Below are 922,746 nucleotides of genomic sequence, written 5' to 3'. Positions count from 1 at the left end.
CAGCTCGCGGTTCTCGACGAGGCGAACACCTTCACCGCACCGGCCGCCCTCGACGACGCCGAAGCGGCGGCGCTGAGTATCGGATACCAGACGAGCTGGTTCGCCCTCCATCGTCGGACGCACCTCGCGGCGGGGGAGACTCTGCTCGTGCACGCCGCGGCCGGTGGAGTGGGCAGTGCCGCAGTGCAATTGGGGAAGGCGGCCGGGGCGAAGGTCATCGGTGTGGTCGGAGGGGCCGACAAGGCGGAGTATTGCCGCCGGCTCGGGGCCGACCTGGTGATCGATCGCCGCACCGAGGATTTCGTCCCACTCGTCAAGGAGTTCACCGGTGGACGCGGAGCCGACGTCGTCTACGACCCGGTCGGTGGAGATGCCTACGCCAAGTCCACCAAGTGCATCGCTTTCGAGGGACGCATCCTGATCATCGGCTTCGCGGGCGGCACCATCCCGACTCCGGGACTCAACCACGCGCTGATCAAGAATTACTCGATCATCGGACTGCACTGGGGCCTGTACAAGCAGTACAACCAGCAGGCCATCGCCGACTGCCACGAGGAGCTGACCCGGCTCGCCGCGTCCGGCGCGATCCGGCCCCTCATCAGTGAGCGGCTCTCGCTCGCCGACGTCGCCGACGGACTCGGCCGGCTCGGTGAGGGCAGCACCGTTGGTCGGCTCGTCTTCCAACCGTGAAAGGAATGCTCGTGGAAGCTCATTCGCTGTTCGATGTCGCCGGAAAGACTGTAGTCGTCACCGGAGGTTCGCGCGGCATCGGCCGGATGATCGCCGAAGGATTCGTCCGGGCGGGAGCGCAGGTCCTCGTGTCGTCCCGTAAAGCCGGCGACTGCGCCGAGACGGCGTCCGAGCTGTCCGCGCTCGGGCCGGGGTCCTGCCACGCCCATCCCGCCGATCTGTCCACTCCGGACGGCATCGACAGCCTCGCCGCCCGCGTCGAGGAGGTAGCCCCGCGACTCGACGTGCTGGTCAACAATGCCGGCGCGACGTGGGGCGCACCGGTCGACGAGTTTCCCGAGGCCGCGTTCGACAAGATCTTCGACATCAACGTCAAGAGTGTGTTCTCGCTGACGCAGAAGCTACTGCCCAGACTGCGGACCGCGGCAACCGGGGATCAACCCGCCCGGATCATCAACATCGGTTCGATCGACGGCCTGGTCGTGTCGAGCAGCGACAACTTTTCGTACGGAGCGAGTAAAGCTGCCGTGCACATGCTCACGCGGAAGCTCGCGGCCACCCTGGCCGGCGAGAACATCACCGTCAATGCGATTGCGCCCGGACCATTTCCGACCAAGATGATCGCCCACCTCCTCGGCGATACGGCGCGCCGGGAACTCGTCGAGAGCGCCGTTCCACTCGGCCGGGTCGGCTGTGCCGAGGACATCGCGGGCACCGCGATATTCCTGTCCTCGCGGGCGGGCGCATACCTGACGGGCACCGTCATCCCCGTCGACGGGGGACTGTCGGGCACACGTTGACGCCGGCGGGCATTCAGAATCACGAATTCGGACGAGATCGAGAGGCGGTACGGCGGCGATGAGCTGGTACGACGACAGGCCCTGGATGGACCGATATGAGGAGAGGGTTCGACGCGTGGGAGATATCCCCGCCCGTACCGCGCTCGAGATGTTCGAGTCGGCGGTCGTCACCGCCGGAGACGGCCCGGCGGTGCGCTACCTCGGCGGCACGCTCGGCTACCGGGAAGTCGACCAACTCACCGACGGTATCGCCGCGTACCTGCTCGAGAACGGGTTTCAGCGGGGCGACCGGCTCGCGATCTACCTGCAGAACATTCCGCAGTTCGTTCTCGCGTTGATCGGAACGTGGAAGGCCGGCGGTGTCGTCGTTCCTCTCAACCCGATGTACCGGGACGAGCTCGCACACATTCTCGCCGACGCGGGGGTCACCGCGATCGTGGGCAGCGAGAGCGCGTGGGCAGACCGGGTGGGTTCACGCGCGTCGGAAGCGGGCGTGCGGATCGCGCTCACCTCGAGCGAACTCGACATCCAGACTTCGAACGACGAGCGTTTGTTCCGGACGGTAACCCGTGCCCGTAGTGAGAACGTGCCCGACCTTCTCGAGGTGGCGCGGGTGCGGGCCGGAGCGACCGTGCCTGATCCCGGGCTGACGCCCGAAGACATTGCCCTGGTGTCCTACACGTCCGGAACCAGCGGCGTACCCAAGGGTGCCACCAACACCCACCGCAACCTGACGGTGAACAGCACAATCTTGCGACTGTACGAGGACAAACCGGCCGGCGCTCCGATCTTCGCTCTGGCACCGCTCTTCCACATCACGGGAATGGTGTGCCAGCTCCTCACGGCGATCGACCTGGCGTCGCCGCTGATCCTGGTGTATCGCTTCGAACCGGGGGTCGTCCTCGATGCCCTCGAACGTGAGCGGCCGATCTTCATGGTGGGTCCGTCCACCGCGTACATGGCGTTGATGGCGCACCCCGACTTCTCCGGGGAACGCTTCGCCTCCCTCGAGGCCGTCATGTCCGGCGGCGCCCCACTGCCTCCCGCCATCGTCGAGCGCTTCCGCGAGCTCACCGGCAAATACATTCGCAACGGTTACGGGCTCACCGAAACCAGCGCACCCTGCGTCGTCGTCCCGCCCGACCTGGAAGCACCGGTCGATCCGGCATCGGGAACGCTGGCGATCGGCCTGCCGCTGCCCTCCGCAGTGGTCCGGATCATCGGCGAGGACGGAAAGGACCTGGAGCCACTCGAGGTCGGCGAAATTGCCGTCGACGGACCGATGGTGGTACCCGCCTACTGGAACAAGCCGGACGCCACAGCGCAGTCACTGCCGGGTGGCCGTCTCCTCACCGGCGATGTCGGCTTCATGGACGCCGAGGGCTGGGTGTACGTGGTGGACCGCAAGAAGGACATGATCAACGCGTCCGGGTTCAAGGTGTGGCCGCGAGAGGTCGAGGACGTTCTCTACCAGCATCCGGCGGTGCGCGAAGCCGCAGTTGTGGGTGAACCGGACAGCTATCGCGGTGAAACCGTCGCCGCCTTCGTCAGCCTGCGGCCGGGCACGACGGTGGAGACGGCCGACCTCGTCGAGTACTGCCGGGAGCGGCTGGCCACCTACAAGGCCCCGCGGCGGGTGGAAATCGTCGACGAACTGCCGAAGACGGCGAGCGGAAAGATTCTCCGTCGCGAGATGCGTCGCCGCGCGCCTGCCTGACCTGTGCCGATCCGCCCTGCGCTGTTGCGCACGAACGGGACGCTCGTTGCGTCAGATCGAACGAGCGTCCCGTTCGTACGCGGCGCTCAGGTAAGGACCGCGTGCGGGTAGTCGGCCGCACGGTCCTGGAACGACAGGACCTTGGGGTTCTGCACCACTCCGTCGCGGATCTCGATCGCCCGCCGGATCGTCTCGCTGGTGTCCCACGCCGCGGGTCCGCCGAGAACTGTGCGTAGATGGGGGAGCAGCGCCTCGCTGATCTCCCAGGTGGCGGAGTTCCACAAATGTGACGGACTGTGGTCGACACCGTAGTAGCGGACGTTCTCGCCGATCATGAACGTCGGGTCCGCGAAGGAGGTCGGACGCGCCCAGGCAAAGCCCATGCCTTCGTCGCAGGACACGTCGATGACGAGGCAACCAGGCAGGAGGGTGTCGATGTCTTCGTCGCCGAGGAAGGTCAGCGGCGCCTCGGTGTCCTGCAGAACACAGTTGACGATGATGTCGTGACGGGCCAGGAAACCCGCCAGCGGCAGCCGGCCGTCGTCCGTCGTGACGTGGCTTCGACGTGGGTCGGCGTCGTCGTGGTCGAACTGGACGATCTCCGCCGAGTGGATGGGCGAGCTGACGGCGGTCACGCCACGCTGCGTGACGACATGAACGTCATGGATTCCCAGAGCATTCAGCGCGGTGACGGCCCCGCGGGCGGTGGCCCCGAAACCGAGCACGACCGCGCGGAGTCGACGGCCGTAATCACCCGTCGACCCGGCGATCGACAGGGCGTGCAGTACGGAGGAGTAGCCGGCGAGCTCGTTGTTCTTGTGGAAGACATGCAGCTGGAACGACCCTTCGGCACTCCAGTGATTCATGGCCTCGAAGGCGACGAGGGTCAGACGACGATCGATGGCCACCTGGGTGAGCTCGGAGTCCTGCACGCAGTGCGGCCACCCCCAGAGGATCTGTCCGTCGCGCAGGTCCTCGAGATCCTTCGCGAGCGGCTTCGGGAGCAGTACGACGTCGGATTGCGCGATCAGCTCGCTCCGTGTTCGCATTCCCGCGACCGAGCGGGCCAGTTGCTCGTCGGACACACCGAACGGCTCGCCGTAACCGTGCTCGAGGTGGATTCGGCCCAGCAGGTCGGCGTCGATGCGGTCGAAGTGCAGGGGGTGGATCGGAAGTCGGCGTTCGTCGGCCTTGCTCGAGCGCGCGATCACGCCGAGGGTGAGCGGATGTGGGTGGGGCTGGTGCACGGAGTGTCCCTCGGTCGACGCAAATGGAGAAAAGGATGGCGGAAAGGTGAAGCCGCGAAACCCACAGCGAAGGTGCGAGGGAGCTCAGCGTTCGAATCGATGTATGCGGCCGGGGCCGACGCTGCAGCTCTCGCAGAAAGCCCGGGGAGATCACCCGGGGGAGGACTGGTAGCACCAGGAAGAGATGTGCACCGCGAGATGCGGCGCAGTGTTCTCGTGGTGCCCCCGGCAGGATTCGAACCTGCGACCTTTCGCTCCGGAGGCGAACGCTCTATCCCCTGAGCTACGGGGGCGCACCGGAAAACCGGTGTGCCGATTGGGCGCGCCAATCGTAGCGCATCGATGGGGGGAAGAACCAAATCGGTCCCCGAGTTCGGCCCACAACCCCCGCACGGTCGACCGAATCCGCCTAGTGTCGGAAAGGACGCCCGCGCACATCAGGGGAGGGTCGAGGATGACCGATCGGCAGCATGTCCATTCGGAAAACTCGAACGCGGAGTATCCGGAGCGCGAACTCGAGTTGGATCTCCGCTGGTGGTCGGCGGCCAACTATCTCACCGTCGCGCAGATCTATTTGCAGGACAATGTGCTTCTGCGTGAGCCGCTGCTTCCGGAGCACATCAAGCCCCGGCTCCTCGGACATTGGGGGACCAGTCCCGGTTTGTCGATGATCTACGCCCTTCTCAACAGGTTGATCCGGCGTACAGACGCGGACTGCCTGTACGTGACGGGGCCTGGTCACGGCGGGCCCGCCCTCGTCGCTGCCACGTATCTGGAGGGGACGTACTCGGAGGTGTATCCCGCGGTCTCCGGTGATGCTGCCGGACTCCGGCACTTGTGCCGGCAGTTTTCGACACCGGGAGGTATCCCGAGTCATGTCAGCGTGCAGACGCCGGGCAGCATCCACGAAGGCGGTGAGCTGGGATATGCACTGGCGCACGCGGCGGGTGCGGCATTCGACCACCCGAACCTGTTGGTGGCGTGTGTGATCGGAGACGGTGAGGCGGAGACTGGTCCGCTGTCCGCTTCGTGGAAGCTCCCCGCCTTCCTCAACCCGGAACGGGACGGTGCCGTGTTACCGATCCTGCACGTCAACGGGGCCAAAATTGCCGGACCGACCGTCTACGGGCGCAGTACCGACACGGACATCGAACGCTTCCTGGGTGGCCAGGGATGGGCGCCGACCGTGGTCGAGGGCGACGACCCGGCCGTGGTTTTCCGCACACTCGACCGGGCGCTGGTCGACGCGCATGACCAGATAACCGAGATCCGCCATGAGGCGCGGGCGGGTCGCCGGCATCCTGTGAAATGGCCGGCGATCGTGCTCCGCACTCCGAAGGGCTGGACCGGCCCCCACCGTGTCGATGGCGTCCTCGTCGAGGGAACACACCGTTCCCATCAAGTTCCGCTGTCGGGCGTCCGCACCAACGACGAGCATCGGCGTCAGCTCGATGAATGGATGCGGTCCTACTCCCCGGAGACCCTGTTCGATCCCCGGGGTGCCTTGGTGCCCGAACTCGCTCAGCTGGCGCCGCGGGGCGACAAACGAATGGGTTCTTCTCCCTATGCCAACGGCGGGCGTCTACGCGTCGATCTTCCGATACCACCACTGCACAAGTACGCGTTGACCATCGAAAGGCCGGGGGTCACGGTGCACGAGACCACCCGCGTCCTCGGCGAACTGTTACGGGACGTCTACGCGGCGACCACCGCACCGGACGGCGGCGGGTACTTTCGGCTGTTCTGCCCGGACGAGACGGCCAGCAATCGGTTGGGCGCCGTGTTCGAGAGCACCGATCGATGCTGGCAGCTACCCGTCACCGACTACGACGACCACCTGTCCGCGGGCGGACGGGTGATGGAGGTGCTCAGCGAGCACCTGTGCGAGGGGTGGCTCGAGGGGTACCTGCTGTCCGGGCGGCACGGGCTCTTTGCCAGCTACGAGGCCTTCGCCATGGTCAGTGTGTCGATGCTGGTCCAGCACGCGAAGTGGCTGCAACACGCGGTGGACCTGCCGTGGCGATCGCCGGTGGCCTCGCTCAACGTGCTGTTGACCAGCACCTGCTGGCGCAACGACCACAACGGTTTCAGCCACCAGGGGCCCGGGATGATCGACGCCGTCATTCCCCTCGCCCCGGATGTCGTTCGGGTGTGGCTTCCCCCCGACTCGAACACGCTGCTCTCGATTGCCGACCACTGTCTCCGCAGCACCGACCACGTCAACGTCATCGTGGTGGACAAGCAACCGCACCTCCAATACTTGACGCTCGACGAAGCGAACGCGCACTGCGCGGCAGGGGCGTCGGTCTGGGCTTGGGCGGGTACCGAGGCAGCCGCCGATACCGTGGACATCGTGCTTGCCGCGGCGGGTGACGTTCCTACGCAAGAAATTCTCGCGGCAGCCCAGCTGTTGCGTGAGCACACACCCGACCTCGTCACCCGTGTGGTCAACGTGGTCGATCTGATGGCGTTGCTGACGCCCACGGAGCACCCGCACGGTTTCGACGACCGCACATTCACCGACCTCTTCACCGCCGATACCGACGTGGTGTTCGCGTTCCACGGTTATTCACGCGCGGTCCACGAGTTACTGCACGGTCGGCCGCAACCCGAACGCTTTCATGTTCGCGGCTTCAGCGAGCAGGGCACCACGACCACCCCGTTCGACATGGTGGTGCTGAACAGGATGAGCCGCTACCACCTCGCGCTCGAGGCGCTGCGCCGTGTAGAAACCGAACCCGCCGGGGCCACCGAGCTCGCCGATTTCTGCCTCACCCAGCTCGAGCGGCACGGCGAGTACGTGGTCGAGCACTTCGAGGACCTGCCGGAGGTACGCGACTGGACCTGGTCCTGAGGGGCGAGGCCGTCAGTTCATCGGGAGCGGAGCGGCGCCGCGTTCGGTGAGCATGTCGGTGATCAACCTCGACTCGCCCTGCTGGGTCTCGACCATGGTCTGTGCGAGCCCGCGGACAGCGGGCTCGGAGCCCCGTTGCGCGGCGTATTCCATCATGGGCAGTCCACCCTGGTGATGTCGCAACATCAACTGGAGGTATTCGACATCGACCGTGGTCCCGGTGGCCTGTCGCAGCCTGGCCATGTCCTCGGACGACGCCATTCCCGGCATCGTCGGCATAGACCCCGTATGTGCGTTCTCGCCGGAGGAATGATCGTGTCCGCCGTCGTGCTCCGACGCCATCCAGCCCATGTAGCCGCCGGACGGGAGGGACGGTTGATCCCAGATCGAGAGCCATCCCTGCATCTGGCCGAGCTGGTTCTGCTGGGTGGTCAGGATGTCGTAGGCGAGAGTCCGGACGGTGGGATCACTCGTGTTTCGGAGGGCGATCGCCGACATTTCCACCGCCTGACTGTGGTGCACGCTCATGTCCTGAGAGAATCCCACATCGACGGATCCCGCCTCGGGAACCGCAGAGTTGTTGTCCTGCAGTGGAAGTCGCGCCAGGAAGCCGAGCGCGAAACCGAGTGCGACGGCGCCGATCACTCCGATCACCAAGAGCGCGGCGCGCTGACTCGGCCTGGAGTAAGCCGGCTCGGCCCCGGACCCGACTCCGGATCCGGGTGCTGAGTCGGCCGATTCAGCCATTACCGCCCTCGGCGGGCGCCTGCTGCAGGTCGGAGGGCAGCTGCAGATCGCTCGGCAACTGGGCTCCCGCCCCGCCGGTCTCGGACTGGTCCGGCGCGATGCCGCCACCGTCCATCGGCACTGCGTCGGCGCCGGGTGCGCTCGGATCGAAGGGGGGCGGGTTGTCCGGGTCGAAACCGGAGCCGGGGATGGTCGAGCAGCTGGCACCGACCTCCGGGTAGGTGTTCTTGTTGATGCGCAGGGCCGTGATGAACTGATCGATCCGCTCGTCGTCGGCGCTGTCGAGCTTCAGCTGGTGGCCCCACGACTGTAGAGAGATCGGACTGTCGAGCCCCGGGTACGGCGACATCAGGGTGTAGCTCTGGCCGTCCACCTTGTCCTGCAGTGTGTCGACCTGCTCCGCAGACAGCGTGTCGGGGTTGTAGGCGACCCACACGGCGCCGTGCTCGAGAGAGTGCACTGCGTTCTCGGTGCGGATCGCATTGGCGTACACGGTGCCGGTGCACGTCGCCCAGATGGCGTCGTGCGGGCCGCCGAACGGAGGCGACTGATCGTAGGCGACGCGCTGCGTCGGCTGGATGTGGATGCCGGCCGGGTAGTCGACCTTCAGCACGCCGTCGATGTTGACCGAAGGGTCGGGATTCTCGGCACTGGGCGCGTACCGCTGGGCCTCCTCCTTCGCCTGATACTTGGGCACCAGGTTGACCGCGAGGATTGCGACCAGCGCGAGGACCGCCGCCGACGCACCGATCGTCAGCCACGGAATGTGCCGGGGCGCGGAGACGCCGCCCTTGGCTTTCGCGCCGCCACTCTTCTTCTTGGCGGCCTTGATGGCCTTGGCCGACTTGGCACCGGAGTTCTTACCGGGACCGCGACTATCCGAACCGCTTGGCATCGATTGTGATCTTTCGGTGTGTGGGTTACGGGCGCTCTACCCCGGTTCGCCCGAGGCTGAGACCGGGACTCAGGGCGACCCCACTCTACTTACCCACCCTGAGCGCAAGCTGGGAGAGTGGCATCCGCCACGCCGGTCGGGGCCTATCCGGCCGTCTGTGGGACTCCGGGCCAGGCGGGTCACCGCCCGGGACGTCTTGGCCATAGGATAGATACCTGTGACTCCAGCTGACCTTGCCGAACTGCTCCGCGGAACCGCCGCGAAGGTGCTCGCCGAACGTGGACTCGACGTGTCCGTGCTTCCCGAAACTCTCACGGTCGAGCGCCCGCGCAACCCCGAGCACGGTGATTACGCCACCAACGTCGCGATGCAGGTGGCCAAGAAGGTCGGCACCAACCCCCGCGAACTCGCGACCTGGCTCGCCGAGGCGCTGACCGCTGCCGAGGGTATCGACAGTGCCGATATCGCCGGCCCCGGTTTCCTCAACATCCGCCTGGCCGCCGACGCCCAGGGCGCCATCGTCGCCAAGATCCTCGAAGCGGGCACCGCGTACGGATCCGGGCACACCCTCGACGGCAAGAAGATCAACCTGGAGTTCGTGTCCGCAAACCCGACCGGGCCCATCCACCTCGGCGGTACACGCTGGGCTGCCGTCGGTGACGCGCTCGGCCGCATCCTGTCCACCCAGGGTGCCGCCGTCACACGCGAGTACTACTTCAACGACCACGGCGCCCAGATCGACCGCTTCTCCCGGTCGCTCATCGCCGCCGCCAAGGGGGAACCTGCTCCCGACGACGGTTACGCGGGTGCATACATCGCCGACATCGCGGCTCAGGTGCTCGCGCAGCGTCCGGACGCACTGGAACTTCCGGCGGGTGAGCAGCAGGAAGTGTTCCGATCGCTCGGAGTCGACCTGATGTTCGCGCACATCAAACGCACCCTGCACGAGTTCGGAGTGGACTTCGACGTCTACTTCCACGAAAACTCGCTGTTCGAGTCCGGTGCGGTCGAGAAGGCCGTCGAGACCTTGAAATCCTCCGGCAATCTCTTCCAGGAGGACGGTGCCTGGTGGCTCAAGAGCACCGACTTCGGTGACGACAAGGATCGTGTCGTCATCAAGAGTGACGGCAACGCGGCCTACATTGCAGGGGACATCGCCTACTTCCAAAACAAGCGTGCGCGCGGCTTCGATCTGTGTATCTACATGCTCGGCGCGGATCATCACGGTTACATCGGCCGGCTCAAGGCCGCGGCCGCCGCGTTCGGCGACGACCCGGACGCCGTCGAGGTGTTGATCGGGCAGATGGTCAATCTGGTCCGCGACGGGGTCGCCGTGAAGATGAGCAAGCGGGCCGGGACGGTGATCACGCTCGACGACCTGGTCGAGGCCATCGGTGTCGACGCCTCGCGATACGCGTTGATCCGCTCGTCGGTGGATTCGAGCATCGACATCGACCTCGAGCTGTGGACCAGCACGGGCAACGAGAACCCGGTCTACTACGTGCAGTACGCGCACGCCCGGTTGTCGGCGATTGCGCGCAACGCCGCCGAGCTGGGTGTCACGGTTGCCGATCCGGACTTCGCGTTGCTGGTCTCCGAGCAGGAGGGCGATCTCATCCGCACGCTCGGCGAGTATCCGCGCGTCGTCACCAGTGCGGCGAATCTCCGTGAGCCACACCGCATTGCGCGGTATCTCGAAGAGCTGGCCGGTGCTTATCACCGCTTCTACGGCGCGTGCCGGGTTCTGCCTCAGGGTGACGAGGAGGTCGGGCCACTGCATGTCGCGCGGCTCGCTCTGTGCGACGCCTCGCGTCAGGTGCTGGCAAACGGTCTCGCACTCCTCGGCGTGAGCGCCCCGGAGCAGATGTGAACGCGCATCCCGCCGGTCCCAAGCACGCCGAACAGCTACACGCACCCGGACTACCCGAGCGCCCCACTGACGCAACGGCATTCGCGGCGCTCGCTCCTGAGGTGTGGCCCCGCAACGCGGAACGCGGTCCGGACGGCGTTGTCCGATTGGCCGGGATTCCGGTCACCGAACTTGCGGAGACGTACGGGACGCCACTGTTCGTCGTCGACGAGGACGATTTCCGGTCCCGGTGCCGTGACATGGCGCGCGCATTCGGGCCCTCGGCCAAAGTCCACTACGCGTCCAAGGCGTTTCTCTGCGGCGAGATCGCCCGTTGGGTGGCAGAAGAGGGGCTGTCGCTCGACGTCGCCTCGGGCGGCGAATTGGCGATTGCGTTGCATGCAGGGTTCCCGGCGGAGCGAATCGCCATGCACGGCAACAACAAGTCAGTCGCCGAACTTCAAGCGGCAGTGAAGGCCGGAGTGGGCCACATCGTCCTGGACTCGTCCATGGAGATCGACCGCCTCGACGCTGTCGCCGCCGAAGCCGGTGTCGTACAGGATGTCCTGATCCGTGTGACGGTCGGAGTGGAAGCGCACACCCACGAATTCATCTCGACCGCCCACGAGGACCAGAAGTTCGGTTTCTCACTGGCAGGCGGCAAGGCGATCGACGCGGTCCGGCGAGTATTCGCCGCAGACAATCTGCGTCTCGTCGGGCTGCACAGCCATATCGGTTCGCAGATCTTCGACGTGGACGGATTCGAGGTGGCAGCACATCGGGTGATCGGGCTGCTCCGCGACGTCGTCGCCGAGTTCGGTGTGGACAAGACCGCCCAGATCTCGATCATCGACCTCGGTGGCGGTATGGGCATCTCTTACGTGCCCAGCGACGATCCTCCGCCCGTGGACGAGTTGGCGGCCAAACTCGGCGACATCGTGCGCAACGAGTCCGCTCTCGCCGGCCTGCCCGAGCCGACCCTTGCGGTCGAGCCGGGACGAGCGATCGCCGGGCCGGGGACGGTCACACTCTACGAGGTCGGCACCATCAAAGACGTCACCGTCGGGAGCGCGCTCACTCGCCGCTACGTCAGCGTCGACGGCGGAATGAGCGACAACATCCGCACGGCGCTGTATCAAGCGGAATATGAAGCGAAGCTCGTCTCCCGAGTCAGCGGAGCCGAACCCGTGGTGTCGCGAGTCGTGGGTAAACACTGCGAATCCGGCGATGTCGTCATCCGTGACACCTGGATGCCCGAGGACATCGATGCCGGCGATTTGCTTGCCGTCGCTGCCACCGGTGCATACTGCTACTCGATGTCGAGTAGGTACAACCTGCTCACCCGTCCTGCCGTGGTGGCGGTGCGCGACGGACAGTCGCGCGTGATCCTCCGGAGGGAAACCGTGGAAGACCTGCTCAGCTTGGAGGTACAAGAGTGACCGTCGAATCGGCGCAACGCGCGGTCGGTGTGACCGAATCGGCGCAACGTGCTGTCGGTGTGACCGAATCGGCGCAACGTGCTGTCGGTGTGACCGAATCGGCGCATCGCGCTATCGGTGTGGCCGTCCTCGGCCTCGGCAACGTCGGGAGCGAGGTGGTTCGCATCCTGCAAGAGCACAGCGAAGACCTCGAGGCCCGCGTCGGTGCGCCCCTGGAACTGCGGGGAGTGGCGGTCCGCCGCCCCGGCAAGGACCGGGGCATACCGGAGGAGTTGCAGACCACGGACGCAGACTCGCTCGTGGCGCGCGACGACGTCGACATCGTCGTCGAGGTGATCGGCGGCATGGACCTTCCGCGCAAGCTGATCCTGTCGGCACTGAACTCCGGCAAGTCCGTCGTCACCGCCAACAAGGCCCTTCTCGCCGAGCACACCGGTGAACTCGCCGAGGCCGCGGAGCTGCACCGCGTCGACCTGTACTTCGAGGCGGCCGTCGCCGGTGCGATCCCCGTGATCCGCCCGCTCACCCAGTCCCTTGCCGGTGACCGGGTGAACAAGGTCGCCGGAATCGTGAACGGCACCACCAACTTCATCCTGTCGGCCATGGACGAAACCGGGGCCGACTATGCGGAAACGCTCGCGGAGGCGGGAAGACTCGGCTACGCCGAAGCCGATCCCACCGCCGACGTAGAGGGTTACGACGCCGCGGCGAAGGCCGCTATCCTCGCGTCCATCGCCTTCCATACGCGGGTCACCGCGGGTGATGTGTACCGCGAGGGTATCTCCAACATCACCGCTGCCGACCTGACGTCGGCGAGGGCCCTCGACTGCACTATCAAGCTGCTCTCCATCTGCGAGCGCATCCCCACACCCGACGGCAAGGAGCGCATCTCCGCACGGGTCTACCCGGCGCTGGTGCCGCTGAGTCACCCCCTCGCGTCGGTCAACGGAGCATTCAACGCCGTGGTCGTCGAGGGCGAGAACGCCGGAAGGCTGATGTTCTACGGTCAGGGCGCCGGCGGTGCCCCCACCGCGTCTGCTGTGATGGGTGATCTGGTGATGGCCGCGCGCAACAAGGTGCACGGTGGCCGCGGTCCGCGCGAGTCGAAGTACGCCAAGCTCAAGATCGCTCCCATCGGCGACATCCCGACGCGCTACTACGTCAACATGCAGGTGACGGACAAGGCCGGTGTGCTGTCGGCCGTTGCCGCCGAATTCGCCGAGCACGGCGTGAGCATTTCGACGGTGCGGCAGGAAGGCGCGGGCGACGGCGCCCGGCTGGTGGTCGTTACCCATGTCGCGACCGACTCCGCGTTGTCGGAAACCGTTGAGGCATTGAGTAAACTCGAATTCGTCACCGCTGTGACCAGCGTGCTGCGACTGGAAGGCACCGAACAATGACCGGCACCCGCAACCCCGTGCACACTCCGTGGCCGGGGCTGATCGAGGCCTACCGTGACCGCCTCGCGATCGGACCGAACTGGAAGACGGTGACCCTCCGTGAAGGCGGCACGCCGCTGCTTCCCGCCGGGCACCTGTCCGAGATCACGGGCTGCGACGTCTACCTCAAGGTCGAGGGTCTCAACCCCACCGGCTCCTTCAAGGACCGCGGGATGACGATGGCCGTGACCGACGCCCTGGCGCGCGGTCAGCAGGCTGTGCTGTGCGCGTCGACGGGCAATACGTCCGCCTCGGCGGCCGCCTACGCCGCCAAGGCGAAGATGAGCTGCGCGGTGCTGGTGCCGCAGGGCAAGATTGCCATGGGCAAGCTGGCGCAAGCGGTCATGCACGGCGCCCGGATCATCCAGGTCGAGGGTAACTTCGACGACTGCCTCGAGCTGGCGCGCAAGACTACGGCGGAGTTCCCGACCATCGGCCTGGTCAACTCGGTGAACCCGGTCCGGATCGAAGGCCAGAAGACCGCGGCTTTCGAAATTTGTGATGCGTTGGGCAACGCTCCGGACGTCCACGCGCTTCCCGTCGGCAACGCCGGCAACATCACCGCCTACTGGCGGGGTTATTCCGAGTACTACGCCGACGGGCTCACGAGCGTGAAGCCTCGCATGCTGGGCGTTCAGGCGGCAGGTGCGGCCCCGCTCGTCCACGGTGCACCCGTCAAGGACCCGGAGACCATCGCGACGGCCATCCGCATCGGTTCGCCCGCGTCCTGGAACGGCGCGGTCACCGCGAAGGAGGAGTCGCACGGGGCCTTCCGCGCCGCGACGGACGAGGAAATCCTCGAGGCGTACCGGCTGATCGCCTCCACCGAAGGTGTGTTCGTCGAACCCGCGTCGGCGGCGAGTGTCGCAGGACTGCTAGCCGCCCGGAAGGAAGGCTGGCTCGACTCCGGACTCACCGTGGTCTGCACGGTCACCGGCAACGGATTGAAGGACCCGGATACTGCACTCGCCGGTATGCCTGTCGTGCAACCCATTCCGGTTGATCCTGTCGCTGTCGCGTCGGCCCTCGAGCTGGCGTAGTGGTGGCGCCCACGCCCATCACGCCGCAGGATCAGACCGCAGACATGACACAGACCCTGCCCACCGGGCTCACCGTGACTGCCCGTGTGCCGGCGTCGAGCGCCAATCTCGGGCCCGGATTCGACACCCTCGGCATCGCGCTCGGGCTCTACGACGAGATCACGGTCACCACCACGGGTTCGGGTTTGAAGATTCGTGTCGAGGGTGAGGGCGCAGAGGACGTGCCGTGGGGCCCCTCCCATCTGGTGGTGCGCGCGATCGAACGTGGTCTGGAGTCGGCCGGCGTGTGGGCGGAGGGCCTCGACGTCGTGTGCCGCAATGCAATACCGCACTCGCGGGGCCTGGGGTCGTCCGCGTCTGCTGTGGTCGGCGGGTTGGCCGCGGCCAACGGTCTCGCGATGAAGCTCGATCCCGCACTCGGCCTCTCGCCCGACCAACTGGTCCAGTTGTCGTCCGAGTTCGAAGGGCACCCCGACAACGCTTCGGCGAGCGTGCTGGGCGGCGCCGTGGTGTCGTGGAGTTGTGAAGACCAGGAATCCGCGGGCACCTCCACGTCGGGGAACCGCTACTACGCGGTGCCCCTGACGGTGCATCCCGCGATCCGGGTCATCGCCCTGATCCCGGGTGAGCGTTCGTCAACCGCTCACACGCGGGGATTGTTGCCCGAGGTCGTGGCGCACCGTGACGCCGCGTTCAACGTCAGTCGCGGCGCTCTCGCTGTGGTGGCGCTCACGGAACGGCCGGACCTTCTGATGCCGGCCACTGAGGATCGGCTCCACCAGGTTCAGCGGGCTCCCGCGCTCCCGCTGACCACCCGGTGGATCTCCTTGCTGCGGAAAGCCGGCATTGCCGCGGCGGTCTCCGGTGCGGGACCGACAGTCCTCGCGTTGAGTACAGAGCCGCTACCGGACGATCTCCGAGTACAGGCGGAGGCCGAGGGGCTGCAGGTGCTCGAACTCGACGTCGCCGAAGGCGTCCGGATCAGCTGACACGCCGGAAACGGGTCTTCTTGCCCCTACGGTCGTTCACAGCTATCCTGGGCAATGTCCGTACATCGTGCGCATCAGACGCCGGTGCTTCACCAGGGCGATTACTCCAGGTCAATCGGGGTTGGCAGCTCCTGGCACGATCCTCCGCACTTTCTGTTGTGTAGGGATTGCGAGTGCGCCTGTTCAAGGTGATGTGATGGCGGGCAAGCCGGCAGTTCAGCTAAGCAACGACGTACGGCACATCCGAATCCGGTACTGAACCGGATTACGGGACGAACCCTCGACTCTGCGCAGCGCGAGTGAGGGAAGGAAAGGACCTCCGTGACCGATACGGACCTCATCGCCGCTCCTGCGGACGCCTCCTCGGTGGATACCGTTGGCGCGCAGGCAGGCGACTCTTCACAGGCGTCATCGACCGCACCGGAAAACGGTGCAGTGACGGCCTCCACAAAGCGCGCCGAGGCGCGCCGAGGTGCCGGGCTGTCCGGGATGGTGCTGACCGAGCTCCGTGCCCTTGCGGGCGAGCTCGGTATCAAAGGCATTTCAGGGATGCGTAAGGGCGACCTGATCGCCGCGATCAAGGATCGGCAGGGCGCCGCGTCGGCGTCGGCGGCTGCGACGACCGAGGCCGCGCCCCGCACCCGGACGTCCCGCACCAAGCGTGAGCAGCCCGCGCAGACTGCCCTCGACGTGTCTCCGCAGCAGGAGACCGCCGAGAAGGCGGCCGAAAGCAAGGCGCCCGAACCTGCAGTTGCCGACGGCAGCGCGGCCGACACCGATGTCCCCGAGGGGGGCCGACGCGGACGTCAGCGCCGTGGCTCCTCCCGCCGGGCAGGTGCAGGTGCCCCTGAGCAGGGCGACCAGGCCGACAGCGGCCAGGACGCTCCCTCGCAGAATGCTGCCGCCCAGAATGGCGTCGACACCCAGCAGGCCGAGCGCAAGCAGGTCGACGACCGTCAGGACAGTGCGGAAAAGTCCGGAAGGCAGGACGGCTCCGGCGAGCAGTCCGGCGACCGCACGCGGCGTGAGCGTGGGGACAACCGCGGCAGCGACCGTGGTGACCGCACCGACCGGAACGACCGCGGCGACACCCGCGAGCGGGACCGCGGTGAGACGCGCGAACGTGACCGCGACCGGGGTGATCGCAACCAGGGCAGCAACAACGGCCCGCGCACGAGCGAAAACCGTGACAACCGGGGCGACGACGAAGAAGGCGGCCGCGGACGACGTGGACGGCGCTTCCGCGAGCGTCGTCGTGGGCGCGACCGCGGCGAAGGCGGCGGCGGTGACGTACGCGAGACGGAAATCCGGGAAGACGATGTCCTGCAGCCGGTAGCCGGCATCCTCGACGTCCTCGACAACTACGCTTTCGTGCGGACGTCCGGGTACCTCGCGGGCCCCAACGACGTCTACGTGTCGATGAACCTCATCCGCAAGAACGGACTTCGCCGCGGCGACGCGATCACCGGTGCGGTCCGGGTTGCACGCGAGGGTGACCAGGGCAATCAGCGCCAGAAGTTCAACCCGTTGGTGCGTATCGACACGGTCAACGGCGGCGACATCGAGGCGGCGAAGAAGCGCCCAGAGTTCGGGAAGCTCACCCCGCTGTACCCGAATCAGCGGTTGCGTCTCGAGACCACACCGAACATCCTCACCACCCGCGTCATCGATCTCGTGATGCCGATCGGTAAGGGTCAGCGCGCGCTCATCGTGAGCCCGCCGAAGGCCGGTAAGACCAGCGTTCTGCAGGCCATCGCCAACGCGATCGCGACCAACAACCCGGAGTGCTACCTGATGGTCGTGCTGGTCGACGAGCGTCCAGAAGAGGTCACCGACATGCAGCGATCGGTCAAGGGTGAGGTCATTTCCTCGACCTTCGACCGCCCGCCGGGAGACCACACCTCGGTCGCCGAGCTCGCCATCGAGCGTGCGAAGCGTCTGGTGGAGGCCGGTAAGGACGTCGTCGTCCTTCTCGACTCGATCACTCGTCTCGGCCGCGCGTACAACAACTCGTCGCCGGCGTCGGGCCGCATCCTGTCCGGTGGTGTCGACTCGACCGCGCTGTACCCGCCGAAGCGTTTCCTCGGTGCAGCCCGCAACATCGAGAACGGCGGTTCGCTCACGATCATCGCGACGGCCATGGTCGAGACCGGTTCCACCGGCGACACCGTGATCTTCGAGGAGTTCAAGGGAACCGGTAACGCCGAGCTCAAGCTCGACCGCAAGATCGCGGAACGGCGGGTGTTCCCGGCTGTCGACGTCAATCCTTCGGGAACGCGTAAGGACGAGCTGCTGCTCAGTCCGGATGAGGCCGCGGTGCTGCACAAGCTCCGCCGGGTGCTGTCTGGTCTCGATTCGCACCAGGCCATCGATCTGCTGATCGATCGCCTCAAGAAGAGTAAGAGCAATCTCGAGTTCCTCATGCAGGTGTCGAAGACCGCTCCGGGAGCGATCGACGACTGAGTGCTCGACACGGCAAAGCCCGGCGACCTGTCGCCGGGCTTTGCCGTTTCTCCAGTACAGAGCAGGTGGAATTAAATGCGGGGGAGCGGCGTTGATCTCTCCGCAAGCACACATGCCGATTGGGATCGCACTCGCGCGATCTGGCATACTGAACGGCTGAGTCCGGTTCCGGTTCACGTCTTCGAATGGCGAAGGCGACCCGGCGACCATTGAAAGGGACACCATGAAGTCAGGCATTCACCCCAATTACGTGGCCACCACCGTGGTCTGTGGTTGCGGAAACACTTTCGAGACCCGAAGCACCAAGGAGACCGGACGGATCAACGTCGAGGTCTGCTCGCAGTGCCACCCGTTCTACACCGGTAAGCAGAAGATTCTCGACACCGGTGGACGCGTCGCCCGCTTCGAGGCTCGCTACGGCAAGCGCGCCGGCAAGGGCGCAGCAAAGGAATCTGCCGAGTCCTAGCTGGTCCGCCGACGCCCGTCCTGCGATAATTGCAGGCCGGGCGTCGGCTTTTTTGTGCCGTTTCCCTCGGCACCCCGTAGTGCGCAGCGCGCGCTGAGACGAGAGTGGAGCCCATCATGGCAGGGACGACCCAGCCGTCGGCGATCGACGACATCCTGGCCGAACATGCCGGCCTCGAGCAGCAGTTGTCCGACCCAGCGCTGCACAACGACGCCTCCGCGGCCCGCAAAGCCGGGAAGCGTTTCGCCGAGCTTGCGCCCATCATGTCGACGTACAGCAAGCTCAAGGCTGCGCAGGACGATCTCGCAGCCGCGCGTGAGCTCGCCGTCGACGATTCCAGCTTCGCGGCCGAGGTGCCCGCACTCGAGGCCGAAGTGCTCGAGCTCGACAAGGCACTGACGGATCTCCTCGCGCCGCGCGACCCGCACGATGGTGACGACGTGGTACTCGAAGTGAAGTCGGGCGAGGGCGGTGAGGAGTCGGCGTTGTTCGCGTCCGACCTCGCGCGTATGTACGTCCGGTACGCCGAGCGGCACGGGTGGCGCGTCGAGGTTCTCGATGCGACAGTGTCCGACCTCGGTGGATACAAGGACGCGACACTGTCGATCAAGTCGAAGGGCGAGGTTCGGGACGGGGTGTGGGCCCGTCTGAAGTTCGAGGGCGGCGTCCACCGCGTGCAGCGCGTGCCCGTCACCGAGTCGCAGGGCCGGGTACACACCTCGGCTGCCGGCGTCCTGGTCTATCCGGAACCGGAAGAGGTCGAGGAGGTGCAGATCGACGAGACCGATCTGCGCATCGATGTCTACCGTTCCTCCGGTAAGGGCGGTCAGGGTGTGAACACCACCGACTCGGCGGTGCGGATCACGCATCTGCCCACCGGAATCGTTGTGACATGCCAGAACGAGCGCTCCCAGCTACAGAACAAGGCGCGGGCCATGCAGGTGCTGGCCGCTCGCCTCCAGGCAGCGGCCGAGGAAGCAGCAGACGCCGAGGCATCGGCCGGGCGGCAGAGCCAGGTGCGCACGGTCGACCGCTCCGAGCGCATCCGCACCTACAACTTCCCGGAAAATCGCATCACCGATCACCGAATCGGCTTCAAATCGCACAATCTCGATGCCGTCCTGGATGGTGAATTGGACGCTCTCCTCGACGCGCTGGGCAAGGCGGATCGTGAGGCACGGCTCGCCGCGGAGTAACGCGGTACCCAGGACCGGAGTATCACCGTTCCCAGGGCGTGGCAGTCTGTACCCGTGAGCCGACTTCCCCTTCGCCTGGCCCTGATCGATGCAGCCGCGCAACTCGACGAGGCAGGGGTGCACAGCGCCCGCGCGGACGCCGAGATGCTGGCTGCCCATCTGCTGGGGGTGGAGAGGACCCGATTGGGTCTCGTGCCGCTGGTCGACGAGTCGGTGATCGACGCCTACAAGAAGATGGTCGAACAGCGCGCCAAGCGAATCCCGCTGCAGTACATCCTCGGAACCGCCGCCATGGGTGACATCGACATCGAGGTCGGTCCCGGCGTCTTCGTTCCGCGCCCGGAGACCGAACTTCTCCTCGGGTGGGCGCTCGCGTTCCTGGGAAGCTGCGATCAGCACCCACCGGTCGTCATGGATCTGTGTACCGGGTCGGGTGCGCTCGCGCTCGCCATTGCCCACGCCCGCCCCGACGCCGTCGTGCACGCCGTCGAACTCGAACCGCACGCGCTCGCCTGGGCGCGGCGCAATGCCGATGCCCGCGCTGGAGCGGGCGACACCCCGATCAAGCTGTACCAGGGCGACGTCACCGACCGGACGATCCTGACCGGCCTCGAAGGTGCAGTCGACCTCATCGTTGCCAACCCGCCGTACATTCCCGAGGGCGCGGAACTCGAGCCGGAAGTGGCGGATCACGACCCGCACAGCGCACTCTTTGCCGGACCGGACGGATTATCTGTGATCAAGCCGATGATCTCGAATGTCGCGCGGTGGTTGAGGATCGGGGGAGCAGTGGGAATCGAGCACGACGACACCAATGGTGCGGACGTTGCGGCGCTGTTCGCGGCGCGTCGGGTGTTCGGTGACGTCGCGGAACACCCCGACCTCGCGGGCAAGCCCCGCTTCGTGGTGGCTCGGCGCATCGCGACCGATGTCGAGGCGCAGCGTGCGGAGGCCGCCGGCGAGGATGAAAGAATGAGCCGGTGAGTACCGTTTACGACTGTGGCCGCCCCGATTCCCGCGCCGCCGGAATGAGTGCGGCCAAGAACGCCCTGAAGGCTGGACGACTCGTCGTCCTGCCCACGGACACCCTCTACGGGATCGGCGCCGACGCATTCGACGGCGATGCGGTCGCCGCGTTGCTGCGGGCGAAGGGCCGTGGCCGCGATATGCCTGTGCCGGTTCTCGTCGGATCATGGAACACCATCGACGGCCTCGTGTACAGCGTGCGCCCGCACACCCGCGACCTCATTCGGGCCTTCTGGCCGGGTGGCCTGAGTCTTGTTGTGGAGCAGGCTCCTTCGCTGGCGTGGGACCTCGGTGATACGCGCGGGACGGTGATGCTTCGCATGCCCCTGCATCCGGTCGCCCTCGAACTGTTACGTGAAGTCGGACCGCTCGCGGTGTCGAGCGCCAACGTCTCGGGACAACCACCGGCCACCACCGTCCAGGAAGCTCGGGACCAGCTCGGCGGATCGGCCGGCGTGTACCTCGACGGCGGGCGCGCCGAACAAGGCCGGGCCTCCACCATCGTCGACCTCACCGGCGCGAGCCCCCGCATTCTCCGGGAAGGTGCCGTACCCACCGGTGACGTCGCCGACGTCCTCGGGGTGTCGGCGGAGAGTCTGCTCGAGGGGACCGCGACGGCATGACCGGGCTGCGCGGGGCAACGGTAGCGTCTGCCCAGTGATTGCTGCCGAATCCGCCGGCGTGGTGCTGGCTCAAGCAGGTGGGGGTGCGGGCGTCCCTCTGCGTGAACTTCTGCTCGTCCTCTTCACTGCTGCGGTGGTCACCTACCTCGCCACCGGCGCCGTCCGGCTGTTCGCCCTGCGGTTCGGGGCAGTGGCAGTGCCTCGGGACCGGGACGTGCACGTCACGCCCACGCCCCGACTCGGGGGCGTCGGAATGTACCTGGGCATGCTGGTCGCTCTGTTGTTCGCCCAGCAGCTACCCGCGCTCACCCGGGGATTCGAGTTCACCTCCGACATCCCCGCGGCCCTGGTGTCGGGGTTCGTCATCGTTCTCGTGGGGGTGGTCGACGACCGGTGGGGTCTCGACGCGCTGACCAAGTTCGTGGGCCAGGTGACGGCCGCCGGAATCCTCGTCGTGATGGGCGTCAGCTGGTTCATCATCTACGTTCCGTTCGGCGATGGCACCACGGTGATTCTCGACCAGCTGCAGGCGGGACTGGTCACGGTGGCGGTCGCCGTGGTGATGGTCAATGCCATGAACTTCGTCGACGGCCTCGACGGTCTCGCCGCAGGTCTCGGGCTGATTTCCTCGCTCGCGATCTGCGTGTTCTCGGTCGGCTTGCTCCACGATCAGGGCGGTGATGTGAGCGCCTATCCGCCGGCGTTGATCGCCGCAGCACTGGCAGGCGCCTGTCTCGGTTTCCTGCCGCACAACTTCCAGCCTGCGCGCATCTTCATGGGCGACTCCGGATCGATGCTGATCGGCCTGATGCTCGCGGCCATCTCGACCAGCGCCTCCGGCCGCATTCCGCTGACCGCCTACGGCACCCGCGACCTTCTGGGTCTTCTGTCGCCACTGCTGCTCGTCGGCGCCGTCATGTTCATCCCGATCCTCGACCTGCTGCTTGCCGTGGTCCGGCGTACGCGCGCAGGCGTCAGTCCGTTCAGCCCCGACAAGATGCATCTTCACCACCGCCTCCTGCAGATCGGGCATTCACATCGGCGAGTGGTCCTGCTCATCTACTTATGGGTCGGCGTACTGGCGTTCGGTGCGGTCGGATCTGCCTTGTTCGACCGCCGCGTAGTGGTGCTCCTGGTGGCCGGCGGACTCGTCTTCGCGCTGGTGGTCACGGCGGTACCTTCCATCCGGGGGCAACAGCACGACCGCCAGACGTGAGGTCACGGTTGCGGTGCGCCGAGGACGATCCACTACCCTTGGCGACCGTGACGTTCATCCCCGCGCCTGCTCCCGATCACACCGCCTCGTTGCGGGCCGCCGTCCGCTACGGCGTCCTCGGCCTGATCGTGCTGGCAGTGGTCGGTTCCATCGTTGCAACTCTGCTCGCAGGTATGCCTGGTCTCTACGGCGCGCTGTTGGGCGCGGCGGTCGGCGGAGGGTTCATCCTCTGCACGGCCCTCGGGGTGTTGTTCACGGCCAAGCTTCCCGCCATGACTGCGGGGGCGGTGCTGCTCGGTACCTGGCTGTTGAAAATGATCCTCGCGATCACGGTCCTGGCGATCCTGAAACCGCTCGACTTCTACGACAAAACGGCGTTGGTATTGGTCATCGTGTTGTCCTTGGTGATCGTGCTCGGTGCGGAAACCTATGGGGTACTTGGCGTGAAGGCCCCGTACGTGGAGCCACGCGCAGCGGGCGATGCCGAACCGGGGGAGAAGGACGCTCAGTAGTACTACGGGATGTAGTAAAATTGAATCGAGCCGGACCCCGTCTACACAACGTCGTAGATGACTTGATAAGGTCTGGGTCAAGCGAGAGCAATGAGACGGCGAGTAAGTTACTGGCTGGTATTGCATGCTTGCAGGCGGTCGTACTTTCAAGGCCGCCGAGTCGACGAGAGTCGCCGACACCGACAGACGCTGGACTCCCTGGAGTCCACAGCAGCTGACGAATACGCGAGTCGAGCTTGTCGACTTGTTTGATCGTCAATGTCCGATCGAACCGCAGTCAACGAAGGCTGCGGACCGACTACGGGAGAGAACGCTGAGCGTCATCAACGTGGCTGCTGGAGAATTCCATCCGCCTTCCCTGAACGACTTCTTCCCGCCCGCGGTCCTGTTCGAAGGGACTCCGTTCGAACTCGACCGCCTGATGCTGGTTCGCATCCTGCTGTCCGCCCTCATGATGATCTTCTTCGTCATCGCGATGCGCAGCCCGAAGATCATTCCCCGCGGTGTCCAGAACATCGGCGAGATCGCTCTCGACTTCGTCCGGATCAACATCGCGGAAGAGATTCTCGGCAAGGAACAAGGCAAGCGCTTCCTGCCCGTCATCACGACGATCTTCTTCCTGGTGCTCGCCAGCAACCTCGGCAGCATCATCCCGTTCATCAACATCTCGCCCAACGCGCGTATCGGCATGCCGTTGGTGCTCGCTGCCCTGGCGTACATCGTCTTCAACTACGTGGGCATCAAGAAGTACGGGTTCTTCAAGTACGTCAAGAGCAGCATCGTGGTTCCCGGCGTCCCGCTTCCCCTGCACTTCCTGCTCGTGCCGATCGAGTTCATCTCCACCTTCGTCCTGCGGCCGTTCACGCTCATGGTGCGTCTCATGGCCAACATGCTGGCCGGCCACATCCTGCTGGTGCTGTTCTTCAGTGCCACCCAGTTCTTCTTCTTCACCTCAGGTGGCTTCCAGGCCGTGTTCGGTGTGGCATCGCTCGCCGCCGGCATTGCATTCACCTTCTTCGAACTGCTGGTGATCTTCCTGCAGGCCTACGTCTTCGCGCTGCTCACGTCGGTGTACATCGACCTGGCTCTGCACGCGGATTCGCACTAGCACCAACATCTCCACGACCAGCTACACCAAGAACTGAGCCTCCCGCCGAATCCGGCGGAGGTCAACAGAAAGGGAACGGAACACCATGAGCCTCGCCTACCTCGCTCAGGAAGCTGTCCAGGAAACCAACTCGACGGGATTCGGAGCCATCGGCTACGGTCTCGCCGCGATCGGCCCCGGCATCGGCGTGGGCATCGTTGTCGGTAAGGCGATCGAGGGCATGGTTCGCCAGCCCGAGATGGCCGGACAGGTTCGTACCACCATGTTCCTCGGTATCGCCTTCACCGAAGCTCTCGCGCTGATCGGCCTCGTCGCCGGCTTCATTTTCTAAGACCGTCATGGCAACCAACATCGCATTGCTCGCGGCAGAGGAAGAGGCACACAACCCTCTCCTGCCCGCGACGTATGACATCGTTTGGTCGCTCGTCTGCCTGCTCGTCGTCGGCTTCGTCTTCTGGAAGTACGTCCTTCCGATGTTCCAGAAGGTCCTTGCCGAGCGAACCGAACAGATCGACGGCGGCATCAAGAGGGCCGAAGAAGCCCAGGCCGAGGCGAAGGCGGCGCTCGAGCAGTACCGTGCCCAGCTCGCCGAAGCTCGCACCGAAGCTGCGCAGATCCGTGAGGACGCGCGCACCCAGGGGCAGCAGATCCTCGCCGAGATGAAGGCACAGGCTCAGGAAGAGAGCGACCGCATCGTGGCCTCCGGTCACAGCCAGTTGGTTGCTCAGCGGCAGCAGATCGTCACCGAACTGCGTGGCGAACTCGGACGCACCGCGGTCGACCTCGCTGAGAAGGTCATCGGGGAGTCGCTCTCCGACGACGTCAAGCGGGCCGGCACGGTCGACCGATTCCTGAACGAGCTCGACGCCATCGGCGCAAATTCCGCAGCAGGGAAGTGAGCACCATGTACGCAGCGAGCCGTGAGGCCTTGACGCAGACACGTGCTGCGTTGTCTTCGGCCTTGGGATCCGTCTCTGCCGGAGCAGCCACCGCGGCCGCGGCCCAGACCGGGGCAGAGCTGTTCACGGTCGTCGAGACCCTGGACGTTCAGCGCACTCTTCGTAGCGCGCTGGCGGACAACTCGGCGGCCGGGAGTGCTCGCGAAGGCCTGGCCGAGCAGGTGTTCGGTGGCAAGGTCTCCGCGGAGACCCTCGCCACCGTGAAGGCGGCGGTGGGCCAGAACTGGTCCACCACCTCCGACCTGCTCAACTCGCTGGTGCTTCTCGGCCGGGAGTCGCTGCTGAAGGCAGCGGCCGACCAGGGACAGCTCGACGGGGTCGAGGACGAATTGTTCCGTCTCGGTCGAATCGTCGCAGGTGACCCGACACTCGAACAGGCGCTTTCCGATCGATCCGTCTCGGCGAAAGCCAAGCGTGACCTGCTCTCCAAGCTGCTGTACGGCAAGGTGACTGCAGTCACGGAGGCGCTGGCCGTTCAGGCAGTGGGCAGGTTGAAGTCGACCGCCCCCGCGGATGCGTTCGACGCATTGGCGAATCTGGCGGCAGCTCGGCGAGAAGCCGTCGTCGCGAAGGTTCGGAGCGCTTCTACACTGAGCAGTGAGCAAACCGATCGGCTGGCCGCCGCCCTCACCCGTACCTACGGGAAGCCGGTGACGGTTCACGTGGAGGTCGATCCCGAGCTCCTCAGCGGCTTGGTCGTCCGGGTGGGCGACGAGGTTATCGACGGCAGCGCAGCGGGGCGTCTCGCAGCGTTGCGGAAGTCCCTCAAGTAGTCCGCTTCCGAATCAATACCCAGATACTTCCGAAAACCAGACACCGAGAGCAGGAACAATCATGGCGGAGCTGACGATCTCCTCCGACGAGATCCGTAGCGCGATCGAGAACTACACCGCGAGCTACTCCCCGGAGGCCTCCCGCGAGGAGGTCGGCGTTGTGACCGACACCAGCGACGGCATCGCGCACGTCAGTGGCCTGCCTTCGGCGATGGCCAACGAACTGCTGGAGTTTCCCGGCGGAATCCTGGGCGTTGCCCTCAACCTCGACGCCACCGAAATCGGTGCCGTCATCCTGGGTGACTACGCGGACCTCCAGGAGGGCCAGGAAGTCAAGCGGACCGGCGACGTTCTGTCGGTTCCCGTCGGCGACGGCTTCCTCGGACGCGTCGTGGACCCCCTCGGCCATCCGATCGACGGCCTGGGCGATATCGAGAGCAACGAGACTCGCGCCCTCGAACTGCAGGCAGCATCCGTGCTCGAGCGCCAGCCCGTCGAGGAGCCGCTGCAGACCGGCATCAAGGCCATCGACGCCATGACGCCGATCGGCCGCGGACAGCGTCAGCTCATCATCGGCGACCGCAAGACGGGCAAGACCGCCGTCTGCATCGACGCGATCCTGAACCAGAAGGCCAACTGGGAGTCCGGCGACGAGAAGCAGCAGGTTCGCTGCATCTACGTCGCGATCGGCCAGAAGGGCTCGACCATCGCGGGCGTCAAGGCTGCTCTCGAGGAGCAGGGCGCGATGGAGTACACCACCATCGTCGCCGCCCCCGCATCCGATTCCGCCGGCTTCAAGTGGCTCGCTCCGTACACCGGTTCCGCCATCGGCCAGCACTGGATGTACCAGGGCAAGCACGTTCTGGTCGTATTCGACGACCTGACCAAGCAGGCCGAGGCTTACCGCGCCATCTCGCTGCTGCTGCGTCGCCCGCCGGGACGTGAGGCTTACCCCGGTGACGTCTTCTACCTCCACTCCCGTCTGCTGGAGCGTTCGGCGAAGCTGTCCGACGCGCTCGGCGGCGGATCGCTGACGGCGCTGCCGATCATCGAAACCAAGGCGAACGACGTCTCGGCGTACATCCCGACCAACGTCATCTCCATCACCGACGGTCAGGTGTTCCTCGAGTCGGACCTCTTCAACAAGGGTGTTCGTCCCGCCATCAACGTCGGTATCTCGGTGTCCCGTGTCGGTGGTGCCGCGCAGACCAAGGGCATGAAGAAGGTGTCCGGTTCGCTTCGCCTGGAGCTGGCCCAGTTCCGTGAGCTCGAAGCATTCTCCGCGTTCGCGTCGGACCTCGATGCCGCGTCGAAGGCGCAGCTCGAGCGTGGCGCTCGCCTGGTCGAGCTGCTCAAGCAGGATCAGTACAGCCCCATTCCCGTCGAGGACCAGATCGTCTCGATCTACCTCGCCGGTGAAGGCGTCTTCGACAGCGTTCCCGTCGGTGACGTGCGCCGGTTCGAGACCGAGCTGCTGGAAGACCTGCACCGCAGTGCCTCCGACGTGTACTCGAGCATCAAGGGTGGCAAGGCGCTCGACGCCGACAACGCCGCCGCGCTGATCAAGGCCACCGACAAGTTCAAGGAAGGCTTCCTCGCATCCGACGGAAGCCGGGTCGTGAACGAGGCCGAGGCCGAGGCGCTCGACGCCAACGAGGTCGGGCACGAGCAGATCAACGTCAAGCGCACCACCGTCAGCAAGTGAGCGCCCAGTCCATGACACTGCGTCGCACCACCACGGGGACGCCGCGAAACATGAAGGGAGAGTGATCGATCGATGGCAAGCATTCTCGAACTGCGGTCTCGTATCAAGTCGGTCAACTCGACCAAGAAGATCACCAAGGCCCAGGAGCTGATCGCGACCTCGCGCATCACCAAGGCTCAGGCCCGGGTCGCTGCGTCGAAGCCGTATGCCGAGGAGATCACCAAGGTCCTGACGGAGCTGGCAAGTGCGTCGGCGTCGTTGGATCACCCGTTGCTCAACGAGCGCGCCAACGCCAAGCGTGCTGCCGTCCTGGTTGTCACCAGCGACCGCGGCATGTGCGGTGGGTACAACTCCAACGTCCTCAAAGAGGCCGAGGAACTGTTCCAACTGCTGCGCAGCGAGGGCAAGGACCCGGTCATCTTCGTGCTCGGTGCCAAGGGCCTCGGCTACTACACGTTCCGTGGTCGCGACCTGGGGGCTGCGTGGACGGGGTTCTCTCAGGACCCCGGTTATTCCGATGCTGCCAAGGCGAGCCGCCACCTGGTGGAGCTCTTCATGGCCGGATCCGGCGCCGAGATTCCCGCCTACAACGGCGAGGGAACCATCGAAGGTGTCGACGAACTGCACATCGTCTACACCCGCTTCGTGTCGATGCTCACTCAGTCTCCCGAGGTGCGGCGGATGGCTCCGCTGGACGTCACGGTCTCCGAGGAGAACATCGAACTCGGTGAAGACATGCTGTCGAACGGTCACCGGAACGACGAACCGGTCGCCGGATACAACTTCGAGCCGGAACCCGACAGGTTGCTCGGTGCCCTTCTGCCGAAGTACATCAGCACCCGCATCTACTCCTCGCTGCTGGATGCTGCGGCGTCGGAGTCGGCTGCCCGTCGTACCGCCATGAAGGCGGCGACGGACAACGCAAACGAACTGGTGAACACTCTCAGCCGTCAGGCCAACCAGGCTCGCCAGGCCCAGATCACCCAGGAAATCAGCGAGATCGTCGGCGGCGCGAATGCGCTCGCCTCGAGCGCAGGAAGTGACTAAGCAATGACCGCAGCAGTAACCGAAACAAACGGGGCAGGTTCGGATTCGTCCGTGGCCGGCCGCGTCGTGCGGGTCATCGGTCCCGTCGTGGACGTTGAATTCCCGCGTGGCTCCATTCCTGAACTGTTCAACGCCTTGCATGCCGAGATCACGCTTCCCTCGGTCGCCAAGACGCTGACCCTCGAGGTCGCGCAGCACCTCGGTGACAACCTGGTGCGCACCGTCTCCATGCAGCCGACCGACGGCCTCGTCCGCGGCACCTCGGTGGCCGACACGGGCAAGCCGATCTCGGTTCCCGTCGGCGACGTCGTCAAGGGCCACGTGTTCAACGCACTGGGCGACTGCCTCGACGCTCCCGGCACGGGACGCGACGGCGAGCAGTGGGGCATCCACCGCAAGCCGCCAGCCTTCGACCAGCTCGAGGGAAAGACGGAGATCCTCGAGACCGGTATCAAGGTCATCGACCTCCTCACCCCGTACGTCAAGGGTGGAAAGATCGGTCTGTTCGGTGGTGCCGGTGTCGGCAAGACCGTTCTGATCCAGGAAATGATCACCCGTATCGCCCGCGAGTTCTCCGGAACTTCGGTGTTCGCAGGCGTCGGTGAGCGCACCCGTGAGGGCACCGACCTTCACCTCGAGATGGAAGAGATGGGCGTCCTGCAGGACACCGCCCTCGTCTTCGGCCAGATGGACGAGCCGCCGGGAACGCGTATGCGCGTCGCCCTGTCCGCACTGACCATGGCGGAGTACTTCCGCGATGTCCAGGGCCAGGACGTTCTGCTGTTCATCGACAACATCTTCCGTTTCACCCAGGCCGGTTCCGAGGTGTCGACCCTGCTCGGTCGTATGCCTTCGGCCGTGGGTTACCAGCCGACCCTGGCTGACGAGATGGGTGAGCTGCAGGAACGAATCACCTCGACGCGCGGTCGCTCCATCACCTCGCTTCAGGCGATCTACGTGCCCGCCGACGACTACACCGACCCGGCGCCGGCCACGACGTTCGCGCACCTCGATGCGACCACCGAGCTGTCGCGACCGATCTCGCAGATGGGTATCTACCCCGCTGTGGACCCGCTGAGCTCCACCTCCCGGATCCTCGAGCCCGGCATTGTCGGTGCCGAGCACTTCCGGGTGGCCAACGAGGTCAAGCGAATCCTGCAGAAGTACAAGGAACTGCAGGACATCATCGCCATCCTTGGTATGGACGAACTGCAGGAAGAGGACAAGGTCCTCGTCGGCCGTGCCCGCCGTCTGCAGAAGTTCCTCGGCCAGAACTTCATCGTCGCCGAGAAGTTCACCGGTGAGCCCGGGTCCGTGGTGCCGCTCCGCGACACCATCGAGGCGTTCGACCGCGTCTGCAAGGGCGAGTTCGATCACCTGCCCGAGCAGGCGTTCAACAGCTGCGGTGGACTCGACGACGTCGAGGCTGCAGCCAAGAAGATCGCCGGGAAGTAGTCGACGATGGCTGAGATGACCGTGGAACTCGTCGCTGTCGAGCGACGGTTGTGGTCTGGTTCGGCGACTCTCGTCAGCGCACAGACGACCGAGGGTGAGATCGGTGTCATGCCTGGTCACGAGCCTGTCCTCGGACAGCTCGTGGAGGGTGGCGTCGTCGCGATTACGACAGCCGACGGCGAGCGTATCGTCGCAGCTGTGCACGGCGGCTTCCTTTCCGTGACTGCGAAGTCCGTCACGATCCTCGCCGAGTCCGCCGAACTCGCGGAGGACATCGACGTGGAGGCCGCCCGGGCGGTGCTCCAGGAGAGCGGAGACGATCTCGAGGCGATTGCTGTTGCCAAGGGTCGAGTTCGCGCCGTAGAGCGCGCATAGGTTACACGAGACAGACCGCGACGGAGCCGACGAACAGTGACAATCGGAATGACTGTGTTGATCATTCTGGTTGTGCTGCTCGCCGCCTTCGTCGCGGTCTTTCTCTATCGTCTGGCTGTTCTTCGTCGCGGTGGAACCGCGGCTATTCTCCGCGTGGCGCCTTCCGCGGGGGACACCGGATGGCGTCACGGCGTCATTCGTTACGGCGAGGGCTCCCTCGTCTTCTTCAAGTTGTCGAGTTTGCGTCCCGGCCCTGATTCGCGCATCGAGCGGCAGGGGATCGAAGTCGAAGGCCGTCGTAAACCCGCGGGCTCCGAGTTCGACATCATGTCCGACGAAATCGTCATCCTGTCCGTGAAGGACCGAGGCGCCGCGTACGAGATCGCCTTGGACGGTGGAGCTTTGACCGCGTTCCTGTCGTGGGTCGAATCTCGTCCGTCGGGCCGATCGGTACGCGGACGCCGATTCTGATCAGGCTTTCCCCGCTCCCGGTTTCCAGAGCACGTCTCCTTCGGGATTCGCGACCCGTCCCACGATGAAGAGCAGATCCGAGAGCCGGTTGAGGTACTTCGCCGGCAGCGCGTGAGTGTTCTCGGGATGTGCGTCGACAGCGGCCCACGCCGATCGCTCCGCACGCCGTGTCACGGTTCGCGCAACGTGGAGCAGCGCTCCCAATGGGGTTCCGCCGGGCAGTATGAAGGAATTCAGGGGTTCGAGGCGCTCGTTCAGCTCGTCACACCAGCGTTCGAGCCGGTCGATGTAGTCGGCGGTGATACGCAGCGGTGGATACTTGGGTTCCTCGACCACCGGGGTGGACAGATCGGCACCGGCATCGAACAGGTCATTCTGTATCTGCCGCAGAATCGACAGGATTTCCTCGGGGGGATTCCCCAGCGCCACCGCGACGCCGATTGCGGCGTTCGCTTCATCACAGTCCGCATACGCGACGAGACGGGGATCGTTCTTCGGTACGCGGGAGAAATCGCTGAGTCCGGTGGTCCCGTCGTCCCCGGTCCGGGTGTAGATCTTGGTGAGGTGTACGGCCATAGCGTTACGGTACCGGCCTCCGAGGTCGGTGCCGCTGGCTCTAGGCTGTGCTTCGTGAGCGAACGCTTCCTTGTTACCGGTGGTAACCGTCTCGTAGGTGAAGTGTCTGTCGGGGGCGCCAAGAACAGTGTTCTGAAGCTGATGGCGGCGGCGCTGTTGGCTGAGGGCACCACCGTCGTGACCAATTGCCCCGACATCCTGGACGTTCCTTTGATGGCCGATGTCCTGCGCGGCCTCGGGTGCGAGGTGGTTCTCGAAGATTCGTTGGTTCGGATCACCACGCCGGCGGAGCCGAAATACCACGCGGACTTTGCCGCAGTTCGCCAGTTCCGAGCATCGGTGTGTGTGCTGGGCCCCTTGGTGGCGAGGTGCAAACGCGCGGTGGTCGCTCTACCCGGCGGCGACGCCATCGGATCCAGGCCACTCGATATGCATCAATCCGGGCTTCGATTGCTGGGCGCGCAGAGCACGATCGAACACGGATGTGTCGTTGCCCAGGCAGACGATCTGCACGGAGCCAACATTCGGCTTGCGTTCCCGTCTGTGGGGGCGACGGAGAACATCCTCATGGCCGCTGTTCTCGCCAAAGGCGAGACGGTGATCGACAATGCCGCGCGTGAGCCGGAGATTGTCGACTTGTGCAACATGCTGATCCGTATGGGTGCCAAGATCCTGGGCGCGGGCACGTCGACGCTCACCATTCAGGGCGTCGACCAGCTCGAACCGACCACACACCGCGTCATCGGTGACCGCATCGTGGCCGCGACGTGGGGAATCGCCGCGTCGATGACGAGGGGGGACGTCCGGGTCCGTGGCGTCAACCCGAAACATCTCGGCTTGGTCCTGGACAAGTTGCGGGCAGCGGGGGCAGAGGTCACCGCGGAGGCCGACGGATTTCGGGTGGAGCAGCAGGCTCGTCCCACCGCTGTCAACTTCGCGACGCTCCCGTATCCGGGCTTCCCCACGGACCTGCAGCCCATGGCGATCGGTCTCGCAGCGGTGGCCGAAGGTACCTCGATGATCACGGAGAACGTGTTCGAGGCCAGGTTCCGCTTCGTCGAGGAAATGATCCGGCTGGGGGCCGACGCGCGGACGGACGGACACCACGCGGTTATCCGCGGGATACCGCTGCTGTCGAGCGCGCCCGTGTGGTCGTCCGACATCAGGGCCGGCGCCGGATTGGTGCTTGCCGGTCTTGTGGCAGACGGAGTGACAGAGGTGCACGACGTATTCCACATCGACCGCGGCTATCCATATTTCGTCGAGAACCTGCAAGGCCTCGGAGGCCAGATCGAGCGTGTCGACGCCGGATCCTGACGGGTTCGCAGCCGATTCACCCCAGTGGTCGCAGGGTGAGTCGGGCGTCACAGTCCTCGAGGCGGCGACCGAAGGACCGAAGTTGCTGGACGCCAACCGATTGACCAGCGCAAACGGGGCTGAGCGCCTCGGCGACCTGGGGATTTGGCAACCTGTTTCCCGTCGCGTAACTTATTCGAAGTCAGAGCGACACGGACACCGACCCCGGCCGGAAGGCGGGGGACACGAGGTTGGACGAAGGCGCCTGGTAATCCGAAGTCACAGCGTGTTGTATGGTTGTGCTTCAACCCTGATCTTCTTGCTCAACGCCCTGGTTTGCTCCGGTGTGGCTGGTAAGATAGCCTGGGAAAGTTGCCCCGGATCGGTCGGAGATGTTGTCTTCGGGTGTGATGGTGTGTGCGTGTTCTTTGAGAACTCAACAGTGTGTCGATGAATGTCAGTGCCAAATGTTTTTGGTACTCCGCATCACGGATGATCGGCTGGGCCTTTGGGTTTGGTTGTGAGTGGTGTGGGTATTTGCTGGCTCTTTCTCCTTCTTCCGTCGGAGAGGGGGTCAGTGTGATTGAGCTAGTTTGAGTTTTTGATCGCTAGTGATTTGACTCGATGTCTATGACTGATTGGGGTTCGCCTCTTTCTAGAGTCTTCAACGGAGAGTTTGATCCTGGCTCAGGACGAACGCTGGCGGCGTGCTTAACACATGCAAGTCGAGCGGTAAGGCCCTTCGGGGTACACGAGCGGCGAACGGGTGAGTAACACGTGGGTGATCTGCCCTGCACTTCGGGATAAGCCCGGGAAACTGGGTCTAATACCGGATACGACCTTCGGCTGCATGGCTGGGGGTGGAAAGGTTTACTGGTGCAGGATGGGCCCGCGGCCTATCAGCTTGTTGGTGGGGTAATGGCCTACCAAGGCGACGACGGGTAGCCGACCTGAGAGGGTGACCGGCCACACTGGGACTGAGACACGGCCCAGACTCCTACGGGAGGCAGCAGTGGGGAATATTGCACAATGGGCGAAAGCCTGATGCAGCGACGCCGCGTGAGGGATGAAGGCCTTCGGGTTGTAAACCTCTTTCAGCAGGGACGAAGCGAAAGTGACGGTACCTGCAGAAGAAGCACCGGCTAACTACGTGCCAGCAGCCGCGGTAATACGTAGGGTGCAAGCGTTGTCCGGAATTACTGGGCGTAAAGAGTTCGTAGGCGGTTTGTCGCGTCGTTTGTGAAAACTCACAGCTCAACTGTGAGCTTGCAGGCGATACGGGCAGACTTGAGTACTGCAGGGGAGACTGGAATTCCTGGTGTAGCGGTGAAATGCGCAGATATCAGGAGGAACACCGGTGGCGAAGGCGGGTCTCTGGGCAGTAACTGACGCTGAGGAACGAAAGCGTGGGTAGCGAACAGGATTAGATACCCTGGTAGTCCACGCCGTAAACGGTGGGCGCTAGGTGTGGGTTCCTTCCACGGAATCTGTGCCGTAGCTAACGCATTAAGCGCCCCGCCTGGGGAGTACGGCCGCAAGGCTAAAACTCAAAGGAATTGACGGGGGCCCGCACAAGCGGCGGAGCATGTGGATTAATTCGATGCAACGCGAAGAACCTTACCTGGGTTTGACATATACCGGAAAGCCGTAGAGATACGGCCCCCTTGTGGTCGGTATACAGGTGGTGCATGGCTGTCGTCAGCTCGTGTCGTGAGATGTTGGGTTAAGTCCCGCAACGAGCGCAACCCTTGTCTTATGTTGCCAGCACGTAATGGTGGGGACTCGTAAGAGACTGCCGGGGTCAACTCGGAGGAAGGTGGGGACGACGTCAAGTCATCATGCCCCTTATGTCCAGGGCTTCACACATGCTACAATGGCCAGTACAGAGGGCTGCGAGACCGTGAGGTGGAGCGAATCCCTTAAAGCTGGTCTCAGTTCGGATCGGGGTCTGCAACTCGACCCCGTGAAGTCGGAGTCGCTAGTAATCGCAGATCAGCAACGCTGCGGTGAATACGTTCCCGGGCCTTGTACACACCGCCCGTCACGTCATGAAAGTCGGTAACACCCGAAGCCGGTGGCCTAACCCCTTGTGGGAGGGAGCCGTCGAAGGTGGGATCGGCGATTGGGACGAAGTCGTAACAAGGTAGCCGTACCGGAAGGTGCGGCTGGATCACCTCCTTTCTAAGGAGCATCTCCAGTCATGTACCGCTGAACAGTCAGTGGATGATGGTCTGGCAGAGGCCATTTCGGATGCGTATGTCATCCGGTGGTTGCTCATGGGTGGATCGCTGACAAGTATTGGTTCTCAACTGCCGGCCTGTGTGTTGGTGGGAGAGCGAATTATATCGACATACTGTTGGGTCCTGAGAGAACACGTGAGTGTTTTTTCTTTCAGGAAAGTGACGACAGGCAAGCACTGCAGGTCAAACCGCAGGTGGGTGTGCCCCTTTTTTTGGGGGTGGATTCGTCTGGTCTGGTGTCTGCGTTGGGTGTTTGGTTGTGTGTTGTTTGAGAACTGCACAGTGGACGCGAGCATCTTTGTTGTAAGTAATGAAGAGCGTACGGTGGATGCCTTGGCACCAGGAGCCGATGAAGGACGTAGGAGGCTGCGATAAGCCTCGGGGAGCTGTCAACCGAGCTGAGATCCGAGGATGTCCGAATGGGGAAACCCAGCACGAGTGATGTCGTGTTACCCGCATCTGAATATATAGGGTGTGTGGAGGGAACGTGGGGAAGTGAAACATCTCAGTACCCACAGGAAGAGAAAACAATAGTGATTCCGTGAGTAGTGGCGAGCGAAAGCGGAAGAGGCTAAACCATGGATGTGTGATAGCCGGCAGGCGTTGCATTCGTGGGGTTGTGGGGTTCATCTTGTCAATGCTGCCGTGTTGGCCGACAGTAAGAAATCATGGTGTTAGTGGAAGTGGTCTGGAACGGCCTGTCGTAGAGGGTGAGAATCCCGTACACGAAAACATTGTGACTGTCGTGATGGAAACCCAAGTAGCACCGGGCCCGTGAAATCTGGTGTGAATCTGTCGGGACCACCCGATAAGCCTGAATACTCCCTGGTGACCGATAGCGGACTAGTACCGTGAGGGAAAGGTGAAAAGTACCCCGGGAGGGGAGTGAAATAGTACCTGAAACCGTGCGCTTACAATCCGTCAAAGCCTTCGAACACTTCGGTGTTGGGGGTGATGGCGTGCCTTTTGAAGAATGAGCCTGCGAGTTAGTGGCATGTCGCGAGGTTAACCCGTGTGGGGTAGCCGTAGCGAAAGCGAGTCCGAATAGGGCGTTCATAGTGGCATGTTCTAGACCCGAAGCGGAGTGATCTACCCATGGCCAGGTTGAAGCGACGGTAAGACGTCGTGGAGGACCGAACCCACTTAGGTTGAAAACTGAGGGGATGAGTTGTGGGTAGGGGTGAAAGGCCAATCAAACTCCGTGATAGCTGGTTCTCCCCGAAATGCATTTAGGTGCAGCGTCGCGTGTTTCTCACCGGAGGTAGAGCTACTGGATGGTCTAGGGGGCCCACAAGCTTACCGAAATCAGCCAAACTCCGAATGCCGGTGAGTGAGAGCGCGGCAGTGAGACTGCGGGCGATAAGGTTCGTAGTCGAGAGGGAAACAGCCCAGATCGCCAGCTAAGGTCCCTAAGCGTGTACTAAGTGGAAAAGGATGTGGGGTCGCGAAGACAACCAGGAGGTTGGCTTAGAAGCAGCCACCCTTGAAAGAGTGCGTAATAGCTCACTGGTCAAGTGATCCTGCGCCGACAATGTAGCGGGGCTCAAGTACACCACCGAAGCTGCGGCATTCACACAATGCACCCCCATTTTCCTGCGGGAGGGTGGGCAGTGGTGTGGATGGGTAGGGGAGCGTCGTGTGGCCATGGAAGCGGCGGGGTGACCCAGCCGTGGAGGCCACACGAGTGAGAATGCAGGCATGAGTAGCGAAAGACGAGTGAGAAACTCGTCCGCCGAATGACCAAGGGTTCCTGGGCCAGGTTAATCCGCCCAGGGTGAGTCGGGACCTAAGACGAGGCCGACAGGCGTAGCCGATGGACAACGGGTTGATATTCCCGTACCCGTGTGAACGCGCCCCTGGTGAATCAGTGATACTAACCACCCTGAAACCGCGTGTGAACCTTCGGGTTCGCAGGTGGCGGATGCGTGGGACCTGATCTGGTAGTAGCCAAGCGATGGGGTGACGCAGGAAGGTAGCTGAGCCAGTCAGTGGTAATACTGGTGTAAGCCTGTAGGGAGTGACCTAGGCAAATCCGGGTCACACATATCCTGAGAGGTGACGCATAGCCGAATGAGGCGAATTCAGTGATCCTATGCTGCCGAGAAAAGCCTCTAGCGAGCTTTCACACGGCCCGTACCCCAAACCGACACAGGTGGTCAGGTAGAGAATACTAAGGCGATCGAGATAACTATGGTTAAGGAACTCGGCAAAATGCCCCCGTAACTTCGGGAGAAGGGGGGCCTCGTCTGGTGATCACTCTTGCAGTGTGAGCTGGGTGGGGCCGCAGAGACCAGTGAGAAGCGACTGTTTACTAAAAACACAGGTCCGTGCGAAGTCGTAAGACGATGTATACGGACTGACGCCTGCCCGGTGCTGGAAGGTTAAGAGGACCGGTTAGCCATTTCGGTGGCGAAGCTGAGAATTTAAGCCCCAGTAAACGGCGGTGGTAACTATAACCATCCTAAGGTAGCGAAATTCCTTGTCGGGTAAGTTCCGACCTGCACGAATGGCGTAACGACTTCTCAGCTGTCTCAACCATAGACTCGGCGAAATTGCATTACGAGTAAAGATGCTCGTTACGCGCGGCAGGACGAAAAGACCCCGGGACCTTCACTACAGCTTGGTATTGGTGTTCGGTTCGGTTTGTGTAGGATAGGTGGGAGACTGTGAAGCGCTCACGCCAGTGAGTGTGGAGTCGTTGTTGAAATACCACTCTGATCGTATTGGACCTCTAACCTCGGACCATGATCTGGTTCAGGGACAGTGCCTGGTGGGTAGTTTAACTGGGGCGGTTGCCTCCCAAAATGTAACGGAGGCGCCCAAAGGTTCCCTCAGCCTGGTTGGCAATCAGGTGTCGAGTGCAAGTGCACAAGGGAGCTTGACTGTGAGACTGACAAGTCGAGCAGGGACGAAAGTCGGGACTAGTGATCCGGCACCGGCAAGTGGAAGCGGTGTCGCTCAACGGATAAAAGGTACCCCGGGGATAACAGGCTGATCTTCCCCAAGAGTCCATATCGACGGGATGGTTTGGCACCTCGATGTCGGCTCGTCGCATCCTGGGGCTGGAGTAGGTCCCAAGGGTTGGGCTGTTCGCCCATTAAAGCGGCACGCGAGCTGGGTTTAGAACGTCGTGAGACAGTTCGGTCTCTATCCGCCGCGCGCGTTAGAAACTTGAGGAAGGCTGTCCCTAGTACGAGAGGACCGGGACGGACGAACCTCTGGTGTGCCAGTTGTTCCACCAGGAGCACCGCTGGTTAGCTACGTTCGGAAGGGATAACCGCTGAAAGCATCTAAGCGGGAAGCCTGTTCCAAGATGAGGTTTCTCACCCCTCGAGGGGTAAGGCCCCCGGCAGACCACCGGGTTGATAGGCCAGAACTGGAAGCCCAGTAATGGGTGTAGGTGACTGGTACTAATAGGCCGAGGACTTACCACAAAGAAGCTACGCGTCCACTGTGCAGTATCTGAAACAACACACAGATACCCGATTCCCTTCACGGAACTCCCGACAGTTCCGCACCCCACCGGGTGCGTGGCCCCAGGGGGAAACCGGACAAGGGATGAAGGGTGTGTGACAGTTTCATAGAGTTACGGCGGCCATAGCGGAGGGGAAACGCCCGGCCCCATTCCGAACCCGGAAGCTAAGCCCTCCAGCGCCGATGGTACTGCACTCGACAGGGTGTGGGAGAGTAGGACACCGCCGAACATCCGTTACCGGAAGCCCCTCAACACCTGTTGGGGGGCTTCCGGCATTCCACAACAAAAATGGATGGTCCCGGGACCCTCATGGTCGGGTAGCGCCGGCGAGTACCTGCAACGCCCGCGTGGCGAGATGAAGGTTCAATCGGGTATCGACGCTCCGGAGATCACGATCGGTGAGTTCGTGTATACGGGACATGCGGTATCTCAAGGTACTGCGGTGAATTCGGAGAGCGCGAGCGGTTTCGTCGTACTTGCCACCGCAGTCCAGATACTGGGCCAAGGTGGCTGTCATGGTGCTGTGGTGGTCACGGTCGTAGTCGAGGAGCGGTCCGAGCCATTCCTGAACGAAATTTTCGACGTCGAGTGTCGTGGCGTGCGCGTCGAGGATGCGGTATACGCCCAATTCGTCAAAATGAGTCACGCCCCAGGGCGACAGTGATTGCTTTCGTATTTCCAGGGCTCGTACTGCGTTCCTGTACGACTGAGGTATCTCACTGGGTAACGAACATTCTGATCCGACACCCATCACTCCGCTCGCCGGCCCGAGGGTCTTCTCCACAGTCCGGAACGCTTCAACCGCATCGGTTTTCGACTGTGTAATCGCGGCGACGACCCCAGAACCGTGGTCGCTGCGGTGCATGAGAAGGGCCGCGGAATCGGTCGAGGCGAAGTATCGGTGTAGGGCGTCGGACACGGTATCGGCATTCGTCTCCGAATCCCACTCGACCACCAGAACGCGCTGCGGTTCGTGAAGGTCGTAGCCAAGTGCTTCGGCACGCGAGTAGGCACTGTCGTCGTCGGTTCCAGAGAGGAGATCGTCCCCGAGGTCGCGGCTCAACCGTGCCTCGGTCTCCGCCAACGACCGTTCGTGCGCCATCTCGATGGCGAGGACCGTCGCGGCGTGTTCCAGCGCGAACGTGTCCAAGTCCGTCGCCGCGTGGTCCGGGTCGCAGAGGTACACGATCCCCAGCAGAGTTTGACGGGGCCGCACGATCTGCAGGATCCGGTTGTCCTCCCGCAGGGGTTTGCCCTCCATAGTGGCTCGGCGGATGACGTCGACTCGATTCCGGCCCCCAATTCGACGGTATCGCGGCATCTTTCCGGGACCGGCCCAGACCCGGAGGTTGCCGAATTGGTCCTCGACCCCCACGGGTAGTCCGGTCAGCTGATGGAGGGTATCCGCGATGACCGCTTCGGACGCGCCCGCGAGAGAAAGCCGATCGAGCGTTTCGCGGATCCTCGCTTCGGACTGGAGTCGCTCGAGCTGCTCCGACACTGCGGCCAGCTGCTCCGACACTGCCGCGACTTCGTCGGAGGCTTCTCGCACACTGCCTGCCTGCGCTTCTGCGTGCAAGGCGCGGGAGGCGGAACGCAGGGCAGACACCGTGTGCTGAATCAGCAGTTCGAGAAGAGTGACTTCCCTCTGGGATGGTGGACGAGTCGCCCGGATCATCAGCTCGATGGTGTCGATCGAAGGGTCGTCGAACAGAATGCGCTGACGCCAGAATCCGTCGGTATCTCCTGCCACCGGTTCCACTGTGAACGGTCCCAAGTGACCAAGGGCCTCCCGCATCACGCCGAGGACAGTGTCCCGATCACCGGAGTCATGCATGTCCGCTGTGAGTGCCAGAACGGTACAGAGGTCGGATGCCCGAGGAGTGTCGACCACCCTGGGGTCTGGGGATGCTTCCAGATCCATGCCTTGATCTACCCCGGATATCCAGGGTCGAAACCCCCAAGGGTGTGCGTTCGTGCCGATTTCCGTCAGACTCTTTCGTTCCGCCGTGACCATGTGGTGCGCGCCGGCAGGCGTCAATCTTGGGGATGAGGGGTGGCGACATGATCCAATCCGATACCTGGCACGATCCTGATCTGAACATGATTCGCGACGTCGTCGCGCATACGTCGGACGGGTGCGAGGGCTGTCTCGCACTCGGTACCCGGTGGGCACACCTGATGCTGTGCCTGACGTGTGGGTACGTCGGCTGCAGTGACTCGTCACCAATGCGCCATGCCAGACGCCACGCACAGACCAGCGGGCATCCGATTGCACAGTCTCTGCATCCCGGGGACAACTGGCGCTGGTGCTTCGTGCATGACGTCAAGATCTGTACGCCGTACCCGGCGACCGGGGCGAGGGTTGTGGGCCCGAGCGTCGTGCCGGGACTGACGAACGGCGTCAGACAGGATCTCCGTATCGCGAAATCGCAGTGAGCATCGCCGACCAGATGGCGTCTGCGTGAACTTCGGGCGGCGCATCGTCCAGCCAACCGGGACGCAGCGGGACGGCCCCCTCGGTAGTCGGCATCGTCGGCAAGTGGCCGGGGACGTCAGCGTCGGCGTCGGCGGCCGGCGTTGGCCTCGATGTGGCGGCGAACGAGGAGTCCGAAAGGTTCTCCTGGTGCGATTCGTGCCGCAAGTCGAGCAGTTGCCGACCCTCGCGGCCGCGGAGCAGAAACACCAGCAGCGGGTCGTCGTCGAGTATCCACGCGGCCTGGTACAGGACCGCCGCGGCATGTCGGCAAGGCGCGTCCCACTCCGCACACGTGCATGTCGCGTCCGCATCGAACATCGAAGGCAGGAGCGATATGCCGATTGCCGCGAGATCTTCGTACAGTTCGCGCGGAAGCGTTCCGCTGGACAACTGGGCGACGTGGCCACTCCTCGAGCCGAGCGCGGCAGATACCCGCTCCCACTCTGCACCGTCGAGAACATCGACACGAATGCGCACGTGCAGGAGCTCGTCGCTGGAATGCACGTCGGCGGAAAGAAGTCCGGCGGCGAAGGTCAGCGGGCCGACCATTCCGCCGCGGGCATGAGCGCGTCCCTGCTTCAGCGTGTGAGAGTCGAGTGCAGATTGCTCGAGATCGTCCACCCACTGCTGGGCCCACCAGGTCCTACCGCGAGTACGTTTGCCCCTCTGGACCCCGAAGGGGGGAAGTGTCAACGCGGTCGTTGTCACAGGATGCCTCCGAAATGATAGTCGGGGCTCAACGCCACGAGTTCAGTGAGTTCCCCGTCGGTCAGTTCGGTGAAGGCGCCGGCACCACGAAGTAGGACCGAGTCCGCGAGCGCTCGTTTGCTGTCGAGCATGCCGGCAATGCGCTCCTCGATGGTGCCCGCGGTGACGAAGCGATGGACCACCACCGGCCGGTGCTGGCCGATTCGGTAGGCACGATCGGTTGCTTGGTCTTCGACGGCCGGATTCCACCAGCGATCGAAGTGGACGACGTGATCCGCTCGCGTCAGATTGAGTCCGGTCCCCGCGGCTTTGAGGGACAGAATCAAGACCGGTACCTCGCAACTCTGAAACCGTTCCACCAGTTCCTCCCTGGCAGCTACCGAGATGCCGCCATGGAGGAATTCGCACTCGATACCGCGGGAGCTCAGGTGCTGCAGCAAAAGTCGCCCCATCGCAGTGAAGTGGGTGAAGACCAGCGATCGACCGTCCTCCGACAGAGTCGTGTCGACCAGGTCGTCGAGGAGGTCGATCTTCTGGGAGCGGCCCCTCAGGGACGTGGGCTGTTGCCCGAGGTACTGCGCAGGGTGGTTGCAGATCTGTTTGAGGCCGGTCAGCAGGGACACGATACCGCCGCGACGCTGCATGCCGTCGCTGCTGCGAATCTGTTCGAGAGCTTCCCGGACGAGCGCTTCGTACAACGCGGCCTGCTCTGGAGTGAGCCCGACATCGACGTCGATTTCGGTTTTCGGCGGAAGCTCCGGGGCTATCCCGGGATCCGACTTCTTTCGGCGTAGGACGAACGGTGCGATGAGGCCGGCCAGCTCGCTGGCACGATCCACGCCGTCGCCGCCGCTCGGGTTGTCGTAGCGCCGCCGAAACTGTGCGTATGTGCCGAGGAGACCGGGTGTGACACCGTCGAGTATCGACCACAGATCGCTGAGTCTGTTCTCCACCGGCGTTCCGGTGAGGGCTACGCGAGCCCGTCCCGGGACAGTGCGCAGAGCTCTCGTGACCGAGGCATTGCGATTCTTCAGATGCTGGGCCTCGTCCGCGACGACGAGTCCCCACCAGGTCGCGGCGAGGGCGCCGGCGTCGAGCCGCATCGTCGCATACGTGGTCAACACGATCGCGTCGGCGCTGTCCGTGAGGTACTCACTCGGCGCTGATCGTCTCGGGCCGTGATGGACGAAGACTCCCGTATCCGGGGCGAAGCGTTCGATCTCACGGCGCCAGTTGCCCAACAAGGATGCGGGGCAGACGACGAGGGAGGGTCCCGAGGTCTCGACTTCCTGCAGACGGTGGACGTGAAGCGCTATGAGGGTCAACGTCTTACCGAGTCCCATGTCGTCGGCCAGACAAGCCCCCAGCCCGCGGGAGGTGAGCGCGGCAAGCCATCGGAAGCCGGCAAGTTGGTAGTCCCGCAGCTGTGCGCGCAGCGCGGCCGGCACGGGCACGTCGAAGGTGATCTTGTCGGTGAGTTCTCGGGCCGTGCGGGCGAGTGTTCCGTAGGTATCGACACGACACTCTCCCTCGCCGCGGCCGGTTCGCCCTGTCAACGAGGCGCGTAGTGCCTCGACCATCGGCATCGTGCCGGTTCGCCGCTGCAGGGTCTTCCGCACGAGCGCCGAGTCGGCGACCACGTAGCGATTACGCAGTCGCACCACGGCGCGTTCGGAAGCGACCAGCTTCTCCATGTCCTCCCTGGTGAGCACCTCGTCACCGATCGCCACCCGCCAGTCGAACCGGAAGGCGTGGTCACCACCGAACGCGGTGGGCCCCTCACTCAACGCGGAATCGCCCAGAACCATGCGGGTCGATGTCTGCGTCATCAGCTCCCGCGGCCAGTGGATCTCGATGCCTTCATCGCGTAGACGAGCGCCGGCGTCACCGGCAAGTGTTGCGACGTCGTCGTCGTCGAGCCTGATTCGATCCGGCGCCTCGGAGCGCAGGAGATCCTCGAGCGGTGCCCACCGAAGCGCGGCACGACGGAGAGCTTCGAGCACCGCAATCCGCGGGTCGACCTTGAATGCGGACTCCGCCATGCTCGGATGGCGCCAGAGATCCACGGCGTCGCAGACGATCCCGGGCCTGTCCACCCCGTGCACCTGGAGGGTGGCGTCGAAATCGCTGTCCACCAGATCGACGGTTCCCATGGTCGGAACCGGATCGATGCGCAGGGACAGAGCCACGGTCGTGGGCGCGTGGGAGGCGGTCCAGGCCCCTAGTCGGGGAACACTGACGGTGTCCCATCCCAGATACGGTAAGGCGTCGGACTCGGCGGGGGCGCACAACCTCGGAAGCGCATCGAGGACGGACGTCACAAAGCCGCGCACCACCTCCGACGCAGCCGGAAGCAGGACCGCCCTTGCGTCCTCGGACAGTTCACCCGAGGGGATCGCGCGGGCCTCGGGTGGAAGGGCAGCGGCAAGGCTGCTGAGGTGGCGTTGCTCGTCCGTGTCGAGGACGCCGAGTCGCCACACGTCCTGTCCGCCCGCGGTCACAGACGGAAGAATCGAACCCTTCGCGAGATACGCGACGGCGGTCCGACCGCAGGCGGCGAAGAAGGCGACCGACCGGTGGACCTCGGCCTCGGCCGGCAGGGTCAAGAGTATGGGGAGCGCGTCGCGCAGGGATACTCGCCGCGTCGGAAGGCTGGCTACCGCATGCTCGCCGACGGCGAGGCGCGTGTACGAGTCCGCGTTCGGGGGAGGGGCACCCTGTGGTTCGTCGTTCCAGAAGACAAGGTGTGCGTTCCGCGGAACTTCGGCGGGTACGAACGTGGCCGCGAAGCTCGTGAGAGCCGGCTCTACTGTCACAACTTCACCCTTCCCAGCGGACGTGCAGGCGACATCGCCCCACATGCCAGCGCCTCATACGGTACGTCGTACGTCAACGACGCGGTGATCCCTCGAGTTCCCGAGACGTCATGGGAAGATTCCGGCATGGCTGGAATCGCGACACCACAGGGCGGCGACCCGGCTCGAACCATGGAGTTGCTGTGGGGCGGTGGCACTGCGCCCGTGTCGCGGCCCCGTCGGGGAAAGGCGGGGCTGAACCTCGACCGCATCGTCGACGTCGCGATCGGCCTCGCCGACGCGGAGGGACTCGATGCTGTCTCGATGCGCCGCGTCGCAGCTGAGCTCGGAGCCGGGGCGATGTCGCTGTACACGCACGTTCCCGGCAAGGTGGAACTGGTCGATGTGATGACCGACCGGGTGCTGTCCACTCTCCACGCCGCCCCCGACGACCCGGTTGCAGGGTGGCGGGATCGGCTCGCCGCGGCAGCACGCGGCTATTTCGAGCTTCTCCGCGCCCATCCGTGGATGCTGAACGTCGTCACACTCAGCCGGCCGGTGCTGGGACCCGGGGCTATGGCGAAGTACGAGCGCGAGCTGGCTGCGGTCGAAGGGCTCGGACTGTCAGACCTCGAGATGGACTCCGTGGTGACCCTGCTCGACAGTTTCGCGGTAGGCGCCGCGCGGGCCGCCGCCGAAGCGGCATCACTGGCTGCGCGGGGAGACGCCGACAGCGAATGGTGGCGCAGCATTGCGCCGCATTTCGAGAAGGTGTTCGACCCCGACCGCTTTCCGCTTGCCGCCCGAGTCGGGGCCTCGGCCGGCGAACACCACAACGCCGCCTTCGCCCCCGACCATGCCTTCGAATTCGGTCTCGCCCGCCTACTCGACGGAATCGGCGCCCTGATCCGAAACGGTGGACGCTCCCTCGAGTAGCGCCGTGGGAACAGCCAGCCGGGTGGGTTCCACGCGACCGCGGAGAGTCACGCTGTCCGTGAGTGTCCACTGCCGCCGTTCGTCCTCGCCTGCTGCGTCGGTGGCACGCTGGGAGGCCACAAGCCGTCCGGGGACGTTCTTGGCCAACTCGGACAGACGCGCCGCTTCGTTGACGGGATCGCCGATCACCGTGTACTCGAATCGTTCGTGTGCTCCGATGTTGCCCGCGACCGCGCGCCCGGTCGCAACTCCGATGCCCGCCTCGCACTCGCGGACCTCGGCGGCGAGCCGTTCGCGCAGAGCACGAGCGGCGGACAGTGCTGCACCCGCATGATCGTCGAGCGCGACCGGTGCACCGAAGATGGCCAGCGCGGCATCACCTTCGAACTTGTTGACGAACCCGCATCGGCGGTCCACCTCGTCGACCACGACATTGAAGAATCGGTTGAGTAAGTCCACGACCTCCGCGGGGGAGCGGGTGGCGGTCAAGGTGGTTGATCCGATGATGTCGACGAAGAGCACCGATACATCCCGCTCCTCACCGCCCAGCTCCGGCCGGTGGCGAAGCGCATTGCTCGCAACCTCCTGCCCGACGTGTCGTCCGAAGAGATCGCGGATCTTTTCGCGCTCGCGCAGGCCCTCGGCCATGCGATTGAAGCCGGTCTGCAGCTCGCCCAGTTCGGTACCGTCGTACACGATCACCTCGGCGTCCAGCTTCCCGTCGGCGACCTCGGCCATCCCTAACTGCACCGATCGGATCGGAGCCTCGGTGGCCCGCACGCTGATCACGACGAGCAGCAAGCCGAAACAGAGGATTACACCACCGAGCGCGAGGATCGACACCGCAAGGCTGGTGGGACTGGCGTAGCGAATGAAACTGAACACAGCGATGAGCATCAGTCCGAGCAATGGCACTCCGGTTCCGAGGACCCAGGCGAGCACGGTTCGACCGGTGATACCCAGGGTCCGGCGGGTCCGCGGTTCTCCTGAACTCAGCGCCCGGGCTGCGACGGGGCGCAGGGCGAATTCGGTGAGTAGATAGCAGAACGCACAGATGGTTATTCCGGCAAAGGCAACGGTGAATGCCACTTTGGGGATTGTTTGCGGGTTGATGATGCCGTACAGCGCGGTGAAGAACACCCATCCCAGACCCCACAGGGCCGCCTGAACTCGCGTCAGCCGCCACGGCGCCCGGAACGCAGCCGCACGGTCGCTCTCGGTGGGGTCGCGGTCGACTGTGGACCATCGAAGGTCGGAGACGATCCGCCGAGTGCCCCACGTCACCCCGATCAACACTGCTGTCAGCACGAATACCGGCACCGCGACGAAATTGGCGAGCATGAATTCACCGGACCACACGCTCGGCCCGGGGACGACCACGCTGATGAGCAGACACGCGATCAGTGCCCCGATGAGGTTGGTGACCACCAACGGAGCGGTGAGCAGTAATTGGACTCGGACGCGGCGGCGGCGCGGGCTTTCGTCCGGCGATCCGAGCAACCACGACCCCAGCGGGGCGACAGATCTGCGAGGGCGGCGCATAGTCATTCGAGACTAGTCGGCGCGATCCCTTAGGGTGATCGAGTGCGCCTAGTGATTGCCAGATGCCGAGTCGACTACGTAGGCCGCTTGACGGCACATCTTCCCACTGCGCGTCGTCTGTTGCTGATCAAGGCCGACGGATCGGTGAGCATTCACGCCGACGACCGCGCCTACAAGCCGCTCAACTGGATGAGCCCGCCGTGCTGGCTCGTCGAAGGAGCCGCGGACGACGGCGGAGCACTGTGGGTTGTCACCAACAAGGCCGGTGAGGAACTACGCATCACGATCGAGGACATCGAGCACGACTCCAGCCACGAGCTCGGGGTCGATCCCGGACTCGTCAAGGACGGCGTCGAAGCGCACCTGCAGGAACTGCTTGCCGAACACGTCGAGACGCTGGGCACCGGATACACACTCGTGCGTCGCGAATACATGACGGCCATCGGCCCGGTCGACCTCCTGTGCCGGAACGCCGATGGCGCGTCCGTCGCCGTCGAGATCAAGCGCAGAGGTGACATCGACGGAGTCGAACAGTTGACGCGGTACCTCGAACTTCTCAACCGGGACCCCTTGCTCGCGCCGGTGAGCGGAGTCTTCGCCGCCCAACAGATCAAGCCTCAAGCGAAAACTCTTGCCACGGACCGCGGGATCCGATGCTTGGTGCTCGACTACGAAGCGCTCCGGGGCACCGAGAGCACCGAGTTCCGGCTTTTCTGAGACCTAGGCTGGTTCCGTGCCCCGTCGCAAACCCCAACCCAGGACCACGCGTCGAGGTGCGTCCAATGCGAACCGCGACGAAGCAGGGTTCGGCGATGCACTGACACGCCGGGAATCGGGCCCCGGCGGGTACAGCGACGAGGACTACGTCGTGCGCGCCATCCCGGGGTCACGCGCCACCAAGACCTACCGGTGCCCGGGCTGCGATCACGACATCCGGCCGGGGGTACCCCATCTCGTGACGTGGCCCGCGGAATACGGCGGGGCCGATGACCGGCGGCACTGGCACACCGGGTGCTGGTCGGGACGCAGCACCCGGGGCCTGACGCGCCGGTGGTCCTAGCTGCCCGTCTTGACCGTCCGCTGATCCGCCGAGTCGGCGTTCGATTCCTCGTCGACCGCCGACAGGACTGCGGTGTCGGTATCCGAGTGATCGTCTGCCTTGTCGTCGGACTCGACCCGAGCTGAGGTGGACTCGTTTCGCGCGGGAGCGTTCTTCTGCGCAGACCGGGAGTCGTTGCTCTCGTTGGAGCGTGCGTTCGACTGCAGGGCGGTCTCGGGGTGGGCGTCCAGTAGTTCGCTCTCCCGGTTGACGGACGCCAGCATGGCCGGAACCGAATCGAGCTGACCCCGAATGCCCAACAGCTGAGCGAGGATTCGGCCGCGGAGTACGCGAAGCTCCTCGGCAAGTTCCTTGGCGTGGGCGATCTTGCGCTCCGACTGGTCGGTGGCCGCCTGCAGCCTGCGTTCCGCCTCGTGCGTGGCGTCGGCGAGCCGTCGCTGAGCTTCGGCCTTGCTGGTCGCCTCGAGTTCGTTGACCGCGGCAATCGTCTTCTGCCTGCGCTCGGACATGGAGAGGTCGAAATCTTCCTGCACCTGCGCCCGGCGCAGCTCGGCCTCGGCGGCGAGGCGGTCACGCTCGGCCTGCGCCGCCTCGACGATGCGCGCCGCCTCGGTGCGGGCTTTGGCCATGGTTTGCGTGTGCTCGGTCTCGAGGGCGCTACGACGGTCCTCGAGTTCGGCGACCAGGGACTCGTACTGGCCACGAAGCTGAGCGGCCTCCTGCTCGGCGATCGAGATCATCTCCGCAGCATCGGCCTCGGCCTTGGCACGCACCTCCGAGGCTTCGTCGGACGCCAGGCGGAGCATCCGCGAGATGCGGTCGCTCATACCCTCCGCGGTAGTGGGGGGAACGGACAGGCGATCGACGTCCTTGCGGAGCTCGTCGATCTCGTCCCGCGCATCGTCGAGCTGCTTAGCGAGATCGCGTGCCTGCGCCGCCGCCGCGTCCCGGTCGGCCGCCGTCACGCGCAACTCCGCATCGAAACGCTCGAAGTAGTTGCGTACCTCGTCCCGGTCGAAGCCCTTACGCGCCACGGAGAACGGAAGGGGGATCGAACCGCGGTCCTGCTCGTTTACCATGGCCGCCAATCTACCTGGGCAAAGCCGTGCTTGTCTTTCGGCCTACCTGGTCTTCACCGCTCCGGCGCAGGCCACGGGGCCTACAGCCTCAGTGGCCTGACGACGGCTCCGCCTCAGTGGCCTGACGACGGCTCCACGAGCTCGATGAGGACTCCGCCGGCATCCTTGGGATGGACGAAGTTGATCCGCGAGTCCGCGGTACCGCGGCGGGGAGCGTCGTACAAGAGGCGTACGCCGCGATCGCGGAGCTGCGCGGAGAGGGCGTCGATGTCGGTGACTCGGTACGCCAGCTGCTGGAGACCGGGACCGCTCCGGTCGATGAACTTGGCGATGGTCGAGCTCTCGTTCAGCGGGGCGAGCAGCTGCAGCGCGGTGCTGCCCTCGGGCGCGCCGACGACGCTGAGCATCGCCTCACGCACGCCCTGCTCCTCGTTCACTTCCTCATGGGTCGACACCATGCCGAGATGCTCCGCGTACCACGCGATGGCCGAATCGAGGTCGGGAACGGCGATGCCGACGTGGTCGACGGCGGTCACCAGGTCCGAAGACAGCGGCGACGGGGGCTGAGAGGGGGAGGTCTGTGTCATGCCCTCGACGTTAGCGCTACCGTTTCTGTAGTTCTCGTCGGGATGTGACTTCCGTCGTGCTGTGCACGCAGACGTGTTCGCCCGGACGTGATCGGCCGACAGAAATCGAAGGATCCGCGGAGGAAAACGTGACCAGTTCTGTGATTGTTGCCGGGGCCCGTACGCCGATGGGTCGGTTGATGGGTTCGTTGAAGGATTTCTCGGGTTCGGATCTGGGTGGGATCGCGATCAAGGGTGCGCTGGAGAAGGCGGGGGTGGCGCCGGATCAGGTGGAGTACGTGATCATGGGTCAGGTCCTGACGGCGGGGGCGGGGCAGATGCCGGCGCGGCAGGCGGCGGTCGCGGCGGGGATTCCGATGGATGTGCCGGCGTTGACGGTGAACAAGGTGTGTTTGTCGGGGATCGATGCGATTGCTTTGGCGGATCAGTTGATCCGGGCGGGGGAGTTCGAGGTGGTCGTTGCCGGTGGGCAGGAGTCGATGTCGCGGGCGCCGCATCTGCTGGAGAAGTCGCGGGAGGGGTTCAAGTACGGCGATGTGACGATGCGTGATCACATGGCGTTCGACGGGTTGCACGACATTTTCACCGATCAGGCCATGGGAAATCTGACGGAGGCACGGAACAAGTCCGACAGTGTCCCGGTCAGCCGCGAGGATCAGGACGCGTTCGCGGCGGCGTCGCACCAGAACGCGGCCCGGGCGTGGAAGGACGGGTTGTTCGACGACGAGGTGGTGCCCGTGTCGATCCCGCAGCGCAAGGGCGATCCGGTGGTCTTCGCCGTTGACGAAGGGGTGCGCGCCGACACCACAATCGACACGTTGGCAAAGTTGCGTCCCGCCTTCGCGAAGGACGGGACGGTCACGGCCGGGTCCGCGTCGCAAATCTCCGACGGTGCGGCGGCAGTGGTCGTGATGAGCAAGGCCAAGGCCGAGGAGCTCGGTCTCGAGTGGCTGGCCGAGATCGGGTCACACGGGGTGGTCGCCGGACCCGACTCGACGTTGCAGTCGCAGCCGGCCCGGGCGATCGCGAAGGCGTGCGCGAAGGAGAGCATCGACCCGAAGGATCTCGATCTCGTCGAGATCAACGAGGCCTTCGCGGCTGTCGGGATCGTCTCGACCCGTGAGCTGGGGCTGGATCCGGCGAAGGTCAACGTCAATGGCGGCGCGATCGCTGTGGGGCATCCGCTGGGCATGTCCGGGGCGCGGATCACCCTGCATCTGGCCCTCGAGCTGCAACGCCGCGGCGGCGGTGTGGGTGTGGCCGCACTGTGCGGCGGCGGCGGTCAGGGTGACGCCCTGATCGTCCGCGTCCCCAAGAAGTAGATGGGCGACGAGCCGTGGTGGTGTATCTCACACCACTACGGACCGTCGTAGATAGTCGGGCACAATGGTCGCCATGGCGAACGTCTTCGATCTCAGCACCACGGCCAAGCGCTTCCGATTTGTCGCAATTCTGGAAGCAATCACCTGGCTCGGCCTCCTCATCGGTATGGCTTTCAAGTATCTGCCCGCCGACGGCAACGAGATCGGTGTGAAGATCTTCGGCCCCCTCCACGGGGGTGTATTCGTCCTGTACGTCTTGATCGCGCTGTGGACGGCACGAAAGCTGAGCTGGTCTCTGCTCACCACGTTCTGGGCGCTCGTTGCCAGCATTCCCCCCTTCGGCACGGTCGTGTTCGAGGTCTGGGCCGTCCGCGCCGGTCGCATGGCTGAACTGTCCGACGAGAGCGCAACGAAGAACACGCCTTCGCTCGTCTGAGGCCGAAGGAGGTCGCGCCTCCCTCGGGGTCGTCTGCCCGCTTTCCGGTACGCCCACGAATCGTGACAAACTGGGTGCGTGACTCGACCAGGTTCTCGTCCTCCCGCGCGTTCCTCTGCAGTGGCCGCCGCCATGACCGGCGCAGTCGATCTGTCAGCACTCAAGGAGCGCGCCACCACCCCGCCCCCTGCACCCTCCGGAAACGGAGCCGCGCCCTCTGCCGCCGGTTCCGGGCTCGCCCCGGTCGTCGAGGTCACCGAGGCCAACTTCGAAGCCGAGGTGCTCGTCCGGTCCCAGCAGGTCCCGGTCGTCGTCGACCTCTGGGCCACCTGGTGTGAGCCGTGCAAGCAACTCTCGCCGCTGCTCGAGAAGTTGGCTCACGAGGCGGGTGGCACCTGGGTGCTTGCCAAGGTCGACGTCGACGCCAACCCGCGCATCGCCCAGGCATTCGGGGTCCAGTCGGTCCCGACGGTCGTCGCCATCGCGGCGGGGCAGCCCCTGGCGGACTTCCAGGGTGCGCAGCCCGAACCGCAACTGCGTCAGTGGCTGGCCGCCATTGCGCAGGCAGTCGCCGGAAAACTCAGCGGCCCTCCGTCGGATGGTGCAGACGCCGACCAGCCGGAACCGGAGGACCCCCGCTTCGTTGCTGCCGAGGCAGCCCTCGACGAAGGCGATCTGGCCGGCGCAGAAGCCGCATTCCAGCGCATCCTCGACGAGGAACCCGCCAACGCCGAAGCGCAGGGTGCGCTTCGGCAGGTTCGTTTCCTCGCCCGCGTGCAATCGGTGGATCCCTCTGCCGTCGCGGCGGCGGATGCGGCGCCCGACGATATCGATGCTCAGCTGCAGGCCGCCGACGTGGAGCTCTACTCGCAGGCCCCGGAAGCTGCTTTCGCCCGGTTGATCGGTGTGATTGCTCGGAGCGCCGGCGACGACAAGACGAGGGTCCGTACCCGCCTGGTCGAGCTGTTCGAATTGTTCGACCCTGCCGAACCGGTGGTCATGGCGGCACGCAGGAAACTCGCGGCCGCGCTGTACTGACCGGTGCCCGGGGCGGGTCAGCGGTAGCGTCCCTCGCAGGCCTGCTCGCCGCCCAGCACCCCGGTGCGGAAGGCGTCGACCCGGGAGAACCCACTCGGGACGGTTTCGCCGTTGACATCGCTGGCGGCGAGCCCGTCGGTGAGCAGCCCCGACACTGCCTCGTCGAGGTCGCCGGGGGAAAGCCACACACTGCCCTCCTCGAGGGTGGCCGGATTTTCCGGGCTCAGCGCCGTGGTGATGACGCCGGACAAACAGGCGGCGCGCAGAGCTGTCTGCGGTGAATGCAGGTCGTCTCCACGGTCCTTCTGCAGGGCCAGGGTGTACCGCGACGCCAGCAGAACGTATGCGTTGTAGTCGCCGGTCAGATCGGTCTGGAACAGCTCGCGCCGGCCCAGCCGGCCCGGTGTGCCACGCTCGGCAAGGGCATCGACACTGACGCCGATGGTGTTGCTCGCCGGACAGAACGACACGGGCTCGGTGACCTCCGCGTCTCTGCAACCGAGGTCGGCGCCGTCGAAGTTCAGCTCCGGCGGATCGCTGAGATTGAAGATCTGCTGGAACGACGTGAAGAACGCCTCCAGCGACTCCTCGGTGACGGGTAGTTCACCGTCGTCGGATTCATCGGCGAAGAACTGAGGGAGGTCGGCACGGCGAGAATCGATCTCCTTCTCGTCGATGCGCGTACAGGGTGCGGGGCCGTCGGTGAATCCGATCTGCGTGGCGGTGACCCGCTCGAACGCCGAACCGTGAACATTGCCGGGGTCGCTGGGATCGGTATCGCCGATCGCGACCGCCGACGCCAGCACCTTGTTCAACCCGTCGGAGGTGTTCAACGTGAAGTGGGGTGACTTGTCTTCCGCGATGTGCCGCATGAATGCCCCGCCGAAGCAGTCGGCCTGCTGCTCGCGAACGATGCCCCCGCCTACCTCGACCTCGGCGATTCCCGCCTTGGTCTGAACGGCATGCCCGTACTCGTGGGCGAGGACGAAAACCGCGGCCACTACACCGAACTTCTCCACGACCTCGGGTAGGAGGAGCGCGCGGTCCCAGCCGATGGTGTGGTCGGTGCTGCAATACCCGGCATTGAGCAATTCTTCGGTGCCGTCCCCGCAGAACCGCGGACCGTCCGAATCCCGGGGGTCCCACGAAATCAGTTCTTCGACCGGTTCGAAGTCGCGATGGAACAGAGCGGGGAACTGGGTGCGCCAGTAGGACTCGATGTCGCTGACAGCGTTGGCGACCATCGTGTCGATCTCGCCGCCGTCGGTACCGGTGACGGGAAGGTCGGCGTCCGGCACCCCCTTCCGGGCGCCACTCGGCCCGGACGTGGCGTCCAGACCGGCGACCTTGAACGGATCGTCGTAGATGGAGGCGGCGTCACCGTCGATCGATCGCGCGCAGCCGCACAGTACGACCAGGGCGAGCACACTCATACCCACGACCCACTGCCGACGTCTGGTCAACAACGCCGTGCTCTCATCAACGCTCCAGACTCATCCAGATCGCGCCGTTGGCCGGCAATGCCACCTCGGCAGAGGCGGGCCGCCCGTGCCATGGCTGCGAAGTTGCCGTCACTGCCCCGAGATTTCCCCAACCCGACCCCCCATAGATTTCGGCGTCGGTATTGAGAATCTCACGCCATGTGCCCAATTCGGGCAAGCCCACTCTATAACTGCCGTGTGGCGTACCCGAGAAATTGAACAGACACGCCACTATCGAACCGTCGGTGCCGTAGCGGAGGAAGCTCAGAACGTTGTTCGCGGTGTCATTGGCATCAATCCACGAATAGCCGCCCGGGGACGTATCGAGCGTCCACAGCGCCGGATGCGCCCTGTAGGTGGCATTGAGATCGCCGATCAGTTTCAGGAGACCGCCGTGCAAGCGTCCGGTGTGGGGATCGTCGATTTCGTACCAGTCGAGGCTGCGCTCTTCCGACCACTCCCGCGTCTGGCCGAACTCCTGCCCCATGAACAGCAGTTGCTTGCCGGGGTGCGCCCACATGTACGCCAGCAGAGACCGGACACCCGCAGCCTTCGCATAGTCGTCACCTGGCATCCGAGTCCACAACGTGCCCTTGCCGTGCACCACCTCGTCGTGGCTGATGGGCAACAGATAATTTTCACTCCACGCATAGACGAGCGAGAAGGTGATCTCGTGGTGGTGATAGCTCCGATGGACGGGATCGTGACCGAGATACCCGAGGGTGTCGTGCATCCAGCCCATGTTCCATTTCATGCTGAATCCGAGACCGCCGATGTTCGTCGGGCGGGTGACACCGGGCCACGCCGTCGACTCCTCGGCAATCGTGACGACCCCAGAATGGTGCTTGTGGACCGTCGCGTTCATTTCCTGAAGGAAGTCGACTGCTTCGAGATTCTCCCGGCCACCGTGGATGTTGGGCGTCCAGCCGCCTTCCGGTCGCGAGTAGTCGAGGTAGAGCATCGACGCCACCGCATCGACGCGGAGCCCGTCCACATGGAACTCGTCGAGCCAGAACAGGGCATTGGCAACGAGGAAATTACGGACCTCGCGTCTGCCGAAGTCGAAGACATAGGTTCCCCAGTCGAGCTGCTCACCGCGCCGGGGATCGCCGTGCTCGTACAGCGGGGTGCCGTCGAAACGGGCGAGCGCCCACTCGTCCTTCGGGAAATGGGCAGGTACCCAGTCGACGATTACGCCGATCCCCGACGTGTGGAGGCGGTCGACGAACCACCGAAAATCGTCGGGGGAGCCGAAGCGCGACGTGGGCGCATAGTACGACGTCACCTGGTAACCCCAGGATCCACCGAACGGGTGCTCGGCGACCGGCAGCAACTCCACGTGGGTGAAACCGCACTCGGTGACATAGGTGGCCAATTCCTCGGCCATGTCGCGGTAGCTCAACCCTGGACGCCACGAGGCGAGATGCACTTCGTACACACTCATCGGCGATTGTGTCGGGTCGGTGCTCGCCCGCTGCTCGAGCCACTCGGCGTCATCCCATTCGTGCGTACTGATCGCCACGCGGGACGCTGTCGCCGGCGGCACCTCGGTGGCGAACGCCATGGGGTCCGCCTTGTCCCGCACGCTTCCGTCACGGCCGTGGACGCGGAACTTGTACAGCTCGCCGACCTCGATACCGGGAATGAACAGCTCCCAGACACCGGTAGAGCCGAGCACCCGCATGGGAAAGGTCTCGCCGCCCCAGCCGTCGAAGCTGCCGATCACGCTGACCCCACGGGCAGCGGGTGCCCAGACGGCAAACGACGTGCCGGTCACCGTTCCGTCCGGGGTGTCGTACGAGCGTCGGTGCGCCCCCAGAATTTCCCACAGGCGCTCGTGCCTGCCCTCCCCGAAGAGGTGCAGATCGAGCTCACCGAGGGTCGGCAGGAAGCGGTAGCCATCCGCCGCGAGGTCGGTGTGGCCGCCGGGCCACGTCGTCGACACCCGGTAATCGATCAGGTCACGGTAGGGAACCAGCGCTCCCCACATACCGTGCGCGATGTGCTCGAGTGGGAAGCTCTTTCCGCCGATCACCGCTTCGACGGACTCGGCCCGCGGGCGCAGAACACGGATGACCGTGCCGTCGGGGTGGGGGTGTGCCCCGAGGACAGAGTGCGGGTTGTGGTGAATGCACCGCGCCAGCAGATCCAGATCGGCGTCGTCGGGTGCGATTGCAGTGGGCGGTTGGACGGCCACTATGTACCTCCGCGGTATGCCAGCTTCGTCCTGGCCGGATAGGGAATGGACGGCAGAGCCAGAATATGGGCCACCGAACGCCAGGGCTCGAGACGCACGAAGTTCGCCTGCCCCCAGTGGTACTGCTCCCCGGTGACCTCGTCGAGCACGGGTAGATGGTCGTGCCAGTCACGTCCGAGTGCCGGCATGTCGAGCCACACCGTTCCCTGCTCGGCGCCGAACGGATTGAGGTTGATCACCGTCAGCACGGCGTCACCCGTGGTCGCGTCGAACTTCGAATATGCGATGAGTGCATCGTTGTCGACGTGATGGAAGTGCAGGTTTCGCAGCTGCTGCAACGCTGGGTGCTGACGGCGGATGCGGTTGAGCGCGGTGAGCCATGAATCGAGGGACTCACCGCGGGCGGCGGCACCTTCGAAATCGCGGGGGCGCAGCTGGTACTTCTCGGAGTCGAGGTACTCCTCACTCCCCGGACGCACCGGAAGGTGCTCGTACAGTTCGTAACCCGAGTAGACGCCCCACGTCGGTGACAGAGTCGCGGCCAGTGCGGCGCGCAACGCGAACATGCCGGGACCACCGGTTTGCAGGCTCTCGTGCAGGATGTCCGGGGTGTTGACGAAGAGGTTGGGCCGCGCCTCGTCGGCCTTCGCTGCTATCTCATTGCCGAATTCGGTCAACTCCCATTTGGCCGTCCGCCACGTGAAATAGGTGTACGACTGAGTGAACCCGCGCCGGGCCAGTCCGTACAGTCGCGCCGGCCGGGTGAATGCCTCGGACAAGAACAACACGTCCGGATCGGTCTTCTTGACCTCCGCGATCAGCCACTCCCAGAAGTCCGGTGGCTTGGTGTGCGGATTGTCGACCCGGAAGATTTTCACCCCCGCGGCGATCCAGTGCCGCACCACACGCAGGACCTCCGCGTAGATGCCGTCCTTGTCGTTGTCGAAGTTGACCGGATAGATGTCCTGGTACTTCTTCGGCGGGTTCTCCGCGTAGGCGATGGTGCCGTCCGGAAGGACCGTGAACCATTCCGGATGGTCCCGCGCCCACGGATGGTCGGGCGCGCACTGCAGCGCGAGGTCGATGGCGACTTCGAGGTCGAGTGCGCGCGCCGCAGCGACGAACGCCTCGAAATCCTGCATCGTTCCGAGCTCCGGATGTATCGCGTCGTGACCGCCTTCGGCCGATCCGATCGCCCACGGCGAGCCCACGTCGTCCGGCCCGGGAGTCAGCGTGTTGTTGGGTCCCTTGCGGTTGATCACGCCGATCGGGTGGATGGGCGGCAGGTACACGACGTCGAAGCCCATGGCCGCGATCCGGGGCAGCGCGGCGGCGGAGGTGGCGAAGGTGCCGTGCCGGGGCTTCCCGTTCTCGTCCCAGCCTCCCGTCGACCGGGGGAAGAATTCGTACCACGACCCGAAGAGCGCCCGTGTGCGGTCGACGAGGACACTGTGCGCTTCACTTCTGGTGACCAGATCACGTAAGGGATGCGCCCGCAGAAGTTCGGCGACGTCCGAACCGAATGCCGGGGCCACCCGCTCGCCGAGCGGATGCTCGGATCGCAACGATGCGGCGACACCGATCAGCCGCGAACGGTCGTTCCGCGGGACACCCTTGGCGGCACGCTCGAACAGCCGGGCGCCGTTCTCCAGATCGTTGGCCAGCTCGGACGGCCCCTGCCCGACCGAGAGCTTGGCCTCCACGGCATGCTTCCAGGTGGTGATCGGGTCGCTCCACGCCTCGATCCGGAAGGTCCACATTCCTTCACTGGTGGGCGTGAAGGAACCGTCGACGGTGTCAGGCGCAGGTCCAGGGTTCATGGGAATGCGAAAGGTCGCCGATCCGCCGGAGGATGCGGTACGGGGTCCTCGCACCGCGAGAGTGGCGGCCACGGCATCGTGCCCCTCCCGCCATACCTTCGCCCGCACGGGAAATACCTCACCGACAACAGCCTTGGCAGGGTAACGCCCGCCCGAGATGTCGGGCATCACGTCGTCGATGCCGAGTCGACCTGTCACACTGGGCTCCGTTCCATAGTCGGAAGTTGCCGACGACGCTTCGTTCCGCCGCCGGTTTCAACCGTAATGGAGCAGACCGGTCCCTGTCCCAGTTGGCGACAGCGCCCCGCGGGAGGGGCTTGGAGACTGGACCGCGCGCCGTGGCAGGTCGGCCGAACTCGCTCGCATCCCGCGACACGACACCACCCGGCCGGAAGTGCATTATTGTTCGCGAAGTGAAAGCCTTGCGTCGGTTCACTGTCCGAGCCCACCTTCCCGAGCGTCTCGCCGCGCTCGGCCCGCTGTCGACGAATCTGCGCTGGTCGTGGCATACGGCCACGCAGGAGCTCTTTTCGCTGCTGGACGAGGACCTGTGGCGGCGCGTGCAGTACGACCCCATCCGGATGCTCGGTGAAGTCGAGCCGGCTCGCTTGGACGAGCTGGCCGAGGACGTCCCCTTCCTAGCCCGCCTCGACGCCGCCGCCGCCGATCTCGACCAGTACCTGTCCCGGCCGCGCTGGTACCAGAATCAACAGGCGAAAGGTGTTTCGCTCGGGGGTGGGATCGCCTACTTCTCAATGGAGTTCGGTGTCAGCGAAGTGCTGCCCAATTACTCCGGTGGGCTGGGCATTCTTGCCGGTGATCACCTGAAGGCGGCATCCGATCTGGGTCTTCCGCTGATCGGTGTGGGCCTGCTGTACCGATCGGGGTACTTCCGGCAGTCGCTGACCGCGGACGGCTGGCAGTCCGAGCACTACCCGGCCTACGACCCGCAGGGATTGCCGCTGCGTTTGCTGACGGAGTCGGGTCCGGACGCCGGAACTGCCTCTCCCATCCTCGTTCACGTTGCGGTTCCCGGTGGCCGAGTGTTGCGCGCCCGGGTATGGATCGCTCAGGTGGGCCGGGTACCGCTGCTGCTGCTCGACTCCGACATCGCCGAGAACGACGCCGAGATGCGTGGGGTCACGGACAGGCTGTACGGCGGCGACCAGGATCACCGGATCAAGCAGGAAATCCTGGCCGGTATCGGAGGGGTCCGCGCGGTGCGGGCATACACTCAGGCGCACGATCTGCCCGATCCGGTGGTCTTCCACATGAACGAAGGACACGCCGGATTCCTCGGACTCGAGCGAATCCGCGAGTTGGTGACCGGTGCGGGACTTGTTTTCGACGAAGCACTGGCCACCGTGCGCGCAGGCACCGTCTTCACGACGCATACGCCTGTTCCGGCCGGAATCGACAGATTCCCCGCGGACCTGGTCCGGCACTACTTCGGCGGGGACAACGCCGAGAACGAATCTGCGCTGCTCCCCGGGCTGACGATGGATCGCATCATCGGCCTCGGCAGCGAGCCGGATCCGTCGGTATTCAACATGGCGCACATGGGTCTGCGCCTCGGCCAGCGTGCCAACGGAGTGTCGAAACTGCACGGAATCGTCAGTCGCGCCATGTTCCGGCCACTGTGGCCGAACTTCGACGCCGACGAGGTCCCGATCGGTTCGGTGACCAACGGTGTCCACGCCCCCACCTGGGCGGCACCGGAATGGGTCGACCTCGCCACCCGCATCCTCGGACCCGAGCTGGTGGAGGAGGCCAAGGGGTGGGAGCGATTGCAAGAACTGTCCGCCGACGAGCTGTGGTCCACGCGCAACAGCCTCCGCACCAAACTGGTCGAGGAGGTACGACGACGCGTGCGGGCATCCTGGATCGAGCGCGGCGCCACCTCCGCAGAATTGGGATGGACCGACGAAGTTTTCGATCCGGGTGTCCTCACCGTCGGCTTTGCCCGCCGGGTTCCCACGTACAAGCGGCTCACCCTGATGCTGCGCGATCCCGACCGGCTGCGCGCACTGCTCCTCGACGAGAAGCGGCCGGTCCAGCTGGTGGTCGCGGGGAAGAGTCATCCGGCTGACGACGGGGGCAAGGCTCTCATCCAGCAGATCGTGCGGTTCGCCGACGCAGCGGACGTGCGGCATCGGATCGTGTTCCTGCCCGACTACGACATGTCGATGGCCCGGTATCTGTATTGGGGTTGCGATGTGTGGCTCAACAATCCGCTGCGCCCACTGGAGGCCTGCGGGACGTCGGGGATGAAATCCGCGTTGAACGGTGGACTGAACCTGTCGATCCGGGACGGGTGGTGGGACGAGATGTTCGACGGCGAGAACGGCTGGGCCATCCCGACGGCGGACGGGGTCGTCGACGAGACGCGCCGGGACGACCTGGAAGCCAGCGCACTGTACGAACTGCTCGAGCGGGCAGTGTTGCCGAGGTTCTACGACCGCGGTCCGGACGGTTTGCCTGTGCACTGGGTAGAGATGGTCCGGCACACCCTGCAGAACCTGGGTCCCAAGGTGCTGGCCTCGCGAATGGTGCGTGACTACGCCGTCCAGTACTACGCGCCCGCAGCGGATTCGGCGCGTACGGTGGCGGCCGACGGTTACGCCGGCGCCCGCGAGCTGGCCGAGTTCCGGCATCGCGTCGAGGCCGCCTGGCCGTCGGTTGCGGTGTTGCAGGTGGACGGCGAGGGACTTCCCGACACCCCGGAGATCGGCGCCAACCTGGTGCTGCGCGCCCATATCCGGCTCGGTGCGTTGTCCGTCGAGGACGTCACCGTGCAGGCTGTCATCGGAAAGACGGATCTGGACGAGGAGCTCAGCGACATCGTCACCGTTCCGATGACGCACGACGGGTCCGACGGTGCTACGGAGTTGTTCGTCGCAGACACCGCCCTTCCGCTGTCGGGGTCGGTCGGCTACACGGTGCGAGTGCTCCCGAAGCACCGGCTGCTCGTCGACCCCTCAGAGCTGGGCCTGGTGGCGGTACCGAGTATGTAGCTGGCGGCGGCCGACGTCCCGGTGGCGGAAACCGGCGGCGCCGGCGAGAACCAGGACAGTCGCGGAAACGAGAAGCACGAATGGCGGGAGCAAGGACTCGGCCGGCGGTTTCGGGGTGTGGTGGAACGGTGACAGCACCCCGAACCTCTCCGGAAGCACATGGGTGAACAGTGCGGCGACCAGAACATAACCGAGGTACGACCACAACAGAGGCAACGCCCGCGGGACGAGCCCGTACACGGCTGCGCCCAGGCCGACCATCAGGAACAGTGCGGGTACGACGTTCAGAGCAGCCCCGATCGGAGCGGCTGAGGTGAGGCTCGAGCCGATGCCCGCGGCCAGAGTGATCGTGGCGGCCGCACCGGCGATGATCAGCACATGGCTGGCGAACCACCTCGTGCGCGACCCCGCTGCGGCCACGGCCTCGTCGGTCGTGCCGGTTGATTCCTGCGCGGATACCGATGTGAACGCAGCCACGGCGTACGCCGCGGCCAGTCCCGCCAGAATTACCAGGTGATGAGCCGATACCTCGTCGACGGTCGTGCGTGCGGGCAGCACCTTCCCGTGCTGACCGAGGATTCCGAGGGGGAGCGACAGCGCAAATACTCCCAAACCCCACACGAGGGCCTGAGCTTGCAGACCTCGTGCTGCCAAAGCCGCAATTGCCGCGCGGGACGGGGCTGCTCGAGCGTGACCGCGTCGGGGTGGGAACAGTCCGGAACCGACGTCACGCCGGTCGACGGCGGCGTACGCGCACGCCGCGATGACCATTGAGGCGGCGAGACCGATCAGCAGTGGCCACCATCGTTCGTCGACGTAGGCGCGGGTTGCTTGCGACCATCCGAGCGGCGACACCCAGGTGAGAAGGCTGCCACTGTGCTCGTGCCGGACATCGCCCACGGCGCGGAGAGCGACGGCGACGCCGATCGCGGCGATGCCGGCACCGCTCGCCGTGCGGGCATGCTCGGTCAACTGGGATGCGAGCGCGGAGAACGCCGTGAACACGAGACCCACCACCAGGACCCCGGCCGACATGGTGAGTGATCCCACCGGCGGAAGTCCCACTGCCAGAAGTCCGATCACGAGAAGCAGGCCGACGAAGACGTTGGCGAGCGCAGCGGAGATCAGACCGGCCGTGAGATTCGCATAGCGTCCCACGACACCGGTATGCACCAACTCGAGGCGTCCGCACTCCTCTTCGGCGCGCAGATGTCGGGCCACGAGCAGCACGGACATGACGGCTGCCGCCACCATCGTCATCCCGGCGACCTCGTTGGCCACCATCGCGCCGAGCGTGTAGTGGTCCAGTCCGTATCCGGGACCGGCGAGGGCTGTCGCGGCAGGGGAGGAGAGGAGCCCGGCCCGGGCCTGCCGGGCGACGGCGGTCGGGTAGGTCGTCGAGCAACTCCACGCGACGAGGACAGTGAGCCCGACGATGGCGACCGTCCACACGGGAATTCGAACCCGGTCGGTTCGGACCGCCAGTTCGGTGAGAACCCCGGTGCCGCTCAACCGGCTCACCGGGACTGCCCGCCGGCCAGTACCTTGGCCTCGCCGCGGTTCTCGCGACGGAGCACGTCCTCGAGTGTCGGCGGGTTCGCGACGATCGAGACGATCCCCAACCCGGTCAGGGTGGTGAGAACCGGATCGAGCTGTTCGGGGTCGACGTCGAAGGTGACCGTGTGGCGGTCGTCGCCGCCGCGCAGATTGTGGACTCCCGGCACATTGCCGATGGGGTGCGGTCGAATTCGGGTGGTGGCGGTGACGGTGGTTCGGTGACACCCGCGCAGATCCGACAGCTTCCCCGCCTGCACGGTGCGGCCGGCGCGAATAATGGTGACGGCGCTACACAGAGTGTCGATCTCGGCGAGGCTGTGGCTCGACAACAACACCGTTCCTCCGCCGGCCGCGAACTCGGCGACGCACTCTCGAAAGACCGCTGCGAGCATCGGATCCAGCCCGGACATCGGTTCGTCGAGGACGAGTAGTTCGCTGTCGGCGGCGAGCGCCGCCACCAATGCGATCTTCTGGCGATCACCCTTCGAATAGGTCCGGCCCTTGCGCGTCGGGTCGAGCTCGAAACGTTCGATCATCGATCGACACAGTGCCGGGTCGACGCCGCTGCGAAGCCGGCCGAGGACGTCGATCGCTTGCCCGCCCGTGAGGCCGGGCCAGAGCGCCACCTCGCCCGGCACGTACGCGACGCGCCTGTGTAAGGAGACCGAGTTCCGCCACGGATCCTGACCGAGCACCCTGGCCGTGCCACCGCCGGGGCGGAGCAATCCGAGCAGTACCCGGATCGTGGTGGTCTTGCCGGAACCGCCGGGCCCCAGCAGACCGTGCACCTCGCCGGACTGCACTGTCAGATCGAGGCCGTCGAGGGCGAGGACGTCACCGAATTTTTTGGTCAGTGCTCGGACGGAGATCGCTGAGGCCATCGGACGAGCATAGGTGTGGACGTTCCCGGCGTCCGCGCGAGTCCGGTCTGCCGATCAACTACGCGAGTCCCGAATTCTGCCCAGGGCCTTGCGCACGACCTCGGGGTCGGACGTCTCCCAGAACGGCGGCAGCGACGCGCGGAGATATCCGGAGTAACGGGCGGTCGCCAGACGTGGATCAAGCACGGCGACAACACCTTTGTCGTCGACGCTGCGCAGTAACCGGCCCACTCCCTGGGCGAGGAGGAGTGCGGCGTGATTGGCCGCCACCGAGAGAAATCCGTTTCCTCCGCGAGACTCCACAGCCTTCTGCCGAGCCACCAGTAGGGGGTCGTCGGGGCGCGGGAAGGGAATGCGGTCGAGGATGACGAGACTGAGGGACGGGCCCGGCACGTCGACGCCCTGCCACAGTGACAGCGTGCCGAACAGGGATGTCGGTTCGTCGCCGGCGAAGGCTCGGACCAGGGCTCCGGTGGAGTCGTCACCTTGGCAGAGAACGGGAGTGTCGAGACGCTCACGCATGGCCTCGGCGGCCGCCTTGGCCGCGCGCATCGAGGAGAACAGGCCGAGTGTGCGTCCGCCGGCAGCGGCGACCAGTTCGGCGATCTCGTCGAGGTAGGAAGGAACCAGACCGTCGCGACCCGGCGGCGGAAGGTGCTTGGCGATGTAGAGAATTCCGGCGCGCGCGTGATCGAACGGCGAGCCGACGTCCAGCGCATTCCATTTCAAAGTGCCCGCGTCCGACGGTGCCTCGGTGCCGGTGGCCAATGCCGGATCGATGACGACGGACGATTCGGCCGGAAGTCCCCAGTTGACCGCCAGACCGTCGAAGGAGCCGCCGACCGTGAGCGTGGCGGACGTGAGGACCACCGTCGACTCGGCGAACAGCCGCGACCGTAGGAGGCCGCCCACAGACAACGGAGCCATCCGCACGACCCGCCGGACCGAACTCCGATTGTCGTCCGCGGCCAGCCAGACGACGTCCCGTCGCTGGGCGGGATCCGGCTCGTCGAATGCGCTGAGCACCCGGACGGCGCTGTCGTGCACTTCCTCCACCGCTGCCAGGGCGGTGTTACGTGCGGCGGCGGCCTCGGGATCGCTCAGCGCCATGCCCGGACGTGACGGACCGATGGCTGTGCGCAGTGACCAGGCGGCGTCACGGACAGCAGCGAGCGCAGGTGCCGCACCCGGTGGCAGCGCCTCCCACCGCTCCGGTCGTAGTTCCTCGAGAAGCGCCGCCCATCCCTCGCCTGCTGCTTCGAGGCGATCCGCGTCCTGCTCCTCGACCAGTTTGGTGCACCGGCGGGCTGCGGCGCTGATCGTCGACGCGGCGAGTTCGGCGGTGGCGACATTCGTGACGCGATCCACCAACTCGTGGGCCTCGTCGATGACCACGACGTCGTGCTCGGGGAGGATCGCAATTCCCGTGATGGCGTCGATGGCCAGCAGCGCGTGATTGGTGACGACGACGTCTACCTGGGACGCCTCCGAGCGGGCACGCTCGGCGAAGCAGTCCTCACCGACCGGGCACCGGGACTTGCCGAGGCATTCCCGCGCGGTGACGCTGACCTGCCGCCACGCTTTGTCGCTGACGCCGGGGGCCAGATCGTCGCGGTCACCGGTGTCGGTTTCCGAGGACCACTCGGTGAGCCGCTGCACCTCCCTGCCGAGGCGTGAGACCGCGAAGGGGTCGAACAGCTCGTCCGTCGGCGGTTCGTCGGCGGCTCCCGTGTGGATCTTGTTCATGCACAGATAGTTGTTGCGCCCCTTGAGGATCGCGAAGTGCGGCCGCCTGCCGAGAGAGTCCTCGAGGGCGTCGGCGAGGCGCGGCATGTCGCGATCGATCAGCTGGCGTTGCAGTGCGATGGTGGCCGTCGAGACAACCACCGTCTTCCCACTCTGCACCGCATGCCGCACGCTCGGCACCAGGTAGGCCAGCGACTTGCCGGTGCCGGTTCCGGCTTGCACGGCCAGATGCTCCCCGGTATCGATCGAATGCGCAACGGCCGACGCCATCGTGAGCTGGTTCGATCGTTCGGCACCACCCAGCGACCGCACCGCCGTGCGCAACAGCTCGGGGACGTTGGGAAGGTTTTCGGGCACCCGAGCAGGTTACTCGGGACCTACGTCAGAAATCGCTCCGCCATCGCAAGAGGCGTCTCGGTCACGGCCCTGCAGGTGCACGCCTGCGGCGCGCATCTCGGTCAGCGCCGACTCGACGGTCGTCGGAGAGACACCCGCAGTGAGGGGCAGCAGTACCCGGGTGGTGAACCCGGCCTTCGCTGCGTCCAGTGCCGTGGCTCGCACGCAGTGATCGGTGGCGATACCGACGATGTCGACGTCGGTGACCCCGGCGTCATGCAACCACTTCTCGAGTCCCCAGCCCTCGGGATTCGTACCCTCGAAGCCGGAATACGCCGCGGAGAACTCTCCCTTGGAGAAAACCGTGGCGATACGGCTCGTGTCCAGGTCGGGATGAAATTCCACTCCCGGCGTACCCACTTTGCAGTGCACGGGCCAGGTATCCACGAAGTCCGGTTCGTCGGCGAAGTGGTGACCCGGATCGATGTGGTGATCGATGGTCGCGGCGACAGCGTCGTAGTCGGCAGTGTCGAGGAAGCGGCTGATCGCGGCTGCGACCGCGGAACCGCCCTGGACGGCAAGGGCCCCGCCCTCGCAGAAGTCGTTCTGCACATCGACGACGAGCAGCGCACGGCGCGCTCGGATGCTCTCGGTGTCGCTCACAACGTCCTTCCCTGGATGGCACGGCTGTCGGTGTCGGCGAACCGGGTGGGGACAGCCGGATCGCCGTGGGACAACTTCAACCCCTCCCACGGCAGACTTACCAAGCCTGCCGCAAGAAGCGATCGACTCTCTTCCAGGGTATCGGCGTCCGCGACGGCCTCGCCACCGCGCACCAGCGGAACGAGCAGGTCGCGGGCCTCGAGCCCGTTCTGTTCGGGTCGGGGCGCGCGCGCCGGATAGATCACTTCCTCCACGACGGTCCCGGTATCGCGGGAGAAGCGGACCGCCCGCTTCGCGCCACCCCGGGACGTCTTCAGACTGCTCCGCTTCTCGACGGGAATGCCGTTCACCTCGACGAGCTTGTAGACCATTCCGGCGGTGGGGGCACCAGAGCCCACGACGACAGCGGTGCCCACCCCGTACACGTCGACCGGCTCGGCGCGCAACGCCGCGATGGCGTACTCGTCGAGGTCTCCGGAAACGACGATCTTGGTCTTCGTGGCGCCGAGGTCGTCGAGTTGTCGGCGAACCTGACGGGCCAGGACACCGAGGTCGCCGGAGTCGATCCGGACGCCGCCCAATTCGGTTCCCGCGACCTCGACGGCGGTCTTCACGCCACTCGTGATGTCGTAGGTGTCGACGAGCAGGGTGGTCGCCACACCCAGCGCCGCCACCTGACCCCGGAAGGCGGCGGCCTCGTCGGGTCCGTCCGCGGTGGTGTGCAGCAGGGTGAACGCGTGTGCGCTGGTACCCGCGCCGGGTACACCGTGCCTGCGCACAGCCTCGAGATTGGACGTGGCGGTGAAACCCGCGAGGTACGCGGCGCGTGCCGCCGCGACGGCAGACTCCTCGTGTGTGCGCCGCGAGCCCATCTCGATCATGGGGCGACCGTCCGCAGCGCTGACCATCCGCGCGGCAGCCGAAGCTATCGCGCTGTCGTGGTTGAGGATCGACAGGATCAGCGTTTCGAGCACCACGCACTCGGCGAACGTTCCGCTCACCGACAGGATCGGCGAGCCGGGGAAATAGAGCTCACCCTCGCGGTAGCCGTCGATGTCCCCGGTGAAGCGGTACGTGCGCAGCCACGCCACGGTCGCGTCGTCGAGGAAACGTGAGACCACATCGATCTCGGCGTCCCCGAAACGAAAGGTCGCCAAGGCGGAGAGCAGTCGAGAGGTACCGGCGACCACCCCGTACCGACGACCGTCGGGCAGGCGCCGGGCGAAGACCTCGAAACTGCACCGGCGATGCGCAGAACCGTCGGCGAGGGCCGCCGACAGCATCGTCAACTCGTACTGATCGGTGAACAATGCGCTGCTGTTTCGGGACACCCGGCCACTCTAAGCCGCGGTGTCGCGGGATGTGAGCTCGTCGTACCCTGGTGTCATGGCTTCTCGCTCGACGACAGCACCATTCGTGGATGCCGTGCCGGCATCGCCGCAGGTCACTCCTGCAGAATCGGAAGTCGTCGAGGTCGAGGACGTCAGCGATCGCCCCTGGGTGACCGTGGTGTGGGACGACCCCGTGAATCTCATGCACTACGTCACCTACATATTCCAGAAGCTGTTCGGATACAGCAAGGCCAAGGCGACGGAACTGATGATGCAAGTGCACTCCGAAGGCAAGGCCGTGGTGTCGAGCGGTTCCCGGGACAAGGTCGAGAACGACGTACGCAAGCTACATGCGGCGGGCCTGTGGGCCACCATGCAGCGGGACAGCAGCTAAGTATCCAGTCGACAGTCAACTATTCGTTCGACAGTGAGGAAATCGGTACCCGACGTGCGGATGTGGACCAGGAAGAACTCGCTCGGCGGCGTGAAGTTGCGGTCGGAGATGGATGCCCACGAGGCGACGGTGTTGCGGTCGCTGGTCGCCTCCGTCCTCGGTCTCCTCGACGAACGCGCCCGTTCTGCTCCCGAGGACGAACTCGCCGCCCTCACCGGGATGCGCACCGGCCACACGACACCGCCCGACGAGGAGGTGCTCGCGCGGCTGTTGCCGGACTTCCATCGGCCCGGTGCCGACGCGCCGGACGACGCGGATGGGCGGGCGGAGGCGAAGGCGGACATCAACGGAGCGCTACGTGGACTCCATGAGCCAGAGATCATCGACGCGAAGATGGCCGCCGGCTCCGTCATCCTCCACACTGTTCCGGAGAACGGCGGCAAGGTGCTGCTGACGCCGGAACAGGCCGACGCCTGGTTGAGCGGGCTCAACGACGTCCGGCTGGCACTGGGAACCAACCTCGGCATCGACGCGGATACGCCCGACGAATTGGATCCCGACGATCCGCGGGCGCCCCATCTGGACATCTATCACTGGCTGACGTGGATGCAGGATTCGCTGGTTCAGGTTCTCGCTCCGTGACCTCGACGACGCCGGGACGGACCGATTCGCTCATCGATGTCGCCGGACTGCGCGTGGGCCACCACCACGAAGTGGACCCCGACGCCACGCTCGGTAGCGGTGCGGCGACGGGATGCACGGTGGTGCTGGCACCGCACGGCGTCACCGCGGCCGTCGACGTCCGCGGCGGAGGGCCGGGCACCCGGGAAACGGACCTCCTCGATCCCAGTCACAGCGTGCAGAAGATTCACGCGATCCTCCTGACCGGCGGCAGCGCCTTCGGTCTCGCCGCTGCGGACGGCGTCCTGCGCTGGCTCGAGGAACACGGCCACGGAATCGCCATGGGTCAGCCGGGTCAGGTGGTTCCGATAGTGCCGGGTGCGGTCATCTTCGACCTCCCGGTGGGGGACTGGACTCGACGTCCCACCGCCGAATTCGGTTACCTCGCATCGGACTCCGCTTCGTCGTCGGTACTCTGCGGATCCGTGGGCGCCGGGGTGGGAGCGCGGGCGGGGGCTGTGAAAGGTGGTGTCGGCACCGCCGGGGTGGTCATCACCGACGGCCCGGCCCAGGGCGTCGCGGTGTCTGCCTTGATCGTCGCGAACCCCGTCGGATCCGTTTTCGACCCCAGGACCGGACTTCCGTGGGGAGTCGCCACCGCCGGCGCAGCCGCCTTCGGGCTGCGCGTACCGGCTACCGCCGAACTGTCTGCGGCCAACGATCTCGTGGCCAAGGGGACGGTCCTCAACACCACCATCGGCGTCGTCGCCACCGACGCAGCCCTCGGAAAGGCTGCGTGTCGTCGCATCGCCGTCGCGGGCCACGACGGGCTCGCCCGCGCGATTCGTCCCGCGCATTCCCCCCTCGACGGAGACACGATTTTCGCCGTGTCCACGGGATACCACCGGACCGGACCCCTCGCGGGTGTGCCGGACGCCTTCCCGCCGGACCTGCCCATTCTCGACGCGGTGTGTTCGGCCGCCGCCGACGTCGTGGAGCGAGCCGTCGTCGATGCCGTTCTCAGTGCCACCGCGGTCGCGGGAATTCCCACCTACCGCGAACTGTTTCCCTCAGCACTGCGTTCTTGAGGGCCGGTGGCCGACCGGCCCGTCCGCACTTAGGATGGCGCTCACGGAGGTGGCTGACGTGTTGGTGATTCGAGCGGATCTCGTCGACGCAATGGTGGCGCATGCCCGGGCGGACCATCCGGACGAGGCGTGCGGTGTCATCGCGGGGCCCGAGGGCTCCGATCGCCCCGAACGGCACGTTCCGATGATCAATGCGGAGCGGTCTCCGACGTTCTACCGCTTCGATTCGGGGGAGCAACTTCGGGTGTGGCGGGCGATGGAGGAGGCCGACGAGGTTCCCGTGGTGATCTACCACTCGCATACCGCCACCGAGGCGTATCCGAGCAGAACCGATATCTCCTTCGCGTCCGAACCGGATGCGCACTACGTGCTGATCTCCACGCGGAACCCGGACAGCCACGACCTCCGCAGTTACCGCATCCTCGACGGCGAGGTCACCGAGGAACCCGTCGATGTGGTGCAAAGTTACAAGTTCGCCCACACGTCCGTGGCAGACGTTCCCGACAAGTGACCACGCCGTCCTCCGCGGACGGGTCCGTGCCGGAAAAATCCCACACCTCGAGGAGCCGACCATGGCTGTCACCGTTTCGATCCCTACCATCCTCCGCGCGCACACCGGCGGTGAAAAGCGAGTAGAGGCAACAGGTCCCACTCTCTCTGCCGTCATCGACGATCTCGACGTCAACTACGGCGGCATCAAGGAGCGCCTGATCAACGACGGACGTCTGCACCGATTCGTGAACGTGTACGTCAACGACGAGGACGTCCGGTTCTCGGGTGGACTCGAGACCGAGGTGGCCGACGGAGACTCGGTCACCATCCTCCCTGCCGTCGCGGGAGGTTGATCGCAGCCGATGGCCCGGTTCGAGTCGCTGATCGAGACGCTCGGGAACACACCCCTCGTCGGACTGCCCCGGTTGTCGCCGCGCTGGACCGGGGATGCCCCGGTCCGGTTGTGGGCGAAACTCGAGGACCGTAACCCGACGGGCTCGGTGAAAGACCGGCCTGCCCTGCGCATGATCGAAGAGGCCGAACGGGACGGGGTGCTGGCGCCGGGCGCCACCATCCTCGAACCCACCAGCGGCAACACCGGAATCTCCCTCGCGATGGCTGCGAAATTGAAGGGGTACCGACTGATCTGCGTGATGCCCGAGAACACGTCCGTGGAGCGCCGTCAGCTTCTGACCATGTTCGGGGCACAGATCATCGACTCACCCGCGCGCGGCGGCTCCAACCAGGCCGTCGCGGTGGCCAAAGAACTGGCCGCCGAGCATCCCGAGTGGGTGATGCTCTACCAATACGGCAACCCCGCCAATGCACAGGCGCATTACGACACCACCGGGCCCGAGATCCTGCGCGACCTGCCCGAGATCACTCACTTCGTGGCCGGGCTCGGCACGACGGGAACGCTCATGGGTACCGGGCGCTTCCTACGCGAACACGTCGACGGCATCGAAATCGTCGCGGCGGAACCGCGGTACGGAGAACTGGTGTACGGGCTCCGCAACATCGACGAGGGTTTCGTTCCCGAACTCTACGACGAGGCGGTGCTCACGTCGCGATTCTCGGTAGGCCCCGCCGACGCGGTACGCCGGACCCGTGAGCTGATCGAGATGGAGGGGATTTTCGCCGGTATCTCGACAGGGGCCATCCTGCACGCAGCACTCGGAGTCGCGCGTAAGGCCGTGAAGGCCGAACGAGCCGCGGACATCGCCTTCATCGTGGCCGACGGCGGCTGGAAATATCTGTCCACCGGCGCGTACGGCGGTACGGTCGAAGAAGCCGAGGAAGCACTGGAAGGGCAGCTGTGGGCGTGATGAGAACGGTGCGTGGAGCATGACTTCGTCGATCGATCCGGTGCAGCCGCAGCAGAAGCGGCCGCTGTGGCTGCAGTCGGCCGTCGTGATCGGTGTCTTCACCGTCCTGCTGTACGCGATTGAGGTCGTCGACGTGGTCTCGGGCGAGGTCCTCGAGAGGAACGGGGTACTGCCGCGATCGGTGGACGGTCTGTGGGGCATTCTCTTCGCGCCCGTCCTGCACGACGACTGGAATCATCTGATCGGCAACACCATTCCCCTTATCGTGCTCGGTTTCCTCGTGCTGCTGTCCGGGGTAGCCAGAGGACTCGCGGCGACCGGGATCATCTGGGTGATCGGGGGTCTCGGCACCTGGCTGACAGGTGGCGCATTCGACAACCACATCGGATCCTCCATTCTGATCTTCGGATGGTTGGCGTATCTCCTGGTGCGTGGGCTGTTCACCCGGCATTTCGGCCAGATTCTGCTCGGTGTCGTGGTGTTCGTCTTCTACGGCGGCATGTTGTGGGGCGTACTGCCCAGCCAGCCGCACGTCTCCTGGCAAGGTCACCTCTTCGGCGCGATCGGGGGAGTGCTCGCCGCTTGGGCGCTCTCGGCGGACGCACGCAGAGAGCGCGCCCAGAAGTCGGTCGGGCCGCGTTCCCTCACCTGACTGTTGCCCGCCGGGATCATCACGCCCCGGCAGCGGGCGGTTGCCCACGGCGGCCCCCGCGGTAGTCGAGGGTCGGTCGGAGGAGGATACCGAGGGCGGCTTGCCTGGGCGAACACCGCCCGAATCTCGCGGCTAGGTCACAGTCGGTCATCAGTTGTGAAGTCGACGCGCCAATTCCGCCGGAAGCTTTTTCGGCAACGGGTCGCCATGGCAGCATGGCGGGTATGCGCATTACCGTCCTGGGGTGTTCAGGCAGCGTCTCCGGACCAGACTCACCCGCATCGGGCTATTTGTTGACGGCGCCGGACACTCCGCCGCTGGTAATGGACTTCGGGCCCGGTGTCCTCGGTGCTCTCCAGAAATTCGCCGATCCCGGTGAGGTGTCCGTGTTCCTCACCCACCTGCATGCCGATCACTGCCTGGACCTTCCCGGGCTGCTCGTCTGGCGCCGCTACCATCCGCACCCGCCGGAAGGTCGGGCCCTCGTCTACGGACCGTCCGACACCGCTCGCCGGATCGGAGTGGCGTCAGCGGAATGTGGTGGCGACATCGACGACATTTCCGACACGATCGAACTGCGCCACTGGGCGGACGGCGTTCCCGTCACCTTCGGTGACCTCACCATCACCGCCCGCCGCGTGAACCATCCGCCGGAGGCGTACGGACTCCGCGTGACCGACGGCACCGGCCGCACTCTCGTGTACACCGGTGACACCGGCATGTGCGAAGAAGTGGTCGAACTGGCCCGCGGGGCCGACGTCCTGCTCGCCGAGGCGTCGTGGACGCACAGCCCGGATCGGCCGAAGGGGGTGCATCTCTCCGGCACCGAAGCCGGCCAGGTCGCCCGCCGCGCCGAGGTCGGGGAACTGCTGCTCACCCACATCCCGCCCTGGACCTCGCGGGAAGATGTGATCGCCGAGGCCAAGGCCGAGTTCTCCGGACCCGTTCACGCGGTGACCGCGAGCGGCGTCTACGACGTCTGAAGCCGTGTGCCCGGGCTCTCGGACCGGACGACTAGGCTTTCGGCTGTGACAACACGAGATGACGGTAGGGCGGACGACGAACTCCGCGAGGTCAAGATCACCCGCGGCTTCACCACACACCCCGCAGGATCGGTGTTGGTCGAATTCGGCAACACCAGAGTGATGTGCACGGCAAGCGTCGAGGACGGCGTGCCCCGATGGCGTCAGGGCTCCGGGCTGGGCTGGCTGACCGCTGAATACGCGATGCTGCCCGCTGCCACCCACACCCGCAGCGGACGTGAATCCGTGAAGGGCAAGGTGGGTGGCCGGACTCAGGAGATCAGCCGATTGATCGGCCGTTCCCTCCGCGCGTGCATTGACCTCGCCGCCATCGGCGAGAACACCATCGCGCTCGACTGCGATGTCCTGCAAGCCGACGGGGGAACCCGCACCGCCGCCGTCACCGGAGCCTATGTCGCGCTGGTCGACGCAGTCACGTATCTGCGGGCGGCAGGCCGGCTCGCAGATCCGCAACCGATTTCCTGCGGAATCGCCGCGGTGAGTGTCGGCGTGGTCGATGGTCGTGTTCGACTCGATCTGCCCTACGAAGAGGATTCCAGGGCAGAGGTCGACATGAACGTGGTGGCCACCGACACGGGCACTCTCGTCGAGATCCAGGGCACCGGCGAAGGAGCCACCTTCCCGCGCAGCACCCTCGACAAACTTCTCGATTCGGCTCTGGCGGGTTGCGAGCAATTGTTCGAAATCCAGAAGACCGCACTGGAACTGCCGTATCCCGGCGTCCTGCCCGAACCCAAGGTCGTGGTGCCGAAGAAGAAGTTCGGGAGCTAGTCCGGTGCCGGGAACGCGGGTGCTGGTGGCCAGCCGCAACGCGAAGAAACTCCGGGAGCTCCATCGAGTACTCGACGCCGCGGGGGTAAAGGGTGTCGAATTGGTCGGTCTCGATGACGTACCTTCTTATCCCGAAGCTCCCGAGACAGGGGCGACATTCGAGGAGAACGCGCTGGCGAAGGCGCGCGACGGGGCTCGGGCCACTGGGTTGGCTTGCGTGGCAGATGATTCCGGCCTGGAAGTGGATGCCCTGAACGGCATGCCCGGTGTGTTGTCGGCGCGGTGGTCCGGCACGCACGGCCGCGACGAGGCCAACACGGCGCTGGTCCTCGCGCAGCTCGGTGACGTTCCCGACGACCGTAGGGGAGCGGCGTTCGTCTCCGCGTGCGCGCTGGTTGTGCCCGGTGGGGCGGAGACGGTGGTCCGCGGTGAGTGGCGGGGGACTATTGCCCGCGAGCCGGTCGGTGACGGAGGATTCGGTTACGACCCGGTGTTCGTGCCGGAAGGAAGCAGCCGCTCGGCAGCACAGTTGTCGCCGGAGGAAAAGGACGCGGCCTCACACCGGGGTCGCGCACTGACCCAGCTCATTCCCGCGCTGGCCAAGCTCGCCGAGAGCTGACGCCGTCGGGTACGACAAATGTGGACGGGAGGTTGTCATGTCTCCGATGATGGTGCCGCAAACACCGCTCGGATGGTTGGTCTACGTGATCGCTTTGATTACAGGTCAGCCGGTCATCATGTGACCGGCTGATCACGCCGACTATTCGAACACTGATCAGATCCCGAAGTCGGAACGGACCTGCTTGGTGCGCTGATGCTCCACGTAGAACGACAGGAACGGAATGGTCCCGGCGAGCAGAGTTCCGACGGTACGACCCGCGGGCCAGCGGACCTTGACTGCCAGATCCAGCGTGACCAGCAGGTAGACGAAGTACACCCAACCGTGCACCACGGCAATCCACGTGGGCAGATTCTCGACCTGGAAGATGTACTTGGCGACCATCTCCGCTGTGAGGACGAGCAGCCACACACCGGTGGCATAGGCAAGAATCCGGTAGCGCAGCAGCGCGGGAGCGATCTTCTTACGCTTGTCCGCGTCGACGACCGAACCGGACACAGTCTCGTCCTGACCCGTGCTCACGTGGTGCTCCTATCGTTCTCGCGAGCTGCCAGCTCGGCGAGATACTCGTTGTACTGCTGGACTTGGAGAAGTTCGAGGTCATCAGAACCGTCTTCGGCGGCGACTGCGTCGACCGTGGGACGAGGGGGAAGCACATCGGCCGGAATTTCCCGCACCTCGTCGGCTGCCTTCTCTGCCTCCGCCGGATCCGCGTCCTCGAGCTGCACGAAACGCCGATACGCATAGATGAAGAACGCCGCGAACAAGGGCCACTGGAACGCATACCCGAGGTTCTGACCGTTGCCCCCCACCGCCTCGAAGCGCTCCCACTGCCACCAACCCAGCGCAAGGCACGTCACAGCCCCGGCGACCACCAGCAGCACGAGTGCAGGTCGGCTTCGTCTACGGTTTCCGGACACGGTGACGACGGTACCCGAAACGGTGATTGCCCTGCTAGGAGAGGTGGGCGGTATGGGCGCGGTCACACGCCCACACCGACCCGAACCGTGCGCGAGGGGGGATTCGAACCCCCACGTCCATTGGACACCACATCCTAAGTGTGGCGCGTCTGCCCTTCCGCCACTCGCGCGCGAAGGACAGACTACGCCATCGGGTGAAGACTTCACTGGTTCACAGGTCGGGGTACGCGCTCCCGAAGTTGCGGTTGCGTCCCGCCCACGTTGCAGTCTGTGTGTGACAGTTGGGACAAAGGAAGCGGACCTCCTCCGGACGGGAATCGAGCGAGTCTCCACGGATGTGGTCGACGTGCAGAGTTAAAGGGCTTCCGCACCACTCCGCGTCCAGCCCGCAGATTGCGCACTTGTAGGGGACTCCGGCTTCGATCAGGGCGCGGCGCAGAAGATGTGGCTTAACCCGTGCGCTGCCGGGAGGGCGGCGAATCAGGATCTCCTCCCATGTCATTCGGTTCTTTGCCGGTTTGCCTTTCGTGTGCGCCTGGCCCGTAAAGTGCGTTGTATCGATGCCGAACTTCCGGATTCGGCGACTCAAATGTGCCTGCATTCCGCCGGACGGGCGTAGCCCGAGGAAACGGATGACGCCGGCCACGCTCGTCGATTCTGCGACCGCCTGCTCGAGAACCTCCCGGGTGTACTTCACCGTGCACCCGTAAGCCGTCGCTGAGCTCGCTGGTACCGCCAGATCGCGTGGGAGAGGGTGGCCGCGGTGACATCGAAACGGACGGCGGCGGCCGCGAGGAGTTCCTCGGCCATCGCATTCGTCACCTCCACCTCCGGTGCAACAGCGTCGATGACGAAATCCTGGAGGAGGCAACGGCTTTCGTGAGTGTGTACACCGAGTTGCACCACGAAGCACTCCCACGTGGCGCTGCCGAAACCGGCGATCTGGACGAGTGCAGAGCGGAGCACGTCGTCGTCCCGCAAGTCGGAGGACTGCCTGCATCCGGCGGCTACCAACGAGCGGGCGGCAAGTGCGACGGCCTCCGCCTTGGTGGTGTAGTTGCCCGGGACCCGCTGCCGGTTGCCCAGCACGGCGATCAGCTCCGCTGGGTCGTCGGCGTGCTCGGACAGGGCGCCGAGATCGTCGAGCGGCACGCCTCGGTGCGCGCGCCAGCGGCCTATGACGGCGCGCACCCCGGAAGCCGGCGTGCCGTAGGTGGCGCGGGCGGAGAACGCCGCGTCGAGCAGTCCGGCCTCGATCTCGCGCGGCCAGCCCTCCGTCCAGTGCGGCCATGCGTCCTGAGGTAGTTCCGCGGCGATGTAGTCGATCAGCTCACGAACATGTGCAGTGCTCATTGTTTCCCCCCGGAGAACGATGTGTGTGCGTCGATCGGCTCGAACGTTAGTTCGAGGGTCTGACAGGCTACGGAACCGAGTCGATCGGACACGGTGAGGTCACGGCGGATGGGCACGACCTAGGCGCTTCGTCAAGGTGGTAACAGATTGATAACGATTAATGTGAGGCTTTCCTCAGGTTCTAGGACGTCCTTGCACCGCTGCGTCCAGCGACGACGCGACCTACCCGAGAGTCACTTTTCGAACGCTCTGTGATCGACATCACGCGTAGGTGGCGCCATGTCGGGCTCATGGCGTTGCACTCGCCGCGAACGTGAGGAATTCCTCATGATTCTGTGTCAACCTTGTACAGCCCGGAAGTGCTGATCAGAGCCGATGCAGCAGGCACACGATGCCGAGGGCGGCAGACCAGCAATCCCACCTCCCCGTAGGGGTGACCAGGAGAGGACTTACGCGTGACGATTGACGACACGACACCCGCAGGAAATGGAAGAAACTCGAAGGGTTCGCGGCGCATCGGCGTAGACCGGGACGACACTCGGTCGTCGAGCAAGACCACACTCGCCGACCGTCTGGTCGGCGGCGAATCGTATGCCCTCGCCTTCGGTGGCCAGGGCGCGCCCTGGCTGAGCTCGCTCGAGGAGCTGAGCCGCGACAACGGTCTCGAGCCGGCTTTGACCAAGCTCGTGAACGAGGCCGCCGAGTACCTCGCCCCGGTGGCGCAGGAGCTGCTCGTCGTGCGTCCGGTCGGATTCGACCCCATCGCGTGGATCCTCGAGCAGGAACTCGCCGACGAAGAAGACGGTGCCCCGGCGGCCGGACCTTCTGCCGCTGCTCTCACGTCTGCAGCAGTCTCCCTTCCCGGTGTCTTCCTGACACAGATCGCCGCGCTGCGTGCGCTGGCGGCGCAAGGCCTCGATCCCACCGTGACGGCACCCGTGTCGGTGATCGGCCACTCCCAAGGACTTCTCGCTGCGGAGGCCGTTGCGACCTCCGGCAACAAGGACGGCGAACTTCTCGCCCTCGCTCAGCTGATCGGTGCCGCTGCCGGACTGGTGGGTCGTCGTCGCGGAGTGATCTCTGCGGCCGACTCCACCCCGATGCTTGCCGTGTCCAACGTCGATCCGGCGCGCCTGCGTCAGATCGTCGAGGAGCTCGCCGAGGGCCTCGAGCCCGAGCGCGCCGCTGTACTCGGCATCCGTAACGCCCGGCGCCGCGTCGTGCTGTCCGGCCCGCCGGCCCAGCTGGCACGGGTGCAGCAGCGCTGCGAGCAGATCGAGGCGGACGAAGCCCGTGAGCGCGACGCCAAGAAGCGTGGCGGCTCCATCTTCTCGCCCGTGTTCGAACCGCTCCCGGTCGAAATCGGTTTCCACCACCCGGCGCTCGCGGAGACCGTCGATATCGTCGGCCAGTGGGCCGCTCGTTGCGGTCTCGACGAAGACAAGGCTCGCGCCCTCACGAGTGCCTGCCTCGTCGACCCCGTCGACTGGGTCGAGGCCGTCGACAGCACCATCGACGCCGGCGCCTCCTGGATCCTCGATCTCGGACCCGGTGACCTCCTCACCCGCATGACGTCGGCCAGCGTGCGCGGGCAGGGCGTCGGCATCGTCGCCGCTGCCACCCGCGGCGGCCACCGCAACCTGCTCACTCCGGGTGCGGCACCCGAGGTGCCCGCTGCGTGGACCGAATTCCTTCCGAAGCCGGTCGCGCTGCCCGGCGGACGTATCGGCGTCGAGACCGCATTCACCAAGCTGACCGGTCGTTCGCCGATCCTGCTCGCCGGCATGACCCCCACCACGGTCGACCCGAAGATCGTCGCCGCAGCTGCCAACGCAGGCCACTGGGCCGAGCTCGCCGGTGGTGGCCAGGTGACCGAGCAGATCTTCGCCGACCACGTCGAGGAGCTCACCGGGCTGCTCGAGCCGGGTCGGGCCGTGCAGTTCAACTCGATGTTCCTCGACCCCTACCTGTGGAAGCTCCACGTCGGTGGCAAGCGCCTCGTCCCCAAGGCCCGCGCCGCCGGTGCCCCGTTCGACGGCGTCGTCGTCACCGCCGGCATCCCGGAGCTCGAGGATGCCGTCTCGATCATCGGGGACCTCACCGAGGCCGGGTTCAGCTACATCGCGTTCAAGCCGGGCACGGTCGCGCAGATCCGTTCGGTGATCCGCATCGCCAACGAGGTTCCCTCGTTCCCCGTCATCGCCCACATCGAGGGCGGCCGCGCCGGTGGTCACCACTCGTGGGAAGACCTCGACGACCTGCTCCTCGACACCTATGCCGAGCTGCGTACCCGACCGAACCTGGTCCTGTGCGTCGGTGGCGGCATCGGTACGCCGGAGCAGGCTGCCGACTACCTGACAGGCCGCTGGTCCGTCGCGCACGGCTTCCCCGCGATGCCGCTGGACGGCATCCTGGTCGGTACCGCGGCCATGGCCACCCTCGAGGCGACCACGTCTCCCGAGGTGAAGCAGCTCCTCGTCGACACCCCCGGTACCGCGGACTGGGTCGGTGCGGGCACCGCCGAGGGTGGCATGGCCTCCGGCCGTAGCCAGCTCGGCGCCGACATCCACGAGATCGACAACGCCGCGTCCCGCACGGGCCGCCTGCTGGACGAGGTTGCCGGTGACGCCGACGCCGTTGCCGCGCGTCGCGACGAGATCATCGAGGCACTGAACGTCACGGCGAAGCCGTACTTCGGCGACGTCGAGACGATGACGTACGAGCAGTGGCTGCGCCGCTACCTCGAACTGGCCGTCGGCATCGACGCCGCGAAGGCATTCGACTGCGGTTCCGACCTGCAGGACGCCATCGACGAGGCCACCACCAGCCCCTGGATCGACATCACCTGGCGCAAGCGTTTCGGTGAGATGCTGCAGCGCACCGAGTCGCGTCTGCACCCGGTCGACCGCGGACCGATCCCCACCCTGTTCGCTGACGACGCGATCCTGGAGCGTCCCGAGGCTGCCATCTGCGCACTGCAGGCTCAGTACCCGGACTACGCGACCACGGTTCTGCACCCCGCCGACGTGTCGTTCTTCGTCTCGCTCTGCAAGACGCCCGGCAAGCCGGTCAACTTCGTTCCCGTGGTGGATGGTGACGTCCGCCGCTGGTGGCGCTCCGATTCGCTGTGGCAGGCGCACGACCCCCGCTACACCGCGGACCAGGTCTGCGTCATCCCCGGCACCGTCGCCGTCGCCGGCATCACGCGCGTCGACGAGCCCGTCGGTGAGCTGCTCGACCGCTTCGAGAAGGCCACCTACGACGAGCTGGTCACCGCCGGTGCGTCGCCGCTGTCGCTGCTCGCGCGCCGTCATGCCGACATCGCGCGGGGCCTCCTCGACACCGTCCTGTCGGCTCCCGACATCCAGTGGGCCTCGCGCCTGACTCTGAACCCGGTTCGCCGGCTCGGCGACCTCGACAAGTGGTCGGTCGAATCCGACACCCGCGCGGTGCACGAGACCACCGGTGCCGAGCTCTCCGTGATCGGCGACCAGCAGGTGCTCCTCACTGTTCCGCTGGTGGCAGGCAAGTCCGTCCAGATCACCATCACCGTTCCGGCCTCCGTCGCGGACGGTGGCGCACCCCTGGTCACCGAGGCCGATGCCGAGAAGTCGATGACCGCACTCCTCGCGGTCGCGGCCGGTCAGGAACTGCCTGCCGTCAAGAACGGTGTCGCTCGCCTCAACCTGGCTTGGACCCCGGATCTGATCGCCGACCACGCCGGTGTCACCGGTTCGGGTCTGCCCACGACGCTGAGCGTCAGTGGCAAGGCGGTCCCGGACGTGGTCGTCGGCGCCTGCTGGCCGGCCGTGTTCGCCGTGCTCGGTGCCGCGAAGACCGAAGACTCTCTCTCGGTCATCGAAGGCATGCTCGACCTGGTCCACCTCGATCACAGCGTCGACTTCGTGGGTGAATTGCCTTCGGAGACCAGCATTCTCGTCGTCAAGGCCGAGGTCGCCTCGGTGCTCGACACCGACCTGGGCCGCGTCGTCGAGGTCAAGGTCGAGGTCGGCGCGATGCTTGGTGAGGGCCTCGACGCCCCCGCCGTCGTCACCCTCTCGGAGCGCTTCGCCATCCGCGGCCGCACCGGCAAGGGCGAGCTGTCCGATCCGCCCCGCGCCGGTGGTTCGCTCAGTGACGAGGCCGTGGACACCCCGCGTCGTCGTCGCCGCGACACCACCATCGTCGCGCCCCGCAACATGGGCTCCTTCGCTCAGGTGTCGGGTGACCACAACCCGATCCACACCTCCGACAACGCCGCGCTCCTCGCCGGCCTCGGCAGCCCGATCGTGCACGGCATGTGGCTCTCGGCCGCAGCCCAGCAGGTCGTCACCGCCGTGGACCCGGCCGAGACCAAGACGCCGCCGCGCCGTCTCACCGCCTGGACCGCCCGCTTCCTCGGGATGGTCCGTCCCGGCGCCGAGATCGACGTCCGCGTCGACCGCGTCGCCGTGGACCGTGGCGCCGAGATCGTCGAGGTCGGGTGCCGCATCGACGGTGAACTGGTGATGGTCGCAACGGGTCGCACCGCGGCTCCGAAAACCGTCTACGCGTTCCCCGGACAGGGCATCCAGCGTCCCGGCATGGGCCTCGACGCCCGCGCCCGCTCCAAGGCCGCCCGCGAGATCTGGGACCGCGCCGACAAGCACACCCGCAAGGCTCTCGGATTCTCGATCCTCGCCGTGGTCCGCGACAACCCGACGGTCGTCAAGGCCCGGGGCGTCGAGCACAAGCACCCGGACGGTGTCCTGCACCTGACCCAGTTCACCCAGGTCGCGATGGCGACGCTCGGTGTGGCTCAGGTCGCCGAGCTCCGCGAGTCCGGTGCCTTCGTCGAGGGTGCCTTGCTCGCAGGCCACTCGGTCGGTGAATACAACGCCCTCGCGGCGGTCGCCGGTGTGCTTCCCCTGGAAGCCGTTCTCGAGGTGGTCTTCCAGCGTGGTTCCGCCATGCACGCCCTGGTGCCGCGTGACGAGGCCGGGCGCTCCGACTACCGGATGGCCGCTATCCGGCCGTCGCAGATCGGTCTCGCGGACGAGGACGTCGAGTCGTTCATCGGTGAGATCGCCGCGGCAACAGGCGAATTCCTGCAGGTTGTGAACCTGAACCTGCGTGGCTCGCAGTACGCCATTGCGGGCACGGTGGCCGGGCTCAACGCGCTCGAGAAGGAAATCGATGTCCGCCGTGAGGCTTTCGGCGGCAAGCGCGCCTACATCATGGTCCCGGGCATCGACGTCCCGTTCCACTCGACGGTTCTGCGCGGCGGTGTCGACGACTTCCGTGGTCGCCTCGAAGAACTGCTTCCGCAGGACATCGACCCGGCCATCCTGATCGGGCGTTACATTCCGAACCTCGTGCCGAAGCCGTTCTCGCTGAAGCGTGAGTTCGTGCAGGAGATCGCGGACCTCGTGCCGTCGAAGCCGCTGCAGAAGGTCTTGAAGGACTTCGACTCGTGGGCGGCACAGCCGTCGCAGCTCACGCGCATCGTGCTCACCGAGCTTCTGGCCTGGCAGTTCGCGAGCCCGGTCCGGTGGATCGAGACGCAGGACCTGCTGTTCGCCGACGAGTCCGAAGGTGGACTGGGTGTCGAGCGCTTCGTCGAGATAGGTCTGGGCTCCGTCCCGACCGTCGCGAACCTCGCCTCGCAGACCCTCAAGTTGCCGGGACGCTTCGGCTACCCGGTCGAGGTCCTCAACATCGAGCGTGAAGCCGCCATCGTGTACTCCACCGACGTGGATCCGGCGCCGGTCGAAGACGACGAGCCGGCAGCACCGGCAGCTGAGGCGCCCGCCGCGTCGGCAGCCCCCGCTGCCGCTCCGGCCCCCGCGGCAGCCCCCTCGGGTGGTCCGCGTCCCGACGACATCGCCTTCAAGGCAGCCGACGCCACCAAGGTTCTGATCAGCCTGTGGACCAAGCTGCGTCCCGATCAGGTCGGCCCCGTCGACACGATCGAGGCTCTGTGCGACGGCGTGTCCTCGCGGCGCAACCAGCTGCTCGTCGACCTCGGTTCCGAGCTCTCGCTCGGCGCGATCGACGGTGCCGCCGACGCCGACATGGGCTCGCTGGCTGCCACGGTCGACTCGCTGGCCCGTACGTACAAGCCCTTCGGCCCGGTGCTGTCCGACTCGATCAACGATCACCTCCGCAAGGTCTTCGGCCCGTCGGGTCGACGTCCGGCGGCCATCGCGGACCGAGTCAAGAAGGTCTGGGAGCTGGGTGACGGCTGGGCGTACCACGTCACCGCGGAGGTGGCGCTCGGAACCCGCGACGGTTCCAGCATCCGCGGCGGTGACCTCGGTGGCCTCGCAGGCGGCGGTCTCGCCGACGGCGCCGCAGTAGACGCTGTCATCGACAGCGCAGTCGCCGCAGTGGCCTCGCGCCGTGGGATCAGCGTTTCGCTCCCGGCCACGGGTGGCGGAGCCGGTGGCACCGTCGACGCCGCGGCACTGGGTGAGTTCACCGAGCACATCACGGGCCGCGACGGCGTGCTGGCCTCGGCCGCCCGCCTCGTGCTCGAGCAGCTCGGTTTCGCCGGTGACACGGCGACGGCAGCGGCGCCCACCGACACCGAACTCGTCGACCTCGTGTCCGCGGAACTCGGTTCGGACTGGCCGCGACTGGTGGCTCCCGCATTCGACGGAAAGCGGGCGGTCCTGCTCGACGACCGCTGGGCCTCCGCCCGGGAGGATCTGGCCCGTCTGTGGATCGACGCGGCCGGCTCGGGATCGCTCGAGATCGAAAGCTTCGCCGGTGCAGGCAAGTCCGTTGCGGCGCAGGCCGCATGGTGGCAGGCCCGCGCTACCGACGAGGGTCGCGCGGCTCTGGCCGAGAAGTACGGGCGTATCGCCGCGGCGGCAGCCGCCATCGGTTCGGAGGCGGCAGTCGTCGTCACCGATGAGACCCCGGAATGGGCAGACCAGGTCGCCGTCGTTACCGGTGCCAGCAAGGGGTCCATCGCGGCCGCGGTCGCAGGCAAGCTCCTCGCGGGCGGCGCGACGGTCTTCGTGACCACCTCGCGTCTCGACGACAAGCGTCTCGGCTTCTACCGCGACCTCTACCGCCGCAATGCTCGCGCCGGTGCCGCCCTGTGGGTGGTTCCCGCGAACATGGCGTCGTACACGGACATCGACGCGCTCATCGAGTGGATCGGTGAGGCCCAGTACGAAACGGCCGGTGGATCGAAGAAGCTCGTCAAGGAAGCGGTCACCCCGACCTTGCTGTTCCCGTTCGCCGCTCCCCGCGTGGCCGGCGACCTGGCCGACGCCGGCGCCCGCGCCGAAATGGAGATGCGAGTTCTCCTGTGGTCGGTGGAACGCCTGATCGGCGGACTGTCGAAGATCGGCTACGACCGTGACGTCGACACTCACCTGCACGTAGTTCTGCCCGGCTCCCCGAACCGCGGTCTGTTCGGTGGTGACGGCGCTTACGGCGAGGCGAAGGCCGCGCTCGACGCAGTGGTCGGCCGCTGGAAGGCCGAGCGCAACTGGGCCGAACGCGTCACCCTGGTGCACGCTCTCATCGGATGGGTTCGCGGAACCGGACTGATGGGCGGCAACGACCCGCTCGTCGAGGCCGTCGAAGGTGCCGGAGTCCGTACCTGGTCCACCCAGGAAATGGCCACCGAGCTGCTGCAGTTGTGCGAGCCCGAGGCACGTCGCCTCGCGTCCGCCGAGCCGCTCGCCGCCGATCTGACCGGTGGGCTCGCCCAGGCGAACCTGGACCTGCCCGCGCTGGCGAAGCAGGCTCAGGAAGCTGCTGCTGCCGAGGCCGACGAGGACACGGCCGAGCTCGACACCATCGCGGCTCTGCCCGCCCCGCCGCGGGTCTCGGAGTCGGCGGCACCGGCCTGGTCGGGAGTCACTGCGGCCCCGGAGGACCTCGTGGTCATCGTCGGTGCCGGTGAGCTCGGACCGTTCGGCTCCTCGCGTACCCGCTTCGAGATGGAGGTCGACGAAGAGCTTTCGGCGGCAGGCGTTCTCGAACTCGCGTGGAACACCGGACTGATCGTGTGGGAGACCACACCGTCGCCCGGGTGGTACGACGCCGAGACCGGGGAACTGGTTCCGGAAGCCGAGATCGCGGACCGGTACCACGACACCGTCGTCGAACGGTGCGGCATCCGCCGCTACGTGGACGAAGGCGCGATGGTCGATAACACCGCACCGCTGCTCACGTCGGTCTTCCTCGACAAGGACCTGAGCTTCGTCGTCAGCACCGAGGCGGAGGCACTGGCGTTCGTCGAGGCCGATCCGGACAACACGGTCGCGACTCCGGTCCCGGACAGTGGGGACTGGCAGGTCACCCGCCGGGCCGGTACCGAAATCCGCGTGCCGCGCAAGATGAAGCTCACGCGCAGCGTGGGTGGTCAGATCCCGACCGGATTCGACGTCACGAAGTGGGGCATCCCCGCCGACATGGCCGACTCCGTCGACCGCGTGGGCCTGTGGAACATCGTCGCCACGGTGGACGCGTTCCTCACCGGTGGGTTCACGCCCAGCGAACTGCTGCGGTGGGTGCACCCCTCGCTGGTCGCCAACACCCAGGGCACCGGCATGGGCGGCATGAGCTCGATGAGGTCGCTGTACATCGACACGCTGCTCGGTGAGAACCGGCCGAACGACATCCTGCAGGAAGCTCTGCCGAATGTTATTGCGGCGCACGTCGTCCAGTCCTACGTCGGCGGTTACGGCGCCATGGTCCACCCGGTTGCGGCGTGCGCCACGGCTGCGGTGTCCGTCGAAGAGGGCGTCGACAAGATCAAGCTCGGCAAGGCGCAGTTGGTCGTTGCCGGTGGCTTCGACGACCTGAGCACGGAAGGCATCATCGGATTCGGTGACATGTCCGCCACCGCGAAGACCGACGACATGCACGCCAAGGGAATCGAGGATCGCCGCTTCTCGCGGGCCAACGATCGTCGACGCGGCGGATTCGTGGAGTCGGCCGGCGGCGGCACGATCCTCCTCGCTCGCGGTGACGTGGCACTCGAGATGGGCCTGCCCGTCCTCGGTGTGGTTGCCTACGCCAGCTCCTTCGCGGATGGTGTCCACACATCGATCCCGGCTCCCGGAATCGGTGCGCTCGGTGCAGGTCGTGGGGGAGCGAATTCGCAGCTCGCTCAGTCCCTCGGCAAGCTCGGTCTCGGTGCCGACGACATCTCGGTGATTTCCAAGCACGACACGTCCACCGCGGCCAACGATCCCAACGAGGCGGAGCTGCACGAGCGCCTCGCCGGGGCCCTCGGCCGCAGCGAAGGTGCGCCGCTGTTCGTCGTCTCGCAGAAGAGCCTCACCGGACACGCCAAGGGTGGTGCCGCAGCATTCCAGCTGATCGGTCTCTGCCAGGTGCTGGACAACGGTGTCGTCCCGCCGAACCGCAGCCTCGACTGCGTCGACGAGAAGATGGCCGAGTTCGAACACCTCGTGTGGGCTCGGGAGCCGCTCCGATTCGGTGAGCAGTTCCCCCTGAAGGCCGGTCTGCTCACGAGCCTGGGCTTCGGTCACGTCTCCGGACTGATCGCCGTGGTGCACCCGCAGGCGTTCGTCGAGGCAGTCCCGGCGGACAGGCGGGAGGCGTACCTCGCGCAGGCACGCAAGCGCTCCGTCGAGGGTCAGCGTCGTCTGGTGAAGGCCATGGTCGGTGGCGGCAGCCTGTACGAGCGTCCTGCCGATCGTCGCTTCGGCGGCGACAGTGTGCCGGCCGCAGCGTCCCGTCAGCTGGAGGCGGACGTCCTGCTCACCGAGGCGGCACGCCTGGGAGCGGACGACGTGTACAGCTCGGGTCTGCCCGGCTGCAAGTAGGAACAGGATCGATGGGAGTTCTGGGAATCGGCTTCGACCTCGTCACGGTGTCGGAGTTCGCCGAGCAGCTGGACCGGCCAGGTACGGCAATGCTCGACAACTTCACACCGGGCGAACGTCGAGACGCCGTGACCCGGAGCTCCGATCCGGCTCGGCATTTCGCGGCCCGATGGGCGGCGAAGGAGGCAGTGATCAAAGCATGGTCCACGGCCAACTTCGCCAGCCCGCCGGTGCTGCCCGAAATGATCCACCACCTGATCGAGGTGGTGACGGATGCGTGGGGACGGCCGAGCATTCGCTTACGCGGAGACGTCGCCGAGCATCTGACGGACGTGAAGATTCATATCTCGCTCACGCACGACGGCGACACCGCTGGTGCATTCGCGGTGATCGAAGCGGCGTAGGCGCTCCGCGCCCATGCGCCTTTCTGGTAGCAGGAGCAACCTGAAAGGCGCAGGGGACCGGAGGGCCTAGCCGGTGGTCGTAGTGGTGCGAGATTCCTTTTCGGCGACGAGCAGGTACGCCACCATCAGCCGTTTCAGCTCGGCGACGGCATCAGCGTGGCTCTGGTCGTCCTGCACCGAGAAGTTCAGCATCGAGTAGACGACGTGAACGAGAACCTCGGCCATCATGGTGCGCCGCTCCCACGTGGTTTGCGGGGTGAGCGGTGCGAGCATCCGCGAGACCTGCTCCGCGAACGCCTTCTCATGGATGGCCCCCGTGGCGCGGGTCGACGGGGTCGACTGCATCGCCAGCCACACCTCGCGTCGTGACGGATCCGACATCCACAAACCGGCCATGTGGTCGACGAAGGCGTTGAGGAAGCGTAGCCAGTCGAGAGACGGAACCTCACCGTTGAACTGCGCGAGTTCGTGTTGAACGCCGACGAGGTCCTGCCTGTTGAGCTCGCACACGATCACATACTTGTTCGCGAAGAACTGGTAGAGCGTGCCGATCGGCACATCGGCACGAGCGGCGACCTCCTCGCAGGTGAACGACTCGAATCCCACATCCACCAGCAATTCCCGCGACGCTGCGAGTAGCGCATCGAACTTGCGGCGACTACGTTCCTGGGTCGGACGTCGGCGGGGCAGGAGCTCCTGCGGGTCCGACTGCTGCTCCAGCGCCGGGTCCACACGGCGCGGTGCTTGCTTGCTGGCTGAAGACTCCACCGCCCCAGGCTATCGGTCTTTGCTCCGGATTCCGAAGACCTGTCCCGGTGGCTCGTCGGGTTTTGCCAGGACGTGGCCACCGATCGGGTGGTTTCCCGGACGAACAATGTGATGGCCCACAAATAGCCGACGGCAGGAATTCCCCCACATCACCACCTGGCGACGAGAGCGACTGAGACCGGTTGGTGGGCGGCGTTCAACGTCCCCTGAAAAGTCGCACCCGGCCCGCGGCGAGTTCGGGCGTACCACGCCGAAGGCCGGGTGGGACGGAATGCGCTCAGACGGAAAGGTCCCGTCGCAGCTTGGCCACATGGCCGGTGGCGCGAACGTTGTACTGCGCGACCTCGATCTTGCCCTCCTCGTCGACGAGGAAGGTGGAGCGGATGACGCCCTGAACGGTCTTGCCGTACATCTTCTTCTCCCCGAATGCGCCCCACGCCTCGAGTGTGGACTTGTCCGGGTCCGACAGGAGCGGGAATGTCAGTTCCTCGGTGTCGCGGAACTTGGCCAGCTTGGCCGGTTTGTCGGGGGAGATGCCGATCACGTCGATGCCGGCTCCGTTGAGTTCCGCGAGATTGTCGCGGAAGTCGCACGCCTGCTTGGTGCAACCGGGGGTGCTGGCGGCCGGGTAGAAGTACACGACGACCTTGCGTCCGCGGTAATCGGCGAGGGACACCTCGTTGCCGTCGGCATCGGGGAGGGTGAAGGCGGGTGGAGTGTCTCCGGGAGAGAGTCTGCTGTTGTCGGTCACGACATGTCACGCTACCGGGACGGCCCGACACCGGCGGTACATCCAATGGGGGAGACGGAGTCGCGGGTGGCGTGTTCTCGTCTACGGTTGACGCAAGTGTGGGATCTTCGCGTTAGCGTCGCTCTCGCTGATCGAACCATTCGAACAAGTTGGAGGATACGTTGCCCAGGGACACCGACAGCATCGAGCGTGAAATCGAGAACGCGCGCAATCAGCTCGCAAGCACACTCGACGAATTGACGGTCCGCACCAACCCGAAGCGTCTCGTGGAGAACACGAAGCAGACGCTGATCGCGAAGTTCAACGAGCCGGCAGTCAAGTACGGACTGATCGCCGTAGGTGCGGTGGTGGGGCTCCTGGTGCTCCGCAAGGCGCTGCGCTGACCGATTCGTGGTGACGCCGCCGGGACTGTGACCGCACATCCCGGCGGCTGTTCGCTTTTCGGGCGGAACATCAAGCGCAAGAAGAAAGGCCCTCACCTTCCGAAGAAGGTGAGGGCCTTTCCTGCAAGTGCGCCCACAGGGACTCGAACCCCGGACCCAGTGATTAAGAGTCACTTGCTCTACCAACTGAGCTATAGGCGCTCGCTCTTGCGAGACAGAACAGTAGCGGACCGCTTCTCAGGAATGCAAATCGCCTGGTCGACGCCTCGCTTCCCTCCCCGGCAGGAGATACAACCCGTAACAACGGCACCGCTGGTCACGATTGATATTCGAACGTTACTGGCACGCCCGGCGCTTGGTTGGAACCGGTCTCCGGCGGCTGGCATCATTGGAGACCACACGGTCTCGACGTGCTGATTCGTCTCGCGATGGCGAGGGGCGTGCCGGCTTGAACGTGACATCGGAGCGAGGACGTGAAGTGGGGTTAACCATGGGTGTGGGGCGCGGTAGGCGCATGCGTGCGCGATCGGTCTCGAAGACCGCGACAATTGTGGCGGCATCACTCGTATTCGCATTGTCGATCGCGGGATGCACGGTGTCCGACGCCGGCACCGTCACCTCGGAAGGGGAGGCGCCGATCGACTCCAATCCGGTCACCGAGTTGATCAAACCGAAGGTGACCGCATCGGCCACCGACGGAGCTGTCGGCTTCTCGCCGGGCCAGCCGGTCACCGTGTCGGTCGCAGACGGGACGCTGGCCGAGGTCACGATGTACAACCCCGAGGGTGTGCCGGTAGATGGCGCGATCGCACCCGACGGTCTGTCGTGGGTCAATACGGAACCGCTGGGCTACGACAAGGAATACCGGCTCGAAGCCAAGGCCAACGGACTCGGCGGCGCGACCACGTCGACGTCGGTGTTCACCACCAGCGCACCCGGTAACGTCACCAAGCCTTACGTGATGCCGGGCGATGGCGACGTGGTGGGCGTCGGCCAGCCGCTCGCCGTGCAGTTCGACGAGAACATCCCCGACCGACGGGCTGCCGAGGCTGCCATCACCGTCACGACGAATCCGCCCGTGGAGGGCGCGTTCTTCTGGGTCAACAACCGTGAGGTGCGGTGGCGTCCGCAGAACTTCTGGGCGCCCGGCACGACCGTCGATGTGAAGGTCGCCGTGTACGGCCGAGATCTCGGAGACGGACTGTTCGGACAGGAAGACGTCCACACCACGTTCACGATCGGTGACGCTCTGATCGCGACAGCCGATGACAACACCAAGCAGGTCACGTTCGAACGCAACGGTGAAGTGATCATGACGATGCCCACATCGATGGGTAAGGACGACACACCCACCGACAACGGCGTCTACATCATCGGCGACCGGTTCGCGAACCTCGTGATGGACTCGTCCACCTACGGAGTGCCCGTCAACGCTCCGCAGGGGTACAAGACGCCCGTCGACTGGGCCACGCGAATGTCCTACAGCGGCATCTTCTTCCACTCGGCGCCGTGGTCGGTGGGGCAGCAGGGCTATTCCAACGTCAGTCACGGTTGCCTCAACCTCAGTCCCGCCAACGCGAAGTGGGTGTACGACAACACCAAGCGGGGAGACATCGTCGTCGTGAAGAACACGGTCGGCGGCACACTGTCGGGCACCGACGGCCTCGGTGACTGGAACATTCCCTGGAACGTGTGGAAGGCGGGCAACGCCAGCGACTGAGTCCCTGGGACTGAACGCATACAAGAAAGCCCCCGGCCGAGGCCGGGGGCTTTCTGTTGGGGTGAGTGACGGGACTCGAACCCGCGACAGCCAGGATCACAACCTGGTGCTCTACCAACTGAACTACACTCACCATGCGCTTTCGGCAGCCACCCGGAGGCGGTTACTTCGGCGAGGAAGATACTAGCGCGTCCGATGCCCGAGAAGCCAATCGGTATGTCAGGCGGGCCCGAGTTCTTCGACGATGGCAGCGATGTCGCTGGTAGACGGGCCGGGGTCGGGCACGAAGGCCGTTTTCCGGTAGTACCGAAGTTCGCGGATCGACTCCTTGATGTCGGCAAGGGCCCGGTGGGCGAGACCCTTTTCGGGCTGCCCGAAGTAGATCCGGGGATACCACCGACGGCACAGTTCCTTGATGGAGCTCACATCGATCATCCGGTAGTGCAGGTAGGTGTCGAGGTCGGGCATGTCGCGCGCGATGAATCCGCGATCCGTCGCAATGGAGTTACCGGCGAGCGGTGCGGTGCCCGCCACGGGAACATGCTCGCGGATGTAGGCGAGCACCTGCTGCTCGGCGTCGGCGAGCGTGACCGTCGACTTACGGACTTCCTCGGTCAGTCCCGAAGTCTGATGCATCTTGGTCACGACATCCGGCATGGCGGCGAGCGCTTCGTCGTCGGCGTGGATGACGATGTCGACACCCTCACCGAGAACGTTCAGCTCGCTGTCCGTGACCAGAGCGGCGATCTCGATCAGCTTGTCGGTACCGAGCCGAAGGCCCGTCATTTCACAGTCGATCCACACAAGTTTGTCCTGCACCAGGAACACAGTAGTCACGTGGGTCACGGGCTAAGGTCTGCGGTGGACACTTTCTCCCGACGTTCGTGATCCGAGGAGGGCTTCGATGACCCAGCAATCGCAGAACGGCGGGGCCGCCCCGACTCCCGCGCAGAAGGCGGAGGCGGCCAGAGCTGCCGCGGTCGAAGCGGCGAGGATTGCCGCCGAGGCCGCGGCCGCCGCGGACGTGGCGGAGAAGGAAGCGCAGGAGGTGGCGGAGAACGAAGCCCGGAATGCGGCGGCGCAGGGCGCGACTGCCGCACCGCCTCTGTCGGGGCCTGCCGCAGAAATCGCGTCGGGGTACTCGTCGGCCGGTGTAGCGCTCGAGCTCGGTACCGTCCTCGTCGACGGAGTTGTCGATCCCGCGGCCAGGGTCCGGATACCGCTCGCGACGATCAACCGGCACGGCTTGGTGGCCGGTGCCACCGGGACCGGTAAGACCAAGACCCTGCAGGGAATAGCCGAGCAGCTGTCGGGGGCAGGGGTTCCCGTGGTGATGGCCGATGTGAAGGGCGACCTCTCCGGCTTGTCGAGACCGGGAGAGACGAACGAGAAGATCACCGCTCGAGCCGCCGAAACCGGCGACGGTGACTGGACGCCGGCGGGTTCGCCCGTGGAGTTCCTCTCGTTGGGTACGGAGGGTGTCGGCATCCCCGTGCGGGCCACCATCACTGCGTTCGGCCCGATCCTGCTCAGTAAGGTGCTGGGGCTCAACGCCACTCAGGAATCGACTCTCGGGCTCATCTTTCACTGGGCCGACACGCGCGGTCTGGCGTTGCTCGATCTGAAAGATCTGAGGTCGGTCATCGCCCACCTCACCAGCGACGACGGCAAGGCCGACCTGGCGGGCATCGGCGGAGTGTCACCGGCCACGGCGGGTGTGATCCTCAGGGCGCTGGCCAATCTCGAGGCGGAGGGCGGTGACACCTTCTTCGGTGAACCCGAGTTCGCCACCGAAGATCTGCTCCGATTCGACAGTGACGGGCGAGGCGTCATCACGTTGTTCGAACTGGGCGCGCAGGCCGCCCGTCCCGCCCTCTTCTCCACCTTCCTGATGTGGGTACTGGCCGATCTGTTTCAAACGTTGCCCGAGGAAGGAGATCTGGACAAGCCGAAGCTCGTCTTCATCTTCGACGAGGCGCATCTCCTGTTCACCGACGCGTCGAAGGCGTTCCTGCAGCAGGTGGAGCAGACGGTCAAGCTGATCCGCTCCAAAGGTGTCGGCGTCTTCTTCTGCACCCAATTACCGACGGACGTCCCCAACGCGGTGCTCTCACAACTGGGTGCGCGCATCCAACATGCGTTGCGCGCGTTCACGCCGGACGATCAGAAGGCGCTGAACAAAACGGTACGCACGTACCCGAAGACGCAATTCTATGATCTGGAGAAGGCGCTCACATCCCTCGGTATCGGCGAGGCGATCGTGACGGTGCTCTCCGAGAAGGGTGCGCCGACGCCGGTGGCGTGGACCAGGATGCGGCCACCACGTTCACTCATGGACACCATTGGCAACGACGCCATTCGGGGCGCGGCGGCGTCGAGCCCGCTGGCGCAGAGATACGGTCGGACCGTCGACCGCGAATCGGCGTACGAGAAGCTGAGCGCGAAGGTCGCGGGAGCGCCTGCGACCGATGAGGACATCGATCTGCCATCGCTGCCGGACCTGCCCGCGCCTGCGGAGCCCGACGGGCCGAACATGGCCGAGCAGATTCTGGGAAATCCGGCGGTCAAGAGTTTCTTGAGGTCGGCGGCCTCGGCCGCAGGACGGGAGATTTCGCGCAGTATCTTCGGCACAGGGCGCCGCCGGCGGCGCTGACATCGGCTGCGCTCGGGGCGAATGTACCGTTCAGCGCGGTCGAAGCGTCGAACGGTACATTCGCCGCCGTCTAGTTGCCCAACTTCTTGTAGAAACTTCCCACGATCGGCGCCACGACTGCGCGCGGACTGTACTGTCCCGCGACGGACATCGCCTTACTGATGATGCCCGGCACCACACGCATCTTGTTGTCGGCCAAGCCGTCGAGCGACACCTTGGCGGTGTATTCGCTGGAGATCCACAGGAAGTCGGGGACCAGCTTGTCGACGATGGACGCGTCCGCGGGGTCGGGTTCCTCGGTGCGGACCGGTCCCGGGGCGAGCAGGGTCACGCTGACCCCGGAGCCCTTGAGTTCGCCGCGCAGCGATTCGGAGAAGGTGTTGACGAAGGCTTTCGTGGCCGCGTAGGTGGCGTTGTGGGGGATGGGCATGTTGCCTGCCGCTGATCCGACCATCAGGATCGCGCCGGACTTGCGTTCCAGCATGCCCGGAAGTACGGCGAGGGTGAGATCATGAACGGCAACGGCATTCAATTCGACCTGCGCCCGTTCGTAGGCGGGATCGAGGTCGGCGACCGCGCCGAACGTTGCGATGCCGGCGTTGTTGCACAGCACGCTGATCTTCCGACCGGCGATCTCGTCGACCAGGGCGGAACGTGCGTCACGATCGGACAGGTCGCACGCGCGCACGTCCACCTCGACACCGTGTTCGGCGCGGAGCGTCGCCGCCAACGATTCCATGACTTCGCCGCGCCGGGCGACGAGGATGAGGGAATGACCACGGGAGGCGAGATCCCTGGCCAGCGCCTCGCCGATACCGGACGAGGCGCCGGTGACGACGGCGCGGGCACTGGGGGTGGGGTTCGGCAAACTCACGGTCAGTCAGCGTAGTGCGTCAGATGCGCGCCGCGAGCCGGGTGCCCTGTTCGATGGCGCGTTTGGCATCGAGTTCGGCAGCGACGTCGGCGCCGCCGATGACATGAGTGTTGACCCCGGCGACGGTCAGCTCGTCGACCAGGTCACGCACGGACTCCTGACCTGCGCAGATCACCACGTTGTCGACGGCGAGCGTGCGGGGCTTCTCGCGTTTCTCGCCGAAGGTGATGTGGAGTCCCTCGTCGTCGATGCGCTCGTAGTTGACGCCGGACAACTCGTGCACGCCCTTGTTCTTCAGGGCGGCGCGGTGCACCCAGCCCGTCGTTTTTGCGAGCCCCGCCCCGATCCGCCCGCTCTTACGCTGGAGGAGGTACACCTCACGAGGCGACGGCTCGGGAATGGGCGTGGTGAGGGCGCCGGCCGCGGCCTCGGGTTCGGTGACCCCCCACTCCTGCTTCCATTCCTTCAGGTCGAGAGTCGGTGAGTGCTCGTGGGTGAGAAACTCGCTGACATCCACGCCGATGCCGCCGGCCCCGATCACGGCAACCGACTTTCCGACCGACTTCCCACCGCGCACGACCTCGGGGTACGTGAGCACTGTGGGATGGTCGATGCCGGGAATCGACGGAAGGCGCGGGGTGACACCGGTGGCGATCACCACCTCGTCGTAGCGGCCGACGAGATCGACCGCTGTGACGCGGGTGTCGAGTCGGACATTCACACCGGCGAGTGCGAGTTGCCGGTTGTAGTAGCGAATGGTCTCCGCGAACTCCTCCTTGCCGGGGATTTTGCGGGCGATGCCGAACTGGCCACCGATTTCGGAGTCCGCCTCGAACAGCGTCACCGTGTGGCCCCGCTGCGCTAGGCCGAGCGCCGCGGACAATCCCGCGGGGCCGGCGCCCACGACCGCGACGCGCTTCACGGTCCGGGTGGGGGAGAGCGTCAGTTCCGTCTCCCGGCCCGCACGCGGATTCAGCAGGCAGGACACGTGCTTGCGGACGAAGGCGTGGTCGAGGCACGCCTGGTTGCACGCGATGCAGGTGTTGATCTCGTCCGAGTTTCCGGCTTCGGCTTTGCGGACCCAGTCGGGGTCGGCGAGCATCGGGCGGGCCATCGAGATCAGCTGAGCATCACCGCGGGTGAGTATTTCCTCCGCGACCTCGGGCATGTTGATCCGATTGGACGCGGCCACCGGAATGTTCACGTGCTTCTCTAGCTTGCCGGTGATGTCGGCGAACGCCGCGCGCGGCACCGACGTGACGATGGTGGGGACGCGGGATTCGTGCCAGCCGATGTCGGTGTTGATGATCGTGGCACCGGCAGCTTCCACGTCCTTTGCCAGAGCGACGATGTCGTCCCACGTCTGACCGCCTTCCACGAGATCGGCCATCGATAAGCGGAAGATGATGATGAAGTCGCGGCCCACGGCGGCCCGGGTGCGGCGAACTATCTCGACGGCGATTCGGCGGCGGTTCTCGGGCGTGCCACCCCACTCGTCAGTCCGCTTGTTGGTGCGTTCACACAGGAACTGATTGATGAAGTAGCCCTCACCCGCCATGATTTCGACGCCGTCGTAGTTTGCCCGCTGTGCCAGCCGCGCGCACCGCACGAAGTTGCGGATCTGCCAGCGGACGCCGCGGCCGGTGAGTCTCCGGGGGCGGAACGGGTTGATCGGGGCCTTGATCGAGGAGGCGGAGACGCTGAACGGCTGATAGCTGTAGCGGCCTGCGTGCAGGATCTGCAGGGCGATCATGCCGCCCTCGTCGTGCACGGCCTGGGTAATCGCACGGTGCCGCCGTGCCTCCACGCGGTTGGTGAGCTTGGCCCCGAAAGGCAGCAGCCAGCCGGTGCGGTTGGGGGCGTACCCACCGGTGACGATCAGGGCGACACCGCCGCGGGCGCGCTCGGCGAAGTACGCCGCCAGTCGAGGTACGTCCTTGGCGCGGTCTTCGAGACCGGTGTGGATCGAACCCATGATCACCCGGTTCTTCAGCGTCGTGAAGCCGAGGTCCAGCGGGGCGAGGAGCTGGGGAAACTGTGTCATGCGGCGTGTCCTTACTGCGAGAGGGCGTCGAGTACTTCTTGGCACCAGCCGGCGAATCCCTCTTCGACGCGGATGCCGCCGCGCAGGACGAGGTACTGGTGAAGGGCGGTGCCGGACAGTTGGTCCGGCGCCGGGAAGTCACGTTTTTCGATCATGCGGTAGATCTCGAGCCGGGCAGCGTGGCCGTCGCGGTGCCGGGCGACTTCGGCGGCCAGTGCGGGAATGTCGCCTTGCTGGGCGGCGCGGATCTTGACCGCAAGCTCGTTACGCAGGTGATTCGGTTCGGTGGGCTCGGCGATCCAACGCTGCAACTCGGCGCGACCTGCCGCGCTGACCCGATACACCTTCTTGTCCGGCCTGCTGTCCTGCGCTACGACTTCGGCATCTACCCACCCGGCTTCGTCCATGCGCTTGAGCAGCCGATAGATCTGCTGGTGGGTGGCGCTCTGGAAGAAGCCGATCGATTTGTCGAATCGGCGCGCCAATTCATACCCCGATCCGGAATGTTCGGTGAGGGAGACGAGAAGCGCATGTTCGAGTGCCACGCAGAAAGTATGTATGCAACGAAGTGCCTATGCAACTAAGTGCACACAATCCGCTCGGTGCGAGTGGGACGTTGCGTCGGAGAGTATGAACGACCCGTTCGCTCACATAGGCTCGCGACATGAGCACCGAAGTTCGCCCGCCCGCCGGGATCGGTGAGGCCGCGACGCGCAAACAGGTCGTCGCGTGGGGTCTGTGGGACTGGGGGTCAGCCGCCTTCAATGCGGTGATCCTCACGTTCGTCTTTTCCGTTTACCTCACCGACGCAGTGGGGGAGGACCTCGAAGGATCGATCTCTGCGAGCACCTGGCTGGGGTGGTCGCTGGGGATCGCCGGATTCCTCATCGCGGTGCTGGCGCCGGTCACCGGGCAGCGATTCGACGCCGCAGGCCGGCGCAAGCGCGCGCTCGGTGTCCTCACCTTCGCGACCGTGGCTTGCATGGCCGGCATGTTCTTCGTCCGCGACTCGGTCGAGTACCTCTGGCTCGGTCTGGCGTTGCTCGCTGCCGGTTCGGTGATCTTCGAGCTCGCCGGTGTGCCGTACAACGCCATGTTGCGGCAGGTGTCGACGCCGTCGAATATAGGTCGGGTGTCCGGCTTCGGTTGGGCAATGGGCTATTTCGGCGGCATCGTGCTTCTTCTGGTGTGCTACTTCGGCTTTATCGCCGGTGACGGGGACACCCGCGGAGCACTGGGGTTCACCACGGACGGTGGCCTGAACATCCGGATGGTGGCGCTGCTCGCGGCGATCTGGTTCGCCGTCTTCGCGATACCTGTTCTAATGAAGGTTCCCGAACTGCCGCGGCCCCAGGTCGATCCGGGCGCCGACAAGGCCGGTTTCGTGGAGTCGTATCGGATTCTCTGGCGAGATCTACGCAGCCTCTGGTCTGCCGACCGCCGCACCGTGTACTTCCTCGGCGCCAGTGCGCTCTTCCGCGACGGACTGGCCGGGGTGTTCACGTTCGGTGCGGTCCTCGCCGTCAATGTCTACGGCATCAGTGCCGGCGATGTGCTGCTGTTCGGTGTCGCGGCAAATATCGTCTCCGCCGTCGGCGCACTCACGGCAGGCCGCTTCGACGACCGGGTGGGTCCCAAGACGGTCATCGCGGCGTCGCTGGCCGCGATGATCGTCGTCGGCATCATCTTGACGTTTGTGTCCGGACCGGGGATGTTCTGGATCTTCGGTCTCCTGTTGTGCCTTTTCGTGGGACCCGCGCAGTCCTCGTCGCGCACGTTCCTCGCGAGAATAACGCCGCCCGGCCGCGAAGGGCAGATGTTCGGTCTGTACGCGACGACCGGACGCGCGGTGTCGTTCCTGTCGCCGACGCTGTTCGGACTCTTCGCGTGGTGGTTCGGCGCGGACCGGGCCGGGATCCTCGGTCTGCTGATCGTGCTGGCCCTCGGACTGGCGGCCCTGACCGTGGTGCGTGCTCCGGAGCGGAGCTGACGCCTCCCGCGTCAGCTCCCGAGGCGATTATCAGTCAGTGGCCATTCCGGCCCGCTGAAGTATCGCCTTGGCGAGGTCGTCGGGGCACTGCTCGGGGATCCAATGCGTCGCGTCGTCGAGGACGACGAACTCGTATGGTGCGTCCACGAACTCGCCGCACTTCTCGGCTCCGGCGCGGCCCAACGCTGTGTCGCCGGTACTCCAGACGTAGGTGGTGGGGACGGTGACGGCGGGGGTCTGGTCGAAATCTCTTGTCATTGCCCGGTACCAGTTCAGGGCTCCGGTGAGCGCCCCCGGCTCGGTGAGGAGTGCGACATGCCGGTCGACGAGTTCGGGCGGGACGACATCGCCGAACATCGCCCGCAGCGACTGCGCGTTCTCGCGCAGGAGCACATGTTCGGCCTTGCCCTCCATCCGCAGCAGGCGAATGTAGGACGACCGTTCTTTCTGGTCGGCGTCCTCGCGCAGCGCCCAGCCGAAGGCGCCCGGATGAGGCACCGAAACGGTCGTGAGTGAGGTGATGCGGCCGGGGTGTCGCGCCGCCACGACCCACGCAACGACGGCGCCCCAGTCATGGCCTACGAGATGCGCCGTCTCGAGGCCGAGTGCGTCCAGGAGAGCGATGACGTCCCCGACGAGGTGGTCGATGCGGTAGGCGTCGGTACCCTCTGGCCGCGCACCAGCCGAATATCCACGCTGATTCGGTGCATAGGTTCGCATCCCGGACTGTGCGAGGAGGGCGGAGACCGGCGTCCACGACGCAGCGCTTTCCGGAAACCCGTGCAGGAGAACGGCTGCTTCGCCGTCGGAAGGGCCGTTGACGGTGACGTCGAAGGTCAGGTCGCCAATGGGGATGGACACGTGTTCGGAGGTTGGCAGCATGCCCCCACCGTACGGCGGCAGGGTCAACTCCTCCGAGGATTCCACGCCGTCATGCCGAGCATGATGAGCCGTAGCTGGCGTTCGGCGCGGGCGACCACCTCGGCTTCGGTACGCACGCCGGGACGGTCGGCTTCGAGGAGGTCGACGACGACGGCGAACATCGTGGAGACGATCAGGTCGGCCGCCATCTCGAGGTCGTCGGCGTCCCACGACTCGAGGCCGCCGATTCGCGTGAGATCCACGGTCAGCTCGCTGACGAACAGTCGCATCTCGGTGGCGATGGCGCGGCGGATCTCGGGAACACCGCCGTAGCGCTCCCGACTGAGGAAGCGGAACTGTGCCTCGTGAGTGCGGACTTGGCGGACGAGGATGTCGAGAGACGCGCCCGCGCTCTTGGTACTCGGGTTGCGGCGGGCATCGCGCAGCATCTGTCGCAGCATTCGCATGCTCTCCTCGACGAGAACGACGCCGAGTTCCTCGATGGACGCGAAGTGCCGATAGAACGCAGTGGGCACGATTCCTGCATGGCGGGCAATCTCCCGCAGACTCACACCCGCGAAGCTCCGGTCCGCCATGAGGTCGAGGGTGCCGTCCAAGAGGGCCTTCCGGGTGCGCTCTTTACGTGCTGCCCTGCTCTCGGGTTCCGCACCGGTCGACTGGCTCACGGCACCGAGTCTATTCGTGGCGGCGGGAGCGTCGATCACGAGGACGTCGGCTGCCGCACCGCCCGTAACCACGGGGTGACCGTACTGCTCGTCCGTCATGTTTTTCCGATCTGTGCGAGGTGACGGCACTCGAGTGTGTGCCTGCCGTCACATTCCGATTGACAACTACCTGTCTGCACCTGTCACACTATTGTCAGTGTACAACCGTGCACTCAAATGGAGGAGGCTGCCGTGTCAGTTGCTCACACCAGTCGTCCGGCGGAGGGACGCAGGTTCTCGCTGCTGTCGTTGTTCGAGGCGATGGCCTCTCCGCATCAGCTCGACCGTTACCTCGAACTCGTCACACCGATGGTCACCGTGCGTGATCTGCGAGCCGAGGTGCTCGCGGTCGATCGGTCGACCGCGGACACTGTCACGCTCACGCTGCGCCCGACCCGTCAGTGGCGCGGATTCCGCGCCGGACAGTTTGTGCAGGTAGGAGTAGTGATCGACGGAGTTCGCCACACTCGTTGCTACTCGCCGGCCAACGCTCAGTCGTCCCCGGACGGCACCATCGAGTTGACGATCAAGGCGCACCCCGACGGCCTCGTGTCGCAGCATCTTCACGAGAACGCCCGGCCCGGACTGATCCTCGACCTGTCGCAGGCGGCGGGGGAATTCGTTCTGCCGACCACCCGGCCGCGCCGAGTTCTCCTCGTGAGTGGTGGCAGCGGGATTACCCCGGTCCTCTCGATGCTTCGCACTCTCGTCGAGGAGAAGCATGCGGGAAGCGTGACTTTTCTGCACTACGCGTACACCGAAAGCAACGTCGCCTATCTGGACGAGCTCCGCGAGCTTGCCGATGCCAACCCCAACGTCAACCTCGTGCTGGCGTACACCGATCAGGAGACCGGCGGACATCTGCACGGCTTCTTCGGGCAGAAGCATCTCGATGCGGTGGCGCCCTGGTACGCCGAGGCCGAGACCTTTCTCTGCGGTCCGCCCGGCCTGATGCGTGGTGTTCGGGAGGTGTACCGCGAACTCGGCATCGAGGACCGTCTCCACACCGAGGAGTTCGCTCCCGCCGCGACGCCGGTCGAGGGTGAGGCCGGTGGTGAGCTGTCCTTCACGGCCAGTGGAGTCACCGCCGACAACTCCGGTGGGACCCTGCTGGAACAGGCCGAGGCCGCCGGACTTCATCCCGAGTACGGCTGCCGGATGGGCATCTGCTTCTCCTGCACCGCGGTGAAGAAATCGGGATGCACCAAGAACGTACGTACCGGCGACACCGACACCGATCCGGACAAGGCCATTCAGTTGTGTGTCTCGGTCCCTGTCGGCGACGTCGCCCTCGACATCTGACTCACTCGACATCACACACTTGGAGACCGACATGTTTGGACTCTCACTCTCGTTCCTGCCGTTCGTCGACGGCTCGGACGACACACGTTCGACAGCCCCGGTCGTGCTCACACACGACCAGGTCGAGGAAATCGGCCGGGAACTCGACGCACTTCGTGATCGCACCGTTGCCGATCTCGGCGCCGAGGACCGCGAGTACATCTACAAGATCATCAAGGCCCAGAGGGGCTTCGAGGTCGCCGGCCGCGGGCTGATGTACCTCGGGTTCTTTCCGCCCGCCTGGATCGCGGGCGTCGGTGCCCTCGGGATCTCGAAGATCCTCGACAACATGGAAATCGGCCACAACGTCATGCACGGCCAGTACGACTGGATGCGTGAACCGGGACTGAACTCGCGGGTCTTCGAATGGGACACCGTGTGCCCGGCCGACCAATGGAAGCACTCCCACAACTACATGCATCACACGTACACGAACATCCTGGGGCGCGACCGGGACATCGGTTACGGCATCTTGCGGATCGACGAGGCCCAGAAGTGGAATCCGTACTACCTCGGCAACCCCGTCTACGCCTTCCTGTTGATGATGCTGTTCGAGTGGGGCGTCATGTTGCACGACCTCGAGGCCGAGAACGTCATTCAGGGCAAGCGGAAGTGGCACGACGTCAAGCCGCTACTCACAGGGTGGTGGAACAAGGCCGGGCGCCAGGTGCTCAAGGACTACGCGATCTTCCCTGCACTGACCGGACCGTTGTTCATTCCCACGCTGCTCGGCAACGTCACCGCCAACCTGATCCGCAACGTGTGGGCGTACTCGATCATCTTCTGCGGCCACTTCCCGAGCGGTGTACAGAGTTTCACCGAGGACGAGACCGCGGAGGAGACCCGCGGCGAGTGGTACGTGCGGCAGATGCTCGGCAGCGCCAACATCGAGGGCAGCCCGCTGTTCCACATCATGTCGGGCAACCTCTCGCACCAGATCGAGCATCACCTGTTCCCGGACCTGCCGGCCCACCGCTACCCGGAGCTCGCCCCCCAGGTGAAGGCGCTGTGCGAGAAGCACGGACTTCCCTACAACACCGGTGGCTTCTTCAAGCAGATCGGCTCCGTGTGGGGGAAGATCTTCAAGCTGGCGCTCCCGCCCGGCCTCCTCTCGTCCGACACCCCTCCCGGTGTTATCGTCGAGCGGCAGAAGACTGCAGCCTGAGAGGCGAAACACATGGTGGGGAAGTTCGAACGGCGCAAGGACACCGTGCAGGAACTGACGGAATCCGCGGCCACGCACGTGGGACACATCGCGACCATCATCGCCGGCGCGGTTCGCGACGTCACCCGGGAGATCGGTGACTGGGTGTCGGACGGAATCGAGATGCGGGAGGCCGCGAAGAAGGCCCGCGAGGATGAAGGCTTGGACGACAAGCCGATCGACTGATGACGAGACGAGAGGGCACGGCCGATACGGCCGTGCCCTCCTGTCGTCTCGGGACCGCTCGGTCAGATGACGCCGAGTGAGATCATCGCGTCGGCCACCTTGACGAAGCCGGCGATGTTCGCGCCATGGACGTAATCGCCGGGCATCCCGTACTCGTCGGCGGTGGCGACGGTGCGGTCGTGGATGCCGCGCATGATCCCGGCCAGTCGCTCGTCGGTGTACTCGAAGCTCCACGAGTCGCGGGACGCGTTCTGCTGCATCTCGAGTGCCGACGTTGCGACACCGCCGGCGTTGGCGGCCTTGCCTGGTGCGAAGGCCACGCCGGCGTCGCGAAACACCTGTACTCCCTGAGGGGTGGTCGGCATGTTCGCGCCTTCGGCAACAGCCTGGACGCCATTGGCCACCAAAGTCTTGGCAGCTGCTTCGTCGAGTTCGTTCTGGGTGGCGCAGGGAAGTGCGACATCACACCGGACGTCCCAGATCGATCCGCTCGGAACGAATCTCGCGTGCGGCACGGTATCGGCGTATTCGCCGATGCGCCCGCGCCGCACCTCCTTGATCTCCTTCAGGAGACCGACGTCGAGGCCCTCCTCGTCGACGACATATCCCGACGAATCCGAGCACGCAACCGCGACGCCGCCGAGCTGGTGGATCTTCTCGATGGCATGGATGGCGACGTTTCCGGAGCCGGAGATCACCACCGTCTTCCCGTCCAACGAGGTGCGTGATGCGTGCAACATCTCGGCGACGAAGTAGGCCACTCCGTAACCGGTGGCCTCGCGCCGCACCTGTGAACCGCCCCAGGTGAGGCCTTTGCCGGTGAGGACACCCGACTCGTAGGAATTGGTGAGGCGTTTGTACTGACCGAACAGATAGCCGATCTCGCGTCCACCGACACCGATGTCGCCGGCAGGGACGTCGACGTACTCGCCGATGTGGCGGTGCAGTTCGGTCATGAAGGACTGGCAGAAGCGCATGATCTCGGCGTCCGAACGGCCCTTGGGGTCGAAGTCGGAACCCCCTTTGCCGCCGCCGATCGGGAGTCCGGTGAGTGCGTTCTTGAAGATTTGTTCGAAACCGAGGAACTTCACGATTCCGAGATTCACGCTCGGGTGGAAGCGGAGACCGCCCTTGTAGGGGCCGAGCACACTGTTGTACTGCACCCGAAATCCGCGATTGACGTGCACACTTCCGGCGTCGTCCACCCAGGGCACTCGGAAGATGATTTGTCGTTCGGGCTCGCACAGGCGCTCGATCAGCCCGGAATCCGCGTAGTGCGGGTGATGGTCGAGAACGATCTGAAGCGACTCGAACACTTCTGCCGCCGCCTGATGGAACTCCGGTTCGCCCGCATTGCGTAGGCGGACCTGTTCATAGATTTCGGCTACTCGGTCGCGCGTTGACACCCGCATCCACCCATCTGCCGCTGTGAGGCTTTCTTTACCTTACATTTAGGCGAACTATAGACGTCAGTGAGAAAGTGCAGGTGCCGGCGCCGCGATCAGGTGGTTCCGGTGTGTGAACGAGCCCGCATCGCGACGGTGGCTTGGTCGACCTCGCCGCCGCAATGCCGGCAGCGATGTTCGAGTTCGAGCACATGTCCGCAGTCGTGCAGTAGCTCGGAGGCCGGCTCCTCCACCGCCCACTTGCTACCCCACTCGAACAGCGACAGCAGGAGCGGCCGAAGCTCCTCCCCGGCCCGGGTCAGGTGGTACTCGAACCTGGGGGGCCGCTCGGAATACTGCCGGCGTTCGATGACGCCTACCTCTTCCAGCTTGCGAAGGCGTGCGGTGAGGATGTCACGCGAGACGCCGATGTAGCCGGCGATCTTGTCGAAGCGATGCACTTCATAGCTCAGTTCGCGGATGACGAGCATGGACCAGCGGTCGCCGATGAGTTCCATGGTGGCGGCGATCGCGCAGGGGCGCGGCGCCAGCGGCATGCGGTCCATGGCCATCTTCGGCGTCGTTCGATCGGCTCGACCCTCGTTCATGTCTCCATCATAGAGGGTTGTGTTTTCCAACTCAGGGCGAATACGCTGACCGGGCACAGTCAGTTGGATATCCAGACTTACTCGAAGGGGTCGTCATGACCAAGATTCACGACCGATCTGTCCTCGTCACCGGGGCCAACCGCGGCCTCGGCCGCGCTTTCGTCGCCGAGGCGCTCTCGCGCGGGGCGCGAACTGTCTACGCGACCGCACGCGACGCGTCGACGATCGTCGACACCCCCAGGTGGTGCCGGTGACCCTGGATGTGACCGATCCCGAATCCGTTCATGCTGCAGCGCAATATGTGGGCGACATTGGTGTGCTGATCAACAATGCCGGAATTTTGCTCGGCGAGTCACCGCTCACCGGTGACCTCGGCAAGATGCGCCGCGAACTCGAAACCAACCTCTTCGGCCCCCTGAATGTGACCAGGACGTTGGCCCCCATCATCGCCGCCAACGGTGGTGGTGCGGTGCTCAACGTCCACTCGGTGCTGTCGTGGCTGGCGGTGGGTGGGTCGTACAGCGTCTCCAAGGCGGCGATGTGGAGTGCCACCAACGCGATGCGCCTGGAGCTTGCGGAACAGAACATTCAGGTGGTCGGGCTGCACCTGGGGTACATGGACACCGACATGACCGCGGGCCTCGACGTCCCCAAGATCTCGGCACCCGAGGTTGCCCGGTTGGCGTTCGACGGCATGGAGTCGGGCGCCACGGAGGTGCTGGCCGACGATGTCAGCCGTACTGTGAAAGCAGCACTCGCCGGGGAACTCGAGGCCCTGTATCCGCAGCTCGCGGCTCAGGTCGTTGGGTAGGACGCGAAATCAGGGAAACCCGCCACTCGCGGAGGCAGGTGACGGGTTCCCGAGCATCCGTCCTGTCGGGTGGGACGGTGCAACAACAGACTAGACGGTCTGTTTGCTACGCGCGAGTATCGGGCGCTGGGTTCGGAAGCGGGATGAAATACCTACCAGGCGCCTGCGGCCCTTTCGGGCGAACAGAGACATCGATTCGCGCCTGTTCCCACGGCGTCGCGCGCCTACTGGGAAGCGCGATGCGGACGGAAACGCCGCGGATCGTGGGTTCGATCGTGCTCGGTGCACAAGCCACATCCGGTTTCCCGCGACGGCGGGAAACCGGATGTGTGCCTATGCGGCGGCGCACTTGTGTCATAAGTGCCCCCGGCAGGATTCGAACCTGCGACCAAGAGATTAGAAGGCTCTTGCTCTATCCCCTGAGCTACGGAGGCGCGGTCGAAATATTACCTGTTGCCCGGACGCCGCTCGAGCACGGCTGCACAGCTCGTGTCGTCAGCTGATGGCAGCAGCCCATAACAGTAGCCCGGCCAGAACGAGCTCCACGACGAAGTAGAACCAGACGGGGTAGAAACGCTGGGGTCGATCGACGAGCCCGGCGACGATGCGCCCCACGGCCATGCCGACGAGTGTCACGGCCACCACGACGGCGGCCACCGATCTGATGCCCTCGACGTCGAATGCGGCGAATCCGAGCAACACAGCCACCGCGACGCCGAATCCCCCGTACACCGCACGAACCTCGGCGCGGGCGGTCGGCGAGTCGGCGGTCAACCCGAACGGCGCCACGAGACGGGCAGGCATGACCAGGCCGTAGAGGCCCATCCCTGCGAAGAACAACGCCACCAGAATGATCAGAAGCGCGGCCATACGGTCTCCTCGACTCCGCGGAACGGGCTTCCGCCGACGGTAGCGGAGCATCCGTGGACCCTCGGTCTCCGACACGGCGTCGTAGGTCCTACCCTGGAGGTATGGCTACACCCCAGCTCACGGCCTCCGACTCGACGTCCAACAGTCCGGCTCGGGTCGATTCCACGGCCCTGTTCGTTGTGGCGGGACTCATTGCCGGGCTGGTCGCTGCACTCGTCGTCGGCTTGTCTGCCGCTCAGGCCCTCGTGCTGCTCGGTATCCCGGATCCGGGACCGCTCACCACCTATGGGCTGCCTGCGTTGCGGGCGGTGTCGGAGATCGCGGCCGTCGTCACCATCGGATCACTCCTGCTCGCCGCCTTCTTCGTACCGCCGCAGAAGTCGGGGGTACTGGACGTGGACGGCTACCGTGCGGTTCGCACGGCGTCCTACGGCGCCATCGTGTGGGCGGCGTCCGCGCTGGTCCTCGTTCCACTGACGCTGTCGGACACCTCCGGGCAACCGTTCACGGAAGCGGTGAAGCCGAGCAACATGTTCGCCGCGATCGACCAGGTGGAACTGGCCGGGGCGTGGCGCTGGACGGCGATCATCGCGATCGTCCTCGCGATCGTGTCCCGGTTGGTGCTGCGATGGTGGTGGACACCGATCCTGCTCGTCGCAGGCATTCTGGGGCTGATGCCGCTGGCACTGACCGGGCACTCGTCGTCCGGCGGCTCGCACGACCTGGCTACCAACAGCCTGATCCTGCACTTGGTTGCGGCATCGCTGTGGGCCGGCGGGCTGTTCGCTCTGCTCGCGCACGCCCGTCGGCGAGGCGCCCACACCGATGTCGCGGCGAGGCGTTTCTCCTCGGTGGCAACCGTGTGTTTCGCCGTGATGGCAGCCAGCGGCGTGATCAATGCCCTGGTGCGTGTGCCCATCGGCGACCTCGTCGACACCACCTACGGGCGCCTGGTGGTGGCCAAGATGGTCGCGCTCGTCCTCCTCGGCGGGTTCGGCTGGGCGCAACGCCGCCGGGCTCTGCCCGCACTGCACAAAGACCCCTCGAACCGCGGCAACCTCATCAGGTTCGCGGGCGCGGAAGCCATTGTCTTCGCCGCGACGATCGGTCTCGCTGTCGGATTGGGTCGGACGCCCCCGCCCGCACCGACTAGAGCACCGACTCTCACCGAGGTCGAACTCGGTTACAACCTCTCCGGACCGCCGACGTTCGCCCGACTGATGTTGGACTGGCGGTTCGATCTGCTCTACGGCACCGCTGCACTGGTGCTCGCCCTCGTCTATGTACTCGGTCTGCGCAAGCTCCACCGTCGCGGCGACAGCTGGCCGGTCGGCCGGACGCTCGCCTGGATGTGCGGATGCGCGGTGCTCCTCCTGGCCACGTCGTCCGGGGTGGGGCGCTACGCACCCGCGGTGTTCAGCGTGCACATGGGTGCGCACATGGCGCTGTCCATGCTGGCCCCGGTTCTCCTCGTTCTCGGGGCTCCGATCACTCTCGCGCTGCGAGCACTCGATCCGGCGGGCAAGGACGGTGCGCCGGGGTTACGGGAATGGATCCTGGCCGCGCTGCACAGCCGGTTCTCGCGGTTCATCACTCACCCCCTCGTCGCGGCGGCTCTGTTCGTCGGCGGTTTCTATGCGCTGTACCTCGGCGGAATCTTCGGCGCCACCGTCGACTCGCACTCCGCCCACCTCTTGATGAACCTGCACTTCCTGCTCAGCGGCTACCTCTTCTACTGGGTGGCGATCGGCGTCGACCCCTCCCCGCGCCAGCTGCAGCCCGTGACGAAACTCGCGATGGTGTTCGGGTCGCTGCCGTTCCACGCCTTCTTCGGGGTCGCGCTGATGAGCATGGGCGCCGTCATGGGCGAGTGGTACTACCGTTCGCTGGGCCTCGGCTGGAACTCGGACCTGGTGGGGGACCAGAAACTGGGCGGCAGCATTGCTTGGGCCACGGGCGAAATTCCTCTGGTGCTCGTCATGATGGCGCTCCTCATTCAGTGGTCGCGCAGCGACGACCGCACCGCGCGACGTGTGGACCGGGCGGCCGACCGGGACGACGACGCGGACCTCGCCGCCCACAACGCCATGTTCGCCGAGCTCGCGAAACGCGACCGCGAGGCGGGACTCTGACCGCTAGCACGCATCCCCGACACGACGGGCTGGTCATTTCCGGTTTTCGGTCGGTTGTCCACACCCGACCCGTTTCTCCACAGATTCGTCGCGGGCGACGATTGCGCGGTTCCACGGAGGCAGGCTGTGTCCAACGGCAATCGCAGAACGACACAGGGGGAGCGCGATGTACGAGACACACGGCACGGTGGTCGGCACGGTCATCACTACACCGGTCACACGATCCGGATCCGCCGGCGAGGAGTTTCTCGCCTTCCGGATGGCAAGCACGGTACGCCGCCGCGACTACACGACGGGGGAGTGGCGCGACGGCAGCACGCTGTATCTCACGGTCACCTGCCGGCGCCGGCTGATGTCCGGAGTGGTGCAGTCGCTGGCGAAAGGGGATCCGGTGATCGTCACCGGTGAACTGCGGACCAACGAATACACGACGCGAGACGGCGTCGCACGGACCGACCTCGAGTTGAGCGCCACCGCGGTCGGACCCGATCTTGCGCGGTGCACGGTCGTCCTCGACCGGGAACCCCGGACCGTTGCACCCGTGGAAGCAACGGAAACTTCTTCCACGGAATCTGTCTCCAGCGAATCTGCCTCTACGGAACAGGCCGCCGCGGAGACGCTCGTCGCCTGATGCGGCGCCGGGCACCCGCGCAGCCGGGTGCCCGGGCGAGCCGGAAAGCATCCGTTCCCCTCTTCCCACGATCCGCAAGTGTGGGTTCGACGCCCTACACCATTAGGCTGGCCACATGGCTGAGTTCATTTACACGATGTTGTAGTGGACCATATACACACGTCGTCCGTGTTGTCAACGGTCAGCGCGCATTTTCCTGCGTAATAGCGGTTCTAGGGATTCGATCAAAGGGGTGTTTCCGGCACGAGGGGCAGGGTTGCTCGGGGACGGACGGGGGATTTGCGGGAGTCCCCCGCACCTATAGACTCACGGAATGGGGTCCATCCAGCGCCGCACCTACACAGAGGGCAAAGCCCCTCGGTACGTGGCACGCGTGCGCGTCGGCGGCAAGGAGATGTCGAAGAGCTTCGCCAAACAGGGCGATGCACGGGAGTGGATACGTCAACGTGAAGGTCTCAGCCCGACCGGCACCCGCATGGACAACCGCATGCTGTCCGTGGTGCTGAAGTCGCACATTGAGCAGTCCGCTACGGCATCGACTCGGGGGGTGCGTACTCACTTGGCTGCGAACCTCGGGAACCTCGAATTTAAGAAGCTGGCGGATGTGACCGCTGACGACGTACGGGAGTGGCGGGCCACGCTGGCCGAGGGCAGGCCGTGGGCGGACGGCAAGCCGCTATCCAACAGCAGCATCAGGACTCTGTTAGGCACGCTCTCAGCGCTGTTTAACGATGCTGTGGCGCAGGGCCAGCTGGTGCGCAATCCTGTGTCTCACGTGAGGCGTAGGAGCCCTGCAAATCAGGCGGTTGAGCCGCACCAGGTGCTGAAGGTGGAGCAGGTGCGCTCGCTGATTGACGCAGCTGATGAGCCGTACGCAACGATGATCGAATTCGGGGCTACGAGTGGCCTCCGCGCCGGCGAACTTGCGGGCTTGCGTGTCCGTTCGATCGACTTCGCCCGCCGAGTTGTGGATGTGACCGAGCAAGCCGATGGGCATCACACGGCATTCGGGTGGAGAGCGCTGAAGTCTGAGAAGTCGCGGCGCACGGTCCCGCTACCGGATTCCACGTTGGACGCGGTGAGGGCACATCTGGACCGGCATGATTACGAGCCGCATACGCCTTTGTTCAGGGCGGCGCAGGGCGGGCAGTGGTCTAGCGCCCATGTCGCGAAGGTGTGGCGTGGTGTGGCCGCAGATGCGGGTGTTGAGAATCACTCATGGCATAGCCTTAGGCACTTCTACGCGTCGGCGCTGATCCAGTCGGGGGCATCTGTAACTACAGTTCAGCAGCGGTTGGGGCATGCTTCGCCGATGGTGACGTTGGCGGTGTACTCGCATCTGTGGCCCGGTGAGGATGCGAAGACGAGAGCGGTGTTCGACAACCTTCTGTAGCTAGGTGTGGGGAATTGTCAGTCCCCCTGCTGGACAGTTCAGTGCATCAGAGTTCATGTCGAGAATGTGACGCGCGACACGCCGAAGTGGTCACGCAGCCCGCGATCAGCCGAGACGCTGACCTGCAAGTTTCGTCAAAGTGACTCACGCTATCTCGGGATAAGTGTTTCCGTCGGCCACTAGGTGTAAAACTATGTGTGCATTACCGGCATTGACGGAATAGCGCACGTAACGGAGAACACAAATAAATGGCAACTATAGTGGCAGATTTCTGGACGACGAAAGACCTTGCGAATCGGTGGGTCATCTCTGAGAGGCAAGTTCGGGACATGGCCGCAGCCCGTGAAATACCAGCATTGCGAGTGGGCAAGCTTTGGCGTTTCCCCGTGACCCGCATCGAGGCTTGGGAACGTTCAAACCAGCGCTAAATAGCTCTTTGCTTGCCGTCCCGCCGATTCGTATTCTCGGGCTACGTTAAACCGAAATCCGCTGTCTGGCGGTCGTGTCCGGATTCATCGGCCCGTTGAGGTCTATTTGTTGCGCAATTTTGAGGCTCTCAGTTGAACGCTGAGGGCCTAAACGCGATACCTGAATAGGTAGGAAGGGGTGCTGTGACCCCCGAAGAAATTAAAGCGTGTCAGCGTGCCCGCGAGTTCAGGGTGTTGGACGAAAGGGAGGCTAAGGAATCGCTCGGAGCGTGGGGTGGTCGTCTGGTTGAGTTTCGTGAAGCCGGGCTGGTCCCTGCGCAGCCGGTACGCCGCCCTGGCGGATTCGAGACATTTCTGTACATCCAGCGAAATCTGCGTGAGCACGTTTTCGGTTGGTTGACGGAGGACGAAGCGCAGCGGATCACGGGCCGGAAGTCTCGAACCCTTCGCAGGTGGCGTCAGGATGGGCTCGTTGAGGCGCGCCCGCTTGGTCGATCGTGGGTGTACCGCAAAACGTCGCTCAGGACTGCACATGACGCGATGGTGCAAAACATGCAAGCATCCCGCGAATTGCGCTCCTGACCAGCGTGTGGCCGCGAAACATCCTGCCGTTCTTATGATGTAAAGAGGTGTTGCGCTTCCGAGCCTTGCACCGAGTCTTTCATTCGGGCTGTTATCCGCCCGGTCCTTAGCCCTCAACCTGCAAGCTCCTGGAAGGGAGTTGATCCACCATGTCCGCTGCAAATCCAGCAGTGCTGTCCGCGGCCGGTCGCTATAGGGCGGCCACGCTACATGGCTCACCCGACGAAGTCGTCGCGAGGCGCAGACAAGAACTCTTGCTCGCACGGGCTGTCCATTTGCTCGAATCTTCCGGCATCGCCCCCCTGGCCGAAGACCTGGTTAGCGAGCTGGTCGCCGCCGCACGAGGTGCCCACTGACCGTGGACGCACAACCGAATAGGAAAACCGATATGAATGATCGCCCATATATTGCAAATGATTTCGTGGTCGCTAAGCGCTGGTCCAAGAATCTGGACATGGATCTATTCAGGGTCATATTCACTCAGTCGTCACGGGAGTTCACTGTGAACCTGGATGAGATGCAACGTCTGGCTGAAGTGCTTGACGACGTACTAAGCAAGCACAGCAAATAACCCCGCTTTCCCGTAAATCCCTCGCATACGAAACAGAGTGCCGCACGTGGCGGACGAACCGAACTTATGAGCTGAAGGAACGACCCATTGGGAAAATACACAAACCTTGTCGCGGAGATGAATCTAGCGGCTACACCGGTTGCACCACTTGCACCGGTTCCACCGGTACCACCGGGAGTGGTATTGGATGAGGTGCGCGACTGGCTTGCACGCTTCATCACACCACTGAACGAAACCGACCTTGACCTACTCACACTGTGGGCTGCACATACGCACCTGGTCGAAGAGACCTACACGACGCCCCGCCTGGTCCTCGACTCCCCAACGCACGGATCAGGAAAGACCACGGTCCTCGAGCACCTCCTACGGATATGCCACGACCCGCTCCAAGCCGCTTCGCTGTCGTCACCCTCGCTACTGACTCGAATGCTCGACGTTGGCATGCGAACCGTGCTGATCGATGAAGCCGACCGGTCCCTGAACCCCAAGAACGAAGGGGTGGGGGAGCTAATCGCAATCATCAACTCGGGGTACAAGAAGGGCGGGACGCGGCCCGTTCTCGTGCCGGCGAAAGAGGGCGGATGGGTTGCCCAGGAGATGCCCACGTTCTGCCCCGTTGCGATGGCAGGGAACAACCCCCAGCTACCCGACGACACCAGGTCACGGTGTGTCCGTGTGCTGCTGATGCCCGACGCGCAGGGGCTAGCCGAAGAGTCGGAATGGGAGTACATCGATGACGATGCCCGCCTCATGGGTGGGCGGCTAGCGGCGTGGGCTGACGAAGTCCGCGACGTTGTGCGGCTAGATCGCGCTGAACTCCCCGAGGGAATCAGGGGTCGATCGAAGGAGCGGTGGAAGCCGTTGAAGCGTGTCGCGAATGCGGCAGGTGGGAAGTGGCCCGGCGTCGTGGATGAGCTTGCCGTCACGGATCGGGAGTTGGCGAAGATGGAACTCGAAGAGGGGTACGTGCAGGAGAAGCCCACCGTTGCTGTTGTTCGGCACATCGCGCAAGTCTGCACTGAGGACGAGGTGTTCATTCCGACCAAAGAGCTGATCTCTCGCCTCGTGGCCCACGCCCCCGAAGCTTGGGGTGAGGATGTTATGCGGCAGCGCTCGGAGCTGACCCCTCAACGCCTGTCCCGGATGCTGCGCGAGGGCTACATGATTCAGCCGACGCGCAGCGATGGTGGGCGCGGTGCCCGCGGCTACCTGTTGGCGAAGTTCGCGGTGCCGTTTCGTCGGTTGGGGATTAGCGCCCCCGGTATAGCCGGTGCAACTGGTGGAACCGGTGGAACTGGTGGCGAACGCCCGGTGGGTGTGTGGTTGGGGTCTGGTGAGCCGGTGGTGCGCCAGTGAGTCACGTGTGCATGATCTGCTGGCCGCTTTGTAAGCCCGCGCCTGAACCACGACCACCCGAATACATCGAACTCCAACCAGCCGATCTTGTGATTAAGGGCAAGTTGCGACCCGGACAGATTCCACGCTGCCAGGGGGGGACCACCTCAGACCCACTGACACGGGCACGGCAATGTGTCAGCTTCTCTCTCCACCAGGTGAAACGAATGGACCTATCCAGAAGGACGTACCAATGACGGAAGTTGCTGCCCCAGAAGGGCTGTTGGAGGCCGGTAAACGGCTGTGGGGTGCACTCTCGGACGAGTTCGAGTTGTCCCCGCACGAGTTGGAGTTGCTGCGGGAGGCCGCGTCTACTGCCGATCAGATCGCTGCGTTGCAGGCGTTGGTTGAGTCGGATGGGCTGATGATGGCTTCGCCGCAGGGGCAGAAGGTGCACCCGGCTGCTGTGGAGGCCCGTCAGCAGAGGATTGTGCTTGCTCGACTCCTGGCCGCTCTGCGTATCCCGGCTGAGGAGGACGACGAGTGTGGGCCTGTTCGTGGTGGTGCGCGTGGTGTGTATCGGGTGAAGCCGTGAAGCGCAGGCGGTCCGGTGTGAGTTCGCCGCCCAAGTATCTGCTGGAGTTCGATGAGGCTGAGTGGTCGGGTGACTCTCGTGCTGAGAAGGTGTCGGCGTGGACGTCGGCCCGTAAAGCCTGGTGTGAGGTCAACGGGTGGCCTGGTGGGTTTGTGGTGATGCTGCGCGAGCACGGCCCGGAGCGGCGGAGGTAGCGCTGGCTTTCTCTGTGGCGGGCTTAGTTGAGCATCATGTGTGTGGAAAGGCTGCGCCCTACCCGGGTCAACAACTTCGGTTCTTCAAAATCAGCTTTGAACCGCTTCATTGCAGCTTTCTGAACGTCAGCAATTTTGCGATCGTATGCGGTCACCAACTCCTTCGTGCGCTCACTATCGACCTTTTCCTCGCCCTTGCTGTGTTTTCGGTACTGCGAATTCACCTCGTTGAAGGCCCTGCTGAGTCTGAGGAGTTCTTGCCTGACCGTGTCATCCGTGATGATCAACATGCATCTGACGATGGCCCGACGGATGGAGCCTTTCTCTTCCAAGTACGCGATCTCTGTCTTGGTAGCGTTCTCCCTTGCCTCGTCGCTACTGGGGGGCCTGCGGAGTGCAATCTGTCCGTTGGCGGCACTGACTAGGGTCGTCGTGAAATCAAGGCCTGCGTCTAGGAGTGCTGCGATCGACTCGCGTTGCTCAAGCCGGTGTCTGTCGGTGCGTTCAATGGTCAGGCGCCGGTTTCCGACTCGGGTCGTTATCCAGGCAACGGTGAGGGTCGCTCCAACTGTCATAAGGCTTCCCCACCCGGGCGTCCAATACATTCGACCACTCTCTCACCAGTCGATGGTCGGGGTTATTCCGGCATCTGGTCGCGGGTCACTCAGCGTTCGCACGGGATTGGGTTCGCATCCTGAGCATGGTGGGACATTGATTGTGGTTCTGCAGCGGCGGCAGTGATATGTCCTGTGTCCACCGGTCAGCGCTGTGTCGCAGGCGCGCAAGGTTGCCAACCGACCAGGCATTGGTATGCGGCGAGTGCCCGTTGTCCGCAGGTGTCAGGAAGGTCTCTCGACCTCGCTTGTCAGTCTCTCAGTTTACGCTGGGTCGAACAAATGTTCTATCTAGGGGACGCGCCCGAGGGTTGTGCCGAAAGGAATCAAACGGTGCCGTAGCATGTTGATCAAATCAAGTCCAACTGTGGATAAACTTGTTGAAAACCTGGGGATAGCTGCAAGCGGAGAGGAGCATCTGATGGTTACTGCTCTCGACGTTGCGGGGTTCGTCTACAAGCGCATGGGGTGGGTGGATGCGTGGAAGCTGGAAAAGCTGACCTACTTCGCCCAGGCATGGCACCTCGCGTGGGACGGGCGAGCGCTGTTCAAGGATGACTTCGAGGCATGGCAGGACGGCCCGGTAGTGCCGAAGGTTCATCGGGTCAACAAGTACGACCGTCCTCGCGAATTCGGAATCTATGGAACTGTCCTTCCTGGAGCGAACCCTGAGGCCCTGAGCGCTGAATCGCAGCGGATCGTGGAAGCGGTGTTGGAGTTCTACGGTTCGATGGAAACTCAGGATCTGATCGAGCTGACCCACATGCATTCGCCGTGGATCAAAGCCCGTGGAGAACTGGGCAAGCACGCAATGAGCAGTGAGACGTTGTCGATCGCGGAGATGCGTCGGTGTTATACGGCAAAAGCGATGACTGGGGGCGATGATGTACCACCCCCACCATCGCTAGCGCCGGTACCCGTCGCGGGTGGGGACCTCTATCAGTCTGCGGTTGATTCCGAGATTGAGCGGTGGAGTGACACCTTGGCCCTTCTCGCTGAGCGGTGACCTTCTGTTTACCTGTTGAGGACGTCATTACGACGAACAGGAAATTGACGAAGGAGCGCCATGCCCTTTTGGACAGGGGAAAGCTAGAGGGAGCGCTAGCCCGTCCTATGCATACCTGGGAGGGGCAGCGTCTCCATCCGACGCTGTTCCAGCGGGCAGGTGCGCTCTTGGATGGTCTGGTTTCCGCGCATGCGTTCGAGGACGGCAATAAGCGAACTGCGTGGTTGTCGAGCAACATCTACCTGGGCGCTTTCGGGGCGCCGCTCCGTAAGGTGGACCCGTTAGAGGCTGCGGATTTCGTTGAGGCGGTCGCGTTGCATCAGCATGACGTGTTGGGCATCGCGATTTGGTTCTCGGACAGATTGGCTTAGTCATTCTCGTCGTTCTTGTGTCGGTGGGCGTCGGTAGTTTTGTCGCCAGGTGTGGGGCCACCGAGGAGGGAAGCCTTGATGGTCCCCACCTCATCCCGTCACGGTAGAGACGGAGTTTGTTGTTGAAGAACTGCTGAAGTTCGTCCGTACCGTGTTCGACCGATACAGAGCGGCCCCGGTTCCCTCAGATGAGGATTCCGGGGCCGCCTTTATTGCGTTCAGAGTCAGTCGACCAATCCCGACGACATGAACCACTCCGATGCCTGTTCGCCGAGAGCGCGGGCGAGGCACATCACCTCAGGCATGTAGAAGTCGGTCGTTCCGTCCAGGCGGGCTTGCGCGTCACTGAGGGGGAGTTCGAGCCATTCGGCTGCATCGGCAACGGTCTTGTTGTTGCGTGTCAGTGCGGCGATGGCCCGGGTGACGATGTGGGCGTTGAGTGCCTGGAAGTCGATGCCGGTGTTGATGGTGGCGGTCACGTTGGTTCTCAGTTCTGTGAAGGGGGCAGGGATACGCCCCCGGTCTGTTTTCGGGATGGTTGAACGTTTCGTTACGCGGTGGGTGTGGTCCAGGGAAGGAACGGACTAAAGGCAGAAGGCTTGGAACCTCCCAAGCCCTACCTCCCAATTTCCGCTGACCGTTGTTCCGCTCCACGACCTCTAGCCACTCGCGCCTGAGAGCGTGAGCGGCTGTCGGTTGATCCTCTGGCTGATGATCAGTCAGCTAGGGGACTCCCCGAACCCGGTTCCGGGGATTGTCAGCACGATCAACAGGAGGCCGCTGGTTAGCGTCGGGCTGGCCCTGAGAACGACGTGGAGCGTCTACAAGGTCAGTGGTGCACGTTGCGGCACTTGGTGCAGTGCACGGGCACAGGCGGGGCAGGCGGATTCACACTGACCACGTATGTTCCGCATACGGCGCAGTACAGGTCCGCGAGGCTGTTGAGGCGGTCCGTGATTACCTGGAGGTCGGAGTCGGTAAGCACTGCTATCTGCCGATACTGGGAGGGGTCGTAGCCGTCCAGTTCTGCATGGTGCTCAAGTTCACCCAGGGTGAGGCCGGATGCGTCCATTACCTCATTGGGGGTGACGTTGAGGAGGTCTGCCACCTGGTTGATGCTGCGGGCGTTCATGCTGCCCACCCGAGGTGGATGCAGGCTTTGAGGACTCCAAGACTGCCTGCGTACACGCTGAGGACAAGGGCCGTCGCGGCTAAGAACTCACGCACACGGGCCGGTTTGTCAGGGGATGCAGATACACTGCGGCTACGGTTCAAGGCGGGTCACTTCCGTCGGGTTCCGAGGCCCTAGTTGAGAGGTGCAACTCTCACTGGGGCCGATTTGCTGTGTCCGATAGCATCGAATAAAAGAAGCCCAGATGACACGCGGGGGATATGCGAGAGAATCCCCAGGTCATACGCGATAAACCCCAGCTAGGAGACTTACGGCGTGGCCGAGTTCATTTACACGATGAAGAAGGTGCGCAAGGCGCACGGTGACAAGGTCATCCTCGATGACGTCACGATGAGCTTTTACCCCGGCGCCAAGATCGGTGTGGTCGGCCCGAACGGCGCGGGTAAGTCCAGCATCCTCAAGATCATGGCGGGGCTGGATCAGCCGGGCAACGGTGAGGCATTCCTGGCTCCCGGTGCCTCCGTCGGAATCCTGATGCAGGAGCCCAAGCTCGACGAATCCAAGACTGTTCGCGAGAACGTCGAGGAGGGCATGGGCGAGACCATGGTCCAGCTCAAGCGGTACAACGAGATCGCCGAGCTGATGGCAACCGACTACTCCGACGAGCTGATGGAGGAGATGGGCAACCTTCAGGAAAAGCTCGACCACGCCGATGCCTGGGAGATCGACTCCCAGCTCGAGCAGGCCATGGACGCTCTGCGCTGTCCGCCGCCGGAGGAGATGGTCACGCACCTTTCCGGTGGTGAGAAGCGCCGCGTCGCGCTCTGCAAGCTGCTGCTCAGCAAGCCCGACCTGCTGCTGCTCGACGAGCCCACCAACCACCTCGACGCGGAGAGCGTCCTGTGGCTGGAACAGCACTTGGCGGCCTACCCCGGCGCCATCCTGGCCGTCACCCACGACCGGTACTTCCTCGACCATGTCGCGCAGTGGATCTGTGAGGTCGACCGCGGCCGCCTGTACCCGTACGAGGGCAACTACTCCACCTACCTGGAGCAGAAGGCCGCCCGGCTCGAGGTCCAGGGCAAGAAGGACCAAAAGCTGCAGAAGCGCCTGAAGGAGGAGCTGGCCTGGGTCCGCTCCGGAGCGAAGGCCCGCCAGGCCAAGAACAAGGCTCGCCTCGACCGGTACGAGGAGATGGCGAACGAGGCGGAGAAGACCCGCAAGCTGGACTTCGATGAAATCCAGATTCCGGCGCCGCCGCGCCTCGGTGACGTGGTTGTCGAGGTATCGAACCTCGACAAGGGTTTCGACGGCCGTGTGCTGATCAAAGATCTGTCCTTCACACTTCCGCGGAACGGAATCGTCGGCGTCATCGGTCCCAACGGTGTCGGTAAGACCACACTGTTCAAGACCATCGTCGGTCTCGAGGAACCGGATGCGGGTGAGGTGAAGATCGGTCAGACCGTCAAGCTCAGCTACGTTGACCAGAACCGCACCGGGATCGACCCCGACAAGACGGTGTGGGAGGTCGTGTCGGACGGCCTCGATCACATCGTCGTCGGCCAGACCGAAATGCCGTCCCGCGCGTACATCAGCTCATTCGGCTTCAAGGGACATGACCAGCAGAAGCCTGCCGGTGTGCTCTCCGGTGGTGAGCGGAACCGGTTGAACCTGGCAATGACCCTCAAGCAGGGCGGCAACTTGATCCTTCTCGACGAGCCGACCAACGACCTCGACGTCGAGACGCTCGGCTCGCTGGAGAACGCGCTCGAACAGTTCCCCGGCTGCGCCGTCGTGATCTCCCACGACCGGTGGTTCCTCGACCGGACCTGCACGCACATCCTCGCGTGGGAAGGCGGCTTCGGTGACAACGAGGCCGCCTGGTACTGGTACGAGGGCAACTTCGAGGGCTACGAGGAGAACAAGGTCGAACGCCTCGGACCGGACGCGGCACGTCCGCACCGTGTCACGCACCGCAAGCTCACCCGGGACTGACGTGGGGGAGCCGGCAGTCTTCACCTACGAAGTGCAGGTGCGTTGGGGCGACTCCGACAGACTCGGGCACGTCAACAACACCCGATTCGTCGAGTACATGCAGGAAGCGCGGATCCATTTCCTGACGACGGAATTGGCCGCTGCCGGTGCGCGTCCCGGTGCGATGGTGGTGCGCAAGATGGACGTCGAGTTCCTGCGCATCATCACCGACGACTCCGGTCCGTTGAAGGTCGATGTGACAGTGCAGCACGTGGGCACCTCGTCGTACACGATTCGGCATGTCGTCACCGACCGATCCGGGGCAGTGTGCGGGACGGGTGACGCCCTGCTGGTGGCCTTCGACGTCAAGACCGAACGCTCACGCCCGCTGTCCGACGCCGAACGTGCCGGGCTGGGGCGTTACCTCGCACCGGTCAGTACCGGCTGACCAGCGGGGTACGCGGCGGCCTGAAGTTCACCCTCCGTTCCGACCGCCGCGGGATAGTCTCGAGGAGTACTTCCCGCGGCGATCGGACGAAGAGGATGTGATCACCGATGACGGAATCGGCAGCGCTGAGGGATGCGGAGTGGGCCCGGAACCTGCCCGAGGCGCTGAGATCTCAGGTGCCGGCCCTCGCTGCCACGTACTTTCGCCATGTCGATCGTGGCGACAGTGAAAGCGCGGTCAACGGTGCCTCCGACGCCGTGCTCGCCGCCCACCTGACACTCGCGCTGCAACGCCCGCCGGAGCGAGCCGTGACCCGGGTGTATCGCCCCGGAGACGGCCACCACCTCGGCGCATCCCTGCAGATCGTCAACGACGACATGCCGTTGCTGGTCGAATCGATCACCGGGCTGCTCAACCGACTCGGTATCGGCATCAGCGAATTCGTCCACCCCATCATCTCGGTACACCGCGATCCCATCGGCGCACTGCGCGGAATTCTGCTCGGCGACAAGCACGCTGACACCACCGAGCATCGCCTCACCGAGTCCTGGATTCACGTCCAACTCGACCCCCGCGCAGAAGCCACCGTCCTGGACAGGCTGGAGACGGAAGTCGGGAACGTCCTGTCGGATGTTCGCCAGGTGGTCCGGGACACCGACGCCATGCGGACTCTCCAGCGGAACCTGGCCGACCAACTCGAGGCGTCGGCGCCGAGGCCGGGCGCGACGAAAGAAGACTTGGAAGACTGCGCCGACCTCCTTCGGTGGATGTCGCAGGGCAATTACGCAGCTCTGGGATACCGCCGATTCGAGCTGGGCGAGCCTGACTCGTCAGGACAGCGGAAACTGGAGGTCGTTCCGGGGAGCGGACTCGGACTGCTGCGGTCCGACACCGTCACCGACGGACAGTTCGGCCTGCCCTCGGCGGCGGAGATTCCAGACCGCCCGCTGCTGGTTCTGACCCAGGGGTCGTTTCCGGCCACCGTGCACCGCTCGGTGTACCCGTTCTATGTCGGGGTGAGCATTCTCGACTCGAACGGCACCATCGTGGGCGAGCACCGGTTCCTCGGCGTTTTCACGGTCACCGCACTGCACGAGAACGTCCTCGACATCCCGGTCATCGCACGCCGCGTGCGTGCAGTGATCGATCGGGCAGGCTTTCAGCTGAACTCGTACTCCGGGCAGGCCATGCTCGAGGTCATCCAATCGTTCCCGCGGGCGGAACTGTTCTCCAGCGACGCCGACACGTTGTTCGACACCGTCACGGCCGTGCACAGCATCGGGTTGCGCCGGCAGCTCCGTCTGTTCGTGCGGGAAGACTTTCTGGGCAGGTTCGTCTCCTGCCTGATCTACCTTCCCCGGGACCGATACACGACGCGCGTGCGGATCGCGATGCAGAACATTCTCCTACGGGAATTGGGCGGGGGCACGCTCGAGTACACCGCCCGGGTCACGGAACTCGACCTTGCGCTGTTGCACGTCACCATCCGCAGGACTGCTGAGGAGATGGGCACCAGACTGGCTCCGTCGGACGCCGATCGTGAGCGCATCCAGGCGATGCTGTCCGAGGCGAGCCGCAGCTGGGACGATCATCTCGGTGATCTCGTCGCGGTCACACCTGGCGCGGATTCGGTTCTGGTGCAACGTTATGCGGACGCTCTTCCGGAGGGGTACAAGGAAGACTTCGACCCCGCGCGTGCTCTGGACGACCTGGTTCGACTCGAAGCTCTGGACGAGGGCACGATCGATCTTCATCTCTACCGTGACCCCGACTCCGTGGTCGGGCACTGGCGTCTCACGCTGTACGTCGGGGGTGAGGGAATCTCGCTGAGCAAGGTGCTTCCCGTCCTGCAGAGTCTGGGAGTCGAGGTACTCGATGAACGGCCCTATGCGGTTCCGCGGCCGGACGGCTTCAGTTGCTGGATTTATGACTTCGGGCTATCGGTTCCGGCTGAGTTGCTGCGCGATTCGGTGGAGGACGACCTGGACGCCGAGTTGGCGGACGAGGGTGCGAGCTCGGCGCCGAAACTGCAGGAACGGTTCACCGAAGCTTTCACCGCTGTGTGGTTCGGACGTGCCGAGGCGGACCGGTTCAACGAACTGGTCCTCCGGGCCGGGTTGGCGTGGCGGCAGGCGGCAATTTTGCGCGCGTACGCGAAATACCTTCGGCAGGCCGGGTTTCCTTACAGCCAGTTTCACATCGAGGGCGTGGCACTGGCCAATCCGCGTTCGGCGTGCACCCTGGTCGAACTGTTCGAGGCCATGTTCGATCCCGAAACTCCGTCCGTCGAACGGGTGTCCGAGCTCGAGACGCGACTGAGGCACTTCATCGACAGAGTCGTCAGCCTCGACGCGGACCGCATCCTGCGGGGTCTCTTCGGGCTGATCCAAGCCACCTTGCGTACCAATTACTTCGTCACGGACGAGGCCGGCAATCGACGCGAGTATCTGTCCGTCAAGCTCGATCCGTCGAAGATTCTGGAGCTGCCGAAGCCGCGCCCGAAGTTCGAAATCTTCGTCTACTCACCGGACGTCGAGGGCGTCCACCTACGATTCGGGTCGGTAGCCCGCGGTGGTCTTCGCTGGTCGGACCGACGCGAGGATTTCCGCACCGAGATCCTGGGCCTAGCCAAGGCGCAGGCCGTGAAGAATGCCGTCATCGTGCCCGTCGGTGCAAAAGGCGGATTCGTCGTCAAGAACTCGCCGGTTCCCACGGGCGATGCGGCGCTCGACCGGATGCAGGCGCTCGAGGCCGGTCAGAACAGGTACCGCACCTTCATCTCCGGGCTGTTGGACCTCACCGACAATGTCGACCAGGTGTCGGGCAAGGTGGTGCCGCCCCCCGGGGTCGTGCGCCGGGACGGTGACGACCGGTATCTGGTCGTCGCCGCCGACAAGGGCACCGCCAAGTTCTCGGACCTCGCCAATTCCGTTGCCCAGCAGTACGGATTCTGGTTGGGTGACGCCTTCGCATCCGGTGGGTCGGCGGGATACGACCACAAGGAAATGGGCATCACCGCGCGGGGCGCGTGGGAGAGCGTGAAGCGGCATTTCCGGGAAGTGGGGCTGGACACGGCGCGCGAGGACTTCACCGTCGTCGGTGTCGGGGACATGAGCGGTGACGTCTTCGGAAATGGAATGCTGCTGAGCCGGCACATTCGTCTGGTCGCGGCATTCGACCATCGCCACGTTTTCCTCGACCCCGATCCTGATGCAGCGCGGTCCTTTGCGGAGCGATCCCGCCTGTTCGCTCTGCCTCGTTCGTCGTGGGCCGACTACGACACCAGCCTGATCAGCGACGGCGGGGGCGTGTGGGACCGGACTCGCAAATCGGTTCCGATCAGCGCTCCGGCACGCGCAGCTCTCGGGCTGGACGACACGATCACCGAACTGTCCCCGCCGGAACTTGTCCGTGCCATCCTGCGGGCACCGGTCGACCTGTTGTGGAACGGCGGCATCGGCACATACATCAAGGCCTCGGGCGAAACCAATGCGATGGTCGGCGACAAGAGCAACGACGCCGTCCGGATCGACGGCAACGAGGTGCGTGCCCGAGTCGTGGGGGAGGGTGGCAACCTCGGAGTGACCGCTCTGGGGAGAATTGAATACAGCCAGAACGGTGGACGAATCAACACCGACGCCATCGACAACTCGGCAGGGGTCGACTGCTCCGACCACGAAGTGAACATCAAGATCCTCCTCGATTCCCTCGTGAACAGTGGCGCGTTGCCGTCCGAGGAGCGCAACCCGCTCCTGGCCTCGATGACCGACGAGGTCGCCGACCTCGTCCTCGCCGACAACGTCGCACAGAACAATCTGCTCGGTGTCTCACGGACGAGTGCGGTACCGATGCTCACCGTGCACCGGCGGCAGATCGCCGACCTGGTGAAGCGGCGCGGACTCGATCGGAAAATCGAGGTGCTGCCCACCGACGCCGAGATCACGCGCCGCCGTCAGGCCGGTCAGGGCCTGACGTCGCCGGAACTCGCCACGCTCGTCGCCCATGTGAAGCTGGCGCTGAAGGATGATCTCCTCGCCACCGACCTGCCCGACAGCGACACGTTCGCGCCGCGCCTCCCGCGCTACTTCCCGAAAATACTGCGGGAGCGCTTCCGGACAGCGATCAAGGCGCACCCCCTGCGCCGGCAGATCGTGGCGACCATGCTCGCGAACGAAACCATCGACAACGGCGGCATCACCTTCGCGTACCGGTTGGCGGACGAGGCCGGAGCGAGCAGCACCGACGCCATTCGTGCCTACGCCGCAGTCACCGAAATCTTCGCCCTCCCCGATGTGTGGGCGCGCATCCGGTCCGAGCACCTGCCGGCCGCACTCGAGGACGATCTGATTCTCGAATCGGGGCGGGTCCTCGATCGTGCGTCGCGGTGGTTCCTCACCAACCGACCGCAGCCGCTGGCCGTGGGAGCCGAGATCGCGCGTTACTCCACCGATGTCCGGAAGATGTCCCCAAAAGTCCCACACCTGCTCAAAGGTCATCAGGTCGAGGACCTCGAAACCCGGGTACGGCCGCTGATTCTCCGCGGGGCGCCCGAGGACATCGCCTTCGAGGTATTCCGCCTGCTCGACCTGTACTGCCTCCTCGACATCAGCGATGTGTCGGACATCGCCGAACGGGACATCGACGAGGTGGCCGAGCTGTACTACGAACTCGACGCCCACCTCGGGATCGACTGGCTGCTCAGCGCTGTCTCCACGCTGGCTCGCGGTGACCGGTGGCATTCACTGGCACGGCTGGCGTTGCGGGACGACCTCTACAGTTCGCTGCGGCAGCTCACGATGGAGGTGCTCCTCGGCGGCGAGCCGGACGAGAGTCCGCGCGAGAAGATCGACGACTGGGAATCGACCAATGCCTCCCGACTGGGTCGGGCGAGGTCCGCTCTCACCGAAATTTTCGAGTCTGGGACCCTTGACCTCGCGACGCTCTCGGTGGCGGCGCGTCAGGTACGCAGCATGGTGCGAGGTGTGGGCACCCGATCGGAGGTATGACGTTGAGCGAGGGTTTTCACGCGGAGGTCGAAGTTCGGTGGTCGGACATGGACGTCTTTCAGCACATCAACCACGCTCGCATGGTCACCTTGCTGGAGGAAGCTCGGATTCCCTGGCTGTTCGAGAATGATCGTCCGACTGTCACGCTGCGCGACGGCGCCGTCGTCGCCGACCTCCACGTTCGTTATCGCGGGCAGCTGCGGCACAGCGACTCTCCACTCGACGTCCTGATGTGGGTGCAGAAGGTGCGGGCGGTCGACTTCACGATCGCGTACGAAGTGCGCCCCAAGGGGGTCGACATATCGGTGCCGGCGTCGATCGTGGCGTCGACGCAGATCGCGGCCTTCGACATCGACACGCAGCGGCTGCGCAGGCTCACCGCCGTAGAGCGCGAGTATCTGGAGAGCTGGCAACGTGCATGAGCGGACCCTGTCCATTCCGGATTCCACGGAGCGGGGTGACCTCGCCACGTTCGTCGCACGCGTCGTCCGTTTGGACGAATCCGCGGTGGTCCGCCTGCGCCAACGGGGCGCGAATCGGCTGACCGTCTGGGCGGCAACAGGATTCGATGTCCTCGCAGTGCGCACAGTCGGTGGGTCCGTCTCTCCGGACGATACGTCCGCCGCCGGTGACCAGCTGCTCACGGCACTGAAATCGGTGAACGCGGGTGAGATCGACCCCGGATACTCGATGGACTCGGCGTGGCGGGGCGCACTGCCGCCCGCGGAGGGTTTCGTGCATATCGACGACGTCCCGGCGCGGGTGCTGGTCGACCTCGCCCAACGCGGAGCCGCCCTGGCGCAGGAGCACGGAAGCAGTCAGGGTCCTCCCGCGTCGCTGCTCGATCAAGAGGTGCTGCAGGTGCACGGTGCCGGGCAGACGGTGGGTGTGGCCATGCGGGTGGTGTTCGCCCTCACAGCACTCGGATTCATTCCGCACGCGGGCTCGGATCGCTTGACTGCCGACATCGATCTCGAGCGCATCGACGCCTCGGAGCTGGTCCGGGTCCGCGCCACCGCGTCGTGGCTGCGGGTGGATGCCCGGTTCGGGTCCGTCTACCGTCACCGCGGCGGGATGATCCCGCTGTCGGTCACCCGGTAACACCTCACGGTGTTCGGAGCGTGCTCACCGCGAGGACGGCAAGTGACGCGACCACTGCGGCCATCCCGATGCCCGCGACGACGGTCAGTTCCTCGCCGAGTATCGCGGTACCCAGGAGCGCCGCGACGACGGGCTCGGTGAGCGTGAGGGTGGCAACCGTGGCGGGCGGGAGACGGCGCAGCCCGGCCGCGAACAGTAAGTAGGCCAGCACCGTCGGAACGAGCACCAGATAGCCGGCCGCGGCGGCCCCCGCTGCCGTGTTGAGACCGCCGGGCCAGGTCGCGATCAGAACGGGCAGCAAGAACAAGCCGCCGAGACCGAACATCTGTCCCATGGCGGCCTCGGGACCCGCCCCAGCTTCCATCAGGGACGAGCCCGCCACCGTGTAGGTGGCGTAGCCGAGGCCCGCGATCAGCGCGGGGACTGCGCCGGCGAGCATGTCGGACGAGTCGGTGTTTGCGCCGGTCCCCGTCACGATCAACGCCATTCCGGCCACCGCGATCACCGTGGACACCGCCCATAACGGGCCGGGCCGGTGTCGATGGACCGCCCATTGGAGTGCGCCGGTGAATGCGGGGCCGGAGCCGAGCGCGATCATCGTCCCGGCCGCGACCCCCGCGCTTTGCACACCACTGAAGAACCCGAGTTGGTAGGCGGCCACACCCAGTCCGCCGCAGACAACCGGCAGGTAGCGACGGGCTCCGGGTGCGCATTCGAATCCGAGGCCTCCCCGTAGCGCCGCGAAGGCGGCGAGAAGAGCCCCGGCTGCGGCTACCCGGGCAGAGCCGACTGCCAGCGGGTCGAGGTCGAACCCGAGTGAACGGGAGGCGAGTGCCTGAGCGGTCCCTGTGGTTCCGAACAGGATCGAAGCGGCGACGACGGCCGCGACGGCGGGGGTGCGCGTCAGATGAGCCACGCAGCAGCGTTAGGGGGCAGCTGCCCGTCGACGAGGGGAGCGCTGCTCAGAAGTACTTCGCCCGGCGGCAGTGAGATGGGTGCATCGGTGGCGTTCAGCGCGCAGATGAGACCACCGCCACGACGGAACGCGAAGCAGCCGGGGGGACTCCCGTACCAGTCGACACCCGGACCGGAGAATTCCGGGCGGAGTTCGCGCAGTTCGAGCGCAGCGCGGTAGAGGGAGAGAGTGGAGGTGACATCCTCGAGTTGCGCCTCCGCCGTGAGCGACGACCACTCCTCGGGCATCGGAAGCCACGTGGACGCGCCGGTCGTGAAGCCGAACGGCGGTTCGGTGCCTTCCCAGGGGAGCGGGACTCGGCACCCGTCACGACCCCGTTCGGTGTGTCCGGAACGCTCCCAGACCGGGTCCTGCAGGGCGTCGTCGGGAAGGTCCACGTTGGGCAACCCCAGCTCGGCACCGTTGTAAATGAACGTGGTGCCGGGCAGCGCCAGTTCGACCAGAGCCATGGCGCGGGCGCGGGCGAGGCCGATCACACCACCGCCGTAACGGGTGACCTCCCGGTCGACGTCATGATTGGACAGCGTCCAGGTGGGCGTGGCACCCACCTGTTCGACCGCTGCCAGGGAATTCTCGATGGCCTCGCGCACGGACTCCGCCGAGAATTCGGCCTCGGCAAGGCGGAAATTGAAGCCGAGATTCAGCTCGTCGGGGCGGATGTACTCGCCGAAGCGCACGTTGTCGCGCACCCAGATCTCTCCGACCGCCATGGCGCCGGGGTATTCGTTCAAGATCTTGCGTATCCCGCGGTGGATGTCATGGACGGACGGGTGGTTGAACCGCGGGTCGTCATCGGCGTTCTGTAGAAGTGCGTTGGTGTCCCAGTCGTGGTCCGGTAAGCCCTCGGGTTTGGCCATTCCGTGGGCGACGTCGATGCGGAAACCGTCGACGCCCCGATCCAGCCAGAACCGGAGCGTCTTCTCGAGGTCCTCGAACACCTCGGGGTTGTTCCAGTTCAGGTCGGGTTGTTCCGCGGCGAACAGGTGCAGATACCACTGCCCGGGCCGGCCGTCGGGCTCGGTGATCCTCGTCCATGCGGGACCACCGAAGATGCTCGGCCAGTTGTTCGGCGGTTCGGAGCCATCCGATCCCCGGCCGTCCCGGAAAATGTAGCGGTCCCGTTCGGGGCTGTTCGGCGACGCCTGGAGGGCCGCTCGAAACCACTCGTGCTCGATGCTGGTGTGATTGGGGACCAGGTCCATCGTGACTTTGATCTGGCGAGCGTGCGCGGCTTCGATCAAGTCGTCCATGGCATCGACGTCGCCGAACAGCGGATCGATGTCGCGAGGATCGGACACGTCGTAACCGTGATCGGCCATGGGTGACCGCATCACCGGGCTCAACCAGAGGGCGTCGACGCCCAGCAGTTCCAGGTATCCCAGTTTCTCTTGCACACCTCGGAGGTCGCCGACACCGTCACCGTTCGCGTCGGCGAACGAGCGCGGGTAAATCTGGTAGAAGACCGCTTCGGACCACCAGGGTGCCGGCTGCATGTCGTCGGCGGACGTTTCGGCGGGAGTACTCACAAACGCCCATCGTGCCAAAGGTTCGCGTGCACCACGAGTCGACCGGTGGAATCGACGCGGCGCCCGTTCAGAACGCGGAGTTCACCATCGACGCCGCAGCCATCTCCATGTAGTCGGTCAGGGCCCGCCGATGTGCGTCGTCCAGGGTTTCCGAATCGATGGAGGCAATGGCCGTGTGCATGCATCGCAGCCAGGCGTCGCGCTCGAGGGGGCCGATCTTGAAAGGGTGGTGGCGCATCCGCAGGCGCGGGTGTCCCCGTTCGTCGGAATAGGTGTGCGGTCCACCCCAGTACTGCTCGAGAAACATCCGCATCCGGCGCTCGGCCGGACCGAGATCTTCCTCCGGGTACAGGGGCCGGACGATGTCGTCCTTGGCGACTTCCTCGTAGAACCGCGCGGTGAGCTTGCGGAACGTCTCCGCTCCGCCCACCGCCTCGTAGAAGGTCTGCTGCACGTCAGTCATGGCATCTCCCATTGTGCACGTGCCTTCGGGGAACTCGTTGCGCCGGATACCCCGGCCGTTCCCGGCAGGGCGGATCCACGGCGGCGTCACCGTCCGTTCATCCGCCGTCCCTGCAAGTTTGTCGAAAAATGGGCGTGCACGGGCAGGCATTTCATGATGCACTTGGTGGCAATCTCTCGGAGGTCGCATGAAGAATCGACACAGCGCCCGCGCGCACCGACAACGTGTGCCCACTGATGCCCGGAGTGCCGAGGTGTCAGGGGCGTTTGCACTACAAGTGATTACCGAAGGCTCCGCGCAGCGCGCAGGGCCTTCTTTCCCGGTCGAGAACGCGGTACCCCTCTGGGTCAAGCGCCGGGTGCTGCTGCTCAATGTCACCTACGAGCCCCTCACCGCCCTCCCGGCCCGACGCGCAGTCGTCCTCATGACCTGCGGAAAAGCCGACACGGTCCACGAAGATCCGCAGGCGCCGGTCGTGCACTCCGAGCAGTGGTCGGTGCAGGTACCGTCCGTGATCCGTCTCCGGAACTATGTCCGCGTCCCCTATCGCGCCCGCATCCCGATGACCCGTGCGGCACTCATGCACCGCGACCGGTTCCGCTGCGCGTACTGCGGGGCCAAAGCAGAGACCGTCGATCACGTCGTTCCCCGCAGCCGCGGTGGGGAGCACTCGTGGGAGAACTGCGTGGCCTGCTGCGCGCCGTGCAACCATCGCAAGGCGGACAAACTCCTCAGCGAACTCGGATGGACGCTGCGGGCCGCCCTGGTACCGCCCTCGGGGCCGCACTGGCGTCTGCTGGCATCCACCAAAGATCTCCATCCCTCGTGGATGCCCTACCTGGGCGAAGGCGCAGCCTGACACTCCGGCCGCTCGCTCGCGGAGAACTTCGGCCCTGACGCTTCGTCGCACACGGTTCTCGGCTACCGTTTGCCGTGTGAGCATTCTCGAGACAGTGCTGATATTCGTAGGAATCCCGGCGTTGATCACCGCTTTCTTCGCGGCGATGTCGTTCGTCGGCAAGAAGACGCCCGGTCCCGTGCCGCCTGCATTCCACCTCGGTGAGGAATGGACGCACGCACCCGTGTTGTGGAGTGCCGTCGACGAGGTGACCACACATGGTCACCACGGGGGGCACCATTCCGCTGTGGCCGGCTCGGCAGATCTGATTGGAGGCAGGGCAAGTGGCAAGTGGTGATCTGATTCCCGCGTCCCGGGTATCCGAGGAAGATCTGCCCGTGGGCCACGTGGTGACGGCCAGTGGCCGGATCTCGGGCGTGCACCGCGCGGGTGAGCCTTTCGAGGACGACCTGCCGTTCACGACGGACGAACTCGTCCGCCTCGACGATGCTCTCACCGAAGGCACCCGGAAGACGAAGGTGCGGTTCAACGCCTACATCGGCGATCTCGGCGTCGACACCGCTGTCGGAGCGGATGCACTGTTCCCGAGCACGCCGGAGGCGGAGCGTTCCGTTCTGATCGCAGTCTCGCCGAACCAGCGGACGGTCGAGATCCGCAGCGGCGTCGCAGTGGCAGATCGAGTGACCGACCGTGTCGCCCAGCTCGGCGCCACCGCCGCCGTCGCCTCGTTCGGCGACGGCGATCTGATCGACGGACTCGTCAGCGCGATCCGCGTGATGAGTGCGGCGATCTCTTCCCCGTAACTCCCGCAGTACCGGCCTTTCAGACGGCCCGGCGAGATTCAGTCCACTGAACCCCGCCGGGCCGTCGGCTGTCGAACGGGTGCCGAGGAGGGGGTCGAGCGCCTTCGCGACGAGGACACTCGACTTCTGTCGGTGGTCGATGCGAACATATGTTCGTGTCGTCGTCTTTGCGCCCCCGGATCTCGAGCGGTCCCGACGCGACCATCCTGCATGCCGACCTCGATGCGTTCTACGCCTCGGTGGAGCAGCGAGACGATCCCAGCCTGCGTGGCCTGCCGGTGATCGTGGGCGGCGGTGTCGTGCTGGCAGCCAGTTACGAGGCAAAGGCCTACGGGGTCCGCACGGCCAGCAGCGCGTCTCGGGCGCTTCACCTGTGCCCGCATGCAGTCGTGGTGCCTCCGCGTATGTCGGCGTACGCGGCCGCGAGCAAGGCAGTGTTCGACGTGTTCGCGCACACCACCCCGCTCGTGGAAGGCCTGTCGATCGACGAGGCTTTCCTCGACGTCGCCGGTCTACGCAAGATCGCGGGGACCCCGGTCGAGATCGCCGCCCGACTGCGCCGCGAGGTGCGCGAACAGGTGGGCTTGCCCATCACCGTCGGCGTTGCCCGCACCAAATTTCTCGCGAAGGTGGCGAGTGCGGTGGGAAAGCCCGACGGCCTGTTGCACGTGCCGCCCGATCGGGAACTGGAGTTCCTCCATCCGTTGCCGGTCGAACGGCTGTGGGGCGTCGGTGCGATCACGTCCGGAAAGCTCCGCGACGCGGGGATCGGGACAGTGGGTCAGTTGGCCCACTACCCGGAAGAGGTGTTGGTCACCATCGTCGGCCCCGCTGCGGGGCACCACCTACACGCGCTCGCGTGGGCCCGTGATCCCCGTCCGGTGGAGGTCGGCCGCAGGCGGAGATCGGTGGGCGCCCAGCACGCCCTCGGTAGACGGCCGAAGTCGCGGGAGGACGTCGACGCTGCCCTCGTCACCTTGGTCGATCGGGTGACGCGCAGGCTTCGCCGCGGTCGACGGGTCGGGCGAACGGTGGTACTCCGACTGCGTTTCGACGACTTCACGCGGGTCACCCGTTCGCATACCCTCGTGCAGCCGTCGGCGCAGACGCAGGCCATTCTTCTCTCGGCGCGGGGCTTGCTGGACAAGGCGATGCCGATGATCGAGTCGAAGGGAATCACCCTCGTCGGTGTCGCCGTCGCGAATCTCGAGGACGATTGCCCGCAGCAGCTGGCGCTGCCGTTCGACCCTTATTCCAGCAGTTCCCTCGACACCACACTCGACAGCGTCCGCGACCGCTTCGGGTCTTCGGCCGTCACGCGTGCCGTGCTCCTCGGCCGGGACCCCGGCATTTCGGTGCCGATCCTGCCGGACTGACACGTCCTCTGACAGGCTCGTAAATCCTCAGCGGACGCTGCGGGGCGAAGGAATCTTTCGGCGCACCTGACGCGTCGAAAGATCCCTTCGCCCCGCTACGCCCGTCAGCTCGCGTCGAACTTGCGTGCTGCCAGCGAGCGGACGATGCCCGCGCGGCCTTCCACCACCAGCCGGCGTAGAGCGGGCGGGTGGTCACCGGCCAGGAACTCGTCGGCCGCGGCCACCGACTTCTCGCTGATCGACCAGGACGGGTACAGGCCGACCACGACGGTCTGTGCCACCTCGCTCGATCGCCGCTCCCACACCGCGGGAATGTCCGCGAAATAGCGGGCCACGTACGGCTCGAGCAGTTCCGACTGACCCGGTCCGGAGAACCCGCCGATGATGGCGCGGGCGGTGATGTTCGGCAGCGAGTCGTCGCCGATCACCTTGGTCCAGGCCTGCTCTTTGACGGCCGCCTGCGGCCGTAGCGTGGCCACGGCCGCAGCCTGGCGGGCCCCTGCGGCCGTGGGATCGCGCTTGGCTTCGGCGTCGATGAACGGCGATTCGACGCCGTCCGCATCGATCTCACCGGCTCCGGCCAGTGCCCCCACGATCCGCCAACGGAGATCGGTGTCGACCACGAGGCCGGGCAGCCCGACCGTGTCGGGTTCCGCGTCGAGCAGCTCCCGCAGGACCTCGGTGTGCCACGCCGACAGCTCCGCACCGGTCAGCGCGTTCACGAACGCCAACTGGTGGTCCGATCCTGCCTCGGCCTCCCGGGCCAGTTCGAGGAGCCGGTTCGCGAAGTCTGGCCAACCGTGCTCCTTCGCCCACTCGGGGTCGGCGTAGCTTCCCAGCGCGGTGTGCGCCTGCATCAGGAGCCGCTGTACCACACCGACTTCGGTTTCGGCGCTGATGCCGCGCTGCACCAGAGCGACGAAGTCCCGTGCCTTCAGCTCGGCCTGACGTGTCATCTCCCACGCAGCGGACCAGACGAGGGTGCGGGGGAGGGATTCGGCGATGTCCCCGATACGCTCGATGACCGTGGCGAGGGAGTCCGGATCGAGGCGGACCGAGCAATAGGTGAGGTCGTCGTCGTTGACCAGGATCAGTGGGCCCCGCTCCACACCGACCAGTTCGGCGACGTCGGTGCGTTCCGTGGCCTCGAGGTCGAGTTCGGCCCGATGGGTACGCACCAGCTTGCCGTCTCGATCGCCGTAGACGCCGACGGCGATGCGGTGCACGCGGCGCTCGCCGGCCCCCGGTGCGGCACCTTCTTGAATGACGCTGAAGCGGGTGAACTTACCGTCGGCGTCCACCTCGAAGTCGGGGCGCACGATGTTGAGGCCGGTGGTCTTGAGCCACTGCGCACCCCAGTCCGACAGGTCGCGGCCCGAGGACTTTTCGAGCGCGCCCAGCAGGTCGTCGAACGTCGCGTTGCCGAACGCATGCTCGCGGAAGTAGTCCCGAAGCCCCGCCAGGAACGGCTCCAGCCCGACGTAGGCGACGAGCTGCTTGAGGACGGACGCGCCCTTGGCGTAGGTGATGCCGTCGAAGTTCACCTCTACGGCGGCGAGATCGGGGATGTCGGCGGCGATCGGGTGCGTGGACGGCAGTTGGTCCTGGCGGTAGGCCCACGACTTCTCGACATTGGCGAAGGTCGTCCAGGCGCTGGTGTACTCGGTCGCCTCGCTCTGGCACAGCACCGATGCGAAGGTGGCGAACGACTCGTTGAGCCACAGGTCATCCCACCAGCGCATGGTGACGAGGTCGCCGAACCACATGTGCGCCATCTCGTGCAGTACGGTCTCGGCCCGGCGTTCGTACGACGCCCGGGTCACCTTGGACCGGAACACGTAGTCCTCGAGGAAGGTGACCGCGCCGGCGTTCTCCATTGCCCCGGCATTGAACTCGGGCACGAAGAGCTGATCGTATTTGCCGAAGGCATAGGGCGTGCCGAAGTTGCGGTGATAGAAGTCGAAGCCCTGCTTCGTTTCCGTGAAGAGGCGCTCGGCGTCCATGTGCTCGGCAAGCGAGGCGCGGCAGAAGATTCCGAGGGGAATGGCCCCGTGCTCGTCGGAGTACGTGTCGGTCCACTCGGCGTAGGGTCCGGCGATGAGCGCCACCAGGTAGGTGCTCATCTTCGGGGTGGTGCGGAAGAGGTGGCGGCCGGCCTCGGCCTTGACGGATTCGACGGTGGCAGAGTTCGAGATCACCTTCCAGTCGGCGGGGGCGGTGACGTGCACGTCGAACGTCGCCTTCAGATCCGGCTGATCGAAGCAGGCGAACATTCGCTTGGCGTCGGCAGTTTCGAACTGCGAGTACAGGTAGACGGCCTGATCGGTGGGATCGACGAATCGGTGCAGTCCCTCACCGGTATGGGAGTAGACGCAGTCGGCCTCCACGACCAGTTCGTTCTGCTCGGACAGGTCGGTGAGCGCGATACCGGTCGCCTCGTCGTAGTTCGCCACGTCGACAGGGGAACCGTTCAAGGTGGCCGAATGCACACGGGCCGCAACGATGTCGATGAAGGTGGACGTGCCGGCGACGGCGCCGAAGGTGACGGTGGTGCGTGAGCTGAACGTCTCCACACCGGGCTTCCCGGCCCCGTCGGTGAGGTCGAGTTCGATGAGGTAGTTGTCGACGGTCAGCAACCGGGCGCGTTCGGCTGCCTGTTCGCGGGTCAGGTTCGGTGGGGCCACAGAGGTCTCCTCGGGGATGGGCGGCGGTGCTCGTACTCGATGCTGCCATCCCATCACGAGTGGACCGGGGCCGTTAACCGGAGACGTCGACCAGCGGGACTGCCGGATCGGCCAGACGGTCGGGGTCGACCGGAGCCGACGAGGACACCAGGTGCTTGATCTGATCTGTGACGTCCCAGATGTTGACGTTCATTCCGGCGAGCACCCGGTTACCGGAATCGAGCCAGAAAGCGATGAACTCGCGGGTGGCGTAGTCGCCGCGCACGATGACCCGGTCGTAGGAATCGTGCGGTGCGTATCCCACGTACTCCATGCCGAGGTCGAACTGGTCGGTGAAGAAGTACGGCAGGTTGTCGTAGTGCGCCGTGTGGCCGAGCATCGTCGCTGCGGCGACTGCGGGCTGGTTCAGCGCGTTCGCCCAGTGCTCGACCCGGATTCGCGTTCCGAGCCGTGGATGCAGATGCGCGGCGATGTCGCCCACGGCGACGACGTCGGGATCACTGCTCTGCAGTCCCGCATCGACGAGGACGCCGCCGCCGTCGACGTCGAGTCCCGCCTGCTCGGCGAGTTCGATGTTGGGGGCGGCGCCGACCGCTACCAGGACCGCGTCCGCGGGCAGCACGGTGCCGTCGCCGAGTCGCACGCCGGTTGCCCGGCCGTCCTCGACCAGAATTTCCTCGACCTTGGCGGCCAGATGCAGGTGGACGCCGTGCTCTCGGTGCAGCTCCGCGAAGACCGTCCCGATCTCCGGGCCGATCGAGCCGCTCAGTGGGACCTCCGCAGCCTCCACCAGTGTCACGTCGGCGCCTCGTTCCCGGGCCGACGCGCCGACTTCGAGCCCGATCCAGCCGGCACCGATCACGACCAGACGGCCGTGCTCGCCGACTGCTTCGATGAGGGCGTCGGACTCGTCGACAGTGCGAAGGTAGTGAACCCGTGCAGCGTCCGACCCCGAGATGGGTGGCCGGCGAGACCGGGAGCCGGTGGCGAGTGCCAGCTTGTCGTACGAGAGGGTCGAACCGTCCGGGAGCGTCACGGTGTGGGCGGCGAGATCGAGGGCGGTGGCAGCGGTGCCGAGCCGCAGATCCACGTGGTGGTCGCGGTACCAGTCGCCGCGGTGCACGATGAAATCGGCGAGTGCCTTCTTGCCTGCGAAGTGTTCCTTCGACAGTGGAGGCCGCTCGTAGGGGAGGTGGTCCTCCTCGGACAAGAGGATGATTGAACCGTCGAAGTCTCTGGCGCGCAACGCCTCCGCGGTTTTCGCGCCTGCGAGACCGCCGCCGACGACGATGAACGTACGAGTGGAAGACATGGTGAACTCCCTTCCAGCCGGTGCCACTGGCTGATCATCTCGACCCTACTGCGGCGCAGGGGACCGGCGGGAAGGATTGGCCGCGACTCCGTGTTGACACCCGTAGACCTGGAATGGGCCGACGACACCACCGAGAAGGAGTAACACGTGAGTGCTGGTACGAACGCTGGAACCACGAAGGACACCGCGGATTTCTGGTTCGATCCGCTGTGCCCCTGGTGCTGGATCACGTCCCGATGGATCCTCGAGGTCGCGCAGGTCCGTGACATCGAGGCCAACTTTCACGTGATGAGCCTGGCGGTTCTCAACGAAGGTCGGGACCTGCCCGAGCAGTATCAGGAATTGATGGAGAAGGCGTGGGGGCCGGTGCGGGTGCTGATCGCGGCTGCGCAGCAGCATGGCGACGACATTTTGCTGCCCCTTTACACGGCGATGGGCACGAAGATCCACAACGAAGGCAACAAGGATTTCGCCGACGTCGTGGTCAAGTCTCTCGCCGAGGTGGGACTGCCCGCCGAGCTCGCGGGCGCAGCCGAGTCCGACCGGTACGACACCGCGTTGCGTGAGAGCCACGCTGCGGGGATGGACGCCGTCGGACCCGATGTCGGAACACCGACCATCCACGTCAACGGTGTCGCGTTCTTCGGCCCGGTGCTCTCACGCATTCCGCGCGGTGAGGACGCCGGCAAGGTGTGGGACGGCGCTGTCGCGTTGGCCGGCTACCCGCACTTCTTCGAGCTCAAGCGCACGCGCACCGAAGACCCTCAGTTCGACTGAGGCTCGTTCACATCCGGGCGGGCCCGGCCGGGTCGATCGCGTACTGCAGCTGCTGCGGATCGCGGTAGATCTGGCCGGGCTTGACGAAGAGATGCCCGTGTCGGGTGCGGTTACGCAGCGCCGCCGCACGCCAGGTGAGAACCGGATGTCCGGACAGCAGATTGACGAACCACGGAAAGAATCCGCGTTCGGTGGTGGCCCTATCGGCGAGTTCGTCGAAGCCGACGACGCTGACGAGGTACTTGCCCGCGCCGAGGACGCCCATCGCGCCGCGAGCGCCCTGGGGCCGCACGCAGAAGCCGTGATTGTCCGCGGTGTACTCCATGGACCGGAACAGCGCCGATCCGACGACGGGAATGTAGTTGGCCGCGAACTGTCCCAGCTGCCGCCAGTAGGAGGCGTGACCCGCCGCGATGTGTCCCACCTCGTGGCCGATGATGAAGGCGAGGGCGTCCGGTTCGCGTGCCTCCCCACCGATCTCGAAGAGGTCGCTGTACACCACGACGAAACGTCGGAATCCGTGCCCGGACGCGAACGCGTTGATCCGGCCGTTCCCGAGCACCACATAGGCGTCGGGCGGCTCGGCCATACCGAACCGTGCCGCCGCCTCGGCCACCATGCGGTAACCGTCCGGGAACTGGGTGGGCGTCATCTTGATGCCGTTCACCTGTTGCGAGCCGTACAACTGCCCGCGAGCGATGGCGATGAGGATCGGGGCGACGAGCACGACCACAACCCAGGTGGAGACCACACCGAGTACGAGCGACACGATCGCCGCCGCGTAGGCCACGACCGTGAGGGCGACGGCGCACACCAGAAGCGGAATCTCCCACGAATGCCGCGCCGGGCGGTCGTTCGGCATCAGCCCCGGGGCGGGCAGCGGGGGAGGTGTCCATCCCATTCCGCTGTTCCACTGCGGCTGCCCGGATGCCGGCAGGTGTCCCGGATGCACGTGTCCCCAGTTCTGTCCGTTATCGGGATACATGCTGATCACGATAGGCGCACCGGGGTCGTGGCACGATTCGCTCCCGTCGCCTGACAGAATCTCCAGTCATGCGCGTATACCTGGGTGCCGACCATGCCGGATTCGAACGTAAGAACGAGATCATCGAACACCTTACCGCCACCGGTCACGAGGCCGTCGACTGCGGTGCTCACGTCTACGACGCCGTCGACGACTACCCGGCCTTCTGCATCGAGGCGGCTCGCCGGGTGGTCGAGGACGAGGGCAGTCTCGGCATCGTTCTGGGCGGCAGCGGCAACGGCGAGCAGATCGCAGCGAACAAGGTGCCCGGCGCCCGCTGCGCGCTCGCGTGGAGCGTGGAGACGGCTCAGTTGGCGCGTCAGCACAACAACGCCCAGCTGATCGGGATCGGCGGACGCATGCACTCACTCGAGGAGACCCTGGCGATGGTCGACGCCTTCCTCAGCACGGAGTGGTCGAACGAGGAGCGGCACCAGCGCCGGATCGACATCCTCGCCGAGTACGAGAAGACCGGCGTCGCCCCGGCACTGCCCGAGGCCTGACGAGAGAACTTCCATGCCCGAGGGCCCCACACTTCACCGGCTGGCGCGCTTGCATCAGCGCCGATTCGGCCGTGCTCCGGTGCGGGTATCCAGCCCGCAGGGCAGGTTCGCGGAAGAGGCGGCGATTCTCGACGGGCGCGTCCTCCTGAAGGCGGAGGCGTGGGGCAAGCATCTGTGGCACCACTACGAGGGCGGGTTCGCCGTCCACGTTCACCTCGGTCTCTACGGCACCTTCACGGAGTCGCACGTTCCGATGGACCCGCCGGTGGGCCAGGTCCGGATGCGGATGGTCGGTGCCGATTTCGGCACCGACCTTCGCGGTCCCACCGCGTGTGAATTGCACGACGAACTTCAGGTCGCCGCTGTGGAGGCCAGGCTCGGACCTGATCCACTCCGCAAGGACGCCGATCCAGAGAAGGCGTGGAAGCGGATCTCCTCGTCGAAGACGGCAATCGGGGCCCTGCTCATGGACCAAGCCGTCGTCGCAGGAATCGGCAACGTCTACCGGGCGGAGGTGCTCTTCCGGCATTCGATCCACCCCGAGCGGCCCGGCCGCGAGCTGTCCCACGACGAGTGGGACGCAGCGTGGGCCGATCTCGTCGACCTCATGAAGCTGTCGGTGCGCCGCGGTCAGATTCATGTGGTCCGGCCTGAAGACGACCACGGCGAACCGCCCTACGCGAAGGGGCGTCCCCGAACCTATGTCTATCGTCGGGCAGGGGAGCCGTGCCGGATCTGTGGAACAGCGATTGCCCATTCGGTCATGAAGGGGCGCAACCTCTTCTGGTGTCCCACCTGCCAGCCGTCCTGACCCGGCGGCGTCGCGCACACCAACTGCCGGTCACGAGACGGCGACTCAGATGTCGAAACCGCCGAAACCGCCGTCGCCGCCGAAGCCCATGAACCCATCGCCGCCGCCGCTCATGTCGCCGCCGGCGTCGCCGCTCATGTCGCCGCCGGTGTCGCCGATCGTGTCCCCGCCATCTCCACCGTCTCCGCCCGAGTCTCCGGCGTCGGCAGCGGCGTCGCCCTGACCGCTTTCCCAGTCCTGGGCGCCGTACGCCACCCCCGACATTCCGGAGAACATCGCGGAGAACAGGAACATCGAGCCGACGCCCCAGGCGCCGGCAATGAGCGCCGGTTTCCACCACGGCTCGGAGTACCAGCCGGCGGGGACGGGGCGGCCCGCGACTCGACCGCCGGGGTAATAGTTGGGGGTTCTCGGCGAGGGATTCGGTGACGCGGCTACCTGACGCCCCTCGAAGTCGACCTCCCGGTCCTCGGTGACCTGACCGGCCACCTTCTGACCTTCGAGGGTGGGAATCTCGGGCCCGGGGTCCATCCCCATCGCGATGCGCGCGGCGCGGATGTAATACAGACCTTCGAGAGCGGTCTGCTTGGCGAGACGCGCCTGCATCGGGGTGCCGGCCTGATCGATCTGCGACCCAGCGGCGATGTAGCGCTCGGACGCGTCGGCCAGGGCCTGCTTGGACGCGTCGTCCGAACCGACGAGGTTGTAGACCTGCCCGCCGAGACGCTCGATGGCCTGCCGGGCGTCCGCTTTGGCATCCTCGAGTTGGTGTGCTGTCTGCTCCGCCCGCGTGTTGCGGCCTCGCACGACCAGGAACCCGACCGCGGCGACGATCACGAGGATGAGTAGGAGTTCCACGAGAGCCTCCAAGGGCTGAGCGGCCGTCGCCAGGACGAATCGGACAACTCTCAGCGTACCGACGAAACCGGGGATTAAGCGCTGAGCGAACGTCGAGACGGTCGGGGAGCGGAATCTCCAGGTTTGTGACGCATGTCATAGGACCGTGCGTTGTCCGCCCGGCCACCGGGACACGAAAAAGGAGCGCTTCCGCGAGGGGAAACGCTCCTGTGTGGAGGGGATGACGGGAATCGAACCCGCGTAATCAGTTTGGAAGACTGAGGCTCTACCATTGAGCTACATCCCCGTGCATACGACAACCTGGGATCGCCATGCATGTCGTCTGCGATGTCAGACTGTACCCAATCCCGCTTTGGATTTCATAATCGGGGGGCCGTAGGATTCTTCCTCGGGTCCTCGCGAGGTTGGCGAGAGCCTGCTCGGACCGGGGTGTAGCGCAGCTTGGTAGCGCATCCGCTTTGGGAGCGGAGGGTCGCAGGTTCAAATCCTGTCACCCCGACCAGAACCACAGGGCAGGCAACTGCCGCACAGTAAAGAGCACGACCACACGAAGGAGCCAGTCCGTGAAGAGCACCGTCGAGCAGCTCAGCCCGACGCGAGTCCGTATCAACGTTGAGGTGCCCTTCGAGGAGCTCAAGCCTGATTTCGACAAGGCCTACAAGGCCCTCGCGCAACAGATCCGTCTCCCCGGCTTCCGTCCGGGCAAGGCACCGGCCAAGTTGCTCGAAGCTCGTGTCGGACGTGGAGCCGTCCTGGAGCAGGTCGTCAACGATGCGCTCCCGTCCCGCTACTCCGAGGCCGTCACCACGGCTGCGGTGAAGGCGATCGGTCAGCCCGAGATCGAGATCACGAAGATCGAGGACGGCGAGCTCCTCGAGTTCACCGCCGAGGTCGACGTGCGTCCCGAGATCACGCTGCCCGACTACAGCGAACTCAGCGTCACCGTCGATCCCATCGAGATCACCGACGAGGCCGTCGAGGAGCAGCTGCTGTCGCTGCGTCAGCGCTTCGGCACCCTCACCGGTGTCGATCGTCCGGTTCAGGACGGCGACTTCATCTCCATCGATCTGTCGGCCACCGTCGACGGTGAGGCCGTTCCCGAGGCCACCGCGAGCGGACTGTCGCACGAGGTCGGCTCCGGTCAGCTGATCGAGGGCCTCGACGAGGCCGTCATCGGTCTCTCCGCCGGCGAGTCCAAGGAGTTCACCTCGACACTCGTCGCCGGTGATCATGCGGGCAAGGAAGCCGTCGTCACCGTCACCGTCGGCACCGTCAAGGAGCGCGAGCTCCCGGCCGAGGACGACGAGTTCGCTCAGCTGGCAAGCGAGTTCGACACCCTCGATGAGCTGAAGGCCGACCTGCGCGAGCGCGTCGGACGGGTTCGCAAGGTCGAGCAGGCGGGGCAGATCCGCGACAAGGTCCTCGAGACCCTGCTGGAGACCGTCGAGGTTCCGCTGCCCGAGGCAGTCGTCAAGGCCGAGGTCGACGCGGCACTGCACGACGCCGTGCACAGCCTCGACCACGACGAGGACGCCCTGAACAAGGCGCTCGAGGAGCAGGGCACCAGCCGCGAAGAGTTCGACAAGGACGCCAAGGAGAGCGCCGAGCGCTCGGTGAAGACCCAGCTGCTGCTGGACGCCATCGCCGACGCGTCCGACGTCACCGTGGGCCAGGACGAACTCACCGAGCGCATCCTGTTCCAGGCCCAGCGCTACGGCATGGCTCCGGAGCAGTTCATTCAGCAGATCCAGCAGGCCGGCCAGCTCGGTGCCGTCTTCGCCGACGTGCGCCGCGGCAAGGCTCTCGCCGGTGTCGTCGAGCAGGCCACCGTCACCGACACCACGGGTGCCACCGTGGACACTGCGGAACTGTTCGGCAACGGCGAGACCGAAACCGATGAGCCCGCCGCGGATTCCGCCGAGGGCGAAGACGAGAGCTAACGCTGGTCGCGGGGTGTTTCCCGCATGTTCGGCGGTGAGTTGTTTTCCGCTTTGAGCGAAGTAGGGCGGCACCGGGACTCCGGTGCCGCCCTCCTTCGTTAGTGTCTGTGTCAGCAATCAACGATTTACGTAGAAGGCAGGTACCGTGACTTCCAATCACCTGGAGACTTTGCAGAGTCCCGCCATGACTTCAGCCACCGCTGGGTTGAACCTCAGCGATTCGGTGTACGAGCGCCTGCTGCGCGAGCGCATCATCTTCCTCGGTACCCAGGTCGACGACGACATCGCGAACAAGCTGTGCGCTCAGATCCTGCTGCTGTCGGCAGAGGATCCCAATCGGGACATCTCCCTCTACATCAACTCGCCCGGCGGCTCGGTCAGCGCCGGAATGGCGATCTACGACACGATGCAGTTCGCGGAGTGCGACGTTGCCACGTTCGGAATGGGTCTTGCCGCCTCGATGGGTCAGTTCCTGCTCTCCGCCGGTGCGAAGGGCAAGCGTTACGCTCTCCCGCACGCCCGGATCATGATGCACCAGCCGTCCGCCGGTATCGGGGGCACCGCCAGTGACATCGCGATCATGGCCGAGCAGTTCGCCCACACCAAGCGTGAGATGGCCGAGCTGATCGCCGAGCACACCGGTCAGACCGTCGAGCAGATCACCGCCGACTCCGACCGCGACCGCTGGTTCACCGCCAATGAGGCTCTCGAATACGGCTTCGTCGACCACGTCGTCTCCCGCGCACGCCAGGCGGGTGGAACCGGTAGCTGAATCCGGCCCCTGACCCTCCCCGCGTCCCACACATCCTTGGAGAACTGATGACCAACCTGTTCGATCCCCGCAACCTGGGAGGCCAGGCGCCCGCCGCCCCGCAGTCGCGCTACATTCTGCCGTCGTTCATCGAGCACTCGAGCTATGGCGTCAAAGAGTCCAACCCGTACAACAAGCTGTTCGAGGAGCGCATCATCTTCCTCGGCGTCCAGGTCGACGATGCCTCGGCCAACGACGTGATGGCTCAGTTGCTCGTCCTGGAGTCGCTCGACCCCGATCGCGACATCACGATGTACATCAACTCCCCGGGTGGTTCGTTCACCTCGTTGATGGCGATCTACGACACCATGCAGTACGTGCGCGCCGACATCACCACGGTGTGCCTGGGTCAGGCGGCGTCGGCTGCGGCCGTCCTGCTGGCCGCCGGGTCGCCAGGTAAGCGCCTGGCACTGCCGAACGCTCGCGTCCTCATCCACCAGCCGGCCTCTGGTGGCATCCAGGGCCAGGTGTCGGACCTCGAGATTCAGGCAGCCGAGATCGAGCGCATGCGCCGCCTGATGGAGACGACGCTGTCGAAGCACACCGGCAAGACGCCGGATGTGATTCGCAAGGACACCGATCGCGACAAGATCCTCACCGCCGAAGAGGCGAAGGAATACGGGATCATCGACGACGTGCTCGAGTACCGCAAACTCAGCGCCCAGAAGTGATGTATTGCCGCCCCGGCTCGGGCGACACGCCGTGAGGGTGGAGTTGCGACGGGCCGGGTGCGGCGTCGGTAAGGCTGGCGTTCCCCGAAGATCGGCGAGCGAATCACCGACAACCAGTCGACCTCGCTCGCGATCTGCGGGTACGGTCACATAACGGGCTTTCGTTTTTCGGTGGGTGCGCAGCACGCGTGTCATCGGGATTCGGTGGTTGCACGTAAACGAAGGAAGTAGGGACCTGACGAGATGGCACGCATCGGTGACGGCGGGGATCTGCTCAAGTGCTCTTTCTGCGGTAAGAGCCAGAAGCAGGTCAAAAAGCTCATTGCGGGGCCTGGGGTGTACATCTGCGACGAGTGCATCGACCTCTGCAACGAGATCATCGAAGAGGAGCTGGCCGAGTCCAGCGAGGTGAAGCTCGACGAGCTGCCGAAGCCTGCCGAGATCCGGGACTTTCTCGAGAATTACGTGATCGGCCAGGACGCCGCCAAGCGGACCCTCGCTGTCGCCGTATACAACCATTACAAGCGCATCCAGGCCGGTGACAAGGGTCGCGACGCGCGTGGTGAGACGGTCGAGCTGGCCAAGTCGAACATCCTCATGCTCGGCCCCACCGGCTGTGGCAAGACCTACCTTGCTCAGACGTTGGCGAAGATGCTCAACGTCCCGTTCGCGATCGCCGACGCCACGGCACTCACCGAGGCCGGTTACGTGGGTGAAGACGTCGAGAACATTCTGCTCAAGCTGATCCAGGCCGCCGATTACGACGTCAAGCGCGCCGAGACCGGCATCATCTACATCGACGAGGTCGACAAGATCGCCCGCAAGAGCGAGAACCCGTCGATCACGCGCGATGTGTCCGGTGAAGGCGTGCAGCAGGCACTTTTGAAGATCTTGGAGGGAACGCAGGCGAGCGTGCCTCCGCAGGGCGGGCGCAAGCACCCCCATCAGGAATTCATCCAGATCGACACCACCAACGTGCTCTTCATCGTGGCCGGCGCCTTCGCCGGACTCGAGCGGATCGTCTCCGACCGGGTCGGCAAGCGCGGAATCGGCTTCGGCGCCGAGGTGCGTTCCAAGGCGGAGATCGATACGCAGGACCACTTCGCCGAGGTCATGCCCGAAGACCTGATCAAGTTCGGTCTGATTCCCGAATTCATCGGTCGCTTGCCGGTGGTTGCGTCGGTCACCAACCTCGACAAAGAATCGCTCGTCCAGATCCTGTCCGAGCCGAAGAACTCGCTGGTCAAGCAATACAACCGGCTCTTCGACATGGATGGCGTGGAGTTGGAGTTCACCACGGACGCGCTCGAGGCCATCGCCGACCAAGCGATTCTTCGTGGCACCGGTGCCCGCGGTCTCCGCGCGATCATGGAAGAAGTTCTTCTCCCGGTCATGTACGACATCCCGAGTCGCGACGATGTCGAAAAGGTCGTGGTCAGCGCCGAAACGGTCAACGACAACGTTCTGCCGACCATCGTTCCGCGTAAGCCCGACCGCGGGGAACGCCGGGACAAGTCCGCGTAGGCGGAGGCGCGCTGTATCCTGATTGCGGACTAACTCACTAGTTCGTACATACGGAGGTAACGCGCGCGATGACAGCTCCAGGACCGATCTTCGTTCTGAACGGCCCCAACCTGAACCTGCTCGGGCAGCGCCAGCCCGAGGTGTACGGATCCGAGACGCTCGATGACGTCGTCGAACTCTGTCGCACCTCGGCTGCGCGGGCCGGTCGGGAGATCGTGGCTCGTCAGTCCAATCACGAGGGCCAACTGATCGACTGGGTGCACGAAGCGCGGACCACTGCGTCGGGCGTGGTGATCAACCCCGGTGGATACACCCACACCTCGGTGGCGCTACGCGATGCACTCGTCACGCTCGAGGTGCCGTTGGTGGAGGTCCACATCAGCAATGTTCACGCGCGCGAGGAATTCCGGCGACACTCGTACGTCTCCGGCGTTGCCACCGGCGTGATCGCCGGGCTGGGAATTTTCGGGTACGGGCTGGCCGTCGACTTCATCTGCAACAAGGGCTGAGTACGTCGTGGCAGAGCGGATCCGGACAAGTGTCGCCACCGTCTCCCTCAGTGGGTCGTTGGAGGCGAAGGTCGCCGCGATCGCCGCCGCGGGTTTCGACGGGTTCGAGGTGTTCGAACCCGACTTCGTGAGCTCGCCGTGGTCTCCTCGTGAACTCGCAACCCGCGCAACCGATCTCGGGCTCACGCTGGATCTCTATCAGCCGTTCCGTGACCTCGATTCGACGGACGATGCCACCTTCGCCCGCAACCTGGTCCGGGCAGAACGCAAATTCGACATCATGGAGCAGCTCGGCTGCGACACCATGCTGGTCTGCTCGTCTCCGTTGCCGCAGGCGGTACGCGACGACGGTCTTCTCACCGCTCAACTCCACACTCTTGCCGAACGTGCGCACGCCCGTGGACTGCGGATCGCGTACGAGGCGCTGGCTTGGGGAACGCACGTCAACACCTATCGTCATGCGTGGAAGATCGTGGCGGACGCGGACCATCCCGCCCTCGGAACCTGTCTCGACAGCTTCCACATCCTCTCGCGCGGCGACGACCCGTCGGGCATCCGCGACATCCCGGGCGAGAAGATTTTTTTCTTGCAACTCGCGGACGCACCACGCCTGTCGATGGATGTCCTGCAGTGGAGTCGGCATCACCGAAACTTCCCGGGGCAGGGCAACTTCGAGCTTGCGGCGTTCGGTGCGCACGTGCAGGCGGCGGGCTACAAGGGCCCGTGGTCACTCGAAATATTCAACGACACGTTCCGGCAGTCGTCCACCGGCCGCACGGCGGCCGACGCTCACCGTTCGTTGTTGTATCTGCAGGAGGAAGTCGGCCGGGTTCTGGCGGAACGCGGCGAAGTGGCCGACGGCGGGCCCGTCCTCTTCCGGCCACCGCCCCGCGCGCCGCTCGAGGGAATCGTGTCCTTGCGCCTCGCGGCGGGTCCTGGAAAAGAAGCGGACCTGCGGCAGGCATTGCAGCACATCGGTTTTCAGCTAGCCGGGCGGCATCGCAACCACGACCTCCAGTTGTGGCGGCACGGGCCGTTGACCGTCATCGTCGACGCCACGGCCGGTACCGTGTGGACTGCCCCGGGTCTGCCTGCGCATTTGCCGGTGCTCACCCAGATCGGTATCCGGTCGAGCGATCCGGACGCGTGGGGTGAGCGGGCAGCAGCGCTCGAGGTGCCGGTGCACGAGGTTCAGTTGCCGGGCGTGGACACGGCTCCCGAGTCAGATGTAGTGCGGCTGAAAATCACCGATGCCACCTCGCTGGACCTGCGAGGGCCCGGGAGTGCGGCTGCGTGGCAGTCGGCGTTCGACCTGTATCCCACCGAGTCGCGGTGGCAGGACGACGTTCCCGTCTTCACGGGCGTCGACCATGTGGCCCTGGCTGTGCCGTCCGACAACTGGGACGGCATCATGCTCCTGCTGCGGTCGGTGTTCGCGATGGCGCCGCACGAGGGCCTCGATGTCACCGACGCGGTCGGAATGATGCGCAGTCAGGCACTGACGATGGACCAGACGGGTGCCGACGGCGTCGACCGGCCGCTGCGCATCTCGCTGAACATGGTTCCGGGCGCAGCGCCCGGCAATTCGCACATCGCCGCGACCAGGCGTGGTGGGATCAGCCATGTGGCGTTCTCGTGCAGCGACATTTTCACCGCTGCGGCCGCGATGCAGTCCAACGGGTTCGAGCCGTTGTCGATCTCACCGAACTACTACGACGACCTCGAGGCCCGGTTCGGGCTGTCCCGCGAGTTGCTGGACCGGATGAGCAGTTCGGGCATCATGTACGACGCCGATCCGCACGGGGAGTTCTTCCACGTGTTCACCAGGACGGTGGGCGCCGACCTGTTCTTCGAGGTGGTGCAGCGGATCGGTGAGTACGAGGGCTATGGCGACGCCAACTCGGCGATGCGCTTGGCCGCCCAGCTGCGGGCGGCCGGCTGAGGGGCGGGCACGGCGTCAGTTACCGGTGGTCCGCGGACTCCGGATCGAGGATCGCTGGACCATCTCCACCGTGACGCGCTCACCCGTCTCGAGTGACTCGACTCCCGCCGCGCACACTGCGGCGGCCGCGTATCCGTCCCATGCGTCCGGCCCGTCGATGTAGTTGCCCGTCCTCGATCCCGAGCGGACAGCATCGACCCACCGCTGAAGCTCGATGTCGTAGGCCTGCCCGAACCGCTCCATGAAGGTCCGCGTGATCCGACCGCTTCGAATGCCGGGTGTGCTCGTACGAATCAGTCCTACGTCGAGACCGATCATTGCGCTACCCGATTCCCCGACAACTTCTGTCCGGACCTCGTAGGCGACCCCGGTGGTGACGAACACCTCCACGTCGACGTGCATGCCGGACGTGGTGGTGAACAGAGCGATCTGCGGATCCCGCAGGCCCTCCGGTGCTCGTGGGTTGGGTCGGGGCGTGATGATCTGAACGGAGGAGATCTCCTCGTTCAGCAGGAAGCGGGTCACATCGACCTCGTGCACCAGCGAATCCTTGACGATCATCGCGCTGTCGAAATGAGGTGGCACGCTGAGGTTTCGGTGGATGCAGTGCAGGAGCAGGGGGCGACCCAACTGCCCCGAGTGGAGGAGGGCCGCGAGTTGCCGGTACTCGGGATCGAATCGGCGCATGAAACCCACTTGTATGAGCTTCGTGCCCAGTTCCGCCTCACGCGTGACCACTTCGAGTGATGTGGCGACGTCGGTAGTGAGGGGCTTCTCGCACATCACCGGCTTGCCGTGTTCGAGGCACGCAAGCAGTTGTTTCTCATGGGCCGGGCCGGGACTGGCCAGCAGTACGGCGTCGACGTCCGGATCCGCGATCGCATCGAACGGATCTTCGACGACGCGGCAATTCGGGATGGTCGCGGCGAGTCGCGCAGCCTTCTCGACGACGTAGTCGTTGACCACCGCGACCCGGGCACCGGAGATTGTGGAGGTGATGCGTGTGACGTGATCGGCGCCCATCATGCCGACGCCCAGTACGGCGATGCGGAGGTTCCGGCTTGCGGTCATGGGGGGAACGAACTCCTGACGTTGTCAGTGGAAGCGAACGGAACCTATCCCGCAGCCCTTCAAATACTTTCGAGTGCGTTGCGCGATCGGCAAGGGGACGTGGGGGGCGCAGGGATAGAGGTCTTGCTCGACAATGGCGAAGACGTCTATATCCAGCGTGTCGATCGCCGCGAGGACAGACGGCATGTCCGGGATTCCCAGCGGAGGCTCGATCATGACTGCAAGCTGCACGGCTTCACCGAACGGCAGGTCGCCGGCTTCGACCGTGGCCCGGACCTCGGGATCGACCTGCTTGAGGTGCAAGTAGCCGATACGCTCGGCCGCGCGCTCGATGATCGCGAGATTGTCACCACCGCAGTAGCTGATGTGCCCGGTGTCGAGGCACAGGTTGACGAATTTTTCGTCGGTGGCATCGAGAAAACGATACACCCGCTCCTCCGTGTCGATATGGCTGTCGGCGTGCGGGTGGTACTGGGCTTCGACGCCGTACTGCTCGAACATTCTCTTGCCCAGCTCGTTCATTCCGGCGGTCTTCCTCTTCCATTGCTCCGCGGTGAGGCTGCGATCTTCGAGGACCTTGCCGCTGCCCGGATCGCGCCACATCTCGGGGATCACGACGACGTGCCGGCCACCGACGGCCGCAGTGAGGGCGGCGACGTCCTCGATCCGGGACCAGACGGCTTCCCGGGAATCGGGTCGATGCAAGTGCTCGAACACCGTCCCGGCGGACAGTTTCAGGCCGCGGGCGTCGAGTTCGTCACGCAACTTCTCCGGCTGGGTGGGCAGGTAGCCGTACGGGCCCAGCTCGATCCATTCGTAACCGGCCGCGGACACCTCGTCGAGGAAGCGGTCGTAGGAAATCTGCCGCGGGTCGTCGGCGAACCAGACACCCCAGGAATCAGGGGCTGATCCGACGCGGATCGCGCTCATCTCGGGGCTCCTTTCAGGTTCTTGGGTAAGTCGACCTAGTTTCCGGAGGGACGCAGGAAGGGGCGTTGGATCTTCTTCCACTGTGCGTACGTCTCGTAGGCGGTTCGGGTCGAGTCGAGCGTGGATGTGGAAGACACCGGAACGTCCCACCAGGATTCACTGTCCAGGCCCGGGGAACGCGGATCGGTTTCCACGTGAATGACCGTAGTCGTCTCGCCGGCCTTCGCGACCTTGACGGCGTCGGCGAACTCCGCAGCTGTCTTCACGCGAATGACGTCTACGCCGAGACTGGCTGCGTTGGCTGCCAAGTCGACCGGGAGCACCTCGCCGTCGAGCCGGCCCGATGTGCCGCGGCGACGGTACTCTGTGCCGAATCTCTGGGATCCCACCGACTCGGAGAGCGATCCGATCGACGCGAAACCGTGATTCTGCACCAGGACGACGATGAGCTTGAGATTCTCCTGCACTGCAGTCACCAGCTCGGTGGCCATCATGAGGTACGAACCGTCACCGACCATGACGAAGACGTCGCGGTCGGGACAGGCCATTTTGACGCCGACTCCGCCGGCGATCTCGTATCCCATGCAGGAGAAGCCGTATTCGACGTGGTAGCCCTTCGCATCGCGCGTCCGCCACAACTTGTGAAGGTCGCCGGGCAGGGAACCGGCGGCGCCGACCACGACGTCACGTGGGTCCGACAGGGTGTTCGCCAAGCCGATCACCTGGCTCTGGTTCACCTGCCGAGTGTCGTCGGTGATGCGGTACACCGACTCGACTTTCGCTTCCCAGCGGGATACGAGCTCGCGTGTCCGCGTGCGGTATTCCTGGGACACGCGATAGTCGCGGAGCAAGGGGCCGAGCGCCTCGAGCGCCTCGAGCGCATCCGCGACGACGCTGACTCCGCCCTGTTTCACCGAATCGAGCGATGCCACATTGATATTGACGAACTGCACGTTCGGGTGTGCGAACGCGGTCCGCGACGCCGTCGTGAAATCGCTGTACCTGGTACCGATGCCGATGACCAGATCGGCGTCGGCGGCCAACGTGTTGGCCGCCGTGGTTCCGGTCGAGCCGATGGCTCCCAGCGACTGTGGGTGATCGAAAGCGAGCGATCCCTTGCCTGCCTGCGTCATACCGACAGCGACGCCGGTCTGCTCGACGAACGCTACGAGGGCGTCGGTCGCACCGGAGTAGATGACACCCCCACCGGCGATGATGAGCGGGTTCCGTGCCGAGCGAATGATATCGGCAACGCGGGTGAGCACGGACCGTTCGGGCAGGGGCCGCGCGACGTGCCAGGTGCGCGGGGCGAAGAGCGAGCGCGGCCAGTCGAATGCCTGTGCTTGAACGTCCTGCGGAATGGCGACCGTGGCGGCGCCGGTCTCGGCCGGGTCGGTCAGCACGCGCATCGCTCCGAGCAGCGCCGCCGGCAGCTGCTCAGGGCGCCACACCCGGTCGAAGTATCGCGACAACGGCTTGAAGGCGTCGTTGACGGTGACATCACCACTGGACGGCAATTCGAGTTCCTGGAGAACCGGGGCACTCGCACGGGTCGCGAACGTGTCGGCAGGCAGCAGTAGCACCGGCAACCGGTTGATCGTGGCGAGTGCCGCACCGGTAAGCATGTTGGTCGAGCCCGGCCCGACACTGCTGGAAACCGCCCACGTCTGCAGGCGGTTCTTCTGCCGTGCGTACGCGACGGCCGTGTGCACCATCGCCTGCTCGTTGCGGCCGGGCACGTAGGGTAACTCGGGTATGGTCCCGGCTTCGGCCGCGTCGATCTCCGCCTGCAGCAGCGCCTGTCCCACACCGGCAACGTTGCCGTGGCCGAAGATGCCGAGGCAACCGGCGAAGAACCGGTTCCGTACGCCGTCCCGCTCCACATACTGGTTTTCGAGGAACCTGAGGGCCGCCTGGGCCACCGTGAGGTGCACGGTGCCCTCGGCGTCGGGATCTTCGTTCGCCGATCGGGGCGCGGGGGGTACCACGTCATGCTCCTTTCGGAAAAGTGGATCTGTGCAGGGGCAGTCGTGGATCCACGGTCTGGTGCTCCCAACTGGTGCGGACCCAGGCGTGCGCCGGGTCGTCGCAGATCTTCCAGGACCGCTCGTCGCCGGGACCGGCCATGACGTTCAGGTAGTACATGTGGTGGCCGGGTGCGGCAATCGACGGGCCGTGATACCCGTGCGGAACGAGGACGACGTCACCGGTTCGTACTTCCTCGAGCACCTCGATCGGCCGCGCGGGTGTGCCGTACACGCGGTGGTAGCCGAATCCGGTGCCACTGAAATCTGTTGTCCGCGAATGTGCCTGGGCGATCTCGAAATAGTAGATTTCCTCCAGCCGGGATTCGACAGCGCTGTTTTCGTCGTGCTTGTGGCTCGGATACGACGACCAGTTGCCGCCGGGCGTGATCACCTCGCACGCGATGATCGAATCTGCCTCGAACCGGTCGGCGGTCGCGAAGTTGTGCACCTGCCGACTGCAGCTGCCCGCGCCGCGCAGTTCGACGGACACGTCTGCGGCGGGTACATATCGGGATGGGAACTTCTGCCGGGCCCGGGCGCCGCAGAGCGCGAAGCGTCCACCATTCGAGGCCGTCACCCGGTAGGCGGAGTCGATGCCGACATACGCGAAGTCGGTGGGGCCGTCGAACACCGATTGTCGCCCGGCGAGGACGAACTTCTCGGTCGCGCAGGACACCGTCACCGATCCCGAGAGGGGAACGACGAGAATCTCTTCTGCGCCGGTGTCGAATTCCGCGGAGCCGTCGAGAGGAAGCGTCAGGACGCGCAGGCTCGACTCGGTCCAGCCCGCGGATTCGGGCGTCACCTCGAGGTCGAAGGGACCGGTGGCGGCCGAGCCGACGGGCAGGTAGTACTTGCTGCTCATCGCATCCTCTCCGGCGCGGTCAGTGGCGAGGCGCGATGCGCACGGGGGACGAACGTTTCAGACATCGATGACCTCCGAAGTGTCGACTTCGGCACGTGCGCGTACCTCTTCGGCCGTCGGCATCGCCGTCGAGCATTCGAGGCGGGACGCCACAATCGCTCCTGCGGCATTGGCGTAACGCAGTACTTTCTCGAGCGGCCATCCCGACAGAAGTCCGTGGCACAGGGAGCCGCCGAAGCTGTCACCCGCGCCGAGTCCGTTGACCACCTGCACGTCGATCGCGGGTACGGTGACGCGCTGGCTGCGAGTCTTTCCGAGCACACCATGCGGGCCCTGTTTCACTATCGCGAGTTCGACACCGAAGTCGAGGAGGGCGTCGGCGGCGTTGTCCGCGTCGGTCTCACCGACCGCGATCTCACATTCTTCCCGGTTGCCCACCGCAACGGTGACGTGTCGGAGAGCGCGCTGAATCTGCACGGTGGCGTCGGCCGCGCAGGCCCAGAACATCGGCCGGTAGTCGAGATCGAGAACGGTGTGCTGCTGACGGCCGCGGGATTGCCAGGCTGCGAAATGAGCACTGCGACTCGGTTCCTCGGACAGTCCGGTCGCCGTGGACCAGTACAGCTTCGCCTCTCGCACTGCGGCGGTGTCGATGTGCTCGGGGGAGATCTGCAAGTCGGGGGCCGCGGGCTTGCGATAGAAATACAGCGGAAAGTGGTCCGGGGGAAAGATCTCACAGAACGTGACCGGTGTCGGGTACGCGGAGTCGATGCGCACGTAACGGTTGTCTACTCCGAGGTCGGTGAGCGCCGAGCGCACGAACCGTCCGAACGGATCATCGCCGACGCCGGAGATGAGGGCACTGCGGCAACCCAGGCGCGCGGCGGCGACGGAGACATTGGCTGCGCTACCGCCGAGGAATTTGCCGAACGTCTCTACCTGCTCGAGCCCGACTCCGGTCTGGAGTGGGTAAAGGTCGACCCCACAACGACCGATAGCGAGGACATCCCAGCCGGGGCGGCTGCGGTGCGTACTGTCCGTGGTCAATGCTGACTCCCGGGGAGGTCGTTGCGGCGCTCTGCGCAGGCGGTGAGATCTGATGGAGACTGTTCTCCACATCGCGCGCACTGTCAACGCTTTGTCCTGACATTAAGACGTAACGTTCACCGGGTGTTAGTCTTTTCAGCGCCGCTCTGGGCGGGAACGAGGATCGGGGTGATCCGTGTGAGTGCACAGCTCGCAGTCGAGCTCGACAGATCCAGCCCCATCCCGCTCTACTTTCAGCTGGCACAAAGGATCGAGAAAGCGATCATCGCAGGCGAACTCGCGCCGGGAGATCGATTCGAGAACGAACTCTCACTGGCCAAGCGTCTCAATCTCTCGCGCCCCACAACTCGGCGGGCGATCCAGGAAGTCGTCGACAAGGGGTTGCTCGTCCGAAAGCGCGGTGTAGGGACGCAGGTGGTGCGCAGTACGATGCACCGACCGGTGGAGCTGACGAGTCTGTTCGACGACCTGACCAGGACGGGGCAGAGCCCCACCACCACGCTGCTCGAATTTCGCGTGACGGCGCCCGGAGTGAACGTCGCGGCCGAACTCGGCCTGGAGCACGGCGTGGAAGTGGCGTGCATCCGGCGACTCCGCAGCGCCAACGGGGAGCCTCTCGCGCTGTTGACGAACTTCCTCCCGATCGCCCTCGCGCCGGACCCGGAGGAACTGGAAGAGTCCGGGTTGTATGCCGCACTGCGAGCACGCGGAGTGCACATTCGGTTGGCTCGGCAACGGATCGGCGCATCACTGGCGACCGACGCCGAGGCGCTGCTGCTAGAGGAGAAGGCCGGTGCACCGTTGCTTACCGTGAACCGGACTGCCTTCGACGATTCCGGCCGCGCTGTCGAATGCGGTAGCCACTGCTACCGGGCGTCTCGCTACAGCTTCGACATGACCGTCGTCGACAAATAGGCCTCGAGTCCGATGCCTCGACACGAAGAACGCGCCCGGCAAGGTGCCGGGCGCGCTCGGTCGTCGCGACGAGATCAGACCTTCAGCTTCGCGAGCGCGACGTCTTCCTTGTCGAGTTCGAGGAGCGGGGTGCGCGAGTTCTCCTTCGCGGTGGCGGCGGAGGCTCCGGCGACGAGTGCGCACACTGCTGTGAAGACCGCGACGGGCACCCAGTTCTTGGGGTCGGCACCGCGGAGAGCCTGGGCGATGGTCGGGGCGAATCCGGCGAGCGCGAACCCGAGCTGCGTGCCGATTGCCATGCCGGAGTAGCGAACTCGCGACGAGAACATTTCGGCATAGAAGGCGGGCCAGATGGCGTTGGTCCCGGCGTACACGCCACCCATGAGCAGGATTCCGGCGAGGAAGATCAGTGTGACGTTGCCGGTGCCGATCGCGGCGAAGTACAGGAAGATTCCGGCGGCGGAGCCGATCGCGCCGCCGATGAAGACGGGCTTGCGGCCGATCCGATCGGACAGGATGCCGAGCAGCGGCTGTGAGATGAGTGCGACGCAGTTGGCGGCGATCGCGACCCACAGCATGGTGGTCCGGCTCATCCCGATTTCCGGAGTGGTGGCGTACGCGAGGCCGAACACGGAGAAGACGGTGCTGACGACGGCGATGAATGCGCAGAACACGACCCGCAGTACGTCACGCCAGTGCGTGCGGAACAGGTCGACGACGGGAAGCGGCGCGGGGGTCTCGTCCAATGCCTCCTTGTTGGCAATGAAGATCTCGGGCTCCTCGAGCTTGCGACGCACGATGTAGGCGACGACGAGGACGAGGAGGCTGCACCAGAACGGGACACGCCAGCCCCAGCTGTAGAGGGTCTCGTCCGGCATCGCGGCGACCGGGATGAACGCGAGGCTGGCGACGATGAAGCCGGCCTGGGTGCCCGTCAACGTCCAGCTGCAGAAGAATCCGCGACGGTGGGCGGGGGAGTGCTCGAGGGTGAGGGAACCGGCTCCCGACTGCTCGCCGGCAGCGGAGATGCCCTGACAGATACGCAGGAGAACCAGGAGTGCCGGTCCCACCATGCCCGCGGTTTCCGAAGAAGGCAGACAACCGATCAGGAAGGTCACGACACCCATGAGCACCAGGCAGAACATCATCACCTTCTTGCGCCCGGCCCGGTCGCCGAAGTGTCCGACGAACACCGCACCGACCGGACGGGCGACATAGGAGATGCCGAAGGTGGCCAGCGACAGCAACAGCGGGTTCTTCGAACCTTCGAAGAACACGTGGGGGAACACCAGCGCAGCAGCCGAGGCGAAAATATAGAAGTCGTAGTACTCGAGCAGGCTGCCGAAGAAGGCGGCTTTCGCGGCCTTCTTCGCGTTGGTGGGATCGGCGTTGGGGTCGACGGCGGAACGGCCGTTGCCGTCACCGCCTCGACCGGCGACGCCGGTGCCATAGTCGATGGTCATCGATACTCCTGGGGAGCGAGGAGGGCGAACACGCTGCGCTCTGCGAGCGGCTGTTCGAAGGTCGTGCAAGCAAGGTAACCCCCGTCACACGCTCTCGTCAATAATGGTCGAAATGGTTAGTTCATAATTTCCCGGGCTGCTGGAGGTAGGCGAGGACGACATCACCGAGCATCGTGCGCAGGTGAGGGCGGTTCTCGGCGCCCGTGAGATCCCAGTCGAACAGCGCCTTGAAGGTGTACCGGTTGGCTACGCGAAAGACGCAATACGCGCTGATGAGCATGTGAATGTCGAGGGCGGTGGTATCGGCACGGAAGATTCCGGCATCCTGCCCGCGCTGAAGAATTTTCTCGAGTGTACGGATGGCAGGGGTCTGCGTTTCCTGTAGGCCCTCGGCCTGGCTGAGATTCGCGCCCCGATTCGTGTTCTCGATGGCGACCAGCCGGATGAAGTCGGGGTGCGCCTCGTGGTGATCGAAGGTCAACTCGGCGAGCGCTCTGATCGCCTCCGACGGATCGAGGTGGTCGATGTCGAGTTGCGACTCTTCGTAGCGAATCTCCTCGTACGCGCGTTGGAGCACCGCTCGATACAGGCCGTCCTTGTCGCCGAAGTAGTAGTAGAGCATCCGCTTCGTGGTGGCGGTCTTGGCTGCGATCTCGTCGATGCGGGCACCGGACAAACCTTTGTCGGCGAACTCCTTCATCGCCACGCGCAGGATGTCCTCCTTGGTCTTCTCGGGATTTCGAGTGCGTTTGGCGCCCTCGTGCCGGGGTGTCTTCTCCGTAGCGTCACTTCGTGTCATCCCGAGAACTCCTGTTCATCGCTGTTGCTTTCGCGCGGTATGGAGGTATGCTACCGTGACATAACTCACTAGATAGTTAATTAGCTCCCGCAAGTCCTCTCCCGGAAGTGAGCACCATGATTTCTCCCGACCTCGACACCGTTGCCGTATCCCGCCCGTCGTACCTGTGCGGGCTCATCGGCTCTGGAATCTCGAAGTCCCTGACGCCTCCTCTGCACGAGGCGGAGGGCCGGGCGCAGGGAGTCGGGTACGTCTACCGCATTCTCGATCTCGACACACTCGCGCTGGGTGAGGATGCGTTGCCGCGGCTCCTCGCCTCGGCGAGGCTGCTCGGATTCGATGGTCTCAACATCACGCATCCCTGCAAGCAGGCCGTCATCCCGTTGCTCGACGACCTGTCGGGCGATGCGCGCACGCTCGGCGCGGTCAACACGGTGCACATCGCTAATGGACGGCTAATCGGCCACAACACCGACTGGTCCGGATTCGCGCGGAACATGGACGAGGGCCTCGGCGGTGCGCCGACCGACCGTGTGGTCCAGCTAGGCGCAGGCGGCGCGGGCGCGGCCGTCGCATACGCGGCGCTGACCCGTGGGGTCCTGCACTTCACGATCATCGATGCCGACGCCACCCGCGCACAGCTGCTGCGGGATTCACTCGCCGCCATGTTCCCGGACCGTGTCATCGTCTCCGGTGACCTCTCGGCCGTGCCCGCCGCTGTCGGGCAAGCGCAAGGTCTCATCAATGCAACCCCGCGCGGAATGGCGCAGCATCCCGGTATGGCGCTGGATGCCGAACTGCTCCGGCCCGATCTTTGGGTTGCCGACGTCGTCTACCGGCCAGCGGAAACCGAGCTTCTGCGACGTGCCCGCGACATCGGGGCGCGCACCCTCAGCGGCATCGGAATGGCCGTCGGACAGGCGGTCGATTCGTTCCGCATCTTCACCGGACTCGAGCCCGACGCCCTACGGATGCAGCAGCACATGCGGCGCCTGCTCGCCGAAGAGGACAGCGCCACCCTCGCCGCATCACCGTCGTGAACCGCGGCGGGGCCTTCGCAGGCAGAGGGATTCGGCGGCAACCTCGGCCAGCGAGGTCCTTGTCTTCGGGACGTCCTTGTCTCCGGGTTGCTGATCGCAACGGGCTTGCCGGGTTGGTGAGGGCCAAGGTCGATGCCGTCTGGTTTGGTCACTTGGCACTTGACGCTCGGCACTTGACGCTCGGCACTTGACGCTCGGCACTTGACGCTTGGCACGACGGCATGCCGGCTCTGCAACAGGAGTGGTCCTGTTGCAGAGTCGGCAAATGTGTGTGTCGCGCCCTCGGGGTCAGGCCGCTCGGGGTCGGGCCTGGTGGTGCGCGGGTATGGGTGTGCGTTCCGAGTCGACTTGCCGGGGTGGGATGAAGGCGGGGTGCCGGTCTGCTCCCATTTCGATTTCCCAGTCGCTGTGGTGGAGCAGTCGGTGATGGAACCCGCAGAGCAGTACGAGGTTGTCCATGTCGGAGGGTCCACCTTTGGACCAGTGGACGATGTGGTGGCCTTCGCACCATGAGGGTGGTGCACCGCATCCGGGGAATGCGCATCCTCGGTCTCTCGCGACCAGGGCTTTTCGTTGTCGTTTGGTCACTGTCCGGGTGGTGGTGCCGAGGTCGAGTGGCGCGCCGTTGTCGTCGAGGACGATCGGCGTGTAGATCGAGTCGCAGCTGAGGAGCCGAGCCGCTCGCAGGCTCAGCGGTCCCATCCACTCGGTCCACGCGACCCCGTCGACGGCGAACAGCGACGCGTCGGTCGCGCAGGCGCTGCGCTGATCTTCTGCGCTGGCGCCGGCGTGGTTGGCGTGGTCGGTGAGGTCTTTGACGTTGATGTGGAGGGAGATGTGGGGTCGTTCTCCGCCTTCTTCGCCGGCGATTGCGGAGTTGAGGTACCGGCGCAGCAGTTCGGTGAATCCGTCGGCCCTGCGCTGTCCGGGGGTGCGGTTGTCGGTGGTTCCGTCCTGCGCGGGTCGCGGTGTGGAGAGTCCGGAGAGCGCGGAGAGCAGCATTTCGCCGGTGACGGCGTCGAGGTCGCCTTTGACGGCGATGCGTCCGTTGAGTGTTCTGGAGGCGTGGAATTCGTTGAGTTCGGTGTCTTCGGCGGGCGGCGGGTCGTCGGATTCGAAGGCGCGTTCGAGTCGAGCGATGACGGCACGCACGGCGTCGGTGTTGGCGGTAGGACCGCTCGCCGCGTACAGCAACGCGTTTCGGCAGTCGTCCATCGCTTCGAGTGGCATGCCTTTGGGCGGCCTCTCGCAGAATTTCATGATCAGTGCGGCGTGCTCCGCCGACATCGTGGTGTCGAAGTATGCGTCTGCGATTTCCGGTTGGGAACGTAAACCTCGTCCCAACATTACGATTCGTCCCGCCGCACCGACCTCGAGCAATGTCTTGGAGGCCAGCCACATCTTGGTGTTCGGAAATCCCAGCACATCGACCTTGCAGCGGTGGTCGACGGCACCGACCAGCCTGACCCGCAAAGCCTCGAGTCGCTGAATCTCCTCCGAGACAGCAACCACCGATGCGAGCAACTCGGCCTCGGCCAGACGCCACGCATCACCGACCGCAGTCGCCAGAATCTCGTCCGACGCCAGTGTATCGTCCGGCAACGCCCCCTGGATATCCTCCCCGATCCCCATGTCGAAATCCTACTTCGAACGCGTGTTCGAGTCAATAGCCCGAGTTGGCATATACAGCCGGCGTAGCGGCGTGTCGATCACGTCGATGTGGTGGTCGAGGATAGGCCCGGAGGATGGGACTGACCATGGCTGAACGCAGAGCCGTCACCACGGCGATCGCGACCCGCTACAAGCGCGCCTGCAAGCCGGGGAAAGCGAAAACCTGGGGTGAGCTGTGCACCACGACCGTCTGGGACCGGGATCGTGCCCGGAAGGCATTGCGGGCGGCGTTGATCCCGAAGGTGGTCCGTCCTCGAACCGGGCGCCGTCGACGTACGGGCCGAACGTCGTTGCGCGTTGATTTTCTGCTGGGCGGTGCAGGTAAAGCAAAGGGGTTTGGGCGGTCGTGCGCATTATCGCAGGCTTCCTCCGATGCAGACATCGGGAGAGATGTTGCTACTCAATACAATCTGGGTATTGCAGTCGCAGTTGACGAACGACTCATACCATCAGCCGAAGCTGATGTCCAAGAAGCAGGACGGCGCGAAGGTGATCAACAAATACAGCACAGCGACTACCCCTGTCACCGTGCCTTCGCTCACGACCGAGTCTGCGCGGAGGACCGGGCGTCTTGACGTGAGGCAATAGGTGGCCCGCCAATCCCACCAATCCGCATCGTCGCCAAGCGGACAATGGCCGCATGGCAACTGCCGGGGTGGTCCGTAGCTGGGACATCGGGAGGATGCAGGGCATCATCGATTCCGAGCCACCCCCGGTGGCGCGTGGACGCATTTCAGCACCGTCGCGGGCCCAGGCTTCCACTACCACCACCGCGCACTGGATGTTGGAAGGTGACGGAGACCAGCCTCGAGCCACCCGATCAGGACACAAGCTGTACTGTCCTCGGGCAACTCGACTTCTGAGCCCCTGATAATTCGGGTGCACTGATCACATCGACGTGCGCGCGAGGGGTTGAACGGCTGGGTCTGCGAGGGCGACGAAGTCAGACTCGTTCGAAGACCGCAGCGAGTCCCTGGCCGCCGCCGATACACATCGTTTCGAGTCCGTAGCGGGTTTCGCGGCGGTCCATTTCCCGCAGCAGGGTGGCGAGGATCCGCCCACCGGTGGCACCGACGGGATGCCCTAGCGAGATGCCCGATCCGTTGGGGTTGAGCCGCTCGTCGGTGGGGTCGAGGTCCCAGGTTCTGAGCACCGCGAGGGTCTGCGCGGCGAAGGCCTCGTTCAGCTCGATTACGCCCATGTCGGACAACGACAGTCCGAGTTGTCCGAGAGCTTTCTCCGTCGCCGGCACGGGACCGATGCCCATCGTGCGCGGTGGAACTCCGGCCACTGCCCAGGACGCCATACGGGCGAGCGGCTTCAGCCCGAGCTCCTTGGCCTTCTCGGCGGTCGTCACGATGCACACGGCGGCACCGTCGTTCTGCCCGCTGGCGTTGCCGGCGGTGACGGTGGATTCAGAGTCGATCTTGGAGCGGATGGCGCGGAGCTTCGACAGCGACTCCACCGTGGTGTCGGCCCGCGGGTGCTCGTCGGTGTCCACCACGACGGGGTCGGACTTTCGTTGCGGCACAGTGACACCGACGATTTCCTCGGCGAACCGGCCGGCCCGCTGCGCCGCCACCGCCCGCTGATGCGACTGCACCGCGAGCGCGTCCTGATCTTCGCGACTGATGTGGAACTCCGCCCGCAGATTCTCGGCAGTCTCGATCATGCCGCCCGGAACGGGGAAGTTGTCGCCGCCTGCGGTGACGCGAGCGCGGGCGAGACGGTCGGCGAGCTGCACACCCTCGCCCTTCACTCCCCAGCGAATGTTGGGGTGGGTGTAGAACTCGGCCTGGCTCATCGATTCGGTACCGCCGGCGAGGACCAGGTCGTTGCCGCCGGACGCGACTTGCAGTACCGCGGTGATGACCGCCTGCAGGCCGGATCCGCATCGGCGATCCACCTGCATCCCGGGAACGTCGATACCGAGGCCGGCGTCGAGCGCGGCGATCCGGCCGATCGCCGGAGCCTCACCTCCCGGAGATGCTTGACCGAGGATGACGTCGTCGATCGCGCTGCCGTCGATGCCGGTTCGCTCGACGAGTGCGGTGATGACGGTGGCAGCGAGACTTTGGGGAGTGAGGTCTTTGAACACCCCACCGAAACGCCCTACCGGGGTGCGCAGGGGCTCACAGATCACGACGTCACGCATGGAAAAACCTTTCATAGCTGTTCTGAACGGACCACGTCAGCGATTGACGGTGGCGAGGTCGCGTTCGATGTCGTGCGCGGCATGACGCAGCGCGGGAATCAGATCGGAGTACAGGTCGTCGAGGCTGTACCGGGCAGCATGGGTGGAGATGTTGACAGCCGCCACCGTCTCGCCGGAGGCCGACCGAATGGGCGCAGCCATTGAGCGCAGCCCCGCCTCGAGTTCCTGGTCGAGTAGGCAGTAGTCGTTCTTCCGGACCTCGAGAATTGCTGATCTCAGATCGGCGGGGGCGCTGATGGTGCGTTCGGTGAGCGGCTCTATCTCGATCCGCGAGAGATACGCGTCGAGCTCCTCGTCGGACAGTCCGGCCAACAGGACGCGTCCCATCGAGGTGGCGTAGGCCGGGAACCGCGTGCCGATGGTGATGCCCACCGTCATGATTCTGCTGACCGGGACTCTTGCGACGTACACGATGTCGTCGCCGTCGAGGATCGACACCGACGACGACTCGTGCACCTGGTGGCTGAGCTTCTCGAGGTGCGGCTGCGCGACCTCGGGCAGCGAGAGGCTCGACAGGTAGCTGTAGCCCAGTTCGAGTACGCGCGGCGTGAGCCAGAATGCCGAACCGTCGGTGGCCACGTACCCCAGTTCGACGAGTGTCAGCAGGAAGCGACGCGCGGTGGCCCGGGTGAGATCGGTCGCGCGGGCGACATCGCTGAGTGTGCGTCGCTGGTTCTGCTGGTCGAAGCAGCGGATCACCGCGAGGCCACGGGCCAGCGACTGCACGTAGTCAGGGGAGGGGAGAATCTTCTCCGTCGGTTCGGTGGCGGTCATGTCTGCGAATCATCCTCGCTGTTACCCGGCGACAGGTCGGCGAGGGCCTTCTTTCCGAGCGCAAAACCTCGGTTGCTGTTGGGAACACCGGCATAGACGGCGGTGTGCAGCAGTACTTCGCCGATCGTGTCCGCATCGACGCCGCCGCGCAGCGCCGCGCGAATGTGCATGTCCAGTTCGTGCTCGTTGCCGACGGCGGTGAGGACGGCGATGGTGAGAAGGCGCCGCGTCGTGTGGTCGAGTCCCGGCCGTGCCCAGATGTCACCCCAGGCTGTGCGGGTGATGAAGTCCTGGAATGGTGCGGTGAACTCTGTGGTCCCCTCGATCGACCGATCGACGTGTGCGTCACCGAGAACGGAGCGTCGTACCTTCATGCCCTCGGCGTGCGCTGCCCTGCGTCCTCGTGTGTACCCACCACCGAGAATGTGCTCGCGCAGCAAGGCGGTGACCGCACCGGCCTGTTCCAGGTTGGCCACGTGCGCAGCGGGGGAGAGGATTTCGAGTCGAGCACCCGCGATCCCGTCGGCGAGCACCTGCATGACGGACGGCGGTGTCGACGGATCCTCGGCGCCGGCGAGAACAAGCGTGGGTGCGGCGATGCGGGAGAGATCGGCGGTGAAATCCCAATCGGCCAGAGCGTCGCAGCAGGCGGCGTAACCCTCGGGGGAGGTCGCCGCGATCATCTCGCGGTAATGCCGCACGAATTCGGGGTCACGCTTGGCGAGCCCCTCGCTGAACCACCGTGCCACGACGGCATCCGCAAGTGACTCCGGACCGTCGGTGCGCGAGGCGGCAGCACGCTCCACCCATGCGTGCGGTTCGCCGAACTTCGCGGCCGTGCACAGCAGCGACAGGGACAGCACCCGGCGCGGAGCGTGGGCTCCGAGCCATTGCGCGATGGCGCCGCCCATCGAGAGCCCCACGATGTGGGCGGCGTCGACATCGAGGACATCGAGCACCGCGAGGACGTCTTCGGAGAGTTCGCGCACGGAGTACGGCCCGTCCGGTGCGGGCGACTCGCCGTGGCCGCGCTGATCGACGGCGACCACCCGGCAGTCGTCGGACAGCGCTGCGATCTGCGGATCCCACATCGACCGATTGGAGCCGAGGGAGCCGAGCAGTACCACGACGGGGGCGTCGGGCGATCCGTTCCTGGGGCCGGAGACTTCATGTGCGAGTGCGACTGTCATCGCGTTCCTTCCCGTCCGCGAGTCACTGTGTCCAGTGCGCGGTCGACGATGTCGTAGGCGTGGCCGAGGTAGCCGGCCGGGTCGAGAAGCGCGCGGATCTCGTGCGCCTCGAGGTGTTCGAGAAGCGCGGGATCCTCGTCGAGGGGACGTCCCGTGCGGCAGGCGGCAGTCACGAGGTCGCGCGCGTTGTGAGTGCGCGTGGACAGGGCGCCGGTGACCCGTTCGGCGAGCAGAAGTCCCCCGGTGAGGTCGAGGTTGCGGGCCATCGCGTCGGAATGCACCTCGAGGTCGCCGAGACAGTCGGCGATGCGGGCGACGGCCCCGCCGGTGAGGCGCAGCAGGTCCGTGAGTGTTTCCCATTCGGCGTGCCAAGCTCCCGCCGCCCGTTGCTGCTCATGGTCCATGGAGGCGAGAACAGTGGCGACGAGGCCGGGAACGCGTCGGGCGCCGGCACGCGCGGCGATGGCGGCCACCGGGTTGCGTTTGTGCGGCATGGCGGAGGAACCACCGGGCGTGCCCTCGCTGACCTCTCCGACTTCGGTTGCGGAGAGGAAGACGATGTCGGTGGCGATCTTGGAGACCGCACCGGCCGCGGTTCCGAGGGCCGAGGCGAGGATCGCGATGCGTGTGCGGTCGGTGTGCCACGGGACGTCCTGACGCGGCAGACCGAGTTCGTCGGCGAGGGCGTCCGCCACCTCGAGGCCGTGCGGATAGAGCGCCGCCGACGTTCCTGCCGCGCCGCCGAGCTGCACCGGCAGACCGGTGAGCGCGTCGTCCAGGTTGCGGGAAGCCCTGTGCAGTGCGGTCATCCAGCCCGCGGCGAGAACACCGAAGGTGGTGGGCAGTGCCTGCTGTCCGAGCGTGCGGCCGGCGATCGGCGTGGTGCGTTGCGCCCGCGCCAGCGCCTCGGCGCACACGAGCGCCTCATCCAGCAATGCCAGCACATGAGCGCCCGCTCGGCGGGCGAGAAGCACGAGCGCGGTATCGAGGATGTCCTGACTGGTCGCCCCCTTGTGGACATGACTTCCGGGGACGGCAGGATCGGCGGCCGCGAGTTCGGTACGCAGAAGTTTCACGAGCGGTATCACGGGATTGCCGCCCGCCGCCGCTGCCTCACCGAGGTCACCGACGTCGATGGTGCCCTCGGCAACCAACCGCCCGAACAACGACGAGATGGTGTCGGCGGACGTGGTGGGGATGACCCCGCATTTTCCCTCCGCCCTGGCCAAGGCAGCTTCCACCTCGACCATCGCGGTCACCCATGCCTGATCGGAAAGCAGCGTCGACAACTCCCCGGCGCCGAACGTCGGGTCGAACAATGCGCCTCGGTTGGGCGAATTCACGCGAGATCCTTTCACCGATCGGTTACAGGGCGAAGAACGGCGTTTCCCGTCCTTCCGCATTCTGCACGTGGATCGTCAGGTGGTACCCGCGATCGGTCTTCGCGGCGATCAACTTCGGACGGTCCGCTTCGGGAACGGCGGCGAGGACGGGGTCCGCTTCATGAGCCTCGGTGTCCTCGGGAAAGTAGAGACGGGTGTAGAGACGCTCGAGCATTCCGCGGGCGAAGAGACCGACGTTGATGTGGGGCGCCTCCGCAGTGCCGTTCTCCGCGGGGAGAGCGCCGGGCTTGACCGTGTGCACCACGATCGTGCCGGTGTCGTCGGCGAATACTCGTGCCAGACTCCGGAAACCGGCCGGAGTCGCCTCCGCCGCACCGCGGGGATCGGCGGGAGTGTCGAAGCGGCCTTCGGCATCGGCCTGCCAGGTCTCGATCATCGCGTCCACGATGGGCTGCCCGGCGCCGTCGAGCACCGTGAAGGAGACGTCGACGCGTCCCGGCGCATCCTCGGGAACAGTGGTGCCGCTGTTCTCCCAGCGGGGTAGCAGGCCGATGTGCACATACGGTCCCACCGTTTGGGAGGGGGTGACGCCGAAGGGCACTTCGTCCTGACTGCGCGCGAAGACGGGGTAGCGGGGTGCGTCGGGATTCTGGGTGTCGATCATCAGTGGCCCCCTGTCTCGGTGGACGGCTCGAACGGGGTGGCGTCCCGGCCGCGCAGGACGATGTCGAATCTGAACCCGACCGCCCAGTTCTCGCGGGTGTGGTCGTAGTCGAACGTGGCGATCATCCGCTCGCGAGCGGCTTCGGGAACCGAGTTGTAGATCGGATCCTGGAAGAAGAACGGATCGTCCGGAAAGTACATCTGGGTGACCAGTCGCTGCGTGAACGCCTGACCGAACAGGGAGAAGTGGATGTGCGCCGGCCGCCAGGCGTTGTGGTGATTGCCCCACGGGTAGGCGCCGGGCTTGACGGTGGTGAATTCGTAGTGCCCCTGCTTGTCCGTCAGGCAACGAGCCACACCGTTGAAGTGGGGATCGAGAGGTGCCGGCCAGGAGTCGTTCTTGTGGCGGTAGCGTCCGCCGGCGTTGGCCTGCCACACCTCGATGAGGGTGTCGGGGATCGGTTTGCCGGCGCTGTCGAGGACCTGCCCGTGGACGATGATGCGCTGTCCCTGCGCCTCGCCTCCGTTGGCGTGAGTCATGTCGTTCTCGCCCTTGGCGACATCGCCGTCACCGAAGACCGGGCCCGTGATCTCGCCCAGGCGCTGGGGAATCAGGATCAAGTCATTCTTGGGACTGCGTAACCGGGTCGTCTTGTACTCGGGGAAGAGCAACGGCGCATTGGCTTCGTGCCCAGCCCGGTGCGCTGGTAGGTGCAGCATGAAATCCTCGCGTTCTCGATGTGAACAGTTGCCCGCTATACGTACATAGTAGGCGGGATCTGTGATGGGGCCAACAGCCGGGGCGGAATTTGTTCGCAATGTGGATGGGTGTTCACTCTGTGAACATTTTCGGGTAGCCTGGGTCACATGGTCAACAAAGTCTTCCCAACAGCGACCGAGGCTGTTGCCGATGTCCCCGACGGTGCGTCCCTTGCCGTGGGCGGCTTCGGCCTCGTCGGCATCCCCTCGGTGCTCATCGACGCCCTCCTTGCGCAGGGTGCGACCGACCTCGAGACCGTCAGTAACAACTGCGGCACCGATGGTTTCGGTCTCGGGCTCCTGCTCGAGCAGCACCGTATCCGCCGCACGATCAGTTCATACGTGGGCGCCAACAAGGAATTCGCACGCCAGTACCTGAGCGGCGAACTCGAGGTGGAACTCACTCCGCAGGGCACGCTGGCGGAGCGCATGCGCGCCGGGGGAGCGGGCATTCCCGCCTTCTACACCCCTGCGGGGGTGGGAACGCAGGTTGCGGAGGGCGGACTGCCGATCCGTTACGACGGCCAGGGCGGTATCGCCGTGGCGAGCAAGCCGAAGGAAACGCGCGAATTCGACGGCGAGGCCTACGTCCTCGAACGGGCCATCCGCACCGACTTCGCGCTGGTCCACGCCTGGAAGGGTGACCGACTCGGCAATCTCGTCTACCGCGAGACGGCCCGTAACTTCAACCCCGATGCCGCGGGCGCGGGTCGCATCACCATCGCGCAGGTCGAGTACCTGGTAGAACCCGGTGAGATCGATCCGGCCGAAGTCCACACGCCCGGCATTTTCGTTCAGCGTGTGGTCGAGGTCGGCAAGCAGGAAACGGGAATCGAGAACAGGACGGTGCGGGCATGAGTTGGACGCGGAACGAGATGGCAGCACGAGTCGCCGCAGAACTCGAAGACGGACAGTATGTGAATCTCGGCATCGGGATGCCTACTTTGATCCCCGGCCACATCCCGGCCGGCAAGGACGTCATCTTGCATTCGGAGAACGGAATCCTCGGCGTCGGGCCGTACCCCACCGACGACGAGGTCGACCCCGAACTGATCAATGCGGGCAAGGAAACCATCACGGTGGCACCCGGTGGGGCGTTCTTTTCGTCCTCCGATTCGTTCGCGATGATCCGCGGCGGCAGCGTGGACGTGGCCGTTCTCGGCGCCATGCAGGTCAGCAGCCACGGCGACCTCTCCAACTGGATGGTTCCCGGGGCAATGGTCAAGGGGATGGGCGGAGCCATGGACCTTGTCCACGGTGCAGGCAAGGTCATCGTGATGATGGATCATCTCACCAAGAAGGGTGAGCACAAGATTCTCGAGGAGTGCACGCTGCCGTACACAGGCAAGCGGTGCGTACAGAAGATCGTCACCGACCTTGCCGTCATCGACGTGACGGCGAACGGTCTGCGCCTCGTCGAGACCGCGCCCGGCCACAGCATCGAAGAAGTGCAGGCGGCAACGGGCGCCCCGCTGCTGGTCGACGCCACCGTGTAGTCCGAGACTTCCGTGTAACCCCACACTTCGGAAGGCGCGCGGATCGTGGTCGGCTCCTTCGTCAGCCGATGGGTGTCACAGCGGGAGGCCCGCGACTCGTCCTGCCGGCACGGTCCGGCCGCACATCACGAGGGCGAGGTCTTCACCCGAGCCGAGGAGTTCGGTACCCGACCCGAATGCCCAGTCCATGTCCGTGGCCACCAGCCGCCGGCCCTCGATGTCGATGCCGAAGCGAGCGTGTCCGCCGCCGTGCGTGAGATCGTCCAGCACGGCCCGGATGGTCTCGTCGGGTACCCGGCGCGTGAATCCGAGCGGCACGGTGGCATCGAGGCCGTGGATTACCACGTGGTTGAGGGCGCCGTGATAACCGCCGCCCGGCGGTGTCCAGTGCTGCATCACCTCGGAACGCAGGTTGTCCACGAGCTCGGTTACCGGGAGGCGGGCATCCTCCCGGGCGATCTGGTTGGACAGCCGGGTGAAGTCGAATTGGCAGTCCTGCAACTTGGCCATGAATTCGTCGCCTGAATAGCGCGCCGCCATGGTCAGATGGGCAATCACTTCGCGCACCCTCCACCCTTCACAGAGCGATGGCGTGTCCCACCGTGCGTCGGAGAGTGCCTCGAGTTGATCGGCGAGTGCCGAGAATTCTGCAGCGACCGCTGGTTGGAGATGCGCGTCGTCATCAGTCATCACAGACCTTCCCGCCTCCACGTGTGTTCGGCGACTCCCCGCCGTGGTACACCCACCGTAGACCCGGCTGCACGGCGGCTGGGCGTAATCGGGCCTGCATGGTCAGTGTGTCCCGGCGTTCCCCGTTACCCTCCTCGTGCGGTCATGATGGGGCGGTGACTGCAGACCCTCCTGCTCGAGCCGTGCGCCGGCGGTTCCCGTTTCGCGCGGCCGCGACGCTTCTCCTTGCCGCCTTCCTGATGTGGATCAGTGCCGCCTGGTATTTCGGTTCACTCGACTATCCGCTGGACGATTCCAACCGTGCGTTCGTCGAGTGTGGATCGCCCTTTTCCCCCACTCCTCGGGAAAGCCTCGCAGTCACTCCGGAGGGTCGACAGGCTGTGTCAGAGGAGGAGCTGTACCGGTTGTGTGCGGCTGCACTGGACGGTACGGCGCGCATCTCCCTGGTAACCGCCGTGTTCGCGGTCGGTGTCGCTCTTCTCGGCGCACGGTTGCTCCGGAGTTTCGTGCAGGGCACGAACTGACCGGACGCCCTCCTCCCTCCGGGATATTGTGGACGGCATGGTCCTGCTCGTACCTCACCGTTTTCGCGGGCCCACGGCGTCGGGCAACGGCGGGTACGTCGCTGGACTTCTAGCCGCGACGCTGGATCACGACGACGCCCCGGCGACTCCGGTGACCGTGACCCTGCGCAGACCGCCACCGCTGGAAGTTCCACTGAAGGTGGTGAGAAGCGGAGGGCACTCCAGCGCCCAGGACCGGGACGGCACGACCATCGCCGACGCCGAATCGGCCACGGTCAACGAGCTACCACAGGTCGCGGCAGTGGGCCTCGACGTTGCTCGTGCCGCGTCCGAGAACTATCCCGGCCGAGACCGTCATCCGTTCCCGCAATGTTTCGTGTGCGGCCCCGACCGCGCGTCCGGCGATGGCATGCGCCTGTTCCCCGGCCGGATCGCAGACGGCAGCACCGCGTGCGTGTGGTGTGTCGACCCCGACCTCGCGGGGCAGGCGGCTTTCGTGTGGGCGGCGCTCGATTGCCCCGGCGGCTGGGCCGCACCGATCGAAGATCGACCCATGGTGCTGGGCAGAATCACCGCTCGGATAACGGCGCTGCCCGAGCCTGACGAGAACTGCGTGATCACGGGCCGACTGGTCGGCTCCGAAGGGCGCAAGGTGTGGACTGCGACGACGGCCTACGGAGCCGACGAACGTGAACTCGGTCGGGCCTCCGCTACGTGGATCACCCTGTGAGTTGGCCGCTCCCGCCGCATCCAGGGGGACCTGGAAAAAAGTGGCATTCGAACGACAGCGGCGGCGACCTCAGTCGGCCATCGCTTCTGCCAATTCCTCGACCTCCTGGATGACCGGTTCAGGCACACGGACCGTACCGGGGGTGTAGGTGACCGATCGCAGTCTGCCGGTGAAGCGGAAAGTCCCGCGGCGTTCCCGAAGCTCCCACACCACGGGTCCGCGGGCGTCGACGCCTACCGAGATCCCGGTCCACGGCGCCATGCCGACCAGCTGGAACTGGTCGTCGAGGGTGGCCACGTCCGTTCTGACCCCGGCCGAGTCGGTGAGGGCGACGGTGAAGTTCCACCGTACGGATTCGGTGGCCTGTGCCCGCACCTGTACGCCCACCACAGCCGCGCCGAGGGGCGCGGAGGTATGCGCAACCCGTCCGTAGCTGTTGACGGCGAACATAATTCGACCGTCTTCGACGTAGAGCACGTATCCGCCGTGCGGGTCGCCGTGGGCCACGAGCACGCCTTCGACGTCCTCGGTGATCTCGTGTGTGGCGACGTCAATGCTGAAGTCGCGGTACTGGATCAGCACACTGGACCGATAGCGTTCCAGCGTCGGCGTGCCCGCGAGGATCTTCACCGGCTCTGCCAGCCGACGCTCGTCGGGGCGCCGCTGCACGGCCTTGCGGTCGTTGAGGATCGGGAAGACCGTATTGTGCCAGGCCGCCCGGTCCCAGGCCTCGGCGAGTTCGCGCACCTTCTCGGGAAACAGATGTGCGAGATCGGTGGTCTCGGCCGGGTCGGACTCGACGTCGAACAGCTGCCACTGCGGATCGTCGACCCGGGTCGGATCCGTATGCAGCAAGAGCAATTTCCAGCCGTTCCGGTAGAACCCGCGGTGACCGCCGAACTCGGCGTACTGCTCCGTGTGGGGTGTGGGCTGCGCAGTGTCCCGCAGGATGTCGGCGATGCTGACGCCGTCACGCTCTTGGGCGGGAAGTCCGTTCCGGTGGCTCGGAGTCACGAGTCCGGCGAGATCCAGGAGGGTCGGGGTGATGTCGGTGACGTACGAGTAGTGCTTGCGCAGCCCGCTGTCACCGGCAGCACGCCGGAGCCCGGCCGGCCAGGACAGCAGGAACGGCACCCGCACACCACCGGCGAACGTCTGACCCTTGTAGAACCGGAACGGGGTATTCGACGCCTGGCCCCAGCCGCGCGGATAGTGGACGCCGATCTTCTCCGAGCCGATCAGTTCCTCGTCGTGCGGAACGTCACGCACCCAGTCGTCGGGGACGGGTCCGTGCACGAATTGGCTGAAGTACGAGCGTGTTCCCGCTGCGCCGCCCTCGGCGGTACCCCCGTTGTCGGACGTGAACACGATGATGGTGTTGTCGGTCTCGCCGAGTTCGTCGAGGGTGTCGAGAACCCGGCCCACGCTCTGGTCGATGCTGTCGACCATCGCGGCGTAGACCTCCTGGTACCGGGCGAACCGAAGCTGCTCTTCTTCGGTGAGCTCGTCCCACGGCGGCGCGTCGTAGCCGGGTTCGGTGTTGCGTTCGGCCATCTGGGTGCCGGGCGGGAAGAACCCCGCCTCGACCTGTGCGTCGAAGCGGCGGCGTCGCACAGCGTCCCAGCCCTCGGTGTAGCGGCCACGGTACTTGGCCAGGTCTTCGGGCTTGGCCTGGTGGGGTCCGTGCATCGCGATGTGCGAGAAGTACAGGAAGAACGGCTTGTCGGCATCGTGGGCGCGCAGGCTCTTGATCTGGGCGACTGCCTTGTCCGTGATGTCGTCGGTGACGTAGTAGTCCGGCGGATACTCCTCGACGTCGACCACGGAGTTGTCGGAGATCAGCTCGTTCGGGTAGTAGAACGAATTCAGTCCCTCGAGCGAGCCGTAGTAGCTGTCGAATCCACGCTGCAGTGGCCAGGAGTCGCGGGTGCGGCCCGGCGCGAGGTTGGTGTCGCGCGCGAGATGCCACTTGCCGACCGCGTGCGTGGCATAGCCGTTCGCGCGCAGAATCTCGGCGAGGCTGAGTGCGTTTTCGGCGAGTTCCATCCGCAGTCCGGGGAAGCCGGGATCGAAGTTGGCGACGCTGCCGTAGCCGGCGCGGTGCGGGTTCAGGCCGGTGAGCAGCGCCGCGCGAGCCGGTGAGCAGACCGAGGTGGTGTGATAGTTCGACAGTCGGTAACCGCTGTCGGCGAGCCGGTTCAGATTGGGGGTGTCGATTTCGGAGCCGAACGGTCCGATGTCGGCGTAGCCCATATCGTCGACGAGTATCACGACGATGTTCGGTGCGCCGCGCGGAGCTGTGGTCTCAGGACCCCACCAGGGAGTCGACTCGGCGCTGGTTCGCCCGATCCGCCCGCCGAATCCTTCGTATCCCCGCGCCCCGGGCGGGACGGGCGGATCGGCTGGTCGATGCTCGCTTCTGCCGTCGTCCACATTCGTCACGAACACAATTCCTTCCACCGTGCCGGGCGTACTTCCCGGACAACCCGAGAAGACGGTACGGGTGCCGATCCCGCCCATCAGTACTTGAAATCAAGTGGATTTCATCCCCGCCGGACTGGCCGCCCCCCGTGTCGGCCTCGCCCGGGGGTCGTACCAGCGGTACGTTCGTTCGATCTGACGCAACGAACGTCCCGTTCGTGCGGGGTACAGGGGTCGACGGAGTGCACGTGTCGGCGGGCAGCAGGGGGATCTGTGGAGTCGCATCGGGGAAGACCGCACGCAGGAACGGCGCACGCACGGACCACGGATACGGCGACTCGGCCGGGTATCCGGGAGTTGTGGCCGTACGCACGCGAGCATCGGCGGCTTCTCGGTGCGGCGGTGGTGTTGTCGGTGGCTGCGGCTGGGGTAAGTCTCGCGCAACCCCTGGTGGTGGGCGGAATCATTGCCGCAGTCAGCGACGGACGATCATGGGGCGGGCTGGGGTGGGCGCTGGTCGGCTTGCTGGCCGTCGAAGTCGGCGTGGGGACGATGCAGTATTACCTGCTGCATCGGACCGCCGAAGGTGTGGTCCTCGGCGCCCGCACCGATCTGATCCGTCACGTGCTGCGCCTACCGATCAGCGAGTACCGCCGCCGTGATGTCGGTGATCTCGTCTCCCGGGTGGGATCGGACACGACGCTGCTTCGCGGTGCACTGACCGAGGGGCTCGTCGATGCACTCGGCGGCGTCTTCGTTCTGGTCGGTGCGCTGGCAGCGATGCTGCTCCTCGACCCGGTGCTCGCCGGGGTGACGGTGACGGTGATCGCGATAGTCGTGGCCGTCTCCCTGCTGGTGGGCAACCGACTGCGCAAGTTGATGTTCGACACCCAGAGCCGCCTCGGCGACCTCACCGCCGATCTGACCCAAACACTGTCCGCCGTCACCGTGGTTCGTGCCAACGGTGCTACCGAACGGGCACAGGCTCGGCTCGACGATCGGGCTGCAGCCGCATTCGCTGTCGGTGTGCGCGCGGCACGGTCGAGCGCTGCGATACAACCGCTCGGACGGGCCGCGGGTCAGGCGTCGCTGCTGATCGTCCTCGGCATCGGCGGCTACCGGGTGGCCGCGGGAAATATGACGGTGGCCGAGTTGGTGACCTTCGTTCTCTTCATGTTCTTGTTCATGGGCCCGGTGAATGTCGGGTTCGCTGCGGTGCAGTCCGTCGCGGGGGCGCTCGGTGCCCTGCAACGCATCACCGAAATCCGCCGCGTGCCCACCGAGGACGCCGCCGACACCATCCGCCACCACGCTCTGCCGCACACAGCGGGACCCATGCTGCAATTTCACGACGTTCACTTCGCGTACACGCCGGGGCATGCCGTGTTGAACGGGGTGAGCGTCAGCGTGGAGCGCGGCTCACGTACCGCAGTGGTCGGGCCGTCCGGGGCCGGTAAAACCACACTCTTGACCCTGATCGAACGCTTTTACGACACCGACCGCGGCCGAATCGCCATCGGTGACATCGATATCACCGAGCTGCCCCGCGCAGTCCTGCGCGAGCAGATCGGGTACGTCGAGCAGAACTCACCCGCCGTGGCCGGGAGTATCCGCGACAACCTCACGTTCGGAGCCCCGCACGTGAGCGACGAGCGGTGCCGCGCGGCGCTGAAAGCTGTCGACCTCCTCACCCGGGTCGATGCCGAGCCCAGGGGTCTCGACGCACAGATCGGCGAGAACGGTGTCCGCCTGTCCGGCGGGGAGCGGCAACGGCTTGCGCTCGCCCGTGTTCTTCTCGTCGAGCCGCCGCTGCTTCTGCTGGACGAGCCCACGTCGAGTCTCGACAGCCGCAACGAGGAGATCTTCCAGATCGCTCTCGACGCCACCGCCTCCGATCAGACGGTGCTCATCGTCGCGCATCGTCTCGCGACGGTGAAGAACGCCGACCAGATCGTCGTCCTCGACAGCGGCCGCATCTCCGCTGTGGGTACCCACGACGAACTGTTGACCACCAGCCCGCTGTACCGCGAACTCGCCCGTCACCAGATGATCGGCGCCCCGAATCCGTAGGAATCCTCGCGGGGAAAGCGGACCGACCCCGAATTATTACGACGGCGCGACGCGCAGCGGCCGTACCCTCGACGCATGGGTGTGAGCGTTCGTGCCGTAACCAGGAAAGACATCTCCGAGTCGGCCCGGGTCCTCGCCGACGCCTTCTTCGACGACCCCGTCATGGAGTGGATGTGGCCCGATCCGGCTCGTCGACGACGCGGACTGCCGCTGCTCTTCGCGGCCGATATGAAATATCACCACCTTGCCGGGGGAGGGGCCGAACTCGCGGTCGATGCCGATGGCGTCGTGCGCGGCGCCGCGATGTGGGATCCGCCCGGGCGGTGGAAGCAGTCCGCGTGGTCGTCGGTTCTCGGCCTTCCGCGCCTGGTGCAGGCATTCGGTGGGCGCCTCGGTGTCGGTGCGGCAGTGAGCGGAACCATCGATTCGGCGCACCCGGCGGAGCCGCGGCACTGGTATCTCGCGACGATCGGGACGTCGAGTGTCGGCCGTGGCGGTGGCTACGGCAAGGCACTGATGCAGTCGCGGCTCGACCGCTGTGACGCCGAAGGGCTGCCCTCCTACCTCGAGTCCAGCAAGGAAGGAAACATCCCGTACTACGAGCGCTTCGGCTTCGAGGTCACACGGGAAATCCGGATACCGGACGGTGGTCCCGCAGTGTGGGCGATGTGGAGAGAGCCCAAAACGGATCCCTTAGGATAGGCTCGCCAAGCCTGAACCGGAGCGAACGTATCGCCCGGCGAACGAGAGGGTCGCCTGCATGAACCTGGGTCAACAGAGAGCCGGCCTGAGCCGCCGCGGTTTCCTCGTCGGTACCGGGGGAGCATTGCTCGCTTTCGCCGCGGCCTGCAGCAGTTCCGGTGACTCGGGCGGTGACGAGCCCTCGGGACCGCTGGTGGCGCACAAATACGGCGAAACCCAGGTGCCGGTGAATCCGCAACGCATCGTGAGCGTCGGCTACAACGATCACGATACGATTCTCGCTCTCGGTGGCACTCTCGCCGGCACGTTTGATTGGTACGGCGACTACCCGTACGGAGTCTGGCCCTGGGCGCAGGATCTGCTGGGCGGGGCGCAGCCGGAAATCGTCGGCACCGCCTCCACCAACATCGACTTCGAAAAGGTCGCGACGGTGGGGCCGGACCTTCTCGTCGGCACCTACTCCGGCCTGACGCAGGCGCAGTACGACAAACTCGGGGCCATCGCTCCGACAGTGGCGCAGCCATTGGGTTTCGCCGACTACGGCGTTCCCTGGCAGGACCAGACGCGCGTTCTCGGCACTGCCCTCGGTAAGGAGGACAAGGCAGCCGAATTGGTGTCCGCGGTCGAGAAGCAGTACGCCGACGTCCGAGGCGCCAACCCGTCTTTCGCCGGCAAGACCGTGCTGGTGGGCGCGCTCAAGGGTCCGGGGCAGTTCGGGGTGTACGGGCCGGAAGACCCGAAGGTGCGATTCTTCACCGACCTCGGCTTCGTCAATCCTCCTGTCACCCAGCAGATCACCGGTAACTTCGCGGAGATCAGCACCGAGCAGCTGTCGCTGGCGAACGTGGATCTGCTCGTCTGGTACGCGGGTGGTGGTTACGGTGACAAGTTGCGCGAAGAACTCGCCAAGACGCCGATCTACCAAGAACTCGACGTGGTGAGAGCGGGCCACACCATCATCCTCGAGGACGCCGCCGCCGAGGCGATGGCCTGGAGTACGGTACTGAGCCTGCCGTACGCCCTGACCGAGATTCCGCCGCGGATCACACCGCTCATCGACTGACCACGCACGGTATCGAACGTCTCGGCCCTTCGGCGGCGCGACGCTCGGCGATGTCCGACGACACGCGGCGCGTCCGTGGTACCAACGAACCGTGACCGCGATCCCTGAACTCCATGCCGGAACTCCTTTCGACGATCTCGACGACTATCTGGCTCTCGGCCGCCTGGCCGGCCTGGTGCTGTCCCCGGACGGGCGCCGTGTCGTCGTCGCGCAGTCGACACTCGACGCGAAAGCGACCAAATACGTCACGGCGCTGTGGGAGATCGATCCCACCGGGGAACGGGCGGCACGTCGACTGACACGAGGGCGGACCGGTGAAACCAATCCGGCGTTCACGAGCAACGGTGACCTCCTCTTCACGTCCTCGCGGCCGACGCAGGACGAGGAGGAATTGCCCGAATCCCTGTGGCGGCTACCCGTGGGCGGTGGTGAGGCGGCCGTGATCGCTCACCGGGGTGGTGGGATCACCGGGGTGCGGGCGGCGCGGTGTGCTCCGCGGTTCGTCGTGACCACCGGCGTGCTGGGACGGTCGGGGGAGAAGGACGAGGACGAGCGCCTGCGCTCCGAGCGCAAGGACAAGAAGGTGTCCGCGATCCTGCACTCCGGTTACCCGATCCGGTACTGGGACCACGACCTAGGACCCGACGTTCCCCATCTGCTGTCCGGGACGCTGGGCGACGCGTCGCAGGACGAGGCGGTAACCGACCTCGTCGACCTCACATCCATGCCCGGCCCTGCACTGCGTGAAGCGAACTACGCGCTGAGCGAGGACGGTACCTTCGTCGTCACGTCCTGGACGGTTCCCGGTCCGACCGCCTCCATCCGGACGATCCTCGTGCGCATCGATACCGAGACAGGGAATCGGACGACACTCGTCGACGATCCCGCCGCCGACCTGTCGAATCCGGTGATCTCGCCCAGCGGCGAGTACGTGGTCTTCAGCAGGGAGTCGCACGCGACTCCGGACGGTGCACCTCGATTCACGCTGCACCGCTACAGCTTCGAGACGCGAACCGTGGCGGACGTGGCACCGGGCTGGGACCGCTGGGCCACTTCCGTGCAGTGGCTACCCGACGGCTCGGGGCTGGTGCTGACGGCCGACGACCACGGCCGCGCCCCTCTCTTCGTTGTCCGCGGCGGTGCGGAACCGATGCGGGTGACGACGGATGATTACGCCTACACCGATATCCACGTGGCCCCGGACGGATCCGCGGTGTTCGCCCTGCGGGCGTCCTACGCGGCTCCGCCCCACCCGGTGCGCGTCGACCTCGCCACGGGCGCGGTCACGGTGTTGCAGGCGCCGCAGGATTCCCCCGAGCTTCCCGGAACGCTGACCGAGGTCGAGACCACCGCGGACGACGGGGTGCCGGTGCGAGCCTGGCTGGCCTTGCCGAACGGCGCGTCCGCGCACGCACCCGTCCCGTTGGTGTTGTGGGTGCACGGCGGACCGCTGGGTTCGTGGAACACGTGGTCGTGGCGTTGGAACCCGTGGTTGCTGGTGGCACGCGGCTACGCGGTGCTGCTGCCCGACCCGGCTTTGTCCACCGGATACGGACAGGAGTTCGTGCAGCGGGGTTGGGGGCAGTGGGGCAAGACGCCGTTCACCGACCTCATGGCGATCACCGATGCGGCGGTGGCACTGCCCGAGATCGACGACAAGCGTACGGCAGCGATGGGCGGATCGTTCGGCGGATACATGGCCAACTGGATCGCCGGGCACACCGACCGATTCCAGGCGATCGTCACCCATGCGAGCCTGTGGGCGCTGGACCAGTTCGGACCCACCACGGACGCCGCCTGGTACTGGCAGCGGGAGATGACTCCCGAGATGGCCGTGGAGAATTCACCGCACCTCTACGTCGCCGACATCGTGACGCCCATGCTGGTGATCCACGGCGACAAGGACTTCCGCGTTCCCATCGGCGACGGGTTGCGGTTGTGGTACGAACTGCTCTCGGAGTCGGGGCTGCCCGCCGACGACGAGGGCCGCACGGCGCACCGCTTCCTGTACTTCCCGGACGAGAACCATTGGATCCTCAGCCCGCAGAACGCGAAGATCTGGTACCAGGTGGTGCTGTCGTTCCTGTCCGAACATGTTCTCGGCGAAGAGGCACCCCTGCCGGAAATCCTCGGATGATCGGCCCGGAAATCCTCCGAGGGCCCTCTCGCCGAGGCGTCGAGAGGCAGGTGGACAATTCGGACACGACGTGCGACACGTCGGCTGGATGACGTGAAGTAGCGATTCTCTCGCTACGGTGTTCGATAAGCACCCCGAAATGAAGGAGACATCGTGGCACTTCCCCAGCTCACTGACGAACAGCGGGCCGCAGCTCTCGAGAAGGCCGCAGCCGCTCGACGTGCGCGTGCAGAACTGAAGGGCAAGCTCAAGTCGGGTGACGTCACTCTCAAGCAGGTCCTGTCCAAGGCCGACGTGGATGACATCATCGGCAAGACCAAGGTGAGCGCCATCCTCGAGGCTCTGCCCAAGATCGGCAAGGTCAAGGCTCAGGAAATCATGGCCAACCTCGAGATCGCCCCGACTCGGCGCCTTCGTGGCCTGGGTGATCGCCAGCGTGACGCCCTGCTGGCTCACTTCAGCTGACACTGCTTCGGGAACCGCACCGCACCGCCGTTCGGGGGTGCGGTGCGGTTTTCCGTTGAAGGACCCCGACACCTCGCCCTCTGTGCAACCAGTGGGTTGCGCAACGGCGATCGATGTGCAACCCTGAGGTAGCACATATGCGGCGAGGTGAGGATGATCATGAGCACTTCCGAGGTGTCGACCGACCGGATCGAACGCGAAATCTTCATCGCGGCCCCGGTGGAGCGGGTGTACCGGCTGGTGAGCGAGCCCGGCTGGTTCATCGGTGACGGAGACCCGAGTGCACGCACCATCGTTCGGGAAGGCGACGTCTACGTGGTCGAATACCCGCCGTACGGACGGTTCCCCGTTCTGCCCGTCCGGGCCGACGCTCCGCACTACGTCTCGTTCCGTGGGGGAGACGAGCCTGGTACGCCCCTGAACGACGGCAACTCCACGCTGGTCGAATTATTCCTGTCCGAGCACCGCGACGGCACGATGCTGCGGGTCGTCGAGAGTGGATTCGACGCACTGTTTGCGAGTGCAGAACGACGGGCTGCCGCTCTCGACGACAATTCCCGAGGCTGGGAAATGCAGCTTGCGATCGCAAAGCGGGACGCCGAGCGGTCGTAGCGAACGATTGGTGCGCGTGTTGCAGCGTCAACTGCGCGGTCCGCAGCGAGTTGGGGGCATACTCGACATAGAGGCCGGACCGAATCTCGGAAACCCGGAGATGTGTACACGGCCCCCACCCGCTTCAATCAGCGGAACTGCCGCGGCCCGCTACGGCAGACGAACCGGAGGAAACCTTGACCAACCAGCATGTGCAGCTCTTCTCCGAGCAGCACCCGCCCGCCGGAACCACGCCTCTCCCGCGTGGAGACGAGGGCGACGAGCCGGCGCAGTCCGTGGACGCCCACCATCCCACGGCAACCGAGATTCACCTCACACTGTTCAGCGACCGGTAGAGAGCAGCAGTCGGCAGCCCTACACCGCTGTCGGTCGCTCTCGGCGGCCCGCACGTTCGAGGGCCGCGTCCGCGTTCACTAGACTCGACGGGTGACCAGTGCAGCTCCCGAAAATTCCCAGAACCGCGCCGATGCCCTCCCGAAGAGCTGGGATCCCAGCTCCGTCGAGGCCGACCTGTATCAGGGCTGGGTAGACGCCGGTTACTTCCGTGCGGATCCTTCCAGCAGCAAGCCCGGTTACTCCATCGTGCTGCCGCCGCCCAACGTGACCGGCAGTCTGCACATGGGTCACGCACTCGACCACACGTTGATGGACGCCCTGAGTCGCCGCAAGCGCATGCAGGGCTACGAAGTGTTGTGGCTGCCCGGCATGGACCACGCCGGCATCGCCACCCAGAGCGTGGTGGAAAAGCAGCTCGCCGCCGACGGCAAAACGAAGGAAGATTTCGGCCGCGAACTCTTCATCGAAAAGGTGTGGGACTGGAAACGCGAGTCCGGCGGAACCATCGGTGGGCAGATGCGCCGCATCGGTGACAGCGTCGACTGGAGTCGCGACCGTTTCACCATGGACGAGGGACTGTCCCGGGCCGTCCAGACCATGTTCAAGCGGATGTACGACGACGGACTCATCTACCGGGCCGAGCGTCTCGTCAACTGGTCGCCCGTGCTGCAGACCGCCATCTCCGACATCGAGGTGAAGTTCGAGGACGTCGAGGGCGAGCTGGTGTCGCTTCGTTACGGCTCGTTGAACGACGACGACCCGCACGTCGTGGTCGCCACCACCCGCGTGGAGACGATGCTCGGTGATACCGCCGTGGCCGTCCACCCGGACGACGAGCGGTACAAGCACCTGATCGGAACGACGCTCGAGCACCCCTTCACGGGGCGCGACATCCCGATCATCGCGGACGAGTACGTCGATCCCGAATTCGGTACCGGCGCAGTGAAGATCACCCCGGCGCACGACCCCAACGACTTCGAGATGGGTCTTCGGCACAACCTGCCGATGCCGACCATCATGGACAAGACCGGCAAAATTGCCGACACAGGAACTCAATTCGACGGACTCGATCGTTTCGAGGCGCGGGTCAAGGTGCGGGAGGCGCTGGCCGAGCAGGGCCGCGTTGTCGCCGAGAAGCGCCCCTACCTTCACAGTGTCGGCCATTCGGAGCGCAGCGGTGAGTCCATCGAGCCGCGCCTGTCGCTGCAGTGGTGGGTGAAGGTCGAGTCCCTCGCGAAGGCGGCCGGCGATGCGGTGCGCAACGGCGACACCGTGATCCACCCGACGAGCCAGGAGCCGCGATGGTTCGCCTGGGTCGACGACATGCACGACTGGTGCATTTCGCGCCAGCTGTGGTGGGGCCACCGGATTCCCATCTGGTACGGACCCGACGGTCAGGTGGAATGCTTCGGGCCCGACGAGAACGCACCCGAGGGCTGGGAGCAGGATCCCGATGTTCTCGACACCTGGTTCTCTTCCGGACTGTGGCCGTTCTCGACCATGGGCTGGCCGGAGAAGACCCCCGAGCTCGAAAAGTTCTATCCCACCAGCGTTCTCGTCACCGGGTACGACATCCTGTTCTTCTGGGTGGCGCGGATGATGATGTTCGGCACCTACGTGTCGGAGGACGAAGCCCTTGCGGCCGGAAAGTCCGGCCCGCAGGTTCCGTTCGAGGACGTTTTCCTGCACGGCCTCGTCCGAGACCAGTTCGGCAAGAAGATGTCGAAGTCGCGGGGCAATGGTATCGATCCCCTCGACTGGGTCGACCGCTTCGGCGCCGATGCGCTCCGCTTCACTCTCGCCCGCGGTGCCAACCCCGGCAGTGACCTGTCTGTCGGCGAGGATCACGCGCAATCGTCGCGGAACTTCGCCACCAAACTGTTCAACGCGACCAAGTTCGCGTTGATGAACGGCGCTGCGCCCGCTCCGCTTCCCGATCGTGAGGAGCTGACCGACGCCGACCGGTGGATCCTCGACCGTCTCGAGCAGGTGCGCGGCGAGGTCGATGCAGCTTTCGACCGTTACGAGTTCAGCAAGGCCTGCGAGGCGCTTTTCCACTTCGCGTGGGATGAGGTCTGCGACTGGTATCTCGAGTTGGCCAAGGTGCAGTTCGCCGACAACGACACCGTTGCCGCGACCACCCGAAGCGTTCTGGGCACCGTGCTGGACGCTGTGCTCCGGCTGCTGCATCCGGTGATCCCGTTCGTCACCGAAACGCTGTGGAAGGCGCTGACGGGCGGTGAATCCGTCGTTGTCGCAGAATGGCCGCAGAGCACCGGCGCGGCGGCGGATCCGGTTGCAGCCCAGCGCATCGAGGACATGCAGCGCCTCGTGACCGAGGTGCGCCGTTTCCGCAGTGATCAGGGGCTCAAGCCCTCGCAGCGCGTGCCTGCCCGCGTGAGCGGCATCGTGGAGGCGGACCTGAACACCCAGGTCGCCGCCATCACGTCGCTGGCACGGCTGACGGCGCCGGAGGAGGGTTTCGCGGTATCGGCGTCCGTCGAGGTGCGCCTCAGCAAGGGCACCGTCACCGTCGACCTCGACACCTCCGGAAACGTCGACCTCGGCGCGGAGAAGGCCCGGCTCGAGAAAGACCTCGCTGCGGCAGAGAAGGAACTCGCGGGCACTGCCGCAAAGCTGTCCAACGAGGCCTTCCTGGCGAAGGCTCCCGACGCTGTCGTGGAGAAGATCCGCACCCGTCGGCAAATCGCCACCGAAGAGATCGAACGCATCACCAAGCGACTGAAGGAGCTGGAAGGCGCGTGACCTCGCCCGACTCCACACCGGAGAAAGTCAGCCCGGTCGACCTCGCCGAACTGGCATTGGTCGAGGCGGAACTCGACAAACGCTGGCCCGAGACGAAGATCGAACCCTCTCTCACTCGCATCGCAGCGTTGATGGACGTGCTCGGTTCGCCACACAGGGGATACCCCGCTATCCATGTCACCGGAACCAACGGCAAGACGTCGGTGACGCGGATGATCGACGCCCTGCTGACCGCACTGCACCGCCGGACGGGACGCACCACCAGTCCCCACCTGCAGCTCGCCACGGAGCGGATCAGTATCGACGGGCGTCCGGTGTCACCCCGGCGGTACGTCGACACCTACCGCGAGATCGAACCCTACGTCCAGATGATCGACCAGCAGTCGGAAGCTGCGGGTGGGCCGCGGATGAGCAAGTTCGAAGTACTCACCGCGATGGCCTACTCTGCCTTCGCCGAAGCGCCGGTCGATGTGGCCGTGGTGGAGGTGGGTCTCGGCGGACGCTGGGACGCGACGAATGTGATCGACGGCGAGGTCGCCGTGATCACACCTGTCAGCCTCGACCATGCCGAGTATCTCGGTGACGATCTCGCCGGAATTGCCGCGGAGAAGGCCGGGATCATCAAGAAGGGTCGCGAGGATGCCCTCGTGCCGCGCGACGTGGTCGCCATCATCGCCGAGCAGACGCCCGAGGTCATGGACGTGCTCCTGCGTCGAGCCGTGGAGGTCGACGCTGCCGTGGCTCGGGAAGGGGCCGAATTCACTGTCCTGGCGCGGCAGATCGCCGTCGGGGGTCAGCAGTTGGAACTGCAGGGCCTCGGCGGCGTGTACACGGACATCTTCCTGCCACTACACGGAGAACATCAGGCGCGCAACGCCTCTCTCGCACTGGCTGCCGTCGAGGCGTTCTTCGGTGCCGGCCCCGACCGCCAACTCGATCAGGAGGCGATTCGGGCGGCCTTCGCCTCGGTGGTCAACCCCGGTCGCCTCGAGCGTGTGCGTAGCGCCCCCACCGTCTTCCTCGACGCCGCCCACAACCCCGACGGCGCACGGGCGCTCGCCGCGGCGCTCACCGCCGAGTTCGACTTCCGCAAGCTCGTCGGGGTCGTCAGCGTCATGGGGGACAAGGACGTCGAGGGCATCCTCGCCGCGCTGGAGCCCGTTTTCGACGAACTTGTGGTGACCCACAACGGCTCGCCTCGAGCCATGGACGTCGAGGACCTCGCTAATCGGGCGGTCGCGAAATTCGGTGACGAGCGCGTCGTCGTGTCTCCCACTCTTGCGGATGCGCTGGAGACAGCCATCGGTCTGGCCGAGGAAGTTGCGGAACCGGGTGAGGCAGTATCGGGTGCGGGCGTGGTGGTCACCGGATCCGTGGTGACCGCCGGTTCGGCCCGCACCCTCTTCGGAAAGGACCCAGCGTGAGCGAGCCAGATTCGAGTGCCCCGGACTTCGGCCCGCCGGCCAAGGATCCCTGGAAAGGTTTCCGCGGTGTGGTCGCCGGATCGCTGGTTCTCGAAGCGATCGTCGTGCTGCTCGCCCTGCCCGTCGTCGCCACCGTGGGTGGTGGAATCACCTGGGTGTCGGGTTCCTACTTGGTGGGCCTCGCCGTGCTGATGATCCTCGGAGCCGGCCTGCAAGGCCGGTCCTGGGCGATGACCTACAACCTCTTGCTGCAGGTCGCGCTCCTTTTCGGCTTCTTCGTGCACGTGTCGATCGGCGCGGTCGGCGTGGTCTTCGCCATCCTGTGGGGATACCTTCTCTACTTTCGGAAGAATGTCCGAGAAAGAATGGAGCGGGGCCTGCTTCCTGGGCAACGGGACTGACCATTTAGGCTGTCCGCCGTGACTGAGCGCACCCTTGTACTGATCAAGCCCGATGCTGTTGCCCGCGGATATGTAGGAGAAATCCTCGGTCGGATCGAGCGGAAGGGTTTGACGATCTCTGCGCTCGACATGCGCACCGCACCCACCGACGTCGCGGCAACCCACTACGCCGAACACGAAGGACGTCCGTTCTACCCGAGCCTGCTCGAGTTCATCACCTCGGGACCGCTCGTCGCGGCGGTACTCGAGGGTCCGCGGGCAATCGCAGCGTTCCGTCAGCTGGCCGGCGGCACCGACCCCGTGGAGAAGGCGTTGCCGGGAACGATCCGCGGCGACTTCGGGCTGGAAGCCCAGCACAATCTGGTTCACGGTTCCGACTCGGTCGAGTCGGCCGAGCGGGAGATCGCCCTCTGGTTCCCGCACCTCGCCTCACGCTGACCAATGCTTCCCGCGCCGCGGCGTGGCGTCCGTCAGAACGTGTTGCAGACGGATCGGTGCGCCGCTGGCACGGAGTGCGGCACACGTGTGGGATACTGAGGGCGGTTGAACCGCAAATTGTGCTTCACGCGGCTTCGACCGGATGACACCTCGGCTCGATGCCCTTCATCGCTGCCCCTGCGTCAACAGGAAGTACCTGGGCGTATCGGCAAGCTGGATGATCAGGCGCTCGCGTCGCGGACTCCCGCCATCCGCAAGGCACTACATGGATGTGCAGTGAAAACGGACACTGCATGCGCCGTGTGGAGCGAGACCAGACAATCTCGCGCTCACAGCAGTGGCGCGAGTACACACACTGCGCCCTCGCGTGGCCGCGTGACATTCCCAGACAGGGGAGTGGACGCGCCCGGGGGCTGAGGAGACTACGTGGCCGATCAAGCGCCGCCCACAAATTCAGAACCGAACGCCGACAGCGCAGGACGTACGGTTCCTGTTCTTCCGGAAAAGATGCGCGTCCACGCTCTGGCCAAGATCCTGGGCGTCACCAGCAAGCAGGTTCTCGCCGAGGCTGCGGCCCTCGGAACCGAACTGCGCAGCGCGCAGTCCAGTCTTCAACGTGAGGTAGCCGAGCGCGTGTACGCAGCGTTCGCGCCCACCGACGTCCCTGAGCCGGTGGTCGAGGCAGAACCGGCCGTTCCTGAGCCCGAGCAGGCGGCTGAACCAGAACCGGCAGTCGCCGCTGAGCAGGCCGTTTCCGAACCGGAGCAGGCCGTCGAAGCCGAGCCGGTAGCTGCAGCCGAGCCGACAGCTGAAGCCGATCAGGTCGTCGAGGCCGAGCCGGTAGCTGCAGCCGAGCCGGCGGCGGCAGTCGAGGACGCCGCACCCGAGGCGAGCGCGCCCGACCAGGTACGGGCTGAGAAGGAACTCGGCCGCGACCTGTTCACGACCTCGGCGTACGAGGTCGAAGCCCCCGCCGCGGAGCCCGCCCCCGAGACCACTCCCGCCGTCGCGCAGGTTCCGTTGTTCCTGCAGCCCGACCCCGCTGCGGTCGAGACGCCGCGTCGTCGTCGCAGCCGCCGGGACGCCGGAACGCCGGACGCCGCTTCCGAACAGGCGCAACCCGCCCCCGAGAAGCGGGACGTCCCCGCTGAGCCCGCACGGTCCGCCGACACCGGAACCACAGAAGCCGAATCCGACGATGCCGATGCCGATGGCGACCAGCCGCGGCGGCGCCGCCGGGGACGTCGCGGCCGTGGCCGTGGCCGCGGCGAGCAGCAGAACGAGCAGGGCACCGAGACCGACTCCGACACCGAGTCCTCGGACTCTGTCGACACGGTCGAGCAGACAGGGGAAGAGACGGCGGGGGACGAGACGACCGCCGACAAGCCTGCCCGCGAATCCGCCGACGCAGCCGAGAAGGAGCCGGCCGAGGCCGCGGAGTCGGACGAGACGGACGTGGATCAGACCGGTGACGAAGAGTCCGGCGACGCCGACTCGGACGGTTCGAGCCGTCGCCGTCGCCGCCGTCGTCGGCGCAAGTCGGGTACCGATGCTTCCGGCGAGAGCGTTTCCGAGGACGATCCGCCCAACACCGTCGTCCACGAGCGTGAACCCCGCAACAAGAGCCGGGCGAAGGACGAAGTCCAAGGCATCACCGGGTCGACACGACTCGAGGCGAAGCGTCAGCGTCGCCGCGACGGTCGCGATGCCGGCCGCCGTCGCCCGCCGATCCTCACCGAATCCGAATTCCTGGCTCGCCGCGAGGCGGTGGACCGCGTCATGGTGGTCCGTGACCGGATCGCTACCGGGCAACCCCACGCCACCACGCAGGTCGCGGTTCTCGAGGACGGGGTTCTCGTCGAGCACTTCGTGACCACGTCCGCATCGGCCTCCATGGTCGGGAACGTGTACCTCGGACGCGTCCAGAACGTTCTGCCCAGCATGGAGGCGGCGTTCATCGACATCGGCCGCGGCCGTAACGGCGTCTTGTATGCGGGTGAGGTCAACTGGGAGGCCGCCGGGCTCGGCGGGAACTCCCGCAAGATCGAGCAGGCGCTCAAGCCGGGCGACCAGGTCCTTGTGCAGGTGAGCAAGGATCCGGTCGGGCACAAGGGTGCGCGGCTGACCACGCAGATCAGCCTTGCCGGCCGATTCCTCGTGTATGTGCCGGGCGGCACCTCCACAGGAATCAGCCGCAAGCTGCCCGACACGGAACGCAAGCGACTCAAGGACATCCTCCGCGACATCGTTCCGGCGGACGCCGGTGTGATCATCCGCACCGCCTCCGAAGGTGTGAGCGAGGAAGAGCTGGCGCGTGACGTCACCCGTCTGCAGGAGCAGTGGGCGGGAATCGAAGAGCAGGCCGCCAAGGCGGACGCCGGCAAGTCCGGGAACCCGCAGGCCCTCTACGAGGAGCCGGACCTGCTGGTCAAGGTGATTCGCGACCTGTTCAACGAGGACTTCTCCAAACTCGTCATCGAGGGTGAGAAGGCGTGGTCGACGGTCGAGTCCTACATCAAGTCCGTGGCTCCCGACCTCTTGCCGCGGCTCGAGCAGCACACCGGGCACAACGGTGTCGACGTCTTCGAAGCGCACCGCATCGATGAGCAACTGGCCAAGGCGCTGGACCGCAAGGTGTGGTTGCCGTCGGGTGGCACGCTCGTGATCGATCGCACCGAGGCCATGACCGTGGTCGACGTCAACACCGGCAAGTTCACGGGTGCCGGCGGCAACCTCGAGGAGACCGTCACTCGTAACAACCTCGAAGCCGCCGAGGAGATCGTGCGGCAGATGCGCCTGCGCGACATCGGCGGCATGATCGTCGTCGACTTCATCGATATGGTGCTCGAATCGAACCGGGACCTGGTGCTGCGGCGTCTCACCGAGGCCCTGGGCCGCGACCGCACCCGCCACCAGGTGTCGGAGGTCACGTCCCTCGGCCTGGTGCAGATGACCCGCAAGAAGTTGGGTACCGGCCTCGTCGAGGCGTTCTCCACCACCTGTGAGCACTGCCACGGACGAGGAATCATCGTCCACGCCGAGCCGATCGACGCGAAGGTCTCCGAGGACAACGGGGCACGCGGGTCCTCCCGCGGCGACGCCGGCGGCTCCCGCAAGAAGCGCGGTCGCGACAAGTCCTCCGGTGCCGATGTGTCGCCGACGCCCCCGCAGGAGGCTGTCGTCCCGGCCGTGGATGCCACCGTGAAGCGGGCGCATCCGGTGGCTCTGGCGATGGCGCACCACCATCACGAGGACGCGGCAGCGCCCGAGGGGCCGCGCGAAACGGCAGCGCACCACGCGCGTGACGAGGCTGTGCACGACGCGCGTGCTGTCGAGGCGGCGCAGATGGATGCTCCGGCCGCGGAGGCCGCCGAAGCTACGGAGCAACCGTTCGTCGGTTCCACCGCGGCGGAGCACACGACGGAAGGGGCGCCCACGGCGGACCTGGCCGGAATCGGAGAAGCCGTTGCCGAGGCACCGGCGGCCGCCGCCGGCGAAGCGGTGACGGCACCGGAACCCGTGGTCGAGCCTGTGACGCCGGAACCTGCTGTCGCGCCGGAACCTGCTGTGACATCCGGACCTGTGACTCCGCAGCGGCGTCGTAGTCGCCGAGTGTCGAGGGCAGCGGCGGCACCGGTGTCCGAAACCCCGGCAGCGGGCACCGTCTTCGTGATTCCTGCCTCGTCGGAGTCGGAGTCGGAGTCGGAGTCGGAGAGGGCTCCGGAATCAACTCCGGAACCGGCGATGTCCTCATTGGCACCGAGCGGGTCCGCCGGTTCCTCGCCCACCGGCACGGGTGTGCAGCCCGCGCCTCGAAGGCAGCGTCGTCGCGCAGCGGCGCGTCCCGCCGGTCCGCCGGTCGACGCCGACAACTGATCAGAGGCTGCGGGAAGGCAATCCGCCCAGTTTGTATGGAACGGTTGCCTTCCTGTAACCTTGACCAGTCGCTACTCGGCGATAAGGGTCAGCTGTGCCTTCACTTGTGAAGGCTGCGCGATCTCGACCGAGCTAGCCGTACCAACAGACCAGTCGCGCACTTCGTGGCGCGAGCAAGTTCGAAGAAGCAAGGGGTAGCCCTCCGATGGCAACGTACGCGATCGTCAAGACCGGCGGAAAGCAGTACAAGGTCGCTGTTGGTGACCTCGTCAAGGTCGAGAAGATCGAGGGTGAGCCCGGCACTGCTGTCTCGCTTGCTCCCGTTCTCGTCGTCGACGGATCCGATCTGACCACCGACGCCGACAAGCTGGCCAACATCTCGGTCACCGGCGAGGTCGTCGAGCACACCAAGGGCCCGAAGATCCGCATTCACAAGTTCAAGAACAAGACCGGCTACCACAAGCGTCAGGGCCACAGGCAGAAGCTGACGGTCCTCAAGGTCACCGGTATCAAGTAACTAGAGCTTCAGAGCTGATTTCACCCGAGGAGGGTCAAGAAACATGGCACATAAGAAGGGTGCATCCAGCTCCCGTAACGGGCGCGATTCAAATGCACAGCGACTCGGCGTGAAGCGCTTCGGCGGTCAGTCCGTCAGCGCCGGCGAGATCCTGGTGCGTCAGCGCGGAACCCACTTCCACCCCGGCGTCAACGTCGGACGTGGCGGCGACGACACGCTCTTCGCTCTCTCCGCCGGTGCCGTCGAGTTCGGCACCAAGCGTGGACGCAAGACCGTGAACATCGTTCCGGCGGCGGCAGAGGCCTAGTCCTGCCGCGAGTATGTACCGTCCTGACATAGGACGTACCAAGCTCCCGAATAGGGGCGGACCAGGGTCGAGATACCCGGTCCGCCCCTATTGTTTTTTCAGAGTTCATTTATTGACTGAGGAAGGATCCGGCAGTCATGTCCCGATTCATCGACCGCGTCGTGCTGCACGTCAGCGCCGGCAAAGGCGGCAACGGCTGCGCATCCGTACACCGGGAGAAGTTCAAGCCGCTCGGCGGCCCGGACGGCGGTAACGGCGGGCGTGGCGGTGACGTGGTGCTCGAGGTGGACGGCAATGTCCACACCCTCCTCGACTTCCACTTCCATCCCCATGCGAAGGCCACCAACGGCAAGCAGGGGATGGGAAGTAACCGGGACGGCGCCCAAGGTGAAGACCTCGTTCTGAAGGTCCCCGACGGCACCGTCGTCCTCGACGAGAACGGCAAGGTTCTCGCCGACCTCATCGGTATCGGCACCCGGTTCGAGGCCGCCCAGGGTGGGCGTGGTGGGCTCGGAAACGCCGCGCTGTCTTCCAAGGCACGCAAGGCGCCCGGCTTTGCCCTACTCGGTGAGGACGGCGTCGAACGCGAGCTCGTCCTCGAACTCAAGTCTGTCGCCGACGTCGGGCTCGTAGGCTTTCCCTCGGCCGGCAAGTCCTCCCTCGTGTCCGTGCTCTCGGCGGCAAAGCCGAAGATCGCCGACTACCCGTTCACCACTCTCGTCCCCAACCTCGGTGTCGTGTCCAGCGGTGACACCACCTTCACCGTCGCCGACGTGCCCGGGTTGATCCCCGGGGCGAGCGAGGGCCGTGGCCTGGGGCTGGACTTTCTGCGCCACCTCGAGCGCTGTGCTGTGCTGGCGCATGTCGTCGACTGTGCGACCCTCGACCCCGGTCGTGACCCGATTTCCGACATCGACGCCCTCGAAGCTGAGCTCGCGGCCTACAAACCCGCGCTGTCCAGTGACGCCAGCCTCGGTGACCTCGCCGATCGTCCTCGCATCGTGGTCCTCAACAAGGCGGACATTCCGGAAGCTGCGGAGCTGGCCGAGATGGTCACCCCCGACCTCGAGGCTCGCGGCTGGCCGGTGTTCACGATCTCCGCGGTGAGCCGCGAAGGATTGCGTCCGCTGATCTTCGCGCTGGCGAAACTCGTCGAGGAGTACCGCACGGCGCATCCGCCGGAAGTCCCCAAGCGGCCCGTAATTCGCCCGATTGCCAACAAGGACAACAGCTTCAGCGTTATAGCCGACCCGGAGGTGCCCGGCGGCTTCATCGTGCGGGGAACACGTCCCGAGCGCTGGGTGCGGCAGACCCAGTTCGACAACGACGAGGCTGTGGGTTACCTGGCCGACCGTCTCGCTCGACTCGGAGTGGAGGACGCCCTCGTCAAGCAGGGAGCCGAACCCGGCGCGTCCGTCACGATCGGTGACGTGAGTTTCGACTGGGAACCTCAGACGCCCGCAGGTATCGATCTCACTCGCACCGGCCGCGGTACCGACCCACGCCTCGATCAGGTGGAACGTATCGGCGCGTCGGAGCGCAAGCACGCACACAGGATCCGTCGCGGTCTCGAAGGCCTCGACCCCGAAGAGCAGTGAGCGCCACCCGGCGCACGATTGCGTCGGCCGACAGCATTGTCGTGAAGATCGGATCGTCGGCGCTGACCAGCCTGGTCGGCGGCCTCGACGTGGGTCGCCTCGATGCGCTGGCCGACGCAATCGAGGCACGGATGCGTGCCGGCTCCGACGTGATCGTGGTGTCGTCCGGTGCCGTCGGCGCCGGTCTGGCGCCGCTGGGCCTCACGCGGCGACCCCGCGACCTGGCCACCAAGCAGGCCGCCGCAAGTGTCGGGCAGCTGGCCCTGGCCCACGCCTGGGGAACGTCCTTCTCCCGGTACGGCCGGACCGTGGGACAGGTGCTGCTCACCGCCGACGACATCGCGCGCCGTGCGCAGCATCGCAATGCCCAGCGGACCCTGGACCGTCTGCGGGCTCTGCATGCCGTCGCGATCGTCAATGAGAACGACACCGTCGCCACCGCCGAACTCCGGTTCGGTGACAACGACCGCCTCGCTGCGCTCGTGGCGCACCTGGTCGGTGCCGACGCACTCATCCTGTTGTCGGACGTCGACGGCCTCTACGACGGCGATCCACGCAAGGGGAACGCCACCCTGATCCCGGAAGTGAACAGCCCCGAGGACCTCGACGGAGTGGTCGCAGGTTCGGGTGGTGCCCTCGGGACGGGCGGTATGGCGTCCAAACTGTCCGCGGCCCGTCTCGCCTCGGATGCCGGTGTGCCGGTGTTGCTCGCGGCAGCGTCGGAGGCGGATGCGGCGCTGCAGGACGCCGGCGTGGGAACAGCTTTCGCGGCCCGGCCCACCCGGCTGTCCGCACGCAAGTTCTGGGTGCGGCATGCCGCGGACGAACAGGGAACCCTCCACATCGACGAGGGCGCGGTTCGTGCCGTCGTCACCAAGCGGCGGTCGCTGCTGCCCGCGGGAATTACTGCCGTTTCGGGCCGGTTCTACGGCGGCGACGTGGTTTCCCTGCTCGGCCCCGAGGAGCGTCCCGTAGCGCGGGGCGTGGTGGCTTACGACTCCACCGAGATCAACGACATCCTGGGGAAGTCGACAACCGAGTTACCGCCGGAGATGCAGCGACCCGTGGTGCACGCCGACGACCTCGTACCGCTCTGACGGGGGTGCCTGTCACGCTGACATCGCGGTGGACGCGTCGAGCAGCGCCCGCAGCGCGTCCGAGCAACCCGCATCGAGTGTGAGGGTGGCGAACTCGTCACCTCTCGTCGACCCACGGTTGACGATCACGATCGGTATTGCGCGCTTGGCGGCGTGCCGGACGAACCGTAGTCCTGACATGACGGTGAGCGACGAACCGGCCACCAGCAGTGCTTCCGCTTCGTCGACGACGGCGTAGGCAGCCGCGACCCTCGGCTTGGGGACCGACTCGCCGAAGTACACGATGTCCGGTTTCAGGAGCCCGCCGCAGGCCTCACAGTCGACCATCCGGAAGTGCTCCGTGCTGGTGACGACGGCGTCCGCGTCCGGTGCGATCTCGACTCCCTCCGCGGCGGCCACGGTCTCGGCGAACCCGGGGTTGGCTCGCTCGAGACGCTCGGCCAGTGTTGCCCGCGAGATCAGTGCACCGCACGAGAGACAACGCACCTGTGCGTACGTGCCATGTAGATCGATGACCCGGCGACTGCCCGCCTTGGTGTGGAGCAGATCCACGTTCTGCGTGATCACCGCGTGCACGGTGCCGGCGTGTTCGAGACCGGCCAGGGCCCGATGACCGGCGTTGGGCCGGGCGGCGTCCATGTGCCGCCAGCCGAGATGATTCCGGGCCCAGTAGTGACGACGGAAGTCGGGGTCGCCGATGAATTGCTGGAAGGTCATCGGGTTGCGCGGGGGAGAGTCGGGACCCCGGTAGTCGGGGATTCCGGAATCCGTGGAAATGCCGGCGCCGGTGACCACACACAGACGCCGGCCGCTGAGTACGTCGAGCAGTCGGTCGAACACGCACTCCAGGGTAGCGCCGGGTCAGTAACCGACGACCGGATCGATCAGGGCGGTGAGCCGCTCACCGGCAACGAAACGGGTCACGTTCAACGCCACATGATCGGCGAAAGCGGGCGGACGCACGGACGGCGGGTTGGAATCGTGGGGGGTGATGATCACATTGGGCAGTTCCCAGAGCGGGTGACCGTCGGGAAGCGGCTCCGGATCCGTGACATCGAGTCCGGCGCCGCCGATGCTGCCGTGCCGCAATGCGTGCACGAGGGCATCGGTGTCGATGAGCGACCCGCGGGCCACGTTGATCACCCACGACGTCGACTTCATCTGAGCCAGTTCGGCACCGCTCACCAGGTGATGTGTCGCGGACGTGGCGGGCGCCCCGATGACGAAATGGTCGGCCCGCGGCCACACCTCGTTCAACCTGGTGGTCGGAAGCGTTTCGATGGCACCCGGAACGGGGCTGCCCGAGCGATTCACGGCGATCACGTCGGCTCCGAGCGCGGACAGCATGGGAATGAGTGCCCGGCCGATGCCGCCTGCACCCACCATGGCGACCGTCGCACCGCGGAGGGTGCCGACCTTGGAGTAGAAATCGTGCTGACGCCACGTTCGGGCCGCCATGTGTTCCGGCAGCGCCCTCACTCCGGCCAGGAGGAGCGTCAGGGCATGTTCGGCGACTGTGGCCGCGAACGCACCTGCAGCCGACGTCCACATGATCTGGGTATCGGGTGTGATGAGTTTCGCATCGAACCACTGCTCGACTCCGGCGGAATCGAGCTGCACCCACCGAATATTGTCCGGGAGCGGGTCGGGAAACCCGATCGTGCCCGCGGTCCACACCAACGCATCGGCGGACTCGAAGGGCGATAGACGGGCGCCGCCCCGGCGCACCGCGTCCTCGAGGAGCGGGTCCGGGGCGGGTCCGATGGCAACAGCTGGAACAGCAACGTCGTCGGCCATGGTTCGACGCTACGCGGGAACCTCGATCAACGGGTAGACACCATTTTCGTCGTGTACCTCACGTCCCGTCACGGGCGGGTTGAACACGCAGAGCATGCGCATTTCGGTCTCCGGCTCGACGCGGTGCCGTTCGTGTCCGTTCAGCAGGTACATCGATCCGGGTCCGAGGTCGTAAACCTTGTCGTTGTCGAGATCGACCAATTTGCCCGTGCCCTCGACCAGCCACACGGCCTCGACATGGTTGGCGTAGTGGAACTCGTTGACAGTTCCCGCCTTGATCGTCGTTTCGTGGAAGGAGAAGCCCACCTTGTCACCGCCGAGGACGATGCGCTTGCTGCGCCAATTGCCGTCCTCGCTGGTGATGTCGCGCTCGGTGTCGGTGATTTCTGCGGTGGTGCGAACGATCATGGGTACTCCCATCCTCTCTCTAGCTGCAAACCTTGCCGGTGGCCTCGGCGAGAATGCCGAGTCCGTGGTCGAGTTCCTCGTCGGTGATGGTGAGCGCCGGTAGCAGCTTGACCACCTCGTCGGAAGGTCCGGAGGTTTCGGCGAGCAGTCCCTCGTCGAAGGCGAGTTTGCAGACCTTGCCCGCATTCTCGGGCTCGTCGAAGACGAGTCCCTGAACGAGGCCTCGACCGCGGGTGAACACTTTGCCCTCGAACTGGTTGGACAGTGCGGTGAACGCCTGATGAATCTTCTCGCCCTTGGCCAGCGTCGACTGATGCAGGGCGTCGTCGGACCAGTAGTGGTCCAAGGCCACTTTGGAGGTGACGAAAGCGGGATTGTTGCCGCGGAACGTGCCGTTGTGCTCGCCCGGACCCCATACGTCGAGTTCGCGTTTGAACAGCGTGAGCGCCATGGGGAGCCCGTAACCGCTGATCGACTTCGAGAGGCAGACGATGTCGGGGGTGATCCCGGCGATCTCGAAGGAGAAGAACGGGCCGGTGCGTCCGCAACCCATCTGAACATCGTCGACGATCAGCAGGATGTCGCGCTCCGCGCACAGCTCCGCCAAGGCGCGCAGCCACTCGGCCCGAGCGACGTTGACGCCACCTTCGCCCTGAACGGTTTCGACGATCACGGCGGCCGGACGGTTCAGACCACTGCCCGAGTCGTCGAGGACCCGGGAGAACCAGTGGAAGTCCTCGGTGACCCCGTCGAAGTAGTTGTCGAACGGCATCGGAGTGGCGTGCACCAGTGGGATACCGGCCCCGGCACGTTTCATCGAGTTACCGGTGACCGAGAGCGCGCCGAGCGTCATGCCGTGGAACGCGTTGGTGAAGTTGATGATCGACGAACGGCCCGTGACCTTACGGGCAAGCTTCAGCGCGGCCTCGACGGTGTTGGTGCCGGTGGGGCCGGGGAACTGGACTTTGTAGTCGAGGCCCCGCGGTTTCAGGATCTTGTCCTCGAAGGTCTCGAGCAGTTCGCGTTTCGCGACGGTCGACATGTCGAGACCGTGAGTGATTCCGTCACCGACGATGTAGTCGACGAGTGCCGATTTGAGCACCGGGTTGTTGTGCCCGTAGTTGAGCGAGCCGGCTCCGGCGAAGAAGTCGAGGTAGTCCTTGCCGTTCTCGTCGCGAATCCACGATCCGGACGCCGTTTCGAAAACGGTGGGCCACCCGCGGCTGTAACTGCGAACCTCGGATTCGAGGCTCTCGAAGATATCGGTATGAGCGTTAGTCGTACTGCTGTCAGTCATGTTGCTGCATTCCTCCGGGGCATGCTCTTAGCCGATCGTGTACAGATCTTCGGCTTCGTGTCCATCGGGAAAATCGTTGGGCGAGAATAACGTCTGCTTGGTGATCGCCGTATCTCGGCGACGCGCCAATGCGGTGAACAGCGCGATCGATGCCTCGTTGTCGGGGCTGATCGTCGTCTCGAGATGGGTGATCCCTTCAGGCGCAAGACGATCGAGCAAGGCGCCCAGCATGCGTCCGGCAATTCCCTTGCCACGCTGGTCTGCGTCTACGGCGACCTGCCAGACAAACAGTGTCGCCGGGGATTCGGGGCGGATGTAGCCCGAAACGAATCCCACTACTCGTTCGTCGACCACTGCGACGACCGACGTGCGGCTGAAATCTCTGCACCACAACAGGTAGGCATAACTCGAGTTGAGGTCGAGCACTTCCGTGTTCCTGGCGATCTCCCAGAGCCGGACTCCATCAGAGATCTGTGGACTTCGAAACAACACCGCGTCCGGCGCGGTGGTCGGGATGGCACTCTTCTGAACAGGCGTCATTGGAAAAACCAACCTAACAACCATCTATGCCGATTTCACGTGCGTCGCGAAATTGGCCCGTCCGGGCACGGAGCCTTCGCAGGTGAGACGGGCAATGTGACGCTGATCACGTTATGTAACTTTTCGACGATCCGCAAGCGACACACTTGTCCATTTCGAGATCTGAGGGCACCCGACGGCCCCTGTGGAGTCACTTCACGGCTGCCAGGGCGAAAGGCAGCACCGAGGTGGCGCCCGCCGCCCGCAGCGTGCGGGCAGCCATCGTCAGGGTCCAGCCGGTGTCGGTGAGGGTGTCGACGAGGAGAACAGGCCCCGTGGAACCCGAAAGTTGAGGGGTTTCCCACGCGTCTGCCAGACCGGCCACCCGGTAGGCGGAGTTGGCGGCAGAGACCGGCGGATGGCCGGGTCGTTGCCTCAGGACTCCCAGATGCTCGAGCCGGCCGATCTGGGCGAGCCGCTCCGCCAAGGAGGCAGCGAGAAGGGGATAGGTGGTCGATTCGACGGCCATGACGGCGGTGGGCCGCTGCGTCCAGTCCCACGATGCCAGCACGGCGATGCAGGCCTGCAGGACGTTCTCCGGTGCCGGACCGTCCGGTCCGTCCATCAGAGTGCGCAGTCGTTGTCCCCAGCCGAGGTCGGACAATCGGCCGAGGACACGACCCGGTTCCGGACCGTCCGTAATTTTCCCCGACAGCGCGACACCGAGCTTGTTGAGCCCCGAAGGCCACTGCTTTCGAGGCGCGAGGTCGATGCCCGGCCTCTCCAGCCGCGATCGGGTCTGAGCCACGGCGTCTGCATCCACAGCGGTGTCGTAGTTCTCGCCGGTGCAGTTGTCGCACCGGCCGCAGTCGGACGCCCCCGCCACCAGTCCTGGGTCGTCGAGCTGCTCCCTCAGGAACGCCATCCGGCACGTGGTGATGCGTTGATAGTCGAGCATGGCCTGCTGCTCGGACTCGCGGGCCCGTTCGAGACGTTCGTAGCGTTCGGCGTCGTAGGTCCATGGCTGCCCGGTTCCCACCCAGCCCCCACGGACACGGCGAACCGCACCGTCCACATCGAGAACCTTCAACACCATCTCGAGCCGCGTTCGCCCCAGTTCCACCAGCGGCTCCAGGGCCTGCGTGGACTGCGGCCGGTCGGGGTCGAGAACCTCGATCACCCGCCGCACCATGTGCTCACGGGGAAACGCCACCGATGCGAAATAGCTCCAGATCTGCCGGTCTTCCGAGCCGGGGAGCAAGATTACTTCGGCGCGATCCGTGGAACGCCCCGCACGGCCCACCTGCTGGTAGTACGAGATCGGTGACGACGGCGCACCGAGGTGCACCACGAACCCGAGGTCGGGCTTGTCGAAGCCCATGCCGAGCGCCGACGTAGCCACCAGGGCTTTCACGCGGTTGCCGAGTAGATCCTGCTCGAGGCCTTCCCGTTCGCCGGCATCGGTTTGTCCCGTATAGGCGGCGACGGTGTGCCCCTGCTCGGTGAGCAAGCTCGCCAGATCTCGCGCCGCCGACACCGTCAACGCATAGATGATCCCCGACCCGGGCAGGCTGTCGAGCTTCTGGGCGAGCCACGCGGCGCGGGCCGTGGCCTCAGGAATCTGCACCACCGACAGATGTAGCGATTCGCGTTCGAGCCCGCCGCGCAACACCAGCGTTTCGCCGCCGCCGACCCCGAGCTGGGTCGAGACATCGGTGACCACGCGGTCGTTTGCGGTGGCCGTGGTCGCGAGCACGGGAATACCCTGCCCGAGCTCGCCGATCAGCGTGCGGATGCGCCGATAGTCCGGGCGGAAGTCGTGGCCCCAGTCCGAGACGCAATGGGCTTCGTCGACGACGACCAGGCCGGCGTCGGCGGCGAGAGAAGGAAGAACCTGGTCGCGGAAGTCGGGGTTGTTCAGGCGTTCCGGGCTGACCAACACGACATCCAGCTCGTGTGCCGCGACACGGGCGTGAATTTCGTCCCACTCCGTGACGTTGCCCGAGTTGATCGTGGCGGCCCGGACTCCCGCCCGTTCTGCCGACGCCACCTGATTCCGCATGAGGGCGAGCAGCGGCGACACGATGACGGTCGGCCCGTGCCCGTCGGCCCTCAACAGCTTGGCCGCGATGAAGTAGACAGCTGATTTACCCCACCCGGTCCGCTGGACGACGAGCGCGCGTCGTCGGCCCACGACGAGCGCCTCGATGGCAGTCCACTGGTCGTCCCGCAGCCGCGCTTCGGGTCCTGCCAGCTCTCGGAGCAGGCGTTCGGCCTCGTCGCGGAGTGCGGGCGTGGTGGCGGTGGTCATGACCCCATGGTGCACGACTGCTGTGACACTCCACCTGCGGAGAGGGGAACGGCCTGCTCAGCGGTGCAGAGCGGTCTCGATGGCGGTACGGGTGGGGGAGGATGTCGAGGCTCCTCGCCGGGTGGTCGCGAGTGCGCCCGCTGCGGTGGCGAACGGCAGTGCGGCCTCGGGGCCGCGCATCCACGACACCGCCAGGGCGCCTGCGAACGCGTCACCGGCACCCGTCGTGTCGACTACCTCGACCGAGGGGGCGTCGGCATGTACGGCGGCGCCACCCGGGTTCGTGTACTCGGCGCCGGATCCGCCGAGCGTGGTCACCAGATGGGGGACGGCGGAAATCACGTCGGGCCCGAGTTGCGCGGCTTCTGTCTCGTTGACCACCAGCACATCGACGAGTGTTACGAGTTCTCGCGGAAGCGGCTGAGCAGGTGAGGGATTGAGCATCACCACCGTGTCGTGTTCGGCCGCGTGCGTGGCTGCGACGAGCACGGTCGCGACCGGTATCTCGAGTTGGCAGAGGAGCACGTCGGCGGCAGCGATGGCCTCGAGATCTGCCGGTTCGAGTGCGGTCAGCGTGCTGTTGGCGCCCGGGACCACCACGATGCTGTTCTGTCCGGCGGCGTCGACGGTGATGGTCGCGATTCCACTCGGCCCGTCGACCTCGCGCAGGTGGGTGGTGTCAACTTCGGCCTCCACGAGGGTTTGGCGCAATTCGAGGGCGAACGTATCGGATCCGACGGCGCCGATGAACGTGACCCGTCCCCCTGCCCGCGCCGCGGCGATGGCCTGGTTCGCGCCTTTGCCACCAGGGGTAGCGGCGAAGGCGCGACCCAGGATGGTCTCGCCGGGGGCGGGTAATCGTTCGGTCGCCGTCAGCAGATCCATATTGACGCTGCCGACCACGGCGATCCTGGGAGCGGACATGATGGAAAGACTATCCCGCGTCGACGGCGTCCGCCTCGTGCTCGGACCTCGGTGACTCGCCGGCCTTCGTCCGCCGCAACCGGCCCAGGACACGACGAGCTTCCGCCTCCGTGGCGACGGCAGGCGGCGATCCCTCGAGCGGCTTGCGGGCGGTCTCGGCGATGAGGAGGACCGCGATGGCCCCGATCACTGCGGCCACCATCATGTACATCGGAGCAACGAGATCGCTGCCGGTCGCGTCCTGCAGGGCGGTCAGCACCAGAGGCGTGGTACCACCGAAGATCGAGACGGCGAGGTTGTATCCGATCGCGAGGCCGCCGTAGCGGATTCCCGTCGGGAAGAGCGCAGGAAGGACCGAAGGGAAGACGCCGACGAATAGCAGTAGCAGTCCGCCCAGCATCGCGAGGCCGACGAAGACGGTGAAGTAGTGCCCGACACCGATCAGCAGGTACGCGGGCAGCGACAGCGCGAAAAATCCGACGAAACCGGTCAGCAGCAACGGTTTACGACCCACCCGGTCGGACAGCTTTCCGACGAAGCTGATGCACACCATCATGATGAGCATCACGATGATCATGAGCACGAGGCCGTGCGACTCGTCGTAGCCGAGAGTGTTCGACAGGTACGTCGGCATGTAACTGAGCAGGCCGTAGTGCGCGATGTTGTAGGCGGCGACGAGGATGACACACAGTACGAGGGGCCGCCAATTGTCGACCAGTGTCTCGCGCAGCTTTCGGCCGGTGGATTCTTCTGCGAGAGAACGTTCCTCAGCCTGCTGTTGCTGCTGGAAGGCCGGTGTCTCTTCCAGCCGCAGGCGCAGGTAGAGGCCGATGAGTCCCAGGGGACCGGCGAGCAGGAACGGGATTCGCCATGCCCAGTCGACCAGAGCGTCGGCACTGACAGCGCTGCTGATGACGGTGACGAGCCCCGCCGCCGCGACATACCCGGCCAAAGTGCCGAATTCGAGGAAACTCGCGAAGAAGCCGCGACGCTTGTCTGGCGCGTACTCGGCGACGAACGTACTGGCGCCACCATATTCGCCGCCGGTCGAAAATCCCTGTACGAGGCGAAAGAGTACGAGAAGGATCGGTGCCAGGATGCCGATCGATTCGTAGCTCGGGATCACGCCGATCGCGAAAGTGCTTCCCGCCATGAGGATGATGGTGGTGGCAAGCACCTTCTTGCGGCCGATGCGGTCGCCGAGCGGGCCGAAGAAGAAACCGCCGAGCGGCCGGACGATGAAGGCTGCGGCGAAGATTGCGAACGTCGACAGTAGCTGCGCCGTGCCGCTGGCCTCGGGAAAGAACACCTGGCCGATGGTGGTCGCGAGGTAGGCGTAGACGCCGAAGTCGAACCATTCCATGGCGTTGCCGAGCATGGTCGCTTTGACGGCCCGCGAGACCGAGGCCTCGTCGATGACGGTGACGTCGGGTGACTGCGCCACCTCGTCCGCGGTGATGGAGTGATCTGGTGCATTCATGAGTCGTGCGCTCCCCAGCGCCGGTATCACCCACGCGGGGCACGTACCTGATGCACGCATCTTTTCGTCGCCCGCCGGGTGAAGTGCTGGTCGGGTCTCCTGGCCACGGACCCTTCGGCGCGATGCGGCCCCCGCCGATCGGCTCTGGCTCGTGGCTGGTCCCGCCCCACCGTCCGGGGTGCGGGACTACCAGCTGTAAGAGCGATTACCGTAGCAAAGGACACGGGGGCTTGTCGGCCCGAGCCTCAGTACGCCCGGGCGTACTGCGCCGGAATCTGCGGCGTCACCTGCGCATTCAATGCCCGTGCGGCTTTTCGCGGCCAATACGGGTCGCGGAGCAGTTCGCGCCCGAGGAGCACGGCGACGGCTTCTCCCGACTCCACGATCCGCTCGGCCTGCTCCGGCTCGGTGATGAGCCCGACGGCGGCGGCCGGGACCGTGGTCTCGTTCTGGATGCGACGGGCGAACGGGACCTGGTAGCCGGGCCCGACCGGGATCCGGGCGGACGCGACGCCACCGCTGGAGACGTCGACGAGGTCGACGCCGAGGTCCGCGAGGGCCTGCACGAGGGAAACGGTCTGATCCGGCGTCCAGCTGTCCGCGTCGAGGCCGGGCTCCTCCGAGAGCCAGTCGGTTGCCGAGACCCGGACGAAGACGGGCAACTCGGCGGGCCAGACCCCGCGTACCGTGTCGACGACTTCGAGTAGGAGGCGAATGCGGCCCGCGAAGCTGCCGCCGTACTCGTCGGTGCGGTGATTGCTGACCGGTGAGAGGAACTGGTGCAGCAGATATCCGTGTGCCGCATGGATTTCCACCACCTTGAAACCGGCCCGCGACGCCCGCTCGGCGGCGGCGGCGAAATCGGCGACCACCTTCCGGATGTCGTCGGTCGTCGCCGCGGCCGGCGGGGTGTGGTCGCGGAAACCGATCGCGCTCGGCGCCACCGTCTGCCAGGACAGCCGATCGTCGCCGTCGAGGCTCCCACCCCCGCGCCACGGGACGTGTGCGGAGCCCTTGCGCCCGGAGTGACCGAGCTGGATGCCCGGGACCGCGCCGAAGTACTCGAGCTGTGCGTTGATCTCCGCGAAGGCCTCGGCCTGGGTGTCGTTCCAGATGCCGAGGTCGGCGGGGCTGATGCGGCCCTCCGGGCTGACGGCCGTCGCCTCGGTGAGGATCAGGCCGGCACCGCCGATGGCGCGCGTCACGAGGTGCGTCCGGTGCCAGTCATTGGGAACCCCCACGTCGCGGCCCGTCACGTCGGCCGAGTACTGGCACATCGGCGCCATCCACACCCGATTGGGGACGGTGACTCCGCGGAAGGTGATGGGTTCGAACAACACGCTCACTACAGCACTCCTGCCTCTGATGGTCTCGACCAGTCGCAACCTGCGCGGGGGACCAAATCATTCCCGGTCGTTCCCGCGCCGCGCTGCACAGACCCCGGTATATAGGCTGTCTTCATGACTGCAGTGACCTCCACCGCGTCGACCGGTGCCGTGGACACCCGTGAGGCCGTTCACGCGGCGGCTCGTCGTGCCCGCACCGCGTCGCGGGTCCTTGCTCTGCTCACCACCGCGCAGAAAGACGCGGTCCTGCACGCCGCCGCCGATGCGGTACTGGCAGCTACGGCTGACGTCCTTGCCGCCAACGCGGCCGACATCGAGTCGGCCCGGGCGTCCGGCACCGAGGAATCCCTTCTCGACCGGCTCCGGCTGACCGAGGCTCGGATCGAGGGAATCGCCGCCGGACTCCGTCAAGTAGCGGGTCTGCCCGACCCGATCGGTGAAGTGGTGCGCGGATCCACACTGCCCAATGGGCTCGAACTGCGACAGCTCCGAGTGCCGCTCGGTGTGGTGGGCATGGTGTACGAGGCCCGTCCCAATGTCACCGTGGACGCGTTCGGCCTGGCCCTGAAGTCGGGCAACGCTGCGCTTCTGCGTGGATCCTCGTCCGCGGCGAAGTCGAATGCGGCGCTGGTCGTCGCGTTGCGCGCCGCGCTGGCGGCGCAGGATCTGCCGGAAGACGCGGTGCAATTACTGCCCACCGAGGACCGCTCGAGTGTCACCCATCTCATCCAGGCGCGCGGTTTGGTCGACGTCGTGATCCCTCGGGGCGGCGCCGGACTGATCAGCGCCGTCGTGCGAGACGCCTCCGTCCCCACCATCGAGACGGGCGTGGGTAACTGCCACGTCTACATCCATGCCGCCGCGGACCTGGAGATGGCCGAACGAATCCTGCTCAACTCGAAGACGCGGCGGCCGAGCGTCTGTAATACCGCGGAGACGGTTCTGGTCGACGCGGCCATCGCCGACGTCGCCGTCCCGAAGCTCCTGCAGACGCTGCAGACACACAGTGTCACCGTCCACGGAGATCTTCCCGGCATGGTGCCCGCCACCGAGACGGACTGGTCGGACGAATATCTCACCCTCGATGTGGCGCTGAAGGTCGTCGACGATCTCGATGCCGCGGTAGAGCACATCGATCGATATGGAACCGGTCACACCGAGGCCATCGTGACCGCCGACCTGTCGGCCGCGCGCGAGTTCACCGCCCGCGTCGATGCCGCCGCCGTCATGGTCAACGCGTCGACCGCCTTCACCGATGGCGAGCAGTTCGGTTTCGGTGCCGAGATCGGGATCTCCACCCAGAAGCTCCACGCCCGCGGACCGATGGGGCTGCCGGAACTCACCTCCACGAAGTGGATCGTGTGGGGGGACGGGCACACGCGTCCGGCCTAGCGTCACAGTTCGACCACCAATTTCCGCAAGCCCATCGAAAGGAGCGAGCGTGGATCGCGCACTACCCACCACGACGCCGTTGTTCGCGAGCGTCGACGACGTGATCACCCGGCTCGCCGAAACCGGCTACCTCGCAGACAAGGGCACCGCGACCGCGGTGTTTCTCGCCGACCGGCTCGGTAAGCCCCTGCTCATCGAGGGACCGGCGGGTGTCGGCAAGACCGAGCTGGCCCGAGCCGTCGCGCAGACCACCGACGCCGAACTGGTGCGGTTGCAGTGCTATGAGGGCGTCGACGAGGCTCGCGCGCTCTACGAGTGGAACCACGCGAAGCAGATCCTGCGCATCCAGGCCGGGGCGAGCGCAGCAACGGGGAATCTTCACGGCAGCGACAGCAGCTGGGACTCCACCAAGGCGGATGTCTTCTCGGAGGAGTTCCTGCTGTCGCGTCCGCTGCTGACCGCGATCCGGCGCGAGGATCCGACGGTGCTGCTGATCGACGAGACCGACAAGGCGGACGTCGAAATCGAGGGCCTGCTCCTCGAGGTGCTCAGCGATTTCGCGGTCACGGTTCCCGAGTTGGGAACGATCACGGCCGTCCGCAAGCCGTTCGTGCTCCTCACGTCCAACGCCACCCGTGAGTTGTCCGAGGCGCTCAAGCGTCGCTGTCTCTTCCTCCACCTCGACTTCCCGGATGCCGAACTCGAACGCAAGATTCTGGCGAGTCGCGTCCCGGAGCTTCCGGAAGCGATCGCCGAGCAGTTGGTGGCGACCATCCGGGTGCTGCGCGGAATGCAGTTGAAGAAACTGCCCTCGGTAGCCGAGACGATCGACTGGGGCCGCACGCTCCTCGCGCTCGGGTTGGACACTCTCGACGACGACGCCGTGCGGGCCACCCTGGGCGTGGTCCTCAAGCACCAATCCGACCAGCAGCGCGCCGCTGCCGAACTGCGACTGAACTGAGGGTTCCCATGGCTGCAGGTGGTCCTCCCACGTCCCGGTCGGCAACATCGGGGCCCGCCGCGCCGCACGGGTTACCCGGTCATCTGGTCGACTTCGTCGAGGCGTTGCGGCGGCGCGGCATCATGGTGGGCCCCTCGGAGACCGTCGATGCCGGGCAGGTCATGTCGGTCCTCGACCTCCTCGACCGCGAGGCACTCCGAGAGGGACTGGCGTGCGCCCTGCTACGGCGTCCCACTCACCGCTCCACCTTCGACGCTCTTTTCGATCTGTGGTTCCCCGCGGCCGTCGGGAATCGGTCGAGCGGGGCCGTCGACACCAGGCTTCCGCGAACCGAGAAGGGCGACATCGATTACGACGCCCTGCGTGAGTTGATCGTCGAGCTCCTCGCCGACGGGTCGCCCGAAGCGCTCGAACTCACCGAACTCCTGACCGCGCAGATGGTCGAGGAACTCGGGCAGTACCAGTCGGCGAACGGGCCGTCGTTCTCCGCCTACCAGGCGTTGCGGGACGTGGCGCCCGAGACGCTGCTGAAGAAGATCCTCGACGGACTCCTGGGCAATCAGCAGGACGGCGAAGCCCGAATGACGGAAAGCTACGAATCCGAGGTGGCCAAACGCACCGCGGCGCAGCGGATCGCCGACTTCCGCAAGATGGTCGAGAAGGAGACGCGTCGGCGGTCGGCCGAGAATCTGGGCAAGGAGCGGGTGGCGTCGTACGGCGTGCCGCGGCTGGCCGAGGAAGTGGACTTCCTGCGCGCGTCGGACTCCGAGCTGACCGCTCTCAAACGTAACGTCACCCCGCTCGCCAGACTGCTGGCCAGCCGGCTCGCGGTGCGCCGCAGTCGTCATCGCGCCGGGTCGATCGATCTCCGGCGGACCCTGCGCAAGTCGATGTCCACCGGGGGAGTGCCCATCGATCTCGTCCAGCGCAAGCCGAGACGCGCCCGCCCGGAACTGGTGGTGATGTGCGACGTGTCGGGTTCGGTGGCGGGGTTCAGCCACTTCACATTGCTGCTCGTCCATGCGCTGCGGGAGCAGTTCTCGCGGGTGCGGGTGTTCGCTTTCATCGACACCACCGACGAAGTCACCCGATTCTTCGACACCGGCGCGGACCTCGGAAACGCGATGTCGCGGATGATCCGCGAGGCCGAGCTCGTCAGCTACGACGGGCACTCCGACTACGGCAACGCATTCGGTGTGTTCGCGGAGCGGTTCACCTCGAGCATTACCTCACGCACCTCACTGCTCGTCCTCGGGGACGGCCGCAACAACTATCGCGACCCCAATCTGGAGGCGCTGGCGCGTCTGGTGTCGGTGGCCAAGCATGCGCACTGGCTCAACCCCGAGCCACGCGGACAGTGGGGTTCCGGGGATTCGGCCGCCAAGGTGTACAACGAGGTCATCAGCATGCACGAGTGCCGCTCCGCGCAGCAGCTCGCCTCGGTGGTCGCCGGGTTGCTCCCGGTATGACCACGTAAGCTCGGCACTCGTGGAACAGGGAACAACGGGCGCACGTCGGCGCCGTCTCGGGGTCATGGGCGGCACCTTCGACCCCATTCACCACGGTCACCTGGTGGCCGCCAGTGAAGTGGCCGACCGGTTCGGCCTCGACGAGGTGATCTTCGTACCCACCGGCAGGCCCTGGCAGAAGCAGGGGAAAGTGGTCAGCCCCGCGGAAGACCGGTACTTGATGACGGTCATCGCCACTGCGTCGAACCCACGGTTCTCGGTGAGCCGAGTGGACGTCGACCGCCGGAAGGTCACCTACACCGTCGACACTCTGCGCGATCTCCGCAGCTTCCATCCCGACGCCGAGCTGTACTTCATTACCGGTGCCGATGCCCTGGCGAGTATTCTGTCGTGGCAGGACTGGGAGGAACTGTTCTCACTGGCGAAATTTGTGGGAGTGTCGCGCCCGGGATTCGATCTCAATACCGAACATCTGGCCGCTCATCTCGACGCGCTGCCGGAGGACGCGGTCACGTTGATCGAGATACCGGCGCTGGCGATCTCCTCGACGGAATGTCGGCGGCGCGCCAGCCGGCACCGGCCTGTGTGGTACTTGGTGCCGGACGGCGTGGTCCAGTACATCTCGAAGCGGAACCTGTATCGGCCGCCGGACGCCGAGCGCCTGGACGGTGCGACGACGATGTCCGAACCGGCCCCCGGCAAGACCAAGAGCTAGCACTTTTCAACGAACTGGAGAACATCGAGTGAGCGCAACGACCGAAGCCATCGCGATGGCACGCATCGCGGCAGTGGCGGCCGACGAGAAGCTGGCCTCCGATGTGGTGGTGCTCGATGTTTCCGAGCAGCTGGTCATCACCGACTGCTTCGTCATCGCGTCGGCGCCCAACGAGCGCCAGGTGAACGCGATAGTCGAGAACATCGAGGAACGTCTGCGTGAGGCCGGTCACAAGCCGGTGCGCCGTGAAGGCACCCGGGAGGGTCGGTGGGCGTTGCTGGACTTCGTGGACGTCGTCATCCATGTGCAGCACAACGAGGAACGTAACTTCTATGCACTCGACCGGCTCTGGAAGGACTGCCCCACCGTCCCGGTCGACGGGATCGGCGTGCACGCCCCCGCGACCAACGGTGCCGATCCCGGCTCCGCGAACAGTGAGGAATCCGAGCAGTGACGGACGCTCCGCGCGCCCCGCGACGGCTCATTCTGCTGAGGCACGGCCAAACCGAGTACAACGCCGGAAACCGCATGCAGGGTCAGCTCGACACCGACCTGTCCGAACTCGGCCGGAGGCAGGCCCGCGCCGCTGCCGCCGTCCTCGTCGGTCGCTCACCGATCTCTATCGTGTCCTCGGACCTGCGGCGTGCGTACGACACGGCGGTGGAGATCGGCGACAACGCCGGACTGCCGGTACAGATCGACGAGCGCCTGCGGGAAACCCATCTCGGTGAGTGGCAGGGGCTGACTCACCTCGACGTCGACGCGCGGGCACCGGGTGCGCGCGCGGCCTGGCGTAGCGACGCGACGTGGGCACCGCCCGGCGGAGAGAGCCGTGTCGATGTCGCGCGCCGCAGCACCCCGGTGGTGGCCGAGCTTCTCGAGAAGTACGAGGATTGGGCCGAACAGCCCGTCGTCCTCGTCGCCCACGGCGGATTGATTGCTGCACTTACCGCGGCGCTTCTCGATCTTCCTGTCAGTCATTGGCCGGTGCTCGGTGGTCTCGGTAACACCAGCTGGGTTCAGCTCAGTGCGCACGGAAACTCCGACTCGCCGAGCTGGCGCCTGGACGTCTGGAACGCATCCGCGAGCGTGGCAAGTGACGTCCTCTGACATGGAGGCCGGTTCCGGAGAGCGGCCGGTCCTTCTCGTGCTCGCCGATTCGCTGTCCTACTACGGACCCAAGGGCGGCTTGCCGTCCAATCATCCCGAAATCTGGCCCAACATCGTTGCGCGCGAGCTGAACTGGGACGTGGAGCTTGTTGCGCGGATCGGTTGGACCAGTCGTGACGTCTGGTGGGCACTGACCCAGGACCCCCGCGTGTGGTCGGCCGTCCCCCGGGCGGGCGCTGTGGTGTTCGCCGTCGGGGGAATGGATTCGCTCCCGTCCCCGCTGCCCACCGCACTGCGGGAGCAGCTCCGCTACATTCGCCCGCCCGCGCTGCGCCGGGTTGTGCGTACGGCCTACCAATGGTTGCAGCCGCGGCTGTCTCCGCTCGGATGGCCGGTCGCGTTGCCCCCGAAGTTGAGCGTCGAGTACCTCGAAAGCTCCCGGGCGGCGCTCGAATACATGCGACCGGAACTGCCCGTCGTCGGCACTCTCCCGTCCGTCCACCGCAGTGAGGCCTACGGCAAGGTGCACTCGGGCCGGCCGGGTGCTGTCGCGGCCATCACGGCGTGGGCGGAGGACAAGAACGTTCCGCTCGTCGACCTCGCGGAGGCCGTGCGAGCCGACATCTTCGGTGGCCGAGGCAATCCGGACGGAATCCACTGGGGCTGGGACGGTCACACCCAGGTAGCGGCGGCCATGCTGACCGCCCTTCGTGCCACCGGAGCGGCACCGACGCTGGGCGAAGACATCACTGCCGCGGACGCGGTGTCGAGCGGGGCCGAGTAGTCCCATGCCCGTTGTCGTTGTCACCGATTCGTCGGCCTCGCTCGTCCCCGAGGTCGTCGAGGAGCAAGCAATCCAGGTCGTGCCCCTTCATGTTCTCAGCGGCGACGAGGACTTTCGCGAGGGAATCGACGTCATTCCGGAGGACCTCGCCGGCGTCACCACCGCGGGTGCCTCCCCCGGCGAGCTGTCCGAGGCCTACGCGGCGGCGTGGGAAGCGAGCGAGGGCGCCGGCGTGGTCGCCGTGCACATTTCCCGCCAGTTGTCGGGAACCTGGGAGGCCGGACGACAGGCGGCACAGGAGTTCGACGGTCGCGTGCGCATCGTCGATTCCCAGTCTGCTGGAATGGGTTTGGGATACCCGGTGCTGGAAGCAGCACGGTTGGCGAAGAGCGGTGCCGACCTCGAGACGGTGTACCGGCGGGCTGTCGACGTAGCGGGTCGCAGCCGTTGCCTGATTGTCGTGGACCGGCTCGATCAGTTGCGCCGCGGGGGGCGGATCGGCGCGGCGGCCGCGTTGCTCGGCACCGCGCTGGCGATGAAACCGGTGCTGCATCTCGTGGATGGACGACTCGTCCTGAAGGAGAAAACCCGGACCTCCACCAAGGCGATGGCGAAGATGATCGATTCCGCCGTCGAGCTGGCAGGGGTGGACAGAACCTCGGTGGCTGTGCATCACATGCATGCACCCGACCGGGCCGAGTCGGTGGCGCAGCGGCTGAAAGAACGGATTCCGCAGGTCAGCGACCTCGTCGTCACTGAATTCAGTTCGGTGATCGGGGCCCACGTGGGGGCAGGCGCTATCGGCGTCGTTCTCTGCCCGGAGCCCGCCGAGGGTTATGCAGACGCCGATTCATCCACAACCTCGAGCTGATCCACAGGCCAATTTTTCTCGCCCACAACCTCGCTGATCGGCCGCCGCGACGTTCTACCTTCTCTGCATGGGCAACAGGGAAGAGCGTTCGCGAGGACGGAGCCGTCTGGCGTTCATCACGTCGGGAGAGGACGCGCATCTTCCTCCGGGTGCGGTAGCCCCGTCCGGCCCCTCCACACCGGGATGGTTGGCGCACGCCGAGGACGCCGAACCCGAAGACGCGCCGTCGTGGTCTGCGCAAGGGCGATGGTCCCGCGCCCTTCCCGAACGCTGGTGGGGTGCGCGCGTCGACCCCGGCCGCGCAGGCGCAGCCGTCCTCGTCATAGTGGGGCTGATTCTGGCGACAGTCGCCGTGATCAGTGTTCGCAGCGGTCAGCCGGAGGCGCAGGCCGTGCCCTCCCTTCCCCTTGCGCACGTCCGTTCGGAGGCCACCCCTTCCGCGGAGCCGGCCGAGGCGGCTCGGCCGCAGCTTCCGCCGCCGGTGGACGAAATCGTGGTGAGTGTGGTCGGTCTGGTGAGCACGCCCGGGCTCGTGCGGCTGCTGCCTGGCTCTCGGGTTGCCGACGCACTCACCGCCGCGGGAGGGGTGCGCACCGGAGGCGACACCCTCGCTCTCAATCTGGCGCAACGGCTTTCGGATGGTGACCAAATCGTGGTCGGGGTGGCCGCGCCCGCAGCGGCGCCCAGTGCGGTGGGCGGCGTCTCCACTCCGGGAGCTGCACCGGCGGACGGGAAGGCAACGACGGGCGGGCTCGTCGATCTGAACACGGCCACGGAGACCGAGCTCGATGCCTTGCCCGGGGTCGGCCCGGTGACTGCGGCAGCCATCATCGCGTGGCGCACCACCAATGGGAAGTTCACGGACGTGGCCCAACTCGGCGAGGTGGACGGGATCGGGCCGGTGCGCCTCGAGAAGCTACGGTCCCAGGTCACCGTGTGAGGTCCGAGCGGGAGTCGCACCGGCTCGACGTCCGCCTTGTTCCCTTCGCGGCGGCCTGCTGGGCAACGACCGGAGGCGGGATCCTGTGGGGTGCGCGAACCGCGTGGTGGGTGGTGGGTGGCGCGTTTCTCGTTGCTGTTGCGCTGGTCGCGGCGAGTGTCCGGTCGGGTGACTCCCGGTGGACGGCGCATCGGACGACGGCACTGGCGCTTCTTGTGTTCGGATGCGTGTGCAGCACGGCCGTCGCCGTGCGGGTACAGGCCGCCGAGACGCACCCGATGGTGAACCTGGCGTCGAACGGCGCGTGGGTGACGTTGGTGATCGAAATCGCCGACGACCCACAGAAACTCGCAAGTTTCGGTCGACGGGTCCGCGTTGACGCGCACTTGCGCGAGATACGCAAAGCCACCGAGACTGTTCACGCGAGTGGGTCGATCATCGTTCTCGCCCCGTCCGATGGGTGGTCCGGTCTGCTGCCGGGACAGGAGGTGGTCCTGCGAGGGCAGGTGAGCCCGCCGATGCACCGCGACCTGACTCTGGCCACGGTGCGGGTGTCCGGACCACCCTCGGAAGTGGGGCCGGCACCTCCTCACCAGCGATGGGCGGGCGCCCTGCGCGCCCGGTTCACGGCCGTGGCCGCCGTTCTGCCGCCCGACGAGGCCGGACTGCTGCCTGGGCTGGTGGTGGGGGATACGTCGTCGCTGTCGGCCGAAGTGAAGGACGATTTCACGACAACCGGACTGACACACCTGACCGCGGTGTCCGGCGCGAACGTCAGCATCCTCCTGGGGGCGGTGTTGCTCCTGGTCCGGGCGCTCGGACTCGGCCCGCGGTCCGGCGCCGTTCTGGCGGCCGGCGCGCTGGTCGCTTTCGTCGTGGTGGCGAGGCCGTCGCCCAGCGTGCTGCGTGCCGCGGCGATGGGCTCGGTTGCGTTGCTCGCTCTCGTGAGCGGTCGGCGGAAGCAGGCGGTACCGGCTCTCGCTGCGGGTGTCATCGTGTTGCTGATGTGCTTTCCGGCGCTGGCTGTGGACTTCGGTTTCGTCCTGTCCGTCACGGCCACCGCGGCGTTGATCGTCGTCGCGCCGGTCTGGGTGGACCTTCTTGTCGGGCGGCGATGGCCGCGCGCGGCAGCGGAAATGGTGGCCGTCGCAGTGGCTGCTTTCGCGGTGACCGCGCCCATCGTCGCCGCAATGACGGGGACCGTCAGCGCGGTGTCGGTGGGGGCCAATCTCTTGGTCGCGCCTGTCATCGGAATCGTCACGGTGCTCGGCGCCGTCACCGCCCTCGTGTCAGCGGTCTCGGTGCCGGTCGCGGAAGTGACGGTACGCCTGACGCAGTGGCCACTCTGGTGGCTCGTCACCGTGGCCGACCACGGGTCGCGGATCCCCGGGGCGTCGATACCGGTCCCGTCGGGGCCGGTAGGCGCAGTGTCCGTCCTCGCCTGCACAGTCTTGATCGGGGTGGCGCTGCGCGTCCGACGATTCCGCCTGCTGCTGTTCGGGTCCGCGGTCGGTCTCGCGCTGCTCTGGGCACCGGTGTGGCCGTCCTCTCTCGCCGGCGCTGTGTGAGTACGCCGCCGTGCGGGCAACCTGCTTGGAACTCGACGACACAGGAGGATTCCTCATGCAGGTCGGTTTCAAGCTCATGGCCGAAACGTTCGATCCACGGGAAATCGTGCGCCAAGCGGTGGAGGCCGAGCGTGCGGGTTTCGACTTCGTCGAGGTGAGCGATCATTACCATCCTTGGCTCTACAGCCACGGCCACTCGGGATTCGTGTGGTCGATGCTCGCCGCGGCCGCCGCCCGAACCAGCAACATCGGCTTGGCAACGGGTGTCACCTGCCCGTTCGTCCGCTACCACCCCGCAATCATCGCGCAGGCTGCCGCCACCACCGCAGTGCTGAGCGAAGGGCGTTTCACACTCGGTCTGGGCTCGGGAGAGCGTCTCAACGAACATGTGGTGGGCGGTGGGTGGCCGTCGGTGCGGGTGCGGCACGAGATGCTGCGCGAATCGCTCGACATCATTCGACTGCTGTGGTCGGGTGGCTACCACTCCTACGAGGGCAAGCACCTGACGTTGGACGACGCCCGCGTGTACGACCTGCCCGAGGTGCCGCCCACGATTGCCGTCGCGGCAGGGGGCGCGGAAGCCGCGCGCCTCGCCGCGGAACTGGGGGACGGGTTGTTCGCCACCGAACCCGACGCCGAGCTGGTGCGGGCGTACTCCGACGCCGGCGGATCGGGGCCCAAGTACGGTGAAGTGCCGCTCGCGTGGGCGCCGGACGTGGAGTCGGCAGTGAACTCGGCGCACGACAAGTTCCGTTTCGGTATGACGGGATGGAAGGTGCAGGCGGAGCTGCCGAACCCGATCAACTTCGAGGCGGCCACGGCGACGGTACGGCGGGAGGATGTCCGGGAAGGAATGGCGTGTGGTCCTGACGTGCAGCGTCATCTGGAGGTGGCGGGTAAATTCGTCGACGCCGGGTTCGATCGTCTGGCGCTGATCAACGCGGGTCCCGACGTCGATGGATTCTTCGAATTCTTCTCGAACGAACTGAGCGAACCGTTACGGGCACTTCGGTAGGCCGCACCGATCGCGGATTCGATGCGCGATGTGTGTATGCCGCGCGGCAACTGCGACTACCATCCGGTGACAAATACTGCGGCGAATGGTCCTGAAGTGCATCCGCATTGGAGGTGAGAGGTATGTCGGAAGCTGAGCAGGCAGATCTCGATGTGGACGATGTCCTCGACGCGGGTCAGGTTCGCCGGGCGCAGCGCGTCGTCGCCGCATCATCGCTGGACGCCGACGATTGCCGGTTGCTGCTGTCCATGCTGGGCATTGCCGGGAACCCGGAGGCCGCCGAGCTGGAGTGAAGTCGGGGGCTGAACTGGTGCCGATCAGCTCAGGTTCTTGTGGTGGTGAACGATGATTTCCTCAGCCAGCGCCGAGATCTTGACGTTCATTTCCTGAGATGTCGCCTGCAGGATCGCCAGCGCCTGGTCTTCGGTGATGTTGTGAAACGCCATCATCAAGCCCAATGCCTTCCCTATCTCCCGATTGCTGGTCAACCCCGCCCGTAACGTCTCCGCTTCGAGGTGCTCATGCGCCGCGGTGAGGGCTACAGCGGCGAACGATGCGAGCATGATCCCCTGTTCGACGGATGCTGCCGTCAACGCGCCGGGCGTATCGGCGAAGAGGTTGAGGGCGCCGACCTTGCGACGCCGGACGACGAGGCGGAACCCGGCTGCACCGCGAACCGGGGTCTCGGCGAGCACCCGGCGCACCAACCGCGGCCACTCGTGTGCGGCGGTGAGGTCCGGTACCAATTGCGGTGTCTCCTCGAGGATGGCATCGACGCACGGACCTTCGTTTTCGCTCCGCTCCAATTCGTCCACCCGGGCGGCGACGGTGTCATTGGCCGCGGCGGTGACGAATCGACCCTTCTCGTGAAGCATCAGGCTGGCGTGGGAACAGCCGTCGACGAGAATGGGGGCGACATCGCAGACTGCTTGCTGGACATCCCGAAAGTCCGCGCCAGCGTACACCAGTTCGGCCAATCCGGCCAACGATGCCGACGCTTTGTCGACAGGCTGTGAGCGAGTCGCTTCCTGCTCGTCGTCCCGCATCGGGTCCTCCACATCCGGGCAAGCCCAGTGTTGACGCCCAGTCTGCCAGATAGGGGTCGGGCCGGGCCCCGGCCGGAAGAAATTGCTGGAACCGACTCGCGAATCCTTGTCGGCGGCGAAGATGGCGGCATGGTGTCGTCCACCGATAGTCCACTCGTGACCATCGCTCAGGGAACCGCGCGAGGCGTGCGCCTCGCCGGCGCACTGGTGTGGAAGGGGATACCCTATGCGGCTCCGCCGATCGGCGCCCTGCGCTTGCGCGCCCCACGGGCCGCCGAGTCGTGGGAGGGCGTGCGCGACTGCTCGGCGTTCGGGCCGATAGCACCGCAGAACGAGCACGGGCCGCTGCCCATCGACCCCGGCCTCACGCTCGACGAGGATTGCCTGTCACTGAACGTCTGGGCCCCCGAACGTCCGCAGAATCGACCATGCCCCGTCATGGTGTGGATTCATGGTGGTGCCTACTACCTCGGGTCCTCGGCGCAGCGGATGTTCGATGCCTGCCATCTGGTGGAGCGCGGCGACGTCGTGGTGGTCACGATCAATTATCGACTGGGTGCTCTCGGTTTCCTGGACTTCTCGTCGTTCTCGACGGCAGAGCAGCCTTTCGATACGAACCTCGGTCTCCGCGATCAGATCGAGGCGCTGAAGTGGGTGCGAGCGAACATCGCCGCGTTCGGTGGCGACCCGGCCGATGTCACACTGTTCGGCGAGTCCGCGGGGGGCGGCGCGGTGACCACGCTGATGACGTCGCCCGCCGCCGAGGGACTCTTCCACCGGGCGATCGCCGAAAGTTCGCCCGCAACCTCGGTCTACGGCAGCGAGCGCGCGGCGTCCATTGCGGAGGCGTTCCTCGAACTGGTCGGCCTGGCTCCCGCCGAGGTGGGACGTCTCCGCGATCTTCCCGTCGACGTGTTGACTGCGGCCTGCGTGGAACTCGTGCAGCAGATGCCTGCACGCGTCCCCGGCACGCTGGCGGTTGCGCCGACCGTGGACGGTGACGTGGTACCGCACTACCCGGTGGCCGCGTTCCGTCACGGCCTCGCGCACAAGGTGCCGCTGATGATCGGGACCAACAAGGACGAGGCGTCGATGTTCCGGCTGATGAAGTCTCCGCTCATGCCCATCACCCCGGACGCCGTCCACCAGATGTTCGTGGCGATCGCTGCGGACCACCCCGACCTGCCGGTGGACGAGGAACAGCAGGTGGAGGCGGCATACCTCGATTACCCGAAGAGGCGGTCCGCAATGGAGATCTCGCGGGACGCTGCTTTCCGGATGCCCACTTTGTGGATCGCCGAGGCCCACAGTCGCGTCGCACCCACGTGGTTGTATCGGTTCGACTACGCCACGCCTTTTCTCCGGGCGGCGCGAATCGGTGCGACCCACGGGACGGAAGTGCCCTATGTGTTCGGGAACTTCGGTGTCGTCCCCCGGGACCCCACCTTCAAGCTCGGTGGCCGCCGGACCGCCGCTCACGTATCCGATCGGATTCAGCGGCGGTGGCTGTCCTTCGCGTCGGCGGGCAACCCGGACGGCGGGGAAACCGAAACGCCCTGGCCACGGTACGACGAGACGGACCGCGCCACGCTGTTGATCGGCAAGGCGGATGCGGTGGTGGCGGACCCCGATCGGGATCTTCGCCGTGCGTGGGGTGAAGAGGTGATCGGCTTCACGTGAGCGGGTGCTCCGGTTTCGTATCGACCGATCGGGGGATACCTCTCGGATGGGCGCTGCAGCAAGGGAATCGGTTCGAAACCTCACCGTCGGCGTCGAGGAGGAGTTTTTCCTGGTCGACTCCTCGGGGCATCTCTCCGACGCGGGACCCGATGTGGTGGCGGAAGCCGGTGAGGAAATCCAGGGACTGCAGCGCGAACTGTCCCGGCCCCAGATCGAAACCGCGACCGGTGTGTGCTCCACCGGTGAAGAGGTGCACGAGCAATTGCGCACTCTGCGCAGCAGTCTGGTGAAGGTTGCCGCGGACCGCGATCTCCTGCTCCTGCCCAGTGGCACCCCGCTGATGGTCGAGGAAGGTCCCGCTGCGATCACGCCGACACCGCGCTACCAGAAGATGGCTCGTCGTTTCGGGCCGATCGTCGATTCGGTCACCACGTGCGGCTGCCATGTTCACGTGGGGATACCGAACCGTCAGATCGGTGTACAGGTGAGCAACTACATCCGAGGATGGCTGCCCGTCGTCCTGGCGCTGGCCGCGAACTCGCCCTTCCACAGCGGGCAGGACACCGGCTACCACAGTTGGCGTCACATCCTGTGGTCGCGCTGGCCGTCCGCAGGCCCGCCGCCGCGTTTCGACTCCGCCGAGGAGTACGAGGACACCGTGACCGCGATGATTGCCAGCGGCGCTGCTCTCGACCGCGGCATGATCTATTGGCACGTTCGACTGTCCGACGCGCAGCCGACCATCGAGATTCGGATCGCGGACGTGGCCATGACCGCAGCGCACGCGTCCGTGTATGCCGTTGCGGTGAAGGGGCTGGTCGCGCGGGCGTTGCGGTATATCGACGACGGGGTGTCCGTCGACTCACCGAGGATCGAACTCTTACGTGCGGAGCAGTGGCGGGCAGCCCGAGAAGGGCTCGACGGGGAATGCACGAGTCCGGTTTCGACCCGGCCTCTGGCGATCCGGCGGCAACTCGAGTTGATGCACGACACGGTGAGTGACGTCCTCGGCGCGGAGGATCTGGGCTTCCTCGAAGCCGGACTCGACTCGATGCTCCGTGACGGAACGGGCGCAGAGCAGCAACGCGCCGAGTTCGAACGGCGCGGCTCACTGGCCGACGTGCTGGCATTCCTGACGCGAGAGGTGACCAGTTGAGGGCGCGTCCGTCCGGTAGGCGCCGGGGGTCACCGTTCGTGTCCGCCGCCCGTGGCACGATTGTCGCGTGAGCACCCCAACCCAGCTCGAACAACTTCATCTGGTCCTCGGTGACGAGGAATTCCTCGTCGAACGCGCCGTGTCGACCGTGATCGCCCAGGTCCGGGCCACTGCGGCCGTCGCGCCGGGTGCTGAACTGCCCGTCAACCGGCTGCGGGCCGGTGATGCCGGTGCTGCAGAACTGGCCGAGCTGCTGAGTCCGTCCCTGTTCGCGGAAGACCGGGTGGTGGTGCTCGAGTCCGCCGCGGAGGCGGGTAAGGATGCGGTCGCGCTCATTCTCGACGCCGCAGCAGACCCGCCGCCCGGTGTCGTACTCGTGGTTCTGCACTCCGGCGGTGGGCGTGCGAAGGCGATGACCGGCTCACTCGAGAAACTCGGCGCGGTCACTCACCCGTGCGCCAAGTTGAAATCCGGTGACATCATCGGCTTCATCCGCGGCGAGTTCCGCACGCTCGGCGTCCGGGTGTCACCGGAAGTGGTGCAGACCGTGTTCGAGGGTGTGGGCTCGAATCTGCGGGAACTTGCGGCCGCCTGCTCACAGCTCACCGCCGACACCGGCGGAAAGATCGACGTGGCTGCCGTTCAGCGGTACTACTCGGGCAAGGCCGAGGTGACCGGGTTCGATGTCGCGGACAAGGCTGTGGCCGGGGACACGGCGGGTGCCAGGGAAGCGCTGCGATGGGCCATGCTGCGTGGGGTACCGCACGTGCTGCTCGCGGACGCGCTCGCCGACGCGGTGCACTCGATTGCGCGCGTGGCGCCCGCAGGCAGGGGGGATCCGTTTCGGATGGCGTCCGAGCTGGGCATGCCGCCCTGGAAGATCAAGAAGGTGCAGGCTATCGCCAAAGGGTGGACTCCCGCGTCCGTCGGTGAAGCGTTGCGTATCGTCGCCGCCCTCAACGCAGACGTGAAAGGTGCCGCTGCGGACGCGGACTATGCCGTCGAGAGCGCGGTCGGACGCGTATCGCTGCTACGGCAGCTCTGATCGGCGCACGACAACAGCCGCTCGATCCGAGGACCGAGCGGCTGTTGGAGAGCTACGACGAAGGTGTCGTCAGATCTTGTTGAGAGCCTGCGCGAGAGCAGACTTCTTGTTGGCAGCCTGGTTGGAGTGAATGACGCCCTTGCTGGCCGCCTTGTCGAGCTTGCGGCTGGTGGCGACGAGGAGCTCGTTGGCCTTGTCCTTGTCACCGGCCGCCGCAGCCTCGCGGAACGAGCGGATGGCCGTGCGCAGCGAGGACTTCACCGACTGGTTACGGAGTCGGGCCGCCTCGTTGGTACGGATCCGCTTCACCTGGGACTTGATGTTGGCCACGCGTAAAATCCTGTCGTCTTAAGCTGGATACGGTCTAGAAAGCTGTGGGCGCACACTTATGCACCGACAGGCGAGATTACCAGTGATCGGGGTTCGATCTCAAACCGGACCCCGGACGCGCCGGGGACAGGGCGGCTGTGCTGCTGAACGGGTGTACATGTAGCAGCATGTCTGGGATGACGCCCCCAGCATCGAAGTCGTCAACAGTAACGAAGTCACAGGGAAGCACGAAGGCGCCGGCTCCCGTCTCGGGCGACAGCAGACAGAAGGGCGTGAAAGCGTCGGCAGCTCAGTCGCGAGCCTCTGTGACGACCCGATCACGCAAGCCGGCGCGGCCCGCGCACGTGTTCGACGGCTACGTCGACGTGGGAGGGTACGGGCTGGCGTTCGACGAGATGTTCGACCGTGACGGCAGTGTCCGGCCCCCCTACAAGGGTGTCTTCAAGGCCCTCGAGCCGGCCGACAGCGCCGATCTCGCCGCCCGCTCCGAGGCGCTGGGCAGGGCCTTCATCGACCAGGGCGTGACATTCTCCCTCTCCGGTCAGGAACGGCCGTTTCCGCTCGATCTCGTCCCCCGGGTGATCGCCGCCGCGGAGTGGACGCGCCTCGAGAAGGGGATCAAGCAGCGCGTGAAAGCGCTGGAGATGTTCCTCCACGACGTCTACGGGGAGCAGCGCATCCTGCGCGATCACGTCCTCCCGAAACGATTGGTCACCTCGTGTGAGCACTTCCACCGGGAGGCGTCGGGCATCGTTCCACCCAACGGTGTGCGCATCCACGTGGCCGGTATCGACCTCGTTCGTGACGAGAACGGGGTGTTCCGCGTACTCGAGGACAACCTGCGGTCGCCCTCGGGAGTGTCCTACGTGATGGAGAATCGCCGCACCATGGCGCGCGTCTTCCCCGACCTCTTCATGTCCCACCGCGTGCGTTCGGTCGGCGACTACTCCACGCATCTGCTGCGCGCGCTGCGGGCGTCCGCTGCGCTCAACGAGGCCGATCCCACCGTGGTGGTGCTCACTCCCGGTGTCGGGAACTCTGCCTATTTCGAGCATTCACTGCTCGCGCGTCAGATGGGGGTGGAACTCGTCGAGGGCCGCGACCTCTTCTGCCGCGACAACATGGTCTACATGCGCACCACCGAGGGTGAGCGCCAGGTGGACGTGATCTACCGCCGCATCGACGACGACTACCTCGACCCGATGCATTTCCGGCCGGATTCGGTATTGGGCGTAGCCGGTGTTCTCAATGCCGCGCGGGCCGGAAACGTCGTCATCTCGAGTGCCGTCGGAAACGGTGTCGCCGACGACAAGCTGGTCTACACCTATGTGCCGCAGATCATCGACTACTACCTCGGTGAGAAACCGCTGCTCTCGAACGTCGACACGTTCCGGTGCTGGCTCGACGACGAGTGCGAGCAGGTGCTCGACCGCGTGGACGAACTGGTCATCAAACCGGTGGAAGGTTCGGGTGGATACGGCATCGTCTTCGGTCCCGACGCCTCACCCAAGGAACTGAACACGATCACCCGGAAAATCAGGGCAGACCCGCGCGGATGGATCGCCCAGCCGCTGGTCCAGTTGTCCACGGTGCCGACCAAGATCGGTGACGAGCTCGTGCCCCGGCACGTCGACCTTCGCCCGTTCGCGGTGAACGACGGCGAGGACGTGTGGGTGCTGCCGGGGGGACTGACCCGGGTTGCCCTGCCCGAGGGTTCTCTCGTGGTCAATTCCAGTCAGGGCGGTGGCAGCAAGGACACTTGGGTGCTCGCCAGCCGAACCTCGGATGAGGAACAGGAACTCGCGGGCGAGGAACTCGTCACCGAACCTGCGCAGACCGCAGAAGCCGAGCAGGGCCCCGAACTCAGTACGTCACAACAGCAGCAGCAGCAGCAGCAACAGCAACAGCAACAGCAACAGAAGTGTGGAGGTGAGGGCTGATGCTGGCGAGAAACGCGGAATCGCTGTATTGGATCGGCCGGTACGTCGAGCGTGCCGACGACATGGCGCGGATTCTCGACGTCGCGGTGCATCAACTGCTCGACGATGCGTCGGTGAATCCGGACCGAACGTCCCGGCTGCTCCTGCGGGTTCTCGGGATCCCTGCTCCGAGTACGGAACTCGATGTTCGCTCGGTCACCGAACTCGTCGCCTTCAGTCGTAATCAGGTCGGCTCCATCATCGACTCGCTCGCCAGCGCACGCGAGAACGCCCGAGGCGCCCGCGAGGTCACGTCGAGTGAGATGTGGGAGTGCCTCAACGCCACGTACAACGGTCTCGCGGAACGCGAACGCGCAGCCAAACGGCTTGGGCCGCACGAGTTCTTCCGCTACGTCGAGGAGCGCGCGGCGATGTTCGCCGGTCTCGCCGACTCGACGATGAGTCGTGACGACGGTTACCGATTCCTGCTGCTCGGCCGCTCGATCGAACGTGTCGACATGCTGGCGCGAATGCTGCTGTCCCGCGCGGGCGACCGACCGTCGTCGCCGGCGTGGGTGACGGTTCTGCGTTCGGCGGGCGCTCACGACACGTACCTGCGCACCTACCGCGGCGCGCTCGACGCCAACCGCGTCGTCGAGTTCATCCTCCTCGACCGCTTGTTCCCGCGGTCGGTGTTCCATGCCATCCGGCAGGCGGAACAGTGTCTCGCGGAACTCGACCATCAACCCGACAGCCGGGTGGGACCGCGCGCCGAGGCACAGCGTCTGCTGGGACGGGCGCGGAGCGAACTCGAGTTCCTGCCCCCCGGCGTTCTCCTCGAGGACCTCCAGGACCGGTTGGTGGGTTTGCAGGACACCTGCCGTGAGCTCGGAGAAGCGATCGCACTGCAGTATTTTCACGCCGCGCCGTGGGTGGCGTGGACCGATGCACGGGCCGTCGGCGCAGAAGCCGTCGTGGAGGGAGAGTTGTGAGCTGGCGAATGAGGGTGGTGCACACCACCGGTTATGCCTATGACGCGCCGGTGACGTCTTCATACAACGAGGCGCGGCTCACTCCCCGCGGCGACAGTCGGCAGACGGTGATTCTCAACCGAGTGGAGACCACCCCGGCCACCCGTTCGTATCGCTACACCGACTACTGGGGTACCGCGGTCACCGCCTTCGATCTGCATGCGCCGCATCGGGAACTCGAGGTCACAGGGCTGTCGGTCGTGGAGACGGAACCGTTCTCGCCTCCCGAGGAGTCGGTGGATTGGGACGAACTGGCTGGGCCGGCGGTGACGGACCGGTTCAACGAGCAGCTCAGTAACACCCAGTACGCGCCCCGCAACCGGAAGCTCGACGCGATCGCTCGCGATCTCCGGAAGGGGTGCACGCCCGAGGAAGCCGTTGTAGCCGCAGCGGACTGGGTGCACGCGGAAATGGCGTACGTTCCCGGGACCACGGGCGTGCACACGTCGGCAGTCGAGGCCTGGGCCGAACGGGAAGGCGTATGCCAGGATTACGCCCACCTGACGCTCGTCCTGTTACGAAGCATGGGGATTCCCAGCCGGTACGTGTCGGGATATCTGCACCCGAAAGCGGATGCGGCACTGGACGACACGATCGCGGGGGAGAGCCACGCCTGGGTGGAGGCATGGACCGGCGCGTGGTGGGGATACGACCCCACCAACGCTGTGGCCGTCAACGAGCAGCACGTGTCGGTGGGTGTCGGGCGTGATTACGCCGACGTCCCGCCGCTCAAGGGAATCTTCTCGGGAGGGCAGGCAACAGACCTCGAAGTCGTCGTGGAGATCACACGCCTGGCGTAAAGTCCGGCGCAGAACTGTGGAAAGCAAGGACTAACGATCCATTCCGACGAAGGTGGGTTCAATGTCTCCAACCGCACAGGAATACGTAGAGGTCGAGCCGATCTCGGATATCAAGAAATACTCGGCGGAGGCAATCGGCACTTTCGTGCTGGTTTTCTCGGCAGTGGGCACGGCGGTGTTCGCCGGAGCCAAGGTCGGCAATCTCGGTGTGGCCCTGGCTTTCGGACTGACGCTCCTCTTCCTCGTCTACGCCATCGGTCCCATTTCCGGGTGTCACGTCAATCCGGCCGTCACCATCGGACATCTGGCCCTCGGCCGAGTGTCGGTGGTCCGGGCCGGCCTGTACATCGTGGCCCAGGTAATCGGCGGCCTCCTCGCAGGACTCGTCATCTACGCAATTGCGCAGAGTCTGCCGTCGTACGACCGCAAGGCCGACGGGCTCGGGGCCAACGGCTGGGGTGAGCACAGCCCCTCGGCGATCAAAGGCCCGCTCGGCGGCATTCTGGAGAACGGATACGGCATCGGTGCTGCGATGATCGTCGAGGTCCTTCTCACCGCTTTGCTCGTGTTCGTCGTCCTGGCCTCGACCGACCAGATCTCGGATGTACCGCTGGCCGGTGTGTCCATCGGCTTCACCCTCGCGGTGATCCACCTGGTGTCCATTCCGATCGACAACACGTCGGTGAACCCCGCCCGCAGTCTCGCCGTGGCCCCGTATCAGGTCGGCGCGCTGTCGCAGGTGTGGTTGTTCCTGGTTTTCCCGTTGATCGGCGGTGCGGTGGGCGCCCTGGCCTACCGCTCGCTGTTCGGCAGGTACGACCGCCTCCAGAGCTGACGAAAGCCGGCTCCCTCGGCGAATGCCGGGCACGCACCCCGCGGTGCGTGCCCGGCAGTACTGTTCGATCTCACTGCCAGCTGAAATCGGCTCTCAGCCGCCTTGCCACGAGCTCGAACGTCGTCCGCTCCATGACGGCGCCCTCGCGCCGGATCCCTTCCTCGGGCACGTCGAGCACCCGGTCGAGGCGGACCCAACTCGGGCGACCCTCGAAGTCCCAGGAACCCGAGCCGACCGCCACCCAGTCGCGGTCACCGTCGTGCTTGCTCTGCGAAGACAACATGAGGCCCAGGAGTGTCGCTCCGTCCCGCCCGACGACCAGTACCGGCCGATCCTTGCCCTGTGCCGGATCTTCCTCGTACGCCACCCAGGTCCACACGATCTCGCCCGGGTCCGCGCGCCCGTCCAGATCGGGGGAGTACTGCACCTTGCGGGCACGGTGGGCCGTCGGCGCGGAGTTCGCGGTAACCGGGCGGCCAGGGCTCGGCTTCGGCGTGGTGGTGGCCGAACCGGTCAGCACACCGGCTGCGCGGTCGAGTGCGCCGGACTTCTGCAGCTGCTGCAGCAACTGGGGGCCCTTGTCTCGCGCCAGTTTGGCCAGTGTCTTCCCGATGCTGCTCCACGTGCTCGCCATGGCCGTCGAGCTTAGTGCGTGTATGCCGCAGCAGCCGGAGTCCGGTGGCTTGGATATCCTGACAGGTGACAGTGGCCCGGAACCGGGCCGGTGCCGGTCCAGGTAAGGGGTCCCCCATCAGCAGCTTCGCCGACAAGACGTTCACGGATCCCGCACAGATCCGGAATTTCTGCATCATCGCGCACATCGATCACGGCAAGTCGACGCTGGCCGACCGCATGCTTCAGCTCACCGGCGTGGTCGAAGAACGGCAGATGCGGGCCCAGTACCTCGACCGCATGGACATCGAGCGGGAACGCGGCATCACGATCAAGGCGCAGAACGTCCGGTTGCCGTGGAAGGTAGGTGACGAGGAATTCGTCATGCACCTCATCGACACGCCCGGGCACGTCGACTTCACGTACGAGGTCTCGCGCGCCCTCGAGGCGTGCGAAGGCGCGGTGCTGCTGGTCGACGCCGCTCAGGGCATCGAGGCGCAGACACTGGCCAACCTGTATCTGGCGATGGAGAAGGACCTCACCATCATCCCGGTGCTCAACAAGATCGATCTGCCTGCCGCCGATCCAGACCGCTACGCCGAGGAAATCGCGCACATCACCGGCTGCGAGCCGGGCGACGTGCTGCGCGTGTCCGGCAAGACCGGTGTGGGCGTCAAGGAACTTCTCGACGAGGTCGTGAAGCAGATCCCGGCGCCGGTCGGCGACGCCGACGGACCGGCGCGCGCGATGATCTTCGACTCCGTGTACGACGCCTACCGCGGTGTCGTCACCTACGTCCGCGTGGTCGACGGGCGGATCTCCCCGCGCGAGAAGATCACCATGATGTCGACCGGCACCACCCATGATCTCATCGAGGTCGGCATCATCTCGCCGGAGCCGAAGGCCAGCATCGGACTGGGTGTCGGCGAGGTGGGCTACCTCATCACCGGTGTGAAGGACGTGCGGCAGTCGCGCGTCGGCGACACCGTCACCGCAGCCCGTGGCGGCGCCACGGAACCGCTCGTCGGCTACCGCGACCCCAAGCCGATGGTCTATTCGGGTCTGTATCCCCTCGACGGCTCCGACTACCCGGTGCTGCGCGACGCCCTCGACAAGCTGCGCCTCAACGATGCCGCGCTGGCCTACGAGCCGGAGACGTCGGTGGCGCTCGGATTCGGTTTCCGGTGCGGGTTCCTCGGACTGCTGCACATGGAGATCACCCGCGACCGCCTCGAGCGCGAGTTCGGCCTCGAACTCATCTCCACGTCACCCAACGTGGTGTACCGCGTGGTGATGGAGGACGGCGCCGAGCACGTCGTCACCAACCCGTCCTACTGGCCGGAGGGCAAAATCCGCGAGGTGTACGAGCCGATGGTGAAGTGCACCGTCATCGCGCCCAGCGAATTCATCGGGGCGATCATGGAGCTGTGCCAGAACCGGCGCGGTGAACTCGGCGGCATGGACTATCTGTCGGAGACCCGGGTCGAGTTGCGCTACGAAATGCCCATGGGCGAGATCATGTTCGACTTCTTCGACGCTTTGAAGTCGCGCACCAAGGGGTATGCGAGCCTCGACTACGAAGAGTCCGGTGAACAGCAAGCGGATCTGGTGAAGGTCGACATCCTGCTCCAGGGCGAGGCCGTCGACGCGTTCTCGTCGATCGTGCACCGGTCGGCCGCCGGCGCCTACGGCGGCCGGATGACGTCCAAGCTGCGCGAGCTCATTCCGCGCCAGCAGTTCGAGGTGCCCATCCAGGCGGCCATCGGCGCGAAGATCATCTCCCGTGAGAACATCCGCGCGATCCGCAAGGACGTGCTTGCCAAGTGCTACGGCGGCGACATCAGCCGTAAACGCAAGCTGCTCGAAAAGCAGAAGGAGGGCAAGAAGCGCATGAAGACCATTGGGCGAGTGGAAGTTCCCCAAGAGGCTTTCGTCGCCGCGTTGTCCTCCGAAGCGGTCGGCGACAAGCCGAAGAAGTAACGCAGCCCCGCCCGGAGGCGTTCCCTCCGGGGTGTCCGAACGAAAGTAGGTACGCGGCGTGGCAATCGAAACCTGGCTGACCCGGACTCTCGGAATCGAGGTGCCGATCTTCGGAGCCCCGATGGGCGGGCGGGCCGGCGGCACTCTCGTCGGCGAGGTGTCGAAGGCGGGCGGGCTCGGCCTACTCGGGGCAGCCCGCTATGCCACCCCGGAGTGGATCGCGGACGAGGTGGCGATCGCGCGCGGTATCGGCGGGGACGCCTTCGGGATCGGCCTGATGACCTGGGCGCTCGACGACGATGACGCGCTGCTCGACGCCGCTCTGGCTCAGAACCCGCGGGTGGTCTCGCTCTCGTTCGGTGATCCCGCACCATATGTGGATCGGGTCCACGACATCGGTGCGCTCGTGGTGTCGCAGGTCAACACCGTCGAAGACCTTCGCGTGGTGGAAGCTGCCGGCGTGGACGTCGTCATCGCCCAGGGCGGTGAAGCCGGCGGTCACACCGGCCGAATCGGGACGCTGCCCCTGCTGCAGGAGATCCTCGAGGCCACGTCGTTGCCCGTGCTCGCCGCAGGAGGAATCGCGACCGGCCGTGGCCTTGCCGCGGTTATCGCCGCCGGTGCCGAGGGCGCGATGATCGGGACCGTCCTGCTCGCGAGCCCGGAGACCATCGGCCCGGAGTACGCGCGGAGCAAACTGATCGCCGCGGGCAGCGCCGACACCGTCTACACCTCGGTGTTCGACCAGGCCCGCAGCCAGCCGTGGCCTTCGCGGTGGGGTGGCCGGGCGCTTCGCAACGACTTCACCGGCAAGTGGCACGACGTCGGCGCCGCAGAGAGCGAACTCGCCACGGCGTACGACCCCGCGAATCCCGACCTCGGGGTCGTGTACGCGGGCGAAGCGGCCGGGTTGGTCACTTCCGAGCAGCCGGCGGGAGCGGTGGTCCGCCGGATCGCCGCCGACGCGGAGCGACTGCTGACGCGTTTCGCGAAGTGACGGCAACGAAGGCGTAGCGCCGAGTCCTCCGGTATGCCAAGGTTAGCCTTGGCTTATCGAAGAGGGGTGCGCTGTGCATGGAGGTCTGGTCATCGCGGTCGTGTTGTCGGTGATGTTCGCCGGTGTCGGCTGCAGCGTCGACGCTCGTTCCGACGAGGTAGCCGAGCGGCAGATCACGGTCGAACATCGCTTCGGCACGACGACCGTGGAGGGCACACCGACCCGGATCGTCGCGACGAGCAGCCAATGGCTCGACGCATTGCTGGAATTCGGCGTCCAGCCGGTGGGGTATCTCTCAGCTGGTCCGATGGGGGACGAGCGGGGACTTTATCCCTGGGAATCCGACGTTGCCGAGTCGGCGGTCGAACTGGACCGCGCCTCGGTGACCCAGTCGGGTGCGCCGTTGCCTGCCGAGGAAATCGCCGCCATGAATCCCGACCTGACCCTCGGTTCGTTCGCCATTACGGATCAGGACGACTTCGATCGAATCTCCGGCATCGCACCCACCGTTGCGGCGATCGGCAATGAACAGGTCGACCCGTGGGAATTGCAAGTCGAGACGCTCGGTCGACTGCTCGGTAAGGAGGGGCAGGCAGCCGAGATCGTCGCGAAGACCGACGGATTCGTGAACGGCCTGACCGAGCGCCTGCCCGGCCTCGCGGGCAAGACGGCTGTCCTCTCCCAATTCATGTTCGCCACCGATCAATTGGTTGTGGTGGCCGACCCTGACGACGGCGCGAGTACCGTCTTTCGCCGGCTGGGACTGACATTGCCGCCGGATCTCGTCGAGGAGGCGGGTGCCACGGGCGGTCGGCTGATGCTGAGCCCGGAGAGGGTCGACACCCTGGACGCCGATCTCGTCGTCATGTTGCCCAACGGCGGCACGCGCGAGGACCTGATGACACTGCCAGGGTTCGCCGAGCTCCCGTCGGTGCGCGGCGGTGGGCTCGCGGCCCAGGACTACGCGACCGTGGTGGGATTCAACACGCCGTCGAGCCGCTCGCTGGTGTATTCCCTGAACCGGATCATGCCCCAGCTCGAGGCAGTGGCCACCTGATCAGACGGTCTGATGCGCAGGTTGGAAGCCGCCCGCGGCGGCCTCTTCGGCGCGGATGACGTGAACCACTGCGTTGATCAAAGCCAGGTGGGTGAACGCCTGCGGGAAGTTGCCCAGATGTCGTCCCGACGCCGGGTCGATTTCCTCCGCGTACAACTTCAGTGGACTCGCGAAGCCCAGCAGCCGGTTGCACAAATCCTTGGCGCGGTCGAGCTCACCGATCTCGACGAGCGCCGAGACCAGCCAGAAGGAACAGATCGTGAACGTGCCCTCCTTGCCCTCGAGTCCGTCGTCGGTGGTCTCCACCTGATAGCGCAGGACCAGGCCGCCCTCGGTCAGTTCGTCGGCGATGGCGAGGACCGTGGCGCGGATACGCGGATCGTCCGCTGGAAGGAACCGCAGCAGCGGGGCAAGGAGCAGTGAGGCGTCGAGGTCGTCGCTGCCGTAGCGCTGAGTGAAGACACCGCGACGATCCACCCCGTGCTCGAGGATGTCCTCCTTGATCTCGTCGGCCAGGTCCGACCACTGCTGGGCATAACTCGCCTCACCCTGCTGCTCGGCGAGTTTGGCGCCGCGGTCGAGGGCGACCCAGCACATGATCTTCGACGAGGTGAAATGCTGTGGTTCGCCGCGCACCTCCCAGATGCCGCGGTCCGGGTGCCGCCAATGCTTGACAGCTTCCTCGACCTGACGTTTGAGCATCGGCCACAACGTTTCGGGAACTCGCTCGCGCGACTTCACGTGCAGATACACCGAGTCGAGGATCGTTCCCCAGATGTCGTGCTGGTTCTGGTTGTATGCACCGTTGCCGATGCGCACCGGCTTCGCCCCGCCGTACCCGGACAGGTGATGCAGTTCGGCCTCTTCGAGGGTCTGCTCGCCCCCGACGCCGTACATGACCTGGAGCGGATGATGGTGGCCGTCCTCGGAGGCAGAAACGTCATAGATGAACGAGAAGAAATCGTTGGCTTCACGGTCGAGCCCGAGACTGTACAGACCCCACAACGCGAAGGTCGAATCGCGAACCCACGCGTAGCGATAGTCCCAGTTGCGCTCGCCGCCAGGTGTTTCCGGCAAGGAGGTAGTGGACGCGGCCAGAAGAGCACCTGTGGGCGCATACGTCAAACCCTTCAGTGCGAGCGCACTGCGCTGGAGGTAACCGCGCCACTTGTGGTCGGGGAAACGGCCGATGGTGATCCATTCGCGCCAGCACTTCGCGGTGTGCCACATCTTCTGGGCAGCCTCGTCGAACGTCTGGGGTGCGGGCAGGTGCGACCAGGACAGCGCGACGAAGACATTGTCCCCCTCGACCATGCGGGTTCGGGCCCTTGCCTCGCGGCCCTCGAGGCCGATCTTCAGATTGGTGGTGAGCCGCAGCACCGGGTGATCACCCGGGCCGCTCGCGTTGCAGGTGGCCGTGGCCTCCTCGTACACCTTGCCCGTGTACTCCCAGTGCGCTGTGCCACGGTGATAGTCGAAGGCAGGTTCGCAGCTCATCTCGAATTCGACCGTTCCGTTGACGCACTTGACCGTTCGCAGCAGAACATGCTCGGCGTCCCAGTCGGTGGGTGTGCGCCGATGCGAACGGGAGCGTTGCTCGGTGTTGTGCCACGGGCCGAGCACCAGCGCGTCACGGACGATCAGCCACCCCGTCTCGGTTTGCCAGGTGGTCTCGACGATGAGCCCGCCCGGCAAATAGCGGCGGGCCGCCGGCACGTTCTGCCCGTACGGACCGATGCGGAAGTGGCCGGCGCTGCGGTCGAGGATCGCGCCGAAGACGCTGGGGGAGTCTGGACGTGGGATGCACATCCATTCGACGGCCCCGTTGCGGGCGATCAGGCACGTGGTTTCACAGTCCGAGAGGAACGCGTAGTCGTCGATCGGCGGAAACGTGTCGTGCCGATGGTGCCCGCCGGATGCGGTCTTACCAGGGGTCGTCGGCCCGAACGGAAGCTTCTGGTTCTCGGTGGACACCATCTGGACATCATCGACCGCCTGCGTCGCGCCGTCCACCTGTGCGGCCTCCCGGCATCGGCGGGCGATAGGGTGGTGCGGTGGAATTGATGGCGGGTTGGTGGGACGGCTTCGAGCTATGGATCGCGGGCCTTCCCTTCGTTCCTCAAGTCGCTCTCGTGCTGCTGGTCATGGTGCCGGTGTGCCGCGGCGTCGCGTGGCTGCTCGATCGAGCACTGGCCGCAGTCTTCGTCCTGCTCAGGCGGGACGTTCCCACAGTGGAGGAACCCTGATGCCGCGCTCCCGCGTCACACTCGCCCTGCTCACGCTCATCGTTCTCGTTGTCGTCGCCTGGCTGCTCACCCGATAGCTCGGTTCGATTCGAGAGGCTGGTTCAGCCTCTGCTACAGTCCACGGCGTGTCTGAAGCCGCTGTACACCAGGTCCGCCATGAATTGGCGTTGATCGCTGTCGGCATGCTTGCAGTCGCCGACATCGACTGTTGTTGATTCTCACCTCGCACCCAGCAATCGGCATTTCCCGCATCGAGCAGTTCCGCCGCCGATGGCGCATCGCTCTTTCCGTTGCGTTCCTGCAGGTGCCGATGGGCGCGTCCCACCTCTTCTCGTTTCGCACTACTTCTCTGTAAACAGTTCCCAGGAAGGTTTCTCCATGAAACGCCGTTCTCGTAGTCTTCTCACGGCCCTCGTGACACTCGGAGCTGTGGCACTGACCGCGTGCAGCGGCGGCGCGAGCGACACCGCCGGCAGCGACGCGGTGGGTGCAGACGGCAGTGCCGGCACCATCAACCTCTTCGCGTACGCGGTGCCCAAGCCCGGCTACGACAAGCTCATCCCCGCGTTCAATGCCACCGAAGAAGGCAAGAATGTCGCGTTCCAGCCGTCGTATGGCGCGTCCGGTGACCAGTCCCGCAAGGTCAAGGACGGTGCCGAGGCCGATTTCGTCAATTTCTCGGTCGAGCCCGACGTCACTCGTCTCGTCGACGCGGGACTGGTCGACAAGACGTGGAACCAGGATGCCTACAACGGAATCCCCTTCGGTTCGGTGGTCACGATCGTCGTGCGTGAGGGCAACCCGAAGAACATCCGGGACTGGGACGACCTCCTGAGCCCCGACGTCGAGGTGGTCACCCCCAACCCGTTCAGCTCCGGATCGGCGAAGTGGAATCTGCTCGCACCGTATGCCGCGAAGAGCAACGGCGGCCAGGATCCGAACGCCGGTCTCGCCTACATCACCTCGCTGGTCAACGACCACGTGAAAATTCAGCCGAAGTCGGGCCGTGAGGCGTCGGAGGCGTTCCTGCAGGGCACCGGTGACGTGCTGCTCAGCTACGAGAACGAGGCGCTGTTCATGGAGAGCAACGGTGATCCGGTCGAGCATGTGACCCCGCCGACCACCTTCAAGATCGAAAATCCGGTCGCCGTGCTGTCCAACAGCAAGCACCTCGACAAGGCCAACGCGTTCAAGGACTTCCTCTACACCCCCGAGGGCCAGAAGCTGTGGGCGGAGGCCGGGTTCCGCCCGGTCGACCCGGCCGTGGCGACGGAGTTCGCCGACAAGTTCCCCCAGCCGGCGAAGTTGTGGACCATCGCCGACCTCGGCGGCTGGTCGAAGGTCGACCCCGAGTTGTTCGCCAAGGACACCGGGTCGATCGCTGTGATCTACGACAACGCAACCAGGTAACACCGACATGAGCGACGCACCGACGACGACGACGGCGGTCGGCACCGGCACCACGGTGCCGTCCCCGCCCGATCGCCGCACCCGTAAGAAACTCGTTCAGGTCACCGGCGCGGTCGGACCGTTGGGTATCGGTGTCGCGACCCTGTGGCTGAGCATCATCGTGGTGCTTCCCCTCGCCGCCCTGACCGTGGCGTCGTTCGGTGACGGCATCGGCGGCTTCGTCGACGCCATCACCAGCCCGGTCGCGTTGGCCTCCCTCCGGGTCACCATCATGGTGTCGGTCGTGGTGGCCGTGATCAACGTGGTGATGGGCACGCTGATCGCGTGGGTGCTCGTTCGCGACGAGTTTCCGGGCAAACGGATCGTCAATGCGCTGATCGATCTCCCGTTCGCACTCCCGACGATCGTGGCCAGCATCGTCCTGCTGGCCCTCTACGGGCCGGAAAGTCCCATTCACATCTACCTCAACGCGACGCAACCCGGACTGATCGTGGCACTCGCATTCGTGACGCTGCCCTTCGTGGTGCGTTCGGTGCAGCCGGTACTCATCGAGGTGGACCGGGAAGTGGAAGAAGCTGCGGCGTCGCTCGGTGCAGACAATGTGACGATCTTCCGGCGAGTCGTCGTCCCGACCCTCATGCCTGCGATCATCAGCGGTGCAGGGCTGGCGTTCGCCCGCGCGATCGGCGAATACGGGTCGGTGGTCCTCATCGGCGGCAACATTCCGCGTGAGACCCAGATGGCGTCGCAGTACATTCAACAACAAATCGAAATCGATCGGCCTGCCGCTGCGGCGGCCGTGTCGGTGGCTCTGCTGGCCATCGCGTTCGTGACGTTGTTCGTTCTCCGGCTTCTCGCGAGTCGTGGCCAACGTCGTGAGGAGCAGGCGGAATGAAACTGTCGGGACCCACCCGCATCACTCTGCGCACCGTCGCGCTGCTCTACCTGTTCGGCCTTCTCGTCGTGCCGATCGCGGTCATTCTCTACCGAACGTTCGAGCGTGGCATCGGTGCGTTCATCGACTCCATCTCGACCCCGGCAGCAATCTCGGCGCTCAACCTGTCGTTGCTGATCGTCGCCATCGTCGTGCCGATCAACGTGGTGTTCGGAATCGTGACCGCCCTCGCTCTCGTACGGGGACGATTCCCGGGTCGTGGTCTGGTGCAAGCCGTGGTGGATCTGCCGTTCGCCGTGTCCCCGATCGTCGTGGGTGTGTCGCTGATCCTGCTGTGGGGTACCAACGGCTGGTTCGGGGGAGTGGAGTCGCTCGGGTTCAAGGTCATCTTCGGACTGCCGGGAATGGTGATCGCCACGTTGTTCGTGACGCTTCCGTTCGTGGTGCGGGAGGTGGAGCCCGTGCTGCACGAGATCGGGGAAGAACAGGAGCAGGCGGCCGCGACGCTCGGGGCAAACAAGTGGCAGACCTTCTGGTTGATCACCCTCCCCGCCATCCGGTGGGGTCTGACGTACGGGGTGATTCTCACCATCGCCCGCTCGTTGGGCGAGTTCGGCGCCGTCATCATGGTGTCGTCCGGTTTCCCCGGAGTCTCGCAGACCCTCACACTGCTGGTGCATTCGCGGTACATCGACGACCACAACACCTTCGGGGCATATTCGGCGGCCACCCTGCTGATGGGCATTGCCGTACTCAGCCTGCTTCTGATGACTCTGCTCGACCGTAAGAGGAGCACCACATGATTACCGTGACCGGCGCGCACAAGAACTACGGATCGTTCGCTGCCCTCGACGACGTGACCATCGACATCCCCTCGGGTTCGCTCACTGCGCTCCTCGGTCCGAGTGGTTCCGGCAAGTCGACACTGCTGCGCTCCATCGCCGGCCTGGAGGCACTCGACTCCGGCACGGTGGTGATCGGCGGGAAAGATGTCACGAACGTCTCGCCGCAGAAACGTGACATCGGATTCGTGTTCCAGCACTATGCGGCGTTCAAGCACATGACGGTGCGCGACAACGTCGCGTTCGGACTCAAGATCCGTAAGAGGCCGAAGCCGGAGATCGACAGGAAGGTCAACGAGCTCCTCGGAATCGTCGGGCTCGACGGGTTCCAGCACCGATACCCGGCTCAGCTTTCCGGCGGGCAGCGGCAGCGCATGGCGCTCGCCCGGGCATTGGCTGTCGATCCCCAGGTGCTGCTCCTCGACGAGCCGTTCGGTGCCCTCGACGCCAAGGTGCGGACCGACCTGCGCACCTGGCTGCGCCGGCTCCACGACGAGGTGCACGTGACCACCGTCCTCGTCACCCACGATCAGGAGGAGGCGCTCGATGTCGCCGACCGGATCGCCGTCCTCAACAAGGGCCGCATCGAGCAGATCGGTGAACCGGCAGACCTCTACGATCGTCCGGCCAACGATTTCGTGATGTCGTTCCTCGGTTCGGTGGCCAAACTCAACGGCCAGCTGGTCCGTCCTCACGACATCCGGCTCGGCCGCGACCCCGACATGGCACTTGCCCAGAAGGCGGGAACCGCGGAGTCGCTCGGGGTGACACGGGCCACTGTGGAACGGGTGGTGCATCTCGGGTTCGAGGTGCGGGTGGATTTGCGCAACGAGGCGACCGGCGAGCGTTTCTCGGCCCAGGTGACGCGGGGTGACAGCGCGGCGCTGCATCTGCAGGAGGGTGAAACTGTGTACGCGCGGGCCACGCGGGCACCGGAGCTTCCCGAGGCGGAAATCCCGGTGTCTCTATAGCCCGGTGTCTCTATAGCCCGGTGTCTCTATAGCCCGGTGTCTCTGTAATCCCGTGCCGACGAGGAGGCGATTGTGACAACTCCGGCAGTGCCCGTAACCCGCGACAACGTGCTGATCGTGCACTGGCACGATCTCGGGAGGCATCTGGGTTGTTACGGTGCGTCCGGTGTGCGAAGTCCGAACCTCGACCGGCTCGCCGCGGAGGGAGTGCGGCTGACCGACGCGCACGCGGTGGCACCCCTGTGCTCCCCGTCGCGCGGCGCACTGTTCTCGGGCCGCTACCCGCACAGCAACGGTCTCGTCGGACTCGCCCATCATGGATGGCAGTATCACGACGACGTGCAGACGTTGCCGTCTCTTCTGTCGAACGCCGGGTGGTACACGGCCCTGTTCGGCATGCAGCACGAGACGGCGTACCCGAAGCGGCTCGGCTACCACGAGTACGACGTGACGAACTCGTACTGCGACTACGTCACCGATCGTGCGTCCGGGTGGTTGTCCCGATTCCCGCCACAGCCGTTCCTGTTGACGGCTGGTTTCTTCGAGACGCACCGCCCGTACCCAGCGGACCGCTACCGGCCGGCCGACCCGGAGAGCTTCGCGGTGCCTTCGTACCTGCCGGACCGGCCGCAGGTGCGCGAAGACCTGGCCGGGTTTCACGGTTCGATCGAGGTGGCGGACGCGGCCGTTGGACGGCTGCTGCACACGCTGGAGGCCGAGGGACTCGACGACAGCACGTGGGTCGTGTTCTTCACCGACCACGGCGAAGCGTTCCCCCGGGCCAAGTCGACCCTGTATGCGCCGGGTACCGGGATCGCGACGATCATCCGCCCACCGCGCTGGTTGCGCGCGGCGCCCCGTGTCTACGACGGATTGTTCAGTGGTGTGGATCTGGTGCCCACCCTTCTCGAGATGCTCGGTGTGCCGGTGCCCGCGGAGGTGGAGGGCGTCTCCCACGCCGAACAGTTACTGGGTGCGTCGAACGACCAGGCGCGCGAGGTGGTGTTCACCGAGAAGACCTTCCACGACACGTTCGACCCGATCCGCGCTGTGCGATCGAAGCAGTACAGCTACATCGAGAACTATGCGCCCCGGCCCGTTCTCGACCTTCCGCTCGACATCCAGAACAGCTTGTCCGGTGACGCGATGGGTACCGAGCACCTCGCGCCACGTCCGAGCAGGGAGCTCTACGACCTCGCTGCCGATCCCGACGAACGCGTCAACGTCGCAGACACCGATTCCTTTGCCGGCATCCAGGCCGAGTTGTCGCTCGAGCTTCACGCGTGGCGGCGGGCCACCGGCGACGCCATTCCGAGCGATGAGGAGGGCACCGCCTACGCCCGAACTGCAATGGAGAAGTATCTCGCCAAACTGGACCGCACGCCCGATGTGCGGTCGGCGTACAGCGCGGAGCGCGGCATCCTCGACGAACCGCGGAACAACACCGACACCTGACAATGCCGGATCGAAGATCCGGTTCAGCCCTCGCACGCCCCGCGGCAGTGGTGCACTGAGAGCGTGAGCATCGACTGCCGGTCCCGTCCGCCCACACCTCTGCGCGAGGTGCTGCGCCGCCTCGGCGGGGCGGCAGTGCTCTTCGGGACCGGGGAGGAAGTCGTGACGGGTATCAGTCAGGACTCGCGTCTCGTCCGGCCGGGCGACCTCTATGCGGCGCTGCCCGGCCAGCGCTGGCACGGCGCCGCGTTCGCCGCCGAAGCCGTCTCGCGTGGTGCGGTCGCGATGCTGAGTGACCACCCGTCGGAACTCCTGCCGACCATCGTCGTGGACGATCCGCGGTGTGCTGTGGGTCCGCTCGCTTCCGTACTCTACGGAAATCCCTCCGGCGCACTCGATGTCTACGGCGTGACGGGAACGAACGGAAAGACCAGCACCGCATATCTACTCGAGGCAGGTTTGAACGGCGCCGGAATTACCGCCGGACGGATTACCGGCATCACGGTGCGGGGACGCCGCGGTTCGCGGGACGCTGTCCGGACCACTCCCGAGGCCTCCGAACTCCACCAGACTCTCGCCGCTTTCCGGGACCAGGGTGTCTCCGCGGTGGCGATGGAGGTCTCCAGCCACGGGCTCGCGCTGCATCGCGTCGACGGAACGTCGTTCGGTGTAGCCGTATTCACCAATCTTGCACGGGACCATCTCGATTTCCACAAAGATATGGCTTCCTATTTTGCCGCGAAGGCCAGGTTGTTCAGCGCCGAGCGTTGTGCGACGGCGGCAATCGGCATAGACGACGAATTCGGTCGCCGCCTTGCCGCCACTGTGTCCGTGCCCCGTCTCACCTTTTCCTTGAGGTCTGCGAAGGCAGATATTTACGGCGACGACGTGCACGCCGACGAGGGTGGAACTTCGTTCAGGTTGCACGGCCCGTGGAGGACGACCACGATTCGACTTCGGCTCCTGGGAGCCCATCAGGTGGACAACGCACTTGCCGCCGTCACGGCCCTGACTGTGCGCGGGGTCGACCTCGACGGCGCGATCGCCGGAATCGAGGGCCTCGACACCGTGCCGGGTCGTCTCGAAGCGATCGACGCCGGCCAGCCCTTCCTGGCCTTCGTCGACTACATGCACAACACGGGAGGTCAGCGGCGGTTGTTCCCGTATCTTCGCTCCCTGACCCGGGGCAAGGTCATCGTCGTCATCGGGGCGACCGGCAATCGTGATCCGGGTAAGCGTGCCCGACTGGGGACGACGGCGGCCGAGCTCGCCGACATCGTCGTCGTCACAGACGAAAGCCCGTTCTCGGAAGATGCCGAGGTGCTGCGGGACGACGTCGCACGAGCGGCGCGGAGGGTGAAGACCGCTGAGGTACTCGTCGTCCCCGAACGCGGCGAGGCCATCGCGACCGCGGTCACGCGGGCCGCACCCGGTGACGTCGTCGTCGTAGCGGGTCGCGGCTCCGACGCCGTGCAGGATTTCGGCCGGGTCCGGCGACCTTTCGATGATCGCGTCGCCCTTTACGACGCCGTACTCCGGTCCGCGCGGGCGTGAGTAGATCCGGCCTCGGGCCTCGACGGCGCCGCGCCAGCGCTACCGAACCTCGTGTCGGGCCAGTACGGCAAGGATGCGTTGTACGAGCTCGTCGAGATCGGCACCCGTGGTATCGAACGCGAGGTCCGGATCATCAGGCTCCTCATAAGGCGCGTCCACACCTGTGAGGCCACGCAGCTCGCCGGCCCGCGCACGAGCGTAGAGGCCCTTCGGGTCTCGTCGTTCGCATTCCTCTACCGGCGTGCTCACGTGAATCTCGAGGAACGGCAGTCCCGCCGCCTCGTTGAGGACCCTCGCAATGGTGCGATCCGACCGGAGTGGAGACACCATCGAGGCGATCGCGACCACCCCGGCGTCGGCGAACAATCGGGTGAGGTGTCCGACTCGCCGGATATTCTCGGCGCGGTCCCCTGGGCTGAACCCCAGATCATCGGAGATTCCGTGCCGCACATTGTCGCCGTCGAGCAGATACGCCGTTCGCCCCGCATCGACGAGCGTGCGTTCGAGTGCTACAGCCACCGTCGACTTCCCCGACGCGGGAAGCCCGGTGAGCCAGATGGTGGCGCCGCGCTGACCCGTCGCCGCCCATCGACGGCCACGGTCGAGAGAAGAAGGGTGCCAAGTGATATCGCGTCTCGTCTGCGCTCCCGGTACCACTTCCCGGGAATCGAGGACAGTGCCGGCGCCGATCGTGTCGTTACTGCTCTCGTCGATGAGGATGAATGCGCCACCATCCCGGTTTTCCGCATACGTGTCGGCGAGGACGACGGTACTGGTGCGCAGCGTTATTCGGCCGATGTCGTTGAGAGCGAGTTCGGCGGGGGAGTCGTGTTCGTCGAGAGTTTCCGGGTCCAGTCGAGTGTGCAACGCCTGCACCGTGGCGCGAACCGTGCGGGACGTGTGCTTCACGGCGATGCGATCGCCGGCACGCAAAGGGGTTTCACCGAGCCAGCACACGGTCGCATCGATCTCTCGCGCCGGCACCGGAGCCGAGGCATCGGCGTGGGCACTGACGATGAGATCGCCCCGTGCGACGTCGATGTCGTCGGCAAGTTCCAGCGACACCGACAGGGGCGCGACGGCGACGGAGCGTTCGGGGTCGAGCGTATCGAGGGCGGTCACCGTGCTTCGCGCGCCCGCGGGCAACACCACAACTTCGTCGCCGACTGTGAGAGTGCCGGCCGACAGTCGACCGGTGTAGCGCCGTCGGCGGCCTTCAGTCGGGCGCGCAACCCACTGGACGGGCAAGCGCAGCTGAGCGGTGTTCGCCGATGGGGCAGCGAGTTCCACGGATTCGAGATACTCGAGCAGAGTGGGACCTGCGTACCACGGAGTGGTGGTGGAGCGGTGCACGACGTTGTCGCCCAGTGTCGCCGACACAGGGATCACGGTGAGATCGGCCGCACCCAGATGCCCGGCAAGTATGCGTAGGTCGGACTCGACCTCCCGGAAGCGTGCCTCGTCGAAACCCACCAGGTCGATCTTGTTGACGACTGCCACCACGTGGGGCACTGCGAGCAGTTCGGCGATGCGTGCGTGCCTCCGGGTTTGGCGGAGCACTCCGGTCCGCGCATCGACCAACAACATCGCAACGTGTGCGTTGGACGTCCCGGTGAACATGTTGCGGGTATACCGCTCGTGCCCGGGCGTGTCGGCGAGTACGAAACTACGGGAGGCGGTCGAGAAGAAGCGGTATGCGACGTCGATCGTGATTCCCTGCTCCCGTTCGGCCCGTAGGCCGTCGGACAGGGCGGCCAGGTCCGCGTTTCCATTTTCGTCGGTCACCGCGTCGAGGTGATCGATGGGCAGGCTTCCGGTGTCGTGAAGGAGCCGGCCGATCAGCGTGCTCTTTCCGTCGTCGACACTGCCTGCGGTCGCGAGTCTCAGCAGTTGGCGCGGTGCGGTGATGGTCATCAGAAATAGCCCTCGCGCTTCCGGTCTTCCATTGCTGCAGCCGACGTTCGGTCGTCGGCTCGGGTCTGGCCGCGTTCGGAGACGGTGGCGGCCATGATCTCGTCGATAACCCCCGCGACGTCGTCGGCCTCGGAGAGGACGGCACCCGTGATGGTGAGGTCGCCGACCGTCCGATATCGGACCCGGAGTTCCTGCACCACCTCGCCGGGCGCGGGCTGCGTGTGTTCGGACACGGCCAGAAGGATCCCGTCACGCTCGAACACCGTGCGGTGGTGTGCGAAATAGATCGACGGCAGCTCGAGATTCTCGAGTTCGATGTACCGCCAGATGTCGACTTCCGTCCAATTGCTCAACGGAAACACGCGCACCTGTTCGCCCCGGCGAATTCTCCCGTTGTAGAGCGACCACGGCTCGGGGCGCTGCGCACGCGGATCCCATTGGCCGAACTCGTCGCGGAAACTGAGCACTCGCTCCTTCGCGCGGGCGCGTTCCTCGTCCCGCCGGGCGCCACCGAACGCGGCGTCGAATCGGTGCTGTTCCAACGCGTCGAGCAACGTGCGCGTTTGCAGCCGGTTCCGTGACCCGCTCGGACCGCCCGCCTCGGTGACCCGGCCACGATCGATCGATTCCTGCACGGACGCGACGAGGAGCGAGTGCCCGCCCTCGGCGAGCCGCCGGTCCCGGAACTCGAGTACTTCCGGGAAGTTGTGACCGGTGTCCACGTGGAGCACGGGAAATGGAACAGGCGACGGACGAAATGCTTTCTCCGCGAGGCGAAGCAGAACGATCGAGTCCTTGCCGGCCGAGAAGAGCAGTACCGGCCGTTCCAGTTCGGCCACGACCTCGCGAATGATGTGCACAGCCTCGGCCTCGAGTGCGCGGAGTTCCTCGACCGCGGCGACTGTGGATTCCGCAGATCTGGAATCCGCAACGATAGAACCGTGGGTCATACCGGGTACCCCTTCGCCGTTGCTTCGACGCGATAGCGTTCTGCCCATTCGCGGGAGCGGCCGTCGCTCTGGCGTTTCAGTGGCGGCGGCGGTGCCAAGTCCGGATCCAATCCCAGCGCAAGAAGAACCTTGGCAGTGGTGGCCTGCGGATCGGCCACCAGATCGGTGAAGCTGACCTCGAGAGGAGACAGGTTTTCCGCCGCAAACCAGTCGCGCCAGGCGCGCTCCTGGTCACGCAAGTTCCGCGCAAGGTGGGCGATGCCCTCGGCGTTGTACTCGGCGCCGTCGTTCGGTGCCGGCGGAGTCGCGTCGTCGCGCCAGACCTGGGTCTGGACGGCCCGCCACATCGACACCGCCTGATCGACGACATCGGGCCGGTACACGTGAATGAAAGTGATGTCCGTGCCGAGAACGTCGTCGAGGGCGGACCGGAGATCGGCCCCGGAACGGTGGGGTAACCCCGCCGCGCGATCGAGCAGCAGGGACACCTGGTTCCACATGAGCTTTCCGCCCCACACCCCGTTGGGGGTGCGCCCGAGGCTGAGTAGTTGATCGCGCCACTGCTCGGCCGTGCGGGTGTCCTCGACCCCCGGTTCCAGCGGCGCGAGGAGTGAGAGCACCGCTTCGTCGGTGACACCCCCGAACCACTGCCGCGGTTGCGGTGACCGGCTGGTGGACGGCAAATACTGGAAAAACTCTTCAGGATTGCCAGCCACCGTGGTGGCGCGAAGTGACTCGACGAGCAAAGTGCTGCCACTACGCTGCGACGCGCAGACAAGGTACGACTGGGGCTCCGGCATGCCGGAAACTATAAACGCGAAATGGGGTGTCGCAATCGGTGGCGCATTTGATTTTGCGTGATGAAAACACTTGCCTTTTCTGCACGCTGTGGATGGTGTGTTGTGACACTGCTGTCAACCAAAAAGACGCAGTTCAGGAGCATTTCGGATTGCTGGATGCGACGCCGGATTCCGGCACAAGATTGGTTCTGTACTACGTCGATATTAATCAGCCTGATCGCAATTGCCTGCGTCCGCTCAGCCTTTACGGCAGACCAGCACCGGGCACCGTGCGTGGTGGATCAGGCTCTGACTGGTGGAGCCGATGAACGACGCGGTGAAGGGGCTGCGCCCGTGACTGCCGACGGCAATCAACTGCGCCCCGAACGAGTACTCGAGGAGTACTTTCATCGGCCCGCCCCGCTCGAGGCACCGCGTGACCTCCACGTCGGGGTACTGCTCGCACCATCCGGCAAGGCTCTCGGCGAGCCAGGCCTCCTCGTGCTGAACGAGGTCGGTCCAGTCCATGAATCGCCGCGCCTCCGAGTACCACGCCCCGAACGTGGAGTGCTCCGCCCAGGTGTGCACGGCGACCAGTGGGGCGCCGAAGAAGGACGCGAATTCGAAGGCGTGGGACACCGCCATGTCGCTCAGTTCACTGCCGTCCACACCCACCACGATCGGGCGATTGCCGCTGACCTCGTGGCCCTGGATCCCACGCCACACAACGACCGGGCATTCGGCGTGGTTCGACACCCGCACCACGTCGGAACCGGCATACACCGATTTCATTTCACTGGTGGCCGCAGGCCCGAGGACGATCATCCGCGCGGTACGGGACAGATCGATCAACACGCGTGCCGGGGGTCCGTCGACGATGCTCCGCTCGATCTCCATGTCAGCACGACCATCACGCAACGCGCGTTCCGCTGCCGCGAGGAGCGCCTCTGCCTCGGCGCGGAAGTCGTGCCGGGGCTCCCCCGCGGGCGCCCGGCCGCGTGACTCGGGATGCTTGGGCAGCACGTGGACCAGGCGCAGCGGCTCCTCGAAGCGCTCCGCTGCGGAGGCGGCCCACTGCGCCGCCTCCACTGAGCCGTCCGATCCGTCGATGCCCGCCACGATTCCGTGCCGGATGATCTCAGTAGCCATGGTGGACTCCCTCGCCTCTGTTTCAGTTTGATCCAGAACGACGGCGGTGCGCCAGAGGCGAATGAATGTGTCGCGAGGGGTTGAACCCGCTTTCGTGCCGGCCGGCGGGTGCTCAGGCGGACAAGACAGTGCACGTCCGCGACTCGGTGCGCGTGTCCGCATACCGATCGAGCATGACGTCGAGCAGCCGGGAGTGCGGTCCGATGGTGGCGGAGTAGGTGATGTCGCCTGCGCAGGACTCGGCTGCACGGCTCAGCCGGTCGGTGAGCAGTCCGGGGGCGAGGAACCACGGCGCGATCACGATGCGTGACGCGCCTGACGCGTGAAGATGCGCAATCGCCTGCTGCACCGTCGGTTCGGTTGAAGTGGCGAAACAGGTGACAGCGCCGGACCACCGGGTGCCGGCGAGAAGTGCGTCGGCCAGCCTCCGGGTTCGGTCGTTCGCTGCCGGGTCCGAGGAGCCGACCGCGGCGAGGACCACCCCGAGACCGGACTCGTCGGTGGAGCCGCCGGCCTCGACGATCCGGTCACGGACGGCGTCGAGGAGCCGGGGATCATGCCCGAGTACGTCGGCTTGACGGACCTCGAGCCGGGGGTGCCGTCGCCGGGCGGCATCGAGAAGTGCGGGTAGGTCGACCCGGGCGTGGAAGGCAGCGCCCAGCAACATCGGCACGACCACCGCCGAGTCATGACCCTCCGCGGCCACCGCATCGATCACCTGATCGACCGACGGCGCAGTGAGGTCGAGGAAGCACAGGCGGACATCGAGGTCCGGACGTCTCTCGCGCAGCGCCGACACGGCAGCCGCCACCACCCGCGCGCTGCGGGGGTCGCGACTGCCGTGTGCGACAGCGATCAGCGGCGCCACTGCACTCAGACGCGCTCGCCGAGCTCCACCGAGGCGATGGCGTCTCCGACGAGGCCTGCGGCGAGCGTGTTGCCGCCGGCCGGGTCGATCAGCAGGAAGCTGCCGGTGTGGCGGTTCACAGTGTAGTCGTCCGCGACGATCGGTTCGGCGACACGCACCGAGATCTTCCCGATCTCGTTGAGCTCCAACGACTCCGGGCTTGGCTCGGAGGTGAGTTCCTGCTCGTTGAGACGCTCGACCAGGGTGCCGACGATAGCCTGGGTGGTGCGGGTGCCGTGCTTGAGGAGCAGGCGCGCCCCGGGACGCAGCGGCTTCTCGGCCAACCAGCACACGGTGGCATCGAACTCACCGAGCGGTTCCGGCGCATCTGCAGGCGAGGCGATGACGTCGCCACGCGAGACGTCGACGTCGTCGGCGAGAACCAGGGTGACGCTTCGGCCTGCGTGTGCGCTGTCGAGTTCACCGTCCGCGGTATCGATCCGGGTCACCGTGGTGCGCACACCGGACGGCAGGATCACCACTTCGTCCCCGGGCTCCACCGCACCTGCCGCGACCTGCCCGGCGTATCCGCGGTAATCCGGGAATTCGGGGGTGCGGGGTCGGATCACGTACTGGACCGGGAAGCGGAGGCCGACCCGGTGCGGTTCGGCGTCCACCGGCACGGACTCGAGGTGCTCGATCAGGGTGGGACCGTCGTAGTACGGCGTGTTGTCCGATCGGACCGCGACGTTGTCGCCGTGCAGTGCTGACACGGGGATCTCGAGGACGTCCTCGGACGCCCAGCCGAGTGAACTGGTGAGCGAGTTGAACTCGGCCGAGATCTCGGCGAACACACTGGCCGGATCCTCGACGAGGTCGATCTTGTTGACCGCCAGCACCAGCTTGGGAACCCCGAGCAGAGCCAGAACTGCAGCGTGCTTACGGGTCTGCGAGATCACACCCTTACGGGCGTCGACCAGCAGAATCACCAGCTGCGCGGTGGACGCGCCCGACACGGTGTTGCGGGTGTACTGCACATGCCCGGGGGTGTCGGCCAGCACGAAGGACCGGCGTGGGGTGGCGAAGTACCGGTAGGCGACGTCGATGGTGATGCCCTGCTCGCGTTCGGCGCGCAGACCATCCACCAGCAGCGACAGGTCGGGGGTGGACAGACCCTTGTCGACCGACGCCCGGGTGACGGCATCGATCTGGTCGGCGAGTACCGACTTCGTGTCGTACAACAGTCGGCCCACGAGAGTGGACTTGCCGTCGTCCACACTGCCGGCGGTGGCAAGCCGAAGTAACTGGGTGCTTCGGGGGCTACCCACGTGGAGGTCGCTCATGATCAGAAGTAGCCCTCTCGCTTGCGGTCTTCCATGGCCGCTTCGGAAACTCGGTCGTCGCCGCGTGTCGCGCCGCGCTCGGTCAATCGGGATGCCGCGACCTCGGCGAGGATCGCCTCGTTGTCGGCGGCGTCGGAAAGGACTGCGCCGGTGGTCGATCCATCACCGACAGTGCGGTATCGCACCGACAAGGTCTGCAGTTCCTCGCCTTCGGTCGGACCGCCCCACACGCCCGGGGTCATCCACATGCCGTCGCGCTGGTACACCGCACGCTGGTGGGCGTAGTAGATGCTGGCGAGTTCGACGTTGTCGCGGGCGATGTAACGCCAGATGTCGAGTTCCGTGAAGTTGCTGAGCGGGAACACGCGGACCTGCTCACCGGGGGAGTGTTTGCCGTTGTACAGGTTCCACAGTTCGGGGCGCTGCTTCTTCGGGTCCCACTGGCCGAACGCGTTGCGCAGCGAGAAGATGCGCTCCTTGGCCCGGGCGCGTTCTTCGTCGCGGCGAGCGCCACCGAAGACGGCGTCGAAACGGTTCTCGGCAATCGCGTCGAGCAACGGCACAGTCTGAAGGGGGTTGCGGATCCCGTCGGGACGTTCGGTGAGGCGACCGTCGGCCAGGTAGTCCTCGACCTTCGCGACGTGCAGGCGCAGGTTGTACTTCGAGACCACATGGTCGCGGAAGTCCAGCACCTCCTGCAGGTTGTGGCCGGTGTCGACGTGCAGCAGGGCGAAGGGCAGCGGTGCGGGCCAGAACGCCTTGATGGCCAGATGCAGCAGCACCGTCGAGTCCTTGCCACCCGAGAAGAGGATGACCGGGCGTTCGAACTCGCCGGCGACCTCACGGAAGATGTGGATCGCTTCCGACTCGAGTGCGTCGAGTGTGTCGAACTGAGTGCCGTTCAACTGCGGGCGAACGCCCGTGTCGGCAACGGAGGTGGAGAAATCGATGCTCATGAGGCGTGCAACCCGCATTCTGTCTTGGCCTTACCGGCCCAGCGGCCGCTGCGCGGATCGCTGCCGGGGGCTGGCTTGCTGGTGCACGGAGCGCACCCGATGGACGGATAACCTTCGTCGACAAGCGGATTCACGAGAATCGAGTGCTCGTCGATGTAGGCCTGCATGTCTTCGTCGGACCACGCGGCGATCGGGTTGATCTTCACCAGACCGAACGCCTCGTCGAACGAGATCAGCGGCGCGTTGGCCCGCGTGGGGGCCTCGACCCGCCGGATACCGGTGACCCAGGCCTTGTAACCGGCGAGAGTCTTCTTCAGCGGCGCGACCTTGCGTAGTGCGCAGCACCGGTTGGGCTCACGGGCGAACAGATCCTTGCCCTCCGCCACGTCCTGCTCGGCCACGCTGGCCTCGGCGCGGGCGTTGATGATGTTGACCCCGTACACCTGCTCCACGGCGTCGCGGGTGCCGATGGTCTCCGCGAAGTGATAGCCGGTGTCGAGGAACAACACGTCCACGCCGGGGTGAACCTGGGCGGCGAGGTGGACCAGAACACCGTCCTGCATGTTCGACGCGACGATGTAGCTGTTCCGATAGCCCGTCGCGTCGCTCGCACCGTCCCCGAACGTCTCTTCGGTCCACTGCAGCAGCTCCTGCGCGGTGGCACCTTCGAGGCTTGCTGCTCCGCGCTCGGCAAGGAGCCGGAGATCGTCGTGTGTGGCTGTGGCGAGATTCATCGTAAGTCTCCTTCGTCAGCTCGAACGACCCATTCCGCGAAGCGCTCACCTTCGTTGCGATGCTTCACGAACTGGCGGACGACGCGATCGATGTAGTCACCGAGTTCGGTGCTGGTGACCTTGTGCTGCCGGAGCTTCCGGCCGAAAGCTGCATCGAAACCGAGGCTGCCGCCGAGGTGGACTTGGAAGCCCTCCACCTGGTTGCCTTCGCCGTCGTCGACGAGCATTCCCTTGAATCCGATGTCGGCGACCTGGGAGCGGGCGCACGAGTTGGGGCAGCCGTTGATGTTGATCGTGATCGGCACATCGAGCTGCGCGTTGATGTCGGCCAGCCGCTGCTCGAGTTCGGGAACCAGCACCTGCGAGCGCTTGCGCGTCTCCGCGAACGACAGCTTGCAGAACTCGATGCCCGAGCAGGCCATCAGGTTCTTGCGCCAGTGCGACGGACGAGCGGGCAGACCCACCTCGTCCAGGTCGGCGATCAGCTGGTCGAGCTTGTCGTCGGCGACGTCGAGGATGATCAGCTTCTGGTAGGGCGTGAAGCGGATCTTGTCGCTGCCGGCGCGTTCGGCAGCGTCGGCGACCTTCGCGAGAATAGTGCCCGACACACGGCCGGCGATGGGCGCGACGCCGACGGCATTGAGGCCGTTGCGGGTCTTCTGCACGCCGACGTGATCGATGGGACGCAGCGGCTTCTCCGGCGCCGGGCCGTCGATCAGCTTGCGCTTCAGGTACTCGGTCTCGAGTACCTCACGGAACTTCTCGATACCCCAGTCCTTCACGAGGAACTTGAGGCGGGCCTTGGCGCGCAGCCGGCGGTAGCCGTAGTCACGGAAGATCGAGACGACGGCTTCCCAGACGTCGGCGACCTCGTCGAGCGGCACCCACACGCCGACGCGCTGCGCGAGCATGGGGTTGGTGGACAGTCCGCCGCCGACCCAGAGGTCGAGGCCGGGACCGTGCTCCGGATGGTTGACACCGATGAACGCGACATCGTTGATCTCGTGGACCACGTCCTGCTGACCCGAGATGGCGGTCTTGAACTTGCGCGGCAGGTTGGAGTACTCGGGCTTGCCGATGTAGCGGCGGACGATCTCGTCGATCGCGGGCGTCGGATCGAGGACCTCGGTCAGCGACTCACCGGCGAGGGGCGAACCCAGCACCACGCGCGGGCAGTCGCCGCACGCTTCGGTGGTCTTGAGACCGACACCTTCGAGGCGCTTCCAGATCTCCGGGACGTTCTCGACCTCGATCCAGTGGTACTGGACGTTCTCGCGGTCCGAGAGGTCGGCAGTGTCGCGAGCGAACTCCGTGGAGATACCGGCGATGGTGCGGAGCTGTTCGACGTTGAGTGCGCCGGCGTCGCACCGCACCCGCATCATGAAGTACCGGGCCTCGAGCAGGTCGATGTTCTCGTCACCGGTGAAGGTGCCGTCGTAACCCTGCTCGCGCTGGGTGTAAAGACCCCACCAGCGCATGCGGCCACGCAGGTCGCTCTTGTCGATGCTGTCGAAACCTTGCTTCGAGTAGATGTTCTCGATGCGCGCTCGGACGTTGAGCGGGTTGTCGTCCTTCTTCGCCTGCTCGTTGGCGTTGAGCGGCTCGCGGTAGCCGAGGGCCCACTGTCCCTCGGCCCGTCGGCGGGTCGGCTTCGCCGTGCGGGTGCGAGTGGGCGCGGGAGCTGCGTCGGTGGCAGCGGGGGAGGCGTCGGTGGTCGACGTCATGGAGCACTCCTGTGTCTCACGGTGCACCGGCTGAGGCCGAGGAGGAACGCTGTTCCTCGCTCGGGGCGTACGAATCCGGCCGGAAGTCGAGAAGAATGATGAACGGGCTGACAGGCTGGTTTACTGCGCGCAGCAGGGCAGACAACAACAGCTGCAGACACGCTTGAGATCGACGTGGCGACGTGCCACCAGTCGCACTCCGGGTCCGGTCATGCGGTCCATTGTGCCACGTCAGATCGCTGACTCCGAGCCGGGGACCGATTTCCACCATTTTTGCGGGAAATATCACGCTTGGGTGCATTTCTTCCGGTCGGTCGGGCGGTGGCCACGTCCCGTGGAATCGCCGCAACGCAACACCGTGGACACTGGAGGAGTGAGCGGAACCAGTACGACCCCCGGCAGTCTGCGCGAGGCGGGCCCATTCGTGCTGCCGGAACGGTCTCTCTCCGGCGTGGGGAGTCGTCCGTTCGGCATCTACATCCACGTTCCGTTCTGCGCCACACGCTGCGGTTACTGCGATTTCAACACCTACACGGCCGGTGAACTCGGCACCTCTGCGTCCCCGCAGTCGTGGATGGAGGGATTGCGCCGCGAACTCGACGCGGCAGCGGAGCTGACCGGGGCGCCGGCCGTCGACACGGTGTTCGTCGGCGGCGGTACCCCTTCACTGCTGGGCGGTGACGGTCTGGCCGACGTCCTCGGCGCCGTCCGCGCGAGCTTCGGGCTGGCCGATGGCGCCGAGGTCACGACGGAATCGAACCCCGAGTCGACATCGCCGGCGTTCTTCGACCGGCTCCGCGCAGGCGGATACACCCGTGTCTCGCTGGGCATGCAGTCCGCGGCCCAGCACGTCCTGAAAGTGCTCGATCGGACGCACACTCCCGGTCGGGCGGTCGCCGCCGCCCTCGAAGCGCGGGCCGCCGGGTTCGAGCACGTCAACCTCGACCTCATCTACGGCACACCGGGCGAACGCGACGAGGACCTCGACCTCTCGCTGGATGCGGTGCTCTCGGCGGGGGTCGACCACGTCTCGGCCTATGCGCTGATCGTCGAGGACGGTACCGCGCTGGCCAGGAAAGTCCGTCGCGGTGAACTGCCGGCACCGGACGACGACGTGCTGGCATCGCGCTACGAACGGATCGACGCCCGCCTCGCCGACGCCGGCCTGACCTGGTACGAGGTGTCGAACTGGGCTGTGAGCGGAGCGGAATGCCGGCACAACCTCGGGTACTGGGACGGTGGTGACTGGTGGGGAGCCGGCCCGGGCGCCCACAGTCACGTCGGGGGCGTGCGCTGGTGGAATGTCAAACACCCGGCCCGCTATGCCGAGCAGCTCGCGGCCGGATCGCTACCGGTCGGCGGAAGTGAACACCTCACCGACGACGATCGCCACCTCGAACGGGTGATGCTGACCGCACGGTTGCGGACGGGCCTGCCGGTAGCCGAGCTCGACGCCGGGGAACGCCGCTCCGCCGATGCGGTAGTGAAGGACGGGCTTCTGCTGCGAGACGGCGATCACCTGGTGCTGACCGATCGGGGACGGCTCCTCGCCGATGCCGTTGTCAGGACCGTTCTCCGGTAGCCGGACCACGATCAGGCGGTCACGATGCCGGGCATCTCGTCGTAGTCGAACACCCGCGCGTGCAGCACCACCCGGTTTCGCAGGGCCGACCGCACCGCCCGGTGTAGTCCGTCCTCGAGGTACAGCACCCCATGCCACTGCACGGCGTGCGGAAAGAGGTCGCCGTAGAACGTCGAATCCTCGGACAGCAGCCGGTCGAGTTCCAGAACCTTGGTCGTGGTGACGATTTCGTCGAGTCGAACCTGCCGCGGCGGGATCTTGGACCAGTCGCGCAGCGACAAACCGTGGTCCGGGTAGGGCTTGCCGTCCATGACACCTTTGAAAATCATCGCCTCGTCATCCGCCCGTAGTCGTGCCGTGCGCTCATCGACGCCCGAATATCCAGCTGGTCACCGATGCGCGACTTCCGGTCACCACAGTAAGGCCTCGGCGGGTGCGGGCGTCCGGACGATTAGACTGGATCGAGCCGCGATGCACGTGCCTACGCACGGAGCTCAGGGGACGTGAGGGCCTCACCGAACCCGGTTCGGTGAGGGCCGTATTCGTGATGATCGAGAACTGGAGGTGGATGGCGGTGTCGAGTACTGACGACAGACGTTTCGAGGTTCTACGCGCGATCGTCGCCGACTACGTCTCCACACAGGAGCCCGTGGGGTCCAAAGCGCTGGTCGAGCGGCACAACCTGGGGGTTTCCAGCGCCACCGTGCGCAATGACATGGCCTTCCTCGAGAACGAGGGATACATCGCCCAGCCGCACACGAGTTCCGGTCGCGTGCCCACGGACAAGGGTTACCGGCAGTTTGTGGACCGCATCGCCGAAGTGAAGCCACTGTCGACCGCGGAACGGCGCGCCATCCTGGAATTCCTCGAGTCGGGTGTCGACCTGGACGACGTGCTCCGGCGGGGCGTGCGGCTCCTCGCGCAACTGACGCGGCAGGTCGCGGTTGTGCAATATCCCACACTTTCGGCGTCGAGCGTTCGTCATCTCGAGGTGGTCGCCTTGACACCCGCCCGGCTGCTGCTGGTGTTGATCACCGACTCCGGCCGCGTCGATCAACGCATCGTCGAACTCGGTGACGTCCTCGACGACGAAGACCTCGCACGACTGCGCAGGCTCCTCGGCGGCGCTCTCGAAGGCAAGCGGCTGGCGGCGGCGTCGATCGCCGTGTCGGAACTCGCCGAAGAGGCTCCCGAAGACCTCCGCGACGCGGTGGTCCGTTCGGCCACCGTGCTCGTGGAAACGCTCGTCGAACACCCCGAGGAGCGGCTGGTGCTCGGCGGCACGGCGAACCTCACCCGCAATGCCGCCGATTTCACCGGTATCAGCGGGCTGCCCGGTTCGTTGCGGGCCGTCCTCGAGGCGCTCGAGGAGCAGGTGGTGGTCCTGAAACTGCTGGCCGCCACCCAGGATGCCGGCACCGTCACCGTGCGGATCGGCGAAGAAACACAGGTGGAGCAGATGCGCGGCACCTCGGTCATTTCCACCGGCTACGGCGCCGCCGGCACCGTGCTCGGCGGCATGGGAGTGCTCGGACCCACCCGAATGGACTATCCGGGAACAATCGCGTCGGTGGCAGCCGTTGCCAGATACATCGGCCAGGTACTCGCCGAGCGGTAACCGCCGGACCCATGAGCTCGACGGGAGCCGGGGACGCGAAGACGGATCAATAGCGAGATGACGAAGTAGAGAAGGACGAGAGACTCAACGTGGCACGGGATTACTACGCAACGCTCGGCGTCGACCAGAAGGCGACCGACCAGGAGCTCAAGCGCGCCTACCGCAAGCTTGCGAGGGAACTGCATCCCGACGTGAACCCCGACGAGTCGGCGCAGGCTCGGTTCCGGGAGATCTCGACGGCCTACGAGGTGCTGTCCGACCCGGAGAAGCGGCGCATCGTCGATCTCGGTGGCGACCCGCTGTCCTCCGGTGGTGGTGCGGGTGCCGGCTTCGGTGGCGGTTTCGGTGGCGGCCTCGGCGACGTGTTCGAAGCGTTCTTCGGTGGCGGAGGTGGCGCGGGACGCGGTCCCCGCGGCCGGGTGCAACCCGGAGCGGACTCCCTCCTGCGCACCCGTCTGACGCTGGCCGAATGCGCGACCGGCGTGAGCAAGCAGGTCGCGGTCGAGACGGCGATCCTGTGCGACAGCTGCACCGGCTCCGGCACCAACGGAAACTCCAAGCCCGTGCGCTGTGAGACGTGTGGCGGTGCCGGTGAAGTGCAGTCGGTCCAGCGTTCGTTCCTCGGTCAGGTGATGACCTCCCGTCCGTGTCCGACGTGCCGCGGCGCGGGCGAAACCATTCCGGATCCCTGCCACAAGTGCGGCGGCGACGGCCGCGTGCGCGCCCGCCGCGACATCACCGTCAAGGTCCCTGCCGGCGTCGCCGGAGGTATGCGGATCCGGCTCGCCGCGCAGGGCGAGGTCGGCCCCGGCGGTGGTCCGGCCGGTGACCTGTACGTCGAGGTCGTCGAGCAGGCACACGAAGTATTCGTCCGCGACGGCGAAGATCTGCACTGCACCGTCCGGGTGCCGATGGTCGACGCCGCGCTCGGAACCACGGTCACCATCGACACCATCATCGACGGCCCCAAGGACATCGTCATCGAACCCGGCACCCAGCCCGGGTCGGTGACGGTCCTGCGCGGACACGGCATGCCGAAGCTGCGCTCCGGTGTACGCGGCGACGTGCACGCGCACCTCGAGGTCGTCGTCCCCTCGCGCCTCGACCACAAGGAAGCCAAGCTTCTCCGCGAGCTGCGCGATCTGCGTGACCGGGACGTCGCCGAGGTCGTCTCCACCCAGTCGCAACACAGCGGTGGGCTGTTCTCCCGCCTGCGCGAAGCATTCAGCGGCCGCTGACGGTGGCGGCCACCGTCTTCTTCCTCGACCCCCTGCCCGAGGTCGGGCAGACCGCGGTGCTCGACGGCCCCGAGGGCAGGCACGCGGCCACTGTGCGCCGAATCGGTGTCGGTGAGCGGATCGTCCTCGCCGACGGGCGCGGCGGCCTCGCTGACACCGAAGTCACCGCAGCCGGAAAGGACCGGCTCGAACTCACCGTCCACGAGCGTCGTCAGGTATCTGCAGCGTCGCCCACGGTCACGGTGATCCAGGCACTGCCGAAGGCGGACCGCTCGGAGCTGGCCGTCGAACTCGCCACCGAGGCCGGTGTCGATGCGATCATTCCCTGGCAGTCGTCGCGGTGCGTGGCCAAGTGGGAGGGTCCCAAGGTGGCGAAGGGCGTCGCCCGCTGGCGTAGCGCTGCACTGGCCGCCGCCAAGCAGTCGCGGCGGGCGATCGTGCCCGAGGTGTCGGAGCTGCACCGCACCGCCGGAATGCTCGCCGTCGTGCGTGAGGTGGTCGGCCGCGGCGGAGTCGTCGCGGTCCTGCACGAAGCGGCCACACAGGGTCTCGCCGAACTGCCACTGCGTTCGGCCGCAGAGATTGTGCTCGTCGTCGGACCCGAGGGCGGCCTCGCCGACGACGAGGTCGCCTCGTTGACGGAGGCGGGCGCCGTCCCCGTACTGCTGGGACCGCACGTCTTGCGAACCTCCACGGCGGCCGCGGTCGCCCTCGGGGCCCTCGGCGTGCTCACGGACCGCTGGGGCGCCGCCCCCATCGCCTGACGCTGCATCTTCGTCGGCGATTAATCTGACTGCCCGTGGACCGCATTCGTATCGCCTACGGCACCGAACCGCAGCAATTCGGGCACTTCTACGCCCCCGAGGAGCCGGTCGAGGGTCCCGTCCCCGTGGTGATGGTCGTGCACGGCGGGTTCTGGAGCGGCAAGTACCACCTCAACCTGGGAACGAGCTTCTCGGTCGATCTGGCGCGGCACGGAGTCGCGGTCTGGAACATCGAGTACCGCAGGTTGGGTGCGGGTGGGACGTGGGACGAGATGTCCGTCGACGTCGTCGCCGCGCTGGAGGCAATCGCCGGTCCCGTCGCCGAGCAGTCGCCGGTGGCCTTCGACTTGTCTCGCGTTCGGGTGGTCGGGCACTCGGCCGGGGGACAGCTGGCCGTGTGGCTCGCAGGCCAATCGCACACCGCGGTGCGGCCCGACATGGTGGTGGCACAGGCCGGGGCGCTCGACCTGGCGTCGGCGGGGGAGCGCGGGCGGCGTATCGGGTACATCGAGGACCTTCTCGGCGTTCCCTTCGGCGATGATCCCGAGCGCTACCGCTCGGCGTCTCCTTACCACCGGATTCCGATCGGCATACCGGTCGTCTGCGTGCACGGCACGGAGGACGTGCAAGTGCCTGCGAAGGTGAGTGTGCGGTACAGCGAGGCCGCGCGGGCGGCCGGTGACCCGATCGCGCTGCATGTCGTCGAGGGTGAAGACCACTACGCCTTCCTGAATCCCGAGACCGACTGTTGGAAGATCTCGCGGCATGCGCTGTTGGCCGGTCCGGCCGACCGGTGACGTTTCCCGCCGCTGTCGCCGATCACGCCGGTGTTGTCGCGTAATCGGGTGGGCGCGCTGACCTGCGAGCGATAGACTGCGGAGAGCACGGCGACCGCCGTGAATCGCCGGGAACCGGAAGTAGGCCATATACCTCACGTGAGCGAACAAGACCAGAATGGCGAGACGTTCGGCGCCACGCGCCCGGCGGAACGCACCGTGCGTTCGAGTATCGATCTCCCACCCGAAACGGTCCCGCCTCTCCTCGGTTCTGCCGACGAGAATCTGCGAGCTCTCGAGCGGGTCCTGGATGCAGACATCCACGTACGCGGCAATGCGGTCACACTCACCGGGAAACCCGGGGACGTTGCCCTGGCCGAGCGGGTAATCACCGAGCTCGCCGCCATCGTGGGCCGGGGACAGCCGCTAACACCCGATGCGGTGCGGCGTACCGTCGGGATGCTGACTCAGGGGTTGAGCGAGTCCCCCGCCGAGGTACTCACTCTCGACATCCTGTCGCGGCGCGGCAAGACCATCAGACCCAAGACGCTCAATCAGAAGCGGTACGTGGACGCGATCGACGCCAACACGATCGTCTTCGGCGTCGGCCCCGCCGGCACGGGCAAGACGTACCTGGCGATGGCGAAGGCCGTGCAATCGCTGCAGACCAAACAGGTGTCGCGGATCATCCTCACCCGCCCCGCGGTCGAGGCGGGCGAGCGGCTCGGATTCCTGCCCGGCACGCTGCACGAGAAAATCGACCCCTACCTGCGGCCACTGCACGACGCGCTGCACGACATGATGGACCCCGAGGCAATCCCGAAGCTGATGCAGTCGGGCATCATCGAGGTCGCGCCCCTGGCGTACATGCGCGGTCGCACGCTGAACGACGCCTTCATCATTCTCGACGAGGCACAGAACACCACCGCCGAGCAGATGAAGATGTTCCTCACCCGGCTGGGCTTCGGTTCCAAAGTGGTCGTCACCGGTGACGTCACCCAGGTGGACCTGCCGGGAGGCGCGCGATCGGGCCTGCGGGCCGCCAGCGAGATCCTCGGCGACATCGACGACATCCACTTCGCCGAGCTGAACAGCAGCGACGTGGTCCGGCACCGGCTGGTATCCGACATCGTCGACGCCTACGAGCGTTTCGAGGCGGACCGCGACGGCAAGGTGGAGCTCGGAAACCGCGCACAGCGGAGAGCGGCGCACTCGCGTTCTCCGCGACGGTAGGGTGAGTGTCGCCGGAACCAGGAGGAAGCGACACACATGAGCATCGAAGTCTCGAACGAATCGGGCATGGACGTCTCCGAAGAGGAGCTGATCAGCGTTGCCCGCTTTGTGATCGCACGGATGGATGTCCATCCCGCGGCCGAGTTGTCGATGGTCCTCGTGGACTCGGCCACCATGGCGGACCTGCACATGCGGTGGATGGACCTGCCGGGCCCCACCGACGTGATGTCCTTCCCGATGGACGAGCTCGAGCCGGGTGGTCGGCCGGATGCGCCGGACCCCGGACCGTCGATGCTCGGCGACATCGTGCTGTGCCCGTCCTTCGCAGCGGATCAGGCCGACAAGGCCGGTCACCCGCTGGCCCACGAACTCGCTCTGCTCACCGTCCACGGAGTGCTGCACCTTCTCGGCTACGACCACGCGGAGCCCGAAGAAGAGAAAGAAATGTTCGGGCTGCAGAACCAGCTCCTCGAAGAGTGGTACGAGGACCTTCGCCGCGCCGAACGGGACGCGGCACTCGCTGCCCGCGATCAGAAGTTGCTCGGCAAGGCCGGGTTCTTCGACTCGCCGGATCAGTAACCGCGACGTGAAGGGTTCTTTGTGACTAGCGCCATCGCGCTGATCGTCCTCGCGATCGTTCTCGTCCCCCTCGGCGGTGTGTTCGCCGCCGTCGACTCCGCTCTCAACACCATCTCGTCGGCGCGCGTCGAGGAGATGGCCAAGGAGGATCGGGCCGGCGCCCACCGGGTCCTCCGCATCCTGTCGGATCGCCCGCGCTACGTGAATCTCATGGTGCTGCTTCGCATCCTGTGCGAAATCACCGCCACGGTGGTGCTCGTCGGCGGGTTGATCGACCTCCTCGAACCGGTGTGGGCGCTCACGGTCACCGCCATCGTCATGGTGCTCGTCGACTATGTGGTGATCGGCGTCGGTCCGCGCACACTCGGCCGTCAGCACGCCTACTCGATAGCGCTCATCGCGTCGTTCCCCCTGCAGGTCATCGGTACCCTCCTCGGCCCGATCAGTCGCCTTTTGATCCTCATCGGTAACGCGATCACGCCGGGCCGTGGTTTCCGCAACGGCCCCTTCGCTTCCGAGATCGAGCTTCGGGAACTCGTCGACATGGCGCAGGAGCGTGGCGTGGTGGCCGACGAGGAGCGGCGCATGATTCAGTCGGTGTTCGAACTCGGCGACACCTCGGCCCGCGAGGTGATGGTCCCGCGCACCGAGATGGTGTGGATCGAGAGCGACAAGAGCGCCGGACAGGCGACGTCCCTCGCCGTCCGCAGCGGTCACTCACGGATCCCGGTGATCGGCGACAACGTCGATGACGTCCTCGGGGTGGTCTACCTCAAAGACCTGGTCCAGCAGACGTACCACTCGCGTGACGGTGGGCGCAGTGTCCGCGTCCGCGACGTGATGCGCCCGGCCGTGTTCGTGCCGGATTCCAAACCACTGGACAGCCTGCTCGCCGAAATGCAGCGTGACCGCAACCACATGGCGGTGCTGGTGGACGAATACGGCGGAGTCGCCGGGCTCGTCACCATCGAAGACGTCATCGAGGAAATCGTCGGGGAGATCGCCGACGAGTACGACCAGGACGAGACACCGCCGATCGAGGACCTCGGTGACGGTATGTACCGGGTGTCGGCGCGGTTGCCCATCGAGGATCTCGGCGAACTGTTCGGACTCGAACTCGAAAACGATGAGGTGGAGACCGTCGGCGGGTTGATCGGATACGAACTCGGTAGGGTGCCCCTTCCCGGCTCCGAGGTCGTGTCGGAGGGGCTGATCCTGCGCGGCGAGGGCTCGCCCGACGTGCGGGGCCGGGTGCGGATCAGCACGGTCTTCGTGCAACGCGCCCCCATCTCGGAAGACGATCACGACGACGACCGCGAACGGGAGAGCGACGATGCCTGAACTCGATACCGAGGACGCCAAGCTGATCGTGCTTGCGCGGGGAGCCTTGGGCCGCAGCGGAAGCGGGCAGGGCGCTGCCGTCCGTGACCTCGACGGCCGCACCTACGCCGCAGGCGCCGTCACCTTGGCGGCGTTGTCGCTGACAGCTCTGCAGGCGGCCGTCGCCGCGGCGGTGTCGAGTGGCGCCGAAGGGTTCGAAGCGGCTGTCCTGATCGGCGCAGCCCCGGACGACCCCGGCATCGCCGCGCTACACGAACTCAGTGCGCAGGCGGCGATCGTCTTCGCGCGAACCGATGGATCCGTGATCGAGGAGAAGCATGAGTAAACCCGAATTCCGTTCCGGATTCGTCTGTTTCGTCGGGCGGCCCAACACGGGCAAGTCCACGCTCACCAACGCGTTGGTGGGCAGCAAGATCGCGATCACGTCCTCGCGTCCGCAGACGACCCGGCATACGATTCGCGGCATCGTGCACCGCGAGCACGCGCAGTTGATCCTCGTCGACACCCCCGGGCTGCACCGCCCCCGGACGCTCCTCGGCCAGCGCCTCAACGACCTCGTGCGCGACACCTACTCCGAGGTCGACGTGATCTGCCTGTGCATCCCGGCGGACGAGAAGATCGGCCCCGGCGACCGGTGGATCGTGCAGCAGGTCCGTCAGATCGCGCCGAAGACCACGCTCATCGGCATCGTCACGAAGATCGACAAGGTCAGCAAGGACATGGTCGGGCAGCAGTTGCTGGCCGTGTCCAAGCTCCTCGGTCCCGAGACGGATGTCGTGCCCGTCTCTGCCGCCTCCGGTGAGCAGGTGGAGGTGCTCGTCGACGTCCTCGCGTCGAAGATGGAGGAGGGCCCGGCGTTCTACCCGGACGGCGAGCTCACCGACGAGCCCGAAGAGACGCTGATGGCCGAACTCATCCGCGAGGCCGCACTCGAGGGGCTCGGCGACGAACTGCCGCACTCCCTGGCTGTGGTCATTGAAGAGATCATCCCCCGCGAGGGACGCACCGAGAAGCAGGGCGAACTGCTCGACGTCCACGCCCTGCTCTACGTCGAACGCCCGTCCCAGAAGGGCATCGTGATCGGCAAGGGCGGCGCCCGCCTCCGCGAGGTGGGGACCAAGGCCCGGCTGCAGATCGAGAAGCTGCTCGGCACCAAGATCTTCCTCGAACTGCACGTCAAGGTGGCCAAGGACTGGCAGCGTGACCCGAAACAGCTGGGCCGCCTGGGGTTCTAGGCGGCTGCGCCACCCGTGCGTGGTGAACGAGTCCAGAGGCTCGTCAGCCACTCACGGGGCGGCGGCCCTGAGCAGAAGGAGCACCGACGTCGCGAAGTCGTGATCGCCGTCGCTTCCGGTCGCGAGTCTCCTGAGCTGCAGGCCGGCGATGGTCGCGACGATGGTCGGTGCGACGGACGCCGCGTCCGGGACGCCGAGGGCGGTGAGGATCGTCACCGTCAAATCGTCGTACGCGGCGAAACATTCGGCCGCGGCCTGACGCAGCTCGTGGTCGCGTCCCGCCTGGATGTACAGCTCGAACGGGGCGATCCGATCGGCGGAGAACGCCAGGTCCTTCGCGACCTTCCCGGTGAGCGCGGCGGCGTCCTCGAGGCTCAGCCCCTTGTCCCGGTACCCCTCCGCCAGCTCCCACAGGCGCTGCGTCTCCTCCGTCACGAACCCGGACAACGCGGCGCGCAACAGGTCCGTCTGCGTGGGGAAGTGGTACGTGATGGAGCCGAGCGACACGCCGGCCTGCGCGGCGATCCGCCGATTGGTCACGCCGGGAATGCCTTCCGTGCCGACGATGTGCAGCGCCGCCGCGAGGATGCGGTCTCGAACGTCCGTCGAAGCCACCGGTCACCACCATTCCTCGGGACGTTCCAGGTCCCACCGCAGCACCGACTCGAGCTGGGCCGCGACCGACACCAACAGTGGCTCGGCACCGTCGTGTCCCATCAACTGGGCTCCGGTCGGCAGGTTACCGGACGTGAACCCGGCCGGCACGTTCACGCTGGGCCAGCCCAGCACATTCCACGGCCACGCGTACGGGCAGACCGCGGTGATCACCTTGTCGGTGGCCCACGAGCTGATGCCGTCGATCCCGTCGACCCTCGGTGGGGGAGTCGCGGTGGTCGGGGCGAGGACGAGGTCGTACTTGTCGAAGATCGCTCCGACCCGTCGCTGCATCCTCGGCTCGGCGGCGCGGGCGGCACGTAGCGGTGCCCCGCGCAACAGTCGGCCGGTCCGGGCGTTGCCCTTCGTGCGGGGGTCGACGAGTGACGGGTCCGGGACCTTCCGCATCCAGTCGTCGATACCGACCATCGACCGCGGGAGGAAACCGAGCCCGAACATGATTCCGTAGTCGGGGTCGTCCACCACGACGCGATGCCCGAGCTTGCGCAGCGCCTCGGCGATCCGTGCGACGCCCTGGCGGACCTCGGGATGCAGCGTCGTGGGGGTCGCGGTGAACGGGATGCGCAGAGACAGTGCGATGCGCAGCGGTCCGAGGTCGCGGCCGACGGCGTCGCTGACGGTGACCGGTGCGGGCGTGTGCAGGTCGCCCTCGTGCGGTCCCGACGCGACGTCGAGGAGCAGGGCCGCGTCGGCGACCGTCCGGGCCAGCGGGCCGTTGACGGTGAGGCCGTAGAACGCCTCGGCTGCCGGCCAGGTGGAGATTCGGCCGCGCTGAGGCTTGATCCCGACGAGGTTGGTCCAGGCGGCCGGGATGCGGATGGACCCGGCGCCGTCCGAACCGATCGCCGCGGACACCACACCGGCGGACACGGCCGCCGCGGCGCCGCCGGACGACCCTCCGGGGGTGTGGTCACCGTTCCAGGGATTGCGGGTGTACCCGAAGGCGGGACCGCCGGTCAGCGGCCACTGTCCCAGCTCCGGACTGTTGGTCTTGCCCACGACGACGGCGCCGGCGGCACGCAGGCGTCGCACCAGCTCGGAGTCCCGCGCCGCGGGCGGGAAGTCGCCCGGGCACCCGAAGGCGGTCGGCTCCCCGGCCACGTCGACGTCGTCTTTCACGGCGATCGGGACCCCGAGCAGCGGCATGCGCTCACCGGCGGCGATCCGGCGGTCGGCCTCGGCGGCTTCGGCCAGTGCCTTGTTCCGGCGGATCACCTTGAACGCGTTGAGCGTCGGCTGGCTCGCATCGATGCGGTCGAGGGCGGCGCGGGTAGCCGCGACCGAGGTGGTGGCGCCCGAGGCCAGCGCCTGCGCCTGCTCGACGAGTCCCGGGGACCGATCCCCGTCGTTGTCGCGCTGCCGTCGATCGTCCAATTGTCCCGCGCTCATGTCGCCCCTCCCCGTTACTGTTCGTTCGAACGAACAGTATCAGCCGAGATGTCGCCGGACCACCCTCCCGATCGCCTCGGCCGCCCCGCGAGCCTGCGACTCGGGGAGTCGGGCGTACCCGCAGACCAGCCCCCGCGGGCCCCCCGCTGTGGTGCGGTAATCGGCGAGGCTCGGGACCGTCACACCGTGGTCCTGCAGCTCAGCCGACACGGCGACGTCGTCGACGGAATCGGGCAGCGTCAGGACGACGTGGAGGCCGGCCTCGATGCCGGCCAGCCCGGCACCGTCCGTGTCGACCGCGGACAATTGCTGCTGCAGTGCGGTGACGAAGGCCGCCCGGCGGGCCGAGTAGGTGCGGGAGGCGCGGGCGAGGTGCCGTGACAGCGCACCGGAGTCGATGAAATGCGCCAGCGCGAGGGCAGTGGTCGCGCAGCACGCCTCACCACTCGCGTCGAGGGCCCGGACGAGTCCCTGCCGGAGCGCCGGAGGCGCGATCACCCACGCCACCCGGATCGAGGGAGTGAGGATCTTCGACGCCGTGCCCACGTACGCCACGCATTCCGGCCCGCGGTCGATGCTGCGCAGGGCGGGCAGCGCCGACACGTCGTAGCGGAACTCGCCGTCGTAGTCGTCCTCGATGATCACCGTTCCGGAGGCCGCGGCGTCGGCCACGAGCCGCGCCCTGCGGCCCACCGGCATCCGGGCCCCCATCGGGTACTGATGGGCGGGCGTGCAATAGGCCGCGGCGTCGGTGGCGCGCAGCAGGGCGGGGTCGAGGCCGTCGCCGTCCACGGACACGCTGCGCGTCCGCACCCCCGAATCGTCGAGGACGGTGCGGGCCCGGCTGTAGCCGGGCTCCTCGAACACCACGTCCCGGCCGCCGAGTTCTGCTGCGGCCACGAGGGTGCGGAGCGCAGCGGCGACTCCGGGAACGATCACCAGTTCGTCGGGGCGCGCCGCGATCCCCCGGGTGCGGCGTAGATGTACCGCGAGGGACCGTCGCAACTCCGGGTGCGCGCCGGGGCCCGGGACGTCCGAGGTCACGGCCGCGGCGGCGGCCGTCCGCCACGCCCGGCGCCAGTCGACAGTGGAGATCAGGGCGGGATCGGGGTGGCCCGGAGTGAGATCCCACCGCGCCGCCGGTGTCCCGGGAGCGGCGGCGAAGGCCCGATCCGACGTTCGGGTGACCGTGTGCGAGGCGACGTGCGCGCGGGCCGCGACATCGGCGCCCGGTGCGATCCGGGTGCCGGAACCGGCGCGGGCGTTCGCGTATCCGGACGAGCAGAGTTCGTCGTAGGCGTCGACCACCGACGCCCGCGCGACCGTCAGGTGTGCGGCCAGCGCCCGCGAGGAGGGCAGTGGGTCGCCGGGTCGCAGGCGACCCACGCGGATCTCGTCGAGGATCGACTCCGCGATGCGGTGCCGCAGCGGCGCGTCGGTGTCGGGGAGCCGCAACGTCAGGTGCAGTTCGGGGCTGATCCGGGGCATGGTCCCCACAATACTGGTCTGTCGATAATGATGATTGTGGATCTGGAAGCTGATCCACATAGGGGTGAGGATGGTCTCGTGGACAAGATCATGAGATACCCGGACCGTGCCCGCACCGAACGCGCGCAACTCGACGCCGTCCTCGACGCCGCGCCGATGGGCACCCTCGCCACCGTCGTCGACGGGCTGCCGTGGGCCGTGCCGATGCTGTACGCCCGCGACGGCGACAGGATCCTGCTGCACGGCTCCACCGGAGCCGGCGCGCTGCGGCAGGTGGCGGCAGGTGCACCCGCGGCGCTGTGCGTCGCGATGCTCGACGGAATCGTCGTCGCGGACACCCTGTTCGACTCGTCTGCCAACTACCGTTCGGCGGTGGTGCGGGGCAACCTCGTCACTCTCGGCGAAGACGAATCCGCCGACGCACTGAACGCACTGTCGGACGTGCTGATCCCCGGCCGCAGCACGGAGGTCCGGGGGCACCGGCGCAAGGAACTCGCCGCGACACTGGCCCTCGCCCTCCCGATCACGCCGGGCCAGTGGACCGTCAAGGTGCGGGACGCACCACCGGGCGAACCGGCCGAAACCAGCAGCGCCTGGGCCGGCGTGGTCCCGGTTCGGTCGGTCGCCGGCGCGCCCGTCCCGGCGCCGTGGGTGACGAGCGGGACACCCGTACCCGCGTCCGTGACGCGGCTGACCCGGACCGCGTAAGGAAAGCGTCAAGAGCCGGAGGAGTCCCGTAAGCGCTTCGTCAGCGCCGCCTCTTTCGCCGAGATCCGGCGTGATGCTGGCATGACACCCCACAACCGTGGGGTGTCATGCCTGCGCTGAACCGCAGGATCAGTACGAAGAGGGATCCTCACATGGCCGATGTGGCCTACGTCGCGCTCGTCCTCGGCGGATTCGCCTGTTGCGCGCTCGTTCTCCGTGCCCTGCAGACCGGACGCGTGAAATGACGGGCGCCGGAACACTCGCCGTCGCGCTCGTCGCGATTGCCGCCGCGCTCGTCGTGTACCTCCTGATCGCGCTCATCGACCCGGAGCGGTTCTGATGACGCCTGCCCTGGCGGCCGGACTGCAGGTCGCCTTCGTCCTCGCGGTACTCGCGGTCGCATATGTGCCGGTGGGCGACTACATGGCGCGCGTGTACGAATCACGCCGTCACCTGCGGGTCGAATCCGTCCTGTACCGCCTGTGCCGCATCAACCCCCACACCGAGCAGACCTGGTACGGCTACGCGGGCAGCGTGCTGGGATTCTCCGCGGCGAGTGTGCTGTTCCTCTACGCCCTGCAGCGCATCCAGGGCGTGCTGCCGCTGTCCGGGGATCTCTCCGGGGTCAGTCCCGCGGTGGCGTTCAACACGGCCGTGGCGTTCGTGACGAACACCAACTGGCAGTCGTATGCGCCCGAGACCACGATGAGCAACCTGACCCAGCCGGTCGGGCTCGCCGTGCAGAACTTCGTGTCCGCAGCGGTGGGCATGGCCGTCGCGGTGGCGCTGATCCGCGGGTTCGTCCGGGTGTCGCGCGGCGGTGAGATCGGCAACTTCTGGGTGGACCTCACCCGGGGCAGCCTGCGTATTCTGCTGCCGTTCTCCTTCGTGATCGCGCTGATCCTGCTGAGCCAGGGCGTGATCCAGTCCTTCCACCCGGGCTTCGCGTCCACCGGTCTGGACGGCAACTCCGTCACCAATGCACTCGCACCCGTCGCCTCGCAGGAAGCGATCAAGGAACTCGGCACCAACGGCGGCGGGATTCTCGCCGCCAATTCGGCGCACCCGTTCGAGAACCCGACGCCGATCAGCAACATCGTCGAGATCCTCGCGATCCTGCTGATCCCGGTCTCCCTCACCCGCACGTTCGGCACCATGGTCGGCGATCCTCACGACCGAGCGAGCGAGGTGTCCGGGCACCGCCAGGGGCTGACCCTGCTCGCCGTGATGGGCATCCTGTGGGGATCGCTCCTCGCGGTCACGCTGGCCGCGGAGTCGGGTCGGCGCGGCGTCGCCGCCACCGCCGCGGGCGCGATGATGGAGGGCAAGGAGGTTCGTTTCGGAGTCCCCGGCACGGCACTGTTCGCCGTGAGCACCACCGGAACGTCCACGGGCGCGGTGAATTCGGCGCACGACAGCCTGTCGCCGCTCGGCGGCGGAGCCGTACTGCTCAATATGCTGCTCGGCGAGATCGCGCCCGGCGGTGTCGGCACGGGGCTCTACGGAATTCTCGTCCTCGCCCTGATCGCCGTCTTCGTCGGCGGACTCCTCGTCGGCCGCACACCCGAATATCTGGGCAAGAAGCTGCGGCAGCGGGAGATCACCCTCGCCGCCCTGTCGGTGCTGGTGATGCCGGCGCTCGTCCTGATCGGGACCGGAAGCACCGTGATCCTGTCCTCGACCACCGGCTACCAGGGCAACAGCGGCGACCCCGGAAGCCCCGGATCCATCCACGGGTTCTCGGAAGTGCTGTACGCGTTCGCGTCGGCCTCGAACAACAACGGCAGTGCGTTCGGCGGGCTGACGGTGACGAGCGACTGGTTCCAGACCGCTCTCGGCCTGTGCATGCTGCTCGGCCGGTTCCTGCCGATCATCCTCGTCCTCGCGCTCGCCGGATCCCTGGCGTCGCAGAAGAAGACGGCCGCAGGCGCCGGGACCCTGCCGACGGCGGGCCCGATGTTCACCGGGCTCCTCACCGGCACCGTCGTGCTCGTCGCAGCGTTGACATTCTTCCCGGCCCTCGCGCTGGGACCGATCGCGGAGGCTCTGCAGTGAGTGTGAACGTGACCAGTCGTCCGGAATCCGGGACGGCGACGACGCCCGAGGCCGGCCACGACCCGGCGCCCGTGAAGGCGGGAATCTTCAGCCCCGCCCAGCTGGTGACGGCGCTCCCGGGCGCCCTGCGCAAACTCGACCCCCGGGACCTCGCCCGCAACCCGGTGATGTTCGTGGTGTTCGTCGGCTCCGTCGTCACCACCGTCATGGCCGTCGCCGACCCGTCGGTGTTCTCCTGGGCCGTCGTCGCCTGGCTGTGGTTCACGGTTCTGTTCGCGAATCTGGCCGAGTCGGTCGCGGAAGGGCGGGGCAAGGCGCAGGCGGCGAGCCTGCGGAAGGTGAAGCAGGACACGGTCGCTTACCGGATCACGGCGAGCGGCCGGGTGGAGTCGGTGGCGGGTACCGAACTCACCGTCGGCGACCGGGTGGTCGTCGAGGCGGGAGAGGTGATACCCGGCGACGGTGACGTCGTCGACGGAATTGCGACCGTGGACGAGTCAGCCATCACCGGCGAATCGGCGCCCGTAGTCCGCGAATCCGGTGGCGACCGGTGTGCCGTCACCGGTGGCACGACCGTGCTGTCCGACCGGATCGTCGTGCGCATCACCGCGGCCCCCGGACAGTCGTTCGTGGACCGGATGATCGCCCTCGTGGAGGGGGCGGCGCGGCAGAAGACGCCGAACGAGATCGCGCTGAACATCCTGCTGGCGTCGCTGACGATCATCTTCCTGCTGGCCGTCGTCGCGATCGGCCCGATGGGCCTGTACGCGGGCCAGGAGCAGGATCCGATCAAGCTGATCGCGCTGCTGGTCTGCCTGATCCCCACCACGATCGGGGCCCTGCTGTCGGCCATCGGCATCGCCGGGATGGACCGGCTGGTGCAGCGGAACGTCCTGGCGATGTCGGGGCGGGCGGTGGAGGCCGCCGGCGACATCGACACCCTGCTGATGGACAAGACCGGCACCATCACGTTCGGCAACCGGCAGGCCACGGCCCTGCATCCCGCACCGGGTATTTCCGCGATCGAGTTGGCCACGGCCGCACGGTTGTCCAGCCTCGCGGACGGCACGCCCGAGGGGCGCAGCATCGTGGACCTGTGCGCCCGCGACTTCGGGTTGGACCCGGCACCGTCCGAGGCGGAGAGAGCGGCGGAGTTCGTGCCGTTCACGGCGCAGACCCGGATGAGCGGACTCGACATCGACGGCGCCCGGATCCGCAAGGGCGCGAGCGACGCCGTGCTGACGTGGGTGCAGGCGCTCGGCGGGCAGTCGGCGCCCGCGGTCACCGACAGTGTGAACCAGATCGCGCAGACCGGGGGAACGCCGTTGGTGGTCGCCACCGTTCACGGAGACGCAGCGACCGTCCTCGGCGTGATCGCGCTGTCGGACGTGGTGAAACCGGGCATCGCCGAGCGGTTCGCGGAACTGCGGGCCATGGGGATTCGCACGGTGATGATCACCGGCGACAACCCGTTGACGGCGAAGGCCATCGCGGCCGAGGCCGGTGTCGACGACTTCATGGCCGAGGCGACACCCGAGGACAAGCTCGCGCTGATCCGCAGAGAACAGGAGGGCGGCCGGCTCGTCGCGATGACCGGGGACGGCACCAACGACGCCCCGGCGCTGGCCCAGGCGGATGTCGGGGTGGCGATGAACACCGGCACGTCCGCGGCGAAGGAAGCCGGGAACATGGTGGATCTCGATTCGGATCCCACCAAGCTCATCGAGGTGGTGGAGATCGGCAAGCAACTGCTCATCACCCGCGGGGCGCTCACCACGTTCTCGCTCGCCAACGACCTGGCCAAGTACTTCGCGATTCTCCCCGCCCTGTTCAGCGGAATCTATCCGCAGCTGGACACGCTGAACGTCATGCGGCTGGCCACCCCGGAATCGGCCATCCTGTCGGCGGTGATCTTCAACGCCGTGGTGATCGTCGCGCTGACCCCGTTGTCGCTGAAAGGCGTTCGCTACCGTCCGTCGCCGGCGTCGACGCTGCTGGGCCGCAACCTGCTGATCTACGGTCTCGGCGGTGTGATCACGCCGTTCGCCGGTATCTGGCTCATCGACCTCGTCGTCCGTCTCATTCCCGGAATTGGGTGATCCCGCATGCGATTTCTCATCGGCCTGCTCCGGCAGACCTGGGCCGGACTACTCGTCCTGCTCGCACTCACAGCAGTCCTCGGTGTGCTCTATCCCGCCGCAGTGTGGGGGGTGAGCAGGATCGGCGCAGGAGCGGCCGAGGGGTCTGCGGTGCGCGACAGCACCGGGTGCGTCGTCGGGAGCCGGTGGGTCGGTGTCGACCCGCAGGTGCCTGCGGGGGAGCCGGATCCGTTCTTCCACAACCGGGTCACCGGGTCGGTGGCCGAACAGGATCCGTTCGCGCCGGGCGATCCCGCCGCCGCCCTGCCCACCAACCAGGGGCCGAGCAGTGAGATCCTGGCGACGTTCATCGCCGACCGGCGGGCGGCGATCGCGACCCGGGAGGGGGTGGACCCCTCCAAGGTACCGGCGGACGCGGTCACCGGATCGGGCTCGGGCATCGACCCGCACATCAGCCCCGCGTACGCGGCGTTGCAGGTGCCGAGGGTGGCTGCGGAGAACGGTCTCAGCGAGACCCGGGTCCGGCAACTCGTCGACGAGAACACCGAGGGAAGGCAACTCGGCTTCCTCGGTGAGGAACGGGTGAACGTCCTCGAACTGAACCTGGCCCTCGGCCTGACCGCTCCCGAGTGCACCGCCCCGACCGCTGGTGGATGATGGCGAGGTGAGTGGTACCGGAACCGAGGGCGTGCGCCGGGACGCCGAACGCCGACGCGGTGAACTGCGCATCTATCTCGGAGCCGCACCGGGTGTCGGCAAGACGTTCGCGATGCTCGGTGAGGCGCACCGCCGCCGGGAGCGGGGGTGCGACGTGGTCGCGGCCGTGGTGGAGACCCACGGCCGTGACCGCACGGCGGCGCAGCTCGGCGACCTCGAACTGATTCCGCCCAACCTGATCGCCTACCGGGGCACGCTCGGCCGGGAACTCGACGTCGAGGCGGTGCTGGCCCGCAGGCCGGCGCTGGTCCTCGTAGACGAGCTCGCGCACACGAACACACCGGGCAGCGTCCACGAGAAACGCTGGCAGGACGTGGAGATACTCCTCGCCGCGGGGATCGACGTCCTCTCGACGCTCAACGTCCAGCACCTCGAAAGCCTCAACGACGTGGTGCAGCGGATCACCGGAGTGGTGCAGCAGGAAACGGTTCCCGACGAGGTGGTGCGCGCCGCCACCCAGGTCGAATTGGTCGACATCACTCCGGAGGCTCTGCGCCGCAGGCTGTCCCACGGCAACATCTATGCCGCGGACAAAGTCGATGCGGCACTGAGCAATTACTTCCGGAAAGGGAACCTCACCGCACTCCGCGAACTGGCCCTGCTGTGGGTGGCAGACCAGGTGGATGCCGCACTCGCGAAATACCGTGCGGAGAACAAGATCACCGACACGTGGGAGGCTCGGGAACGGGTGGTGGTCGCGGTGACGGGCGGACCGGAATCGGAGACGCTGGTTCGGCGCGCCGGCCGGATCGCGTCGCGATCCAGCGCCGAACTGATCGTCGTGCACGTGGTGCGCGGCGACGGCCTCGCGGGTGTCTCGGCTCCGGAGATGGGCAAGGTACGGGCCCTCGCCGCAAATATCGGCGCGAGTCTGCACAGCGTCGTCGGCGACGACGTCCCGACCACGTTGCTCGACTTCGCCCGGACCGCGAACGCCACACAACTGGTGCTGGGCACGTCGAGACGCTCACGGTGGGCGCGGATCTTCGACGAGGGCATCGGCGCAAGCGTGGTGCAACAGTCCGGGTCGATCGACGTGCACATGGTGACGCACGGCGAATCCCACCGCCCGCGGCGGTTGTCGCCGGTGGGCTCCCGTTCGCGCACGGCGATCGCCTGGATCGCCGCCGTCCTCGTACCGTCGGTGGCCACGCTGGTGTTGAGTGCCGTCGACCGGTGGCTCGGATTGGTCGGCGAGGGAGCCCTGTTCTTCATCGTGGTGCTGCTCGTCTCGCTGCTCGGGGGTGTCGCCCCCGCCGCGTTCTCCGCGCTGATCTCGGGTCTGTTCCTCAACTACTTCTTCACGCCGCCGGTGCGGAGCTTCACCATCGCCGAGCCGGACAACTTCATCACCACGGTCGTGCTGCTCGTGGTGGCCGTCGCCGTCGCGGTCCTGGTCGACGCGGCCGCCAGACGTTCACGGGAAGCCCGCCGGGCGTCGCAGGAAGCCGAGCTGCTGGCACTGTTCGCCGGATCGGTGCTGCGCGGCGCCGACCTCGACACGCTGCTCGAGAAGGTGCGCGAGACCTACGGCCAGGATTCGGTCAGCGTGCTGCACCGGGACCGCGGTCCGGTGGGGTCCGTCGGGCCGCACCCACCGGTGAGCATCGCCGACGCCGACACCGTCTGCGAGGTGGGGGAAGGGGAATACGCGCTCGCCCTGCGCGGCAGCGAACTGCACGCCCGGGACCGTCGGGTGCTCCTCGCCGTCGCCAACCAGGCGGTGGGCATGATCCGGCAGACCGAGCTCGCGCAGGAGGCGGGGCAGGCGCAGGCGCTGGCCGAGGCCGACCGGTTGCGGCGGTCGCTGCTGTCCGCCGTCAGCCACGACCTCCGGACCCCACTGGCCGCGGTCAAGGCCGCCGCGTCCAGCCTGCGCAGCGACGACGTCGACTTCTCCCCGGAGGACACCGCCGAACTGCTCGCGACCATCGAGGAATCGGCCGACGTGCTGACCTCTCTCGTCGGGAACCTGCTCGACTCCTCCCGTCTCGCGGCGGGAGTGGTGACCCCGACGCTGCGGCCGGTGTACCTCGACGAGGTGGTGCACCGGGCGCTGGTGGGTCTGGGAATCGGCGGCCGGACCGGGACCCGGGCCCGGGAAAGGGTGGAAGTCGACGTCGGAACGGTGACGGCGATGGCGGATCCGGGCCTGCTCGAGCGGGTGCTCGCCAATCTGATCGACAACGCACTCCGCTACGGTGAGGACTCCGTGATCCGGGTCGGTGCCGCGGCGGTGGGCGACCGCGCCGTCATCACCGTCGCCGACACGGGGCCGGGAATTCCGCGTCGGCGGGCAGACGAGATGTTCGCCCCGTTCCAGCGGCTGGGGGACCGCGACACGACCACGGGAGTCGGGCTCGGGCTCTCCGTCGTCCGCGGATTCGTCGACGCGATGGGCGGAACCACCAGCGCCACCGACACCCCCGGCGGTGGTCTGACGATGGTGGTGGAGCTGGCCGGGGCGGGAGGGAAGCATCCATGACGAGGGTCCTCGTCGTCGACGACGAACCGCAGATTCTCCGCGCCCTGCGGATCAATCTGAGCGTGCGCGGGTACGACGTGGTGACGGCCGCGTCCGGTGCGGCCGCCCTGCGTGCCGCGGCCGAGCGACCGCCGGACGTGATCGTGCTGGACCTCGGGCTACCCGACATGGACGGCACCGAGGTGCTGGCCGGGCTCCGCGGATGGTGCCCCGCACCGGTGATCGTGCTGTCGGCGCGGACGGACTCCGCCGACAAGGTCGACGCTCTCGACGCCGGCGCCGACGACTACGTCACCAAGCCGTTCGGGATGGACGAGTTCCTGGCGCGGGTGCGTGCGGCCGCCCGCCGGGCGACGACGGTCGTCGACACGAGTGAACCTGTGGTGGAGACGGATTCGTTCACGGTCGATCTGGCGGCGAAGACGGTGCGGCGGGCAGGGACCGAGGTGCACCTTACGCCGACCGAGTGGGGAATGCTCGAGATGCTCGTGCGCAACAAGGGCAAGCTGGTGGGGCAGAAGGAACTGCTGCGGGAGGTGTGGGGTCCGGCGTATGCCACCGAGACCCACTACCTGCGGGTGTATCTGGCGCAGCTGAGACGCAAACTCGAGGACGACCCGTCCCACCCGCGTCACCTCATCACCGAGGCCGGGATGGGCTACCGGTTCCAGGTGTGAGTCGGCGAATAGTTGGGGCCGGAAGCAGCACCCGACCGGGTGTTGGTTAGGCTTGCCTTATGCGAATGAGGAGTCTCTTCTCGGTGTCACTGCTGGCCCTCGCGTTGGCCGGCTGCGGGAGCGACAGCGAGGGCGAACGCGAGGCAGTGGCAGGCACCGGCGATGCCGTGTTTCCGGCCGTCGTCGCCACGAAATTCGGCGACGTCACAGTCGAGTCGAAGCCCGAGCGCGTGGTCGCCCTCGGGTGGGGTGACGCCGAAACCGCGCTGGCGCTCGGTGTCGAACCCGTCGGGGCCAGCGACTGGGTCGCCTTCGGCGGCGACGGCGTCGGACCGTGGGCGGACAACATGTACACCACCGCGCCGGCCATCATCGGAACCCTCGAACCGTCGTACGAGCAGATTGCGGCGCTCGAACCGGACGTCATCCTCGACACGAAGAGTGCCGGCGACAAGGAACGCTACGACCACCTGTCGCAGATCGCGCCGACGATCGCGCTGCCGGAGGGCGCCGACAACTACAAGACTCCGATCGAGAGCCAGGTGTCGATGGTCGCGAACGCTCTCGGCGCGGCGGAGCAGGGTGATGCGCTGCTCGCCGACATCGACCGGCGATTCGCGGAAGCGGCCGCGGCCCATCCCGAGTTCGCGGGGAAGACGATCACCGTCGGCGCGTTCTCGGGGGCGGGATGGGGCGCCTACACGGCCGACACCGAGCGCCTCCAGTTCATGAAGAAGCTCGGATTCGTCAGTAATCCGGCGGTGGACGCGCAGCCGGCGGTGAAGTTCTCCGTCCCGGTGTCGGAGGAGAATCTCGGCGTGATGGACGCCGACATGGTGGTCGTCTTCCCGGTCGGCAGGCCGGCCGCCGACGTCACGGACCGGCCGCTGTTCCAAGCGATCCCGGCGGTGCGCGACGGACGGTCCCTCGTGTTCGACGATCCGAACGTCGCGAAGGCGTACTCCACGAACTCCGTGCTGTCGTTGCGGTACGCACTCGACACCGTCGTGCCTCTGGTGTCCGAGCGGCTGCGGTGACCTGGCCCGGCACGCCCCTCGGTAGACACATCCCTCAGTAGAGCAGCGTGCGGTAGAACTCCTGTCGGCGAGGCGTATCCGGGCTGTGGTCCAGCCCGTGCTGCTCCGAATGCATTTCCCGCAGCGACGGGATCTGGTCGGGGTCCGGCCACGACTCCGGGTCCCACATGCGTGACCGGAGGATCGCCCGGGCGCAGTGGGTGTAGACCTCGTCGATCCGGACCACGACACCGAGGTTGGCGGGTTTGCCGTTGATCGACATCGACTGCAGCAGTTCGGGATCGACGGTCAGGGTGGCGGTTCCGTTGACGCGGACCACCTCGTCGATTCCCGGTACGACGAACAGAATGCCCACGTGCGGGTTGTCGAGGATGTTGCGGTACGAATCCGCGCGCCGATTGCCCGGCCGGTCTGGGATCACCAGGGTCCGGTCGTCGAGGAACATCGTCTTCGGTGTGATGTCTCCGCGCGGCGAGCAGTCGCAGTGACCGTTCGCGTCGGCGGTGGCGAGGACGAAGAACCGCGCCTCGGAGATGAAGCGGCGGATCAGGGGCATCGTGTGATCGGTGTGCTTGGTGACGATGGAGGGGTGGGGAACGCCTAGTACCTGCTGAAGTTCGTCGAGGGTGGTGATCGTGTGCTCCGGTGAGGGGGCGTGCGCTGCCACGGGAGTGTTCCGTTCGTCGAGGGCCGTTCGAGTTAGGGTACCCTTCGGCGCTTTCGGGTGTCCCGTGGCCTTCGGACTCACGACCGATGATTCCGGCCCGCTCCGGGAGTCCTACCTTCGACCGCAACATCACACTCGACCGGAGGAGCCACGAATGCCCGCACCGAAGACCCCGCAACCACTCGCGCACACCTTCACGGCGCCGATCCAGAAGGACGGGGCGTTCGCGACGTACCTGACCGTGCCGGGCTCCGCCGAACTTCTCGGAACGCGACGGCCGGTGAAGGTCGGCGGGACGATCGACGGCCACCCGTTCAACGCCACCCTGATGCCCTCGGGTGAAGGTCCGCACTGGCTTCCTCTGAAGATCGCACTGTGCACGCTGATCGGTAAGGACGGTGCCGGAGTGGAGGTGACGGTGCACCTCGAGCAGCGTTTCAGCTGACGCGGGCGGCGCCGGGGTGTGCGGGCGCAGGCGCACCGAGCCCTGACCGTCGCATCCGGCTCGGCCTGCGGAATGTGGTCGCCTCGACGTGGGAGACTGAACCGGTGAGGTTGTATCGAGACAATGCGGTGGTCCTGCGCCAGCACAAGCTGGGCGAGGCCGACCGTATCGTCACACTCCTCACCCGGCAGCACGGTCTGGTACGCGCGGTGGCCAAGGGGGTGCGCCGCACGAAGTCCAAGTTCGGCGCCCGGCTCGAGCCGTTCGCGCACATCGACGTGCAGTTGTACCCGGGCCGCAACCTCGACATCGTCACCCAGGTGCAAACTGTCGATGCGTTCGCCACCGACATCGTCGACGACTACTCCCGGTACACCACGGCGTGTGCGATCCTCGAAACCGCCGAGCGACTGGCCGGTGAAGAGCGCGCTCCCGCGCTGCAACTGCACCGCCTGACGGTGGGTGCGCTGCGCGCCGTAGCCGAACACCATCGGCCGTGTGAGCTGATTCTCGATGCCTTCCTGCTGAGGGCTATGGGTTACGCAGGATGGGCACCTGCACTCGACGAGTGTGCGCGGTGCAGCGCGCCCGGACCCCACCGGGCATTCCACGTGTCCGCTGGGGGCGCGGTGTGTACCCACTGCCGCCCACCCGGTGCGGCCACCCCGTCTCCCGGAGTGCTCGCGCTGATGGATGCACTGTTCCGTGGGAACTGGGCGGAAACCGAGAATGTGGCGGCGCCGCTGCGCAGTCAGGCCAGCGGACTCGTCGCCGCGCACCTGCAGTGGCATCTCGAACGCCAGCTGCGCACCCTTCCCTTGATCGAACGGTCCCGTCCGCATCCGGCCGTCGGGCCGGAGAGTTCGGTCAGGCAGGATGGGGACCGTGATTCGACGACGCGAACCTCGAACTCCGCTTGACGGTGCGGCCGAACGCCACATTCGGCCGCCCGACCCGCATCCGTCGGGGGCTCGGCCGCCGGGCCTGCAGACCGAACTGATACCTCGGCACATCGCGCTGGTCATGGACGGGAACGGCCGTTGGGCGCAGGAACGGGGGCTGCCCCGGACTGCCGGCCATGAACGCGGTGAAGCCGTGCTGATGGACGCGGTCTGCGGTTGTATCGAGATGGGTGTCGAATGGCTGTCGGCGTATGCCTTCTCGACGGAGAACTGGAAACGCAGTCCAGAAGAAGTCCGCTTCTTGATGGGCTTCAACCGGGACGTGATCCGCAGGCGCCGTGACGAAATGCACGAGATGGGCGTGCGCGTGCGCTGGGCGGGGCGTCGACCACGGTTGTGGCGCAGCGTGATCAAGGAACTCGAGATCGCCGAGGAGTTGACGAAACACAACACGGTGATGAACCTGACGATGTGCGTCAACTACGGTGGTCGCGCCGAGATCGCCGATGCGACGAAAGAAATCGCACGCAGGGTTGCCGCGGGACAACTCGATCCGGAGAAGATCACCGAGGCGACGGTGGCCCGGTACCTCGACGAGCCGGACATGCCGGATGTCGATCTGTTCCTGCGGCCGTCCGGTGAGCAACGAACGTCCAACTTCTTGATCTGGCAGTCCGCGTACGCGGAAATGGTCTATCAGGAGAAGCTGTTTCCCGACTTCGACCGGCGAGATTTGTGGGCGGCCTGCGTCGAATACGCCTCTCGGGACCGCAGATTCGGTGGCGTCAAGTGACGGCCGACGGAGCGCCGGCACTTCTGGCGCGCGCCGAGAATGCACTCGCTCATTTCGCCACGGTCGACAGGGCGGACGACGGCTCGCTCAGTTTCGAGTACGCCGGAGCGCTGTGCTCGATCAGTGCGATGACCCTGACCGAGGGACTGGACGTGTTGTCGATGACCTGTGTCCTCGCCTGGGATCGCCCCGTCAGTGCGTCACTGCACAAGAAAGTGGCCGAACGAAACAGTGCCCTCCAATTCGGCTCGATCGCCGTGTTCGGACACGGCAGACTCGCCGATGTCATCCTGCGCTACACGTTCCCCGCTGCAGGCCTCGAGGACGAGGCCCTGACCACGATGCTGCTTCTGGCGCTGTCCGGGGCGGACACGGCTCGGCAGGGGCTGATCCCTTGACGCTCACCGCGGCGCGTTGCAGTCCTTGCAGACGCCGAAGATCTCGATGGTGTGGCTGACGTCGGAGAATCCGTGATCGTCGGCGATCGACTGCGACCACTGTTCCACGGTGGGTCCTTCGACCTCGACGGTGTAGCCGCAACTGCGGCACACGAGGTGATGGTGGTGCCCCGACGAGCACCTGCGGTACACCGATTCGCCCGTGTCCGTTCGCAGGACGTCGACTGTCCCGGCATCGGCCAGCGTCTGTAGCGTGCGGTAGACGGTGGTGAGACCGATGCCTTCTCCACGCTTCCGGAGTTCGTCGTGGAGTTCTTGTGCCGAGCGGAATTCCTCGATGTCGTCGAGGAGGGCGGAGATCGCACTGCGCTGCTTGGTGGCGCGCACTCCGACGACCACAGGTTTGCGATGCTCGGCGTTCTGGGTGGGCATTCTCATCCTTCCTCGGCGTGCGCGACGGCGTCCACGACGATGTGTGCGAGGTGGTCGTCGACGAGCCGGTAGAGAACCTCGCGCCCGGTGCGTTCGCCGCGCACCACCCCGGCAGCCTTCAAGACGCGAAGGTGCTGGCTGATCAGCGGCTGGGTGACTCCCAGCGCCCCGACTAGTTCGTGCACGCAGCGCTCCGATTCGCGGAGTTGCAGCACGATGGCGATTCGGACCGGTGCAGCGAGGGCGCGCAGAATGTCACCTGCCGCAGCCAACGTCTCCTTCGACGGCACAGGCGCGGGCGGCGCGGTGTCGAACGGATGAAGATCGCCGGTATCGGTCACGCTCACAGCGGATCTCCTTCGGTATGCCGGACACGAAGCGACAGAATGGTCGGGCGGCACCTTCGGTCAGCTCGTCGCCCATCTTATTGCAAATCGATTCCATTTTGATATGCATGAATTCGCATGTCAACCAGGCGGGTGAACCGGACGGGAACGGGCAGATAGGCTAGGAGCCGAAAACTGCACGTAAACCATGCATCTATTACCCAGATGGAGAGCACTCGAGTGGCACCGAAATCCAAAGTCGAAACCGTCGTCAACCTGGCCAAGCGTCGTGGCCTCGTCTATCCGTGCGGTGAGATCTACGGGGGCACGAAGTCGGCCTGGGATTACGGCCCCTTGGGTGTCGAACTCAAGGACAACATCAAGAAGCAGTGGTGGCGCAACATGGTCACCAGCCGCGAAGACGTCGTCGGTCTCGACTCGTCGGTAATTCTGCCGCGTGAGGTATGGGTGGCGTCCGGCCACGTCGGCGTGTTCAACGATCCGTTGGTCGAGTGTCTCAACTGCCACAAACGTCACCGTCAGGACCACCTGCAGGAGGCGTACGCGGAGAAGAAGGGTCTCGATAACCCCGACGACGTCACCATGGACGTCATTGCCTGCCCCGACTGCGGCACGGTGGGGCGTTGGACCGAGCCCCGCGACTTCAACATGATGCTCAAGACGTATCTCGGCCCGGTCGAGAGCGAAGAGGGAATGCACTACCTGCGCCCCGAGACGGCGCAGGGCATTTTCGTCAACTTCGCGAACGTGCTCACCACGTCGCGTAAGAAGCCGCCCTTCGGCATCGGCCAGATCGGTAAGAGCTTCCGCAACGAGATCACCCCCGGCAACTTCATCTTCCGCACCCGCGAGTTCGAGCAGATGGAGATGGAGTTCTTCGTCAAGCCCGGTGAGGACGAGGAGTGGCACCAGTACTGGATCGACTACCGCATGGACTGGTACACGGGCCTGGGTATCAACAAGGACAACCTGCGCCTGTACGAGCACGCCGCGGACAAGCTGTCGCACTACTCCAAGCGGACCGTGGACATCGAGTACCGGTTCCACTTCCAGGGCAGCGAGTGGGGCGAGCTCGAGGGTGTGGCCAACCGCACCGACTTCGATCTGTCGACGCACTCGACGCACTCGGGCACCGACCTCAGCTACTACGACCAGGCCAGTGGTGACCGGTACACGCCATACGTCATCGAGCCCGCTGCCGGCCTCACCCGGTCGCTGATGGCCTTCCTCGTCGACTCCTACACCGAGGACGAGGCACCCAACGCGAAGGGTGGCGTCGACAAGCGCACGGTGCTGCGGCTGGACCGTCGCCTCGCGCCGGTGAAGGCCGCGGTGCTGCCGCTGTCCCGCAACGCCGATCTGACGCCCAAGGCCAAGGATCTGGCCGCGACGCTTCGTCAGAACTGGAACGTCGAGTTCGACGACGCCGGCGCCATCGGACGCCGTTACCGTCGTCAGGACGAGATCGGTACGCCGTTCTGCATCACCGTCGACTTCGACACCCTCGAGGATCATGCGGTCACCGTCCGTGAGCGTGACTCGATGGCTCAGGAGCGTGTCGCGCTCGACCAGGTGGAGGGCTACCTGGCCCAGCGCCTTCTCGGCTGCTGATCCGGAAGACGAGCAGGGTGAGCAGATCCCCGGTTGCGGTCGATTCCCGACCGCAACCGGGGATCTGTTGTAATTGCCTCAGACGAAACGGGGGCATTGATGAGTGATGTGCTGGTATGCGGTGCGCTGCTGATCGGGAGCGCAGGTTTTCTGGGACTGGCGGTGGCCCTGTTCGGGTCGGCTGGTGCCCGCTCGTACAGCGACGTCGAGTAGGCCCGCGGAACGTCAGAAGCGGCCGCCTCCGCTGATTCGGCCCGAGCTGCGCGGACCACCGAAAGAGCCCGGTCCACCCCCGAAACCGCCACCACCGAATCCGCCACTACCGAAACCGCCACGGGAGCCTCGGCCTCCCCAGCTGCCGCGGCCGCTGAATCCGCCTCGCATGACGCTGTCGATCAGGATTCCGCCCAGTACCGCGCCGGCGAGGTTCCCGCCGGTCCCCGGCCCGGCGCCTTGACGAAGTTCCCAGTCCTGCACGTCGTTTCGGGCAGAACTCAGGGCGTCGACGGCGAGAGTCGACGCGGCCTGCGCATGCTGCAGGGCGCCGGAGACATCGGTCTCGCGGAGCTGACGCGCGGCGGCGAGATGACGCTGTGCCTCGGTGAGCCGGGTCCTGGCCTCCGCACCGATTGCACCGCGCCGGGTGCCGATGAAATCCGAGGCCGCGGTCACCTGTGACTGCGCTGCCACCAGGTTCTGGTCGAGATGCTGCTGCGCGCGTTCGGTCTGTCGGCGGGATTCCTGGGCTGCTGCCAGGACGGCGTCGAGTTCGGCGTCTGCCTTGACGATCGCGGTGAAGGTGCCGAGCGGGTCGGCATCCTTCGAGGTGCGTGCCGATGCGAGCGCTGCCTGGGCCGCGTCCCGCGCCGACTCGAGCGGGGGTGCACCCTGCTCGGTGAACTGGGCGGCAGCGGCCACCCCGTTCTCGAGGTCGGTGATCACCGTGGGCAGGGCGGTGATCGCGTGGCGAATGTTGTCGGCTGCGTGATCGACGGCGTCGAGCAACGTCCGGGCTTGCTCGAGTGCGCCCTCGGCACGGCGGATCGCCGACACGGCCGGCCCCTGCTTTCCCGGGGGCAGGGCGATGGTGTCCCGCGCCTCGCTCACTGCCTGCTCCGCAAACGCCAGCCGTTCCTGCGCCATCGTCACATTGGCCGCGACGGACGCCAGCGTCTCGGCCGGGAACTGGGTATGCAGTGCCTCGAGTGTGCGGGTGGACTCCGGAATGCGGACGCTTGCTGCGACGATATCGCGGGTCAGCGCGTCGAGTCGCTCTGGTGCGTTGATCAAGAGATTTCGTAGACCGTCGAATTCCTGAACCCGTTCGTCGAGTTCCCGGTCTGCCCGGCCGCAGGAGGAGATGATGTCGATCAGCATCTCTCGCTGCTGCTGGGGACTCTCGGGAATCGCGTCGTCGAGTCGTTGACGGACGGTGAACGCGGCGGCCAGGGCCGCCTCCGCCTCCTCGAACGCCGTGGTGAACGACGCGGTCGACTGCTCCCCGAACTCGCCGCGGGCGAGGTCGAGTTCTTCGCGGCTGGTACGCAGCGCGTTGTCCGTGTCGACCAGAATTTCCCTGGCCCGCTCATCCAGCGTGGGCAGCGGCAGGGCGGCAAGTGCGTCGGTGTCCTCGGGGTCGATGTTCCTCGCGGCCGCGACAGCGTCCGCGGCACGGTCGTTCTTCTTCTTACGGGAGTACAGGACGATTCCGCCGACGCCCGCCGCCACCACGCCGCCGCCGATGAGCAGTGTGCGCACCGACATTCCGCCGCTCGCGCTCATCGCATCGCCGAGACCGCCCGCCGCGGCGATGGCGCCACCCGCCCAGTCATCCTCGCGCAGAGCGGGTTCGACGGCGTCGACCCGGATGCTCTCCGCTTCATCGGGCGTGATGTCCTCGAGGCCGTCCGAGGCGATGAGAGCGTATTCGCGGTCGACGGTGGCGACAGCCAACAGCGCGTCCCGGTCGCCGAGCGAGGAGGCCTGCGCGGTGCGATCGGCCCACGGTCCTGCGCCGAGACCGTCGAAGTCGGCGACGTAGACCACCCACAACCGCACCTTGTGGTCGTCGTAGAGCTGATCGATCGCGGCCTCGACCTCGGTTCGCTGATCCTCGTCCAGCGCGCCCACGTTGTCCGTCACCTGGGTGGGCAACCGGAAGGGTGCATCGGCCGACGCGACCGCCGGTCCCCACAGGATCGTCACCACACCGAGGACGGCCGCGACCGCACCCAGGACCGAGAACCGTCGAGCGGGTGGAGCGAGGATTCGTCGGCGGGACGACGGCAACTGCTCGAGTGGCGATGCGACTGGCATGGCAGCAAATCTATCCGGTGTGGCGAGTCGTCAGCGGGACAGTTCGACGGCAGCTGGCAGAATCGGGGAGTGAATACTGCACCGAGCCGTGAACGCCACGACCTGCCGCGCGCCGAGGCGCGTCTGGGTTTCGTCGGCACGTTCGCGCGGTGGACCCGCCGGGTGATCGTCGGAGTGGTCCTGATCGCCGTCGCCCTCGTGTTCGGCACGGCAGTCCGGGTGTGGCAGGTGGCGCGGATCGACGACAGCTCGAGCGCCGACGCCATCGTCGTCCTGGGAGCCGCGCAGTACTCGGGGACCCCGTCGTCGGTGTTCGAAGCCCGACTCGAACAGGCCTACAAGCTGTACGAACAAGGCGTGGCTCCCGAGGTCATCACCGTCGGCGGGAAGCAGGAGGGTGACGAGTACACGGAGGCGGCGTCGGGTAAGAACTACCTGATCTCGCGCGGGGTCCCCGCGGACAGCATCACCGCGGTCGAGGAGGGGTCCGACACCCTGCTGAGCATCGAGGCCGTCAGCGAAACCATGGGGGAGCAGGGCATCAACTCGGCGGTCCTGGTCAGCGACCCCTGGCATTCACTACGCACCCGCACGATGGCGCGCGACGCCGGACTCGATGCCTGGACTGCGCCCACCCGGCAGGGCCCGGCCGTGTTCACACGCGAATCCCAGCTACACGGGATAGCGCGGGAAACCGGGGCCCTGATCTGGTACCAGCTCACCCACTTCTCCGCGGACTTCCCCTACACGGCAGGACAATGATGGCCGGATACTCGACCCATGACGTCGCACGGCGCGTCGCCGAGCCGCCCAAACGGGCCGGTCTGCCGGGGAGCCGGATCGCCGCGGCCCAGCACCGCTCCGATTTCTCCCGGGACCGCGCCCGCGTGCAGCACTCCGCTGCGTTACGCCGGCTCGCGGACAAGACACAGGTGGTGGGACCCAGGGACGGTGACACACCCCGTACCCGGTTGACTCATTCGATCGAGGTCGCGCAGATCGGGCGCGGAATTGCGGACGGACTCGGATGTGACCCCGATCTGGTGGATCTCGCGGGGCTCGCGCACGACATCGGCCACCCGCCCTACGGACACAATGGTGAGAAGGCGCTCGACGAGGTGGCGGCGAGCTGCGGCGGCTTCGAAGGTAACGCCCAGAATCTGCGAATCCTGACCAACCTCGAACCCAAGGTCCTCGACCCCTCGGGCGTCAGCGCCGGACTCAACCTCACGCGCGCGGCGCTGGATGCGGCCATCAAATATCCGTGGACGAGGCCCCGGCCGGGTGCCAAATTCGGGGCCTACGACGACGACGCCGAAGTGCTGATCTGGGTGCGCAGGGGCGCACCGGAGAATCGTCGGTGCCTCGAGGCGCAGGTGATGGACTGGGCCGACGACGTGGCGTATTCGGTTCACGACGTCGAGGACGGGGTGATCGCCGGGCGCATCGATCTGCGCTCCCTCGCCGACCCGGTGGAACAGCGGGCGCTGGCGGAACTGGGTGTCTCCGAGTTCCCCGGGCTGGTCGTCGACGATCTCGTCGAGGCGGCGCATCGGCTCAGCCTTTTGCCCGTGGTGGTGGAGGTGGGCAGCTACGACGGAACGCTGACCAGTGCCGTCGCGTTGAAGAATCTGACCAGCGAGTTGGTCGGCCGTTTCGCCACGGCCGCAATCAGCGGCACGCGGAAGGTCAACGGGGACGAACCGCTGGCCCGGTACGACGCGGACCTGGTGATTCCCCCGGTGGTGGCCTCCGAAGTGGCCCTTTTGAAGACCGTTGCGCTGTATTACGTGATGTCAGACTCCGGTCACAAGGCGCGGCAGGAGCGGCAGCGCGACCGCATTCACCGAGTGGCCGAATGGCTCCTGGCCACCGCTCCGGCGGGACTCGATCCCCTGCTGTTGCCGGCCTGGCACAAGGCCGGCGACGATTCCGCGCGGGTCCGGGTGGTCGTCGACCAGATCGCGTCGTACACCGAGAGCAGGCTCGAACGCGTCGACAAGGCCAGCCTGGGAGCGCAAGCGAGCTGGGGCTGACGAGAAACGGACCAATCCGCCCGCTCCGGTGCTACGAATACGGTGCGAGAGCGCTCACACCACCTGCACAGGGAGCCCGGATGAAGTCTGTACTGCGCAAGATCATCGGTTCGACGTCCGCTGCCCTGGTGGTTGCGGTCGGCGCCGCTGTGCTTGCTGCTCCGAACGGATACGCCGCCCCGGCATATCCGTTCGCCGACCCCGACCCGTTCTACAACGCGCCCGCCGATGTCGGGACACGTGCCGACGGTGACGTACTGGCCAGCAGATCCGTCGCCGCGACCGGTTTCCCGACGGCCGAGGCCTGGCAGATCCAGTACAAATCGACCAACTCGGCCGGCGTCCCGATCGCCGCCGTCACCACCGTGCTCGTGCCCCGCGGCGCTCCCGTGAACCGGCCGCTCGTCTCGTACCAGCCGTTCGTCAATTCGCTCGGATTGCAGTGCGCGCCGTCGCATCAACTGTTCGTCGGCGGACTGCAGGAGACACCGGCCCTCAACGCTCTTCTCGCGCGCGGATGGGCCGTCGCGGTGCCCGATCATCTCGGGCCGTCCAGTGCATACGGTGCGGCGAAGCTGGGCGGGCGTCTGGTCCTCGACGGGATCCGGGCAGCGCAGCGGCTGCCGCAGACCGGTCTCGGCGCCGGCCCGGTCGGGTTGGCGGGCTACTCCGGTGGCGCCATGGCAACGAACTGGGCGGCGGCACTCGCGCCGACCTACTCGCCCGAGCTCAACATCGTGGGCGCAGCCCAGGGCGGTACCCCGGTGAACATCGGCGAGTTGGCCGACCGGTTGGGCGGCACCCCCTCGGACGCCTTCGGTCTGGGTTTCGCGGCCGCCATCGGACTCGAACGCGAGTATCCGACGCGCTCGCCCCTGGGAAACGGCCTCAACGTCGAGGGTCTCCAGCTCCGCGACCGGATGAGCAACCTGTGCACCGATTCGATCCTGGCTGCCGGTGCCGGCATGTCGCTGGCCGAACTCACCGACGGTCCGAGCATCCTCACCGATCCCTCGGGACGGTCGGTCATGGACGAGAACAGTGTGCAGCTGTACCCGGGCGTGCCGAGAACGCCGATGTACGTATGGCACGGCAGTGCGGATCCGCTGGTGAACATCGGGCCGGTACGCGAGACCGTCGACAAGTACTGCGCGCAGGGCGCGAGGGTTCAGTTCGACGTGATCCCGGGCGCCGACCACGGCAGCGCCACCGTGCTCGGTGTGGGGCCTGCGTTCAGCTACCTCGGTGACCGGTTCGCGGGGATTCCGGCGCCGTCGAACTGCTGATTCCGAGTCGGAAATTGCGGCCCCGGCGGAGCGCCTAGACTGTGTGCCGTGGCTGGCAGAATCCCTGATCGAGACGTTGCGGCCATTCGCGAGCGCACCCGCATCGAGGACATCGTGGGGGAGTACGTGTCCCTCAAGCGTGCCGGCGGTGACTCGATGAAGGGCCTGTGCCCGTTCCACGACGAGAAGTCGCCGTCGTTCCATGTTCGGCCCAATCATGGGCACTATCATTGCTTCGGCTGTGGTGAGGGCGGCGACGTCTACTCGTTCCTGCAGAAGATTGACCACATCAGTTTCGTCGAGGCCGTCGAGCAGCTGGCCGATCGCCTGAACTACTCGATCTCGTACGAGGGTGGCGGCACCTCCGTCCAACGCGACCGCGGCACTCGTGCGCGGCTGGTGGCGGCCAATGCCGCCGCCCAGGAATTTTATGCCGCGCGTCTGCAGGAACCGGACGCGCAGGCGGCCCGCGACTACCTGACGGAGCGCAACTTCGACGCGCACGCCGCGCAGCAGTTCGGTTGTGGTTACGCGCCCGACGGCTGGGACATACTCACGAAGCATCTGCTGGGCAAGGGTTTCGACGTCAAGGAGCTCGAGGCGGCGGGGCTGTCGAAGGCCGGCCGCCGCGGTCACATCGATCGCTTCCATCGTCGGCTGCTCTGGCCGATCCGCAACCTGTCGGGTGACGTCATCGGCTTCGGTGCGCGCAAACTCTTCGACGACGACACGATGCCGGGGAAGTATGTGAACACCCCGGAAACCATGCTGTACAAGAAGTCTCAGGTGCTCTTCGGTCTGGATCTCGCCAAGCGCGACATCGCCAAAGGGCATCAGGCGGTCGTGGTCGAGGGCTACACCGATGTGATGGCGATGCACCTCGCCGGGGTGAAGACGGCCGTTGCCGCCTGCGGAACCGCGTTCGGTGAGGACCACCTCGCCATGCTGCGTCGTCTTTTGATGGACGACAGCTATTTTCGCGGCGAGATCATCTACACGTTCGACGGCGACGCAGCCGGGCAGGCCGCGGCGATGAAGGCTTTCGAGGGTGATCAGAAGATGGCCGGGCAAACCTTCGTGGCCGTCGCCCCCGATGGTATGGACCCGTGCGAACTGCGGCAGAAGTCCGGTGACGCGGCTGTCCGCGACCTGGTGGCGCGCCGGACACCGATGTTCGAATTCGTGGTCAAGTCGATCCTCACCGAGCACGACCTCGAGACCGCGGAGGGACGTGTGGAGGCGCTGCGCCGCACGGTGCCGGTGGTGGCTCAGATCAAAGAAGCGACGCTGCGTGACAGTTACGCCGTCCAGCTGTCCGGCTGGGTGGGTTGGGACGATATCGCCGCCGTTCGTCAGCGGGTGCGCGATGAGGCGCGCAAGCGGGCGTCGACGCGGGGTTCGGTGCCTGCTCCGCCGCGCCGCAAAGCGGGCAGGGACGACAGCGATGCGCCGCAGCTTCCGGTGGGCCTGTCCCGTCCCCGGCCCAGCGACCCCACGCTGTGGGCGCAGCGGGAGGCGCTGAAGAGCGCGCTGCAGCACCCGTCGATCGCCGGCACGGTGTTCGACTCACTGCCCGTCGAGACCTTCACCCATCCGGCGTACGTGATGATCCGCGAGTCGATGATCTCAGCAGGTGGAACCAGTGCAGGCCTCGGCGGCGGCGAATGGGTCGACGCCGTCAGCAAGGGAGTGGGAGACATCACCGCGGCATCGCTCGTCTCCGAGCTCGCCGTCGAGCCGCTCCCCGTCGAAGAAGAGCGAGTGCCCCGATACATTTCGGGCGTACTCGCACGCCTGCAAGAGGTGTGGGTCGGTGAACAGGTGGCCGAGCTGAAGTCCAAGCTTCAGCGCATCTCCCCGGCCACCGAATCGGACGAATTCCACTCGCTGCTCGGCGACCTCGTCGCGTTGGAGCAGTACCGCCGCAGCCTCCTCGATCAGGCGATCGGCGACACCACCAGGGACGGGATGGCCGGCTGACCGCCTGCGGCGCTCACCGGTTCTTCAACTGCTCGTGCGGGACGAACACCGTGGTGTCCTCGTCGATCGGCTTCATCGGCTCGAGTTTGGGCTGCGTGTTCAGGGAATCGGACAGCTTCTGACGCGACACCTGCAACACCTTCTTGGTGGCCGGACTGGTGGCCACAGCCCTCGTCGCCCGGCTGATCTGTTCGTAGCGTGCACGTCCCGCCCGCGTACCCAGCACGTACCCCGCCGCGATACCGATCAACAACCGCATCATTCCCGCTTCCTCCCGGTGCACATCGACCGTCCCCATCCTGCCTGATACGTCGACAGGCAGCCGATTTGGTACTGGGGTAGGGCTATGCGCTACAGTTTCTCAGGCGTCGCCGGGAACGGCGAAGCTAAGCAGAATAATCCCCTGTAGCTCAATTGGCAGAGCTTCCGACTGTTAATCGGACGGTTGCTGGTTCGAGTCCAGCCGGGGGAGCAACAGAAACCCCCGCCCGGATCTTCCCGGGCGGGGGTTTCTGCTGTCCCGGGCCAATCCCGATCGGTGTGCGTGCCAGGCGGGTACATTCCCGCTGTATCGGCAGCAAACGACCGCGGGGTGTGCGATGAGCGAGGACGGCGGCCAGGCGGAGCGGACCCGGTCAGCCGGAGGCATCGGTCCGCGCGACGCCCCACGCTGGCTGCGACCGGCCGTCTTCTACGTGCTCCTCGCCGTCGCCGCCTACCAGATGTCGGGCTGGCTGTTCCATAACCTGCGAGGCTTCCTGGGACTGCTGTTCCTCGCGTGGTTGTTCAGCATCACCATCGAGCCGGTCGTCGATTGGATGGCCTCTCGAGGTGTTCGCCGGGGCGCCGCCACCGGACTGGTTCTGTTCGCACTGTTCGTCGCGGCCATCGCCTTCCTGGCGCTGTTCGGAACACTGCTCGCCCAGCAGCTGGCCCAGCTGCTGAAGGCACTGCCCGGCGCGCTCTCCTCGGTCACCGAATGGTCCAATCGCGTTCTCGACACCGACTTCGCGACGGGCGACGACTTGATTCATCTCACCCCCGACACCATCCGCGACCTTGCGCAGCGTTTCACCCCAGGGGTTCTGGGCGTCTTGTCCTCGCTACTCGGCGTCGTGTTCCAGATGCTGACGCTGCTGTTGTTCGTGTTCTACATGTCCGCGCAGGGACCCACCCTCCGCCGGACGATATCGAGCTGGTTCCCGGCACGGCAACAGCGCGTCATCTCCACGGTCTGGGAAATCTCCGTCGAGAAGACCGGCGGATACATGGTGTCGCGACTGATCCTTGCCGCGGTGAGTGCAGTCGCCACCGGAATCTTCCTCGTGATCATCGGCGTCCCCTATTGGCTGCCGCTCGCGCTGTGGACCGGGGTCGTCTCGCAGTTCGTCCCCACCCTGGGCACATATCTCGCCATTGCCCTGCCGGCGATCATCGCGGCGGCGGCCCAGCCGATCGACGGCGTGTGGGTAGTGGTGTTCGGAACGGTCTATCAGCAAGTCGAGAACTACATTCTTCACCCGCGAATCACCTCGCGGACGGTGTCGATCCACCCTGCGGTCGCATTCGGATCGGTCATCGTCGGCGCGTCGCTGTTCGGCGCGGTCGGGGCATTGATCTCCGTGCCCGTGGTAGCGGCGATCCAATCGCTGGTCGAAACCTACGGGCGACGTTACGAACTCGTCGCCGACGAGAGACCGATCGACCCAGGGCAGCCCGATGAAGGGCCGCCCGACGAAGGGCAGCCCGCCCAAGGACAGTCGACAGTCACCTCAGTCGAACAGCGCGAACACGCGCGCGACGAAAAAGGCCGCGATCCCCAGGATGAGTAGGCCGACCAGCACGAAAGTGAGCACCGGCAAACTGCGTCCCGGCATCGGTTGAGGATGAGACAAGCCAGAGGTCTGCCCCGCATCTGGTGGTGTATCCCCAGCGGGAACGCCACCGCCCTCGTCGAGTGCGGGTGCATCATCCGGGTCCGGTCCTGGATTCTGAGTGCTCACCTTGCTCCCTTCACGAACCGCGATCACGTAGCGACGACGGCTGACAGCAGAGGTACCCGCGACCGCGTCATCCCACACACCCAGCGCCACGACCGACAGCCGAAGCGGGGCGTCTCGAAAGCCCAAGGCGACAAGGACGCGACGCCGCGGAAGCCCCGAGATTCGCGCCGCATCCCGCGTGCCACCTCACGGCGGCGGCACGGTAACATCGGCTCGCCGCAGTCCGGACATGCCGCGGCGATGGGGCGGTAGCTCAGTCGGTTAGAGCCGTGGACTCATAATCCATTGGTCGCGGGTTCGAGCCCCGCCCGCCCCACCCCTTTCACTGTGGCGCGGAATTCGCGACCGGCGCCCGGAATTCCCTGCCACAGCGATGAGCCGATCGCCTGCGTCCGAGCCGTGGTCGCGGATAGAATCGGGTTTCTGCGCTGGACCGGGGGGGCTCTCGGATTGGAGCTGATCTCGGATGGCCGATCAGGCGAAACTCCTCGACTATTTGAAGCGGGTCACCGCAGAGCTCTATCAGGCGCGGGCGAAGTTGCGCGAGGCCGAGGGGGTCAGTCGCGAACCGATCGCCGTCATCGGAATGGGCTGCCGGTTCCCTGGCGGGGTGCGGTCACCGCAGGATTTGTGGCGCCTGGTGGAATCGGGTTCCGATACCGTCACCGAGTTCCCCGAGGATCGCGGCTGGGAGCTGGCGGATCTCTACGATCCGAAAGCCGAGCAGGCCGGCAAGACGTACACGGTGCAGGGCAGCTTTCTCGACGATGCCGCGGGCTTCGACCCGGAGGTCTTCGGCATATCACCCCGCGAAGCGCTGGCCATGGACCCGCAGCAGCGGCTTCTTCTCGAAACGAGCTGGGAAACGTTCGAACATGCCGGCATCGATCCGCGGTCCATGCACGGTCGCCAGGTCGGCGTCTTCACCGGGTTGTCGGGAATCGACTATGCGGCGCGGGCGGGCGGCATGCCGCCCGAGGACCTCGAGGGGTACTTCATCACCGGCAACGCCATGAGCGTTGCCTCCGGCCGGGTGGCATACAGTTTCGGCCTCAGCGGACCGGCGATCACGGTCGACACTGCCTGCTCGTCGTCGCTGGTCTCCATGCACCTCGCCATGCAAGCGCTGCGCAGCGGTGAGTGCGAACTGGCTCTGGCCGGCGGCGCGACCGTGATGTCGACCCCCGCGGTGTTCGTCGAGTTCAGTCGCCAGCGCGGACTGGCTCGCGACGGGCGGTGCAAGGCGTTCTCGGCCGCGGCAGACGGCACGGCGTGGGGTGAAGGCGCGGGGATAGTGGCGCTGGAACGTCTTTCCGACGCAGAGCGCAATGGTCGCCGGATCCTGGCCGTCGTCCGCGGCAGTGCGGTGAACCAGGATGGCGCGAGCAACGGCCTGACCGCTCCGAACCGGCAGGCCCAGGAGCGGGTGATAGGGCAGGCACTGTCCAACGCGGGGCTGGGACCGGCCGACGTCGACGCGGTCGAGGCGCACGGAACCGGCACCAAGCTGGGCGATCCGATCGAGGCATCGGCCCTGCTGGCCGGCTACGGCCGGAATCGTCCCGTCGACCAGCCGCTGTGGCTGGGCTCGGTGAAGTCCAATCTCGGACACACCCAGGCCGCCGCCGGCGTTGCCGGCGTGATCAAGATGATCATGGCGATGCAGCACGGGGTTCTCCCGCAGACGCTCCACGTCGACCGGCCGACCCCGCACGTCGACTGGTCGGCCGGTGCGGTGTCTCTGCTCACCGAGCAACGGAAGTGGCCCGAGGTCGATCGGCCCCGCCGGGCAGCGGTGTCGTCGTTCGGCATCAGCGGCACCAACGCCCATGTCATTCTCGAGCAGCCCCCGACGATCGAGCCGGTAGCCACCGGATTGCCTTCTTCGGCAGGCGAAGTCGTGGCGTGGTGCGTGTCCGGGCACACCGAACCCGTGCTGCGCACCCAGGCCGCGAAGTTGCGCGACTACCCCGCAGACCATCCCGAACTGACGCCTGCCGCGGTAGCCGGCGCACTGCTCGGCTCACGTGCCACCTTCGACTACCGGGCCGCGGTGATCGGGGCGGAGCCGCAGGTGCTGCTGGCCGGCCTCGACGCGCTCAGCCGAGGCGTGCCCAGCCCTCACGTGGTCAGTGGCGTGGCCTTGGAAGCCGGGGACCGGCCGGTGTTCGTCTTTCCCGGGCAGGGCTCGCAGTGGGTGGGGATGGCCACGGAGCTACTGGATTCTTCGCCGGTCTTCGCCGACAGTGTGCAGGAGTGTGCCGACGCGCTTGCCCCCTTCACGGACTTCTCGCTGCTCGAGGTACTGCGGGATCGAGATCCGGCCTCACTGGACCGGGTCGATATCGTGCAGCCGGCGCTGTTCGCGATGATGGTCGGGCTCGCGCAGTTGTGGCGTGCACACGGCGTCGACCCGGCGGCGGTGGTCGGTCACTCGCAGGGCGAGATCGCGGCCGCCTACGTCGCCGGCGCACTGAGCCTGTCCGACGCGGCGCTGGTCGTCGCGGCGCGAAGCAAGGTGATCGCCGCATCGGCCCGGCGTGGCGGTGGGATGGCCTCGCTGGCATTGCCGCACGACATCGTGCGGGAGAAAATCCAATCCTGGTCCGGTGCCATCGAGGTTGCGGCAATCAACGGCCCGACTGCGACGGTGGTCTCAGGTCCCGTCGATGCCCTCGACATCCTCGTCGGGCAGGTGCAGGGCGACGGCGTCCAAGCAAGGCGGATCGCGGTGGAATACGCCTCCCATTGCGCCGACGTTTCGGTGCTGCGCCAACCGATTCTCGACGCCCTGGCCTCGATCGAGCCGCACCGGTCACAGATTCCGTTCTACTCGTCGGTGTCAGGTGGTGCGTTGGACGGCAGCGCGCTCGACGCGGACTACTGGTACCGGAATCTGCGCCGCACGGTTCGATTCGAACAAGCGACGAGAGCCCTTGTGGCAGACGGATATCGATTCTTCGTGGAGTCGTGTGGCCACCCTGTCCTGACCGTGCCGTTGCAGGAAACGCTCGAGGCGGCGGGCGTCGCCGGACGAGCCATCGGCACCCTGAGGCGCGACAATGCAGGCCTGCGCCAGTTCACCGTCGCACTCGCCGAAGCCCATGTACACGGAGTGCACGTCGAGTGGGACCGGGTGCGGTGGGCTCACCGCGACGATCGGCAGCAGTGGGTCGACCTGCCCACGTACGCCTTTCACCACCGCCGCTACTGGCTGGAAAGTTCGGTGCCGCACGGCGATGTGGCATCGGCGGGCATGGAGACCGGGGGACACCCGATGCTCGGTGCGTCGGTCGAACTCGGCGACGGGCGTGGCGCTGTGTTCACGGGAGTGCTGTCGCCGCAACGTGTTCCGTGGCTGAGTGATCACGCGGTGAACGGCACGGTCATCCTGCCGGGCACAGCTTTCGTAGAGCTCGCCCTGCACGCAGGAAGCCGTGTCGCGTGCGGACGCCTCGAAGAACTCACCATCGAGGCGCCCTTGATGATCCCCGGCGACGGTGAGGTGGCGGTGCAGGTGAGCGTGCTCGCCGACGGCGAGGCCGGCCATTCGACGGTGTCGGTGCATTCTCGATCGGCGGATGCGTCGGGAGATGCTCCGTGGACCCGGCATGCCACCGGCGTGCTCACCGCAGACGTGGACAGCGCCGACCCCCCCGAGGAGTGGCCGCCGGCCGATGTCACACCGATCGACGTCAGAGGGCTATACGAAGTGCTCGACGACGCCGGCTACGGGTACGGCCCGATGTTCCGGGGGTTGCGCGCAGCGTGGCGCCGCGGCGACGAGCTGTTCGGCGAGGTGCGGCTGGGCGGAGAGGACCCGGCCGCGGCGGTGGCGGGATACGGTATTCATCCGGCCGTGCTCGACGCCGCGCTGCACGTTATCGCGTTCGGAGTCGCAGACACCGGCGCACGCGACGTCCGGCTGCCGTTCGCCTGGGGGACAGTGCAACTGCACGCGGTAGGCGCAACCGCCTTGCGCGTGCACATCACCACCATCGGGCCCGAGCGATATCGGGTATCGGCCTACGACTCCGCCGGCAAGTCGGTGCTGACCGCAGACTCGTTGGCGCTCCGGCCGCTGGGAGAAACCGGGGTGTCACCCGCCGGGGCCGGCGAAAGCCTCTACCGCGTGGAGTGGATGCCCGTCGGTGCATCCGCTGCGGCCCCGGCCGAGCTGCTGCCCCTCGCGGAGGCGCTCTCCGGAGCCGATCCCGACGGCCGCGTGCTGTGGCTGGCCGACGAACCGGGTGATCAGTCGGACGTGCCGACGCGGGCGCACGCCGTCGCCGAGTCGACGCTCCGAGCGGTCCAATCCTGGCTCCGGGACGAGCGTCTCGCCGAGACCCACCTACTGGTCACGACCCGGCTCGCGGTAGCCGTCCGCGACGACGAACCGATCGACAACATCTCTGCCGCGCCCGCGTGGGGACTGATCGGGGCGGTGCAACACGAGCATCCGGACCGCGTCACCCTGGTCGACCTGGACGTGCCGCCCGCCGACCTGTCCGATCCCACGCTGTTGTCCATGGCGCTGGGGTGCAACGAACCCCAGCTGGCCATCCGCGAAGGGGTGCTGCTGGCACCCATGCTCGCCGCGGCAGCGCCCGCCGCGGCGCCGCCCGACGCGGGACCGGCACCCTTCGGTCCGGCCGGCACGGTCGTGATCACAGGTGGGACCGGGACTATCGGCAGACTGATCGCGCGCCACCTCGTGGCGCGGTACGGGGTGCGGCGGCTCGTGCTGACGGGCCGGCACGTGCTCGATGCCGAGAGCGCGGCACGACTGCGGGAGGAGGTTGCCGAGCCGGGTGTAGAGATCCGCGCAGTCGCCTGCGACGTGGCCGACCGCGCAGCTGTGGCGGACCTGCTCGCCGACATTCCCGACCTGTCCGGCGTCATCCACGCTGCCGGTGTGCTCGAGGATGCCACCGCCGCTGCCGTGACCCCGCAGCAATTGCACGCCGTTCTGCGTCCCAAGGTGGACGGTGCCTGGCATCTGCACGAACTCACCCGCGACCGTGAGTTGTCGGCTTTCGTGCTGTTTTCCTCTGCGGCGGGTGTGCTCGGCGGCGCCGGCCAAGCGAATTATGCAGCGGCGAATGTTTTTCTCGACGCACTCGCGCAGCACCGCCGCCTCCGCGGACTGCCGGCGATCTCCATGGCCTGGGGATTGTGGGACCGCCCGAGCGGGATGACGTCCCATCTCAATGCGGCCGACCTCGACCGGTTGCAGCGCACGGGCATCGACACCCTCAGCCCGGAGTCGGGGCTTGCGCTGTTCGACGCGGCGCTTGCCGTCAATCGTCCGTTGATCGTGCCGATACGGCTGTCGGCGCGTTCCTCGAAGTCCGACGGTGAGTCGGTGCCGCCCATCCTGCGTCGCGTGCTGGGTATCCGTCACCGCCGCGCTGCCGCCGCCGACGCGCCGACCGGCCTGGCCGACGAGTTGCGCGCACTCGGTCCCGCAGAGCGGCACAGCCGGGTGCTGGACATCGTCACCACCCACGTTGCGGCCGTACTCGGGCACGAGGGGAAGGAGGCGATCGACCCGGAACGGGCGTTCAAGCAACTCGGTTTCGACTCGCTGACCGCCGTGCAACTGCGAAATCAACTGACCACTGCCACCGGCGTGCGGCTCGCGGCGACAGTCGTTTTCGACCATCCCACTGCTGACGCGCTGACTCAGGAGTTGGTCGCGCGACTTCTCGGCAGTTCTGCTGCTCCGCAACCGACCCAGAAAGCGCGAACCCGCAGAGACGACGACCCGATTGTCATTGTGGGAATGGCGTGTAGATATCCGGGGAAGGTGTACGGCCCGGACGACTTGTGGCGGCTCGTCCGCGACGGTCACGACGCGGTGGGGGCGTATCCCGACAATCGAGGCTGGAATCTCGACGAGGTGTACGACCCGGACCCGGATCGCAGCGGCACAACGTACATGCGTGAAGGAGGGTTCCTCTACGACGGCGACGAATTCGACGCCGCATTCTTCGGAATCAGTCCGCGCGAGGCCGTCGCGATGGACCCCCAGCACCGCCTGCTGCTGGAGTGTGCCTGGGAAGCGTTGGAAGCGGCGGGGATACGGCCCGATTCCCCCGACCTCACCGACACCGGCGTGTACGTGGGGATGATGGGCGGTGACTACGGCTTCCACCTGATGAGCCAACGCAATGTCGATGCCGAGGGCTATCTGATGACCGGGACCAGCAACAGCGTGGCCTCCGGTCGGATTTCGTACTCCCTCGGATTCACCGGTCCCGCAGTCACCGTCGACACGGCCTGCTCGTCGTCGCTGGTGGCCATGCATCTCGCGGCGCGGGCGCTGCGCGACGGCGAATGTACTCTCGCGCTGGCCGGTGGAGCGACGCTGATGGCTACGCCCGGTGTTCTCATCGAGTTCAGCCGCCAGCGCGGGCTCGCCGCGGACGGGCGGTGTAAACCGTTTTCCGATCGGGCCGATGGCACAGGGCTCAGTGAAGGCTCGGGGATGGTGGTGCTCGAGCGGCTCAGCGACGCAGAACGCAACGGTCACCAGGTATTGGCGATCGTCCGCGGATCGGCGGTCAACCAGGACGGTGCCTCCAATGGATTGACCGCACCGAACGGGCCGTCGCAGGAGCGGGTGATCCGCCAAGCGCTGGCCAATGCCGGGGTCGGACCCGCGGACGTCGACGCCGTGGAAGCACACGGCACCGGCACGACGCTCGGTGACCCGATCGAAGCGCAGGCACTGCTGGCTGCGTACGGGCAGGAGCGGGACGGACGGCCGCTGTGGCTCGGTTCGGTCAAGTCGAACATCGGCCATTCTCAGGCGGCGGCGGGCGTGGCCGGTGTGATCAAGATGGTGATGGCCATGCGGCACGGGATGCTGCCCCCGAGTTTGCATGGTGACGCCCCGACGCGGCACGTCGATTGGACGGCGGGTGAGGTCTCTCTCCTGGGCGAATCGGTTGCCTGGCCTGAGACGGGACACCCCCGCCGGGTCGGGGTTTCGTCGTTCGGCATCAGCGGCACCAATGCGCACATGATCCTGGAGCAGCCGGCCGGCTCGGCCACGCCGAAGGTCTCGCCTCCGTCGGCATCGCCGTTGGTCTGGGTGATCTCCGGAAAGACCGGGGAGGCACTACGCGCGCAGGCCGCACGGTTGACCGCCTTCCTCGATCGCGATGACGCGGAACTCCCGGATCCCGCCGACCTCGCCTACTCGCTGGCCACCACTCGATCCGGTTTCTCCCACCGCGCCGCGGTGGTCGGGGAAACGCTGACCGATCTGCGCGACGGTCTGGCTCGCATCGCCCTGGGCCGACCTGGCGGCAACGTCCTCAGCGGGACGAGTTCTCGCGGCAAGACTGCGTTCATGTTCACTGGCCAGGGTGCGCAACGGATCGGGATGGGCCGCGGTCTCTACGGTGCCTACCCTGTGTTCGCCAGGGCCCTCGACGAAGTCTGCTCCGCCCTCGACGAGCATGTGGAAAGCGCTGTCCGGCAGGTGATGTGGGACGAATCCGACGGTGGCGGCGCAAAGCTCGACAGTACCGAATACACCCAACCGGCGCTGTTCGCGGTGGAGGTCGCGCTCTCCCGGTTGCTGCGGGACTGGGGTATCACCCCTGACTACCTGATCGGTCATTCGATCGGCGAGATCACCGCAGCGCACGTCGCGGGAGTGTTCAGCCTGCCCGATGCCGCCGCCCTGGTGGGTGAGCGCGGACGGTTGATGCAGTCCACCCGTCCGGGCCGGATGATCGCGGTACGGGCACGCGCGGACGATGTCGTGGCGCAGCTCGACGGCCGGGTAGATCTCGCGGCCGTGAACGGTTCCGAGTCGGTGGTGCTCGCGGGCAGCGAGCACGACATCGACGCCGCCGCAACCGAGCTGTCCGCCGCGGGAATGAAGACGACGAGCTTGCGGGTGGAGCGAGCCTTCCATTCGACCCTGATGGAACCCATCCTCGACCAGTTCGTCTCCGTAGTGTCGAGGTTGACCGCGCAGCCGCCGAAGATTCCGGTCGTCTCCAACGTGACCGGGCGGATCGCCTCCGCCGAGGAGCTCACGTCCCCGAGATACTGGGCGCAGCACATCCGCCAACCGGTGTTGTTCGCCGACGGCATTGTGGCCCTGGACGATCTGGGCGTCACCCGACTCGTCGAAGTAGGTCCCGGCGCAGCCTTGGCCGCGAACGCCGCGGAGGTCGTCCCGACTGCATTCGCCGCACTGCCCGGACGCGGCGACGAGGCGCACGAAATCATGGAAGTCGTCGCGGCGGCCTATGTGTCGGGTGTCTCGGTCGACTGGGAGCGGGTGATGCCGGGTCGTCGCCGGGTACCTCTGCCCACCTACGCATTTCAGCGCCGTTCCTTCTGGCCGTCCGCGGCGGCGCGTAACGCCGGCGATCCGACGGAGCTGGGGCTGAGTCCGGCGGATCATCCACTGCTCGGCGCGGCGGTGACACTCGACGACGACGCGACGTTGTTCACCGGACAGCTCTCGCTGCACCGGGATTCATGGCTCGTGCCGCCGCCGGCCGAAGACGGTAGCCCATCGACGGCCGACGATTCGCACACGGTAATGCCCGCAGTGCTGGTCGAGCTCACGTTGCACGTAGCCCACCACGTCGGTCTGGACCATATCGACGAACTCACGCTGCACCACCCACTTACCCTCCCGGCGTCCGGGCTGGCCTCACTTCGCGTGCTGGTGTCGCCGAACAACGACACCGGCGGCCGCACCGTCACCATTTCGTCGAACGTGAGTGAGGCCGGCAGCGTAGACACCTGGGTTCGGAACGCGTCGGCGACCATCGACGACGTCGTCAGCTCCGAATCGGATGTACGCCAGCACGTTTCCGCGGACGACGATGCCGAAGTTCGCCTCGGTGAAGGCGTCGACACCAGCGGCTTCGGCATCCATCCGGAGCTTCTGCAGGCAGCGCTCGAGCCCCTCCTCGGAGGCGACGGCTGGCCACTCACATGGTCGGGAATCCGTCTGCACACCGTCGGTGCGGAGGCAGTATCGGTACGTTTCTCGACGACCGAGGACGGGCGATACCGCATCGTCACTGCGGACCCCGAGGGTTCGCCTGTGTTGACCATCGATGCGCTGAAGGTGGTGCCGCGGGCGGTCAGCGGGGAAGGAGCGGGCCGCTCGGCAGGCCTGCCGCTGCACCGGCTCACGTGGATTCCGGTCGAGGGCGGAGCCGCCGAGCCGGACCTCGGCCCGTCGGTCATCCTCGGCGCAGAGGGATTCGGCGACGACGGGATCGGTTCCACCTTGCCGAACTATCCCGATATGGCGGCATTGCGGGCCGCACGGGAGTCGCTGCCCGACGGAGACGACCGACGTCCGTGGACGGTGCTCGTCGGGTGTGGCACCGAGGGCGGAGGCGGGCCGGAAGCGACCCATGCGCTGTGTGCTCGGGTGCTGCGACTGCTGCAGTCGTGGCTCGACGACGACGAGGTTGCCGACAGCGCGCTCGTGATCGTGACCCGTGATGCGATGGTCACCGAGGACGGTCGGGACCGAGGCGATCACCTCGAGGCTGCGGCAGTGTGGGGTCTCGTCGGCTCCGCGCAGAACGAGAACCCGGGCCGGATCGTCCTGATCGACCTCGACGATGCGTCGGACGTCGAACCCGCCGTTGCCGCGGCGGTGGCGAGCGGAGAACCTCAGCTGGCAGTTCGGAACAACACCTTGCTCGCGCCTCGGCTGCGGCGTCTTCGCGCCGTCGACGAATCCGGCTCGGCCCTCGATCCCCGCTCGCCCTTCGATTCCCGCGGGACCGTTCTCCTCACCGGCGGCACCGGCACCGTGGGATCACTGGTCGCTCGCCACCTGGTCACCGAGCATGGGGTCCGGCACCTGCTGTTGACCAGCCGGCGCGGACCCGACGCCGAGGGTTGCGAACAACTGCGGAGAGAACTGAGCGGCCAGGGAGCCGAGGTGAGCATCGTGGCGTGCGATACCTCCGACGAATCGGCAGTCGCCCACTTGCTGTCCCGAATACCGGAGGAGCACCCACTCACGGCTGTGATTCACGCGGCCGGAGTGATCGACGATGCCACCTTGTCCTCGCTGACCCCCGAGCGACTCGACGCCGTGCTGCGGCCCAAGGTCGACGCGGCCTGGAATCTGCATCGGCTGACCGCAGCCTGCGATCTGCGCGCGTTCGTCATGTTCTCTTCGCTCGCCGGAGTCCTCGGGGCGCCCGGGCAGGCGAACTATGCTGCCGCGAACATGTTCCTCGACGCGCTCGCCCGTCACCGCAACGCCCTCGGACGGCCCGCGCTGTCGATCGCCTGGGGCATGTGGGCACCGCCGAGTGCCATGACCGACAACCTCGGTGCGATCGATCTCGCTCGTGCCCGTCGCAGCGGGATGGTCCCGATGACCGCTGCCGAAGGCCTGGCTCTCTTCGACAGTGCGTTGACCGCCGGTGTGCCGACCGTGGCGGCGGCTCGGCTCGACCTGTCCGGTTCGGCCGCTCCGTACGTTCCCGCGCCACTGCGTGGTCTGATACGGGAGGTGCGTCCGCGCGCCGCAGGTTCGGACTCGGTGGCGACCGGATCCAGCGGGTCCGGGACCTCGGATTGGGGTCAGCGCCTTGCTGATCGGTCGACGCCCGAGCAGCGGCACCTGATGCTCGAACTGGTTCGGGGTGGGGCTGCAGCCGTCCTCGGCTACGACTCTCCGGACGCGGTAGACGCCGACCAGGCCTTCAAGGAACTCGGCTTCGACTCGCTGGCCGCCGTTGCGCTCCGCAACTACCTCGGCGCCGCCACCGGCCTGCGGTTGCCGCCGACAATGGTGTTCGATCACCCCAGTCCGCGTGCCGTCGCCGAATTCCTGCGCGGAGAGCTCGTTCCGGATCCGGTGTCCGTCGCCTTGTCCGACGTCGACCGACTTCGCGCCGCCATCGCCGAGCTCGGCACCGACACCGAGGCGCGGTCGGCCGTCGCGAAGCGGCTGGAAAATCTGCTGGCAGAGGTGGCGGCGCCCGAAGAGGCGCACGCCGACACGGTCGACAAGATTCACGCCGCCACCAGTGAGGAGATCCTCGATTTGATCGACCGCGGTTTGTGAACCGCCGGACTACAGACTGCGCGCGAGGGTAGGTTCGGACGAGTGGCCAGCGAGGATCCCGATCGGCTCTCCGCCGATGACGCGCGCATCCTGGCGCTGGAATCGGCGGCAATCACCGGTCATACGCTGAAGTTGGTCGTCCTCGAGCCGGATGCCGGACCGCTCGACCTCGACGCCCTGAGATCCTCGGTAGCGGCGCGACTTCCCGGTCGACCCCGCGCGAGGCAGCGGGTCGACACGTCGGGACCGGAGCCGCGCTGGGTCGACGTCGCCGACTTCGCGATCAGCGACCATGTCCGGCGTCTGGCAGAGCCCGCCTGCGTCTCGCGGGCAGATCTGTGGCGGGCCGTCAGCAGGCTGATGTCCGAGCGACTCGACCATGACCGACCGTTGTGGACAATCGACGTGATCGGCCCGCTCGGTGACGGCCGCGAAGCGATCGCGGTCCGGATTCACCATGCGATGGCCGACGGGATCACGGCGGTCCGCTTCCTCGATGCCGTGCTCTGGGATCCGCACCCGCATCCGGACTCCGGCCAGGGGGCGCGACCGGGCATTCGCCCGGCTCCGGCGAAGCGCTCGTGGTTCGCCGAGGCCCGGCGGATGCCCGGAGCGATCTGGCGGGAACTCGTCTCGCGCGGGTCGCGCTCTCCTTTCGACCGCCCGATCGGTGTCTCCCGGGAGGTGGCCTTCACGGTCGCCCCGCTGGCAGAGCTGAAGTCGATCGGGAAGTCACGTCCCGTCCACGCAACGGTCAACGACGTTCTCCTCGCGATCGTCGCCGGCGGGGTGCGCCGATGGCTCGGCGACGGCGCGGCGGGGCTTCCGCGACTTCGTGCCCAGGTTCCGGTCAGCCTCCATCACCGAACGGAGAGCGCGGGGGAGTTCGGGAATCGGGACTCGTTCCTCAACATCGATCTGCCGCTCGGGGAGACCGACCCGCTCGAGCGGCTCGACCGGATTGCCCGAGAGACCACGGAGCGCAAACTCCTCGGCGATGCCGAAGAACTCTACGACCTGTTCCATGCCCTCGGGCGCACGAAGCACCTCGGCAGCGCTGTGGAGCGGCTCGCCGGGAGCGCGCGAGAATTCAGCCTGTCGATTTCGAACGTTCCAGGCCCGGCCGTACCCGTGGGGGTGGCCGGTCGCCGGGTCGAGCATCTCTTCTCCTCTTCGGAGCCGGCCGCGCACCACGCCCTCCGTATCGCCGCGATCTCGTGCGCCGGGAGCATCGGGATCGGGCTTTGCACCGATCCGGCGACGCTGCCCGATGTCGCCCGGCTTGCGGTCGCGATCGACGACTCGTACGCGGAACTGCGCAGGGCGGCGATCGGGTGAGGGTGATCGCCGAACCCTACGATGACGGACATGGCGATCACTCCCGACACCAAGAACTGGACCTGGGTTCTCGAACGGGCTTGTCCCGACTGCGGGTTCGACTCCGCGGAGGTCCGGTACACGGACATTCCCGATCTCGTGCGCGCGAACGCCGCGGCGTGGGTACCGGTTCTGGAGCGGCCAGACGTGGCTGTGCGCCCGGACGAGGGGACGTGGTCGGCGCTCGAGTACGCCGCCCACGTGCGTGACGTGTTCCGCATCTTCGACAAGCGACTGCAGTCGATGCTGGACGAGACGGATCCGGTGTTCCTCAACTGGGATCAGGACGAGACAGCTGTGGCGGAGCGGTACAACGAAGAGGACCCTGTGGTGGTGGGGAGGGAGCTCGCTGCGGCGGCGGCCCGCGTGGCGGATGCCTTCGACGCCGTCGAAGCCGAGCGACGCCACCGGACCGGGCGGCGTAGTGACGGCGCGTCGTTCACGGTGGAGTCGCTGGCGAAGTACTTCGTCCACGATCCGATCCACCACCTCCACGACGTGACCCGGTAACAGTTTCGGATTCTGGGGCCCGATTCGGTAGAACGTGTTCCAATTCGGGTTGATTGTGTCTATCGTCACATCAGCAGATGCGCAGACATGAATGAAGGGTTGGAAGACACATGAAGACCAAGGGTGCGATCCTGTGGGGCCTGAACGAGCCGTGGTCGGTCGAGGAGATCGAGATCGGCGATCCGGTTGCGGGCGAGGTGCAGATTCGCATGGAAGCCGCCGGCATGTGCCACTCCGACCATCACATCGTCACCGGCTCGATGCCCATGGCATCCTTCCCGGTGATGGGCGGCCACGAAGGGTCCGGCGTCATCACCAAGCTCGGGCCGGAGGTGAAGGACCTCGAAGTCGGCGACCACGTGGTGCTCTCGTTCGTGCCTGCCTGCGGACGCTGTCCGGCGTGCTCGGCGGGACACCAGAATCTCTGTGACCTCGGGATGGGGCTCCTGAGCGGGTTGGCAATCAGTGACGGCACCTTCCGCATCCACGCGCGCGGCGAAAACGTCATTCCGATGTGCCTCCTCGGCACGTTCTCGCCCTACATGGTCGTGCACGAGACCTCGGTCGTGAAGATCGACAAGGACATTCCCTTCGACGTCGCCGCCCTCGTCGGCTGCGGAGTTCCCACCGGGTGGGGGTCGGCCACGCGGATGGCGGAGGTGAAGCCGGGTGAATCCGTCGTCATCATGGGTGTCGGCGGCGTCGGCATGAGCGCCCTGCAGGGTGCGGTGGCGTCCGGAGCGCGCCAGATCTTCGCCATCGATCCCGTTCCGTGGAAGCGGGAGCAGGCACTGAAGTTCGGGGCCACCCACGCGTTCGAGAGCGCCGCGGCCGCCATCGAGCCGATCATCGCCCTCACGAACGGGTTGATGGCGCAGAAGACGATCATCACGGTCGGGGAGATGCGCGGCGAGTATGTCGAGGAAGCCCTGCTGCTCACCAGTAAGTTCGGCACCTGTGTCGTCACGGCCATGGGCGCGATGACCGACATGGACGTCAAGCTGAACCTGTTCCTCTTCTCGATGCTGCAGAAGGACCTGAAGGGCACCATCTTCGGCGGCGGAAACGCCCGGGTCGAGATCCCGAACCTGCTGGCCATGTACAAGTCGGGGCAGTTGAACCTCGACGACATGATCACCCGCACCTACACCCTCGAAGGGGTTAACGACGGGTATCAGGACATGCTCGACGGCAAGAACATTCGCGGCGTCATCCGGTACACCGAAGCCGACTGGTGACGGCTCGCCGCAGCAGACCACGGGGTGCTCTCGTAGGCTGACCGGGTGCAGAGTCTCGATCAGATTGCCCGATGGCCCGTGGACAACGCTGCGGCGGTCGTCCTGTCGCGAGACGAAGGGGTGATCGGCGAGTACGGCGACCAACAGCGCGTCTTCCCGCTCGCCTCGGTCACCAAATTGCTCTGCGCGTACGCAGTCCTGGTGGCCACCGAGGAGGGGGCCGTCGAACTCGACCAGCCCGCAGGCCCTGAGGGTTCGACGGTGCGTCACCTCCTGGCGCACGCGTCGGGCCTCGCCTTCGACGACAATCGGGCGCAGACCACGCCGGGGCGTAAGCGGATCTACTCGAGCGCAGGCTACGAAGTGCTCGCCGAGTTCGTCACCGCCGAGACGTCGATCGACTTCGCCGACTATCTGGCCGAATCCGTCTTCGCGCCGCTGAAGATGGGGGCGTCCGCGCTCTTCGGTCCCGCCGGCCACGGCGCGGAGTCGTCGGCGGGCGACCTCGGACGTTTCGCCGCCGAGTTGCTCCGGCCTGCGCTGTTGTCGCAGGAGACGGTCGATGCGGCCACGTCGGTGCAATTCCCGGGCCTGGACGGCGTTCTGCCCGGCTACGGGTCTCAGCGTCCCAACGACTGGGGTCTGGGATTCGAGCTCCGTTCCCACAAGAGCCCGCACTGGACGGGCCTGAGTAACTCGCCGCGCACCTTCGGGCACTTCGGCCAGTCGGGCACGTTCCTGTGGACCGATCCCGCGGCGGGGCTGGCGTGTGTGGTGCTGACGGATCGCCCATTCGGTGACTGGGCCAAGCCGCTCTGGACCGAGGTGAGCGACGCGGTGCTGGCGGAGGGCAGGCGATCATGACACACCGAATATGCGAATCACTGGCGCAACACGGGCAACACAAGGCACACTGGTCCACCGAGCGTGCTGCACGCATCGACTGAGGCCGTTGGGGAAGACGTCCCTCGTCGAAGCAGGAGGCTGGAGTGCGCGCATTGGATCAGTTCGCGGACGCGACGGCTGGAGTTGTCTACATCCACTCGTCGCCCGCCGCGTTGTGCCCCCATATCGAGTGGGCGTTGACCGCAACCCTCGACTGCCCACCCAATCTCAAGTGGACCTCGCAGCCGGCTTCCAAAGGGGTTCTGCGCGCCACCACCAGTTGGGTCGGCCCCGTCGGCACCGCCTCCCGACTGGTCAATGCGCTTCGAGCCTGGCCGATGCTGCGATTCGAGGTAACTGAGGATGCCAGCGAAGGTGTGGACGGCGAGCGATACAGCCACGTTCCCGGCATGGGTCTGTGGCACGGTTCCACCAGCGCCAACGGCGACGTCGTCGTAGGGGAGATGCGACTCCGGGCCCTGATGGAGGCCGGTGGCGACATCGCCGCCGAACTCGACTACGCGTTGGGCACTGCGTGGGACGAGGAACTCGAGCCCTACCGCAGCGGAGGGGAAGGCGCAGAGGTCACCTGGCTGCGCAGGGAAGTCGGCTGACCGCGGGTCATTTGGCCCGGAAAGATATTGGCGGAACTTCGTGTTGGAGGACGCCGGCATACCTCGTCTGGGGAGACGGGGACGCCGTCGCAGCCGCTGCGCGTACGCCTCGGCGTCGTCCCGAATCGGGTCGACCTCCGCGGCGATGATCAGCGCGGGCCGCAGATCACGCAGCGACTCGGCGCGCAAAGGGGCTGCGAGGTGGTCACCGCCCGGGTGGTCCACACCGCCGTGTAGGTAGACGAGGGCGGGACTGTTGCTCTTCGCACCGACGTAGGCACTCCGATATGACTCACACCGAATCGACCGCGGTGTGGTCTACCGAATCAGAGCGGGATGTTCTTGTGATCGCCGCGATGCGCGGGGGCGGCCGCGAGGGCGGCGGTGATGACGCTGCGTGTCTTGGCCGGGTCGATCTCCTCGTCCACCACGCCGATCGCAACGGCGCGATCGACACCACCGGCGATGCTCTCGTGCTCGATGGCCAGACGCTCGTGCAGCGCCTCACGCTCTTCTTCGGGAGCGGCGGCGAGCGCACGCTTGTGCAGGATGCCGACAGCAGCCTTGGCGCCCATCACGGCGACCTCGGCGTCGGGCCAGGCGTAGACGGCGGTGGCCCCGAGCGCGCGAGAGTTCATGGCGATGTAGGCGCCACCGTAGATCTTGCGCGTGACCACCGTGACCCGCGGAACCTTGGCCTCAGCGAAGGCGTGGAGCAGCTTGGCGCCGCGACGAACCACGCCTTCCCATTCCATGCTGACGCCGGGGAGGTAACCGGGGACGTCGACGATGACGACGAGGGGGATCCCGAACGCGTTGCACAGGCGCACGAAACGCGCCGACTTCTCCGCACTTTCGGAGTTGAGGCAACCGCCGAGGCGAAGCGGGTTGTTGGCGATGACGCCGACCGTGCGGCCGCCGAGGCGGCCCAGCCCGGTGACGATGCTGCGCGCGTAATTGCCCTGCAGCTCTTCGAAGCTCGACTCGCCCTCGACGTTGTCGAGTAGTTCGTGCACGATCGGGCGAACATCGTAGGCGCGCTTGGCCGACTCCGGCATGAGGGCGCGGAGATCGGTGTCACCGTGTTCGGCTGCGGCCTGGTCGAATTCGCCTTGCTCACAGAACATCGACACGAGGCGGCGCGCCCGATGCAGGGCATCGGCCTCGTCGTGGGCGGCGATGTGCGCCACACCCGACTTCTTGGTGTGAGTGTCGGGGCCGCCGAGGGACACCATGTCGACCTGTTCGCCGGTGACACTGCGCACCACGTCGGGGCCGGTCACGAAAACGCGGGCCTCGGGCGCCATGATGACGATGTCGGTGAGGGCGGGGCCGTATGCGGCTCCGCCGGCGGCGAAGCCGAGGACTACGGAAATCTGGGGGATGCGACCGGAGGCACGCACCATGGCCTCGAAGACGAGTCCGACGGCGTGCAGCGCCTCGACGCCTTCGGCGAGGCGCGCACCACCCGAATGCCAGAGCCCGACGATGGGGGCATCTTCCTCGAGGGCGGTGTCGATCGCCGTGACGATGTGCTTACAACCTTCGACCCCCATGGCACCGCCCATGACGGTGGCATCGGAGCAGTAGGCGATGGTGCGGACACCGTCGATGTTGCCGGCCGCAGCCAGCACACCGGACTTGTCACGCGGGTGCAAGGGGACGACGGTCCCGGCATCGAACAGCTTTTCCAGGCGCGCAAGGGGGTCGCGTGGATCGACTGACGCATCGGACTTCGTTGCGGGTGCCAAGATTGTCATCGCGTCTCCTTGTAGCGGCCCTGAGGGGCTGTCGATGGGTGGAGACCCCCTGAGGAAGGAGGTCTCCACCCGCGATCTAGCTGGACCGGCTTGTCAGACCCGGCCGAAGGCGAGCGCGACGTTGTGCCCACCGAAACCAAACGAGTTGTTGATCGCGAACTCGATCTCGCCGTAACGGGCTTCGCCCTTGACGACATCCAGATCGATTTCTGGATCCTGATTCTCGAGATTCAGCGTGGGCGGAATGACTCCCTCACGCAGACTCAGGACCGTGAGCACCGCCTCGAGCGCACCGACGGCGCCGATCGAGTGCCCCAACGCGGACTTCGGTGCGTACACCGCAGCATGGTTGCCGACAGCAGCCTTGATGGCGTTCGCCTCTGCTGTGTCACCGATCGGCGTGGCCGTGGCGTGCGCGTTGATGTGCTGGATGTCCTTCTTCGTCAACCCAGCAGTCTCGATTGCCCTCGTCATGGCCCGCGCAGCGCCCGAACCCGAAGGATCGGGAGCGACGATGTGGAACCCGTCGGAGGTGATTCCCGCGCCCAGCAGACGGGCGTGGATGGTGGCACCGCGAGCCTTGGCGTGCTCCTCGGTCTCGAGAACCATCATTGCGCCGGCTTCACCGAAGACGAAGCCGTCGCGATCCTTGTCGAACGGCCGCGAAGCCGCCTTCGGATCGTCGTTCCGGGTGCTCAGCGCGCGCATCATCGCGAAGCTCGCGATCGGCACGGCGTCGAGGTAACCCTCCACACCACCGGCGACGATGATGTCGGCGTCACCCATCACCAGCATGCGGTACGCATGGGCGATGGCCTCGGAGCCCGAAGAGCAGGCCGAGACGGGTGTGATGACCCCGGCGCGGGCCCCGAGTTCGAGTCCGACGGTGGCCGACGGACCGTTGGGCATCACCATCTGCACCGCGAACGGCGACACCTTGCGATAGCCGCCGGCCTTCATCTTCTCGACTGCGTCGATGAGAGCCTCGCCGCCGCCCAATCCGGTGCCGATGACGACTCCGAGTCGGTCCTTGTCGACCTCCGGGCTGCCGGCGTTCTCCCAGACCTGACGGCCCAGGACGAGCGCCAGCCGCTCGACGAAACTCATCCGGCGAATCTCGACCCGGGACAGCGACTCGTCGGGCGACACCTTGAGCTTGCCACCGATCGTCACCGGAAGGTCGTTCTCGGCGACGAAGGGCTCCTGGATGGTGTCGATGCCGCTCTCGCCGGCCAGCAGGCCCTTCCACGTGGCATCCACATCACCAGCGATCGACGTCGTGGCCGCGAGGCTCGTGACGACGATGTTGGGGAACTGTTTCCCGTTGGTCGAGGCGGAAGTCACGGTTGAGCTCACTCCTCGTCGTTCTTGGCTGCTTCGAGCTTGGCCTTCACGGCGTCAGCCTCGGCGCCGCCTTCGGCTTCGAGCTTCTGGATGTAGGACACGGCGTCACCGACGGTGCGCAGGCCTGCGAGATCCTCGTCGGGGATCTTCACGCCGTACTTGTCTTCGGTCTGAACGGCGATCTCAACCATGGAGAGGGAGTCGATGTCGAGGTCGTCGACGAAGGACTTTTCGATGGTCACCTCGGAGGGTTCAATGCCGGTGACCTCCTCGATGATCTCCGCGAGTCCGGCGATGATGTCTTCCTGGGTGGCGGCCACTGAGTGGCTCCCTTCTGATTCGGTGTAGATGTATCTGGAGTTGTGCGGACGCGTCCCCATCGGCCGCGCCCGCGGGCCCTGCACGCACCTGAGGTGCGCGCAGCAAACTAGCCGACTTGTGTGAGTTCGGCCAGCGCGGAGATATCCCCCGGGGTCTTGAGTGCCAGAGTCGGCGTACCGCGCATTTCACGCTTGGCGATGCCGACCAGGGTTCCAGCTGGTGGAAGTTCCGCGATCGCGGAGACCTGAGCGGTCCGCAGACTCGCGGTGCACAGGTCCCAACGCACAGGTCGGGTCACCTGCGCAGCCAGCTTAGTCAGTGCGTCGGCTCCGGATGCGACCGGTGCGCCGTCGGCGTTGGAGAGCAGTGTGCGAGTGGGTTCGTCGGGCTTGATCTTGGACGCCGCTTCGGTGACGGCTTCCTGGGCGGGTGCCATGAACCGGGTGTGGAAGGCGCCGGCGACGGGGAGTGCGCGCACCCGTGCCTTCTCCGGTGGGTTGGCGGCGAGCTCTTCGAGCGCGGAGAGCAGACCCGCTGCCACGATCTGGCCGGCAGCGTTTCGGTTGGCCGGCTCGAGGCCCAGCTCTTCGAGGCGGGCGAGGACCACGGTTTCGTCGCCGCCGAGGACGGCGGACATTCCGGTCGGTTCGAGGGCGCAGGCCTTGGCCATCTCCGCGCCGCGGATCGCGGCGAGGGCGACAGCATCATCTGTGGAGAGCACACCGGCGATAGCCGCCGCGGCGAGTTCCCCGACCGAGTGCCCGGCCGCGATGGCGTCGGCGGGGATCACACCGCGGGTGTCGAGCTCCTCGAAAGCGAGCAAGGCGGCGGCCACGACGAGAGGCTGAGTCACCGACGTGTCGGTGATCTCCTCTGCCGTCGCTGTGGTGCCGAGCCGGACCAGATCGAGGCCGGAAGCCTTCGACCACAGTGCGACACGGTCATGAGAACCCGGCAGCTCCAACCAAGGGATGAGCATGCCGGGTGTCTGAGAGCCCTGACCCGGGGCGAGCAACGAAATCACTCTTCAAGAGAACACCGTCAGGTACGTACTGCGAGATGTCGTTGCGGATGAACCTTTGTCAGCGGATTTGTTGGGTTCCTACAAAATTGCACGTGGGCCCCTCGCATCGAAATTGGACAACCGTTCGTTACAGCCCTGGTTCTCCGAATGGGAAGCCTGTGACTGGTGTTAAACGTGTGATGGGTTCGTTATGGGAACGTGTCAAACGACCGACTGTGGCGGCCACCCGAAGCACGTACGCATCCCTCGGATTCGTCGGATCTCGGCCCGTGACTTCGGCGATTCGCTTGAGTCGATACCGCACAGTATTTGGATGAACAAACAGCTGCCGTGCACAAGTCTCAACCGCACCTCCACAGTCGAGATAGGCGTCCAACGTGTCCGTCAGGACCCCGCCCGCGGCCGCCAGCGGAGCTACGAGATGTTCGTTGAGGGCAGTGACCGCCGCGTTGTCGCCGAGGAGCGCGCGTTCGGGGAGAAGTTCGGCGGCGTGGACCGGCCGGGGGGCGCCTCGCCAGCCTGCTACCGCCTGCATCGCGGCCAGCGCCTCGACGGCACTGAAGTGGGCTGCGCCGAGCGTCGGGGTGGTCGGACCGATGATCACCGGCTCTTCCGAGAACTTGCCGAGCAGATCCGACATGAAACTCGAGTGCCCCGACCCCTCCTGTAGTTCACCGCTGACCACCATCACCAGGCGGGAGCCCTGCACCACGGCCAGCGCTGCACGGCCGTGTTTCTGCGCGATGGTGTGCACCGTCCCGACCACGGACACGCGCTCGTCCTCCGGCGGTGTGCCCACGATCACGGTGGCGGGCGCGGTGGCGTCCCAGTTGAGGGTGGCCGCCCGCGACAGCATGTCGGACCCGGTGTCGCCCCGGACGACGGCATCGACGACGAGTGCCTCGAGCCGGGTGTCCCAGGCGCCGCGGGATTCCGCGGCACTCGCGTAGACGGAGGCGGCCGCGAAGCCGAGCTCGCGTCCGTACCGGAGCACGGCCTCGGTCAGTGCGATCAACTGCTGGTCGTTGCGGGCGAGGGCGGGAAGCCACTGCTCGAAGAACTCCATGGCCACCCGGACCATGTCGACCGTTTGCCGGAGAGTGAGTCGGCGGGCCAGGTCCTGGGGGATGACCTGGAAAGCGTCGAGGCTGAAGCGGATATCGCTGTCCGGGTCCTTGAGCCACTCCAGAAAGTTGACGACCGCCGTCTGCACGAGCAGTTGCACGTTGGAGCGTTGAGCGGCATCGAGGTCGTCGAAGAAGGGCAGTTGATCCTGCATGGTGGTGACGGCCTCGGTGGAGAGGCGGCCGGAAAACTGCTTGACGCGGCGCAGGAGAGCATCGGGCAACGGATCTCTGGGCTGTCGTCTGCGGGAGACCATCGGACTCTGCTCGACCATGGTCAAGAACCTACGCTCACCGCCGCCCGAGATGTCCGACGGACACCCGGGCGGCAGTGAGTCGAGGAACTATCTGTGGGTTACGCGCTTCCGGTGTCGGTGTAGGACACCTCCGCGGCGCCGACCTCGTCGATGCGGTACCTCGACGCAGCCTCGACGGCCTTCGACCGGTCGACCGCTCCTTCCCCGGCGAGCGCGCTGAGGACGGCGACGACGATCGATTCGGCGTCGACGTTGAAGAATCGACGCGCGGCCGGACGGGTGTCGGAGAAGCCGAACCCGTCGGTGCCCAGGGTGGTGTACGAGCCGGGGACCCACTGACGGATCTGGTCCGGGACGGCGCGCATCCAGTCCGAGGCGGCGACGAACGGGCCGGCCGCATCGGAGAGTGCCTGCGTGACATAGGGCAGTGGTGCATCGTTGCCCGGGTCGCGCAGTGCCTGCTTCTCACACTCGACGCCGTCGCGGCGCAGCTCGCCCCACGACGTCACCGACCACACGTCGGCGGCCACACCCCAGTCGTCGGCGAGGAGGTCCTGCGCGCGCAGAGCCTCGGGCATCCCGACGCCGGAGACCAGGATCTGGGCCTTCGGGCCGGAACCTTCCGACTTCTTGAACAGGTACATGCCCTTGAGCAGGCCCTCGACGTCCAGGTTCTCCGGCTCGGCCGGCTGCGAGTACGGCTCGTTGTACAGGGTGATGTAGTAGAAGATGTTCTCGCCACCGAAACCGTCGACGCCCTCGGTGCCGCCGTACATGCGGCGCAAACCGTCCTTGATGATGTGCGCGATCTCATAGGAGAACGCCGGGTCGTAGGCGACGGCCGCCGGGTTGGTCGACGCCAGCAGCAGCGAGTGCCCGTCCGCGTGCTGTAGTCCCTCACCGGTCAGCGTGGTGCGGCCGGCGGTGGCGCCGAGGACGAATCCGCGCGCCATCTGATCGGCTGCTGCCCAGAGCCCGTCGCCGGTGCGCTGGAAACCGAACATCGAGTAGAAGATGTACAGCGGGATCATCGGCTCGCCGTGCGTGGCGTACGAGGTGCCGACTGCCGTGAACGACGCGGTCGACCCCGCCTCGTTGATGCCCTCGTGCAGGATCTGCCCGATCTCGCTCTCCTTGTAGGCGAGCATCAGTTCGGCGTCCACGGCCGTGTACAGCTGGCCGTTGCGGTTGTAGATCTTCAGGGACGGGAACCACGAGTCCATACCGAACGTGCGCGCCTCGTCGGGAATGATCGGCACGATGCGCTTGCCGATCTCCTTGTCCCGCAACAGTTCCTTCATGATGCGGACCAGTGCCATCGTGGTCGCGACCTGCTGCTTGCCGGAGCCCTTGCGTACCACGTCGTAGGTCTTGTCGGGCGGCATCGGCAACGGGGCGACGTTGGAGCGACGTTCGGGGAGGAACCCGCCCAGCGCGCGGCGACGGTCGAGCATGTACTGGATCTCGGGTGCGTCCTTGCCGGGGTGGTAGTACGGCGGCATCTTGGGATCTCGCTCGAGCTCCTCGTCCGAGATCGGGATGCGCTGCAAGTCGCGGAAGTTCTTCAGGTCGTCGAGCGTGAGCTTCTTCATCTGGTGGGTCGCGTTGCGGCCCTCGAAGTGCTTACCGAGGGTGTAACCCTTGATGGTGTGCGCGAGGATCACCGTCGGCTGGCCCTTGTGTGCCATCGCGGCAGCGTAGGCAGCGTAGATCTTGCGGTAGTCGTGACCACCACGCTTGAGGTTCCAGATGTCCTGATCGGACAGGTTCGCGACGAGTTCCTTGGTCCGCGGATCGCGGCCGAAGAAGTGCTCACGCACGTAGCCGCCGTCGTTGGCCTTGTACGTCTGGTAGTCACCGTCCGGGGTGACGTTCATGAGATTGACCAGGGCGCCGTCGCGGTCCGCATGCAGGAGCGCATCCCACTCGCGTCCCCACACGACCTTGATGACATTCCAGCCGGCACCGCGGAAGAACGATTCGAGTTCCTGGATGATCTTGCCGTTACCGCGGACGGGGCCGTCGAGGCGCTGCAGGTTGCAGTTCACCACGAACGTCAGGTTGTCGAGACCTTCGGTAGCGGCCACGTGGGCGAGGCCACGCGATTCCGGCTCGTCCATCTCGCCGTCGCCGAGGAACGCCCACACGTGCTGATCGGAGGTGTCCTTGATGCCGCGGTCGTGCAGGTAGTGGTTGAACCGTGCCTGGTAGATGGCGTTCATCGGGCCGAGACCCATGGACACGGTCGGGAATTCCCAGAAGTCGGGCAGCAGCCGCGGGTGCGGATACGACGGCAGGCCGCCACCCTCGTCGGCGTGGGATGCCTCCTGACGGAATCCGTCCATCTGCTCGGCCGGAATACGGCCCTCGAGGAACGCGCGGGCATAGATGCCGGGGGAGGCGTGACCCTGGATGAAGATCTGGTCGCCACCACCCGGGTGGTCCTTGCCGCGGAAGAAGTGGTTGAAGCCCACCTCGTACAGGGCCGCCGAGGACGCGTACGTGGAGATGTGTCCGCCGACGCCGACGCCGGGACGCTGCGCACGCGTCACCATGATCGCCGCGTTCCAGCGGATGAAGGCGCGGTAGCGCCGCTCGACTTCCTCGTCACCGGGGAACCAGGGCTCGTTCTCGGTGGGGATGGTGTTGACGTAGTCGGTGGATGTCAGCGCGGGAAGAGCGACGTGCTTCTCGCCGGCGCGTTCGAGCATGCGCAGCATCAGGTAACGCGCGCGGGTCGGTCCGGACCGATCGAGCAGTCCGTCGAACGATTCCAGCCACTCAGTGGTTTCGTCCGGGTCGATGTCGGGCAGATACGACGCGACACCCTCACGGATGACGCGAACGCGGCCGTCGGAGCCCGGGGTCGCACTGGGGGAAGGTTGGGCCGCTCCGGCGCCGGGTGTGGCGGAATCCGGTTGAGACGCGGGTCCCTGGATCAGGTCTGACAACGTTGCTCCTCATTGTGGTGGGACGCGCGGTGTGGCGTCCTCTCCATGTGATCGGGACCTTGTTAGGTCCGACCCATCTCCTTTATGAAATATGGCGCAAGCCCCATCTTTCCCCATCGCGACGCAGTCGGCACACTCCGCTCGGGTTACTCTCCGGTAGCGTTTGCGCAGTTACGGGGCCTGACGGTTCACTTGTGGGGGGTCGTCGTGGAACAGGGGAGCCGAATGCGCGCCGGAACCGAAAGAGCAGCCCTGCTCGGCGCTGCCGCCGCGGTGATCGGACTGGCCCTGGTCGTGGGTTGCTCCGCCCCGGTCGAGGGTCACCCACAAGAGAACCGAGCGCAGGCGGCCGAGTACGCCGCGGAAGTCACGTCGTCGATGGCGGCAGCGTCGTCCTCCCAGAAGGCCGCGGACGAACTCGCCGCGCTGGAGGCGGAATGCGCGCTGTTCCTCACCCGCGCCGGCGACACCATCGACTCGTACAACGCCTTCATCGACGCGGCCAACACCGACGCCGCGGACGCCGGCGCGAAAGCCGCTCAGGCCGTAGGGGCTCTGCGTTCCGCGGCGGACCGGGCCGAGGAGGCGGGCCCGGCACTGCCTCCGGATCTGGCGGGTCTCTTCGTCGACTACGCGGCCACGTATCGCGACCTCGCCTCCGCGGTCGAGAGCGGCGAGCGAGGCGACTATCTGAACACGCTCGCGGGTCGTGGGGACGAACTCCGCGACTCGATTCGGGCAGCCTGCCCCACTTCCTGAGCTCCGCACCGTAGGCTCGGTCGATGACCACGCGGCACTTTCTCCACAATTTTCGCGTGGTCGGCTTGCGCGAAAGCGTCCGAGCATGTTCGCTTTCACCTAATTGATCTTCATTCGGCCGGTGTTCGGGTACCCGAGCACCGTCAACAAAAGGAGGACCCCACCGTGGTCGCCGCGGCGGACGCCCAGAACTACGCTCAGAAACTCGGGATCACTGCTGACATGGCAGTACAAGAACTGGGCTGGGACGAGGACACCGACGACGACCTGCGTGCCGCGGTCGAGGACACCATCGGTGGAGACATGCTCGACGAGGACTCGGACGAGGTGATCGACGTCGTGCTGCTGTGGTGGCGCGACGAAGACGGCGACCTCGTCGACGCCCTCATGGACGCGATCGGCCCGCTGGCCGACGACGGGTTCGTGTGGGTCCTCACTCCGAAGACCGGCCAGCCCGGTCATGTGGAACCCAGCGAGATCGCAGAATCAGCCCCCACGGCCGGGTTGACCCAGACATCCGCGGCCAACCTCGGAGACTGGTCCGGAAGCCGCCTGGTGCAGCCGAAGTCACGCCCCGTGAGCAAACGCTGACCCGCCGGAACGTTCATCACACATCGAAGGATCACCTCATGCCGCTCGAGGTGGGCACCACCGCCCCCGATTTCACCCTCAAGGACCAGAACAACCAGCAGGTGACGCTGTCCGACTACCGCGGGAAGAAGAACGTCCTGCTGGTGTTCTACCCCCTCGCCTTCACCGGCACCTGCCAGGGCGAGCTCTGCAAAGTGCGCGACGAGCTGCCGAAGTTCGAGAACGACGACACCGCCATTCTCGCACTGTCGGTCGGTGCCTCGCCCACGCACAAGATCTGGTCCGCCGAACAGGGGTACACCTTCCCGCTGCTCGCCGACTTCTGGCCACACGGCGAGGTCGCACAGGCATACGGCGTCTTCAACGAGAAGCTGGGCTTCGCCAACCGCGGCACCTTCGTGATCGACAAGGAAGGCATCATTCGGTTCGCCGAAATGAACGGCCCCGGAGAAGCCCGTGACCAGGGAGCTTGGGAGAAAGCGCTCGCCACGCTAGAGTCCTGATGCACATCCGGCGAGCCTCTCGCCGGATGTTCGGGCGTGTAGCTCAGTGGTAGAGCTCTGGTTTTACACACCAGCGGTCGGGGGTTCGAAACCCTCCGCGCCCACCGTTTTCGTCTTGTCCGCATTCGCGCACCGATTCGCGCGACTCGCCGGCCAATTTCTCAGCATCCGACCAATCGGTGCGCGGATGCGTCGCGGGCAACCGCGCGCATCGGCTACCGCGCGCGGGTGCCCGGGCCGACCGTCTCGTAGGCCTCGGTCAGAAGCGCGGCGAGGGTGTCGTCGAGCTGGCCGTCGGCGGTGATCGTGAGCCGATGCGTGATCACCGTTTTGGTGGTGGGGAAAGCGTCGCGCAGCTGCGGGTGGTGCACGCGTCGACGAAGGTCGAGGGCGATCTCGAGTCGGGACGAGTAGATGAACGCGGCGGCGAAGACGCGGGTGCGCGCCCACGCGATCTCGGTCCGGTGAACTCGCTCGTCCACCTCACCGCACGCCAGCACCAGGTCCCGGAACTGCAGAAGACGCTCCGTGGCGTCCGGATCTTTCCCGGCCAGATACTCGTCGATCACGGCACTCATGGACGCTCCTTCACTCCCCTGCAACGTTAGTTGATACAAATAGCGGCGTGTATCCAACCTCCCGCCCCGGCACCGCGCGTGCAGTAGGCCTGCTGCTCGGCTTCGGCGCCGACCGACTGCTGGCCGACCCGGCCCGGTGGCATCCGGTGTCCGGATTCGGCAGGGCGGCAGCAGCATGCGAGAAAGCTATCTACCGCGACTCGCGGCTGTCGGGCGCCCTGCATGCAGCGGCGCTCGTGGGCGTCGTCGGGGCACTGGGGATGGTCACCACGCGGGCTGCGCAGCAGGGAGGCTGGGCAGGCGAGGCAGGCGGGACCGCGATCGCGACGTGGGCCGTGCTCGGCGGAACGTCCCTCGGCCGCACCGGCGCGGCGATGGCCGAACACCTCGCGGGTGAGGACCTCACCGATGCCCGTGCACTGTTGCCGTCGCTGTGCGGCCGGGATCCCAGCGTGCTCGACGCCCGGGGAATCACGCGGGCGACGCTCGAGTCGGTGGCGGAGAACACGTCCGACGCGGCAGTGGGACCACTTTTCTGGGGTGCGCTGGCAGGCATCCCAGGCCTGTTCGTCTACCGGGCGTTCAACACACTGGACGCGATGGTCGGGTATCGCTCGCCGAGATACCGCAATTTCGGGTGGGCCGCGGCGCGCGGCGACGACGTTCTGAACCTTCTGCCCGCCCGGCTGACGGGCGCTATTACCGTGGCGCTCGCCCCGGCAGTGGATGGTTCGCCGAGGCAGGCCTGGACGGCATGGCGCCGGGATGCGGCGGGGCATCCCAGCCCCAACGCGGGCGTCGTGGAAGCCGCGACCGCGGGTGCTCTCGGGATTTCCCTCGGCGGCCGGACCCAGTATGCGCACGGAGTCGAGATGCGCCCGCAGCTGGGGAGTGGCCGTATGCCCGCGCCTAGCGACCTGCGCCGTGCGGTGCGGCTGTCGACCGCGGTCCAGTGCGGTGCGGCGTGTGTCTCAGCGGCTCTTGCCGTAGCGGTCGGCCATCTTCGCTTCTGCCGCCGTCCGCGGGGCTGAGTCGGCGGGCTTGGCCCGCGTGAACGGCGTCTTCTTCGCGGCGGGAACGGGGGCGGAAGCCGGGGACGTGCCGCCCGTGGCAGCCTTCTCCTTGCGACGTTCCCGCAGTTCGGCGCGGACGAAGTACGCCAATCCCAGGGGAGCCATGATCCCGAACGCCAGCCACTGCAGTCCGTAGGACAGGTAGGGGCCGGCGTCGAGTTGAGGGAGCGGAATGGTGCCCAGTCCTCCGGGCTGATCCGGTTCCAGCTGCACGTAGGCGTCGAGAAGGTCGATGTCGATGAAGTCGCCGATCTGACCGGCGTCGATGAAGTAGACCTGCCGCAGACCGTTTTCCGTGATCGGGTCCTTCCCGGCGACAGTGCCCTCCGACTTGCGGATGCGCCCGTCGAGCGTGACCTGTCCTGCGGGGGGCGGTCCGACGGGAGGCGCTTCGGTCCCCTGGACCGGTCTCACATATCCGCGATTGACGAGAATGGCGCGGCCGTCAGTGAGCTGCAGGGGTGTCAGTACCTCATACGCGGGCTCCGACCCGATGGACCGCAACCGGACGAGGATGTCACTGTTCTGCACGTACGAGCCGGTGGCGGTGACGCGGCGCCACTCGTCGTCCGGATTCGGCGCCGACCCGGGGATCAGGCTCTCCAGGGATACCGGCTCGGCCTCCACCGATTCGGCGATCAGCTGGTTGCGGTGTTCCGTCGAGGTGTTCTTGCCGAGCTGCCATGGGGCCAGTACGTAGAAGCACATGAATGCGAATCCGGCGACCACCACGGCCAACACCAACCAGCCGGGTCGCAACAGAAATCTCAGCCTTCGCACCCTTCCACGGTAGCCGCTCGCAGGTGAGACCCCTGATCGCGGGTCAGCGACCGCGTACCCACTCGAGCAGTCCGGGCACCGCGGCCTCGATCTGGCGGCGCACCCGTTCGAAGTCCTCGAGACCGCCGTAGAACGGATCGGGGACGGACGAGGAGTCGGCGTCCGGGTCGAAGCTGCGCAGCAGCCGGCGACGCTCCTTGGGTACGCCGAGGTGAGCGAGTTCACGATCATGATTGGCCGCCAGGGCGACGACGAGGTCGGCGCCGAGGTGGTACGGCCCGACCTCGGCAGCGGTGTGGCCGGTGGGGTAACCGTTCAGCTTCAGGATCTCGTTGGTCCGGAGGTCCGCCTCCCGGCCGACGTGCCACCCGTGCGTGCCGGCGCTGCTCACCCTCACCCGGTGGTCCAGGTCTGCACGTCTGAGGTGTTCGCCGAAAATCTTCTCGGCCATGGGGGAGCGGCAGATGTTGCCGGTGCACACGAAGGTGACGTGCAACCGCGGGTCAGGCTGCGCCATCGAGCATCTTCCCGAGCTCGGTCACCGTGCGCGCCGAACGGTGCGCACCCGACGCCTCGGCCGGCGAACCGTACCCCCACTCGACGAAGACCGCGGGAATACCCCACCGCGCCGCACCGAGCACGTCGTGGTCGCGGTCGCCGATCATCAGCACATCGGACGTCGCACCCTCGGTGGCGGAGACACCCAGGGCCTGCAGAGAATGCGCGATCACGTCTGCCTTCGCGCGGCGCTGCCCGTCGTTGCTGGCGCCGCCGATAAATTCGAAATAGTGGGCCAACTCGAAATGCTCCAGGATGCGGACGGCGAACCGCTCGGATTTCGACGTGGCGACGGCGAGCCTCCTGCCGCTGTCGCGGGCGCCGGCCAGCACGTCCGCGATGCCGTCGAATACAGAGTTCTCCGCCCACCCCACACTGTCGTAGCGGTCGAAGTACGCCGCCAGTGCGCGCTGGACATCGGCCTCGTCGAGGCCCAGTGAACGGAAGGTGTCGATCATCGGCGGCCCGATCACGTTGTCGAGCATCTCGTGGGTCGGTTCCGGCTGCCCGATGGTGGCGAGCGCGTGGCGGAAACCGCCGTGGATACCGGGAGCCGAGTCGGTGAGCGTGCCGTCGAGGTCGAACAGCACGATCGGCGCAGACAGGGCCGAGGGGGCGGACAGGGTCGACTGGGCGGTGGAGAGCGAAGTCACCGGACCATTGTCCCTTAGGCTCGACAGCTGTGGACATTCGTGCCGGTAGCCGGGAGAGCCTGCGTCATCACGGAGATGTGGAAGCGGGGCCAGGTCTGCTCGATTTCGCAGTGAACGTGCAAGGCGACGGCCCACCGGAATGGTTGCGCCGCCGCCTCGCCGACGCGCTAGGGAGTCTGGGCACGTACCCGACGGTGGCCGCCGACCTCGCTGCCCGCACCGCGGCCGCCGAGCGGCACGGACGGTCACCGGACGAGGTGTTGCTCCTCGCGGGTGGGGCCGAGGGATTCTCGTTGCTGCCCCGGCTCGGTGTGCGGCAGGCAGCACTGTTTCATCCGTCGTTCACCGAGCCCGAATGGGCACTGCGGGAGGCCGGGGTCCCTGTCACCCGGGTACTGCTCGAGGATCCGTACCGACTCGAGCACGCGCCGGTGCCCGACTCGGCGGACCTCGTCGTGGTCGGAAATCCGACCAATCCCACGTCGGTGCTGCACCCCGCCGAGGACATTCTCCGGTTGCGCCGTCCCGACCGGATTCTGGTTGTCGACGAGGCGTTCGCCGACGCGGTGCCCGGTGAAGTGGAATCGCTGGCCGGTCTGTCGCTGCCCGACGTCCTGGTGTTGCGCAGCCTCACCAAGACCTGGGCGCTTGCGGGACTGCGCTGCGGGTACGTCCTCGGATCGCCCGAGCTTCTCCAGCGACTGCAGGTAGGCAGGGCTCACTGGCCGCTGGGAAGCCTGCAGGTGGAGGCGATCGCGGCCTGCAGTAGTGCCGCCGCCGTCGCCGCCGCCCGGGACCGTGCCGTGCTCCTGGGCTCCTGGCGGGACGACATGATCCGGCGACTGCACGACCTCGGTGTGGCAGTGCACCAGCCCGCATCTGCTCCTTTCCTGCTGCTGCGATTCCCGGACGGCGAACTGATGCGCAAGCACCTCCGGGAGCGGGGCATTGCCGTCCGGCGGTGTGACACGTTCCCAGGCCTGGATGCGAACTTCCTGCGGGTGGCCGTGCGGCCCAGCGAGCAGACCGACGTACTGATCGACGCGATGAAGGAGATCCTGTGAATCCTGTTCGTCTCGGCGACATCATCGCGGTCCTGAACGACGCCTATCCTCCGGCCCTCGCGGAGTCGTGGGACTCCGTCGGCCTGGTCTGCGGCGACCCCGAGGACTCCGTCACCACGGTGATGATTGCGGTGGACCCGACGGCTGCGGTGGTCGCAGAGGCCGTCGACGCAGGCGCCGACCTCCTCCTCGTCCACCACCCGTTGCTGCTGCGCGGCGTCGACACCGTCGGCGCGCACACGCCCAAAGGCGCGTTGATCCACCGGCTGATCAAAGCGGGCTGCGCCCTTTTCACCGCGCACACCAACGCGGATTCCGCAGACCCCGGCGTGTCCGACGCACTGGCGGAGGCGCTGGGCCTGAACGTCACCGGGCCGATCGAGCCGCAGCCCACCGAGCCACTCGACAAATGGGTGGTGCCGGTGCCGGTCGACGATGCCACGAAGGTCCGCCGTGCGATGTTCGACGCGGGCGCAGGCCACATCGGCAACTACCGAGACTGCAGCTGGTCGGTCACCGGGCAGGGACAGTTCCTTCCGACGGAAGGCGCGCAACCCGCCCTCGGCTCGGTCGGGGAGCTCGAACTCGTCGAGGAGAGCCGGATCGAGGTGATCGCGCCGCGGCGGATCAGAGCCGGAGTGCTCGCGGCTCTGCGGGCCGCGCACCCCTACGAGGAGGTCGCATTCGACGTCTTCGAGACCGCCACGTTTCCCAGCCCCCGCGGACTGGGCCGGGTAGGGGAACTACCCGAACCGGTGTCGCTGAAGACCTTCACCCAGCAGGTCGCCGACGCGCTTCCCGCTACGTCGTGGGGAGTGCGGGCGGCCGGCGACCCGGACGCGACGGTACGCACGGTCGCTGTGTGCGGGGGATCGGGCGACTCCTTCCTGGACGCCGTCTCCCGGTTGGGCGTCGACGCATATGTGACCGCGGACCTGCGTCACCACCCCGCCGACGAGCACCTGCGCGCCGGCGGTCCCGCGCTGATCGACGTCGCCCATTGGGCCAGTGAGCAGCCCTGGTGCGCGCAGGCGAAGGGCGTACTGGACAACGCCTTCGGTGACAGGCCCGGATGGCAGGCGCGGGTGTCGCAGGTACGGACCGATCCATGGTCGGTCGGCGCGACATCGGACTGCTCGCGGTAGCGCCGATCGACGCCCACGGCCGGGGTACGGTTGGCCTACACATCTCCAGAGAAGAACCCTTCACAGAAGACAGCAGGAGTTACCACGCGTGAACGTCGAACCACAGGTCCAGTCCAAGCTCCTCGACCTCGCCGGCGTCGATGCGGAGCTCTCGAGGATCGCCTACCGCCGCACCGCGCTCCCGGAACAGCAGGAAGTCGAGCGACTCGAGGCCGAACGACTCACCCGCAAGGATGCGGCGGTGGCCGTGGAGATCATCCTGGACGACCTCGACCGCGACATTCGCAAACTAGAGGGCGAGGTCGACGCGGTGCGCAAGCGGGAGGATCGCGACCGCGCGCTGCTCCAGAGCGGCTCGGTGGGGTCGAAGCAGCTCACCGAACTCGAACACGAACTCGGCAGCCTGGTCCGACGGCAGGGTCTCCTCGAAGACGAACTGCTCGAAGTGATGGAACGGCGTGAAGCGTCACAGTCCGATCACGACCATGCCGGTGCCCAGCTCTCGCAGATCGAGGACGAACTGATCGACGCACGCCGCCGCCGCGACGATGCGGTGGCCGACCTCGATTCCGCGGAGCAGCGGTGCACAGCGGACCGAGCCACACTGGCGGAGTACCTCCCCGCGGACCTGATCGCGATCTACGAGAAGCAGCGTAAGCAGAACAGTGTCGGCGCGGCACTGCTGCAGGCGCGGAGGTGCGGCGCATGCCGTATCGAACTGGACCGCGGCGAAATCTCGCGCATCACCGCCACCGCACCGGAGGTCGTGGTGCGGTGCCCGGAATGTGGGGCAATCCTGGTGCGTACCAAGGAGTCCGGTCTGTGAGTGTTGGGCGGGTGGTCGTCGAGGCCGACGGCGGGTCGCGGGGCAACCCCGGGCCGGCCGGCTACGGCGCCGTCGTGTTCGATTCGGCACACGGCACCGTTCTGGCGGAGCGGAAGGAAAGCCTCGGTGTCGCCACCAACAACGTCGCCGAATACCGGGGACTGATCGCCGGTCTCGGAGCGGCGGCCGAACTCGGTGCCTCCGCGGTCGAGGTGCGGATGGATTCGAAACTGGTGGTCGAGCAGATGTCCGGGCGCTGGAAGGTCAAGCATCCCGACATGATTCCGTTGCAGCGACGCGCCGCCGACCTTGCCGGACAGTTCCAGCAGGTGACGTACACGTGGATTCCGCGGGCGGAGAACGCGCATGCCGACCGCCTCGCGAACGAGGCGATGGATGCGGCCGAGGGCGTGCCGTCTCCCACGCTTTCCTCGGCGACACCCTCCCCGGCGCCGGCGCAATCCAGCCCTGCCGCGCCGGGCTGGATGGACGCACACGGTGCACCCACCCGAATGTTGCTATTGCGGCATGGGCAGACGGCGTTGTCCGTCGACCGCCGCTACTCCGGGCGCGGCAACCCGTCACTCACCGAACTGGGGCAGGCGCAGGCGGGGGGCGCCGCCAAACGTCTCGCCGGCCGCGGCGGAATCGCGGCGGTCGTCTCTTCCCCGCTGGGGCGCGCGCAGCAGACGGCGGCCGCGGCTGCCGAAGCGCTCGGGCTTCCCGTCACCGTGCACGAGGGTCTCACCGAAACCGACTTCGGGAAGTGGGAGGGGTTGACGTTCGCGGAGGCCGCGGCCCGCGACCCCGAACTTCACCGCAGCTGGCTGTCGGACACCTCTGTGCGTCCGCCGTCCGGGGAGAGTTTCGACGAGGTGCGCGAGCGGATCGAGCGGGTGCGGGAAGACCTGACCTCCTCCTACGCTGGCTCGACCATCCTCGTGGTAACCCACGTCACCCCCATCAAGACGCTTCTCCAGTTGGCGCTCGCCGCCGGACCGTCGCTGCTGTACAAACTGCACCTGGATCTGGCGTCGCTGAGTATCGCCGAGTTCTACCCCGACGGCGGCTCGTCGGTACGCCTGGTCAACGACACTTCGCACCTCTGACCCGGCTCACCGCAGGACCAGCCACAGCGCGGTGACGGAGGACAGCAGTGTCAGCGGCGTGGTGATGAGGCCCAGCGCGGTGAACGTCCGCAACTCGGGTGGCGAACCGGCGCGCGCGGACACCCGCCGCCACAGCATGATGGCCAGCGAGCCGACGTAGGTGAGGTTGGGGCCGAGGTTGACACCCAGCAGCATCGCGAGAACCAGGCCGGGTGGGGCCTGAGTGCCCAGCCCGGCCAGCAGGAGAAGCGTCGCCGGAAGATTGTTGACGAGGTTGGCCGCCACCGCCGCCACTACGGCCATGCCGAGCAAGCCGAGGAAGGTGGCGCCGGTGGGAAGCCGCTCGCTGATCCACTGACCGATCGGACCGTTCGCCACCCCGGTCACCACGACGCCCAGGAGAAGGACGAACAGGCAGAACCACGCGTCCAGCGCGTAGATAATGTGACGGATCCTGGTTCGCCCCTCCCGTAAGGCGAGGACACCCAGAGAGAACGCTCCGAGAGCCGCCACCCATGCCGGGGCGACGTCGACGACGCCGGACACAGCGAAACCCGCCAGCGTTGCCCCCACGATCACCAACGCCGCAGTAGGCGCGGGTACGTCGCGTTCCGCCGCCGGTTCGGCGCCTCGCCGAGCGAGTAGTTCCCGCCGGAAGAATACGCGGAACAGCGCCAATTCGACGCAGACCGACACGATCCAGGGCAACGCCATCACCGCGGTGAAGTGGAGGAAGGTCATGCCCGTCGCGGAAAACGCGATGAGGTTGGTGAGGTTGGACACCGGCAGGAGTGTCGACGCGGTGTTCGACAGATGTGCCGTGGCATACGAATGTGGACGTGGATCCATCTGCAACGCCCGCGCCGTGGCGATGACCGCAGGCGTCAGAAGCACCACCGTGGCGTCGAGGCTCAGAACCGCCGTGGTGAGCGCGGCGGCGCCGAACACCAGCGTCAGCAAACGTGTCGGCTTTCCTCGTGCGCCGCGCCGTAACCGGCTCGCGATCCAGGCAAACACACCCATCGCGTCCGCCAGGTGCGCCAGGACGAGTATTGCGGCGAGGAACCCGACGGTCGGCGCCATCTCCCGTACCTCGTCCCAGGCCTGCGACGGCGTCACCAGACCCACCCCGACGGCGACGGCCGCGGCCGGGGCGGCCACCACCACCTCGGGGAGGCGGTACGGGCGGACGACCGCGAACAGGAGGACTACGGCGACCAAGGCCGCTGCCAGAACTGTCACCGCCGAATTACTTCAACAGCTTCTGCAAGGTGCGGAGATTGCGAGTCGTCGTGGACCCCTTCAGCCGCGGCGTGCCCGTGCTCTTGCCGAACGCGCTCTTCAGCGTCATCCCGCGTTCGACCTCCCAGTACAGGACCCCGTTCCCGGCCTGGACTCGCTCGACTGCCGGATCCAGTTCCTCGCCCTTGGCGATCAGCCCCGCGAGAACGTCGGGATCGGGCGTCACGAGCACGTACGGATGCCAGCCTTCCCGCTCGGGATCGAACGGGTAGTCGTCGACGATCCTTCGGACCGTCTCGAGGTCCAGCACGAAAACCCACGCGTCGTAATGGAACTCGGCCCTCAAGGCCTTCTCGATTTCACTTTTCAACGTGGGGACGTCGGTGCGATCGGAATCGAACAGCACGTTGCCGGACGCGAGCACCGTCTTCACGTTCTCGAAACCCAGATTGCTGAAGGTGCGGCGCAGATCCACCATCTTGATGTTGATGCCACCCACATTGATCCCGCGCAGAAGGGCGACGTATCGAGTCATGAATCCGACCATAGTGCGAAGGCACGACACCGCGAGTTCGGAGGCCGAGCGCGTGACGCGTATCCTGATCGGGCGGACGAGTTGGCCGGGCGGCCGCGGCACGGGGAACCAGCATGCAGATGCACAGGCCCCGGGCCGAGGAAAGTCCGGACTCCACAGAGCAGGGCGGTTGTTAACGGCAACCCGAGGTGACTCGCGGGACAGTGCCACAGAAAACAGACCGCCGACGTCACACCCCTTCGGGATGTGCGTCGGTCAGGGTGAAACGGTGCGGTAAGAGCGCACCAGCACCCCGGGTGACCGGGGTGGCTAGGTAAACCCCGCCCGGAGCAAGGTTGAAGACCGCACCAGGCCTTTCGAGGTCCCGGTGCGGTTGCGCAGGTGTTCGAGGGCTGCTCGCCCGAGCCTGCGGGTGAACCGCTCGAGGTACCCGGCGACGGTGTGCCCAGATGGATGGTCGCCACCCGGCATTTCGGTGCCGGGGACAGGATCCGGCTTATACGCCAACTCGTCCGCGCTCCTCGTTTCTCCGGAGCTGTAAGTGTTACCGGTGGGAGCGCTAACATCTGCCCATGGACTTGCCTCATGACATCGCCGGCTCCGGCCCCACGCTCGTCCTCGTGCACGGCGTGGTGCATCGCCGCCAGGCGTGGAACGCCTTGCTGGATCAGTTGACGCCCTATCGCCGGGTGGTCACGGTGGATCTTCCGGGCCACGGGGAGTGCCCGGCTCTCGAGCACGACGGTGTGGATGCGATGGCCGCACTCCTCGAGGAGCTGAGCGGGTTCGTCCGGTCGGTGACGCCGCCGGGAGAACGCGCACACATCGCCGGGAACTCTCTCGGGGGCTGGCTTTCCCTCGCGCTCGCGGCCAGGGGTGAGGTGGCCTCCGCCACCGCCCTCTCGCCCGCCGGGTTCTTCGTCAACAAGGCCGATCAGGCGCGCACCATCTACACCTTCCGTGCGCTCCGCAGGGTGGCGAGGGCAATGGGGGAGAATGCGCCGAAGGCGCTGAGCTACCGCGCAGTCCGCTATCCGTCGCTGGCCGCCTTCTTCGCCAGGCCGAGCCACGTACCGTACGAGGATGCAGTGATCGACGCCCGATCCCTCACCACCAACGTGTTGGTCGACCAGGGACTGACGGCGTCGTTCGCGCTGCCGCCCGTCGTCGACGCCACAGTCCCCGTCACCGTGGCGTGGGGGCGGCGCGACCTCATCCTGCCGGTGTACCAGGCGCGACGCGTGCGCAAATCCTTCCCGCAGGCCCGGCTACTGGTGCTCCCCGGAATCGGTCACGTTCCCATGAGCGACGACCCTGATCTCATCGGCACCATTCTGCTGGGCGGTAGCTCGGCGACATCCTCTGCGCCGCGCTGACCGGTACGCCCTCAGCGAAGCGAAATCCACACCTGGGACTTGCCCAGCACCGTATGGCCGTCGCACGTCACGGTGAGATCGATCCGGGCGCTCCCGGCGTCGGCGTCCACTCGAGCGGCCTTGGCGACCACATCGACGACCGCACCGTCCTCGGCATGAACGATGACCGGTTTCGTGAAGCGGGCCCGGTAGCCGGTGATTCGCGCCGGGTCGCCGAGCCACTCGACGACACACTGAGTGGCGAGCCCCAGCGTGAGCATCCCCTGAGCCAGGACACCGGGAAGTCCGACCGTCGCGGCGACGTCGTCCCGATAGTGAATCGGATTGAAGTCGCCGGAGGCGCCGGCGTAGCGAACCAGTGATTCGCGAGTCAGGTGGTATCGCGCCTTGACGACAGTGTCGCCCAGCAGGATTCGCTCGGGCGAACTCACTGTTCACCTCGCACGAAAAGACTGGAGGTCATCGTGCTGACCACAGCACCGCTCGCGTCGGTGATGTCGATGCCGGCCACGATGAGGGTGTGCGGACCTCTTGGGGCCACCTCGGTCACGGTCAACACTGCCGACAACTCGTCACCGGCGACTACGGGGCGGAAGGACGACGCGTGTTCGGTGCTGTGCACCAGGTTGACGGGCTCGATTCCCGTGGTCGGATCGGCGACCAACTGTGCGAGGGCCCGCTCCTGCACGATGACGGGAAATGTCGGCGGCGCAACGAGATCAGCGTGTCCGGCGGCTCGGGCGCGCTCCACGTCGTAGGACGTCGGGTTGGTGGCGAAGACGGCCCGTGCGAACTCGCGAATCTTCTCACGGCCGACGAGGTACGGCTCGGTGGGCGGATAGACCCGTCCCTCGATCGCTCGATTGACTGCCATCATGACAGCGTAGAGAGACTACGGGCGCCGGGCGCAGAGAAACGGCCGGAACTCTACGCCTCCGGCAACGGCGAAGCCCCCGTCGAGAAGTTCGGCGGGGGCTTCGTTCGAATCAGCTGACCGGCATCCCGTCAGACGGGATCGACCATCAGAAGCTGGGCCCAGTAGGAGGCGCCTTCGGCGCCGAGGTAGGGAAGTAGCTGATCAAAAATGATCGTTGACATGCTCGCTCCATTCTCTGTTCGGGCACTGCACGCGGGACACGCTGCCACGACACCGCACGTACCGGCGCCGGGGAACGAATCACCGGACAGGCCCCGAGGGTAACAGTCTGAGCATGATCCACAACTCCAGACGCCCCGCCGGTGCGACACTGGGAACATGACTGACGAAGATCAACTCTGGTACTACAACGTCGACGACGGATCTGTCACGCAAGGGAAGGCGGCTTCGTCGATGTCCAGGATGGGCCCGTACCCCGACCGGGCTTCGGCCGAGAAGGCGCTGCAGATCGCCGCCGAGCGGAACAAGGCGGCAGACCGCGCCGAAGAGGAATGGAACAACTGACAGCGCGCACCGTCAGGGTGCCTACGGCGTGAAAGGGGCGACCCCACGGTGCCGATCACTCGTTTTCTCGCGCATGGGATCGATTTCGGTGCCGTGCGCGAGGAGTTCAACCTTCCGCACGGTTATCCGCCCGAGGCGGTGGCCGAGGCCGTGCGGGCTACGGACCGCTGTTCCGCCGAGCGTGAAGACCGCACGGATCTGCCTCTCGTCACCATCGACCCGCCGGAGTCGATGGACCTGGATCAGGCCCTCCACCTCGAGCGCACCGCGGACGGATTCGTCCTGCACTATGCGATCGCGGACGTCGGCGCCGTCGTCGAACCCGGTGGTGCCCTGGAGGTGGAGAGCCGCAAGCGGGGTCAGACGTTCTACCTGCCGGACGGCAAGGTTCCGTTGCACCCGAAGGAGCTGTCGGAGGGGTCGGCGAGCCTCCTGCCGGACCAGATCCGCCCCGCAGCCCTGTGGCGGATCGAGCTCGACGAACAGGCAGCACCGGTGTCGTGGACGGTATCCCGCGCGACCGTCCGCTCGGTGGCGCGGCTCGACTATCCTGGGGTCCAGGCGGATTCGGACGCGGGCCGATTGCACCCGTCCATCACCTCGCTGCCCGAGTTCGGCCGGCTTCGCGCCGCAGCCGCGGTGGCGCGCGGTGCCATCGAGCTGCGACTGCCGGAACAGGACGTGGTACCGGACGGCGAGGGGTGGCGCATCGATCTGGCGCCGCGCACCGAGGCCGACGACTGGAACGCCGAGGTGTCCTTGCTCACCGGAATGTGCGCCGCTGCCATGATGATCGACGCGAGGATCGGGCTGCTGCGGACGTTGCCGCCCGCCGGACCCGACGCCGTCGCCGCGTTGCGACGCACCGCGGCGGCACTGGGCATCGAGTGGCCACGCGACGTCGGTGTGGGCGAAATGCTGGCCGGGCTGGACCCCAATTCGGCGCCGACGCTCGTGCTGATGACCGAGGCCCCGTCCTTGCTGCGCGGCGCCGATTACGCCGCTTTCGACGGCAGCGTTCCGGAGCTCACCGTGCATGCGGCCATCGGCGCCCCGTACGCACACGTGACCGCACCGCTGCGGCGGCTGTCGGACCGCTATTCGACGGAAGTGTGCCTGGCCATAGCGTCCGGCGCCGCGGTCCCGGCGTGGGTGCGCGGCGCCCTGGGGTCGATGCCCGAGATCATGGGCGGCTCCGACACGCTGGCCGGGAAGGTGGAACGCGCCTGCATCGACCTTGCCGAGGCGACAGTCCTCGCCGACCGGGTGGGGGACGTGTTCGATGCCACCGTTCTCCGCTCACGCAACGGCAAGCGCACCGCCGACGTGTTCGTCCCTTCCGTGTCGGTGATGGGCAAGTGCGTCGGGGACCCCGCGGAAGGGGAGCAGGTCAAGATCCGGCTCGTCGCCGCCGACGTCCACAAGCGGACCGTCGAGTTCAGCTACCCGGCGTAGTTCGTCACGGGCGGAACCGGTCGGTCGCCCGGACAAGACGGTCGACGATCCCCGGCTCCAGCGCCGAATGACCGGCATCGCCGACGATGTCGAGCTGGGAGCCCGGCCACGCCCGGTGCAGCGCCCATGCGCTCGTCGCCGGGCATACCACGTCGTAACGACCCTGCACGATCACCCCGGGAATACCCTCGAGCCTCGCCGCGTCACGCAACAGCTGTCCCTCCTCGAGGAACCCGCGGTGGTGAAAATAGTGGTTTTCGATGCGGGCGAACGCGAGCGCGAACCGAGGCTCCGAACTTTCGGCGATACGCTCCGGCTTGGGCAGGAGCGAGCTGGTCGCCCCTTCCCAGGCCGACCACGCGATCGCGGCCCGCGTCGCAATCTCCACATCGTTCGCGTGCAGCAGCCGGTGGTAGGCCTCCACCAGGTCGCCGTCCCGCTCTTGCTCGGGAACCGGGGCCAGGAACTGCTCCCACAGTTCCGGAAAGAGATGTGCGGCACCACCGTTGTAGTACCAGTCGATCTCGCTGCGCCGCAGCAGGAAGATTCCCCGCAGCACCAATTCGGTGACCCGGTGCGGATGCTTCTGCGCGTAGGCGAGGGCCAGGGTGGAACCCCACGAACCGCCGAACACCTGCCACCGCTCCACGTCCAGATGATCACGCAGCATCTCGATGTCCGCCAGCAGGCGGTCCGTCGTGTTCACCGACAGATCGGCCCCATCGGCGACGTGCGGTGTGGAACGACCACACCCGCGCTGGTCGAACAGAACGATCCGGTAGGCGGCCGGGTCGAAGAACTGCCGATACGCAGGGTCGGTGCCGCCGCCCGGGCCGCCGTGCAGGAACACGACGGGTTTTCCGTCGGGATTGCCGCTCAGTTCCCAGTACACCTGCTGTCCGTCACCCACATCGAGATGCCCGAACCGGAAGGGTTGGATCTCGGGGTAGAGAGTGCGCAGGTCCTGCTCGCCGGACACCTCAGAACCCGATCAGGCCGGATGCCAGATCGGGTATCTCCAACGCGGTCACGGCTTCCTGACGGATGTCCGGGCAGGCCGCCGTCGTGATCACGTCGATGCGACCGCGATCCTGCAGGAAGTCGAGGGCATTGAGGTTGTTCTGCGCGATCCAGGTGCCGACCAGCCCGTTGAGTCCGGTCTTCCCGATGGTCGGCGTGTACGTACGCCAGCTCTGCAGCTGCCCCTCGAGATCCCGGCACAACTGGGCGGCCTGGGCCTCGGTCACTCCGCCCGGGACCGCAGCGACTCCCGGCTCGACGGCGCGGGAACTGGTGGGAACAGCGGATTGAGGCGCGGGTGCGGTGCCCTGTCCCGCGCACCCCGTGAGCGCGGCGGCGAGTGCGACCGCCCCGGCCGCGAGTGCGGCCGGGCGGCGACGGTGGCCGGTCTGCGACGCACGTCGTACTCGCATGAACACCTCTCTCGAATTGTGGAGCCGGACCGGATGAGAAGAGATCAGAAGCTGTGCTCGTCCGCGGGGAAGGCGCCCGAACGTACTTCGTCTGCGTAGGCCGCGGCTGCCGCGCGGAGCTCGTCACCTACGTTGCCGAAGCGCTTGACGAATTTCGCCGTCTTCCCGCTGGTGTAACCGGCCATGTCCTGCCACACCAGCACCTGGGCGTCGCATTCGGCGCCGGCACCGATCCCCACAGTGGGGATGGTGAGCTTGCGGGTGACCTGCCCGGCGATCTCCGCGGGCACCATCTCCATGACGACCGAGAAAGCGCCTGCTTCCTGGACGGCGATGGCGTCGGCCACCAACTGCTCGGCCGCGTCACCTCGGCCCTGCACCCGGAAGCCGCCGAGTGAGTTGACGCTCTGCGGGGTGAAGCCGACGTGGGCCATGACGGGAATGCCGGCGGCGGTAATTGCGGCGATCTGGGGTGCGACGCGTTCGCCGCCCTCCAACTTGACGGCGTGGGCCAGGCCTTCCTTCAGGAACCGGGTGGCGGTGGCCAGGGCCTGCTCGGGCGAGCTCTCGTAGCTGCCGAACGGGAGGTCGGCCACGACGAGGGCGTGGGGAGCGCCTCGAACGACACCTCGTACCAGGGGAAGGAGCTCGTCGACGGTGACCGGAACCGTGGTCTCGTACCCGTAGACGACATTGGCGGCGGAATCGCCGACCAGAAGGACCGGGATGCCGGCTTCCTCGAAGATGCGGGCGCTGGAGTAGTCGTAGGCGGTGAGCATCGCCCAGCGTTCGCCCTCGGCCTTCATGGCCTGCAGGTGGTGGGTCCTGGTCTTGCGTCGGGGTGCATCGGGGGAGGGGGCTGATCCGTAGAGCCGATTCTCGGACGTGCTCTCGGAAGTCTTGCTATCGGACATCGTTGTCCCTTTCTGGCCTCGAGGCCCTTGGCGGGTCCCCGGGTGCGGGTGATGACGCCTACAGTCTGCCACCGGGCCATGAGGGTGCGAACCCCCGGCGCAGGTGCGATAGGTCACATCGATCTCCGGGGTCTGACCTGCCCTCGAGGCGCGCACCCCGTGAACCCTGGCACGATCGTCGTATGTCTCGCAGTGCTCGCGTGCCGGCCGCGTTCGCGGGTGCCGTCGCCGTTGTCCTCGTCTTCGCAGGATGCAGTGGGAGTGGAGGGGATTCCGGCGAGGCCGTCGCCGAGCCCTCGTCTTCTGCGGCGTCGCCGGGAGCGTCCGCTCCCGACGGACTGGAGGCCTTCTATACGCAACAGGTGAATTGGGGTTCGTGCGAGGGATACAGCACGGACGGCACACCGCTCGGGGACAACCTCGACTGCGCCAAGGTGACCGTGCCCAACGACTACGCGGACCCGGGCGGCGCCACGGCGCAGATCGCGATCTCCCGTTCCCGGGCGGGTGGACCGAAACTCGGGTCTCTTCTGGTCAACCCCGGCGGTCCCGGGGCATCCGGTCTGGCTCTGGCATCCGTGGCCGACGGCACCGAACTCGCCGAGAAGTTCGACGTCGTCGGATTCGACCCGCGCGGTGTCGGAGCGTCCACCCCGGCAGTGACCTGCTTGACCGACCCAGAGGTGGACGCCAAGCGCAGGGACGACGACGTCGACATGAGCCCTTCCGGGATCGCGCAAACCGAAGCGGAGAACCGTGACTACGCGGCCAAGTGCGCAGAGCGGACAGGTCCGGATGTACTGGCCCACGTGGGCACCTACGACGTCGTCCGCGACATGGACGTCATCCGGGCGGTGCTCGGCGACGCGAAGCTGAACTACCTCGGATATTCCTACGGCACCCGGCTGGGGTCCTCCTATGCGGAGACGTTCCCCGGCAACGTGCGGGCGATGGTGCTCGACGGCGCCCTCGACCCCGAGCAGGATCCGACCGACGAGGTCATCTTGCAGGCCGAAGGCTTCCAGAAGGCATTCGACGCCTTCGTCGCGGACTGCATGAGGCAGCAGGATTGCCCCCTGGGCACCGACCCGGCACAGGCCGACGAGAACTTCCGCGCTCTGGTCGATCCGCTGATCGCGAAGCCGGCGGCCACGACCGATCCACGAGGACTCAGCTACACCGACGCGATCACCGGCGTCCAGCAGGCGCTGTACTCACCCAACCTGTGGGGACCGCTGCGCGGCGGATTGCAGAGTCTGCGGACGGGCACCGGGGATTCGCTGCTGATGCTGGCCGATCTGTACGAGGGCCGGGCGGACGACGGCAGCTACTCGAACCTCAACGACGCTTTCAACGCCATCCGGTGCGTGGACGATCCGCCGGTCACCGATCGCGCGAAGGTCGGCGAGGCCGATATGCGGTACCGGCAGGCGGCTCCGTTCCTCGACGACGGTCGCGGCACGGGCAACGCGCCGCTCGACGTCTGCGCGTTCTGGCCGGTGCCGAGCACGGGTGCACCGCACACGGTGGACGCCCCCGGAATCCCGACGATCGTAGTGGTCTCGACCACAGAGGATCCGGCCACTCCCTATCAAGCGGGAGTGGACTTGGCGAAGCAGATGAACGGCGCGCTGATCACGTACCGGGGCACTCAGCACACCGTCGTTCTCGATGGCGAAGCATGCGTCGACGACGCCGTCATCGACTATTTCGTGACCCTCGAGCCGCCGCCCGCAGACCTCACCTGTTGACACGCGCGTCCGCGGTGAGAGGTCGAGGTGGCCACACGCTGGCACGATGCGGAATCGTAGCCGGGTGAATTCACGAAGTAACACAGATTTAACGAACTTTGCTTACTCTCGCGGACATGGATCGCCAAAAGGAATTCGTGCTTCGCACCCTGGAAGAGCGCGACATTCGGTTCGTCCGATTGTGGTTCACGGATGTTCTCGGATACCTGAAATCGGTGGCGATCGCCCCCGCGGAACTGGAAGGTGCCTTCGAGGAGGGCATCGGCTTCGACGGATCCGCGATCGAAGGGTTCTCGCGGGTGTCCGAAGCCGACACCGTCGCGAAGCCGGACGCCTCCACGTTCCAGGTTCTGCCCTGGAGCTCGAGCAAGGGTCATCAGCACTCCGCCCGCATGTTCTGCGACATCGCCATGCCCGACGGGTCCCCGTCCTGGGCCGATTCGCGGCACGTGCTGCGACGGCAGCTGAACAAGGCCAGCGACCTCGGCTTCAGTTGCTACGTGCACCCCGAGATCGAGTTCTTCCTGCTCGAGAACGGGCCGATCGACGGCACGCCGCCGAAGCCCGCAGACTCCGGTGGGTACTTCGACCAGGCAGTCCACGACTCTGCCCCCAATTTCCGCCGCCACGCCATCGACGCGCTCGAGTCGATGGGAATCTCCGTCGAGTTCAGCCATCACGAGGCGGCACCCGGCCAGCAGGAGATCGACCTGCGGTATGCGGATGCCCTGTCGATGGCCGACAACGTCATGACCTTCCGGTACGTGGTGAAGGAAGTCGCCATCGCCGAGGGGGTGCGGGCCACGTTCATGCCCAAGCCGTTCAGCGATCAGGCCGGCTCGGCGATGCACACGCACATGAGCCTGTTCGAGGGCGACACCAACGCGTTCCACAACCCGGACGATCCGATGCAGCTGTCGGAGACCGGTAAGGCGTTCATCGCCGGCATCCTCGAACACGCCAACGAGATCAGCGCGGTCACCAATCAGTGGGTGAACTCGTACAAGCGGCTCATCCACGGTGGAGAAGCTCCGACCGCGGCCTCCTGGGGTCCGTCGAACCGGTCGGCGCTCGTGCGTGTCCCGATGTACACGCCCAACAAGGCGTCGTCGCGTCGCGTCGAGATCCGCAGCCCAGACTCGGCGTGCAACCCGTATCTCACCTTCGCGGTCCTGCTCGCTGCGGGACTGCGCGGTATCGAGAAGGGTTACGCACTGCCGCCGGAGGCCGAGGACGACGTGTGGGCGTTGACATCGGCCGAGCGGCGCGCCATGGGGTATCGCGAACTCCCCGGGAACCTCGACGGGGCGCTGCGGGAAATGGAGAAGTCCGAACTGGTCGCGGAAGCACTCGGTGAGCACGTGTTCGACTTCTTCCTCCGCAACAAGCGTCGCGAGTGGGAGGAGTACCGCAGCCACGTGACGCCGTTCGAACTCAAGACGTATCTGGGGTTGTGAGCAAGAACATGGTGAAGCCTCCGGCAGCGCGTTCTGCCGTTCCCGGCCCGGGTCGACTGGGCCTCGTCGAACCGACCGCTCCCGCCGAACTTCGAGATCTGGGCTGGGTAGGCGAGGGCAGCGTCGAGCTGCTCTGGTCCCTCTCCCGCGCAGCCAACGCCGACCTCGCGCTCCGCACGTTGGTGCGGATGAAGGACGGTCTGGGCGACGGGTGGGAAGCCCTCGACAAAGCCCTGCGCACCGACAAGGCCCTGCGCGGGCGCTTGTTCGGCTTGCTGGGTGCTTCCAGTGCGTTCGGCGATCATCTCGTGGCGGACCCTGCGCTGTGGACCAATCTCGCCGGTGACGTGACCCTGCCGACGAGGGAAGAGGCGAACGCCCGGATGTTGGCATCCGTCGACGCCCACCCGGAGGAAGGCGTTCATCCCGAGGCGAATCTGTACCGGGCCGCCGTGACGGGCTCGGACGCTGTCGCCGCATTGCGCAAGTCGTACCGTGACCAGCTCATGCTCCTGGCCGCCGTGGACCTCGCGGCCACCGTCGAGAACGAACCGGTACTTCCGTACCAGACCGTCGGGCATCAGTTGTCAGATCTGGCGGACGCCGCACTCAATGCCGCTCTCGCAGTCGCGGTCGCAACAGTGTGTCCGGAAGCGCCCTGCCCGGTGCGGCTCGCCGTGATCGCGATGGGCAAATGTGGTGCACGCGAACTGAATTACGTCAGCGATGTGGACGTGGTCTTCGTCGCCGAGCCCGCCGATACGATCGCCAGCCGGATCGCGGGTGAGCTGATCCGCATCGGATCGACGGCCTTCTTCGACGTCGATGCGGCACTGCGGCCCGAGGGTAAACGCGGCGAACTCGTCCGCACCCTCGAATCTCACGTCACCTACTACAAGCGGTGGGCCAAGACCTGGGAATTCCAGGCGCTCCTCAAGGCTCGGCCGATGATCGGCGACCTCGAGCTGGGACGGCAGTACGTCGAGGCCCTCAGCCCGATGGTGTGGACGGCCTCCGAGCGGGACGACTTCGTTCCCGAGGTTCAGGCCATGCGCCGGCGGGTGGAGGAGATGGTTCCGCCCGAACTGCGCGAGCGGGAGCTCAAATTGGGCCGGGGCAGCCTGCGCGACGTCGAGTTCGCGGTGCAGCTGCTCCAGCTGGTCCACGGACGTGCGGACGAGGCGCTACACGTGCAGAGCACCATCGACGCCTTGACGGCGCTCGCCGCGCGCGGGTACGTCGGGCGCGACGACGCCGCGAACCTGGCTGCGTCGTACGAATTCCTGCGGCTGCTCGAGCACCGGCTGCAACTGCAGAAGTTGCGACGCACCCACACGCTTCCGCCCGCCGAGGACGAGGAAGCATTGCGGTGGCTGGCGCGGGCCGCCCACATGCGGCCGGACGGCAGCAAGGATGCCCTCGGCGTCCTCAACGCCGAAATCAAGCGCAACGCCCACCGGGTGCGGCGCCTGCACGCCAAATTGTTCTACCGCCCACTGCTGGAATCGGTGGCTCGGATCGACAAGGATGCTCTGCGGCTCAGTCCCGACGCGGCAATCCGTCAGTTGGCGGCGCTGGGATACACGGCACCCGAGAACGCCCTCGGACATCTGACGGCGCTCACGAGCGGTGCGTCCCGTAAGGGCCGCATCCAGGCGCTGCTGTTGCCGACGTTGCTCGAATTCCTCGGTGACACACCGGACCCCGACGCGGGGTTGCTTGCTTACCGCAGGCTGTCGGATGCGATGAACGACCAGACGTGGTTCCTGCGTCTGCTCCGTGACGAGGCGTCCGTGGCCGAGCGACTGATGACCGTGCTGGGTTCGTCGGCCTACGTTCCGGACCTGCTGATCAAGGCCCCCGATGTGGTGCGGTTGTTCGCCGATTCCCCGGGCGGCCCGCGCCTGCTGGAATCGAAACCGGAGGACGTCGCGCGGGGAATTCTGACGGCGTCGGCCCGCCACGACGATCCGGCGCGCGCCATCGCGGCCGCGCGGTCCCTGCGCCGGTACGAACTGGCCCGGATCGCCTCCGCCGACATTCTCGGCATGCTCGATGTGCCTGGGGTGTGTCGGGCGTTGTCCTCGGTGTGGGCGGCCGTCCTCAACTCCGCGCTGACCTCGGTGATCAATGCGAGCGAGAAGGAGCTGGGCGAACCGGCGCCCGCAACGTTCACGGTGATCGGGATGGGCCGGCTCGGTGGCGGTGAGCTGGGCTACGGATCCGACGCCGACGTGCTCTTCGTGTGCGAGCCTCGCGAGGGCGTCGACGAGACCGTCGCCGTCAAGTGGGCCAACGGAGTCGCCGACAAGGTGCGTTCGCTCCTGGGTGCGCCCAGCACGGATCCACCACTCGAGGTCGACACCGGGTTGCGGCCGGAGGGGCGTAGCGGTCCCGTCGTGCGCACGCTCGCGTCGTACGAGGCCTACTACGCACAGTGGGCGCAGGCCTGGGAGATTCAGGCGCTGCTGCGAGCACACCACGTCGCCGGCGACGCCGACCTCGGACTGCGCTTCCTCCACATGATCGACAAGACGCGTTACCCCGAAGGTGGGGTGTCCGAACAGGCAGTACGCGAGATCCGGCGCATCAAGGCGCGGGTCGACTCGGAGCGGTTGCCTCGCGGCGCCGACCCCGCCACGCACACCAAACTCGGTCGCGGCGGGCTCGCCGACATCGAGTGGACTGTGCAGCTGATCCAGCTTCGGCACGCCCACGACATCGAGTCGCTCCACAACACGTCGACCCTCGAAACTCTCGACGCCATCGGGGCCGCAGAACTGCTCAGTGAGGCAGACGTCGAACTGCTACGCGACGCGTGGATCACGGCGACGAAAGCTCGCAACTGCCTGGTGCTGGTACGCGGTAAACCCACGGATCAGCTGCCCGGCTCCGGTCGCGTCCTGTCCGCTGTCGCGCAGATTGCCGGATGGGGTAGTGACGACGCGGGCGAGTTCCTCGACCATTACCTGCGCGTCACCCGACGGGCCAAAGCAGTGGTGGAGAGGGTCTTCGGCGGGTGATCGCCGTCTGGGGGGTGCGAGCGCTCACCGCCCTCGGGTGGTGCGCGGTGCTCGTCGGGGTGTTCGGTGTGGTGCTCCGATTCCTCGACGTACACAACCAACGACTCCTCGTGCTGGCGTCGGCCGCCCCCTATTTGATGGCCGCGGCAGCGGTCGGGGTGCTGGTTCTCGGTGTGACGCGGCACTGGGTCGGATTCGGGGTGGCCCTGACAGTCGCGGCGGTAGCCACGCTGTCGCAGGCGCCGCTCTATCTGGCGAACGGCTCGGCGCCGGCATCTGGTCCGGAAGTGACTGTGATGCAGGCCAATATCTGGCTCGGCAACGCCGATCCCGATTCGCTGAGGAGGCAGATCGAGGACAACGACGTCGACGTGGTCACCGTGAACGAACTGACGCCCGAGGCTGTCGGGCGGCTCGAGGCGTCGGGTATCTCGTCCGTGTTGCCTCACTCGTTTCTGCGGCCCGGGACCGGCGGGGTTGGAACCGGGATCTGGAGCCGGTATCCGCTGTCCGAACAGACGCACCACGAGGAGTTCCTGCTGACGGCGCTGTCGGCGCGGACAACCCTTCCGGACGGCGCGAGTGCGGCCGTGTACGCCCTGCATCCCGTTCCGCCCTGGCCGGTGGATTCCGCGGTGTGGGCGGGGGAGATGGACCGCATCAAGGCGTTGCTCGACGGGATCCCCGAGGACTCGGGTCCGGTGATTCTCAGCGGCGATTTCAATTCCACCCGCGATCACGTCAAGTACCGCAATCTGGTGAGCGGCCGCTTTCGGGACGCCGCCGACCAGGTGGGTGCCGGAATCCAGAACACGTATCCGGCAGACCGGCAGCCGTTTCCGCCGATGATCGCGATCGACCACATCGTGACGAGCGGGGCCCGGGCGCAGTCGGTCGAGTCGGTGGCGATCGCCGGTTCGGATCATCGGGGCTTGATCGCAACAATCACCCTCGGACCGTGAGATCAGGGGAGTGTCACAAATCCCTTGTCTGCCAGCCAGTTACGAGCGACGTCCGCCGGTTCCTGTCCTTCGACGTCGACGAGCCGGTTCATCTCGGTGACCTCCTCGTTGGTCAGGGCGTCCGAAATGGGCGCCATGACCTCCGCCACCTGTGGGTGGGCATCGGCGAAGTCCTTACGCATCGTGATAGCAGGGTTGTACTTCGGGAAGAACTGCCGGTCGTCCTCGAGAAGGACCAGATCGAGCGCGATGATGCGCCCGTCGGTGGTGAACACCTCACCGAACTTGCATTGTGTGCCGTCCGCGGTGGCTTGATAGATGATGCCGGTCTGCAGGATCTGCCGGTTCGCTCTCGCGGGATCGAAGCCGTAGGTGGCGGCCAGCCCGGGGAAGCCGTCCTGTCGCACATTGAATTCCGTCTCGACGCACGTGGTGGCGGCCGCAGGGTCGCGGTTGACCAGGTCTGCGTACTGCGACAACGTGGTGATGCCGGTCTGCTCGGCGGTCTGCCTGTTCATCGCCAGGGCATAGGTGTTGTTCATGGGTGCGGGCTCCACCCACACCATGGCATTGCGTTCGAGGTCTTCGTCCCGCACGGCCTCGAATTGCGCGACGGGGTCGGGCACAGGAGTCTCGTTGCCCAGATAGTTGATCCAGCCGGTTCCCGTGTACTCGTAGGTGACGTCGATCTGCCCGTCCAACTGCGCGTCCCGGGTGCTGTTCGATCCCTGGATGTTGGTGAGATCGCGCACGTCGGCGCCGGCGGCGCTGAGCGCGAATTCGATGATGTACCCGAGGATCACCTGCTCGGTGAAATCCTTGGACCCGACGGTGATCTTCACCCCCTCGAGTTCGGGGACAGGTTGAATACTGCCGGGGAGTACGGACAGCGGCAGCGCGCCACCGGATTCGAGACCGCAGCCGGCCAGGAGAGTGACACTGCACGCCAACGCCGTTGCCGCAAGTGTGCGCCGGAGTCCTCGTCGCAAGGCCATCAGCGTAGTCCCTTCGGGCCCAGGAACTCCTCGGCCAGTGCACCGCACCAGTCGACCAGAAGCGCGAGCGCGACCGCGAGCACCGCGCCGACGACCAGTGTGACGTTGTCGCGCAGCTTGTATCCGGTGTCGATGAGAATGCCGAGACCGCCGGCGCTGACGAGGAAACTGAGGGTCGCGGTGCCGACGGCGAGGACGAGCGAGGTACGCAACCCGGCCAGGATGTACGGAACGGCCAGTGGCAACTCGACTTTCTGCAACACCAGGCGTGCCGTCATTCCTTGCCCGCGCCCGGCGTCGATGACGGCGGGATCGACCTGCTGCAAACCGAGCATGGTGTTGCGAAGCACAGGAAGCAGCGAATAGAACGCTATGGGCAGAACGCCGATCCAGAACCCGGTGGTGCTGGTGGCCAGGAACAGCAGCACGAGTAGCCCGATCGCCGGCGCGGCCTGACCGATATTGGCGATACCGATGAAGACTGGTGCCAGCCTGGTGAAACCGGGGCGCGTCAGAAGGATTCCCAGGGGAACGGCGATGGCGACGACGATGGCCACGACCACGACCGTGATCAGAACATGCTGCCACGTCAGGGTGGCGATGTTCGCGGCGTTGAGACTGCCCTTCTGAGTGGCCGTGAGTTCGCGGTTGAATGCCCACCCGAGGACCCCGGCCACGAGTACGAGCACGATCACGGGTTGGACCAGCAACCGGGCACGTTCGGATCGGCGGGCGGCGGGGATGTCCTGTGCGACAACGGCGGTGGTCATGACGGCGGCCCCTCTACGCTCGTTTCCCCGTTCTCGCTGTTCGGCCCGTGCTCCTCCCGCATCGCGGCGAGGTGGTTCACCAGCGTGTCGATACTGATGAGACCTTCGTATTCGCCCCGCCGGCCGGTGACGACGGTCGAGGCGCTACTCTCGGCGAGCAACGCCTCGAGCGCATCCTGCAGCGTGGACTGGGTGGAGACGACCTCCTCGATCGGGTCACCGATGTCGTGCAGTGAGGTGGCGTGTGCCAGGTGGCCGAGGGACACCCAGCGGATGGGGCGATCACGTGCGTCGAGGATCAGACCCCACTTGATCTTGCGTGGTGTGATGGCCGCCCGCAGCTCGTCGACCGAACCGTCGGCATACGCGGTGGGGCAGTCGAGGAGCGGCACGTCCCGGACCCGGGTCAGCGTCAACTGTTTGAGCGACGCGTTCGCGCCGACGAAGCCGGCCACCATGTCGTTCGCGGGATTCGCGAGAATCGCATCCGGGGTGTCGTACTGCATGATGTGCGACTGATCCCCGAGAACGGCGATGCGGTCGCCGAGCTTCACGGCCTCGTTGAAGTCGTGGGTGACGAAGACGATGGTCTTGCCCAGATCCGACTGCAGTCGCATCAGTTCGTCCTGCAGCAGTCCGCGCGTAATCGGATCCACCGCGCCGAACGGCTCGTCCATGAGCAGGACCGGGGGATCGGCGGCCAGGGCCCGGGCCACCCCGACACGCTGCTGCTGCCCACCCGACAGCTGCCGGGGATAGCGGTCCCGGTAGACGTCGGGGTCGAGCCCCACCAGGTCGAGCATGTCGTCGGTGCGCTGGGCGATCTTCTTCTTGTCCCACCCGATCAGCCCCGGCACGGTGGCGACGTTCTTGGCGATGGTCAGATGCGGGAAGAGCCCGGCCTGCTGTATCGAGTAACCGATGCCCCGTCGCAACCTGTCGGGATCGATGGACAGCGCATTGTTTCCGCCGATCGTGATCTTGCCCGACGTTGGTTCGATGAGGCGATTGATCATCCGCATCGTCGTGGTCTTACCGCAGCCGGACGGGCCGACGAATACGACGATCTCGCCCGCCGGGATGCGCATCGAGACGTTGTCGACGGCCGGTCGGCTCTGGCCGGGATAGTTCTTGACGACATCCTCGAGGACGATCTCCACGCCTGAGACGGTGTCAGAACTGGTGCGTGCTGTGTCGAGTTCAGTCACGGATCCCCCTGGAAGTGGTGAGTCGGCCGACGACCACGAAAAGACCGTCGAGCACGAGAGCGAGAAGGACAATCAAAACGGTGCCCGTGAGGGCCTGCGGGACTGCCGTGGGGCTTCCCACCCGCGACAGTCCGGAGAAGATGAGGTTGCCCAGTCCGGGCCCCTTGGCGTACGCCGCTATGGCGAGAATTCCCATCGACATCTGGGTGCTCACCCGCATGCCGGTGAGGATCGACGGCCACGCGAGCGGCAACTCGATCCGGCTCAGCACAGCGATCCGGCTCATACCGACACCTCGTGCCGCGTCTGTCACCGCCGGGTCCACCGACGACAGACCGAGGATCGTGTTCCGGATGATCGGCAACAGGGCGTACAGGACCAGGGCCGTCACGGTGGGAGCCACACCGAGACCCAGGATGGGGATCAGGAGGCCGAGTAGGGCGAACGACGGGACGGTCAGGATAGTGCTCGCGAGCGCTGTGGCGACGGCCGAGCCCGCCGGACTGCGATACACGACGATGCCGACGACCACCGCGACGACCGTGGCGATGACCACCGATTGCACCACCGCGCTGACGTGCAGATAGGAATCCGTGAGCAGTTGCTGCTTCCGCGCGGAGACGAAATCCCACAGCTGCGCGATGTCCACTGTGCGACACCTTTCACCCGTCGAAACCTGTTTCGAGATATTTCACAGTGCTATGCGCCCGCCCTGTACGCAGGCAAATGCGAATCTTCGGTGGGTTGGACACAGTCAGTCGGGGCAGGGATCGTCGATCTCGGCAGGACGCTCGCTCACTCGGTCAGAACATCAGGAGCCGGTCAGCCAGGACAGCAAGCGGCCCCGCGACCAGCAGCGGCCGATGGCCTCGGCGCGCAGAGTCGACGCGTCGAACACTGCCAGCCCGATGATGCTGTGGCCGGAGGCGCGACGATCGCCGAGCGTCGGTATGGACGGCGCGACCCCGACTCCCTCCGCCGACACCCACGCCACCGCCCGGCCGGCAGCTGCGTCACCGAGGCGGTGCAGGAAGCGCAGGCGGCTTTCGAGGGGCAAGCGCGACAGCGCCCACGTCGTGGTCGCGACGGGCAGGGCGTCCGCGGGCACACGGGCGAAGGCGTCGGGCATCACCTCGGCGGCGTCACCTCGGAGCAGCAGCGGAGGCTCCGTCGCCGCCAGCGCGATCTCCGCATCGAGCCTGGCGAACCGCTCAGGCTGATCCGGCCACACGCAGGCGCGTAACCAGCGGGCTTCGTCCGCGTCGGTCACGTCGACCGGATCGAGGTCGATGCCCACCCGGGCGACAACCGTGGGCATCGCGCGCGTCGGGACGGGGCGATCTCCCACGATCGAGGACGACAGCTGTACCGGAGATGACGGGTCGCCCAGGAATTGTCCGTTGCTGTAGGTGATGCCGACGCGATCGACGGTGAGATCGAACCCGGCCGAACAGCCCACGTCGATCAGCGCAATCCTCTCCGCACCCACGCGGCGCGCAGCCTCGGCGATGGCGGGATACAGCACAGTGCAGCGACCGGTGTCGTCGGCCCGCATCGGCCGGCGCACGGCGGTGGCGACCACAGAGTCGGTCATGTGCACCAGCGTGTCGATCGCCGCGCCGGCGGCAGCGTCGCGGTCCGCGGCGGCATAGGCGGCGGCAAGCGCGGGGGCGCGTCCGGCGAGCGCGAGGTCGTGGAGTGCGGCGAGAATGATCGTGGGGTGCCGCTTGCGCGCAGGAGCTACTTCGATCGCGCGCAGCGCTTCGGCGGACTCGCTCAGGGCGACGGCGATGCGATGGTACAGCGGCGATGTCGGGGCGGCATCGACCTCACCGAAGTCTCGGTACAGCTGAGCGAGTGTGCGGGCCCTACTCACGATCCCGACCTTCACCTGGACGAGCTCGGCGCTCACCTACCCGGAACATCAGGTGGTGGGAATGGCGAAAAGCAGGGTGGACACGGCGATCGAGACACCGAACAATGCGATCATCACGGCGTATCCGATATTGCGCCGGCGAGGAGAGATCGCCGGGTCCATCCACCATCCGAAGGCCTTGAACGCGGCCGGAACCGCCCACCACCCCAAGATCTGGGTGGTGACGACATTGCCGATGAACAGCGCGACGGCAACGGGGACACCGCGACCCTCGATGAGCGGTGCACTGACGAAGTGGCCCCAGATCACCACCATCGGATACAAGACGAGGAGTACAAGGAGGTTGCTCCGCGCAACCGGAACCTCCGCGGACTGTTCGCCTTTCGCCCCGCGAAACCAGAAGTCGAAACCGTAACTGGCCCTGCGGACTCGAAGGTCCTGATTGAAGCGCGCCCCCTGTTCGAGAAGTTCGGCGCGCTCCGCCGAGTTCATCCATCGCTCGAGATTCTCTTCGGTGTCGAAGCTGAGAACGATCGTCCAATCGTCGGTGACGCCGCGGACAGGCCGCTCCACCTTGTGCCCGCGAAAGCCCGTGAACCGGGCTTCGGCGGCGGAAATCCGACGCTGCCAATCCATGAAGGTCGACTCGTCCTCCGGATCGATGCGGCAGGAGATGACCACCGACGACGCGGCCTGCGCGGCAGTCTGTTCACCGGTGAGTAGATGGACGTCCTCGTTGCCGATGAATGCGTGCTTGATCTCCGCGACGAGGGCGGTCCGTTCGGCACTGTCCAGCCACGCTCTGGCGTCGTCGATCGTGGTGAACCGCTGGACCGTTACCCAGTCGTCCTGCACGGGCGGTGACGGCGGGATGATGTCCTGATCTATGAATCCTGGACGATCCGACAGGATTTCGACTGAGCGGTGCTCCCAGCGCAGGTACTCGTCGAAACTGGCGTCGTCGATTCTGCGTCGGAAGATTATCGATACCGGCGATTGCGCCGAATCGCGGGTGGAGCGAGGCACCGCGTTCACCCCCATCGGTTCGGCCAAGGCAGTCTGCGGCCGGGTTTCCGGATCATAACGCCGGTCTCGGTGGCGGTGAGGAGATTCCTGTACTTCTGGGAAGTCCTCCCATCCACGGCCGTGGCGGTGACGAATAATGGAGTGTCGGAGATTCACGGAAGGTGCACGATGAGCGGAGTGAGTGGGGACGGACTCGCTGATCACCAGTTCGACGCGCTGAAGGATGCGCTCCACAGCTTGTACTCCGAACTGGACTCGGCGGGGCGAACGGACCAATTCCTCGAAGAAGTCAGCCGGGAGGCCCTCGCCCTGGTGCCGGGCGCCCACCTGGCAGGCGTCACAGTCCTTCTGGACAACGGAGACGCCACGACGAGAGCCGCCACCGACCGCTTGGTCGTCGACGTGGATCGTGTCCAGTACGACGCCGGCGACGGGCCGTGTCTCGAAGCTGCCCGTACGCAGACGATCACGCGGGCCGATTCCGAAGAGGCGACACGGCGATGGCCGTCGTTCGCACACAGCGCCCGGCGCTTAGGTGTCGCGAGCTACCTGTCCGCGCCGATACTGCTCGAGGGAAAGTACCTCGGCGCACTGAACGTATACAGCCGGGAGGCACACGGTTTCACCAGGGCCGATGCCGCCGTGCTCAACGTGCTTCTCGTTGCCGTCCGATACGCCCTCGACGGCGCCTCGCGACTCGAAGAGGCGCGCAGGCGGGGTGAGCAACTGGAGACGGCAATGAAGTCGCGTGCGGTGATCGAGCAGGCGAAGGGTGCCATCATGGCGGCCCGCCGGGTCTCCGCCGACGAGGCGTTCCAGGTTCTGGTCACCGAGTCGAAGAACCGCAACATCAAGCTGCGCGTCATCGCCGAGGAGATGCTTCGGACGCTGCAGGAAGGGTGAGGCGGCGGCGCCGCCTCGACTTCTGAACCGGCGCCGCCTGGACGATCCAATGGTCCGGAACACTGGAACGCCTGGTGTGGCGGTTACCCGAGTCGCCTGGAGTGAAACAGGTGTGCCACAGGAGAGACGAACGAGCCCATCCGCGGGCATCGGCTGCAGGCAGCCGAGACCACGGATGGGCTCGTCGGAGAAACGACCCGCGCGAAGGCGGGGACCTACGACTTACACGTCGTAGTACAGCTGGGACTGCCTTCTCGCGGTTTGCTGCGTTTGTTGGTGATGATCAGAGTCGCTGACCTGCGGAAATTGCGTTGGCTGTGTTGGCTGCAACTGCGGCTATTGATCGCTACTGCGTACTGACTGCGTACCCAGCTTCCTCGCGTCGATACCGCGCAGCGATGAACGCTCGGAGATCAGCCGGAACAATCCGATGCTTGCGCGGCGAGAGGACGACGCGGGGGAGGTCACCGCAACGCGTCATGTTCGCCACGACCTTGGCGGAGACGCCGAGGCGTTCGCCTGCGGCGGCATAGGTGAGGAGCGGCTCGTCGGATACCCCGTCGGTCATCGACTCAGCCTAGGTATCTGGGATCCTCCGGTGGTCCGGAATGCCGACAGCCCCAGCCGTGATGGCTGGGGCTGAGCGATCCTGGGCGGGTCATGCGATCATCTGCGCATGTCTATCAAGAAGGTTCGCGTCACCGCGACATACGAGTTTGAGATTGTGGACGAGCTGGCAGTCCGTGACGCCGGGTTTAAAGCGCGCATGGGTAATCCGGCGTTTGCCGCAACATACGAAGACCAGTCGGACGACGACGTGATGCGGGCGGTGGCGATCCTCTTCGGGCACAAACTTCCGAAGTCAGTAGACGGCATCGCCGTCGTACGAACCGAGGTTAGGCCGGAGGACATCACCAACGTGTCGTGAGTAATTCGGGGCGGGGTCTGTAACGCGTCCGAGTGGACTGGCGATCATGATTCGAGGGCTACGGCGCATCGCCGGCCACATCGAGAAAGCCAGGCAACATGGACACCGCACTGATTAACCTCGCCAACGCGCTCGCCGTCGACCCTGCCGTGTCCGAAGAGACGCGGGCCGCGGCGAAGGCGTTGTTTGTGGCGGTCGAGGCGCAACTCGAGGATGAGCGCCAGGCGGCCGACGCGGTGTTCTCCAGCTTCGCCTGACGTCCTCGACTACTTCGGGGTGAGCGCGGCCGTTGCGAGCGCGGACATGTACGCCATTCCCACCGAGGACGGGTGCACCGAGTCAGCGCGGAAACCATAGGTGTCCGTCGTGACGTTCGGAATCCGCAGGCTCATGTCGTACACCGCACAGTGCGCGTTCTCGGCGGCCAGCTCGTGCAGCTTTCCGATGTAGTTGTCCCACGGTTCGATCAGCGTCTCGGTGTCGATTGGCCGATACGGCGGGATGAACAGCACCGGCAGGCTCGGCACCTTCACGCGAGCCTGCGTGATGATCGACTGCGCGTAGCCCTTGTACAGGGCGGACGAGTACCCGTTCGATGACGCACGGCAGTCATTGGTGAGGCAGCCCATCAGGAGCAGCTTCGGCGTCACGAACTGCAGGTGTTCGACCCAGTTGGTATAGGTCTCGGCGTACAGCTTCATCGTGGCCCCCGAGTGCGAGGCGTCCCAGATGGACACCCCCGCGGTCTCGTCACCGTCGTAGAACACACTCCCACAGAACGACGTACCGGCACCCGTCCCGGTGATGACGATGGTGTGATCGCCCGATGCCAGACCGGAGATCGAGTATGCCTGTTCGCGAATGCTGGTGTTCATTGTGAAGGTGACCGGTGCGCCGCCGTCGACACTCACCGTCACTACGTCGGCTGCTAGTCGGTAGAAGAACAGCTTGAACGACGTGCACTTGCGCGTGATGGTCGCGGTCACCGTGTCGTTGATTCGGGCCGCCTTGTACCCAAGCCCCTGCGGAAGCGCCGGAGGTGTGGACGAGTACGCCCACGACGGGAACTTCGTGGCGTTGGGTCCAGCGGCGTAGACCGCAGGGACGAAACCTGGACCGCCTGCGCCGGTCATCCATCGCAGACGCAGGTCATCCTGGCTCTTGTTGATCCATCGGTCGGGAACGGTCGCCGCACCCTGGCCTTCCATGATGGAGTCGCCAAGCGCGAGGATGTCGCACCGAGCCAGTCGGGCGCGGGCGAGTGACGCGTAGTAGCCGTACAGCGGAGCGAACGCGCCGGTTGCGTAGCGGAAGTCTGCCTGCGCCCGAGAGATTCCGGGTACGTCGAGGATGCCCATGTCAGCTCACCACAATCGCGGGTACGGCAGTCGCGGCCCCAGCGGCATTCCGGGTGACTGCGGGTTGGGTATAGGTCCGGGTCACGGGGGAGCCGTACGTGATCGTGTAGGCGTCGACCGCGCCAGGGAAAGCCGTGCTGAGCGTGGTCGCTGTGTACGTGCCAGGGCTGCCGTCCGGCCACACCACCGGGGCGCTCGTCGCGGCACCGTTCCCGTTCCGTGTAACCGTGCCGACGATAAGCAGATCGGGGTTCCGGGCGAGGTTTGCGTGCGTGGCGTAAGTGGCGTCCAGGGCCGCCCGGGTGTCGGACTCCGCGTCTGACACATTCGAGGCAATGACGGTATCGGTGGCGTCATCGAGAGTCACCGCGTAGACAGTCGCCTTCGGGGGCGGGTTGTAGTTCTGGATCTGCGGCCACAGACGCACCGGTGTCGGGCTGTCCGGAATGACGACGTCGTACTTCTTGCCGTTCCACTCGACCTTCGCTGGGCCGGGCTCGAGCGGCGGCGTGGTGAGCACCCCGTCGACAGGTTTGATGCGCACACGATTCGACGTCGCGATGCCGTTACCAGCAGCGTTCTCGCTCAGCGACTCGCGGTAGAAAACGAACATCGTCGTATCGTCGGCGCCCGCAATGTCGGCAACCGGCTCAGAAAACACCGTCATAGCTTCTCCTTCGGAGTGGTGGTTGTAGGCATGATTCACCGCCTTCCGCTTCGTGGAAAAAACGGTGTGGATAGAAGACCGCCTATGCCGTGAGAGGCGGACGCGGGCCCCTCAGGGGTGCCTCCCCTGGGGCCCGCGTCCGCGCCGCCCGCAGTCCTCCAGCGAGGACTGCGGGCAGTGCAGCGCTGGCGGGATCTACGCCGCGAAAGGGGCACGACTCTTCCGCCATCCATCCCCATTGTCAGGGGTGAGGTTGACGCCACGACTTCATCGCGCATTTCACGTCGCCTTAGCGCGAGAATCCAGCCTTCTGCTTCTCTTCAGCGCGCTGGGCCAGCTCGGCCCGCTGCTGCTCGATGCGACGGCAGCGCTCGGTGACCTCCTGGGGCATGGCGTAGTCGAGCCGGTGCCCGGAGTGCGCGACGGCGGTTGTCCAAGATGCAGGACTGTGCGGCACAAGCGGCAGCGCGTCCAGTTCGTCGAGGTCGACGTCGAGGAAGATCAGGGATCGCCCCCGCTGGTCGTGTGGGATGGGGGCGAGTCGGCACGCCGCCACTACGTAAACCCACACCTGTCCGACGCTATCGAGCCGAATGGCAGCCTCGCGAGCGTGCGCCCATACCGACGCATACTTGGGTGCGATGGCGGTGACCGCGGATGGTGATGTGAGGTCGAGGTCAGTGATTACGGCGTGTGCCGCAGCGAGAGTCTCGTCGGCTGAGGTAACGATGCCGGCCATCTCGTTGAGGACGTCCTCGGCGTGACGGGTGAAGGCCTCGGCGCGCAGTCTGTCGGCGTACTCTCCGAGCCGGAACCCGAGGTTCTGCTGTGCCAGCATTCCGGCCATCAACGCGCCGGTGACCGCCTTGTCTGCCACCAAGTCCCGACCGGCGGCGAGTGCGTTCCACGCCGAGGTGACCAGTGTGTCGCTGCTGATACCTGCGGTCGTGCGCTTGCTGAGGACTGCGTCGACCTCGTCGAGTTCCTTCAACAGTGCGGGCGGGAGGGTGAGGTCGAGTCGACGAAAGTGCTGGCGGGTCTGCTGTAGTGCGGTGGTTACGTCCATCGTGAGTGCGCTCCTTCAGGAGTAGTCGGGAAGGTTGTCTTGATCGGGGGTGTCGAACAGTCGGGCCACAAACTCCCGCTCGGCGAGGCGCGGACGCGGGCTGGCAGGACTACTGCCTTCTCTCAAGACTTGGTTGCCGGTGGTTCCGGAGTCGAAAGGCTTTGGCTCGGGCAGCGGCTGTCGACGTCGGGTGTCCTCAGGCTCAGCGCCGAAGATGCTGCGTGCGAACGCGCGCATCTCGTCTCCTGTGTCGCGTGCCTCTGCGACGAGTTGGGTGAGTTCGGTTTCGCTGAGCGCTGCCAGGTAGTCGGCGATCGCTCGGCGGTCAGGTGGGGTCATGCTGCCTTCCGTCCTTCGAGATGTTCGGTGACGGCCTGGTGGTCGAGCATCCATCGGCCGGCGTGTAGTTGGCCCCCGAGTGCCGGCGCTTTGCGTCGGGCCTGACGGTTACTGCATCCGAGCATCTTCGCCGCCTCCTCGGTCGTTATCCATCGCGTGGCCTGTGGACGAGTGTTGCTGTTCACCAGTACTTTCGCGTCCGTCTGTCCGCCTGCGGCCAGTTCTGCTGCGATTACGGCGAGGTGCGCGGGGACGGGCAGTCCGTTGCGGCGGCGCGCAGCGAGCGCGACGGCGACGGCGAACCGCACCGCCTCGACCGCAGGGCCGGTGAGCAGGACGACGTCGGGCGCGAGCCGCTGTACGAGAGGTCTGCTCATCGTGCGGACCTCTCAGCAGCGTCGTGAAGATCGTCAGCCAGGGCGCGAGCTTCTGTAGCCGTCATGACCACGCAGAGGCCGGCCAGCCGCAGAGTCACCGGGCGATTGGATGCGCGGTCGGTGGTCACCACGGCGGCGAGGTTCCGGGAGAGGAGCCTCATCGCACTGACTCTGCTTCCAGTCTCGAGCACGTCGGCTCATCGATTCCTTGAGTGATCGGAACTCGGTAGCGCGCGAGCAACAGCCCGCGATTGACGACGTCGAGATGCTCGTCACTGACCATTTGGATAATTCGATAGCGCTCCGCGCGCATCGCGCGGACTTGTCCCCAGTGGACTACCGGATTGAACTCGGGGAGCACCTTGCCCACGCCGTAGCCGAGCGTAGCGACGAACGCAATCTCGTTGGGCCTCTTCGGCAACTCTGCGAGCGGCTCCGCGAACAAATTCGCACCCGGGACGAAATGGGCACCGCACGCGCACGTGGCGTCCGGGATCGCGTTGCCGTGCAGGCATGAGGCCTCGTACAGCGCCGACTCCGCGCTGTGCATCCGAAACGCTGGCCCGAAGGGTGAGAGCAGCATTCCGGGGTGCTCGTAAGGGAGAACGAACCAGAGCCGCCATCCCCAGGTTTGAACGGGTTGCCCGACGGCTCGGCCGAGCGCGGTCCCGCGACTCTCAGTGGGGTCCGAGAACCATGATGGTTGGCTTCTTGTTCGGTAGGCAGCTTTTGTCACTTGCATGGCCCAGTAGACGAAGATGGGCGTGAATTCGAGCCGTCTCATCGCGTCGACAGATTCAGTCACGATGCGAGTTCCTTTCTGGGACGGCCGACCTTGCCGGCCTGTGGTGTCGAGTTCTGCAGCTGGCCAGCCCACACGCCCTCGATGTGCTGGGTGTGCTCGGACGCCACGTCGCGGCAGGCTGTGCGGACCGGGCACCGAGCGCAGATGCGAACCGCGGCCGCATGCCTCGCGGCGCGCTCGGTCTCTTGCTCACGCTCGTGGCGATCGTCGAACAGCTCGTGATGCCCGACGCAGGCAGCACCGACGAGCCGCGGGTTGAACAGAGCGGCGAGAACTGGTGGCGCTTTGCGCTTTCGGCGTCCGGCTGGGTTCTGCAGCTGGGCGAGACCGCGATTCCTCGGAGTCAGGCCAGCGCGCTCCCTACGGGCGTTGAGGGCAGCCCGCAATCGATCAGTACCCGTGCCACGGTCAGCGTTGCGTAGCGCCTGCTGAGCCTCCGCACGCGATGCCGTTACCGGAACGCCCAGGCGCTCGAGGTCGGCGATCGTCTCGGCGACTTGCTCGGGGGTCGGAGGTGGCACCGTCCGGGCTGAGCTCAACGCTTCGAGCAATCGTTGACGTCGGCGGTACGCGCCAAGTGCGGACGGCACTGCAGGCATGGCACGGGCCGCCCGTCGAGGTCTTCACCGAGCCAGCCACTGCGGCAACGTGGATCGTGTGGCGCATTGAGCACTCGGCCCGCCTCGGCTTCCTCCCCGTATCGATCGAGGGTCATTGCGGTTCTCCTCTCGCCGCACACGCGCGGTCGTAAGTTGCGTTCACAGGCCGCCGACTGTGGGTTGGTAGGTGGGTGGTGATTACTGGGTTGGTGACTATGGGTTGGTGGGGTATCACCGGTGATCCCCAGACTTCGCCAAATGATCCCCAGACTTGCCTCAAATGATCCCCAGACTCGGTCCATATGATCCCTAGACTTTCTCGGCGACAATGAGTCTGGGGATCATGGGTGATCTGTAGACCGTGGTCTGTGGATAGATCTCTACGTCTCATGGATGATCCCCAGACTCTCGGTCTCATCCGGTGACAACTGGTCGAGCTCGAGCAGCATTGGCGGCACTGAGAGGTGGTACTCGTCGGCTTGTTTCGCCCATCGGTTGCCCTGCTTCGTGCGGTCGATGAATCCGTGATCCCGGAGCCACGCGAGGCTCCGCTTCACGGTTGGGAGCGAGACGCATGTGACCCGCGCGAGGCGTTCGGTACCGGGACGCACGCGGGTACCGTTCTGGTCCGCATAGGTTGCCAGCGTGAGTGCGACGAGCTTCGTGGTCGAAGGCATCTTCACCCGACGCACGATGCGCTCCCACTCGAACCGCTCCACTGGCCCGATTGGGGCCGTGTCGACTGGGGCGGTGAACTCCGCTGGCTCTGCTGTCATGGTTCAGCGGCCCTCACCGGACAGCTCGAGGAACGCGAGCCGGTTCTCGTCGAGTGCCAGGCGTTCGACCTCGGCCGCGCGACGGATCGCGGCGGCCACCGCGGAGTCGTCGATCATCACGGAGACGACTGTGGACCAGTACTCGCCGGTCTCGTGGCGATGGAAGGTCCACGCAGTGTCTTCGCTGGGCTGCTCTCCACGCCACACGTCGGTCGCGGTGCCACGGAGCACGCCGAGCATGCGCTGGTCGGCGCCGACGAATGGAACGATCGAGATCGTGCCTGACGTCCGGACGTAAACGGTGCCAGCCTGCGCCCATACGTGGCCGTTCTCGCTCCAGTACGTCATCTCACCGCGGGGTTCGTAGACATAGATGCCGACCATCTCGACTGCGGCATCAGAGGTCACGAGCTCGGTGCGGTACGTGAACGATCGTGGGACACTCATCGGGACTCCTTCTCATTGGTGTGGGTGGGGTCTGCATTGCCCTCGAGCCGGTGGCCGCCGGTCTCGGGGGCGTTCTCGTAGATGGGCGAGGGTGACATCAGGCGACACCTCCGCGCGTTGTGGCGGCCTCCTGCGCCGCGAGCCAAGCGAGCAACGCTGAGCGCTTGTAAACGATGCGCTTACCGAGGGCGAACGATGCCGGTCCCGTTCCGACGTGCCGCCAGTAGCGAAGCGTCGCGGCGGCGATTCCGGTCTGTTCACTCACCTGTTTCGTGGTGAGGTACGTCTCGACACTGTCTGCCGTCTGATCTGCCATTACAACCTCCTGTCGGTGATGACCTGCAAACAGTTGTATCAGCCGCAAACGATGCGCGCAACAACGCGTGTAGCCCATACCTACAAAACGTTGTAATCTCTGCTCATGTCCTCAACCGAAACCAACGATCGCGCCGAGCGCCCGCAGGGGTCGACGCGCTGGGAAACCAATTTCCGGACGCAGATGACCCGACTGCGCAAGGCTCATGGGCTGAATCAGACCGACCTCGCTCGGAAGATCAGCAAGTGGGAACTCCCTTTTCATCAGCAGACGATTCAGCGAATTGAGGCGGGGGAGAGGCCAATTCGACTGAATGAGGCGCACGTCATTGCTCAGGTTCTCGACACGACCGTGGCAGCGATGACGAGCGAGGTCGGTACCGACGAGCGAGAGCTGGTATACGCCGTCGAGGCCCTCCGGATCGACGCGAGTGGTCACATGGGCGACGTCGCCGCTCTGGCGAGTCAGTGGGCGAATGATCTCCGTCGGCTCGATGACCTGATCTCCGAGATCGCCGAGCCCAAGCTGGAACGTGCCGCTGATGTCGAGGCGGACGAATGGGATGCGCCCGCGGTCGTTCGGTGGGCATACGCGTGGCTACAGGTCGGCCTCGGGGCGCACCGCGAGTTGCTGTCGGCCCAGCTCATGCTGAATCGGATCGTCTCGGGCGCTGGGCCGGTGAGCATCTGGGACGTGGAGCAGGCGGGGCAGAAGTTTAGAGCGGATGGCCTCTGGGCTAGGGAGATGAGTTGGCCAGACGACAGTCCGCCGTTCGATCCGCCGAAGGATGAATCTCGTGACACCGCGTCGTAACCGTCGAGCGGGGGTCGAGGATCTCTGGTGGAAGACCGTTCGCGAGGGTGGGGCAGAGAAGCGCGTCGAGTCGAAGCTGCACGGCACGGGCAAGCGGTGGCGGGCTCGCTACGTCGACGATCAGAGTCGGGAGCACACGAAGCGGTTCGATCGGAAGGTGGACGCGCAGCAGTGGCTCGATAGTGCGACGTCATCGCTGGTGCAGGGTACGCATGTCGCTCCACGAGACGCCCAGCTGACAGTTCACGAATGGTGCGAGCAGTGGCTCCGCGGGTACTCGGTGCATCGCGAGTCAACGGTCCGGCAGGCTCGCACGCACATCGCGCAGATTACGAGCGAGTTCGGAGCGATGCACCTCGCTGGCGTGCGGCCGTCCCAGGTGAAGGCATGGACGTCGAGGTTGAAGGCGGACGGCTTCGCCGAGTCTTACGTCTACGCCCTGCACTCGAGGCTGTCGCAAATTCTCGGGGACGCAGTGCACGACGGGCTCTTGGCCCGAAACCCATGCTCACGGCGGACATCTCCGCCGATGGGCAAGCAGAAGGTCTATGTCATCAGCACGGAGCAGCTCTGGGCGCTGCATGATGCGACGCCGGAGCACTTTCGCGTGGCGATACTCCTCGGCGCGTTCGCCGGCCTCCGCATAGCCGAAGCCGCGGCGTTGCGCGTCGGCGACGTCGACTTCATCAGAGGTGTGGTGCACCCGCAGCGGCAGTGGCCTGACAAGCCGTTGAAGACACGGGGGAGCGATGCCCCGATCCCGATTCCGCGTGAGCTATCGCTGATGTTGTCGGCATCAGTTCAGCGGTGGCCGCATGAGCAGATGGTGACGAATGGTTTCGGCAAGCCCGGCGCGCCATGGTTGATCGAACGGGCCTTGCGTGACGTGAAGGATTCCGGCGACGCCCTGGACTTGCCTGAGGAGTTCAGCTACCACGATCTGCGCCACTACCTTGCGTCGCTGCTCATATCGTCCGGCGCCGACATCAAGACCGTCCAAGCGCGGATGCGGCATGCCAGCGCGAAGACGACGCTCGACGTCTACGGCCACCTCTGGCCGGATGCAGACGAGTCCACCCGCAGCGCGATCGGTGCTGTGATCGCGGCGCGGGTGGACTCGGAGAAGGCTACTGCGTACTGACTGCGTACCGAGGTGCTCCGAAAAGTGCCCCGGTGCAGGTCAGATCGTGGCTACGACCTACACGTCGTAGTACAGCTGGAACTCGTAGGGGTGCGGCCGCAGGTTGACCGGAGCGATCTCCTGTTCACGCTTGAGCGCGATCCAGGTCTCGATCAGGTCGGAGGTGAACACGCCACCCTCGGTGAGGTAGTCGTGGTCCGCCTCGAGGCGGTCGATCACTGCCGACAGGCTGGTGGGGGCCTGCGGGATGTTGCGGGCCTCCTCCGGCGGGAGCTCGTAGAGGTCCTTGTCGACCGGAGCCTGCGGCTCGATCTTGTTCTTGATGCCGTCCAGGCCGGCCATCATCTGCGCCGCGAAGTTCAGGTAGGGGTTACCCGAGGAGTCGGGGGCGCGGAACTCGAGGCGCTTGGCCTTCGGGTTGTTGCCGGTGATCGGGATACGCACGGCCGCTGAGCGGTTGCGCTGGCTGTACACCAGGTTGATGGGGGCTTCGTAGCCCGGCACCAGGCGGTGGTACGAGTTGACGGTCGGGTTGGTGAACGCGAGCAGCGACGGAGCGTGATGCAGGATGCCGCCGATGTAGTGGCGTGCCATGTCGGACAGACCCGCGTAGCCGGCCTCGTCGTGGAACAGCGGCTTGCCGTCCTTCCACAGCGACTGGTGGACGTGCATGCCCGAGCCGTTGTCGCCGAACAGCGGCTTCGGCATGAAGGTGGCGGACTTGCCGTGCTTCCACGCGGTGTTCTTCACGATGTACTTGAACAGCTGCAGGTCATCTGCGGCTGCGAGCAGCGTGTTGAACTTGTAGTTGATCTCGGCCTGACCGGCGGTGCCCACCTCGTGGTGACCGCGCTCGAGCTCGAAGCCCGCGTTCTGCAGGTTGGTCGAGATCTCGTCGCGCAGGTCGACGTAGTGGTCGTACGGTGCGACGGGGAAGTAGCCACCCTTGGGACGGACCTTGTAGCCCAGGTTGGGGCTGCCGTCGGCGTTGAGTTCGGCGCCCGTGTTCCAGGATGCGGAGACGGAGTCGATCTCGTAGAAGGAGCCGTTCATCTGCGAGTCGTAACGGATCGAGTCGAAGATGTAGAACTCGGCCTCGGCGCCGAAGAACGCCGTGTCGGCGATGCCGGTCGACTTCAGGTATTCCTCAGCCTTGCGGGCGACGTTACGGGGGTCGCGACTGTAGGACTCACGCGTGAACGGGTCGTGGACGAAGAAGTTCACGTTCAGTGTCTTGGCGGCACGGAAGGGGTCGATCTGCGCGGTAGCGACGTCGGGCAGGAGCATCATGTCCGACTCGTGGATCGACTGGAAGCCGCGGACGGACGAACCGTCGAACGCGAGGCCGTCCTCGAAGACATCCTGGGTGAACGCAGAGGCCGGGATCGAGAAGTGCTGCTGGACGCCGGGAAGGTCACTGAACCGAATGTCGACGTACTCGACGTTCTCGTCCGCGATGAACTTGATGACCTCTTCGGCCGTGGTGAACGCCACGCTTGTGCTCCTTAAGTCGCTTCAGCCAAGTAGATATTGGCGAATTCGTCGTGCCAGACGGTATGGACCTGGTGTTGCCCGCTGGTCAACCTTTTGTTTCCGGCATGTTACGCGTCGCAACGTCCTGGGCTTTTGCGGCCGGGTGTGACTGCGCACACAGGCCCGAACGCCAGTGTGAGGTGCCCCGAGCGGCGACGCCTATCCTGGACAGCATGGCACGTATCACCGGCTCCTGGCTCTCCGGACCCTCGGCTGCCCTGCCGAACGGGGCAGCCGAGGCGCAACAGTCCCATCGAGGTGAACGTCTCGGGCTGCCGGCGGACGGGCCCGGCGCGCTCGTCGGCACCGGCCGCCGTCTGGCGGCCCTCATGATCGACTGGGTGTCGTCGGCGGGCGTGGCCGCGCTGATCATCGGAGACAATCCGCTCGAAGGCCCGTTGTCGAGCGTCACGTTGCTCGTGTGGTTCGTCGTCGGGATCGCCGCCGTCACCTTGTTCTCCTTCACTCCCGGGCAGTTGTGCCTGGGAATACGGGTGGCGCGGGTGGACGGCCCCGTGCGTGTCGGCTTCGTCCGTGCGCTGGTGCGTCAGGCCCTGCTCGTCTTCGTCGTGCCGGGCACCATCACCGATGTCGACGGCCGCGGCATGCAGGACCGCGCCACAGGCACCGCCCTCGTGCGCACACGCTGACCTCGACGAAAACGCCGATGCCGGGCCGATGCAGTCGAGCTGCATCGGCCCGGCATCGGGCTTGTGTGACAGAGGCGAACTCAGCGACGACGGATGGTGCGCTGCACCCCGCGCATCTTGGCGCCGCCCGGCATGGGGCCCTTGGGTAGTGCGGCACCGCCGCTCCGGCTGCTCAACGCCGCGAGACGCGACTCGATAGCGTCCATGCGCTTGGTGTCGATGTTCTTCGGAAGCTTGTTGAGGTACTTCTGCAGCTGCGAGAGCGGTACCTGCCCCTCGTCGTTGCCGATGACGATGTCGTAGATCGGCGTGTCACCGACGAGTCGAGCGGTCTTCTTCTTCTCCTGCGCGAGTAGCGATTTGACCCGCTGCGGTGATCCCTCGGCGACGAGGATGACGCCGGGGCGTCCGATCACGCGGTGCACGGCATCGAGCTGAGTGGTACCTGCGACAGCGCTGGTCACTCGCCAGGCACCCTGCATGTTGTCGAGCGCCCACGCCGCGGCGCCCGCCTGGCCTTCGGCTTTTCCGTACACCGTCTTCTGCACACGCCGGCCGAAGATGATGAACGCTCCGAGGACGCCGAGCAGGAGACCGATGGGCAGCAGAAGCCACTGGATGCCCCAGATCAGACCGACGAGGAAGAACACCACCGCGAGTCCGACCAGGGTCCCGAGCATGAGCGGCAGCAGCAGCTTGTCTTCCTTGCGCTGCATCTGGAAGGCCTGCCAGAGCTGGGTTCTACGCTCCTTCGATGCCTGCCTGCGAGCTGCCTTGGCGGCTGCTTTCGCTTCCTTGCCGGGTTTGCCCGCTTTACCAGATTTACTGCCGTTCGCCATGCTGTTCAGGATACGTCCCCAGCACTCGGGACCGATGACCCGTCCGGTGTTGATCGACGTCGCCGGTTCGCGTTACTGCGCGAGCCTGGCCATGAGGGAGCTCGCCTCCTGCGACGCACTGCCGCCCTCCGCGAGATGTGCTTGCCCGGCGGGCAGTTCACGGCCGTGGTGGGCCATCGCCTGTGCGTACAGGCGGCCGGCCCGGTAGGAGGAGCGGACCAGTGGTCCGGCCATCACGCCGGCGAAGCCGATCTCTTCGGCGGTGGTGGAGTGCGCCACGAATTCCTCGGGCTTGACCCACCGCTCGACGGGGTGATGCCGCGGCGAGGGACGCAGGTACTGGGTGATGGTGATGATGTCGCAGCCGGCGTCGTGCAGGTCGTGCAGTGCCTGGGTGACCTCGTCGGGGGTTTCGCCCATTCCCAGGATCAGGTTCGACTTGGTGACGAGTCCGTCCTCGCGGGCGGCAGTGATCACGTCGAGGCTGCGCTGGTAGCGGAAGGCCGGGCGGATGCGCTTGAAGATGCGGGGCACGGTCTCGACGTTGTGGGCGAGGACCTCGGGGCGGGTGGAGAACACCTCGGCGAGTTGCTCGGGTTTGGCGTTGAAGTCCGGGATCAGCAGTTCGACGCCGGTGCCGGGGTTGAGCTGGTGGATCAGGCGCACCGTTTCGGCGTAGAGCCAGGCGCCGCCGTCGGGGAGGTCGTCGCGGGCGACGCCGGTGATGGTCGAGTAGCGCAGGCCCATGGCCTGGACGGACTCGGCGACGCGGCGGGGTTCGTCGCGGTCGAGGTCGTCGGGTTTGCCGGTGTCGATCTGGCAGAAGTCGCAGCGGCGGGTGCATTGCTCACCGCCGATGAGGAAGGTGGCCTCGCGGTCTTCCCAGCATTCGTAGATGTTGGGGCAGCCGGCTTCTTCGCAGACGGTGTGCAGGCCTTCGCGTTTGACGAGGCTTTTGAGCTCGGAGTATTCCGGGCCCATCTTCGCTCTCGTCTTGATCCAGTTCGGCTTGCGTTCGATCGGGGTCTCCGCGTTTCGGATCTCGAGGCGGAGCAATTTGCGTCCTTCTGGGGCCACAGTCACGCAGACGATGGTACGCCCGGCCCGAGGCACCCGGCGGGCCGGGGACGCCGGTCAGCCGTACTGAACAGTAGTGAAGGTGGGGGTCGACGAGGTGCGCTGGGCAGCCGCGGCAGCGTCGAACTCGACCCGTTCGATGTCGTGATCGGTGATCGGCAGAGTGCCGTCGAGTGCCGCCAGGACCGCCTCGGTCACGGCGGGAGTGACCTCGTCGACCGTCACGTCGCGGTCGAGTTCGCGCGAAAGCGTGGTGACTCCGGCGTCGCGCAGGCCGCAAGGAATGATGTTGTCGAAACCCGTGAGGACCGAGTTGCAGTTCAGCGAGAAGCCATGCAAAGCGACGCCCCGCTGCACTCGGACGCCGATGGCGGCGACCTTGCGCTCCGGTAGCCACTGCCCGTCGGTCAGGGAGGCAGCCAGCCATACTCCGGAACGACCCTCGACCCGGCCGCAGTCCAGGCCGAGGTCGGTGCAGACGGTGATCAGTGCCTGCTCGAGGCGGCGCACATACTTCACGACGTCGACCGGTTCGGCGAGCTTCAGGATCGGGTAGCCGACGAGCTGGCCGGGGCCGTGCCAGGTGATTTTCCCGCCGCGGTCGACGTCGATCACGGGCGTGCCGTCGCTCGGCAGGTCCTCGGGTTGCGTCCGACGCCCGGCGGTGTACACGGGCGGGTGCTCGAGGAGTAGCAGCGTATCGGCGCCGATGTCCTCCGCGCGTTGGGCAGCGAGCTCACGCTGACGATTCCATGCATCGACGTAATCGATCAGGCCGAGGTTCTCGACGGTGATCGGGTCGCGGCTGAAACGGGCGGAAAGTGGCACGCTGCTCATGTGCTAGAGATTACGCCCGGCTCGAGTTCCCGCGGACGTGACCTCCTTCACCGCACGAGGCAGGCATCGAGTGCCTCACCGATCGTGTTGTGGCGAAAAGAGAAGCCGCACGCCTCGAGAACGGTGGGGATGGCGCGCTGGCCCGCCAGGATGCCTTCTCTCGCGAACTCGCCGACCAGTGCGTTCAAGGCGAAACCCGGGACGATCCAGGGCGCCGGACGGTGCAGGGTCCGCGCTACCGCACTAGTGAACTCGGCATTTGTCACGGGTGCGGGCCCGGTGAGATCGACTGGTCCGTCGACGTCGTCGCGGGCAAGGAGGAACTTGATGGCATCCACCTCGTCCTCCAGCGAAATCCATGACAGGTACTGGCGTCCGTCCCCGAGGCGTCCACCGAGGCCGATCGAATACAGCCGCCGCAGCCTGCCGAGCAGCCCACCCCGCGGTGAAAGGACGATCCCGCTGCGGAGCAAAACCGTCCGGACGTTCGACATGACCGCAGGAGCTGCGGCCGCCTCCCAATCGCGACAGGTGTCGGCGAGGAACCCGGTACCCGATGGCGAGCTTTCGTCGACGACGGTATTGCCCGTGTCGCCGTAGTAGCCGACAGCGCTGGCACTGACGAACGCGGGGACGCGAGCCTCCGCAACCGCCTCGGCCAGGACGTCGGTGGCCGCGATGCGGCTGTCCCGGATCAGTTGTTTGTACGCCCCGGTCCATCGTTTGTCACCGATGCCGACACCACACAGATTCACGACCGCGTCGGCGTCGGCGAGGATCGCCGTGTCGAGCCGGTCCTTCTGCGGATCCCACCGAGATTCGTCGGGTCCGGCCGTCGCCCGCCGCACCAGCCGGACGACGTCGTGGCCGTCGCCGCGTAGAGACGAGACAAGTGCAGTTCCGATCAGCCCCGAGGAGCCGGCGATGACAACGCGCATGTGCAACAGCCTCCTTCACAAGGCAGGGGCACCATTCCGGAATGAATGGTGCCCCTGCGCGAATCCGAACCGTACCGACTCGGTGTGCTCCGCGAACTACAGGCCGAGATCAGCCTCGAACGAAGCCTCCTCCAGGCGGTGCTTGACCGTGGTCAGGAAGCGTCCGGCATCGGCGCCGTCCACCAAGCGGTGGTCGTACGTGAGCGGCAGGTAGCACATCGAGCGGACGCCGATGGATTCGCTGCCGGACTCGTCCGTCACGACGACCGGGCGCTTGACGATCGCGCCGGTACCGAGCATCGCCGCCTGCGGGGGCACGAGGATCGGGGTGTCGAACAGGGCGCCCTGGCTACCGATGTTCGTGATGGTGAACGTGCCACCCGACAGTTCGTCGGGCTTGAGGCCACCGGACCGGGCACGCTTGGCGATGTCGGCGATGGCGCGGGCCAGCCCGGCGAGCGACAGATCACCGGCGTTGTGGATCACCGGGGAGAGCAGGCCCTGCTCGGTGTCGACCGCGATGCCCAGGTGCTCGGCGTCGTAGTAGGTGATCTGCTTGTTCGCCTCGTCGTAGCTGGCGTTGACGTTCGGGTGCGACTTCAACGCCTCGACGACAGCCTTCGCGAAGAACGGGAGGAACGTGAGCTTGACGCCCTCGCGCTCGAGGAAGGTGTTCTTGGCCCGCGCACGCAGTGCGGCGATCCTGGTGACATCCACCTCGAAGGTCTGGGTGAGCTGCGCCGTGGTCTGCAGCGACTCCCGCGTCTTCGTCGCCGTGATCTGGCGAATACGGTTGGCCTTCTGCGTGGTTCCGCGCAGGTGGGCCAGCTCCGGGCGGACTCCGGCTGAGGTGGGCGCCGGTGCCGAGGCGGCCGCCGCGGGGGCCGATGCCGGTGCTGCAGCGGGAGCCTTCTTGGCCTCCGCGGCCGCGAGGACGTCCTGCTTGCGGATGCGTCCACCGACGCCGGTGCCCGTGATCGAGGACAGGTCGACGCCGTTGTCCGCGGCGAGCTTGCGGACGAGGGGAGTGACGTACGGGGTGCTGTCGCCGGACGGTGCAGCGGGTGCCGACGTCGCGGCCGAGGGTGCCGGTGCGCTCTTGGCGGGCTCCGCCTTCGCGGGCTCAGGCTTGGGTTCGGGCTTCGGCTCCGCCTTCGCGGGTTCGGGCTTCGGCTCCGCCTTCGCGGGTTCGGGCTTCGGCTCCGCCTTCGCGGGTTCGGGCTTCGGCTCTGCCTTTGCGGGCTCCGGGGTCGGCTCGGGTGCCGCAGCAGGCTTCGCGGCGGGAGCGCCGGATCCGATGACGGCGAGCTGACCGCCGACCGAGACCGTGTCGTCTTCCTGCGCGCTGATCTCGAGGAGGGTTCCGGCCACGGGCGACGGAATTTCGGTATCGACCTTGTCGGTCGAGACCTCGACGAGCGGCTCGTCGACGGCAACCTCGTCACCGATGGCCTTGAGCCACCGGGTCACGGTGCCTTCGGTGACCGACTCGCCCAGTTCGGGCATCGTCACCGGGGTGCCGTCGGAGCTCCCGTTGCCGGACGAAGCCGGTGCGGATTCAGCGGCCGGTGCCTCCTGAGCGGGTTCCGCGGCCGGCTCTTCGGCCGGCTCTTCCGCGGCAGGCTCGGGTGCGGAGTCGGACGACGGCGCTTCACCGTCGTCACCGATCACGGCAAGCTCGCCACCGATTTCCACGGTGTCGTCTTCCTGAGCGACGATTTTGCTGAGCACGCCGGCCACGGGGGACGGGATCTCCGTGTCCACCTTGTCCGTGGAGACTTCGAGCAAGGGTTCGTCAACTTCGACCGTGTCTCCTTCCTGCTTGAGCCATCGCGTGACAGTTCCCTCGGTGACACTCTCACCAAGCGCTGGCATCTGGACGGAGAAGGCCATGTCTTTTGACTCCTCGACAGTTGTGTTCGGGTTGTTGAATTTTGTCGACTTGTGGTCGTGAACCATTGTGCTCGAGATGCACATATCTTGCGGCTACTCGCAGGTAATTCCGATTCGTCGTCACCCACTCGCTGTGTCGGCGCTCCACATCTTTCCATTGATCGGAGGCGCGCGTCCGTCGAGGGTTCCCCCACGTCGGCTCGGGTGTGTCGCGACGTTCGCCCTACTGGCGAGTAGTTTCCGATCGCGGCACCGAGCGGAAGTTGCCTGGCAAACTGGGGGAACCGTGCCGGCACCGATCGGCGCACGCTCCCGAGGAGGCCCGACGTGGGGTTGTTCGACCGTTTCTCGCGGCCACGACCGGGCCGCCGATCCCAGGCATCACCCGAGGACGCTTCCTATCTGGCGAACTGGGCGCGCACCCACCTCGGCGTCGAGGCCTATGTGGAACCGCAGACCACGGTGACCGAGGTCACCGTGGTCTTGGTCGCCGCCGACGGGGAATGGACCCGGCGCCGCGTCGGCGGCGAACGGGGCGCCCGCAAGCTCGGCGAAGATCTGCAGATCCCCGTCTACGACGTCCGCAAGACCGGTTACCCGCAGCGCATGCGCGACCACGACGCGCGGCGGCGCATCGAACGCCGACGCGAGCGGGAACGCGACCTCTAGGCGGCTTCGCCGCCCGTGAGTGGTTGACGAGTCCTCGGACTCGTCAACCACTCACGAGCGCGGGGCGCCTAGCCGTTGGCTGCGATGTCCTCGATCACCGAAATCATGGTGCGCACCGGGACTCCGGTCCCACCACGCCCGGTGTACCCCCACGGGCCCGACGAGTTGTAGGCCGGTCCGGCCACGTCGATGTGTGCCCACTGGACGCCGTCGGCGACGAACTCTTTGAGGTACAGCCCCGCGGCCAGCATGCCGCCCCAGCGGTGATTGGTGACGTTGGCGAGGTCGGCGACCTTCGAATCCAGGTCCGCACGCAGCTCCGCCGGGAGCGGCATCGCCCAGGCGTTCTCGCCGATCGCCTGCGAGATCGACGCGACCCGGTCCCGGAATTCGTCGGTGCCCATCACGCCGGGTGTGCGAGTGCCGAGCGCAACCACCTGCGCGCCGGTGAGAGTGGCGGTGTCGATGAGGTAATCCGGGTCGTCCTCGCAGGCGCGGACAATGGCGTCGGCGAGAATCAGGCGCCCTTCGGCATCGGTATTGATGACCTCCACCGTGGTCCCGCCGTACTGGGTCAGCACGTCACCGGGACGCTGGGCGGTGGACGAGGGCATGTTTTCAGCCATCGGCACGGTGGCGATGACGTCGACGGGCAGTCCGAGTTTCGCCGCGAGGACAACCGTGGCGACGACCGCTGCCGCGCCGCCCATGTCGGAGGTCATGTTCTCCATGCCCGCAGCAGGCTTGATCGAGATGCCGCCCGTGTCGAACGTGATGCCCTTGCCGACGAGCGCGACCTTGGGGGCGTTCCGCTTCTTCGCCGAGTAGCTCAGCCGGACCAGTCGAGGCAGGCGCGACGACCCCTTGCCCACGCCGAGGATCCCGCCGAAACCGTTCTTCTCCAAGGCCTTCTCGTCGAGGATCTCGACCTTCAACCCGGCCTCTGTGCCGAGTGCCTTTGCGCGCTCGGCGAATTCGGCCGGAAACAGGTGGCTCGGGGGAGTGTTGACGAATTCGCGTGCGGTGGCGACGGCCTCGGCGATCGCGGCCGACCTGGCCAGCGTCTCCTTCGCTTCCTTCGCGCGGGGGGACGACACGAGAAGCTCGACCCGCGAGACCGGCTGTGCCTCCGGTCCGGGCGCGGATTTCGCTGACTTGAACTCCGTGAATCGGTACGCGCCGAGCGCGAAACCCTCGGCCGCGGCGCCGAGATCCAGCGACGACAGGGTGGTGGCGACGGTATCGACACCGCCGAGTGAGCGGGCCGCCGCCCCAGCGGACCGGCGGATCTGCTCCGCGTCCAGCTTGTCGGCCGCACCGAGCCCGACCGCGAGGACGCTGTCGACCGGAAGCGTGTCGGGAGCGGGGATACGCGTGGTCTCCTCCGCCTTGCCCTTGGCTCCGACCGCGACGAAACGGTCGAGGAGTCCGGCGAGGACCGATTCGTCGACGATGCCGTCGCCCAGCGCGATCTCGGGGCCGTTCGACGTCGACGTCAGCCCGATCACCAGCACGTCCACCCGCTTGCCGACAGTGCCTGCAAGGGCGAGTTGTGGTCCGAGGGGTCGAGCTGTGCGAGTGCTCACGGTGTCTCCTGAAGCAGTTCGGGGTTCGGGTCGTGCCGGGCCGGTCCGGCGCTCGTCCCGATGGTAGTGCGCGTGTGCCGTCACCGACGCGGGGTGCTGCGGGGTCCGATAGGTTTGAGGCCATGACCGAGGAGCAACTCTCGCAAGGGCCGATTCACGCCGTTCACGTCGAACTCGGGGCCACGTTCGCGCCCTTCGGTGGATGGGAGATGCCGGTGTCGTATGCGGGGGTGGTCGCCGAACACACCGCGGTGCGGGAATCGGTGGGCGTGTTCGACGTCAGTCATCTGGGCAAGGCTCTCGTGCGCGGCAAGGGAGCTGCAGCTTTCGTGAACTCCGCGTTCACCAACGATCTGGACAAGATCGGCCCCGGTAAGGCGCAGTACACGCTCTGCTGTACCCCCTCCGGCGGGGTGATCGACGACTTGATCGCCTACTACGTGAGCGCCGAAGAGGTGTTTCTCGTTCCCAACGCCGCCAACACCGCTGACGTGGTTGCGGCGCTCGCGGCCAAGGCGCCGGAAGGTGTCACCGTCGACGACTGCCACCGCGATTTCGGTGTCATCGCAGTTCAGGGGCCGAAGTCGCCGGAAGTGCTCGCCGCGCTGGGTCTGCCGACCGACATCGAGTACATGGGCTTCGCGGACGCCACCTGGGAAGGCGTGCCCGTGCGGGTGTGTCGTAGCGGGTACACCGGCGAAATCGGATTCGAAGTCCTGCCCCGCTGGGAGGACAGCGAGAAATTGTTCCGGGCCGCGGTCGAGCAGGTTCGGACCTGCGGTGGTCAGGTCGCGGGTCTCGGTGCCCGCGACACCTTGCGGACCGAAATGGGATACCCGCTGCACGGTCACGAGTTGTCCTTGGAAATTTCTCCGCTCGAGGCGCGGTGCGGCTGGGCGATCGGGTGGAACAAGCCGAAGTTCTGGGGCAAGGAAACCTTGGCCGACGAGAAGGCCGCCGGACCCGCCCGCAAGCTGTGGGGCATCAAGGCGCTCGACCGCGGGGTGCTACGCGCCGGGCAGAACGTCCTTCGTGACGGTGAGCCGATCGGTGAGACGACGTCGGGCACCTTCTCGCCCACACTCAAAGTCGGTATCGCCCTCGCTCTGCTCGATTCGGATGCCGGTGTCGCGGCCGGTGACGCTGTCGACGTGGATGTACGCGGACGCGCGTTGCGGGCGGAGGTCGTGTCTCCGCCCTTCGTGAAGACCAGCACCAAGTAGCCGCCGCGGGTCGACCCTCTCGGGCGCTGGCGAGCAAGAGGCGTTCGATAGGATCACCGGCATGACAGGTGTCACCGAGTTCCTTCGCGTCCCACATCCTTCCCCCGCCTCGGATGAGGCGCGGCGAGAGATATTGGCGGCGCCCGGATTCGGTCGGTACTTCACGGACCACATGGTGTCGATCGCCTACTCCGCCGTCCACGGCTGGCACGACGCCCGGGTGGAACCCTACGGTCCGCTCCAACTCGATCCGGCGGCCATGGTGCTGCACTACGGGCAGGCCATCTTCGAGGGCCTCAAGGCGTACCGGCAGCCGGACGGTGGCATCGCGACGTTCCGCATCGAGGCGAACGCCGAACGACTCGTCACCTCGGCTCGTCGGCTCGCGATGCCCGAACTTCCAGCCGAGTTGTTCGTCAAGTCGATCACCGAACTCCTCGACGTCGATCACGAGTGGGTGCCTGCCGCCGGCGGTGAGGATGCGCTGTATCTGCGTCCTTTCATGTTCGCCACCGAGGCCGGCCTGGGTGTGCGGCCGGCCGACGAGTACCGCTACCTCCTGATTGCCTCGCCTGCGGGGGCATACTTCCCGCGGGGGGTGAAGCCGGTCAGCGTGTGGCTTTCGACGGAGTATGTGCGCGCGGCTCCCGGAGGAACCGGTGCGGCCAAGTTCGCCGGCAACTACGCGGCTTCGCTTCTCGCCCAGGCGCAGGCGGCCGACGAAGGCTGTGATCAGGTGGTGTGGCTCGACGCCCTCGAGCGTGCGTACGTCGAGGAAATGGGCGGGATGAATCTCTTCTTCGTCTACGGGTCCGGTTCCGACGCCCGCCTCGTCACACCCTCGCTGTCCGGCTCGCTACTTCCGGGCATCACCCGGAATTCGCTGCTGACCCTGGCAACCGACGCCGGTTTCGCAGTCGAGGAACGTCGTATCAGCACCGAGGAATGGCGAACCAAGACCCTGTCGGGAGAGATTACCGAGGTATTCGCCTGCGGCACCGCGGCAGTCATCACCCCGGTGGGACGGGTCAAGTCGGCAGAGGGCGAGTTCGTCGTCGCCGACGGGGAGCCGGGAGAGGTCACGATGGCCCTGCGGGACACCCTTACCGGGATTCAGCGTGGCACGTTCGCCGACACCCACGGGTGGATGCACAAGCTGCGCTGAATCAAGGCTTCTCGGCGGTCGCTCAGAGGAGGAAACCGACCGCTGAGGCCGCAACCGTGATCTCGATCGCGGCACCCAGCACGTCACCGTTCACGCCCGCGAACCGGCGGACACAGTGCGCCACCAACAGAGCCGACAGGGCGAGAGTCACCGCGACGACGATGATCCCGTGCCACCAGTCGGGGCCGCACCACCACGCCGCTGCTGCTAGTAGCGGGACCATCCAGGCGAACGCCGTCCACCACGACTGTGTTTCGGCAACGAGTGCGCCGAAACCTTCGTTGGCGGAAGCCGGAACTCCACGGCGGCAAGCAAATACGACGGCGACGCGACCGGTCGCTACTGCGACTGCTACGGCCCCGAACTGTCCTGCAACGGCGAGTGAACCGAAAGCAAGAGCCTGTGTCCCGAGGCAGATCAACAGGGCGCACACGCCGAACGGGCCTGCGCCGCCACTGTGCATCACAGCCTTTGCGCGTTCCGGCGGCCCGTAACACCCGAGACCGTCGACCGTGTCGGACAACCCGTCGATGTGCATGCCACGAGTGGCGAGCGCGAGAGCCCCGACCGTCAACAGCCCTCCCAGGGCCGGGTTCAGTCCTGCCGACACCAGGAGCCACAGCAGGCCGGCTGCCAATACGCCCAGAGCCGCACCGGTCACGGGTGCATATCGGATCGCGCGCCCGCCTGCCGCACGGTCCACGCTGTCGGGGCCGCGGAGCGGGAGCACGGTCAACCAGGAAAACGCCAGCAACAAGCCAGACACGATCAGTCCACGTCGGCGACGTCGGCCTCGGTGACGTCGCCGGTGCTGACTCCCGCCTCGTCGAACGTCGCCATGAATGCGAGTGTGGCCACGGCGCCTTGCAGGATCGGTAGTGCGGCCACCGCGCCCGACCCCTCACCCAAGCGCATGTCGAGTTCGAGGAGAGGGTCCAGCTGCAGGTGTTTCAGGGCGATCGTGTGTGCCGGTTCGGTCGACCGGTGTCCCGCGAGCCACCACGCGCGGGCGCCGTGGGCCAGTTCCTCGGCAACCATGGCAGCGGCCGTGACGACGACGCCGTCGAGGATCACCGGCGTCCGGCGCGTGGACGCCTGCGCGAGAAAACCTGCCATCGCTGCAATGTCCGCGCCCGACACGGTGCGTAACAAGGCCACCGTGTCGCGGACGACGGGCCGAGCGCGGCGCAGGGCGTCGCGGATCACCGCCGTCTTTCGTATCCACCCGGCGTCGTCGATACCGGTTCCCCGACCCACCGCTGCGACGGGCTCGGTGTCCGTCAGCGCCGCGATGAGCACCGTGGCAGGGGTGGTGTTGCCGATTCCCATGTCTCCGGCGATGAGAAGATCAGCGCCGGAATCTATTTCGTAATCCGCGATGGAGCGACCGGCTTCGATGGCCCGCAGGGTCTCTTCGGAAGTGAGTGCGTCCTCGCGGTCGATCACCCCCGACGAGCGCCGCACCTTGTACGCCGACACCGTCGGATCGGTGTCGCCGTCGACCGACATGTCGATGACGCGCACACTGGCACCCGCGCGGTCGGCAAGAGTGTTGACCGCGGCCCCGCCGCCGAGAAAATTGGCGACCATTTGCGCCGTCACCTCGGGGGGATACGCCGACACCCCGGTGCGCGCGACTCCGTGGTCCCCGGCAAAGACGACGACGCGGGCCCGTTCGAAAGGTGCGGGCGGACATATTCCCTGGCATGCCGATGCCCAGCATGCGAGTACCTCGAGCCGTCCCAGTGAGCCGGCCGGTTTGGTGAGCTGCAGTTGACGGGCTTCGGCCGTGCGGCGGATCGTGTCGTCCGGCGGGGGAACTGGATCGAACCGACCGGGGTCGTTGCTCACGGACTCGCTCGTCACGCTTGGCCTCTCGTTCGACTGGGAACTGTTGTCCCGGATGCATTCGCGGCGGGTAGGTCTTTCAGGGTCATGGTCAGCCCGGCCACCACGAGGACTGCCCGATCGCATACCTCGGCCAGCCGGGCGTTGAGGGCGCCGATTTCGTCGCGGAAGAGGCGTCCGGAGCGGGTCTCCGGGATGACCCCGAGGCCGACCTCCGGTGTCACGAGGACGAGGTCACCGGGGTAGTCGCGGACGCTCGTCACCAGTTCCTCCACCTCACCTGCGAGGGCGCCTCGCGGCAGATCCCAGGCGCCGGCGGCGTCGAACTCCACGGTCAGCCAGGTGCCCAGATCGTCCACCAGCGTGACAGGGGCGTCGGTGGACGACCGCAATTGCTCGGCGAGGTCGCGGCCCGGGGCCGTCTCGATCGTGGTCCAGGTGGCGGGACGGCGGACTCGGTGCTGCTCGACGCGGTCCTCCCAATCGACATCGCTGGGATCGCGGCGACTGGTGGCGAGGTAGCGGACCGATTCGGTACCCGCGAGAGTGTGCGCCAGCCGTTCGGCGTATGCCGACTTCCCGGATCGTGCGCCGCCGAGAACCAGGGTTCGCGAGGACCTGTGGGGGAGATCCGGTCGGTTCGGGGGCTCGGCAGGGGACACAGACCCAAACGCTACCAACCCGACAATTTGGCAGTATTTTGACGTACATCGTCATTTGCGCCACTGTTGGCCGGAAGTAGTCGAGCGGAGACTTTCAGCCATGACTGAGTTCCTCGCCCTTGTAGCGCTCTTGGTAGCGCTGAACGCGGCCGTGATGTTCGCCGGGAAGCGCCTGGGCACGCCACGCCCGTGGCTTCGCCGCAGTTTCCGCGACAACTTTTTCCGGCCGGCCGACCCGCCTGCGGATCAGTCCGATGGCCACGACGCCGAACTGGGCCGACTCCTCGCCGAGTCGCACCGCGCGCCGCATCACTGACGCGAAGAGGGTGAGTCCTAGATCGCGTCGCCCGGACGAACCCTGGGCTTCGGAGCGCGAAGCTTACGAATCTGCGACGCCCGAACGAACGCATACCAGCCGAGTTTGAAGCCGCCGTCGATCGTATCCGGGAAGCGCTCGCGCACCCGGGAGTTGATCTTGCGACCCAGCCACACACCTTCTGCGGCCATGAACAGCATCATCACGAGCATCGCCAGCGTCACGATCGCCTGCAGGGCGGGGCTGACGAACATCGCCATGATCAATACCAGCGCCAGTGGCATGAAAAGTCCGACGAGGTTGCGCCGGGCGTCGACGATATCGCGGACATACGCGCGGACCGGCCCCTTGTCGCGCGGCAGGAGGTACTTGTCCTCCCCGGCGAGCATGCGGGCGCGTCGCTCGGACGCCGTGGCCCGCCGTTCCGCGGCAGCGATCTTGCGTTCTTCCTTGCTGCCCCGCGTGGCTTTGCGTCGTGCCCGCGCCTCTTTCGCTGTCAGAGGTGCCGGTGCCACAGGTCCTCGCCGCCTCGCTTCCGCGTCGCGGCGTTTAGGAGTCGGACGGCCCTTGCCGACCTGTTCGGCGGACTCGGGTTCCGGTGCCGTGGACGGCGCGGCCGTCTCGGCATCCCGCTTGTCTGAATTGTCCGAATCACCGCGGCGTAGCAATTTCACTCTTCCAGCCTATGGGAAGACGCGGCCACGAGGAAAACTGCCCTCGCACCGAAATGCGGGGTGGCCTCGGCGGGCGAAGGCTTCGTGGGTGCGAGGACTTACCCGGTTTCGGCAGAACTGTGCGTTATTATCTGCGTATGAATGCAGATAACGGTTCATGCCGTCGGCGCTTGCCGGACGATCAGGTTGATCTGGTGGTCGAGGTATTCCGCATGCTGGCCGATTCCACCCGCGTCCAGGTGCTGTGGGCGTTGGTGGATCGCGAGCTGTCGGTCAACGACCTGGCCGAGCATGTGGGAAAGCCCGCCCCGTCGGTGTCGCAGCATTTGGCGAAGCTGCGGATGGCGCGTTTGGTGCGTACGCGGAAGGAAGGCACCCAGGTGATCTACCGGCTGGAGAATGATCACATACGCCAGTTGGTGACCGACGCGGTGTTCAATGCGGAGCATGCCGGGCCGGGTGTTCCGGGGCATCACCGCACCGGTGACGAGTTGCGGATTCTGCATCCCGAGCGAAAGTCGGGTCCGGCTCCGTCTTCGGCAGGTGCCGATATTCCGGCTCCCGCACGTGCGGAGGGTGGCCAGGCATGAGTCACGCACCGAAACCACCGACTCACACCCACGGTCACGGTCACGGTCACGAGCATGAGGGTGGTGGCCGGTTCCGGGCGGCGGTGCGGGAGGTGTTCGCCCCGCACAGTCACGACGCAGCGGACAGTGTCGACGACGCCCTCGAATCGAGCGAGATCGGCATTCGGGCGGTGAAGATCAGCCTGGTCGCGTTGGGTGTCACCGCGATTGCTCAGTTGGCGATCGTCGCCGTGTCGGGTTCGGTCGCATTGCTGGCGGACACGGTGCACAACTTCTCCGACGCACTGACCGCGATTCCGTTGTGGATTGCGTTCGCGCTCGGGCGTCGGGCGGCCACTCGCCGCTACACCTACGGGTTCGGGCGGGCCGAGGACTTGGCGGGGCTGTTCGTGGTCGCGATGATCACGCTGTCCGCGGTGATCGCCGGAGTCGAAGCCGTGCGGCGACTGATCAACCCGGTATCGATCGAGCACGTCGGGTGGGTTGCCGTGGCAGGCCTCGTCGGATTCGTCGGTAACGAACTCGTCGCCCTCTACCGCATTCGGGTGGGCCGCCAGATCGGCTCCGCCGCCCTGGTCGCCGACGGATTGCACGCACGCACCGACGGTTTCACCTCTCTGGCCGTGTTGTTCGGCGCCGGGGGTGTGGCCCTGGGCTTCCCATTGGCGGACCCGATCGTCGGACTGGTCATCACCGTGGCGATCCTCGCGGTCCTGCGCACCGCGGTGCGGGACGTGTTCCGCCGTTTGATGGACGGGGTCGATCCGGAACTCGTCGACGCCGCCGAGGGATCGTTGTCCGTAGAACCCGGGGTGCGTGAGGTGCGCAGCGTGCGGATGCGGTGGATCGGGCACCGTCTGCATGCCGACGTCGAGCTCGACATCGACCCCGAGATCAGCTTGGCCGAGGCGCACCGGTTAGCGCACGAGGCCGAGCACACCTTGACCCATGCGGTGCCGAAATTGTCCACCGCACTCGTCCATGCCTACCCCGCCCACCAACACGTTGTCGCCGGCGCGCCCTGATGCGCGTCGGCCGGGGTAGCTCACCGAAGGGAAAGTCGTCATGGGACTCGGTCGACGACTGCTCAGCGGATCTCACGGACACGCCGACCACTCGAGCGGAGGACTGATTCGGCGCGCCCGGTTATACGAGTGGTTCTCCGTAGTGGGATTCGGCGGTGTCCGTCGCCGGGTCTTCGACGGCCTGCGCACTATCCGGTGCGGAGCCGGGTGATGAGGTGCTCGACATCGGTTGCGGAACCGGCATTTTCTCCCGCCGTGCTGCCCGCGTGGTGCGTCCGGGTGGGCGCGTGGTGGGCATTGATCCGTCACCGCCGATGATCGAGTACGCCACCCGGCGAGCCCTGGCGAACTGCACCTTCGTCATCGCCGGTGCCGAAGACCTTCCCCAGCCGGACGTGTCCTTCGACCTCGTGATCTCCAGCCTGGCCATTCATCACATTCCACCCGAACTGCGCGCGAACGCGCTTGCAGAGGCGTTCCGGGTACTCAGGCCCGGCGGGCGGCTGTTGATTGCCGACTTCCGGCCACCGCGTAACCGCATCGCCTACCACCTCGTCGGAGCTGTGAGCGGGCATGCAATGCAGCACAACCCGATCCACGAATTGGCCGGTTCGATTCGCGGCGCCGGATTCGCGGTCCCGGACAGTACACCGTCGCCCTCCGGGTCGTCTCCTCCGACGGTCATCCGATCGCCGGCACAAACGCCTTCGACCTCACCCGGGCGGGGGTCGCGGCTACTCCCACCGCCGGTACAGCGCTTTCGGCGACCACGGCTGCGAACCCCTCCCAAGCGCAGCCAGCGGAGGAGTCCGGTGGATTCCCCGTCTGGATCCTGCTGGTGATCGGTGTGGTGGTCGTCGGCGGCGCGGTCACCTTCATGCTCGCCAGAAAGCCGAACACCCGAAAATAACCGCACGTCCGGTCGTGTTTCCTGCCTCCGCTGGACGGCCCGATCTCGGTAAACTTCGGGTACAAGCGAGGTGCTGACGATGTGGACGGTAGCGAAGCTCGAGGTCGAGGATCTGCGGTGGTCCTGGTTTGCGATCGCCCTTGGCGCCGGCATTCTGGGCCTGCTGGTTCTGCCCCCGATTTACCTCTTCTTCCTCGCGGCCATGATTGGCTTCGTCGGGATGACCATGTTTAGCAGTCGCACCCACCGAGCCATCGGTGCCACATTCGCATCTATCGGTCTCGGAATGCTGATTCCTGCCGCGGCAGCACTCGTCCTACAGGGGATCAATTCTCTCTGACGACGGCCGTGGGGGCACGGCGTTGGTTAATGGGAACCCCTTCGGTAGTAACCGGATATCGCGACGTCGGATACCATGGACGGTGATTGCTGTGCGGTCGCCCCGCAGAGGCAATGAAACCCGGGAATAAGTCGGGCGCGGAGTACCGTTGAAGCGTTCACGGGTTTGTTACGAACTACAGGGAGAGCCCATGACTGTGCAGAACGAGACCGCCACCCACGGCGTCAAGATGACCGAGGCTGCGTCCTCCAAGGCAAAGGCGCTGCTCGATCAGGAGGGTCGTGACGACCTCGCACTGCGTATCGCCGTGCAACCCGGCGGCTGCGCAGGACTGCGTTACCAGCTTTTCTTCGACGATCGCAACCTCGACGGCGACCTCATCGTCGACTTCGGCGGCGTAGCCCTCGCTGTCGACCGGATGAGCGCGCCGTACGTCGAAGGTGCGTCGATCGATTTCGTCGACACCATCGAGAAGCAGGGGTTCACCATCGACAACCCCAACGCCACCGGGTCCTGCGCCTGCGGCGACTCCTTCAACTGAGTCCCGGGCCGGCCGACAACTGAATCGAAAAGTCTGATGCGGAGCTCAGGTTCCGTGTCAGACTTTTTGGTGTCCGGACACCACTGTCCACCTCGCCGTGCTCCCACCCGATCATGGGTGGTACTGCGGGTACGGTGAGAAATCCCGCCCCTCACCGAAAGGCATCCGCCCGTGACAATTGCGGTAACCGGTTCCATCGCCACCGACCACCTGATGCGGTTCCCCGGCCGGTTCGCCGAGCAACTGCTCGCCGATCAGCTCAGCCATATCTCGTTGAGTTTCCTGGTCGATGACCTTGTGGTCCGGCGTGGGGGAGTGGGCGGCAACATCGCGTACGCCATGGGTGTCCTGGGCGGCTCGCCGCTCCTCGTCGGCGCCGTGGGGGCCGACTTCGCCGATTACCGTGAGTGGCTCGAGAGCAACGGCGTCGACTGCACCGCCGTTCGGATCTCCACGACGGCGCACACCGCGCGGTTCGTCTGCACCACGGACGAGGACATGGCGCAGATCGCGTCGTTCTACCCCGGCGCAATGAGCGAGGCTCGCGAGATCGAGCTGGAACAGGTCACCGGAACTAGTGGAAGTGTCGACTTGGTGCTGATCGGCGCCAACGACCCCGAGGCGATGATCCGCCACACGGACGAATGCAGGCAGAAGAACATTCCGTTCGCGGCCGACCCCTCGCAGCAGCTGGCCCGGCTCAACGGTGACGAGGCAACGGCGCTGATCCGAGGCGCCAAGTACCTGTTCACCAACGAGTACGAATGGGGATTGCTCCAGCAGAAGACCGGGCTGTCCGAGGAGCAGATTCGTGCGCAGGTCGGCGTCCGGGTCACCACGCTGGGTTCGAAGGGCGTCGACATCGTCGAGTCGGACGGCACCCATACCCGGGTCACCGTCGTACCGGAGAAGGGCAAAGTCGACCCCACCGGTGTCGGCGACGGATTCCGGGCAGGATTCCTCCTCGCGCACAGCGCCGGCCTGAGTTTCGAGCGCTCCGCCCAGCTGGGATCGCTCGTCGCCGTGCTCGTCCTGGAGACAATGGGAACCCAGGAGTGGACCTTCGACCGCGACGAGGCCGTCAAACGACTGGCCGATGCGTACGGCTCCACCGCGGCCGACGAGATTGCGGCGTTTCTCCCGTAAGAGCCGGCTCTGCCGCTCGTGAGTGGTTGACGAGTCCAGGGACTCCTCAACCACTCACGGGCGCGGAGCGCCTAGAGGGACACTGGGTACGCAGGCTCCGCAATCTTCGGCGTGATCCGGTTCTCCACGAAGATGCCGTGCCAGACCATGAAGGTCAGGACGGTCCACAGGCGACGGCTGTGATCTGAGACGCCGTCCCGGTGATCGTCGAGCATCTTCGCGACGGCGGCCTTGTCGAGCAGATGGTCGGTGCCGGACGCAGCGATCTGCTCGTGCGCCCAGTCGAAGAGTTCCGTGCCGCGTAACCAGTGCCGAAGCGGCACGGGAAACCCGAGCTTGGCCCGGTGCAGCACGTGGCCGGGCACGATGCCTTCGAGAGCCTGCCGTAGCGCGTACTTCGTGGTGTTCTTGGTGATTTTCTGTTCCAACGGCACCCGGGAGGCCACCTCGAACACTTCCGGGTCGAGGAACGGCACCCGCAGTTCGAGGGAGTTGGCCATGGTCATCTTGTCTGCCTTGACCAGGATGTCACCGCGCAGCCAGGTGAACAGGTCGAGGTGCTGCATGCGGGCCACGGGGTCCCATCCCTGCGACTGGGCGTAGATCGGGTCCGTGACGTCCCGATGCGTCCATTCGGGACGGAAATCGCGCAGCACCGTACGCAGCTGGGCATCGTTGAAGCTGCGGGCGTTGCCGTAGTACCGCTCCTCGAGGGTGAGGGAGCCGCGATTGAGCAGGCTCTTTCCGCGTGTCCCGTCGGGGATCCGTTCCGACAAGCGTCCCGCGGCCCGCCGCAGACCCTTCGGTAGATACTCGAACGGCTTCAGTGACAGCGGCTCGCGGTAGATGGTGTAGCCGCCGAACAATTCGTCGGCGCCCTCGCCCGACAGCACCACCTTGACGTGCTTGCGGGCTTCCTTCGCCACGAACCACAGCGGAACGAGGGCCGGATCGGCGACGGGATCATCCAGGTACCACACGATCTCCGGGATTGCCGCCGCGAATTCTGCGGGGCTGACCACCTTGACGACGTGCCGTGCCCCGATGGCCTCTGCCGACTCGGCCGCGACGTCGACCTCGGAATAGCCCTCCCGCTCGAAGCCGGTGGTGAAGGTGATCAGGTTCGGATTGTGGCGCATCGCGAGCGCCGCAATGGCCGTCGAATCGATGCCGCCCGAAAGGAAGGAACCAACCGTGACATCGGCCCGCATGTGCTTGGCGACAGAATCCTCCAGAGCCGCCGCGATCTCCGCATACCGGGCCTTCTCAGTTCCCGCGGTGAAGGGCTGCACCGGGAAGGTAGGGGCGAAATACCGGGTGATCACCGGTGCCTCGGCCGGACGCACCCGGGCGAAGCAGCCTGATTCGAGTCGGCGGATGTCCTTGTGCAACGTCTCCGGTTCCGGCACGTACTGCAACACGGTGTAGTGCTCCACGGCCCGCGGATCGAGGTCCGTACCGATACCGATGAGGTCGGCCAGCTCGAGTAGGCTCTTCTTCTCGCTGCCGAACGCGGTGCCGCCCGTCCCCGTCGCCAGAAACAGAGGCTTGATGCCGAAGGGGTCGCGGGCAATGAACAGCTCCCGCGTCTCGGTGTCCCAGATCGCGAACGCGAACATGCCGCGCAGGCGCCGCACAGCGTCCTCGCCCCAGTAATGGAACGCCGCGACGATGGCCTCACTGTCGCCTTCGGTCACGAACTGCGCCCCGAACTGCTCGGCCAGTTCCGCGCGAACCTCGAGGTAGTTGTAGATCTCACCGTTGAAGGTGAGGGCGTACCGCTGCGGGTTCTCGGCAGGACCCCACCGCAACGGCTGGTGGGAGTGTTCGATGTCGATGATCGACAGTCGATTGAAGCCGAACACGAGGTGATCGTCGTGCCACGTCCCGTGCTCGTCCGGCCCGCGATGCCGCAGGCAGTGCATCGCCTCGTCGACCTGTGAGACGGCGTAGTCGCTGGTTTCTCCAGAGGTCAGTAGCCCGAGCAGTCCGCACACAGCGTCCGGTACCTCAATTCAGAATCTGGGATGCTCCACACGGGTGTGGAGAGGTCAGGGAACTCTGCCGGAAAGTATGCCGCAGATTTCCGCGGCGGCCGGTTCCGGCCGTCGAGGACACCGCCCCGGCAGCGGTGGCGACACGACCGCCCGACCCGAGGAGGGACAGCCATCCGCTTTGGTCTACGCTGCGTAGTAATTGGGCCTTCCCATCGGGTGTGCCCTAGTGGAATTTGCGGCGATCAGGAAGGCGTGAACGTGGCGCAAGGTCGGATCCTTCGGCGGGCAGGGTTGGCAGCATCTTTGGGCGTTGCTGCCTTGCTGCTGTCGGGTTGTTCAATCGACAACGAAGTGCTTCGTTTCGGGTGGCCTTCGGGCGTAACCCCGCAGGCAGAACGCATGCGTGAGCTCTGGACCTGGTCGGTCATCGCCGCCCTCGTCATGGGCATCCTGGTGTGGGGCCTCACATTCTGGGCGGTGATCTTCCATCGTAAGAAGAAGGACTCTCCCGAGTTCCCTCGCCAGACTGCGTACAACGTGCCGCTCGAGTTGGCGTACACCGCCGTCCCGTTCGTCATCATCGCCGTTCTGTTCTACTTCACGGTGGTCGTGCAGAACCACGTCCTCGACAAGGAGGACAACCCCAACGTCGTGGTCGACGTCACCGCCTACCAGTGGAACTGGAAGTTCGGTTACCGCTCCATCGATCTCGGTGACGGCCAGGCCAAGTACGACGGCATCGACCAGGAGGCCCAAGCGGCCGTCGAGGCAGGCGCGGCGTCCGGAACCGAGCACGGGGGCGAGGGCGGTCATGCTCAGCCCGGTGCAATCCACGGCAAGTCCCCGCAGGACCTGTCCTACCTGCACTACGACAAGATCGAGACCATCGGATCCAGCCAGGAGATCCCGATCCTCGTCTTGCCGACCGGTAAGCGGATCCAGTTCGAGCTCGCTTCCTCTGACGTCATCCACTCCTTCTGGGTGCCGGAGTTCCTCTTCAAGCGGGACGTGAACCCGAACCCCAAGGAGAACCAGTCCGACAACGTCTTCCAGATCAGTGAGATCGAGAAGGAAGGCGCCTTCGTGGGACGCTGCGCCGAGATGTGCGGAACGTTCCACGCGATGATGAACTTCGAGGTTCGCGCCGTGAGCCCGGACAAGTTCGCGCAGTACATCGATCTGCGTAAGCCTGCCGACGAGGGTGGCCGTGCGCTGACCACGGCGGAGGCTCTCGAGGCTATCGGCGAGTCGCCTGTGGCGACCTCCACCTCACCGTTCACCACCGATCGCGGCTACCAGCAGGCGAGCGGTGTCGAAGGTAACTGACCCCGCTGCTGATACCTCATTGACCAAGGACAAGTGCTGATATGAAGATCGAAGCCAAGCTCTTCGAGATCCTGACGGTATTCTTCATTCTCGTCGCGATCGTCTACGGCGTGTTCACCGCCGTCTCCCGGACCGGCATCGAGTGGGCGGGTCTGACCGGCATCTGCCTGTCGGCGGGCCTGACATTGATCATCGGTACCTACTTCCGGTTCGTCGCCCGCCGTCTCGATACCCGGCCCGAGGACTACGAGGACGCAGAAATCGCCGACGGCGCCGGCGACCTCGGGTTCTTCAGCCCCGGAAGCTACTGGCCCATTCTGCTGGCCGGTGCAGCGGCCCTCGCCGGCCTCGCGCTGGCGTTCTTCCAGCCCTGGATGATCGTTGTTGCAGTTGTTGCCGTGTTGGCGGCAGCGGCAGGCCTGGTCTTCGAGTACCACGTCGGACCCGAAAAGCACTGAGCCAACACCCCACGGCGGGGCGTCGGAATCCTAGGGGATTTCGGCGCCCCGCCGTTGTTGTCGCATCACTAACGCGAGGCCGCGGCGGCCGCGCGCAGCAGTGCCTGTGACCGAGCCGACGCGAGGGTGAGCGCGTCCTCGAACACGTGAAGACCATGTGCCACCAGAGCCCCCTCGTGGAGCAGCATGAAGGTGCAGGCAAGTTCGTCGGCGTCTACCACTCCCGCGTCGGTGCATACCTGCGTGAACAGTGCGAGCATCCACCGCTTCTGCTCCACGATGACGCGGTACCCCGGATGGGCTGGGTCGCTGATCTCGGCGTGTGCGTTCACCATGCTGCAGCCCCTTGTGCTGTGCTGACCGGCCCAGTCGCGGGATGCGTCGAAGATAGCCTTCAGGCGTCCGTCCGGTGAGCTGCCCGCTGCGTCGAGATAGCCGGCAAGGAACAGTCGCCAGCGCTCGTCGCGGTCGGCGAGGTACTCGACCACGAGCTGTTCCTTGGACCCGAACCGGTCGTACAGTGTCTTCTTCGTGACGCCCGCCTCCGCGGCGATGAGATCGACCCCCACAGCGGTGATTCCGCGTTCGTAGAACAAGCGGTCGGCTGCGGCCAGGGCACGTCGGGCCCCCGGGGTCAGCGTGACACGTCTCAGTTCCGGCACTGTGCTCATGACAAAAGTATACAGATCGGTATAGCATGGGTTGCTAGACAGATCTGTATACCCGGGGAGAATCTTCGTGAATGTACTTCTCGCTGCGGCCTTCGTCGTGTGCTGGAGTTCCGGCTTCATCGGAGCGAAACTCGGTGCCGGCACCGCCGATCCCATCACCCTGCTCATGTGGCGGTTCCTGCCCCTCGCCGCGGTGCTTGTCCTCTGGGCAGTGCTTTCCGGACTCCACCTCTGGAGTGGCATCCGAATGCACACGGTGCGGCGCGAGATCGTCATCGGCGCCCTGTCGCAAGCGGGCTACCTCCTCACCGTCTACCAGGCAATCGGCCTGGGGGTCTCCAGTGGGACCACGGCGCTGATCGACGGTACTCAGCCACTCGTCGTCGCTGTACTTGCCGGACCGCTGCTGAGGGAGTATGTCGGGCCGCGTCAATGGTGGGGTCTGGCGCTCGGTGTGGTCGGCGTCGTGACGGTCACCGTCGGCGATGCCGCCTCGTCCGGGGGAGTGGTGTGGTGGGCGTATCTGGTGCCGTTCGCAGGGATGCTCTCACTGGTAGCCGCGACGTTCTTGGAGCGCCGCTCACCTCGGGACACCGATCCCACGGTGTCGCTGACGATCCACTGTGTCACCAGCGCGGTGTTGTTCACCGCGATGGCCGCAGCGGGCGGAGATGTGACTCCACCGGCTGACGCCACATTCTGGCTTGCCGTGACCTGGTTGGTGGTTCTGTCCACCTTCGGCGGCTACGGCCTGTACTGGCTGGTGCTGCGACGCAATGGTGTCACCCGGGTCAATACGCTGATGTTCCTGATGGCACCCGTGACCGCGGTGTGGGGGGCCGTGACCTTCGGTGAACCCTTCGGAATCCTCACCGCCACAGGCCTGCTGTTGAGCCTCGGCGCGGTGACAGTGGTGTTCCGTGGGCAGCCGCGAGAGGAGGGAGGAGATGCAGCTCGTCCCATAGAGGCAGGGCCCCGAACCACAAGTGGTTCGGGGCCCTGATCAGTGCTGGGTCAGCCTCAGTGGGCCTCGCCGTTGCCGGAGCTGCCGTTGCCTGAGCTTCCGTTTCCGTGCACCCGATTCTGCAGCTCGGTCAGCATGGTGAGCTGTTCGCGCTCACCATGATGCAGAGCGGCCTCGAGAGCTTCGCTCTCTTCGATCGGGTCAGCGGTGACAAGGCTGCCGGAGCCGGGCTTGCCTGCGGAGCCGAGCTTGTTCATCTTCTTCGGGATGGCCGCACCCTGGTACTCGAGCGGAATCGGGTGGCCATGGCCGTCGACCGGGCCGAGCGGCTGGTGGATCTCGATGTACTGACCATTGGGCATCCGCTTGATGATGCCGGTCTCGATGCCGTGCTCGAGAACCTCACGGTCGCTGCGCTGCAGACCCAGGCAGAACCGGTACGCCACGAAGAACGCGAGGGGCGGCAACAACACCATGCCGATACGGCCGATCCAGGTCATCGCGTTCAACGAAATGCTCAGGTGGTACGCGATGATGTCGTTGATGCAGGAGATCGTCAGAACGGCATAGAACGTCAGTGCCATCGCGCCGATCGCCGTGCGGACCGGAACGTCCCGCGGACGCTGCAGCAGGTTGTGGTGAGCATCGTCCTTGGTCAGACGCTTCTCGATCCACGGGTAGGCGATGAGGACGGTGAAGACCAGTCCCATGATCAGCGCCACCGCGAACACGGCCGGGATGGTGTACCGGTCGAACAGGTAGATCTCCCACGCGGGCCACAGACGGGCCAGGCCGTCCGTCCACATCATGTAGATGTCGGGCTGCGACCCGGCGGACACCTGTGCCGGGTTGTACGGGCCGATGGTCCACACCGGGTTGATCTGCAGCACGCCGCCCATGACCGCGAGAACACCGAAGGTGATGGCGAAGAACGCACCCGACTTGACGGCGAAGACGGGGAGGATCCGGACGCCGACGACGTTCTGCTCCGTGCGGCCGGGGCCGGGGAACTGCGTGTGCTTCTGGTACCAGACGAGCGCGAGGTGACCGGCGATCAGCGCGAGGATGATGCCGGGGAACAGCAGGACGTGCGCCACGTAGAGCCGGGGGATGATCAAGTCGCCGGGGAAGTCGCCGCCGAAGATCAGCCAGTGCAGCCAGGTACCGGCGATCGGGATGCTCAAGGTGATACCGGAGAACGCGGCACGCAGGCCCGTACCCGACAGGAGGTCGTCGGGAATGGTGTAACCGAAGAAGCCCTCGAACATGGCCAGGATCAAGAGAAGGCAACCGATGACCCAGTTCGCTTCACGCGGACGCCGGAAGGCGCCGGTGAAGAAGATGCGCATCAGGTGCACCACGATGGACGCCGCGAACATCAATGCCGCCCAGTGGTGGATCTGCCGGACGAACAATCCGCCGCGCACCTCGAAGGAGATGTTCAGCGTGGTCTCGTATGCGCGCGACATGGTGACGCCGCGCAGAGGCTCGTACGCGCCGTTGTAGACCACGTGGGCCATCGACGGGTCGAAGAACAAGGTGAGGTAGACACCCGAGATCAGCAGAATGACGAAGCTGTACAGCGCGATCTCACCGAGCAGGAACGACCAGTGGGTGGGGAAGACCTTGTTGATCTGCCGCCGCATGCCGGCTGCGAGGTGGTAACGAGAGTCCATTGCCTCCGCCTGGCCGGCGGCCATGGCGTTCAGTCTGGACGGTTTGTTGTTGGTCACGGTCGACGCTCCCAAAATGCCGGGCCGAGAGCTTCGATGTAGTCACCAGTGGCGACCAGGAAACCCTCTTCGTTCACTGTAATAGGCAACTGCGGAAGTGCACGAGCAGCGGGACCGAAAATCGGCTTTCCGTAGGTCAGCGCGTCGAACTGCGACTGGTGGCACGGGCAGAGAATTCGGTTGGTCTGCTGTTCGTACAGCGACGTGGGGCAGCCGAGGTGGGTGCAGATCTTCGAAAAGGCGAAGTAGTCGCCGTAGTTGAAGCTCTCCTGGCCCTTGCGCTTGGTGACCCTTTCGGTGTCTTCCGTGCGCAGACGGATGAGCATCGTCGCGTTGCGGATGCCGCGCAGGCCCTCGAGAAGGGCGTCGTGGTCTCCGCGGTCGGATTCGCGGAAGGGGAAAACGGTTTCCATGGCACCGGCGTCGAGGTCTTCCGGACGGACGAGGACGACGTCCTCGGGACGACCGGTGTCTCGGCGCAGGTAGATGGTCTCGCCGGCGTAGCGGGGCGTCCAGCCGGACACCCAGAGCGGCGAATCGTCACGCTGTGCCCATGGGTTCTTGACCAGGCCACCGAGCGGCATCACCGACATGATTCCGAGTGCGCCACCACCGAAGAGGAGGCTGCGCTTGATGAGCTTGCGGCGGCCGAGCGTCGAGGTGTCGAAGGAGTCTCCGAGTTCCGCGACGATGGTCCGGCGGTCAGTCTCGGACGATCCGCCGTCGTGGCGGTCCTGGACGGACAGCTCTTCCGGGATGAACTTCTTGGTGAACTGGACGGCGCCGACACCGAGGCCGAGGATGGCCAGACCCATGGTGAGGCCGATCAGGGGGGTGTACAGGCTGTACGCGGAGTAGTTCTCTTCACCGGCGCCGGCGTACTCCCACGGCCAGAACAGGTAGATCGCGATGAACGCCACGGCCGAGACGCCGGCGAGGGCGAACCAGAACGCCACGGAGCGTTCGGCGCGCTTCTCGGCCTTGGTTCCTTCGACCGCCCAGCGGTTGCGGCGGAACGCGACATCGACCCCGTCGAGGTTGGTACCGAGTTCGACCAGCTCGTCGCGGCTCAGGTTCTCGAGTTCCGCGTCCGTGTACTTCTTTGGCGTAGCGCCGCCCGGTTGGCCAGCGTCGCTCATGACCTTGCTCCGATCCACAGTGCTGCACCGACGACAGCGATGATTCCGACGACCCACATGGCCAAGCCCTCGGATGCCGGACCGATGCCGCCGAGTCCGTATCCACCGGGCTGCTTCGTCTCGCCCGACGACTTGATGTAGGCGATGATGTCCTTCTTCTCCTCGAGGGTCAGCTGACGGTCCGAGAACTTGGGCATGTTCTGCGGTCCTGTGACCATCGCGGTGTAGATCTGCTGCTCGTTGGCAGGGTCGAGGACGGGCGCGTACTTACCGGAGGACAGTGCTCCGCCGCGACCGGTGAAGTTGTGGCAGGACGCGCAATTGAGGCGGAAGAGTTCGCTGCCTCGTCCGATGTCGCCGCCGCGCAGCGAGGACTGGGCGATTTCGCCATTCTCGTCGCGCACGACCGTGGGGCCGCCGCCGTTGGCCTGGATGTAGGCGCCGATGGCGTCCGTCTGCTCGGCGTCGAACTTGAGCGGCTTGCGCTCGACCTGCGCCTCGTTACGCGACGCGGGCATGCGTCCCGACGACACCTGGAAGTAGACGGCGGCCTCACCGACACCGATCAGGCTGGGCCCGCGGTCCTGCACACCCTGCAGGTTTGCACCGTGGCAGGTGATGCACGACGTGTCGTACAACTGCTTGCCTTCGCGGATCAGTGCTGCCTGATCGTCGGTCGCGGTGGCCACCTGCGGGGTAGGCGTCAACGCGGACGCGAGGAAACCGGCGCTGACCAGTCCCATCATCAGGACCAGGGCGCCCGTGACGCGACGGCGTAGCTTGCGCTGGCGACGCGTCTTCTCGGCAGACGCCGTGGTATCGGATGCGGGCGGGGGGGATGAACTCATCTGTATCCCTTTGGTATGTCGGGACGGACTGGACGTCAGGGGGCTGCCTGGGCGTTCAGCTGATCAACGGATGAAATAGATCGTGGCAAACAGGGCGATCCACACGATGTCGACGAAGTGCCAGTAGTACGAGACGACGATCGCGGCGGTGGCCTGGGCGGGCGTGAACTTGCTGACCTTGGTGCGGGCGATCAGGAAGACGAACGCGATGAGACCGCCGATGACGTGGAGACCGTGGAATCCCGTGGTCATGTAGAACACCGAGCCGTACACGCTGCTCGAGATGGACGTGCCGTGCTCGACGAGGTGCACGTACTCGTATCCCTGGCCGAGCACGAAGAACGTGCCCATGGCGAGGGTGAGGAGGTACCAGCGACGCAGACCGAAGACGTCACCGCGCTCGGCCGCGAACACGCCCATCTGGCACGTGAACGACGAGGCGATCAGCACGAGCGTCACCGGCACGGCGAGGAAGAGGTTCAGCTCGGTCGGCTCCGGCGGCCAGTTTCCATTCGCCTGTGCTCTGGCCACGAAATACATGGCGAAGAGCCCTGCGAAGAACATGAGCTCACTTGACAACCACACGATGGTGCCAACGCTGACCATGTTTGGTCGGTTCAGCGAGTGCACGCGTTGGGTGATTGCTGATCCTGAAGTCCCTACTGCGCTCGTCACAGACAGAAGTATGACGCTTCGTCGTAAGAGACGACTACCCGGGTCCACCCTCGGCGCGCCGAGGCGTCCCGGTTGTCCGATTCTGCCTGCTGACGCGCTGGTGGCGGGCATGAAAGGGTGGAGGAATGCGAACTCGTGACAACAGTACGGGGTGGTTGCGGAGACTGTTCGGCGGTGGCAGGTCAGCGCCCCCACTGGACCCGGACCGGGAGGATCTCGTCGTGGTCGCCTCCTGCTTCGACGACGTGGAGGCGTGCTCCACCACTCTCGAACGCGCGGCCTCGGAGACTCCGGTGTGGCGGGCCGACGAGGAGGCCGTGCTGCGTCACCATCTGCGACTGCCGGCGACCACCCTCGGCGACGCGGAGTCCATTGCGGCGCAGGACGGATACCGGCCACGGCGCACCGGCGTCGCGGTTGCCGACGCCTCCGGGGCCGCCGAGGGGACCGTGGAGTTGGTGTTGCAACGGGTCCAGGTGCTGGACGCGCTGCACTGTTCCCAGGAGCGGTCGAGAATGGCCGGGCTGGCGCAGCGTCTCGGTGGGGACGTCGCGGGGTGGGACGCAATGCAACCGGTGCGCGAGACGGATACACAAGGCAACTAGGCTGCGGAGAGCGGATCACACGAGTACACATCGCTACGAGTTTCGAGGGGACACGACGATGCAGAGCCCGACCGTGCAGGGCCCGGACGCCCAGGGGACGAACGACACGACCCCGCCGGTCCGCACGTGGCCGTCGGTTCTCGGGGCGCTCACCGAGGGACGCGATCTGTCGGTGGAAGACGCGACGTGGGCGATGGATGAAATCATGTCCGACAATGCCACGTCCGCCCAGATCGCTGCGTTCGGTGTCGGCCTCAAGATGAAGGGTGTCGTTCCGGAAGAACTGCGCGGACTGGCCGACTCGATGCTGGGCCATGCGCGCAAGGTGCCGGTCGATGCCGATGTCGTGGACATCGTGGGTACCGGTGGCGACCGGTCCAACACCGTCAACATCTCCACGATGGCGTCGATCGTGGTGGCCGCCAGCGGCATTCGGGTGGTGAAGCATGGAAACCGGGCCGCCTCCTCGAAAAGTGGCGGCGCCGACGTACTCGAAGCACTCGGTGTCCGGATCAACTTGGGGCCCGACGAGGTAGCACGCTCCTTGCGCGAGGCCGGTATCGGTTTCTGCTTCGCGCCGGTCTTCCATCCCGCCCTCCGGTTCGCGGCGGCCCCGCGTAAGGAAATCGGCATTCCGACGGTGTTCAATGTGCTGGGGCCTCTCACCAATCCGGCGCGGCCGCGCGCGGGACTCATCGGCTGCGCGTTCCGCGATCTGATCCCGGTTGTCGCCGGGGTGCTGGCGCAGCGCGGTAACTCCGCACTCGTGGTGCGGGGGGATGACGGCCTCGACGAGCTGACGACGTCGAGCACGTCGACCGTGCATCTCGTGTCCGAGGGATCGGTGACGGTGCGTCAGCTCGATCCTCGCGATCTCGGTATCGCCCGGGTGTCGCTGGACGAGCTGCGGGGCGGGGACGCCGAAGCGAACGCGCTGGTGGCACGGCGCCTCCTCGACGGCGAGGCCGGGCCGGTGCGTGACGCGGTGCTGCTCAACGCTGCCGGCGCCATCGCGGCCTTCCGTGGTCTCGGCGACCGCCCGCTCGAAGAAATCTTGGCCGAGGGTATTACGACGGCAGCTCAGGCAATCGACAGTGGGGCGGCGGCGGCACTTCTGGCGAAGTGGGCCGCAGTCACCTCGGCGATGACGGCGACCAAGTAGCGCGCCGCCCGGCGCCGGTCATTCGCCGATGGAAAATCCGGCCTCGACATCGGCGCTCGAATAGGACTGGAACGCGATGTGTGTTGCCGTCCTGGACACTCCGTCGACCTTGTTGATCCCCTCGGTGACCACTTCGGCGATCTTCGCGTGGTCCCGGACCCGCACGATTGCGATCAGGTCGATGTCGCCGGCGCAGGAGTAGACCTTGTCGACGCCGTCGATATCGGCGACGGCTTGCGCTGTTTCCGGGATGCGGCGGGCTTCGGCGTGGATCAGGACGATGGCGTTGATCATGAGTGCCACCCTATGTGGTGGTGAACAGCGTCGGGCAGAGGCGCTCGGGACTCCGGTTCGGGTGTCGGTTCACTGCCGGCGCGGGCCCGCTCGCACCACTCCGCCCACGATCCGGCCCCCCGGGCGGGTTCGCAGTATCCCGCGGAGGCGCTGACTATGCGGGTGCCCTCGCAATCGAGCCAGCGGGCCAGCAGACCGGCTTCCTCGGGCGAGGCCCCGCGGAGCGGTGCATCATCCGGAACGACGGTCTCGGCAGCGAGCACCAGAGCCTCGACCACCGGCATCGGGTGTATTCCGCGCCGCGCACGCCCGGAGGATGCGAGCCGGCCGTGCCGGATCACGGCGAACTCCCAGCCTCCGGTGGCGGCCGGGCGGGCCGCCACGATTTCCTCGAGCGCGGTGAGGGCAGCCAGCCGTTGCATCCTGCGCAGTGCGAGGGCCACGTCTGCAGTGCGGTCGCGCAGCCGGGCGGCGTTCTCGAACAGCTCGCCCGCCGCGAGCGCGTCCAGCCGTGTGCGCATCCGCCGCAGCGGCGTGTCGTCGACGCCTCGCAGCAGATGACGGAAGAGTCGGGGGCCTGGGCTGTAGTCGTCCTCGGTTTTCAGACCCTGCACGGCCGCCGGGCACCGGGCGAGTTCGCGCGGCGGACATTGCGGTCCATGCTCGCGCCCTTTCGGTATCCGGGTGGTGCAGGTGCGCAAGACGCAGTACTCGGCGAGCGTCTCTGCGACCTCGACCGCTGTGGAGCGGGACCGGAACGGGCCGAGTGAATCCGGAGCGGGAGTGCGTACGACGGACAGTCGGGGAAAGGCCTCGACTGTGAGTGTGATCCACCATCCGCGCTTCGGATACTTCGATCGCCGGTTGTACGGCGGCGTGTGTGCGGCGAGTAGGCGCAGTTCGCGGACACCGGCCTCGAGCGCGTGCGAGCACTCCACATGATCGATCCGCGTGGTGAGCGCCACCATCTCCTTCATCCGTCCGCGCGTCTCGGACCCGGTGAAGTAATTGCGTACCCGGCGCCGCAGATCTGTCGCCGTTCCGACGTAGAGCACCTCGTCCGAGGGGCCACGGAACAGGTACACCCCCGGGGCATGCGGTAAGTGACTGGCCAGGGTGCGCTTGGCTCGCTGGTGGGAGGAGACGTCGGGAAGGTAATCGACGAGTTCGGTGAGACTGTGCACTCCCTGGTTGCCGACCCGATCGATCAGAGCGTGCAGGACGTCGACGGTGGCGCGGGCGTCGTCGAGTGCGCGGTGAGTGGGCTGTGTGCTGACGTCGAAGAGCCGGGCAAGGGAGGACAGCTTCACCGAGGGCGCTTCGTCGCGGGTGAGGACGCGGCGCGCCAGCTTGACCGTGCACAGCACCGTGAACTTGGGCCAGGGGGTGTCGGTGGCCGCGGCGGCGGCCTTGAGGAAACCGGTGTCGAAGGGAGCGTTGTGCGCAACCAGCACCGAGCCTCGTGCGAATTCCAGAAAGGCGGGCAGTACCCGCTCGATACGCGGGGCGTCCACGACCATCGCCGTGGTGATTCCGGTGATCTCCACGATGTGCGGCGGGATGGAGCGACCCGGATCCACGAGGGTGGCCATCTCGCCGAGTACTTCGCCCCCACGCACCTTCACGGCGCCGATCTCGGTAATCGCGTCCTCCCCGGGCCGTCCACCGGTCGTTTCGAGATCGACGATCACGAAGGTGGTATCTCGCAGCGGGGTGTCGAGCTCGTCGAACCTCAGTTGCTCGAACTTCGGTTGCACGAATTTCGGTAACTCGGGTACGCCGGAAACTCTCACGGCCCGGAGCGTATGGGCGGGTACCGACAAGCCACTTCCGACGAACACTTCGGGGGTGGGGAGACGAGGATCACACTGCCTTTTCCCGGCTCGTCCCGGAGTGCGGTAGCGGGCAGCGATTGTCGCGCAGTGAGTGTGCCTCGGGCGGACGACGACAGGTGTTCGGCCTCGGCGACGCGTTGCGGGTCTCGTATCGATGAAGGGTATGTGAACTGCAAGGATGCGGGGGCGGCGAAGGCTCGTCGCGAAAGGGTCGGGGCGAAATCGCCACAGCCGCTATCGAAAAGAGATCGGAAACCAACCGACTGTTATCTCGCTGTTATCGGAACCCGGTACAGGCGACCGCAGCGGGTATCCCTGCGCCCGATGGGCAATCTTCGCGTGTCCCGGTCGACATCCGGGTACTCCATTTCGTAACCTTCCTGAGACCTAGCGGAGTCTTGCCGCCCCACACCGGGACAGCATCGCTAGTCACCGCCTAATCGGCTTCTCGTGAGAGGGCCGTACCGGGAACCCAAGTTTCTACTGGGGTGAATCCTGCCGGGACGTTCGTCGGACCGGTGGGTAGGGCTGATCTTCCCAGCCCGAACCCGTCAGCTAACTCGGTCGGCGGACGAATGGAAGAAACGGAGTACCCCTTTCGTGGCGTCACAAGTTTCCAAGCGGAATGTGCGGCGGGCAATCGTCGCCAGCGCTCTTGCAGTAGGTGCGCTCACCGCTACCGCAGCCCCGGCCGCTGCGGACCCCATCACCATCCCCGGAATCGGAACCTTCGAGATCCCGGGCGTCGTCATCCCGCAGGTCCCCGGAGCGCCCGCGCTGCCCGCGCCGCCCGCGTCCTCCACCGGCGACAAAGCTGTTCAGGCAGCTCAGAGCAAAATCGGTGCTCCGTACGTCTACGGCGCCGCCGGTCCCAATTCGTTCGACTGCTCCGGTCTCGTGCAGTGGGCGTTCAAGCAGGCCGGACTCAACCTGCCGCGCACCAGCTACGACCAGGCCGCGGCCGGGACTCCCGTCGCGCAGTCCGATCTTCGTCCCGGCGACGTCGTGTCCTTCTACGGTGGGTCGCACTCCGGTATCTACGCCGGCAACGGCAACGTGATCCACGCCTCGACCGAGAGCCAGCCGGTCAAGTTGGCGCCCATCGCGTCGATGCCTTTCGACGGCGCACGCCGCTACTGATCCAGCCGCGTGGCACACACATCTCCGGGACTCGTCCGGGGATGTACGGGGTAGCTTCGCAGGATCGCGCACGACCACCCAGGGTGGGTTCGAATCGCCATTCGAACCCACCCTTTGTGACATCTCGGCGCCCTGTCACCGCCGGAAATGCGCGCCGATGTCGTCTGTGCCACGAGGCTGCGTCGGAGGTGGACACGAACGTATGCCATTCCGTAACCTATCCGAGACCTTGCGAACTCATGTCACCCGAACCGGACGACAACGCGGGTCGCCACCTCTTCAGCATTCCGTGGCCCTGCGCGACCGCGGACCCTCGTGTCGCGCATCGCATCGCGTCTCGGGTGGTGGAGATCGATGAACGGAGAACCGCATTCCGTGGGCTCGAACAAGATGAAGCGCTCGCTGCGCAGCATGCTGACCGTGGGCGTCCTGTCCTTGACACTCACCTCTCTGCCCACCGTGTCGGCGGGCGCGGACCCGGTGGTAACCAACCCGACGGAGGCACTGGCCAAACTCGGTGATCTCTCCCGGCAGTCCGAGCAGACGTCCGAGGCACTCCACAACGCGCAGATCGACCTCGACGCCAAGTTGGCGGCACAACGTGACGCCGAGGCGAAGCTCGCCGGTGATCAGGGGGCTCTCGACGCCGCCAACGCGCGCATCGCGGTGTTCGAGCCGGTGGTCAACAAATTGGCGACGGCCAATTACCAGGGAGCCCGCACCAATCGGCTCTTCGCGGTGATGGTCAGTGATTCGCCGCAGCAACTTCTGGACCAGATGTCGGCTCTCGACGTCATCTCCAACGAGACCCGCAACCAGGTCGCGCAGTTCCAGGCAGCGACGTCGGATGCGGCGAAGGCCGCGGAAGCATCGAAGCAGTCCGCGGACACAGCCCGGTCCGCAACCGAGCAGGCCAAGGCGCTCAGCGACGATTTGCAGCGCAAGCAGAGTGACCTGCAGGCACAGATCGGTGAGGTGATGAAGGCGTTCGGTGACCTCACGGGCGCCGAGCGCGACCAGTTGGCCGGTACCCCGTTCCCGCCGGGATTCGATCCGAACACAATCCTCGCCCACCTCACACCGGGCTCCGGGTCGAGCGCACTCCAGGCCGGGATGACCCGCATCGGCGACCCGTATGTCTGGGGCGCCACCGGTCCGAACGAGTTCGACTGTTCTGGTCTCGTGGTGTGGGCTTACAAGCAGGTCGGGAAGACGTTGCCGCGGTCGAGTCAGGCGCAGGCAGGCGGGGGCACCCCGGTGTCTCGCGATCAGCTCCAGCCCGGCGACGTGGTCCTCTTCTACGACGACGCCTCTCACGTCGGCCTGTATGCGGGCAACGGCAACATCCTGCACGCGTCCACATTCGGTGTCCCGGTGAAAATCGAGTCGATGGCCAAGTTCCCGTTCTACGGAGCACGCCGCTACTGACGGTGACCGTCCCGCACCCGCGGAAGGGCATGCTCATACACTCACCGGCGTGCCCGAATCAGAGCCGGCGACCGCCGGGGAGCCGACAACATCACGCCGCCGGGCGCGCCCCTGGGAACTCGCCGCCCTGGTGGGCCTCGTTCTCGCCGTCCTCGTCGTACTGGCTTTGACTGGATTCTCGCGAACCGGCGAACGCACGGACGGCGCCGTCGGCAACGCCGACACGGCGGAGCAGAGCCGTCGCATCGAGGTGCAGGCCCTCCTTGATCGTTGGGCGAAGGCAGTTCGCTCGAACGATCCGGCAGCCTTGTCGCAGCTGATGGATGCGTCGGCATCACCCGGATTTCTCGCAGCGGAGACGCGGCGAGCCGCGAATCTCGCGGCTGTCGAATTTTCCGACTGGGGATACGAGCTCGCCGACGGTACCGGGACCGAGGTGCCGGAGAGTGAGGTGCCGGAGAGTCTGGTCGACGCGCTCGGCGCCGACGAGGTGTGGTCACCCGCGGTTCGACTCCGCTATGCGATCGCGGACGTGGACGTGCTTTCCACCCGTAAACCTGTGTCACTGGTCGTCGCCCGGCGCGGTGATCGTTGGACCCTGGTGAGCGACAACGCCACAGTGGACGGGGATCATCGGACCTGGCGGGGGCCGTGGGATTTCGGCCCCGTGGTGTCGCGCCGCGTCGACACAGGCGACGGACTGACGTCGGTGGTGCTGGGGCACCCCGACAACGCCGCAATGGTGGACCGGCTGGCCGAAGAACTCCCGTCTGCAGTGGTCAACGTCACGCAATTGTGGGGGCCGGACTGGGCAGGTAGGACGCTCGTGTGGGTGGCGGCGTCGCAAGACGAGTTCACGGCGCTGGTCGGCCCGGATCACGACGGACGTGACATTGCCGCCGTCGCGATCTCGGATGCCGTCGACCCGGAGGCAGCAGCGGTGAGCGGACAGCGGATCGTGTTCAGCCCGGCGTCGGCGGAGCGCCTCACCGAGGTGACCCGCCGGGCGATCCTGCGGCACGAACTGACCCATGTGGCGGCGCGGGCCGACACGGTGGATCGCTCGCCGATGTGGGTGCTCGAAGGGTACGCGGAGTACGCGGCATACCGCGGTTCCGACGAGGAGAAACGCCGGATCGCACCCGCGCTCACGGCGCTGGTGGACGAGGAAGGCGCACCGCAGGAGTTCCCCCGTGACGAGGACTTCTCTGCGGCAGGTGAGCGCGGGTCCATCGCCTACGAGACGGCGTGGTCCCTCAACGCGTTCGTGGCAGAGGAATTCGGTGAATCGAACGTGACGCAGCTGTATCGTGCGTTGGCCGTCGGGGAGAGTGACCCCGTGCAGGTCGACGACACACTGGCCGAGGTCCTCGATGTCGATGCCGATCAATTCCGGGACGAGTGGGCCGACTGGGTGGGCGCCCGACTGGGGTGACCCTGCGTCGCCCAGCGCCTGGTCAACCGCCTACGGTGGTCACATGCGTCGAACCCTGTTGGTGACGAACGATTTTCCGCCCCGCCCGGGTGGTATCCAGTCGTACCTGCACACCTTCGCCAAGCACTTTCCGGCGGACGACTTGGTGGTGTATGCCCCGCGGTGGCGGGGCGACTCGCATGTCACCTTCGATGCGCGACAGCCCTTTCCGGTGGTACGTCATCCCACCACGCTGATGGTGCCGACACCGTTCGTGGCCCGGCGCGCCGCGCGGCTGATCGAGGAGTACGGGTGCGTGAATGTGTGGTTCGGGGCCGCCGCGCCACTCGCCTTGCTCGCTCCGACGCTTCGCCGTGCGGGCGCGCAGCGCGTCATCGCCAGCACGCACGGGCACGAAGTGGGCTGGTCGATGCTGCCCGCCGCGCGGCAGGCGTTGCGGCAGATCGGTGAGCAGACGGATGTCGTCACCTACGTGAGCCGCTACACCCGCGGCCGCTTCGCGTCCGCATTCGGTGCGGGCGCCGCGCTCGAGCACCTGCCGCCGGGGGTCGACACGGAGCGGTTCGCGCCCGACAGCGGCGCTCGCACGGAATTGCGGGCCAGGTACGGGCTGGGGGAGCGGCCGACTGTCCTGTGCCTGTCGCGTCTGGTGCCGCGCAAGGGGCAGGACGTTCTCATCCGGGCCCTCCCGAACATCCGTGAGCACATCGATGGTGCGGTACTCGTAATCGTCGGCGGCGGGCCCTACGAGGACCGCCTCCGGTCCATGGCCCGGGCGGTGGGTATGGAGGACCACGTGGTGTTCACCGGAACGGTCCCGTCGGCGGAACTGGCGGCACACCATACGATCGCCGACGTGTTCGCCATGCCGTGCCGCACGCGGGGCGCGGGACTGGACGTGGAAGGCCTGGGGATCGTGTTCCTCGAAGCATCCGCCAGTGGAGTCCCCGTGGTCGCGGGACAGTCGGGTGGTGCACCGGAAACGGTGCGCCAGAACGAGACCGGGCTCGTCGTCGACGGCACGTCGGTGAACGAGGTGGCCCGTTCGGTGATCGCGGTTCTCGCCGACCGCGATCGCGCTGCCGCCATGGGTGCGGCAGGACGCGAATGGATCAAGGCGGAGTGGCGATGGGACGTACTCGCCGCGCAGCTGCGGGCACTGCTTGCGTGACCACCGTGAGTACTTCTCAACCGCGGGCGGTTGAGAAGTACTCACGAGTCCGGAGGGGACTACTTGGCGTAAATGGCGGCGATCTCCTCGGAGAAGCTCTCGTGCACGACGTTCCGCTTGAGCTTCATCGTGGGCGTGAGTTCGCCTGTCTCCTCGGTGAAGTCGACGGGCAGGACACGGAACTTCTTGATCGCTTCCGCGTGCGAGACGAGTTTGTTGGCTTCGGCGACCGCCTCGTCGATCTCGGCCGTGAGATCGGCGTCGGCGAGCAGATCGCCGACCTTGGTCTCGGCGGGCTTGCCGTTGCGCTCGTTCCACGCGGGGAGGGCGTCGGCGTCGATCGTGATCAGAGCGCCGATGAACGGCTTCTGGTCGCCGACGACGATGGCCTGGCTGATGAGCGGGTGCGCGCGGAGGTGATCCTCGAGCTGCGCGGGGGACACGTTCTTTCCACCGGCCGTGACGATGATCTCTTTCTTGCGGCCGGTGATCGTGATGTAACCGTCCGAATCGACCGACCCGAGGTCGCCGGTGTGGAACCAGCCGTTGTCGAGTGCCTCGGACGTGGCGGCCTCGTTGCGCCAGTATCCGTGGAACACCACCGGTCCCGACAGCAGGATCTCGCCGTCGTCCGCGATGCGAACCGAGTTTCCTGCGAGGGGTTTGCCGACCGAACCGACCTTCTGTTCGCCGATCGTGTTGACTGCGAATGCCGCTGAGGTCTCGGTGAGACCGTAGCCCTCGTAGATCGTGATGCCGATGCCGCGGAAGAAGTGGCCGAGCCGGGCGCCGAGCGGTGCGCCGCCCGAGATCGCCAGCTGGCACTTTCCGCCCAGCGCCGCGCGTAACTTCGAGAACACCAGCTTGTCGAACAGTGCGTGCTTGGCCTTGAGGACCAGTCCCGGCCCGCCCTTGTCCTGAGCTTCGCTCCAGGCGATGGCCGTCTCGGCGGCCGCGTCGAAAATCTTGCCCTTGCCCTCGCCGTGGGCCTTGGCGCGGGCACTGTTGTACACCTTCTCGAAGACACGGGGCACCGACAGGATGAAGTCGGGGCGGAACTCGCCGAAAGTGGGGACCAGGTTCGGGATGTCGCTCGTGTGTCCGAGCGCAGCACCCGCGTCGAACGATGCGATGCTCACTGCCCGCGCGAGTACGTGCGCCATCGGGAGGAACATCAGCGTGCTCACACCGGGGGACTTCAGCAGGGTGCCGAGGCTCGAGTCGAGGATGCCCTTCGACTCGGCGATCAGATTCGAGTGCGTCAGCTGGCAGCCTTTGGGGCGACCGGTGGTACCGGAGGTGTAGATGAGAGTCGCGGGGTCGCTCGACTTCAGAGCCGCGACCCGGGCCTCGATCTCCGCGTCCGGGACGTCGATGCCGAGCGTGGTCAGTTCGTCGACGACGCCGCGCTCACCGCCGGCCGCCTCGATCTGGTAGACCCCACGCAGCCCCGACGCCGCGGCGGCGACCTCCTTCACGATTGCCGCATGCGTGGCGTTCTCGACAATCAACTGGGTGGCTTCGGAATCGCCGAGGATCCAGCGGACCTGCTCCGCCGAGGAGGTTTCGTAGATCGGGACGGTAACGCCGCCGGCGGACCAGATGGCGAAGTCGAGGAGCGGCCACTCGTACCGGGTGGCGGACATCAACGCGACCCGATCACCCTGCTGGACGCCCAGGGCGACAAGGCCCTTCGCGACCGCGGTGACCTGTGCCGCGAAATCGGCGGCCGTGACATCGGTCCAGGTTCCCGCGACCTTCCGCTTGTACACGACCAGCGCCGGACGGGCCGCTGCGTGGGCGAACACCGAGTCGACCGCGGACGCGTCCTCCGCGATCGTGAACGACTGTGGCGCGCTGAACTCGGGCACGAAAAACCTCCGACGCTGAAAGATACTGACGAGTAGGATTGTCTGGCTCAACTTTAGACCTTCGCCTGCACCTCGCTGGCCCAGCCCGACCGACCCCTGCTCAGAGCCTGTTCGCGGCCGCCGGAGGAACCACGCGGCAATCGCGGCGCGGCAGTGTGTGAAGCTAGTCGCTGTGAGCAGTATTCAGGTCGCAGACCAGACGTTCGTTGCGGCGCCACCCGCGCAGGTAGCGGCGGCGATTGCCCCGCCCACCCGCTGGCGCCGGTGGTGGCCCGACCTCACTCTGTCCGTCCGCGAGGACCGTGCCGACAAGGGGATCCGGTGGGTCGTGGCCGGGTCCCTCACCGGAACGATGGAGGTGTGGCTCGAACCGGTGCTCGACGGGGTGATCGTCCACTACTTCCTGCATGCCGAACCGGCCCGGAGCGAGGGCGACGGTTCACCCGACCTGGCTGCACTGAACCGTCGCCGCCGTGTCGAGGGGAAAGTGATGTCCTTCGAGGTCAAGAAGGAACTGGAAGCGGGTCGCGCACCCGGGGAACCACCATCCTGACCTGGTGCCCTTTCCCGGGGGCGCCGTCAGCATTGTGTCCGAGCACGGGAATCGTGTGTGATAGTCGGGCACGACACAGTCACGGAACCAGGTAACAGTGTGGCCCGGCCATCGGCGCGCGGGTTCGCACACGCGAAAGGAAGCGTTCAGTCCATGCCCGAGAGGACCAAGAGGTCGATCAGTATCGAGGCGCCGGCCGCCCGGGTGATGGATGTGATCGCCGACTTCGACGCGTATCCGGCGTGGGTGACGGCAGCGAAATCCGTGGAGGTACTGGACCCCGGGCCGAACGGCCGGGCCGATCGGGTGCGCTTCGTCCTCGATGCGGGAATGGTCAAGGACACCTATGTGCTCCGCTACCGATGGGCGCCGGACGGCAAGGCCGTGAGCTGGGAGCTCGAGTCGGGCGAGATACAGAAGGCGCAATTCGGTTCGTATGTGCTCGAGGAAGAATCGGGCGGCAGTACCACCGTCACCTACGAACTGACCGTGGACCTCACCATCCCGATGATCGGTCTGTTCAAGCGCAAGGCCGAAAAGGCCATCACCGATACAGCGCTCAAGGAACTGAAGAAGCGGGTGGAAGGCTGATCAGCGAGGGCGGTAGCGGTCCCGCACGGGTCCAGTTCTTCGTTGGCAAGGGCGGTGTGGGTAAGACCACACTCGCTGCCGCGACGGCGCGGGCGGCTGCAGACAGTGGTAGTCGGACACTTCTCGTTTCCCTCGATCAAGCGCATTCACTCGCCGACGTCCTCGGCGTCGGGTCGGCACGAGACCTCGTGTCGGCGGCCGACTGTCTCGACGTCATCGAACTGGATACTCTTGCCGTGCTGGAAAGGCGCTTCAGGAGCGTGTCGGCACTGATCGCCGCCGCAGGAAACCACGACCACGGCGCGCAACTGTCGGCACTGGAACCCGAGGAGTTGACGGGGCTGCCGGGTGTGCAGGACGTGCTGGGTTTGCGGGAGGTCGTCGGCTTCGCCACCAGCGGGCGGTACGACACCGTCGTCGTGGACTGCCCACCCACCGCGGATGCGCTGCGGATGCTCGACGCGCCCGCGATGACCCTCGACTACATCGAGCGGGTGTGGCCGCAGCATCGTCGGATGATCGCCCTGGTGGGCACGGATCCGCGGCTGGTCATGCTGGTCTCGTTGCTCGAGCAGGTGGTCTCCGCCGTCGGCGAGGTCCGAGCGTTGCTGACGAACCGCTCGAAAACGACTGTGCGACTGGTGACCGCGCCCGAGCGGGTGGTGCTCACGGAAACTCGCCGTACCCTGACAGCGGCGGCACTCTCGGACCTGCGGGTCGATGCCATCCTCGTGAACAACCTTCTGCCGCAGTTCGATTCGACTGATCAGGGAGATGGTCCCGGAGTCGCCTGGCTGACGCGGCGACGGGCGCTCCAGCAGAGGGTGCTCGCCGAGCTCACCGCGTCGGTCGGAGCGACCGTGATCCGCACGGTGACCCGTTCGGTGACGGAGCCGGTAGGGTTGGCCGATCTCGGCGATATCGCCAGGGAGTTGTATACCGACGGCGTGGACGCGGTTGCGGTGCTGGGGAAGAACCCTCCTGCAGTGCGGGTGGGGCTGGAATCGGGGGCCGGTGTGGATTCTGTGTACACGATGCGGATGTATCTGCCGCTCGTGAATCCGTCGACTCTCACCTTGGGTCGAGTGGAGGACGATTTGGTGGTGGGTGCCGAAGGGGTGCGCCGGCGGATACGGCTCGCCTCCGTCCTGCGCAGATGCGTCGTTGCAGGCGCGGAACTGGACGGCACCGACCTCGTGGTGCGCTTCACCCCGGACCCTCAGGTGTGGCCGGTATGAACGACGATCACGCCCAACTCGTCGCGGAACTGCGGGCGCTGGCCGAAAATGCCCTGGAGCGACTCGAACCGATCCTGCAGCGCGCCGCGGCACCCCACGCGCAGGACGGGCCGAACGATCCGGCGGCGGGCACCGGCGAGTGGTCGGGGTGCACGTGGTGCCCGGTCTGTGCGCTCGCGGCGTTGATTCGCGGAGAACAGCACGACCTCGTGACACTTCTGGCGAATCAGGGGACCGTGCTCATCGCGGTTCTCCGGCAGATACTCGACGAGCATCGTGTGCACGACACCCCGGACGGCCCGCAGGCCCCGGACCCTCCGCCGGGTAACGCCGAGGACGCACCGCACGGTCCCGCCGGCTCGGCGTTCGTCCCCATTTCGGTCACCATCAAGCAGTGACCGCCGACGCCCTGTCCGCAGATCTCGTGCGCGCGGGCGGCCCGGCGTGGGCACAATCATGTCCATGAACAACGGCGCGGGCAGCGACACGGGCGGCAGCTCGCCACTGACCATCGGCATCGACGTCGGCGGGACCAGCATCCGTGCTTCGGTAGTCGATGCGAGTGGCGAGGTTCTGGACTCGCTCCAGTCGCCGACACCGGCGTCCGCAAAGGCTCTCGAGAACGGCCTCGACCGGGCCGTGCGGGAGCTGTCGGGGCGACACAGTATCGCCGCTGTCGGGCTGGCGGTCGCCGGATTCATCACCCCGGACCGCACCACGGTGCGGTTCGCGCCCCACCTGCCCTGGGTGGGTGCACCGGTAGGGCGGGACCTGGGCGAGCGGCTGGGCCTCCCGGTGATCCTCGAGCACGACGCCAATGCCGCCGCATGGGCCGAGCACCGTTTCGGCGCTGCGGCCGGAGGTCGGAATGTCGTGATGCTCGCCGTCGGGACCGGCATCGGGGCCGCGCTCCTCGCGGACGGGCAGCTCTACCGCGGCAGCCATGGTGTCGCACCGGAGCTCGGGCACATTCAAGTCGTTCCGGGCGGCCGTCCGTGCGCTTGTGGGAAGCGCGGGTGCTGGGAGCGGTACTGCAGCGGCACGGCCCTCGTCGACACGGCGATCGAGCTGCTGGCCGCCGACCCGACGACCTCGACCATCCTCGCCCGTGAAGTCGCCGTCGATCCGGGTGCGCTGACGGGACGCCGGATCGCAGGCGCCGCCCAGGACGGGGACCCCCTGGCCCAACAGACGATGCGGGAATTCGCGCGCTGGCTCGGGGTGGGGCTGGCACTGATCGGCGACGTGTACGACCCTGATCTCATCGTGATCGCAGGCGGCGTGGCAAGCTCGTCCCCGTTGTTTCTCGACGCGGCACGCGAGCACTACGCTGCATTGACCACCGGCGCGGGCCACCGGCCGTTGGCACGAATCCGGTCGACTCAACTGGGCGAGGCAGCGGGCATGATCGGGGCCGCGGAACTCGCCCGAGCCGTCCTGCCCGACCGGGTAGGTTGACTCCTCCTCGACACCTGTAAACCTGCAGTGTGATGCTGTGCGGGGTACCAGGGCGTATGTAGCGGCCCTCACCTACCCGAAGTAGAGTCGACCCGAACGAAGCTTGGGTTGCAACGGGAGGGACGCCATGTGGTACTGGCTCTTCAAGTACGTGTTTTTGGGGCCGGTTCTCTGGGTGTTGGGTAGGCCCACGGTGGAGGGAACGGAGAACATTCCGGCCGAGGGTGGTGCCATCTTGGCGAGTAACCATCAGGCAGTGCTGGATTCATTCTTCCTTCCGTTGCGTGTCTCGCGCAGGATCACCTTCCTCGCGAAGAGCGAGTACTTCACCGGGACGGGACTGAAGGGCGCCTTCCAGCGCTGGTTCTTCTCCGTCGCCGGGCAGGTGCCGATCGACCGCACGGGGGCCGACGCCGCGCAGGACGCACTGAATGCGGGTCTGCGCGTGTTGTCGCAGGGGAAGTTGTTGGGCATCTATCCGGAGGGCACCCGTTCTCCGGACGGCCGGCTCTACAAGGGGAAGACCGGACTGGCGCGGTTGGCGCTCGAGTCCGGGGTGAAGGTCATCCCGGTGGCCATGATCGGAACGGCGAAGGTCAACCCGATCGGTTCGCGACTCTGGCGTCCCGCGAAGGTGACCGTCCGGATCGGGGAGCCGATCGATTTCTCCCGGTTCGAGGGAATGGGCGGCAATCGGTTCGTCGAGCGGGCCGTCACCGACGAGGTGATGTACAAGCTGATGAAGCTGTCCGGTCAGGAGTACGTCGACATCTACGCGGCGACCCTCAAGAAGTCGACGCCGACCGGCCCGACTGCGGTGCCGGAGGCAGGACTCGCCCCGGCCACCGATGTCACGCGGATGCCGGACACGCGCGCGAGCTGACTTGCCACGGTCTCAGGCCACGGACACGTCGCCTCAGGCCACGGGGACGGACACGTCGCCGGACGGTGTCCGGCGTTCGTCCCCGTCCGGCCGGGACGCGGCCGTGCCGAAGGTGACGAACGCCACGGCTACCACAGCGAGGCCCCACCACACGTAGGACGACGCCAGGAACTGGTCCCACACACTCCAGTGGACGCCGCTCCAGCGGCCGACTCCCAGTTTCCAATGGGCGGCCACCTTGATGACGGCCAGACCCGCGACTGCGACGAGTCCGAGCGCGATGCTGCGCCGCCGGTAGGCGAGGACCCCGAGCGTGAGGATGATCGGCACCGACCACACCCAGTGGTGTGACCACGACACCGGGGACACCAGAAGTCCCAGCACCGCGTTCACCCCGAGCGCGAGCGCGGCCTCCCCGGCGCGGAGCGTTCGGAGCATCGCGACGATCGCCACGGCGAGAACCCCGAGGCTGAGCAGCAGCCAGATCGGGGTGCGCAACGACTCGCTCACGTCGAAACGTGCCAGCACCCCGGTGATGCTCTGATTTGCCGGATACGCGGGAGTGCCGATCCGGCCCGAGTCGAAAAGAGTGCGGGTCCAGTAGGTGACCGAGTCGCTCCACGTTGCGATCGCGCCCACCGCGCTGAATGCAACGACGGCGGCCGCTGTCGTCACTGCCGCGCGAAAGTCTTTGCGCAGCAGGAAGTACAGCACGAACACGGCGGGGGTCAGCTTCACGGCGGCGGCCAGTCCGATCAACACACCGCGGGGCAGGGGTGTGCGCTTCGCGAGGCAGTCGAACGCCACCAACGCCATCAGCAGGATGTTGATCTGCCCGTAGTCGAGAGTGGACGACACCGGTTCGAGTGCCGTGGCCACGGCCAGCCCGCCGAGCGCCGTCCACACCAGGGTGGTCCGCGGGGCGATTCCGAGGGAGTCGAGAGTGACGAGGAGTGCGCCGAACAGGGCGACCAGGGACAGCACGGTCACCACCACGCCTGCCGCCTCCAGCGACACCAGCGACAGTGGACTGAAGACCACCGCCGCGAGCGGCGGATAGGTGAACGGAAGGAAGTTACCCATCTGCGTGGGCGGCATCGATCCGTAGAGAGTGGGCCCGTGGAGGAACACCGACCCGCCGAGACGGTAGACGTCCAGGTCGAGCCGGTAATAGAAACCGAAGTCGCGTAGACCCGGCAGACCGACGAGGTTGTACGCGAAGCCGGTGACGAGTCCGGCGACGATCAGGACCCGGATCAACACACCTGCCACGCGTTGTCGCGGCGGCGTCCGCGGCGCTTCCGAGCGGTCCGCGGCAGTGCCCGCGGACCGACGACCGTCGGGGGTAGCGCTCACCAAGGTCTCCTTCAGGAGTGAGGGGTGGATCCGGTCGACGCCGACGAATGAGGCATAGTCTGCGGGCGTGCGTTACTTCTACGACTGCGAGTTCATCGAGGATGGTCGCACGATCGACCTGGTGTCGATCGGGGTGGTCGCAGAGGACGGACGTGAATTCTACGCCGTGTCCACCGAGTTCGATCCCGCGCGCGCCGGAAAGTGGGTGCGGCGGAACGTTCTGCCGAAATTGCCTCAACCGTCGTCCCCCTTGTGGAAGAGCCGCGCGCGGATCCGGGACGACCTGTACACGTTCCTGATTCCCCGGCCCGGCGTGGTGCCCGAACTGTGGGCGTGGGTGGCCGCCTACGACCACGTCGCCCTGTGTCAGCTGTGGGGAGACATGACGGCGTTGCCGCAGTCGCTGCCCCGCTACACCCGAGAGCTCCGTCAGTACTGGGAGGACAACGGTAGTCCAGCCCTTCCACCTGCACCGGGAGACGCCCACGACGCACTGGCCGACGCCCGGCACAACATGGCAAAGTTCGAAGCCGTGCGGGTGGCGCGGTCGCTGCGGTGACCTGACTCGCCATCCGTCGTGCCGAGCGAATATCCTGTATGGGTGAACTGGACTGTCGACGTGCCGATCGACCGCTTGCCCGAACTTCCGCCGCTTCCTTCCGTGATGCGTGAGCAGCTCGACGCTGCCCTGGCCAAGCCGGCTGCCCAGCAGCCGCAGTGGCCGGAGGGGCAGGCCGCGGCGATGCGGACCGTCCTCGAGAGCGTTCCGCCGATCACGGTCGCCAGCGAGGTCGTCGCGCTGCAGGAGAAGCTGGCGCAGGTGGCCCGTGGGGAGGCATTTCTCCTCCAGGGAGGTGACTGCGCGGAGACCTTCGCCGACAACACCGAGCCGCACATCAAGGGCAACATTCGCACGCTGCTGCAGATGGCCGTGGTCCTCACCTACGGCGCGAGCCTGCCGGTGGTGAAGGTTGCGCGCATCGCCGGTCAGTACGCGAAGCCGAGGTCGTCGAACGTGGACGCACTGGGACTGCAGTCGTACCGCGGCGACATGATCAACTCCCTCGTCGCGGACGAGGCGGTGCGCGCCCACGACCCGTCGCGGCTGGTGCGCGCCTACGCGAACGCGAGTGCAGCGATGAACCTCGTCCGCGCGCTCACCGGCGCGGGCATGGCCGATCTGCACAAGGTCCACGACTGGAACCGTGAGTTCGTGGCGTCCTCACCCGCAGGTGCCCGCTACGAGGCACTTGCCGCGGAAATCGACCGTGGCCTGCAGTTCATGAACGCGTGCGGCGTCACCGATCCGAGCCTGCACCAGGCGCAGATCTTCGCCAGCCATGAGGCGCTGGTCCTCGATTACGAGCGAGCGATGCTCCGTCTGGACAACGACGACGATCACCCCAAGCTGTACGACCTGTCGGCCCACTTCCTGTGGATCGGTGACCGCACCCGTCAGCTCGACGGAGCGCACATCGCGTTCGCGGAACTGGTGTCCAACCCGATCGGACTGAAGATCGGTCCCAGCACCACCCCCGAGATGGCCGTCGAATACGTCGAGCGTCTCGACCCCACCAACAAACCGGGCCGGTTGACGCTGATCTCCCGGATGGGCAACAACAAGGTGCGCGACCTGCTGCCGCCCATCATCGAGAAGGTGCAGGCCACCGGTCACCAGATCATCTGGCAGTGCGACCCGATGCACGGCAACACACATGAGGCGTCCACCGGCTACAAGACCCGTCACTTCGACCGCATCGTCGACGAGGTTCAGGGTTTCTTCGAGGTCCACCACGGCCTCGGCACCTACCCGGGCGGCATCCATGTCGAGTTGACCGGCGAGAACGTCACCGAGTGCCTCGGCGGCGCCCAGGACATTTCCGACCTCGATCTCTCGGGCCGGTACGAGACCGCCTGCGACCCGAGGCTCAACACGCAGCAGTCACTCGAACTGGCGTTCCTCGTCGCGGAGATGCTGCGCGGCTGATCCGGACAGAGTCAGGGCAGCGACACCAGGGTGACGGTGCTCCCGGGTTTCACCAGGTCGCCGCCGCCCGGGTTCTGGCTGATCACCACCGACCGGTCGGTGTCGGTGACTTGACGCACCTTCACCTCGAGTCCCAGTCGTGTCAGCTCGTCGCGTGCGGATCCGACGGTGCGTCCCAGCATCGACGGCACCCGCACAGCGTTGGACACCGTCAAGGTGACACTGGTGCCTGCGCTGACCTGGGTACCGGCCTTCGGGTCGGTGGCGATGACATCGCCTTCCTCGACCTTCCGGTCGAAGTCGGTGGCGGTGTCCTGCACCACGATGCCGACCGCTTCGAGGGACGCACGTGCCTCAGCCTCCGACATTCCCCGCACGTCGGGGATGTCGACGGGGGGAGCGCCCTTGCTGACGATGAGTTTTACCTGCGAGCCCGTGGGGAGTGAGGTACCGGGCGCCGGATCGAGCGCGGCCACCGCACCGATCGGAACCTTCGCGCTGAATGCCTGACCCCCGTCGACGGGCATGAAGGTCCGGTGCCGAAGCTCCCGCTCGATCTCGGAACGATCGCCGCCGGCGGGCAGGGGCGGGACGGTCGGCCGTCCGAGTGACACGACGAGCGCGACAGTGCCGTCCCGGGAGATTCGCGAGCCGCCCGGGGGATCCGTCCCCAGCACGGTGTCGAGTGCGGCTGTATCCGAATACTCGCCGCGAATCTCCGAAGAGAGCCCTGCCGCCTCGATCGCCGACACCGCGGCACCTCGATTCAGCCCGTCGATCGCCGGGACCGCGGTGTACCGGCCGGAACCCATCCACCAGCCGCCGAACCCCACGGCGAGGGCGAGCATCAGTACCACCAGCAGCCACAGGATCGTCGTCCGCCGCGACCGCTGACGTTCGGCGGCGAAATCCGGATACCGGTACCCCCCGTCGGGTTCGTCGTCGCTCTCCGATCCGTGCCCGTCCATCGGGGGACGCGGGGTACCCGCCGTCACGATGCGGGTGTGCTGGATACCGGGGTGTCCGCTGTGTTGCGGGAGCGGTGCGTGGAGAGGAGCAGCGGGAAGGTGCGCGGTGGGTGGGGCGAGCGGGCTGGGCGGCGAGGTGAGCGGAGGTGCGCTCGCAGCGGCGGCAAGATGCTGGGCCGAGCGGCGGGGTGCGGGCACCCGGTAGGTGGGCAGCTCGAGCGCCGCCGCGATGCTACGGAGCGCCGTTCCCATCTGTTCGGCGTTGGCGAAACGGTGTGAGGGTTCCCGGTGGGTGGCCTCGGCGACGAGTTCGTCGAACTCGTGCGGAACCCCGGCGATGTACGACCCCGGTCGGGGAACGTCCTGGTTGATGCGCTGATATGCAACGGACAGGGAGGTGTCCCCGGTAAAGGGTGTGCGCCCGGTGAGAAGCTCGAACAGCAGGATCCCGGTGGAATAGACGTCGCTGCGGGTATCCGCGACCCCGGACGTGACCTGCTCCGGAGACAGGTACGCGGCGGTACCGAGGATGACGCTGTTGGACGTGGTGTTCGACGCTGCTGCGGCACGCACCAGACCGAAGTCGGCGATCTTCACTTCGCCGCCGTCGGAAATCAGAATGTTCTCCGGTTTGACGTCCCGGTGCACGAGTCCGGCACGGTGAGCGACGGCCAGCGCGTCGAGAACCGGTCCAGCCACCGCGGCCACGGCATGTGGAGGCATCGGCCCGCGCTCGCGCAACAGTTCCCGTAGCGTTCCCCCATCGACGAGTTCCATCACGAGAAAGGCGTGTTCGCGGTCGTGTCCCTGGTCGTAGACGGCGACGAGTGAGGGATGCCCGAGCCGGGCCACCGAACGGGCTTCGAACTCGAAGCGGGAGACGAAGGCAGGGTCGGCAGCGAACTGCGGGTCCATCACTTTGATTGCCACCGGACGGTCGAGGCGCATGTCGAGCCCCCGATACACGGTGGACATACCCCCACGCGCGATCAGGGCATCCACCCGATAGCGCCGGTCGAGCAGTTCGCCGATCAAACGTTGACCTCCATCGTGCACTGTGTCCGTCCCCCGTATGTCCGCGCAGTCCGGCCACGCGCCCTCCAATCGTAGCCAGCCGGACCGACCGGTAGCGCCACGGCGGAACCGACCAGATAACGTTAGGGGAGTGAGTGCCATCCCTTACTGTGACGATGTCCTGGACCCTTCCGTCTCGCTACTACAGCTGGTGGACGTGGCGAAGTCGTTGGGTGTACCCGTCACACGCGTGCAGCAGCTTCTACGGGATGAGCAGCTGATCGCTGTTCGCCGCAACGGTGTGCTCGGCGTTCCGGAACTGTTCTTCGGCGAAGACGGGCAGACGCTGAAGTGGCTGCCCGGCCTCATCGCGGTACTACACGACGGCGGCTTCCGCGACGAGGAGATTCTGCTGTGGCTTTTCCGGGAGGACGACACCCTTCCGGGGACGCCCGTGCAGGCGCTGCACGGGGACCTGGCTCGAGAGGTCATTCGCCGGGCACAGGCGATGGGTTTCTGAGCGCCGTTTCACTGCGTGCTGCGTGTGGGCATCGCGAGCCGGGCGAATTGTGGCACAGCGGTGGACCACCGGTTCCTGCGCGGCACCGTCGCACGCTGGTGCAAGACGGCATAGCCGCTGCGTTCTATTTCGTCGAGAATCCGTGAGTACAGCACGAAGGCCGTTCTGATCCCGGGCTGTACCCGGCGGTCCAGCATGCCGATTCCCGGCTCCGCATCCCGGTACACCGCCCGGGTGACCGCGATGAGGTGAGCGAGCGCACGAACGATGCGCTGATCCGTTGTCCCGGTGCGTCGGCTGGACATCAATAGGTCGGTGTCGACACCGAAAGCTGCCAGCTCGTCAGCGGGAAGGTATACGCGTCCCCGGTCGAGGTCTTCTCCGACGTCCCGGAGGAAGTTGGTCAGCTGGAAGGCTTCGCCGAGCGCAGCGGCGTGGGACTCCGCCTCGTTCGCGGGACAGATCGTGCCGAGCACGGGCAGCATCTGCAGCCCGATGACGGCGGCGGACCCGTACATGTACTCCCGCAGTGCGGGCATCGTGTTGTACCGGGCACGGTGCGACGGGGTGCCCGGAATATCCATCCGCATCGACTCGAGGAACGCGAAGAAGTATTCGGGCGCGATGTGGAAGGTCGCGACCGAGTCCAGGAAAGCGGGAAGGACGGGCGCCAGCTCGGGAACCGCTCGCGGGTCGATTGCAGTCGGGTCGTCGAATCCCCGTCGAAGCATCGATTCGATTCGATTGAGCTCTGCTGCACAGTCTTCGGTCGACCGCACGCCGCCCATCTCGACATCGACGATGTCGTCGACGGTGCGGGCGAATGCGTAGAGCGCGTGAACCGCATTGCGGCGGTGCCGGGGAAGTAACCGGGTGGCGAGGTGGTACGTGCGTCCATGCTCCGCTGTCAGAGCACCGCAGTAGCGATAGCTCTCCACCAGCTCCGTCATGGCCCGGCTATTCCACGCCGGGTGACGCGGCTACGCGTCGGAGTCCGGAGGAGGGGACCTCCGGCGACGGCCGGGATGCGCGCAAGCGCAGAGGGTCGACCGTGCGCAAAGACACCGCCGCGACCACAGCCGCGAACGTGGCGAGAGCAACGTGGGGGAAGGTGTAGAGGCCGATCGAGCCGTCGGGCTGGAATACCAGCATCAGCCAGGTGGACAGCCCGACGAGCACCATCAGCGTGCGTGTGGACAGGGCGAAGCCCGCTGCGATGGCGACGGGCCAGGAGTAGTACCAGGGCAGCGCGGCCGGCGAGAGAATGACGATGGCGACGAGGACGATCAGGATTCCGAGTATTGCGTCCCGTTCGGTGTTTTTGAATTTCCACCAGACGGTCAGGACGATCGCGACGAGTGCGGCTGCGCAGATCGGCCGGGTGATCGCGAGGATTTCGCCGAGCCGCAGATCCGCGAACCACGACGTTCCGACGGTCACGACATGGGCAAGGATCGTCGGCAGTGACAACCAGTTGATGATCTTGTTCGAACCCGACAGGGCCGTCATCCAGCCCAGTCCGACCCCGGCCACCGCCGACGCTGCGGCGAAGATGACGACGAACACGGCGACCCCCGAGCCGGCAGTTTTCGCGAACAGTGCCAGCGGCGATGCCGGAGTACGCCCTTCGGCCTCCGCTCTCTCCTTCTCGTGCAGCATCCAGATCCACACCATGAAGGGGAGTGCGGCACCGGCGGTCGCCTTGATCGCCACCGCGATCGCGACGAACCCGATGCCCGCGAGATGGCGTCGCTCGAGAACGAGCGCAATGCCCGCCGTCATCAGGCCGACCATCAGCATCTCGTTGTGGACTCCACCGATGAGATGGACCAGAACAAGGGGGTTGAGCACTGCCAGCCACAGGGCGATGGCCGGGTTTCCGCCGAGGTGACGTGCGAGGTGGGGGACCGCCCAGATCATGAGAGCGAGCCCCGGCAGCATCGTCAGACGCAGCAGCATGGTGCCGGCGATGACGTTGTCACCGGTCAGGGCGGTGATTCCCTGACCGAGAAGCAGGAAGACCGGACCGTAGGGCGCCGTCGTCGTGGTCCACACGTTGCTGACGTTGTCGAGCAGAATCCCAGGATTGACCACCGGGCCCACGGCGTAGGGATCGAAGCCGTCGCGCAGGAGGGCGCCCTGGGCGAGATACGAGTAGGCATCGCGGCTGAACATCGGCACCGCCAGCAGCAGGGGCGCCGTCCAGATCGGAACGATCAGGCGCAACTGCCGCAGAGCCACATCCCCGGCCAGCGTGCCGCGCCCCAACCGGACCCAGGCGGCGATCATCGAGATGACGCCGATCCAGACGATGGCGGTGGACAGTATCTGGCCGTGCCCGAACCGCAGCCACGACAGATGCATCGCCTCGAGCAGGGGATCCTCACGGCGGACGCTTCCCGCACCGAAACCACCGAACGTGATCATGATCGCGCCGGCGAAACCCAGGATCGCCGCATGTCCCGCCTGGCTGCGGAGGAAATCGGCCGTGGTCTGAGGCCACGAACGGTGCGGCGGTGTCGTCGCAGGGGCGACGGTTGCCTGCGGGGCAGAGGACGTCATGGGTGCAGATTCCTCCCCCGAGGTGAGTTCGGTTGCGATCGGTGCACCGATCATCGCGCGCACCACATGGTCGCGCCTAGTTTAATTGCTCCCGACACCACTTATTGCCACGCCTCGCTCATATATCTGCCTTTGGGGCTCCTGCACACCGGTGATACGGCGAGCGGCGAGCTTCCCCGACAGCAGAACGGTCGGAACACCGACACCGGGGACCGTGCCCGAACCGGCGAGGACGGCGTTGTCCACGCCCGGCACCAGATTCGGGCGCCGGAAGGGGCCTGTCTGGCGGAAGACGTGTGCTGCCGCGAACGGGCTGCCCGCGCTCATGCCCTTGTTCAGCCAGGTCAGGGGCGTATCCACGTGGTCGATCTCGAACTGCGCGGCGATGCCCGTGTATCCGCGGTCCTCGAGCACCCGCAGGAGTTCGCGCGTGTAGGGGCCGGTCAGCGACGACCACTCGAGCGGGGCGCTGTGCAGATTGGGGCAGGGTGCCAGCACCGACAGCGGCCCGGACGGAACACCCGAGCGGTCCACGAGGAGGCTCGGGTCGGACAGCGCGGGCCGGGTGATCAGCAGGGAGGGGTCTGTCATGAGGCGACCGCGGCCGGCTTTCGCGGTGATCTCCGCGAAGGTTCTTTCCCACGCTGCGCCGAAGTCGATGGTGTGGTGACGCTGCGCCGGCCACCGGGCGGTCACCGCGGAGGGGATCGTGCCGTGGAGCACCACCGCGGACGGTGACACCCGTACGCGGCGGGGGATCCTCCGGGCGACCGGCCGAAGGAGTTCGTCGACGATCGCGGTGTCCGGGGTGAGGACCACGGCGTCGCACCCGACGCGTTCACCGGTCGCGGTGTGGAGGGCGCGCACCCGGCCATCGGACGTTTCGAGCCGCGTGACCGTCGTGTCGAGCCGGAGGTCGCCGCCCGCCGTGGTGAATGCGTCGGCGAGTGCGAGAGCAATGGAGCGCATGCCACCCTGCGGGAAGTAGACGCCCAAAGAGGTGTCCATGTGGGCGATGGCGCCGTACACCGCGAGCGCATCGGCGGGCGCCACCCCGGCGTACAGCGCCTGGAAGGTGAAGATCCGGCGTAGCCGCGGATCGGTGATCGTGCGATCGACCCGGGAACCGAGCCGGCCGAACCCGCCCAGAGCAGTGAGCCGGACGAGATCCGCCGCGGCCGCCCTGCTTGACACGAGGTCGAGAGGCGAGTCGAAGTTCGCGTCCATGAAACGGGAGTACTCGGCGTCGAAGATGCGACCGAGCCAGCGTCGTAGCTTCAGGTAGCGATCGGATTCCGCGGGTCCGCACACCCGGGTGATCTCGGCGACCATCGCCGCCGGGTCCGAGTGGACGTCGAGCGAGGAACCGTCGGTGAAGCGCGCGTGATAGGCCGGGGACAGTTTCTCGAGAATCAGGGCGGGCCGGGTCGAGATGAAATCCGCTCCGACCGCAGCGAGGGCTTCACGGACCAGTTCGGGCATGGTGAGCACGGTTGCGCCGTTGTCGATGTCGTAGCCGGGACCGCGGTAGGTGCCCACCCGGCCGCCCGGCAGTGGATCCCGTTCGAGGACGGTGACCCGCCGGCCCGACCCCCTGAGGTGCAGAGCCGCCGACAGGCCCGCGAGACCGGCGCCGACGACGACGACGTGATCGGTGGGGCCCGGAACGGTGCGGAGCGTGCGTGCCATCGGGGTGCCTTCAGGAGTTGCGCCGCGTCGCCGCGACAGCCATGTCGGTGAGGTGTTGTTTCGCCACCGGCGTCGCGGTGCTTGCCGTCAGGGTCGTCAGCGCGGAGTCGACGAGGTCGTCGATTCGTTTCTCGAGGTCGGCGACCGCGCCGAGCGAGGTGATCGTCTCGCGGAGCGTATCCACGTCCGCGTCGGACAGGTCGGTGCCGATGCTCCCGCGTAGCGCTGCGGCCGCTCCGGGATCATCGCGGTCGGCCCGCTGAAGGGCCAGCGCGAACAGCACGGTGCGTTTCCCCGCCCGGAGATCGTCACCCGACGGCTTTCCGGTCACGGCCGGGTCACCGAACACACCGAGGAGATCGTCCCGCAGCTGGAATGCGATCCCGATGTCCGTACCGAATCTTCGGTAGGCCGACACGAGGTCCTCGCCGGCACCGGCGAGTGCGGCACCGAGATGCAGTGGCCGCTCGATGGTGTACGCCGCGGTCTTGTACCGATTGACCCGCATCGCTGCGTCGATCGACTCGTCGGCCCGGGCCTCGTTGCTGATGTCCAGAAACTGGCCACCGAGAACCTCGGTGCGCATCGCGGACCAGACGGGGGAGATGCGTGCGGTGGCGTCCGGGCCGATACCGGATTCGCGGATCATGTCGTCCGCCCAGGCCAATGCCAGGTCGCCGAGCAGGATGGCGACAGCCTCCCCGAAGTGCGGAGACTCGCCGCTCCAGGAACCGGCTCGGTGGCGTTCCTCGAACTGGACGTGGACGGTGGGGAACCCGCGTCGCGTGGTGGAGGCATCGATGATGTCGTCGTGAACCAGGGCGCAGGCTTGGACCAGCTCCAGGGCTGAGCAGGCGCGCAGCACCGGCCCGGCGTCGGGACCCTGCGGGTCGCCGCCCGCGCCGATCCACCCGGTCCAGGCAAAGGCCGGGCGTACTCGCTTTCCGCCGCGGAGGACGAAGTTCTCCAGCGTGGTCACGGCGTCGCGGTAGCCGCCGCCCACGGTGTCGACCAACTCCGTCCGGCCGGCGAAGAACTCTCGAAGCGCATTCTCGACCTCGGCCGTCAGAGCGGAGGGGCGCGTTTCGACGGACAGTGTTGCCTCCCAGATCGACGTTCCGCGTGCGCACCGGTAACGGCAGCAGGCCTCGTCACCACCATAGTGGGCGTCGCCCGGTAGGACCCGATGCCCTGTTTCCCACGAATGCCTCGTTCCCGCGATCGAGGAGGATCGGCGACGCGGTGGGCACACCCGGCGCGGCTGTACCTATGCTTGTCGGGTGACATTCGATTCCGTCAGGGGGCGGGCCAGCGAAGGCTGGGTGACCCGCACTCCCTCCATCGTCGACCGCATCCGGTCGTGCCGTGACGGTCGGGTGCCCTTCTCCGTCGAATTCTCGCCCCCGCGGGACGAGGCCGCCGAGGCCCGCCTGTGGCGCGCGGTCCGGGAGTTCGAACGTCTGGGACCGGCCTTCGTGTCCATGACCTATGGCGCCGGTGGCTCCACCCGTGACCGCACCGTCCGTGTCACCGGTCAGCTTGCCGAGGAGACGACGCTCCTGCCCGTGGCGCATCTCACCGCGGTGTCGCACAGTGTCGACGAACTCCGGTCGATGGTCGGCGCCTACGCAGACCGCGGAATCAGCAACATTCTCGTCCTTCGTGGTGACCCACCGGGCGATCCGCTGGGCGAGTGGAAGAAGCATCCGGAGGGTGTCGAGTACGCCGAGGAACTGGTCCGGCTCGTGCGTGAGCTCGGTGACTTCCATGTCGGCGTCGCGTCGTTCCCGGAAGGTCACTACCGGGCGCCGGACCTCGACCACGACACCCGGTACCTGGTCGCGAAACTCCGGGCCGGCGCGGAGTACTCCATCACGCAGATGTTCTTCGACATCGACGACTACCTGCGCCTTCGGGACCGGGTCGCGGCTTTCGACGCCGAGCAGGGTGCGAAGCCGATCATTCCCGAGATCATGCCCATCACGTCCCTGCGGTCGGTGCAGCGTGTGATGGAGCTGTCGGGGTCCCGGCTTCCGGTCGCCCTGGAACGCCGGTTGAGCCGGGCGGCTGGTGACGGCCCCGAGGAGAATCGGGCCGCTGTCCGTGAGATCGGCATCGATGTGGCCACCGAGATGGCCGAGCGGCTCATCGCGGAGGGTGCGCCCGGCCTGCACTTCATCACGTTGAACTTCGCCCGGGCGACCAGTGAGGTGCTGGCGAGGCTGGGGGACAAGGTCGGATCGCGAACCGACCCTCGGCCGGTCACTCCGGCCCGCGTGAGCTGAGGGCCCTCCCCTTCCAGCTGGTTCGTCCACGGTGGTGGGCAAGGTGTGACGACATGATCAGTGCTGCTGTCGCCGCGACCGAGAGCGGGTGCGTCACCGCCCCGGCCACGTCCGTGGCGGTCGGCGACGCACCACGCTCGAGTGTTCGTGCGCACAGTCTCGACGTCACGGCAGCGAAATACCCCACTGCACCCCACCGGCGCACCAGCCCACGGCCCAGCGCGAGCGCCACCGGCGGTACCAGGTAGGCCATACCGCCCGCGCTGACGGCTGCCACCGCCCCCGGCCTCGAGCCGAAGGCCGTCCACAGCCAGCGGTCGTATCCACTGCGCAGCGCAGCGGCGTTCTCGTACATCCGGCAGGTCGCGGCGCCGCCTGCGAGGACAACGTGGGTGGAAACTCCGCGGCGCCGCAGCAGTCGGGCAATGTCGAGATCCTCGGTGAGACTGTTCACCACCCCGCCGTGCCCACCCGCCCGGCGGTACGCCGCGGAGTCGAAGACCATGAACTGTCCACAGGCGACGGCCATGGATGGGCGCAGCGAACGATTGCCGAGTCGCACGGGTAGTGAGGCCGCCCACGACCAGGCCAGAAGCGGCTGGACGGCGATTTCGGCGATCGACCCGGACTCCTGGAACGGCCACGGGCAGATCAACCCGGCCCCGCTCTCGCGAAGCGCGGAACACGCCGCGGCCAGCGCGCCCGGCTGCAACCGCACGTCGGCATCGAGGAACACCAGCAGTCCGTCGCGGCGGGGATGCAGGGCTTGGGCGCGATCGTAGGCGCGGTGGCAGGCGGCGGGCTTCCCCACCCACCCGGGAAGCGGCTCCTCGGTGCTCCTGACGACGGTGAACCGCGGGTCGCCGGCACACGCAGCTTCGGCTGCCGCGGCCGTGTCATCGGTCGAGGCGTCGTCGAACACGAGCACTCGGAGATCGTGGATGCCGCGCTGACCAACGAGATCTTCGATGAGGGCGGGTAGTCGCTGGACCTCGTTGCGGGCAGGGATGCAGACCGTGACCGGTTCGGTGAAGGTGCGGCGCGGCACCCGCAGACGCGGGGCGCTCCGCAGATTGACGGCGGCGACGGCCATACCGGCCACCGACAGCAGCGAACCAGTGCGGACCAGCTGCACGATCGGCGTGGGCGTCACACCGTCGACGAGTCCTTCCGGCGTCCACTGCCTACGGCAGGCTCCCTGTTGCGGGCCAGCCATGCCAAAGCCCCCACGATCACGGCCACGCCGAGCGTCACCCCGGCCATGATCCCCGCCCAGCCCGCGAAGCTCCGGGTGCTCGGGTCGGAGTAGCGCACCTCGGCGCGGATCGTCGACGTGTCACCCGCAGGCAGCTTCCACGACACGATGGAGTCGCCCTCCCGCGTGCCGTTGGTCGTGGCCACCCGGGCCGGGAAGGCGATAGTGAACTGCACATCGGTGCCCTGGGCGGGAACCGAGCTGAGATCGGCCTTGCCTTCCAGGGTCACGAGGTCGCCGGTCCGGCGCAGCGAAATCTGGAAGCTGCCGGTGGCCTGTTCGGACATCGAGCCGAGTTGCTGTACGTCACCGAACGTGAGATCGCTGAAGAACGCCTGGGTGCCGACGTACCCGTCCTTCTTGTACTCCTGTACGCGAATCTTGCCCGACAGCGCATCGGGCGGGGTGAGCTGCGGACCCTTGTCCTGATCGTCTGCGGGTACGGCCGCAGCCACGATCTGACCGGAGACCCGGTCGTCGGCGGACACTCCCATCGACACCTGGACGCGCAGGCAGCCCGCGAGCAACGGGACGATCAGGAGTACCAGGGCCGTCAGGGAGAGGGCCCGGCTCCGCGCGCGGGTGATGTTCGGGGCAGGGAGTGAGGGCGGCTGCACAGTCGTATCGTGCCAGGGGAGTGAACCGGTGTCAGGCGCGAGGGGGCGTGTCGGGGATGTCGGGTCGCCGGACCCGCGACCGCACGAGGACGATCAGGAGGGGAATCCCGAGAACTCCCATCGTGATCCACCCGTAGATCGCGGAGAATCGGAGTCCCGGTCCGTCGAGAAACACCGAGTGGGCCAGCGCCGAACCCAGCCAGGTCCACAGGAACAAGGCGATCGGGACACCGTCCCTGTGTGGCGGCGTTCCGTGCGGTTTGGCGGCGGTATCGGAAATGCGGTGATCGAACCATTCCATCGCCGCAGCCATGGTGGCAGCCACCGCACACCATCCCACGTAGTTGGTCAGCGGGATGTGCTCGACACCGGGAAGACCCGCATCGGTGACGCACCATGTCCACTGTCCATCCGCGACCATCTGGGGGTCGAGATACAGATCCCATCCCACGACGCCGACCGTGGTGAGGACCATCCGAATCAGGTGCCGATATCTGCCCCCCGCCAGTAGGGAGGCGACGCACCACACCGGATAGAAGCCCGCTGTCCAGGCGAACGGCACCACGAGGGGGACACCGGCCAGTGCAGGACCGAGTCGGTCGACGCTGTAGTCGTAGCAGCCGTAGGGCACGCCGGTTGACGTCCCGACGACCTCCGAGAGCAGGCCGAAACCCGCTGTGACCAGAACCAGAGCCGCGGCCCAGCGCGGACCGCGCGTAAGGGTGGCATGCGTGATGCTCGCCGCCGCGAGCAGGAGCACGACGCAGACCGTCACCGCGTCACGGAGGTCACCGCGCACCAGAGGGTAGACAATCTGCGCCGCGATCGCTGCTGCGGCCGTCAGGGCGGGGATGCGCGCGGTCACGTCCCCGGCCACATGCGGCGCAGTCGCGCGGTTCTGGAGGCGCGGCGTGCGTCGTGGAGCGCGACGTGTGCGGCGCTTCGCCCGCTGGCACCGGACACCCCACCGCCCGGATGCGTCGAGGCGCCGGTGAGGTACAGGCGTTCGGCTCCGGGGACCCGGTGCCCGGAGAGTTCGGGAAGGGGCCGCCACATCATCATCTGGTCGAGCGACATCTCGACGTGCATCACGTTGCCCCCGATCAGCCCCATCTCGTCCTCGAGGTCCTGTGGTGACTGCACATGACGGTCCAGGATCGACGTCCGGACACCGGGGGCGAGTTCCTCGATCTCGTCGACGATGCGCTCGGCCTCGGCCCCTGCCAGGTCGCTCCACCGACGGCCCCCGCTGAGCCGGTAAGGCTGCCACTGGGACCACAGGGTGATCTGATGCCGACCCGCGGGCGCGATCGTGGGATCGAGGCCACTGAAGCTCATCCCCAGCACCGCGGGCCGCGGCGGGAGTTCCCCTGCCAGCGCGGCACCGTGGGCGAGGCGCAGGTTCGCGCGATCGGACACGAGGAGCTGCAATCCGCTGGTCACCGAGGTGTCAGGGGCGCTCGGATAGGACGGCAGGGCGTCGGTCGCCAGCCGTACCACCATCCCGATGCCCGGTCCGACGCGGATCCGCCGGCGCCAGCTATCGAGGATCTGCCTGTCGTAGCCGCCTGCTTCGAGGAGATCGAGCGTAGTGAGCACGTGGCACCCGGCAATCACGGTCCGCGAACGAATTTCCCGCCCCACCGACGTCCGCGTGATCCAGGAAGTCCCGTCCCGGCGCAGCGCGACGACCTTCTCACCCAGGGAAAGCACGCCGGAGTCGGCCCGCAACCGCGACGCCAGGGCCGCCGTCAAGGCGCCGCTCCCACCGACGGCACGGCCGGGCGGAGTGGTGTGCATCAGTGCCGCGAATCCCACCATCGGGGCGGTGCCCGGCTCGGACATCGGCGGCCCGGACTGGGCGCCGAACCATGCGAGTGCGGCCTTGAGTCGTTCGTCGTCGAAGAATTCGTCCAGCAGGGCGTCCCCCGACGCGAGGAACTGCCGCGACAGGTCGCTGCCGCCGCCCCCCGTATCGAGACCCCAGAACGACGACAACAGCGCGGGGGCGGTCGGCGGCCTGGTGAAGGCCCGCATCACGCGGGCGCTGCGCGGCCCCCACACGTCGACGAACCGCCGATACGCGTCGGCCTCGGCCGGTCCGCAGGACTCCTGGATGGACAGGCAGGTCGCATCGAGGCTGCGCCGGAACACGATGCCGGGCCGGCCGGTACCCGCAGGCGCCGGGGCGAACGCCCACGGATCGCAATCCAGGTAGCGCAGACCGTGCGCGTGCAAACCCAGTTCCTCGACGATGCCGGTGTGACGGACCATGATGTGCGCGGAGGATCCGCGGTCGACGCGGTGACCTGGAAACCGTTCCACTGTCGAGACCGCTCCGCCCGGTACGGTGTCGCGTTCGATCACCTCGACCGACCATCCCGTTCGAGCCAGGTAGCACGCCGACACCAGGGCGTTGTGTCCCGACCCGACCACCACCGCATCGATCATCGGGTCAGGTTAACGGTTCTTCTCCGGAGGAAGGCTTCTCGGTGGAAAGGCTTTCCAGTGGAAGGCTACGGCCGAGGACCGCGAAGGGACGGTTGTCGCCTGCGAACCGGAAGTGGCGCAGTACATCCCGGAATCCGAGCCGACGGTAGAGCCGCCACGCTCGATTGTTCTCGTCTGCGACCTCGGGGGTGGACAACAACACGCCGCGTTCGGGTCGGCGGTCGAGCAATCGGAGAAGGAGTGTTTCGCCGAGACCGTGTCCCTGGGCGTCGGGATGGACGTGGAGTTCGGTCAGTTCGAAATAGTCGTCGAGAACTGTCTCGATCCGGTCCCGGGTCCAGCCGGTGTGCCGCAAACCGGTGCGGACCTGCTGGTGCCACCACTGTTCGGGGGCTCCGCGGTAGCCGTAGGCCACGGCCACGAGGCGGTGAGTCGCATCGGATTCGGCGGACGGATCGGCTGGGACCACGGCGCCGACACCACTCCACCCCGATCGCTGCACATGTTCGGTCCACATCGGCGCGCGGTGGTATTCCGTGCCGCGGGGATAGCCCATGGCGGCGACATAGATTGCGAGGGCCTCCTGGAGGCGGTCGCGGAACTCGGCAGCCGAGAGTTCGACCACGAGCGGTATCTGGTCAGCGTTCGTGTCGACCGGTCTCACCTTTCTCTTGACGACGTGTCGGTGGGTCCAGCTATATTGAATAGGTCGAACGGATGTTCGATAGCGGGGATCCGGCGATGCTCGAGGGAAGCGAGCATCGCCGGGACCCCGGCTCACGACAGGACTACGCCCGGCGGGGTGGACACACCGGGGTTGTGGAGGTGTTCGAAGTGATGAACAACTCGGTTTCAGGACCGACCTCTGGGCCCTCGCGGCGACCGGGGGAGGTGCGTGCGCCGGCATCTCGGCGCGCCGCCTCCCTACTCGACCGGGCCGACGCTCTTCTGTCGCAATCGGTCGGCGCCGACTCGCCTGCGGATCGCTTTCACAGCGCGTATCTCGCCGCACTGCGCGGTGCCGGTGCCGTGCTCGCCGCTGCCGATGGGTCGCCGGGAGGTCGACGGACACGAACGCGTAACGCTTGGGTTCTCATGGCAGACGCCGCGAGCGACTTCGGCGCATGGGCCGACTATTTCGCTGGGCACTCCGCCACTCGTGCCGCGATCGAGGCCGGGATGTCGCGCACGCTCACCGATCTCGAGGCGGACGAGTTCTTTGTCGAGGTGGGGCGGTTTTTGCAAGCGGTGGAAGACCACATCGGTCGCGGTGCAGACGTCGATCTTCGGGCGTCGTAGCTGCTCGTCTCGCCCGGAATCCGGGTCGGCTGCCCGCAGTGTCGGCGACGTAGTGAAAGCCCGGAGCAGGGTTCGGTGCGGGAGTCCGTAAGGTTGGTGTCGAACTCGTGCACCGAGTAGGTGGTACCGGGGTCGAACTGCTCGTATTATTAAATCTAGGTAGCCGCCAAAGTCGGTTACCCACCGCCTCGCACCGTGAGGCGGTGGCCAACACTCCAGTGCCGGGGGAGGTACCGTGCCACTCTCCGAGCACGAGCAGCGCATGCTCGACCAGATCGAGAGCGCTCTCTATGCCGAAGATCCCAAGTTCGCCTCCACTGTGCGAGGCGGTCGCATGCGTGCGGCATCGAGTCGTCGTCGTTTTCAGGCCATAGCCCTGTTCGTCCTGGGGCTGGTCCTGCTCATCGCCGGCGTCGCCCTGCCGATCAAGCCGGGTGGATTCCCGGTGATCAGCTTGATCGGCTTCATCGTTATGTTCGGTGCGGGAGTCCTCCTCCTGTGGGGTGGGGGAAAGAACAATTCCCGACAGTCGTCGCGAGGCGGCTCGACCACGCCCGACGAGACCAAGAGGTCCGACCGTGGTAAGCCCCGTGGCGGACGAAAGAGTGGCGGGTTCTCGTCGCGAATGGAAGATCGCTTCAAGAAGAGATTCGAGCAGGAGTAGCAGAACTCGCTGGGGCGTTGGCGGCGTGGCATTTCGATGCCACGCCGCCAACGCTATTTTGTGGCTGTGAACGCGCCCACGCCTCCCGCCGCGACTGGCTGGTGCTCTCAGTGAATGTCTCTGTGTGATCCCCGGCCCCCTACTCGCCCCACTTTCCCCCATCGCGTGCGGACTGATCGACGCGTGACCGCCCGGGACGTCGCCGTCCTCACCTCACCTGGCCTTTTACGGCGTTCACCGCGTGCGTTGGCTGGTTCGCCCCATGAGCGGGCCGTGTTCGTGATCACTGAGGGAATTTTCCCCCACCTTCACGAATCGGCTTGACCAGCAAGTATTGAGCAAACAGGAGGGAAACACCCCGGCTTCCGCCTTGTCAGTGGGGGAAAGTGGGGTACTGTGGTGCGCAGCGGGGAACGAAGGTGAACCGCCCGGGCATGCGGCGTTCGATATGGACGTAGTGGGAGGTGTCGAGTGTTTCTCGGTACCTACACGCCGAAGCTCGACGACAAGGGGCGGCTGACGTTGCCCGCAAAGTTCCGGGACGCACTGGCGGGAGGGTTGATGGTCACCAAGGGTCAGGATCACAGCCTCGCGGTGTATCCCCGGGAGGAGTTCACCGCGCTCGCGCGCAAGGCCGCGGCCGCGTCGAGAAGCGATCCGGAAGCGCGAGCTTTCGTGCGCGGTCTCGCTGCCGGCACCGATGAGCAGCACGCAGATGCCCAGGGGCGCATCACCCTCTCGGCAGATCACCGTCGTTACGCAGGTCTCTCCAAGGATTGCGTAGTGATCGGTTCGGTCGATTTCCTCGAGATCTGGGATGCGCAGGCATGGCAGACCTACGTCGAGGAGAACGAGGAGAACTACTCGCAGGCAACGGGAGTCGCGCTCGGCGAGATCGTCTGAGCATGACCGCACGCACGCGAATGCAGCGAGGCCTCTGTCCGACGGAACCCTGACGCACTTCCCCAGCGCCAGGTTTTCATTTCGGGCAGGGACCTCGAAGCATTCGCACCGGCAACCGGCCGAGAAGAGAAGTTCGACATGTGGACTCCGGCTTCGGACATGTCCACCCGCACCACAGAAGCAGGAGCCGGAGGGATCATGGTGGATCACGAGGGGGAAGAATCCTCGCCCGCCGACGGTTTCGGCCATATCCCGGTCCTGCTGCACCGAGCCGTCGAACTCCTCGGCCCCGCGCTCACTCTGCACGACCCGGAGGGTGGGGGAGCCGTCATGATCGACGCCACCCTCGGCCTCGGGGGGCATTCCGAGCATTTTCTCCGGACGTACCCTCGGTTGAAGCTCGTGGCCCTCGACCGGGATCCGCACGCCCTCGAGATTGCCGGGGCTCGGTTGGCCCCGTTCGGGGACCGCGTGACCTTCGTCCACACTCGGTATGACGGCATCGAAAATGCACTTCTCGAAGCGGGACTTCCTCCTCGAGATTCAGTTCACGGCATCCTGTTCGACCTGGGGGTGTCGTCGATGCAACTCGACGAGTCCGATCGCGGGTTCGCCTACTCCATCGATGCGCCGCTCGACATGCGGATGGATCCCACTACGGGGATCACGGCGGCAGAGGTACTCAATACATACAGCCACGGTGATCTGGCCCGGATCCTCAGCACCTACGGTGAAGAACGGTTCGCGGGAAAGATCGCGTCGGAAATCGTCCGGCAGCGGGCGAAACAGCCTTTCACGACGAGTGCCGAACTGGTCGAACTGCTGTATCGCGCCATTCCGGCGGCGACCCGCCGGACCGGGGGACACCCCGCCAAGCGGACCTTCCAAGCTCTTCGCGTCGAGGTCAACGGCGAACTCGATTCACTGCGAGCGGCGATACCGGCGGCACTCGACGCGTTGACTGTCGGGGGACGCGTCGTGTTCATGTCGTATCAGTCGCTCGAAGACCGGGTCGTCAAGCAGGAGATCACTCCCCGCTCGAAGTCGAGGAGTCCGGAGGGGCTCCCTGTCGAGTTGCCGGGTATGGGGCCGGAGTTCCGCATCCTCACCCGAGGGGCGGAGCGAGCGTCCGAGCAGGAAATAGAAGAGAACCCACGATCAGCCCCGGTGCGCTTGCGTGCTGCAGAAAGAATTGCCAGGAGGTCGGCGGCATGACGGTTCAGGTGAATTCCCCCGAGGTACGGCCTGCACGTGGGGGTAACCGTTCGGGCGCTGCCCAGCGCGCGTACGAGCGGCGAACTCAGCGTGCGGCAGTGCACAGCGGATCGCCGACCGCCGTGGCCGGCATGAACCGCGCCGGTTCCCTTGCTGCCCGGATTCCTTTTGTGGCAACGATTCTCGGACTTCTCAGCTTGGGTCTCGCTGTCACTCTCCTGCTCACCACCCGCTCGGCGGAGGATTCCTATCAGCTCAGTGCTGCGCGGGAACACAATCAGTCGCTCGCGGAGGAGAAGGCGGCGCTGCAACGGGATGTGGAGACGGCCAACTCTGCGCCGAAACTCGCGGAGGAAGCGGCGAAGTTGGGGATGGTTCCGGCGAACGATCCCGCTCGTCTCGTGGTGCATTTGGACGGGAGCGTCGAGGTGGTCGGGAAGCCGGCTCCGGCATCCGGGTCACCTGTGCCCCCGCTCGATGCCGCGGCCCCGTCCACCCAGGCGGGGAACACGGTCGCGACAGCTCCGAATCGGGGCACCACCACCACTACGCAGGCGCCGCGCGCCACGCCGCGACCCGGCAATGGCCCGGAGATCCAGGCCCGAGGTGAACAATTGGTTCCCGTGATGCCTTCGACCACTGCACCGACGACAGCACCACCATCGGGTGGTCGCCGGTGAACCGAAACGCACCGAGAAGTCGTCCCCGGCGCCCCAAGGGCGCCGGCACGGGGTCCTTTCCGTTCAGGCAACGGATCGGACGCGGGATGATGTTCGGAGCGCTCGGCCTCGCCGCGGTGCAACTCTTGTGGATTCAGGTCATCGAAGCGCCGCAACTGTCGGCCGAGGCGGCGAATCAACGCACGACCACCCAGGTGGATCCAGCGCTGCGCGGGTCGATCACCGACCGCAATGCCAACCCCATTGCTTTCACCATGGAAGCGAAGGCACTGACTTTTCAGCCTGCGCGGGTCCGTAAGGAGCTCGAGGAGGCGCGCGCCAAGAGCGGGACCGCCCCCGAGGTCGATTCGAGGCTCGATGCCATTGCCAAGGAAATTCACGACCGCCTCGGTGACGCGGCGCCGGAGAAAGAACTGAAGGAGAAACTGCGCAGCGACGAAACGTTCGTCTATCTCGCCCGCAGTGTCGACCCCGCGATTGCCGCCGAAATCAGTGAAAAGTATCCCGAGGTGGGTCTCGAGCGTCAGGACATCCGCGAATATCCCGGCGGATCCCTCGCCGCAAACCTCGTCGGCGCGACCGGCTGGGACGGGCACGGGCTCCTCGGCCTCGAGGACTCACTGGACTCCACTCTCGCCGGCACGGACGGCTCCGAAACCTACGACCGCGGGTCCGACGGCGCCGTCATTCCCGGCAGTTGGCGTGACAAGCAGCCTGCGGTGGACGGGTCGAGTGTCGAACTCACCATCGACTCGGACCTTCAGTACTACGTGCAGCAGCAAGTGCAGATGGCGAAGGACAAGTCCGGCGCCAAGGATGCGTCTGCGGTGGTGCTCGACTCTCACACCGGTGAAGTCCTGGCGATGTCGAACGACAGCACGTTCAACCCGGCGATCGGGGTGGGCAATAATCCGCGATCTGTGGAGATGGGCAATCTGTCCGTCAGTACCCCGTTCGAGCCGGGATCGGTGAACAAGATCGTGACCGCCGCGGCGGCCATCGAGTACGGACTGACCACCCCCGATGAAGTCCTCGAAGTTCCCGGCACCATTCAGATGGCAGGCGTGTCGGTGAAGGATGCCTGGGATCACGGCGTGGCTCCCTACACGTCCACCGGGGTGTTCGGTAAGTCGTCGAACGTCGGCACGCTGATGCTCGCCCAGCGCGTCGGCGAGGACCGTTACGCCGACATGCTGTCGAAGTTCGGACTCGGTCAGCGCACCGAGGTGGGGTTACCCGGCGAGAGTGCGGGCAGTGTGCCGAGCCGCGACCAGTGGTCGGGCGGCACCTTTGCGAACCTGCCGATCGGCCAGGGTCTGTCGATGACGTTGTTGCAGATGACCGGCATGTATCAGGCCATCGCCAACGACGGTATTCGCATTCCGCCGCGAATCGTCCGGGCCACCATCGACGCGGACGGCGACAGAACCGAGACGGAGCGACCGGAAGAAATCACCGTGGTCAGCCCGCAGACGGCCGCCACCGTGCGCGACATGTTCCGTTCCGTCACGCAGAACGACACCGGCAACCAGCGCGGCACAGGGGTTCAGGCTGCTGTCGACGGCTACCAGATCAGCGGTAAAACGGGAACAGCGCAGCAGGTCGACCCCGCCTGTAAGTGCTACTCGAATTCGAATTACTGGATCACGTTCGCCGGGATCGCGCCCGCGGACAATCCGCGGTACGTGATCGGCATCATGCTGAACGCACCTACGCGGAGCGCGGACGGCACCGGTGGGCAGTCCGCCGCGCCGCTGTTCCACAACATCGCGTCGTGGTTGCTCCAACGTGACAGCGTCCCGATGTCCCCGGATCCCGGACGCAGGCTGGTGCTCCAAGCCGATTGAGCGATGGTCGGCCGAATCCGGGTTTCGGAACGGTCGCGGTAATCTGACACGTCGGCCGTTCAGTGGGCACAGTCGTTCAGTGAACACAGTCGCGTGAAGATGCCCAGGTCGCGCACTGTAGAGCCGTGCACGACGCCCGTAGTCAGTAGAGAGTCGACACCCGAGAGGAGCCCGGTGCCTGTTCCGCCCCGCCCGCAGTCGACGTCCGCGCCACTGAAGTCTGGAGAAGATCTGCAGTCCGGAAAAACTCTGCAGTCCGGAGAAGATCTGAAGTCTGGCGGCGATCTGCGCCCTAGTCTGCCGGTTCGTACCCCGGTGAGCGTTCTCGCGGCAGCTGCCGGAGCCAGAATCGAGGCTTCCGCAGGTGGTGCTGCCGACGTCGTCGTCACGGGAGTGGATCTTCGGGCTCAGGCCATCGCCCAGGGCGATCTCTTTGCTGCCTTGCCCGGTGCCCGGGCGCACGGGGCGGAGTTCGCGGCAGACGCTGTTGCACGCGGAGCAGTGGCGATCCTCACGGACGAGGCCGGGTTCGACATCGTGTCGGGGCTGGAAGCGGACGTGCCGGTCCTGGTCCACCATGATCCCCGCGGAGTTCTCGGCGAGATGTCGGCCACCATCTACGGCCGTCCGTCGGAGCGCATGCAGGTGATCGGTATCACCGGCACTTCCGGTAAGACCACCACCTCTTACCTTGTGGAGGGCGCCCTCACCGCGGCTGGGCGCACCACCGGTCTGGTGGGAACCATCGAAACGCGGATGAAGGGGCGCCGGGTGCCGAGCGCACTGACGACGCCCGAGGCCCCGCAACTGCACGCCCTGTTCGCTGTGATGCTCGAGCAGGGGGTCGACACGGTGGTGATGGAGGTCTCCAGTCACGCGCTCGCGCTCGGCCGGGTCGACGGTGTGCGGTTCGATGTGGGTGCCTTCACCAATCTCTCGCAGGACCACCTCGATTTCCACCGCGACTTCGAGGACTACTTCGCCGCCAAGGCCAGGCTTTTCCGCGCCGAATCCTCGGTCCACGCGCCGCGGGCCGTCATCTGTGTCGACGACGTGTGGGGGCAGCGGATGGCCGAGGTTGCCGCCGACGCCGGCTCCGTCGTGTCCACGGTGGCCACGGGGCCCGGCCGTGTGGAGGCGGAGTGGACTGCAGGTGCGCCGACGGTCTCGCCTTCCGGTTCGCAGACCTTCTCTCTCACCACACCGGACGGCACGTCGCTCGAGGTGTTGCTACAGCTTCCGGGACGGTACAACGTTGCCAATGCCTCGGTTGCCGTTGCGTTGAGCGCCTCACTGGGGGTCGATCCGCTCGTCGCAGTGAAGGGCATCGCGGAGGTCGACGTGCCCGGGCGGGTGCAGCGCATCGATCGCGGCCAGGACTTTCTCGCCGTCGTCGACTACGCGCACAAACCCGCCGCCCTCGAAGCTGTGATCGCGACCCTTCGGAGCCAGGTGTCCGGCCGTGTCGCGGTGGTCGTGGGTGCGGGAGGTGACCGCGACGCCGGGAAGCGCCCCCTGATGGGGTCGGCGTCGGCGCGAGGCGCGGATCTGCTGATCATCACGGACGACAATCCGCGCACCGAGGACCCGGCGACGATCAGAGCCGCGGTCCGGGAGGGTGCCCTCGCGGTGCCCGAATCCGAGCGGGGAGAAGTTCGGGAAGTGGGGGACCGCGCGAGGGCGATCACCGAGGCCGTCAGCTGGGCGCAGGCAGGCGACGTAGTTCTGGTCGCAGGTAAGGGACACGAGTCCGGTCAGGAGATTTCCGGGGTGAAGCACCCATTTGACGATCGCGAGGTTCTGGGCGAAGCGATCGAGCAGGTAATCGGAGGAAGCAAATGATCCCGATGACACTCGCTCGCATCGCCGAAATCGTGGGAGGCGAGCTCCACGACGTCGTCGATCCCTCGACCGAGGTGACCGGCAGCGTTGAATTCGATTCACGGAAGGTAGGCCCAGGCGGCCTCTTCCTCGCGCTGCCCGGTGCCCGCGTCGACGGTCACGACCATGCGGCGGCCGCCGTTGCGGCAGGTGCAGCCGCCGTCGTGGCTGCGCGGCCGGTCGGGGTTCCGGCCGTCGTGGTCCCGCCGATTCCGGTGGACGTCCCGAGCCGGGCGATGGCACTCGAACACGATTCGGACGGGTCCGGCGCCGCGGTGCTCGCCGCTCTGGCGAAGCTTGCCCGTGCCTCTGTCGACGAACTGACCGACAAGGGCTTGACCGTGGTCGGAGTGACGGGGTCAGCGGGCAAGACCTCGACCAAAGACCTCCTCGCGGCTGTTCTGCGCCCCCTGGGCCCGGTGGTGGCGCCGCCTGGATCGTTCAACAACGAGCTCGGGCACCCGTGGACGGCCCTGCGCGCTGATGCCGACACCCGGTTCCTGGTTCTGGAGATGTCTGCGCGCGGGCTGGGGCACATCGCGTCCCTCGCGACCATCGCGCCTCCCCGGATCGGGGTCATTCTCAACGTGGGCACGGCACATCTCGGTGAGTTCGGGTCCCGGGACGCGATCGCCCTGGCGAAGGGGGAGCTCGCCGAAGCGCTGCCGACTGCCGCGGACGGCGGCGTCGCCGTGCTCAATGCAGACGACCCTCTGGTCGCCGCCATGGCCTCACGGACCTCTGCGCGCGTGGTGCTCGTCGGTCAGTCGGAGGCGGCGGATATCCGGGCCACCGACATCGTGCTCGACGAGAAGGCGCGTGCGCGATTCACGCTCACCACGTCTTCGGGCAGTGTTCCGGTCGAGCTGGCGGTGCACGGCGAACATCAAGTCGGGAACGCACTCGCCGCTGCCGCAGTGGCTTTCGAGTGCGGCGCAGATCTCGGCCAGGTTGCCCAGGCACTGTCCGGGGCCGCTGCGGTGTCGGCTCGCCGTATGGATGTGCGAGACCGGCCGGACGGTGTGACGGTGGTCAACGATTCGTACAACGCCAATCCTGATTCGATGCGCGCAGCCATCAAGGCGCTGGTGTCGATGGCGAAGACCGGCCGCGGCGCGGCGCGCCGCAGTTGGGCGGTACTCGGAGAAATGGCGGAGCTGGGGCCAGAATCAGTGGTCGAACACGATGCGATCGGCAGATTCGCGGTCCGGCTGGACGTGAGCAAGTTGATCATCGTCGGAACCGGCAGACCGGCACGGGCCATGCATCAGGGCGCGGTCATGGAGGGCTCGTGGGGCGACGAGGCGATACTCGTTCCCGACGCCGCCTCCGCGATCGCGTTGCTCGAGGAGGAATTGGCGGCAGGTGACCTGGTATTGGTCAAAGCGTCGCAATCCATCGGACTGTGGGAGGTCGCGGACGCGGTGCTGGCGGGACACACGGGACAGAAGGGTTCGGAGGCCATGCGGTGAGACAGATCCTCTTCGCGGCGGGCATCGCGCTTGCCGTCTCGATTCTGCTGACCCCGGTCCTCATCAAGGCCTTTTCCCGTCAGGGTTTCGGCCAGGAGATCCGCGTCGAAGGTCCGGCCAGTCACCAGTCGAAGCGCGGGACCCCGACGATGGGCGGAGTCGCCATCCTCGCCGGTCTGTGGGCGGGGTACTGGGGATCGCACCTGATCGGTATCGGCTACAACGCGGACGGCCCCTCGGCGTCGGGTCTGCTGGTGCTGGGCCTGACCACTGCGCTCGGTGGTGTCGGGTTCCTCGACGACTTCATCAAGATCCGCAAGCAGCGCAACCTGGGACTGAACAAGACCGCAAAACTGGTCGGCCAGCTGATCGCGGCGGTGGCGTTCGGCATCCTTGCGCTGCAGTTCCGCGGGGCCAACGACCTCACCCCCGGCAGTGCCCACCTGTCGTACGTCCGCGACATCGCGACGGTGACACTGGGATCCGTGGTGTTCGTCGCGTTCTGTTATCTGCTGGTCAGCGCGTGGTCGAACGCCGTCAACCTCACCGACGGACTCGACGGCCTGGCGGCCGGCTCCATGAGCCTCGTGCTGGGTGCCTACGTCATCATCACGTTCTGGCAGTACCGCAACGCATGTGAGACCAGCCCGGGAAAGGGTTGCTACGACGTCCGGGATCCGCTCGACCTGGCCCTGATCTGCGCCGCCGGGGCGGGCGCCTGCATCGGCTTCCTCTGGTGGAACGCCGCGCCCGCCAAAATCTTCATGGGCGACACCGGCTCCCTTGCGCTGGGCGGCATGCTCGCCGGGCTGTCCATCACGACGCGGACCGAACTGCTCATGGTGGTGATCGGCGCTCTCTTCGTCGCCGAAGCGGCGTCCGTGGTGATCCAGGTCGCGGTGTTCAGGTCGAGCCGGAGACGAGTGTTCCGCATGGCGCCTTTCCACCATCACTTCGAACTCGCCGGGTGGGCGGAAACCACGGTGATCATCCGCTTCTGGTTGCTGGCGGCCATCGCCTCGGCGATCGGCCTCGCGCTGTTCTACAGCGAGTACCTGGCAGCGATCGGCGGCTGACCCAGTGGCCGAGGATCTGGAACTCGATCGGTTGCGGGGTCGTGCCGTACTCGTCGCGGGGGCAGGGATCTCGGGCCGGGCGACGATCGAACCGCTCCGTGAACTCGGAGCCCTCGTCACCGTCACCGATTCGAATGCCGACGCCCTTGCCGAATGCGCGAGGCTCGGCGCAGCCACCGTGCCCATCGACGACCTCCTCGCCGACCGCGAACGTGTCCGTGACTTCGCGCTGGTGGTGACCAGCCCCGGATTCCGTCCCGACGCACCGCTGCTCTCGGCTGCCGCCGGAGACGGTATCCCCATTTGGGGAGATATCGAACTCTCCTGGCACGTCGACCGATCGGGACTCTACGGCCCGCCCCGCCGATGGTTGGTGGTTACCGGGACCAACGGAAAGACGACCACGACCTCGATGCTGCAGTCGATCCTGTCGGCGGCAAAGGTGCCCAGCACAGCCTGCGGGAACATCGGACTTCCGGTCCTCGCGGCCCTACGCCAGACGTCTCCTCGGCCCGAAGTGCTGGCGGTGGAACTCTCGTCGTTCCAACTGCACTGGGCACCGTCAGTTCGGCCGGCGGCCGGAGCCGTCCTGAACATCGCCGAGGACCACCTCGACTGGCACGGCGGTATGCAGTCGTACATCGAAGCGAAGGCGCGAGCGTTGACCGGCGATGTCGCAGTACTGGGTCTCGACGACGACGTGGCCGCGTCCCTCACATCCTCCTCACCCGCCGAACGCACGGTGGGCTTCCGGGTGGGGATCCCGGGGCCGGGGAGTTGGGGATCGAAAACGGCCACCTGGTCGATCGGGCGTTCGCCGACGGACTGCGGCTGGCCCCGACGGAGGGGATTACCCCGTCCGGTCCTGCTGGGTTGATGGATGCGCTCGCTGCGGCAGCGCTTGCGCGTGCCGCCGGGGTGGGGCCCGAGGCGGTGGCCCGCGGTCTGGCGAGTTACGTCGTCGGCCCGCACCGGGGTGCACGCGTTGCCGAGATCGGCGGGGTCACCTTCGTCGACGACTCGAAGGCCACCAACCCGCACGCGGCCGGGCCGTCGATTCTTGCGCACGAACACGTGGTGTGGATCGCCGGCGGCCTCCTCAAAGGCGCCCAGGTCGACGATCTGATCGTCGAGGTGGCCGACCGCCTGACCGGAGTCGTGCTACTCGGGCGTGACGCCACCCACATCGCCGAGTCGCTTGCGCGACACGCCCCCGAGGTTCCCGTGGTCAGTGTCGAAACGGGAGACGATGCTGGAGTGAGTGCTGTTGCTCGAGCCACGACCCGACGGGTGCCCCTGCCGCCCGGTACCGACAGCGACGCGGTCATGGCAGCTGTCGTGCGTGAGGCGGCTGCCCTGGCGACGGCGGGTGACGCTGTCGTACTGGCTCCTGCCGCGGCTTCGCTCGACATGTTCGACAGCTACGGTCATCGAGGTAGGAGCTTCGCCGACGCGGTCGGCCGGCTGCGTGCATCGGACATTACCGGGCAGCCGCGATGACGTCGGCCGATCCGCGCCCACGCCGGGTTCCCGACGCGCAGCGCAGCCGAGTGTCCGACGCGCAGCGGGGCCGCGGTGGTGAACGGGGTCGCGGTGACGCACCTCGGGGCCGTGCCGGTGATGCGGGAAGACCTCGCTCTCCGGAAGGCCCGCGCTCGCAGGACGGTTTTTCGCGCTCGGCTACGCCCCGCCGCCCGCCGCAGGGTCCGCGAACCCGCACTTCGCCGCCGCGCGCTCCCCGCACCCGGATCGGTGCGTGGCTGGCCAGACCACTGGCGTCGTTCCACCTTGTCGTGACCATCGCGTTTCTGCTCACGGTGCTGGGGCTGGTAATGGTGCTGTCGTCGTCGAGCGTCGAGGCGTATGCCAGCGACGGCTCGGCCTACACGCTGTTCACCCGGCAAACAATCTTCGCCGGCGTCGGCATGATCCTGTTCTTCGTCGCGTTGCGCATCCCGGTACGGGTGATGCGCGCGCTGTCCTTTCCCGCCTTCGCGGCAACGATCGTTCTTCTGGTTCTGGTGCTCATACCCGGTATCGGAACGGTGTCGCAGGGCACCCGGGGATGGTTCGTCGTCGGCGGTGTTTCGCTGCAGCCGGCCGAGTTGACGAAGATTGCGCTCGCCATCTGGGGTGCGCACATCTTGGCGTCACGCCGGAGCGACCTGGTCGGGATCCGCGACATGCTGGTCCCACTCGTTCCCGCGGCGCTGTTGGCGTTCGTGCTCATCATCTTGCAGCCCGACCTCGGAACGACGGTTTCGTTGGCCATCATCTTGATGGCCTTGCTGTGGTTTGCAGGTCTGCCGCTCAAGTTGTTCCTGAGCATCGTGGGAACCGGTCTCGCCGGGGTGGTCGTTCTCGCTCTCACAGCCGGTTACCGTTCGGCGAGGGTCCGGGCCTTCTTCAATCCGGACGAGGATCCGCAGGGTATCGGTTATCAGTCACGCCAGGCGATGTACTCGCTGGCCGACGGCGGAATTCTCGGGCGTGGACTGGGGCAGAGTCGCGCGAAGTGGAGTTATCTCCCCAACGCGCACAACGACTTCATTTTCGCCATCATCGGTGAGGAACTGGGCTTCCTGGGTGGTGCCGCCGTGCTGGGGCTCTTCGGGTTGTTCGTGTACACGGGGCTGCGCATCGCCGCACGATCGGCCGATCCCTTCCTGCGCTTGCTCACGGGTACGGCAACGGTGTGGATCACCGGTCAGGCATTCATCAATGTGGGGTACGTCATCGGGCTGCTCCCCGTCACCGGACTGCAGTTGCCGCTCGTGTCCGCCGGGGGAACGTCGACAGCTACGACGCTGTTCATGTTCGGCGTGGTGGCGAACGCGGCCCGGCACGAGCCGGAGGCGATAGCGGCGCTGCATTCGGGTCAGGACGGCCGCTTCGGGCGAATGCTGCGTCTTCCGAAGCCCGAGGCATATTCACCGGTGCGGGCGGACGCTGCCCGGGCGGAGGCGGTGCGACGGGCCGAGGCACGGCGGCAGGCCGGACGCGAGATGGCAGCCCGCACCCGGAGCATCACATACGACAAGGGCCGCGCGGAACGCGGCAATGCCCGCACACCCGACCGCGGTGTGCGCCAGCAGCGAAGCTCGGGTGGCCGAGCAGGAGAGCGAGGATTTCGTAGGTGAGCGGCGAGAAGCCCACTCTGTCGGTGATCGTGGCCGGTGGTGGAACCGCCGGACACATCGAACCGGCTCTGGCGGTGGCCGATGCGATCAAGGCGATCGACGGGGATGTAGTGGTGACGGCGCTGGGGACGGCGCGCGGTCTCGAAACCACTCTGGTTCCGGAGCGCGGTTATCCGCTGAAACTCATTCCGCCGGTGCCACTTCCCCGCAAACCCACCCTCGACCTGCTGCGGCTCCCGCGCCGGGTGCTGCATTCGGTTCGGCGTACCCGTGCGGTGATGGACGAGACCGGGGCAGACGTGATCGTCGGTTTCGGCGGTTACGTCGCTCTTCCGGCGTACCTGGCCGCGGGTGCCGGTCTACTTCGGCGGCGACGCAGAATCCCGATCGTGGTGCACGAGGCGAACGCGAGCGCGGGCATCGCCAACAAGATCGGCGCTCGCCGTGCTGCACGGGTCCTCGCGGCTGTGGCAGGTTCCGGTGTGAAGGCGCGCGGCCGGGCGGAGGCCGAGATCGTCGGTATACCGGTGCGGGCATCCATCACCGGTCTCGACCGGGCGGGATTGCGCAGTGAGGCTCGGGCCCACTTCGGGCTTCCCGCCGACGGACCGGTGTTGCTCGTGTTCGGTGGGTCGCAGGGTGCGCGTTCCCTCAACGAGGCGGTGTCGGGGGCGGCGGAGTCGCTCGCGGCGGCAGGGATCGCCGTCCTGCACGCACACGGTCCGAAGAACACCCTGGACGTCCCCGACTCCGCAGGCGGTCCGCCCTACGTGGCGGTCCCGTACCTGTCGCGGATGGATCTGGCGTATTCGGCTGCCGACGCGGTGATCTGCCGATCGGGTGCGATGACGGTCGCGGAGGTGTCGGCCGTGGGTCTCCCCGCGCTGTATGTGCCGTTGCCGCACGGTAACGGTGAGCAAGAACTCAATGCGCGGCCAGTCGTCGAAGCGGGAGGTGGGATGATTGTCCGTGACGGCGACCTGACCGCCGCCTTCGTCGCGGACACCGTGATCCCGCTGCTGCGCGACCCCGTGCGGCTCGCGGACATGGGGCGGCGCGCGGCGGGAGCGGGTCACCGTAGCGCAGCCGCCGAGGTTGCGCAGATTGTTCTCGACGTGGCCGCGCTGACGAAGGAAACCCGATGACCGACCTGCCCGCGCACCTCGAACGTGTCCACATGGTGGGGATCGGTGGCGCCGGAATGTCCGGGATCGCCCGGATCCTGCTGGCCCGAGGGGGCCAGGTGTCCGGATCCGACGCCAAGGAGAGCCGCGGCGTGCTGGCCCTCCGCGCTCGCGGCGCGAACGTGCGCATCGGCCACGACGCCAGCGCACTCGATCTCTTGCCCGGTGGACCCACCGTGGTCGTCACCACGCACGCCGCCATCCCGAAGGACAACCCGGAACTGGTCGAGGCCGCGCGGCGCGGCATCCCCGTGATTCTGCGCCCGGCGGTGCTCGCATCGTTGATGCACGGTCACCGGACCCTGCTCGTCTCGGGCACCCACGGTAAGACGTCGACGACGTCGATGCTCGTGGTGGCGCTCCAGCATTGTGGTTTCGACCCCTCCTTCGCGGTGGGCGGTGAGCTGAACGAAGCCGGGACCAACGCTCATCACGGCAGCGGTGACGTGTTCGTCGCCGAGGCCGACGAGAGTGACGGTTCGCTTCTCCAGTACGACCCCGATGTCGTCGTCGTCACCAACGTCGAGGCCGACCATCTCGACTATTTCGGGAGCCCGGAGGCATATACCCAGGTTTTCGACGATTTCGCCGATCGGCTCTCGCCCGGCGGGCTCCTCGTCACCTGTCTCGACGATCCCGGTTCGGCGGCGCTCGCGTCACGGGTGAGCGCGCGGAACCTCCCCGGTGTGCGAGTGGTCGGCTACGGCAGCGCAGAGTCGTCCGCCGCTTCGTTCGACTCCGTCGACGGAATCGAGGTCGGTGCCCGGCTGCTGAGTTTCGAGGCCAGAGATGTGGGGGGAGTGCTGCAGTTCCAGCTGGCCGGTGAGCGGAGTCCGCGGACCATCCGGATGGGTGTCCCGGGACGGCACATGGCACTCAACGCGCTGGCCGCACTTCTCGCTGCCCGCGAGGCCGGTGCCGACGTCGACGAGATACTCGAAGGAATCGCCGGTTTCGGCGGTGTACACCGCCGGTTCCAGTTCACCGGTCGTGAGCGTGGCGTTCGGGTGTTCGACGACTATGCGCACCATCCCACCGAAGTACGTGCGGTGCTCGGCGCCGCCGCGGATCTGGTGCGCCAGCCGCACGAGGCGGATCGGCAAGAATCCGAGGAATCGGTCCGCCGGGGCAAAGTGATCGTCGTGTTCCAGCCACATCTCTATTCGCGGACAGCAACTTTCGCGGAAGAGTTCGGGCATGCTCTCGATCTCGCCGACGAGGTCGTGGTGCTCGACGTGTACGGGGCGAGGGAGGAACCCATGCCCGGTGTCAGTGGCGCCCTGGTCGCACTGTCGGTGACCAAGCCGGTGCACTATCAGCCCGACCTGTCGCAGGCGCCGCGTCAGGTGGCGGGGTTGGCAGAACCCGGTGACGTCGTGATCACGATGGGTGCCGGTGACGTCACGATGCTCGGAAACCAGATTCTCGACGCGCTGCGCGCGGCCCCACACAACGCCTCCCGATGAGCCGGGAGCGCCGAGGTCGCCCGGAACGGCCGGATCGCCCGGTTCGCCGCGACACCCAGCGCAGTCCGCGGCCCGGTGGCGCCTCCGCGCGTAGTTCCGGCACCAGGACTGGGTCGCGCCGGACGCCGCCGGGCGGTGACCCGTCCACTCGCAGACCGCGCGGATCGGCCGCAGCATCTCCGGATGTGGAGCAGGAGCCTGGGCGGCCGTGGCATCGCAGGCCGGCGGTGACCGGTCTGATCGGTGTCGCGGTGGTCGTGGCGCTCGGTCTGGTGGCCTGGTTCACGCCGCTGTTATCGGTGCGGTCCACCGATGTCGCGGGTGCCACGACCATTCCCGAGGAACAGATTCGACAGGTACTCGCCGTGCCGCAGGGGCAGCCACTGCTGCGCGTCGACACCGTGGCGGCCGCGCAACGGGTTGCCGCGATCCCCAAGGTGGCTACCGCCCGCGTGCAGAGAATGTATCCGTCCACCATCCGGGTCACGGTGACCGAACGCGTGCCGGTCGTGTTCGTCGATACTCCCGACGGCACGCATCTTCTGGACGCCGACGCTGTCGACTACGAGATCGCGCCACCGCCTCCCGGCGTTCCTCGCCTGGTGACCGACACTCCCGGGTGGGGCGATCCCAGTACCGCGGCTGCGCTCGAGGTGCTCGAGTCGATGCCGCCGCAATTGCGCGGGCAGGTGGGTGAGGTTGCGGCCGAATCCATTTCGGACATCTCGGTGACGCTGCTCGACGGCCGCGTCGTGGTGTGGGGCGGCACGGAGAAGTCCGAACGCAAAGCGGCGGTCACCTTGCCCCTGCTGACTCAGCCCGGGCAGACGTACGACGTGTCGAGTCCTGATCTCCCGACGGTGCGGTAGGGGAATGGAATTCGGAGGCGGCTGTCCGCGAGCGAGTTCGTCAAATAACTGGGCGAGTCTCGGCGCGCCTAATGGCGTATCCCGATGACGGTGCATAGCGTTTCGCTCTAGTCGAGCACTTGACATAACCGTAACCCTATGGTTCAGGTTGAGAGTTTACCCCGACTGATTTGTACGAAAGCGTGATACACCCTCATGGAAGGCGAGAGCCGATGACGCCCCCGCACAACTACCTCGCCGTAATAAAGGTCGTCGGCATCGGCGGCGGCGGCGTGAACGCAGTCAACCGGATGATCGAGCAGGGACTCAAGGGAGTCGAGTTCATTGCCGTCAACACCGACGCGCAAGCGCTGCTGATGAGTGATGCCGACGTCAAGCTCGACGTCGGCCGCGAACTCACCCGCGGGCTCGGAGCCGGCGCGGATCCCGAAGTCGGCCGCAAGGCCGCAGAAGACCACAAGGACGAGATCGAGGAAGTGCTCAAGGGCGCCGACATGGTGTTCGTCACGGCCGGTGAGGGCGGTGGTACGGGTACCGGTGGCGCCCCCGTCGTCGCGAGTATCGCGCGCAAGCTCGGGGCCCTCACCGTCGGTGTGGTGACCCGGCCCTTCTCGTTCGAGGGCAAGCGTCGCGGCGGTCAGGCGGACACCGGCATCCAGTCGCTGCGCGAATCGTGCGACACCCTCATCGTCATCCCGAACGACCGCCTTCTCCAGCTCGGTGACGCCGCGGTGAGCCTCATGGATGCGTTCCGCAGCGCCGACGAAGTCCTCCTCAACGGTGTTCAGGGGATCACCGACCTCATCACCACCCCGGGTCTGATCAATGTCGACTTCGCCGACGTCAAGGGCGTCATGTCCGGGGCCGGCAGCGCGCTGATGGGCATAGGGTCCTCGCGCGGTGAGGGGCGTGCCATCAAGGCTGCCGAGTCCGCGATCAACTCACCTCTCCTCGAAGCATCGATGGAGGGTGCGCGCGGCGTCCTGCTGTCGATCGCGGGTGGCAGCGACCTCGGACTGTTCGAGATCAACGAGGCCGCCTCGCTCGTCCAGGAAGCGGCGCACATCGATGCCAACATCATCTTCGGCACCGTGATCGACGACTCGCTGGGTGACGAGGTGCGGGTCACCGTCATCGCCGCCGGATTCGACGGCGGCACGCCTGCCCGTCGTCCGGTCGAGTCCACCGCCGCCGGCCGCAGCGCCATCGGGGCCGGACGCGCGGGTGAAGTGAACCAGGGCGCGGAGCCGCAGGGCGGTGAGCCGATGTCCGTGACACGCGAGACGATCAGCTCGCACAGCGCGAGCAGTCTGCCTCCTTTGTCCGGAAACGGCTCTTCCCGGCCCGTGCCGGTGTCCGACGAGGAGGGCGAAGACGACGTCGACGTGCCCTCCTTCATGCGTCGTTGACTTCGCCGTCGGGTCCCGGATTCCGGGTTCGCCGCGTCGTCACCGCACGTGCGGGTGGGCACTCCGTCGGACCGTACGAGTCCTTCAATCTGGGTGACCACGTGGGGGACGACCCCGGCGCGGTAGAGGCCAACCGTCGTCGGCTGGCCGACAAGATCGGTGTTCCGTTCGACCACCTGATCTGGATGGAACAGATCCACAGTCGCACGGTGACGGTGGTCGACAGACCTACCGATACGGCTGTGCCGGCAACAGACGCGTTGGTGACCACGGTCCCGGGTTTGGCGCTGGCCACACTCAGCGCCGACTGTGTGCCCGTCCTGCTCTCCGACGAGGAGGCGGGCGTCATCGCGGCCGTGCACGCCGGGCGGATCGGTGCACGCATCGGTATCGTCCCCCGGGTTCTCGAGGTGATGGTGGAGCAGGGCGCCCGGATCGGACGGATCGGTGCCTTCCTCGGCCCGGCCGCGAGTGGACGCCAGTACGAGGTTCCCGCCGCGATGCAGGCGGATGTCGAAAAGTACCTTCCCGGCAGTGCCACCCGCACGGTGAAGGGGACTCCCGGTCTCGACCTGCGGGCCGGCATCCGCAGGCAACTGCTCGACGCGGGAGTGTCGGGTGTCGCCGAGGATCCGCGCTGCACCATCGAGGACCGGACCCTCTTCAGTCATCGGCGGGAGGCACCGACCGGCCGGCTCGCAGCGGTTATCTGGATGGATACTGGGCAGGGCGGCAGGTAGGCGCGCGAGAGGGTGTGGGAGTTGACGGCGATGGATCGTGTGCCGGAGGTGAGCGGAGCGGGTGACCGTGTTCCGGAGGCGAGCGGAGCGGGCGACCGTGTTCCGGAGGCGAGCGGAGCGGGCGACCGTGTTCCGGAGGCGAGCGGAGCGGGCGACCGTGTTCCGGAGGCGAGCGGAGCGGGCGACCGTGTTCCGGAGGCGAGCGATCGTGTCGCGCAGATCTCGGGTGCGCTCGGGGCTGTCCGCGAGCGGTTGGATGCGGCGTGCCGTGCGGCGGGACGTGAACCCTCGGAAGTGACGCTCCTCCCGGTCACCAAGTTTTTCCCGGAGTCCGATGCCCGCATCCTCTATGAACTCGGTTGCCGCGAGTTCGGTGAGTCGCGGGAGCAGGAAGCGACCGCGAAGATCGGCGAGTTCCGCGCCCGAGTTCCGGACCCGGCGGTGCGGTGGCACATGATCGGCCACCTGCAACGCAACAAGGCCCGGGCGATCGCTCAGTGGGCGTACGCAATTCACTCGGTGGACAGCGAGCGACTGGTCGGCGCGCTCGGTAAGGCAGCGACCGCTGCCGTCGAGGCGGGAGAACGCACGGAGCCGCTCCGGGTTTTGCTCCAGGTCAGCCTCGACGGTGATCCCCAGCGTGGCGGCGCTGTGGTGGGCGATCTCGAAAACCTTGCGGCGCAGGTTCGGTCGGCTCCACACCTCGAATTCCGGGGTTTGATGGCCGTCCCGCCGATCGAGGCCGACCCGGATGCGGCATTCGAGGAGCTGCACAACATTCACGCCCGGTTGTGCCTGGAGCATCCCGATGCGACGGAGCTCTCAGCGGGGATGACGAATGATCTCGAGCACGCTGTCCGACACGGGTCGACGTGCGTGCGTGTCGGAACCGCTCTGTTGGGCGCGAGGCCTATAACCTCGAAATGATCGCCGAGGCGAGCCTCGAAGGAAAGTCGGCTGGGTGATCGCCAACCCGTCCACACCGCTGCGACCGGTCGTAGCGGGATCCTGTCCGCCGCGCCAAGGAAGGTCGATCAATGAGCAGTCTGCACAAGTTCAAGGCTTACTTCGGCATGGTTCCCCTCGACGACTACGAGGACGAGTACCTGGACGAGCCGGAGCCTGCGCGCAGGCCTGCACGCCCGGTACGGGACGGTGGACGTGATCCGTATCTCGACCGCGACGACCGGGACTTCGCCGAGCCTTCGTTCAGCAAGGCGGCGTATGCCCCGGGTAGGCGCGACGATCTCGACGACGAGTTCGACCGCTACGAAGGCCCGCGGCACGCGTCGCGGGTCGAGCCTGTGGCTGTGCGTTCGGCGCGCCCCGGCGTGAGTGGGTCGGTCCGGGGAAGCACCCGCGGTGCGCTCGCTGTCGATACTCGATCCGAGCGGGTGGAAAGCCGCCGCGGACCTCTCTTCGACGAGGGCGGTCCGCTCTCGAAGATCACGACGCTGCGGCCCCGCGACTACAGCGAGGCGCGCACCATCGGTGAGCGGTTCCGCGACGGCACCCCGGTCATCATGGACCTCGTGGAGATGAGCAACGCCGACGCGAAGCGTCTCGTCGACTTCGCGGCGGGCCTGGCGTTCGCCTTGCGGGGCTCCTTCGACAAGGTGGCAACGAAGGTGTTCTTGCTCTCACCTGCCGACATCGACGTCTCGGCCGAGGAGCGCCGCCGGATCGCCGAGACGGGCTTCTACAGTCAGAAGTAGCACGGCGTGCAGCAGACATAGGCACTGCGGGCAGCAGACATAGGCGAAGCGGTCAGAGAGAACCGAAGGGCGATCATCGGGATCAGGGCGGTCGGACATCACGCGGGCTGCGATGGCTGAGGTGCAGAGTGCCCTGGCCAGGCGGCCCGTTTTGATAGACCGAACTGTTTCAGGCAGAGTGAAGGTGTGGCCTTGTTCTCGGTGATCTATTTGATACTGTTCGTTTTCTGGCTGCTTCTCATCGGCAGAATCATCGTCGAGTTCGTACGGACCTTCGCTCGGGACTGGCGGCCGACCGGCGTCGTGGTCGTCATTCTCGAGGCGATATTTACGGTCACAGATCCGCCGGTCAAGCTGCTGCGGCGGTTGATCCCCCCGATAAATCTCGGCGGGGTGCGGTTGGATCTATCCATCATGGTCTTGCTGTTCATCGTCTTCATCCTGATGTCGATCGTTCAGGGGCAAGCGCGTGCTACGGGTCTGGTGTGACAGAATGGACCCCATTGATCCAGTGTTGGTTCACCGTTACGTAGACTGCGCTGTAACTGAATGCTTGCTAGACCGCCAAATGACGCGTGAAGGGATCCTTCCATGCCGCTGACTCCAGCTGATGTGCACAATGTCGCGTTCAGCAAGCCGCCGATCGGTAAGCGGGGCTACAACGAAGATGAGGTCGATGCGTTTCTCGACCTTGTCGAGCAAGAGTTGTCGCGCCTGATCGAGGAGAACGCCGACCTTCGGCAGCGAGTGGGTGAGCTCGACAAGGAACTCGCCGATGCGAAGAAGGCCCCGCGTCCGTCCGGCGCAGCATCAACACCTGCGCCCAAGGCGGAGCCCGCTCGTGTCGTCGAGCAGCCCAAGGCGCCGGCGCCCGCACCGGCCCCGGCCGCTGCGGCTCCGCAGGCGGCACCGCAGGGAGCGGACGCTCACATGCAGGCCGCCAAGGTGCTCGGGCTCGCCCAGGAGATGGCCGATCGTCTCACCAGCGATGCGAAGACCGAATCCGAGCAGCTCCTCGGCAATGCTCGCACCAATTCGGAGCAGCTGGTCAGCGACGCGCGGCAGCGTTCGGAATCGATGATCGCGGATGCTCGGCAGAAGTCCGAGGCGCTGATCACGGACGCGCAGACCCGTTCCGAGACCCAGCTGCGGCAGGCCAAGGAGAAGGCCGACGCACTGCAGGCCGACGCGGAGAAGAAGCACACCGAAATCATGGCGACGATCAACCAGCAGCGGTCGGTGCTGGAGGGTCGTATCGAGCAGCTCAAGACCTTCGAGCGTGAATACCGCGTGCGGCTGAAGTCGTACCTGGAGTCGCAGCTCGAGGAGCTGGAGCAGCGGGGTTCCGCCGTTCCGGTGGACGGTGGTCAGGATTCGTTCGCGCAGGGCGGATCGCAGTCGAATTACAGCCAGTCCTACGCCAAGGGCAATAGCTGACTGAGCGTGCGGTAGTTGCCCAGCCAGCGGCCCGGATAGAGGTTGAGCCGTGCTGGTCGTGACACTCGTTCTTGCAGCCGTGGGGTTCGCCCTCCTGGTGGTCGCTCTGATGACCGGTTCGGTCATCTGGGCCTGGGGATGCATCGTGGTGTGCGTCGCGGGTGCGGTGCTGCTGCTGATCAGTGCCCTCGCGGGCAGGCGGACGGCAGCGGTGTCCGGCCGCGGTACCGATTCAGTTCCGCCCACCGACCCGTCGAGTGACTGACCGCGCCGGTTTCCCCACGGCGAGGACGACTACACTACGTAGAGCGAGCAATTTCAGATAGCGAGACAACCACGGCGTCGATCCGGCCATCACCGGGGAGCCTTCGGAAGAACGGCCGTACGCGGGCTCAGTAGAACCGAACGGGTGGGCCCGTCACAGCCCGCTAGTGAGAGGCACTCCTCGGAGTGCAAGCGGGGTGGTACCGCGGTGGTGACGCAGGAGGCGTCCCCGTCGTCCCCGTGCCGAGTACGTCAGGCACGAGGAGATCGCGGTGAGCACCACCAGTAACGTCACCAGCACCAACGAGTCCTACCCGAAGGTCGATTACGGCGTTCCGCAGGATGCGGGCGTCAAGTTCCCTCAGGTGGAGCAGCGTGTGCTCGCAGGGTGGGACGAGGACGACACATTCCGGGCGTCCGTGACACAGCGTGAAGGTGCCGAGGAATTCGTCTTCTACGACGGCCCGCCGTTCGCCAACGGTCTTCCGCACTACGGTCACCTGTTGACCGGGTATGTCAAAGACCTCATCCCACGTTTTCAGACCATGCGCGGCAAGAAGGTCGAGCGCCGGTTCGGCTGGGACTGCCACGGCCTTCCGGCCGAACTCGAGGCGGAGAAGCAGCTCGGCATCAAGGACAAGTCCGAGATCGACGTCATGGGTCTCGAGAAGTTCAACGAGTACTGCAAGTCCTCGGTTCTGCGATACACCGACGAGTGGCGCAACTATGTCACCCGTCAGGCCAGGTGGGTCGACTTCGACAACGATTACAAGACCCTGGACCTCGACTTCATGGAGTCGGTCATGTGGGCCTTCAAGGAGTTGTTCGACAAGGGGCTGATCTACCAGGGTTTCCGTGTGCTGCCGTACAGCTGGTACGAGCAGACGCCGCTGTCTAATCAGGAGACCCGACTCGACGACGCGTACAAGATGCGTCAGGACCCGGCCGTCACCGTCGACATGCCGCTGCGCGGTGAGGGCCCGCTGGATGGCGCGAACGCGATCATCTGGACCACGACGCCGTGGACTCTGCCGTCCAACCTCGCGATCGCGGTGCACCCCGACATCGACTACGTGCAGGTGTCGGGTCTCGACGGGAAACGCTATGTGCTCGCCCGCGATCGTCTGGGCCACTACGCGCGGGAACTCGGGGACTCGCCGGACGTGCTGTCCGAGCACACGGGGGCCGACCTCATCGGACTGCACTACGACCCGCCGTTCGACTTCTTCGCCGGTCACGAGAACGCGCATCGCGTCATCTCGGCCGACTACGTCACCACCGAGTCCGGTACCGGAATCGTGCACATGGCCCCGGCTTTCGGTGAGGAGGACTACGACTACTGCCTCCGCAACGGCATCGAATTGGTCCAGCCGCTCGACGCGGGTGGCAAGTTCACGTCGATGGTGCCGCCCTACGAGGGGCTTCAGGTGTTCGACGCGAACCCTGCGATCATCAAGGACCTCAAGGCTGCTGGAAAGTTGCTGCGGCACGAGACGATTGAGCACTCGTATCCGCACAGCTGGCGCAGCGGGCAGCCGCTCATCTACATGGCGGTCCCGTCGTGGTTCGTTGCGGTCACCAAGTTCCGCGATCGCATGGTGGAACTGAACCAGGAGATCACCTGGGTGCCGGAGCACATCCGCGACGGACAGTTCGGCAAGTGGCTCGAGGGTGCCCGAGACTGGAACATCAGCCGTAACCGGTACTGGGGCAGCCCCATCCCGGTGTGGGTCTCCGACGACCCGGCCTATCCGCGGACCGACGTGTACGGCTCGCTCGACGAACTCGAGCGCGACTTCGGGGTGCGGCCGACGGATCTGCATCGGCCGATGATCGACGACCTGGTGCGCCCGAACCCGGACGACCCGACCGGGAAGTCGATGATGCGGCGTGTCCCCGAGGTCCTCGACTGCTGGTTCGAGTCCGGCTCGATGCCGTACGCGCAGGTGCACTACCCGTTCGAGAACCGTGAGTGGTTCGACGGCCACTTCCCGGGCGATTTCATCGTCGAGTACAACGGGCAGACCCGCGGCTGGTTCTACACGCTGCACGTGCTGGCGACGGCGCTGTTCGATCGTCCCGCCTTCAAGACCGTTGCGGCTCACGGCATCGTCCTGGGTGAAGACGGACTGAAGATGAGCAAGTCCAAGGGCAACTACCCGGACGTGAAGGAGGTGTTCGAGCGGGACGGCTCGGACGCCATGCGCTGGTTCCTCATGTCCTCGCCGATCCTGCGCGGCGGGAACCTCGTCGTCACCGAACAGGGCATCCGCGAGGGTGTCCGGCAGGCGCTGCTGCCGCTGTGGAACGCGTGGAGTTTCCTGCAGCTGTACGCGCCGACGTCCGGTGAGTGGCGCACGGATTCGACGAACGTCCTGGACCGGTACATCCTCGCGAAGCTGGCCGGAACCCGGGACGCCATCACCGGCGCGCTCGAGACGAACGACATCGCCGGGGCGTGTGACGAACTGCGCACGTTCTGCGACGCGCTGACGAACTGGTATGTGCGGCGGTCGCGTTCGCGCTTCTGGGACGAGGACAAGGACGCCGTCGACACCCTCCACACGGTGCTCGAGGTGGTCACCCGGCTCGCCGCTCCGTTGCTGCCCCTGATCAGCGAGGTCATCTGGCGGGGACTGACCGGCGGACGGTCCGTGCATCTTGCGGACTGGCCGGCCCACGGTCAGCTGCCGGCGGATGCGGAGTTGGTGTCGGCGATGGACGAGGTGCGGTCGGTGTGCTCGACGGTGCTGGGACTGCGGAAGGCCCAGAACCTGCGGGTGCGGCTGCCGCTGCCGGAGGTGACGGTGGCCGCGGACGACGCCGAGCGTCTGCGCCCCTACCTGGGACTGATCGCCGACGAGGTGAATGTGAAGAAGGTCGACCTCACGACGGATGTGGACGTGCACGGCCGTTTCGAGCTCGTCGTCAACGCGCGTGCCGCGGGGCCGCGCCTGGGCAAGGACGTGCAGACCGTGATCAAGGCCGTGAAGGCCGGTGACTGGTCGGAGAACTCGGACGGCGTCGTCACCGCGGCGGGGATCGAGTTGCTGCCGGAGGAGTACACGCAGCGGCTGGTCGCCGCCGAACCGGAGTCGACGGCAGCCCTGCCCGACGGGGCCGGCCTGGTGGTCCTCGACTCCGCCGTCACCGAGGAACTCGAAGCCGAGGGCTGGGCGAAGGACCGCATCCGTGAGTTGCAGGATGCGCGCCGGGCGGCGGGCCTCGACGTGTCGGACCGGATCACCGTGGTGCTCGAGGTCCCGGCCGAACGGCGGGACTGGGCACGTGCTCACCGCGACCTGATCGCGGGCGAGATCCTCGCTGTCGAGCTCGAACTCGCCGAGGCGCCCGCCGACGCGGTCGAGCTCGGTGAGGGTGTGCGGGCGGCCATCTCGAAGGTGTGATCTGTCGGACCGCGCGGGTAGGTTGCACCAGGTGAGTCGTCGATGGGTGCTGCACCTCGACATGGATGCCTTCTTCGCCTCCGTGGAGCAGCTCACCCGGCCGACGCTGCGTGGCCGCCCGGTGCTCGTCGGTGGACTCGGCGGTCGCGGGGTGGTCGCCGGGGCCAGTTACGAGGCGCGGGTGTTCGGTGCCCGTTCCGCGATGCCGATGCACCAGGCCCGGCGGCTCGTCGGGCCCGGTGCCGTCGTATTGCCACCGCGCGGCCGGCTGTACGGGATGTTGAGCAAGTCCGTGTTCGATGCGCTGCGTGGCCCCATGCCCGTGCTCGAGCAGCTGTCGATGGACGAGGCGTTCGGCGAACCGGCGGAGCTGGCGGGGGCGGATCCGGCCACTGTCCGCCGGTACTGCGAGGGACTGCGCGCCCTGGTCTTCGAAGAATCCGGACTGGTCGCGTCGATCGGTGCGGGATCCGGCAAGCAGGTGGCGAAGATCGCGTCCGGTCTTGCCAAGCCGAATGGAATCACCGTCATCGCGCCGGAGGAGCAGCAGGAGTTGCTCGACGGGTTGCCTGTGCGGAAGTTGTGGGGCATAGGTCCCGTCGCCGAGGACAAGCTCAAACGCCTCGGCATCGAGACGATCGGAAGTTTTGCGCGCACTCCCGAAGCCGAGGTGGCCTCCATTCTCGGCACCACGATCGGCCCGGGCCTGCACCGGCTGGCGCGGGGGATCGACAATCGGCCCGTCGCCGAGCGGGCCGAGTCGAAACAGGTCAGTGCCGAGACCACCTATGCCACCGACATCGTCACCCTCGCGGAGCTGCGGGGAGCGGTCGAGTCGAGTGCGGGTTCCGCCTTCGCGCGCCTGCAGAAGGACGGCCGCGCGGCCCGGACGGTGGTGCTCAAGCTGAAGAAGGCGGACATGAGCATCGTCACCCGGTCGGTCACCTTGCCCTACGCCACCCTGGACCGTCCCACCCTTGTTGCCGCGGCTCAGCGGCAGGTGATCGACCCTCTCGAGCTCGGTCCCGTGCGCCTTGTCGGGGTCGGCTTCGCCGGTCTGTCGACGGTGCGGCAAGGTTCGCTGTTCCCCGAACTGGATCTGGACGTGCCCGGCTATCCGGACTCGGCGGCGACGCGAAACGAAGGCGGCGACGCGGTGTCGCCCGGGCAGCCGATCCCGGCACGCGAACCCGATCGACGATGGCATCCGGGTCTGGATGTGAGGCACCCCGACTTCGGGCACGGGTGGGTCCAGGGGGCGGGGCACGGTGTCGTGACCGTCCGATTCGAAACGCGCACAACAGGTCCCGGCGTAGCCCGCACCTTCAAGGAGAACGACGAGCACCTCGAGCACGCGGGAGTGGAAGGCTCCCTCGCCTGAGGCTCCGGCCTGGCTGGGACGGAGTGGAGGGTGGCTCGGCGAGAAGGTAGCCTCGGGGGCTGGTGCTTACCCTTGGGTAATGTTGCCCCAGGATGCAGCACTTCGATGCTGAGTTCGCCCGAGAACGAACACCCGAGAATGAAGAGGTTATTCAGTTGAAGCTTCGTAAGATCACGGTTGCCGCAGTAGCGATCGCCGCAGCCCTCACGATGTCCGCCTGTGGTTCGGACGACAGCGACACGGCGACCAAGACCACGACCACCACGACTTCCGCAGCCGAGACCTCGGAAGCCATCGAGGTGCCCACCGCCGCCGAACTCAACGCTCTGCTCGTCAAGGGTCTCGACCCCAACACGCCCCTCGAGGAGAAGTCGGCCATGGTCGAGGGCTCCGAGCAGGATCCTCAGCTGATCAACCAGGTCGCCGCCGCAGCCAAGGCGAACAACGCCGAGGTCACCGTGCTCGACCCGGTCATCGACAACGGCGACGGCACCGCCAGTGGCCAGCTGCAGCTGATTGTCAACGGCCAGGTTCAGCAGGGTGGTCTGCCCGCGATCTTCATCCCGGGCGAGAACGGCGAATGGAAGCTGTCGAAGGTCACCGCGTGCCAGATCGTGTCGCTCGCGCAGCTGACCTCGCCGGCGTGCCCCGCCTGATCGAAGACATTCCGGTCCCGACGGACCGATAGAGATGAGGTGCCGATGCCGGCGTCCCTTTCACGGGACGCCGGCATCGGTCGTTTCGAGTCGGCCGCTCAGCTGGCAGGCGCGGACGCGAGCTTGCCCACGGCGGCGTGCGTCATGTCCTCGAAGACACCCTCGTCGATCGGCTCCTGCCCCGTGGCTACCAACTGGGTCACGGTGCTTCCGGTCATCGCGACGGCTACATCCGAGACGAGGCTGAAGCCGTCACTGGTGGTGACGAGCCGGAACCCGATCGACGCATCGCCCGCCGGTCGTCCGTCCCGGCCGCCGACCCGGTACTGCACGTCCACCCCGTCGGCGTCCGTGCCGGAGTAGCCGGTGCACTGGGCGAGGGTGGTCTGGATGTCGGTGAACGCCTGTGCCGCGTCGGCGGCCGTCGGGTAGCTCGCTGCATCTTGATCGACGGTCGTGAAGTTCGGGCCCTGAAACCAGGCGGACGCGGACGCGGCGGCGCCGGGATGCTGATCCGCAACGGGGGACAGGACGGCGCTGCACAGGGCCGGGTCGGTGCTCGACTGGTCGGACTGCGCAGCCTCGGAGGCCGGCGGGAGTCCGAGGTCCTCCTCGGGGTCGGCGACGGGGGAGAAGCCGACGGGAAGGTCACCGACGTCGATCAGTGCGGCCCGCAGCACAGCCGAATCGGTGAACGGAGCACCGGCGGCGCCGGGGGGCGCCGTGACCATCGGGCCGAGCGGTGCGAGGAACTCGTCGGGTCCCGGTTCGCCGTCTGCGGCCGACGAGCACGCCGACACTGCGAGGGCTGTCAGTACGGCAGCGACGGCACTAACGCGCATCAGGATCCCCACTGCACCCGGTTCGAGGTGGTCTGCCGCAGAAGGGTGGCGCCTTCCGGGTCACTGTATTGCTGCTCACCGGACACGGTCACCGTCCCGGCGACTGGCAGCGGAAGGCCGAGATCGACGGTCGTGGTGCCCGCCCCCCGCATGACGTACTGGTCGACGTTGAGGGTCCCCGCCTCACCGGGGAGCTGCCAGATCGGTGACTGCGGTGTCTGGTCGACGGTGTAGTCGATGGTCACCCGGTTCCCGTCGCGGGCGGTGAGGGTGGCGACAGTGGTTTGATCCAGGGCGATGCCGCTCATGACTTTCTGATGGATGGTCCACTGCGCTCCTATGCCGACGGGTTCGGCGGGGAAGGCGATCGTGCGGTACACGGCCTGATAGAACGCCTGCTCGATCGCTGAACGCGCTATGTCCTGCGATTCGGCCGCCGGACGGAGGCGAAGGGCGGTGATCGCGCCGGTCGAATCGAACGTGAAGCCGGCTCCGGATCCCTTGCTCGCTTCCAGGGCGCTCGCCAGGCGGGAGTCCGGGCTCGTCACGGCGCCCAGCGTGAGGTCGAGGGCGATGGCCCCGTCGGCGTCCTCGGTCGGGCGTGTGACCACCGCGGTGAGGGGCACCGTGATCTCGGGGGAGGAGAAGTCCTGGACCGGCTGATCGTCGATCCGCTGAAATACCTCGGCGCCCGTGGTGAGCTGCACCTGCTGGGCGACGTTTACCGCAGGCCGGCGCTGAAGCACCTCTCGCGGCTCGTCACCGGGCCGAGTCAGCCGGACGGTCGTCGCGGAGATGGGGACCGTCACCTCGGCGGTGGTCGACGTGGTTCCCGCGGGACCTGCCTGCGAGGAGTCGTCGTCACTTCCACAGCCCGCGGCCAGAGCGACCAGGGAGAGTGTTGCGGCGAGTAGAGAGGAACCGGGTCGCGAAGCTTTCGAGAACAGTGGCACGCCCCCAGGTTAGTGGGCACGGGAGCGCATGAACGGCGGCTTGCCCGCGTAGTGGATGATGGACGGGTGAGTCAAGACCCCGCGGCCGAGAACGACACCGCCGCCGAAGACCCGAACGACACCGACACGACCACCACCTCCGCGCCCGCGGCTGCACGGTATCAGCGCATGCGGTTGCTGTTCGTGATCGCCGGTGTCGTGCTGATCACCGACCTCGTGACCAAGGTGCTCGCCGTTGCCAGAATCGAGCCGGGGGAGTCGGTTCGGGTGATCGGCGACGTGGTCACGCTGCGTCTCGTGCGCAACCCGGGTGCCGCGTTCTCGATGGCCACGGGCATGACGTGGTTGCTCACGCTGGTGGCCGTCGGTGTGGTCATCGGGGTCGTGCGCATCGGACGGACTCTGCGGTCACCGTGGTGGGCGCTCGGTCTGGGACTCGTCCTCGGTGGCGCCCTGGGCAACCTCGTCGACCGCTTCTTCCGGGCACCGGGAGTGATGCAGGGGCACGTCGTCGACTTCGTCTCCGTCGGCTGGTGGCCGGTGTTCAATGTGGCCGACTCCGGCATCGTGTGCGGTGCGGTCTTACTCGTCGTGCTCACCCTGATAGGCCTGGAACCGGACGGAACTCGGAAGGTGGAGAAGAAGTGAGGGAAACTCGGTCGATGCCGGTCCCGGACGGGCTCGACTCGATGCGGGTCGACGCCGGCCTCGCGCGACTGCTCGGGCTCTCGAGGACCGCGGTCGCGCAGCTCACCGAGGACGGGTCGGTTCTCGTCGACGGAGCGCCCGTCGGAAAATCCGATCGACTCTCGGCCGGGACGTGGCTGGAGGTGGAACTCCCGGAGCCGCCGCGCCCGCTGACGATCGAGGCGGAACCCGTCGAGGGTATGGAAATTCTGTACGCCGACGACGACGTCGTCGCAGTCGACAAGCCGGTGGGTGTGGCCGCCCATGCCAGTGTGGGCTGGACCGGCCCCACGGTGATCGGCGGCCTGGCCGCCGCAGGTTTCCGGATTTCGACGTCGGGTGCGCACGAACGGCAGGGCATCGTCCATCGACTCGACGTCGGCACGTCGGGCGTGATGGTCGTGGCCACGTCCGAACGCGCCTACACGCTTCTCAAGCGCGCATTCAAACAGCGGACCATCGACAAGCGGTATCACGCCCTCGTGCAGGGCCACCCCGATCCGAGTAGCGGAACCATCGACGCACCGATCGGGCGGCATCGCAGCAACGACTGGAAGTTCACGGTCACCGCGGACGGCAAGCCCAGCATCACGCACTACGACACCGTGGAGGCGTTTCAGGCGGCGAGCCTGCTGGACATTCACCTCGAGACGGGACGGACCCACCAGATCCGCGTGCACTTCGCGGCTCTGCGGCATCCGTGCTGCGGTGACCTCACCTATGGCGCGGACCCCCGGCTGGCCGAACGGCTCGGTCTCGAGCGCCAGTGGTTGCACGCTCGATCGCTCGGCTTCGCGCATCCGGCGGACGGGCGGTGGGTGGAAATCACGTCCAAGTATCCGAAAGACCTCGAGGATGCTCTCGAGGTTCTCCGGTCCAGCTGAGGTGATCCGCGGCCGCCCGACCGGAGTCGCCGTCCCGGTCGGTGTCACCATCGCGGTGGTGTTGCTCCTGGTGATCGTGCTGGGAATCACCAATCCGGTTCGAGCCCCGCTCGTCACGTCAGATGCTCTCGGTCCGGACAACGGCGAAGTGGTGTCCGATTATGTGGCTCGTGCGGCCGGAACGCTGAAACAGCCACCCGGGAACGAGCACTGGGCCCTCGTGTCGTTCGCCCGGCCGGTGTCCTCCGGAACCGTGCTCGAGGTCGCGGCCACGGTGCGGGTGTCACAGCTGCTGTTCCGGCTTCCGCTCGACCGGGTCCAGACGCCGCTCGTTCCGGTGTCGGTCGCCTCGGGTGCCGCAGCGATCGAACGCGCACACGTCCTGGCGTCCGCCCGGGTCCAGCGCATGACCGGCGAGACGGTCCGGCAGGGGAACATTGCTGCGGTGTCCTCCCAGCAGTTCGCGCGCGACTGCGCCTGTGTGATCGGCATCGTGGTGCGCGGGGACCTCGACCGGTTGGGTGCACTGCGCTCGACCTCGGCGGTTCGCGCTGTCGAGGCGTTGCACGCCGACGCGGTGTTCGGGCGTTTCGCAGTCCGGCCTCTTCTGCCTGAGCAAGCCGAGACGGTCTCGCCCGGCCCTGACGACGGTGCGGTGGTATCCGGTGGTAGCCCGTGACAGCGCGGAAGGCGGAAACCGTCGGCGTGGCCTGCGGAGTCGGTGCCTACGCGCTCTGGGGTGCGTTTCCCGCGTTCTTCGGAATTCTCGGCCCGGCAGGGTCGGTCGAGATTCTCGCCCATCGGGTGGTGTGGACGCTTGCCCTGATGCTCGTGGTGCTGTGGGCTTCCGGGCGCATCCGCTCGCTGCGCGGACTCGGGGTGCGGACATGGCTCCTCGTCGCCGCGGCGTCGGCGTTGATCGCGATCAACTGGGGCACGTACATCTACGGCGTGACGTCGGACCGGGTGGTCGAGACTGCGCTCGGCTACTTCATCAACCCGCTGGTGAGCGTTCTGCTGGGTGTAGTGATCTTCCGGGAGCGTCTGGTGCCGGCGCAGATCGTGGCCCTCGCGCTCGCCGCCGCGGCGGTCGTCGTGATCACCGTCGACTACGGACATCCGCCGTACATCGCGCTCACCCTGGCGCTGTCCTTCGCGCTGTACGGGCTCTGTAAGAAGGTGATGCCTCTGGATCCGAGGACCAGTCTCACCGCCGAAGGCATCGTTGCGGGACCGATCGCGCTCGGCTACCTCGTCTACCTGTCGGTCATCGGCACCGGCACGTTCCTCGGGCACGGGCCAGGTCACAGCCTGCTCCTCATCGCCGCCGGCCCGGTAACCGCGCTTCCGCTGCTGCTGTTCGGCGCTGCCGCGCAGCGGGTGCCGCTGCGCACCCTCGGAATGTTGCAATACTTGACACCGGCCCTGCAGATGATGTGGGGCGTCGCCGTCCTGCACGAGGACATGCCGGCCTCCCGGTGGATCGGATTCGCGTTGATCTGGGTGGCACTTGCAATCTTCACTACCGATGCGCTGGTGCGTGTTCGGCGCGGGAGACGGTCAGCGCGATCGTCACAGGAGCCCGTCCAGTAACTCTCGTCACGAGTTCGCCGACACCCCGCCGCAGCGACGGGTGGTGTCGGTCCGAGGGCCTACACTCGTGAGGCTCCCAGACCTTCAGAGAGGCGCACGTGGCTGACTCGTTCGTACATCTGCACAATCACACCGAGTATTCGATGCTCGACGGTGCGGCCAAGGTCGGCCCCCTGTTCGAAGAGGCCGAGCGGTTGGGAATGACCGCGGTGGGAATGACCGACCACGGCAACATGTACGGTGCCAGCGAGTTCTACAACGTGGCGAAGAAGCAGGGCATCAAGCCGATCATCGGGATCGAGGCCTACGTTGCTCCCGAATCCCGTTTCAACACCAAAAGGGTTCTGTGGGGCGACCGCAGCCAGAAGTCCGACGACGTCTCCGGTAGCGGTGCGTACACCCACATGACGATGGTTGCGGAGAACGCCACCGGTCTGCGAAACCTGTTCAAGCTGTCCTCCCTCGCGTCGATCGAGGGGCAGCTCGGCAAGTGGGCGCGCATGGACGAGGAGCTGATCGCCACCTACCACGAGGGCATCATCGCCACCACCGGGTGCCCGTCCGGTGAAATCCAGACGCGCCTGCGGCTCGGTCACGACCGGGAGGCCCTCGAAGCCGCCGCGAAGTGGCAGGAGATCTGGGGCAAGGACAACTTCTTCCTCGAACTGATGGACCACGGTCTGTCGATCGAGCGGCGGGTCCGGGAGGGACTGCTCGAGATCAGCAAGAAACTCGACATTCCGCCGCTCGCCACCAACGACTGCCACTACGTCACCAAGGACGCCGCGGAGAACCACGAGGCCCTCCTTTGTATCCAGACCGGTAAGACACTGTCCGATCCCACCCGGTTCAAGTTCGACGGCGACGGCTACTACCTGAAGTCCGCCGCGGAGATGCGGGCATTATGGGATGACCAGGTGCCCGGCGCGTGCGACAACACGCTGCTGATCGCCGAGCGTGTCCAGTCGTACGACGACGTGTGGGCGCACCACGACCGGATGCCGATCTTCCCTGTTCCCGAGGGCGAGACGCAGGGCACCTGGCTGCGCAAGGAGGTCATGCGCGGACTGGACCGCCGGTTCCCCGACGGACCGCCCGAGGAGTACCTCGCCCGCGCCGATTACGAGATCGGCGTCATCCTCGAAATGGGTTTCCCGGCATACTTCCTCGTCGTCGGTGACCTGATCAACCACGCGCGTGAGGTGGGGATCCGCGTCGGTCCCGGCCGAGGTTCCGCCGCAGGGTCGCTCGTGGCGTACGCGATGGGTATCACCAATATCGATCCGATCCCGCACGGTCTGCTGTTCGAGCGGTTCCTCAACCCCGAACGCGTGTCTATGCCCGATATCGATATCGACTTCGACGACCGTCGGCGCGGTGAAATGGTGCGCTACGCCACCGACAAGTGGGGAAGCGACCGGGTGGCTCAGGTCATCACGTTCGGCACCATCAAGACGAAGGCGGCCATCAAGGACTCCGCCAGGGTCCAGTTCGGTCAGCCGGGATTCGCGATCGCCGATCAGATCACCAAGGCGCTGCCGCCGCCGATCATGGCCAAGGACATCTCGGTGTCGGGTATCACCGATCCGAATCACGAGCGGTACAAGGAAGCGGTGGAGGTTCGTGCCCTCATCGACTCCAACCCGGACGTCGCGAAGATCTACCAGACTGCCAAGGGTCTCGAAGGCCTGATCCGCAACGCGGGCGTCCACGCCTGCGCGGTGATCATGTCGTCCGAGCCGTTGATGGACGCCATTCCGGTGTGGAAGCGCGCCCAGGACGGCGCCATCATCACCGGTTGGGACTACCCCTCGTGTGAGGCCATCGGCCTCCTCAAGATGGACTTCCTCGGCCTTCGAAACCTCACCGTCATCGGTGATGCCATCGACAACATCAAGGCCAACCGAGGCATCGACCTCGACCTCGACACGCTACCGCTCGACGATCCGGCAACCTACGAATTGCTCTCGCGGGGTGACACTCTCGGTGTCTTCCAGCTCGACGGCAGCGCCATGAGGGATCTGCTGCGCCGCATGCAGCCCACCGGCTTCGAGGACATCGTCGCGGTGCTCGCGCTGTATCGGCCGGGCCCGATGGGCATGAACGCGCACAACGACTATGCCGACCGCAAGAACGGCCGCCAAGAGGTCAAGCCCATCCACCCGGAGCTCGAAGAGCCCCTGAAGGAGATTCTCGCCGACACCTACGGGCTGATCGTCTACCAGGAGCAGATCATGCAGATCGCTCAGAAGGTGGCCGGGTACTCGTTGGGGCAGGCCGACATTCTCCGTCGGGCCATGGGTAAGAAGAAACTCTCCGTGCTGGAGGAGGCGTACGCCGGGTTCCGCGAGGGCATGCTCGCCAACAACTTCTCCGAGCCGGCGATCAAGGCGTTGTGGGACACCATCCTCCCGTTCGCCGGCTACGCCTTCAACAAGTCCCACGCCGCCGGGTACGGACTGGTGTCGTTCTGGACGGGATATCTCAAGGCCAACTACCCCGCGGAGTACATGGCGGGCCTGCTCACCTCGGTGGGTGACGACAAGGACAAGGCCGCCATCTATCTCGCCGACTGCCGCAAGATGGGTATCACGGTGTTGCCGCCCGATGTGAACGAGTCGGAGGTCAATTTCGCCTCGGTCGGCGAAGACATCCGCTTCGGCATGGGAGCGGTGCGCAACGTCGGGGCCAATGTGGTCGCGTCGATCATCAAGGCCAGGAAGGAGAAGTCCAAGTTCGTCGACTTCTCGGACTACCTCAACAAGATCGACGCCGCAGCCTGCTCCAAGAAGGTCACCGAATCGTTGATCAAGGCGGGTGGGTTCGACTCGCTCGGCCATCCCCGCAAGGGACTCATGCTGGTCCATGCCGACGCGATCGACGCAGTGATGGGTACCAAGAAGGCGGAGGCCATCGGCCAGTTCGACCTGTTCGGGGGCGACGACGCCGACGAATCTATCTCGTCGGTGTTCAACGTCAAGATTCCCGACGAGGAATGGGACAGCAAGCATCGACTGGCGTTGGAACGCGAGATGTTGGGGCTCTACGTTTCGGGGCATCCACTCAACGGCGTCGAGCACGTCCTGTCCGCCCAGTCGGACACGGCGATTCCGACCATTCTCGAAGGCGATGTGAAGGACGGCACCCAGGTCACCGTCGGCGGTATTCTCGCCTCGGTCAACCGGCGGATCAACAAGAACGGTCTGACGTGGGCGTCGGCACAGCTCGAGGATCTGTCGGGCGGTATCGAGGTGCTGTTCTTCCCGCAGGCGTACTCGGTCTACGGGATGGACGTCACCGAGGATTCCGTCGTCCTCGTCAAGGGGCGGGTGTCTGTGCGTGACGACCGCATCTCACTTATCGCGAACGACCTTGCAGTGCCGGACCTTTCGGCCGTCGGTGTCGCCAAACCGCTGGCGGTGAGCCTCCCGTTGCGTCAGTGCACCAAAGACAAGCTGGGCGCACTCCGGCAGGTACTCACTCGGCACCCGGGAACCTCGGACGTGCATGTGCGGTTGATCGGTGGAACCGAGATCACGTTGTGGAAGGTCGACGACGTGCTGCGTGTCGAGCCGTCGTCGGCGTTGATGGGCGACCTCAAGGCGCTGCTCGGGCCCAGCTGTCTGTCGGTGTGACCTATTCGGGTGGGGCGTCGGGAAAGAGCCGGCGCACCCACCAGACCACCACTGCGACAGCGGCTGCGGTGAGGACGGCCACCGGCACGGCCTCGGTGATGATCAGAACGGCCAAAAAGACCAGCAATCCGACGGCGAGAGCTTCGAGTTTGTAGAGGGGCCACGCGGTACCTGCGAGATCGACGGTGCGGGGAGCCCGGCTGCTGGTGACGTGAGGGATCGGCGTGTCGGATGTCGTCATCGCGGGTTCACCTCGCTGTTCGTAGATCCGTGTGTGTCGATCAGGGTACGCGCAACTGGGAGTTCGGTCCAACGAACACTAGAGGTCGCGCTGTCGATTCGGAGCGTTCGGTGGCGCAGACCGGATGGTCGCGGTTCACTGGACGCATGCCACTCACAGGTGAATACGAACCCAGTCCGTCCAAGTGGGCCGCAGATCAAGCGGAGTTGATCGAATCGAGCAACGGCACCGAAGGTACGACGCTCAATGGATTGCCCGTCGTCCTGTTGACCACCCGTGGCGCCAAGTCCGGGAAGCTTCGCAAGACCCCGCTGATGCGCGTCGAGCACGACGGAAAGTATGCGATCGTGGCGTCCCTCGGCGGCGCTCCGAAGAACCCCGTGTGGTACTACAACGTGAAGGCCGATCCGCACGTCGAGCTCCGGGACGGTCACATGAAACGGGACATGGTGGCCCGGGAGGTGACCGGCGAGGAGAAGGCGTCCTGGTGGGAGCGCGCAGTCGCCGCGTTCCCCAACTACGCCGATTATCAGAAGAACACCGACCGGGAGATTCCCGTCTTCGTTCTCGAGCCCGCCTGAGAATTGCCCCGGCTGGTACGACGGGCTGTGGTGGTGGGAACATATGCGGGTGTCCACATCGCCCGATACCGCAGCCCGCAACACCACTTCGCCCCTGACCGTGGGCGACATCGACGCGGCGATCGAGCGAATTTCCCACGTGATCGACGCCACGCCGCTGCAATGGAGCGAGCGGCTGTCGGCGCTGACCGGAGCAAATGTCTACCTCAAGCGCGAGGACCTACAGGTTGTCCGCTCCTACAAGCTGCGCGGCGCCTACAACCTGATGGCTCAACTCGCCCCGGACGAACGTGCGGCGGGTGTGGTGACGGCCAGCGCGGGCAATCACGCGCAGGGAGTGGCCTTCGCCTGCCGCGCAATGGGAATCGTCGGACGAATCTATGTTCCGTCCAGTACGCCGAAGCAGAAGCGCGACCGCATCCGCGCGCACGGCGGCGAGTTCGTCGAACTCATTCTGACGGGGGAGACCTACGATGCCGCGGCCGCTGCCGCCACCGCCGATGTGCTGCGCACCGGGGCGACGATGGTCCCACCGTTCGACGACGCACGCACTGCGGCGGGCCAGGGGACGATCGCCGCCGAGATCCTTGCGCAGCTCGACACTGTTCCCGACGCGGTGGTCGTCCCGGTCGGGGGAGGCGGGTGCATCGCCGGTATGGCGACCTATCTTCACGCTCACGCGCCGCGGACTGCGCTCGTCGGCGTGGAGCCGACCGGCGCGGCGTCGATGACCGCCGCCCTGGTGGCCGGGGCGCCGGTCACACTGTCGGAGATCGACCCGTTCGTCGACGGTGCCTCGGTGAAGCGGGTCGGCGACCTGCCCTTCGCCGTCGTGTCCGCGCTCGGCGCCGAGGTCGTTTCGCATACGGCGCTGCTGCAGGCTGACGGGTCGACGATCCGACTCGATCCGGAGAGCTTCGTCATGACGAACCTCGACGAAGGTGCCCTGTGCACCACGATGCTCGAGCTGTACCAGAACGAGGGCATCATCGCCGAGCCCGCCGGCGCACTGTCCGTCGCCGCCCTCGGCAGCATCACGTTCGAACCCGGTTCGACGGTGGTGTGCCTCGTCTCGGGCGGCAACAACGACGTCTCGCGCTATGGCGAAATTCTGGAACGGTCGCTGGTGCATCTCGGTCTCAAGCACTACTTCCTCGTCGATTTTCCGCAGGAACCGGGCGCGCTGCGACGATTCCTGGACGAGGTGCTCGGTCCCGAGGACGACATCACGCTGTTCGAGTACGTCAAACGGAACAACCGTGAGACCGGCGCCGCCCTGGTAGGTATCGAGTTGGGGAATGCGGACGGTCTCGGCGACCTCCTCGAGCGGATGGAGCACTCGCAGATGCAGGTGGAGCGGCTGGAACCGGGTAGCCCGGCGTACCGCTACCTCACCTGAGTTACTTCTGCAGAAGTCGCTCCACGACCTTGCTGTACAGCTCGGGCTCGGGCAGGGGGAGTCCGAGTAGGGCCGCGAGGTAAATTCCGTCGCCGACCAGCCGGACGATCTCGGCCTGCACCGGGTCGTCGATTTCGCTGTGCAGGCCTTCGTCCCAGCCGCGCATGACCTCGATCACCGCTCGCTGGATCTCGTCGTGTTGTCCGTCGACGCTGCGCAATGCGGCGATGGTGGATCGATAGAGGGCCAGCTCTTCGGTCGTGCTGGCATCCGGAACCTGCAGATACCACTCGGACAGCGAGGTGCCGCCGGAGACGGCGTCGGCGAGCTGGGCGTCGGCGCGCTCGCCCAGGCGACGCACCATCGCCGCGAGGAGTGCTTCCTTGCTGGGGAAGTGGTACAGCAGACCACCCTTGGAGACCTCTGCTTCGGCGGCGACTGCTTCGAGTGTCACCTGGGCGATTCCGACGTCGAGTAACAACTTCTCGAGGGCGTCGAGTATTCGATCGCGCGTACCGGCAGCCATGAAGAGGGACTGTACCCGGAAATAACTTTACCGTCCGGACGGTTCAAGCTACAGTAGCCAGCTGTACCGGCTGGACGGTTTACCTATCGTGTCGGCCCTCCAAGGAAAGTCGTAGGAAAGAAATGTCTGTCTCCACGGATCGCGGGATCAACGACGCCTTCGGCGCGCCGGATCAGGCATCCGCGTCACGCCGAGACTGGCTCGGACTCGTCGTTCTGGCGTTTGCCGTACTTCTGATCGCCGTCGACGGCACGGTGCTCGATCTCGCTCTTCCCTTCATCAGTGCCGACCTCGAGCCGAGCAGCACGCAGCTGCTGTGGATCATCGATGTCTACTCCTTCGTGCTCGCCGGACTGCTCATCACGATGGGCACCCTCGGTGACCGCATCGGCCGACGGCGCCTACTGCTCGTGGGCGCTGCCGGTTTCGGTATCGCCTCGTTGATTGCGGCGTGGGCGCCCACCCCGGAGATGCTCATCGTCGCGCGGGTTCTGCAGGGAATCTCCGGTGCAACCCTCATGCCGGCGACTCTCGGGCTGATTCGGACGATCTTCGCCAACCCTCGCGAGCGCACACTGGCGATCGGTGTGTGGGGCGCGATGGCCGGCGGCGGAACCGCGGCCGGCCCTCTGATCGGTGGCTGGCTACTCGAACACTTCTGGTGGGGTTCGGTGTTCCTGATCAACATCCCGGTGATGCTGGTCCTCATCGTCGCCGGACCGCTCGTGATCCCCGAGTCGAAGGATCCGACACCGGGTCGCTTCGACCTGCTCAGCGCTGCGCTGTCGATGTCGACGATGCTGCCGCTCGTGTATGCGGTGAAGGAAACGGTCGTCCACGGGTTCGCGCTGGAACTCCTTGCGATCGGCCTGGTCGGCGCGGCGTCGGGCGTGGCATTCGTGCGCAGGCAGCGCGCGATGAAAGATCCGATGATCGACGTCGCGCTGTTCGCCAAGCCGGCCTTCTCGACGGCCGTGCTCACGAACCTACTGTCTATCTTCGCCCTGGCAGGCGTGCTGTTCTTCGGATCCCAGTATCTGCAGCTGGTGCTGGGTAACACGGCATTGGAATCGGGTGTGCTGATGCTCCCCGGCATGCTGCTCAGCGCTGTCACCGCGCTCGCCGCCGCCTGGATGGTGCGCCGGTGGTCGACATCCCACGTCCTCGGTGGGGGCCTCGCGGTCGCCGGACTCGGTGCCGCGATGATGCTGACACTGAGTGTCGACGGTGCACCGACGATGTTCGTCGTCGGCTTCGCCCTCGCCGGGGCCGGTGTCGGGATTGCCTTGACCCTGACATCCGACCTCGTCGTCAGTGCGGTCGAGCCCGAGCGGGCGGGCGCCGCCTCGGCCGTGTCCGAGACGGCGTACGAACTCGGTGTCGCACTGGGTGTCGCAGTCCTGGGCAGCGTGGTGATGGCCTTCTTCCGCGGCGGCCTCGACACATCGATGCTGGCACCGGAACGGGTGGACGCGGCCCGCGGCACGCTCGGTGCGGCGGTCGCGGAAGCCGAGCATCTACCCGATACGTCGCGATCGGTCTTTCTGGAGTCGGCGCAGTCGGCGTTCGTCGAGGGCATGCACGTGGCCGCAGGCGCCACCGCGCTGATTCTGTTCGCCACCGCGGTGCTCGTGCTCCGGATGCTGCGCGGCCGTCAGCCCGAGGCGACAGTGCGCGAGGCATCGAGCATCACGAACGAGTGACCCGGCACGATCGTCGCCGACGCGGTCTCGTCCTGCTTCGGCGGCTCCCACCACAACACGGGGGAGCCGCCGACCGGCACGGTCACCGGGTCCGCTCCGAGATTGCACGCGAGTCGCAGCGCACCGCGATGCACCACGACCCAGCGTTCGTCCTCGTCGTAGTCGACGGTGAGGTCGTCAAGCCACGGATCGGTCAGCTCCACGCGTTCACGTCGCAGGCGAAGCAACGCGCGGTAGCACTCGAGTAACCGGGCATGGGGTTCGCGCCCTCGTTCGTCCCAATTGAGCTTCGAGCGCTCGAAAGTGAGCGGGTCCTGCGGGTCCGGGACGTCTTCGGTACTCCAGCCGTGCTCGGCGAACTCGGCCTTGCGGCCTTCCGCGGTTGCCCGTGCCAGCTCGGCCTCCGGATGCGAGGTGAAGAACTGGAAGGGTGTGCTCGCGCCCCACTCCTCGCCCATGAACAGCATCGGCGTGAACGGCGAGCACAACACAAGTGCCGCCTTCACGGCCAGCTGCCCCGAGTCGAGGTAGGCGCCAGGGCGGTCACCGATCGCCCGATTACCCACTTGATCATGTGTGCAGGTGTAGGTGACCAGCGAACTGGCCGGAATCTGCCGCGTGTCCAAACGACGCCCGTGGATGCGTCCGCGGAACGTCGAGTACGTGCCGGCGTGAAACCAGCCCTGCCGCATCGTTTCCGCCAGGCACGCGAGTGACCCGAAGTCACCGTAATAACCCTGCCGTTCACCCGACACCGCGGCGTGGACGGCGTGATGCATGTCGTCGTCCCACTGCGCGTCGAGGCCGTACCCACCGGCAGAACGCGGAGTGATCAACTTCGGATCGTTGAGGTCGCTTTCGGCAATGAGGGTCAGTGGCCGACCCAGATGAGCAGAGAGGCGGCGCGTTTCCACAGCCAGTTGTTCGAGGAGGTGGGTCGCGGTGTGGTCGACGAGGGCGTGGACCGCGTCGAGACGCAGCGCGTCGACATGAAACTCCTCGAACCAGCGGAGCGCGTTGTCGATGATGTAGCGCCGCACATGGTCGCTGCCGGGGCCGTCGAGGTTGATGCTGCGACCCCACGTGTTCGCGCCCTGCGCCAGGTAGGGGCCGTAGCGGTCGAGGTAGTTCCCCGACGGTCCCAGGTGGTTGTAGACCACATCGAGTACCACCCCGAGGCCACGGGCGTGGCAGGCGTCGACCAGGGCCTGCAGGCCGTCGGGACCTCCGTAGGCCTCGTGCACGGTGTACCAGAGGACGCCGTCGTATCCCCAGTTGTGGGTTCCGTTGAAACCGTTGACGGGCATCACTTCCACGAAGTCGATACCGAGTTCCACGAGGTGGTCGAGCTTGTCGACGGCAGCGGCGAAGGTTCCTTCGGGCGTGAAGGTTCCGATGTGAAGTTCGTAAATCGAGGCCCCGGCGAGCTGGCGGCCGTGCCACTGCGAGTCCGTCCACGCGTCTCGGTCGACGGTGTGCAGCTGTGACGGTGCGTGCACGCCGTCGGGTTGGCGTGGCGAACGGGGGTCGGGGAGGGCGGTGTCGTCATCGTCGAGAAGGAAGGCGTACCGCGAGTCGGGAGACGCGTCGACCTCCGCTCGCCACCAGCCGTCCGGAGAGGGTGTCATGTCGTGACTTCGGCCGTCGACGTCCACGCGAACGGCGCTCGGAATCGGAGCCCATACCTCGAAAGTGTGCACCCGACAAGCATGCCTTGCCCTCGCGCGGCGTGCAGGGTTGTCGGCCCTGGCTGGTCAGGCAGCGTTACCGCCGACGCGACTGGGTCATGGTTACATGAAATCGAAGGCGGGGGGCACCGCAATCATGGCGAGAGCTGCCCACCCGCCGTATACGGGCAGATATCGGGTTTGCCAGCGCTCGACGGCGCCGAACCCGCACCGGCCGCGGACGAAGCCGAAACCGAGTCGAGCGGACCACACCAGGTTGACCAACAACACCACGTTCAGTCCCAGCGCGGTTACTTTGTTCGGTGTGAAGCCGAATTCCGCGATGCGACTGAGCATGGCGGTCAGCATCAGCACGTCGACGGCGAGTGCGCTGACGACGAGGACGAGTTGCAGCTTGTCGAACAGGTCGGGAGGTGCCAGCGGATCACGTGCGGAGATGGCATACAACAGCAGGCCGAGCACGAGCACGAGAATGAGATCCATGAGGATGAGCAGATCTCGGTCGACGCCGACGACGCTGCGGGCAGCCGCGAACGCCGTCAGCAGTGCCAGCAACATGAGAATGGTGAGTGGCGTGAACACGCGAGTGAGCACGGGGGCGATGTTTTCGATGACGTCCTGCTTCGCCTCCACAAGCCAGGCCGCAACGAGAATCGCGCCGGCAATGCCGAACGGCAGGATCCACTGCTCGATGACCCACTCGACATCGAGGTCCAGGGAGGCGAATGCGCCGACAGTCAGGCCGATCAGCACGCCGCCACCGAGCGCAAGCAGGGCCATGTAGACCACCCACTCGCCGGTGAACCGGACGAAGTCCATGCGGCGCCGTTGGGATCGCCAGTCGCCACCGACATAGGCCAGCCCGGCGACGAACCACAGCGCAATGGGCGCGTGGATCGCCGCGATCACTTCCGTCGACCCGTTGTCGACGAACGGAAAGAGATTCAGGACGAGTGCCGCGACCACGAAGGGGACAGCGAGTGCTGCGGCGCCGCGCACTGTCATCTTCCGTTTCCACGCGAAGTATGCCGTCAGGAAAGGCAAGACGAGGAGGCTGATGTTTCGGGCCAGGGCAAGCTCGGGCAGCCACTCCATTCCAGCCTTGACGGCCAGTCCCGCTCCGACGGCGAGGGTCAGGACGACGCTCAGTTCGCGTTTGGACGAAGTGGTTTCGGGTTCCGCGGTGGCCGGCATCAGCACGAGTTGCTTCCACAGTCGGTCGGAATGCTCGAGCGCGAACTCGCGGGAGATCGCGTCGAGGTTGCCCATACGTCCGACGGCGACGAGGAAGGCCTCGGCCGCCGTCAGCCCGACCGCGGACAGGTCCGAGACCTGATCGCGGAGGTGACCTTCCATTTCGTCGACATCGGCACTCGAGATCACGCGGTGGCCCCGAACGTAACCACGCCACTGGCCGATCTGCGATTCCAGCTCTGCGTCGGTATCCATCACGACCACCCCTCGGCGGCGGCCGGTGGAAGCTGAGCGGACTGCCACACTCGATGCAGGGCTTCCGCAACGACGGTCCATTGCATGCGCCGGTCGGCGAGCATGTCCCTGCCGGGATCGGTAATGGCGTAATGCTTACGACGCCTGCCGTTGTCGGCCGTGCGCCAGGTTGCCGTGACGTACCCTGATCGCTCGAGACGATGCAGGAGCGGGTACAGCATCCCGTCCGTCCACTGCATCCGCCCGCCCGACAACTCGTTGACGCGCTTGATGATGGCGTAACCGTACGACTCGCCGTCGGCGAGAATGCCGAGCACGAGCGGGGTGGCCGAGGCTGCCACCAAGTCCTTGTCGATGAACATCCGACCTCCATACCTAGTTCCTCTAGGGTTCGAAATTGACCCTAGCAGATCTAGGTATGAAGTGAGCTCACCGTTCTCCGGGTGATTCGATGCGATCGAGCAGCCACCGGGGTCCGACTGTGCCGGCCCCGAGCGCCTCGACCCGAGCGCGGAGTCCGCGATCTGCCGTCACCACCCTGACCGGCCGGTCGCTGTTCGTTTCGACCGCTTCAGCCACAATGCCGACGATCGCGTCATCACCGGATCCGTCCGCCAGCACCACCTGCAGGTGGTGCGAATTCACCTCCTGCTCGTCGGCGACCGCGACTCGCGCCGCGCCTTCGAGCACGGCAATCACCTCCCGTGGTTCATCGAGGCGTTCCTGCCACCGGGCCAGCTTCACGAGCAATCGCCGGGCGGCACCGCCGCGATCACGCCACCAACCATCGGGCCTGGAACCGACGACGTTCGCGGCATCCACCACGATGAGAACGGATCTGGCATCGGTCATGAGCGACGGTTCGAGCGCGTCGGCACGGGACGCTCAGTCCTTGCCGGAGTCTTCGACCTTCTCGATGATTTCGGCGCCGAGGACCGACAGTCGGTGTTCCTCGGCATCCTGCACGGTGCCGAAGTCGTGCTCTTCCAAGACGTTGTGGTCCTTGTCGAGGTATCGGTAGGTTGCCATGTCCCCACGATGGCACATCGAGTCTGCACATGCCGGTGAGTCAGCCCTTTCGCCGGCGGTCGCGAAGTAGCAAGCTTGAGGTGACGAGTCCAGTATCGCGAGGAGCAGTCATGCACGTAGCAGTGGGAGACCGGTTGCACGTCCAGGGCAGGGTTGTGGGAGCGCACGCGCACACCGCCGAAGTCGTGGAGGTACATGGGGAGAACGGCGAACCGCCCTACCTGGTCCGGTACGACGACGGTCGCGAAGCGCTGGTGTTTCCAGGGCCCGACGCCTGGGTGGAACATCCGCAGTCGTAGGGCATCGACGCGTGGGTGGACCACGGTGACTCACCGCATTGGTTGCAGGGGCGCTGCTTCCAATGCGGTTAGCATGAGTTCGTGCTGGAACCGGTCAGAAGGACCTACAGTTCGCCGTTGCGGGCGGAGTCGGCGCGCCGCACCCGCGTCCTCGTCCGGGATGCTGCGGCCCGACTGTTCGTGGACCGGGGCTATGTGAGCACCACGGTGCGCACAGTTGCCGAAGCAGCGGGAGTCGCAACGCGGACGGTGTTCACGGCGTTCCCGGGTGGGAAGGCCGATCTGTTCCACGAGGCGCTCGCCGCCGCCATCGAGGGCGGCGACGACAGCATGCCGACCGTGTATGCGTCTGCCTCTCGCGACGGCGATCCGGTCGAACGCATCCTCGACGAAGTGGTGGGGTACGGCGCTGACGTCCTCGAACGGGCCGGGACTCTCATGTTGACGTCGATCAAGAGTTCGGGCGCCGACGAGGACATGAGGCGATTCGCCGAGGAGGGCGCCCGAGCGTCCGCCACGAACGCGATGACCCTTGCCGAAGGGCTTGCCGCGCACGACCTGCTGCGACCGGAGATCTCCGTGCAGCGAGCGGCGGACGTCCTCTTCACCGTCGTCTCACCCCAGGTTCATTCCATGCTTCGGCACGACTGCGGGTGGGACATCGACGAGTACCGCAACTGGGTCAAGGCGATGATCAGGGCAAGCCTGCTCCATTGACCCGGCACGCTCTGTGGTTTCATGGGCGCAGTAATTCCATGGACACAGTAATTCCATGGACACCGCCGTTTCACGACACGTCATTCCGTGGGACACCGCGCTCGGCATTCCCGGCGCGCTTCTGAGGGGGAATCTCGGTGCCGTACTTTGTCTTCGGTCTCGTCACTCTACTGTTGTGGGTCTACTGCCTCGTCGACGTGATCACGCGGAACGAGTCGGATATTCGGCACTTGCCCAAGATGGTGTGGCTGCTGATCGTGCTGCTCCTGCCGACCGTCGGGTCGTTGGTCTGGTTGTTCGTCGGCCGCGGCGCGGGAGTCCGCAGACCGGGCACGACAGGTGGGTTCGGCGAGTACGAGCGCCCCGGCCGTCACGTGGCACAGAACCCGGACGACGACGAAGCGTTTCTCCGCCAGTGCCGCGAACGCGCCGAAGAGCAACGCCGTATCGCGCGACGTCGGAGGGAAGAGTCCGGCGAGCCCTGAGGCGGCGCAGCGGTTACGGAAGCAGGACGAACTTCCCCGCAGGGTGGGGACCGGCAAGTTCGGTGTGGGCGCGTCCGGCCTCGGCCAGCCAGTATGTCCGGGCGACCCGGACCCTGAGGTCGCCGCGGTCCGCGAGATCGACGACCACCGCTCGGAGGCGTCTTCGAACTTCTCGACTGGCAGGATTCTTGCCACCCACGCCGAGGAAGCCGGCGTCGACCGCACGCGGTACTGCCAGGGTGGTGACCATCCGGGACGGGTCGCGTACCGATGCGACGGACACATCGACAGCCTCCTCGCCGCCGACCGTGTCGATGACGGCGTCCACGCCGTCCGGCGCGAGGATGCGGACGCGATCTACCAGACCGTCTCCATAGGACACCGGGGTGGCGCCGAGCGACCGGACGTAGTCGTGATGTCCCGGCCGGGCCGTGCCGATCACCGTCGCGCCCCGGCCGCAGGCCACTTGGACGACGCACGACCCGACAGCGCCGGCCGCTCCGTGGACGAGAACCAGATCTCCCGAACCGACCTGGATGACGTCGAGTGTCTCGACCGCGGTCGTACCGGCCACCAGGAGCCCGGCGGCCTCGTTCCACGGCAGCGACGGCGGTTTGCGGACAACGGAATCGGCGCCGACGACGAGTCGATCCGCGTATGCCCCGTCGACCGGGTATGCGATCACCTCGTCACCGGGCGAAAGGGGCCCGTCCGGACCCGTCGCGTCCTCGCCGACCTCGACGATCACGCCGGCCGCCTCGGCACCGAGGCCCATGGGTAGGGAATCGGGATCGGTACCGAACGCGCCGCTGTACCGCTTGTAGTCGATGGGATTGACGCCGATCGCCCGGACTTCGATCGCGACCTCACCGCGCGCCGGGGGAACCGGATCAACCTCCACGACAGTGAGGACCTCGGGACCGCCGTAACCTCGGGCAATGACGCGTCGCGTCATGACCCTGGCAACTCGGCTACCGAAGTTCGGCTGAGCAGGGCCACCGGGTAGCGATCGAACAGGCTGGACAGCCGAACATGGCCGGACTCTACGTCCTCGGCGGTCAGCAGGTTCGTCCACGAACCCTCCGGCAACGTGAATCCGGTGTCGCCCCAGCCGCGTTCGCTGAGCCGGACGCTGTGCCGGGTCGCGAGAGCGATGACATCTTGGGCCGCACCGGATCGGCCTCGCGCGAAGCCGATCAGGTGGGCGGACGCACTTCCCGAGGCGAACACCGGTGTGTACGTGTCGAAGCTTTCGGGACGTGTTCGGCGCAGCCTGAGTGCGGTACGAACAACGTGGAGCTTGGCCGCGCCGGTGGCGTCGACAGGAGGGAGGGCCAGTCCGTCGAGCGCGCGTCGGCGAACGTCGTAGTCCACCAGGCGCCGGTTGTCGGGGTCGACGAGCGAGTCTTCCCACAACTCCGTTCCCTGATAGACATCCGGTATTCCGGGTCCACAGAGCTGGAGCAGCTTCTGGCCCAGAGCGTCCGACCAACCGTGGGGTGCCAGCTGGGTGCAGATCGAACCGAGAGCCTTGCCGACGGCACCGTCGATCACCGTGTCCAGCCAGCGATGGAGATCGCGTTCGAATTCTTCGTCGACATCGTTCCAGGATGTGCGGGTGCTGGCCTCGCGGACCGCCTTCTCGGCGTAGGCGTGGATGCGATCGCGGAAGTCCGGAACGTCCGCGGCCGCCCGACCGTCCACCGGCCAGACCCCGAACAGGTTCTGCCACAGAAACAATCCGAGGGTCGGGTCGGGACTGGGGGCGATGCGCTCCCATTGATCCACGCACTCCGCCCACAGGCTCGGCACCTGGGACAAGACGCCGATACGTGCGCGGACATCCTCACCGCGCTTCGTGTCGTGGGTGGACAGGGTGGTCATCGCCCTCGGCCACCGCGTCGCCCGCCCGGCGAACGCCAGGTGGAACTCGGCGGGGGACACGCCCACCGTCGCGGGATCGCCACCCACTTCCTGGAGCGAGACGAGGCGAGCGGTGCGATAGAACAGGCAGTCCTCGACGGATTTCGCCATGACCGCACCGCACACCTGGTGGAACCGCGTGGCCGCCTCACCCCCACGAATGAGGGCCGACGCCAATGCCGCCAACGGCTCCGCCATGCGCGGCTCTTCGGCGACAACGCTCCCGATCACCCGGTGCGCCAGGCCGGCGAGGGGACTGTAGTCGGACCGGTACACGGGCATGGCTGCGACCACCGCGATGACCGCGTCTCGGACGTCCTCGACGACGTAGTCGCCGTCGGCTTCCCGAAGGATCGCCCGCACCAGCCGCCGGACCTCCGGAGCGAGCATCGTGCTCGCCACTTCACGTTTGATCTCGGGTTCGCGCTGTCGAAGCCAGGCGCTGTCTCCCCGCTCTTCGGTCCGGGCCGCCGACAGCGCAGTCAGCGCGGGCGCCCCGGCCGAATCGAGGAACACCCCACCCAGTTCAGCCAGCGCGTCGTATCCGGTGGTGCCGTCGATCGGCAGGTGATCGTCGAGTGGTTCCTCATGACCCAGGATCTTCTCGATCACGAGCCACCGATCCGGGCCGATCATGGCGCGGAGCCGATCGAGGTAACCCGCCGGATCGGCCAGCCCGTCGGGATGGTCGATGCGCACACCGTCGACGAGGTCGTCCGCGATCCAGCTCTGCAGCTCGCGGTGTGAGGCGTCGAACACGCGTGGGTCCTCTTGACGGATCCCGGCGAGATCGCTGACCGCGAAGAACCGCCGGTACCCGATGAGTCCGGAGTTCCACGGGACCAGGCGATACGACTGCGCCTCGTGCACGGCCCGCGCGTCTTCCGAGTCGGTGCCCGGGGCGATCGGGAAGCGGTGCTCGTAGAACGCGAGCAACGGTTCTTCGCCGGTGCGGTCGACCGTGAGCGAGTCGAGGTCGGAGTCCGATCCCAGAACGGGGAGCGCCAGCTTCCCGTCCGCACCGTTGTCCGGCCGCCAGTCGACATCGAAGAAGTCGGCGTAGTCAGACAGCTGTCCGTGGGTGAGAACGTCCCACCACCAGGCATTCTCGCGGGGGTTGGCGACGCCCACGTGGTTGGGAACGAGATCGACGACGAGTCCCATTCCCCGCCGCCGTAGCTCCTCGGACAGGGCTGTGAGCGCGTCCCGACCACCGAGTGCCGGGGACACGGTCGTCACATCGGTCACGTCGTACCCGTGTGTCGAACCCTTGCTGGCGGTGAGGATCGGCGACAAGTAGACGTGCGAGACGCCGAGGTCGTCGAGATAGTCGGCGACCGCAGCGGCGTCCGTCAATGTGAAGGCGTCGCCGCGCAACTGGAGCCGATAGGTCGCGGTAATCGTCGGATTCCCCATGCTCGCCCGGCCTCAGGCGGTCCGTCGCAGCACGACCAGCGAGCGCGCCTCGACCTCGAGCGGCTTCCCGGCCTCGATCACCGCGTCGTTCGACCCCGTCGGCACCGCGGTGTCGAGCACCACGGTCCACTCGTTCGCGTAATCGGAGTTCGGCGTCGAGAACTCGATGGCGTCGTCGTGGGCGTTGAAACACATCAGGAACGAATCCCCGACGACCCGCTCGCCGCGATGATTGGGCTCAGGGATCCCCTCGCCGTTGAGGAACACGGCCAGCGACTTGCCGAACCCGCTGTCCCAGTCCGCGGGTGTCATCTCCTCACCGGACGGGGTGAGCCAGGCGATGTCCCGAGTCTGGTCCCCGCTGCGGATGGGGGTGCCATCGAAGAAACGTCGCCTGCGGAACACCGGGTTCTTGGCCCGCAGGTCGATCACTCGTTTGGTGAACTCGACGAGGTCGGCGTTGGTGTCTGCGAGCGACCAGTCCATCCACGACAATTCCGAATCCTGGCAGTACACATTGTTGTTGCCCTGCTGAGTCCGGCCCATCTCGTCGCCGTGCGCGATCATCGGAGTGCCCTGGCTGAGCATCAGGGTGGCCAGGATGTTGCGGCTCTGACGGCCACGGAGGTCGAGCACCTCGGGGTCGTCCGTCGGTCCCTCGACACCACAGTTCCACGAACGGTTGTGACTTTCGCCGTCGTTGTTGTCCTCGCCGTTGGCCTCGTTGTGCTTCTCGTTGTAGGAGACGAGGTCGCGCAAGGTGAATCCGTCGTGAGCGATGACGAAGTTGATGCTCGCACCGGGACGGCGGCCCGTCGCCTCGTAGAGGTCCGAGGAGCCGGTGAGGCGGGAGGCGAACTCGCCGAGGGTGGCGGGCTCACCGCGCCAGTAGTCCCGAACAGTGTCGCGGTACTTGCCGTTCCACTCGGTCCACAGTCCCGGGAAATTGCCCACCTGGTAACCACCCTCGCCGACGTCCCACGGCTCGGCGATGAGTTTCACCTGGCTGACGATCGGATCCTGCTGCACGAGGTCGAAGAAGGCGGACAGTCGATCGACGTCGTGCAGTTCCCGGGCCAGCGTGGAGGCGAGGTCGAAACGGAAGCCGTCGACGTGCATCTCGGTCACCCAGTAGCGCAGCGAATCCATGATCAGTTGCAGTGTGTGGGGGTGTCGGGCGTTGAGGCTGTTGCCCGTTCCCGTGTAGTCCATGTAGTGCTCGAGGTCACCGTCGACGAGCCGGTAGTAGGCGGCGTTGTCGATGCCGCGGAAGCTGATCGTGGGGCCGAGATGGTTTCCCTCGGCCGTGTGGTTGTAGACGACGTCGAGAATCACCTCGATGCCGGCCTCGTGGAAGGCACGCACCATCGCCTTGAACTCGGACACCGCGCCACCGGGCTTCTCGGCGGACGAGTAGCCCGTGTGGGGAGCGAGGAAGCCGAAGGTGTTGTACCCCCAGTAGTTACGCAGACCTCTATCGAGAAGCGTCTGGTCGTGCATGAACTGGTGCACCGGCATCAGTTCGATCGCGGTGACGCCGAGATCGACCAGATGATCGATGATCGCGGGATGGGCGAGACCGGCGTACGTGCCGCGGAGCTCTTCGGGCACATCGGGGTGCGTCGCGGTCATCCCCTTGACGTGGGCTTCGTAGATGACCGTCTCGTGATAGGGGCGTTTCGGCGCCCGGTCGGTGGCCCAGTCGAAGAACGGGTTGATCACCACGGTCGTCATGGTGTGGCCCAGCGAATCGTGCCCGGGCAGGGGAGAACCGGGGTCGTCCTCGTTCTGCGCACCGCTGCTCTGCGCGTCTTCGCCCTGGTCGCTGTCGGCCGCGGCAACGCCCTCGGCGTCGGTGCCGGCAGCGCGATCGGCCTCTTCCGCCGGCTCGGGCAGATCGATGTCGTACGAGAACAACGACCGATCCCCGTCGAACTCCCCGTCGAACGCCTTGCCGTACGGGTCGAGGAGCAACTTGCTGGGGTCGCAGCGATGTCCCGCCGCGGGATCCCACGGGCCGTGGATGCGGTATCCGTACCGCTGTCCGGGTTCGACGGTCGGCAGATAGGCGTGCCAGACGTACCCGTCCACCTCGTCGAGACGCACCCTGGTCTCGGTTCCGTCCCGGGCGATGAGGCAGAGGTCGACCGCCTCCGCGACCTCGGAGAAGACCGCGAAATTCGTCCCTGCGCCGTCATAGGTGGCGCCCAGTGGGTAGGCCGTTCCGGGCCACACGGGGATGTGTGTGGTGCCGATCTCGTCGCTGGCAGTCATGAGAAGAACATTAGCCCGCGGCGCCCGGGCGCTCAGCTCGAGGCGAGAGGGCTTCCGGCGCCGCGCGAGCTACCTGCCGCGGCAAGCATTCCGGCTGTGATGTTCCGCACGTCGTCCCCTGTGGACACGTAGGGAGGCATGGCGTAGATCAGATTGCGGAACGGTCGAAGCCAGACCCCGGCGTCCACCGCCGCGTCGGTCGCCGCCTGCATGTCGACGGGGTCGGTGAGTTCGATGACGCCGATACCGCCGAGCACCCGCACATCCCGCACGCCGGGCAGGTCGCGGGCAGGAGCGAGGCCGGACTCGAGTCCGCGGTGCAGCGCCGCGACCTCGCCCCGCCAGTCGCGTGCGAGCAGCAATTCGACGGCGGCGACGGCGACAGCGCACGCGAGGGGATTGGCCATGAACGTGGGACCGTGCATCAGTCCACCGGCATCCCCGGCGCTGATGGTCTCGGCCACCTCGGTGCTGCAGAGGGTGGCCCCGAGGGTGAGATACCCGCCGGTGAGCGCCTTGCCGATACACATGACGTCCGGGCTGACACCCGCGTGCTCGGCGGCGAACAGCTCACCGGTCCGGCCGAACCCTGTCGCGATCTCGTCGAAGACCAGCAAGAGTCCCTGCTCGTCGCAAATTCTTCGTAGTTCCGTCAGGTAGCGGGAATCGTGGAAGCGCATACCGCCCGCACCCTGGACCACCGGCTCCACGATGACCGCCGCGAGCTCGTCGGCATGCGAGCGTGCGAGGCGCTCGAACTCGTCGACGTACTGCGGATCGAAGTCGCGTGGGGGCGGTCCTGCGAACACCTGCCGGGCGAGCACGTCCGTCCACAGCGAATGCATCCCGCCGTCCGGATCGCAGACGCTCATCGGGGCGAAGGTGTCACCGTGATAGCCGCCGCGCCAGGTCAGGAGCCGGTGCTTCTGCGGCTTGCCCCGGCTGCGCCAGTACTGCAGGCACATCTTCACGGCCACCTCGACCGACACGGAACCGGAGTCGGCGAGGAAGACCTTGTCGAGCCCGCCCGGCGTGATGTCGACGAGCAGTCGTGCCAGCCGCGCCGCAGGCTCGTGGGTGAGACCCCCGAACATGACGTGGCTCATCCGCCCCAGTTGCTCCGCGGCCGCGGCATCGAGAACGGGGTGGCGATAGCCGTGCACTGCCGCCCACCAGGAACTCATTCCGTCCACCAGTTCGCGCCCGTCCGCCAGGACGAGGCGCGTGCCCCTGGCCTCGGTCACGACCAGCGGGGTGGTGGAGGAGGGAAAGGCGCCGTAGGGATGCCACAGCAGCGAGGCGTCGAGGGACGTGATCTCTTCGGCGGTCAGGCTGGGACGGGTCACGTTCGTGACCCTATCCACTGGACGAAAAGGGGGCCCACCCGGGTTGAACACTGTTCAAGTCCCGTATCGTTCCGGAGGTGAGCAACGATCGCACCTTCTCCACGTGGCTCGACGACGTCGAGCATCGACGTCGCGCCGCCGGACTGCGCCGTGAGCTGCGTCCGCGGACGGCCGGAAGCGCACTCATCGACCTTGCCTCGAACGACTACCTGGGTCTCGTCCGTCATCCCGAGGTACTGCACGGAGCGATGACAGCTCTACGCAGATGGGGTGCGGGAGCGACGGGTTCTCGTCTTGTCACTGGATCGACCACCGAACACCAACTGCTGGAATCGGAACTCGCCGAGTTCGTGGGCGCAGAGGCCGGCTTGGTGTTTTCGTCCGGCTACACCGCCAACCTCGGGGCAGTGACCGCGCTGTCGGGGGCGGGGTCGTTGATCGTCAGCGATGCAGGCAGCCACGCTTCCCTCGTCGACGCCTGCCGGCTTTCCCGCGCCCGCGTCGTCGTCGCGCCGCACTTGGACATCGAGTTCGTCCGGGCCGCGCTGGCCACCCGGTCTGAAGAACGCGCCCTCGTCGTCACCGATTCGGTCTTCAGCGCTGACGGCGATCTGGCACCGCTTGTCGCAATGCACCAGGTGTGTCGCGACACCGGCGCCCTCCTCGTGGTCGACGAGGCCCACGGTGTCGGTGTGCGCGGCGAGGGCGGGCGGGGGCTGGTCCACGAGGTCGGACTCGCGGGTGAACCGGACATCGTGATCACTGCAACGCTGTCGAAGTCCCTCGCCAGCCAGGGCGGTGCAGTCCTCGCCTCCGAGAAGGTGCGCGCCCATCTGATCGACGCCGCCCGCACCTTCATCTTCGACACCGGCCTGGCGCCCGCCGCGGTAGGAGCGGCGAGGGCGGCGCTGTCGGTGCTGACACGCGAACCGCACCGCGCGGCCGCCGTGCTCGACCGCGCGCGGGACCTCGCGCGTTTCACCGGCGCCGCGACTCCGGAATCCGCCGTGGTGTCCGTGATCCTCGGTGATCCTCAGCGCGCGGTCGACGCGGCAGCCGCATGCCGGGAGCTGGGTGTGCATGTCGGATGCTTCCGGCCGCCGTCGGTGCCGGAGGGCACGTCGCGACTGCGGCTCACCGCCCGGGCGACATTGGGCGAAGAGGAATTGGCGCTGATCGAGACGGTGCTCACCAGCGTGGTGGCGGGAGCCTCGGCATGAGTGTGCTCATGGTGACGGGAACGTCGACCGATGTGGGCAAGACCGTCGTGACCGCCGCACTCGCTGCGACGGCTCAGGCTGCGGGCCGTTCCGTCGCCGTGTGCAAACCGGCGCAGACGGGCGTCGCCCCGGGAGAGCCGGGTGACCTCGCCGAGGTGACCCGGCTGTCCGGTGTCACCGCGGTGCTGGAACTCGCGCGTTATCCCGAGCCGCTCGCCCCCGACACCGCTGCCAGGCGGAGCGGTATGCCGCTGCTGCACTGCGCCGACGTGGTGGCGGCGGTCCGGGCGCTCGATGCCGGGCACGACCTCGTCCTCGTCGAAGGTGCCGGTGGTCTGCTGGTCCGGATGGGGGAGGCCGGGTTCACGCTCGTCGACGTTGCGCGTGCGCTCGATGCGCCGGTCGTCGTGGTCGCGGCCGCCGGGCTCGGCACCCTCAATCACACCGAACTGACCATCCGGGCCCTCACCGGAGCCGGGCTGTCCTGCGCCGGCACGATCATCGGGTCGTGGCCCGATCAGCCCGGGCTCGCCGAGCGCTGCAACCTCGTCGACCTGCCCGTCGTGACGGGAAGCGGCGTGGTCGGCAGTGTGCCCGCGGGCAGTGGCAGCCTCGACGCGGAGACGTTCTCCGCAGCAGCACCGGAATGGTTCGACAGCGGCTGGCGGACGTCGGTGCTCACCGGAGACTTCCTGACCGGACACTGATCGGGCACCGGGCCAGCGAAGCCGTGGTGCCGGGTCAGGACTCGGACAGCACCGACAGGATGTTCCCGGCGGGGTCGGTGAACCAGGCGATGTCGGGGCCGTTGCCGCGCATGATCCCCTTGTCGTCCTGCTCGAAACCGTCGTACCGCAGGAAGTGCACCCCGCGTTCGGTCAGCGCGTCGACCGTCTTGTCGACGTCGTCGACGGCGAAGTTCACGATGGTGTACGTCGCCGGTGTGTGGTCGGGTTTCGGGTAGATGAGCACCACTGGTCCGTTCGGCAGATGCAGCCCCAGTAGTCCCATCTCCTCTTCGGTCACCTCCAGTCCCAAGGTGTTGGTGTAGAAGGACTCGGCGGCGGCAATGTCGTTCACCGCGAATCCACTGAATCCTCGGGATCGGGCCAACACGTCGGTCCGCCCGCTTTCCTGTCGAGTGGTCATGACATCTCCGCTCGCGCACGCTCGCTGAGCTCGATGATCTGTACGTAGTTACCGTCCGGGTCGATCGCGGTGCCGAACCAGCTGCCGTCGCGATCTTCGAGCGGCGACAACCACGTGACACCCAGGTCGTCGAGACGCCCGGCGGCGGCGCGCGCATCGGCGACCTCCACGTTGAGCAGGATGCGACCGGGTTCGGGGTTCGTGTCGCCGACATCGTCGCGGCGGTCGATCATGATGTAGAAACCGTCGAAGTCGAGTACGTAGTACCCCGGCTCGCCGGGCGTGCGATCGACCTTCGGTGAGAAGGCTGCGGCATACCAGTCCCGCAGTCGCTCAGGATGTGTACTGGCGAGCAAGATGCTGCCGATGGATGCGTCGGCCATGATTTCCTCCAGATGTTCGAGAGTGCTGTTGCCTTTCCGAAGGTATGGACTCGTGCGATCTGGGAAAGTCATCGCGGCGGGACTCGCCGGGCCGAAAAGCCGCCCGTATCCGGCGGGATGTCGGTAGTGTGATACGCGTCACGGGTTCATCCGTCTGGGTTGGGAGGGGTCCAATGTCGACCTCCGAAATGCTCGAATTGAATCGTACGATCAACCACCTCCGGCGGTGTGTCGGGTCGTTGCGTTCGATGTATGGCGACGCTGCACAGGTGCGCCGGCTCAGTAACGATCTCGAGCGCCTCGAGATCGACGCCCAGGAACTCGACACCTCGCCGCCGCATGTCACGCGCCGCGAACCCGTCGAGCGGATCAAGATCCCCGACGTCCCCTATGACGCCTCGATGTGGGCGGGTGTCGACGACGAAGGTCTCGGCGGCTGCCACTACGAGCGCGGATGAGCGCGCCACCGAAAAATTCCGAAAATCTGGGTGTTGCGTCCCCGAGGCGTGCCCGAATCGCGGAGCGGACACTACGGACCGACAGGTGGTGGCAGGCGCCCCTGCTGACCGTGCTCGGACTCGCGGCGTTCGTGATCTACGCGTCGATTCGTTCGTGGGTACGGACCGCCTACTTCGCCGAGGAGTACCACTACCTGACGCCGTTCTACTCACCCTGCCTGAGTGATTCGTGCGTGCCCGGGTCGAGTGACTTCGGAACTCCGATCGGCGAATTGCCGATGATCATTCCGCTCGGGTTCCTCGTGTTGCCGTTCCTCTTGGGGTTCCGGCTCACGTGCTACTACTACCGCAAGGCGTATTACCGCTCGATCTGGCTCTCGCCCCCGGCGTGTGCTGTGGCCGAACCCCACCGAACCTATACCGGTGAGACACGCCTTCCCCTGATCGTCCAGAACGTCCACCGATACTTCTTCTACGTCGCGGTGATCGTCTCGCTGATCAACACCTACGACGCCATCCGAGCGTTCCACGGCGCGGACGGGGGTTTCGGCATCGGGCTGGGCACGCTCATCCTGGTCGGCAACGTCATCCTGCTCTGGGCGTACACCGTGTCCTGCCATTCATGCCGGCACGTCGTCGGCGGGCGGCTCACCCACTTCTCGAAGCACCCCGTCCGCTACTGGTTGTGGACCCAGGTGAGCAAGCTCAACGCACGCCACATGCAGCTGGCCTGGACCACCCTCGCCACGCTGATGATCACGGACTTCTACGTGATGCTCGTGTCCAGTGGGACTCTGTCGGACTTGCGACTGATCAACTGACCGCGCATCGAAGCCGCCGAACACGAGGGGAGTGGAATGACGGAAGTCGAACGGCACCGGTACGACGTCGTGGTGATCGGTGCGGGTGGCGCCGGACTGCGAGCGGTCATCGAGGCACGCGAGCAAGGCCTGTCCGTGGCCGTCGTCTGTAAATCGCTGTTCGGCAAGGCGCACACCGTGATGGCGGAAGGTGGCTGCGCGGCCGCGATGGGCAACGCGAACGACAAGGACACCTGGCAGACCCACTTCCAGGACACGATGCGTGGGGGGAAGTTCCTCAACAACTGGCGGATGGCCGAGTTGCATGCGCGTGAGGCGCCCGACCGAGTCTGGGAACTCGAGACCTACGGGGCGTTGTTCGACCGGACCCCGGACGGGCGGATCAGCCAGCGCAACTTCGGGGGCCACACGTATCCGCGGCTGGCGCACGTCGGTGACCGCACCGGTCTCGAACTGATCCGGACGATGCAACAGAAGATCGTGTCGCTGCAGCAGGAAGATTTCGCCGCCACCGGCGACTACGAAGCGCGGGTCAAGATTTTCGCCGAATGCACCATCTCGGAACTGGTCAAGGATGGCGACCGCATCTCGGGTGCGTTCGGGTATTGGCGGGAAAGCGGCCGATTCATCCTCTTCGAGGCCCCTGCCGTGGTGATGGCGACAGGGGGGATCGGCAAGTCGTTCAAGGTCACCTCCAACTCCTGGGAGTACACCGGCGACGGACACGCTCTCGCACTGCGTGCGGGGGCCAACCTCATCAACATGGAATTCGTCCAATTCCACCCGACCGGCATGGTGTGGCCGCCGAGTGTCAAAGGCATCCTCGTCACCGAGGGCGTGCGCGGCGACGGCGGGGTCCTCAAGAACGCCGAGGGTGAACGGTTCATGTTCAGCTACATTCCCCCGGTCTTCAAGGGCCAGTACGCGGAGACGGAGGAGGAGGCCGACGGCTGGTACAAGGACTCCGACAACAATCGCCGTACCCCCGATCTGCTGCCCCGCGACGAGGTCGCGCGTGCCATCAACTCCGAAGTCAAAGCCGGGCGGCAGACCCCGCACGGCGGCGTGTATCTCGACATCGCCTCCCGGATGCCCGCCGACGAGATCGTGCGCCGGCTGCCGTCGATGTACCACCAGTTCAAGGAACTCGCGGACGTCGACATCACCAAGGAACAGATGGAAGTCGGACCCACCTGCCACTACGTCATGGGAGGCATCGAGGTCGACCCCGACAGCGGCGCGGCCAGTGTTCCGGGTCTCTTCGCGGCGGGGGAGTGCTCGGGCGGAATGCACGGGTCCAATCGGCTCGGCGGAAATTCGCTCTCCGACCTCCTCGTCTTCGGGCGTCGCGCCGGGCTGGGCGCCGCGACGTACGTGTCTTCACTGACGGACCGGCCAACCGTGTCGGACGAGGCCGTCGATGCGGCCGCACGAATGTTGCTGTCGCCCTTCGACTCCGGGCAGGAGGGGGAAGCGGTCGAGAATCCGTATACCCTGCACACCGAGTTGCAACAGAACATGAACGACCTCGTGGGCATCATTCGCAAGGCAGACGAAATCGAGCGCGCACTCGACAAGCTCGCCGATATCAAGAGCCGGATCGGTGCCGTCGTCGTGGAAGGGCACCGTCAGTTCAATCCCGGATGGCACCTTGCCGTCGACCTGCGCAACATGGTCCTCGTCAGCGAGTGCGTGGCGCGGGCGGCATTGACCCGCACCGAAAGTCGCGGTGGGCATACCCGGGACGACCACCCCGCCATGGATGCGCAATGGCGCAACACCCTGCTCGTCTGCAGTGTGAACGGCGACATGGCATCCCATCCCGATGCCGTGATCCCCGACGTGGTGGTCACGCGGGAGCAGCAGGAGCCGATGCGAGCAGACCTGCTGGAGCTCTTCGAGGCCGACGAACTCGCCAAGTACTACACCGACGCGGAACTCGCCGGGCATCCCGGGAGAAAGGCCTGACATGGGGTACGACGCACAGTTCCGGGTCTGGCGCGGTGACGTCGACGGGGGCGCCCTGCAGGACTACTCGATTCCCGTCAACGAGGGCGAGGTGGTCCTCGACATCATCCACCGACTCCAGGCCACGCAGGCACCCGATCTGGCCGTCCGCTGGAACTGCAAGGCAGGTAAGTGCGGGTCGTGTTCGGCCGAGGTGAACGGTCGGCCCCGGCTGCTCTGCATGACGAGGATGTCCACCTTCACTCAGGACGAGGTGGTGACGGTAACGCCGCTGCGGACCTTCCCGGTGATCCGCGACCTCGTCACCGACGTGTCGTACAACTACCTGAAGGCACGAGAAGTCCCGTCGTTCACGCCGCCTCCCGGACTGGCGCCGGGCGACTACCGGATGAAGCAGATCGATGTGGAACGGTCTCAGGAATTTCGTAAGTGCATCGAGTGCTTCCTGTGCCAGAACACCTGCCACGTCGTGCGCGATCACGAGGACAACAAGGCGGCGTTCTCGGGTCCGCGATACTTCATTCGCGTCGCGGAACTCGAAATGCACCCACTCGATACTGCAGACCGCCGCAATGCGTCGCAGGACGAGTTCGGTCTCGGTCTGTGCAACATCACCAAGTGCTGCACCGAGGTGTGTCCCGAGGGTATCAAGATCACGGACAACGCCATCATCCCGATGAAGGAACGGGTGGTCGATCATCGATACGACCCGCTGGTGTGGTTGGGTAACAAGCTCTTTCGCCGGGATTAGCGCCTCCGGCGCCCGTGAGTACTTATTAACATTCCGAGGTTGACAAGTACTCACAGGGGCGTCAGTGCACGGTGTGGAGGCTGCGAGCGGTCGGCGACTTCTCCACCGACTCGGGGTCGGGCGCGGTGCCGAGTAGACGGTCCGCCGTTCCCGTGGTGGTCACCGTAAACCAGTAGTGCTCGTTCTTGTAGTGATGGTGCCGGTGGCTGCGCCAGATCGCCCGATAGAACCGGGATTTCGGCTTGTAATCGCTGTGGATCAGATAGTGCGTCCACTCGTACACAATGCCCAGAGCGCTCAGTGTGACGAGGAACGTCAGCCCCAGGCCGAGGCGCGGGAAAGCCAGCACGGACAGACCGGCGAGAACCGGAATGAGCCACGTCAGGGTCTGCCAGGGGATGAAGACCAAAGGCACGTCCCGGGGATCGACGTGGTGCTCGCGATGCTTACGGGCAAGCAGCGAGTCGACGGTCAGGCCCAGGACTCTGCGGGGCTTCCAGTGCAGGATGCAGACGTGAATGACCCATTCGGCGAACGGGAACAGCGCCAGCATCACCACCGGCAGGACGGCATCGCTCAGGTGCCAGTCGCCCACCGCCAATCGTGCCGCGACGGCGACCGCCAGCATGCCGCCGACCATCCACGGGGACGGGTGGCGCCGGAATTGATCGGCGGCCTCACGCAGGGTGAGTGACCGACGTCGGCGGCGGTCTGCCGAAGAGTGTGTCGTCATGAGTGCTGCTCCTGTTGTTGGAGTTGGTCGATGGCGGTCGTCACCGCAGCAGTCCCGAGGTCGAGAAGGGTGGCGGCGACACCGGTGGCAGTGTCCTCGTCGTGCGTGGCGACGGCATCGGCGAGTGCGTGATAGAGGTCGGATCTCCCGACCTCGGCAACCATGACGCCGGCCATGGCCGCCATGGTCGGCTCATAGGCGTTGCGCAGGCTGTTGAAGATGAGCCGGAAGGCGATCGAATCGGCCGCGTCGACCACCCTCTCCCAGAATGTGAGGGCGTGCACCTGTTGCGAGACCGGATCGCTCGCGGCCGCCAGGGCCTCGGCCGCGTTCTGCACGGCGGCCGCCGCGTCGGGGGTCGCCCTGCCCGCGGCGAGTCGGGCCACCTGCGTGCCGATCATCCGGCGTGCCTCGAGGACGCTCCGCACGACCGGCCAATCGGGTTGTCCGTTCCGGATCAGCAGCTGCGACAGCAATTCGGGCCCACCGTGCTGCCGAAAGTCGCGCACCGACGTCGCATCGCCCTGACGCACTTCGACGAGGCCGGCCTGCGCGAGCTTCTGGATCGCTTCGCGCACGGCCGGCCGGGACACACCGAACGCCTCGGCGAGTCGCCGCTCGCTGGGCAGCGATTCGCCTGCGGCGAGGTCCCCGCCCAACACGCGTGCGGTGATCTGGTCGAAAACCTCGGTGGATGCGGACTTCCGCGCGATCGGTTCGAACATCATGCAGCAACGATAGAGCGGTCATAGGTAAGAGGTCAAGTGGTAAGACCAGTGGCGTGCCGCGTGACGCGCTGAGCCTATGCCGGCGGGGTGTAACTGCAGCTAGGAGAAGGCTTGCCGGACGAACGGTGTGGTGTCGGGAATGGACGCCGGCATGGTCTGCAGATGCCCGGTCGGGTAGGTGCGGTAGACGAAACTCTGTCCGTTGGCGGCCAGGTCGGTGGTCAATTTCCAGCTGAACGCTGCGGGGACGATGTCGTCGAGCAGTCCCTGGCCGATGAAGAGTGGCCGGTCGTATCCACGGATGGGAACTCCGAGGGTGCCCCGAATCGCGTCGAGGATGGCAGGGTCGTCGAGGTTTCGGGACATCAGTTGTCCAATGGTGACGCCCTGGAGCTGCGGCGCTGCGTCTTGGTAACAGAGTTCCTCGAGGCGGTCGAGCGCGGAGATGCCGAGGGGGCTGAGGTAACTGTCGACGTCGAGGTCGGGACGAGATGCCCGCAGTCCGGCCAGGGCATACGCGACGAACACGGTGCTCCCGGTGAGGGGAAGCGGTGGGAAATTCGGACCCACCAAAGGTGCCAGCTGTTCGAGATTCGACGGCGCCCCGGTTGCGACCGTGCCGCGGAAATCGAGTTCCGGCGCATATCTGGTCGCCATCGAAGCGGCGACCAGCGCTGCGTGTCCGCCCTGAGACTGTCCGAGCGCAAGCCAGCGGTTCGACAGTGACGGCGTCACGCTGCGAGCGGCGCGCACCATGTCGATCATGCTGTGCGCCTCGGTCGGACCGTCCAGATAGGGATGGACACCGGGTGTGCCGAGGCCCACATAGTCGGTGGCCACCACGGCATATCCCTCGCGGAGCCAATGCTCGACATATTGCCCGCCGAAGTTCCCGGTGGCGGTGGGAGCGCACGCGTCGGCCAGCCCGACCGTTCCGTGCGCCCACGACACCACGGGCCACCCACCAGGGGGCGGTCCGCCAGGTGGCAGAAATGTCGCGCCGGTACTGAGCGCGGGCCGGTTCAACGGCCCCGTGGTCCAGTAGGTCAAGAATGAGCCCGTGGCGGCACCCGGCGGCCACATCTGCTGCGGGATCGACGAAGACACGACCACATCACCCGGTGCTCCGACGGCTTGCGACGGGCTCGGAGCCGGACCGGCGAAAAGGGAGAAGGCCAGTACCGTCGCGACAACGATTCCGGCACGGCGGCCGACTGTCGACCTCATCGTCACCCCCTGGCCTGACCGGGTAGCCACTCGGTCTCGGATGTGAGTGTGCCCACCCAGCTTTCGATTCGAGTGTGCCCACCCAGCTTTCGATTCGAGTGTGCCCACCCAGTGTGCCCGTTCAGGGGTGCTGCGCGGGGTCTTTCAGCCGTGCACGGATGCCGTCGACGAACAGCGAGAGCCCGAAGTCGAATCGGACCGCGGGATCGCCGTCGAGGAGGTCGTCGTCGTAGGCGCCGATCTCCGATGCCGGGGCGTCAGGGGAGAGTGCAGCGCGGGTGAGGGCGCCGACGGATTCCATCTGTGCGCGCGACTGCTCGTCGACCGTGTGTCCGAGGACGTAGTAGAGGAGCGAGTACGACGCGAGCTCTGCGTGCTCGCGGGAAAGTCCGGATCGCAGCCCGACGGCGGCGAACGTTTCCCGCACGCGGGAGTTGGTCATCCGCGAGGCGTAGGTCGCGGAGACGAGCTCGGCACCGTCGCGGTGCGACAGCAGAGCACCACGCAGGCGGTGGGCCAGCTCGGTGAACTCCTCGTTCCAGCCAGTAACCGTGGTGGGCGCGTCGACATCTTCGAGGATCTTGTCCGCGAGAGCGCCGAGGAGGGTCTGCTTGTTGGGAAAGTGCCAGTACAGGGCGCCGGGTTGGACGCCGAGGGCGGTCGCGAGCCTCCGCATCGTGAGGTCGGCGAGGCCGAATTCGTCGAGGATGGCCAGTGCGCCGTCGAGTACGTCGCCGCGTCGCAATTGCACTGCTGTTCTCCTCAGGTATTCGGTCCTTGCTTTGACAGTATTCCATCACGGATCTAACCTGAACGCCGTTCAACTTGTACGGTGTTCAATTCTTGCTCATGTCGATCCACGACGCGTGATCGGCCCGCTTTTCAGGAGATACGTGTGACGTCGGCCCCGGTACAGACAGACATTCTCGCCCTGGCGCGTGACCAGGTTCTCGAACGTGGGGAAGGGCTCACGCAGAGCCAGGTACTCGAGGTCCTGCAACTGCCGGACGAGCGACTCGAGGAGCTGCTCGCGCTGGCGCACGACGTGCGGATGACATGGTGCGGTCCCGAGGTCGAGGTGGAGGGAATCATCAGCCTCAAGACCGGCGGCTGCCCCGAGGACTGCCACTTCTGCTCGCAGTCCGGCCTGTTCCAGTCGCCGGTGCGAGCCGCCTGGCTCGACATCCCCTCGCTCGTGGAGGCTGCCAAGCAGACCGCCAAGTCCGGCGCCACCGAGTTCTGCATCGTCGCTGCGGTCCGCGGACCCGACGAACGGCTGCTCGCCCAGGTGGCGGCCGGTATCGAGGCCATCCGCAACGAGGTCGACATCCAGATCGCCTGCTCGCTGGGCATGCTCACCCAGGAGCAGGTCGACCAGCTGGCCGCCATGGGTGTGCACCGGTACAACCACAATCTCGAGACGGCGAAGTCGCACTTCCCGAATGTGGTGACCACTCACTCGTGGGAGGAGCGGTGGAACACGCTGCGGATGGTTCGTGAGGCGGGCATGGAGGTGTGCTGCGGCGGCATCCTCGGGATGGGGGAGAGCCTCGAGCAGCGCGCGGAGTTCGCCGCGAATCTGGCCGAACTCGAACCCGACGAGGTTCCGCTGAACTTCCTCAACCCCCGTCCGGGCACACCGTTCGGCGACCTCGAGGTGCTGCCCGCGAGCGAGGCGCTCAAGTCGGTGGCCGCCTTCCGGCTTGCGCTGCCGCGCACCATCCTCCGCTTCGCCGGTGGTCGTGAAATCACCCTCGGCGACCTCGGCGCAAAACAAGGCATCCTCGGCGGAATCAATGCCGTGATCGTCGGCAACTACCTGACGACGCTGGGACGGCCCGCGGAACAGGACCTCGACCTGCTCGTCGACCTGCAGATGCCGATCAAGGCACTGAACGACACCTTGTGATGACCGGCACCGACGGTTCACCGGGCAGTGTCGCTGTCGAGCGCGCTGCAGAGGAGCGGTACAACCCGTACACGGGCCGCCGAGTCGTTCCCGGAGTCGAGGACAGTGTCCCGACCGCGGCGCAGCTCGGGCTCGAACCGCCGCGCTTCTGCGAGTCGTGCGGTCGGCGGATGGTCGTACAGATCAGTCCCGACGGCTGGTGGGCAAAATGTTCACGCCACGGTGTGTTCGACTCGATCGGGCTCGCCCGGCGGTAGCGTCATCGGTGTGACCAACTTCCCGCGCATCAGGCTTCGATCTGCCGCCGGAATCGTCTGCGGAACGGTCGTGGCAAGTGCACTCGTGGGGGCGATATGGGGAGTGCTCGCGCCGGCAGAACACCTGTTGGTCGTTGCGCCCGACCGCGGCGTGACGCTGACGGGTGAGAGTGTGCACCGGTTCGATGCGATCGGCATGTTCGCGTGCGCGGGGCTGGTCGTGGGCATCCTCGCCGCGGTTGCGGCGTGGACGGCGCGGCGGAGTCGTGGTCCGGTAGCTCTCGCGGCTGTCCTCGCCGGCAACATCGTCGGAGCGGGTGTCATGGCCCTCGCAGGGCTCGGCGTCGCTGCACTGCGGTTTCCCGGCGACGACGTGTCGACGCCCGGAACGATCGTCGCGACGGCACCGGGGATCGGGACGCTGCTCGTACTGGTGTTCCAGCCGCTGGCTGCCTGCGTCGTGACGTTGGTACTCGCCGCGCTCAACCCATTCGACGACCTCGGAATCAGCGATTCCCCGGTCGAGCTCGACGTATGGGACGAGCGCGACGCGACACTTACTTCATGACCGAGGTTCGCATCCGGACGTCTCCGAGGAGACGCCCACTGGCGAGAGCGCCGATGCGGCGAGTCGCGAACCGGGTGCTGACGGACGACACCCAGTTCATCAGCCCGGATACGACGCTCGGTGGTGTGCTGCGCCGATCCAGAGCGCGCAGTGCTGTCGTCACCACCTGATCCGCGGTCTGCATGCGGCCGACGGCGGCGTCCTCCGAACCGACGACGTCGAAGAATTCGGTGCGGGTGGGGCCCGGGCAGACGGCGAGCACGGTGAGGCCCGTGCCTCGGGCCTCTGCCCACAATGCCTCCGTGAAACTCAGAACGAACGCCTTGGTCGCCCCGTACACGGCCATGCCGGGAGTCGGCTGGAACGCGGCGGTGCTCGCCACGTTCACGAGTGCTCCGCGTCCTCGCAGCAGGTCGGGCAGGAATGTGTGCGACAGCTCGACGAGGGTGGTGACGTTGAGCTGGATCTCGGCGGTGAGGCGCTCGAGGTCGGCGGACGCGAAGTCTCCGTGCGTCCCGAATCCCGCGTTGTTGATCAGTGAATCGATGCGGATGTCGCGGGCAGTCAGTTCGGTGCGCAGCCGCTCACCGGCGCCGGGAGTGGCGAGGTCGAACGGGATCACGGTGACCGACACGTGATGCGCGGTGCGGAGTTCGGTGGCGAGTTGTTCGAGTCGATCGACGCGACGGGCGACGAGGACGAGATCTGCACCCCGCCCGGCGAACCGGCGGGCAAATTCGGCACCGAGGCCCGCGCTCGCGCCGGTGATGAGGACGGTGGTTCCGGATACGTCGAAGGACATGTCAGCTCCTAGCGGTGGGGTGGCCTCGAATGTAGTCAGTGTCATCTATGTAGTCAATGACAACATTTGGTTAGACTTGCGGCATGTCCGTCGCCGAACAGCCCTATCACCACGGGAGTCTTCGTCAGGTGCTGCTCGCGCGCGCCGAGAGCACGCTCGAGCAGGACGGCGTCGACGGCATCTCCCTCCGCCGGCTCGCCCGTGAGGCCGGCGTCAGCCACGCCGCACCCAGCAAACACTTCCGGGACCGTCAGGCCCTGCTCGACGCACTCGCGGAGTCCGGTTTCGTGCGCCTCACGGCCGCCCTCGCACGCGCCGTCGAGGAGGCCGATCCTCACGCCCGGGCCCGCTTCGGCGCGCTCGCCGGCGCGTACGTGAGCTTTGCCCTTGCCCACCGCGAGTTGCTGGCGCTGATGTACGGCAACAAGCACGCGCCCGGAGCCGCCCCTCGGGTGGTGGAGGCCGGTCACGCCGCGATGGACCTCACGGTCCGGATCGTCACCGAAGCCCAGGCCGCCGGCGACATCGGGGGCGGGGACGCGTCCCGCATCGCCCTCGTCGCGTTCGCGACATTCCACGGAATCGCCACCCTCGCCGCCGGGGGGATGCTCGACGGCGCGCCGGTGGACGAGGTTGTCACCGCCGCATCGGACACGTTCTGGCGGGGGCTCGGACCGAGGACCGAGGCCGACTCACGGTGACGTCGTAGGTCCCTGATTGCACGCGGGTCAGGCCGGTGGTCGAAGCGCCGCGAATTCGTCGGTGACCCGCAGGGTGGAGTCGGTGAACCGGTAGAGCGCGGCGGGGCGTCCGCCGGTGCGGCCCGACGGTGCGGTGTTGCCGGTGGGCTTCAAGACCCCGCGCCGCCCGAGGACGCGTTGCAGATTCGTGGCGTCCACCTGGTAACCGAGTGCTGCACAGTAGATTTCGCGCAGCGTCGACATGGAGAATTCGCCGGGCGCCAGCCCGAACGCGATGTTGGTGTAGGAGAGCTTGGCGGCCAGGCGTGTACGCGCATGCTGCACGACGGTGCCGTGGTCGAACGCCATCTCGGGCAATTCCGAGACCGGGTGCCACGCAGTGTCCGGAGGGAGGGTCGGATCGGCGGGGAGGGGAACGAGCCCGAGGAAGGTCGAGGCGATGGTGCGCGGCCCGGGGACCCGATGTGGATCGCTGAACACGGACAGCTGCTCGAGGTGTGACACCTCCCGCACGTCCACCTTTTCGGCGAGTTGCCGCCGGGCGGAGGTCGTGAGGTCTTCGTCTTCGCCCAGCAGGCCGCCCGGAAGCGACCAGGCGCCGGCCTGAGGGTCGAGGGCGCGTTGCCACAACAACACGGCGAGTTCGCCCGCGCCCGTCGCGTGACGCGCATCACCGGCGTGACCTGTGCATATGCGATCGGCGAAGTGACGAACCTGGAACACCGCGGTGAGCACTTCGTGCCTGGTGTTACTATGGGGCATGTTTTCGATCCTAAGTCGAAAACCTCGATTTAGGAATTCGGGCCAGCCCGCCCGAGGCCACGGTGAAGGAGCAGCCATGACGACCAGCACGTTGTGGGCGGGAACGTACCCGCAGATTCAGGACGGTCCCGGCGGTTACGGGGGTGTCGAGGCGAGCGAGGAGTGGGCTGCCGAAATCAAACGGCTGGCGCGTGAGCGGGGGGCAACCCTGCTTGCGCACAACTACCAGTTGCCCGCCATCCAGGACGTCGCCGACCACGTGGGTGACTCCCTCGCGCTCTCGCGCATCGCGGCGGAGGCGCCCGAGGACACCATCGTGTTCTGCGGTGTGCACTTCATGGCCGAGACCGCGAAGATTCTCAGCCCGGCCAAGACCGTGCTGATCCCCGACGAGCGCGCGGGGTGCTCGCTTGCGGACTCGATCAACGCCGATCAGTTGCGGGAATGGAAGGCCGAATTCCCGGACGCCGTGGTCGTCTCGTACGTCAACACCACCGCCGAGGTGAAGGGACTGACGGACATCTGCTGCACCTCGTCCAACGCCGTCGACGTGGTGGCGTCGATCGACCCGGACCGGGAGGTGCTCTTCCTGCCCGACCAGTTCCTCGGCGCACACGTCAAGCGCGTCACCGGGCGCAAGAACATGCAGATCTGGGCGGGTGAATGCCACGTCCACGCCGGCATCAACGGCGACGAACTCACCGCCCAGGCGAAGGCACACCCCGGCGCCGAGCTGTTCGTCCACCCGGAGTGCGGCTGCGCCACCTCGGCTCTGTACCTGGCGGGAGAAGGGTTCGTCCCCGAGGACAAAGTGAAGATCCTGTCGACGGGTGGCATGCTCGACGCCGCACGAGCGACCGGCGCCAAGCAGGTTCTCGTCGCGACCGAGGTCGGGATGCTGCACCAGCTGCGCAAGGCGGCGCCCGATGTCGACTTCCAGGCTGTCAACGACCGCGCTTCCTGCCCGTACATGAAGATGATCACCCCCGCGGCGCTCCTCCGGTGCCTGCTCGAAGGCAAGGATGAGGTTCACGTCGATCTCGAGACTGCCGAGCGTGCCCGTAAGTCGGTGCAGCGCATGATCGAGATCGGAAACCCTGGCGGCGGCGAGTGAGCAGCCCGGCCCGGGGGATCTCCTGGGAAGAGCATGCCGACCTGGTCGTGGTGGGCGGTGGGGTGGCCGGACTGACGGCCGCTCGGACCGCCTCCCTGCGGGGATTGAGGGTCCTCACCGTCAGCAAGGGCGGTCCCACGGACACGGCGACGCAGTATGCGCAGGGTGGGATCGCGGTGGTGGGAGATGCGCTCACCGACTCGGTGGCCTCACATGTGGCGGACACCTGCGAGGCCGGAGTCGGCCTCTGTGACGAAGACGCCGTGCGGTCGATCGTGGCCGGTGGTCGCGATGCGGTCGCCGCCCTCACCGACCTGGGCGCGGTGTTCGATCGTGGACGCGACGGCGTCGTCTCCCGCACCCGTGAGGGTGGGCACAGCACCCGCAGGATCATCCATGCCGGCGGCGATGCCACGGGGGCCGAGGTGCAACGGGCACTGGGCGCCGCAGGTCTGCCCGTGCTCTTCGGCGCGTCCGCGGTGCGGGTCCTCACCGATGCGCGCGGGGTCACGGGTCTGCTCGTCGATGCACCGAATGGCCTCGGCGTGATCCACACGCCCGCCGTCGTCCTGGCAACGGGCGGACTCGGTCAGCTGTACGCGTGCAGCACCAACCCACCCGGCGCGACGGCGGACGGCATCGCGCTGGCGTTGGATGCGGGCGCAGCGGTGGCTGACCTCGAATTCGTGCAGTTCCACCCGACCGTCCTGTTCACCCCGGGCGGACTCGGGCGGCGTCCGCTCATCAGTGAGGCCGTTCGAGGGGAGGGGGCACGGCTCGTCGACGCGAACGGCGATTCGGTGACCGAGGGCGTCCATGCCCGCGGTGATCTCGCTCCCCGAGACGTCGTCTCCCGGGCGATCGCCTCCCGGCTGCGGGCAATGGGGCACGACCACGTCTATCTCGACGCCCGGCACCTGCCGGGGTTCGCCGAGCGTTTCCCGACGGTGACGGCGTCCTGCCTGCAGGCGGGGATCGATCCCCGCGCGCACCTGATTCCGGTGGCGCCGGCCGCGCACTACTCGTGCGGCGGTGTGGTCACCGACGTCTCCGGACGTACCGAGGTGCCGGGCCTCTACGCCGCCGGTGAAGTGGCGCGCACCGGGCTGCACGGCGCCAACAGGTTGGCGTCGAACAGTCTGCTCGAGGGTCTCGTGGTCGGTGAACGTGTCGGTGTCGCGGCGGCCGAGCGTGCCGGTCTGCGCGTGGAGGTGACGGACACGGTCCGGCCGGGACTGTCGTACGCGTCTCGCGAACTGGTGCAGCAGGTGATGACCGCGCACGCCTCTGTGGTTCGCGACGGAGCGGGCCTCGCGTCGGCGGCGGTTGCGCGCGCCGACGCACCCCGAAGTATTCCGGACGGCCCGGCCGAACTCGAGGACGCCGCGCTGACCACCACGGCGTCTGCCCTGGTGCTCGCTGCCGGTGCGCGAACCGAGAGCCGGGGCTGCCACACCCGCAGCGACTATCCGGAGTCCAGCGAACAGTGGCGGCGGAGCACGCACATTCGCTCCCGAGACGGCGAACTCGAACTGCTCGAACCCCAACTGACAGGAGTGCTGTGATGTCCGGCCATGTCCTTCCAGACGGTCTCGACGCGGACGAAGTGCGGGCACTCGTGCGACTCGCGCTCGACGAGGACCTGCGGTACGGCCCCGACGTGACGTCGACGTCGACGGTCCCGGCGGACGCGGTGGCCAAGGCGTCGGTCGTGTCCCGCGCGCACGGCACCGTGGCTGGTCTCGATGTGGGCCTTCTGGTGCTCGACGAGGTGATCGGTGAGGGCAGCTACCAGGTGCTCGAGCGCGTCGCCGACGGCACCCGTGTGAGCCCCGGGCAACCGGTCCTGAGCGTGTCCGCCCCTACGCGAGCCCTGCTCACTGCCGAGCGGACCATGCTGAACCTGGTGTGCCACCTCTCGGGGATCGCCACCGCGACGGCGGCGTGGGTGGACGCGGTCGAGGGAACCGGGACGCGGATCAGGGACAGCCGCAAGACGCTGCCCGGGTTGCGTTCGCTGCAGAAATACGCGGTCCGCGTCGGTGGTGGCGTCAATCACCGGATGGGGCTCGGGGACGCGGCGCTGATCAAGGACAACCATGTCGCCGCAGCAGGCTCGGTGGTGGCGGCGCTGCGGGCGGTGCGTGCGGCGGCCCCGGACATCGAGTGTGAGGTCGAGGTCGACAGCCTCGAGCAGCTCGACGAGGTACTGGCCGAAAATGTCGAACTCGTCCTCCTCGACAACTTCCCGCTGTGGCAGACGCAGATCGCCGTGCAGCGCCGCGACGCGAAGGCGCCCGGCACCAAGCTGGAGTCCTCCGGAGGTCTCACGCTCGACGTGGCAGCGGACTACGCCGGTACGGGCGTCGACTATCTCGCGGTCGGGGCTCTCACCCACTCCGTCACGGTGCTGGATCTCGGGCTCGACATGTAACCACCCGTGAGTACTTGTTAACCGCCCGCGGTTAACAAGTACTCACGGGTCAGACGGCGCGGCGGACTGTCGCCAGAAACGTTGCCGCGATGAAGAACAAGCCGGAGAACGTCCGGTTGGTTGCGCGCTGTTGGCGTGGTGACCGCATCAGCCGCAGGACCTTTGACGCCAGCCCGGTGTAGCCGGTCATGACGGCGACGTCGACCGCGATCATGGTGGCGGCGATGATCAGGTACTGGGGGAGCAGGGGCGCCGACGGGGTGATGAACTGCGGGAGCACCGCGAGCATGAAGACGACGGCTTTCGGGTTGCTGGCATTGACCAGGAACCCGCGCAAGGTCATCGCGGGCCCACCTGTCTCGGCGACCTCGCCGTCGACGCCGGACACGTCGGTCGCACTCGCCCGCCACTGGCGGATGCCGAGATACACCAGGTAGGCGACGCCGAACCACTTGATCACCGTGAACGCGAGGGTCGAGTTCGCGAGCAGCGCCCCGAGTCCGGCGGCGACCACCGCGATCTGCAGCAGCAACCCCAGCTGCAGGCCCGCGATGTTCCAGTAGCCGCGTCGGAGCCCGAAGCGCATCCCCGTGGCCATCGACGCGATCGCGCCGGCTCCCGGGGACAGACTGATCACGCACGAGGCCCCGAGCACTGCCCACCACATCTGCCACGACACCAGGTGATGGTACGTCGCGCCCCGGGCGGCAATCGTCCTACGGGGGATCGATGCAGCTGGTGGGCAGATCCACCAGTGAGCAGAATCCCGGTTTCCGCGCCGGGACGTAGCTGTCCGGCAGCCCTGCAGCGATGATGTCGCGGTAGGTCGCGACCGCATCCGTGGGGCGCCGGGTGAGCGTCGGATCGGTGAGCGCGTCGACGGTGTAGAGGCCGAACCGGGGCCGGTACGTTCCCCACTCGTAATTGTCGGTGATCGACCAGTAGTTGTAGCCGATGACCGGTGCTCCGTCCTGCCGGGCCCGTTCCATCCAATAGATGTGGTCGCGGAGGTGATCGGAACGGGTGTACCCGTCTGGTCGCGGTTGGCCGTTGTCGGTCGGCATACCGTTCTCCACGACGTACAACGGCAGTCCGGGGAACTTGCGGGTGTAGCGCATCAGCGCGGAGTAGATGCCCTCCGGTTGCGGATCGATGCGGTAGAAGTCGTCGGTGATTGCGTTGACGGCGGTGACGTTGTCGAGAGCGAGGCCGTAGTAGTAGTCGACACCGAGGAAATCGAGCTTCTCGCGAACCCGGTCCACGAACATTGCATCCACGGCGTCGGTGGCGGCCGGGATGTAGGAGAGATTGCCGCTCACCCGGGCTCCCGGGTCGTACTTGTGAATCAGGTCGTAGGCGCGTCGGTGGACCTCGACGAGCCGGTCGAGCATCTGGGGACCCTGAGCGGCGGTGACGCCGCCGAACGTCAGTTCCTTCTGCAGATACACGGTCGGTTCGTTGATCGTGATCCAGAGCGCGCCGAGACCGGAATAGCGTGGAACGACCCTGCGGGCGTACTCGAGCCAGTGGTCGACCGTCGCCTGATTCGTCCACCCACCCTTGTCTGCGATCCAGCCCGGATACACCCAGTGGTCGAGGGTGATCATCGGTGTCATCCCTCGGCCGGTGATCTCCCGGACGACGTCGTCGTAGTACCGGAGTTCGGTGTCGTCCCAGGAGCCGGGCGACGGCTGTACCCGCGCCCATTCGACGCCGAAGCGGAACACGTCGACACCGAGATCTGCCGCGCGGGCGATGTCCTCGCGGTAGCGGTGACGGAAGTCGACCGCGTCGCCGATTGCATCGTCGGTCCTGCCCGACGCCGCGTAGCGCGCCCAGTTGCTGTCGGGCGACGAACCCTCCGATTGGAAGCCGGAAGTGGCGACGCCCCAGAGGAACTCGCCCGGTAGCGGTTCGGCGCCCGATGTGGCCGGGGGCGTCACGAAGCACAGGAGAAGCACGCCGGCGCCCAGGAGAGTCGACGGAGTCCGCATCGGCCGAAGAGTAACCGAAATGCTGTGTCGACTCCGTCGATTTGGGGGATACTCGTCGGTAGGACTACCCGCCAGTAGGAGGCGCGTCATGGTCGACACATCAGCTCCGAAGGTCACCGAGGAAGAAGCACGAGCTGTAGCGGAGGAGGCGAGGGAATCCGGTTGGGACAAACCCTCATTCGCAAAGGAACTGTTTCTGGGACGGTTCCGGCTGGATCTGGTTCACCCGTTTCCCCGGCCCGCGGCCGAGGACGCTGCCAAAGCCGACGAATTCCTGACTCGTCTCCGCGCCTACTGCGAGGAGATGGACGGCAGTGTCATCGAATCCCAGTCGCGAATCCCCGACGAGTACGTTCGTGGCCTCGCCGACCTGGGATGTTTCGGGCTGAAGATCTCCGAGGAGTACGGCGGACTCGGGCTTTCCCAGGTCGCATACAACCGGGCGTTGATGCTGGTCGCGTCGGTGCACCCCAGCCTCGGCGCACTCCTGTCGGCGCACCAGTCGATCGGGGTACCGGAACCGCTCAAGCTCGCCGGCACACCCGAGCAGAAAGCAGAGTTCCTGCCGCGGTGTGCCCGAGGTGCCATCTCCGCGTTTCTCCTCACCGAACCGGACGTCGGTTCCGACCCGGCCAGGCTGGCGTCGTCGGCTACTCCCATCGAAGGCGGGGCGGCCTACGAATTGGACGGCGTGAAGTTGTGGACGACCAACGGCGTCGTCGCGGAACTGCTCGTCGTCATGGCACGAGTTCCGAAGAGTGAGGGTCACCGCGGCGGGATCTCGGCGTTCGTCGTCGAGGCCGACACCCCGGGCATCACCGTGGAACGGCGCAACGCCTTCATGGGGCTACGCGGGATCGAGAACGGCGTGACCCGCATGTACAAGGTTCGCGTTCCCAGAGAAAATCTCATCGGGCGCGAAGGCGACGGACTCAAGATCGCGCTCACCACACTGAACGCCGGCCGGCTCGCGATACCCGCAATGTGCGCGGGCGCCGGCAAATGGTCGTTGAAGATCGCCAGGGAATGGTCCGGTGTCCGGGTGCAGTGGGGCAAGCCGGTCGGTGAGCACGCGGCCGTCGCCAACAAGCTGTCATTCATGGCCGCCACCACCTACGCCCTCGAAGCCGTGGTGGACCTGTCGGCGCAGATGAACGACGAGGGCCGCAACGACATTCGGATCGAGGCGGCGCTCGCCAAGCTGTGGTCGTCCGAGATGGCCTGCGTTCTGTCCGACGAGCTTATCCAGGTGCGCGGCGGTCGGGGATACGAGACTGCGGCGTCGCTGGCGGCGCGAGGAGAACGGGCAGTTCCGGCTGAGCAACTCGACCGGGATCTGCGCATCAACAGGATCTTCGAGGGCTCGAGCGAGATCATGCGTCTGCTCGTCGCCCGCGAGGCCGTCGACGCCCATCTCACGGCGGCAGGCGATCTCGCCGACCCTCACGCAGACACCGGCGCGAAGGCCCGGGCGGCGGCCAAGGCGAGTGGCTTCTACGCGAAGTGGTTGCCGCAGCTCGTCGCCGGCAAGGGACAAATGCCGATGGCATACGGCGACTTCGGCATTCTGGCCAAGCATCTGCGCTTCGTCGAGCGACATTCCCGCAAACTGGCCCGCTCCACGTTCTACGGCATGGCCCGCTGGCAGGCGGCGCTCGAGAAGCAGCAGGGATTTCTCGGTCGGGTGGTGGACATCGGCGCAGAACTGTTCGCGATGTCCGCCAGCTGTGTCAAGGCGGAGATGCAGCGCGAGGAGAACGAGGCCGAGGGAGCCGCGGCCTACGAACTCGCCGACGTGTTCTGCCGGCAGGCCGCACTCCGTGTGGAGAAACTGTTCGACGGGTTGTGGCACAACACCGACGACGTCGATCGGCAGGTCGCGCATTCCCTCCTCGAGGGACGGTATGCATGGCTCGAACGGGGAGTGGTCGACCCCAGCGAGGGCACCGGTCCGTGGATCACCGAATGGACGCCCGGCGCGTCCACCGAAGAGAATCTCGCCAGGAGGTTCGTCGAATCGACTCGTCTCTGACCGGAGCCTGCCACGACGCTGACCCCCGGGCTGCCGCGACTCCGCCGCGGGGGTGCCCCGACCTCGCGTAACGGGTGGAACTGAGGTCGACTCTTTGCGTCTTCACGGTCGGCCTCGTCGCGCGACCCACGGTCGGCAATGTCGTCCGCTCATGGACGAAACCGCCCTCGAACTGGGCCATTGAGGTCCGCCCGGGGGTGGTTTAACGTGGAGGTGCGGGCCGTATCCCGTCGGGTCGAGACTTGGCATTCCGGGATACGACTCGCCGGGGGGGCACCGACGACGAAGTCGCGCGGCAGGCCCGCCGCCGATTCGAAGTTCGGTGCGAGCCGCCCGACACTTCTCCTGCGCGCGATCTCCAACGACCGGACGAGCGGGATCTGCCGCCCGCCAAGGCAGCCACCGACCGGTGAAAATGCGGTACGCCTATCCTGGATAATCGGTGCAGAGCGCTGTTCTCCAGAGGACAGCCAGCTCGTCAGTGACCTGCCGGCTCATCCGTGACCTGCGTGTCAGTGACACCGTGTCCCGCCAGTCGCAGAGAGGACCTCTCATGCTCGCCCGCACCGACCTTCGTGGTCGTACCCCTTCCACGGCCGAACTTCGTGCCGCACTTCCTCGAGGTGGAGTGGATGTGGACGCGGTGCTGCATCAGGTTCGCCCCGTGGTCGACGCCGTGCGCGAGCGTGGCGCCGCTGCCGCCCTCGACTTCAGCGAGCAGTTCGACGGCGTCCGGCCTGCGCAGATACGTGTCCCGCAGGCAGAACTAGACCGTGCGCTCGCCGAACTCGATCCCGCAGTCCGCGCCGCTCTCGAAGTCGCGATCGAACGCACCCGCAAGGTGCACGCCGACCAGCGCCGCAAGGACACCACTACCCAGGTAGTCCCCGGCGGCACCGTCACCGAGCGGTGGGTGCCCGTCGACCGGGTCGGCCTCTACGTGCCCGGCGGCAACGCCGTCTATCCGTCCAGTGTCGTCATGAACGTCGTGCCGGCGCAGGCCGCCGGTGTGCGGTCTCTCGTGGTGGCCTCGCCGCCTCAGGCGGAGTTCGGCGGGCTCCCGCACCCGACCATCCTCGCGGCGGCAGCATTGCTGGGCGTCGACGAGGTCTGGGCCGTCGGCGGGGGGCAGGCTGTCGCCCTGCTCACCTACGGCGGCACCGACACGAACGGCGCCGAACTCGCCCCCGTCGACCTGATCACCGGTCCCGGCAACATCTACGTCACGGCGGCCAAGCGCCTGTGCCGTGGCCTCGTCGGCATCGACGCCGAGGCCGGACCCACCGAGATCGCGATCCTCGCCGACCACACGGCAGACCCGGTGCACGTCGCGGCAGACATGATCAGCCAGGCCGAGCACGACGTGATGGCGGCGAGCGTGCTCGTCACCACCAGCACCGAGCTCGCCGACGCCGTCGACACGGCGCTGGCCGCGCAACTGGAGATCACCAAACACAAGGAGCGCGTCACTGCCGCGCTGTCCGGCACGCAGTCGGGCACCGTCCTGGTGTCCGATGTCGAGGCGGGACTGCGGGTGGTCAACGCCTACGCCGCCGAGCACCTCGAGATCCAGACCGAGAACGCCACCGCCGTCGCCGCGAAGGTGACCAGTGCGGGTGCGGTGTTCGTCGGGCCGTGGGCGCCGGTCAGCCTCGGCGACTACTGCGCCGGATCGAACCACGTCCTGCCCACCGCGGGCTGCGCCCGGCACTCCTCGGGTCTGAGCGTGCAGACGTTCCTGCGGGGCATCCACGTGGTCGACTATTCGGAATCCGCGCTGAAGGAGGTCTCCGGCCACGTCATCACCCTCGCCAACGCCGAGGATCTGCCCGCGCACGGTGAGGCTGTCCGGCTGCGCTTCGAGGCCTTGCGGTGACCGCGGCGAACGTGCCGGGTTCGTCCATCGGCGTGGACGCGCTGCCGATCCGGGAGAGTCTGCGCGGCAAGTCGGCGTACGGCGCGCCGCAGCTCGCCGTGCCGGTGCAGCTGAACACCAACGAGAACCCGCACCCGCCCACGCAGGCGCTCGTCGACGACGTCGCGGAATCCGTGCGGGAGGCGGCGCGGGAACTACACCGCTACCCGGACCGCGACGCGGTGGCGCTGCGCACCGATCTCGCCGCCTACCTGGCCGGCCAGACCGGCGTGCCGGTCACGGTCGACAACGTATGGGCGGCAAACGGCTCGAACGAGATCCTGCAGCAGCTACTGCAGGCGTTCGGAGGCCCCGGGCGTAGCGCGATGGGATTCGTGCCGTCGTACTCGATGCACCCCATCATCGCGGACGGAACGCAGACGGACTGGTTGCCGATCTTCCGCCGCGCCGATTTCGCCCTCGACGTCGACGCTGCGGTGGAGGCGATTCGGGCACGCCGTCCCGATGTCGTGTTCGTCACCAGCCCCAACAACCCGACGGGGCACAGCGTCGGCATCGCGGAACTGCGCCGGGTCCTCGACGCCGCGCCGGGCGTCGTGATCGTCGACGAGGCGTACGCCGAATTCTCCGACGCCCCCAGCGCCCTGACATTGATCGACGAGTACCCGTCTAAGATCGTCGTGTCGCGGACGATGAGCAAGGCGTTCGCGTTCGCCGGCGGCCGGCTCGGATACCTCGCCGCCGCTCCGGCATTCATCGAGGCACTGCTCCTGGTCCGGTTGCCGTACCACCTGTCGGTGGTTACGCAGGCCGCCGCCCGCGCGGCGCTGCGGCACGCGAACGAGACACTCGGCAGCGTGCACGCGCTCGCCACGGAACGGGTGCGGGTGTCGAAGGCATTGGAGGACACGGGCTTCCGTGTCATCCCCAGCGACGCCAACTTCATCTTGTTCGGTGAGTTCACCGACAGCGCCCACGCCTGGCAGGCCTACCTCGACCGCGGAGTCCTCATCCGGGACGTCGGGATCCCCGGATACCTGCGTGCCACCGTCGGATTGGCCTCCGAGAACGACGCCTTCATCGTGGCGAGCGACGCGATCGCCGCCACCGAACTCACGACCTCAGGAGACCGAGGATGACCGACCGCATCGCCAAGGTGGAGCGCACCACCAAGGAATCCAGCATCACCGTCGAACTGAACCTCGACGGCACCGGCATCGTCGACATCTCGACGGGTGTCCCGTTCTTCGATCACATGCTGACCGCGCTCGGCTCCCACGCGAGTTTCGACCTCAGCGTTCAGGCCCAGGGCGACGTCGAGATCGAGGCGCACCACACGGTGGAGGACACGTCGATCGTGCTCGGCCAGGCCCTGGGTCAGGCGCTTGGCGACAAGAAGGGCATCCGGCGGTTCGGTGACGCGTTCATTCCCATGGACGAGACGCTCGCCCACGCGTCGGTCGACGTGTCGGGGCGGCCGTACTGCGTCCACACCGGCGAACCGGAACACTTGCTGCATGCTGTCATCGGCGGTTATCCCGGAGTTCCCTACGCGACCGTGATCAATCGGCACGTGTTCGAGTCGATAGCACTCAACGCCCGGATCGCCCTGCACGTGCGGGTGCTCTACGGCCGCGACCAGCATCACATCACCGAGGCCGAGTTCAAGGCCGTCGCCCGCGCCCTGCGGGAGGCCGTCGAACCCGATCCCCGGGTGTCCGGGGTGCCGTCGACCAAGGGCAGCCTGTGAGCGGATCGCCTTCGTGAGCGTCGTCCTGGTGTACGTGCTGTTCATCGCCGCCGGAATAGCGGCGGGCGGCGCGTACTCGATGTGGAAGTTCAACAAGCTGGCCTCGGGTGTGCTGCTGGCACTGGCTGTGCTGGCGGCAGTGGCGGGCGTCGTCAGGCTGCTGTAGTGCCTGTCGCCTCCGTGACCGGACCCCGGTTGCTACGCACTCCTGGTCTGCTCACCGCGCTGGTGATGGGTGCGGCGGCGTTCGGTGGGTGGGCGGTACTGCTCCCTGTGGTGCCGCTGATCGTGTCTCTGTCGGGAGGGTCGGACACCCTCGCCGGTGGTGTGACTGCCGTTTTCATGGCCGCCACGGTGCTGACCCAATTCGGCGTGCCCCGGCTCCTGCGCAGGTGGGGGTACCGATGGGTGCTCGCGGCCGGATGCCTCCTCCTGGGGCCGCCGTCGTTACTGTTCCTGCTGTCCACCGAGGCGATTCCGGTTCTCGCCGTGTCCGCGGTGCGGGGTGCGGGTTTCGGGATGCTCACGGTGGCGGGCAGCGCTCTCGTCGCCGAACTGGTTCCGCGGGAGATGCTCGGCCGGGCCACAGGCGCGCAGGGGATCGCGGTGGCTGCCGCGCAGATGGTGGGCCTGCCCGCGGGGTTGGCGATCATGCAGCACTGGTCCGCTACGCCGGTCTTCGTACTCGGTGCGCTGATTCCCTTGCTGGCGGTGGGCGCCGTCACTCGGCTGCCGCACCTGCATCCACGCCCGGCCGGTACCGCACGAGGGCGTCTTCCGCTGTCGGTCCTGCTCGTGCCGTGGCTGTCCATTGCCACGGCGGCTGCAGCGTTCGGCGGTGTGTCGAGTCTCCTGCCGATCGCCATTGCCGAGCGGGCGTCCCTCGCCGGCGGGGTCCTCGCGGTGGTCAGCGGCGCCGCAGTGTGCGGACGTTACGCGGCGGGATCGTTCTCCGACCGGGTCGGAGTCGGCCGGGCGTTGATGCCCGCGCTTGCGTTCACCTGCGGCGGTCTGGCGCTGTTCGCGTTCGCGGCAGCACGGGACGGGGACGGGATCCTCCTGGTCTGTGCGGCAGTAATTTTCGGGTTCGGATTCGGCGCCGTTCAGAACGAATCGCTGGTCATGATCTTCACCGCAGCCGGGCCCGCCCGATTCGGTGCCGCGAGCGCCGGATGGAACATCGGATTCGACGCCGGCACGGGATTCGGGTCCCTCACCCTCGGGGCCGTCGCTTCGGTGGCGGGGTATTCGTGGGTCTTTGCGGTGGCGGCGATGACGGTGGCCGTCGTCCCGGCGACGGGAATGCTGGTCGGCCGCGCCCTAGGAGGCCGGACACGGCCGGATAGAATCGATTCATGACCGTCCCCACCATTGCAGTCCTCGATTACGGCTCCGGCAATCTCCATTCGGCCACCCGCGCGCTGGCTCGCACCGGTGCACAGGTCGAGGTGACGGCAGACCACAAGGTGGCTCTCGCGGCGGACGGCCTGGTGGTTCCCGGGGTCGGAGCTTTCGCCGCCTGCATGGACGGGCTACGCGCGGTGCGCGGTGAGCGACTCATCGGCCAGCGCCTCGCCGGTGGCAGGCCGGTTCTCGGCATCTGTGTGGGCATGCAGATCATGTTCGAACGCGGAGTCGAATTCGGTGTGGAGGCGGAGGGCTGCGGTGAATGGCCGGGCACCGTCGAACGGCTTCAGGCCGCCGTCCTGCCGCACATGGGATGGAACACGGTCGACGCGCCCGACGACAGCACCTTGTTCAAGGGAATCGATCCCGACACCCGGTTCTACTTCGTGCACTCCTACGCGGTGCAGAAGTGGGAGATGCCCACGCCGGAACGGCTGGCACCGCCCGCGCTGACGTGGGCGGATCACGGTGGGAAGTTCCTCGCGGCCGTCGAGAACGGTGCATTGTCCGCCACCCAGTTCCACCCGGAGAAATCCGGTGACGCGGGAGCGGAGCTGCTCCGGAACTGGGTGCGCAGCTTGTGACGCCATCGCCCGGTGATGGGAGCGGTGACCTGTCGATCGGCCGGCTCGCCGTGTGCGCGCTGGGTGCGGCCACCGTGGTGCTGGTGATCGCGACCACCGTCATTCTCGTCGTGAAGCCGGGGCCGGTCCTGGGCCTGGTCGTCGGACTTCTGGGAGTCGCGGGGGCGATCGCGTCCATGGGGTACGTGTCGAAGCGCATGACCCGCAACGCCTACGGTGACGATCCGCAGGACCCCGAGCCGGGTTCCGGGCGCTGAGCGACTAGGGTTGTCGCACGTGAGCCTGGTCCTTTTGCCTGCTGTAGATGTCGTCAACGGTGAAGCTGTTCGCCTCGTCCAGGGGGAGGCAGGGAGCGAGACCGGGTACGGCTCGCCTCGTGATGCCGCCCTTGCGTGGCAGAACGACGGTGCCGAGTGGGTGCACATCGTCGACCTCGACGCCGCATTCGGTCGCGGTTCGAATCGGGAACTCCTCGCCGACGTGGTGGGTGAGCTCGACATCCAGGTCGAACTGTCCGGGGGGATCCGCGACGACGAGTCGCTCGAGGCCGCTCTGGCCACCGGGTGCGGCCGCGTGAATCTCGGTACCGCCGCCATCGAGAATCCCGACTGGTGCGCCCGTGCGATCGCGAAGTATGGCGACAAGATCGCCGTCGGCCTCGATGTCCGGCTGATCGACGGTGAGTATCAGCTCCGTGGCCGCGGCTGGGTCACCGAGGGCGGAAACTTGTGGGAGACCCTCGCGCGCCTCGACCGGGACGGTTGCTCGCGCTACGTCGTCACCGATGTGAGCAAGGACGGCACACTGACCGGCCCCAATCTCGAACTCCTCGCGCAGGTGTGCGCGGCCACCGACGCGCCCGTCGTGGCGTCGGGTGGTGTGTCCACCATCGACGATCTGACGGCGATCGCCGGACTCGTCGACCAGGGCGTCGAGGGCGCCATCGTCGGCAAGGCGCTCTACGCGGGGCGTTTCACGCTCCCCGAGGCGCTCGCCGCGGTCTCGGGCTGATCCGGTCATGAGCCCGGACCGCGATCCTCAGGAACTGCTCGCCGTTGCCGGTGAGCTGCTCGACGGCGTCCACGACCGGTTCGTTGCCGGGGTGGGGTCGCCGAGTGCCGTGCACAAGGGACCGGACGACTTCGCGACTGCTCTCGACCTCGAACTCGAGAAACGGCTGACCGGAGAACTTCAGGATCGGACCGGCATCGCGGTTCACGGCGAGGAATTCGGCGGCCCGGATCTCGACGCGGGATTGGTGTGGGTTCTCGATCCCATCGACGGCACCTTCAACTACTCGGCGGGATTGCCGACGGCGGGCACACTTCTCGCCCTGCTCGACGACGGTGTCCCGGTCCTCGGTCTCACGTGGTTGCCGCTCGTCGGGCGACGGTACGCGGCCGTGGCGGACGGGCCGCTCCTCGAGGGCGGTCTGCCGCTGCCGCGTCTCACCGAGACGTCGCTGGCGTCGTCGATCGTGGGAATGGGCGCACTGAACATCGACAGCCGCGGACGTATCCCCGGGCCTTATCGGCTGCAGGTTCTCGCTCAGCTCAGCCGGGTGTCGTCGCGGATCCGGATCCACGGCTCGACCGGCGTCGACCTCGCCTTCACCGCGGCAGGAATACTCGGTGGCACGGTGGTGTTCGGCCACAATGCGTGGGACAACGCCGCCGGTGTGGCTCTGGTGCGGGCGGCGGGTGGCGTGGTCACGGATCTCGCCGGTCAGCCGTGGACGATCGCTTCGGATTCTGTGCTGGCCGGTGCCCCCGGAGTGCACGGTGAGATTCTCGACATTCTCGGATCGCTGGGTGACCCCCGCGCCGATCTCTCGGAAGGGCGTACGTAATGACTCTGGCAGTGCGGGTTATCCCTTGCCTCGACGTCGATGCAGGACGCGTGGTCAAGGGCGTCAACTTCGAGAATCTGCGTGATGCAGGTGATCCGGTGGAGTTGGCGGCCGCCTACGACGCACAGGGTGCGGACGAGCTCACCTTCCTCGATGTCACAGCCTCGACCGCGGCTCGTGGCACCATGCTCGATGTCGTGAGCCGGACGGCGGAACAGGTCTTCATTCCACTCACCGTCGGCGGCGGCGTCCGTACCGTCGAGGACGTCGACCGGTTGCTGCGTGCCGGTGCCGACAAGGTCAGCGTCAACACCGCGGCCATCGCCCGGCCCGAACTGCTTCGTGAACTGAGCGAGCGTTTCGGATCCCAGTGCATCGTGCTGTCGGTGGATGCGCGCACGGTCCCGCAGGGTCAGCCGGACACCGCGTCCGGATGGGAAGTGACCACCCATGGCGGCAAGCGCGGAACCGGGATCGATGCGGTCGAGTGGGCGGTGCGCGGCGCCGAACTGGGTGTCGGCGAAATTCTGCTCAACTCGATGGACGCCGACGGGACGAAAGCGGGCTTCGACCTCCCGATGATCCGCGCCGTGCGGGCGGCCGTGCATGTGCCGGTGATCGCGAGCGGGGGAGCGGGTGCTGTGGAGCATTTCGCACCCGCCGTCGAGGCCGGCGCCGACGCGGTGCTGGCCGCAAGTGTCTTCCATTTCGGCGACATGACGATCGCCGAAGTGAAGAAGTCCATGCGCGAAGAAGGGATCACCGTCCGATGAGTCTCGACCCCGCTATCGCCTCGCGGCTCAAGCGCAACGACGCAGGCCTGTTCAGCGCCGTCGCACAGGAACGGTCGACGGGTGACGTCCTGATGGTGGCGTGGATGGATGACGAAGCACTCGCCCGCACCCTCGACACCCGCAAGGGCACCTACTACTCCCGTTCCCGCCAGCAGTACTGGGTGAAGGGGGAGACGTCCGGGCACACGCAGTACGTCCACGAGGTGCGGCTCGACTGCGACGGCGACACGGTGCTCCTGATCGTGGATCAGGAAGGCGCTGCATGTCATACGGGCACGCACACGTGCTTCGACACCGACGTTCTGCTCGCCGCGCAGTAGAGTTCCGGGCGCTCGGGCAGAATGTCTCGCATGCCCTCGGGCAGAATGCCTTCATGCCATTGATCCAGATCAGTCAGACAACCGGGCTCACCACCGAGCAGAAGCGTGCCACCATCGAAGCGGTCACCAAGGCGTACGCCGAGGCGACGGGTAAGGACCCGGCGAAGGTCTGGGTGACGATCGCGGACGTGCCGGCCGAGAACTGGGGTGTCGGCGGGTCGCCGCTGGGGTGACGTGCGGGCGGGTCGCCGCTGGGGTGAGCAGGCGGGTCGCCGCTGGGGTGAGGTGCACTCGGCGCGTCACGCTCTTCCGGTGCCGGCGGCGATGCCCTTGTCGAGTTGGGTGAGCATGGCGCTGCCGAGTTCGGAGAGCTGACGTACTTGGTCCGTGGAGAGGCCGTCGAAGACGAGTGCGCGGACGGATTCGACGTGGGGTGGTGCGGCGTCCACTACTTTGGCCATCCCTGCGTCGGTGAGGACGGCGTCGGAACCACGGCTTCCCCGGATGCTCTCTCGCCGTACCCAGCCGGCTTTTTCCATCTTGGTGATGACGTGGGACAGCCGCGACAGTGATGCGTTGGCCCGCTGGGCGAGCAAGGACAACTGAAGTCGATGGTTGTCTTCGCCGGACAGGGAGGCGAGGACGAAGTACTCGAAGTGGGTGAGCGCCGAGTCGCGCTGCAGCTGGGCGTCGAGGGCCGCGGGGAGGCGGGTGACGAGTGCGATGAGGGTGAGCCACGCCTGCTGCTGATCGGTGTCGAGCCAGCGTGTCTCCGTCTGTGTCGAGCTGTCCTCGTCGTACCCACCCATGAGTGGTGTCCTCCATTTCGTGCGCCGAACCGCTGTGCGACCTCTTCACCATAGGCAGCACGCCGCCTGCGGAACGGTACCCGGGAATAGTTGTCGCATCCGCGTGTTGACTCCTATACTAACTTGAAGGTTCAACTTAGGGCCTTGTGAGTCGAACCTCGAGGAGTCACGATGACGAACGTCATGCCCGCGCTGTTCCTGAGCCACGGAGCACCGCCGTTGGTCGACAGCGAACTGTGGGTGTCGCAACTGGCGAAGTGGGCCGGCGAACTGCCGCGGCCGAAAGCCATCCTCATGGTCTCGGCGCACTGGGAGTCCGCGCCGCTCACCATCGGCTCGACCACCACCGGGACCCCCCTCGTCTACGACTTCGGCGGTTTCCCCAAACGTTTCTACCGGGCCACGTACGCCTCACCGGGTGCGCCGGAGCTGGCCACGCTGGTCGCGGCACTCATGCCCGACAACGAGACGGTCGCGCATCAACCCGATCGGGGCCTCGATCACGGCGCCTACGTGCCGCTCACGGTGATGTATCCGGACGCCGACATTCCCGTCCTGCAGATCTCCTTGCCGACGCTCGACCCCGAACGGCTGCTGCACCTCGGTGAGCGGCTGCGCCCACTGCGGGAGCAGGGAGTCCTGATCGTCGGCTCCGGGTTCACCACCCACGGGCTGCCGTTCCTGCGCGACCCCTCGCCGGAGGCGAAGGCCCCGGGATGGTCGGCGGAGTTCGACGCGTGGGCGAACGAGTGCCTGGCCGCAGGCGATGTCGACTCGCTCATCGGCTTCCGCTCACTCGCCCCGGGCATGCCCTATGCGCATCCGACGATCGAGCATTTCGCTCCGCTGTTCGTGACGCTCGGCGCCTCCAGCGACCCCGAGCAGATTCCCCGCCAAGTGATCGACGGGTTCTGGATGGGCTTGGCGAAGCGGTCTTTTCAGGTGGCCTGACGGGCACGAAGGAAGGTCAGCGCCTGATCGCCGTGGGCATTCGCGCGAAACTCGCTCGAGATCACCTCGAGCACCGTGCGGTCGGTGTCGATGACGAACGTCGACCGTTTGACGGGTGCTAGTTTGCCGAGCAGTCCTCGCCGGACCCCGAACTTCTCGGCGACCGCGCCGTCGCGGTCCGACAGAAGGGGGTAGTCGAACGACTGCGCCTGCGCGAACGACGCCTGCTTGGCCACCGCATCGGTGCTGATCCCGGCGCGGGAAGCCCCGACGGCTGCGAACTCGTCGGCGAGGTCGCGAAAATGGCATGCCTGGGCGGTGCAGACCGGGGTGGACGCCGCCGGATAGAAGAACAGCACCAGCGGACCGTCCTCCAGAAGGCTCGACAGCGAACGTTCGTTGCCGTCCTGGTCGGGCAGGGTGAATTCCGGGGCGAGCTGACCTGGCTTCATGACAGCCGAGGCTACCCGCGCACGCAGACGCGCCGAACGCGCCTGGGATGATGGTCGGCATGCACGGTGAGCCCACCACGATGTCCGCGCCCAAATCCGCCGCCACCCTGCCGGATGGCGGATCCGACTCGACCACCACGCGCGAGCAGTTCCACGCTCTCGCCGCCGAGCATCGGGTCGTCCCGGTGACTCGTAAGGTGCTGGCGGACGCCGAAACTCCGCTGTCGGCGTACACGAAGCTGGCGGGAAACAGGCCCGGTACGTTCCTGCTGGAATCGGCGGAGAACGGCCGCTCGTGGTCACGATGGTCGTTCATCGGCGCAGGAAGTCCCGCCGCGTTGACCGTCGTCGACGGGGAGGCGGCGTGGTACGGGAACGTTCCGGCGGGAGCGCCGTCGGGTGGGGATCCCATCGCGGCACTCGGTCAGACCCTCGAGCTCCTGCGGAGCGAACGGTTGCCCGACCTGCCGCCGCTGACCGGCGGCATGGTGGGCTTCCTCGGCTACGACGCCGTGCGGCGCATCGAACGCATCGGTGAGCACGCCGTGGACGACCTGCAGATCCCGGAAATGGTCATGCTGCTCGCCACGGATCTGGCGGCCGTCGATCACCATGAGGGGGCCATCACCCTCATTGCCAATGCGGTGAACTGGGACGGCACGGACGAGCGGGTCGACGAGGCGTACGACAATGCCGTCGAGCGCCTCGACCGGATGACGGCCTCGCTGTCGGCGCCCGCGCCGTCCACGGTGTCCACGTTCGCCAAACCCGCACCCGACTACCGCCGGCAGCGCACCACCGAGGGATTCGGTGCGGACGTACAGCGCCTGGTGGGGGAGATCGAGGCGGGCGAGGCGTTTCAGGTCGTGCTGTCGCAGCGTTTCGAAATCGATTGTGCCGCTGCACCTATCGATGTGTACCGCATGCTGCGCGCCTCGAATCCCAGCCCGTACATGTACCTCCTCAACGTTCCCGGTGGTGACGGCGAGACCGCGTTCTCGATCGTCGGTTCCAGCCCGGAAGCGCTGGTGACGGTCAAGGAGGGTGTCGCCACCACCCACCCGATCGCCGGCACCCGGTGGCGCGGTGCCACCGAGGAGGACGACATCCTCCTGGAGAAGGATCTCCTCGCCGACGAGAAGGAGAACGCCGAGCACCTCATGCTCGTCGATCTCGGCCGCAACGACCTCGGCCGCGTGTGCGAACCCGGCACGGTGAAAGTGCACGACTATCGGCACATCGAGCGGTACAGCCACGTGATGCACCTCGTCTCCACGGTGACAGGCCACCTCGCGGCCGGCAAACAGGCACTCGACGCCGTCACCGCCTGCTTCCCGGCCGGCACGCTGTCGGGCGCGCCGAAGGTCAGGGCCATGCAGTTGATCGAGGAACTCGAACCGACGAGGCGCGGGATCTACGGCGGAATCGTCGGATATCTCGACTTCGCCGGCGACGCAGACACGGCGATCTCCATCCGGACGGCGCTGATCAAGGACGGCATCGGGTACGTCCAGGCCGGTGCCGGTGTGGTGGCCGATTCGAATCCCGAATACGAGGACACGGAGGCGCGGAACAAGGCCATGGCCGTGCTCAGCGCCATCGCCGCGGCGCACACGATGAAGACCCTGGGAGGCGGCACGCAGTGACCGAAGGGACCGGAGCGGGAACCGAGACTCCAGGACGCCGCCGGTCGATTCTCGCGGTGCTCCTTCTCGCCGTCGCGGCGGTGTGCTTGTGGGGAGCATCCCGGATGACGTGGGTGGAGGTCACCTCCTCCGACGGACTCGGTGAGCAGCGCACCACGGCGCTCGACGGGGGCACCTGGGCGGCGGCGCTCACGCCGCTGGCCCTGACCCTTGTTGCCGCCATCGCAGCGTCCTTCGCCGTCAAGGGGTGGGCGCTCCGCATTCTCGGCGTACTCGTCGCCGCCGTGGCCGTCGTAGCTGCCGTCCCGGCGGCAACTGTGCTCGTCTCCGGCGCAACGGACGAGCAGGCGGGACGGCTGGCGGAATTGCCGGGCCGTGCGGTGATCGATTCCGTGTCGGTGAATCAGGGGCCCGCGGTGCTGGCTCTCGCCGGTGCTGTCGCCGCCCTCGCCGCCGCCGTCGAACTGGCCCGCCGTCCACGGGTACGCGCCGGGCTCTCCTCGAAGTACGACAGCCCGGCCGCACGGCGCGCGGCGGCCAAGAAGACCAGCGCTGATTCCGCCGACGAGCCCCTCACACAACGCATGCTGTGGGACGCGCTCGACGCGGGCGAAGATCCGACGGTCGACGGCTCCCGCGCAGACAAGAAAGCCGATGATGTCGATCGGCTGGACGGCGACACCAACGAGCCGGGTACCCGATCGTAAACAGAATCAGAGTGCCATCTACGCTTGCTTCACCCCTGATGATGTTCCTCACATCGGGTTCCTGCCCAGAAAGGACTCGGGCCACGATGACCGTTCTCGACTCGATTCTCGACGGAGTGCGCGCCGATGTGGCCGCCCGCGAAGCCGTCCTTGACTTCGCCGCTGTCAAGGCCGCCGCGGCTGCCGCACCGCCTGCGCTCGACGCGGCAGCTGCTCTGCTCGAGCCTGGCATCGGAGTCATCGCCGAAGTCAAGCGTGCAAGCCCGTCGAAGGGCCCGCTCGCCGAGATCACCGACCCCGCCGAACTCGCCAAGGCCTACGAGGCCGGAGGCGCCCGGGTCATCAGCGTGCTCACCGAGGAACGACGTTTTCAGGGATCCCTCGCCGACCTCGACGCCGTCCGGCGTGCGGTCAGCATCCCGGTTCTGCGTAAAGACTTCATCGTCGGGCCGTACCAGATCCATGAAGCCCGCGCGCACGGCGCCGACGTCGTCCTGCTCATCGTCGCCGCGCTCGAGCAGCATGCGCTGGCGTCGTTGATCGACCGCACCGAGTCGTTGGGAATGACCGCGCTTGTCGAGGTTCACACCGAAGAGGAAGCCAACCGGGCACTCGAGGCCGGCGCCAGGGTGATCGGCGTCAACGCCCGAAACCTCAAGACACTCGAGGTCGACAAGAACACCTTCGGGGAGATCGCACCCGGACTGCCCACCGAAACCATCAAGATCGCCGAATCCGGTGTCCGGGGTACCGCTGACCTCCTCGCCTACGCGGGTGCCGGAGCGGACGCCGTACTCGTCGGCGAAGGCCTCGTCACCAGCGGAGATCCACGCAAGGCCGTGGCCGATCTGGTCAATGCCGGGGCGCACCCCTCCTGCCCCAAGCCGTCGCGCTGAAGCGACTGCGGCCGAATTGACCCGGACGGCGGCAGCACCCGGCGTTGGGGCAGACTGGACCTGTGACTTCACGTAATCAGGACACCGTCTTCAAGGGTGGCGATCTGCCGACTGCCAGCGCCGGAATCGCCGAACGCACGTCGCACGACCCCGACTCCGGAGGACACTTCGGCGTCTACGGCGGACGCCACGTGCCCGAGGCGCTGATGGCGGTGATCGAGGAGGTCACGGCCGCGTACGACAAGGCGCGGTCGGATGACACCTTCCTGTCCGAGCTCGATCGGTTGCAGCGCGATTACACGGGCCGCCCGTCACCCATCTTCGAGGCCACTCGGATGAGTGAATTCGCCGGGGGCGCGCGGCTGATCCTCAAGCGCGAAGATCTTAATCACACCGGCTCGCACAAGATCAACAACGTGCTCGGTCAGGTGCTGCTCGCCAAGCAGATGGGCAAGACCCGCATCATCGCGGAGACCGGTGCCGGTCAGCACGGTGTGGCCACGGCGACGGCGTGTGCACTGTTCGGGCTCGAGTGCGTCATCTACATGGGCGCGGTCGACACCGAGCGGCAGGCGCTGAACGTGGCCCGTATGCGGTTGCTCGGTTCGTCGGTGGTTTCGGTGGAGTCCGGCTCCCGGACGCTCAAGGATGCCATCAACGAGGCGCTGCGGGACTGGGTGACCAACGCCCACAACACGTACTACTGCTTCGGCACCGCGGCCGGACCGCATCCCTTCCCGACCATCGTCCGCGACTTCCAGCGTGTCGTCGGGCTCGAGGCGCGGGCGCAGGTGCAGGCGCTGACGGGCAGGCTGCCCGACGCCGTCACCGCGTGTGTCGGCGGTGGGTCCAACGCCATCGGAATCTTCCACGCCTTCCTCGACGACCCCGGGGTGCGGCTGGTCGGGTACGAGGCTGCCGGTGACGGAGTCGAGACGGGGCGCCACGCCGCCACCTTCGCGGCCGGCACCCCGGGCGCCTTCCAGGGTGCCTACTCGTATCTGCTGCAGGACGAGGACGGGCAGACCATCGAATCGCATTCCATCTCGGCTGGTCTCGACTATCCCGGCGTCGGACCGGAGCACGCCCTGCTCAAGGACATCGGCCGCGCCACCTACGAGCCCGTCACCGACACGGAGGCCATGGATGCCCTGCGCCTGCTGTCCGAGCGTGAGGGAATCATCCCGGCCATCGAATCAGCGCACGCCGTCGCAGGATCGTTGCGACTCGGCCGTGAACTGGGGGAGGGCGCGATCATAGTCGTCAGCCTCTCCGGGCGCGGCGACAAAGACATGGACACGGCGGCCAAGTGGTTCGGGCTCTTCGACCCCGACGCTGCCACCGAAACTCCCACGACCACCGACAAGGAAGGTTCCGCCAAGTGAGCGAACGACTCTCGCGCCTCGCCCCGACGTTCGCGCAGTGCCGTGAGGAGAAGCGTGCCGCTCTGGTCGGATACCTACCCGCCGGGTATCCCACCGTCCCCGAATCCATCGACGTCTTCAAGGCCATGGTCGACTCGGGCTGTGACATCGTCGAGGTCGGTATCGCCTATTCGGACCCGGTGATGGATGGACCCACCATTCAGGCGGCCGCCGAGAAGGCGCTGAGCAACGGCGTCAAGGTGCGTGACGTGTTCACGATCATCGAGCAGATCGCGTCGGTGGGCGGCAAGGCCGTGGTGATGACGTACTGGAATCCGGTTCTGCAGTACGGTGTCGATCGGTTCGCCCGTGACCTCGCGAACGCCGGCGGCCTCGGACTCATCACCCCGAACCTGATCCCCGAGGAGGCCGGCGAGTGGATCACGGCGTCGAAGGAACACGACCTCGACCGGATCTTCCTTGTTGCCCCGTCGTCGACCGAAGAACGACTGGCGATGACCCTGAAGGCGAGCAGCGGATTCGTGTACGCGGCGTCGACGATGGGGGTGACCGGCGCGCGTGACGCGGTGTCGTCGATGGCGCCGGAGTTGACCGCGCGCATCCGCGCCCATTCCGACATTCCGGTGGGTGTCGGTCTGGGTGTCCGTTCGGGGGCGCAGGCCGCCGAGATCGCCGCCTACGCGGATGCAGTCATCGTCGGGTCTGCCCTCGTCACCGCGGTCGAATCCGGGCTCGACGCTGTGCGCTCGCTGACGAGGGAACTCGCCGAGGGCGTTCGCTCCGCTACCGTGGCGTCGTGACTTCCACTGTGGACGTGCTGGCGTATATTCCGAGTCCGCCTCAGGGCGTCTGGTACGTCGGCCCACTGGCCCTGCGCGCGTACGCGCTGTTCATCATCGTCGGCATCGTCGTCGCGATCTTCTGGGGCGACCGCCGCTGGGTCGCCCGGGGCGGCGAGAAGGGCACCGTGCTCGACATCGCCATCTGGGCGGTGCCGTTCGGGTTGATCGGTGGCCGGCTGTATCACGTCCTGACCGACTGGCCCACCTACTTCGGGGAGGGCGGGGATCCCGTCGACGCCCTGAAGATCTGGCAGGGCGGTCTCGGTATCTGGGGCGCGGTGGCGCTCGGCGGCGTCGGCGCGTGGATCGGCTGTCGCAGGCGTGGGATACCGCTGCCTGCGCTCGGCGACGCGGTAGCGCCTCCCATCTTGCTGGCCCAGGCGATCGGCCGAATCGGCAACTACTTCAACCAGGAACTGTACGGCCGGGAAACCGACGTGGCGTGGGGGCTCGAGATCTTCGAGCGCCGCAATGACGCCGGGCAGGTGCACCCCGAGTTGATCGACGGTGTCTCCACCGGGCAGGTCGCCTTCGTCGTGCACCCCACCTTCCTGTACGAAGCGCTGTGGAACGTGCTGATCGTGATCCTGCTGGTGTGGGTGGACCGCCGCTTCCGTATCGGGCACGGCCGCCTCTTCGCCCTGTATGTGGCCGGGTACTGCGCCGGTCGGTTCTGGATCGAGCTGATGCGCAGCGATCACGCCAGCCTCATTGCCGGCGTCCGCGTCAACTCGTTCACCTCGGCGATCGTGTTCGTCGCAGCGGTGGTGTATGTCTTCGCCGCGACCAAGGGCCGGGAAGACCCGGCGGAGTTGCAACCGCATCATCCTGCCGCGGCGGAAGACGGGCCACCCGAGCAGGAGGCTCCCGCCCAGGACAACGGGGAGAAAGACAAGCCTGCGGGTGACGACAAGGCTGTGAGTACTGCGATTGCCGGCACCGACGCGGGCACGACGACCACCGACAGCAAGAAGGATGACGCGAATGACTGATCCGGGGAAAGCATCCGACGATTCCGCCAAGGCCGACACCTCCGGCGACGACACCCAGCGGGTGGATCTGGGGAAGAAGGGCGGGAGCGCTGAGTCGAGCCTTCCGCCCGAGTTCGGTTCGCCCTTCGATTACGACGCCACCGCCGAGGCATCGCTGTCGCAGCCACCCGCCACCTCGGACGCAACGCCCTCACCGGCGTCGTCGGGAACCGGGCCCGGATGGGACACCTACTCCGGGGTCGGCAATGGTCCCGGCTGGGGTTCGACTCCCACCTACCCGTCGCCGAGCGGGACCGAACCCACCACCGCACTGCCGAATGTGGGCGACACCCCGCCGCCGACCGCCCCGTACACCGGTTACGACAAGCCGCAGCAGCCTGCGGACGGCCCGACGTACGGCACCCCCGATCCTTACTACAACGCGCAGTACGGGACGTCGCCGCAGTCAGGGCAGGACTATCAGCAACCCGGCTACCCGCAGGCCGGTTACGGTCAGCAGGGTGCCGCACCCCAGAGTTACGGTCAGCCGGACTACGGCCAGCAGAATTACGGCCAGCAGAATCCCGGACAGCAGTATGGCCAGCAGGGGTACGGACAGCAGGGATACCCGCAGCCCGGTTATGCCCCGGCCGGGTACAACGCCTACGTCGATCCGTCTGCGCCGTTCGGCCGGCACCCGGTCAGCGGTGAGCCGTACTCCGACAAGTCGAAGCTCACCGCGGGACTCCTGCAGATTTTCCTGGGTGCCTTCGGTGTCGGACGGTTCTACCTGAACCAGCCCGGCATCGCGGTCGCGCAGATCGCCGTCACCTGGCTGACGTGCGGATTAGGCGGGCTCTGGCCGCTGATCGACGGCATCATGATGCTGACGGGCAGCGTGAAGGACAAGTACGGACGACCTCTCCGGGACCAGTGACGACGTAGCGTCGCCGCTCGATTCCACCGCTGTGGCCCCTGTTGCTCCTGCGACGGGGGCCACAGTGCTGTCCTGTCCGGAAATCGGCATATCCGAGGCTTATCGGTGCTGGTAAGCTGAGCGCGCCGGATGTATGTCCGGTAACAACCTTCACGGGCCGAGGCTGTCCCGGTAGACCCCCGAAATGCAGTTAGCGCCCGTCGTGGCGACCCCGCTAGCGGAGGCCGCCGGCAGGGACGCGCAAGCGCCACCGGTGGTCCCCTCGGCCGATGTGGAGGTATATCGGTGCTGTTCTCTCAGTCGCCCGGTCCGCAAGGTCTCTACGACCCGGATCGCGAAGTCGATTCGTGCGGTGTCGCCATGGTGGTGAACGTGCACGGCCGCCGTTCGCACTCCATCGTCGCGGATGGTCTCGTCGCTCTGGACAACCTCGAGCATCGCGGCGCTGCCGGCGCCGAGACGAACAGCGGCGACGGTGCCGGAATTCTGGTGCAGCTGCCCACCGAGCTCTTCGAGGAGGTCGTCGATTTCGACCTTCCTTCGCCCGCCCCGGACGGAAGTAGTACTTACGCCGCGGGTTTCTGCTTCCTTCCTCGGGACCCGGAGGCGCGATCGACGGCCCGGAAGCGGATCGAGGACCTCGCCGAGGAGGAGGAGCTCGACATCCTGGGGTGGCGGGACGTGCCGATCGATTCGGAGGGCGCCGACCTCGGGGCCACGGCACGCGGATGCGAGCCGCACATGAGTCAGCTCTTCGTCGCGGCGCCGCCGACCGGCGGACGGCGGCCCAGTGGTCTCGACCTCGATCGCCTCGTCTACCCGCTGCGCAAGCGCGCCGAGCAGATCACTCCGGAGGTCGAGTCGAGCGGGTCGGGCGTCTACTTCCCGTCGCTGTCGAGCCGCACCATCGTCTACAAGGGCATGCTGACCGTTCCCCAGCTGCCTCTCTACTACGTGGACCTGCGGGATCCCCGCATGATGAGTGCGCTCGCGGTGGTGCACAGCAGGTTTTCCACAAACACGTTCCCGTCCTGGCCGCTTGCGCACCCGTTCCGCTTCGTGGCGCACAACGGGGAAATCAACACCGTTCGAGGCAACCGGAATCGGATGCGGGCGCGGGAGGCGATGTTGTCGAGTGCCGCCATCCCAGGAGACCTCCGAAGGTTGTACCCCATCTGCACCCCCGAGGCGTCGGACTCTGCCTCGTTCGACGAGGTGCTCGAGCTGCTGCATCTCGCGGGACGCAGCGTGCCCCATGCGGTGATGATGATGGTGCCCGAGGCGTGGGAGAACGACACGAAGATGTGTCCCGATCGGCGCGCATTCTACCAGTTCCACGCATCGCTGATGGAGGCGTGGGACGGGCCGGCGTGTGTGACGTTCACCGACGGAACCGTCGTAGGGGCAGTGCTGGACCGTAACGGTCTGCGGCCCGGCCGCTGGTGGCAGACCGTCGACGGGCGGGTGATCCTGGCGAGCGAGAGCGGTGTCCTCGACGTGCCCCAGGACGAGGTCGTGGCGAAGGGGCGCCTCGAGCCGGGGCGCATGTTCCTGGTCGACACGTCGGAGGGACGTATCGTTCCCGACGACGAGATCAAGTCGCGGCTGGCAGCCGAGAAGCCGTACGCTGAGTGGCTCTATGCAGGGTTGCTCGACCTGAGGACGCTGCCCGAGCGACCGCACGCCCAGAACAACCACGAGTCGGTGGTCCGGCGACAGGTGGCGTTCGGCTACACCGAGGAAGATCTGCGGATCCTGTTGTCGCCGATGGCGGCGTCCGGCGGGGAGCCGCTGGGCTCGATGGGAACCGACACGCCCATCGCTGTGCTCTCCGCCCGGTCGCGGCTGCTGTACGACTATTTCGTCGAACTGTTCGCCCAGGTGACCAATCCGCCGCTCGACGCAATCCGCGAAGAGATCGTGACGTCGCTGTCCCGGGTCATGGGTCCGGAACAGAATCTGCTCGAGCCCACTGCGGCGTCGTGTCGTCAGATAGTGCTGCCGTGGCCGGTGCTCGACAACGACGACCTGAACAAGATCATCAATGTGAACGCGGACGGCAACCACCCCGGTCTGGCGGCGACCGTTCTGCGCGGTCTCTACGAGGTGGAGCGCGGCGGTGCGGGCATGGCCGATGCGCTGGAAGAACTGCGCATCCAGGCGAGCGCTGCGATCGCGCAGGGATACCGCACACTGGTGATCTCGGACCGCGACTCCGACCACACCCGCGCACCCATCCCGTCGTTGCTGGCCGTGGGCGCGGTGCATCACCACCTGATCCGCACCAAGGAACGAACGAAGGTGGCGCTGGTCGTCGAGTCCGGCGACGCCCGCGAAGTCCATCATCTGGCGCTGCTCATCGGCTACGGAGCGGCCGCGGTCAATCCGTACCTCGCGATGGAGTCGATCGAGGACCTGGTGTCGGAGGGCGAGCTGACGGGAGTCGATCACACGATCGCGGTGCGCAACTATCTGACGGCACTCGGCAAGGGTGTGCTGAAGGTGATGTCGAAGATGGGCATCTCGACAGTCGGTTCGTACACCGCCGCCCAGGCTTTCGAGGCACTCGGCCTCGACCGCGGCCTCGTCGACGAGTATTTCCGGGGGACCACCAGCAAACTCGGTGGCGTGGGACTCGACGAGATCGCGCGGGAAGTGCTGCTCCGGCACCGGCAGGCCTACCCCGACAATCCCACCGAGTACGCGCACCGCCGGCTTGCCCACGGCGGCGAGTACCAGTTCCGCCGCGACGGCGAACTGCATTTGTTCACGCCCGAGACCGTGTTTCTCCTCCAGCACGCCACCCGCACCGGCAGGCACGAGGTTTTCGCCCAGTACAGCGACGAGGTGAACAGGCTCGCTGCAGCCGGAGGTGCACTGCGCGGCCTCTTCAGCTTCCGTGAGGGCCTCCGGCCTCCGGTGCCGCTCGAGGAGGTGGAGCCGGCGGAGCGGATCGTCACTCGTTTCAACACCGGCGCGATGAGCTATGGGTCCATCTCCGCCGAGGCGCACGAGACGATGGCTGTGGCAATGAACAATCTCGGTGGGCGATCCAACTCCGGGGAGGGCGGGGAGAACGTCGACCGCCTCTACGACCCGTCCCGTCGCAGCGCCGTGAAGCAGGTGGCGAGCGGAAGATTCGGCGTCACCAGTGATTACCTCGTCAACGCGAGCGACATCCAGATCAAGATGGCCCAGGGAGCCAAGCCTGGCGAGGGCGGGCAGTTGCCCGCCTACAAGGTGTACCCATGGGTGGCGGAGACCCGGCACTCGACTCCGGGCGTGGGGTTGATTTCACCTCCGCCGCACCACGACATCTACTCGATCGAGGACCTCGCACAGCTGATCCACGACCTCAAGAACGCCAACGACCAGGCCCGTGTCCATGTGAAGCTGGTCAGTTCGGTGGGTGTGGGGACAGTGGCGGCCGGTGTCAGCAAGGCGCACGCGGACGTGGTCCTCATCTCGGGCAACGACGGCGGCACCGGCGCGACTCCGCTCACGTCGATGAAGCATGCGGGTACGCCGTGGGAGATCGGACTGGCCGATGCGCAGCAGACACTCGTGCTCAACGGTCTGCGCGATCGGATCACCGTTCAGTGCGACGGCGGCATGCGTACCGCGAAGGATGTCGTCGTCGCTGCGCTGCTCGGGGCGGAGGAGTTCGGCTTCTCGACGGCGCCGTTGATCGTGGCAGGGTGCATCATGATGCGTGTGTGCCACCTCGACACCTGCCCGGTGGGTGTGGCCACTCAGAACCCCGAATTGCGTAAGCGGTACACCGGCAAGCCCGAGTTCGTCGAGGAGTTCTTCCGCTTCATCGCCGAGGACGTGCGGCAGTACCTGGCGCGTCTCGGCTTCCGCAGCATCGATGAGGCGGTGGGGCACGCGGACATGCTCGAGACGGCCGAGGGAATCGCGCACTGGAAGAGCCGCGGACTCGACCTCTCGCCGATCTTCGCGTTACCGAAGGGCCCCGACGGGACCCCACTCACCCAGCGGCGCAAGGTGACCGACCAATACCATGCCCTGGACCGGGCGCTGGACCGCACGCTCATCCAGCTGGCCGAAGGTGCCCTCGAAGACGCGCATCCCGTCGAGATCGAGATGCCCGTGCGCAATGTGAATCGGACGGTCGGGACGCTGCTCGGTGCCGAGGTCACCCGTCGTTACGGTGCGGGTGGTCTCCCCGACGACACCATCCGGCTCACCTTCACCGGGTCGGCGGGTCAATCACTCGGTGCGTTCCTGCCGCCGGGCATCACCATCGACCTCACCGGCGACGCCAACGACTATGTCGGGAAGGGGCTGTCGGGCGGGCGAATCGTGGTGCGACCGGCCGCCGACGTCCTGTTCGTCCCGGAGACTCAGGTGATCGCCGGCAACACACTGCTCTACGGTGCGACCTCGGGTGAACTGTTCCTCCGCGGACGGGCCGGCGAACGGTTCTCGGTGCGCAATTCCGGAGCGACCGCCGTGGTCGAGGGAGTGGGCGATCACGGGTGCGAGTACATGACGGGCGGACGGGTCGTCGTCCTCGGTCCCACCGGACGGAACCTGGCGGCCGGAATGTCGGGCGGGATCGCATATGTGCTCGACCTGGACCCCGCCGACGTCAATCCGGCCATGGTAACCCTGCTGACACCCGACCCCGAGGACCTCGACTGGCTGTGCCGTACCGTCAGCGACCATCTGCACTGGACCGGCTCCACCGTCGCGGCTTCGATGCTCGCCGATTGGCCCCGGCGGTCGGCGCTGTTCACCAAGGTGATGCCGGTGGACTATCAGCGGGTTCTCGAGGCCACTCGGCTGGCCCGCGCCGAGGGGCTCGACGTGGACACCGCAATCATGGAGGCGGCTCGTGGCTGATCCGCATGGTTTCCTGCACATCCCCAAGAAGGAAGCACCCAAGCGACCCATTGCGGAAAGGGTGCACGACTGGCGCGAGGTCACCAGTCCGCTCAGTCCCGAGGAGCGCAACGCCGAGGTAGCCGAGCAGGCCACCCGCTGCATGGACTGCGGTATTCCGTTCTGCCACTCGGGAAGTGCGGGCTGCCCGCTGGGCAATCTGATTCCGGAGTGGAACGATCTCGTGCGCCGCGGCCGCTGGTCGGCGGCGAGCGAGCGTCTGCATGCGACCAACAACTTCCCGGAGTTCACCGGTAGGTTGTGCCCGGCGCCGTGTGAATCGGCGTGTGTGCTCTCGCTCGCCGACACCCACACGACGGGCAGCGTCACCATCAAGCGGATCGAGCAGACGATCGCCGACGTCGCTTGGGAGACCGGAACGGTGGAGCCTAAACCGCCGATGATCGCCACGGGCAAGAAGGTCGCGGTGGTCGGTTCCGGTCCGGCCGGGCTCGCGGCCGCCCAGCAGCTCACCCGCGCCGGACACGATGTCACCGTCTACGAGCGCGACGACCGGCTCGGGGGACTCCTTCGCTACGGCATCCCCGAGTTCAAGATGGAGAAGTCGGTTCTCGATCAGCGACTGGTCCAGATGCGCGCGGAGGGAACACATTTCGTCACCGACTGCGAGGTGGGTGTCGATCTCACCGTGGACCAGTTGCGGGCCAACTTCGATGCGGTGGTCCTTGCCATCGGCGCCCTGCGTGCCCGCGACAACACGACGGTTGAGGGCCGGGAGCTGGGCGGTATCCATCTCGCAATGGAGCACCTGGTGACGTCCAACAAGGAGTGCGAGGGTGACGGCCCTGCGTCGATCACCGCGAAGGGCAAGCACGTCGTCATCATCGGTGGCGGTGACACCGGCGCGGATTGCCTCGGAACTGCGCATCGACAGGGAGCGTTGTCGGTGACCCAATTGGACTACCGCCCGGAGTTGCCGAGCGAGCGGGACGAGTCCGTGACTCCGTGGCCGGCGTCGCCGATGGTGCTGCGCACGTCGCCGGCCCACGCGGAGGGCGGCGTCCGCCGGTATCAGGTTGCGGTGCAACGGTTCCTCGGTGACGAGAACGGAAACGTCAGGGCCATGGTGCTCGCGGAGGTCCGGGTGTCGAGGGAGGACGGCAAGCGCATCATCACCCCGGTGGGGGAGGAAATCGAATTACCCTGCGGATTAGCCCTTTTCGCGATCGGTTTCGAGGGCGTCGACCTCGGCCCGCTGCTCGACGACTACGGTTTGAGCCCCACCCGTCGGGGCGTGCTGTCCTGTGGTCCCGACTGGCAGACCACCGCACCGGGAGTGTTCGTGTGCGGCGATGCGCATCGCGGTGCCTCGCTCATCGTGTGGGCGATCGCCGAGGGCAGGTCCGCCGCGCATGCTGTCGATGCGTACCTCACAGGGGCGTCCGACCTCCCCTCGCCGGTGCATCCGACGGCGCTTCCGCTGGCCGTAGTCTAAATGGAGATGGGCGGGCGGGACGACTAGGCTTCAGGCCGTGAACCGACGGACGAAGATCGTATGCACTCTTGGACCTGCTACCGCCACCGGTGACCGTATTCGCGAACTCGTCGAAAGCGGTATGGATGTGGCCCGGCTGAACTTCAGCCACGGGGAACACTCCGACCACGAGGAAAATTACAACCGCGTCCGAGCCGCATCGGATGCGACGGGAAAGGCGGTCGGAGTCCTCGCCGACCTCCAGGGGCCCAAGATTCGGCTCGGCCGGTTCGCCGAAGAGCGCACCACCTGGGCCAACGGTGAGCTCGTCCGGATCACCGTGGACGAGGTCGTCGGCACGCACGACCGGGTGTCGACCACGTACAAGCAGCTCGCGGAGGACGCAAAGGCGGGTGACCGGCTGCTCGTCGACGACGGCAAGGTCGGCCTCGTCGTTACCGGCGTCGAGGGCAACGACGTGGTGTGTCGTGTCACCGAGGGTGGCCCGGTCAGCAACAACAAGGGTGTATCCCTGCCGGGGATGAACGTGTCGGTGCCCGCGCTGTCGGAGAAGGACATCGCCGACCTCGAGTTCGCGCTGAACCTCGGTGTCGATTTCATCGCCCTCTCGTTCGTGCGTTCACCTGCCGACGTGGAGTTGGTGCACGCGGTCATGGATCGCGTCGGTCGCCGCATCCCGGTCATCGCGAAGCTCGAGAAGCCGGAGGCCATCGACAACCTCGAGGCCGTCGTCCTCGCGTTCGACGCGGTCATGGTCGCGCGTGGTGACCTGGGCGTGGAACTCCCGCTCGAGCAGGTCCCGCTCGTGCAGAAGCGGGCCATCCAGATCGCCCGCGAGAACGCGAAGCCGGTCATCGTTGCCACGCAGATGCTCGAGTCGATGATCGAGAACTCGCGCCCCACGCGCGCCGAGGCGTCCGACGTGGCCAACGCGGTTCTCGACGGTGCCGACGCGGTCATGCTCTCCGGGGAAACCTCGGTGGGTAAATACGTGATGGAGACCGTGCGCACCATGGCCCGCATCGTCGAGGCCGTGGAGGGTGAATCGACCCGGGTGCCTCCGCTGACCCACGTTCCGCGCACCAAACGGGGCGTCATCTCCTACGCCGCCCGCGACATCGGTGAGCGACTCGACGCGAAGGCGCTCGTTGCCTTCACCCAGTCCGGCGACACGGTGCGGCGACTCGCTCGCTTGCACACCCCGCTGCCGTTGCTCGCGTTCACTCCGCTCCCGGAGGTGCGCAGCCAGCTCTCGCTGACCTGGGGCACGGAGACGTTCCTCGTCGACCCCGTCGAGAGCACCGACGCGATGGTCCGTCAGGTCGACCACGCACTTCTGGGTCTCGGCCGTTACCAGAAGGGTGAACTGGTCATCATCGTGGCAGGTTCGCCGCCCGGCACCGTAGGATCGACCAACCTGATCCACGTCCACAGAATCGGTGAAGAGGACCACTAGGTGAGCGAAGTCGCGGCGAAGACCGATCTCGAGACTCTTCTCGAACTCCTCGATCTGGAGAAGATCGGGGAGGACACCTATCGAGGTCGGCATCCCGCGCAGGTGGGCAGCCGGACGTTCGGCGGCCAGTTGATCTCGCAGGCTCTGGTCGCCGCCGGCCGCACCGTCTCCGGTGAACGGGCGGTGCACGCGGTCAACGCCCACTTCATTCGCGGTGGTGACGTGAAGGAACCGATCGAGTATCGCGTCGATCGTCACCGCGACGGCCGAGCCTTCGCCAACCGGCAGGTCACCGCCCTGCAAAACGGTCAGGAACTGTTCGTGATGCTTGCGGCGTTCCAGGACTGGGGCCAGGGACTCGAACACGCGGTCGCGGTTCCCGATGTTCCGTTCCCGGAGACACTTCCGCCCCTGGGTGATCATTTTCTCGGTTACGAGGACCGGCTGAAGATGTTCGTCAATGCCCTGAAGCCGATCGACATGCGGTATGCGAACGACCCGTCCTGGATCATGAAGGGTACGGGGGAGAAGCTCACCCACAACCGGGTGTGGATGAGGGCGGACGGCGATCTTCCGGACGATCCGCTGATCCACGTCGCCGTCATGGGTTACTCGTCGGACACCACGGTGCTCGATTCCATCATCACCACGCACGGGTTGTCGTGGGGCCTCGACCGGATCGTGGCGGCCACGGTCAATCATTCGATGTGGTTTCATCGCCCGTTCCGGTTCGACGACTGGGCACTCTATGCCACCGAGTCGCCTGTGGCCGCCGGTTCACGAGGCCTCGCGACCGGGCGCTTCTTCTCGCTCGAAGGCGAACTGCTCGCCACCGTGGTGCAGGAAGGTCTGATTCGTCATTTCCCGCCCAGGAAGTGACGGTTCGGGGCGTATCGTCGATTCCGGATCTCCGACGGAACGGACGTGCACCATGAGCGCAGACGACACCGAGCAGAAGAACACCGGCGAGCAGACCGAGGGCGAAGTGCCCCGTCCCGACGATGAAGCGATGGAGAAGGCCAAGAAGAAGGCCGAAGAAATCGACGCTCGGTACGATCCGGGCGCCCGGGAGACGGTCGTACTCCCCGGCTCCGGAGGCACGGTCTCCGGCACCGCCTTCGACGATTACGTCGACGACGAGGGCAACCTCAAGGAAGAGTATCGAGACCGAGATCCGGACACCGAAGAAAAGCAGGAACCTGCACAAGACGGGTAGCTTTCCGGGCGACGACGGACGTGTCGTTCACGTTTCTCTCGCCGATCACGCCGAACCAGGGTTAGACTTCGCCATCTTTTCTCCTGAGCTTCATCTCGTGATCGGGGACCTGGGTCGTGGACTGGAACAACGTTGTGTGGGACAGCGCGGTATGGCTGTTGAAGGCCTACGTGATGACTGCCGTCGTCTTTGTCGTCGTCATCGTGCTGCTCGCTCGATTCACCAAGTGGGGCAGGCAGTTCTGGCGTTTCGCGGCGGCGTATTTCAATCCGCGGCGTAGTCCCAAGCCGCTGGTGATCCTCGCGGTCCTACTGCTGTTCACGGTGTTCGCCGTGCGGATGAACGTGTTGTTCTCCTATTGGTCCAACGACTTCTACGACTCGATCCAGAACCTCGACGAGACCGCGTTCTGGCACTTTCTGCGGGTGTTCGCGTTCCTCGCGGCCATCCACGTCGTACGCGCCCTGATCGAGTTCCTCATCGGCCAGACCCTCGATATCGATTGGCGTGTCTGGCTCACTCACCACCTCACGGACGACTGGCTCGACAGTCGCGCCTACTACCGCGACCGTTTTCTCGACGACGCGATCGACAACCCCGATCAGCGGATCCAGGCTGACATCACCAATTTCGTGACCACGGCCCGGGTGCTGTCCATGGGCGCGGTCACGGCGGTGCTGTCGATCGTGTCGTTCACCGGAATCCTGTGGGACCTGTCCGGTCCGATGACTATCTTCGGCACCGAGATTCCGCGGGCGATGATCTTCCTCGTCTTCGTCTACGTTCTCGTCACCACGCTGGTGGCGTTCTGGATCGGCAAGCCGCTCATCAGGTTGAACTTTCTCAACGAGAAGCTCAATGCGAACTTCCGCTACGCACTGATCCGGGTCCGTGAGTACGGCGAGAGCATCGCGTTCTATCGCGGCGAGAACGTCGAGCGGCGAACGCTGGCAGGCAGGTTCGCGCACGTCATCCGCAACATGTGGCACATCGTCTTCCGGACTCTCAAATTCAATGGCTGGAACCTCTCGGTGAACCAGACAGCGGTCATCTTCCCCTTCCTGATTCAGGGGCCGCGGCTGTTCAGCGGTCAGGTCTCACTCGGTGACGTCATGCAGACCTCGACGGCGTTCTCACAGGTGCACGACTCACTGTCCTTCTTCCGCGAGTCGTACGACGACTTCGCGAGTTTCCGCGCCACCCTCATCCGACTCACTGGTCTGGCCAACGACAACATGCACTCCGCCGCACTCCCGATCCTGAAGACGGGCAAATCCGGGAACGAACTCGACGTCGACAAGCTCGACGTGCGCACTCCGTCCGGAGCGACGCTCATCGAGGGTCTCGATCTCACCGTCGGTCCCGGTCAGTCGCTGTTGGTGAAGGGTCCGTCCGGTTCCGGCAAGACGACGCTGCTCCGAACCCTCGCCGATCTGTGGCCCTACGCGGACGGCACGGTGTCGCGACCATCCGGGGATGCCATCTTCCTGTCCCAGCGGCCGTATCTGCCGCTCGGTTCGCTCCGGACAGCGCTGGCGTACCCCAGCGAACCGACAGCGGCGGACGGCACTCTCCGTGAGGCGCTGTCGAAGGTATCGCTCGGCAATCTCGGCGACCGACTCGACGAGACAGCCGACTGGACCCGCATCCTGTCCCCGGGGGAGCAGCAGCGGCTGGCTTTCGCGCGGGTCCTGACCGCGCGGCCGGCCGTCATCTTCCTCGACGAGGCCACCTCGGCGATCGACGAAGGGCTCGAGCACACGCTCTACACACTCCTGCGGTCCGAATTGCCGGACAGCATCGTGGTCAGTGTCGGGCACCGCAGCACGCTCGACCAATTCCACTCGCTCGGAGTGGAACTGGAAGGCGAGGGCCGGTGGACCGAAACTTCGCTCGTGGGTTGACCGGTCTCGCCCGGGTGCCGGGTTGAACGGCTCCGCCCGGGTGTCTCGGCGGCACCCGGGCGGACTGTCAGTTGGCCTTGCGGTAGGCCGATGCGAGTTCGTCGGCCCGATCCCACGGTGACCAGTTCACCTCGCGGCCGTCGAGTTGCGCCTCCACCACTTCGAGGCCGGCGTGCCAGCCCGCGGCGTGTGCATAGGCGGAGTCTTCCTCTTCCACCGTGTGCGTGAGCGTCAACCAGCAACCGCCGCTCCCGTCGGGACTCAGCTCCCAATGCAGGGTCTCCGCATCCCACAGATACTCGAGGATGTGGCCCGGGTGCACCGAAATGACCGTGCCGGTGGTCGTGTGGTCTTCGGGTAATCCGAACCGGCGGACCTGCTCCGGGGTTACGCGAAACACCAGTTCCGCGCCGGGGGTGAGGTCGAAGTCGACGTCGGCAGGGAACCAGACTTTCAAATACTGGGGGTCCGTCAGTACCCGCCACACCTTCTCCGGCGAATGCGACAACGCTTGCTGGAATCGAAGAGCTACGCGCCCGTCGTACGTGAAGTTGACGGTGCCGAGATCCATGGGTGACCTCCGTGCTCGAGGGCGGAACCGTGCCACCATGGTACTGGCAGGCACGCGCCGAACCACAGGGTTCCGGCACAACAAAGCCGCCACTACCTGCGGCTCAGTTCTCTTCGCGCGTACGCAGGTCGACAAGGAGGTACAGCGGATGGCCGTCAGAATGATCGACCACTTGATGCAGGCTCGGCAGGAGCTCCGATACCAGCCGACTCCCAAGCGCGTGCGTGCGCGTCTCGGCGGCGCCACGGTCGTCGACACGCGTGACGCCGTGCTGGTGTGGGAGCCACGACGCGTCGTCCCGTCCTATGCGGTGCCGATCTCCGACGTGACGGGCACCCTCGCGGAGGCGTCGGACGATTCCGCCTCGGAGCTGCCGGTATCGCTGGAAGAGGGCGGCCCGCCGGTCATCGACCCGCGGACGGCCTTCGGGTTTCACACGACCGCAGGGACGCCGATGACGGTCACTGCCGGTGCCGCCACCGGGCAGGTGTTCCGGCCCGCCGAACTCGACTCGATGGTCATCCTCGACTTCGACGGCTTCGACTGGCTCGAGGAGGACGAACCGATCTTCGGGCACCCCCACGACCCGTTCTCCCGAATCGATGTGCGGCAGAGTTCGACGTCCATCCGCATCGAACTGGACGGCCGACTCGTCGCAAAGTCGGCCCGCCCGCTGATCCTCTTCGAATTCGTGCTCCCGGCGCGCTATTACCTGCCCCTCGCCGACGTCGTCGCGGCGCTCGAACCGAGTCCGACCTCGACGGTCTGTGCGTACAAAGGCCACGCGTCACATTGGTCGCTCGTGGGAGGCGGTGACAAGGGCGTCGATATCGCGTGGAGTTACGAACAACCGCCGCTCGAACTCGGCCAGATCGCGGGGATGGTGTGCTTCTATCAGGAACGTGTCGACGTCGTCCTCGACGGCAAGGCGCAGATCAGACCCGTGACACCGTGGTCGTAGCCGTCCGCGGCGATACGCAGCCGGCAGGCAGTGGTGCGGACGGTGCGATAGCAGTACATTGCGCGAAGTGCAGGTCAGGGATGACCCTGGCCTGCACTTGATGCGACTGTCCGGCAGTGCCCTCGGTGAGACTCGAACTCACACTGGACGGGTTTTGAATCCGTTTCCTCTGCCAATTGGGATACGAGGGCGTGTTGCGCTGTACCACTGTAGAAGATCGTCGTCGGGAGTCAACCACCGGTACCCTCTAACCGTTCGCTCCCCGGCTTCGGGGTCGTCCGAGCAGAGGAGAATGGTGACCATGAACGCTCCGCAGCCGCAAGGCGTGCCGACCCCGCCGCGACGGGTCGTGGTGGCCGAAGACGAGGCGCTGATCAGGCTGGACCTCGTCGAGATGCTGCGTGAAGAGGGTTACGACGTGGTCGGTGAGGCCGGTGACGGACAGACTGCGGTCGATCTGGCGGTCGAGCTGAAACCCGACCTCGTCATCATGGATGTGAAGATGCCGAGGCGTGACGGCATCGATGCGGCGTCCGAGATCGCCGCGAAACGTATTGCTCCAGTGGTTATTCTCACAGCGTTCAGTCAGCGAGACTTGGTCGAACGGGCCCGTGACGCCGGCGCGATGGCGTATCTGGTCAAACCGTTCTCCGTCGCCGACTTGGTGCCCGCCGTGGAGTTGGCAGCCAGCCGGTTCAAGGAAGTGACCGCACTGGAGCGGGAGATCTCCGACCTGTCCGAACGGCTCGAGACACGCAAGGTCGTCGAGCGCGCCAAGGGCGTGCTGATGGACAAGCAGTCACTCACGGAACCCGAAGCGTTCCGGTGGATTCAGCGGGCAGCGATGGATCGCCGTTCGACCATGAAAGCGGTGGCCCAGGTGGTCCTCGAGACCCTCGGCGGCGAGAAGCCCGAGTAACCCTTTACGGCCGCGTTAACACTGACCGCATCAAGGTCACAGTAAGGTCACGAGCCGTTCGCCGAGGGTCGCGATCGCCGCCGGACAGCTAGCGTCTGATCCCACAGCGGACGCCAACTCGGGTGGCGTCCGTACACAGGTGATCTAAGGAGACTTTGGATGGCTAAACGGACCCTCGTGCGGGCGGCTGCGGTTCTCGGCGCGGCGAGCCTCGCACTCGCAGGTTGCAGTTCGGACAGTGGCGACGAGTCCGCAAGCGGAGGCGACGGTGCCGCCGCCTCGGCCACCACGGTGACCACCGACTGCACCCCCGAAGAGGCGACGGCCGGAACGACACCGTCCACGGCGCCACTGAAGATCGGCACCCTGCTGCCCGACACCGGTAGCCTCTCCTTCCTCGGACCGCCGATGGTGGCGGGCACCCAGCTCGGTGTCAACGACGTCAACGCGGCAGGCGGAGTGCTCGGTCAGCCCGTGCAGTTGATTCCCGGCGACTCGGGCGACACCACCACGGATACGGCCAACTCCACGGTCGACCGCGAATTGGCCGCGGGCACACAGGTGATCGTCGGTGCGGCGTCGTCCTCGGTGTCGCTCAAGGTCATCGACAAGGTGGCCAGCGCGGGTGTCGTGATGTTCTCGCCGGCGAACACGTCCGACCAGTTCGTCTGCTACGCCGACAAGGGGCAGTACTTCCGTACGGCCCCCACGGACGTGTTGCAGGCTCAGGCTGTGTCGCAGCTCATCTCGGACGACGGCGGCCAGCGGGTGTCCGTCCTCGCACTGAACGACCCCTACGGCACCGGGCTCGCCGACAACATCGTGAAGAACCTCGCCGACGCCGGCATTCCGGAAGATCAGATTCAGAAGATCATCTACGACCCCAACGCGCAGTCGTTCAACTCGGAGATCGATCAGGTCAAGGACTTCGCCCCGGATGCTGTGGCAGTAGTGGGATTCGAGGAGTCGGCCAAGATCATCACACGTATGCACGAGGTGGGAATCGGCCCGTCCGACGGCATGAAGGTCTACGGTGTCGACGGCAACATGGGTAATGCGCTGGGGGAGGCCGTGGCGCCGCCGCTGCTCGACGGGATGCAGGGCACCACTCCGCTCACCGACGTCGGTCCCGCGTTCCAGGATCGCCTCAAGGGCATCAACGGTGCGCTGATCGACTTCAACTACGCCGGTGAGTCTTACGACGCCGTCGTGGTCTCCGCGCTGGCTGCGGAGGCGGCGAAGTCGACGGCGGGCCGCGACATCGCCGCCAACATCAACAACGTCACCGAGGGTGGCACGCCGTGCACGTCGTACCAGGAGTGCCTGCCGCTCGTGCAGGCCGGAACGGACATCGACTACAACGGCGTCACCGGCAAACTCGACTTCAGTGATGCGGGCGAACCCTCCATCGGTTCGTACGGAAAGATGAAGTTCGGTGCCGACAACAAGCTGACGACGGACGGATACATCGTCGTGGGGGAGTGATCCTTCCCAGCTGAAACGTTCTGTGTATCAACGAACTGTGGGCCAGGGAAACCTGGCCCACAGTTCGTGTATGCGGACTATTTCTTCTCTCGACTGCCCGCCAGTGTGCCCAGGTACAGTTCGATCACCTTGGGGTCGTGCATGAGGTTGGGTCCCGAGTCGGTGTAGGCGTTGCGGCCCTGGTCCAGAACGTAGCCACGGTCGCAGATCTGGAGGCATCGACGGGCGTTCTGCTCCACCATGATCACCGAGACGCCCGCGGCGTTGATCTTCTTGCAGCGAATGAACACCTCGTCCTGGAACATCGGGGAGAGTCCGGCGGACGGTTCGTCGAGGAGCAGTACGGACGGGTCCATCATCAGCGCCCGGCCCATTGCCACCATCTGCCGTTCACCGCCGGAGAGGGCGCCGGCCTTCACTTTCCTGCGTTCGATCAGCAGCGGGAAAAGATCGCCCACGAAGGCGAATCGCTCGTCGAATGCCTTCGGGCGCAGATACATTCCCATTTCGAGGTTTTCCTCGATGGTGAGCGAAGGAAAGACGTTCTGCGTCTGCGGAACGTAGCCCACACCCTTCTGGACGAGCACGTGCGCGGGCTTGGCCGTGATGTCCTCGCCACGCAGCGTCACCGAGCCCTGCCGGACCGGAATGAGTCCGAACAAGGACTTCAGCAGTGTCGACTTACCGGCGCCGTTGGGGCCGATGATGCCGACGATTTCGCCTTCGCGAAGGAAGAAGTTACATTCGCGCAGAATGTTGACGCCGGGAATGTATCCCGCGACCACACCGTCGGCCCGGACGAGAGCGCCCTCGGCGAGCCGTGCGTGCTCCTCGGGCGTGGCCGCGAATTCCGCTGGGGTCAATTCGGTCATGGGTTCTCACGCCTCAGCTCGGTGATGTCGGGTTCGGAGAGGTCGCCGCCGGTCTCGAGGGTCTGTGCCTCCGCAGTCTCGAGCGCCTCGGCGAGCGCCGCAGTCTCGCCGACGGGGTTTCCTTCCTCGTCGAACTCCAGGGCCTGATCGTGGTGGCTACCCAGATAGGCGTCGACGACGGCGTTGTTCGACGAAAGGTGAGCGGGTGCGGATTCGGCGATGACGCTGCCCTGTGCCATGACCACCACCCAGTCGCTGATGTCGCGGATCACATCCATGTCGTGTTCGACGAAGACGACGGTCATGCCTTCGTCGCGCAGCGATTTGATGTGTCCGAGCAAGCTCTGAGTGAGGGCCGGATTCACGCCCGCCATGGGTTCGTCGAGCATCACCACGGTCGGCTCGGTCATCAGCGCGCGCGCCATTTCCAGCAACTTGCGCTGGCCACCGGACAGCGAGCCGGCGAGGTCGTCGGCCTTGGTGTCGAGCTTGAATCGTGCGAGCAGTTCATTGGCCCGTTCCGTGACGTCCTTCTCCTGCGCCTTCCACATCCACGGCAACAGGCTGGTGAGCATGCGTTCACCGCGCTGGCCGGTGGCGCCGAGACGGACGTTGTCCAGCACAGTCAGCTTCGACAGCGCCTTCGTGAGCTGGAAGGTGCGTACGACCCCTCTGCGCGCCACCTGATGCGGATACATCCGGCCGAGGGACTGGCCGTCCATCGACCAGGTGCCACTGTCGGGCCGATCGAAACCGGTGAGGAGGTTGAACAGGGTGGTCTTGCCCGCACCGTTGGGGCCGATCAGCCCGGTGATGCACCCACGCTGGATCTCGAGGTGCGCCACGTCGACGGCCTTGAGTCCGCCGAAGGTACGGGACACGTTGTCCACCACCAGTATCGGGTCGGGCTTGGGCGCGCCGGGGACCTGGGGCACGTCGGCGAAGATCGCCTGCCGCTCCTCGGTCGTGAGGGTGGTGACGGTCTGCTGATCGTCGGGCAGTCTGTGGTCAGGCATTGAGCTGCACCTCCCGCTTGTTGCCCAGTATGCCCTGAGGACGGAACACCATCAGGACCGCGATCATGATTCCCAGCAGGACGAACCGCATCGCGCCGACCTGCTGTTCCGTCAGCGGCAACAGGGGGTCGGGGCCGGAGATGGCCTGCCGCAAGAGCGCGTCGGGGATGGCGAGCAGGAACCAGAACAGCATCGCGCCGATCACGGGTCCGAATACGGTGGCCGCGCCGCCGAGAATGAGGGCGCCGAATGCGAAGAAGGTCTGGGCGGTGGAATAGAAGTCGGGGTTGATCGACTTGGTCTGCAACGCGTTGAACACGCCGCCGAGCCCGCCGATCATGCCGCCGAGAACGAGCGCCTGCATCTTGTAGACGAAGACGTTCTTGCCGAGCGAACGTGCGGCGTCCTCGTCCTCGCGAACCGCCTTGAGTACGCGACCCCACGGGCTGTGGGTGAGGAGGTACACGAACCCGCAGAGGACCAGCACGAGGGTCCACCCGACCACCATGGACCACAGGTCGTCGCCGTAGAACTTCACGCCGAGGAAGTTGTACTGCTTACCGGAGTCGAAAGGGCTCAGCGAGGTGAACGGGTCGGCGAAGCCGAACAGCCCGTTGGTCGAGCCGGTGATGGAATCGGATGCGGTGGAACGGAAGATCAGCCGCAGGATCTCGGACGCCGCGATGGTGACGATGGCGAGATAGTCGGCCCGCAACCGCAGTGTCGGAATACCGAGAACGAGAGCGAGGAGGCCGGCGGCGGCGAGACCGACCAGGATGCCGAGCCAGAGCGGTTGCTCGTAGGTGACGGTCATGATGCCCACGCCGTATCCGCCGAGAAGTGCGAAACCGATCTGGCCGAAGTTGAGTAGACCGGCGTAGCCGAAGTGGAGGTTGAGACCGATTGCCAGCAACGCGTAGAAGATTGCCGAGGGGCCTATCAGCTGGGCGAGTGAGACCTGGAGTGCTCCGGGAATGTCCATACGATCACCCGATCCTTTGGCGGCTGCCGAGAATGCCCTGAGGCCGGACGACGAGGATGACGACCAAGATGAGCAGTCCTCCGATGTACTTGAGGTCGGGGTTGATCACCAGGGTCGACAGCTGTACCAGCATGCCGACGATCACGCAGCCGAGCAGTGCGCCGTAGGCGGTGCCGAGTCCGCCGAGGGTGATACCTGCGAACATGAGCAACAGGAGTTTGAAACCCATCTCCCACTGCACGCGGCCACCGAGTTCCGAGATGCCGAACAGGACGCCACCGAGCGCGGCGAGTCCGCCGCCGAGCCCCCAGACGAACCGGATGACTCGTTCGACGTCGATGCCGGACGATGCAGCGAGGTCGCGGTTGTCGGCGACGGCACGCATGGCCTTGCCGATGCGGGTCTTCTGCAGCAGGAGGGCAACGCCGACCAGGACGACGAGGCTGATTCCGATGGACACGAGGTTGGCGTCGGTGATGGCGATCGGACCCCAATGCCTCTCCACCTGGGCTTGGTAGTCGACGAAAGGTTCGGCGCGGTCGGAAAAGAAGATGAGGATCAGGTACCGCAGGGCGATCGCGAGGCCGATCGACACCACGAGCTGGGGGATCAGTCCGGTCTTGCGCTTCCGAAGGGGTCGCCAGATCCCGGCGTCGTTGGCGACGCCGATCAGGATACCGACGATGATCGCCAGGATCGTGGCCGGGATCAGCTGCACCCCGAACGACACGTTGATGACCCAGGCGGCGACGGCGCCGAGCGTGACGAGTTCACCGTGCGCGAAGTTGGTCAGGCCGGTGGTGCCGTAGATCAGGCTCAGCCCGACCCCGGCGATGGCGATCACGAGGCCGAACCTCAGGCCGTCGATGAGCTGGCGGATCAGCTTCTCGTAGAACGGAACCGCCGAACCTGTCCGGGCCTCACCGAAGGAGAAGATGACCGTGTTCGCGCGGCCGGCCACCACCTGACGATCCACGGTTCCCTGCACGCTGACGCCCTCGGGGAGCGACTCGGCGACGATCTCGAAGGTGTACTTGCCCGGCGCGACCCGGAGTTCCCAACGCCCGGTTTCCGCGGACTCCGTCGAGGCGACCTCTGTTCCGTCGGCGTCCAGCGCCCGCACCGTCACACCCGCGAGCCGCTCTCCGGCGTTGTTGAGATTGCCGCTGACCGGAACGGCATTCTCCGGGGGCGCAGGTTGGCCGGTGGCAGGCGGCGGCGCCGGTGTCGGGGTGGGTTGCTGTGCTGCCGCGGAACCGCCGAACGCGATCGCCGCGACGAACCCGAGCAGGAGGAGGACGAACGCACGGCGCAGTTGCCGGGTGACCGGCCCCCGTCTCGTGCGTTCCCTCACGGACATCGGTCGCGCACTCACTGCTGGGAGTCGCTTCCTCACGGTTGGGGCCACGCAGGTCCTCCGAGGACGTGTAGTTCGGTCAGGTCGTGCAGCGTCGGGCCCGTCTTTCAGCCCGGGCTGCGATTTCCGGACTCTAACGGGTCGAGTCGCGCGAAATCGGGTTCTACGATTTCCGGCGCGTTTCGGTTGAGTTTCGAACCGTCCGGCTGATCGGTGTCGGATCCGCTCCCTAGACTGGGCAACCGTGAGCCCCGCAACCACACCCCGGTCCACCACGTCCCTCGCGTCCGTCACGGCCGCGCCGGACGAGACTCGCCCTACCCTGATGCTGCTCGACGGCCATTCGCTGGCCTTCCGTGCGTTCTACGCCCTGCCCGCCGAGAACTTCAAGACTCACAGCGGGCAGGTCACCAACGCCGTCTACGGGTTCACGTCGATGCTGATCAATCTGCTGCGGGACGAACAGCCCACGCATGTCGGCGCCGCCTTCGATGTGTCGCGGCAGACGTTCCGGGCCGAGAAGTTCCCCGACTACAAAGCGAACCGCAGCAAGGCTCCCGACGAGTTCAAGGGGCAGGTCGAGATCACCAAAGACGTCCTGGGTGCTCTCGGTATCCCGGTGATGGCCGAGGAGGGGTTCGAGGCAGACGACATCATCGCCACGCTCACCACCCAGGCCGAGGCGCTCGGTTACCGCGTCCTCGTGGTGACCGGTGACCGTGATTCGCTCCAGTTGGTCAGCGACGGGGTCACGGTGCTGTACCCGAAGAAGGGTGTGTCGGATCTGACCCGGTTCACCCCGGCCGCGGTGGAGGAGAAGTACGGGCTCACTCCGGCGCAGTACCCCGACTTCGCTGCCCTCCGCGGCGACCCGAGTGACAATCTGCCGGGTATCCCCGGAGTAGGCGAGAAGACCGCCACCAAGTGGATCCGCGAGTACGGGGATCTGGTGGGCCTCGTCGACAACGTCGATCAGGTGCGCGGCAAGGTCGGTGACGCGCTGCGCGCCAACCTTCCCAACGTCCTGCTCAACCGGGAACTCACCGAGATGGTGCGGGACGTGCCCCTGCCGTACACCCCGGACCAGCTGATTCTGGCCCAATGGGACCGCGAGAAGATTCACGCGCTGTTCGACGACCTCGAGTTCAAGGTCCTGCGGGATCGGCTGTTCGCCACGCTGGCGCCGGTGGAAGCAGAAGCAGAGGAGGGCTTCGAGGTCCGCGGCGGTGCGCTCGAACCGGGTGCCGTCGCAGACTGGCTGGCGGCCCACGCGTCGAGCGGTGCGCGCTCCGGTGTGTCCGTCGTCGGCACCCGCACCCCGTACGGCGGTGACGTGACAGCCATCGCGATCGCCGCAGCAGACGGGGAAGGTGCCTACATCACCACGGTCGGTGCTACGCCGGAGGACGAAAAGGCACTCGGCTCCTGGCTCGCCGACGCGGAGCAGCCGAAAGCTCTGCACGAAGCGAAATGGGCAATGCATGCTCTGCGCGGACGCGGCTGGGTACTCGGCGGGCTCACCAGCGACACCGCCCTGGCGGCCTACCTGGTCCGCCCGGGTCAACGCACCTTCAACCTGGACGACCTGTCTCTGCGGTACCTGCGCCGGGAACTGCGCGTGGAAGAGACCGGGCAGGAGCAGCTCTCACTGCTCGACGACGCCGACCAGGTAGATGCCGAGGCCGCGGAAGCGGAAATTCTCAGTGCCAGGGCCGTACTCGATCTGGCGGCGGCACTCGACACCGAACTCGCAGACATCGAATCGACCGCCCTGCTGTCCGAGATGGAACTGCCGCTGCTCGAAGTACTGGCAAATATCGAAGCCGCGGGCATCGCCGTCGATTGCGAGCACCTCAACGACCTGCAGAGCCGCTTCGCGGCCGAGGTGTCGCAGGCGGCGGAGGCGGCCTACGGCGTCATCGGCAAGCAGATCAATCTCGGATCGCCGAAGCAGCTGCAGGTTGTGCTGTTCGACGAACTGGAGATGCCGAAAACGAAAAAGACCAAGACGGGATACACCACCGACGCCGAGGCGCTGCAGAGCCTTTTCGAGAAGACGTCGCATCCCTTCCTCGAACATCTGCTGGCTCACCGCGACGCCACCCGGCTGAAGGTCACGGTCGACGGGCTGCTCAAAACGGTGGCCGAGGACGGGCGCATCCACACCACCTTCAACCAGACGGTGGCGGCCACCGGCCGATTGTCGTCCACCGAGCCGAACCTGCAGAACATCCCCGTACGCAACGACGCCGGCCGACAGATCCGGGACGGGTTCGTGGTCGGTGAGGGGTTCGACACGCTGCTCACGGCCGACTACAGCCAGATCGAAATGCGCATCATGGCCCACGTCTCCGGCGACGAGGGACTGATCGAGGCTTTCAACACGGGGGAGGACCTACACAGCTTCGTCGGGGCACGGGCCTTCGGCGTGCCCATCGAGGAGGTCACCCCCGAGCTGCGCAGACGCGTCAAGGCGATGTCGTACGGCTTGGCATACGGGCTGAGCGCTTTCGGCCTCGCCGCTCAGCTCAAGATTTCGACCGAAGAGGCGAAGTCGCAGATGGAGGCATATTTCGCACGATTCGGCGGGGTCCGCGACTACCTGCACGCGGTAGTCGAGCAGGCACGCAAGGACGGGTTCACGTCGACGCTGTACGGCCGTCGCCGCTACCTTCCCGACCTCACCAGCGACAACCGTCAACGGCGTGAGGTGGCGGAGCGGGCGGCGCTCAACGCCCCGATTCAGGGCACCGCAGCCGACATCATCAAGGTCGCGATGATCAATGTGCAGCGTTCACTGCGCGAGGCGGGACTGAAGTCGCGGATGCTGTTGCAAGTCCACGACGAACTGGTACTCGAGGTGGTCGAGACGGAGCGGGAGCAGGTCGAGCAGCTGGTCCGCGACAACATGTCTTCGGCCATCGAGCTCTCGGTGCCGCTCGACGTGTCGGTCGGCACCGGACGCAGCTGGGACGCCGCCGCCCACTGAGCTGAGCCTCACAGAGATTCGGAGCTGAGCCTCACAGAGATTCGGTGCTGAGCCTCACAGAGATTCGGTGCTGAGCCTCAGAGGGATTCGGGGCGACGACGTCCTTCGCGTTATTCGGCCGGCGTCTGCTCGGCGATCTGCTTGCGTACCTCGTCCATGTCGAGGGCCTTGACCTGCGTCACCAGATCTTCGAGCGCCGCCGGGGGGAGAGCTCCCGGCTGGTTGAAGACGAGAACGCCTTCCCGGAACGCCATGATGGTCGGGATCGAGCGGATGTTCGCTGCCGCCGCGATTCCCTGTTCGGCCTCGGTGTCGACCTTCGCGTGCACCACGTCCGGGTGTTGCTCCGAGGACTTCTCGAAGGTGGGCGCGAAGCTGCGGCACGGGCCGCACCAGGACGCCCAGAAGTCGACGAGGACCACATCGTTGCCGGTCACGGTCTCGTCGAAATTCTGTTGAGTCAGGGTCTTGGTGGCCACGAGGGTCCTTTCGTTCGGGAACGGTCGTGCCAGTACAACGCGGGAGTGTCGCCGATTCTTCCCCCGCAACCGCCTCAGCCGACGCGCTCGGTGTTCCGGAAGGTGCGCCGGTACGCCTGTGGGGTGGTGTGCCGTAGGCGGAGGAAGTGCTGACGCAGCACAGCCCCTCCGCCGAAGCCGACCCGTTCGGCGATGACGTCAACCGACAGATCGGAATTCTCGAGGAGCTGTTGTGCGGCCAGCACGCGCTGATCGCTGAGCCACCGCGCCGGGGTGGTGCCGGTCTCGGCCTGGAATCGCCGCGCGAACGTACGCGGCGACATATTGGCCTTCGCCGCGACGGCCGTCACCGAGAGGTCGAGGGCGAGGTGTTCGGTCATCCAGTCCAGCACCGGCCCGAGGGTGTCGATCGACGTCGACGGCAACGGCATCGCGACGTACTGGGCCTGGCCGCCGTCGCGGTGCGGCGGGACCACCATGCGGCGGGCGATACCGTTGGCCACCCTGCTGCCCTGTTCCTTGCGCACGATGTGCAGGCACAGATCGATGCCGGCCGCGGTGCCCGCGCTCGTCAGCACGGGGTCGTCGTCGACGTAGAGGACATTGGGATCGACGGTGGCGCCGGGATGCAGTGCGGCGAGCCGCTGGGCGTGCCGCCAGTGGGTGGTGCAGCGGCGGCCGTCGAGAAGTCCCGCGGCGCCGAGAACGAAAGCGCCGTTACACAGACTCGCGACCTTCGCTCCGCGCTCGACGGCGGCACGAAGTTTGTCCAGCAACGGGTCCATGCACGGGTCGGGATCCTTCGCGCAGACGTACGACCCGTCCGCTTCCGCGTAGGTTCCGCCCGCCGGGACGACGATGAGGTCTGCGTCGTCGAGCCGGTCGAGGTCGTACGGGACGTCGATGCCGTAGCCGAATCGTGTGCGGATCGGTTGGGAGACGCCGGCGACGAGTGAGAAGTCGTAGGTGGGAAGTCCGTCGTCGGATCTGTCGAATCCGAACACCTCGCAGGCGACGCCGAGTTCGAAGGCTTCGGTAAGCGGCATCAGCGGTACTACGACCTTTTTCAACACCGCACCAGTATGGCAGAAATAAGTCGAACTATGACGTTTCTGCCACTATTTCTCGGAAGCTGCCGGCGTAAGGCTTAGGGCATGACAATTCTGGTTGTGGTTCTGCTCGTGTTCCTGGCACTGGCTGCCTTGGCGCTCGCCGACCGCACGCCCGACACGCACAACGACGTCACCCAGCACGGCGATTTCCGGTTTTGAGGGCGAGTCCGGTCACGGCGGGGCCGTCACGGTCCACTCGCGTTTGGCATCTCCGTCCCATCGCCGTACCACCGAGGCGCGGCCGATGATGTCGCCGCCGTCGAGTAGTCGCACGGCGTCGGCGATCTGATCCGCGGGCAGTCGCCGCGCCAGAGTGACGTGGGGAGTCCATTCACCCGGACGGATGTGCGGCGTCACCTCGGTGGCGTGCTCGGCGAGATCGAACACCGACCGGTGTAGCGACAACAGAGCCTTGGACGGCACCACCAGACGCGACAACGTGACGTGCCTGCCGCCGAACATGACCAGTCCACCCAGACGGACATGGAACGACGGGGTGGGGATACGGCGCCCCAGGAGCTCGTCGATCTCGGGCGGGATATGGCGCGCGACGAACAGTGTGACGTGCGGCCGATTCGACAGTGCGCGAACGCGAGTCCTGCTCGGCAGACCGGCGTCCCAGAGGAGTTTCCACTCGGCGCGCACGGCGTCGTCGGTCGCCTCGTCGAACAGCAGTTCCACCGACTGGACCATGGTAGGCAATGATGGCCTCATGGGCGGTCCTACGGCAAACAACTCGGATAAACGCATCGGCGTGATCCTCGGTGACGGCATCGGTCACGAGATCGTTCCGGCAACGCAGCGCGTGGTGGCCGCGGCCGTCACCGCCGCCGGTGGGGCCGACGTCGACTGGGTGACGTTGCCCCTCGGGCTCGATGCGATCGACTCCCACGGCACGCCGCTGCCGGACTCCACCCTGGCGGCACTGGCGGAGCTCGACGCGTGGATCCTCGGTCCGCACGACAGCGCGGCCTATCCGGAACCGTTCCGCGGGCAGCTGACCCCGGGAGGAGTCATCCGCAAGGAATTCGACCTGTTCGCCAACATCCGCCCGGCCCGTTCGCTGGAGGGGGTCGCCTCGATGGTGCCGGACATGGATCTGGTGATCGTTCGCGAGAACACCGAAGGCCTGTATGCGGATCGAAATATGTTCGCCGGCAGTGGCGAGTTCATGCCCACGCCCGATGTGGCCCTCGCGGTCGGCGTCGTCACCAGGCGGGCCTGTGAACGCATTGCACACACGGCGTTCGCGCTCGCCCGGACCCGGCGGCGCCACGTGACGATCGTGCACAAGGCCAACGTCCTGTCGTTGACGACGGGACTGTTCCGCGACGTCTGCCGGGACGTGGGCGAGCGCCACTACCCGGATGTTCAGATCGATGACCAGCACGTCGACGCGATGACCGCCCACCTGGTGCGCCGCGGACGCGACTTCGATGTCGTCGTGGCGGAGAACATGTTCGGCGACATCCTGTCGGATCTCACGGGTGAGCTGTCCGGCTCACTCGGCACCGCGCCGTCGATCAACAGCTCCGACACCCAGGTCATGGCGCAAGCGGCACATGGTGCGGCCCCGGACATCGCGGGACACAACCGGGCCAATCCCACGGCGCTGATGCTGTCGGCCGCGATGATGCTCGACCTGCTCGGCGAGCGCCGAGCCGACCGGCACCTGGTCGGTGCCGCGACCCGGATCCGGGATGCCGTCCGGTCGACGATCGCGTCCGGAGTGGCCACTGCTGACCTGGGTGGACTCGCGTCGACCAGCGAGTTCACCGAGACCGTCCTCGCCCGTACCCTGCGTCGGTGAAAGCGCGGTCACGGCACGGCACGGGCCGTTAATGTTCGGTAACGACGTCTGCAGATGTGGGTGCCGTAACCTACCGTTCGACTATTCGGAGTTCGCGAGTTCTCCGTCGCCGTAGCTCGTACGGTGCAACACGATTTTCGATGCATCACGATTTTTCTGGAGGACATGCCAGTGTCTGGTCGATCCGTCTTCACGCGTCGGCGCGTGGCCCGAACCATCTGTGCACTGGCGGGAAGCAGCGCGCTGCTCCTCGCCGGCTGTGCCAGCAATACCGAAGGTGGCGGTTCCCCTTCGGGTGACGCCGCCGCCACGGTGGAAGTCGAGAAGGTGGATGCCATCGCGGCCGAGTTGCCGGAGAAGATCGCGTCGTCGGGCAAGATCGTGGTCGGCGTGAACATCCCGTACTCGCCCAACGAGTTCAAGGATCCCAGCGGCAAGATCGTCGGCTTCGACGTGGATCTCGTTGACGCCGTCGGCAAGGTACTCGGGGTCACGCCGGAGTACACCGAAGCCGACTTCGACAAGATCATCCCGTCGATCCAGGCAGGCAGTTACGACATGGGCATGTCCTCGTTCACGGACACCAAGGAACGCGAGCAGTCCGTCGATTTCGTCACGTACTTCAGCGCCGGTGTGCAGTGGGCGCAGCCTGCCGGTAAGAATGTCGATCCCAACAACGCGTGCGGTCTGCGGGTCGGGGTGCAAACCACCACCATCGAGGACCTCGAGGAAGTACCTGCCAAGAGTGCCGCGTGTGTGGCGGCCGGTAAGCCGGCGATCGACATCGTGAAGTTCGACAGTCAGGACGACGCCGCCAACGCGGTCGCCCTCGGCAAGGTCGATGCCATGTCCGCGGATTCGCCCGTCACGGCCTACGCGATCAAACAGAGCGACGGAAAGATCGAGGCGGCAGGCGAGGTCTTCGACGCCGCGCCCTACGGCTGGCCCGTCGCCAAGGGATCGCCCCTCGGACCCGTTCTCCAGAAGGCCATGCAACACCTCATCGACGACGGCACCTATCAGAAGATCGCGGAGAACTGGGGCGTCCAGGCCGGCGTCATCACGACTTCGCACATCAACGGCGCCACGAGCTGAGCGGTTGACGAGTGTCTGATCTGGAAAAGGTGCCCGGCGAAGTCTCGACCGCGACGGGTTCGGATCCCGAGCCGATCAAAGCGATCCCGCTGCGACGGCCCGGGCGCTGGATCGCTGCGATCGTCGTCGGGTTACTCCTCGCTCTGTTCGTCAACGGTGCCCGCACCAACGAGGCGTATCGCTGGGACATCTACATCCGCTACCTGTTCGACGCGCGAATTTCCGCAGCGGCCTGGAACACGATTCAGCTGACGATTCTGTCGATGGCGATTGCCATCGTGCTCGGCGTGCTGCTCGCTGTCATGCGGTTGTCGCCGAACCCGGTGCTCAAGGCGTCGTCCTGGGGTTATCTGTGGATCTTCCGCGGCACCCCGGTATACGTCCAGTTGGTGTTCTGGGGCCTGTTCCCGTCCATCTACAAGCAACTCGACCTCGGCATCCCCTTCGTGCACCAGTTCGTGCACATCGACCTGCAGGGCATCAACGCGGCGTTCCTGTTCGCGGTGATCGGCCTAGGTCTCAACGAGGCCGCGTACATGGCCGAAATCGTCCGGGCCGGCGTCAACTCGGTCGCCGAGGGGCAGACCGAGGCGTCGGTGGCGCTGGGCATGACGTGGTCGCAGACGATGCGGCGGACAGTGCTGCCACAGGCGATGCGGGTCATCATCCCGCCCACCGGCAATGAACTGATCAGCATGCTGAAAACCACCTCGCTGGTCACCGCGGTCCCGTACAGCCTCGAACTGTACGGCCGTGCCAGAGACATTTCGGGTGCCAACTTCCAGCCGATTCCGTTGCTGATGGTCGCGGCCACCTGGTACCTCGCCATTACGAGTCTCCTGATGATCGGGCAGTTCTACCTCGAGCGGTACTACTCGAAGGGCGCGACGCGCAAGCTCACCGCCCGGCAGTTGCAGGCGCTCGCCGACGCGCAGGGCAAGCCGCTGGTGATCGAACCCGGCCCCGAGACGCTGCCCGACACACCCGGAGGGGAACGAAAATGACGCCGATGGTCAAGGCGGACCAGGTGTGCAAGAACTTCGGTGCGCTGAAGGTACTCAAGGGCATCTCACTCGAAATCGGCCGCGGGCAGGTGCTGTGCCTGGTCGGCCCCTCGGGGTCCGGCAAGTCGACATTCCTGCGCTGCATCAACCACCTCGAGCAGGTCAATGCCGGGCGGCTCTACGTCGACGGTGAACTCGTGGGGTACTCGGAGCGGAACGGCAAGCTGTACGAACTGCATCCCCGTGCGGCGGCGAAGCAGCGGCGCGACATCGGCATGGTCTTCCAGCACTTCAATCTGTTCCCGCACCGGACCGCGCTCGAGAACATCATCGAGGCGCCCACCCAGGTCAAGCGGATCAGCAAGAAGAAGGCCGTCGAGCGTGGACGTGAACTGCTGGCCCAGGTCGGGCTGAGCGAGAAGGCCGACGCCTACCCTGCCCAACTGTCGGGTGGTCAGCAGCAGCGGGTCGCCATCGCCCGGGCACTCGCGATGGACCCGAAGCTGATGTTGTTCGACGAGCCCACCTCGGCGCTCGACCCGGAACTCGTCGGTGAGGTCCTCACCGTCATGAAAGACCTTGCGGCAGGCGGCATGACCATGGTCGTGGTCACTCACGAGATGGGTTTCGCCCGCGAGGTGGCCGATCAACTGGTGTTCATGGACGCCGGCGTGGTGGTCGAATCGGGAGAGCCACGCGAACTGCTGGCCAATCCGCAGCACGACCGCACCAAGGCGTTCCTGTCGAAGTTGCTGTGAGCGAGCCGGCGCTCTTCGACTTCGTCGGTGTCGACGTCGAGCAGGGCGGGACCCGTGTGCTGCGCGACATCGACGTGACCATTCCGGAAGCGGGAATCACTGTGTTGGTGGGGCGTTCGGGAGCCGGGAAGTCGACGCTGCTGCGATGCTGCAACCGGCTGGAGGTCCCGACCACGGGCGTCGTTCGGTTTCGCGGACGGTCGCTGTCCGACGTGGACGTGCTGGCGCACCGGCGGACGGTGGGCATGGTGTTCCAACAGCCCACCGCATTTCCCGGAACGGTGCTGGACAACCTCCGTGCCGCCGACCCCGGTGTCGACGAGGCGCGCGGAGGTGAGTTACTCCGCCACGTCGGGCTCGAACCGGCAATGCTCGGGCAGGTGGCCGACACCCTGTCGGGAGGCGAGATGCAGCGCATGGTCCTGGCCAGGGCGCTCGCGACCCGTCCGTCGGTTCTGCTCGCGGACGAACCGACCGCGGCCCTCGACACGGAATCTTCGGCACAGCTCGAGTCGCTCGTGCTGCGACTGGCGAAGGAAGGGATGCCCATTCTCTGGGTCACCCATGATCTCGCGCAGATGCGCCGGCTGGCAGATCACCTGGTGGCCCTCGAGTCGGGTCACATCGTTTATTCCGGTGCCCCAGGCGACTATTCGGACCGTCCCATGGCGGGGGAGACCGAAACGTGAGCTCGACGATCATCGGATGGGCCGGTCTTCTCGCATCGCTGATCTTCGTCGCTGTGGCTGTCGGACTCTCAGCGCAGCAACGGCTTTCTCTGACGACGCCGATCGTTGTCTCCGTGGTGCGTTCCCTCGCGCAGATGATGATCGTCGGGGTCGCGCTGGTTCCACTCGTGCGGCCACAGACCCCGCTGTGGTGGTCGTGGCTGTGGGTCATCGGCATCGTGTTCTTCGCCGCGTACACGATCACGCGTCGGGCACCGGCGGTCCCCGAGTTGTATGTCATCGCGCTGGCCGCCATGGCGGCGGTGGCCGTGGTGGGCCTGGCCGTGATCTTCGGCGCTCGGATCTTCGAGCTGAACGGGCGGACGCTCGTGCCCGTCGCCGGCATGATCGTCGGGAACTCGATGAAGTCCGCCGTCATCGCCGCCGCGCGGGTCAGTGAGTCGGTGGCCGATCATCGCGCGGAGATCGAGGCCGGACTCGCTCTCGGGATGACACCTCGCCGCGCCTTCGATCGGCAGTTGCGGTCGGCTCTGCGAACGGCTATTTCGTCCCAGGTCGAGCAGACGGCAGCTCTGGGCATCGTGTTCCTGCCCGGCGCGATGACCGGTCTGATTCTCGCGGGCGTCGACCCCATGGAAGCGGTGTTCGCCCAGCTCGCATTGATGTACGTCATTCTGGCCGGCGTCGTCATCGCTGTGGTGGTGACGGGTCTCGGCACCCTGCGGAGGCTCACCACGGCCGATCAACGACTGGTTTCCGTCGCCCGCGTCCGCTGACCTCTCGGGTGTCCGTGGCCGCCCCCGGCTACGGGCTGCCGACGACAGGTTTGCGGCAACTGAAAATCGCCGTGCCGGGGAAGAGCTGGCCACGCAGTGGGCTCCATTGACCCCACTCCCGATCGAGCCATTCGGGCCATTCGGGTTCGATGATGTCGCGCACCTCGAGTCCGGCGGCGACGATCTCGCGAACCCGGTCACCGATGGTGCGGTGGTGCTCCACGTAGGTCGGCACGCCGGCCGAGTCCACCTCCACGTAGGGCGTGCGATCGAAGTAGGGGAGCGTGGCGGTGAGGCCGCGCGGCCCGGGATCGTCGGGGAAGATCCAGCGGATCGGATGGTTGACGGCAAACACCCACAGACCGCCGGGCCTCAGGACCCGGCCCACCTCACGCATGACCGCCGCCGAATCGGCGACGAACGGAACTGCGCCAAAAGCCGAACATGCGAGGTCGAAGCTTCCGTCCGCGAACGGGAGGTGCTCGGCTCCTGCTTGAATCAGCGGCACCACCGGTCCTCCCGCCCGCATGGCGTCGACGCCGCGGTCGAGCATCGCCCGCGAAATGTCGAGTCCCACCGCCCGCGCCCCCTGGCCGGCAAGCCATCGTGCGCAGGGAGCCGAGCCGCAGCCGACTTCGAGGACGTCCTTGCCGGCGACGTCGCCCAGTAGGTGGTGATCGCCCTCGTGAAGTCCCTCCGGGCACCACACGAACGCGCCGTCCGCCGCGTCCACCCCGAGGAACTCGCCATGGGTGCGGTGGTAGTCGTCGGCGTCGGCGTCCCACCACGCTCGGCTCGCGCGTTCGCTGGCCTCCGAGTCGACCCGGATGCGGCTGGCTCCGGCGGTTCCGAGGACACTGTTGGCGGTGCCGTGGCGGTCGTCTTCGGGGGAGTGGGCGGGATCTGTCGCACGAGAGTCGGGCATGCGCAACAGACTAGAGCGTGGGAACGTACCCGGGTTTGCCCAGCTTGCCCAGGGGCGCGTAGCCTATTGCACGCGAGTGTCTACGTGCGCGACATCCGATTGGGTACGGTTCGAGTTTTCGTTCGGTTCCGGTCAGGTGTCGTTGCCCTGTTCTCGTGCTTTGTCCGACAGAACACCATCAACCGACCACAACCCGTCCGGAGCAACTCAACATATGCCCTCCACAACCGTCACCTCGCCGCAGGTAGCCGTCAACGACATCGGCTCCGCCGAGGACTTCCTCGCCGCCATTGACGCAACGATCAAGTACTTCAACGATGGTGACATCGTCGAAGGCACCATCGTCAAGGTCGATCGCGACGAGGTTCTGCTCGACATCGGTTACAAGACCGAAGGCGTCATCCCTTCCCGTGAGCTCTCCATCAAGCACGACGTCGACCCCAACGAGGTCGTCTCCGTGGGCGATGAGGTCGAAGCTCTCGTCCTCACCAAGGAGGACAAGGAAGGCCGACTGATCCTGTCGAAGAAGCGCGCTCAGTACGAGCGTGCCTGGGGCACCATCGAGGAGCTCAAGGAGAAGGACGAGGCCGTCAAGGGCACCGTCATCGAGGTCGTCAAGGGTGGCTTGATCCTCGACATCGGCCTGCGTGGCTTCCTTCCCGCTTCGCTCGTCGAGATGCGCCGTGTCCGCGACCTCCAGCCGTACGTCGGCAAGGAGATCGAGGCCAAGATCATCGAGCTCGACAAGAACCGCAACAACGTCGTCCTCTCGCGCCGCGCATGGCTCGAGCAGACGCAGTCCGAGGTTCGCAGCGAGTTCCTGCACCAGCTCCAGAAGGGCCAGGTCCGCAAGGGCGTCGTGTCCTCCATCGTCAACTTCGGTGCCTTCGTGGACCTGGGCGGCGTCGACGGCCTGGTGCACGTGTCCGAGCTGTCCTGGAAGCACATCGACCACCCGTCCGAGGTTGTCGAGGTCGGCACCGAGGTCACCGTCGAGGTTCTCGACGTCGATCTCGACCGCGAGCGCGTGTCCCTGTCGCTCAAGGCCACCCAGGAAGATCCGTGGCGTCAGTTCGCCCGCACGCACGCCATCGGCCAGATCGTGCCCGGTAAGGTCACCAAGCTGGTTCCGTTCGGTGCCTTCGTGCGCGTCGAAGAGGGAATCGAAGGCCTCGTTCACATCTCGGAGCTGGCCGAGCGCCACGTCGAGGTCCCGGACCAGGTTGTCGGCGTCGGCGACGATGCGCTGGTCAAGGTCATCGACATCGACCTCGAGCGTCGTCGTATCTCGCTGTCGCTGAAGCAGGCCAACGAGGACTACAACGCCGAGTTCGATCCGTCCAAGTACGGCATGGCGGACAGCTACGACGAGCAGGGCAACTACATCTTCCCCGAGGGCTTCGATCCCGAGACCAACGAATGGCTCGAGGGCTTCGACAAGCAGCGTGAAGAGTGGGAGAACCGCTACGCGGAGGCTGAGCGTCGCCACAAGATGCACACCGCTCAGATGGAGAAGACCGCTGCAGACGAGGCCGCCGAGGCTGCCACCGCTGCTGCCGGCTACTCCTCGGAGTCGGGCGCAGGCGATGCCGATACCGCGTCGTCGTCCGCATCTGCGCCGGCGTCCGAATCTGCTGGTGGATCGCTTGCGAGCGATGCACAGCTCGCCGCTCTGCGCGAGAAGCTGTCGGGCAACGCCTAGTAGGCCCGCCTGACGCAGTCAGGCACAGAAAACGAGACCCCGCTCCTGCCACGGCAGGAGCGGGGTTCTTTTGTCGGTGCTGCCGCCCAAAACGACTGTGGCCCGGCCTTTGGTGAAGGCCGGGCCACAGTCGCGTGGAAGAACGCTGGGGGTTCAGTTCGCGGTGACGGGAATCCAGTAACTCGACGACGACGCCTGGCCCTCCGAGCGTTTACGCATCGACGCGAAGCTGTGCTTGCCCTGGCTGATCATCGCGGTGAGCCACGTCCGACGATGCTCGGCGAGTGCCGACGCGACCGCAGGTATCTCGAGGCAATGCACGCCACCCGCGGTGCCGAGGCGGTGCCGACCGGGCTGAAGGCGTTGCTCGCGCATGGCGTTCCTCTTCTTCGAGAAGGTGCAGGTCGGACCGTTCGCTAGAACATAACCGACCGTGCTGCCCATCGGTGGTATTTGGGATCGGTGAGTCTGCCGGTAACGGTGGGGGAGATGATGTCGATGGGGTCGCGCAGGCGAGGGCAGGATGGATGCCACACTGGGTGACGTGTTGAGAATCGGCCTCACCGGAGGCATTGGAGCCGGCAAGTCCACCGTGTCGAAGATCCTGGCGGAACTGGGAGCCGTGATCGTCGACGCAGACCTGATCGCCCGTGAGGTCGTCGAGCCGGGCACCCCAGGCCTGACCGCTCTCGTCGAGCGATTCGGCAACGACATCCTTACGGAGGCCGGAGCGCTCGACCGGGCTGCCCTGGCGGCACGTGCCTTCGCGGACGAGGAATCGAGGTTGGCGCTGAACTCGATCGTGCATCCACTCGTCGGTGCGCGCACGGCGGAACTCATCGATTCAGCAGCTGCAGACGCGGTGCTGGTACAGGACATTCCGTTGCTGGTCGAGGGCGGTATGGGCGCCGCGTTCCATCTGGTCCTGATCGTGTTGGTCGACGCGGAGGAACGGGTGCGCAGACTCGTCGGGTCCCGAGGGATGCCGGAAGCGGACGCGCGGGCGAGGATCGCCGCGCAGGCGGACGACGAGCAGCGGCGGGCAGCCGCGGACGTCCTACTCGACAACAGTGGGGAGCCCGGGGCGCTCGAACCCGTGGTCAGGGCCCTGTGGTCGGAGCGGATCGCCCCCTTCGCGTCCAATATCCGTACCCGCACCGTCGTGCGGCCGTTGCCTGCACTCGTGGCGCCGGATCCGCGGTGGGCGGGAGAGGCCGCGCGGTTGATCGCCCGACTGCAGTTGGTGTGCGGGGACCGGGCGGTGCGGGTCGATCACATCGGGTCTACCGCGGTCGAGGGTATGCCGGCACAGGATGTCATCGATCTGCAGGTCACCGTTGCCGACCTCGCGACGGCGGACAACCTCGCCGAACCGCTTGCCGAGGCGGGCTTTCCCCGCATCGAGCACATCACGGCGGACGAACCCAAGCCATCCTATCTCGGTGGCGAGACCGATCCAGCGTTGTGGGACAAGAGAATTCACGGGGGAGCCGATCCGGGCCGGCCGGTCAACATTCATCTTCGGGTCGATGGATGGCCTGGACAGCAGTTCGCGCTGGTGTTTCGCGACTGGCTCCGAGCCGATTGCGATGTCCGGGCCGAGTACACCGATATCAAGGAGGGCGCGGCAGACAAGGCCGCCGGCCACAGCTCGTACGAGGATGCGGTCACCGCCTACATCGACGCGAAGACTCCCTGGTTCGACACGGCCTACTCCCGGGCCTGGGAGTGGGCCGAACGCGCGGACTGGAAGGCCTGACATCACCGCCAGTCGATCGGCATTCCGAGCGAGGCCAGCCACCGCCCGAGGTCGTGGCCGTGCGTGGCCAGGCCCTCGATGGCGGCGACGGCGGTAGTGATCGCCTTCTCGGCGGTGGCCGTATCGAGCAGACCGGCGCCGTGCGCCTCCATCAGCTCGTCCACATCCAGTAACTCGGTGCTCCGCCCGGTACGCACGACCAGATCGAGGTAGTGGTCCTCCGACGTCCAGACATCGTCCCCCCGGGTGAACACGCCGATGTCGACGTAGTGGTCCTGGTCCCGTTGATGCTCCGGCCGGAAATGGAAAATGGATGCCCGGAGTCCCAGGTCGGGAAGCAGCCACGACTCGAGGTAGTCGAACTGCCGATGGTCGGCCGTCCGCGCCATGTAGAGCCCCCACGGCTCGACGCGGAATTGCTCCACCGGACGGACGAATCCTTTCGGATCCGTGTTGGTGCTGTTGCGGAGATCGAAATATTCGATCTTGGGTGGGTGCGGATGAGCAGCGCCTTCCATGAGGCAAAACCTACGGCACTGCGCTGCCGCCGGCGCAGGTCGGGACCTTGTCGGTCCCTGCGCTTACCCTGGTGACATGGCGTTTGCATCCGAGCACCCGGTGGTAGCACATTCCGAGTTCCGACCCATCGGTGAGATCGAGCGGTCGGAGGCGCGGTTCGAGGTCGTCAGCGATCACAAACCCGCGGGTGACCAGCCGGCGGCCATCGCGGAACTCGAGAAGCGGATCAACGCGGGCGAGAAGGATGTGGTCCTGCTCGGCGCCACCGGTACCGGCAAGTCCGCCACCACGGCGTGGCTCATCGAGAAAGTGCAGCGCCCCACGCTGGTCATGGCGCCCAACAAGACTCTCGCGGCGCAGCTCGCCAACGAACTGCGCGACATGCTTCCTCATAACGCAGTCGAGTACTTCGTGTCGTACTACGACTACTACCAGCCCGAGGCGTACATCGCGCAGACCGACACCTATATCGAGAAGGACTCGTCGGTCAACGACGACGTCGAGCGCCTTCGCCACTCCGCGACGTCGAGCCTGCTCTCCCGTCGAGACGTGGTGGTCGTGGCTTCGGTGTCGTGCATCTACGGCCTGGGCACTCCGCAGTCGTACCTCGACCGGTCGGTGCAACTCGAAGTAGGTGTCGAGGTCCCGCGCGACGCGCTCCTCCGGCTTCTCGTCGATGTTCAGTACACGCGTAACGACCTGGCGTTCACCCGCGGTTCCTTCCGGGTCAGGGGTGACACCGTCGAGATCATTCCGTCGTACGAGGAGTTGGCCGTCCGCATCGAATTCTTCGGTGACGAGATCGAAGCGCTGTACTACCTGCATCCGCTGACCGGCGACGTCGTCCGTCAGGTCGACTCCGTGCGCATCTTCCCGGCAACCCACTACGTTGCGGGTCCCGAACGGATGGAGCGGGCGGTCAAGGACATCGAAGCCGAACTCGAGGAACGCCTCGCCGACCTCGAGAACCGGGGAAAGTTGCTCGAGGCGCAACGGTTGCGGATGCGCACCCAGTACGACCTCGAGATGATCAAGCAGGTCGGATTCTGCTCCGGAATCGAGAACTACTCGCGGCACATCGACGGACGCGGTCCCGGTACCGCTCCTGCCACGCTCATCGACTATTTTCCCGAGGACTTCCTGCTCGTCATCGACGAGTCGCACGTCACCGTGCCGCAGATCGGAGCGATGTACGAGGGTGACATGTCCCGGAAACGGAATCTCGTCGAGTTCGGATTCCGGCTCCCCTCGGCTACCGACAACCGACCGCTCACGTGGGAAGAATTCACGCAGCGCATCGGGCAAACGGTCTACCTGTCGGCGACACCCGGTAAGTACGAGCTGGGCCAGGCCGGCGGTGAGTTCGTCGAGCAGGTGATCCGTCCCACCGGTCTGGTCGACCCGGAGGTGGTGGTGAAGCCGACCAAGGGGCAGATCGACGACCTCGTTCACGAGATCCGGGAGCGGGCCGACCGCGACGAGCGGGTGCTCGTCACGACATTGACGAAGAAGATGTCGGAAGACCTCACCGACTACCTGCTCGAGCTCGGTATCCGGGTCCGGTACCTGCACTCGGACATCGACACGCTGCGTCGCGTCGAACTCCTCCGCCAGTTACGGCTCGGTGAGTACGACGTGCTCGTCGGTATCAACCTTCTGCGTGAGGGACTCGACCTGCCGGAGGTGTCCTTGGTGGCGATCCTCGACGCCGACAAGGAGGGCTTCCTGCGCAGCTCGACGAGTCTGATTCAGACGATCGGTCGCGCAGCTCGCAACGTGTCCGGTCAGGTCCACATGTATGCCGACAAGATCACCGACTCGATGCAGCACGCCATCGAGGAGACCGAGCGGCGCCGCGAGAAGCAGATCGCCTACAACAAGAAGATGGGCGTCGATCCGCAGCCGCTGCGCAAGAAGATCGCAGACATCCTCGATCAGGTGTACGAGGAGGCCGAGGACACCGCTGCCGGCGTCGACGTGGGTGGTTCCGGACGCAACGCCTCGCGCGGTCGCCGCGCCCAGGGTGAAGCCGGCCGCGCGGTCAGTGCGGGCGTCTACGAAGGCCGCGATACCAAGTCGATGCCGAGGGCCGAGCTGGCCGACCTGGTCAAGCAGTTGACGGATCAGATGATGAACGCTGCACGCGACCTCCAATTCGAGCTTGCCGGACGGTTACGCGACGAGATCGCGGACTTGAAGAAGGAGTTGCGTGGGATGGACGCCGCGGGCCTGAAGTAGCCGAGGCAGTACCGTCTGACTCATGGATGCACAGAGCGCCGGTCGAGCCGCTCGATCGTTGGAGTTGCTTCATTCCCTGAGCTATTTCGTACCCGAGGTCGGGGAACGACTGGCCGAGGTGGGGTTGGAGCCGGGCCGGATGGGCTACTTCGCCGGTCGGGCGGCTCCCATGGGTGCGGTGAATGCAGGGGTCGTCACCGCCGCTTTCTTCAATTTCAGCCCCGACGCCGTCGCCGCGGTGATCCCGCGGGCGTGGGATCTGGCTGCGCCGCACGCCATCGTCGAGGCTCGCTACCGTGCGGTCGGTGAGGCGTATGTCCGCCTGCTGGGGGAGTCCGTCATCGCGTCACCGGAGATGGCGGAGGCGGCCGACCTGTTGTCGACCGCGGCGCGGGGCATCCCCGGGGTCGAAGGCAGGCCGCTCTACGCCGGTTACGCGGCGTTGGAGTGGCCGTCGGCGCCGCATCTCAGCTTTTGGCATGCCCTGACAGTGTTGCGCGAGTATCGCGGCGACGGGCATACCGCTGCGTTGCAGACCGCCGGTCTGAGCGGGCTCGAGGCGCTGATCACCCATACCGCGACGGGCCGCGGGTTCCAGAAAAAGTTCGCGCTGACCCGTCGCGGGTGGAGCGAGGAGCAGTGGAACGCCGCCTGCGACAGCCTTCGAGATCGGGAGTTGCTGGACGCTCGCGGTGAACTCACCGCGGACGGCAGCGACCTGCGCAATCTGATCGAGGACCTCACCGACGATATTGCGGTCACACCGTGGGCGGCGCTCGGTGAAGACGGGGTGGCACGCGTGGTCGAGCTCGCGACGCCGTGGCGCGACACCGTCGTGGCCGCCGGGGTATTCCCCGCAGGAGTGTTCGGTCCGAAGGTCCGCACCGCGAGTTGATTTCTCGTCGGGGGAAGTCACAGACGCGGACAGCGCGGCAATGTGACTGATCACGCAGGGGGGCGGTGCGTTGTGGCTTGTGCTGCAAATACCCCTATCCACGCACCGATACCGCTAGGGTCAGCGCAGTGGCCGCTGGGTCCGGACACGACGTGTGCGGGGCCCCGGCCAAGTGACCACCCCAGACATGGAGGAATGAATGAGCGCCTACCGGACCGTTGTCGTCGGAACCGATGGCTCCGAGTCGTCATTTCGGGCCGTCGAGAAGGCTGCTGCCATTGCGGGGGACGCCGGCGCCAAGCTGATCATCGCGTGTGCGTACTACCCGGCTGATCCCAAGGACGTCGGCCATGCGGCTGATGCGCTGGGCGACGAGGCCTACCAGATCACCGGTTCCGCGCCCACATACGAGATCCTGCGTACCGCGAAGGAGCGCGCCCACGCCACCGGGGCCAAGGATGTCGTGGAACGCGCAGTCGTGGGTGCGCCCGTCGAGTCCCTTCTCGCGTTGGTCGACGAGGTCGACGGCGGGCTTCTGGTGATCGGAAACCGCGGCCTCAACACCTTGACCGGACGACTGCTCGGCTCCGTTCCCTCGGATGCGGCCCGCAAGTCCACGTCCGACGTTCTGATCGTCCACACGGTCCGCTGAGCGGCGCCTGATCAGTCAGCAGTAATTCGCCTCGGCCGCATCGAGGAATATCCGCGCCACCTGCTCGGTGGTCAGGTGGGTATCCGATGCAGCCGAGGCGAACTGCGCCATCGGTGTCAAGTGCACCATGATGGTCGCCTCATCGGTTCCCCGGGACAGCTGCCCGCAGACGCCGTTGGCGATGGCCATGACGGTGTCCGCCGGCATGGCGGGGAGTCCCGCATCGACCAATGTCTGCTGATACCGCAATCCACGGGCGTCGAGGTTGCTGGACGCGGTTGTCGTCGCTGCCGCGCTTGCCGACGTGTCGTCGGCGGCAGTGGCCTGGGAGCAGGCGCTGAACGCCACAGTTCCGAGGGCGCAGGCGCACCCGATCAGCAAGCTCCGCCCGAACGGCGTCACGACGGGTTCGCCGCCGTTGCGGGTGTCAGATCGGACAAGGCCGCGGGCAGGGGCCGCGCGTGGACAACCCCGAGACGCTGAGTGGCGCGGGTGAGCGCGACGTAGAGGTCGTTCATTCCCCGCGGCGACTCGTCGACGATACTCTGCGGTTCGACGATCAGCACCGAGTCGAACTCCAGGCCCTTGGCATCCTTCACGGTCAGGACGCTCACCGAATCGGAGCGAAGATCCGAGAGAGCCGCCACGAGGCCGTGATCCCCGATCACGGCCGTGGTGCCCGGGCCGGTTTCCTCTGCCACACAAGCGCGGACCGTGTCCGTCACATCCGACGTGGCCACGTTTCGGGACCACGGCACGAAGCCGGATTCCCGGACCGAGCGCGGTACCGTCTGCTCGGCGTCGATCTCGGCGAGCACTCGGCGCGCCGTTGTCATGATCTCTGCCGGGGTGCGGTAGTTGACGGTCAGCTCCGTCAACTTCCAGCGTTGGGCAACGTACGGTTCCAATATCCGCTGCCAAGAGGATGTTCCGGCGGGGTCACCTGTTTGGGCGGTGTCACCGACCAGGGTCATCCATCGATTCGGGATGCGACGCATCAGCATGCGCCAGGCCATCTCGGACAGCTCCTGTGCCTCGTCGACGATCACGTGTCCGTAGGTCCAGGTCCGGTCACCGGCCGCACGCTCGGCCGTCGTCTGGTGTGCTCCCACGTCGTGTCTCTCGGCGAGCTGGCTCGCGTCGATGAGGTCGTAGGCCATGAGGATTTCAGGATCCAACTCGTCTTCGAGATCCTGGGGCGCAGAACCGGTGAGAATGTCGAGTGCGCCCTGCGCATCGGCGATCTGAGCCCGCCACTGCCGCCGCGCTCGTTCCCGTTCGGCGGCGTCGTCCACTCCGAGGAGTTCGGCGAGTTCGTCCAGTAGCGGCGCGTCGGCGGCACTGAACCCCCCGGACTCGGTGCGGTGCAATGCGACGCGTTGAACCTCGGTCAACTGGGGCGCGGCGTCGGCCAGTCGCTTCGGCGACGCGAACAACTCGGCGAGGACCCGCTGCGGAGTCAGCTCCGGCCACAGCGCGCTGATCGCGCTCATGATGTCCGGGTCTTCACGCATCTCATCGCGCATGTCGGCGACGTCCTCCCGGCTGAGGAGGTTGCCGCCGTCGACGACGTTGGCGCCGAGCGTGTCGGCGAGTTGCTGGGCGAGGGCGTCGATCACCGCCGACACGAAGATCGGCCGGGCGAGGTTGTGGGGACGCCGCGACGACCGCGCCCGGCCACGGGCACGCGTGACCACCTTGCGATCCAACGTGACTCGGTAGGTGTCGAAGGTCAGCTCGATCGGCCGCGCCGGCACCTCCTGCCTGTCCCGGACTGCCTTCTTCAGCACATCGAGGATGTCGAGGGAGCCCTTGATCGTTCCGGCCTCGAGACTGTCCTCGCACGTGGCACGGACACCGGGGTAGAGGTCCCCGATAGTGGAGAGCAGCACGCCCGTCTCACCGAGCGACGGCAGGACCTGGCCGATGTAGTCGAGGAACGTGGCGTTCGGGCCGATGATGAGGACACCGGCTTTCGCGAGCTGCTGACGGTAGGTGTACAGAAGGTAGGCGGCGCGATGTAGGGCCACAGCGGTCTTTCCCGTACCGGGACCGCCCTGTACCACGAGCACACTCTTGTGCTCGGACCTGATGATGGCGTCCTGCTCACCCTGGATGGTCTCGACGATGTCGTTCATCTGCCCGGTGCGAGCAGCGTTCAATGCGGCCAGCAGGGCGCTCTCACCCGCGACACCGTCGGAACCGGTGATGGTCCCGGCGGCCTCCGCGGCCGCGAGATCCAAGTACTCGTCGTTGACCGCCGTCACTCGTCGGCTTCGCGTACGGATGTGGCGGCGTCGCGTCACACCATCGGGTGCGGCGGGGGTCGCGAGGTAGAACGGGCGCGCCAGAGGCGCACGCCAATCGAGCAGCATGGTCTCGTAGTCGTTTTCCTCGTCCAGGATGCCGAGACGCCCGATGTAACGGTGCTCGCCGTCCAGATCGATCTTTCCGAAGCAGAGGCCGTTTTCGGCGGCGTCATACTTGGCGAGGTCCTCGGTGTAGAGCTGGTTGAACGACTCGCGCTCACTGCGTGCCTGGGGGGTACCGCCGGTCTCGAGCAGAACACGGCTCAACCGGGTGGCCGCATAGTCGCGAAGCCCGTCCAGTCGGTGGTAGAGCATCGTCACGTACTGCTGCTCGAGCTCGCGCTCGTCGTGTGACGTGTCCTGGTCGGGCAAGAGGTCTCCTTGACTGGTTCGGCTGCAGATCCGGCGCGGCTGCAAAAGTGCCTGGACAGTCTAGTCGGCCCCGGAGTGCTCCCGCCGATGTCGCAGGTCAGGGCATTCTCCGGGGCCGATCAGATGGTCTGCGGCGGGCGTCGACGCCGCAGAATGATGTCAGTGCGTCAGATCGATCTTCTTGGCGCGCGCCTTCTCCAACGCGAGCTCCGCCTTCTCGCGGGCGATTTCGGCCTGCTTACGGGCGATTTCCGCCTGCTTGCGGGCGGCCTTGCCCGCAACCTCGCTCCGTTCTGCGGCCACCGTTGCCAAGTCGGCACCCTTCTCTCGAGCGAGTTCGGCCAGCACAGGGCCGCGGTCCTTGGCAACATCGACCAACTCCGCGCCGCGGTCCTTGGCGACGTCGACCCACTCCGCGCCGCGGTCCTTGGCGACGTCGACCCACTCCGCGCCGCGGTCCTTGGCAACGTCCACCAACTCCGCGCCGCGGTCCGCCGCGACCTTCGCGATGGGCGTCACACGTTCCTTGGCGATCTCCAGCAGGCCGGAACCGCGCTCCGCGGCTTCACCGGAAAGCACCCTGGCCCGCTCCGCCGCCGCGGCCAGAGCTTCGGCGATCTCAGGTCCGTGATGATCGTCGCTCGATCCGAGTGGAAGCGCAGCCGCCACACTGGCCTGGGCTGCCCGTGCGGCGCGGCGCCCACGCCACCCCAGCGACGGCTTGCCTTCCGTGTCGACTGCGGCGATCAGCAGACCACCGAGCAAACTGACGTTCTTGAGGAACTGGGTGCGCTGGGCAGCTTTCGCGGCCGGATCGGTCTCGTTCCAGAAGGCGTGGCCCGCCACCGTCGTGGGAATCAGGCTTCCGGCCAGCGCCAGGGACGCGAGACGAGGCGCCTTGCCCGTGGCGAGCAGAACACCACCGCCGATCTGCACGGCTGCGTTGATCTTGATCAGCGTCTCCGGGTCGGACGGGATCTTCTGTGTGACGGACTCAGGAAGCGTTTCGGTCGACTTGTCGATCAGCGGTCCTGCGGCCTGGGCCCTCGGTGCCGGATTTCGGAGTGCATCGATCCCTCCGCTGATGAACACGGCCGACAGCAGTGGGCGAGCGATACGACGGACAAGCATTCCTAGCCTCCCAATCATCGAGTTTCTCCCGTCTCACACTAACGAGAGTTCGAGGCAGCCGTACCGAGTACGACAGTCTTGTGGTTCCGACCGGCTGCCCCTTCCCCAGTACCCAGTCGGGCGGTTCACCAACCGCGGTCGCGCCACTCGCCGAGGTGCGGACGCTCGGTACCGAGGGTGGTGTCGTCGCCGTGACCGGGGTAGACGACGGTGTCGTCGGGATAGCGAGCGAACAACTTTTGCTCCACATCGTTCAGCAACGACGCGAACATATCCGCATCAGCGGTTTTGCCGACTCCGCCGGGGAAGAGTGAGTCGCCGGTGAACAGGTGAGTGCGGCCGTTGCCGGCCTCTGCGAACGCCAGTGCGATCGAACCGGGGGTGTGACCCGCGAGGTGGATCACGTCGAAGGTGACCTCCCCGATGGTCAGGGTGTCGCCGTCGTCGAGGAGACGGTCGGGCCTGACCGGCAGTGCTTCCGCATCGAGGGGATGGGCGGCCGTGGGTACTCCGGTCGCGGCGGTGACCGCTTCGAGGGCGAGCCAGTGGTCCCCGTGCTGGTGGGTCGTCACGATCAGTTCGAGGGAGGGTGCGTGTTCGCGGATCAACTGTTCGAGCCGTACGGCCTCGTTGGCGGCGTCGATCAGCACTGATTTTCCGGTCGCGGAACAGACGACCAGGTACACGTTGTTGTCCATGGGGCCGACGGACATCTTCGTGATCGTGGCTCCGGGAACGGTCCGGCGTCGAGGCGCCGAGCCGGGGGAGACGTGGCCGGTATACGAGTCTTCTATCACCATGGGCTGCTCGGTCATGGTGGGGAGGCTACCGTCGAATACAGGCAGGTGAGTGGCAGGTGGCCATCCGTCCGGCAGAAACGTGTCGGTGGCCGTGCTTACCATGACACGGCTGGAGGACCCTACGAACGCGCAGTGTCCTCGGCCGTCGAACAATGAAGGGACTTGGAGTGGCGGATCGCCTTATCGTGCGGGGTGCCCGTGAGCACAATCTGCGAGGGGTCGATCTCGATCTACCCCGCGACAGCCTGATCGTGTTCACCGGCTTGTCGGGCTCAGGTAAGTCGAGCCTGGCGTTCGACACGATCTTCGCCGAGGGTCAGCGACGCTATGTCGAGTCGCTGTCGGCATACGCACGCCAGTTCCTCGGTCAGATGGACAAGCCGGACGTCGACTTCATCGAGGGCTTGTCGCCCGCGGTGTCCATCGACCAGAAGTCGACCAACCGGAACCCGCGTTCCACCGTCGGCACGATCACCGAGGTCTACGACTACCTTCGACTCCTCTACGCGCGGGCAGGCACGGCTCACTGCCCGGTGTGTGGTGAGCAGATCGCCCGGCAGACGCCGCAGCAGATCGTCGACCAGGTGCTCGACATGGAAGAGGGCATCCGCTTTCAGGTACTCGCTCCGGTGGTCCGCACCCGCAAGGGTGAGTTCGTCGACCTCTTCGATCAACTGAACGTGCAGGGTTATTCGCGTGTACGGGTAGACGGCGTGGTGTATCCGCTCACCGATCCGCCGAAGCTGAAGAAGCAGGAAAAGCACGATATCGAGGTGGTCGTCGACCGTCTCACCGTCAAGGCCAGTTCCAAGCAGCGCCTCACGGATTCCGTCGAGACGGCACTGCGGCTAGCCGAAGGCATCGTGGTGCTCGACTTCGTCGATCGCGAAGAAAATGCCGCCGATCGTGAACGCCGTTTCTCGGAGAAGCTCGCATGCCCCAACGGCCATGCGCTGTCCATCGACGACCTCGAGCCGCGTTCCTTCTCGTTCAACTCCCCGTACGGTGCTTGCCCGGAATGCACCGGTCTCGGCATCCGCAAGGAAGTCGACCCCGACCTTGTCGTGCCGGACCCCGAGTTGTCTCTCGAGGACGGTGCCATCGCACCCTGGTCGATGGGGCAGAGTTCCGAGTACTTCGGACGGCTGTTGTCCGGGTTGGGAGACATCCTCGGCTTCGATATGAAGACGCCGTGGAACAAGCTTCCGGCGAAGGCGCGCCGAGCCATCCTCGAGGGGAGCGAGGAGCAGGTGCACGTCCGGTACAAGAACCGGTACGGGCGTACCCGTTCGTACTACGCCGAGTTCGAAGGGGTCATGCCCTTCCTGCACCGCCGCCTCGACCAGACCGAGTCGGATCAGATGAAGGAGCGGTACGACGGCTATATGCGCGACACACCGTGTCCCGCGTGTGCCGGCGCACGTCTGCGTCCGGAAATTCTCTCCGTCACCATTGCGAGCGAGAAGTTCGGCAAGAAGTCGATCGCTGAAGTGTGTGAGCTGTCGATCTCCGATTGTGCCGATTTCCTCAACAGCCTCACATTGGGCAGTCGCGAGGAAGCAATTGCCGGTCAGGTGCTGAAGGAAGTCCAGGCCCGTCTCGGATTCCTCCTCGACGTCGGACTCGAATACCTGTCCCTCGCGCGTGCCGCGGGCACGCTGTCCGGTGGTGAAGCGCAGCGCATCCGGCTCGCCACGCAGATCGGCTCCGGCCTGGTGGGTGTGCTGTACGTGCTGGACGAGCCGTCCATCGGCCTGCATCAGCGCGACAACCGTCGACTCATCGAGACCCTTACGCGTCTGCGGGACCTCGGCAACACTCTCATCGTGGTCGAGCACGACGAGGACACCATTCGGACCTCGGACTGGGTCGTCGACATCGGCCCGCTCGCCGGTGAACACGGAGGCAAGGTCGTCCACAGTGGCCCGTACGAGGAACTGCTCGAGTGCGAGGAGTCGCTGACCGGCGCCTACCTGTCGGGCCGCAGCCACATAGAGGTTCCGGCCATTCGGCGTCCCGTGGACCGCAAACGCCAGGTCACCGTCATCGGCGCGCGGGAACACAACCTCGGCGGTATCGATGTGAGCTTCCCGCTGGGTGTGCTCACGGCGGTCACCGGTGTCTCCGGCTCCGGCAAGTCGACACTCGTCAACGACATTCTTGCCACCGTCATGGCCAACAAACTCAACGGTGCCCGGCAGGTGCCCGGTCGTCACACCCGCATCAACGGGCTCGATCAGCTCGACAAGCTGGTGCAGGTCGACCAGTCGCCGATCGGACGCACACCGCGATCGAACGCGGCCACGTACACCGGCGTGTTCGACAAGATCCGCACTCTGTTCGCGTCCACGACCGAAGCGAAAGTGCGCGGATACCAGCCCGGCAGATTCTCGTTCAACGTCAAGGGCGGTCGGTGCGAGGCATGCTCCGGCGACGGCACCCTGAAGATCGAAATGAACTTCCTGCCCGACGTCTACGTTCCGTGCGAGGTGTGCCACGGCGCGCGGTACAACCGGGAGACCCTCGAAGTGCACTACAAGGGCAAAACCATCGCCGAAGTGCTCGACATGCCCATCGAGGAAGCCGCGGACTTCTTCCAGCCGATCACCTCGATCCATCGGTACTTGAAGACGCTGGTGGAGGTCGGCCTGGGGTATGTGCGCCTCGGTCAGCCGGCACCCACGTTGTCCGGGGGTGAGGCGCAGCGTGTGAAGCTCGCCGCGGAACTGCAGAAGCGGTCGACGGGGCGCACGGTCTACATCCTCGACGAGCCCACGACTGGACTGCACTTCGAGGACATCCGCAAGCTGCTCGGGGTCGTCAACGGGTTGGTCGACAAGGGCAACACTGTCATCGTCATCGAGCACAACCTCGACGTGATCAAGACGTCCGACTGGGTGGTCGACATGGGACCGGAAGGTGGATCCGGCGGGGGAACAGTGGTGGCGCAGGGCACCCCGGAAGAGGTGGCTCAGGTCCCCGAGAGCTACACCGGAAAGTTCCTCGACAGCGTTCTCGCGGTGACACCTGCGCAGAAGAAGAAGCCGGCCAGAGTGGGCAAGTCGGCGAAAGCTGCTTCGGCGAAATCCCCGGCCTCGCCGAAGGCCGGTTCCGCGAAAGCCACCACTGCGGTGAAGTCGGTGACGTCGCGGAAGCGCGCACCGAAGAACGCTGCAGCAGTGGGCTGAGGTCGACTATCGAGCGGCGGCCGCGTCGATCTCCTCGGCGAGGTCGGCCGGCCGCGACCACATCGGCCAGTGGCCGGTGGGAAGGTCGACGTAGTCGACCTTCGTGATCCGGCCCAGTTCGGCGGCCATCGGGTGGCCCACGCCTGCCAGCTGCCGGATGGCCTCGGACGGGAAGCTGGTGCAGATCACTGTGGTGGGCACCTCCAGGCGGCGGCTGTTGCCCAGTGCGAACGTGGCCCTGGCAGGCCCTGCAGGTTCGGGCACTGCGCGACTGCGGAATGTCCCGAGCATGGCCTCGTCCAGTCCCTCCAGGCTGTTGCCCTCGGCTTCCAGCTCCGACCAGCCGGGCAGCGGAAGCTCCGTGGCCGACGGATCGAGGTCGTTCCGCAGGGCTGCGCCGTCCTGAAGAGGACCTGAGTCGACGTAGATGACTCGCGCCAGCGCGTCCGGGATGCGATCAGTCACGGCGTAGGCCACCGGCCCTGCACCGCTGTGGGCGACGAGGACTGCCCGCTCCGACGCTGGTGTTGCTGCGACCGCGCCGGCTACCGCGGAGATGTGATCATCGAGGCCTATGCCGCTGCGATCCGTATCGACCGAGTCGAGTCCCGGCAGTGTCACGGCCGTCACATGATGGCCGCGGTCTCGTAGGTCGGCCGCGACCGACTCCCAGGCCCACGCGCCGAGCCAGAAACCGGGAACAAGGACGATGTGCGCCTGCGTGGTAGCGGAAGTTGTCATCTGCCTCGCCCCTCAGTACACCGGGCCGGTGTACTTTTCGCCGGGACCCTTGCCGGGTTCGTCGGGATGCGACGATGCCTCACGGAATGCGCGCTGTAGTGCCTGCAATCCCTCGCGGATGGGTCCGGCGTGCGGTCCGAGGTATTCGATGGAGGCAGTGACCAGGCCGGCGAGTGCGGTGATCACGCGCCGCGCCTCGTCGAGGTCGAGGTGCGGGCTGGATTCGGGGTCCGGATCCGACAGACCGAGCTTTTCGGCCGCCGAACTCATCAGCATGACCGCCGCGCGGCTGATCACCTCGACTGCGGGCACTTCGGCCAGCTCACGCACTTCGGTATTCTGGTCCCCGTTGTCATTCAGGCCACCGCCGGTAAGGGCGTCGTCGGAGTTCTGCGTCATGCGGAAGAGCTTTCCATCTCGGCGTTCACCCGCAACGCGCCGGTGTCGATTAGCCGACGAGGTGCGCAAATGTTACCCTTGACCCAACGACCGCCTTCGGATTTTGTCGGGGGCAGCAAGTGGAGTCCGACTCCCACCTCTGCGCGGCAGTGAAACTGCCGTTCAGTGGTCCGGTCACCTGCTTAGAGGCGTGCCTCGATTCAGGTTCCTCACGCGAGGAGATGGTGGAGCGGCGCAAGCCGTGAGATTGTCTGATCGGTCGACATCGGGCCCCGCATGGTGAATTCTCACCGCAGCGGGGCTTTTTTGTTGGGAATCCGGGCGTACGGGCTGCTGGCGGTCTCGAGACCAGACCGTTCAACCTAGGAGGCCCCATCAGCACTGAGACCCGCATCAACGATCGCATCCGAGTTCCCGAGGTCCGCCTCGTCGGACCCGGAGGTGAACAGGTTGGCATCGTGCGTGTTGAAGATGCACTCCGCTTGGCCCTCGAGGCCGATCTCGACCTGGTCGAGGTGGCCCCCGACGCTCGCCCGCCGGTCTGCAAGATCATGGACTACGGCAAGTTCAAGTACGAGGCAGCGCAGAAGGCGCGTGAGTCGCGGAAGAACCAGCAGCTCACGGTCATCAAGGAGCAGAAGCTCCGTCCGAAGATCGACGATCACGACTACGAGACCAAGAAGCGGAATGTCGTTCGCTTCCTCGAGGCCGGGTCCAAGGTCAAGGTCACCATCATGTTCCGTGGACGTGAGCAGTCGCGGCCGGAACTCGGCTTCCGGTTGCTGCAGCGTCTCGGTGCAGACGTTGCCGATCTCGGGTTCGTCGAGACGTCCGCCAAGCAGGACGGCCGGAACATGACGATGGTGCTCGCTCCGCACAAGGGCGCGAAGACACGCGTCAAGGCGCAGGAAAGCGCAGCAGCGCCTCCGGCTCAGCGTGCAGTTCCGGCGCCGGCCGAACAGGCGCCGTCGGAGCCGGCGGGCGGAAGTGCGCCCGGCGAAGCGCCCACCAGCTAGTCCGACTCCACCAGCACGATCCGGATGTTCAGATCCGGAAACACAGAACTGAGGACTCCATGCCCAAGTCGAAGACCCACAGCGGCACCGCGAAGCGATTCAAGGTGTCCGGCACCGGAAAGATCCTGCGCCAGAAGGCCGGTCGCCGCCACTTGCTCGAGCACAAGCCCACCAAGGTGACTCGTCGCCTCGATGGCACGGCTGTCGTCAGCAAGGCTGACACCCCGCGCATCAAGCGCCTGCTCGACATCTGAGTCGACACCCCTTTTACTGACCACCCGGGGCAGCTAGCCGCCCCAAGATTGACAGGATTTTTCAGTGGCACGCGTAAAGAGGGCGGTAAACGCCCAGAAGAAGCGTCGTTCGATTCTCGAAGCCTCCAGCGGCTACCGCGGACAGCGCTCACGTCTGTACCGCAAGGCCAAGGAACAGCAGCTCCACTCGCTGACCTACGCCTACCGTGACCGTCGTGCGCGCAAGGGCGACTTCCGCAAGCTGTGGATCACGCGTATCAACGCTGCTGCACGTGCGAACGACATCACGTACAACCGTCTGATCCAGGGTCTGCGTCTCGCGGAGATCGAGGTGGACCGCAAGAACCTGGCCGAGCTCGCCGTGTCGGACGCCGCTGCGTTCGCCGGTCTCGTGGCTCTCGCCAAGGCAGCGCTCCCGGCTGATGTGAACGCTCCGGCCGGAGAAGCAGCCTGAGTCTCGCACCCCGCAGTTCAGCAGACCGGAAACGACCCGTGGACCCGCTCACCGAGCGCACCCCGCGGGTCGTTTCTGCTGTGAAGCTCCTGCGTACGGCAGAACGGCGCAAGGCAGGGCGCTTCCTCGTGGAGGGGGAGAACGCGGTGGGGGAGGCGCTGGGTACCCGCGCCGTGCACGATCTCTTCTACACCGAGGACGCGCTGCAGCGGTACGTCGAGTTGATCGGCCGGGCCGAAACCATCGGAGTTCGGACGTCGCTGGTGACGGACCGGGCGGTGCGTGGTCTCAGCGACACGGTCACTCCACCCGGACTGGTCGCCGTCTGTGACCTCCTCGACGTTCCGCTGTCGGAGGCGGTGGGTCCGGGCACGCGGCTACTTGCGGTCCCGGTCGCGGTGGCAGAACCTGGCAATGCAGGGACCGTTATCCGGGTTGCCGATGCGGTGGGTGCAGACGCTGCCATTCTGGCGGGCGACAGCGTCGACCCGCACAACGGGAAGTGCGTTCGCGCGTCCGCGGGCAGCTTGTTCCATCTTCCGCTGGTGCGTGAGCGGAATACGGCTCTTGTTCTGGACGCGATCAGCGCGGCAGGCATTCAGTTGCTTGCCACCGCGGCGGACGGTGAAGTAGACCTCGACGACGCCGACGACCTGTTGTCGCGCCCGACGGCGTGGTTGTTCGGGAACGAGGCCCACGGCCTCGACGTGCACGTGGCGGCGAGGGCGGATCACCGGGTGCGCATCCCGATCCACGGCCGTGCCGAGAGCCTGAACCTGGCGACCGCGGCAGCAATCTGCCTGTACTCGAGTGCACGGGTCCAGAACCGCACGCGAACCGACAGCTGAAACCGAAAATTTCGATCGCATAGGATTCTCCCGAGGAGCCGTTTCGGCTCGTCGAGAGTCTGCCGAGAAGAACTGAAGGAGTGGCACCGGTCGTGGCTAAAAAAGAGGGCGCTGCGTCACCCGAGGTCGATGCGAGTGCGCTCACCGAAGAGGCCTTGACTGCGGCAGCGGAAAACGCCGAGAAGGCATTCTCCGCCGCCGCGAACCTGGACGACCTCGCCAAGGCGAAAGTCGACCACATGGGTGACAAGTCGCCCATCGCCCTCGTTCGCCGTGGACTCGGAGCCCTTCCGGGCAAGGAGAAGGCCGACGCAGGGAAGCGCGTCAACGTCGCCCGCACCCGGATCAGCGCGGCCTTCGACGATCGGCGCGCCGTGCTGCTGGCCGAACGTGATGCCGCCGTGCTCGTCGCCGAGGCCATCGACGTCACGCTGCCGTCGCAGCGTCAGCCGGTAGGGGCCCGGCACCCGATCAGCATCATCTCCGAACAGGTCGCGGATGTGTTCGTGGGTATGGGCTGGGAGGTCGCCGAAGGCCCGGAAGTCGAAACCGAGCACTTCAACTTCGATGCGCTCAACTTCCTTCCCGACCACCCCGCGCGGACGATGCAGGACACGTTCCACATCGCCCCGGAGGGGTCGCGTCAGGTACTGCGCACGCATACGTCGCCGGTCCAGGTGCGCACGATGCTCTCCCGGGAACTTCCCATCTATGTGGTGTGCCCCGGACGCACCTTCCGCACCGACGAACTCGACGCCACGCACACCCCTGTCTTCAATCAGGTTGAGGGCCTCGCCGTCGACAAGGGCCTCACGATGGCCCACTTGCGGGGCACGCTCGACGCCTTCGCCCGGGCGCTGTTCGGCTCGGACACCCGAACCCGGATGCGTCCCAACTACTTCCCCTTCACGGAACCCTCCGCGGAGGTGGACGTCTGGTTCCCGAACAAGAAGGGCGGCGCCGGTTGGGTCGAGTGGGGTGGCTGCGGAATGGTCAACCCGAACGTGTTGCGTGCCTGTGGGATCGACCCCGACGTGTACAGCGGTTTCGCGTTCGGTATGGGTCTCGAACGCACGCTGCAGTTCCGGAACGGCATCCCGGACATGCGCGACATCGTAGAGGGTGACGTGCGGTTCACGCTGCCCTTCGGCGTCCAGGGCTGAGCGCGATCGCGCCGCATCCGTCCACAGTCACGACATTTCACGAACGAGAGAGCTGAGTAGACGTGCGAGTAGCGCAATCCTGGCTGACCGAGATCCTGCAGCGTGCCACCCCGGGGTGGGGTGTCACCGCGGAGGAGTTGGACGCGGGCTTCGTCCGCGTCGGTCTCGAGGTGGAGGAGGTCGATCGCCTCGAGGCCGTCGCCGGCCCGCTCGTCGTCGGCAAGGTTGTCGAGATCACCGAGCTCACCGAGTTCAAGAAGCCCATCCGCTTCTGCAAAGTCGACGTCGGTCGGCCGGAACCGCAGGGCATCGTGTGCGGTGCCCGTAACTTCGCGGAGGGCGATCTCGTGATCGTCGCACTTCCGGGCGCGGTGCTTCCGGGCGGCTTCGCGATTGCGTCCCGCAAGACGTACGGCCAGGTTTCCGACGGAATGATCTGCTCGGTGGCCGAACTCGGCATCGGCAAGGACCACTCGGGAATTCTGGTACTCGAGCCGGGGGCCGCGGTTCCGGGTGCCGACGCGAATACTCTGCTGGGTCTGGACGACACCATCATCGAGCTGAACATCACGCCGGACCGTGGTTACTGCTTCTCGGTGCGCGGGCTGACCCGTGAACTCGCATGTGGGTTCGATCTGGAGTACCTCGACCCTGCGGTGGTGCCGGCACATCCCGCGGAGGGCGAGGCATGGCCCGTGCGCGTCGACCCCGACACGCAGGCCACCCGGTTCGCCGCACGGCGGGTCACGGGTATCGATCCGGCGGCGGCCAGCCCGTGGTGGCTGCAGCGGCGACTGTTGCTGTCGGGGGTCCGGCCTATTTCGCCGGCCGTCGACGTCACCAACTACGTGTTGCTCGAGTTGGGTCAGCCACTGCACGCGTTCGATGCCGCAAAGATCAGCGGCGACCTCGTGGTGCGCCGAGCGGTGGACGGCGAGAAATTGACCACCCTGGACGAGGTCGAGCGGGTCCTCGACCCCGAGGACGTCGTCATCGCCGACGACTCCGGCGTCATCTCGCTCGCCGGTGTGATGGGTGGAGCGACCACCGAGGTCAACTCCGCGAGCACCGACATCCTCCTCGAAGCGGCCACCTGGAATCCGCTTGCGGTGTTCAAGACGGCACGTCGGCACAAGTTGTCCAGCGAGGCGAGCAAGCGATTCGAGCGCGTGGTGGACCCTCGGATCCCTGTGGCCGCGCTGGACCGCGCGGCATCGTTGCTGGTGGAGATCGCCGGCGGACGTATCGAGCCGGTCCTCACCGATGTGGGTGGGGTCACCGGCACAGCTCCGATACGGATGGACATCGACCTGCCGGACCGCGTGGCCGGAGTGACCTACCCGAACGGTACGGCGGCACGCCGGCTGACGCAGATCGGTTGCGACGTCGAAGTCGGCGTCAGCGACGGTGGGCACGGGCAGCTGGTGGCCACCCCGCCGTCGTGGCGGCCCGACCTCGTCCAGCCCGCCGACCTCGTCGAGGAGGTACTGCGTCTCGAGGGGCTCGAGCAGATCCCGTCGGTGCTTCCCGCAGCGCCTGCCGGCCGCGGACTAACGCCCGCCCAGTGCCGCAAGCGCGCCGTCGGCCGGGCGCTCGCCTTCTCCGGATACGTCGAGGTGCTGCCGCCGGTATTCCTTCCCGCTGCCGTCTTCGACTCGTGGGGACTGGACCGGGAAGATCCGCGCCGAAACACCGTCAGGGTGCTCAACCCGCTCGAATCGGACCGCCCGGAGTTGGCGACGACCCTGTTGCCCGGGCTCCTCGAGGTTCTTGCTCGCAACGTCTCCCGCGGCCAGCGCGACCTGTCGCTGTTCGGCGTCGCGCAGGTCGTGTTGCCCGGTCCCGACACGAAGCCGGTCGGTGTCCTCCCGGTCGATCGCCGGCCGACGGACGACGAGATCGCCGAGTTGCTGCAGTCGCTGCCGGCGCAGCCGGTGCACGTCGGCGCCGTGCTCACCGGGATGCGCGAACCGAGCGGACCCTGGGGTCCGGGTCGCCCCGCCGAAGCGAGTGATGCATTCGCTGCCGCTCGCGCAGTCGCGTCCGCGGCAGGAGTCGAGCTCGAGTTCCGCGCGACGCAGTATCTACCGTGGCACCCGGGACGCGGCGCGGAGTTGTTGCTCGACGGTGTCGTCGTCGGGCATGCCGGTGAGCTTCATCCCGCGGTCCTCGAGCGGGCAGGGTTGCCGCCGCGCACGTGCGCTGTCGAAATCGACCTCGACGCCCTTCCCCTCGTGGAGAATCTCCCCGCCCCCAAGGTGTCGCCGTTCCCGGCTGTGCTGCAGGACGTCGCGGTCGTCGTCGATGCCACCGTGCCCGCGGCCACCGTGCAAGAGGCTCTGCGTTCGGGTGGCGGTGAACTTCTCGAGGACATCCGTCTCTTCGACGTCTTCGAGGGGGACCAGGTCGGGCCCGGACGGAAGTCGCTCGCCTTCGCGCTCCGGTTCCGCGGAGCGGACCGCACGCTGACCGAGGACGAGGCGAGTGCGGCCCGCGACGCTGCGGTCGCGGCTGCCGCAGCTTCGGTGGGTGCCGAATTGCGCAGCTGACCCGTAGCCTGGGAACCACAGCGGGGGCGTGAGGAGCGGGACAGATGGCCGAAGTGCGCGACGTCGTAGCAGCGGCGAGTGAGCTGACCGACGCCGAGTTCCTCGCGGTGGTGCGGGCAGTCGCCGCCGGTCGCCCCGGCCTCGGGGCACTCCTCGCCGCCGTCGACGTCGGAAGCGCGGTCCCGACGGAAGACCCCGTCACCGCGGAGATCGTCCCGGACACCACTCCGCGGTTGCCCGAGCCCGACTACACCGCGGGGGGCGTCCCGACGTTCGATCGTGTGCGGGATCGGATCGAGGAGCGGGTCGGTACGGCGATCGGGTCGGCGGAATTAGCGCACGAAAGCCCGTCCGGCCGATCAGTGGACGAACAGTGGGAAGCGCGGAAGAAAGCCGGCAAGGCCAAACTGGATGAGATCAGGCGGTCACTCGGCAAGCAGTGACCGATCACGGCTCGGGGTCACCGAGACGTGAATTAGCTTGCATGATGATGCATAATCAATCGTATGACTGAGCACGCGGGAAAACCGATCAGGATTGCCGTCGCCGGCGCGAGCGGATACGCCGGAGGCGAGGTGTTGCGTCTGCTGCTGGGGCACCCGTCCTACGCCGACGGGTCACTCCTCATCGGCGCGCTCACCGCCGGTGGTAGCGCCGGATCGAGTCTCGGCTCACATCACCCGCATCTCCTCCCGCTCGCCGACCGCATTCTCGAGGACACCACGGTCGAGACTCTCAGCGGTCACGATGTCGTCTTCCTCGGTTTGCCCCACGGCAATTCGGCGCAATACGCGAAAGCCCTGCCCGAATCCACCGTGATCATCGACTGCGGCGCCGACTTCCGGCTCTCCGACGCCGACGACTGGGAGCGGTACTACAAGAGCCCACATGCCGGGAGCTGGCCCTACGGACTTCCCGAGCTACCCGGTGCGCGCGAAAAGCTCACGGGCGCGACACGGATCGCCGTGCCGGGCTGCTTCCCGACGGTGTCGAGCCTGGCGCTGGCCCCCGCCGTCGCGGCCGGTGTCGTGGAACCACGTGTCACGATCGTCGCGGTCACCGGGGCGTCCGGTGCGGGCCGCGCACCCAAGGCGGATCTACTCGGCTCCGAGGTGATGGGCTCGGTGCGCGCCTATGGAGTCGGCGGCGTACACCGGCACACTCCGGAGATCATTCAGAACCTGTCCGCACTCGCAGGTGAACGAGTCACCGTGTCGTTCACCCCCGTGCTGGCGCCGATGCCCCGCGGCATCCTCGCCACCTGCACCGCGGTGACCACCGCATCCGAGGACGAGATTCGGGCGATCTACGAAAAGGCCTACGCCGACGAACCTTTCGTGCACGTGCTTCCGGCGGGAATGCTGCCGCAGACGGGCGCGGTCACCGGGTCCAACGCCGTTCAGATCGCTGTCGCAGTCGATGCGGACGCCGGTCAGCTCGTCGTCGTCGCCGTGATCGACAATTTGACCAAGGGCACCGCCGGAGGGGCCGTGCAATCGATGAATCTCGCGCTCGGGTTACCCGAGACCGCCGGGCTTTCGACAGTGGGAGTCGCACCGTGAGCAACGACAGAATCGACACCGCCTACACCCGCGACATCGCGGGCGGCAAACTCGTCCGCACCCAAGGGGTGTCCGGTCCGGCCGGGTTCCGGGCGTCGGGGATCAAGGCGGGCATCAAGGCCAACGGAAATGCCGATCTGGCGCTCGTGCTCAACGAAGGTCCCGAGCTCGCAGCTGCGGGGGTGTTCACCACCAACAAGGTCAAGGCTGCCCCGGTGCTGTGGTCACAGCAAGTCCTGACGACGGGCCGGCTGCGCGCAGTGGTACTCAACTCCGGTGGGGCCAACGCCTGTACGGGTGCCGGCGGATTCCAGGACACGCACAGGACGGCCGAGGAAGTCGCATCCGCGCTCAGCAACTGGGGAACCGAGACCGGCGCGGTCGAGGTCGCGGTGTGCTCGACGGGTCTGATCGGCGACCGGCTGCCCATGGACAAGCTTCTTCCCGGCGTCACCGAGGCGGTGCACGAACTGGCCGGCGGCATCTCGGGTGGCACGGACGCGGCCTACGCCATCATGACCACGGACACCGTTCCGAAACAGTCGGCCTTGCACCACGCTGACAAGTGGAATGTCGGCGGGATGGCGAAGGGCGCCGGCATGCTCGCCCCCGCGCTGGCGACCATGCTCTGCGTCATCACCACCGATGCGGTGGCCACCGCCGCCCAGCTCGATGCGGCTCTGCGTGCGGCCACCCGCGTGACTTTCGACCGCCTCGATGTCGACGGTGCGACGTCGACCAACGACACTGTGCTGCTCTTGGCGTCGGGTGCGAGCAACGTCGCCCCCAGCCAGGCGGAACTCGATGCCGCGGTCACCGCGGTGTGTGACGACCTCGCCGACCAGATGATGGCCGACGCGGAGGGAGTCACCAAGCGGGTGCGCGTCACCGTCCGTGGAGCCGCGAGCGAGAACGACGCCCTGATCGGTGCCCGAACCGTCGCCCGCGACAGCCTCGTCAAGACGGCAATCTTCGGCTCCGACCCCAACTGGGGGCGTGTGCTCGCCGCCATCGGTATCGCACCGATCGAGTTGGACCCGGACAAGATCGCGGTTTCGTTCAACGGGTCCCCGGTCTGTATCGACGGGGTCGGTGCGCCCGGCGCCCGTGACGTGGATCTGAGCGGTGTCGACATCGCACTCGACATCGACTTGGGTGTCGGCGCGCATGCCGTGACCATCCGGACCACGGACCTCTCACACGCCTACGTCGAAGAGAACTCGGCGTACTCGTCATGACTCCGGGCAGCGAAACACTGGTCGGAATCACCGATCACCAGAAAGCACACGTGCTCGCCGAGGCCCTGCCGTGGCTGCAGCAATTCCGTGGCAAGGTCGTGGTCGTGAAGTACGGCGGCAACGCCATGATCGACGACGCACTGAAGACGGCGTTCGCGGCCGATATGGCGTTTCTCCGCACGGTGGGAATCCACCCGGTCGTCGTGCACGGCGGCGGACCCCAGATCAATGCCATGCTTGCCAAGCTCGGAATGACCGGCGAATTCAAGGGTGGATTCCGGGTCACCACGCCCGAGGTGATGGACGTGGTGCGGATGGTGTTGTTCGGCCAGGTCGGCCGCGAACTCGTGGGGCTGATCAATGCGCACGGGCCCTACGCGGTCGGTATTTCCGGCGAGGACGCCCACCTGTTCACTGCGACCAAGCGCACCGTGATGGTCGACGGGAATCCCACCGACATCGGCCTCGTCGGCGACGTCACGACGGTCAGTCCGGATGCGGTGCTCGACCTGATCCATGCCGGCCGGATACCCGTGGTCTCCACCATCGCGCCCGACTCGGACGGCGTGGTGCACAACATCAACGCCGACACGGCGGCAGCGGCGCTCGCCGAGGCGATCGGTGCCGAGAAGCTGGTCGTCCTCACCGATGTCGAGGGGCTGTACACCAACTGGCCGGATCGGGATTCGCTGGCCACGCAGATCGACGCTGCGGCGCTGGCGCAGCTCCTGCCGAGTCTCGACGCCGGAATGGTGCCGAAGATGGAGGCCTGCCTCCGGGCTGTCCGCGGCGGCGTGCCCACCGCGCACGTGATCGACGGGCGCATCCCACATTCGGTGCTGCTCGAACTCTTCACCGGTGAGGGCATCGGAACCATGGTGACCCCGACACCGTCGTCATCTACCGAGGGAGTTGTGTCATGACCGGAACTCCGGAACTTCAGCAGCGGTGGTCGGGTGCGCTGATGAACACGTACGGCGTCCCGCGGGTCGCGCTTACGGGCGGCCGCGGCGCCGTGCTGACGGACGCGGAAGGTAAGCAGTACGTGGACCTTCTCGCCGGCATCGCTGTCAACATCCTCGGTCACGCGCATCCGGCGATCATCGAGGCGGTCACCCATCAGCTGTCGACGCTGGGACATGTGTCCAACCTCTATGCCAGCGAACCCGCGATCGCCCTGGCGGAGGAATTGCTCTCTCACCTGGGCGCACCCGGCCGGGTCTTCCTGTGCAATTCGGGGACCGAGGCCAACGAGGCGGCTTTCAAGCTCGCCCGCGCGACAGGTCGTTCCAAGATCATCGCCGCGGAAAACTCCTTCCACGGCCGCACGATGGGCGCGCTGGCGCTCACCGGGCAGGCAGCCAAACGTGCCCCGTTCGAACCGATGCCGCCCGGCGTCGAGCACGTGCCGTACGGCGATCTCGATGCGCTGGACCGCGCCGTCGACGGGGATACCGCGGCGGTCTTCCTCGAACCCATGATGGGTGAGGGCGGCGTCGTCGTTCCTCCGGAGGGGTATCTGGTCGGTGCGAGGAAGATCACCGCGGACCGCGGTGCGCTGTTGGTGCTCGACGAGGTGCAGACCGGGATCGGCCGGACCGGTTGGTTCTATGCCCATCAGTCCGTCGGCATCATTCCCGACGTCATGACGCTGGCAAAGGGACTCGGTGGGGGAATGCCGATCGGCGCCTGCGTTGCCACGGGCGCGACCGCAGATCTGTTCGGGCCCGGTAAACACGGCACCACCTTCGGCGGGAACCCGGTGTGCGCGTCCGCGGCGCTCGCCGTGCTCCGCACGATCGCCGAGGAAGACCTCGTCTCCCGCGCCGACGCACTCGGGAAGTCGCTGTCTGCGGGTATCGAGGGGCTCGGACACCCCTTGGTCGACCACGTCCGCGGCGCCGGGTTGCTGCTCGGCATCGTCCTCACCCGGGACGTCGCACCCGCAGTGGAGAACGCGGCGCGCGAGGCCGGTTACCTGCTCAATGCTGCACAGCCCGGTGTCATCCGGTTGGCTCCACCGCTGGTGCTGACCGACGATCAGGCCGAAGGCTTCGTTGCGGCACTGCCCGCAATCCTCGACAACGCGCAATCGGCCGCTCAGCCGGGAAAGCAGTGACGATCGTGGTGAAACACTTCCTGCGGGACGACGACCTGACCCCTGCCGAGCAGGCCGAGGTTCTCGACCTCGCAGCCCGGCTCAAGAAGAATCCCTTCGCGGAGCGCCCGCTCGAAGGCCCGCGCGGTGTCGGCGTCATCTTCGAAAAGAACTCCACCCGTACCCGGTTTTCGTTCGAGATGGGCATCGCCCAACTGGGTGGCCACGCCGTGGTGGTCGACGGACGCAGCACCCAGCTCGGCCGCGAGGAGACACTCCAGGACACCGGCCGGGTGCTGTCGAGGTACGTCGACGCAGTCGTCTGGCGGACGTTCGGGCAGAAGCGCCTCGAGTCGATGGCCTCCGGGGCGAGCGTTCCGCTCGTCAACGCCTTGTCCGACGAGTTCCATCCCTGTCAGGTCTTGGCCGACCTCCAGACACTGGCCGAGCGGAAGGGATCGTTGAAGGGCCTGAAACTGACCTACCTCGGGGACGGCGCCAACAACATGGCCCACTCCCTCATGCTCGGCGGTGTCACCGCGGGCGTCGACGTCACGATCGCCAGCCCGGACGGATTCGCGCCGCTGCCGTGGGTAGTCGAGGTGGCGCGGGCACGCGCGGCCGAGACCGGTGCCACGATCACGCTGACGGGCGATGCGCACTCGGCGGTCGCGGGCGCGGACGCACTCGTGACCGACACGTGGACGTCGATGGGACAGGAGAACGACGGGCTCGACAGAGTCGGACCGTTCCGCCCTTTCCAGGTCGACGAGGCACTGCTCGCGCGAGCCGATTCCGAAGCCGTGGTTCTGCACTGCCTTCCCGCCCACCGCGGTGAGGAGATCACCGACGCGGTGCTCGACGGACCGCAGAGCGTGGTGTGGGACGAGGCCGAGAACCGGCTCCACGCGCAGAAGGCGCTTCTGGTGTGGCTTCTCGCACAACGATCCGGGGATCGTCCGTGAGTCCGGTTCCGCCACATCGAGTGGGTGCCACCAACGCGGCGACCGCGCCGACGCGGGCAGGGCGTCAGGCCCGGATCGTGGCGATCCTCTCGACCAACCCGGTCCGCAGCCAGACCGAGCTCGCGTCCCTGCTGGCCGCCGAAGGGATCGACGCCACCCAGGCCACGCTCTCCCGTGACCTCGAAGAACTCGGGGCCGTCAAGCTGCGCGCGGCCGATGGTGGTGCCGGCGTGTACGTGGTACCCGAGGACGGGAACCCGGTGCGCGGAGTCTCGGGCGGAACGGACAGATTGGCGCGATTGCTGGGGGAGTTGCTGGTGTCCACGGACTCGAGTGGCAACCTGGCGGTGCTGCGAACGCCTCCCGGGGCGGCGCACTATCTGGCGAGTGCACTCGATCGGGCATCATTACCTGACGTCGTGGGAACCGTAGCCGGCGACGACACCCTTCTCGTGGTGGCCCGTGAGCCGCTGACCGGGGCGGAACTCGCGGCGAAGATCGAATCCCTCGCCTGACAACTGAATCATCTCTACAGATCTTCAACCTAAGGAGCACAAGGACCATGGCCGATCGCGTCGTACTCGCCTACTCGGGCGGGCTGGACACCTCAGTCGCCATCAGCTGGATCGGCAAGGAGACGGGCAAGGAAGTTGTTGCTGTCGCCATCGATCTCGGCCAGGGCGGCGAGGACATGGAGGTCGTGCGCCAGCGTGCTCTCGACTGCGGCGCGGTCGAGTCGGTCGTGGTGGATGCACGGGACGAATTCGCCGACGAGTACTGCCTCCCGACCATCCAGGCCAACGCCCTGTACATGGATCGTTACCCGTTGGTGTCGGCGATCAGCCGCCCGTTGATTGTCAAGCACCTCGTCGACGCGGCCCGCGCCTACGGCGGCACCACCGTCGCGCACGGCTGCACCGGCAAGGGCAACGACCAGGTCCGCTTCGAGGTCGGGTTCGGTTCGCTGGCCCCGGACCTCGACGTGATCGCTCCCGTTCGCGACTATGCCTGGACCCGTGAGAAGGCCATCGCGTTCGCCGAGGAGAACGAGATCCCGATCAATGTCTCGAAGAAGTCCCCGTTCTCGATCGATCAGAACGTGTGGGGCCGCGCGGTCGAGACCGGCTTCCTCGAGGATCTGTGGAATGCACCGACCAAGGACGTCTACGACTACACCCAGGACCCGACCGTCAACTGGCAGGCCCCGGACGAACTGATCATCAGCTTCGAGGAAGGCCGCCCCGTCGCGATCGACGGAAAGCCGGTGTCGGTCCTCGAAGCGATCCAGGAACTGAACCGTCGTGCCGGCGCTCAGGGGGTCGGTCGCCTCGACGTCGTGGAAGACCGGCTGGTGGGCATAAAGAGCCGCGAAATCTACGAGGCTCCGGGCGCCATGGTGCTGATCAATGCGCACCAGGAACTCGAGCACGTCACGCAGGAACGTGAACTCGGCCGCTACAAGCGGCAGACGGAGCAGCGCTGGAGCGAGCTGGTGTACGACGGCCTGTGGTTCTCGCCGCTGAAGGTGGCACTGGACACTTTCATCGCGAAGACCCAGGAGCGCGTCTCGGGTGACATCCGCCTGGTTCTGCACGGCGGCGCGATCATCGTCAACGGCCGCCGGAGCAACCAGTCGCTCTACGACTTCAACCTGGCCACCTACGACGAGGGCGACACCTTCGACCAGTCGTTCGCCAAGGGGTTCGTGCAGATCCACGGTCTGTCCTCGAAGGTCGCCGCGAAGCGCGATCTGGGCCTGTAGGCATGACGGCGCACGGCACCAACGAAGGTGCGTTGTGGGGCGGTCGGTTCGAGTCCGGACCCGCCGCCGCCATGGCGGCCCTGAGCAAGTCGACCCACTTCGATTGGGTTCTCGCACCCTATGACGTGCGGGCGTCGCAGGCGCACGCCCGGGTCCTGCACAAGGCGGGACTGCTCAGTGCGGAGGACCTCGCGACCATGCTGGGTGGGCTGGACAGCCTGGCAGCCGATGTGGCGAGCGGAACATTCGGTCCGAGTGAATTCGACGAGGACGTGCACGGCGCCCTCGAACGGGGCCTGATCGATCGGGTCGGCCCGGAAGTCGGGGGACGCCTGCGGGCGGGTCGCTCACGAAACGATCAAGTGGCGACGCTGTTTCGCATGTGGTTGCGGGATGCGGTCCGCCGGGTCTCGGCCGGGGTGTTGGACGTCGTGGATGCGCTCGCGACGCAGGCGGCCGCGCATCCGTCCGCGGTGATGCCCGGCAAGACGCACCTGCAGGCCGCGCAGCCGGTTCTGCTGGCACATCATCTGCTGGCACACACCCACCCCTTGCTGCGAGACGTGCAGCGCCTGCGGGACTTCGACGTGCGAGCCGCGGTGTCCCCGTACGGTTCGGGTGCGCTCGCCGGGTCCTCACTCGGGCTCGACCCAGAGGCCATCGCCGCGGAACTCGCGTTCGACTCTTCGGCCGAGAACTCGATCGACGCGACGTCGTCGCGGGACTTTGCGGCCGAGGCCGCGTTCGTGCTCGCGATGATCGGAGTGGATTTGTCGCGGATGGCGGAGGAGGTCATCCTCTGGAGCACCCCGGAATTCGGCTACATCACGCTGGCCGATGCCTGGTCGACGGGTTCGTCGATCATGCCGCAGAAGAAGAATCCGGACGTGTCCGAGCTGACTCGTGGGAAGTCGGGCAGGCTGATCGGCAACCTGACGGGTCTGCTGGCCACGTTGAAGGCGCAGCCGCTCGCTTACAACAGGGACCTGCAGGAAGACAAGGAACCGGTTTTCGATTCGGTGGCACAACTCGAAATGCTGCTGCCTGCGATCACCGGGCTGATTTCGACTCTCGAGTTCCACACCGACCGGATGGCGGAATTGGCGCCCGCCGGTTTCACACTGGCCACGGATATCGCCGAGTGGCTGGTTCGCCAGGGCGTACCGTTCCGCGTCGCCCATGAGGCGGCGGGTGCCTGCGTGCGTGTCGCCGAGGCACGAGGCGTCGGCCTCGAGGATCTCACCGACGAGGAACTGGCAGCAGTCGATCCTTCCCTGACGCCGGACGTTCGGGAGGTGCTCACGGTCGAGGGCTCGATCGCGTCGCGCAACGCCCGCGGTGGCACGGCCGGTATCCGGGTAGCCGAGCAGTTGGGTGGTGTTCGCCGACTCTCCGAGTCCATGCGGGAATGGTGCCGGTGATGCCTCCGTCGTCGACCCTCCAATAGGGCAGTGTGACGCGTCAGGCGCAGTAGGGTGAGGGCGGCGGCAGTGAGACGTACGTCGCGGTTCGAGAGTCTGGGAGAGTATTCGTGGGTTTTTCTACCGAAACGGTAAAGGGCCCGATCCGTCGGGTAGTGGCGACGGCGCAGAACGGTTTGGAGGTAGTCCGCCTCGGCGGACTCGAGACAGACCTGACCACCTCGCCGTTCGAGGTGGTCGAACGTCGGCCTATGTATCGACTCCGGCGATACTTTCCCGACACCGACCCGGCGGAGGTCGGCCCTCCCATCGTGCTGGTGCCGCCGATGATGATGTCGGCCGACGTCTACGACGTGACCCGCGATCAGGGCGCCGTGGGCATCCTGCACGGAATGGGGATCGATCCCTGGGTGGTCGACTTCGGGTCGCCGGACACCGAAGAGGGGGGATGGGACAGAAATCTCGCCGATCACATCGTCGCGATCAGCGAGATCATCGACAAGGTCCGTGCCCACACCGGCCGCGACGTCCATCTCTCGGGGTATTCGCAGGGTGGCATGTTCGCCTACCAGGCGGCTGCTTACCGCCGCAGTCGCAACATTGCGAGTCTGATCACCTTCGGCAGCCCCGTGGACACTCTGGCCGGTCTGCCGTTCGGAATTCCCGCCGGATTTGCGAGCGACGCAGCGGCTTTCCTCGCGGACCATGTGTTCAACCGTCTCGCGGTGTCCGGGTGGATGGCGCGCATGGGTTTCCAGCTCCTCGACCCGGTGAAGACCCTCAAGTCCCGTCTCGAATTTCTTCGGCAACTGCACGACAGGGAGGCGCTCCTCCCACGGGAACAACAGCGCCGGTTTCTCGCGACCGACGGATGGGTCGCTTGGTCGGGTCCCGCAGTGGCAGAGCTGCTCAAGCAGTTCATCGTCCACAACCGGATGATGACCGGCGGTTTCGTCATCAAGGACCGCGTCGTGTCACTCGCCGAGCTCACCTGCCCGATCATGGCGTTCGTCGGTGAAGTCGACGACATCGGGCAGCCGCTGGCGGTCCGCGGGATTCGCCGGGCCGCACCGCGTGCCAACGTGTACGAATCTACTTTGAGGGTAGGGCATTTCGGGCTCGTGGTCGGTTCAGCGGCGGCCGCGCACACATGGCCGACCACCGGTGAATGGGTGCGGTGGAACGAGGGTATGGGGCCTAAACCGTCCACTGTGGATCTCATGCGGTACGACGAGCACTTCGGCAGCGAGACCGGAGTGTCGATCAGCGATCGCATCATCCACACGGTGGCCTCGGTCGCGGAAGTCGGGGTGGGGGTCGGCAAGGGAATAACAGGATTCGCCTCGGGAGCGGTTCGCGGCACGGTGGAGCTGTCCGGTGAGGCCACACGCGCTCTTCCGCGTCTCGCGCGTCTCGGCCAGATGCAACCGCACACTCAGATCTCCCTCAGCCGGCTTCTGGCGGAGCAGCGTCGGAAGGCGCCGAACGGTGAGTGCTTCCTCTTCGACAACCGGGTACATACCTATGAGGCGGTGAACCAGCGGATCGACAATGTCGTTCGTGGATTGATCTCCGCCGGCGTGCGGCCTGCTGCACACGTCGGTGTGGTCATGGAAACCCGGCCGAGCGCGCTGGCTGTCATCGCGGCGCTGTCCCGGCTCGGCGCCGTGGCAGTTCTCCTTCCTCCGGGCCGCGAAATCCACACCGCTATCCGGATCGATGGGGTCGAACGCATCGTCACCGACCCCGAGAATCTCGACGCCGCCCTCGCCACCGGAATGCAGGTCCTCGTCCTCGGTGGGGGAGACCTCCGCAGTCTCGATGTCGAGCCCGGGTCGAACGTCGTCGATCTCGAGCAGATCGACCCGGAGTCCGTCGCTTTGCCAGGCTGGTACCGGCCCGACCCCGGGCTGGCACGAGAGCTGGCGTTCATCATCTGCAGTGAATCCAACGGGCACTGGGAGACCAAGCAGATCACCAACTACCGCTGGGCGCTGTCTGCCTTCGGTACCGCCTCGGCCGCCGATCTCGATCGCGGCGACACGGTGTATTGCATTGCTCCCCTGCATCATTCATCCAGTCTCCTCGCGGCAGTGGGGGGAGCGGTGGCGGGTGGCTCACGTATCGCCCTGTCGAAGGGCCTCGACGCCGAGCGCTTCACCGAGGAGGTCCAGCGTTACGGCGTGACCGTCGTCAGCTACACGTGGACGATGATGCGTGAAATCCTCGATGCGGAAAGCCTCGATCTGCTCGGTAACTACCCGATCCGCCTGTTCCTCGGTTCCGGTATGCCACAGGGGTTGTGGCGGCGCACCACCGAGTGTTTCGCGCCCGCGAAGGTGCTGGAGTTCTACGCGTCGACCGAAGGTGATGTCGTTCTCGCGAACGTCGCAGGCGCCAAGATCGGGTGCAAAGGCAGGCCGTTGCCGGGTAGCGCCGACGTGCGACTGGCCGCATACGACCCGATCTCCGGACGTCTACTCGAAGACGACCGGGGCTTCGTCCGCGAATGTGCGGACAACGAGGTCGGTCTACTCCTCGGCAAGGCGGGCGTGCACGGTGAAATGTCCGGTGTGGCCATGCGGGGCATCTTCGCTGCCGGCGACGCGTGGATCGCGACGGAAAACCTCTTCCGCCGCGATGCAGACGGTGACTATTGGCTGGTCGATCACAAGAAGACCGTCATCTCCACCGCCCGAGGACCTGTGTTCACGCAACCGATCGTGGACGCCCTGGCAGCCGTCGACAGGATCGACCTGGCCGTGGCCTACGGCATCGAGGTCGGCGGCAGAACGTTGGCGGTTGCGGCGTTCACCCTCCGCGACGGACGCCCGCCACGGCTGGCCGATGTGGCGGAGGCCATCGAAGCACTCCCGTTCGGGTGGCGTCCCGACATCGTCCATGTGGTCGATGCCATCCCGCTGGGCTCGTCGTTCCGCCCCAATGCCGACGGTCTGAGTGCGGCAGGTCTGCCGAAGCCGGGCACCCGCGTCTGGTATCTCGACTCGACCTCACAGGAGTACAAACGGTTGACGAAAGCAGTAGCAGCGCAGTTCCACGACGGCTCGGCCGGCATGTCCGCTGGTGCGCGGTAATCTGAGGCTGCTCACCCGAACGGTTGGAGAGGACACCCGTGGTTATTGATCCGACACTGCTCAGCATTCTGGCGTGCCCACAGGACAAGGGCCCGCTGCTGCTGGTCGGAGACGAGTTGCTCTACAACCCTCGACTTCGGCGCGCCTATCCCATCGAGAACGGGATCCCGGTTCTCCTCATCGACGAGGCGCGGGACGTGGACGCCGAGGAGCACGAACAGCTGGTTGCCCGGGCGTCTGCGCAGTCGTGATCGCGGCGCGTTGAATCAGGCCGGCACGGGTCCGGTGAGATAGCGCTGGAGCGTCGGCGCTATCACGTCGACCAGGTCCTCGATCGGGAGAGAAGCGAGTGGTTCGAACTCGAGGATGTACCGGGTCACCAGAATCCCTACCATCTGCGACGCCACCAGCTGCATACGCAGGATCCCGGTTCCGGGTGGCTCGTCGACTCTCGGGCCGAGGTCACGAAATACCACTTCCACGAGGAAGGTTCGGATCAAGGTCGGTTCGTTTCCCGCCATCGCGGAACGGAACGCCGCGACAACTGCCGGTCGGTGCGGTGACTCCCAGACCGAGAAGACGGCTTCCGCGAGGTGGCGCCCGACCTTGTCGGTCGGGATGTCGAGGACCGGTGCAATCACCTGGGTGGGGTCGACGGGAATGTCGACGGAGTCCAGGAACAGTTGGCGTTTGGTCCCGAAGTAGTGATGCACGAGCGCCGCATCGACGCCTGCACTCAGGGCGACTGCACGCACACTCGTTTTATCGAACCCATTCTGTGCGAACAGCTTTCGTGCGACTGCCAGTATCCGAGATCGAGTGTCCTGATTTCCGGGTCTGCGGCCCGAACGCGTTCGTGCGCGTGGTGCCGTCATGGTGTGCGACGCCTCAGTGTGGCTGCTCCGAGCGACAGCGCGAGTAGTGCGAAGGCGGCGACCACGGTGAGATCGCGCCACATGATTCCGGTGGTTCCCGGGTGGGTCGCGACCTGTTGAAGCGCCTCGACAGCGTAGCTCAGTGGCAGGACGTTGCTGATCCATTCGAGCCAGGTGGGGAGCTGATCGCGGGGGACGAGGAGCCCGCACAGGAACAGTTGGGGAACCACGATGACGGGCATGAACTGCACGGCCTGGAACTCGGTGCGGGCGAAGGCGCTGCACAGGAGGCCGAGCGCAACACCGAGAATCGCGTTCAGTACCGCGATCAGCAGAACCCAGCTCACGCTGCCTTCGGTGTCGAGACCGAGGAAGCCGAATGCGACGGCGCAGGCCAGTGCAGCCTGTGCGGCGGCTGCCGTGGAGAAGGCTGCCGCGTAGCCGCCGAGAAGGTCCAGTTTGCCCAGTGGTGTCGTGAGGAGGCGTTCCAGGGTTCCCGAAGTGCGTTCGCGTTGCATCGCAATCGACGTGACGAGGAACATCACCACGAAGGGAAGGATGCCGAGCATCGTGATCGCGACCCGCTCGAAAAGCGATTGCTGGCCGGGGGCCGCCGGCACGTTCTGGTACAGGAAATACAGCAGCACCATCAGCAGGCTCGGTACCACGAGGATCATGGCGACCGTGCGATGGTCGGCCCGCAACTGCGCGAGTATCCGACCTGCCGTTGCGAGGAAGATTCTGGCGTTCATCAGTTTTCACTTCCCACCTGTGACGTGCGGATCAAGGTCAAGAAGGCATCTTCGAGGCTCGACTCACCGGTCTGGCGGCGCAGGCCGGTGGGAGATTCCTGCGCGAGTACGTGCCCGTCGCGCATCAGGAGCAGCGAATCGCAGTGTTCGGCTTCGTCCATCACATGGCTGGACACCAGGAGGGTCGTTCCTCCGGCAGCGAGGGCCTCGAACCGCTCCCACAGTTCGACACGAAGCAACGGATCGAGGCCGACGGTGGGCTCGTCGAGTACGAGGATCTCCGGGTCCGCGACCAGTGCGCAGGCGAGTGAAGCTCGTCCGAGTTGGCCCCCGGAGAGGTCCGCTGCTTTCTGGCCGGCGAACCGGGTGAGTCCGACCGCGTCGATGGCGTCGGTGACCGCACCTGCCGGCCGGCCGTAGAGCGCGGCGTAGTACGCGACGTTCTTTTTGACGGTGAGGTCGGTGTACACGCTAGGTGTTTGGGTGACGTATCCCACTCGGCTCCGTAGCGAGACCGAACCAGCGGGCGATCCCAGGACGGTGACGGAACCGGACTCCACGATTTGAGTACCGACCACGCACCGCATCAGTGTCGTTTTGCCGCACCCGGAAGGACCGAGAAGTCCGGTGATGGACCCGCCGGGTACTTGCACGTCGACGCCGTGCAGGACCTCGTTCTTTCCTCGCCGTACGCGGAGATCCCGGATGTCGATCGCAGGGCTGCCGTTCATGGCGTGCCTCAATTCATCACTGGGTGAATTCACTGCCTGATGAATTATGCGTCCACGGAGAGCTGTGCGTCAACGGTTGGGCACAATCGGAGGGTGACTGTCGATCGTCTTGCCGAGGCCCACCCCACCGAAGCCGCAAGAATCGTGCTGGGGTCCACCTTGATCGTCGCGGACGTACGCCTTCGTATCGTCGAGGTCGAGGCGTACGGCGGAGAAGCAGAGGGACCATGGCCGGACCCGGCATCGCACTCGTATCGGGGGAAGACGCCGCGGAACGCGGTGATGTTCGGTCCTGCCGGACACCTGTACGTGTACCGCAGCTACGGAATGCACTTCTGCATGAATGTGTCGTACGGGCCGGTCGGGACGGCCGGCGGAGTGCTTCTGCGCGCAGGTGAAATCCTCGACGGTGCGGAAACTGTCCGCGCACGACGATCGCGGGTCACCCGGCCCGCTGATTTCGCGCGGGGTCCCGGGAACTTGGGGTCGGCCACCGGCGTCACGCTCGCCGACAACGGTGCGCCGCTGTTCGCAGCCGATTCACCGATCCGGCTCGAGATCACCGAGTCGGAAGGATGGGTGAGTGGTCCCCGGGTGGGGGTCAGCGCGGCTGCTGACCGGCCGTGGCGTTTCTGGATTCCCGAGTCCGCTGCCGTGTCGGCCTATCGGAGAAGCCCGCGTGCGATGCCCGTCGACGAGCGGATGGGATGATCGATCACGTGACTGAGAACATCATCGATGAACTGACCTGGCGCGGGCTGATCGCTCAATCAACCGATCTGGACGCATTGCGTCGTGATCTCGACGCCGGACCGGTCACGTTGTATGCGGGGTTCGACCCGACTGGACCTAGTCTGCACGCCGGGCACCTGGTACCTCTGCTCGCGCTCAAACGGTTCCAGCGCGCAGGGCACCGGCCAGTGGTCCTGGCAGGTGGCGCGACGGGACTCATCGGTGACCCGCGTGATGTCGGTGAACGGACAATGAACTCCTCCGACACGGTGGCCGCGTGGGCCGATCGCATCCGCGGCCAACTCGAACGGTTCGTCGACTTCGACGATTCCCCCAGCGGCGCCGTCGTCGAGAACAACATGAACTGGACCGGGAAGCTGTCGGCGATCGACTTCCTCCGAGATGTCGGCAAGCACTTCTCGGTCAACGTCATGCTTGCGCGGGACACGGTGAAACGCAGGCTCGAATCCGACGGCATGTCCTACACGGAGTTCAGCTACATGCTGCTCCAGGCCAACGACTACCTCCATCTGCGCCGTAGCCACGGGTGCACATTGCAGGTGGGCGGGTCGGATCAGTGGGGCAACATCATCGCCGGTGTCGACCTGAACCGCCGTATCGACGCCGCGACAGTGCACGGACTCACCGTTCCGTTGGTGACCTCCGCCGACGGTAAGAAGTTCGGCAAGTCGACCGGTGGTGGCAGCCTGTGGCTCGATCCCGAGATGACCAGCCCCTACGCCTGGTACCAGTACTTCGTGAACACGAGCGACGCCGATGTCGTGAAATACCTGCGATGGTTCACCTTCCTTTCGCCGGAGGAGCTTGCGGAGCTCGAGTCGGCGACAGTTGAACGTCCGCATGCTCGCGAGGCCCAGCGGAGGCTGGCAGCGGAAATGACAACTCTGGTCCACGGAGAAGCGAACACCCGCGCCGTGGAGCTGGCTAGCAAGGCACTGTTCGGCAGGGGTGAATTGCAGGATCTCGACGAACCGACGCTGGCTGCGGCGCTCCGCGAAGCGGCGGTCGCGGAGTTGGCGCCCGGGGCACCTGCCAGCATCGTGGATCTTCTCGTGCTCAGTGGGCTGTGCGAGAGCAAGGGCGCTGCCCGCCGTGCGGTGAAGGAAGGCGGTGCGTCGGTGAACAATCGCAAGATCAGCAGCGAGGAGTGGACCCCCTCGGGCGACGATCTTCTCCATGGAACCTGGCTCGTGATTCGGCGCGGTAAACGGAACTTCGCCGGCATCCAGGTGGTTGCGCGCTAGGGTGCCCGGCATCACACTGTTGTAAGTCCGGGACATGATCCGCAGGTGGCTGACGCTGTGCGCGTTCCACCTGCGGATTTAACGCGCTGGACTCCTCCGAACTGGGGATTTGACGCTCCGTTATCCGTCGCGTAACTTATTCGAAGTCAGAGCGACACGGACACCGACCCCGGCCGGAAGGCGGGGGACACGAGGTTGGACGAAGGCGCCTGAACTTCCCGAAGATGCTGATTTCGATTGGTGTGTTCGAGATGTCCTGGAAGTTCCCGTTTGCATCGGGAGGTGGCAGGAGTTAGGCTGGAACGGTTGCCCCGGAGCGGCTAGCGAGTGTGCTGGTGGTGATGGTGTGTGCGTGTTCTTTGAGAACTCAACAGTGTGTCGATGAATGTCAGTGCCAAATGTTTTTGGTACTCCGCATCACGGATGATCGGCTGGGCCTTTGGGTTTGGTTGTGAGTGGTGTGGGTATTTGCTGGCTCTTTCTCCTTCTTCCGTCGGAGAGGGGGTCAGTGTGATTGAGCTAGTTTGAGTTTTTGATCGCTAGTGATTTGACTCGATGTCTATGACTGATTGGGGTTCGCCTCTTTCTAGAGTCTTCAACGGAGAGTTTGATCCTGGCTCAGGACGAACGCTGGCGGCGTGCTTAACACATGCAAGTCGAGCGGTAAGGCCCTTCGGGGTACACGAGCGGCGAACGGGTGAGTAACACGTGGGTGATCTGCCCTGCACTTCGGGATAAGCCCGGGAAACTGGGTCTAATACCGGATACGACCTTCGGCTGCATGGCTGGGGGTGGAAAGGTTTACTGGTGCAGGATGGGCCCGCGGCCTATCAGCTTGTTGGTGGGGTAATGGCCTACCAAGGCGACGACGGGTAGCCGACCTGAGAGGGTGACCGGCCACACTGGGACTGAGACACGGCCCAGACTCCTACGGGAGGCAGCAGTGGGGAATATTGCACAATGGGCGAAAGCCTGATGCAGCGACGCCGCGTGAGGGATGAAGGCCTTCGGGTTGTAAACCTCTTTCAGCAGGGACGAAGCGAAAGTGACGGTACCTGCAGAAGAAGCACCGGCTAACTACGTGCCAGCAGCCGCGGTAATACGTAGGGTGCAAGCGTTGTCCGGAATTACTGGGCGTAAAGAGTTCGTAGGCGGTTTGTCGCGTCGTTTGTGAAAACTCACAGCTCAACTGTGAGCTTGCAGGCGATACGGGCAGACTTGAGTACTGCAGGGGAGACTGGAATTCCTGGTGTAGCGGTGAAATGCGCAGATATCAGGAGGAACACCGGTGGCGAAGGCGGGTCTCTGGGCAGTAACTGACGCTGAGGAACGAAAGCGTGGGTAGCGAACAGGATTAGATACCCTGGTAGTCCACGCCGTAAACGGTGGGCGCTAGGTGTGGGTTCCTTCCACGGAATCTGTGCCGTAGCTAACGCATTAAGCGCCCCGCCTGGGGAGTACGGCCGCAAGGCTAAAACTCAAAGGAATTGACGGGGGCCCGCACAAGCGGCGGAGCATGTGGATTAATTCGATGCAACGCGAAGAACCTTACCTGGGTTTGACATATACCGGAAAGCCGTAGAGATACGGCCCCCTTGTGGTCGGTATACAGGTGGTGCATGGCTGTCGTCAGCTCGTGTCGTGAGATGTTGGGTTAAGTCCCGCAACGAGCGCAACCCTTGTCTTATGTTGCCAGCACGTAATGGTGGGGACTCGTAAGAGACTGCCGGGGTCAACTCGGAGGAAGGTGGGGACGACGTCAAGTCATCATGCCCCTTATGTCCAGGGCTTCACACATGCTACAATGGCCAGTACAGAGGGCTGCGAGACCGTGAGGTGGAGCGAATCCCTTAAAGCTGGTCTCAGTTCGGATCGGGGTCTGCAACTCGACCCCGTGAAGTCGGAGTCGCTAGTAATCGCAGATCAGCAACGCTGCGGTGAATACGTTCCCGGGCCTTGTACACACCGCCCGTCACGTCATGAAAGTCGGTAACACCCGAAGCCGGTGGCCTAACCCCTTGTGGGAGGGAGCCGTCGAAGGTGGGATCGGCGATTGGGACGAAGTCGTAACAAGGTAGCCGTACCGGAAGGTGCGGCTGGATCACCTCCTTTCTAAGGAGCATCTCCAGTCATGTACCGCTGAACAGTCAGTGGATGATGGTCTGGCAGAGGCCATTTCGGATGCGTATGTCATCCGGTGGTTGCTCATGGGTGGATCGCTGACAAGTATTGGTTCTCAACTGCCGGCCTGTGTGTTGGTGGGAGAGCGAATTATATCGACATACTGTTGGGTCCTGAGAGAACACGTGAGTGTTTTTTCTTTCAGGAATGTGACGATCCGGTTCGGATGTCAGGCAGACCGCATCACTTTTGGTGGTGGGCATGGTGCTGGCGGAGTTCGAGGCGGGTGTGTTGTTTGAGAACTGCACAGTGGACGCGAGCATCTTTGTTGTAAGTAATGAAGAGCGTACGGTGGATGCCTTGGCACCAGGAGCCGATGAAGGACGTAGGAGGCTGCGATAAGCCTCGGGGAGCTGTCAACCGAGCTGAGATCCGAGGATGTCCGAATGGGGAAACCCAGCACGAGTGATGTCGTGTTACCCGCATCTGAATATATAGGGTGTGTGGAGGGAACGTGGGGAAGTGAAACATCTCAGTACCCACAGGAAGAGAAAACAATAGTGATTCCGTGAGTAGTGGCGAGCGAAAGCGGAAGAGGCTAAACCATGGATGTGTGATAGCCGGCAGGCGTTGCATCCGTGGGGTTGTGGGGTTCATCTTGTCAATGCTGCCGTGTTGGCCGACAGTAAGAAATCATGGTGTTAGTGGAAGTGGTCTGGAACGGCCTGTCGTAGAGGGTGAGAATCCCGTACACGAAAACATTGTGACTGTCGTGATGGAAACCCAAGTAGCACCGGGCCCGTGAAATCTGGTGTGAATCTGTCGGGACCACCCGATAAGCCTGAATACTCCCTGGTGACCGATAGCGGACTAGTACCGTGAGGGAAAGGTGAAAAGTACCCCGGGAGGGGAGTGAAATAGTACCTGAAACCGTGCGCTTACAATCCGTCAAAGCCTTCGAACACTTCGGTGTTGGGGGTGATGGCGTGCCTTTTGAAGAATGAGCCTGCGAGTTAGTGGCATGTCGCGAGGTTAACCCGTGTGGGGTAGCCGTAGCGAAAGCGAGTCCGAATAGGGCGTTCATAGTGGCATGTTCTAGACCCGAAGCGGAGTGATCTACCCATGGCCAGGTTGAAGCGACGGTAAGACGTCGTGGAGGACCGAACCCACTTAGGTTGAAAACTGAGGGGATGAGTTGTGGGTAGGGGTGAAAGGCCAATCAAACTCCGTGATAGCTGGTTCTCCCCGAAATGCATTTAGGTGCAGCGTCGCGTGTTTCTCACCGGAGGTAGAGCTACTGGATGGTCTAGGGGGCCCACAAGCTTACCGAAATCAGCCAAACTCCGAATGCCGGTGAGTGAGAGCGCGGCAGTGAGACTGCGGGCGATAAGGTTCGTAGTCGAGAGGGAAACAGCCCAGATCGCCAGCTAAGGTCCCTAAGCGTGTACTAAGTGGAAAAGGATGTGGGGTCGCGAAGACAACCAGGAGGTTGGCTTAGAAGCAGCCACCCTTGAAAGAGTGCGTAATAGCTCACTGGTCAAGTGATCCTGCGCCGACAATGTAGCGGGGCTCAAGTACACCACCGAAGCTGCGGCATTCACACAATGCACCCCCATTTTCCTGCGGGAGGGTGGGCAGTGGTGTGGATGGGTAGGGGAGCGTCGTGTGGCCATGGAAGCGGCGGGGTGACCCAGCCGTGGAGGCCACACGAGTGAGAATGCAGGCATGAGTAGCGAAAGACGAGTGAGAAACTCGTCCGCCGAATGACCAAGGGTTCCTGGGCCAGGTTAATCCGCCCAGGGTGAGTCGGGACCTAAGACGAGGCCGACAGGCGTAGCCGATGGACAACGGGTTGATATTCCCGTACCCGTGTGAACGCGCCCCTGGTGAATCAGTGATACTAACCACCCTGAAACCGCGTGTGAACCTTCGGGTTCGCAGGTGGCGGATGCGTGGGACCTGATCTGGTAGTAGCCAAGCGATGGGGTGACGCAGGAAGGTAGCTGAGCCAGTCAGTGGTAATACTGGTGTAAGCCTGTAGGGAGTGACCTAGGCAAATCCGGGTCACACATATCCTGAGAGGTGACGCATAGCCGAATGAGGCGAATTCAGTGATCCTATGCTGCCGAGAAAAGCCTCTAGCGAGCTTTCACACGGCCCGTACCCCAAACCGACACAGGTGGTCAGGTAGAGAATACTAAGGCGATCGAGATAACTATGGTTAAGGAACTCGGCAAAATGCCCCCGTAACTTCGGGAGAAGGGGGGCCTCGTCTGGTGATCACTCTTGCAGTGTGAGCTGGGTGGGGCCGCAGAGACCAGTGAGAAGCGACTGTTTACTAAAAACACAGGTCCGTGCGAAGTCGTAAGACGATGTATACGGACTGACGCCTGCCCGGTGCTGGAAGGTTAAGAGGACCGGTTAGCCATTTCGGTGGCGAAGCTGAGAATTTAAGCCCCAGTAAACGGCGGTGGTAACTATAACCATCCTAAGGTAGCGAAATTCCTTGTCGGGTAAGTTCCGACCTGCACGAATGGCGTAACGACTTCTCAGCTGTCTCAACCATAGACTCGGCGAAATTGCATTACGAGTAAAGATGCTCGTTACGCGCGGCAGGACGAAAAGACCCCGGGACCTTCACTACAGCTTGGTATTGGTGTTCGGTTCGGTTTGTGTAGGATAGGTGGGAGACTGTGAAGCGCTCACGCCAGTGAAGTGTGGAGTCGTTGTTGAAATACCACTCTGATCGTATTGGACCTCTAACCTCGGACCATGATCTGGTTCAGGGACAGTGCCTGGTGGGTAGTTTAACTGGGGCGGTTGCCTCCCAAAATGTAACGGAGGCGCCCAAAGGTTCCCTCAGCCTGGTTGGCAATCAGGTGTCGAGTGCAAGTGCACAAGGGAGCTTGACTGTGAGACTGACAAGTCGAGCAGGGACGAAAGTCGGGACTAGTGATCCGGCACCGGCAAGTGGAAGCGGTGTCGCTCAACGGATAAAAGGTACCCCGGGGATAACAGGCTGATCTTCCCCAAGAGTCCATATCGACGGGATGGTTTGGCACCTCGATGTCGGCTCGTCGCATCCTGGGGCTGGAGTAGGTCCCAAGGGTTGGGCTGTTCGCCCATTAAAGCGGCACGCGAGCTGGGTTTAGAACGTCGTGAGACAGTTCGGTCTCTATCCGCCGCGCGCGTTAGAAACTTGAGGAAGGCTGTCCCTAGTACGAGAGGACCGGGACGGACGAACCTCTGGTGTGCCAGTTGTTCCACCAGGAGCACCGCTGGTTAGCTACGTTCGGAAGGGATAACCGCTGAAAGCATCTAAGCGGGAAGCCTGTTCCAAGATGAGGTTTCTCACCCCTCGAGGGGTAAGGCCCCCGGCAGACCACCGGGTTGATAGGCCAGAACTGGAAGCCCAGTAATGGGTGTAGGTGACTGGTACTAATAGGCCGAGGACTTACCACAAAGAAGCTACGCGTCCACTGTGCAGTATCTGAAACAACACACAGATACCCGATTCCTTCACGGAACCCCCGAAGTTCCGCACCCCACCGGGTGCGTGGCCCCAGGGGGAAACCGGACAAGGGATGAAGGGTGTGTGACAGTTTCATAGAGTTACGGCGGCCATAGCGGAGGGGAAACGCCCGGCCCCATTCCGAACCCGGAAGCTAAGCCCTCCAGCGCCGATGGTACTGCACTCGACAGGGTGTGGGAGAGTAGGACACCGCCGAACATCCGTTACCGAAAGGGGACCCAATATACTGGGTCCCCTTTCGTGGTTTGTGTGAAAGGAATGACTGTGTCGGAGAGCGACGACGGACGTCGATCCTTCCGCGGAGGCGGTGCCTCTAATTCTGGACGAGGCGGTGCCTCTAATTCTGGACGAGGCGGTGCTTCCGGTTCGGACCGAGGCGGTGCCTCGGGGTCGAGCAGAGGTGGCCCGTCGGGTGGTCGTGGTGGATCGTTCGGCGGACCGCGAGGTGATTCTCGTGGCGGTGCCGGCAATGACCGGCGGGGTGGGCAGCGCCGTGGGGGCGAGGGCGGATTTACTCCGCGGGGGCGTGATGGTGACCGGCCGCAACGGCAGGATGCCCGTCCTGACGAACCCGACCTGCCCGAAAATGTCGAGGCCGGTGAACTTGATCCGACTGTACGGCGTGACCTGCTGAGCTTGGACAAGACGAACGCGAATACCGTTGCGCGGCATCTGGTGATGGCGGGCAAGTTGGTTGACGACGATCCCCGACTGGCCCTGGCGCATGCGCGTGCGGCGCGGCAGCGGGCCGGACGTATCGCCGTCGTTCGTGAGGCCGCGGGCATCACCGCGTACCACGCTGGTGAATGGGCAGAAGCGCTGTCCGAGCTGCGGGCCGCACGCCGGATGGCTGGCGGTCCCGGACTCCTCGCCGTGATGGCGGACTGCGAACGTGGATTGGGCCGACCCGAACGGGCGATCGAACTGGGTCGGAGCGAGGAAGCAGCGGCTCTCTCTGGTGACGATGCCGCCGAGCTGCGCATCGTAGTTGCAGGTGCGCGCATGGACCTCGGGCAGTTCGATCAGGCCGTGGTCACGTTGCAGACGCCGGAGCTCGACGCTTCCCGTACCGGTCCGGGAGCTGCGCGTCTCTTCTATGCGTACGCCGACGCCCTGGTGGCCGCCGGCCGTATCGAGGACGGACTGAAGTGGTTCCTCAATTCGGCTGCGGCGGACCTCGAAGGTGATACCGACGCAGAGGAGCGTGTGGCCGAGCTGACCGGAGACGATCAGTGACGGTGGAGCACGGTGTGGCGTCGTCGCTGCGTGAGGGATACGACGCTCTGCTACTCGACCTGGACGGCACCCTGTACCGGGGGCCGCTGGCAATTCCCGGTGCCCGGGCCGCGCTGGCGTCGGGAACGCAAGCCCTCTATTACGTGACCAACAATGCGAGCCGTAGCCCAAGTGAGGTCGCCGCACACTTGACCGAGCTCGGTTTCGACGCCTCGGAGTCGAGGGTGGTCACGAGTTCGCAATCCGCAGCTCGACTCCTCGCTGAGAAGATCGAACCCGGTGCTGCAGTGCTGGTGGTCGGGACGGATGCCTTGGCGGATGAAGTGGCGCGGGTCCGCTTGCGCCCGGTGCGGTTGTTCGCGGATTCGCCCGTCGCGGTGGTGCAGGGCCATTCTCCGACAACCGACTGGGCGATTCTTGCGGAGGCGACTCTCGCCATCCGGTCGGGAGCTGTCTGGGTAGCGGCCAATGTCGATTCCACGCTCCCTACCGAGCGTGGGCTGGTGCTGGGCAACGGATCTATGGTGGCCGCTCTGCGCACCGCAACGTCCTCCGAACCTCTGGTCGCCGGTAAACCGGCAGCGCCTTTGATGGAAGACGCGATACGCCGTAGTGGGAGTTCGCGCCCTCTGGTTGTGGGCGACAGACTCGACACCGACATCGAGGGCGCCAACGCCGTGGGTCTCGAATCCCTGTTGGTGCTCACTGGGGTCAGCACTGCCATCGACGTCCTACGGGCCACCGAGGAACAACGCCCGACCTTTATCGCTTCCGAACTGGATTCCCTCAACCGGCCTGCTGACGAATCGAGGGTCGGCGAGGACCGTCGCTTCTCCGTCGAGTTTGATGGCACTGATCTGGTGATCGAACCGAAAGGTGGATCGATCGGCGCTGCCGATTCGGTGACGCTGCTCCGGCACGTGGCTGTGTCAGCATGGAAGTACCCCGAGTTCGGCCGCGTCACCTCCACTCACCCGGCAGTCAGCGCGCTCGTGTCCGATTGGGTTGCTTGACCGCGCATCTCGAGTGTCCGTAGATCCTTTGTGTCCGCGGCGCGGTTCGCTGTATGCGTATCCGAAGGGGATCGACTAGCGTTGTGCCCGATGAGCACGCCAATACCGCGCCCGGGAGCCCATCTACCTGGGCCAACGCCGAGTGTCGACCCCGAGAAGATTTCCGCGGAGGTGGACGGATTGCTGACGCGGCTGCACGCCGTCGAACCAGATCCCGAGGACCCACACGGAGTCGGTGTCATTCCGAAGAAAGCGCATCTGCTCGAGAAGGCCCACGACGTTCTGGTGGAAGCGCTGGCCGCCGTGGACAAGATCTGAGGTGGCCCGACGCGCGCGGGTGGATGCCGAACTCGTTCGGCGTGGACTGGCCCGGTCCCGTGAACACGCCCAGGAACTCATAACTTCCGGCAGAGTGCTGATCTCCGGAGTAGCTGCGACCAAACCCGCTACCGCCGTCGAAGCGGGAACACCGCTACGGGTGGTCGAGGTGGACAACGAGGTGTCCTGGGCTTCGCGTGGCGCTCACAAGTTGCTCGGAGCTCTCGAAGCGTTCGGACCTGGCGGGCTCTCGGTCGACGGGAAGCGGTGTCTCGACGCCGGCGCCTCGACGGGAGGCTTCACGGATGTACTTCTCCACCACGGCGCCCGGGAGGTGGTTGCGGTGGATGTCGGATACGGCCAGTTGGTGTGGCGGTTGCAGTCGGACGATCGGGTTCGTGTGGTCGACCGCACCAACGTGCGTGCTATCGACGCCGAGCGCATCGGCGGACCTGTCGATCTGGTGGTCGCGGACCTGTCGTTCATTTCCCTCGAACTCGTGCTGCCGGCCTTCGTCGCGTGTGTGACTGCCGGCGCAGATCTCGTTCCGATGGTGAAGCCGCAGTTCGAAGTCGGTAAGGATCATGTCGGGTCGGGCGGGGTGGTCCGTGACCCGGAACTGCGGGTGGCTGCCGTCCTCAGGGTCGCAAGGGCCGCGGAGTCCCTGGGGCTGCGTACGCTGGGAGCCGTCGCGAGCCCGTTGCCAGGTCCCTCCGGAAATGTCGAGTATTTCCTGTGGCTCCGCTCGGGTGCCACTGCGGTGCCGGAACCGGGTGTCGTACCCGGAGTTGATGATGAACCGGTCGACTCGATCGAAGAGTTGATCCGCACCGCGGTGCAGGAAGGACCACAGTGAGCGCGGGAAGCAGCGGCACGGCACGCGAAATTCTGCTGGTGGCGCACCCGGGCCGGGCCGAAATCACTGAGACGGCACGGCGCGTCGGTGAGATCTTCAAGAGCGCTGGAATCGGACTGCGCGTCCTCGTCGACGAGGTCGACAACACACGCATCGAACCAATGGATGGCATGGCGCCCGACGAGTTCCTCGTGCCGGGATTCGAGGTGACGATCGTCCAGGCCGGTCCGCACGCGGCCCTCGGCTGCGAAATGGTGCTGGTCCTCGGAGGAGATGGGACTTTCCTTCGCGCCGCGGAACTTGCTCAGGCCGCGTCCATTCCGGTGCTGGGCATCAACCTCGGGCGCATCGGCTTCCTCGCCGAAACGGAGGCCGAACATCTGGACGAGGCACTCGGTCAGGTGGTGCGCCGCGAATACCGGGTGGAACAGCGAATGACGCTGGACGTCGTCGTCCGGGTGGACGACGAGATCATCGAGCGGGGCTGGGCGCTCAACGAAGCGAGCATCGAGAACCGGTCCCGGCTCGGTGTTCTCGAAGTAGTGCTCGAAGTCGACGGCCGCCCCGTGTCGGCCTTCGGATGCGACGGAGTGCTCATCTCGACACCGACCGGGTCGACGGCCTACGCCTTCTCCGCCGGCGGTCCCGTCGTGTGGCCCGAACTCGAAGCCTTGCTGGTTGTTCCGAGCAATGCCCACGCACTCTTCGCGCGGCCGCTCGTCACCAGCCCGGAGTCGATCATCGCTGTCGAGACGGTGGCCGGTAGTCATGATGGACTGGTTTTCTGTGACGGCAGGAGAACTCTCGAACTTCCTGCGGGTGCGCGGGTGGAGGTGGTGCGCGGTAAGGAACCCGTTCGCTGGGTGCGACTCGATTCGGCTCCCTTCGCCGATCGCATGGTGCGAAAGTTCGAGCTGCCCGTCACCGGGTGGCGAGGAAGGAAACCCTAGACGTGCTGGCAGAGATCAGGATCGACAACCTCGGTGTGATCTCCGAGGCGTCCGCGCAGTTCCACGAAGGCTTGACAGTGCTCACCGGTGAGACAGGCGCCGGAAAGACGATGGTGGTGACCAGCCTCCATCTCCTCAGCGGTGCCCGGGCAGACGCGGGCCGGGTGCGTCTCGGGGCGCCGCGAGCCGTCGTCGAAGGTCGTTTCGTGACGGACGAGAATTCAGAACGCGTCGAGCGGGCCGTTGCCGAGTTGCTCGAGTCGACCGGCGCCGAGCGGGACGAAGACGGCACCATTATCGCTGTGCGGACTGTCAGCAGCGACGGCCGCTCGCGCGCGCACCTCGGCGGCCGCAGTGTCCCGGCAGGAGTGCTGTCCGAGTTCACCGACCCGCTACTCACCGTGCACGGGCAGAACGACCAACTGCGGCTGTTACGACCTGACCAGCAGCGTGCTGCGCTCGACCGATTCGCGGAGAAGACCGTCGGCCCTCTCCTGGCGCGGTACCGCAAGCACCGCGACGAGTGGCTGACCGCGCGATCGGAGTTGATCGAGCGAACCGGCCGCACGCGCGAACTCGCGCAGGAGGCCGATCAGCTGACGTTTGCTCTCAACGAAATCGACGGCATCGCACCCACCCCAGGGGAGGATGAGTCGATCGTCGCCGAAGTGCGCAGGCTCAGCGAACTCGACTCTTTGCGGTCGGCAGCGCAGGAGGCGCAGACCGCGCTTGCCGGCGGTGACGAGATGGACGGTGACGGCGTGTCGCCGCCCGCCCTCGACTTGTTGTCCGAAGCCCGCGCCCGTATCGAGTCCGCCACCGATCCGGAGCTCGACGGTCTGGGTTCGCGTCTTGCGGATGCCATCGCCGTGGTCACGGACGTGTCGGCCGACCTCACCACCTACCTGGCCGGACTGCCCGCGGACCCCGGCGCGCTGGATTCGCTGTTGTCGAGGCAGGCGGAGCTCAAGAACCTCACGCGCAAGTACGCTGCTGACGTCGACGGCGTGCTCGAGTGGGCCGAGAATGCGCGGGCGCGGCTCGAGAAGATAGATGTGTCGTCCGATGCGCTGGCCGCGCTGACGAAGCAGGTGGAAGAGTCGGCGGCGGCGACCGCCGAGGCGGCATCGAAACTCACCGCCGCCCGTATCAAGGCTGCGGCCAAGCTCGCCAAGGCAGTGAGTTCGGAGCTGTCTGGTCTCGCGATGGGCCGCGCAGCTCTCGACGTGTCGGTACGCGCACGTGCGGCGGGCCCTCAGGACACCGCTCCGCTCACCGTCGAGGGCACGCAGGTGCATGCCGGGTCGTCGGGTGTCGACGAAGTCGAATTCAGGTTGTCGGCCCATAGTGGCGCACAGTCGCTGCCGATCAGCAAAAGCGCCTCGGGCGGTGAACTTTCCCGGGTGATGCTTGCACTCGAGGTGGTGCTTGCCGGATCCGATTCGGGTGCGACCATGGTGTTCGACGAGGTCGACGCAGGGGTTGGCGGCCGCGCTGCAGTCGAGATCGGCAAGCGACTGGCCCGGCTGGCGAGAACCCACCAGGTGATCGTCGTGACTCACCTGCCGCAGGTGGCGGCATTCGCCGATACCCATCTAGTGGTCGACAAGGTCGACGACGCCGACGGAGTCGTCAGTAGCGGGGTGCGCACTCTCACCGATGACGAGCGGGTCGTGGAACTGGCCAGGATGCTCGCCGGTCTCGACGACACCGAAACCGGTCGTGCGCACGCTGAGGAACTGCTGGCCACGGCAAAAGCCGAACGTGCTGTCTGAACGAAAACTGTTGGTGATGGTGGGACCGATGTGGTAGCTGGTTCGGCGCGCCTCCACAGGTGGGCTGTGCATCCGCGTCATCATCGAAGCCATGAAGATGCCGGCACTGCTGTCACGTAACACCGAAACTTTGCCTGGGGTCAGCGGCATCGCCAGGGTGGACCGCAACACAGCCAAGCTGCTGAGGCGTGTCGGGCCAGGTGACGTCGTCGTTCTCGACGAGCTCGACCTCGATCGCGGTACCGCGGACGCCTTGGTCAAGGCCGGCGTTCTCGCAGTGATCAACGCGTCTCCGTCGATTTCGGGGCGCTATCCGAATCTGGGACCGGAGGTGATTGTCGCCAACGGGATCCTCCTGATCGATTCCGCGGGAACCGAGGTCTTCAAGAGCATCAAGGACGGAAGCAAGGTCCGGATCGACGGCGGCTGCGTCTATTCGGGGGAGCGGCGCATCGCCAAGGGCGACGAGCAGACCGAGGCCGAAATCTCCGATCGGATGATCGAGGCGAAGACGGGACTGGTCGATCACCTGGAAGCGTTCTCCGGCAACACGATCGAGTTCATCCGCACCGAAAGTCCGCTTCTCATCGACGGGGTGGGAGTGCCGGATGTCGACGTCGACATGAAGGATCGGCACGTGGTGATCGTGTCCGACGGACCGGATCACGCCTCGGATCTGAAAAATCTCAAACCGTTCATCAAGGAATACTCGCCGATCCTCATCGGGGTGGGGGCAGGCGCCGATGTTCTCAGATCTGCCGGCTACCGGCCCGACCTCATCGTCGGTGACCCGGAGGACATCACCAGCGCGACGCTGAAGTCGGGCGCCGAGGTGGTGCTGCCGGCAGACCAGGACGGGCATGCCTCGGGCTTGTCGCGTATTCAGGACCTGGGCATCGGGGCGATGACGTTCCCGGCTTCCGGGTCTCCGTCGGACCTGGCGCTGCTCCTTGCCGATCACCACGGTGCCTCGTTGATCGTGACCGTGGGCAACACGGTCTCTCTCGACGAGTTCTTCGACCGCGGCCGCCGCGACAGCAATCCGTCGGCGTTCATGACCCGGTTGAAAGTCGGACCCAAGTTGGTGGACGCCAAGGCCGTGGCGACCCTCTACCGCAGCAGGGTGTCGGGAGGTGCCATCGCTCTGCTCGTACTGGCCGCTCTGGTCGCGGTGATCGTGGCCCTCGTGGTGTCGAATGTCGGTGGGGAAGCTCTGGACTGGGCCATCGCGACCTGGAACAGCTTTGCGCTGTGGGTGCAGGGGTTCTTCAAGTGATTTCTCTGCGTCAACATGCCATTTCGATCGCAGCGATCTTCCTGGCGTTGGCAATCGGGGTGGTGCTGGGATCCGGCCTGCTGTCGAGCGGTCTCGTGTCCGGTCTCCGCGACGACAAGGTCGATTTGCAGAACGACATCGAAAAGGCGAACGAACGCAACAACCAGCTGACCGAGCAGCTGAATTCGGCCGATGGTTTCGACTCGGCGGTGGCCGGCCGGGTGGTGGCCGACGCCCTTGCGGGGCGAACTGTCGTCGTAGTGACCACGCCCGACGCCGACCCTGCCGACCTCGACGGGGTGAATCGGATGATCGGGGCGGCCGGTGGCAGCGTCACGGGACGGGTGTCCCTGACGGACTCGTTCGTCGACGCCACTGGTGGTGACCGGCTGCGCACGGTCGTCAACAATGTCATCCCCGCCGGTGTCACCTTGAAGACGGGTGCTGTGGATCAGGGCAGCCTGGCGGGTGACCTCCTGGGCTCGGTGGTTCTGCTCGGCAAGGAGACCGGTCAGCCGCAGAGTTCACCGCAGGAGAGGGCGCTCGCTCTGGAAACGCTGCGGGGGGCGGGTTTCATCACCTATGACGACGGCGGGGTCGAGCCCGCCCAGCTGGCGGTGGTGCTCACGGGGGACCGTGACGTGGAGGACGGCGCCAGCGGTAACCGGGGCGCGGTGGTTGCCCGGTTCGCGGGAGCGTTGGACTCGCGCGGCGGCGGAACCGTCCTCGCCGGGCGTCCGGCTTCGGCGCAGGGAAACGGTGCGGTCGCCGTTGCCCGTGCCGATGCCGCACTGTCGGCGGCGCTCACGACGATCGACAACATCGACCGCGAAGCAGGGAAGATTACCGTTCCGCTGTCGTTGCAGGAACAGCTCGGCGGCGGCGCCGGCCGGTATGGGACCGGACCCGGAACCACCGGAGTCACGGTTGGGGCGACGCCCGCGTAGTGCACGTCACACCCTGGGGGAGTGCAATCTCGGCGCGTTGTTTCCCGCAGGTCTGCCGAGGTGTTACCGTGAAGTCCCGTGGGTCGGCAGGCCCCAGCATTGCTCGAACAGACCAAGCCCTGCACAGTCGTCACGGGAGCCCCTTTGCCACAGTCACGCACTTCTTCGCGTACCGCCACCAAGCACATCTTCGTCAGCGGCGGCGTCGCCTCCTCGCTCGGCAAGGGCCTCACAGCCTCGAGTCTGGGACAATTGCTGACCGCGCGAGGGATGCGCGTGACCATGCAGAAACTGGATCCGTACCTCAACGTCGATCCAGGAACGATGAATCCCTTCCAGCACGGTGAAGTCTTCGTGACGGAAGACGGCGCCGAAACCGACCTCGATGTCGGCCACTACGAGCGCTTCCTCGATCGCGACCTTTCCGGTCAGGCGAATGTGACCACGGGCCAGGTGTATTCGACGGTCATCGCCAAGGAACGGCGGGGCGAGTATCTCGGGGACACCGTCCAGGTCATTCCGCACATCACGGACGAAATCAAGAGCCGCATCCTCGCCATGAGTGGGCCGGACCTGCAGGGTCAGCGTCCCGATGTGGTGATCACCGAGATCGGCGGCACCGTCGGCGACATCGAGTCGCAGCCGTTCCTCGAGGCGGCCCGTCAGGTGCGACACGACGTCGGCCGCGACAATGTCTTCTTCCTCCACGTCTCTCTGGTTCCGTACCTGGCGCCGTCAGGTGAGCTGAAGACGAAGCCCACCCAGCACTCGGTTGCCGCGCTGCGGAACATCGGTATCCAGCCCGACGCGCTGATCCTGCGCTGCGACCGCGAGGTCCCGCCGGCGCTGAAGAACAAGATCGCGCTGATGTGCGACGTCGACGTCGACGGATGTATCTCGACACCCGACGCGCCGTCGATCTACGACATTCCGAAGGTTCTTCACAGCGAGGGTCTCGACGCATACGTCGTGCGTCAGTTGGGGCTACCGTTCCGGGACGTGGACTGGACGGTCTGGGGAAATCTTCTCGAGCGCGTCCACCAGCCGCGCGAGACGGTGCGGATCGCGCTCGTCGGCAAGTATGTCGACCTTCCCGACGCGTACCTGTCGGTCACCGAGGCACTGCGAGCCGGAGGCTTCGCTCACCGATCCAAGGTGGAGATCTCCTGGGTTCCCTCGGACGCCTGTGAGACCGAAGCCGGAGCGCAGGCAGCGCTGGGGGATGTGGACGGGGTGCTGATTCCCGGCGGTTTCGGGATCCGCGGCATCGAGGGCAAGCTCGGCGCCATCCGGTATGCGCGTCACCGCAAGATCCCACTGCTCGGCCTGTGCCTCGGCTTGCAGTGCGTCGTGATCGAGGCCGCCCGGAGTGTGGGGCTCGAGGATGCCAACTCTGCGGAGTTCGAGCCCGAGACGACCCACCCGGTCATCTCCACGATGGCCGATCAGGAAGACGTCGTGGCCGGCGAAGCCGACCTCGGTGGAACGATGCGCCTCGGCGCCTATCCCGCCGTGCTGGCCAAGGGTTCGGTCGTTGCGCGGGCGTACGGCAGCGAGAAGGTTTCCGAGCGTCATCGGCACCGCTACGAGGTCAACAATGCCTACCGCGACCGGATCGCCAAGAGCGGTCTTCTCTTCAGCGGGACCTCGCCGGACGGGCATCTCGTCGAGTTCGTCGAGTACCCGGCGAAGCAGCATCCGTTCTTCGTCGCGACGCAGGCCCACCCGGAGCTCAAGAGTCGTCCGACTCGTCCGCATCCCTTGTTCGCAGCATTTGTCGCAGCGGCGTTGACGTACAAGCTCGAAGAACGCCTTCCCGTCGACGTCCACGGTGAGGAGCGGACGGTCGAGGTCGCCGTGGCGGACGAGGTGGCTGCCGCCACCGACCGGGCGTCGATCGACAGTGCCGGATAAGTAGAGCCAGCGCATGACCGACACCGATCGGCACGAATTCGACATTCTCGACTCGCGCGTCGTCTACAGCGGGGCCATCCTGGCATTGCGTCTGGACGAGGTGGCGATGCCGAATGGGCGGATAGCCGAACGAGAGGTCGTCGAGCATCACGGCGCAGTTGCCGTCGTGGTGCTCGACGACGAGAACCGGCTCGTCCTCATCCACCAGTACCGGCACCCGGTGGGCCGCCGGCTGTGGGAGATTCCGGCGGGCCTCCTCGACGAACCTGACGAGGACCCGCTCGAGGCTGCGAAGCGGGAGCTGGCCGAGGAAACAGGACTCGGGGCGAAACAGTGGGAGGTCCTCGTGGATGTGGCTGTCTCGCCCGGCTTCACCGACGAGTCGGTGCGGGTGTTCCTCGCGGAGGACCTCTACACCGTCCACCGGCCCGAACCGGAGCACGAAGAGGCCGACCTCGAGATAGAGCGGTTCCCGCTCGACGAGGCGGTGGCGATGGTCCTGCGCGGTGAGATCGTCAACGCCACCGCGGTTTCCGGGATCATGTCGTTGGCCGCAATCAAGTCGCGACCCGACACGCCACTACGCGACCGGGATGCACCGTGGGTCGATCGTCCGGCGAGTTTCAGTGAGAGAAAACGCTCACGTGCCGGGGTCGAAGCCGCGGGAGAATGATCCGGTGATCGCGCGGCAGGTCGAGACGTACCTCGATCACCTGGCAGTCGAACGCGGTGCTGCCCGCAACACCATCTCGTCGTATCGGCGTGACCTGTCGCGGTACACACAATTCCTCGCCGATCGAGGGATCACGGACATCGGACGGGTCCGCGAGCAGGATGTCAGTGAATTCGTCGTCGCGCTGCGCAGCGGTGACCCCGAGCGCGGCCTGCCGGCGCTGGCCGCGAGTTCGGCCGCCCGCGCGTTGATCGCGGTGCGCGGGTTTCACCGTTTTGCCACCGCTGAGGGGATGGCGGCGGTGGACGTGGCTCGGGTAGTCCGACCACCCTCGCCGGCCACCCGGCTTCCCAAATCGTTGCCCGTCCGCGAGGTGCTGTCGCTACTCGAGGCCGTCGGCGGCGGAGGGCCCGCTGACGGTCCCCGGGCGGTACGCGACCGCGCTCTTCTCGAGTTGCTGTATTCCACGGGGGCCCGCATCTCCGAAGCGGTCGGCCTCGATGTAGACGACATCGACACCGAGAACCGCTCCGTCCTGCTCCGGGGCAAGGGCGGAAAGCACCGGGTGGTCCCCGTGGGCAGGCCCGCGGTCGAAGCCCTTGACGCCTACCTCGTCCGCGGCCGGCCGGCGCTGATGTCGCGGGGCACGCCCGCACTCTTCCTCAATGTCCGCGGTGGTCGACTGTCACGGCAGAGCGCTTGGAAGGTGTTGCAGACTGCGGCGGAGGCTGCCGGGATCACGGTAGCGGTCTCGCCGCACACGCTGCGGCACTCGTTCGCCACTCACCTGTTGGACGGGGGCGCCGACGTGCGCGTCGTCCAAGAGTTGCTCGGACACGCCTCCGTCACGACCACGCAGATATATACCCTGGTCACGGTTGGTGCGCTGCGTGAAGTGTGGGCCCACGCGCACCCTCGGGCGCGGTAGGCGAACGCGTGTCGAGGGGAATATTCACGGTACGAAGCGGTAGCGTTCGTATAACGATGTGTGATCGACAGCGAGCATCGAGAGAACAGGGGATCATCGGACCGTGGTGACACCGCAGCCGCCAGCAGCGGAGTCAGGGCACTCGCAATCGGAGGGCGACATGTTCGACATGCGACAGACCGACCCCGCAGCCCTGTTCGACGACACCGTCGTCGAATCGGGTGAGCTCGGCCCCACGGGGAGACCGACCCGTGCGGTGCCGGAACCCACGCCGCTGCCATCCCACGGTCCCGCGAGGATCGTCGCGATGTGCAACCAGAAAGGTGGGGTCGGGAAGACGACGTCCACGATCAACCTGGGGGCGTCCCTCGCCGAGTACGGCCGTCGGGTCCTGCTCGTCGATCTCGACCCGCAGGGCGCGCTGTCTGCCGGCCTGGGGGTCGCGCACCACGACCTCGACCTCACCGTGCACAACCTGCTCGTCGAACCCCGCGTGTCGATCGACGACGTGCTGATGCGGACACGCGTCGAAAATCTCGACCTGTTGCCGAGCAACATCGACCTCTCCGCCGCGGAGATTCAGCTCGTCACCGAGGTCGGACGGGAACAGACCCTGGGCCGGGTGCTGCATCCCGTGCTGGACCGGTACGACTACGTCCTGATCGATTGCCAGCCGTCCCTCGGGCTGCTCACCGTCAACGCTCTCGCCTGCGCGGACTCGGTGATCATTCCGATGGAATGCGAATACTTCAGCCTGCGTGGACTGGCACTGCTCAACGACACCGTCGAAAAGGTGCACGACCGACTGAACCCGAAGCTCGAACTCGCCGGGATCGTGGTGACCATGTTCGACGCCCGCACGCTCCACGCCCGCGAGGTGATGGCCAGGGTGGTCGAGGTGTTCGGCGAGGTGGTGTATGACACGGTGATCAACCGGACTGTGCGATTCCCGGAGACCTCTGTGGCCGGTGAGCCGATCACCACCTGGGCGCCGAAGTCGCCCGGTGCCGAGGCGTACCGCGCGTTGGCCCGTGAGGTCATCCACCGTTCCGGCCGGTAAGTGGTGAACACCCAGGACGTCGTGGCTCCATCGCCTACCGAGAATCCCGGCGCAGTATCGGTGCCGGCCGAGTCGAACGATCAGCAGGCCTCCGCCGTCAAGGCCGGCTTCCGGGTGACGCTGCGGAACTTCGAGGGACCGTTCGACCTGCTGCTCACGCTCATCAACCAGCGTGAGCTCGACGTAACGGAAGTCGCGCTCCATCAGGTGACCGACGACTTCATCGTTTACACCCGCGAACTCGGTGTGGAGATGGGCCTCGACCAGACCACCGAGTTCCTGGTGGTCGCCGCAACACTTCTCGACCTCAAGGCGGCGCGACTTCTGCCGGCCGGACAGGTGGAGGACGCCGAGGATCTGGCCCTGCTCGAGGCCCGCGACCTGCTGTTTGCCCGACTGCTCCAATATCGCGCGTACAAGCAGGCGGCCCAGCTGTTCGGCGAACTCGAAGCCGCGGCGCTTCGGCGATATCCGCGATCGGTGGCGCTCGAAGACCAGTTCACAAGCCTGCTTCCCGAGGTGCTGCTCGGTGTCGACCCGCAGCGGTTCGCCGAGATCGCCGCAACCGTGTTCACCCCCCGCCCGACTCCGACCGTGGGACTCGACCACCTGCACGACATGCATGCGGTGTCGGTGCCGGAGCAGGCCGCCCGGATACTGGAACTGCTTCGCGGACGTGGCGCGAATCAATGGGCGAGCTTCGGTGAACTGGTGTCGGAATGCGAGGTAACAGTCGAGATCGTGGCACGATTTCTCGCGCTGCTCGAGCTGTACCGCGAGCAATCGGTGCTGTTCGAGCAACCCGAGCCTCTCGGTGAATTGTTTGTGAGCTGGACCGGGGGCGACGTCCGTCTCCCGGTGACCGAGGAGGATTACGGATGAGCTCGGCCCCGCACGACGAGCCCCACGAGCCCCATGCCTCCGGCGGTGTCGACGAGCCGGCTTCGCTCGGCGGTGACGTTGAGCCGGCTTCGCTCGGCGGTGACGTTGAGCCGGCTTCGCTCGGCGGTGACGTTGAGCCGGCTTCGCTCGGCGGTGACGACGAACTGTCGGACGCCGAGCTCGAGGCCGTTCTGGAGTCGCTGCTGTTGATCGTCGATTCGCCTGCCGGGGACGATCTGCTGTCCTCCGTGACCGGGGCTTCTGTGAAACGCATCACCGAGACCCTCAACCGGATGTCCGCCGAGCTCACCGCCCGCAGTAGTGGCATGGACCTCCGATATGCCGGTGACGGTTGGCGTCTCTATACCCGCACCGTCTACGCGCCCTACGTGGAGCGCCTGCTGCTGGACGGGGCACGCTCCAAGCTGACGAGGGCTGCTTTGGAGACTCTTGCTGTCGTGGCATACCGTCAACCGTTGACCCGCGCACGGATCAGTGCGGTGCGCGGCGTCAACGTGGATGGTGTGGTGCGCACGCTTCTCGCTCGTGGATTGATCGCCGAAGCCGGGGTCGATCCCGATACCAACGCCACGCAGTACTCGACGACGGAGCTCTTCCTGGAACGGCTCGGCTTGGCCTCTCTGGCCGATCTGCCCGCCCTGGCCCCGTTGCTGCCGGACGTGGACCTGATAGACGACATCAGCGACAGTCTGGAATCTGACCCACGATTTGCGAGAATGAATAAAGCTACGGCGTCCACGGACAAGTTGGACACCGGGCTCGACACCGAAGACTGACAGGGATCGTAGAAAAAAGTGAAGAAACCCGCTCGCCGAGATGGCACACCGGATCGCAACAACAAGCATCGCACCGACAAGACGGAGACCGGCCACAGGTCGGGCCGGTCGGACACCGGCCAGCGTCCAGGTCGGCCGGAGGCCGCAAAGACCCGGACAGGTCGGCCGGAGGCCGCAAAGACCCGAACAGGTCGGCCGGACGCCGCGAAGGGCCACTCAGGTAGGCCGGACGCCGCGAAGACTCGAACCGGCAGGCCGGAAGCCCCGGTCGCCACGAACAAGCGGGGCAAGCCGAAGTCGGCCAAACCCCAGCGCGCGCAAACTCAGGCGCCCAAGGTCAGCAATGCCAAGCCCGCCCGGCACCAGCATGCAGACGCCGAAAGGCCCGTCGGGCCCCCACAGGGCGACGGTGTGCGGTTGCAGAAGGTGCTCGCCCAGGCCGGAGTCGCGTCACGTCGCGCCGCCGAAGAACTGATCTCCCGGGGCCGGGTCGAGGTCGACGGTCGCATCGTGATCGAGCAGGGATTGCGGATCGACCCCGAAAACGCTGTCGTTCGCGTGGACGGTGTACGTGTCGTCGTCCAGAAGGATCTGGTCCATCTCGCGCTGAACAAGCCTCGCGGGTGGCAGTCGACCATGTCCGACGACCTCGGTCGTCCGTGCGTGGGTGACATCGTCTCCGAAAGGGTCGCGGCCGGTCAGCGGCTGTTCCACGTGGGCCGCCTCGACGCCGACACCGAGGGTCTGCTGCTGCTGACCAACGACGGGGATCTGGCCCATCGGCTCATGCACCCGTCGTTCGAGGTGTCGAAGACGTATCTGGCGACCGTGTCCGGTGCACTCGAGCGCGGTGTCGGGAAGAAGCTCAAAGAGGGCGTCGAACTCGATGACGGGCCGGCGAAAGTCGACACCTTCACCCTCCTCGACATCAATGAGGGCAAGTCTCTGGTTCGGGTCACGCTCCATGAAGGCCGCAAGCACATCGTGCGCCGACTGTTCGACGCAGTCGGGCATCCGGTGATCCGGCTCGTTCGGACGGACATCGGTCCCGTGGCCCTGGGTGAACAGCGCCCGGGAACGCTGCGAGTCCTCGGCCGCGGCGAGGTCGGCGGCCTGTACGGGGCGGTGGGTCTGTGAGCGCCGCCTCGCTTGTCGTCGCCATGGACGGGCCGTCCGGAACCGGCAAGTCGAGTGTGTCTCGGCAGCTGGCGCAGGAGCTCGGAGCCCGCTACCTCGACACCGGTGCCATGTACCGGATCGCTACCTTGCACGTACTTCGCAAGGGAGTGGACCTCGGTGATCCCGACGCGATTGCCGACGCCACCGCCGGTCTGCCCTGGTCGATCGGCACCGACCCCACCCGTGAGCAGGTTCTGCTCGACGGTGAGGACGTCGCCCAGGAGATTCGAGGTGACGCGGTCACCAAAGCGGTCTCTGCGGTCTCTGCCGTCCCTGCCGTTCGCGCTCGCCTCGTCGAGGCGCAGCGTCGTCTGACAGCGGAGGCGGACCGGATCGTCGTGGAAGGGCGGGACATCGGGACGGTCGTCCTGCCTGACGCCGACGTAAAGATTTTTCTCACCGCTTCGTCGGCCGCCCGCGCTCAGCGCAGGAACGCGCAGAATCTCGCGGAGGGGCGAGGTGACGATTACGCCGCGGTCCTCGCCGACGTCGAGCGCCGCGACCACCTCGACTCCACACGCGCCGTGTCGCCGCTGCGGCCGGCCGACGATTCTGTGCTGGTCGACACCAGCGAACTCGGAATCGACGACGTGATCGGCAGGTTGCTGCTGGTGGTAAGCGAGAGAACTGGAGCAGTGCAGTGACCGAACAATTCACAACTGAATTCGCGGGCGACGGAACGTGGAGCGAAGAGTCCGACTGGGAAGTCGTCGATCTGGAGGACGGAACCGACGGCGAAGCCCATATTCCCGTACCTACCGTTGCGGTGGTAGGCCGTCCGAACGTGGGTAAATCCACGCTGGTCAACCGCATCATCGGTCGTCGCGAGGCGGTCGTCGAGGACATTCCCGGTGTGACCCGCGACCGCGTGTCCTATGAGGCCAACTGGAGCGGTCGCCGATTCCTGGTACAGGACACCGGTGGTTGGGAGCCCGACGCGAAGGGTCTCCAGCAGTCCGTGGCGCGGCAGGCGGAACTGGCGATGCAGACCGCGGATGCGATTCTCCTCGTGGTCGACGCCGTTGTCGGCGCTACCGCCACCGATGAGGCCGTCGCCAAGGTCCTGCGCCGCTCCAAAACTCCAGTCTTGCTGGTAGCGAACAAGGTTGACGACGGGCGCACTGAATCCGAGGTTGCGGCCCTGTGGTCGCTGGGCCTCGGGCAACCGCACTCGGTGAGTGCGACACACGGCCGCGGTACCGGCGACCTCCTGGACGAGGTTCTCGCCGCGCTGCCCGAAACCCCTCGCGAAGGCATCCCGGGTGGCGGTCCGAGGCGTGTCGCTCTGGTCGGGAAACCGAACGTCGGTAAGTCGAGTCTGCTGAACAAGCTGTCGGGTGACGAGCGTTCCGTCGTCCACAACGTCGCGGGCACTACCGTCGACCCGGTCGACTCGATCGTCGAGCTCGGTGGCCGGCCGTGGCGTTTCGTCGACACGGCAGGCTTGCGCAAGCGCGTCAGTCACGCCAGCGGCGCCGAGTTCTACGCGTCCCTACGCACGAAGAGCGCCATCGAGGCCGCCGAGGTGGCGATTCTGCTCATCGATGCGTCCGAGCCGATCTCGGAGCAGGACCTGCGCGTGCTCAGCATGGTGGCCGATGCGGGTCGCGCGCTCGTGATCGCCTTCAACAAGTGGGATCTCGTCGACGAGGATCGCCGCCTTCAGCTCGATCGGGAAGTCGACCGGGACCTGGTCCGGGTGCCGTGGGCCCAGCGGGTCAACATCTCGGCGCACACGGGTCGGGCGGTACAGAAGTTGGTACCCGCGCTGGACACGGCGCTCGAGTCCTGGGACAAGCGCATTCCGACCGGCCGGCTCAACAACTGGCTGAAGGAAGTCGTGGCTGCCACCCCGCCGCCGATGCGTGGTGGACGTCTCCCACGGGTGATGTTCGCCACCCAGGCCGGAACGCGGCCGCCGACCTTCGTACTGTTCACTACCGGCTTCCTCGAGGCCGGGTACCGGCGATTCCTCGAGCGGCGCCTGCGTGAGGAGTTCAACTTCGACGGCAGCCCCGTCCGGATCTCGGTTCGTGTCCGCGAGAAGCGGGACCGACGCGGACGGTAGCTCGAGAGAATTGCCCTGACCAGGCGATTAGCGTTCAGGACTGCCACTGATGTAATCTCATCGAGCACCTGAACGAGGGTGTGGACGGGCTGTGGCGCAGCTTGGTAGCGCACTTGACTGGGGGTCAAGTGGTCGCAGGTTCAAATCCTGTCAGCCCGACCGCACATGACCTGGTGGACGAACATGTCCGCCAGGTCATTGTCGTTTCTGGCCTTGCTCCCTCACGCGAGACTCGCGGACACCGATGGCGGGAAGGCGAGGGCCGAGGAAGCGCTCTGGCGTCAGTTCGTGACGATGACGGGGTCACCGATCTTGGCGTGGTCGTAGAACCATCGCGCATTCTCGATGCTGAGATTGATACAGCCGTGACTGACGTTCTCGCGCCCCTGCGAGGCGACCGACCACGGCGCGCCGTGGATGAAGATCCCGCCCCAGGTGATGCGGGTGGCGTACTCCACGTAGAGCCGGTATCCCTCCGGGGAGTCGATCGGGACGCCGTACGTCGACGAGTCCATCACCATGTCGCGGAACTTCTCGAGGACGGGGAACGTGCCGAGCGGCGTTTCGTAGCCGGGTTTACCAAACGACGCCGGCATGGTGTGCACTACGCGGTCGTTGATGCTCACGGTGAACTGGTGTGTCGTAGTGTTCGCTACGGCGACCAGCGCGTCGCCGACCTGGAACTGGGTCTTCGATCCCGCGAATTCGACGGCGACCGCGGTGTGCGCCGGCCAGAAAGCGACCGGGCTCCACCGCAGTTCGCTGTCATCGATCCACGAATACTGTCCGGTCACAGGCGTCGACGGTGAGATCGCGACGGCGCGTTCGGCGCTCGCGCGGTCTGCAACAGGCGATCGGAACCGGATGATGATCGGTTGCGCGACGCCGACGACCGCACCGCTCGAGGGTGCGATCTCCGGAGCGACGACTTTTGCAACGACGGCCGGCGGTACAGCGGCGCCGGCGGCACTCACCCCGCACAAGGCCAGGACGGCGAGAACCGCCACGAGAAACAGGCGTACACCGTGCTGCTGCGCTTTCCGCATGGCCGTCAGCCCTTCGCATCACTGTGAGCTCATTTCAGTCAAACACAGCGTCGTCCGGGAACGGAACCGAGGAGATGTCACGACTTCATGACTGCTCGACGGTCCCGCGAGTACCGTCAGTTCCGGGATGTCAGCGAAACGGAGGCGCACATGTCGGGAAGATTCGAAGGCACCGTGGTGATCGACCGCCCCATCGAGTACGTGTTCGCCTATCTCGCGGCAGGCGTCAACGACCCGGATTTCAGTCCCCGTGTGCAGAAGATCACGAAGTCCACCGACGGACCACCCGGAGTCGGGACCGTGTTCGTCAGCACCGTGAAGGATGCCGGAATGACCACCACGCGGGAATTCGAGCTGACCGAATTCGAGGCACCGAAAAAGATACGGTGGACCGAACGGTCCAAGAACATCGTGACGGCGAAGGAAGGCGGCTACGACCTCGAGCCGGCCGGAGCCGGCACGAGAGTCACCATCTACAACGAGCTGGAAGGCCACGGAATCGGCAAGTTGATCGCTCCTCTCGCGCTCCGCGCTGCACGCAAGGACGCGCCGAACTTCGCTCGGCGAATCAAGGCGGCCGCGGAGAAGTGATTCTCCTGTGTGCCGGCCGACAGCGGGACGTACCGAGAGATTCACACGGCAGGAAATCACGCGCAGGGGCGGATAGTGTCGGGTGATGGTTGATGCGCCCGTCCTCGATAGAAACCACCTCGCCGACGCGCTCGCACACTTCGAACCGCGGATAGTCGATCCGACCCATCGTCGATCGGCGGCAGTCGTGATCGCCGTGATGAGCGACGGATCGGGCGGGCAGGCCATTCCACTCACCATGCGCCCGACCAAGATGCGAGCGCACCCGGGCCAGTTCGCGTTGCCCGGGGGCGGCGTGGATGCAGGGGAGACCGGGGCGGACGCGGCGCGCCGTGAATTGCACGAAGAGCTCGGTCTCGATGTGGAGCCGTCCGCGGTTCTCGGCCGCCTCGATGACTACGTCACCCGCTCCGGTTACGTCATCACCCCCTTCGTTGTGTGGTCGGATCGATCGATCACTACTCTCGTTCCCCATCTCGAGGAGGTGGCGGAAGTCTTCGCGGTGGGACTTCCCGAAATCGACACCGAGCCGCGGTTCGTCGACATCCCCGAATCGTCGAAGCCGGTGATCCAATGGCCGTTCCGGCGACACCTGGTACACGCGCCGACCGGCGCCGTGGTGTACCAATTTCGGGAAGTCGCGCTCCACGGCCGCCACACCCGCATCGACGGGTTCGACCAACCGGTCTTCGCTTGGCGTTAGCCGAATCACGGCGGGGTCGCCGCGACTAGGGTCACACCCTGTGACCATCTTCGAGTCCGTGGCTCGCAAGTTCGACCGCACAGGCGTCGACCCTGTCGTCTGGCATGCTCCCGCACCGCCCACTCCCACAGGTCTTCTCGCGCCCAACCGATTGCTCGAGAATGCCGAGCGATGGCAGCTGCCGTCCGGTGAAGGTCCGGAAGACGTTGCCGTCGATGCCGAGGGACGGGTGATCACCGGGGGCAACGACGGTCGGATCTGGCGGTTCGATATCCACGGGAAGGCTATCCTGATCGCCGACACCGGCGGGCGCCCACTCGGGATCGAGGTGCTGGACGACGGCCGATTTCTCGTGTGTGATGCCGCGCGGGGGGTCCTGCGGGTAGATGACAGGGGGCGCGTCGAGGTGCTGGCCGAATCCGCTGTGGGGCGACCGATCCTGGCGTGTAACAACTCTGCCGTCGGCCGTGACGGGATCGTGTACTTCACCGACTCGTCGGCCCGCTTCACCATCGATGATCATCGGTACGATCTTCTCGAGCACCGGGGGACCGGCCGACTGCTCCGGTTGGACCCGAAGACGGGGGAGACCGATCTCCTCGCAGAGGGTTTGCAGTTCGCCAACGGCGTCGGATTGGCGGCAGATGAATCCTTCGTCCTGGTCGCCGAGACCGGGGCCTATCGAATTTCTCGCGTCGACCTCACTGGCCCGTCTCGGGGGAGCGTGTCGGTATGGGCGGAGAACCTCCCCGGCATTCCCGACAACATGACGTCGCACACGTCGGCCGGTTTGTTCTGGGTGGCGCTCTACAGTCCGCGCATGAGGGTGCTCGACATGCTCGCGCCGTATCCGACGTTACGGATTGTGGCAGCAAATCTGCCCGAAGCGGTGCAGCCCGCGCCGCAGCGTGCCGGCTGGGTGATCGCCCTCGACTCGAACGGCACGATCGTGCACAGTCTGCGCGGTGGTAAAGGAAGCTACTCACCCGTCACCGGTGTCCGGGAGCATGAGGGGTGGCTGTATCTGGGAAGTCTGACCGCGGACTGTGTTGCCCGCGTCCCAGCGCCGCGATGATCGGACTCGGTTCGCACATCGACGAGTGACACGTGGCTGAGGTGGCCCACGGTCGCCTGAAGCCCGGACCCGTTGTGGAAGAGTGGCGAGAGCGTTGCGAGTAGCAGCGCGCGACACTGCGCAATCGAGGGCTGGGGAGACTGTGGTGGATTCGGTGGACCGGGACATCGTGCGGTCGGACCGCATCGTGACCGTGCCCAACGTCCTCAGTGTCATCCGCTTGATCGGCGTGCCGCTGTTCGTCTATCTCTTGCTCGTCACCCACGCCGACGGGTGGGCGCTGGCCATCCTCATGATCAGTGGATTCACCGACTGGCTCGATGGCAAGCTGGCGCGGGTACTGAACCAGTCCTCGAAGCTGGGTGCGCTCCTCGACCCCTTCGTCGACCGCCTCTACGTCGTGACCACCTTGGTGACTTTCGTGGTGCGCGGGTTCATTCCCTGGTGGGTGGCCGCCATCCTCATCGGGCGTGACGCCGTTCTGGCGCTGACCCTGCTCATCTACCGGCGCCGCGGACTGCCCCCACCCGAAGTGATGTATCTGGGTAAGGGTGCAACCTTCCTGCTCATGTTCGCGCTGCCGATGATCCTCGCCGCGCAGGTCGACTGGGACCTCGCCCCGCTAGCGCAGCCTGCGGGTGCCGCTCTCCTCATCTGGGGCACAGCGTTGTACCTCTGGACCGGTCTGCTGTACATCACCAACGCGCTCGTCGTGGCACGTACCGTTCCCGTGCGAGCGCCGGGTGGCGACGACCGTGAGGTCCGCTGATGAAACGGATCGACGCAGGCGTCCGCCGAAATCCGGTGCCGTCCCTTCTCCGGTCCCTGATGAACGATCACCTGGACCCCGGCTACGAGGGCGCCGCCGAGGATCGCGAACACGGCCATGCGCGGCAGACCCGGTGGGGAAACCGGGTATGGATTTCGCTCGGTGCGCTGCTGATCGGCCTGGTGCTCGCGGTGGCGTACCGCCAGGCCACCGAACGCCTGCCGGGTACCGAACAGGTCCGGGCAGAACTGCTCGGCAAGGTACACGACGCCGAAGCCCGTGTCGGGAGTCTCGAGGACACCCGCGACGGCTTGTCCGTGCGCACGGACGACGCCCGCGCCGCAGCCTTGGCGGGTGATGCCCGCGGATCCGCCGTCCTCGCGGAGCTGCGCGCCCTCGAGGGTGACGCCGCGGTCGAGGCCGTCCGCGGTCCAGGACTCACCGTGACACTGACCGATCCCGCGGCTCGGCCCAACCTGTCCGACTCGTCGCAGCGCTCGGTGGGCGGAAAGGCTGTCGTGCTCGACCGCGACCTCCAATCAGTCGTCAACTCGTTGTGGGCCAGCGGAGCCGAGGCCGTGGCGGTCGGTGACGTACGGATCGGCCCTACCGTGACGATCCGGCAGGCGGGCGGCGCGATGCTCGTCGACAATCAGCCCGTGTTCTCGCCATACGTGGTGTCTGCGATCGGACCGCAGAGGCCGATGCAGACGGGTTTCGTGGTGAGCGATGCGTATCTGCGGATGTCGAGTATCGCTCAGCTGTACGGCATCGGCTTCTCGGTGGCCGAAGCAGACGAGCTCGACCTTCCTGCGGCCCCGGCCCGCGAGGTGCGCTCGGCGCAGGTGGCAGGAACTCGATGAGAGGGCTAGTGACATGGAGGCGGCGCTCGGATGAAGGCAGTGCTCGGATGAAGGCAGTGCTCGGATGAAGGCAGTGCTCAAGGGTGGATCGGCGGTGTACGGCGTCCTCGCGCTGGTGGTGGGCATCTTGCTCGGAGTGGTGTTCAGCCCTCAGGTGCCCGATGCCGTGCAGCCCTACCTGCCGATCGCCGTGGTGGCGGCGCTCGACGCCGTGTTCGGCGGACTGCGTGCCTACCTGGACGAGATCTTCGATTCGAAGGTGTTCGTCGTCTCGTTCGTGTTCAACGTTCTGGTGGCCGCGCTGATCGTGTGGCTGGGGGATCAACTGGGAGTGGGCACCCAGTTGTCGACCGCGATCGTCGTGGTCCTCGGTATCCGGATCTTCGGCAACGCGGCGGCTCTCCGCCGTCGCCTCTTCGGGGCGTGATCGGGCAATGAGCGGTCACGAGGGCAGACACGAACTCCACCAGGACGAATCGGCTTCGCGCCGATCTCATGTCGTCTTCGCCGTGCTGGCCGCACTTCTTCTCGGTGGCCTGGGAATCGCGATTGTGACTCAGGTGAAGAACACCGGCTCCGGTGACACGCTCGACTCCGCGAGCCCGGCGGACCTCCTGGTCGTGCTCGATACGCTGAACCAGCGGGAGGCTGCCCTGCGGCAGGAGATCGCTTCCCTCGAGCAGACGTTGGACACTTTACGGCGAAGTGGTAGCTCGGGTGCCGCCCTCGATGAGGCACGTGCACGCCTGACCGCGTTGTCGATCCAAGTGGGGAGCGCACCGGCCACGGGGCCTGGGGTGACGATGAGCATCACCGACCCGGGGAGAGGGGTGGGCTCCGAAGTGCTCCTCGACCTCGTGCAGGAGTTGCGGGCGGCGGGTGCCGAGGCCATCTCACTGCAAGGCGCGCAGGGTGCTCCCATCCGGATCGGCGTCGACTCCTGGGTGTCGGGGTCTGCAGGCGATCTGTCGGTGGACGGTCAGCGCGTGACCGCGCCGTACAGCGTTGTCGCGATCGGGGATCCGCCCACCCTCGCGGCCGCTCTCAACATTCCCGGCGGGGTGGTCGACACCGTCGCGCGCAGCGGTGGACAGCTCGAGATCGAACAATCACAGCAGGTCACGATCTCCGCCTTGCGGGAGTCGAAACCTCGCCAATACGCTCAGCCCGGAAATTGATCTTCGCATCCGCCCGCGGATTGCCATCGAAAGGACGCCACTGTGAGTGAGCTCGAAATTCCCGCCGATCGTCGGTACACAGCCGAACACGAGTGGGTCGAGCGGACCGGAGCCACGACGGTACGGATCGGCATCACCGATTTCGCGCAGTCCCAGCTCGGTGACGTGGTGTTCGTCCAGCTGCCCGCTGTCGACGAGGAGGTGACTGCGGGCGAATCGCTCGGCGAAGTGGAATCCACCAAGAGTGTGTCCGACATCTTCGCGCCCCTCACGGCGAAAGTCGTTGCCGCAAATGCTGATCTGGACGGTAACCCGGAACTCGTGAACTCGGCGCCGTACGCGCAGGGCTGGCTCGTCGATCTCGGGGTCGACGACGAGGCGACGCTCGACGCCGCCCTCGCGGAGATGTTGGATGCGGCAGCCTATGCGGACATCACCGCAGGCTGATCTCGGCGGGCTGAGGAAGCGGTGTTCCGCCGCCTCGGGAACCCGGCGGCCCGCGTCTCGGTCACGACGGGTCGTTCCGGCGGCGTATTACCGGTTCGTAATGTGCTGGCGGCCTGTCTTACTACACGCACCGGCGCGCGCAGGGTACGGTCGAGGTGAACGCATGTGCCGTGTCGGGGCGCAGGTCCGTAGTTTGACTGTGGTTGTGGCAGTGCACGGAAGATAATGTGCACAAATATCGAATTATGTAGAACCGAGTGGCATTGCGTAGTCCAGCGAATCTTGCTGGATGATCGAACTAGGAGGAGAAACGGTGAGCGAGAACGGCAATGACGCGGTTTATGGGGAGTCCCCGGCGGAAACGACGTCGGTCTTCCGCGCGGACTTCCTCAACGAGCTCGACACCTCCTCGGCAACCCAGGCGCCGGAGGCTCCGGTGTCGGGTGTGGAGGGACTGCCAGCAGGTTCCGCTCTGCTCGTCGTCAAGCGTGGACCCAACGCGGGTTCACGTTTCCTGCTCGACCAGCCGACGACCTCTGCGGGGCGCCATCCCGACAGCGACATCTTCCTCGACGACGTGACGGTCAGCCGTCGTCATGCGGAGTTCCGCCAGGAGGACGACGAATTTCAGGTCGTCGACGTGGGAAGCCTCAACGGCACGTACGTCAACCGGGAACCGGTCGACTCGGCAGTGCTGGCCAACGGTGACGAGGTCCAGATCGGGAAGTTCCGACTGGTGTTCCTGACGGGTCCGCGTACCACCGCGGGTGGTTCGCAGATCGGTGAGACGTCAGCTGGTGCGGGTAGCCAATGACCGCGGTGCGGCAGCAGCAGGCGCAATCGGGAATGTCGATCGGCTCGGTGCTGGATCGACTGCGGCCCGATTTCCCTGATGTGACGATCTCGAAGATCCGATTCCTCGAAGCCGAGGGTCTCATCAGCCCCCAGCGGACTCCGTCGGGTTATCGGCGCTTCTCGATCGCCGACTGCGAACGTCTGCGCTACGTCCTCACTGCGCAGCGAGACCAGTATCTGCCGCTGAAGGTCATCAAAGAGCAGCTCGAGGCCATCGACAGAGGTGTGGCCACGGTCGGTGCAGGCGACTCGTCGCCGCGCCGGCCGCGGGCGCTCACCGTCGCTCCGGGTGAGGTGTCACCCGAGGAGTTTCTCACCGATCGGGAAGTCCGGATCAGCCGCGACGACCTGATTTCCCGGGCAGGCATCGACGAGAAATTCCTCGTGGAGCTCACCCGAGGAGGTCTCGTCGTGCCCGGCCCGGCCGGCTTCTTCGACGAGGATGCCGTGACGCTTGCACGCACAGCGCGGGCGATGTCCGAGTTCGGCCTCGAGGTGCGGCACCTGCGGGCATTCAAGCTCGCCGCCGACCGTGAGGCGGGGCTGGTGGCCCAGATAGCCGGGCCGGTGGCCAAGGGACGTGACGCGGGTGCCCGCGACCGCGCCGAGGAAATGGTGCGGGAACTGGCGGCGTTGTCGCTGACTCTGCATACGTGTCTGGTGAAGTCTGCTGTGCGCGGTGCCCTGGACCGGTGAGTTGTTGCCAGGCACGCCTCTGACGGGGAACTTCTCAACGACGCTGCGCTCGAACGGCTGTACGGTCGACAGCGGACACGAATCGAATAGAATCCTGGTAGGCACGGTGTGCCGCGTACGGACCATTGCAGGGTGGAGGCAGACGCGATGAGCGAAATGCACGTGATCGGAGTTCGTGTCGAGCAGCCTCAGAGCCAGCCTGTTCTGCTGCTGCGCGAAACTGACGGCGACCGTTACCTCCCTATTTGGATCGGGCAGACCGAGGCCACCGCAATTGCACTCGAACAACAGGGTGTCGAGCCTGCGCGGCCTCTCACACATGATCTGATCAAGAATTTGATCGAGGCCCTTGGCCGCACCCTCAAAGAAGTGCGCATCGTCGAACTCCGCGAAGGCACGTTCTACGCCGATCTCGTGTTCGATCAGAACACGCGTGTCTCAGCTCGGCCTTCCGACTCGATCGCCATCGCGTTGCGTATCGGAGTCCCCATTTTCGCCGAAGAGTCGGTTCTGTCGGAGGCGGGACTCGTCATGCCGGACGAGCGTGAAGACGAGGTCGAGAAGTTCAAAGAGTTCCTCGAATCCGTCTCGCCGGACGACTTCAAGGCCACCGACGGCTAGGGCTCCTGTTGCCCAGTAACGGTTGAGGTTCTTCCGGCGCGTTGCGTTGACCCTGACTGCTCGGAGTCATAGCGTTCGGTGCAGTGATTTTCTGCCTTGCAGATTCGATCGGGCGTACGCTGAGTAGGTTCAGGGTATGGATGTGCTCGGTGTCACTGGTGGCGACTACGCCGCCCGAGTGCTGTGGTCCATGCGCCGCGGCTACTGGCGACGCGTGTCACAGGCGCACTGATCGTCGGGTTCAGTGCAACATGCGAGAGGGAGTAGTCAGTGGGAGATCGGCCGCAGGAGAATCCGCTGAATCTTGCGCCCGGCGACAACGTTGCCGAGCCAGAGTTCAGCTCCGAAGAGATCCAGCCGGGCCTCTTCCCCGACGATTCCGTGCCTGACGACCTCGTCGGATACCGCGTCCCCATCGCCTGCCAGATCGCCGGAATCACCTACCGGCAGCTCGACTACTGGGCGCGGACGTCACTGGTGGTGCCGTCCATCCGTGGGGCGGCCGGCTCGGGGAGCCAGCGCCTGTACTCGTTCAAAGACATCCTCGTTCTCAAGATCGTCAAGCGCCTGCTCGATACCGGAATATCCTTGCAGAACATTCGTGTGGCCGTCGACCATCTGCGTAAGCGTGGGGTGCGCGACTTGGCCAAGATCACACTCTTCTCCGACGGCACCACCGTCTACGAGTGCACGTCCGCCGAAGAGGTTGTCGATTTACTGCAGGGTGGCCAGGGCGTGTTCGGTATCGCTGTGAGCGGTGCCATGCGTGAGCTGACCGGCACCATCGCGGACTTCCCGGCGGAGCGTGCCGATGGTGGCGCACTCGAGCAGAGTCCCGAAGACGAACTCGCGTCCCGGCGGAAGACTCGCGCAAGCCGTAAGACGGGCTAAGTTCCCGTCGGGCAGACAAGCGCCGGTGGCGCCCGGTCGTGTTCCGCCGCAGAAATGCATGACATGGGCGTGCGTGAACTGGTCGCGGGTGTGACATAGACTGACGGTGCGTCGACGCCGTGCGGGAGAGTTCCGGGCACTGCATGCACAGAAAATCGTGTGTGGAGGACTCGGGCGCCGAAGGAGCAGCACCTCCCCGTCAATCTCTCAGGCACACAGGACCGTGCGGGCTCCGACGTCTCTGGAAAGCGGTGGGAGCACCCACCCGCCCACGGGGAAAGGGCCCGTCCACACCTGGACGCCGGTACCGAATCTCTCAGGCGCTCGAAAAGAGCAGGCGACAGAGGGGGAGGGACGCACCGCTGCGCGGGGCGGGTCCTGGTCCTCCGAACTGCTTGGGAGTTGTCGTGATCGACGCTGGAAGCCGTACATTCGCCGACCGCCATGTCGGCCCGAACGCGGCGGAACTCGCGCACATCCTCGACGTCGTGGGTGCCGGATCGCTGGACGACCTGGCGTCGAAGGCGGTCCCAGCCGCCATTCTCGACGGCGTCACGAATGGTGTGGCCGACGGGCTCGACGCTCTGCCTGCCCCGGTGTCCGAGCACGAGGCTCTCGCCGAGCTTTCTGCACTCGCCGCCCAGAACACCGTGGCGACCACGATGATCGGACTCGGGTACTACGACACCCTGACGCCTCCGGTCCTGCTCCGGAACATCATCGAGAATCCTGCGTGGTACACCGCCTACACCCCGTACCAGCCGGAGATCAGCCAAGGGCGTCTCGAGGCTCTTCTGAACTTTCAGACGATGGTGGCCGATCTCACCGGTATGGAGGTCGCGAATTCGTCAATGCTCGACGAGGCGACCGCAGCCGCTGAGGCCATGACACTCCTGCGGCGCGCGAACAAGTCCAAGTCGCCGCGGTTCGTGGTGGATGCCGATCTGTACCCGCAGACCCTCGCCGTGGTCGAGACCCGGGCCGAGCCTCTCGGTATCGACATCGTCGTCGCTGATTTGTCTGCCGGGCTGCCCGACGGTGACTTCTTCGGTGTCCTCGCTCAACTGCCGGGAGCGTCCGGCCGCGTCGTCGACTACACCGACGTCATCGCCGAGGCTCACGAGCGCGGCGCCCTCGTCGCGCTCGGCGCCGACCTCCTGGCCCTCACCCTGATCACGCCGCCCGGCGACATCGGCGCGGACGCCTGCTTCGGCACCACTCAGCGGTTCGGTGTCCCCATGGGGTTCGGCGGCCCGCACGCCGGGTACCTTGCCGTGCACACCAAGCATGCTCGCCAGCTACCCGGCCGCCTCGTCGGCGTGTCCGTGGACGCCGATGGAGACAAGGCGTATCGACTGGCTTTGCAGACCCGTGAACAGCACATTCGCCGGGAAAAGGCCACGTCGAACATCTGCACCGCCCAGGTGCTGCTTGCCGTTCTCGCGGCCATGTACGCGAGCTATCACGGTGCGGAAGGCCTGAAGGCGATCGCGGAGCGCGTCGCGAATGCTGCGCACTCGCTCGCCGCCGCCCTCCGCAAGGCCGGGGTGACCGTGGTGCACGAGCACTTCTTCGACACCGTCCTCGTTCGCGTCGAGGGGCAGGCGTCGGCAGTCGTGGCGAAAGCCAAGGAGTCGGGAATCAACCTCCGCTTCGTCGATGCCGATCACGTCGGCATCGCCTGTGACGAAGCGACGACCCCAGCACACCTCGAGAGCGTTCTCGCGGCATTCGGCGGTACCGGTGCGGTCGGCGTCGAACCGGGCACCGCGGTGCCCCACCCTCAGCGCCGCGGCTCCGACTATCTCCAGCATGAGGCCTTCACGCGGTATCGCACCGAAACCGGGATGCTGCGGTATCTGCGAGCGTTATCGGACAAGGACATCGCACTCGACCGCAGCATGATCCCGTTGGGCTCGTGCACCATGAAGCTCAACGCGACCGCCGAGATGGAAGCAATCACCTGGCCGGCGTTCGCGCGACTGCACCCGTTCGCACCCTCCGGCGACGCGCCGGGGATTCTCCGCATCATCGAGGACCTCGAGAACTGGCTCGTGGACGTGACCGGTTACGACGCGGTCAGCCTGCAGCCGAATGCCGGCAGTCAGGGCGAGTACGCGGGACTCCTGGCGATCCGCAACTATCACCTGAGCCGCGGCGACGACCACCGCGACACCTGCCTGATTCCCTCGAGCGCCCACGGCACCAACGCGGCGTCCGCCGTCATGGCCGGTATGCGCGTGGAAGTGGTGGCCTGCCGACCCAACGGTGACGTCGACCTCGACGACCTGCGAGCGAAAATCGCGGACCATGCCGAGCGCCTCGCCGCGATCATGATCACCTACCCATCCACCCACGGCGTGTACGAGCACGAGATCGCCGACATCTGCGCTGCCGTCCACGACGCCGGAGGCCAGGTCTACGTGGACGGCGCCAACCTCAACGCCCTCGTCGGGCTGGCCCGACCCGGTCGGTTCGGCGGCGACGTCAGTCACCTGAACCTGCACAAGACGTTCTGCATCCCGCACGGCGGCGGTGGCCCCGGTGTCGGACCCATCGGCGTGCGCTCCCACCTGACGCCGTTCCTGCCCGGGCACCCGCTGGCGCCGGAGCTTGGCACTGCCGGACCGATTTCTGCGGCACCCTATGGAAGCGCCTCCATCCTGCCCATCACCTGGGCCTACATTCGGATGATGGGCGCGGTCGGACTGCGCCGGGCCAGCCTGACGGCCATCGCCTCGGCCAACTACATCGCACGCCGCCTCGACGAGTACTTTCCCGTCCTCTACACGGGCGAGGGTGGAATGGTGGCCCACGAATGCATTCTCGACCTGCGTCCGCTCACCAAGGACACCGGTGTCACTGTGGACGATGTGGCAAAGCGTCTCGCTGACTACGGTTTCCACGCCCCGACGATGAGCTTCCCGGTAGCCGGGACGCTGATGGTCGAGCCCACCGAGAGTGAGAACCTCGAGGAGATCGACGCCTTCTGTGAGGCGATGATCGCGATCCGTGCCGAAATCGACCGGGTAGGGGCAGGCGAGTGGCCGGTCGACGACAATCCGCTGCGCGGAGCCCCGCACACGGCGGGCTGCCTCGTTGCCGAGTGGAACCACCCGTACACGCGAGAGGTCGCTGTCTTCCCCCGCGGCAAGGCTCGGCCGAAGGTGTGGCCTGCCGTGCGTCGCATCGACGGAGCGCACGGTGACCGCAATCTCGTATGCTCCTGCCCGCCGATCTCGGCATTCGAAGGGGCCTGACGGCTGGGCCCGCCCTGCTCACCCGGGGCGGGCCCGGATCGGGTCAGTCGGCGCGCGCCAGTTCGAGGATCGTGATCTCCGGCGGTGCGGCGACGCGTACGGGCGGGCCCCAGGCGCCGACTCCGCGCGTGGTGTAGAGAACCGTCTTCCCGATCCGATCCAGACCCGTCACCGAAGGTTGCTGCAGCGGCACGAGATAGCGGAGCGGCCACATCTGCCCGCCGTGCGTATGCCCCGACAGCTGCAGGTCCACGCCCAGATCCGAGGCCTCCAGCGCCTGCCGCGGTTCGTGGGCGAGCAACATCACGAACGTCGACGGGTCACGTCCCGCGAGGGCTGCAGACAGGTCGGGCTCGTAGGGCGTCGGCGACGAGTAATCGTGAATGCCCGCGATGTCGATCGTTGCGTCGCCGCGGCGGAGAGCCACACGTTGGTTCCGGAGGGTGGCGATGCCCAGACGGTCCCAGACATCCAGCCAGCGGCCGCCGTCGTCGGCGTAGAACTCGTGGTTTCCGCTGACACCGAAAATCCCCATCGGTGCGCGAAGATCCGCGAGGGGTTCGAGGTCGGGCGCGACCTTGGACACCGTTCCGTCCACCAGGTCTCCCACAATCGCCACCAGGTCGGGTTCCTGAGCGTTGATCACATCCACGACCTCCCGAGTGAAGCCCACCCCTCGTGCCGGACCTACGTGGAGATCGGACACGAGGGCGACGCGCACACCCTCGAATTCGGGAGGAAGGCGCCGTAGCGGGACACGGACGCGTACCACCCTCGGGCGGGCGGCCTCGGCGACCCCGTATCCGGCGGCCACGACGGCGCCGACCGCGACAACCGACGTCGCGAGGCGCAGGGTGCGGCGCCGGGACAGGTCGACCTGCTCGGCACTCTCGCTCCTGTGGCGCAACCGCGCGACAACGCGAACGACCAGCGAACCGATCGCAACCAGGAGCAGGCCCAGCACCAGATACAGCAGTGCTCCGAGCCACACCCATCCCACGAAGCCGGGAGGTCGCGCCCATCCGGTGTCGAATACCTCACCGCTGCCGGCGCCGATCACGGCAAGAACCCACAGGACGACGAGGACGACATCGACGACGACGGACCATGGCCGGGTCAGGCCCGTGGCCCGCACGAGCCGCCGGTGAAGCCACCAGGTGAGCAGGGCGAGGACGACGCCGAAAACAACGACCCGCGTCATCGGACGTCCGCGGGGGAAGCGGCCCGCTGTGACACGGGTACGAGCGGGTGAGGGAGTCGAATCTCCGGATACATGGCGGTGCTTTCTGTCACGGTGCCGCCGCACCCGTCGACGACGTCAGCGGTGTCCTTGCGAGGTGATGTTCCGGTGCGGGAAGGGTCAAGACAACAACTTGCCGAGGGCAGTGGCCAAAGCGGGACCGTCCGAGGAGGGGACCTTTTCGAGCGATCCGCCGGTGCGATCGGCGACGGCCTGAAGGGTATTGAGATCAGGGTTCTGCCCGATGGTCACGACGTCGATGCGAACAGGCTTCGATGGATCGCCCGCGGCTGCGAGGGACGCCAGGAGATCGGCGCGGGTGAGCGAACCGTCGTCGTTGGCACCGTCGGTCAGGAGTAGCACCGAGTTCGTGCGTCCCGGGGTGTATCCGGCAACCGCGCTCTTGTACGCCGCCTCGAGCGAGGCGTAGGTGGCCGTGCCGGCGGCCGGGACGGCCTTCGCCAGCCGGGCACCCAGGGCTTGCCTGCGGCTTCCCTCGATGAAACCACCGGCCGAGAGCGGGCCGGTGGCAACCACCGTCGTGTACGGGCGGGTTCCGTCGAGGTTGGTGCTGTATTCCCACAACCCCAGGCTCGAGGCGTCCGGCGAGCGGCTGACGTGGGCCGCCAGAGCAGCAGTCGTATTCGTCAAGCGTGAGGTGGCTCCCTCGCCGGCACCCATCGAACTCGACACGTCGAGCAGAATTGTCGACGTCCGTTCGGTCACGGGATTGCGGATGACCCCCATCATCGCTTCGGCGGCCGCGGAATCCGCGGGCAACAGCGTGGTGGGGAAGCCGGGGAACGTCAAGGCTGTGTCATCCGGCCTGCCAAGTCCCTCCACCCTGAAGCCCGCATCAGCGAGCACCTGACCCTGCTCCGGCTCGCGAAGAAACTCCGTGAACTGGGCAGCGGCCCGGCTCTGCGTCTCGTCGACAGCGGGCCCCGACAAGATGGCCGCCGGATGATCCGCTACCGGGGTCGCGCCCTTCGGCATGAAAGTGGTGACCCCGGAGCCAGGGGCCTCGCGCAGCGCCCGGTAGACCTGCTGTTCGGTGACCGGTACCGCGTGAATGCCCTCCATGGACGGGTCGTCCGCGTCGGCGAGGAGGGTGAGGGCCTCGCGCGTCGTTGCCGGCTTCGCGCCGGGCAGTGCTTGATACCCGAGCGCCAGCCCGGTGAGCGCGGAGGTGACCTGGGCCGATCCGGCCTGCTCGGCGGTGATTGGGCCGGCAGAATCGCCGGCAACGGAGGCGGCGACGGCTTCGACCGCCAATTCTGTACTGCCGGAGCCGGATCCGACGGGTAGCGCCAATCCCAGGCTTCCCCACTCGGAGAGCCCGAGGGTCGCCAATGACCCTCGCCCTGTCTGCAGCGACGGCAGATCTTTCCACTCGACGGCAGCGGTGGTCAGGGCGTTCTCGAACTCGGCTCGGACGGCGAGCACCACGGGGCTCGCGGCAAGGGGGCGAGCCTCGCCGTTGACGATGGCGGGCGGCACCTGACGGACCCATTGTGAACTGGACGGAATCCACAATGCAGGACGCGGGCCGAGAAGCTTGTCGTCCCACGCGCCGTCCGGGCCTGTGATCAGGGCATCGCGCACCTCGCTGGAGTCGACCGACGTGACGGTGACGGAGATGCAGTGATCACGGATGACGGGGGAGGTGGCGGTGAAGCGGTCCGCGAGAGTCCGGATATCTGCCGCGACGTCCGGGTCGGCTGCGACAGTGAGCACACTGCCACCCTCGACACACGCACCGGCCGCTGCGGCACCCTGATCTTCGATTCGGTCAGCCAGCTGGAACCAGCCGAACACCCCAACGATGATCACCACGACGAGGCCGAGCGCGATCAGGGGTCCCTTACTGATACCCCTGGCGCCCTTTCCGCCGCGATGATTTCCCACGTGGTTACCTGCTCCTGTCGGTCGAGTCGATCGAAGTCGACTCCCGCAGTGTAGTGAAGCGTGGAGCGGAAGCCGGAAAAGCGGCCCCCGTCACCAGATGATGACGAGGGCCGCTGACCGTGCGCAGTACTCAGGCGTTGGCGGCCTTGTACTCGCGACGACGGCGATGCAGGATCGGTTCCGTGTAACCGCTGGGCTGCTTGCCGCCTTCGAGGATCAGTTCCTTCGCCGCCTGGAATGCGATGCTGTCATCGAAGTTCGGCGCCATCGGGCGGTACGTCACATCGGCCTCGTTCTGGCGGTCGACAACCGGTGCCATCCGCTCGAGGCTGGCGACCACGTCGTCCTCGGTGACGATGTCGTGGCGCAGCCAGTTCGCGAGGAGCTGGCTGGAGATCCGCAGCGTGGCACGGTCCTCCATCAAGGCGACGTCGTGGATGTCGGGCACTTTCGAGCAGCCGACGCCGGCGGTGATCCAGCGGACGACGTAACCGAGGATGGACTGGCAGTTGTTGTCCAGTTCCTCCTTCTTCTCTGCCTCGGACCAGTCGGTGCTCGGGGCGAGAGGAATGGTCAGGATGTCGTCGAGGGTGGCCCGGGGCTTGCCCTTCAGTTCGTCCTGAACAGCGAAGACGTCGACCTGGTGGTAATGGGTGGCGTGCAGGGTAGCGCCGGTGGGGGACGGAACCCATGCGGTGTTCGCGCCGGCCTGTGGGTGACCGATCTTCTGCTCGAGCATCTCGGCCATCAACTCGGTCATCGCCCACATGCCCTTGCCGATCTGGGCCTTACCCTGCAGTCCGGCGGCCAGACCGGTGTCGACGTTCCAGTCCTCGTAGGCAGCGATCCACTTCTGCTTCTTCATCTCGGCCTTGCGGACCATCGGTCCGGCCTCCATCGAGGTGTGAATTTCGTCGCCGGTGCGGTCGAGGAATCCGGTGTTGATGAACACCACCCGCTCCGACGCCTCCTTGATGCAGGCGGCCAGGTTGACCGTGGTGCGGCGCTCCTCGTCCATGATCCCCACCTTGAGGGTGTTGGCGGGCAGCCCGAGGACTTCCTCGACACGGCTGAAGAGTTCGGTGGTGAAAGCGACTTCCTCGGGACCGTGCTGCTTGGGCTTGACGATGTAGATGGAACCGGTCCGGCTGTTGTCGAGGGGGCCGTTGGCCTCGCTGATGGACAGTCCGTGGACCGCGCAGAGGCTGGTGACGAGGGCGTCGAGGATGCCCTCGGGCACTTCGTTGCCGTCCGAGTCGAGCACTGCCGGGTTGGTCATCAAGTGACCGACGTTGCGCACGAACAGCAGCGACCGTCCGTGCAGCGAGAGTTCGCTGCCGTCGGGTGCGGTGTAGGTGCGGTCGGCATTCAGCTTGCGCGTGAAGGACTTTCCGCCCTTGGCGATCTCCTCGACCAGGTCGCCGCGGTTGAGGCCGAGCCAGTTCCGGTAACCGATCACCTTGTCGTCCGCGTCGACCGCGGCAACCGAGTCTTCGAAGTCCATGATCGTGGTGACCGCGGACTCGAGGACGACGTCCTTGACACCGGCGGCGTCGGTCTTGCCGATCGGGGACTCGGCGTCGATCTGGATCTCGGCGTGCAATCCGTTGTTGCGGAGCAGAACGCTCGTGGGGGAGTCCTTCTCACCGAGGTAGCCGACGAACTTCTCCGGCTGCGCGAGAGTCGCGACGTTCCCGCCGTCGAGTTCGACCTTCAACTCCGCGCCGTCGACGAAGTACCGGGTGGAGTCGGCGTGCGACCCGGACGACAGGGGTGCCGCGGTGTCGAGGAACTGGCGAGCCCACGCAATCACCTTGTCGCCACGGACCTTGTTGTACCCGCTGCCCTTCTCCGCGCCGCCTTCCTCGGAGATGGCGTTGGTGCCGTAGAGGGCGTCGTACAGCGATCCCCACCGCGCGTTCGAGGCGTTGAGGGCGAACCGTGCGTTCAGAATGGGCACGACCAGCTGCGGGCCGGCCGTCGACGTGATCTCGGTGTCGACGTTCGCGGTCGAGACCTCGAACGGTTCCGGAGCGGGAACCAGGTAGCCGATCTCCTCGAGGAATTCCTTGTACTCCGCCGCGTCGATGGGCTTGCCGGCGCGGTCACGGTGCCACCCGTCGATGCGGGACTGCAGTTCGTCACGCTTCGCGAGGAGGTCCCGGTTCTTCGGGGCGAGGTCGTGAACAACCTTGTCTGCGCCGGCCCAGAAGGCGTCGACATCGACTCCGGTTCCGGGAAGAGCTTCATTCCCGACGAAGTCGTAGAGAACCTTGGCGACCTGAAGACCGCCGACCTGAACACGCTCAGTCATGAATAGCCTCACTCTTCCGCTATCGGAGCACCGGACGGGTGCCATGAATCGCGACCAATGTTACCTGGGAGTAAAGGCGTGGGGCCGACGACGTCCGGCCTGCCGGATGCGTTCAGACCTTCCCGCCGGTGGAAGGCTCGAAGACCGGGGTTTCCGGCAGTGCGGACAACTCGTGGCCGGTGCCGAAACGCTGCAAGTCGCCCGCGGCCTCCGCTGCGCTGAGGCGCGAGCGGCGCCATGCGACCACCAGCAGTCCCGCCCACAACCCGACGAGCACGACATAGCCGAATGCCGACAGCGCTCCGCTCACGTCGAACGTCGAAAAGAGCTTCTGTGCGTTGGTGATCACGATGATCCCCCCGACACCGGTCCCGAGCAGAGTCGCCGGGACTCGACTCACCAGCCACGCCGCCAGGGGTGCAGCGAGGACTCCGCCCAGTGCCAATCCGGCGATGATCAGCAGGTTGTCGAAGAAGGCGCTACCGAGGCCGAAGATGAAGCCGACACTGGCCGCACCGGACACCAGGAACTCCGAGGCGCTGACAGACCCGATGACGGTCCGCGGTGCAGTTTTGCCGCGGGAGAGCAGGGTGCTCGACGTGATCGGACCCCAGCCACCGCCACCACTCGCGTCGATGAATCCACCGAACAAACCCAGCGGCGAAAGAAAAGCGGCCGTATGAGGGGACGTTCGGGCGCCGTCGACTGCCGGCGGCCGGATCGAGAACCGGAGCAGCACATAGATTCCGATGGCCAGCAGAATGGTGGCTGTCACCGGAAGCGCCGCTGCGGTCGACAAGCGGGACAGGACGACGGCGCCGAAAAAGGACCCGATAGCGCCGGGCACGCCGAGTCGCAGGACGAGCGACCAGTCGATGTTGCGGAATCGCCAATGCGCTGCACCCGAAGCGAGGGTCGTGCCGACTTCCGCGAAATGGACGGCAGCGCTCGCCTGCGCCGGCCCGACCCCACTGACGACGAGCAGGGTCGTGGCCGTCACACCGAAAGCCATCCCGAGCGCTCCGTCTACCAGTTGGGCACCCACGCCGACCAGCGTGAAGATCAAGAGCTTGAACATCGGGACTCCGAGCGGGGGAAGCGAACGTCAGGGCAGCGAAAGACCGGCCCGAAGGCCGGTCAGCAACATCCCTGATCGAAAGCATGACCCCGGCGCGACGGCCAGAACGGCATGAGAGCGAGCACGGCCGCGGGGCCTGCCATCGCGCTCGAGCCGTTCATGGACACTCCGTATGCCGTGAGAGGAGGCGCGGACTACCCGCGCACGTCGTTCGAGATTAGCGGGGCGGTTCGACGCCTGTCACGTCGACCCGCCCGGCCCGTCACAACTTGCGTGCCGAGATTTCCAGACCCGCGTCGCGGAGGCGGGTGACCAGGACGTCACCGAGCGCCGTCGCCGGAGTGAGGACACCGGCCGCGGCGGGGAGGGCATCGCCGCCGAGAACGAGGCCGAGCGCGGATTCACCCAGCATGACCGCGGTGGCGCGGTACCCCGGATCGCCTTGGGCCTTCACCCGAGCGGTGTACCGGGCACCCGTCGTGGTGGTCGTATAGATGTCGATCGTGAAGTGGCCTTTGCGTTGCGCATCTTCGCTCGGACCTTCGCCGGGTGCGGGAAGAACCCGGTCGAGGAGGTAGCGGGTGGGCGGGACGCTGAGGCCGAGTACCAAGCCGCCCAGACCGACGGCGACGGCACCGGCGATCAGAGGCGAGACCGGAGACTTGCCGACGCTCATGACCTCGCGATACTTGAATTCCCGCCCGTACGCCCATTTCCGGAGGGCGTTGCTGCGCCGCACCACGCGGGTGTTGTAGGACGCCATCACGAACGGCGCCTTCCAGCCCTCGAGTTCGGGGGCGATGTCCTTACCGTTGACCACGCTGACATCGGACTGTTTCCCGAGATCGGGTTCCTGAGACCGGTCCGGGCTGAGCGAATAGGGCGACGCCGCGAGCCGGCGCAGCGCCGAATCCTTCTTCGACACGTCGACCTGGGTCCGAAGGGAGTCGATGGTCCCTCCACTCACGCCGCCTCGGAGCGAGGTGACGACCAAGGTGGTGTCGGTGAGTTCGCCGGCCCCGTCGGCCTGCACGGCTTCGTGGAGTACATGCACTCCGATGTCGGACGGAATGGAGTCGAAACCACAGGAGTGCACGATTCGTGCGCCGGTCTCCCGGGCTTTGTCGTGGTTGGCGTCGATGCTGTCACGGGCGAACAGCACCTCACCCGTGAGGTCGACGTAGTCGGTGCCGGCCTCGGCGCATGCCGCGACGAGGCCGTGCCCGTACTTGGCGTAGGGACCCACCGTCGTCGCGACCACTCTGGTGCCGGCGGCCAAGGCGGCGAGCGACGCCCGATCGTCCGAGTTCGCGACGATGATCGGCCACTGTGCCGCGCGGGGGCCGAGCGACGATCGCACCGATTCGAGCTTGGCCTGTGAGCGTCCGGCAAGGCCGATTCGCACGTCTTCGGGCGCTGTGCGGGCGAGATAGTCGGCGAGAAGTTTGCCGACGAAGCCGGAAGCCCCGTAGACGACCAGATCCAGTTCACGTGCGCTGTCTGTCATGGCTCGACACTACAAGCTCGTCCAGCCGCTCCGTGGGCTACGAACCGGCGTGACCGGAAGCGGTGTGCGCGAATGTGCTGCGGGCCCGGAGACGGAGAATGCCGTACCCGGCCCAGGAGAGGACGACGCCGAGGGCTACCGACACCTGGATCACGCCGGCAGCCGACTCGGGGTACAGAACTCCGGTCAAGTAGTGGTCGATGAAACCGGAGGACGGCAGTGGAGCCTGTCCGGCCTGCACTCGGGCCCAGCTCTCGAGATGCGTGAGTGGGCAGTCGATACCTACGAGCAGTCCGGTGAAACCCCAGGCAACGGCCGCGACGTGGAGGCCGATCGTGCGCGGCAGCCGCCAGGCGAGGAAGCCTCCGGCGGCGACATACAGGATGAAGGCCAGGTGCACGACGACCGTCGCGTCGGCAACCACCCTGTAGAAAGCTGCACTCCCCATCGGTGTACTCCTGGTTCCGGGACCCGCTCTGTCATCCTAGGCGCGGCGCCGGCCCGGCCGCCGGAAGAACGTTCAGGCGGAACCGTGCAGTTCTTCCTTGACGACGAGAACCGGGATGTCGACCTCGAGGAGGAGCCGTTGCAGCCAGCGTTCGAGAAGGAACTTGCCGATCGGTGACATGCGTCGGGTACCTACGACGAGGAGGTCGGCACCACTACGGTCCACCAAGGTGTGCAGCGCACTGACCTGGTCGCCATCGCCCGCCTCGGTGCGCAACTCCCACGAGGCCTCGCCGACACCGTTGCCCTCGAGCGTGGCCTGGACTTCGGCGCACAGAGCGGAACGATCCGATTCGGCGTCCGCATCCGCAACCTCGTCGACGACGGAGAGAACCACGAGCTGTTCGTGTCGATGCACGGCCTCACGGGCGGCGTGGACGATCGCCGCCCGGCCCTCGGGGCTGTCTCGGTGGACAACGGCGATCGCCATGTGTGGTGCCTCCAGTTCAGGATTCGTTTCGAACCCCATTATCCCCGTGTACCAGTGTCCTTCGGCTGTGTTGATGCTCTCTGGCGCGCCGGATGGGGTGCTCGGTCACCAGGGGGAGGGTTCGTAATCCTTCAGGAAGCAGCCGTGCAGGTCGACGCCCTGCTCACCCTGCACGATTGGGTCGTACACCCGCGCCGCGCCGTCGACGAGGTCCAGGGGTGCGTGGAAACCCTCGTCGGCCAGCCGCATCTTCGTGTAGTGCGGTCGCTCGTCGGTGATCCAGCCGGTGTCGACCGCCGTCATGAGGATGCCGTCGTCGAGCATTTCCTTGGAACTGGTCCGCGTCAGCATGTTCAGCGCTGCCTTCGCCATATTGGTGTGCGGATGCCCTGGTCCTTTGTATGCCCGGCTGAATTGACCTTCCATCGCCGAGACGTTCACCACGTACTTGCGCCGGGCGGCGGCCGCCGCCATCGCGGGTCGCAGCCGGGATACCAGGATGAACGGCGCTACCGAATTGCACAATTGCACTTCGAGCAGCTCGATCGGGTCGACCTCCTCGACGGTCTGGACCCAGCTGTTCGTGTGCGCGAGATCGGGCAGGAGACCCCCGGCGTCGATGGCGAGACCCTGCGCGATGCGATCGGGGGAGGCGGATTTGGCGACGAGTGCGAGGGAGCTGACGGATTCCGGTGCCATCGCTGCACCGGCCATGGCCGACACGTCGGACAGGGAGCCGGCCAAAGCCGCCGGGTGCGCGTCGCTGGTCTTTCCGAAGGTCAGGACGTCGGGAAGAACACCGGCGGGCAAGGCGCCCGATTCCGCGTCCGCCAGTGCGCTGTAGGCGCCGGGGGAGCGCCGCACCGTCTGGGCGGCATTATTGATGAGAATGTCGAGGGGGCCCTGGGCGGCAACGGAATCGGCGAGAGCGACCACTTGCGCGGGATCGCGGAGGTCGATACCCACCACCCGCAGACGGTGGATCCAGTCGGCGCTGTCCTCCATCGCCTTGAACCGTCGGATCGCGTCGTTGGGGAACCGTGTGGTGATCGTGGTGTGCGCGCCGTCGCGGAGCAAGCGCAGCGCAATGTACATCCCGATCTTGGCGCGACCACCGGTGAGGAGCGCCCGGCGTCCCGTGAGGTCGGTGCGTGCGTCCCTCTTCGCGCGGCTCTTCCCGGCGCAGTCGGGGCACAGTTGGTGATAGAACGCGTCGACCCGCGTGTACCGCTGTTTGCAGATGTAACAGGGGCGGGGACGGATCAGCGTGCCCGCGGTGGCGCCGTCGGCGTTCGACGTGAGCGGAATGCCGGCGGTCTCGTCGTCTATCCGATCAGGCGACCCGGTCGCCGTGGAAGCGACCACCCGGCGGTCCGCCTCGGCGACGGCATCCCGGGCGGCGAGTCGGCGCCGCTTCTTCAACTTCTTGAAGAGATGGCCCACGGCGCGCTGCACGGTGACCGAATCAGGGTCGGATTCGTCCAGACTTGCGGCCTGATCGAGAACCCGCAAACAGATCTCCAGATCTGCCGGATCGATTGCCGTCGCTGTTTCACCCATCGAACTTCGCCCTCTCACGAAGAAGGCCCCGGTTCGATGAACCGGGGCCTTTTCGTCTGTCTCAACTCAGAGTGTCCGAGGGGGGACTTGAACCCCCACGTCCGTTAATAGGACACTAGCACCTCAAGCTAGCGCGTCTGCCATTCCGCCACTCGGACTCGCACCCATTTCCTGGGCGCTGGGAAAGACTATCTGATGAAGCGCCACGGCCCAAATCGCCCCTTTCACCTGAGCGTTTCCGGTGGCGCGGTGGTAGGAAAGTGAAGTGCCGACTACACAGGAAACGCCAGGCCGGGGTCGCGCCGAAGCCGAGGTCGTCGAGCTCGTCAGCTCACTGATCCGCTTCGACACGTCCAACACCGGGGAACTCGCCACGACCAAGGGTGAGCGTGAGTGTGCTGAGTGGGTCGCCGCTCAGCTCGAGGAAGTGGGATACGAGACGGAATACGTCGAATCGGGGGCGCCGGGACGCGGGAACGTCTTCGCAAGGCTGAAGGGGTCGGACCCCACCCGCGGTGCGCTGATGTTGCACGGTCACCTCGACGTCGTGCCCGCCGAGCCCGCCGATTGGCGCGTCCACCCGTTCGCCGGCGCCGTCGAGGACGGCTACGTGTGGGGCCGCGGCGCCGTCGACATGAAAGATATGGTCGGCATGATCCTGGCGGTGGCCCGCCAGTTCAAGGCCGAGGGAATCGTTCCGCCGAGGGATCTCGTGTTCGCGTTCGTCGCCGACGAGGAGGCCGGTGGCAGATACGGCTGCCAGTGGCTCGTACAGAATCGTCCCGACCTGTTCGAAGGTGTCACCGAAGCCGTCGGCGAGGTCGGTGGGTTCTCACTCACCGTTCCGCGCCCGGACGGCACCGAGCGGCGGCTGTATCTGGTGGAGACCGCGGAAAAGGGTCTCGGCTGGATGCGTCTGACGGCCAAGGGCAGGGCCGGGCACGGCTCGTTCCTGCACACCGACAATGCCGTCACCATTCTCGCGCAGGCAGTCGCCCGCCTGGGTGCGCACACCTTTCCGCTGGTCATTTCCGATTCGGTCGCCGAATTCCTCGCCGCTGCAGGCGAGGAAACGGGCCTCGATTTCGATGCGACGTCGCCCGACCTCGACGGCACCCTGGCGAAACTGGGCAGTATCGCCAATATCATCGGCGCCACGCTGCGGGACACCGCGAACCCCACCATGCTGTCCGCCGGCTACAAGGCCAACGTCATCCCGCAGACCGCGGAGGCCGTGGTCGACTGCCGCATCCTGCCCGGTCGGCAGGCCGAGTTCGAGGCCACCGTCGACGAGCTGATCGGGCCCGACGTGCAGCGGGAGTGGATCACCAACCTCGACTCCTACGAGACGACGTTCGACGGTCACCTGGTGGACGCCATGAACGAGGCGATCCTCGCGCACGATCCCGGTGCGCGGACCGTGCCGTACATGTTGTCCGGCGGCACGGACGCCAAGGCATTCGCCAAGCTGGGCATCCGATGCTTCGGCTTCGCGCCGCTGCAGCTGCCCCCCGACCTCGACTTCAGTGCCCTGTTCCACGGCGTTGACGAACGGGTACCGGTCGACGCACTACTGTTCGGAACGCGTGTGCTGGAGCACTTTCTGCTCCACAGCTGATCCATCGCCCATTCGCGACAAGAGAGGAACCGCATGTCCTACGACCCGTACGAAGCACTTCCCGACCTGCCGAGTTTCGAGCTGACCTCCGCCGACGTCACCGACGGGCAGCCGCTGAAGAAGGATCAGGTCAGTGGAATCATGGGAGCCGGCGGTTTCGACAACTCGCCACAGCTGTCGTGGTCGGGATTTCCGCCCGAGACGAAGAGTTTCGCGGTCACGGTGTTCGACCCGGATGCGCCGACCGCGTCAGGTTTCTGGCACTGGGTGGTGGCGAACATCCCGGCGGACTGCACGTCGTTGGTGAACGGTGCCGGTGACGACGACGGTACCGGGCTCCCGAATGGCGCGATCCAGCTGCGGAACGACGCCGGACAGCGCCGCTTCATCGGGGCCGCCCCGCCCGAGGGGCATGGCCCGCACCGCTACATCGTCGCCGTCCACGCTCTGGACGTCGACACCCTCGACGGCGTGAGCGAGGATTCCACTCCGGCATTTCTCGGATTCAACCTGTTCTCGCACGCCATCGCCCGGGCGAAAATCACCGGCACCTACGAGCAGTAGGTCAGACAAGCAGCAGGTCGGAAACCGGTGGCCGGCGACTTCTCGCGGAAGTCGCCGGCCACCGGTCGTTGAGGCACCCGTATCAGCGGACGACTCCCGCGCCCACCGCGTCCGCGATGCTGTCGAAGCCGGCGTCGCGGACCTTGCGCGCCAACCCCTTGTGGATACGGCGCGCCCAGAACGGTCCGCCGTAGATGAAACCCGTATATCCCTGGACCAGCGAGGCCCCGGCCAGGATGCGTTCCCAGGCCTGCTCCGTGGTCTCGATCCCGCCCACTGAGATCAGCACCAGCCGATCGCCGACCCGCGCGTGCAAGCGGCGCAGAACTTCGAGGGACCGTTCCGCGACCGGTGCGCCCGACAGCCCACCCGCCCCGATCGCGGTGACCTCGGCTTTCGGGGTCCGCAGGCCGTCGCGCCGGATGGTGGTGTTGGTGGCGACGATCCCGGCGAGGCCCAACTCGACCGCGAGATCAGCGACGGCGTCGACGTCATCGTCCGACAGGTCGGGGGCGATCTTCACCAGGACAGGAACGTTGACGGTCTCCTGAACTGCGCGAAGCAACGGCCGCAGCGACTCGACAGCTTGCAGGTCGCGTAATCCCGGTGTGTTGGGTGAACTGACGTTGACTACCAAGAAATCGGCAAGGGGCCCGAGAAGTCGCGCACTTGCTGTGTAGTCGGCGGGCGCTTCAGCCGCGTCGACAATCTTGGTCTTGCCGATGTTCGCCCCGATCGGAACACTCGCGCGTCGCTGCCGGAGATGGTTCGCGGCATTGCCTGCGCCGTGGTTGTTGAACCCCATTCGGTTGATCAGGGCGCGGTCGGCGGGCAGCCGGAACAAGCGGGGAGCTGGGTTGCCGGGCTGAGCCTGCGCCGTCACGGTTCCCACCTCGGCGAAACCGAATCCGAGGGGACCCCACGCGTCCACACCGGTGGCGTCTTTGTCGAAGCCGGCGGCCAGTCCCAGCGGGGCGGGGAAGTCCAGTCCGAACACGGTGTTCTTCAGCACCGGATCATTGACCACGAGGACCTTGCCGACTAGCTGGCGCAGCGGGGTGACGCCTGTAGCCAGGCGCATCGCCGTGAAGGCGAGATGATGAATGCGCTCCGGGGGAACGAGGAACATCAGCCGCAGGAGCAGGTGATACAACGGGATCTCCCTAGATAGCCGGGTCGGGAACATGGTGGGTGGTCTTTCGTCGTTTGAGCAGCACGCGCCGGCTGCCGTCGGAGTACAGCCGCACGCGCGAGAGCTCCCAGCCACCGAACTCCGCCTGTATGGCGAGTCTCATCGACGCACTGACGCGGGTGACGTCCGGTGGCAACCGCAGTGGCACGTACTCGAAGTCTTCGGACTCGATTTCCCAGCCGGAGGGGAGACGGCGTGAATGCGACGACATCTATGAGCTCCTCGTCGGTATCTGCTGCAACCCGTCACCCGTGCCGGAACCGATGAGTAGATCACCGCTGACGGTGTCCACCGCGATCGAGTTGGGCTGGCGGACCGTGGGATAGCGTGCGGTTTCCACCCCGACACCGCTGGCGAGGTCGTACGCGACCACCTCGTTCGTACCGGTCGACGTGACCCATGCCCGGTTGGTCTCGTCGTCGTAAGCGACGCCGTAGGGCGCATCTCCCGCCGGAAACCGCTGGCGCAGCATCAGAGTGTCCGTCGTGTACGCCAACAACTCGTCACCGGCCGTATCGGTCACCAGAATGCGGCCGAAGTGATCGGTGGTGAGTTGAGTCGCACCTTCACCGGCGCGAAGAGCGGCACCGAGGGAGGATTTCGGAATGTCGACTTCCGTGACGGAAGTTTGACCGCGGTCGAGTGCGGTGAGCGACTCGCCGACAACGGCCAGCGCATCTACCGAAGTCAGTCCGTCGATCACTTGTGTCTCGGCGCCCTCGCTGCCCGTGATGTGAATTTCGCCATTGCCGAGTCCTACGGCCAGCCGTCCGTCGGGCAGCTGCGCCACCGACCGGACGTCCCCGTCCGCAGGGACGGAGTCGAGCTCGGCGGATCGGAGGTTCAGCCGTCCCACCTGGCCATTCATGGCGAGCAGTGCAGTTCCGCCGGGGGCGAGGGACACCTGGGTCACGGGCTCGTCAAACCGAATCGAACGCGGTGCGGCGCCGAGGTCGCCGCCGGCGAACAGAAGAACTTCCCTCCGGTCGCCGACCAGGACGACGGCGGTACGCGTGTCGGGGTCGATTGTGACCGACTCGATAGGTTGCCCGATCGGATGGACGACACCGGCAGGCGTCGTGGCCTGAGCGGGTGACTGAGCTGCACTGGCCGGCGCGATAGTGACTGCTTGATCCTCGTCGTTGCTCGAAGAACAGCCCGTGACCAGCAAAAATGCCGCTCCGACGCACGACGCGACGACGCGCGCTCCAGGTCTGCCCATGCGCTGCTCCTCGGGTTTCTCTTCTGTCCGTACCTGCACAACTGTCCACCAAGCATCCCTGATTCGCGAAACACCGGGCAAAGTGGTCGGTGCCCAGCGCGTCGCGAGGCGATACCGTAGGGGCTATCGACCCCACGTGCGGTTGTTCCCGACAACCGGACGAGGTCATCGAGGAGAACACCGTGGAACTACCCGAAACACCGACGTTCACCGTCGAAGACGTCTCGGTCGGCCCGCACGCGCACGGCTTCGGTCGCACGGCAGAGGGGAACTCCTATGCCTTCCGGGTACGGAAGAGCACCCTGTTCGTCGAGGTGTACCGGGCGGACGTCGAGACGGATGTGCCGGCACCGGACGACATCATCGCGACGGCTCGTCGCTCGATTCGCGAGATCGATCTGACCGACGAACGCTCCATCGTCGCGGTGGTGCGGGATGCGGTAGCCGCCCCCGATTCGGTTGTCGTCGGACAGGACGACGGCAGAACGGTCCGCGCTGTACTGAGCCGCCTCGGCGCCGTCATCGACGGACTCTGACACCCGTACGGCCTCAGCGTCGGTCACGTCGAGGTAGCACAAGGGGCGTCCCGGTTTCCGGGTGCGCGATGACCTCCACGGGATGGCCGTAGACGCGGGTGAGGAGCTCCGGGGCCAGCACTTCTCGGGGCGGGCCGTCGGCGGCGACGCGGCCGTTCTCGAGCACGACGATCCGGTCTGCATAGGCGGCGGCGAGCGCAAGGTCGTGCAGCACCACCACCACAGCGGTGCCGGAGCGGGCACGGTCGCGTGCAAGCCGCATCACTGTCTCCTGGTGACCGAGGTCGAGCGCTGCGGTCGGTTCGTCGAGCAGAATCGTCTCCGTGCGCTGAGCGAGCACTCGTGCAAGCGCGACACGAGCACGCTCACCGCCGGAGAGAGCTGTGAAAGGTCGATCGGCGAAGGGCTCGACATCGCAAATTCTCATCGCCTCGGCGACTGCGGTGACGTCCTCGTCCGACCGGGACGTTCTGGCCCACGGGGACCGGCCCATCGTGATGACCTGGCGTGCGGTGAACGAGAATCCCACCGTGTTCTGCTGGGGGAGTACGGCGCGGCGCTGGGCCATCTCGAGGGGCGTCCACGTGTCGACGTCCCGGTCGTCGAGGTGGACGGTGCCCGACTGCACGTTCTGATCGCCCGACAGCGCCGCGAGGAGGGTGGATTTGCCGGCGCCGTTGGGTCCGACGAGGACGAGAACCTCCCCGACGCGCACGTCCACCGAGACCTTGTCCAGCACGGGTCGTCCCCCGCGGTGGACGTCGATGTCGACCGCGCGCAGCGTTACCGCGCCCGGGCGCGGTACCGGCGGAACCGGATCGGTCCGGCGGAGGAAGTTCTGCGCGAGAGCTTCCCGGATTCTCGTCCGCAGATGGCTGGGGCTCATGCCCAACCGCCCTGGCGGGCGCGGGTACGGCGGAGCAGCCAGAAGAAGAACGGTCCACCGACCAGCGCCGTCAGCATGCCGAGGGGAAGGTCCGCGTTGGCCACCAGGGACCGCGCGCCCAGGTCGGCGAGGAGGAGCACCAGCGACCCGCACAACGCGCTGGCCGGAATGAGCACTCGGTGCCCCGGACCGACGGCGATACGCATGAGATGGGGTACCACCAGGCCGACGAACAGAATGATCCCGGTGAAGGCCACGCTCGACGACACCAGCAGCGCGACGATGAGGACGGCGATCAGGCGCAAACGCTCGACGTCGAGTCCCAGATGTCGCGCTGCGCTCTCACCGAGTGAGAGAAGGTCGAGTTTTGCCGCGATCACCATGGTCGCGGCGATACCGGCGACGGTCATCGGCGCCACTACCGCGACAGCGCTCCACGTGGCGCCGTTGAGGCTTCCCAGTTGCCAGAACACGATCTGGTCACGGGCGGCCGGCGAGGCAATGAAGGTGAAGAAGGCGATCAGTCCGCCTGCGAAGGCATTGACCGCGACGCCGGTGAGTACGAGGGTGACCACCTCGGTGCGGCCGTCGTGGCGGGCGAGGACGTACACGGCGACGGTCGTGATGAGTCCGGCGATGAACGCGGACGCGGCCACGGTCCACCCGGCCGCGAACGCCCCGCCGACGACGATGGCGGCACTGGCACCGACGGCTGCCCCGGCGGAGACCCCGATGACGCCCGGCTCGGCCAGAGGGTTGGCGAAGACGCCCTGCAGGAGAGCACCGGCGCAGCCGAGGGCCGCGCCGACGAGGATTGCGAGGACGACCCGGGGGAAGCGGACCTCCCACAGCGTGACCTCACCGCTGGGATGTGCGGGGAGGGGGCCCAGGTCGAGTCCTACGCGGTGCGCGATGCTGCCGAGCACCTCGCCCGGTCCGGTGGGCACCTGGCCGATGCACGCGGAGAACACTGCGGCGACCGCGAGCGCGATCAGCAACCCGGCCAGCACGATGCCGGTGCGTGTTCGAGAAGAAGCCTGAGCTGGTGTGACGGTGCCGAGGCTCATCGATCGGCCGGCTGATAGACGGCGTCCGCCAAGGCGTCCAGCACACGACCGGTGTTGGGTCCGAAGCTGAGAAGCACCCCGTCCTGCATGTCGACGACACGCTGGTTCTTTCCTGCCGGGGTCTGCGCGACACCGGGAATCTTCGCGAGTCCGTCGATCCCCCCGATCGATTCGAGGCCACCCGTCATCATCAGGATCACATCGGGTGCTGCGGCGATGAGGGCCTCGCTGGTGATGGGCGCGAACTGCTGGGTGATTCCGGAGGCCGTGCCTGCGTCGACGGCTCCGAGGGCCTCGATCAGCGAGTCGGCCCCGGATCCCCGCCCGCCGATCATGGTGATCGCGGTGCCGCGCAGATAGAGGAAGGCGATCTTCACCGGATTCTCACCGTCGGGCGCCCGGCTGCGGGCCGCTGCGATCTCGTCGTCGGTGCGGGCAGCGAGTTCGGCTCCGCGCTCGGGCACACCGAGCGCGTTCGCCACCGCGATGATCTGCGGGGACACGCCGGCGAGGGTGCGCGTCGGGTCGAAGTAGACCACCGGAACGCCCGCCGCGCGCAATTGATCCTGAACGCCTTTAGGTCCGATGCTGGTGTCGGTGAGAATGACCGTCGGCGCAAGGTCGAGTACTGCCTCGGCGCTGAGTGACTGGCCGCCCGGCGTCACCACCGGCACATCGGCGGCGGCGGGGAACTCGGCTGCGATGTCACGGCCGACCACGTTGTCCCCGAGTCCGAGAGCGAAGACCGTTTCTGTCAGGGTGCCGTAGCGGTCGGCGGTCACGATACGGCTCACGTCGTCGATCGTGACGTCCACGCCGTCGAAGCTGCGGACCGTAGTGGGCAGCACCGGTGCGGCCGTCGACGCGACAGGTTGCGGATCGAGATCGTCCAGCACCGCGGTGTGCGCGCCGTGTGGGCCCGTCCCACCGTCACCGGTTGCGGATGTGCACGCGGAAGCGCCGACGGCGGCGACGAGCACCACTGCCAGTACTGCGAGAACTGATCGGGGAGTGCGCGTGCGGACCACGGGCCTCACCGCGCGAGGTAGTTGTCGATGTCGGCTTCGAGATCGGCGAACAGGTCACCGTTGAGTCGATACGCGAGGTTCACCTCGTCGATCACCCGTTGCTGATCGGCCGCGGACAACGGGGCGGCGTCGAGTTTCGCGCGGTACGCATCCTTGAACAGTTTCGGTTTCGGGATCTCGTCGAAGATGTAGAACCGCAGGCCGTTCTCGGTGTATCCATATGCTCGTTCGAGCATCCGGCGAATGATCTGACCACCGGACAGATCGCCCATGTACCGAATGTAATGGTGCGCAACGAAACCGGCGGGCCAGTCGTACGCCACCTCACGCAGCCGCTCGAGGTACCGGGTGGTGGCGGCGAGCGGGGACACGGTGTCGCGCCACGACGAACCGCGCAGGTAGGCCAAATCCGCTTCCAGGGCCGGCACGCGTATCAGCTTCTCGGACAGAAGCGGTGAGGCCACCGGATCATCCGTGTGGGTGCGTCCGGCCTCTTCCAATTCGCGGTAGACGAGATAGGTCTGGGCAAGCAGTTCGGCGTAGCCGTCCGAACTCAACTCTCCGGCGAGTAACGCTCCGACGAACCGGGACTGTTCGGTCTCGCGGTGAGCGGCGTCCGTGCCGTCCTTGATGCGCTCGGCGAAACCGACCGCTCGGCGATCGGCCGCGTCGGCCTCGTTCAGCGTGGTCATGAGCTCTCCTGCATCTACGACGTCGACCGTTGAGCACCAGGTTAGCCTGGCCTGCTTTGTCGCGGCATTCGCACGGAGGGCGTCCCACGGGCCCCTCAGGCGCTGACGTCGTCGAGGGCCGCCGAGATGGCGGGCGGCAATTCGAGTTCCTCGGCGACGAGGACACCGGTCAGCTGGGCGATGTCCCGGGCGCCGACCACCGCGCTCGCGACACCGGGACGGTCCCGTGCCCACGCGAGCGCGACCGCCAGCGGTGAGGTCCCGAGCCCGTCCGCGGCGGTGACAACGGCATCGACGACACCGACCGAGGAGTCGGTGAGGTAGTTCTGCACGTCCTGGGAGTGCGCGTCGTCGGCCCCGCGGGAGTCGACGGGAATCCCGTTCCGGTATTTGCCGGTCAGGACGCCGCCCGCAAGGGGCACCGCCGCGAACACCCCGATCCCGTGATGTGCGGCGGCAGGGAGGAGTTCCTCTTCGACCCCGCGCGCGAGCAGGGAGTACTCCACCTGCGTGGCGACGAGGGTGGTACCGCGAGAGGCTCCCGCAGCGGTGGCCAGCTGCCACCCGAGGTAGCCGCGGGCGCCGACATAACGGACGCGGCCACTCGAAACCGCGAAATCCAGTGTCGCGGCCACCTCGTCGACCGGGGTGAACGGATCCCAGGTGGCGACCTGCCACATGTCGAGGTAGTCGGTTCCGAGTTCGCGGAGGGTGGCATCGAGTTGAGCGAGCAGCCCTCGGCGCGAGCAGTCGACCCGCAAGGGGCCGTGCGGGTTGATGCCGGCACTCGAACTCAGGACGAGTTCGGTTCGGGGTACCACGTCGTCGAGCAGTTCCGCCAGAATGCGCTGCGCTGCACCGTCACCGTAGGCGGGCGAGGTGTCTACGAGGGTGCCGCCGGCATCGACGAAGGCCGCGATCTGCGCGGCGGCTTCGTCGCCGTCGGTGTCGCGTCCCCAGGTGAGTGTGCCCAGGCCGAGGCGTGACACCCGCAGACCACTTGCTCCGACCGATCTCTGTTCCATAACCGCCTGCGTCTCGTGCTGTTTCCCCGGACGGCGACTGCCACCCGGGACGGGCCACCACAGGAGCAGAGTAGTGGTGTCGCGCGGAACCGGCCGTCCTGCCACGCCGGATTCTGCTGCGACCGGGGCCTCCCGGTACCGTGGCGCCGGTGAATGACGAACGCGACATGGGAAATTGGCGTCCTGACAGCAGATTCGAGGCCTCGCGGGCCGGTGTGCTCCACCTCGGGACGGGTGAGTGATGGGGGAGGCGATGTCGTGGCTCCAGGCGATCGTCCTCGGAGTCGTCCAGGGGTTGACGGAGTTTCTGCCCATCTCCTCGTCCGGCCATCTGCGGATCGTGTCCGAGGTCTTCTTCGGTGACGACGCAGGCGCCTCCTTCACCGCCGTCACCCAGCTCGGCACCGAGGCGGCCGTTCTCATCTACTTCGCACGAGACATCGGCCGGATCGTCGTCGCGTGGTTTCGCGGATTGCTGCATCCCGAGCATCGAGGTGACCTCGATTACCGGATGGGCTGGTACGTGATCCTCGGCACCCTTCCGGTCGGAATTCTCGGCTTCCTCTTCAAGGATCAGATCCGCACCGGCGCACGTAATCTCTGGCTGATCGCCACCATGTTGATCGTCTTCGCGCTCGTCATCGCAGCGGCGGAGTACTACGGACGCAAGGTCCGTCCGGTCGAGGACCTTCGCGCCAAGGACGGCATCATCATGGGTTCGGCCCAGGCACTCGCGTTGATCCCCGGCGTCTCGCGGTCCGGCGGCACGATCAGCGCGGGCCTGTTCCTCGGACTGACCCGAGAAGCCGCGGCACGCTATTCGTTCCTGCTGGCCATTCCGGCCGTGGTCGCGTCGGGTCTGTTCAGCCTCCCCGACGCCTTCGAGCCCGCGGGGGAGGGCCTCAACGCGAGCGGTGCCCAGTTGCTCGTTGCGACGCTGATCGCCTTCGCCATCGGGTACGCCTCGATCGCGTGGTTGCTCCGCTTCGTCGTCGACCACTCGATGTACTGGTTCGTCGGCTACCGGATCATCCTCGGCGTCGTGATGCTGTCACTCCTGGCAACCGGTGTCGTGTCGGCAACCTGAGATCGGGCGGCCGGCGGGTGCACGACACTAGGCTGGGCCAATGACTGTTGTCCTGCTGCGCCATGGGCGGTCGACCTCCAACACCGCACGCACGCTCGCCGGCCGGTCGCCGGGAGTCGAACTCGACGACCACGGCCGGGAACAGGCAGAGGCGGTTGTCGCCAGGCTCGCGGACGTCGTAATCGAGGAAATCGTGCACTCACCGTTGTTGCGGTGTGAGCAGACGGTGCAGCCACTCGCGCGGGCGCGGGGACTCACCCCGGTGGTCGAACACCGGCTCGTCGAGGTCGACTACGGCGACTGGACCGGCCGTGAACTGAAGGCCCTCCTGGAGGAGCCGCTGTGGAAGGTCGTCCAGCAACATGCGTCCGCCGCGGTGTTCCCGGGCGGCGAGGGCCTCGCCCAGGTGCAGGCACGGGCAGTCGCAGCCATCCGTGAGCACGATGCCCGGCTCGCGGAACGGCACGGCCGGGACGTGGTGTGGGTGGCGTGCTCGCACGGTGACGTGATCAAGGCGGTGCTCGCGGATGCGCTCGGCTCCCATCTCGACGGCTTCCAGCGGATCGTCGCCGAACCCGCGTCGATCAGCGTGGTCCGCTACACCTCCACCCGGCCGTACGTGCTCAAGATGAACGACACCGGCCACGACCTGTCGGCGGTCAACACTCCACAGGCGTCGGGGGACGGTGCCGCCGCCGAAGTTTCGGGGTCGGTCCCCGGCGGGGAGGTTCGCCTGTAACGATTGACGGATAATGAACGGGGCACGCTGCTAGGAAGAGTCCCAGACGGATCAACGAGTGGGCAGCGCCGCAGAAGGGCCCGGCTCCAGCTGAAGGAGGTGCAATGTCACGCGCAATTCACGTATTCCGCACTCCTGACCGGTTCATTGCGGGAACGGTGGGTGAGCCCGGCGACAGGACGTTCTATCTCCAGGCGGTTCACGAGACACGTGTCGTCAGCGTGTTGTTGGAGAAGCAGCAGGTTCAGGTACTCGCGGATCGGATGGGACTCCTGCTCGAGGAAGTACACCGCCGGTTCGGTACGGAAGTACCACCGCAGGGCGCCGAACTCGATGACGCGAGCCCGCTCGTCACCCCCATCGACGCCGAATTCCGGGTCGGAACCATGGGGCTGGGCTGGGACGCGGACGCCGGAGCCGTCGTCGTGGAGCTGCTGGCCGTCACCGAGACCGAGTTCGACGAGTCCGTCGTTCTCGACGACTCCGAGGACGGCCCGGATGCCGTACGGGTCTTTCTCACCCCGTTGCAGGCCAGGGACTTCTCGCTGCGTTCCGAACGAGTCATCGCCGCCGGCCGGGCGCCGTGCCCGCTGTGCGGGGAGCCGCTCGCGCCGGAGGGTCACATCTGTATCCGCACCAACGGATACCGCCGCGGCCACAGCTTCGGCCTCACCCCGGAAACGGACGAGGAGGACTGACAGTTGCCCGCCGAGGAGTCGGATCCTCTGGAGTTCGGCGAACTGACCCTCATCGGCCAGATCACCCACGCCAGTAACGCGACATTGGTCTGTGATGCGGTAATCGGTGAGACCGCGGTCCGGTGTGTGTACAAACCGATTCGCGGGGAGCGGCCGCTGTGGGACTTCCCCGACGGAACCCTCGCCGGCAGGGAGTACGCGTCGTATCTGGTGTCCGAACAGCTCGGATGGGGTGTGATTCCGCGCACTCTTCTTCGGGACGGTCCATTCGGACGGGGGATGGTGCAGCAATGGGTGGACACGGCCGACCGCCACGGAGACGACCGGCCCGGACTTGATCTGGTCGACATCTGCGCGCCCGGCGCAGTGCCGGACGGTTGGTTCGAAATTCTTCGCGCCAGCGACATGGATGGCGAGCCGGTGGCCCTCATCCACGCCGACGACCCCAGGCTGCAGCGTATGGCTGTCCTCGACGTACTCATCAACAACGCCGACCGCAAGGGTGGGCATGCGCTCGAAGGACTCGACGGTTCCGTGTACGGAGTCGACCACGGCATCTGCCTGCACAGGGAGAACAAATTACGGACCGTGCTGTGGGGGTGGGCGGGGACGCAGGTGCCGGGTGCCCTGGTGGTCGACATCGCCGAATTGATTCCCGCGCTCGAGGGCGACTTCGGTGCGCGGCTCGCGGAGCACATCACCTCCGCCGAGGTCGCGGCCCTGTACGAACGGGCGGTCGACCTGCTCGACGCCCCCGTGATGCCCCGTCCCAACGGGCACCGGCCGATCCCGTGGCCCGCATTCTGAGACGTGCGTGCACGACCCAGGAATCCGGGTTGCCCGGCGACGGGCGGCGGCTCCCTCGAGGGCGGTGACGCCGGTCCACTAGGCTCGCAAGCATGCAGTCTTGGTCCGATACCGCTGTCCCGTCCGTCCCTGGCCAGGGTCCCCCTCTGCGGTTGTTCGATACCGCTGACCGGCAGGTTCGACCGGTCACCCCGGGGCGCACGGCGACCATGTATGTGTGCGGTATCACCCCCTACGACGCCACCCACCTCGGCCACGCCGCCACCTACCTGACATTCGATCTGGTCAACCGGCTGTGGCGTGACGCAGGCCACGAGGTGCATTACGTCCAGAACGTCACCGATGTCGACGACCCGCTGTTCGAGCGCGCCGCCCGTGACGGCGAAGACTGGGTCGTCCTCGGCATGCGGGAGACGGCGCTCTTCCGCGAGGACATGGAGGCCCTACGGGTCATCCCGCCCCGCGACTACATCGGCGCGGTCGAATCCGTCAACGAAGTGGTGGAACTCGTCGAGAAATTCCTCGCCTCCGGTGCCGCGTACATCGTCGACGACGCCGAATTTCCCGATGTGTACTACCGCACCGGTGCCACCGAGCAGTTCGGCTACGAGTCCGGATACGACCGCGAGACGATGGAGAAGTTCTTCGCCGAGCGCGGGGGAGACCCCGACCGCCCTGGCAAGGAAGACCCCCTCGACGCCCTGGTGTGGCGTGCCGCCCGCCCCGGCGAACCGTCGTGGCCGGCACCGTTCGGGCAGGGTCGTCCCGGCTGGCACATCGAGTGTTCGGCTATCGCCCTCAATCGCATCGGCTCGGGCTTCGACGTGCAGGGCGGAGGCAGTGACCTGATCTTCCCGCACCACGAGTACTCGGCTGCACATGCCGAATCCGTGACCGGCGACCGTCGCTTCGCACGCCACTACGTGCACACCGGGATGATCGGTCTCGACGGTGAGAAGATGTCGAAGAGCCGTGGCAACCTCGTGTTCGTGTCGAAGCTGCGGGGCGAAGGCGTGGACCCCGCCGCCATCCGGCTCGGACTGCTGTCGGGGCACTACCGGCAGGACCGTCCGTGGACCGAGCAGGTGCTCGCCGACGCGCACACCCGGCTGAAGCTGTGGAAGGACGCCGCCGCCCTCGAGTCGGCGCCATCGGCCACGGACACGATCGCCCGGCTGCGTCAGCATCTCGCCGACGACCTCGACACCCCCAAGGCCCTCGACGCACTCGACGGCTGGGCCCGCCGCGCGCTCGATCACGGCGGTTCCGACACCGATGCCCCGCGCCAGTTCGCTGCAGCGGTCGACGCACTGCTCGGCGTCCGACTCCACCCGTGAGTACTTCTTAACAAACCGAGGTTGAGAAGTACTCACGGTGGGGAGTGCCCCAGGTAGTCACACCTCACACCTCGGCGAATTCGAGCCCGCCCTCGACGGGGGAGGGCACTCGTCGACGCAGGGGTGATCCGAGTGCCCGCGCCAGATCGGTTCCGTCGTGTTCGGCGAGCAGTTCGCCGTCTGCCCATACCAGCAGTGCGGCGCTGACGCTGTGTTCCGCCGTCGAGTGCGCGAGGTCGTAGTGCGCACACCCCGGGACCCCGGCATACGTGATCCAGAGGTCGTACCCGGTCATGAACAGGTCGAGGTCGAACTGGACGCTCAAACCGAGGAGTTCACCCCGACCGTTGTCGTCGACGCCGGCGAAGGCCTCGTCCAGGGCGAGAAGTCGCGGTGCGTGTGGATCAGCGGAGTCGAGCATCACGTGGGCGGCCGCGAACAGCGGCAGGTGGAGCGACACCGATTGTTCACCGCCGGAGAGTGCACTGTGCCGGGCGACGGTGAGGCGGTCTTCGCTGCCGTCTCCGCCGACGAGGGTGAAGGAGAACACCCGCCACCTGCGGTAGTCGAGTGCGGAGGCGAGGATCTCGGGGTACGAGCGTTCGGGGTGCGCGGCCCGGGCGGTGCGAATCTGGGCCGCGAAATGTGCACGCATGGCGGCGAGATCGTCCGGACTCAGCGCGGACGCGTCGCGATCGAGCAGCTTCGAGATGGCGCGGGCGTTGTCGTCGAGGTTGTCGGCGAGAACCCAGTGCACGCCGATCGTGTTACCGGAAGACATCCGCCGCTCGCGCATCTCCGAACCCATTCGCGCGATCAGGTCGCGGGCGTCGACGGTACGTTCGTGGATCTGCTGCGCGAGTCCGGTGAGGAGGGCGTCCTCGAGTATGCGTCGTTCCGAGTCGGTGAGGAGGAGTTCCTGATCGGCCCGGGCAGCGGCGATGCGGGACGCGAACGCACCCACCGACGAGTAACCCTGATCGTCTTGGACCTGTACCACGGTGAGCCCGTCGGGTGCATCCCAGTGCACGCGGTAGTCCTGACCCGCGGATGCGAGGCCGGCGTCGAAGTCCTGCAGGGCTGTGGTGAGCGCGGTGCGGGTGGACTTGCGTGCCGCCTCGCTGACTCGCACCGCGTCGGTGGCCGAGTCCAGCGCGCTGTACAGGGCGAGCACCTCGGCGGGCAAGACCTGTGCTGTGTTGTCCGCGTTCTGAATTCGGTAGACGAGCTGATCCGCGTTCATCCAGGCCGCAGGACTCGCCGGCCACACGTGCTCGGTGTCGACGCCGAGTAGTTCGAGGAGGTCGCGTCGTGCGTACGGGGCCAGGCGCGCCGCATCGTTGTGGGTTTCGGTGAGCGCGATGCGCAGGGTGGCAACTGCCGCCGCGTAGGCGCCCTCGGCTTTGCCGATCGCCTCTCCCGCATCCTTGTCCGCTTTGCGGGCCTCCCGCTGCCGCTGCTTGCACGCCTCGATCCGGGCATGCGCTTCCTCGAGCTGAGCATCGATGTGCTCCGCGCTGGCGCCGAGGCTCTCACGGAGGGTGTCCAGCCGTTGGACCTGTGTTGCGAGACTCTCTTCGGCGATGGCCGCCTCCTCGGCGAACTCCTCCGCGTTGCCACGTGCCTCCGCGAGCCGCTCGTGCGTTTCCCGCGTGTGCTCGAGTTCCTTGAGATGCTCACGCCGACAGCGCAACACCAGCTCGCCCTGCTTCTCGAAGTGCCGGATGGCTGCGGCCAGTGAGTCGATCTCGCGTGCCACGTGTGGAGTTCGGTGGGTGACGGCCGCCGTGCGCAGCTGCTTCTCTTTGGCCGACAGGTCGGCGATGGCCTGATCGAGATCGCGATCCGCCGCCGCGGACGCCTCGGTGCGTGAGCGGAGCATCCCCGCATTCTCGGTCACCGATTTGAGTGCGCGGAGAACCGATGCGGTGCGGGGCAGTGACCGGCTGGTCGTGGCGACCTGAGCGAACAGCGCCACGGCCTCCGCCTCTGCGGTGCGGGCGTCGGTCAGCGCTGCCTCGGACTCGTCGATGGTCCGATCGAGTTCGGCGATGCGGGCCGCACGTCTGCGCGCACGTGCAGTCGCGCCGATATACTCCGCGTCGCCCTTGGCATGCGAACCCTGTTGTACGCCTTGCCTATACCCGCCCGCACCATCGACGGCGACCGTCGTGCCGGACACCGAGGCGCTGTCGGGCACCCAGGCGATGGACTCGAGGACGGCCTGCACGCGATCAGCGGGGACGCCGGTGTCGGGCTCGACCTCGAGGACGTCGGCCAGGGTGGGACCGTCCGGGCGATCGCCCGTCGGTAGTGGTAGCAGAAATTGCTCGGACTCGGTGTCCGGCAGCGGTCCGTCGCCGCCGAAGATCCACCCGTCGAGGAGGTTGGCGGCCTGTAGCGCGGACTCGACGCCGGTCGCCGCTGCGGCCTCCACGTTGTCGCGGAAGCGGACGAGACGCCACAGTGGTGCGCCGGGCAAGTCCTTCCGCGACCCCGTTCGGGCCGCGAAGGGCGCCGGGGCGTCGTCGTGCTCGGCGGCAACCTCCGCACGGGTGGCCCGCAGGTCGCTGATCCGCTCGGTCAGGGTCGTAATGTCCGATTCGGCGCGCCGACGACGGAATTGGAGCGACTCGACGGCGTCGGCGGTATGTGCGGTGAGCACTTCGGCCAAGGTGGGTGCGTCGTCGTCACCGACTCGGTGCAGCGCGGCGTCGAGTGCGTCGAACAGCGATGCGGGCACTCCGAGGGAGGTGTAGAGCGGCGCATGTTCGACCCACCAGGACCGCAGGGAGACGGCGGTTTCGCTGCGTGCGAGCTCGACAGCCGCTTCGGCTTCGAGGACCGCGGCCCTGGCCTGCTCGAGTTGCTCGCGACTGCGACGCGCTGCGGCGTCGGCGCGGGTTCGTTCGGTGGCGGCTTTCTCGACCGTGCTCAACGCAGCCCGCACGGCCCGCACGTCGCCGTCCCGCTCCTCGGCGTGCCCGTGCAGCGCCGCAGTCAGCTGGGCGGAGCGGGCACCGGCGGGCAGTGGGGTCCACGTGATGCCGGCGTCCTCGGCAGCGACGTGCAATTCGTCCTCGGCGCGCGCGAGCGCCTCCACCAGTTTCGCGACAGCGGCGTCGGCCCGTTCGGCTTCCTCGGTGCGCTGCGACAGCGTGGCCCGCGCTTTGGCCGCCTTGTCGACCTGTTGCTCGGTGGCCTTCTCGAGAGTGGCCACGGCTTGGGCGAGATCGTCGAGTTGTGTGCGTCCCTCGTAGGCGGTGGAACGCTTGAGGGCGTCGAGGTTTTCGGTCGCCTGATCCAGTGCCCGCTCGGCGTCGATGAAGCCCTGCTCGGCCGCTTCGCGTGCTTCCCGGCTGCGGGTCTGTTCGGCCGCAGTCTCCCGTAATGCGGCAATCCCGTTCTCGACGGCGTCGAGTCGCCCGGCCAGCTGGTCGACATCCGAACGCGCCTGCTGGCGCAGGTACTTGGTGTACACACTGATGAATCGTTGGGTTGCCCCGTCCGCCGCGGCGAGGCCTTCGAGGGCACGTCCGACTTCTTCCATGTCGCTGAACGAGCGGGCAGCCTCGAGGACCAGTTGCTCGTCGAGGGGGCGCAGACCGTCGGTCAAGGCCTGGGACAACCCCTTGGGATCGAGGTTCTTGGCAAGCTGTGGACGCCGGAGGGTGAGGATCAGATTGATCAACTGGTCGTATCGCTCGGCGCCGAGGCCGAACATGCGTGCATCGATCGCAGCGCGATAGTCCACCGGCCGATCGGTCAGACAATCGGTTCCGATCTGCTCGCCCAACTGCTTCTTCGTCAGCGGGCGATCGTCTGCGCCGAGCAGGGAGAAGTCGACGCCGACGCGACCGTCGGCGACGAAATACCACCGGGTGACCTTGTCGTTGGACCTCGTCGCGCGCATGCCGATACCGACCGTCACGGCTTCGGGATCATCCTTCGGCCCTCGACCGAACTCCATCCACACATACGAATACGCGCTGTCCTGGCCCCGGTAGAGAAGGTTCGACTTCATCGTCCGCTCCTCACCCGCAAATGGATTGAGGCGCCGCGGTTCGATGCGGCCGTCGAGGACGAACGGGAACAGGACTTCGAGCGCCTTGGTCTTGCCCGACCCGTTGGGTCCCCGCAACACCAGTCGTCCGTCGGCGAAGGAGAACTCCTGGTCGCGGTAGTCCCAGAGGTTGATGATTCCGGCACGGGTGGGCCGGAAGCGCGCGCTGGTCATGCGAAGGTGTCCTTGCTGTCGTTCGAGGAATGGGGGAACAGATCGATTTCGGGGGTGCGGTCGCGAATGTTGACCACGACTCCGCGATATCGCGCCAGCGCCGGTAGTACGAGAATCCCGCCGGGAACGGCGGCGACCAGGCTGAGGCGGTCGAGCAGTGCGACTGCGGCACGTCCCAAACCCTCGGGATCTGCCTGCCACCCGGCAGCGAACGTCTTGCCGAATTGATCGACCAGTGACGCCATGGTCAGTCGAATCCAGCTGTCCTCGACGAATGGATACGCAACCGGTTCGGCGGCCGGCAGCGTCGCCGCGTTGGCGGAGGCATCTGTGGCCAGGCTGTCGAAGATTCCGGACAGTGGAACGGCACCGTCCAGCTGCTCGATCAGAGCTGTCGCCTGTCGGTCGGGCACCGGCAGCTGCACCGGTTCGGCCCCGTCGGGATCGAGCAGGTGATCCGCGAGCTCGCCCGCCAACAACAACGCGACCTGCGCGACGGTGCCGGTGCCCGGAAACCGGATGTCGGACAGGCGTCCCGACGAGTCGATCAGGGCGACGCCCTCACGCCGCCTTTCGGCGACCAGTCCGGTGAGAAGTTCGACGTCGGCTGCCGTTCGAGGGAGGGCGAGCTGCAGTTGTTCGTCCTCTTCGAGTTCGGCCGCGTAGACGACGGGACGCTCGATGAGGGCGCGTCGGACGCGCCGAGCTACTTCCTTGGTTTCGACAGCGCGGTCGAACGCTGCGGGATCGGAGTCGCCTCCGCGCCCGGAAAGAAGTTCACGGACCGACCGGAGATGCTGGAGAGCGCGGGACGGCCGGAACAAGGCGATGACCACCGAGCGGTCGATGTCGTACAGCGCCTCACCCGCATCAGGATTGGCTGCCCAGCTCCCCGCGTCACCGTCGGCCAGCGCTATCGCGCCCCGGGTCGCGAGCCAGCCGACCGCGTCGACGAAGGCGTCCCGGTCGGCGGCCCGCTCGGTGGCGAGTTCGATGCCCTCGACCTGCGCCGCGGAGGCGGCCACGTGGTCTGCAAGTTCGGAAAGGGTGATCTGATTGCCCGCCCGCCCGAGGGCGGCCAGTGCCAGTGCAAGGTATGCATAGCGGTACCGGTCGAACGTTCGATCCGTCGCGGTCTTGGCCGGGGCCCCGGCGTCGAGTCGATCGGCAATGGTGAACAACCGCGCGGTGGTTTCGGTGACCTCGAGTCGATATCCGAACAGATCGAGCAGGTCATCGCGTAACTCGGTGGCCCACCGGCGAAGCAGCGGAAGCGCGATCCGATCCGGGTAGGTCTGTGTCACCAAATGATTGGACAGAATGATGCGGGCCGCCCGCTGGTAGGAGTCGAGCGCGAGCGGCGGTATCTCCCGTGCCCTCACTGGACCGTCACCCGCAGTCCGTCGAGGTGGAGCCGGCCGCGGGCCGTGTGTACCACCGTCGATTCCGAATGGGGAGTCAGCGTGAGTTTCACCCCGTTACCGGATCCGGACGCGCCGCCGACTTTCCCGCTCACGGGGACACGAGCCGTCAACGCAGCGTCGAGCAGGCTGAGAAGAACATCGGTTTCCGCGTTGTCGAGCACCCGTTCGTGCACTCCTCCCGACGCGAGCGATTTCGCCGCCGAGGCTCGGGCCCGCTGACCAGCCAGCTGCTCTTCTCGTAACCGTCTGATGCCGGCGTCGTTCCGCTGGACACGGGCGGGGGCGCCGGGGGAGGGCGCACGTCCCGTCTCGGCGAGCGTGCGGGAGATCTCGACGGGCGGTGCCTCCCACCACGACCGTGAGTCGGGAATGATGTCGGCGTCCGGGTGCACCATGGACAGATGGCGGGGACGGCCGAGGTCGAACACGGCGCGGAACAGCGCGTGCGCCGCCTCCTCGGAAGGTGTGGCAGCGAACCAACCGGCGAGGTGCCGCAGCTGGCTTTCCCGGCTGACGCCTCCCCGCCGCGTCTCGGTGACCCGGCGTAGAAGCGACAACACGGCGGCGATAGCGCTCATGGTCCCTTCCCGGAGCCGTTCCGACTCACTCGGCCCGGACTCCGGTGGCAGAAACCAGTGCGTGAGGCCGTTCCATCGTGCCCGCCAGTCGGCTTCCCGCTCGGCGGGCGGCAGGAATACCCGCTCGTCGCTCATCGCGGCCCTCCGGAGGAGGTCGTCGATCCCGGTGTCCTCGACCTCTCTGATCGCTTCGGCCAGTTTCGGTGCGTAGCGGGACAAGTCGGAACTGAACTCGCGCATGTGGGTGAGGAGCGCATCTTTGTGGGACAGGAATGTTTCGGGCGTGATTTCGGTAGTGCGCACCAGATCGCCGAGTGTGAGATAGAAGTGAGCGGCACGGGTGGCCATGTCGGACAGCGTGGCGTCGAGGCGACTGAGTTTTCGGAAGATCACGTCGTTGTCGGCGACCCTGTTGGCGGCAGCGAGTTCCTTCATGTCCGCCAGCAGTTCGGGCAGAGCGAGCCGGGAAAGTGAGGCGTCGTCGAGGCGGGCGGCGAGGACCTCCTCGACGGCCCGGAACACTTGGTAACCGGCCTGGCTGAACTGGTAGACGAAGTGCCGATTTCGGTACTCGGCGAGGCTGGCGGCCCGCGTTCCGTCGTAGCTGCGTTCGAGAACCTCCCATACGTGGAGTTGCTCGAGCAGGGGAGTGACCTCGGCAGGGGAGAGCTGCCCGGACGCGTCGTCGGCGGCGATGCGTCCGAGGATGGTGGCCACCTCTGCGGCATGCAGGAGCACGACGTAATTGGCGCGGGCATGGTCGAATGCCCGGAGCACCCACAGATACTCGACGCGTTTCTCGGCGGTGGCGAAGGAGAACAGCTTCAACCGATCGTCGCGGACTAGGAGATCGGGGAGTGGCCCCTCGGGACGCGACCACTCACGGGAGTTGCCTGATTCGCTCACCGGAACAGGTTATGCGGTCGTGTACCCAGTGGCCGAACGCCGTGCCGACCTGCGCCTTTATCCGTCGCCGATGAATCGGGCCGGGACGGAAACCCGAAATTTCGCGAACTAGCGATCCCGCGCGGGTAGGCGACAACAGCCGTCGCCGCCACCCAGCGCAGGTCCTGACCGAAGACCCCAGTCCGTAGGGCCTCTACGCAGAGAGCAGGTCGGATGTCACAGGACGAACAGGACGAAGACGATGGCGACCAGTACGAGCGCCAAGCCGACTACCGCTGCGACCAGCCAGGAACTGCGGGTGTCGGCGCCGGTAATGGGCGCGTCCTGCGCGACGGCGCGCGGTTCCGGCGGTGTCGCGACCGCCGTTGCACCCGTGGCACGCGCAGGGGCGGCACCCACTGCCGCGGCAGATGTGGGTTCTGTCGTGCGCGCCGCGGATCCTCTCGGCGTCTCGGCCGCTGCAGGCAAAGGCTCGCCGACAACGGCGTCGATCACCTCGGTGACGTCGTAGGAGGGTGGGAGCCCGATCGGGGTCACCCGGTGAGTCGTCGGATTGAAGCCCGCCGCGCGAATGGCGGCGCCGAGGGCAGCTGTCTGTTCGGGGCCAGGGCCGACCACACACCGCACGTCGAACTTCTCGCTCACCGAGGTCGCGAAGCCTCGAATCGCTGCCGCATCCCGCGCAATCAGCCCGTCACCGGTGACCACGACCGCGTCGAGGTTGCTCGGAAGCCATCCGAACGCCCCCAGTGCGGTGGCGATCTGGGCGGAGGGCGTTCCCCCCGACGCGAAGCGGAAGGCCTTTCCCGCCTCGACTCCTGAACGGATCAACGCAACCGTCGCGCCCGTGTCGTCGACATGATAAATACCGACCAATTGTCCGGGACGTTCGGCAATTTCGGATTCGAACCAGGCGGCCGCGGCTTCGGCGTCCGATACCAGGGACAGGTACGACATGTCGGCGTAGTCCAAGGCGTCGCGGAGGGCGGCAACTGCGGTTGAGTCCCACCTTGTGGGGTACGACGCCATGATGTCCGGAGCGCCGCCGGTTCGCCCACCGTGGTCGGGCAGTGGTTCACACTCCCGGAGCAGGCAGCGCATGGCGCCTGCGACCAGGTCTTCGGCCCGGTAACGGGTGCCGTCAGCCAGCGCGACGCCGGCAGGGTCACCGACCCGAGGAAGAAATCCCGACACGGTGTGCGTCCGACCGAGGGTCTGTGGTGCCGAACCACCGAGGATCGCGGTGCCGTCCGGGCACATGTGCAGGACGGTGTCCCTGACGATGACGACGGGATCCGGTGACCCCGGGTCGTTCGACGCGACCACCGCTGTGGACACGACACTGCCGATCCTGAGCCCGACTCCCATGGACATGCAAGTACCCCTATTCGTGTGCGAACGGATTGTGAATTCCGCCTGGCCGTTCCGACGCGCTCGTCGCGGCCACAAGATGTACATCCTGCTACTCGGAGGGGCCTGTGCCCGCCATCACGCGCGGCGTGGCGGCGGCGTGTCGCTCGTATCGACCACTTTCCTCGATATTTGAGCGATCGCAGTCACGAAGGAGTGTGTGGGGCGAGTGGGGTTCGCCATTCGCTCTCGTGGTCGGAGAGCCAGCTGAGGAGATGCTCAGCCTCTTGGGGATGACGCCCGGTTCCGGCAAGCAAGTCGGCGAAGGCCTGCGTCGGGGCCACCAAGCGAACGTTCTCGCGGAACAGCGTGCGCTCGAACACGGCCGCTGACCGGGGAGTGGCGATAAGGACGTTGGCGCCTTCGTCGACGGGGCGCAAGTGGAGGGCCTTGGCGAGGGCCTCGCCGTGGTCGGCATAGATCTGCACCTGGTGCGCCGGTGCGTAGTCGACGAATGCTGCCGCAGCGACCGAGCCCGTGACTGCATACAGCTGATCTGCGTGCTTCGCGAGACCGGCGAGGACGGCGGCGACGCCTTCGGGGGCGAAATATCCGACAGTGGGGGAGTCCTTGAAACTGGCGTCGCTGCTCCAGGCACGCAACATGTGCTGCCACCGCACCCTCGTCACGGGTCCCCGGGGGAGTCGCTCCAGTAGATCGCGTTCTTCGAGCGTTTCGACGACTCGATAGGTGGCTCCAGTCGAGGCCCCGGAGAGCCGGACGAGTTGAGGGACGGTGAGTTGACCGGAGTGGTCGGCGAGCGCCCGCACCACCCGGGCGGCCGGGTCGCCGGTCAACTGGGCCGCAGGCCGGCCGGGACCGCGCCAGGGGTCGGCGTCGGCACCGCGATCACGTACCCAGATTGCCGGCCGGTCGGCAGACAGCGAGGTATTGCCCGTGGCGTCGGCGTAGGAGAGGCCACGCGCATCGAGTTGACGCCGAACCGGTTCGGAAAGATAACGCGCACAAACGAATCCGCGATCAGAATCGGAAAGGCTGTCTGCGAATCTGGCCGCGTCCCCCGCAAGCACACCGCGAGCGGGGATGACCGAGAAGGAGGCTACCTCGCCGTTCGGCGCACCCACGAGGAGGCGTTCCGGAGCGTCGGGGAGCGAGCGGGACTTACCGGACGTCAACGTCCAGCCGTGGGGGAGCGCTGCCTGGAGCGTCGCGATCGACCGGCGGTAGAGGTCGATGTCGCGCTCCGGCTTGGGGAATGGCACCTTTTGCTCGCGACCCGCGAATTCAGTGTTCTCCTGACCCGGCACGCCACAACAGTAACATCTGTCACAGACGGAATGCCTGGAAAGTCCGAATGGGGCCCGCGTTTCCGGTGCCGCTGAGGGGTCGGTTTTCGCAAGAATCTCACCGCGCCACGGCGACGACTATCCGACAGCCGCGGGGGAGTCGCCGATATGTGCGGGATCTCGATGACCGGGCTTCCCAAGGGGAGCGTCGAGCTCCATCGGGGAGGGGCTTGGCACGGTGAGTCAGTCCGCGGGGGGAGCGCGCTTTACCGGCCGGCGTCGGTACCGCTGGTGGGGAGCGTTTGTGCGCCATTCTGGTCGTCCCAGCTACCGGAAAGGGCGTACAGGTGAAAGTGTGCTATATCTGTCCAGGACGGAACTCCATAATTAACCGAAAAATCCGGTAGTGCTATCAGCCCCCAACCGACTGGCCAGCTCACCCCAGCACCTCACCTCCCACTCGAACCACTCTCAACCGCCGAGGCATCGGCCCGCCCGAGCCGTACGTGTCGGGCCGGAAAAGGTGCGTGCAATTCGGCATTCGGTCACCTGGGATAGCCTCGGCTTCACACGACGAGTTCGGGTGGCACGGTGTACGGGATGCGGGCCGAAGCGAGGAGAGATCGACGATGAGTGAACGCACCCCCAGCCAATGGGAGGAACTCGCAGCCGCCGACCCAGCGCATTCCACGTGGTACGTGGAGCGGTTCCGGACGATGGCGGCCGAGGGAAAAGACATCTTCGGGGAGGCGCGGCTGGTCGACGCGATGCTCGGCCGTGGCGGCCGGGTTCTCGATGCCGGGTGCGGGCCGGGTCGCCTGGGTGGCTATCTGCACGAGGCCGGGCACGTCGTGGTCGGTGTCGATGTCGATCCGGTGCTGATTGCGGCTGCCGAGGAGGACTATCCCGGCCCGACCTGGCTGGTCGGTGATCTCGCCGAGTTGGATCTGCCGGGCCGCGGGGTGAAAGCAGACTTCGATGTCATCGTCTGCGCCGGGAACGTCATGACGTTCCTCGCGCCGTCCACGCGGGAAGCGGTGTTGGCGGGGTTCGCTCGCCATCTCGGCCCCGCAGGCCGGGTGGTGGTGGGATTCGGTGCCGACCGCGGGTACGACTTCTCACAATTCCTGACCGACGCCGCGACTGCTGGTCTCGCCGTGGATCTGCGACTCTCGACGTGGGATCTGCGCCCGTTCACCGACGAGTCACAGTTTCTGGTGGCGGTGTTCTCGCGGCCAGGTGCCTAGACACTCAGGGTGAGAATCCCGCCCCGCACCGATGCGGGGTAGGTGCGTACCGACTCGACGCCCTCGGACGTGCAGGCTCCGGTGTCGAAGGAGAACGCGTACTGATGCAGCGGGCACATCACGACCGCGTCGTCGATCTGCCCGTCGGCGAGGGGGCCGCCCTTGTGTGGGCACACGGCGTCCATGGCGCGAACGGTGCCGTCCGACAGCAGGAATACGGCGACCTGTCGGCCCTGCACGACGTACGTGCGGCCCTCGCCGGGCGTGAGGTCGTGGACTGGGCCGAGTGCAATCTCCGATGCACCCTCGATGGTCGCGGTCATCGAACCGGCACCTGCGGGAGTGGGAGGAGAGGAAGCGACGGCGCGAACTGTGCCGGTGATTTCGGTGCGCTGCGTTCCTTCCATGGATCACGGTAGCCGTCGACTGCCGTCTGCATGCGCTGATCCAACCCTGCCACGATGCCCTCCTCGTCTCGGACCAATACCGCCTGAAGGTGCTCGAGTCCGACTCTCGGCACGAAGTCGTAGGTGCGCTCGAGCCATTTCGCGTTCTCGCGGTAGTACTGGATGAACCGTCCACCCAGTTCCAGTACGGCTTCGGGTGATTCGACGGTCGCCAAGAGATCACCCTTGCGCACGTGGGCGCCCGCTGCGCCGCCGACATATATTTCCCAGCGGCCGTCGCCCACGGCGACGACGCCGAAGTCTTTGCACAACGCCTCGGAGCAGTTGCGCGGGCAGCCGGCCACAGCCAGTTTCAGTTTTGCCGGCGTTTCGAGGCCCTGGAAGCGTTCTTCGATCGCAATGCCGAGACTCGTCGAATCGCCCAGGCCGTACCGGCAGAAGTCGGTACCGACACAGGTTTTCACCGTGCGCATGCTCTTCCCGTAGGCGAACCCGGAGGGCATGTCCAGATCACCCCACACCTTGGGGAGGTCTTCCTTCTTGATGCCCAGCAGGTCGATACGCTGTCCGCCCGTCACTTTCACGAGTGGCACGCCGTATTTGTCGGCTACATCAGCGATCTTGCGGAGCTGATCCGGGGTGGTGACGCCGCCTTTCATCTGTGGCACCACCGAGAAGGTGCCGTCACGCTGAATGTTCGCGTGCACCCGGTCGTTGATGAACAAGGCGCCGCGTTCGTCCACCCAGTCCGGACCCCAGACGGTCCGCAGCAGCGAAGCCAACGGCATCTTCGCCGCCGCGTCCTCCTTGCCGTCGGTCGCGAGTTCCGCGAACACCTGCGACACGGCCCGCAGGTCGTGTTCGCGGATCGTAGCGATCAAGTCCGGCTTGGACATCGGGATGCAGGGCACATACCAGTCGGCGGCCGGGTCGACCTCCAGTTCACCACCCGCTGCGGCCGCCACGATGTCGGCGACGAGTCCCTTGCAGGACCCGCAGCCCTTACCTGCCCGCGTCTGTGCGCACACTGCGGACAGTGTTGTGGCCCCGGAGTGCACACACGCGACCAGATCGCCCTTGGTGACTCCGTTGCAATTACATACCTGCAGGTCGTCGGGCAGATCGGCGGCACTGGCCGCGACGCTGGGTGTGCCGAGGTCGAAGAGCATACTGATGCGTTCTTCGGGCAGCGGGACCTTCCCGTCGAATGCCTGAGTGAGGTAGCCGGCCTTGCTGATGTCGCCCATGAGGGTGGCGCCGATCAACTTTCCGTCGCGGACGACGAGGCTCTTGTACGTGCCGCTGCGGGGTTCGTAGTACTGGACGAATTCGTCGTCGGCGGTTTCCGGACCTTTGACACCCATTGCCGCCACGTCGACGCCCGCCACCTTCAGTTGTGTGGTTGTGCGCGAACCGACATATGCCGCTTCGGGATTCGTGCCGGTGAGAACCTCCGCGAGAATGACCGACTGCTCCCACACCGGGGCGACGAGACCGTACGTTTCGCCGCGGTGCTGTGCGCACTCGCCGACGGCGTACACCGAACCCTCGTCTTCACACCGCATCTGGTCATCGACCACGATGCCCCGCTCGACCACCAGTCCGGCCGCCCGCGCCATTTCGACGTTGGGCCGAATACCGGCGGTGACCACGACTATGTCGGCGTCCAAAGTGCTGCCGTCGACGAACGAGACACCCGTGACACGTCCCGCATCGTCGCGCAGAACCGCGGTGGTCCGCATCGAGGTATGGACCCCGACACCGAGTTTCTCGATCTCGGAGCGGAGCATGCTGCCGCCGCGCTCGTCGAGCTGCTGATTCATGAGGTGGCCGGGGGAGTGCACTACGTTGACCTCGAGGCCCTGGGTGCGGAGCCCGTAGGCAGCCTCGAGTCCGAGGAGCCCGCCACCGATGACGACGGCGGACACGTCGTCGTGGGCCTGCGCCATCTGCAGCATGCCGTTGGTGTCGGCGATGTTCCGGAACCCGAACACACCGCGGGCGAGCCGTCCGTCGGCTTCCCTGAGACCGTCCATGTTGGGGAAGAACGTGTTGCTTCCGGTGGCGATGATCAACACGTCGTAGTCGACGACGCGGCCACTCTCACACGTGACGGTCTTCGCGAAGCGGTCGAGGGCAACCGCCCGATCGCCGGCGTGGAGGGTGACGCCGTTCGCGGTGTACCAACCCATCGGGTTGAGGATCAGGTCCTCGTCGTCGACCGCCGCCTCGCCGGACAAGACGTGCGAAAGCATGATGCGGTTGTAGTTGCCGTAAGGCTCGTCGCCGATCATGGTGATCTCGAATCGCTCGCGGCCGCCGCGGTTGATGATCTCCTCGACGGTGCGTGCGCCGGCCATACCGTTGCCGACGACCAGCAGCTTGCTCGAACTCGGTGTGTTGGCCATAGGACGAGGCTCCGCCCCCGCCGTGTCGTAACGGCTGCGCGGAAGTTACATGGGAATCAGGAACATCTCACAGGGTCCGCGGAAGTTGCGTCAGACGGAGGAGTTGTCGCGCGGCATGAGCAGGGGAGCCGCCACCGCGAGCAGCACGGCAGGAAGTAGAAACCCCGCTGCCGGGGAGATCGCATAGACGGGAGTGAGAGTAATGGGTGCCAGCGCATTGCCCGTGAACCTCAATGCCTGGACCACCGATACCGCCCCACCCCGATTCGGTCCGGAAGACCCGAGAACTGCAGCGTTGACGCCGACCAGGATGAACTGGCCCGCAGCTCCGGCCGCGAACCAGGCCACGGCCACGACGGCGAGGAGTGAGACGGTGCCGGCGGCGGTGATGAGCACGGCACCGGCAACGGCACCGATCACGACGGCCGTCCGTGCGCCGATCCTGTCGATCACTCCGCCGACGAGGCGCGCAGTGAGGATTCCGGCCACTCCGAAGCCGGTGAGCAGGAGGCCCCGCTGGGTCGGGCTCAGGCCGAAGACGTCCTCGGCACGGAACGCCACCAAAAAGCTGAGTCCCCCCAGGGCGCCCCAGCCGAGTAGTGCGACAACACCCATTCGCAGCACCGGCAGTGTCAGCGCGTCGCGCAGGCGTGGACGCGCGGCCCCCGGTTCGTCGCGTGCAGCGTCCGGTATTCCGATGAGGCCGAAGGCCGCGGCGACGAGGGCGATGACGAGGAACGACAGCCGCCAGTCGATCTCGGCGGCCAGTCCGCCGACGAGCGGTGCACTCGACTGACCTGCAGCTTGGAAGGCGCCGAAGATCCCGAGTGCACGTCCGAGACGCTTCTTCGGCGTGGAGGCGGCGAGCGCAGCCAGCAGCAGGGGCGTGGTGAACGAGTTGGAGCATCCCTGCAACACCCGCGCGCCGAGAAACAACGGCAGCGTGGGGGCGAGGAAGCACGCGAGCGACGACACCAGGTAGACGGCGTAGGCGGCCCGCACCGTCCGAGTGCGACCCCAGCGCGCCCCCAGTGTTCCCGACACGAGCATCACCAGCGCGAAGGGCAGCAGGTACGCCGTCAGGGAACTGGCGGCGGCTGCGGCGCCCACACCCAGGTCATCGCCGATCTCAGGGAGGATCGAGACGACGACGCCGCCGCCGAAGGGTCCGAGGAAGCCACCACCATAAAGGGCGAGGCGTTGCAGTGCAGAACGAAGCGACTCGGGGGAGCGCTCCGTCACAGCCCGAAGCTGCCGGGCCCACGCCGGCGGAGGTACCGCTCGAACTCGGCCGCCAATGCGTCACCGTCGATCTTCGAGATCGCCTCGGAAATGTCGGTCTCGGCGTCGCCGCGTTCCTCGAGCGAGCGGACGTAGTCGCCGATCTCTTCGTCGTCGGCGGTCATCTCCGTGACGGCTTCCTGCCAGTCGTCGGCTTGGCTCGGCAGCTCACCGAGCGGAACCTCGATGTCGAGAACATCCTCGACGCGTTGGAGCAGAGCGACGGTGGCCTTCGGGTTCGGTGGCTGCGACACGTAATGGGGCACGGCCGCCCAGAACGACACCGCGGGCACACCGGCGCGGACGCAGGCGTCCTGCAGCACCCCGGTGATGCCGGTAGGCCCCTCGTATCGCGTCTGCTCGAGCTTGAACCGCTCGGCGGCCTCACTGCTGTACGCGCTGCCGGTGACGGGGACCGGCCGGGTGTGCGGCGTGTCCGCGAGAAGCGCACCCAGGATGACGACGGTGCTGATCTCGAGTTGGTCGATCAGCTCGAGGAGGTCCTCGCAGAAGCTACGCCAGCGCATGTTCGGTTCGATACCGCGAAGAAGGACGACGTCACGCTCACTGCCGGGTGGAGAGCACACGGACAGGCGGGTGGCCGGCCACACGATCTCCCGGGTGACGCCGTCTACCTGCCGGACGGTAGGGCGATTGACCTGGTAGTCGTAGTATTCCTCGGAATCCAGCTCGGCCAGCGGCTGGGCGTCCCAGGTCAACTCCAGGTGTTCGACGGCCCCGCTCGCGGCGTCGCCGGCGTCGTTCCAGCCTTCGAAGGCGGCGACCATGACAGGGTCACGCAGCACGGGAACGCCGTTGTCTTCGGCGCCGGCATCCGCGGTGTCGAAGGCGTCATCGTCGCGGCCCGCGGGCGTGACAGGGAACTCACTGGAACTCACCCACCCAGCCTACGGCCAGCATCCGCCCCCGCGCCCATTAGTCTGGACGGCATGTCTGCGCCATTTCACTCTGCCCTGCTCGATGCGTTGAACCAGCGCGTTGTCATCGGCGACGGCGCCATGGGCACCATGTTGCAGGCCGCAGATCTCACCTTGGACGACTTCCTGGGCCTCGAGGGCTGCAACGAAATTCTCAACCACACCCGCCCCGACGTGCTGAAAGACATTCATCGCGCGTACTTCGAGGCCGGGGCCGACGCCGTCGAAACCAACACGTTCGGCTGCAACCTGCCCAACCTGGCGGACTACGACATCCAGGACCGAATCCGTGAACTGGCCGAGAAAGGTACTCGGCTGGCACGTGAGGTCGCCGACGAGATGGGGCCGGGACGCGACGGCATGGGCCGGTTCGTGCTGGGGTCGATGGGCCCGGGAACCAAGCTGCCGACACTCGGTCACGCATCGTTCGCGAGCCTGCGGGACGCGTACGCCGAGGCGGCGATGGGAATGATCGACGGGGGCGCCGATGCGATCCTCGTCGAGACCTGCCAGGACCTTCTGCAGGTGAAAGCCGCGATCCTCGGCAGTCGCATGGCGATGGACAAGCTCGGCTCCCGGCTGCCGATCATGACGCACGTCACCGTGGAGACCACCGGAACGATGCTTCTCGGCAGTGAGATCGGTGCCGCGCTGACCGCCCTCGAGCCGCTCGGGATCGACATGATCGGACTCAACTGCGCTACCGGTCCGGCCGAGATGAGCGAGCACCTTCGGCACCTGTCGAAGTACTCGACGCTGCCGGTGTCGGTCATGCCCAACGCCGGTCTGCCGACGCTGGGAGCAAATGGCGCCGAGTACCCGCTCACGGCGGAGGAGCTGGCGGAGGCGCTCAGCGGGTTCGTCAGCGAGTACGGGCTCGCGCTGGTGGGTGGTTGCTGCGGCACCACCCCGGAGCACATCCGGCAGGTGGCCGAGGCGGTGCGCCTGGTCGAGAAGGCCGAGCGTAACCCGGTGCGTGAGTCGGGGACATCCTCGCTCTACACCGCGGTGCCGTTCCAGCAGGATGCGAGCATCCTGATGATCGGCGAGCGCACGAACTCCAACGGATCGAAGGCGTTCCGTGAGGCGATGATCGCCGAGGACTACCAGAAGTGCCTCGACATCGCCAAGGACCAGACCCGCGACGGCGCTCACATGCTGGACCTCAACGTGGACTACGTCGGCCGCGACGGTGCCGCAGACATGGCCGCTCTGGCGAGCCGGTTCGCGACGGCGTCGACGTTGCCGATCATGCTGGACTCCACCGAGCCCGCAGTGCTGCAGGCGGGCCTCGAGCATCTCGGTGGTCGGTGCGCCGTCAACTCCGTGAACTACGAGGACGGCGACGGACCGGATTCGCGGTTCCAGAAGATCATGCGGCTGGTGAAGGAACATGGCGCCGCCGTGGTGGCCCTGACCATCGACGAGGAGGGTCAGGCGCGTACCGCGGAGCACAAGGTCCGGATCGCCGAGCGACTCCTCGAGGACATCACCACCAACTGGGGTCTCGACGAGTCCGACATCATCATCGACGCGCTCACCTTCCCGATCTCCACCGGTCAGGAGGAGGTGCGCCGGGACGGCATCGAGACCATCGAGGCGATCCGGGAGCTGAAGAAGCGACACCCTGAGGTGCACTTCACCCTCGGTGTGTCGAACATCTCGTTCGGTCTCAATCCGGCCGCGCGGCAGGTGCTCAACTCGGTATTCCTGCACGAGTGCACCGAGGCCGGTCTCGACACGGCGATCGTCCACGCGTCCAAGATCTTGCCGATGGCCCGCATCCCCGACGAGCAGCGAGAAACGGCCCTCGACCTGGTCTACGACCGTCGCAGCGAGGGTTACGACCCACTGCAGAAGCTGATGCAACTGTTCGAGGGTGTCTCGGCGGCGTCGGCGCGTGAATCGCGCGCCCAGGAACTTGCTGCTCTGCCGCTGTTCGAACGACTCGAGCGACGCATCGTGGACGGGGAGCGCAACGGCCTCGACGAGGACCTCACCGAGGCCATGACGCAGAAGCCGCCGCTCGAGATCATCAACGAGACGCTGCTCTCGGGCATGAAGACCGTCGGCGAACTCTTCGGCTCCGGTCAGATGCAGCTGCCGTTCGTCCTCCAATCCGCCGAGGTGATGAAGGCGGCGGTGGCGTACCTCGAACCACACATGGAGGCCACCGACGAGGACGGCAAGGGTCGCATTGTCATCGCCACGGTCAAAGGCGACGTCCACGACATCGGCAAGAACCTGGTCGACATCATCCTGAGCAACAACGGATACGACGTCGTGAACCTGGGCATCAAGCAGCCGATCGCCACCATTCTCGATGCCGCGATCGAGCAGCGGGCCGATGTGATCGGCATGTCCGGTCTGCTGGTGAAGTCGACCGTGGTGATGAAGGACAATCTGCAGGAGCTCAACGCCAAGGGCGTCGCGGAGAAGTTCCCTGTGCTGCTCGGGGGAGCGGCCCTTACCCGGTCTTATGTGGAGAACGACCTCGCCGAGGTGTACGAGGGTGAGGTCAGTTACGCGCGGGACGCTTTCGAGGGCCTGCATCGGATGGACGAGATCATGGCCGTCAAGCGCGGCGGCGGACCCGATCCGGACAGCCCGGAGGCGATCGCGGCCCGCGAGAAGGCGGCGGAGCGCAAAGCCCGCCACGAACGATCGAAAAGGATCGCCGAGAAACGCAAGGCCGCCGAAACGCCGATCGAGGTGCCCGAGCGGTCCGACGTGGCCACCGACATCGACGTCCCGAATCCGCCCTTCTGGGGTAACCGGATCGTCAAGGGCGTCTCGCTGTCCGAGTATTCGGGACTCCTCGACGAGCGTGCCCTGTTCCTCGGACAGTGGGGCCTGCGCGGACAGCGGTCCGGCGACGGTCCTACCTATGAGGAGCTGGTGGAAACCGAAGGTCGCCCACGGCTGCGGTATTGGCTCGATCGCCTGAGCACGGAAGGCATCCTTGCGCACGCCGCGGTGGTGTACGGGTACTTCCCGGCCGTGTCCGAGGGTGACGACGTGGTGGTGCTCACCGAACCGAAGCCCGATGCGGACGAGCGTTTCCGATTCACGTTCCCGCGTCAGCACCGTGACCGCTTTCTCTGCGTCGCCGACTTCGTCCGCTCGCGGACCGAAGCGAAGGAAACCGGCCAGGTCGACGTGTTCCCGATGCAGTTGGTCACCATGGGGCAGCCCATTGCGGACTTCGCGAACGAGCTGTTCGCTGCAAACGCGTATCGCGACTACCTCGAGGTGCACGGCATCGGTGTGCAGTTGACGGAATCGTTGGCCGAGTACTGGCATCGCCGCGTGCGGGAGGAACTGGTGCTGCCCGGCGGACACAATGTGGCGGAACAAGACCCGTCGGAGGTGTCCGGATTCTTCGACCTGGCGTATCGCGGTGCCCGCTACTCGTTCGGCTACGGCGCGTGCCCCAACCTGGAAGACAGGGCCAAGATGGTAGCTCTGCTCGAGCCCGAGCGGATCGGTGTGAAGTTGTCCGAGGAGTTGCAGTTGCATCCGGAACAGTCCACGGATGCGTTCGTTCTGCACCATCCCGAGGCGAAGTACTTCAATGTCTGAGGCGGGCAACAAACTCGCAGGTGTTCTGTGGGACATGGACGGAACGCTGCTCGACTCGGAGAAGATGTGGGACGTCGCGGTGCGGGAGTTGTCGCTGCACCTCGGCGGTCCCATGACCGAGGAGACACGGCTGAAGACGATCGGTGCGTCCAGTGCCGATGCGCTCGGCGTCATCTTCGACGCTCTCGGCCTCGGGCAGGACCCGGTTTTGCTCGCCGAGGCCAAGGAGTGGATGTTCACCCGCGTCGAAGAGTTGTTCGCCGACGGCATCCCGTGGCGTCCCGGCGCACTTCGGGCATTGCAGGCGGTGCGTGAACACGGCCTGAGTACAGCCCTGGTGACCAACACCGAGCGTCGTCTCACCGAGCGCGCACTCGACACCCTCGGGCGACAGCACTTCGACCATTCGGTGTGTGGTGACGAGGTGCCGTTCGGCAAGCCGCACCCCGGCCCGTATCTGCGAGGTGCGGAACTGCTGGGGCTGGACCCTGCTCAGTGCCTTGCCATCGAGGACTCTCCCACCGGTGCCGCGTCGGCGCAGGCCGCCGGATGCGTCGTGCTCGTCATTCCCTGCGAGGTCGTCGTACCGCAGGCTCCGGGCAGAGTGTTCCGGGACAGCCTCGAAGGGATCACGGGCGTAGAACTCGGCGCGCTGTGGTCGCAGCCGCAAGCGCAGCTGAGCGGCCTGCAGCTTTAGGTATCCTGGTTTCCCGTGGCTGTGCCGAAGATTGTGCTGTTCTATGTGTTCACACCGCTCGCCGACCCGGAAGCGATCCGGCTGTGGCAGCACACCCTCGCCGAGGCCAACGGTCTCACCGGCCGAATCCTGATCTCCGAGCACGGCATCAACGCCACGGTGGGCGGCGACATCCGGGACGTCAAGAAGTATGTCAAGGGCACCCGGAGTTACGCACCCTTCCGCGACGCCGACATCAAATGGTCCGATGGGCGCGGCGCCGACTTTCCCCGGCTCAGCGTCCGGGTACGGCCCGAGATCGTGTCCTTCGGTGCGCCCGACGAGTTGAAAGTCGACACGACCGGGGTCGTGGGCGGCGGCACCCACCTGGCGCCACACGAGGTGCACGAGCTGGTCGAGGGTAGGGGCGAGGACGTCGTGTTCTTCGACGGCCGCAACGCCTTCGAGGCGGAGATCGGCCGATTCCGCGGGGCCGTCGTCCCCGATGTGTCGACGACCCGGGACTTCGTCCACGAACTCGACAGCGGCAAGTACGACCACCTCAAGAACAAGGCGGTGGTGACGTACTGCACAGGCGGGGTGCGCTGTGAGGTGCTGTCGTCGCTGATGCGCTCGCGCGGTTTCGGGGAGGTGTATCAACTCGACGGCGGCATCGTCCGGTACGGCGAAGCCTTCGGTGACAGCGCCCTGTGGGAAGGGTCGCTGTATGTCTTCGACAAGCGGATGTCCGTGAACTTCAGCGAGCGGGCGAGCGTTCTGGGAACCTGCACCGTATGCGGGGATCCCACGTCCCGTTACGAAAATCTGCCCGAGAATCAGGGGCGTGCGCTTGCCTTGGTGTGTGAGGGCTGCACCGCCGACAGTCGGGTCGGCTGACGTGGCCGGCGCCCCTCTGCCCGTCCGTAACGGCCTCGGACCGGACCGCATCCGGATGCCCGCCGACCTCGACACGAAGACCGTTGCCGACTTTCTGCTGCGGACCTACCCGGACGACAGTGCGCACTGGCTCACGCTGATCGACAGTGGTGGTGTGGTCGACGAACACGGGCGGGTGGTCGATCGCCGAACACGGTACTCGCCCACGCGGTTCGTGTATTTCTACCGTGATCCTGCCCCCGAGATCCCGGTGCCCTTCGACATCGACATCCTCCACCACGACGACCGGCTCGTCGTGGTGGACAAACCGCACTTTCTCGCGACAATCCCGCGTGGCGCCCACATCACCGAGACTGCGGTCGTACGACTGCGTAAGGCCCTCGACCTCCCCGAACTGACGCCGGCGCACCGGCTCGACCGGATGACGGCGGGTGTGCTCGTGTTCCTCGTCCGGCGTGAGGATCGTCGACCGTATCAGGAGTTGTTCGTCTCCCGGCAGGTGACGAAAGAGTATGAGGCGCTTGCCGGTACCGCTTCGGCGTTGACCTTTCCGCGCACCGTTCGCAGCCGCATCGTGAAGGAACACGGGGTGATGACGGCAACGGAGGAACCGGGGGAGCCGAACAGTGAAACCGTGATCGACCTGCTCGAGTCGAGGAATGGTCGCGGACGTTACCGCCTGCTGCCCAGGACGGGTCGCACGCACCAGCTGCGGTTGCACATGTCGTCGCTGGGATTGCCGATCGAGGGCGACAACTACTACCCGACCTTCCGCCGCTCGGTGCCCGGCGACTTCTCTTCGCCCCTGCAGTTGCTCGCGCGGGCCATCGAGTTCATCGACCCGGTGTCGGGTGGGGTCCGCCGGTTCGAGAGTCGCCGCACTCTCGGGTGGTGACCGGTTCCGAGGGGACCGCGGTGGCGTGAAACAATGGGTCCTCGTGAAGACCTTCGAATCCCTGTTCGCCGAGCTGACTGAACGCGCCGCCACCCGTCCCGAGGGCTCCGGCACCGTTGCCGCCCTGGACGCCGGCGTCCATTCGCAGGGAAAGAAGATCCTCGAAGAGGCCGGTGAGGTGTGGATTGCCGCCGAGCACGAGAGTGACGACGCGCTCTCCGAGGAAATCTCCCAGCTGCTCTACTGGGTTCAGGTGCTGATGGTGGGTAAGGGGCTGAAACTCGAGGACGTCTACCGACATCTGTGATCGGTCGATCGAGCCTTCCCTCACCCCGCGTCTTCTCCGAAAGGACCCCTCCCATGCTGCGCGTTGCAGTCCCGAACAAGGGCTCGCTGTCCGAGTCCGCCGCCGAAATCCTCAGCGAAGCCGGTTACCGGCGCCGCACCGACTCCCGCGATCTGACCGTTCTCGACCCGTCGAACCAGGTCGAATTCTTCTTCCTGCGGCCCAAGGACATCGCCATCTACGTCGGTTCGGGTGAACTCGACCTCGGGATCACCGGCCGCGACCTCGCCCGCGATTCGGGCGCACCTGTCTCCGAACGGCTCTCACTCGGCTTCGGCCGGTCCACCTTCCGGTACGCCGCCCCTGCCGGGAAGGATTGGTCCGTGGAGGACCTCGCGGGGCTGAGGATCGCCACGTCCTACCCCAACCTGGTGCGCGACGACCTGTCGGCCCGAGGCATCGATGCCTCGGTGATCCGCCTCGACGGCGCGGTCGAAATCTCGATTCAGCTCGGTGTCGCGGACGCGATCGCCGACGTGGTGGGGTCGGGACGCACACTGCGCCAGCACAACCTGGTGGCCTTCGGGGACACCCTCTGCGACTCCGAGGGTGTGCTCATCGAACGCGCGGGTTCGCCCGCCGACAATTCGGCCCGCAACCAGTTGGTGGAGCGGGTGCGGGGCATCGTGTTCGCGCAGCAGAACCTCATGCTCGATTACGACTGCCCTAAGACGATCCTCGACGACGCGTTGAAGATCACCCCGGGTCTGGAATCCCCGACACTGTCGCCGCTGGCCGACGAGAACTGGGTGGCAGTGCGGGCGATGGTGCCGATCAAGGGGCACAACGGTGTGATGGACGAGCTCGCCGAACTCGGTGCCAAGGCGATTCTGGCCTCGAACATCCGGTCGTGCCGGGCTCTGTGAGTCCGCGTTCCGCTTCGGTCTGCGCTCGTTCCGAACTCAGGGGCGGGCGCGGACCTGTACGGATTGGGTGATGCGCCCGACCGCACCGGCGTGGTCGTAGAGCACGCCCGCGCACATACCCACCCCGTCGGGGCCGATCGAGGTTTCCGCGCTGACGCCAACCCAGCTCCCCGACGGCACCCGGAACACGTGAACCGTGAGGTCCGTGTTCAGAAACGTCCACTGCGTCGGGTCGAGTTTGGAACCGACACCGTTGGCGATATCGGCCACGGAGAACAACCGCTCGAGCGGAGTCATCTGCTCGCCCCGGACGAGGGCGGGCTTCGGCTTCGCCCACATCGCGGCGGGACCTTCGCCGCCGATCTCGGTGATCCACCGGTAGTCGAGGGTGTCGAGGTAACCCGATGCGGGGAAACGCCACACGGCACCGTCGCGGCCTGCTTCCGGCGGTGGGAGAGGCGTGTCGGCGGTGTGCACCGTGGCGGCGGTATCAACGGTCTCCATTCGCCACCCGGTAGCCCTGGCCACCGCGCGCGATCGGCCGGCGGTATCGGTGCTCCACAGTTCCGCGACCACCAACTCCACCCGCCGCCCGGGACGCTGTACCCAGGAGCGGACCTCGAGTTCGGCGATCGGGATGGGGCCGAGGATGTCGACGGCGACCCGGGTGACCCGCACGTCGTTTCGGGCGTCGCAGCGCTCGAGCGCGCGAAGGAGGAGGGCGGACGGGGGCGCGCCGTGTTGCATGGTGTCGGCCCACACGCTGACGGTCAGGTCGGTACTCGCGAACCGCTCGATGGTGACCTTCCGATCCGGATCGGACGCTGCAGCGCTCAGCGACTTCGAACCGACCGGAACGTAGTAGGACTCCGCACTCATTCGACGATCTCCTCGAACGCAGGTGTCTCCTCGGCCGGCCCCTCAGGCCATCCCGGATAGGGCGGCGGTGTTCCGCCGAACGACGGGCACAGGGCCTTGTGGTCACACCAGTCGCACAGTCGGCTGGGCTTGGGGCGGAAGTCCCCGGTCGCACCCGCTGTCAGAATCGCTTTCCAGATGGCCGAGAGCGTGCGTTCGAATCGCAGCAGTTCGTCCTCGTCGGGCGCGTAAGTGAGCACGATGCCGGAGGCCAGGTACAGCAGGCGCAACTGGGCGGGCACGATCCCCCGGGTCCGGAGCAGCACCAGGGCGTAGAACTTCATCTGGAACAGGGCCTTGGACTCGCTCATTTCCCGCGGGGCGCGACCCGTCTTGTAGTCGACCACCCGCACCTCGCCGGTGGGCGCGACGTCGATGCGGTCGACGAAGCCGCGCAGCAACACCCCGTCGGCAAGTTCGGTCTCCACCCGCAGCTCACACGACTCGGCCTCGAACCGCGTCGGATCTTCCAGACCGTAGTAGGCGGTGACCAGGGAGCGGGCCTCGTCGAGGAACCCTTGACGCTCCTCGGCGGGTACCAAGTCGATCAGTTCGGGTGTCTCGGCGAGCATCCGTTCCCACGAGGGATGGACGAGGTCGACGGCGCGCTCGGGCACACGCTCGGCGGCGGGTAGCCCGAACAGGGTTTCCAGCGCCGCATGCACCACAGTGCCCTTCACCTGCGCCCGCGAGGGCGCCTCGGGGAGTCGGTCGACGGCCCGGAACCGGTAGAGCAACGGGCACTGCTTGAAGTCGCCGGCCCGGGAGGGGGAGAGCGCGGGGCGCCTGCGGGTTGCCGTTCCCGCTCCGAGCTGCAATGGGGAACCCTTCGTCTGTGATGGGGGACCCTCTGTCACAGGGGCTGCCGACTCTGAGATGCTCACACCTGGCAGGGTAGGCGCCTGGTCCGACAGTCTCGTCGCGGCCGCCGGCGAGTACGACGGCCGGAACGAACAGGCTGAGGAGTCGTTGACACATGGTAGGACGCGAAACGCGACCGAGCGGACCGTTTCGGGTGGGCGATCGCGTCCAGCTGACCGACGCCAAGGGCCGGCATTACACGGTCAACCTGGAGGCGGGCAAGGAGTTCCACACCCACCGCGGCGGCATCCTGCACGACGACCTGATCGGCACCGACGAGGGCAGTGTCGTCAAGTCCACCAACGGCACCCCCTACCTGGCGTTGCGGCCGCTGCTGGTCGACTACATCCTGTCGATGCCGCGCGGCGCCCAGGTGATCTACCCGAAGGACGCCGCGCAGATCGTGCACGAGGGTGACGTGTTCCCCGGTGCGCGGGTGCTCGAGGCGGGCGCCGGATCCGGGGCACTGACCTGCTCTCTTCTCCGTGCGGTGGGACCGCAGGGTCGGGTCATCTCCTACGAGGTGCGGGACGACCACGCCGAGCACGCGGTGCGCAACGTCGAAACCTTCTTCGGGGAACGACCGGACAACTGGGATCTGACCATCGCCGATGTCGCCGAGTTCGACCCCGAGGCGGCCGGCGGACAGGTGGATCGGGTCGTTCTCGACATGCTGGCGCCGTGGGACGCCCTGCCCGCCGTGTCGAAGGCGCTGGTTCCGGGCGGCGTTCTCGTCGTCTACGTCGCTACTGTGACGCAGCTCTCGAAAGTCGTCGAGGCGATGCGGGACCAGGAGTGCTGGACCGAGCCCCGGTCGTGGGAGTCGATCGTGCGGGGTTGGCACGTGGTCGGCCTGGCGGTGCGCCCCGAGCACCGGATGCAGGGCCACACCGCGTTCCTCGTCAGTGCCCGGCGCCTCGCCGAGGGCACCGTCACCCCCAAGCCGCAGCGCAGGTCCGGCAAGGGCTGACACCGACGAAAGCGGCGGCGCCCGAAGGGACGCCGCCGCGGAAACGGTCTCGCGGGTCTGTTCTAGCAGCCGGTGCGGGCCATGCCCAGCAACGCGCAGGTGCTCTCGTCCGACACCTTCCAGGTCCCGTCGACGTTCTCCCACGTCCACGGGGTGGGAGCGGCGGTGCCGTGCGGGCTCGTCACCGCCACCTTCGCGGTGGCAATATCACCGTCTACCTGCACGTCCGTGACAGTGAACGACACCGGGTAGTTGGCGGTGGCGGTGGTCATGGCCTCGATGTTGGAGCGGCGCTCGTCACCCTTGACCACCACGGCGGTCTTCTCGTCGACCGGTCGTGCGGGATCGACGAGAACCTGCAGTGTGGTGAGCAGTTCCTCCGAGCTGGGCGCGGCCACGGAGTCCTCGGCCGACGTCGCGGCCGCGGCCGCCGAGGCCGTCGTGGCGGTGGCCGCTGTGGTGTCCGCGGCGTCGTCGGACGAGCACGACGCCAAGCCGAGCGCGAGGACGACGGCGCCCGCGGCGACTGCAGTCCTGCCGACGAGGGAAGTGCCGATCAGCGATGTGCGGATTATCACGACGAGCCCTTTCGTTACACAGAAGAGAGAGACACTGCTCAGCAGGTAGGCAAGGCTAACATGATGGAACTGGAGGTTCGGGTCTCTCGTTGGCCGATTCGCAATCGGCAGATTCCGTGTCACGGCGCAGAATTCGGGCGGTGCCGGTAGCGTTGATAGATCTTCATTGGGAGGAGACGCACATGAGCTCGACAGAGAACCCCGATTCGGTTGCGGCCGCACGAGAGCTCGAGGCGTTGCGCGCAGAGGCGTCGGCATTGCGGAGGCAGCTCGCGGAGTCGCCGGAACAGCTCCGTGAGATGGAATCGCGAGTGGACTCGTTGTCCATCCGTAACACCAAGCTGATGGACACCCTCAAGGAAGCACGCCAGCAGCTCATCGCTCTTCGAGAGGAAGTCGATCGCCTCGGCCAGCCGCCGAGCGGATACGGCGTCCTCCTCGGAGTGCACGACGACCAGACCGTGGACGTGTTCACCTCCGGTCGCAAGATGCGGTTGACGTGCTCACCGAACGTCGAGGCCGAGACGCTCAAGCTCGGTCAGACCGTGCGCCTCAACGAGGCCCTCACCATCGTCGAGGCCGGCACCTTCGAGCGTGTGGGCGAGATCAGCACCCTGCGCGAGATCCTCGACGACGGCCAGCGCGCCCTCGTGGTGGGTCACGCCGACGAGGAACGCATCGTCTGGCTGGCCGAACCCCTCGCCGCGGTCTTCGCCGACAGTGAGCGAGAGTCGGTCGCGTACGACGCGGAGTCACCCACCCGCAAGTTGCGGCCCGGCGATTCTCTGCTGGTCGACACCAAGGCCGGATACGCGTTCGAGCGGATACCGAAGGCCGAAGTCGAGGATCTCGTCCTCGAAGAGGTCCCGGACGTGCACTACGACGACATCGGCGGGCTCGGACGGCAGATCGAGCAGATCCGCGACGCGGTGGAGTTGCCGTTCCTGCACAAGGACCTCTTCCACGAGTACGCGCTCCGCCCACCCAAGGGTGTGCTCCTGTACGGCCCGCCCGGCTGCGGTAAGACACTCATCGCGAAGGCTGTCGCGAACTCGCTGGCCAAGAAGATCGCCGAGGCCCGCGGTGAGGACAGCAAGGAAGCGAAGTCGTTCTTCCTCAACATCAAGGGTCCCGAGCTGCTCAACAAGTTCGTCGGCGAGACGGAACGGCACATCCGGCTCATCTTCCAGCGGGCTCGCGAGAAGGCCTCGGAGGGTACTCCCGTCATCGTGTTCTTCGACGAGATGGACTCGATCTTCCGTACCCGCGGATCGGGTGTCTCGTCCGACGTCGAGACCACCGTCGTCCCGCAGTTGCTCAGCGAGATCGACGGTGTCGAGGGGCTCGAGAACGTCATCGTGATCGGCGCCTCCAACCGCGAGGACATGATCGACCCCGCGATCCTGCGTCCGGGCCGCCTGGACGTGAAAATCAAGATCGAGCGTCCCGACGCGGAATCGGCACAGGACATCTTCTCCAAGTACCTGACCGAGACGCTGCCCGTCCACGCCGACGACCTGGCCGAGTTCGGTGGGGACCGCACCGCCTGCATCCGGGCGATGATCGAGCGGGTCGTCGACCGCATGTACGCCGAGAGTGAGGAGAACCGCTTCCTCGAGGTCACCTATGCCAACGGTGACAAGGAGGTGCTGTACTTCAAGGACTTCAACTCGGGTGCGATGATCCAGAACATCGTCGACCGGGCCAAGAAGTACGCGATCAAGTCGGTGCTCGACACCGGGGCCCCCGGCCTGCGGGTCCAGCACCTGTTCGATTCGATCGTCGACGAGTTCTCGGAGAACGAGGACCTGCCGAACACCACGAACCCGGACGACTGGGCACGCATTTCGGGCAAGAAGGGCGAGCGGATCGTCTACATCCGCACGTTGGTCACCGGCAAGAACGCCAGCGCGAGCCGCGCCATCGACACCGAATCCAACACCGGCCAGTACCTGTAGCGGTTTGCCCATACCGGCACGGCGGGAACGTCATTCGTTTCCCGCCGTGCCGGTCTGTTCTCCGGGCCGGTTCTCGTCCGGGGCGACACGGTTTCCGAGCAGTGCGCGGGTGTCGGGGGCGAACGGCCAAGCCGGGTCGCGGAGGTGCGTGAGCAGCTCTTCGGGGGTCCACCACCATCCGGCCGCGATTTCACTCTCCTGGTGAACGATCGGGCCATCCCAATGGGTTTCGTAGGCGTAGAGGTGGCAGCGCAGGCGCAGCCCCTGCCACCGGCCGTTCCAGGACACCCGGGCGATCGGGGTGAGCACGGCACCGGTGATCCCCAGCTCCTCGGCCAATTCCCGGCCGGCGGCCTGTTCGGGGGTCTCGCCGGGATCGAGCACACCGCCCGCCAGGCAGTCGTGATGACCGGCGAACACCCTCTTGGTGTCGGACCGCCGGTGCACGTAGAGACGTTTTCCGTCGCCCGACCGCACGAGCACTCCGGCGCTGGCATGCCACAGCCCCTCGTCATAGACCCGTGATCGTTCGGCGGACCCGACAGGGTGGCCTGCGCCGTCGAACACCGCCACCACTTCGTGTGCCTGTCGTGAAGTGTCCGGCGCGGAATCCATGCGTCCGATCCTGCCACCAGCATGGTGACGCCGTCCCCGTCCCGTCGGCGTCGGGGTGTTCAGGGCCGTGCCACGGCCGGTCGCTCGATTTCGGCCCGAGCCGTGGCAGGTTCCGTCGACCGCAATCGGGAGTGCGCGCAGGCCTGACCGTCTCGGGAACCGGTGATCGCATAGGCTCGCAGCATGCAGCGGATCATCGGTGTCGAAGTCGAGTACGGAATCTCCTCGCCCAGCGAGCCGTCGGCCAATCCGATTCTGACCTCGACCCAGGCGGTGCTCGCCTATGCGGCAGCGGCCGGGGTGCCCCGGGCCAAGCGGACGCGGTGGGACTACGAGGTGGAGTCGCCCCTGCGCGACGCCCGCGGATTCGACCTCGGCCGGCTCAGCGGCCCCGCACCGGTCATCGACGCCGACGAGGTCGGTGCCGCCAACATGATCCTCACCAACGGCGCGCGCCTGTACGTCGACCACGCCCATCCGGAGTATTCCGCCCCCGAGGTCACCGACCCGCTCGACGCGGTGATCTGGGACAAGGCGGGTGAGCGGGTGATGGAAGCCGCCGCCCGGTACGCGTCGAGTGTGCCCGGTGCACCGCGACTGCAGCTGTACAAGAACAACGTGGACGGCAAGGGCGCCTCCTACGGCACCCACGAGAATTACCTCATGTCGCGGGCTACCCCGTTCTCCGCGGTGATCAACGGCCTCACCCCGTTCTTCGCGTCCCGTCAGGTGATCACCGGGTCCGGGCGGGTGGGCATCGGTCAGTCCGGCGACGAGGCCGGTTTCCAGTTGTCGCAGCGTGCGGACTACATCGAGGTGGAGGTCGGCCTCGAGACGACGCTCAAGCGCGGGATCATCAACACCCGCGACGAACCCCATGCCGATGCGGACAAGTACCGCCGGCTCCACGTCATCATCGGTGACGCTAATCTGGCCGAGATGTCGACGTACCTCAAAGTCGGCACCACCGCCCTGGTTCTCGATCTCATCGAGGCCGGCGTCGATCTCACCGACCTCCAGCTCGCACGCCCGGTCACCGCCGTGCACCACATCAGTCACGACCCCACCTTGCGGGCCACTGTGGCGTTGGCCGACGGCCGGGAGCTGACGGGGCTTGCCCTGCAGCGGATCTATCACGACCGGGTTGCGAAATTCGTCTCCGCCGAGGGCAACGACGACCCCCGCGTCACCGACCTGCTCGAAAAATGGGCCATGGTGCTCGACCTGCTCGAGCGTGATCCGTTGGAGTGCTCACACCTACTGGACTGGCCGGCGAAGCTGCGTCTTCTGGAGGGTGCGCGCAGCCGGGAAGGCCTCGGATGGGCCGCCCCCAAATTGCACCTGATCGACCTCCAGTACTCCGACGTGCGTCTCGACAAGGGGCTGTACAACCTCCTGGTGTCGCGCGGGTCGATGGAACGGCTCGTCACCGAGCAGCAGGTCCTGGACGCCGTCGATGCACCGCCCATCGACACCCGCGCGTACTTCCGCGGCGAGTGCCTGCGCAGGTTCGGTGCCGACATTGCGGCTGCGAGCTGGGATTCGGTGATCTTCGACCTGGGTGGAGACTCCCTGGTCCGGATCCCGACACTCGAGCCGCTGCGGGGCAGCAAAGCCCACGTCGGAGCGTTGCTGGAGTCGGTGACCACCGCGAAGGAGCTCGTCGACGAGCTCACGAACTGAGCCCTCGGGCCGGCCGCGGTAGGTCCCGCCGGGGAACTCACCGCCGCGTCGGCACACGTGGGGCGTCGGCGCTCGGTAGGGTGAAGGTCCGAGCGGATGATCAGTCAGACTGCTTGGCAGAACAGGACGCTCGGAAGAAGAGCTCCCTTTACACAAGGAGGTCGGCGGCGATGGCACAGGAGCAGACCAAACGTACTGGTGGCGGCGATGAGGACGACACCCCCGGCGGTGACGGAGCTGCAGGTCAGGAACGTCGTGAAAAGCTGGCAGAAGACACCGACGACCTCCTCGACGAGATCGACGACGTGCTCGAGGAGAATGCCGAGGACTTCGTCCGGGCCTATGTCCAGAAGGGCGGCCAGTGACGGCGGATCGACCGGCACTGCGGATACACAACGGTGACACGAGGCTCAGCTTCGGTTCGAACCTGTCCTCGTTCACCGAGTATCTGCGTGGTCATGCACCAGAATTGTTGCCGGAGAATCGGATCGGCCTTCGCTCGCACTCGACCGCACGGGGTGGTGACGGGATGGACAGCGGTGATCTCGCACCGCACGGAACGACGATCGTGGCGCTCACCTACAAGGGTGGGGTGCTCATTGCCGGTGACCGGCGAGCGACACAGGGAAACCTGATCGCCAGTCGCGACGTGGAAAAGGTGTACATCACCGACGAATACTCTGCTGCCGGAATCGCAGGTACCGCCGGTATCGCGATCGAGTTGGTGCGGCTCTTCGCTGTCGAGCTCGAGCACTACGAGAAGATCGAGGGCGTTCAGCTCACGTTCGACGGCAAGGCGAATCGCCTGGCGTCGATGGTGCGCGGCAATCTCGGGGCCGCGATGCAGGGCCTCGCCGTGGTGCCGCTCCTCGTCGGCTACGACCTCGACGCGGACGACGACGCGCGGGCGGGCCGGATCGTGTCCTACGACGTGGTCGGCGGTCGCTACGAGGAACGCTCCGGATACCACGCGGTCGGTTCGGGTTCGTTGTTCGCGAAGTCGTCGCTGAAGAAGCTGTATACGCCGGAGAGTGACGAGGAGACCGCGTTGCGCGCGGCCATCGAGTCGCTGTACGACGCCGCCGACGACGACTCGGCCACCGGCGGCCCGGATGTGACCAGGGGTATCTACCCGACCGCGGTGACGATCACGCAGGCCGGGGCGGTGCACGTGTCCGAGGACACGACGTCGGAGTTGGCGCGGCGCATCGTCGCCGAGCGGACCGAAGAAGGGGGGTCGGCGCGATGACCATGCCGTACTACGCATCAGCCGAGCAGATCATGCGGGATCGCTCGGAGCTGGCGCGCAAAGGCATCGCCCGGGGGCGCAGCGTCGTGGTGCTCACCTTCCACGACGGTGTGCTGTTCGTCGCGGAGAATCCGTCGACCGCCCTGCACAAGGTGAGCGAGCTGTATGACCGCCTCGGGTTCGCGGCGGTGGGGAAATACAACGAGTTCGAGAACTTGCGGCGGGCCGGCATCGTGCACGCCGACATGCGCGGTTACTCCTACGACCGCCGCGATGTGACGGGTCGGTCGCTGGCCAACGCCTATGCGCAGACGCTGGGCACGATCTTCACCGAGCAGCCCAAGCCCTACGAGGTGGAAATTTGCGTCGCCGAGGTGGGGCGGGTGGGAAGCCCCAAGGCGCCGCAGTTGTACCGCATCACCTACGACGGATCCATCGTCGACGAGCAGGACTTCGTGGTGATGGGTGGCACGACGGAACCGATCGCTACTGCCATGCGTGAGTCCTATCGTGCCGATCTGGGCCTCGAGGACGCGGTCGGGGTCGCGGTCAACGCATTGCGGCAGGGCGGTGCGGGCGACGGTGAACGCCGCAACGTCGATGTGTCGGCTCTCGAGGTGGCGGTGCTCGATCAGACCCGTCCCCGGCGCGCGTTCCGGCGGATCGTCGGGAGTGCGCTCGAGGGGCTGCTTCCGGAGCCGCCCGCCGCCCCGTCGGAATCGGCCGCAGAGCCGACTCCGGACAACGGGACGACGTCGACCGAATCTCAGGGCTGAGGGCGGTACACCGCGAGCGCTTCGGGCTCGGCCCGGAAGTCGAAGGTGCGGGCGTCGGCGACTACTTCGCCGTCGGTCGCCAGAGCGACCGGTGATCCGTCGACCTGCACGGTCAGCCTCGGCACCAGCGACCGGACGTACACCGGTGTGGTGCCGAGGGTGCCGGTCGCCGCGGCGAACAGCAGCCGGGATCGTGAGGCGCGGCGGTCTGCCCGCACATATCGCACATCGAGCATTCCGCCGGTGATCGCCGGGCGTGACATCGGAACCTGATCGGCCGGCGAGTACCGGCCGTTTCCGACGAACAGCATCCAGATCAGCACCGGTTCCCCGTCGATGGTGACGGCGAGGGGTGCGGCGGCGGACAGGATCCGGATCATTGCGGCGCAGGCGGCCGGCCATTTCCCGAGCCGCGGCTGCCACTTTTCCCGTAGTCGCACGGCGTCCGGGTATCCACCCAGGCTGGCGGTGTTGAGGAACGGGGCCGGCGCTGCGACGTCGGTGCCGACGACGGCCTTGTCGACGTGCCGGGCGCGCCCCTCCTCGACAGCCTTCGCCGTTCCGGCGATGTCGGTGACGCCCGCGTCGCGGGCGAAGTGATTGAGGGTGCCCCCGGGAAATACCGCCAGCGGCAGCGTGTGGCGGACCGCTGCCGCTGCCACCGCGACCACCGTGCCGTCGCCGCCGCAGACCCCGAGCGCCTGCGGTTGGGTCCCGCCGATCCAGGTGTCGAGCTGCTCGGCGAAATCCTGGTCCATGTCGAGGGTGCGCACCAGTGCATTCGGCAAGGCGGCGCCGATCTCGTCGGTCGGCGCATCGTCGCCGGGTCCGGATCCGGGATTGACCACCACGAGTAGGCCTTCGCCACCAGGTAGTGCGGGAACGTCGGCCGCGGAACCGAGGTCGGCCGGGTCCTCCGAGCGGACCGCCCACCAGCGTCGGGTGCTCGAGGCCACGACACCACCGAACGCGAGCCCGACAAGCACGTCACTCGGCCAGTGGACTCCGTTGTGGACGCGGGAGTAGGCGACTGCCGCCGCGAGCGGTGCCAGCACGGCGCCGGTGACCGGCGACTCGAGGGCGACCCCGGTGGTGAAGGCCGCCGCGGATGCGGCGTGCCCGGACGGGAACGACGACGACAGCGGAATGCGCACCCCCCGCAGCACGCTGGCCCATTGCCGGGCGGTGGGCCGCCGCCGAGGGAACAGCGGTTTCAGGATCCCGTTGGCCAGCATGCTGGCCAGGGCGAGGGACAGCAGACCGCGGACACCGCCGCGCCGCGCCCGCCCGCCGACGGCGGTGAGTACTGCCGCGGCTGCCCACCACAGCACCCCCTTGTCGGCGGCACGGCTGAGGAAACGCATCACCCTGTCGGCCTCGGACGGACGTAGATTGGCGCTGCGGTCGAACACGAACTCGTCGGCTCGGTGGATCCGGTGTAACGGTGGCTTCACGACCTCAGAGTATGCGTGCGGTGTCGCCGACGGTTTTCTCGCTCCGCCGCGTGATCCGCGTTGTACTGTCGAGGTGTGCAGCGACGAATCATGGGTATTGAGACTGAGTTCGGTGTGACCTGCACCTTCCATGGTCACAGGCGACTGAGCCCCGACGAGGTTGCGCGCTACCTGTTCCGGCGGGTGGTGTCGTGGGGCCGTAGTTCCAACGTGTTCCTCCGGAACGGTGCCCGCCTGTATCTGGACGTCGGCTCGCACCCCGAGTACGCGACGGCGGAGTGCGACAACCTGATCCAGTTGGTCAATCACGACCGGGCGGGGGAGCGGGTTCTCGAGGAACTGCTCATCGACGCGGAGCAGCGGCTCGCCGAAGAAGGCATCGGCGGCGACATCTACCTGTTCAAGAACAACACCGACTCCGCCGGTAACTCGTACGGCTGCCACGAGAACTTCCTGGTGGCGCGGGCCGGGGAGTTCTCCCGGATCTCCGACGTTCTGTTGCCGTTCCTGGTGACGCGGCAGCTGATCTGCGGTGCCGGCAAGGTCCTGCAAACTCCCAAGGCGGCCACCTTCTGCCTGTCTCAGCGGGCGGAGCACATCTGGGAGGGGGTGTCCTCGGCGACTACCCGGTCGCGGCCCATCATCAATACGCGCGACGAACCGCACGCCGACGCCGAGAAGTACCGTCGCCTCCACGTGATCGTCGGCGATTCCAACATGTCGGAGTCGACCACCATGCTCAAGGTGGGAACCGCGGCCCTCGTCCTGGAGATGATCGAGGCCGGGGTCGCGTTCCGCGATTTCGCGCTCGACAACCCGATCCGCGCCATCCGCGAGGTCAGTCATGACGTCACCGGACGTCGCCCGGTGCGGTTGGCCGGCGGCCGGCAGGCCAGTGCACTGGACATTCAGCGCGAGTACCACGCGCGCGCGGTGGAACACCTGCAGAACCGCGAACCCGACGCACAGGTCAGCCAGGTGGTGGATCTGTGGGGCCGGATGCTCGATGCGGTGGAGTCGCAGGACTTCGCCAAGGTGGACACGGAGATCGACTGGGTGATCAAGCGCAAGCTGTTCCAGCGCTACCAGGACCGTGACGGGTTCGAGCTTGCCGACCCGAAGATCGCGCAACTCGACCTGGCATACCACGACATCAAACGTGGTCGCGGTGTGTTCGACCTGCTCCAGCGCAAGGGGCTGGTGAAGCGGATCACCGAGGACGAGACGATCGAGGCTGCCGTGGACACACCGCCGCAGACGACCCGCGCGAAGCTGCGCGGTGAGTTCATCACCGCAGCTCAGGAGGCCGGCCGCGACTTCACCGTCGACTGGGTGCATCTCAAGCTCAACGATCAGGCGCAGCGGACCGTCCTGTGCAAGGACCCGTTCAGGTCGGTCGACGAACGGGTGGAGCGGTTGATTGCCTCGATGTAGCCGCGCTGCGGAAGTTCGGAACCAACCCACCCACTAGGCTTCCGGGCGTGCCGACATCCAAGATCGAGCGCTTGATGAACCTGGTGATCTGTCTGCTGTCCACCAGGCAGTTCCTCACGGCCGAGAAGATTCGCGAGAGCGTAGCCGGATACGCCGACTCCGCCAGCGACGAGGCCTTCAGTCGCATGTTCGAGCGCGACAAGAACGAACTCCGTGACCTCGGTGTGCCCCTCGAGACCGGGCAGGCGTCGCGTTTTTCCACGGTCGAGGGCTACCGCATCAACCGCAACGCGTACGAACTTCCCGACATCGACCTCACCCAGGAGGAATCGGCGGCCGTGGCGGTGGCGGTGCAGTTGTGGGAGTCGCCGGAGCTGACCTCGGCAGCACAGGGTGCGTTGCTGAAATTGCGGGCGGCGGGGGTGCAGGTGGATCCCGACTCTGCGGCCACCCCCGTTACCGCCGCCCCGGCACGCACACGAGGGTCGGAACCGGCGCTGGGCAAGCTGCTGGCCGCGATCGATGCCGGTCGTGCCGTGCACTTTCCCCACCGGGGGGCGCTCAACGAGCCGTACACCGAACGCACCGTGGAGCCGTGGGGTGTCGTCACAGCGCACGGTCGCTGGTATCTCGTCGGCCACGACGTCGACCGTGGCGCCGTGCGGACGTTCCGGCTCTCGCGGATCGGTGACGAGGTGACGGCGTTCGGCCCGGCCGGTGTGGTGCACAAGCCGGCCGACGTCGATCTTCGTGCAATCGTGGATCGGGTCACCGGATCGGGTGCGGTCACCGGCACCGCAACGGTGTGGGTAGCCGAAGGGCGAGCCCAGGAGTTGCGCCGACTGGGCACCACCACCGGGGAACGGCAAGTGGCCCAGCGCAGCGGAAGTGTTCTGCAGATTCCGGTGCGGTCGCGGGACTGGATCGCCCGGCTGGTTGCCGGACACGGGGCGGATGCATTGGTCCTCGACCCACCGGAACTGCGCGACGACGTGCTGGCCAAGTTACGGGACGCGGCGGGACAGGGGGCGCGGAGTGAGTAACAGATTGTCGTCGAGACTTTCGCGGCTACTCAATTTGGTGCCGTACTTCATCGCGAATCCGGGAATGAGCGCGGCGGAAGCCGCCGCCGAACTCGGGGTGACGACCACCCAGTTGATGACCGACCTCAATCAGTTGTGGGTGTGCGGGTTGCCGGGGTACGGCCCCGGCGACTTGATCGACCTCTCGTTCTCCGAGGAGAGCATCGAGGTGACGTTCTCGGCGGGCATCGACCGTCCGCTGCGGTTGACGTCCACCGAGGCGACCGCGCTGCTGATTGCTCTGCGTTCGCTGGTCGAGATGCCCGGCATGGTTGACCCTTCGGCGGCGCACAGCGCGATCGCGAAGATCGAGGATGCCGCCGGCACGGCCGCGGCGCGTACCCCGGCAACGGTGTCGCCAGGCCGGGAGACTGCCGAGGACGTGGAAGAAGACCCCATCGCCGCAACGGTGCGCGCCGCCCTCCATCATCGCCGCGCACTCGACCTCACCTACTATTCCGCTTCGCGGGACCGGGTGAGTGAGCGCACGGTGGATCCGGTCCGCATCGTGCTGGTCGACAACCACAGCTACCTGCAGGCGTGGTGCCGTCAGGCCGAAGGGGCGCGTCTCTTCCGGCTCGACCGCATCGACGCCGCCACCGAATTGGAGGAGCCCTCCACACCGCCGGCGCAGGCGCTGGTGCGGGATTCGAATCTGGAACTGTTCAGTGGCGACCCCTCCCTACCGCATGCCCGGCTGCACATCAGCGCCGAGTGCGTGTGGGTGCTCGACTACTACCCGATGGATGTGCTGGCCGTGGGTGCGGACGGTGCCGTCGAGGCGAGCATGAGCTACGGGGCACTCGAGTGGATGGCGCGGCTCCTCCTCGGCTTCGGTGGTGGCATCACCGTCCTCGAACCGGTCGAGCTCGTCGAGGAGGTGCGGCGCCGCGCGGTCGAGGCCCTCGCGGCGTATGAGGCCGTGGACGTCTGAGTCAGCGTCGAGGACTGCTCGCCGATGTGCGTTCACCGCGTTCGGTGAGGAAACCGACAGTCGAATCGCAGCGTGACTAGCCGGTTTCGACGCGGCTGGTCCGGGGCCGGTCCGGTAGCATCGGGGTCACCTGATCTTTTGGAGGTTTCATCATGGGAGCCATGAGCCCCTGGCACTGGGCCATCGTTGCGTTGGTCGTTGTCATCCTTTTCGGTTCCAAGAAGCTGCCCGACGCAGCTCGTGGACTCGGCCGCTCGCTTCGCATCTTCAAGAGCGAGGTCAAGGAGATGCAGAACGACAACAACGCTCCGGCACCCACCGCGCAGCAGAGCGCGCCCGCCGAACTGCCCGTGGCGGATACCACCACCACGCCCGTCACGCCTCCCGCTCCGGTGCAGCCGCAGCACCCCGAGCACAAGTCGGCGTAGTCCGAGCCGTCTGGCAACCGGGGTGACCTCGTCACCCCGGTTGCTTGCTGACCGAGACCGGTTCGCCTGCTGATCAAGACTAGGGCCCATAGTGCGTATTCCGTTCGATCCGCGACACAGCAAGCGGAGGACCAATCCCGACGGCACCATGTCGTTGGTCGATCACCTGTACGAGTTGCGCACGCGACTGCTCCTGTCCGTGCTGGCGATCCTCGTCACTACCGCGGTCGGCTTCTTCTGGTATTCCCATCAGCTTCTCGGCATCGAGAGCCTGGGTGAGCTGCTGCGCGGGCCGTACTGTTCACTGCCCGACTCGAGCCGGGCGGATCTCAGTAGCGACGGCGCGTGCCGGCTGCTCGCCACCGGACCGTTCGAGCAGTTCATGTTGCGGTTCAAGGTGGCTTTCACCGCGGGCATCGTTCTGGCGTGCCCGATCTGGCTGTACGAGCTGTGGGCCTTCATCACGCCCGGCCTGTACGCGAAGGAACGCCGCTACGCCATCGGCTTCGTGGTGTCGGGGGCGCTGCTGTTCGTCGCCGGAGCGGTGCTGGCGTACGTGGTGGTCGCCAAGGCGTTGCACTTCCTCTTGACGATCGGCGACAACGTTCAGATCACGGCGCTCGGTGGTGCCGAGTACTTCGGGTTCATCGTCAATCTCCTGATCATCTTCGGTGTCAGTTTCGAGATTCCGTTGCTCATCGTCGCGCTGAACTTCGTCGGCATCTTGCCGTACGCCAAGCTCAAGGCATGGCGGCGCGGGTTGATCTTCGCGTTGTTCGTCTTCGCCGCGATCGCCACGCCCGGGCAGGACCCGTTCTCGATGCTGGCGCTCGCGCTGGCCCTGACGGTGCTGTTCGAAATCGCCGTGCAGATCGCCCGCCTCAACGACCGAAGGAAGGCGCGGCGCAGCGAACAGGAATGGGGGGCGCTGGACGACGACGAAGCGTCGCCGATCGCCGCCCCGAAGGATCTGGACGAGGCCTTCGACGCCGCGCCGACACCGGTTCCCGAGCCCGCCGGCCGCTTCCGGCGTGGCCGCAAATCCGGCCGGTCCGGTTCAGCGCTCCAGGGTGACGGCGCCACCACGACCGGCCCCAACACACCGGGTCAGGACTTTTCCGACACCCTGTGACAATCTGACGGGGTGGCTGTAACAACAGGCGAGGCAACCGGCGGCACCGAGCTCGACGTGTTCTCGGAACTGCTCGGTTTCGTCCTCGACCCCTTCCAGATCAATGCTTGCCGCGCGCTCGAGGCCGGGCACGGTGTCCTCGTGTGCGCACCGACCGGTGCAGGCAAGACAGTGGTCGGTGAGTTCGCCGTGCACCTCGCCCTCGCGTCGGGGCGCAAATGCTTCTACACCACGCCCATCAAGGCGCTGAGCAACCAGAAGTACGCCGAGTTGGTGCGCAGGTACGGCAAGAATTCGGTGGGTTTGCTGACCGGCGATTCGAGCATCAACTCCGACGCCCCCGTGGTGGTGATGACCACCGAGGTCCTGCGCAACATGCTGTACGCCGACTCGCCGGCGTTGCGCGGTCTGTCCCATGTGGTGATGGATGAGGTGCACTTTTTGGCGGATCGGTTCCGCGGCGCGGTGTGGGAGGAGGTGATCCTGCACCTGTCCGAGGACGTGCGGCTGGTGAGCCTGTCGGCGACGGTGAGCAACGCCGAGGAATTCGGTGCCTGGATGGAAACCGTCCGGGGTGACACCACCGTGGTCGTCGACGAAACCCGCCCGATCCCGCTGTGGCAGCACATCATGGTCGGCCGTCGACTGTTCGACCTCTTCGACACCCGGGCCCGCACCACGGACGGCCGCCGCGACCTGGTGGTCGACCAGGACCTGGTCCGGCACGTCAAGCAGCGGCAGGCACTCGAGCGGGTCGACCCTTGGGAGTCGCGTGAACGTGGGCGGCGAGGAGGCCGAGGTGGGGTTCCGAGCGACTTCCGCCCGCTGCCGCGTCCGGAAGTCATTGCCCGCCTCGACGACGAGGGGCTGCTGCCGGCCATCACCTTCATCTTCAGCAGGGCCGGCTGCGACGCCGCCCTGGCGCAGTGCGTGCGGTCGCGGCTCGACCTGACGAGTGCCGAGCAGGTAGCCGAGATCCGCACGATCATCGACGCCCACACCGGTGACCTACCGAAGGCGGATCTCGAAGTGCTCGGCTACTGGGAGTGGCGGAAGGCGCTCGAGCGGGGACTCGCCGCGCACCACGCAGGCATGCTGCCCGCGTTCCGTCAAACCGTCGAGGAGTTGTTCGTCAAAGGGCTGGTCCGCGCGGTCTTCGCCACGGAGACATTGGCGCTCGGCATCAACATGCCCGCCCGCACGGTGGTCCTGGAACGGCTCGTGAAGTACAACGGCGAAGCGCACGCCGAATTGACGCCGGGGGAGTACACCCAGCTCACCGGCCGCGCCGGTCGCCGCGGCATCGACGTCGAGGGGCACGCGGTGGTGCTGTGGCAGCCCGGGGTGGAGCCGGTGGACGTCGCGGGCCTGGCCTCCACCCGTACCTTCCCGCTGCGCAGTTCGTTCCGTCCCGGCTACAACATGACGATCAACCTGATCGACCGGATGGGTGCTCCCGAATCGCGGGCCCTGTTGGAGAGGTCGTTCGCTCAGTTCCAGGCCGACCGTTCCGTGGTCGGGCTGACGCGAGGTATCGAGCGCAACGAGGCGGCGATGGCCACCCTGCGGGAGCGGCTCGGCGGAGAAGACGGCGAGTACTTCGAATACGCGCGGCTGCGAGAAGAACTGAGCAGCAGGGAGCGGGCCCTCGAGCGACAGGGCCGCAGCGAGCGCCGCGACGCCGCCGTCGAGTCCCTCACCTCGTTGCGGCGCGGTGACGTGATCGCGATTCCGGTGGGCAGGCATTCAGGTCTGGCCGTCGTCCTGGAACCAGACCGGGACCCGACCGATCCGAAGCCGCTGATCCTGACGGAAGGGAAGTGGGCGGGCCGGGTGTCGGCCGGCGACTTCCCCGAGCCCGCACGGTCGCTGGGCTCGATGCGGATGCCCCGCCGAGTCGACCATCACACCGCCCGGGTTCGCCGCGATCTGGCTTCGGCGTTGCGCAGCACCGGCATTGTCGTGCCGGGACGCCGCAAGAAGAAGAAGGCGGGCGCCGCCGACGACGCGGAGATCGCGCGGCTACGGCGGGCGATCCGTCAGCATCCCTGCCACTCCTGGCCCGACCGTGAGCAGTTGAGTCGGATCGGTGAGCGGTATAACCGGCTGGCCCGCGAGACCGAGACCATGCGGCAGAAGGTGGCCGCCACGACCAACTCGTTGGCCCGCACCTTCGACCGCATCCTGGCGCTGCTGACCGAACGTGGGTATGTCACTGCGGGTGAGCATCCGGAGGCCACCGAGGACGGTGCCCGACTGAGTCGAATCTATTCGGAGAGTGACCTTCTCGTCGCCGAGTGCCTGCGCCAGGGCGTGTGGAAGGGGCTGGGCCCCGCCGAGCTCGCCGCCGTCGTCTCGTCCGTCGTCTTCGAATCGCGGCGCGAAGGCGACACCATCGAACAGGGTGGCCCCGGGGCGTTGCGGTACGCGCTCGACGAGACGGTGCGGGTGTGGCGGGATCTGCGGGCCGAGGAGATCCGGTACAAACTGCCGCCGACGCGTGAACCCGACTTGGGGTTCGCCTCGGCCATTTTCCAATGGGCGAGCGAGAATTCGCTGGTCGACGCGTTGATCGCCGCCGGCGATCAGGGGCGCGCTCTCTCGGCGGGTGACTTCGTCCGCTGGTGCCGACAGGTGATCGATCTGCTCGAGCAGGTCCGCTCGACGTCGCCGGACCCCGGGGTGAGCAGGGCGGCCGGCCGGGCGGTGTCCGCGATCCGTCGTGGTGTCGTCGCGGTGGATGCAGCGTGACCCGGCGACTGTGTGGTTCGATTCGCACGCCGTCCGACGACCCGAATGCGGGTGCGGGGCGCTACGGTATGACGACAAGTGACACGTGAGCGGGAGGCGACGATGAGCGGCCCTTACGGACCGAACGACCCGAACGGACAGTGGGGCCCGGGTCAGGGTAACCCTGACCAGACCGGCGGCCAGTACGGGTCGCCCCAGTACGGTCAGCAACCACCTGCCCAGCCGTGGGGGCAACCGGCACCGGGGGGTCAGCCGGGGCAACCGCAGTGGGGTCAGCAACCGCAGCAGCCCGGCCAACCGCAGTGGGGTCAACAGCCGCAACCCGGCCAGCTCGGTCAACCGGGTCAGCAGCAATGGGGTCAACAGCCCGGCCAGCCCCAGTGGGGTCAGCAGCCCGGGCAACCTCAGCAGTGGGGACAGGCTCCCGGTCAGCAGCAGTGGGGTCAGCCGCCGGCGTCGTCCGGCAAGTCGAAGGTGCCGTGGATCATCGGTGGTGTGGTGGCGCTGCTGGTGGTCGTGGGCGTGGCACTGGCCCTCGCGTTCACCGTGTTCGGCACGGACACCCTCGACCAGAAGGCCGCCGAGGAGGGTGTCGAGCGCATCGTCACCGAATCGTACGGTGCCGAGAACGTGTCCGGCGTGTCCTGCCCGGCTGACCAGGAAGTGAAGGAGGGCAACAGCTTCGAGTGCACGCTCACCGTCGATGGTGAGAAGAAGCGAGTCACCCTGACCTTCACCGACGACAAGGGCACCTACGAGGTCAGTCGTCCCAGTTAGATCCGGTAGTCCGCCGCGGTCGGTCCCTACGGGACCTGCGCGGCGGCCACCGACTGCATCGCCGCCGTGAGGCGGGCAACGGAACTGCCGATTCCGAGTTCTTCCGCCAGTCCGCCGAGCCGGTCCGCATCGACCGGTTCGGCGGGCAACGTGTCTTCACGGGACAACACGACGTCGGCGTCGCGTACCACCCGTACCACCGGCAGGGCGGCGTCGAGATAGTCCGCTGCCGCAGCGAATTTCGCGCGCGCCCCCTTCGCCATGTCCGATTCCGGATCGAGTGCGGCGGCCCGCAGATTCGCGAGCGATCCGTATTGCATGATCAGGCTCGATGCGGTCTTCTCACCGATGCCCTTCACCCCGGGCAACCCGTCCGAGGAGTCGCCGCGCAGCAGGGCGAGTTCGGCGTAGGCGTCGCCGGCCCGGTCCGCCGGCACCCCGTATTTGGCGGCCACCTCCGCCGGACCCAGAAGTTCGGCCTTCGCCAGGCCGCGCACGACGTACAGGACGCGGACCGGCACCGGTTCGTCGGCCACCACCTGCAGGAGGTCGCGGTCTCCGCTGACCACGATGGTCGGGTCGCGGGTCTCGGTGGCGGCGAGGGTGCCGAGCACGTCGTCCGCCTCGAGACCCTCGGCACCGGCCGTTGCGATCCCGGCGGCGGCGAGGACCTCGAGGATCATCGGCACTTGAGGAGACAGCGTGTCGGGCACCTCTTCCTCTGCCCCGTCGCTCTCCTCGGCGACCCGGTGCGTCTTGTAGGTGGGCACTGCGGCCACCCGGAACGCCGGCCGCCAATCGAGGTCGAGGCACACGGCGAGCCGGGAGGGCCGGTGGGTGGTGATCAGCGCGGCCATCATGTCGGTGAATCCGCGTACGGCGTTGACCGGTCGGCCGTCCGGGGACGTGATGGAATCGGGCAGCGCGTAGTAGGCGCGAAACCACAGGCTGGCACCGTCGAGGAGAAGCAGGGGCTTACTCATGGCTCACATACTGCCAAACGGCATTAACCTGAGCGCATGAGTTCCCTCGGAGCGTCCACGTCCCGCTTCCCCGCAGCCAGTTACGCCGACCGGATTGCCCGGGCCGGCGCGCTCGCCCGCGAGTCCGGACTCGACGGCCTGCTCATCACACCCGGTCCCGATCTGCGGTATCTGCTCGGTTCCCGCGCCGAATCGTTCGAAAGGCTCACCTGCCTGGTGATTCCGGCGACCGGTGAGACCGCCTCGGTGGTCGTGCCGCGCCTCGAATTGGCATCGCTCACCGAGTCGGCGGCGTCCGAACTCGGCGTGAGGGTGCTCGACTGGGTCGACGGGGTCGACCCGTATGCCCTGGTCGCCGGAGCGCTACCGGCGCCGGCGCGAACCGCCGTCACCGACGCCATGCCGGCGTTGCATCTGCTGCCCCTGGCCCAGGAGCTCGGCGCGCTGCCCGTTCTTGCAACCGGAGTGCTGCGCGAGTTGCGGATGGTCAAGGACGAGGCCGAGATCGACGCCCTTCGCCAGGCAGGTCGGGCGATCGACCGGGTGCATGCGCGGATGGGCGAGTTCTTGACGGTCGGCCGCACCGAAGCCGAGGTCGCCGCGGACATCACCGCCGCCATACTCGACGAGGGGCACACGGAAGCCGCCTTCGTGATCGTCGGATCGGGCCCGCACGGCGCCGATCCTCATCACGAGGTGTCGGACCGGGTAATCGAATCGGGTGACGTGGTGGTCATCGACATCGGCGGCCCCGTGGACCCGGGGTATAACTCCGACTCCACCCGCACCTACTGCATGGGCGAACCGGATCCGGCGGTGGCGGCCCGGGTGGCCGTCCTCGAGGCGGCGCAGGCGGCGGCCGTCGACCTCGTTCGTCCCGGGGTGGCGGCGGAGGCCGTCGATGCGGCCGCGCGGGACCTGCTGGCGGCGGAGGGCCTGGCCGACGCCTTCGTCCACCGCACCGGTCATGGCATCGGTCTTTCCGTACACGAGGAGCCGTACATCGTGTCCGGCAACGCGATCGAGCTGACGGAGGGGATGGCGTTCAGTGTGGAACCGGGAATCTACTTCCCCGGGCAGTGGGGGGCTCGCATCGAGGACATCGTCGTCGTCACCGCCGACGGCTGCGAATCCCTCAACACCCGGCCGCACGGGTTGACGGTCCTTCCCGGCTGATCCGGCTCGGCCGATCCGGACGTGCGGCAGGGCCTGCCGCCACGGGTAGTAACATCTAACCTTTGTTCGCGACCGCACTCGCCGCCGCCCGTCGGCGGCGGGTCGGGATCACAGATCAACCGAAGGTGTCATGGAGAGCGTCGCCCCGAAGGTAACCGTCGTCGTACCGACGTACAACGAACGCGACAACCTGCCCAAGCTCGTCGAATTTCTCGACGCGTTGCAGATCGCGAACATGCACGTGCTCGTGGTCGACGACAACTCGCCGGACGGTACCGGCGACGTCGCCGAGAAGCTCGCGATCGACGCGCCCATCCCGGTGGGCGTCCTGCACCGCACCGTCAAGGACGGGCTCGGGCGCGCCTACGTGGCCGGGATGACACGGGCGCTCGACGAGGGCGCCGACATCGTCATTCAGATGGACGCCGACCTGTCGCATCCCGCCGAGGCGATCCCGCGCATGGTCGAGACACTGACGCAGACGGATGCCGCGGTGGTGCTCGGTTCTCGCTACGTGGCCGGCGGTGCGGTTGCCAGCGACTGGCCCTGGCACCGTAAAGCGCTGTCGGCGTGGGCCAATTTCTATGTCAACGCGATTCTGCGGCTGCGGGTGAAGGATGCCACCGCCGGGTTCAAGGCCTGGCACGCCGACACTCTGCGGGCGATCGACGTCCACGGGGTGCAGAGCAACGGCTACGCCTTCCAGGTCGAGATGAACTACCGGACCGTGCAGCGCGGCATGCGCATCGCCGAGGTGCCCATCCGTTTCGAGGAGCGCACCGATGGTGTGTCGAAGATGAGCCTGGGTGTGCAGATGGAGTCGGCGCTGGTGCCGTGGAAACTGCGGTTCAGTGGCCGCGCAGCGAAGCGGAACCGAGCACGCGGCTGACCGCGATCTCGACGACCACCCGGGTCGGATTCTCGCGCGGCTGCCGGTAGCGGGCCGCGTACCGCGCGACCGCATCCGCCACCGCCTCCGGGTCGGTGAGCACCCGGGACGGCCCCTCGAGGGTCATCCACCGCGGGCCGTCGACCTGGCTCACCGCGGCGTACCCGCCACGGTCGGCGTTGAGCGCCTTCTGGGACGAACCGTTGGTGATCACCCGTGCGATGCCGTGCTCCTGATCCCAGGTGAAGCCGACGGCCACCACATGGGGGGTGCCGTTCTTGCGCAGTGTGGTGAGGGTGCCGAGGTGATATTCACCGAGGAAGGTGAGAGCTGAATCGGTGAGGCGAATCGGTGCCTGGGGGGTGCGGTCCATGACCCGACGGTAATCCAGGACACTGGACCGGTGAGCCTGGGATCGAAGAGGAACAGCCGACAGCATGTGGACGACGGGGCGGTACTCCTGCTGGGCGGGCGCAGCGAGATCGGTCTCGAGATCGCGACCCGGCTGGCGCCCGGCCGCACGATCGTCCTGGCGGCGCGCCGAAGCGGCGACCTCGCCGCTGAACGGCAAGCGTTGCTCGACGCCGGTGCGTCGGCCGTGGAGTGCGTGGAATTCGATGCCGACGACCTCGGCAGCCACGAGGGCCTTCTTCGGTCCGTCGTGACCGCGCACGGCCCGGTGGCGGTGGCGGTGCTCGCGTTCGGCATTCTGGGCGATCAGGCGCGCGCCGAGCGGGACGCACGACACGCCGTGGCGGTGGTGCACACCGATTACGTCGCACAGATCAGTGTGCTGACTCATCTGGCCACCCTGCTCCGCGCCCAGGGGTCGGGACGCCTGGTGGTGTTCTCGTCCGTCGCCGGAGTGCGGGTACGGCGGGCCAACTATGTGTACGGGTCCGCGAAGGCCGGGCTCGACGGATTCGCCTCCGGACTCGGGGACGCCCTCCACGGCAGCGGGGTGTCCCTCATGCTGGTCCGGCCGGGTTTCGTCGTCGGACGGATGACGGAGGGGATGTCCGCGGCACCGATGTCGAGTACGCCCGGGCAGGTCGCGGACGCTGTGGGCCGCGGACTGCGCCGGGGGTCGGCCCGGGTGTGGGTGCCGGGACGGCTGCGCCCGGTGTTCTTCGTTCTGCGGCTGCTGCCGCAGGCACTCTGGCGCCGGATGCCGCGATGAGTGATGTCGTCGCCGTAGTGGGTATCGGCGCGGACGGCTGGGACGGGCTGTCCCCGCGCGGGCAACGGGAGATCCGGGAAGCCGACGTGCTGATGGGCTCGAGCAGGCAACTCACGCTGATCCCCGAATCTCCTGCGCTGCGGGTTGCATGGCCGTCGCCGCTGGTGCCGGCGCTCGGTGGTCTGTTGGACGCTCATGCCGGCCGGAAGGTGTGCGTGCTGGCGAGCGGCGACCCGATGTTCCACGGCATCGGGGTGACACTGGTCGAGCTGCTGGGTCCGGAACGGGTGCGCGTTGTCAGCCATCCGTCTTCGGCGACGCTGGCCTGCGCCCGGTTGGGCTGGCCGGCGCACGACACTCCCGTGGTGAGCCTGGTGAGCCGGCCGCCCGAGACTTTGTTGCCCGCCCTGCACGATCAGGCGCGCATTCTGGTGCTCAGCCGCGACGAACACACCCCGGCCGCGGTGGCCGCGCTGCTGCGAGGTCACGGGTTCGGCGACTCGCGCCTCACCGTGCTGGGGGAGCTGGGCGGGCCCGGGGAATCCCGGGTCGACGGGACGGCGTCGACGTGGAACCACGACGCCGGGACCCGGCTGAACGTAATCGCCGTGGCGTGCCGCGCGGGCGCAGACAGCCCACGGCTGACCAGGCTTCCCGGCCTCGCCGACGCGGCGTACTCGGGTGACGGCCAGATGACCAAGCATGAGATCCGGGCACTGACGCTGTGCGCCCTGGCGCCCGCTCCGGGAGAGGTCCTCTGGGATGTGGGCGGCGGGTCGGGCACGATCGCGATCGAATGGATGCGCAGTCATCCCCGGTGCCGGGCCGTCGCGTTCGAGCGTGATCCCGCGCGCGTTGCCCAGATCGAGGCGAACGCAACTGCACTCGGGGTGCCCGCCCTCACCGTCCACGGTGCCGCGCCCGCGGCGTTCGGTGCCGTACGGGAACAGGAGGGACGCGTGCCGGACGCCATCTTCGTCGGAGGCGGCCTCACCGAGGACGGTGTTCTCGACGGGTGCTGGTCCCGGCTCCGTGACGGCGGCCGATTGGTGGCCAACGCCGTGACGGCAGAGTCGGAGGCGCTGCTGCTGCGGTGGTTCTCCGTGCACGGCGGGCAGCTTCGCAAGTTCCAGGTGTATCGCGGCCAACCGCTCGGCGGATTCACCGCCTGGCGTCCACAATTGCCGGTCGCGCAATGGTCGGTGACGAAGCAGGCGAAAGGTGACTCAGCATGACGGTCTACTTCATCGGGGCCGGTCCGGGAGCGGCCGACCTCGTCACCGTGCGGGCACAGCGCATCATCGCGGCCAGCCCGGTGTGCCTCTACGCGGGAAGTCTGGTTCCCCGAGAGTTGCTCGCCGAATGCCCCGACGGCGCACGGGTGATCGACACGGCCCGCCTGAGTCTCGACGAGATCGTCGCCCTGCTGATCGAGGCCGACGCCGCCGGTCAGGATGTGGCGCGGCTGCATTCGGGGGATCCGTCGATCTTCAGTGCGGTCGCCGAGCAGGCGCGCAGGCTCGACGCCGCGGGCGTCGAGTACACCCTGGTGCCCGGAGTTCCCGCGTTCACCGCTGCGGCGGCGTCGCTCGGGCGGGAACTGACGGTGCCCGGCGTGTCCCAGTCGATCGTGCTGACCCGGGTGTCCACGTTGTCCACCGCTATGCCGGAGGGAGAGGATCTGCGGTCGCTGGGTCGCAGTCGCGCCACCCTCGTGGTGCATCTGGGGGCGCACCGGATCGATCAGATCGCCCTGGAACTGATCGAGAACTACGGTCGCGACTGCCCGGCCGCCGTCGTCGCCTTCGCCTCCCGACCCGACGAGATCGTGTTGCGCGGCACCCTCGCCACCATCGCAGACCAGGTGAAAGCTGCCGGCGTCACGAAGACGGCTGTTGTGATCGTCGGCAAAGTCCTTGCTGCCGAGGGCTTCCCGGACAGCTACCTGTATTCGGCCGCCCGCGAGCGCACCACCCACTGACCGTGCGGCGGATACTGATCCTCGGAGGTACCGGGGAGGCGAGGTCGCTGGCAGCGGCATTGGCGGATGATCCGTCGATCGACACCGTGTCGTCCCTCGCCGGCCGGGTTCGGGATCCGCGGATCCCGGCCGGCGACGTCCGGATCGGCGGGTTCGGCGGAGAGGACGGCCTCGCGGACTGGTTGCGGGGCAACCCCGTCGACGCGATCGTCGATGCCACCCACCCGTTCGCCGCACGCATCACCGAGAACGCGGCCGAGGCGGCCCGGCGCTGCAGAATTCCCCTGGTCGTGCTGCGACGGCCCGAGTGGTCACCCGTCCCGGGTGACGACTGGCGCCGCGTCCCGGACCTCTCCGCGGCGGCCGCACTCCTTCCCGGGCTCGGAACGCGCATCTTCCTCACCGTGGGACGGCAGGGGGTCGGGGCATTCGCCGACCTGCGTGCACTGTGGTTCCTCGTGCGCGCGATCGATCCACCGGAAGTCGACCTTCCCGCGCGCTCGACTCTGCTTCTCGCCCGCGGGCCGTTCACCGTGCCGGCAGAGATCGACCTCATGCGGGAGTACCGCATCGACGTACTCGTCACCAAGAACAGCGGTGGTGAACAGACCGCCGCGAAACTGCGCGCGGCGCGCGACCTCGGGCTTCCCGTGGTGATGATCGACCGCCCGCCCTTACCCTCCGCCGCCGCGATCGTCGGCGACGTTGCGGGCGCACTCGACTGGATCCGCTCGGACCGGTAGGTCCCGGCACAGCGTCAACACGTGACGGCGGGCGCGTCCTCCGACAGGGGTTTGCCCGCCGGTTCGGTGTAGAACGCCAGCAGAACCAGTGGAACCTCACCCAGATTGGAACCGATGTGCACGTGGTCGCTGCCGAAGTTCTCGGTGATCGCCTGCCCGGCGGCGGTCACCACTGTGGTGCAATCGTCCAGAGTTCTTGTGAGAACCCCTGATTCGACGAACGCGTAGACAGGGCCGTCGTGGTAGTGCCACCCCGTGGTGCCGCCGGGGGCGATTTCGATGCGGCGCAGGGTGAGATCGGTGGCACCGGTCTCCGCGGAACCGGTCATGGCGGGCACGGTGGTTTCGAACAGGATCTGCGCCGTCACGCCCGACGACGGAGTGGCCTGCGCAGGGGAGGGAAGAAGCACCGCCAGGGCTACACAGGACAACGCAGCCAGACTCGGTTTGACGGACATCGCCACCACCTCTCGGGGCACGGAAGTGCCCGAACACCTCAGCCTACGGTTGGCGGGGTGACCCACGGGCCCGTTTCGGGATCGGATACTTCGGGCCCATTTTCGCCTCCCGCGCCCACCACACCGGGTTAGAGTCGGAACGGTTTTTCCTTCGTCAGCAGGGTGGGATCACGATGAACTTGGTGAAGAAGTCAGTTGCGTCGGCTCTCGTTGCGGGGGCGTTGACCATGGGAGCGGGTACGGCGCACGCCGATCCGGTGGAGCCGAGCGGAATCGTGCCCGCTCAGGTTGCTCCCTTCCGGCACGAGGTCGACAAGCAGAAAGCCCTCGAGAACATGCTCAACGAGCTCGGCGTCGGCTGGGCCAACGGCGGAGCGGCGGGGACGGCGATCGGCGCCCTGATCGGTCTCGGGGTGGGGTGTGTGTCGATGTTCCCCGGTAGCCTCGCCGGTTGCATGATCGGGACCCCCATCGGCGCCATTACGGGCGCCATCGTGGGTATCGGTAACGGAAATCCCAGGGCGCAGCAGGCCATTCAGGAGTACATCACCACGCCGTAGCGGTGAGCGGTGGCCCGGACGGTGACCGTCCGGGTCACCCACGCTTGCGGAGAGCGGCGATCACGGGCGCGAATACCTCCATGTAAGGGTCGTGGACGGTGATGTACGAGAAGCCGTACCGTTCGCGGTGCCGCGCGAGTTGTTCGGCCATCTCGTCGACGGTTCCCAACAGCAGATACGGCGTATCGAGCACGGCGTCGGCTGTCATGCTTCCGGTCATCCGTTCGGCGATGCGCTGTGCCGCGGACTTTCGGTCGTCTGTCTCGACGACCATCTGCACGAGCAGGTGCCATTCGATGCCGTCCGCCCGACTTCCGGCGTGCTTGCGCACGAATCGGATTCGTTCGTCGGTTTCTTCGGCTGTGGCGAGCCGGAACGTTCCCGGCGGCTTACCGGGAATCTGGAATGTGCCCGCCACCCCGACGGTGTCCGCGTGTGCCGCAGCGATGCGCAACACACGATCACCGGTGCCGCCGATCAGCAGGGGCGGTCCCGACCCTTCGAAGCCCGACCGCTGGAGTGGTCGGGGTGCGTCCCGTTCTTCGGGGAGCTCGTCGAAATCGGTGGTGAAGAACGTGTGCAGGTCGTCGACCGTGGTCGCCAACTGTTCGACCCGCCCACCGAACGGTTTCCACTCGATGTCGGCGGCGTCGAACTCCCACTTCATGTGCCCCGCGCCGAGACCGATCTCGAGCCGGCCGTCGGTGAGGACGTCGGTGGTCGCGATATCCCGCGCGAGGAGGGCCGCGTTCCAGAACGGAGCATTGAGTACCAGGGTGCCGACCCGCTGCGGGGTGGCGTCGGCGATGGCCACCAGCAGCGGAAACGGTGCCGGTGCGCCGAGATGGTCGGCGGCGAGCACCACGTCGTAGCCCAGTTCCGCGCTGCGGCGACAGCGATCGATCAGCGCGTCGCGGGAACCGACATCGAGGATGTTGAAGGAGAACCGGAAATCGCGCATGACCACCACGATGCCTGATCGGCGGGGGAGTGCGCAGGAAATCCGGGACCGCTGTCGTGAAGCGATGGTAACGATAGTTCCGCGGTGAACGACCTAACGGCACAGAACTGTCGTGTCCCCGCCACGTGAAGGAGCTTTCGTGCAGAAGAAGTCCGTTCGGCGAACCGCAGCACTCGTCGGCCTCCTGGCCGCACCCCTCGTTCTCGGATCCACCGTCGGGGCAGGCACGGCCGGGGCCGACCCCTGGCATGTCGGCCCCGTCTACCGCGCCGAGACGTCCGGTGAAGGTGGCGAGTACTTCTGCAACAAGGCGGCAGCGCTCGAGAAGACCACCGGTTACATCATCATCCCCTGCACCTTCGATTCCGCGGCGGACGTGTGGTATCGGGTGGTGTTCAACCCGGTCAACTGGGCTTTCGACATCTGACCCGTGACGAGTCGGGTCGGCGCACCTGACGAAGCGGCAGCTTTGTGTGCCGGGCACACTCCACTTCGGCGAGTGTGCCCGGGTGCCGGTCTTCAGCAGACTGTCGAGCATGGCAGAGCGTAGAGCGACATGAGTATCGACATGGTCCGGACCCCGTCGGTCGATGTCCTGATGGCCCGCAGCTGGTTCCTGGTTCCCGCAGTCGATTCCGAAACAATCACCGCCGCAGCCCAGTCCGGAACCGACTGCCTCGTCGTCGACCTGGAGGACGGGCTGCCTTCGGCCGCAAAGGACGACGGACGTGCCTGCGTTGCCGGATGGCTCGACAGTCACCGCGGCTGGGTACGTCTCAATGACGCGACCACCGACCACTGGCAGCGTGACCTCGAGTCGATCCGGGGGTCGAGGGGCTTGCAGGGGGTGATGTTGTCGAAAACGGATTCGCCCGAACAGATTCGTGCCACCGCCGCCGCACTTCCCGGTGTGCCGGTGGTTGCCCTGATCGAATCGGCCGCCGCGGTCGTGGCCGCCTACGAGATCGCCCGCACTGCGCCGGTGGTGCGGCTGGCATTCGGGATCGGCGACTACTGCCGCGACATCGGCGCGGGCCGCAGCCCGATGGCGCTCGCGTACGCGCGATCACGGCTGGTCAACGCCAGTCGCGCCGCGGGCATCGGTGCGCCCGTCGACGGACCGACACTCGTGCTCGACGCCGAGGTGACGCGGTCCGATGCGCTGCTTGCTCTCGACATGGGTATGACGGGCAAGCTGACCTTGTCGAGCGAGCAGGTCCCGGTGATCAATTCGGCGTTGGCCCCGGATGCGGACGAAGTGGTCTGGGCCGAGACGATCATCGACCGTCTCGGCGCCGACGGCAGTCGCGCCACCCATGGCGGTCACCGACCTCAGCTCGCCCGTGCCCATGACATCTTGCGGCGATCCGCGCACTTCACGGGGCGTCGAGCGCTCCGATGACCGCGGTTGTCGTCTCGGCAATGGCGTCGCTGTTCGGTTGAGCCGCTTCCTGATTGGTCGAACTGTCGGTCAGGATGACGAGCACGAGGGGGTTGCCCCTCCCGATCCCACACCACGCCGGCGTCGTTGGCGGTTCCGAATCGTCCGGTTCCGGTCTTGTCGGCGGCGGACCACCCCGGCGGCAACCCTGCCCGGATACGCGTGTCGGAGGTGGTGCTGGCGCGTAGCCAGTCGAGCAACTGCCGTCGGTGGTTGGGCTCGAGCTCGTCGCCGAGGAGCAGTGCCCGGTAGCCCTCGGCGAGGCCGTCGGTCGTGGACGTGTCGCGGGGATCGCCGCGGAGGGCGGTGTTCAGTTCGGTCTCCCAGCGGTCGAGTCGGGTGGTGTCGTCACCGATGCTGCGAGCGAGTGAGGTGATGGCCTGCGGACCCCCGATTTCCGTCAACAGTAGGTTTCCGGCGGTGTTGTCGCTGCGGGTGAGGGCCGCTTCGGCGAGCTCCGCCAGCGTCATCGAGGTGCCCACTGCCGCCGCGGTGACCGGTGAATTCTCCACCAGAGCAGAGGCTTCGACGGGAATCGCCTTGTCGAGTGACGAGGTGCCTTCACTCGTACGGCGGAGAACCTCTGCGGCGGCGTACGTCTTGAACGTCGAGCACAGGGCGAACCTTTCGGCGCCGCGATGCCTGTACACGGCCCCGGTGATGGGATCGACTGCCGTGACACCGATGCGGGTCGAGTACTGCGCCTCCAGCTCAGCGATGCGTGAGTCGAGGAAAGCCGCCTGCGCCGACGAAACTGCCGACGCGACGGCCGGTGCCGACGTGACGGGTCGAACGGATTCCGCGGCGTCCGTGCAGGCGCCGAGCAGCAGAGGCAGTGCGAGCGCGAGGGTGTAGACGTGGCGAGGAGATCGTAGTCGGGTCATGCACACAATCTCGGGCTGATGGGGCGCGAACGCAAAGACGTGAACGTCGCCCCGCCGAGTCGTCTTCGATATCACCGCAGCGTGGCACCCGTCCGCACAGGACCTTTTTGGTGGACGCACCCGGCCGCGTTGTTCGCCGCTGGTTCAATGGTGGGCATGGATCTTCTCCGCCATCTCAGTTTCTTTGTCGCCGTTGCGGAAGAGGGTCACTTCGGAAACGCCGCAACCCGGCTGGGGATGACACAGCCGCCGCTGTCGCAGGGAGTCCGGCGGCTCGAACAGCGACTCGGCACCGAACTCGTTTCCCGCAGTGCGCGCGGTGTCGGGCTGACGGAGGCGGGACGGCACCTGTTGCCGCGGGCGCGGCTGCTCGTGAACGATGCCGCCCGGTTCGAGGACGAGGCGCGCCGCCTCGCCGGCGGAAGCGACGCGGTGGTGCGATGGGGTGTGACGCCCGCGTTGGGCGACGATGTCGTGGTGCGGTGTGTTCGTGCCCTCCGCGACGCGGACCGCGCCCACCGGACGAGGGTGATGACGCGAACAGCGGCAACGACCGACTTGGTGGAAGAGGTCCGCAGCGGCAGTCTCGACGTGGCGGTGATCGAACATCCCGCGCTGCTCACCGGGCTCGGCAGTGGGCCTGTCCTGAAGATCCGGCGCTGGGTGGTGGTTCCGGACGATCACCCCGCAGCGACCGCCCGACAGCCGCAGGTCCGAATGTTGCGGGGGTTGACGCTGTCGACCGGCCCACGCTCGGACAACCCACCGGCGCACGATCTGTTCGTCGACCTGTGGCGGGCCCGCGGCCTCGACCCGGACGTCGTCGTCGCGCCGGGACCACGGGAGGTGCTCGCCCACGTGGCGGCCGGTGGCTGTTTCGGGGTGACCACGACTTCGCCGGCGGACATGCCGGGGGTGGCCTGGCTCGACCTGGTCCGCCACGACTTGGCCTTGCGCGTGCGCATCGTCTGGCGGTCGGGCAGTGACGTCTCCGTCTCCGCAGGCGCGCTCGACCGAGTGCTGTTCAAGGGCGGGCGATGACTTCGTCGCCCGAGAAACGGATCCGTGATGTCTTCGCCGACGCCGGGTGCGTCGGCTGGCTCCACGCGCGCCGGGTCGGCCCGACCGATGACGCCGTTCCGGCCGTCTCCGTCGACGGTGACGACCTGGTTGTCACCGCGTCGGTGTACAAACTGCCGCTGCTGGTCGCCCTCTGCCGCGCCTTCGACGCGGGCACTCTGTCGTCGACGTCGACGGTGCGTGTCAACCCTGCGGACTGCACGCCGGGGCCGACCGGGGTGTCGATGTTCCGCGATCCCGTGGTGATGAGTTGGCGGGATCTCGCGCTGTCGATGATGACCGTCTCCGACAACGCCGCGGCTGATCTCGTTCTCGGCGGAGTCGGTCTCGACGCCGTCGACAGGGTGCTCACCGACCTGTGTCTGACACGGACCCGCATCGTGGGCGGGACGGCGGACGTGCATCGGAAACTGGTGATCGACTCCCACGCGCACACCACTGCGGAAGCGTTCGCCGCGCTCGCCGACAACGACGATGCGTGGACGGTGTCGGCCTACGACCCCTCGTACGCGAGTGCCACCACCCCGCGTGAGATGACGGCGCTGCTCGACGCGATCTGGACGGACCGGGCGGTGTCGCCGGTGCAGGGCGAGTTCATCCGGCAGGTGATGGCCGCGCAGGTGTGGCAACACCGAATCCGCTCGGGATTTCCCTATGCCGACGTCACGGTGGCGGGGAAGACCGGCACCATCGGGGCGATCCGCAACGAGGTGGCCGTGGTCACCTTCCCGGGTGAGATCCCGGTGGCCGTGGCCGTGTTCACACGGGCAGCGCGGGCGGATCCCCTTCTGCCCGTGGTGGATCAGGCGATCGGCCGCGCCGCCCAGATCGCGGTGACCGAACTTCGGTCCGGACGCATCGAGTGAGACCCGGTGTCGATGTGCTGCGTCCGCTCAGCCGGGATAGCGGCGGGGAGTGAAGACCCGGGTGCCGTGTTCGTTCTCGACGACGGTGGTCATCGAGGAGCCGACGATCAGCAGGCACCGCATGTCGATCTCGGCGGGGTCGAGATCGGCGAGGCGGACCACCCGCACCGATTCCTGCACGCCGGCCACATCGCGTCCGATGATCACGGGGGTGTCGGGGGAGCGGTGCTCGAGCACGAGGTCGCGCATCGCGGCCACCTGCCAGGTACGTGACTTCGACGCCGGGTTGTAGACGGCGAACGCCATGTCGGCGCTCGCGACCGCCGAAATACGTTGCGCCACGATGTCCCACGGCTTCAGCCGGTCCGACAGGGACAGGACGGCGTAGTCGTGGCCGAGGGGAGCACCGACACGGCTCGCCACCGCGTTGGCGGCGGTCATGCCGGGGAGCACGCGGACGGGAACGTCACGCCACTGGTCCTCGGCAGCCACCTCGAGCACGGCCGCGGCCATGGCGAACACCCCCGGGTCACCGGAGGACACCACGGCCACCCGGGCCCCGTTCTTGGCCAGGTCGAGCGCCATCGCCGCGCGTTCGGCCTCGACGCGGTTGTCGCTGGCATGCCGGCGCTGACCGGGCCGTTCGGGCACCCTGTCGATGTACGGACCGTAGCCGACGACGTCGGTGGCGAGGGACAATTCGTACTGCACTTCGGGGGTGGTCCAGGCGTGATCGCCCGGACCCAGTCCGACGACGACGAGTTCGCCGGTGGGTGCTGTGGTGTCCCCGCGGCTGTTGGACGGGCTCGGGATCACGGCGATCGAGAAGTAGGGCACGTCGCTGTCGGATACCTCGTCCGCGGAGGCGATCCGTTCCCGGTCGGTGCTGGCCCGCTCGACATACCAGGCCTCGTCGATGCGGCCGGAATCTTTCAGCGCCTGGCGGACCGCCGGATAGGTGCGGCCGAGCTTGAGGATCGCGGCGGCGTCGGTCTCACGGAGGCGTCGGGTCAATTCCGCCTGCGGCAACGTTCCGGGCAGGACGGTGAGCACTTCCTCACCCTCGACCAGCGGCATGGCCAGGGCGGCCGAGGCGGCGCTCACGGCAGTCACACCGGGGATCACCTCGGCGTCGAACCGCTGCGCCAACCTTTTGTGCATGTGCATGTACGAGCTGTAGAACAGCGGGTCACCCGCGGCGAGCAGCGCGACCGAACGACCGGCCTCGAGATGCGCGGCGAGCCGCCCCGACGCGTGCTCGTAGAACTCGTCCATCGCCCCCTGATAGCCGCCGGGATGATCGATCGTCTCGGTGGTGACGGGGTAGACGAGGTGCTCCTCGATCTGGTCCTCACGCATGTATGGGGCCGCGACACCGCGGGAGATGCTTTTGCCGTGCCGGGCGCTGTGGAACGCCACCACGTCGGCCTCGGCGATGACCCGCGCCGCCTTGACCGTCACCAGTTCCGGATCGCCCGGACCGATTCCGACTCCCCACAGTTTGCCGTGCGCACTCGTCTCGGCGCTCATTCCACTTCACTCGCAATCGCGTTCAGGGCCGCCGCCGTGATGGCACTGCCACCCCGTCTGCCGCGCACCACCAGGTAGTCGAGGCCGCTCCGATGCTCGATCAGTGCTTCCTTCGATTCGGCCGCACCGATGAAACCGACCGGACCACCGATCACCGCGGCGGGACGCGGCGCGCCCGACTCGATCATGTGGAGCAGGTAGAAGAGGGCGGTGGGGGCGTTCCCGATCGCGACAACGGCACCCTCGAGTTTGCTGCCCCACAACTCCAACGCGGCGGCCGACCGGGTGTTCCCGATCTGCGCGGCCAGGACGGGTACCCGGGGGTCGCGTAGCGTGCACAGCACTTCGTTGTCCGCGGGCAGTCGCTTGCGGGTGACGCCGGCCGCCACCATCTGCGCATCGCAGAAGATCGGGGCGCCGTTCGCGAGGGCCTCCCGCGCGGCCTTGACGACACCGGGGGTGAATGCGACGTCGTCCACCAGATCGACCTGGCCGCTCGCGTGGATCATGCGGACCACGGCCTGCGAGACGTCCGCGGGGAAGGCGCTGAGATCTGCTTCGGCGCGAATCGTGGCGAAGGACTGGCGGTAGATCTCCGCGCCGTCTCGGATGTACTCGATCATGGCCTCACGATAGAGGCAGTGCTGTCAGCGGTGGTCCACCCGGTAACCGGTTGCGGTCGCAACGACATCGGTCACCTCACCCTTGGGGCGCCCGCAGCAGCGGTCACAACCCGACCAGTGTTGCCTCCCGTCGGAGGGGAGCTCGCCACCGAGAACGGCGTCCCGGGCGTCGGTGCGTACGTCGGCGAGCGCCTTGTCGCAGCCCGGCCGGCCCGTGCAGGCCGTGACGTTCAACCAGGGGGAGTTCTCGTCGAAGATCAGGCCCATCGGTGCGAGGACGCGGACCACCTGCTCGGCGGACCACTCGTCGAGGTCGCACAGCAGCACCGACCTCCATGGGGTGACGATCACCGGTTTCTCCACCGCGGCCAGGAACTCCGCCATCCTCGAGTCGAGGACCCCGAACGCGAGGCCGCCGCCGAGCGTGACGGTGCCGTCCGGCTGATCCAGCCACCCGATCGGGGGCCGGTGCTCGGCGAACCCGGCCACCGGTTGTGCGGTGGGCGCAAGGGCAAGGGCGGTAAGGGTCCGTTCGACGCCGTCGTCGATCTCGGACAGCCGCCACTGCCCGTCGCGTAGGCCGAGGAAGGTGCGGGCCGCGTCGAGCAGCACGTGCACCGACTGGGTCGCGGAAATCCGGGCCCCGCTGTCGCGGCCGGCCAGCACCAACGCCACCTCGGTCTCGCTCACCGCGTGTATCCCGAAATCGCCGCCGAGCGCGGACACGTCACCGCGGCCGTCGTCGAGGGTGAAGAGGACGCGGCCGGGGAGGTCGGCCAGCGCGGTGTCGGCGCACAAACTCCGGTCGAGTTCGTCGACCACGTCCCGCAGGTCGGCGACGCCACCGATGCGCCCCGTCAACGGCGAGGCGAGGATGTTGCGTACCCGTTCGTGGGTGTGCGTGGGCAGCAGGCCGGTGTCTGCGAGCCGCCTCGCGAACTCCGGGGGATCGCCGACGGCGCGAAGCTGCACGTTGCCGCGGGAGGTCAGTTCGATCTCCCCGTTCCCGAGGTCGCGGGCCGACTCGGCGAGCACCTGCAGCTGCGCGGGCGTGAGAACACCACCGGGCAGCCGCACGCGGGCGAGCGGACCGTCGGCGGCCTGATGGACCTGTAGCGCCCCCGGGCAGGCGTCGGGGCGGGAACGAGGGGCGACCATGGTCCCAGGTTACGTCGGCCGCCCGGTAGCATCACGAGCACTTGCGGCAGCAGGAGAGGAAGCCGGTGCAATTCCGGTGCGGTCGCGCCACTGTGAGCTCGCCGAACCCGGTGGGCGAGCCAGACCCTCACCTGCCGTCCTGTTGACCCACGGTTCCGAAACCGACCCGGTTTTCGGCAACCACCGCCACGGGGCGCGACACCCCAGGAAGGCTCCACCTGTGATCCTGCTGCTCTCCACCTCCGACACCGACCTGCTCAGCGCACGTGCCAGCAAGGCGGACTACCGCTGGGCCAACCCGGCACGGTTGCTGGTCGAGGAGGACCTGCCGGGACTGCTCGCGGGCGTGGACCTCGTCGTGGTCCGGATTCTCGGTGGCCGCCGGGCGTGGGAGGACGGGCTCGACGCGGTGCTGGCCAGTGGCCTGCCGGTGGTGGTCCTGGGCGGTGAGCACGCCCCCGACGCCGAGTTGATGGAGTGCTCGACCGTGACCGCCGGCGTCGCCGCGGAGGCGCACAACTATCTGGCCGAAGGCGGAGCCGACAACCTCGCCCAACTGCACCACTTCCTGTCCGACACGGTCCTGCTCACCGGTCACGGTTTCGAGGCGCCGGTGCATCTGCCGAGCTGGGGTCTCGCACCGTTCGCCGTCGAGCCCGAAGCGCAGCGCCCGACCATCGCCGTGCTCTATTACCGAGCCCAGCACCTGGCCGGGAACACCCGCTACATCGAGGCGCTGTGCGCCGCGATCGATGCTGCCGGGGGCAACCCGCTGCCGATCTACTGCGCGTCGCTGCGCACCGCCGAGCCCGAGCTGCTGCAGACGCTGCGCCGCGCCGACGCCATGGTGGTCACCGTGCTCGCCGCAGGCGGCACCAAGCCCGCCGGTGCGTCCGCCGGCGGCGACGACGAGGCGTGGGATGTCGCCGCGCTCGCCGCACTGGACGTGCCGATCCTGCAGGGGCTGTGCCTGACGAGCAGCCGGGAGTCGTGGGAGTCCAACGACGACGGGCTCTCCCCGCTCGACGTCGCCACTCAGGTCGCGGTGCCCGAGTTCGACGGACGCCTCATCACGGTGCCGTTCTCGTTCAAGGAGATCGACGCGGACGGGCTGTCCACGTATGTGCCCGACGCCGAACGGGCATCCCGGGTGGCCGGCATCGCCGTCCGGCACGCCCGCCTGCGCCATATTCCGGCGTCCGAACGTCGCATCGCCCTGATGCTGTCGGCGTATCCCACCAAGCACGCCCGGATCGGCAACGCGGTCGGTCTCGACACCCCGGCGAGTGCGATCCGCCTGCTCACCGACATGCGGGCGGCCGGGTACGACCTCGGCCCGGCCGACGGCCCGGACGCGGTGCCCGGTCTCGCCGCGCAGGACGGGGACGCGCTCATCCACGCCCTGATCGCCGCGGGCGGCCAGGACCCCGACTGGTTGACGGCCGAGCAGCTCGAGGGCAATCCGATCCGCATTTCCGCCGCCCGCTACCGGGAATGGTTCTCGGCGTTGCCGGCGGAGCTGCGCGACGGGGTGGAGGAACACTGGGGCCCGGCACCGGGCGAGTTGTACGTCGACCGCTCCCAGGATCCCGACGGTGAAATTGTCATCGCCGCAATGCAGTTCGGCAACCTGGTGCTCATGGTGCAGCCGCCCCGCGGTTTCGGGGAGAAGCCGGTGGCCATCTACCACGACCCCGACCTGCCGCCGAGCCACCACTACCTCGCCGCCTACCGCTGGATCGCCGCGCAGACCGCGGACGGTGGTTTCGGCGCCGACGCGGTGGTGCACCTCGGCAAGCACGGCAACCTCGAATGGCTGCCCGGTAAGACCCTCGGCATGTCGGCGTCGTGCGGCACCGACGCCGCCCTCGGCGACCTCCCGCTCATCTACCCGTTCCTGGTCAACGATCCCGGCGAGGGCACCCAGGCCAAACGGCGTGCACACGCCACCCTGGTCGATCACCTGATTCCGCCGATGGCCCGTGCCGAGAGCTACGGCGACATCTCACGGCTCGAGCAGCTCCTGGACGAGCACTCCAACATCTCCGCCCTGGACCCGTCGAAGCTGCCGGCCATCCGCCAGCAGATCTGGACGCTGATGCGTGCCGCCAAGATGGACCACGACCTCGGGCTCGAGGAACGACCCGACGAAGACGTGTTCGACGACATGCTGCTGCACGTCGACGGCTGGCTGTGCGAGATCAAGGACGTCCAGATCCGGGACGGGCTGCACGTGCTGGGGCAGGCGCCCCGCGGCGACGCCGAGGCGGAATTGATTCTCGCCATGCTCCGTGCCCGGCAGATGTGGGGTGGGGAGCAGAATGTTCCCGGTTTGCGGGAGGCACTCGGACTCAGCGAGGACGGCGACGAATCGCGCACCCGCGTGGACGACGTCGAGGCCCAGGCCCACGCGCTCGTGCGGGGCATGGCCGACGCCGACTGGCGGCCCGAGGCAGCCGACTCGCTGACCGAAGACGCCACGGTCGCGAAGATCCTTCGTTTCGCCGCGACCGAGGTGGTGCCCCGACTCCGGGAAACCGACAACGAGATCGCGCAGGTTCTGCACGCCCTGGACGGTGGATTCATCGCCGCCGGGCCGAGCGGTTCACCGCTGCGCGGGCTCATCAACGTGCTTCCGACGGGCCGCAACTTCTACTCCGTCGACCCGAAGGCCGTGCCGTCGCGCCTTGCGTGGGAAACCGGGCAGGCGATGGCCGACTCGCTTCTCGAGCGGTACCGAGCCGACCACGGGGATTGGCCGCGGTCGGTGGGGTTGTCGGTGTGGGGCACCTCCGCGATGCGCACCTCCGGCGACGACATCGCGGAGGTGTTCGCGCTGCTCGGTGTGCGGCCGGTGTGGGACGAGGCCAGCCGCCGGGTGGTGAGCCTCGAGGTGATCGACCTCGTCGAGCTGGGCCGCCCGCGCATCGATGTGACCGTGCGGATCAGCGGCTTCTTCCGCGACGCGTTCCCGCACGTGCTGGCCCTGCTCGACGACGCGGTCCGGCTCGTCGCCGCGCTGGACGAACCGGCGGAGAGCAACTTCGTGCGCGCGCACGCGCAGGCCGATCTGGCGGACCACGGTGACGAGCGGCGCGCGACCACTCGCATCTTCGGGTCGAAACCCGGAACCTACGGCGCCGGACTGCTGCAGCTGATCGACTCCAAGAGCTGGCGCGGCGACGCCGATCTCGCCGAGGTGTACACCACCTGGGGCGGTTTCGCCTATGGACGCGGACTCGACGGCGCCCCCGCCGCCGACGACATGCGTGCAGCGTACCGGCGAATCACCGTGGCCGCCAAGAACACCGACACCCGCGAGCACGACATCGCCGATGCCGACGACTACTTCCAGTATCACGGTGGCATGGTCGCGACGGTGCGCGCGCTCACCGGGACGTCACCGGAGGCGTACATCGGTGACAGCACCCGACCCGACTCGGTGCGGACCCGCACCTTGTCGGAGGAGACGTCCCGCGTGTTCCGCGCCCGGGTGGTCAACCCGCGTTGGCTCGAGGCGATGCGCCGGCACGGGTACAAGGGGGCGTTCGAGATGGCCGCCACCGTCGACTACCTGTTCGGGTACGACGCCACCACCAACGTCGTCGCCGATTGGATGTACGAGAAGCTGGCCGAGTCGTACGTTCTGGACGAGCAGAACCGCAAGTTCATGGAGAAGTCGAACCCGTGGGCGCTGCACGGAATCGCCGAGCGGTTGCTCGAGGCCGCGGAGCGGGACATGTGGGAACACCCCGAGAAGGCCACGCTCGATGGGCTCCGTCAGGTGTACCTCGACACCGAGGGTGAACTCGAGGGCGACTGAGACGGCGTTCCCGCGGGCTAGCATGGCCGGGTGACCACAGAATTCGATCGGGTGTCGGCCGCCAAGTATGTTCTGCTCACCACGTTTCGCAAGGACGGCTCCCCGGTGGCGACGCCACTGTGGGCGGCCCCCGACGGGGACCGGCTACTGATGTGGACGGTCACCGACTCCTACAAGGTCAAACGAATCCGCCGCAATCCGGAGGTCACGGTGGCGGTGTGCGATGTCCGGGGAAAGCCGAAGGGGCCGGAGGTCCCGGGGCGGGCGGTGGTCCTCGATACCGCGGGCACCGATCGCGCGCGCGAGGTCATCGCGCGCAAGTACGGGATTCTCGGGTGGATTTCGATGAAGCTCAGCCTGCTTCGGCGAGGTAGGACGGGCACCATCGGACTCGCCGTCAACCCGGACGACCGGTAGCGACCACCCGCGCCGACGCGAGACCGTCGGCGAGCAGCGCGATCTCCGCGGGATCGGGAAGCAGGACGTCGGCGTGCCAGGGGAGTGCACGCACCGTGGCCTCGGACGACTGTGCCCCGAGGAGACCACCGACCAGGGCGGCGACGGTGTCGGTGTCGCCGCCGAGCCCGATGGCCTGCTCGAGGGCCTCTCGGAGTGGTCGGGCGGAAGCCGCGCAGAACAGCACGGCCGCGAGGGTGTCGTACGGATCGAGTGACACGCCGGCCGCATCGGCCGCCCACTGATCATCGGCGACCGCGGCGAGGAGTTTTTCGATGCGGCGATCCGCACCGCACAGGTGGACCGCGACGGCGGCTTCCTCACGGGCGACCTCCAGTAGTTCACGCCCGGTTGCACCGTCGAGTGCCCATGCCGCGCAGGCCGACATCACCACCGCCGCGCCCTGGGCGTTCGGCGACGGGTGCGTGGTGCGGGACAGCGCGTGGGTGAGGGCCCGGCGACCGTCGGGGTCGTCGACCGGGACGAACCACCCCACCGGCAGCGCTCTCATCACCGCACCGTTCGTGTTTCCGCCCGCCTCAGGTGGGCGGCCGTGGTCGCGGTAGTGCTGGATCGCCGCGTGTGTCGAGGGGCCGATACCGGGAACGCGGTCGGCGCGCTCGCTCAACAACCGCAGGAAGTGCTCCGCCGGATCCGCGTGCGCCGCGGTGATCAGGACCTCAGCCACCAGAAGGGTGAGCGCTGTGTCGTCCGACGTCGAGCCGCGCGGCCAGCCCGGGCGCACCGGCAACGCCACCGCCGCCGAAAGGTCGATCTCCGCAGCCGGCGCGCCCTCGCAGGGAACGCCGAGAGCGTCACCGCAGGCATAGGCGCGCAGTGCCGCGCCGATCCGGTTCCGGTAGATGTCCACGGTGACGGCGTCGCTGTCCATCCGGCCTCCCTCCGCCCGCGCGGGCCCGTGTGTGAGGGCAACCTACAACAGCTTTGTCCAGGTTTACAGGGCAGCCGGCGACGACGCGCCCGGCGGCAGGGTGGGGATGCGGCCACCCAGGTGTTCGATTTACCCACTCCGGGGTGGTGGCCACCGATCCCGTTGAGCGCGACGATCACCCTGTGCGCCGTGTCAGGTCCCGATCCGCCCGATTGCTCGCCGCCCAGCCGAAGGACGGCACCCGATGAGCCGTCGGATGATGGTCGCGGCCGTCCTCTCGGCGGTCGCGCTGGCTGTCGCGGTGACGGCGTCCGTCGAGTGGCGGATGTGCCGAACAACCTTCGGCCCTACGGAATTGGCGTTGTTTCTGACGGTCGGTGGGGTGTTCGTGGCGGCGGGTCTGGTCGCGGGCCGGCACCGGCCGGCCGACACCCTGGGACACCTGCTGGTGGCGGCCGGGTTGCTCTGGATGACGAAAGGTCTTCGGCTGTCGTCGATTCCGGTTCTATTCACCACCGGCGCGGTCTTGACCAACATGTATATACCGGTGCTGATCCAACTGGTGTTCAGTTTCCCCTGGGGGCGGTTGCACCACCGGTGGGAGCGTCGGTTCCTAGGCGGATGTTACGCGTATTACGCGGTGTCCGTGGTCTTCGAGCTGGCCTTCCTGGACACCCGCCGCGTCGATTCCACCCATCCACCCGGGTTGAACCTTCTCCTGGTACGGGACGACCCGACGGTCTTCGCAGCGATGCAAATCGTCTTCGGAGTCGGGGGAATGGCGATCGGTCTGGTGCTGATCGGTGTCCTCCTCGCGCGGTGGCGTTCGGGTACGCGGGCATACCGGGCCGCCGTCGCACCGTTGTGGGTCGCCGCGCTGCTCGGTACCGCCGCCACCGCGTGGACCCCGCTCGCCTCGGTCTGGGTGCACGGTCCACAACAGGCGTGGACCCTGCTTCTGCGGTATCCGTCGACCGCGCTGATCCCACTCGCCGTGTTGGTGGGGCTGTGGCGATACCGAGTCACCCGGGCTGCGGTGCGCAATCTGTCGATCGATCTCGGCGCCGCCCCCTTCGGTGCGGGCGTGGTCGACGCACTGCGTGAGGCACTCCGCGACCCCGGCCTGGTGCTGTGGTCGTACTCCCGCGCCTACGACGGATATGTGGATGCACAGGGACGACGCCAGGTCCTTCCGCGTAGAAACGATCCCCGGGAGGCGACCACTCTCATCCACGACGGAGTTCTGATCGGGGCATTGGTGTACGACAAGGCGGTCTCCGATCAGCCGCGGCTCCTCGCGGAGGTGCGCACCGCCACCAGTCGGGCGCTCGGCGCTCGGCGACGGGACGACGTACTCGGGCAGCGTCGTCGCGGGGTGTCAGCACGGGGCAACAGGTAGCGCGAGGGACGCGATCCCGTCACGCAGTCGGCACCGACAGAGCAGGTGGGCGACCCGACGGCGACAGGGAGGTGGCCCAGTCGCCGAACGCCATCGCACTCGATCCGGCGGGCAGCGGCGCCGCCTGTCGCCGATCGGCCAGTACGACCAGCATTCGTGCGGCGCGCTGCACGCTCACGTGGTGGTGCCGGGAGACATCCAGCAGTTCCTCGAATGCTTCGGCGTCGCCATACCCGCGGCTGGCGATGAGAATGCGCTTCGCTGCGGCGAGAATCTCGCCGGGGCCGGGCGGGTGCGTCGACGTGGTGCCTTCCGGGGAAGGACACAGACGGAGTGAAGTGCTCATACAGCGGCAACGGACAGGGCGGTCGCCAGAAGAACGATCAGTCCCACGGACGCTCCCACCAGCAGCGAGTCGGTAAGGACGCCGCTGCCCACACCGGAGACAAGGCACACGAAGCCACCGAGGGCAACATTCCCGAAGTCGGCTTTCGCCGCGACGATCGATCGGCGCGACTCGGGGGTGAGCGTGTCGCGATCGAGGGCACTGGAGTGCATACAACCTCCTGGGCAGAGTGCAAAAGGACATAACTCGGCGCACGCCGAATACGCGGCAAAGTCACCTGAGTTGTGGTCCCCTTCTCTGGAGACCGAAATGTGACGTCCCTCGCCACTTCCTCGGTGAGTGAGAAATGTCATAAACGGGACGCCTGGACCTTTATAGCGCACACGGGCACCTTATGTCACCTGGACAATTGTCCAGCACGATGCGGCGCCGTTTCGGTGTGCGTCGCCGCGGGTACCGACACGACATGAATTTCCCACGCACCGCGGTCGTCACCGGCTCCGATTCAGGAATAGGTCGCGCAGTGGCGGTGGCCCTCGCGGCAGCAGGGGTGAACGTCGGTATCACTTATCACGCCGACCGGGACGGTGCAAACAACACAGCCCGCGAGGTCCGCGACAACGGTGCAGACGCGTACGTCCGCCACCTCGACCTGACCGACCTGCCCCACTCCAGTGCCATCATCGACGAACTCGCCGCCGAGCTCGGCGGCGTCGACGTGCTGGTGAACTGTTCGGGCACTGGTACCGCGGTGCCGGTTATGGAGATGGACTTCGCGACGTGGCGGGAGGTGCTGTCGGTCAACCTGGACGGCGCCTTCCTGTGCACGCAGCGCGCCGTCCGGCACATGATCGATGCCGGGCGCGGCGGCCGCATCATCAACATCACCAGTGTCCACGAGCACGCACCCAAGTTCGGGGCGGCCCCGTACTGCGCGTCGAAAGCGGGGCTGGGCGGGTTGACGAAGGTACTGGCGCTGGAACTGGCGCAGTACGGAATCACGGCCAATTCGGTGGCACCTGGCGAAATATCTACGCCTATGACGGGACAGACGGACGAGGAGCCCCGTGCGAAGGATCGGCCGGGCGTCCCCGGGCGTCGTCCCGGCGACGCGCGGGAAGTGGCCGCCGTCGTGTCGTTCCTCGCGTCACCCGAGGCGAGTTACGTCACCGGGTCGTCCTATGTGGTGGACGGCGGAATGCTTCTGATGGGGCCGGAGGCCAACGCCCGCTTGCAGAGCGGTGAATGGACGGTTGCGTCGGGGAACGCCTGAACTATGATGCCTGACTCACCGAGGACATGTGGAAGTCGGGAATCCGCAACGCCGGCATGGCTGTTCGGGTGAACCAGTCCTTCCATTCCCGCGGCAGCGTGCGTTCGGTGGCCCCGGCCTGGGAGACTCTTCGGAGCAGATCGAGGGGGCTTTCGTTGAATCGGAAGTTGTTCACGGCGCCCGTCACCTTCCCGTTCTCGACGAGGTAGACGCCGTCGCGGGTCAGCCCGGTCAGCAACAGGGTCGCCGGGTCGACCTCGCGGATGTACCACAGGGTGGTCAGCAGCAACCCGCGTTCGGTCTCGGCCACCATCTGATCGAGCGACAGCGAACCACCAGCGTCGAGAATCAGGTTGTCCCCGGGCACGGTGACCTCGGCGCCGAACTCCCGGGCCGCCGCACGCGGATAAGCGAGTGCATGGACCGAGCCCTCCCGCACCCAGTCGACGCGGCCGGCGTCCAAGCCGTTGTCGAACACCGACACCGACTCGGAGGAGGATCGGGTCGCGACGAACGGGGCGTATTCCAAGCCCAGTGCGGCGGGATCGGAGGTGAGCGTGAGAGGGAGCGCGGAGAGGCGTTCGCCGATTCGGGTGCCGCCGGGCGCCGACAGCGCGGAGTGCCCTTCTTCCGCGGCCCTGCCCTCCATGGTCCACATGAGATAGATCATGAGATCTGCCACGGCCGACGGCGGAAGAAGAGTTTCGTAGCGGCCGGCGGGTAGCTCCACCCGGGTACTCGCCCAGTCGAGGCGAGTGGACAACTCCTCGAGCATCTTCGAGCCGGGGACGTCGGTGAAGTCCTTGGTGCTCGTGCCCACCCACGCGCTGGCGTCACCGCGTTTGGCATTGATCTCGACGGACCCGGTGGGCTGGACGAATCGACGCCGGATCCCGGTGGAGGTGCCGAGCCAGGTGGTGTGCAGTTGGTGATGGGCGAAGCCGTAGAGCTGATCGCTGTCGTCGAACCCCATCGCAAGGTCCTGGGCGAGTTGCTCGAACGCGCCGATCTCGGTGACGGCGGCCGTCTCGTCCCACTGCGGGTCAGTGTCGGTCGCGGCGAGTAGCGGCATCGCGTCGGAGGCGGGACCGGCGGCGCGAGCGGCAGATTCGGCCGAACGGACGACGCCGTCGATGTCCGCGGCGTCCACGGAGGCCGAGGTGACGATCCCGACCTTCGCCTCGTCACCGTCCCGGACGATGGAGACCACCGTCCAGCTGCGTGACGTCGAGAGGCCGTTGGTGGTCATCGAGTTGCCGGCCCACCGCAGTGCGGCCTCGCTGGCGTCGGTGACGAGGACGATGGTGTCGTCCACCGTGGCGCGGGCGAGGACCTGCTCGACGAGTTGCTGCGGGGCGATCATCGGGCACCTTCCGTCCGGGTGTTCAAAACGTTGACGCCGCGGAACAACGCGGACGGGCAGCCGTGGCTGACAGCCGCGACCTGACCGGGTTGCGCCTTGCCGCAGTTGAACGCGCCGCCCAGTTGCCAGGTGGAACGTCCCCCGAGGGCCTCCAGCGACCCCCAGAAGTCGGTGGTGGTCGCCTGATACGCGACGTCGCGTACCTGCCCGTCGATCCTGCCCCCGCGGATGCGGTAGAACCGCTGGCCGGTGAACTGGAAGTTGTACCGTTGCATGTCGATCGACCAGGACTTGTCGCCGACGATGTAAATCCCTTCCTCCACGCCGGAGATGAGGTCCGTGGTGCTGCGATCGGTGTCCGGGTCGGGCTGGAGCGACACGTTGGCCATGCGCTGAATGGGCACGTGATGGGGCGAGTCGGCGTAGGAGCACCCGTTGGACCGGTCGAGACCCAGTCGTGGCGCGAACGCCCGGTCGAGTTGGTAGCCCACCAGCACACCGTCCGTCACGAGGTCCCAGGACTGCGTTTCGACGCCCTCGTCGTCGTATCCGACGGTGGCCAGGCCGTGGGGTACCGTCCGGTCCGCGGTGACGTGCATGATCGGGGTCCCGTACCGCAGGGTGCCGAGCTTGTCGGGTGTGGCGAACGAGGTGCCCGCGTATGCGGCCTCGTACCCGATGGCCCGGTCGTATTCGGTGGCGTGCCCGATGGATTCGTGGATCGTCAACCACAGGTTGGTCGGGTCGATCACCAGGTCGGTGGGTCCGGCCACCACGGTCGGGGCCTTCACCTTCTCGGCCAGTAGTTCCGGGAGTTCGGCGAGTTCGGTGGTCCAGTTCCACGTGTTGTCGGATCGCAGGTATTCCCAGCCGCGGCCGACCGGGGGCGCGAGCGTGCGCATGGTCTCGAACACCCCTGCCGACTGATCCACGGTGGTGGCCTCGAGTTGTGGGTGCAGGCGAACCCGCTGCTGCACGATGGAGGAGCCGGCGAGGTCGGCGTAGAACGTCTGTTCTTTCACCTGCAGGCACCCGGCGGTGACATGGTCGACACCGTCGGTCGCGAGCAAACGGTGGGAGTACTCGCCGAGCAGCGAAACCTTCTCTGCCGTCGGCACTTCGAACGGGTCCACCTCGTATTCCGACACCCACTGGGCCTCGGCGTACACCGGTTCGTCGGCGAGTTCGACCTGTTCCCGGTTCAGTCCGCGCAACGCCCTGGCTACCGCGACCGCCTGCTCTGCCGTTGCCGCAGCGGTGGCCGGGGTGAGCTCGGCGTGCGAGGCGAACCCCCATGTGCCCTCCACCACCACGCGGACCGCGAAGCCCACCTCGTTGGTGTCGACCGCCGCCTGAACCTTGCCGTCGCGCAGCCGAAGAGACTGGCTGGTCAGTCGGTGAACCCGCAGATCGGCGTGGGAGGCGCCGGCCGCGCGCGCGGCGCCGAGTGCGGCGTCCGCCAGCACACGCAGAGGGAGGGCGAGGAATTCCGGATCAACCTGTCGTGGAGCCGTCACGGGGACCACCGTAGTCGGAAACTCAGCCGAACTGTTGCCAACCCAGCCGCAGCACCATGCCGATGACCACCACCAGCAGGGTGATTCGGACAAATCCGGCACCCTTGCTCAACGCCATGCGCGAACCGACGACCGCGCCCAGCACATTGCACACCGCCATGCCGAGGCCCAGCGCCCACAACACGTTTCCACTGGCCGCGAAGAACGCCAGCGCACCGAGGTTGGAACCGAGGTTGATCACCTTCGCCATCGCGGCGCTGCGCACGAACTCGGTGCCGAGGAACGTCGCGAAGATGATGATCAGGAAGGTTCCGGTGCCGGGGCCGAACAGCCCGTCGTAGAACCCGAGCAACCCGCCGGCCAGCAGTACGACGGCGACCATCTTCCGCTGCGTCGGCGGATCCTTCGCCAGGGTGATGCCGAGTTGCGGCCGTGCGGTCACGAACACGGCGACACCGACGAGAACCACCATGATCAGCGGGATGAAGACGTCCTTGTCGATGCGGGTCACCGTGGCCGCGCCGAGCGCGGACGTCGCCGCAGCAAGGAGACCTGCGGGGATCAGTAGCCGCCACGCCATCCGGACACGTCGTGCGAAGGTCACGACGGCCGCGAAGGTGCCGGTCACCGCGGTCAGTTTGTTCGTGCCCAACGCGACCTGGGGCGTCAGGTGCGGGGCGACGAGGAACAGCGCCGGGATGAGGATCAACCCGCCGCCACCGACCACGGCATCGACCCAACCAGCGGCTGTCGCGGCGATCAGCAGCAGGCCCCAATCGCCGGCGGTCACTGCCGAGTCGCTGCCGCGGACGGAGTGGGCGAACTTCTGCGGACCAGCGATCGTCGGGGCACGGCTCACCATAGTAGGAGTGGGCACGGTCCCTACCTGCGTTCGGGCGCTGCGACCGCACAGCTACTGGGGTTTCGGCCTTGGGGTGCAGTGCTGAAGCAGTTGAGTGACACGGTGTTCCGGAGCCGCTAGAGGCGGCCGCCGAGGATGAGATTCCAGTAGATCCGCGGCAGCGCGTAGCGGTCGAACGCCCAGGCTGTGCGGCGCGGCTTCAGTGGGTCGAGGAACGAGGGCAGCGACGACGCCACCGAACCGGTGCGGTCGTACTCGCCGGCGATGAGTCGCCGCAAGCTGATCGTGATGGGGGCGACGGTATATCCGTCGTAGTCGGTGAGGGCTCGTCCCTGCCTGGTGGCGAGCAGATTGTCCACCAGAATCGAAATCTGCTGTCGCAGAGCACCACCGGACGGGTCGGTGTCGACGGCGGCTCCGTCTCCCGCCGCCCAGACGTTCGGGTACGCGCGATGCCGGAAGGTGTGCGGATCGATGTCGACGAGTCCGTGCGGATCGTCCCCGGTCAGGTTCGAGGTCGCGAGCCAGCGCGGGCCCCGGAAGGGCGGCACCAGGTGGAGCATGTCGTACGAGAGGTGCTCGGGGGTCCCGTCGGAGTCGGTCACGGTGATCGCGCGCTCGTCCGGTTTCAGCTCGGTGACCGTGGTGTCGTGCCGCACGCGAACGCCGAGGTCGCGGAGATGATCGAGGAGCCGGGCGTCGAGGTCCGGAACACCCAACAGTTGGGGGCGGTCAATGACCAGCGTGATGTCGACACCCGGCAGCCGTCCGGTGTGCTTCCAGTGCGCGGCGGCCAGGAACAGCGGTTTGACAGTGGTTCCGGTGCAGCTGACCGGTGGGCGCGGCACGGTGAACACCGCGTGCCCTCCGGCCGGCATCGCCTGCACCAGCTTCCACGTCTCCTCGGCGCGGTCCACATAGTTGCTCGCCACCGCGGAAGTGTGCAGTGCCGCGTCGATACCCGGCAGGGCGTCGGTGTCCGGCACCAGGCCGGGCCCCAGCACCAGGTCGGTGTACCCGTAGGTCCGTCCGGACGCGCACCGCACGGTTTTCGCCGCCGCGTCGACGACCAGGGCCGTGTCCTGAAGCCAGGTGCACCGGTGCGGCGTCACCGATCGTTGGGTGCGTTCTGCGCTCCGCAGGGATGCCTGTCCGCCGCCGACGTAGGACAGCAGCGGGCGGTAGGTGTGCACGCGCTGCGGCTCCACCACTGCGACGTCGGTGATGCCGCGGCGGATCAGCCGCCCTGCCGCACTGAGTCCGGCGTTACCGCCGCCGACGATCAGTACATCGAAGGATCGGTCACTCTCGCCGCCGTTGGCATTCATTCTTCGGGCAGTACCCGGGACGGAAGTCCCGCAACCATCCAGGACGTGAGGTCCCCTGGCGGTGGCACGTGCTCACCTCCGGAGCCTGTACTACCTACGCTGTGGTCATGCGAAGGTTCAGCCTGTGGCTGCGAGGCAAGCCGACGGTTGCGGACTCCATGCTGGCGGCGATTCTGTTCACGCTCGAGGTGTTCGCGTTCGCGGCGTCCGACGACCGGCCGCCGTGGGTGCAGTTGTTCATGGGTTTTCTGGTGTGCGTGCCGATCGTGTGGCGCCGCCGCTATCCACGTGCGGCTGCCGGCGCCATCCTGCTGGTCTCCATCACCGTCACCTTCGTCAGTTATTCGCTCGGTGACGTCGACGCCGAGCATCCCGCCCTCCTCGCACTCGCCGTCGCCCTCTACACCCTTGTTGCGTATGTCGACCGGCAGACGGCGGCTGTCTACGCGGTCGGGCTGCTCGTCGACTCCGCTCTCTCCATCTGGTTGCTCGACCAGCGGGTGATCGAGATCGGTCTGTATTCCGCGTTGATCTACGCATTGTCCTGGATCACCGCGGAATTCCTGGGTGCCCGCCGGGCCTACGACGAGGAAGTGGCGGCGCGGTTGGCGGTCGCCGACTACGACCGCGACCGCCGCGCCGAGGACGCGGTGGCCGCGGAGCGCACGCGCATCGCGAGGGAATTGCACGATGTGGTGGCACATGCCGTGAGTGTGATGATCGTTCAGGCGGATGGTGCGTCGTATGCGATGACGAAAAATCCGGCGGTAGCGAAACAGGCGCTGACCAACATTGCGAGCACCGGGCGGGAGGCGCTTGCGGAACTGCGGCGCACGGTGTCGCTGCTGCGGACCGAACCCGCCGTCGACGACATGCCCCAGCACGGTACCGCTGGTCTCGCCCGGGTGGTCGACATGATGCGTAGCGCTGGTTTGCCGGTCGAACTCGAACTGACCGGGGAGCTGGACGACATCAGCCCCGCCGTCAGCCTGGGCATTCACCGGTTGGTGCAGGAGTCGTTGACCAATGTGTTGCGCCACGCGGGGGAGCGTCCCCGGGCCAAGGTCAGGGTTCGCCGCCGTGAAGTCGACGTGCTCGTCGAGATCACCGACAACGGCAACGCGACCGAAAAATTCACACTCGGCTCGGGCAACGGGTTGCTCGGGATGCGGGAACGGGTTGCTGTGCTGCACGGCACCCTCGAGGCAGGTCGGCAGACCGACGGAAGCTGGCGGGTGACCGCGGAGTTACCGCTGCAGCTCGAGGACTGAACCCGGCGAATCAGTTAGCCCTTGACCTAAGTGTTCTACCGGTGATACTTTGCCTTATGGCTCAGTATTCGGAGCAGTTGGACGGCATTTTTCAGGCACTCGCCGACCCCACCCGCAGGGCAGTGTTGACCCGACTCGGCGAAGGACCGGCGAGTGTCGGCGAATTGGCGAAACCGTTCGACATGGCATTGCCGTCGTTCATGAAGCACATCCGCTTCCTCGAGGACAGTGGGTGGATTCAGACCCGTAAGCAAGGTCGCGTTCGCACCTGCGTCCTGGAGGAGACGTCGATGGTCACCGCTCAGGCGTGGCTGGCGAAACAACGCGCCCTGTGGGAGGGCCGCACCGATCGGCTCGCGCAGTTCGTCACTACTCGAGAAAAGGACAATCGGAATGAATCCGTCACTGATACATGAGCTGGACCTGACGATATCGCGCGTCATCGAGGCGCCGAGGTCGGCTGTCTGGAATGCCTGGACCGACCCCGCCAGCTTCGAGCAATGGTGGGTGCCGGCTCCCGCCAAGTGCCGCGTTCTGGAAATGGACCTTCGCCCCGGCGGGGCATTCACCACCCAGATCAGCGAGGACGGCGGTGAATTCGCGCCCCACATCAACGGATGCTTCCTCGCGGTCGACCATCTCGAGCGGATCGTCTTCACCAACTCCCTCGTCGGTGGATGGCGACCCGCAGAAAACCCGTTCATGAGCGCGATCATCACCCTCGCCGACCATCCGCAGGGCACCGAATACGTGGCCCATGTGATGCACAAGAACAATGCCGACCGGAATATGCACGAGGAAATGGGTTTCGCCGACGGGTGGGGCACCGTGATCGCGCAGCTGGCCGCAATGGTCGAGCGGTAGGGGAGTGCACGGCGGGCGCATCGCACCGGCCGCCGTGGTGGAAGTGGCGCCGATGTCGATCAGTGCCCACACTGGAGGAGGTACCCCACCCGAGGACGTTGGGTGGGGCGAACCGTCAGGAGACCGCTATGGCCAACGAGAGACCGTTCGGATTCGACCCCGACGACCTCGACCGCGTGATTCGGGAAGCGAGTGAGGAGCTGCGCGGCTTCAAGGACAAGATCGTTCACTTCGTCGAGGCGGACGCCCAGATTCCCTGGACAGGCCTGTTCGCCGACATTGCCGCCAGAACGAAGCGTCCCGAACCCCGGCCGGAAACGACCGGCGACACCGGCGACGGCGTGTGGGCAATCTACAGCGTCGACGACGGCGGCGTCGCCCGCGTCGAGGAGGTGTACGCCACCGAACTCGACGCCCTCCGCGCCCACAAGCACAACACCGATCCGCGGCGATCGGTGCGCTTCCTTCCCTACGGCGTCACCGTCAGCGTCCTCGATCAGCCGAAGGAGGATCAGCCGAAGGAGCCGCCGGCACCGGAAGCTGAGTAACCGGACGCGTCTTCATGGAGGGTCTCGGTGGCCGCCTGCTCCTGGTGCGGGCAGGCCCATCGATACCCGCTGCTGCGGGCGTGGCGGTCTCAGTCCCAGGCCTTGCGCTCACGACGTCCGCGTGTCACGCTCTAGAACTATGACTATCGGAAAGGCGAACCCCGCCACCGTCGCGTGAGCGCCGCACCGTTTCGTTCGGGGTCTCGACACCGAACGACATTCCCCGAAAATCTCGGTACCTCGACCGAGCTCATGTTCGCCGTCGAATCCGTGCGCGATGCATGGCTCGGGCACGGACTGTGTACACGCCCCGCCGATCGTGCCACTGCAGAATCGGCTGTGGCGCAACTGTATCGGAATGCGCGATCCTGGTAGCCGGAGTTCGTATGGGTTCGCTCTCCCGCAGCCGGGTCGGATCTGATCGTTGCCGAAGGATTGTCGACGCCGATGTCGTTCGACGACAACGGAATTCACTGTGCATCGGCTCGTATCGCTACCTTGGTGTCGGAATCGCGCAGACGCATGGATGCGGGTATCGGACGGAGGAGACCAGACTGGCCGTATGAACGCCGGGCGGTCGAGATCGGACGAATCCGGTCGCCCGAGGATGCTGCCCGGCTCGGCATCGGCCCGGATGGAATCATCCGAGCCAACCTCTGGAATTCCCTGCGTACCACTCTCTTCGGCGGAATCGCGGCTGCGATACGGACGCTTGCGGCCCCGGCTGCCCTCGGCGTGACCTGGTATGGACAGCAAGAAGCCCACCGGGTCGCCTACTACGACACGTACCGCCGGTTCGGCCTTGCCCGCTTTCGCTCCGACGACGACGAGCTACTCGACGTCCAGATCGCGCTGACCGGCGCAACCGGGTGGTGGTGGGCGTTCGACAACGTATGCGTCATGGCAGAACGGCCCACCGCACTTCGCACCGAGCCCATACCGGACCGGGTACACAACGAACGTCGGTTGCACGACTTTTGCGCTCCCGCACTCGAATTCGCCGACGGTCGAGCAGTGTTCGTTCAGCACGGGACCATTGTCCCGGACTGGGTGGTCCGCGAGCCGACTGTCGAACGCATCGCACGCGAACGCAATGTCGAGATTCGCCGATGTGCGATCGAGCGCATCGGGTGGGATACCTACATCGACACGGCCGGACTCGCGCTGGTCGACCAAGCCGACGATCCCGGCAATGCCGGTTGCATTCTGCAGCTCTACGTGACACCCGACGGTTGGGGGCGCCGCGACCGAATCCTTCTCGCCGTCAACGGTTCGTCTGAAAGGGACGGCCGCCGTCGGCGATACGGCCTGCACGTGCCCACCTGGATCTCGTCCGCACTGGATGCCGCCGCGTGGACCTACGGCATCAGCGGCACCGACTACGCCCGTCTCGTTCGACGAACCTGAACCCGAAACCACTCATTCGAAGGTGATCGATATGGATGTAACCATGACCTTGTCCGCACTCACTGCCCTCTCGGGCCTCGATGTCTTCGACTATCTCGACCAGGAAGTGTCCATACCTGTTATCGACGGGCTACAGGCGCAAGGCGATCTCCTGGTGATCCCGCATTCGCTCGTCGCCGACATCGTCACCATCACCATGTGGACGCGATCGGAGAGGGTACCGCTCTCAGGAGTGGAATTGCTGCGTAGCGCTGCGGGCGGAAACCCGCACAGCCTGGTCGCCGACGAAGGGGTGTGCATCTGGTCGACGCCCGTGAGCGATCCACGGCGCCTTGCGCTCGGTATCCTCGACGCCCGCGTTACTGCCTACCTCATCCACCCCGAGCACGGAGCCACCGGCATCGCCCCTGGCCGGTATGTCATCGGACGGCAGCGAGAACAGGGCGTCGGGCGGTCCTTCGAGGGTGCGCAGCTGGTCGCCGACTGACCTATGGCGCCGTGGCCGGCGATGATGCGAGCGCCCAGGAACTAGATCTAGCTCGCCCGCAATGTCAGCCCGATTCCGTCGGCGTTGACCAGTCGCAGCGAGTCCGAATGGACGCTGTAACTGGTCTCGCCGGTCAACGCCGCGAGTACGGCACGTTCGACCTCCGACACGTCCGGGGGGCACGCAATCCGGGTGGTCGCCCAGGGCCCGAACTCGATCGAACTCTGTCGCACGTCTGCGGTCCCGGTCATCCGGTTGCAGCCGGTGAAACCGGAAGCGGAACCGTCGCCGGCGATCAGCAACTGCGGTGTCGTTCGCTCCAGCGCCGCTGTCGTCGTGACCGCGTCCGGGCTGATCAGTGCGGTGACCGTCCAGGTGGTCCCGACGACGGGCCGATCCGGCCGGACGACCTTCTCGTCCGTCAAAGTTACCGACCCCATGGGCCTGGTGAGGGTCAGTGTGTCGCCGCCGAGGGTCCAGCTCGGCTGCGCGTCCAGTAGTCCCGCCACCCAAGCGTCTGCGCCGGCGGCCTCTCCCGGACACGCCATCAGGGTCATTGCGAGCGGACCTGCCACCACCTTCCCGCCGGACAGGTCGACGTCGGCGCTGCCTTGATTGCACCCGGCGTCGAAGGAGAGGCGTCCGGGGTCGGTGAAGCCCAGCACGAGCGGACCACCGCCGGGAATGGGATCGCCCTCGACGGAGGTGGAGACGAAGGTGCGGCCCACCGGGTCCGGGGCCGCAGTTGGCGCGTCCCCGCCGCAGGAAGTGAGCGAGGCGAACGTCAGGAGGCCGAGAACGATGGCGGTGGCGCGCATTCCTCGAGGTTAGACACATCGTCCGCATGTGGTATCAGCGCGGGGTGGGGGCCGCACGGAATCCACACGGCCGCGTGTGCACTTGTGCAGGACGGCCGATGTGCCCGACTGATGGGCTGAGATATTCGTTGGTGTACGAGTGCGAGCGCCGGTCGGTAACGTACTTCTCGTGATCGGATCTCCTATCACGTCCGGTGCCGGAAATCGTCGCGCCGCTCATCGGTGTGTGGTGATGGTGATTCCACCATGAAGGCCGCGGCACCGTCGGGCCGGCAGCAAGGAGCCGACTGCGTCATCGAAATGCGCGGATTGTCGAAATGCTTCGGTGATCTCGTCGCCGTCGATTCGCTCGATCTCGATGTCCATCGGGGGGAGGTCTTCGGTTATCTCGGCCCCAACGGGTCGGGGAAGAGCACGACGATCCGTATGCTGTTCGACTTCATCCGTCCGTCCGCCGGAACCTATACCGTGCTCGGCGGCAGCGGGGCCGACCCGGCGATCCGCCGTCGGCTCGGCTACATCCCCGGCGAGCTCCGATTCGACCCCAAATACACGACGGCAGACCTGATCGCGTTCTACGGCCGGCTACGCGGTAGCGTCGACATGCCCTATGCCCATGAGCTCCTCGAACGTTTCGACCTCGACCCAGTGCGGCCGATCGGACAGCTCTCCACGGGCAACCGCCGCAAGTCCGCAATCGTGCAGGCCTTCATGCATCGGCCGGAACTGTTGATCCTGGACGAACCCACGGCCGGTCTCGACCCACTACTGCAACACGAATTCCACCAACTGATCGGCGACGTGAAACGCGACGGCACCACCGTGTTCCTGTCCTCACACGTTTTGCCCGAGGTGGAAGCTCTCGCTGACCGCGTCGCAATCCTGAAGAAGGGCAGGCTCGTCACGGTCACCGCAATCGACGATCTCCAGCGCCACGCCCGCCAGCACATCGACCTCTACCTTGCCTGCGAAGCAAATGCCGAGCCCTTCGAGAAACTCCCGGGAGTCCTGAGCGCCACCTCGTCCGGAGCGGTGATCGCGCTCGTCATCGAAGGCAATGTCGCCGACGTCCTGAAGCACGCCGCGACGCTGCCGGTGCGGCGGATCGTCACGCACGAAACCGACCTCGAGGACGTGTTCCTCAACCTGTATCGGGATCAGCCGTGAGGATCTTCGGGCGTTTCCTCGAGGACCGGCGCCGATCCACGGTGTGGTGGTCGGGCGGCGTGGCCGCCTACGTGGCGGTCAACAATGCGTTCTATCCGACGATCAAGAACACGGCCGGCATCGAGAACCTCGTCAAGAACCTTCCGGACACCTTCAAGACACTGATCGGCTCGAGCGACCAGATTCTCATCACTTCCCCGGCGGGGTACCTACAGGGACGTGTGTTCGGCCTCATCCTGCCCGTCCTGCTATTGGTCTTCGCCGTGGGAGCCGGCGCCTACGCGATCGGCGGGAGCGAGGAGGACGGCACCCTCGAACTACTCTTGTCCAACCCGGTGACCCGCGGACGTGTCCTGATCGAACGATTTTTCGCCGTCGTCGCACTGTCGATCAGTCTCGGGATCGTCGTTGCTGCAAGCCTTCTCGCGTTCTCCCCGCCGTTCGGTCTGCTCGAGGGCGTGTCGATTCCCGGACTCGTCGCGGCGGTGTTCGCGGCGACTGCTTTCGGCGTCATGCATGGTGCGATCGCGTTTGCTGCCGGCGCCTGGACGGGTCACCGGTCGGTGGCGATCGCCACGGCCACGACCGTGGCCGTCGTGGGCAATCTTCTCAACGCCGTCGCGGCGGCGAGCGAGAGTTTGCACATCTTGCGCTTCGCTTCGCCCTGGCATTGGTACGGGGGCCGCAACATGCTTGCGCAGGGGATCGCGCTCGAGCCCTTCCTCGTTCCGATTGCCGTTTCCGTAGTCTGCGCGGCAGTGGGTTGGTGGAGCTTTCGACGTCGAGATCTGCACTGACCACGGGGGTGATGCGGAACGAACATTACGGCCGAGGGAACCGGGCGACGAAAGAGTCGGGTGCCGCCCACCGCCAGGCGTTTTGCCCTTTCCTATCCGGTTTCGAGAGTCACCTCGAAGGGTAATTGCGATGTATGGGTGCACCAGAAAGGGTCGACGGCCGGACCGCACCGGCCGGGTCTGACCGCGCAGGCACTCGCTCTCGTGGCACTACCACCGGCAGTGGCAGCCAGGCGTCGGCGCGGGCCGGCGCAGTTGCCCATAAATCCAGGACTGCACCTTCCGAAGCGGCATCGGGGCGACTGCCACGAAGGCGCCCGCTTCCCCCCAGGCAACCGGCTGCCAAGACCGCGACCGTGTCCCGTGGCAGCGTTCCACGGAAGAAAATTTCGACGTCACGCCCGACACGAACCGATACCACCGCACCGTCCGCGGGCGCGCCCCGTCGGTCACATCCGGACGGCACCGCCTCCACCGAAGGTGCGCGGGAAAAGACCGGCATCGCGAAGCCGACGGCTCGGAAGCACCCCCGAGGCGCAGGGGCCCACGCACAAGCCCATTCCCGGTCCACGACGCCGGCCCGTATTCGACCGCTCGACACGGCCTCGCGAGGGACGGAACACGGCCCGCTCACCGACGCAGTCATCGAGTGGTTGAAGAACACAGTTCACAGGCTCCTGGACGCGGCGCGGGACCGCAGCGACACACTGACACAGAAGATTCAGCAGAGACTCCGAAAATTTATGGACACTCTCGTCGACCCCGCCGCACAAGGCAACGCGGGCCTGCTAGCCGGACTCGAAGCACTTCGCGCCGTCCTGACGGGTAAGAATCCGGTGTGGGCGGCGACCAAGGCGCTGGTGTCCCGACTGAGTGGCAAGACCAAGATCATTATTGTTCTTCTTCTCATTCTCGGACTGCTGCTAGGGCCGGTGCTGCTCGTAGTCCTCCTCCTGGCTCTCGTTGTCGCGGCGGTGGTTGCGGCAGTGCGGGCCGCTGCCAAGTGACGTCGCCGAGCGGGATGCCGAGACCAAGGGTGTGCTCGAGTCCGCGGGTGAAGGGATTCGACGTACCCCGAAATGCTTGAGCGCGAAGCTCTTTCGCGCAAGTCAACCTCGGTTCGGCACGTGCTGTCCACCCGATGTGGACGCTGATCAGTATGCGCTCGGCGGGGGAGACGGACTCAACATCGCCGCCGGCACTGTCGTCAACGGAGTTCAATGAGGCTTGCGGCGGGGTGCGGGTTCGCGTGCGGTTCCCGATCCGCCGAGCAGCTCACCGAGCGACTCTCCCACGGCCTCGAGCGCGCCCTTGGTCTTCGCCTTCGCACTGTCGCTGCCCTTCACATCGGAGTCGAGGTCGGCAAGGCCTTCGGGTTCGTTGCCGAACTCGAGTCGGTTCACCGCCTCCGCGAAGCGCAGGTAGGTGTCGACGCTGGCGACCACGACGCGTGTATCGATGGTGAGCAATTCGATTCCGACCAGCGAGACTCGCACGTTGGCGTCGATGACCAGGCCCTTGTCGAGATGGTGTCGACGACGTCGGCGAGGCTGCTCGAACTCGGGCCCCCTCCCATTGTGGTCATCACTACGTCCTTCCCGGTCGCCCAACGGAGGTCTACTCAGCACCCCGTCTGCGGGGCCGCCGTCGCGCCGGTCGCTCCTCGGCCTGCTCGACCGGCTCGTCTCCCTTCGGCCGCTTCCTGCGCCCAAGCGAACCCAGCGCGCCGAGCGCGTCGCCGGTGACTTTCCCGACCGTGCCCACGGCATCGCCGGTGACATCTCCCACCGTGCCCACGGCATCGCCGGTGACGTCTCCGGCTATGTCCGCGGTGTCCTCGACCAGCTCTTCGGCTGTCTCGAGTACCGCATCGTCTCCGGAGCGGAGCCGATTGTTCAGGGCGTCGATTCGGGCGGTGGTAGCGGTCATGGCCGCCACTTTCACGGCGTCGAGGAGTTGGCCACGCACCGATTCACTGAGCTCGGCGAATTCGGGCGAGGACCGGAGTAACTTGGCGGCCCGGTCAACCATCTCCTGGGGTCCCCCGGCGAGGCGGCCGGCCCCGGCAGCCGCGAGCAGGATTCCCAGTTTCTTCCGGTGCCCTCGGCCCAACCAATAGCCCACCAACACCGCTGCTGCGACCTGCACACGGGTCATCATCGTCGACTCCCTCCACCCGGCCCATGTTTGGTCGGGGCCGGGCGACTCGGAGGTGGCCGGCCGGCGTACCCGAAGTGAGGCCCTGCCGGCGCGAACCGTCCTGAACCTGACTACCCGCCACGGACAAGCTTCAAGCGGTCAAAAGGGGTGATTGAGTTCCCCTGGCGTATCCGGGCGCGCACCGGGACAACCCCCGACACGCCCACCCGAGATAGCGTCTTCTGGGTGGGCGTGTTCTTGCCGGGGTCAGCGGGCGTAGCGCTGATCGATCGGAGGCAGAACGGTGGGCCCGAAGTTGTTCACGATCGGCATCATCGCCTTGAACCAGGTGCGGGCCGGTTCGGTGCCACCGAACAGGTTGCCGTCTCCGCACGAGCGCAACGGGCTGGTGCAGATCTGGCCGGGGGTGGGTGAGTCCCCGAACACGTAGACGCTGCCGGCCAGGTTGTTGGTGTACCCGAGGAACGCCGACGACATGTGCGACTCGGTGGTTCCAGTCTTGCCGGACATCGGCAGCTTCCACCCGGCGCCGGCAGCTGCCGCCGACGCGGTGCCCCCGGGCAGGTCGTCCTTGCTGAGTGCGTTGGACAGGGTGTCGGCCAGGCCGGGGTCGATAACCTGCTCGCAGGCCTGTTGGGTGAGCGGGACCGGCCGCCCCTGCCGGTCGACGATGGAATCGATCGGGGTCGGTGGGCACCACTTGCCGTGCGAGGCCAGTGTCGCGGCAACATTCGACAGCTCGAGCGGATTGAGCCACATCGGGCCCAGGGTGAAGGATCCCAGGTTTTGATCCTTGACCATGTCGGCCAGGCTCTTGTCCCCGAACCCTGAGGTGCCCGGTTCGGTGTAGGAGCGCATGCCGAGGCGCACCGCCATGTCCACCGTCGCATCCACCCCGGTGGTCTGGATCAGCTTCACGAAGGCGGTGTTCGGGGACTGGGCGAGGGCGTCGGTGACCGACAGTGCCCGCGGATACGGGGCGGCGTTCTGCACGCAGTAGGTCGCTGCCGGGCATCCGGGGGCACCGCCGTCGCCCATCCCGCGAGCATCGAATCGGCCGGGCACATCCAGGACCGTGTTCAGCCGCAGACCTTTCTCCATCGCGGCGGCGGTGGTGAAGACCTTGAACACCGACCCGGCACCGTGCCCGGACAGCGAGTAGGGCAACTCCTGCACCGTCTCGGCCGCGGCCGCGTCCAAACCGTAGTTGCGGCTACCCGCCATCGCGAGGACCCGGTGCTGGTCCTGCCCGGGCTGCACGACGTTCATCACGCTGGCGACATCCGGAAGTTTCGCATCGGCGTAGGACGACACCGCCGACTTCACCGATTGCTGCACGGCAGGATCCAAGGTCGTGCGGATCAGATAGCCGCCCTTGTCGAGTTGCTCCCGGGACAGGCCGGCGTTCTGCAGGTACTGCAACGCGTAATCGCAGAAGAATCCGCGGTCGCCGGCGGCGATGCACCCGCGGGGCAAATTGTTCGGCTTTGGCAGCACCACGAGCGGGGTGTCCTTCAGGGCGCGGATCTCGTCAGCCCGATCCGGCACGTTCACGATCAGGGTGTCCAGCACGACATTGCGGCGTTCGATGACCCCGTCCGGGTTGGTGTAGGGGTTGAGCGCCGAACTGGACTGGACCATGCCTGCGAGCATCGCCGACTGCGCCAGGTTCAGGTCCTTGGCGTCGATGCCGAAGTAGGTGCGGGCGGCGTCCTGCACCCCGAAGGAGCCGTTGCCGAACGGCACCAGGTTCAGATATCGGGTGAGAATTTCCTCCTTGGAGAGTTCCTGATCAAGGGTCAGGGCCATCCGAATCTCCCGGATCTTGCGGACCGGAGTGGTCTCGATCGCCGCGCGGCGTTCGGCGTCGGTCTGGGCGACGACGTGCAGCAGGTAGTTCTTCACGTATTGCTGATTGATGGTCGAGGCACCCTGCTCGATCTGGCCGCTCGAGGCGTTGGTGAAGAACGCACGCATTGTGCCCTGCCAATCCACGCCCTGATGCTGGCCGAACCGTTTGTCCTCGATGGAGAGGATCGCCAGTTTCATGTCGTTGGAAATCTGGTCGCTGGGCACTTCGAAGCGGCGTTGGTCGTAGAGCCAGGCGATGGGGTTGCCGGCGATGTCGGTCATCGTCGTCACCGCGGGCACCACCCCGTCGGCCAGTTCCGCCGAGCTGTTTCCGACGCTGTCGGCTGCCCGGTTGGACAGATAGCCGACGCTGGCGGCGGCCGGAAACAGGATTCCGGATAGCAGCACCCCTGCGGCCGTGGTGGCGCCGGCGAGTTTGGCAATAGTCTTCGAACGCAATACGGCACCTCATTCGGACGGTGCACCGGAACGCGAATCAAACGGTGCAAGAACGATTATCGGGCCAAGGGCAGAGTACGGGCGGGAATGACACACCTGCGGCGCCCTGACCGTGATAGCCACACGAGTGGCGAGGCGTCAGTTCTCGCGGGAGGGCAGCCGGCGACCCGTCACACCTGAAGCACGCAGGTGGTTCTGAGCACGGACATCGGAGATACCGCCGCGGTCGAGGCCGGTGCTCGGGCACCGGCCGGCACGGACAGCCCTCTCCCGAGGCGCTGCCCTTTGGTGCGGCGCCGCGCGAGCGCGCTGATCAGGACCGCCAGCGACGCGGACAATGCTGTCAGAGCCAGCTGCCGATGAATCGCATCCGCCGGCAGGTCCGTGCCCGTCGTTCCGGCTTCGAACGCGCCGGGCGTGAGCGATTCGGTGACGACGAGCAGCGCCGAACGCCGCCGCGAGAATTGCCGAACACCACGCACAGGGCTCAAGGTAACACCGCCGGTTGGGCGGGGTGGGGCATCGGACACTCTCGAACGTGTTCGGCGTGCTCGCTGCCAGTGAGGCCCGCCGGGATGGGTCGCCGAAGACGGCGATGGCGAGGACGTCGAAGTTCGGTGGAGGAGCTATTTCGTCCCGCCGATCACGTCCAGCACGTCACGGAGCGCGGACACGGAATGCGCGGGGAGGAAGGCATCGCAGAACGGCAGCGCGGCCGCCATCGATCCGGCGAGAGGCCGGAAGTCGGGGTCACCGGCACGGGGGTTGAGCCACACCAGTCGGTGGGCGCGGCGACGGACCCTGGTGAGGGCATGCGCCAGGCGCTTCGGGTCGTCGCTGTCCCAACCGTCGGACGCGATGATCACGACTGCCCCGCGCAGCGCGTTGCCGTGCGGGGACGCCAAGAGTTCGCTCACGCTGCCCGCGATGTGGGTGCCGCCGAATCTGTCGACCACCTTGTCGTTCGCCTTGCGGACCGCGGTCTCGGCGCTGCGGTGGGCGAGGACGGGGGTGAGCCGCGTCAGCGACGTGGAGAACGCGAACACCTCCGGCCTGCCCGCGGTCTGCCGTTGCACCGCCGCGCGCATGAGATGGAGATAGATCGCAGCGTAGGGCTGCATCGACCGGCTCACGTCGCACAGCATCACGATGCGCCGCGGACGGTTCCGGGCACGGCTCCGCGCGAGAACCACCGGCTCCCAGCCCGTGGCTCTCGACAGGTTCATGGTGGCGCGCAGGTCGATACGCCGGCCGCGGCGGTGCACTTCGCGACGCCGGGTGCGGCGGGACGGCCAAGCGGCGGTGGCCTGTTCCAGCCAGGATCCGAGGAGCCGGAGGTCGCCGGCGTCGAATCGGGCGAAGGGCTCGTCGGCGCGGGCCACGAGCCTGCTGGGCAGGGTGTCCGGCACGGCGGTGAGCGCGTCGCGAAGGTCGTCCTCGCCGCTGTCGTCGCCGCCGGTCATCATCGGTCGTGTCACCCACGGCACGCCCTCCACGTCCTGCGCGTCACCGGGCCGGTCGCGACCCTCGCGGACCCCGGCGAGGGCAGTCTCCCGTCCGGCAGCGGCGCGGCGCGCGTGCGGGTCCACGGACAGCACGGCGTCCTCGAAGACCGCGGAGAACACCGCGTCGAACGACGCGAGGTCGTCGACGCGGTTGACCAGCGTCAGGCGCGCCGACCAGTACAGCCGCGACCGCGAATTCGGCGGCGACAGGTGCAGCGCCTGCACGAACACCGCGGGGCCACTCGCCGAGACGACGACACCACGCGAGCGCAATCGGGCGACGAGTGCCACCGCGAACGCCGCGAGGTCGACGCCCCGCAGGACGCCCGACGCGCTCATCGCCTGCGGCGGCCCACCACGAGCACGACCACGATTCCCGCGAGGACGGCGGCGAGAATCGGCGCGTACCGCTTCCACACCCCCGCCCCGGACAGTGCGAGGAGGTCCAGCGGAGCCGGTTCGGCGGCCGGCGGGGCCACGGAGAGGTTCGTGGTCCCGGCCGCCTCGGGCTCGGCCGTGGACTCCTCGCCGGGACCTCCGGCGAGCTTCGCTTCCAGCGACTCCGCGAACTGACCCATGAGTTTTTCCGACACCTGCTGAATCATTCCGCTGCCGAACTGCGCAAGTTTGCCGACGATCTTCATGTCGGTGTCCACGGTGACGCGGGTGCCGGCACCGGTCTCGTGCAACTGCGCGATGATCGTCGCGGACGCGTTACCGGAACCGCGTGAGTCCCGACCTCGGGCGTCGATCACGGCGCGATGCTCCTGCGGGTCACGCTGCACGAACGTGGCCTTGCCCTTGAATTCGCTCGTCACCGGGCCGACCTTGACCTTCACCTTCCCCAGGTAGTCGTTGCCTTCCCGTCCGGTCATCTGTGCCCCGGGCAGCAGCGGGGCAACCTCCTCGAGGTCGCTGAGTACCTCCCAGGCCTGCTCGATCGGTGCATTGACGGTGAACTCGTTGGCAATCTTCATGGCAGTTGCCTTTTCATCCGGTGGCCAGGACGTGCGCATAGTCGGTGAATGCGTCTTGAACTATTGTGCGGTCGTCAGGGGTCTTCGCGAGGGCACTCAAGCTTTGAATTGCGTCGTCGCGAACCAGATCCGCCACACCCAGGGCCGCGAGTGCGGACACCCAGTCGATCGTCTCGGCGATTCCGGGCGGCTTGTCGAGATCGAGTTCGCGGGCCCGGCCGACGAAGCGGGTGGCGTGCTCGATGAGGGGTGCCGTCGCCGCGGGGACCGTGCGGCGCACGATGGCGGCCGCCCGGGCCGGCTCCGGATAGTCGATCCAGTGGTAGAGGCACCGCCTGCGCAGCGCGTCGTGGAGGTCGCGGCTCCGGTTGGATGTCAGCACGACGATGGGGTGCTGTTCGGCCGTGAACGTTCCGAGTTCGGGTACGGTGACCGACGCCTCGCCCAGAAATTCGAGGAGGAGTGCCTCGAACTCGTCGTCGGCTCGGTCTATTTCGTCGATCAGCAGTACGGGCGGGGTCGGTCCCCGATATCTCACGCAATGGAGGATCGGACGCTCGAGCAGGAATTCCTCGGTGAACAGATCGTCCTCGGTCAGACCGTCACCCCGCGATTCGGCCAGCCGGATGGTGAGCAACTGCCGCTGGTAGTTCCAGTCGTAGAGGGCCTCGTTCGCGGTGAGGCCCTCGTAGCACTGCAAGCGGATCAGTGGGGCGCCGAGGACGGCCGCGAGAGCCTTCGCCGCGGTGGTCTTACCGACTCCGGGTTCGCCTTCGAGCAGGAGCGGACGGCTCAGCGCCGCCGCGAGATACAGAGCGGACGCGGTTCCGAAGTCGAGGAGGTAGTCCTCGGCATCGAAGCGCCGGATCACCTCCGCCACATCCTCGAAGGGTGTCGTCATACCGCTTCCGTTCCCTGCGCGAACGAAGTCCGGCAACCCGGCCCGCAGAACCAGAAGTCGTCACCGCCGCGCCGCAGGTGGACAGTATCCGGCCGGACCGAGACGCGCATCCCGCACACCGGATCGACCGCTTCCGTCACCGCCTCCCGCGGAGGCGTATCGTCCTCGGGCGCACGTAGTCCCGCGGTGCGCAGTTCGTGCACCAGTTCTGCGGCGATCGACACCGCGATCTCCGCCGACGTCCGCGCCCCGATGTTCAGGCCGACCGGGGTATGTACCCTGGCCCGCTCGGATTCGGTGAGACCCAGGGCGTCGAGGATGGCGCCGCCCCGAGTCCGGCTGGCGACGAGCCCGACGTATCCGACCCCGGCGTCGAGCGCCGCGCGAATGACGTCCGCCTCGGGGCCGCCGTGACCGGCCAGCACCACGGCCGTCGTGCCCGTGAACTGTTCGAGACCGGCGTCGTCGTGCTCGACGGAGAACTCCAGCAATTCCGAAATGTGCGTCAACGCCTGCGCGATCGGTGTGGTGCCGTAGATCCGCACCACCGGCGGTGGCAGTTGCGGCTCGAGAAAGATCTCCATGGCGCCACCGGACAAGCACGGATTCACCACGACGGATGCGCCCGGCATCTCGGGGAACTGCACGGCCCCGTCGGGAAGGACCCGCAGCAGCACGCTCTCGTTGGTCTTCAGCACACCCAGGGCTGCCGTGCGCACCGAGTTCTGCGCGCACTGGCCGCCGACGAAACCCTCGATGGTCCCGTCCTGCAGGAGAATCGCCTCGTCACCGGTATGGCTGGACGTGGGTGGCTGCGCTCGCACCACGGTCGCGTGGACGAACGGCCTGCGGTCGCGCACCAATTGCGCCGCACGCTCTTTCAGATCCATCGGGCCTCCTGCCGAGAGCCGGGCAACGTTCAGATCGGTGGTGTCGCGCGGCCCTGCATGGCCTCCCACACCCGGGACGGGGTGAGCGGCATGTCGGCGTGCCGCACACCGAACGGGGCGAGCGCATCCACGACGGCGTTCACCACGGCCGGCGGAGACCCGACCGTCGCGGACTCGCCGATGCCCTTGGCGCCGATCGGGTGATGGGGTGACGGGGTGACGGTGAAGCCGGTCTCCAGCTTCGGCACCTCCAGCGCCGTGGGGATCAGGTAGTCCATCAGCGATCCGCCGAGGCAGTTGCCGTCCTCGTCGAATTCGATGATCTCCATCAACGCCATCCCGATGCCGTCGACGATGCCGCCGTGCACCTGGCCCTCGATGATCATCGGGTTGATGCGGGTGCCGCAGTCGTCGACGGCGAGGAACCGCCGCACTTTCACCACCGCGGTGCCGGGATCGATGTCGACGACGCAGAAGTACGCGCCGTAGGGGTACGTCAGATTCTCCGGGTTGTAGCAGATCTGCGCGTCGAGTCCGCCCTCGATGCCCTCCGGCAGATCACCGGCGCCGTGTGCCCGCATCGCGATGTCCTGGATGGTCACCTTCGCTGAGGGATCACCCTTCACATGGAATTCGCCTTTCTCCCATTCCAGATCCGCGACCGAGGCCTCGAGCATCCCGGACGCGATGATCTTCGCCTTGTCCCGTACCTTGCGGGCCACCAGCGCCGCGGCCGCGCCCGACACCGGCGTGGACCGGCTGCCGTACGTGCCGAGCCCGAACGGTGTGTTGTCGGTGTCGCCGTGCACGACGTCGATGTCGTCCGGTGGAATGCCGAGTTCCTCCGCGACGATTTGGGCGAACGTCGTCTCGTGCCCCTGTCCCTGGGTCTGCACCGACAACCGGAGGACGGCTTTTCCGGTGGGGTGGACGCGCAGTTCGCACCCGTCGGCCATGCCCAGGCCGAGAATGTCCATGTCCTTCCGCGGACCGGCGCCGACGGCCTCGGTGAAGAACGCCATGCCGATACCCATCAGCTCACCGCGTTCGCGGCGTTCCTTCTGTTCCTCCCGCAACTGCTGGTAGCCGATCAGGTCCATGGCTTTGCGCAGGGTGGTCTCGTAGTCGCCCGAGTCGTACACCCAGCCGGTCTTGCTGGTGTAGGGGAACTGGTCGGGACGCAGCAGGTTCTTCAGCCGAAGCTCCGCCGGATCCATCTTCAGGTCGAACGCCAGGCAGTCGACGAGCCGCTCGACCAGATACACGGCCTCGGTGATGCGGAACGAGCACGCGTACGCCACCCCGCCGGGCGCCTTGTTCGTGTAGACCGCCGTCATCGCGCAGTGCGCGGCCTCTATGTCGTAGCTGCCGGTGAAGACGCCGAAGAAACCCGCCGGATACTTCACCGGGGCCGCAGTGCCGTTGAACGCACCGTGGTCGGCCAGCACCTTCGTGCGGATCGCGAGCATCTTGCCCTCTTTGGTCGCAGCGATCTCGCCGACCATGATGTAGTCGCGGGCGAAGCCCGTGCTCATCAGGTTCTCGCTGCGATCCTCCATCCACTTCACCGGTTTGCCCGTCACCAGCGACGCCACGATGGCACACACGTATCCCGGGTAGATCGGGACCTTGTTGCCGAATCCGCCGCCGATGTCCGGGGACACCACCCGAATCTTGTGCTCCGGGATCCCCGAGACCAGGGCGTAGACCGTCCGGTGCGCGTGCGGGGCCTGCGACGTGGAGTACAGCGTCAACTTGCCGGACACCTTGTCGACGTCGGCGATCGCACCGCACGTCTCCATCGGCGCCGGATGCACCCTCGGGTAGACGATCTCCTGCTTGACCACGACGTCCGCCCTCGCGAACACGGCCTCGGTCGCGGCGGCGTCGCCCGTCTCCCAGTCGAAGCAGTGGTTGTCCGTTTTGCCGTCGAGATCGTCACGGATCACCGGTGCGTCGGGTGAGAGCGCCCTGCGGGCGTCGACGACAGGATCGAGCATGTCGTACTCGACGTCGATCAGCTCCAGCGCGTCCCGAGCCGAATAGCGGTCCTCAGCGATGACGAATGCGACTTCCTGACCTTGGAACCGCACCTTGTCGGTGGCGAGTACGGCCTGCACGTCGTTGGACAGGGTCGGCATCCACGCGAGGTTCTTCGCGGCGAGGTCGGCGCCCGTCACTACCGCGGTCACCTTCGGGTGTTCCTGTGCCGCAGAGGTATCGATGCTAACGATCCGTGCATGCGCGACCGGCGACCGCAGGATCGCCAGGTGCAGCATGCCGGGGAGGATGATGTCGTCGACGTAATTCCCGAGCCCCCGGATGAAGCGGGGATCCTCCTTGCGGAGCATGCGGCCGTGGCCACAGGGTTTCTTGTCGTTGTCGATGATTTCGGCGTCGCCCGATGGCGGACGCGATTCGACGGTGGTCATGACTTACTTCCCGTGGTCGCGTGTTCCTCGACTGTCATCGGTGCGCCCTCGGCGCCCCGCGTCTTGTCCTCCTGGACCTCCGCGTCGAAGTCGCCGGCCGGTTCCGGCTCGGCGGCCTCGCCCGCCCGATGGTCCGCCGCCCACTGGATCGAGCGCACGATCGTGGTGTATCCGGTGCAGCGGCAGATCTGCCCGGAGATCGCTTCCCGGATGGTGGCCTCGTCGGGGCTCTCCTCCCGGTCGAGCAGGGCCCGCGCCGTCATCATCATGCCGGGGGTGCAGAACCCGCACTGCAGTCCGTGGCACTGCATGAAGCCCTGCTGGATGGGATCGAGTTCGCCGTCGTGTTCGAGACCCTCGACCGTGCGGACGTCGTGCCCGCTCGCCATCGCAGCGAGCATCGTGCACGACTTCACCGGATCGCCGTCCACGGTGACGACACACGTACCGCAGTTGCTGGTGTCGCAGCCCCAATGGGTCCCGGTCAGACCGAGCTGGTCGCGGAGGAAATGGACCAGCAGCATGCGCGGTTCCACCTCGGCGCTCACTGCCTCGCCGTTGACGGTCATGTTCACCTGCATGGCTATGCCTCTTCTCCGGTCGGCTCGTGCTCCACATCGCTGCGGAGCACCCGGTCGACCGCTGTGCGGAGTGTGCGGATCGTGAGTTCGGATGCGAGATGGCGCTTGTAGTCGACGGTGCCGCGGGCGTCTCCGACGGGCTCGCAGGCCTGTGCGGCCAACCGTCCGGCTTGGGCGAACGCCTCCTCGGAGGGTGGACGTCCGGTCAGGTAGTCGGCAATGTCCGAGAGCCCGGACGGATCCGGGTTCACGGCGGTCAGGCCGACGGCTGCCCGGGCTATCTCGCCGCCCTCCACCGTGACTGCGGCGCCGGCCGCGGCGATCGCCCAATCTCCGGTTCGCCGTGCAATCTTGGCGTACGCACTGGAACTGTGGCCGTGAACCGGTATCACGATCTCGATGAGCATTTCGTTGTGTGCGAGCGCCGTCTCGTACGGTCCGACGAGGAACTCGGACATCGGGATCTCGCGACGTCCGCCGGGCCCGCGCACCACGCACGTGGCGTCGAGTAGAGAGCAGACCGTGGTGAGATCCTCGGCCGGATCCGCCTGACACAGCGATCCGCCGATGGTTCCGCGGTTGCGGACCACCGGGTCGGCGATCACCTTCTCCGCGTCGCGGAAGAGGGGGAACGCCGCCGCGAGTTCGTCTGATTCGAGTAGCCGGCGGTGCCGTGTCATCGCACCGATCCGCAGCCTCGACCGCTCGGTCGTGATGTAGCCGAGTTCGCCCTCGAGGTCGTTGATGTCGATGAGGTACTCGGGATTGGCGAGGCGAAGTTTCATCATGGGGAGCAGGCTGTGGCCGCCAGCGACGAGGCGGGCTTCGTCGCCCAGCCGGTCGAGCAGGGCGATGGCGTCCTCGACGCCCGTGGCACGCTCGTATTCGAAGGATCCTGGAACTTGCATTGTGACCTACCTCACAAATGTGGATCCTCTCAGCCTGCGCAAGAACCGATGGTCCGTCAACCCCCGGTAAACCGCCCTAGTCGACGCAGAAATCGACGGGTTCCTCGTGGTGGATCCGGCCGCTCGACTCCATTAGTGGGCGCCCCGTGCCACCCCACCGGCGGGCGATGATCTCGGCGGCGATGGACACCGCCGTCTCCTCGGGTGTCCTGGCACCGATGTCCAGGCCGATGGGGCTCGACAGCCGGTCGAGCTCGGTGTCGGTCAGACCGGCCTCGCGGAGGCGTTCGCGCCGGTCCTGATCGGTTCGGCGTGATCCCATGGCGCCTATGTAGGCGACGTCGGGGATGCGTAGTGCCGTCTCGAGGAGGGGAACGTCGAACTTGGGGTCGTGGGTGAGTACGCAGATCACGGTCCGGCCGTCGATGGCCTGTGCCTCTGCCTGCGCAGCGAGATACCGGTGCGGCCAGTCCACCACCACTTCGTCGGCCGTCGGGAACCGCGCGTGCGTCGCGAACACCGGACGGGCGTCGCAGACCGTCACCCGGTATCCCATGAAGGCGCCCTGCCGGGCCACCGCGGCGGCGAAGTCGATGGCCCCGAACACGAGCATGCGCGGCCTCGGCGCGTAACTGGCGACGAACACCTCCATGCCCTCGCCGCGGCGCTGACCGTCGGTGCCGTACGTCAGCACCGTGCTGCCGCCCGCCGCGAGGAGCCCCCGGGCGTCGTCGGTCACCGCGGAATCGGCTCGGTCGGAGCCGAGTGAACCGCTCACGTTCTCGGGCCGGACGACCAGACGTCGCCCCACCCGCGCGGCATCGGGATGCGCGACAACGGTGGCCACGGCGACCGGCAGGTGATTGTCGATGTCCTGGGCGATCTCATCGAGCTCGGGGAAAGTGTTGCGCGACACCGGTTCGACGAAAATGTCGATGATTCCACCACAGGTGAGACCCACCTCGAACGCGTTCTCGTCGCTGATCCCGTACCGCTGCAGCACCGGCGTGCCGGACGCCGTGACCTCGCATGCAAGTTCGTAGACCGCTCCCTCGACACACCCACCGGACACGGAACCGGATGCAGTCCCATCGGGTGCCACGACCATCGATGCCCCCGGCGGTCGCGGAGCGGATCGGAATGTGCGGACCACGGTTCCGACACCCGCCGTCCCGCCCGCGGTCCACACCGCCATCAGGTCCGCCAGTACCTCGCGCATCAGCACCCTTCCCGCTCGAGTCCGGACGTGTGATAGACGCTCAGCTACAAGCCTATTCCGCCGAGGCGGGTTTGGTCCGGGAGACCGGACCTCACCCTCGCGGCCTCAGGTGCCTGCTGGGTGTTGCGGCAGTCGGAATCGCCGGCCAAGACCACAGGCGCCACCTTTGTGGATCCGCAACGCGGGGCATGGCGGTGCTAGGTTGGCGCTGTGCCGATCACCGTGCTACTTGTGGACGACCAGGAATTGATGCGTATGGGCCTCAATATGGTGCTCGACGCGCAGGACGACATCGTGGTGGTCGGCGAGGCGGGCGACGGGGCGGCCGCGGTGGCGGCGGTCCGTAAACTTGAACCCGATGTCGTGCTGATGGATGTGCGCATGCCGGTGGTGGACGGGGTCAGTGCGACGGCGCAGATACTCGAATCCGGGGTCGCCAGCCGCGTACTCGTCATGACGACCTTCGACCTCGACGAGCACGCAATGGGGGCGTTGCGGGCGGGGGCCAGTGGCTTTCTGCTCAAGGACACCCCCTCGGAGGACCTGGTGTCGGCCATCCGCAGTGTGGCGGCGGGAGACGCTGTGGTGTCGCCGAAGGTGACGCGGCGACTGCTGGCCCGTTTCCTCGACGACGGCCGGGCTCCGCGCCGCGACCCGGCGGTACTGGACGTGCTGACCGAGCGGGAGCGGGAAGTGCTGCAGCTGGTCGCCACCGGATTGTCGAACACGGAGATCGCGGAAAGTCTGTTCCTGTCCGAGTCGACGGTGAAATCGCACATCGGCCGGATACTCACCAAATTGAATGTGCGGGACCGGGTGCAGGCGGTGGTCCTGGCCTACGAGACGGGCCTGGTGCGGCCCGGCTCGTAGGCTCGTCCGCCGCCGTGACGGTCAGGACGTGAACGTGCCGACGGTCGGGACCACCGTGCAGTTGACGTTGCCGGGATAGCTCACGGTGCCGAACATCGTGCCGAGCACCGTGCCCGCACCCGTGTCGACGATCTTCGACAGCAGCGGGGTGTTGATGATGGGCAGGCGGTCGTCGAGTTTCACGATCCCGCCCTGGAAGGTGTTCAGGTTGATCCAGGCAACACTGAGGTCGGAGGACTGCGGTATCGCCACGTAGGCGGGAATTGCCTGGAATCGCAGCTGGCCGGCGGTGATCGGGGGAAAGAGATTCGGTCCTGCCTGAGCGCTTGCGAGGGTGACGGTCGCCGGCTCGTCGGCGACACCGCATCCCAGGGTGGGGGACGGGTACATGAAGTCCTGGGGCGTGGTGAGCCCGAGTTCGAGCACATCCTTCGGGACGAAGACGCTGGCGCCGAGGAGTTGGTTCACCGCGTTGCTCGCCACCGGCGACATCTCGGCGGCCAGCGCCTGCAGTTCCCCGATGCCCCGAGCCGCATCGGGTAGGGGCTGGGCCGAGGCGGGTGCGGCCGACAGCGTGCAGGCGACAGCGGCCGATGCCAATACCGTCGTGGCACGGCGGAACAGGGTGGACCGGAACATAGCGGCTCCTTGTTGTGCGCGGGATCGGAAGATCCCCCATCCGAGAGAACTGCATCACGGCACAACTCTCAATGTCAACTTTAGGGTTAGATTGTGAGCGGTTCGAGATCTGTGCCGGGAGAAATCTGGCGTCCTCGAACGTTGAACGGACAGACGGCCAGAGTGTCGGTATCCGCCGTTCGAAAGGGGGCGTCATGTACGCCGCAATGTTTCTGCTCTACGTGGTGGCGGAGATCGCCGCACTCATTTGGGTGGGCGGCACGATCGGCGTGCTCTGGACAGCCTGCCTCTTCCTCGGTGGATCGCTCGTCGGACTGATGCTGATGCGCTCGCAGTGGCGTCGAGTGATTCAGGGGTTGCGTGCAGCCGCAGGCGGCAAGGGGTCGCCGGGCGCGGCGGTAGCGGATGGTGCCCTCGTGGCGGTCGGTTCGGCGCTGATGGTGGTGCCCGGGCTCGTCACATCACTTCTCGGGCTGCTTCTGTTGATCCCGCCCACCCGATGGCTGCTTCGGCCCGTCGTCGTGCTGGTTGCCGGCAAGCGCGCCGCCGTCGTCGCGGCCGGCGCCGAGGCCTTCGCGCGTACCCCTCGTCGAGGCCGCGGTGAAGTGATCGAAGGTGAGGTGGTGCACGACGTGTTCGACGGTGAGGTAGTCGATACGCAACCTCGAACCCCGACCCGTGATCCACGTCTTCTGCCCTAACAGGCACACTAGGTGCCCGTGACTACCCAACTGCTGGTCGGCGGCCGAATCTACAGTTCCTTTGCACCAGACGCCACGTCGATGGCAGTGACCGACGGAACCGTCGTGTGGGTCGGCGACGACCGCGCAGCCCGCGCACTGCACCCGGACGCCGAGGTCGTGGACCTGGACGGCGCGTTCGTCACTCCGGCGTTCGTCGACACCCACGTCCACGTGACCGCCCTGGGGCTGAACATCGTGGGCCTCGACCTCGTCGGTGTCGGCTCGCTGCGCGAGTGCCTCGACCGGTTGCAGTCCTTTGCTCGCACCCACGACGACGCCGTCATCTGGGGGCACGGCTGGGATGACTCGAACTGGCCGGAGGGCGCCGGCCCCACCACGGCGCAGTTGGACGAGGCCGCGCCGGGCCGCCCGGTGTACCTTTCGCGGATCGATGTCCACTCCGCGGTGTGCTCCACTGCGCTGCGGCAGCTGGTCCCCGATGTGAACGGAACCGCGGGCTACTCCCCGGACGGACCGCTGACCTTCGAGGCGCACCACGCCGCCCGCACGATCGCCCGATCCCTGCTGACGGAACGGCAGCGGGCAGTCGCCCGCGCCGCAGCGCTCGACGCCATTGCCGCCCGCGGAATCGTCGCGGTGCACGAGTGTGGCGGTCCGGACATCGCCGGACTGGACGACTTCCGCGAATTGTTGTCCACCTCCCACGCAGTGGAGGTGCGAGGTTACTGGGGGCAGGCAGTCTCCGACGTCGAGGAGGCCCGGAAGCTCCTGCAGGACACGGGCGCTCACGCTCTCGGCGGCGACCTGTTCATCGATGGCTCCATCGGGTCGCACACCGCGTGGCTCCGCGAACCCTACGCCGATGCGCCCGGCACCACCGGGAAGAGCTACCTCACCGTCGACGAGATCGCGGCCCACCTCCGGGCCTGCACGATCGCCGGCATTCAGGCGGGCTTTCACGTGATCGGTGACGCCGCAGTCCGGGCCGCGGTCGATGCCCTCGCGCTGGTGGCCGACGAACTCGGCGGACCCGCCGTCGCCGCGGCCGGACACCGGCTCGAGCACGCCGAGATGATGAGCACCGAAGACGCGGCCCGCCTCGCGACGTGGGGTGTGATCGCCAGCGTGCAGCCCGCGTTCGACGCCCTGTGGGGTGGGACGAACGGTCTCTACGCACAGCGTCTCGGCCGCGACCGGGCCCTCACCTTGAACCCGTTCTCCGCGGCCGCGTCCGCCGGAGTGTCGCTGGCGCTGAGTTCCGACGCTCCCGTGACCCCGGTCGAACCGTGGGCGATGGTCCGTGCCGCAGTCCAGCACCGGACTCAGGGGAGCGGCATCTCGCCGCGTGCCGCGTTCTCCGCTGCCACTCGTGGGGCCTGGCGGGCCGGCGGGGTCCGGGACGGGCTGGCGGGCACCCTCAACCCTGGCGCCCCGGCGTCGTATGCGGTGTGGGATGCCGGGGAGCTGGTGGTCAGCGCACCCCAGGATTCCGTCCAGCGGTGGTCGACCGATCCGCGGTCCCGGGTGCCCGCCCTGCCGCGACTCGACGAAGACGTACCCACGCCGGTGCTGCTGCGTTCGGTGCATCGGGGGAGCATCGTCCATGAGCGCTGACGGCGGAGCGTCGTCCATGAGCGCTGACGGCGGAGCGTCGTCCATGAGCGCTGACGAGGCCGTGCCCGGCGGGTCGACTGGCGTTCGCGGGCTGGTGTCGCGTTGCCTCGTGTCCGTGGCCGCCGGGTTTCTGATCTTCGCTGGGTTTCCTCCCCGGCCGCTGTGGTTCCTGGCACCGGTCGGTGTCGCACTGCTCGTCCTGGTTCTCACCGGGGCCGGTGGGCCGGCGCCGCGACTCCGCGCCGGCTTCGGCTACGGGTACCTGGCGGGTCTGGGCTTCCTGGTGCCGCTGTTGCCGTGGATCGGCGTGTTCGTCGGCGCCCTGCCGTGGCTGGCGCTCGCGGCCGTCGAGGCGGTGTTCGTGGGCCTGTTCGGGGTGGTGGCTGTCCTCGTGTCCCGGTTGCGCTGGGCGCCCCTGTGGATCGCGGCCGGCTGGTCACTCACCGAATGGTTGCGTGCCAGCGTCCCGTTCGGCGGTTTCCCTTGGGGCAGGCTCGCTTTCGGGCAGTCGGAGGGGTGGCTACTGCCGTTGGCGAGTCTCGGCGGCGCCCCACTGCTCAGCTTCGGGGTGGCCTTGACGGGCGCCGGACTGGCCTCCGTCGCCGTGACGGTGTGGGCTCGGGCGCACGGCGCGGCGGACTGGAAGCGACCTCTTGCAGGCGGTCTGGCCGCGGCCCTCGCTGCCACGGTGCTTTCGGTGGCGTTGGCGCCGGCGCTCGCCGACATGGGGTCGGGAGACCGGACGATTACCGTCGCGGCAATCCAGGGGAGCGTGCCCAAACTGGGGCTCGACTTCAACGACCAACGCAAACGGGTCCTCGACAATCACGTGCGGCGCACACTCCAACTGGCCGACGAGGTTGCCGCGGGGGCGGCGCCGCAACCGGATGTCGTCGTCTGGCCGGAGAACGCGTCCGATATCGACCCGCTGCGTAACGCGGACGCGGCCGCGGACATCTCCCGCGCGTCCGAAGCGATCGGCGCGCCGATTTTGGTGGGTGCGGTGCTGGTCAACGGCGACCGCACCACGACCAATTCGGTGATCGTCTGGGACGGCGACGAGGGACCGGGCGAACGACACGACAAACGCATCATCCAACCGTTCGGCGAATACCTGCCCTACCGCGATTTCTTCCGGCACTTCTCCTCCTACGCCGACCGGGCCGGCAACTTCGTACCCGGCGACGGCGACGGCGTCGTCCACGCGAACGGTGTTCCCGTCGGGGTCGCCACCTGCTACGAAGTGGCGTTCGATCGCGCCTTCGAGGGATCGGTGCGGGCCGGCGCGGAACTGCTCGCCGTTCCCACGAACAACGCCACCTTCGGCGATACCGAGATGACGTATCAGCAACTCGCCATGTCGAAGGTGCGGGCCGTCGAGCACGGGCGGGCGGTGGTGGTCGCTGCCACCAGCGGTGTCAGTGCGATCATCGCGCCGGACGGCTCCACCGTGGAACAGACGTCACTGTTCGTGCCCGCCGCCCTGGTGTCGGAGGTGCCGCTGCGGACCCAGCTGACTCCGGCGAGTCGCCTCGGGCCTCTGCCGGAGGTCCTGCTCTGCTTCGCCGCCGCCGCTGCGGTCGTGGCCGCTCTGGTGTCACGCCGACGATCCGCCCGCCCGCCATCAGGCAAAATGCGCGCCGTTCCAGAATGTGGAATGGGTGAAACGCTTCGAACCGGATGCCCGATAGGGAACCCGAGGCGTACTCCTGAGTAAGGTTTGGAAAATTCCCAGGGTCGCCAGTCACTGTCGGGTGGTGACGGGGTGGTTCGTCCGCCCGCCGAGATGAGAAACAGGGGTGGACGGGTGGTCGACGCTGTGCCGGTTCCGCCCCTGCCTCCGACAGGTGATCTCCCGGAGAATGCCTTCCCGCTTTCTTCCGCGCAGCAGGGAATGTGGTTCGCCCAGCAGCTCGAACCCTCGGTGCCGGTCAACATCGCTCAGTGTGTCGAACTGGTCGGGGAGCTCGATGCGCCCCTGCTGTCCGAGTCGATGATCACCGCCGGCCGCGAACTCGGGTCCGCGTTCCTGCGCCTGATCGAGGTCGACGGTGTCCCGTATCAGGTGGTCGATCCCACCCTCGAAGCCTCGGTCCGCTTCGTCGATTTGCTGCACGAACCCGACCCGCGGGCCGCCGCCAAGGAGTGGATGCGGCAGGAGTACACCGCCCCGATCGACGTGTTCCGGGACCGGTTGGTGTTTTCCGCGCTGCTTCGAATCGCGCCCGACCGCCACTATTGGTACAGCCGGGTTCATCACGTGGCCCTCGACGGAATGGGCTCGGTCACGCTCGTCGACCGAGCGGCGGAGCTCTATACGGCTACCGTCCGAGGGGTGATCGCCGCGCCGTCCAAGGCGGCAGACTTGACGGAGGTCGCCGGCGTCGACCACGACTACCGCACCTCCGCCCGCTACGACGCTGACCGCCGATACTGGTCGGAACTCGTCGCTCGCATCGGCGAGCCGCACAGTTTGGTGGACCGCACCGCACCGGCGCGCGCCCGCAGTCGTACCACGGGCAGCCAGTTGCCCGGCACCCTCGTCGACCACCTCGACGCCGCCGTCGATCGGCATGCCTCCTCCGTCGCGTTCGAGGTAATCGCGGCATTCGCCGCCTACCTCGCACGCATGACAGGCCGCGAGGACGTGGCCCTCAGCTTGCCCGTCACGGCCCGAACCACCGCGCTGCTCCGCCGCTCCGGCGGCATGGTGTCGAACGTGGTTCCCCTGCGACTGCAGGTCCGCCCGGACATGACGAGCGCCGACCTCGTCGCCGCGGTCCGGCTCGAGGTGACGGCGGCGCTGCGCCACCAGCGGTATCCGCACATCGACATCCGCCGCGACGCCGCCGCCGACGACCAGGGCTTCTACGGACCACTGATCAACGTGATGCTCTTCCACAACGAGATCACGCTCGGCGACATCGTCGGCAGACTGGAATTGCTGTCGACCGGCCCGATCAGCGATTTGGCGGTCAACGTCTACCACGGGGTGGCCGGCACGAGCCTCAACCTCGATTTCGAGGCCAACCCGGACCTCTACTCGGAGACGGCGCTCGACACGCATCACCTCCGGTTCACCCGATTCTTCGGCGAGTTCCTCACCTCTGATGCCCTTCGGCCCGGTCGGATCGGCGACCTCGGCATTCTCGACGAGCACGAACACCGCAGCCTGGTGCCCGCGACCGGCCGTGCCGGGTTCGCCCCGGTCACCCTGCCGGATCTGCTCGCCGGGGCCGTCCGAAGCAACCCGGACGGTGACGCCCTGGTCGTACCGGGAACGGAAGCGCCCGCCGGCGTCCTCAGCTACCGCGCCCTGGACGAGACGTCGAACCAGCTGGCTCGACTGCTGATCGACCTGCAGGTCGGCCCCGAGGTCGCGGTCGCCCTCGCGCTGCCCCGCTCGCTCGACTCGGTGTCGAGTGTGTGGGCGGTGGCGAAAACCGGGGCAGCCTTCGTTCCGGTGGATCCCCGCTATCCGCGCGAGCGGATCCTGCACATGCTCCAAAACTGTGGGGCGCCGATCGGCATCACGACTGCAGACCTGCGCGCCGACCTGCCGGACTGCACACACTGGATCATCCTCGACGACAACCAATTCCGGGCCGAACTCGCCTCCTATCCGACCGGTGCCGTCGTCGACGCCGACCGCACCGCGGCCCTGTCGCTGGACCACCCTGCGTACGTCATCTACACCTCCGGGTCGACGGGCCGGCCCAAGGGTGTGGCGGTGACACACCGCGGTCTGGTGAACCTCGCCGCGGACGAACGCGACCGGCTCGGAGTCACACCGGACTCGCGGGCACTGCATTTCGCCTCCCCGAGCTTCGACGCCTCGGTGTTCGAGCTGGTGATGGCGGTGTGCGCGGGTGCGGCGCTGGTGATCGCGCCGACCACGGTCTACGGCGGCGACGAGCTTGCCGAGTTCCTCTCCGAGCAGCACATCACCCACGCCTTCTGTACCCCTGCGGCCCTGGCGTCGCTCGATCACCGTTCGCTGCACGACCTTCGGACGATCGTCGTCGCGGGGGACGTGTGCCCACCCGAGCTGGTCGCTCGCTGGGCACCCGGGCGGACGATGATCAATGCGTACGGGCCGAGCGAGACGACGATCATGTCCTCCGCCACCACCGCTCTGACGGCCGGACAGCCGGTGAGCATCGGAGCACCCACCGTCGGTGTGGATCTCGTGGTCCTCGATCATCGGCTGCGGCCCGTTCCCGCCGGGGTTCGCGGCGAGCTGTATGTTCTCGGCGCGAGCCTGGCCCGGGGTTACGTGCACCGGGCCGGGCTGACGGCGGAACGGTTCGTGGCCTGCCCGTTCGGAACGGGTGGACGGATGTATCGCACCGGCGACGTGGTCCGCTGGGTGTCCGCAGCCGACGGGACACCGGTGCTCGACTTCCTCGGCCGCAGCGACCATCAGGTCAAGATCCGCGGGTTCCGCATCGAACTCGGCGAGATCGACGCGGCCCTGTCGGCGCATCCGCTGGTGGAGTTCGCCCACACGATCGGCCACGAGGGCGCCGCAACCACACGCCTCGTCTCGTATGTGCTGCCCGCGCCGCATTCCGTGGTCGACACCCGCGAGCTGGCCGAGTTCGCCGGGCGCAGCCTGCCCGCGTACATGGTGCCGTCCGCAATCATGGTCCTCGACTCGCTGCCGCTCACGCCGGCAGGCAAACTCGACCGCAACGCCCTGCCCGCCCCCGTTTTCGCCGAGCGGTCCGCCTCGATCGTGGGACCCCGATCCGGCACCGAGGAGGTGCTCGCCGGGATCTTCCGGGACGTCCTCGGCGTCGACGACCTGAGCGTCGAATCCAGCTTCTTCGAACTGGGCGGCAACTCGTTGATGGCCACCCAGGTGGTGTCCCGGGTCGGAGCCGCGCTGAAGGTGCGGATCGGTGTCCGTGACCTCTTCGAGTCGCCGTCGGTGGCCCAGCTGGCCGTCGCCGTGGCCGAGTCGACGTCGCACACGCGCGCGCGACCGGTCCTGCGGCCGCGGGAGCGCCCGGATCGGGTGCCGTTGTCTGTTGCGCAGCAACGGATGTGGTTCCTCAACCAGTTCGACCCGGCGTCTCCGGCGTACAACCTGCCGATCGCCCTCCGGCTCACCGGGGACCTCGACCACGACGCCCTCCGGTGGGCACTCACCGATGTCGCGGAACGTCACGAAACGCTGCGCACGATCTTCCCGGACAGTACGGACGGACCACACCAGGTGATCCTGCCGTCCGGCGCGGTGCTGCCGCCGGGCGCGCCGGTCGCGGTGGACGCCGATTCCCTCACAGCCGCAGTGGCGTCGCTCGGGGGCACCGGCTTCGACCTGACCACCGATCCACCGCTCCGTGTGGGGCTCTTCCGCGAGGCCACCGACCGTCACCTGCTGGTTCTGGTGGTTCACCACATCGCCGCCGACGGGTGGTCGATGACCCCCCTCGCCGCCGACGTGATGGTCGCCTACGCGGCGCGTGCCCACGGGCAGAGCCCGTCCTGGGCGCCGTTGCCCGTGCAGTACGCCGACTACACGCTCTGGCAGCGCGACATGCTCGGCTCGGAAGCCGATCCGGACAGTGTGGCCGCCCAGCAGCTGAGCCATTGGCAGGGCGTACTCTCCGGTCTGCCGCAGGTGCTCGACTTGCCGACCGACCGTCCACGCCCGGCCCAGATGTCGCATCGCGGTGGCCGGGTCGACTTCACGGTGCCGGCCCTCGTGCACGAGCAACTGACGCAGCTGGCTCACCGCACCGGCACCACGCCGTTCATGGTGACGCACGCGGTCCTGGCCGTGCTGTTGCACCGCCTCGGTGCCGGCTCGGACATCGTGATCGGCACCCCGATCGCCGGCCGCGGTGAGGAAGAACTCGACCACCTCGTCGGCATGTTCGTCAACACCCTGGTGCTGCGGATCTCCCTGGAACCGGACGACACGTTCGCCGACCTCCTCGGCCGTGTCCGCACCGCCGACCTCGCCGCGTTCTCGCACGGCGACGTTCCCTTCGAGCGCCTCGTGGAGGTCCTCAGCCCGGAGCGCTCGTCGGCGTATCACCCGCTGTTCCAGGTGATGCTCTCGTTCCAGAATACCGCGACCACCCGTGTCGAACTCGACGGCCTCACCGTGGAGGCGGCCGAGATCGACGTCCACATGGCCAAATTCGACCTCCAGCTCACCGTCGTCGAGCACGTCGACGCCGAGGGCCGGGCCGCGGGCATGTCGATGGACCTCTCGTACGCGACCGACCTGTTCGACGAGCGCACGATCGTGGCGATGGGCGCACGGTTCCGCAGAATTCTCGACGCCGTACTCGACGACGACCCGGTCGCTATCGGCGACATCGACCTGCTCGAGGCACCGGAACGGGCCGCCCTCGACGCGCGCAATGCCACCGACCATCCCGTGCCCCCCGACACGTTGGTGTCGCTGTTCGCAGCCGGTGCCGCCGCCGCCCCCGACGCCGTGGCACTGATATTCGAGGACGAGTGGCTCACCTACGCAGAGTTCGACGAGCGTAGCAACCGCCTTGCCCACCACCTGGTTTCGGAAGGTGTGGGACCGGAATCGGTGGTCGCCGTGGGCATGCGGCGCTCGCTCGACCTCATGGTCGCCATCTACGCGATCCTGAAGGCCGGCGCCGCGTACCTACCGGTCGACCCGGACCATCCGGTGAACCGCACCACGTACGTTCTGGAGACTTCGCGGCCGGTGTGCCTCCTCACCCGCAGCACAGAAGGCGTCGAGTGGGTCACCGATGCACCGGTCCTGCACGTCGACATTCTCGACCTGTCGACCGGCGAATCCGGGGCGCTGCCGGTGGCACCGGCTCCCGAGCACGCCGCTTATGTCATCTTCACGTCGGGGTCGACGGGACGACCGAAGGGCGTCGTGGTCACCCACGGTGCGATCGTGAACCGGTTGTTGTGGGCGCAGGATGAATACGCCCTGACTTCCACCGATGCGGTGTTGCAGAAAACGCCGGTCACCTTCGACGTGTCGGTGTGGGAATTGTTCTGGCCCCTCCAGGTCGGCGCGACATTGGTGATCGCCGCACCGGACGGACACCGTGACCCCGAGTACCTCGCCACGCTGGTGCGCCGACACCGCGTCACCGTCATGCATTTCGTGCCCTCGATGTTGTCGGTCTTCACCGCCGAACCGTCCGCAGCGCACTGCGATTCGTTGCGTATGGTCATTTGTTCGGGTGAGGCGCTGACACCGGATCAGGCCGCGAAGTTCCGGGCCATCAACGCAGCCGACCTGCACAACCTGTACGGGCCGACCGAGGCCGCGGTCGACGTCACCTTCTGGCGCACCAGCTCCGCAGACACCGTTACGGTGCCCATCGGCAGACCGGTGTGGAACACCCGACTGCACGTGCTCGACGCCCGGTTACACCCGGTGCCCGACGGGGTGGCCGGTGAGCTCTACCTCGCGGGCGCGCAGCTGGCCCGTGGCTATCTCCGCCGTGCCGATCTGACGGCAGACCGGTTCATCGCGGATCCGTTCGCGGTAGGTGCCCGGATGTACCGGACGGGCGATCTGGTGCGACGCCGCCCGGACGGTGCCGTGGAATACCTGGGACGCACCGACTTTCAGGTGAAGCTGCGTGGACAGCGCATCGAACTGGGCGAGATCGAGAGCGCCTACGAATCGCACCCGGACATTCGACGCGCAGTGGTGACGGTGCACCGCGACGACCGCGGTCAGGAGTCCCTCGTCGCGTATGTCGTGGGTGAGGAGGGGGTGAACCCCGCCGCAGTGCGCGAGCACGTATCGGCTGTGCTGCCGTCCTACATGATTCCGGCCTACGTGGTAACGCTCGACGGTCTTCCTCTGTCGGCCAACGGCAAACTCGACCGGGCCGCGCTGCCGGCCCCGGTCATCGAGGCTGTGAGCACCGAATATGTGGCACCTCGGACCGCCGTCGAGATCGCAGTCGCCGAGGCGGTCGCCGACGTACTCGACCTCGGCCGGGTGGGGTTGACCGACAACTTCTTCGAACTCGGTGGCAACTCGCTCGTCGCCACCCGCCTGGTGTCCCGGCTCCGCAGCGCCGCGGATCTTCCGGTGTCGCTGCGCGACGTCTTCGACGCGCCGACCGTCGGCGGGCTCGCACAACGATTCGACGGTGCCGATCGCCAGGTCCACGCCGATGTCCCGATGCTGTCCGCTCGGGCCCGGCCGGAGCGGGTGCCGTTGTCTTCCGCTCAGCAGCGGGTGTGGTTCCTCAACCAGTTCGACACCGGCAGCCCCGTCCACAATCTTCCTCTCGCCGTGCGGTTCTCCGGCGACCTGGATGTCGCTGCACTCGGTCGGGCCGTGTACGACGTAGTCGAGCGGCACGAATCGCTGCGCACCGTCTTCCCCGATTCCGGCACCGGACCGTGGCAGCGGGTTCTCGCGCCCGGCGAGGTCGACGTAGAGATGACCGTCACCGACGCGGACGTCGACCGACTCGACCACGCGATCCGTCAGTTCGTTCTCACCGGATTCGATGTCACTACCGACATCCCCGTGCGGGCGCGGCTCTTCCGAACGGGAGCCGGCGAGCACGTCCTCGCGTTGGTTCTCCATCACATTGCCGCCGACGGCTGGTCGTTCGCTCCACTGTCCCGCGATGTGATGATCGCCTACGCGGCGCACAGTGCCGGACACGACGTGCGGTGGTCGCCGCTATCGGTGCAGTACGCCGACTACACCCTCTGGCAGCGCGAAGTGCTCGGTGACGAGGACGACCCGCAGTCGCGGGCGGCGCAGCAACTGACGTACTGGGACACCGCGCTGGCCGGGCTGCCGGACAGCCTCGACCTGCCCACCGACCGTCCCCGACCCGCGGCCGCGTCGCAGCGTGGTTCGACGCTTGCCTGGAACATTCCCGCCGACCTGCACGAACGCCTTGTGGCGTTCGCCCGCACACACAACGTGACCCTGTTCATGGTGGCGCATTCGGCGTTGGCGCTGCTGCTGAGCCGGTTGAGCGCGTCCCGCGACATCGCGATCGGCACCCCGGTAGCAGGCCGCGGAGATCGTGAATTGGACGACCTGGTCGGCATGTTCGTCAACACCCTGGTCCTGCGGACCGAGGTCGACCCGGCGATGTCGTTTACCGCCCTGCTGAACCACGTGCGTGAGGTCGACCTCGGAGCATTCGGTCACGCCGAGGTGCCGTTCGAGCGGCTGGTGGAGCATCTCGATCCCACCCGCACCACCGCACACCATCCGTTGTTCCAGGTGGCGCTGTTTTTCCAGAATCATGCGCCCGCGCATCTGGAACTGCCGGGGTTGTCGGTGTCGAGTGAGCCGATCGTGCCCGATGTCGCCGCATTCGATCTGCAGCTCGTGCTCACCGAAACCCATGACGGCGGCCGCCCCGGTGTGATCGGGGCGCAATTCAATTACGCTGCAGATCTTTTCGACGACGCCACGATTCACGGCTTCGCGGCGCAGTTCGTGCGCATCCTGGATGCCGTCACCGCCGAACCCGGCATGGCGGTCGGCGACGTGGCGATCACCGATCCGGCTGTGCGCGCCCGGGAGTTGACGACCTGGAATGCCACTGACCATTTCGTTCCGGCCGGGACGTTGCCGGAGTTGTTCGGGGATCGGGTGGTGCGGTCTGCGGGTGCGGTGGCGGTGGTGTTCGAGGGTGTGTCGTTGACGTATGCCGAGTTGGGTGCGCGGGCGAATCGGTTGGCCCGGTATCTGATCGGGTTGGGGGTGGGGCCGGAGTCGCGGGTGGTGTTGGCGATGCGGCGGTCTCTGGATTTGGTGGTGGGGATGTATGCGGTGCTCGGGGCGGGTGGTGCGTATGTGCCGGTCGATCCGGATCATCCGGCCGAGCGGATCGGGTATGTGCTCGATTCCGCGGGCCCGGTGTGTGTGTTGAGCACGGCGGCGGATCGGGTCGGGTTGCCGGCGGGGGTCGAGGTGGTCTCGATCGACGAGGTGGATGTGTCCGGTTTCTCCGATGCGGCGGTCACGGACGCGGAGCGGGTGGTTGCGCTGCGGCCGGAGAATCCGGCGTATGTGATCTTCACGTCGGGGTCGACGGGGAAGCCGAAGGGTGTGGCGGTGCCGCATGCGGGCATCGTGAATCAGTTGCGGTGGATGCAGGCCGAGTACGGGTTGACCGGTCGGGATGTGGTGTTGCAGAAGACGGCAACGACGTTCGATGTGTCGGTGTGGGGGTATTTCTGGCCGTTGCAGGTCGGTGCCAGGTTGGTGTTGGCGACCGCGGACGGGCATCGGGATCCGGGGTATCTGGCGCAGGTGATCGATGAGCATGGGGTGACGGTCACCGATTTCGTGCCGTCGATGCTCGATGTGTTCGTTGCTGCGGTGCCGGCCGGTTCCTGCCGGAGTCTGCGGCATGTGTTCGCGATCGGTGAGGCGTTGCCGCCGGAGACGGTGGCCCGGTTCCGGGCGGTGACGCCGGCCCGGTTGCATAATTTGTATGGTCCGACCGAGGCTGCGGTGTCGGTGACGTTCTGGGAGTGTGGGGTCGCCGACACGGTGTCGGTGCCGATCGGTGTTCCGGAGTGGAATACGCAGGCGTATGTGCTCGATTCGCGGTTGCATCCGGTGCCGGCGGGGGTGGCGGGGAGTTGTATCTCGGTGGTGTGCAGTTGGCTCGCGGGTATGTGGGGCGGGCCGATCTGACGTCGGATCGGTTCCTGGCCAATCCGTTCGGGGTGCCGGGTGCGCGGATGTATCGGACGGGGGATCTGGTGCGTCGCCGTCGGGACGGGGTGCTTCGAGTATGTGGGGCGCACCGATTTCCAGGTCAAGTTCCGTGGTCAGCGGATCGAGCTGGGGGAGATCGAGTCGGTGTTGCGGGCGTATCCGGCGGTGACCGGTGCGGCGGTGACGGTGTATGCCGACGCGGTGACCGGTGATCATCTGGTGGCGTATGTGACGGCGGAGTCCGCGCTCGAGGTGTCGGTGGTGCGTGCTCATGTGTCGGGGGCGTTGCCGTCGTACATGGTGCCGTCCGCGTTCGTGGTCCTGGACGAGTTCCCGCTCAATACCAGCGGCAAGCTCGACCGGAAAGCGCTTCCGGCACCCGAATTCACCAGTACCGGCACCGAATACACCCCACCGCGTACTCCGGGTGAGCAGCAGGTGGCCGCCGTTTTCGCCGAGGTGCTCCAGGCCGACCGGGTCGGGGCGCACGACAACTTCTTCGACCTCGGCGGCAACTCGCTCATCGCGACCAAGCTGGTGTCCCGGATCCGCGCCGAACTCGGAGTGCCGTTGGGTGTGCGAGACCTTTTCGAGGCGCCGACCGTGGCGGAACTCGCGGCGACGGTGTCGGGGACGACGGGTGATGAGGTCCGTCCCGCGCTGATGCCCCGGCCACGCCCGGAGCGGATTCCGTTGTCCCCGGCGCAGCAGCGGATGTGGTTCCTCGACCAGTTCGACACCACCTCACCCGCCTACAACCTGCCCGTCGCGGTACGCCTGTCCGGTGTACTCGATACCGGCGCCCTGACCGCCGCGGTCGTTGATCTGATCGAGCGGCACGAAACCCTCCGCACCGTGTTCCCGGACTCGGAGACCGGACCGCACCAGGTCGTCCTCGACGCCGACTCCGCAACTCCCGAGTTGCCGGTCACCGTCGTCGACGAGAAGCGGCTCGAGAACGAACTTGCCGGCTTCCTCGGTGCCGGTTTCGACGTGACGACCGAGCTCCCTGTCCGCGTCGCCCTGTTCCGGATCGACGCCGAGGAGCACGTCCTCGCGTTGGTGGTCCATCATATTTCCGGCGACGGCTGGTCGATGGCGCCCATGGTGCGCGACACGATGACCGCGTACGCGGCACGCACACAAGGGAAACAGCCCACCTGGTCACCGTTGCCGGTGCAGTACGCCGACTACGCGTTGTGGCAACGCGAACTTCTCGGGGACGAATCCGACCCGGACTCGCTCGCGGCACAGCAGGTGGACTATTGGACGACCGCACTCGCCGGGGTGCCCGAGGAACTGGACCTTCCGGTCGACCGGCCCCGGCCGGCTGAGCAGTCCTACCGCGGAGGCCACGTCGACGTCGCACTCGACGCATCCGTGCACCGGGCGCTGGCGTCGCTCGCACAGTCCGAGCGGGCAACGCTGTTCATGGTGGTGCACTCCGCGCTCAGCATCCTGCTCAGTCGTGCGAGTGCGACGCCGGTCGTCACGATCGGCACCCCGGTAGCAGGCCGTGGTGAACGTGAACTGGACGATCTGATCGGCATGTTCGTCAACACGATCGTCCTCCGCACGGAGGTCGATCCCGGGGCGACCTTCCGCGAACTCCTGGGCCGGGTGCGGGACGCGGACCTGCAAGCGTTCTCCCACACGGACGTGCCGTTCGAGCGGCTGGTCGAGATACTCAGTCCCACTCGCAGTACCGCCCGCCACCCACTGTTCCAGGTGATGCTCACCTTCCAGAACCTCGAGCAGACCACGCTCGAACTCGACGGTCTCACGCTGAGCGGCCTCGACGCGACCCTCGATGTCGCGAAGTTCGACCTGCACTTCACGCTCGTCGAACAGTTCGACGAGCACGGGCTGCCGGACGGCATCTCCGCTCAGCTGATGTATGCGACCGACCTGTTCGACGAGTCGACGGCCGCGGCAATCGCCGAACGCTTCAGCAGGATCCTGGATGCCGTCGCCGCGAACCCGACGGTGCGCGTCGGTGACATCCCGCTGCTCGACACCGCCGAACGCTCCGCGTTGACGACCTGGAATGCCACTGACCATTTCGTTCCGGCCGGGACGTTGCCGGAGTTGTTCGGGGATCGGGTGGTGCGGTCTGCGGGTGCGGTGGCGGTGGTGTTCGAGGGTGTGTCGTTGACGTATGCCGAGTTGGGTGCGCGGGTGAATCGGTTGGCCCGGTATCTGATCGGGTTGGGGGTGGGGCCGGAGTCGCGGGTGGTGTTGGCGATGCGGCGGTCTCTGGATTTGGTGGTGGGGATGTATGCGGTGCTCGGGGCGGGTGGTGCGTATGTGCCGGTCGATCCGGATCATCCGGCCGAGCGGATCGGGTATGTGCTCGATTCCGCGGGCCCGGTGTGTGTGTTGAGCACGGCGGCGGATCGGGTCGGGTTGCCGGCGGGGGTCGAGGTGGTCTCGATCGACGAGGTGGATGTGTCCGGTTTCTCCGATGCGGCGGTCACGGACGCGGAGCGGGTGGTTGCGCTGCGGCCGGAGAATCCGGCGTATGTGATCTTCACGTCGGGGTCGACGGGGAAGCCGAAGGGTGTGGCGGTGCCGCATGCGGGCATCGTGAATCAGTTGCGGTGGATGCAGGCCGAGTACGGGTTGACCGGTCGGGATGTGGTGTTGCAGAAGACGGCAACGACGTTCGATGTGTCGGTGTGGGGGTATTTCTGGCCGTTGCAGGTCGGTGCCAGGTTGGTGTTGGCGACCGCGGACGGGCATCGGGATCCGGGGTATCTGGCGCAGGTGATCGATGAGCATGGGGTGACGGTCACCGATTTCGTGCCGTCGATGCTCGATGTGTTCGTTGCTGCGGTGCCGGCCGGTTCCTGCCGGAGTCTGCGGCATGTGTTCGCGATCGGTGAGGCGTTGCCGCCGGAGACGGTGGCCCGGTTCCGGGCGGTGACGCCGGCCCGGTTGCATAATTTGTATGGTCCGACCGAGGCTGCGGTGTCGGTGACGTTCTGGGAGTGTGGGGTCGCCGACACGGTGTCGGTGCCGATCGGTGTTCCGGAGTGGAATACGCAGGCGTATGTGCTCGATTCGCGGTTGCATCCGGTGCCGGCGGGGGTGGCGGGGGAGTTGTATCTCGGTGGTGTGCAGTTGGCTCGCGGGTATGTGGGGCGGGCCGATCTGACGTCGGATCGGTTCCTGGCCAATCCGTTCGGGGTGCCGGGTGCGCGGATGTATCGGACGGGGGATCTGGTGCGTCGCCGTCGGGACGGGGTGCTCGAGTATGTGGGGCGCACCGATTTCCAGGTCAAGTTCCGTGGTCAGCGGATCGAGCTGGGGGAGATCGAGTCGGTGTTGCGGGCGTATCCGGCGGTGACCGGTGCGGCGGTGACGGTGTATGCCGACGCGGTGACCGGTGATCATCTGGTGGCGTATGTGACGGCGGAGTCCGCGCTCGAGGTGTCGGTGGTGCGTGCTCATGTGTCGGGGGCGTTGCCGTCGTACATGGTGCCGTCCGCGTTCGTGGTCCTGGACGAGTTCCCGCTCAATACCAGCGGCAAGCTCGACCGGAAAGCGCTTCCGGCACCCGAATTCACCAGTACCGGCACCGAATACACCCCACCGCGTACTCCGGGTGAGCAGCAGGTGGCCGCCGTTTTCGCCGAGGTGCTCCAGGCCGACCGGGTCGGGGCGCACGACAACTTCTTCGACCTCGGCGGCAACTCGTTGTCCGTTACACGGGTGGCGGCGCGGCTCACGGAACTGTCCGGCAACAGACTGTCGGTCCGGGATGTCTTCGACGCCCCCACCGTGGCCGCGTTGGCACTGCGCTTGGCGCAGCCGGTGCCCAGTGGGCCCCGCCCCGCACTGACCGCGGCGACTCGCCCCGACCACATTCCGCTTTCGCTTGCGCAGCAGCGGATGTGGTTCCTCAACCAGTTCGACACCACCTCACCCGCCTACAACCTGCCCTTCGCGGTACGCCTGTCCGGGGTCCTCGACGCGCGGGCGTTGGCGTCCGCGGTCGACGACGTGGTCGCTCGGCACGAAGCCCTCCGCACCGTGTTCCCGGACACCCCGGACGGACCCGCACAGGTGGTGCTCGCGCCAGCCGATGCCGCCGTTACGGTAGAGACCATTGATGCGACCGAGGGCGAACTCGGCGCCCGGATCATCGCCTTCGCCTCGCGGGGATTCGATGTGACGGTCGAGACTCCTGTTCGTGCCCTCCTCGTCCGCACGGGACCCACCGAGCACGTACTTGCCATGTCCCTGCACCACATCGCGGCCGACGGCTGGTCGTTCGGACCGCTCAGCCGCGATGTCGTGACCGCCTACGCGGCGCGCACGGCCGGTGTCGTCCCGCAGTGGGCGTCTTTGGCGGTGCAGTATGCCGACTTCACCCTGTGGCAGCGAGCGGTTCTCGGCACCGACGACGACCCCAGTTCGCTGATGTCGACCCAACTCGCGTACTGGGCGAACACCCTCGCCGGCGCTCCCGATGAACTCCGGCTTCCGTTCGACCGGCCTCGTCCGCCGCAACCCACGTTCGCCGGGGCGACGGTCGCCTTCGAGATCGACCCCGCGGTCCACCGCGGCATCGACCGGTTGGCTCGCCGGGACGGTGCCACCACCTTCATGGTGATGCACGCTGCGTTGGCGCTGCTGCTGGGACGCTTGTCCGCCACCGACGACGTCGTCATCGGAAGTCCGATCGCCGGCCGGGGCGAGCGGGCCCTCGACGACCTCGTCGGGATGTTCGTCAACACCCTCGTCCTGCGGACTGCATTGCGCGGTGGTGACACTTTCCGTGAACATCTCGACCGCGTGCGGGATGCCGACCTCGAGGCGTTCGGTTCGGCGGACGTCCCGTTCGAGAGACTCGTCGACGTCCTCGCCCCCATCCGCACCACCGCCCATCACCCGATCTACCAGGTCGCCCTGTCGATGAGCCCGACGCCCACCGGAACCGTCGATCTGCCGGGACTGCGAGTCGGGGTCGAAGACATCGACCCGGGGGTCGCCAAGATCGACCTTCAGCTGACCTTGGGTGAGAACATCGACGCGGACGGGGCGCCCTGCGGTATCCGCGCGGAATTCCTTTACGCCACCGAACTGTTCGACGCCGACACGGTGCGTGGCTTCGCGCGGCGATTCCAGCAGATCCTCGCCGCAGTCGTCACCGATCCGGACCTCGTCGTCGGCGACGTCGACATTCTCGAAGCGGGCGAGCACGCCGCCCTGACGCCCGCCTCGGGCAGGACGGGTTTCGATCCGGTGCCGTTGCCGCAGTTGCTCACCGCAGCGGTGCGGAGCAACCCGGACGGTGTGGCGGTGACCGGGCCGTCGGTGGCCGGTGTGTGGGCGGCAATGTCATACCGCGAAATGGACGAATCCTCGACACAATTGGCGCGGCTGCTGATCGATCTTCAGGTCGGCCCGGAGGTGACGGTGGCGGTGGCGCTGCCGCGTTCGCTCGAATCGGTGTCGAGCGTCTGGGCGGTGGCCAAAACCGGGGCGGCGTTCGTCCCGGTGGACCCGGGCTATCCGGCCGAGCGGATCGGGCACATGCTCGACGACTGCGGCGCCCCGGTAGGAATCACCACGACGGCGCTGCAGGCGGCGCTGCCCGACCGTGTGGAGTGGATCGTCCTCGACGATGACGAGGTGCAGGCTGCGCTGGCGGGATATCCGTGCCTGCCGGTGACGGATGCGGACCGGGCGGCAGCGCTGTCGGTCGACCATCCGGCGTACGTGATCTACACCTCGGGGTCGACGGGACGACCGAAGGGTGTGGCGGTCACGCATCGCGGACTCGTCAATCTCGTTGCGGACGAGCGTGAGCGGCTGTCCGTGACCCCGCAGTCGCGGACTCTCCATTTCGCGTCCCCCAGTTTCGACGCCTCGGTGTTCGAATGGATGATGGCCATCGGTGCGGGGGCGACGATGGTTGTGGCGCCGCCCACGATCTTCGGTGGTGCGGAACTGGCAGAGTTCCTGGCCGAGCATCGGATCACGCATGCGTTCTGCACACCGGCGGCATTGGCGTCGGTGGATCATCGCGGCCTCGACCACCTCGAGACGGTGGTGGTGGCGGGGGACGTGTGTCCGCCGGAGCTGGTGGCGCGGTGGGCGCCTGGCCGGCGGATGGTCAACGCCTACGGGCCGAGCGAGACCACGATCATGTCCTCGGCGACGTCGCCGTTGGCGGCGGGGGAGCCGGTGACGGTCGGCTCGCCGACCGTGGGGGTGGACGTACTGGTGCTCGACGCGCGGTTGCGTCCGGTGCCGCGGGGGGTGCGGGGCGAGCTGTACGTGTCGGGACCGAGCGTCGCCCGCGGATATGTGGGCCGCGCCGGGCTGACGGCCGAGCGGTTCGTGGCCGATCCGTCGGGATCGGGCGGGCGGATGTACCGCACCGGTGACGTGGTGCGGTGGGTGCGCGACACGGCCGGTACCGATGTTCTGGAATTCCTCGGGCGCAGCGACTTCCAGGTGAAGATTCGCGGGTTCCGCATCGAGCTCGGCGAGATCGACGCCGTGCTGTCGGGGCACGAGGCGGTGGAGTTCGCGCACACCGTCGGGCACGAGGACGGCGCAGGACTGACCCGGCTGGTGTCGTATGTGCTTCCGGCGTCCCGCGCCGTGGTGGATCCCTCGGTGCTGACTGCGTTCGCCGGACGAAGTCTGCCGGGATACATGGTGCCGTCGGCGATCGTCGTTCTCGAGTCGCTGCCGTTGACCCCGGCCGGGAAACTGGACCGCGCCGCGTTGCCCGCACCCGTCTTCACCCGACGGGCCGAATTCGCTGCACCCGAGACCCCGCAGCAGCAGGCCGTCGCCGCGGTGTTCGCCGACGTGGTGGGGGAGCCGTCGATCAGCCTGGACGACAACTTCTTCGACCTCGGCGGTAACTCGCTGTCCGCCACCCAGGTGGTCTCGCGTGTCGGCTCGGCGCTGGGCACCCGCATTGCGGTCCGTACCCTGTTCGACAACCCCACCGTGCGCCTGCTCGCAGCGGCCGCAGAGTCCGGGGCCGTCGTCGACCGCCCCGCTCTGGTAGCGGTGGAGCGGCCGGCGCAGATTCCGTTGTCACCGGCGCAGCAGCGGATGTGGTTCCTCAACCGGTTCGACCCCTCCTCCCCGGCGTACAACATCCCCCTCGCCCTGCGCATGTCCGGGCGAATCGACGTGGCCACCCTGCGGGCGGCGCTCGCCGACGTCCTCGCCCGTCACGAGACCCTCCGCACCGTGTATCCGCCGACCGACGACGGCGCGGAACAGGTCATCGTCGCTGTCGACACGATTCCGCTCGACCTGGCCCCGCTGCGGTTGTCGGGTGAAGATCTGACCACCGCCGTCCTGCGGTACGCCTCGACCGGCTTCGACGTCACCGCGGAGCCGCCGCTGCGCGTGCACCTCTTCCGCGAGAGCCGCTCCGAGCACATCCTCCTGTTCGTCGTGCACCACATCTCCGCCGACGGCTGGTCTTTCGTGCCTCTGGCCACGGACGTCATGACGGCCTACGCCTCCCGCGCCGCGGGCCAGCCCCCGGTGTGGGGGCCGCTACCCGTGCAGTATGCGGACTACGCGGTGTGGCAGCGGACTCTGCTGGGGGACGCGGCCGACCCGCAGTCGCTGGCAGCCGGACAGCTCGCGTACTGGACGACGACGCTCGCCGGGCTGCCCGATCACCTGGCGCTGCCGACCGATCGGCCCAGGCCGCCCGTTCCGTCGAACCGAGGCGGCACCGTGCGGTTGTTCCTCGACAGCGACAGCCACCGCGCTCTGCTGGATCTGGCCCGGGCCCACAATGCCAGCCTGTTCATGGCGATCCACACCGGCCTCGCCGCCGTGCTGGCGCGGGTCGGTGCGGGCGCGGACGTCGCCATCGGCACCTCGGTGGCCGGACGCGGCGAGCAGGCGCTCGACGCCCTCGTCGGCATGTTCGTCAACACCCTGGTGTTGCGCACCGAGGTGCGGCCGCATGCGACGGTCGCTGAACTCCTGGGCCAGGTCCGAAGCGTCGATCTGGAGGCGTTCTCCCACGTCGACGTGCCCTTCGAGCAACTGGTCGAGGTGATCAACCCGACCCGATCGACGGCATTCCACCCGCTGTTCCAGGTGGCGCTCGCGCTGCAGAATCTCGAACGCCCGACACTGGAACTGCCGGGACTCGAGGTGTCCGGATTCGACATCGACTCGCCCGTCGCCAAATTCGACCTCAACTTCGTTCTGGCCGCCCGGCACGACGACGACGGCACGCCGGCCGGTCTGGACCTCGAGCTCGGCTACGCGCGGGACCTCTTCGACGAGGAGACGGCCCACCGGATCGGCGCCGCCTTCCTCCGCGTGCTCGCCGAGATGGCCCACAGTCCCCGCACCCGGATCGGCGACCTCGACCTGCTCGGCGACGACCAACGCGTCGCCCTCACCGAATGGTCCCGCGGACCCGCCCGGGAACACCGGCACCGCACGCTCGTCGACATTCTCGAGGAGCAGGCCCGCACCACACCCGAGGCGCCGGCCGTGCTCTGGCGTGATTCGGCACTGACCTACCGCGATTTCGATTCCCGGGTGAACCGGCTCGCCCGCAAGCTCATCGGCGCCGGTGTCGTACCGGATAGCGTTGTCGCGGTGGAAATTCCGCGGTCTCTGGATCTCCTCGTCGCGATTCACGCCGTGATCAGGGCGGGCGGCGCGTACACCCCACTGGACCCGGACCAGCCGGCGCAGCGGAACAACGACATCGTCGAGCAGTCCGGGGCCCGCCTGCTCCTGACCACGAGCGCACTCTCCGACGACGGGGACACCGCACGCCGGTACGGCATCGATGCGATCGTCGTGGACCACCTCGACCCGCACGAGTTCGCCTCGGCGCCGATCCGTCCGGACGAGCGCATTGCGCCGCTCCGCCCCGACAACATCGCCTACGTCCTCTTCACCTCCGGTTCCACCGGCCGCCCGAAGGGGGTCGCCGTCAGCCATGCGGCGATCAGCGGGCAGCTCGACTGGTTGTGCGCCCACTACGAGATCGGCGGCGGCGACACCCTGCTGCTCAAGACGCCGATCACGTTCGACGTGTCGGTGTGGGAGTGCTTCGCCCCCCTGGCCGCCGGCGCCCGGCTCGTCATCGCCGAACCCGACGGGCATCGCGACCCCGATTACCTCACGGCGGTCATCCGGCAGCACGAAGTCAGCGTCATCCATTTCGTGCCCGCCATGCTCGCGGCCGTGGCCGGTGGACCGGGCCTCGCGGACCTGCCGTCCCTGCGATACGTGCTCGTCGGGGGAGAAGCGGTGTCCCCGGAAGCCGTCGACGATTTCCGGGCCGCGCACCCGGCGGAGATCGACAACACGTACGGCCCCACCGAGGCGGCGGTGACCACCACCTCTTTCGCCGCCCGGTCCGACAACGGCGACACTGTGCCGATCGGTTCGCCCGTGTGGAACACCAGCACACTCGTTCTCGACGAGCGTCTGCGTCCGGTGCCCATCGGTGTGCCGGGTGAGCTGTATCTCGGCGGGGCGCAGCTTGCGCGCGGGTACCTCGGACGTCCCGACCTGACTGCCGAACGCTTTGTCGCCGATCCCTATTCGGCGGCCGGGGAGCGGCTGTATCGCACCGGCGATCTGGTTCGCTGGAACCGGGAAGGCCGGCTCGAATACCTCGGACGCACCGACTTCCAGGTGAAGGTGCGCGGTTTCCGCATCGAACTGGCCGAGGTGGTGTCCACTCTGCTGCGCCACGAGGACGTGCTCCAGGCCGTCGTGGTGTCGCACAGCGACCCGCACACCGGCGATCACCTCGTCGGATACGTGGTGCCTCGCGTCGGGATCGACCTGGACGTCGACGCGGTCCGCGACCACGCCGCCGGGGCGCTGCCGTCGTACATGGTTCCGTCGCTGCTGATTCCGCTGACCACGCTGCCCCTGACACCCAACGGCAAGGTGGACCGGAACGCTCTGCCCGCACCGGTGTTCGCGGTGGCCGCCGACTACACAGCTCCCCGAACGGAGACCGAACGGCTCGTCGCCGACATCGTCGCCGACCTACTGGGTGTGCCGCGCGTCGGGGTGCACGACAACTTCTTCGCACTGGGCGGCAACTCGCTGTCCGCCACGAAACTCAGTACCCGCCTGGGCGCGGCGACCGGAACGCGAATCGCCATCCGCGACGTGTTCGACGCCGCCACGGTGGAGGCGCTGGCCCGCCGGGTCGCGGCGCAGGTGCCCTCGGGTGCCACCGCGCCGTTGACCGCAACGGAACGCCCGGCCCGCATCCCGCTGTCCCTGGCACAGCAGCGGATGTGGTTCCTCAACCAGTTCGACACGTCCTCACCCGCCTACAACCTGCCCGCGGCAGTGCGGTTGAGCGGGGCGCTGGACACGGCGGCGCTCGCGGCGGCGATCGACGACCTGATCGCCCGCCACGAGTCGCTGCGCACCGTGTTCCCCGATTCGCCGGCCGGGCCGCATCAGGTGATCCTCGAACCCGGCGACGTCGTCCACGACCTCACCCCGGTGGCCGTGACCGACACCGGCCTGCGCGACGATCTCGCGGAGTTCGTGCTTACCGGCTTCGACGTGTCCCACGCGGTGCCGGTGCGAGTGCGGGTGTATTCGCTCGGCGCCTCCGAACACGTCCTCGCGCTCGTCGTGCACCACATCTCCGCCGACGGCGCCTCGATGGACCCGCTGATCCGGGATGTGATGACGGCGTACGCGAGCCGCGCCGCCGGATCGGAACCCCTGTGGGCACCCCTGCCCGTGCAGTATGCCGACTACGCGTTGTGGCAGCGACAAATGCTCGGCGATGATTCGGACCCGGGGAGCCTCGCCGCCGAACAGGTGCGTTACTGGACCCGTGCGCTGGACAATGTGCCCGACCAGCTGTTCCTGCCCCGCGACCGGGCCCGGCCCGCGGTTCCGTCGCATCGCGGTGCTGCCGTGCGTTTCTCACTGTCCCCGGACACCCATCGCGCACTGGCGGAGCTGGCCCGGGCTCACGGCGCGAGTCTGTTCATGGTGGCGCACGCCGCCCTCGCGGTACTGCTGAGCCGAGTCAGCACCACCTACGACATCCAGGTCGGCACCGCTGTCGCCGGGCGCGGTCGCCGGGAACTCGACGACATCATCGGCATGTTCGTCAACACTCTCGTTCTGCGCACCGAGCTCGACCCCGCGGCTTCGTTCGTGTCGCTACTCGGGCAGGTACGTGACGTCGACCTGGAGGCGTTCGCGCACGCGGACTTGCCGTTCGAGCGTCTGGTCGAGGTACTGAGCCCCGTCCGCTCCACGTCCCATCACCCGCTGTTCCAGGTGGCGCTGGGCGTTCAGACCCCGTCCGTGGACCGGCTCGAGCTCGACGGCGTCACCGCCTCGCCGCTGTCGGTCGACGTGGACATCGCCAAGTTCGACCTGCACTTCACCCTCGTCGAACGGGTCGACGGCTCTACGGAGCCCGCCGGCATCGACGGCGAACTGGTGTATGCCACAGACATTTTCGATGCCGATACCGCGGCGGAATACACGCTGCGGCTGCAGCGGATCTTCGAGTCCGTCGTTGCCGATCCGCAGCGCGCTGTCGGGGACATCCCCGTACTCGGAAACGACGAATACGAGGCGCTGACGCCGGTTCGGGGCGCCGACGCCCGCCCGGTGCAGATGCTCACCGAGATTCTCGCGGATGCGGTGGCCGCAGCTCCGGACGAACCCGCGGTCGTCTTCGACGGCCGAAGCATGTCGTACCGCGATCTGGACGAACGGTCGAACCAGCTGGCCCGGCTTCTGGTCGATCGGGGGGTAGGACCCGAAACGCGGGTGGCGCTGGCACTGCCGCGCTCGTCCGAATCGGTGATGGCCGTCTGGGCGGTGGCGAAGTCCGGTGCCGCCTTCGTGCCGGTCGACCCGCGCTACCCCGAGGACCGGATTCGGCACATGGTGCAGGACTCGGGGGCGATGGTCGGCATCACCGTGTCCGCGGAACGCCCCCTCCTCCCGGATTCGATCCGGTGGCTGTTGCTCGACGACACGGCGCTCGAGCAGCGCTGCACCCACGAATCACGGCTGCCCCTCACCAATCGGGACCGCATGCGGCCGATCCTGCCCGACCAGGTGGCGTACGTGATCTACACCTCCGGGTCCACCGGCCGCCCCAAAGGGGTCGCGGTGACCCACCGTGGCCTGGTGAACCTGGTGACCGACGAACGCGAGCTTCTCACGGTGACGTCCCGGTCCCGCGTCCTGCACTTCGCGTCCCCGAGCTTCGACGCCTCGGTGTTCGAGATGTTGATGGCGCTGAGCGCCGGCGCCGCCCTGGTGGTCGCGCCGCCGACCATCTACGGCGGCTCCGAACTCGCGGAGCTTCTCGCCGCGGAACACGTCACCCACGCGTTCTCCACGCCCGCGGCCCTCGCCTCCGTCGACCATCACGGGCTCGACGACCTCGCTGTCGTGGTGGTGGCCGGCGACGTGTGCCCGCCGGAGTTGGTGGCCCGCTGGGCTCCCGGGCGTCGCATGATCAACGCATACGGGCCGAGTGAGGCGACGATCATGTCGTCGATCACCGAACCGCTCCGGGCGGGCGAACCGGTCACGATCGGCGGGCCCAGTCGCGGAGTGCAGGCACTCGTGCTCGACGGGCGGCTGCGTCCGGTGCCGGTGGGCGTGCCCGGCGAGCTGTATGTCAGCGGGCCGAGCCTGGCCCGCGGCTATCTCGGCCGCCCCGGTCTCACCGCCGAACGGTTCGTGGCCGACCCCTTCGGCGAACCCGGGGCACTGATGTACCGCACCGGCGACCTCGTCCGGTGGCGCGAGGATCGGGTTCTCGACTTCGTCGGCCGTACCGACCACCAGGTGAAAATTCGGGGCTTCCGAATCGAACTCGGTGAGATCGACGCCGCGCTGACCGCGCACCCGCAGCTCGAGTACGCCACCACGATCGGTCACCAGCATCCCAACGGGGACACTTCCCTCGTCGCGTACGTGCTGCCGTTCAGCGGCGAGGACGTCGACCGGGTGGAGGTGGCGAAGTTCATCGGCGCAACCCTGCCGGGGTACATGATTCCGTCGTCGATCACGATCCTCGACGCCCTACCGCTCACCCCCGCCGGCAAACTGGACCGTGCCGCACTGCCCGAGCCGGTGTTCGCCGCCGCGGACCGCCCCTTCGAGGAGCCCCGCAACCCGCTCGAAGTGATCGTCGCGGGTGTCTTCGCGGAGGTCCTGGCGCTGCCGGAAGTGGGAATCCACGACGGATTCTTCGACCTCGGCGGCAACTCCCTGCTGGCCACGCAGGTGGTGTCGCGGATCAACGCCGCTCTCGACGTGCACGTCGGCGTCCGCGAAATCTTCGAAGCGCCGACGGTCGCGGCGCTCGCGGCCCGTCTCACCGAGTCCGCCCGCCACGGTGTACGCCGCCCGCCGCTCGTCGCCGGGCCCCGCCCCGAGCACATTCCGCTGTCACTCGCCCAGCAGCGAATGTGGTTCATCAACCAGTTCGACACGGCGTCGCCCGCCTACAACCTGCCGATCGCGCTGCGGTTGACGGGGGAGTTCGACCTCCCCGCGATGCGCGCCGCTGTCGCCGACCTGGTTGGCCGGCACGAATCGCTGCGCACCCTCTACCCCGACTCGGACTCCGGTCCACATCAGGTTGTCGTCGACGCCGCGGGCGCGGTACCCGATCTGACCCCGATTTCCGAGCATCCCGACGACGTCCTCGAGCGGGTAATCGACTTCGTGACGACCGGATTCGACGTCACCGCGGAGGTGCCGCTGCGCGCCCGCATCTACCGCGTCGCCGCCGAGGACCACGTCCTGGTCATGGTGGCTCATCACATCTCCGGTGACGGATGGTCGCTGGCACCGCTCGCGCGGGACGTCATGCTGGCCTACACCGCACGGGCCGAGGGGCACGCGCCGCAGTGGTCGCCGTTGCCGGTGCAGTACGCCGACTACAGTCTGTGGCAACGGGAACTGCTCGGTGACGAGACCGATCCCGAATCTCTTGCCAACGAACAGATTACGTACTGGAAGTCCGCGCTGGCGGGGATACCGGACCGGCTCTCGCTGCCGACCGACCGCCCCCGGCCCGCGGTGGCGTCGAACCGCGGCGCGCACGTCACGTTCACGATCGATGCCGACACCCACACCGCGCTGCTCGCGGTGGCGCGCCGTCAGAACGCCTCGCTGTTCATGGTCATGCACACCGCCCTCACGGTGCTGCTGGCGCGGTTGAGCAACGACACCGACATCGCGGTGGGCGCTCCCGTCGCCGGGCGCGGTGACCAGTTTCTCGACGAGCTGGTCGGGATGTTCGTCAACACACTGGTGCTGCGCACCTCGGTCGAGCTGGGTGGTTCGTTCGCCGACAATCTCGCTGCCGCGCGAGCAACGGACCTCGGCGCCTTCGCGCACTCCGACATTCCGTTCGAACGGCTCGTCGAGGTGCTGAACCCCGCCCGCTCCCGGGCGCACCACCCGCTGTTCCAGGTGGCGTTCTCGTTCCAGAACCTCGCTCGGACCGCCCTCGAACTCCCCGGACTGCACGTCGAGGGCCTGGACGTACCCAGTGCCGTCTCCAACTTCGATCTGCACCTGACGTTGTCGGAAAGCTACGACCACGATCGGAACCCGGACATGATCCAGGCGCAGTTCACCTATGCCACCGACCTGTTCGACGAGTCGACGGTGCAGTCCTTCGCGGACCGGTTCCTGCGGATTCTGGGATCGGTCGCCGCGGATGCCGATGTCGTGGTCGGTGGTATCGACCTCCTCGACGGCGCGGAGAAGGTGCGAATCCTCGGTGGATTCAACGACACCGCCGCTGAACTGCCGGCCGCCACACTGGTCGACCTGTTCTCCGCGCAGGTGACGCGCACCCCCGACGCGGTCGCGCTGTCGTTCGACGGCGTCGACGTCACCTATGCGGAATTCGACCGCCGCGTCGGCGTGCTCGCCCGGCACCTCGCCGACCGTGGGGTGGGCCCGGAATCGGTGGTGGGGCTGGCGATGAACCGGTCCATCGAACTTCTGGTCGGAATGTACGCCATCCTGCGCGCCGGTGGTGCCTACCTGCCGATCGACCTCACCCACCCCGCGGACCGCCTCGCCTACGTTCTCGACGTCGCGGCACCGGTCTGCGTTCTCACGACGTCCTCGGACGGTTTCGTCGCCGACGGCGTGCCCACCATCGAAATCGACGGGTCCTTCCTCGACACGCCGATCCCGGGAGCGCCGTTCGACGCGCCGAACCTCGCGGCGCCGCGACCCGAGAACACCGCCTACCTCATCTTCACCTCCGGCTCCACCGGCAGACCCAAGGGTGTCGCAGTACCCCATGCCGCCATCGTGAACCAACTGCTGTGGAAACAGCACCAGTACCCGCTCGACACCACCGACGCCGTGGTCCAGAAGACACCGGTCACCTTCGACCTCTCGGTGTGGGAACTGTTCTGGCCGCTCGTCTCGGGGGCGCGTTTGGTGATCGCCCGACCGGACGGCCACCGTGATCCGGCGTACCTGGCCGAACTCATGCGCGAACAACAGGTCACCGCAGCGCATTTCGTGCCATCCCTGCTCGAGGCGTTCCTCGCGACACCGGGTGCGGCGCAGCAGCCTGCCCTGCGCCGTGTGCTGTGCATCGGCGAGGCCCTGCCCCCCGACCTCGCCGCCCGCTCCCGCAGCGCGTTCGGATCGGCCGTTGCACTGCACAACCTGTACGGGCCGACCGAGGCCGCGGTGTCGGTCACCTCCTGGCAGCACACCGTCGACGACCGCGACAGCGTTCCCGTCGGCACCCCCGCCTGGAACACGCAGGCGTTCGTGCTGGATGGGCGCCTGCAGCCGGTTCCGCTCGGGGTAGCCGGCGAGCTGTATCTCGCCGGTGACCAGCTGGCCCGCGGGTATGTCGCCCGGCCCGATCTCACCGCGGAGCGTTTCGTCGCCAACCCGTTCGGCGCGGCAGGCTCCCGGTTGTACCGGACCGGTGACGTGGTTCGCTGGCGCCTGCGCGGCACCGAGGGCGTGCTCGATTACCTCGAGCGCTCCGACTTCCAGGTGAAGGTGCGCGGATTCCGGATCGAACTCGGCGAGATCGAGTCGGCGCTGAGCGGATGCCCCGGCGTGCAGCAGGCCGTCGTTGTCGCGCATCAGGACCCGACGACCGGAACGGCTCTGGTCGCATACGCGGTGCCCGAGGATGGCGCCACCCTCGTCGTCGCAGACGTGCTGGCGGACGCGGCCCGTCGAGTGCCGGGATACATGGTGCCCGCAGCGCTCGTCGTCCTGGACGCCCTGCCCCTGACCGCCAACGGAAAACTCGACCGCAAGGCGCTGCCAGTACCGGAGTTCGGGACCGCGCACGACGAGTACCGGGCCCCGGAAACGGATATGGAGGCCGCGGTCGCCGCGGCATTCGGGGACGTGCTCGGGGTCGAACGCGTCGGCGCCGACGCGAGCTTCTTCGAACTCGGCGGCAACTCGCTGGTCGCCACCCGGGTGGTGGCGCGGCTGTCCGAAACCCTGGGACGCCGGGTAGAGATCCGCACGCTGTTCGAGGCCCCGACGGTGGCCGGCCTCGCTGCGCTGCTCGAGTCGACGGAGAACGCCGACGACGACCGTCCGCGCCTCGCACCGGCCGAACGCCCCGCACGCATCCCGCTGTCGTCGGCGCAGCGCCGGATGTGGTTCCTCAACCGGCTCGACCCGGACTCGGCCGCCGACAACATTCCGGTGGCGGTGCGCCTGTCCGGGTCGCTCGATGTGGACGCGCTGCAACACGCGGTCACCGACGTCGTCGGCCGCCACGAGTCGCTGCGGACGGTGTATCCGGATTCCCCGGAGGGGCCGCACCAGATGATCCTCCCCGTCGATCGGGTCGGGGGTGGACTATCCGTGGTCAGCGCCGAGGAAACGGAGCTGGCCGGGCTGATCGCCGCAGTGGCCACGACCGGATTCGACGTCACCGCCGAGGTCCCGTTGCGAGTGCAGATCTTCCGGTTGTCCGACACCGAGCATGTCCTGGCGCTCGTCGTGCACCACATCTCCGGCGACGGTTGGTCGATGGCACCGATGGTGCGGGACGTGATGACGGCGTACGCGGCCCGCTCGGCGGGTGCCGCACCGCAGTGGTCGCCGCTGCCGGTGCAGTACGCGGATTACGCGTTGTGGCAGCGGGATCTGCTCGGCGACGAATCGGATCCGACCTCGCTGGCGGCGCAGCAATTGGCGTTCTGGACCCGCACCCTGGCGGGCGCCCCCGACCAGCTGAATCTGCCCACCGACCGGCCACGTCCGGCTGTGTCGTCGTACCGGGGTCGGAGCATCGACTTCCTCGTTCCGGCCGCCCTGCACCACGGCCTCCACCGGACGGCGCGGGACGCGAACGCCACCCTGTTCATGGTGGTGCATTCGGCCCTCGCGGTGTTGCTGAGCCGGCTCGCCGGGACGAGCGACATCGCGATCGGCACCCCGGTCGCCGGCCGCGGCGAGCGCGCACTCGACGACCTGATCGGCATGTTCGTCAACACCCTGGTTTTGCGACAGCAGGTCGACAGCGCACGCACCTTCGCCGACTTCGTGGCAGACGTCCGCGACACCGACCTGGCCGCATTCGCCCACGCGGATGTCCCCTTCGAGCGTCTCGTCGAAGTGATCAATCCCGCGCGGTCCACCGGGCGGCACCCGCTGTTCCAGGTGATGCTCACCTTCCAGAACCTGGACCAGGCAACCCTCGAGCTGGGGGAGCTGGCGGTGAGCGGTGTCGACGTCGACGTCGCCCTGGCCAAGTTCGATCTGCAGCTGACGCTGACGGAACGCTTCGACGCCGACGGCCGCGCGGACGGGATCACCGCCCGGCTCACCTACGCCTCCGATCTCTTCGACGAATCGACCGTGCACGTCTTCGGTGAGCGCTTCCTGCAAGTGCTGGCCTCCGCCGTCGACGATCCGGGTGTTCCGGTCGGCGACATCGACGTCCTCGGCGCCGGTGAACGGAAGCAGATCGTCGGCACCAACGCGACGTCGCACGACGTCCTGGCGGGAACGTTGCCGTCGCTCTTCGGTGCGCAGGTCGCCGCCACCCCGGACCGAACCGCCCTGGTCTTCGACGGGGAGGAATTGACGTACGCCGAGTTCGACGCGCGCGCGAACGCGCTCGCGCGCCGACTGATCGAGCAGGGGGTGGGCCCCGAATCGGTGGTCGCAGTGGCCATGCGCCGCTCCCTCGAACTGCTGGTGTCGATCTACGCCGTCGGAAAGGCCGGCGGCGCATACCTTCCCGTCGACCCCGATCACCCGGCCGAACGCACGGCCTCGGTCCTCGAGACGGCGGCACCGGTGTGTGTGCTCGTCGACGGTGAGACCGTGGACACCGCGGTGCCGGTCATCGACATCGCCGCCGAGGATTTCACCGGATACAGCCGGGTCGCCGTCACCGACCGGGAACGGCTGGCGCCGCTGTCGTCGGCGAACACCGCGTACGTCATCTTCACGTCAGGATCGACCGGCCGGCCCAAGGGCGTCGCCGTCACCCACGGTGCGAGCGTGAACCGGCTGCTCTGGATGCAGCACGAATACGGACTCACCGCCGAAGACGTCGTTCTGCAGAAGACACCGGTCACATTCGACGTGTCGGTGTGGGAATTGTTCTGGCCGCTGCAGGTGGGCGCCGGCCTGGTGATCGCCGCACCCGACGGGCACCGCGATCCGCGGTATCTGTCCAGGCTCGTCCGGGAACGGCAGGTGACGACCATTCACTTCGTGCCGTCGATGCTCTCCGTCTTCCTCGCCGAACCCTCTGCCGCCCAGTGTGAGTCGCTACGGTTGGTGTTCTGTTCGGGTGAGGCTCTCACCCCGGAGCAGGTGCAGCGGTTCCGGTCGGTCAGTGGGGCGGACCTGCACAATCTGTACGGCCCCACGGAGGCGGCCGTCGACGTAACCTACTGGGCCACAAGTGCCGCCGACCTCCACACGGTGCCCATCGGGCGTCCGGTGTGGAACACCCAGCTCCACGTCCTCGATGCGCGGTTGCATCCGGTGCCCAACGGTGTGGTGGGGGAGTTGTACCTGGCTGGAGACCAGCTGGCGCGCGGCTATCTCCGGCGGCCGGACCTGTCGGCGGACCGCTTCGTCGCCAACCCCTACACGCCGGGGGCTCGCATGTACCGGACCGGTGACCTCGCGCGACGCCGGGGTGATGGAGCGCTGGAGTATCTGGGCCGCAGCGACTTCCAGGTGAAGCTGCGCGGCCAGCGCATCGAACTCGGCGAAATCGAAACAGCCCTCGAAGCGCATCCGGATGTCAGCCAGGCGGTGGTGGTCGTGCACCGCGACTCCCGTGGGGACGAGGCACTGATCGCGTACCTGGTGCGAGGGCACTCACCGAATTCACCCGACGTGCGCGCCCACCTGTCCGCGCGGCTCCCGTCGTACATGATCCCGGCGCACGTCGTCGAGCTCGGCGCCCTCCCGCTGTCGGCGAACGGCAAACTCGACCGCGCCGCGCTGCCCGAACCGGAGCTGTCCTCGGCTGCCGTCGAATACGCGGCGCCTCGCACCGCGGCCGAGAAAATGGTTGCCCGTGTCTTCGAGGAAGTGCTCGGCCGGGAACGGGTGGGCCGCACGGACAACTTCTTCGATCTGGGCGGCAACTCGCTGATCGCGACCCGTGTCGCCTCCGCACTCGCCGATGAACTGGCAATCGACTTTCCGCTTCAGTGGATGTTCACCGACCCCACGCCGCAGTCGTTGGGGGAGCGGATCGCGAAGTCGACGGCGGACGGCGTCCTCGACACCGGTGCGTCGCTCGACGTCCTCCTGCCGATCCGCACCCGCGGAGCGGCGGAACCGCTGTTCTGCGTCCACCCCTTCATCGGGCTCGCGTGGAGTTACGCCGGGTTGAGTGGGCACCTGACCCAGGATCGGCCGATCTACGGGCTGCAGTCCCCGGCACTCACCGAGGACGAGGCGCCGCTCGCGTCGATCACGGAGTTCGCTGCGCGGTATGTGCGCGAGATCCGCTCAATTCAGCCCCACGGCCCTTATCACCTGCTCGGATGGTCCCTCGGTGGGGTGATCGCCCAGGAAATGGCCGTACAGCTGCAGGAGGCGGGCGAGAGCGTCCGACTTCTCGGGCTGCTCGACAGTTACGTCGGGCTCGATCGCAGTGCGAGCGCCGAGAACCCCGCTACCGTGGCGGACCTCTTGGGCGGTTTCGGTCTCGAACTGCCCACGACGGGCGGATTCGACGAGCTCGCGCCGGACGGCATATTCGACGCAGAGCGAGCTGCAGCGCTCCTCGGCGCGATCGGGGGACCGCTGGCGAGCCTCACCGCGCCGCAACTCGCCCGTATCTACGCAAACGCGCAGCGGGCGACGGAGCTGATCGATCGGCACCAGCCGCGGATGTTCGACGGCGACCTCGTATTCTTCACCGCTGCCCTGGACGACGGATTCCACGTCGATCCGGTGACGTGCTGGAATCCGCACGTCGGCGGCGACATTCACGAGCACCCCGTCGACGCGACGCACTGGACGATGACGACGCCGGAGGCGCTCTCGGTGATCGGGCCGCGCCTCGCGACACCCGGTCCAGTGCGTGATGCCATCAGCGGACCCGATGGCAGCGACCCCGACGACAGCGAGGAACGGCAGCCGTCCGTCCGCTAGGTGAGAGTGCCCGAAAGTCTGCCGCTCCGTGGGGCAGGTCCTGCTCACCGACCAGTGCCATACCTGTGAGTCCCGGCAACGAGGGCCATGCCGACAACCGGCGCAATCTCGACGAGGGCTCAGCGGCTTTTCCATTGACACCGACAGACCCGGTCACAGGAGCGAAGAGACGAACGGCACGATCGCGATCACACACGCGGAGCGGGTAACGGCACCACCCAGTGCCGCGATCACCGAGAGGACTGCCAGCGGGGCAGGCACTTCGCGGACAAGGATTGCGCGCCCTCCCGCTGCCTCGTTTCTCTCGGTCTTCGACATTGTCATTTCGCCTCGGCCGCGAAATCGGACACGGTAGGTAGGGTACCGGCGAGGATCTCTGCACGCGCTGCAACGACCGCGTCGTCGTGCGCGGACTGTGTATCCCCATTGGGGCCCAGCGCAAGGTATTCCAAGAGCAATCCACGATGCACCGCAACGATCCGCGCAGCGATCGACCGAGCTGCCCCAGTCGATGCCCCCGCTCTTTCGATCGCATCGGCCATCGGGGTAAGCCACTCGTCCACGGCGGGCCGGAGAAAGCTCTCACGCAACCCTGGATCTCGCGCTGCTGCTGAATAGATTTCGAAGAACAGAGCAATTCGACGTCGCCCGGAAGGAGTCGAAGCCTCCGCCCATGCCAGGTTCAATCCTTCGGCAATGACGTCCGCAACTGCTTCGGGTCCCGATCGCTGCTCCGATTCCTCTGCAAGGCAACGGATTCGGAAAATCAACTCGCGCGACATGTCCAGGTAGGACGCGCGCACCCTGTCCACCACAGCTTCGACCAACAGCTCACGGCTACCGAAATGGTGAAGAAGATTGCGAGTTGACGTTCCGAGATCTTCGGCGAGTGGGCGCAGCGTCAGGTCGAACAAGCCGTGCTCCTCGGCATATGCAGTACATCCGTCGAGCAACTCTCGGTACCTGGCGGCATCCTTGTAGCGACCCATGCCGGCAATTTTATACTACGATCGGTTCATGAATCGCTCGTAGTACAAAAAGGGGATTGACATGCACAGCCTGACGAAGAAGGAGATTCTTCGCTCCTTCGTCAACAGCTCCCAGAGCCGAATCAAGACAGTGGCCTTTCCTCCGAGCTTCGATGAGACGGAGTGGGAGGAGTTGGACTTCTACGGATGGGTCGATCCACGCTCCCCCCAACGGGCGTATTTGGTCACCACGCACGCGTCCGGAGCGACTGGCATCGAACTCCGGAGGGCGAACTCCGAGGGTGCTCGTCCACGCAGCGCCATGTGCAACCTCTGCCACGCAGTACATCGTCACGGCGGGACTGCTCTTTTCGCCGCGCGTAAGGCCGGCGCGTCGGGAAAGGCAGGTAACAGCATCGGCACCTACCTGTGCACCGATTTCTGCTGCTCGCTCTATGCCCGGGGCCTGAAATTGTTGCCGGACAATCAACCCGAACATGCCCTCCCCACACGGACGCGTATCGCACAGCTATGCCATCGACTCGACGGATTCGTCGCCCGCGTTCTCACTACGTGATGAATACGCACTCCGCACGCGTGTATGGTGTCCGAAGCTCTTGACTGCAGGGACCACGAAGCTGGGCGGGGTGGATGGATACCGGATCAACTCCGGCTTGCGAATGCGGGAAACCCGGTCACCGTTCGCTGTCTTCTGGTCCCGCGAGGAAAGCGAGACTTCATGGGAACGGCGCGTTCTTCCCAGTTTTCGAGTCGCACGCGAGGAGGCAACGCCCTGTGAGGACAAGAAGCGGGCCGCCGCATCAGGCGTTGTTCCTGTGTGCCGGTCACGTGGAGGTGAAACCAGTTGTCACTGGTTGTCATCGATGCCGAACAGGCGTGTTACCCATTCGTCGATCGCCTCCCAAAGGGTTTTGTCGACGCGTTCGAGGCCTCTGTGCCACATCTCCCAGACTCGACCGGTGTCGTCGCGTGTATCCAGAGCGACTGCGTTGTCGGAGGCGTCGCGGCAGACGCCGACGAGTTGGTCGATGTCGGGTAGCTCGGATTCCACGATCTCCACGAAACGGAGTTCGTTGCTCACCGGGTCCCGTGATTGCCCGACGTACTCGAAATCGGCTGCCTCCCCAAAGTTCGAAATCCGCGGCATGTCTTGAGCTGGCATCAGGCCGATGGGGTCCTCGTTGAAGAATCCGTTCTGCACGGTCGTATAGAACGTTCTGAGCCCGTGATCGATCCCCGCAGCGAACAACGGAATTTCGTTCTGCGGCAGCGGCGCTAGCCCGTATGCGACTTGAAAGTATGATGGGTGGGCTTCCCCGAAGATGTAGGCCAGCACCACGGCGGTCCGACCACCCTCGGAGAGGGTCGCGCGGCACAGTCTGAGGGTGGGTGCGGCGTCCCGGATGATCCGTGTGACGCGCGGGAGTTGCCCGGGGACCGCGTTCTCCCATGCCCGGAGCACGACGTCGACGGGATTGCTCGAGGTTTGCGCGTCGATCCACCATCGGGGGATGGTGCCGACCTCGTCGTCGCTCAACTGGCCGGCGTCAATTGCGTCGAGATCGTGGAACGGATGCCGCGTCGCCAGAAGCTGCACAACTTCTTGGTCGGTGGTCACAAGCCACACCCTTTCTGATCCTTCGCCATGCGATGAATTCGCCCCCGGGGTATGCGCGTGACCAGTCTCTCCCGCCCATGACTCTAGCAACTGTTTCTCGCCCCAACGCCGGCGGCTTTGGTGCCGCGGGCGGGGCGTGTCGGCTGATCTGGACGCCGCCGTAGGTGCGGTGGTCCCGGCAAGGGAGTAGCGGGCGACGTTGTCGTTGTGGCCGGCGCCTAGCAGGATCCCATGGTGGGTCTGTGCTGGGTGTGATCGCGCATGTTCTCGTCGATCCAGAACACGCAGAAGCCGAGTTTTGCCGACGTGCTCGGGTTCGAACCGGCCTATCTTCAGTTCGACCACGACGAAACAGGCGTGGATCCAGTTGCAGAACAGCAGGTCGTTCCTTGGGCGTCCGGAACCCTGCGTACCGCAGGGTTCCGGATTCATCCATCACGATCCTCCGTCGCAACTTGGTGATCTCGTTCTTGCGAGCCATGCGGAGGATAGACAGGACGCAGCTCGACGAAGACTTCACGCGGCCACTTCAGTGCGTACTCAGTCAGGGTCGGTCAGGTCCATCAGCACTCCATTCTCAAGTTCGGAGTAAGTCTGACTGGCCCCCGGTCGCGGCATGCAGGGGACCCGATCCTGATCGACTTCAATGGCGGATCCGCCCGCGTCGGTGGCCGAAAATCCACGTCGGCGACCATTTCGGCAGCCCTCAGAGCTCCGGCCGGCTGGTCACTGCTGCTTGGTCCAGGTGCGGATGCGATCGAGGTTGTCCTCCAGCGGGGAGATGGCGTCCACGGTCAGATGGGCACGCTCAGTGGCGGTGTTTCGGCGCGCATGCGCTGCACGTGGTTTCAGTCGACTTCGTGCCAGCCGAGGATGTTGCGGTGCCGGCCTTCGATACGTCGGCGGTGTTCGTGTTCGTCGCTGCAGACGCATTCGACGATGTGGAGCCGGGCATCGTGGTCCTCGGCGATTTGTTGCCACCGCTGTGCGACGGTGCCAGTGATCGCGCAGTCGACGGTGGCGCCCTGGTCGAGCATCAGCTGTCGGACGATCAGCGATTCGAGGAGGCTGTGGTACATCGCGATCCGGCCGTTTCAGCTGAGCCAAGACGTGGTGGGCGGGCGCGAGTGCGCCGAGCAGCCAGTCCCCGAAAGGACGACCACCCGGCTGTTCATGGCTTGGATCGTCCTCCACCAGCGTTCGTGGTGTCACAAGTACTCGAAAATCGTTCCGGCCGTGGTGATCACCGGTGATGCGAGTAGCTGGGCCGGGCGCCTGCGGATGAGGAACCTTTCGACGCCGGGGTACTTCTCGCCGAGCGAGGTGCTGGTGAAGCCGGTCTTCTCGTAGAAGCGCACTGGGTCGGCGTCGGTTTCGGCGACGATCCGGTGCTGGGGTGGCGGGATTGTACTCAGTAGATGAGGACGGTGCCGGTACCTTGTTGCCGGTAGTGGGGGTTGGTGGCGAGGTGCAACAGCGTCACCCGATGCGGTGCGGCGCTGTATCCGATCACACCGACCGGCAGGCGACGGGTTCGGGCGACGGCGAGGACCGTGGAGCCGGTCCGGTAGGGCACGAGCGCCACGTCGAGGCGGTCCCGATCTTCCGATCCGACCGCGTATGTCAGGAGCGAGATGATGCCGTCGGGATGGGTCTCGTCGATGGCGACCGGGGTTGCGCTCACGTGGCCCACGGTAAGGCCGGTGTGTGCGAAACGCCGTCTGCGGGCCCCAGCGAGTCGAATCCCCAGGAACCTTTGGCCGCCTTCAACCTTCCTGGCGCCGGTCGAGGGCGTCCCAGGCGGCGCGCTGCGTGCACAGTTCACCGATGGCGGCGACCGCGGTGTCGGTGTGTGGGTCGACCCACACCGGTCCTTCCTGGCGGAGGCGGGGATTGAGGATGTGCCGTCCTCGCGATGGCCACTGGATGAATTCGTATCCGGTCAGCTCGCCTTGCGCGGTCTCGGCGACCCATGCTGCGACCTGCGGGTAGGGCGCATCCATCGATATGCCGTGGCAGAGGTTGAACCCACCGACCCCTGGTCCGCGCCAGCCGAGGGTGACGGCGTACTGGTCGCTGATGGCGAGTTCCCACACCAGACGGCTTACCTGCACGTCGCGTCCGTATCGCAGGCAGCGCAGATCACGGACAACGGCTGCGATCGCGGGTAGCCACGGGTCCGGTGGCTCGAAGCCCTGGGTGTCGTGGAAGTCCGGACCGTCGTCGGTCATGGCAAAACGCCACACCAAGCTGTCCTGGTTCCACTCCGGCATCGGCATGGAACCATCCTCGCCGTCGACGACTCCCTGCGATGCGCCTTTGCCCTACCCGTCCCGTGCCCCGGCACGAGGTGGGCGGGGGACGGTTCGGGGGTTGAGGGTTTGAATTCCCGGGGCCAGGTACAGCTGGGTGTGGGTTAGGTTGTGCTGCAGTGGGTTAGCTGCCGAAGAGGGTGCCCGGCTCGCTGAGATCGGGTATGTCCTCCCGTTTAGGGTCGGAGTTGGGGACGGTGACGACGGTGGAGGCTTGTTGCACGGTGTTGGCGGTCATCGGGAACTGGACCAGGTATTGCTCGATCCCGGGGTAGGCGGAGACCCACATGGCGGGGTCGGTGCCCTCGCGTCCGCAGGAAGCGAGGGCGACGTAGGAGCCGTCGGGGATATCGGTGACCGTTTGGGTGGTGGTGCCGGGCGGTATGTCGCCCTGCTGGTACAGGGACTGACCAGTACGCATGATGTCGTCAACCGGTGGAAGTTCTCCGTCGGGGGCGGCGGCGAGGGAGGTGGTGCAGCCGATGGACGCGCCGGTGTTGTTGGTGATCGTGTTGGTCACGGTTGATCCGGTGACGCTGAAGGCGTAGGTGACGTCGCTGGCTTCGGCCGCTGATGCCGGCGCGGCGGCGACTGCGACGGCGAGTGGAATGGTCGCGGCGGCGAGGAGTGTGGTGCGGACGGTCATGCGCATGGGGTGGTCCTTGTTCGTCGGGGTGGGTGGTGCTGGGTGAATCGTGCAGTAAAACCGACCGAATGGCATGGTTTTGCCGACTATCGGCGAAGTGATGTATCCGCGGGCGGGCTGTGTGCGGTGAATGCGTCACTCGACCACATCGCGGCCTCGGGAATCACCAGGGTCCTGGCACCGCTGGATGGATGTGCCACCACCGCAGGTGCGCGGTAGCGACCTCTCACACTTCGGGCTATCATGGATTTGTGCCCGATAATCAGTGAAAGCGAGGGGTGGGTGTGATGAATGAGGCCACCGATATCAGCACCGAAGCCCGCTATCTGCGCGGGGATCTCGGTTTCGAGGACGCGCTGCGGGAGGTGACCGGCACCGATGTCGGCCGGAAGTTCTTCGCCCAGATCCTGCACAGCCTGTCCGACCGGAATCCGGCGGCGCCGCCTCTGTCCGACCACGACGCAGCGCTGCTCGATCAAGCCGGGTTCGTCGACGATCCGGCCGCGGCGACGGCCGCACGGGTGGACCGCGACATTCGCATGCAGGAGCTGGTCCGCAGCTCCCTGTCCATCGCGCAGGCCGCGGACCGGCTCGGGGTGACCGCGGCCCGGATCCGGCAACGCCTCGGCGAGGGCACCCTGTGGGCATTCGCGTCGGGTCGGAACCGGTTGCTGCCGCCCGCTCAGTTCACCGATACCGGTGCGGTGCCGCACCTCGATCAGGTGATGCCGTTGTTGACGAAGGATCTGCACCCGCTGACCGTGCAGGCGTTGCTCACCCTTCCGCAGCCGTCGCTGACCGTGGAGGGCCGGTCGGTGTCGATCGTGGCGTGGTTGACCGGCAGCGCCGGAGCCGCCGCCGATATCGAACAGGTCCACGATGTGATCACCGCCGCCGAATGGGAATCGGCATAGATGGGGTCGATGCTGCCCACACCACCGACCATCGCCGACCTCCGCGACGCGGGACTGCGCCCCGAGGAAGTGATCGACTGGCAACCGGCCGAGGTGGTGTGGCGGGTGCATCGCACCACCGGCACCCATGTGCTGCCGTGGAATGGACTGCGCACGTTCGGGCCGATCCTGCGGTTCGACCACCACCCGCCCCCGCGGGTCGAACATCCCGATTACGGCATCTGGTACGGCGCATCCAGTCCCCGCGGCGGGTTGGCCGAGGCGTTTCAGAGCGCCCGGGTGATCGACCGCCACCGCGGCGATCCGTATCTGACCGGGCTGCGATTCACCCGGCCGCTGAGACTGCTCGATGTTTCCGGCATCGGTACTGGGACGTGGGCGACCCGGGTCGGCGGTAACCACGCCCTCGACTCCGCCGCACACGGGCGAACCCAGCACTGGGCCCGCACCATTCACCGGGCCCACGACGATCTCGACGGGATCATCTACCGCGGCCGGTTCGCCGGCAGTGTGTGTATCGCGATCACCGAACGCGCCACCGACGCGTTCCCTGCGTTGCCGGCGTTGTCGCTGCCGTTGTCGCATCCCGGGTTGTCCGGACCGATCGACAGCGCGGCCTATCAGCTCGGCTACACCATCACCTGAGGCTGAGACACAAGCGTGGGCGAACCGGTTGGGCCCGCGGCACATGTCCCGTAGCGGCACGGCATCGCGATGCGGCGCTACACAATTGCCGCTGGACTCGGCTTCGCGGCCGTGACGGTTGCCGTCTTCGCCGGCGCGTGGCAGGCGCCCGTACGCGGTTGTCGTGGCCGCGCACGTCGTGGCTTTTGTTGCTGTGCCGATGATGTGTCTGTGGGCATTCGGCTTCCGCCTGATTGCTGAGGCCGATTTCGCAACCTTGCCGGGCATCGTCCTTTCCACTGCATTCGTGGGCGCAGTCCTCACTGCCGAGCATGATCAGCACAAGGGACCACTTCAGTGGATCCTGTGGGCTGCCTACGCCACAGCATTGGCGTTCGTCGTCCTACGCCTCGGCCTTGCGCGCACGAAACACCGAGCAGGACTCGCTCTCGGAGCGCGCCGAGCCGAACATCTACAGGAGCGGCGAGAACGCCTGGGTCTTCCAGCCCGAGCAGCTTCGACTGCTTCGGCACCTGATGAATCCATCGGAGCCGGACTGCCGGGACTGAGACGCGGAAGGGATCGCACCGCCACGCCAGAAACGTTCTGCCACAGACACGTCCGGCTCATCGTGCGCGCCGATACTCATTGCAGCAGGTTCTCGTACGCGCGGCGGTCGATGAGGGCGCCACCGAAGGCCGCGGCGACGAGCCACCAGGTCCGCCGGCGTACCAGCGTGCCGCCCTCTACCGACAACTGGATTGGGCCCACCTGATGGTGACCGGTCAGGTGGGGCAATGGGGAGTCCGGAGTTGTGGACCGAAACCGCGGAACGCGATTCCGGTCCACACCGGCGTGCTACCGGACGAAGTCGCGGACCTGACCGTAGATCGTGGAGTTCTCGAGTATCCCGTTGTGGGTGAGGCATCCTGTCTGCGTGTTGGTCGCACCGGCAAGGGAAACGCTGGAGTCGGGGTTGATCACCGTGTCGCAGGGCGACCACCACGTTCCGTAGGCGGGCGCACCGGGCGTCTCGTCTCCGGAATTGAGACTCGTCAGATACGCCGAGCCGATCCGCATTTCGGTGCAGGAAGCGGTGAAGCAGCCGTTGGAGGTGTCGGTGCCGTGGTTGGGGCCCGCGAGGGAGATCCAATCGTCGATCTTCGTGGCGCCGCTGAGGTTCTTGGCGTAATACCGGGTGGATAATCCGCCCATCGAGTGTGTGACGACATCCACCTTGGCGGCGCCGGTGGTGCGGAGAATGTCGTCGACCTTCGCCTCCACCTGTGCGGCGGTCGTGACATTGGATTGATTGGAGTTGTACGACCAGTTGAAGAGCTCGGCGTCGGTCCATCCGTCTGCCTTGAATGCCGCGATCATGGTGTTCCACTGCGAAGAGCTGCCCTGCCATCCATGCACGAAGAGGATGGGATCGTGCCCGGTCGCGTGAGCGGGCGCCAAGGGTGCGATCAGCAACGACACCGCGGCCAGGCCGACGGCGGCGAACAGACGCGAGAGTAGAAGCGAGGCATGTAGGGCTCCACTTGTAGGAATTGATAAGGACTGGTGATGTTAATCACCGGTAACTTAGCCGCTGGCTGAGGAGCGGGGAGCGTTTTGGCCACACTCGTTCATGGGGACCTCGCGGGGTGAATGTAACCATGCGACAACAGATAACACCTTCCACGCCATGGTCTCGCCCACGCGGTTCTCGCCCCGGGCCACTCCCTCGACTCGGAGGCAGCGCACTCCGCGATCGCCGAACCAAGGACGACTTCCTCCCTCGACGCACGAACATCTTGGCGGCGGCGGGTTCCATCACACATTGAGCGGTCGAGACATCGCGGGTCTGCGACCAGTCCGGCCATCAGCTCAGCTAGCTAGGCGTCGCTTGGTCCCATCAGACCGTGATGTGCGATGTGGGAAGTAAATGGATCGGAGCGTGGTGGCGATCTGGGGGTCGCAGTCCGGCTTTGAGAGGGCATCGGCAAGAACCTCGAGGTATCGCGCCGCTGTCATGCCGTATCGGACGAAAATCTCTTCCGTGGGCACCTTTCCGTAGGGTGCCCATGCCTGTGCGAAACACATGAGATCAACGCCTTCTTCTGGTAACTGAGGGGCTCGCGCTCGACGCAGTTTCTCGGACATTCGAGCGCGGCGCCGGCGGCGGTAGGCGCTCAGCTGGTCGGTGAGGGAATCTGAGGACATGGACGTGTGGTTTCCGGTGGTAGTGCTGCGTTCGGGATACTCCGAACGGCTATTCGATTTCGTTTGTTCGGACATGATCGCTTCGAGAACTCGGTGCTCGCTCCGCTCAACTGCAGATTGTCGGTCGTGAGGCGTCCAACTTGTGCTGGCAGAGTGCGATGATGTGTTGCCGGTCCGATGGATCCAGGCGCGGGCACGGGGGTGTCAGAAGGAGTGTGAGGAGTCTCCGGTAGTACATCGTTGGCTGCAGTCCGAACTCCGGCAAGATGTACTCGTCGAAGTCGGGGAAATCGTCGTTGAGGGCAACTATCGGTGTCCACCGTAGGGCGAATTCGACGAGTCGGTGATCGTCACTGGTGCGGTGTCCGGGCATAGAACCTGGGACGTGTGCTTGCGCATTCACTGCAGGTCCGAGGGGAGAAATCCGCCTTCGAGGATGCGACGGACGGCGGCGAGGTAGCCGGCAGCGTCGGCGCCGTCGACGATGCGGTGGTCGTATGACAGTGAGAGGTACGCCATCGACCGGACGCTGATCTGGAGTGCGCCGCCCTCGCCGCGCGTGGGGACGACGCGTTCGACGACGGTTCCGATGCCGAGGATGGCCGATTGCGGCTGGTTGATGATCGGGGTGTCGAACAGGGCTCCGCGGCTGCCGGTGTTGGTGATGGTGAACGTGCCGCCGGAGAGGTCGTCGGGCCGGATCGTCCCGTCCCGCACGCTGTCCGCGACGACGGCGATTGCATTCGCGAGCTCAGGAATTCGCAATGCTCCTGCGTCGCGGATGACGGGAACCATCAGTCCCTTGTCGCTGTCGACGGCCATGCCTAGGTGCACCGCCCCGTGGTACGTCACCTCGGTGCAGTCGGCGTTCAGGGACGAATTGATCACGGGATGCTCGGCGAGCGCTTCGACGGCGGCGGTGACGAAGAACGGCAGAAAAGACAGCTTCACCCCGGTGCGGCGCAGGAACGCATCTTTCTCCCGGAGACGCAGACGTGCGATGCCGGTGACGTCGACTTCGACGATCGTGGTCAATTGCGCTGATGTCTGCAGGGATTCGAGCATGCGCTTTGCGATGGTTCGCCGAATGCGGGGCAGCTTCTCCACCCGGTCACCTGCGGAAGGCGGTGAAGCTGGAGGGGGAGCCGGGTTCGATAGGGATGTGGGTGCAGGCCCCGCGGGAGCGGCAGCGGGCGCCGGCGTGTCCTGGGGATCGCTGCACTGTGGGCCGAGGATGGCCATTGCCGCCCCGACCTCGACGACAGTGTCTTCCGGGGCGACAATTTCGAGGAGGGTGCCGGCGGCAGGGGAGGGGACCTCGGTGTCGACTTTGTCGGTGGCCACCTCGAGCAGCGGCTCTCCGGCCTCGACTCGGTCCCCTCGGGTCTTGAGCCAGCGGGTGATCGTGGCTTCGGTGACGTTCTCACCGAGCGACGGCAACACCACGGTGGTGCCTGTCTGTGTCGTGGTCATTCGTGATGTCTCTCTGGGTCAGTCGGTGAGGTCGAGGGCGGCGCGGACGATGTTGTCGGTGTCGATGCCGTGGTAGCGGTAGACGTCGTCGAGGGAGCCGACCTGCCCGAACTTGCTGACGCCGAGCGCCGCGCCGGGGACGTTGTTGATCCCGGTCAGGAATGCGAGGGTGTGCGGGTGGCCGTCGAGGACGGTTACCATCGGTGCCGCCCGGTCGGCGGGGAACACTTGGTCGAGGATCCACGACGGGCCGTCGGCGAGTCCGTGGCGGGCCTGCACCGCCTCGAACAACAGTCCCGGGCTGGTGACGCACACGACGTCGGCGGCAATGCCCTGATCGGCCAACCGGTCGGCGGCGGTGAGGGTTTCGGTGATTACGGCGCCCATCCCGACCAGGGTGACGGCCGGATTGCCGGTGTGGCGGAGGGTGTAGGCGCCGGCGACGACCTGACGGCGGCGACGTTCCCGCGCAGCGGGATCGGTGGGGACGGCGGCGAGGGTCTGATCGACGGGGCGGGTCGACAGGCGCAGGTACGACGAGGAACCGTCCGGGCGGCCGAGGCGGGAGATGCTGTCGAGCAGAGTCCACTCGGTGTCGATCGCGAAGGCGGGCTCGTAGCTGACGCAGCCGGGTTGTTCGAGGCCGATCGACGGGGTCTTGATCGACTGATGCGCCCCACCCTCCGCGGCCAGGGTCACCCCAGAAGGGGTGCCGACCAGGATCGACTGCCCGCCCGCGTAGATCCCGTACGACCACGGCTCCAGGGCCCGTTCGACGAACGGGTCGTACATCACCCCGATCGGGAACAGCGGCTGCCCCCACCGACTCCACGTCGCGCCGAGTTCGCCCATCAGCCCGACCAGGTTCGTCTCGGCGATGCCGAGTTCCATGTGCTGCCCGGTGGGCTTTTCCCGCCAGTGCATGATCGTCTCGGCGTCGTCGTCGAACCAGTTGCGCCGCTCGTTCGGCGACCACACCCCCACCTTGTTCAGCCAGCCGGCCAGGTTGGTGGTGGAGCTGACATCGGGGCTGACGGTGACGACCCGCTTCGCGGCGTCCGGGGCTTGGCGGCTCAGGTCGAGCAACGCCCGGCCGAGTGCGGCCTGCGTCGTCGATGTGCCGGACGGCGTGCGGCCGATGTCGGCCGGCACCGCGGGCGGGGTTGCCAGTTCGACGGGATCGCGGGTGAGCCATTCGGCGGAGGCGGCGCAGACGCGGCCTGCGGTGCTGTCGGTGTCGAACCGGGCCCATGGGTTGTTCGAGTCCATGCCCAGTTCGGTGGCGAGTTGTTCGTACTGTTCGACCGTCAGCATCGAGGAGTGGTTCTGCGGGTGCCCCTGCGTGGGCAGGCCGCGGCCCTTGATGGTGTAGGCGATGATCACCGTCGGGCGGGTGTCGTCGATCTGCGCGTACGCCGCGCGCAGGGCGTCCAGGTCGTGACCACCGAGATTGCGAATGGCGCGCAGGACGGTGTCGTCGTCAAGACCGGCGATCAGGGCGGCGATCTCCCTCGCAGCTGGATCGCGGCCGGGCAGCCGGTCCCGCACCTGCTCGGCCGTGCAGCGCAGCAGCCTCTGGTACTCGGGATTGGGCATGTCCAGGATTCGGGTGCGCAGCGCCGACCCACCGGGTCGGCTGAACAGCGATTCGAGCAGGGTCCCGAATTTCACGGTGAGCACCTGCCAGCCGGCGGCAGCAAACATCGCCTCGAGCCGGCCGGCGGCGATGTTGGGCACCACCCGGTCCAGGGACTGCCGGTTCAGGTCGACGATCCACACGATCTCCCCGAGTTCGGCGACGGAGGTGTCGAGGATCGCCTCCCACACCGCGCCCTCATCCAACTCCGCGTCCCCGACTAGCGAATACTGCCGGCCCGTCCCGGCACCGCCGAGATGGGTGTCGACGAAGCGGCGGGCGATGGCACCCCAAATCGGCGCCGTCGCCCCGATCCCGACCGACCCGGTCGAGTAGTCCACCGGATCAGGATCTTTCGACCTGCTCGGGTACGACTGCAACCCACCGAACTCCCGCAACGTCGTCAGATACTTCTCGTCCAGCTCGCCTAGCAGGTAGTTGATGCCGTGTAGCACCGGAGAGGCATGCGGCTTGACCGACACCCGGTCACCGGGACGGAGCTGCTCGAACCAGAGCGAGGTCATAATGGTCACGATCGACGCACACGACGCCTGGTGACCACCGACCTTCAGCCCCGTGGGATTGGGGCGAACCCGGTTCGCGTGGTGGATCATCGCGGTCGACAGCCACAACACGCGTCGCTCGATCTCCACGAGCGCCTCGGGGGTCGGGGAGGGAGTGGTGTTGATGCCGGTGTCGACTGTGTTCGTGCCCTGCATAAGATTGCGTCCTTGCCTATGAATTCGTGGGACCGACTGAACCACGGCCAGACTCAGGTCGTGGGCGGTCGGTCGGTGATGTCAGCCGGCGGCTCTGGTGAGAGCCCGAAGCCGCCGGTGGCGGTCGGTGAATCCGCTTGCCAATAGAAAGTTCCGTGTGCAGAACTCGCCTAAAGTTCAGCATCGGCAGGTACTTTGTGCAACACCCATCGCAAGACTTCAGCATTCTGCGCACCAGTGCGCCTACAACCTCGATGGGGGCGAGCACATTGCCCAAGCACGACCACCATTTTCGGCGATCTCCGCGGCGCGGCGACGTGATCACTGTGCTCTCCGATAGACGCCGGAAGTGTTCTGGTGCAGGCATTCTGCAAACCAGTCAGGGTCGAAACGCGGGTCGGCCCGAGGAATAGCCTCCCGGCGCCGGACATGCCCCGGTGCGGTGGCGGGCGCCGCCGCCAGTGCAACAGCTCGACAGTTCTCAGCCGTTGATCATGGTTGGCCGTGAACTCCACTCCGCGTCACGCAGTTCGTTCTTGCGGATCTTTCCGGTTGACGTTCTGGGAAGGTCGTCGACGAACTCGACCGATCTGGGTGCCTTGTATGACGCGATTCGCGACTTCACGTGTGCGATGACCTCGGCCTCGTCGATGTGCGCTCCATTGGCAGTCATCACGAACGCTTTTGGCCGTTCGCCCCACCTGTCATCAGGTACCCCCACGACGGCGGCTTCGAGTATCGCCGGATGCGACAGAATTGCTTGCTCTACCTCGATCGTCGAAATATTCTCTCCCCCGGAGATCACCACGTCCTTCGCACGGTCGAGAAGTTGCACGTATCCGTCGGGATGCATGACGCCCAGATCACCTGAGTGGAACCAGCCACCCTCGGTTGCCTTCCGCGTCCCGTCCTCGTCGTCGTAATAACCTTTCATCACGGTATTGCCGCGCATGACGATCTCGCCCATCTCGGTGCCGTCTGCGGCCACGTCGGTCAACTCGCCCGCCGGTGAAAGCCCGGGACGCACAACCCGCAGCCGCTCGGCAGTGATCATGCCGACACCCTGGCGCGCCATGAGTTTCGCGTGGTCCTCGACTTCCAGCTCGTCCCACTCGGGCTTGGGTTCACAGACCGAGTAGGGTCCGTAGGTTTCAGTGAGGCCGTAGATGTGCACAATCGATGCGCCGAGAGCGCGGATCCCGGCGATGATGGTGGGGCTGGGCGGTGCACCTCCACTGCTGATGGTTAACGGTGTCGTGAGGGGATGGGCCTGCTCAGCGTTGGCCAAGAGGGTCAGAACTGTCGGTGCTCCGTTGAGGTGGGTAATCTGGTGCTCGTCGATCAGCGACCACATGCTGTCGGCGCGCACCGCCCGGTAGCAGACGTGTGTACCGAGCGCGGCAGTGACCGCCCAGGTCGTGCACCATCCGTTGCAATGGAACATCGGCAGAGTCCACAGATACTTGGTGGTCTTATCAAAGCCTGCATGTAAAATTTCGCCGAGCGAATTGAGGTAGGCGCCGCGATGGGAGTACATGACTCCTTTAGGGCGGCCCGTGGTGCCGGATGTGTAGTTTATTGCCAGCGTACGGTTTTCGTCGTCAATCTCCCAGCGTAGATCCTCACCCTGGCCGCGTGTCAGCAGCGAGTCATAGCTGTGAAGTTCGTTAGATCCGGTGAAAAGACCTCCCACCGACGGTAGTTCGATCCACTCGTCGACGGTGGAGAAATCGAGTCCGGCGTCGAGCAGCGGCTTCAGTAGCTCGATCTCACCGAAGAGCAGGTGCACACCAGAATGCCCGCAGATGTATTCGATCTCGGCCGCTGACAAGCGTGTGTTGATCGCAACGAGTACACCGCGCGCGAGCGGGACGGCGTAATGGGCGATGAGCAGCTCGGCGGAGTTGGTGGCCAGATATGCGACGCGTTCGCCATCCGAGACACCGGAAGCTCGGAGCGCTTTCGCGAGGGCCTGTACTGAGGCACCGAATTCACGGTAGGTCCATCGACGCTCGCCGTCGATGATAGCGATTTTGTCGGGCATGACCTCGACTGCACGTTCGAGGAAGCGAATGGGTGTCAAAGGAACGTCGAGACCGGTCACGGATCCTCCAGTTGAGGCAGCGCTTCATCCGAAGCGCTGGGCGGGTCGGGTTGCGAGTTGGCGGCACCGACTACGTCGGTACCCGAGGGGGGAAGTGGGGTTTCAGCGGCGTCAGGTTGGCCCCCACGGTTTCGGTCCCCCTGCCCCAGTTGGAGGCAGTCAGAGCGAGGCGGCGGTCTTGTAGGCCGGATTGCGGACAGTCGGCGTCAGGTCGAGCGCGCGGGCCGATGTCGGGTGCTGATCACCCGGCCATCCGGACACGATGACCGTGGTGAATCCAAGGTGGGTGAGGATGGAACTGATGGATCCCTGTGCGAGTTCGTGTCCCTGAACCGTGTACTGGTTGGCGGGCCGCGGGTTCGACCGCAAGTAGACGATGATCCCGCCTTCTGCGGCGATTCGGGTACGACGGGTTTCGAACTCCTGTCGGCACCCGCAGTCGGGTGCGAGTGGATCGCGGTGCGAACATTCGAAGACGATGTACACCGTCGGAGCTGCCGCAGGCGTTGTCGAACCCAGGAAAGCCGTGTGGTGTGCGCCGGTCAGTTCGTCGTCGAAGTCGACTACACGCATGCACCTGTCAGGAACGTCCACAATTCGTGTGGCCGTCTGGCGAACCCGCCCAACGTTGCCGTCGCCGTGGTGTAGGCGGTAGTGCACCACATCCTGGACCCGCACCGCTGGAACGCCGTGAACCTGGGCGAAGGCCGCGAGTTCCTTGCCCTGCAGCAGGGTTCCATCGTCACCCAGCAACGTGGCCGTCAGCGCTACCGGCGAAAGTCCGGCGATTTCGCACAGGTCGACCGCCGCTTCCGCACTGTTTCGGCGCTCGAGCACTCCACGTGAAGCCGTTCTCAACGGCAGGACGTGTCCCGGCCGCGTCAGATCCACTGGGCGGGTCTGCGGGCTGGCGAGCACCCGAGCGGTCCGCGACCGGTCTGTCGCACTGATACCGGTTCCGACGCCGGCAACGGCGTCGACCCCTACACCGAAGGCCGGAGTTGTCGTGCTGGAGCCGTTGCCCCTCACCATTGCGGGCAGTTCCAGCTCGTCTGCCCGGGTCGAACGCATCGCCGCACACAACAGCCCGGAGGTGTATCGAACTGCCCAGGCGGTCCACCGTGGGCTGGCTAGGGCGGCAGGAATCAGCACATCGGCGACCTCCTGATCGTCAGCTCCGCTGACGATCAGTGCCGGCCTTCCGGTGGTCAACGCGTTTGTCGCGGATTCGATTTTCTTTTTCACGTCACAGACGTCGGTCATCACGATCCCTCACCGATCACCAGGGTGCGGAAACGGCTGTCATGAAAGACAAGGGGTTGTGCTGTCTCATTTACCGCGGTGCTGTTGACCTCCAGAAGTACGACATCGTGGTCCCCTGCGGGGATCGACGTCGAGATCTTGCAATCGAGCCATGCTGCTGCGTCGGCTAGGAATACTGCAGTGGATTCGCCTGCAAACCAGGAGATCCCGGCGAACCGGTCGACGTTCTTGGCCGCGATCTGGCGACTCGCCGCTTCGTGCGTCGATGCCAGGACCGAAATACCTAGATGGCCGTCCTTCGACAGAGTCGGCCACGTCGTCGAAGTGTGCTGCACGCAGATCGATACCAACGCCGGGTCCATGGACACTGGTGTGAACGAGGTGGCTACGATTCCCACCGGTCGTCCCTCTTGGAGCGCGCATACTGCCGCGACGCCAGTCGGATACTGCCCATACAGTCGGCGGAGCCTGGTGGTATCCCGTTGCGAGTCACCTGTCTTTACTGGATCGAAAGTCATCATGGCGTACCGCCCTGGCTGAGAAGTGAATTGGATGTATCGGCGTCGGATGGCCGCGTAGGGGTTGCTCGCATCTCGTGCATGTCACGCACCCCTGGCGCGCGCATGCTGGACAATGAGGGAGGTGACGGCGTCGAGGCATACCGTCCCGATGGATGGCGACGCGCCTGCAGGGTCTCCCAGGATTCCGTTGGGGGATATCGAATGAATGCCCTCCCGGAAGGCACGATCGAGGAGTCCCTTGTCAACCATGCCCGAGTATCCACGGGCAAAGCGCTCGACGCGAACCTTGTCGGGATGAAGTGCGAGCATTACGGAGGTTTCTGCGACGTCAGCATGCCCACCGACGTTGCCGCCCAGGGAGGCCACGTCCTCGGCGGCACAGCGCCAGGCGTCCAGAATCGCTTCACTGTCGGTGAAGACGATGACCGACAGTGGTGCCAATTTGTCCGCCAGGCGCAACTCGAAGTCGCGCATGACCGGGTAGTTGCCGATGTGGCCCGAGAACACGACAATCCGCTCGAAACCGGACGCAGCCAGGTGCGCGCTGTAATCTTCACAGATCGCCTCGAGAGTCGATGCGCGGAGGGAGAGTGTGCCGGGGAATCCGAGGTGATGCGGCGAGTACCCGACACGAACGGTCGGCAGGACGAGCGCACCTCCGAGGTCGTGCGCGACCCGCACTGCAAGCGCGTCGGCGTGGTCAGCATCCATTGACAGCGGTAGATGCCGGCCGTGCTGTTCGACTGCACCGAGGGGCAGGATCGCGGTGCGCGCCCCACTTGCGATTGCGTCACCGATCTCGGCACTCGTCATGTATTCGATCCGAAGTTCGTTCATTGTGGCACCTACTTGCGATCCGGCCTGGCAAATCGTGCCTGACGGGCAATCTCGTCCTGCTCGCCTACGTCGTACATTTCGTCGACGAGATCGGTGAAGGAGGCGAGGATGTTAGAGCGTCGGATAGTGGCTTTGGCCGTCAGCTCTCCCGCTGCCGCTGACAGCGCCCGCGGCAGAACCCGGAACTTCTTCAATTGCAACGGGCGGGCGAGTTCGGAGTTCACCTCGTCGATCCATCGGGTCAGAGCAGCATCGCGGTCATCCCGAGTCATTGCCTGCACCTCGTCGCTGACGCTGAGCAGTACGGTGAGGTACTTGCGGCCTTCGCCCACAACGATCGCCTCGTCGATAAGCGGACTCGCTTTGAGCCGTACCTCTATCGGCTGCGGGCTGACGCTCTTGCCACCACTGGTCTTGAGGACATCCTTCATTCGCCCGATGATCTTCACCTCGCCATCGGAGCTCTGCTCGACAAGATCGCCTGTGCGGTACCACCCCTCCTCCAGCGCCGAGGCCGTCGCCTCCGGATTGTTCCAGTAGCCGTCGAAGAGACATGGGCTGCGCACCTGCAACTCGCCTTCGGGGGATACACGGACAACCCACCGGGGATCCGGCATGGCCTTTCCAATGGTTCCTGGCGCTGGAAAGGCGCGATCCCACTGGGCGATCACGGAGCCACACGTTTCCGTTGTACCGAAAAGCTCGCGAAGATCGAGACCCCACATATGCCAGAGCGCGGTCACGTCTGGGGCCATGCTCCCGGAGGCTGTCCAGCTCACCTCGATGCGATCCATGCCGACTTTCGCCCGCAGCGGCAGGAACACGTATTTCAGGCACACGCCGTAGAGGACTTCGAGGTACCTCGGCACCTGTTGCCCACGCCAGCGTAAACCGCTGACCCTGCGCGCGACCTTCATCGCAATCGCGTATCCGAAGCGGAAAGCTCTGCCGGACTCGGCAAGCGCCTGCAGTATTTCGCTGGCGAGCTTCTCGTGCATCCTCGGCGGCCACAGGACAGCAGTTGGCCGCACCCCGCAGAGCGCTTCGACCCGTTGATCCATGGTGCAGTAGGTGACGACGAGCCTGGTCATTATCGGCGCGAAGACTCCGATCAGAGCCGGCGCAACGTGTGAAAGTCCGAGGAATCCCACGAGGTCGTGCCGGGCCCTGCCGATCTCGGGGTAGGACATTGCGAAACCAAGTACCGAGTACTGGAGTGTGCGGTGCGTGTGTCTCACGCCCTTCGGCGCTCCAGTGGATCCTGAGGTGTAAAACAGGGCCGCCAGCTGGTCGATGTCGCCCGATTCGACAAGAAGCGAGAACAGTTCCGGCTCAGCCACAGCCCGAGCGCTCCCGACGGCGCGTAAGGACTCCCAATGTACTGCTTTGACGGTTTCCGGCAGGTCTGCCGGTTCGGCATCGAAACCGACAGTTGCCCGTAAGTGCGGCAACTTGGGAGCGACCGCAGCAACTTTCGCGACATCGGACCTGCCCTCGGCGAAGATCGCGGTCGCGCCGCTGCTCTCGAGCGCGTGCTCTACCTCAGGGGTCGAGCTTGTGGGGTATACCCCCACGGGAACGCCACCCACACTCAGGATCCCGAGTGCCGCCACAACCCACTCTCGGCGGGTAGAAGACATGATGGCCACCCGGTCGCCCGGCGCCACCCCGAGATCATGGAGGCCCAGTGCGGTCGCCCGCACGTCCTCTAGATACTCGCTCCAGCTGGTCGGGCGTGCAGCGCCGTCAACCCAGCTGCAGAATGCGACCGTGTCCGGTTCGCGCTCGGCGCGGTCGCACAACATCTGCGCGAAGGTGCGATCCACGGCCTCGAATCCCGAGACGCTGCGCAGTACCGGTATTCCATCCCTGCCGCCCTCACGCGAACTCATTGAAACAGTGTTCTCCATCTCCATGGTCACTGCAATTCCTCAGCTAAGTCGTTGATCTCGGTGCCCGTGTAACGCTTGACTACCTCCCACTTCCCGTCGACTACCTGATAAATCCCGTAGTCGGGCACCGCAGTGTTCGTCGAGTTGAAATTGACGGGACCGCTGGCACCCTGATAGTCGATCGTTTCATCTCTCGCCAGGAGATCCAGGCCTTCATCCAGGGAGAACACCGGCGTTCCGCCGGAATCAGTCACGTTGTGGAGGTTCTCGGCAATCGCCGTGCCGGTCGCCTCGCCGCCGGCCGCCATCGCCAAGAGTCCCGAAACGATCGCATCGTATGCCATGGCAGCCGTGGGCTGCTGAGCGATGGCCGCACCTTGCTCGACGCCATACTCCTCGACCAGCACATCGCGCATCCCCGCGACGGACGGCGAGTCTGCCGCGACCGCGGACTGACCGTACGCGCCTTCGAGGTATTGGGCCCCGACCTCGTCGAGCAGCACGGGGAAGGTCAACTCTGCGATAAATGCCCATTTGCCAGGTAACCCCGACCGCGCCCACTCGCGCACGATCGGTACAGCGGGCTCCACGGAGCCGGCGAGGAACACCATATCGGGTTGAGGCTCAAAGGCGCTGCGCACCTCCGGCAGATAGGAACTCTGTCCGCCGTTGAAAGCGACCTTCGCCACCACCTTGCCACCGAGCTTCGTGTAATAGTCCTCCAACCAGCTCGACGTGCTTCGCGCTGAGTCGGAGTTTTCGTAGAGTATGGACAGGGTCTTGATGCCGTTGTCCCAGAGGTTTTTAGCGACCGCCAGGCCATCGAAAGTGTCCGGACCAACAGTGCGGAAGGTGTAGGGATTGGCCTGGTCGTCGTACTCGACGATGCCGGAGTACGGAGACGCGATCGCAACCTCGCTGCGTTCTGCCTGGCTGAGTGTCGCCATGAACGTCGATGACGTCGGACCCACGATGAATTGCGCGTCGTCTTTATTGATGAGCTTGGTGACGGCGCGGACTCCATCCTCGGCGTTGAACTTCTCGTCCTCGCTCACAACCTCGAGGGTCGTCCCATTGATGCCGCCACGCTTGTTGACATGGTTCACTACTGCTCGGGTGATCGAATCGACAGGCCCGCCGAAGACCGCCGCTTCGCCTGATAGCGGCGCGGCCACACCGATCACCGTGGTTCCGCTCGACGCCCCTCCACCGTCGCCGCAACCTGTGAGCACTGCCCCCGTCGCCATGACGACGCATGCGACCGATACCTTGCCTGCTGTTGTTCTGAGTACTTTCATCGCTCAAAATCTCCTGTGAAGTGCTGCTTTGGGGGGTCGGACTTTCTCTGGTAGAAGCGAGGAGAGTGAAGCCTGCTTCTCTTCTGCGATTGCGGTAGGCATGCGTGCTGCTCACGCCTGTGGGATTCGAGCGCCCAGGAACATCTCGGCGAAGCCCGGATCCGCTAGCAGTTGCGGCCCGTTTGCCTCGTGATGAATTTGGCCCGATTCCATGAGAAATACGCGTTCGCACAGTGGCAGGATCTGGCTGGGATGCTCCTCGATAATCCATAAGACGCCGGTCCCGCTGCGCTCGATGACGCAGATCTGCTCGATGAGCGAATCGACAATCTGGGGCGCTAGACCGGTGGTGGGTTCGTCGAGGATCAACAGCCGTGGTCGCATGAGCAGCGAGGAAGCGATTGCGAGCTGCTGGCGTTGTCCGCCGGACAGCGTTCCGGATCGCTGCTTTCGGCGCTCTGCGAGGATCGGAAACAGTTCGAAAACCTCGTCCACGCGATCATGAGGCAATCGCATCGCGCGGGTGACAACTTCCAGATTGTCCTCGACGGATAGTGCACCGAAAACGTTGCGCAGCTGAGGTGTATATCCGAGGCCACGGCGTGCGCGCTCGCGGGCGGACATCCCATCGAGGGGCTCGCCACCAAGTCTGACGCTCCCGCCGCGTGCATCGACTACCCCGGCGATGGTCTGCACGAGGGTTGTCTTGCCGGCTCCGTTAGGGCCAATGATGGCTGTAATCGATCCTTCTTCTGCGGCAAGAGAAATGCCCCGGATGATGTTGTTTCGACCGTAGCCGCTGGTGAGGTTTTCGACATTAAGCAGTGGCACGGCGTACTCCCAGATAGGTTTCGATAACTAGGGGGTCGCGGATTACGTCCGCCGGCGGGCCGCTTGCAATGACGTGGCCGTCGTGCATGACGTACAGCGCATCGGAAATTGCGTTCATGAAGGACATGTTGTGCTCGATGACGAGCACCGTGACACCCTCGACATCGCGCAGCTGACGCACTGTCGCAGATAAGCGGTCTTGATCGTCGGGGTTGAGGCCCGAGGACGGCTCGTCGAGCATCAACAGCGACGGCGGTTCCATGAGCAGCCGGGCGATCTGCAGTAGGCGGCCTTGGCCGATCGACAGATCTCCCGCCCGGACGTTCGCCAATTCGACCAAACCCAGGCGATCAAGCAAAATCCATGCACGGTCGACCAAGCTGCGCTCACTCGCCGAGATCTCGCGCGGAGACGTGAAGAGGCGTGAGAGGCGCTCGCCTGGCACAGTGCGCACAGAGGTGAGCAAATTCTGCACCACCGACATGTCGGTGAAGTCAGCAGTGTTCTGGAACGTGCGCTTCAGACCCATCCGCGCAAGTTGATGCGTCGGAGCCCCTGTCACGACACGCCCGTCGAACACGACCGTCCCTGCATCAGGCTTCAGGAAACCGGAGACTGCATTGAACAGGGTGGTTTTGCCGGAGCCGTTTGGCCCAATGAGTCCTGTAACCTTGCCCCGGCTAACGGTCATATCGACACCGTCGAGCGCCCGGAGCTGACCGAAGCTCTTCACAACGCCCTTCACTTCGAGCAAGGGATTCGGTGCAGTCATCAGCGACCACCTGCCACAGAAGTCGCCAACACGGCAGGTGTCACGGAGGGGGAGCGTGGTGGCGGGTAGACGGACAGTCGCGGCCGGAAGAGGCCGCCCGGCCAGAAAAGGAGTATCACAATGAGGACCAAACCTTGCAGTGCGTCCTGAAGGCTCGCCAGCAGCTCCGGTGTAATAAATTCCACTTGAATGTATGTGAGGCCCTCACGCAGGCCCAACAGAACAACCGCACCAAGAATCGCGCCGACATTGCTGCCTGTCCCGCCGATAATCAGAGCAATGAAGACCGTGAAGGTGATATTCACGTTGAAGAAAGTCGGAGTAAGGATCGACAGATACCACACATACATCACCCCGGCCAGACCCATGAAGAACGCCGCAAAGACGAAAGCTTTGAGCTTTACCGCGTAGACGTTCACACCGAGCGAGCGGGCCACTGCTTCGTTCTGGTTGATCGCGAGCAGACTTCGGCCGAACGCCGACCGAGTCACCCGCCGGAAGAGCAAGAAGCTGATTCCTAGAACAACCACAACGATCGCAGCGACGAACAACACCTGCGCTCGACCCGGGACGATATCGAGGCTGGGCACCGGCGCGTTCAGCAGCCCGCGCGCCCCATTGGCGATCGCCGGCTGGTTGATGAACAACTGGCGGATCACCTCGGCAAGCGCAAGCGAGACAACGGCGAGGTACTCCCCACCGACCTTCAGCAGGCCGCTTCCGACAACGAACGCGAGCAGAGCTGATACAAGACCACCAATGATTGCGCCCGCCCACCACGGCAAACCGAGCCCGAGAAGGTATGTGTACGATCCGGACGGTGCCGGCAGGACGGTGAGTGCGTAGGCATAGGCGCCGACACCGAAGAATGCCGCCACACCGAAATTCACCATCCCGCCGACGCCGAACTGAAGGTTCAGCGCCAGGGCTGCGACGGCGTAGATCCCCATTAGAGTGATCAGTCCGCCAAGAATCAGCAGAGTGCTCATGCGACACGCTCCTTCGGCCCGCTGAAAAGGCCCTCAGGCCGGATGAACACGACCAAGGCGATCACCGCGAACACAACCATCTGGGTGTATTCGGACGGAATGACAAGGGTCGCGAGACTTGACGTCAGACCGACGAGGACTGCCGCGAGCATCACGCCATAGATACTGCCGAGCCCGCCGATGATTGCGGCGGCGGAGATGATCAACACCTGATCCCAGCCAAGCTCAGGGTAAATGCGTGCGGTCAGGGCGATGAGCGTTCCCGCCAGCGCAGTCAGCGCACTCGCTACCGCCCAGGTGATGTATTGCAGATAAGTGGTGTTGACACCGCGAATCTGAGCCAGTGCCTGATTGTTGGCCATCGCGCGCAACGCCCGTCCGCTGTAGGACTTCGACAGCCAAAAGTGCAGTGCCATGACCACCAGAGCGGCAATGACGATGACAGCGACCTGATCGATGCCGGCCACGGCAATCCCACCGATACGGAAGGTCTCTTGAAGAGGGACGTCGAGGGTCTTCACGCCGTACCCCGTGAAGACCTCGATCATTGCGTGAATGAAGAACGCGAGACCGACAGATGCGATCATGGGGATATAGTGCGGACGTCCGCGCATCGGCCAGAAGATCAGCCGAGCTGATACGACGCCCGCCACCGTTGTGACCGCGATCGCCGCGAGACATGAGACTGTCCAGTGCAACCCGAGCAGCACATTGAACCCGTACGCGCTGAACCCACTGAGCACGATCAGCTGGGGCAGCGCGATATTCAGGAAGCCCTCCACCCGGCGCACCAATTCGAAGCCCACGGTCGCGAGCAGCAGAACCGCACCGCTGACCAGGCCCGCAACAAGGACGGCTAACATGACTCCACCCTCATCCCTGACCTCCTCGAGTGCGACTGCCGTTCCAGCTATCTCGTAGTCCACGGGCGACGGGGTCATCGAAGTACTCGGCGGCAGACCCGAGTGTGCGATGCAGGGAGACCTCGTCGCGGGAGTCGTCGGAATCGTTGATACTGCGTTTCAATGCGCCGTAGAGCACCGGTGCCTTGGCCCCGGCCTCACGCGCCGACGCGACAGCCGCAGCGACGAGCTCTGCGGGGTCCGCGAGGACATCGACGAGACCGATCTCCAGCGCGGTTTCAGCGTCGAATAGTTCCCCCGACAACAGCAGTCGCCTCGCGGTACGTGCTCCGAGTAGTCGGGCGGCACGCTGAATACCCTTATCGGCCGGTAGGAGGCCGTGATTGATCTCTGGGAATCCAAAACGCGCACCGTGGACGGCCAGCACGGTATCGGCGAACAGAGCAATTTCCATGCCACCGCCCACACAGTGACCGTTAATCGCGCTGATCACCGGTCGCGGGTATCTGTCCATTGCTACAAGTAGCGAGTGAAACTCCCGCATCCGGGCGTCCAACTCTTGTTGGGGTGCTTGTTCGAGTTCTGTTATATCGCCTCCGGCGCAGAAGAATCGTTCTCCCTCGCCTGTGAGGACGACCGGGGGTGCTTCACGCATCTCGGTGAGGTCGGCAAACAGCGCCGCGAGATTGCGAATGGCTGATCGGTTCAGCGCGTTTGCCGGCGGCCGGTCCAAGGTGACGACAAGGACACCCGTATAGTCCGCGGCGGTGAACCCGGCGGTCTGTGTGGTCTCAGGCCCTCTCATGCTTCACCTGGCAACTTCTTGCGTCGCCGGGGAACCAACGACGAGGTGGTCATCGCGGCGGGCGGAGGGAAATTGGGCCGGTCGCCCTTCGCGGAAGGCTTGTCGGGCTTCGGCGTAGTCTGCGCCGGCGAAATTGAGGGTTTCCAATGCCGCCGACAATTCCTGCTGCGGAAGGGCATTGGTCAGCCAACCCGAGTTCAGTGAACGCTTCGTCCAGCGGATTGCCTGCTGCGAGCCCTGGGCAAGGTCATCCGCGATCGCCAAGGCGCGTTCGAGCACGGCGCCTTTCGGTTCAGTGAGGCTCACCAAGCCGATCCGCTCGGCCTCCGCGCCGGTCAGGCTTGCTGACGTCAGCTGGTAGTACTTAGTTTTGGCCATGCCGACCAGCAGCGGCCAGATCAGGGAAGAATGGTCGCCGGCGACCACCCCGATGCGGGTATGGCCGTCCAGAAGCAAGGCGTCTTCAGCAGCTACGCTGATATCCGCGAGCAGTGCCATCGACAAACCCCAGCCCACCGCTGGTCCGTTGATCGCGGAGATGAGAGGCTTGTCCATGTTCAGGAGGGTCGTAATTCGCCGCCGCTCATCCTCCATGAGTTCGATCGCGTCATCCAGAGTGGGGTCTGGTTCGCGTACGTCCATGCCCGTGCAGAAACCGCGACCGGAGCCGGTGATGACAGCCACACGCGTTTGGGGGTCTCGGTCGACGTCCACCCAGATTTCGGACAGATGCTTGAACATCGGCAGCGTCAGGGAGTTGAGTCGCTCGGGACGATTGATGGTGATGAGGAGTACCCCGTTCGGCTTGCGCTCGATCAAGATCTCCTTCGGGTATCGGCTGAAGATGTCATCCGTGGCCAATGTACTCATCGTGCTTCTCCTACCTCGACACTGTTTCCGGTTGTTTCTTTCTGTGCACTTTCGAACGCTTCGACCTCGGCGTAGTGGGCCGGCCGGGCGGCGCGAATATCGTCCAGAACCGCGGCAGGGGTGCGCACCACAGCGCGGGGGTTCTTGAACTTGGGGATTACGTACTTGCCGAAAAGTTCGATCGACTTCATCAATTCCCTGTGGGGGAGCCCGTCGATGCGCATAACGAGTGAGTCGGCGCCCAAGTCGGCGAACCGCTGTACCTGGGCGACACAGTCGTCGGGATCGCCCACGATGAAGCCGGAGGAGTCCTCGAACATGTAGCGCTCATCGTTGAAGTCGAGATGCTTGACGGCTCCCATGTACTGGTAGTCATCGGAGAGTTTCGAGAGGCGTTGGTACGCGTCGGTCGATAGCGCCACCGATTCAGTGAGGCTTCTCGCCCATTTGACGGCTTCGTCGCGTGTTTCTGCGCAATGCATACCGCCGCCGACTGCAACGAGCTTTTGTGCCTGAACTGGGTAGGTGTGCGTCGCGCCGTCGAGAGCGTCATCGTAGATACGCAGCATATTCTCGAGGAATTCGAAGCCCAGGTAGAAGCCTCCGACGATCGCGCCGACGCCGAGCTCCGCCGCAGTTCGAACAGACTCGGGACTCCCGGTCGCCATGTGGATCGGAGGATAGGGAGTCTGAATTCCTCTGGGTACCAGACTTCGTGGTGGGATCTTGTAGTGCTCGCCCACAAAGGAGAAGACGTCGTTGTGCAGCGCGCGGCGAATGACTTCGAGCCCCTCGATCTGCTGGGCCTTGTTTTCCGTCGGTGAAACCTCAAAGGCCCGCAGTGCAAGGGTGGTGTTGCCTCGGCCGACACCGAGTTCCACGCGGCCGTTGGACAGAATGTCTTCGGTGGCCAGCCTCTCGGCGACCCGAAGCGCGTGGTTGATGCGTGTGGGCAACAGGGTCACCAGGTGCACGAACCGAATGCGTGAGGTCAGCGCCATCAGGTACGGATAGAGGACCTCCGGCGCGGACGTCGTCGCCGTGCCAATCGCCACGTGCTGCTCAGAGGTGCCGAACGCATCAAAACCCACCTCTTCGGCGAGGAGGACCTCGTCGACGAGCTCCCGGTAACGGTGCTCATGGGTATGCCCTGGGGGCGTTTCGCCCTCGCTCATGAAGATGAATCGCATGGCCACAACCTTTCGTGTGTGAATGCGCATTAACGTGAATGAGCATTAACGTAGAGCGAGAGTGTGAGCTTGTCAACACTCGGCGGGCATTTGGGCGCTTTCACTCGCCAGGGCCCCGCAACATGCCTGGCCAGGCGCAAAAGTGTGCGGTCGCGCGGGGAGTGTGGGCCCGCAGCTAACACCGAAAGGTGTCCGATTGCTGTCCGATTGTGTTAATGCGTGTTACTATTGGTCGCATGGAGCTGATCAAGGTAGATGCGAGCGACGCTTGCAGGCGGTGTGCAACTCGGCATGTGCTGATTTCAGATTTCTCGGGCTGCCCCGTTGCTGTTGTGAACCATGAAGGCTGACCAGATGCCGTCGGCCGCGCCTACGGTTCGCCGGTCACGCCGGGAGCTGCTGCTGGAAGTCGCCGCCGATCTGTTCCTGCACAAACCTTACGACTCGGTTACGGTCGAGATGATCTGCGCAAAGGCAGGAATCTCCGCTCCCGGGCTCTATCGTCACTTCCAGAACAAGCAGGCCCTCCTCATCGCAGTGGTGGAGAATCCGTTGGAGTTTCTCCATCAGTCCGCCCGGGCGACGGTGGAGTCGGAGCCCGATCCGCGTGCTGCGCTGGACGCCATGGTCGAATTCCACATCAGGTCGGTCCTGTCTGCCGCTCCGACAACGCTGATTTTCCTCAAGAACGAGCACGCGTTTCCCGAAACGGATCGCCGGCGCATTCGACGAGCGATGAATATGTACGCCGAGGAGTGGATTTCGACAGTGTCGCTGCTGCGGCCAGAGCTGTCGGATCCGGAGGTACGCCTGCTTACGCAGGCGGTGTTCTCGATGTTGAATACCGTACCCACCCTCAACAAAGGTCTTGACCAGGAGTCGATTGTCAGGACAATGTCAACTGCGGCGGTCCAGGCATTGACCTCTCCTCGGGCCGAGTGAGGTCGGACCTGCCGGATTGATCAGGCGCCTACGGAACGTTGCGATAGCAGCCGGCACTGGCCTGTAAGTAGACCCCGTTTCAATTGGATATCCTGATTGAACGGGGTTTGGCGTTTGATCGTCGACGATCGAGCGAAGGCGACTTCCGCCTGTGTCGGTCGCACCAGTCTCGACCTCGAATCTTCAAATACACTGTTACACAGCCGAATACTGCGGACTACGCGATCGTCGATGCGGCACGTGGAACGGAACAGTGACGCCATTACAGGGAGACTCAATTGAACGAGCATGATGTGCGAATGATCGTCCTGTCGACCGACAACTTGGACGAATCGGTCCGGTTTTACTGCGAGACCCTGGGAATGCCGTTGAAGTTCCGCGACGGGGACCACTTCGCGGCCCTAGATGGAGGGACTATCACCGTCGCGTTGGCGACTGCGGTCGACCACCCCATGCCGGGGCAAGTTGTCGTCGGCATAAGGACCGCCGACGTCGACAGTGCGGCGAAGACCGTGGAAGCCAACGGCGGTGGCATTGTGGGAGGCCCGTATGACCACGGACACGAACGCCGTGCAGTGGTCTACGACAATAACGGCAACGGCTTGGTCTTCTACAGCCCGCTTACCCGATAGCACAGGGCTGTCGGTGCTCGAAGAGCTGGCAGGACGAGTGGACGGGTTCAGCGTCGCCGAAGTCGTCGAGTGTGACGGGAAGGCCCCTGGGTCGAGTAGACCTATGACCGGTTCGATTCTTGGGGCCTACCGCGGGCTCGCGCATTTCACGTGGTCAGCCCCGCATTACCCGATGGGTGTGGGTGTAGAGGTTCATGTTCTGGCCACGAAGAAACCCCACGAGTGTTAGTCCTGTTTCGTCTGCGAGGTCGACAGCGAGTGAGGACGGCGCGGAGACTGCGGCAAGTATGGGTATGCCTGCCATTGCGGCTTTTTGGGCGAGTTCGAACGAGGCGCGACCGCTGACCATGAGGATGCTGCCCCGGCAGGGGATGCGGTGTTGAGCGATTGCCCAGCCGACGACCTTGTCTACGGCATTGTGTCGGCCGATGTCTTCGCGGAGGGCGAGTAGCTGCCCGTCCTGATCGAAAAGTGCGGCTGCATGTAAGCCACCGGTGCTGTCGAATACTTTCTGCGACTGGCGTAGTCGGTCGGGCAGTGTCGCCAGAACATCGACATGCACCGTGGTGGTGTCCTCGGCCGGGGAATGGACCGTCGCGAGGCGAACGGCGTCGAGTGACGCTTTCCCGCATACTCCACATGAGGAGGTTGTGTAGAAGTTGCGTTCGACACCGGGTTGCGGTGGGGGGATGCCCACGGTGAGGGTGATGTCGAGGACGTTGTAGGTGTTGAGGCCGTTGTCGTCCACTCCGTCGCAGTAGCGGGCCGAAGCGACGTCGTCAACGCTGCTGATGACTCCTTCGGTGAGGAGGAAGCCGTGCGCGAGTTCGACATCGTGGCCTGGGGTGCGCATGGTGACCGCGAGCGGGGCGCCTCCGACACGGATTTCGAGTGGTTCCTCGACGACGAGTGTGTCGGGCCGAGTTGTGGAGTTCGGTCCACGCACGCGCACGATGGGGCGTCGGGTAGTGATGCGTCCCATCAGGGTCGGTGCTCGAGCCGGATCAGGATGGCTTTGCTGACGGGGGTGTTCGATTTGTCTGCGACGTGGTCGAGGGGAATGAGGGGATTGGTTTCGGGGTAGTAGGCGGCGGCGTTGCCGACAGGCGTGGGGTAGGCGACGAGTCGGAAGTTGTCGGCTCGTCGTTCTTCGATGTTCCCGCTCCGGTTCTTCCATTCGGAAATCAAGTCGACGTGGTCGCCGTCTCGGTATCCGAGTTTTTCGATGTCGCGGGCGTTGACGAACAGAACTCGCCGGCCGCCTTTGACGCCGCGGTAGCGGTCATCGAGACCGTAGATGGTGGTGTTGTACTGGTCGTGACTTCGCATGGTCTGCAACATGAGTCGGCCAGGCGGGACAGGTAGCCACACGAGGTCGTTGACGGCAAAGTTCGCTTTACCGGTCTCCGTCTGGAACGTGCGTGAGTCTCGCGGCGGGTGGGGGAGTCCGAACCCCTCTTTCTGTCGGACCTTGGTATTGAAGCCGTCGAAGCCGGGCACGACGCGCGAGATCGCATCCCGGATGAGATCGTAGTCGGCGGTGAACGATGTCCACGGCACGGGATGGCCGGGGCCGAACAGCGTCTCGGCGATGCCGCAGACGATGGCGACTTCGGAGCGCATGTGGATGCTCGACGGGGTAAGACTTCCGCGGGAACGGTGGACCATCGACATCGAATCCTCGACGGTCACGAACTGCTTGCCAGTCGCCTGGACGTCCTTGTCGGTGCGGCCGAGCGACGGCAGAATCAGTGCGGTGCGGCCGTGAACGAGATGGCTGCGGTTGAGTTTCGTGGACACCTGGACGGTCAGCGAACAGTTCCGGAGGGCGGCCTCTGTGACGTCGGTGTCGGGCGTGGCGGACACGAAGTTGCCGCCCATTGCCATGAACACCGAGGCTCGCCGTTCGCGCATCGCGCGGATGGAGTCGACGGCGTCGAGCCCGTGTTCTCGTGGTGAGGTGATGCCGAATTCGGTGTCGAGGGCGGCGAGGAACGAATCTGGCATCTTCTCCCAGATGCCCATGGTGCGGTCGCCTTGGACGTTGGAGTGCCCGCGGACGGGGCATACCCCAGCTCCGGGTTTACCGATCATGCCGCGCATCAGCAGCAGGTTCACGGCTTCTTCGATCGTGGCAACACCGTGTGTTTGCTGGGTCAGTCCCATCGCCCAGCAGATGATGGTGGCGTTCGACTCGATCAGGGCCTGCGCTGTGTCGTGGAGTTGTTCGATTGTCAGGCCGGTGGCGTCGACGACCGTGCCGAGATCGACTCTGCGGATGTGATCGAGCCAAGCGTCGAACCCCGCGGTGTGGCGGTCGATGAAGCGTCGGTCGAGGACGGTGCCTGGTGCGGCGTCCTCGGCGGTGACGAGCAGTTTGGCCAGCCCCTGGAAGAGGGCCATGTCGCCGCCGATGCGGATCTGCAGGAAGTCGTCGGAGATCGCGGCTCCGTCGCCGATGACACCATGAACCTTCTGTGGGTCTTTGAACCGCAGCAGTCCGGCTTCGGGAAGCGGGTTGATGGCGATAACCCGGGCGCCGTTGGATCTGGCCTTTTCGAGTGTGGACAGCATGCGTGGATGGTTGGTGCCCGGGTTCTGGCCGGCGATGAGGATGAGGTCGGCGTTCTCGATATCCGGAACGGATACCGATCCTTTGCCGATGCCGATCGAGGCGGTCAGTGCGCTGCCGGACGATTCGTGGCACATGTTCGAACAGTCGGGCATGTTGTTGGTGCCGAAGGAGCGAATCAGTAACTGGTAGAGGAACGCTGCTTCATTGGACGTTCGGCCAGAGGTGTAGAAGATCGCCTCATGTGGGCTACCCAGCGCGTTCAGTTCGTCTGCGATGATGCGGTTCGCGTCATCCCATTCGATTGGTTCGTAGTGTGAGGCGCCTGGGCGTAGCACCATGGGGTGGGTGAGGCGTCCCTGCTGTCCGAGCCAGTATTCGGTGCGGCCGAGGAGATCGTCAATGGAGTGTGCGGCGAAGAAGGCTGGGCCGACGGTCCGTTTGGTGGCTTCTTCGGCGACGGCCTTGGCGCCGTTCTCGCAGAATTCGGCGTGCTTGCGGTGGCCGGGTGTTTCCGGCCAGGCGCAGCCGGGGCAGTCGAAGCCTTTGCGCTGATTGAGTTTGGCGAGAGTGGCAGCGGTGCGCGTAGCACCCATCTGTGACATGCCGCGTTGAAGTGATACGAGCACCGCCGGTACGCCTGCGGCGTACTGCTTGTTCTTCGTCACGACGATGCTGTGCTCGTCGTATTCGTATTCGTAGTCGTCTCGACGAGCCATCAGCAGTGCAGCCTTCCCCAGGTTTACAGACAGTCGGTCGAGGATGCACCACGGATATGGGTGGTGTCCAAGATGCCCGTCCTACTGGTCGATAGGCGTTGCCGATGATGTCTGGTCGAGGACCGAAGCCGTCGCTTCGAGAGCCTGAACGAGGAGGGACGACGGGCCTTCTGCGCGGGTGATCAACCCGACCACTGGAGCTGTGCGACCTTCGATGAGTGGAGTGGACCGGAGGCCAGGTGGTTCACCGAATACTTTGAACCACACCTGAGGCACCACTGCAGCCCACTGCCCGGTCTTGACGTGGGCATAGAGGGAAGCGATGGAATCGGTTTCGACTTGTGCGGTGTGGACTGCTCCGTCGTCGGCGAAATAGTCGTCGAGGATGCGCCTGCCGCGCATGATCGACGGCAAAGTGCACATCGGCAACGTCGACGCTTCGCTCCAGGAGATGTCGGCGCGGCGCGGGTGGGCCGGGTCGTCGGCGGTCAAGAGTGCGTATCGCTCGCGATAGAGCGGGAAAGTGTGATAGCGCAGGGCGATATCGTCGTCGAGGTAAGTGATGCCGCCATCGAGCTCGAAGCGATCGAGCCGAGCTGTGATTTCGCTCGAGGACAGGTCTTCGGCGAGACGCACCGTGATGAGGGGATGCCGCAGACACAATGGGCTCGACAGGTCGGCGACTGTCGCGGATGCGGTGGGAATGACCCCGATTCGGAGGGTGCCGGTGACGCCCGACCGTAGGCTGGCGGCCTCGTGTAGGAGTGATTCCTGGTTGGCAAGAATTCTCTGAGCCCAACGTACGATCTGCTCGCCCTCCACCGTGAGGCCTTCGAACTTGCGGCCTCGAACGATCAGCGGCAGATCGAGTTCGATCTCCAGTTTGCGGATCGCCTCCGACAAAGCCGGTTGAGAGACAGCACATGCATCCGCTGCGCGAGTGAAGTGCTTCTCACGCGAGAGAACGACGAGGTACTCGAGCTGCCGGAACTGCACAGCATAATCTTCTCATTCCCGTCTCGCTCCCCGGAGAAGGCGGCGAAGTTCTGCGGCCCGACAGCCGAGTATCGGATGCGTCGCTTGGTGCCCAGGTCACCTCTCTCACATCGCTGGCCAGGGTCTACGCCCTGCCGTTCTGGCCGTTTCGTCGATCGTGGGTGAGGACTCCCCAGGCGACTGCAACGGGACCAGACGGTCGGTATCGACGATTCGATCAACCCAATTGCCCCGACTCGGTGGCAGGTGGCGTTACCCTGAATTCAGATCATTGAGGGATAAAAAATGCTGTGTCTTTGGGGTACCGCCGGATCGAGTGAATCGCCAGCTGCGCATGGCAAATGGTGATCCGCTCGAGACTCAGCGTGACGTGGCGTCCGCCGTCGTTGCGGAGTTGACCACGGCAGGGTTTACGGAGGTCCACGAAATCGGACGTGGCGGCTTCGGTCTTGTCTACCGTTGTGGGCAACCCTCGCTGGACCGCACTGTCGCGGTGAAGGTCCTCACCGCCAATCTGGACGAAGACAACCGGGCCCGGTTCTTTCGAGAGCAGCGGGCGATGGGCCGCCTTACGGGTCACCCGAACATCGCTAATGTGCTCCACATTGGAACCACAACCAGTGGTCGGCCCTACATCGTGATGCAATACCACTCGCACGGTTCGTTGGACACCCGAATCCGTCGGCATGGCCGACTCGCGTTGGACGAGGCTCTGCGATTCGGCGTGAAGTTGGCCGGCGCGCTCGAGACCGCGCACCGGCTCGGCATCCTCCATCGAGACGTCAAGCCGGGGAATATCCTGATCACCGATTACGACGAGCCGGCCCTGACCGACTTCGGCATCGCTCACTTTGCTGGGGGATTCGAGACCTCGACGGGCATTCTCACCGGATCCCCGGCTTTCACAGCCCCCGAGGTCCTCGAGGGAGAGGAGCCGCCCAGCACGGCCTCAGACATCTACAGTCTCGGCGCGACCTTGTTCTCGGCCGTGACCGGGCACGCAGCTTTTGAACGTCACAGCGGCGAGCAAATAGTCGCACAGTTCATTCGCATCACTACCCAACCGGTACCAGATCTCCGCGAGCAGGGAATTCCGGATGATGTCAGCGCGGCCATCGAACACGCTATGTCAGCAAATCCTCGGGAGCGTCCCCTCAGCGCGGCGCAGTTCGGTGACGAACTACGCCGGAGTCTGCTCGCTCACGATTTACCGGTCGAAGAGATGGACCTGCTCCCCGAACGTGGCGCGAAGCGCTCCGCACAAGACCAGCCAAGAGCCCGTCGCCGCTCCACCACCGGCCTCCTCCATAACGCGATCCCGCCGTCAACATGGGGATCGGCGGGAGATCTTCCGTCGGATCTCACCAGCTTCGTAGGCCGCCGTCGCGAGCTGACCGACGCCAAGGCGAAGTTGTCCAGTTCCCGTCTGGTCACCTTGACCGGGATCGGCGGGGTCGGCAAAACGCGCCTTGCGCTACGCGTTGCGACGGAGGCGCGGCGCGGGTTCAGCGGCGGTGTGAGGTTGGTCGAGCTAGGCGAACTGAACGAGCGGTCACTGCTCGTGGATGCGGTCGCTGCGGCCGTCGGAATACATCATCGCTCGGCACGACCGCTTGAACGCGTCATTGCGGAGTTCCTCGCCACACGCAACCTTCTGCTTGTTCTGGACAACTGCGAGCGTTTGGTGGACGCTGTCGCCACGCTCGCCGGGAAACTGCTTCGGACCTGTCCCGAGCTGCGGATTCTGGCCACGAGCCGGGAGGTCCTAGGTCTCGAAGGGGAAGCGGTGCTGCGCGTACCGCCGCTGACGATTCCCGACGCGGACGATGAGTCGTCCCTGCGCGGGTTTTCCCAGTATGACGCCGTGACGCTGTTCTTGGAACGTGCCGCCGCTGCGGTGTCCGGGTTCGAGTTGACCGAGGAAAACCGGATCACCGTAGCGCACATCTGCCGGGCACTTGATGGTCTACCCCTGCCGATCGAGTTGGCGGCCGCGCGGTTGCGGGCGATGTCCGCCGACCAAATCGCCGAACGACTGAATGACCGGTACAAACTGCTGACCCTGGGACGTCGCGGTGCGCCGAGGCGCCAACAGACGCTGTGGTTGTCGATGGACTGGAGTTACGACCTGTGCAGTTCCTCGGAACAGCAGCTGTGGGCACGAGTGTCGGTATTCGCCGGGAGCTTCGAATTGGACGCGGCGGAAGGCATTTGCGTGGGGGAGGAGGCTCCTGAGGATCTGCTCGACGTGCTCACAGCGTTGGTCGACAAGTCGATCCTCATCAGGGAGGCTCCGGGCGGAGTGGTCCGCTTCCGCCTTCTCGAGACGGTACGTGACTACGGCCGACACAAAGCAGAGCAGTCCGGTGATTACGAGGCGTTGCGCTCGCGGCACCGGGATTGGTACGAGAAGCTGGCATTGACAGCGGAGGCGGAGTGGGTCAGTTCCCAGCAGTTGAAATGGATCGCACGGCTCGGGCGCGAGGAGTCGAATCTGCGTGAGGCGATGACGCTGTGCCTATCCGAGGTAGGCGATACCGACCCCGAAGCCGGGCTGCGGATCGCAGCTGCGCTGTATCCCTTCTGGCTTACCCGCGGCAAGCTCACCGAGGGACGATACTGGCTCGACCGAGCCCTCGCCTGCCATCCAGGGCAGCCCACCGTGACACGAGTAAAAGCCCTGTACTACGGCAGCGTGCTGTCCGAACTTCAGGGTGACATCCCCGCTGCGACTGCGCTGGTCGAGGAGGGGCGATCCTTGGCTGAGCAGATCGACGACCCGATGACGCGTGCACTCGTCGCCCAAGCGGAAGGGTTACTCGCGCTCAACAACAGCGACCTCCAGCGCGCGAGCGGACTTCTGGAAGAAGCCCGCACCATATACGCGACACTGAACGATGACCATCGGAAGGTTGCAGTTCAGTATCTACTGGGTTCGGCATACGGACTGCGGGGAGACATTCCGCGGGCGATGGCAAGTCATGAGAGGGTAATCGCGATGACGGAGGATCTGGGCGAGTCGATATATCGTTCGTACTCGTTGTGGTCCATGGGTGTTGCGGTTTGGCAGCAGGGAGACTCCAAGCGTGCCGCCCGCTTGCTTGAAGACAGTTTGCGGCTCGGCCGACTGGCGGACGACCAGATTACGGTCACTGTGTGTCTGGAATCCCTCGCGTGGCTCTGTGACGAGAGCCGTGCAACGCGTGCTGCGGTACTAATGGGCGCCGCCGAAGAATTGGGGAACACGGTGGGCAGCTCGACGGTGATGTTCCCCTACCTCCTCGTCCACCATGAAGAGAACAAGCGCCGGATTCGCCACACACTCGGTGAGCGCGCCTTTCACGCCGCCCATCGGGAAGGGCGCGCGCTCGGAACGCACGATGCCATTGTGTATGCCCTGAACGAACAGCCCAGGGACACGACGCGGCCCGCCGGTATCGCGACGAACCTGACCAAACGTGAATGGCAGGTCGCCGACCTGGTAGCAAAGGGTTTGACCAACAGGGCGATCGCAAAGAGTCTCGTCATCTCGGACCGTACCGCCCAAGGCCACGTAGAACACATCCTGACCAAGCTCGGGTTCACCTCACGAGCACAGATTGCGGCCTGGTTCGTTGACCAGACCCGAGGTGACCCAGTCTGACTCGTGAGCTCCGCGTTCGCCGTCCCACTCGTTCGGATCGGCGGCCAGCGCGTCGTCAATCGCGGCGGGCACAGGGGTGAACTCGGTTCGCTTCGGGTTGTTGAACTTGCCGCAGGTGAGGTGCTGGGGCGGATCGGCGTCGGCTGCCCGACCAGGGACAGCGATGCGCAAACGCAGCCGGAGGCTCGATCTTGTGTCACCGTTCGCGGTGGACTTCTTCCTGTACCCGCTCAGATCGGTCAACGGCGCACCCGATAGCGCAGGTGAAGCACCCGATTGCCCTGAATCACCACGTCAGGATCCTCCAACAGGTGCTGCGCGTGGACCGACCCGAAGAAACGCTTGCCGGACCCGAACACCACGGGTGCAACGTCCATGCGCACCTCGTCGACGAAACCCGCGGCAAGCACCTGGCCACCGACGTCGCCAGCGGCGACCTCGACGATGCGGTCACCCGCGAGCTCCTGCGCCTTGGCCACGGCTGCGTCGACGCCGTCGACGAAGTGAAACGGCGCCTCGGGGTCCCAGCCCTCGGGCTTCGGCCGGTGCGTCACGACGATCACGTGGTCGATTCCGCCCGGAGGCTTGCCGTCCCAGCCGTCCGTCATGTCGAAGACGTGGCGGCCGACGAGTGTCGCCCCGATCTGGTCCCAATACGGCCGGGTGTAGTCGTAGGACGTCTGCGACATCTTGATCTCGCCGCTCTCGTCCAACGGGACGTCACCGCTGGACAACCAATCGAACAGCGGTCCGGGCTGGTCGTTCTCGTCCGCGATGAAGCCGTCCACCGACACCGAGCTGTACATGACCACCTTGCCCATGGGGTTCTCCTCTGCTTTGGTGCTCCAAATTTAGCGGGTCGTGAGCTGTCGCTCTTGTAAGAAATCAATCGCCTGGCAGCGGCCACGCGAATGATGCGTCGCGCCGGATCGGTGCGGCGCGGCAGACCATTGAGGAGATCCACCGCAGCACCGCTCTCGAGATCGCGGAGGGGAAAGCCTTGGATGCTGAACGGGATTTTCGTGGCTTATGGATAGGGTTCGGCTACTGATCTGTGCGGCGCCGACGATCCGTGGGCCAGGGGCCACCCCGGAGCGGTCGGTCGTCGAGCGTGCGTTTCTCGTTGTCACGGAACCGCGGCTCGTAGTGATGGAAGAACACCTTGCCGACCAGGTCCCGTCGGCTGTGCACGCCGGTCTTGTCGAAGATGCTCTTCAAATGTTGCTGCACGGTCTGCGCCGACACGTGAAGCTCGGCGGAGATCTGCGAAGTCGACGCCCCTTGCAACACCATCGACGTGACCTCCTTCTCCCGCTCGGTCAGCCCGTACGCCGACATCAGCAGCGGATACAGACGACTCGGGTGCGCCGGCTCGACGATCACCGCGATCCGCCGCCTGTCCGTCGACGTCTGGCATGCACCGTGCAGCACCAACCACGCACCCGACCGCGACAGCACCCGCGAGATGGCCACGTCACCCAGCCGATCGCGGTCTTCCACACACCGCAACACACGACCGGCGAGCATGATCACCGCGGCCGGCAACTCGTCCCGATCCCAATCCCCACTCGGCAGATCCACCATCCACCGGTCGACCCCGGGCGTCGCGGATTCGATGTTCCAGTTCCCGTCGAGAACGAGCAGACCCGGCGAATCGGCATACTCCGGTTCCCAGGCCTGCCCGTACAGCAGTGCGCGGCGGGCACCACCCGCGAGGACCGGCGCGATCTCCTTCACGAACGACTTCTCGGTTTCGGAGAACATCGGCATTTCTTCGTCGCGATAGAGGCTCAGCGCTCCCCACGTTTCTCCCGAGCGCGTGCGTAACCGTGCGATCAGCTCCTGGTCGCCGCCGAGCGTCCGGTTCCGGCGCCAGCGCGGACTTCCCGACGGATCACCGTGCGCCGCTTCGTGCAACGTGGAAACCCCATCCGCGGAACGCATTTCGTCGGGGACGGACTGAACGTGGTCCTCGTAATACTCGGCGGCCAACCATTCCCCGGGAAACTCATCCATGCCGAAGTGATAATGACTGGTCATCAGCAAGGACACGGGGTCGAGGGTGAACCAGCACGGTGTCCAGTAGTACGGGACGACCCCGCGACGACGTCCGACGCGTCCCGCCACAGCGAGACCAGCCCGCTTGGGGCGGCGCACAATCGTGCGACCTTGTCTACCGCGCACTGAACGGAATCCACGCTCACGAGTCAATCGTACGAGCGCGGATCGGCAATCGGATATACCAGAATTGTGGAATGGTGCCCCCTCCGCGTCGGGCCTAGCGTCGGTGACATGTCCAAAACCGATACCACGAATGTGCGGCTGAGCCCGCCGCCGCCCCAATTGATGCCGCTGGTCAATCCGTTGGTCCGGCGGGTCATCACAACCCGGTCACTCGGTTCGGCGCATCCGGCGCCAAGGACTGATCGAGTTCACCGGCCGTCGTACCGGGCGTACCCTGCGGGTGCCGGTATGCCTCCACGACGTCGACGGTCAGACGCTCGTCTTCACCGAGCGTCCGTGGCGGCGCTACTTCGCCGGCGGTGCACCCGTGACGGTCACCCACCGGGGCCGTGTCCGCCGGGGGGCGGGCCCTGCTACTCGAGTCCACCCCCGCCGAGGCAGGCGCCGCATTCCGGGCAGCTCTCGATGACGGGGCCACCCCGTTCGAACTTGGGCTGAAGGTTCCGCGAGGATACGAGCCGACCGAAGCCGAACTGGCCGCGATCGCCAGGTCACTGATCCGCGTCGACTACGATGACTGAGGAGAGTTCATATGCGTATCAACAGAATCCGACGTGACGTCACTGCTCTCAGCGACGAACTGGAAGTACCGGGGATCGGACACCTGCCGGTGAACGCGTACGTTCTGCACGCCGCCGAACCCGTCGTCGTCGACACCGGACTGAGTCTGCCCGAACGCGGGTTCATGGACGCCCTGGGATCGGTGCTCGACGCCGCGGACGTCGAGTGGATCTGGCTGACGCATCCGGACCGCGATCACACCGGCGCGCTGTTCGACCTGCTCGACGCGGCACCGCGCGCCCGCCTGATCACGACCTTCGCGGGCGTAGGCATCATGTCGTGCGCACGGCCCGTGCCGATGGACCGGGTCTATCTGCTCAATCCGGGTCAATCCCTCGACGTCGGCGATCGGACGCTGACGGCGTTGCGTCCGCCGCTGTTCGACAATCCCAGCACGGTCGGCTTCTACGACGACCGCAGCGAGGCCTACTTCTCCTCGGATTGCTTAGGGGCGCCGATGGAGACCGCCGAACTCGCCACCGCCGACGACATCGGCTACTGCACGCCGACCACGGTGCGCGCTGCCCAGCACCTGTGGGCCACCGTCGACAGCCCCTGGGTTCACACGGTGGACCAGGACAAATTCCTGGCCACCGTGTCAACCCTGAGCGCTCTCGAACCCCGACGACTACTCAGCACTCACCTGCCCCCGGCGGACGGGCGCACTGCGGAATATCTCGACATGCTCGCCACCGCGCCGCAGGCCGATGCCTTCGTCGGACCCGACCAGGCCGCACTCGAGCAAATGTTGGCCGGATTCGAACCCGCTCGCTGAGAATCCTGCGAGGTGGAGAACGAACCTGGTCCAACCATTTGTCGCTTCGTCCGGAGCCTCAGCAGGCCGCACCGGATGTTCTCGCGAATCCGGACGGCGCCAACGCGATATCGAAATCGGGCGGGTCTCCACCTCCTGCCCACAGCGGCGCGGGCCCTGGTACGACCCCGAATACGGGGCCGTCCTGCGGGTGAACCCGGAGCCGCTCAGGGAACCTCGACACGAGGTCCTCGTGACCGACCCCGGCAAGCAGGAACACGGTGAAGCGGTTTCCCACCACGACGGGCTCGACCAGGTCGCGCACCGAAATCTGTGACGGTGTGGGCAGACGCCTATCTCCTCACGTTCAGATGGACGCCGGAACTCCGGTGCGCCCGACCCGCGCGACGGCCACATGAGCGGTCGAGCGTCTTTCGTGAAACTCTTCGAGCGTCGTTGTGTTGCAGCAGAGGTAGAGGGTGTCGAGGTCTTCTCCGCCGAATGCGCACGCCACTGCCCACGTGTCGGTGACCTCGACCTTATCGGTGATCTGGCCGCCTTCGACGACCCGATAGAAGCCACTGTCGGCACCGAGGGTCAACGCGTTCCCGAACCAGAGGCCGCCGTCGCTATCCAGGGCGATACCATCGGGATGAAACGACTCGTCGAGCTGCGCCCATACTCGGTGGTTGGTCAGACCACCATCTTCCGCCATGTCGAACGCGCTGATGCGGTGCGGGAAGGTTTCCGCGACCAGCAGGGTGCCATCGGGGGTACGTGCGCATCCGTTGGGGAAGATCAGATCTCCAGGAACCTGCGAGACACTGCCGTCGGCACGGATGTGGACGAGGTGAGTCGGCTTCGGATCCTCTTCACCGAGCGTGAATCCGAAATTGCCTGCATAAGCGTCGCCCGCCGGTGAAACGTACAGGTCGTTGCCGATCCCTCCAGCCAGTGCGCTGAAGTCGGCATACTGCTCGAGCTTGCCGCCGGCGGTGATGCGATACACCGACCGCTCGTTCTGCGAGACGACAAGAGGTGTCCCGTCGGGAAGGAAACCGAGACCGGACGGTCGTCCGGGCACTTTGGCTATCGGCGTTGCGGCGCCGTCCTCAGCGAAGGTGAGCACCTGTTCGCTGAAGAAGTCGCTGGCCCAGAGTTTTCCGTCATGCCAGCGAGGTGCCTCGAGAAACTGATGCCCGGTCGAGAATACTGTGGGTTGGTAGGTAGCCATCGCGTGAACTCCTAAGTCCGTGCGGGTTGAGGTACTGGGTGACTTTCACTCGGCTGTCAGGAATTGGATCTCGAGCCAAGGATCACGATTGTGGTGGATCAGCTCCTTGTGGAGAGGGTGATCGAGCTACTGCTGGAAGTCGGCATCGTCCTGGAAATGGCCACCCAGTGCGTAGCCTGCGTTGTCCGGTCGCTTTCCGAGGTCGAAACCGTGTCGGGCATTGCGCGCGTACGGAACTCGTTCGACGAAAAATCCGAAATCCTCATCGGAAATCGTCGATTTCACTGGTCTAAATGGACGGCTTGAAGGCGAATGTCACAACATGTATGAGCATGTTTACCCTCGGGTTCCGATCGGGGTGGCTGGTCAGGTGAGATCAGACAAGTTCGAACTGCTCCTGATATCCACCGGCAGCAGCCTTCTCGAGGATTTCGAGGTATACCGAAAGACCGCCGGGATACATGAGCATTTCGACGGTTTTGCCGGGTACGTTGGCGCCCATGTACCATGACTTGGCCAGCGGGAACAGGGTGGCCGAGGTGAGATCTGCGATATGCGCACCCCAATATTGCTGGGCTTCCGGCTTGGCCTCGATTCGGGTGTAGCCGTTGTTCCGCATGTGCTCGACGATTTGGATCAGATGTTCGCCTTCAAGTTCGGCGCATGTCGGACCATTGCAGAATGCGTTCGGGCTCTGGGGCCCGTAGACGTACAGAAGATTCGGGAAGCCTACTGTCGCCTTGCCCAGTGCTGTCCGGCTGCCGCCGCGGAACACCTCCTCGAAGGTCTCATTGCTGGTGCCGCGAATATCGATGGCAGTCAAACCTCCGGTGACCGAGTCGAAGCCGGTGGCCAGCACGATGACATCGACTTCGTGTCGAGTTCCGTCCGCGGTGACGATGGCGTCACTGGTGACCTCCCGGATCGGATTGGCAGAGGAATCGACGAGCTCGACATCGTCACGGCACAGGCTCTCGAAGTAGTTCTGCTCCAGGGAGACACGCTTGACGCCCCACGGATGGATCGGCTCGGTCGGTGCAAGCAGTTCCACCAGCTCCGGCCTGGTGATACGTTGACGTGTCTTGTCCCGCCAGAACGCGTACAGGATGTCGTTGTCGTCCTTGTCGAACAAAACATTCAGAAAGCCACCCAGCCAGGGCTGCAGTCCACCGTTGGTCCAGAGTTCCTCGAGTATTTCGTTGCGACGTTCCTCGCTCAGATCCTGGAGGTTCTCTTTGAGGAAGTCATAATCGAAACCGGCCCAGGTGTTCTTGCGGTTGGCGAATCGCTCCGGGTAGGTCTTCTTCATCTCGGCATTGTCCGCCTCAGTGAGCGCTCGCTGATTCATCGGAAGCGCGGTGTTGGGGGTGCGCTGGAACACCGTCAGATGATCTGCGACCTTCGAGGCCTCCTGGATTACCTGGATGCCGCTGGCTCCGGTGCCGATGACGGCGACCCGCTTGCCCGCAAGGTCGTAGCCCTCCAGTGGCCAGCGTGCTGTGTGGAAGTAGTCGCCCCCGAACTTCTCGAGGCCAGGGAGGTTGGGGAAGAGGGGCTTGGAGCCGGCACCGAGGCACATGATCACGAACCGCGCCTGGGTGGTGAATTCCTCACCGGTGCGCTCGTTGCGGGAGACCAATGTCCACTTATGGGTTTCTTCATCGAACCGGCCTGCCAGGACACGGGTCTCGTAGCGGACGTCTTTGCTCAGGTCGAGCTTCTCGTCGACGTATTCGAAGTAGCGAACCAGCTCGTCACGGCCGGGGTACATCTCGCTCCAGTTCCAGTCGCGCCAGAGCTCTTCACGCGAGAACTGGTAGACCGGCGCCCAGGTATCGACGCGTGCACCTGGATAGGAATTCCAATGCCAGACGCCGCCGAGTCCGGTGCCGGCCTCGTAGATCTTGACGTTGTAGCCGAGGGTGCGCAGCCGGTCGAGCTGGTAGACGCCGGAGAAGCCGCCGCCGATGACGAGGACGTCGAGTTCCTCGAGGAGTGTGGTGTTCACGGGATTTTCCTTTCGGAAGGGGTACGAGGGAGATGGGAGTGCGATCAGACAGCGTTGTCGGAGGTCAGAGCCTCTCGGATTCGGTCACGCAGGACGAACTTTTGGATCTTGCCCGTCGCCGTCCGCGGTAGTTGTTCGACGACTTCGAGCCGCTCGGGCAGCTTCTGGGTAGCCATCCGATGTTCGCGCAGGAACGACGTGAGCTCGTTCAGGGCAGGTGGATGCGCCTGGTCGATCGGTACCACATAGGCGCAGATGCGTTCGACCATGATCGGGTCGGGCATGCCGATCACCGCGATATCGGCAATACCGGGATATTCGAAGAGCAGGTCTTCGATCTCCTTGGCGGAAATGTTCTCCCCGCCCCGGACAATGATGTCCTTACGCCGGCCGGTGATCTGGATGTACCCGTCCTCGTCGATCACCGCCAGATCACCGGTCCGAAACCAGCCATCCGAGGTGAAGGCATCCGCATTGAGTGTCGAATCGAGGTATCCGGTGAACAGGTCAGGGCCGCGAACCTGCAGATCGCCGACCGCGCCCGGGGGGACCGGAGTGTCGTGCTCATCGACAGTCCTCGCTTCTGCGGACCCGATGGGACGCCCGTCGGTGGTGGCGCGCTTGTCCAGCGGATCGCTCGCGTTTCCGCCGGACAGAGTCGGGAATTCGGTCGATCCGTAGATGCGGGTCGCGGTGCAGCCCATCTGCTCCTCGGCCTGCCGGATCAGTTCAGGAGGTACGTCGGCGCCACCGCAACCAAAAACCCGCAGGGTGATGTCGTACTCGGCGCGATCCGGGTGGTGTACCAGCCCGTGCAAGAAGGGTGTGGCACCGACGACGAACGTGCAGCGTCGGCGTTGGAGCAACTCCAGGCCGGCGCCGGGGTCCCAGATATCTTGGAACACGACATGGCTGCCGAGCATGAACGGCAACTGCAGTCCGTACAGAATGCCGGTGATGTGACCGACCGGTGAGGGCATGTACACGATGTCCTCGCCGGTCAGATCGAAGAGTTCGATGATGCTCCGGTTCTCGTAATCCAGGCTTTCGTGGGTGTGCAGAGCACCCTTCGGATCGGAGGTGGTTCCGGATGTGTACAGAAGCAATGCGATATCGGTACTGGCGTGCTCGACTGGATTGTCGAGTGAAGTTGCGCCCGAAAGGAGTTCGTCGAACTCGTTGTCGGAACCGCGAACGGTGATCACATGCTCGAGGTCGGGGAGCGTGGGCGCCAGATCGTCGAACATCCCGCGGTGGTCGAAGGCGCGGAACATGCCGGGCACAAACGCGACACGCGCTCGCGATTGCTTCAGAATGAACTGCACTTCGCGATGTCGATAGATCGGGATGATCGGGGTGGAGACCGCGCCGATCCGCAGCGCACCGTGATGTACGACGATCGCTTCGAGCCAGTTCGGTAACTGCCAGACCACCGAGTCGCCCGGCCGAATCCCACGCTCGAGTAGCACGCCGGCCAACCGGCGGATCATGGCGTCGAGTTCGGCATAACTGACCTGACGATCGCCATCGACCACCGCCAGCCGATCAGGGTGATGGTGTGCATACTCGGCCAAAGCAGAATCGATCGTACTGTGGCTCCACTCGCCGCTGGTGAGGTAGCGGTCGCGGCGCGCGGAATCCGTGTACGTTGCGGTGATCATCGGTCGACTCCGTCGGTCAGGCGCCGCGAACCGATGAGTGCGTGGAGTTCGTGCTCGTCCCCATACCAGCTCCGCAGGGCGAGGACGCGGCGGTAGTACCAGTGTAGGTCGTACTCGGTGGTGAAGCCGATCCCGCCATGCAACTGCAAGGCATCCTCGACCACCTGCCGTCCGGCGCCGGCGGCATAGGCCTTGGCCGTCCACGTTGCCATCTCGATGTCGAAATCAGCGTCAGCAGAGGCAATATCGGAAACCGTTGCCTCGCAGAGCGCCTCTATCGAGATGGCCGCCTGTGCCATCGACGCCGCAATATGTTTCACGGCTTGGAAGGATCCGACGGGCTTGCCGAATTGCTGGCGCTGCGCGACGTACTCGACGGTTTTCTCGAGCATACGGCGGGCGATACCACTGATTTCGCAGGCGGTGAGAAGCCGGAACCATGCCCGGATCTGTCGTAGGAGTGTGGCCGCTTCGATTCCGATAGCGAGGATCTCGGCGTCGGCGACAGTTCGCGATGCGATCTCCAGGCGCACGTAATGCGATGTGGGATCAGAACTGCTGATCGGCGTGAGCGTCAGCGCCGGGTCACTGCCCGGTAGGAGCAGCAGCGCCGGTCCGTCCGGGCCGTCGACTGCCAGTACCAGCGAGTCGGCCTCGGCGCCAAAGCGTACGAGTTCGATCGTTCCCTGGATCTGCCCCGATTCCATGTGCACGTAACCGATCGAGGATGCCCAGTCGAGGGTGACGGCAGGGTCGGCGAAGGCGACGAGCGAACCTTCGGGAATGTCTAGGTAGGCCGGCAGGATCAGTTGCTCGACCAGGGGGCCGGGTACGAGTCGATCACCGACCAAGGCGATCAGGCCGGCGACCGCAGTCAGGTCGATCCCTAGACCACCGCAGTTTTCGGGGCGGGTCAGCTCGAACCAGCCGAGGTCGTCGAGTTCGGCCATCAGATCCGGGTCCCAGCCGCCGCCGCTGAGCAGGGCATGACGGTAGTCGGATGTGACACGGCGGTCGAAGAATTCGCGGATAGGGGTGACGAGGTCCACGTCAGGTGCGGTGAGACTCATCATCAGCTCCTGGGTAGGCCGAGCAGCCGCTCGGCAACGATGTTGCGTTGGATCTGTGATGTACCGCCGTAGATCGATGCGGCACGCGAGAAGTAGTGATCGTGAATCAACTGTTCGGCGTTCAGGCCGAGAGGTTGTGATTCGGTGTCGAGGCGGAACGGTCCGAGAAGATCGGCGAGGGCGCGACCGACCACCTGCTCTGCGTCGTTGAGGACGAGCTTGTCGATCGAGTCGAGCGGATGTGGTCCCTCTTCGTCGATCAGGCGTTGCACAGTTCGGCGGATCTGAGCGTCCAACACCCGCAGCGCCACGTGTGACTCTCCGATGGCGGTGCTGATCCGACGATTGGTCGCCGATTCCGGGGAGGTGCCTCGTAGTCCGTCGATCGTCTTCTCGACACCCCAGCCGATCTCCACCTGTCGGCGCATTGCATAGTTGCCTCGTTCCTGAGACAGGGTGTCGAGGGCAATTCGCCAGCCGTCGTTTTCCTTGCCGACCAGGTTGCCGACCGGGACTTCGACGTTGTCGAAGAAGACTTCGCAGAATTCGGCATCGCCTGTCATCTGGACGAGTGGACGGACGGTGATTCCGGGAGAACTCATGTCGACGATGAGGTAGGAGATGCCGGCGTGCTTGGGATCGGCGTCGGGGTCGGTGCGGCATAGCAGTGCGCACCGACTGGCCTGATTACCCCAACTGGTCCAGACCTTCTGTCCGTTGACGACGTACTTGTCCCCGTGGCGAAGAGCGCGGGTCCGCAATGATGCGAGGTCGGAGCCGGCGGAGGGTTCGGAGAACCCCTGACACCAGATGTCTTCACCAGCGAGCAGCGGTGGCAGAAAACGGGAGCGCTGCTCGGGCGAACCGTACCGGTGGATCGAGGGGCCGACCACATCGAGGCCGATCAACCCGATCGGGGCGGGTGCGTGAGCGCGCGCCAGCTCCTCGGAGAAAACTTGCTGGTGGCACGCGGTGAGGCCACGTCCGCCGGCTTCCCGTGACCATCCCAGTCCCATCCAGCCGGCATCGAATAGTGTGCGCTGCCATCGACGAAGGACGTTGAACCGTTCCTCCAGCTCCAACGGCACGGTGGGGATCTCTGCTTCGGCGAGCCACCTCCGAGCCTGGCGCCGCAGATCGGCGATCTCGGTGATCTGCTCGACCGGCACAGGTGAAACAGCATTCATCTCATGCTCCCGTGTAGGCCGGTGCGCGATGCTCGAAGAATGCTGCTACGGCCTCTTTGGCGTCTGAGTAAGCGGACAACTCGCCGGAAAGACCCTGCTCGAACTCGTAGCCGCCCTTGAGGTCCTGGTATTCGATCGCATTGAGGCTGCGCTTGGCGAACCGCAACGTGACCGGGGAGTGCCGAACCATCTTGGCCGCCACGTCGTAGGCTACGTCGAGTAGCTGATCGGGATCGACGACTTTCAAGACGCCGCCCTGCTGCGCGAGTTCCTCGGCAGACAGCGGTTCGCCGGTGAGGTGCAGGTAGCGGACCAACTGCTGCGGCACCAGGCGTGAGGCATGTTTGGCGCCGCCCATCACACCGACGTTGACCTCGGGAAGCGTGAAGGTGGCGCCCTTGGCTGCGACGACCAGATCACACGACGCTGCGAGGGCCAATCCGGTGCCCACGGCCACTCCGTGGACAGCCGCGATCACCGGCAACGGGCAATCGTAGATCGACCAGAACGCTTCACGGACCGCAAGCATGCGCTCACCGGCGTTTTCCGGCGTCATCGTCTGGAATTCGGTGAGATCGTTGCCGCCGCAGAAGTGCTTGCCGGCGCCGGTCAAGACGATCGCCCGAGCCTCGGGGAGATACTCCTCCGTGTGGGTGAAGAACCACTTGATCTCTGCGTACATCTCCCGGGTGACCGCGTTGACCGGTGGGCGGGTAAGCCAGACTGTAGCTACCTTCTGATCGGTCTTCCATTGCAGAAATTGCAGATCCTTCATCAAAGTTCCTTTGTTCGAACGGGTGTAAGCAGAAGCTCAGACTGGCCGGGTGCGGATGGTCACCTCATGAGGCACCATGTCCTTGATCCCTAGTGGCTTGCTTCACAAACTGGTGTGCTTCTACTCACATTAGTAGGCCCCTATCCGTAGATATGTCAATAGCTCGTATCTGAAACTGTGGAACTGATCGGAGCCGGGAAGTTCAGTGATGCATTTTTTAACTTTCGTTCATTCGCAAACATATGACCTGGTTGATGCTGTAAATCCGAGCAAGGAGGGCTAACTCTCCGCGAGTGAACAGCGGCAGCTCGAGGTGTGCCTCGCTGCGTGTTAAGCCCGAGAATGTCATGTGAACGTATCTTCCGCTGAATCGAGCAGGTAGCATCTCATTCAACAATTTTGTCCATGACCCTTATCGTAAGATGTGCGTACTGTACGGACTGCGGCCGTAGTGGCGACCTCACCTACGCTCGGACGCAGTGCGCCTGCGTCGCCCCGCCTAGGAAGGAGGCATTGTGTCCGATCGGCTCTCGAACGGGGGCAGTGCGGGATACTGCGGTGGACCGTCCGCCGCCGGTATATCGTCGGAAGGCTGTCTTGACGGCTGTGCCGCCAGTCCGGACACCGTGTGCATCCCATAGGGGCGTCGAGGAGGAAAAGGGTGTCGTGACCGCATCGCAAACTGTGAGGGCGTCCAGTGCCTCGCGCCGGCGACCCCGTGACCGGCGTGCGCAGATTCTCCACAACGCCAGTGAGTTGTTCACGAAATACGGGTTTCACGCCGTGCGGATGGAAGACATCGCTGAGGCAACCGACGTCACCGCACGGGCGATCTACCGACACTTCGCCAACAAGCAGGATCTACTGTCGCAGGTTGTCCTCGAAGACCAGGACCGACTGCTCATGGCAGCCCAATCCGGCGAGAGCTCCGAATCCGGCGTCTGCAGCTTGGAGCAGTTGTTGACGTTGATGGTCGAGGCATCACTGGAGAGCCTTCGACTCGGCCCCCTATGGCAGCGAGAAGCACGGCACCTCACCGCCGACGACTTCGAGCGAGTGCGCGAGGGTACTCGTCGCATCGGAGGCGCGGTGCGAAGGGCCATTGAAAAGGCCGATCCCTCGAAGAGTAGATTCGGTGCCGACGTACGCGCGTGGATGGCAGTGAGCATCATCACCAGCCCAGGGCACTACGACCGTTCGCTGTCACAGCGTCGCCTGTCCCCACTGCTGGTGTCGGCTGCGTTGGCAGCCATCAATACCCCCGAATGCGCGTCAGCGTCACCCGAGTCCGGCGATGCGCCAGCGGCGGAGGCTCCAGTCGCAAATGAACGGCCAGGTACCTCGCGTCGCGAACAGATCATCGCAGCAGCTGCGCGCGCGTTCCGGGAGCGCGGTTTCGGTGGAGTCAGCCTGGATGAGTTCGGCATCGCAGGCCCTGCCGTCTACAGGTACTTCGACAGCAAGGCAGACATCCTCTCCGCCTTGATCATTCGAGTACAGGAATGGATGGCCCTGGAGAGCTCCAGGGCCATGCATCACAGCGCCTCGGATGAACAGGTCATCGAAGGCCTCGTGAGAGGTTATGTGCGTATCGCAACCGAAGCAACGGATCTGCTCGCCGTTTCGGTTACCGAAGCCCTCAACCTCCCCGCTAGTGCTGCCGAGCGTAATCGGCGAGTCCGCCAGGACGACCTCGCCGAATGGGTCAAATGGCTACGAATCTCGCGTTCAGAAGTCACCGAGGCCGACGCACTCGCGCTGGTGAATGCGGTTCGCACGGCACTCAACGATCTTGTCCGTATTCCGCACCTTTCACGACACGCCGAGTTCCCCGACGAGCTTGTTGCGTGCTCGCTGAATGCTCTTCTGAATACCCCTATGCCATCGGCACGATCGGGTCGGCGGCGTGATGAATAGCCCTGGTTGGCTAGAGAGCGGTGCCCGAGAGTCCGCTGCACGAAGGCCCCGAAAACGACTCAGCCCGTTGGCGAGCTGAGTAGCCGCATACTGTGCCGACACGGATTGCGAGCCGAGGCGGTCGAAGGCGAACCACGGTCACCGACGTGGGCAAGTGCCGATCCGATGTCAGTGTGTCCAGCAGCTCGTCCGTGGTAAGGCCTTTGCCGCACACGTTCTCCGCGGCATCGAGTTCGAAGCTTCCCGCGAAGACCGCCACTCGCCCCCACACCAGTTGTTCACGGGTGGTCCGCAATTCGAAGCTCCAGTCGATGCACAGCCGCAGTGTCTGTTGCCGTGTCGGCGCACCCGGGCTGCCGGGTGTAGCGGTCGGTCAGCCGCTCGAGAATCTGCTCGGGAGACTTCGCCCCAACCGAGCCGCCGCCAGCTCGATTGGTAACGGCAACCCGTCGAGCCGGTGACAGATGCCCGCCACCGCCACCGCATTCTTTTCGGTCACGTGTCCGGCAACCGCGGACCAGGTGGTCGATCGGCCCGGAACCGGGCTTGTCGGGGACTGACAGCCCGTAATCGGCTAGCCTGCGCAGATGAGGTTCTTGGTCGGCTGTTCCTACGTCAGTGTGTTGTGCGCCTTACTGATCGGAGTGTGGGTGCTTCCCCAGCTGTTGACGAAGGGATATGTCGATGTCGGCGGTTCCCCCGCCTTCGAGCCGTTGTTCATCTATCCAGGGGTGGTCGGGTTTGTCGTCTGCATCATGGGTGCTGTGACTTCGTTGGTCCTGATTGGACGCCGCAGACTTACATCGGTCGGTCAACGCCTCATCGCGGCTGGCCAGGTGTTTACAGTCACGTTGTTCGCCGCATGTATTGCGTCGCTGTGGCTGCCATCGGCGACTGGGTGGGAGCTACTCGCACTGCCCGGAGCATTGCTGATCGGTCAGACCGCGGTGGGGGCCGGCTTGGTGTTTTCGAGATCGCTGAGGGGCAATTGATGAACGGGCTGCTGTGAGCACTTGCTTGCCGCGACGGGCCTGACCGGTTGCGATGGCATGCTTGCGATGCGGGAACGGAACTGACGTACGACACGGTGGTGAGCAACTGTGCCGCCTCCTGGGTCCGCGCTTCGCGGTGGACAACGGCTTCGGCGAGCCGCACGTCGACGTGTGCGGCGCGGCCACAACACGCCCTTGCCCTCCTCTGATAGGGCGACGCCCACCGTGACCACGCGACCGGGGGATCGTTGGACGTGCCATGACCTCACAGTGTGAAGCGAGGGTGCTAGCGTCGGCTTCCTTACTCGGGAACCAGGAGCGCTCCGCCATGAAGTACACCGTCTCGATCGAGATCGCCCTGCCTCTGGAGACAGTAGTACAGCTGCTCGCCGATACGGCACACCTGCCGAAGTGGCTGCGGGGTCTGGTACTGCACGAGCCGCTGAGTGGGGTGCACGGGCAAGTCGGTACCAAATCGCGAGTCGTGATGCAGATGGGGAAGCAGACGATCGAGTGCACCGAGACCATCACGCGTCGGGAACCGGCAGATCTGCGCGAGATTCCGAAAGGGAGCGTTGTTCACTTCGACCGCGAGATCGTCGGCGAGGGCATGTGGAGTGGCGTGCGCGAACGGCTGACCGAAGCGGGTCCGGAGATGACGCTCTGGGTGAGCGAGAGCGAATATCGGTTCAGCGGCTTGCTGATGCGCCTGGTGGGACTGCTGATGTCGGGCTCCTTCCGCAAGCAGTCGCTACAGCACATGCAGGACTTCAAAGCGTTCGCCGAGCAGGGAAAGGACGTCCGCGAAGCGAAGGACTGATCAACGAGCAGCTCTCGTTTCCCGAGAGTAGGGAGAGGCCGACGTGACCTCATGAGGCACCGCAAGGGGTCCGCTTTCGGAAACCACTCGGAAGCTCGAGGTTCTGATTCGGGCGATCGGGCTGGGTCAGCGCGGTGTGGACGAGTTGCGGGTCGCCGCGGCCGAGCTGGTACTTTGTGTGCAGTGCTTACCATAACTCGTCTGTGACCCAGACCCTTAGCGTTGATCGTGTGCCGCGCCTTCGTGCGGTGGTGATTCCGTGTGCCTCGAGAGGGAACCCGTTGGCGGGTTCCCTACTCCTGTCCTGCACTGGAATCGCCACTTGGAGCTCACTTGATCATTTCATCGACAACCATGTCCATGCCGCGTCGGCGGTGCCCGTTCGTCCTCCGCCGTGCTGAGCTGGAGATTCTGCGATGACCGCCGATCCTGCGCCCCAGCGCCGTCAGGATCTGCGCGCCGACTGCGGAAGCTGTTTCGCTTTGTGCTGCACCGCGTTCGGGTTCTCCCGGTCGGTCGATTTCGCCGAGGACAAGCCAGCCGGCGCACCATGCCGACACCTCGGTTCGGAGTTCTCCTGCACTGTCCACGCGGGACTCCGCTCACGGGGGTTCCGCGGCTGTACAGTTTTCGACTGCTTCGGCGCCGGCCAGGCCGTATCCCAGCGATTGTTCTCCGGGATCAGCTGGCGGGAGCGTCCGGATTTGCAGCAACGCATGTTTGCCGCCTTCAAGGTCATGAAGCAACTGCACGAGATGCTGTGGTACCTGCTCGAGGCGCAGGGGCGTACCTATGACCCGGACGCTGCACATGAAGCTCGCGACCTCGCCTCAGTCATCACCGCACTGACTCGTGGCGGACTGCCCGAACTACTCACGGTCGACATGGATGCTCTGCATTCCGATGTCAAAGCAGTCCTCGTCGACACCAGTGAGGAAGTTCGAGCTTCCTACTTCGCCGAAAATGGACACCTGGACAAGGGCCTCGGCCCCGGGGCGGACCTTGTCGGTAAGAATTTGCGCGCACGCAGATTGTGCGGCGCGGACCTACGCGGAGCCTGTCTGATTGCCGCAGACCTGAGGGAAAGCGACCTCACCGCGGTTGATCTGCTCGGAGCGGATCTTCGTGATGCCAGGTTGGAGGGCGCCGATTTGTCGGCCGCGTTGTACGTCACCCAACCCCAAATCAACGCCGCCCGAGGTAGCGGCGAAACGCGTTTGCCGACCGGTATTTCTGCTCCCGCACATTGGCACAGCCAGTAGCCGGTCGGCCGACCATATCGAGTCCGGGGTAAGCGATTCCACCGGATAGAGGGATGTCGACCGTCAGCCCGCTTGCTACGGACACCGGGCACTTGAGCGATCTGGCCGCCCGTGTGGCTCACGGCCTGGCGCATCCCTCTATCCGGCCTGTTCGATGCAACGAAGCTCGGCGGCCTTCGGCAAACCCTCGCGACGCGGTGATCGACGAGCTTCCCGCACTTGTGGTGCACTCGCACATCTATCGACACGGATTCGGACCACGCGGGGCGCACCGCTGAACCCTGATCGGCGCGAGCTACCGGTGGACGATCGTGGCACCGAGACGAAGGCTGCCGGTGAGAAACTCGGCGACTCGGTCGATCTCGGTGAGCGAGCAGCTCACCAGTATTTTCACTTCTACGTCGCGTTTCATCGCGTCAACGGTGAGCGCGACCGCGGTGATGCCGGTGGTCGAATCCGTACCACGGAAAATATCGACGCCCGCGCCATCGGCTGCTGTGGTGCCGATCAGGTAGCCATAGTCCAGTGGGTAGGTGACGGCAGGATACCTCGGGTGAGCAGTGCCTTTCGGTCGATCTATCCGCACCTCGGCCGAGGAGACGAGACTGTCGAGGGCATCGAAGAATGACGTCTGCATCAATACAGTCTGTGGCATCTATGAGGCTCTGATCCGTCCGGTGGGGAATCGTTGACCGCTTCTGGTGCCGTTCCTGTGAGGTCGCGGTCAGGGACGTGCAAAAAAGCACGAGTGTCGTCGTCGCGCCGGGCAAGCCTGACGAGTGCCCTGGACCGACCGCGCCGCCGCGCTGGTAGGCAATTATCGGAGGACTAGCGGCAGTGTCGCGGTGAGCTCGCCCAGTTCGGCCTTCTCCGCGTCGGTCGGGGCCCGCCGTCCGGTGCCGACCAGCAGCGCGTCCCTGTCGGAGAACGACGTGGGGAAGGTGGTGCCGGCGATTTTCTCCAACATGTGGCGGGATTGGGCAAGTCCCTCGATGGGCGGCTGCGCAGCGTCCGGGAGGTGTGCGATGAGGTCGAGGTGGTGCAGCGTCCACTCCAGGACGTACGCGGTGAGGTAGTCGCCGGCGAGGAGGACCTGATCGCGGGTGCTGACCCGCAGGTCTGGGTCGGCGAGTTCGGCGGCGCGGCCGGCGGCGGAGCCAACATCGTCGAGGTGGAACTGCAGCAGCCGCGGCTCCTGGTACGCGGCGGCGAGCCGGACGATCAAGGAGTCGAGTGGGTCGTCGCCGCTTGGCGGTGTTTGGGCGAGGTCCCAGTAGGTCACCGCGTTGCGGGTAGGTTCCGAGTCGCTGGGAGTCGCGAGGGTGATCAGGACGTCCTGAGCGTCAATGATCAGGTGGCACACCAAGTCCCGCACGAGCCAGCCGGTGCAGCCGGAAGGATGTGCGAAGTCCTCGTCCGGAAGTTCGGCGACTGCCGTGCGCAACGCTGCCCAAGAATGTGAGAAGAGGTCCACAACGGCAAAGGTAGTGCGGTGCGGCAACGGCGGACAAGCGTCCCCGCCACGGGCGTCGACACCTTCGCGTCGCCACCGCAGCCTGTGACCACCCGGTGATCGATCGATTCATGGAATACCGCCGGACCGCCCGAGAATCGGCTCCCTCTGTCCATGTCCACTAGATGTGTCGCAGACGTGGGGCCCATCTGGATGTGCCGAGGGTGACGGTTACTTTGCCGAGTGGAAGTTCTTGCGCTGTTTGGCATTGAAGCGCGCTTTCTTCTCACGATTCCCGCACGTGTTCATGTCACACTACTTGCGGGTGCGACTTCGGCTGGTGTCGAAGAAGGCGGCTTGGCAGGTTGGCGATGCGCACAAGGCCAATTTTCCGTCTCGTTCGCCTGCGATGATGCTGATAGCGTCGGCGGCGATCACGCCTAGGGCATCTTCTACGCGGGAAGCCGAGCTCAGTCGCCATCGCCGATTGCCTTCGGACGTCAGGATAGCCGCGGCCCGGCCCTGAATGCTGCAGTCATTGATGACTTGGACAGCAGACGCAGGGAGAGCGTCCTGGATTGCGGCCGCTGTCGTTGCGGCGTGACTTGATTCCCCTCGAGTACCGTGACGTCGCAGCTGATACGACGGTTGGGACTTCTCGGGCCGGTACACGACTCTCGAATATCCGGACGGGCTCCTCGCGGGCCGAAGGTGTGCGGCGAAAGCGCTCGAACGCCCACGTCACACCGGCGCAGGGACGCGTCCAGCTGAGCGATAATGACTCGGCCCTGTCCTGATAGCCGCACGCCGGGTGCAGATCGATGTCAAGCTGGCTGGGGCAAGACCCGGGCTGCCACCAGGAGCAACAGCGCCGGTGAGGACGAAGGAGCACACCATGCACATAGCCAAGCAGGAGGTACCCGCCAAAATCGACGCACCAGGCGCCGTAGCACGGCAGCTGCTGAATTTCGGCGACGCGAGCGGGTACGGAATGATCAGCGGCGAGTACTTCTCCCTCGGCGCCGGCACGGACATCTCACCGCTTCTTCACGGACTCGAAGGAGATCTTTGGCAGGCTCCGCACTGGGGATACCTGTTGGCCGGTGAGCTTACGGTTACTTATGCAGACGGCTCCCAGGAACCTGTCGTCGGCGGTGACCTGTTCTACTGGCCGCCCGGCCACACGGTCAGAGTCGGTCAAGACGCGGAGGTCATCTTGTTCAGTCCACAGGAGGAACACGGCCGGGTCCTCGACCACATGCTCGAGAAGATGAGCGAGCGGTAGTAGTCGATCTTCGAGGCCGGGCCGCCGGATGCGCCGCGTCGGCCTCGAAGAAGCCGCACAGGTTTGAATGGGCGATGACGACCTCCGGTGGCGGCGGGATGTCCTCGGATGTGCTCATGACAGTGATTCCCCTCCGGGTGCCCAGACACAGCCACGGGATCACCGGATATCATCGGGCCTGTCAGACACTCCGAAACACTGACTTTGACCGTTAGCGCCTGCGCTGAGGATGGGTGCTGCTGTCCGTCCCGGGCCCCGCCGCTACTGCATCTATGCCGCCACCCACCCGTCGGGCGGCTGGGAGCGGCGATGCTCGGCGGGCGAGAGATCGTAGCGGGAGTCGGCGCTCGGCTGGGTGGTGCCGGCTAGTCTCGATCGTGCATGTTCGGACGCGCCGGCCGGAGCGGATTCGGGTTGGGTGTTTCGGGCGCGGTTTCGGTGCTCGGCAATGAGCGCTCGCCCGACGCGGTCGGGTGGTCGTCGGGGTCCACGGTCCGAAAGTTGATTCCCTTCGTCCTGCTTGGTCGGATTGGTACAGGTCCAGCTACACCGAGAGGTGCCTCGCCGCAGGACCGAATGCGACCTGCGGCGAGGCTATCGCGGTCAAACTGCAGCTTCCGGACTTTTGGGACCGTTCCTGGGAGCACGAGAGTGGCTGGTCGCGAGTTCTTTCTCGTTGACAGCAGTGCGGCGTGCCAGTCGGCCTGCCATCCATGCGCACACCAGTAACTGCAGTTGATGAAACAGCATGAGTGGCAGCACGATCAGTCCGATCGGCTGACCGGCGAACAAGATGGTCGCCATCGGGAGACCGGTGGCGAGGCTCTTCTTCGAGCCGCATAACGTGATCGTGATCTGATCGGCCCGGTCGAAACCGAGGCGCTTCGAACCGAACCAGGTGACGGACAAGACGATCGCGAGCAGCGTCGCACACGCCGCGAGCAGGCAGAGGAGTCGGCCGACGGAGAGCGTGCCCCAAATACCCTCGTTCATTCCCTCACTGAATGCGACGTAGACGACCAATAGGATCGATCCCCGGTCGACGAGCTTGAGCGGTGCGCCGTGCTTCGTCACCCAGGAGCCGATCCATCGTCGCACGGCCTGGCCGGCGATGAACGGCAGCAGGAGCATGACGAGGATGCCGATCGCGGAGGACCCGTCGAATCCAGCCTCCTCGCTCGTCATCAGCAATGCCACGAGGAGCGGTGTGACGAAGATGCCGAGGATGTTGGAGAACGAGGCACTGACGATCGCGCCGGGCACATTGCCTCGGGCGATCGACACGAAGGCGATGGACGACTGCACCGTCGACGGCAGGAGACAGACGTAGAGGAGGCCGAGGTACAGCGGTTGGGTCAGGATCGTCGGGACCAGCACGCGCGCAGCGATTCCGAGTAGCGGGAAGATGACGAACGTCGCCGCGAGGATGGTGAGGTGGAGGCGCCAGTGACGCAGACCGTGTAGCGCCTCCTGCGTGGACAGTCTGGTGCCGTAAAGGAAGAAAAGGATTCCGACGGCCACTTTCGTGGCCCAGGTGAATGCGGTCAAGGCCGTACCGTCGGCGGGTATCAGGCTGGCGATCCCGACGGTGATCAGGATGCCGAGAATGAAGGGGTCGAGTCTTCTGAGCAGGGGGATCTTCGTCAGCATGGTTTGACCGTAAGGAACGTACGGATATTTCGAAAGACGATAGGCGCGTTTACTGTAATGCTGAATCGTGATAACAATGGGAGATGTTCGATCCGGTTCATCTGCGGAGCTTTCTCGCTGTCGCGCGCACCCGAAGTTTCACCGCCGCGGCCCGGCGACTGAGCCTGCGACAGTCCACGGTTAGTCAGCATGTGGGAAAGCTCGAACTGGCGGCCGGGCGCCGCCTGTTTCTGCGGGATACGCACTCGGTCGAGCTGACCGCGGACGGCTCCGTCATGGTGGGTTTCGCGACCTCGATACTCGAGCGGCACTCGGACGCCGAGCGCTACTTCACGCAATCCGGTGTGCGGGGACGCGTCCGGTTCGGGGCATCCGAAGATCTGGTTCTGCACGAGCTTCCTCGAATTCTGGGCGAATTCCGCCGGAGCCATCCGCTCGTGGATCTCGAACTCACGGTGGCGTTGAGCGAAGTGTTGTTCCGGCAACTGCACGAAGGCCGGCTGGACCTGGTGTTCGGGAAGCGTCGCAGAGGAGACCGGCACGGCGAATTGGTGTGGACCGACCGGTTGGGGTTCTTCGCCGCACCCGACTTCGTTCCGGACACGGAGGGTCCGGTGCCGTTGGTGACGTACCCGCCGCCGTCGATCACGAGGGAAGCGGCGCTCGACGTCCTGGAGAAATCCGGGCGCGGTGCGCGGGTGGCCTGTGTGACGGACAGTTTGAACGGGTTGCGGGCCGCGTGTCTTGCGGGTCTCGGCGTCGTGTTTCATGCCGAGACGCTGCCACCCGCGGGGCTGACGCCGGTGCGCATGCGCTCTCGCGACGAGTGGGGGCCGACGGTTGACGTCGAATTCGTGCTGGAGGCCCGCCGGAGTGTTCTCAGCGAACCGGAGCAGGCGCTGCGTGCCGCGATCCTCGAGAATGCGGATCGACTGCGCGCGTGACCTCGGTGGGAATCGCCCACCGAGGTCGGCGTGCCGTCAGAAGATCAGTACGGAGAGCGCGGTGGACAGCACCAGGCCCGACACCACGGGCACGAAACATTTCCGGGCGAGTTCGAGGACGGGAACCCGGGCGAAACCGGCGACCGCGATCAACGACGACCAGGCGACGAGCGTGCCGCCGCCGGACCAGATGTTCCCCATCTGACCGATCGCCGCCAGGGTTGCGGGATCCATTCCGACAGCAGGACCGAGCGCGCCCGCGAGCGACCCGGTCAGCGGCAGCCCCGTGAATCCGGAACCCTCGAGACCCGCGATCATTCCGATGGCGAGAATGCCGAACGACGTCACGAACGCGTTCTGCGGAAGGTGGGACTGCGCGGCGTTCACCAGGTCGAAGAGCAGCGTCGGACCGGTCACGTCCGCGGGAAGCCCGAGAATGGCGGCGGAGAAGTCACCGTTGCCGATGAAGAAGAATCCGGCGATCGGGATCACGATGCCCATCGCCTTGAACGCGAAGACCAGGCCGTCGATCAGATGCTCGGACGTCGTCTCGAGGAAGCCCTTCTTGTCGTTGGTCGCGGCAGCGGCGAACAGGATGAGCGCGGCGATACCGCCGACCATTGCCGCCGCGTCGCCGCCCTTGAGGTCGGGCACCAGGTCGGTGAACTTTCCGACCATGAGGTAGACGATGAATGCCAGGTACGCGGTGGGCACGAGTACTGCGAAAGTCTTTGCGGCGCGGATACTCTGGAACGTGTCGTCGATGACCTGGCGGGCGGAGGCCGTGACGGGTTCGGCGAGCACGGCAGTCGAGGTTGGGGGAGCGGGCGTGGCGGTCGTGACTGTGCCGGCGGTGGCACTCGTCGCCGCTTCGGCCGGTGCGCGACCGATCGCGCGACCACCGGTGGGTGCCGAACCGCCGTCGGGGGCGTCATCGCCGGGCTTGCCGAAGTCGCTCTCCGCGCGTGACTCCCAGTCGGTGAGCAGTTCCGGTGCGGGCCGGCGCATGTGCCTGCGCTGCGTGAAGTAGGCGATGAGGAGAGCGGTGAAACCAACGATCAGGGACATCACCAGGGCGCGGTCCGCGACGACGTCCGGATCGACACCTGCCGACTTCGCCGACAGGCCCGGCGCCACCTTGATGATGTAGTCCGAGGACAGTGCCATGCCCTGCCCGCAGATGGCGATCGCCATGCCGACCGCCATCGGCGGAAGTCCCGCGCGGATGGCGACGGGGATGAGGACGGCTCCGATCAACGGAACCGCGGGGGTGGGCCAGAAGAACAGCGAGATCGTGTAGGTGACGACGGCCAGGACGATGAAGCTACTGGTGCCGCCGCGCATGACTCGCCGGAACGGGGCGACCATCAGCCGGTCGGCCCCCATCTGCCGGAGGGCGCCGAGCATCGCTGTCACCAACGCGATGATGAGAAAGATGTTGAACAGCTCGCGGGCGGCGACGAGGCTCGCATTGAAGATCGACGCGAGACCGGTGACGAGGCTGTCGGAGAAAACGAAGGCGGTCAGGAACGTGCCGATGACGGCGGGGACGACGATGTTCTTCCGCATGAGCATCGTCCCGAGGATGACGATGATTCCTCCGAGATACACCCAATGTGCGGCGGTGAGACTTACATCCACGGTGCGCCCCTTCGAAATAGGTACAGACTAGTGGCACTAGTCACAATGCAGTGATACTGCGCGGGGCGTTTTCCAGGGTCAACGTCCAGAGTGCACATCGGTAACCAGCGTATTTGTGCATTGTGCCCGGCATTTTTCTCCGGGATTGCTTGTTGTCACGCGTAAGTAAAGGAATGCTCGGCAGAAGCCGTTTCACGGAATCCCGTGTTAATAATTAGGCTTGCCTATCCAAAATTGACGGGCGCAATGCGGCATGGGTATCCGGCGGGAACTGGCATCGCCGAAACGCGAATTCTCGGAAGTGGACTCTATGAACACGGCGGTCGGTCAGGCTCAGAGTGCAACCGCGGGTGACGAACGCGGACCCGGCACGTCGCCCGCGCTGGCGGCGCTGCTCGCCGGAACGTTCGTCGGCACGGTCAGCAACAACATCGTCAACGTCCCGTTGAACGCGATCCTCACCGACTTCGACGCCGGTCTCGGCAGCGGCATCTTCGTCGTCGTCGGATTCCTCCTCACCTTCGCGGCGACGATGCCACTGGCCGGGTGGATCGGGGACAGGTTCGGGCGCAGGCGCGTGTACTGCGCGGCCCTGCTGGGAACCGCGGTCTGCTCACTCGGCGCGGCGCTCGCGCCGTCCCTGCCCGTGCTCGTGATGTGGCGGTCGCTCGGCGGCATCGCCGCGGCAGCGTTCGCGCCCGCGGTCATGGGCTTGATCGCGTGGCTGTTCGGGCCCGCACGGCGGGCGCGCGCCGTCGGCGCCTGGGCTGCGGTGAACGGGATCGGGCAGGCCGTCGGCCCGTCCATGGGCGGAATCGTCAGCGACTTGTGGGGCTGGCGGTGGGCGTTCGTGCCACTGGTGCCGGTTGCCCTGATCGGGTTCGCCGCAACCCTCCGCTACATCCCGTGCTACCCCGGCAAGAAGATGCGACTCGATGTGATCGGAGCGTCCACCGTCACGCTCGGCGCGGCCCTGCTGATCCTCGGCCTCACGACCGTCTCGATGGAGCAGGTGCCCGCCTGGGTCAGCATCGCGACCATCGGCGGCGGAGTCGTCGTCATGGCCGGGTTCGTGCTCCATTGCCGGCGGGCGGCGAACCCGTTCGTGCCCATCGACCTGGTGATCGAATCGCGGTTCCTGCGTAGTGCACTCGCTGCATTCACCCAGATGTTCGCGCTGGGGGCCCTGCTGCTCGCGCTTCCGCTCTACCTGACGGGTTCGGGCAGTTCAACCACACAGGCGGGGCTGATGCTCTTCGTGCTACCGGTCGTCATGACGTGCGTGGCGCCCGTCGTCGGGCGTCTCGTCGACAGGATCGGGGCCCGGGTGGTGATGCGAACCGGTCTGGCGGTCTTGATCAGTAGTCAAGTGGCACTGTCGATCACGTTGTCCGCCGACATCCGGAACCCGGTCGCCGTCGGCGCCGTGCTCGTCGTCGCCGGAGTGGGGATCGGCATGGTCCAGACGCCCGCCGCGGCCGGTTCGACCCGATCGCCCGCGGGGGCCGTCGGAACCGGTCTGGGACTGTTCAACCTCATCCGCTTCGGTGGCTCCGCCGTGGGTGCCGCCTGGGTGGGCGTGGCGGCGCACCTGGCGGCCGATCCGTACGGACTGCTGTTCGCCGTGGCGGCACTCGTCGTGCTCGCCGGATTGGCCGGGACGTTCGCAGGCGAGAACCCGGGGGGCCGTCTGAGGGCTAGCGGGTCACGATCTCGTGGTTGACGGTGTCCTGCACCTGGGAGAGCAGATCGAGACGGAGAGCCAGCCACAGCGTGAACTGGTTCTCGGGTTCCCGGATGTCCATGCCGATGAGCCGTGACGTGCGATCGAGCTTGGCGATCATCGTGTTCCGGTGGATCCGGAGGCGCCGCGCGGCCGCATTGATGTTGCCGCCCTCCTCGAGGTAGGCGAACAGCAACTCCTCGGTGTCGGCGTGTGAATTCGACGCCCGAAGGGGGCCGAGGACGTCACGGATGAGCCGTCGGCTCTCGTCGGTGTCGGTGGCGCGGGCGAGCACACTGAACCCGCGAAGGTCGTTGTAGGCCACCGAACCGGACAACCCGAGCCGCTGGGCGATGCCCAGGGTGATCCGGGCCTCACGGTAGCTTTCCCCGATATCGCGGGCGCCCGCCGCGGGACGTCCGTGGGCCACCGGAATCCGCTGACCCAAACGGGTTTCGAGATCGAGCGACATGGCGTGCGCGTACTCGCTGATCTCGGATTCGACACCGGGCGCGTCGACGGAACTCAGCGATCGAATCACCACGAGCACGTCGCCGATGACGGTGACGTGCGAACGTACGCCCGGACGCGGCAGGACGCCGGCGGCGTACCGTGCCAGCCGGACCATGCTCGCGCCGGGCCGTCCCGAGGCGCGGTCGACGAGACCGGGAGCGACGAACACGATGTAGTGCAGGTCCAGATCGATCTCGTGCAGCGCGGCCCGGGTGCGCAGGTCGTGGTCGTTGGCGAAGTTGCCGTGCACAAGGGCCTGGACGAAGTCGCCGCGCGCCCGCTCCTCGGCCTCGTCCACGCTCCGCTGCCGGAGCATCTCGGTGCCGATGATCGTCCCGGCCTGTTCGACGACCACCCGGTGCTGCGCGATGTCGTGTCTGCGGGGGTTCGCCCCGGGGACGACGACCACGATCCAGCCCTCGTAGCGGCCGGCGAGTTGCATGGCCCCGGCGACTGCCGTCGTGGGCGCGAACAGTCCCTCCGGATGCTCCAGGCGGAACACGTGCACGTTGTGCATCCGTGCCGGTGGCGATTCCTCGAGGCGCGGCAGGGCGCCCGCGAGAGCCTCCAGCAGGGCGACGGTGCCCGCGTCCTCGACGTCCGGAAGTCCCGCGTGCGCGAGGAGGCGTCCCCGGACGTCCAGGGCGACGGCGACGTCCGAGGTCAGCGTCGCGACCTCGCGGATCAGCATCGGCAGACCCGCTCCGCGGTGCAGCAACCCCGCGAGCGACTGGTGCACGGTGAGGGCATAGCGCATCACGTGCGCTTCCTGGGTGAGAGCGCGCTCGGCGAGGAGCCGGTTGAGCGCGGTGAACCCGACGGGAAAACCCAGCTCCACGACCGTGAGTCCGGTCGGCCAGACCGTGCCCGCGGGCGCCGACCCGTCGACGAGAAGGACCCCGGCTCCCCGCGCCACCAGCGACTCGAGTTCACGTCCGTGCGCGGAGAGGGTTTCGGGCCGGGTGTACACAGCGACCTCGGCGAGCGAGTCGGGCCGGCTCATCACCTCACCCCACGGCAGGCACCACGTCACCGGGCCGCGCAGGGCGTCCGTGCCGGACAGCAGCCGGGCCGACGCGAGCAGGGGTTCTTCCAGCAGGCCGCGTAACGACAGTCGCTCGTCCTCCGCGTTCGGTGTCGTGGTGTCGTCCACTACGGACCCTCCTCGGGTGGTCGAAAAGTGCAGTATGGCGGAGCGCGTGCCCGCACTTCCTATGCACTATGCCCTGATTTCGCCGAAAATGCCGGATAGTTTGACCATGGTTCCTCCGGCTGTGCCGGTGATAGAAATCGGTGCATCACTTCCTCCCGAATACGCAACGGAGAAGACAATGCATCAGGTTCACCGAATCACCCTCGACGACGCACTCCCACTGCTCGCCGCGGGACGCGCGAAGGCCGAGGAAATCGGCGTCAAGCAGACCCTGTGCGTCTGCGACGACGGCGGCAACGTGCTGGCCTTGCACCGGCTGCCCGGTGCGCGCCTGACCGGCGTCGACATCGCGATCGCCAAAGCGTTCACCGCCGCCGGTCACGAGCGGGCCACGCACCTCTTCAACGAGGCCCCCGACGGTCCCGCGTTGCCCGGAAACGAGGCATTCGGCATCAGCCAGATGCTGCCGGGCAAGTTCGCGGTGTTCGTCGGCGGATTTCCCCTCGTCTTCGACGGCCAGATCGTCGGCGGCGTCGGTATCAGCGGCGGAAACGGCAAGCAGGACAAGGAGGTCGGAGCAGCGATGCTGGCCGAGTTCGAAGCCCTCGCCGCAGTAACCAGCTGACGGTCACGACGTGCCGACAACGTGCACATCGAAACCGCTCCAACGCAGTCACTTCGACCGTGGTCGGGCAGACCGCGAGTCGATAACGTCGAATTCACTCCAGTCGGAGCATCCCCAACCAATCTCATACTCGAGGAAGACGAGGCACATCATGACCGAACTTCTAGGCAGGGACGATTTCCGCGCAGCTCTGGAGAACGCGATCAAGGGCCGCGAGGCGAAGAACGCGTCGTTCAGCAAGGCGTGGGCCGAGGGCAAGCTCGAGAAGCACCATTTCGCGCGGTGGGCGGAGAACCACTACCACTACGTCGGACCCTTCGCCGACTACCTCGCGAACATCTACTCGAACACCCCCGACACCTTCACCAATGCAAAGGATTTCACCCTCCAGAACATGTACGAGGAGGAACTGGCCGACATTCGGCACACCGACCTCCTCATCAAGTTCGCCGAGGCGTGCGGCACCACGAAGGAACGCGTCGAGGATCCGTCGAACATGAACGCGATCACCCGCGGTCTGCAGTCCTGGTGCTACGCGGTGTCGCAGCGTGAGCACTTCGTCGTGGCCACCGCCGCACTCGTCGTCGGACTCGAGTCGCAGGTGCCGAGCATCTACAAGAAGCAGATCGTTCCTCTGCGTGAGGTGTACGGGTTCACCGAGGACGAGATCGAATTCTTCGACCTGCACATCACGTCGGACGTCGTGCACGGTGAGCGTGGATACCAGATCGTGCTCGACCACGCGGATACCCCGCAGTTGCAACAGCGATGCCTGCAACTTGTGCAGTGGGGCGCCGAGATGCGCTTCTCGTACACGAAGGGGCTCTACGACACGTACGTGGCAACCGACCTCGAGCTCGCGACCGCCTGACCGTGCGAAGGGAGGGGTCCGCGCATCGGACCCCTCCCGACGCAGGCATCTCGCCCGACAGGAGAGAACGATGGAGACGAACTGGACCCGGCTGGTCACCGTGCGTGAGCTCGGCCGCCGCCGGAAGCTTCGCGTCGAGGTCGGGGACACCGCGGTCGCCCTGTTCCAGGCCGACGACCGGATCTACGCCTTTCGTGATCTGTGCATCCATCAGGATCGGTCACTGGCGAAAGGCACCCTGCTGCACGGGCGGGTCATCTGCCCAGGTCACCAATGGGCGTTCGACCTCGACACCGGCTACGAGGAAGACCAGGACCTGTGCCAGCCGACCTACGCGGTGAAGGTCGAGGACGACGTCGTCTACGTGGATCTCACCCGCAGCCCCGATTACGCCGAGACCGCGACTTCGCCGGCCGAAGTCGACTGAGAGAGCGAGCGACCCCATGACGTTGAACACCATCGTCACCATCGGCGCCGGACAGACCGCCGCCGTCGCGGCGCGCACCCTGCGACGCCGAGGATTCGACGGCAGGATCCTCCTCGTCGGCGACGAGCCGCACGCGCCGTATCAGCGGCCACCGCTGTCCAAGGAATTCCTTGCCGGGCAGGAGGATCGCGAGTCGTTGATGCTGCTTCCCGACGCGTGGCGCGACAAGCAGAACGTCGAACTCCTCACCGGCACGACGGTTACCCGGATCGACGCGAGCGGCGGATCGGTCGAATTGTCCGACGGGCGAAACATCGCGGCCGACGCGGTACTGATCGCGACCGGCGGCAGACCGCGCACGATGCCGGTGAACGGGCCTGCGCCCGAACGAGTGCACTACCTGCGGACGATCGACGACGCCGAACGGCTCGCCGCCGACCTTCGTCCCGGCGTCGGTCTGGTGCTGATCGGTGGAGGCTTCGTCGGGCTCGAAATTGCCGCCACTGCAACAGCCCTGGGCGCCGAGGTGACCGTTCTCGAAGCGGACCCGGTGCCCCTCGCCCGAATCCTCGGAACCGAGATGGGCGACGTCTGCACTCGATTGCAGCGGGAGAACGGAGTCACCGTCCGCGGCGGCGTCCGGGTCGACACCGTGACGACCAGGCCGGACGGCGTGCTCATCGCCCTCGAGGGCGGCGAGGTGATTTCGGCCGACGTCGTGGTGGTGGGCATCGGGATCGTCCCCAACGTCGAGGTCGCGCAGGCCTCCGGTCTGGCCGTCGACGGCGGAATCCTCGTGGACGCGCAGGGGCGGACGTCGATTCCACACGTCTACGCCGCCGGCGATGTGGCAGCGCGATTCTCCGACGCGGCAGGCAGGCACGTTCGCGTCGAACACTTCGACAACGCGAGCAAGCAGGGGGCGGCGACCGCGAACCTCATGCTCGGACGTGTCGGGGTGGTGGACCCCGCGCACTGGTTCTGGTCCGATCAGTTCGGCAAGAACATCCAGTTCACCGGCGCGGCCCGCTACACCGACCTGGTGTTTCGCGGCAGCGCCGACGACGGCGAGTTCACCGCCTTCTATCTGGACAGCGGTGTCGTGCGCGGCGCCTTCACGCTCGACCGCGGCGACGAGATCAGCGCGGCCAGAGAACTGATCGGCCGGTCGATCGCGCCTGCCCGGCTGGCGGACGAGGACGTCGATCTGTTCGACCTGATGGACGAGGACGACGAGGAATTGGTGACGGTGTCATGATCGAGGGACTCAATTTCATTGACGGGCAGTGGGTCCCGTCATCTTCCGGAGTGACGTTCGAGCGGCGCAACCCCGCCGACCACGACGACGTGATCGGCGTGTTCCCGGATTCGACCGCGGCCGACGTGGATGCCGCCGTCAGCGCGCTGGCCAAGGTGGCGCCGCAGTGGGCCACGACGCCCCCGGAACGCCGCGCGGCGATCCTGGAGGCCGCGGCCGCGCACCTGGAGGCGCGCACAAGTGAACTCGTCGACGAACTCGTCCGAGAGGAGGGCAAGACCCGCGCGGAGGCGACCATGGAAGTCGGTCGCACGCCGATGAACCTGCGCTTCTACGCGGGTGAGGCGCTACGCACCACCGGCAGCACGTACCCCACCCCGGGGGAGGGACTCGTCATCACCCTGCGCGAACCCGTCGGAATTGTCGGGGCCATCACCCCCTGGAACTTCCCACTCAACATTCCGTCGCGCAAACTCGGACCGGCGCTGGCCGCCGGAAATGTCGTGGTGTTCAAACCCTCCGAGCTCACGCCGTTAATGGGACAGCGGCTGGTCGAGGCACTCCTCGCCGGGGGACTTCCGGCCGGGGCCCTCGCCCTGGTCCAGGGTTCCGGTCGTGCCGGTGCCGCGGTCGCGGCGGACGAGCGTGTAGATGCGGTGACGTTCACGGGCTCCACCCAGGTGGGCCGCGCGATCCACGCGGCAGTGGGTCCGTCCCGCCGCAGCCAACTCGAGATGGGCGGCAAGAACCCCGTCGTGGTCCTGGGCGACGCCGACGTGGACAAGGCGGCCGCACTGATCGTCAAGGGCGCCTTCGGTTTGTCCGGGCAGGCGTGCACCGGCACCAGCCGGGTGATCGCGGTGGACGCGATCCACGACCGGTTGCTGGACCGCGTAGTGGAGCTTGCGAAAGGGATCACCGTCGGTCCGGGTTCCGACCCGGGTGTGGGGATGGGGGCTCTCGCGAGCGCGGGGCAGCTCGCCAAGTTCCTCGAGTACGTGCAGATCGGCCGCGATGAAGGAGCCGAACTGGTCTGCGGCGGAGCAAGTCTCGACAGGGGGAACGGCTATTTCGCCGTCCCGACCGTGTTCGCCGGTGGCAGCCCTGACATGCGGGTGGTCACGGAAGAAGTGTTCGGACCACTGCTGGTCTTCCTGCGGGCGTCCGGCTTCGACGAGGCAGTCGCGCTCGCGAACGACACCGAATTCGGGCTCAGCGCGGGAATCGTCACCAACGACGTGACCAAGGCACTCGCGTTCGCGGGCCGTTCCGAATCGGGCCTGGTGAAGATCAACCAGCCCACCACCGGCATGAGCATGAACGCCCCGTTCGGCGGATTCAAGGCCTCGAGCACGCAGACCCACAAGGAACAGGCGGGTGACTCGATGATGCAGTTCTACCAAGCCGAAAAGACCGTCTACCTCAGCCCTTCGGCCTGAGACCTACCTGTCGACAGAGGGAGAAGACCATGGAATTCACTCGCGTTGCGCGCTCCGGACAGGTTTCCGAAGGCATCGTGCGCCGCTTCTTCGCCGGTGAACACGAATTCGCGGTGGCCCGCCTGAACGGGAAGGCCTACGCCACGTCCAACTACTGCACACACCTGGACTGCCTGCTCTCGTCCGGGAAACTCGTCGACGACGGCATCGGATGCTCCTGCCACGGAAGTGTATTCGATCTCGAGACCGGGGAACCGGTGTGCCCGCCTGCGACGGTGGCCATCAAGACCTACCCGGTCGAAGAACGTGACGGCGAAATCTTCGTCGGCATCGACCCCGACGACACCAGCTCCATCCCGCGCCGGCGGGCCGCACGGGGGTGCATGAAGTGAACCCCCGACCGTCCACTCTCTCCGCCGACGGCATGGTCTCGTCCAGTCATCCCGCGGCGAGCACGGTAGGTGCACGCGTTCTGGCCGACGGCGGCAACGCCATCGACGCGACGCTGGCCATGGCCGCGGTGACCTGGCTGACGTTGCCGGGACAGTGCGGGATCGGCGGTGACGCGTTCGCCGTCGTCCGCGAACCGGACGGATCGGTGTGGACGGTCGGGGGCAGCGGTTTCGGGCCCGACGGCGGTGACGTGGACTTCTACACCGAACGTGGTCTGCGGTCAATTCCCCTTGACGGGGCGCTGGCGGTGGCGGTTCCCGGAGCGCCGGCGGCCCTCGGCGCGTTGCACGCGGGTGGTGCCACCCGCTCGCTGACGGACCTCTGGGCACCGGCGGTGTGCGCGGCGGAGAAGGGGCTTCCCTGCTCGGCCAAGACGCGTGACGACGTGAGAGAAGCGCAGACCGCGATCGCCGCCGACCCCGGACTGCGTGCGGTGTACCTCCCGGACGGCCGGTTGCCGCAGGTAGGGGAGCGGCTGCCGCAGCGCGACCTGGCCCGGACCATCGAGGCACTGGCGCGCGACGTGCACAGTTTCTACACCGGCCCGTTCGCTCAGCAGGCGGTCGACGCGCTCCGCGCCGGTGGGGCGCCGTTCGGCGGTGACGAGTGGTCGGCAGGCGCCGACGTGCGACGGGAGTCCGCGATCAGCGGGCACTACGCCGGCGCGGTCGTTCACCAGACGCCCCTGCCCACCCCCGGATGGATGGTGCTGCAGCAGGCGGCGCTGAACGACGGCGTCGTCGGCTTCTCCCCGTGGCTCACCGCTCCGGCCGTCGATCGCATGGCGCGAGCGGCCCGTATGTCCTTCGAGGATCGGTTCGCGACCTGCGGCGCCGGCAACGACGGGTGGAAGGCCGTGCTCGAGCCGGTCGCGATCGGGGCGGCGAGAGACCGGCTGGACGGCCGCCGGGCGTCGTCGGGCGCCTTCAGCGTGGGCGCCGGTGACACCACCTCGACCGTCGCGGTGGACTCCGACGGCCGCGCGGTCAGTTTCATCCACTCGCTCGCCTTCACGTTCGGCGCCAAGATGACCGTCCCCGGCAGCGGAGTGGTGCTGAACAACCGATTCGGCCGCGGGGCCTATCTGATCCCGGGGCATCCCAATGCCGCGGCGCCGCGGCGTAAACCGCTGCACACCCTCAACGCGTGGGTGATCACCGATACGTCCGGGAATCTCCTGCACGTCGGAAACACCCCGGGCGGGGACGGGCAGGTGCAATGGAACATGCAACTGATCTCACACCTGCTCGATCACGGACTCGACCCGGCGGAGGCCGTCGCGGCACCTCGCTTCACGGTCTTCCCCGGCAGCGACGCCGATGTGGTCGGTCGCCCCGCGGAACTGCGGTGCGAATCCCGCATTCCGGAGGAGGTGCGCACGGAGTTGGAGCACCTGGGTCACGGCGTCGCACTGCAGGGTCCGTGGGCCGCCGGTGGGAGCGCGCAGATCATCTCCCTCGACGCGGCGCGCGGCCTGCTGTCCGGCGCCGCCGATCCCCGCCAGGAAGGAATCGCACTCGGTGTCTGAGCTGGAATCCGTCCCCACAGCCCCACGACCCCAGGGCCGCTATATTTCCGCCGTCGTGCACGACGGGATCGCGTACAGCGCCGGGATGACACCACGCCGCGACGGTGTGCTCACGGTTACCGGTGTCGTCGGACGAGACCTGGACATCCCGCTGGCCCGGGAGGCGGCCGGGTTGGCGGCGAGAAACGCGATCGACGCCGTCGCCGCGGCGGTGGGCGGCACGGCGGCGATCTCGCGATGCCTGCGCATGAGCGTCTTCGTCGCGTGTGCCCCGGACTTCCGCGAGTTGTCCGCGGTGGCCGACGGTGCTTCCGACGTGCTGGTCGAATACCTGGAACTCGACGCGCTGCCGGTTCGCAGTGCGATCGGTGTGTACGCTCTGCCGTCCGGAGCGCCCGTCGAGATTGAGCTCACAGTCGCCGTTGCTTCTCCTGCTGACTCATGCGAAGACCCCCGCGAAGTCTGATTCATTGACCATGCGTAGATGCCGGTGCGGATCACCAACATCGGCTGTCTGTCTGTCAGCCCACGCCCTGGGAGCACCATGTATGCGACCACGAAACACGTAATTCTCGGGTGGCCGAATCGATCTCGTTCGATGGGCTGAGAGCAAACCATCTGGCTCCACATAAGTTGGAACGGCCCCAGTCGCCCGAAAGGGCTGACCGGGGCCGAGATTCGCGCAGCTAGGCAAATCCTTCGTTTCCTAGGTTGAGATCGCGCCAACTCCGCGACGGGATCGCCGCAACCAACAGGTAGCACGATGTTGACCATTTCCGGTTCGGCCGCCGTGGTGACCGCAACGCTGCCCGATGGGATCGAGCCACTAATCGTCAGCCTGGGCCCTGTCCCCGAGTGCGAGTGCGGAGCTTCCCTAACGACTGACCTCGACGATCGACGGTCACGAGGTTGTGGTCGATCCGTTTCGACGCCTCGGCACCGGACCCCCTGACCCGCTTCAATTCCGAGCCTGTCGAGTGATGGGGCTGCGTGAGAGGTTCGAGAGTCGGGGCAGCCGTCGCTGCGGGTGTCGTGCCGGCCGACATCGCGGGTCGCCGCCGGAGCACTTCACGATCCTGGTAGTGCGGTCCAGAACGACTCGAGCTTCTCGGCGGTGATCACGGTGCCGAAGTTCTGTGCGACGACGGACACCGAAGCGTCGTGGGCTGTTCGGCTGTAGGTGGCAGCGCAGTCTTCGACGAGCGAGACCCAGTATTCGTGAAACAACGCGCTACGCAGACTCGACTCGACACACACCTCGGTGGCGACGCCGGTGAAAAGCAGGGAATCGATGCCGAGGGAACGCAGGGTGAGGTCGAGGTTGGTGCCGACGAATGCGCTGAACCGATTCTTCGTGATCACCACGTCGTCTTCCCGCGGAGCAGCGGCGTAGTAATCCGCCCCAGGCGTTCCTGTGCGGCAGGTGATTCCGGTGCGTGACGCGTCCGGTCCCTCACCCACGCGGCCGAGCCACTGGGGTGTATCGGTGGTTTCGTCGTGCAGGGTACGCACGAAGATCACCTGGACCCCGGCCGTGCGCGCGGACGCGACGAGGTGGTCCAGTCGCGGAGCCATCGCCACCGGGGCGGCCACGTCGAAGCCCTTCTGTGCCAGCGATCCGTCGGGAGAGCAGAAATCGTTCTGCATGTCGATGACGACCAGTGCGCACCGGGCGGGGTCGTAGCGGAACGGGACCGAGCTCATTCGTAGTGTCCTTCCATGTCAGGGATTGTGTACGGAAACCTTGTTCGGCGAGCCGCTACCAGATGACGACGGCGGCTCCGGTAGCCAACAGCAGTCCGGCCATCACCGGGACGACGAGGTGGCGGACCAGTTCGGCAACCGGTATCCGGCAGAATCCGGCGACCACCACCAGCGATGACCAGATCACGAGGGTTCCCCCACCCGTCCACGTGGCGCCGTTCTGGGCGATGGCCGCCAATGTAGCGGTGTCCATCCCGGACTGCGGGGCCAGTGCGGCAGCCAGTCCACCGGTGAGGGGTAAGCCGGCCCACCCCGAACCGTCGAGACCGACCGCCATACCGATGAAGAGCATGCTGAGCGCGACGAATACGCCGTTGTCGGGGATGTATGGCTGCACCCGTTCTACGGTGTCGAAAAGGAAGGCTGGACCGGCGGTGTCGTCGGCGAGTCCGAGAATGGCGCCCGAATAGTCGGGAATGCCGATGTACACGAAACCCGCCACGGGAAGGATGATTCCCATTGCCTTGAATGCGTACGACAGACCATCGATGAAGTGGGTGGCGCAGAATTCGAGAGCCTCGGAGCGTCGTGAGGTGACGGTCACGAGCGCCATCAGGATGATTGCCATGCCTCCTACCAGGGACGCGCCCGCGCCGTCCTCCCAGGGGACGAGGTCGGTGAAACGACCGATCAACATGTACGCCAGGACGGCGATGAACGCGGCGGGCACGCCGATCGCCCACACACGGGTCAGTGTCGGACGATCGGTGATTCTCGTTCCGTCGTCCTCGAAGCCGGGCAGTTCCTCATCGAGCACGTCCGTGGCCGTGGGCGAAACCGCGACGTGCGGGCCCGGCGTGAAACCGGTAGGCGTGCCACCGACACCACCTGAGGGACGCACAGTTCCACCGATGGGGTCGGTGCCCGGCACTGCCTCCGTACGCATCCTGCGGCGGACGGTCAGGAAGTAGGCGAGCACTGCCGCGGTGATACCGACGATCAATGAGATCACCAGGGCACGGTCGGCGATGTCGTCGGCGGGAACGCCCGCGCCGCTCGCGGAAATCGACGGCGCGAGACCAATCACGTAATCGGAGGCGATCGACATCCCCTGGCCGGAGATAGCGAGAACCACCGCAGCTCCGAGCGGTGGCAGACCCACCTTGATCGCGGCAGGAAGTAGGACCGCACCGATCAGGGCCAAAGCCGGGGTCGGCCAGAAGAACAGCGACAAAAAATAGGTGAAGACGAACAGCACGATGTACGCGACGCGACCATTGACCATCCACCGGCTGACCGGGCGCACCATCACCTCATCGGAACCGATCGCCCGCATCGCTGCGAGCATCGAGGTCACCGAGGCGATGACGATGAAGATCTCGAACAGTGCGGTGCCGGAAGTGATGGTGGCCCGGAACACCGACATGACGGCATTCGGGACGCTGCCGCTGTACGCCAGTGCAGTCGCAAATGTCGCCAGTACCGCGGGGATCATGACGTTCTTGCGGAGCGCCATGGCCACGATCAGAGAGGCAAGGCCGATTAAGAACACGATCTGTGCAGCGCCCACGTGCGACTCCTTGTATCGAAACTACTTGCGGCGAGTACCTCGGAAATGTGCGGGTAAGGACGGCCGAGTAGCGACCTTGGTCGGGTCGCGCCGCGGGGCGCCGCAGCCCGGTTGTCGCATGATCCTGGTCTGCCTTCGGTGTGTCGTCAACGTCAAAGTGACTATGCCAGAGCCCGTTCGATGTGCAAGGTGTGCAGAAAATGACAGCTGCGTTTCGGCTTCGGTCGGTCGTGTGAACAACTACAATTCTCTGCGGTCTCGTGGTCCGATAACGGCGTCGGCTACCCGGATGGGGGTCATCCCGGGATCGTCGACGCGACTATCCGGTCCGACCCGGCTTCGGCGGCACGACTGAGACGCGGCGACCGTCCGCTCTACCGTGGCGATACTGACCACCCTGAACACGGAGATCAAGGCGCTGCAGGGTCAGGTCGATCCGCATTTTGGCCGACACCGAAGACGCTGAGATCATCCTGTCCCAACCCGGGATGGGACCGTCGCTCGGCCCCCGGGTCCTCGGCGAGTTCGGCGACGACCCCAAACGGTATGCCACCGCGAAGGCCCGCAAGAACTATGCCGCCACAGTCCTGTCACCCGCGCCTCCGGCAAGAAGAAGGTGGTCGCAGCTCGGTTCGTGCACAACGACCGGCTCGTCGATGCGCTGAACTCTCAGGCGTTCTCGGCCCTGCAAGCGTCACCTGGTGCCCGCGCCTACTACGACAAACAACGAGACCGCGGTCTCGATCACGGTTCCGCCCTGCGGCAGCTGGCGAACCGGCTCGTCGGCATCCTGCACGGGTGCCTCGAGACCCGCACCCACTACGACGAAACCACCGCGTGGTCGCATCACGTCGCGAAGGCCGCCGCTTGACACCCAAGCTCCTGGGATGTCTTTTTTGCCCGGACGCTCACCGCGTCCAGGATGGCTGCCGTCCAGTCGAGTTCGCTCGCACTACCGAGTTGGTCGAGCACCTCACAATGCAGTTTCTCGAACACCCCGGCTGCCACCCACCCGGTGAATCGCCGGTGCGCGGTAGGAACCGTGACCCCGAACGAGGGCGGCAGGTGCCGCCACGCACATCCGCTGGTGAGCACGTACACGATCGCGGTGAACACCGCCCGGTCATCGGCCGGCGCACTGAGCGTGTCGAAGCGGTTAGCGTGCAGAGCGGTTGCGGGCCTATGCGGCAGTCCAGTCGGTCGAGAAGCTCCGCGAGGAATACGATCTCGAGCGAACTGCGGAACTGTAGGCTTGACCGGTGATGTTTCGGCACCGGGCCCACTCCCGCGCCGGCACCGGTTACGGCGCATCCTTATTGTCGCGGTAGATAACGGACAAAACGGACACACTTGCGGCCGGGACGACCCATCCAGTAACCCACACACACCTGCCTCTGGCCACGGAGACGCTGCTGCGCACCGGTCAAGCAGACGCCGGGGATACCGCACCGACCCAGCGGCCGGGCGATTTCTTGGCCCTGGTCGTCGATGGATTCAACCAGCTGCACGCCAGCACGGAACATCTCGTGGCTGCGTGGCCAGGAAATACCGGCGCACCCGTGATCTGATCTGGGCAACCCGTTCCGGGCCAATTTGCGTTTCGGGTTCGCGCGGTTGCTACCGAATTTCGACGGACCGCTGCCCGCTCTAGGCGCAGGGGAAGAGTGCGGCGGCGGTGGCGGCGACCGCCCATTGCCGGGTGAACCGTTGGTAGATCTCGTCGAGGGCGGGGCGGAGCGGCTCGATCTGGCGGGTGACGAGTGCGTGGTCGTCGGTCGCGGCGACGGGGTGCCAGTAGATGCCGTCGGCGGTGACGGTGACCTCGGGGACGAGCGATTCTGTGGTCATGACAAGTCCTTTGACCGCGGCACCTTGGCGGGCGATCGGCCTGATCAGCTGGTCGTGGCGTTCGATGCCGAGTTGATCGCAGAAGTCGTGTAGCTCGGTGATCGTTCCCGGACCGGGGGAGGCGATGGTGGCCGCGATACGTACCCGGAAACCCAGGCTCCGGGCCAGCCGGATGCCGGCGACCGCTTTGGCCCAGCTTCCGGTTCCGCGGTGCGAGTCGTGCAGGTCGGGTGTGGCGGAGTCGAGGCTGATCTGCAGGGCCAAACCCTCGCGGGGTAGCGATTCGAGTGCTCGCAGCCCGCGTCCCTTGAATACCATCGCGTTGGTCAGCACCGTCGTCGGTAACACGTCCATGCAGGTTCGCACGATCTTGTCGATGTCGGGGAGCAGAAACGGTTCACCCCCGGTCAGGTAGATCTCGCCGACACCCCACTCGGCTGCTTCGGCGACCAGCCGGGCGATCCGCTCCACACCGAGTTCACGGCGGGGCGCGTGCGGGGACGAGGAGACGCAGCAGTAGTCGCAGGCGAGGTTGCAGTGAAAGTTGGTGTACAGCCACAGCCGTGCGCCCGGCATCCGGTCGGAACCGAGCGCCTCGCGCGGGTCGGGGGCGTGCCCGCGCCGCACGAGCAGCGTCCCGGTGTCGGCGGCGTCGACGTCCTCCCGGACGATGGTGTTGCCACTGTGGGCGCACCATCGCCTGGCGAGGACGAGATCCTCAGCGCACCCGATCGCGACCTCACCGGTGCCCCCGTCGGGGAGCCCGGTCATCAGTCGCATCAGGTCCAGGATCACCATCGTGGATCGACGCCTTGTTCCTCCACTGCCGCGAACAGGGTCTCGTATCCGTCCAGGTGTGGCCGCACCCAGTGGTGTAGTCCCTCGAGTTCGAGGATCTTGCGGTGTTCGGGGATGTCCCAATCCATGTCGAGGAGTGTCTCGACCCACGGTGTGTAGCGGTCGGCGGGCAGGGTGTCCATGGCGGTGAACATGCAGTGGCAGTACTCGGGTGTCTGCCAGACCGCCTCGAGGGCGCCGGGCATCAGATCGCCGGTGCCCATCGCGTTCCAGGTGCCGATTCCGATCGCGGCGACGTCTGCTTCGCCGGCCAGTACCGCAGCGACCGCGTCGAGTTCGCTGCGGCCGGTATCGCCGTGTTTGCCGATGTCGCTGTCGAATCGGGTGATCGACAGCTCGGTGGGTGGGACCCCCGCCTGGGCGAGGTAGTGCAGCGGCAGGATCGCCGCGTGTGCGGAGTCGGCCGACCCCAAGGCCAGGCGTGTCCCGGCGAACTCGCCGGGTCCGGTGATGGAACTGCCGGGTGGGGCCACGAACACGGTGCTGAAGGTGGTGTCGGTGTCGCGTTGCGCCAGCGGTGTGGCGTGGCCGTCGGTCTGCATGATGGTGCGCACGTAGGCGAGGTTGGTGTTCCAGGCGATGTCGACGTGGCCGGCGATCAGTGCTTCGACTTGGCGGCCGTAGTTGGAGTAGAGCACGAAATCCGTTTCGGCGTCGGTGTCGCGGAAGTAGTCGCGGATTCCCTCCCAGATGGGAACCACGTTGGGGGTGTAGGCGACGGCACCGACGATCAGTGGTCTGGTCATTGCGCTCCCTCTCAGAAGAGCGGCAGGCCGGCGACGGCCTTGCCGTAGAAGTCGTAGAGCACGTCCGCGGTGGGGGCCATCACCGACCCGGCGCGGGCGTCGCGGAAGGCGCGTTCGATCGGAAGGTGTTTGGAGAAGGCGGCACCGCCGCAGACCCGCATGGCCGTGTCGGTGATCGTCAAGGCGGCGTCGTTGGCCGACGCCTTGACGGCGAGAACATTGAGCATCGTCGTCTCGTCCGGGGCGCTGACGCTGCGCGCTGCATGCGCGAGGAAGGCTTGCTGGGCCGCGAGGCTGATGCCCATCTTCGCGATCTGGGCGCGGATGGTCGGTAGCGCCGAGAGTGCTTCGTTCTGGTGCTCGAGGCGAGCGCTGCCGACATGCGAGAGTGCGGCGGTGTTGGCTGCTGCGGACAGGCCGAGCGAGACAGCGGCGTTGCCGAGGTTGAACCAGGGAAGCACCGTATTCATCATCATGCCGAAACCGGCGCCCTGGTCCCCGAGGCGCTGAGCAACCGGGAACGATGCGTCGATTGTCATCGGTGCCGATGCGTTGCCCCGCAGCCCCATCCCGATCCACGGGCCGGCCACGGTCAGACCCGGCGCGTCCTTGCCCATCGCATACAGGTCGACCTCGCCCGCGGTTCCGGAAGCAGAGCCCGCCGAGACCACATAGACATCGGCGTAGCCGGCGGAGGTGACCCAGCTCTTGTCGGCCTGCACGGAGACGGTGTCACCGTTCGCGGAGGCGGACGAGACCGGCGCCCAGAAATGGGACCGGGAGCCCTTCTCGCTGAACGCCAGGGTGCCCAGCACCGACCCTTTCGCCATGCCGGTGAGCAGGTCGGGCATTCCCGGTGGTGGTGCCTGCGCGAGGGTGACCGCGGCGGCGGCGTGCATCAAATAGATCATGGCGGTCGATCCGCATGCCGAGGCCAGCGCACTGAGGACCTCGGTGAACTCCACCGGCCCGCAGCCCGAGCCGCCGACGTCCTCGGGCAACACCAATCCCAGGAGTCCGCTGTCGCGGAGTGCGGCCACCGTCTCGGTGGGAAAGACACCCTCGGTGTCCACCCGTTCGGCGTTCCGGCTGGCGATTTCGGTGACCTGGTTGACCGCTTCGTGGGGAATCATCGGGTCCTCCATCGGGACGTGGGCTCGGATCGGCGATCAGTAGTCACCGGGATGCGGCATTTTCAGTATCGGCCGCGGCGCAGGAGTTTCGGGGCGGATCGGCCGAGCGGACCTGTTCGACCGAGCAGGCGCCCCGTCGCGGCACCGACGAGTGCGGCGCACAGGAACACCGCGGCACTGGTGTTCGTGCCGCCCAGCCACACGTCCGTGCGGCCGGACTGGATGTAGATGCTGGCGGCGGCCAGGAACGCCAGAACGGCGCCGGCGAGGGCGAGCTCGCGGCGGACGAGGATCGCGCCGGCGAGCGCGCAGGCCGCCACCACGAGTACCGCCAGCGCGCCCGCAAGGTTGTAGGTGCCCAGTCCTACTTCCAGGTCTTCGTACCCCACCAGACCGCCGATTGAGGCCCACCGGTCGGTCTGGAAGGAGGCGATCACGGCGGCGACGCCGAGGACCGCCAAGACGATGCCCCAGGTCCGCAGCAGCGATGCCGCGGCGCGGGGACCGCTCCCTCGAGGGGACTGGGCACGTACCTCGTCGACGGCGAAATATCGGGTCGACCACGTGCACAGCAGGACGACATGGATGCCGATGAGCATGAAATAGCTCCATGGCCATTCGTTCGGTGCCTCGGCAACCGAGAAACAGATGGCCAGGGACTGCCCGATCCCCAGCAGCGCGGCGATACGGACCAGTGTCCCGGTGAGCAACAGCACCGCGAGCACGGTTTCGACCACCAGCGTCAGCCACGCGAACACCAGGAAATTCGGAAGCACCACGTGCTCGACCAGCCAGCTGAACGGCGGAAACACCGGATGCTCGACGGCCGCGCCGGTGAATCCGTACAAGCCGCCGCCACTGTCGCGGCCGAAGTCCGGCGGTGTCTTCCACGCGACGTTGTACAACCATTCCAGTCCCACCAGGATTCGCAGCCCGGTCAACGCCGCGCCGGACACTCGAGGTGAGGGCTCCCCCTCCGACAGCAAGAGGCGAGCAGAGGGGAGGCGCCGTTTGCTTCTCACCATGACAAGTGTGCGCGTCAGCCGACGCCGCGGTCCAGAGAACGACGACCGCCGCCTCGACGGTCACACCAGGTGGTGTGCGCCCTCGCGGAGGGTGACGACGATCCGTGCTTGATGTCGGGGGACGTCGGTGATGTTGCGGACATGCCCGTGGTCGGGCTTTTCGTCGCCGGGCGAGCGATCGCCGCCCCTGTTCCAGGACGACAGCTTCGACGTCGTCATCTCGGTCGTCGGAGCAATGTTCGCGCCGCACCATCGGCAGACCGTCGACGAGATGCTGGTCTGCGGGCCCGGCGGCACCATCGCGATGATCAACTGGACACCGCAGGGCCTGATCGGCAACCTGTTCAAGACCCGAGAAATTATGTCGAAAAACCTCTACAAAGGTATTTCGACGCATGCTGATCGGCTACGCGCGTGTCTCGGACGAGTCCACGCCAATGGTTCGTGGCTGCCATTCGATCGAGCACCGAGGTGCCGTAACCGCGGACCTTCTCGGCCGTGAGGTGGCGGTGCGCGGGCGGAAACTGCGCAGCGAGAACTCGACATTGCGGAACACCGTGCGGCGTGCCAGCCCCATCAGTACCGCCATGCCGGTCACGGCCATCCACATCGGTAACGGGTAGAGAGCGAGACGCTCCCCCAGGCCGAAATGCAGCGCCTGTCCCAGCATGAGGCCGGCGCCGACCAGGCCCACGAGTGCGCACAGTGCGGACCACAGGGCGACCAGCCGCTTCTCGTGCCACATATGCCAGGCGATGAGCACGAGCACCACGTGGCGCGCCACGAAGCCCGGCAACACGGCCGACCAGTGGATGATCGTTCCATCGTTCGCCGGAAACAGACCGGTGGCAGCGGTGCTGACCGCGATGATCACGGCAAGCGAGAGTATCCACTTCTTCTCCCGGCCACTTCGTATGTGCCGATGAAGAAACAGTGCACCGAGGAGGGTGAGCACCCCGAGCGCGAAGAACGCCGAATTCATGACGTCGTGCATCGGTGAGCAGGATCCGACTTCGCAGGTCGTCACGCCCAGGGAGCTGATCGAGTCCTGCGCGAAGCTGTAAGGCGTGCTCCACGCCGCCGCGGTGAACATCTCCGCGAACAAGTAGGCGAACGAAAGTACCCAGGCCGTGCCAGCAGCTGCGTGGCGAAGATTATCGGTTCTCGGTGATGTTCCAACGCGGTGTGGATTGCTGATCGTAGATTCTCTCTGCCGAACCAGATGTGGCGAGCGAGGCCGGACAGAGCCGGCCCGGATGATCTGCGTGACCCTACGACACGAACCTGCGAATGCTGTCCGAAATGTCTGCATGGTCAGCCTCCACTGTGTATCAGGTCGTACTTGCCGTATCAGGTCGCACTTGCCGGGGATCGGGCTCTGCGCCCGGCGTCGTCAGCACATTGGCGTGATTCAAAAGTGCTGGTGCGCAATCGCTTCAAGGTTTCGGTTGACATATCTCCGTTATCGGCGGTTTCTTCGGCGAGGTGGTCGGGGCCTTTCCGGCGCCCCGGCCCCGCACGCCGGTGGACACGACCAGCACAAGCAAACGCAGTTGGACAGACCGCGGCAGGTTGAAGTGGTCTCGAGGTCACTCCGCAGCTCGTTGTCCCGGCTCTTTGCTCCTCAGAGCGCGAGCAGCCGCTGAAAGAATTCGCGGTAGCGCTTGAGTGCGATACGAAGATCCTCCGTAGAGCCCTCTTCGCCCCGCGCCCACTGCTCGTCGAGCCGCGAACGGGCCTCCGAGAAGCCGGTCGTGAGTCGGTCGACGACGTCCGACACGAGACCATCGGCCTTCTGAACGCACTCTCTGGGATCATCGACGAAGCCCGCCTGAACCTCGTCCCAACGCGAGCGGAGGACCGATAGCTCGTCCTCATCGAAAAGCGATTGCCGGGAAGATGATTCGGTTGCCTCGGTCGATGAATGGGTCCCCTCAGCCGACGGGGAAGTCCCCACAGTCGACGAACCGGTTGCCCCGGTCGAGGACACAGTCTCGCCCGAACCGGCGGTCTCGGTCGAGGACACAGTCTCGCCCGAACCGGCGGTCTCGGTCGATGATTCGACCCCCCTGGTCGAGCCGATGCCCTCGGGTTGCTGATCCTGGGTGGTCATGCGCGCGCCTCCTTTGACTTGTCTTTGTTCTCATCCGTCTCGAGCAATTTCTCGAAGAGCGCCCGGTAGTGCACAAAAGCCTCGCGCTGTTCCTCGGTACCGACGCCGCCCTGCTCCTGCGCTAAGTAGATGCCGTGCGCAGTTCGGTAGTTTTCGACGACCTTCGGATGGTCGACCGAAATGTCGGCCGCCCGCTGATCGAAGTCGTCGATCGGGTAGCCGCGCTCGCGCATGACCTGGATGACGAGCTTGTCCGCAGCGCCCACCGCGCTCGACGGATTGTCGACGAACTCGATCTGCACCGTCCGCCACGAGTCGGCGTACTTCGCGTGCGCCTCGGGCGTCAACGCGACGATATCGAGCTTCTTCCGCTTTCGTTCGCGCGCGGCGAGCTCGTCTTCCGCGGCGTCTAGGTTGCCGACCTCTCCCACAGTTCGCTCGTATTCGGGACCAAACCGTCCCCTCAGCCGTTCCGTCCGCTGACGACTGCTGACCGAGCGTGCAACGATGACCGCCAGTACGGCGATCACGACGATGACCGCGATCAGGATCCATCCCCAAACAGGCATTTCTTCAGACCTCCTCGTCCTTCGGACGGAATACCCGACCGGCTCTTTCGGAAACGTCTACCGCGCAGACCCGACAGCGGCTGGCCGGGCAGACCCCGGACGGAGCTACCCGGCGGGTCAGCCTGCACGACCTCGACGCCCGGCCCATCGCCAAGGGACGGCTCGGCAAACCGGGCGAGTTCGGCCACAAGGCCCAGCTCGTCGAAGGCGACGACGGCGTGACCGTGGACCACAACGTCGAACGCGGCAACCCGGCCGACGCACCCCAGCTGGCCCCAGCTGTGGATCGGGTCCGCACACGCGCCGGCCGGCCACGACGCACGGTCACCGTCGACCGCGGCTACGGCGAGAATGCCATCGAGGACGACCTCCGCGACCTCGGTGTGCGCAACGTGGTGATCCCCCGCAAGGGCAAACCCTCGGCTGGCCGGCGAGCCGAGGAACACCGCCCAGCGTTCCGGCGAACAATCAAGTGGCGCACCGGAGTCGAAGGTAGAATCAGCGCCCTCAACCGCGGATACGGCTGGGGCCGCACCCGCATCGACGGCACCGAAGGCGCCCAAATCTGGGTCGGCCACGGGGTCCTGGCGCACAAACTGGTCAAGATCAGCACCCTGGCAGCGTGAAAGGCGCCGATCGGGGGAGTCAGTGGCCAACCCAATCCCGACCGGCCGAGAACGGCCGAATCATGCTCACCGGGGCGCCTCGTTTTTCAGGTCGAAGTAGGTAGCGGGTCCGGTTGCGGCGCCCGTCGGCCAATTGCTTCTGCTTTGGAAGTATTGAAATTCGGCGGTCGTCGCACGCACATGGGCTCGATCGGGTCGGCCGATGCTTCCGACAGATAGCCGAAGACCAGCCCGAGGGAGATCGTCCCTCCGGCGCCTCCGTAGAACCCCTTAGTGGGTGCGCCGCCTGCGTTGCCGGCGGCGTACAGGCCCGGAATGATGTTGCCTTCGGTGTCCAGCGCGCGCCCGAGTGCGTCGGTCTGCGGACCGCCCACGGTGCCGAGGGCGCTGGCCTGGACCTCGAGCGCATAGTACGGCGCGGTGTCGATCGGCCCCAGCACGCTCGACTTCGGGCTTTTCAGCACGGGTCGGATGATCCTCGCCAGGGGCCCGGGGTGATGCCGAAGATCCCGAATTTCGTCCAGTAGTTCTGGTTCGAAGATCAGCCACGCCGTGGCATTGGGCATGGTGCCGGTTTCTGGGTCGACCTCACGCATGATCGCGAGTGCTGGCCGCGGTATCGAGCTTCTACGACTGGGCGATCGTCGCCGAACTCGTCACCGGCGAGAATCCGATGCGCCGCCGTCGCGATGTCGCGTTGGCGATGGTCGCCGAGTGCCACCCAACGAGGTGGTCCCATCGCCTGGCAAGCGACACACCGCTATTTGACGCGTGCGAGCATGTGTAATCAGCTTCTGACTCTGCCGGTTCAAAAGTGAGGTGCACGGTCTGCAGTGAACGAGTGTGGCGGGACCAGCCCCCGCGGTGACCGCGGTATGGCGTTGGTCGGTTGTGGACCTGGTAAGGCCCGAATTCGGCTCAGGCCAGCGTCGGCGACGAAGCTGTGGTCGACGTAGGGGATGCAGTTTGCTGGGTGTCGAGGTTGTCCCCGTGATCAGTGTCGTCCGTGTTCGACGACCCAAGCCGCAATCTGCGGCCGGGAGGTGAAGCCCAGCTATAGGGCCTTCGCCCACGTTGTCGAAGAGAAGGGTTCGCCCGCCTGTACCGGGAGCCCCTGCAAGATCACTGGGACAGCGTCAAACTTGTAGGCGTCGGGTCGTGGACGAATCAGCGCGTGCGTTTGGTGACAAGACGGCTGCGGAGGACTAGCTCGGCCAGCCGTGCCCGTTTCTGATTCTGCGGAAGGTCCTCGACCCCGAATTTGGCGAACAATGCGCGCAGATGGGTTTTGACCGTGGCGTCGGAAAGGTGCAACTCCGCGGCGATCTGCGAGTTGGACGGCGGAACGGCGAGAGGAGTGGGGCGTTTGTATGGGCGGCACTGTGTGTCGAGGACGCTCCGCTCCGCGTCTGTCACCGCATGCAGTGGTGGGTCGGCCGGTCCGCCTGTGTCGACCTCCGCGATTTCGTCGGCGGCGTGGTAGGTCACTAGCGACGTGCCGATCCGGATGGGGTCGCCCGGCCGCAGCCTGCGCCGGCCGACGACCAGTCGGCCATTGACGTAGGTGCCGTTGAGGGACAGCCCGCCGTCGATGATCGTCCAATGTCCGCCAGTCCATTCGATGACGGCATGCACCCGCGACACCGACGGATCCGAAGTTATCGCGACGTCGGCCTGTGGGCTGCGCCCGAGAACCACGCGCGGCTCGTCGACCGAAAGCGCCAGACGCCTTCGGCGCCCGCCGTTCGTGTACAGCAGGCAGGGAATGTCGGCGCCGCTGACGGCAGTTACCCGTCGCGACGACGGCTTGCGGGGGACCGAATCGGGCCGAGCGTTCTCGTTGCGGTGGAGCATCGCACCTCCCGGTGGATTCGATCAATAGTGAGTGGTCCTCCTGTGAGGTCGTTGCTACCAGTTCAGGGGACTTCTTAAAAAGTTTGGTCTCGGTGTCGGAGGGATATTCATCATCAGGGCTGCATATTCTTACCCCTAGGTGATTTCGCCGGTCATGACTCGGCCGCTGCCGGCCGGCCAGTGCGTGGATGGCAATCGCCTGCCCGACCGGTGTGCGAGCGTGCCCCCGAGCGCCGGGACGGATCTGACGACGCGCCTGGCGGGCAGGTTGGCGTTACAGCCAGCACTCTCGTGAGTCGACTGATCGGTGAAACCGGAAATCGGTTCAAGGCCATTGCGAAACTTCGCAATTCCGGTTGTGCAACAACGATCATCATCATCGAACCCCGCCCTTCGGGAAAGTGCCTGTGGGGGCGTGTTCACCGTTGCGGCCCGCCGTTTCTCGCGTTCCGGATCGGAGGATCACCGGTTGGGAACACGTAGTCGCAAATCGATACCTCAGTGCCGCAGAACGCTCTTTGCGTGTGTTATATGGGCACCGTATGTCATCACCAGAAATCCAGTGCCTGTGCAGTCGCGGTGGACTCCGCGTGGGTGGGCCGTAGTGCACCGGCGATGGCGTAGACGGTGTGACCGACCGTCGCGACGGACATCCCGTGAGCCCCCGTGGGCATGGGCGGCAATGGTGACCAGGTCCCCGCACTCACGTCGTAGGCCTCGACCGTCGACAGCACCTTGGTCGGTTGTTCGCCACCGACCGTGACGATGCGGCCGTCGATGAACGCCGCGCCGAGTCCGCCGCGAGGAGTGGGCATGGCAGGCAACGTCGTCCACGTGTCCGAGGCGGGGTCGTAGCGTTCGACCGCGGCGGTGTTCTGGTCCGATGCCAGGTCCCGCCCGCCGATCGCATAGAAGTACGTGCCATCCGACACCCCGGCCAGATGCTCCCGGGGTGTGGGGATATGCGAGACGGTCGTCCACTTCGTGCCGTCGAACACCTCGGTCGTCGCCACCAGTTCGCCGTCCGCCTGACCCCCGGCGACCACGATCCTGTCGCCGACCACGGCTGCGGCTCCAGCCGCCCGCGTCTCGTTCATCGGCGCCAAATCCACCCACTTGCCATTCCGAAGCGCGAGCACCCGGTCCGACGTCGTCCCTGTGAGGTTCGGACCTTTCGGCACCCAGCCTCCGAGGACCACCAACTCGCCCCCGTACTCGACGGCCATCGCGTGATTGAGGGGGACCGGAAGGTCGGGGCCCGCCTTCCAGGTGTCGATGGCGGGGTCGTTCCCTTCGACCTGCGGGGTCGACCCCGCATTGTCGATGCCGCCGAGCACCCAGATCGTGCCGTCCGCGACCGCCGTCGCCGTCTGCTGACGGGCGATCGGCGCATCCTTCAGCGGACGCCACGCCGGCGCCCATTGGGTCTTGCGTGGCGCGAGCTGCAAGGCCTCGGAAACAGCAGTCGATTCGGCGTGTGTCGGTTTGATACCGCCGCCGACGGCATACACCGTGTTGCCGACCGCGCCGACCGCCATCCCGTGTCGCGGTGTGCGCAGAGCCGGCAATTGCGACCAGGTCCCCGCACTCACGTCGTAGGCCTCGACCGTCGACAGCACGCTGGTCGGTTGTTCGCCACCGACCGTGACGATGCGGCCGTCGATGAACGCTGCGCCGAGTCCGCCGCGAGGAGTGGGCATGGCAGGCAACGTCGTCCACGTGTCCGAGGCGGGGTCGTAGCGTTCGACCGCGGCGGTGTTCTGGTCCGATGCCAGGTCCCGCCCGCCGATCGCATAGAAGTACGTGCCATCCGACACCCCGGCCAGATGCTCCCGGGGTGTGGGGATATGCGAGACGGTCGTCCACTTCGTGCCGTCGAACACCTCGGTCGTCGCCACCAGTTCGCCGTCCGCCTGACCCCCGGCGACCACGATCCTGTCGCCGACCACGGCTGCGGCGCCAGCCACCCGCGGATCGTTCAGCGGGGGCAGGTCAACCCACCGGCCGTCGCGCATGGCCATCACCCGATCGGATTCGACAGCGGTCAGGTTCTGCCCCTCCGCTTTCCAGCCGCCGATCAGTACAGGTTCGTCGTTGTAGGTGACGGCCATCGCATGATTCAGCGGGATCGGAAGGTCGGGGCCGGCCTTCCAGGTGTTGATGGCCGGGTCGTAGCCCTCCTGCCGGGCGGAGACGCCGTTGTCGTCCAACCCTCCGAAGACCCAGATCGTCCCGTCCGCGACTGTCGTTGCCGTCTGCTGGCGGGCAACGCGGGCATCCTTGACCGGTCGCCACGCTGCAGTCGGCTCGACGGCAGGAGATGCGCCGGCGTCCTGGACGGTCGGTCCTGCGGTGCCGGGGCCGGTGGTTTCTCTGAACACGAGGTACCCGCCGCCGGCCAGCACCAGCGCGACGACCAGTGCGAGGACGGTCAGGACCGCGCGCCGACCCTTGCGGGACTCGTCGATGCCCGGACCTCCGGTCGGCTGCCAGGGCGACGGGCCTGTCGGCGGCCAAAACGGCGGTCCCGACGGGTGAGAATCCGGCTGGAGCTGCTGGGTCGGTTCGACCCACTGACGCTGACCGATTCCCGGACCGTCGTACCGGATTCGGCGGTATCCATCGGTACCCGACGCCGACCGGTGTGCCTCGGTCGTCTGAGCGGTCTCCAGGGGTGCCAGCGCCATCGCGTCCGAGCGCAAACCGATGTGCCGCTGAGCAGCTTGAAGTTCGTGTCCGAACTCCTCGGCGGACGCCGGTCGGGCAGCTGGATTCGTCGCCATCGCCCTCTCGATCGCGGCGCACACGCCGTCCGGGATTCCTTGTGCGCGCAGGTCCGGCACCGGCTGGCTGCTGATCCTCACGAACTGCGCAACGAGCTCCTCACCGGTCCTCCGCTCGAACGCCGCCCTACCTGCGATCAGTGAAAAAATTGTCGCACCCAGTCCGTAGACGTCGGATCTCGCGGTCGGCGATTCCCCGTTGAGCACTTCCGGCGCGGTGAACGCCAATGACCCGGTAAACCCGCCGGTGGCCGTTTCGTACCCGCCGGCGATGTGCGCGATGCCGAAATCGGTGAGCTGCGGCTCGCCGTAGTCGGTGAGAAGGATGTTCGCGGGTTTGATGTCGCGATGGAGCGTGCCGGTCCGGTGCGCCGTCTCCAAGGCTCCCGCCAACTTCACCCCGATGCTGATCGCCTCCGGCCAGGGCAGCGGACCTTCTCGGCGGATCTGGACCGCCAGTGAATCGCGCGGGTGATAGTGCATGACGATGTACGGCCGACCGGCGTCGGTCACGCCGACCTGCAGAATATTGACGATGTTTGGGTGACCGGAGAGCCCACCCATCGCGTACCCCTCGCGCAGGAAGCGCTCGCGGTTCTCGGGGTCCAGGTCCGACGTCAGCACCTTGATCGCGACGGTTCGACCCAGCGAACGCTGCAGGCAGCGATATACGACACCGAATCCGCCCCGGCCGACCTCCTCGGCACCTGCGAACCCGACAGCGTCCAGCTCGGCTACGATCCCGCCCACGGTCCGGGCTGCGTCTCGGTTGACGTCGGCCATCGCGCGCCTCAGCTCCGTCCACTATCCGCCGAGATGACGGGCGAGTACTGATCCTCGACCGATCCCCACGTCGTGGAACGTGATCGGCGACTGTGCGGACCGTCTCGGAGAAGGCGCGCCGGCTCGCCGCTAGGACAGGCGGGGTCGGCGGGGCGGATGGCCGGTGCACACGCGTTCATCGAAACCGCGCTTCCGACGCCGGGGGTCAACACGAGACGCAGGTCCCTTCACGAGTAATCGACGGCATGAATGGTTCCGATCACACCGGCGAAGCCCGGCGCTGGTCGCCGGATCGATCCTGTACGAGAAGTATTCGATCGATTGAAATCTGCGTCAAGATGACAATATGCCCACCCTAGGGTGCCTATTCGAATCTTCGACTTAGCCTCTCATCTGCAACACCCGATTTGAGGTACCGAAACACGCGAACGAAACGAGAGTCTCGCAGACGAGCAATCATCTGGCGCACGGCGACGATGCCGTCACGGTATTGCGGATCCCTCATATGTGGTTGCGGCGGAGTCGAGTTCGTTAAGGGCCTCACGGGTGTGCCGGCCGATCTCGGTCAGGTCCGGCAGCAGGGTGCGGTCGGCGTAGGTGATCGACACCGCGGCCTCGGTCGGCCCATACAGTTGTGGACCCGGGCCGCCGAAATCTCGGCGAAGTCGCGGACCGTGGCGGCGGGAATAGCCCCACCGATCACGAACACATGCCGCAGGGACGCGATCTGCTGTCGATCCACCGACCCCGCAAACACGGAGAGCATCGACGGGACGAAGTCGGTTGCAGTGACGCCGTAGTCGTCGATCACCGTTGCACGATCAGCGGCAGGCTGCGGAAGCACACCTCCTCTGTAAGGGTGGCATTTAGAAACGCGGTGGCAAGCACGCCGTGCAAGCCAAGAGTTGTCGCTTCCGTCCGCCGTGTTTGGTTAGCGGCATACCCTGCGGGATCGACTACTGGGAAGGCCGCGGAGATCTGTTGTGCGACGAGGATGTGCAGAAGTGCAAAACCGATGGGAATGACCACAATCCACACCCTCCGCGGCAGTGCGGCGTCCCGGCTCCCCGTTCCCGCCCCGCTCGACGTGACCCGACGCACTCACGTCGGTCGCGACCGAGCACGCGGCAATGATGGCAACGAAAAGGCAGGAGCGCATCCCCTGGCACACGGCGGACGAGGCATCAAAGGCGCGATGAAGACCGCCGACCGATCCGACGCCCGAATTGCCCTGGTGCTCGGCGACCGCGATGGCGTTGCCGGTGTAAAGGACCTTGCAACCGGGGAGCAGCGCTCGGTCCCACTGAGGACCGTGTTGTCAGCGAGCTTCGGGACGCGCTCGCTGAGACGGCTACTCGCTAAAGCGGTACCGGCCTCGATTGGCACCGACTGCCGAGGTCGCTACCGACCGCGTTCCAGAATCACCCTTGCTGAGGTGATGGCACCAGCTATGAGACACCGATACTGCCCGGTGCCGAATGGACCGGATCGGGTGACCGACATCAATCTCGACGTGGTCGCCGACGCTGTCGACGCGAGCGGGTCCGACGGTAGTCGCACATGGGTCAGCGAATGGGGGGCAGTTTCGCGGTCCGGGAGTCGCGGTCCGGGATTCGTGGAACCCGGAAGCAGGATCGCCCAGACGATCGAGTAGGAGCGGCGGCATGGAACCCGAACGTGGAAGCAGCAAGCACGGCCCGGTCGAGGATGAGGAGCTCGAGAAGAAATCGAGGGAATCGTCCGCGGCAACCGACCCTCCCGCACTGAGGAGTAGCACGATCCAGAACCGCCAGCGGACGACGATCCACAGATTCGCGGCTGGCAGCTCGACCCACCGGAGTAAGAGCTCGGCCGAACGGTACACGCCGTGAACCTGGCGACCGGTGTCGAGGTGTTCGCGGTCCATAGAACGCCATCCGAATCGGGACGGCCAATCGGCGGGTCCGGGGCGAGTGCCGCTCACACATATCTGAGCAGTGCTGCGCAGCCGTCGCTGGGGGTGATCCGCTCGTCGGTTCGGATCAACGCCGCGCCGCCGGTGTTGCGGACTTCGACGATGCCGCCGGGGACGGAGAAGTCGTAGAACCATTGGGCGTGGGTGCGGCTGAGGTTCAGGCAGCCGTGGGAGACGTTGGTGTTGCCCTGCGCCCAGATGGTGTCCTCGAGTTCGTGGAGGTAGATGCCGTCGTTGCTGATGCGGGTGGCGTAGTCATCCGGTGTGATCGCGCCGGGGATCGGTGCATTGGTCACATGCCCGACATCGGCGAGGACATCTCCGGCATGGGGGACAGCGACTGCAGCAGCGCCGGGTGGACGAGGACGGCGACCCCGAGCAGGACCACGGCGGTCCCGACCACCCGGGTAAGCGCGACTCCATGGCGGGAGTTCTTCTCGGCCAGGAAGATTACGGCGATCGCCGCCATCCAGGTCAGGTTCATCAGCCCGACGACGAGCAAAACCGCCATCAACGCCCAGCAGCAGCCCAGGCAGTAGAGTCCGTGCGCGCTTCCTGCGCGGAAGGTGCCCCACAGACCGGTTCCGAAGTCGTGGGTGGCGAGGAAGGTCAGCGGGGTGCGGCAGGCCCGCAGGCATGCCTGTTTCCACCGGGTGAACTGGTATCCGCCGGCGATGACCAGCACACCACCGGCCGCGACCTCGACCCATGTCGAGCCGTGTGAGATCCGGCGGAAGCCGAGCAGCACCGCCAGCGGAACGACCCCGGCAGCCGACCACACCGCCAGGTAGCCCGCAGTAAAGGTGACCGTCGGGGTGAGTCCGCGGGCCTGCCGGCGCATGACCAGGCGGTGCAGCAGGACGATCGGGGCGATCGTCGGAAACATCATCGCCACCATCATCGTCGTCCACATGGCGAGAAAGACGGCGGCCCCCATGTCGAAGGGCATGGCCGTGCCGACCCACGCGAAACCGTGAACCATCGATTCCATGCCGGCCGCAGTACTGATGGTGCGCCACCACGCCACCCCGGCAAGGGTGAGCAGAATCCCCACCGTGGCGAGCGTCGCTCGGCGTTCGAGGGCGCTGTAGGCCGTCCGGGGAGTGTCGATCCTCGGGGGCTGACTCATCGGCACTCCTCCGTTACGCCCCACCGCCTCGCCCTGCCGGGCTGGGCCGCACCACCACCACCGCCGTATCGCGGTGCACTGCTGCCTGTCAGAACTTGCCGGCCGCTCCGGCGGGCGCCATCCGGTTCTCGCTGGACCACTCGACGCGTGAGTAGTACGCGTTGTTGCCCGGGTGCTCGAATGTCACTCCGTCGGCGTCGAGTCGCAGCACCGAGGTAGTGCCGATCTGTCCGTCCTGGAAGATGAACCCGTCCTCGAGCACCATGTGCGGTTCGTGCTTCTCCCCGGTCACCGGGTTTGTGAAGCTCTGCATCTGAACTACCAATTTGTCGCCGACCTGGACTCGGGAATCGGTGTCCCGGTCGTCGATCTCGATCGTCTCGAAGAAGGGACCATGGATCTCGCTGACGGTCGCGGCGAGGATCTCCCAGGGCAGACCGGGATCCTCGGCGGTGAGGATCGGAATGAGGGCCTCCTGCTGGGCGGGGTTCGCGTCGATGAACAGGGCCATCGTTCCGTTGCCTTCGTGGATGGCGCCGGGCCATTTCACCGCGCTGGCGACCTTCGCCCCCGTCAGGTCGACGCCGTCGCGTTCACCTCCGGTGACTTCGAATCCGACCACACCGTCACAGTTTCCGTGGGTGGGGAAGCCGCTCATGTTGCACGGGCACCCCAGGTCGCAGTTGCAGGCTTCGTAGTAGTTTGCCGAGATTCGCCAGGCCATGTCCCTCACTCCTCGTCGCTGAATCGTTTCGCTAGGTCATCATGCGCAGCCCTTGTGGGTGCCCCCGCAATCCATCCGTTCAGCGCACAGCCGACAGCCCCGGATCGAGCCGGTATCTACTCATCCTCCCACTTCGCTACAACGCGAACAACGATCGAACAACGATCGCGGACGGGCTTCCTCCTGTCCGTTGACAGGCGCGGATTTCGTTCGGTCCGCCCTTCCTCCGACCCGCCCGTATACCGGCCACCGATCCTGCAGGCTTGTTGACTGCTCACACGCTTGTTCGCGAGATCAGCATTGGCGCGCCGTTCCCGATGTTGTGCCTCGCCACGTTTGAAGAACCACGTTGTTTCCGTATCGCGAATCCATCGCCCCTGAACTGGCGGGTGTTGCAACGACCGATAGACCCTAAGGCGCCGACCGCGGTGCCCTTCCGATCAGGGGCCACGATGATCGGTCGCGTACGGACCGGACGTGTGTCTCGCACGTAACCCGCAGCTCGTGTACGGGCGGATGACGGGATGGGGGCAAGACGGACCGTTGGCTTCGACCGCAGGTCACGACATCGACTACATTGCCCCCGACAGCGAGCCGCTCGGCGACGCCTGGTCGGAATCCTTCGAGTCGATTACCTCGATGAACTGCGAGCGCCCGGTAGACATCACCTCGAACGGAGAGGTGGTTGTGGTTGCTCGACGACACGGAGCGGGATATCGGATCGATCAGGTCGCCACGATGGGGCCGTGTCGATCGCGCGGGGGGCTGGTGCCCTTGCTTGTGGTCGACGAGGGCGGGACTCCGATCGAGCCGATCCGGTGATACCTCACTGACTTGTCGCACAGCACAACAGCGCTGAATTCGTGCGAAGTTACGCGTACGGTCTGTTGCGGTGGTGGCGCTGGCTACGTGCCGTCGGTGTGGAATGGGACAAGGGTTTCCAGCTTTGCGCCATCACGACACAACCCTGTCATTCGACGACGGCTCCGACCGGTCGCCCACTCGCCGATCGCCCCGTACTGTTTCGAGTATCGAATTGCGCAGTAGCAACAACGGAAGGTGCCCGATGGGAATGCTCGACAAGGCCTTCAAGAGCGGCGTCGCGATCAAGGCCGTCCAGGTCGTCAAACGTGAGGCGTCCAAGCCGGAGAACCAGCGCAAAGCCCGGGAACTGGTTACCAAGCTACGTCAGAAGCGCCGCTCACACTGAGTTGTCAGCCCGGCCGATTCCCGGAGCTGTGCGGAGTGGATTGAGACGGCGTGTGACTCGTCGCCGACGCTCGAGTCGTCGATCGACTCTCCGTCGTGCAAGTGGTAGGACTCTTCGGAGTCGATCCGATAGCAGAGCCCTCGAGGGAGGCCGGGCGCAGCGCGGATGTCACGGTGGATACGATCGGTGGCGTTCCCAGACATCCTCCCCCCAGATTGTGTTCTGGTGAACACCCCCGATGTCCAGTGTCACCCCCCGACCTGGACACCTGTGCCCCAGCATCACCCCCCGGTGCTGGGGCACACCGGTTTCCGGTGGTCGCGTAAGCCTGCCTGGGTACCCACCTCTCGCGGTGTCGACGGCCCCTCGAAGGATCTGGAGCGCCTGCTGGTCATTTCTGGTTGGCGGCGGCCGGAGTGATGTCGACGGCCGCTTGTCCCGTCGGTGCACTGGACCGCTTCGTTGCGTCGCCGATTGGTTGTCAGGCGGACCCGGGCGAATTCGGCGGCGGCACTGGCCAGGACACCACCGACGGCGAGAACCGCGAATCCGACGGCCGGCTGCCCGGTATCGATCGTCAGCAGCGCGGTCAGTGCGCATAGTAACCCGAGAGCGGAGAGCGCGAACGGCGAAAACCGGTGCATGACAATATTGTTCTCCTATCGACGACGAGGTGCTTACCTGGGCGCGTGTCCAACCGAGATGCTCTTCCCAGCACCGCGACGTCACCGGCGCTCGCTGTCGGCCGACCGGTGGTCCACCTGGCTGTTGTCACTGATTGAGACCACCGATCCCGTTTATCGAATATCGCACAGCAGTACCCGGAGTTTCCCGAAAGGCACAAGAAGATACTGACCGGCCCGAACCGAACGAAAGGCCATGTCCTGTGGACGACCGATCGACGAATTGGACTACCGATCAAATGATGAATGGACGGTCGACCAATATGGGGGAATTTTTCGGAATGCTTCCGGGGTAGGAGAATCGGCAGATGTCGGGCCCGCGTCCAGGTGCTGGGGCGGCAGCAGCAGGGTGTCATCCACGGTGCGCCCTCGCGGTGATGCAGGACGGATGGGACCGGTGGGGCTGCGGATCATCGTCAGCGGCGGACGCCCCAGCTGACAAGGAAATTCGAGTGCCGGTATGAGCATGTTCTGGATGGTTGAGGTGCTGGCCGCCACGCTGGTCGTGGTTGCCGTGTCATTCGCCGCGGCGGTCACCGCCGACACGGTGTGTCGACGATCTCGCATACAGGTGCTGGAAGTGGACGATCGCGCTGCCTCCGAACGGGAGTCGCGGATGCGCACCGTCGAGACCAGTCGCCGAGATCGGGATTGGCACAAGGCCGCGATATGGGCGTGGACGATCTGGGTTGCCACCTCCGCGATCGCGGTCGCGTTCGTCGGCGTGCTGATCATCGTGGGATGAGGATCGGTTGCGCCGGCACCACTTTGTCAGCACGGCGTGGGACCGGCGGATCGGAGCCGCACAAGGGTCGTTCGAGCACGGGCGCCCCAGCTCCACACGACAACTCGATCGGTATTCGGGCCCGTCCTCCCCCGGGCAAACTGTCGAGCAACTACGCTCGATCGATGGCGAATAGACTCCCGGCGGACAAGCGGCGCGCGCAGATCCTCGAGGCGGCGTTGACGATCGCGGCCGAGCAGGGTGTCGCCGCGCTGACCATGCGCCCGCTCGCCGAGGCGGCCGGGGTTTCGCTCGGGGTGTTGCATTACCATTTCGACGACAAGGACACCCTCCTCACACATCTCGGGGAAACCCAAATCCTGCAGGTCAACGACGGGATGCGGGTGGTGTTCGGGCAGTACACTCAACCCGGCCTGACCGGGATCCCGGCGCTCGCGGACCTTCTGCGTGCCGGAATTCGCGGATTGTGGCCGATCATCGAAGCAACACCCAACCATCAGCTGCTGACCTACGAGATCACCGCCCACGCGCTGCGGCAACGCAGCGCCGGCAACGTGTCGGCCGGGGCGATCGCCGAGCAGCAATACCGCACCCTGGACGTGGAAACCGTCGCGTTCCTCGATCTGTGCGCGAAGCGAGCCGGGGTCACCTGGATCACTCCGGTCGAGCAGGTGGCCCGGTTCGTGCTCGCATTCATGAACGGGCTGGTGCTGCGCTGGCTGGTCGACGGGGACAGCGCCGCCGCCCTGTCCGCCCTCGATGATCTCGTGCAGATCCTCACGACCAAGGCGCGCTGACCGTCTCCAGTGGAGGGGCACCCCTGCTATCCGTCGCGGGGTGGGCGTTCGCGTCGCACAGCATGATGAGCAGCATGGTGCAGTTTCGGATCGGTCAGCCCGCTTGTGGGTGCCAGGCCCGGTACGGTGGTGACCCTCCGGCCGAAGGGGTCTGGCGGCGGAGGGTCTGGCTGTCGCGGCAGGGTTGCCGTCCGAGATGACGCGGCCGCACACCCATCGGATACCCGTATCCGGACGGGTTACCCCTCAGCCGAAAACGGCTCTGCCAGTGCGGCCGGCCTGTTGATTGCTGACCTCGTCGGTGGCCGCCGCCCTGAGGTCGGGATGGTGGCAAGCGACTCGCCGTCCCCGAAATCGTGCACGCCGGGTGGGGGAGCGAGTCCGACGCCGAACACCTCGAAGCCGCGGTCAACATCAGGACGGTGGCGAACCGGGGTAGTGACAAGTTCTTCCTTTGGGTGCAGGCACTTGCGACACTCGCCGATAGACCCCCATCGGGTCTGGGAGCGGTGATCACGATGGTGCACCACACGGGACTGGTGGGATCGGGCGCGGCGCTACCGGTGTGAATCCAGAGGTCGGGGAACTAGCGGCCGGTCACCGCAGGAGGGCGCAGGCACGTCGCGGCGCCGGCGCCGGTCATCCCGCCCCCTGGGCAACGCCATATCCGTTGTTTTCGGGCGATTACTACGCGAACCCCGGCTCGGGGAGTTGAATACTGCAGAAACGTGTACTCGGTCAGGTCACCGTTCGACGGACTATGTCCGCTTGGTGATGCTGTTCTCGCCGGAGTCCGGAGCCTGGGCTGGGCGGCGGCCGAGGAACAGGGCCAGCAGCGCTCCCGCTACGCACACCGCCGACGTGATCAGAAATATCTCCGTGTACTGGGTAAGCAGAGCCTGGTCGACTGCCGCGGTGTACTCGGCTAGCTCCCGTGCCGCCTGCTCGGGAGGTTTGCCGACGGGGAACGGCACCTGGAGGTTCGCGGTCAGGCTGTGGAATCGGTGCAGCCCCCACGCGGATAACGCGGCGACTCCGACGAGCATCCCGGTCATCCGCGCGACCACCACACCGGCCGAGGCGATCCCGTGCTGGGTCGACGGCACGGCGCGGAGCACCGCAACGGAGAGCGGCGCGATCACCAGGCCGAGACCTAGCCCCGCGATGGCAAGGTCGGTGTCCAGCCGGGGCATGGCAATCGGCCCGAGCTGATACGACGCGGACAGTACGTCCATCGGCCATCGGGCCATCTGGAGGTAACCCACCGCGGCCGCCAGCATGCCGGCCGCCGCGACCACGCGGTCGCCCAGTCGTGCTGTGAGCAGCCCGCCGAGCAGCGCGCCGACCGGTAGCGCGACAAGGAACCGCAGCAGCAGTATGACCGCTCCTCGGTCGTCCCGGTCGAGTAGCGACTGGGCGAACAGGTCGACGTCCACCAGGGTCACCATCAGCGCGACGCCTGCCGCTGAGGACACTCCGAGCGCGGCTAGGAATGCGCCCATCCGGACGTTTACCGGGTCGATCAGCCGGGTCTTGGCGTGCAGCTCCCAGCCGACGAAGGCGATGGTCGCGACACCGACCCCGGCCAGCATCGGCCCGCCCCACGGTGGCAGCACGGCGGTACGCGGGTCCGGGTTGTACAGCCCGACGACGGCCAGGCCGAGTGCGACCGCGAGCAGCAGCCCCCCGGCCACGTCCACCCGGACGGGCGCACGCGCCCGATCGCGGCGCGGCACCGAAACCTGCACCGCGATCATGGCGAGTAGGCCGAGCGGAACGTTCATCCAGAACACGCCGCGCCAGCCGGCGATGCCGAACGCGCCTGGCCACACTGCAAGGCCTGCGATCGCCACCCCGTACAGCGGGCCGAGCACGCTGCCCAGCTCCTGCGCGGCACCCACCGCTCCGAGCACGTTCGACCGCGTGTGGGTTGCCCACAGATCAGCGGCAAGCGCCATGGTCACCGGCAGCAACGCTCCACTGGCGACACCCTGGACCACCCGCCCGGCAACGAGCATGGGCAGGTCGTCGGCGAGCGCGGTGACCACCGAGCCGATCAGGAACCCGGCGAGACACCCCTGCAGCAACAGCTTGCGACCGAACCGGTCCGATGCCTGGCCGAGCAGCGGCATCGCGGCGATATAGCCGAGCAGGTACCCGGTGACGATCGGGGTCACCCGCTCCAGCCGGTTCACCGGGATCAGCAGGTCGTCCATGATCTGCCGGAACATGCTCACCACGACGTAGGTGTCCAGCGCGCCGAGCAGCACGGCGAGCGCCGCGGCGCCGATGGCCACGGCCCGGCTCCGCCGCGGGCTCAGCTCGATACTCACGCCGGGGGTGTCACCGTCACGGGCTTGTCCAAGTCGGACACCACCACGTCGACGGTCGGGGCGTCTTCGCCGTCCGGCTTCGGGAAGGTAACCAGCGTTCTGATCGGGAGGTGCATGCCGTCCTCGTCAAGCCAGACCGTGATGTCCACCTCGGACTCGACCCCGGGAACGATGTTGCCCACGGCGTCCTTGCCCGCACGTCCGGTGATCTTGTACGCCGATGTCCCGTCAACCTTTTCCCTCGCCTCGGTCGTCGCGCCGGTGATGCTGGTCAGCACCTTCGCGAAACCCCGCTCCGGGTCGAGGATGGCGGACGGGTCGTAGTACTCGGCGGTGAGCGAGGACGGATACCGCTGAAAGGTGCCGGTCGGGCCCTTCAAATACAGCGAGTCGTCGACCAGCACGAATTCACCTTCGATCAGCTGGCCGGCCAGGGTGAGCTTCACGGTGCCCTTCGCGCCACCGGCCGGACCGCCCTCCCTGGTCAGGTCGCCCTCGGCGGTCTGCACGCTGATGCCGGGAATCGAGCCGTTGACGGTCATCGTGAAGTGGGCGCTCGTGACCTCGCGGACGGCGGACGCCGACTCGCCGAGCAGCCTGGCCGCGTCCGGCAGGTTCGCGGTTTCTCCCGGAGTGGTGTCGGTGGTGCAGCCGGTGACGACCGCCGCGCTGAAGGCGAGGGTCCCGAGGAAGATGCGGCGGGTGAGCATGTCCGCATCGTAGGACGCCGGCTCCGAAAACGTCTGGGCTTTGCGGCCGGAACCGAGGTCGTTGTGGGACGCGCGAAGGTCACCCGGTCCTCGACCCGCGCAGCGCTCGGCCGGATCATGCCCGACCACCCGCCACCAAATCCGCCACCTGGCGGGCAGCGCACGACGGTGCGGTGCCAGAGCACCGCCGATGGATCCGCGACCAGCAGCTGCTTCCACATCGGGTGATAGGGCACCGAGAACGAGCCCAGAGGGTCGCCTGCCAGCTCGGCGCCATCCACCAACGGCCGCAGCTCGAATACCGAAGTCGCTTTCTGCAACGCCGAACCCGTACGTATCGAGTTGCGGGTTGGTCCCGAGTCGGTGGGGTCGCGAGAGTGATCAGGACGACGCCCCGAGCGTCAATGACCAGGTGGCACACCAAGTCCCGCACGGGCAGTCGGTGCAGCCGGAAGGCTATGTGAAGTCCTCGTCCGGACGTTCGGCGACTGTCGTGCGCAACGCTGCTCAAGAATGTGAGAAGAGGTCCACAACGGCAAAGGTAGTGCGGTGCAGCAATAGCGGACAAGCATAGTCGGCGGGGACTCAACACCTACGGGGGTTTGTGTGTGGGTGAACGCCCGCCTTGTCCGGCGGGCGTTCACGGTGGGTCAGTTGAGGGTGGCGGTGTCGACGACAAATCGGTATCGGACGTCGGAGGTGAGGACCCGCTCGTATGCCTGGTTGATCCGGTCGGCGGGGATCACTTCGATTTCGGATCCGATGCCATGGTCGGCGCAGAAGTCGAGCATCTCCTGGGTCAGGGCGATGCCGCCGATCATCGACCCGGCGAAGTTGCGGCGGCCGCCGATCAGCGACATCACGTTCAGGCTGAGCGGCTCGGCTGGAGCACCGACATTGACCAGGGAACCGTCGACGGCGAGGAGTTCGAGGTAGGCGTTGAGGTCGATTGCGGCGCTGACCGTGTTGATGATGAGGTCGAACCGGCCGGCGAGCTGCTCGAAAGTGCTGGGGTCGGAGGTGGCGTAGTACGCGTCTGCGCCGAGGCGCAGTCCGTCCTCCTGCTTCTTCAGCGACTGGGACAGGACGGTGACCTCGGCGCCGAGGGCGTGGGCGATCTTGACGGCCATGTGCCCGAGCCCGCCGAGGCCGACGATGGCAACCTTCTTGCCGGGACCGGCGCCCCAGCGGCGCAGCGGGGCGTAGGTGGTGATCCCGGCGCACAGCAGGGGAGCTGCGGCAGCCGGGTCCAAGCTTTCCGGGACGGACAGGACGTAGTCGGCATCAACGACGACGTGGGTGGAGTAGCCACCCTGGGTGGTGGTGCCGTCACGGTCGACGCCGGCGTAGGTGGGGACCATGCCGTCGGTGCAGTACTGCTCGTCGCCGCCCCGGCAGTTGATGCACTGGCCGCAGGAGTTGACCATGCAGCCGACGCCCACACGGTCACCGACCTTGTGGCGTGTGACGTCGGCGCCGACCTCGGCGACGATGCCGACGATTTCGTGCCCGGGCACGACCGGGAAGGGTTGCGGACCCCAGTCGCCGTTGACGGTGTGGATGTCGGAGTGGCAGATGCCTGCGTACTGAATTTCGATGAGGACGTCGTGGGAGCCGACGTCGCGGCGCTCGATGGTGGTGGGGACCAACGGCTGGCCCGCGGCGGGAGCGGCGTACGCGTTGACGCGCATGGCAAATCTTCCTTCTTCTCTGGTGGTCACTTCGGTAGTGATAGGCAGGGTGGCGTCACCGGTGGCGCATCCGTCGACGGGCGAGCACCGGGCGTGCGGGGTGTGAACTATCGCTTCTTGATGTTCTTGAGGTCGTCAGCCAGTGCGCTCGCCTCGGCCGCGAGGAGCGCGGCACGGGCCTCGTCGCCCGCGTCGATCGCGTGCCAGTAGTCGATCTTCAGGTCGACGTAGCGTTGACGGAGTGCCATCTGCCGGGCCTCGACTGCAAGTTGTTGCCGGCGTTGGGTCAGCAATTCGATCTGCGCGGGGGCGGCCCCGGCCCCGAGTTGTGCGTTGGCGACGTACTCTTTCATGTCGCTGACCGACATCCCGGTTGCCGCCAGGCACGCGATTGCCAACAGCTGTCCCAAGTCGTTCTCGTCGTAGACCCTGTGTCTACTGCTCTCCCCACGGCTGATCGGCGCGATCACACCGACCGACTCGTAGTAACGCAGCGTGCTGGCCGGAAGTCCGGTCAGTGCGGCCGCGTCCTTGATCGTGTAGTCGCGTGGGGTGGTTCGTGCACTCACGACATAAACGCTAAGAACTTCAAGTACTTGAAGTCAAAGGTTGAGTGGGTCACACCCGAGGGCCTCGTCGAGTTCTGCCGATGTGTCGGTTGAATCGGAGTCCTGATTGGTCGCAAGTTGGAAGTCCGGTTGCAACGATTGCGCCGAGTCCGGGTTTGGGCTGGAGCAACTCCGGTCGCTGCATCAGCAACTGTCGCAGCCGCGGAGCCATCAGTAGGGTGACGGCGCTGGTGCTGAGGAATCTGACCGTCGTATCGTACCCCGCGACCACCATCAGTGAGGCGGTGCCCACCGCTTCGGACTCCCAGAGCCGGTCGGCTCGTCGGGCGGCGACGAGCTCGCTGAACAAGTCATCGGCCGGGCACTCGGCCTTGGCGGCCAGCAGCGAGTCCGCATCACCGCGGGCGATATCTGCTGTCCGATAGCTGCAGGACGGATCGGGTATGCCCGAGGTTCATGCTTACCGCCTTGACGGTTCGGGGGCGAGGCAAACGAATCGCCTGTGCGGCAGACATTCTCGCCTGACCAAAGTTGCGAAGTTGATCTCAGGGGAGCCGCAGCAGCGCGGCGCCCACACGTTGATCGCCGACCTCGCTGCAACGGTCGTTGGAGTGGTCTGCACCGGCCGTTCCCGTTGGCACGCGTCGCGTTCGAGCAATTTCTGGGGGAGAGGAATGCGTCCGCGACCGGACGCGAAGGAAGGAGACGAACTCTCTTCCACTTTCAATGTATAGCGCACCCGGGGTCTTGCGGCAAGGCCCGGGTTGTGCCGCACACTTACCGGCCTGAGCCGGAACCGGCGGAAATGGGGGACATGAAGTGCGTGTGTTGTTGTCGACGTATGGGTCGCGCGGTGATGTCGAACCGTTGGTGGGACTCGTGGTGCAGTTGCAGGACCTCGGCAAGGAGGTGCGGGTGTGTGCGCCGCCGGACGAGGACTTCGCGCAGCGCCTGGCTGGTGTCGGCGTATCGATGGTGCCGGTCGGGCAGTCGGCGCGTGCGCTGACGACCGCGGCACCGTCTTCGGCGGACCTGCCCCGGCGCGCGGCTGAGTTGATCACCGCTCAGTTCGAGGCGGTCACTGCTGCGGCCGAGGGATGTGACGGGTTGGTCGCGACCGGTGTGATGCCTGCGGCGGCTGGTGCGCTGTCGGTGGCCGAAAAACTGGGTATTCCGTCGGTGTCCGTGACCTTTCAGCAGCTCACCTTGCCGTCACCGCATCGCCCGCCGCTGGCGTATCCGGGCCGGCCGTTCCCGCCGGATGTGACGGACAACCGGACACTGTGGGACCTGGACGCTCAGAGCATCGATGCGCTTTTCGGTGAGGCGCTCGACACCAGCCGGGCGTCGATCGGCCTGCCCCCGGTACGCCACGTTCGCGACTACGTCTTCGGCGACCGGCCGTGGCTCGCGACTGACCCGATCCTGGACCCGTGGCGGGGGACGTCAGACCTCGACGTCGTCCAGACCGGCGCGTGGATCCCGCCCGACGACCGCCCACTTCCTGCCGACTTGGTGGCATTTCTGGACGCCGGCACACCGCCGGTGTATGTGGGCTTCGGCAGCATGCCCATGGGAGCGGCGAAGGACGCCGCCAGGGTGGCCATCGAGGCGATCCGCGCGCAGGGGCGCCGCGCACTTGTCGGGCGGGGTTGGGCGGACCTTGCCCTGATCGACGACCTCGACGACTGCTTCGCCGTCGGCGAGGTCAATCAGCAGGCACTGTTCACCCGGGTAGCCGCCGTCGTGCACCACGGCGGCGCGGGAACGACGACGACGGCCACACGGGCAGGCGCGCCACAGGTGGTGGTACCGCAGGTGGTGGACCAGCCGTACTGGGCCGGACGAGTGGCCGCTATGGGTATCGGCGCAGCGCACGACGGTCCGGTTCCGACCTTCGAGTCGCTGTCGGCAGCACTCACGGCGGCGCTGACTCCTCAGACCAGAGCACGGGCGGCCACCGTGGCGGGCACGATCCGCACGGACGGGGCAGCGGTCGCCGCGACGCTGCTGCTCGACATGATCGACCGGCCCACGGATCGGAGCTGATGACTGTGAACCCCTTGACTACCACGGCATTCGACCTTCCCGACCACCTCACGGCGAAGGCCGACCCGGCGCTGATCGCCGGGGACGAGCGGCACTTCGCCGCGATCGCAGCAAGCCTCGAACAGTCCATCGCCGACCTGTCCCGCCGCATCGATGCCGAACGCAAGACGCCCCGCCGTCTGGGCCAGGAGGCGATGGAGCGGGACATGATGGTTCACGAGCTGAACGCTCAGCTGCGCGCCTTGCGCCGCTTCGGCTTGGACCTGTGCCTCGGACACATCGTCAGAACTGACAACCCCGAGCCCGTGTATGTCGGACGCCTCGGCCTCATGGACAGCGCGGGCAATCAGCTGCTGGTCGACTGGCGTTCGCCCGCGGCCGAGCCGTTCTTCGGGGCCACCCACGCCAACCCGCTGGGCCTGACCCGCCGTCGCAGGTATCGCTGGACCCGCGGGCGGATCAGCGATTTTTGGGACGAGGTGTTCACGCCGGACGGGTTCGAAGGGAACGCGGCGCTCGACGACCAGTCCGCGTTCATCGCCAGCCTCGGCGGCAACCGGACTGCCCGGATGCGGGACGTGCTCGGCACCATCCAGGCCGACCAGGACGCCATCATCCGCGCGGGATCGAGCGGCGCACTCGTCGTCGACGGTGGGCCGGGTACAGGTAAGACCGTCGTCGCGCTGCACCGCGCCGCGTATCTGCTCTACTCCGACCCTCGACTCCGTCACGGGGTGCTGTTCGTCGGACCACACGAGCCCTACCTGGCCTACGTCGCCGACGTCTTGCCCAGCCTCGGCGAAGAGGGCGTCCAGCTGTGCACCCTGCGCGACCTCGTCACCGAGGGCGCCGCCGCCCGGGTCGAGCAGGATCCGGAGGTGGCGCGCCTGAAGTCATCCGCGGATCTGGTGAAGGCGATCGGCGCGGCCGTCGAGTTCTACGAGGACCCGCCCACCGAGGGCATGACGGTCGCGACCGACTGGACCGACATCTGGCTGAGCGCCGACGACTGGGCCGAGGCATTCGAAGCGCCTGAACCCGGCACTCCGCACAACGAGGCGCGAGAGCAGATCTGGGAGCTGCTGCTCACGATCCTGATCGACAAGTACGACGGTGACGTTCCGGCAGCCCAACTCCGGAAGTCGTTGCAGCTGAACGACGAATTGCGCGCAACCCTCGACAACGCATGGACCCTGGTCGAAGCCGCCGACCTCGTCGCAGACCTGTGGTCGGTGCCCGCCTACCTGCGCAAGTGCGCACCTTGGCTCAGCGACGACGAGATTCGGAAGTTGCAACGCGCGGACGCCCAGAATTGGACGGTGTCCGACCTGCCACTGTTGGATGCGGCACGGCAGCGACTCGGGGACCCGGAGGCGTCACGACGCCGACGTCGGTATGACGCCTCCGTAACTGCCGAACGCGCGCGCATGAGTGACGTCGTCGACGACCTGATCGCGGCCGACGACTCGGAAATGCTCGTGATGTCGATGCTGCGTGGCCAGGACCTGCAGCAGTCCCTGGTCGACGAGACCGCTCTGCCGAGCTCCGACCCGGACTTGCTCGCCGGCCCGTTCGCGCACATCGTGGTGGACGAGGCTCAGGAACTGACGGATGCGGAGTGGCAAATGTTGTTGCCGCGCTGCCCGTCTCGCAGCTTCACCATCGTCGGGGACCGGGCCCAGGCCCGGCACGGCTTCACCGAGTCGTGGCACGAACGGCTCGGGCGGATCGGGTTCGATCGGATCGACCTCGCCGCACTGAGCATCAACTACCGGACCCCGGAAGAGATCATGACGGAAGCCGAACCGGTCATCCGTACCTTCCTCCCGGACGCCAACGTGCCGACCTCCATCCGCAGCAGCGGCAACCCCGTCTTACACCGATCGAGGTCGGAGCTGGGCTCGATCCTCGACGCCTGGCTCGAATCGAACTCCGACGGGATCGCATGCGTCATAGGCGATCCCGCGTTTCGGTCGACGTCGCGTATCCGGTCGCTGACACCGGAGCTGTCGAAGGGGCTCGAGTTCGACCTCGTCATTCTGGTCGACCCGGCGTCGTTCGATGAGGGGATCGAAGGAGCCGTCGACCGCTACGTCGCCATGACGCGGGCAACCCGGCAACTCGTCATCCTCACGAGTTCCTGACGCCTGCCGACCATAGGCAGGGGATCTGCCCCCTAGGACTACATCAGTTCGCCGCCAGTCGCCTGCAATTCCAGATAGTCGCGCACCAACAGGGGAGAACAGGGTGTGGACACGTCGGCCCAGGGAGAGTGGTCGGGTAGTTGCAGTGGCAGCGTTTCGGGTATCGCTTCGCGACACCGGATGCCGGCCCGCAGTGGCGGCGTCAACGAGTTCCACCACGTGTCGAGTGCACATCTGCAGTGGGCGAGGTAGTCCGAGAGTGGTCCCTGCAGAAGCGCAATCTGCGGTACCGAATCGGCTTTACCACTGATAGCTGCGACGCACGAGTTTCCGCACACGGTCATCACCTGACCGATGAACTGTGGCGGCATTATGCCTTCCGGGTTTCGTAGCAGGGCGAGGCGCGCGCCGGCGGAAAGGGCTTCATACGCCGCTTCGGGGTCGATTGCCTCGTCACCCATGCCACGACGGTACTCGGATGTGGTCGTCTGCTACCAGGAACCGCGCTAGTTGGCTTTTCCGGTCCGGTGAAGGATCGCCGAGCGGCCGGCGATCCTTCACCGGGCATTGGGTCTGCCGGTCAGCTCGTCATACTGGCGAACATGCCGGGTTCGTAGGACCCGGCCGGATTACGCACGATCACATTGATCCGGTTGGCGGCATTGATCAGGGCCACCAGGGACACCAGCGCGGCGATCTGGTCGTCGTCGTAGTACTTGCGCACCTGCGACCAGGTCTCGTCGGACACGCCGTGGTGGGCGTCGGCGAGCCGGGTGCCCTCTTCTGCGAGTGCCAGCGCGGCCCGCTCGGCCTCGGTGAACACGGTGGCCTCACGCCAGGCGGCGACCAGATTGAGCCGGACCGGGGTCTCGCCGGCGGCCGCGGCATCCTTGGTGTGCATGTCGGTGCAGAAGCCACAGCCGTTGATCTGGCTGGCCCGGATCTCGACGAGGTGCTGGGTGGCCTTCGGCAGCGGTGATTGGTCGATCACCAGGGCCGCGTTCCCGAACCGCTTGGCGAACTTCATGGCAATCTCATTGTCGAACAGGTCGAATCGGGCATCCATGGCTTCGTCCTCACTCGTGGTGTCGTGCTGATCTGTACGAACATGAGATGCCGGCGACCCGATCGTTGTGACACAAGTTCCGGATGTCACAAAACGGCGGCGTCCGGTGTCTGGTGTGTGACCCAGAACGACAGAGAAGGAGCCACCCATGGCCGGCACGTCGCAGACCACGCCCGCAGATAGTGGCGGGAGCCGAGACGATCGTTCGGACCCCGCTACCGACGCGTTCGTCGCCCACCGCAACCTGCTGTTCACCGTCGCCTACGAGATGCTCGGCTCGGCCACCGACGCGGAAGACATCCTCCAGGAAACCTGGCTGCGCTGGTCAGGCGTCGATCTCGCCACGGTGCGCAATCAGCGTGCGTATCTCGTCCGGATCACCACCCGCCAGGCCCTCGTCCGGCTGCGGACGCTCAGTCGGCGCAAGGAGTCCTACGTCGGCCCATGGTTGCCCGAGCCGCTGCTGACCGCACCCGATGTGGCCGAGGATGTCGAGTTGGCCGACAGCGTCTCGATGGCGATGCTGCTGGTGCTCGAGACGCTCGCACCGACCGAGCGGGCGGTGTTCGTGCTGCGTGAGGTGTTCGACCTGGAGTACGGCGAGATCGCAGCCGCCGTCGGCAAGAGCCCGGATGCTGTCCGTCAGATCGCGCACCGGGCGCGGGGCCATGTCGCGGCGCGCCGACCGCGCGGCGTCGTGTCCCCGGCCGAATCCCGAGACGCACTCGAGGCGTTCCAGCGGGCACTCGAGACGGGTGATCTGCAGAGCCTGCTCGACCTGCTCGCACCCGACGTAGTCCTCTTGGGTGACGGCGGCGGGGTCAAGCAGGCTGTGCCGCGACCGATCGTGGGGGCCGACAAAGTGGGTCGCCTGCTGGCGGCCGGCCTGCCGCGGATCGACGGCCAGGTGTCGGTCGAGCCGGTGCAGATCAATGGCTGCCCAGCTCTGATCGTTCGGCTCGACGGGGAGATCGACGACGTCGTGGCGGTGCGGATGGACGACGGCATGATCACCGGGCTCTACATCGTGCGCAATCCCGAGAAGCTCTCACGCGTCGAGCGGGAAACCGCGGTGAGCCGCTGAGGCCTGCAAGGGCCCGGCTACCTCTGATGAATCGATCGATGCGCCGAACAGACCGAAAGGTTTTAACGAGGCGCCGACGGGAATACCACACGCGGCGGCGCGTTGCCGGGAAACGGGCTGGTGCACCCTCATTCTTTTGTCGGCGCGGCGCCGGGGCGACAAGGGGCTGGCCCGTCCTGCTTGAAATTGAAACCAAACCCTTGACTCCGCCGTACCGAATAGTAGATTGAGAGCGGTCATGTGACCTACCTCTCGAGCTGACACAAGTCGGGTGGCCGGTCATACGTGGTGTTCTTCGACTGCGTGTTCGGGGCGTGACTCTCGGTTTGTGTGCCCGGAATGTAACGCGCCTGCGTTCCAGCAGATCGGAGTACGTGGATGAGTCCTGTCGCGACTGTCGCCACGCCAACGACCTATAGCAGCCAACCCATGCCCACCCTGGTAACAGCCACTGATCCCACATCGAGGACGGCACAGGCACAGCAAACGCCGCCCCAGTCGAGCCGGGACGGCGTTCGTATCGTGGGGCAGCCTGTATCAGGCTCCGCGTCGCTTGGCCTTGAGCAGGTCGAGACGCTCCTTGAGCAGCTCTTCCAGTTCTTCCTTGGAACGACGCTCGAGCAGCATGTCCCAGTGGGTACGCGGCGGCTTGACCTTCTTGGCCTCGGGTGCGGTGCCCTCGACCAGGGTGCCCTCCAGGCCGTTGCGGCAGAGCCACGTGCCCGGGATCTCGGCGTCGTCCGCGAACGGGATATCGAACACCTCACCGTTGTCGCACCGGTACTTGGCCATCCGGCGGGGTGCGAGGTCGTGGTCACGGTCGGTCTCGTAGCTCACCGCTCCGAGTCGACTCCCTCGAAGTACGCGATCTGCCATGGTTGTGTCCTCTCCTCGATCGTCTCCGCGCGAGCACGCCTGGACAGCAGCCAAGCGTTCACACTCATCTACAACGCCACGGCTTCCCGATTGGTTCCCGCACGCCGCGCAGATGCAACCTCGCCATCTTACCGGGCGGGCATCGAGGGGTCGCGCAGTAAGGTGGTGGACCATGACCGGCGCATCCCGCAGACCCGACTCGTGCGTGTGGTGCGGCCGAGAAGTCGCGGAGTCCGGGATGGGGCGACGCCGCCGGTATTGCCGCCAATCGTGCCGGCAGCGAGCGTACGAGCAGCGTACCCAGGTCAAGGGCACGAGTATCCCCGCGGATGCCGTGGTGCTCACCGCCGAGGAAGCCTCCGCCATGGTCGACCGGATCTTCCAGGTTCGTTGTGCGGCCGAGGACGTGGCGACAGCCGTTGCCGAAGGCGCGGCGGCCCATGAGCTGGAGTCGTTGTGCGCCGACCTCCTGCACCTTGCACGTGAGGCCGAACGCTTCCGCTGACACCCGGCCACGGGCAGCGAGAAGTGCTGCGCATCCTGCTCGACCGGCCCCATCCGGGTCGCCGTCGCAGATCGATGGCGATTCCGGCACGAACATCACGAATCGACGCACACCGGACCCACGCGTGAAGCACGATCAGTACAGCGTGGCGGACCGGCGACGGTCGGTTCGTCCCACGCGCTGGGTCTGCGCATCCACAGGTTTCACACCAGCTGGGGGAACGAGATGACGAGTTTGACTTCGCCGCAGCCGAACGAGCGCGCCGCCGAGGGGAACGTGCCCGATGGGGCGTTCCCACTGTCCTCGGTGCAGAGGAGCATGTGGTTCGCGCAACAGCTGAGCCCCACGGTTCCCAAGTTCATCGCCCAGTACGTCGAACTGCGGGGCCACATCGACCTGGACCTGCTGAGTGAGGCCGCCGTGCGCGCCGCCCACGAATTCCAGTCGCCGTTCCTGCGGTTGCTCGATGTCGACGGTGAGCCGTATCAGATGGTGGATCCCACCATCGACCCGTCGATCGGGTTCCGCGACTTCCGCGGTGAGGCCGACCCGCTGGCCACCGCGAAGGCGTGGATGGATGAGGACTGCGCGACTCCGCTGCGCCTGACCCGCGATCGGCTCGTCGAGATGACGGTGCTGCAGATCGGCGAACAGCACTACTTGTGGTACACAAGGATTCACCACGTCGCGCTCGACGGCTACAGCGGCATGACCATGGCCAATCGTGTTGCGGCACTCTACACATCCCTCGTCGAGGGCACCGAGCCCGAACCGAATCGGGCGCTCGATCTGCGCGAACTCTACGACCTCGATCAGAAGTACCGCTCCTCCAGCAGGTTCGAGAACGACCGCAAGTACTGGGCCGAGCGAATCGTCGGCATCGAGCACGGCAGCACCCTGGCAACCCACGACGCACCGGCCGCGGCGCAGAGCCGGCTCGAGAGCGCCACGCTGTCCGAGGCGGCCCTCGAATTCCTCGATGTCTCGGATCAGCGGGTGGGCGCGACTTCGGCGGCCGTGATGGTCGCCGGGTTCGCCTGCTATCTGTCACGGATGACGGGTCGACGGGACGTCCTGATCAATCTGCCGGTGTCGGCGCGCACCACGGCCCCCCTCCAGCGGTCCGGCGGCATGCTCGTCAACGTCGCGCCGCTGCGCATCACCGTTCGTCCCGAGGACACCGTGGCGGAACTCGTGCAGCGTGTGCAGCTGGAACTGATGGGTGCGCTGCGCCATCAGCGGTGCAGCCTCGAGGACATCCGCCGCGACGCGGGATTGTCCGGGACCGCCGAGGGTTTGGCAGGCCCGATGGTCAATGTGATGCTGTTCCACCAGACGTTCACACTGGGCTCGGTGGTGGGGGAGTATCACATCGTCACCTCGGGCCCGGTGGACGATTTGTTGGTCAACATCTATCAGGGCGGCGATGGGGAGACCCTCCTCGACTTCCGCGGCAACCCCAACCGGTACGGGCCCGAGGAATTGCGGGCGCATCATCGCCGGTTCGCTGAGCTGATCGAGAAGTTCATCACCGCTGATCCGCAGACCCGGACGGCTGCCATTCACGCCGAGAGTGCCCGGCTGGCGGCGCGGGTTCTGGAACGGCAGTCCCAGCTCGATTTCTGGTCGCGTGAACTGGCGGCGCTGCCCGAGGTGACCGCACTTCCGCTCGATCGGCCGCGACCGGCGGAGCGGGACGGTGCCGGCGACGTGGTCGACTTCTCCGTCGATGCCGAGGTGCAGCGACGGGTGCACGAACTGGCACGAGACGCCGGCACCGGACCCTTCGTCGCCGTACACGCGGCGCTCGCGATACTTGTGGGACGACTCGGGGACACCGACGACGTCGTGATCGGGACGCCTATCGTCGGCCGGGACCCGATCGACTCCGACGACCCGGAAAGTGGCACGTTCTTCAACAAGGCCGTCCTGCGCTCGCACGTGGACGGAGCGTCTTCCTTCTCCGGCCACCTCGCGCGGATCCGGGACGCCGACCGCGCTGCCTTCGCGCATGCGGCGTTGCCGTTCGACGACCTGGTTGCCCGGCTCGTCACGGAGCCGGACCCGTCACACGCACCGCTGTTCCAGGTGATGCTCGAGTTCACAGACGGCGGTCACCCGCACGACACAGCCGGGGACGTGCGCATCGATCCCATCGAGCGCGAACACCGGCCGCTGGGTCTCGATCTCGTCTTCTCGCTCACCGAATCCGAATCGGGCGGCGGCATCGACGGCCGCGTGCTGTACGCAACGGACGTGTGGGATCGCAGCAGTGCCGAGGCGCTGGCGGGGCGTTTCGTTCGCATCTTGCGGGCGGTGACGACCGATCCGGCGGCACCGATCGGGGACGTCGCCCTGCTCGAGCCCGCCGAATACGCGGAGTTGAGTCCCGTTCGCGGCGACACCTCCGTGGAGCCGCGGACTCTGCCTGCGTTGCTGCGGCACGCGGTGGAGACGGGAAGCGACGGTGTGGCGCTGGTCTTCGAAGGCCGCACGCTGACCTATCCGGAACTCGACGAGCAGTCCGACCGCCTCGCGCGAATGCTGACCCGCCGCGGTGTGGGGCCAGGCACGGTCGTGGCACTGGCGATTGCGCGGTCGATCGAATCGGTGCTGGCCACCTGGGCGGTCGCGAAGTCCGGCGCCGCCTTCGTGCCGGTCGATCCGCACTATCCGCCCGACCGCATCGAGCACATGCTGACCGACTCCGGCGCCCTCGTCGGACTCACCGTCACCGCACATCACGACGCCCTACCGCAGACGGCACCGTGGCTGGTGATGGACGACCCCGAGTTCGGGCAGGCACTGGCCGACCAGCCGCCCGGCGCCGTCACCGACGCGGACCGTCTCCGGCCGCTGCGGTTGGCCGACCCGGCCTATCTCATCTACACCTCCGGCTCCACCGGCACCCCCAAGGGTGTCGTCGTCACCCATGTCGGGCTGGCCAACTTCGCTGCCGACCAACGCGCACGGTTCGGTGTCACACCGGAGTCCCGCACCCTGCACTTCTCGTCGCCGAGTTTCGACGCCTCCATTCTCGAACTTCTGCTGGCGGTCGGTGGTGGAGCGACCATGGTGGTCGCCCCCTCCACGGTGTACGGCGGCAGCGAACTCGCGGACCTGCTCCGGCGAGAGCAGGTGACGCATGCCTTCGTCACCCCGGCGGCGCTGGCGTCGGTCGACCCCGACGGTCTCGACTCGATCCGGTGTGTCGTGACCGGCGGGGAGAGTTGTCCTCCCGCCCTGGTGGAGCAGTGGGCACCGGGCCGGGTGATGTTCAACGCGTACGGGCCGACCGAGGCCACGGTGGTGGCCAGTGTCGCCGGACCGCTGGTCGTGGGGGAGCCTGTCACCATCGGCCGGCCGTCCCGCGGTGTCGACCTGCTGGTGCTCGACGCACGCCTGCATCCCGTCCCCAAGGGGGTGCCGGGCGAGTTGTACATCACCGGTCACGGTGTGGCACGGGGGTACCACAACCGGCCGATCCCGACGGCCGAACGGTTCGTCGCCGACCCGCACGGGGCACCGGGACAGCGGATGTACCGCACCGGCGACCTGGCGCGGTGGAACCTTCGCGGCGAACTGGAATACTTGGGCCGCACCGACTTCCAGGTGAAGATCCGTGGCTTCCGCATCGAACTCGGTGAGATCGACGCCGTCGTACGGTCGCATCCCGCCGTCGCGTTCGCGACCACGGTCGGGCGCACCGCCCCCTCCGGGGACACGGTGCTGGTGACGTATGTGCTGCCCGAGGTCGGCGCCGAACTCGTCGTCGAGAACGTCCTCGAACACGCGGCGGCCGTGCTGCCGCCGCACATGGTGCCCGCACGCATCATGGTGCTCGCCGAGGTCCCGCTGACCCCGGCCGGCAAGCTCGACCGGAAGGCGTTGCCGGAACCGCACTTCGAGGCCACCTCCACGGTGTACCGGGCGCCGGGAACTTATACGGAGATACGGGTCGCGGAGGTGTTCGCGGACCTGCTGGGCATCGAACGAGTCGGCGTCGACGACAGCTTCTTCGACCTGGGCGGTGATTCACTGGTCGCCACCCGGGTGGTCTCCCGGGTCAACACGGCACTCGGCACGGAGATCGGGGTGCTGGACCTGTTCGAGGCGCCGAGCGTGGCGCTGCTCAGTGCCCGCATCGATGCCCTCGGGCCCCGCACGTCGGCACGCCCGCCGCTGGCGCCGCGCACCACTGCCGGCCCGGTGCCGGTGTCGCTGGCGCAGCAGCGGATGTGGTTCATCAACCAGCTCGACACCGCATCCCCGGCCTACAACATTCCGGTGGCCATCCGGTTGCGCGGCACCCTCGACGTGGAGGCATTGCGTGCCGCGGTGCGTGACGTCCTCGAACGGCACGAGTCGCTGCGGACCGTCTTCCCCAATACCCCGAACGGGCCGTTGCAGGTGGTGCTGCCGGTCGCGGACGTCAGCCCGGACCTCGACGCGGTCGAGGTAGCTCCCGACGAGCTCGACATCCATCTGCTCGCTGAGGCGGCGACCGGGTTCGATGTGACCGTGCAGCCGCCGATCCGCGCCAAGCTGTGCCGGACGGCGACCGAGGATCATGCGCTGGTCTTCGTGGTCCACCACATCGCGGCCGACGGACTGTCGATGACTCCGCTGACGCGGGACGTCATGGTGGCCTACCACGCCCGCGCCGCCGGTGAGGTCCCGCAGTGGGCGCCGCTCGAGGTGCAGTACGCCGATTTCTCCGTGTGGCAGCGGGAGCTGCTCGGCTCCGCCGACGATCCCACCAGCGTGCTGTCCCGGCAGCTGTCGTTCTGGGCCCGCACTCTCGACGGCGCCCCGGAGGTGCTGGATCTGCCCACCGACCGGCCGCGCCCGGCACGGCAGTCGATGGTCGGCGGTACAACGGATTTCACCATCCCGGCACGTCTGCACGCCGCCCTGCTCGACATCGCCGGCGCCCACGACGCCAGCCTGTTCATGGTGGTGCACGCCGCCCTCGCGGTGCTGCTCTCCCGGTCGAGCGGATCGTCCGATGTATCCATCGGCTCCCCGGTGTCGGGTCGCGGCGAGCGGCAACTCGACGACGTCGTCGGCATGTTCGTCAACACCGTGGTTCTGCGCACCGAGGTCGATCCGGAAAGCAGCTTCCCCGAAATCCTCACCCGCACCCGGACCGCCGACCTCGCCGCCTTCAGTAACACCGACCTGCCGTACGAGCTACTGGTCGACGAGCTGAAACCGGCACGCTCCGAAGCCCATTCGCCGCTGTTCCAGGTGATGCTCGTGCTCCAGGGCTTCGCGGACACCCGGCTCGAGCTTTCCGGGCTCGAGGTGGAAGTCCAGGGGCTCGAGACCGGTGCCGCCAAATTCGACCTGCAGGTGATCCTCACCGAGCACATCGAGAGTTCCGGCGCACCCGGCCCGATCGACGCCCAATTCTCCTACGCCGCAGAGCTGTTCGAGCCGTCCACGATGGCCGCCCTCGCGGAACGGTTCGTCACGCTGCTCGACACCGTCACCACCCGCGCCGAGGCGAAGGTCGGCGACATCGAGTTGAGCGGCCCCGACGAGAACCGCCGGATCCTGCAGGAGTGGAACGACACCACCACCGTCGTACCGTCCTCGGCCACCCTGGTCAGCCTCTTCGAGGCCCAGGTGCGGCGCACGCCGGACGCGGTGGCAGTGGTGTTCGGGGAAGACGAATTGCTGTACGCGGAGTTCGATGCCCGCGCCAACCGGCTCGCCCGCGAACTCCTCGCCCGCGGCGTCGGTCCGGAATCCCGGGTGGCCGTGTCGTTGCGGCGTTCGCTCGAATTGATGATCGCCATCTATGCGGTCGAGAAGACCGGGGCCGCCTACGTTCCCCTCGATCCCGACCATCCGGCGTCGCGTATCGCCTACGTCCTCGACAACGCCGCGCCGACGTGTGTCCTCACCTCGGCCCGTGATCGCTCCGAAGGGCTCATGAGCGAAGCCGGGAGCTCCGCGATCGAAATCGACACCCTCAACCTGGCGGCCCGGACGAGCACACCGATCACCGACGCCGAGCGGGGCGGATCCATCCATCCCGATTCGACGGCCTACGTGATCTACACCTCCGGTTCCACCGGTAGGCCCAAGGGCGTTGCGGTGAGCCACCGGGCCATCGCGAATCGGTTGCTGTGGATGCAGGACACCTATCACCTGGACCACACGGACGTGGTGCTGCAGAAGACACCCGTCACATTCGACGTGTCGGTGTGGGAACTGTTCTGGCCGCTCGAGGTCGGAGCCCGGCTGGTGCTCGCGGCGCCGGACGGTCACCGCGACCCCACGTATCTGTCACACGTGATCGCCGACCATCAGGTCACGACCATGCACTTCGTGCCGTCGATGCTCGCCGTGTTCACCGCGGGCGCGGAGCCCGACCTGTGCGGTTCGCTGCGCCAGGTGTTCTGCAGCGGTGAGGCGCTCCCGCCTGCCACGGCCGACGCCTTCCGGGACTTCGGAACGGCGGCGCTGCACAACCTGTACGGCCCGACGGAAGCCGCCGTCGACGTCACCTATTGGGAATGCACCGAGGCGGACCGGGTGTCGGTGCCGATCGGTGCCCCGGTGTGGAACACCCAGCTCTACGTCCTCGACGCCCGCCTGCATCCGGTGCCGGTCGGCGTACACGGTGAGCTGTACCTGGCCGGTGTCCAATTGGCCCGCGGATATGTCGGGCGTCCCGACCTCACCTCCGACCGCTTCGTGGCCAACCCGTTCGGCGAGCCCGGTCAGCGCATGTACCGCACCGGCGACATCGTCCGGTGGCGTGCCGACGGCAACGTCGAGTACATCGGCCGGCGCGACTTCCAGGTGAAGCTGCGCGGACAGCGGATCGAGCTCGGCGAGGTGGAGGCCGCGCTGCTGGCGCATCCGTCGGTGGCGCAGGCCGTGGTGACCGTGCATCGCAGCGAGGCGACGGGGGAGAGCCTGGTCGGTTATGTGATCCCGGTGGCCGGCGTGGAGATCGACACCGCCGACATTCGCGACACCGCGGCCGAGTCGCTGCCTGCGTACATGGTGCCCACCCGCATCATGGTGCTCGACCGGTTCCCCCTCGGCGCCACCGGCAAGTTGGATCGCGGTGCGTTACCAGAGCCGGAGTTCTTGAGCCCGTCAACCGAATTCGTGACTCCACGCAATCCGATCGAGGAGATCCTCGCCTCAATTTTCGCGGACCTCCTCGGAGCACCGCGGATCGGCGTGTACGACAGCTTCTTCGACCTCGGCGGCAACTCCCTGGTGGCCACACGGTTGGTGGCTCGGGTCAATGCGGCACTGGGCAGCCGCATCGGTGTCCGGGAAATCTTCGACGCCCCGAGCGTCGCCACGCTGGCCACGCGGATCGAGTCCGAGGCCGTCCACAACGCCGAGCGTCCACCGCTGGTCGCCGGCGATCGGCCGGAGCGGGTGCCGGTGTCGCTGGCGCAGAAGCGCATGTGGTTCATCAACCAGTTCGACATCGATTCGCCCGCCTACAACATCGCGCTCGCGGTGCGACTGACCGGTGACCTCGACGACGACGCCATGCAGGACGCCGTCGCCGACGTCCTGGAACGGCACGAGTCGCTGCGCACCCGCTTCCCGATGGTCGACGGCGAACCCGTCCAGGTCGTCCTCGACACCGAGGACGTGGTGCCGGATCTCACCCCCGTCGAAACATCGGAAGACGACCTCCCGCAACACATTGCGCGTCTGGCCGGCGCCGGATTCGATGTGACGGTCGCGGTGCCGGTGCGCGCGGCCCTGTTCTGCACCGCACCCGAGGACCACGTGCTGGTCATCGTCGTGCATCACATCAGCGCGGACGGCTTCTCGATGGCGCCCCTCGCCCGGGACGTGATGACCGCGTACGCCGCCCGCACCGGTGGCCAGGCACCCGACTGGGCGCCACTGACCGTGCAGTACGCCGACTTCGCGCTCTGGCAGCACCGGGTGCTCGGCAGCGCCGACGACCCGGACAGTCTGCTCGCCGCCCAGCTCGACTACTGGACCCGAACCCTCGCCGGACTTCCGGAGTTGCTGGCGCTGCCCACGGACCGTCCACGGCCGACCCAGCAGTCCTTCCGCGGTGGTGTCCACTCGTTCAGCATCGACCCCCAGGTGCACAGCCGGTTGATCACCACAGCGAGAGAACACAATTCGAGTGTCTTCATGGCAGTGCACGCGGCCCTGGCCGTCCTGCTCGCCCGGCTCGGCGACACCGATGACGTCGCGGTGGGAACGCCGATCGCCGGTCGTGGTGACGCTGCCCTCGACGACATGGTGGGCATGTTCGTCAACACCCTCGTGCTACGCACCCCGGTGAAGCCGGGTTGCTCCTTCTCCGAACTCCTGGCCAAAGTCCGCGATACCGACCTCAGCGCTTTCCATCACTCGGACCTCCCGTTCGAGCGACTGGTGGACGCCATCTCGCCCGAACGTGCGACGTCGCATTCACCGCTGTTCCAGGTGGTACTCGAGTTCCGCAACAACGAGCGGCCACGTCTCGAGCTGCCCGGGCTGACCGTCACGGGGCTCGACCTCGCCACCGACATCTCCAATTTCGATCTCCAGCTGACCCTGACGGAGGAGTTCGGGGTGTCGGGGGAGCCGGCGGGCATCTCGGCCGCCTTCACGTACGCGGCGAGTCTGTTCGACGCGTCGACGATCGCCGGTTTCGCCGATTACCTGCAGCGGATCTTCGACGCCGCCACGGCGGATCCGGAGCGCGCCGTCGGGGACATCGAGCTGATGGTGGCCTCCGAGCGCGCCGCGCTCACCCCGGTGATGGACGCACCCGACACCGAGCTGCGCACACTTCCCGAACTGCTCGCGGCCGCTGCAGCGACGGATCCGGAGGCGGCAGCACTGATCTACCAGGGTCGGGAGGTGTCGAACCGGGATCTCGATCAGCGATCGAACCGGCTGGCCCGCCTACTGATCGGCCGCGGCGTCGGCCCCGAATCGGTGGTGGCGCTGGCAATGGGCCGGTCCGTCGAATCGGTTCTGTCCCTGTGGGCGGTGGCCAAGACCGGCGCCGCGTTCGTGCCGGTGGACCCGGATTACCCGACCGACCGCATCGTGCACATGCTGACCGACTCGGGCGCGCAGCTGGCCCTGACGGTGACCGAGTTCCGGTCCGCTCTTCCTGAATGCGTCGACTACCTGGTCGTGGACGCACACGAGCTCGGTGACGACCTGGCCGAACAGTCGTCGGCTGCCGTCACCGATGCCGACCGAACGCTGCCCGTCGCCTTGGACAACACCGCGTATCTGATCTACACGTCAGGATCGACCGGCATGCCGAAGGGCGTCGCTGTCACCCACCGGGGCCTGGCGAATTTCGCGACGGACGAACGCACCCGATTCGGCATCACCGCGACCTCGCGGACCCTGCACTTCTCCTCCCCGAGCTTCGACGCCTCGATCCTCGAGCTGCTGCTCGCCGTCGGGTCCGGGGCGACGATGGTCATTGCGCCCTCGACTGTCATCGGCGGCACCGAACTCGCCGATGTACTTCGTGAGGGCCGGGTCACCCACGCGTTCATCACCCCTGCTGCGATGGCGTCGGTGGAACCCGTGAATCTCGATCACCTCGAATGTGTCGTGACCGGTGGTGACGTGTGCCCGCAGGAGCTGGTGGCGCAGTGGGTCACCGCAGACCGGCGGATGTTCAACGCTTACGGCCCCACCGAAGCGACCGTGGTGTCGAGCGTGACCGGTCCGATGGTGCCCGGCGAACCCGTCACCATCGGCAGGCCGCCGCTGGGTACGGGCGAAATGGTGCTCGATTCGCGGCTGCACCCGGTGCCGAACGGGGTGACCGGCGAGTTGTACGTCACCGGTTCAGGACTCGCGCGGGGCTACCGGAACCGGGCCGGCACGACGGCCGAGCGGTTCGTCGCCAACCCGTACGGCGGCCTCGGCGCCCGGATGTACCGGACCGGTGACCTGGCGCGATGGAACCGCGACGGACAACTGGAGTACCTGGGCCGCAGCGACTTCCAGGTGAAGATCCGCGGCTTCCGCATCGAGCTCGGCGAAATCGAGACGGCACTCGCCCGCTACCCGGGCGTGGCCCATTCGGTGGTGTCGGCGCACAAGGGCAGTACCGGGGTGAACCGGCTCGTCGGCTACGTCGTGCCGACCAACGGCGCCGAGCTCGAGCCGGAGGCCGTCCTCACCTTCGTCGGCAGCTTCCTTGCGCCCTACATGGTGCCGTCCGCGTTGATCGTTCTCGACGCGCTGCCGCTGACCCCGGCGGGCAAGCTGGATCGGCGGGCACTGCCTGAGCCGGACTTCGGCGCCCGCGTGTCGTCGGGGCGCGCACCGGTCTCGGAGATGGAATCGGTGCTGGCCGACCTGTTCGCCGAAGTCCTCGGACTCGAGTCGGTGGGCGTGGAGGATTCGTTCTTCGCACTCGGCGGCGACAGCATCATGTCGATCCAATTGGTGGCCCGCGCCAAGTCGGCGGGTGTGGTGCTGACCCCACGGGACGTGTTCGAGGCCAAGACGGTGGCCGGGCTGGCGGCGGTGGCGTCCTGGGTGGGCGACTCCGACGTGGTGGTGCTCGAAGAGCTGCCCGGTGGCGGCGTCGGTGCCATGCCGACCACCCCCATCACCGCGTGGCTCCTCGAGCGCGGTGGCGAGTTCAACCGCATGTCGCAGTCGATGTTGCTGACCGCGCCCCCGAATCTGCGCGCGATCGAACCGTTGATCGAGACGTTCCAGGCTGTACTCGACCGGCACGACATGTTGCGGGCACAGCTGATCGTCGGGACCGACGAGTCGCATCTCGAGGCGTGCCCGGTCGGCTCGGTGGCCGCGCGCAACATTCTGCGTCGGGTGCCCGTGTCCGCAGCTCCTGGCACCTCCGAGTTCGCCGGCGCCGTCATCGCGGAACTCGATGCGGCACTGGACCGTCTCGACCCGGCGTCGGGTTCGATGCTTCAGGTGGTCTGGTTGGATGCCGGTGACGCCGGCGGCCGGTTACTCGTGGTCGCACACCACCTGGTGGTCGACGGGGTGTCGTGGCGGATTCTGGTGCCCGATCTCGCGACGGCGTGGGCGCAGGTTTCGGCGGGTCAGGAGCCGGTCCTCGAGCCGGTCGGCACGTCGATGCGGCGCTGGGCGCACGGACTGGTGGACCAGGCGGGTGAGCGGGCCGTCGAACTCGACCTCTGGCAGCGGATCCTCGACTGCGAGGACCCGCTGATCGGTAGCCGACCACTCGATCCGAACATCGATGTGAACGCCACCGTCGGCAGGATCACCGTCGAGCTGCCGGCCGAGGTCAGCGAGGCGATCCTCACCGCCGTGCCGGACGCGATCCACGGCAGCGTCAACGACGGGCTGCTCACCGCACTCGCGATGGCCGTCACACAGTGGCGCAGGTCCCGGCTCGTCACCGGTGCCCATGGGCGGCCCGTCGACGGCACGCTCGTCAGCCTCGAAGGCCACGGGCGAGAAGACCAGGTGGTCCCCGGTGCCGACCTCGGCCGCACCGTCGGCTGGTTCACGGCGATGTTCCCGGTGCGCCTGGACCTGTCGGGCATCGACCTCGACGAGGCCTTCGATGGTGGCCGGGCCGCCGGCTCGGCGATCAAGGCGATCAAGGAGCAACTGCTCGCCATCCCCGACCACGGCATGGGCTACGGCATGCTGCGGTACCTGAACCCCGACACCGGACCCGTGCTCGCGGATCGCTCGCTGCCTCAGATCAGCTTCAACTACCTGGGCCGGTTCGCCGCCGACCTCTCCGAGGCCGCGACCCGCGCCGGGTGGGCGCCGACCGGTGAAGTCGACATGGACCGCGCCCAGGACCTCGACACACCCGTCACCTCCGCCATCGACATCAACGCCGTCACCACCGAGGTCGAGGACCGCCCGCAGCTGCGCGCGACGTGGGCCTACGCGGCGGGTGTACTCGACGTGACCGAGGTGCGGGAACTCGCGGAACTGTGGGTGCAGGCGCTGACCGCGCTCACCACCTACGCGTCCCACCCCGACGCCGGCGGAATCACCCCGTCGGACCTGGACCTGGTGTCCCTCGACCAGGACACGATCGACCGCGTCGAGGCCCGCTTCCCCGCGCTGTCCGACATCTGGTCGCTGTCGCCGTTGCAGTCCGGTCTGCTGTTCCACGCACTCCTGGCCGAAGAGTCGATCGATTCGTACACCGTGCAGATGACGATAGAGCTCCGCGGTGCGGATTCGGCGCGGCTGCGGTTGGCGGGGCAGGCCCTGCTCGACCGGCACGCGAATCTGCGGGCATCGTTCGTCTACGACGAAGGTGGCACCCCGATCCAGGCGATTTCCCGGCAGGTGGAGCTGCCGTGGACGGAGATCGACCTGTCCGGTCTCGACGCCGACGCGCGTGCAGCCGAGATGGACCGCATCGCCGACGCCGACCGGCGACGTGGGTTCGACATGTCCACCCCGCCGCTCATCCGGTTCACGCTCATGCAGGTGGGCGGGGACGAACAACATTTGATGGTCACCAACCACCACATCCTCCTCGACGGCTGGTCCATGCCGTTGCTGATCCGCGACCTGCTGACGCTGTACGCCACCGCGGGCGACACCGCCGCGCTGCCCCGGGTGAACCCTTACCGTGACTACCTCGCCTGGATGTCGCATCGCAGCACCGAGGAGTCGCTCGGCGTCTGGGCACGCGCCCTTGCCGGTCTGGAAGGACCCACCCTGCTCGCACCGGCCGACGCGGCCGCCCAGAGCACCGACGAATCGAGTGAACTGATCGTCGAACTCGACGACGACGACACCGAACTCCTCAGCGCGCTCGCCCGAGAGCGGGGCATCACGCTGAGCACCTTGATTCGCACGGCATGGGGAATTGTGTTGGGCAGCTTGACCGGCCGCACCGATGTGGTCTTCGGTGGCACCGTGTCGGGCCGGCCCCCGCAGATCCCCGGAATCGAATCGATGATCGGCTTGTTCATCAACACGCTGCCGGTTCGCGTCGTGCTCGATCCGTCGGAGACGCTGGGGGAGTTGCTCGAGCGCATTCAGAGTGAGCAGGCGGCGTTGCTCGATCACCACTATCTGGGGCTCACCGACATTCAGGGCGTGGGCGGCGACGGCGCCGTTTTCGACACCCTGACGGTGTTCGAATCGTATCCGGTGGACCGGGCGGGCCTCACCGAGAACACCGACATCGCCGGCATGAACGTTCTCGACGTGCACGACCGCGCCAACGCCGCGCACTATCCGCTGGCGGTGATCGCCTCCGCGCACGAACGCCTGCAACTGAAACTCGAGTACGTTCCCACCTTGTTCGACGGTGACGCCGTCGCCCGCATCGGTGACAGAGTGGTCCGGGCCCTGATGGCACTCGCCGAGCGGCCGAATCTGCGGTTGGCACAGTTGCGGCTGCTCACCGAGGCCGAGGAGACCGCGCTGGTTCCGGTCCGGGGACTGCCGGGCCGTTCCGTGCGGACACTGCCGGCGATGTTCGCGGAGACCGCCGCGGCGGCCGGTGACGCCACCGCGGTCGTGGCCTCACACCGCCGGTTGACCTACCGGGAACTCGACGAACGGTCCAACCGCTTCGCGCGACTGCTGCTCCGCCGCGGTGTCGGACCGGAAGATTTCGTCGCCCTGGGCATTTCGCGCTCCCTCGAATCGATCGTCGCAGTGTGGGCGATCGCCAAGACGGGTGCAGCGTTCGTGCCGGTCGATCCGGGCTACCCGCGTGAGCGAGTCGAACACATGCTCGGCGATTCGGGCTGCAGGTTCGGTGTGTGCGTGAACGCGGACCGCGGCCGGTTGCCGGCCGCCACGACCACGTGGTTGACGCTCGACGACCCCGAGACGGTCACTGCCGCAGCCGAGATGTCGGCCGATCCGGTCACCGACGACGAGCGTGTCGTGCCACTGCGATTCGCGCACCCGGCGTACATGATCTACACCTCGGGATCGACGGGCACCCCGAAGGGTGTGGTGGTCAGCCACCGTGGCCTCGACAACTTCGCCGAAGAACAGCGCGCCCGGTACGGGACCGACTCCACGTCGAGGACGATGCACTTCTCGTCGCCGAGCTTCGACGCGTCGGTCCTCGACTACCTGATGACGTTCGCGGTCGGCGCGACCATGGTGATCGTGCCGACGTCCGTCTACGGCGGTGACGAACTGACCGAACTGATCCGGTCCGAGGGCATCACCCACGGATTCATCACTCCCGCCGCGCTGGCGTCGGTGGACCCGGAAGGCCTCGACGGCTTCCGTACCGTGGCGGTCGGGGGCGAGGCCGTCCCGCCGGAACTGGTAACGCGCTGGGCCCCGGGCCGAAATATGCTCAACGCCTACGGCCCCACCGAGTCCACCATCGTCGCCAACCTCAGTGATCCCCTGGAAGCCGGCGAGCCCGTGACGATCGGCGGACCGATCCGTGGTACCGCCGAGGTCATCCTCGACGCCTGGCTGCAGCCGGTCCCCGTCGGTGTCGCCGGGGAGCTGTACATCAGCGGTGAAGGACTTGCCCGCGGCTACCATGCGCGGGCGGGGCTCACCAGCGAACGGTTCATCGCGAATCCGTTCGGTGAGCCGGGCGAGCGCATGTACCGTACCGGTGACCTCGCGCGCTGGCGTCCGGATCGAACAGCGGAATACCTCGGCCGCAGCGACTTCCAGGTCAAGGTTCGTGGTTTCCGCATCGAACTCGGTGACATCGACAGTGCCCTCGCCGGGCATCCCTCCGTGGCGTTCGCCGTCACTCTCGGGCGCCCGGGGCCGACGGGTGACACCGCACTCGTGTCCTATGTGCTGCCCGAGGCCGACGCAACGCTCGAGCCGCCGGAGCTGAAGCAGTGGGCGGCGGAACTGCTGCCCGCCCACATGGTTCCGTCGAGCATCATGATTCTCGACGAGATCCCGTTGACCCCGGTGGGCAAGCTCGACCGGGCGGCTCTACCGGAACCACAGTTCCTGCCGACGACGGACGAGTTCCGCCCGCCGTCCACGGTGCTCGAGCACACCATCGCCGACGTCATCACCACCGTCCTCGGGATCGAGCGGGTCGGCATCGACGACAACTTCTTCGACATCGGTGGTAACTCGCTCATCGCCACCCGCGTGGCCGCCCGGCTCACCGCCGAGTTGGACACCCAGATCGGAGTGCGCACCCTGTTCGAGGCGCCGACGATCCACGCTCTCGCCCGCATGATCGAATCGACCGCGTTCGCCCCCGCCGGGGACGGCGACCATGCCAGGGTTCCGCTCGAGCCGAGGCAGCGACCGGAGCACGTGCCGGTGTCGCTCGCGCAGAAGCGCATGTGGTTCCTCAACCAGTTCGACACCTCGTCCGCCGCGTACAACATTCCGCTCGCGGTGCGGCTGACCGGACGGCTGGACGTGGAGTCGCTGCGCGCGGCCGTCACCGACGTCTTCGTCCGGCACGAATCGCTGCGCACCGTGTTCCCCTCCCACGATGGGGAACCGACGCAGGTGGTGCTCTCGCCCGGACAGTGGACACCGAATCTCGAGATTGCCGACGTGGCGGACAGCGAACTCCACGAGCACATTGCCGCGCTCGCGACCGCAGGGTTCGACGTGACCGCCGACGTGCCGATTCGTTCGGCACTGTTCGCTCTCGCGCCGGACGAGCACGTGCTCGTCATCGTGGTGCACCACATCTGTGCCGACGGCTTTTCACTCACTCCGCTCGCCAGGGACGTGATGGCGGCCTACGCGGCCCGCATCGCGGGTAGCGCACCGCAGTGGAGCCCCCTGTCGGTGCAGTACGCCGACTACACGCTGTGGCAGCTCGAACAACTCGGCAGCGAAAGTGATTCCGAGTCCCTCATCTCCCAGCAACTGCGGTACTGGACAGACCAGCTCGCGGACCTGCCCGAGATCCTGCAGCTGCCCACGGACCGCGCCCGGCCGGTTCAGCAGTCGTTCCACGGCGCCCAGGTGGACTTCACGATTCCGGCCGAGCTGCACCGTTCGTTGTCTGCGCTGGCGCGCAAACACAACTCGACCATGTTCATGGCCGTGCACGCAGCCCTGTCCGTGTTGTTGTCGGCGTTGTCGTCCACCGAGGACATCGCGGTGGGGACACCGATCGCCGGTCGCGGTGAGGCGGCACTCGACGAGATGGTCGGCATGTTCGTCAACACCCTCGTCCTTCGGGCCGCCGTCGACCCCGCCGGGGGCTTCGGCGAACTGATCGATCAGGTGCGGGCCACCGACCTCGCGGCATTCCACCATTCGGACGTGCCGTTCGAGTGGCTGGTCGACGTGCTGGCACCGGAACGGTCCACCGCGCATTCCCCGCTGTTCCAGGTACTGCTCGAATTCCGCAACAACGAGACCCCACGTCTCGAGCTTCCGGAATTGACAGCTACGGCAGTCGATTTCGACCTCGAGGTGGCCAAATTCGACCTGCAGCTCAGCGTCGAGGAACGCTTCGACGAGGAGGGGACCGCAGCCGGGATCACCGCGGCGTTCGTCTACGCCACCGACCTGTTCGACGCCGGAACCGTGCGCACCATCGCTGACCGGTTCCTGCGGGTCCTCGGTGCGGTGACCGCCGATCCGCACGGCCCCGTCGGTGACATCGAACTCACCGACGCCGCCGAACGGGCCGCCATGGCGACCGAGTGGAACACCGTCGGCGTCGATGCCGGTCACGACACACTGGCGGACCGCTTCGCGCAGACCGTCGCCCGGTTCCCCCAGGCCACCGCGGTCACCTCCGAGGACGTGGCGTACACGTACCGCGAGCTCGACGACCGCTCCAACCGGTTGGCGAGGTTGCTCATCTCGCGTGGAGTCGGCCCGGAAACCCTCGTCGCGGTAGCGCTTCCACGTACCTGCGATCTGATCGTCGCGTTGCTCGCGGTGATCAAGTCGGGCGGTGGATATCTTCCGGTCGACATCACCTATCCCGCAGACCGGCTGGCGTTCGTCTTCGAGGACGCCGCACCGAACTGTGTGATCACGACCGTCGGCGACGCATCGGCGCTTCCGGAATCCGGGACGCCCGTCATCCTCCTCGACGACATCGAGACCGACGCCGATCTCGGCCGGCTGTCACCGGCGGCGATCACGGACGACGATCGGGTCACCGCCCTCGATGCGTCGTCGGTGGCCTACGTGATCTACACCTCCGGGTCGACGGGCCGCCCGAAGGGTGTGGTCGTCTCACACCGCAACGTGCTCACCCTCTTCGCGAACACCCAGCCGCTGTACGGATTCGACGAGAACGACGTCTGGACGATGTTCCACTCGTATGCCTTCGACTTCTCCGTGTGGGAGTTGTGGGGACCGCTGCTCTACGGCGGACGACTGGTGGTCGTCGACTACTACACCGCCCGGTCACCGGAAATGTTCCACGAACTGCTCCGCAACGAGCAGGTGACGGTCCTCAACCAGACGCCGACTGCGTTCTACCAACTGGCCGAGACCGACCGGATCGTCTCGGAGATCGACGTGACCGCAGCTGCACTGGCGTTGCGGTACGTGATCTTCGGTGGAGAGGCCCTCGACCTCGGTCAACTGGGACGCTGGTATGCCCGGCACGACGACTCCTCGCCGACCCTGGTCAACATGTACGGCATCACCGAGACCACCGTTCACGTCAGCTACCTGCGGCTCGACCGTGCGTTCGCCGAGTCGGCCTCGGCCAGTGTGATCGGACGCGCCATCGCCGGGCTGCGTGTGCACGTGCTCGACCGGCGCCTGCATCCCGTACCGCCGGGCACCATCGGCGAAATGTACGTGTCCGGCGAGCAGGTCACCCGGGGCTACCTCGGCCGTGCGGCGCTCAGCTCCACCCGGTTCGTCGCCGACCCGCTCGGGTCCGGCACACGGATGTATCGGACCGGCGACCTGGCGCGCTGGAACGCCGGGGGCCAACTCGAATACCTGGGCCGCAGTGACTTCCAGGTCAAGATCCGCGGTTTCCGCATCGAACTCGGTGAGATCGAGTCGGCGTTGCTCCGCTACCGCGGGATCGCGCAGGCCGTCGTCCTGACCCGCGACGACGGCCACGGGGGCAACAGGCTGATCGGATATGTGGTGCCCGAGTCCGGGTCCACCGTGGAGGTGTCCTCGGCGCTGGAATTCCTCGGCACCCAGCTCACGTCCTACATGGTTCCCGCGACCCTCGTCGTCCTCGACGCCCTGCCGCTCACCGGCAACGGCAAGCTCGACCGCCGCGCGCTGCCCGAACCGGACTTCGGCGCCCGGGTGTCCGCGAGCCGGGCACCCACCACCGAAATGGAAACGGTGCTGGCCACGTTGTTCGCCGAGGTTCTCGGACTGGACTCGGTGGGTGTGGAGGATTCGTTCTTCGCGCTCGGCGGTGACAGCATCATGTCGATCCAGTTGGTGGCCCGCGCCAAGGCTGCGGGTGTGGTGCTCACCCCGAGGGACGTGTTCGAGGCCAAGACGGTGGCCACCCTCGCCGAGGTGGCGTCCTGGGCCGGGGCTGCCGACGTGGTCGTCCTCGAGGAGTTGCCCGGTGGCGGGGTGGGCGACATGCCGACCACCCCCATCACGTCGTGGCTGCTCGAACGCGGCGGCGACTTCCGCCGCTACACCCAGACGGCGCTGCTCGCCCTGCCCCCGGCAACCGACCGCACGATGCTCGAGCGCACGGTCCAGGTGGTCGTCGATCACCACGACATGCTGCGCGCCCAGCTGGCCGGGCCCGCACCACGGTGGCGTATCGAGGTGCGCGGGCCCGGGTCCGTCGACGTCCGCGAGTTCCTCCACCGCGTCGAGGTGCCCGCGGTGACCGGTTCCGCCTTCGTCGAGATCGCCACCCGCGAACTCGACGAGGCCGCGGGACGACTGGACCCGGTGGCCGGTGTCATGTTGCAGCTGGTGTGGTTCGACGCCGGTGACGGCGGCGGACGGTTGCTGGTGGTCGCTCATCACCTCGTGGTCGACGGGGTGTCGTGGCGGATCCTCGTCCCCGACCTGGCCACCGTGTGGGCGCAGCTCTCCGCGGGCCAGGAACCGGTCCTCGAGCCGGTCGGTACGTCGATGCGCCGGTGGTCCCACGGTCTCGCCGGCGCTGCCGTGGACCGCGCCGGGGAACTCGACCTGTGGCGCGAGGTGCTCAGCGGTGACGACCCGCTGATCGGGTCGCGGCCACTCGACCCGGACGTCGACGTGGCGGGCACCGTGGAGAAGCTGACCGTCGAAGTGCCCACCGACGTGACCGACGCACTTCTCACGAAGGTGCCCGAGGCATATCACGGCGGAGTCAACGACGGCCTGCTCGCGGGACTGGCGCTGGCACTGGCGCGGTGGCGTGCCCGGTCGGCGCGGCGCACCCACGGTGCAGGCTGGGCCCAGTCACTGGTCAATCTCGAAGGCCACGGTCGTGAAGACCAGGTGCTGCCGGGTGCGGACCTCGGCCGCACCGTCGGTTGGTTCACCGCGATGTTCCCGGTGCGCCTGGACCTGTCGGGCATCGACCTCGACGAGGCCTTCGACGGTGGCCGGGCCGCCGGCTCGGCGATCAAGGCGATCAAGGAGCAACTGCTCGCCATCCCCGACCACGGCATCGGCTACGGCATGCTGCGGTATCTGAACCCGGACACTGCAGAAGAACTGCGCGCGCTGCGCCAACCTCAAGTCACGTTCAACTACCTCGGACGGCTGGGCGGGACAACGTCGACCGATACCCACGGACACCCGTGGGTTCCGGTGAGCGACACCAAGCTCGACGACGTTCCCGCCTCCGACATCCCGGTCGCCTCGGTGCTCGACATCAACGCCGTCACCGACGCCGCCGCCGACGGAAACCGGTTGCGCGCGACATGGGCGTTCCCGGCCGGTGTCCTGACCGAAGCGGAGGTACGCGAACTCGCCGAACTCTGGGTGCAGGCACTCACCGCGTTGACTGTCCATGTGTCGCGGCCCGGTTCGGGCGGGGTGACGCCGTCCGACCTCGACCTCGTCAGCCTCGACCAGACCGCGATCGACCGCCTCGAGGACCGCTTCCCGGCACTCGCGGACATCTGGTCGCTGTCACCCCTGCAGTCGGGCCTGCTGTTCCACGCGCAGTTCTCCGACGCCGCCGTCGACCCGTACCTCGTTCAGCTGACCCTCCAACTGCGCGGGCAGGTCGATGCCGACCGGATCCGCCGCGCCGGCCAGGCACTGCTCGATCGGCATCCCAACCTGCGGGCCGCATTCGTCCACGACAGCGCGGGGGCCTCCGCCCAGATCATCCAGAACGGTGTCGTCCTGCCGTGGTCCGAGTTCGACCTCTCGGATCTGGAACCGGCCGAGACCGAGCGGGACTACGACCGGATCCTGGAGCGAGACAGGGCGGTCAAGTTCGACATGTCGCAGGCACCGCTGCTGCGGCTCGCGCTGATCCGGCTCACGGACCAGGACTACCGGCTGGTCCTGACCAATCACCACATCCTGCTCGACGGCTGGTCGACGCCGCTGGTCATCCGTGACCTGCTTACCCTGTACGCCACCGACGCCGACGGCAGCCTGCTGCCGCGGGTGCACTCGTACCGCGACTACCTGTCGTGGATGCGACGCCACGACATCACCGAGTCACTCGCGGCGTGGCGCGCCGCTCTCGACGGAGTGGACGAACCGACGCTGCTCGCGCCGATGGACCGTGCCGAAGCGCATTCGGCGATGGCCGAGGAAACCGCCTTCACCCTGTCGGAGGAACAGACCACCCGCCTGCGTGAGCTGAGCCGTGAGCGCGGACTGACCCTCAACACGGTCGTGCAGACGGCATGGGGCATCGTGCTGGGTGGACTGATCGGACGCACCGATGTGGTGTTCGGCGGAACCGTGTCGGGCCGGCCGCCAGAGATCCCCGGCATCGAGTCGATGGTGGGTCTGTTCATCAACACCCTGCCGGTCCGGGTGGCGCTGAACCCCCGGGAACCGTTGGGAGAGCTGCTCACCCGCGTCCAGAGCGAGCAGGCGGCACTGCTCGATCACCATTACGTGGGGCTCACCGACATCCAGTCGGTGGCCGGGCTCGGGGCGGGCTTCGACACGCTGACCGTGTTCGAGTCGTATCCGGTGGACAAGGACGGGCTGACCGAGCACACCGATATCGCCGGCATGTTCGTCACGGGTATCGGGGGCAAGGACTCGGCGCACTATCCGCTCGCCGTGGTTGCGTCCGGTGACGAGCGACTGAACCTGAAATTCGAGTACCTGCCGGAGGTGTTCGAGGAGCGCGCGATCGACGAGATCGCGGATCGCCTGCAGCGAGTACTCGCCGCCATCGCCGATCGGCCCGAGATCCCCCTGGCGCACATGCAATTGCTCACCGAGTCCGAACTCGCCGAGTTCGCTCCGGTGCGGGGGCGCCCCGGTTTCTCGGTCCGGACCCTCCCACAGATCTTCGAGGACGCGGCCGCGCTCGATCCGAACCGCACGGCTCTCACCTTCGAGGGCCGGAACGTGTCCTACCGCGAACTGAACGAGCGTTCGAACCAGTTGGCGCGTGTTCTGATCGCGCGCGGCGCGGGCCCGGAGGCGTTCGTGGCGCTGGGAATTCCCCGGTCCATCGAGTCCGTTCTCGCTGTCTGGGCGGTCGCCAAGACGGGCGCAGCCTTCGTCCCGGTCGACCCCAACTACCCGATCGACCGCATCGAGCACATGCTCACCGATTCCGGTGCCACCATCGGACTCACCACGACGGCATACGAGAAGGACCTCCCCGACACGGTGCCGTGGCTGCTGCTCGACTCCCCGAAGTTCGAGAAGGCGTGCCAGGCGAAACCGGCTCTGCCCGTGGCAGATTCGGATCGGAAGTCGCCGATCAGCCTCGACAACGCTGCGTACATCGTGTACACGTCGGGTTCGACCGGTAAACCGAAGGGCGTCGTGGTCACGCACGAGGGACTCGACAACTTCGCCGAGGATCAGCGTCAGCGATTCGGGGCCACCCAGACCTCGCGCACGCTGCACTTCTCCACTCCGAGCTTCGACGGGTCGATCTTCGAGTACCTGCAGGCCTTCGGCGTCGGCGCAACCATGGTGATCGCCCCACCGACCGTCTACGGCGGTGCCGAGCTGGCCGAACTGATCCGTGCCGAACACGTCACGCACGCCTTCGTGACCACGGCTGCTCTGGCCACGGTCGATCCCACGGATCTCGACGAGTTCCAGCACGTGACCGTCGGTGGGGAAGCGTGCCCGCCGGAACTGGTGACGCGGTGGGCCCCCGGCCACAACCTGTTCAATGGGTACGGCCCCACGGAGACCACCGTGATGGCCAACATCAGCGACCCGTTGGCGGTGGGCGAGCCGATCACGATCGGCGGACCCATCCGCGGTGTCGAGGAGCTCGTCCTCGACGCCCGGCTCCAGCCCGTCGCGGTGGGTGTGCCCGGCGAGCTGTACATCACCGGCGCCGGCCTGGCGCGGGGCTACCACCAGCGGCCCGCGCTCAGCAGCCATCGCTTCCTCGCCAACCCGTACGGTGAGCCGGGGGAGCGGATGTACCGCACCGGCGACATCGTCCGGTGGCGTGCCGACCACTCGGTCGAGTATGTGGGGCGCAGCGACTTCCAGGTCAAGATCCGCGGCTTCCGCATCGAACTCGGCGAGATCGACGCCGAGATCGCCACCTTCCCAGGCGTCAGTTTCTCGGCCACACTCGGCGTGCCCGGACCGTCCGGAGACACCGTTCTGGTCACCTACCTGCTGCCTCTGACGGAAGGCGGGATCGACCCGGCCGCGTTGACGGCGCACCTGTCCACACGGCTTCCCGCGCACATGGTGCCGTCGAGCATCATGTTCCTCGACGAGATCCCGCTGACACCGGTGGGCAAACTGGATCGTTCGGCGCTGCCGGCGCCGGAACTCAACGTCCACACCAAGGAGTTCCGCGCGCCGTCCACCGATCTCGAGCGGACGATCGCGGACATCTTCGCCGACGTCCTCGGACTCGAGCGGATCGGCGTCGACGACAACTTCTTCGACCTCGGTGGCAACTCCCTCGTCGCGACCCGCGTCACCGCCCGGCTCCGTGATGCGCTCGACACCGACATCGGAGTTCGGGCACTGTTCGAAACGCCCGACGTGCGATCGCTCGCCGAGCGGATCGGCGAGGGTTCCGTTCCCGGCGGGGGTGCCCGCCCGCCGCTCGCCCCGGTCGAGCGACCCGAGCTGATTCCGCTGTCCCTGGCGCAGAAGCGGATGTGGTTCCTCAACCAGTTCGATCCGTCGTCGCCCGCCTACAACATTCCGCTCGCGGTGCGGCTCACCGGACGGCTCGACGAGGAAGCGTTGCGGTTGGCCATGTCGGACGTGCTCGAGCGGCACGAGACGCTGCGCACGGTGTTCCCGACCGTCGGCAACGAACCGACCCAGCGGATACTTCCGGCGGAGCTGGTCCGGCCGGAATTCACGACCGCCACGGTGACCGCGGAGGAGCTCCCGGCGCGCATGCGGGACCTGGTGTCCCGCGGATTCGACGTCAGCACCGACCTGCCCGTGCGCGCCGCCCTCTTCCGGACCGATCCCGACCATCACGTCCTCACGATCGTGGTTCATCACATCTGTGCGGACGGGTTCTCCCTCGCCCCGTTGGCGAGGGACGTCATGGTCGCGTACGGCGCGCGGCTCGAAGGAGACGGTCCGCAGTGGGCGCCGCTGCAGGTGCAGTACGCCGACTACACCCTGTGGCAACACACCGTGCTCGGGTCGGAGGACGATCCGGCGTCGCTGATCAACCGTCAGCTCCGCTTCTGGTCGCAGACTCTCGCCGGACTTCCGGACGTCATCCAGTTGCCGACCGACCGGCCACGCCCCATTCAGCAGAGTGTCGAAGGCGATCGGGTGGAGTTCGCGATCAACGCCGACCTGCACCGGCGGTTGACAGCCCTCGCCCGGGAGAACAACGTCACCATGTTCATGGCGGTCCATGCCGCCCTCGTGGTACTCCTGGCTCGCCTGGGCAGCACCGATGACGTCGTCATCGGGACACCGGTCGCCGGCCGCGGGGAAACCGCTCTCGACGACATGGTCGGCATGTTCGTCAACACGCTTGTCTTGCGGAGTCGCATCGATCCCGCGACGACGTTCACCGAGCTGGTCCGTCAGATCCGCGAAAGCGATCTCGCCGCGTTCGCGCACTCGGACCTGCCATTCGAACGGTTGGTGGAGGAGTTGAACCCGAGGAGGTCCACGTCCTACTCACCGCTGTTCCAGGTGGCTCTCGAGTTCCAGAACAATGAGCGCGCATCGCTCGAGCTGCCGGACCTGCGGGTCGAAGGCGTGGATCTCGAGACGAGGGTGGTCAAGGAAGACCTCGAGGTCATCCTCGCCGAGCAGTTCGACTCGGCCGGTGCCCCCGCCGGGATCAGCGGTGGCCTCGACTTCGCGGTGTCGCTCTTCGACGAGGAAACCGCCCGCAGGATCGCCGACCGGTTCGTCCGCGTCCTCGCCGCCGCCACCGCCGACCCCGAGCAGTCCATCGGGACCCTGCCCATCCTCGACGAGGCGGAACAGGAGGAGTTGGCTCCCGCCCGCGGCAAGCCGGAGGTCCGGCCCGAGCTGTGGCCCGACATCCTCGCCGCCGCGGCGGCCGTCGCGCCCGAGGCGACAGCCCTCACCTTCGAGGACCGTCACGTCAGCTACCGCGAACTCGACGAATGGTCCAACCGACTGGCCCGGGTCCTGAGGGCCCACGGTGTGGGCCCGGAAACGTTCGTCGCACTGGGCATGCCGCGTTCCATCGAAGAGGTGGTGTCGATCTGGTCGGTGGCCAAGTCCGGCGCGGCGTTCGTGCCCGTCGATCCGACGTATCCCCGTGATCGCATCGAATACATGCTCACCGACTGCCGGGCATCGGTCGGGATCACCGTTGCCGAGCGTCGGGACAATCTGCCGGAATCCGTCCCGTGGCTGGTGCTCGACGACGAGGAATTCGCGGAGCAGGTGGCAGTGGTGTCCTCGGAGCCGATCACCGACGCCGACCGGACGCGACCCCTCCACCTCGGGCATCCCGCCTACCTGATCTACACCTCGGGTTCGACGGGCAAGCCCAAGGGCGTCATCGTCACCCATCGGGGCATCGCCAACCTCACCGCGGAAGAGCACGAGCGTTTCCTGGTCACCCTCGACTCGACGGTGTCGCACCTGGCGTCGCCGAGCTTCGACGCCTCGGTGTTCGAGCTGATGATGGCGTTCGGCGCCTCGGCTCGGCTGCTCATCATCCCGCCGACCATCTTCGGCGGCGACGAACTCGCGGAACTGCTGCGCAGGGAACAGGTGACTCACGCGTTCATCACCCCGACCGCGCTGTCCTCGATGGAGGATCGCGACCTCGACACGCTGCGGATGCTGGCCGTGGCCGGCGAGGCGTGCCCGCCCGAGCTGGTCGAGGTCTGGGGCCGCCACCGCCGCATGCACAACGGGTACGGTCCGACGGAAACGAGCATCCAGGCCAGTGTCAGCGCCCCGATGCGACCCGGTGGGGTGGTCAACATCGGTGCACCCGCCATCGGCTTCGAGTACCTGGTACTGGACGAGCGGCTGCAACCCGTCCCGGCGGGCGTCCCCGGTGAGCTGTACATCGCCGGGCCCGGATTGGCGCGGGGGTACCACAAGCGCGCGGCCCTCACCTCGGAACGGTTCCTGGCCTGCCCGTTCGGCGAGCCCGGACGGCGCATGTACCGGACCGGTGACGTGGTGCGGTGGCGCGGGGATCACACCGTCGAGTACATCGGCCGCACCGACTTCCAGGTGAAGGTGCGGGGCTTCCGCATCGAACTCGGTGAGATCGACGCCGTTCTCGCCCGCCATCCGGCGGTGGCCTTCGCGGCCACGATCGGGCACACCGGGCCGTCCGGAGACACCCTGCTCGCGGCCTACGTGCGCGCCGTCGACGGCCACGACCTCGATCCCGCGGAGCTGCGCACCTACGCGGCCGAGCGACTGCCCGCCCATATGGTTCCCTCGGCCGTGGTGGTGCTCGATCAGGTGCCGATGACCCCGGTGGGCAAGCTCGACCGCAAGGCGTTGCCGGCGCCGGAGTTCGGGACCACCGCGGCCGCATTCCGCGCACCCGACACCGAAACCGAACGCGTCGTCGTGGAGGCGTTCGCGGAGGTGCTCGGAGTGGATCGGGTCGGGACGGCGGACAGCTTCTTCGACCTCGGCGGCAACTCGATCGTCGCCACCCGCGTCATCACCGTTCTCCAGGAACGGCTCGGCCGGCGGATCCCGCTGCAGTCGATGTTCCTCGATCCGACACCGGCGGGACTGGCGCGCCGGATCGACACCGACGGCGGCGGCGAGTCAGCCGTCGACGAGGCGCTGCGTGTGGTGATTCCGCTGCGACCGACGGGGGAGACACCGCCTCTGTTCTGCATCCATCCCGGGATCGGGCTCTCGTGGGGTTACGCCGGGTTGCTGCAACACCTATCGCAGGACCGTCCCGTCTACGGCCTGCAGTTGCCGAGCATCAGCGGAGGACCGACCTTCGACTCGATCGAGGAGCTCGCCCACCACTACGTGCGCGAAATGCGGAGCATCCAGAGTTCCGGGCCGTACCACCTGCTCGGGTGGTCCCTCGGCGGCATCATCGCGCAGGCCATCGCGGTGGAGTTGCGGCGGGAGGGCGAATCCGTCGCCACCCTCGCCCTGATGGACAGCTACGTGATCGGTGACGCCGACGCCACCCCGGACAGCCTCACCGTGTCCGAGTTGCTGCACGGTCTCGGGCTCGACCTCGAGTCCGAGGGCGAAGACGGAGAACTCACCTACGAGCGCGCCGTCGAACTGCTCGACGAGGCGTTCGGGCAGAAGACAGGGATCACACCACAACACCTCGAGCGCATCAGCCTCGGGTTCACGAACTCGTCGAGACTGATGAACGAGTTCCGTCCGCAGCAGTTCGACGGGGATCTGCTGTTCTTCACTGCGGCGTCGTCACCTGCGGAGCACTCACCGGTGGAGTGGGCGCAGTGGGTGAGCGGACGAATCCGGGAAGTGAAGCTCGAGTGCGAGCACAACCAGATGATCGAGCCGGAGGTCCTTGCGGTCATAGGGCCGGTGCTCGAGGAGTATCTCGATCTGCCCTGAGCCGATGCGTGCCCGCGGCCCCGCTGTGACGGGTGGGCCGGTCCGATTGCAGTGACGTAACGGACCGGCCCGGATACCGATAACACCGGGGAACTCGGTCACACTCGAACTCGATTCCAGGAGGCGATATGGGGCGCTCACCCAGCAAGGGCCTGTCAGCACGCGCCCTGTGCGCGGTCTTCACCGCGTGCGTCGCCGCGGCCGGCGCGGGAGGTGTGGCCGCCGCAGCACCGATCTACCCTGCCTCCGAGACGGATCCCTTCTACGTGCAGCCGTCGAACCTCGAGTCCAGCGCAGCCGGGCAGCCCATCGCCACCCGGCCCATGCCTCCGCTGCTCGCGTTCCCCGACACCGATGTCTGGCAGGTGAAGTACCGCACCACCAATTCGCAGGGCAGCCCGATCTCCTCGGTCAGCACAGTGCTGGTACCGCACAACCGGCCGGTGAACGGTCCGCTGCTGTCCTACCAGCACATCATCAACGCGCTCGGACCGCGGTGCGCGCCGTCACGCACCCTGTACACCAACGACCCGGACCTTCAGATCAAGGAGGCGCCGGCGCTGAATCTCGCACTGCAGCGGGGCTGGACGGTCGCCCTTCCCGACCACCTGGGACCCAACAGCGCCTACGGTGCGGCCAAGCTCGGCGGGTTCATCACCCTCGACGGTATTCGCGCCGTGCAGCAGGTTCCGGAACTGAACGTCGCGCAGAGCCCTGTCGCGCTGGCCGGCTACTCCGGGGGCGGCATGGCGTCGGCCTGGGCTGCGGCTCTCGCGCCGGAGTATGCCCCGGAGCTGAACATCGTCGGGGTCGCCGAGGGTGGTGTACCGATGAACATCGGGAAGATGGCCAACGGCCTGGGCATGCAGCCGCATCCCGCGTTCGGCCTGGCGATGGCGGCGGCGCTCGGCCTCGAACGGGAGTATCCGGACCGGCTGCCGATCAGTGAGCAGCTCAACGATCGTGGTCTGGCCATGCGCAGCGACATGGCGAATGCGTGCACCAACGGTATCCTCGCGGCGGGGGCCGGTCGCAGTGCGACCGAGGTGGCCAAGACCACGGACCTCATGAGCAGCCCGCAGGCGTGGGAAGTACTCGACGAGAACAGTGTCGAGCTGTATCCCGGTGTGCCGACCGCGCCGATCTTCGAATGGCACAGCCCGACCGACGTGCTCATCCCCGTCGACTCGATCGAGACGACGATCGCACGGTACTGCGCGGCCGGTGTTCGGGTGCAGTCGGAACTCTTCCCGAGTCCCGACCACCTTTCGACGGCGGTCCTGGGTCTTCCCACCGCCCTGGACTACCTGGACGCGCGGTTCCGGGGCGATCCGGCACCGAGCAACTGCTGACCGACCACCCCACCCCGGGCGGTGACATGCGTGATTGTCATCGGATTGTGTTCTGCCTGAACGGCGTCCGGATAGCGCGGCGTTTGAGTCCCGGAAACCGCGGGTACCCAAAATTATGCATGCCAGCGCACTCAATGCAGTCGTGACGGGATCGGACTCGGGGATCGGCCGGGCCGTCGCACTGGCACTCGCGGACGATGGTTTCCACCTCGGGTTGGCATACGCCACGGATCGCGACCGCGCGGAGGCCACGGCCGGCGAGGTGAGGGCCAGGTCGGTGCGCGCGGTGGTCCGGAAGATGGACCTCGCCGAGCTACCCCACTCGGCCACCGCGGTCGACGAGTTCGCCCGGGAACTCGGCGGAATCGGTGTCCTCGTCAGCTGCCCGGGCAGCACAGCCGTCGAATGCATACAACGCGGTGTCCGGTACATGATCGCCGGCGGGCAAGGTGGCCGCATCGTGAACATCACCGCCTCGGCGTCGTCGCTCGGCGGGCTGACCGGTCTCCTCGCCGCCGAGTTGTCGCGGTACTCCGTCACCGTCAATTCCGTCGTCGTCCCCGCCGCGGATCCCGCGTTCCCGTCCCCGGGCCGCGACGACGGGGAAGCCGCCACCGTCGCGTCGTACCTCACAGCGCCTGCCGCGATGTTCGTGACGGGCGCCCAGTACACGGTGGAAGGGCGCCGAGTCACCATTACCCCACACAGCCTGACCGACCCCGGCCCTCGCCGTCCCGGTCCTCGGGGAAGCCACCGCATCCGCTCCTACGCGGGTCGCTGGGCACCGACCCGGTGGACGCGCTGACCCTCCGTTGTGCGAAAACTCGGTGCAGGACGAGCGCCGCTGTACCGTTGTTCCAGGGGGCGTGAAATGAGAGTGACGGCTTCATGCAGCCCGCAGCGAAGATCAAGGTGGGGAATCTGCCTCACGAGCTGACGAGTTTCGTCGGTCGGCGTCGAGAGATCGCAGAAGCGCGTGGCCTGCTGGCCACCTCACGCCTGGTGACACTCACCGGAATCGGAGGAGTCGGCAAGACCAGGCTGGCCCTGCGAGTTGCGCTCGATTCGAGTCGGGCATTCGAGGACGGCGTGTGGCTGGTCGAACTGGGCGAACTCGAGGAAGACGCCCTGGTAGTCGGTGCCGTGGTGGCAGCTCTGAAGTTGCGTGAGCAGCAATCCGAGGCACCCGAGGTGGTATTGCAGGAGTTTCTGGAGCCACGGTGCGTGCTGCTGGTCCTCGACAACTGCGAACATCTCGTCGACGCCGTCGCCGGTCTGACCGAGTTCTTGCTGCGGAGCTGCCCCGATTTGCGGATCCTCGCCACCAGCCGGGAACCTCTCGGAATCCCGGGCGAGGCCACCGTTCGGGTGCCACCACTCACGCTGCCCCACTCGGGCCATCCCGCGTCGGTGAAGGCCCTCGCCCAGTACGAGTCGGTCGCACTGTTCGCCGAGCGCGCCGCCGCGGCCGTCCCCGGATTCCATCTCACCGAGGACAACCATGTTGCGGTCGTGCAGATCTGTCAGCAACTGGACGGTCTGCCATTGGCGATCGAACTGGCCGCAGTGCGACTCCGGGTGATGTCGGTCGAACAAATCCTTCAGCGGCTGACGGACCGCTATCAGTTGCTCACGACCGGATGCCGCGGCGCGCCCGCACGCCAGCAGACGCTCCTGTGGTGTATCGACTGGAGCCACGAACTGTGCACGCCGCAGGAACGGGAACTGTGGGGAAGGCTCGCCGTCTTCGCCGGGGGCTTCGAATTGGATGCGGTCGAGAAGATCTGTTCAGGATCGTTGCGCCCCGCCGAGGTCGTCGACGTGGTCGCCTCGCTCATCGACAAGTCGATCCTGATCCGGGAAGAGGCCAGGGGCGCGGTGCGCTACCGACTTCTCGAGACTCTCCGCGAGTACGGCCGCGAGAAGTTACAGGAGACCTCGGAGTTCGCGTCACTGCTGCGCCGGCACCGGAATTTCTACGAGCAATTGGCGGTGCAGGCGCGGTCCGAGTGGGTCACCGCCCGGCAGGTCAGCTGGATCGAGCGCCTGGACGCCGAGCAACCGAACTTGCGAGCCGCCCTACATTTCTGCCTGACGTCACCGAAGGACGCGGCGGCGGGGCTCCGCATGGCCGCGGCCCTGTACCCGTTCTGGCGGTCGCGGGGACTGCTGAGGGAGGGCAGACGCTGGATCGACCAACTGCTGGCTGTGCGCGGCGCCGGTTCCGCGGAGGAACGGATCCGCGCCCTCTACGTCGCGGTCATGTTGTCCGAACTCGACAGCGACGTCGAGGCCTCGTCCGCGGCGATCGAGGAGGCTCATGCACTCGCCCAGGGGGTCGCCGACCCGATCTCACACGCACTGATTGCTCACGCCGAAGGTGGTCGCGCGATGTTCGGCGGACATCTCGACGCGGCCCGGGCAAATTACGAGGCCGCGTTGGCCGTGTTCCGCACCGACGACGATCTGCTGCACCTGATCTGGGGGCTTCTCGGACTCGCGCTGGCGACCGGTTCGACCGATCCGGATCGGTCCGCACAGTGTCAGCGCGAGATACTCGCCCTCACCGAAGCGCGCGGCGAGTCGGTGTATCGCAGTTGGTCACTGTGGGCGGCAGGTATGTCGGCGTGGCAGCACCGCGACTTCGAGGGCGCGGAGGGTCTGCTGAAACAGGGTCTGCAACTGGCCGGGATGGTCGACGACCGCATCAGTGCTGCGGGATGCCTGGAAGTGCTGGGCTGGATCGCAGTGGGTAGGGGAGACAGCCACCACGCGGCCGAACTGATGGGGGCCGCGTACGCGCTGGCGCATGCGGTCGGCAATCCGAACACGGTCTATCCGAACCAGCGCATCCATCATCTCGACTGCGCCGAACAGGCGCGACGGGACATCGGTGACCGCGCGTTCGAGGCCGCCTTCCATCAGGGAATGAACACCTGCCTCGAGGAGGCCGCAGCGGCTGTGCTGGGCACGAAGCAGCGCACGAATCCGAACACCGATCAAACGCAGACCGCCCTGACGCGCCGCGAATGGCAGGTGGCCGAACTCGTCGCCGACGGGCTGACCAACAAGGCGATCGCCGCCACCCTGGTCATCTCGCAACGCACCGCCCAGGGACACGTCGAGCACATTCTGGCAAAACTCGGCTTCACCTCCCGCACCCAGATCGCGGCGTGGGTCGTGGAGCACGCGCAGGATCGGCACGTCTGACAACTGCACGGCCGGGACGGGGGAAGGCGTCGCGGGGGGCGAAACAGGTATGTGCCCGGGTCGATCGGCCGCTGTACTTTCCGGCGGCACGGGTCAAGCTCATACGCGTCCCCCTTTCAGCCGGTACCACCCCCGAGGCCCCCAATGTCCCCTACACCGCGAACACACCGAAAGCCCGACTCCCACCGCGCTCGGCCCCCGATCCTTCGGCGCCCTCACCCGACCGACGGGTGTCGACTCCGGAGCGGGGGGAAACGGAGGTTGTTCGGCAGGGTGGGTCGGGGGACACCGCACAGCAGGCCGTTACCTTTCGCGTCCGCGACGCCGACGGTAGGTATCACTTTCGCCGGGTGGGTGACGGTATGAGCCCGGAACGACACAGCCGCGGGCATGCGCTCGCGAAGGCGTGCGCACTGATGATCCAACGCTGCCGCAGCTGCACGACCCTGCTGGCACCGCTGATGGCCACGTGCTCGACGTGCCAGGGTTCCGATTTCGAGCAGGTGCCCTCGTGTGGTGTCGGTTCGATCGTCTCGTCCAAATCGGTCGAACGTGAACGGCGCGGCCGGGATCGTGTTTCGGCCCCCTGCACGATCGCGATCGTGGAACTCGACGAAGGCCCCTGGGTGTACACCTGGATCGACGGCGAGGTCCCTGCCTCTTCCTCCCAGCAACCCGTCCGTGTCGAGTTCCGGCCGGCGGCAGCGGCCGAGCAGCTACCCGTGTTCGCGATCCGGCACTCCAGCGAGGGCTGACCCATGCAAACACGTCCTGCGGTCGAGCCCGGCGAGAAGTACGACGCCGAATGGATCCGATTCTGGCTCGGCCGGTGTGAATGGCTCGAGCGGACCCATTCGCTGAGTTCGGACGGCCGATGGATGGCAGTCTTCGCCATTCAGTGGGCCCCGTTCGGCGGTGCCGCCGCGGCGGACCTGATGGAACGATTCGGCGTCGAGCGGGAGCGTTTCCTGGAACTCGTCCTCGCCGCACTGGCGCCACGAAGCTCTGATCTGCAGCGGATTCGCGCGGTGAAAAGTTGTCTGCGGGCCTCCCTCGAGCACGCGTGGCGGCGGATCGAGTAGTCGCGCCGCGGTCAGTCGTGCAACAGATCGTCGAGGTGGATCGGTACCGCCCTGACCCGGATGCCGGTGGCGCTGCGCACCGCGTTCGCCACGGCAGCGGCCGCACCGACGATCCCGATTTCCCCGGCGCCTTTCGAGCCGATCGGATTGGCGTGCTCGTCGATGTCCTCGAGGCAGACGGCGTCGAGGTAGCGAATGTCGGCGTGCGCGGCGATGTGGTAGCTCGCGAGGTCGTGGTTGACGATGTGGCCGAAACGGGTATCCCCGACGCTTTCCTCGTGCAGGGCCATCGACACTCCCATCGTCATGCCGCCGATGAGTTGGGAGCGGACCGTCCGCGCATTGACGACCCGTCCGATGGCGAACACCCCGAGCATCCGCTCCACCCGAATCTCACAGGTGTCGCGATGGACGTGCGCCTCCACGAAATGGGCGCCGAACGAATGGAGTGCGAATCTTTCGGCGTCGGGGTTACCCGGTGTCTCCGCACTCGCTTCCGCCCCCGGGTGCGGCGCCGTGCCGTGTGTGTCGCGGAACGCCCGGGCCGCGGCGACGACGGCACTGCCCCAGGAACTGATCCCCGTGGAACCTCCGGCCACCGTGGCGGACGGTAGGTCGGTGTCGCCGATCTCCAGGTCGATCGCGTCGAGAGGACAGCCGAGGGCATCGGCCGCGATCTGGGTGAGGGCGGTCCACGTTCCGGTGCCGATGTCGACGGACCCGATCTGCACCCGATACCTGTCGCCCTCGTAGCGAATGCGCGCAACCGACCCCGGGGACGTGTTCGCCGGGTAGGTTGCGGCGGCCACTCCGTACCCGACCGACCAGTCCGAGCCGGAGCGAATCCCGGCCTTGGTGTCCCGGTCGGCCCAGCCGAAACGGCCGGCGCCTTCGCGGAGGCAATCGACGAGGCGCCGGCCCGACCACGGGTGCCCGGACTCCGGGTCGGTGGCCGGTTCGTTTCTGATGCGCAGTTCGATCGGGTCGATCCCACATACCTCGGCGAGTTCGTCCATCGCGACCTCGGCCGCGAACATTCCAGGGGTCTCGCCCGGGGCCCGCATCCAGGACGGTGCGGGCACGTCGAGGGCGACGAGGCGATGTGAGGTGTACCGGGCGGGGGAGGAATACATCATCCGCGACGGCACCGCCGCCTGCTCGGCGAATTCCTTGATCTTGGCGGACTGGGTGAGCACCTCGTGGGAGACGGCGGTCAGGTGACCGTCGGTGTCCGCGCCGAGCCGGATGTGCTGAAGCGTCGGGGCTCGGTAGGCGGACAGCGCGAACATCTGCTGCCGGGTGACCGCGAACTTGACCGGCCGGCCGGGTACCCTCTGCGCAGCGAGCGTTACCAGCACATTGTGCGCGTGAGGCAACCCCTTCGATCCGAAACCGCCGCCGACGTGTGGTGCGATGACCCGGATGTCCTCCGGTTCGAGACCGAACACCGGCGCCAACGTCTTCCGGACCGAATGAACGCCCTGCGTCGAATCGTGCAGTGTCAGGACGGGGCCTGGTCCGCCCGGCCGCCACTGGGCGATCGTGGTGTGCGGCTCCATCGGATTGTTGTGCTCCATGGCTGTGGAGTACACCTGGTCGACCGTCCGTGGGGCGGTGGTCAACGCCGCCTCCACATCACCGCTTCGCGTGTCGGTGGGGAAACCGGCATTCACTGTTTCCGGGGCGTAGAAGTCGCTGCGGTCGGCGCGGAAGTCGGTGTCGTGGTCACGCACGTCGTACTCGACTCGGATCAGGTCGGCAGCCTGCCGGGCAGTTTCGGGCGACTCCGCGACCACCGCGCCGAGGAACTGGCCCCGGAAGTGGACCTCGGGGTCCTGCAGGATCGCGAGTTCACCGTCGGAGGTGTCCGCGAGTCGCGGCGCATCGAACACCGTCAGTATGGTGACCACCCCGTCCACGGCCTGCGCGTCCCCTGCATCCATGGCGGTGACCTTCCCGCGGGCGATGCTCGACAGGACGGGATGCAGATACGTCGGATCCGGCACTGCGTGCTCGAAGGCATACCGCGCCGCACCGGTCACCTTGTCGTGACCATCGAGGCGCTCGGCGGGCGTCCCGACGACCCTCGGTTCGAGCAACGCCATCAGCGTGCCTCCTCGGTGAGGGAACGGAGCGTCGCGGACAGGACGCGTCTGGTGAGGGTCACCTTGAATTCGTTACCCGGCAGGGGGCTCACCGCGGACAGTTCGGCGTCGGCCGCCGCCGCGAAGGTCTGCTCCGTGGGTGCGGAACCGTTCAGCATTTCTTCGGCTCGCTCCGCGCGCCACGGTCGGTGCGCCACCCCGCCGAGTGCGATCCGTGCGGAACTGATGCGGTCGTTCTCGATCGTCAGTTCCGCGGCCACCGACACGAGCGCGAACGCGAACGACGCCCGGTCACGCACCTTGCGGTACGCCGACCGGCTTGCCGCCACCGGCGGTGGAAGCTCCACCGCGGTGACGAGTTCACCGTGAGTGAGCTCGGTGTCCCGGTCGGGGCTGTCCCCGGGGAGCCGATAGAACTCGGCCAGGGGAATGCGCCGGTTGCCGTCGACACTCCGCACGACCACCACTGCGTCGAGCGCGGTCATCGCGACGGCCATGTCGGACGGATGCACGGCCACGCAGTGCTCGGAGGCACCGAGGATGGCGGAGTAGCGGGCATACCCTCCGAGAGCAGAGCAGCCGGTACCCGGTGCCCGTTTGTTGCACGGCGTCGTCATGTCCTGGAAGTACACGCACCGAGTGCGCTGGAGAAGGTTGCCCGCGGTGGTGGCGAGATTACGGAGCTGACCCGACGCGCCGGACAGCAGTGCCCTCGACAGCATCGGGTACCGGGAGCGGACGAGTTCGTGCGCAGCCAGATCGCTGTTGCGGACGGTCGCACCGATTCGAAGTCCGCCGTCCGGGAGTTCGTCCACGTCGCCGAGGGGAAGTGCACTGACATCCACCAGTCGACCCGGCTGCGCCACACCGAGTTTCATGTGATCCACGAGGTTGGTGCCGCCGGCCAGGAAGCGCGCGTCGGGGTCCGCGGTGACGGTGGCGACGGCTCCGTCGACGTCGGTGGCCCGTTCGTAATCGAACGGGATCATGCCTCTGCCGCCTGACGAATCGCGGCCAGAATATTCGTGTACGCGCCGCAGCGGCACAGGTTCCCGCTCATCCGTTCACGGATCTCGTCGTCGGTCAGCTCGGGCGGCGCCGTCAGATCCTCGGTGACGTTGCTCGGGTGCTGCGCCCAGAACTCGTCGAGCATTCCGACGGCGGAACAGACCTGACCGGGTGTGCAGTAGCCGCACTGCAGCCCGTCCTGCTCGACGAATGCCTGCTGCATCGCGTGCAGCTCGTCGCCGTCGGCCAGGCCGCGCGCCGTGGTGATGCGGGCACCGTCGTGGGCGACGGCGAAGGTCAGGCAGGTGGTGGCCCGCCGACCGTCCAGCAGCACGGTGCACGAACCGCATTGGCCGTGATCGCATCCCTTTTTGGGTGCCGTCACACCCAGGTGCTCCCGCAGGGCGTCCAGCAACGTCGTCCGCGTGTCGACCTCGAGGGTGCGATGCTCGCCGTCGACGTCGAGGGCGATCTTCGCGTGCCGTGCGCCGCGCGGACCAGAAGGGTGATTCATATGTTGAGGCGTACCCATGAGCCCAGATTCCGAACCGCTTCTACCGCTAGCCCTGGTCGGGGAGGACTCCGGTCTCGAGGAAGATCACCCGCCTGCCGATTTCGACGGTGTGATCGCAGAATCTTTCGTAGAATCGGCCGAGGAGGGTGATGTCGACCGCAGCCTTGACACCATGTGGCCAGTCCTCGGCCTGCGTGATCGCGAAGAGTCCGCGATGCAGGTCGTCCATCGTGTCGTCGGCGGTCAACAAACCCCTGGCGCGTTCGGGGTCGCGGTGCTGCAGGACCTGCTCGGTTTCCTCGGCCTGGGCCACCGCGACCGCACCCATCCGGGTGAACACCTCGAGCACCTCGTCCGGGACGACATGCTCCGGATGCCGTCGGCGGACGATCTTCGCGATGTGCACCGCGAGGCCACCCATCCGATGCAGGTCGGCGGAGATGTGGAGACCGCCCACCATGAATCGGAGGTCGTGAGCGACCGGTGCCTGCAACGCCAGCAGTGAGAACGCGCGCTGTTCCCAGCGGGACGCGGCTGCGTCGAGCTCGCCGCTCACGTCGATGACGTGCTCGGCGAGCCCTAGGTCCGCCTGCAGCAACGCACCGCTGGCCTCCCGCATCGCCGTCACGGTGAGTCGGCACATAGCAGCCAGGTCACCGGCGAGACTGTCGATGTTCTCCGCGAATCGTGTGCGCATCGGGTCAGCCTAGGTGTGTTCTGTAGCAATTGCGTTGCACTAGCGGGGGTCCGCGTGCGCGAGCTTGCGGTATCCCCGCGCCCCTGCCCGGTCGACCGCAGCTCGGACCAGACCGAAAATCGTGCCCTGCACGGCGGCGGCGATGAATACCTCGCGATCGGTGCGGGAGAGATCCTTCGGGTCCGGCGCCTCCGGTTCACCAGCCACGCGCTTCCACACCTGGCCGAACACCGCTCCCGCCAGTATTCCGCCGCCGACACTCGCGGCGAGGGCCAGTGGTTTGTACATCACTTTCGATACGGCACTCATGTTCTCGTCCTTTGCGGTGTCGTCGCGGGTCGCGGTAGTCGGTGATCTTTCTCAGGGGCCGGGGCGATCGACCTCACCGCGCCACGCATCGGTCTCGGTGCCACGGGACTCGATGAACTCCTTGAACCGGGCCATGTCGCCTTTCACTCTCTTGCCGAGCACACCCAGCTTGTCGGCCACGTTCTCGACGAACCCGTCTGGGTCGACGTCCATCTGCGCCGTCACGCGTGTCTTGTCGTCGTCCAGACGGTGAAAGGTGATCACCCCGGCGTGATGGGGGCCGTCATCGGACTTCCATGCCACCCGTTCGTCGGGGTGCTGCTCGGTGATGGTGGCATCGAATTCGCGTTTCACCCCGGCGATCGACACGACCCAATGGACGTGTGTCGGATCGATCTGACGGATTTCGTCGACACCCTCCATGAATCGAGGGAATTCTTCGAACTGCGTCCACTGGTTGTATGCCGTGGTCACCGGAACGGACACGTCCACGGCCTCGGTGATAGTGCTCATTTCGTCTCCTGTCGGTCGGTGTCGCGGTGAACGCGTACCCCGAGGGGGCCCGGGTCAATCCGGCGAGGAGTACCGGGCACGCACGGACCTGCGGCTCGTGTTTCAGAATTCCCCGGGTGGGGCAATGCCCCTTATATGGCCAACGAATCAACTGGAGGGCCGCCGCGGATCGTCGTGGTGGGAAGCGGCTTCGCCGGATTCGAATGTGCGCGGCGACTTCGGCGCTCACTGCGCGACACCGGCGCCCGCATCATCATGGTCTCGCCCAACGACTACATGCTCTATACCCCGTTGCTGCCCGAGGTGGCGGGCGGCATTCTGGACGCCCGGTTCGTCACCATCGCCTTGTCGGACGCGCTCCCCGGCGTCGAACTCGTCCGGGGCGCTGTCGAGTCCATCGACCTCGACAATCGCACCGTCCACGTCACCGATTGCGAGGCGGGCGCCGAGGTGCTGTCGTGGGACCGGCTCGTGTTCACGCCCGGCTCGGTGACGCGACTGTTCGACATCCCGGGCCTCCTCGACCACGGTCGGGGACTGAAAACGCCCGCGGAGGCGCTGTACTTCCGTGACCAGCTCCTCACGCAACTCGAGATGGCCAGCCGCGACACCGATCCGCGGGACGCGCGGGCGCGGCGGACATTCGTCGTGGTGGGCGCGTCCTACGCCGGGACGGAGTTGATCGCCCAACTGCGTGCTCTGGCCGACAGCGCGGCCGCCCGCCAGGGCCTCGACCCGACCGCGGTCCGGTTCGTGCTTCTGGACGCCGCCGACAAGGTGATGCCGGAAGTGGGGGACAAGCTCGGTGCCCAGGTGCTCGACGTGCTGCGGTCGCGCGGTATCGAGGTGCGGCTCGAGACGACGCTGACCGAGCTCACCGAGAACAGCGTGACACTGAGCGACGGCACTGTGGTCCCCACCCGCACGGTCGCCTGGGTGACCGGAGTGACCGCGAATCCTCTCGTCGACTCGCTCGGCCTGCCCACCGAGAAGGGCAGGCTGAAGGTCGCCGCGGACCTGTCCGTCGAGGGACACCCCGGGGTCTTCGCCGGCGGGGACGCCGCGGCCGTCCCGGATCCGCGCCATCAGGGGTCGATCACCCCACCGACGGCGCAACATGCGGTCCGTCAAGGGCGCACACTCGCCCGCAACGTCGCGGCCAGCCTCGGGGTCGGCGAGGCGAAACCCTATGCGCACCGCGACATGGGCCTGGTGGTCGATCTGGGACCCGGCTTCGCAGTGGCCAACCCGCTCGGCATCCCGCTGTCGGGACTAACAGCGAAGGTGGTGACCAGGCTGTATCACCTCTTCGCCATGCCCTCGCCGGTCAACCGGTGGGCGGTCGGCCTCGCCTATCTCACCGACCTGCTGTTCCCTCGCCCGTTGGTGTCGATCGGCTTGGCCACCGAATCCCGGGCGCAATTCGCGGTCAGCCAGGGCATCGGTGCCCGGAACTGACCGCGGCGCCGAGTACAGAAGGGTCGTCGAAGAGGAAGGAATGCGATGGCATCACAGGTGCAGGACAATCCGCAGCGGAACCGTTATGAACTGATCGAGGACGGTGACGTTGCCGGGTTCATCGAGTATTCGGTGGGCGACGGTGTGCTCACCCTTACCCACACAGAGGTCGGTGACGCGTTCGAGGGCAAGGGGTTCGCGGGCCGGCTGGTGGAGGACACACTCGACGACGCCCGGAGCCGTGGGCTGGGAGTCCTTCCCGAATGCACATACGTGCAGCAGTGGATTCGCAAACATCCGGACTACCGGACTGTGGTACCGGAAAACGATCGGGGCCGGTTCGACCTGGAACGGAGTGACGATGAGTGAGGACAAGAGAACCTTCGTGGCACGGCGCCTCGACGAGGTGATCCACGAGTGGGAGGCGGACGCCCCGCCCGGTTCGGGCACCGGTCAGGCGGACGGGCCGCTGGTGACGGCGCAGCGCCATCGCGCCGAAGTAGACACCGCGACCGACGAACGCGTCGACGAGATCGCCGCCTCGTACCCGGATATCGCCGCGGCCTGGTCCTCGCACCGGCACTGATCGCCGGCGCCGACGGGCGCCGCGCACGTACCGGCGGCGGAGGTCACCGCCCGAAAAGACTTGCGAGCGCACTCGATTCGAGTCCGTCCGCAAGGGCTCGCGCGTCGTCGTACACTTCTTTCGCGCCGGCGTCGAGCAGCTCTCCGCGTGAGATGCCGCCACTGAGCAGACCGATGAACGGCACCCCGGCCTCGGTGGCCGCCTCGGCGTCCCACACGGCGTCCCCGACCATCACCGCGGTGTCGGGTGATGTGGACGATCGCTCCAGTGCGGTCTTCACCACCTCGGGATCCGGTTTCGCCTGTCCGACATCGCCCGAGGACGTGGTGTGCGCGATGTAGGAATCCACGTCCAGAACCGCACGAAGCACCGAGAGTTCGTCCTCGGGTGCGGAGGTCGCCAACACCACCTGCACGCCGCGACGGTGCAACTCGCGGATCAGCTCGCGAGCACCGGGGAGTGGCCGCATACTCGGCTGCAGATCCAGGTAGTACTGCTTGTGCAGCTCCTTCGCCCGATCACCCACCTCGCCGGCGGCGTCGCCCAGCAGGGTGTCGAGCAGCAACTGCGAGTCCAATCCGATGGCGCGGTGTATCCGCCATGCGTCGATGCGATGCCCGACTTCGGCGAACGCACGTTGCCACGCATCGACGTGGAGGTAATTCGAATCCACCAGCGTGCCGTCGACGTCGAACAACGCCGCCGTGGTGCCGGACCCTGACCCGGGATCTGCCACGATGAACCTCCTCGAAAACCGACACGTGTGGTCGAGCAAACCACACGGGTACTAACGCGGCCAGCCGTAGCCCGGGTGGTTTCGCGGGCGCCGGCCCCGGGTATGCGGCTGTCACCGATGCACCAGCGCGAGGGAGTGATCGTCATCAAGGCTCAATGGGATACAACAGCTTCGGTGTCTGCCGTCTGGTCCGTCCTCGCCAATGGGTGGTTGTATCCGTCCTGGGTGGTGGGTGCGTCCCGCATGCGCGCCGTCAACGCGGAGTGGCCCGCCGTGGGCAGTCAGCTGCACCATTCGGTGGGTGTCTGGCCGGTGCTCATCAACGACTCGACGGAAGTCCTGGAAGTCGACGAGGAGCGAGAGCTTCGGCTGCTGGCCCGGGCCACGCCCGCGACGAAAGCCGTCGTGCACCTCCAGCTCGAGCCGAGACGTTCCGGCTGCCACCTCGAGATGGACGAGAAGGTGGCGACGCCACCGCTGAAGTGGATTCCGCGGTCGGTGCAGGACGTGGCCGTCTATCCCCGCAACCGCGAATGCCTGCGCCGGCTCGCCTTTCTCGCCGAGCAGACTTCCACCCCCTGACAACTTCCCGACTACTCTCAACGCGGGACGAGTTCGAAGAATGCGCCGTCCTCGCCGGCGTCGGCATCGCGGTAGCGGAAGGCGAGTGCGAACCGGTCGAACGCGGAGAACCAGTCGTCCCACGAGATGCGTTCGAGGGCTTCCTCGGAAGCGCCGCCGGCGAAATCGAGCCGAAGTAAGACGGTCTCCGGGGAGCCGGCGTTGCCGACTCTGGCCGGAGCTCCGTCGTGTCGGTCCACCCACCGCCGGATCTCCATGTGGTCGGTGGTGGTTCGGGTGTCGGTCACGGCGTTCCGGTTCCGGCCGACATCACCGCGACACCAGCTTGAAGAAGGTAAGAGTTTCGGATGCCACCGCAGTCTCCTCTGATGTCAGGCAGTCGAATCTTGGCCCACGTCGAAGCGCTCCCGGTAGCGGTGCGCCGCTTCGTCGAGAACCGAATGGCTCAGTCGGGCGAGAGGCCGGATATCCGTCAGCAGCGGTTCGTGATCCGGGCCTCGCCCGACCACACGGCCTTTGAGTAACCAGGCGAAGCGGTCCTCCTGGCGAGACAGTTCGGCGTACTTGCGGATCCGTCTCGCAACCCAGTCCTCGACCGGCCGGTGCCACCACGGCTCCGGGGAGATGGTGGTCACCGACAATCCGGGCAGGGTGAGTTTGGCCTCGTAATCCTTGCTGGGACCCTCCACCGCGTCGGCCCTGGGCCCCTTGGAGTGACGCAGGTAGACCTCGGAGTCGGAGGCGACGATGTCGGTCAGCGCTTCGAGGCTGTCGATCACCGGAAGATCCTCGTCGCCCACCGGGCGGCTGTGATGATCCGAAGAGCGGATCATCGGCTTCGCCGGGTCGATATCCCCACTCGGCATGTGCGCGTCGGTCATGTACCCACCAACGTTCAGCTCATTGCAGGGCCGGCGTCCGACGATCCGGTCATGTCCTTGAGGAACTCGTGGCAGCGGCGTGCGCGGTCGGAATCTTCCGCCATCACCTGCTCGAAGAACGACGCGATGTCGTCGCGGCCGGCGTTCTTGGCGTCCCGCACATATTGCCCGTAGTCGTGACCGGCCTTGAGCGAATGGTATTGGACGGACACCAGGTCGTAGCTGACGTCGTCGAATCCGGTTTCTCCGGTAGCCATGATGGTCTCCTCTGTTCTCGTTGAAGTCCCGCCGCCCCGTGTGGCGGCGGGCGATCGATGGATAACTCGCGGGCTGGGTTACCGCGGGGGGACCGCGGTGGTGTGTCCGGTCGACCTCAGACGGGGAAGCAGGAGGCCGAGTGCGATCATGCCGACACCAAGGGCGAAGTGCAGCCAGTTGTCCGCAGTGTTCACGGGGACGAAGTTGGCCGCGCTGTCCTGGTCGATGAGGAGTCCGTAAATCCACAGGACCAGGTAGATCGCGCCGCCGCCGACGAGGAAGGCCTTGGCAGTGTTAGCGGCGCGCGCCATGACAATGCCTGCGACGCCGAACAGGATGTGCACGACGTTGTGCAGAATCGACACCTCGAAGATGCCCAGCAGCATGGCGTGCGACTCGTGTCCGGCGACGGCCATCACGTCGTAGTCGGTGGTCACGCCCGGGATGAACCCGAGAATGCCCACCAAGAGGAATACCGCTCCGACCACCAGCGCCGCAATCTGTACGGGTGTGGCGGTCATCGAGCTTCGGGTTGAGGTCGGTCGTGTCATCGCCCTACTCCTTCGGGTGCGTTACCGGTAGTTCGCGGTCTACCCGCCGTATACCTCGCCGCCATCACCTCAAACAGGGAATCCCCAACGTTTTATCGCGTCTTTCGGCTCCCCAGTGGTGGCCGGCGCCGCCTGCAATTCCTGCAGACCTGTGAGGATGGGGTTTACGCTGTAGTCCAATAGTGTCGACCGTGGAGTTGGACATGACGGCAACTGGTGTGCGCCCGATCGAAGCCCGCAGGCCCTATCCGCCGCGTTATCGCCGCAAAGGGTCGTTCATCTACGACATGATCTCGACGACGGACCCGAAGACGCTGGGTTTGATGTACCTGGTCACTGCATTCGGGTTCTTCCTCGCCGGCGGATTGATGGCGATGCTGATTCGCGCCGAGCTCGCGGTGCCCGGCCTGCAGTTCTTGTCGAACGAGCAGTACAACCAGCTGTTCACCATGCACGGCACGATCATGCTGCTGCTGTACGCCACCCCTATCGTCTTCGGCTTCGCCAATTACATCCTGCCGCTGCAGATCGGCGCCCCCGATGTGGCCTTTCCCCGGCTGAATGCCTTCTCCTACTGGGCTTTCCTCTTCGGCGGCCTCATCGCCTTCGCGGGGTTCATCACCCCCGGTGGCGCCGCCGACTTCGGCTGGACCGCGTATTCGCCGTTGACCTCCGCCATACACTCTCCCGGGCTCGGCGCGGACCTGTGGATCATGGGCCTCGCCCTGTCCGGGCTCGGCACCATCCTCGGCGGCGTCAACATGATCACCACGGTGATTTGCCTACGATGCCCCGGGATGACCATGTTCCGCATGCCGATCTTCACCTGGAACATCTTCATCACGAGCATCCTTGTACTGCTTGCCTTCCCGATACTCACCGCCGCACTCATGGGGCTGGCCGCAGACCGGCACCTCGGAGCCCACGTCTTCGACCCGGCCACGGGCGGCACGATCTTGTGGCAGCACCTGTTCTGGTTCTTCGGGCACCCCGAGGTGTACATCGTCGCGCTGCCGTTCTTCGGCATCGTGACCGAGATTTTCCCCGTCTTCAGCCGTAAGCCGATCTTCGGCTACAACGGCCTGGTCTTCGCAACCATGGCCATCGCGGCCCTGTCGATCGCGGTGTGGGCGCACCACATGTACGCCACCGGCGCTGTGCTGCTGCCGTTCTTCTCGTTCATGACCTTCCTGATCGCGGTGCCCACCGGGGTGAAGTTCTTCAACTGGATCGGCACCATGTGGAAGGGGCAGTTGACCTTCGAGTCGCCGATGCTCTTCGCCGTCGGCTTCATCATCACGTTCCTCTTCGGTGGTCTCACCGGCGTCATCCTCGCCAGCCCGCCGCTCGACTTCCACGTCACCGACAGCTACTTCGTGGTGGCTCATTTCCATTACGTGCTGTTCGGCACCATCGTGTTCGCCACCTACGCCGGCATCTACTTCTGGTTCCCGAAGATGACCGGGCGGATGATGGACGAACGCCTCGGCAAGTGGCACTTCTGGACCACCTTCATCGGCTTCCACGGCACCTTCCTCGTGCAGCACTGGCTCGGGGCCGAAGGTATGCCGCGCCGGTACGCCGACTACCTGCCGCCGGACGGGTTCACCACGCTGAACACGATTTCCACGGTATTCGCTTTCGTTCTGGGGATCTCGACGCTGCCGTTCCTGTGGAACG

794 protein-coding genes, 13 tRNA genes, 6 rRNA genes, 1 other RNA gene, 20 pseudogenes and 3 riboswitches (2 of these 837 cut by a window edge) are annotated in these 922,746 nt (G+C 66.2%); of the genes and pseudogenes, 480 read left to right on the top strand and 354 right to left on the bottom strand.

Annotated elements, in window-relative coordinates:
• The 3 genes in view from JQT59_RS27070 to JQT59_RS27060 are tightly spaced (at most 58 nt apart) and all read left to right on the top strand, a layout consistent with a single transcriptional unit that may run on beyond the window.
• Positions 1-690: the 3' portion of an NADPH:quinone oxidoreductase family protein gene (locus tag JQT59_RS27070; RefSeq protein WP_213572680.1), read on the top strand. The gene continues 294 nt to the left of window position 1, outside the view; 690 of the gene's 984 nt are visible here — the last part of the coding sequence; its start codon lies beyond the left edge, outside the window; it ends in the stop codon at positions 688-690.
• An 11-nt stretch (positions 691-701) separates the two neighbouring features.
• Complete coding sequence (locus JQT59_RS27065; RefSeq protein WP_283254019.1) at positions 702-1,490, top strand: SDR family oxidoreductase; 789 nt, start codon at positions 702-704, stop codon at positions 1,488-1,490.
• A 58-nt stretch (positions 1,491-1,548) separates the two neighbouring features.
• Entirely contained in the window at positions 1,549-3,207 is a 1,659-nt protein-coding gene (locus JQT59_RS27060; protein WP_213572678.1) for an AMP-binding protein, read from the top strand.
• An 86-nt stretch (positions 3,208-3,293) separates the two neighbouring features.
• On the opposite strand, the gene JQT59_RS27055 is transcribed toward JQT59_RS27060, so the two are convergent.
• Positions 3,294-4,454, bottom strand: coding sequence for a N(5)-(carboxyethyl)ornithine synthase (locus JQT59_RS27055; RefSeq protein ID WP_213572677.1), 1,161 nt, complete (start codon positions 4,452-4,454; stop codon positions 3,294-3,296).
• 217 nt (positions 4,455-4,671) lie between these two features.
• Positions 4,672-4,747 (bottom strand) — tRNA-Arg (locus JQT59_RS27050).
• Positions 4,748-4,908: 161 nt separating this feature from the next.
• On the opposite strand from JQT59_RS27050, the gene JQT59_RS27045 reads away from it, so the two are divergent.
• Complete coding sequence (locus tag JQT59_RS27045) at positions 4,909-7,308, top strand: phosphoketolase family protein (protein ID WP_213572676.1); 2,400 nt, start codon at positions 4,909-4,911, stop codon at positions 7,306-7,308.
• Positions 7,309-7,320: 12 nt separating this feature from the next.
• Here the strand turns inward: JQT59_RS27045 and JQT59_RS27040 are convergent, their stop codons facing one another.
• Complete coding sequence (locus JQT59_RS27040) at positions 7,321-8,055, bottom strand: DUF305 domain-containing protein (RefSeq protein WP_213572675.1); 735 nt, start codon at positions 8,053-8,055, stop codon at positions 7,321-7,323.
• Positions 8,048-8,950, bottom strand: coding sequence for a thioredoxin-like domain-containing protein (locus tag JQT59_RS27035; RefSeq protein WP_159921192.1), 903 nt, complete (start codon positions 8,948-8,950; stop codon positions 8,048-8,050). The genes JQT59_RS27040 and JQT59_RS27035 overlap by 8 nt, the downstream gene beginning before the upstream one ends.
• Positions 8,951-9,167: 217 nt before the next feature.
• Between JQT59_RS27035 and argS the strand changes: the two genes are divergently transcribed.
• From argS to JQT59_RS26930, 21 genes are all read left to right on the top strand, one after another.
• Positions 9,168-10,820: an arginine--tRNA ligase gene (gene argS, locus JQT59_RS27030; RefSeq protein ID WP_213572674.1), complete on the top strand. Its 1,653-nt coding sequence runs from the start codon at positions 9,168-9,170 to the stop codon at positions 10,818-10,820.
• Positions 10,817-12,238, top strand: a complete 1,422-nt coding sequence (lysA, locus tag JQT59_RS27025; RefSeq protein ID WP_213572673.1) for a diaminopimelate decarboxylase — start codon at positions 10,817-10,819, stop codon at positions 12,236-12,238. Before argS ends, lysA begins: the two co-directional genes overlap by 4 nt.
• A 113-nt stretch (positions 12,239-12,351) precedes the next feature.
• Entirely contained in the window at positions 12,352-13,638 is a 1,287-nt protein-coding gene (locus JQT59_RS27020) for a homoserine dehydrogenase (protein ID WP_109334992.1), read from the top strand.
• Positions 13,635-14,717, top strand: a complete 1,083-nt coding sequence (thrC, locus tag JQT59_RS27015) for a threonine synthase (protein ID WP_213572672.1) — start codon at positions 13,635-13,637, stop codon at positions 14,715-14,717. The genes JQT59_RS27020 and thrC overlap by 4 nt, the downstream gene beginning before the upstream one ends.
• 44 nt (positions 14,718-14,761) lie before the next feature.
• Positions 14,762-15,706, top strand: a complete 945-nt coding sequence (gene thrB, locus JQT59_RS27010) for a homoserine kinase (protein ID WP_213572671.1) — start codon at positions 14,762-14,764, stop codon at positions 15,704-15,706.
• A gap of 321 nt (positions 15,707-16,027) precedes the next feature.
• On the top strand, positions 16,028-18,169 hold the full coding sequence (rho, locus tag JQT59_RS27005; RefSeq protein WP_213572670.1) for a transcription termination factor Rho: 2,142 nt from the start codon (positions 16,028-16,030) through the stop codon (positions 18,167-18,169).
• 223 nt (positions 18,170-18,392) lie between these two features.
• Entirely contained in the window at positions 18,393-18,635 is a 243-nt protein-coding gene (gene rpmE / locus JQT59_RS27000; RefSeq protein WP_109328687.1) for a 50S ribosomal protein L31, read from the top strand.
• 116 nt (positions 18,636-18,751) lie between these two features.
• Complete coding sequence (prfA, locus tag JQT59_RS26995) at positions 18,752-19,831, top strand: peptide chain release factor 1 (RefSeq protein ID WP_109328689.1); 1,080 nt, start codon at positions 18,752-18,754, stop codon at positions 19,829-19,831.
• 54 nt (positions 19,832-19,885) lie between these two features.
• Positions 19,886-20,815, top strand: a complete 930-nt coding sequence (gene prmC, locus JQT59_RS26990) for a peptide chain release factor N(5)-glutamine methyltransferase (protein ID WP_213572669.1) — start codon at positions 19,886-19,888, stop codon at positions 20,813-20,815.
• Positions 20,812-21,480 carry an L-threonylcarbamoyladenylate synthase gene (locus JQT59_RS26985; protein ID WP_109328693.1) on the top strand — a complete coding sequence of 223 codons (669 nt, stop codon included), beginning with the start codon at positions 20,812-20,814 and terminating at the stop codon, positions 21,478-21,480. Before prmC ends, JQT59_RS26985 begins: the two co-directional genes overlap by 4 nt.
• A gap of 34 nt (positions 21,481-21,514) precedes the next feature.
• Positions 21,515-22,696: a glycosyltransferase family 4 protein gene (locus tag JQT59_RS26980; protein WP_109328695.1), complete on the top strand. Its 1,182-nt coding sequence runs from the start codon at positions 21,515-21,517 to the stop codon at positions 22,694-22,696.
• Positions 22,697-22,734: 38 nt separating this feature from the next.
• A complete protein-coding gene (locus JQT59_RS26975; protein ID WP_159921206.1) occupies positions 22,735-23,208 on the top strand; it encodes a Cg1360 family ATP-synthase-associated protein in 474 nt (157 codons plus the stop codon).
• Positions 23,209-23,536: 328 nt separating this feature from the next.
• Positions 23,537-24,316: a F0F1 ATP synthase subunit A gene (gene atpB, locus JQT59_RS26970; protein ID WP_109334994.1), complete on the top strand. Its 780-nt coding sequence runs from the start codon at positions 23,537-23,539 to the stop codon at positions 24,314-24,316.
• 85 nt (positions 24,317-24,401) lie between these two features.
• Complete coding sequence (locus JQT59_RS26965; protein WP_005252955.1) at positions 24,402-24,647, top strand: ATP synthase F0 subunit C; 246 nt, start codon at positions 24,402-24,404, stop codon at positions 24,645-24,647.
• 7 nt (positions 24,648-24,654) lie between these two features.
• Positions 24,655-25,215 (top strand): F0F1 ATP synthase subunit B, encoded by a 561-nt coding sequence (locus tag JQT59_RS26960; protein ID WP_213572668.1) that lies wholly within the window; start codon positions 24,655-24,657, stop codon positions 25,213-25,215.
• A 5-nt stretch (positions 25,216-25,220) separates the two neighbouring features.
• The gene (locus JQT59_RS26955; protein ID WP_204164906.1) at positions 25,221-26,048 is read left to right on the top strand and encodes a F0F1 ATP synthase subunit delta; all 828 of its coding nucleotides are present in this window, start codon (positions 25,221-25,223) and stop codon (positions 26,046-26,048) included.
• Positions 26,049-26,109: 61 nt separating this feature from the next.
• Positions 26,110-27,753: a F0F1 ATP synthase subunit alpha gene (gene atpA, locus JQT59_RS26950; RefSeq protein ID WP_213572667.1), complete on the top strand. Its 1,644-nt coding sequence runs from the start codon at positions 26,110-26,112 to the stop codon at positions 27,751-27,753.
• A gap of 72 nt (positions 27,754-27,825) precedes the next feature.
• Entirely contained in the window at positions 27,826-28,800 is a 975-nt protein-coding gene (locus tag JQT59_RS26945) for a F0F1 ATP synthase subunit gamma (protein WP_213572666.1), read from the top strand.
• Positions 28,801-28,803: 3 nt separating this feature from the next.
• On the top strand, positions 28,804-30,255 hold the full coding sequence (gene atpD, locus JQT59_RS26940) for a F0F1 ATP synthase subunit beta (RefSeq protein WP_109328707.1): 1,452 nt from the start codon (positions 28,804-28,806) through the stop codon (positions 30,253-30,255).
• 6 nt (positions 30,256-30,261) lie between these two features.
• Entirely contained in the window at positions 30,262-30,630 is a 369-nt protein-coding gene (locus tag JQT59_RS26935; RefSeq protein ID WP_109328709.1) for a F0F1 ATP synthase subunit epsilon, read from the top strand.
• 48 nt (positions 30,631-30,678) lie between these two features.
• Complete coding sequence (locus tag JQT59_RS26930) at positions 30,679-31,101, top strand: DUF2550 domain-containing protein (protein WP_213572665.1); 423 nt, start codon at positions 30,679-30,681, stop codon at positions 31,099-31,101.
• On the opposite strand, the gene JQT59_RS26925 is transcribed toward JQT59_RS26930, so the two are convergent.
• Positions 31,102-31,677 carry a cob(I)yrinic acid a,c-diamide adenosyltransferase gene (locus tag JQT59_RS26925; protein ID WP_213572664.1) on the bottom strand — a complete coding sequence of 192 codons (576 nt, stop codon included), beginning with the start codon at positions 31,675-31,677 and terminating at the stop codon, positions 31,102-31,104.
• A 54-nt stretch (positions 31,678-31,731) separates the two neighbouring features.
• Here JQT59_RS26925 and murA point away from each other — a divergent pair, with 54 nt between their 5' ends.
• The 4 genes from murA to rrf (JQT59_RS26905) all read left to right on the top strand — a co-directional run bounded on the left by murA (position 31,732) and on the right by rrf (JQT59_RS26905) (position 38,917).
• Positions 31,732-32,994 carry a UDP-N-acetylglucosamine 1-carboxyvinyltransferase gene (gene murA, locus JQT59_RS26920; RefSeq protein WP_213572663.1) on the top strand — a complete coding sequence of 421 codons (1,263 nt, stop codon included), beginning with the start codon at positions 31,732-31,734 and terminating at the stop codon, positions 32,992-32,994.
• Between the two features lie 643 nt (positions 32,995-33,637).
• Positions 33,638-35,154 (top strand): 16S ribosomal RNA (locus tag JQT59_RS26915).
• 360 nt (positions 35,155-35,514) lie between these two features.
• A 23S ribosomal RNA gene (locus JQT59_RS26910) occupies positions 35,515-38,647 on the top strand.
• Positions 38,648-38,800: 153 nt separating this feature from the next.
• Positions 38,801-38,917 (top strand): 5S ribosomal RNA (gene rrf / locus JQT59_RS26905).
• The 16S, 23S and 5S rRNA genes sit together here, the layout of an rRNA operon.
• Before the next feature lie 78 nt (positions 38,918-38,995).
• Here the strand turns inward: rrf (JQT59_RS26905) and JQT59_RS26900 are convergent.
• On the bottom strand, positions 38,996-40,612 hold the full coding sequence (locus tag JQT59_RS26900) for a PucR family transcriptional regulator (protein WP_213572662.1): 1,617 nt from the start codon (positions 40,610-40,612) through the stop codon (positions 38,996-38,998).
• 125 nt (positions 40,613-40,737) lie between these two features.
• Between JQT59_RS26900 and JQT59_RS26895 the strand changes: the two genes are divergently transcribed.
• A complete protein-coding gene (locus JQT59_RS26895; RefSeq protein ID WP_349307039.1) occupies positions 40,738-41,127 on the top strand; it encodes a UBP-type zinc finger domain-containing protein in 390 nt (129 codons plus the stop codon).
• Here the strand turns inward: JQT59_RS26895 and JQT59_RS26890 are convergent.
• Positions 41,093-41,875, bottom strand: coding sequence for an SWIM zinc finger family protein (locus tag JQT59_RS26890; RefSeq protein WP_213572660.1), 783 nt, complete (start codon positions 41,873-41,875; stop codon positions 41,093-41,095). The genes JQT59_RS26895 and JQT59_RS26890 overlap by 35 nt on opposite strands.
• Positions 41,872-44,691: a DEAD/DEAH box helicase gene (locus tag JQT59_RS26885; RefSeq protein ID WP_213572659.1), complete on the bottom strand. Its 2,820-nt coding sequence runs from the start codon at positions 44,689-44,691 to the stop codon at positions 41,872-41,874. Before JQT59_RS26885 ends, JQT59_RS26890 begins: the two co-directional genes overlap by 4 nt.
• Positions 44,692-44,817: 126 nt before the next feature.
• Between JQT59_RS26885 and JQT59_RS26880 the strand changes: the two genes are divergently transcribed.
• The gene (locus JQT59_RS26880) at positions 44,818-45,606 is read left to right on the top strand and encodes a TetR/AcrR family transcriptional regulator (protein ID WP_213572658.1); all 789 of its coding nucleotides are present in this window, start codon (positions 44,818-44,820) and stop codon (positions 45,604-45,606) included.
• On the opposite strand, the gene JQT59_RS26875 is transcribed toward JQT59_RS26880, so the two are convergent.
• Positions 45,553-47,148, bottom strand: a complete 1,596-nt coding sequence (locus JQT59_RS26875; RefSeq protein ID WP_213578117.1) for an adenylate/guanylate cyclase domain-containing protein — start codon at positions 47,146-47,148, stop codon at positions 45,553-45,555. The two genes, JQT59_RS26880 and JQT59_RS26875, sit on opposite strands and share 54 nt — an antisense overlap.
• Positions 47,149-47,190: 42 nt before the next feature.
• Here JQT59_RS26875 and nucS point away from each other — a divergent pair, with 42 nt between their 5' ends.
• Together nucS and JQT59_RS26865 are read left to right on the top strand one after the other, a co-directional pair.
• Positions 47,191-47,865: an endonuclease NucS gene (gene nucS / locus JQT59_RS26870; protein ID WP_109328727.1), complete on the top strand. Its 675-nt coding sequence runs from the start codon at positions 47,191-47,193 to the stop codon at positions 47,863-47,865.
• Positions 47,866-47,881: 16 nt separating this feature from the next.
• Positions 47,882-48,208 carry an Rv1322 family protein gene (locus JQT59_RS26865; protein WP_213572657.1) on the top strand — a complete coding sequence of 109 codons (327 nt, stop codon included), beginning with the start codon at positions 47,882-47,884 and terminating at the stop codon, positions 48,206-48,208.
• Here the strand turns inward: JQT59_RS26865 and JQT59_RS26860 are convergent.
• Together JQT59_RS26860 and mce are read right to left on the bottom strand one after the other, a co-directional pair.
• Positions 48,205-49,287 (bottom strand): coiled-coil domain-containing protein, encoded by a 1,083-nt coding sequence (locus tag JQT59_RS26860; protein ID WP_213572656.1) that lies wholly within the window; start codon positions 49,285-49,287, stop codon positions 48,205-48,207. The genes JQT59_RS26865 and JQT59_RS26860 overlap by 4 nt on opposite strands.
• Before the next feature lie 113 nt (positions 49,288-49,400).
• A complete protein-coding gene (mce, locus tag JQT59_RS26855; RefSeq protein WP_213572655.1) occupies positions 49,401-49,874 on the bottom strand; it encodes a methylmalonyl-CoA epimerase in 474 nt (157 codons plus the stop codon).
• 128 nt (positions 49,875-50,002) lie between these two features.
• Between mce and JQT59_RS26850 the strand changes: the two genes are divergently transcribed.
• From JQT59_RS26850 to JQT59_RS26840, 3 genes are all read left to right on the top strand, one after another.
• On the top strand, positions 50,003-51,196 hold the full coding sequence (locus JQT59_RS26850; protein WP_213572654.1) for an acetyl-CoA C-acetyltransferase: 1,194 nt from the start codon (positions 50,003-50,005) through the stop codon (positions 51,194-51,196).
• Positions 51,197-51,260: 64 nt separating this feature from the next.
• Entirely contained in the window at positions 51,261-51,632 is a 372-nt protein-coding gene (locus JQT59_RS26845) for a DUF3817 domain-containing protein (protein ID WP_213572653.1), read from the top strand.
• A gap of 132 nt (positions 51,633-51,764) precedes the next feature.
• Positions 51,765-52,670 carry a tetratricopeptide repeat protein gene (locus tag JQT59_RS26840; RefSeq protein WP_213572652.1) on the top strand — a complete coding sequence of 302 codons (906 nt, stop codon included), beginning with the start codon at positions 51,765-51,767 and terminating at the stop codon, positions 52,668-52,670.
• A gap of 17 nt (positions 52,671-52,687) precedes the next feature.
• Here JQT59_RS26840 and JQT59_RS26835 read toward each other — a convergent pair whose 3' ends face one another.
• From JQT59_RS26835 to JQT59_RS26825, 3 genes are read right to left on the bottom strand one after another with little or no spacing between them, the layout of a single operon-like run.
• Positions 52,688-54,103, bottom strand: coding sequence for a neutral zinc metallopeptidase (locus JQT59_RS26835; protein ID WP_213572651.1), 1,416 nt, complete (start codon positions 54,101-54,103; stop codon positions 52,688-52,690).
• A 46-nt stretch (positions 54,104-54,149) separates the two neighbouring features.
• Positions 54,150-56,348 (bottom strand): 1,4-alpha-glucan branching protein GlgB, encoded by a 2,199-nt coding sequence (gene glgB, locus JQT59_RS26830; RefSeq protein WP_213572650.1) that lies wholly within the window; start codon positions 56,346-56,348, stop codon positions 54,150-54,152.
• Positions 56,348-58,366, bottom strand: coding sequence for an alpha-1,4-glucan--maltose-1-phosphate maltosyltransferase (locus JQT59_RS26825; RefSeq protein WP_213572649.1), 2,019 nt, complete (start codon positions 58,364-58,366; stop codon positions 56,348-56,350). Before JQT59_RS26825 ends, glgB begins: the two co-directional genes overlap by 1 nt.
• A gap of 215 nt (positions 58,367-58,581) precedes the next feature.
• Here JQT59_RS26825 and glgP point away from each other — a divergent pair, with 215 nt between their 5' ends.
• Positions 58,582-61,182, top strand: coding sequence for an alpha-glucan family phosphorylase (gene glgP / locus JQT59_RS26820; protein ID WP_213572648.1), 2,601 nt, complete (start codon positions 58,582-58,584; stop codon positions 61,180-61,182).
• On the opposite strand, the gene JQT59_RS26815 is transcribed toward glgP, so the two are convergent.
• From JQT59_RS26815 to JQT59_RS26795, 5 genes are read right to left on the bottom strand one after another with little or no spacing between them, the layout of a single operon-like run.
• Positions 61,147-62,703, bottom strand: coding sequence for an ABC transporter permease (locus JQT59_RS26815; protein WP_213572647.1), 1,557 nt, complete (start codon positions 62,701-62,703; stop codon positions 61,147-61,149). The two genes, glgP and JQT59_RS26815, sit on opposite strands and share 36 nt — an antisense overlap.
• Entirely contained in the window at positions 62,700-63,620 is a 921-nt protein-coding gene (locus JQT59_RS26810; protein WP_213572646.1) for an ABC transporter ATP-binding protein, read from the bottom strand. Before JQT59_RS26810 ends, JQT59_RS26815 begins: the two co-directional genes overlap by 4 nt.
• 54 nt (positions 63,621-63,674) lie before the next feature.
• Complete coding sequence (locus tag JQT59_RS26805) at positions 63,675-65,723, bottom strand: ATP-dependent DNA helicase (protein WP_213572645.1); 2,049 nt, start codon at positions 65,721-65,723, stop codon at positions 63,675-63,677.
• 9 nt (positions 65,724-65,732) lie between these two features.
• Positions 65,733-66,365, bottom strand: a complete 633-nt coding sequence (locus tag JQT59_RS26800; RefSeq protein WP_213572644.1) for a nicotinamidase — start codon at positions 66,363-66,365, stop codon at positions 65,733-65,735.
• Complete coding sequence (locus JQT59_RS26795; protein ID WP_283254017.1) at positions 66,362-67,696, bottom strand: nicotinate phosphoribosyltransferase; 1,335 nt, start codon at positions 67,694-67,696, stop codon at positions 66,362-66,364. Before JQT59_RS26795 ends, JQT59_RS26800 begins: the two co-directional genes overlap by 4 nt.
• A 55-nt stretch (positions 67,697-67,751) precedes the next feature.
• Between JQT59_RS26795 and clpS the strand changes: the two genes are divergently transcribed.
• From clpS to rdgB, 10 genes are all read left to right on the top strand, one after another.
• Positions 67,752-68,090 (top strand): ATP-dependent Clp protease adapter ClpS, encoded by a 339-nt coding sequence (gene clpS, locus JQT59_RS26790; RefSeq protein ID WP_109328754.1) that lies wholly within the window; start codon positions 67,752-67,754, stop codon positions 68,088-68,090.
• A gap of 54 nt (positions 68,091-68,144) precedes the next feature.
• Positions 68,145-68,732, top strand: a complete 588-nt coding sequence (aosR, locus tag JQT59_RS26785) for an oxidative stress transcriptional regulator AosR (RefSeq protein WP_109328756.1) — start codon at positions 68,145-68,147, stop codon at positions 68,730-68,732.
• Positions 68,729-69,799, top strand: a complete 1,071-nt coding sequence (locus tag JQT59_RS26780) for a P1 family peptidase (protein ID WP_213572643.1) — start codon at positions 68,729-68,731, stop codon at positions 69,797-69,799. Before aosR ends, JQT59_RS26780 begins: the two co-directional genes overlap by 4 nt.
• A 58-nt stretch (positions 69,800-69,857) precedes the next feature.
• The gene (locus JQT59_RS26775) at positions 69,858-70,310 is read left to right on the top strand and encodes a M67 family metallopeptidase (RefSeq protein ID WP_283254016.1); all 453 of its coding nucleotides are present in this window, start codon (positions 69,858-69,860) and stop codon (positions 70,308-70,310) included.
• A gap of 61 nt (positions 70,311-70,371) precedes the next feature.
• Positions 70,372-70,644, top strand: a complete 273-nt coding sequence (locus JQT59_RS26770) for a MoaD family protein (RefSeq protein WP_109328760.1) — start codon at positions 70,372-70,374, stop codon at positions 70,642-70,644.
• A gap of 9 nt (positions 70,645-70,653) precedes the next feature.
• A complete protein-coding gene (locus JQT59_RS26765) occupies positions 70,654-71,616 on the top strand; it encodes a PLP-dependent cysteine synthase family protein (protein ID WP_213572641.1) in 963 nt (320 codons plus the stop codon).
• Positions 71,617-71,635: 19 nt separating this feature from the next.
• Positions 71,636-72,268, top strand: a complete 633-nt coding sequence (locus JQT59_RS26760; protein ID WP_159921256.1) for a rhomboid family intramembrane serine protease — start codon at positions 71,636-71,638, stop codon at positions 72,266-72,268.
• Between the two features lie 224 nt (positions 72,269-72,492).
• The gene (locus JQT59_RS26755; protein ID WP_213572640.1) at positions 72,493-73,251 is read left to right on the top strand and encodes a cyclic nucleotide-degrading phosphodiesterase; all 759 of its coding nucleotides are present in this window, start codon (positions 72,493-72,495) and stop codon (positions 73,249-73,251) included.
• Between the two features lie 45 nt (positions 73,252-73,296).
• The gene (gene rph, locus JQT59_RS26750) at positions 73,297-74,082 is read left to right on the top strand and encodes a ribonuclease PH (protein WP_159921260.1); all 786 of its coding nucleotides are present in this window, start codon (positions 73,297-73,299) and stop codon (positions 74,080-74,082) included.
• Between the two features lie 4 nt (positions 74,083-74,086).
• Complete coding sequence (gene rdgB, locus JQT59_RS26745; RefSeq protein WP_213572639.1) at positions 74,087-74,701, top strand: RdgB/HAM1 family non-canonical purine NTP pyrophosphatase; 615 nt, start codon at positions 74,087-74,089, stop codon at positions 74,699-74,701.
• A gap of 156 nt (positions 74,702-74,857) precedes the next feature.
• Here rdgB and JQT59_RS26740 read toward each other — a convergent pair whose 3' ends face one another.
• The 5 genes from JQT59_RS26740 to JQT59_RS26725 form a co-directional block, all read right to left on the bottom strand.
• Positions 74,858-75,223, bottom strand: coding sequence for a DUF3817 domain-containing protein (locus tag JQT59_RS26740; protein WP_213572638.1), 366 nt, complete (start codon positions 75,221-75,223; stop codon positions 74,858-74,860).
• Positions 75,220-75,621: a transcriptional regulator gene (locus JQT59_RS26735; RefSeq protein ID WP_213572637.1), complete on the bottom strand. Its 402-nt coding sequence runs from the start codon at positions 75,619-75,621 to the stop codon at positions 75,220-75,222. Before JQT59_RS26735 ends, JQT59_RS26740 begins: the two co-directional genes overlap by 4 nt.
• A gap of 88 nt (positions 75,622-75,709) precedes the next feature.
• Positions 75,710-75,791 (bottom strand) — tRNA-Leu (locus JQT59_RS26730).
• 41 nt (positions 75,792-75,832) lie between these two features.
• Positions 75,833-76,318, bottom strand: a complete 486-nt coding sequence (locus JQT59_RS37235) for an HNH endonuclease signature motif containing protein (RefSeq protein ID WP_249353841.1) — start codon at positions 76,316-76,318, stop codon at positions 75,833-75,835.
• A complete protein-coding gene (locus JQT59_RS26725) occupies positions 76,315-76,974 on the bottom strand; it encodes a DUF8548 family protein (RefSeq protein ID WP_213572636.1) in 660 nt (219 codons plus the stop codon). The genes JQT59_RS37235 and JQT59_RS26725 overlap by 4 nt, the downstream gene beginning before the upstream one ends.
• Positions 76,975-77,429: 455 nt before the next feature.
• Here JQT59_RS26725 and JQT59_RS26720 point away from each other — a divergent pair, with 455 nt between their 5' ends.
• Both JQT59_RS26720 and acpS read left to right on the top strand, forming a co-directional pair.
• Positions 77,430-86,771: a type I polyketide synthase gene (locus tag JQT59_RS26720; protein WP_213572635.1), complete on the top strand. Its 9,342-nt coding sequence runs from the start codon at positions 77,430-77,432 to the stop codon at positions 86,769-86,771.
• 11 nt (positions 86,772-86,782) lie between these two features.
• Positions 86,783-87,175: a holo-ACP synthase AcpS gene (acpS, locus tag JQT59_RS26715; RefSeq protein ID WP_109328781.1), complete on the top strand. Its 393-nt coding sequence runs from the start codon at positions 86,783-86,785 to the stop codon at positions 87,173-87,175.
• A 66-nt stretch (positions 87,176-87,241) separates the two neighbouring features.
• On the opposite strand, the gene JQT59_RS26710 is transcribed toward acpS, so the two are convergent.
• Both JQT59_RS26710 and bcp read right to left on the bottom strand, forming a co-directional pair.
• Positions 87,242-87,943 carry a TetR family transcriptional regulator gene (locus JQT59_RS26710; RefSeq protein ID WP_213572634.1) on the bottom strand — a complete coding sequence of 234 codons (702 nt, stop codon included), beginning with the start codon at positions 87,941-87,943 and terminating at the stop codon, positions 87,242-87,244.
• Between the two features lie 277 nt (positions 87,944-88,220).
• The gene (gene bcp, locus JQT59_RS26705; protein WP_109328785.1) at positions 88,221-88,694 is read right to left on the bottom strand and encodes a thioredoxin-dependent thiol peroxidase; all 474 of its coding nucleotides are present in this window, start codon (positions 88,692-88,694) and stop codon (positions 88,221-88,223) included.
• 161 nt (positions 88,695-88,855) lie between these two features.
• Here bcp and JQT59_RS26700 point away from each other — a divergent pair, with 161 nt between their 5' ends.
• Positions 88,856-89,077, top strand: coding sequence for a DUF3618 domain-containing protein (locus JQT59_RS26700; RefSeq protein ID WP_109334997.1), 222 nt, complete (start codon positions 88,856-88,858; stop codon positions 89,075-89,077).
• 128 nt (positions 89,078-89,205) lie between these two features.
• Here the strand turns inward: JQT59_RS26700 and JQT59_RS26695 are convergent.
• Positions 89,206-89,278, bottom strand: a tRNA-Lys gene (locus JQT59_RS26695).
• A gap of 289 nt (positions 89,279-89,567) precedes the next feature.
• Here JQT59_RS26695 and JQT59_RS26690 point away from each other — a divergent pair.
• On the top strand, positions 89,568-90,797 hold the full coding sequence (locus JQT59_RS26690) for a L,D-transpeptidase (RefSeq protein WP_213578115.1): 1,230 nt from the start codon (positions 89,568-89,570) through the stop codon (positions 90,795-90,797).
• 57 nt (positions 90,798-90,854) lie between these two features.
• Here the strand turns inward: JQT59_RS26690 and JQT59_RS26685 are convergent.
• Both JQT59_RS26685 and orn read right to left on the bottom strand, forming a co-directional pair.
• Positions 90,855-90,930, bottom strand: a tRNA-His gene (locus JQT59_RS26685).
• Positions 90,931-91,016: 86 nt separating this feature from the next.
• A complete protein-coding gene (gene orn / locus JQT59_RS26680) occupies positions 91,017-91,616 on the bottom strand; it encodes an oligoribonuclease (RefSeq protein ID WP_109334998.1) in 600 nt (199 codons plus the stop codon).
• Between the two features lie 85 nt (positions 91,617-91,701).
• Here orn and JQT59_RS26675 point away from each other — a divergent pair, with 85 nt between their 5' ends.
• A complete protein-coding gene (locus tag JQT59_RS26675) occupies positions 91,702-93,450 on the top strand; it encodes a helicase HerA-like domain-containing protein (protein WP_213572633.1) in 1,749 nt (582 codons plus the stop codon).
• Between the two features lie 70 nt (positions 93,451-93,520).
• Here the strand turns inward: JQT59_RS26675 and cmrA are convergent, their stop codons facing one another.
• The 3 genes from cmrA to JQT59_RS26660 are packed head-to-tail and all read right to left on the bottom strand — an operon-like array spanning position 93,521 to position 96,913.
• The gene (cmrA, locus tag JQT59_RS26670; protein ID WP_213572632.1) at positions 93,521-94,324 is read right to left on the bottom strand and encodes a mycolate reductase; all 804 of its coding nucleotides are present in this window, start codon (positions 94,322-94,324) and stop codon (positions 93,521-93,523) included.
• Positions 94,325-94,343: 19 nt separating this feature from the next.
• A complete protein-coding gene (locus JQT59_RS26665; protein WP_213572631.1) occupies positions 94,344-96,368 on the bottom strand; it encodes an NADPH-dependent 2,4-dienoyl-CoA reductase in 2,025 nt (674 codons plus the stop codon).
• Between the two features lie 11 nt (positions 96,369-96,379).
• Positions 96,380-96,913, bottom strand: coding sequence for a PadR family transcriptional regulator (locus JQT59_RS26660; RefSeq protein WP_109328795.1), 534 nt, complete (start codon positions 96,911-96,913; stop codon positions 96,380-96,382).
• Between the two features lie 119 nt (positions 96,914-97,032).
• Here JQT59_RS26660 and JQT59_RS26655 point away from each other — a divergent pair, with 119 nt between their 5' ends.
• Complete coding sequence (locus tag JQT59_RS26655; protein ID WP_213572630.1) at positions 97,033-98,358, top strand: MFS transporter; 1,326 nt, start codon at positions 97,033-97,035, stop codon at positions 98,356-98,358.
• Between the two features lie 30 nt (positions 98,359-98,388).
• On the opposite strand, the gene JQT59_RS26650 is transcribed toward JQT59_RS26655, so the two are convergent.
• Together JQT59_RS26650 and JQT59_RS26645 are read right to left on the bottom strand one after the other, a co-directional pair.
• Positions 98,389-99,240: an alpha/beta fold hydrolase gene (locus JQT59_RS26650; RefSeq protein ID WP_213572629.1), complete on the bottom strand. Its 852-nt coding sequence runs from the start codon at positions 99,238-99,240 to the stop codon at positions 98,389-98,391.
• Positions 99,241-99,263: 23 nt separating this feature from the next.
• Entirely contained in the window at positions 99,264-100,004 is a 741-nt protein-coding gene (locus JQT59_RS26645) for a TetR family transcriptional regulator (protein WP_213572628.1), read from the bottom strand.
• A 132-nt stretch (positions 100,005-100,136) separates the two neighbouring features.
• Between JQT59_RS26645 and JQT59_RS26640 the strand changes: the two genes are divergently transcribed.
• Genes JQT59_RS26640 through JQT59_RS26630 form a run of 3 tightly spaced genes read left to right on the top strand, consistent with a single transcriptional unit; the run spans position 100,137 to position 102,675 of the window.
• Positions 100,137-101,246, top strand: coding sequence for a ferredoxin reductase (locus JQT59_RS26640; RefSeq protein WP_213572627.1), 1,110 nt, complete (start codon positions 100,137-100,139; stop codon positions 101,244-101,246).
• Positions 101,247-101,277: 31 nt separating this feature from the next.
• The gene (locus JQT59_RS26635) at positions 101,278-102,450 is read left to right on the top strand and encodes a fatty acid desaturase family protein (protein WP_213572626.1); all 1,173 of its coding nucleotides are present in this window, start codon (positions 101,278-101,280) and stop codon (positions 102,448-102,450) included.
• A 12-nt stretch (positions 102,451-102,462) separates the two neighbouring features.
• Positions 102,463-102,675: a hypothetical protein gene (locus JQT59_RS26630; RefSeq protein WP_109328805.1), complete on the top strand. Its 213-nt coding sequence runs from the start codon at positions 102,463-102,465 to the stop codon at positions 102,673-102,675.
• A 62-nt stretch (positions 102,676-102,737) separates the two neighbouring features.
• Here the strand turns inward: JQT59_RS26630 and gdhA are convergent, their stop codons facing one another.
• A complete protein-coding gene (gene gdhA, locus JQT59_RS26625; RefSeq protein ID WP_213572625.1) occupies positions 102,738-104,081 on the bottom strand; it encodes an NADP-specific glutamate dehydrogenase in 1,344 nt (447 codons plus the stop codon).
• Positions 104,082-104,176: 95 nt separating this feature from the next.
• Entirely contained in the window at positions 104,177-104,668 is a 492-nt protein-coding gene (locus JQT59_RS26620; RefSeq protein ID WP_213572624.1) for a winged helix-turn-helix transcriptional regulator, read from the bottom strand.
• Positions 104,669-104,763: 95 nt separating this feature from the next.
• Between JQT59_RS26620 and JQT59_RS26615 the strand changes: the two are divergent.
• Positions 104,764-105,479, top strand: a pseudogene (locus JQT59_RS26615) (SDR family oxidoreductase).
• A gap of 361 nt (positions 105,480-105,840) precedes the next feature.
• Here JQT59_RS26615 and JQT59_RS26610 read toward each other — a convergent pair.
• Both JQT59_RS26610 and JQT59_RS26605 read right to left on the bottom strand, forming a co-directional pair.
• Positions 105,841-105,913 (bottom strand) — tRNA-Arg (locus JQT59_RS26610).
• Between the two features lie 61 nt (positions 105,914-105,974).
• On the bottom strand, positions 105,975-106,349 hold the full coding sequence (locus JQT59_RS26605; protein WP_213572623.1) for a DUF4345 family protein: 375 nt from the start codon (positions 106,347-106,349) through the stop codon (positions 105,975-105,977).
• A gap of 101 nt (positions 106,350-106,450) precedes the next feature.
• Between JQT59_RS26605 and JQT59_RS26600 the strand changes: the two genes are divergently transcribed.
• The 7 genes from JQT59_RS26600 (at position 106,451) to JQT59_RS26570 (ending at position 114,016) form a co-directional block, all read left to right on the top strand.
• Positions 106,451-108,481 (top strand): bifunctional copper resistance protein CopD/cytochrome c oxidase assembly protein, encoded by a 2,031-nt coding sequence (locus JQT59_RS26600; protein WP_213572622.1) that lies wholly within the window; start codon positions 106,451-106,453, stop codon positions 108,479-108,481.
• Positions 108,482-108,647: 166 nt separating this feature from the next.
• Entirely contained in the window at positions 108,648-109,112 is a 465-nt protein-coding gene (locus JQT59_RS26595; RefSeq protein WP_213572621.1) for a single-stranded DNA-binding protein, read from the top strand.
• Between the two features lie 313 nt (positions 109,113-109,425).
• Entirely contained in the window at positions 109,426-110,505 is a 1,080-nt protein-coding gene (locus tag JQT59_RS26590) for a tyrosine-type recombinase/integrase (RefSeq protein WP_213572620.1), read from the top strand.
• A gap of 248 nt (positions 110,506-110,753) precedes the next feature.
• On the top strand, positions 110,754-110,933 hold the full coding sequence (locus tag JQT59_RS38460; protein ID WP_213572619.1) for a helix-turn-helix domain-containing protein: 180 nt from the start codon (positions 110,754-110,756) through the stop codon (positions 110,931-110,933).
• A 183-nt stretch (positions 110,934-111,116) separates the two neighbouring features.
• Complete coding sequence (locus JQT59_RS38455) at positions 111,117-111,515, top strand: helix-turn-helix domain-containing protein (protein WP_213572618.1); 399 nt, start codon at positions 111,117-111,119, stop codon at positions 111,513-111,515.
• A gap of 763 nt (positions 111,516-112,278) precedes the next feature.
• Positions 112,279-113,442, top strand: coding sequence for a DUF3631 domain-containing protein (locus JQT59_RS26575; protein WP_249354665.1), 1,164 nt, complete (start codon positions 112,279-112,281; stop codon positions 113,440-113,442).
• 232 nt (positions 113,443-113,674) lie between these two features.
• Positions 113,675-114,016 (top strand): hypothetical protein, encoded by a 342-nt coding sequence (locus tag JQT59_RS26570; protein ID WP_249353839.1) that lies wholly within the window; start codon positions 113,675-113,677, stop codon positions 114,014-114,016.
• Positions 114,017-114,233: 217 nt separating this feature from the next.
• Here JQT59_RS26570 and JQT59_RS26565 read toward each other — a convergent pair whose 3' ends face one another.
• The gene (locus tag JQT59_RS26565) at positions 114,234-114,785 is read right to left on the bottom strand and encodes a hypothetical protein (protein ID WP_213572616.1); all 552 of its coding nucleotides are present in this window, start codon (positions 114,783-114,785) and stop codon (positions 114,234-114,236) included.
• 382 nt (positions 114,786-115,167) lie between these two features.
• Here JQT59_RS26565 and JQT59_RS26560 point away from each other — a divergent pair, with 382 nt between their 5' ends.
• Entirely contained in the window at positions 115,168-115,830 is a 663-nt protein-coding gene (locus tag JQT59_RS26560; RefSeq protein WP_213572615.1) for a Panacea domain-containing protein, read from the top strand.
• Positions 115,827-116,201 (top strand): type II toxin-antitoxin system death-on-curing family toxin, encoded by a 375-nt coding sequence (locus JQT59_RS26555; protein ID WP_249353837.1) that lies wholly within the window; start codon positions 115,827-115,829, stop codon positions 116,199-116,201. The genes JQT59_RS26560 and JQT59_RS26555 overlap by 4 nt, the downstream gene beginning before the upstream one ends.
• Positions 116,202-116,425: 224 nt before the next feature.
• Here the strand turns inward: JQT59_RS26555 and JQT59_RS26550 are convergent, their stop codons facing one another.
• Complete coding sequence (locus tag JQT59_RS26550) at positions 116,426-116,680, bottom strand: hypothetical protein (RefSeq protein ID WP_213572613.1); 255 nt, start codon at positions 116,678-116,680, stop codon at positions 116,426-116,428.
• A 350-nt stretch (positions 116,681-117,030) separates the two neighbouring features.
• Positions 117,031-117,333, bottom strand: coding sequence for a hypothetical protein (locus JQT59_RS26545; RefSeq protein WP_213572612.1), 303 nt, complete (start codon positions 117,331-117,333; stop codon positions 117,031-117,033).
• A 315-nt stretch (positions 117,334-117,648) separates the two neighbouring features.
• Here JQT59_RS26545 and ettA point away from each other — a divergent pair, with 315 nt between their 5' ends.
• From ettA to JQT59_RS26520, 5 genes are all read left to right on the top strand, one after another.
• Complete coding sequence (ettA, locus tag JQT59_RS26540; protein ID WP_109328817.1) at positions 117,649-119,328, top strand: energy-dependent translational throttle protein EttA; 1,680 nt, start codon at positions 117,649-117,651, stop codon at positions 119,326-119,328.
• Between the two features lies 1 nt (position 119,329).
• On the top strand, positions 119,330-119,755 hold the full coding sequence (locus JQT59_RS26535) for an acyl-CoA thioesterase (RefSeq protein WP_109328819.1): 426 nt from the start codon (positions 119,330-119,332) through the stop codon (positions 119,753-119,755).
• A 107-nt stretch (positions 119,756-119,862) separates the two neighbouring features.
• Positions 119,863-124,761, top strand: a complete 4,899-nt coding sequence (locus tag JQT59_RS26530; RefSeq protein ID WP_213572611.1) for an NAD-glutamate dehydrogenase — start codon at positions 119,863-119,865, stop codon at positions 124,759-124,761.
• Complete coding sequence (locus JQT59_RS26525) at positions 124,758-125,183, top strand: acyl-CoA thioesterase (protein ID WP_109328823.1); 426 nt, start codon at positions 124,758-124,760, stop codon at positions 125,181-125,183. The genes JQT59_RS26530 and JQT59_RS26525 overlap by 4 nt, the downstream gene beginning before the upstream one ends.
• Positions 125,176-125,862, top strand: a complete 687-nt coding sequence (locus JQT59_RS26520) for a DUF8010 domain-containing protein (protein WP_213572610.1) — start codon at positions 125,176-125,178, stop codon at positions 125,860-125,862. The genes JQT59_RS26525 and JQT59_RS26520 overlap by 8 nt, the downstream gene beginning before the upstream one ends.
• Positions 125,863-125,866: 4 nt before the next feature.
• On the opposite strand, the gene JQT59_RS26515 is transcribed toward JQT59_RS26520, so the two are convergent.
• From JQT59_RS26515 to JQT59_RS26505, 3 genes are all read right to left on the bottom strand, one after another.
• Positions 125,867-126,778, bottom strand: a complete 912-nt coding sequence (locus tag JQT59_RS26515; protein ID WP_213572609.1) for an EamA family transporter — start codon at positions 126,776-126,778, stop codon at positions 125,867-125,869.
• Complete coding sequence (locus tag JQT59_RS26510) at positions 126,766-128,364, bottom strand: glycoside hydrolase family 13 protein (RefSeq protein WP_213572608.1); 1,599 nt, start codon at positions 128,362-128,364, stop codon at positions 126,766-126,768. Before JQT59_RS26510 ends, JQT59_RS26515 begins: the two co-directional genes overlap by 13 nt.
• Before the next feature lie 67 nt (positions 128,365-128,431).
• Positions 128,432-128,827, bottom strand: coding sequence for a globin (locus JQT59_RS26505; RefSeq protein ID WP_283254015.1), 396 nt, complete (start codon positions 128,825-128,827; stop codon positions 128,432-128,434).
• 187 nt (positions 128,828-129,014) lie between these two features.
• On the opposite strand from JQT59_RS26505, the gene JQT59_RS26500 reads away from it, so the two are divergent.
• The 4 genes from JQT59_RS26500 to dinB all read left to right on the top strand — a co-directional run bounded on the left by JQT59_RS26500 (position 129,015) and on the right by dinB (position 131,865).
• Entirely contained in the window at positions 129,015-129,686 is a 672-nt protein-coding gene (locus tag JQT59_RS26500) for an HNH endonuclease (RefSeq protein WP_201453553.1), read from the top strand.
• Positions 129,687-129,762: 76 nt separating this feature from the next.
• Positions 129,763-130,023: an aa3-type cytochrome oxidase subunit CtaJ gene (gene ctaJ, locus JQT59_RS26495; protein ID WP_109328832.1), complete on the top strand. Its 261-nt coding sequence runs from the start codon at positions 129,763-129,765 to the stop codon at positions 130,021-130,023.
• On the top strand, positions 130,010-130,489 hold the full coding sequence (locus tag JQT59_RS26490; RefSeq protein ID WP_109328834.1) for a DUF5130 domain-containing protein: 480 nt from the start codon (positions 130,010-130,012) through the stop codon (positions 130,487-130,489). The genes ctaJ and JQT59_RS26490 overlap by 14 nt, the downstream gene beginning before the upstream one ends.
• Before the next feature lie 149 nt (positions 130,490-130,638).
• Complete coding sequence (gene dinB, locus JQT59_RS26485) at positions 130,639-131,865, top strand: DNA polymerase IV (protein ID WP_213572607.1); 1,227 nt, start codon at positions 130,639-130,641, stop codon at positions 131,863-131,865.
• A gap of 104 nt (positions 131,866-131,969) precedes the next feature.
• Here dinB and pepN read toward each other — a convergent pair whose 3' ends face one another.
• Positions 131,970-134,549 (bottom strand): aminopeptidase N, encoded by a 2,580-nt coding sequence (pepN, locus tag JQT59_RS26480; protein ID WP_213572606.1) that lies wholly within the window; start codon positions 134,547-134,549, stop codon positions 131,970-131,972.
• Positions 134,550-134,622: 73 nt separating this feature from the next.
• Positions 134,623-135,861 carry an NAD(P)/FAD-dependent oxidoreductase gene (locus tag JQT59_RS26475; protein ID WP_213572605.1) on the bottom strand — a complete coding sequence of 413 codons (1,239 nt, stop codon included), beginning with the start codon at positions 135,859-135,861 and terminating at the stop codon, positions 134,623-134,625.
• 147 nt (positions 135,862-136,008) lie between these two features.
• Between JQT59_RS26475 and JQT59_RS26470 the strand changes: the two genes are divergently transcribed.
• A complete protein-coding gene (locus JQT59_RS26470; protein ID WP_109335002.1) occupies positions 136,009-136,638 on the top strand; it encodes a mycothiol-dependent nitroreductase Rv2466c family protein in 630 nt (209 codons plus the stop codon).
• A 7-nt stretch (positions 136,639-136,645) separates the two neighbouring features.
• On the opposite strand, the gene JQT59_RS26465 is transcribed toward JQT59_RS26470, so the two are convergent.
• Positions 136,646-137,623 (bottom strand): M48 family metallopeptidase, encoded by a 978-nt coding sequence (locus JQT59_RS26465; RefSeq protein ID WP_502939740.1) that lies wholly within the window; start codon positions 137,621-137,623, stop codon positions 136,646-136,648.
• Between the two features lie 68 nt (positions 137,624-137,691).
• On the opposite strand from JQT59_RS26465, the gene JQT59_RS26460 reads away from it, so the two are divergent.
• Both JQT59_RS26460 and JQT59_RS26455 read left to right on the top strand, forming a co-directional pair.
• Complete coding sequence (locus JQT59_RS26460; protein WP_213572603.1) at positions 137,692-138,165, top strand: ribose-5-phosphate isomerase; 474 nt, start codon at positions 137,692-137,694, stop codon at positions 138,163-138,165.
• 13 nt (positions 138,166-138,178) lie between these two features.
• Positions 138,179-138,976 (top strand): Fpg/Nei family DNA glycosylase, encoded by a 798-nt coding sequence (locus tag JQT59_RS26455; protein ID WP_213572602.1) that lies wholly within the window; start codon positions 138,179-138,181, stop codon positions 138,974-138,976.
• A gap of 45 nt (positions 138,977-139,021) precedes the next feature.
• On the opposite strand, the gene JQT59_RS26450 is transcribed toward JQT59_RS26455, so the two are convergent.
• Positions 139,022-139,834 (bottom strand): DUF1542 domain-containing protein, encoded by an 813-nt coding sequence (locus JQT59_RS26450; protein WP_213572601.1) that lies wholly within the window; start codon positions 139,832-139,834, stop codon positions 139,022-139,024.
• A gap of 212 nt (positions 139,835-140,046) precedes the next feature.
• A tRNA-Gly gene (locus tag JQT59_RS26445) sits at positions 140,047-140,120 on the bottom strand.
• Positions 140,121-140,259: 139 nt separating this feature from the next.
• On the opposite strand from JQT59_RS26445, the gene JQT59_RS26440 reads away from it, so the two are divergent.
• From JQT59_RS26440 to JQT59_RS26410, 7 genes are all read left to right on the top strand, one after another.
• Positions 140,260-140,336, top strand: a tRNA-Pro gene (locus JQT59_RS26440).
• 61 nt (positions 140,337-140,397) lie between these two features.
• Positions 140,398-141,774 (top strand): trigger factor, encoded by a 1,377-nt coding sequence (gene tig / locus JQT59_RS26435; RefSeq protein WP_213572600.1) that lies wholly within the window; start codon positions 140,398-140,400, stop codon positions 141,772-141,774.
• A 184-nt stretch (positions 141,775-141,958) separates the two neighbouring features.
• Positions 141,959-142,546 (top strand): ATP-dependent Clp protease proteolytic subunit, encoded by a 588-nt coding sequence (locus tag JQT59_RS26430; protein WP_109328849.1) that lies wholly within the window; start codon positions 141,959-141,961, stop codon positions 142,544-142,546.
• 47 nt (positions 142,547-142,593) lie between these two features.
• The gene (locus tag JQT59_RS26425; RefSeq protein WP_109328851.1) at positions 142,594-143,256 is read left to right on the top strand and encodes an ATP-dependent Clp protease proteolytic subunit; all 663 of its coding nucleotides are present in this window, start codon (positions 142,594-142,596) and stop codon (positions 143,254-143,256) included.
• Positions 143,257-143,499: 243 nt separating this feature from the next.
• Entirely contained in the window at positions 143,500-144,780 is a 1,281-nt protein-coding gene (clpX, locus tag JQT59_RS26420) for an ATP-dependent Clp protease ATP-binding subunit ClpX (protein WP_213572599.1), read from the top strand.
• 68 nt (positions 144,781-144,848) lie between these two features.
• A complete protein-coding gene (aroQ, locus tag JQT59_RS26415) occupies positions 144,849-145,289 on the top strand; it encodes a type II 3-dehydroquinate dehydratase (RefSeq protein ID WP_213572598.1) in 441 nt (146 codons plus the stop codon).
• Between the two features lie 7 nt (positions 145,290-145,296).
• Positions 145,297-147,231, top strand: a complete 1,935-nt coding sequence (locus JQT59_RS26410; RefSeq protein WP_213572597.1) for a sugar phosphate isomerase/epimerase and 4-hydroxyphenylpyruvate domain-containing protein — start codon at positions 145,297-145,299, stop codon at positions 147,229-147,231.
• Between the two features lie 15 nt (positions 147,232-147,246).
• Here JQT59_RS26410 and JQT59_RS26405 read toward each other — a convergent pair whose 3' ends face one another.
• The 5 genes from JQT59_RS26405 to iolC are packed head-to-tail and all read right to left on the bottom strand — an operon-like array spanning position 147,247 to position 153,171.
• On the bottom strand, positions 147,247-148,302 hold the full coding sequence (locus tag JQT59_RS26405) for a Gfo/Idh/MocA family protein (RefSeq protein WP_213572596.1): 1,056 nt from the start codon (positions 148,300-148,302) through the stop codon (positions 147,247-147,249).
• Between the two features lie 24 nt (positions 148,303-148,326).
• Positions 148,327-149,232 carry a sugar phosphate isomerase/epimerase family protein gene (locus JQT59_RS26400; RefSeq protein ID WP_213572595.1) on the bottom strand — a complete coding sequence of 302 codons (906 nt, stop codon included), beginning with the start codon at positions 149,230-149,232 and terminating at the stop codon, positions 148,327-148,329.
• A 35-nt stretch (positions 149,233-149,267) separates the two neighbouring features.
• Entirely contained in the window at positions 149,268-151,220 is a 1,953-nt protein-coding gene (gene iolD, locus JQT59_RS26395) for a 3D-(3,5/4)-trihydroxycyclohexane-1,2-dione acylhydrolase (decyclizing) (RefSeq protein WP_213572594.1), read from the bottom strand.
• Between the two features lies 1 nt (position 151,221).
• On the bottom strand, positions 151,222-152,124 hold the full coding sequence (gene iolB / locus JQT59_RS26390) for a 5-deoxy-glucuronate isomerase (RefSeq protein WP_213572593.1): 903 nt from the start codon (positions 152,122-152,124) through the stop codon (positions 151,222-151,224).
• A gap of 57 nt (positions 152,125-152,181) precedes the next feature.
• Positions 152,182-153,171: a 5-dehydro-2-deoxygluconokinase gene (gene iolC / locus JQT59_RS26385; RefSeq protein ID WP_249353835.1), complete on the bottom strand. Its 990-nt coding sequence runs from the start codon at positions 153,169-153,171 to the stop codon at positions 152,182-152,184.
• A 177-nt stretch (positions 153,172-153,348) separates the two neighbouring features.
• On the opposite strand from iolC, the gene JQT59_RS26380 reads away from it, so the two are divergent.
• A complete protein-coding gene (locus JQT59_RS26380) occupies positions 153,349-154,086 on the top strand; it encodes a GntR family transcriptional regulator (RefSeq protein ID WP_213572591.1) in 738 nt (245 codons plus the stop codon).
• A gap of 74 nt (positions 154,087-154,160) precedes the next feature.
• On the opposite strand, the gene JQT59_RS26375 is transcribed toward JQT59_RS26380, so the two are convergent.
• Together JQT59_RS26375 and JQT59_RS26370 are read right to left on the bottom strand one after the other, a co-directional pair.
• Entirely contained in the window at positions 154,161-155,549 is a 1,389-nt protein-coding gene (locus JQT59_RS26375; protein ID WP_213572590.1) for an MFS transporter, read from the bottom strand.
• A gap of 121 nt (positions 155,550-155,670) precedes the next feature.
• Positions 155,671-156,348 (bottom strand): TetR/AcrR family transcriptional regulator, encoded by a 678-nt coding sequence (locus JQT59_RS26370; protein ID WP_213572589.1) that lies wholly within the window; start codon positions 156,346-156,348, stop codon positions 155,671-155,673.
• Between the two features lie 116 nt (positions 156,349-156,464).
• Between JQT59_RS26370 and JQT59_RS26365 the strand changes: the two genes are divergently transcribed.
• Positions 156,465-157,388, top strand: coding sequence for a shikimate dehydrogenase (locus JQT59_RS26365; protein ID WP_213572588.1), 924 nt, complete (start codon positions 156,465-156,467; stop codon positions 157,386-157,388).
• Between the two features lie 288 nt (positions 157,389-157,676).
• Here the strand turns inward: JQT59_RS26365 and JQT59_RS26360 are convergent, their stop codons facing one another.
• From JQT59_RS26360 to pcaH, 7 genes are all read right to left on the bottom strand, one after another.
• A complete protein-coding gene (locus tag JQT59_RS26360; protein WP_213572587.1) occupies positions 157,677-159,020 on the bottom strand; it encodes an HNH endonuclease signature motif containing protein in 1,344 nt (447 codons plus the stop codon).
• A 982-nt stretch (positions 159,021-160,002) separates the two neighbouring features.
• Entirely contained in the window at positions 160,003-161,214 is a 1,212-nt protein-coding gene (locus JQT59_RS26355) for an acetyl-CoA C-acetyltransferase (RefSeq protein WP_213572586.1), read from the bottom strand.
• 36 nt (positions 161,215-161,250) lie between these two features.
• Positions 161,251-162,048, bottom strand: a complete 798-nt coding sequence (locus JQT59_RS26350; protein WP_109328878.1) for an IclR family transcriptional regulator — start codon at positions 162,046-162,048, stop codon at positions 161,251-161,253.
• Entirely contained in the window at positions 162,045-163,238 is a 1,194-nt protein-coding gene (pcaDC, locus tag JQT59_RS26345; RefSeq protein ID WP_213572585.1) for a bifunctional 3-oxoadipate enol-lactonase/4-carboxymuconolactone decarboxylase PcaDC, read from the bottom strand. Before pcaDC ends, JQT59_RS26350 begins: the two co-directional genes overlap by 4 nt.
• Positions 163,235-164,581 carry a 3-carboxy-cis,cis-muconate cycloisomerase gene (gene pcaB / locus JQT59_RS26340; RefSeq protein WP_213572584.1) on the bottom strand — a complete coding sequence of 449 codons (1,347 nt, stop codon included), beginning with the start codon at positions 164,579-164,581 and terminating at the stop codon, positions 163,235-163,237. The genes pcaDC and pcaB overlap by 4 nt, the downstream gene beginning before the upstream one ends.
• A gap of 22 nt (positions 164,582-164,603) precedes the next feature.
• Positions 164,604-165,245: a protocatechuate 3,4-dioxygenase subunit alpha gene (gene pcaG, locus JQT59_RS26335; RefSeq protein ID WP_109328884.1), complete on the bottom strand. Its 642-nt coding sequence runs from the start codon at positions 165,243-165,245 to the stop codon at positions 164,604-164,606.
• Complete coding sequence (gene pcaH / locus JQT59_RS26330) at positions 165,245-165,964, bottom strand: protocatechuate 3,4-dioxygenase subunit beta (protein WP_213572583.1); 720 nt, start codon at positions 165,962-165,964, stop codon at positions 165,245-165,247. Before pcaH ends, pcaG begins: the two co-directional genes overlap by 1 nt.
• 147 nt (positions 165,965-166,111) lie before the next feature.
• On the opposite strand from pcaH, the gene JQT59_RS26325 reads away from it, so the two are divergent.
• Entirely contained in the window at positions 166,112-166,861 is a 750-nt protein-coding gene (locus JQT59_RS26325; RefSeq protein WP_213572582.1) for a CoA transferase subunit A, read from the top strand.
• Positions 166,858-167,499, top strand: coding sequence for a CoA transferase subunit B (locus tag JQT59_RS26320; protein WP_213572581.1), 642 nt, complete (start codon positions 166,858-166,860; stop codon positions 167,497-167,499). Before JQT59_RS26325 ends, JQT59_RS26320 begins: the two co-directional genes overlap by 4 nt.
• A gap of 75 nt (positions 167,500-167,574) precedes the next feature.
• On the opposite strand, the gene JQT59_RS26315 is transcribed toward JQT59_RS26320, so the two are convergent.
• A complete protein-coding gene (locus JQT59_RS26315; RefSeq protein WP_213572580.1) occupies positions 167,575-168,189 on the bottom strand; it encodes a maleylpyruvate isomerase family mycothiol-dependent enzyme in 615 nt (204 codons plus the stop codon).
• A gap of 155 nt (positions 168,190-168,344) precedes the next feature.
• Here JQT59_RS26315 and JQT59_RS26310 point away from each other — a divergent pair, with 155 nt between their 5' ends.
• Both JQT59_RS26310 and JQT59_RS26305 read left to right on the top strand, forming a co-directional pair.
• Positions 168,345-168,713 carry a hypothetical protein gene (locus JQT59_RS26310; RefSeq protein WP_213572579.1) on the top strand — a complete coding sequence of 123 codons (369 nt, stop codon included), beginning with the start codon at positions 168,345-168,347 and terminating at the stop codon, positions 168,711-168,713.
• A 37-nt stretch (positions 168,714-168,750) separates the two neighbouring features.
• Positions 168,751-169,443, top strand: coding sequence for a hypothetical protein (locus JQT59_RS26305; protein ID WP_213572578.1), 693 nt, complete (start codon positions 168,751-168,753; stop codon positions 169,441-169,443).
• A gap of 69 nt (positions 169,444-169,512) precedes the next feature.
• Here JQT59_RS26305 and JQT59_RS26300 read toward each other — a convergent pair whose 3' ends face one another.
• Positions 169,513-171,876, bottom strand: coding sequence for an arylsulfatase (locus JQT59_RS26300; protein ID WP_213578109.1), 2,364 nt, complete (start codon positions 171,874-171,876; stop codon positions 169,513-169,515).
• Between the two features lie 261 nt (positions 171,877-172,137).
• On the opposite strand from JQT59_RS26300, the gene JQT59_RS26295 reads away from it, so the two are divergent.
• The 16 genes from JQT59_RS26295 to proB all read left to right on the top strand — a co-directional run bounded on the left by JQT59_RS26295 (position 172,138) and on the right by proB (position 191,673).
• Positions 172,138-173,934 (top strand): ABC transporter ATP-binding protein, encoded by a 1,797-nt coding sequence (locus JQT59_RS26295; protein ID WP_213572577.1) that lies wholly within the window; start codon positions 172,138-172,140, stop codon positions 173,932-173,934.
• A 75-nt stretch (positions 173,935-174,009) separates the two neighbouring features.
• Positions 174,010-174,636 (top strand): GNAT family N-acetyltransferase, encoded by a 627-nt coding sequence (locus JQT59_RS26290; RefSeq protein WP_213572576.1) that lies wholly within the window; start codon positions 174,010-174,012, stop codon positions 174,634-174,636.
• Positions 174,637-174,694: 58 nt separating this feature from the next.
• Complete coding sequence (locus tag JQT59_RS26285) at positions 174,695-175,699, top strand: iron-siderophore ABC transporter substrate-binding protein (protein WP_213572575.1); 1,005 nt, start codon at positions 174,695-174,697, stop codon at positions 175,697-175,699.
• A gap of 91 nt (positions 175,700-175,790) precedes the next feature.
• On the top strand, positions 175,791-177,836 hold the full coding sequence (locus JQT59_RS26280; protein ID WP_213572574.1) for a S9 family peptidase: 2,046 nt from the start codon (positions 175,791-175,793) through the stop codon (positions 177,834-177,836).
• Positions 177,837-177,989: 153 nt separating this feature from the next.
• The gene (gene mihF, locus JQT59_RS26275; RefSeq protein WP_109328903.1) at positions 177,990-178,301 is read left to right on the top strand and encodes an integration host factor, actinobacterial type; all 312 of its coding nucleotides are present in this window, start codon (positions 177,990-177,992) and stop codon (positions 178,299-178,301) included.
• A 159-nt stretch (positions 178,302-178,460) separates the two neighbouring features.
• Positions 178,461-178,913 (top strand): SRPBCC family protein, encoded by a 453-nt coding sequence (locus JQT59_RS26270; protein WP_502939739.1) that lies wholly within the window; start codon positions 178,461-178,463, stop codon positions 178,911-178,913.
• Positions 178,914-179,089: 176 nt separating this feature from the next.
• Positions 179,090-179,248, top strand: coding sequence for a hypothetical protein (locus tag JQT59_RS26265; RefSeq protein ID WP_213572572.1), 159 nt, complete (start codon positions 179,090-179,092; stop codon positions 179,246-179,248).
• A gap of 91 nt (positions 179,249-179,339) precedes the next feature.
• A complete protein-coding gene (locus JQT59_RS26260) occupies positions 179,340-182,015 on the top strand; it encodes a valine--tRNA ligase (protein WP_213572571.1) in 2,676 nt (891 codons plus the stop codon).
• Positions 182,012-183,439, top strand: a complete 1,428-nt coding sequence (gene folC / locus JQT59_RS26255; protein ID WP_213572570.1) for a bifunctional tetrahydrofolate synthase/dihydrofolate synthase — start codon at positions 182,012-182,014, stop codon at positions 183,437-183,439. Before JQT59_RS26260 ends, folC begins: the two co-directional genes overlap by 4 nt.
• Positions 183,436-183,840 carry a DUF4233 domain-containing protein gene (locus JQT59_RS26250; RefSeq protein WP_109328911.1) on the top strand — a complete coding sequence of 135 codons (405 nt, stop codon included), beginning with the start codon at positions 183,436-183,438 and terminating at the stop codon, positions 183,838-183,840. The genes folC and JQT59_RS26250 overlap by 4 nt, the downstream gene beginning before the upstream one ends.
• Positions 183,841-183,858: 18 nt before the next feature.
• Positions 183,859-184,278 (top strand): nucleoside-diphosphate kinase, encoded by a 420-nt coding sequence (gene ndk / locus JQT59_RS26245; protein ID WP_213572569.1) that lies wholly within the window; start codon positions 183,859-183,861, stop codon positions 184,276-184,278.
• A 426-nt stretch (positions 184,279-184,704) separates the two neighbouring features.
• Complete coding sequence (locus JQT59_RS26240; protein ID WP_213572568.1) at positions 184,705-188,154, top strand: translation initiation factor IF-2 N-terminal domain-containing protein; 3,450 nt, start codon at positions 184,705-184,707, stop codon at positions 188,152-188,154.
• Positions 188,155-188,359: 205 nt separating this feature from the next.
• A complete protein-coding gene (gene rplU / locus JQT59_RS26235) occupies positions 188,360-188,671 on the top strand; it encodes a 50S ribosomal protein L21 (protein WP_109328917.1) in 312 nt (103 codons plus the stop codon).
• Between the two features lie 43 nt (positions 188,672-188,714).
• Complete coding sequence (gene rpmA, locus JQT59_RS26230) at positions 188,715-188,978, top strand: 50S ribosomal protein L27 (protein ID WP_005248077.1); 264 nt, start codon at positions 188,715-188,717, stop codon at positions 188,976-188,978.
• A gap of 137 nt (positions 188,979-189,115) precedes the next feature.
• The gene (gene obgE / locus JQT59_RS26225) at positions 189,116-190,576 is read left to right on the top strand and encodes a GTPase ObgE (protein ID WP_213572567.1); all 1,461 of its coding nucleotides are present in this window, start codon (positions 189,116-189,118) and stop codon (positions 190,574-190,576) included.
• A complete protein-coding gene (gene proB / locus JQT59_RS26220) occupies positions 190,573-191,673 on the top strand; it encodes a glutamate 5-kinase (RefSeq protein ID WP_213572566.1) in 1,101 nt (366 codons plus the stop codon). Before obgE ends, proB begins: the two co-directional genes overlap by 4 nt.
• Before the next feature lie 12 nt (positions 191,674-191,685).
• Here proB and JQT59_RS26215 read toward each other — a convergent pair whose 3' ends face one another.
• From JQT59_RS26215 to JQT59_RS26175, 9 genes are all read right to left on the bottom strand, one after another.
• On the bottom strand, positions 191,686-192,513 hold the full coding sequence (locus tag JQT59_RS26215) for an NAD-dependent protein deacetylase (protein ID WP_213572565.1): 828 nt from the start codon (positions 192,511-192,513) through the stop codon (positions 191,686-191,688).
• Between the two features lie 21 nt (positions 192,514-192,534).
• Positions 192,535-193,470, bottom strand: a complete 936-nt coding sequence (locus JQT59_RS26210; RefSeq protein WP_213572564.1) for a D-isomer specific 2-hydroxyacid dehydrogenase family protein — start codon at positions 193,468-193,470, stop codon at positions 192,535-192,537.
• A 9-nt stretch (positions 193,471-193,479) separates the two neighbouring features.
• Positions 193,480-193,878 carry an ectoine synthase gene (locus JQT59_RS26205; protein WP_109328926.1) on the bottom strand — a complete coding sequence of 133 codons (399 nt, stop codon included), beginning with the start codon at positions 193,876-193,878 and terminating at the stop codon, positions 193,480-193,482.
• A 19-nt stretch (positions 193,879-193,897) separates the two neighbouring features.
• A complete protein-coding gene (gene ectB, locus JQT59_RS26200; RefSeq protein ID WP_213572563.1) occupies positions 193,898-195,175 on the bottom strand; it encodes a diaminobutyrate--2-oxoglutarate transaminase in 1,278 nt (425 codons plus the stop codon).
• A gap of 27 nt (positions 195,176-195,202) precedes the next feature.
• A complete protein-coding gene (gene ectA / locus JQT59_RS26195) occupies positions 195,203-195,715 on the bottom strand; it encodes a diaminobutyrate acetyltransferase (RefSeq protein WP_213578107.1) in 513 nt (170 codons plus the stop codon).
• A 190-nt stretch (positions 195,716-195,905) separates the two neighbouring features.
• Entirely contained in the window at positions 195,906-198,005 is a 2,100-nt protein-coding gene (locus JQT59_RS26190; protein WP_213572562.1) for a RecQ family ATP-dependent DNA helicase, read from the bottom strand.
• A 57-nt stretch (positions 198,006-198,062) separates the two neighbouring features.
• Complete coding sequence (locus tag JQT59_RS26185) at positions 198,063-198,929, bottom strand: ribokinase (RefSeq protein ID WP_213572561.1); 867 nt, start codon at positions 198,927-198,929, stop codon at positions 198,063-198,065.
• Positions 198,930-198,939: 10 nt separating this feature from the next.
• Positions 198,940-200,409: an MFS transporter gene (locus tag JQT59_RS26180; protein ID WP_213572560.1), complete on the bottom strand. Its 1,470-nt coding sequence runs from the start codon at positions 200,407-200,409 to the stop codon at positions 198,940-198,942.
• A 245-nt stretch (positions 200,410-200,654) separates the two neighbouring features.
• Positions 200,655-201,755, bottom strand: a complete 1,101-nt coding sequence (locus JQT59_RS26175) for an NADH:flavin oxidoreductase/NADH oxidase (RefSeq protein WP_213572559.1) — start codon at positions 201,753-201,755, stop codon at positions 200,655-200,657.
• Between the two features lie 114 nt (positions 201,756-201,869).
• Between JQT59_RS26175 and JQT59_RS26170 the strand changes: the two genes are divergently transcribed.
• From JQT59_RS26170 to JQT59_RS26115, 12 genes are all read left to right on the top strand, one after another.
• The gene (locus JQT59_RS26170; protein WP_213572558.1) at positions 201,870-203,147 is read left to right on the top strand and encodes a glutamate-5-semialdehyde dehydrogenase; all 1,278 of its coding nucleotides are present in this window, start codon (positions 201,870-201,872) and stop codon (positions 203,145-203,147) included.
• A 49-nt stretch (positions 203,148-203,196) separates the two neighbouring features.
• Complete coding sequence (locus tag JQT59_RS26165) at positions 203,197-204,108, top strand: AAA family ATPase (protein WP_213572557.1); 912 nt, start codon at positions 203,197-203,199, stop codon at positions 204,106-204,108.
• A gap of 8 nt (positions 204,109-204,116) precedes the next feature.
• Complete coding sequence (locus tag JQT59_RS26160) at positions 204,117-205,577, top strand: vWA domain-containing protein (protein ID WP_213572556.1); 1,461 nt, start codon at positions 204,117-204,119, stop codon at positions 205,575-205,577.
• A gap of 19 nt (positions 205,578-205,596) precedes the next feature.
• Complete coding sequence (gene nadD, locus JQT59_RS26155) at positions 205,597-206,292, top strand: nicotinate-nucleotide adenylyltransferase (protein ID WP_109328945.1); 696 nt, start codon at positions 205,597-205,599, stop codon at positions 206,290-206,292.
• Between the two features lie 28 nt (positions 206,293-206,320).
• Positions 206,321-206,746 carry a ribosome silencing factor gene (gene rsfS, locus JQT59_RS26150; protein WP_213572555.1) on the top strand — a complete coding sequence of 142 codons (426 nt, stop codon included), beginning with the start codon at positions 206,321-206,323 and terminating at the stop codon, positions 206,744-206,746.
• Complete coding sequence (locus JQT59_RS26145) at positions 206,743-207,402, top strand: histidine phosphatase family protein (RefSeq protein WP_109328949.1); 660 nt, start codon at positions 206,743-206,745, stop codon at positions 207,400-207,402. The genes rsfS and JQT59_RS26145 overlap by 4 nt, the downstream gene beginning before the upstream one ends.
• Positions 207,389-208,186: a diglucosylglycerate octanoyltransferase gene (gene octT / locus JQT59_RS26140; protein ID WP_213572554.1), complete on the top strand. Its 798-nt coding sequence runs from the start codon at positions 207,389-207,391 to the stop codon at positions 208,184-208,186. The genes JQT59_RS26145 and octT overlap by 14 nt, the downstream gene beginning before the upstream one ends.
• A gap of 4 nt (positions 208,187-208,190) precedes the next feature.
• A complete protein-coding gene (locus JQT59_RS26135; protein WP_213572553.1) occupies positions 208,191-209,057 on the top strand; it encodes a DegV family protein in 867 nt (288 codons plus the stop codon).
• Between the two features lie 67 nt (positions 209,058-209,124).
• Complete coding sequence (locus JQT59_RS26130) at positions 209,125-209,997, top strand: ComEA family DNA-binding protein (protein ID WP_213572552.1); 873 nt, start codon at positions 209,125-209,127, stop codon at positions 209,995-209,997.
• Complete coding sequence (locus tag JQT59_RS26125) at positions 209,994-211,565, top strand: ComEC/Rec2 family competence protein (RefSeq protein WP_213572551.1); 1,572 nt, start codon at positions 209,994-209,996, stop codon at positions 211,563-211,565. The genes JQT59_RS26130 and JQT59_RS26125 overlap by 4 nt, the downstream gene beginning before the upstream one ends.
• Before the next feature lie 55 nt (positions 211,566-211,620).
• Positions 211,621-212,580 (top strand): TIGR03557 family F420-dependent LLM class oxidoreductase, encoded by a 960-nt coding sequence (locus JQT59_RS26120; RefSeq protein ID WP_213572550.1) that lies wholly within the window; start codon positions 211,621-211,623, stop codon positions 212,578-212,580.
• 122 nt (positions 212,581-212,702) lie between these two features.
• Positions 212,703-212,873, top strand: a complete 171-nt coding sequence (locus JQT59_RS26115) for a hypothetical protein (protein ID WP_204164911.1) — start codon at positions 212,703-212,705, stop codon at positions 212,871-212,873.
• A 24-nt stretch (positions 212,874-212,897) separates the two neighbouring features.
• Here the strand turns inward: JQT59_RS26115 and JQT59_RS26110 are convergent, their stop codons facing one another.
• Positions 212,898-213,626, bottom strand: a complete 729-nt coding sequence (locus JQT59_RS26110; protein ID WP_213572549.1) for a GAF and ANTAR domain-containing protein — start codon at positions 213,624-213,626, stop codon at positions 212,898-212,900.
• 129 nt (positions 213,627-213,755) lie between these two features.
• Here JQT59_RS26110 and JQT59_RS26105 point away from each other — a divergent pair, with 129 nt between their 5' ends.
• The 3 genes from JQT59_RS26105 (at position 213,756) to holA (ending at position 217,507) form a co-directional block, all read left to right on the top strand.
• Positions 213,756-215,306: a carboxylesterase/lipase family protein gene (locus JQT59_RS26105; protein ID WP_213572548.1), complete on the top strand. Its 1,551-nt coding sequence runs from the start codon at positions 213,756-213,758 to the stop codon at positions 215,304-215,306.
• Positions 215,307-215,352: 46 nt separating this feature from the next.
• Positions 215,353-216,462, top strand: coding sequence for a carboxylate-amine ligase (locus JQT59_RS26100; protein ID WP_213572547.1), 1,110 nt, complete (start codon positions 215,353-215,355; stop codon positions 216,460-216,462).
• Positions 216,463-216,529: 67 nt separating this feature from the next.
• Positions 216,530-217,507 (top strand): DNA polymerase III subunit delta, encoded by a 978-nt coding sequence (gene holA, locus JQT59_RS26095; protein ID WP_213572546.1) that lies wholly within the window; start codon positions 216,530-216,532, stop codon positions 217,505-217,507.
• A gap of 69 nt (positions 217,508-217,576) precedes the next feature.
• On the opposite strand, the gene rpsT is transcribed toward holA, so the two are convergent.
• Entirely contained in the window at positions 217,577-217,837 is a 261-nt protein-coding gene (rpsT, locus tag JQT59_RS26090) for a 30S ribosomal protein S20 (RefSeq protein WP_213572545.1), read from the bottom strand.
• Positions 217,838-218,142: 305 nt separating this feature from the next.
• On the opposite strand from rpsT, the gene JQT59_RS26085 reads away from it, so the two are divergent.
• The 4 genes from JQT59_RS26085 to JQT59_RS26070 all read left to right on the top strand — a co-directional run bounded on the left by JQT59_RS26085 (position 218,143) and on the right by JQT59_RS26070 (position 222,422).
• Positions 218,143-219,777: a circularly permuted type 2 ATP-grasp protein gene (locus JQT59_RS26085; RefSeq protein WP_213572544.1), complete on the top strand. Its 1,635-nt coding sequence runs from the start codon at positions 218,143-218,145 to the stop codon at positions 219,775-219,777.
• The gene (locus JQT59_RS26080) at positions 219,777-220,748 is read left to right on the top strand and encodes an alpha-E domain-containing protein (RefSeq protein WP_159921439.1); all 972 of its coding nucleotides are present in this window, start codon (positions 219,777-219,779) and stop codon (positions 220,746-220,748) included. The genes JQT59_RS26085 and JQT59_RS26080 overlap by 1 nt, the downstream gene beginning before the upstream one ends.
• 8 nt (positions 220,749-220,756) lie before the next feature.
• Positions 220,757-221,587 carry a transglutaminase family protein gene (locus tag JQT59_RS26075; RefSeq protein WP_213578105.1) on the top strand — a complete coding sequence of 277 codons (831 nt, stop codon included), beginning with the start codon at positions 220,757-220,759 and terminating at the stop codon, positions 221,585-221,587.
• Positions 221,588-221,648: 61 nt separating this feature from the next.
• A complete protein-coding gene (locus JQT59_RS26070) occupies positions 221,649-222,422 on the top strand; it encodes an aquaporin (protein WP_109328969.1) in 774 nt (257 codons plus the stop codon).
• A 70-nt stretch (positions 222,423-222,492) separates the two neighbouring features.
• Here JQT59_RS26070 and JQT59_RS26065 read toward each other — a convergent pair whose 3' ends face one another.
• Positions 222,493-223,056 carry a type II toxin-antitoxin system PemK/MazF family toxin gene (locus tag JQT59_RS26065; RefSeq protein WP_213572543.1) on the bottom strand — a complete coding sequence of 188 codons (564 nt, stop codon included), beginning with the start codon at positions 223,054-223,056 and terminating at the stop codon, positions 222,493-222,495.
• A gap of 65 nt (positions 223,057-223,121) precedes the next feature.
• Between JQT59_RS26065 and lepA the strand changes: the two genes are divergently transcribed.
• The 3 genes from lepA (at position 223,122) to JQT59_RS26050 (ending at position 227,068) form a co-directional block, all read left to right on the top strand.
• Positions 223,122-225,014: a translation elongation factor 4 gene (gene lepA / locus JQT59_RS26060; protein WP_109328974.1), complete on the top strand. Its 1,893-nt coding sequence runs from the start codon at positions 223,122-223,124 to the stop codon at positions 225,012-225,014.
• A gap of 58 nt (positions 225,015-225,072) precedes the next feature.
• The gene (locus JQT59_RS26055; RefSeq protein WP_213572542.1) at positions 225,073-226,011 is read left to right on the top strand and encodes an NAD(P)H-dependent flavin oxidoreductase; all 939 of its coding nucleotides are present in this window, start codon (positions 225,073-225,075) and stop codon (positions 226,009-226,011) included.
• A gap of 73 nt (positions 226,012-226,084) precedes the next feature.
• On the top strand, positions 226,085-227,068 hold the full coding sequence (locus JQT59_RS26050) for an ABC transporter substrate-binding protein (RefSeq protein WP_249353833.1): 984 nt from the start codon (positions 226,085-226,087) through the stop codon (positions 227,066-227,068).
• Here JQT59_RS26050 and JQT59_RS26045 read toward each other — a convergent pair whose 3' ends face one another.
• Positions 227,069-229,045, bottom strand: coding sequence for a glycoside hydrolase family 15 protein (locus JQT59_RS26045; RefSeq protein ID WP_159921447.1), 1,977 nt, complete (start codon positions 229,043-229,045; stop codon positions 227,069-227,071). It abuts the gene before it with no gap.
• A gap of 86 nt (positions 229,046-229,131) precedes the next feature.
• Between JQT59_RS26045 and JQT59_RS26040 the strand changes: the two genes are divergently transcribed.
• The 8 genes from JQT59_RS26040 to JQT59_RS26010 all read left to right on the top strand — a co-directional run bounded on the left by JQT59_RS26040 (position 229,132) and on the right by JQT59_RS26010 (position 236,441).
• The gene (locus JQT59_RS26040) at positions 229,132-229,314 is read left to right on the top strand and encodes a hypothetical protein (RefSeq protein ID WP_284708046.1); all 183 of its coding nucleotides are present in this window, start codon (positions 229,132-229,134) and stop codon (positions 229,312-229,314) included.
• Between the two features lie 125 nt (positions 229,315-229,439).
• Positions 229,440-229,529, top strand: a complete 90-nt coding sequence (locus JQT59_RS38070) for an Ms4533A family Cys-rich leader peptide (RefSeq protein ID WP_317746273.1) — start codon at positions 229,440-229,442, stop codon at positions 229,527-229,529.
• A gap of 163 nt (positions 229,530-229,692) precedes the next feature.
• Positions 229,693-230,724: a sulfate ABC transporter substrate-binding protein gene (locus JQT59_RS26035; RefSeq protein WP_213572541.1), complete on the top strand. Its 1,032-nt coding sequence runs from the start codon at positions 229,693-229,695 to the stop codon at positions 230,722-230,724.
• Positions 230,725-230,731: 7 nt separating this feature from the next.
• Positions 230,732-231,619 carry a sulfate ABC transporter permease subunit CysT gene (gene cysT, locus JQT59_RS26030; RefSeq protein WP_213572540.1) on the top strand — a complete coding sequence of 296 codons (888 nt, stop codon included), beginning with the start codon at positions 230,732-230,734 and terminating at the stop codon, positions 231,617-231,619.
• Complete coding sequence (gene cysW / locus JQT59_RS26025; RefSeq protein WP_213572539.1) at positions 231,616-232,422, top strand: sulfate ABC transporter permease subunit CysW; 807 nt, start codon at positions 231,616-231,618, stop codon at positions 232,420-232,422. The genes cysT and cysW overlap by 4 nt, the downstream gene beginning before the upstream one ends.
• Complete coding sequence (locus tag JQT59_RS26020; RefSeq protein ID WP_213572538.1) at positions 232,419-233,432, top strand: sulfate/molybdate ABC transporter ATP-binding protein; 1,014 nt, start codon at positions 232,419-232,421, stop codon at positions 233,430-233,432. The genes cysW and JQT59_RS26020 overlap by 4 nt, the downstream gene beginning before the upstream one ends.
• Positions 233,433-233,504: 72 nt before the next feature.
• Complete coding sequence (locus JQT59_RS26015) at positions 233,505-234,887, top strand: sulfatase family protein (RefSeq protein WP_213572537.1); 1,383 nt, start codon at positions 233,505-233,507, stop codon at positions 234,885-234,887.
• 63 nt (positions 234,888-234,950) lie between these two features.
• The gene (locus tag JQT59_RS26010; protein ID WP_213572536.1) at positions 234,951-236,441 is read left to right on the top strand and encodes a UDP-N-acetylmuramoyl-L-alanyl-D-glutamate--2,6-diaminopimelate ligase; all 1,491 of its coding nucleotides are present in this window, start codon (positions 234,951-234,953) and stop codon (positions 236,439-236,441) included.
• A gap of 39 nt (positions 236,442-236,480) precedes the next feature.
• Here the strand turns inward: JQT59_RS26010 and cysC are convergent, their stop codons facing one another.
• From cysC to JQT59_RS38450, 10 genes are all read right to left on the bottom strand, one after another.
• The gene (gene cysC, locus JQT59_RS26005; RefSeq protein WP_213572535.1) at positions 236,481-238,355 is read right to left on the bottom strand and encodes an adenylyl-sulfate kinase; all 1,875 of its coding nucleotides are present in this window, start codon (positions 238,353-238,355) and stop codon (positions 236,481-236,483) included.
• Positions 238,355-239,305, bottom strand: coding sequence for a sulfate adenylyltransferase subunit CysD (gene cysD / locus JQT59_RS26000; protein WP_213572534.1), 951 nt, complete (start codon positions 239,303-239,305; stop codon positions 238,355-238,357). Before cysD (JQT59_RS26000) ends, cysC begins: the two co-directional genes overlap by 1 nt.
• Positions 239,302-240,105 carry a trehalose 2-sulfotransferase gene (stf0, locus tag JQT59_RS25995; protein WP_213572533.1) on the bottom strand — a complete coding sequence of 268 codons (804 nt, stop codon included), beginning with the start codon at positions 240,103-240,105 and terminating at the stop codon, positions 239,302-239,304. Before stf0 ends, cysD (JQT59_RS26000) begins: the two co-directional genes overlap by 4 nt.
• Before the next feature lie 237 nt (positions 240,106-240,342).
• Positions 240,343-241,233 carry a universal stress protein gene (locus JQT59_RS25990; RefSeq protein ID WP_213572532.1) on the bottom strand — a complete coding sequence of 297 codons (891 nt, stop codon included), beginning with the start codon at positions 241,231-241,233 and terminating at the stop codon, positions 240,343-240,345.
• 112 nt (positions 241,234-241,345) lie between these two features.
• A complete protein-coding gene (locus tag JQT59_RS25985; RefSeq protein WP_213572531.1) occupies positions 241,346-242,101 on the bottom strand; it encodes a sirohydrochlorin chelatase in 756 nt (251 codons plus the stop codon).
• Positions 242,102-242,106: 5 nt separating this feature from the next.
• A complete protein-coding gene (locus JQT59_RS25980) occupies positions 242,107-243,423 on the bottom strand; it encodes a sulfate adenylyltransferase subunit 1 (RefSeq protein WP_213572530.1) in 1,317 nt (438 codons plus the stop codon).
• Positions 243,424-243,425: 2 nt separating this feature from the next.
• A complete protein-coding gene (gene cysD, locus JQT59_RS25975) occupies positions 243,426-244,379 on the bottom strand; it encodes a sulfate adenylyltransferase subunit CysD (RefSeq protein WP_109328997.1) in 954 nt (317 codons plus the stop codon).
• Positions 244,376-245,113, bottom strand: coding sequence for a phosphoadenylyl-sulfate reductase (locus JQT59_RS25970; protein WP_213572529.1), 738 nt, complete (start codon positions 245,111-245,113; stop codon positions 244,376-244,378). Before JQT59_RS25970 ends, cysD (JQT59_RS25975) begins: the two co-directional genes overlap by 4 nt.
• Positions 245,110-246,837, bottom strand: coding sequence for a nitrite/sulfite reductase (locus tag JQT59_RS25965; protein WP_109329001.1), 1,728 nt, complete (start codon positions 246,835-246,837; stop codon positions 245,110-245,112). The genes JQT59_RS25970 and JQT59_RS25965 overlap by 4 nt, the downstream gene beginning before the upstream one ends.
• Before the next feature lie 120 nt (positions 246,838-246,957).
• Positions 246,958-247,050: an Ms4527A family Cys-rich leader peptide gene (locus tag JQT59_RS38450; RefSeq protein WP_358274434.1), complete on the bottom strand. Its 93-nt coding sequence runs from the start codon at positions 247,048-247,050 to the stop codon at positions 246,958-246,960.
• Between the two features lie 160 nt (positions 247,051-247,210).
• Between JQT59_RS38450 and hemW the strand changes: the two genes are divergently transcribed.
• Complete coding sequence (hemW, locus tag JQT59_RS25960) at positions 247,211-248,419, top strand: radical SAM family heme chaperone HemW (RefSeq protein WP_213572528.1); 1,209 nt, start codon at positions 247,211-247,213, stop codon at positions 248,417-248,419.
• Positions 248,420-248,430: 11 nt separating this feature from the next.
• Here the strand turns inward: hemW and JQT59_RS25955 are convergent, their stop codons facing one another.
• Positions 248,431-248,748: a type II toxin-antitoxin system VapB family antitoxin gene (locus JQT59_RS25955; protein WP_005261240.1), complete on the bottom strand. Its 318-nt coding sequence runs from the start codon at positions 248,746-248,748 to the stop codon at positions 248,431-248,433.
• A 245-nt stretch (positions 248,749-248,993) separates the two neighbouring features.
• Here JQT59_RS25955 and hrcA point away from each other — a divergent pair, with 245 nt between their 5' ends.
• The 9 genes from hrcA (at position 248,994) to era (ending at position 257,203) form a co-directional block, all read left to right on the top strand.
• Positions 248,994-250,037, top strand: coding sequence for a heat-inducible transcriptional repressor HrcA (gene hrcA / locus JQT59_RS25950; protein ID WP_109335011.1), 1,044 nt, complete (start codon positions 248,994-248,996; stop codon positions 250,035-250,037).
• Positions 250,038-250,126: 89 nt separating this feature from the next.
• Positions 250,127-251,275 (top strand): molecular chaperone DnaJ, encoded by a 1,149-nt coding sequence (dnaJ, locus tag JQT59_RS25945; RefSeq protein ID WP_159921475.1) that lies wholly within the window; start codon positions 250,127-250,129, stop codon positions 251,273-251,275.
• Positions 251,276-251,277: 2 nt separating this feature from the next.
• Positions 251,278-252,039: a 16S rRNA (uracil(1498)-N(3))-methyltransferase gene (locus JQT59_RS25940; RefSeq protein WP_109329005.1), complete on the top strand. Its 762-nt coding sequence runs from the start codon at positions 251,278-251,280 to the stop codon at positions 252,037-252,039.
• A 35-nt stretch (positions 252,040-252,074) separates the two neighbouring features.
• A complete protein-coding gene (locus JQT59_RS25935) occupies positions 252,075-252,836 on the top strand; it encodes an alpha/beta hydrolase family protein (protein WP_213572527.1) in 762 nt (253 codons plus the stop codon).
• Between the two features lie 138 nt (positions 252,837-252,974).
• The gene (locus JQT59_RS25930; RefSeq protein WP_213572526.1) at positions 252,975-254,048 is read left to right on the top strand and encodes a PhoH family protein; all 1,074 of its coding nucleotides are present in this window, start codon (positions 252,975-252,977) and stop codon (positions 254,046-254,048) included.
• Between the two features lie 36 nt (positions 254,049-254,084).
• Positions 254,085-254,627: an rRNA maturation RNase YbeY gene (gene ybeY / locus JQT59_RS25925; RefSeq protein ID WP_109329011.1), complete on the top strand. Its 543-nt coding sequence runs from the start codon at positions 254,085-254,087 to the stop codon at positions 254,625-254,627.
• Between the two features lie 21 nt (positions 254,628-254,648).
• Positions 254,649-255,968: a hemolysin family protein gene (locus JQT59_RS25920; RefSeq protein ID WP_213572525.1), complete on the top strand. Its 1,320-nt coding sequence runs from the start codon at positions 254,649-254,651 to the stop codon at positions 255,966-255,968.
• Positions 255,961-256,293: a cytidine deaminase-like protein gene (locus JQT59_RS25915; protein WP_213572524.1), complete on the top strand. Its 333-nt coding sequence runs from the start codon at positions 255,961-255,963 to the stop codon at positions 256,291-256,293. The genes JQT59_RS25920 and JQT59_RS25915 overlap by 8 nt, the downstream gene beginning before the upstream one ends.
• On the top strand, positions 256,286-257,203 hold the full coding sequence (gene era / locus JQT59_RS25910; RefSeq protein ID WP_213572523.1) for a GTPase Era: 918 nt from the start codon (positions 256,286-256,288) through the stop codon (positions 257,201-257,203). Before JQT59_RS25915 ends, era begins: the two co-directional genes overlap by 8 nt.
• A gap of 51 nt (positions 257,204-257,254) precedes the next feature.
• Here era and JQT59_RS25905 read toward each other — a convergent pair whose 3' ends face one another.
• Genes JQT59_RS25905 through pdxR form a run of 3 tightly spaced genes read right to left on the bottom strand, consistent with a single transcriptional unit; the run spans position 257,255 to position 260,815 of the window.
• Complete coding sequence (locus tag JQT59_RS25905) at positions 257,255-257,818, bottom strand: TetR/AcrR family transcriptional regulator (RefSeq protein ID WP_213572522.1); 564 nt, start codon at positions 257,816-257,818, stop codon at positions 257,255-257,257.
• A 3-nt stretch (positions 257,819-257,821) separates the two neighbouring features.
• Positions 257,822-259,267 carry an amidase gene (locus tag JQT59_RS25900; RefSeq protein ID WP_213572521.1) on the bottom strand — a complete coding sequence of 482 codons (1,446 nt, stop codon included), beginning with the start codon at positions 259,265-259,267 and terminating at the stop codon, positions 257,822-257,824.
• Between the two features lie 39 nt (positions 259,268-259,306).
• Complete coding sequence (gene pdxR / locus JQT59_RS25895; protein WP_213572520.1) at positions 259,307-260,815, bottom strand: MocR-like pyridoxine biosynthesis transcription factor PdxR; 1,509 nt, start codon at positions 260,813-260,815, stop codon at positions 259,307-259,309.
• Between the two features lie 18 nt (positions 260,816-260,833).
• On the opposite strand from pdxR, the gene JQT59_RS25890 reads away from it, so the two are divergent.
• The 8 genes from JQT59_RS25890 to JQT59_RS25855 all read left to right on the top strand — a co-directional run bounded on the left by JQT59_RS25890 (position 260,834) and on the right by JQT59_RS25855 (position 270,533).
• Positions 260,834-261,463 (top strand): pyridoxamine 5'-phosphate oxidase family protein, encoded by a 630-nt coding sequence (locus tag JQT59_RS25890; RefSeq protein ID WP_213572519.1) that lies wholly within the window; start codon positions 260,834-260,836, stop codon positions 261,461-261,463.
• A gap of 241 nt (positions 261,464-261,704) precedes the next feature.
• Positions 261,705-261,803, top strand: coding sequence for a K(+)-transporting ATPase subunit F (kdpF, locus tag JQT59_RS25885; protein WP_105415108.1), 99 nt, complete (start codon positions 261,705-261,707; stop codon positions 261,801-261,803).
• Positions 261,803-263,518, top strand: coding sequence for a potassium-transporting ATPase subunit KdpA (kdpA, locus tag JQT59_RS25880; protein ID WP_213572518.1), 1,716 nt, complete (start codon positions 261,803-261,805; stop codon positions 263,516-263,518). The genes kdpF and kdpA overlap by 1 nt, the downstream gene beginning before the upstream one ends.
• A complete protein-coding gene (gene kdpB / locus JQT59_RS25875; RefSeq protein WP_213572517.1) occupies positions 263,515-265,617 on the top strand; it encodes a potassium-transporting ATPase subunit KdpB in 2,103 nt (700 codons plus the stop codon). Before kdpA ends, kdpB begins: the two co-directional genes overlap by 4 nt.
• A 6-nt stretch (positions 265,618-265,623) precedes the next feature.
• Positions 265,624-266,274: a potassium-transporting ATPase subunit C gene (locus JQT59_RS25870; protein ID WP_213572516.1), complete on the top strand. Its 651-nt coding sequence runs from the start codon at positions 265,624-265,626 to the stop codon at positions 266,272-266,274.
• A gap of 7 nt (positions 266,275-266,281) precedes the next feature.
• Positions 266,282-268,819 (top strand): sensor histidine kinase, encoded by a 2,538-nt coding sequence (locus tag JQT59_RS25865; RefSeq protein WP_213572515.1) that lies wholly within the window; start codon positions 266,282-266,284, stop codon positions 268,817-268,819.
• Complete coding sequence (locus tag JQT59_RS25860) at positions 268,816-269,496, top strand: response regulator (protein WP_213572514.1); 681 nt, start codon at positions 268,816-268,818, stop codon at positions 269,494-269,496. The genes JQT59_RS25865 and JQT59_RS25860 overlap by 4 nt, the downstream gene beginning before the upstream one ends.
• Positions 269,497-269,555: 59 nt before the next feature.
• Positions 269,556-270,533: an ABC transporter substrate-binding protein gene (locus JQT59_RS25855; protein WP_213572513.1), complete on the top strand. Its 978-nt coding sequence runs from the start codon at positions 269,556-269,558 to the stop codon at positions 270,531-270,533.
• A 34-nt stretch (positions 270,534-270,567) separates the two neighbouring features.
• Here JQT59_RS25855 and JQT59_RS25850 read toward each other — a convergent pair whose 3' ends face one another.
• Entirely contained in the window at positions 270,568-271,200 is a 633-nt protein-coding gene (locus JQT59_RS25850) for a pyridoxamine 5'-phosphate oxidase family protein (RefSeq protein ID WP_213572512.1), read from the bottom strand.
• Positions 271,201-271,354: 154 nt separating this feature from the next.
• On the opposite strand from JQT59_RS25850, the gene JQT59_RS25845 reads away from it, so the two are divergent.
• From JQT59_RS25845 to JQT59_RS25830, 4 genes are all read left to right on the top strand, one after another.
• Positions 271,355-271,645, top strand: a complete 291-nt coding sequence (locus JQT59_RS25845) for a DUF1905 domain-containing protein (protein ID WP_213572511.1) — start codon at positions 271,355-271,357, stop codon at positions 271,643-271,645.
• A 104-nt stretch (positions 271,646-271,749) separates the two neighbouring features.
• The gene (gene recO, locus JQT59_RS25840; RefSeq protein ID WP_213572510.1) at positions 271,750-272,565 is read left to right on the top strand and encodes a DNA repair protein RecO; all 816 of its coding nucleotides are present in this window, start codon (positions 271,750-271,752) and stop codon (positions 272,563-272,565) included.
• Positions 272,531-273,340, top strand: coding sequence for an isoprenyl transferase (locus JQT59_RS25835; RefSeq protein WP_109329020.1), 810 nt, complete (start codon positions 272,531-272,533; stop codon positions 273,338-273,340). Before recO ends, JQT59_RS25835 begins: the two co-directional genes overlap by 35 nt.
• The gene (locus JQT59_RS25830) at positions 273,337-273,738 is read left to right on the top strand and encodes a hypothetical protein (protein WP_109329022.1); all 402 of its coding nucleotides are present in this window, start codon (positions 273,337-273,339) and stop codon (positions 273,736-273,738) included. Before JQT59_RS25835 ends, JQT59_RS25830 begins: the two co-directional genes overlap by 4 nt.
• Before the next feature lie 3 nt (positions 273,739-273,741).
• Here the strand turns inward: JQT59_RS25830 and JQT59_RS25825 are convergent, their stop codons facing one another.
• Positions 273,742-274,170 (bottom strand): Fur family transcriptional regulator, encoded by a 429-nt coding sequence (locus tag JQT59_RS25825; protein WP_159921487.1) that lies wholly within the window; start codon positions 274,168-274,170, stop codon positions 273,742-273,744.
• A gap of 2 nt (positions 274,171-274,172) precedes the next feature.
• Entirely contained in the window at positions 274,173-274,517 is a 345-nt protein-coding gene (locus JQT59_RS25820; RefSeq protein WP_159921489.1) for an ArsR/SmtB family transcription factor, read from the bottom strand.
• A gap of 219 nt (positions 274,518-274,736) precedes the next feature.
• Here JQT59_RS25820 and JQT59_RS25815 point away from each other — a divergent pair, with 219 nt between their 5' ends.
• The gene (locus JQT59_RS25815) at positions 274,737-276,128 is read left to right on the top strand and encodes a glycine--tRNA ligase (RefSeq protein ID WP_109329028.1); all 1,392 of its coding nucleotides are present in this window, start codon (positions 274,737-274,739) and stop codon (positions 276,126-276,128) included.
• Between the two features lie 225 nt (positions 276,129-276,353).
• Here JQT59_RS25815 and JQT59_RS25810 read toward each other — a convergent pair whose 3' ends face one another.
• Complete coding sequence (locus JQT59_RS25810) at positions 276,354-278,444, bottom strand: TPM domain-containing protein (RefSeq protein WP_213572509.1); 2,091 nt, start codon at positions 278,442-278,444, stop codon at positions 276,354-276,356.
• Positions 278,445-278,513: 69 nt separating this feature from the next.
• Here JQT59_RS25810 and JQT59_RS25805 point away from each other — a divergent pair, with 69 nt between their 5' ends.
• From JQT59_RS25805 to dnaG, 4 genes are all read left to right on the top strand, one after another.
• A complete protein-coding gene (locus tag JQT59_RS25805) occupies positions 278,514-279,206 on the top strand; it encodes a YdcF family protein (protein ID WP_159921493.1) in 693 nt (230 codons plus the stop codon).
• On the top strand, positions 279,206-280,480 hold the full coding sequence (locus tag JQT59_RS25800; RefSeq protein ID WP_213578101.1) for a deoxyguanosinetriphosphate triphosphohydrolase: 1,275 nt from the start codon (positions 279,206-279,208) through the stop codon (positions 280,478-280,480). Before JQT59_RS25805 ends, JQT59_RS25800 begins: the two co-directional genes overlap by 1 nt.
• A gap of 80 nt (positions 280,481-280,560) precedes the next feature.
• Positions 280,561-281,766 (top strand): lipase family protein, encoded by a 1,206-nt coding sequence (locus tag JQT59_RS25795; RefSeq protein WP_213572508.1) that lies wholly within the window; start codon positions 280,561-280,563, stop codon positions 281,764-281,766.
• Between the two features lie 48 nt (positions 281,767-281,814).
• Positions 281,815-283,746: a DNA primase gene (dnaG, locus tag JQT59_RS25790; RefSeq protein WP_213572507.1), complete on the top strand. Its 1,932-nt coding sequence runs from the start codon at positions 281,815-281,817 to the stop codon at positions 283,744-283,746.
• A gap of 13 nt (positions 283,747-283,759) precedes the next feature.
• On the opposite strand, the gene JQT59_RS25785 is transcribed toward dnaG, so the two are convergent.
• Entirely contained in the window at positions 283,760-284,008 is a 249-nt protein-coding gene (locus JQT59_RS25785) for a hypothetical protein (RefSeq protein WP_109335012.1), read from the bottom strand.
• Positions 284,009-284,145: 137 nt separating this feature from the next.
• Here JQT59_RS25785 and JQT59_RS25780 point away from each other — a divergent pair.
• Together JQT59_RS25780 and JQT59_RS25775 are read left to right on the top strand one after the other, a co-directional pair.
• Positions 284,146-284,218 (top strand) — tRNA-Asn (locus JQT59_RS25780).
• Positions 284,219-284,345: 127 nt separating this feature from the next.
• Complete coding sequence (locus JQT59_RS25775; RefSeq protein ID WP_213572506.1) at positions 284,346-285,578, top strand: AI-2E family transporter; 1,233 nt, start codon at positions 284,346-284,348, stop codon at positions 285,576-285,578.
• Here JQT59_RS25775 and JQT59_RS25770 read toward each other — a convergent pair.
• Positions 285,519-285,839, bottom strand: a complete 321-nt coding sequence (locus tag JQT59_RS25770; RefSeq protein WP_502939737.1) for a DUF6480 family protein — start codon at positions 285,837-285,839, stop codon at positions 285,519-285,521. The two genes, JQT59_RS25775 and JQT59_RS25770, sit on opposite strands and share 60 nt — an antisense overlap.
• A gap of 152 nt (positions 285,840-285,991) precedes the next feature.
• On the opposite strand from JQT59_RS25770, the gene JQT59_RS25765 reads away from it, so the two are divergent.
• The 7 genes from JQT59_RS25765 to JQT59_RS25735 all read left to right on the top strand — a co-directional run bounded on the left by JQT59_RS25765 (position 285,992) and on the right by JQT59_RS25735 (position 301,456).
• Positions 285,992-286,065: transfer RNA gene (locus JQT59_RS25765), tRNA-Ile, on the top strand.
• A 150-nt stretch (positions 286,066-286,215) separates the two neighbouring features.
• Positions 286,216-296,832, top strand: coding sequence for a type I polyketide synthase (locus tag JQT59_RS25760; RefSeq protein ID WP_213572505.1), 10,617 nt, complete (start codon positions 286,216-286,218; stop codon positions 296,830-296,832).
• A gap of 42 nt (positions 296,833-296,874) precedes the next feature.
• A complete protein-coding gene (locus JQT59_RS25755) occupies positions 296,875-298,170 on the top strand; it encodes a wax ester/triacylglycerol synthase domain-containing protein (RefSeq protein WP_213572504.1) in 1,296 nt (431 codons plus the stop codon).
• Positions 298,171-298,200: 30 nt separating this feature from the next.
• Positions 298,201-298,719 (top strand): DinB family protein, encoded by a 519-nt coding sequence (locus JQT59_RS25750; RefSeq protein WP_213572503.1) that lies wholly within the window; start codon positions 298,201-298,203, stop codon positions 298,717-298,719.
• Between the two features lie 110 nt (positions 298,720-298,829).
• Positions 298,830-299,957: an NDMA-dependent alcohol dehydrogenase gene (locus tag JQT59_RS25745; protein ID WP_109329042.1), complete on the top strand. Its 1,128-nt coding sequence runs from the start codon at positions 298,830-298,832 to the stop codon at positions 299,955-299,957.
• 45 nt (positions 299,958-300,002) lie between these two features.
• A complete protein-coding gene (locus tag JQT59_RS25740) occupies positions 300,003-300,821 on the top strand; it encodes a serine hydrolase domain-containing protein (RefSeq protein ID WP_213572502.1) in 819 nt (272 codons plus the stop codon).
• A gap of 125 nt (positions 300,822-300,946) precedes the next feature.
• Complete coding sequence (locus tag JQT59_RS25735) at positions 300,947-301,456, top strand: DUF3145 domain-containing protein (protein WP_109329046.1); 510 nt, start codon at positions 300,947-300,949, stop codon at positions 301,454-301,456.
• Between the two features lie 144 nt (positions 301,457-301,600).
• On the opposite strand, the pseudogene JQT59_RS37230 reads toward JQT59_RS25735, so the two are convergent.
• The 7 genes and pseudogenes from JQT59_RS37230 to aceE form a co-directional block, all read right to left on the bottom strand.
• A pseudogene (locus JQT59_RS37230) lies at positions 301,601-301,681 on the bottom strand (hypothetical protein); the annotation flags it as partial.
• A 101-nt stretch (positions 301,682-301,782) separates the two neighbouring features.
• Entirely contained in the window at positions 301,783-303,216 is a 1,434-nt protein-coding gene (locus tag JQT59_RS25725; protein ID WP_159921571.1) for an acyl-CoA carboxylase subunit beta, read from the bottom strand.
• A gap of 93 nt (positions 303,217-303,309) precedes the next feature.
• Positions 303,310-304,560: a KasA/KasB family beta-ketoacyl-ACP synthase gene (locus JQT59_RS25720; RefSeq protein WP_109335018.1), complete on the bottom strand. Its 1,251-nt coding sequence runs from the start codon at positions 304,558-304,560 to the stop codon at positions 303,310-303,312.
• A gap of 8 nt (positions 304,561-304,568) precedes the next feature.
• Positions 304,569-304,880 (bottom strand): meromycolate extension acyl carrier protein AcpM, encoded by a 312-nt coding sequence (acpM, locus tag JQT59_RS25715; protein WP_109329100.1) that lies wholly within the window; start codon positions 304,878-304,880, stop codon positions 304,569-304,571.
• A gap of 107 nt (positions 304,881-304,987) precedes the next feature.
• The gene (locus JQT59_RS25710; RefSeq protein WP_208961860.1) at positions 304,988-305,905 is read right to left on the bottom strand and encodes an ACP S-malonyltransferase; all 918 of its coding nucleotides are present in this window, start codon (positions 305,903-305,905) and stop codon (positions 304,988-304,990) included.
• Positions 305,906-306,032: 127 nt separating this feature from the next.
• Complete coding sequence (locus JQT59_RS25705) at positions 306,033-307,304, bottom strand: PucR family transcriptional regulator (protein WP_213572501.1); 1,272 nt, start codon at positions 307,302-307,304, stop codon at positions 306,033-306,035.
• 80 nt (positions 307,305-307,384) lie between these two features.
• Positions 307,385-310,237 (bottom strand): pyruvate dehydrogenase (acetyl-transferring), homodimeric type, encoded by a 2,853-nt coding sequence (gene aceE, locus JQT59_RS25700; protein ID WP_109329106.1) that lies wholly within the window; start codon positions 310,235-310,237, stop codon positions 307,385-307,387.
• Between the two features lie 225 nt (positions 310,238-310,462).
• Here aceE and JQT59_RS25695 point away from each other — a divergent pair, with 225 nt between their 5' ends.
• The 4 genes from JQT59_RS25695 (at position 310,463) to JQT59_RS25680 (ending at position 312,194) form a co-directional block, all read left to right on the top strand.
• Positions 310,463-310,996, top strand: a complete 534-nt coding sequence (locus tag JQT59_RS25695; RefSeq protein ID WP_213572500.1) for an Rv2240c family protein — start codon at positions 310,463-310,465, stop codon at positions 310,994-310,996.
• A 165-nt stretch (positions 310,997-311,161) separates the two neighbouring features.
• Positions 311,162-311,587: a DUF3052 domain-containing protein gene (locus JQT59_RS25690; protein WP_213572499.1), complete on the top strand. Its 426-nt coding sequence runs from the start codon at positions 311,162-311,164 to the stop codon at positions 311,585-311,587.
• A gap of 38 nt (positions 311,588-311,625) precedes the next feature.
• Positions 311,626-312,090 carry a peroxiredoxin gene (locus JQT59_RS25685; RefSeq protein WP_109329112.1) on the top strand — a complete coding sequence of 155 codons (465 nt, stop codon included), beginning with the start codon at positions 311,626-311,628 and terminating at the stop codon, positions 312,088-312,090.
• Between the two features lie 32 nt (positions 312,091-312,122).
• A tRNA-Val gene (locus tag JQT59_RS25680) sits at positions 312,123-312,194 on the top strand.
• A 111-nt stretch (positions 312,195-312,305) separates the two neighbouring features.
• On the opposite strand, the gene JQT59_RS25675 is transcribed toward JQT59_RS25680, so the two are convergent.
• Complete coding sequence (locus JQT59_RS25675; RefSeq protein WP_159921579.1) at positions 312,306-312,668, bottom strand: DUF5655 domain-containing protein; 363 nt, start codon at positions 312,666-312,668, stop codon at positions 312,306-312,308.
• A gap of 47 nt (positions 312,669-312,715) precedes the next feature.
• On the opposite strand from JQT59_RS25675, the gene JQT59_RS25670 reads away from it, so the two are divergent.
• On the top strand, positions 312,716-313,699 hold the full coding sequence (locus JQT59_RS25670) for a cobalamin biosynthesis protein (protein ID WP_213572498.1): 984 nt from the start codon (positions 312,716-312,718) through the stop codon (positions 313,697-313,699).
• Here the strand turns inward: JQT59_RS25670 and JQT59_RS25665 are convergent.
• The 3 genes from JQT59_RS25665 to JQT59_RS25655 are packed head-to-tail and all read right to left on the bottom strand — an operon-like array spanning position 313,640 to position 315,732.
• Complete coding sequence (locus tag JQT59_RS25665; RefSeq protein WP_213572497.1) at positions 313,640-314,521, bottom strand: SURF1 family cytochrome oxidase biogenesis protein; 882 nt, start codon at positions 314,519-314,521, stop codon at positions 313,640-313,642. The two genes, JQT59_RS25670 and JQT59_RS25665, sit on opposite strands and share 60 nt — an antisense overlap.
• A gap of 43 nt (positions 314,522-314,564) precedes the next feature.
• Positions 314,565-315,038, bottom strand: coding sequence for a low molecular weight protein-tyrosine-phosphatase (locus JQT59_RS25660; protein WP_213572496.1), 474 nt, complete (start codon positions 315,036-315,038; stop codon positions 314,565-314,567).
• Positions 315,025-315,732, bottom strand: coding sequence for an HAD-IA family hydrolase (locus JQT59_RS25655; RefSeq protein ID WP_213572495.1), 708 nt, complete (start codon positions 315,730-315,732; stop codon positions 315,025-315,027). The genes JQT59_RS25660 and JQT59_RS25655 overlap by 14 nt, the downstream gene beginning before the upstream one ends.
• A 29-nt stretch (positions 315,733-315,761) precedes the next feature.
• Here JQT59_RS25655 and cobC point away from each other — a divergent pair, with 29 nt between their 5' ends.
• From cobC to JQT59_RS25635, 4 genes are all read left to right on the top strand, one after another.
• Entirely contained in the window at positions 315,762-316,796 is a 1,035-nt protein-coding gene (cobC, locus tag JQT59_RS25650; protein WP_213572494.1) for an Rv2231c family histidinol phosphate aminotransferase CobC, read from the top strand.
• On the top strand, positions 316,793-317,941 hold the full coding sequence (locus JQT59_RS25645) for a Nif3-like dinuclear metal center hexameric protein (RefSeq protein ID WP_213572493.1): 1,149 nt from the start codon (positions 316,793-316,795) through the stop codon (positions 317,939-317,941). The genes cobC and JQT59_RS25645 overlap by 4 nt, the downstream gene beginning before the upstream one ends.
• 88 nt (positions 317,942-318,029) lie before the next feature.
• Positions 318,030-318,767 carry a zinc ribbon domain-containing protein gene (locus tag JQT59_RS25640; RefSeq protein ID WP_213572492.1) on the top strand — a complete coding sequence of 246 codons (738 nt, stop codon included), beginning with the start codon at positions 318,030-318,032 and terminating at the stop codon, positions 318,765-318,767.
• A complete protein-coding gene (locus JQT59_RS25635; protein WP_213572491.1) occupies positions 318,764-319,876 on the top strand; it encodes a bifunctional RNase H/acid phosphatase in 1,113 nt (370 codons plus the stop codon). The genes JQT59_RS25640 and JQT59_RS25635 overlap by 4 nt, the downstream gene beginning before the upstream one ends.
• A gap of 6 nt (positions 319,877-319,882) precedes the next feature.
• Here JQT59_RS25635 and JQT59_RS25630 read toward each other — a convergent pair whose 3' ends face one another.
• Together JQT59_RS25630 and JQT59_RS25625 are read right to left on the bottom strand one after the other, a co-directional pair.
• Positions 319,883-321,118 carry an SLC13 family permease gene (locus JQT59_RS25630; RefSeq protein ID WP_213572490.1) on the bottom strand — a complete coding sequence of 412 codons (1,236 nt, stop codon included), beginning with the start codon at positions 321,116-321,118 and terminating at the stop codon, positions 319,883-319,885.
• 7 nt (positions 321,119-321,125) lie between these two features.
• A complete protein-coding gene (locus tag JQT59_RS25625; RefSeq protein WP_213572489.1) occupies positions 321,126-321,653 on the bottom strand; it encodes a DUF1697 domain-containing protein in 528 nt (175 codons plus the stop codon).
• A 77-nt stretch (positions 321,654-321,730) separates the two neighbouring features.
• On the opposite strand from JQT59_RS25625, the gene rnpB reads away from it, so the two are divergent.
• An RNA gene (gene rnpB / locus JQT59_RS25620) (RNase P RNA component class A) lies at positions 321,731-322,168 on the top strand.
• 57 nt (positions 322,169-322,225) lie between these two features.
• On the top strand, positions 322,226-323,029 hold the full coding sequence (locus JQT59_RS25615) for an alpha/beta fold hydrolase (protein WP_213572488.1): 804 nt from the start codon (positions 322,226-322,228) through the stop codon (positions 323,027-323,029).
• A gap of 11 nt (positions 323,030-323,040) precedes the next feature.
• Here JQT59_RS25615 and JQT59_RS25610 read toward each other — a convergent pair whose 3' ends face one another.
• Entirely contained in the window at positions 323,041-323,460 is a 420-nt protein-coding gene (locus tag JQT59_RS25610) for a MaoC/PaaZ C-terminal domain-containing protein (protein WP_213572487.1), read from the bottom strand.
• Entirely contained in the window at positions 323,457-323,903 is a 447-nt protein-coding gene (locus tag JQT59_RS25605; protein ID WP_213578097.1) for an FAS1-like dehydratase domain-containing protein, read from the bottom strand. Before JQT59_RS25605 ends, JQT59_RS25610 begins: the two co-directional genes overlap by 4 nt.
• 381 nt (positions 323,904-324,284) lie before the next feature.
• On the opposite strand from JQT59_RS25605, the gene JQT59_RS25595 reads away from it, so the two are divergent.
• The gene (locus JQT59_RS25595; protein WP_109329136.1) at positions 324,285-324,470 is read left to right on the top strand and encodes a hypothetical protein; all 186 of its coding nucleotides are present in this window, start codon (positions 324,285-324,287) and stop codon (positions 324,468-324,470) included.
• A 54-nt stretch (positions 324,471-324,524) separates the two neighbouring features.
• On the top strand, positions 324,525-325,925 hold the full coding sequence (locus JQT59_RS25590; RefSeq protein WP_213578095.1) for an RNB domain-containing ribonuclease: 1,401 nt from the start codon (positions 324,525-324,527) through the stop codon (positions 325,923-325,925).
• 4 nt (positions 325,926-325,929) lie between these two features.
• Here the strand turns inward: JQT59_RS25590 and pip are convergent, their stop codons facing one another.
• The 3 genes from pip to panB are packed head-to-tail and all read right to left on the bottom strand — an operon-like array spanning position 325,930 to position 328,272.
• Positions 325,930-326,886, bottom strand: coding sequence for a prolyl aminopeptidase (pip, locus tag JQT59_RS25585; RefSeq protein ID WP_213578093.1), 957 nt, complete (start codon positions 326,884-326,886; stop codon positions 325,930-325,932).
• Positions 326,887-326,905: 19 nt separating this feature from the next.
• Positions 326,906-327,364: a hypothetical protein gene (locus tag JQT59_RS25580; protein WP_213572486.1), complete on the bottom strand. Its 459-nt coding sequence runs from the start codon at positions 327,362-327,364 to the stop codon at positions 326,906-326,908.
• A 38-nt stretch (positions 327,365-327,402) separates the two neighbouring features.
• Positions 327,403-328,272: a 3-methyl-2-oxobutanoate hydroxymethyltransferase gene (gene panB / locus JQT59_RS25575; protein WP_109329140.1), complete on the bottom strand. Its 870-nt coding sequence runs from the start codon at positions 328,270-328,272 to the stop codon at positions 327,403-327,405.
• Positions 328,273-328,454: 182 nt separating this feature from the next.
• On the opposite strand from panB, the gene JQT59_RS25570 reads away from it, so the two are divergent.
• The 4 genes from JQT59_RS25570 (at position 328,455) to JQT59_RS25555 (ending at position 335,465) form a co-directional block, all read left to right on the top strand.
• Positions 328,455-330,023 carry an alpha/beta hydrolase gene (locus JQT59_RS25570; protein ID WP_213572485.1) on the top strand — a complete coding sequence of 523 codons (1,569 nt, stop codon included), beginning with the start codon at positions 328,455-328,457 and terminating at the stop codon, positions 330,021-330,023.
• A 116-nt stretch (positions 330,024-330,139) separates the two neighbouring features.
• Complete coding sequence (locus tag JQT59_RS25565; RefSeq protein ID WP_109329144.1) at positions 330,140-331,480, top strand: glutamine synthetase family protein; 1,341 nt, start codon at positions 330,140-330,142, stop codon at positions 331,478-331,480.
• An 8-nt stretch (positions 331,481-331,488) separates the two neighbouring features.
• Entirely contained in the window at positions 331,489-334,503 is a 3,015-nt protein-coding gene (locus tag JQT59_RS25560) for a bifunctional [glutamine synthetase] adenylyltransferase/[glutamine synthetase]-adenylyl-L-tyrosine phosphorylase (protein WP_213572484.1), read from the top strand.
• On the top strand, positions 334,500-335,465 hold the full coding sequence (locus tag JQT59_RS25555; RefSeq protein ID WP_213572483.1) for an endonuclease/exonuclease/phosphatase family protein: 966 nt from the start codon (positions 334,500-334,502) through the stop codon (positions 335,463-335,465). Before JQT59_RS25560 ends, JQT59_RS25555 begins: the two co-directional genes overlap by 4 nt.
• A 2-nt stretch (positions 335,466-335,467) precedes the next feature.
• Here the strand turns inward: JQT59_RS25555 and JQT59_RS25550 are convergent, their stop codons facing one another.
• From JQT59_RS25550 to JQT59_RS25525, 6 genes are all read right to left on the bottom strand, one after another.
• Positions 335,468-336,460, bottom strand: coding sequence for a glycine betaine ABC transporter substrate-binding protein (locus JQT59_RS25550; protein WP_213572482.1), 993 nt, complete (start codon positions 336,458-336,460; stop codon positions 335,468-335,470).
• Positions 336,460-337,230, bottom strand: a complete 771-nt coding sequence (locus JQT59_RS25545) for an ABC transporter permease (protein WP_213572481.1) — start codon at positions 337,228-337,230, stop codon at positions 336,460-336,462. The genes JQT59_RS25550 and JQT59_RS25545 overlap by 1 nt, the downstream gene beginning before the upstream one ends.
• Positions 337,227-338,438: an ABC transporter ATP-binding protein gene (locus tag JQT59_RS25540; protein WP_213572480.1), complete on the bottom strand. Its 1,212-nt coding sequence runs from the start codon at positions 338,436-338,438 to the stop codon at positions 337,227-337,229. The genes JQT59_RS25545 and JQT59_RS25540 overlap by 4 nt, the downstream gene beginning before the upstream one ends.
• Positions 338,431-339,087: an ABC transporter permease gene (locus JQT59_RS25535; RefSeq protein WP_397517737.1), complete on the bottom strand. Its 657-nt coding sequence runs from the start codon at positions 339,085-339,087 to the stop codon at positions 338,431-338,433. The genes JQT59_RS25540 and JQT59_RS25535 overlap by 8 nt, the downstream gene beginning before the upstream one ends.
• A gap of 162 nt (positions 339,088-339,249) precedes the next feature.
• Entirely contained in the window at positions 339,250-340,350 is a 1,101-nt protein-coding gene (locus JQT59_RS25530) for a DUF2332 domain-containing protein (protein WP_249353830.1), read from the bottom strand.
• Positions 340,351-340,362: 12 nt separating this feature from the next.
• The gene (locus tag JQT59_RS25525; RefSeq protein ID WP_249353828.1) at positions 340,363-341,340 is read right to left on the bottom strand and encodes a putative antibiotic biosynthesis monooxygenase; all 978 of its coding nucleotides are present in this window, start codon (positions 341,338-341,340) and stop codon (positions 340,363-340,365) included.
• Positions 341,341-341,508: 168 nt separating this feature from the next.
• Between JQT59_RS25525 and JQT59_RS25520 the strand changes: the two genes are divergently transcribed.
• Positions 341,509-342,243, top strand: coding sequence for a GAF and ANTAR domain-containing protein (locus JQT59_RS25520; RefSeq protein ID WP_213572479.1), 735 nt, complete (start codon positions 341,509-341,511; stop codon positions 342,241-342,243).
• Positions 342,244-342,589: 346 nt separating this feature from the next.
• Here JQT59_RS25520 and JQT59_RS25515 read toward each other — a convergent pair whose 3' ends face one another.
• Positions 342,590-342,811 carry a MerR family transcriptional regulator gene (locus tag JQT59_RS25515; protein WP_213572478.1) on the bottom strand — a complete coding sequence of 74 codons (222 nt, stop codon included), beginning with the start codon at positions 342,809-342,811 and terminating at the stop codon, positions 342,590-342,592.
• A gap of 108 nt (positions 342,812-342,919) precedes the next feature.
• Here JQT59_RS25515 and JQT59_RS25510 point away from each other — a divergent pair, with 108 nt between their 5' ends.
• Both JQT59_RS25510 and JQT59_RS25505 read left to right on the top strand, forming a co-directional pair.
• Positions 342,920-343,171, top strand: coding sequence for a hypothetical protein (locus JQT59_RS25510; protein ID WP_213572477.1), 252 nt, complete (start codon positions 342,920-342,922; stop codon positions 343,169-343,171).
• Positions 343,172-343,269: 98 nt separating this feature from the next.
• Complete coding sequence (locus tag JQT59_RS25505) at positions 343,270-343,428, top strand: hypothetical protein (protein ID WP_213572476.1); 159 nt, start codon at positions 343,270-343,272, stop codon at positions 343,426-343,428.
• Positions 343,429-343,437: 9 nt separating this feature from the next.
• Here JQT59_RS25505 and JQT59_RS25500 read toward each other — a convergent pair whose 3' ends face one another.
• The 11 genes from JQT59_RS25500 to JQT59_RS25450 form a co-directional block, all read right to left on the bottom strand.
• Positions 343,438-344,529 carry an SGNH/GDSL hydrolase family protein gene (locus tag JQT59_RS25500; protein WP_213572475.1) on the bottom strand — a complete coding sequence of 364 codons (1,092 nt, stop codon included), beginning with the start codon at positions 344,527-344,529 and terminating at the stop codon, positions 343,438-343,440.
• Position 344,530: 1 nt separating this feature from the next.
• The gene (locus JQT59_RS25495; protein ID WP_213572474.1) at positions 344,531-345,196 is read right to left on the bottom strand and encodes a hypothetical protein; all 666 of its coding nucleotides are present in this window, start codon (positions 345,194-345,196) and stop codon (positions 344,531-344,533) included.
• A gap of 289 nt (positions 345,197-345,485) precedes the next feature.
• Entirely contained in the window at positions 345,486-346,262 is a 777-nt protein-coding gene (locus tag JQT59_RS25490) for a hypothetical protein (protein ID WP_213572473.1), read from the bottom strand.
• 15 nt (positions 346,263-346,277) lie between these two features.
• On the bottom strand, positions 346,278-346,601 hold the full coding sequence (locus JQT59_RS25485; protein WP_213572472.1) for a hypothetical protein: 324 nt from the start codon (positions 346,599-346,601) through the stop codon (positions 346,278-346,280).
• Positions 346,598-346,978 (bottom strand): helix-turn-helix domain-containing protein, encoded by a 381-nt coding sequence (locus tag JQT59_RS25480; protein WP_213572471.1) that lies wholly within the window; start codon positions 346,976-346,978, stop codon positions 346,598-346,600. The genes JQT59_RS25485 and JQT59_RS25480 overlap by 4 nt, the downstream gene beginning before the upstream one ends.
• Before the next feature lie 157 nt (positions 346,979-347,135).
• Entirely contained in the window at positions 347,136-347,783 is a 648-nt protein-coding gene (locus JQT59_RS25475; RefSeq protein ID WP_213572470.1) for a hypothetical protein, read from the bottom strand.
• Complete coding sequence (locus JQT59_RS25470) at positions 347,780-348,322, bottom strand: WhiB family transcriptional regulator (RefSeq protein WP_213572469.1); 543 nt, start codon at positions 348,320-348,322, stop codon at positions 347,780-347,782. Before JQT59_RS25470 ends, JQT59_RS25475 begins: the two co-directional genes overlap by 4 nt.
• The gene (locus JQT59_RS25465) at positions 348,319-348,498 is read right to left on the bottom strand and encodes a hypothetical protein (protein ID WP_213572468.1); all 180 of its coding nucleotides are present in this window, start codon (positions 348,496-348,498) and stop codon (positions 348,319-348,321) included. The genes JQT59_RS25470 and JQT59_RS25465 overlap by 4 nt, the downstream gene beginning before the upstream one ends.
• A gap of 264 nt (positions 348,499-348,762) precedes the next feature.
• Positions 348,763-349,158 (bottom strand): helix-turn-helix domain-containing protein, encoded by a 396-nt coding sequence (locus tag JQT59_RS25460; protein WP_213572467.1) that lies wholly within the window; start codon positions 349,156-349,158, stop codon positions 348,763-348,765.
• A 3-nt stretch (positions 349,159-349,161) separates the two neighbouring features.
• Positions 349,162-349,605 (bottom strand): hypothetical protein, encoded by a 444-nt coding sequence (locus JQT59_RS25455; protein WP_213572466.1) that lies wholly within the window; start codon positions 349,603-349,605, stop codon positions 349,162-349,164.
• A gap of 97 nt (positions 349,606-349,702) precedes the next feature.
• The gene (locus JQT59_RS25450) at positions 349,703-349,921 is read right to left on the bottom strand and encodes a helix-turn-helix transcriptional regulator (protein ID WP_213572465.1); all 219 of its coding nucleotides are present in this window, start codon (positions 349,919-349,921) and stop codon (positions 349,703-349,705) included.
• A gap of 105 nt (positions 349,922-350,026) precedes the next feature.
• Here JQT59_RS25450 and JQT59_RS25445 point away from each other — a divergent pair, with 105 nt between their 5' ends.
• Entirely contained in the window at positions 350,027-350,734 is a 708-nt protein-coding gene (locus tag JQT59_RS25445; protein ID WP_213572464.1) for a helix-turn-helix domain-containing protein, read from the top strand.
• On the top strand, positions 350,709-351,875 hold the full coding sequence (locus JQT59_RS25440) for a tyrosine-type recombinase/integrase (protein WP_349306986.1): 1,167 nt from the start codon (positions 350,709-350,711) through the stop codon (positions 351,873-351,875). Before JQT59_RS25445 ends, JQT59_RS25440 begins: the two co-directional genes overlap by 26 nt.
• Before the next feature lie 57 nt (positions 351,876-351,932).
• Here the strand turns inward: JQT59_RS25440 and glnA are convergent, their stop codons facing one another.
• Positions 351,933-353,369, bottom strand: coding sequence for a type I glutamate--ammonia ligase (gene glnA, locus JQT59_RS25435; RefSeq protein WP_213572462.1), 1,437 nt, complete (start codon positions 353,367-353,369; stop codon positions 351,933-351,935).
• Positions 353,370-353,581: 212 nt separating this feature from the next.
• Here glnA and JQT59_RS25430 point away from each other — a divergent pair, with 212 nt between their 5' ends.
• On the top strand, positions 353,582-354,058 hold the full coding sequence (locus JQT59_RS25430) for an RDD family protein (RefSeq protein WP_213572461.1): 477 nt from the start codon (positions 353,582-353,584) through the stop codon (positions 354,056-354,058).
• Between the two features lie 80 nt (positions 354,059-354,138).
• Here JQT59_RS25430 and JQT59_RS25425 read toward each other — a convergent pair whose 3' ends face one another.
• The 5 genes from JQT59_RS25425 to sucB all read right to left on the bottom strand — a co-directional run bounded on the left by JQT59_RS25425 (position 354,139) and on the right by sucB (position 359,642).
• Positions 354,139-354,897, bottom strand: a complete 759-nt coding sequence (locus tag JQT59_RS25425; protein WP_213572460.1) for a DUF4191 domain-containing protein — start codon at positions 354,895-354,897, stop codon at positions 354,139-354,141.
• Positions 354,898-354,969: 72 nt separating this feature from the next.
• Positions 354,970-355,980 (bottom strand): lipoyl synthase, encoded by a 1,011-nt coding sequence (lipA, locus tag JQT59_RS25420; protein ID WP_213572459.1) that lies wholly within the window; start codon positions 355,978-355,980, stop codon positions 354,970-354,972.
• Positions 355,981-356,031: 51 nt separating this feature from the next.
• Positions 356,032-356,811, bottom strand: a complete 780-nt coding sequence (gene lipB, locus JQT59_RS25415) for a lipoyl(octanoyl) transferase LipB (protein ID WP_213572458.1) — start codon at positions 356,809-356,811, stop codon at positions 356,032-356,034.
• Positions 356,812-356,858: 47 nt separating this feature from the next.
• Positions 356,859-357,749 carry a TIGR01777 family oxidoreductase gene (locus JQT59_RS25410; RefSeq protein WP_213572457.1) on the bottom strand — a complete coding sequence of 297 codons (891 nt, stop codon included), beginning with the start codon at positions 357,747-357,749 and terminating at the stop codon, positions 356,859-356,861.
• Between the two features lie 96 nt (positions 357,750-357,845).
• Positions 357,846-359,642, bottom strand: coding sequence for a 2-oxoglutarate dehydrogenase, E2 component, dihydrolipoamide succinyltransferase (gene sucB / locus JQT59_RS25405; RefSeq protein WP_213572456.1), 1,797 nt, complete (start codon positions 359,640-359,642; stop codon positions 357,846-357,848).
• 327 nt (positions 359,643-359,969) lie between these two features.
• On the opposite strand from sucB, the gene JQT59_RS25400 reads away from it, so the two are divergent.
• Positions 359,970-360,311: an oxidoreductase gene (locus JQT59_RS25400; protein ID WP_109329171.1), complete on the top strand. Its 342-nt coding sequence runs from the start codon at positions 359,970-359,972 to the stop codon at positions 360,309-360,311.
• Between the two features lie 68 nt (positions 360,312-360,379).
• On the opposite strand, the gene JQT59_RS25395 is transcribed toward JQT59_RS25400, so the two are convergent.
• The gene (locus JQT59_RS25395) at positions 360,380-361,897 is read right to left on the bottom strand and encodes a leucyl aminopeptidase (protein ID WP_213572455.1); all 1,518 of its coding nucleotides are present in this window, start codon (positions 361,895-361,897) and stop codon (positions 360,380-360,382) included.
• Positions 361,898-362,019: 122 nt separating this feature from the next.
• On the opposite strand from JQT59_RS25395, the gene gcvT reads away from it, so the two are divergent.
• Positions 362,020-363,120 (top strand): glycine cleavage system aminomethyltransferase GcvT, encoded by a 1,101-nt coding sequence (gene gcvT, locus JQT59_RS25390; protein ID WP_213572454.1) that lies wholly within the window; start codon positions 362,020-362,022, stop codon positions 363,118-363,120.
• Between the two features lie 61 nt (positions 363,121-363,181).
• A complete protein-coding gene (locus JQT59_RS25385) occupies positions 363,182-364,285 on the top strand; it encodes a branched-chain amino acid aminotransferase (RefSeq protein ID WP_213572453.1) in 1,104 nt (367 codons plus the stop codon).
• Positions 364,286-364,307: 22 nt separating this feature from the next.
• On the opposite strand, the gene JQT59_RS25380 is transcribed toward JQT59_RS25385, so the two are convergent.
• The 3 genes from JQT59_RS25380 to cobU are packed head-to-tail and all read right to left on the bottom strand — an operon-like array spanning position 364,308 to position 366,795.
• Positions 364,308-365,051, bottom strand: coding sequence for an adenosylcobinamide-GDP ribazoletransferase (locus tag JQT59_RS25380; protein ID WP_213572452.1), 744 nt, complete (start codon positions 365,049-365,051; stop codon positions 364,308-364,310).
• Positions 365,052-365,053: 2 nt separating this feature from the next.
• Positions 365,054-366,151: a nicotinate-nucleotide--dimethylbenzimidazole phosphoribosyltransferase gene (cobT, locus tag JQT59_RS25375; RefSeq protein ID WP_213572451.1), complete on the bottom strand. Its 1,098-nt coding sequence runs from the start codon at positions 366,149-366,151 to the stop codon at positions 365,054-365,056.
• On the bottom strand, positions 366,148-366,795 hold the full coding sequence (cobU, locus tag JQT59_RS25370) for a bifunctional adenosylcobinamide kinase/adenosylcobinamide-phosphate guanylyltransferase (RefSeq protein WP_213572450.1): 648 nt from the start codon (positions 366,793-366,795) through the stop codon (positions 366,148-366,150). The genes cobT and cobU overlap by 4 nt, the downstream gene beginning before the upstream one ends.
• A 100-nt stretch (positions 366,796-366,895) precedes the next feature.
• On the opposite strand from cobU, the gene JQT59_RS25365 reads away from it, so the two are divergent.
• Positions 366,896-367,111: a hypothetical protein gene (locus JQT59_RS25365; protein WP_213572449.1), complete on the top strand. Its 216-nt coding sequence runs from the start codon at positions 366,896-366,898 to the stop codon at positions 367,109-367,111.
• 17 nt (positions 367,112-367,128) lie between these two features.
• On the opposite strand, the gene JQT59_RS25360 is transcribed toward JQT59_RS25365, so the two are convergent.
• Positions 367,129-367,785 (bottom strand): DUF3043 domain-containing protein, encoded by a 657-nt coding sequence (locus tag JQT59_RS25360; RefSeq protein ID WP_159921647.1) that lies wholly within the window; start codon positions 367,783-367,785, stop codon positions 367,129-367,131.
• Positions 367,786-367,922: 137 nt separating this feature from the next.
• On the opposite strand from JQT59_RS25360, the gene JQT59_RS25355 reads away from it, so the two are divergent.
• The 7 genes and pseudogenes from JQT59_RS25355 (at position 367,923) to JQT59_RS25330 (ending at position 372,337) form a co-directional block, all read left to right on the top strand.
• Positions 367,923-368,375 carry an ArsR/SmtB family transcription factor gene (locus JQT59_RS25355; protein WP_213572448.1) on the top strand — a complete coding sequence of 151 codons (453 nt, stop codon included), beginning with the start codon at positions 367,923-367,925 and terminating at the stop codon, positions 368,373-368,375.
• Positions 368,372-369,400 carry a cation diffusion facilitator family transporter gene (locus tag JQT59_RS25350; RefSeq protein WP_213572447.1) on the top strand — a complete coding sequence of 343 codons (1,029 nt, stop codon included), beginning with the start codon at positions 368,372-368,374 and terminating at the stop codon, positions 369,398-369,400. Before JQT59_RS25355 ends, JQT59_RS25350 begins: the two co-directional genes overlap by 4 nt.
• Positions 369,401-369,555: 155 nt before the next feature.
• Positions 369,556-369,978, top strand: a pseudogene (locus JQT59_RS38445) (class I SAM-dependent methyltransferase); the annotation flags it as partial.
• 23 nt (positions 369,979-370,001) lie between these two features.
• A complete protein-coding gene (locus tag JQT59_RS38440) occupies positions 370,002-370,310 on the top strand; it encodes a copper resistance protein CopC (protein ID WP_397517956.1) in 309 nt (102 codons plus the stop codon).
• A 79-nt stretch (positions 370,311-370,389) separates the two neighbouring features.
• On the top strand, positions 370,390-370,650 hold the full coding sequence (locus JQT59_RS25340; protein ID WP_213572446.1) for a hypothetical protein: 261 nt from the start codon (positions 370,390-370,392) through the stop codon (positions 370,648-370,650).
• A gap of 190 nt (positions 370,651-370,840) precedes the next feature.
• Complete coding sequence (locus JQT59_RS25335) at positions 370,841-371,191, top strand: HesB/IscA family protein (protein ID WP_213572445.1); 351 nt, start codon at positions 370,841-370,843, stop codon at positions 371,189-371,191.
• A gap of 171 nt (positions 371,192-371,362) precedes the next feature.
• Positions 371,363-372,337 (top strand): carbohydrate kinase family protein, encoded by a 975-nt coding sequence (locus JQT59_RS25330; protein ID WP_213572444.1) that lies wholly within the window; start codon positions 371,363-371,365, stop codon positions 372,335-372,337.
• Positions 372,338-372,408: 71 nt separating this feature from the next.
• Here the strand turns inward: JQT59_RS25330 and asnB are convergent, their stop codons facing one another.
• Positions 372,409-374,334 (bottom strand): asparagine synthase (glutamine-hydrolyzing), encoded by a 1,926-nt coding sequence (gene asnB, locus JQT59_RS25325; protein WP_213572443.1) that lies wholly within the window; start codon positions 374,332-374,334, stop codon positions 372,409-372,411.
• A 252-nt stretch (positions 374,335-374,586) separates the two neighbouring features.
• Here asnB and ctaC point away from each other — a divergent pair, with 252 nt between their 5' ends.
• Both ctaC and JQT59_RS25315 read left to right on the top strand, forming a co-directional pair.
• Positions 374,587-375,660, top strand: a complete 1,074-nt coding sequence (ctaC, locus tag JQT59_RS25320; RefSeq protein ID WP_208961829.1) for an aa3-type cytochrome oxidase subunit II — start codon at positions 374,587-374,589, stop codon at positions 375,658-375,660.
• A gap of 41 nt (positions 375,661-375,701) precedes the next feature.
• The gene (locus tag JQT59_RS25315) at positions 375,702-376,118 is read left to right on the top strand and encodes a cytochrome c oxidase subunit 4 (RefSeq protein ID WP_109329202.1); all 417 of its coding nucleotides are present in this window, start codon (positions 375,702-375,704) and stop codon (positions 376,116-376,118) included.
• Positions 376,119-376,186: 68 nt separating this feature from the next.
• On the opposite strand, the gene JQT59_RS25310 is transcribed toward JQT59_RS25315, so the two are convergent.
• Positions 376,187-376,789 carry a TetR/AcrR family transcriptional regulator gene (locus JQT59_RS25310; protein ID WP_213572442.1) on the bottom strand — a complete coding sequence of 201 codons (603 nt, stop codon included), beginning with the start codon at positions 376,787-376,789 and terminating at the stop codon, positions 376,187-376,189.
• Between the two features lie 67 nt (positions 376,790-376,856).
• Here JQT59_RS25310 and JQT59_RS25305 point away from each other — a divergent pair, with 67 nt between their 5' ends.
• A complete protein-coding gene (locus JQT59_RS25305) occupies positions 376,857-377,792 on the top strand; it encodes a DMT family transporter (RefSeq protein WP_213572441.1) in 936 nt (311 codons plus the stop codon).
• Between the two features lie 17 nt (positions 377,793-377,809).
• On the opposite strand, the gene qcrB is transcribed toward JQT59_RS25305, so the two are convergent.
• The 4 genes from qcrB to ctaE form a co-directional block, all read right to left on the bottom strand.
• Positions 377,810-379,453, bottom strand: a complete 1,644-nt coding sequence (qcrB, locus tag JQT59_RS25300; RefSeq protein WP_213578084.1) for a cytochrome bc1 complex cytochrome b subunit — start codon at positions 379,451-379,453, stop codon at positions 377,810-377,812.
• A gap of 29 nt (positions 379,454-379,482) precedes the next feature.
• The gene (gene qcrA, locus JQT59_RS25295; RefSeq protein ID WP_213572440.1) at positions 379,483-380,625 is read right to left on the bottom strand and encodes a cytochrome bc1 complex Rieske iron-sulfur subunit; all 1,143 of its coding nucleotides are present in this window, start codon (positions 380,623-380,625) and stop codon (positions 379,483-379,485) included.
• Complete coding sequence (qcrC, locus tag JQT59_RS25290; RefSeq protein WP_213572439.1) at positions 380,622-381,473, bottom strand: cytochrome bc1 complex diheme cytochrome c subunit; 852 nt, start codon at positions 381,471-381,473, stop codon at positions 380,622-380,624. The genes qcrA and qcrC overlap by 4 nt, the downstream gene beginning before the upstream one ends.
• A gap of 63 nt (positions 381,474-381,536) precedes the next feature.
• A complete protein-coding gene (gene ctaE, locus JQT59_RS25285) occupies positions 381,537-382,148 on the bottom strand; it encodes an aa3-type cytochrome oxidase subunit III (RefSeq protein WP_159921669.1) in 612 nt (203 codons plus the stop codon).
• Positions 382,149-382,273: 125 nt separating this feature from the next.
• Here ctaE and JQT59_RS25280 point away from each other — a divergent pair, with 125 nt between their 5' ends.
• Both JQT59_RS25280 and trpD read left to right on the top strand, forming a co-directional pair.
• On the top strand, positions 382,274-382,753 hold the full coding sequence (locus tag JQT59_RS25280) for a hypothetical protein (protein ID WP_213572438.1): 480 nt from the start codon (positions 382,274-382,276) through the stop codon (positions 382,751-382,753).
• A gap of 58 nt (positions 382,754-382,811) precedes the next feature.
• Positions 382,812-383,915, top strand: coding sequence for an anthranilate phosphoribosyltransferase (gene trpD, locus JQT59_RS25275; RefSeq protein WP_213572437.1), 1,104 nt, complete (start codon positions 382,812-382,814; stop codon positions 383,913-383,915).
• Between the two features lie 18 nt (positions 383,916-383,933).
• On the opposite strand, the gene JQT59_RS25270 is transcribed toward trpD, so the two are convergent.
• On the bottom strand, positions 383,934-384,209 hold the full coding sequence (locus JQT59_RS25270) for an Lrp/AsnC family transcriptional regulator (RefSeq protein WP_109335029.1): 276 nt from the start codon (positions 384,207-384,209) through the stop codon (positions 383,934-383,936).
• Positions 384,206-386,002, bottom strand: a complete 1,797-nt coding sequence (locus tag JQT59_RS25265) for a DEDD exonuclease domain-containing protein (protein ID WP_502939735.1) — start codon at positions 386,000-386,002, stop codon at positions 384,206-384,208. Before JQT59_RS25265 ends, JQT59_RS25270 begins: the two co-directional genes overlap by 4 nt.
• A gap of 465 nt (positions 386,003-386,467) precedes the next feature.
• Positions 386,468-386,630, top strand: a riboswitch (cyclic di-AMP (ydaO/yuaA leader).
• Positions 386,631-386,644: 14 nt separating this feature from the next.
• Here JQT59_RS25265 and JQT59_RS25260 point away from each other — a divergent pair.
• The 4 genes from JQT59_RS25260 (at position 386,645) to JQT59_RS25245 (ending at position 391,218) form a co-directional block, all read left to right on the top strand.
• Positions 386,645-387,184: an NlpC/P60 family protein gene (locus tag JQT59_RS25260; protein ID WP_109329220.1), complete on the top strand. Its 540-nt coding sequence runs from the start codon at positions 386,645-386,647 to the stop codon at positions 387,182-387,184.
• Between the two features lie 375 nt (positions 387,185-387,559).
• The gene (locus tag JQT59_RS25255) at positions 387,560-388,612 is read left to right on the top strand and encodes a C40 family peptidase (RefSeq protein ID WP_213578080.1); all 1,053 of its coding nucleotides are present in this window, start codon (positions 387,560-387,562) and stop codon (positions 388,610-388,612) included.
• A 49-nt stretch (positions 388,613-388,661) separates the two neighbouring features.
• Positions 388,662-390,047 carry a hypothetical protein gene (locus JQT59_RS25250; RefSeq protein ID WP_213572436.1) on the top strand — a complete coding sequence of 462 codons (1,386 nt, stop codon included), beginning with the start codon at positions 388,662-388,664 and terminating at the stop codon, positions 390,045-390,047.
• Positions 390,048-390,090: 43 nt separating this feature from the next.
• Positions 390,091-391,218, top strand: a complete 1,128-nt coding sequence (locus JQT59_RS25245; RefSeq protein WP_213572435.1) for a glycosyltransferase family 4 protein — start codon at positions 390,091-390,093, stop codon at positions 391,216-391,218.
• A gap of 59 nt (positions 391,219-391,277) precedes the next feature.
• Here the strand turns inward: JQT59_RS25245 and JQT59_RS25240 are convergent, their stop codons facing one another.
• Entirely contained in the window at positions 391,278-393,089 is a 1,812-nt protein-coding gene (locus tag JQT59_RS25240) for an AMP-dependent synthetase/ligase (RefSeq protein ID WP_213572434.1), read from the bottom strand.
• A gap of 172 nt (positions 393,090-393,261) precedes the next feature.
• Here JQT59_RS25240 and JQT59_RS25235 point away from each other — a divergent pair, with 172 nt between their 5' ends.
• The 6 genes from JQT59_RS25235 to JQT59_RS25210 all read left to right on the top strand — a co-directional run bounded on the left by JQT59_RS25235 (position 393,262) and on the right by JQT59_RS25210 (position 397,812).
• Positions 393,262-393,642, top strand: coding sequence for a polyketide cyclase / dehydrase and lipid transport (locus JQT59_RS25235; RefSeq protein ID WP_159921681.1), 381 nt, complete (start codon positions 393,262-393,264; stop codon positions 393,640-393,642).
• 153 nt (positions 393,643-393,795) lie between these two features.
• Entirely contained in the window at positions 393,796-394,233 is a 438-nt protein-coding gene (locus tag JQT59_RS25230; RefSeq protein ID WP_109329228.1) for an SRPBCC family protein, read from the top strand.
• Positions 394,230-395,471, top strand: a complete 1,242-nt coding sequence (locus tag JQT59_RS25225; RefSeq protein ID WP_213578078.1) for an ArsA family ATPase — start codon at positions 394,230-394,232, stop codon at positions 395,469-395,471. The genes JQT59_RS25230 and JQT59_RS25225 overlap by 4 nt, the downstream gene beginning before the upstream one ends.
• Entirely contained in the window at positions 395,468-395,869 is a 402-nt protein-coding gene (locus JQT59_RS25220) for a hypothetical protein (RefSeq protein WP_213572433.1), read from the top strand. Before JQT59_RS25225 ends, JQT59_RS25220 begins: the two co-directional genes overlap by 4 nt.
• A 64-nt stretch (positions 395,870-395,933) precedes the next feature.
• Positions 395,934-396,929 carry an ROK family protein gene (locus JQT59_RS25215; protein ID WP_109335033.1) on the top strand — a complete coding sequence of 332 codons (996 nt, stop codon included), beginning with the start codon at positions 395,934-395,936 and terminating at the stop codon, positions 396,927-396,929.
• A gap of 127 nt (positions 396,930-397,056) precedes the next feature.
• The gene (locus tag JQT59_RS25210; RefSeq protein WP_213572432.1) at positions 397,057-397,812 is read left to right on the top strand and encodes a lysophospholipid acyltransferase family protein; all 756 of its coding nucleotides are present in this window, start codon (positions 397,057-397,059) and stop codon (positions 397,810-397,812) included.
• Between the two features lie 33 nt (positions 397,813-397,845).
• Here the strand turns inward: JQT59_RS25210 and JQT59_RS25205 are convergent, their stop codons facing one another.
• Positions 397,846-399,168, bottom strand: coding sequence for a glycosyltransferase 87 family protein (locus JQT59_RS25205; protein WP_213572431.1), 1,323 nt, complete (start codon positions 399,166-399,168; stop codon positions 397,846-397,848).
• Positions 399,169-399,235: 67 nt separating this feature from the next.
• On the opposite strand from JQT59_RS25205, the gene JQT59_RS25200 reads away from it, so the two are divergent.
• Positions 399,236-399,727 carry a polyadenylate-specific 3'-exoribonuclease AS gene (locus JQT59_RS25200; RefSeq protein WP_159921691.1) on the top strand — a complete coding sequence of 164 codons (492 nt, stop codon included), beginning with the start codon at positions 399,236-399,238 and terminating at the stop codon, positions 399,725-399,727.
• A gap of 42 nt (positions 399,728-399,769) precedes the next feature.
• Entirely contained in the window at positions 399,770-401,155 is a 1,386-nt protein-coding gene (locus JQT59_RS25195; protein WP_213572430.1) for a class II 3-deoxy-7-phosphoheptulonate synthase, read from the top strand.
• A gap of 11 nt (positions 401,156-401,166) precedes the next feature.
• Here JQT59_RS25195 and pknB read toward each other — a convergent pair whose 3' ends face one another.
• Complete coding sequence (gene pknB, locus JQT59_RS25190; protein ID WP_213572429.1) at positions 401,167-403,179, bottom strand: Stk1 family PASTA domain-containing Ser/Thr kinase; 2,013 nt, start codon at positions 403,177-403,179, stop codon at positions 401,167-401,169.
• A gap of 109 nt (positions 403,180-403,288) precedes the next feature.
• Here pknB and JQT59_RS25185 point away from each other — a divergent pair, with 109 nt between their 5' ends.
• Positions 403,289-403,657 carry an Rv2175c family DNA-binding protein gene (locus JQT59_RS25185; RefSeq protein ID WP_213572428.1) on the top strand — a complete coding sequence of 123 codons (369 nt, stop codon included), beginning with the start codon at positions 403,289-403,291 and terminating at the stop codon, positions 403,655-403,657.
• A gap of 8 nt (positions 403,658-403,665) precedes the next feature.
• Here the strand turns inward: JQT59_RS25185 and JQT59_RS25180 are convergent, their stop codons facing one another.
• From JQT59_RS25180 to JQT59_RS25165, 4 genes are all read right to left on the bottom strand, one after another.
• Entirely contained in the window at positions 403,666-404,607 is a 942-nt protein-coding gene (locus JQT59_RS25180; RefSeq protein ID WP_213572427.1) for a phytoene/squalene synthase family protein, read from the bottom strand.
• A 7-nt stretch (positions 404,608-404,614) separates the two neighbouring features.
• Entirely contained in the window at positions 404,615-406,219 is a 1,605-nt protein-coding gene (locus JQT59_RS25175) for an alpha-(1->6)-mannopyranosyltransferase A (protein ID WP_213578076.1), read from the bottom strand.
• Positions 406,220-406,300: 81 nt separating this feature from the next.
• Positions 406,301-407,908, bottom strand: a complete 1,608-nt coding sequence (crtI, locus tag JQT59_RS25170; protein ID WP_213572426.1) for a phytoene desaturase family protein — start codon at positions 407,906-407,908, stop codon at positions 406,301-406,303.
• 10 nt (positions 407,909-407,918) lie between these two features.
• Entirely contained in the window at positions 407,919-409,019 is a 1,101-nt protein-coding gene (locus JQT59_RS25165) for a polyprenyl synthetase family protein (protein WP_213578074.1), read from the bottom strand.
• Between the two features lie 169 nt (positions 409,020-409,188).
• Here JQT59_RS25165 and metF point away from each other — a divergent pair, with 169 nt between their 5' ends.
• Positions 409,189-410,193 (top strand): methylenetetrahydrofolate reductase [NAD(P)H], encoded by a 1,005-nt coding sequence (gene metF / locus JQT59_RS25160; protein WP_109329246.1) that lies wholly within the window; start codon positions 409,189-409,191, stop codon positions 410,191-410,193.
• Here metF and JQT59_RS25155 read toward each other — a convergent pair.
• From JQT59_RS25155 to JQT59_RS25135, 5 genes are read right to left on the bottom strand one after another with little or no spacing between them, the layout of a single operon-like run.
• Positions 410,171-411,346, bottom strand: a complete 1,176-nt coding sequence (locus JQT59_RS25155; protein WP_213572425.1) for a glycosyltransferase family 2 protein — start codon at positions 411,344-411,346, stop codon at positions 410,171-410,173. The genes metF and JQT59_RS25155 overlap by 23 nt on opposite strands.
• Entirely contained in the window at positions 411,343-412,065 is a 723-nt protein-coding gene (locus JQT59_RS25150) for an LppM family (lipo)protein (protein WP_283254014.1), read from the bottom strand. The genes JQT59_RS25155 and JQT59_RS25150 overlap by 4 nt, the downstream gene beginning before the upstream one ends.
• A gap of 31 nt (positions 412,066-412,096) precedes the next feature.
• Positions 412,097-412,930, bottom strand: a complete 834-nt coding sequence (locus JQT59_RS25145; RefSeq protein ID WP_213572424.1) for a carotenoid biosynthesis protein — start codon at positions 412,928-412,930, stop codon at positions 412,097-412,099.
• On the bottom strand, positions 412,927-414,516 hold the full coding sequence (locus tag JQT59_RS25140; protein WP_213572423.1) for a phytoene desaturase family protein: 1,590 nt from the start codon (positions 414,514-414,516) through the stop codon (positions 412,927-412,929). Before JQT59_RS25140 ends, JQT59_RS25145 begins: the two co-directional genes overlap by 4 nt.
• 4 nt (positions 414,517-414,520) lie before the next feature.
• Positions 414,521-415,180: a GNAT family N-acetyltransferase gene (locus JQT59_RS25135; protein WP_213572422.1), complete on the bottom strand. Its 660-nt coding sequence runs from the start codon at positions 415,178-415,180 to the stop codon at positions 414,521-414,523.
• A 53-nt stretch (positions 415,181-415,233) separates the two neighbouring features.
• Between JQT59_RS25135 and JQT59_RS25130 the strand changes: the two genes are divergently transcribed.
• The 24 genes and pseudogenes from JQT59_RS25130 to JQT59_RS25015 all read left to right on the top strand — a co-directional run bounded on the left by JQT59_RS25130 (position 415,234) and on the right by JQT59_RS25015 (position 443,221).
• Complete coding sequence (locus JQT59_RS25130; protein WP_213572421.1) at positions 415,234-415,815, top strand: SAV_6107 family HEPN domain-containing protein; 582 nt, start codon at positions 415,234-415,236, stop codon at positions 415,813-415,815.
• Positions 415,816-416,050: 235 nt separating this feature from the next.
• Positions 416,051-416,479 (top strand): SCO2097 family morphological protein, encoded by a 429-nt coding sequence (locus tag JQT59_RS25125; protein WP_213572420.1) that lies wholly within the window; start codon positions 416,051-416,053, stop codon positions 416,477-416,479.
• A 471-nt stretch (positions 416,480-416,950) separates the two neighbouring features.
• Positions 416,951-417,382: a division/cell wall cluster transcriptional repressor MraZ gene (mraZ, locus tag JQT59_RS25120; RefSeq protein ID WP_109329258.1), complete on the top strand. Its 432-nt coding sequence runs from the start codon at positions 416,951-416,953 to the stop codon at positions 417,380-417,382.
• Between the two features lie 198 nt (positions 417,383-417,580).
• Positions 417,581-418,597 carry a 16S rRNA (cytosine(1402)-N(4))-methyltransferase RsmH gene (gene rsmH, locus JQT59_RS25115; RefSeq protein WP_213572419.1) on the top strand — a complete coding sequence of 339 codons (1,017 nt, stop codon included), beginning with the start codon at positions 417,581-417,583 and terminating at the stop codon, positions 418,595-418,597.
• Positions 418,594-419,277 (top strand): cell division protein FtsL, encoded by a 684-nt coding sequence (gene ftsL / locus JQT59_RS25110; protein WP_213572418.1) that lies wholly within the window; start codon positions 418,594-418,596, stop codon positions 419,275-419,277. The genes rsmH and ftsL overlap by 4 nt, the downstream gene beginning before the upstream one ends.
• A complete protein-coding gene (locus JQT59_RS25105; protein ID WP_213572417.1) occupies positions 419,274-421,124 on the top strand; it encodes a peptidoglycan D,D-transpeptidase FtsI family protein in 1,851 nt (616 codons plus the stop codon). Before ftsL ends, JQT59_RS25105 begins: the two co-directional genes overlap by 4 nt.
• 249 nt (positions 421,125-421,373) lie before the next feature.
• Positions 421,374-422,966, top strand: a complete 1,593-nt coding sequence (locus tag JQT59_RS25100) for a UDP-N-acetylmuramoyl-L-alanyl-D-glutamate--2,6-diaminopimelate ligase (protein WP_213578070.1) — start codon at positions 421,374-421,376, stop codon at positions 422,964-422,966.
• Positions 422,963-424,477: a UDP-N-acetylmuramoyl-tripeptide--D-alanyl-D-alanine ligase gene (locus JQT59_RS25095; RefSeq protein WP_213572416.1), complete on the top strand. Its 1,515-nt coding sequence runs from the start codon at positions 422,963-422,965 to the stop codon at positions 424,475-424,477. Before JQT59_RS25100 ends, JQT59_RS25095 begins: the two co-directional genes overlap by 4 nt.
• Positions 424,474-425,553 (top strand): phospho-N-acetylmuramoyl-pentapeptide-transferase, encoded by a 1,080-nt coding sequence (gene mraY / locus JQT59_RS25090; RefSeq protein ID WP_159921716.1) that lies wholly within the window; start codon positions 424,474-424,476, stop codon positions 425,551-425,553. The genes JQT59_RS25095 and mraY overlap by 4 nt, the downstream gene beginning before the upstream one ends.
• 4 nt (positions 425,554-425,557) lie before the next feature.
• Positions 425,558-427,053 (top strand): annotated as a pseudogene (murD, locus tag JQT59_RS25085) (UDP-N-acetylmuramoyl-L-alanine--D-glutamate ligase).
• Positions 427,054-427,301: 248 nt separating this feature from the next.
• Positions 427,302-428,693 (top strand): putative lipid II flippase FtsW, encoded by a 1,392-nt coding sequence (ftsW, locus tag JQT59_RS25080; protein ID WP_213578068.1) that lies wholly within the window; start codon positions 427,302-427,304, stop codon positions 428,691-428,693.
• Positions 428,690-429,838 carry an undecaprenyldiphospho-muramoylpentapeptide beta-N-acetylglucosaminyltransferase gene (murG, locus tag JQT59_RS25075; RefSeq protein ID WP_213572415.1) on the top strand — a complete coding sequence of 383 codons (1,149 nt, stop codon included), beginning with the start codon at positions 428,690-428,692 and terminating at the stop codon, positions 429,836-429,838. Before ftsW ends, murG begins: the two co-directional genes overlap by 4 nt.
• On the top strand, positions 429,835-431,343 hold the full coding sequence (murC, locus tag JQT59_RS25070) for a UDP-N-acetylmuramate--L-alanine ligase (RefSeq protein ID WP_213572414.1): 1,509 nt from the start codon (positions 429,835-429,837) through the stop codon (positions 431,341-431,343). The genes murG and murC overlap by 4 nt, the downstream gene beginning before the upstream one ends.
• A gap of 227 nt (positions 431,344-431,570) precedes the next feature.
• The gene (locus tag JQT59_RS25065; protein ID WP_213578066.1) at positions 431,571-432,212 is read left to right on the top strand and encodes a cell division protein FtsQ/DivIB; all 642 of its coding nucleotides are present in this window, start codon (positions 431,571-431,573) and stop codon (positions 432,210-432,212) included.
• Between the two features lie 212 nt (positions 432,213-432,424).
• Entirely contained in the window at positions 432,425-433,621 is a 1,197-nt protein-coding gene (gene ftsZ, locus JQT59_RS25060; protein ID WP_109329280.1) for a cell division protein FtsZ, read from the top strand.
• Positions 433,618-434,361 carry a peptidoglycan editing factor PgeF gene (gene pgeF, locus JQT59_RS25055; protein ID WP_109329282.1) on the top strand — a complete coding sequence of 248 codons (744 nt, stop codon included), beginning with the start codon at positions 433,618-433,620 and terminating at the stop codon, positions 434,359-434,361. The genes ftsZ and pgeF overlap by 4 nt, the downstream gene beginning before the upstream one ends.
• 30 nt (positions 434,362-434,391) lie before the next feature.
• Positions 434,392-435,288, top strand: a complete 897-nt coding sequence (locus JQT59_RS25050; protein WP_213572413.1) for a YggS family pyridoxal phosphate-dependent enzyme — start codon at positions 434,392-434,394, stop codon at positions 435,286-435,288.
• A gap of 110 nt (positions 435,289-435,398) precedes the next feature.
• Positions 435,399-436,076 carry a cell division protein SepF gene (locus JQT59_RS25045; protein ID WP_159921727.1) on the top strand — a complete coding sequence of 226 codons (678 nt, stop codon included), beginning with the start codon at positions 435,399-435,401 and terminating at the stop codon, positions 436,074-436,076.
• Positions 436,077-436,262: 186 nt separating this feature from the next.
• On the top strand, positions 436,263-436,565 hold the full coding sequence (locus JQT59_RS25040; RefSeq protein ID WP_005247609.1) for a YggT family protein: 303 nt from the start codon (positions 436,263-436,265) through the stop codon (positions 436,563-436,565).
• 102 nt (positions 436,566-436,667) lie between these two features.
• Positions 436,668-437,513 (top strand): DivIVA-like cell division protein Wag31, encoded by an 846-nt coding sequence (gene wag31, locus JQT59_RS25035; protein WP_159921729.1) that lies wholly within the window; start codon positions 436,668-436,670, stop codon positions 437,511-437,513.
• A 49-nt stretch (positions 437,514-437,562) separates the two neighbouring features.
• Entirely contained in the window at positions 437,563-437,778 is a 216-nt protein-coding gene (locus JQT59_RS25030) for a hypothetical protein (RefSeq protein ID WP_213572412.1), read from the top strand.
• 271 nt (positions 437,779-438,049) lie between these two features.
• Positions 438,050-441,184, top strand: coding sequence for an isoleucine--tRNA ligase (ileS, locus tag JQT59_RS25025; RefSeq protein WP_213572411.1), 3,135 nt, complete (start codon positions 438,050-438,052; stop codon positions 441,182-441,184).
• A 31-nt stretch (positions 441,185-441,215) separates the two neighbouring features.
• Complete coding sequence (locus tag JQT59_RS25020; protein WP_455431403.1) at positions 441,216-442,565, top strand: DNA polymerase IV; 1,350 nt, start codon at positions 441,216-441,218, stop codon at positions 442,563-442,565.
• Between the two features lie 155 nt (positions 442,566-442,720).
• Positions 442,721-443,221 (top strand): WKL family lipoprotein, encoded by a 501-nt coding sequence (locus JQT59_RS25015; RefSeq protein ID WP_213572410.1) that lies wholly within the window; start codon positions 442,721-442,723, stop codon positions 443,219-443,221.
• A 98-nt stretch (positions 443,222-443,319) separates the two neighbouring features.
• Here the strand turns inward: JQT59_RS25015 and JQT59_RS25010 are convergent, their stop codons facing one another.
• Together JQT59_RS25010 and JQT59_RS25005 are read right to left on the bottom strand one after the other, a co-directional pair.
• The gene (locus tag JQT59_RS25010) at positions 443,320-444,063 is read right to left on the bottom strand and encodes a sensor domain-containing protein (protein WP_213572409.1); all 744 of its coding nucleotides are present in this window, start codon (positions 444,061-444,063) and stop codon (positions 443,320-443,322) included.
• Entirely contained in the window at positions 444,063-445,016 is a 954-nt protein-coding gene (locus JQT59_RS25005) for a hypothetical protein (RefSeq protein WP_213572408.1), read from the bottom strand. The genes JQT59_RS25010 and JQT59_RS25005 overlap by 1 nt, the downstream gene beginning before the upstream one ends.
• A 51-nt stretch (positions 445,017-445,067) precedes the next feature.
• Between JQT59_RS25005 and lspA the strand changes: the two genes are divergently transcribed.
• From lspA to dnaE, 5 genes are all read left to right on the top strand, one after another.
• Entirely contained in the window at positions 445,068-445,664 is a 597-nt protein-coding gene (gene lspA / locus JQT59_RS25000; protein ID WP_201453562.1) for a signal peptidase II, read from the top strand.
• 14 nt (positions 445,665-445,678) lie between these two features.
• Complete coding sequence (locus JQT59_RS24995) at positions 445,679-446,587, top strand: RluA family pseudouridine synthase (protein WP_201453613.1); 909 nt, start codon at positions 445,679-445,681, stop codon at positions 446,585-446,587.
• Positions 446,559-447,266, top strand: coding sequence for a hypothetical protein (locus tag JQT59_RS24990; RefSeq protein WP_249353822.1), 708 nt, complete (start codon positions 446,559-446,561; stop codon positions 447,264-447,266). Before JQT59_RS24995 ends, JQT59_RS24990 begins: the two co-directional genes overlap by 29 nt.
• Positions 447,263-448,180 carry an EamA family transporter RarD gene (rarD, locus tag JQT59_RS24985; RefSeq protein ID WP_213572407.1) on the top strand — a complete coding sequence of 306 codons (918 nt, stop codon included), beginning with the start codon at positions 447,263-447,265 and terminating at the stop codon, positions 448,178-448,180. The genes JQT59_RS24990 and rarD overlap by 4 nt, the downstream gene beginning before the upstream one ends.
• Before the next feature lie 98 nt (positions 448,181-448,278).
• Positions 448,279-451,815 carry a DNA polymerase III subunit alpha gene (gene dnaE, locus JQT59_RS24980; RefSeq protein ID WP_213572406.1) on the top strand — a complete coding sequence of 1,179 codons (3,537 nt, stop codon included), beginning with the start codon at positions 448,279-448,281 and terminating at the stop codon, positions 451,813-451,815.
• A gap of 1 nt (position 451,816) precedes the next feature.
• On the opposite strand, the gene JQT59_RS24975 is transcribed toward dnaE, so the two are convergent.
• Positions 451,817-452,056 (bottom strand): hypothetical protein, encoded by a 240-nt coding sequence (locus JQT59_RS24975; RefSeq protein WP_213572405.1) that lies wholly within the window; start codon positions 452,054-452,056, stop codon positions 451,817-451,819.
• 146 nt (positions 452,057-452,202) lie between these two features.
• Between JQT59_RS24975 and JQT59_RS24970 the strand changes: the two genes are divergently transcribed.
• Both JQT59_RS24970 and ilvA read left to right on the top strand, forming a co-directional pair.
• Positions 452,203-452,637 (top strand): nitroreductase family deazaflavin-dependent oxidoreductase, encoded by a 435-nt coding sequence (locus tag JQT59_RS24970; RefSeq protein WP_213572404.1) that lies wholly within the window; start codon positions 452,203-452,205, stop codon positions 452,635-452,637.
• 49 nt (positions 452,638-452,686) lie between these two features.
• Positions 452,687-454,036 carry a threonine ammonia-lyase IlvA gene (gene ilvA / locus JQT59_RS24965; protein ID WP_159921751.1) on the top strand — a complete coding sequence of 450 codons (1,350 nt, stop codon included), beginning with the start codon at positions 452,687-452,689 and terminating at the stop codon, positions 454,034-454,036.
• 1 nt (position 454,037) lies between these two features.
• Here the strand turns inward: ilvA and JQT59_RS24960 are convergent, their stop codons facing one another.
• The gene (locus JQT59_RS24960) at positions 454,038-454,562 is read right to left on the bottom strand and encodes a TetR/AcrR family transcriptional regulator (RefSeq protein ID WP_213572403.1); all 525 of its coding nucleotides are present in this window, start codon (positions 454,560-454,562) and stop codon (positions 454,038-454,040) included.
• Between the two features lie 122 nt (positions 454,563-454,684).
• Here JQT59_RS24960 and JQT59_RS24955 point away from each other — a divergent pair, with 122 nt between their 5' ends.
• Positions 454,685-456,265, top strand: coding sequence for an MFS transporter (locus tag JQT59_RS24955; RefSeq protein ID WP_213572402.1), 1,581 nt, complete (start codon positions 454,685-454,687; stop codon positions 456,263-456,265).
• Here JQT59_RS24955 and treZ read toward each other — a convergent pair.
• The 5 genes from treZ to JQT59_RS24930 form a co-directional block, all read right to left on the bottom strand.
• Positions 456,217-457,965: a malto-oligosyltrehalose trehalohydrolase gene (treZ, locus tag JQT59_RS24950; protein WP_213572401.1), complete on the bottom strand. Its 1,749-nt coding sequence runs from the start codon at positions 457,963-457,965 to the stop codon at positions 456,217-456,219. The genes JQT59_RS24955 and treZ overlap by 49 nt on opposite strands.
• Before the next feature lie 90 nt (positions 457,966-458,055).
• The gene (locus JQT59_RS24945) at positions 458,056-459,402 is read right to left on the bottom strand and encodes a permease prefix domain 1-containing protein (RefSeq protein WP_213572400.1); all 1,347 of its coding nucleotides are present in this window, start codon (positions 459,400-459,402) and stop codon (positions 458,056-458,058) included.
• Positions 459,402-459,764, bottom strand: coding sequence for a PadR family transcriptional regulator (locus JQT59_RS24940; protein ID WP_208961802.1), 363 nt, complete (start codon positions 459,762-459,764; stop codon positions 459,402-459,404). The genes JQT59_RS24945 and JQT59_RS24940 overlap by 1 nt, the downstream gene beginning before the upstream one ends.
• Before the next feature lie 67 nt (positions 459,765-459,831).
• Positions 459,832-460,254, bottom strand: a complete 423-nt coding sequence (locus JQT59_RS24935; RefSeq protein WP_213572399.1) for an NYN domain-containing protein — start codon at positions 460,252-460,254, stop codon at positions 459,832-459,834.
• 33 nt (positions 460,255-460,287) lie between these two features.
• Positions 460,288-460,431, bottom strand: a complete 144-nt coding sequence (locus JQT59_RS24930; RefSeq protein ID WP_201453563.1) for a hypothetical protein — start codon at positions 460,429-460,431, stop codon at positions 460,288-460,290.
• A gap of 110 nt (positions 460,432-460,541) precedes the next feature.
• On the opposite strand from JQT59_RS24930, the gene JQT59_RS24925 reads away from it, so the two are divergent.
• From JQT59_RS24925 to JQT59_RS24915, 3 genes are all read left to right on the top strand, one after another.
• The gene (locus tag JQT59_RS24925) at positions 460,542-460,730 is read left to right on the top strand and encodes a DUF1918 domain-containing protein (RefSeq protein ID WP_213572398.1); all 189 of its coding nucleotides are present in this window, start codon (positions 460,542-460,544) and stop codon (positions 460,728-460,730) included.
• Positions 460,731-460,811: 81 nt separating this feature from the next.
• Entirely contained in the window at positions 460,812-461,447 is a 636-nt protein-coding gene (locus tag JQT59_RS24920) for a TetR/AcrR family transcriptional regulator (RefSeq protein ID WP_213572397.1), read from the top strand.
• Between the two features lie 137 nt (positions 461,448-461,584).
• Positions 461,585-461,932 carry a PLD nuclease N-terminal domain-containing protein gene (locus JQT59_RS24915; RefSeq protein WP_213572396.1) on the top strand — a complete coding sequence of 116 codons (348 nt, stop codon included), beginning with the start codon at positions 461,585-461,587 and terminating at the stop codon, positions 461,930-461,932.
• 13 nt (positions 461,933-461,945) lie between these two features.
• On the opposite strand, the gene JQT59_RS24910 is transcribed toward JQT59_RS24915, so the two are convergent.
• From JQT59_RS24910 to JQT59_RS24895, 4 genes are read right to left on the bottom strand one after another with little or no spacing between them, the layout of a single operon-like run.
• Positions 461,946-462,887 (bottom strand): NADP-dependent oxidoreductase, encoded by a 942-nt coding sequence (locus JQT59_RS24910; RefSeq protein ID WP_213572395.1) that lies wholly within the window; start codon positions 462,885-462,887, stop codon positions 461,946-461,948.
• Positions 462,884-465,271, bottom strand: a complete 2,388-nt coding sequence (treY, locus tag JQT59_RS24905; protein WP_213572394.1) for a malto-oligosyltrehalose synthase — start codon at positions 465,269-465,271, stop codon at positions 462,884-462,886. Before treY ends, JQT59_RS24910 begins: the two co-directional genes overlap by 4 nt.
• A gap of 12 nt (positions 465,272-465,283) precedes the next feature.
• Positions 465,284-467,545 carry a glycogen debranching protein GlgX gene (gene glgX, locus JQT59_RS24900; protein WP_213572393.1) on the bottom strand — a complete coding sequence of 754 codons (2,262 nt, stop codon included), beginning with the start codon at positions 467,543-467,545 and terminating at the stop codon, positions 465,284-465,286.
• 32 nt (positions 467,546-467,577) lie between these two features.
• On the bottom strand, positions 467,578-468,891 hold the full coding sequence (locus tag JQT59_RS24895) for an adenosylmethionine--8-amino-7-oxononanoate transaminase (RefSeq protein ID WP_213572392.1): 1,314 nt from the start codon (positions 468,889-468,891) through the stop codon (positions 467,578-467,580).
• Between the two features lie 77 nt (positions 468,892-468,968).
• Here JQT59_RS24895 and JQT59_RS24890 point away from each other — a divergent pair, with 77 nt between their 5' ends.
• Positions 468,969-470,111 carry an 8-amino-7-oxononanoate synthase gene (locus JQT59_RS24890; RefSeq protein WP_213572391.1) on the top strand — a complete coding sequence of 381 codons (1,143 nt, stop codon included), beginning with the start codon at positions 468,969-468,971 and terminating at the stop codon, positions 470,109-470,111.
• Positions 470,108-470,818 carry a dethiobiotin synthase gene (gene bioD, locus JQT59_RS24885; RefSeq protein WP_213572390.1) on the top strand — a complete coding sequence of 237 codons (711 nt, stop codon included), beginning with the start codon at positions 470,108-470,110 and terminating at the stop codon, positions 470,816-470,818. Before JQT59_RS24890 ends, bioD begins: the two co-directional genes overlap by 4 nt.
• 34 nt (positions 470,819-470,852) lie before the next feature.
• On the opposite strand, the gene JQT59_RS24880 is transcribed toward bioD, so the two are convergent.
• Positions 470,853-471,260, bottom strand: a complete 408-nt coding sequence (locus tag JQT59_RS24880) for a VOC family protein (protein WP_397517740.1) — start codon at positions 471,258-471,260, stop codon at positions 470,853-470,855.
• Complete coding sequence (locus tag JQT59_RS24875) at positions 471,257-471,643, bottom strand: VOC family protein (protein ID WP_213572389.1); 387 nt, start codon at positions 471,641-471,643, stop codon at positions 471,257-471,259. Before JQT59_RS24875 ends, JQT59_RS24880 begins: the two co-directional genes overlap by 4 nt.
• A gap of 173 nt (positions 471,644-471,816) precedes the next feature.
• Between JQT59_RS24875 and JQT59_RS24870 the strand changes: the two genes are divergently transcribed.
• Genes JQT59_RS24870 through JQT59_RS24855 form a run of 4 tightly spaced genes read left to right on the top strand, consistent with a single transcriptional unit; the run spans position 471,817 to position 475,641 of the window.
• Positions 471,817-472,101 carry an Rv0250c family protein gene (locus tag JQT59_RS24870; protein ID WP_109329332.1) on the top strand — a complete coding sequence of 95 codons (285 nt, stop codon included), beginning with the start codon at positions 471,817-471,819 and terminating at the stop codon, positions 472,099-472,101.
• Complete coding sequence (gene sdhC / locus JQT59_RS24865; protein ID WP_213572388.1) at positions 472,098-472,922, top strand: succinate dehydrogenase subunit SdhC; 825 nt, start codon at positions 472,098-472,100, stop codon at positions 472,920-472,922. The genes JQT59_RS24870 and sdhC overlap by 4 nt, the downstream gene beginning before the upstream one ends.
• 36 nt (positions 472,923-472,958) lie before the next feature.
• Entirely contained in the window at positions 472,959-474,890 is a 1,932-nt protein-coding gene (locus JQT59_RS24860; protein WP_213572387.1) for a fumarate reductase/succinate dehydrogenase flavoprotein subunit, read from the top strand.
• Position 474,891: 1 nt separating this feature from the next.
• Entirely contained in the window at positions 474,892-475,641 is a 750-nt protein-coding gene (locus JQT59_RS24855) for a succinate dehydrogenase/fumarate reductase iron-sulfur subunit (RefSeq protein WP_213572386.1), read from the top strand.
• Positions 475,642-475,702: 61 nt separating this feature from the next.
• On the opposite strand, the gene JQT59_RS24850 is transcribed toward JQT59_RS24855, so the two are convergent.
• The 4 genes from JQT59_RS24850 to JQT59_RS24835 form a co-directional block, all read right to left on the bottom strand.
• Positions 475,703-476,374 carry a sterol desaturase family protein gene (locus JQT59_RS24850; RefSeq protein ID WP_213572385.1) on the bottom strand — a complete coding sequence of 224 codons (672 nt, stop codon included), beginning with the start codon at positions 476,372-476,374 and terminating at the stop codon, positions 475,703-475,705.
• On the bottom strand, positions 476,371-477,102 hold the full coding sequence (locus JQT59_RS24845) for a FadR/GntR family transcriptional regulator (RefSeq protein ID WP_213572384.1): 732 nt from the start codon (positions 477,100-477,102) through the stop codon (positions 476,371-476,373). The genes JQT59_RS24850 and JQT59_RS24845 overlap by 4 nt, the downstream gene beginning before the upstream one ends.
• A 99-nt stretch (positions 477,103-477,201) precedes the next feature.
• The gene (locus JQT59_RS24840; RefSeq protein WP_213572383.1) at positions 477,202-478,329 is read right to left on the bottom strand and encodes a lipase family protein; all 1,128 of its coding nucleotides are present in this window, start codon (positions 478,327-478,329) and stop codon (positions 477,202-477,204) included.
• Positions 478,330-478,450: 121 nt separating this feature from the next.
• On the bottom strand, positions 478,451-479,080 hold the full coding sequence (locus JQT59_RS24835; RefSeq protein ID WP_213572382.1) for a TetR/AcrR family transcriptional regulator C-terminal domain-containing protein: 630 nt from the start codon (positions 479,078-479,080) through the stop codon (positions 478,451-478,453).
• Positions 479,081-479,224: 144 nt separating this feature from the next.
• On the opposite strand from JQT59_RS24835, the gene bioB reads away from it, so the two are divergent.
• The 3 genes from bioB to JQT59_RS24820 are packed head-to-tail and all read left to right on the top strand — an operon-like array spanning position 479,225 to position 481,063.
• Positions 479,225-480,238 (top strand): biotin synthase BioB, encoded by a 1,014-nt coding sequence (bioB, locus tag JQT59_RS24830; RefSeq protein ID WP_109329346.1) that lies wholly within the window; start codon positions 479,225-479,227, stop codon positions 480,236-480,238.
• On the top strand, positions 480,238-480,495 hold the full coding sequence (bsaP, locus tag JQT59_RS24825; protein ID WP_213572381.1) for a biotin synthase auxiliary protein BsaP: 258 nt from the start codon (positions 480,238-480,240) through the stop codon (positions 480,493-480,495). Before bioB ends, bsaP begins: the two co-directional genes overlap by 1 nt.
• Positions 480,496-480,505: 10 nt before the next feature.
• Entirely contained in the window at positions 480,506-481,063 is a 558-nt protein-coding gene (locus tag JQT59_RS24820) for a DUF2567 domain-containing protein (protein WP_213572380.1), read from the top strand.
• Here JQT59_RS24820 and JQT59_RS24815 read toward each other — a convergent pair.
• Positions 481,053-481,865, bottom strand: coding sequence for an SDR family NAD(P)-dependent oxidoreductase (locus JQT59_RS24815; RefSeq protein ID WP_213572379.1), 813 nt, complete (start codon positions 481,863-481,865; stop codon positions 481,053-481,055). The genes JQT59_RS24820 and JQT59_RS24815 overlap by 11 nt on opposite strands.
• A gap of 83 nt (positions 481,866-481,948) precedes the next feature.
• Between JQT59_RS24815 and JQT59_RS24810 the strand changes: the two genes are divergently transcribed.
• A complete protein-coding gene (locus JQT59_RS24810) occupies positions 481,949-482,566 on the top strand; it encodes a TetR/AcrR family transcriptional regulator (protein WP_213572378.1) in 618 nt (205 codons plus the stop codon).
• 27 nt (positions 482,567-482,593) lie between these two features.
• Here the strand turns inward: JQT59_RS24810 and JQT59_RS24805 are convergent, their stop codons facing one another.
• The gene (locus JQT59_RS24805; protein WP_249353820.1) at positions 482,594-483,328 is read right to left on the bottom strand and encodes an NUDIX hydrolase; all 735 of its coding nucleotides are present in this window, start codon (positions 483,326-483,328) and stop codon (positions 482,594-482,596) included.
• Positions 483,329-483,404: 76 nt separating this feature from the next.
• Between JQT59_RS24805 and nadA the strand changes: the two genes are divergently transcribed.
• The 3 genes from nadA to nadC are packed head-to-tail and all read left to right on the top strand — an operon-like array spanning position 483,405 to position 486,876.
• Entirely contained in the window at positions 483,405-484,442 is a 1,038-nt protein-coding gene (gene nadA / locus JQT59_RS24800; RefSeq protein WP_213572377.1) for a quinolinate synthase NadA, read from the top strand.
• The gene (locus tag JQT59_RS24795; protein WP_213572376.1) at positions 484,439-486,007 is read left to right on the top strand and encodes an L-aspartate oxidase; all 1,569 of its coding nucleotides are present in this window, start codon (positions 484,439-484,441) and stop codon (positions 486,005-486,007) included. Before nadA ends, JQT59_RS24795 begins: the two co-directional genes overlap by 4 nt.
• Positions 486,007-486,876 carry a carboxylating nicotinate-nucleotide diphosphorylase gene (gene nadC / locus JQT59_RS24790; protein ID WP_213572375.1) on the top strand — a complete coding sequence of 290 codons (870 nt, stop codon included), beginning with the start codon at positions 486,007-486,009 and terminating at the stop codon, positions 486,874-486,876. Before JQT59_RS24795 ends, nadC begins: the two co-directional genes overlap by 1 nt.
• Positions 486,877-486,925: 49 nt before the next feature.
• Here nadC and JQT59_RS24785 read toward each other — a convergent pair whose 3' ends face one another.
• Together JQT59_RS24785 and JQT59_RS24780 are read right to left on the bottom strand one after the other, a co-directional pair.
• On the bottom strand, positions 486,926-487,555 hold the full coding sequence (locus JQT59_RS24785) for a LysE family transporter (RefSeq protein WP_213572374.1): 630 nt from the start codon (positions 487,553-487,555) through the stop codon (positions 486,926-486,928).
• A 37-nt stretch (positions 487,556-487,592) separates the two neighbouring features.
• A complete protein-coding gene (locus JQT59_RS24780) occupies positions 487,593-488,870 on the bottom strand; it encodes a glycoside hydrolase family 1 protein (protein WP_213572373.1) in 1,278 nt (425 codons plus the stop codon).
• Positions 488,871-488,958: 88 nt separating this feature from the next.
• On the opposite strand from JQT59_RS24780, the gene JQT59_RS24775 reads away from it, so the two are divergent.
• The 13 genes from JQT59_RS24775 to JQT59_RS24715 all read left to right on the top strand — a co-directional run bounded on the left by JQT59_RS24775 (position 488,959) and on the right by JQT59_RS24715 (position 499,715).
• Positions 488,959-490,902, top strand: a complete 1,944-nt coding sequence (locus JQT59_RS24775) for an acyl-CoA dehydrogenase family protein (protein ID WP_213572372.1) — start codon at positions 488,959-488,961, stop codon at positions 490,900-490,902.
• Positions 490,903-491,455: 553 nt separating this feature from the next.
• A complete protein-coding gene (gene hisD / locus JQT59_RS24770) occupies positions 491,456-492,778 on the top strand; it encodes a histidinol dehydrogenase (RefSeq protein ID WP_213572371.1) in 1,323 nt (440 codons plus the stop codon).
• Positions 492,775-493,917: a histidinol-phosphate transaminase gene (locus JQT59_RS24765; protein WP_213572370.1), complete on the top strand. Its 1,143-nt coding sequence runs from the start codon at positions 492,775-492,777 to the stop codon at positions 493,915-493,917. Before hisD ends, JQT59_RS24765 begins: the two co-directional genes overlap by 4 nt.
• Positions 493,914-494,528 carry an imidazoleglycerol-phosphate dehydratase HisB gene (gene hisB, locus JQT59_RS24760; protein WP_109329368.1) on the top strand — a complete coding sequence of 205 codons (615 nt, stop codon included), beginning with the start codon at positions 493,914-493,916 and terminating at the stop codon, positions 494,526-494,528. Before JQT59_RS24765 ends, hisB begins: the two co-directional genes overlap by 4 nt.
• A gap of 13 nt (positions 494,529-494,541) precedes the next feature.
• The gene (locus JQT59_RS24755; RefSeq protein WP_201453564.1) at positions 494,542-494,694 is read left to right on the top strand and encodes a CG2302 family histidine operon protein; all 153 of its coding nucleotides are present in this window, start codon (positions 494,542-494,544) and stop codon (positions 494,692-494,694) included.
• 65 nt (positions 494,695-494,759) lie between these two features.
• The gene (locus JQT59_RS24750; RefSeq protein ID WP_213578057.1) at positions 494,760-495,887 is read left to right on the top strand and encodes an MFS transporter; all 1,128 of its coding nucleotides are present in this window, start codon (positions 494,760-494,762) and stop codon (positions 495,885-495,887) included.
• The gene (gene hisH, locus JQT59_RS24745; protein ID WP_213572369.1) at positions 495,884-496,519 is read left to right on the top strand and encodes an imidazole glycerol phosphate synthase subunit HisH; all 636 of its coding nucleotides are present in this window, start codon (positions 495,884-495,886) and stop codon (positions 496,517-496,519) included. The genes JQT59_RS24750 and hisH overlap by 4 nt, the downstream gene beginning before the upstream one ends.
• Entirely contained in the window at positions 496,516-496,776 is a 261-nt protein-coding gene (locus tag JQT59_RS24740; protein WP_213572368.1) for a hypothetical protein, read from the top strand. Before hisH ends, JQT59_RS24740 begins: the two co-directional genes overlap by 4 nt.
• A 19-nt stretch (positions 496,777-496,795) precedes the next feature.
• Positions 496,796-497,530, top strand: a complete 735-nt coding sequence (gene priA / locus JQT59_RS24735; protein ID WP_109335048.1) for a bifunctional 1-(5-phosphoribosyl)-5-((5-phosphoribosylamino)methylideneamino)imidazole-4-carboxamide isomerase/phosphoribosylanthranilate isomerase PriA — start codon at positions 496,796-496,798, stop codon at positions 497,528-497,530.
• Between the two features lie 7 nt (positions 497,531-497,537).
• Positions 497,538-498,368 carry an inositol monophosphatase family protein gene (locus JQT59_RS24730; RefSeq protein WP_213572367.1) on the top strand — a complete coding sequence of 277 codons (831 nt, stop codon included), beginning with the start codon at positions 497,538-497,540 and terminating at the stop codon, positions 498,366-498,368.
• A complete protein-coding gene (hisF, locus tag JQT59_RS24725) occupies positions 498,368-499,141 on the top strand; it encodes an imidazole glycerol phosphate synthase subunit HisF (RefSeq protein ID WP_213572366.1) in 774 nt (257 codons plus the stop codon). Before JQT59_RS24730 ends, hisF begins: the two co-directional genes overlap by 1 nt.
• Positions 499,138-499,482: a phosphoribosyl-AMP cyclohydrolase gene (gene hisI / locus JQT59_RS24720; RefSeq protein ID WP_208961783.1), complete on the top strand. Its 345-nt coding sequence runs from the start codon at positions 499,138-499,140 to the stop codon at positions 499,480-499,482. The genes hisF and hisI overlap by 4 nt, the downstream gene beginning before the upstream one ends.
• A 53-nt stretch (positions 499,483-499,535) precedes the next feature.
• The gene (locus JQT59_RS24715) at positions 499,536-499,715 is read left to right on the top strand and encodes a tautomerase family protein (RefSeq protein WP_109329378.1); all 180 of its coding nucleotides are present in this window, start codon (positions 499,536-499,538) and stop codon (positions 499,713-499,715) included.
• A gap of 66 nt (positions 499,716-499,781) precedes the next feature.
• On the opposite strand, the gene JQT59_RS24710 is transcribed toward JQT59_RS24715, so the two are convergent.
• Positions 499,782-500,291: a MarR family winged helix-turn-helix transcriptional regulator gene (locus JQT59_RS24710; protein ID WP_213572365.1), complete on the bottom strand. Its 510-nt coding sequence runs from the start codon at positions 500,289-500,291 to the stop codon at positions 499,782-499,784.
• A 171-nt stretch (positions 500,292-500,462) separates the two neighbouring features.
• Here JQT59_RS24710 and JQT59_RS24705 point away from each other — a divergent pair, with 171 nt between their 5' ends.
• The gene (locus JQT59_RS24705; RefSeq protein ID WP_213572364.1) at positions 500,463-501,242 is read left to right on the top strand and encodes a dioxygenase family protein; all 780 of its coding nucleotides are present in this window, start codon (positions 500,463-500,465) and stop codon (positions 501,240-501,242) included.
• Here JQT59_RS24705 and JQT59_RS24700 read toward each other — a convergent pair.
• The gene (locus tag JQT59_RS24700; RefSeq protein ID WP_213572363.1) at positions 501,230-501,694 is read right to left on the bottom strand and encodes a peroxiredoxin; all 465 of its coding nucleotides are present in this window, start codon (positions 501,692-501,694) and stop codon (positions 501,230-501,232) included. The genes JQT59_RS24705 and JQT59_RS24700 overlap by 13 nt on opposite strands.
• Before the next feature lie 59 nt (positions 501,695-501,753).
• Here JQT59_RS24700 and JQT59_RS24695 point away from each other — a divergent pair, with 59 nt between their 5' ends.
• The 13 genes from JQT59_RS24695 to JQT59_RS24635 all read left to right on the top strand — a co-directional run bounded on the left by JQT59_RS24695 (position 501,754) and on the right by JQT59_RS24635 (position 520,018).
• Complete coding sequence (locus JQT59_RS24695; RefSeq protein WP_213572362.1) at positions 501,754-503,340, top strand: anthranilate synthase component I; 1,587 nt, start codon at positions 501,754-501,756, stop codon at positions 503,338-503,340.
• A complete protein-coding gene (locus JQT59_RS24690) occupies positions 503,337-504,047 on the top strand; it encodes a TIGR02234 family membrane protein (protein WP_249353818.1) in 711 nt (236 codons plus the stop codon). Before JQT59_RS24695 ends, JQT59_RS24690 begins: the two co-directional genes overlap by 4 nt.
• An 86-nt stretch (positions 504,048-504,133) precedes the next feature.
• Entirely contained in the window at positions 504,134-504,943 is an 810-nt protein-coding gene (gene trpC, locus JQT59_RS24685) for an indole-3-glycerol phosphate synthase TrpC (RefSeq protein WP_213572361.1), read from the top strand.
• A gap of 62 nt (positions 504,944-505,005) precedes the next feature.
• Complete coding sequence (gene trpB, locus JQT59_RS24680) at positions 505,006-506,328, top strand: tryptophan synthase subunit beta (protein ID WP_159921833.1); 1,323 nt, start codon at positions 505,006-505,008, stop codon at positions 506,326-506,328.
• On the top strand, positions 506,325-507,128 hold the full coding sequence (trpA, locus tag JQT59_RS24675) for a tryptophan synthase subunit alpha (RefSeq protein WP_159921834.1): 804 nt from the start codon (positions 506,325-506,327) through the stop codon (positions 507,126-507,128). The genes trpB and trpA overlap by 4 nt, the downstream gene beginning before the upstream one ends.
• Positions 507,125-508,162: a prolipoprotein diacylglyceryl transferase gene (lgt, locus tag JQT59_RS24670; protein ID WP_213572360.1), complete on the top strand. Its 1,038-nt coding sequence runs from the start codon at positions 507,125-507,127 to the stop codon at positions 508,160-508,162. Before trpA ends, lgt begins: the two co-directional genes overlap by 4 nt.
• The gene (locus JQT59_RS24665; protein WP_213572359.1) at positions 508,155-509,078 is read left to right on the top strand and encodes a TM2 domain-containing protein; all 924 of its coding nucleotides are present in this window, start codon (positions 508,155-508,157) and stop codon (positions 509,076-509,078) included. Before lgt ends, JQT59_RS24665 begins: the two co-directional genes overlap by 8 nt.
• A gap of 285 nt (positions 509,079-509,363) precedes the next feature.
• Entirely contained in the window at positions 509,364-513,947 is a 4,584-nt protein-coding gene (gene gltB, locus JQT59_RS24660; protein WP_213572358.1) for a glutamate synthase large subunit, read from the top strand.
• Positions 513,940-515,442 carry a glutamate synthase subunit beta gene (locus JQT59_RS24655; RefSeq protein WP_213572357.1) on the top strand — a complete coding sequence of 501 codons (1,503 nt, stop codon included), beginning with the start codon at positions 513,940-513,942 and terminating at the stop codon, positions 515,440-515,442. The genes gltB and JQT59_RS24655 overlap by 8 nt, the downstream gene beginning before the upstream one ends.
• A gap of 37 nt (positions 515,443-515,479) precedes the next feature.
• Positions 515,480-516,898, top strand: a complete 1,419-nt coding sequence (pyk, locus tag JQT59_RS24650; RefSeq protein WP_213572356.1) for a pyruvate kinase — start codon at positions 515,480-515,482, stop codon at positions 516,896-516,898.
• Positions 516,899-517,777 carry an acyl-CoA thioesterase gene (locus JQT59_RS24645; protein WP_159921841.1) on the top strand — a complete coding sequence of 293 codons (879 nt, stop codon included), beginning with the start codon at positions 516,899-516,901 and terminating at the stop codon, positions 517,775-517,777. It begins immediately after the preceding gene.
• A gap of 52 nt (positions 517,778-517,829) precedes the next feature.
• On the top strand, positions 517,830-518,114 hold the full coding sequence (locus tag JQT59_RS24640; protein WP_213572355.1) for a hypothetical protein: 285 nt from the start codon (positions 517,830-517,832) through the stop codon (positions 518,112-518,114).
• Between the two features lie 116 nt (positions 518,115-518,230).
• On the top strand, positions 518,231-520,018 hold the full coding sequence (locus JQT59_RS24635; protein WP_213572354.1) for an ABC transporter ATP-binding protein/permease: 1,788 nt from the start codon (positions 518,231-518,233) through the stop codon (positions 520,016-520,018).
• 67 nt (positions 520,019-520,085) lie between these two features.
• Here JQT59_RS24635 and JQT59_RS24630 read toward each other — a convergent pair whose 3' ends face one another.
• Complete coding sequence (locus JQT59_RS24630) at positions 520,086-520,589, bottom strand: SRPBCC family protein (RefSeq protein ID WP_159921845.1); 504 nt, start codon at positions 520,587-520,589, stop codon at positions 520,086-520,088.
• 148 nt (positions 520,590-520,737) lie between these two features.
• Here JQT59_RS24630 and JQT59_RS24625 point away from each other — a divergent pair, with 148 nt between their 5' ends.
• On the top strand, positions 520,738-521,550 hold the full coding sequence (locus tag JQT59_RS24625; RefSeq protein WP_213572353.1) for a DUF427 domain-containing protein: 813 nt from the start codon (positions 520,738-520,740) through the stop codon (positions 521,548-521,550).
• 117 nt (positions 521,551-521,667) lie between these two features.
• Here JQT59_RS24625 and JQT59_RS24620 read toward each other — a convergent pair.
• A tRNA-Leu gene (locus JQT59_RS24620) sits at positions 521,668-521,741 on the bottom strand.
• 101 nt (positions 521,742-521,842) lie between these two features.
• On the opposite strand from JQT59_RS24620, the gene JQT59_RS24615 reads away from it, so the two are divergent.
• Both JQT59_RS24615 and JQT59_RS24610 read left to right on the top strand, forming a co-directional pair.
• Complete coding sequence (locus JQT59_RS24615) at positions 521,843-522,469, top strand: ANTAR domain-containing response regulator (RefSeq protein ID WP_213572352.1); 627 nt, start codon at positions 521,843-521,845, stop codon at positions 522,467-522,469.
• 159 nt (positions 522,470-522,628) lie between these two features.
• Positions 522,629-523,954 carry an ABC transporter substrate-binding protein gene (locus tag JQT59_RS24610; RefSeq protein WP_109329397.1) on the top strand — a complete coding sequence of 442 codons (1,326 nt, stop codon included), beginning with the start codon at positions 522,629-522,631 and terminating at the stop codon, positions 523,952-523,954.
• Between the two features lie 77 nt (positions 523,955-524,031).
• Here JQT59_RS24610 and JQT59_RS24605 read toward each other — a convergent pair whose 3' ends face one another.
• Genes JQT59_RS24605 through JQT59_RS24590 form a run of 4 tightly spaced genes read right to left on the bottom strand, consistent with a single transcriptional unit; the run spans position 524,032 to position 528,199 of the window.
• The gene (locus JQT59_RS24605) at positions 524,032-524,826 is read right to left on the bottom strand and encodes an ABC transporter ATP-binding protein (RefSeq protein ID WP_213572351.1); all 795 of its coding nucleotides are present in this window, start codon (positions 524,824-524,826) and stop codon (positions 524,032-524,034) included.
• The gene (locus JQT59_RS24600; RefSeq protein ID WP_213572350.1) at positions 524,823-525,842 is read right to left on the bottom strand and encodes an ABC transporter ATP-binding protein; all 1,020 of its coding nucleotides are present in this window, start codon (positions 525,840-525,842) and stop codon (positions 524,823-524,825) included. Before JQT59_RS24600 ends, JQT59_RS24605 begins: the two co-directional genes overlap by 4 nt.
• A complete protein-coding gene (locus JQT59_RS24595; RefSeq protein ID WP_159921853.1) occupies positions 525,835-526,824 on the bottom strand; it encodes a branched-chain amino acid ABC transporter permease in 990 nt (329 codons plus the stop codon). The genes JQT59_RS24600 and JQT59_RS24595 overlap by 8 nt, the downstream gene beginning before the upstream one ends.
• Positions 526,825-526,828: 4 nt before the next feature.
• Complete coding sequence (locus tag JQT59_RS24590) at positions 526,829-528,199, bottom strand: branched-chain amino acid ABC transporter permease (RefSeq protein WP_249353816.1); 1,371 nt, start codon at positions 528,197-528,199, stop codon at positions 526,829-526,831.
• Between the two features lie 226 nt (positions 528,200-528,425).
• Here JQT59_RS24590 and polA point away from each other — a divergent pair, with 226 nt between their 5' ends.
• The gene (gene polA, locus JQT59_RS24585; RefSeq protein ID WP_201453565.1) at positions 528,426-531,170 is read left to right on the top strand and encodes a DNA polymerase I; all 2,745 of its coding nucleotides are present in this window, start codon (positions 528,426-528,428) and stop codon (positions 531,168-531,170) included.
• A gap of 110 nt (positions 531,171-531,280) precedes the next feature.
• On the opposite strand, the gene trxA is transcribed toward polA, so the two are convergent.
• From trxA to JQT59_RS24570, 3 genes are all read right to left on the bottom strand, one after another.
• Positions 531,281-531,649 (bottom strand): thioredoxin, encoded by a 369-nt coding sequence (trxA, locus tag JQT59_RS24580; protein ID WP_109329403.1) that lies wholly within the window; start codon positions 531,647-531,649, stop codon positions 531,281-531,283.
• Between the two features lie 74 nt (positions 531,650-531,723).
• Positions 531,724-532,722, bottom strand: a complete 999-nt coding sequence (locus JQT59_RS24575; protein ID WP_213572348.1) for a helix-turn-helix domain-containing protein — start codon at positions 532,720-532,722, stop codon at positions 531,724-531,726.
• Positions 532,723-532,932: 210 nt separating this feature from the next.
• The gene (locus JQT59_RS24570) at positions 532,933-533,454 is read right to left on the bottom strand and encodes a 2'-5' RNA ligase family protein (protein WP_109329405.1); all 522 of its coding nucleotides are present in this window, start codon (positions 533,452-533,454) and stop codon (positions 532,933-532,935) included.
• A 19-nt stretch (positions 533,455-533,473) separates the two neighbouring features.
• Between JQT59_RS24570 and JQT59_RS24565 the strand changes: the two genes are divergently transcribed.
• The 6 genes from JQT59_RS24565 (at position 533,474) to JQT59_RS24540 (ending at position 538,893) form a co-directional block, all read left to right on the top strand.
• A complete protein-coding gene (locus JQT59_RS24565; protein WP_213572347.1) occupies positions 533,474-534,571 on the top strand; it encodes an isocitrate/isopropylmalate dehydrogenase family protein in 1,098 nt (365 codons plus the stop codon).
• Positions 534,572-534,736: 165 nt separating this feature from the next.
• Complete coding sequence (locus JQT59_RS24560) at positions 534,737-535,666, top strand: ABC transporter substrate-binding protein (RefSeq protein WP_213572346.1); 930 nt, start codon at positions 534,737-534,739, stop codon at positions 535,664-535,666.
• A 20-nt stretch (positions 535,667-535,686) separates the two neighbouring features.
• A complete protein-coding gene (locus JQT59_RS24555; RefSeq protein WP_213578053.1) occupies positions 535,687-536,670 on the top strand; it encodes an amino acid ABC transporter permease in 984 nt (327 codons plus the stop codon).
• Complete coding sequence (locus JQT59_RS24550; protein ID WP_283254013.1) at positions 536,667-537,428, top strand: amino acid ABC transporter ATP-binding protein; 762 nt, start codon at positions 536,667-536,669, stop codon at positions 537,426-537,428. The genes JQT59_RS24555 and JQT59_RS24550 overlap by 4 nt, the downstream gene beginning before the upstream one ends.
• Entirely contained in the window at positions 537,425-538,117 is a 693-nt protein-coding gene (locus JQT59_RS24545) for an ABC transporter ATP-binding protein (protein ID WP_213572345.1), read from the top strand. The genes JQT59_RS24550 and JQT59_RS24545 overlap by 4 nt, the downstream gene beginning before the upstream one ends.
• Positions 538,114-538,893: an ABC transporter permease gene (locus JQT59_RS24540; protein ID WP_213572344.1), complete on the top strand. Its 780-nt coding sequence runs from the start codon at positions 538,114-538,116 to the stop codon at positions 538,891-538,893. Before JQT59_RS24545 ends, JQT59_RS24540 begins: the two co-directional genes overlap by 4 nt.
• A gap of 28 nt (positions 538,894-538,921) precedes the next feature.
• Here the strand turns inward: JQT59_RS24540 and JQT59_RS24535 are convergent, their stop codons facing one another.
• Positions 538,922-539,818: a class I SAM-dependent methyltransferase gene (locus tag JQT59_RS24535; protein ID WP_213572343.1), complete on the bottom strand. Its 897-nt coding sequence runs from the start codon at positions 539,816-539,818 to the stop codon at positions 538,922-538,924.
• A gap of 214 nt (positions 539,819-540,032) precedes the next feature.
• Here JQT59_RS24535 and rpsA point away from each other — a divergent pair, with 214 nt between their 5' ends.
• On the top strand, positions 540,033-541,520 hold the full coding sequence (gene rpsA, locus JQT59_RS24530) for a 30S ribosomal protein S1 (RefSeq protein ID WP_109329412.1): 1,488 nt from the start codon (positions 540,033-540,035) through the stop codon (positions 541,518-541,520).
• Between the two features lie 153 nt (positions 541,521-541,673).
• Here the strand turns inward: rpsA and JQT59_RS24525 are convergent, their stop codons facing one another.
• Positions 541,674-541,895 carry a hypothetical protein gene (locus JQT59_RS24525; protein ID WP_109329413.1) on the bottom strand — a complete coding sequence of 74 codons (222 nt, stop codon included), beginning with the start codon at positions 541,893-541,895 and terminating at the stop codon, positions 541,674-541,676.
• A gap of 169 nt (positions 541,896-542,064) precedes the next feature.
• On the opposite strand from JQT59_RS24525, the gene coaE reads away from it, so the two are divergent.
• Entirely contained in the window at positions 542,065-543,279 is a 1,215-nt protein-coding gene (coaE, locus tag JQT59_RS24520) for a dephospho-CoA kinase (RefSeq protein ID WP_213578049.1), read from the top strand.
• A 2-nt stretch (positions 543,280-543,281) separates the two neighbouring features.
• Here the strand turns inward: coaE and JQT59_RS24515 are convergent, their stop codons facing one another.
• The gene (locus JQT59_RS24515; protein WP_213572342.1) at positions 543,282-543,797 is read right to left on the bottom strand and encodes a ribonuclease FAU-1 family protein; all 516 of its coding nucleotides are present in this window, start codon (positions 543,795-543,797) and stop codon (positions 543,282-543,284) included.
• A 76-nt stretch (positions 543,798-543,873) separates the two neighbouring features.
• Between JQT59_RS24515 and uvrB the strand changes: the two genes are divergently transcribed.
• The 3 genes from uvrB (at position 543,874) to JQT59_RS24500 (ending at position 547,583) form a co-directional block, all read left to right on the top strand.
• Positions 543,874-546,036: an excinuclease ABC subunit UvrB gene (gene uvrB / locus JQT59_RS24510; RefSeq protein ID WP_109329415.1), complete on the top strand. Its 2,163-nt coding sequence runs from the start codon at positions 543,874-543,876 to the stop codon at positions 546,034-546,036.
• 22 nt (positions 546,037-546,058) lie between these two features.
• Positions 546,059-546,931, top strand: coding sequence for an SCO6745 family protein (locus tag JQT59_RS24505; RefSeq protein WP_109329416.1), 873 nt, complete (start codon positions 546,059-546,061; stop codon positions 546,929-546,931).
• Positions 546,932-547,130: 199 nt separating this feature from the next.
• On the top strand, positions 547,131-547,583 hold the full coding sequence (locus tag JQT59_RS24500; protein ID WP_109329417.1) for a universal stress protein: 453 nt from the start codon (positions 547,131-547,133) through the stop codon (positions 547,581-547,583).
• Between the two features lie 15 nt (positions 547,584-547,598).
• On the opposite strand, the gene JQT59_RS24495 is transcribed toward JQT59_RS24500, so the two are convergent.
• The 4 genes from JQT59_RS24495 to JQT59_RS24480 form a co-directional block, all read right to left on the bottom strand.
• Entirely contained in the window at positions 547,599-547,985 is a 387-nt protein-coding gene (locus JQT59_RS24495; protein ID WP_213572341.1) for a DUF732 domain-containing protein, read from the bottom strand.
• Positions 547,982-550,264 (bottom strand): HelD family protein, encoded by a 2,283-nt coding sequence (locus JQT59_RS24490; protein WP_213572340.1) that lies wholly within the window; start codon positions 550,262-550,264, stop codon positions 547,982-547,984. Before JQT59_RS24490 ends, JQT59_RS24495 begins: the two co-directional genes overlap by 4 nt.
• Positions 550,265-550,423: 159 nt before the next feature.
• Positions 550,424-551,395, bottom strand: a complete 972-nt coding sequence (locus tag JQT59_RS24485; RefSeq protein ID WP_213572339.1) for a DoxX family protein — start codon at positions 551,393-551,395, stop codon at positions 550,424-550,426.
• 125 nt (positions 551,396-551,520) lie between these two features.
• Complete coding sequence (locus tag JQT59_RS24480) at positions 551,521-552,210, bottom strand: MBL fold metallo-hydrolase (RefSeq protein ID WP_213572338.1); 690 nt, start codon at positions 552,208-552,210, stop codon at positions 551,521-551,523.
• Between the two features lie 152 nt (positions 552,211-552,362).
• Between JQT59_RS24480 and uvrA the strand changes: the two genes are divergently transcribed.
• On the top strand, positions 552,363-555,383 hold the full coding sequence (uvrA, locus tag JQT59_RS24475) for an excinuclease ABC subunit UvrA (protein ID WP_213572337.1): 3,021 nt from the start codon (positions 552,363-552,365) through the stop codon (positions 555,381-555,383).
• A 6-nt stretch (positions 555,384-555,389) separates the two neighbouring features.
• Here uvrA and JQT59_RS24470 read toward each other — a convergent pair whose 3' ends face one another.
• Together JQT59_RS24470 and JQT59_RS24465 are read right to left on the bottom strand one after the other, a co-directional pair.
• Positions 555,390-556,124: an alpha/beta fold hydrolase gene (locus JQT59_RS24470; protein WP_213572336.1), complete on the bottom strand. Its 735-nt coding sequence runs from the start codon at positions 556,122-556,124 to the stop codon at positions 555,390-555,392.
• Between the two features lie 12 nt (positions 556,125-556,136).
• A complete protein-coding gene (locus JQT59_RS24465; protein WP_230990166.1) occupies positions 556,137-556,523 on the bottom strand; it encodes a DUF1844 domain-containing protein in 387 nt (128 codons plus the stop codon).
• Positions 556,524-556,897: 374 nt separating this feature from the next.
• Between JQT59_RS24465 and infC the strand changes: the two genes are divergently transcribed.
• From infC to JQT59_RS24380, 17 genes are all read left to right on the top strand, one after another.
• Positions 556,898-557,539 carry a translation initiation factor IF-3 gene (gene infC, locus JQT59_RS24460; protein WP_159927154.1) on the top strand — a complete coding sequence of 214 codons (642 nt, stop codon included), beginning with the start codon at positions 556,898-556,900 and terminating at the stop codon, positions 557,537-557,539.
• A gap of 59 nt (positions 557,540-557,598) precedes the next feature.
• A complete protein-coding gene (gene rpmI / locus JQT59_RS24455; protein ID WP_109329424.1) occupies positions 557,599-557,793 on the top strand; it encodes a 50S ribosomal protein L35 in 195 nt (64 codons plus the stop codon).
• 64 nt (positions 557,794-557,857) lie between these two features.
• A complete protein-coding gene (gene rplT, locus JQT59_RS24450; protein ID WP_005247385.1) occupies positions 557,858-558,247 on the top strand; it encodes a 50S ribosomal protein L20 in 390 nt (129 codons plus the stop codon).
• 38 nt (positions 558,248-558,285) lie between these two features.
• The gene (locus JQT59_RS24445) at positions 558,286-559,095 is read left to right on the top strand and encodes a TrmH family RNA methyltransferase (protein ID WP_213572335.1); all 810 of its coding nucleotides are present in this window, start codon (positions 558,286-558,288) and stop codon (positions 559,093-559,095) included.
• A gap of 92 nt (positions 559,096-559,187) precedes the next feature.
• Positions 559,188-560,258, top strand: a complete 1,071-nt coding sequence (gene pheS / locus JQT59_RS24440; protein WP_213572334.1) for a phenylalanine--tRNA ligase subunit alpha — start codon at positions 559,188-559,190, stop codon at positions 560,256-560,258.
• 62 nt (positions 560,259-560,320) lie between these two features.
• Positions 560,321-562,807, top strand: a complete 2,487-nt coding sequence (gene pheT, locus JQT59_RS24435) for a phenylalanine--tRNA ligase subunit beta (protein WP_213572333.1) — start codon at positions 560,321-560,323, stop codon at positions 562,805-562,807.
• A 44-nt stretch (positions 562,808-562,851) separates the two neighbouring features.
• A complete protein-coding gene (locus JQT59_RS24430; protein WP_213572332.1) occupies positions 562,852-563,250 on the top strand; it encodes a hypothetical protein in 399 nt (132 codons plus the stop codon).
• Positions 563,251-563,313: 63 nt separating this feature from the next.
• Entirely contained in the window at positions 563,314-564,369 is a 1,056-nt protein-coding gene (gene argC / locus JQT59_RS24425) for an N-acetyl-gamma-glutamyl-phosphate reductase (RefSeq protein WP_159921889.1), read from the top strand.
• Positions 564,366-565,607: a bifunctional glutamate N-acetyltransferase/amino-acid acetyltransferase ArgJ gene (gene argJ, locus JQT59_RS24420; RefSeq protein ID WP_201453568.1), complete on the top strand. Its 1,242-nt coding sequence runs from the start codon at positions 564,366-564,368 to the stop codon at positions 565,605-565,607. The genes argC and argJ overlap by 4 nt, the downstream gene beginning before the upstream one ends.
• Entirely contained in the window at positions 565,604-566,530 is a 927-nt protein-coding gene (gene argB / locus JQT59_RS24415; RefSeq protein ID WP_109329429.1) for an acetylglutamate kinase, read from the top strand. The genes argJ and argB overlap by 4 nt, the downstream gene beginning before the upstream one ends.
• Complete coding sequence (locus JQT59_RS24410; protein WP_213572331.1) at positions 566,527-567,726, top strand: acetylornithine transaminase; 1,200 nt, start codon at positions 566,527-566,529, stop codon at positions 567,724-567,726. The genes argB and JQT59_RS24410 overlap by 4 nt, the downstream gene beginning before the upstream one ends.
• Complete coding sequence (argF, locus tag JQT59_RS24405; RefSeq protein ID WP_213572330.1) at positions 567,723-568,670, top strand: ornithine carbamoyltransferase; 948 nt, start codon at positions 567,723-567,725, stop codon at positions 568,668-568,670. The genes JQT59_RS24410 and argF overlap by 4 nt, the downstream gene beginning before the upstream one ends.
• Positions 568,667-569,185 (top strand): arginine repressor, encoded by a 519-nt coding sequence (locus tag JQT59_RS24400; protein ID WP_230990167.1) that lies wholly within the window; start codon positions 568,667-568,669, stop codon positions 569,183-569,185. Before argF ends, JQT59_RS24400 begins: the two co-directional genes overlap by 4 nt.
• A gap of 47 nt (positions 569,186-569,232) precedes the next feature.
• Positions 569,233-570,432 (top strand): argininosuccinate synthase, encoded by a 1,200-nt coding sequence (locus tag JQT59_RS24395; protein ID WP_109329432.1) that lies wholly within the window; start codon positions 569,233-569,235, stop codon positions 570,430-570,432.
• A 2-nt stretch (positions 570,433-570,434) separates the two neighbouring features.
• Complete coding sequence (gene argH, locus JQT59_RS24390) at positions 570,435-571,853, top strand: argininosuccinate lyase (RefSeq protein WP_213572329.1); 1,419 nt, start codon at positions 570,435-570,437, stop codon at positions 571,851-571,853.
• 110 nt (positions 571,854-571,963) lie between these two features.
• Positions 571,964-574,948: an acyl-CoA synthetase gene (locus JQT59_RS24385; protein ID WP_213572328.1), complete on the top strand. Its 2,985-nt coding sequence runs from the start codon at positions 571,964-571,966 to the stop codon at positions 574,946-574,948.
• Between the two features lie 38 nt (positions 574,949-574,986).
• Complete coding sequence (locus JQT59_RS24380) at positions 574,987-575,199, top strand: Trm112 family protein (RefSeq protein WP_109329435.1); 213 nt, start codon at positions 574,987-574,989, stop codon at positions 575,197-575,199.
• Between the two features lie 15 nt (positions 575,200-575,214).
• Here JQT59_RS24380 and JQT59_RS24375 read toward each other — a convergent pair whose 3' ends face one another.
• The 3 genes from JQT59_RS24375 to JQT59_RS24365 are packed head-to-tail and all read right to left on the bottom strand — an operon-like array spanning position 575,215 to position 577,306.
• The gene (locus JQT59_RS24375) at positions 575,215-575,823 is read right to left on the bottom strand and encodes a TetR/AcrR family transcriptional regulator (protein ID WP_213572327.1); all 609 of its coding nucleotides are present in this window, start codon (positions 575,821-575,823) and stop codon (positions 575,215-575,217) included.
• A complete protein-coding gene (locus JQT59_RS24370; protein WP_109329437.1) occupies positions 575,820-576,575 on the bottom strand; it encodes an ABC transporter permease in 756 nt (251 codons plus the stop codon). The genes JQT59_RS24375 and JQT59_RS24370 overlap by 4 nt, the downstream gene beginning before the upstream one ends.
• Positions 576,575-577,306, bottom strand: a complete 732-nt coding sequence (locus JQT59_RS24365; protein ID WP_208961760.1) for an ABC transporter ATP-binding protein — start codon at positions 577,304-577,306, stop codon at positions 576,575-576,577. The genes JQT59_RS24370 and JQT59_RS24365 overlap by 1 nt, the downstream gene beginning before the upstream one ends.
• Positions 577,307-577,345: 39 nt before the next feature.
• Here JQT59_RS24365 and JQT59_RS24360 point away from each other — a divergent pair, with 39 nt between their 5' ends.
• The 23 genes from JQT59_RS24360 (at position 577,346) to JQT59_RS24250 (ending at position 602,987) form a co-directional block, all read left to right on the top strand.
• Positions 577,346-578,017, top strand: coding sequence for a DNA-3-methyladenine glycosylase (locus JQT59_RS24360; protein WP_213572326.1), 672 nt, complete (start codon positions 577,346-577,348; stop codon positions 578,015-578,017).
• Between the two features lie 8 nt (positions 578,018-578,025).
• Positions 578,026-579,303 (top strand): tyrosine--tRNA ligase, encoded by a 1,278-nt coding sequence (gene tyrS / locus JQT59_RS24355; RefSeq protein ID WP_249353814.1) that lies wholly within the window; start codon positions 578,026-578,028, stop codon positions 579,301-579,303.
• A gap of 595 nt (positions 579,304-579,898) precedes the next feature.
• Positions 579,899-581,415, top strand: a 16S ribosomal RNA gene (locus JQT59_RS24350).
• A 337-nt stretch (positions 581,416-581,752) separates the two neighbouring features.
• Positions 581,753-584,886: ribosomal RNA gene (locus JQT59_RS24345) — 23S ribosomal RNA — on the top strand.
• Positions 584,887-585,037: 151 nt separating this feature from the next.
• A 5S ribosomal RNA gene (gene rrf / locus JQT59_RS24340) occupies positions 585,038-585,154 on the top strand.
• A gap of 60 nt (positions 585,155-585,214) precedes the next feature.
• Positions 585,215-586,192 carry a tetratricopeptide repeat protein gene (locus tag JQT59_RS24335; protein WP_213572324.1) on the top strand — a complete coding sequence of 326 codons (978 nt, stop codon included), beginning with the start codon at positions 585,215-585,217 and terminating at the stop codon, positions 586,190-586,192.
• The gene (locus JQT59_RS24330; protein ID WP_249353813.1) at positions 586,189-587,205 is read left to right on the top strand and encodes an HAD-IIA family hydrolase; all 1,017 of its coding nucleotides are present in this window, start codon (positions 586,189-586,191) and stop codon (positions 587,203-587,205) included. Before JQT59_RS24335 ends, JQT59_RS24330 begins: the two co-directional genes overlap by 4 nt.
• A 90-nt stretch (positions 587,206-587,295) precedes the next feature.
• On the top strand, positions 587,296-587,523 hold the full coding sequence (locus tag JQT59_RS24325; RefSeq protein WP_159921909.1) for a hypothetical protein: 228 nt from the start codon (positions 587,296-587,298) through the stop codon (positions 587,521-587,523).
• A 1-nt stretch (position 587,524) separates the two neighbouring features.
• The gene (locus tag JQT59_RS24320) at positions 587,525-588,379 is read left to right on the top strand and encodes a TlyA family RNA methyltransferase (RefSeq protein WP_159921911.1); all 855 of its coding nucleotides are present in this window, start codon (positions 587,525-587,527) and stop codon (positions 588,377-588,379) included.
• On the top strand, positions 588,376-589,329 hold the full coding sequence (locus tag JQT59_RS24315; protein ID WP_213572323.1) for an NAD kinase: 954 nt from the start codon (positions 588,376-588,378) through the stop codon (positions 589,327-589,329). The genes JQT59_RS24320 and JQT59_RS24315 overlap by 4 nt, the downstream gene beginning before the upstream one ends.
• 2 nt (positions 589,330-589,331) lie before the next feature.
• Complete coding sequence (gene recN, locus JQT59_RS24310) at positions 589,332-591,104, top strand: DNA repair protein RecN (RefSeq protein WP_213572322.1); 1,773 nt, start codon at positions 589,332-589,334, stop codon at positions 591,102-591,104.
• 91 nt (positions 591,105-591,195) lie between these two features.
• The gene (gene steA / locus JQT59_RS24305) at positions 591,196-592,380 is read left to right on the top strand and encodes a putative cytokinetic ring protein SteA (RefSeq protein WP_213572321.1); all 1,185 of its coding nucleotides are present in this window, start codon (positions 591,196-591,198) and stop codon (positions 592,378-592,380) included.
• Positions 592,377-593,327 carry a copper transporter gene (locus JQT59_RS24300; RefSeq protein ID WP_213572320.1) on the top strand — a complete coding sequence of 317 codons (951 nt, stop codon included), beginning with the start codon at positions 592,377-592,379 and terminating at the stop codon, positions 593,325-593,327. The genes steA and JQT59_RS24300 overlap by 4 nt, the downstream gene beginning before the upstream one ends.
• A gap of 144 nt (positions 593,328-593,471) precedes the next feature.
• Complete coding sequence (gene pyrG / locus JQT59_RS24295) at positions 593,472-595,241, top strand: CTP synthase (RefSeq protein ID WP_213572319.1); 1,770 nt, start codon at positions 593,472-593,474, stop codon at positions 595,239-595,241.
• 13 nt (positions 595,242-595,254) lie between these two features.
• Entirely contained in the window at positions 595,255-595,914 is a 660-nt protein-coding gene (locus tag JQT59_RS24290; protein WP_213572318.1) for an NUDIX domain-containing protein, read from the top strand.
• A 4-nt stretch (positions 595,915-595,918) separates the two neighbouring features.
• Positions 595,919-596,842: a site-specific tyrosine recombinase XerD gene (gene xerD, locus JQT59_RS24285; RefSeq protein ID WP_249353811.1), complete on the top strand. Its 924-nt coding sequence runs from the start codon at positions 595,919-595,921 to the stop codon at positions 596,840-596,842.
• Between the two features lie 160 nt (positions 596,843-597,002).
• Positions 597,003-597,902, top strand: a complete 900-nt coding sequence (locus tag JQT59_RS24280) for a ParA family protein (RefSeq protein ID WP_502939733.1) — start codon at positions 597,003-597,005, stop codon at positions 597,900-597,902.
• Positions 597,903-598,784 (top strand): segregation and condensation protein A, encoded by an 882-nt coding sequence (locus tag JQT59_RS24275; protein ID WP_213572316.1) that lies wholly within the window; start codon positions 597,903-597,905, stop codon positions 598,782-598,784.
• Positions 598,781-599,581 (top strand): SMC-Scp complex subunit ScpB, encoded by an 801-nt coding sequence (scpB, locus tag JQT59_RS24270; protein ID WP_249353809.1) that lies wholly within the window; start codon positions 598,781-598,783, stop codon positions 599,579-599,581. Before JQT59_RS24275 ends, scpB begins: the two co-directional genes overlap by 4 nt.
• An 18-nt stretch (positions 599,582-599,599) precedes the next feature.
• Positions 599,600-600,718, top strand: a complete 1,119-nt coding sequence (locus tag JQT59_RS24265) for a pseudouridine synthase (protein WP_213572315.1) — start codon at positions 599,600-599,602, stop codon at positions 600,716-600,718.
• A complete protein-coding gene (gene cmk / locus JQT59_RS24260; protein ID WP_213572314.1) occupies positions 600,715-601,404 on the top strand; it encodes a (d)CMP kinase in 690 nt (229 codons plus the stop codon). Before JQT59_RS24265 ends, cmk begins: the two co-directional genes overlap by 4 nt.
• Positions 601,401-602,828, top strand: coding sequence for a ribosome biogenesis GTPase Der (der, locus tag JQT59_RS24255; RefSeq protein WP_109329462.1), 1,428 nt, complete (start codon positions 601,401-601,403; stop codon positions 602,826-602,828). The genes cmk and der overlap by 4 nt, the downstream gene beginning before the upstream one ends.
• A gap of 85 nt (positions 602,829-602,913) precedes the next feature.
• Positions 602,914-602,987: transfer RNA gene (locus JQT59_RS24250), tRNA-Pro, on the top strand.
• A 122-nt stretch (positions 602,988-603,109) separates the two neighbouring features.
• Here JQT59_RS24250 and JQT59_RS24245 read toward each other — a convergent pair.
• Positions 603,110-603,874, bottom strand: a complete 765-nt coding sequence (locus tag JQT59_RS24245) for a L,D-transpeptidase (protein ID WP_213572313.1) — start codon at positions 603,872-603,874, stop codon at positions 603,110-603,112.
• A 150-nt stretch (positions 603,875-604,024) separates the two neighbouring features.
• On the opposite strand from JQT59_RS24245, the gene JQT59_RS24240 reads away from it, so the two are divergent.
• The 13 genes from JQT59_RS24240 to gcvP all read left to right on the top strand — a co-directional run bounded on the left by JQT59_RS24240 (position 604,025) and on the right by gcvP (position 615,823).
• The gene (locus JQT59_RS24240) at positions 604,025-604,465 is read left to right on the top strand and encodes an SRPBCC family protein (protein WP_213578045.1); all 441 of its coding nucleotides are present in this window, start codon (positions 604,025-604,027) and stop codon (positions 604,463-604,465) included.
• An 85-nt stretch (positions 604,466-604,550) separates the two neighbouring features.
• Positions 604,551-605,168, top strand: a complete 618-nt coding sequence (locus JQT59_RS24235; RefSeq protein WP_213572312.1) for an NUDIX hydrolase — start codon at positions 604,551-604,553, stop codon at positions 605,166-605,168.
• A 40-nt stretch (positions 605,169-605,208) separates the two neighbouring features.
• On the top strand, positions 605,209-606,243 hold the full coding sequence (locus JQT59_RS24230) for an SMP-30/gluconolactonase/LRE family protein (RefSeq protein ID WP_213572311.1): 1,035 nt from the start codon (positions 605,209-605,211) through the stop codon (positions 606,241-606,243).
• A 145-nt stretch (positions 606,244-606,388) separates the two neighbouring features.
• Complete coding sequence (locus JQT59_RS24225) at positions 606,389-607,012, top strand: CDP-alcohol phosphatidyltransferase family protein (RefSeq protein WP_213572310.1); 624 nt, start codon at positions 606,389-606,391, stop codon at positions 607,010-607,012.
• Positions 607,012-607,875: a DUF881 domain-containing protein gene (locus tag JQT59_RS24220; protein ID WP_213572309.1), complete on the top strand. Its 864-nt coding sequence runs from the start codon at positions 607,012-607,014 to the stop codon at positions 607,873-607,875. The genes JQT59_RS24225 and JQT59_RS24220 overlap by 1 nt, the downstream gene beginning before the upstream one ends.
• 64 nt (positions 607,876-607,939) lie before the next feature.
• A complete protein-coding gene (locus JQT59_RS24215; protein WP_213572308.1) occupies positions 607,940-608,302 on the top strand; it encodes a small basic family protein in 363 nt (120 codons plus the stop codon).
• Positions 608,303-608,309: 7 nt separating this feature from the next.
• Complete coding sequence (locus JQT59_RS24210) at positions 608,310-609,053, top strand: DUF881 domain-containing protein (protein ID WP_213572307.1); 744 nt, start codon at positions 608,310-608,312, stop codon at positions 609,051-609,053.
• Positions 609,054-609,095: 42 nt separating this feature from the next.
• Positions 609,096-609,500 (top strand): glycine cleavage system protein GcvH, encoded by a 405-nt coding sequence (gene gcvH, locus JQT59_RS24205; RefSeq protein ID WP_159921949.1) that lies wholly within the window; start codon positions 609,096-609,098, stop codon positions 609,498-609,500.
• Positions 609,501-609,813: 313 nt separating this feature from the next.
• Positions 609,814-610,314 carry a glycogen accumulation regulator GarA gene (gene garA, locus JQT59_RS24200; RefSeq protein WP_109335060.1) on the top strand — a complete coding sequence of 167 codons (501 nt, stop codon included), beginning with the start codon at positions 609,814-609,816 and terminating at the stop codon, positions 610,312-610,314.
• Entirely contained in the window at positions 610,311-611,051 is a 741-nt protein-coding gene (ftsR, locus tag JQT59_RS24195; RefSeq protein ID WP_159921951.1) for a transcriptional regulator FtsR, read from the top strand. The genes garA and ftsR overlap by 4 nt, the downstream gene beginning before the upstream one ends.
• Before the next feature lie 147 nt (positions 611,052-611,198).
• Positions 611,199-611,672, top strand: a complete 474-nt coding sequence (locus JQT59_RS24190) for a bifunctional nuclease family protein (protein ID WP_109335061.1) — start codon at positions 611,199-611,201, stop codon at positions 611,670-611,672.
• Positions 611,673-611,942: 270 nt separating this feature from the next.
• Positions 611,943-612,563: a MerR family transcriptional regulator gene (locus JQT59_RS24185; protein ID WP_109329483.1), complete on the top strand. Its 621-nt coding sequence runs from the start codon at positions 611,943-611,945 to the stop codon at positions 612,561-612,563.
• Between the two features lie 112 nt (positions 612,564-612,675).
• Positions 612,676-612,797: riboswitch (glycine riboswitch) on the top strand.
• Positions 612,798-612,970: 173 nt separating this feature from the next.
• Positions 612,971-615,823 carry an aminomethyl-transferring glycine dehydrogenase gene (gene gcvP / locus JQT59_RS24180; RefSeq protein WP_213572306.1) on the top strand — a complete coding sequence of 951 codons (2,853 nt, stop codon included), beginning with the start codon at positions 612,971-612,973 and terminating at the stop codon, positions 615,821-615,823.
• Between the two features lie 43 nt (positions 615,824-615,866).
• Here gcvP and JQT59_RS24175 read toward each other — a convergent pair whose 3' ends face one another.
• The 9 genes from JQT59_RS24175 to JQT59_RS24135 all read right to left on the bottom strand — a co-directional run bounded on the left by JQT59_RS24175 (position 615,867) and on the right by JQT59_RS24135 (position 626,525).
• Positions 615,867-617,024, bottom strand: a complete 1,158-nt coding sequence (locus tag JQT59_RS24175) for a metallophosphoesterase (protein WP_213572305.1) — start codon at positions 617,022-617,024, stop codon at positions 615,867-615,869.
• A gap of 159 nt (positions 617,025-617,183) precedes the next feature.
• Positions 617,184-618,971: a substrate-binding domain-containing protein gene (locus JQT59_RS24170; protein ID WP_213572304.1), complete on the bottom strand. Its 1,788-nt coding sequence runs from the start codon at positions 618,969-618,971 to the stop codon at positions 617,184-617,186.
• A 130-nt stretch (positions 618,972-619,101) separates the two neighbouring features.
• On the bottom strand, positions 619,102-621,285 hold the full coding sequence (locus JQT59_RS24165) for a malate synthase G (RefSeq protein ID WP_213572303.1): 2,184 nt from the start codon (positions 621,283-621,285) through the stop codon (positions 619,102-619,104).
• Positions 621,286-621,397: 112 nt separating this feature from the next.
• Positions 621,398-622,363 carry a sulfite exporter TauE/SafE family protein gene (locus JQT59_RS24160; protein ID WP_213572302.1) on the bottom strand — a complete coding sequence of 322 codons (966 nt, stop codon included), beginning with the start codon at positions 622,361-622,363 and terminating at the stop codon, positions 621,398-621,400.
• A gap of 262 nt (positions 622,364-622,625) precedes the next feature.
• On the bottom strand, positions 622,626-623,870 hold the full coding sequence (locus JQT59_RS24155; protein ID WP_213572301.1) for a saccharopine dehydrogenase family protein: 1,245 nt from the start codon (positions 623,868-623,870) through the stop codon (positions 622,626-622,628).
• 37 nt (positions 623,871-623,907) lie between these two features.
• Positions 623,908-624,318 (bottom strand): DUF2784 domain-containing protein, encoded by a 411-nt coding sequence (locus JQT59_RS24150; RefSeq protein WP_213572300.1) that lies wholly within the window; start codon positions 624,316-624,318, stop codon positions 623,908-623,910.
• A gap of 72 nt (positions 624,319-624,390) precedes the next feature.
• Positions 624,391-624,807, bottom strand: coding sequence for a universal stress protein (locus JQT59_RS24145; RefSeq protein ID WP_159921967.1), 417 nt, complete (start codon positions 624,805-624,807; stop codon positions 624,391-624,393).
• A gap of 105 nt (positions 624,808-624,912) precedes the next feature.
• Positions 624,913-626,367 carry an SDR family NAD(P)-dependent oxidoreductase gene (locus JQT59_RS24140; protein ID WP_213572299.1) on the bottom strand — a complete coding sequence of 485 codons (1,455 nt, stop codon included), beginning with the start codon at positions 626,365-626,367 and terminating at the stop codon, positions 624,913-624,915.
• Between the two features lie 72 nt (positions 626,368-626,439).
• Positions 626,440-626,525 (bottom strand) — tRNA-Leu (locus JQT59_RS24135).
• 107 nt (positions 626,526-626,632) lie between these two features.
• Here JQT59_RS24135 and JQT59_RS24130 point away from each other — a divergent pair.
• Together JQT59_RS24130 and JQT59_RS24125 are read left to right on the top strand one after the other, a co-directional pair.
• On the top strand, positions 626,633-627,985 hold the full coding sequence (locus tag JQT59_RS24130) for a M20/M25/M40 family metallo-hydrolase (protein WP_213572298.1): 1,353 nt from the start codon (positions 626,633-626,635) through the stop codon (positions 627,983-627,985).
• Between the two features lie 33 nt (positions 627,986-628,018).
• Positions 628,019-628,549 carry a YbhB/YbcL family Raf kinase inhibitor-like protein gene (locus JQT59_RS24125; RefSeq protein WP_213572297.1) on the top strand — a complete coding sequence of 177 codons (531 nt, stop codon included), beginning with the start codon at positions 628,019-628,021 and terminating at the stop codon, positions 628,547-628,549.
• Positions 628,550-628,631: 82 nt separating this feature from the next.
• Here JQT59_RS24125 and JQT59_RS24120 read toward each other — a convergent pair whose 3' ends face one another.
• The 3 genes from JQT59_RS24120 to JQT59_RS24110 are packed head-to-tail and all read right to left on the bottom strand — an operon-like array spanning position 628,632 to position 630,963.
• Positions 628,632-629,702 (bottom strand): quinone-dependent dihydroorotate dehydrogenase, encoded by a 1,071-nt coding sequence (locus tag JQT59_RS24120; RefSeq protein WP_213572296.1) that lies wholly within the window; start codon positions 629,700-629,702, stop codon positions 628,632-628,634.
• A gap of 10 nt (positions 629,703-629,712) precedes the next feature.
• Positions 629,713-629,952: a DUF5703 family protein gene (locus JQT59_RS24115; protein ID WP_109329507.1), complete on the bottom strand. Its 240-nt coding sequence runs from the start codon at positions 629,950-629,952 to the stop codon at positions 629,713-629,715.
• Positions 629,953-630,963 (bottom strand): YncE family protein, encoded by a 1,011-nt coding sequence (locus tag JQT59_RS24110; RefSeq protein WP_213572295.1) that lies wholly within the window; start codon positions 630,961-630,963, stop codon positions 629,953-629,955.
• Between the two features lie 182 nt (positions 630,964-631,145).
• Here JQT59_RS24110 and JQT59_RS24105 point away from each other — a divergent pair, with 182 nt between their 5' ends.
• Positions 631,146-631,499, top strand: a complete 354-nt coding sequence (locus JQT59_RS24105) for a hypothetical protein (protein ID WP_213572294.1) — start codon at positions 631,146-631,148, stop codon at positions 631,497-631,499.
• 13 nt (positions 631,500-631,512) lie between these two features.
• Here the strand turns inward: JQT59_RS24105 and JQT59_RS24100 are convergent, their stop codons facing one another.
• The 5 genes from JQT59_RS24100 to JQT59_RS24080 all read right to left on the bottom strand — a co-directional run bounded on the left by JQT59_RS24100 (position 631,513) and on the right by JQT59_RS24080 (position 636,197).
• Positions 631,513-632,385, bottom strand: coding sequence for a heme ABC transporter ATP-binding protein (locus JQT59_RS24100; RefSeq protein WP_213572293.1), 873 nt, complete (start codon positions 632,383-632,385; stop codon positions 631,513-631,515).
• Entirely contained in the window at positions 632,382-633,452 is a 1,071-nt protein-coding gene (locus JQT59_RS24095; protein WP_109329515.1) for a FecCD family ABC transporter permease, read from the bottom strand. Before JQT59_RS24095 ends, JQT59_RS24100 begins: the two co-directional genes overlap by 4 nt.
• Positions 633,449-634,489 (bottom strand): heme/hemin ABC transporter substrate-binding protein, encoded by a 1,041-nt coding sequence (locus JQT59_RS24090; protein ID WP_213572292.1) that lies wholly within the window; start codon positions 634,487-634,489, stop codon positions 633,449-633,451. The genes JQT59_RS24095 and JQT59_RS24090 overlap by 4 nt, the downstream gene beginning before the upstream one ends.
• The gene (locus JQT59_RS24085) at positions 634,486-635,172 is read right to left on the bottom strand and encodes a biliverdin-producing heme oxygenase (RefSeq protein ID WP_213572291.1); all 687 of its coding nucleotides are present in this window, start codon (positions 635,170-635,172) and stop codon (positions 634,486-634,488) included. The genes JQT59_RS24090 and JQT59_RS24085 overlap by 4 nt, the downstream gene beginning before the upstream one ends.
• Positions 635,173-635,267: 95 nt before the next feature.
• On the bottom strand, positions 635,268-636,197 hold the full coding sequence (locus JQT59_RS24080) for an aldo/keto reductase (protein WP_109329521.1): 930 nt from the start codon (positions 636,195-636,197) through the stop codon (positions 635,268-635,270).
• Positions 636,198-636,438: 241 nt separating this feature from the next.
• Here JQT59_RS24080 and JQT59_RS24075 point away from each other — a divergent pair, with 241 nt between their 5' ends.
• From JQT59_RS24075 to mshC, 5 genes are all read left to right on the top strand, one after another.
• Entirely contained in the window at positions 636,439-637,284 is an 846-nt protein-coding gene (locus tag JQT59_RS24075) for an undecaprenyl-diphosphate phosphatase (protein ID WP_213572290.1), read from the top strand.
• A gap of 40 nt (positions 637,285-637,324) precedes the next feature.
• The gene (locus JQT59_RS24070; protein ID WP_213572289.1) at positions 637,325-638,023 is read left to right on the top strand and encodes a histidine phosphatase family protein; all 699 of its coding nucleotides are present in this window, start codon (positions 637,325-637,327) and stop codon (positions 638,021-638,023) included.
• 104 nt (positions 638,024-638,127) lie between these two features.
• Entirely contained in the window at positions 638,128-638,721 is a 594-nt protein-coding gene (locus JQT59_RS24065) for a DUF3090 domain-containing protein (protein ID WP_159921987.1), read from the top strand.
• 3 nt (positions 638,722-638,724) lie between these two features.
• On the top strand, positions 638,725-639,528 hold the full coding sequence (locus JQT59_RS24060; RefSeq protein ID WP_109329529.1) for an SCO1664 family protein: 804 nt from the start codon (positions 638,725-638,727) through the stop codon (positions 639,526-639,528).
• Positions 639,529-639,620: 92 nt separating this feature from the next.
• The gene (gene mshC, locus JQT59_RS24055; protein WP_213572288.1) at positions 639,621-640,865 is read left to right on the top strand and encodes a cysteine--1-D-myo-inosityl 2-amino-2-deoxy-alpha-D-glucopyranoside ligase; all 1,245 of its coding nucleotides are present in this window, start codon (positions 639,621-639,623) and stop codon (positions 640,863-640,865) included.
• A 64-nt stretch (positions 640,866-640,929) separates the two neighbouring features.
• Here mshC and JQT59_RS24050 read toward each other — a convergent pair whose 3' ends face one another.
• The 5 genes from JQT59_RS24050 to JQT59_RS24030 all read right to left on the bottom strand — a co-directional run bounded on the left by JQT59_RS24050 (position 640,930) and on the right by JQT59_RS24030 (position 650,688).
• Entirely contained in the window at positions 640,930-645,102 is a 4,173-nt protein-coding gene (locus tag JQT59_RS24050; RefSeq protein WP_213572287.1) for a TIGR02680 family protein, read from the bottom strand.
• Positions 645,099-646,484, bottom strand: a complete 1,386-nt coding sequence (locus JQT59_RS24045; protein ID WP_213572286.1) for a DUF2398 family protein — start codon at positions 646,482-646,484, stop codon at positions 645,099-645,101. Before JQT59_RS24045 ends, JQT59_RS24050 begins: the two co-directional genes overlap by 4 nt.
• On the bottom strand, positions 646,481-647,932 hold the full coding sequence (locus JQT59_RS24040) for a TIGR02677 family protein (RefSeq protein ID WP_213578044.1): 1,452 nt from the start codon (positions 647,930-647,932) through the stop codon (positions 646,481-646,483). Before JQT59_RS24040 ends, JQT59_RS24045 begins: the two co-directional genes overlap by 4 nt.
• Before the next feature lie 294 nt (positions 647,933-648,226).
• Positions 648,227-649,384 carry a hypothetical protein gene (locus JQT59_RS24035; protein ID WP_213572285.1) on the bottom strand — a complete coding sequence of 386 codons (1,158 nt, stop codon included), beginning with the start codon at positions 649,382-649,384 and terminating at the stop codon, positions 648,227-648,229.
• A 182-nt stretch (positions 649,385-649,566) separates the two neighbouring features.
• A complete protein-coding gene (locus JQT59_RS24030) occupies positions 649,567-650,688 on the bottom strand; it encodes a helix-turn-helix domain-containing protein (protein ID WP_213572284.1) in 1,122 nt (373 codons plus the stop codon).
• A 608-nt stretch (positions 650,689-651,296) separates the two neighbouring features.
• Here JQT59_RS24030 and JQT59_RS24025 point away from each other — a divergent pair.
• Positions 651,297-651,914, top strand: a complete 618-nt coding sequence (locus JQT59_RS24025) for a class I SAM-dependent methyltransferase (protein WP_213572283.1) — start codon at positions 651,297-651,299, stop codon at positions 651,912-651,914.
• Here JQT59_RS24025 and JQT59_RS24020 read toward each other — a convergent pair.
• The 4 genes from JQT59_RS24020 to JQT59_RS24005 form a co-directional block, all read right to left on the bottom strand.
• Positions 651,911-652,237 carry a Rieske (2Fe-2S) protein gene (locus tag JQT59_RS24020; protein WP_213572282.1) on the bottom strand — a complete coding sequence of 109 codons (327 nt, stop codon included), beginning with the start codon at positions 652,235-652,237 and terminating at the stop codon, positions 651,911-651,913. The genes JQT59_RS24025 and JQT59_RS24020 overlap by 4 nt on opposite strands.
• Entirely contained in the window at positions 652,234-654,729 is a 2,496-nt protein-coding gene (gene nirB, locus JQT59_RS24015) for a nitrite reductase large subunit NirB (RefSeq protein WP_213572281.1), read from the bottom strand. Before nirB ends, JQT59_RS24020 begins: the two co-directional genes overlap by 4 nt.
• Positions 654,730-654,819: 90 nt before the next feature.
• A complete protein-coding gene (locus JQT59_RS24010) occupies positions 654,820-655,971 on the bottom strand; it encodes an MFS transporter (RefSeq protein ID WP_213572280.1) in 1,152 nt (383 codons plus the stop codon).
• The gene (locus tag JQT59_RS24005; protein ID WP_159922007.1) at positions 655,968-656,909 is read right to left on the bottom strand and encodes a PAC2 family protein; all 942 of its coding nucleotides are present in this window, start codon (positions 656,907-656,909) and stop codon (positions 655,968-655,970) included. Before JQT59_RS24005 ends, JQT59_RS24010 begins: the two co-directional genes overlap by 4 nt.
• 51 nt (positions 656,910-656,960) lie before the next feature.
• Here JQT59_RS24005 and metH point away from each other — a divergent pair, with 51 nt between their 5' ends.
• The 6 genes from metH to hisG are packed head-to-tail and all read left to right on the top strand — an operon-like array spanning position 656,961 to position 664,210.
• Positions 656,961-660,530: a methionine synthase gene (metH, locus tag JQT59_RS24000; RefSeq protein ID WP_213572279.1), complete on the top strand. Its 3,570-nt coding sequence runs from the start codon at positions 656,961-656,963 to the stop codon at positions 660,528-660,530.
• On the top strand, positions 660,523-661,227 hold the full coding sequence (locus JQT59_RS23995; protein ID WP_213572278.1) for an HAD family hydrolase: 705 nt from the start codon (positions 660,523-660,525) through the stop codon (positions 661,225-661,227). The genes metH and JQT59_RS23995 overlap by 8 nt, the downstream gene beginning before the upstream one ends.
• A gap of 15 nt (positions 661,228-661,242) precedes the next feature.
• Positions 661,243-662,103 (top strand): oxygen-dependent tRNA uridine(34) hydroxylase TrhO, encoded by an 861-nt coding sequence (trhO, locus tag JQT59_RS23990; protein WP_213572277.1) that lies wholly within the window; start codon positions 661,243-661,245, stop codon positions 662,101-662,103.
• Between the two features lies 1 nt (position 662,104).
• Positions 662,105-662,998, top strand: coding sequence for a pseudouridine synthase (locus tag JQT59_RS23985; RefSeq protein ID WP_213578043.1), 894 nt, complete (start codon positions 662,105-662,107; stop codon positions 662,996-662,998).
• Between the two features lie 25 nt (positions 662,999-663,023).
• Positions 663,024-663,305, top strand: a complete 282-nt coding sequence (locus tag JQT59_RS23980; protein ID WP_201453570.1) for a phosphoribosyl-ATP diphosphatase — start codon at positions 663,024-663,026, stop codon at positions 663,303-663,305.
• 53 nt (positions 663,306-663,358) lie between these two features.
• Positions 663,359-664,210 (top strand): ATP phosphoribosyltransferase, encoded by an 852-nt coding sequence (gene hisG / locus JQT59_RS23975; protein ID WP_213572276.1) that lies wholly within the window; start codon positions 663,359-663,361, stop codon positions 664,208-664,210.
• Positions 664,211-664,246: 36 nt separating this feature from the next.
• Here hisG and JQT59_RS23970 read toward each other — a convergent pair whose 3' ends face one another.
• Together JQT59_RS23970 and JQT59_RS23965 are read right to left on the bottom strand one after the other, a co-directional pair.
• The gene (locus JQT59_RS23970) at positions 664,247-665,089 is read right to left on the bottom strand and encodes a thioesterase family protein (RefSeq protein ID WP_213572275.1); all 843 of its coding nucleotides are present in this window, start codon (positions 665,087-665,089) and stop codon (positions 664,247-664,249) included.
• Positions 665,086-666,012, bottom strand: a complete 927-nt coding sequence (locus JQT59_RS23965) for a RecB family exonuclease (protein ID WP_213572274.1) — start codon at positions 666,010-666,012, stop codon at positions 665,086-665,088. The genes JQT59_RS23970 and JQT59_RS23965 overlap by 4 nt, the downstream gene beginning before the upstream one ends.
• Before the next feature lie 92 nt (positions 666,013-666,104).
• Between JQT59_RS23965 and JQT59_RS23960 the strand changes: the two genes are divergently transcribed.
• A complete protein-coding gene (locus JQT59_RS23960) occupies positions 666,105-666,959 on the top strand; it encodes a tRNA (adenine-N1)-methyltransferase (RefSeq protein WP_213572273.1) in 855 nt (284 codons plus the stop codon).
• Positions 666,960-667,021: 62 nt separating this feature from the next.
• On the opposite strand, the gene JQT59_RS23955 is transcribed toward JQT59_RS23960, so the two are convergent.
• The gene (locus tag JQT59_RS23955; RefSeq protein WP_213572272.1) at positions 667,022-667,537 is read right to left on the bottom strand and encodes a WKL family lipoprotein; all 516 of its coding nucleotides are present in this window, start codon (positions 667,535-667,537) and stop codon (positions 667,022-667,024) included.
• A gap of 182 nt (positions 667,538-667,719) precedes the next feature.
• Between JQT59_RS23955 and arc the strand changes: the two genes are divergently transcribed.
• Positions 667,720-669,495: a proteasome ATPase gene (gene arc, locus JQT59_RS23950; RefSeq protein ID WP_159922025.1), complete on the top strand. Its 1,776-nt coding sequence runs from the start codon at positions 667,720-667,722 to the stop codon at positions 669,493-669,495.
• A gap of 30 nt (positions 669,496-669,525) precedes the next feature.
• Here the strand turns inward: arc and JQT59_RS23945 are convergent, their stop codons facing one another.
• Positions 669,526-670,110 (bottom strand): NUDIX hydrolase, encoded by a 585-nt coding sequence (locus JQT59_RS23945; RefSeq protein ID WP_213572271.1) that lies wholly within the window; start codon positions 670,108-670,110, stop codon positions 669,526-669,528.
• Positions 670,111-670,293: 183 nt separating this feature from the next.
• Between JQT59_RS23945 and dop the strand changes: the two genes are divergently transcribed.
• From dop to prcA, 4 genes are all read left to right on the top strand, one after another.
• Complete coding sequence (gene dop / locus JQT59_RS23940; protein WP_213572270.1) at positions 670,294-671,793, top strand: depupylase/deamidase Dop; 1,500 nt, start codon at positions 670,294-670,296, stop codon at positions 671,791-671,793.
• 170 nt (positions 671,794-671,963) lie between these two features.
• Positions 671,964-672,158, top strand: coding sequence for a ubiquitin-like protein Pup (locus JQT59_RS23935; RefSeq protein WP_005242990.1), 195 nt, complete (start codon positions 671,964-671,966; stop codon positions 672,156-672,158).
• Complete coding sequence (gene prcB, locus JQT59_RS23930) at positions 672,155-673,042, top strand: proteasome subunit beta (protein ID WP_159922031.1); 888 nt, start codon at positions 672,155-672,157, stop codon at positions 673,040-673,042. Before JQT59_RS23935 ends, prcB begins: the two co-directional genes overlap by 4 nt.
• Positions 673,039-673,818 (top strand): proteasome subunit alpha, encoded by a 780-nt coding sequence (prcA, locus tag JQT59_RS23925; protein WP_109329571.1) that lies wholly within the window; start codon positions 673,039-673,041, stop codon positions 673,816-673,818. Before prcB ends, prcA begins: the two co-directional genes overlap by 4 nt.
• Here prcA and JQT59_RS23920 read toward each other — a convergent pair.
• Positions 673,809-675,182 carry a bifunctional phosphatase PAP2/diacylglycerol kinase family protein gene (locus JQT59_RS23920; protein ID WP_397517648.1) on the bottom strand — a complete coding sequence of 458 codons (1,374 nt, stop codon included), beginning with the start codon at positions 675,180-675,182 and terminating at the stop codon, positions 673,809-673,811. The two genes, prcA and JQT59_RS23920, sit on opposite strands and share 10 nt — an antisense overlap.
• Positions 675,183-675,347: 165 nt before the next feature.
• Between JQT59_RS23920 and pafA the strand changes: the two genes are divergently transcribed.
• The 7 genes from pafA (at position 675,348) to JQT59_RS23885 (ending at position 683,810) form a co-directional block, all read left to right on the top strand.
• The gene (gene pafA, locus JQT59_RS23915; RefSeq protein ID WP_213572268.1) at positions 675,348-676,706 is read left to right on the top strand and encodes a Pup--protein ligase; all 1,359 of its coding nucleotides are present in this window, start codon (positions 675,348-675,350) and stop codon (positions 676,704-676,706) included.
• A 47-nt stretch (positions 676,707-676,753) separates the two neighbouring features.
• Positions 676,754-677,749: a helix-turn-helix transcriptional regulator gene (locus JQT59_RS23910; RefSeq protein ID WP_213572267.1), complete on the top strand. Its 996-nt coding sequence runs from the start codon at positions 676,754-676,756 to the stop codon at positions 677,747-677,749.
• Positions 677,742-678,722, top strand: coding sequence for a helix-turn-helix transcriptional regulator (locus JQT59_RS23905; protein ID WP_213572266.1), 981 nt, complete (start codon positions 677,742-677,744; stop codon positions 678,720-678,722). The genes JQT59_RS23910 and JQT59_RS23905 overlap by 8 nt, the downstream gene beginning before the upstream one ends.
• 152 nt (positions 678,723-678,874) lie before the next feature.
• Positions 678,875-679,150 carry a Sec-independent protein translocase subunit TatA gene (tatA, locus tag JQT59_RS23900; protein ID WP_159922037.1) on the top strand — a complete coding sequence of 92 codons (276 nt, stop codon included), beginning with the start codon at positions 678,875-678,877 and terminating at the stop codon, positions 679,148-679,150.
• A 91-nt stretch (positions 679,151-679,241) separates the two neighbouring features.
• Positions 679,242-680,282: a twin-arginine translocase subunit TatC gene (tatC, locus tag JQT59_RS23895; protein ID WP_213572265.1), complete on the top strand. Its 1,041-nt coding sequence runs from the start codon at positions 679,242-679,244 to the stop codon at positions 680,280-680,282.
• Positions 680,283-680,294: 12 nt separating this feature from the next.
• Positions 680,295-683,033 (top strand): DEAD/DEAH box helicase, encoded by a 2,739-nt coding sequence (locus JQT59_RS23890; protein ID WP_213572264.1) that lies wholly within the window; start codon positions 680,295-680,297, stop codon positions 683,031-683,033.
• Between the two features lie 102 nt (positions 683,034-683,135).
• Positions 683,136-683,810: a DUF4333 domain-containing protein gene (locus JQT59_RS23885; protein WP_109335067.1), complete on the top strand. Its 675-nt coding sequence runs from the start codon at positions 683,136-683,138 to the stop codon at positions 683,808-683,810.
• A 26-nt stretch (positions 683,811-683,836) separates the two neighbouring features.
• On the opposite strand, the gene JQT59_RS23880 is transcribed toward JQT59_RS23885, so the two are convergent.
• Positions 683,837-684,793: a 5'-3' exonuclease gene (locus JQT59_RS23880; protein WP_213572263.1), complete on the bottom strand. Its 957-nt coding sequence runs from the start codon at positions 684,791-684,793 to the stop codon at positions 683,837-683,839.
• 36 nt (positions 684,794-684,829) lie between these two features.
• Here JQT59_RS23880 and JQT59_RS23875 point away from each other — a divergent pair, with 36 nt between their 5' ends.
• Both JQT59_RS23875 and JQT59_RS23870 read left to right on the top strand, forming a co-directional pair.
• Positions 684,830-685,969 (top strand): M24 family metallopeptidase, encoded by a 1,140-nt coding sequence (locus JQT59_RS23875; RefSeq protein ID WP_213572262.1) that lies wholly within the window; start codon positions 684,830-684,832, stop codon positions 685,967-685,969.
• Between the two features lie 130 nt (positions 685,970-686,099).
• Positions 686,100-686,858: a polyprenol monophosphomannose synthase gene (locus JQT59_RS23870; protein ID WP_159922049.1), complete on the top strand. Its 759-nt coding sequence runs from the start codon at positions 686,100-686,102 to the stop codon at positions 686,856-686,858.
• On the opposite strand, the gene JQT59_RS23865 is transcribed toward JQT59_RS23870, so the two are convergent.
• A complete protein-coding gene (locus JQT59_RS23865) occupies positions 686,818-687,231 on the bottom strand; it encodes a TIGR03618 family F420-dependent PPOX class oxidoreductase (protein WP_159922051.1) in 414 nt (137 codons plus the stop codon). The two genes, JQT59_RS23870 and JQT59_RS23865, sit on opposite strands and share 41 nt — an antisense overlap.
• A 30-nt stretch (positions 687,232-687,261) precedes the next feature.
• On the opposite strand from JQT59_RS23865, the gene dprE2 reads away from it, so the two are divergent.
• The 4 genes from dprE2 to JQT59_RS23845 are packed head-to-tail and all read left to right on the top strand — an operon-like array spanning position 687,262 to position 690,762.
• Entirely contained in the window at positions 687,262-688,038 is a 777-nt protein-coding gene (dprE2, locus tag JQT59_RS23860; RefSeq protein WP_213572261.1) for a decaprenylphospho-beta-D-erythro-pentofuranosid-2-ulose 2-reductase, read from the top strand.
• Positions 688,035-689,273 carry a precorrin-6y C5,15-methyltransferase (decarboxylating) subunit CbiE gene (gene cbiE / locus JQT59_RS23855; RefSeq protein ID WP_213572260.1) on the top strand — a complete coding sequence of 413 codons (1,239 nt, stop codon included), beginning with the start codon at positions 688,035-688,037 and terminating at the stop codon, positions 689,271-689,273. The genes dprE2 and cbiE overlap by 4 nt, the downstream gene beginning before the upstream one ends.
• The gene (cobM, locus tag JQT59_RS23850; RefSeq protein ID WP_213572259.1) at positions 689,270-690,019 is read left to right on the top strand and encodes a precorrin-4 C(11)-methyltransferase; all 750 of its coding nucleotides are present in this window, start codon (positions 689,270-689,272) and stop codon (positions 690,017-690,019) included. Before cbiE ends, cobM begins: the two co-directional genes overlap by 4 nt.
• A 2-nt stretch (positions 690,020-690,021) precedes the next feature.
• Complete coding sequence (locus tag JQT59_RS23845; RefSeq protein ID WP_213572258.1) at positions 690,022-690,762, top strand: cobalt-precorrin-6A reductase; 741 nt, start codon at positions 690,022-690,024, stop codon at positions 690,760-690,762.
• 14 nt (positions 690,763-690,776) lie between these two features.
• Here the strand turns inward: JQT59_RS23845 and JQT59_RS23840 are convergent, their stop codons facing one another.
• The gene (locus JQT59_RS23840; protein ID WP_159922061.1) at positions 690,777-691,220 is read right to left on the bottom strand and encodes a cupin domain-containing protein; all 444 of its coding nucleotides are present in this window, start codon (positions 691,218-691,220) and stop codon (positions 690,777-690,779) included.
• A 173-nt stretch (positions 691,221-691,393) separates the two neighbouring features.
• Between JQT59_RS23840 and JQT59_RS23835 the strand changes: the two genes are divergently transcribed.
• The gene (locus tag JQT59_RS23835; RefSeq protein ID WP_213572257.1) at positions 691,394-691,780 is read left to right on the top strand and encodes a hypothetical protein; all 387 of its coding nucleotides are present in this window, start codon (positions 691,394-691,396) and stop codon (positions 691,778-691,780) included.
• 34 nt (positions 691,781-691,814) lie between these two features.
• Here the strand turns inward: JQT59_RS23835 and JQT59_RS23830 are convergent, their stop codons facing one another.
• Positions 691,815-692,741 carry an LLM class F420-dependent oxidoreductase gene (locus JQT59_RS23830; protein ID WP_213572256.1) on the bottom strand — a complete coding sequence of 309 codons (927 nt, stop codon included), beginning with the start codon at positions 692,739-692,741 and terminating at the stop codon, positions 691,815-691,817.
• Between the two features lie 139 nt (positions 692,742-692,880).
• Between JQT59_RS23830 and JQT59_RS23825 the strand changes: the two genes are divergently transcribed.
• Entirely contained in the window at positions 692,881-693,168 is a 288-nt protein-coding gene (locus tag JQT59_RS23825; protein ID WP_159922067.1) for a hypothetical protein, read from the top strand.
• A 129-nt stretch (positions 693,169-693,297) separates the two neighbouring features.
• Positions 693,298-694,143: an HpcH/HpaI aldolase/citrate lyase family protein gene (locus JQT59_RS23820; RefSeq protein WP_213572255.1), complete on the top strand. Its 846-nt coding sequence runs from the start codon at positions 693,298-693,300 to the stop codon at positions 694,141-694,143.
• Here JQT59_RS23820 and bla read toward each other — a convergent pair.
• Positions 694,118-695,066, bottom strand: a pseudogene (bla, locus tag JQT59_RS23815) (class A beta-lactamase). The gene JQT59_RS23820 and the pseudogene bla sit on opposite strands and share 26 nt — an antisense overlap.
• A gap of 147 nt (positions 695,067-695,213) precedes the next feature.
• Between bla and JQT59_RS23810 the strand changes: the two are divergent.
• A complete protein-coding gene (locus tag JQT59_RS23810) occupies positions 695,214-696,107 on the top strand; it encodes a LysR family transcriptional regulator (RefSeq protein WP_213578041.1) in 894 nt (297 codons plus the stop codon).
• On the top strand, positions 696,104-697,012 hold the full coding sequence (locus JQT59_RS23805) for a serine hydrolase (RefSeq protein WP_213572254.1): 909 nt from the start codon (positions 696,104-696,106) through the stop codon (positions 697,010-697,012). Before JQT59_RS23810 ends, JQT59_RS23805 begins: the two co-directional genes overlap by 4 nt.
• Positions 697,013-697,039: 27 nt before the next feature.
• Here JQT59_RS23805 and JQT59_RS23800 read toward each other — a convergent pair whose 3' ends face one another.
• The 3 genes from JQT59_RS23800 to cobG are packed head-to-tail and all read right to left on the bottom strand — an operon-like array spanning position 697,040 to position 700,323.
• On the bottom strand, positions 697,040-698,542 hold the full coding sequence (locus tag JQT59_RS23800; RefSeq protein WP_213572253.1) for a precorrin-2 C(20)-methyltransferase: 1,503 nt from the start codon (positions 698,540-698,542) through the stop codon (positions 697,040-697,042).
• Positions 698,539-699,165, bottom strand: a complete 627-nt coding sequence (locus tag JQT59_RS23795) for a precorrin-8X methylmutase (protein ID WP_213572252.1) — start codon at positions 699,163-699,165, stop codon at positions 698,539-698,541. Before JQT59_RS23795 ends, JQT59_RS23800 begins: the two co-directional genes overlap by 4 nt.
• Before the next feature lie 24 nt (positions 699,166-699,189).
• Positions 699,190-700,323: a precorrin-3B synthase gene (gene cobG, locus JQT59_RS23790; protein ID WP_213572251.1), complete on the bottom strand. Its 1,134-nt coding sequence runs from the start codon at positions 700,321-700,323 to the stop codon at positions 699,190-699,192.
• A gap of 6 nt (positions 700,324-700,329) precedes the next feature.
• Positions 700,330-700,472: riboswitch (cobalamin riboswitch) on the top strand.
• Positions 700,473-700,543: 71 nt separating this feature from the next.
• On the opposite strand from cobG, the gene cobN reads away from it, so the two are divergent.
• Positions 700,544-704,146, top strand: coding sequence for a cobaltochelatase subunit CobN (gene cobN / locus JQT59_RS23785; RefSeq protein WP_213572250.1), 3,603 nt, complete (start codon positions 700,544-700,546; stop codon positions 704,144-704,146).
• Positions 704,147-704,176: 30 nt separating this feature from the next.
• Positions 704,177-704,563 (top strand): PPOX class F420-dependent oxidoreductase, encoded by a 387-nt coding sequence (locus JQT59_RS23780; protein ID WP_213572249.1) that lies wholly within the window; start codon positions 704,177-704,179, stop codon positions 704,561-704,563.
• Here the strand turns inward: JQT59_RS23780 and JQT59_RS23775 are convergent.
• Positions 704,544-705,494 carry an ADP-ribosylglycohydrolase family protein gene (locus tag JQT59_RS23775; RefSeq protein ID WP_213572248.1) on the bottom strand — a complete coding sequence of 317 codons (951 nt, stop codon included), beginning with the start codon at positions 705,492-705,494 and terminating at the stop codon, positions 704,544-704,546. The two genes, JQT59_RS23780 and JQT59_RS23775, sit on opposite strands and share 20 nt — an antisense overlap.
• Positions 705,495-705,738: 244 nt before the next feature.
• On the opposite strand from JQT59_RS23775, the gene JQT59_RS23770 reads away from it, so the two are divergent.
• Entirely contained in the window at positions 705,739-706,893 is a 1,155-nt protein-coding gene (locus JQT59_RS23770) for a hypothetical protein (protein ID WP_213572247.1), read from the top strand.
• 19 nt (positions 706,894-706,912) lie between these two features.
• Here the strand turns inward: JQT59_RS23770 and JQT59_RS23765 are convergent, their stop codons facing one another.
• A complete protein-coding gene (locus JQT59_RS23765; protein ID WP_213572246.1) occupies positions 706,913-707,239 on the bottom strand; it encodes an ANTAR domain-containing protein in 327 nt (108 codons plus the stop codon).
• Entirely contained in the window at positions 707,236-707,451 is a 216-nt protein-coding gene (locus JQT59_RS23760; protein ID WP_213572245.1) for a hypothetical protein, read from the bottom strand. Before JQT59_RS23760 ends, JQT59_RS23765 begins: the two co-directional genes overlap by 4 nt.
• 254 nt (positions 707,452-707,705) lie before the next feature.
• On the opposite strand from JQT59_RS23760, the gene JQT59_RS23755 reads away from it, so the two are divergent.
• Complete coding sequence (locus JQT59_RS23755; RefSeq protein ID WP_213572244.1) at positions 707,706-708,512, top strand: SDR family oxidoreductase; 807 nt, start codon at positions 707,706-707,708, stop codon at positions 708,510-708,512.
• A 1-nt stretch (position 708,513) separates the two neighbouring features.
• On the opposite strand, the gene JQT59_RS23750 is transcribed toward JQT59_RS23755, so the two are convergent.
• From JQT59_RS23750 to JQT59_RS23735, 4 genes are all read right to left on the bottom strand, one after another.
• Entirely contained in the window at positions 708,514-709,875 is a 1,362-nt protein-coding gene (locus JQT59_RS23750; RefSeq protein ID WP_213572243.1) for a metallopeptidase TldD-related protein, read from the bottom strand.
• Positions 709,872-711,392 carry a TldD/PmbA family protein gene (locus JQT59_RS23745; protein WP_213572242.1) on the bottom strand — a complete coding sequence of 507 codons (1,521 nt, stop codon included), beginning with the start codon at positions 711,390-711,392 and terminating at the stop codon, positions 709,872-709,874. The genes JQT59_RS23750 and JQT59_RS23745 overlap by 4 nt, the downstream gene beginning before the upstream one ends.
• A 22-nt stretch (positions 711,393-711,414) precedes the next feature.
• Positions 711,415-712,182 carry a TSUP family transporter gene (locus JQT59_RS23740; RefSeq protein ID WP_213578040.1) on the bottom strand — a complete coding sequence of 256 codons (768 nt, stop codon included), beginning with the start codon at positions 712,180-712,182 and terminating at the stop codon, positions 711,415-711,417.
• Between the two features lie 188 nt (positions 712,183-712,370).
• The gene (locus JQT59_RS23735; protein WP_213572241.1) at positions 712,371-713,582 is read right to left on the bottom strand and encodes an NAD(P)/FAD-dependent oxidoreductase; all 1,212 of its coding nucleotides are present in this window, start codon (positions 713,580-713,582) and stop codon (positions 712,371-712,373) included.
• 107 nt (positions 713,583-713,689) lie between these two features.
• On the opposite strand from JQT59_RS23735, the gene JQT59_RS23730 reads away from it, so the two are divergent.
• From JQT59_RS23730 to JQT59_RS23705, 6 genes and pseudogenes are all read left to right on the top strand, one after another.
• On the top strand, positions 713,690-714,853 hold the full coding sequence (locus JQT59_RS23730; RefSeq protein ID WP_213572240.1) for a sensor histidine kinase: 1,164 nt from the start codon (positions 713,690-713,692) through the stop codon (positions 714,851-714,853).
• 56 nt (positions 714,854-714,909) lie between these two features.
• On the top strand, positions 714,910-715,269 hold the full coding sequence (locus JQT59_RS23725; RefSeq protein WP_213572239.1) for an ArsR/SmtB family transcription factor: 360 nt from the start codon (positions 714,910-714,912) through the stop codon (positions 715,267-715,269).
• Positions 715,247-715,717, top strand: a complete 471-nt coding sequence (locus JQT59_RS23720) for an SRPBCC family protein (RefSeq protein ID WP_213572238.1) — start codon at positions 715,247-715,249, stop codon at positions 715,715-715,717. Before JQT59_RS23725 ends, JQT59_RS23720 begins: the two co-directional genes overlap by 23 nt.
• A gap of 128 nt (positions 715,718-715,845) precedes the next feature.
• Entirely contained in the window at positions 715,846-716,265 is a 420-nt protein-coding gene (locus JQT59_RS23715; protein ID WP_213572237.1) for an Rv0313 family protein, read from the top strand.
• A gap of 174 nt (positions 716,266-716,439) precedes the next feature.
• Positions 716,440-717,672: pseudogene (locus tag JQT59_RS23710) on the top strand (DUF6745 domain-containing protein).
• A gap of 31 nt (positions 717,673-717,703) precedes the next feature.
• On the top strand, positions 717,704-718,159 hold the full coding sequence (locus JQT59_RS23705; protein ID WP_213572236.1) for a DUF8820 family protein: 456 nt from the start codon (positions 717,704-717,706) through the stop codon (positions 718,157-718,159).
• 47 nt (positions 718,160-718,206) lie between these two features.
• On the opposite strand, the gene JQT59_RS23700 is transcribed toward JQT59_RS23705, so the two are convergent.
• Complete coding sequence (locus JQT59_RS23700) at positions 718,207-718,977, bottom strand: META domain-containing protein (RefSeq protein ID WP_213572235.1); 771 nt, start codon at positions 718,975-718,977, stop codon at positions 718,207-718,209.
• 246 nt (positions 718,978-719,223) lie between these two features.
• Between JQT59_RS23700 and JQT59_RS23695 the strand changes: the two genes are divergently transcribed.
• The 3 genes from JQT59_RS23695 to JQT59_RS37225 all read left to right on the top strand — a co-directional run bounded on the left by JQT59_RS23695 (position 719,224) and on the right by JQT59_RS37225 (position 721,948).
• Positions 719,224-720,144 carry an ABC transporter ATP-binding protein gene (locus JQT59_RS23695; RefSeq protein WP_213572234.1) on the top strand — a complete coding sequence of 307 codons (921 nt, stop codon included), beginning with the start codon at positions 719,224-719,226 and terminating at the stop codon, positions 720,142-720,144.
• Positions 720,141-720,941, top strand: a complete 801-nt coding sequence (locus tag JQT59_RS23690; protein ID WP_249353800.1) for an ABC transporter permease subunit — start codon at positions 720,141-720,143, stop codon at positions 720,939-720,941. Before JQT59_RS23695 ends, JQT59_RS23690 begins: the two co-directional genes overlap by 4 nt.
• A 743-nt stretch (positions 720,942-721,684) precedes the next feature.
• Positions 721,685-721,948 carry a hypothetical protein gene (locus tag JQT59_RS37225; RefSeq protein WP_249353798.1) on the top strand — a complete coding sequence of 88 codons (264 nt, stop codon included), beginning with the start codon at positions 721,685-721,687 and terminating at the stop codon, positions 721,946-721,948.
• Positions 721,949-722,158: 210 nt separating this feature from the next.
• On the opposite strand, the pseudogene gvpJ reads toward JQT59_RS37225, so the two are convergent.
• The 12 genes and pseudogenes from gvpJ to JQT59_RS23625 form a co-directional block, all read right to left on the bottom strand.
• Positions 722,159-722,526 (bottom strand): annotated as a pseudogene (gene gvpJ, locus JQT59_RS23680) (gas vesicle protein GvpJ).
• 32 nt (positions 722,527-722,558) lie between these two features.
• Positions 722,559-723,098, bottom strand: coding sequence for a hypothetical protein (locus JQT59_RS23675; protein WP_213578037.1), 540 nt, complete (start codon positions 723,096-723,098; stop codon positions 722,559-722,561).
• Positions 723,099-723,347: 249 nt separating this feature from the next.
• Positions 723,348-725,396, bottom strand: a complete 2,049-nt coding sequence (locus JQT59_RS23670) for a transglycosylase domain-containing protein (RefSeq protein WP_502939878.1) — start codon at positions 725,394-725,396, stop codon at positions 723,348-723,350.
• Positions 725,397-725,581: 185 nt separating this feature from the next.
• Entirely contained in the window at positions 725,582-725,893 is a 312-nt protein-coding gene (locus JQT59_RS23665; RefSeq protein ID WP_213572232.1) for a hypothetical protein, read from the bottom strand.
• A 144-nt stretch (positions 725,894-726,037) separates the two neighbouring features.
• Complete coding sequence (locus tag JQT59_RS23660) at positions 726,038-727,255, bottom strand: vWA domain-containing protein (protein WP_213572231.1); 1,218 nt, start codon at positions 727,253-727,255, stop codon at positions 726,038-726,040.
• The gene (locus JQT59_RS23655) at positions 727,252-727,893 is read right to left on the bottom strand and encodes an SRPBCC family protein (RefSeq protein WP_213572230.1); all 642 of its coding nucleotides are present in this window, start codon (positions 727,891-727,893) and stop codon (positions 727,252-727,254) included. The genes JQT59_RS23660 and JQT59_RS23655 overlap by 4 nt, the downstream gene beginning before the upstream one ends.
• 13 nt (positions 727,894-727,906) lie before the next feature.
• Positions 727,907-728,794, bottom strand: a complete 888-nt coding sequence (locus tag JQT59_RS23650; RefSeq protein WP_213572229.1) for an AAA family ATPase — start codon at positions 728,792-728,794, stop codon at positions 727,907-727,909.
• Positions 728,791-729,684: an XdhC family protein gene (locus tag JQT59_RS23645; RefSeq protein WP_213572228.1), complete on the bottom strand. Its 894-nt coding sequence runs from the start codon at positions 729,682-729,684 to the stop codon at positions 728,791-728,793. The genes JQT59_RS23650 and JQT59_RS23645 overlap by 4 nt, the downstream gene beginning before the upstream one ends.
• Before the next feature lie 29 nt (positions 729,685-729,713).
• A complete protein-coding gene (locus JQT59_RS23640) occupies positions 729,714-732,116 on the bottom strand; it encodes an aerobic carbon-monoxide dehydrogenase large subunit (protein WP_213572227.1) in 2,403 nt (800 codons plus the stop codon).
• On the bottom strand, positions 732,113-732,697 hold the full coding sequence (locus JQT59_RS23635; protein ID WP_213572226.1) for a (2Fe-2S)-binding protein: 585 nt from the start codon (positions 732,695-732,697) through the stop codon (positions 732,113-732,115). Before JQT59_RS23635 ends, JQT59_RS23640 begins: the two co-directional genes overlap by 4 nt.
• A gap of 2 nt (positions 732,698-732,699) precedes the next feature.
• Entirely contained in the window at positions 732,700-733,605 is a 906-nt protein-coding gene (locus JQT59_RS23630; RefSeq protein ID WP_213572225.1) for an FAD binding domain-containing protein, read from the bottom strand.
• Between the two features lie 76 nt (positions 733,606-733,681).
• On the bottom strand, positions 733,682-734,824 hold the full coding sequence (locus tag JQT59_RS23625) for an XdhC family protein (protein ID WP_213572224.1): 1,143 nt from the start codon (positions 734,822-734,824) through the stop codon (positions 733,682-733,684).
• Positions 734,825-735,034: 210 nt separating this feature from the next.
• Here JQT59_RS23625 and JQT59_RS23620 point away from each other — a divergent pair, with 210 nt between their 5' ends.
• The gene (locus JQT59_RS23620; RefSeq protein WP_213572223.1) at positions 735,035-735,694 is read left to right on the top strand and encodes a response regulator; all 660 of its coding nucleotides are present in this window, start codon (positions 735,035-735,037) and stop codon (positions 735,692-735,694) included.
• Positions 735,695-735,715: 21 nt separating this feature from the next.
• Here JQT59_RS23620 and JQT59_RS23615 read toward each other — a convergent pair whose 3' ends face one another.
• Entirely contained in the window at positions 735,716-736,333 is a 618-nt protein-coding gene (locus JQT59_RS23615) for a hypothetical protein (protein ID WP_213572222.1), read from the bottom strand.
• A 194-nt stretch (positions 736,334-736,527) separates the two neighbouring features.
• On the opposite strand from JQT59_RS23615, the gene JQT59_RS23610 reads away from it, so the two are divergent.
• The 5 genes and pseudogenes from JQT59_RS23610 to JQT59_RS38065 form a co-directional block, all read left to right on the top strand.
• Positions 736,528-737,034 (top strand): FxsA family protein, encoded by a 507-nt coding sequence (locus JQT59_RS23610; protein ID WP_213572221.1) that lies wholly within the window; start codon positions 736,528-736,530, stop codon positions 737,032-737,034.
• Between the two features lie 12 nt (positions 737,035-737,046).
• Complete coding sequence (locus tag JQT59_RS23605; RefSeq protein WP_213572220.1) at positions 737,047-738,651, top strand: amidohydrolase; 1,605 nt, start codon at positions 737,047-737,049, stop codon at positions 738,649-738,651.
• Between the two features lie 43 nt (positions 738,652-738,694).
• Positions 738,695-740,368 (top strand): apolipoprotein N-acyltransferase, encoded by a 1,674-nt coding sequence (gene lnt, locus JQT59_RS23600; protein WP_213578036.1) that lies wholly within the window; start codon positions 738,695-738,697, stop codon positions 740,366-740,368.
• Between the two features lie 69 nt (positions 740,369-740,437).
• Positions 740,438-745,009 (top strand): annotated as a pseudogene (locus tag JQT59_RS38435) (amino acid adenylation domain-containing protein); the annotation flags it as partial.
• A gap of 51 nt (positions 745,010-745,060) precedes the next feature.
• Positions 745,061-769,978, top strand: a pseudogene (locus JQT59_RS38065) (non-ribosomal peptide synthase/polyketide synthase); the annotation flags it as partial.
• Between the two features lie 153 nt (positions 769,979-770,131).
• Here JQT59_RS38065 and JQT59_RS23590 read toward each other — a convergent pair.
• Entirely contained in the window at positions 770,132-770,296 is a 165-nt protein-coding gene (locus JQT59_RS23590) for a hypothetical protein (protein WP_213572219.1), read from the bottom strand.
• 2 nt (positions 770,297-770,298) lie between these two features.
• Complete coding sequence (locus JQT59_RS23585; RefSeq protein ID WP_213572218.1) at positions 770,299-770,967, bottom strand: TetR family transcriptional regulator; 669 nt, start codon at positions 770,965-770,967, stop codon at positions 770,299-770,301.
• A gap of 61 nt (positions 770,968-771,028) precedes the next feature.
• Between JQT59_RS23585 and JQT59_RS23580 the strand changes: the two genes are divergently transcribed.
• On the top strand, positions 771,029-771,523 hold the full coding sequence (locus JQT59_RS23580; RefSeq protein WP_213572217.1) for an FBP domain-containing protein: 495 nt from the start codon (positions 771,029-771,031) through the stop codon (positions 771,521-771,523).
• Positions 771,524-771,814: 291 nt separating this feature from the next.
• Here the strand turns inward: JQT59_RS23580 and JQT59_RS37210 are convergent, their stop codons facing one another.
• The 7 genes and pseudogenes from JQT59_RS37210 to JQT59_RS23555 form a co-directional block, all read right to left on the bottom strand.
• A complete protein-coding gene (locus tag JQT59_RS37210; RefSeq protein WP_249353794.1) occupies positions 771,815-772,585 on the bottom strand; it encodes a hypothetical protein in 771 nt (256 codons plus the stop codon).
• Positions 772,586-772,744: 159 nt separating this feature from the next.
• A pseudogene (locus JQT59_RS38055) lies at positions 772,745-773,017 on the bottom strand (PDDEXK nuclease domain-containing protein); the annotation flags it as partial.
• 416 nt (positions 773,018-773,433) lie between these two features.
• On the bottom strand, positions 773,434-773,664 hold the full coding sequence (locus JQT59_RS23570; protein ID WP_213572215.1) for a hypothetical protein: 231 nt from the start codon (positions 773,662-773,664) through the stop codon (positions 773,434-773,436).
• Positions 773,665-773,793: 129 nt separating this feature from the next.
• Positions 773,794-773,943: a hypothetical protein gene (locus JQT59_RS37205; RefSeq protein ID WP_249353792.1), complete on the bottom strand. Its 150-nt coding sequence runs from the start codon at positions 773,941-773,943 to the stop codon at positions 773,794-773,796.
• Between the two features lie 53 nt (positions 773,944-773,996).
• The gene (locus JQT59_RS37200) at positions 773,997-774,269 is read right to left on the bottom strand and encodes a hypothetical protein (RefSeq protein ID WP_249353790.1); all 273 of its coding nucleotides are present in this window, start codon (positions 774,267-774,269) and stop codon (positions 773,997-773,999) included.
• An 82-nt stretch (positions 774,270-774,351) separates the two neighbouring features.
• Entirely contained in the window at positions 774,352-774,864 is a 513-nt protein-coding gene (locus JQT59_RS23560; protein ID WP_213572214.1) for a hypothetical protein, read from the bottom strand.
• A gap of 157 nt (positions 774,865-775,021) precedes the next feature.
• Positions 775,022-775,549, bottom strand: coding sequence for a hypothetical protein (locus tag JQT59_RS23555; protein WP_213572213.1), 528 nt, complete (start codon positions 775,547-775,549; stop codon positions 775,022-775,024).
• A gap of 281 nt (positions 775,550-775,830) precedes the next feature.
• On the opposite strand from JQT59_RS23555, the gene JQT59_RS23550 reads away from it, so the two are divergent.
• Positions 775,831-776,457: a hypothetical protein gene (locus JQT59_RS23550; protein WP_249353788.1), complete on the top strand. Its 627-nt coding sequence runs from the start codon at positions 775,831-775,833 to the stop codon at positions 776,455-776,457.
• Complete coding sequence (locus JQT59_RS23545; protein ID WP_213572211.1) at positions 776,458-777,102, top strand: RES family NAD+ phosphorylase; 645 nt, start codon at positions 776,458-776,460, stop codon at positions 777,100-777,102.
• A 624-nt stretch (positions 777,103-777,726) separates the two neighbouring features.
• Here the strand turns inward: JQT59_RS23545 and JQT59_RS37765 are convergent.
• From JQT59_RS37765 to JQT59_RS23465, 17 genes are all read right to left on the bottom strand, one after another.
• Positions 777,727-777,852, bottom strand: a complete 126-nt coding sequence (locus tag JQT59_RS37765; protein WP_283254010.1) for a hypothetical protein — start codon at positions 777,850-777,852, stop codon at positions 777,727-777,729.
• Between the two features lie 87 nt (positions 777,853-777,939).
• Entirely contained in the window at positions 777,940-778,563 is a 624-nt protein-coding gene (locus JQT59_RS23540; RefSeq protein ID WP_213572210.1) for an esterase/lipase family protein, read from the bottom strand.
• 1,125 nt (positions 778,564-779,688) lie between these two features.
• Complete coding sequence (locus JQT59_RS23535; RefSeq protein ID WP_213572209.1) at positions 779,689-780,762, bottom strand: 2-oxo acid dehydrogenase subunit E2; 1,074 nt, start codon at positions 780,760-780,762, stop codon at positions 779,689-779,691.
• Positions 780,763-780,780: 18 nt separating this feature from the next.
• A complete protein-coding gene (locus JQT59_RS23530) occupies positions 780,781-783,117 on the bottom strand; it encodes a thiamine pyrophosphate-binding protein (RefSeq protein ID WP_213572208.1) in 2,337 nt (778 codons plus the stop codon).
• A gap of 481 nt (positions 783,118-783,598) precedes the next feature.
• On the bottom strand, positions 783,599-785,221 hold the full coding sequence (locus JQT59_RS23525) for an AMP-binding protein (RefSeq protein WP_213572207.1): 1,623 nt from the start codon (positions 785,219-785,221) through the stop codon (positions 783,599-783,601).
• A 159-nt stretch (positions 785,222-785,380) separates the two neighbouring features.
• Positions 785,381-786,484, bottom strand: a complete 1,104-nt coding sequence (locus JQT59_RS23520; protein WP_213572206.1) for a 3,4-dihydroxy-2-butanone-4-phosphate synthase — start codon at positions 786,482-786,484, stop codon at positions 785,381-785,383.
• Positions 786,484-787,002: a flavin reductase family protein gene (locus tag JQT59_RS23515; protein ID WP_283254093.1), complete on the bottom strand. Its 519-nt coding sequence runs from the start codon at positions 787,000-787,002 to the stop codon at positions 786,484-786,486. The genes JQT59_RS23520 and JQT59_RS23515 overlap by 1 nt, the downstream gene beginning before the upstream one ends.
• Before the next feature lie 84 nt (positions 787,003-787,086).
• A complete protein-coding gene (locus tag JQT59_RS23510; protein ID WP_213572204.1) occupies positions 787,087-787,842 on the bottom strand; it encodes a creatininase family protein in 756 nt (251 codons plus the stop codon).
• 8 nt (positions 787,843-787,850) lie between these two features.
• Positions 787,851-789,734, bottom strand: a complete 1,884-nt coding sequence (locus JQT59_RS23505; protein ID WP_249353784.1) for an AMP-dependent synthetase/ligase — start codon at positions 789,732-789,734, stop codon at positions 787,851-787,853.
• Between the two features lie 26 nt (positions 789,735-789,760).
• Entirely contained in the window at positions 789,761-791,032 is a 1,272-nt protein-coding gene (locus tag JQT59_RS23500) for an ABC transporter substrate-binding protein (protein WP_213572203.1), read from the bottom strand.
• A gap of 111 nt (positions 791,033-791,143) precedes the next feature.
• On the bottom strand, positions 791,144-791,863 hold the full coding sequence (locus tag JQT59_RS23495) for an ABC transporter ATP-binding protein (RefSeq protein ID WP_162603222.1): 720 nt from the start codon (positions 791,861-791,863) through the stop codon (positions 791,144-791,146).
• Positions 791,850-792,635 (bottom strand): ABC transporter ATP-binding protein, encoded by a 786-nt coding sequence (locus JQT59_RS23490; RefSeq protein ID WP_213578033.1) that lies wholly within the window; start codon positions 792,633-792,635, stop codon positions 791,850-791,852. The genes JQT59_RS23495 and JQT59_RS23490 overlap by 14 nt, the downstream gene beginning before the upstream one ends.
• Complete coding sequence (locus JQT59_RS23485; protein WP_213572202.1) at positions 792,635-793,624, bottom strand: branched-chain amino acid ABC transporter permease; 990 nt, start codon at positions 793,622-793,624, stop codon at positions 792,635-792,637. The genes JQT59_RS23490 and JQT59_RS23485 overlap by 1 nt, the downstream gene beginning before the upstream one ends.
• Positions 793,621-794,487, bottom strand: a complete 867-nt coding sequence (locus JQT59_RS23480; RefSeq protein WP_213572201.1) for a branched-chain amino acid ABC transporter permease — start codon at positions 794,485-794,487, stop codon at positions 793,621-793,623. Before JQT59_RS23480 ends, JQT59_RS23485 begins: the two co-directional genes overlap by 4 nt.
• A 10-nt stretch (positions 794,488-794,497) precedes the next feature.
• On the bottom strand, positions 794,498-795,292 hold the full coding sequence (locus JQT59_RS23475; RefSeq protein ID WP_213572200.1) for an enoyl-CoA hydratase/isomerase family protein: 795 nt from the start codon (positions 795,290-795,292) through the stop codon (positions 794,498-794,500).
• Between the two features lie 3 nt (positions 795,293-795,295).
• The gene (locus JQT59_RS23470) at positions 795,296-796,162 is read right to left on the bottom strand and encodes an enoyl-CoA hydratase/isomerase family protein (RefSeq protein ID WP_213572199.1); all 867 of its coding nucleotides are present in this window, start codon (positions 796,160-796,162) and stop codon (positions 795,296-795,298) included.
• Positions 796,159-797,352, bottom strand: a complete 1,194-nt coding sequence (locus JQT59_RS23465; protein WP_213572198.1) for an LLM class flavin-dependent oxidoreductase — start codon at positions 797,350-797,352, stop codon at positions 796,159-796,161. The genes JQT59_RS23470 and JQT59_RS23465 overlap by 4 nt, the downstream gene beginning before the upstream one ends.
• A gap of 339 nt (positions 797,353-797,691) precedes the next feature.
• Here JQT59_RS23465 and JQT59_RS23460 point away from each other — a divergent pair, with 339 nt between their 5' ends.
• Together JQT59_RS23460 and JQT59_RS23455 are read left to right on the top strand one after the other, a co-directional pair.
• Positions 797,692-798,294 (top strand): TetR/AcrR family transcriptional regulator, encoded by a 603-nt coding sequence (locus JQT59_RS23460; RefSeq protein ID WP_213572197.1) that lies wholly within the window; start codon positions 797,692-797,694, stop codon positions 798,292-798,294.
• Positions 798,295-798,593: 299 nt separating this feature from the next.
• Positions 798,594-798,926 carry a VOC family protein gene (locus tag JQT59_RS23455; RefSeq protein ID WP_502939730.1) on the top strand — a complete coding sequence of 111 codons (333 nt, stop codon included), beginning with the start codon at positions 798,594-798,596 and terminating at the stop codon, positions 798,924-798,926.
• A 154-nt stretch (positions 798,927-799,080) separates the two neighbouring features.
• Here JQT59_RS23455 and fdhD read toward each other — a convergent pair whose 3' ends face one another.
• The 3 genes from fdhD to JQT59_RS23440 form a co-directional block, all read right to left on the bottom strand.
• Positions 799,081-799,908 (bottom strand): formate dehydrogenase accessory sulfurtransferase FdhD, encoded by an 828-nt coding sequence (fdhD, locus tag JQT59_RS23450; protein ID WP_213572195.1) that lies wholly within the window; start codon positions 799,906-799,908, stop codon positions 799,081-799,083.
• Positions 799,908-802,217: an FdhF/YdeP family oxidoreductase gene (locus tag JQT59_RS23445; protein ID WP_213572194.1), complete on the bottom strand. Its 2,310-nt coding sequence runs from the start codon at positions 802,215-802,217 to the stop codon at positions 799,908-799,910. The genes fdhD and JQT59_RS23445 overlap by 1 nt, the downstream gene beginning before the upstream one ends.
• A gap of 81 nt (positions 802,218-802,298) precedes the next feature.
• A complete protein-coding gene (locus JQT59_RS23440) occupies positions 802,299-803,213 on the bottom strand; it encodes a LysR family transcriptional regulator (RefSeq protein ID WP_213572193.1) in 915 nt (304 codons plus the stop codon).
• 334 nt (positions 803,214-803,547) lie between these two features.
• Between JQT59_RS23440 and JQT59_RS23435 the strand changes: the two genes are divergently transcribed.
• Entirely contained in the window at positions 803,548-806,856 is a 3,309-nt protein-coding gene (locus JQT59_RS23435; RefSeq protein WP_213572192.1) for a protein kinase domain-containing protein, read from the top strand.
• Between the two features lie 239 nt (positions 806,857-807,095).
• Here the strand turns inward: JQT59_RS23435 and JQT59_RS23430 are convergent, their stop codons facing one another.
• The 3 genes and pseudogenes from JQT59_RS23430 to JQT59_RS37195 all read right to left on the bottom strand — a co-directional run bounded on the left by JQT59_RS23430 (position 807,096) and on the right by JQT59_RS37195 (position 809,422).
• The gene (locus JQT59_RS23430) at positions 807,096-807,677 is read right to left on the bottom strand and encodes a dihydrofolate reductase family protein (RefSeq protein ID WP_213572191.1); all 582 of its coding nucleotides are present in this window, start codon (positions 807,675-807,677) and stop codon (positions 807,096-807,098) included.
• Between the two features lie 223 nt (positions 807,678-807,900).
• Positions 807,901-809,060 (bottom strand): annotated as a pseudogene (locus JQT59_RS23425) (helix-turn-helix transcriptional regulator).
• Between the two features lie 176 nt (positions 809,061-809,236).
• Complete coding sequence (locus JQT59_RS37195; protein ID WP_249353780.1) at positions 809,237-809,422, bottom strand: hypothetical protein; 186 nt, start codon at positions 809,420-809,422, stop codon at positions 809,237-809,239.
• Positions 809,423-809,429: 7 nt separating this feature from the next.
• Here JQT59_RS37195 and JQT59_RS37190 point away from each other — a divergent pair, with 7 nt between their 5' ends.
• Together JQT59_RS37190 and JQT59_RS23415 are read left to right on the top strand one after the other, a co-directional pair.
• Positions 809,430-809,621 (top strand): hypothetical protein, encoded by a 192-nt coding sequence (locus JQT59_RS37190; RefSeq protein WP_249353778.1) that lies wholly within the window; start codon positions 809,430-809,432, stop codon positions 809,619-809,621.
• 11 nt (positions 809,622-809,632) lie between these two features.
• Positions 809,633-810,436: an MBL fold metallo-hydrolase gene (locus JQT59_RS23415; protein WP_213572190.1), complete on the top strand. Its 804-nt coding sequence runs from the start codon at positions 809,633-809,635 to the stop codon at positions 810,434-810,436.
• A 58-nt stretch (positions 810,437-810,494) separates the two neighbouring features.
• On the opposite strand, the gene JQT59_RS23410 is transcribed toward JQT59_RS23415, so the two are convergent.
• Positions 810,495-810,740 (bottom strand): hypothetical protein, encoded by a 246-nt coding sequence (locus tag JQT59_RS23410; protein ID WP_213572189.1) that lies wholly within the window; start codon positions 810,738-810,740, stop codon positions 810,495-810,497.
• Positions 810,741-810,782: 42 nt separating this feature from the next.
• Complete coding sequence (locus tag JQT59_RS23405; RefSeq protein WP_213572188.1) at positions 810,783-811,649, bottom strand: SMP-30/gluconolactonase/LRE family protein; 867 nt, start codon at positions 811,647-811,649, stop codon at positions 810,783-810,785.
• Positions 811,650-811,739: 90 nt separating this feature from the next.
• Between JQT59_RS23405 and JQT59_RS23400 the strand changes: the two genes are divergently transcribed.
• Positions 811,740-811,955 carry a hypothetical protein gene (locus tag JQT59_RS23400; RefSeq protein ID WP_249353776.1) on the top strand — a complete coding sequence of 72 codons (216 nt, stop codon included), beginning with the start codon at positions 811,740-811,742 and terminating at the stop codon, positions 811,953-811,955.
• A 70-nt stretch (positions 811,956-812,025) separates the two neighbouring features.
• On the opposite strand, the gene JQT59_RS23395 is transcribed toward JQT59_RS23400, so the two are convergent.
• From JQT59_RS23395 to JQT59_RS23375, 5 genes are read right to left on the bottom strand one after another with little or no spacing between them, the layout of a single operon-like run.
• A complete protein-coding gene (locus JQT59_RS23395) occupies positions 812,026-813,657 on the bottom strand; it encodes a flavin-containing monooxygenase (RefSeq protein ID WP_213572187.1) in 1,632 nt (543 codons plus the stop codon).
• 44 nt (positions 813,658-813,701) lie between these two features.
• Positions 813,702-815,318 (bottom strand): AMP-binding protein, encoded by a 1,617-nt coding sequence (locus JQT59_RS23390; RefSeq protein WP_213572186.1) that lies wholly within the window; start codon positions 815,316-815,318, stop codon positions 813,702-813,704.
• The gene (locus JQT59_RS23385) at positions 815,315-816,391 is read right to left on the bottom strand and encodes an acyl-CoA dehydrogenase family protein (RefSeq protein ID WP_213572185.1); all 1,077 of its coding nucleotides are present in this window, start codon (positions 816,389-816,391) and stop codon (positions 815,315-815,317) included. Before JQT59_RS23385 ends, JQT59_RS23390 begins: the two co-directional genes overlap by 4 nt.
• Positions 816,391-817,557: an acyl-CoA dehydrogenase family protein gene (locus JQT59_RS23380; protein ID WP_213578029.1), complete on the bottom strand. Its 1,167-nt coding sequence runs from the start codon at positions 817,555-817,557 to the stop codon at positions 816,391-816,393. Before JQT59_RS23380 ends, JQT59_RS23385 begins: the two co-directional genes overlap by 1 nt.
• A gap of 19 nt (positions 817,558-817,576) precedes the next feature.
• The gene (locus tag JQT59_RS23375; RefSeq protein WP_213572184.1) at positions 817,577-818,350 is read right to left on the bottom strand and encodes an enoyl-CoA hydratase-related protein; all 774 of its coding nucleotides are present in this window, start codon (positions 818,348-818,350) and stop codon (positions 817,577-817,579) included.
• A 405-nt stretch (positions 818,351-818,755) separates the two neighbouring features.
• Here JQT59_RS23375 and JQT59_RS37760 point away from each other — a divergent pair.
• Positions 818,756-819,211: pseudogene (locus JQT59_RS37760) on the top strand (helix-turn-helix domain-containing protein); the annotation flags it as partial.
• A gap of 108 nt (positions 819,212-819,319) precedes the next feature.
• On the top strand, positions 819,320-820,267 hold the full coding sequence (locus tag JQT59_RS23370) for a TetR/AcrR family transcriptional regulator (RefSeq protein WP_249354658.1): 948 nt from the start codon (positions 819,320-819,322) through the stop codon (positions 820,265-820,267).
• 163 nt (positions 820,268-820,430) lie between these two features.
• On the opposite strand, the pseudogene JQT59_RS37180 reads toward JQT59_RS23370, so the two are convergent.
• Positions 820,431-820,784 (bottom strand): annotated as a pseudogene (locus JQT59_RS37180) (protein kinase domain-containing protein); the annotation flags it as partial.
• Between the two features lie 70 nt (positions 820,785-820,854).
• On the opposite strand from JQT59_RS37180, the gene JQT59_RS23365 reads away from it, so the two are divergent.
• The 3 genes from JQT59_RS23365 to JQT59_RS23355 all read left to right on the top strand — a co-directional run bounded on the left by JQT59_RS23365 (position 820,855) and on the right by JQT59_RS23355 (position 823,341).
• Complete coding sequence (locus JQT59_RS23365; RefSeq protein ID WP_213572182.1) at positions 820,855-821,259, top strand: hypothetical protein; 405 nt, start codon at positions 820,855-820,857, stop codon at positions 821,257-821,259.
• A gap of 328 nt (positions 821,260-821,587) precedes the next feature.
• Complete coding sequence (locus JQT59_RS23360; RefSeq protein ID WP_213572181.1) at positions 821,588-822,079, top strand: SRPBCC family protein; 492 nt, start codon at positions 821,588-821,590, stop codon at positions 822,077-822,079.
• Positions 822,080-822,495: 416 nt separating this feature from the next.
• Entirely contained in the window at positions 822,496-823,341 is an 846-nt protein-coding gene (locus JQT59_RS23355) for a pentapeptide repeat-containing protein (RefSeq protein WP_213572180.1), read from the top strand.
• A 295-nt stretch (positions 823,342-823,636) separates the two neighbouring features.
• Here the strand turns inward: JQT59_RS23355 and JQT59_RS23350 are convergent, their stop codons facing one another.
• From JQT59_RS23350 to JQT59_RS23340, 3 genes and pseudogenes are all read right to left on the bottom strand, one after another.
• Positions 823,637-823,978, bottom strand: coding sequence for an inorganic pyrophosphatase (locus JQT59_RS23350; RefSeq protein ID WP_249353770.1), 342 nt, complete (start codon positions 823,976-823,978; stop codon positions 823,637-823,639).
• 180 nt (positions 823,979-824,158) lie between these two features.
• Positions 824,159-824,815 carry a maleylpyruvate isomerase N-terminal domain-containing protein gene (locus JQT59_RS23345; protein WP_213572178.1) on the bottom strand — a complete coding sequence of 219 codons (657 nt, stop codon included), beginning with the start codon at positions 824,813-824,815 and terminating at the stop codon, positions 824,159-824,161.
• Between the two features lie 210 nt (positions 824,816-825,025).
• Positions 825,026-825,406: pseudogene (locus JQT59_RS23340) on the bottom strand (CGNR zinc finger domain-containing protein); the annotation flags it as partial.
• Positions 825,407-825,689: 283 nt separating this feature from the next.
• On the opposite strand from JQT59_RS23340, the gene JQT59_RS23335 reads away from it, so the two are divergent.
• The gene (locus tag JQT59_RS23335) at positions 825,690-826,079 is read left to right on the top strand and encodes a cupin domain-containing protein (RefSeq protein ID WP_213572177.1); all 390 of its coding nucleotides are present in this window, start codon (positions 825,690-825,692) and stop codon (positions 826,077-826,079) included.
• 603 nt (positions 826,080-826,682) lie between these two features.
• Here JQT59_RS23335 and JQT59_RS23330 read toward each other — a convergent pair.
• On the bottom strand, positions 826,683-827,729 hold the full coding sequence (locus JQT59_RS23330) for a bile acid:sodium symporter family protein (RefSeq protein WP_213572176.1): 1,047 nt from the start codon (positions 827,727-827,729) through the stop codon (positions 826,683-826,685).
• Positions 827,730-827,812: 83 nt separating this feature from the next.
• On the opposite strand from JQT59_RS23330, the gene JQT59_RS23325 reads away from it, so the two are divergent.
• Positions 827,813-828,673, top strand: a complete 861-nt coding sequence (locus JQT59_RS23325; RefSeq protein ID WP_213572175.1) for a LysR family transcriptional regulator — start codon at positions 827,813-827,815, stop codon at positions 828,671-828,673.
• A 36-nt stretch (positions 828,674-828,709) separates the two neighbouring features.
• Here JQT59_RS23325 and JQT59_RS23320 read toward each other — a convergent pair whose 3' ends face one another.
• A complete protein-coding gene (locus tag JQT59_RS23320) occupies positions 828,710-830,314 on the bottom strand; it encodes a hypothetical protein (RefSeq protein WP_213572174.1) in 1,605 nt (534 codons plus the stop codon).
• 310 nt (positions 830,315-830,624) lie between these two features.
• On the opposite strand from JQT59_RS23320, the gene JQT59_RS23315 reads away from it, so the two are divergent.
• Complete coding sequence (locus tag JQT59_RS23315; RefSeq protein WP_213572173.1) at positions 830,625-832,037, top strand: MFS transporter; 1,413 nt, start codon at positions 830,625-830,627, stop codon at positions 832,035-832,037.
• Here the strand turns inward: JQT59_RS23315 and JQT59_RS23310 are convergent.
• Positions 832,012-833,703: a PucR family transcriptional regulator gene (locus JQT59_RS23310; protein ID WP_213572172.1), complete on the bottom strand. Its 1,692-nt coding sequence runs from the start codon at positions 833,701-833,703 to the stop codon at positions 832,012-832,014. The genes JQT59_RS23315 and JQT59_RS23310 overlap by 26 nt on opposite strands.
• Positions 833,704-833,881: 178 nt before the next feature.
• Between JQT59_RS23310 and JQT59_RS23305 the strand changes: the two genes are divergently transcribed.
• The 8 genes from JQT59_RS23305 (at position 833,882) to JQT59_RS23270 (ending at position 840,770) form a co-directional block, all read left to right on the top strand.
• Positions 833,882-834,328 carry a GlcG/HbpS family heme-binding protein gene (locus JQT59_RS23305; RefSeq protein ID WP_213572171.1) on the top strand — a complete coding sequence of 149 codons (447 nt, stop codon included), beginning with the start codon at positions 833,882-833,884 and terminating at the stop codon, positions 834,326-834,328.
• A 151-nt stretch (positions 834,329-834,479) separates the two neighbouring features.
• A complete protein-coding gene (locus tag JQT59_RS23300) occupies positions 834,480-835,199 on the top strand; it encodes an iron-containing redox enzyme family protein (protein WP_009477440.1) in 720 nt (239 codons plus the stop codon).
• A gap of 70 nt (positions 835,200-835,269) precedes the next feature.
• On the top strand, positions 835,270-835,626 hold the full coding sequence (locus tag JQT59_RS23295; protein ID WP_005245022.1) for a Rieske (2Fe-2S) protein: 357 nt from the start codon (positions 835,270-835,272) through the stop codon (positions 835,624-835,626).
• Positions 835,627-835,642: 16 nt separating this feature from the next.
• Positions 835,643-836,884 (top strand): NAD(P)/FAD-dependent oxidoreductase, encoded by a 1,242-nt coding sequence (locus JQT59_RS23290; RefSeq protein ID WP_213572170.1) that lies wholly within the window; start codon positions 835,643-835,645, stop codon positions 836,882-836,884.
• Positions 836,881-838,323 (top strand): aldehyde dehydrogenase family protein, encoded by a 1,443-nt coding sequence (locus tag JQT59_RS23285; protein ID WP_213572169.1) that lies wholly within the window; start codon positions 836,881-836,883, stop codon positions 838,321-838,323. Before JQT59_RS23290 ends, JQT59_RS23285 begins: the two co-directional genes overlap by 4 nt.
• Positions 838,324-838,352: 29 nt before the next feature.
• Positions 838,353-838,715 carry a Rieske (2Fe-2S) protein gene (locus JQT59_RS23280; RefSeq protein ID WP_005245019.1) on the top strand — a complete coding sequence of 121 codons (363 nt, stop codon included), beginning with the start codon at positions 838,353-838,355 and terminating at the stop codon, positions 838,713-838,715.
• On the top strand, positions 838,712-840,304 hold the full coding sequence (locus tag JQT59_RS23275) for a gamma-glutamyltransferase family protein (RefSeq protein WP_213572168.1): 1,593 nt from the start codon (positions 838,712-838,714) through the stop codon (positions 840,302-840,304). The genes JQT59_RS23280 and JQT59_RS23275 overlap by 4 nt, the downstream gene beginning before the upstream one ends.
• Positions 840,297-840,770, top strand: a complete 474-nt coding sequence (locus JQT59_RS23270; protein WP_213572167.1) for a RidA family protein — start codon at positions 840,297-840,299, stop codon at positions 840,768-840,770. The genes JQT59_RS23275 and JQT59_RS23270 overlap by 8 nt, the downstream gene beginning before the upstream one ends.
• Before the next feature lie 602 nt (positions 840,771-841,372).
• Here the strand turns inward: JQT59_RS23270 and JQT59_RS23265 are convergent.
• Complete coding sequence (locus tag JQT59_RS23265) at positions 841,373-842,008, bottom strand: cysteine hydrolase family protein (RefSeq protein WP_213572166.1); 636 nt, start codon at positions 842,006-842,008, stop codon at positions 841,373-841,375.
• A 55-nt stretch (positions 842,009-842,063) separates the two neighbouring features.
• The gene (locus tag JQT59_RS23260; RefSeq protein ID WP_213572165.1) at positions 842,064-843,578 is read right to left on the bottom strand and encodes a permease; all 1,515 of its coding nucleotides are present in this window, start codon (positions 843,576-843,578) and stop codon (positions 842,064-842,066) included.
• Between the two features lie 443 nt (positions 843,579-844,021).
• Here JQT59_RS23260 and JQT59_RS23255 point away from each other — a divergent pair, with 443 nt between their 5' ends.
• Both JQT59_RS23255 and JQT59_RS23250 read left to right on the top strand, forming a co-directional pair.
• Positions 844,022-844,243, top strand: a complete 222-nt coding sequence (locus JQT59_RS23255) for a hypothetical protein (protein WP_213572164.1) — start codon at positions 844,022-844,024, stop codon at positions 844,241-844,243.
• Positions 844,195-844,449 (top strand): hypothetical protein, encoded by a 255-nt coding sequence (locus JQT59_RS23250; RefSeq protein ID WP_213572163.1) that lies wholly within the window; start codon positions 844,195-844,197, stop codon positions 844,447-844,449. Before JQT59_RS23255 ends, JQT59_RS23250 begins: the two co-directional genes overlap by 49 nt.
• Positions 844,450-844,469: 20 nt before the next feature.
• Here the strand turns inward: JQT59_RS23250 and JQT59_RS23245 are convergent.
• The 5 genes and pseudogenes from JQT59_RS23245 to JQT59_RS23225 form a co-directional block, all read right to left on the bottom strand.
• Positions 844,470-844,799, bottom strand: a pseudogene (locus tag JQT59_RS23245) (transposase); the annotation flags it as partial.
• 426 nt (positions 844,800-845,225) lie between these two features.
• Positions 845,226-846,224: an Rv1681 family radical SAM protein gene (locus JQT59_RS23240; RefSeq protein WP_213572162.1), complete on the bottom strand. Its 999-nt coding sequence runs from the start codon at positions 846,222-846,224 to the stop codon at positions 845,226-845,228.
• Positions 846,218-847,030 carry an Rv1680 family SBP-like protein gene (locus tag JQT59_RS23235; RefSeq protein WP_213572161.1) on the bottom strand — a complete coding sequence of 271 codons (813 nt, stop codon included), beginning with the start codon at positions 847,028-847,030 and terminating at the stop codon, positions 846,218-846,220. The genes JQT59_RS23240 and JQT59_RS23235 overlap by 7 nt, the downstream gene beginning before the upstream one ends.
• A gap of 11 nt (positions 847,031-847,041) precedes the next feature.
• Complete coding sequence (gene fadE16 / locus JQT59_RS23230) at positions 847,042-848,163, bottom strand: Rv1679 family acyl-CoA dehydrogenase (protein WP_213572160.1); 1,122 nt, start codon at positions 848,161-848,163, stop codon at positions 847,042-847,044.
• A gap of 62 nt (positions 848,164-848,225) precedes the next feature.
• Complete coding sequence (locus JQT59_RS23225) at positions 848,226-849,188, bottom strand: Rv1678 family membrane protein (protein WP_397517631.1); 963 nt, start codon at positions 849,186-849,188, stop codon at positions 848,226-848,228.
• Between the two features lie 190 nt (positions 849,189-849,378).
• Here JQT59_RS23225 and JQT59_RS37175 point away from each other — a divergent pair.
• A pseudogene (locus tag JQT59_RS37175) lies at positions 849,379-849,540 on the top strand (class I SAM-dependent methyltransferase); the annotation flags it as partial.
• Positions 849,541-849,594: 54 nt separating this feature from the next.
• Here JQT59_RS37175 and JQT59_RS23215 read toward each other — a convergent pair.
• From JQT59_RS23215 to JQT59_RS23205, 3 genes are all read right to left on the bottom strand, one after another.
• Positions 849,595-850,281: a DUF998 domain-containing protein gene (locus JQT59_RS23215; protein WP_213572158.1), complete on the bottom strand. Its 687-nt coding sequence runs from the start codon at positions 850,279-850,281 to the stop codon at positions 849,595-849,597.
• A gap of 531 nt (positions 850,282-850,812) precedes the next feature.
• Entirely contained in the window at positions 850,813-851,301 is a 489-nt protein-coding gene (locus JQT59_RS23210; RefSeq protein WP_213572157.1) for a hypothetical protein, read from the bottom strand.
• Entirely contained in the window at positions 851,298-851,870 is a 573-nt protein-coding gene (locus JQT59_RS23205) for a hypothetical protein (RefSeq protein ID WP_213572156.1), read from the bottom strand. Before JQT59_RS23205 ends, JQT59_RS23210 begins: the two co-directional genes overlap by 4 nt.
• A gap of 59 nt (positions 851,871-851,929) precedes the next feature.
• On the opposite strand from JQT59_RS23205, the pseudogene JQT59_RS23200 reads away from it, so the two are divergent.
• Positions 851,930-852,496 (top strand): annotated as a pseudogene (locus tag JQT59_RS23200) (transposase); the annotation flags it as partial.
• Between the two features lie 86 nt (positions 852,497-852,582).
• Here the strand turns inward: JQT59_RS23200 and JQT59_RS23195 are convergent.
• Positions 852,583-853,092 carry an FAD-binding protein gene (locus JQT59_RS23195; RefSeq protein ID WP_213572155.1) on the bottom strand — a complete coding sequence of 170 codons (510 nt, stop codon included), beginning with the start codon at positions 853,090-853,092 and terminating at the stop codon, positions 852,583-852,585.
• A gap of 8 nt (positions 853,093-853,100) precedes the next feature.
• On the opposite strand from JQT59_RS23195, the gene JQT59_RS23190 reads away from it, so the two are divergent.
• On the top strand, positions 853,101-853,283 hold the full coding sequence (locus tag JQT59_RS23190) for a hypothetical protein (protein ID WP_213572154.1): 183 nt from the start codon (positions 853,101-853,103) through the stop codon (positions 853,281-853,283).
• A gap of 380 nt (positions 853,284-853,663) precedes the next feature.
• On the opposite strand, the gene JQT59_RS23185 is transcribed toward JQT59_RS23190, so the two are convergent.
• From JQT59_RS23185 to JQT59_RS23175, 4 genes are all read right to left on the bottom strand, one after another.
• Positions 853,664-854,350: an FHA domain-containing protein gene (locus JQT59_RS23185; RefSeq protein ID WP_213572153.1), complete on the bottom strand. Its 687-nt coding sequence runs from the start codon at positions 854,348-854,350 to the stop codon at positions 853,664-853,666.
• Positions 854,351-854,898: 548 nt separating this feature from the next.
• Positions 854,899-857,916: a serine/threonine-protein kinase gene (locus tag JQT59_RS23180; protein ID WP_213572152.1), complete on the bottom strand. Its 3,018-nt coding sequence runs from the start codon at positions 857,914-857,916 to the stop codon at positions 854,899-854,901.
• A 482-nt stretch (positions 857,917-858,398) separates the two neighbouring features.
• Positions 858,399-858,524 carry a hypothetical protein gene (locus JQT59_RS37755; RefSeq protein ID WP_283254009.1) on the bottom strand — a complete coding sequence of 42 codons (126 nt, stop codon included), beginning with the start codon at positions 858,522-858,524 and terminating at the stop codon, positions 858,399-858,401.
• Positions 858,525-858,723: 199 nt separating this feature from the next.
• Entirely contained in the window at positions 858,724-858,945 is a 222-nt protein-coding gene (locus JQT59_RS23175) for a hypothetical protein (RefSeq protein ID WP_213572151.1), read from the bottom strand.
• 133 nt (positions 858,946-859,078) lie between these two features.
• Between JQT59_RS23175 and JQT59_RS37170 the strand changes: the two are divergent.
• Positions 859,079-859,237: pseudogene (locus JQT59_RS37170) on the top strand (histidine--tRNA ligase); the annotation flags it as partial.
• Between the two features lie 343 nt (positions 859,238-859,580).
• On the top strand, positions 859,581-859,787 hold the full coding sequence (locus JQT59_RS23170) for a hypothetical protein (protein WP_213572150.1): 207 nt from the start codon (positions 859,581-859,583) through the stop codon (positions 859,785-859,787).
• 151 nt (positions 859,788-859,938) lie between these two features.
• Here JQT59_RS23170 and JQT59_RS23165 read toward each other — a convergent pair.
• From JQT59_RS23165 to JQT59_RS23155, 3 genes and pseudogenes are all read right to left on the bottom strand, one after another.
• Positions 859,939-860,166 (bottom strand): annotated as a pseudogene (locus tag JQT59_RS23165) (L,D-transpeptidase); the annotation flags it as partial.
• Positions 860,163-860,999: a DUF2182 domain-containing protein gene (locus tag JQT59_RS23160; protein WP_213572149.1), complete on the bottom strand. Its 837-nt coding sequence runs from the start codon at positions 860,997-860,999 to the stop codon at positions 860,163-860,165. The gene JQT59_RS23160 and the pseudogene JQT59_RS23165, both read right to left, overlap by 4 nt.
• Positions 861,000-861,087: 88 nt before the next feature.
• On the bottom strand, positions 861,088-861,723 hold the full coding sequence (locus JQT59_RS23155; protein WP_213572148.1) for a DUF1326 domain-containing protein: 636 nt from the start codon (positions 861,721-861,723) through the stop codon (positions 861,088-861,090).
• Positions 861,724-862,191: 468 nt separating this feature from the next.
• Here JQT59_RS23155 and JQT59_RS23150 point away from each other — a divergent pair.
• The 5 genes and pseudogenes from JQT59_RS23150 to JQT59_RS23130 all read left to right on the top strand — a co-directional run.
• Positions 862,192-862,305, top strand: a pseudogene (locus JQT59_RS23150) (CoA transferase); the annotation flags it as partial.
• Between the two features lie 484 nt (positions 862,306-862,789).
• A complete protein-coding gene (locus tag JQT59_RS23145) occupies positions 862,790-862,933 on the top strand; it encodes a hypothetical protein (RefSeq protein WP_213572147.1) in 144 nt (47 codons plus the stop codon).
• Positions 862,934-864,076: 1,143 nt separating this feature from the next.
• The gene (locus JQT59_RS23140; protein WP_213572146.1) at positions 864,077-864,361 is read left to right on the top strand and encodes a hypothetical protein; all 285 of its coding nucleotides are present in this window, start codon (positions 864,077-864,079) and stop codon (positions 864,359-864,361) included.
• 164 nt (positions 864,362-864,525) lie between these two features.
• Positions 864,526-865,158: a TetR/AcrR family transcriptional regulator gene (locus JQT59_RS23135; RefSeq protein WP_213572145.1), complete on the top strand. Its 633-nt coding sequence runs from the start codon at positions 864,526-864,528 to the stop codon at positions 865,156-865,158.
• A 356-nt stretch (positions 865,159-865,514) separates the two neighbouring features.
• On the top strand, positions 865,515-865,727 hold the full coding sequence (locus JQT59_RS23130) for a hypothetical protein (protein ID WP_213578370.1): 213 nt from the start codon (positions 865,515-865,517) through the stop codon (positions 865,725-865,727).
• A 189-nt stretch (positions 865,728-865,916) separates the two neighbouring features.
• Here JQT59_RS23130 and JQT59_RS23125 read toward each other — a convergent pair whose 3' ends face one another.
• From JQT59_RS23125 to JQT59_RS23110, 4 genes are all read right to left on the bottom strand, one after another.
• Positions 865,917-867,491 (bottom strand): MFS transporter, encoded by a 1,575-nt coding sequence (locus JQT59_RS23125; RefSeq protein ID WP_213572144.1) that lies wholly within the window; start codon positions 867,489-867,491, stop codon positions 865,917-865,919.
• Entirely contained in the window at positions 867,488-868,420 is a 933-nt protein-coding gene (locus JQT59_RS23120; protein WP_249353767.1) for an LppX_LprAFG lipoprotein, read from the bottom strand. Before JQT59_RS23120 ends, JQT59_RS23125 begins: the two co-directional genes overlap by 4 nt.
• 431 nt (positions 868,421-868,851) lie before the next feature.
• On the bottom strand, positions 868,852-869,892 hold the full coding sequence (locus JQT59_RS23115; protein ID WP_213572143.1) for an NAD(P)-dependent alcohol dehydrogenase: 1,041 nt from the start codon (positions 869,890-869,892) through the stop codon (positions 868,852-868,854).
• 107 nt (positions 869,893-869,999) lie between these two features.
• Positions 870,000-870,461, bottom strand: coding sequence for a MerR family transcriptional regulator (locus tag JQT59_RS23110; RefSeq protein ID WP_213572142.1), 462 nt, complete (start codon positions 870,459-870,461; stop codon positions 870,000-870,002).
• A gap of 819 nt (positions 870,462-871,280) precedes the next feature.
• On the opposite strand from JQT59_RS23110, the gene JQT59_RS23105 reads away from it, so the two are divergent.
• Together JQT59_RS23105 and helR are read left to right on the top strand one after the other, a co-directional pair.
• A complete protein-coding gene (locus JQT59_RS23105; RefSeq protein WP_213572141.1) occupies positions 871,281-872,510 on the top strand; it encodes a glycosyltransferase in 1,230 nt (409 codons plus the stop codon).
• Positions 872,511-872,515: 5 nt separating this feature from the next.
• Positions 872,516-874,654: an RNA polymerase recycling motor ATPase HelR gene (gene helR / locus JQT59_RS23100; RefSeq protein ID WP_213578016.1), complete on the top strand. Its 2,139-nt coding sequence runs from the start codon at positions 872,516-872,518 to the stop codon at positions 874,652-874,654.
• A 38-nt stretch (positions 874,655-874,692) separates the two neighbouring features.
• Here helR and JQT59_RS23095 read toward each other — a convergent pair whose 3' ends face one another.
• Entirely contained in the window at positions 874,693-875,115 is a 423-nt protein-coding gene (locus JQT59_RS23095; protein WP_213572140.1) for a hypothetical protein, read from the bottom strand.
• Between the two features lie 119 nt (positions 875,116-875,234).
• Positions 875,235-875,720, bottom strand: a complete 486-nt coding sequence (locus JQT59_RS23090; RefSeq protein WP_213572139.1) for a carboxymuconolactone decarboxylase family protein — start codon at positions 875,718-875,720, stop codon at positions 875,235-875,237.
• A gap of 148 nt (positions 875,721-875,868) precedes the next feature.
• On the opposite strand from JQT59_RS23090, the gene JQT59_RS23085 reads away from it, so the two are divergent.
• A complete protein-coding gene (locus tag JQT59_RS23085) occupies positions 875,869-876,804 on the top strand; it encodes an RNA polymerase sigma-70 factor (RefSeq protein ID WP_213572138.1) in 936 nt (311 codons plus the stop codon).
• A gap of 537 nt (positions 876,805-877,341) precedes the next feature.
• Here JQT59_RS23085 and JQT59_RS23080 read toward each other — a convergent pair.
• Positions 877,342-877,680 carry an RNA polymerase-binding protein RbpA gene (locus JQT59_RS23080; protein WP_005255751.1) on the bottom strand — a complete coding sequence of 113 codons (339 nt, stop codon included), beginning with the start codon at positions 877,678-877,680 and terminating at the stop codon, positions 877,342-877,344.
• A 172-nt stretch (positions 877,681-877,852) separates the two neighbouring features.
• On the opposite strand from JQT59_RS23080, the gene JQT59_RS23075 reads away from it, so the two are divergent.
• The 7 genes from JQT59_RS23075 to JQT59_RS23045 all read left to right on the top strand — a co-directional run bounded on the left by JQT59_RS23075 (position 877,853) and on the right by JQT59_RS23045 (position 910,868).
• A complete protein-coding gene (locus JQT59_RS23075; RefSeq protein ID WP_109329829.1) occupies positions 877,853-878,185 on the top strand; it encodes a hypothetical protein in 333 nt (110 codons plus the stop codon).
• A gap of 225 nt (positions 878,186-878,410) precedes the next feature.
• Positions 878,411-905,224, top strand: coding sequence for a non-ribosomal peptide synthase/polyketide synthase (locus JQT59_RS23070; RefSeq protein ID WP_213572137.1), 26,814 nt, complete (start codon positions 878,411-878,413; stop codon positions 905,222-905,224).
• Positions 905,225-905,352: 128 nt separating this feature from the next.
• Positions 905,353-906,576, top strand: a complete 1,224-nt coding sequence (locus tag JQT59_RS23065) for a lipase family protein (protein ID WP_213572136.1) — start codon at positions 905,353-905,355, stop codon at positions 906,574-906,576.
• Between the two features lie 142 nt (positions 906,577-906,718).
• A complete protein-coding gene (locus JQT59_RS23060; protein WP_249353764.1) occupies positions 906,719-907,381 on the top strand; it encodes an SDR family NAD(P)-dependent oxidoreductase in 663 nt (220 codons plus the stop codon).
• Positions 907,382-907,464: 83 nt separating this feature from the next.
• Positions 907,465-909,786, top strand: coding sequence for an ATP-binding protein (locus JQT59_RS23055; RefSeq protein ID WP_213572134.1), 2,322 nt, complete (start codon positions 907,465-907,467; stop codon positions 909,784-909,786).
• A gap of 362 nt (positions 909,787-910,148) precedes the next feature.
• Positions 910,149-910,541, top strand: coding sequence for a Zn-ribbon domain-containing OB-fold protein (locus JQT59_RS23050; RefSeq protein ID WP_213572133.1), 393 nt, complete (start codon positions 910,149-910,151; stop codon positions 910,539-910,541).
• 3 nt (positions 910,542-910,544) lie between these two features.
• A complete protein-coding gene (locus tag JQT59_RS23045; RefSeq protein ID WP_213572132.1) occupies positions 910,545-910,868 on the top strand; it encodes a hypothetical protein in 324 nt (107 codons plus the stop codon).
• Positions 910,869-910,879: 11 nt separating this feature from the next.
• Here the strand turns inward: JQT59_RS23045 and JQT59_RS23040 are convergent, their stop codons facing one another.
• The 6 genes from JQT59_RS23040 to JQT59_RS23015 are packed head-to-tail and all read right to left on the bottom strand — an operon-like array spanning position 910,880 to position 916,014.
• Positions 910,880-912,973, bottom strand: a complete 2,094-nt coding sequence (locus JQT59_RS23040; protein WP_213572131.1) for a xanthine dehydrogenase family protein molybdopterin-binding subunit — start codon at positions 912,971-912,973, stop codon at positions 910,880-910,882.
• The gene (locus JQT59_RS23035; protein ID WP_213572130.1) at positions 912,973-913,962 is read right to left on the bottom strand and encodes an FAD binding domain-containing protein; all 990 of its coding nucleotides are present in this window, start codon (positions 913,960-913,962) and stop codon (positions 912,973-912,975) included. The genes JQT59_RS23040 and JQT59_RS23035 overlap by 1 nt, the downstream gene beginning before the upstream one ends.
• Positions 913,959-914,495 carry a 2Fe-2S iron-sulfur cluster-binding protein gene (locus tag JQT59_RS23030; RefSeq protein ID WP_213572129.1) on the bottom strand — a complete coding sequence of 179 codons (537 nt, stop codon included), beginning with the start codon at positions 914,493-914,495 and terminating at the stop codon, positions 913,959-913,961. The genes JQT59_RS23035 and JQT59_RS23030 overlap by 4 nt, the downstream gene beginning before the upstream one ends.
• A 46-nt stretch (positions 914,496-914,541) precedes the next feature.
• Positions 914,542-915,192 (bottom strand): phosphate signaling complex protein PhoU, encoded by a 651-nt coding sequence (gene phoU, locus JQT59_RS23025; protein ID WP_109329850.1) that lies wholly within the window; start codon positions 915,190-915,192, stop codon positions 914,542-914,544.
• A gap of 39 nt (positions 915,193-915,231) precedes the next feature.
• A complete protein-coding gene (locus tag JQT59_RS23020; RefSeq protein ID WP_159922312.1) occupies positions 915,232-915,501 on the bottom strand; it encodes a DUF4235 domain-containing protein in 270 nt (89 codons plus the stop codon).
• A 51-nt stretch (positions 915,502-915,552) separates the two neighbouring features.
• Positions 915,553-916,014, bottom strand: a complete 462-nt coding sequence (locus JQT59_RS23015; protein WP_159922314.1) for an SRPBCC family protein — start codon at positions 916,012-916,014, stop codon at positions 915,553-915,555.
• Between the two features lie 135 nt (positions 916,015-916,149).
• On the opposite strand from JQT59_RS23015, the gene JQT59_RS23010 reads away from it, so the two are divergent.
• The 3 genes from JQT59_RS23010 to JQT59_RS23000 are packed head-to-tail and all read left to right on the top strand — an operon-like array spanning position 916,150 to position 918,058.
• Positions 916,150-917,472 carry an NAD(P)/FAD-dependent oxidoreductase gene (locus tag JQT59_RS23010; protein WP_213572128.1) on the top strand — a complete coding sequence of 441 codons (1,323 nt, stop codon included), beginning with the start codon at positions 916,150-916,152 and terminating at the stop codon, positions 917,470-917,472.
• A gap of 45 nt (positions 917,473-917,517) precedes the next feature.
• Complete coding sequence (locus JQT59_RS23005; RefSeq protein WP_213572127.1) at positions 917,518-917,841, top strand: GNAT family N-acetyltransferase; 324 nt, start codon at positions 917,518-917,520, stop codon at positions 917,839-917,841.
• Positions 917,834-918,058 carry a hypothetical protein gene (locus tag JQT59_RS23000; RefSeq protein WP_213572126.1) on the top strand — a complete coding sequence of 75 codons (225 nt, stop codon included), beginning with the start codon at positions 917,834-917,836 and terminating at the stop codon, positions 918,056-918,058. Before JQT59_RS23005 ends, JQT59_RS23000 begins: the two co-directional genes overlap by 8 nt.
• Before the next feature lie 43 nt (positions 918,059-918,101).
• Here JQT59_RS23000 and JQT59_RS22995 read toward each other — a convergent pair whose 3' ends face one another.
• On the bottom strand, positions 918,102-918,794 hold the full coding sequence (locus JQT59_RS22995) for an HAD family hydrolase (RefSeq protein WP_213572125.1): 693 nt from the start codon (positions 918,792-918,794) through the stop codon (positions 918,102-918,104).
• Between the two features lie 117 nt (positions 918,795-918,911).
• Between JQT59_RS22995 and JQT59_RS22990 the strand changes: the two genes are divergently transcribed.
• Positions 918,912-919,376: an SRPBCC family protein gene (locus JQT59_RS22990; protein ID WP_213572124.1), complete on the top strand. Its 465-nt coding sequence runs from the start codon at positions 918,912-918,914 to the stop codon at positions 919,374-919,376.
• Positions 919,377-919,393: 17 nt separating this feature from the next.
• Here the strand turns inward: JQT59_RS22990 and JQT59_RS22985 are convergent, their stop codons facing one another.
• The 4 genes from JQT59_RS22985 to JQT59_RS22970 all read right to left on the bottom strand — a co-directional run bounded on the left by JQT59_RS22985 (position 919,394) and on the right by JQT59_RS22970 (position 921,036).
• Positions 919,394-919,663: a hypothetical protein gene (locus JQT59_RS22985; RefSeq protein ID WP_249353762.1), complete on the bottom strand. Its 270-nt coding sequence runs from the start codon at positions 919,661-919,663 to the stop codon at positions 919,394-919,396.
• An 84-nt stretch (positions 919,664-919,747) separates the two neighbouring features.
• Positions 919,748-920,209: a DUF6098 family protein gene (locus JQT59_RS22980; protein ID WP_213578012.1), complete on the bottom strand. Its 462-nt coding sequence runs from the start codon at positions 920,207-920,209 to the stop codon at positions 919,748-919,750.
• Between the two features lie 62 nt (positions 920,210-920,271).
• Positions 920,272-920,514, bottom strand: a complete 243-nt coding sequence (locus JQT59_RS22975; RefSeq protein WP_159922324.1) for an acyl carrier protein — start codon at positions 920,512-920,514, stop codon at positions 920,272-920,274.
• 78 nt (positions 920,515-920,592) lie between these two features.
• Positions 920,593-921,036, bottom strand: coding sequence for a DUF4383 domain-containing protein (locus JQT59_RS22970; protein WP_213578010.1), 444 nt, complete (start codon positions 921,034-921,036; stop codon positions 920,593-920,595).
• A gap of 233 nt (positions 921,037-921,269) precedes the next feature.
• Here JQT59_RS22970 and ctaD point away from each other — a divergent pair, with 233 nt between their 5' ends.
• Positions 921,270-922,746, top strand: partial view of an aa3-type cytochrome oxidase subunit I gene (ctaD, locus tag JQT59_RS22965; protein WP_213572123.1) — the 5' portion only. The gene runs 287 nt beyond the window's last position; only the first 1,477 of its 1,764 coding nucleotides appear in the window; it begins with the start codon at positions 921,270-921,272; its stop codon lies beyond the right edge, outside the window.

It is taken from the genome of Rhodococcus sp. USK13 (assembly GCF_018343855.1).
Classification (GTDB): domain Bacteria; phylum Actinomycetota; class Actinomycetes; order Mycobacteriales; family Mycobacteriaceae; genus Rhodococcus_F; species Rhodococcus_F oxybenzonivorans.
Note: the sequence above shows the minus strand (reverse complement) of the source record. Positions and strands in the feature narration are given on the sequence as shown.

Coding starts and splice junctions, on each gene's coding strand:
- JQT59_RS27060 (WP_213572678.1), top strand. CDS start 1,549: ATGAGCTGGTACGACGACAGGCCCTGGATGGACCGATATGAGGAGAGG.
- JQT59_RS27045 (WP_213572676.1), top strand. CDS start 4,909: ATGACCGATCGGCAGCATGTCCATTCGGAAAACTCGAACGCGGAGTAT.
- JQT59_RS27040 (WP_213572675.1), bottom strand. CDS start 8,055: ATGGCTGAATCGGCCGACTCAGCACCCGGATCCGGAGTCGGGTCCGGG.
- JQT59_RS27035 (WP_159921192.1), bottom strand. CDS start 8,950: ATGCCAAGCGGTTCGGATAGTCGCGGTCCCGGTAAGAACTCCGGTGCC.
- thrC (WP_213572672.1), top strand. CDS start 13,635: ATGACCGGCACCCGCAACCCCGTGCACACTCCGTGGCCGGGGCTGATC.
- thrB (WP_213572671.1), top strand. CDS start 14,762: ATGACACAGACCCTGCCCACCGGGCTCACCGTGACTGCCCGTGTGCCG.
- rpmE (WP_109328687.1), top strand. CDS start 18,393: ATGAAGTCAGGCATTCACCCCAATTACGTGGCCACCACCGTGGTCTGT.
- prfA (WP_109328689.1), top strand. CDS start 18,752: ATGGCAGGGACGACCCAGCCGTCGGCGATCGACGACATCCTGGCCGAA.
- JQT59_RS26965 (WP_005252955.1), top strand. CDS start 24,402: ATGAGCCTCGCCTACCTCGCTCAGGAAGCTGTCCAGGAAACCAACTCG.
- JQT59_RS26960 (WP_213572668.1), top strand. CDS start 24,655: ATGGCAACCAACATCGCATTGCTCGCGGCAGAGGAAGAGGCACACAAC.
- JQT59_RS26955 (WP_204164906.1), top strand. CDS start 25,221: ATGTACGCAGCGAGCCGTGAGGCCTTGACGCAGACACGTGCTGCGTTG.
- atpA (WP_213572667.1), top strand. CDS start 26,110: ATGGCGGAGCTGACGATCTCCTCCGACGAGATCCGTAGCGCGATCGAG.
- JQT59_RS26945 (WP_213572666.1), top strand. CDS start 27,826: ATGGCAAGCATTCTCGAACTGCGGTCTCGTATCAAGTCGGTCAACTCG.
- atpD (WP_109328707.1), top strand. CDS start 28,804: ATGACCGCAGCAGTAACCGAAACAAACGGGGCAGGTTCGGATTCGTCC.
- JQT59_RS26935 (WP_109328709.1), top strand. CDS start 30,262: ATGGCTGAGATGACCGTGGAACTCGTCGCTGTCGAGCGACGGTTGTGG.
- JQT59_RS26930 (WP_213572665.1), top strand. CDS start 30,679: ATGACTGTGTTGATCATTCTGGTTGTGCTGCTCGCCGCCTTCGTCGCG.
- JQT59_RS26925 (WP_213572664.1), bottom strand. CDS start 31,677: ATGGCCGTACACCTCACCAAGATCTACACCCGGACCGGGGACGACGGG.
- JQT59_RS26900 (WP_213572662.1), bottom strand. CDS start 40,612: ATGGATCTGGAAGCATCCCCAGACCCCAGGGTGGTCGACACTCCTCGG.
- JQT59_RS26895 (WP_349307039.1), top strand. CDS start 40,738: ATGAGGGGTGGCGACATGATCCAATCCGATACCTGGCACGATCCTGAT.
- JQT59_RS26880 (WP_213572658.1), top strand. CDS start 44,818: ATGGCTGGAATCGCGACACCACAGGGCGGCGACCCGGCTCGAACCATG.
- JQT59_RS26875 (WP_213578117.1), bottom strand. CDS start 47,148: ATGCGCCGCCCTCGCAGATCTGTCGCCCCGCTGGGGTCGTGGTTGCTC.
- JQT59_RS26860 (WP_213572656.1), bottom strand. CDS start 49,287: ATGGTAAACGAGCAGGACCGCGGTTCGATCCCCCTTCCGTTCTCCGTG.
- mce (WP_213572655.1), bottom strand. CDS start 49,874: ATGACACAGACCTCCCCCTCTCAGCCCCCGTCGCCGCTGTCTTCGGAC.
- JQT59_RS26845 (WP_213572653.1), top strand. CDS start 51,261: ATGGTCGCCATGGCGAACGTCTTCGATCTCAGCACCACGGCCAAGCGC.
- JQT59_RS26840 (WP_213572652.1), top strand. CDS start 51,765: ATGACCGGCGCAGTCGATCTGTCAGCACTCAAGGAGCGCGCCACCACC.
- JQT59_RS26835 (WP_213572651.1), bottom strand. CDS start 54,103: ATGAGTGTGCTCGCCCTGGTCGTACTGTGCGGCTGCGCGCGATCGATC.
- JQT59_RS26810 (WP_213572646.1), bottom strand. CDS start 63,620: ATGGCCTCAGCGATCTCCGTCCGAGCACTGACCAAAAAATTCGGTGAC.
- clpS (WP_109328754.1), top strand. CDS start 67,752: ATGGCTTCTCGCTCGACGACAGCACCATTCGTGGATGCCGTGCCGGCA.
- JQT59_RS26770 (WP_109328760.1), top strand. CDS start 70,372: ATGGCTGTCACCGTTTCGATCCCTACCATCCTCCGCGCGCACACCGGC.
- JQT59_RS26765 (WP_213572641.1), top strand. CDS start 70,654: ATGGCCCGGTTCGAGTCGCTGATCGAGACGCTCGGGAACACACCCCTC.
- JQT59_RS26760 (WP_159921256.1), top strand. CDS start 71,636: ATGACTTCGTCGATCGATCCGGTGCAGCCGCAGCAGAAGCGGCCGCTG.
- JQT59_RS26755 (WP_213572640.1), top strand. CDS start 72,493: ATGCGCATTACCGTCCTGGGGTGTTCAGGCAGCGTCTCCGGACCAGAC.
- JQT59_RS26725 (WP_213572636.1), bottom strand. CDS start 76,974: ATGAGCACTGCACATGTTCGTGAGCTGATCGACTACATCGCCGCGGAA.
- acpS (WP_109328781.1), top strand. CDS start 86,783: ATGGGAGTTCTGGGAATCGGCTTCGACCTCGTCACGGTGTCGGAGTTC.
- JQT59_RS26690 (WP_213578115.1), top strand. CDS start 89,568: ATGGGTGTGGGGCGCGGTAGGCGCATGCGTGCGCGATCGGTCTCGAAG.
- JQT59_RS26675 (WP_213572633.1), top strand. CDS start 91,702: ATGACCCAGCAATCGCAGAACGGCGGGGCCGCCCCGACTCCCGCGCAG.
- JQT59_RS26665 (WP_213572631.1), bottom strand. CDS start 96,368: ATGACACAGTTTCCCCAGCTCCTCGCCCCGCTGGACCTCGGCTTCACG.
- JQT59_RS26655 (WP_213572630.1), top strand. CDS start 97,033: ATGAGCACCGAAGTTCGCCCGCCCGCCGGGATCGGTGAGGCCGCGACG.
- JQT59_RS26650 (WP_213572629.1), bottom strand. CDS start 99,240: ATGCTGCCAACCTCCGAACACGTGTCCATCCCCATTGGCGACCTGACC.
- JQT59_RS26645 (WP_213572628.1), bottom strand. CDS start 100,004: ATGACGGACGAGCAGTACGGTCACCCCGTGGTTACGGGCGGTGCGGCA.
- JQT59_RS26635 (WP_213572626.1), top strand. CDS start 101,278: ATGTTTGGACTCTCACTCTCGTTCCTGCCGTTCGTCGACGGCTCGGAC.
- JQT59_RS26630 (WP_109328805.1), top strand. CDS start 102,463: ATGGTGGGGAAGTTCGAACGGCGCAAGGACACCGTGCAGGAACTGACG.
- JQT59_RS26620 (WP_213572624.1), bottom strand. CDS start 104,668: ATGAACGAGGGTCGAGCCGATCGAACGACGCCGAAGATGGCCATGGAC.
- JQT59_RS26605 (WP_213572623.1), bottom strand. CDS start 106,349: ATGGCCGCGCTTCTGATCATTCTGGTGGCGTTGTTCTTCGCAGGGATG.
- JQT59_RS26600 (WP_213572622.1), top strand. CDS start 106,451: ATGGCTACACCCCAGCTCACGGCCTCCGACTCGACGTCCAACAGTCCG.
- JQT59_RS26595 (WP_213572621.1), top strand. CDS start 108,648: ATGTACGAGACACACGGCACGGTGGTCGGCACGGTCATCACTACACCG.
- JQT59_RS26590 (WP_213572620.1), top strand. CDS start 109,426: ATGGGGTCCATCCAGCGCCGCACCTACACAGAGGGCAAAGCCCCTCGG.
- JQT59_RS38460 (WP_213572619.1), top strand. CDS start 110,754: ATGGCAACTATAGTGGCAGATTTCTGGACGACGAAAGACCTTGCGAAT.
- JQT59_RS26570 (WP_249353839.1), top strand. CDS start 113,675: ATGACGGAAGTTGCTGCCCCAGAAGGGCTGTTGGAGGCCGGTAAACGG.
- JQT59_RS26565 (WP_213572616.1), bottom strand. CDS start 114,785: ATGACAGTTGGAGCGACCCTCACCGTTGCCTGGATAACGACCCGAGTC.
- JQT59_RS26560 (WP_213572615.1), top strand. CDS start 115,168: ATGTTGATCAAATCAAGTCCAACTGTGGATAAACTTGTTGAAAACCTG.
- JQT59_RS26545 (WP_213572612.1), bottom strand. CDS start 117,333: ATGAACGCCCGCAGCATCAACCAGGTGGCAGACCTCCTCAACGTCACC.
- JQT59_RS26530 (WP_213572611.1), top strand. CDS start 119,863: ATGACGGAATCGGCAGCGCTGAGGGATGCGGAGTGGGCCCGGAACCTG.
- JQT59_RS26525 (WP_109328823.1), top strand. CDS start 124,758: ATGACGTTGAGCGAGGGTTTTCACGCGGAGGTCGAAGTTCGGTGGTCG.
- JQT59_RS26505 (WP_283254015.1), bottom strand. CDS start 128,827: ATGACTGACGTGCAGCAGACCTTCTACGAGGCGGTGGGCGGAGCGGAG.
- JQT59_RS26500 (WP_201453553.1), top strand. CDS start 129,015: ATGAAGAATCGACACAGCGCCCGCGCGCACCGACAACGTGTGCCCACT.
- dinB (WP_213572607.1), top strand. CDS start 130,639: ATGTTCGTGTCGTCGTCTTTGCGCCCCCGGATCTCGAGCGGTCCCGAC.
- JQT59_RS26475 (WP_213572605.1), bottom strand. CDS start 135,861: ATGTCTTCCACTCGTACGTTCATCGTCGTCGGCGGCGGTCTCGCAGGC.
- JQT59_RS26465 (WP_502939740.1), bottom strand. CDS start 137,623: ATGTATCCCGATAACGGACAGAACTGGGGACACGTGCATCCGGGACAC.
- JQT59_RS26460 (WP_213572603.1), top strand. CDS start 137,692: ATGCGCGTATACCTGGGTGCCGACCATGCCGGATTCGAACGTAAGAAC.
- JQT59_RS26455 (WP_213572602.1), top strand. CDS start 138,179: ATGCCCGAGGGCCCCACACTTCACCGGCTGGCGCGCTTGCATCAGCGC.
- JQT59_RS26430 (WP_109328849.1), top strand. CDS start 141,959: ATGACTTCAGCCACCGCTGGGTTGAACCTCAGCGATTCGGTGTACGAG.
- JQT59_RS26425 (WP_109328851.1), top strand. CDS start 142,594: ATGACCAACCTGTTCGATCCCCGCAACCTGGGAGGCCAGGCGCCCGCC.
- clpX (WP_213572599.1), top strand. CDS start 143,500: ATGGCACGCATCGGTGACGGCGGGGATCTGCTCAAGTGCTCTTTCTGC.
- aroQ (WP_213572598.1), top strand. CDS start 144,849: ATGACAGCTCCAGGACCGATCTTCGTTCTGAACGGCCCCAACCTGAAC.
- JQT59_RS26405 (WP_213572596.1), bottom strand. CDS start 148,302: ATGACCGCAAGCCGGAACCTCCGCATCGCCGTACTGGGCGTCGGCATG.
- JQT59_RS26400 (WP_213572595.1), bottom strand. CDS start 149,232: ATGAGCGCGATCCGCGTCGGATCAGCCCCTGATTCCTGGGGTGTCTGG.
- iolB (WP_213572593.1), bottom strand. CDS start 152,124: ATGAGCAGCAAGTACTACCTGCCCGTCGGCTCGGCCGCCACCGGTCCC.
- JQT59_RS26375 (WP_213572590.1), bottom strand. CDS start 155,549: ATGACCATCGACTATGGCACCGGCGTCGCCGGTCGAGGCGGTGACGGC.
- JQT59_RS26370 (WP_213572589.1), bottom strand. CDS start 156,348: ATGACACGAAGTGACGCTACGGAGAAGACACCCCGGCACGAGGGCGCC.
- JQT59_RS26365 (WP_213572588.1), top strand. CDS start 156,465: ATGATTTCTCCCGACCTCGACACCGTTGCCGTATCCCGCCCGTCGTAC.
- JQT59_RS26360 (WP_213572587.1), bottom strand. CDS start 159,020: ATGGGGATCGGGGAGGATATCCAGGGGGCGTTGCCGGACGATACACTG.
- JQT59_RS26355 (WP_213572586.1), bottom strand. CDS start 161,214: ATGCGTGACGTCGTGATCTGTGAGCCCCTGCGCACCCCGGTAGGGCGT.
- JQT59_RS26350 (WP_109328878.1), bottom strand. CDS start 162,048: ATGACCGCCACCGAACCGACGGAGAAGATTCTCCCCTCCCCTGACTAC.
- pcaDC (WP_213572585.1), bottom strand. CDS start 163,238: ATGACAGTCGCACTCGCACATGAAGTCTCCGGCCCCAGGAACGGATCG.
- pcaG (WP_109328884.1), bottom strand. CDS start 165,245: ATGATCGACACCCAGAATCCCGACGCACCCCGCTACCCCGTCTTCGCG.
- pcaH (WP_213572583.1), bottom strand. CDS start 165,964: ATGCTGCACCTACCAGCGCACCGGGCTGGGCACGAAGCCAATGCGCCG.
- JQT59_RS26325 (WP_213572582.1), top strand. CDS start 166,112: ATGGTCAACAAAGTCTTCCCAACAGCGACCGAGGCTGTTGCCGATGTC.
- JQT59_RS26320 (WP_213572581.1), top strand. CDS start 166,858: ATGAGTTGGACGCGGAACGAGATGGCAGCACGAGTCGCCGCAGAACTC.
- JQT59_RS26315 (WP_213572580.1), bottom strand. CDS start 168,189: ATGACTGATGACGACGCGCATCTCCAACCAGCGGTCGCTGCAGAATTC.
- JQT59_RS26305 (WP_213572578.1), top strand. CDS start 168,751: ATGGTCCTGCTCGTACCTCACCGTTTTCGCGGGCCCACGGCGTCGGGC.
- JQT59_RS26290 (WP_213572576.1), top strand. CDS start 174,010: ATGGGTGTGAGCGTTCGTGCCGTAACCAGGAAAGACATCTCCGAGTCG.
- JQT59_RS26285 (WP_213572575.1), top strand. CDS start 174,695: ATGAACCTGGGTCAACAGAGAGCCGGCCTGAGCCGCCGCGGTTTCCTC.
- JQT59_RS26270 (WP_502939739.1), top strand. CDS start 178,461: ATGAGCACTTCCGAGGTGTCGACCGACCGGATCGAACGCGAAATCTTC.
- rplU (WP_109328917.1), top strand. CDS start 188,360: ATGGCAACGTACGCGATCGTCAAGACCGGCGGAAAGCAGTACAAGGTC.
- rpmA (WP_005248077.1), top strand. CDS start 188,715: ATGGCACATAAGAAGGGTGCATCCAGCTCCCGTAACGGGCGCGATTCA.
- obgE (WP_213572567.1), top strand. CDS start 189,116: ATGTCCCGATTCATCGACCGCGTCGTGCTGCACGTCAGCGCCGGCAAA.
- JQT59_RS26210 (WP_213572564.1), bottom strand. CDS start 193,470: ATGGCCGACGACGTTGCTGTTCCAGCTGTTGCCATCGGACCCGCCCCG.
- JQT59_RS26205 (WP_109328926.1), bottom strand. CDS start 193,878: ATGATCGTTCGCACCACCGCAGAAATCACCGACACCGAGCGCGACATC.
- ectB (WP_213572563.1), bottom strand. CDS start 195,175: ATGACTGACAGCAGTACGACTAACGCTCATACCGATATCTTCGAGAGC.
- ectA (WP_213578107.1), bottom strand. CDS start 195,715: ATGACGCCTGTTCAGAAGAGTGCCATCCCGACCACCGCGCCGGACGCG.
- JQT59_RS26190 (WP_213572562.1), bottom strand. CDS start 198,005: ATGACCACCGCCACCACGCCCGCACTCCGCGACGAGGCCGAACGCCTG.
- JQT59_RS26185 (WP_213572561.1), bottom strand. CDS start 198,929: ATGTCCGCTCCCAGGATCGCCGTGGTCGGCAGCGTCAATATGGATCTG.
- JQT59_RS26180 (WP_213572560.1), bottom strand. CDS start 200,409: ATGAATGCACCAGATCACTCCATCACCGCGGACGAGGTGGCGCAGTCA.
- JQT59_RS26170 (WP_213572558.1), top strand. CDS start 201,870: ATGACTGCAGTGACCTCCACCGCGTCGACCGGTGCCGTGGACACCCGT.
- JQT59_RS26160 (WP_213572556.1), top strand. CDS start 204,117: ATGGCTGCAGGTGGTCCTCCCACGTCCCGGTCGGCAACATCGGGGCCC.
- JQT59_RS26135 (WP_213572553.1), top strand. CDS start 208,191: ATGCCCGTTGTCGTTGTCACCGATTCGTCGGCCTCGCTCGTCCCCGAG.
- JQT59_RS26130 (WP_213572552.1), top strand. CDS start 209,125: ATGGGCAACAGGGAAGAGCGTTCGCGAGGACGGAGCCGTCTGGCGTTC.
- JQT59_RS26120 (WP_213572550.1), top strand. CDS start 211,621: ATGCAGGTCGGTTTCAAGCTCATGGCCGAAACGTTCGATCCACGGGAA.
- JQT59_RS26115 (WP_204164911.1), top strand. CDS start 212,703: ATGTCGGAAGCTGAGCAGGCAGATCTCGATGTGGACGATGTCCTCGAC.
- JQT59_RS26110 (WP_213572549.1), bottom strand. CDS start 213,626: ATGCGGGACGACGAGCAGGAAGCGACTCGCTCACAGCCTGTCGACAAA.
- JQT59_RS26105 (WP_213572548.1), top strand. CDS start 213,756: ATGGTGTCGTCCACCGATAGTCCACTCGTGACCATCGCTCAGGGAACC.
- JQT59_RS26100 (WP_213572547.1), top strand. CDS start 215,353: ATGGGCGCTGCAGCAAGGGAATCGGTTCGAAACCTCACCGTCGGCGTC.
- JQT59_RS26080 (WP_159921439.1), top strand. CDS start 219,777: ATGCTGGCGAGAAACGCGGAATCGCTGTATTGGATCGGCCGGTACGTC.
- JQT59_RS26075 (WP_213578105.1), top strand. CDS start 220,757: ATGAGGGTGGTGCACACCACCGGTTATGCCTATGACGCGCCGGTGACG.
- JQT59_RS26070 (WP_109328969.1), top strand. CDS start 221,649: ATGTCTCCAACCGCACAGGAATACGTAGAGGTCGAGCCGATCTCGGAT.
- JQT59_RS26065 (WP_213572543.1), bottom strand. CDS start 223,056: ATGGCGAGCACGTGGAGCAGCATCGGGAAGACACTGGCCAAACTGGCG.
- JQT59_RS26045 (WP_159921447.1), bottom strand. CDS start 229,045: ATGGTGTCCACCGAGAACCAGAAGCTTCCGTTCGGGCCGACGACCCCT.
- JQT59_RS26040 (WP_284708046.1), top strand. CDS start 229,132: ATGGCGGGTTGGTGGGACGGCTTCGAGCTATGGATCGCGGGCCTTCCC.
- JQT59_RS26035 (WP_213572541.1), top strand. CDS start 229,693: ATGAAACGCCGTTCTCGTAGTCTTCTCACGGCCCTCGTGACACTCGGA.
- cysT (WP_213572540.1), top strand. CDS start 230,732: ATGAGCGACGCACCGACGACGACGACGGCGGTCGGCACCGGCACCACG.
- cysW (WP_213572539.1), top strand. CDS start 231,616: ATGAAACTGTCGGGACCCACCCGCATCACTCTGCGCACCGTCGCGCTG.
- JQT59_RS26020 (WP_213572538.1), top strand. CDS start 232,419: ATGATTACCGTGACCGGCGCGCACAAGAACTACGGATCGTTCGCTGCC.
- cysC (WP_213572535.1), bottom strand. CDS start 238,355: ATGACCATCACCGCACCGCGCCAACTGCTGAGACTCGCGACCGCAGGC.
- cysD (WP_213572534.1), bottom strand. CDS start 239,305: ATGACCCACGGTTCTATCGTTGCGGATTCCAGATCTGCGGAATCCACA.
- stf0 (WP_213572533.1), bottom strand. CDS start 240,105: ATGCCGGAGCCCCAGTCGTACCTTGTCTGCGCGTCGCAGCGTAGTGGC.
- JQT59_RS25990 (WP_213572532.1), bottom strand. CDS start 241,233: ATGGCTACTGAGATCATCCGGCACGGAATCGTGGCGGGCATCGACGGA.
- JQT59_RS25980 (WP_213572530.1), bottom strand. CDS start 243,423: ATGAGCGACCTCCACGTGGGTAGCCCCCGAAGCACCCAGTTACTTCGG.
- cysD (WP_109328997.1), bottom strand. CDS start 244,379: ATGAGCATCGATTTCTCCACCTCCGTTGCCGACACGGGCGTTCGCCCG.
- JQT59_RS25970 (WP_213572529.1), bottom strand. CDS start 245,113: ATGAATCTCGCCACAGCCACACACGACGATCTCCGGCTCCTTGCCGAG.
- JQT59_RS25965 (WP_109329001.1), bottom strand. CDS start 246,837: ATGACGTCGACCACCGACGCCTCCCCCGCTGCCACCGACGCAGCTCCC.
- JQT59_RS38450 (WP_358274434.1), bottom strand. CDS start 247,050: ATGACCGGACCCGGAGTGCGACTGGTGGCACGTCGCCACGTCGATCTC.
- JQT59_RS25955 (WP_005261240.1), bottom strand. CDS start 248,748: ATGATTTTCAAAGGTGTCATGGACGGCAAGCCCTACCCGGACCACGGT.
- ybeY (WP_109329011.1), top strand. CDS start 254,085: ATGAGCATCGAAGTCTCGAACGAATCGGGCATGGACGTCTCCGAAGAG.
- JQT59_RS25915 (WP_213572524.1), top strand. CDS start 255,961: ATGCCTGAACTCGATACCGAGGACGCCAAGCTGATCGTGCTTGCGCGG.
- era (WP_213572523.1), top strand. CDS start 256,286: ATGAGTAAACCCGAATTCCGTTCCGGATTCGTCTGTTTCGTCGGGCGG.
- JQT59_RS25900 (WP_213572521.1), bottom strand. CDS start 259,267: ATGAGCGCGGGACAATTGGACGATCGACGGCAGCGCGACAACGACGGG.
- pdxR (WP_213572520.1), bottom strand. CDS start 260,815: ATGTGGATCAGCTTCCAGATCCACAATCATCATTATCGACAGACCAGT.
- kdpF (WP_105415108.1), top strand. CDS start 261,705: ATGACGGGCGCCGGAACACTCGCCGTCGCGCTCGTCGCGATTGCCGCC.
- kdpA (WP_213572518.1), top strand. CDS start 261,803: ATGACGCCTGCCCTGGCGGCCGGACTGCAGGTCGCCTTCGTCCTCGCG.
- JQT59_RS25870 (WP_213572516.1), top strand. CDS start 265,624: ATGCGATTTCTCATCGGCCTGCTCCGGCAGACCTGGGCCGGACTACTC.
- JQT59_RS25860 (WP_213572514.1), top strand. CDS start 268,816: ATGACGAGGGTCCTCGTCGTCGACGACGAACCGCAGATTCTCCGCGCC.
- JQT59_RS25855 (WP_213572513.1), top strand. CDS start 269,556: ATGCGAATGAGGAGTCTCTTCTCGGTGTCACTGCTGGCCCTCGCGTTG.
- JQT59_RS25845 (WP_213572511.1), top strand. CDS start 271,355: ATGCCCGCACCGAAGACCCCGCAACCACTCGCGCACACCTTCACGGCG.
- JQT59_RS25825 (WP_159921487.1), bottom strand. CDS start 274,170: ATGCCCACCCAGAACGCCGAGCATCGCAAACCTGTGGTCGTCGGAGTG.
- JQT59_RS25810 (WP_213572509.1), bottom strand. CDS start 278,444: ATGCCAGTCGCATCGCCACTCGAGCAGTTGCCGTCGTCCCGCCGACGA.
- JQT59_RS25800 (WP_213578101.1), top strand. CDS start 279,206: ATGGCCGGATACTCGACCCATGACGTCGCACGGCGCGTCGCCGAGCCG.
- JQT59_RS25795 (WP_213572508.1), top strand. CDS start 280,561: ATGAAGTCTGTACTGCGCAAGATCATCGGTTCGACGTCCGCTGCCCTG.
- JQT59_RS25785 (WP_109335012.1), bottom strand. CDS start 284,008: ATGATGCGGTTGTTGATCGGTATCGCGGCGGGGTACGTGCTGGGTACG.
- JQT59_RS25775 (WP_213572506.1), top strand. CDS start 284,346: ATGAGCGAGGACGGCGGCCAGGCGGAGCGGACCCGGTCAGCCGGAGGC.
- JQT59_RS25760 (WP_213572505.1), top strand. CDS start 286,216: ATGGCCGATCAGGCGAAACTCCTCGACTATTTGAAGCGGGTCACCGCA.
- JQT59_RS25750 (WP_213572503.1), top strand. CDS start 298,201: ATGGCGATCACTCCCGACACCAAGAACTGGACCTGGGTTCTCGAACGG.
- JQT59_RS25745 (WP_109329042.1), top strand. CDS start 298,830: ATGAAGACCAAGGGTGCGATCCTGTGGGGCCTGAACGAGCCGTGGTCG.
- JQT59_RS25725 (WP_159921571.1), bottom strand. CDS start 303,216: ATGACAATCTTGGCACCCGCAACGAAGTCCGATGCGTCAGTCGATCCA.
- JQT59_RS25705 (WP_213572501.1), bottom strand. CDS start 307,304: ATGGTCGAGCAGAGTCCGATGGTCTCCCGCAGACGACAGCCCAGAGAT.
- JQT59_RS25695 (WP_213572500.1), top strand. CDS start 310,463: ATGCGCGCCGGAACCGAAAGAGCAGCCCTGCTCGGCGCTGCCGCCGCG.
- JQT59_RS25685 (WP_109329112.1), top strand. CDS start 311,626: ATGCCGCTCGAGGTGGGCACCACCGCCCCCGATTTCACCCTCAAGGAC.
- JQT59_RS25675 (WP_159921579.1), bottom strand. CDS start 312,668: ATGAGTGCCGTGATCGACGAGTATCTGGCCGGGAAAGATCCGGACGCC.
- JQT59_RS25660 (WP_213572496.1), bottom strand. CDS start 315,038: ATGGCGCAGCCTGACCCGCGGTTGCACGTCACCTTCGTGTGCACCGGC.
- JQT59_RS25625 (WP_213572489.1), bottom strand. CDS start 321,653: ATGACTCGATACGTCGCCCTTCTGCGCGGGATCAATGTGGGTGGCATC.
- JQT59_RS25615 (WP_213572488.1), top strand. CDS start 322,226: ATGGACTTGCCTCATGACATCGCCGGCTCCGGCCCCACGCTCGTCCTC.
- JQT59_RS25605 (WP_213578097.1), bottom strand. CDS start 323,903: ATGGCAGTCAATCGAGCGATCGAGGGACGGGTCTATCCGCCCACCGAG.
- JQT59_RS25595 (WP_109329136.1), top strand. CDS start 324,285: ATGACTGACGAAGATCAACTCTGGTACTACAACGTCGACGACGGATCT.
- panB (WP_109329140.1), bottom strand. CDS start 328,272: ATGTCCGATAGCAAGACTTCCGAGAGCACGTCCGAGAATCGGCTCTAC.
- JQT59_RS25570 (WP_213572485.1), top strand. CDS start 328,455: ATGTCTCGCAGTGCTCGCGTGCCGGCCGCGTTCGCGGGTGCCGTCGCC.
- JQT59_RS25565 (WP_109329144.1), top strand. CDS start 330,140: ATGGATCGCCAAAAGGAATTCGTGCTTCGCACCCTGGAAGAGCGCGAC.
- JQT59_RS25560 (WP_213572484.1), top strand. CDS start 331,489: ATGGTGAAGCCTCCGGCAGCGCGTTCTGCCGTTCCCGGCCCGGGTCGA.
- JQT59_RS25550 (WP_213572482.1), bottom strand. CDS start 336,460: ATGGCCTTGCGACGAGGACTCCGGCGCACACTTGCGGCAACGGCGTTG.
- JQT59_RS25545 (WP_213572481.1), bottom strand. CDS start 337,230: ATGACCACCGCCGTTGTCGCACAGGACATCCCCGCCGCCCGCCGATCC.
- JQT59_RS25520 (WP_213572479.1), top strand. CDS start 341,509: ATGAGCGGAGTGAGTGGGGACGGACTCGCTGATCACCAGTTCGACGCG.
- JQT59_RS25515 (WP_213572478.1), bottom strand. CDS start 342,811: ATGACCGACGGGGTATCCGACGAGCCGCTCCTCACCTATGCCGCCGCA.
- JQT59_RS25510 (WP_213572477.1), top strand. CDS start 342,920: ATGTCTATCAAGAAGGTTCGCGTCACCGCGACATACGAGTTTGAGATT.
- JQT59_RS25505 (WP_213572476.1), top strand. CDS start 343,270: ATGGACACCGCACTGATTAACCTCGCCAACGCGCTCGCCGTCGACCCT.
- JQT59_RS25500 (WP_213572475.1), bottom strand. CDS start 344,529: ATGGGCATCCTCGACGTACCCGGAATCTCTCGGGCGCAGGCAGACTTC.
- JQT59_RS25495 (WP_213572474.1), bottom strand. CDS start 345,196: ATGACGGTGTTTTCTGAGCCGGTTGCCGACATTGCGGGCGCCGACGAT.
- JQT59_RS25490 (WP_213572473.1), bottom strand. CDS start 346,262: ATGGACGTAACCACCGCACTACAGCAGACCCGCCAGCACTTTCGTCGA.
- JQT59_RS25485 (WP_213572472.1), bottom strand. CDS start 346,601: ATGACCCCACCTGACCGCCGAGCGATCGCCGACTACCTGGCAGCGCTC.
- JQT59_RS25480 (WP_213572471.1), bottom strand. CDS start 346,978: ATGAGCAGACCTCTCGTACAGCGGCTCGCGCCCGACGTCGTCCTGCTC.
- JQT59_RS25465 (WP_213572468.1), bottom strand. CDS start 348,498: ATGACCCTCGATCGATACGGGGAGGAAGCCGAGGCGGGCCGAGTGCTC.
- JQT59_RS25460 (WP_213572467.1), bottom strand. CDS start 349,158: ATGACAGCAGAGCCAGCGGAGTTCACCGCCCCAGTCGACACGGCCCCA.
- JQT59_RS25455 (WP_213572466.1), bottom strand. CDS start 349,605: ATGAGTGTCCCACGATCGTTCACGTACCGCACCGAGCTCGTGACCTCT.
- JQT59_RS25450 (WP_213572465.1), bottom strand. CDS start 349,921: ATGGCAGATCAGACGGCAGACAGTGTCGAGACGTACCTCACCACGAAA.
- JQT59_RS25445 (WP_213572464.1), top strand. CDS start 350,027: ATGTCCTCAACCGAAACCAACGATCGCGCCGAGCGCCCGCAGGGGTCG.
- JQT59_RS25440 (WP_349306986.1), top strand. CDS start 350,709: ATGAATCTCGTGACACCGCGTCGTAACCGTCGAGCGGGGGTCGAGGAT.
- JQT59_RS25430 (WP_213572461.1), top strand. CDS start 353,582: ATGGCACGTATCACCGGCTCCTGGCTCTCCGGACCCTCGGCTGCCCTG.
- JQT59_RS25425 (WP_213572460.1), bottom strand. CDS start 354,897: ATGGCGAACGGCAGTAAATCTGGTAAAGCGGGCAAACCCGGCAAGGAA.
- lipB (WP_213572458.1), bottom strand. CDS start 356,811: ATGAGCAGCGTGCCACTTTCCGCCCGTTTCAGCCGCGACCCGATCACC.
- JQT59_RS25410 (WP_213572457.1), bottom strand. CDS start 357,749: ATGCGCGTTGTCATCGCCGGCTCCTCGGGGCTGATCGGAACTGCACTT.
- sucB (WP_213572456.1), bottom strand. CDS start 359,642: ATGGCCTTCTCCGTCCAGATGCCAGCGCTTGGTGAGAGTGTCACCGAG.
- gcvT (WP_213572454.1), top strand. CDS start 362,020: ATGACCGAGGAGCAACTCTCGCAAGGGCCGATTCACGCCGTTCACGTC.
- JQT59_RS25385 (WP_213572453.1), top strand. CDS start 363,182: ATGACAGGTGTCACCGAGTTCCTTCGCGTCCCACATCCTTCCCCCGCC.
- JQT59_RS25365 (WP_213572449.1), top strand. CDS start 366,896: ATGACTGAGTTCCTCGCCCTTGTAGCGCTCTTGGTAGCGCTGAACGCG.
- JQT59_RS25355 (WP_213572448.1), top strand. CDS start 367,923: ATGAATGCAGATAACGGTTCATGCCGTCGGCGCTTGCCGGACGATCAG.
- JQT59_RS25350 (WP_213572447.1), top strand. CDS start 368,372: ATGAGTCACGCACCGAAACCACCGACTCACACCCACGGTCACGGTCAC.
- JQT59_RS25340 (WP_213572446.1), top strand. CDS start 370,390: ATGTGGACGGTAGCGAAGCTCGAGGTCGAGGATCTGCGGTGGTCCTGG.
- JQT59_RS25335 (WP_213572445.1), top strand. CDS start 370,841: ATGACTGTGCAGAACGAGACCGCCACCCACGGCGTCAAGATGACCGAG.
- JQT59_RS25315 (WP_109329202.1), top strand. CDS start 375,702: ATGAAGATCGAAGCCAAGCTCTTCGAGATCCTGACGGTATTCTTCATT.
- JQT59_RS25310 (WP_213572442.1), bottom strand. CDS start 376,789: ATGAGCACAGTGCCGGAACTGAGACGTGTCACGCTGACCCCGGGGGCC.
- qcrB (WP_213578084.1), bottom strand. CDS start 379,453: ATGGCCGCCGGCCAGGCGGAGGCAATGGACTCTCGTTACCACCTCGCA.
- qcrA (WP_213572440.1), bottom strand. CDS start 380,625: ATGAGCGACGCTGGCCAACCGGGCGGCGCTACGCCAAAGAAGTACACG.
- qcrC (WP_213572439.1), bottom strand. CDS start 381,473: ATGAGTTCATCCCCCCCGCCCGCATCCGATACCACGGCGTCTGCCGAG.
- JQT59_RS25280 (WP_213572438.1), top strand. CDS start 382,274: ATGCGAACTCGTGACAACAGTACGGGGTGGTTGCGGAGACTGTTCGGC.
- trpD (WP_213572437.1), top strand. CDS start 382,812: ATGCAGAGCCCGACCGTGCAGGGCCCGGACGCCCAGGGGACGAACGAC.
- JQT59_RS25270 (WP_109335029.1), bottom strand. CDS start 384,209: ATGATCAACGCCATCGTCCTGATCCACGCCGAAGCCCGCCGCATCCCG.
- JQT59_RS25245 (WP_213572435.1), top strand. CDS start 390,091: ATGCGTCGAACCCTGTTGGTGACGAACGATTTTCCGCCCCGCCCGGGT.
- JQT59_RS25230 (WP_109329228.1), top strand. CDS start 393,796: ATGCCCGAGAGGACCAAGAGGTCGATCAGTATCGAGGCGCCGGCCGCC.
- JQT59_RS25220 (WP_213572433.1), top strand. CDS start 395,468: ATGAACGACGATCACGCCCAACTCGTCGCGGAACTGCGGGCGCTGGCC.
- JQT59_RS25215 (WP_109335033.1), top strand. CDS start 395,934: ATGAACAACGGCGCGGGCAGCGACACGGGCGGCAGCTCGCCACTGACC.
- JQT59_RS25210 (WP_213572432.1), top strand. CDS start 397,057: ATGTGGTACTGGCTCTTCAAGTACGTGTTTTTGGGGCCGGTTCTCTGG.
- JQT59_RS25180 (WP_213572427.1), bottom strand. CDS start 404,607: ATGACGGAGCTGGTGGAGAGCTATCGCTACTGCGGTGCTCTGACAGCG.
- JQT59_RS25175 (WP_213578076.1), bottom strand. CDS start 406,219: ATGACGTCCTCTGCCCCGCAGGCAACCGTCGCCCCTGCGACGACACCG.
- crtI (WP_213572426.1), bottom strand. CDS start 407,908: ATGGCACGCACGCTCCGCACCGTTCCGGGCCCCACCGATCACGTCGTC.
- JQT59_RS25140 (WP_213572423.1), bottom strand. CDS start 414,516: ATGATCGATGCGGTGGTGGTCGGGTCGGGACACAACGCCCTGGTGTCG.
- JQT59_RS25130 (WP_213572421.1), top strand. CDS start 415,234: ATGTTCGATAGCGGGGATCCGGCGATGCTCGAGGGAAGCGAGCATCGC.
- rsmH (WP_213572419.1), top strand. CDS start 417,581: ATGGTGGATCACGAGGGGGAAGAATCCTCGCCCGCCGACGGTTTCGGC.
- ftsL (WP_213572418.1), top strand. CDS start 418,594: ATGACGGTTCAGGTGAATTCCCCCGAGGTACGGCCTGCACGTGGGGGT.
- JQT59_RS25095 (WP_213572416.1), top strand. CDS start 422,963: ATGATCCCGATGACACTCGCTCGCATCGCCGAAATCGTGGGAGGCGAG.
- murC (WP_213572414.1), top strand. CDS start 429,835: ATGACCGACCTGCCCGCGCACCTCGAACGTGTCCACATGGTGGGGATC.
- ftsZ (WP_109329280.1), top strand. CDS start 432,425: ATGACGCCCCCGCACAACTACCTCGCCGTAATAAAGGTCGTCGGCATC.
- JQT59_RS25050 (WP_213572413.1), top strand. CDS start 434,392: ATGGATCGTGTGCCGGAGGTGAGCGGAGCGGGTGACCGTGTTCCGGAG.
- JQT59_RS25045 (WP_159921727.1), top strand. CDS start 435,399: ATGAGCAGTCTGCACAAGTTCAAGGCTTACTTCGGCATGGTTCCCCTC.
- wag31 (WP_159921729.1), top strand. CDS start 436,668: ATGCCGCTGACTCCAGCTGATGTGCACAATGTCGCGTTCAGCAAGCCG.
- JQT59_RS25010 (WP_213572409.1), bottom strand. CDS start 444,063: ATGCGCGTTAGTGCCGTCGCTGCCGTACTGACAGCCCTCGCAGTGTCG.
- JQT59_RS24995 (WP_201453613.1), top strand. CDS start 445,679: ATGCCGGTCCCGGACGGGCTCGACTCGATGCGGGTCGACGCCGGCCTC.
- JQT59_RS24990 (WP_249353822.1), top strand. CDS start 446,559: ATGCTCTCGAGGTTCTCCGGTCCAGCTGAGGTGATCCGCGGCCGCCCG.
- JQT59_RS24975 (WP_213572405.1), bottom strand. CDS start 452,056: ATGACGACATCCGACACGCCGATCCCTCACGTCACCAGCAGCCGGGCT.
- JQT59_RS24970 (WP_213572404.1), top strand. CDS start 452,203: ATGCCACTCACAGGTGAATACGAACCCAGTCCGTCCAAGTGGGCCGCA.
- JQT59_RS24960 (WP_213572403.1), bottom strand. CDS start 454,562: ATGGCTGCCGGTACGCGCGATCGAATACTCGACGCCCTCGAGAAGTTG.
- JQT59_RS24955 (WP_213572402.1), top strand. CDS start 454,685: ATGTCTGTCTCCACGGATCGCGGGATCAACGACGCCTTCGGCGCGCCG.
- JQT59_RS24945 (WP_213572400.1), bottom strand. CDS start 459,402: ATGGATACCGACGCAGAGCTGGAATCGCAGATCGGCCAGTGGCGTGGT.
- JQT59_RS24940 (WP_208961802.1), bottom strand. CDS start 459,764: ATGTTCATCGACAAGGACTTGGTGGCAGCCTCGGCCACCCCGCTCGTG.
- JQT59_RS24935 (WP_213572399.1), bottom strand. CDS start 460,254: ATGACCGATGCCAGATCCGTTCTCATCGTGGTGGATGCCGCGAACGTC.
- JQT59_RS24930 (WP_201453563.1), bottom strand. CDS start 460,431: ATGGCAACCTACCGATACCTCGACAAGGACCACAACGTCTTGGAAGAG.
- JQT59_RS24925 (WP_213572398.1), top strand. CDS start 460,542: ATGCACGTAGCAGTGGGAGACCGGTTGCACGTCCAGGGCAGGGTTGTG.
- JQT59_RS24910 (WP_213572395.1), bottom strand. CDS start 462,887: ATGACGCGACGCGTCATTGCCCGAGGTTACGGCGGTCCCGAGGTCCTC.
- treY (WP_213572394.1), bottom strand. CDS start 465,271: ATGGGGAATCCGACGATTACCGCGACCTATCGGCTCCAGTTGCGCGGC.
- glgX (WP_213572393.1), bottom strand. CDS start 467,545: ATGACTGCCAGCGACGAGATCGGCACCACACACATCCCCGTGTGGCCC.
- bioD (WP_213572390.1), top strand. CDS start 470,108: ATGAGTGTGCTCATGGTGACGGGAACGTCGACCGATGTGGGCAAGACC.
- JQT59_RS24880 (WP_397517740.1), bottom strand. CDS start 471,260: ATGACCACTCGACAGGAAAGCGGGCGGACCGACGTGTTGGCCCGATCC.
- JQT59_RS24875 (WP_213572389.1), bottom strand. CDS start 471,643: ATGGCCGACGCATCCATCGGCAGCATCTTGCTCGCCAGTACACATCCT.
- JQT59_RS24870 (WP_109329332.1), top strand. CDS start 471,817: ATGTCGACCTCCGAAATGCTCGAATTGAATCGTACGATCAACCACCTC.
- sdhC (WP_213572388.1), top strand. CDS start 472,098: ATGAGCGCGCCACCGAAAAATTCCGAAAATCTGGGTGTTGCGTCCCCG.
- JQT59_RS24860 (WP_213572387.1), top strand. CDS start 472,959: ATGACGGAAGTCGAACGGCACCGGTACGACGTCGTGGTGATCGGTGCG.
- JQT59_RS24855 (WP_213572386.1), top strand. CDS start 474,892: ATGGGGTACGACGCACAGTTCCGGGTCTGGCGCGGTGACGTCGACGGG.
- JQT59_RS24850 (WP_213572385.1), bottom strand. CDS start 476,374: ATGACGACACACTCTTCGGCAGACCGCCGCCGACGTCGGTCACTCACC.
- JQT59_RS24845 (WP_213572384.1), bottom strand. CDS start 477,102: ATGATGTTCGAACCGATCGCGCGGAAGTCCGCATCCACCGAGGTTTTC.
- JQT59_RS24840 (WP_213572383.1), bottom strand. CDS start 478,329: ATGAGGTCGACAGTCGGCCGCCGTGCCGGAATCGTTGTCGCGACGGTA.
- bsaP (WP_213572381.1), top strand. CDS start 480,238: ATGACCGGCACCGACGGTTCACCGGGCAGTGTCGCTGTCGAGCGCGCT.
- JQT59_RS24815 (WP_213572379.1), bottom strand. CDS start 481,865: ATGTCCTTCGACGTATCCGGAACCACCGTCCTCATCACCGGCGCGAGC.
- JQT59_RS24810 (WP_213572378.1), top strand. CDS start 481,949: ATGTCCGTCGCCGAACAGCCCTATCACCACGGGAGTCTTCGTCAGGTG.
- JQT59_RS24805 (WP_249353820.1), bottom strand. CDS start 483,328: ATGCCCCATAGTAACACCAGGCACGAAGTGCTCACCGCGGTGTTCCAG.
- nadA (WP_213572377.1), top strand. CDS start 483,405: ATGACGACCAGCACGTTGTGGGCGGGAACGTACCCGCAGATTCAGGAC.
- nadC (WP_213572375.1), top strand. CDS start 486,007: ATGTCCGGCCATGTCCTTCCAGACGGTCTCGACGCGGACGAAGTGCGG.
- JQT59_RS24780 (WP_213572373.1), bottom strand. CDS start 488,870: ATGCGGACTCCGTCGACTCTCCTGGGCGCCGGCGTGCTTCTCCTGTGC.
- JQT59_RS24775 (WP_213572372.1), top strand. CDS start 488,959: ATGGTCGACACATCAGCTCCGAAGGTCACCGAGGAAGAAGCACGAGCT.
- hisD (WP_213572371.1), top strand. CDS start 491,456: ATGCTCGCCCGCACCGACCTTCGTGGTCGTACCCCTTCCACGGCCGAA.
- hisB (WP_109329368.1), top strand. CDS start 493,914: ATGACCGACCGCATCGCCAAGGTGGAGCGCACCACCAAGGAATCCAGC.
- JQT59_RS24750 (WP_213578057.1), top strand. CDS start 494,760: ATGGGTGCGGCGGCGTTCGGTGGGTGGGCGGTACTGCTCCCTGTGGTG.
- hisH (WP_213572369.1), top strand. CDS start 495,884: ATGACCGTCCCCACCATTGCAGTCCTCGATTACGGCTCCGGCAATCTC.
- JQT59_RS24730 (WP_213572367.1), top strand. CDS start 497,538: ATGAGCCCGGACCGCGATCCTCAGGAACTGCTCGCCGTTGCCGGTGAG.
- hisF (WP_213572366.1), top strand. CDS start 498,368: ATGACTCTGGCAGTGCGGGTTATCCCTTGCCTCGACGTCGATGCAGGA.
- hisI (WP_208961783.1), top strand. CDS start 499,138: ATGAGTCTCGACCCCGCTATCGCCTCGCGGCTCAAGCGCAACGACGCA.
- JQT59_RS24715 (WP_109329378.1), top strand. CDS start 499,536: ATGCCATTGATCCAGATCAGTCAGACAACCGGGCTCACCACCGAGCAG.
- JQT59_RS24710 (WP_213572365.1), bottom strand. CDS start 500,291: ATGGGTGGGTACGACGAGGACAGCTCGACACAGACGGAGACACGCTGG.
- JQT59_RS24705 (WP_213572364.1), top strand. CDS start 500,463: ATGACGAACGTCATGCCCGCGCTGTTCCTGAGCCACGGAGCACCGCCG.
- JQT59_RS24700 (WP_213572363.1), bottom strand. CDS start 501,694: ATGAAGCCAGGTCAGCTCGCCCCGGAATTCACCCTGCCCGACCAGGAC.
- JQT59_RS24695 (WP_213572362.1), top strand. CDS start 501,754: ATGCACGGTGAGCCCACCACGATGTCCGCGCCCAAATCCGCCGCCACC.
- trpC (WP_213572361.1), top strand. CDS start 504,134: ATGACCGTTCTCGACTCGATTCTCGACGGAGTGCGCGCCGATGTGGCC.
- JQT59_RS24665 (WP_213572359.1), top strand. CDS start 508,155: ATGACTGATCCGGGGAAAGCATCCGACGATTCCGCCAAGGCCGACACC.
- JQT59_RS24640 (WP_213572355.1), top strand. CDS start 517,830: ATGAGCGCAGACGACACCGAGCAGAAGAACACCGGCGAGCAGACCGAG.
- JQT59_RS24630 (WP_159921845.1), bottom strand. CDS start 520,589: ATGGATCTCGGCACCGTCAACTTCACGTACGACGGGCGCGTAGCTCTT.
- JQT59_RS24625 (WP_213572353.1), top strand. CDS start 520,738: ATGGCCGTCAGAATGATCGACCACTTGATGCAGGCTCGGCAGGAGCTC.
- JQT59_RS24615 (WP_213572352.1), top strand. CDS start 521,843: ATGGTGACCATGAACGCTCCGCAGCCGCAAGGCGTGCCGACCCCGCCG.
- JQT59_RS24610 (WP_109329397.1), top strand. CDS start 522,629: ATGGCTAAACGGACCCTCGTGCGGGCGGCTGCGGTTCTCGGCGCGGCG.
- JQT59_RS24605 (WP_213572351.1), bottom strand. CDS start 524,826: ATGACCGAATTGACCCCAGCGGAATTCGCGGCCACGCCCGAGGAGCAC.
- JQT59_RS24600 (WP_213572350.1), bottom strand. CDS start 525,842: ATGCCTGACCACAGACTGCCCGACGATCAGCAGACCGTCACCACCCTC.
- JQT59_RS24595 (WP_159921853.1), bottom strand. CDS start 526,824: ATGGACATTCCCGGAGCACTCCAGGTCTCACTCGCCCAGCTGATAGGC.
- JQT59_RS24570 (WP_109329405.1), bottom strand. CDS start 533,454: ATGGTCCAGTCGGTGGAACTGCTGTTCGACGAGGCGACCGACGACGCC.
- JQT59_RS24565 (WP_213572347.1), top strand. CDS start 533,474: ATGGGCGGTCCTACGGCAAACAACTCGGATAAACGCATCGGCGTGATC.
- JQT59_RS24560 (WP_213572346.1), top strand. CDS start 534,737: ATGCCAGTGTCTGGTCGATCCGTCTTCACGCGTCGGCGCGTGGCCCGA.
- JQT59_RS24550 (WP_283254013.1), top strand. CDS start 536,667: ATGACGCCGATGGTCAAGGCGGACCAGGTGTGCAAGAACTTCGGTGCG.
- JQT59_RS24535 (WP_213572343.1), bottom strand. CDS start 539,818: ATGCCCGACTCTCGTGCGACAGATCCCGCCCACTCCCCCGAAGACGAC.
- rpsA (WP_109329412.1), top strand. CDS start 540,033: ATGCCCTCCACAACCGTCACCTCGCCGCAGGTAGCCGTCAACGACATC.
- JQT59_RS24525 (WP_109329413.1), bottom strand. CDS start 541,895: ATGCGCGAGCAACGCCTTCAGCCCGGTCGGCACCGCCTCGGCACCGCG.
- JQT59_RS24515 (WP_213572342.1), bottom strand. CDS start 543,797: ATGGAAGGCGCTGCTCATCCGCACCCACCCAAGATCGAATATTTCGAT.
- uvrB (WP_109329415.1), top strand. CDS start 543,874: ATGGCGTTTGCATCCGAGCACCCGGTGGTAGCACATTCCGAGTTCCGA.
- JQT59_RS24505 (WP_109329416.1), top strand. CDS start 546,059: ATGGATGCACAGAGCGCCGGTCGAGCCGCTCGATCGTTGGAGTTGCTT.
- JQT59_RS24500 (WP_109329417.1), top strand. CDS start 547,131: ATGAGCGCCTACCGGACCGTTGTCGTCGGAACCGATGGCTCCGAGTCG.
- JQT59_RS24485 (WP_213572339.1), bottom strand. CDS start 551,395: ATGCTTGTCCGTCGTATCGCTCGCCCACTGCTGTCGGCCGTGTTCATC.
- JQT59_RS24480 (WP_213572338.1), bottom strand. CDS start 552,210: ATGACCGAGCAGCCCATGGTGATAGAAGACTCGTATACCGGCCACGTC.
- JQT59_RS24470 (WP_213572336.1), bottom strand. CDS start 556,124: ATGACAACTTCCGCTACCACGCAGGCGCACATCGTCCTTGTTCCCGGT.
- JQT59_RS24465 (WP_230990166.1), bottom strand. CDS start 556,523: ATGACGCAGAACTCCGACGACGCCCTTACCGGCGGTGGCCTGAATGAC.
- rpmI (WP_109329424.1), top strand. CDS start 557,599: ATGCCCAAGTCGAAGACCCACAGCGGCACCGCGAAGCGATTCAAGGTG.
- JQT59_RS24430 (WP_213572332.1), top strand. CDS start 562,852: ATGGCCGAAGTGCGCGACGTCGTAGCAGCGGCGAGTGAGCTGACCGAC.
- argC (WP_159921889.1), top strand. CDS start 563,314: ATGACTGAGCACGCGGGAAAACCGATCAGGATTGCCGTCGCCGGCGCG.
- argB (WP_109329429.1), top strand. CDS start 565,604: ATGACTCCGGGCAGCGAAACACTGGTCGGAATCACCGATCACCAGAAA.
- JQT59_RS24410 (WP_213572331.1), top strand. CDS start 566,527: ATGACCGGAACTCCGGAACTTCAGCAGCGGTGGTCGGGTGCGCTGATG.
- JQT59_RS24395 (WP_109329432.1), top strand. CDS start 569,233: ATGGCCGATCGCGTCGTACTCGCCTACTCGGGCGGGCTGGACACCTCA.
- argH (WP_213572329.1), top strand. CDS start 570,435: ATGACGGCGCACGGCACCAACGAAGGTGCGTTGTGGGGCGGTCGGTTC.
- JQT59_RS24375 (WP_213572327.1), bottom strand. CDS start 575,823: ATGACGGCACCACGCGCACGAACGCGTTCGGGCCGCAGACCCGGAAAT.
- JQT59_RS24370 (WP_109329437.1), bottom strand. CDS start 576,575: ATGAACGCCAGAATCTTCCTCGCAACGGCAGGTCGGATACTCGCGCAG.
- JQT59_RS24365 (WP_208961760.1), bottom strand. CDS start 577,306: ATGAACGGCAGCCCTGCGATCGACATCCGGGATCTCCGCGTACGGCGA.
- JQT59_RS24360 (WP_213572326.1), top strand. CDS start 577,346: ATGAATTATGCGTCCACGGAGAGCTGTGCGTCAACGGTTGGGCACAAT.
- JQT59_RS24335 (WP_213572324.1), top strand. CDS start 585,215: ATGACTGTGTCGGAGAGCGACGACGGACGTCGATCCTTCCGCGGAGGC.
- JQT59_RS24325 (WP_159921909.1), top strand. CDS start 587,296: ATGAGCACGCCAATACCGCGCCCGGGAGCCCATCTACCTGGGCCAACG.
- steA (WP_213572321.1), top strand. CDS start 591,196: ATGAAGATGCCGGCACTGCTGTCACGTAACACCGAAACTTTGCCTGGG.
- JQT59_RS24290 (WP_213572318.1), top strand. CDS start 595,255: ATGACCGACACCGATCGGCACGAATTCGACATTCTCGACTCGCGCGTC.
- JQT59_RS24280 (WP_502939733.1), top strand. CDS start 597,003: ATGTTCGACATGCGACAGACCGACCCCGCAGCCCTGTTCGACGACACC.
- scpB (WP_249353809.1), top strand. CDS start 598,781: ATGAGCTCGGCCCCGCACGACGAGCCCCACGAGCCCCATGCCTCCGGC.
- JQT59_RS24245 (WP_213572313.1), bottom strand. CDS start 603,874: ATGCGGAAAGCGCAGCAGCACGGTGTACGCCTGTTTCTCGTGGCGGTT.
- JQT59_RS24240 (WP_213578045.1), top strand. CDS start 604,025: ATGTCGGGAAGATTCGAAGGCACCGTGGTGATCGACCGCCCCATCGAG.
- JQT59_RS24235 (WP_213572312.1), top strand. CDS start 604,551: ATGGTTGATGCGCCCGTCCTCGATAGAAACCACCTCGCCGACGCGCTC.
- JQT59_RS24220 (WP_213572309.1), top strand. CDS start 607,012: ATGAAACGGATCGACGCAGGCGTCCGCCGAAATCCGGTGCCGTCCCTT.
- JQT59_RS24215 (WP_213572308.1), top strand. CDS start 607,940: ATGAAGGCAGTGCTCAAGGGTGGATCGGCGGTGTACGGCGTCCTCGCG.
- JQT59_RS24210 (WP_213572307.1), top strand. CDS start 608,310: ATGAGCGGTCACGAGGGCAGACACGAACTCCACCAGGACGAATCGGCT.
- ftsR (WP_159921951.1), top strand. CDS start 610,311: ATGACCGCGGTGCGGCAGCAGCAGGCGCAATCGGGAATGTCGATCGGC.
- JQT59_RS24190 (WP_109335061.1), top strand. CDS start 611,199: ATGAGCGAAATGCACGTGATCGGAGTTCGTGTCGAGCAGCCTCAGAGC.
- JQT59_RS24175 (WP_213572305.1), bottom strand. CDS start 617,024: ATGACGCGGGTCGTTGTTTTCGGCGTCGTCCTCGCCCTGCTCACCTGG.
- JQT59_RS24165 (WP_213572303.1), bottom strand. CDS start 621,285: ATGACTGAGCGTGTTCAGGTCGGCGGTCTTCAGGTCGCCAAGGTTCTC.
- JQT59_RS24160 (WP_213572302.1), bottom strand. CDS start 622,363: ATGTTCAAGCTCTTGATCTTCACGCTGGTCGGCGTGGGTGCCCAACTG.
- JQT59_RS24155 (WP_213572301.1), bottom strand. CDS start 623,870: ATGACAGACAGCGCACGTGAACTGGATCTGGTCGTCTACGGGGCTTCC.
- JQT59_RS24150 (WP_213572300.1), bottom strand. CDS start 624,318: ATGGGGAGTGCAGCTTTCTACAGGGTGGTTGCCGACGCGACGGTCGTC.
- JQT59_RS24145 (WP_159921967.1), bottom strand. CDS start 624,807: ATGGCGATCGCCGTTGTCCACCGAGACAGCCCCGAGGGCCGGGCGGCG.
- JQT59_RS24140 (WP_213572299.1), bottom strand. CDS start 626,367: ATGGGTGAAACAGCGACGGCAATCGATCCGGCAGATCTGGAGATCTGT.
- JQT59_RS24125 (WP_213572297.1), top strand. CDS start 628,019: ATGTCCTACGACCCGTACGAAGCACTTCCCGACCTGCCGAGTTTCGAG.
- JQT59_RS24115 (WP_109329507.1), bottom strand. CDS start 629,952: ATGTCGTCGCATTCACGCCGTCTCCCCTCCGGCTGGGAAATCGAGTCC.
- JQT59_RS24110 (WP_213572295.1), bottom strand. CDS start 630,963: ATGGGCAGACCTGGAGCGCGCGTCGTCGCGTCGTGCGTCGGAGCGGCA.
- JQT59_RS24100 (WP_213572293.1), bottom strand. CDS start 632,385: ATGAGCCCCAGCCATCTGCGGACGAGAATCCGGGAAGCTCTCGCGCAG.
- JQT59_RS24095 (WP_109329515.1), bottom strand. CDS start 633,452: ATGAGCCTCGGCACCGTCACACCAGCTCAGGCTTCTTCTCGAACACGC.
- JQT59_RS24085 (WP_213572291.1), bottom strand. CDS start 635,172: ATGACCACGCTGAACGAGGCCGACGCGGCCGATCGCCGAGCGGTCGGT.
- JQT59_RS24080 (WP_109329521.1), bottom strand. CDS start 636,197: ATGGAACAGAGATCGGTCGGAGCAAGTGGTCTGCGGGTGTCACGCCTC.
- JQT59_RS24075 (WP_213572290.1), top strand. CDS start 636,439: ATGGGGGAGGCGATGTCGTGGCTCCAGGCGATCGTCCTCGGAGTCGTC.
- JQT59_RS24070 (WP_213572289.1), top strand. CDS start 637,325: ATGACTGTTGTCCTGCTGCGCCATGGGCGGTCGACCTCCAACACCGCA.
- JQT59_RS24065 (WP_159921987.1), top strand. CDS start 638,128: ATGTCACGCGCAATTCACGTATTCCGCACTCCTGACCGGTTCATTGCG.
- mshC (WP_213572288.1), top strand. CDS start 639,621: ATGCAGTCTTGGTCCGATACCGCTGTCCCGTCCGTCCCTGGCCAGGGT.
- JQT59_RS24050 (WP_213572287.1), bottom strand. CDS start 645,102: ATGACCAGCGCGCGCTTCCGGCCCACCCGTGCCGGAATCATCAACCTC.
- JQT59_RS24035 (WP_213572285.1), bottom strand. CDS start 649,384: ATGTCCATGGGAGTCGGGCTCAGGATCGGCAGTGTCGTGTCCACAGCG.
- JQT59_RS24025 (WP_213572283.1), top strand. CDS start 651,297: ATGAGTGAACGCACCCCCAGCCAATGGGAGGAACTCGCAGCCGCCGAC.
- JQT59_RS24020 (WP_213572282.1), bottom strand. CDS start 652,237: ATGACCGCGACCATCGAGGGTGCATCGGAGATTGCACTCGGCCCAGTC.
- nirB (WP_213572281.1), bottom strand. CDS start 654,729: ATGGCCAACACACCGAGTTCGAGCAAGCTGCTGGTCGTCGGCAACGGT.
- metH (WP_213572279.1), top strand. CDS start 656,961: ATGTCTGCGCCATTTCACTCTGCCCTGCTCGATGCGTTGAACCAGCGC.
- JQT59_RS23995 (WP_213572278.1), top strand. CDS start 660,523: ATGTCTGAGGCGGGCAACAAACTCGCAGGTGTTCTGTGGGACATGGAC.
- hisG (WP_213572276.1), top strand. CDS start 663,359: ATGCTGCGCGTTGCAGTCCCGAACAAGGGCTCGCTGTCCGAGTCCGCC.
- JQT59_RS23970 (WP_213572275.1), bottom strand. CDS start 665,089: ATGAGTGCGGAGTCCTACTACGTTCCGGTCGGTTCGAAGTCGCTGAGC.
- JQT59_RS23960 (WP_213572273.1), top strand. CDS start 666,105: ATGGTAGGACGCGAAACGCGACCGAGCGGACCGTTTCGGGTGGGCGAT.
- arc (WP_159922025.1), top strand. CDS start 667,720: ATGAGCTCGACAGAGAACCCCGATTCGGTTGCGGCCGCACGAGAGCTC.
- JQT59_RS23945 (WP_213572271.1), bottom strand. CDS start 670,110: ATGGATTCCGCGCCGGACACTTCACGACAGGCACACGAAGTGGTGGCG.
- dop (WP_213572270.1), top strand. CDS start 670,294: ATGCAGCGGATCATCGGTGTCGAAGTCGAGTACGGAATCTCCTCGCCC.
- JQT59_RS23935 (WP_005242990.1), top strand. CDS start 671,964: ATGGCACAGGAGCAGACCAAACGTACTGGTGGCGGCGATGAGGACGAC.
- prcA (WP_109329571.1), top strand. CDS start 673,039: ATGACCATGCCGTACTACGCATCAGCCGAGCAGATCATGCGGGATCGC.
- JQT59_RS23920 (WP_397517648.1), bottom strand. CDS start 675,182: ATGCGTTTCCTCAGCCGTGCCGCCGACAAGGGGGTGCTGTGGTGGGCA.
- tatA (WP_159922037.1), top strand. CDS start 678,875: ATGGGAGCCATGAGCCCCTGGCACTGGGCCATCGTTGCGTTGGTCGTT.
- JQT59_RS23885 (WP_109335067.1), top strand. CDS start 683,136: ATGAGCGGCCCTTACGGACCGAACGACCCGAACGGACAGTGGGGCCCG.
- JQT59_RS23880 (WP_213572263.1), bottom strand. CDS start 684,793: ATGAGTAAGCCCCTGCTTCTCCTCGACGGTGCCAGCCTGTGGTTTCGC.
- JQT59_RS23875 (WP_213572262.1), top strand. CDS start 684,830: ATGAGTTCCCTCGGAGCGTCCACGTCCCGCTTCCCCGCAGCCAGTTAC.
- JQT59_RS23870 (WP_159922049.1), top strand. CDS start 686,100: ATGGAGAGCGTCGCCCCGAAGGTAACCGTCGTCGTACCGACGTACAAC.
- JQT59_RS23865 (WP_159922051.1), bottom strand. CDS start 687,231: ATGGACCGCACCCCCCAGGCACCGATTCGCCTCACCGATTCAGCTCTC.
- cbiE (WP_213572260.1), top strand. CDS start 688,035: ATGAGTGATGTCGTCGCCGTAGTGGGTATCGGCGCGGACGGCTGGGAC.
- cobM (WP_213572259.1), top strand. CDS start 689,270: ATGACGGTCTACTTCATCGGGGCCGGTCCGGGAGCGGCCGACCTCGTC.
- JQT59_RS23840 (WP_159922061.1), bottom strand. CDS start 691,220: ATGTCCGTCAAACCGAGTCTGGCTGCGTTGTCCTGTGTAGCCCTGGCG.
- JQT59_RS23835 (WP_213572257.1), top strand. CDS start 691,394: ATGAACTTGGTGAAGAAGTCAGTTGCGTCGGCTCTCGTTGCGGGGGCG.
- JQT59_RS23830 (WP_213572256.1), bottom strand. CDS start 692,741: ATGCGCGATTTCCGGTTCTCCTTCAACATCCTCGATGTCGGTTCCCGC.
- JQT59_RS23820 (WP_213572255.1), top strand. CDS start 693,298: ATGAGTATCGACATGGTCCGGACCCCGTCGGTCGATGTCCTGATGGCC.
- JQT59_RS23810 (WP_213578041.1), top strand. CDS start 695,214: ATGGTGGGCATGGATCTTCTCCGCCATCTCAGTTTCTTTGTCGCCGTT.
- JQT59_RS23805 (WP_213572254.1), top strand. CDS start 696,104: ATGACTTCGTCGCCCGAGAAACGGATCCGTGATGTCTTCGCCGACGCC.
- JQT59_RS23800 (WP_213572253.1), bottom strand. CDS start 698,542: ATGAGCGCCGAGACGAGTGCGCACGGCAAACTGTGGGGAGTCGGAATC.
- JQT59_RS23795 (WP_213572252.1), bottom strand. CDS start 699,165: ATGATCGAGTACATCCGAGACGGCGCGGAGATCTACCGCCAGTCCTTC.
- cobG (WP_213572251.1), bottom strand. CDS start 700,323: ATGGTCGCCCCTCGTTCCCGCCCCGACGCCTGCCCGGGGGCGCTACAG.
- JQT59_RS23775 (WP_213572248.1), bottom strand. CDS start 705,494: ATGGACAGCGACGCCGTCACCGTGGACATCTACCGGAACCGGATCGGC.
- JQT59_RS23770 (WP_213572247.1), top strand. CDS start 705,739: ATGAGCCGTCGGATGATGGTCGCGGCCGTCCTCTCGGCGGTCGCGCTG.
- JQT59_RS23765 (WP_213572246.1), bottom strand. CDS start 707,239: ATGAGCACTTCACTCCGTCTGTGTCCTTCCCCGGAAGGCACCACGTCG.
- JQT59_RS23760 (WP_213572245.1), bottom strand. CDS start 707,451: ATGCACTCCAGTGCCCTCGATCGCGACACGCTCACCCCCGAGTCGCGC.
- JQT59_RS23755 (WP_213572244.1), top strand. CDS start 707,706: ATGAATTTCCCACGCACCGCGGTCGTCACCGGCTCCGATTCAGGAATA.
- JQT59_RS23750 (WP_213572243.1), bottom strand. CDS start 709,875: ATGATCGCCCCGCAGCAACTCGTCGAGCAGGTCCTCGCCCGCGCCACG.
- JQT59_RS23735 (WP_213572241.1), bottom strand. CDS start 713,582: ATGAATGCCAACGGCGGCGAGAGTGACCGATCCTTCGATGTACTGATC.
- JQT59_RS23730 (WP_213572240.1), top strand. CDS start 713,690: ATGCGAAGGTTCAGCCTGTGGCTGCGAGGCAAGCCGACGGTTGCGGAC.
- JQT59_RS23725 (WP_213572239.1), top strand. CDS start 714,910: ATGGCTCAGTATTCGGAGCAGTTGGACGGCATTTTTCAGGCACTCGCC.
- JQT59_RS23720 (WP_213572238.1), top strand. CDS start 715,247: ATGAATCCGTCACTGATACATGAGCTGGACCTGACGATATCGCGCGTC.
- JQT59_RS23715 (WP_213572237.1), top strand. CDS start 715,846: ATGGCCAACGAGAGACCGTTCGGATTCGACCCCGACGACCTCGACCGC.
- JQT59_RS23705 (WP_213572236.1), top strand. CDS start 717,704: ATGGATGTAACCATGACCTTGTCCGCACTCACTGCCCTCTCGGGCCTC.
- JQT59_RS23700 (WP_213572235.1), bottom strand. CDS start 718,977: ATGCGCGCCACCGCCATCGTTCTCGGCCTCCTGACGTTCGCCTCGCTC.
- JQT59_RS23695 (WP_213572234.1), top strand. CDS start 719,224: ATGAAGGCCGCGGCACCGTCGGGCCGGCAGCAAGGAGCCGACTGCGTC.
- JQT59_RS37225 (WP_249353798.1), top strand. CDS start 721,685: ATGGACACTCTCGTCGACCCCGCCGCACAAGGCAACGCGGGCCTGCTA.
- JQT59_RS23675 (WP_213578037.1), bottom strand. CDS start 723,098: ATGACCCGTGTGCAGGTCGCAGCAGCGGTGTTGGTGGGCTATTGGTTG.
- JQT59_RS23660 (WP_213572231.1), bottom strand. CDS start 727,255: ATGAGCGCGTCGGGCGTCCTGCGGGGCGTCGACCTCGCGGCGTTCGCG.
- JQT59_RS23655 (WP_213572230.1), bottom strand. CDS start 727,893: ATGAAGATTGCCAACGAGTTCACCGTCAATGCACCGATCGAGCAGGCC.
- JQT59_RS23650 (WP_213572229.1), bottom strand. CDS start 728,794: ATGACGACACCCTTCGAGGATGTGGCGGAGGTGATCCGGCGCTTCGAT.
- JQT59_RS23645 (WP_213572228.1), bottom strand. CDS start 729,684: ATGGATCTGAAAGAGCGTGCGGCGCAATTGGTGCGCGACCGCAGGCCG.
- JQT59_RS23640 (WP_213572227.1), bottom strand. CDS start 732,116: ATGACCACCGTCGAATCGCGTCCGCCATCGGGCGACGCCGAAATCATC.
- JQT59_RS23635 (WP_213572226.1), bottom strand. CDS start 732,697: ATGCAGGTGAACATGACCGTCAACGGCGAGGCAGTGAGCGCCGAGGTG.
- JQT59_RS23630 (WP_213572225.1), bottom strand. CDS start 733,605: ATGCAAGTTCCAGGATCCTTCGAATACGAGCGTGCCACGGGCGTCGAG.
- JQT59_RS23625 (WP_213572224.1), bottom strand. CDS start 734,824: ATGCGCGAGGTACTGGCGGACCTGATGGCGGTGTGGACCGCGGGCGGG.
- JQT59_RS23615 (WP_213572222.1), bottom strand. CDS start 736,333: ATGTTCCGGTCCACCCTGTTCCGCCGTGCCACGACGGTATTGGCATCG.
- JQT59_RS23610 (WP_213572221.1), top strand. CDS start 736,528: ATGTACGCCGCAATGTTTCTGCTCTACGTGGTGGCGGAGATCGCCGCA.
- lnt (WP_213578036.1), top strand. CDS start 738,695: ATGAGCGCTGACGAGGCCGTGCCCGGCGGGTCGACTGGCGTTCGCGGG.
- JQT59_RS23590 (WP_213572219.1), bottom strand. CDS start 770,296: ATGTCGAAGACCGAGAGAAACGAGGCAGCGGGAGGGCGCGCAATCCTT.
- JQT59_RS23585 (WP_213572218.1), bottom strand. CDS start 770,967: ATGGGTCGCTACAAGGATGCCGCCAGGTACCGAGAGTTGCTCGACGGA.
- JQT59_RS23580 (WP_213572217.1), top strand. CDS start 771,029: ATGCACAGCCTGACGAAGAAGGAGATTCTTCGCTCCTTCGTCAACAGC.
- JQT59_RS23570 (WP_213572215.1), bottom strand. CDS start 773,664: ATGTACCACAGCCTCCTCGAATCGCTGATCGTCCGACAGCTGATGCTC.
- JQT59_RS23560 (WP_213572214.1), bottom strand. CDS start 774,864: ATGCCGATGCCGGAGTGGAACCAGGACAGCTTGGTGTGGCGTTTTGCC.
- JQT59_RS23555 (WP_213572213.1), bottom strand. CDS start 775,549: ATGCGCATGACCGTCCGCACCACACTCCTCGCCGCCGCGACCATTCCA.
- JQT59_RS23550 (WP_249353788.1), top strand. CDS start 775,831: ATGAATGAGGCCACCGATATCAGCACCGAAGCCCGCTATCTGCGCGGG.
- JQT59_RS23545 (WP_213572211.1), top strand. CDS start 776,458: ATGGGGTCGATGCTGCCCACACCACCGACCATCGCCGACCTCCGCGAC.
- JQT59_RS23535 (WP_213572209.1), bottom strand. CDS start 780,762: ATGACCACGACACAGACAGGCACCACCGTGGTGTTGCCGTCGCTCGGT.
- JQT59_RS23530 (WP_213572208.1), bottom strand. CDS start 783,117: ATGCAGGGCACGAACACAGTCGACACCGGCATCAACACCACTCCCTCC.
- JQT59_RS23520 (WP_213572206.1), bottom strand. CDS start 786,484: ATGACCGACGTCTGTGACGTGAAAAAGAAAATCGAATCCGCGACAAAC.
- JQT59_RS23515 (WP_283254093.1), bottom strand. CDS start 787,002: ATGACTTTCGATCCAGTAAAGACAGGTGACTCGCAACGGGATACCACC.
- JQT59_RS23510 (WP_213572204.1), bottom strand. CDS start 787,842: ATGAACGAACTTCGGATCGAATACATGACGAGTGCCGAGATCGGTGAC.
- JQT59_RS23505 (WP_249353784.1), bottom strand. CDS start 789,734: ATGAGTTCGCGTGAGGGCGGCAGGGATGGAATACCGGTACTGCGCAGC.
- JQT59_RS23500 (WP_213572203.1), bottom strand. CDS start 791,032: ATGAAAGTACTCAGAACAACAGCAGGCAAGGTATCGGTCGCATGCGTC.
- JQT59_RS23490 (WP_213578033.1), bottom strand. CDS start 792,635: ATGACTGCACCGAATCCCTTGCTCGAAGTGAAGGGCGTTGTGAAGAGC.
- JQT59_RS23485 (WP_213572202.1), bottom strand. CDS start 793,624: ATGAGCACTCTGCTGATTCTTGGCGGACTGATCACTCTAATGGGGATC.
- JQT59_RS23480 (WP_213572201.1), bottom strand. CDS start 794,487: ATGTTAGCCGTCCTTGTTGCGGGCCTGGTCAGCGGTGCGGTTCTGCTG.
- JQT59_RS23475 (WP_213572200.1), bottom strand. CDS start 795,292: ATGAGAGGGCCTGAGACCACACAGACCGCCGGGTTCACCGCCGCGGAC.
- JQT59_RS23470 (WP_213572199.1), bottom strand. CDS start 796,162: ATGAGTACATTGGCCACGGATGACATCTTCAGCCGATACCCGAAGGAG.
- JQT59_RS23465 (WP_213572198.1), bottom strand. CDS start 797,352: ATGCGATTCATCTTCATGAGCGAGGGCGAAACGCCCCCAGGGCATACC.
- JQT59_RS23460 (WP_213572197.1), top strand. CDS start 797,692: ATGAAGGCTGACCAGATGCCGTCGGCCGCGCCTACGGTTCGCCGGTCA.
- JQT59_RS23455 (WP_502939730.1), top strand. CDS start 798,594: ATGATCGTCCTGTCGACCGACAACTTGGACGAATCGGTCCGGTTTTAC.
- fdhD (WP_213572195.1), bottom strand. CDS start 799,908: ATGGGACGCATCACTACCCGACGCCCCATCGTGCGCGTGCGTGGACCG.
- JQT59_RS23445 (WP_213572194.1), bottom strand. CDS start 802,217: ATGGCTCGTCGAGACGACTACGAATACGAATACGACGAGCACAGCATC.
- JQT59_RS23435 (WP_213572192.1), top strand. CDS start 803,548: ATGGCAAATGGTGATCCGCTCGAGACTCAGCGTGACGTGGCGTCCGCC.
- JQT59_RS23430 (WP_213572191.1), bottom strand. CDS start 807,677: ATGGGCAAGGTGGTCATGTACAGCTCGGTGTCGGTGGACGGCTTCATC.
- JQT59_RS23415 (WP_213572190.1), top strand. CDS start 809,633: ATGCGTATCAACAGAATCCGACGTGACGTCACTGCTCTCAGCGACGAA.
- JQT59_RS23405 (WP_213572188.1), bottom strand. CDS start 811,649: ATGGCTACCTACCAACCCACAGTATTCTCGACCGGGCATCAGTTTCTC.
- JQT59_RS23390 (WP_213572186.1), bottom strand. CDS start 815,318: ATGATCACCGCAACGTACACGGATTCCGCGCGCCGCGACCGCTACCTC.
- JQT59_RS23385 (WP_213572185.1), bottom strand. CDS start 816,391: ATGATGAGTCTCACCGCACCTGACGTGGACCTCGTCACCCCTATCCGC.
- JQT59_RS23375 (WP_213572184.1), bottom strand. CDS start 818,350: ATGAAGGATCTGCAATTTCTGCAATGGAAGACCGATCAGAAGGTAGCT.
- JQT59_RS23370 (WP_249354658.1), top strand. CDS start 819,320: ATGGTCGAGGCATCACTGGAGAGCCTTCGACTCGGCCCCCTATGGCAG.
- JQT59_RS23365 (WP_213572182.1), top strand. CDS start 820,855: ATGAGGTTCTTGGTCGGCTGTTCCTACGTCAGTGTGTTGTGCGCCTTA.
- JQT59_RS23360 (WP_213572181.1), top strand. CDS start 821,588: ATGAAGTACACCGTCTCGATCGAGATCGCCCTGCCTCTGGAGACAGTA.
- JQT59_RS23355 (WP_213572180.1), top strand. CDS start 822,496: ATGACCGCCGATCCTGCGCCCCAGCGCCGTCAGGATCTGCGCGCCGAC.
- JQT59_RS23350 (WP_249353770.1), bottom strand. CDS start 823,978: ATGCAGACGTCATTCTTCGATGCCCTCGACAGTCTCGTCTCCTCGGCC.
- JQT59_RS23335 (WP_213572177.1), top strand. CDS start 825,690: ATGCACATAGCCAAGCAGGAGGTACCCGCCAAAATCGACGCACCAGGC.
- JQT59_RS23330 (WP_213572176.1), bottom strand. CDS start 827,729: ATGCTGACGAAGATCCCCCTGCTCAGAAGACTCGACCCCTTCATTCTC.
- JQT59_RS23325 (WP_213572175.1), top strand. CDS start 827,813: ATGTTCGATCCGGTTCATCTGCGGAGCTTTCTCGCTGTCGCGCGCACC.
- JQT59_RS23315 (WP_213572173.1), top strand. CDS start 830,625: ATGAACACGGCGGTCGGTCAGGCTCAGAGTGCAACCGCGGGTGACGAA.
- JQT59_RS23305 (WP_213572171.1), top strand. CDS start 833,882: ATGCATCAGGTTCACCGAATCACCCTCGACGACGCACTCCCACTGCTC.
- JQT59_RS23300 (WP_009477440.1), top strand. CDS start 834,480: ATGACCGAACTTCTAGGCAGGGACGATTTCCGCGCAGCTCTGGAGAAC.
- JQT59_RS23295 (WP_005245022.1), top strand. CDS start 835,270: ATGGAGACGAACTGGACCCGGCTGGTCACCGTGCGTGAGCTCGGCCGC.
- JQT59_RS23290 (WP_213572170.1), top strand. CDS start 835,643: ATGACGTTGAACACCATCGTCACCATCGGCGCCGGACAGACCGCCGCC.
- JQT59_RS23285 (WP_213572169.1), top strand. CDS start 836,881: ATGATCGAGGGACTCAATTTCATTGACGGGCAGTGGGTCCCGTCATCT.
- JQT59_RS23280 (WP_005245019.1), top strand. CDS start 838,353: ATGGAATTCACTCGCGTTGCGCGCTCCGGACAGGTTTCCGAAGGCATC.
- JQT59_RS23265 (WP_213572166.1), bottom strand. CDS start 842,008: ATGAGCTCGGTCCCGTTCCGCTACGACCCCGCCCGGTGCGCACTGGTC.
- JQT59_RS23240 (WP_213572162.1), bottom strand. CDS start 846,224: ATGGTGATCCTGGACCTGATGCGACTGATGACCGGGCTCCCCGACGGG.
- JQT59_RS23235 (WP_213572161.1), bottom strand. CDS start 847,030: ATGACCAGACCACTGATCGTCGGTGCCGTCGCCTACACCCCCAACGTG.
- fadE16 (WP_213572160.1), bottom strand. CDS start 848,163: ATGATTCCCCACGAAGCGGTCAACCAGGTCACCGAAATCGCCAGCCGG.
- JQT59_RS23225 (WP_397517631.1), bottom strand. CDS start 849,188: ATGGTGAGAAGCAAACGGCGCCTCCCCTCTGCTCGCCTCTTGCTGTCG.
- JQT59_RS23215 (WP_213572158.1), bottom strand. CDS start 850,281: ATGTTCACCGCGGCGGCGTGGAGCACGCCTTACAGCTTCGCGCAGGAC.
- JQT59_RS23210 (WP_213572157.1), bottom strand. CDS start 851,301: ATGACCACCCAGGATCAGCAACCCGAGGGCATCGGCTCGACCAGGGGG.
- JQT59_RS23205 (WP_213572156.1), bottom strand. CDS start 851,870: ATGCCTGTTTGGGGATGGATCCTGATCGCGGTCATCGTCGTGATCGCC.
- JQT59_RS23195 (WP_213572155.1), bottom strand. CDS start 853,092: ATGCGTGAGGTCGACCCAGAAACCGGCACCATGCCCAATGCCACGGCG.
- JQT59_RS23185 (WP_213572153.1), bottom strand. CDS start 854,350: ATGCTCCACCGCAACGAGAACGCTCGGCCCGATTCGGTCCCCCGCAAG.
- JQT59_RS23180 (WP_213572152.1), bottom strand. CDS start 857,916: ATGGCCGACGTCAACCGAGACGCAGCCCGGACCGTGGGCGGGATCGTA.
- JQT59_RS23170 (WP_213572150.1), top strand. CDS start 859,581: ATGGAACCCGAACGTGGAAGCAGCAAGCACGGCCCGGTCGAGGATGAG.
- JQT59_RS23160 (WP_213572149.1), bottom strand. CDS start 860,999: ATGAGTCAGCCCCCGAGGATCGACACTCCCCGGACGGCCTACAGCGCC.
- JQT59_RS23155 (WP_213572148.1), bottom strand. CDS start 861,723: ATGGCCTGGCGAATCTCGGCAAACTACTACGAAGCCTGCAACTGCGAC.
- JQT59_RS23145 (WP_213572147.1), top strand. CDS start 862,790: ATGGGAATGCTCGACAAGGCCTTCAAGAGCGGCGTCGCGATCAAGGCC.
- JQT59_RS23140 (WP_213572146.1), top strand. CDS start 864,077: ATGAGCATGTTCTGGATGGTTGAGGTGCTGGCCGCCACGCTGGTCGTG.
- JQT59_RS23135 (WP_213572145.1), top strand. CDS start 864,526: ATGGCGAATAGACTCCCGGCGGACAAGCGGCGCGCGCAGATCCTCGAG.
- JQT59_RS23115 (WP_213572143.1), bottom strand. CDS start 869,892: ATGCGCGTCAACGCGTACGCCGCTCCCGCCGCGGGCCAGCCGTTGGTC.
- JQT59_RS23095 (WP_213572140.1), bottom strand. CDS start 875,115: ATGGGTGACGAGGCAATCGACCCCGAAGCGGCGTATGAAGCCCTTTCC.
- JQT59_RS23090 (WP_213572139.1), bottom strand. CDS start 875,720: ATGGATGCCCGATTCGACCTGTTCGACAATGAGATTGCCATGAAGTTC.
- JQT59_RS23085 (WP_213572138.1), top strand. CDS start 875,869: ATGGCCGGCACGTCGCAGACCACGCCCGCAGATAGTGGCGGGAGCCGA.
- JQT59_RS23080 (WP_005255751.1), bottom strand. CDS start 877,680: ATGGCAGATCGCGTACTTCGAGGGAGTCGACTCGGAGCGGTGAGCTAC.
- JQT59_RS23075 (WP_109329829.1), top strand. CDS start 877,853: ATGACCGGCGCATCCCGCAGACCCGACTCGTGCGTGTGGTGCGGCCGA.
- JQT59_RS23070 (WP_213572137.1), top strand. CDS start 878,411: ATGACGAGTTTGACTTCGCCGCAGCCGAACGAGCGCGCCGCCGAGGGG.
- JQT59_RS23065 (WP_213572136.1), top strand. CDS start 905,353: ATGGGGCGCTCACCCAGCAAGGGCCTGTCAGCACGCGCCCTGTGCGCG.
- JQT59_RS23055 (WP_213572134.1), top strand. CDS start 907,465: ATGCAGCCCGCAGCGAAGATCAAGGTGGGGAATCTGCCTCACGAGCTG.
- JQT59_RS23050 (WP_213572133.1), top strand. CDS start 910,149: ATGAGCCCGGAACGACACAGCCGCGGGCATGCGCTCGCGAAGGCGTGC.
- JQT59_RS23045 (WP_213572132.1), top strand. CDS start 910,545: ATGCAAACACGTCCTGCGGTCGAGCCCGGCGAGAAGTACGACGCCGAA.
- JQT59_RS23040 (WP_213572131.1), bottom strand. CDS start 912,973: ATGGCGTTGCTCGAACCGAGGGTCGTCGGGACGCCCGCCGAGCGCCTC.
- JQT59_RS23035 (WP_213572130.1), bottom strand. CDS start 913,962: ATGATCCCGTTCGATTACGAACGGGCCACCGACGTCGACGGAGCCGTC.
- JQT59_RS23030 (WP_213572129.1), bottom strand. CDS start 914,495: ATGAATCACCCTTCTGGTCCGCGCGGCGCACGGCACGCGAAGATCGCC.
- phoU (WP_109329850.1), bottom strand. CDS start 915,192: ATGCGCACACGATTCGCGGAGAACATCGACAGTCTCGCCGGTGACCTG.
- JQT59_RS23020 (WP_159922312.1), bottom strand. CDS start 915,501: ATGAGTGCCGTATCGAAAGTGATGTACAAACCACTGGCCCTCGCCGCG.
- JQT59_RS23015 (WP_159922314.1), bottom strand. CDS start 916,014: ATGAGCACTATCACCGAGGCCGTGGACGTGTCCGTTCCGGTGACCACG.
- JQT59_RS23010 (WP_213572128.1), top strand. CDS start 916,150: ATGGCCAACGAATCAACTGGAGGGCCGCCGCGGATCGTCGTGGTGGGA.
- JQT59_RS23005 (WP_213572127.1), top strand. CDS start 917,518: ATGGCATCACAGGTGCAGGACAATCCGCAGCGGAACCGTTATGAACTG.
- JQT59_RS23000 (WP_213572126.1), top strand. CDS start 917,834: ATGAGTGAGGACAAGAGAACCTTCGTGGCACGGCGCCTCGACGAGGTG.
- JQT59_RS22990 (WP_213572124.1), top strand. CDS start 918,912: ATGCACCAGCGCGAGGGAGTGATCGTCATCAAGGCTCAATGGGATACA.
- JQT59_RS22980 (WP_213578012.1), bottom strand. CDS start 920,209: ATGATCCGCTCTTCGGATCATCACAGCCGCCCGGTGGGCGACGAGGAT.
- JQT59_RS22975 (WP_159922324.1), bottom strand. CDS start 920,514: ATGGCTACCGGAGAAACCGGATTCGACGACGTCAGCTACGACCTGGTG.
- JQT59_RS22970 (WP_213578010.1), bottom strand. CDS start 921,036: ATGACCGCCACACCCGTACAGATTGCGGCGCTGGTGGTCGGAGCGGTA.